This window comes from Margalitia sp. FSL K6-0131, from assembly GCF_038008735.1.
In the GTDB taxonomy this organism is placed as follows: Bacteria; Bacillota; Bacilli; order Bacillales; family Bacillaceae_C; genus Margalitia; species Margalitia shackletonii.
The window spans coordinates 1,152,497-2,075,242 of the sequence record NZ_JBBOZS010000001.1 but is presented as its reverse complement, the minus strand read 5'-3'; the positions used below and the strand labels follow the sequence as shown (position 1 = coordinate 2,075,242).

The window sequence follows — 922,746 nt, the reverse complement described above, 5'->3', positions numbered from 1 at the left end:
TAATGGTAGAGCGAGCAATGATTTTTTGACCCACTGCCGCTTGAACTGGCACCTCAAACTGCTGGCGCGGAATAATTTCTTTTAGCTTTTCCACTATTACCTTTCCACGTTCATAAGCAAAATCCTTGTGAACTATGAAGCTTAGAGCATCCACTTTTTCCGCGTTCAAAAGAATATCCATTTTCACGAGCTTCGAAGGTTTATATCCGATTAATTCATAATCAAAGGAAGCATATCCTTTTGTACTTGATTTTAATTGATCAAAGAAATCATATACTATTTCCGAAAGCGGAATTTCATAGATGACGTTAACACGTACATCATCCAAATACTTCATATCGATAAAATTACCACGCTTAGCCTGAGAAAGTTCCATTACCGCTCCCACATAATCATTTGGAACCATAATAGACGCTTTTACATAAGGCTCTTCTACTCTGTCAATTTTTTGAGGGTCCGGCATATTCGATGGGTTATCCACATTTATTTCCGTTCCATCTGTTAAATGAACTGTATAAATAACACTTGGAGCTGTTGTAATTAAATCAATTTTAAATTCCCGTTCAATACGTTCCTGAATAATTTCCATGTGCAATAGTCCAAGGAAGCCGCATCGGAACCCAAAGCCAAGTGCTTGGGATGTTTCTGGTTCAAATTGAAGGGAGGAGTCGTTTAATTCGAGTTTTTCTAAAGCCTCTCGCAAATCATTAAACTTTGCAGAGTCGATAGGATAAAGTCCGCAGTATACCATCGGATTTAATTTTCTGTAACCAGGCAGCGGCTCCGTTGCGGGATTTTTCGCACTGGTTATCGTATCCCCAACTCGTGTATCTCCAACATTTTTAATGGCAGCAGTTAAAAACCCTACATCCCCAACCGTAAGTTCATCACATAGTACCTGTTTCGGAGTATGGACTCCAACTTCTGTGACCTCAAATTCCTTGCCGGTTGCCATCATTTTAATTTTATCTCCTACTTTTACAGATCCTTCGACAACTCTAATATAAGCGATGACACCACGGTAAGCATCATATAAAGAGTCAAAAATCAGCGCTTTTAACGGTGCTTCAGGATCACCTGTAGGGGCTGGTACTTTTTCAACGATTTCTTCTAGAATTTCTTCAATACCGATTCCAGCCTTTGCTGAAGCAAGGACCGCTTCTGATGCATCCAAACCGATAACATCCTCGATTTCTTGTCTAACTCTCTCTGGATCAGCAGCCGGCAAATCAATTTTATTAATAACTGGTAATATTTCCAAATTATTATCAAGTGCTAAATAGACATTTGCTAATGTTTGAGCTTCAATACCTTGTGCGGCATCCACAACTAGGATTGCTCCTTCACATGCAGCCAAGCTTCTTGATACTTCATAAGTAAAATCGACATGCCCAGGAGTATCGATTAAATGTAGAATGTAATCTTCTCCGTCTTTTGCCTTATATTTTAATTGGACAGCGTTCAATTTTATTGTAATCCCGCGTTCGCGTTCAAGGTCCATCGAGTCTAGCAACTGAGCCTTCATTTCGCGAGACGATAACGCATTCGTTTTTTCTAATATTCGATCTGCCAAAGTCGATTTTCCGTGATCGATATGTGCAATAATAGAAAAGTTTCGAATTTTTGCTTGTCGTTGTAGTTTTTCTTCAAGGTTCATCATGTTTCACTCCTGTTAATCGACACATATACACTATTTCTGATTATATCAGCAGGCTTTTTAAGATTCAATAAGAAAAGCGCGGGCGCCTGTAGCTTCTAGCGCACGAATCTGTAAAATTGAAGTGCCAATTTCACCATCGCGTCTTGTGCGAGTTAAAGGAAACATAGCGAGGTCGTTCAAGAAGCTGATGTTTCATCCACAGCGAAAAAGACGCAGAAATCCGCTAGCCGCTGGCTGATTGCCCTAGACATAAAGAAAAGCATCCATCTCAAGATTGGATGCTTTAATAGATTATATAAAGGAAGAAGCAAAATCAATGATTTTTTCCGTGAGGGAAGAAACAATGTTTGATAGGACTTTTCCTAAAGAAGAAAATAGATTAAAGGCTTTAATATTTTGTAAATGTTCTTTTTTTTCATCCAAATTATGGGACGTTCTATTTTCCCCTGAAACGGAGCTTTCTATATTCCCAACGCTTTTTCCATGAATTTTAACGGGGGATTGTAATGTTGGATCATTATATCCTTTCATGTAAACCATTCCCTCATTAGCTTTTTTCATTCCTATTAAAACACCTACAAATAATAAGGCGATAAGAAAAGAACATTTAATAAAAAACCTTGTCATTTTAATCAATCCTTTATTAGAAATGCCTAAGTCGATAGTTATTTTCGCAAGACAGAATGAAACTTGTTAAATAAAATACCTTGTATTCTTAATTTTTTGCAGGTGGCTGTTTCCCATCTACTTTTTCTGCCTGCCAATAATAATCACTGAATACATCAGCAAGGGCAGTGACAGTTCGATACATTTCTTCAAACGTATTATCGACCCCACCAACCTCTATTAAAAAAGAATTAGACGATAGGTCTTGATTAAATTTACCATTCGTAGAGGCTCCTGCTTTTTGAATAATTCCTTTGCTTAAACCTTTATATTTTCTTTCAAGACGCGAATGTAATTCTTTAGCAAGCTGGACATTCTTTTCGTGATTAGGGTTTTCTCCGCCAATAATAAAGGAAATTTTGGCGTACGATTGACCATTGATGATTGCGGTAGTTTTTTTCTTTCGCTCGGAATCACGATGAATATCGATAAAATAATTAAGATCTCTATCTTGTGCCATTGCCGTTTGAACAAGTTCTCTTGATTCAAGATAGGATTGGCCATATTTCCAGCCCTTTTTTAACAGAAGGTTTTGAACATCCGTTTTATCAATCGTTGTTCCGATACCACGATCTTCTAATTCTTCTTTAAGCTTTTCTCCAACCATTGTGACATTAATTTTCGAATGACTTGCAGCATTTGGGTCTTTTATTCCTTTTAAATATGGCAAGTATGATTCACGTGTATGGGTAAAATATAGGAATACAACCTTCCTGTTACCTGTTGTTAACGCTGTATCTTGTTTTTTTTCCTTATTATCTCTTTTTTGTGTACCTGTAATGTTTTCTGTATTCTTTAAATCCGGATCTTTATTCGACTTAAATATTTTCTCCGGCGGAACAGATTCTATCGGAAGGTTTGTATAATCTGTACCTTCACCGGCTACGAGAATTTTGCTGTCAAACATATAAAATCCGGGAAGTTCACGTCCAATAAAGCTCCTAGGGTCCTTGAAACTAATGTTTGTCACCAGATTAAAAAGTATATTTCCGATAGGGATGGAATTCGAACTGTCCTCTAGGCTGGAACCCAAAACATGATTTTCCGATGCGATAAGATGATAAAGAACTTTTCCGGAAATATGTTGACTTGCATCCGTTACTAGGTTTGAATTCATTCTATATCCAGACTTAACCGTGGTTAAAATTCCTGTTAATGAAAAAATAAGTATTAGGGTTAGAACAATCGCTCCAGAGAATTTTAGAATACTGGACAACTGTAATGAAATAACAATGCTTTGATTTTTATATGGTTTCATTTGTTCCACCCTCTCTTTCTAATCTAGTACAATGTATGAAATTACTAGAGAAAGTAGAACAAATTAAACTAGATTTCACTTAAGTTCTTTTCTTAAACTATGTTGCTTTTATTAGCGTAAACCTTTTAAGTATCCTTATTTGAATACGAATGAAGATTTTTTAAGAAATAAAGTTTAAATTTTACAAAATAACTACGATCTATACGAAAAAGGCCATCACTTATCTAGTTTTAAAACCACTGTCTGTTTGATCAACTGATTCATGCAGAGCTGCATTTAACCCACTTGCTATTAAATTGGACATATCTTCTATAAACAAATCTACTTCCTTTGGCGTAACCATTAAATTATGTCCTAACGGTGCTAACACTTCATGGATAAGTCGGCGTTTTTCGTCTTCTTCAAGTGCTCCAATCATCCCCATAAACATCTTTCTGTGCTCCTCACCAGGTAAATCCTCTTCTGTTAACACTCGTTTTTCTCCAAATGTCATTCCCGATGGAGCCAGTGAACTGGATGGCCGTTTTTCTTCCCGCATTTCTCTTCCAAAATGTTTTAAAAGATAATCGATAGTGTCGCTGGTTATAGAAACAGCATCAACAACTGTTGGCACTCCAATAGCGATAACAGGCACACCAAGGGTTTCTTTGCTTAGTTCCTTTCTTTTGTTCCCTACTCCAGATCCCGGATGAATACCTGTATCGGATATTTGAATAGTAGCATTAACTCTTTCAATAGAGCGGGAAGCTAAAGCATCAATTGCAATAATAAAATCAGGCTTTGATTTTTCCGCAACTCCAAAAATAATATCGCTTGTTTCAATTCCGGTTAATCCCATGACACCCGGTGCTATGGCACTTACAGGTCGGTAGCCTTCCTCAACATTTTCAGGCTGAAGCTGAAATAAATGACGTGTTACAATGATATTTTCGCAAACCATTGGACCAAGAGCATCTGGCGTTACATTCCAGTTCCCCAGACCAACAATTAAGCAGCTTGCATCTTTTGGGATATTTAATTGCTTAAGAAATTCACTAAATTCGTTTGCAAAAACCTCTCCCACTTTTTGTTGTAAGACGGTATCATGTTGCCGAATACCTTGAACTTCAAGTGTTAAATAATAACCGGCTTTTTTTCCAATCACCTTTTCTCCCTCTTTTGTTATTTCCACTGAGGATATTTTAATATCATCAACTTTTCGATCTTTGACAATTACTCCTTCAATCTCTGTAACATCTTCATTTGATTTATTTTTCCGTTCCTCAACTGCCATATCGTGCGCTTCGAGGGCTAAATCGGTTCTTACTGAATAAACACTTAAGTCAAGCTGGTTTTCTCTTTTCAATCTTATTCCTCCTTATACTTTTAGAAGAATTTTATACATAATTTACATGATTTCCTTTCCAGAAAAAAATCATTCATCATAGAAAGAATTCACCATTTCAAAAAAAAGGTTGAAGAAAATCCTACGTGCAGATTAATTCTGTTTTTGTCTAATAGTATTGCATTATCACCGCTCGTTTGATAAAATATCACTTGTTCTTACTGTGATAGTCGAGTAGTGAATGTTTATTACTCGTAGGAGGTGAAATAAATGCCAAATATTAAATCTGCAATTAAACGCGTTAAAACAAGTGAAGAGCGCAACGCTAAAAACTCAGCTCAAAAATCAACAATGCGTACGGCTGTAAAGAAATTCGAAGCTGCAGTTGTAAATAACGATGATAACGCTAAAACATTATTAGCTACTGCTGTTAAGCAACTTGATAAAGCTGCATCTAACGGTCTTATTCATAAAAACGCTGCAAATCGCCAAAAAGCACGCTTAATGAAAAAATTAAATGCTGCTAATGCATAATAAAAACGATCCAATTATGGATCGTTTTTTCTTTATTCATTATTTATTAACTGCCATGAATCTTAAATAGCAACATTTCAATAATCATGGATTTTGTTAAAGCGCTTGTCTTCATTTGATAATCCGCATCAGCAAGCCACATCATAATCTTATTTAGTTCTTCTTCCGAAAACATTTTTGCTTGTCCCGCAGCAAGTTTTATTCTAAAAGGATGGATTTTAAGAAAATTAGCAATCTGTTGCTGACCGTATCCTCGTCTCATTAATTCATTTGTTTGATATAATAACCGGAATTGACCTGCCAAAATGGAAAGAATTTTTATCGGTTCTTCATTTTGCTTTAAAAGGTCATAATAGATTCGTAATGCTTCCTCCATATTTCGATTAATTACTTTATCGACAAGTGAAAAAATATTTTGTTCCAATGATTTGGAAGCTAATATCTCAACTGTATGCTTATCTATTACATCCTCGGAATATAGCGACAATTTATCTATTTCACTTGCCAGCATCATTAAATTTGTGCCGGAAAGAGTTAATAACATTTCCATAGCATCGTCGTTAATTTCGACTTGGTTTGCACCTGCCCGATGGCGAATCCAAGTTTTTATTTCCTGTTCACTTAATTTTTTTGCCTCAAAAACTTCTGCAGATCGCTTTAGCAGTTTTGTAATTTTTTTTCGTTCGTCTAATTTTTCATAAGGTGCAACAAAGACAATGGTACTGTACGGAACAGGTTCTTGCAGATAAGCCTCTAATTTTGAAATATCATGCTCTACCTTTGACTTTGATTTTTCAGAGGTTAAAAAAAATGGATTATGTAAGAATATCAATCTTTTCTCACCCATAAAAGGAAGTGTTTCTGCATCCTCGATTGCTACTTCTATAGGAACTTCTTCCAAGTCATAAGAAGCAAAATTAAAGTCTAATTCCTCTTCCGTTAACATATTTTTCAATAATTTTTGCTTTGTCTCATTGATTAAAAAGCTTTCCATTCCATATAATAGATATATCGGCGAAAATTGCTTGCGTTCTATATTTTTCCAAATGTCAATCATCAGTAGCCTTCTCTCCATTTTTTAAAATCTTATCTCTATCGTAAAAAAGGATGATGAATTTGACAAGTGGAGATTAACTCCCGAAGAAGAGTCAATCTCCATTATCTATTATAAACGCTAATGAAAAAGGCCTAGGATACTTTTTCATTAACGGAATAACTCGGGTGTACTAATATTTTCACCTACAGGTTAAAAAGTATTTGTGTTAACTCTTGTCAACGAAGGAAATTGGACGGTTACTATAGCTTTTTCAAAACGAATCGTCTATACTAAAGTGGAAATAGGAGGGGTTGAGAGTGAACCAATTTGAAAAGGATGTACAGTATAAGGGAAATGACGCAATTGATTCAGGTATTGGATTTGGAGTGTCTTTTGCTTTCTTTGCAATTATGTTCATTATCGCAACTGTCATTAAGCTCGTTGGTTAAGAACAATGAGTTTGCGAAGGAGTTTGCTGCATGCAAACTCCTTTTTTCCCAACAAATAAATCATACATTATTTTATGGAAGTACCGTATGAATCGTTCCATTATTTTCTTTAAATTTATATATCACTTCACCTTCTAAATCCGTTCTAAATATGGTTATATTATTTTCTTCTAAACGTTCCAGCACTTCCTTATTCGGGTGACCATAACGATTGTTCTTTCCTACTGATATAATCGCAACCTTAGGATGAATGCTTCCCAGAAAAGGCAGAGAAGTAGATGTTTTGCTGCCATGATGACCAACCTTTAGAACATCAGCATGAAAATGATGAGATTTGATTAGCTCCTGTTCTCCTTCTTGCTCCAAATCTCCAGTAAATAACCAGCTTTTCCCGCCAAATATTGCAAACATCACTAATGAATCGTTATTCCCTTCATAATGGAGATCAAATGGAGAAACAATCCGAAAACTACCATCCTTCATTTTCCAGCCAAATCCATCTTTCACCTCCGTAATTGGTGTGTTTTCCTTTTGAAAGGCTTTTAATATTTCATACATTAATGGTTTCTTCCAAGAATTTGGAGATATATAAATGTGATTTACTTTAATATTTCCCGCCAGTTCTTTCGCAGCACCTATATGATCCGCATCACTATGCGTTAAAATTAATTTATCAATTTTGCTTATCCCCTTTCCTTTTAAAAAAGGAACTAAAATATCTTTTCCTACTGAAAATGGATGCTTTTTCTGTGTCCAATCAGGTACATCAAACTGAATAGTCCCTCCAGTATCGATTAAATATGTTCCCCGATTGTATGGAAGCCGAATCATAATGCTGTCGCCCTGACCAATATCAATAAAATTAACTTCACCATATGGATTCAAACATTTTGCCGCCATATAAAAAGGAATAAAAATACAAAGTGGCATTGCTGCAACATAAATTTTTTTGCCTTTTTCCCACTTATAAAACAAATATAAAATTGCCATGATAATGAAAATCAATACCCATATACCCGGTCTTCCGATAATTAAAACCGCCCATTTAAAATCAAGAAATTGTGCGATCTTTTCTGCAAAATAAAGAATGACCAGCAGGCATTTATTTATTAGATTAAAAGCAAACGGCAATAAAAATAACATTAAAAAGGTAAAAATTAACATCGGTAAAATAACAAAGCTGTAGAGGGGAACATAGAAAAGATTACTAAAAATACTGATGATGGAAATTTGATAAAATTGGTAAATCATAACAGGAAGAGCAGAAATTTGAGAGATAAAGGAGATTGCCATCAATTGCAAAATACTATTTTTATACTTCACCATGATATTTGGAGTTGATAAAAGAATGGATAGACTAACAATGAAGGAAAGCTGGAACCCAACGTTAAAAATGATAAAAGGATCTTTCATTAAGAAGAGTAAAAAACTAATAGATAGTCCATCAACTGAAGTCAAGGACAATTTGGAATGAGAAGATAAGAGGATGATGATTAACATGATGGAAGCACGGATCACAGGTGGATTTGCCCCACATAAAATAGTATAAAGGGGCAAGAACAAAATAATAACCCAAGAACTAGTTTCTCTTGTCAAACCTATCCGGATAAGAAAATAATAAAATCCTACGTATATTAAAGATACATGAAGCCCAGATATAGCTAATAAATGGACTATTCCTAAGCGTTGATAACGGGAATATTCATCATCCTCAAAATCCATTCGGTCTCCAAAAAGAAGAGCTTTTGCATATGGAATAATTTCTGGAGGATATTGTTGTTCAATTTTCCTCAACGAAGCTTCACGCATCCGTTTTATTTTATACAATATTCCCTTTCCATCATCCGTGCATTTTTTGAATTCATTTACTTTTAAGACCCAATGAATATTTTGCCTAAATAAATATTGTTTATAATTAAATAAATTTTCATTTCTATTTTTTTCAGGAATGGATAAATTACCAAGTACATGGCACGAAACACCTGATTTAACATTTTGCTCTAAAGATTCTTTTTCTGTTTCACTTACTATTGTATAACCAAGTACCAGATTCTCTTTTCTATCTGTTTGGACAGTCGAACTTAATTTGTTTCCATCTATAGACGGTTTATTTGGAAAGGTAATATAAAATTCACTTTGATTTAAATGAAAATGGGTCTTTTTATGGGCCGCATTATGAATAAAACTTATTGTAAAAAAGAGAAAATAGGTTAATACGGTCATTATGATGAGATTTCTTTTTTTAGTGAGGATACTCCGAAGACAAAATAAATGAAAAATAATGATTAAACCCCAATGAACATGTAATGCAAACGATGTCGCACTTAAGGCAGCAATCGCCAAATAAAACCAATACCCTTGCATATTCTCTCCTTTGCATACCAGGTGGAGACACTTAGCCCCACCTGCAATTTATTTAAACAATTTTTCCGCTTGATTTTGCAGAGAAGCCAGTTCCCTTCCCTCCACTCCATTTTCCTCTAGCAATTTTAATATAGAATGTACAAAATCCGCTTTTTCGTTGGCAGCTAGATCTAATGAATTTTGATCAAATGGGACTTGCTCTACGTGTACTCCCGCCTTTTGGAAGAGTTCAATTGCATATGGATGATTTTTGTAATCCTCCGCATAATAAACCGCCTTAATACCAGCCTGAATGACTGCTTTACAGCATTGTAAGCATGGGAAATGAGTAACATATATTTCAGCACCATTTGTCGGGACCCCAAATTTCGCACATTGAAGAATCGCGTTCATCTCTGCATGAATTGTTCGAACACAATGATGATCAATGACGTAGCAACCTTCATCAATGCAATGCTCTCCGCCTGCAATGGAACCATTATATCCACCTGCAATAATTCTTTTATCACGAACAATCGTAGCGCCAACTGTTAACCGTGTACACGTACTGCGTGAAGACAATAAAAAGCTCTGCGCCATAAAGTACTGATTCCATGAAATTCTCTCCATTTACTTTTCTTCCTTTCCGTAATCAAAGCTTGTCTCTATTAGTGTAACATTATTGTACTGTAATAGAATCCTTTAATTTCTCAAATGTTTTATCTCCAATCCCAGTCACATTTGTAAGCTCCTCCACTTTTTTAAAACCTCCATTCTTTTCTCGATACTCTACAATTGCTGCTGCTTTTGATGGCCCAATACCCGTTAAGGTTTGTAATTGCTCTAAGCTTGCGGTATTTAAATTGACTTTGCCATTATCTTGATTTGGAGACATTGTCGTAATATTTATATCAGGGTCAGGGGATTCACCTTTCTTCGGTACATATATTACCATTTCATCATGAACCTTCTCTGCCAAATTTACTTTCCTTTGATCTGCCTTCTTCAGAAATCCTCCAGCCTTTTGAATTATATCTAAGACCCTGTCATCTTCCTCTGCATCATAAACTCCCGGATGCAATACAGCTCCTTTCACATCAATAAACATTTTTCCATTTGCAGCCTTTTCCTGTTGATTATTTTCATCCTTTTTCACTTCATCAATTGGAGAGAATGAAAAATTGGTATCCCCCTCTTCATTTGATTTTTGTTGATAAAAATAAACGCTTATTGCTATTCCAATGACAGCAATTCCTAAAATAATGATTTTCTTTTTTAATAATAGTTCTTTCATATGAACCACCTTTTCACAGAGTAGTATAATGTTGTGATGAATATTCACATTGAAAATGACATAGAGTTTTATGAAGGATTACTAACGACAAAATAAAGGTTAATATCAACTATAATTTTCTCGCAAGGTGTGTTTTCACAATATTTTCAAAATCCAAAATTAAACTTATTAAAAAGAATATCCATTCTACACCAAACGAGAAAGTTAATAAGATTTTCTTTTTGTAAAAGCAAAAAGTATAAGAAAAGAGCCTTTCGTAAAGGAGGAGAGAAAAAATGAAAATAGGTATCATTGGAACTGGAAATATGGGGACTATCTTGGTGGAATCCTTCGTAGACAGTAAGGCAATTTCTCCTTCCAATCTTTATATTATAAATAGAACGTCAGCAAAAGCTAAAAAACTGCAGAACAAATATCCCTTAATCCATATTTGCAACGATATTCCTGAGATAATTCATACATGCGACTTAATCTTCTTGTGTGTAAAACCATTAGAAATGCATCCGTTATTAACAAAATACAAAGATTTATTTTCGAAAGATAAATGTTTAGTTTCCATTACAAGTTCCGTTTCTGTTGAACAACTCTCATCCGTCACTCAGTGTTCATGTGCAAGAGCTATCCCAAGCATAACAAATAGGGCACTAGCAGGGGTTTCCTTATTAACGTTTTCACCGACTTGTGACGAATACTGGAAAAGAACCATTAAAGAATTACTAGCATATATTTCTATTCCCCTTGAAATAGATCAGAATATTACACGTGTTTCCTCAGATATCGTTAGCTGCGGCCCTGCTTTTTTTAGTTATTTAACACAGGCATTCATCGATGCAGCGGTAAAAAAGACAAATATTGATACATCTACTGCAACTATTTTAGCGGGAGAAATGCTCGTAGGGTTAGGTGACTTATTGAAAAAAGGATTCTATACTCTTCCTACATTACAGGAAAAGGTTTGTGTAAAAGGTGGTATTACGGGAGAAGGAATAAAAGTCTTGGAAAACGAGCTTGGTGATGTTTTCGAAAACATTTTTATCGCTACTCATGAGAAGTTTAACGAGGATGTTGAAGCTGTAAAAAAACAATTTGGGGTTTAGCTATTACAAATTATTCTACATTTTTTCCAAATTCCCTTCAAAACATATGAAAATTTTTAAATAAAATGAATGGGGGCTGATATCAGCCCCCACTATTTTTTACATGTAAAAAAGATTCTTTCTGAAGCATTATCCGGACTGTTATGTTGAAAATCAGCATTTATATCCAATATTTGAAAGCCTGCTGATTTTAACCACTGCGAATAATCGTTTTCCGTAAATGTACGTTGTACATGCAATTCATCAATACGGCTATATTTTTCTGTTTCCTCATCATATAGAAAAAAAGTGAGCTCGTGTTCAACAGAATACGGATATTCTCCTTCAAAACAGTTCCATATAAATGAGACATTATCATCATTATCTGCAAAGGTTTGGTTAATGAATATATTTTCTATTTTATGAATGGAATGAACATCAAACATAAATAGTCCATCTTTTTTTAAATGGGAATACACTCTGCGAAATGTTTCTTGAACTTCTTCAGGGCTGTGTAAATAGTTTAAAGAATCGCAGAAAATAGTTGCAATATCAAAACTGCCAAGACCATCAAGCTCGCACATATTTTGCTGGAACAAAGAAATATTTACCTGATTCTGCACCGCCTTTTGATTTGCAACGGTAAGCATATCTTCTGATAAATCAACACCTGTTAGCTTAAATCCTGTTTTAGCAAGCCTTACTGACAATTCCCCTGTACCACAGGCTATTTCAAGTATTTGATTCCCGGGAGCAGGATTTTGTTGAAGTTTTGTTTTTAAAAAATTCACCCATTCATCATACGGTACATCCTGCATCAGATAATCATAAACGTAAGCAAATCCCTCATATGCCACATTCATCACTCACTATAAACATTAACTGTCGGAGCATCTCCCCACAGTCTTTCTAGATTATAATAGGTTCTTTCATCTCGATGAAAAACATGGGCAATAACATCTCCTAAATCGATTAATACCCATTTCCCTTCATCAAATCCTTCCATTTTTCTAACAAGATAACCCAATTCTTCCGCTTTTTCTTTTATTTCTCTCGCAATTGCTTGTACCTGTTTATCAGAATTTCCATGGCAAATTAAAAAATAATCCGCAATAAGGGAAATTCCATTCATATCTAGGACAACAATGTCCTCCGCTCTTTTATCATCCGCTGCTTTAACCGTTAGATTTAATAACTCCTGATTTCTCATTACCCAACATCCTCGCCTTTCATTACAAGATCATTGTAAAAGTCAACCGTATCTGGATACACAGTCTGATTTCGATTTAATAAATATTGAATTGTATTCCGAACAGAATAAATTAATGCCTTGTTCAGATTTACATGAGCTAATTCCCTAGCTTCCTCTACACCCGGAAAATTACGGCCGGGCTCAATATAATCGGCAAGATATATTATTTTGTCTAATAATGTCATGCCAATTCTGCCAGAAGTATGATAATGTATTGCATTTAGTATTTCTGCATCTTTTATTCCGACTTCTTTTTCAACTAAATATGCGCCAACAGGGGCATGCCATAGCTCAGGATTAAATTGTAAAAGCCGCGCATCAAATTTTTGTTCTACAATGATCCTTTTCATTTCATCAAGCGGACGAAACTTTGCATAGTCATGAAAAATAGCGGACGTTTCCGCTTTCTTTTGATCAGCACCATATTCCTTCGCTAACTGGATGGCTGTTTCCATAACACCTATAGTATGAATATAGCGTTTTTCTGTAATCTGTTCTTTTACAATACTTAATGCCTTAGTTCGATCCATATAATTGATGCTCCTTAATATAATTCCAAACATTATCCGAAATTAAATATTTTACGGATTTATTTTCAGATATTCTTGTCCTTATCAAAGTGGAAGAAATATTTATATCCGGAATAGTAACATGCAGGATAGGGTACTCCGTTTTTTGCGAATGATTGGGGCGATTTACACCAACGAATTGAATCAGTTTGAGTAATTGATCAATTTTATACCATTTTGGCAGGTATTCAATCATATCAGCACCAATAATAAAATAAAATTCAATTTCCGGCTCTCTTTCACGCAGCAACAAAACGGTATCATATGTATAAGATCGACCTTTTCTTTCCAATTCAATTTTTTCAATCGCAAAACACGGATGGTCTGCAATCGATAATGTTAGCATATTAATACGATCATCATTCGAAATCCATTTGTCCTTTTGTTTGTGCGGCGGCTCCTGATTTGGCATAAATCGAATTTCATCAAGTTGAAGCGCCTGCAAAACTTCATTCGCAATAATTAAATGACCGAGATGCGGAGGGTCAAAGGTCCCTCCTAAAATGCCAACTCGTCTCTTCATATTTTCCACCTTCTATGGAGAATGTTTTCGTATAGGGTTGCTTTTCGTAAAAGGCTATAAATCCTAATACGGACTTAGTTTCGTGGCATCTTTGCTTATAAGGGCCATTCATTCATAACCTTATTAACGATGTTTACAAGACTTGCGTCTTTAAAAGTAACAAATTTTACGAAAAGAGCCTCTATGGAAGCTGAATTTGTTTATTTTCTTTTGATTCCTTGTATAGAACAATAGTATTTCCAATTATTTGCACAACTTCCGCTTTCGCTCCTTTAGCAAGTTGTTCTGCCACTGTATCCCTGTCCACATCACAGTTTTGCAGAACACTGACTTTAAAAAGCTCACGTGCTTCAAGTGCATCGCTTATTTGTTTTATCATATTTTCATTTACTCCTCCTTTTCCAACTTGGAAAATAGGATTTAAATGATGAGCTTGTGAACGTAAAAAACGTTTTTGTTTTCCAGTTAACATATACCTTAACCTCCTAAATGTTGCATAACGATGTTTTCCATACGAATAATATCAGGTTTAATACCTGTCCATTTTTCAAAAGCAATTGCACCTTGATGAACAAACATTCCTATTCCATTTTGAGTCGTGGCACCTTTTTGCCTTGCCTCTGTTAAAAATTTTGTTTCTAATGGGTTATAAATTATATCTACTGCATGTGTGTTTGGCAGCATATTTTCTAAACTGAAAGGAATTTCATTAATATTAGGACTCATTCCAATCGATGTCGTTTGAATCACTAAAGTATATGCGCCTAAATTTTGTCTAGCTTGGGGAAAGTCCAAAATATTTGTTTCACATTTGAAAGGACAATGATCCACTAGTCCTTGAGCTCTTGCTGTTGTGCGATTACTTATATCTATTTTCTTCACGCCAACGGAAGCAAGAGAATAATAAATTGCCTTTGCAGCTCCACCAGCACCAATAATAAGCGTTTTCTCATTTTTAAAATCCTTTTTCCATCTTTCCTGCAAGGAACAAATAAAACCTAATCCATCTGAATTATAGCCCACATAGTCGTTTCCGTCACGAACCACTGTATTAACAGCTCCAATTGCCTTTGCAAGCGGGTCTAATCGATCCACCAATGGTAGAATGGATGTTTTATGGGGAATCGTAACATTAAATCCCTCAATCCCTATCACTTTCATTCCCTTTATAGCAGTCGCCAGATCCTCAGGAGTAATTCTAAATGGTTGATAATATCCGTCTATTTTTAGATTTTTAAATGCATCATTATGCATCATCGGGGACATGGAATGTGAAATTGGATCTCCGATAACTCCAAATAGCCTTTTCATAAAAATTCCCCCTAAAATAGAAATGCGCAAGCGCCTTGCCCAGCGGCGTATGGATTTCGTAGTCTTCGACTGAGATAAAGAAAACCGAGCTGATGTTGACTTATCATAGGGAGACGGAGAAATCCACTAGCCGATAGGCGCTTTAGCTAGACAAAAACTATATGCCTTATATTAAAGATGGACGAGTTAACACACTAACCCCTTTTGGAACATACGCTGCGACAACAGCTCCAGGATCATTAATGGTTACCCAGCCAAGTCCTGAAAAGACAATATCTGTTTTTCCCTGTTTTAGAGAAAATTCATGACGAACTAAAGGTGGAAATTCTTCCAAATCATTTTTCCTTGGCGGTTGGAGAAGCTCTCCGACATGTTTTTTATATAGTGATTCAGCATTTTCCATCTTCGTTCGATGAATCTTCAGCTCATTTGAAACATGGCAAATAAGGGAGCGTCTTCCGCCACTCATATAATCAAGGCGAGCTAAGCCTCCGAAAAATAACGTTTGGCCCTCATTAAGCTGAAAAACCATTGGCTTTATTTCTTTTTTCGGTGTTATGAGTTTTAAATCCTTTTTATCAACGAAATGGGCCATTTGATGATGATTGATGATTCCAGGAGTGTCTACTAAGGCACTTCCATCATCTAAAGGAATTTCAATCATATCAAGGGTTGTCCCTGGAAAATGGGAAGTAGTGATAACATCATCTTCCCCAGCTACATTTTTGATGATCCGATTAATAAATGTAGACTTACCTACATTCGTACATCCGACAACATAAACATCCTTACCATTTCGATAATGGTCGATTGCATCAATTGCTTCGTCAATGGAGCTTCCTTTTGTAGCACTTACTAATAAGACATCGATTGGCTGTAACCCTAATTGTTTTGCCTCATGCTTCATCCACTGAATAAGCTTTGATCTTTTCACTGATTTAGGAAGTAAATCTTCTTTATTACCAATCAGTAATATAGGATTTTTCCCTACAAAGCGGTGTAATCCCGGCAGCCAGCTGCCATTAAAGTCAAAAATGTCTACTATTTTTACAATTAGTCCATCGACTTCTGATAACCCATTTAATATTTTCAAAAAGTCATCATCAGTTAATGAAACATCTTGCACTTCATTATAATGCTTAAGTCGAAAGCAACGCTGACAAATAACAGATTCCTTCCCCAACGAGGAAGGTGGAGCGTATCCTATTTGTTTTGGGTCATCGGTTTGAATCGTAACCCCGCAGCCGATGCATGTTATTTCTGATCTATTCACATTTTATCCTCCCATTGTAATAATCCTTTTCTCTTAAACCAAGCCATAATTCTTCGTTCAATCATCCGATTGAAACGGGTCGCGAATCCGTCCGATTGCGCAACAGGAACAACTAAAATGGTATAAAAGCCACTCCTATTCCCGCCAAGCACATCTGTTAGCAATTGGTCACCAATCACTACTGTTTCTTCTTTTTTAACTCCCATCATTGCTACTGCTTTGTTAAATGCCTTAACGAGCGGTTTTCTTGCTTCGTAAATAAACGGGATACCAAGTGGGTCAGCAAATGCTTTTACCCTTTTTTCTTGATTATTAGAAACGATGGTAACAAGGATATTATGTTCTTTCATATTGGCAAACCATTTTATTAAATTTGGTGTTGCATTCGGACGATCCCACTCTACTAATGTATTATCCAAATCTGTAATGATAGCTTTCACCCCTCTAGCCTTCAAGCTTTGCGGGTCTATTTGAAAAACATCCTTAACATGTTCGTTAGGCAAAAAATTATTTAATAGCAAAATCATGTACACTCCATTCTATTTTTACCGTTTAATCATATCAATTATTTTTTCATAATCAAAGAAGAAAAACTATTTGTGTGCCCATTGTACAGAAGGAAAAATAAAAAGATGAGTGGAAGTAAAAGAATTTTCTAAAGAAAATTCGACAAAATCCACCTTTTCCCTACACTTGTGGATAATTTTATACACATTTTACACATTGATTTATACACTCTTCTTCCAATTATAAACAAGTTAATAACAGGTTATCCACGGTTCTTTGTGGATAGTTGGAACGCTTGTTCTATCACTTATTGTTTGATAGAGTTAAATTACAACATGACAACCTACATTATATTCAGTAAATCTTTTTTTAGAACGTCAAAGTGGAGGTGATGGCTTATGAGAAAATTATCAAATGAATTACTAATTGAATCCTACTTTAAAGCTAAGGAATTACATTTAAGCCAGGATTTTATACGCCTCATTGAGTTAGAAATTCACCGTCGTTCATTAACACATAAAATTAAAATTTCATCTTGATATTATATCCCTGCGGTTTTAGCAGGGATATTTCTTTTCTAATGATTAATTTGCCCTAATGGTTCGCCAACTTTAATATCAAATGGCACCTGTATATATTCGTGAATCTCGAAGGAATCCTTTTCGAACAAAAGAACAACGGTGGAGCCAAATGAAAAATAAGCAACTTCTTCTCCTTTACGCCAATTATGATGTTTTGCAATGCATTCAATGGAATTAATGAACATTGCACCAACTTTGACAAATAATAAATGACTGCTCCCTGTTTTTAATTCAGTTATTACCCGATAGTTTTTAGATAAAGGGGATTTCCCGTATTTTAAACCATACCGATTTACAGGATAAGACTTTGTTCCTAAAGCATATTGTGTAATGACCTCTCCATCAATAGGGCTATGTATTCGATGATAATGGCTCGGGCTTAAATATAAGATAAGGAATTTCCCTCCAATATATTTTTTTATTCGGTCGTCATCCCCAATCATTTCTTTTATTGAATACTGTTTCCCTTTTACAGTAATCCTCTTATCAGCTTCAATAATTCCACTATCTTCTAATACACCGTCAACTGGGCTCGTAATGATATTACGATCATTTATAAACTGACGTGCACCCGGCTTTAACTTTCTTGTAAAAAATTCATGAAGATTATCATATGAATGAATATCATGTTGCATTTCAGTTTGATTAATATGATAAATTTTTGCATAAGATGGTATTAATACTTTACTCCATTTGGACTCCGCAAAATTTTTCAATAATTGGGATGTGAATTTATGATTTGTTAATTCGATCAACAATCGGTAAAACCAGGTCTTCAATGTAAAACCTCCATATTCAAAAAAATTCTTCTTAACTTTAATGTCATTTAGGCATATAATAATATAATATAGATAAATATGTGAATTTAAATCCTTCTTACAGGAGGTGATCTTATTTGTTTTGGTCTGGCGTTTTTGATCAAACTGTTAAAAAACTTAGAGCACAAACGGCTAATTTAATGACTTTAACGAATTTAAGTTTAGGAGGATTTGCCATTTTGATAGCAGTCCGTGGACAGCTAAGCTTAAGTTTATTGTTAATTTTTCTGGCCGCCCTCGCGGACCGATTTGATGGTTTAATTGCAAGAAAGCTAAATATCGAATCGGATCTTGGGAAACAGCTTGATTCTATGAGTGATATTATATCATTTGGTGTCGCTCCAGCTTTATTATTATACCAAGGAATATTAAATTTGTTTGGATTTCCGGGATTATTTTTTACCATTTTGTACATTGGATGTGGAGCTTACCGCCTTGCACGTTTTAACATTACAGAAAGTAACGGATATTTTACGGGTATGCCAATTACTGCAGCAGGTTGTTTACTCACTTTAAGTTATTTAGGCATTCCGTATCTCCCACCGCATTCATATTTATTTATTATTATCATTTTGTCCATCTTAATGATTTCTTCGTTTAAACTCAAAAAGATATAAAAAAAAATCCGGCATCTGCCGGATTTTTTACATTCTGCGACTCCGAAATCCATCCGCTAGAGCTGCGGTGCTTTCGCATATGTTTTTATTTTGTCATTTCCAAAAATTCTTCTACATCTTTTACACAAAGCTTTACTCCAGCTTCCCAGAAATCTCTTTGTGTAAGATCAACATTCAAATGTTTTAATGCTAATTCTTCCACATTCATAGAACCAGTATCTCTTAAAAGGGCCATATATTTTTCCTCATAACCCTTGCCTTCTTTCAGAGCTTGAGCATAAATACCTAGTGAAAATAAATATCCGAAGGTATATGGGAAGTTATAAAAAGGAACTCCTGTAATAAAGAAGTGCAATTTTGAAGCCCAGAATAAAGGATGGTATTCCTCAAGTCCGTTGCCATAGGCTTCTTTTTGTGCTTCCATCATGAGCTCATTTAATCGATTTTTACTAACTAATCCATTTTTGCGTTCTTCATAAAATCTTGTTTCAAATAAGAAACGTGCATGAATGTTCATTAGAAGAGCTACGGACCTTTGAACCTTATCCTCAAGTAAAGTTAATCTTTCTTTATCGTCTTTAGCATTTTTTACTGACGCGTCAGCTACAATCATTTCCGCGAAGGTAGAGGCTGTTTCTGCAACATTCATGGCATATCCCCGTTTTAAAGGGTGAACATCCCTTAATGCATAGGAATGGAAAGCATGCCCTAATTCATGTGCAAGTGTTGAAACATTGGACGGAGTACCTGAATAGGTCATAAATATTCTTGATTGACTGCTTAATGGAAATCCTGTACAAAAACCTCCAGGACGTTTTCCTGCACGGTCCTCTGCTTCAATCCAGCTATCCTCAAATGCCTTTTTGGTAAAGTTAGCAAGATTTTCTCCAAATTCTCCGAAATGGTTAATGATAAATTCAGCGCCCTCATCAAAACTAAAAAGGCTGTTTACATCCCCTACTGGTGCATCCAAATCATACCAGCTTAATTTTTCAACTCCTAACATTTCTGCCTTGCGATTTAAATACTCCACAAACGGTTGTTTGTAATCGCTAATTACCTGCCACATCATATCAAGGGTTTCTTTTTTCATTCTATTGTAGCTTAATGGTTCTTTTAAAACTTTATCCCAACCTCTTTGTTCGTAAATGGTTAAGCGGAATCCTGCTAAATGGTTTAAAGTAGCAGCAAATAAATCTGCCTTATCATCCCATGCTTCCTCCCATTTACGGAAAACATCTTTTCTAATTTCACGATCTGGGTCTGAAAATTTGTTATGGGCCTGTCCGACAGACAGTTTCTTTATCTCTCCGTTTTCTTCAAAGGGGATCTTTACCTTGCTTACTAAAGAATCATACATTTCTCCCCAGCCATGATATCCATCAACACTTAATGCATTTAAAAGCGCCTCTTGATCCTTGGAAAGCTTCTCTTTCGCTTTTTGGCGGCGCTCATTTAAAACAAATTCTAATTCGTTTATTCCATCCGCCTTTAAAAGATTGTTCCAATCCTCATCCTTAATATTGGTTAACTTATCATCAAAGTTCGTCAAAATTGTATTCAATTGTGCTCTTAAAGTAGCAACCGCACCTCTTAATTCATTTGCTTTTGCATCCTCCGTGTTTTGCGCTTGAAGACAGCTTACAAAAGCACCAGCTTGTCCAAGCTTTTGAGTACTATTTTGCAAACTTTCAAGGATAGATACAAAACTGGAAGTGTCATCTAATATGTTTTCAACACTCCAAGTACTTACTTGTTGATCGAAGCTCTTTAACGTTTCTTTCAACTCCCCTAAAAAGGTTTGAAATTCAGTTGAATTACTGCCGCCTTGAAAAAAAACATCCAAATCCCATGTTAACGAATATGTACTAGTTGTCATGATAATCCCCCTTCTTGGTTTGGTACGGACTAATTATATACTAGTTTCATTAATTTTTCTAATATTTAAAACACCAATAAATCCGAAATAAATATACAAATGCGCAAGCGCCTTGCACATCGGCGTACGGATTTCGGAGTTACAGGCTCGAGATAAAGGGAACACAGTGAGGTAGTTCACGAACTGATGTGTTATCGTAGGGAGGAGACGGAGAAATCCGCTAGCCGATAGGCGCTGGAGCTAGACGTAGACACTTGTTTAAAAAATTATCCAAATGGTAAAATTTTAATATTTCCAATACCATAAAAAAATTCGGACAGACATAGGCCCGAATTTTTATTCTTGTTGGTTTCTTTTCAGCTTTTCTTTTTCTGCACGATAAAATTCATGAAACATCTTCATTAATGCACGCTTTTCAATTCGTGACACATAGCTTCTGGAAATACCCAGCTCTTTGGCGATTTCTCTTTGCGTTTTCTCTTTTTGAAGATCTAAACCAAACCTTCCGATGATTACTTCTTTTTCACGGTCATCCAGGACCCGGATATATTCTTTTACTTTTTCTAATTCCATGCTTAGCTGTATAGTGTCAAAAACATCTTCGGCATCGGATTTTAATACATCTATTAACGATATTTCATTTCCTTCTTTATCTTGGCCAATAGGATCATGTAATGAAATATCTTTTTTTGTTTTCTTTAAAGCACGCAGATGCATCAGAATTTCGTTCTCTATACATCTCGCAGCATATGTGGCCAGCTTCGTGCCTTTTCCTTCCGAATAACTTTCAATGGCTTTAATTAATCCTATCGTCCCAATCGAGATTAGATCTTCAACATCCTCGCCGGTATTTTCGAATTTTTTTACTATATGGGCCACTAATCGTAAATTATGCTCGATTAAAATGTTCCGGGCTTCTTCATCGCCTTCCGCCATTTTTCGTAAAAATTTCCGTTCCTCACCGGCTGAAAGCGGCTGTGGAAAAGCATTATTCTTTACATAAGAAACCAAAAAAACAAGTTCTTTAAATAAATAACCTATAGCAGTTAAGATACCGGACATTTTTTCACCTCCGTTAGGCTTTTGCCTATAGTAATGCTTATGTTAAACGAAGGTTATTTGTGTCTGTCCGGAAGATAAATTTATATGGAAAATTACCCCTTTTCCTTTCACTCTTGCGCTTTCAACAAATCTGCACTTAAAACTGTCCGTGTGAAGCGGACAAAATCCCAAAATGTCCATAAGAAGTGCCTGACACCTTATATGGTGGACATTTTTTTTATTTGTTTTTCTTTTGTTAGATATGCCATGCTCATAGCTGCGATTAGAAGTATGCCTGTTACAAGAAATACGGTTTGAATTGGAAAGATTCCCCCTATAAATCCACCAATCATTGGACCAATCATGCCACCAATTTGGTTAGCAGTTTGATTTAACCCAAATGCACGTCCTCTGAAATCTTCCCGAGTTGAACGGACAACAAGCCCATTGATTGCAGGAAATACAGCACAAAAGAAAATTCCAAACATAAAACGGACAATGGAAAATCCCCAAATATGACCAAATATCATCTGAGCGAATGTACCTATTCCTCCACCAAGAAGGCCAATCATCAAAACCTTGCGGAAGCCTACTTTATCGGCAAATTTCCCCCAAAATGGACCAAAAATGACACTAGCAATACCTGGCAAGGAAAATACGATTCCCGCTATAAAGGACGCATTTTTCGTCGCTCCGCCAAGTTTCACAATATATAATGGAAGTACTGGTTCAATAGTCATTAAAGAACACGATGTTATCACTGTCAATACCATTACAATCATAAAAGTACGATTGGCTGCCGCCTCCTTTATATCCATGAAAACAGAGCCTTTTGATTTGCTTGGTGTGAAATTTTTCTCTTTAACCCAAAAAATCACTAATAATGTAGATAGAAAGACAAGAATTCCAGCACTTGCGAAAGCAAAACGATTACCTGCTAATTCCGCAATACCTCCGCCTAATAATGGACCGACAACACCTCCAGAGGCAGTAGCGGTTGAAATCATAGCAAGCGCATATCCAACCCTGTCATTTGGAGTATTGGTTCCAATCAATGCTATTGCTCCGGGAATGTATCCTGATAAAAGACCTTGCAATATTCTTAAAATAAGTAATTCGTAGGGATTCGTTACAAAGGCTGTAAGTGTATAGATTACAAATAATGCTATTCCCGCCCTTATAATCATTGGCTTTCGACCATATCGGTCAGACAACATTCCCCAATACGGTGATGCAATAGCACCTGCAAAGAAAGCAGCACTAAATAATATACCTGACCACATTTCCGTATGTTGATTTACTCCAATTTGAAGTAGAAATAATGGCAAAAAAGGAATTACCATTGAGTAGCTTGCTGAGGTAAAAAACGCGCCAATCCAAAGTATCCATAAATTACGCTTCCAATACAACATGATGACTTCTCTCCTTAAGTTCCCCCGATTAATTGTTTAGTGTATCGAAATATTTCCAAGTGCAATCATAACATACTTTTTCACTTCATACATGGACTATTTTAAATAATTTTTATTTTTCAAGAATATAAAATTCCAATTATGATAGCGGACATTTTAATGGAATAACAACCACATGAAAAAACAGAAGGGATTTCCCTTCTGTCTAATTTAATATCATATTAGTAGAATAATAAGTTGTAAGAGCACTCAATAGTTTCTTTCCATCTATACTCCCTAGGCCAGTACATGCATCCCAACCAACTCCTGCTGCGTAAGATCCATTTCCAACCGTATCATTGTTACCGTCTGTAATATCTCGAAAGCTATTATCCTCTGAAGAGAACTGATACAAAATGGGATTTATAAAGCCAATGGATCTGCCTAGCTGCTGATTTAGGATTGCAACTAAACCAGCATATAATGGTGCCACTGCACTAGTACCCCCAAATATATATTCCTGTCCGCCAACTAAGATTTGATATCCTGTTAATGGATCCGCATTACCTGCAACATCAGGAACACCTCTTCCATCCTGGATACTTCCATTAGGAAAGTCAATATTTTTTTGCCATTCGGGAGTCTTGAAAAAGGAACTAATTCCGCCGCCTGTAGCCCCATTATTTACTTCATTCCATACGATTTCACGAGTAATAGATCCATTTGTACCTTCCAATTGAGTTCCGCCGCATCCCATTACAAATGGGCTAGACGCTGGGAAATCAACATGGACAGAACCATCCTCTACCCCATCGGAGGAGCCATTATCACCAGATGCACAACAAACTGTAATTCCGAGTGATGCTGCATCTTTAAATGCTTTATTCATAGCTTTCATCGCTTGTTTCGTCCAGTTGCTTTCAGGAGCACCCCAGCTTATAGAAATAACCGATGGTTTATTTACATTATCATGGATGGCGGTAGTAATTGCTTTTAAAAAACCTGAGTCTGAATTTGGCGCAAAATATACGGCAATTTTAGCATTAGGTGCTACAGCCGCAGCAATTTCAATATCTAATGCAACCTCCCCATCAGGGCCATTTGGATCACCAGTTGGCGAATTTGTTGCACCATCTATTTCAATATCAACAATTTCAGGAGCAGGAACCCCAAGCTTTGAAAAATATTGTTCCATATCTTCAGGGCGGTATCCCCCGCCTAACTCAATAATACCAATGCATTGATTACTGCAATCTATATTCTCTGGAAAGTTATACAGCCTTGCCACTTCTATAGGTGTAAAAGAAGCCGGCTTTCTATTATTTCTCATAAACATTTTTCCACTTTGCAATAGCCGAAAGTGTGCTTTCGATTGCGGGCGGTTGTCCAATCCAAGTACTGCTTGTACAATTTCAGATAGCCTTTCAGGTATGTGAACATATCCATTTCTTCCGCGATATCGGAAATGGGGGTGTTCATATTCCGCTATTTCTACAGAAAAAGCCTTGTTTAGATTTTCAATTGTACCGGTAAGAGTAACCATGCCTGCAAATGAGATGGTCTCCTTTATAGTAAGCTCATAATCATCAGCAAAATCTTGAAGAATTTTCATATCATCGGGATGAATAAAATAATTATTGGCAAATGACTGCCGAGTATAATGTGCTTTGGAGAATTGACGTTCATTCATTTCTGCGAAAGTATCCTGCTCAACACTATGGCGACGCATAATAACCATCACTGAAATCTTTTCATTAGGATTTGCTTGGTCCACTTTTCGTGCATTAGGAAGAATCTCTCGTTCACTGCCTGAAATTTGAATATGCTTGTCCATTTGTCACATCTCCTTTCATATATTAAATTCTATTTTACTCCATTTAGCAATCAGTTATCTATGATATTTCTGACTTATATTAATATTCAGTATTTTATACCTATATAAGAAAAGTGCTATCGTACAGAATTTAAATCCTTCGACGCAAGAATTTGGAAACATGGCGAGCTACTTCAGGACTCGATGGAGATTAGTAGGGCTGGGTTAGATTACCAAACTCGAAATAAATTATGCAATGTATAACTAACATACAAAAATAATAAAAAAACAGCTGACAGAAAAATTGTCAGCTGTTTTTTGATCTTTTCTTTAACATCACCGTTAATACTAAAATGTGTAAAAACATTCATTTTCCCCCTAGCTCAAGGTAGTTAGGCGGAATCTTTCTCCACCCATAAGAAATTTAGTCTTTTGATTTGAAATACACAAAACATCTTTAACCTCTCCTTTCCATTTAATTTTTTTAATAATAATTTCTTAATAGAATTTCACTATGCTTTAATTTATTTTCTTCGAAAATCCTTGAGATATTTTCTTCGTGTAAATATTCCTCGGTTGTTTTCTTACGTTTTTTAATTGTAATCGTAACAAAAATTAAATTCAGTGTCATATGATCACCTCCCTATGTTCATCAATTAAAAAGACTGTTTACTGTTAATACAACTGTCTCATTACTACTTCCACATACTTACGTTTGGTTTGTTCAAAAATATCTGCACTTATTTGTTCTTTTTGATATTGTTCCGCAGTTTTTACTCGTTTCTTTAAATTTAATTTTGTAAAGATTAGATTGAGTACCATATTTTATCACCTCCTATTATTTGATCTTTGCCAATTAATAATAATGTCTTAACATCATCTCATTATGCTTTAATTTGTTTTGCTCCATAATTTCTGCGATATTTTGTTCACGTTTGTATTTGCTTATTGTTTTATTTCTCTTTTTCACATTCATTTTTGTTAAGATAAGACCGAGTGTCATAATTATCACCACCTAAACATAAAAAAGCCGCAGGAAGATACTGTATCTTCTTGCGGCTTAAAAAGCGCATACCTGTAAAAGGCGCAAAAAAGCCGCATGAAGACAGACATTCTTCCTACGGCTGGATTTACTTATATAAATTTAAAGCAAATTCAATCCATCCAAGGTCGAATGTGAATAATATGAAATTAAGGAAGAAACATTAGCGTATAACTTTTTCATTTTTCAAACGACCTCCTTAAGATTATTTTGCTTACAGAGGTAATTATAACCAACTACTATACAAAAGTAAACATAAATTTTAAAAATGTTTTTAAAAAATATATATGTCCTATTAAAGGTCTGATTGCCTGGGGATCTATCTCCAAAAAAAGCCGACCCTCTACTATATGCAAAAAGCCAAAGAAAGTTTCCTCTCTTTGGCTAAAAAAATTTATTTTTTTATTTCTGCAGGTCTAGATCGTTTAATAAAGAAGGATAGAATCAAGGCAACTGCCGCTATACCGGTTGCAACTACAAATGCATCATTAATTCCATCCACTGTTGATTGCTGTACAACTTTTCCATATATAGTGGATGTCGCTAAAGTTTGACCAGCCTGCGCAGGCAATCCAGCCATTTGTGCAATCCCCTGACCAAGCTGTGAAAGCTTATCAGAAATATAAGGGTTTGAACTTGTGATTACATTTGAGTAATTTGCAGTATGAAAACTGGATCTTGTTGACATTACAGTAACAAGAAAGGCAGTTCCGATACTCCCTGCGACCGTTCTTGCCGTATTGGATGCGGCTGTCCCATGACTAGTAAGACGAAGCGGCAATTGATTCATACCTTCTGTCATAACTGTCATCATGATAAAGGACATTCCGAACATACGGAAAATATAGAGAATCATTATATGTGTCAACGTTGTTTGCATTGTTAAACGCGTAAATTCCCATGTAGTAACTACCGTAATAATTAGCCCAATGATGGCCAGTGGCCTTGCACCCATCTTATCAAATAGCTTACCTGAAATCGGAGACATAATCCCCATTATAATCGCACCAGGCAACATCATTAAACCTGATTGTAATGCAGTAAAACCGCGTAAGTTTTGCAGATAAACCGGAAGTAATATCATCGCGGCAAACATCGCCATATTAACGACCATACTAACAACGGTTGTTAATGCAAAAATATCATATTTAAATACATGTAAATCGAGCATTGGAGAATCTGTTGAAAATTCACGTATTACAAATGCAATTAGCGAAATGATTCCAACGATCAAGGAAATCATTACGGTTGCACTCGTCCAACCGTCATTACCTGCTTCACTAAATCCATAGAGCAAAAATCCAAAACCAATGGTTGAAAAAATGAATCCCCATGTATCAAATTTTGGTTTTGTAATTTTTGTTACATCCTTCATCCAGATAATAGCTAAAATCAAGTCCAAGATACCAAATGGAATAACGATATCAAATAATAATCTCCAAGAAAAATGACCGATTAACCATCCGGATAGTGTTGGTCCGATGGCAGGAGCAAATATCATTGCAACCCCCATTAATCCCATTGCACCACCACGTTTTTCAGGTGGGAAGATTGTCATAAACACGGTCATTAATAACGGCATTATTACCCCTGCACCCGCCGCTTGAACAACCCTTCCGACCATCAGCATCGAAAAGTTTGCTGAAACGGAACAAATGACAGATCCAATCGTAAATGCAAAGATTGCGGAAATGAACAATTTTCTTGTCCCCAGTCTTGCAATTAAGAAAGCAGTAATCGGAATAAAGATACCATTTGTTAACATGTATCCTGTTGACAGCCATTGCACTGTACTCGTTGTAATCCCTAAATCATTCATTATATGAGGCAATGCCACATTTAACAAAGTTTGGTTTAATATCGCAACGAAGGCTCCGAGCATCATCGCAGCAATGATTTTTCCACGATGTTTTGAAATATCAGGTGAAATATTAGGACCTGTTGCTTTCTTTGTTTTTTCCTTTGGCTCCTCTGTTTTGCCTGCTTCTTCATTCACATATTCTAAGGCAGGCTCCGTAATAGCAGAGTCCTTTAGAGTTTCACGGATTAAATTATCAGCAACAGTCGCGTCATCTTCGACTGTTTCATCCTTTTCCAAATCAGGTGTAGGATGTTCTTCAATTGAATCTGTCTTTTCCTCATGATGAACGATTAAAGGCTCTTCTGCCGCTTCTTTTTTTATTTCTTGTTTTATTTCCTGATCATCTGTTTCTACTGACCTTACATGTACATCTTCTTTTCCAGTCTCCAGATTCGAAGGTACCGTATCTTTTAAATTTTTACGGTTATTTTTCCCTCTCCTTAATGCAAAATTGATTATAAGAAGAAGTATAACCGATATAAGAACATAACTAGCGATATATATTGTCATGATATCACCTACTTATGAATTCGCACAGTCACATTCATACCAGGAACTAAATCAAGACCACCATAATTTTCAATAGAAACTTTTACAGGAATGACTTGCACCTCTTTTGTATAGTTACCTGTCGCATTATTGCTTGGTAGTAAAGAAAAAGTGCCTGCTGTTGCTAAACCGATGCTTTGAACTTTACCGCTTAAAGTCGTATTTGGATATGCATCTACATAGATGTCGACATCTTGGCCAATTTTCACATCATTTATATTTGTTTCCTTAATATTTGCTGTTACCCATAAATTGGATAAGTCATAGCTTTGGGCAATTGGAACTCCTGCACCAACATAAGTATTTTTCACAGCTGTAGATTGAACAACAGTTCCGTCTGCAGGAGCAGTAATATCTACTTTTGTAACACCTTTATCACTTACAACATCAACGGAACCCATTTTATCGCCTTTATTAAAGGTGTCTCCAACTTTTCCACCCCAACTTACTAATTTACCTGCTGCAGGTGATGCAATAGATACTTGCTGACCAGCAATTTGTGCATTATCTGTCGATAAATAGGTAACAGATTTATTATAGAAGTAGTAACCTGTAAATCCTCCTCCGACAAGGATAATGAGTAAGATCACATTAATTAAAATCATACGTCTTGCATTCATAGATGAATTATTCCTCCTTAATAGTCAATGTTTCTAAAATCCGCTCATGTAATTGAAGTAATTTTTGAATCTCATCCTGCGGAAATTGTTGAATTTGATTTAACTTTTCAATCAAAATAGAATCAGATTCAAACAACTTAGTAATTTTCTCTTCACCTTCTGGGGTAAGTTGCAAAGTTACAGCTCTACGGTCATGTGAAGATGTTACCCTATCGACCAGTTTTTGATTCACCAGTCGGTCAATTACACCACTTACAGTACTATTCGTGAGCCGCATATTTTCAGCTAATTCTCTCAATCCAATGTTGGGATGATTTTGGATTTTATATAATGTCTTTAACTGAACATCTGTGACCCCTATCGATTCAGCATCTTTTTTTAAAAGTCTATAAATAGCTTTATTTATTTTTGTAAATGATTCGATGACTTCATTATTAAGAAGCTTCATTTCCCCCCTCCTCACCCAGTTCGTTCTTATCCAAATATTTCGCATGCGAATTAAGTTAACGAAATATATAATAACATACTCTTCTATTAGTATGTCAAGAAGAAACTATTATATGAAAAAAATAAAAGCGTCTTCATGTTTCAAGCATTTTAGACAAAAAAAATAACGTTTTGACAACGTTATTTTTTTTGCAGATATTCTTGTCCCTCTTCCGATTCCAACAATATATTTCGACATTTATTTGAGTATAAAAAGCATAAAGCAGAAAGAATGATCAGTACTAAGGTTCCACCTATTAACGAATAAGTTTTCACTAATGTTTTTCCAGCTATCGGCATGACCGCACCTAAATATAAAAAGGCTGTTAATGCCAATAAAGTAAAACCAAATCTTTTAAAATCATTCATCTTTTCAAATAAATTTTTTTCTTTATTCACATTTACACACCTTACTTTCCCTATGAATCTATATCTCTACTTTAACATAGAATAGTAAGGGAAATTGTATGTAAATAAAGGGATGAGTGGAAAAATGGTGTAAAAAGGCACTTTTCCAGACATCTTACAATTTCTTCTTAAAGTTTTGAAACAATATCCATTACCATGTTTGCCGAATGCAGGGCAGCTTTTTCAAGGAATTGGTCAAATGAAATATTTGATTCTTGTCCTGCAATATCAGATAATGCACGGATTATGACAAAAGGTATGTTAAATTGATAGGCAACCTGCGCAATAGCAGCGGCTTCCATTTCTACCGCTTGCAAGTCTTGAAATTTATGACGAATAGATTCTACTCTTGCGGGGTCGCTCATAAAGGAATCTCCTGTAGCAATAAGTCCTTTTACGACTTGAATATCATTTATTCTATTTGCACAATCCTCTGCAATTTTTATCAATTTTTCGTCTGCAATAAAAGCAGGGGGCATTTGCGGAACTTGTCCATACTCATATCCAAAAGCTGTAACATCTACATCATGATGACGAACTTCGCTGGAAATCACAATATCTCCTACATGAAGATTAGGATCAAATCCACCGGCAGACCCTGTATTGATCACGACATTTGGTTGATATTCCTGTAAGAGAATCGAAGTAGACATTGCGGCATTTACCTTCCCAATTCCTGATCGAAGAAGGACAACATCCTTATCTTTCATTGTACCGGAAATAAATTCATATCCCGCAATCGTTTGAAGCTTAGGGTTCTCAATATTCTCCCTTAATAATGCTACTTCTTCTTCCATTGCTCCAATTATAGCTGCTTTCATTTCATTACCTCTTTCTTATCAAAAATCAATACTTTCATTATTATAAAACAAATAGAGGGGAAAACATACTGTGAATCCTTGAATCGTTTCTTTAGGAAAGCTAAAATATCTTTGGAGGGATTAGTATGAACTTTCAATTAGATATGATAGAAGATAAAATTGAATTTTTTGAAGGAACTAATTTGGATACGATAGAAAAGCAAATAAATGAAAAAATTGATCAAAATAAAGCCATTATGCTTGAAGTTGCCTCTGTTTCTCATCAAATGCATGTGGATGGATCCGGAAGAAGATTTTATTCTGCAGTAGTTCATTTTAAGCTAAAAAAAGGATATTAATTCAGAGAATTAATATCCTTTTTTCTTATTGCCTATCATTATGTTCTAATTCTTCCACTTTAGAAGGTTTCCAGCCTTGGCCATCTACCCATTCAAGATATACACGATAAGCTTTTTTGTTTTTCTTAGAAGTAATTGTTCCGATCACCGAAGAGTCAGAACCACTACGTGACATATACCAGATTGTTATTTGATCAGTTGGTATTCCAGTTGCATAAGATAATGCTTTTTCTTTTTCCTTCCAATCAGTAGAATTGGAATCAGATGAATACTGATGTCCTCCTGTTTGACTTGTCCCAACAGGTTTCCAGTTAGGATTAACATATGTTTTTTTCACATTTCCGTCATTGCCTTCATTTGCAACAACATCGGAATTATTTAAACTGGTATCGCCATTTTCATTAGTAGAAGAATTATCCGATTGATTATCATCGGTTGCATTTCCTGACTGGTCATTGTTATCGTTGACTGTACCTGTACTGTTGTCGTTATTGCCATTATTTTGATTATCTTTTTCATTTTTCGATGTATTTTTTGTTTTGTCTTGTGTATGTGTCGTATTTGCAGGTGCAGTGTTTTTATTGTCATTTTTTCCACCGCCTAAAAAAATCGTACACGCCACAATGACGATTAACAATATTACGATGACAATTAATGAATTTAAAATGATATTTGTTTTTCGGCGTTTTGCTCTTTGTAATGAGCGAGATCGGTTTGGATGATTATAATCATTTGCCATCTTTCAACCCTCCCTTTTCCAAAGAGGCTGTTTTCGTATAAATTGTTGCTTTCGTGCTTAGATAAACTTCTCATAAGGCATAGCTTCGGGGCATCTTTTCTTAACAAGGACTACCCATTCTAAAGGAATAAAAAAATTTATGAGATTTACGATTAGAAAAACAACAAAGTTATAGAAAAGAGCCTTCAATGACATTATCATAACATGAGTTTAACATTGAGAAAAGGTTATATCACACGAAAGATGCTTGCTCCCCCATTCTACCTATGAAGGTTTACTTATGATCTTCCTCATATAATAAACTTACTATATCTGCAAAAAGAGAATTGACACCCCCCTCATTTTCTGGAACACCTAAATTAACCGTCACTAATGAATACTTCGGTTGCTGAAAAGGAAAATATCCTGCAAACCATTTATTATGAAGCTGTTGATCCCCTTTAAATATTCCGGTTTCAGCAGTACCGGATTTACCTGCAACTTCATAAGGAAGATTTCCGAACCATCTACCAGTACCATTTTCGCTTGTAACAACATGCCTTAACATTTTCTGAAGCTTTAAAGCAGTTACTCTTGATATAATTTCACCTTCCAATTTCTTTTGCGGAAAGTGAACAAGAGTAGTTCCATCCCTATATTTCAATGCAGAAACTGCCCTGACCATCTCTTTTTGGCCACCTCTTGCTATCGTTGCCATCATATTTGCAACGCCTAATGGAGTTACTCTTACTTCTTGTTGGCCAATTCCTGTTTGTGCAACTAAATTACCATCCTTTTTACTCTCTGAATCGGCAAATACCCTACCTTTATCCTCTTGCAGCTGATGAAAGTCTTCAAGATGGTATACATCGCCATGCCAGCTAATTTGGCCAGTTAAACCTAATCTTTTTGCGTATTCTTCTAAAAGACTAGGGTTTTTATCTTTAAGCCTTTTTGCTAAATCACCAAAGGTGCGATTACAACTTTGTGAAAAGCTTTCATCAAAATTTAATTCACCTAGCTTGCGTTTATCAGGTTTCCCGTACATATTTTCACTGCAATGAAATAGCTCATCATCGCGCACAGCATCATTCTCAATGGTAGCAGCAGCTGTAACCGCCTTAAAAACGGACCCTGGAATGTGAGCAGTTGTCATCATGTTTGTTGCAGCATCATTTGCAAACGGATGGCTTGGGTCCATAGCGGGTCTCGATACACTTGCTAGAACTGAATTATTCTTTATATCCAAAAGAATAACTCCGCCTTTTTTAATGTAATATTTGTCCACCAAATGTTCTATTTTCGCTTGTAAATTTTTATCAATCGTAGTTTGGACATTTACTGGGTAGTAAGGATTTCCAGATCCAGAATACTTAACATCAACCCCAAAAAGCGGCTCACCCAATGCATCAACATGATAAATAAGCTTTGACTCGCCTTCCGGCAACAAGAACTCATCGAATTGCTTTTGCAAGCCTGTTATCCCTATTTTTACGTTTTGCATTCCCTTTTTATCAGGATATCTTTTTAAAAAGGTTTCTGCCTGTTCTCCTACGATTCCAATGAGCTGTGCAGCTGAATTGTTATTATTTGGTGATCGTTTATTAACAGCAAAGACACCGGGAATTTTCAAGTTATTGATTGATTTCATTTGTTCCTCATTTAAGATATAGGGTTCTTTTCCTCCAAAAACAAAAGGTTCTTTTGCGTTTTCGATTTCTGTTTGCAAACGGTTGATAGGAATATTTAATATGTCCGCTAATTTACTTTCATTCCATTTTGAATTCTTTAAAAATGGAAATAAAATTAGAACTGGTTTTTCCAAATAAGTTAAAGGCTTTCCGGAGCGGTCAAGAAACTGCCCTCTTCCATCATCAATAACAATTTCCTGTGTTCTTTGAGCTACACTTTCTTTTAGTAAATTAATATGATGATTTGAGTAGGATTCTGTATTTAATAATTGAATTTGTACAAGTCTTGCAATTAAAGTTGAAATCATTAGGAGGATAAGTGTTGCTAAAAAATAATAACGTTTAATCCGCATTTTAACACCAACTTTATAAGCGATTTCATTACTTCCGCTATCCCTACCATTATTGGCCAGTTTTGATGTTTAAAATACATAAGAAAGCTTGCGCTAGACCGAAACTTAACTGTTAGATAATTTATATGATAAAAAACTTATACATTCTAAATTCAAAAAAACATCGATATTCACATGAAGTGAACATCGATGTTTTCATTTAAGCATTATTTTACAGAAATGATTCTTACCTTCATTTCTCCGCCTGGAGTTTGGACCGTTACTTCCTCGTCTACTTTTTTTCCTAATAAGCTTTTTGCAATTGGAGAATCATTGGAGATTTTCCCTTCAAACGGATCCGCTTCCGCACTACCAACAATGGAATAAGTTTCTTCATCACCATCAGGTAATTCAATAAAGGTTACTGTTTTCCCAAGTGTGACAGTATCTGAATTACTTCCGTCATCTTCAATAATCTTCGCGTTACGAATCATATTTTCTAACGTTGTAATTCGACCTTCAACAAAAGCCTGTTCTTCTTTTGCGGAATCGTATTCTGAGTTTTCGGAAAGGTCACCGAAACTTCTAGCGATTTTTATACGTTCAACAACTTCTTTTCGTTTAACCGTTTTCAAATATTCAAGTTCTTGTTCTAATTTTTCTTTTCCAGCTTGGGTCATTGGAAATACTTTTTCTGTAGCCATATCCCTTCACTCCTATTAATTCTATTTGTTGTTTTATGTAGAAAAAATCTAGAGATTAAATAGTACATCTCTGATAAAGGTGGAAATTTCTACACACCAGATGGTGTTTCATCAATTCACCATCAGTAATTAAATATAATACATCATAGCGCGACCTTTAGAAATGTCGCGCCTAACTGAGTATATAATTATTTTATAAATAATCGTATTACAAAAATGACTTTTGTTCAAGAATTGTTTGAATTTTAGTATTTACCAAATCAATGGCAACGACGTTTTGCCCGCCTTCAGGAATGATGACATCAGCATATCGTTTTGTCGGCTCGATAAATTGATTATGCATCGGTCTTACTACATTTATATATTGATCAATAACAGAGTCCATTGTTCTCCCGCGATCCTCAATGTCTCGGAGCAGACGCCTGATAATTCGTAAATCAGCATCTGTATCAACAAAAAGTTTTATATCCATTAAATTGCGCAATCTTTCATCTTCTAATACTAAAATTCCTTCTAAAATGATGACATCCTTTGCCTCCACATGAATCTTTTTATCAGAACGTGTATGCCTTGTATAATCATACACTGGTTTTTCAATGGATTCATAATTCAACAGTTTTTGTATATGTTCGATTAATAAGTCGTTATCAAAAGCAAGTGGATGATCATAATTTGTCTTCAATCGGTCTTCAAAAGGCAAGTGACTTTGGTCTTTATAATAATAGTCTTGTTCTAAAACTAAAATGGAATGACCTTTAAACTGATCATATATCGCGTTTGTTACGCTTGTTTTTCCCGATCCTGAGCCACCTGCTACCCCGATAACTGCTGGCTTGCGTACCATCTAAATAGAACTCCCTTCAATCTGTCTAACCACTAAAATTTCATTTACTAATTTACCTCTTTTTGCTGATTGCAAGTCCATCACCGACTGGAATAATCGATGTAATGTACTCATTATGGTTCATTAGCCATTCATTATAATTTTTTATTTTATTGACTAAATTTCTTGTTCTTTTACTTTCAATATATTCTTCTACAACAAGGCCTTTAAATAACACATTATCCGTAAATATAATTCCGTTTTCAGATAGATATGGTGTGTACATTTCAAAAAATTTAAGATACTGACCCTTTGCTGCATCAATAAATAATGCATCGAATGGACCATAATCCTTCATTTTGTCACTTATTTCTAATGCATCAGCATGGATAACTTTAATTTGTCGGTCCAAACCAGAACGGCTAATATTATGAATTGCTTCATTAAAGCGCTCTGTGTCTCTCTCAATCGTCACAATAGTTGTATTAGGCAATGCATCTGCCATCCTCATTGCAGAATAACCTATCGCAGTTCCAATTTCAAGAATTTTTGCAGGACCCTGGATTCTTAACATTTGCAGCAATGCTTCAATTCCTGAAAGTTCCATAATAGGAACATCATGTTCTAATGCATATTGCTCCATTTCTGCAAATATCGGCTCTCTCTTTTTAATTAAAGATTCAATATAGGTATGTATTCTATCTTGCATATTATGCCTCCATTACAAAGAAAGTAGAAAGCTAAGTGACTTAGCTTTCTACTAAAGCACGAATATCGCCCATTTAATAACCGTTTATTATATTAGCATATTTTCAAATGGAAAGCGAATTTTTGTCTCTTATTTTTGGCTAGTAATATATTTAGCCTTTAATTGATTATGTTCTGCTAAAGTAGCGGAGAAATACACTTTTCCTGTTTTGGAAGCAGCCAAGAAATATAAATAATTGGTTTTCGCAGGATGGATTGCAGCTTCAATCGATAATTCCCCTGCATTGGATATCGGGCTCGGCGGCAGCCCTTTAATTTTATAAGTATTGTACGGTGAATTTACTTCTAAATCCTTATAAGTAACTCTATCCTTATGCTTATTTAAAGAATAAAGGACAGTTGGGTCTGTTTGCAGCGGCATTCCAACCTTTAAGCGATTATAAAACACACTTGAAATTTTATGCCTGTCCGCCTTGCTTGTCGCCTCCTCTTCAATTAATGAAGCCATTATCAGCATTTTTTGAGGGGTTAAATTCTGCTTACTCAAATCGTCCTGATACTTTTTAATTTCGATATTTGTTTTATCCAACATTTTCATGATGATGGAATCAAGGGATGGCTTCTTTTCATAAAAATAATAAGTGGCCGGAAATAAGTATCCTTCTAATGGATGCTTCACTTCTGGAGTTAGTATATCCTTCGATAACATTTTCGGGTATTGTTTCATCAGTTTCGTTACGAATTTTTTATCATCCAAATGCTTCATTATTTCAACATTTTTATACGGAGTATTTTTGGCAATGATTGTCGCAATTTCCGTTAATTGTATTCCTTCCGGTACTGTTATTTTTACTTCTGCGTTCTTAGCTACCTTCCCTGTCTTTAAGTATTTAATGATTTGATCTAAGGTCATAGAGGGAGATAACCCGTATGTACCAGCTTGGAATCCTGTTTCATTATTAAACTTTACATAATATTTAAAAATAAAGCCATTTTTTATAATGCCTTTATCCTCTAAAAGGCTTCCAATGGATGAAACACTGGAGCCAATCGGTATCTCAACTTTTTTTAATTGATGATTTTTGGGATTGGCGGGTTTTAAAGCAGATTGAACATATAAATAACCCGCCAATACTAGGCACCCAATGATGATAATAATAGAAAGACTGATGATCCCTACAATCTTTCTAATCGTTTTTGCTTCCGATTGTCGAGCTAATAGCTTTTGCATCGAATCATTGGAAGATTTTCCATTATGCTGATTATCCGTCAAATAACTTGCACTCCTTTACATTTAAAGCATTCCATTGATGCGTATGAATAATTTATTATTTATTATTTTTCCCACATTTCATAACCATTCCTAATAGTTATTTTTCCTGTACATTATACTACATATTTCGGCAAATTCGATTTATTTTATAAAAATGACAGAAAAACAAAATCTTTTGCTGAAAAAAGTCATGAAAAAACCGACCCAGCAATAATACCAGGTCGGCTTCCCATTTATTTATTATTCTTCCTCTTCTTCATCAAGAAATGTATTCAACATTTCTTCAATCATATCCCATTCTTCATCCGTTTCAATTGGTTGAAGATCTCCTTCTGTACCATCTTCGTGTTGTACATAAGAAGAAGCATGGATTTCAATTTCTTCGTTATCGTCTTCTTCAGCACCTACTGGATAATATAGGACATATGATTTTCCAAAGTCCTCAGAATCGAATGTAAATAATACTTCAAATAATTGTTCATTTCCGTTTTCATCTACTACTGTAATATGTTGATGTTCTTCATGTTCATGTGCCATTTTTTCACCTCATTATAATTGGCTGTCAAGAAACCCTTGCAAAATCATGACTGCAGCCATTTTATCAATTACTTTTTTCCGTTTTTTCCTACTAACATCAGCTTCCAATAAAACTCGTTCAGCGGCCATCGTACTCATTCGTTCATCCCACATAATAACAGGCAGACCAAGAAGTTCTTTTAATTTTTCTGCATAAGACAAGGATGCTTCTCCTCTTGGTCCTACCGTATTATTCATGTTTTTCGGAAAACCGACAACAATTTTTTCAATTTTGTATTTGCCCGCCAGTTCTTTTACTCGTTCGAAACCAAATTTCCCTTTATCTTCATCAATGGAAATCGTTTCAATGCCTTGTGCTGTCCAACCCAGTTCATCACTTATTGCAACACCAACTGTTTTGGATCCAACGTCCAGACCCATTATTCTCAATTAATATCCCTCACGATGCTGTTTTAAATACGATTTAACTAATTCTTCGATGATTTCATCTCGTTCAAGCTTGCGAATAATGTTTCTAGCATCATAATGTCTTGGAATGTATGCAGGATCTCCGGAAAGCAAGTAACCGACAATTTGATTAATCGGATTATACCCTTTTTCTTGAAGCGCCTCATATACTTGCAACAGCACTTCCTTCACATCATGTTCAAAAGGTTCCTCCGAAAAGTTAAATCGCATGGTTTTGTCAAAAGAGCTCATTATACAGCACCTCACTTTAAGGCTTGTCTATTTCTTTGGCTATTCTCGTATAAATTTGTGTTTTTCGTAATTTGTTTTAAATCCTAATTAGACTTTGCCCCTGGGCATCTTTTCTTAAAAAGGATACCTATTCTTAAGGCGAATGAAGACGTTTATAGGATTTTCTTTTACATAAGCAACAAAGTTTAAGAAAAGAGCCATTCTAAACAAAATCCTTATTCAAACTTTATTTCCATTGTACACCACTTTTTATACGATTCAAATGGATTTTATCCATTCTTCCACATATTGAAGTGCAGAATCGAGTTTTTCAGGATCTTTTCCACCAGCTTGTGCTAAATCTGGACGACCGCCGCCACCGCCGCCACAGCGTACAGCAACCTCTTTGACTAGCTTACCTGCATGAAATCCTTTTTCTACTAAATCCTTTGTGACACCTGCAATGATATTTACTTTATCATCTTGCACAGTTCCAAGTACAACAATACCTGAACCTAGTTTTTCTTTCAACTCATCGACCATATTTCGCAGATTATTTGCATCCTGAGCTTGAACTTTACTTGCAATAAGCTTAATACCATCTATTTCGATTGCTGATTCTGAAAGATTTCCAGCCTCAATATTGGAAAGCTTAGCTGAAAGAGATTCATTTTCTCTTTGTAATTCTTTTATTTCCGTTTGGACATTTTCAATTCTAGTTAAAATATCCTTTGAATTAGTTTTGAGTATTTCAGCAGCTTGATTCAATCGTAGAATTTGCTCATTCATTAAATGGTATGCTGCTTCACCTGTCACCGCTTCGATTCGTCGTGTTCCTGCACCAATACCGCTTTCCGAAACAATTTTAAATATACCAATTGTGGATGTATTCGGAACATGGCAGCCACCGCAAAGTTCTAAGCTGTAATCACCCATCGAAACTACTCGAACAATATCACCATACTTTTCGCCAAATAATGCCATAGCCCCCATTGCTTTTGCTTCATTGATGTTTTTCAAGTCAATGTTTACCGGCAGGCTTGCCCAGATTTTTTCATTGACTATTTCCTCAATTTTTACAAGTTCATCTGGCGTAATTTGTCCGAAATGAGAAAAGTCAAAGCGAAGTCGGCTTGGTTCTACCAAAGATCCAGCCTGATTAACATGTGTACCAAGGACATCCTTTAATGCCTGATGCAATAAATGGGTTGCGGAGTGATTCTTAATAATTTTATTTCGGTTTATACGATTTACTTCTGCAAAAACCTCTTGATCCAATGTTAAGCTGCCTTGTTCTACAATAGCACGATGTAAATTCTGACCGTTTGGAGCTTTTTGAACATCCTTGACTATTACGCTTAATCCTTCGGCTGTTAAAGTTCCTCCGTCCGCTACTTGACCTCCACTTTCTGCATAGAATGGGGTTTGATCCAATATAAATTGGATTTCGTCTCCGGATTTCGCTTCAGTAACTAGTTCGCCGTCTTTTACAATTGCTACTACTTTAGCATTTGTTTCTAAGGTTTGATAACCCACGAATTCACTATCGACTTTAATTTCTCCTAAAATACCGCCTTGAACCTGCATGGAACCAACATCTTGACGAGCTTTACGAGCACGCTCTCTTTGATTTTCCATTTCCGCTTCAAAGCCTTCGTGATCCACCTTCATGCCTTCTTCTTCTGCATATTCTTCGGTAAGCTCGACTGGGAATCCATATGTGTCATATAAGCGGAAAACATCCGCACCCGAAATCGTATCTTTGCCTTCATCTTTTGCTTTTTTCATAACGGAAGACAAAATAGACAAACCTTCATGCAGTGTTTCATGGAAACGCTCTTCCTCATTTTTGATTACTTTTTGAATAAACTCCGTTTTTTCCTTTACTTGAGGGTAATAATCAACCATTATTTCTGCTACTACAGGAACTAATTTATACATAAATGGTTCCCCGATATTGATGGTTTTTGCATATCTCACTGCTCTGCGAAGCAAACGTCTTAAAACATAGCCACGGCCTTCATTTGAAGGAAGCGCACCATCACTAACAGCAAATGCAACCGTTCGAATGTGATCAGCAATAACCTTAAAAGCAGTATCTAATGTTTTATCTTTTCCATATGTTTCTCCGGAAATTTTTTCAGTTTCTTTGATAATCGGCATAAAGAGGTCTGTATCAAAATTAGTAGGAACATCCTGAACAACAGATGCCATTCTTTCTAAGCCCATACCTGTATCAATGTTTTTCTTAGGGAGAGGTGTATAAGTACCGTCTGGATTATGATTAAATTGAGAAAACACAAGATTCCAAACCTCTAAATACCTTTCATTTTCTCCACCTGGATATAATTCTGGATCATTTTCATCGTCGCCATATTCAGGACCGCGATCATAGAATATTTCTGTATTTGGTCCGCTTGGTCCTTCGCCGATATCCCAGAAGTTCTCCTCTAAACGGATAATTCTTCCCTCCGGTATACCGATTTTTTTATTCCATAATTCAAATGCTTCATCATCCTCAGGATGAATCGTTACGGATAATTTTTCTGGCTCAAAGCCAATCCATTCAGGACTGGTTAAAAACTCCCAAGCCCAGGTAATAGCCTCTTCCTTAAAATAATCCCCAATAGAGAAATTCCCCATCATTTCGAAAAATGTATGGTGGCGAGCAGTTTTTCCAACATTTTCAATGTCATTCGTACGAATCGCTTTTTGTGCATTTACGATTCTTGGATTTTCCGGAATCACACGACCATCAAAATATTTCTTTAATGTTGCGACACCACTATTTATCCAAAGCAATGAAGGATCTTCATGTGGAATAAGCGATGCACTTGGCTCAACCTTATGACCTTTTTCTTGAAAAAAGTCTAAAAACATTTGACGAATTTGAGCACCTGTTAGTTTTTTCATATTAATACCTCCTTAAAAAATAAAAAAATCCCCCATCCCTGGTATGCAGGGACGAGAGATTTACTCGCGGTACCACCCTGATTTTAGACAATCAAAAAGACAATCTAACTCTTGGGTGCCTGTAACGTGGCAAGACGGCAGTATTTTAGCTGCACTCCAGATTAGCCTTCTGTTATCCTTCATCTGGAATTTCTCTCAGCCTCGGAAATTCCTCTCTTCTTAGATGGACTATAACATACTCGATCTTTCAATGATTTTTACATATAAATAGTATATATAGTCGAATTATAAAAAGTTACAGGCCATTTGTCAATTATTCATGTGATGATTTTGTTACAAAATGATATTTTGCATGAATAATCGCTACTTTAATGATAGCTAAGACAGGAACTGCTAAAATTAAGCCAAGAATGCCGCCTATTTCCTCACCTACAATTAATGCTAAAATGATGAAAAGCGGATGCAAATGCAAGGATTTTCCAACAATGAGGGGAGACAGAACATTCCCTTCAAGAAATTGTAAAACAAACATGATGATAACCACATAAATTAAATGTTTAGTTGAAATGGTCATAGCAATAATAGCCGCGGGAATCGCCCCAATAATCGGTCCGAAATAAGGAATTATATTGGTTAATCCAATAATCAAGCCTAATAATACTGGGTAATGAATCCCCAATAACCAGAAAGCTATAGTCGATATGGATCCAATAAAAAAACAAACCAATAACTGTCCACGAATATAACCACCAATAGATTTGTCAACATCTTTCAAAAATGAAACGGCCTGTTTTCTCCATTTACTAGGAGTGATATACCATGCTGATCTTTTAACTGATTCAATATCCTTCAAAAAATAGAAAGAAATAAACGGAATAATCGCAAGTACAAATATAAAATTCACTAATTTCATTATCGTATTCATTACTTTTATCAAATATTGATTCAGCCATAACTCAAAGTGATCAATACGCTTATCTATTTGATTTTGAATTCCATCTGGCCACCTCGAAGTGGAATCATGCACTTGTTGGATCCAATTGCGGTATTGATTTGCAAACTCTGGTAAATGATCCGATAAATCCTTGATTTGTTCAATTAATAATGGTACACCTAAATAGATTCCGTAACAAATGCCTCCAAAAAAAATGATATAAATGATGGAAATAGCAAGAGCTCTATGCATTCCTTTATCATGAAGCCATTCCACTACTGGATGAAGCAGATAAGTTATAAATCCCCCTATTAAAAAAGGAATTAGAGACATGAACAAGACCTTCAGTATCGAGGACCAAAGAGGTTTTAACAATAATAATACATATAAAATGATAAAAATCAGTAAGATGATACCAAGTTTATAAAACCAATTCCCACTGGATAGTTTCACATCTATCACTCCTTTTACTAGTATTTGTAAAAGAAGTGAATTTATCCATTAGAAAAAGCTGCCTCATACTGAGACAGCTTCAACCGTTATCTAAACGCTTTTCGCAAGCGTTTTGTCATTTTTCGCATTTGTTTTCCGTTAAATCCTTGACGCTGCGAATAAGCTGCAGCTGCAATACCTGCTCCAAAGCCTAGCAAGGAAACAATCGTTTTGTTCAAAACTATGCACCCTTTCCATTAGCTTAGTTTTCTTGAATCCTCATCGAATAAATCATCTAAAGAACTTAATGATCCATCTTCTTCCACCTGATGGGTATATATCATCTCTTTGTTAACAGATAATTCAATAAAGCAATTCCAGCAATAGTATTGGTTGATACCAATTTTTCCAAGATCTTTACTTTGGCAATTGGGGCACTTCATCATAGGTAATATCTCCACCTCGTAATGGTTTTTCAGTCACGATGATGGCATCCTTCCCAAATTTCGGAGGATGAGCTGAATGAATAAATCGCTTACCTTCCAACATATCGGAAAAAAAGCCATCCGTTAGCTCGTATCCTATGATTGTGCCCACTTCCTCTTGAAAATATACGTCCTCTAATAATCCTAGCTCCTCACCATTGCCTGAAATCATAAATTTAAGTGCAATTGGTTGGAAATGGCACATGGAATACTCATTATGTGCCTCTTTGTATTTCCTCAATTGCCCATCTTTCTGAAGTACAATAACATGCGGCCCATATGCTTGAACCTGATCCATTGGTACACTGTACAGATTATGAAAAAAACCTTTCCCTTTTACAATCAAGGATTTTACTTTTCCTTCATCCGTTATACAGATATCACATACTTCCCCGACGCAGCTCCCATCACAGTCATAAACCGACATGTTCTTCAGAAGAGAATATGTTCGCAAAAAGCATCCCCTACCTTTTCGAACATTTATATTTTACGACTTAAACCATAAAATCATAAGGTGTAACGTTTTCCATGCCAATCATTGGGTCGATAGTTAGAAGCGTATCCTCCGTTAAAATAAATTGATCAGACTTTTGTGAAGGGTCTTGGGTGGAATAATCATGGAGCAAACGTAATTTTTCATACAGAGTTGTCTTTCTCTGCCCGTCATCCTCCCGTTCCACTCCAAGACGAAATGCTTCTTCTTCACCGCATAAAATCAGAAATTGCTTACTTCTTGTAATCGCTGTGTATAATAAATTCCTGCGCAGCATCCGGTAATAGCTTTTGACAACAGGTAAAATAACGATTGGAAATTCACTGCCTTGCGATTTATGAATGGAACAACAAAAAGCATGAGTAAATTGATTAAAATCCTGTCTGGTATACGTAACCTCTGTTCCATCAAAGGAAATAATAATCATGTCTTGTTTTTCTGTATTTTCCTTCGCGTAAAAAATAGAAATAATTTCTCCGATGTCTCCGTTAAACACATGTTGTTCCGGCTGATTAACAAGTTGAAGCACCTTATCTCCGATTCGGTATTTCACATCCCCAAAAGTAAGCTCTTTCCGATTTTTATTCTCATTAGGATTTAAAATTTCTTGAAGCATTTCATTTAGCCGATCAATTCCTGCAGGTCCTCGATACATCGGTGCTAAAATTTGAATATCCTTCGCTAAATATCCTTTTCTTTTTGCACTTAAAACAACTTTTTCCACTACTTCTGGGATTTGTTGTGTAGTACATCTTATGAAGGAGCGATCATTATACTGCTTCGAAAGGTTCTGCGGCATTCGTCCGTTTTTGATTTCGTGTGCTAATTCAATAATGGATGAACCGTCTGCTTGTCTATATATATCCGTCAATCTTACGGTAGGAATTACTTCAGAACGCAATAGGTCTTTAAGTACAACCCCTGGTCCGACAGACGGAAGCTGATCTTCGTCACCAACAAATATTACTTGAATATGGTCTGGCAGTGCCTTTAACAATTGATGGGCGAGCCATGTATCTACCATCGACATTTCATCTATTATAAGGAATTTACCATCTACTTTTCGATCATCGTCAACATCCATCCCCTCTTGCCCTGTCATCCCTAACAGGCGATGGATGGTCATTGCAGGAAGCCCCGTGGATTCTGACATTCGCTTGGCTGCTCTTCCAGTTGGTGCTGCTAAAAGGATAGGGAATGGATTATCCTTACTATAGTCCTTAGGATTTAAAGAACATCCGTGCAATTCTGAGTATAGCTCGACGATTCCTTTAATTACTGTCGTTTTTCCTGTGCCAGGTCCTCCTGTCAAAATCATCATTGGCGACATTAATGCTGTTTGAATAGCCTCTTTTTGTGATGGAGCATATTGCACATTAATGCGTTCTTCTAATTTTCCAAGGGCCAGCAGAAATTCAGATTCCGGAAATTGATCCTTATATTCTTCCTGCGCTAAAATTCGTTGGATGTTTGTAACAATCCCTTTTTCGGAGAAATAAAGGGAAGGAAGATAAATTCTTTTCTGATCAATTACTAATTTGCTTTCTTCCTCCATTTTAATCAATTCCGTTGAGATTTCTGTAAATTCAATTTCACAAGCTTGATGATATTCAAGCAGTTTTTTCACTTTAGGCAATAATTCTTCTGCATCAACATAAACATTTCCATTTTGCAGACATTCTATTTCTACCGTGTATTTAATACCGGCTTTAATTCGGTCAGGATGATTGCCAGTAATTCCAAGTGCTTTTCCAAGCTCATCTGCTCTCCCAAAACCAACTCCTTCAATATCCTCCACTAATCGGTATGGATTTTGCCGAATAATTTCTAAAGTCTGCTCCTTATATACCTGATAAATTTTCATGGAGATTTGCGGGCCAAAGCCGTATTGATTAAGTCCAATCATTACCTGTTCCAAGCCTTGGTGCTCCATTAATTTATCATAAAGCAGTTTTGCTTTTTCGGGGGGAAGCTTAGGCACTTTATCGAGTAATGATGGTTGTTCTAATATTTTTGTTATAGCATTTTCACCTAGTTCATCCACGATACGCTCTGCTGTTTTTTTGCCAATTCCGTTAAAAAGCTCACTGGAAAGATATCCGACAATTCCCTGTTTTGTATGTGGAATTTCTTTTTTAAAGTGCTTTGCATTATATTGAAGACCAAATTTCGGATGCTCTTGAAAAGCACCGTAGAAAATATATGTTTCTTGTTCATGCATTTTAGGGAAATATCCGGTGATAATAGCTTCTTTATCAGCACTATCCTCATTTGTTTCATCCACCTTGATGCGAATGACTGAATACAGGTTTTGCTCGTTATGAAAAATGGTCACCAGATGTCTGCCTTTTATGAACTTCTCCTCATCTTCAAATAAATTCATTGAATTTTGCCGTTCCAAGTAAAATCCCCCTTAATGCGGGTCTTTCATTTTTTCTATCATTTTCAAACCGTAACCTGCAAGCATATGATCAGGTTGAATTTCTAATGCTTTTGTGAAATAATCCAATGCTTGATTTGGCTTATCATAAATTCCTAAATAGGCAACCCCTAAATTATAATAGGCATCCGCATGGTTCGGGTCACTTGCGACAACCTTTTCAAATTGTTTCGTTGCCTCATCGTAGATTTCACACTTGGCTAAAGCAAGTCCATATTGAAAGCGAGCTTCCACATCGTCTTCATTTAATTCAACACTTCTTTGTAAATATGGAATAGCAAGGCGTACATTTTCAAGGTTAATAAAACACATGCCAAGCATATAATAAACATCATTTGTTTGAAGACCATATTTGATTGCCTTTTCAAATTGCCCCGCTGCCTCCGAGAATTGATTTAGATTAAAGTACAAATTTCCTAAACAATAATAAGCAGCTGATGCTTTTTCATCCAGCTCAATGGCTTTTTGATAAAAGTTTATAGCACGATCATTTTCTCCCACAGCCGTTAGGACATTTCCAAAATTAATATATGCCACTGGATCTTTCGGATTCTCTTCAATCGCTTCACTAAAAAATTTAATTGCATCCTCATATTTTCCCGCTTGTAAGCTTTCAATACCTTGTTTATTCTTATCCATCTTTCACACTCCGCACGTATACAGTTTATATCCAAATTATAACACGAAAGTTTAAAAAATGGCCGCCAAACTCAATAAGAGTACAGCGGCCATTTTTTACAAATGAGGATTCGGAAGTTTTCTCGCGAATCTCCACTTTTTTCTCACGAATCAGGCACAAAGACCTAACCTACATATAGCAATTGTTGTTCTTTTTTATAAATTTTATCGATTGTTCCACCGCCGAGACATTCCTCACCGTCATAAAATACGACTGCTTGTCCAGGGGTAACAGCACGAACTGGTTCATCAAAAACAACCTTTACCTCATCATTAGGCAATAGATGAACCGTTACCTTATGGTCCGGTTGACGATAACGGAATTTAGCGGTACATTCAAAGGTTTCCGGCTTTTTATGATCAGATACCCAGCTTACGTCAACCGCAGTAATCGAATCGGAATACAATGACTCATGATCAAATCCTTGTTCCACGAAAAGAACATTTTCCTTTAAATCCTTGCCGACTACAAACCAAGGATCACCTGAGCCTCCAATTCCAAGTCCATGTCTTTGTCCAATAGTATAGTACATTAATCCATCATGTGTACCCATTACTTTTCCATCTAAAGTCTTCATTTTCCCTTTTTGAGCAGGTAAATAGTTGCTTAAAAATTCTTTAAAGTTTCTTTCTCCAATAAAGCAAATTCCTGTACTGTCTTTCTTCGTTGCAGTAGCGAGCCCTGCTTCAGCAGCTATTTCACGCACTCGTTTTTTATTAATATTTCCAATAGGGAACATTACTTTTTCTAATTGATGTTGATTCAATTGGTTTAGGAAATACGTTTGATCCTTATTTTCGTCTAAACCTCTCAGCATTTTATATTCGCCATCTTGAAATGCTACTTGTGCATAGTGGCCTGTCGCTAAATAGTCCGCACCAAGATTCATGGCATGTTCAAGAAAAGCTTTAAATTTGATTTCTTTATTACACATTACATCTGGATTTGGTGTTCTTCCTGCTTTGTATTCATCTAAGAAATAAGTGAATACTTTATCCCAATATTGTTTTTCAAAATTAACAGCATAATAAGGGATTCCGATTTGATTGCATACTCTAATGACATCATTATAATCTTCTGTTGCTGTGCAGACGCCAAACTCATCGGTATCATCCCAATTTTTCATGAATATCCCGATCACATCATAACCTTGTTCTTTTAAGAGCAATGCGGCAACAGATGAATCTACTCCACCTGACATCCCAACAACCACTCTTGTATCCTTTGGTGATTTATTCATTTTTCGATCCTTCTTTCTAGTCTGCCTGGAAACGACGTACAATACCAGAAACTTTTTCTGCAGCCTCTTTTATCTCTTCCATCGTATTAGTGATGCCGAAGCTGAAACGAATTGAATTTCTGAGTTGTTCTGAATCCTTCCCATACATTGCCACTAATACATGTGACGGTTCTATGGAGCCAGCTGTACAAGCAGACCCACTTGACGCCGCTATACCGGCTATATCTAAATTCACTAACAACGATTCTACGTCCGTACCAGGAAAGCTTATATTTAAAACATGTGGGAGTGATTTTTCAATTGTACTATTTAACGAAAACTCCACCTGATTTTTTGTCAATATTTCCATAAAAGTTTCTTTATATTTTTTGTACAATGCCTGCTTTTCTTCCATTGTTTCTTGTGCAATTTTCACTGCCTCAGCAAATCCTGCAATCGAGCTGATATTTTCAGTGCCCGCCCGTCTTTTTAACTCCTGCTCGCCACCATGGGAACGAGGGACGATTTTTATCCCATTCCGAATGTATAGAAATCCAATTCCTTTTGGTCCATTAATTTTATGGGCCGAAACAGACAGCATATCAACTTTTAGATCCTCAACATTTAATTTGACAACACCATATGCCTGGACAGCATCCGTATGAAAATAAGCAATATGGTCTTTTAGAATTTCACCAATTTCCTCGATTGGTTGGATACTCCCTACTTCATTGTTTCCATACATGATAGTTACAAGTATAGTATCGTCACGAAGGGCGCTCTTCACATCTTCAAGATTTACTCTGCCGTCTTGGTCAACGTCTAAATACGTTACTTCAAATCCTTTTTTCTCTAAATACTGGCAAGCATGAAGAACGGCATGGTGCTCAATTTTAGTAGTAATAATATGTTTTCCTTGTTCTTTTCTTGCTTCCGCCGTTCCGATAATGGCAAAGTTGTCCGCTTCTGTTCCGCCGCTGGTAAAAATAATTTCATTAAAATGTGCACCAATACTACTCGCAATCAATGTTCTTGCTTCATCCAGGAGGTGTCTTGCCTCTCGACCAAATGAATGGATACTGGAAGGATTTCCGAAAGAATCGGTAAGTACCCCCATCATTTTTTCCACTACTTTCGGATGGACTGCTGAAGTAGCTGCGTGATCTAAATATATACGTTCCATTACTGTCACCTCAAATATTTTGCCTATGAATTTATATATAAAACATGTAAGAATCCGTTTCTCCCTCATCTTTGTAGTTTGCTAAATCTTCTATCGTTGTGTTATCAAGCACATCCTTAACAGCATCACGAATCCGGATCCATAAACTACGCTTGACCGGTTCTTCCTCTTCAATTCCTTCAACAGGGCTAATAGGGCCTTCTAAAACTCTAATGATATCACCTGCAGTTATTTTAGATGGTTCATCAGCTAAGATATACCCTCCATAAGCACCTCTTATACTTTTCACCAACCCTGCATTTCGCAGTGGTGAAATTAATTGTTCCAAATAATGCTCTGATAAATCATTAATCTGTGCAATTGTCTTTAAAGATATGGGACCCTCCCCGTATCTTTTTGCCAATTCAATCATAATAGTTAATCCGTATCGACCTTTTGTAGATATTTTCATACACTAGCACCTCTATCTATATCTTTATTCCATTTTTTATTTCGCAGCCTTTCTAAAATGGCATCCGTCAAAAATTGACATTTCGGCAACGCAATTCCAACGATAGTTCCTATGGTAACGCAAAAAATAATCGTTCCCCAAAAAATCGGGCCGCCTAATAACCAACCAATTAGTAAAACTAGCACTTCCATCAAACGTCTTACATGTGATATTTTCCAACCTGTTAATTTAGTAATGACAAGCATGAAGCTGTCTCTTGGACCCGCACCTAACTGGGCAGAGATATAGACTCCCATTCCAATCCCATTAATAATTACTCCTGCTACAAACATGAGGATTTTCCAAATAATGAATCCAGGTGTAATCATAAAAGGCAAGTGTAATAATATATCCATGAAAATTCCAACTAAAAGCATATTTAAGTAAGCACCTAGCTTTGGCCATTGGTGCATGAATATAGCAGATATTCCTAAAACAAAAAAGCCGATTATAATCGACCATGTGCCAATGGACAAACCAAAATGCTGAAATAGTCCCACATGCAAAACATCCCATGGTGTTGCCCCAAAATGTGCTACAATCATCAGATCCAACCCAAACGCCATAATAAGTAATCCGATCACAAAAATAAGAAATCGAACTATTAATATGCCATTATTCCCCATTTGTACTCCTCGATTCATGTGGTAAAAGTATCTTAGCTACGTTGCATTAGAATAAATATAAAAATCTTAAAACAGTTTATTTTTAAGGCGTCTTTTCATCTATAAAATATTCATCCCAATATGAATGTGCAATATAATAGGCTTTATATGAAAAATAACAAAGCCCAAGAAAAAAGCCTTTGCTTATGACATTATAGCACACACAAAGATTAATTTGCATTATGTTGACATTTTGGAAAGCATCGGCCAAGAAAGTTAGAACAACAAGAAATGCTTGTTATTTCGTTTTAAGACTTTTGAAATGATATACTTTTATTATAAAAAATCGAATCTATTACCTATGGAGAGAGAAATAATGAATGATCAACCATTAGCTTATCGCATGCGGCCAAGGACACTTGATGAGGTTGCAGGACAACAGCATCTTGTCGGGGAAGGAAAAATCATCTACCGCATGGTTTCGGCAAAGCAATTATCTTCGATGATTTTATACGGTCCCCCCGGGATTGGAAAAACATCGATTGCCAGCGCTATAGCAGGCAGTACAAAATATGCTTTTCGAAAATTAAACGCCGTCACAAATAATAAAAAAGATATGGAAATAGTCGCTGCCGAAGCAAAAATGTCCGGGAAGGTTATATTGCTGCTTGATGAGGTTCATCGGCTGGATAAAACAAAACAGGATTTTCTTCTGCCATACCTGGAAAACGGCATGATTGTTTTGATTGGTGCGACAACAAGCAACCCTTACCATGCAATCAATCCTGCCATAAGAAGCAGATGTCAAATTTTTGAATTGTTCCCGCCTACTTCAGAGGAAATGAAGAAAGTGTTAAAAAATGCCCTAAATGATGATGTCCGAGGATTAGGTGCCAGTCAAATCGAAATTGACGAAAATGCCTTTCTTCATTTTGCTACAGCAAGTAATGGAGATGTTCGGAGCGCACTTAATGCATTAGAATTAGCAGCATTATCAACAGCTCCTGATGAGAATGGTATTATTCATATTACAGTCGGGATTGCAGAAGAGTGCTTGCAAAAGAAAGCTTTTGCGCACGATAAAGATGGAGATGGCCATTATGACGTGCTAAGTGCTTTTCAAAAATCAATACGCGGAAGTGATGTGAATGCTGCCCTGCATTATTTAGGAAGACTGATAGAAGCAGGAGATCTTCCAAGTATCAGCCGCCGTTTACTTGTTATCGCCTATGAAGACATCGGACTTGCCAGCCCGCAAGCAGGTGCCAGAACACTCGCTGCCATTCAAACTGCTGAAAAAATCGGTTTTCCCGAGGCCCGGATTCCGCTTGCAAATGCTGTAATCGAGCTTTGTTTATCGCCTAAATCAAATTCTGCCATTTTAGCGATTGATGAAGCAATTGCCGATATTCGAGCCGGAAAAAGCGGGGATGTACCATTGCATTTGAAGGATGCTCATTATCAAGGCGCAAAACAGCTTGGCAGAGGTCTTGATTATAAATACCCGCATGATTATGATAATGGTTGGGTGAATCAACAATATCTGCCGAACACTCTGAAAGGAAAGACATATTACAAACCAAAGCAGACTGGTAAATTTGAACAAGCTCTCGCTGGAGTTTATGAAAAACTATTAAGAAATACGAAAAAAGGAACGGATTAAATCAACGTTCCTTTTTTTCTCTTTATTTATGCCGCTACATCCCGCTTTGTAAATACACCGAAAGCAAGTAACTGGAAAATTACAAAATAAATAATTAACATTGTAATCGAAAATCCGAGAGTCATCCCTTTTACCATTGGAGTCCCATCAACATATTGCATTAAGTCTGTATTTGCGAACAAGATATATTTTGCCCAATCAAATTTCATTGAAAGAAGCATCGTTACATTTGAACCCATAACTAATAGAAAAATAGAGATTCCAATAGCTAGAGAACTGTTACGGAATACCGCAGATATCATAAATGCCATCGTTGCAAGCATCAGTACATCAATAGATGAAAGTAAGAACTTCTTCACTAAAAACCACAGCATACTTTGTTCCACAACATGATTGTTTGCATAGGCTAAATGAATATTACTACCAGCACCGGTACCAAATAAGATTAAACCGATTAAAGCTGCTCCAACAAAAAGTACGGCAGTCATTAAAATACCAAATAATAGGACTGTGAAGTATTTAGATAATAAAATCTTGGACCGCTTTATCGGTCTAATCAGCAATAACTTAATTGTTCCCCATCCAAATTCACTTGCAACTATCCCCGCAGCAATGATAATGGTAAATAAGCCTGCAAAAGTGATCAAAGCTGAGCTTTCATTAATAAAAGAATACATCGTTTTCTTAGTTTGTGGTGGTATATTATGTTCGATTCGATATTTATTAATATCAATTTTTTTCTGGATTTCACTTCTTGCAATTTTAGGCATACCTTTCAGTGATTTTTCATCATTTTGAACTTGCGCACTTAGTTCCGTTTTCCAATTTGCATTTTGCTTGCCTTTATCTAAATATATTTTCTGGATTGCTCCCATTCCAATAAGCCCAATAATAATGAGTGCAATCATCACATAAGTTCCGGTGCGTTTGAAAATTTTCAACCATTCATTAGTTATAAGATTAAGCATGTGCAACTTCCTCCTTGCCAGTAACTTCTAAGAAACGCTCTTCAAGAGATTTCGAAACTGCCTTCACTTCGTAAATGCGAACGCCGCTTTCCACAAGTTGTTTTATGATATCCGGAATTTGATCTTTTTCTACTTCAATCTCTATACCATTTTCCTGTTGAACAAATGATAGATTCGCGAGATTTTGAACAGAATTTATATTTGTAACGTCCAACTCTATAAAATATTTATGAACATCATCATTAACAAAATCATGGACTTGCTGAACATCAATCAGCTTCCCTTTTTGAATAATGGCAATTCGGTCACACATCATTTCCATCTCCGATAAAAGGTGACTGGAAACGATAACCGCCATTCCTCTTTCTTTTGAAAGGATGCGTAAGTGGTCGCGAATTTCTCTTATTCCGGCAGGGTCTAAACCATTTGTCGGCTCGTCTAATATCATAACTTTTGGGTCATGCAGCAAACTTTGTGCCAATCCTAGACGCTGGCGCATTCCAAGGGAATAAGTTTTCACCTTATCATGTATGCGGTCTGTTAGTCCCACCAGTTGCACCACTTCATCTATTTTTTCCTTTGTGATACCTTTGATCATTCGTGCATATTGCATTAAGTTTTGATACCCTGTTAAAAATTTATACATTTCTGGGTTTTCAACGATTCCCCCGACATTTCGCAATGCTTTATCATGATTTTTTGTAATACTGTTGCCGCAAATGAGAATTTCACCTGAAGTAATCCCCATTAATCCGACAATCATTCTGATAGTGGTAGTTTTTCCGGCACCATTAGGCCCTAAAAAACCAAACACTTCTCCTTCATTAATTGTAAAACTGAGATTATCAATAATCTTTTTACCTTTAATGACCTTAGTGACATTCTTTAATTCAACTGCAGGTTTCATTACTTTTCTCCTCCGTAAACTCCATTTTCTTCCATAATCTTTTTAAACCATTGCAATACAGATACTCCTATTTCCTCCCGAAGTGTTTCTACGTTTTGTATACCTATTAGGTTCCCATTAAATATAGCTAGCACTTCGTCTAACAGTGGTTCAATTTCATCAATTTCATGGGTAGCGATGATGACCGTTTGTTCCTCAAAATCAATATAGCTTAATAGACTTTTTACAATAGACTCCCTCACCATTGGATCCAGTCCGGAAAATGGTTCATCCAAAAGCAGGATCGGGGCGCTCCTCGAAAGTGCAAGAACTAGCTTCAAGCGGCCGCGATTTCCCTTTGATAATTGTTTTATCTTTTTTGAACGATCCAGTTTTAAATCATTTACAAGCGTATTTGCTTTTTCCATCTCAAAGTCCGGAAATTGGGTAGCATAGAAATCAATCATATGTTGAACGGTAAATGGATCATAAAACATATCCAGTTCTGTTAAGTAAGCAACTTTTCTCGAAATTTTCCGATTTACCAGCTCTCCATCCACGAATATTTCTCCTTTATTCGGATAGACTAGCCCGCTTATCATTTTAAGGGTTGTTGATTTTCCGCTGCCGTTTGGACCAAGCAAGCCATAAATCTTACCTGGTTTAAATGTTATCGAAACGTCCTTTAATGAAAAATCCCTTCCATATTTTTTAGATACATTTCTTAACTCAATCATGTTCATCACACCCGTTTAAATAATCCTGTAATCCCTGGACAATTTCTTCTTTGGAAAAACCAATATCTTTCATGCTCTTGACAAACGACTGAATAATATCCGTTTGCAAGCGAATCTTTAATTCAGTTAATATGACCTTATTTTCCGTTATAAAAGTCCCCTGACCCCTTCTTGTTTCCACAATACCCATCCTCTCCATCTCGCTATATGTCCTTTGGATTGTGTTTGGATTTACTCCGGTTTGAATTGCCATTTCCCTTACTGAGGCTAACTTTTCACCGGATGCCATTTCGCCTCTGACAATTTGTTGAAAAATTCGTTCGGCAATTTGCATATATATCGGTTTGGATGTTTGAAATTCTTGTGTCATACCCTACACCTCAACTTTTTTATCCAGAAACCTGCTGGAAATAAAATAAAGAGCAATTGCGATAATGGCATATATAAAGATTGGAATGATAGACACCTGTTGCATATCAAATTGCAAATTCCATTTATGTGACGTTACTACATAATGAAATCTTGGATATATATACATTGGCAGTTTCCATTTCGTAACAATATCTCTAAGAGAATCTATTTGCATTAAGGCAGTTTCAATGGCATTTAAGATGAAAAATAGTATAAGTACGAATAACCATCTTATTTTCTTGATACTCGGATATTTTCCGAGCGAGTGAAAAAAACACCAATAAAATAAAATCCAGCACGAAAAATACAAGCCTGTTAATAATAAAAAGAGAAATAGTGTCACATATGTTAGAAAAGGAAACGATTCGATCTTCATCCCATGACTCAAGACATATTCGTAAACAATATAGCCAGAAATAGTCAGAATAAGTTGAGAAATAACCTGATAGATAAATATAACTGTTATTTTAGCTAATATTAAAGTTTTGCTGCTTTGCGGATTGTATAGCCATAGTTGTGTTTTCCCTTCCAGCTTCAAAGATGATAAGAACATCATAGGCATGAATCCGAAATGTAAAACCGCTATACCTATATTGAATCCAACCGGTACCATCGGCTCATGAATTCGATAAGCGATGATATAGGAAGCAATAATACTAATAAGCATGATTATGATCCAAGTAAGAAACCAAAGTCTTGTAATGTAAAATTCTTTTTTTAACAATCCTTTGAAAGGAATCATCCAGTATCCCAACCTTTTGTATTAGTGTTCTATTTAAATAGTACACTAATACGTGAATACAAGTCAATATTTTATGGCAAAAAAAATAAGCTGCTTAAATTAGCAGCTCATTTAACCGTATTATTTATCTTTAACCCGTTTAATTTCAATATCCTTTAGTATGGAATTCACTACATAGCTCGCCATAAACAAACCGACAGTCGAAGGAACAAATGCATTGGATGACGGTGGCATTTTCGCCTTGCGAATCTTCGCATCATCTTTTCCTACCACTTTTCGGATGTCCTCACGAATCACAATTGGACTTTCATCTGAAAAAACTACCGGAATTCCTTTGCGGATTCCTTCCTTCCGAAGTTTCGCTCGGATTACTTTAGCAATTGGATCTGTATGCGTTTTTGAAATATCCTCTATTCGTAAGCGAGTTGGATCCGTTTTATTAGCAGCACCCATGCTTGAAATAATTGGAATATTTCTCTTTAAACATTCCTTCATTAAGTGAATTTTATAAATAATGGTATCGGAAGCATCAACGACAAAATCCAAATCGTAGCTAAAAAAATCTTCATATGTTTCTTCTGTATAAAACATACTTAATGCAATAACTTCACATTCAGGATTAATATCCTTTATTCTTTCTTTCATTAAGTCTGCTTTCGGTTTCCCAATGGTGGAAAGAAGTGCCGGAAGTTGTCGGTTTATATTGGTAATATCTACATTATCTTTATCAACTAAAATTAGTTTACCTACTCCGCTTCTGGCAAGAGCCTCTGTTGCAAAGGAACCTACTCCGCCAATCCCAAGTATCGCTACAGTACTATTTTTTAATTTTTCTAGGCCTTCTACACCAATAGCAAGTTCATTACGTGAAAATTGATGAAGCAATTGTATCATCTCCAAAGCTAGTTTTCGTATAGATTGTTGTTTTCGTACATGGTAATAAGTTCTAAAGTGGACTTAGTTTTGGGGCATCTTTTCTTAAAAAAGTTAATTATTTTTACCCCAAAATAAGAGTTTATAATGTTTCTATCTTTAAAACCAACATTTATTAAGAAAAGACCTTTCCAAAAACATCTTTTTCTTACTTGAATAAGAATAAACAATTCATAGTTGAATTGCAATATAGATTTATTTTTAATCCAAATAAAAAACCCTCTATCACTAGAGAGTTAAGATTTCCATTATTGATGATGAGCCCCAATCATGCCGTCAACAAAAATCCTTTTGTCTTGAACCCGCTCTTTCGCAGGTGGGTGTTCTGCCCCAGCTTTTATACGTCCTTCCATAAAGGCATGTATGCCAGTTGGAAACTCCGAACTCCCGAAGGTAGATATGTTCGGTCAAAACGATAAGGTGTCACAACGTACACATCAGGACTCATCTGCTTGTAAATAGAATATCACGGTTTTTTTTATATTTCAATGTGACTAAAGGTGGAAATGATTGACTATATTCGACAAAATTATTCTGTTTTCTTCTTCAAGTTTAGCGATAAACTTAGTTCATCCAATTGTTGTTGGCTTACTTCACCAGGTGCTTCCGTTAACAGACAGCTTGCACTTGCTGTTTTCGGAAATGCAATGGTATCACGAAGGTTTGTTCTTCCGGCAAGAAGCATGACAATTCGGTCTAAACCAAGGGCAATTCCGCCATGTGGAGGTGTGCCATAATCAAAAGCTTCAAGCAAGAATCCAAATTGTTCTGTAGCTTGTTCTTTTGTAAATCCAAGTGTCTTAAACATTTTTTCTTGAACATCACGTTCAAAAATACGTAAAGATCCACCGCCAAGTTCATAGCCATTAAGCACCAAATCGTAAGCTTGCGCTTTAACACTTGCAGGATCACTTTCTAATTTATCGATTTCTTCTCTGACTGGCATTGTAAATGGATGGTGGGCTGCATAATAACGACCTTCTTCTTCGTCATATTCAAATAACGGCCAGTCTGTTACCCATAAGAAATTAAATTTACTTTGGTCAATCAACTGAAGATCTTTCCCCAGTTTTAATCGTAATGCTCCAAGTGCATCTGCAACAACAGATTTTTTATCTGCTACGAATAATAGTAAATCTCCTGTTTCAGTTTCAAGTAATTGACTTAGCTGACTTTGTTCTTCTTCGGAAAAGAATTTCGAGATTGGTCCTTTTAAGCCCTCTTCTTCCACTTTCAACCAAGCTAAGCCTTTAGCGCCATATACTGAAACAAACTCTGTTAAACCATCAATATCTTTTCTGGAATATTTGTCTGCGGCACCTTTTACATTTATGGCTTTTACTTGGCCACCAGAAGAAACTGCTCCTGAAAATACTTTAAAACCAGAATCCTTCACTAGCTCAGAAACATCTACCAATTCCAGACCAAAACGTGTATCCGGCTTATCAGAACCATAACGGCTCATCGCTTCATCATACGTTAATCTTGGAAGTGGAGTAACGATGTCTATTCCTTTCACTTCCTTCATCAAACGGCTCATCATTCTTTCCGTCATTGCCATTATATCTTCTTGACTGTAGAAGCTTGTTTCAATATCGATTTGGGTAAATTCAGGCTGACGGTCAGCACGTAAATCCTCATCCCTAAAACATCTTGCAATTTGATAATATTTATCGAAACCAGCAACCATTAATAATTGCTTAAAGATTTGCGGAGATTGCGGAAGTGCATAAAAATCTCCTGGATGAACCCGGCTTGGCACCAAATAATCACGTGCCCCCTCAGGAGTACTCTTCGTTAAAATCGGTGTCTCCACATCTAAAAAGCCTTCTTCATCTAAAAAGTTGCGAAAAGATTTTGTGACGTTATGACGCATTTTAAAAGTCTCAAATAAAACAGGTCTGCGAAGGTCTAAATAACGATATTTTAATCGTAGATCTTCTGAAACATCCGTATTATTTTCAATCATAAATGGAGGAGTTTTAGCTTCATTTATAATTGATACTTTTTCTACCTTTATTTCTATTTTACCTGTCTTAATGTTTTCATTAATAGTTCCTTCACTTCTGCCAACAACTTCCCCTTGGACATCCAAAACATATTCATTTCGTACCTTTTCTGCTATTGCTAATGCTTCTGTTGAATTAGCAGGATTGAAGACAATTTGTACAATACCGGTACGGTCACGTAAATCAATAAAGATTAGCCCTCCAAGATCCCTTCTTTTTTGAACCCAGCCTTTTAAAGTAACTGTTTCTCCAATATTTTTTTCCGTAATTTCTCCACAATAATAGGTTCTTCCAAACATAACATTGCCTCCCTTATCGACCTAATCTTTCAAATTCAGATATGAAGTTTGAGATAGAAAGTTCTACTTGCTCTCCATTCTCCATATTCTTCACCACTACTTTGTTCATTTTTATTTCATCTTCACCCAAAATGGCAACAAATTTCGCTTTCATTCTGTCTGCCGCCTTAAGCTGTGCTTTCATTTTTCGGTCTAGATAATCCTTATCAGCCGAATACCCTGCTTTTCTTAGCTGTTGCAATAAAACCATGGCTGGAATTTTTGCTTCGTCTCCTAAAGCAACTACATAGCAGTCCACTTTTGCTTCCGTTTGCAAGGTAATACCTTCGGCGTCCAATGCAGCAATTAAACGTTCAATACTAAGTGCAAATCCCATTCCCGGAGTTTCCGGTCCGCCCATCTCCTGAACAAGTCCATTATAACGACCGCCTCCGCATAACGTAGTAATGGCACCGAATCCTTCAGCATTACTCATAATTTCAAATGCTGTGTGATTATAGTAATCCAGCCCTCTCACTAAGGTAGGATCTACTTCGTACGCGATGCCTAGAGCATCTAAATAAGCAAGAACTTGATCAAAGTATTGCTTTGATTCTTCGTTGAAAAATTCAAATATAGGCGGTGCAGATTTCATTAACTCATGATCCCGATCTTTTTTACAATCCAAAATACGTAATGGATTTTTTTCTAAACGATTTTGGCAATCTGCACAAAACTCATGAATTCTTGGTTTAAAATGTTTAATTAAAGCTTCACGGTGTGCGATTCTGCTTTCCTTATCCCCAAGGCTGTTTATAACCAATTTCAAATGTTTCAAGCCCAGGCTTTGATAAACCTCCATCGCAAGTGAAATTACTTCTGCATCAATGGCAGGATCTTGACTGCCTAACGCTTCGACCCCGAATTGCACAAACTGACGGTATCTGCCCGCCTGTGGTCTTTCATATCGAAACATTGGGCCATTATAAAATAATTTAACAGGTTGGTTAGGATCACCGTACATTTTATTTTCCACATAGGAACGAACAACTGCCGGAGTTCCTTCGGGTCGCAGCGTTAAATCCCGATCGCCGCGGTCCTTAAACGAATACATTTCCTTTTGAACGATATCTGTCGTTTCTCCGCTCTTATGAAATAATTCCGTGTGTTCGAATATTGGAGTTCGAATTTCTTTATATTGATATTTATGGCAAATTTCTTTCGCTTTGTTTTCAATGAGTTCCCATGTTCCAACTTGGCTGGGTAAAATATCCTGTGTTCCTCTTGGAATCTGAATTGCCACTGTTTTTCCTCCTTTAATTTTTTTCCATATGTACTATTTGTGCGGGAATCGAAAAAAAATAAAAAAACCCTCGATCCCTTGTTAAAAAACAAGGGACGAGAGTTTTGTTTCCCGTGGTGCCACCCTAATTGAAGTTTACACTTCCACTTAAGAACAGTTAACGCCTGTTATACGTTCTACCCTACTAAATATCGTTATTGCGACTTTTTCAGGAAGAAACCTACAAAGTGTTCATTCGCTAAGTCATCATGCAGAGTGCTTCCAGCCTAGGCAACTCTTCTCTTTCCATGTGTGTCCTAACTACTATGCTTTATCGACGGTTTTTGTTTGAATATGAACGTTTAATATTTATATAATAATACGAGTGGAAAAACGTATTGTCAAGTGGATATGAAAAAAATTTATAATGCAATCGAAATCCCATATCTTTTTCCTTTTTTATACTTAGCATCCACTTGTTTTCTATAAAAACTCTGGTCGATATAAAGCTTTCCTTTCTTCCCTTTATATTGTAGTGGGACATGATAGAGTAATGTAAAATTTACCGTTGAATTCGGTGGTAAATCCTGTAATTCTTCGGCGTCAAAATTACCTTCATTGGTTTGCAGATAATTCCCCCCGTATGTGAGCTTCGTTTCGATAATATTAATAAGTGACACATTTTTATCCGATGTGTTTTTTACTTCCATATCAATAGAAACGGGAATGGATTTATAACCATTATTATTTTCCGCTTTGCCGTATTGGACGTTGTTAACTTGAAAGGTCGCTTTATCAAAGGGAACTATTTCCCCTGCCTTATAGGTTTTTATTTCATATTTTTTAGCAATGCCATCATTGACAAAGTAAACTCTTATTCCCCATCCAATGAACGCTAGGATTACAACTATTAGCAATATCATGGTTTTTCTTTTCATTATTTTGCCCCTTGAATATCGTAGTGATCAATAATTTTACCATTTTCCATCATGAAAATTTCATCGGAAAGATAGTTGAGCTCCTCTTTGTCATGACTAGCTATTAAAATACATTTATTTTCCTTCTTTAAATCAAGCAGCAATTTCTTCAATTCTTCTATCCCATCTGTATCAAGTGCATTAGTCGGTTCATCTAATATAATCAGTTCCGGCTCTTCCATAATTGCTTGTGCAATCCCCAAACGTTGCTTCATTCCTAATGAATATTTACGGTATTTGCGTTTATCATCAGGATCTAAGCCGACTAATCGAATTGACTCTTTAATTCGTTCATCATCAATTTGGTCTTTTAATCTAGCGAGCATTTTCAAATTTTCAAATCCAGTATATCCGTTTAGAAATCCAGGATATTCAATTAATACGCCTACGCTTGGAGGAAATGACATTTCCTTACCTAAAGTGGCTCCCCCAACTGTCACGGTGCCTTCTGTTGGTCTGATTAAACCACAAAGTGCTCTAAATAACATTGTTTTGCCGGAACCATTCTTCCCTCTAAATCCATATATAAATCCCTTTTTTAAAGATAAATTAATATCTTTTAAAATTAATTGTTTTTTTATTTCCTTTGACAAGTGTTCCGCCTTTACATAAACAGTTTCTGTCATTTTTTTAGCCCCCTAAAGCATATCTTTTTTCCTAAATACAATGAATGTTATGATTGCTAAAAATATAAATAAAACTACGGAATAAATGATAGAAAACATTAACGTAAGATGGTGCTCTCCATCAAAAATAGCTTGTTTCATAATCATGGAATGAATAGCAGGCAGCCATATAATATCGGAAATAGTTGAAATACCACTCAACAATATCACACCTAGAAATGTTACAATCGGTGGAATGAATTGAACAAAAAGAAGGTACATTACCGATAATACAATCGTTGTCAGAAAAAATCCTAGAAAAATCCGAAAAATTAATTGTCCTGGTGAAACTAATATTTCCATGCTAGAAGCAATAAAACGGTTAAAGTATTCTGATCCTCCAATGGAAAAACTTCCTGTAACAAGGCTTGAAAAAAAATAAATAATTAAGAAAATCATCACGTAAATAAAGGTTGTTTGAGTGACAATCCAACAAAATTTAGAAAAGATATATTTGCCCTTCGAATGAATACGTAATAATAAATAGGTACGATTATTACTTATATCTTGAGAGAAATAATCGCTAATTAAAAATAGTACAAAGAACTGAATAAAAAACCAGTAAATCGGAGGCTTGTAATCTGATAACTGATGAACATAACCATTATCTTTCATCAGGAAATAAAATATTCCTACATTATCACTTCCAAAAGTTTTTAATCGGACACTGATTATTATCGTAAGAACAGCTATTATGCTTAAAAAAATGATCAATTTAAATTTCCCATAAGATAAGTTATAAGATATATCTCTTAAAATGAGTTTAAACATTGATTGTTTCTTCATGAAAGAAAATCCTTCCTTTCATATAGCATACCTGCAGTCCCATATAATAAAAGAGTAATAACAAATAAATATATACAATGATAGATGGTGATCATTGGATCTAGCCAGTTTCTTATGGACAATGTAGTTGTCAATGTATAAAACGGCGTTCTAAAGACCCCAGTTTGGTCCAAGGCTGCTAAGCCAATTAATATAATCATGATAATTGCACTATTATTGGTAAGCTGTTTTAGAAACAGTACGGAAAAACAGATCATTAAAAAACCTAAAAACTTTGTAACGAGTAGAGATATAATTATATGTTCAACAGATACATTCGGTACAATTGATTGGAACGTTTCCTTATTATGTAATAGTTGTGCGATGGAACCTGAGTAATTAAGCCATGTATTGTTCATTCCCACCAGCGTTCCTCCAATAAGGAAAGAGATGAGCATTATTAGACAGGTTAAAATGAATGATAGAAGAAACGCACATATAACATGGGCATGCCATGTTCGAAAACGTGAACCAAAGGTGGTTACATATAATGGACTTTCAAACTTTTCAGTTACCTGATTGAAAAATGTCACAATAACAGGTATTGCTACGGTGTATATCATAAGGTGGTTCGTACTTCCTTTGGTGCCCCCTATATCCGCAATTAAATCGAAAATTCCTTTCTTACTAGGTCCCTCATTAGCTATAATTGTTAAAATCGTGAGTATTAATAGGCAGTAAACTGCAGCAATTAACCAAGCTTTTTTCATTGATAAAATCTCTCTTAATGAAAGACGAAATAGTTTAAATCGTTTCATGCTTATCACCTAACACATAATACCAAATAAAAGTTCCAGCCAATCCTACAATTAAAAAAGATGGAATTTCTATTGAAGCCTTTACATTCCATAAAAATATATCAGATAAAGAATTCATTCTTAATGAAGTAAGCAAAATATCAATAATTAAGACGATTAAGAAAGGAAAAATTAAGACAATATATCGATTTTTTATTATTGTGGAAAAGGCAAGTCCTAAAGAAGCTAACATCCCACCAAATAAAAAGATAATAAGCATTCGTAACATCACATATAGGAATGGATGACTATAGAATAATTGTGGCCAAAAAGAATCTTCTATCACTATAGGCATACCAAAATATTGATTATTTTCAATTAAAGGAAATGCAGTCATTTCACCTAAAAAATTTACAATAAGTGGAAAGGTAGATACAGATCCCCCAACAAGAAAATTCACTATGAAACGGACCCGTAAATATTTGTTCTTGTTCACTTTTGTCAAAATATTTTTGATAAACCCAGAATTAAAATCCTCCGCATAAGCATCCGAATATGCTAGGGTTGCAAGAAGGGGAAAAATCAAACTATAAATATGATAGGTATTCCCAGTAAAAAACATCCAACTAATATACGCACTCATCGGATAATCAACATAATAATCTTTTGTAACGCCATGCGGCCATAAATCAATGACCGGTATGACCGCTAGAATGAAACCTAGAATAATTACTAACCAGAAAATAGGATTCTTCTTAATTCGACTAACTTCTAATTTGAACATATTTATCACCCTGCCAATCAATCGAAGAATTCTTTCTTATCATAGAGCTTTATACAAATATAATAGAATATAACAATTCCTAGCATAAAATAAACTAGATTAAACAACTGATCACTTGGAGATATCCAAGTCTCTAATGTAATGCTTGCCCTCCCTAAAAACAAGGTGAATTGATTTGAAAAAAAACCATCAATCCCAAGAAAAATCCAAGAAACAAAAAAAACATATATATTCTTCTTAAGAAAGGATTTTAGAAGAATAATAAATAAGGTTATACATAGAATTGCGAGAAATCTTGAACTAATAATGTATAACCATACTTTCATACTTGTAACATGTGGAAGATAAATAGAAAAGTAATCTTTATTATCTAAAAGGAAGTAAACCATCCCATCCTTTGTCCCCCACAAATTATGAACATTTCCCGTAGCGATAAACGAAGCTATGATTCCACTTAAAACCATAAATAAGGTAAAGAAGGCACTCGCCATAATAGCAAAGATCAAATGATTGTAGAATAGCTTTCGTTTATTTTCGATTCTTAAAACATACATATCCATTTCCATTTTATCAATCAATAATGGGAATAAAATTGCTAATACCGGCAGTACACCTAATATAATCGGCATCATACCCGCACTGCCGCCCCATCTAAGATTGACTATATAATCAAATAGAGAGTTGCTGAAAACTTTGTCGACACTAAGAATACTTACAACATCTATCACTATGAAGTAAATAATTAATAATAAGAGCATTTTCTTGGGAATAAATTTAATCTCACTCATTTACTTGTATCCGTCCCGCCTGTTTTTTCTTCGTAATTCTCTATATCACTAATGTTAAATTCCATATTTGAAATTTTCTTGCTGCCAGAAATGTCTAGATGAAAAACATCATTTGAAATTCCCTGGTTGATCTTAATTTTCCGTACAGTAATAGAAAGTATTTCTTTACTTTCATGACCGTAACATTTTAAATCTAGTAGCGCACCCGTTTCTTTTGATACAACCATTGTAAAAGGTCCCTGCAAACTCTCGGATACTTTGTCGGTAATATTCCCTTTTATTTTATAAACTGGCATACCGAATTTCTTTCCTTCTTTGTAAGACCAATCTGGGTAATTATTATATATTAGAGCCCACCATTCGCTATTAGTCACGTTGTTAAATAAACCAATAAAATGATTGTCATTTTTCTCTTCTCGTTGTCTAGTAAAAATGTGTTTATTTGGTCTTTGCCGAAGAACAATACCGTCCTTTAGTAAAACTTGAATTGTTTCTACAATTTTACCATTAATAATTTTTTCAAAGTTAGCACGATTTTTGCGTTGATCAAAATCAGTATAAAATTGCATATGACTAATACCATCTTTATCGTGGTGATTTTCTTCATATTCTCCTTCGGCATTTTTTATATAGTTCATGGAGAAATACATTTTTTTCACAATTTTAAATTGATTAGGGTATTTTTTTGCATATTCTTCTTCAGCAGGAAGTCTAAAAGGAAATTTTTCTTCCTTTACTGGATGTTTTCCATTCAAATTATTGGGTTTTTGTTTATTAGTCGCTTCCTCAATTTTTTTACTCGCAATTAAGGCTTTAATATCAGGATAAACTTTAATACCTACTAAAGTTAAACCTAACAATGTAACTAATACAACGGGCAGCAATTTTTTTATCATAAATTTAGTCCACCACCAAAAATTATCTTACGTTGAAGCAATGATGGATAATTTAAACTATCCATCATTGCCTCATCAATAAAATTAAATAGAATCTGGACTCCAATCACCTGATCCGTAAAATGAATTATTACCGTCACCAACTGCTTTAATACGAACTTTTACTCCATATCCATTATCTTCATATGCATGATTGGATAAGTATACTCCTTGATTAATATTTGACTTAGAAAAAGTGTAATACCAAGTCTTTGAAAAATTAGAATAGTTCTCCTTGACCACAGAAGCGGTATAAGAAGGATTGGTGGCAAATCCAGATAAATCTTTTAACTTCATCCATGCCGAAGTACTATCATATTTAGGACGTGGGTCTGTATAGTCCACATTTGTTCCACTAGGAAAATTAAAGGTATATTGTGTATTACCACTGTTATTCGCAAAACTAGAAATAGAACCAACCGATAATAACCCAGCTATCGCAATAACACATGCATAAAATATTTTTTAGATTTTCATTCAATTCTCCTCCCCAACAATTTTTTTATTTTGTAACCGATTACAATTTTATGGTAACAAAATGGGAAAAGAACCTCAACCAATTTTCGCCAATTTTCACCCTATTTTAAAAAATGAGTAAATAGCACTATGATTATAATCCCTATTAATTCTCATTTACTTCATTAAGTTTATTTTTAACACTTATGTAGAATAATGTATAAAAAAAGTATGGTCCTCTATGATGCTGATTAGGGAACAATCATTCACATCATAAAAGATCATACTGCTATTTTTTGTAGAATCTTTTTCATGATATTATCATTCTTTATGAATAAATCTAAGAACGTTCCAATTTCTTTTTTAGTAATTTTACTTCTCCTAAAGATAAACCAAATTCCGATGCAAGCTCTATGGAATGCGCTTGATTTTCTCTTTCCATAAAGTGATGAAAGTCTGTATGAAAAATTTGACTGCTTCCTGCATTGCTTATTTGATTTTTGTCATTTATTCTCATGTAGTGTCTCCTTTTCCCTATTTATTTCGTATTGGATTCAAAAATTGTCATATTATTATTCTTTCCCACGATAATTCTTTTCTTTCATTAAACAGGAGATTTTTATTTTATAAAGAATACATACATGTGGCACTAAAATAGGGAAATCCCTTAAGCTCGCGAAAAAAGATAAGGAGGTGCATCACCCTATTGGGTAGAAAATTAACATTTATTTTGCTGATATTATTACTTACGTGCACTGGATTTAATCAGCCAGTGAAAAAGGTTCAGGCGGAAACAAGCAAAGTAACCGTTAATGCATCCGTGCTGAATATTCGAAAAGGCCCTGGATTATCGTATCCGATTTTGAAGCAGGTGCAAAAAGGAGATCAATTTACTGTTTTACAGAAAAAAAATGATTGGTATGAAATTAAAATGCCTTCCGGGGATACAGGTTGGGCAGCTAGTTGGCTTGTTTCATTAAACGAGTCCAATACAGTTGGTGGCGGAACAGGTACTGTAACGGTAGATGGAGTGCGTTTAAGAAGCGGTCCAAGTTCAGACTCTTCTATTTTGCGAGTACTTCAAAAAGATCAGGTTGTAACCATTCAATCGCAAAATGGAAATTGGGTAAGGGTCACGGTAGATGGAGGGAATGGGTGGATATCAAAAGACTTTCTTTCTTCAAAGGAAAAGGTGTCTATTCAGTCTTCCAGCAGTAAAGGAATAGTGACAGTGGATAATCTTAATATCCGAACCTCTCCAACTATTTCGAGCAGTGTAATTGGTTCTTTAAACACCGGCAATGAACTTAATATATTGGAAGAGCAAAACGGTTGGGTTCATTTTACCATGGGTGCACTGGAAGGCTGGGTCAGCAGCCAGTATGTTCAAAAGGTAAGCGGAAATGAAGGGAACCAGAATACTCAGTCGAAAAATTCCAATCAAAAGATGACAGGAACTGTAAATGTTAACTCCATTAATGTTCGCAGTAAACCTTCATTAGATGGAAAAATCATTGGATCTATAACAAGTGGCCAAAGCTTTGAAATCGAAAAGGAAGAAAACAATTGGATTGAAATTAAGCTTAATAACCAGATTGGATGGATTGCTGGCTGGTATGTCAATAAATCCACTCAATCCACCGTTACAGCTCCCCAGAAAGGAAGTCAAAAAGGCAGCGTTACGATTCTTTACAATGGGACCAATTTAAGAGGCAACGCCACGACTAACTCCAGCATTCTTTCAAGAGCAAATGCCGGAGATTCCTTTAATATTCTGGATACTGTGAACGATTGGTATAAAATTCAGCTAAAAAATGGCGGAATTGCTTATGTTGCTTCTTGGTTGGTTTCATCCAGTGAAACTAAGTCTAAATCATCTGAGATGAATACACCTCCTAGTACTACTGGTGGTCTTAAGGGAAAAATCATCGTAATTGACCCCGGCCATGGCGGTCAGGACAAAGGTACTAGCGGATATAGAGGGACATTTGAAAAGAATATTACATTGAGTACTGCTATGAAGCTATATCAAAAATTAAAAAATGCTGGTGCCAATGTTATTTTAACGAGAAGTGATGATCATTATATTTCATTGCCTGCTCGTGTGGGAATAGCACAAAACAATCATGCGGACGCCTTTATAAGCATTCATTTTGATAGTTTAAAAGAAGACCAAAGTGTTACTGGGCATACTACTTACTACTATCACGAGAATCAAAAAGAATTGGCGAATGATATTGACCAGGGCATTTCAGCTTCCGTTTCTGTAAAAGACAGAGGAGTTCGATTCGGGGATTTTCATGTTATTCGGGAAAACAGCGGTCCTGCTGTTTTGACGGAATTAGGATATTTAAGTAATCCTAATGAAGAGCTCCTCATTAATACCCAGCAATACCAAGAGCTTGTTTCTACAGGTATCTATAATGGATTAGTGGAATATTTCAAATAGTACCAGAAACAAAATGGGTTATGGTACATGTCGCTTATCCACAAAAAAAAGAGAGAATCTGATTATATGTCAGATTCTCTCTTTGCTTTCCACAATAAGTGTTACAGGACCATCGTTAATTAGCTTTACATCCATCATTGCACCAAACTCTCCAGTCTCAACATGGATGTCTGCTTTTCTTAGACATTCATTAAAATATTCATAAATGGATAACGCATGCTCTGGCCTTGCTGCATCCATAAAATTTGGTCTTCTGCCTTTTCGACAATCACCATATAATGTGAATTGAGATATAGACAGGATTTGCCCTCCTACATCCAGTAAAGAATAATTCATCTTTTCATTTTCATCTTCAAAGACTCGAAGATGGACAATCTTATCTGCCACATATTTCGCATCTTCCAACGTATCTGAATGAGTGATTCCTACAAGGAGGACAAATCCAGCGGAAATTTGCCCGACGATTTTGCCGTTTACTTCTACACTTGCTTCCTTACTTCTTTGTAATACTACACGCATGAATCAGTATACTCCTTTAAAAAAACATCTTTAGCTCATAATGCGGCGAACAGAATAAATATCAGGAATTTGTTTAATTCTTTCCACTACTTTATGAAGATGGCTAATATTTACAATAGAAATAGACATCGTGATAGTAGCCATTTTATTCCGGTCAGATCGACCGCTTACAGCTGTAATGTTTGTTTTTGTTTCATTAACCGCCTGCAATACCTCGTTTAATAACCCCCGACGATCGTAACCAGATATTTCAATGTCGACATTATATTCCTTACGATTGGTAGAATCTGATTCCCATTCAACCGCAATAAGGCGATTTTGCAACTCTTCATCGGTGACATTTGGACAATCTGCTCTGTGTACAGAAACCCCTCTGCCTTTAGTAATGAAACCTACAATTTCATCACCAGGAACCGGATTACAACAACGTGATAAACGAATTAATAGATTATCAATTCCTTTAACTACTACACCAGTCTCGTGTTTTTTCTTCTTTGGAGGAGCTTTAAGCTCTGTCATCACTTCTTGAACAGCTTCTTCTTGATCGCGTTTTTTGCGCCATTTTTCTGTTAAACGATTGGCAATCTGCAAAGCAGTAATCCCGTTATATCCAACTGCTGCGTACATATCATCTTCTTGAACAAAATTGAACTTCTCTGCAACTTTCTTAACATTATCCGTCGTTAAGATTTCCTTTAAATCAAAGTCCATATTTTTGATTTCTTTTTCGACTAATTCTTTACCTTTAATAATGTTTTCTTCTTTTTGCTGTTTTTTAAAGAATTGCCGTATTTTATTTTTTGCTTGGGATGTTTGGGCTAACTTTATCCAATCCCTGCTTGGACCATAGGAATGTTTGGAAGTTAAGATTTCAATAATGTCACCCGTTTTTAACTTATAATCCAGTGTTACCATCTTGCCATTTATCTTGGCACCAATTGTTTTATTACCAATCTCAGAATGAATTCGATAAGCAAAGTCTATTGGGACGGAACCAGACGGAAGTTCAATGACATCACCCTTTGGGGTAAAAACAAATACCATGTCAGAGAACAGGTCAATTTTTAGCGACTCCATAAACTCTTCCGCATTAGCGGATTCATTTTGAAATTCTAATATTTCCCTAAACCAGGACAGTTTTTTCTCAAATGATGTTTGGTTATTAACGGACTTGCCTTCTTTATACGCCCAGTGTGCGGCAACCCCAAATTCTGAGATTCGATGCATCTCAAATGTTCTAATCTGAACTTCCAATGGATCTCCCTTGGGACCAATTACCGTTGTATGCAAGGATTGATACATGTTTGGTTTAGGCATGGCGATATAATCTTTAAAACGGCCCGGCATCGGTTTCCAGCAAGTATGAATAATTCCGAGCACAGCGTAGCAATCCTTTATACTGTTAACAACAATTCGCACAGCTAATAAATCATAAATTTCATTAAATTGCTTATGCTGGAGAACCATTTTTCGATAGATGGAATAAATATGCTTTGGTCTCCCAGAAATATCAGCTTTTATTGATACATCATTTAATCGTTCTTTTACCTCATCAATAACATCATCCAAATACTGCTCCCTTTCAGCACGCTTCCGTTTCATTAAATTGACAATTCGATAATATTGTTGGGGATTTAAGTACCTGAGGGCCGTATCCTCGAGCTCCCATTTTATTTTGGAAATCCCGAGTCGATGTGCAAGTGGGGCGAAAATTTCCAAAGTTTCATTTGCGATTCTTCTCTGTTTTTCGATTGGCAAATGCTTTAAGGTTCTCATATTATGAAGACGGTCGGCTAGCTTTATTAAAATCACACGTATATCCTGTGCCATCGCCACAAACATTTTTCTGTGATTTTCCGCTTGTTGTTCCTCATGGGATTTATATTTAATTTTTCCTAACTTTGTGACACCGTCGACTAACATGGCTACTTCTTCATTAAATTCATCACAGATTTCTTCAAGTGTGACACTCGTATCCTCTACGACATCATGAAGAAAGCCCGCTGCCACTGTGGAAGGATCCATTTCCAAATCCGCTAATATCCCAGCTACCTGGATGGGATGGATAATGTATGGTTCTCCTGATTTGCGGAACTGTTCCTTATGAGCTTCATTTGCAAATTCATATGCTTTAAGCACTAATGCAACATGTTCTTCGTTTAAATATTCTTTTGTTCTATTTATCACATCATCGGCGGATAAAATTTGATCTTTCGCCATAGTATAAGATCACCTTTAAATGAATTTTTGAATGATTGTATTTATTATCGAAAAAAAAACGAATATTGTAAAGTAATTCATGACGTTTTTTTATGGAAATTAATATATATTTGTCGAATCTTCACACATAAAACAATATTACTATATGCTCTTTTCGTAATCTTTGTTGTTTTTGTAGATAAAAGCTAATAAATATCCTTATTTCGGTAATTAGCGAACTTTTTAAAGTGCCCCGAAATGAAGATGATATTGTTTTTTTACGATTTACAAAAAGCTACAATCTATTACGTAAATAGTTACTAAAAAAAGCACTCACTTGAGTGCCTTTTAATATTCCATTAATGTAAGTATATCGTAACCGTCTAATTTTTTGCGACCTTCTAAATAAGATAGTTCAATTAAGAAAGCGATTCCAGCCACAACTCCTCCAAGCTCCTCAACAAGTTTGATTGTTGCTTCAATTGTTCCTCCTGTAGCAAGCAAATCATCTGTAATAAGAACTCGTTGACCTGGTTTTATTGCATCTTTGTGAATGGTTAAGGCATCCTTGCCATATTCCAAGCCGTATTCAACTTGAATCGTTTCTCTAGGAAGTTTTCCAGGTTTTCTTACCGGCGCAAAGCCAACTCCAAGAGCATACGCAACTGGGCAGCCAATAATAAATCCGCGTGCTTCCGGACCAACAACAAGATCAATTTCTTTTTCCTTTGCATATTTAACTATTTCATCTGTCGCAAATTTATATGCCTCGCCATTATCCATTAATGTCGTAATATCCTTAAATACAATACCTTGCTTTGGCCAATCTGGGACAATTGTTACATACTGCTTTAAATCCATTTCGTCATTTCCTCCTCATGTTCCACTGTTCGTGAAACTCTTTCATCAAACCATGATTTCAACTCTTTATATGATGAATATAGAAGTTCATTTTCAAGAGTTATTTGTTGTTGTTTTTCTTGATATGTTTTTGATTCGACTAAATCTCTTTTTACTTTTACAGGTTTTAAGGAAATTAGCCCATCCTCTATTGTAACAAATTCCAGATCAAAAAACACCTGTGACATGAAATCAATTGTTTTACGTGACCAACCTTTAAACGCTGCAAGCTGATCTCCTTGTCTCATTACATTAAATGTCTTTTGCTTTATTAGGAAGCCATAGAACCATTTAAAATGCTCCCTTGTTGGAATGGTGCTGAAATAATGATCCTGTTCGTGAAAAAAATGACAATAAATACGACTAGGCTTCTTGTCTTTTATAAGCATTTCTAATTTTGTCATGGACGTCGGGAGATCTAATAGGACGATATTTCGATCATCAATTTGCATTTCCAAGCATTGCCTTTCATCTTTCATTTCAACAATATCGAATTGTAAAGAATCAAGCGCCAGCTTTTCTAACGTTTGATGTTGAAAGACAATAAAAAGACTCTCATTCTTTGGAATAAATGGTATCCATTTGTTCCATTGTTTAACCCCTCGAAAGTCAAAGAGCTGCCATTCTTCTATTTTCATATCCCTCAAAAAGATTTGGGGCTTACGAACATTATTCCACTCATTTATTGCTAATTCTCCCAATACCGAAACACTTGCTAAAGGCGAAACTTGATGAAAATAATCCCCCATACCAAATCCGACTCCATCCAATATAGAGCCTTCTTTTTCAAGCACTACTTTTAAATGCTTATTGTCTGCGCCAATTTGTCTCAATTGACTAATGGATAATTTTTCGATCATTATTTTCGGTTTTGGATTGCCAGTTCCATATGGCGCTAGTAAGTTTAATTCCTGAATAGATTCTAAATTTACTTCTTCAATTGGAATATTGGCATCTATTTCTGTAATCGGAATAAAATCTTCACTGGATAAGCTTGTATTTGCTAAATGATTTAACCGAGTTCGTAATTCCGATACATCATCCAATGACAATGTCATCCCTGCTGCCATTGTATGTCCACCAAAATGAGGGAGTATATCACGGCAAGTAGATAAATTTTGAAAGAGGTCAAAACCGACTATACTTCTTGCAGAACCTTTTGCTAATTTCTTTTCCGTATCAAAGCTTAAAACAATGGTCGGTCGGTAATAGCGTTCAACAAGCCTCGAAGCGACGATTCCTATGACACCGGGATTCCATCCCTCTTTTCCGATAACGATTACTTTATTTTCCTGAAGGTCGAATTCCGCTTCAATCATGGAAATAGCATCTTTTGTTATGTCATTAACTATTGACTGCCTTTCTTTATTTATGCCGTCAATCTCTTTAGCAATCTCGTTTGCTGCTTCGAAATCATCTGTTAATAGCAATTCAACAGCAGGAGCCGCATGATCCAAACGACCTGGAGCGTTTAATCGGGGTGCAAGCATGAATCCCACCGTTTCTTCATTAATATCTTCCGGTGATGAATTAGATAACGCGTATAATGCACGGATTCCAGGACGCTCCGTAATCCCCAATTTCTTTAAGCCTTTTTTTACAATAAGACGATTTTCTCCATGTAAAGGAACTAGATCGGCCACAGTACCGATCGTTACAACATCTAACAATTCCTCTGGCACTCTGCCATACAAAGCATGAGCCAATTTAAATGCTACTCCAACACCAGCTAGTTCCTTAAATGGATATTTACTCTCTGGATGTTTTGGATGGACAATAGCAAGTGCTTCCGGAAGTTCTGGACCAGGTTCATGATGATCGGTAATAATCAAGTCCATTCCTAATTCTTTTGCTAGCAATGCCTCATTAATTGCAGCTATGCCTGTATCGACTGTAATAATTAATTTATACCCATTGTCAGCCGCCCAGCGAAAAGCCTTTTCGTTGGGGCCATAGCCTTCCGTGAAACGATTAGGAATATAAAAATCAACACTCGCACCTAAATCCTTTAAAACCGTCATGAGCACTGTTGTACTGCTGACACCGTCCGCATCATAATCCCCAAATACGAGAATTTTCTCTCCGTTTGCAATGCTTTCGTTAATTCTTTGAACGGCAATATCCATATCTGGTAAAAGATAAGGATCATGAAAAGATGTATCCTCCATAAATAAAAAAGACCTCGCTTCTTCCGTTTCTACAATTCCACGATTCACTAAAAGAATAGAAACTAGCGGGGTAATGTTTAATTGTTCTACTAGTTTTCGAGCAGCTGAAGATACTGTCTCTTTGACAACCCAGCGCGTTTTTGACTTTAACATAGGTTCACCTCTTAACATTCTAATTATACAATTAATCCTTCCTACCTGTCATCCTATCAATTTAGAGGTGATAAAAAAATTGATTCTTTCAAAATTATACCAATAGATAAAAAAGGCACCTGTTATATCAGGTACCTTTTGTATTGTTATACTTGTGGTTCATCCGACCATTTACGTTTTTCTTTTACTGTTTTTAGAGGCCCTTTTTTCTTCAATTCGCGTTTCTTTAGATCAAACCAAAGCTGTGCCGCGATGAAAATGGAAGAATAACAACCCATAACCAATCCGACTAACAAGGCGATAGAGAAGTTTCTAATAGACTCGCTTCCGAATATTAACAATGCTAAAGCTGTAATAACAACGGTTAGCACAGTGTTAATAGAACGGGTCAATGTTTGGCGAATACCTGCATTTACAATGTTCGCAAGTTCCTCTGTCGTTTTAACCCTTCCTTTCGACTTCATGTTATCACGGATTCGGTCGAAGGTAACAATCGTATCATTAATGGAATAACCAACGATTGTTAAAACAGCCGCAATAAAGGTTAAATCTACTTCCAGTCTTGTAATACTGAAGAAAGCTACAATCAAAAAGGCATCATGTAAGAGCGAAACAATTGCCGCAAGCCCCATCCTCCATTCAAATCGAAGGGAAACGTAGATAATGATTCCTATTGCAGCGATAATGAGCGAAATAATCGCATTCTTCGCAAGTTCTTTCCCAACAGTAGGAGATACTTTGCTCAAACTAGTTGTGTTATGTCCATATTTTTTGTCAAAATAGGATTTTACTTGTTCCTCTTTCTGTTTTGAAAAGTCGTCCTTAAATCGGACAACACCAACTTGATTTTTATTTCCGCCTAATACTATATCTTCTGAAGTCAGATGAAGCGATTGTATATCAGATCGGATTTGTTGCTCCGTCAACGGTTGTTTTGCCATTATTTGCAAACGAGTACCTTTGGAAAAATCAATACTTAAATTCAAGCGGAAAATCGCAAGGAAAATAATCCCTAGAACGGTAAGAGCAATGGAAATTGTATAAAATATTTTGCGATGCTTTACAAAATCAAATTTATCGAAACGTGTTGATAAATCATGTGTATCAACATTTTCCGCTAGATTATGGATAGATTTTCGATTAACCCCAAACCAACCTGGTCTATTTTTCAGCAGATTACTGTTAACCCAGAATCCCAAGAAAATTCGAGCCCCGTAAACGGCTGTAAGGAAACTTAATAGGATACTGATAATTAACATGGTTGCAAACCCTTTTACAGAGCTGTTCCCATAAACAAATAATACGGCGGCAGCTAATATCGTAGTGATATTGGCATCAAAAATCGCGATAAAGGATGATTTATTTCCGGCATGAAAGGCAGCTTTTATCGTCCTTCCAACCCGAATTTCTTCCTTGATCCGCTCATAGGTAATGATATTGGCATCTACTGCCATACCGACCCCGAGAACTAAAGCCGCAATTCCCGGCAATGTTAAAACACCATGTATTAAATAGAAGATTAAAAGCGTTAAATAAATATAAATGAACAATGTAACCGTTGCAATAATTCCTGGCAAACGATAATAACCAATCATAAATAAGAAAATAACTAGAACACCTATAACACCTGCTGTAACAGTTGTATTTAGAGAGTGTTGACCGAACTTCGCACCAACAGATGTGGAGTATTCTTCTTTCATTTTAACCGGCAGTGCACCTGCTTTTAATAGAGATGCTAGATTTTGTGCCTCTTCCACGGTGAAATGTCCCGTTATTTGTACACTATCTGTATTTAATACTTGAGATACACTTGGATTAGAAAGGAATTTTGGATTTTTTTTGCTAAGTTCTTTTTTATAAGAATCTTTCCCTTCTTGAAAATCCATCCAAATAATTAATTGATTATTTGGTGACATATCAAGAATTTTTTTTGTAACATTTTTAAACTTATTGCGATCTTTTAATTTCAAAACTACATCTGGATTTCCAGATTCGTCAAAGGATTGCTTCGCAGATCCTTGTACTAAATCCGTTCCATCCATCATCTTTTTATCATTTACATCACGAAATGATATATTTGCTTCGGTAGACAGCATTTTTCGTGCTTCATCTTGATTCTTTACCCCTGCAAGCTGAACACGAATTCTGTCCTTGCCTTCAATTTGAATATTAGGTTCGTTAACACCTAACGCATTTACACGTTTATCAAGTGCCTGTACCGTACTATTCAAAACGTCTTTTGTAATTTTCTGACCCTTAATTGCCGGCTCAACTTTGTACAAAACTTCAAATCCGCCTTGCAAATCGAGACCTAAGTTAATTTTTTTAACAATACTATCCGTAGTGCCTCCCATGAGTCCGGCAAACAAAAGGACAATCAGAAAAAAGGCAATAATACGACTTCTTTTTACCATTATGTAAATCCTCCCAGCAAAAATAAAAAAGCTTTTAAATCTACTTTTTATTTATAAGTGCAATTATGTACAGTTATTAATATTATGAAGTAGAAAAAAAAAAGTGTCAATTTTTGTTTTTTATCTATTTGTTATTTGTCATTAGGTTTTAATAGCTCTTGTAATTCTTCTCCGTCCAATTCAACAAACCAATTAGGAGATTTAAAAGCCTCTATCGTTGCATAATTCATATAGTCCCCTGCTTTAACCGATAGGACATCAGAAACCAGTTCATGTACTCTTATTTCATTTTGTGTTTTTTTCCATTTTTTCTTGGTCAGGTAATCCCATAATTCCCTTACTTCCACTTTTCCATAGCCAATAAGCAAAAATTCCTCGACTTTGCTTTTTAGCGCAGGTTGAAGTACTTCAAAATATTCATCGTATGGATGTATTTTATCCAACCCCTTTTCCCCCTTGATAATGAACTTGTCATGCTTTGTCCATCATGCAGCATATACATTTAATTGTATATGAAATTACCGATTTTGAGAAGGTAGGTTAAAAAGATGTCAAAGTTTCTCAAGGGGACGATGATTTTATTAGCAGCTGGACTTTTTACAAGGGTCTTAGGTTTTATAAATCGGATTGTAATTGCACGCTTTATTGGTGAAGAAGGAGTAGGCTTATATATGATGGCTTTTCCTACTCTTATGCTCGTTATTACGATTACGCAGCTTGGTCTACCTGTTGCCATTTCAAAATGTGTCGCAGAAGCAGACGCAATAGGTGACCGTCAAAAAATCAAAAAAATATTAGTTGTTTCATTAACTATCACACTTCTCTTATCCTTAATCTTTACACCAGGTTTAATATTATTAGCTCCATATCTCACGAAAGTATTATTTACGGATCAAAGGATTTATTATCCGCTGGTAGCGATAACACCAATTATTCCGATTGTCGCCGTATCGGCTGTGTTGAGAGGTTATTTCCAGGGTAAACAAAATATGAAGCCGTTTGCTATTTCACAAATGATTGAGCAAGTAGTAAGAATCTTTTTAATAGCTGTTTTAGCAAGTGCCTTTTTACCATTTGGCATTGAATATGCGGCAGCAGGAGTGATGTTTGCATCGATTTTGGGAGAATTAATTTCATTGCTTTACATGTTTACCATGTTTAAGCTGAAAAAGAAATTCAAGGTTCGCAGAAATTTCTTTCAAGTGGTGAAAACAGGAAGGGATGCCTTAAACGAGTTAATGAGAGTGGCGCTTCCTTCTCTAGGTAGCCGTTTGATTGGAAATATTTCTTGGTTTTTGGAGCCAATCATTGTCGCTAATAGTTTGGCTATTGCCGGTATAACCGCAAGTATAGCAACAAAACAATACGGACTCTTGACCGGTTTTGCGCTGCCATTAATGATGCTTCCATCATTTGTAACCTCTTCCTTATCAACAGCACTCGTTCCTGCCATCAGTGAAGCAAATACAAAAAGGAACAGTTTGCTGGTGGAGCATCGGCTGCAGCAGGCATTGAGATTTTCTTTATTAGCCGGAGGTTTATCCGTTATTATTTTATACGTTTTTGCAGATCCTCTTATGAAGATGATGTATGGTTCCACCAGCGGATCACAATTTATAAAATTAATGGCGCCATTTTTTCTTTTGCAGTATTATCAAGGTCCATTACAAGCAACCCTTCAAGCATTAGATTTGGCCAGAGCTGCCATGATCAATAGTTTAATTGGCGCTATTGTAAAGCTCGCCGTGATTTTTGTTCTTGCTTCTCGTCCAGAGTTTGGGATAAATGGTGCTGCACTAGGAATCGTTACTAGCATGGTCTTAGTTACGTTGCTCCATTTTGCCACCATACTTAAGAACATTCCGTTCACTATTTATGTTTCTGAATATGTAAAATTTGCAGTTGTTACTACTTTAGCCGGCGCCTTTGGATTTTGGATATATGAACATTTTTTTATCAATCAAATGCCAGTGATACACTTGCTTATTAGTATTATATCTACTAGCCTTCTGTACGTATTTTTACTAATCGGTACAAAGCTTTTGAAACAATCTGATTTACGCTTAATACCAATTCTCAACAAATTAATAAAATAAGAGTGGCCGATTTCTTGGCCACTCATTATCTTTTCTCATCGATTAAATCGATATAGAATTGCCCGTCTTGAAAGCTGCATAATGAAATATCTTTAATATTGGGATATCCGCGTTTTCTTAACTCTCTTCTAAGCCACATTTCACTTTTTTCTGTTCTTTGTAAGTTTGCCTGGATAATTTGCCCATCCATTATAAGCGGCATTGTAAACGTATTTGTTTTTTTCTTCTTTTTATCTTTTTTTATTACCGATATTTCACCAGATGTTTCCAATATTGCGAACTCAACATCCGCAATATTATTAATATCCTTCGCCCTTAACTGCATGAGAAGATCGTCAAAATTATAACGAATTTTACGCATTGCATGTTCATCAATTTTTCCTTTATTTATGACAATGGTTGGAGTACCATCTACTATTTTTCTAAACCTTGAACTTTTCAGCGATATAAAAGCGAGCGCGGTCTGTATAACCAACAAAATAAGCATTGGCAAAAGAACATACCAAATAGGAGATTTGTGGTTCTCGATTGCAATCGCAGCCATCTCACCCATCATGATGAAGACAACTAGGTCTAAAACGCTTAATTCGCCAATTTCCCTTTTCCCCATTAAACGAAAAATTATAAGGATACTGGCGTACAACAGTAAGGTACGTAAAACAATCATCATATAGACTGGCATCCTATTTCCCTCCTACGACACTTTAATAGTTAGTATGTACATTTATATTGGAAAACGAGTTGGAAATAGTTGTTATAAAAAAGAGCGAAGCTGCATGCACTAGACAGTTGGAACCATATCTTTTTCATACTTTCAAAAATTTTGATTCTAAAATCCCAACTGAAGAATATGCTTGTACTAGATGAAGAAAGGCACATTACGGAGGGGGAGAACAAAAATCGAAACGAAAAAAATCGGAACAAGCGTCTTATATGGTGTATTAGTTATATTTATCTTAATCACAATATCTAGTCTCATTTTTTCTTTTATTTTGCGATTCACCAATATACAAGAGCATTCCATTAGGCTAATCGTAACGATTATTTCCTTTATCGCTTTATTTACCGGCGGATTTGTTTGCGGAAGTAAAGGAAAGGAAAAAGGATGGTTGCTTGGAAGCTTAACTGGTATCCTCTACACATTTATTATTTTCTTATCTCAATACTTAGGATATGGAAATATATTCACTATGGAGCAAACCATCTATCACATATGTTATATTCTAACAGCGATGATGGGGGGAGTATTAGGAGTAAATATGTTATCTGGTAAATCAAAATATGTTTAACCAAATTTCCTTTATAAAAAAAAGAAGCAACTCAAGATTGCTTCTTTTCATTTTCCAAAGTGGAAATTGGTTCTGGCCTTTTCGCTTGTTCAACCACTTCTCGAATAGCGGAGCGGTCATATGTAAGACGGCTTCCATCTCCACATTTGATAACGATTTTAGTATCGTCCAGGGAGTCAATAATCCCATGCAGTCCTCCAATTGTAACGATTTTATCGCCTTTTGAAAGACTGTTTTGCATATCTTGAATCTTTCTTTGTCGCTTTTGATTAGGTCTGATCAATAAGAAATAGAACAAGACAATCATCGCAACAATAGGTAAAATTTGTGCAATTGCCATTCCTATTCCTCCTTTCTGCAGAATATCTATTTAGAAGTTTTTCGCATCTGGACGATTAAATCCGTACTGCTCAAAAAATTCTTCCCGGAAATCACCAAGCCTATCTTCCTTAATAGCTTGTCTTACCTCTTTCATTAATTGTAACAGAAAATAGAGATTATGGTAAGAAGTAAGTCTAATTCCAAAAGTTTCATCACATTTTATTAAATGGCGAATATAAGCGCGTGTGTAATTTCGACACGCATAACAATCACAATTTTTATCAAGCGGACTAAAATCTCTCGCATATTTTGCATTTTTAACTACTAATCTTCCCTCACTCGTCATAACAGTGCCATTTCTTGCAATCCTTGTTGGAAGTACACAATCAAACATATCAATTCCTCTTATGGCACCATCAATTAGAGAATCTGGAGAACCAACACCCATTAAATATCTCGGCTTATTGGCCGGAAGCAATGGTGTCGTAAATTCTAACACTCTATTCATAACATCCTTTGGTTCCCCAACAGATAATCCCCCTACCGCATAACCAGGGAAATCGAGGGAGGTAAGGTCAGCAGCACTTAAGCGACGTAAATCCTCATATTCTCCGCCTTGAACAATACCGAATAATCCTTGATCACTTGGACGATTATGTGATTTCAGGCATCTTTCAGCCCATCTGGAGGTTCTTTCCACAGACTTTTTCATATATTCATGTGTAGCAGGGAAAGGAGGGCATTCATCAAATGCCATCATAATATCGGACCCTAAAGCATTTTGGATTTCCATTGACTTTTCAGGAGATAAGAATAGTTTATCCCCATTTAAATGGTTTCGAAAATGAACTTCTTCTTCAATCTTGCGAAAATCACTTAAACTGAAAACCTGGAAACCACCTGAATCCGTTAGAATTGCTTGATCCCAATTCATAAATTGATGCAGTCCACCCGCTTCGCGTACAATTTCATGACCGGGACGTAGCCATAAATGATATGTATTGCTTAAAATCACTCCGCTACCTATTTCCTTTAATTCTTCTGGTGACATCGTTTTAACAGTCGCTAATGTACCTACTGGCATAAACATTGGCGTATCATAAGAACCGTGCGGTGTATGAATTTTCCCAAGACGGGCACCTGTTTGTTTGCACGTCTTTATTAATTCGTATTTAATTGCAGTCAAAATAATGAGCTCCTTCCACATTACTCATCTAAATAATGAGCATTGCATCTCCAAAACTAAAAAATCTATATTTTTCTTGAACAGCCGTTTCATAAGCATGAAGAATATGTTCTCTGCCCGCTAATGCACTTACAAGCATAATTAACGTGGATTTAGGTAAATGGAAGTTCGTAATCATTCCATCTATTCCTTTAAATTCATACCCTGGATAAATGAATATATCCGTCCATCCGTTTTGTGCCACAATTTCACCATTATGCTCTGAAGCAATAGTTTCTAATGTTCTTGTAGAGGTTGTACCAACAGCAATAACTCTACCGCCTTGTTTTTTTACATTATTAATTAAGTCAGCTGTTTCTTTGGAAACTTGATAGTATTCCGAATGCATATCATGCTTCTCTATATTTTCAACACTTACAGGGCGGAAAGTTCCGAGTCCGACATGTAATGTTAGGAACGTAATATGTACCCCCATATTTTTAATTTCTTCTAAAAGCTCATGTGTAAAATGTAATCCAGCTGTCGGTGCTGCTGCAGAACCTTCTTCTTTTGCATATACCGTTTGATAGCGATCACGGTCATCTAATTTTTCTTTAATATATGGTGGTAAAGGCATTTCACCTAAGGCTTCTAATACTTCGTAAAAAATACCATTATATTCAAACTTGAGCACCCTTCCGCCATGTTCTTCTTCCTTGACGCAGTGTGCAACAAGCTGACCGTCTCCAAAAGTTAATTTTGTACCCACTTTTACCCTTTTTGCAGGTTTAACAAGAGTTTCCCAATTGTCTTCCTCAAGCTGTTTTAATAATAAAACCTCGATATGTGCACCAGTATCTTCTTTTACACCGAACAATCTTGCAGGCAGTACCTTTGTATCGTTTAATACAAGGCAATCGCCTTTCCGTAAATATTTGGTAATATTTTTAAAAACAGTATGTTCTATCTCACCATTTTCCTTGTTAAGCACCATTAGCCGGCTGTCTGAACGGTTTTTCAAAGGTGTTTGTGCAATTAATTCTTCTGGTAAATGAAAATCAAAAATATCTACTTTCACTGTTGTCACCTTCATGTTTGTTTTTTGTAATAATATTTTTATATCACATCGTTGGTATTTCTATATCGAAATGATCATAAACTAGCCGTGTTACCATTCTTCCCCTCGGTGTTCTTTGCAGAAATCCTATTTGGAGCAAATACGGTTCATATACATCCTCAATGGTATCGGGTTCTTCCCCTATACTTGCCGCAATGGTTTCCAAACCGACAGGGCCACCTTTAAACTTCTCGATTATCCCTTTTAATAGCTTATGATCAATATGATCTAATCCTAAACGGTCTACCTGTAACTTTTCAAGAGCAGTTTCTGCAAGCTCAATAGTGATTTTACCATTCCCCTGCACTTGTGCATAATCACGAACCCTTCTTAAAAGTCGATTCGTAATTCTTGGAGTTCCTCTCGATCTGCGGGCAATTTCGACTGCACCTTCCCTATCAATATCAGTATGGAGAATTTCTGCCGTTCTTAAAACAATATTGGTTAGTTGTTTTTCAGAATAATATTCAAGACGGCACAGAACTCCAAAACGGTCTCGAAGCGGTGCGGAAATAGCACCTTGTCTGGTAGTAGCGCCAACGAGAGTAAATGGAGGTAGATCTAATCGAACGGATCTGGCACTCGGCCCTTTTCCAATTACAATGTCCAAACAAAAATCTTCCATGGCCGGATATAGAATTTCCTCAATCGCCCTTGGTAAACGATGAATTTCATCAATGAACAAAACTTCTCCAGGCTCTAATGCTGTTAAAATTGCCGCCAAATCACCAGGACGTTCAATGGCAGGGCCGGAAGTGGTCCTTATATTTACACCCATTTCATTAGCAATTACTGCAGCTAGAGTTGTTTTACCAAGTCCAGGAGGACCATAAAGTAAGACATGATCCAACGTTTCTTTCCTTTGCTTTGCCGCTTCAATGAAAATTGCTAAATTGCCTTTTACTTTATCCTGGCCAATATATTGTGATAATACTTGAGGTCGCAAGCTTTGTTCAAATGAAAGATCATGACTATTTGCATCACCTGAAACTACCCTTTCTTCCAACTCACTCCCTCCTTCCGATCTATTCTATTTCATTAATTTTTTCAAGGCTAATTTTATATACTGGTCTGTCGATAATTTTTCTTTTTGCAATTCTTTCGAGACCTTCTTAATTTCTTTATCTGAATATCCTAGTGCTTTAAGTGCAAGAATAGCTTCATCAAACGATTGAAAGTCTTCCTGCTCTTCCATACTATGTTCATTAAAAAGATTAGGAAAATAGTCTGGAACTATATCCTGGAGCTTACCCTTTAAATCCAGGATCATTTGCCGAGCTGTTTTCTTTCCTACACCAGGGAATTTCGTTAAAAATGCTTCATTTTCATTTTCAATTGCTTGAATCACCTGAGTTGGTTCTCCATAAGCAAGAATTGCCAAAGCCCCTTTTGGACCAATTCCGGAAACACCTAGTAATTTTTTAAATAATGTCCGTTCTTCTCGTTGCTGGAAGCCGTATAATGCTATTAAATCTTCCCTAACATGATGATATGTATAGATTTTCGCTGTTTGCCCATGAAGTTTTGAAAAGGTAAATGGATTTGGGGTCGAAATTTGATAACCAATCCCGCCATTTTCAACGACAACATACTCCGGACAAACATACTCAATCGTTCCTTTTATAAATTCATACAATCTCTTTCTCTCCTCTAATCCATTAACCCGAAGTAAAGTATTTATTTATCACTAATCTTCATTGTAACATATCCTTTCGATTAATTGGTAGTATACGAATATATTAGAAAAACCGGCTTTTCGCCGGTTTTCACTGTTCCTTTTTTGGAATCGAGTATCGCTTTAACGTTTCTAATACATTCGTATAATCCTCTTTTGATTTTATCGGAATTCCTTTTAATAATTCCTCTTGCTTTTTCCCTTCCAACTTTTTCATATCTAATTGAAAAAACGACTGAATGATATCCGCTTTATTTGGCTTCCCGTTAAAAATACTTAATGTTCCATCGCTTGATATTCCAAAATACCCATTTGATTTAAGTAATGGGGATATGTCATCCACTTGCGTTTGAAAAACAAGTTGGTCTTCATCCATTTCAACCAATTGCCAGTTTTTGAATTTTTTTATATATTCTTTAGTCGATAAATACGGCACGTGAAGAATTTCTTCACTTACTTCTCCATCAACAAAAACTCTTTCTAAAATAATTGTTTTTTTCCCTTTTGATAGTACCTCTACGGAAGGCTGGCCCTTTGTTTTATTTCCTTTTAAATGTTCTTTTTCTGATGGTGTCACAGCATAAAAATTTATCCCAAAAAGAAATGCAATTAAAATAAACGTCCGAACAACAAAAGCCATCGTTGTCACCTCTACAATCCAAATATACTTTTCTATATTCGTATTCATAGTGTGACCTTTTTTTAGATTAATATCCTTTTTTATAAAAAATTTGGAACAAATGTGCAAATGATGCAGCTCTAGTGTACAGATATGTGAAATTAGCTCTGAAAAATTTCACCTTCTTAGTCGCATGCGGGACAAACGTAAACACAGTGAGGTAGTTTAGGGAGGATGCGTAGACTACAATTTGGTAAACGATAAAAAAGGAATAGAAAGAATTGCATTTTCTATTCCTAAAGAATTCTTATTTTGCAGATTTTTCATTAAATCCTTCAAACATTTTATCTGTGTCAAGATCAATCATATCTTTCGGTCCGCCGTTACGTAAATCATTATCTAGTTGTCTTACTCGATAATAGGTACCAATATCTGTGGTAACAACATATTTTCGCCCTTTTAAATATGGCAGAACAGCTTTTTCAACCGATTTTTTTGTTGCTTTGGCTTTTTTTTCATCTTTTACAGCAACCGCAACCAATACTCTTTTTCCGTCAATAATGGTTCGAGCATCTGAAACATTCGAAACGGAAGCAGCAGTATTTGAAATATCTTCCGATAACTTTCCTTCATAACCGTTATAATAGGATGAACGTGCTTTACTGTTCCGGCTATTAAATTGACCATGATAGTTAATATCTCGCAAATGTCTTTCTCGATTAACCGTAGTATTATTTGTGTCATATTGAGTCATTGGCGATTTCAGATGTGGTCCATAATCATCCGGGTATCCCGATGGAAGAAAGCGATTATTATTTTTTACATGATCGACATTTCCTGTGGAATAATCCATTAACTCGGTTAATGGTCCATCATGATCCACCATACTGTTACGGTCGTTTGTTGAATATCCTACTGGCTGGAATCTGTTCACGTTTCGATCATTTACTGCATTTTTATCCTGAGCACAGGCGGCTAATCCACTTATTAGTAATGCTGATATTGGCGCAACTAATAATTTTTTTCGCAAACCAGAACTCCCCCTAAATTTTAGGTAGAGCATATTTATGCTCAAAATTAGTTTGTGAGTGGGGAGCTATAATCATTACACAGAAATTCTGGAATTCTTACCATGTTAGAGGCGTTTTATTTCATTGATGACATCTTTTACAAACTTTTCTCTTTTGTCAAATTCTCTAAAGGTTATTTCCGTCATGAATGACGATAATCTTCCTCTTCCTTCCTCATATTTAAGGAAATAGTTCCATTCTCTTAAAAGATCTGATGGATAAATTAATGCGCTTAAAAATGACTTCTCCTTCAAATGCTTTTCTAACGGTTTGTACATGGACAATTTTTTCAAAGACCAATCTAAATGGGGTAATATTCTATTGCAAAATTGTAAGTCATCAATAATATCCGGCGCCATTTTCGCTAAATCAAAATCGATTAAATACAAGCCATCATTCCCTAATATAAAATTATGATGAGCAACATCTCCGTGAATAATACAATATGGTTTCTTTAGAAAATACTCTTTATTTTTTATCATGTAATCAAGTGACCATTCTGACCAAAATAAATAGGAAAGATAATATTTTTTGGGAAGCCATCTCTCAAGATATTTTTCATTTGCTTTAAATTCTTGAAGCCTTTTTTGCCATTTTTTAATTTGATCGAATACATTTAAGTCCTTTTCAAAATCCTTCGCGAACGTTTCGGAAACGTGGTGGAATTTTTTTAACAGCTGCAATGCTTGTTTTCGATTTTCATGAGTACTATACGAAAATCTTTTTCCATCAAGGTTACTTTCAATATATTCGATCAACCCATATATCCTATGATTAAAAGAAATTTCCTTTCTGGAATGAATAGAATGAAAATGATACGTTTGAGGAAAATGATTAGAAAGCAGTAATTCAGTAAGTTTTATTTGCATTTTTAGCTGAGATGAACTGGAAAATTCCTTTAATATCCATTTCGAAGTATCCGTCTTACATAACCAGACTCCATCTTTTATCGACCTAATGCTTATAAAGTTCTCCTCAGTGACATCTGATAAATAAAGAAGGAGACGTTCTCTTTCGTCTCCTTCTTTACCATTTTTAACAGTCTTCACAATCATCATCATCTTGTCTTGGTGAAGGATAACCGCCTTGCATACCAGGGAATCCCATGCCATAAGGGAATTGTCCGCCTTGCATTCCATAAGGAGATCCATATGGTGAATATGGCTGATGATATCCATATTGGTGACCATACGGCATTCCTCCTCCCATCTGGCTGCTTGGATACTGGCTATGTGGGTAGTGGCCATATGGATAGTGACCACCCATATATTGGCTACCAGGATGTTGCATCCCTGGATATTGTCCCGTTTGATAATGCGGCACCGCATATTGTCCGCCCATATATTGACCGGTTTGAGAATATCCGCTAGGGTTTTGTCCTTGTACAGATAATTGTCCTGGAATATTTTGTCTACCAGGAATTTCAAAACTTTGCTGAATCACATTGGTTGTATGTTGCGGTTGATATCCTTGATAAGGTACATACCCTTCTCCGTGGAATCCAGGTTGCGCATACATTGGCATGGAAGAAGAGGATTCATCATCATAATGCCCCCAATGCTCGCCATGCGGCATTACAGGCATCATCATTTCTGGACCTGCAACGGGCATATTGTAGGCAGGCATTTGTTGCATATACGGATTTTGATATGCATATGGATTTGGACCGCATCCGCAATCAGGATATGGCATCATATAATTTGGATACATTTCATAACACTCCTCTTGTACAGGCATAATTGGTGGGCATTCTGGTTCTTGTTCCATCATAACAGGCTGAGCTGGCGGGACAGACTGCTGAGTTTGTATTTGCGCCATATTCGTCATATAGTAATTATTTATATCGATTTCGGGAACAACTGGTTGAGGCATTTTTGGAGTGTATATTTCTTTATGCACGATGGTTTCTTTTTTTGGCACTTCCTTGATAATTTCCTTTTGAACCGGCAGTGTCGGAGGTTGCTGTTGCGCAAATGGATGAACTGCTTGTGGAACTTCTTTTTTCACATTTCCTGGATTCCCCGGATTTCCTACATGTTTTACTACCGATCCTCCTGCAGTTGGTACTTTTACTTTCATTCCCGGCATGATCATATCCGGATTCGAAAGCTGAGAATTCATTTTCTTTAACTCTTCAAAATCTACGCCGTATTTTTTGGCAATTTTCCAAAGAGTATCTCCTTTTTGTACTATATGGATCTTCACTCATTTCCCCTCCTCAGGCATAAGTCCATATATCGTATGTGAAAATAGGCAAAATGCTAATAATCTTCACAAAAATTTATGATGAGTTTCAAGAAAATATGCCTTCCCATAAAAGAAGGCATTAGTTTAAAGTATATGAGACATTATCTATTTAACATACGATTCAAAGCTAGATTTGCTAAGGAAGACGTTTCTTCATCCACAACGATTTGATTGATTGGTTTACCGCTCACGATACTTTCCAAGTTCCAAAGCAAATGAGGCAAATCGATTCTATTCATTGTTAAACATGGGCACATATTAGGATTTAGTGAAATAATATGTTTATCTTTGTTCGTATTAATTAATCGATTCACCAAATTCATTTCAGTGCCTATCGCCCATTCTGATTTCGAATCAGCCTGACTAATCACGTCGATAATATATTTTGTCGAGCCATTATAATCCGATAGTTGGACTACTTCACGACTGCATTCAGGATGTACAATAATATTCATATTTGGATAATGTTCACGGACATATTGGATATTTTGCACCGTAAATTTTTCATGAACGGAGCAATGCCCTTTCCATAAGATCACCTTTATATCATCGATATTCCCTTTGAATACTAATTCATCCTTCTGCGGATCCCAAACTCCCATATGCTGAAGGGGAATGCCAATATCATAAGCAGTATTTCTGCCTAAATGCTGATCTGGTAAGAATAGAATTCTTTCCTTTTGTTCAAAAGCCCATTTAATCATAGAATGAGCATTTGAACTTGTTACGGTTGCTCCGCCATTTTTTCCAACAAATGCTTTAATAGCAGCTGTAGAATTCACATATGTTAAAGGTACAATGGTGTCTCCAAAGAGTGATTGAAGTTTTTTCCATGCTCTCTCAGTTTGAAAGATATCCGCCATATCCGCCATGGAACAGCCAGCTCTCATATCAGGCAAAAATACCTTTTGATTGTCATCCGTTAAAATATCTGCCGTCTCTGCCATAAAATGTACCCCGCAAAAGACGATGTATTTTGCATCTTTATTTTTGGCGGAGACTTGAGCGAGCTGCAAGGAATCACCCATTATATCAGCAAACTGGACAACCTCGTCCTTTTGATAGTGATGAACGGGTAAAAAAAGCTCTTTTCCTAATTGCTGCTTAATTTCCCATACTCTCGTTTCCATTTCTTGCTGATCCATTTTAAGATATTGCTCAGGGATCATTATATTTTTATTTTGTTCTAGAAAATTCACGATGCTCATCGAGATATTCCCCCCTCTATTCCGTTCTCCACTATTACTTTTGCACTTATATCAAAGGCTTCTACTGAATGAGTTAAACTTCCTAATGAAATGAACTGGACTCCGGTATTTGCATATTCCTTCACATTTTGCAATGTTATATTGCCAGAAGCCTCGGTTACGATCCAATCTGGAACAACATTTAACCATTCGGTAATTTCAGAGGGATTCCTATTATCAAACATAATGATATCCGCTCCCGCTTCAATTGCTTCAAGAAGCTGATCCTTTGTTTCAATTTCTACCTCCACTTTCACCGTATGCCCTAATCCAGATCTAACTTTAGAAACGGCACTAGTAATGGACCCCGCAAAGGAAATATGATTGTCTTTTATTAATACCGCATCATATAACCCATTACGATGATTAACTCCACCGCCGACTCTAACAGCATATTTATCAAGCATTCTCAGTCCTGGAATCGTTTTTCTTGTATCACATATTTTCGAGTTAGTTCCTTCCAATATCTGCACGATATTAGCGGTTTTTGTAGCAATGCCACTCATTCTTTGAATTAAATTCAGAATGACTCGTTCTCCTTTTAATAATGCTTGAACAGATCCTTTCGCCCGTGCAATAACATTTCCCTTTTCGATACGCTCTCCATCATGAACTTGTATTTGAACGACAATATTCTGATCGAGTACTTTAAATCCTTCATTAATAACGATTTCACCGCAAAATACACCAGATTGTTTTGCAAGGAAAGTCAATTCTCCATCTTTATCAGGTGTAAAGATCATTTCACTTGTTAAATCTCGATCTCCAATATCCTCGATATAAAAATCATTAAGCATGGACCGTAATTTGAGTAAATTCATTTGGATATCCCCTTACAAAAGTTTTATTTTTCGTTTGGATAATATGTTGTCTCTTCCATGTTTCGTCTTCATTTGGAAAGTCTTTACGTATATGACCTCCTCGGCTTTCTGTTCTTAATAATGCTGATTTAACAATTTGCTTTGCAGTAAGAAGCATAAAAATAATTTCTATTTGTGTAATTGAAACGGCATCAAGGCTAATGCTATTAATTTTAAATTGCTCAAGCCAACGTAAAAATGCTGTAAGTTTTTCCTTTGTTCGGATAATACCTGCATATTCCATCATTCTTGTTTGTATTTCTTTTTTTGATGGCAATTCGAGTACTTGCTGTTCCATGTTTACCTTTACTTGATCAAAGCTAATTTCCTGGAAAGGATGGAAAGTTTCATTTAAATAGTAAGCTAGTTTTCTACCAAAAAATAAACCTTCCAATAAAGAATTGCTTGCCAATCGATTTGCCCCATGTACACCGCTACAGGCAGCTTCCCCAATTGCATAGAGACCATTTATGGTTGTCTTCCCAACGGAATCAATGACAATTCCTCCCATTAGAAAATGGCAGCCCGGAGCTACCGGAATCATCCCTTTCGCAATGGAAACACCATTTTTTTCACATAACGCTGATATCGTGGGGAATTTTTCCATAAAATGCTCAATCATCGAAATATCCAGATAAACATTTTTTCCTTTTTGTAATTGGTCATATATTTGCTCTGCTACTACATGTCTTGGAGCAAGTTCCAAGTATGGATGTTTTCCCAGCATAATTCTTTCCTTATCTTCATTGACTAATATTGCTCCTTCTCCTCTAACTGCCTCGGAAATAAGTCCATGTGTGGTACCATTTACATACAAAAGTGTTGGATGGAATTGAATGAATTCCATGTCTGTCAATTCTGCTCCTGCACGGTAGGCTAGAGCAACACCATCGCCGGTAATCGAAGATGCATTGGATGAATAAGGATATAATCCTCCAATTCCTCCAACTGCTACCACAACATGAGGAGCAAAATATTGTTGAATTTGATTTTCGGCATTTTTTGTTTTGACTCCAATACACCTATTTGATTGGTGATCGATGATGATCTCATATACAAATTCATGCTCTTTGATTTCAACATTCCCTGGCATATTGTTCAGAAAGTATTCCATTATATACTTTCCCGTAGCATCACCCCTAATATGGACAATCCTATTTCTGCAATGTGCACCTTCTTTTCCTAAAAGAATTTCGCCTTTGTTATTCAAATCGAAAGTGACACCAGATTTTTTAAGTTCTTGAATAAGATCAGGAGCGGATTTTACCAGTTCCAACACTTCTTTATTATTGTGAAAATGACAGCCTGCTTCTAATGTATCCTCGTAATGCAGCCTATAATCATCATTGTTAGATAGTGCTGCTGCAATGCCTCCTTGTGCTAAGTAAGAATTGCTATTATATTTGGATGACTTTGTGAGAACCATCACATGAAATTGCTGAGATAAATGTTGGACTAATTGCATAGCGGCAATGCCGCTTCCTACGATAATAATATCTATTTTTTCCATAAATACTACCTCCTGTTTTAACAGGTGTCTTGACACATATATTTACATATTATTAAACTGAAAGCAAGAGATTTTTTGGGGGAGGAATAAAGTTTGATTTATTTTGATTATGCTGCAACTACACCGATGGATGATGAAGCTGTCGAACTGTATGCAAACATAGCAAAACACAATTATGGAAATTCAAGCAGTCTTCACGACATCGGGTCACGTGCTGATCAAATTTTGAGCTACTGCAGAGAAGAATTAGCAGAAATACTTAATGTTCATAAGAAAGGAATTTATTTTACTTCTGGAGGAACAGAGAGTAATTTATTATCGATCATTTCGCTGGCTAAAACTAAATTCTACAATGGTAAGCATATCATTACGTCCATGGCTGAGCATGCATCTGTACATTCAGCGATGGAATATTTAAAGAAGGATGGCTTTGAAGTTACCTATCTTCCCTTTACCACAGATGGGATAGTAGATTTAGATGCTTTAAAAAGGGCAATAAGAAAAGATACTATCCTAGTTAGCATTCAGCATGTTAATTCTGAAATTGGCACCATTCAGCCTATACGTGATATTTCCGATTGTTTACGAGAAAGAGATATCCTTTTCCATAGTGATTGTGTCCAATCCTTTGGAAAAACGGAACTAAAGGAAATAACGCCTTATCTCGACGGCTTAAGCCTTTCCAGTCACAAGATTTACGGACCAAAAGGAGTTGGAGCTGTTTATATAAATCCAATACACCACATTAGCCCTGTATTTCCAGGCTTTCATCATGAAAATAGTTTTAGAGGAGGAACCGTAAATGTACCTGGAATTGCGGCATTTGTTTATGCAGCAAAAAAAATACATGAGCAAAATCGGCAAAATATCTATAGTCAATTCCGAGAAATATTTATGAATAAATTGAACCTTTTCCAGGAGCACTTTAAAATATATCAATCCACAAATAATAAGATGCAACTTCCGCAAATTATTGGAATGAGGGTGAACGGATTAGAGGGACAATGGACGATGTTGGAGAGTAACCGCAATGGTTATGCTATTTCAACTGGCAGTGCCTGTCAGGTCGGCCATCAAGAACCTTCAGCAACCATGAAAGCACTAGGTATTCGTACAGGGAAAGCAAATGAATTTATTCGAATTACTTTCGGAAAAGATACAGAAGAACATCATGTGAAGGAGTTCGCAGATTTTCTTATTCAACTTTCGTTACAAAGAGGAAACGAAAAGGATTTGATTAAATGAGCAGATCGCAAGCTGCCTTAGGCATCGGCGTACAGATGAGTGAAATGAGCATTTCAAAATTCACCTGATATCCTTACCCGCAAGGAGGAAACGGAGAAATCCGCTAGACGTTGACATTTTTTTGAAAAGTTATCCATAGGGTTAAATTTCATATTTTCCTACACGAAGATAAAATCTATTATTTTGCCCAGTATCATACATGTGATAATATTCAACTATATGAATGAATTGGAGGGGAGATCTTTGTCAGATAAAAAACTTCTTGGAGACGATCGCCGTGCATACTTGTTGAAACTACTTCAAGAAAGTAAATCTCCTATTACTGGTGGTGACCTCGCAAAAGAGACAAATGTCAGCAGACAAGTTATTGTAAACGATATTACTCTCTTAAAGGCAAAAAAGGAACCGATTATTGCAACAAGTCAAGGCTATATCTATATGGAAACACACGCTGAAAAAGCTTTGCCGGAAAAAATAATAGCTTGTGTTCATCGTCCTGAAGAAACAGAAAAAGAACTTAATCTATTAGTAGATCACGGTGTCACAGTAAAAGACGTAAAGGTGGAGCATCCTGTATATGGGGACTTAACAGCATCCATTATGGTATCCAATCGAAAAGAAGTAAAACAATTTATTGATAAAATAAAAAGTACACAGGCTTCTTATTTATCTGTTTTAACTGGCGGAATTCATTTACATACAATTGCAGCCTCAAGTGAAGACACACTGCAGGAAGCTATTCATTCCTTAAAAGAGGCAGGATTTCTTTTTGGTGAAAATGATTAAGGGCACCGCAATAAAATTGCGGCACCCTTTTTTATATTTCTTCTACTTTATACGTTTGATAACTGCCTAGATATTTAACAGTGCATTCTAGTGCTTCAATTTCCTCAATGGCATTTTTCACCAAGATATCATCAAAGCTTTGGTTAATATCAATCATGAAGAAGTAATTTCCTAAACCTGTCTTTAAAGGTCGCGACTCTATTTTGCTTAAGTTGATTTGTCTCCAAGCAAAAGCAGATAATACTTGATGCAGACCGCCGGCTCGATCCGTAGGAATGGTCACCATGATCGTTGTCTTCACAACAGAAGTACTTTTTAATTGAATGGAAAGGTTTTCCTCGTTATGCCTGCTTAACACAATAAATCTAGTGTGATTAAAGGCGTAATCATGGATGTTTTCTTTTACAATAGTAAGCTTATATTTTTCTGCTGCTATTTTATTTGCGATGGCAGCCATTTTTAATTCCGGATGCTCACTAATATATTTTGCTGCCGCTGCAGTAGAAGTCATCTGTTCAATTGTTACACCTCTAAAATGATGGTATAAAAATTTATGGCTTTGTGCAATGGCTTGCGGATGTGAAAGGATTTTTTCAACCTCTCTCCAATTTTTTTGCTGAGAAGGATGAACCATTAAATGCTGTTGGATAGGAACGATAAGTTCAGCCTTGATTGGAACGGTTTCTTCATGAAATAAATAATCAATTGTTAAATTTACGGATCCTTCAAGAGCATTTTCAAAAGGAACCACAGCTATTTCAACTTCCTCTTTTTTTACCGCCTCTATACATTCCGGTATGGTTGTATATGCAATTCCTTCAAGATCAGGGAAAGCGGACCTGACTGCTAAATCTGTAAATGTGCCTCTTGGACCTAAATAACCAACCTTCATCTCATTCCCTCTCCCTTGTATCCCCTCTTATGCGCCAGAACCGAGGATTTCTACTTTATCTACAAATTCTAGTCGTCTGAGCTTCGTTAATAACTCGTCCAAACTGGTTGATATTTCTGTAACATTCAAAGAAATTGTGACATTTGCTCTGCCCTGAAGCGGAATAGTTTGGTGAATAGTCAGGACATTGCAAGAATGTGAAGAAATGATGCCTAATAGCTCTGAGAGTGTTCCTTTTCGGTCTTCTAAATACAAGAATAATGAGATTATTTTCTCTTTTACAATTGTATGAAAAGGAAAAACAGTATCTTTGTATTTATAGAATGCACTTCTGCTTAAACCAGCTTCCTGTGCAGCTTTCCAGACAGAAGTTACCTTTCCGCGTTCGAGAAGTTCCTTTACATCTAATGTTTTTTTCATTGCCTCTGGCAGTACATCTTCTCGAACTAAAAAAAATTGATAATCCTCTTTTTTCTCCATTACAAGTTCCCCCTGAAGAAGAATTATATCAAGGGTAAAATAAGTATTTTTACCCCTTTTTTCTATGTCTAGCTCCAACGCCTATTGGCTAGTGGATGAGTAAGGCGCTTGCGCATTTGTTCTTACTCAACAAATTCAAATTCATAATCAAGGATTCGAACTATATCACCATTAACCGCTCCACGTTCTCTTAATGCGTCATCAATTCCCATAGATCGCATTTGACGCGCAAAACGTCTAACAGACTCATCATGATTAAAATTCGTCATCTTGAATAGCTTTTCTAATTTTTCACCTGAAACGACATAGCCTCCGTCAGGATCCCTAGTGATCCTAAACTCATCTTCCTGCTTTTCATGTTTGTAAACAACACGATGAACTCCTGCTTCTTCCGCCTCTTGAATTTCATGAAGCGGGAACTCCGGTGTATTTTCTAATAAATCCGCGATCGCATATAACAAATCTCTAAGTCCTTGACGAGTTATCGCTGAAATTGGAAATATCGGATAATCTTCTTGAAGCTGCTCTTTAAATTGCTTTAAATTTTCTTCTGCTTCGGGCATATCCATTTTATTTGCTACAATGATTTGCGGTCTTTCGGTTAGCCTTAAATTATATTCTTTCAGTTCTTGATTAATTGTGAGGTAATCCTGATATGGGTCCCTCCCTTCCAATCCGGACATATCGATGACATGAACAATTACCCTTGTTCTTTCTATATGCCTTAGGAATTGATGTCCGAGACCAACACCCTGGTGAGCACCTTCAATGAGACCTGGCAAATCAGCCATTACAAAGCTTCTTCCGTCTTCCGTTTCAACAACTCCCAAATTAGGTACTATAGTCGTAAAATGATACTCTGCGATTTTTGGCTTTGCCGCTGATACAATCGATAGTAATGTTGATTTTCCTACGCTGGGAAATCCGACTAATCCAACATCAGCAAGCACTTTCAATTCCAATACAATATATCTTTCCTGTCCAGGCTCACCATTTTCCGCAATTTCCGGTGCAGGGTTTGCAGGAGTTGCGAATCTAGTATTTCCGCGTCCGCCTCTGCCTCCTTTGGCAACAATCACCTGCTGTCCATGTTCTGTTAAGTCTGCGATAATTTCCTTCGTATCATCATCAATTACCACTGTGCCCGGCGGAACCTTTACTATCATGTCTTCTGCACCGCGGCCATGTTGGCCCTTTGACATACCATGTTCTCCGCGCTTCGCCTTAAAATGTCGTTGGTAACGAAAATCAATTAATGTTCTTAAACCTTCTTCTACTTGAAAAATAACATTAGCGCCTCTGCCTCCGTCACCTCCGGCAGGACCTCCCTTAGGAACATACTTTTCACGACGGAAGGCAACCATTCCGTTCCCTCCATCTCCGCCTTTCACATAAATCTTGACCTGATCGACAAACATAGATGCACCACCTTTTCTTCCTTTTTATGTACTTATTACATTTTCAATTAGTTTTGCCTTTTATGTATACGTGAACAGGTATACATGGGGCGGTTTTAACACCAAATAACATAGCGTAAGCTTAAACGATTATTTCAGCTATAAATTTCCCAGCGCTAATTTCTTTTACTAATATCTCTTTTAATAATGCCTTTTGCTCGGAAAGCCAATTGTTTATGTAATGTATATCTTTTATTGTTCCGCTAAAATCAAAATAGAATCGTACATTTTTTTCATTTAACTCAATTGATATTGACAAATGATTTTCACCAAATGGTTCCACACTATTTTCCATAGCTTCAAAAAAAGCTAGAATCCATTTTGAAATCTTTTCATCATCCATCGGCCATGAACAATATTCATCCATTATTTCATATTCAATTTGAAAGGGATGTTTCTCCCAATTAAAAGTTAATAGGATTTCCGCAAATTTTGGAAGTTTTAAATTAGAGAGGCGCGTTTCTTGACGAGCATCCAATACCATTTCTTCCATTAACCGTTCCACATGTTCAATTTTATTTAAGGCAAGATTTCCTTTTATTAATTGTAATTTGTTCATCCAATCATGACGTGCATGACGCAGCACTTCAACAACCGTCCAATTATTCATTTTCAGTGCTCCCCTTGTTACTTCATATCTTTACTTCTTGCTAGTATACCAAAAATGGAGAAGTTATGCATTGTCTTCAGATGGGAGGTGAGAGATATTAGATGTGAGATTTGGATCAATAGGCGAAAATGCCAATTTGCTCATTATTACCCTAATAAAAAACCCTAACCGACTTAACGATTAGGGTTTTAAGACGTTTATTATGCTTCTTTCGCAACTGGATAAACGCTCACTTTTTTCTTGTCACGGCCCATACGCTCGAAACGTACTACACCGTCAACTTTAGCAAAAAGTGTATCGTCTCCACCACGTCCAACGTTTTCACCTGGATAAATTTTTGTACCGCGTTGACGGTATAAAATAGAACCACCAGTAACAAATTGACCGTCAGCACGCTTTGCACCAAGGCGTTTCGCGATAGAGTCACGACCGTTCTTAGTAGAACCTACTCCCTTTTTAGAAGCGAAAAATTGAAGATCTAATCTTAGCATTCGTTCCACCTCCTACCCGAAGGTTATTTTAATATATTTCCCATAATCTTGTTGAATCGTTTGTAAAGAAACGACCATACCTTGTAATAATAACTGTACCTTTTCAGCTGTCATACTAGGTAATGTTTCTGGAATTTTACACTCCAGGTATCCACCATTCGATTGTTTAATCACAGGTTTAACACCGGTTAATTCCATAATCGCATTAATAGAGCCAAAAGATACTGCCGATGCACCAGCACAAACGATATCTTGGCCTTTATTTGCAAAATCTGCATGACCACTCATCTTAAAAGATGTAATGTATCCCTCAGAATTTCGCTTAATTTGAACATGAATCATGTTCAGTCACCCTTATGCATTGATTTTTTCAATGACAACTTTTGTGTATGGTTGACGGTGACCTTGTTTTTTATGATAGTTTTTCTTAGCTTTGTATTTGAAAACAACTAGTTTCTTTTGACGTCCTTGTTTTTCAACTTTAGCTGTAACAGTAGCGCCAGCAACAAGTGGGCTTCCTACTTTTACATTTTCTCCGCCTACGAAAAGAACTTTGTCAAATGTAACTGAATCACCTTCAGAAGCAGCCAATTTTTCTACATAAATCGCTTGGCCTTCTTCAACTTTGATTTGTTTTCCGCCAGTTTCAATAATTGCGTACATACCTGCACCTCCTCGACTTTACTCAGACTCGCCAATTGCAGGGGTTTTGCGACCATGGCAAAAACTTAACACCTGAATCGTGCGGTTGTAGCACGGGTGCTACAAACATAACATTAAAATCCTAACATAATGATAGATTCCTGTCAACAGCTTATCTCGCCTGCAAAGATTTCTTCTTTCGTGCCAAATTGGCGAATATAATAAACAGGGGTCGGGTTATCAATGATTTTAAAGTTGATTTTAATATGCAATATTTGTTCTAATCTTTCCAAATGAACATTTTTCTTTCCACAAAAAATATCTTTAACATTTTCTGTTATTTCGATTAGAACTGCTTCATGATCTTGGAATGGTCTTTCCCATAACTCCCGTTCTAAGCGGAATGCCATGGTCTCCGCACTATGAACCTTTCCTTTGCCATGACAAACCGGACATGCCATCTGAATAGTTTCAGGTAAAGACTTTTTCGTTTTTTTCCTGGTTATTTGCAATATTCCAAGTTCCGTAAACCCAACAATTCGCGAATACTTAGTATCTTTATTTAATTGTTTCTGCAGTACGTCGATTACTTTTTGTTGGTGATGTTTATTTTTCATATCAATAAAATCAACTAAAATAATCCCACCGTAGTTTCTAAGCGAAATTTGTCTGCCAATTTCCTCTGCTGCTAATAGATTCGTTTTAAATACAGTATCCTGTAAATTTTGACTCCCTGTAAATTTTCCCGTATTTACATCAATCACTACCATTGCCTCTGTTTCTTCAATAATGATATACGAACCATTATGTAACCAGACAATTTTCTTTAAAGCACTTTCTACTTCTTCATCGATATGGTAGACGGAAAAAATATTTTGCTTTTGCTGGTGTAAGACATATTCCCACCTTATACCTGGGATTTTTTTTGCTCTTTCTTGCAAATCATTTAACATTTCGTAATCATCCGCTTTCACGGTTCCTGTTTTAAGTCTTACCAGTTCATGAAGAACCTCTTCAAAGAAGAGCGGTTTTTTCCAAATAATTGATGGATGGGAAACATTTTTTGATTCCTGAACGATTTCTTGATAGCTCTCCCGAAGAAGCTGAAGCTCTCCAGACCATTCCTTTTCATTGCCCTTAACAGCTTCTGTACGTATAATAAAGCCTTCATGTTCTTTTTTATGCGTATCCGCAATGGTTTGCCATTTTTCTCTTGTAGCTTGATCAACCTTTTTAGATACTGCAATATAATTGCCATCAGGAATGTAGATCATTAGTTCACCAGAAAGTTCAATGATTGCTGTTAGCAGAGGACCTTTTATATCCGTTTCATCTTTTTTGACTTGTACCAAAATTTTATTGCCTTCTTGGATATATTTTGAGATCGGTAATTTTTCCTTGTTCGCTTCATGACTATGAATATACGCAGGGAGCTGATCTCTATGAAGATATCCATTTTTCCCCTCGCCGATGTCAATAAAAGCAGCATTCATTCCAACCTTAACATCCACAACTCTTCCTATATAAATATTTCCTACCTTTGATTGATCAGTCGGTTGTTGGATACTAATTTTTGTAACCTTATTGTTTTCAATTACTGAAAAACGCTTCTCTCTAGATAAATAATCAATTACTATTTCATTCAATTACTTGCACCTGCCAAGAAAACGTAAATTTTGCCATTCAATATAACTGTTTTCTTCAACATTATACACTATTTAAAGACCATTCAATAAATATACATGATGTCCTTAATCCTTGCGGTAACCTGCTTTTCCGCAAAATAAGCATGCAGAATCTCGTTTTCATCTAATTTGCCAAGTTCCTGTCCCTCTTTCGTAACAACTAAAGGATGTTTACTTCCGCGCTGAAATAGTTCCAGCACTTCATACAAATAGGCATTACTATCTACAATAATAGGTTTTAATCCCTTAATTCCATTCTTCTTTCCGTAGTATCTTTCCAGAAGAAATCGTATAAATACAAAACGCAACTGTTTCCATTCAAACCACAATGATACATAGAGATAAATCGCAATTACCCATATATTTAGATTAAAAGGAGAAAGTAAAAGAGAAATAAAGTGAAATATTATTAAAAATACAAAGGAACTTATGATGCTCAATCGAAAGGCATGAAGATATGGTATATATCTAGAAATAGCCAAGTGCATTAGCTTTCCCCCATCTAAAGGCCAAATAGGTAATAGATTAAATAGAAGAATCATCAAATTAAATTCCATAAACATGTGGAAATAATGATTAGATATCACTCCTTGTCTCCATAAAATGAGAAATACAATGGATAGCCAAACATGTTGCAACGGTCCAGCTGCAATGACAAAAAATTCTTCTTTCAATGGCCGATTTCCGTGTTCATCCATTTCCGCTACTCCCCCGAAAGGAAGGATAGAAATTTTTTTAATTCTCCATGAAAAAAAATATGCCACCATTCCATGACCCATTTCATGGATGAAAATAATGAATAAGAGGGTTAACAGTTCGTTGAATCTTGCTGTTAGTACCGCTACACCCATCACAATCCAAAATAGTGGATGAATATGAATTTTTTGAATGAATCCGAGCACATTATTCAAATTTTATCACCTGTATTGGATCAATAAATGTGTCACCTTTTTTTATAGCAAAATAAAACTCACCCTTCGAACCATCTTGTATACTTGAAACTGTCCCTAATTTTGTTCCGGTATCAACTTGTTCATAAGAACGAACGTTTATTGTTTTCAAATTACCATACCATGTGTATGTTTTATCGGCGTGTTGAACGATAACCGTATTTCCTAAGCCATCTTTTTTTCCGGCAAATACAATGGTTCCACTATCCATCGCTTTGACGGCTTCATTATTTTTCGTTTCGATCATAACCCCTCTGCCGTCTGAGGAGAAATTAATCAATACTCGTCCAGAAACGGCAAGGTCGTATGCCTGCTTAGAGACGTTTTTGTGTTTTTCGTTATTTTGAATAGGCAGAAATGCTAAAGGCTTCCCAAACTTTTTCTCATACCAATTCGATACAGTGGCAAATTGAAATTCCTTTTCCATTACCTGTTTTACAATATTTCTCGCATCCTGAAAAATAGGTGCATGTGATTTAAACATAATCGCAACCGCTAAAACCAATAGGGCAGATGCAAGAATTTTAAATAAAAATGTTTCTTTATTCCAGAGCGGATGAATTTTCTGCGTAGGGGGATCCGTTTCGTATATCATCATTTCCCCATGATCATCCCATTCATTTTGGTTCAAGGACAATGGACCTGTTTGTTTTTTTACTGATTTTGGCTTTTCCTTTTTGCGTCTCTCGATTTGTTTCCTAATATCATCCGCACGATTTCCCATCCGATCACCTTATTCCTTTTTTCATTTTGTACTAATGTATGAGTTGTCCAACTTTCATATGACAAAAACAAGAGAGGATGTGCCATGCTCAACGGCGTATGATTTCGTAGACGCAGTCTAGAGATAAAAGCAACACAGTGTTCATGATTTTCCCCTCAGGAGGTGACATAGAAATCTGCTGATTACGCTAGAAGTAAACATTTTTTTAACTAGACAATCGAGTAGGAGGAGGTGACTAACCCCCGACCTCTCACACCACCGTACGTACGGTTCCGTATACGGCGGTTCCATTTATGTCTGACGTAGTTGAGAATATCTCACATAAAGACTCTTCAGCCCTCGCATCTCCCAATAGGAGTTTGTGAGGGTTTTCTGTAGGATTGGGCTTCTGGCTATTCTCCAATATTTCTTTCTAGAGTTTCCCCATTCGTATGCCTTCTCTTTTGGAATCCCTAATCCAATGAGTTTTCTTACTTTGGTTTTTGGTTTCTTCCATTCTTTCCATTGGCACATTCTGAGACGCCTTCTAATCCATTCGTCTAATTCTTTGAAAATAGTGGGTGTATCTGCTAATGCATAATATCCGCACCAGCCAATCAAATATTGATTCAGCTTCTCTATTCTATAATCCATTGGAATTGGTTTTGACCTTGAAGTTAATTCTCGTATCCGTTTCTTGACACGTTGAATACTTTGGTTTGACATCCGCACCTTCGGTTTCTTATGAAATGTGAAGCTAAAACCTAAAAACTTTCTTTTCCAAGGTCTGTCTACAGCTGACTTTTCTCGATTCACCTTTAGTTTTAGAGTAAATTCAATGAAAGTAGTAATCGAGTCCATTACTCGCTCTCCGGCTCTTCTCGATTTTACGTAGATATTACAATCATCTGCGTATCGGACAAACTTGTGCCCTCTCTTTTCTAACTCTTTGTCTAGTTCATCTAGAACGATATTGGAGAGTAAAGGACTTAATGGTCCACCTTGGGGCGTACCCTCCTCGGATTTCGTTATGACTCCATTAATCATAATGCCAGACTGTAGATACTTCCGAATTAGTGATAGGAGCGTTCTGTCTTGAATCCTTTTGGATAGAGTCCGCATTAATCTATCATGATTGACTTTATCAAAGAATTTCTCCAAGTCCATGTCGACTACCCATCGGTATCCCTCTTCGATATATTTCTTCGCTTGTCTAACACCGTCATGACCTCGTTTGTTTGGTCGAAAACCATAGCTCTGTGTTGAAAAAGTCGGGTCGAAGATAGGGGTTAAAATCTGAGTAATCGCCTGTTGGATGAAACGGTCTGTCACGGTTGGGATACCTAATAACCTTACTCCACCGTTCGGTTTTGGGATTTCAACCCGACGGACAGGAGAAGGTTGATAAGTACCCTCCATTAAGGATGTTTTAAGTGTATCCCACGTTTCGAGAATATGTCTTCGTAGGTCTTTTACGGACATATTGTCTACTCCATGACTTCCTTTGTTCTTTTCTACTCGCTTTAATGCCAATAAAAGATTTTCCCGTGACAGCATTCGTTCCATTAACATTGAGATTTATCCTTTCTACGTGAACAATACATTCTCATTAAGTGGGTTCTTTACTAAGCCCTCCCGAAGTCCCCCATGGAATTCACCATTTCTTCCTTTCAGGTAGGTTCCGTAAGAATTTTCTGCTTTCATACATAAAGAACCGTTTGCCGAGTGTTTGTTCTCCTAAAATGGTTCAGTCCTTCCTTGATTCTCTCGAGCAAACCAAGTACTACGACTTCGGCTGACTTCTGATTGTTCAGCTATCCATTACTAGATAGGTTACCAAGTGTACTTGGCGTATCAACCAGACCTCCCCGGGTAAGAGTGCAATCTTTCCTTCCATCTATCTGCTTCATTTACTTTGTATCACCTTCGGCAGAAAGGACTTTGTTTTGTATTGCAAACTCATCCAATGATACCTAGCCTTGTATGAAGTTCGTGTTCCTCAGACCGGAAGTTTGCCGCTCGCTTCCTTCAGATTCCGCGTCACCACGGACACCCTTGCGTTAAGCTAACTGCTACTTCTGCCTTCACAGTTCGGGACTTTCACCCTAGAGACTACACCCATGCCGGGCGCAATCGAGTAGGAGGGGGTGACTAACCCCCGACCTCTCACACCACCGTACGTACCGTTCGGTATACGGCGGTTCACTTAAGTATGACGCAAATGGTTGTATCTATCTAACAGACTTTTAAGCTTTTGATTTCTCCAAAACTTTAGATTTAGTGTTGTGTGTAAGATAGGACTATTCGAAATGCGCCAATATTTCTTACGAGAATTTCCCCATTCATGGGCCTTCTCTCTTGGAACGCCAAGGGATATGAGCCTTTTAATTTTTGTTTTGGGTAGTTTCCATTGTTTCCAAAGGCACATTCGGAGTCTTCTTCGAATATGTTCATCCAGTTGTTTAAAGGGAGTTGGCGTGTCTGCCAGCGCAAAATATCCGCACCAACCAACAAGGTATTCATTTAGTTTCTCAATACGCAATTCCAATGGAATGGGTTTTGACCTTGATGTTAGTTCTTTTATTCTACTTTTAGCTCTCTTTATACTTTCTTTTGCGATACGGATTTTTGGATTACGGTTTGATGTGAAGCTGAATCCAAGAAACTTTCGTTTCCACGGTCTGTCCACCGCACTTTTCTCTTCATTTACTTTTAGTTTAAGCTTCTTTTCAATGAAAGTAGTGATAGAACTCTTGACGCGTAAACCTGCCTTCTTGGTTTTTACGTAAATATTACAATCATCTGCGTAGCGGACAAATTTGTGTCCTCTTTCCTCTAGTTCCTTATCTAATTCATCTAACATGATATTGGAAAGTAGTGGACTTAATGGTCCACCCTGAGGAACACCTTCTTCGCTGATAGTTTCCACACCGTTTATCATAATCCCCGACTCTAAGTATTTTCTAATTAACTTTAGAATCGTCTTATCCTTGACTCTTTTTGCTAGGAGTCCCATAAGCATATCGTGATTTACCTTGTCGAAGAACTTTTCTAAGTCCATATCTATTACCCATCTGTAGCCCTCTTCTATATATTGCCTTGCTTCCCTAACGGCATCATGTGCCCTTCTTCTGGGTCTAAACCCATAGCTATGTTCGGAAAAGGTTGGGTCATAGATTGGGGTTAATATTTGGGCAATCGCTTGTTGGACAAAACGGTCTGTCACGGTAGGAATACCTAATAAACGAACGCCGCCATTTGGTTTCGGGATTTCGACTCGTCTGACTGGCATAGGCTCATAGGTTCCGTCCTTTATTGAATTTCGGATTTCTTGCCAATTTTGTAGAATATGCGCTCGTAGGGATTTTACAGGCATTTCATCTACTCCATGGCTACCCTTATTCTTTTCGACACGTTTCAATGCCGAAAGTAGATTGTCCCGTGACAGTATTCGTTCCATCATTTCGATACATCCTTTCACGTGAATATACGTGCTATTTGTGCCATTGTTTATTCCACCCTCTTAAAGTCCCCTGTGGAATTCACCACTTCCTCCTTTAAGTAAGTCCAATTGGATTGTCTGTATCATCATAAACAATGAACGCCTAGTGTATATTCTCCTTAAATGTTCAGTCCTTCCCTAACCATCTTAAGCTAGTCAGGTACTATGACCTCTGCTGACTTCTGGCTGTTCAATTACCCTTCACAAAGTAAGTTACCGAGTGTGCTCGGCATTTCAGCCAGACCTCCCCAGGTAAGAGTACAGTCTTTCTCCCCATCTATCTGCTTCATTTACTCTGTATCATCTTTGGCAGAAAGGACTTCGTTTTGTTTGGCAAACTCATCCAATGATACCTAGCCTTATATGAAGTTCGTGTCCCTCAGACCGGAGATTTGCCGCCCGCTTCCTTCAGATTCTGCGTCACCACAGACACCCTTGCGTTTAGCTACTGCTACTTCTGCCTTCACAGTTCGGGACTTTCACCCTATAGACTGCACCCATGCTGGGCGCACCAAAAAAAAGAAACTGACAATAAGTCAATTTCTTTTTAAATTATTTAACTCCGAAAAGCTTTTTGATTTTAGAAAATACACCTGTTTTGCTATCTCCAATTGGTTGAAGCGGAACCGATTCTCCTAAGATCCTTCTGGCAATATTCCGATAGGCAATGGAGGCCTTGCTATTCGGATTTAATGCAATTGGTTCACCTTGATTAGACGAACGGATTACCTCATCGTCATCCATCACAATTCCAATTAAATCAATTGATAAATGTGTGGTTATTTCATCAATATCCAACATATCGCCATTTGACATCATATGGTTCCGAATTCGATTAATGACTAATTTAGGAGGATCTATATGCTCCTCTTTTTCTAGTAATCCAATAATTCTATCAGCATCGCGAACTGCTGAAACTTCCGGGGTTGTAACAACAATAGCTTTCTCCGCCCCAGCAACCGCGTTTTTGTATCCTTGCTCAATTCCAGCAGGACAATCGATAATGATATAATCATACTCCTGTTTCAGTTCACTAACCAGTTGCTTCATTTGTTCCGGATTTACCGCTGATTTATCACTCGTTTGTGCAGCAGGGAGAAGAAATAGTTTATCATCAAAGCGTTTATCTTTTACTAATGCTTGATGGATCTTACATCTTCCTTCTACTACGTCTACTAAATCATATATGATACGATTTTCAAGACCTAATACAACGTCCAAGTTTCTAAGTCCAATATCAGTATCTATAAGACAAACTTTCTTCCCTTGCAATGCAAGAGCTGTACCTAGATTCGCTGATGTGGTCGTTTTTCCAACTCCTCCTTTTCCAGAGGTTATGACAATCGCCTCACCCATGATTAGTATCCCCCTTTTAATCTATTAATATTTGGTCTTAGATGCTTTAATACCTGCAGTCGGTCAATGACAATATGATTTGTCTCGTCTATGTAAGCGCACTCCATTTCATGCTGGTCCTCATTATCATAATGGTCAGGGGCTCTGTTCAAGCAATCAGCAATCCTTAGCTGTGTTGGCATCATAACACTTGCTGCGATGACAGCTTCTTTCATACCGTTAACACCGGCATGGGCAATCCCTTTCAGAGCACCCATAATAAAAATATTACCGCCCGCTAATACAGTCCCACCAGGGTTTACATCGCCAACAAGCAATAAATCCCCTGGAACCTGCAGGATTTGTCCGGATCTAACGATGGATGTAATAGAAACAATATCATTGTCATCATGTATTTTTTGGGCCTCAGCTTTCGAGATTACATTACTGGTAATATCTCCAACTACTAAGTTCCGTTTATTTCTAACTAGTTCCTTTAGTTCCTCTTCTTGTTCATCCGTTAAATAGCGATTCCCTAACTGTATTCTAACAGAAATCAACGGACTTTCCTCTTCTTCAGTATGATGAATGGAAAGCTTGTCTTCTAATTCTTCCTTTAAGTCCAAATAGGAACATTGATCGTTTAAGTGCAGTGTTAAACCATCCTTTGTTCCTTTAATCATTACATTATGTGTCTTCTTCATCGCAAAATGCTCACCTCAGTGGCTTATAAATTCGACAAATAGTAACGAAATTCCTCTTTTGGCATAAATACTTGTGATTTATTTAATGAGTATTTTTTAGATATATGAATTTATAAGTTGTGTATCACATATATTACTTGACGGGTTTGGTATTGTTTAGCACAAGAAAATATCTGCGCTTCCGCCTTTTTTATTCATCTAATACTTCCTTCTTTAAACGTACAAGACATTTCCGCAGTGGATAAAAAATAATGATATAAAAAACTAAATTTAGGATTAATGTTGGTATCAATCTCACATTAATAAAATCTATCGCTGACATCGTTGTTTTTAAAATTAAAATATTGAGCCCGTATACAATAAATTCAGCAATCGCTACATCCACTAGCATAACGATAGCAGCAACGAATAGGTTTGCCTGCAAAACTTTCATTAAGGATGAAGTAATATAGACAATCAAAGGAAAGACAAATAAATAAACGCCTAAAATTCCAGTATAAAATGCATCAAACAATAACCCGAAAATAAAAGCATAAAGAATAGTGCGATTACGGACGTAATATATTCCCATTACAATAAGGACAATCAGGAGAAAATGAGGAACAAATATTTTATTTATCCCAAAAATCCCGCTTGGAAAAAATTCAACATACAAGCTTTCCAAAATAAAACAAATACTTAAAATAAGAGGAAGAACAATACGTTTCATTATTGTCCCCCCCCATTAAGATCTGTCAGTCCAGCTTTATCTACAGAGCTCTTTACAACCATAACATGTTCAATATCATAGAAATCTGCTGCCGGTTTAACATAAGCGGTTTGCGTTAGGCCATTTTCATCTGGTACAAGTTTTTCGACAGTACCGATCGGAAGCCCTTTTGGAAAAATATCTGCAAGTCCAGATGTATAAACACTTGTACCTTTTTTAATCTTAAGATCATAAGGAATACCTTTTAAAAGTAAGACTCTTTCTGTTTGATCATATCCTTCAATCGTTCCATAAACGGCTTTATCATTATCGCCCAATAATTCCGCTGAGATTCTGTTTTTTGGATTTACCGCACTAAGTAATTCAACCGTCGAATATAATGCTGATACACTCTTAACCTTGCCAATAAATCCTTCTGAAGTAATAACGGCCATGTTCTCCTTAATACCGCTCGTCTTTCCTTTATTAATAATAATATGCTCATACCATTGATCAGGATTTCGGGCAATAACAGTGGCTTGTGTTGTAGTGTAGGCACTTAAATCATCTTTTTTGCCTAATATTTTTCTTAATTTATCATTATCATCTTTTAAAATACTTACTTCGGAACTAAGCTGGGATAATTGATCTAATCGTGATTTCAACTTCTTATTCTCGGTATATGTATTTTGAATATCACTAATACTTCCAAAGAAATCTTTCACACTATTTGCAGGAACGGCAATGATTGTTTGTCCAAAACCGACGACATCTTTTAAAAATTGCTCTGGCTTCGAAAGATGACCTCGTTCACGAAGAGAATATCCTATCAATGCCACTAGTAAGATGATGCTGATGAGCAAAATAATCAGTCGTTTATTCAAAAAAAATTGTGGCATGCTGTGTACACCTCATTAGTAATGGCTCTTTTCTTAAACTTTGTTGCTTTTGTAACGAAAACTCTAGGTAACAACCTTATTTGGGTTAAAACTAAATAAACCTTATAAGAAAAAGATGCCCCGAAACCAAGCCATACATAGAATTTATAACAAATGACGAAAAGCAACAATCCATGTGAAAACAGCCTTAATAGTAATCCAGATCGTACAAAAATTACCATACGACATTTTTCACAAGTTCATTATAACATAGATTTTTTTGTTAAAGATGTGAAAGAAAAAATTGGCCGGTAGACTTTTACGTCATATCGGCCGTTTTCTAGTAAGACGCCTTCACTTTTCTACTTATCTTGAATCCTTTGCTTTGTTTTTAAATAAATGAATATGTTCTAAAGCATTTCCGGTACCGATTGCAACGCAATCAAGGGGATTCTCAGCGATTATCACAGGCATACTTGTTTCTTTACTAATCACTTTATCTAGATTTCGAAGCATGGCACCTCCGCCAGTTAATACAATCCCACGATCCATAATATCTGCGGCGAGTTCAGGCGGTGTTTGTTCCAAAGTGCTCTTCACTGCATCAACGATTGCAAATACAGTATCATGCAGGGCTTGCGCGATTTCTTCGGCAGTAATTTCAATCGTTTTCGGTAGACCTGTAAGCAAATCGCGTCCGCGAATTTCCATAGGCTCTATTCCAATTGGATCACCAGCTGATCCGATTTCCATCTTTATCGTTTCTGCAGTGCGGTCTCCAATTAGAAGATTATATGTTTTTCTTATATAACTGATAATGGAGTCGTCCATTTCATCTCCCGCAATGCGAATGGATTGACTGGTAACAATCCCCCCTAGTGAGATAATCGCCACTTCAGTAGTTCCTCCACCTATATCGACTACCATGCTTCCTGTAGGTTCCCAAACTGGCAAATTCGCCCCAATCGCCGCTGCAAATGGCTCTTCGATTGTATAGGCATCCCGAGCACCTGCTTGACGTGTAGCATCAATAACCGCACGCTCTTCTACAGCCGTAATTCCAGAAGGCACACATATCATGACATAAGGTTTGCGTGCAAATGCTCCTTTTTTTGAAGCTTGTCTAATATAATATTTCATCATTGTCGCTGTAGTTTCATAATCGGCAATAACTCCGTCTTTCATAGGTCTTAATGCAACTATATTCCCTGGAGTACGGCCTATCATATTTTTTGCATCATTACCTACAGCTCTAATTTGCTTTGTATCCGTTTCAATCGCAACAACAGATGGTTCTCGGACTACTATTCCTTTCCCTTTAATAAACACTAATGTATTAGCTGTTCCCAGATCAATTCCAAGATCTCTACTACCAAACATGGATGTATCTCCCTTTCTAAACTAAAAATACTTCATTAGGAAAAATCAAAGTCATTTCATTTATGTGTATTTAAAAGGTATAAATCTCCTCTTTTAGCTTGTGTATTTTGCCCAAAAATATTTTGCAATTAGGAGGTTTCGTCAAAAACCATAAACAATATTATAGCGTATCGACAAAAAAATTCATAGTACTCCAATGCTGTTTTTGTATAAATTTGTTGCTTATCATTCTATTAATAAACAAAATCTTTTCAGGAAGTTTTTTCTAAGTTAAAATATCTGATTTTTTGTTTATTCTATAAATTAGTTTAGTATTTAAATAAGCAACCATTACATAGAAAAAAACCTTTACAAATACCCTTTTTCTTTTAAACTCACATATTTTTTATCACCAATAATTAGATGATCTAAAATTTCAATTCCAATGATTTTTCCGCATTCTACAAGTCTTTTGGTAACCTCTATATCTTCTCTCGAAGGAGCTGGGTCACCAGATGGATGGTTATGGATACAAATAATGGATGCGGCCGATCGCCGAAATGCTTCTTTGAATACTTCGCGGGGATGTACGATGGAGGCATTTAAACTCCCGATAAAAACGGTTTGACGATGGAGGACTTGATTCTTGGTGTTTAAATATAGGCAAACGAAATGCTCCTGAGATAAAAATCTCATATCATTCATCACAAAATTCGCCCCATCTTCAGGGCTCCTTATGACATACCGATCCTCATATGACAGGTTAGCAATGCGTCTTCCTAACTCTAATGCAGCCAAAATCTGAACTGCCTTTGCCAGTCCAATGCCTCTAATGTTCATGATTTCCTCAAGAGATGCATCTTTGAGCAGATGCAAGCCTTCGAATTTCTTTAACAAACGATTTGCCATTTGGATAACGGATTCTTGCTTTGTACCAGTTCGAAGCAAAATAGCAAGTAACTCTTGATTGGATAAACTGCTGGCACCGTTCTGTATTAATCGCTCTCGTGGCCTCTCATCTTGTGGAAAATCCCGTATCATTATTTTTTCCAAACGAATATTTACCTCCTTTTAGACGAACGTTATTACAGTTAAGTTTCAAATTAATTTCTTTTCTTTTAAAAAACGATTCAATCTTGAAATAGGTAATCCAACAACATTATAATAATCTCCGTTTATCATTTTAACAAAAAGGGATCCCAGACCTTGAATTCCATATGCCCCAGCTTTGTCGTATGGTTCATCGCTATCTAAATACTGCTCGATTTCCTTAGAAGTTAACTCCCAAAACGTTACATCTGTTTTTTCATAAAAAGATTGATGTTTTCCTTGATAGATAACTGTTACACCTGTAAAAACTGAATGTTCGTTTCCGGATAAACTTTCGAGCGTTTCCTTAGCCATCGCCCTGTCTTTCGGTTTTCCTAAAATAGTTCCGTTATGCACGACAATTGTATCCGCTCCAATTACTATCGCTTCCTTATATTGCTCAGCAATGATACTGGCCTTTCTAGTTGCTAGCTCAATTACTGCATCTTCTGGAGAAAGGTTATCGGCAAGTTGTTCGTCCACATTACTAGAGATCGAATCAAAAGGGATTTGCAGTTTTTGGAGAAGTTCCTTTCTACGAGGTGAATGCGAGGCTAAAATAAGTTTCGGCATGACATTTTTCCCTTCTATTTCATTTTGGAGATACATCCATTTTTATCCTATCAAAAAAACAACATGTCCACAATGGGAGTTTCCCCATAAAAATTAGAGGATAGAATATTTCTACCCTCGCGGTGTTTAAAGTTCGTTATATTGCTTTAAATACGATAATAAAGCTTGTTCCGCACTTATAATTTCATGTTGATCCGCATTTTTTTGGAAATTCAAAAGATGTTGATAGCATTCTTTTTGTGAACTATATAATTTTTTCAAATTTGTATCTTTCCAATTTTTTAATCCTTCTACTTGCTTATATTGCTGCTCAATGTTTGATAAACTATCAGCTTCTAGTTTTCCTGTTAAATAGGCATTGGAAGATACACTGGTCAAAAGGCGAAAAAGTTCACCCGTATGTTCAGCAAACGTTTTTTCATCCTGGGTGGATACCCCGATTTTTTTTTCCTGGAAGGTTAATTGTTTAGCATACACTTCTACATCCTGTTTTTTTTGCTCTTCCGCTAACTGTTTCGCTTCAGCTAAATTATTGGAAACCCCCATCAAAATATATTGCTTATTTTCAAGTGTTATGATGACAGCAGGTAGGCCTTTTCCCTTAATGTCGTTTGCAGGTGCAGTTGCATCATCAAAAACCCCGCCTTGGATGATAGAGGTTGTTATGGCAGGAAGTACAACCGAACTATTTTGCCCGACAGATGCTCCAGCAGGAAGAGCATTTTGTTTATTTCCGATAGATTTTTGCGAAACACCCTCCGTCTGGTATGCAATCACCTTAAGCATAATAAAGCCAAATAATATTCCAATTGAAATCGCCGTTGCCGCAGAAATGAAGATCGTCAGTAAATGGGAACCGGAGTTTTTCTTGAATATTTTATTTGGTTTTTCCTTCTCTATTGAGGGTTCATAGTAAATTTTTTTGAACTCCGGAATAGGTTTATCCTCTACCTCAGGCAGTACCCAATCAAATTGATCTTCCTCAGCAGTCTTTTCAGTGGCTGCTGCCGACTCCATCTCATTTGCGTTCCATTTATGTATAGCAACCTCCTCTTTAAATGGACGTTCATCACCATTAATTTTAATTTTTATTTGATTAGCAGGTTGCTTGTCCATTTTTTTCCCTCCCGCACACGTATTTGTTCAATGCTAACATACACCGAATAAAAAAGAACAAGACTTTTGTCGTCTTGTTCAAGAAGGTTTTCGTCAAAATTTTTATTTTGTTTGAAGTGGGATTTGCAATGTCGTACCGAAATATACAGTGGTATTAGTTAAGTGGTTATATTTCTGAATAATTTCTTCCCCATCTCTTGAATGATAGTATTTCATTGCAATAGTAAATAAGGTTTCCCCAGGTTGGACAACGTGCTTAATTACCTTGAATTGTTTAGTGTTTTTAGCCCCATCCATCGTCTTATCCTCTTGAATTAATGATTCATCTACTTCGTTAGATGTTGACTTTTCCGGTTGAACCCGAGAAACCAATGGATCCTCTTTATTGCTCGGTGGAGGAACTTCCAGCTTAGGAAGTGCAGATTTTAAGATAGATTCCAATCCCGGGTCATAAAAAATGCTGACAGTAACATTACATTCGATCGAATTGGAATTATCCTGTATGGATGTACTGGTTTCTGCTGGACCTTGAAAATCAATGGTATCAACACTTGTAATTCTTGGAAGTGATTCGATTTCCCCCAAAAAATGATAGAGATGAAAATAAGTTGGCGCTTTTAGAATAATTTCAATAGGCTCTTTCTTTACTCCATCAGGCAAAGTATTATCTTCATTGCTTTTCTTTTTTTCCTCTTCAGAATTTTGATTGAAGTTGGGTAAGGATGCTGATACATCCGAATCGCCAACCTTTTGGTTTTGGTTATCCCCAAATATAATATTTTTAATCGTAATCCCTGATGCGACTTCCGCTTTTCCAAGTTCTAATATAAAACTGTCCATATTCAAAACAACCGGAAGCTGTGTTTGCAAGTTCGTTGCATCTGTTATGAGCGCAGGATCTGTTTTTTCCTTCGGGAAAGATTTAAGCTTTTCATCTCGCAGTTCTGAATTTATATATTGTATGTTTCTTTTAGTTGGGATTATTTTTTGTATGTACAAAAGAGTCGATGTAATAAAAAATAAAAGGAAGATGATGATTGTTATAAATACTTTAAGATTTTTCCCGACCACCTTTTATTCTTCCTTTCCATTCTTATTTTTCAAATAAGATTCATTAAGTATTATCGTATATTGGGCAAAGTATCTAGGCAAAATATTTTGATCGGATGCATTCATATCAGCAGTAGTTATATTTTCGATTTTCACATCCCGAACAAATTTAGCTTGATTTAAGTGTCTCATATAATATGCTGCATCATTACTAGTATCAAATTGCACCGTTAATTGGACTGTGCGGTCATCCCGTAAAGAAAAATTTGTAATAAATCCCCTTTCTGGCAATAGCGTAATGATTTCCTTTAACATGCTTACAGTTGAAATGGGGTAATCATTTGCCCACTGTATTGCCTTCTTTAAATCAAGGATAGCCTGCTGCTTTTTATCAATCGGAATATTTTGTTTTACTTTATTTAATTGTTTTTCATAGATTAATTGGCTATTCAATACTGCCTCTTGCTGTTTTATAGACGTATAATAGGAATAAAAAATAGCTAGGGAGACTGCCAAAATAATCAGAATCCCTGATAGGACAAACCAAAATAAATTGGGACGGTGTTTTTTTTCTATAAGATTAATGTCTACTAGCATGCATTTACACCTACTTTAATGTTAAACCGATGCATTCCGAAAAAACGGGTGGGATGTTAATATTCTTTTTTGTCTGGAATAATGAGTCTGTAAGGGGTTGAACCTTAATAGTACTATGCTCTTTTAATTGTTCCACGTACTGGCTAATATATGGATGCTCTCCAGCTATTAATAATTTATTTATTTCATATTGACCATTTGTTAAATTAAATTGATAGAAGTTTCGAATTCGATCGATTTCCCGTTCTATTTGTTGAATTTGTCCTGTTTTCACTTGAGAATCCTCTTTCATTGCCCAATTTTCATAAGTATATCTTGAGGATTGAAATTCTAATTCGAATTGATCAGTAAAATGAATTTGATGAACATATAATGGTTTATGTTCGTAGAATATCGATAATTGGATGTATGCTAATTGAATTTGAACAACTAAAAGATGCTCATCTCGGCTGGCAAGATCCAAATGATAATATAAACGATATAAAGACAGAATGGATAAATCCATCACAACCGGTTTTAATTTTATTTTTTTTAAAAGATTTACATATTGCTGGACAACCGATTCACGTGAAGAAATCATTAAAACCTCACGATGATCTTGACCTGCCTTCCATTCTACTGCTTCAATAAGCGGATCTTCAAATGGCAAATGCAGGCTCTCCCCGACAGACATGTAAAGATAGCCTTTAATTTCTTCTGTAGGAACCTCCTCTGGAACAAGCACCTTTCTTACAATGGTATGTCCATCCGATAGACACAAATATGTAGGCATTCTTCTAATTTTATTTTCGTAGAGAAATTGCTCCAGTAAAGTCCTTAATGTGGGAGCATCTTCAATTAGTCCACCACGGAGAACTCCTTTAGGTAAGCATTTTTGACCAAATTTAAGGATAACATTATTTTTACCGGTTACGATAAAACGAACGTAATGGTCCGTAAACATTAAATGTAAACGATGCTGTCTAGAAAATAGTTGTAGGTCCATTTACTTCACTCCCCATTACATAAACATGCTTACATACCATGAAATAATATTATCTCCGAAAAAAAATGATAGAATTGCACCTGCACCAATGAAAGGGCCGAATGGTATAGGTTTTCTCTTTTTATATTTTCGTGCAATCATCATTAAAATACCAAAGACTGCACCAAGGAAAGTAGCAATTAGGAACGTTAAAAAAGTATATTTTAGCCCTAGTATTATGCCAAGGACAAAAAATAATTTAATATCTCCACCGCCCATTGCACCTTTACTTAATATAGCTATTAGAAATAATAGGGCAAATCCAAAAACAGCCCCGACTATAGGGTCCCACCAAGGTTCGGAAGGAAACATAATCTTTAAGATAATAAATATTACGGTAAAAATTAATAGAATTTTATCTGGAATAATCATATAAATAAGATCTGATACTGTAATAATCACTATTAATGATAAAAGCAATAAAGCAAATAGCAGCTCAATTCCCCAGCCTGATTTAGCATATGCGAATGCAAATAAGCACCCTGTAATTGCCTCCATAACAGGATAGATATAAGAAATAGATGTTTTACAGGAACGGCATTTTCCTAATTGAAAAATAAAAGAAAATACGGGGATTAATTCAAACCAGCGCAATTTATGCTTACAGTGCGGACACTGTGATCCTGGATAAATAAGTGATTTTTTTTCAGGGATACGTAAGCCCACTACGTTAAAGAAAGATCCAAGAATCAAACCTACTACTGCAAAATAGATTGTCCAAAATATATTCATTGGTTGAGAGTTTGTGCTCCTTTTCAATTTATGACACTTTCATTATTTGTATATTATCATATGATAGAAATATATGTTATAAAAAAAGGAGCATTGGATGCCCCTTTTTTTGATTATAAAGATATCAGTTTATTTTGCGTTTCCTGCATTTAATTTTGATTCATCTGCATTTACAACCTCAGTTCCACCAGAAGATACTAGAACGATTGTATAGTTATATTTTCCATTACTATCTTTTGTAATGGTTACTTTACTTTTTTCATCATTATATTTATCTCCCTTTTTAGAAGGGTCCTGTGGAATATTATCTAGATAACCAGCACTCACTAATTCACTTAATTTTAAATCCCTAGTTCCTGTTGAACTTGGGAGAATTTTATCATCTTGCGCAGCCACACCTATCTTCGCAGCATTAATAATCATTAACCCGTTTGAAATGTGTGCATCTGTCCGTGATTTGTTGATAAGTCCCCCTACACTAGGCACTGCAATAGCGGTTACAATCGCAAGAATAACAATTACAGCAAGCAATTCAACAAGAGTCATCCCTTTTTGATTCTTCATTACCTTTTGGAATCTGCTTCTCATTTTCTCTTCTCCTTCTTTAAATATGTAATAAAAAAGCCAACTTCATATTTATTAATCTAGGATGTTAATAGGTTAATAAACATAAAATTGGCGGGTTGCACTACAAGCTCCGAGCCATTCAAGTGCCCATATACAAATGACTCTTCTTCGCTTCCAATTTCTATCTTAAATCTAAGCTCATTATACTATTCCAAATATCGCTATTACAACATATTTTTACTAATCTATACATAATTTTTATAGTGATAGTCGATTTATTGGATATTTTGAAACACGCTATACATTGGGATGGTGATGGCCGCAACAATCGTTCCTACAACTCCGGCGAGAAAAACAATCATCATAGGCTCTAAAAGAGATTTCAATTGCTCTGTTGCCTGATCAACCTCAGATTCATAAAATTCCGCAACTTTTTCTAACATATAGTCTATTGTTCCTGATTGTTCGCCTATGATCATCATTTGTGAAACTAGAGGGGGAATAGCCCAATGATCCTTCATGGGTTCTGCAATTGACTTTCCCTCTTCTATATAATTCTTTGATTCGCCAAGGATTTTGGCAATCACTTGATTTCCAACGACATTTTCCACAATGCTGATTGCATGCAATATCGGAACGGAAGAAGCAAATAATGTGCTAAGAGTTCTAGTCATCCTTGCTAAAGCTGCTTTTTGGATAATTTTTCCGAATACTGGAATTTTAAGTTTTATCATGTCCAAATAAAAGCTGCCATTTTTCGACCTTACCAATAAATAATATCCTAATAACAACAACAGCAGAAAAAGTATAAATAACCAAAAATAATGCACAACAAATTGACTAGAATTTAGCAGCCACAATGTTAAAGCTGGCAATTTTGCATTAAATGAAGCAAACATGCCAGCAAATTTGGGAACAATCACAGCTAGCATAAAGATAACTACCGCTATTGATATAATTGCCAATATGATTGGATAGGACATTGCCGCCTTAATTTTCTGCCGAGTTTGATGCTGCTTTTCAAAATAAACAGCCATTCTTTCCAAAATCTCCTCTATTTGACCGCTAGCCTCCCCAGCTTTCATCATATTGATAAACATGGAGGGAAAAATAGTTGGAAATTTTTCAGCCGCTTCGGTATAAGATTTTCCTGTTTGAATATCCTCATATATATTGTAAAGGGTTTGTTTTAAAACACGATTTACTGTTTGCTCCGCTAAAATTTTTGTTGAATCAACAACGCTAATTCCCGCCTTAATCAATGTACTGAATTGACGAATATAAATGACTAAATCTTTATGCTTTATATTTGGCTTTATAACATTAATTTCCCGATACAATATTCCCTTTAATTCTGTTAAAGAACGGATCGCAATACCTTTTTCTTTCATCTTTAAAACGGCTTCATTATAATTTGCCGCCTTCAGTTTGCCTTTTACCCTTTCACCTTTTCGATTCCTTCCGATATATTGAAAGACTGCCATTAAAGAACACCATCCAATAAATATGGTCTAGCGTCATTTGCTGAAATTTTTTCTTGTTCCACTAAAGCTTGAATCGCCATTTGCATCGTTTGCATTCCCGCTGCTTTACTTGTTTGCATAACGCTTTGAATTTGATGGATTTTTTCATTGCGAATTAAATTTCGGATTGCAGGATTATTAATTAAAATCTCAAAGGCACCAATTCTGCTATTTTGTTGCTTATGTTGAAATAATCTTTGCGAAATGATAGCCCGTAATACGGAAGCCAATTGAATTCTAACTTGTGCTTGTTGTTCTGATGGAAATACATCAATGATTCGATCAATAGTTGTCGGTGCGTCCGTTGTATGCAAGGTAGCTAGTACCAAGTGTCCTGTTTCTGCAGCAGTTATCGCCGTTGATATTGTTTCTAAATCCCTCATCTCACCCACGAGGATAACATCGGGATCTTGTCTTAAACATGCTCTTAAGGCATTGGAGAATGATTTTGTATCAAACCCTATTTCTCGCTGGTCAATGATACATGTCCCGTGTTTATGTAAATATTCAATAGGGTCTTCTAGTGTAATAATATGTTTTTTAACGGTACGATTCATCTTATCTAGCATCGCTGCTAAAGTAGTCGACTTTCCACTTCCGGTTGGCCCTGTCACTAATATCAGACCTTGGGGCTGTATAGCAAGGTCGCTAAGAACCGATGGCAATCCTAATTCGTCAAATGTAGGGATTCTAGTAGGAATAACCCTAATAGCTAAACTGATACATGAACGTTGGTGAAATGCATTCACTCGAAAACGTGAAACCCCTTCTATTCCATAGGAAAAATCAAGTTCCCCTGTTTCTTTAAATTGCTTCCACATGGAATCAGGAATAATCGCTTTTGCCATTTCTTCTGTATCACTAGGCTTGAGCGGCTCTTGTCCAAATTTTTTTAATTCTCCATTTAACCTCATCATTGGCGGCACTCCAACCGTTAAATGGATATCTGAAGTGCCAATTTCAAATGCAGCGGTCAATATTGCATCTAGTTTTTCTTTCATGTATATCCCCCTAGTCCGGTAAAGTTACTCTAAGTATTTCATCAACCGTTGTTAACCCAGACTTAGCTTTTAACAATCCGTCATCTATTAAGAAAAGCATTCCTTTTTTTAATGCTGCAAGCTTAATCTCTTCCATATTCTGATTATTATATAGTAAATGACGAATATCATCGTCTATTATAAAAAGCTCATGTATCGCCAATCGCCCTTTATAACCAGTTTGCCGGCAAGAGGAGCAGCCCTTGCCGCGATAGAGAGTCTGAACTTGCAAGCCTCTTTTCTCAAATAATTGTTTTTCCATCATTGTAGGCTCATATGGTTCTGTACAATCTTTACATAATTTTCGTACTAGTCTTTGAGCAACTACACCAGATAGTGCCGAAACAACTAAATAAGGCTCAACATTCATATCTAATAGTCTCGGAATAGTAGAAATAGAATCATTTGTATGCATCGTGCTAAGGACTAAATGGCCAGTCAATGCCGATCTTACTGCAATTTCCACTGTTTCACTGTCTCTTATTTCCCCAATCATGATGATATTTGGATCCTGACGCAGCAGTGCACGTAATCCCTTTGAAAAATCGAGTCCGATTTGCGGGTTTACTTGTACTTGATTTATTCCCTCTAGTTGATATTCAACAGGATCTTCTATCGTTACGATGTTTACCGCTTCAGAATTTAAATGATGCAGTCCAGCATACAGAGTGGAAGTTTTTCCGGACCCTGTTGGACCTGTAATCAGGAGAAGACCTGAGGGTTTCTCGATTAATTTAACAAAGGATTGAAGATTCATTCTATTAAATCCAATTTCTGATATATTCTTTTTTACATTTTGTAAATCTAATATACGAATAACTACTTTTTCACCATTAATCGTTGGAAGAATGGATATTCTTAAATCAACTTGCCTTTGTTGCACTGTTAATTTTACACGGCCGTCTTGTGGCAAACGGTTTTCTGTAATTCTTAAATTTCCTATTACTTTTATTCTAGCTATTAATGAAGGATAAATAGACTTAGAAAGAATTCTTTCTGTTTTTAATACACCATCAACTCTATATCGAATGATTACTTTTGTCTCTTGAGGATCAATATGTATGTCACTGGCTTTCATTTGTACACCCGTTGCAAATAGCTGATTGACAAGTTTGACAGCAGGAGCTTCTTCCGGATTCAATGGTACGATACTTGATAGTTCCTCTTCTTCAAAATGTTCATTAAAATGATAATATTTATGAATTGCCCCAATAATTTCTTCTTTTGTAGCTATGACCGGCTTGATTTGAAACCCGGTTGATAATCGTAGATCATCAATCACAAAATAATCCATCGGATCATTCATTGCTACCGTTAATTCCTGTTGATTTTTCTCAATTGGAATAACAACATTTCTGATTGCAAATTCAATAGGAACTAGTTTTATTAAACTTGTATCAATTGGATATCGATGTAAAACGACATGTGGAACACCTAGCTGAAATTCCAGCACTTCAATTAATTGCTGTTCATTTATAAAACCTCTTTCTACCAATACATCCCCAAGTTTTTGCCCGTCTTTTTTAGCATTTAATGCTTCTGATAGCTGGTCTCTTGTAATTTCACCAACATCAACAAGTAAATCTCCTAATCGTTTTCTAACCATGTAATCCCTACTCTCAAAAAATAGTAGTACATTTATACCAATACATTATAAAATAGAAATATGGAAAATTGTATCAGGTAAAGCAAAATCTTTTTGCGAGGTATTAATATAATGAAGAATCATTTAAACAATGAAAAAGGATTTACACTAGTCGAAGTTCTTGCTGCAATCACATTACTGACAATAGTCCTTATATGCACTTTCGGAATATTTGGTCAATCTTATTCGTTTACTGCCCACAATGAGATAAATTTAAAAGCAACAAACCTCGCTAGAAAAACATTGGCATATCTTGAGTCGAATAAAATTAAGGTCTCAGCCCCAGATGCCGATGTAGACTTATCAAACTATAATCTCACAAATGATCATTTATATCCTTTTGCTACTTTTACACAAAACAATGAAGAAAAACTTGTAAATTTATATAGAGTAGAAATAAAGATTTACAATTCTAAGAATAAGGATAAGCTACTTTCTCATACTTTTGGTTATTTAGAAGGGGTACAATGATGGGTTATTTTAAAAAGATTTACAAGAACCAAATGGGTTTAACAATCATTGAATTACTTGCCGCCATTACGATTGGAACCATTGTACTTATTATTGCATTTAGCACTTTGAACATGGCATTAAATTTTTATAAAAATAATATGGTAAAGTCCAATTTAGAACAAGAAGAAAATATTATCGTAACTACCATGACTACCTTATTTCAACAGAACGATAAATATACGATTAATATTACAAATGATAATAAATTAAGTCTATCAACTTCTCCGCAAAATCAGATGTATACATTCGAAAAAAATTATAAATATTCCATTAGAATAGACGGTACTGCCATTAACCCAGGTTCTTCCTATACCATTATGACAAATAAGCCCGCAGCTATTGATATTACTATAACCGATAATACCAACCCTAAAATTCAAGTACAACTGTCAACGATATTAAGACGACTATAGGGAGGAAGATCTTTGCTTAAGAAAAATCAAGGCCATGTGCTCATCATAGTATTGTTAATATTTACAATTTCCTTTATTTTGATTACTGCTCTATTCAGTCTCTCTGTTAATACTCGAAAGCAGATAAATATTTCGGATATAGAAATGCAGAAAACAAACGCTGCCGAAATGGGAATCAACTTGTTTGAAAAATACTTGCTAAAGGTAATTCAAACTAAGAACTATAAAAATGTAAATGAATTGCTGCAACAATTAAAGGATCAATTAAATCCATTAATTAAATCTAGAACGATAGATAATAATCTTTCCTACAATATTAATAAGATTGATATTTCAAGTACCCTAGATTCTCAAAAGAATACAATTATCACATTAGTTGTATCGACACAGGGAATATTTAAAGACTCTGTTAAGACATTGAATAAAACGTATAAATTGACGGTGCCAAATGGGACAGGAGAATCTGGTGGGAATTCAGAAGGAATCTTTACAAGCAAAAGTCAATTTGATTCAATTAGTGATAGTAATAGAAACTTTCCCTCGTTGTCTCCAGTACTAAGTGGAAAAATACCAAATCAGTGTACTTCAAATTTATCTAATTGTAATCTAAACACTGATGTATATTTTAATCAAAGTCTTTCTTTAACTGGAAATTATACCGTGAATGGAAATGCACAATTTAATGATGTAACAATGAATAATAACTCAAAGATTACAATTTCAAAAGATGCTATATTCACCAAAGCCGTCTTTTTTAATCCGGATTCGGAAATAAATATCGGTGGAAATGCACTTTTTAATGAGAGTTTAGGTTTTAAAGCAACTGGTCCTAAACTTACCATAAGTGGTGATTCGAAGTTCAATAAAGCAGTTCTACCTCAAGGATCTCAATTAACATTATTAGGAAATACTACTTTCGGCAATTCCTTAGAGCTTAATGAATCAAATTTGACACTTGGAAAAAATGTATATTTTTCTAAAAATGTTAGATTATCAACAAATTCAACTATTAAAATTTATGGTAGTGCAGATTTTACAGGTGATATTAACGTGGATAACGGTTCATCTATTACAATCAACGGTAACTTTTATAGTCCTAGCAAATATATTACGGTAAATGGCACAATCTGTGTTTATGGCAGCAGTGATGTTGGTGAAAATGGCGGATCAACAACCAACGCACAAATAATTCGTAATGTTGGCAGTTGTGGAAATGCACCTGCTACAATCTATATTTTAAATAAGCCAATTCAATCAAATGATAACACAGGTGACCTTAATATAAATATTGATTCTTTACCAGTCAAATACCAATAATACAATAAAAACCTTCATTCTAGACATCTAGTATGAAGGTTTTTACCATGACACGGACAATTTTGATCTTATTTACTTATCTTCTTCAGTTTTAACATTATTTTCGCTTTTTGAATTATCTTCCGTTACCTCATTACCATCCCCTGCCAATTGATTATTATCCATTTCAAGACTATTTCCACTACTTGATATACACTTATATTCAACATCATCCTTCGGCAAATAAAAATCATTTGAAACAAGCACTCGTTCTAATAATTGATGTTGATAATATACTTCCTTATACACCTCTATGGAGTATCCATTTTTTCCTTTTATAGTTCTCTCCAAATTTTTTGTCGGCACGTATTCTAATATTTTCCGTTGCGGATATACTTGCTCATCCTCTTCAGAAATAACATATTTCAATGGACTCATTGGTCCAATTATTGATATGTTCATTTTATTAAAAGCTGTTTTTTTACTTATAATTTTTATTTCATCACTATTAGGATTATAAAGTTTCAAGTCCAAATCCTCTTGTACATTTGCCTCGAATCCTAAAGGTATATTATCAGGCTTTGTCTGACTAATGTTTCTTTCCACCACCTGAATATTTGATTGTAATATTGCCTTATATAATGCAGAGGATAGTCTTCCCAAGGAGTCAGCATCGGTTAAACCTTTTACCGTATTTTGAAAAGAAAAAAGCTTATTTGGTTTCAATATAATCGTTTTATGTTCTTTCAGCCAATTATTAATAAAATTCGGCTTATATATTACTACCTCATTTGAAGAAATTACTGTTTGTTTCATTTCATCATATCCAGTTAGATATTTCTCCATATTTATATCCAGGTCTGTTAGGGTTAAATTAGCAGCATCCTGTTTCAGAAACGCTTTCAATTTTGATAAATCTATTTCATCTATTATGGATACCATTCCAAGCTGACGAAATAAGCTGACCAGTTCATTATTATTAATTTCTACCGATAAGGGATTTTCCTTTCCATTTTGGATGGATTTAAACGTATCAGAGACCATAAACATAAATACATTATCAGGTAGTTCTACTCTCTTATTTAAAAAAGATAATTGTATTTTCTTTTTCGCTTTCCAATTATTAATTTGAGCGTTCACTTTTTCTTCGGCATTAGTACTATTCAAAGAACTAATATTTACGGATCCAACTTTTGTATTCTTTAAATAATCTTTTTCATTACTAAGGACAGATGATAGAGGGACTACAGTTAATTGGGAAAGAATAATTAAAAAAATAGTAGAACATAGAATGATACTTATAAAAACAACGATGTTTTTCTTTGCCATACTTAACTCCTTTCCTTATCCTCCCTGATTCTGTCGTATAAAAGCTGCAAATCGTCATTAACAGGATTTTTGCTATTGTCTTGAAGAATATTTTCTAACACATTGGATTGATCTATAGTATCTGAATGTTGATTTACGATGATATCGAAATTATCCAGCTTTTCATTTTCCATTAATAAATTTTGGCGATTCCTAAAAATTAGCTTTAAGTCATCATCATTTGTATTTGCTTGGCTTTCTTTGTATGTAACTTTTAAATCACTATTAACATCAGTATTCGAAACGTTATGTATTTTTAAGGCGTTATCTTCATACGGTATTTCTGTTGCCACTGCAATCTCCCTCAGCAAAGATTTACTTTCATCTTCCGTCACTATTTCAGCAGGTTTCAGATATACATTATTGGAAAAATCCAAGTTTTCTGCAGCTGCAGATCTTTCTAATAAATGGTGATAAGAAAACATCGGTGTTGGCAGTATATTTTGGTTATCAGCAGTGATATCCTGATTCATTTGATCCGTTTCGATCCAGTTGATTTTTACACCGATTAATATTGTTATACAAAGGATAAATAATAGAACAACTAATACGGATAACCACCAAACAAATAAATACCAAGTAATTTCTTCAATTCCAAAGCAAGAAATGGATAGGAGAATCAATATTAATTTTTTTCGAACCTTTATTTTCATGGGTATTGCTAAAAAAACAATTGAAAAAATGACTATAGATACAACTTGCGATATCAATAAATTCATTCTTCACCTCTATGTAATGCTTTAAATTTTCTATTACAAATAATAGTTTACTAATACTATTATACTAGGTATCTACTTGTAAGATAGATAAAATTATAAATACCATCCCCTAAAAAAGAGATGGTATTATTTCACATACTCCGCCACCCGGTTTTTTCCTGCTCTTTTCGCACCAATATATAATGCACGATCAGCATGGCGAATTAGAGCTATGGCCTCGTCTGCGTCATAAGGTGCAGTTGCAACACCTATACTAACGGTAATTTGTACCTCGACTTCTCCCATATTTTCATCTAATGAATTCTCAAACAGAAATGGACGATTAGCAATCGTCAAACGAACCAATTCGGCTAAGTTTAATGCCGCAGCTTTACTTGTATCCTTAAGAAGGATGACAAATTCTTCTCCGCCATAACGGGCAACGATGCCGCGATTACCAATCAAGCCTGTTATTCGCTTTGCCAACATGACAAGGATATCATTTCCACTTTGATGTCCAAATGTGTCATTAATCATTTTAAAGGAATCAATATCCAGCATAATCAAAGACAATTCTTTTCGGATCCCCTTATTTAGCAGCAAAAATTCATTGGTTAGCAAATTATCAAAATAGCGATAATTATATAGTTGTGTTAAAGGGCAATGCTCGCTATTCATCTTCGTTTGCTCGTAATGCCTTGCATTCGAGATAGCCACGACAAAATAAGAGCAAAGAATATCTAATATTGGCAGCTGATATTTTTCGTACTGCCCCCTCTTAGTGGAAGCCAAAAAGAGAACCCCTTCCACCTTCTTATTTTTAAAAATAGGAACACATAAAATACTCTCTATATTTTCAGGCATATAACCGTCGGCAATATTTTCCCATTCCCCTTTATTATTGTAGAAAACAGGTTTTTCCGTTGCCCATACATGTCCGCTTATCCCCTCATACTTCTTAATTGGAGGAATAATATTTGGCATTTGAAGCCCATTTTCCATACCGCGCAGAAGGACCATTTCATCACCTTGTACGTCCAATATGTAGGCATAATCGACCGTTAATGTTTGTGAAACCTTCTGGATAAAAAGATCAAAAATCTCATCAACCTCCAAGGTTTCATTCAATTGATGGCCAATTTCCGCAGCTTTATGCAAATAATCATTAAATCTTTCGGAAGAATTATATAACCTCACTACATAACCAAAACCCATAAAAGGGAGACCAATTAAAAGGAAAGCAATATACGAAAACTGCTCATTTAAATAATACAAAATAATACTTAGCGGCACTACGATACAGATAATCAATAATTCCCATAATACATCTAGCTCGAAAAGGCTGATCCGTTTTCCTACAAACGGATTCGATATATATAAGAAAAAATGATTAATAAGGACATTCGCTATCGCGTATATAATAATCGGAAGAATATTGTCTTGAAGGGATGTAAATCCTATTCTTCCTCCAATAGCAAAATAAAGAATGCCGCTAAGAAGAGATATTCCAAAAAACATAATTGAATTATAAGGATATCGATATGCTTCTTCCTTTTTTACCTTCAGCGACATTAAAACTACTATTATGGAAAACTGAGTAAGAATTAATTCAAAAAACAATCCATAGGATATAAAGCCCGCCATATTAACCCATTGAAAAATGTATATTGGGCTTGAATTAATATGAATCGGAAAATAGGAAACAATACCTGCCAATACACAAAAAGCGATAATCACAGGTACATCTACAGGTTTTGGAGGGAAAAATTGAAAGGTATAAAATACGCCGATTGGCACTATTAAAAACCAAAGTAATAGGATAATCGACAATTTATTATTTAATTTCATTTTTCTCCCTCCTTTTCTCCTGGTTAATTAGTCATAATGTTCTAAAATATTTTACCAAATAGCTATAAGAATGTCACTATCAAACAGGTGATAACCTTATTCTAAATAAGTTTTTAAGTAGGGCTTTATCTCTGCTAAAAAGTATAAAGAGCCACAAATGATAAGCATTTCATCGTCACCCAAACTCTTCATTAAATCTGCAAGAATTGGTTGCCATTCTTCATATGCTTTCCCATTTTCTATTAAACTTATTTTCGCTAAATTTTGGGCAGTTTCTATTCTTGGTGAGTTAAATTGTGTAAAATAAAATTCTCCCTTTATTTTCCGAAGTTCCTTAAACATTTTGGTTAAGTCCTTATCTCGCAATGCCGCAAACAATACCTTTTTCTTTTTGTCTTGATAACGTTCCTTTACCGCCTTAACCAACACTTCAACACCTTCAGGATTATGTGCACCATCTATTAATATAAGGGGATTTTCTTGAACAATCTCTAACCTTCCCGGCCAGAATGCTTTTAATAATCCATTCCTAATATGCTGCTCCTGAATATTTAATAGAAGAGCTGCCATAGTGGCCAATGCTGCATTTTTAACCTGGTGTTCACCTAACATTTTAATTTCAAGATTTTTAAGAGTTACTTCGTCCACGGAAAAAGTGAACCTTTCTCCCGTATTTACGGAAAGCCGATTAGATTCATAAAAATCTTTGTTAAGGATTTTTACATCCGCTTTCATTTTCTCTGCCTTTTCAGTAATGACGGAAAGTGCGCTATTTTGTTCTACTCCAGTTATTAATGGGATTCCGCTTTTTATAATTCCTGCTTTTTCAAATGCTATTTTTTCGATGGTATCACCTAAAATATTCATGTGATCAAATCCAATAGTTGTAATGATGGTTAGAATTGGTTCTAAGATGTTAGTGCTATCCAATCTACCTCCAAGGCCAACTTCGAAAACGCAAAAGTCCATTGGATTTATCCTTGCGAAATAATAAATAGCCATGGTTGTAATTACCTCAAACTCTGTCAGGCTCCCGAGATCAGTTGTTTCTAATTCCTCTGTCAAAGGCTTTATAATACGAACTAACTCTACCATTTCATTATCGGAGATGGGAACACCATTAATGCTGATACGTTCATTAAATGTTTCAATGGATGGAGATGTAAAAGTACCAACTTTGTAACCGGCTTCATTTAGAATGGATCGGATAAAAGTGACAGTTGATCCTTTTCCATTTGTTCCGCCTACATGGATAACCTTTAAATCCTTTTCAGGTGAACCCAGTCTCTCCAATATCCATTTCATTCTATCTAGCCCAGGTTTAATACCAAATTGCAATCTCGATAATATCCATTCTAACGCTTCATCGTATGTAGTCATTAGTTTTTGCACCTTCTTTTTAAATAGATGGAAGACGAATCCCTTAAGTGATTCGCCTTCCATTATTACGTTATTATTCTCCTTTTAATTCGGAAATTCTGGCACTAACTGCCGCTTGTTTATCCAGATAATCTTTTTCCTTTGCACGCTCTTCCTCTACTACCTTTTGCGGTGCTTTACTTACGAACTTTTCATTACTTAGTTTCTTTTGAACACGCTCTACTTCTTGATTCCATTTTTCTAATTCTTTTTGTAGTCTTGCGAGTTCTTCTTCAATATTAATCAATCCTTCAAGCGGAAGGAAAATTTCAGCTCCTGTTACAACTGCTGTCATCGCTTTATCCGGAGCACTGATATCGATTCCGATCACTAATTCCTCAGGGTTGCAGAAACGTTCGATATAAGCTGTATTATTATTAAGTGTTTCTTGTATGGTTTCATCTTTCGCTTTGATAAAGATTTTAATCTTTTTGCTTAGCGGTGTATTAACCTCGGAACGAATATTACGTACGGAACGAATAATTTCAACTAAGAGTTTCATATCATTTGCCGCTTTTTCATCATGGAAATCGAGATTTACTTGCGGCCAGCTCGCAGTTGTAATAGATTCGCCACTATGAGGAAGGTTTTGCCAAATTTCCTCGGTAATGAATGGCATGAATGGATGAAGCAATCTCATCGTATTGTCGAGAACATATGCCAAGATTGATCTTGTTGTCTTTTTAGCAGCTTCATCTTCCCCATATAAAGGAAGCTTTGCCATTTCAATATACCAATCACAGAAATCATCCCAGATGAAGTTGTAAAGGGCACGGCCAACTTCACCAAACTCATACTTTTCAGCAAGCTTTGTAACTGTTTCAATCGTTTCATTAAGGCGGGTAAGAATCCATTTATCTGCTACAGATTTTTCGCCTGTTAAATCAATTTCATCATACTTTAAGCCTTCCATATTCATTAAGGCAAAACGAGATGCATTCCAAATCTTATTCGCGAAATTCCATACAGACTCCACTTTTTCAATGCTGAAGCGTAAATCTTGACCTGGTGAACTTCCGGTAGCAAGGAAATAGCGTAAAGCGTCTGCTCCATATTGATCTATAACATCCATTGGGTCAACACCGTTGCCTAATGATTTACTCATTTTTCTTCCTTGATCGTCTCGAACAAGACCATGAATTAATACATCCTTAAACGGTCTTTTTCCTGTAAATTCTAAGCCTTGGAAAATCATTCTTGAAACCCAGAATGTAAGAATGTCATAGCCTGTAACTAATGCATCTGTCGGATAATAACGTTTGTAATCAGTAGCTTCTTCATTCGGCCAGCCCATCGTCGAAAATGGCCACAATGCTGAACTGAACCAAGTATCAAGAACATCATTATCCTGTTCCCAATTTTCGATGTCTTGAGGAGGCTCTACATCAACATAGATTTCTCCTGTTTGTTTATGATACCAAGCAGGAATTCGGTGTCCCCACCATAATTGTCTTGATATACACCAATCGTGGATATTTTCCATCCAGCGTAAATAATTATTCTCAAAGCGTTCCGGTACAAAATGAACCTTATCCTCTTGCTGTTGCAATTCAATAGCCGTTTTGGCAAGCGGACCCATTTTTACAAACCATTGTGTTGATAGGTATGGTTCTACAACAGCATCACTACGTTCAGAGTGACCAACTGAGTGCATATGCTCTTCAATTTTAAATAATACACCTTGCTCTTGAAGGTCTTTTACAATCTGTTTACGGCACTCAAAACGATCCAATCCCTCATATTTACCGGCATTTTCATTCATTGTACCGTCTTCATTCATAACTAAAATACGAGCAAGATTGTGGCGATTGCCGATTTCAAAGTCATTCGGATCATGTGCAGGGGTAATTTTAACTGCACCAGAACCAAATTCCATGTCAACATAATCATCGCCAACAATCGGAATTTCACGTCCTGTAATCGGTAAGATAACCGTCTTTCCAATTAAATGTTTATAGCGGTCATCATCAGGGTGAACAGCAACTGCAGTGTCACCAAGCATTGTCTCTGGTCTTGTTGTGGCTATTTCGATACTACCTGAACCATCAGATAGCGGATAATTCATATGGTAAAAGGCACCTTGAATATCTTTATAAATAACTTCTATATCGGAAAGGGCTGTTTTCGTTGCTGGATCCCAGTTAATGATATATTCACCGCGATAAATTAGTCCCTTTTTATACAAAGTTACAAATACTTTTTTAACTGCTTCTGATAATCCCTCATCAAGGGTAAAGCGTTCTCGGGAATAGTCTAAGCCAAGTCCCAGTTTTGCCCATTGCTTACGAATAAATGCAGCATACTCTTCTTTCCATTTCCAGGCTTCCTCAAGAAATTTCTCACGGCCAAGATCGTAACGGCTTTTACCTTCTTCACGAAGTTTTCCTTCTACTTTTGCTTGAGTGGCAATACCTGCATGATCCATTCCAGGGAGCCACAATACATCGTAACCTTGCATTCTTTTCATTCTCGTTAAAATATCTTGCAGGGTGGTATCCCAAGCATGGCCTAAATGAAGTTTTCCTGTTACATTTGGCGGCGGAATAACAATTGTATAAGGCTTTTTCTCTGGGTTATCCTTGGCTTCAAAAAACTTTCCATTAATCCACCATTCATATCGACCGTCTTCAACAGCTTTCGGTTCATACTTCGTCGACATCTTTAATTCATTTTCTTCCATCTTCGTTCCTCACTTTCTTCATAGTACCTTCTGAAAAATAAAAAGCTCCCTACGTCAAAAGGACGAAGGGAGCGGATTCGCGGTACCACCTTTTTTCACAGACATTCATAAAAAAATAAATGTCTGGCACTTAAAACGAATAACGGCTTTTCACCGGCTTCAATTACTACAATGTTTCACTGAAGCTGCTCATGGGCGACCTTCCAATCTGTCAAACTTAGGAAATATTTCAGCAAACAATTTCCCTCTCTTGAAGTTGACTACAATCGTACTCTTCCCAATCAATGCTTTTTATTTTATTTTTTTCTATATAGTATCGAATTTCAGTGACTATAGTCAATTATTTTTCCCTATTTTTTTAAAAAATATTCTTGTTCACTACTTTAAATTGCACATCTTTTGTCTTATACGGTCAGAAAACATGGAAAAGCGATGATTACTCTTAGGCGGATTCACCAAATTATCTTTCTGTCATATTTTATATGGTATCAAGCTGTGGAAGGTGAGGAGATGAAAAAAAAGTTTAATCAATACACATTTCAATCGTGGATGAAAACAATTAAAGGAATATGTAAACAATTAATTATTCCATTTGCCATATTCCAAGGTATTCGCACCATACTCATTCCTACAACCTTTGATGTATTACTATTAGCAATCTTTATATTAATTGCCCTTGCTTTTTATTTTGAATGGTTTTAAGAAATGTGGAAGGCTTGCCCATCGCCGTACGGATTTCGTAGTCGCTCACCTCGAGATAAAGGAAACACAGTGAGGCAGTTCACGAGCTGATGTTGACTTATCGTAGGGAGGAGAGGGAGAAATCCGCTAGCCGATATCTGCTTACGCTAGACAGTCGATACAATAAAATAACCCAAACCTTCTTAATCCTTAGGTTTGGGTTCCGTTTCTGCCATTTGCACTCTATTTTCCATTTCATTCATTCTAACGACAACATATTCTGTGTTTTTAAGCAGCCAATAATGACTTTGCAATTCCTTCACAAATTTAATCTCCGCTTTTTTGGACCTTTGCAGACGATATTCTTGAACTGTTCTGGAAATTGGGCCAGGATGTGCTAAATAACTTAAAAATAATAATTTCTCATCTTCTTTAAATGGGAAATGTCCAAAATAAGTGTAAATCCAATCGATACATTCATCAAATCGTTTAGGATATGTTTGCAGAGTTCTTGATAAAAACGGTAATAGATCTTGAATTGGAGAAGCAATTTTTGAGTTTTCAAAATTAGTAAAATAACCGTAACCTCTATCATCGTATAAAAAATGCTCTGTCGATATTTTTCCATGTGTTATGACGGTTCTGCCTGTTTTTACCTCTTTAGAATTTTCATACCATTCCTCAAGCTTCTTTTTTGAAAAATCAAGTGCTCTTCTAATGTCATTGTAAAACATGCAAAATAGTAATTCAAAAGGTGACATATACCATTTCTTTTCACTAGATTCAAGAAACTCCGTTAAAAATTCTTCTTCCCGTTCCCACCCGTCCAGAGTATTTTCAAAATGTGCTTTTCTTTCTTCCGCCTCTATCGGTATGTTTTTCATTGATAGAGTATGAAGTCTGGCAAGCTCTCTGAACATTTTTTGGTGTTTTTCATTTCGATCCTCTTTTTCTTCATTGGAAAGCCAAGGCATCAAATAGAACAAATAATTTTGCTCCAAAATTGCATACCTTCCATCCATCGTTGGATAGATTGGAACTATACGATTATAGCCTCGTTGATATAAGGCTTGAACATTTCGGACGAAATCAATACCGCTTTGCGGAAGTATTTTCTTTAATGCATAAATGCCGTTGTCGGAATAAACCTTCCACGTCTTTCCGTACTGCTCGGCATATTTTACTCTTATTCCATATTGGTTAACAATTGCTGTCATTTCATCAAAGGATGAATCTTTCATTCCACCACCTGCTATCCAAGAACAGCGAATTCATTTATGCAAATACATCCTACTTTTGGAGGTGGGACTTCGATACGTAAAACTATTCCTCTTTTATCGTAGGCTAGAAGGTGAGAAAAAATTTCAGCCTATACTCACCTTCTTTATATATACAACTCGCTTATTATTTTTTACCCGCGTATGAAGGAATATATAAAACTTGACCCTCCGAAACACTTTGATTTGTTTCCATATGGTTCATTCTTAAAATTTGCTGAACACTGATATTGTATTTTTCCGCCAGAAAATCTAATGTCTCTCCTGATTGGACAATACACATCCTTAACTTTGCAGCTTTTTCTTCTTGTTTGCGCGCAAAAAAATCTGTAAGAGATATGGATTCATACTTGGTTTTTTTCTTTTTCTTCTTACTTTCATCTGTTACTTCCACTTCTTCTACAATATCTTTTTCCTCAAAAGTAAGTTCTTCGTAATGTTTATTAGGAGATTCATCATGCACCAATTCTATCTCAGTAAACGATGAAGATTCTTCATCCTTTTCGATTACCTTCTTCTTTTTACGTTCCAATGATTCATCCAATGGCGATTGTGAAAATGGATAAACATTATAGGGATTCTGATTTTGCGGATTTGTATGGTGAACATCAAATGCTACGGATGGCCCTTGTTCATCTGAATCGTATACATCTTCATTAGGGTCTTTTCTGACCTCTACGTTAAATGGTTGATATAATTCTTCCTCCTCTTCCTCTTCCACTTCCTCATCATCGTAGTCGGCATTATCGTTTCGAGAAAGATTATAGATGGGAATTAGTTCTTCGTCTTCATGATATTGTTCCTCTAAATCAACTTGATTTGACGAGTCATATTCCAATTCACCATTTTCATCATCCTGATCTGTATCAACTTGATTACGGTATGAAGAAACCTGCTGCAATTCTTCTACTGAATTATCCTCCTCTTCATTTCGTAATCCTGAGATGGTTAAGTCCGCATTAAGCTTTAAACAAAGGTTATCAAGCAGATCGTAGTCAAAAGAGTCGACTGTTACATCCAAATTAGATACATTTTCTACCTTTTCTTTTGGAATAGTTATGTCAACAGGGAATTGATGATTAAACTCATACAATCCTTCTTCTTCACGATATTCTAATGTATGAACATATTTTTTTTGCCATGATACTTCTTCTTCATCCACAACTTCTGCATTATTTCTAAACTCACCACTTAAAAATAATTTCCCCTGAATAATAATATATTGTTCCTGTTCCTGGATTGTAATATGAGGATCCAAAGATATGGATAAGAGCTCTTCAACTTCCTGTCCCCTTTTAAACCAAACAGATTCCTCTAATGAAAATCGTAAAGACGATTGATTTTCGGACAAAGCGGCTTCCTCCCTTCAATTCCTATACAAAAAGTAAGTCATAATGTCATTAACACTCTATGATAAAAGCAAACAAAATATGAATCTTAGCAAAGGCTCTTTTCTTAAACTTTGTTGCTTTTAAATAGGAAAACCGTTTTTTCTTAACATTCACGTTAAAGAAAAGTGTCTTTTTTTAAGAAAAGATGCCCCGAATCTGAGTCTAGATTAGGATTTAAAACAAATGACGAAAAAGCAATAATTTATACGGAAACAGCCTACCAATTAACTTTATAACAAACATATTCATGAATTATTAAGTTTATTACTATCAAAAAAAACCACAACATTCCGTTGTGGCAGATTGTAGACAAAAGGGGTTCGGAATGGTCACATTCCGAACCCCTTTTGATTTTGTTCTTACTTTTTTACCTTTTTGGGTGTATGCTGACCTCTCTCATCCTCATCTACTAGGCCATTTCCGGACCTTTCCATATCCAGTTGGCCATTTTCTTCAAATTCATGGCAGCGAAAGTAAGCATCGCCTGCATCGACAATTTTTTAAGTCCCCTTAACGTTGTCCAACGCATACCATGCTTTTCTTTTGCGTCTGCAAATACACGCTCAATCGTTTCTTTGCGTTTCGCATATATCGTTTTTACCTCTTTGTGATGACGAAGATGATCTGCTTCCTCAAGGTACTCTTGCCAAATATGACGAGTCACTACTTTTTGATGATCCTTACTCTCCGTACATTGCGATAAAAATGGACAATTAGCGCAAATATGCTTAGAAGATTTGTATTCACGATACCCTTCTTTTGTCGTGGTAGAGTAATTCAATATCTCCCCTGATGGGCATATGTAACAATCATAGTATTCATCATATACGTACTCGTGTTTTCGGAAGAAACCTTCTTTTGTACGTGGTCTTGTATAAGGTAAAGCAGGTGTCATTTCGTTTTCGATTAAGTATTTCGTGATGGCCGGTGTTTTATAAGCTGCATCTGCCGCAACGGCATCGGGCTTTCCTACAATATCCATTACTTGTTCTACTAATGGTTCTAGGATTACGCTATCGTGGGTATTTCCTGGTGTCACCATATTTCCTAAAACAAATCCTTTGCGGTCAGAAGCTGCATGAAAAGAATAGGCGAACTGTTTAGTCCGTTCGTCTTTCACATAGTAACCACTCTCAGGATCTGTGGTACTTTCTTTTATTTCTTTTGTATCTTCTTTTTCAAATTTATCTGGTGGAAATGGCTTTTTTCCATGATCTTCCCGGTCTTGATTGATTTCTTCTTGGAGCTGTTCTTGATAGGCACGTGTTTCTTTTCGGACCACCTTTTTTTCGAATTTACGTTTATTCGCACTCGCTTTTACATGAGTGGAGTCGATAAAAACATGTTCTGCACTTATCAAATTCTTTTCCGCTGCTGTTTTTAGAATTCGATAGAAAATCTGTTCAAACAAATCGGTATCTTTAAAACGACGCTCATAGTTTTTTCCAAAGGTAGAGAAATGAGGGACTCTATCATAGAAACCATAACCAAGAAACCAGCGATAGGCCATATTCGTTTTTAATTCTTCAATCGTTTGACGCATCGAACGAATGCCAAATGTATATTGAATAAAGGTAAGTTTAATCAAGATCACGGGATCAATACTTGGGCGTCCAACTGCGGAATATGTTTCTTCCACTAAATCATAAATGAAAGAGAAATCAATCGCTGCCTCCATTTTTCGGACTAAATGATTTTCGGGAACCAACTGGTCTAAAGCGATCATTTCTACTTGATCACGTTGAATGGAATTATGTTTTGAAAGCATCTTCATCACCCCAAGTATTATTTCTATTTATATTTTAAAACAAAAAAGACTGTAGGCAAGCTCGATCTTCATCGAGTTTGTCTACAGTCTGCCACAACATTCCGTTGTGGTTTTTTGTGTTATCCTCGTATAATATTAAAGGTTTTTTCTGCTGCAGCAATCGTTTTTTCAATATCTTCATCTGTATGTGAAGTTGAAAGAAATAAACCTTCAAATTGTGATGGCGGTAGAAACACACCATTTTGAGCCATTTCTCTATAATAGGCAGCAAATAACTCTAAATCCGATGTTTTAGCTGTATCGTAATTGATTACATTCTCGTTGGTTAAAAAGATTCCAATCATCGACCCCGCACGGTTAATCGTATGAGGTATGTCGTATTTTAATGCCGCCTGATGTAAACCTTCTTCAAGCTTATCTGCTTTTCTAATAAAATCTTTATAGGAATCAGGTGTTAATTGAATTAAGGTTTCATAGCCGGCTGTCATAGCCAGTGGATTTCCCGATAAGGTTCCAGCCTGATAGATAGGGCCGCTTGGTGCTATTTTTTCCATAATTTCAGCCTTGCCTCCAAAGGCACCTACCGGAAGTCCTCCACCAATAACCTTTCCTAGACAAGTTAAGTCAGGTGTTACTCCAAAGTATCCTTGTGCACAATGGTAATCAACTCGGAAGCCTGTCATTACTTCATCAAAAATTAATAAAGCACCATATCGATTCGTTACTTCCCGTAATCCTTCTAAGAATCCTGGCTGAGGAGGCACTACTCCCATATTTCCTGCTACTGGTTCTACAATAATACAAGCAATATCTTCTCCGAATTGCTCAAAAGCAGCACGAACTGCTTCCAAATCATTATAAGGAACTGCAATTGTATTGCTCGCAATTCCTTCTGGTACACCAGGGCTATCCGGTAATCCAAGTGTAGCTACACCTGAACCTGCTTTAATCAATAAGGAATCACCATGTCCATGATAAGATCCCTCGAATTTTATAATTTTATTTCGCCCTGTATACCCGCGGGCAAGTCTCAATGCACTCATCGTTGCCTCAGTACCAGACGAAACCATTCTGACAATTTCTATAGAAGGTACTCGTTCTTGAACTAGTTTCGCCAGCTTATTTTCTAATAAGGTAGGTGCACCAAAACTAGTACCATTTTCTGTTGCCTTTTTAAGAGCTGATACAACCTGATCATTAGCATGTCCTAAAATTAATGGGCCCCATGATAATACATAATCAATATATTCATTGCCGTCAATATCGTAAATTTTAGAGCCCTTGCCTCGTTCCATAAAAATTGGATCCATTTTTACTGATTTAAATGCACGAACAGGACTGTTTACACCGCCAGGCATTAGCGTAACTGCTTCTTTATATGCTTTTTTAGAGTTTTCAAATGAACGCATTTTCCACTCACCCTTTCATCCTTATTCTGCAAGCCAACGTGCGGCATCTTTTGCAAAATAAGTAATAATCAAATCACAGCCTGCACGTTTCATACTAGTTAGCATTTCTAGTACAATTGTTTTTTCGTCAATCCAGCCATTCAGTGCTGCCCCTTTAACCATTGAATACTCTCCACTAACATTATAGCCAACGACAGGCAAGTTAAATTCGTTTCTCACATCACGTACAATATCTAAATAAGATAATGTTGGCTTGACAATAAGAAAATCAGCGCCTTCCTCCACATCAGAGTGTGCTTCTCTTAATGCCTCTAAGCGGTTGGCAGGATCCATTTGATAGGTTTTTCTATCACCAAATTGCGGTGCACTCCCAGCCGCATCGCGGAATGGGCCATAGAATGCGGATGCATATTTTACTGCATAGGACATGATTGGCACATCTTCGAAGCCAGCTTCATCTAAGCCTTTTCTAATAGCAGCTACAAATCCATCCATCATATTAGATGGAGCAATAATATCAGCACCAGCTTGTGCTTGACTTACTGCCGTTTTTGCAAGTAAATCCAGGCTCGGATCATTTAAAATTTTTCCGCCTTCAATCACACCGCAATGACCATGGTCTGTGTACTCACATAAGCATGTGTCCGCAACAATGATTATCTCTGGATAATGTTCTTTGATAAAACGGGTAGCCTCTTGTACAATACCGTGATCATGAAAAGCTTGTGTTCCCACTTCGTCCTTTTCCACAGGCACACCAAACAATAAAACAGATTTAATGCCAAGGGATACGACCTCGTCCATTTCCGCTTTCAAATGATCCAAAGAAATTTGATCCACACCTGGCATGGAAGGTACTTCCTTCTTAATATTTTCTCCTTCCACTACAAAGATAGGATAAATAAAATCATCTACATGTAAATGTGTTTCGCGAACAAGTGCCCTCATATTTGCTGAGCTGCGAAGTCTTCTATGTCGTTTAAACTGCAAGTCTTTCATTCTAATTCCTCCCGTTTTGTCATTAATTTGCACAAACAATCAAGCATAGCATCAACCGTATATTTCTGCGGACTCGCTGTAACTTTCCAGCCGTAACCTTCTATAGCTTTCTTTGTTACTGGGCCGATACTAATGAAATCTATCATTTTAGCCTTTTTTTCAAGCATTGGCTCTTTTGCTATCTCCATAAAATGATGAACGGTTGAAGGACTCGTAAATAATGCATAATCGAGCCTGACATGTTCAAGTAAAGATGCTAATTTTTCCTTACTATCTATAGGAAAAATAGTATCATATATAATCCATTCATCAACTGTCCAGCCTTTTGATATTAAAGATTTAGCAATAATATCCCTGGCAAGATTTCCTTTAGGAATTAAGACTTTCTTTGGACGCATGCCATCATCGTCAAATTCTTTAGCAAAATCATCTGCAGAAAATAAAGTAGGAACAAAAGATACTTGGAATTGATGTTTCTGTAAAGCGTCCTTCGTCTTTTCTCCCACTGCTGCTATTTTCGTTTGAGGAGAAAGGGTAATATTATTTTTACCGAGCTGCTGAAAAAAGAATTTTACACCATTCTGACTGGTAAAAATAACCCAATCATATTGGTTTAAACTTTTTAAGTATTGAAGTCCATTCGGATCCTTGCCTTCTCTAAATTCTATGAGAGGAATGCAGTAAGGCTCTCCTCCTAATTGGACAATCCTTTTGCTTAATTCCTTCCCTTGTTTACCGCTTCGGGGTATAAAAACTGTTTTACCCTTTAGCGGTAAAGTGATCATGATTGATCAAGCTCCTGTTTTACCTGATCAATCAACAATTTCGCACCTTGGTCAATTAACATTTCTGCTACTTGTTCACCTAACTTGATAGGATCCTTTCCGGTAGCCGTTTCTTTATAGATTGTTTTGCCATCGGGTGAAGCAACTAATCCAGTTAAGGAAATTTGTTGATCGCTAAGCTTCGCAAATCCCGCAACAGGAACCTGGCAGCCTCCTTCCATTTTATGGAGAAAGGCACGTTCAGCAGTTACAGTCACAGTAGTTTCTTGCGAATTTAATTTTGCTAATTGTTCTAGCAGCTCATAATCATCTGCGCGGCATTCGATGGAAAGTGCACCTTGCCCAACTGCCGGTAAGCAAACTTCCGGCTCCAAGTATTCCGTAACCACATCGGCGCTCCATCCCATCCTTGACAAGCCCGCTGCTGCTAAAATAATTGCATCATAATCATCTGTTTTCAGCTTTTCTAAACGTGTATCAATATTCCCGCGTATCCACTTAATTTCGAGGTCTGGCCGCTCCGCTAATAATTGCGCTCCTCTTCGTAAGCTGCTTGTGCCAATTACCGCACCTTTTGGTAAATCCCTTAAAGTCATATAGCCTTTCGAAATAAGAGCATCGCGATGATCCTCCCGCTCCGGAATACAGCCTATTGTTAGACCATCAGGAAGTATTGCCGGCATATCCTTCATACTATGTACAGCCATGTCGATATCCTTATTTAACATTGCTTGCTCAATTTCTTTTACAAAAAGCCCTTTACCTCCGACCTTAGATAAAGTGACATCCAGTATTTGGTCCCCCTTCGTGACGATCTCCTTTATTTCAAATTCAAAAGGAACCCCTAGTTTTTTCAACTGATCTGCAACCCAATTTGTTTGCGTTAGTGCAAGTTTGCTTCGCCTTGAACCAATAATAATTTTTCTCACGATAGTTCCTCCTATGAATACCAAAAATGAAAAGCTGATAATCTGCTAATTAAGAAAAAATTGATTAATACTATTAGAAAAGCAGCAATATTTAAATAGGCCAAATTTTTGCCAAACATATTTTTTCTTTCGTGAAAATAGATAATCATGCCGTAAATGATTAATAGAATAAAGGACCCGATAATTTTTGAATCATACCAATGAAAATGATTTAATTTTATTAAGGCCCATTGCAGCCCCAATATTAAACTTAATAATAACATCGGAACTCCAATTAAATTTAATACATAGGACATTTTCTCTAGTTTCGCCAGATCATTTAAACGCCATAACCTGTGTCCCCACTTCTTCTCTTTCAAAAGCTTGTATTGGAGTAAATATAATGCCGAAAAGACAAATGAAAGAGAAAAAGCAACATAAGATAGAATCGCCATTGTAATATGTATAAACAATAATTCAGAAATTAGCCTTTCACTCATTGTTTCAGTTGGCATTTGAATTGGTGCAAAGGTATGAATGGCCATTATTATAAATCCAATGATGTTGAGAAAAAAAACAGTAAAATCTACTCGTAATAAACGATTAATAACAAGTGACAAGGTTAATAGAACCCATGCATAGAAATAAAGTCCTTCAAATATCGTGAGGACCGGGAAGCGTTTAGTATGAATCATATACAGAAACAAAAAAATTGTTTGAAGTACCCAAACAATTGAAAGTAACCAGAAGGCAAACCGATTTGCCTTCTGATTTTGTTGTAGAAAATCAATAAAGTACAGTAAGATACTTACGGCGTAAAGAATAATCATTCCTTCATGCAATCTGGACATCATTATATCAAACATAGCTTTCACCTTTCTATGGTTGCAAGGAAGGATGATGGTTTACCTTAAAGGATGTCTTCTCAACTAGTAAAGTATTTTCAGTTTCCTCTGCCGTTTCTTGGATATTAAATATTCTTTTGAATAAAGCGAGATGCAACTCGGCATTTGGTTCAGCAGCGATTTCCTTTGCTTGGCTAACCGGATCTTTTAACAGCTGATTAACAATACTTTTCGTATGTTTGCTCAATATTTTTTTCTCACGTTCCGTTAAATTAGGCATTTTTCTTTCAATACTTTTCATCGTTTCTGCTTGTATTGCTAATGCTTTTTCCCTTAAAGCGGTAATGACTGGCACTACCCCAAGCATATTAACCCATTCATTAAAGTGAACGATTGCCTCTTCGATCATCATCATAATCTTATCTGCTGCTTTTTTCCGTTCCGCAAGATTTGCTTCTACGATTCCTTCTAAATCATCAATATCATATAAGAAGATATTTTCCGTTTCAGAAATTTGTGGATCAAGATCGCGGGGCACAGCAATATCCACCATGAATAGCGGTCTGTTTTTGCGCATTTTATTAACAGAATCCATCATTTCTTTTGTAATGACATAGTCTTTTGACCCTGTAGAGCTTATTAAAATATCAGCATCTACTAAAGCACACTGCATTTCTTGCAATGTCTTCGCATTTCCCTGGAATCGATCTGCAAGATTCTTGGCTTTTTCAAACGTTCGATTAATTACCGTTATGTTCGTTGCACCGCTTCCATGGAGATTTTCAATTGCAAGCTCTCCCATTTTACCTGCTCCGATAATAAGTACATGCTTGTCTTTTAAATTCCCAAATATCTTCTTCGCAAGTTCGACTGCCGCATAACTAACAGAAACTGCATTAGATCCAATTTCCGTTTCTGAATGTCCTTTTTTGGCAATGGTAATTGCTTCTTTAAATAAGTGATTAAAAATTGTCCCAGTCGATCCTGCTTGTTGTCCTGTTAAAAAGCTGTTTCTCACTTGTCCAAGGATTTGTGTTTCACCTAATACCATTGAGTTTAAACCGCAAATCACTTTGAATAAATGTTCCACGGCCGCATCCTGTTCATAAATAAATAAATACGGAGAAAACTCATCCTTTTCCATTTGAAACCATTCAGCTAAGAAATCTTTAATATAATAGCGCCCTGTATGAAGCTGGTCGACAACAGCATATACTTCCGTTCGATTACATGTAGAAACAATGACATTCTCTAAAATACTTTTTTTCTCTTTTAAAGCTGTCATTGCTGATTGTAATTCTTCCTCATTAAAGGAAAGTCGTTCGCGAATTTCCACAGGGGCTGTTTTATAATTTAAACCAACCGCTATGATGTACATAATTTGAGACCCCCCGTTACATCCAGCATACAAATTATTTAAAATAAGTAATTCGATTCATATATAAATACCATTACTATTATAACATGTACCAAATTTGTTGCCTTTAAAAAATGTGAAAAGAAAATGAATACTGTGATATGATAAATTTACATTTCAAAATAAGATTCCTTATGTACCGTATCAAAAATAATAATGATAATCAAGCAAAGTGGTTGAAAGTAGGATATATATGAAAAATCAAAAAGTATTTGCTGGAATAATTTTATTAGGTTTTGGTTTCTATTTTTATCTTTCCCAAAATCACCTTGAATTATTTAAAGAATATATTACATGGCCCTCTCTTTTCATAATCGTTGGAATTGCATTTTTAGTTCAAGGCTACAGTGGGAAAAATTATGAGGCTATCTTGCCTGGTGTGATTTTCACTGGTTTTGGTTTACATTTTCATGTTGTGCATAAACTTTCTATTTGGCCAAATAATATGGGAATATTTCTCTTAATTATTTCACTTGGTTTTTTATTACAGTACCAAAAAACGCGAAATGGTCTTTTTCAAGGCATGCTATTTCTTATTATCTCTATCATTCTTCTTTTCTATGATAAAGTAATCGGGACGCTTGGACTATTGCAAAATCGCGTTAATACCATCTGGAAGTATAGCCCTGTTGCCTTAATTGTAATAGGGGTAATCTTACTGTTTAAGAAAAAGTAAAACCCAGCGTTTGCTGGGTTTTTTACATTTTCCTGCTAATGGCCTGCCATGCGGCATCTTTTCCTTCACCCGTTTCAGATGAAAAAATGATGATTTCATCATGTGGATCAAATTCAAGGGTTTCCTTCGTTATTTTCAAATGTTTTTGCCATTTTCCTTTTGGAATTTTATCTGCTTTCGTGGCGATAACAATACAAGGAATTTGATAATGCTTTAAAAAGTCATACATCATTCTATCATCAGCAGATGGAGGATGTCGCAAGTCTACGATTAGAATAACGGCTTTTAATTGCTTCCTTGTTGTAATATATGTTTCAATCATTTTCCCCCACGCAGCACGTTCCGTCTTCGATACTTTAGCATATCCATAGCCGGGAACATCAACAAAATAAAGGGAATCCTCAATGATATAAAAATTTAAAGTTTGCGTTTTACCTGGCTTTGACGATATCCTTGCCAATGCTTTTCTGTTCAGCATTTTATTGATAAAAGATGATTTTCCGACATTTGATCTTCCTGCAAGGGCAAACTCAGGTAACGAACTATCTGGATATTGTTCCGGTTTTACAGCGCTAATTACAATTTCGGCATTATTTACTTTCATTTACCATCACCTGCTAATGCGATATTAAGTACTTCGTCTGCATGAATAACAGGGAAGAATTCCAAATCATTGCGCACACTTTCCGGAATATCATCTAGATCTTTCTCGTTGTCCTTTGGAATAATAATTTTGGTCAATCCTGCCCGATGTGCACCTAATGATTTTTCTTTAAGACCACCGATTGGCAGAACACGTCCACGTAATGTTATTTCTCCAGTCATTCCAACTTCCTTTCGTACAGCTTTCCCAGTTAAGGCGGAGACTAACGCAGTGGCTATTGTAATCCCTGCAGAAGGCCCATCCTTTGGTACTGCTCCCTCTGGAACATGGATATGAATATCATAATGTTCATGAAAATCCTCCTCGAGCTCCAAATCCTTCGCCTTGGACCTTACAAAGCTAAAAGCTGTTTGGGCGGATTCTTTCATGACATCCCCTAATTTTCCTGTTAAGACAAGTTTGCCTTTGCCAGGGGATAGGGAGACTTCGATTTGCAACGTATCTCCTCCGACAGTTGTATATGCCAGACCAGTAGCAACCCCGACTTGATCTTCAAGCTCTGCTTGCCCATACCGGAACCTTTTCTTTCCTAAAAATTCTTCTAAATTTTTATCTGTAACAATGACTCGTTTTCGATCGGAAGAGACAATAATTTTTGCCGTTTTTCTGCAAATAGTTGCTAGTTCTCTTTCAAGGCTGCGAACCCCTGCTTCCCTAGTATAATAACGAACAATTGTCTGGATACTCTCATCACGAATTTGTAATTGCCCCTTCGTTAGACCATGTTCCTTCATCTGTTTCGGAAGCAGATGGTCCTTGGCAATATGGATTTTTTCTAATTCTGTGTAACCAGCAATTGAAATAATCTCCATACGATCTCGTAATGGGCCAGGGATGGAACCTAGATCATTCGCTGTCGTAATAAACATAACCTTCGATAAGTCATAAGTTTCTTCAATATAGTGATCGCTAAAGCTATGATTTTGCTCAGGATCCAATACTTCGAGCATTGCTGCAGATGGATCACCACGGAAGTCATTAGACATTTTATCAATTTCATCCAATAAAAAGACCGGATTAATCGTACCTGCTTTTTTCATTCCTTGAATGATTCTTCCAGGCATAGCTCCTACATAAGTTCTTCTATGACCCCTGATTTCCGATTCATCTCTTACACCGCCAAGTGAAACACGTACAAAATTTCTTCCTAGAGATTCCGCTATAGATCTTGCCAAACTTGTCTTTCCTACTCCAGGAGGACCTGCTAAACAAAGGATAGGACCACGTAATGACTCTGTAAGTTTCTGAACAGCGAGATATTCTAATACTCTTTCCTTTACTTTCTCTAATCCATAATGCTCACGGTCTAAAATTTGTTCTGCTTTTGTAATATTAAGATCATCTTCTGTTGCGTTTGTCCATGGCAATGCGATTAGCCATTCAACATAATTTCGAATGACAGAACTTTCTGCGGAACTGGATGGCACCTTTTCATACCTATCCAATTCTTTTAATGCCGTTTTTTTGACATGTTCAGGCATTCCCGCTTCTTCTATTCTTTCCGTTAAATCGGCAATCTCACCAGTTTTACCTTCTTTATCTCCAAGTTCCTTTTGGATTGCCTTCATTTGTTCCCTCAAATAATATTCTTTTTGTGTACGTTCCATGGACTTTTTAACTCTTTGTCCAATTCGTTTTTCAAGGTTAAGGACTTCCTTCTCATTATTAATAATTTGGATGACGATATTTAATCTTTCCTTAATATCGATTGTTTCCAAAATGGATTGTTTCTGCGAAAGCTTTAATGGCAAATGAGAAGCAATTATGTCAGCCATTCTTCCGGGTTCCTCAATATCCGACACAGTCGCAAATGTTTCAGCAGATATTTTTTTCGATAATTTTATGTATTGTTCGAAATAATCTAGGAGAGTTCTTGTTAAGGCTTCTGTTTCAGCATCTTTTTCTTCAGACTGCTGTAAGATTTGCAATGCTACTGCATAGTAACGGTCCATATCATAAAATTTGTCTATTTTGGCACGATCAAGACCCTCGACTAAAACACGAATCGTCCCATTAGGTAACTTCAACATTTGTTTCACTTTCGTTAAAGTCCCTACTTGGAAAAGATCGTCTTCAACCGGTTCATCTATCGTTTCATCTTTTTGAGTAGTCAAGAAAATTAAATGGTCATTCATCATGGCTTCTTCTAATGCCTGAACCGAATGATCACGTCCGACATCCAAATGAAGAACCATCGTTGGGTACACTAGCAATCCTCTTAATGGAAGCAGAGGAACCGTGTGTTCTTTTTTCTTTGTCAAATTGTGCACCTCCAAAAAAGTAACTATTATCAGGAGTATTAGTGTCATTTCCTGATGAATCTTTTAACAATTCTATCGTATTTGCCTGAAAGTGTCCATTTACGAGAATACTTAAAAACGAACATTTTTTCATTTTTCATTTGATCCAGATTCCAATAATGTGTTTCCCTTTACTAGTATTAAATATATTACGGAATTTATGAAAAAAATCGGCATCTAAGGCCGATTTTCCTTAACATTTCATTATATGAATCACAATGCTCTACAGTCACGTTCATTTAAAAATTATACGCTTTTTTTACCCATTTGTTCCAAAGAGGGTGGGAACTGTGCTTCTTTTTCGAATCGGTCTATTAATGCCAAGTTTAAAACTTCCTCTAACTTTGTAACCGGAATAACCGTTATCCCTTCCATATCATGAAATATCGATTGCATGTTTTCCGCAGGAATAATGACGGTACTGGCACCTGACTGTCTTGCTGCCTTAACCTTTGCCACTACCCCACCAATTGGCTTTACATTCCCATGAATGGAGATTTCACCAGTCATAGCGATGGAGTTATTGACGGGAATTTTATAGATGGCAGAGTATATGCCAGTTGCCATAGCAATTCCCGCAGACGGCCCATCAATGGGAATCCCTCCAGGAAAATTAACATGAATATCATATTGATCCGCAGGAACTCCCATTGTTTTCAAAACCGTAATAACATTTTCAATGGAACCTCTTGCCATACTTTTTCTTCTTACTTGTTTTCCTTGTCCGCCAATACTTTCTTCTTCCACTATCCCAGTTATATTAGTGCTACCTTTATCTTTTGCTGGGATTACCGTAACTTCTATTTCAAGAAGAATACCGCTATTTGGCCCGGTTACGGCTAAACCATTAACTAAACCAACTTTTGATAGATCGCTGATTCTTTTTTCTAATCTCGGTGTAAGTTGACTAGACTGAATTACCCATTCAATATCCTCATCTAAAATATGCAATCTATCTTCTTGAATTGCGATTCCAGCTGCAATTTGCACCATATTTACAGCTTCCCGGCCATTTCTTGCATAAGATGATAATATTCCAAGACCATTTTCTGAAATAGAAATATTCACCTTTTTTGCAGCTTTATTGGCTACCGTAATGATTTCATCCTGATCCAGTTCCCTAAAAAAAACCTCCATACATCGTGATCGGATTGCTGGTGGTATTTCATTAGGAGTCCTGGTAGTTGCTCCAATTAAACGAAAATCGGCAGGTAATCCATTTTGGAAAATATCATGAATATGGGAAGGAATTTGTGTATTTTCTGCACTATAATAGGCGCTGTCAAGAAATACTTTTCTATCCTCTAATACCTTTAGTAATTTATTCATTTGTATGGGATGTAATTCGCCAATTTCATCAATAAATAAAACGCCGCCATGGGCATTTGTTACTGCCCCTTGTTTTGGCTGTGGAATACCTGCTTGCCCCATTGCACCCGCCCCCTGATAAATTGGGTCATGGACAGATCCAATTAACGGATCGGCAATTCCGCGTTCATCAAATCGTGCAGTAGTTGCATCTAATTCAACAAAGACTGCGCTTTGCTTAAAAGGTGATTTTTCATTTTTCTTTGCCTCTTGTAAAACGAGACGAGCTGCAGCAGTTTTGCCAACTCCAGGCGGACCGTAAATAATAACATGTTGGGGATTTGGACCGCATAATGCTGCTTTAAGTGCTTTAATGCCATCCTCTTGTCCCACAATATCATCAAAGGTTGATGGCCGTACCCGTTCTGCCAGCGGTTCTGTTAAAGAAACAGCCCGCATTTTACGAAGCTGGTCCATTTCTTTTCTAGATTCTCTATCAATGGATATCTTTTGGGTCTTTTGACTTTTCAATAGGTTCCAGAAATAAAGTCCTATAATAATCCCAAAAAATAATTGAATTAATAATGCTATCCCAGTCCAGCTCATTGTATTCCCTCCAAGACACAAATTTCTATAAATTGCTTAAAGAAATATTATATATGCTAGTATCTCCGTGACTTTAAGGGAATAAACCATTTTTTGTTCGCTAAATTTTGTCATAAGAATAAAAAAAACTAGTCAAGATATGTATCTCGACTAGTTTTTCTGTCTAGTTCCAGCGCCTATCGGCCAGTGATGGGCAAGGCGCTTCCACTTATTTATGCAGATTTTTCATTTCCTAACATAACAGTACCATCTTCTAAGACAACCTTTGGAGGTTCATTGTTAAGAACTGCTTCCTTTGTAATAATACATTTTTTAATGTCTTCTCTTGATGGTAGATCAAACATGACATCAAGCATGATTGTTTCAATAATGGAACGAAGTCCACGTGCACCGGTCTTTCTCTCAATTGCTTTTTTGGCAATCTCAACTAATGCTTCTTCATCGAATTCAAGCTCAACATTGTCAAGTTCAAGCATTTTTTTGTATTGCTTGACTAATGCATTTTTTGGTTTTGTTAAAATATCAATTAATGCTTCTTCGTCTAACGGCTCCAAGCTTGCAATAATTGGCAAACGGCCGATAAATTCAGGAATTAAGCCAAAGCGAAGTAAATCTTCTGGTAAAACCTTTGATAATAATGCTTTTTCTTCAATATCCTGCTGTTTTGTTTCACCGCCAAAACCAATAACCTTTTGCCCAAGACGTCGCTTAATAATTTGTTCAATGCCATCAAAAGCACCACCACAAATAAATAAGATATTTGTCGTATCAATTTGAATAAACTCTTGATGAGGATGCTTTCTTCCACCTTGAGGCGGCACACTTGCAACAGTTCCTTCCAAAATTTTCAACAATGCCTGTTGAACACCCTCACCTGAAACATCTCTCGTAATAGACGGGTTTTCAGATTTACGAGCAATTTTATCAATTTCATCAATATAAATAATGCCTTTTTCCGCCTTTTCAACATCATAGTCTGCAGCTTGAATTAATTTTAAAAGAATGTTTTCTACATCTTCTCCAACATATCCAGCCTCAGTAAGAGATGTCGCATCTGCGATGGCAAATGGCACATTAAGAATTCTAGCCAATGTTTGTGCGAGCAATGTTTTTCCGCTTCCGGTAGGCCCAATTAAACAAATATTACTTTTGGCAATTTCAACATCATCAATTTTACTATTAGAATTAATGCGTTTGTAATGATTATAAACAGCTACTGCAAGAGATTTTTTTGCTTTATCCTGTCCTATAACATATTCCTTCAATATTTCTCTTATTTCCATTGGTTTCGGAATATCTTTGTATTCTACTTCTTCTTCTGTACCAAGCTCTTCTTCCACGATTTCTGTACATAGCTCAATACATTCGTCACAAATATATACTCCTGGTCCAGCAACTAATTTACGGACCTGATCTTGTGTTTTACCACAGAAAGAACATTTTAATTGTTGCTTTTCATCGTTGAATTTGAACAATGATTTTCACCCCTTAATTTATCGCAGTAAGTTATAATATGCGTATTGCTTAGTATTTCCTTGCAATGAGAAAATGATTGGACTACACATATTTCCTATTTCTTAAAATCTTAGCAAACAGCTTAACCAATATTCACGCTCAAATATGTAACGTTTTTGTTTTGCGCTTCACTTGAAGGCAAAATAGTTATGTATTGCATTGTATCATATTTTTATGTAAGACAGGAAATGATAAATCTTATTTAATTATTATTCGCCACCAAGAAGCAAAAATCCTACTTACTCCAGATTTTCCTGAAATAATACTTTATATTCGGTTATGTAAATATTTTTATCTGTATTTCTTATGTTATATACTATATTGGTTTGTATAAAACAAGGCACGAGTGATTTCGCGCCTTGTTTTTTATATTACCTATGGTACTTTATTTTTATTTTTTATGGACCAATTTTATGCAGCAGTTTTTGCATTTTCGACAAGAAACTCAACAGCTTTACGAATTCTTACATCGTTTTTCACTGTATCTAACCCGCCAATTGCATTTTTAATAGCTTCTGCAGACATATTATACATTTCTGTCATTTTGTTAATTTCTTCTTCTGCTTCTTCATCAGAAACTTCGATATTCTCTGCATCAGCGATTGCTTCAAGGGTTAAATTAATTCTAACACGTTTTTCTGCATCTTCTTTCATTTGAGCACGGAGTTGATCTTCATCTTGTCCAGAGAATTGGAAGTATAATTCAAGATTCATTCCTTGCATTTGTAGACGTTGTCCAAACTCTTGAACCATGCGATCTACTTCCGTGTTAATCATTGCTTCAGGTATATCGATTTCTGCGTTGGCAGCAGCTTTTTCAACGACAGCATCTTCTAAAGCATGTTTTGCTTGATGCTCTTTAGATTCAACTAATCTTTTCTTTGTTTTTTCTTTAAGATCAGCTAATGTTTCTACTTCATCGTCTACATCTTTTGCAAATTCATCATCTAAAGCAGGAAGTTCTTTCCCTTTAATTTCATGAACAGTCACTTTAAATGTAGCAGGCTTTCCAGCCAATTCTGCTGCATGATATTCTTCAGGGAACGTTACTTCTACGTCTTTTTCTTCTCCAGCTTTTGTACCTACTAATTGTTCTTCAAATCCTGGAATGAAGCTTCCTGAACCAAGTTCTAATGAGTAATTTTCAGCTTTTCCGCCTTCAAATGCTTCACCGTCTACGAAACCTTCGAAATCGATAACAACTGTATCACCGTTTTCTGCAGTTCCATCTTCTTTAATAACTAATTCAGCTTGACGTTCTTGAAGAGTTTTTAATTCATTTTCAACATCTTCATCTGTTACTTCTGTATCTTGTTTTTCAACTTCTAAGCCTTTGTATTCGCCAAGCTTAACTTCTGGTTTTACAGTAACAGTAGCCTTAATAATTAATTCTTTTCCTTTTTCCATTTGCTCAATATCAATCTCAGGGCGATCAACAGGGAAAATTCCTGTTTCTTCAATTGCATTCGCATATGCATCTGGAAGAATAATATCAAGAGCATCTTGGTATAGTGATTCTACACCGAAACGTTTTTCAAATAAACTGCGTGGCATTTTTCCTTTACGGAATCCTGGAATATTCACTTGTTTTACTACTTTTTTGAATGCAGCATCTAATCCTTTATTTACTGTTTCTACATCAACTTCAATAGTAAGAATTCCTTGATTCCCTTCTTGCTTTTCCCATTTTGCTGACATACCTTTCCCTCCAACAATCTATATTTGATAAAATAATTGGTTTCAATAGATAAGCTACTTTCGCAGGTTAACCCTATCCATTTTTTTAAAATAGAAAAAAGAAAGATGTTGAATAATATACAATACAACCATTACATTATAACATAGGTTTCAGTTGTTTCAATATAGACCTATAGAATAGGTAAAGAAATTTCTTCAAGTTGATGAAGAAATTCCAGACAGTTATTTAAATCTGCCTTGTTAATTTGATAATACTCACATATCTTATCAATTTTGATCGATTCTCCATATAGCTCCTGCCCTAATAAGTGATACCCAGCCATCCACAATTTGACATAAGGGGGTTCTAGTTCAAAAGGATATAACAAAAAAAAGTGCTTATCCAATATTGATTTGATTTGTTCATAGAGTGATGGATTTTTCTGTGCCATATTTTTTTGCAACTCGTCTATTATTTCCATATAAAATGGCGTTTCAAACAGTGGATCTAGCTGAGTAGGTATTACCGTTTCTTTATAATGAAACTTTTCAATCGTTACTTTTTTCTCTATTCCATGTTCTTTGAAGAGATTAAGAATCATGGTTTGAACAAATGGATGCTGCTTAGAATCATTAAGATACCTTGTTAATTCATTCCTATATGGTTGAATGTTCACATTCATTAACGCTGCAATTTCCATTATTTGTTCTTGTATATCATTTGAAGTAAGAATAGCTTTGTTTTCATTTTTGGTTACAAAATCCTCTATTTCGATTCCAGACCTTTTTTCACTAAATTGAAGAAGTTTTTCATAGTGCTCCTGTTTATCAAGCGGAACTTCCTTTTCTTCAATTAGAACATTTATCGTTTCTGCCGCTTTTTTATATTCTTTAAGTTGGATTAATACCATGAGGTAGATATCAATTATTTCAAAATAATCGCCAATTCCTCTTTTTAACATATTTTCACATAAGCTTCTTGCATCCGAATAGTTTCCCATTTCAAAGAAAGCAACGAGCAAGGCAGTTTCTATTTCAGCACTATCAGGCTCAAGCTCTTTGGCTTGGGAGAGAAAATCGGCAGCCTTCTCAAATTGTTTCGATTCCAATTGCTCTATTCCCATAGCAAGTAAACGTTGGGGTAACCCTGGAAAATATATGACATTTTCATTCTTTTTAATATTTTTATCTTTTTTCATATATGTTACCGCCTTTACCATAATCGGGAATAGTGTAGCATGATAAAACAAAATTTACAAAACAATCGTGGTGATTCCACGTAGCATCGATTACGTTTTAATTATTATATAAAACCTATAACCTTAAATTAGAATGGCCTTTTTTGATAAAAATAATTTGGCTTTTCCGTTACGTTATTATAGGGTTTATGAAAGATATGTGTTGTTGCAGGTGAAACAGGAGGAATAAGCCAAGTCCAATTACCTGTTACCTTTCTTCCTATTTTCATTTCTTTTTCTTCAAATTTTTTAAATTGATTGGCAGCAGTATGATGATCAACAATTGTCACACCACTGCTCTTATAAGAGCTTAAAACAGCAATATTTAATTCAACTAACGCCTTATCTTTCCAAAGTGATTGATTAGAATTAGTATCTAATCCCATTAACGATCCAATTTGAGGAAGCATATTATAACGTTTTTCATCTGCAAAATTACGAGCACCTATTTCTGTCCCCATATACCACCCATTAAAAGGGGCAGCAGTATAAGAAATCCCGCCAATTTCCAGCGTCATATTCGAAATTATTGGAACCGCATACCATTTAAGTTGCAAGTCAGCGAACCAACTATAATCAGGATGATAAATAGGCACTTCATATATAAGTTCTTTAGGGATATCAAAAAGCTTTGGTTTATTATTATTAATCTGGATAACTAAAGGTAATAAATCAAATCTACCGTATTTTGGCAGCCAGCCTTGATTAATACAATAATTAGTAAGCTCTGTAGAATCAGGATCTCCTATAATCCCTTCTGTAGTTTCGTACCCTGCATAGCGAAATAATTGATGGTTCCATATTCGAATAGATTTATTCAAATGCTTTTGTAAGAAAACCGTAATTAAAGGTTTAATTCGACCATTATTTGTAGCATTTTTTATATGATCGCATAATGCTTCAAATACCTCCTCTTCGGTTTCTACATGTCTTTTATCTATTACCTCTAATTGATTCCAAAATAGTCTACCGATACAACGATTACTATTTCGCCATGCCAACTTCGCTCCATATTCCAATTCTAATTTTGTGTGTTCATAATAACCGAATTCGGTAATTTGTTGCTGTATTTGATGTAGTCTCTCTTCTATTTCTTTTTCAGTCTTGTTTAATTCCTTATAACAAGAACGGATAAATTTTTCCGCTTCTATCAAAACATTTTCAGACAAATAAAACCCTCCTGATTTATACTGAAACATAAAAACATAATAACCTTCACATAATACTTACTTTATAAAATAATCAAAAGCATTACCAATTAAAATGATACATAATCGAGTAGGAGGAGGTGACTAACCCCCGACCTCTCACACCACCGTACGTACGGTTCCGTATACGGCGGTTCCATTTATGTCTGACGTAGTTGAGAATATCTCACATAAAGACTCTTCAGCCCTCGCATCTCCCAATAGGAGTTTGTGAGGGTTTTCTGTAGGATTGGGCTTCTGGCTATTCTCCAATATTTCTTTCTAGAGTTTCCCCATTCGTATGCCTTCTCTTTTGGAATCCCTAATCCAATGAGTTTTCTTACTTTGGTTTTTGGTTTCTTCCATTCTTTCCATTGGCACATTCTGAGACGCCTTCTAATCCATTCGTCTAATTCTTTGAAAATAGTGGGTGTATCTGCTAATGCATAATATCCGCACCAGCCAATCAAATATTGATTCAGCTTCTCTATTCTATAATCCATTGGAATTGGTTTTGACCTTGAAGTTAATTCTCGTATCCGTTTCTTGACACGTTGAATACTTTGGTTTGACATCCGCACCTTCGGTTTCTTATGAAATGTGAAGCTAAAACCTAAAAACTTTCTTTTCCAAGGTCTGTCTACAGCTGACTTTTCTCGATTCACCTTTAGTTTTAGAGTAAATTCAATGAAAGTAGTAATCGAGTCCATTACTCGCTCTCCGGCTCTTCTCGATTTTACGTAGATATTACAATCATCTGCGTATCGGACAAACTTGTGCCCTCTCTTTTCTAACTCTTTGTCTAGTTCATCTAGAACGATATTGGAGAGTAAAGGACTTAATGGTCCACCTTGGGGCGTACCCTCCTCGGATTTCGTTATGACTCCATTAATCATAATGCCAGACTGTAGATACTTCCGAATTAGTGATAGGAGCGTTCTGTCTTGAATCCTTTTGGATAGAGTCCGCATTAATCTATCATGATTGACTTTATCAAAGAATTTCTCCAAGTCCATGTCGACTACCCATCGGTATCCCTCTTCGATATATTTCTTCGCTTGTCTAACACCGTCATGACCTCGTTTGTTTGGTCGAAAACCATAGCTCTGTGTTGAAAAAGTCGGGTCGAAGATAGGGGTTAAAATCTGAGTAATCGCCTGTTGGATGAAACGGTCTGTCACGGTTGGGATACCTAATAACCTTACTCCACCGTTCGGTTTTGGGATTTCAACCCGACGGACAGGAGAAGGTTGATAAGTACCCTCCATTAAGGATGTTTTAAGTGTATCCCACGTTTCGAGAATATGTCTTCGTAGGTCTTTTACGGACATATTGTCTACTCCATGACTTCCTTTGTTCTTTTCTACTCGCTTTAATGCCAATAAAAGATTTTCCCGTGACAGCATTCGTTCCATTAACATTGAGATTTATCCTTTCTACGTGAACAATACATTCTCATTAAGTGGGTTCTTTACTAAGCCCTCCCGAAGTCCCCCATGGAATTCACCATTTCTTCCTTTCAGGTAGGTTCCGTAAGAATTTTCTGCTTTCATACATAAAGAACCGTTTGCCGAGTGTTTGTTCTCCTAAAATGGTTCAGTCCTTCCTTGATTCTCTCGAGCAAACCAAGTACTACGACTTCGGCTGACTTCTGATTGTTCAGCTATCCATTACTAGATAGGTTACCAAGTGTACTTGGCGTATCAACCAGACCTCCCCGGGTAAGAGTGCAATCTTTCCTTCCATCTATCTGCTTCATTTACTTTGTATCACCTTCGGCAGAAAGGACTTTGTTTTGTATTGCAAACTCATCCAATGATACCTAGCCTTGTATGAAGTTCGTGTTCCTCAGACCGGAAGTTTGCCGCTCGCTTCCTTCAGATTCCGCGTCACCACGGACACCCTTGCGTTAAGCTAACTGCTACTTCTGCCTTCACAGTTCGGGACTTTCACCCTAGAGATTATACCCATGCCGGGCGCACAATAAAAAAGAAAAACCTAACTTTGTCAGGTTTTTCTTTTAATTAGCGTCCCAGGAGGGATTCGAACCCCCGACCCACAGCTTAGAAGGCTGTTGCTCTATCCAGCTGAGCTACTGGGACATTATAAATATTAATTAATCAAGTTTGAAGTGAAATCAAAGTAATTGTCGTCCCGATTTCAGAAAGCCTATTCAAGATGCAGCTCAATCGGTACGCTGATGAAACGCTTCGAAGCGTATTCGGTCGTGCTCTATCCAGCTGAGCTACTGGGACATATTTTTAATCATTTCATCATTAAGACATTATTAATTATATTTGTATATCATACTAATGTCAATAACTTTCAAGTGAAATATAATTAAAAATTCCCTATTGCAGTAAATATTTACTGCAATAGGATTATATTATAATACAAATTGATGTCTTAATGGAAGTAGTTCTTGATGATTGCTTGTGAAAAATTTAGTGGTTATTTGATTTTGGTCTTTTTCAATAATGGCATAAGTTTTTTCTAGACGTCCCCGCGGCATAAAGATACTGCCTGGGTTTAAAAATAATGTTCCATCTATTATTTCTGCGCCTAATGCATGGGAATGACCGAAAAAAACAAAATCAGCACCTACTTCCTTCGCTTTATAAGAAAGATTCATTAATGTCATTTTAACATTATAATGGTGTCCATGTGTAACAAAAATAGTATTCCCTTTAATCATTTCTGTCATATCCAACGGATACGAACGATCGTAATCACAATTTCCTCTTACACCTATAAATCCCTGCATTTCTTCACTGTCGGCGGGTAATTCAGAATCCCCGCAGTGGATCATAGCGTCAACTTTATGTTGATATTCCTTTTTTATATCGACTAATTCACTTGTTAATCCATGACTGTCGCTCACCACTAGCAACTTCATTCCCCATCATCCTAATCAAATTATTATATCTTCAAGCAAAGAAATAAGCTTTTGAATTGCCTTGGCACGGTGACTAATTAGATTTTTTTCTTCGGAGGATATCTCGGCCATCGACTTGCCTTTATCCTTTATAAAAAATATGGGGTCATACCCAAAACCATGTGTCCCACGTTTTTCTTTTAAAATTTCCCCTTCACAAGTACCGGAAACGGTTCGCGTTTCTTCACCCGGAATCGCTAAAGCAATAGCACAATAAAATCTTGCTGTCCTATCTTCCTTCGGTACGTTTTCCAATTCAGCAAGTACCTTTCTAATATTTGCATCATCATTCTTTTCTTCACCTGCAAACCTTGCAGAATATACACCCGGTCTGCCATTCAGCGCATCGACAATTAAGCCGCTATCATCTGAAATAACCATCCTGTTAAACCGCTTTGATATCGTTTCTGCTTTTAATATAGCATTTTCTTCAAAGGTACTTCCTGTCTCTTCAATATCGGAAACATCAGGAAAGTCAAGTAAGGTTTGAACTTTAATATCATATGGGGAAAACAGCTTTTCAAATTCTTTCGCTTTTCCTTTATTTTTCGTTGCGATAATGACCTGTTTATTCTCCCTTTTACTTATTTTCATTTACATTTCCCTCTATTTTTAAAGAAATATCACCGAGCGCTTGTTTTTGAATGTCGAATAGTTCCTTTATCCCTTTTTGAGCAGCTTCTAATAATTGCTGAAGCTCTTGAACGGAAAATGTTGCTTCTTCACCAGTTCCTTGCAGCTCAACAAATTCCCCTTTTCCAGTCATAACTACATTCATATCAACCTGGGCAGAGCTATCTTCAGCATAATTCAGATCTAATACCACTCCGATTTCCTGAAGAATTCCGACACTTGTTGCGGCTAAAAAATCCGTTATAGGAAATTTTTTAATCGCTTTTGTCTCATACAGGCTGTTTAGTGCTAATGACATAGCTACAAAAGCACCTGTAATAGAGGCTGTTCTTGTTCCTCCATCTGCTTGAATGACATCGCAGTCAATCCAGACCGTTTTCTCGCCAATTTGTTCCAAATCCACAACGGCCCGTAAAGCACGGCCTATTAAGCGTTGAATCTCCATTGTTCTGCCTGTGACTTTTCCTTTTGAGGATTCACGAATATTTCTTTGTTCCGTTGCACGAGGAAGCATGGAATATTCTGCAGTAATCCAACCTTTTCCGCTGCCTCTCATAAAAGGAGGAACCCTGTCTTCAATACTTGCATTACAAATAACTTTTGTATCACCTACAGTAATAAGTACAGATCCTTCTGGGTGTTTTAAATAATTTGTTTCTATATGTATTGGCCTTAATTGAAATGTTTCCCTGCCATCTGCTCTCAATTATTTTACCTCCTTGTATACTAAAGGTACTTCCGTATAAATTATTGCTTTTACTTTTGTGAAAAGTATTAAATCAGTTTTGTTTTGAAGCATCCATTAAAAAAATCAACTGCGAATTTTGATGTTTTTGATAAAAAAGCAACAGAGATTAAGAAAAGAGCCTACATGAAAGAAGAGGCGGCAATAGCCGACCCCTTTCGTTACATTCTATAGTATATCAAATATTTGCTATTAAAAACTACCCGTGTTTACTTTTTCCGGTCTTGTTACCGGTTTTGTCAAAGATTTTCCTTGTCCATCTACCAATTTCGTACTTCCGTTGACCTCAATGGATACCTTTTGAATATCTGGTAATTCTGTAAGGGAAAGAACAAGTGGATCTATCACATCTTCAGAAATTTGTTTACTCTCAAAGCTGCTAATTATTTCTTCATTGAAATTAAGCGTCACATTTCCTTTCTCCACTTTTGGGTCGGATAATAATTGCACATCTGAATTAAACGCCGACAGTAGATTGGAACTTTGCTTTGGGCCTTGTGCCAATGCCTTTACAATTGCTTTAATATCGTTGTTTTCAGAATTGGATATACGTTTTGTTACAGGAACATAATAGACTTCATCTGCGTTGTTCTCAGCAGGATAATATACTGTTACAGGATGTGTATTCGTAATATCTACCACTCCAGATGTATCCACATTAATTCCATCTTTTCTTGTCAAACCGTTAGGATTAATAGCTGTTCCGTTAACGGGCATTTGTGAAAGCTTATGGCCATTTACTTCAATTTCTACTTTTTTAACGGTATTAAATTGGGTCAACGTCCATGTAATGGACTGAAGAATTTTTTGTTCCTCTTCTGCTTTGTACTTTTTAAAATCATTTGAAAAATCAACAAGAGCTGTCCCATTCTTAATATCAACATCTACTTCCGTATTAGCAGGTAACACCGCTTGAAAACCATTAGGAAGCAATTCTTCAACAGGTCCGCCTTTTACTAAATATTGAAGTGCTTGTTTAGCTACACTGTTGCTTTTCGGTAACGGAAGCGTTTGTGCCACGACATATCCATTTTTATCTATTAAATAGAGTTCCGTCATTATGGCGTTTTTACTAACCTTGTTATTAGTTTTTACCCCAGATTTCTGATCATAGGAAACTTTTTGAGGCGGATCAATTTGTTCTTTTTTATCACTATTGAACAATCCGCACCCAGTTAAGTACATACTTGAAGCCAGTACTGTTACAGCAATGGTATTTTTTACTTTTTTAGACACCTTGATTCCCTCCTAAGGACAGTTTGTACTATTATCTATACGAGCTATCTGAATGAATTAGACCCGATAAAATAAAAAAAGAAACCATCGATTAAAAAATGGTTTCTCCTAAATAGATGGTCTCAACATTGTCAATTTGTTGTTCTAACCAATCCGAAGCGATATCAGAAAATATTTTATTTGAACCAGTAGTAAAAAATCTATGTTTCGGAGGGGTGCAGACATCAGTAAATATATCATGAAAATAAAGAATTGTACTGACTTCTCTGGCTGTTTCTTCCCCAGAGCTAATAATCTGAATATGTTCCCCCATTGCTTTTTTTATAAGCTTTTCCAAGAGCGGATAATGTGTACAGCCCAAAATAAGGACATCCATATCGGCGTTCTGAATAGGCTCAAGTGATTCAAAGACCATTTTTTCAGCTATAGTTCCATGGAATTCTCCACTTTCTACTAAAGGAACAAATTTTGGACATGCTAAGGATGTAACCTGTACTCTCCGATTGATGGATTTTAATGCTTTTTCATAAGCACTGCTTTTGATGGTTCCAACCGTTCCAAGAACACCGATTTTAAAGCTTTTGGTAATTTTTAATGCTGCCCTGGCACCTGGATAGATAACCCCAAGCACCGGTATTTTAACGACGGATCTTATTTCATCTAACACTACCGCAGTTGCAGTATTACAAGCAATAACAAGCATTTTTATATTATGGTTTAGTAAGAAATTGGTCATTTCCCAGGTAAAAGCCTTTACCTCTTCTACTGGACGTGGACCATAAGGGCACCGTGCAGTATCGCCAACATAATAAATAGTTTCATTAGGCAGCTGCCGCATAACCTCTTTTACAACGGTCAGTCCACCGACCCCCGAATCAATAATGCCAATTGGTTGTCTCAAGCATCTCGCCTCATTCTGTCTTCATTTCATGATGTAATTTTATAAGATTGTCTTTTAATAGTAGAACTTCATCAGACGAGAAGTTTTTTAATATATCCTGTAAATATACTTGTCTTTTTTTAATCACTTCATCTATCATGCTTTTTCCTTTATCAAGCAAGTGAATTCTAACTACGCGTCGATCGTGAGCATCTTTCACTCTGACAACTAATTCATTTTTTTCCATTCGATCAATTAAATCAGTTGTTGTGCTGAATGCTAAGTACATTTTATTAGACAATTCACCTATTGTCATATCCCCTTCTTCAAATAACCATTGCAAAGCCACAAATTGAGGTGGTGTAATTGTATAATTACTTAGGAGTTCACGACCCTTTTGTTTAATAATAGCAGCAATATATCGAAGATCTTTTTCTATTCTAGCAACAATATCTAAATCATGTTGCATTAATTCACTCTCGTTAATCATTTTATAGCGTACCTCCAATCAAAACAAATAAGCAGCTACAACTATTGTCACCTTTTTTAATTGAAATTTCAAGAAAGATTTATTTACATACATTTAGAAGGGTATACTAATACCTGTATTACACTTTTCATTCCATACCACGTTATTTGGGCATTCTGGATTATTCTTCATAAACAAAACCGACTGCCATCAGCAGTCGGCTTTGTTTAAAGCTTAAGCTCTCCCATGCGAAGAAGTTCTACCACAGCTTGAGAACGCCCCTTGACCCCAAGCTTTTGCATGGCATTGGAAATATGATTTCGAACTGTTTTCTCACTTATAAACAATTCGCTTGCAATTTCTTTCGTTGTTTTGTCTTGGACTAGCAGTTCGAACACTTCTCTTTCTCTTTTTGTAAGCAGCGGTTTGTGTGTGAATTCGTTGTCCTTCAACTATTGTAACCCTCCTTGCCTTCGCCAGCTTTAAACCGCGGGGATGGGTATTTTGATTGTCAGAATATCATATGTGAAAGAAATAATGAGAGTGACATCTGAAGACAACGAAAAAACGAAAAAAAGAAAAATGTGCTATTTTCTTGGTTTACCAAATAAAATACATTTCATTATAAAACTTATTTTATGGTACCATTAATTTTATTTTTTCATCTTCTTCCCATGGTACTCCTTTTCCAGTTACAGTGGACATTTGAACCATAGAGCCTCTCCCAACTAAGCATACTTCGTCCTTTTGATTGATTGCCATATAATGAATATCGACAGAAGAGTTCCCAACCTTATTTGCCTTTACAAAAAGCTTTAGTTTATCCCCGAAAAATATTGGCTTTAAATAATCACATTGCAGATCAGCTACTACGGGGATGGCATTGTTTTTATTCGAAAGCCAGTCACCCATAAATCCCTTATCTTTCAAAAATTCAATTCTTGCTTCCTCAAAATATGTAAAAGCAACTGTATTATTTAAATGGCCAAACATATCTGTTTCGGAAAATCGAACGGAAATAGGATGAAAAAATGAAAATTCCTGCTTCCATGCTGCAAAGTCTTCAATGTATAAAATGTTTTTCATTTTGGTTATTCCTCCTCAAAAAAATGAATGAATATTCATTCTTTAATTATAACTGGGACTATCAAAATGAGAAAGAAATTTTCAAAAATATCTTTATCCTTTGTTCAATAATCGAGTAGGAGGGGGTGACTAACCCCCGACCTCTCACACCACCGTACGTACCGTTCGGTATACGGCGGTTCACTTAAGTATGACGCAAATGGTTGTATCTATCTAACAGACTTTTAAGCTTTTGATTTCTCCAAAACTTTAGATTTAGTGTTGTGTGTAAGATAGGACTATTCGAAATGCGCCAATATTTCTTACGAGAATTTCCCCATTCATGGGCCTTCTCTCTTGGAACGCCAAGGGATATGAGCCTTTTAATTTTTGTTTTGGGTAGTTTCCATTGTTTCCAAAGGCACATTCGGAGTCTTCTTCGAATATGTTCATCCAGTTGTTTAAAGGGAGTTGGCGTGTCTGCCAGCGCAAAATATCCGCACCAACCAACAAGGTATTCATTTAGTTTCTCAATACGCAATTCCAATGGAATGGGTTTTGACCTTGATGTTAGTTCTTTTATTCTACTTTTAGCTCTCTTTATACTTTCTTTTGCGATACGGATTTTTGGATTACGGTTTGATGTGAAGCTGAATCCAAGAAACTTTCGTTTCCACGGTCTGTCCACCGCACTTTTCTCTTCATTTACTTTTAGTTTAAGCTTCTTTTCAATGAAAGTAGTGATAGAACTCTTGACGCGTAAACCTGCCTTCTTGGTTTTTACGTAAATATTACAATCATCTGCGTAGCGGACAAATTTGTGTCCTCTTTCCTCTAGTTCCTTATCTAATTCATCTAACATGATATTGGAAAGTAGTGGACTTAATGGTCCACCCTGAGGAACACCTTCTTCGCTGATAGTTTCCACACCGTTTATCATAATCCCCGACTCTAAGTATTTTCTAATTAACTTTAGAATCGTCTTATCCTTGACTCTTTTTGCTAGGAGTCCCATAAGCATATCGTGATTTACCTTGTCGAAGAACTTTTCTAAGTCCATATCTATTACCCATCTGTAGCCCTCTTCTATATATTGCCTTGCTTCCCTAACGGCATCATGTGCCCTTCTTCTGGGTCTAAACCCATAGCTATGTTCGGAAAAGGTTGGGTCATAGATTGGGGTTAATATTTGGGCAATCGCTTGTTGGACAAAACGGTCTGTCACGGTAGGAATACCTAATAAACGAACGCCGCCATTTGGTTTCGGGATTTCGACTCGTCTGACTGGCATAGGCTCATAGGTTCCGTCCTTTATTGAATTTCGGATTTCTTGCCAATTTTGTAGAATATGCGCTCGTAGGGATTTTACAGGCATTTCATCTACTCCATGGCTACCCTTATTCTTTTCGACACGTTTCAATGCCGAAAGTAGATTGTCCCGTGACAGTATTCGTTCCATCATTTCGATACATCCTTTCACGTGAATATACGTGCTATTTGTGCCATTGTTTATTCCACCCTCTTAAAGTCCCCTGTGGAATTCACCACTTCCTCCTTTAAGTAAGTCCAATTGGATTGTCTGTATCATCATAAACAATGAACGCCTAGTGTATATTCTCCTTAAATGTTCAGTCCTTCCCTAACCATCTTAAGCTAGTCAGGTACTATGACCTCTGCTGACTTCTGGCTGTTCAATTACCCTTCACAAAGTAAGTTACCGAGTGTGCTCGGCATTTCAGCCAGACCTCCCCAGGTAAGAGTACAGTCTTTCTCCCCATCTATCTGCTTCATTTACTCTGTATCATCTTTGGCAGAAAGGACTTCGTTTTGTTTGGCAAACTCATCCAATGATACCTAGCCTTATATGAAGTTCGTGTCCCTCAGACCGGAGATTTGCCGCCCGCTTCCTTCAGATTCTGCGTCACCACAGACACCCTTGCGTTTAGCTACTGCTACTTCTGCCTTCACAGTTCGGGACTTTCACCCTATAGACTGCACCCATGCTGGGCGCACCAAAAAAGGTCTTCAGTCTGAGACTGAAGACCCTCTGTCTTATTAATCAACCATATTGTCGCTTCCGAAGAAGTTTTTAAACATTTGGAAAGTCGTTGCACGGTTTAGTGCGGCAATGGAAGTTGTTAAAGGAATACCTTTAGGACAAGACTGTACGCAGTTTTGTGAGTTACCGCAATTTGCAAGTCCTCCATCTCCCATAATTGCTTCTAAACGCTCGTCTTTATTCATTGCACCAGTTGGATGGGCATTGAACAGACGTACTTGTGATAATGGAGCAGGTCCAATAAAACTAGATTTGCTGTTTACATTTGGACAAGCTTCTAGACAAACACCGCAAGTCATACATTTAGATAACTCGTAAGCCCATTGGCGTTTTTTCTCTGGCATACGAGGACCTTCCCCAAGGTCATATGTGCCATCGATTGGAATCCATGCTTTAACCTTTTTCAAAGAATCAAACATACGGCTACGATCAACCTGAAGATCACGAACAACAGGGAAAGTACGCATTGGTGCAAGACGAATCGGTTGTTCTAGCTTATCAACAAGAGCTGAACAGGATTGTCTTGGTTTACCGTTAATTACCATTGAGCATGCACCGCAAACCTCTTCCAAACAGTTCATATCCCAAGTTACTGGAGTTGTTTTTTCACCTTTTGCATTGACCGGATTTCGGCGAATTTCCATCAATGATGAAATAACGTTCATATTTGGACGATACGGAAGTACAAATTCCTCCTCATAAGGCGCTGAATCCGGATTATCTTGACGTGTTATGATAAAACGTACCGTTTTTTGTTCACTCATCCTTATTTCTCCTCTTTCTTTTAAGTATTGTCGCGTTCACGAGGCTGTATAAGGGATACATTAATATCCGCAGGAACTACCTTTTATGGATATTAATGTTTTTTTGTATAGTCACGTTCGCGAGGTTTAATTAATGATACATCAACATCCTCATAGCTAAATGTAGGTGCATTGTTCGCTGCATCATATTTAGCTAATGTTGTTTTTAACCAATTTTCATCATCGCGTTTTGGGAAGTCTGGCTTATAATGCGCACCGCGGCTTTCGTTACGGTTTAATGCACCAATCGTAATAACACGTGCAAGCTGTAACATATTTTGTAATTGACGTGTAAACGCTGCAGCTTGATTACTCCATTTTGCAGTATCATTAACATTGATGTTTTTATAGCGTTCCATCAATTCAAGAATTTTGTCATCCGTCTTTTTCAATCTATCATTGTAGCGTACAACCGTAACATTGTCCGTCATCCATTCGCCAAGCTCTTTATGAAGAACATACGCATTTTCAGTACCATTCAAGGATAGAATATTATTCCATTTTTCTTCTTGTTCTTTTACTGCATTATCAAAGATTGAAGAAGACAAGCCATCTGTGCTAGTTTCTAAACCTTCTATATAATTAACTGCTTCTGGACCTGCCACCATACCACCATAAATAGCTGATAATAAAGAGTTAGCACCTAAGCGGTTGGCACCATGTTGTGAGTAGTCACACTCTCCGCAAGCAAATAAACCTTCAATATTAGTATGCTGTTTGTAATCAACCCATAATCCACCCATAGAATAATGAACTGCTGGGAATATTTTCATTGGTACTTTATGTGGATCTTCTCCAACAAATTTTTCATAAATTTCAATGATACCACCAAGTTTTACGTCTAATTCATGCGGATCTTTATGGGAAAGATCAAGATAAACCATATTTTCACCATTAATTCCAAGCTTCATATCAACACACACATTAAAAATTTCACGTGTTGCAATATCACGTGGAACAAGATTTCCGTATGCAGGATATTTTTCTTCAAGGAAGTACCAAGGCTTACCGTCTTTATATGTCCAAATACGTCCGCCTTCACCGCGTGCTGATTCACTCATAAGGCGAAGTTTATCATCACCAGGAATTGCAGTTGGATGAATTTGAATAAATTCACCATTTGCATAAGTTGCACCTTGTTGATAAACAATCGATGCAGCAGAACCAGTATTAATAATAGAGTTTGTAGATTTTCCGAAAATAATACCAGGTCCACCAGAAGCCATAATTACAGCATCTGCTTCAAATGCTCGAATTTCCATCGAAGTTAAGTTTTGCGCTACAATACCGCGGCAAACTCCTGCATCATCTCTGATAATTCCAAGGAATTCCCAGCCTTCAAACTTATTTACAAGTCCCGCAACCTCATGGCGACGTACTTGTTCGTCAAGTGCATATAATAGCTGTTGACCAGTTGTAGCACCCGCAAATGCAGTACGGTGATGCTGAGTACCCCCAAAACGTCTGAAATCCAATAAACCTTCTGGTGTACGGTTAAACATAACTCCCATACGGTCAAATAAATGGATGATTCCTGGTGCTGCATCACACATTGCTTTAACAGGAGGTTGATTTGCTAAAAAGTCTCCTCCGTACACGGTGTCATCAAAATGGATCCAAGGCGAATCTCCTTCACCTTTAGTATTAACCGCACCATTTATTCCACCTTGTGCACACACAGAGTGAGAACGTTTCACTGGTACGACAGAAAACAAATCTACTTTTTTTCCTGCTTCCGCTATTTTAATAGTTGACATCAAGCCGGCTAACCCGCCGCCGACTACGATGATTTTTCCCTTACTCATCGTGACTCACTCCTTTTTAAAACTACAAAACCAATATTGAGATCCCCGCTGGAATTCTGTACATCAGAAGATCACAGGGAGATCCGCATTCATGAAAACTTAAAAATTATTTGTTAGACACGAAAACATCCTAACAAATTTGTGGCTCCGTTCCTTTTTTCCTTAAGCAAACCATCCTGGATATGCAAAAGCGAATAATGCACGTAAACCGATGATAGTCAATACCACAAACACTACTAACATTACATATGACGAAATTTGTTGTGAACGTGGTGATTGAGTAATTCCCCAGCTTACACAGAATGACCATAATCCATTTGAGAAATGGAAAATTGTTGCAACTACTCCGATTATGTACCAAATAAACATAGCTGGATTTGACAAGATGTTTTCCATTAATTGGAAATCAAGTGTTTCTTGACCTAATGCAACTTTAATTCGAGTTTCATACACGTGCCATACAAGAAAAATAAACACGATGATACCTGAAATTCGTTGCAAAAGAAACATCCAGTTTCGGAAAAATCCTAGTCTGCTCACATTATTTTTTGCTGTAAATGCAATATAAAAACCATAAATTGCGTGAAACAGCAGTGGTAAATAAATTAGAAAAATTTCAAGGAAAATTAGGAATGGCAGACTTTCCATAAATGAAACTGCATGGTTAAATGATGCTTGACCATGTGTTGCAAAATGGTTCACTACTAAGTGGACAACCAAGAAGGCACCAATTGGAATGACACCAAGCAATGAATGTAATCTGCGGTTTAAAAATTCACGATTTCCGGCCACAATTTACCCCCCTTAGATTAGAGCGTGCATAGCAAAACATGCTAATTAAAATATAGCATTTTTATTTTTCCTTACTATGCATCAAATTTTATGCTTTTATGTGACATACCCATTTTACTCCCCCTTAGATTAAGCGTCAAGGAAACGTATACAGAAAATAGTCGAAAGATGTCCATAATGTTTGACCTTTTTGCACATATAATTTTATGAATGTTTCATTAAATCTGAATAACAAAATGCAATATTTGGTTACGATTTTGTAAAATTTTTTTATCAAACTGACCTCTATTTTTGTATATAATATCCTTATGGTAAAACGTTTTTGCATTAATTGTTGCTTTCGTCATTATTTATAAATCGTAACATGGCTTGGTGTCGGGGCGTCTTTTCTTATAGATTTTTCCATTTTTTAACTTAATTACGGTTGTAACCAAGACCTTTCGTATACAAAAGCAACAAAGTTTAAGAAAAGAGCCTTATAGAAAGAGGGGAATAACTTGAGAGCGTCATTACAAATTGAAGAAGATAGCATGGAGAATACCGAACAGCTTACAATCCCTGCCTTTGGCTATGAACTAATCAGAGAAGTGTTAATACCTGAATTACTTGGAAAGGAAACACCTGAAATCTTATATTGGGCAGGAAAGCATCTTGCAAGAAAGTTTCCTTTAGTATCAATGGATGAAGTTATTTCTTTTTTCGAAGAAGCAGGTTGGGGTTATTTACAAATCCTGAAACAAGATAAGCATGGCATGGAATTAGAAATCACAAGCCCGCTTATTACAAGACAATTGAAATTAAAAACAGACGGATGTTATAAACTTGAAGCCGGGTTTTTAGCGGAACAAATTCAAGCACAAAAAAAAGTAAGAACAGAAGCTTATGAAGAGGTCATGAAAAAAACGCAGGTCATTCGTATAATTCTTCGTTGGGATATAAAGGATACTATTATGAATGGGTAATTTCGAATTCAAAAAAAAAAGCCTGATATAGGCTTTTTTTTCTGGGCAATTTTTTTATTATACTTGTTGCTCCACCACATCTAATCCAAATGCTGTATGAAGAAGTTGAGCTGCTCTTACCATATAAGATTCTTCCAAAACAGTAGAAACTTTAATTTCAGATGTACTCACCATTCTTATTTGAATTTCATTCTTTGTTAAACAATCAAACATTTTTGCTGCAACACCTGGATTTGAAATCATCCCCGAGCCCACAATCGAAACCTTTGCAAGTCCGGATTCATATTCAAAATGATCAAAGCATAGTTCGTCTTGTTTCGACTCTAATAATTGAATAGTATCCCGTAAATCTTCGTGCTTGATTGTGAAAGACAGATATGGATTTTCTCCATCTGTTTGGTTTTGAATAATAATATCTACATTAATATTGTTGTTTGCGAGTGTCGTAAAAATACCAGATAGATTTGTTAATTTATCTTTCAAACCGAAAACTGTTATTCTTGTGATTTCATCTTCAAAAGCAACTCCGCGTACAATTAAGCTTTTTTCCACCTGAACTTCCTCCTCAATAAACGTTCCATCTTCATTAACCATGCTTGAACACACTTCCAATGGCACATTGTAATTTTTAGCAAACTCTACTGCCCTGGAATGTAGCACACCTGCTCCCAAATTGGAGAGTTCCAACATTTCATCGTACGAAATAGCACCAAGCTTTCTTGCAGTAGGAATATAACGAGGGTCAGAAGTAAAAACACCCGTCACATCGGTGTAAATCATACATTTATCAGCATGAAGTGCAGCTGCTAATGCTACCGCAGTTGTATCAGATCCACCCCTGCCAAGTGTGGTAATTTCGTTATTTTCACTAACCCCTTGAAAACCTGCTACAACAATGATGCGATTTGCAATCAGGTGGTGCCTAATATTTGTTTGATCAATGTTTAATATCCTTGCGTTACTATGTACATTTTCCGTTAGTATTCCAGCCTGCCATCCGGTCAATGAAACAGCTTCAAACCCCGCTTCCGCTAACGCTATAGATAATAATGAAATGGTTACTTGCTCTCCAGTTGATAAAAGCATATCCATTTCACGCTTGCTTGGGTAAGGAGAGAGTTCCTTAGCAAGTGAAACAAGCTGATCCGTTGTTTTTCCCATTGCTGATACAACGACAACCACATCATTTCCTTTCTTTTTTTCTGCTATAACTCTTTTTGCCGTATTTTTAATTCTTTCAATCGTTCCGACAGATGTTCCGCCAAATTTTTGTACAACTAGCCCCAATCTTTTCGCCCGCTTTCCAATTATTATCTGTGCCATTCTAATTGCTTTCTTCGCAGAACTAAAAAAGAGCAATGAGAAAGATATCTCATTGCTCTAGTGAATACGTAAAAAATAATACGACAATCACAACCGCGAGATAGCTCTCCAAGATGCTCACACATCTTGACAATCCTGCATTTATTCAATGCAGAACCAGCAGAAACTGAAATGAGCCAATTTCCACTTCGGCAAAACTTCCTTTCATAGCTTTTCATTGAAACTCATTCTTCTCCAAGCTCTTACTAATAAGTTTTGCTCCTCTATCACTTTTATTATGAAGGTGATAAATGATTTAATTTTTTAAAATTATATCACAACCATTATTTTTTGACTATACTAACTTTCTAGTCTTTCTTTCAAAATTTCCGCTACATTATGTGGAATTCCAAGTTCAATAAATTCTTCCAAAGGAGCTTCCTTCATTTTCTTAATAGACCCAAAATGGCGAAGCAGCAATTTTTTTCGTTTTTCCCCGATTCCAGGGATATCATCCAGTGATGATTGAAAAGCAGATTTCCCTCTTAGCTGACGGTGGAAGGTAAGAGCAAATCTATGGACTTCATCCTGAATTCTTTGCAGCAAGTAAAATTCTTGGCTGTTTCTTCCTAATGGCACGATTTCCAGCGGGTTTCCGTACAACAGCTGTGAGGTTCGATGCTTTTCATCCTTTGCTAAGCCAGCAACAGGTATATCAAGACCCAGTTCATTTTCTAAAATATCCTTTGCTGCATCTATTTGTCCTTTTCCTCCATCAATAATAATTAAATCAGCTAAAGGCAGGCCTTCCTTTAAAACTCTGGTATATCTTCTTCTAATTACTTCACGCATAGACTCATAATCATCAGGTCCTTTAACGGTTTTAATTTTATACTTTCGATACTCTTTCTTTTCCGGTTTGCCATCAATAAAGACAATCATTGCTGATACAGGATCTGTCCCTTGTATATTGGAATTATCAAATGCCTCGATGCGATGAGGTGTATAAATACCCATTTCTCTCCCTAATGACTCGACTGCCTTAATGGTTCTATCTTCATCTTTTTCTATCAAGGCAAATTTCTCTTTTAAGGCAATAGCCGCATTTTTTTCTGCTAATTTTACTAAATCTTTTTTCGGCCCAATTTTTGGCTGTATCGTTTTCACCTCTAGCAATTGCTCTGCAAGCTCTTTATCCACTTCTTTAGGAATTAAAATTTCCTTCGGTTTAAAATGATTCGGAAGTAGATAAAACTGTCCGATAAATGTTAAAAATTCTTCTTCTGGCTCATCATAGGTTGGAAACAGCGAAACATCCCTTTCAATTAGTTTCCCTTGCCTGATAAAAAAGACCTGAACACACATCCAGCCTTTATCTACTGAATAACCAAATACATCTCTATCTGTAAAATCGGTCATCGTTATTTTTTGTTTTTCCATGGTTGTTTCTATATGGGTAATTTGATCACGATACTCTTTCGCTCTTTCAAATTCTAGATTTTCGGCGGCCTGCTCCATTTTTTTCGTTAATTCCACTTTTATTTCCCGATATCCGCCGTTTAGAAATCTACTAATATCATCGACCATTTTTTGATAGGTTTCTTCCTTCACTTCATTTACACATGGTGCCAGACACTGCCCCAAATGGTAATATAAGCAAACACGGTCCGGAAGTGTGGTGCATTTTCGTAATGGATAAATTCTGTCCAATAATTTTTTCGTTTCATTGGCTGCCTGTACATTTGGATATGGGCCAAAATATTTTCCCTTATCCTTTTTTACTTTCCTGGTAGTAATTAAACGGGGATGTCGTTCATTGGTTAATTTAATGTATGGATAACTTTTATCATCTTTTAACATGACATTATATTTTGGATCATGTTTTTTGATAAGATTTATTTCAAGTAATAATGCTTCTATATTCGAAGAGGTAACAATATATTCAAAATCCTCAATTTCATTTACTAGTCTTTGCGTTTTTCCATCGTGCGATCCCGTAAAGTAAGATCTTACCCGATTTTTTAGGATTTTAGCTTTTCCGACATAAATAATGGTTCCTTGTCGATCTTTCATTAAATAGCAGCCTGGCTGATCAGGAAGGAGGGCAAGTTTATTTTTAATCATTTCATTCATTTCTTTCACCTTTCAAAAAATCCGAGTCACAAGACTCGGATTTCCTTTTAAATAATAAGAAAGTATATGTTTTTTAACATATAACATAATTCTTAAATTTAGTCATTGTCTAGCTACAGCGCCTATCAGCTAGCGGATACGGCAAGGCACTTTCGCTTTTCTTTCATCAAGCATGTTTATTGATAAACTCAACTAATGCTTCTTTCGGTTGATAACCGATTACTTTATCTACTTCTTGTCCGTCCTTCATAAGAATGAGAGTCGGAATGCTCATTACACCATATTTACTTGCAGTTTCTTGATTTTCATCAACATCTAATTTGGCGATTTTTACTTTATCACCAAGTTCTGCATCCACTTCTTCCAATACAGGTGCAATCATTTTACAAGGTCCGCACCAAGTTGCCCAAAAATCTACTAATACTAAACCTTCGCTGGTTTCAGCAGCAAAGTTTGCATCTGTTACATGTGAAATTGCCATAATCACTTGCCTCCTAATTTTAACGTTAATGAAAGTATATCATCCTAATGATAATCATGCTAATGAAAAGTTTCAATTAATAAATTTCCCTTGATTCACACCCTTATTCACATGCAGAACTTAAATATTTTTCAAGCGTAAGGAGTTTAATACAACAGAGACAGAGCTAAATGCCATAGCTGCGCTTGCAAACCAAGGAGGTAATATCCCCATCATGGCTAGTGGAATACAAATTAAATTGTACATAAATGCCCATGCAAAATTTTGCTTAATATTGATCATGGTTTTTTTACTGATGCTAATAGCATCCGCTACCCTATTTAAATCACCGTTCATGATTGTAATATCGCCCGCTTCAATAGCAATATCGGTGCCGGTCCCTAACCCCACCCCAACATTCGCAACGGACAATGCCGGTGCATCATTAATTCCATCTCCGACCATAATAATTCGATTTCCTGCCTTTTGATAATCTTTTATCCAATTTGCCTTACCTTGTGGAGAAACCTCTGATTTATAATGCTTAATACCGGTAATATTTGCAATACTCTTTGTCGTTATCGGATTGTCACCGGATAACATAACAATCTTTAAGCCCATCCCTTTTAAACTGGTAATTGCCTTCTTTGCTGTTTTTTTGATTTCATCTCTAACAGCTATAATCCCATGAATACGATTATCTATGGAAACCAGCATGACTGTTTTCCCTTCTCCCTCCATTTTTTTGAGGTGCTTATATACTGGATTAAGCTGCGTCTTTTGATGCTTTTCAAAATAATGGACACTGGCAACCTTTATTTTTCTATCCATTACAATTCCTTTTACACCATATCCAATCATTACTTCTGAGCTTGCAGCTGTAGGAATATCGTTGATCTTTTTTTCTATTGCATCTACTATAGAATTACCTATTGGATGATTTACTCCCTTTTCGACAGAGCCGACAAGCTGCAGAAATAAATTTTGCTCCATATCTCTAACCAGGATATCTGTTAATTGCAGCTTTCCCTCCGTAATCGTACCCGTCTTATCCAGAACGACAATATTATTTTTACCTAGGAGTTCAATCATTTTTCCTTCTTTAAAAAGAATTCCAAGCTTGGCAGCCCGTCCACTTCCGACCATAATAGACAATGGCGTTGCTAAACCCAACGCACAGGGACAGGAAATAATTAAAACTGCAATCATTTTCTCCATTGCTTCACTCATTACTCCGGGAGCTAAAATAAAATACCAAAGAAGAAATGTCACCATGCCCAGAATAAGGACAACAGGGACAAAAAAAGCTGTAAACCGGTCTGCAATATTTTGTATAGGAGGTTTGGAAAGCTGTGCTTCTTCTACAATGTCAATGATTTTTGATAACAGGGTCTCGGAATGTTTTTTTGTAGCTTTCAATGTGATTACATTTGATAAATTAATGGTTCCTGCATAAACAATTTTTCCTTTTTTCTTCTCAATCGGAATACTTTCTCCAGTTAACATGGATTCATTTACGGTTGTTAAACCACTCATAACTTGTCCATCAATAGGGATTTTTTCACCGGCCTTTACTATTACAACATCACCTGGATTAATATCCCCTATAGATTTTTTTATCTCTTTGCCGTTTAAAATAATAGTTGCTGAATTTGCTTTTAACTTATTTAATGAATGAATGGCATCCATTGTTTTTCTCTTTGTCTTTACCTCGATTAATTTACCAATCAAGACAAATGTAATAATCAAAACACTTGTTTCATAATGAAGATGGATAGGAGGAAGATCATGATCCATCTTAAATGAAAGAACTGTAAGATAATGGCTATAAAAATAGGCGGATGTTGTACTTATCACAACTAGTACATCCATTGTTGCTCCACGATTTTTAATGGCATTCCAAGCACCCTCGTAGAAAGGAAAGGCAATGATAAACTGAACAGGGGTTGCAAGCATTAGCTGAAACCATGGACTAAAAAACATTTGGGGCAATTCAATATTTATCCAGTTAGATTGAACAAACATTGTTAATACTAACGGTAAGGAAAACATAATCGATACAATTACCTTCCAAGTCAAGGAAGTAATTTCTTTATTATTCTCCTTATTAACTTGTTCGTCTTTTTGATTTATTAGGGTTGGAATATATCCTAATTTTTTTATCCTTTCTAGGATGGTTTCATTTGAAATATAAGCCGAATCATATACAACCCTCCCTTTTTCTGTTGCTAAGTTAATATTTACATCAAAAATTCCTTCCAATTTCAAAACTGACTTTTCAATTCTTCCAGAACAAGCGCTACAATACATTCCATCGATATTTAGATGGATTGTTTCTATCATTTTTATCACCAGCTTCTACCTGATCATTATTACTAATAAGTTTATTAGAAACTTTTTTCAGCTAGAACTGGTGTGTTGCGAAAAGCGCCTTGCTCATCTGCGTATGGATTTCGTAGTCGCTCACCTCGAGGTAAAGGAAACACAGTGAGATCGTTCACGAACAAGTGAACTTACATTTTCAACGAGTAAAATTTGAAATGTAATTTTACCTGATGTTGACTTATCGTAGGGAGGAGACGGAGAAATCCACTAGCCGATATCTGCTTGCGCTAGACGTAGACAACTTTTCAAAAAGTTATCCACAAGGTTCAATTTTATAAATTCCTAAGCAACAAAAAAAGTGTAGGATATATCCCTACACTCCGGTCTCCTATATTTAAATTATGATTGAGCAACTTTTAACTTTTTAAATTCTTCTGTAAGCATTGGAACGACTTCGAACAAATCGCCAACAATTCCGTAATCTGCCACTTTAAAGATATTTGCCTCAGGATCTTTATTAATAGCAACGATTACCTTTGAATTACTCATTCCAGCTAAATGCTGAATCGCACCTGAAATTCCGCAAGCAATATATAGATCTGGAGTAACTACTTTACCTGTTTGGCCTATTTGTAAGGAATAATCACAATAATCGGCATCACAAGCACCACGGGAAGCACCTACAGCACCACCAAGTACATCCGCAAGCTCTTTAAGCGGCTGAAAGCCCTCCGCACTTTTCACACCGCGTCCACCGGCGATGACTACTTTTGCTTCAGAAAGATCCACACCTTCGCTTGCTTTGCGAACTACTTCTTTAATGATGGTACGAAGATCCTTAATTTCGGCAGAAACAGAGCTTACATCCCCTGTTTTTCCTTCATCCTTTTGTAATGGACTAATATTATTTGGACGAATGGTAGCAAAAATGATTCCGTCTGTTACAATTTTCTTTTCGAAAGCCTTACCAGAGTAAATTGGGCGTGTAAATACTAGATTACCTCCTACTACCTCAACACTAGTAGCATCGGAGATTAAGCCAGTGTTAAGCTTACTCGCGATTTTTGGTGATAAATCTTTTCCAAGTGCAGTATGCCCAAATACAATGCCTTCCGGATTTTCATTATTTACGACCGTCAAAAATGCTTGTGAGTATCCGTCAGAGGAGTACTGCTTTAATTTTTCATCCTCTACCACCACTACTCTGTCCGCACCATATTGAATTAATTCATTAGCCAAGCTTGATACCGCTTCACCAACTAGTACACCGACAACCTCTCCGCCTTCAGCAACTGTCTTTCCAGCTGCAATGGCTTCAAATGAAACATTACGAAGTGATCCGTCACGAACCTCACCTAATACTAGAACTTTTCTTGCCATTAGAAAAAACCTCCCTGTATGTTCAGTACGGCTCTTTTCTTAATCGTTATGCTTTTTGTATTTAAAAATATTCAAAACTTCCTAATTCAGCATTAGAACAGGTATCCAAAGAAAAGATGCCCCAAATCTAATACATGTTAGGATTTTTAAAGAATACGAAAAACATCAACTTATTAGAAAAGAATCCTTAGTAATATATCGTCCAATTTTTCTAGTAAATGTATCTAAATCAAACTACTTTAGCTTCCTTATGAAGCAAGTTAACTAGCTCTTTCACTTGAGCATCTAAATCGCCTTCTAAGATTTTTCCAGCTTCCTTTTTAGGCGGTAAATAGACTTCAATTGTTTTTGTTTTCGCTTCCACGTCATCTTCTTCTAAATCTAAATCATCAATTTCAAGCTCTTCTAAAGGCTTTTTCTTTGCTTTCATAATTCCAGGCAAAGATGGGTAACGTGGCTCATTTAGGCCTTGTTGAGCCGTAACCAACAATGGTAATGATGTTTCTATGACTTCAGAGTCGCCTTCTACATCACGAACAACCGTTACTTTGTCACCATCGATCGTCAATTTTGTAATTGTGGTTACATATGGAATATTTAATAGGTCAGCAACCCGTGGGCCAACTTGACCTGAACTATTATCAATCGCTACATTTCCGCCAATAATCAAATCTGCTTCTTTATCCTTTAAAAACTCAGCTAAAATCTTAGCAGTCGTAAATTGGTCAGCGTAGTCTATATCATCCTCTATATTAATAAGGACAGCTTTGTCAGCACCCATTGCCAATGCAGTACGCAACTGTTTTTCCGCTTCTTCATTTCCTACAGTAACAACGGTCACTTCGCCGCCATGTGCATCGCGAACTTGAATTGCTTCCTCCACTGCATATTCATCATATGGGTTAATAATAAATTCAGCACCATCTTCATTAATTTGTCCACCCGAAAGAGTAATTTTTTCCTCTGTATCGAATGTTCTTTTTAAGAGTACAAAAATATTCATCCTAAACCCTCCTAGATTTAATAAGCTGCTTTCATATAATAAGATTTTCCTTTTCAAAATTATCCTATTTTAAGAAAAGAGCTTTCATAAACATTTTGTTAGTTTTAAAGATTGGGATAATTTCTTATATAATTTGGCATCTAAAGGGCCACTAAACGCTATTCTCCGGTAAAGTTTGGTTCCCGCTTTTCAATAAATGCGGCAATTCCTTCTTGCCCGTCCTTTGATTTAAAAACACGCCCAAATAGTTCTGATTCGCGTGCGACACCATTGTAGAAATTTTCTGTTTTCCCATAGTTTAATAGTTCAATAGCGGCACCAACAGATACCGGACTCTTCTTCGCAATTTTCAATGCTAGTTCTTTTGCCTTTGGCATTAAGTCCTCATCGGAATATGCATGATTGGCAAGTCCCCATTTCACTGCCTCTGCTCCGCTGATGGGTTCACTTGTAAATAACATCTCCATTGCTTTTGCCATGCCTACATACCGCGGCAACCTCTGTGTACCTGCAAATCCGGGAACTAGTCCTAATTGTAGTTCAGGTAATCCTAGCTTTGCCGATTCGGTTACAAGTCTGATATGGCAGGCCATCGCGAGTTCTAATCCACCGCCGAGTGCAGCACCATGAATGGCAGCAATAATTGGTTTTGGAAATCTTTCCATTCTTTCAAACAAGTCTTGCCCCTTTTTACCAAGCTTACCGAAGTCTTCTTCTGTTTTAATAGTGGTAAACTCTTTTATATCAGCCCCTGCTGAGAAAAAGCGCCCTTCACCATGCAGTAAGACGACTCGTATTTCTTTATTTGACTCAATCTCATCCAACACTTGTGAAAGCTCTTCCAAAAGTCCAGACGCAAGAGCGTTTGCTGGTGGTCTATGGATGGTTACATAAGCTAGATGATTCTCACTGGTTAATGTTAAAAATTCCAAACGCTTTCTCCTCCCTCTTTGTTGACCTTCGTGATTAGCAAGGGGAAAGAAATTCCCCTACTAAAAGTAAGCCATATTTGTTTCATTCTGTCCACCAATTCTATTAAAGGTTTTTCTATTTTCGTACAATTTAATCACAGGCTTTTGCCCTTCCTTAGATGGAAACAGCTTTAATTAATAATTGATGAACAGACGGCGCTAATGCTACCAAGTCGAATTTCTCTTCATTCATTATCCATGTCGTAACAATTTCATCAACAGTGCCAAAAATCATTTGTCTCGAAACCCTGATATCCAAGTTCGGATCGAATTCACCCGTTTCCATTCCAAAGTGGAGAATTTCATCGACTAATTGAAAATATCCTTTTAAAACATCATTAATCTTTAGACGCAATTCTTTATTTGATTGGCGTAATTCTAACTGGGTAACGACAGCCATATTATGGTCTTCGGATAATATGTTAAAATGACTTTCGACCATTACTAACAGTTTCTCAGCTGCGGTCTCTTTCCCTGTTATTCCTTTTCTTATCTTTTCAATAAAGGACCCCATCTTTTCCTGAAACAATGATATTAATATATCTTCTTTATTTTTGAAATAAAGATAAATGGTCCCATCCGCAACACCAGCTTGCTTTGCAATTTTCGATACTTGGGCTTGGTGGTACCCATTTTCCGCTATTACAATGACAGCAGCATCTATTATTTGTTTGTATTTAGGTTTATTACTTTTCAAAACGTATGGTTTCCTCCATTCTAGGTGAGGGGTTAGATGTTGGATGGAAAAACTAAGTATACCCTGTCATTTCCATTCAACTTAGGTATAATGAATATATATTCTTTTCAAAAATGAATGACTATTCATTCATAATCTTATCTTAATTTGAATTCATTATAATGTCAAGAATATTCCACACAAAAACGAAGAGCCTTTTAATGGGCTCTGAAATTTTATTCTACCCTATTTCTTCTTGATCTTGCTGCTTTTTTCTTTCCTCGTCAATTAAAGTTCTTCGTAAAATTTTCCCAACTGCAGTTTTCGGCAATTCTTTTCTGAATTCATAAATTCTCGGAATCTTATAAGCTGCTAAATGTTTTCTTGTAAAAGCATTCAGATCAGATTCTGTTACATTTGCATTTTCTTTCAAAACAATATATGCTTTAACTGTTTCACCACGATAAGGATCAGGTATCCCGGCAACTACTGCTTCTTGAATATCAGGATGCTCATATAGCACTTCTTCCACTTCACGGGGATATATATTATAACCTCCAGCAATGATCATATCCTTTTTCCGGTCCACTACATAAAAATACCCTTCTTCATCCATATAGCCTAAATCACCCGTAAATAACCAGCCGTTCTTTAATACTTGTTCCGTTTCTTCCGGTCGGTTCCAATATCCTTTCATGACCTGTGGTCCTTTTACCGCAATTTCACCAATTTCTCCAGGAGGCAATATTTCACCTGTCTCTAATGAGAATATAGCAGAATCCGTATCAGGCCATGGGACGCCGATACTACCCTTCACTCTTTTTTTATCCCAAACAAAATTAGCATGTGTGACGGGTGAAGATTCTGTCAAACCGTAACCCTCAACAAGCTTCCCCCCTGTGACTTCTTCAAACCGCTCCTGAACATCTATCGGTAAAGGGGCAGAGCCACTTATACATGAATCAATCGAGGATAAATCATATTTTTTTATATCCGGATGATTTAATAATCCTATATAAATAGTTGGTGCACCAGGGAATAGTGTTGGACGTTGTTTTTGTATCGTTTTTAAAGTGGTTTCCGCATCGAATTTCGGCAAAAGCACCATTTTATATCCTTGCATAATGGATAAAATAAGAACTGCAGTCATACCATATACATGGAAAAATGGGAGCAATCCTAAAACAACTTCTTCGCCTTTCTTCGCTTTATAAATCCATGCATCACACATGGTCGCATTAGCTACTAAATTTTTATGTGTCAGCATCACGCCTTTTGGGAACCCGGTTGTTCCACCAGTATACTGGAGTAATGCGAGATCATTTTCAAAATCAAATTCAGGGTCAGCTTGCGGATCTTCTGCGGGTGTTTCAGCTATTATTCTTTTGAGCAAATGTTGATGTCCACTATGTTCAATTTTTACAACCATTCCTGTTTGTTTCTTCTGTATGAATGGATATACGATATTTTTTGGAAATGGCAAATAATCTTTGACAGCGGTTACAATAATGTCGTTTATACTAGTCTTTCCCATTATTTTTGTAACTCTTGGAAAAAGGATATCCAACGTAATAATCGCTTTTGCTTCTGAATCCTCCATTTGATATGCAAGCTCTCTTTCAGTATATAGAGGATTAGTTTGAACAACAACACCTCCTGCATAAAGCACACCAAAGTAGCTGATGACTGATTGTGGACCATTTGGCAGCATAATTGCCACCTTATCACCTTTTTTAATTCCTAACGTTCGCAAATAGCTAGCTAATTTTACAGATGATTCATATACCTCTTTGTATGTCAGTTCCTTCCCCATAAAATGTATGGCAATTTTGTCTGAATAATTTTCTGCTGCTTTTGTTAAATAAGCATGCACTGGTTTTTCTTCTAGTTGTAATGTCTTAGGGATTTCTTCAGGATAATGAGACAACCAAGGTTTATTTTCCATTTAACCCCTCCTAAAGGCAAACTAGACGTCAAAAAATTTAAACTACTCTTATTATTATAGTCTATTGCGGTAGGAGATACAATTTGAAAATCGAAAAAGTGAATGAATATTCATTCTTATTTATTTGTGGGGTATGCCGCCTTATGTGTACAGGTTCACTCTAAATAAAACCTGTACGCATAAGGCCAAAGATGTAAAAATACTAAAAAATCATTATTTCAGCCAAAGATTGATAATGTTGCTTTTTGAACCTTTTTGCTCTTTATGGCATATTAGATGAGTTATTACTGGCAATCTTCTTTTGAATCTTTATAAAGACCAGTGGGACTTGGTCTCTTCATCTAGTTGTCTTTTAAATCGTATAAAGGATATTCCCACTTTCGGAAAAAGACTCATAAGTTCACATTTTAAATTTCATAGTAATCCAGAACAAATAAATAACGATAAAAAAAGGATTGCCATCGGCAACCCTTACTTAATAATTAAATAAATAATTCCAAAAAGGATAAAACACCCACATAAAACGAATAGAATTTTTGCTAATTTCTCCATTATAAAAACTCCTCTTACGAAATACTGGCTCCAATCACAAAGGAGAGTCCAATCGATATCACCATGGATATGAATCCGACTGCACGATTGTCATTTTCAATTTCCACGTCAATTTTGAATTTAGGCGTCAAAAATTCATAAATAAAATACCCGATTAATAATAAAACAAATCCGTATACTCCCCATCCAACCATCATAAATAATGAATCATGAACGAGAATCGAATACCTGAAAATATTTGCGATACCAAAAATTTTTCCGCCTGTAGCCATTGCCACTGCAATGTTTCCTTTTTTGATTTCTTCCCAATTTTTATATTTCGTTACGATTTCAAAGATGGTCAAAAATACAATCATACATAAAATAACAACACTATAATAACCAGCCGTTTGAACAAAATGATTTTCCCAAAAATGATTCATGTAAACTAAATGCTCCTTCATATCAAGATTTAGAGGAGGAATGAACAAGGAGAGACAAGCAAGTCTTTGACTTGCTCCTTTATTGTCCAGCAGCAGCGCCTATAGGCTAGCGGATTTCTGCATCTTCTCCCTGTGGGTAAGGACATCAACACGGTGTCTGTTGGTTTCTCCTGCGACTACGAAATCCGTATGCTAGAGCTGCGGCATTTAGGCTTTTCTTATTTAAATTCTACAACTGTAATCCCGCTGCCGCCTTCCCCTGCCTCACCTAATCTTATACGTTTTACAGAGCGATGTTGTTTCAAATATTCTTGTACGCCTGATCTGAGTGCCCCAGTACCTTTTCCATGAATGATAGAAACCCTTGGGTAGCCGGCTAAAAGTGCATCATCAATATACTTTTCTACCTTTAATAATGCATTTTCATATCTTTCACCGCGGAGATCCAGCTCAAGACCAACATGATAATCTTTTCCCTTCACTGTTGCGAGTGGCTTCGGATTCACTTTCTTTTCAGATTGAACAAATTCCATATCCGATTCTTTTACTTTCATCTTCATAATTCCCATTTGAACTTGCCATTCATCATTCCCTATTTTTTCAAGGAGCTGCCCCTTCTGGTTAAAGCTTAGAACTTTTACCTCGTCTCCTGGGACTAATGTACGCTTATTCTTTGCAGGCTTTGCAATCGCTGATTTCTCAATAGACGGAACAGCTTGTTCCAACTTCTTACGGGCTTCTATTAGTTCATGTTCTTTTATGTCAGCATGATGATTTAAACGCATTTTACGTAAATCACGAATAACATCCTCTGCTTCTTCTTTGGCTTTTTCTACAATCTTCGCTGCTTTTAATTCAGCCTTTTCAAATAATGTATCTCGATTTTCATAAAACTCAATCATTTCTTTCTGTAAATCCTTATGAAGCTTTTCCGATTGCTTTAAGAAATCCTGCGCTTCTGCAAGTTCACGTTCTGCTTCTCTTTTGCTTTTTTCCAAGGCAGCGATCATATTTTCCACTTCATTGCTATCAGCACCAATATGGGCACGAGCAGATTTAATGATATTTTCCGTTAATCCAAGGCGTTTAGAGATTTCAAATGCGTTGCTTCGTCCGGGAACACCAATTAATAATTTATACGTTGGGCTTAATGTTTCCACATCAAACTCGACACTGGCATTAATGACACCTTCACGATTGTAGCCATATGCTTTTAATTCTGGGTAATGGGTAGTAGCTACAACTTTTGCTCCCCTTTGGTACACTTCATCCAAAATGGAGATGGCTAATGCCGCCCCCTCCTGCGGGTCCGTTCCTGCACCAAGTTCATCAAATAATACAAGTGATTCATGATCGACATATTTTAAAATATCAACAATATTCACCATATGGGAGGAAAACGTACTTAAGCTTTGTTCTATCGATTGTTCGTCCCCAATATCGGCAAAAACCTCTTGAAAAACGGCAACTTCAGAACCATCGAGTGCAGGTATCTGCAATCCTGACTGTGCCATTAAAGTACAAATACCAATCGTTTTTAAAGTAATGGTTTTACCACCTGTATTTGGACCTGTAATGACCATTGTGGAGTAATCTTTCCCTAAAGTAATGTCATTAGCGACAGCCTCATCAATTGGGAGTAATGGATGTCTCGCTTTATACAAGTGGATTACACCGTTATTGTTTACTTTTGGTTTTGTCGCTTTAATTGTTTTTCCGTACCGTGCTTTTGCAAAAATAAAATCAAGATCCCCTAAAATATCCACGATGAGAGTTAAGTCATTAGCTGCTTCTGCCACTTCAGCTGATAACTCCATTAAGATTCGTTCAATTTCCTGACTCTCCTTCATATGAATTTCTCTTAGTTGATTATTTAATTCCACAACGGATTGGGGTTCAATAAATAATGTTTGTCCAGATGATGACTGATCATGAACAATCCCGCCATAATTCGCTCGGTATTCTTGTTTAACCGGTATTACATAGCGATCATTACGAATCGTAACAATGGCATCAGATAACATTTTTGCTGCATTTCTGGATCGAATTAAACTTTCAAGCTTTTCACGAATTCGGCTTTCATTTGAGCGCAGCTGCTGGCGTATATGCCTTAATGTTTCACTTGCTGAATCTAAAATATCTCCATTTTCATCAATTGCTTGTTTAATTCTATGTTCGAGGGGTGTCAAAATTTCAATTTGAGCCGCTTTTTCCCCCAAAATAGGAATGTCTACTTCATTTTCTAACAGACCCTCGATAAATCGTTTCATATTACGCGATGCATAAATAGTACTAGCGGTCTGCATTAATTCAATAGGATTCAAAACGCCGCCAATGACTGCCCTTTTTACATGCGCTCGAATGTCATATATTCCGCTTAACGGTGCATGTCCTCTTAAGCGCAATGCATTAGCGGCCTCATCTGTTTCCGCCTGTAATTGTAAAACTTCTTCATAGGAAGAGGATGGTTTTAAAGCTTGAATCCTCTCAGCCCCCAATGTAGAGGAAGCATGTTCCCCAAGTAATTCCTTAATTTTATTGAATTCTAATGTCTTTAATATTTTTTCTTGCATTCATTCAGCCTCCTGTCTTAGCTGTGATCGCGATTTAGAAATGCGATGAGTTCTTCCGGCTCTAATGTGTTTAATACTGTATTTTTTTCTATCCAGCCTTTTCGAGCAGTTCCAACACCTATATCCATATAATTTAAATTTTCTATATAATGTGCATCTGTATTAATGACTATTTTTACACCCTGTTCTTGTGCTTTTCTAACATACACGGGCATTAAGTCAAGCCTGTTAGGGTTTGCATTTAACTCCAGGACTGTATTCGTTTCCTTTGCCAGTTCAATTAATAAATCAATATCCACATCATATCCTAATCGCCTGCCAATTTTACGGCCTGTAGGATGAGCAATAATATCAACATGCGGATTCATTAAAGCAGTTTTCAAGCGTTCCATAATTTTTGTTTTGGACTGGGTGAAACTTGAATGAATCGAAGCAATGACGATATCCATCTCCGCTAAAATTTCATCATCAAAATCAAGTGTTCCATCCGGCAAAATATCCATTTCAATCCCTGATAAAATTAAAATATCATCATATTTTTCATTTAAACGCCTAATTTCTTCTTTCTGCTCACGAAGTCTTTCAACCGTAAGACCATTTGCTACTTTTAAATATTGTGAATGGTCTGTTATTGCCATATATTTATAACCTTTTTTACGGCAAGCTTCAATCATTTCCTCAATGGAAGCTGTACCATCGGACCAAGTTGTATGCATATGAAGATCGCCTTTAATATCCTGTAACGTAACCAGCTCGATATTGGAATGAAACTCCGTAACTTCTTTTCCATCTTCGCGGATTTCAGGAGGGATAAAAGGAAGTCCAAAGTGATGGAAAAATTCCTCCTCTGAATCAAACGTTAACATCTCCCCTGTTTCCTGATTCTCCACACCATATTCACTTATTTTTTCTCCACGTTCCTTTGCAAGCTGACGCATTTTCACATTATGATTTTTTGAACCTGTAAAGTGATGCAATGCAGTGGCAAACTGTTCAGGTGTCACAAGACGAAAGTCAATGTTGATATCATACGTATCCGAAATGGTAATCGATACTTTTGTATCTCCGCTTGCAATTGCTTCTGATGCTTCATTTAATCGAAGCAGCTGTTCCTTTACCAGCTTTGGATCTTTTGTAGCAATTACATAATCTAAATCTTTTAATGTTTCCTGTAACCTTCTGAGACTGCCAGCTTTCGAATATCTTTCAATCCCAATCATCTCCTGAAGGGCTGCCTCAATCATATCAATATATTTCAGCATAAAAGCAAGAGGGAAACGATCTGGCTTTGAGCCAATGGAACTTATTGCTTCCAATATTTTTTCTTCTGTTTTTTTGCCAAACCCTTTTAAAGCTTGAACTTCCCCAGATTCACATGCATCTCTTAACGATTCCACATCTGTAACACCTAATTCTTGATACAGACGAGCTATTTTTTTCCCGCCAAGCCCTTGCAATTGTAATAGTGGAATAAGCCCTTTGGGAACTTCTTCTTGAAGCTCCTTTAACACGGTGGAGGTACCAGTTGAGATAAATTCCTCTATTACAGAGGCTGTGCCTTTCCCTATTCCGTTTAGAGCAGTAAAATCTTCAATTTCCGTTAAAACCCTCGGTTCAGCTGTTAAAGAAGCCGCCGCTTTCCGAAAAGCGGATATTTTAAAGGAATTTTCTCCTTTTAATTCTAAATAAATAGCGATTTGTTCAAGCAGTCGAATGACATCCTTTTTATCTACATTCATGAATTAACACCATCCCCATTCTAAATACCGGTTACCTATCTATACTATATACTAGCAAATAGCAGTATAAAAAGAAAAAACTCCTCTTAAAGAGAAGTTTTAGCCCACATAATCGAACCACCATTGTTTAACTTGATTGGACAAAATAGGTGTGTTTTTAATGATTCCTTCGGCTAAAAATGATTTGTCAATCCAATGCTGGATCATTTCAATTGGAACTAATGCCCCGATGTATAATACAATAAAGACAAATAAGTAAACTTCAATAAAGCCTAGAATACCGCCTGCCCAGACATTTAATTGCCTAATGACCGGAAATTTAGCTACAAAGTCGAGCATGGAACCAATAATATGTAAAATAATTTTTACGGCAAAAAAGATAATGGCAAAGGCAATCACTTTATAATAAGCTTGTTCAAGATTCATTCCGTCAAAAATCATTTTAAAGGAAGCATTCTCATTCAAGGTAGGATACGGGATCCAAAGCTTTAATTTGTCTGCAAAATCAGCATAGTACATATACGCAACGATAAAGGCAAAGATAAAGCCTGTCACGTGAATTAATTGGAGGATAAAGCCTCTTCTTAATCCGTTAAAAAAACCAATCACAAAGATTAATAGGATTACAATATCAACCATGTCAGTTTCATTCCTTTAGTGTATTCAAATTCAGATAAACTTTCGTTTTAATTGATTATGGCAAAAGGATTTTGCCGTATACTAAAATACTAAATAATATCATAACATGAACCAAGTAAATTTGGGAAGAATTGTCCACCTGTGTCGATAAGGGAAGAATTATTTATATGGAGGAACAAAATGTCTAATATCATTATTCAAGCGGCACCATCATTATTAGAGAAAATGAAAGTACATTATCAGCCATCACTTATGGATAAAATTCCACAAGGCGGAATTTTCGTAGCAAAAACGAATAACTGCACTATTACCGCATACCGTTCAGGAAAGGTCATGTTTCAAGGAAAAAATAATGAGGAGGAGGCAGCTAAGTGGGGAAATGTTGAACCCGCGAAACCATCTATTGCTTCAAAGGCAAAAACATCTGGCGCTGACCTTCCAGCAAATATCGCAAACATGTCTTTTATCGGCTCCGATGAGGTTGGAACAGGGGATTACTTTGGCCCGATTACCGTTGTAAGTGCATATGTAAGAAAAGAGCAAATTCCATTACTGAAAGAGCTTGGGGTTAAGGATTCAAAGGATTTAACGGACCCGCAAATAATGAAAATTGCAAAGGATCTACTTACAGTCATTCCTTATAGTTTATTAAAGCTGCAAAATGAAAAGTATAATCGATTGCAGGCATCAGGAATGTCTCAGGGGAAAATGAAGGCGATTTTACATAACCAGGCATTGATTCATTTATTAAAAAAAATATCACCTGAAGAGCCAGAAGGCATTCTTATTGACCAGTTTGTAGAGGCAAATACCTATTTCCGCCATATTCAAGGTCAAAAGGAAATATGCAAAAAGAATGTGTATTTCAGTACAAAAGGGGAAAGCATCCATATTGCTGTTGCCGCTGCTTCTATTTTAGCCAGATATGCATTTGTGAAGGCGATGGATGATTTAAGTGCCGAAGCCGGATTTACCCTTCCAAAAGGAGCAGGTCAGCAAGTCGATCAGGCTGCTGCAAAACTAATTAAGTTAAAAGGGGAAGCTTCCTTACATCATTTTACAAAAATGCATTTTGCCAATACGGAAAAGGCGAAAAAACTTGTGTAAATGTTTGTGAGTCAGTGTTCCCTTTCAAAGTTTTGAGGACACAGATTCCCTTATCTGTGACAAAACGGTCGGACTCCTTACTTTTGCGGACACACGTTCCGTTATTACAACAAAAAGCACCTGGTTTTAATAATATTTCATGAAATAACGGAATGTGTGTCCTCTAACAAGATGAAAGAAAGCTTTTTCATGGGAATAACGGAACCTATGTCCGGTAAAACGGGTTTTCAGCCATTAAAGGACACTAGTTCCCTTATCTGTGACAAAACGGCCGGATTCCTTACTTTTGCGGACACACGTTCCGTTATTTAGCTAAAATGCGATGATTTTCATATGTTTTTCGTCATATCAGCGGAACCTGTGTCCGCTAAACGCTTAAATAATGGTCATTTTATAAAAATAAAGGATTCTCTGTCCGCAAAAAATATACAAATAATATGCTATCTAAACGTTATTATTTATTACTCCCCTTTCTTACCTTCTATTATTCTTTCAGAATGAGAATAAATATTAAATTGATGGTTCCTAATAAAGCCCACGACTGTAATACCTAGATCATTCGCCAGTTCAATGGCCAATGTAGTTGGTGCCGATTTTGAAAGAACAATACCAATTCCCATTTTTGCAACTTTTAATAAAACTTCCGATGAAACCCTACCACTAAAAGAAATGATTTTATCGTTTCGCGGCAATTTTCCCTTTAGACAAATACCGTAAAGCTTATCAAGTGCATTGTGACGACCAATATCGGTTTGAATATAAAGAAGTTGGTCAGCAGTGCATAGCGCGGCATTATGAACTCCGCCGGTTTGCTGGAAATCAACGGATTGCTCTTGCATAAGCTTCATTAGACGAAAGCATTGCTCAATTGTGATCTGTATTTTGCTTAAAACAGTTCTCGCTGTTCTTGCATCATTATGAAAATAAAATTGCCTGCTTTTCCCGCAACAAGAACCGATAAATCGCTTTGAATAAAATTCCTTATTAATGGATTGCTTGACCTTCAAGCTAACATAAACTAGCCCCTTTCCCTCGTCGATTACCATAGATTCTATATCTTCGAAAGTACGTACCATCCCTTCTGAAGCTAAGAAGCCAATTACCAGCTCCTCTAAATTGGTTGGTGAACAGACCATTGTGGCAAACTCCTCATTATCGATAAAAATAGTTAGAGGATATTCAATGGCCACTTCGTCCTCCATATCAACAAAGGCATTTCCATCGTATTTAATCATTGGCATACTGTTCCTTACTCTGTTATCCATGTTTTCCCCTACTTTATATTACGTTAATAGTTTCTATTAGAATAGCAAATTTTCAGTAAATTGCAACAAGGATAGGGATACACTCGATTAAACAATAATCTCATTGTTGCCCGTCCCAATAATTTGTAGATTTAGCTTGTATAATTTATATGGTAAAATGAATAAAATGGTTATAAAGGAGATGAGTAAAAATGTACGATGTTTATACCTCAGTAAATAAGCGGGATCTCATGGGTTCAGTATTAAAAGCATTCGCCCTTTCACTATGCTTGGCTGTCATCGGAATGCTGATCGGAACCATGGTACCACCGGCATTGTTTATGCCATTAATGGTCGTTGAGTTCATCATGATTTTATCCGCTTTTCTTTTAAGAAAGAAAAAAAGCGTTGGATATGGATTTTTATTTGCCTTTGCGTTCATTTCAGGGATTACAACTTATCCGATAGTTGCCCATTACTTAGCAACTTCAGGAGCTAAAGTTGTTTTATCTGCGTTCACCGCAACTCTTGTTATATTTGCAGTAATGAGTTTTGTTGGCACGAAAACGAAAAAAGATTTATCGTTCTTAAGCGGGATTTTATTTACAGCTCTACTCGCATTAGTGGTAATAGGCTTGATTAATATCTTTTCACCGTTTTCCTCTACTGCACTCTTTGTTGCATCTATAATCGGAACAGTTGTCTTCTCTCTTTACATTATGTTCGACTTTAATCGCATGAAGCGCATGGAATTTACAGAAGAAGCAGTTCCGTTACTTGCACTTAACTTATTCTTAGACTTTATTAATTTGTTCTTAGAGTTGCTAAGGTTAATTGGGTTTATTAGCAGGGATTAATAGACAAAACGCAGAACCAATTCAAGGTTCTGCGTTTTTATTTTATCCTCTTAACTCTGCACCTGCTTTATCTTTCACCGCTGCAAGTACTTTATTATGTGCTTTTACAACCTCTTCATCCGTTAAAGTTCTTTCTGGATCCATATAAGTTAAAGAGAAGGCGATGGATTTTTTGCCTGGTTCCATATGTTCCCCTTCGTACAAGTCGAAAATGGATACGTTCTTCAATAATTTTCCGCCTGCATTCTCGATAATTTCTTTTACTTCACCAGCATTCACCTTACGATCTACCACTAAAGCGATATCACGTGTAATCGCTGGGAAGCGAGGAATAGCATTGTATTGAAGAGCTGGAACTGGATGATCAAAAACTGGTTTCATATTGATTTCGAATACATACGTTTCTTTTAAATCCAAGTCTTTTTGAACTTGTGGATGTACTTGGCCAACATAGCCAATTCCCTTACCGTCAAGAACAATCTCAGCTGTTCTTCCAGGATGCATCCCTTCCACAGCTGCTGCTTGATAAGTAATGGAATCACTAACACCAAGCTCTTCAAACAAGCCTTCAATAACACCCTTTGCCACGTAAAAATCAACTGGCTTTTTCTCGCCTTGCCATGGATGATTTAACCAAAGGCCTGTGATGGCTCCGGCTAAATGTTCATGCTCTTCAGGCTGTTCATTATCTGTAGTTTTTAGAAAGACAGATCCAATTTCGTATAATGCAATAGACTCGTTTTTACGAGCATTATTATATGACACTACTTCCAGTAGCTGTGGAACAATGCTTAAGCGTAAATAGCTTCTTTCTTCACTCATCGGCATCGCAAGGCGGATTGGATCACGCTTTTCTAAAGCAAATTGAGAAGATTTCTCTAAGCTTGTCAATGAATACGTAACCGCTTGGTTTAGTCCTGCACCCTCTAAAAATCTTTTTGTCGTGCGGCGTTTTCTTTGAATATCGCTTAACCCACCAGGAGTTGCAGCACCGGTTGGTAACGTTATTGGTAAATTATCATATCCGTAAAGTCTTGCAACTTCTTCGATTAAATCTTCTTGGATTGTAATATCGCCACGACGTGTTGGAACTGTAATGGTAAAGGTGTCATTGTCAACCTCGACGCCAAATTGCAAGCGATCGAAAATTTCCTTCACTTCTTGTTTTGTTATGAAAGTACCTAAGAAAGAATTAATTTTTTCAAGTGTAATGGAAACAACAGCAGGTTCCACTGTTAAAGAATTAACTTCAACTGTACCATCAAGAACTTCACCACCAGCATATTTAGCCATTAATTGGGCTGCTCTCTCTGCTGCTTCATGCACACGATTTGGATCAATGCCTTTTTCATAGCGTGCACTTGCTTCACTTCGTAAGCCATGATCTTTTGATGCATTTCTGATTGTTTGTGCATCAAAGTAAGCTGATTCAAGCAAGACTGTTGTTGTATCAGAAGTTACCTCTGAATTTGCTCCACCCATTACACCTGCCATCGCTACAGGTTCTTTTCCGTTAGTAATGACAAGATGATTTGCTTTCAATGTTCTTTCCGCATCATCAAGGGTAACGATTTTTTCTCCTTCATGTGCTAAGCGAACAACGATTTCTTTAGAACCAAGCTGTTCATAGTCAAATGCATGTAATGGCTGACCATACTCTAAAAGAATATAGTTTGTAATGTCTACTACATTGTTATGCGGACGAATGCCGGCAGACATTAATCTCGTCTGCATCCATAAAGGGGATGGACCAATTTTTACATTTTTAATCACTTTTGCTGTATAAAGCGGATTTGCTTCTTTCGCTTCTACTTTAACAGAAATATAATCGGACGCTTTTTCAGAAGAACGCTCATGATTAACGCTTGGAAGTTTTACTTCTTTCCCTAAAATAGCACCTGTTTCATAAGCAACACCAAGCATGCTTAAACAATCAGAACGGTTTGGTGTTAAGCCTAGCTCTAGCACTTCATCATCCAAATTTAATAATGCAAGGGCATCTGAGCCAACTTCCACATCATTTGGGAAAACAAAAATTCCTTCCGCATATTCCTTTGGAGCAAGCTTTCCGTCGATTCCAAGTTCTTTTAAGGAACAAATCATTCCATTTGATTCTTCCCCGCGTAATTTAGAACGTTTAATTTTAAAATTTCCCGGTAAGACGGCACCCGCTTTTGCAACGGCTACTTTTTGACCTTTTCCGACATTCGGTGCACCGCAAACGATTTGAACCGGTTCGCCTTCCCCTAAATCAACCTGGCAGACATTTAATTTATCGGCATTTGGGTGCCTTTCACATTCAAGAACATGCCCTACCACAACACCGCTTACACCCTTGCTCTTTTGTTCCACACCTTCAACCTCAATACCGCTGCGTGTAATTTTTTCCGCAAGGTCGTGTGCTTCAACTCCTGTTAAATCTACATATTCTTGCAGCCATTTATAAGAAACTAACATTTATATCCCTCCAACTTTTACTCAGTTACAGCAAATTGCTTTAAGAAACGAATATCATTTGTGTAGAAATGACGAATATCATCAATTCCGTACTTTAACATCGCGATACGTTCGGGTCCCATTCCAAAAGCAAATCCTGTATATTTTTTCGAGTCAAATCCAGCCATTTCAAGAACATTGGGATGAACCATTCCTGCTCCTAAAATTTCAATCCAACCAGTACCTTTACATACATTACAACCTTCTCCACCGCAAATCTTGCAGGTGATATCCATTTCAACTGATGGCTCTGTGAATGGGAAGAAGCTAGGGCGAAGGCGAATTTCACGATCTTCTCCGAACATTTTCTTAGCAAACACTTGTAACGTACCTTTTAAATCTCCCATTGTGATGTTTTCATCCACCACTAATCCTTCGATTTGCATGAATTGATGAGAGTGTGTGGCATCATCATTATCACGGCGATATACTTTACCAGGGCAAATAATTTTCACTGGTCCTTTGCCTTCATGCTTTTCCATAGTTCTTGCTTGCACAGGTGATGTATGAGTACGAAGCAGCAGTTCTTCTGTAATATAGAAGGAATCCTGCATATCACGTGCAGGGTGGCCTTTTGGCAGATTTAATGCCTCGAAGTTGTAGTAATCCTTTTCTACCTCTGGTCCTTCCGCCACTTTATAGCCCATCCCGATAAACAGATCTTCAATTTCCTCAATTACCTTTGTTAATGGATGATGGTTTCCAACTTTCACCGGACGGCCAGGGAGGGTGATGTCAATTGTTTCGGAAGCTAATTGTTTCTCAACTGCTGCCGCTTCTAATGCTTTTTGCTTCGTTTCGATTTTTTCACTGATGGCTTCTCTCACTTCATTTGCAAGAGCACCCATTTTAGGCCGTTCTTCAGCAGATAATTGCCCCATTCCTCTTAATACTTCGGTGATTGGTCCTTTTTTTCCTAGAAACGCAACACGAATATCATTAAGTGCTTTTAATTCTTCTGCTTGCTCGATTTTTTGTAAAGCCTCTGCTTGAAGCTCCTTTAATTTTTGCTCCATATTTTTTTCCTCCTTTGAAAAAATAAAAAAACCCCGTCTCCACAAAAGGGACGAGGTTATCATCGCGGTACCACCCTAATTAACATAATCATTTTTCTTATGTTCACTTAACTTTGATAACGGTTTTTCACCGATGCATCTTTACGTTTCAATAAACGGTCCCGATGCTGACTCCAGGGGTGAACTTCACTTAATTTTTCATAAAAATGCTTTCAGTCTTTGGCATTTTCTCCCTGCATGAATGTCATAAGCTACTTTTCCCTATCATTGTCTTTCAACTTCATTCAATTGTTTCTATTATAGTATTTTGTGAAATGATTTTCAAATGGATTTTGATATATTATGTCATTTTTTAAGTTAAGTGAGCTCTAATTTTTAAAATAATACATTAAAATGCCAGCAGCAACTGCAACATTAAGGGATTCACTCTTCCCGAAGATTGGGATGTACAGATTTTTATCTGTTAGAGATAACACTTCTTTCGATACACCATTTCCTTCATTACCCAGAATAAGGGCAAAGGACGGTTCCGGCTGCACTTCTTTATAAGGAATTCCATTTTCTAGAGCAGTACCGTAGATTGGAACATTTGCTGCTTTCAGTTTCGGAATCCATTCCTGTAAATTTCCAGACAAAAACTCTACATGGAAATGGCTTCCTTGAGCGGAGCGTAGAACCTTTGGATTATATATATCTGCAGTACCTTTTCCTAAAAGAATCATATCAATTCCTGCAGCATCTGCTGTTCGAATCATCGTACCTAGATTTCCTGGATCTTGCACACCATCAAGGAGTAAATAAGATTTCCCTGTTAAGTCCTTGGTTGTTGCATTTCTTATTTGACATATCGCAAAAATCCCTTGAGTTGTTTCGGTATCAGATATGATTCTGCTTATTTCCGGTGTAACTCTCGTTATTGATATATCACTTACGTCCCAGTATGCAGGTAAATCCGCTTCTTCACTAACAATGATTTCGATTATATCATCTCTATAATGTAAAGCTTCCTCCACTAAATGAAAGCCTTCAAGAATATAGGTATTTGTTTTTTCGCGTTCTTTTTTGGTTAATAGCTTTTTCCATTGTTTTATTTGCGGATTTTGTATAGATTGAATATATTTCACAAGACAATTCTCCTTATAATAGCTTGTCTACCATTATAACGTATTTTTCGTACATAGAAAATTTACTTAGTGTAATGATAAGAGAGAAAAGAATAAAAAGGAGTGTGTCTTCATGAATTTGAACCTGCGAAATGCAATTATTCACAATGTTTCTGGTAATACACAAGATCAATTGAAGGATACGATTGTAGATGCTATACAAAGAGGCGAAGAAAAACTGCTTCCAGGTTTAGGTGTTTTGTTTGAAGTAATCTGGAATCATGCGGATCAAAAGGAACAAGACATGATGCTGGAAACGTTAGAACAAGGGTTAAAACAGTAAGCAAAACATGTTGAATGTAAGCGGACATACGTTCCGTTATTTGTGAATAATATGGTGATTTCAGTTTTTTATCGGACACGGGTTCCGCTATCAAGCGAAAAAAGAGCTATTTTGGAGTGTATTACAGTAAATAACGGAACGTGTGTCCGCAAACATCTCCAAAATAGCACTTTTTATGTGAATAACGGAATCAGTGTCCGCATAATGCAAAAACGCATGGATTCCATGCGTTTCTTTGTGTATTTACTCGAAAGTAATTTTATTTACTGCATCTCTATCTAAGCGCTTGATCACTTCGGTAATCAACTTCACGGCATTTTCATAATCATCACGATGAAGCATCGCAGCATGTGAATGTATATATCGAGTTGCAATGGTAATCGCTAAGGAAGGTACACCATTTGCTGTCAAATGAATGGAACCTGCATCCGTTCCTCCACCAGGGATGGATTCATATTGATATGGAATATTTAATTCATCCGCAACACCAACCACAAAGTCACGTAGGCCTTTATGGGATACCATTGACGCATCATAAAGGATGATTTGCGGACCTTCCCCCATTTTACTCATTGCTTCTTTTTCAGAAAGTCCCGGTGTATCACCAGCGATACCTACGTCTACACCAAAACCGATATCCGGCTTAATTACATTTGCAGCTGTCTTAGCTCCGCGAAGTCCTACTTCTTCTTGAACATTTCCTACTCCATAAACTACGTTTGGATGATTTTCATTTTTCAAGTTTTTAAGAACATCGATGGCAATGGCACAGCCGATGCGGTTATCCCATGCTTTTGCTAATAGCATTTTTTCATTGTTCATGACAGTAAATTCGAAATACGGAACGACCATGTCCCCTGGCAAAACGCCCCACTCAAGTGCTTCTTCTTTGCTGGATGCGCCAATATCAATGAACATATCTTTGATTTCATATGGCTTTTTACGGACTTCAGGTGATAATACATGTGGCGGTTTAGAGCCGATAATACCTGTAATATCGCCTTTTCTTGTGACAATCGTTACTCGTTGAGCAAGCATGACTTGTGACCACCAACCGCCAACCGTTTGAAAACGAATAAAGCCTTTGTCATCAATTTTTGTCACCATGAAGCCTACCTCATCTAAATGGCCAGCTACCATGATCTTAGGACCATTTTCGTCGCCTACTTTTTTCGCAATTAAACTGCCTAAACCATCAGATGTCACTTCATCAGCAAATGGTTCTATGTATTTTTTCATTACATCGTGAACTTCACGTTCATTTCCTGGAATCCCTTTTGCATCTGTCAGGTCCTTCAGCATCGTTAATGTTTCATCTAATTTAGCCAATATTATGACCTCCGAATTAATAATATGTACCTATTCCATTATAATAGAAAAAGCGAAAATGTACAAAAATTCTGCTATTAATACCCTTCCTTCATTCACCTAATTTTTTGCTATATAGGCTTGTTGGACTTCTACCATGTTAAATATGAGATTCATCCCTAATTACAAAAAATTGCTTCTAATTTCGTTATTTTTAGCTTACCGGCTAGGTCATATACATGTAATGTAATTTAATTCAATCCTGATTGATAAAATAAAATGCACTCCGTCTGCAAATCCTTCTAAAATAATGTACCTTTTACAGGAATTTTGCTCCGAGATTGGGATAAAAACGAAACAAATCTCATTATAAATCGTAATGTAATAGATATCATTAAAAGAATAGGGGGATAATATACATGACCTTACTTGGCTTATTTCCATTTTTATTGTATAGTTTAATACCGCTAGTTATTATCATTATTTTACTTATTTGGGTACATGAAATTAAAATTAATTCCGGAAGACAAGTGGAACAAAATGAACAAATCATTAGATTGTTACACGACATTAATCATAATTCAAAAAATCCGCATATGTAGCCAAAAATAAAAAATGCCCTTTAATGGGCTATTTTTATGTTATCATGATGTACCGTTAAAAAATTCACGCCACTTCATGACAACCACTTTTTCTCTTAAAATATAAAACAATATCGAAAGAGCAAGCAAAATCATGATAATCATACCTGGTGTAAAACGGGAAATAAATTGCCCGAATACTGTGTAGAAAAAGACTAAAGGAAGATTTGTTATAATGGAGCCTCTCATGTACTCTCGAAAATTCGTGCTTCTTTCTATTAAACAAATCGTTAAAAGCTGATAGTGGATAAATGGTATGAGTCTTAAGATAGCGATTTGGCCAACCGTTAACTTTGCACGCTGCCCGAACCATTTTTGTTTAATTCTCACAAATTTTTCATAGGTGCGCGGCATTTTTTTAATCCAAAAATAACTGATAACAGACAGCAACAGTAACCCAATTAAAGAATAGATAATTCCGAGTAAGCTTCCAAACAGTATTCCTCCTGCCATGCACACAACCGCTACTGGTATAAACAAAAATTGCCTTAGTAAGTGAAATAAGATAAAGAGGAATGGGGCTAAAATGGCACTACTTTCAACAAATGAAAATAAGATCAATAGTTGATCATTCACATTCTCACCCGCCTTTGATGTTTTGTCTATGATGAAGAATCATACTTATACATATTGAACAAACCGGATGGTTATTACTCAAATATGCAAAATGAAGTAGAAAAGGACTAGATCCAGCAGTGCTAAAATCGGAAATCCCACTTTAAAATTTGGATGCTGCGTTTTATGGTGAAATATCTTCATTCCTATGGTCGTTCCACATGCTCCCCCAATAATGGCAATTTTCCAAAGCGTTCTTTCCGGGATTCTCCATTTATGTTTTCTTGCATAATTTTTATCTACTCCCATGATAATAATCCCAACTAAATTGATGATTATAAAATAACCAATGATAAATTTACTTAACAACCTTCTACCTCCTATTATGTAAAAAGCCATTCTCAAAATTCTTCGAGAATGGCTTTATAAATTTTCTTATTTAGAAAATTGAGCTTTAGCTTGGTTTGCAAGTTCTGCAAATGCTTTTTCATCATGGATAGCAAGATCAGAAAGCATTTTGCGGTTTACTTCGATACCAGCAAGCTTAAGTCCGTGCATTAAACGGCTGTAAGAAAGACCGTTAATACGTGCAGCTGCATTGATACGAGTAATCCATAGCTTACGGAAGTCGCGTTTTTTCTGACGACGGTCACGATAAGCATACATATAGGATTTCATTACTTGTTGGTTTGCAACTTTAAATAATGTATGTTTTGAACCGAAATAACCTTTTGCTAGTTTAAGAACTTTTTTACGACGTCTGCGGGTAACTGTTCCGCCTTTTACACGTGGCATAATATTTCCCTCCTATTTCAATTACGAACGATTAAATATTAGAAAGCATGTGACGAATGCGTCTGAAATCACCTTTAGAAACTACAGTTGATTTACGTAGCTTACGTTTTTGTTTTACTGTTTTATTGGCAAACATATGGCTTCTGTAAGCATGAGAACGTTTAAGTTTGCCAGAACCTGTTCTCTTAAAACGCTTTGCTGAGCCACGGTGAGTTTTCATTTTTGGCATAGGATTTTCCTCCTCATAACATTACTTTTCAGTTTTTGGTGCAAGAACTAAAAACATACTGCGTCCGTCCATTTTTGGCTTTGATTCCACTGTACTTACCTCAGCACAAGCTTCGGCGAAACGATCAAGAACTCGCTGACCAATTTCTTTATGTGTAATCGCACGGCCTTTGAAACGAATGCTTGCTTTTACTTTATCTCCCTTTTCAAGAAACTTAAGGGCATTGCGAAGCTTTGTATTAAAATCATGTTCTTCAATGGTAGGGCTCAAACGAACCTCTTTAATACTGATGACTTTTTGATTTTTACGTGCTTCTTTTTCTTTCTTTTGCTGTTCAAAACGATATTTACCGTAGTCCATAATACGAGCTACTGGCGGTTTTGCATTTGGCGCAACTAGAACAAGGTCAAGGTTTACCCTCGAAGCAATTTCAATTGCCTCATTACGGGACTTAACACCTAGCTGTTCTCCGTTTTGACCAATTAGACGCACTTCACGTGCACGAATGCCATCATTAACCATCATATCTTTGCTAATAGTTAGCCACCTCCAAGGTTTAATCGAGCAATCAGAAATCTATGATTACAAAAGAGTAACTATAGCTCGTCTTTTGCTTCCTGGAAGCCAAGGCAAGCTTAGAATAAATGGTTTGGGTTAAGAATTTCGCCGTCATTGGAACTTTATAATGCTAGGTTTCATAACAAAATAAAAAGTGCGGGAAAGACGACCCGCACTTACATTCACGTATGAATAGTTTTTGAATGTGATGAATTTCGAAACCTGCCAACTGCAATATAAGCGTCAATCAGGCGAGAAGCGGGTGCTCCTTCTTTTCCTCAAACTAATATTCAATTTACCTTAGATAATATATCATATAATTATAATCGATGTCAAATGGCTTGTTGCTATTTTTATTATATTTAAAACAACATCATTTATATTATCAAAGTTTTAATTATGGTGCAATGAAATTTTTATTTTTTCTCTTGAACTTCTGCTTTTAAGTTTTCCATAAATTGTGCAAATGGGATTGTTTCTGATTTTTGTTCCCCATATTTACGAACATTAACAGCATTGTCTTTTACTTCATTATCCCCTACGACAAGCATGTATGGGATTTTTTGCATTTGTGCTTCACGGATTTTATAACCCATTTTCTCATCGCGCAAATCTAATTCAACCCTAAATCCAGCTGCTTTAAGTTGTTCTTTAACTTGTTTAGCGTAATCAAGATGTACATCAGGTGAAACAGGGATGACAGTTGCTTGAACTGGAGCCAACCAAGTTGGGAACGCTCCTTTATATTCCTCAATTAGATAAGCAACAAAGCGTTCCATTGTAGATACAACACCACGGTGGATAACAACAGGGCGATGAGGCTTACCATCTTCACCTATATAGTTTAAATCAAATCTTTCAGGAAGTAAGAAATCAAGCTGCACTGTTGATAATGTTTCATCTTTTCCTAATGCAGTACGAACTTGCACATCTAGCTTCGGACCATAGAAGGCAGCTTCTCCTTCTGCTTCAAAATAATCTAGGCCTAAATCGTCCATTGCATCCTTTAACATAGATTGTGCTTTGTTCCACATTTCATCATCATCAAAATATTTTTCCTTATCTTCCGGATCACGATAAGAAAGTCGGAAGGAATAATCAGTAATATTAAAGTCTTTGTATACTTCAATAATTAATTCCACTACTCGTTTAAATTCATCGCGAATTTGATCTGGACGAACAAATATATGGGCATCATTTAAAGTCATCCCGCGTACCCTTTGAAGCCCTGATAAAGCACCAGACATTTCATAGCGATGCATCGTTCCTAGCTCTGCAATTCTGATTGGCAATTCACGATAGCTGTGGATGCCATTTTTGAATACCATCATATGATGAGGACAGTTCATCGGGCGAAGAACAAGCTCTTCATTATCCATTTCCATTACGGGGAACATATCCTCGTGATAATGATCCCAATGTCCGCTAGTTTTATAAAGGTCCACGCTACCCATAATTGGTGTATAGACGTGGTCGTATCCTAGACTTACTTCCTTATCGACGATATAGCGTTCCACAACACGTCTAATGGTTGCACCTTTTGGCAGCCATAATGGCAAGCCTTGTCCAACTTTTTGAGATGTCATAAATAAACTTAATTCTTTCCCGATTTTACGGTGATCTCTTTCTTTAGCTTCTTCTAATAAACGAAGGTGTTCATCCAGTTCTTCTTTTTTGAAAAAGGCAGTTCCGTAAATACGTTGAAGCATTTTATTGTCGCTATTTCCGCGCCAATATGCCCCGGCGATACTTAGTAGTTTAAATTCTTTTATCTTTCCAGTTGAAGGAACATGTACCCCGCGGCAAAGATCAATGAATTCACCTTGTTCATACACGGTTACTTTTTCATCAGCAGGAATGGCATCAAGTAATTCTTGTTTATACTCATCACCTGCAAAAATTTCTTTCGCTTCGTCACGTGTAACTTCTTTTCGAATAATTTCTAAGTTTTCGTTTACAATTTTCTTCATTTCTTTTTCGATTTTCGGAAGATCTTCTGGTGTAATCGAAACATCGATATCCATATCATAATAGAAGCCGCCTTCGATAACTGGTCCAACTCCAAGTTTCACATTATCAAACAGACGTTTAACTGCTTGAGCCATTAAGTGTGCTGTACTGTGACGGAGGATTTCGAGTGCTTCCGGTTGATCTGGTGTAATAATCGCGATTGTTCCATCCTCATGGATAGGTGTGCGCAAATCAATCAACTTGTCATTTAGTTTTCCAGCTAATGCTTTTTTCTTTAAGCCAGGGCTAATGGATGCTGCGATGTCTTCTGTTGTTGTTCCGCCGGCAAATTCCTTAACTGCGCCATCTGGAAACGTAATTTTAATATCTGACATATATGTCCACTCCTTTATATGTATAAAAAATAAAAAAACTCGTCCCTACGGAAAGGGACGAGTATTATTTACACGTGGTTCCACCCTATTTTTCATTTCCAAAAAAACAAAAATGACTTAGGAAATTTTTAACGGAATGTACCCGTCAACTATTACTAGTTAAACATTTAACGTTCACAGCTGAAGTTTAGAGGTGGTAAGTATTCATTTCGTGATGGAAAGTTTTCACCATGCCTTTCCTCTCTGGAAACCGTAAAGGAATACCCTTGTCCTCATCATTACTTTTCATATGCTTTAATTCGTATGTACGTAATTATAGAAGTTTCTTTACGGAAAATCAAGAGTATGAAAATTATTTTTCCTTACCTATTAGCTGCCTTTCCCAAAAAGGCATTTTTTTCTTGCCAAAACTGGTCTTTTTTTGCGAGAAAGATCCTCTCTTCAAAAATGTTTTGAAGCGTCCGAATTAAACCATTATCAAATGAATCAGCATAAAGATAAATTTTTTTCGGAGCAATAGATAATAAAGGAGCAATTGTTACTGAATCAATGTAGATTGGATGATTGGTTAATAATCTGCGATCCATCAAATTCGAAATTTCACTTTTGGTCATTTCTTGATATTGTTCATTATAAAAAATACTGTATTGATCAAAATAAATTCTTACTACATCCAATTTTGCATCGCGATTTTGTAGATAATCACGGAGAGTCTGGATAAATACTTGGTATTCTTGCTCCATCTTATATTCATCAATAGCTAGTTCGACATATACAATAATTTGTTCATAGTATTCCTTCAACCTGAATTTCGTAAGAGAATCAAATGAAACGGTATCATGTTGCTCTAACAAAGCGGAGATGGCTTGACGAATCATTTCTGTTTCATTTATTCCGCCAATTATAGAAGTTAGTTCTGGTCTATCTCCATTAAACATGTCGATTACAATTTCTAAAATATTGTTTTGCTCCTCTTCTTCTTTATAGAAGAAATACTCTCTTAAGATATCTTTCACCCAATCGTTTCTTTTCTTTTGAATAATAAATTGTATAAATCCATCTTGAATATTTTCTAATGAAATCGTGGAGAGATCTATAGTTAAAAAATATTGTTTTTGATTTTGAAAGATTGTTTCATGGAACCATATTTCCTTATCGTTTTTAATAAAATATTCATGCAGCCATACTGCATCATCTAAATACTTGAAAATAAAATCCAACTTTAGCCCCCCTTGCTATGGAAAATTCCATGTTATATGTATATGGGGAGCATGGTTATTTTAGAAGTCGAGGATAAAAAAAGAAGGCCAAGCTTATTGCTATGGCCTTCTATATTCTTAAATTAGGTCCCTCCACTAAAATTGGGGTTGAAAGATACTTTATCCTTTCCATAATCCTTGCCGCCTTCATCTTTTCCTCTTCCCCTCGTTGTGAATAGGTAAGATGATGTTCAAGACCGGAATAATCGAAATTAGAAGTGAAAAAGGTTGGCAGATTTTCCTGCATTCTAAACTGTAAAATGGATCCTAGAATTTCATCACGTGTCCAGCTCGTCATAGCTTCCGCTCCAATATCATCCAGCATTAACACCGGAGCTTTCTTAACCATTTCCAACTTTTCATTTAACGTATGATCCCCTAATGATTGCTTCATTTCCCTGAAAAATTCCGGAACATAAACAAGGAGAGAGGAGACCTGTTTATTTTCCGCCAAATGGTTAGCAATAGCACCTAATAAATAGGACTTTCCAACTCCAAAGCTGCCATAAAGAAATAACCCTTTCATTTTTTTACCAGCCTCATACTCCACGACAAAACGTTCTGCAAATTCATACGCATTTAGTCGTCCTGCTGATTCCAAAGAGAATTCACCAAAAGACGCATGTAAAATATCCTTTGGAACATAAAGGCTCTGAATTAATTTTTCATTCTTCTTCCGTTCATCAAACATTCTTTTTTTCAGACAAGGACGGTATTTGATATCTATGCCGTTCCTCCCTAAAACAAGCTCTGGTTCATATCCTTGCATCATGTTCACACAACTCTCAAGGCTAGAACATTTTTGACAATCCCTCGTTTGCGAAATGAATTCATATAACTTCATTAAACTTTTTTCGACCATGGATGTTGTAATCTCACCTGTATGTTGAAGCAAAAATTCTCGAACAGCAGGATGGTTTAGGATTTCTTGCTTCATCTCACTGTAAGTTCGTTGAAAGTTGCTGTTATTAGATAATCTTCTTAATGTTTCATTAATATTCTCCATTCCATTCACCTCCTATTTTTTATATTTTTGTTGAATGGATTCAAGTCTGCGACGTTTTTCCTCTACAGATTCTGCTGTTTGATTTGATTTATTATTTTTAGGTTGTGTTTCATCTTTTTCCACAAACCATTCTGGAAGCTTTTCCGTACGAATTGGCTTTTTACGCGCATTCTTTTGCTCGCTTTTAGTATCAGCCCATTGCTGATATTGACGGTGCTCATTTTTTGCTAATTCCATCGCTTCTTTTACTGTTTTCACCTTTTTCCTTGTCCAATGAGAAGCAATCTTTTCCATATAATTTTTCGTGAGTTTCATATCTGTTTTTAATAAAACATATTGAATTAATACATTGACAACGCCTGCTGAGAGCTGTTGTTGAAACATTATGTCTTCCACAGCCTGAAGGTCCGCTTTAGAAGGTTCCGCTCCATCCGAAATATCAATCAGCAGCTGTCGGGGAGATGTCGTTTCAAGATAATGAATAAGCTTTTCCTCACGTGTATCCCCTAATTCACTGCTAGTCCGGTCCTTTAATGGCTGAATACGATCCACTAGCTTCGGTAAATCATTCGCATGCTCCAGTTGGTACCAGTCCCGAGCTGCCTTCCTAAGGTCATCAATGTCAATATTTTGCTCAGCATTCAGTGCACTTAGAAAAATATTTTGCATATCAATTGCGTTAATGTGATATAAAAACGAAAGCTTATAAATTGCATCTCTTACTTGTGCCGTCATTACTTTTTGTGGAAGGATCAAACCTTTCAAACCTGATAAAAACAAGTCGAAATCAAAATCAACTTCTTCTATCTTAATTTCATTTGGACTTGTTCTAGTTTGAAATTGCAGATTTTCATTTATCTTACTTCCCTCATGTGCCTCTATGTCATGTAAAAAATGATCTTCACTTCCTGACATAAATACTTCTTGAAAGGAACGAGTAATATTTTGATACTCCGCTTTTTTTAAAGCAGGATCAGTAAACATATTCTTTAATCTTAAAAAATGTTGCCTGCCTAATTGTTTAAATAAAAAAACATTAAGTATTCCATCTGTGAAAAATTGTTCTGGGGACAACGGTGGTTGCAGTTCATATATAAATAATCTATCCTCATTCATATTTTTCACATATGTTTTTAACAAACCGATACCCTCTAATTTTAAGCGGGCATCATAAATATCCCGTAAATTTAACGATAAAAAGTTCATTAAATGGTAATGTGTCCATTCTTCAGACCATACTCGGCTCACTTCAATTTCATTCCATAAGGTCATATATAAACTATAACAATTAACCCCAATCAGTGGCTGATAAAGTAATGAGATCACTTTGCCGTCATATTCATGAAGCATTCCATTAGAGGAAACTTGATAACGATCCACAGGCTGTATCTCATTCCATAATTGTTTCATAAAAGCCACATCCTTGTTATTAATAATAAAAGCTCAAAAAGGATGAGGAAAATAATGAAAAAGACTAGAACGAAGAAACTCTAGCCTTTTTATTGTTCCTTTTTGATTAATTCCTTTAATTCTTCTAAAAAAACGTTTAAATCTTTAAATTGTCGATAGACAGATGCAAATCGAACATATGCTACTTCATCTACAGCTGCTAATTTGTCCATAACCAGTTCGCCGATTTTTTCCGAGTTTACTTCAGAGTATCCAAGATTTCGAAGCGACTTTTCAATTTCTAATGAAATTTTTTCTAATTCCGCTAGTGAAACTGGTCTTTTCTCACACGCTTTTATAAGTCCGCGCAATATTTTTTCACGGCTGAATTCCTCACGAATGCCTTCCTTTTTTACTACAATTAAAGGGGTTTCTTCCACTTTTTCAAAGGTCGTAAACCGATACAAGCATTCCTCACATTCACGCCTTCTTCTTATTGCACGTCCTTCATCAACGGGGCGAGAATCAATCACGCGTGTCCCATTATTTTGACAAGACGGACATTTCATTATATCAGCTCCGTTTATAAGTACATGATTACTTTCATCATATAAAAAAGATGATAAATTCACAAGAAAAATAATAAAAAACGAGATGTAGCATACACCTCGTTTTAACTTTTTTATCGATTTTTAAAGAGCAGTTACTTTTGATTGTTTAACTTGGACAGGACCCATTCCACGAGGTAATTCGATTGTTTCACGTGTCTCAGCGCCAAGTGATTCGGCAATATAGTCAGCGGCAATGTTTGGATTTAAATTACCGCATGTGTACACATCAATACTTGCATATCCATGCTCTGGAAAGCTATGAATAGTTAAATGAGATTCAGAAATAATAACTACTCCGCTTACTCCTTGTGGAGCAAATTTATGAAATGCTACCTCACGAATTTCAGCACCTGATTTCAATGCTGCATCTACGAATGTTCTTTCAATAAACTCCATGTTATTGAGTTTTTCAAAATCACAGCCCCATAATTCAGAAATTACATGACGACCCATTGTTTCCATCGATCGTTTCCCCCTTTAAAGAATTATTTTTACGATCAAAGAAAAATTCAAATGAATTTTCTCCTTAGCAACTACCACGGGGGAAAGTTAGTCCAAAGAGGTCCTAACCCTTTAAGTAGCTACAAATTATTCATTTTTTTTAATATGAAAAAAACATGATTTTCAAAGAAGTTCACGATTGATAGTATACTTTGTTTACGTCAATTTTGCAATATAAAATTTAAAATTTCAGGCTGCTATTTTACTTGGGTCTACTAATCTATTAAATACCTTCATAAATAAATAAAAAGCCTGCTGATTTTAATACCAGCAGGCCAGTTACCTCATCCAACCTTTACTTCCAAAGGCTTTATTAATTCATTTGCAACATGTTTCAATAAATCGACTACCCGGCAAGAGTACCCCCACTCATTATCATACCATGCCAAAACTTTCACTTTATTGCCGCCCATTACAATCGTAGATAAACCATCCACAATAGCGGAATGACTATTTGTATTAAAGTCAACGGAAACAAGCGGCTCCTCTGTAAAATCTAAAATTCCGTTTAATTCTTTGGAAGCAGCTGAAATAAATGCAGCATTTACTTCCTCCGCTGTCACATCTTTCTTTAAATCTACTACTAAATCGACTAATGAAACATTCGGAGTTGGAACTCTAAGCGCCATCCCGTGTAATTTTCCTTTTAAATGCGGGAGCACTAGAGCAAGTGCCTTTGCCGCACCAGTTGTAGTCGGGATAATGGATTGTCCGCAAGCCCTTGCGCGACGTAAATCCTTATGTGGATTATCAATGTTTTTCTGATCATTTGTGTATGCATGTACCGTTGTCATTAAGCCATTCTCAATCCCGAACTTCTCATCTAAAACCTTTACCACTGGAGCTAAACAATTTGTAGTACAGGAAGCATTAGAAATAATATCATGCTTACGAATATCTAATGCGCTTTCATTTACCCCCATCACAATTGTCACATCTTCATTTTTTCCTGGAGCTGTTAAAATTACTTTTTTTGCTCCAGCTTGAAGATGCAAAGCTGCTTTTTCACGAGAATTAAATTTTCCTGTAGCTTCAATTACGATATCTATATTAAGCTCCTTCCACGGAAGCTCCTCAGGATTACGATTATTTAATAATTGTACACGACGTCCATTTACGACGATTGCTTGATCTTCTGCAAATACTTCTGCATCAAATTTGCCATGATTTGTGTCATACTTTATTAAATGTGCTAATGTTTCCGCTGGATAACTAGCATTAATGGCTATAATATCGATATTTTTATCTAAAATTGCTTTTCTAAATACCATACGTCCTATACGTCCAAAGCCGTTAATTGCTACTTTTGCGTTCATAAATGATGTCCCCCTGAATAAATGTTATACTCGATTTACAATTAGTATAACATATTAATTCGATTATGCGATACTTTTTTTAATAAAAATGGCAGTTTTCGAACGGATTGTTGTTTTTAAATCCTAATATAGGCTTCGTTCCGGGGTATCTATTCTTAAAAAGGCTATTCATTCTTATCCCGAATTAGGTTTTCGTATACAAAAGCAATAAAGTTTAAGAAAAGAAACAAAAAACCACCATATTTAGAAATATGATGGTTTAAGGAGTCATTTCCCAGCTATTTATTAACCTATTTAACTGTTTTTCTGTTTCTGTAATATTTCCATTATTATCAATAACAGCATCTGCTAATGGAATTTTATCTTTAAGAGGCATCTGAGCGGAAATCCTTGCTTTTGCCTCCGCTTCTGAAAAGTGATTTCGTTCCATTAATCTTTTTAACTGAATCTGTTCATCTACATAAACAAGTATGGTTTTCTCCACCATGTAGGTTAACTTGCTTTCAAACAGTAGCGGAATATCTAGAATCACTGTATTCTTCCCAGATAAAAGCGCTTCTTCCTTTTTAGCATTCATATACTTTCTAACGGCTGGATGTACAATGCTATTAAGTAGTAATCTTTTTTCTTCCTGGTTAAATACAATGGCCCCTAACTTCCCTCTATTAATGGTTAAATCCTCCTGAAGGATTTCTTCTCCAAATTCTTTTACGATTGCAAGATATGCTTCTTCTCCAATATTAACGACTTCTCTAGCTGCAATATCCGCATCAATGATTGTGAAACCTTTTTCTCTTAACATATTCGATATCGTACTTTTTCCGCTTGCAATTCCACCCGTTAATCCAATGATCCTAGCCATGATAATTGTTCCTTTCAAAATTTCAAAATTCCTATCAATATGAGTAATATCCCGGGTAAAAAGGAAACCTTTTGCATCCAATTTAAATGTGAAAACACTTTACCTAACCGAATTCCGACAGAAACTAGTATCAAACTCATCATGGCAACGATTAAGCTTAAGCTAATTGGAGAGTAACCCAACATGGCTGCACCTATTCCCGCACCAAATGCGTCCAGAGACAGGGCTACCCCAAGCATAAACGCCTCAATTCCTGTAATGGTTCCTGATTGATCAAAATCGGCACTAGTTGGTTTCTTCAAAATTTGGATGACAAATCCTAAAGAGCGAATTTCAAGTTTTAGCACTACCTTTTCTTGTGGTTCACTTACCTCTTTTTCTGATCGAAAAAATTGAAATAACACCCATCCTCCAATAGCAATTAAGATGATACCACCAAATCGATTCCCAAATTCTGGTGACATGAATTTTTGAAGAATATTCCCAAACAGCATTGCAATAAACAATGATAACCCGGAACATAGGGCAATAATGAGAATAGATTTATTGGGGATGCGCAATTTTCTTAATCCGTATGTGAATCCTGTACTGAAGTTATCTAGACTGACGGCAAATGCCAATAAAAATAGTGATAACTGAAAGCCCATTTTTATGCCCCTTCCTGTTGTCACATCACTAAAGATAGTATATGGAAGGGGCATGCCCAAGGTTCATATGTGATCCGGTAGATCAAACTTGATAATATTCGACATAAGGTTGCTTATTTCTTTTTTAATCGTTGACATTTAGGACAGATATGAGTTCCTCTTCCAGCAGTTACTTGCTTTTCGATAGGAGTCCCGCATTTTTTACATGGTTCTCCTTTTCTCCCATAGACAAAGTGCTGGAGCTGAAACATGCCAATTTGCCCTTGTGTATTGACATACGTTCTAACGGTACTGCCACCTTTTTCAACTGCTTCCTTTAATGTGGCAATAATTTCTTGATGAAGCTTGTCTATCTCCTTTGTTGTTAAGGACGGTGCTTTTCGCTCAGGATGTATCCCTGAACGAAATAAGGCTTCGTCCACATATATATTTCCTAATCCGGTCAAAACGGTTTGATCTAAAAGAACCGATTTAATATTTCGTTCTGTTTTACTTAATCTTTTCCTTAAATAACTGCTTGTAAACTCATCCGAAAATGGCTCAGGACCTAGCTGTGATAATGGAAGGGAAGAAAATTCCTCCCCTTTTTTAAATAAATGCATCGTGCCGAATTTACGGACATCCGTATAGCGTAGTTCTGTTCCGTCTGTGAATTGAAAAATAACATGTGTATGTTTATCGACTGGTTCCGCTTTTTGAAACATACCGTAGCGGCCTTCCATACGCAAATGGGAGACAAGGGCAAAATCATTCGTATAAAAGATTAAAAACTTTCCTTTGCGGTCAATACTTTTAAATGTTTGCCCTTTTAAAGCATCCATAAATTGTTCTTTTTCTTCAGGTTTTTTTATGATTTTCGGCCAATGAACAATCACATTTTCAATTGTTTTTCCGATAACTAATTCTTTTAGCGTCCTTCTGATTGTTTCAACTTCAGGTAATTCTGGCACTTAATTTCACCTCATATTTCCACGCTGTCTATTTTGCATCAAACCATGTTGCCCCATATGAATAATCAACCTTTAACGGGACATCGAGGGAAAGTGCATTTTCCATGACTTCCGGTACGATTCGTTCTAGAATCTCCAGTTCTTCTTGGGGCGCTTCAAAAATCAATTCATCGTGAACCTGTATCAATAAACGTGATTTTAAATTTTCCTTTTTTAATCTAGCAGCCATATCAATCATCGCTTTTTTGATAATATCCGCCGCACTTCCTTGAATAGGAGTGTTCATAGCAGTACGTTCTGCAAAGCTTCGAATATTAAAATTACGGCTTGTAATCTCAGGAATATATCGTCTTCTATTTAATAAAGTGGTGACAAATCCTTTTTGTTTTGCATCTTGCACGATATCTTCCATATAATTTTTTACACCTGGATAGCTCTTAAAATAACGTTCAATAAACCCGGCTGCTTCTTTTCTAGTAATTCCTAGATTTTGTGAAAGACCATAGTCACTTATGCCATATACAATTCCAAAATTAACAGCCTTTGCTTGTCTTCTCATGTTAGAGGTTACTTCATCTGCGGAAACATGAAATACATCCATTGCCGTTTTAGTATGAATATCCATGTCCTCATTAAATGCTTGGATTAGCTTTTCATCACCAGCAATATGCGCTAAGACGCGCAGCTCCACCTGTGAATAATCCGCTGAAAAGATAAACCAGCCTTCTTCTGAAGGTACAAATGCCTGTCTAATCTTTCTTCCTTCTTCAAGACGAATCGGAATATTTTGCAAGTTCGGGTCAATTGAACTCAAACGCCCTGTCTGTGCGAGTACTTGATTAAAACGAGTATGGACCTTTCCGTCTTGTCCATTGATTACTTTCAATAATCCTTCAATATAGGTCGATTGTAATTTCCCCAGTTGGCGATACTGAAGAATTTCTTTTACAATCTCATGCTCAGACTCAAGTTTTTCCAATACATCCGCAGATGTGGAATAACCCGTTTTTGTCTTTTTTAAAGCAGGTAATCCAAGCTTTTCAAATAAAATAACCCCTAATTGTTTTGGTGAATTAATATTAAATTGTTCACCTGCTAAATCATGAATATTTTTTTCTATTTCATTTAGGCGCTCCGCAATTTCCTTGCCCATTTCTTCAAGTCGATTCTTGTCAACCTTAATTCCGGTTGATTCCATCTCAGCTAAAATGAAGGACAGTGGCAGCTCCAGATTTTCATATAAGGAAAGTTGTTCATTTTTTTCAAGCTCTTTCATACATGAATCAACTAATTTGGATATTCCCAATACCTTTCGTACTACATGATCTGCAACTAACTCTTCTTCAGGTATTTTTCGTTTTGCACCCTTCCCGTATACTTCTTCATCCGTTTGTACATTTGTATATCCATGTAATTTTGCAACGGAAGTAAAATCATCGGCATTTTCTGATGGATTCAAAAGGTAGGAAACAATTAATAAATCAAATTCTATTCCCTTCAGATCTATTCCATGCTTCTTCAATGCAACAATTAATTTTTTACCGTCATATACGTTCTTTATTTTTGTTTCATCTTCTGCCCATTTCTTGAACACTGCAGACGTTAAGGCGATGGAAGCGGGCAAATAGTAAAGACCTTTATCATTGCTTAAACCGAATCCGATTATGTCCCCAGTATGATAATTTTCGTCCAGCATCTCTAGATATAATGAATTTTCTTCGGAAAAAATATCTTCTGTAATGCTATCGACTTTGGTAAACTTAATTTCCTCCATAGGTTCAGACAAATCACTGATAACACTTGCATCCATTTTTTCTAATAGAGAATTAAATCCAAGCTCTTTAAATAGGCCGACTAATTTCTCTGTTTCTCCTTGGCGGTACTCTGTATCCTGTAAGGAAACAGTAACAGGAGCTTCCCTGAAAATCGTAGCGAGTTCTTTACTCATAAGTGCTTGTTCTTTATTTGTTTCAAGCTTTTCCTTTAGTTTATTCCCACTTACTTGATCAATAGATTCAAGTAAGTTTTCTAGTGTGTTAAATTCCTTCAATAATTTGATAGCGGTTTTTTCCCCAACACCGGGAACACCCGGAATATTATCAGATGTATCTCCCATTAGACCCTTCATATCAATTATCTGTAAAGGGGATAATCCGTATTTTTCTTGAATATGATCCGGTGTGTATGCTTCGATTTCAGAAATTCCCTTTTTCGTAATACAAACCGTAGTTTTTTCAGAGCTTAATTGTGTTAAGTCCTTATCACCGGAAATTACTTTTACTTCAAAGCCTTCTTGTTCAGCTTGTTTGGATAGTGTACCGATGATATCGTCTGCTTCATAGTTTTCCAATTCATATCTTTTTATCCCATAAGCATCCAAAAGTTCTCGAATAAACGGAAATTGCTCTGACAATTCAGGAGGAGTTTTTTGACGAGTCCCTTTATATTCTTTAAAGGTATTATGTCTGAAGGTTGTTTTACCCGCATCAAATGCTACTAAGATATGTGTAGGATTTTCTTCTTCTAAAATCTTCATCAGCATCGTTGTAAACCCATATACAGCATTTGTATGTATTCCCTTTTCATTATTTAAAAGCGGCAATGCAAAAAAAGCACGGTATGCAATACTATTGCCATCAATCAGAATCACTTTCTTGGTCAAAATAATACCTCCTCAAATATAATAACACTGTATTCTCTATGCTTATTCTAACATGGTCAACTCTAAAGGGAAAATATCAACGATTTTCTTAGAAAACAAAATAAGCCAGCATAGATGCTGACTGTACTATGTATCATTAAAAATTCTCCAACGCACTACCATTAAACATTTCCAACCGATGCGGCGGACAAACATCTATTTTACCGGTAATCACCGTTTCATTCTCTTCATTTGTTGCTGTCACTTTAATAGTAATCATATGTTGCTTTTGGTTGACGATAATAATTTCGAATAAAAAATGAACCGAGGCATAATGATATACTGGCTTTTTAAATTCGATATTTTGCGAGAGTATGTGTGAACCTGGTCCCGGTAAATATTTCGAAATAGCAGAAGTAATCATTCCTGTCAGCATGATAGCTGGTACAATTGGCTTTTCAAATGGTGTCTGAGAAGCATAGTCATGCTGTATAAATAATGGGTTTGCGTCATCAGTCAAGCCTAAATATAGCAGAAGATCTTTATCCTCTATTTTTTCAGTTAGCGTTAATTTTTCTCCAACCGAAATTTCATCTATTTTTCTGCCAAGCTTTCTTTTCTTCCCTAATAACATAAATAGCGCCTCCAATTACTGTAAACGGTTTCATTTTGTTATTTATAAAAGATTGAAAAATCACTATTATCTGTATTTGTTTATAGTACCATTTAATATAAAAAGGGTCAAACCGTTTAATTGTTTGACCCTTTTAATCTACCTCTTATTAAAAATGTTCATTAAGCTAAAACATTCATTACATTGCGAACAGATTCAGCTGATTTATCTAACGCAGCTTTTTCATCTGCAGTTAATTCTAATTCGATTACTTTTTCAATTCCGTTTCCACCAAGAATGGTTGGCACACCTAAGTAGATTCCATCATATCCATACTCACCTTCGAGATATGCGATGGATGGTAATACACGGCGTTGATCCTTCACAAGAGCCTCTACCATTTCTACTAAGGATGCTGCAGGTGCGTAATATGCACTGCCATTTCCTAATAGATTAACGATTTCGCCTCCGCCTTTACGAGTGCGTTCAACAATTTTCTCTAACCGATCCTTCGGAATTAATGTTTCCAAAGGAATTCCTCCTGCATAAGAGTAGCGAACTAAAGGAACCATGTCATCACCATGACCACCTAATACGAAGCCGGTTACATCTTTAACAGATAGGTTCAATTCTTGTGCAACAAATGTACGGAAGCGAGCAGTATCAAGCACACCCGACTGACCAATTACACGATTTTTAGGGAAACCAGATTCTTTAAACACAGTATATGTCATTGCATCTACAGGATTGGTTAAGACAATGATGTAGCAGTTTGGAGAATATTTTACTATTTCCTTTGTAACACTTTTCATTACTTTTTGATTTGTTTGTACTAGGTCATCACGGCTCATGCCAGGTTTACGTGCAATACCAGCTGTAATAACTACCACGTCAGAATCTTTTGTGTCTACATAATCAGAAGTACCGATAATGTTTGCATCAAATCCTTGAACGGGAGCAGCTTCCAACATATCAAGCGCTTTCCCTTTTGTTGGATTTTCAGCTTGAGGAATGTCAACCAGTACAATATCACCAAGTTCTTTTTGCGCTAATAAGAATGCAGTAGTAGCTCCGGTAAAACCAGCACCAATTACGGAAATTTTCTTTCTTTTCATTGTCATATTAAAAATCTCCTTTATCAATGTAATGAAAAAATTGCCGGCTTTTAAGAATATATCCTACTAGCCGGCAATTTTCTTGTTGCCTGTGATCATGCCGAACCTATCTGTTTGGCTTATGAAAATCAGTCCATATTTTTGATTAATTCAGTTCCAAATTCAGAACATTTAACTTCTGTAGCACCATCCATTAGGCGTGCAAAGTCATATGTTACAACTTTAGAAGCAATTGTTTTTTCCATAGACTTTGTAATTAGGTTTGCTGCTTCATTCCATCCTAAATGTTCAAGCATAAGAACACCAGAAAGAATAACAGAAGATGGATTCACTTTATCTAACCCTGCATATTTAGGAGCTGTACCATGTGTAGCTTCAAAAATAGCATGTCCTGTTTCGTAGTTGATATTAGCTCCAGGTGCAATACCGATACCGCCAACTTGTGCAGCAAGTGCATCAGAAATATAGTCACCATTTAAGTTCATAGTTGCAACTACATCAAACTCACGAGGACGAGTTAAGATTTGTTGTAAGAAGATATCTGCAATAGAATCTTTTACAAGGATTTTGCCTGCAGCTAATGCTTCATCTTGAGCTTTGTTTGCAGCGTCTGTGCCTTGCTCTTCTTTAATTCGGTCATATTGTGCCCAAGTAAATACTTTATCACCGAATTCTTTTTCAGCTAGTTCATAGCCCCAATTTTTGAAAGCTCCTTCTGTAAACTTCATGATATTACCTTTATGTACAAGTGTTACAGATTTACGGCCTTCTTTAATCGCATAATTAATTGCAGCACGTACTAGGCGAGTTGTTCCTTCTTTAGAAACAGGCTTGATTCCGATACCTGAAGTTTCAGGGAAACGGATTTTATTAACTCCCATTTCATTTTTTAAGAATTCAATTACTTTCTTTACTTCAGGAGTGCCTTCTTTGTACTCAATACCAGCATAGATATCTTCTGTATTTTCACGGAAGATTACCATATCTGTATCTTCAGGACGTTTTACTGGAGAAGGAACACCTTCGAAATAACGTACTGGACGTAAACATACAAAAAGATCTAATTCTTGGCGCAACGCAACGTTTAAAGAACGAATACCGCCGCCTACTGGTGTTGTAAGAGGACCTTTGATTGCAATTAAATATTCGTTAATCACATCAAGTGTTTCAGATGGTAACCATTCGCCGGTTTTATTAAATGCCTTTTCCCCAGCATAAACTTCTTTCCACTCAATTTTGCGTTCACCTTTATAAGCTTTTTCCACTGCTGCATCCAATACTCTTTGGGATGCTGCCCAAATATCCGGACCTGTACCGTCTCCTTCGATAAATGGGATAATTGGATTATTAGGTGTTTTAAGTACACCATTTTCTACTGTGATTTTTTCACCTTGTGACATGTCTTTCCCTCCAATTCAGTATCAAAGGTTAGAAGTCTATGCTTCTAACCCATTATCTTCAATGTTAATTGAACCAATTTTTCATCTGTTTGTAAATATATATGGCTCTTTTCTTACACTTTGTTTTTTATTGGAAATTTTCATTCCCCACTTGCAAAAACGAAATCATTGAAAGTTTAAAACAAAGTATGAAAAAACTAGAGAACTAATCCACGTGAACGGATTAGCGATTTTCAATTGGTACGTAGGTTTGCATACCAGGTCCTGTATATTCTGCACGAGGACGGATTAAACGGTTATCAGAATATTGTTCTAAAATATGTGCTAACCATCCTGAAACACGACTCACTGCAAAGATTGGAGTAAATAAGTCATGATCAATTCCTAAGCTGTGGTATACAGAAGCAGAGTAGAAATCAACATTTGGCGGTAAGTGTTTTTCTGATGTAACAATGTCTTCAATTTTTGTAGACATTTCATAATATTGTGGTTCACCTGTAAGCTTTGTTAACTTTTCAGACATTGCTTTCAAATGTTTCGCACGTGGGTCGCCTTGACGGTATACACGATGGCCAAAGCCCATAATTTTTTCTTTATTAGCAAGTTTTTCGTGGATATAAGAATCAACATTTTCAACGGAGCCAATTTCAGTTAACATTTTCATTACTTGCTCATTCGCTCCACCATGAAGAGGTCCTTTTAACGCACCAATTGCTGCAGTTACTCCAGAATAAACATCAGATAGTGTTGCAACACAAACTCGTGCAGTAAATGTAGATGCATTCAATTCATGGTCAGCATGTAATACTAAAGCTTTATTAAATGCTTCAACAGCGATTTCTTCCGGTTCATTGCCAGTTAACATATAAAGGAAATTAGCTGCAAATCCTAAGTCTTTACGTGGTGCTACAGGCTCTAATCCTTTGCGCACACGAGCAAATGCAGCTACTAATGCAGGCATTTTTGCTTGCAGACGAATTGCTTTACGGTAATTAGCTGCCTCTTCCATTACATCCGCCTCTTCATCATATAATCCCAATGATGAAACAGCCGTGCGTAATGCTGCCATTGGATGAACCGATTGAATAGGATATGTTTTAAAGCTTGCAATTACCTCTTTAGGTAGTTCCATATTATCAGCAAGTTCTTGTTTTAATTCGGCTAATTCCGCTTTGTTAGGAAGTTTAAGATGCCATAGTAAGTAAATTACTTCTTCAAAGCTTGCGTTTTCAGCAAGATCATCAATGTTATAACCAACATATGTAAGGGTGTCATCAATGATAGAGCTGATGGAAGTTGTTGCTGCTACAACACCTTCAAGTCCACGAGTAGTTGTCATGACTTTCTCTCCTTTTATCATTTTTTAATATATTTGAGCTATAAAAATAAAATAAAATAAAGTAAATTATTGTACCCGGTTATTCCGGCCACCAAGCAATCGCTTAATATATGTAAGGCTCTTTTCTTCAACTATGCTGCTATGTATACGGAACTCTCATAAAACATCCTTGTATTAGTTAAAAATAAATAACTTTTTAAGAAAAGATGTCCCAAGTCTATGTCTACATTGGAATTTATACCAATGTACGAAGCAACAATTTATACGAAAACAGCCTTTATAAATGTGCAAGCGGTCACATACCTATTATAATATAATTTCAAATCTTGTCTATTTATAGGCTCAAATTTATTCGTTACATCCCATATTATAAACACTTATCAAACTTTTGTGAATGGTATTGGATTCAATCTGGTAAAGAATGTTTTTTTAGAAAAATGAAAAGGATTCTGTTTGTTAGGCTCTTTTCTTATACTTTATTGCTTTTATATACGAAAACACTTAGTAACAACCTTTTTCGGATTAAAAATAAACAAATTTGCTAAGAAAAGATGCCTCGAAGCCACTTTTTATTTGGATTTATAACAATGAAGTAAAGCTATAATTAATGAGAAAACAACTATTTGTTATGATTGCTCTATTCATGATATTCATTCATCTTTATTCAACGTTTTTCAGAATTTCATAGATTTTCATATATCTCTTTTTTTTACCAATATCAGCATGTAAAATAATAGTAATACCTACCTGAGGAGGGCTAAGTTTGAATCCTGAATATATATATAGAACAATACGTTTTTTTATCGTAATCGCTGTTGTTGTCGGGACAGTTACACTGTTTGTCTTGATTTCGAAGGTAACGTATCCATTCCTCATTGGAATCGTCATTGCTCTTTTTATTAACCCTCTTGTAAATTTCCTTGAAAAAAAAATCAGACTCCCAAGGGCAGTTGCGGTTATTATATCCATTATCTTCATCATAAGTGTGTTTATTGGATTAATTACTTTATTAATTACTGAAATAGTTGCTGGTGCAAATTATCTGGCGGACGTATTACCGGATCATGTGCAAACATTAGTCAACTATATTGAAGATTTTATAGCTTCCCAGGTAATTCCTCTCTATGACCAAGCTACAAGTTTGTTTAAAAGCCTAAATGCTGGACAACAAGATACAATCATGCAAAATATCCAATCTGCCGGACAAAAAATCGCTTCTAGTGCAGGTAATTTTCTTCAAAACTTTTTTCAAAAATTGCCAAGCTTAATTTCTTGGATTCCAAATGCAGCTACTGTTATGATTTTTTCATTGTTGGCTACGTTTTTCATCAGCAAAGATTGGTACCGATTGACAAAATACGGGAGAAAATTTTTGCCAGAAAAAGCACAAAAAAGCGGGCAAACAGTATTTAATGATTTAAAGAAAGCGCTTGTTGGATTCATTCGGGCACAGCTTACTTTAATATCCATTACTTTAGTGATTGTTCTAATCGGCCTTCTCATTTTAAGAGTAGACTATGCGATTACGATTGCATTGGTAAGCGGAATAGTCGATTTATTGCCATATTTAGGAACTGGTGTGGTTTTTATACCTTGGATCGTATATGAGGCGATTACGGGAAATATTACTCTTGCGGTCGGTCTTGGAGTTTTATATACAGTTGTCATTGTACAGAGACAATTTATGGAGCCAAAAATTCTTTCATCCAGTATTGGATTAAATCCTTTAGCCACACTAGTTGCATTATTTGTCGGATTTAAATTAGTTGGCTTTTTAGGCTTAATTCTTGGACCGGTCACATTAGTCATTATAACTACGCTAAATAGAGCAAATGTTTTTCGCGATGTATGGAATTTTATCATTGGCAAACCAAATACTGATATAAAAGAATAAAACCAAGGGGCAGCCCCTTGGTTTTTTTTTTATTTATTATAATACACTTGCATGGCCGTTATATATAACGCCTCTATGTGCGTCCACTGTAATCTCTTGACCATCTACTATTTTAGAAGTAGCATTTTCCACTCCTACAATAACTGGAATACCGAGATTTATTCCTACAACTGCCGCATGACTTGTCAAGCCGCCTTCTTCAACGATTAGAGCACTACATTTCTCAAGTACAGAAACCATTTCCCGATCAGTACCGATGGCGACTAATACGGATCCTTCTTTTACTTTTTCCTTCGCTTCTTTTGCATTTTTAGCTATAACCGCTTTCCCGTATCCTGACTTTCTGCCAATTCCTTGACCCTTCGCTACAATATCACCAACTACATGAACTTTCATTAGATTGGTTGTTCCTGCTTCTCCAACTGGAACTCCTGCAGTGATCACAACTAAATCGCCATGCTTCACTAAATTAGTATTTAAACTTTCTTGTACTGCTAGTTCAAGCATTTCATCAGTAGAATTTACTTTCTTGCCAACTTGAGGGTACACTCCCCATACTAATGATAATCTGCGTACGACATAATCATTGGAAGTCACTGCCACAATTGGTGCCTTAGGGCGGTATTTAGAGATCATCTTGGCAGTATATCCACTCTCTGTTGGAGTTATAATGGCTTTCAATTCTAAATTAAGCGCTGTATGGGCAACAGACTGGCAAATAGCATCTGTCATGTTATGGTCGCTGTTTTTACTCCGGTAAGATAAAATGTCACGATGGTCTAAAGCTTCTTCAGCATGTATCGCGATTTTATACATTGTTTTCACTGCTTCAACTGGATATAACCCTGCAGCCGTTTCTCCTGAAAGCATAATTGCATCTGTACCATCAAAAATCGCATTGGCAACGTCACTAGCTTCAGCCCTTGTTGGCCTTGGATTTCTCTGCATAGAATCCAGCATTTGTGTGGCTGTTATAACAGGTTTTCCAAGCTCATTGCACTTCTTAATTAATTCTTTTTGAACCAAAGGAACTGCTTCAGTTGGAATTTCTACCCCTAAATCACCGCGCGCTACCATTAAACCATCCGAAACATCTAAAATCTCATCGATGTTGTCAACACCTTCTTGATTCTCTATTTTAGGGATAATTTGAATATATTCAGCATTGTTTTCTTCTAATAATTTCCTAATCTCTAATACATCGGATGCACGACGAACAAAAGATGCTGCGATAAAGTCAATACCTTGTTCAATTCCGAACAGGATGTCCTTTGCATCTTTTTCAGTGATACCTGGTAAATTCACCGAAACCCCCGGTACATTTACCCCTTTTTTATTTTTTAATGTACCGCTGTTTAGTACATTTGTTTTTAGTTCTTTTTTGTCATGATCTATTTCCGTAACTTCTAATTCGATTAAACCATCATCCAATAAAATTTTTGATCCAACATGTACATCATCAATTAATCCTGTGTAAGAGATAGAAAACTTTTCTGGTGTTCCTAGGACTTGTGACATCGAAATAATTGTTTGTGTTCCCTCTTTTAATTCGATGGAGCCATTTTCCATATCATGTGTTCGAATTTCAGGTCCTTTTGTATCTAATAAAATTGCTACAGTTTTCTTTGTATTTGCAGATGCAGTGCGGATATTATTAATTCGTCTGCCATGCTCTTCATGATCACCATGTGAAAAATTTAATCGCGCTACATTCATCCCTGCATCAATCAATTTTTCCAGCATTTCAACGCTTTCGCTCGCTGGACCGATCGTACACACAATTTTTGTTTTCTTCATTGTCTTACCTCCGCAATTTATATAGATAATTCTTTTGAAAGTTTATACATATCGAAATTAAGCTCATGTTTTCTGCTTAAAGCTTCAATAATATCATAGTCCACAAGTTGATTTTTTTCGATGCCTACAGCTCTGCCGCCTTTTCCTTCCATTAAAAGTTCCACGGCTCTTGCTCCAAGTCTGCTTGCCAAAACTCTATCAGAAGCAGTCGGAGATCCACCACGCTGAATATGGCCAAGCACAGATACACGTGTTTCAATATTGGAAGCTTCCTTTAGTTCTTCTGCGAACTTATTCCCAGATGTAACACCTTCTGCCACAATAATAATACTATGCTTTTTACCACGCTCATTTCCTTTATTTAAACGTTCTACGATATCGTTCATATCATAGTTTTCTTCAGGAATTAAAATGGTTTCCGCACCGCCTGCAAGACCAGACCAAAGGGCAATATCTCCGGCATCTCTTCCCATTACTTCAATGATAAAAGTTCGTTCATGTGAGGAAGCAGTATCACGTATTTTATCAATTGCATCCAGTACGGTATTTAATGCAGTATCAAAACCGATTGTAAATTCTGTTCCCGGGATATCATTATCGATGGTTCCAGGTACTCCAACACATGGAAAGCCTTGCACTGTCAATGCTTTTGCACCTTGATAGGATCCATCTCCACCAATTACAACAAGACCCTCAATTCCATGCTTTTTGAGCTGTTCAATTCCTTTTTGCTGGCCTTCTTTTGTTTTAAACTCTTCACAGCGTGCCGAGTGAAGCATGGTTCCGCCACGATGTATAATATCTCCTACAGAACCTAACTCTAATTTCTCTATCTTTCCGTTTATTAGACCGCTATATCCATTGTAGATGCCCATCACTTCAAGATTATGATAAATTCCTTTTCTGACTACTGCACGTATAGCAGCATTCATCCCTGGTGCGTCTCCGCCGCTTGTTAACACTCCAATTCTTTTCATAGAAAACACCTCTTGTAAATAGGTTAATATGTAATAATCCTTTTTAGCTTGTTTAAAGCAAATACTTTCTATCCAAGTATCTTCTCTTATACAATCAATGAATATTTATAAAATACCACTATTTATCCTACTTCACAATGGATTTGATACAGAAAATAGAAAGCCAAAATAATAACAAAATTGAAAGCGATTTAATTAGAAAAGCGTAAGCGCCTTGCTCATCAGCGTACGGATTTCGGAGTCGCAGGCTCGAGATAAAGGAAACAAGGCGAGATTTTCCACGAGCCGATGTTGACTTATCGTAGGACTAAGACCTAGAAATCCGCTTGCCAATAGAAGCTGTAGCTAGACAAATATAGAAGCAATCGGATCTATAAACCGATTGCTTCACAAAAAATCTATTTCTAGTAGTAAATGATTATTTCACTATTTAGAGTTGACGAATTCCTTAACTTCCGTGAATTTACCCATTTTCCTAAACTTATCAAATCGATCTTGAATAAGCTCATCAGCACTTAATGCAAGCAATTGTTTCAACGAATTTTCTAATACCTTATCGATGGCAGCAGCTTGGGTAGTAATATCTTTATGAGCCCCACCCTTAACTTCAGGTATTAGCTCATCAATGACCCCAAGTTTCTTTAAATCAGGTGCAGTAATCTTCATGATATTTGCAGCTTTTTGAGCTTGTCCTGCATCCTTCCACAGCAATGCTGCAGCACTTTCAGGTGCAATAACGGAGAACCAAGAGTTCTCTAAAATATGAATATGATTTCCTACTCCAATTCCTAAAGCGCCACCGCTTGCACCTTCACCGATAACAATGCAAATAATCGGGACGCGAAAACCAGCCATTTCGAACAAATTGCGGGCGATGGATTCCGCTATGCCGCGTTCCTCGGCAGCTTTTCCAGGATATGCACCTTTAGTATCAATAAATGTAATAATAGGACGTTTAAACTTATCTGCCTGTTTCATTAATCTTAATGCCTTGCGATATCCTTCTGGATGCGGCATCCCGAAATTTCGCCGGATATTTTCTTTTGTATCCTTACCACGTTGCTGTCCAATGATAGTAACTGGCAGACCTTTGTATTTAGCAATTCCACCAACAATAGCTTCATCATCACCAAAAAGTCTGTCACCATGTATTTCGATAAAATCAGTGAACAGATGCGGAATATAGTCTAATGTGGTTGGTCTATTAGGATGGCGGGCAACTTGAACCCGATCCCACGGCTTCATATTTTCGTAAATATCTGTTTCAAGTTTACTTAAACGTGATTCTAGTTTCTCAATTTCAGATGATAAATCTACATCAGAGCTTTGAGTAAACTCTTTTAGTTCTTTAATTTTTTTTCGCAATTCTATTAGCGGCTTCTCAAACTCGAGTTCATTTACCACTGTAATTCACCTACTTGCCCATGAATTTCAAGAACGGTTGTTATCGTTTCTTTTAATTCTTGTCTTTCGATAACAGCATCAAGTTGACCATGTTTTAATAAGAATTCTGCGGTTTGAAACTCTGCAGGTAATTCTTCACGGATTGTTTGTTCAATAATTCTTCTGCCTGCAAAACCGATTAACGCGCCAGGCTCTGAAAAATTATAATCACCTAATGACGCAAAACTCGCAGTTACGCCGCCGGTAGTTGGGTGGGTCATAATGGTAATGAACAATCCGCCGTTATCACTAAATTTTTTCAATGCAGCGCTTGTTTTTGCCATTTGCATTAGGGAAAGAACACCTTCCTGCATCCTTGCACCGCCCGAAGCAGTAAAAATAATAAATGGAAGCCTTCGTTTATCAGCCTCTTCAATAGCACGGGTAATTTTTTCTCCAACGACAGATCCCATACTTCCCATGATAAAAGTTGAATCCATAATCGCTAATACAATTTCGCGTCCGTTAACCTTCCCAGTTCCAGTTAAGACTGCTTCATTCATCTTTGCTTTCTCGCGAACTTGTTCCAGTTTTTCTAGATAGCCAGGAAAACCAAGCGGATTTTCAGAGATCAGCTGGCCGTCCATTTCTTGGAATGTGCCTTCATCAATAAAGCTCTCCACACGTTCATATGCATTCATTTTCAGATGGTATCCACAGTGTAAGCACACTTTTAAGTTTTTCTCTAGATCCTTCGAATATAAGATTTTACGACAATTTGGGCATTTGGTCATTAACCCTTCAGGTACATCATGTTTTGCCGCTTCTGAAGGAATGGTTGCATATTTTTTCTTTTTAGGTTTCGTAAAAAAATCTTTCAGCAAAATTAATCCTCCTTTAAAAACAACTGGGAAGCAGCTTGTTCTATATCTTTTACAATTTATCGTACTTTCGTAAAAAATAATGTTGGAATTCGTCGATGTTTTTTCGACACTTTTCACATTGTATCATAAATTTCAATAGCATGTTCTGAATTCCTTTTTATGATGCTGTCTAATAAGAGAAGATATTTATCTCTATGGATGAAATTTCCCTTATTGGAAATTAATTGTGACGAATATTCATTTATTATTTGCCATATTTTTAATAGCAGCCGATTTTCCGTAATGGCAATAAGCTGATGATAAAATCTATCTTCCGTATTGATTTCTTCGCTTTCCAGCTGTTCTTTCAAGACATGTAGTTTCTGAACATATTGCTCCTTGGAAACAAGCCTAATTACATCCTTTTCAATTAGAGCCTTCGTTTCCAATACATCTTGCCTAACCTGTGAATCTTGTAAAATAAAGGTACTTAGAAGCTCTACTAATTGATGATTAGTAAAATCGCGAAGATATGTACCTTCACCCCTCCGAGTTTCAATCAACCCAAGCAGTTCTAATGCCCTAAAAGCTTCTCGAACAGAAGAGCGCCCTACATTAAGACGCTCTGAAAGTTCCCGTTCTGAAGGAAGCTTATCGCCAGGCAATAATTGGTCCTCTGTTATCATTTCTCGAATTTGATGTACAATCTCAAGATATAGCTTTGTTTTGCTTTGATTTGAACTCACTAATCAAATCACTCACTTTTTCCAATTGCAGACAGTCGCATTGTTCTAGCTCTAACTTCTTCAGGATCGACTTTTAAACGTGCTACTCCTGTTTCCATTGCAGCTTTAGCAACTGCAGCGGCAACGGCTGGAGCAACTCTTGGATCAAATGGTCTTGGGATGACATAATCTGAGTTTAGCTCACTTTCTTCTATTAAGCTTGCAATAGCCTCCACTGCGGCTTGCTTCATTTTTTCATTAATATGTGTGGCACGAACATCTAATGCACCACGGAAAATTCCTGGAAACGCCAACACATTATTAACCTGATTTGGGAAATCAGATCTACCGGTACCAATCACTGCAGCCCCTGCTGATTTCGCATCCTCCGGCATAATTTCCGGATCAGGATTAGCCATTGCAAAAATAATAGAATCCGGATTCATTGATTCGACCATTGCTTTTGAAAGTGCCCCTGCTACAGAGACCCCAATAAAGACATCTGCACCTTTAATGACATCTGAAAGTTTACCTTCTTCTTTATTTCTATTCGTATATTTTGCAACTTCTGATTTAACACTGTTCATCCCAAAAGTACGGCCTTCAAAAATAGCCCCTTTTGAATCACACATAATAATGTCACGAACACCGTAATGATATAATAATTTTATAATAGCAATTCCAGCAGCCCCTGCGCCGCTTGCGACAACTTTAATTTCAGACATTTTCTTGCCGACAATTTTTAATGCATTTACTAATCCTGCAACCGTTACAATTGCTGTTCCATGCTGGTCATCATGAAAAACAGGAATATTAACTTCTTTCTTTAATCTTTCTTCCACTTCAAAACAATGAGGTGCGGAAATATCCTCTAAATTCACACCGCCAAATGTTGGCTCCAATAGTTTCACTGTTTCTACGATTTTATCTACCTCTGTAGAATTTAAACAAATTGGAAAAGCATCTACACCTGCAAAACTTTTAAATAATACTGCTTTTCCTTCCATAACAGGAAGTGCAGCCTCAGGTCCAATATTCCCTAAGCCTAATACTGCTGTTCCATCTGTTACAACAGCAACCATATTCCCTTTCATGGTGTATTCATACACCGTTTCCGGTTTATCGTAAATCATTTTGCATGGTTCAGCCACCCCAGGTGAATAAGCAAGACTTAGATCCTTTGCATTTTTTACGACTACTTTAGACTTGGACTCTAATTTTCCTCTGTTTATGCGGTGCATATGTAATGCTTCTTCTCGTAAAGACATGATTTCACTCCTTCGTTAAGTGGTCTGACCACACATGTCTATTAAATAATATACCACATTTATCTTACAAGTGAAAAATATTATTGTAAAATCACGTTTTCTTGTCCTAATAAATCCTTACATGCCTTTAAACATTCATCAGAACCATCGACCCAGTCATTTCGTGATAGCTGTACTGTTCGCTTGCTGCTTTCATAATATAAAATGACAGGGATATCTCCAGTAAATTTTCTTAATTTTATTTTCATTTTCTCTATGCCGATAGAATCTTCAATCTGTTTTGTTACTTTAATATACAGTTTTTTATTGTCCATTTTAGAGTTCTCTGCTGCTTCATCCATTTTAGTTATTTTTTGGACAATGAATTGAAGCTTTCCATTTCTCTCTTCCACTGCTCCTTCCATGACCGCAAGCTGCCCTTGATTACAAACACTGCTAAATTGTCGGTAAACGTTTGGAAAAATCACAGCTTCCATTTCTCCTGTGGCATCACTAATTTTCAAAAAGCCCATGACTTCCCCTTTTTTAGTACGAATCGTTTTAAATTCATTTATATATATGCCTAGTTTACAGTGCTTCTGTCCTTTTTTTATATCTACTACTAAGGTTATCGAAAGTTGCTCCAGCATTTTTTTATATGAACTTACAGGATGATCAGATAAATAGAGTCCTAATACTTGTTTTTCGAATAATAGCTTATCCATATTTTGCATCTTTTCAACTTCCATATATTTGGGTTTAAGCTGGAAAACGTCATCTTCTGAAAATAAATCATATTCCTGATTTTCCGGTCTGACTAGTGCAGCATGTTCTATTGCGATATCCAGACTTGCAAGTAATGTCGCACGGTCATGATTAAAATCATCCATTGCCCCGGAAAATACAAGCGATTCTAGTACATTTCGATTTAAAGCCTTCCCGGAAACCCTTATACATAAATCAAATAAATCGCTAAACGGTTTTGTTTGTCTTGCTCCCATTATTTCCTTCAAGGTAGCCATGCCAACCCCTTTTATTGCAGCAAGACTATATCGAATTGAGCCTTTTTCCACACTAAATGGGTAAAAACTATGATTGATAGAAGGAGGAAGAATCTTTATTCCCATTAGTCTAGCTTCTCTTATATATTGTGAAATTTTATCCTCATTTCCTATCGCAGATGTTAAAAGCGCCGCCATAAAATACAGGGGATAATGTGCCTTTAAAAAGGCGAGCTGATATGCTATAAAGCTGTATGCCACTGCATGACTGCGATTAAAACCATAATTGGCAAATCGGACAATTAAATCGTAAATATCATTTGCAGTTTGGCTATCATAACCCTTTTCTGCAGCACCTTTAACAAAATGTTCTCTTTCTTCATCCAATACTTCTTTTTTCTTTTTTGCAACCGCTCTTCTTAATAAATCTGCCTCCCCAAGTGTAAAGCCCGCCATTATGGAAGCTATTTGCATTATTTGCTCCTGATAAACAATAACGCCATATGTTTTTTTCAAAATTGGCTCTAAATCAGGATGTGGATATCGGATCGGTTCCTGTCCATGTTTTCGTCTTATATAGGTTGGAATGTTCTCCATTGGGCCGGGTCTGTACAAGGCATTCACTGCAACAATATCTTCAAAATCTGATGGTTTAAGCTTTTCCAGCACATTTCTCATACCATCTGATTCAAGCTGAAATATGCCTGTGGTAATACCATCGCTTAATAATTTAAATGTTTTTTCATCAGACAGCGGCAAACTTTTTATGTTTATCTTTCTTCCCAGACCTTTTTGAATACTAGCAACAATTCTTTCTATAAGGGATAAGTTTCGCAGACCCAGAAAGTCCATTTTCAATAAACCGATTTCCTCTAAAATATCCATCGGATACTGTGTCAAATAGACACCATCATGTCCATCTTGGATAGGAATAATATTACTTAAAGGTTTATCACTTATAATGACTCCTGCAGCATGCGTAGAGGTGTGTCTCGGTAACCCCTCCAGCTTTAATGCAGTGACAAAAAGCTTCTTATGCAGTTCTGATTGCTGTACAAAGCTTCTCAGCTTTTCTGACTGTTCATATGCCTTATTCAGTGTTGTTCCCGGTCTGGATGGAATAAGTCTGGAAAGCTGCTCTAATTCTTTTGTATTAAATCCAAAAACACGTGCAACATCTCTGATCGCAGCTTTTGCTGCCAGAGTTCCAAATGTGATAATTTGGGCAACATGCAGCTTTCCATACTTTTCTGCAACATATTGAATTACTTCATCACGGCGATGGTCAGGAAAATCAATATCTATATCAGGCATCGTAATTCTTTCCGGATTCAAAAATCGTTCAAATAGTAGTTCGTACTGAATGGGATCCACATCTGTAATATTTAAAGTATAGGCAACTAGGGAACCCGCTGCAGACCCGCGTCCCGGTCCAGTTAAGATTCCATTATCACGGGCATATTTCATAAAATCCCATACTATCAGAAAATAGTCATTGAATTGCATCTTATTGATTATATTTAATTCATAATCTAATCTTTCTATGTAAATGGGAGCCACATGATCAATTCGCTCATTTAAGCCATGTAAACATAATTCCCGCAGCAAATCCTTTGTCGTCTGATTTCCTTCTATTGGGAATTTTGGCAATAGCCTTTGATTCATCTTTATTTCTAAATTGCACGAATTTGCCAATCGAATCGTGTTTTCCAACGCATCTACTTCATCAGCAAATAACTGTACAATTTCTTCCTTCGATTTTAAATAATATTCTTCCGATTTCAGTGTAAAACGTGTTTCGTCACTTAATTTTAAACCTTGGCCGATGGCTAGCAAGCATTCTTGACTAAAAGCATCCTCTTTTTCAACATATCTTACATCATTAGTCACTATAGTGTTTATCCCATTATTTTTTGCGATATCTTTTAATTTTTGATTGATTCTTTGCTCATCAGGAAGCAGATGATTTTGCAGAGATAAAAAAAAGGAATCACTCTCGAATAACTGTTGATAAAACTTCGCTGTACGGATTGCATTTTCCGTTTCATTTCGAAGTAATAGATCTTCAATTTCACCCTCTATCCCTGGTGAAAATGCAAATAAACCTTGCCTGTATCCTTTTAACCATTTTGTTGGTATACCTGCCGGGGACACGGTTTGAATAGTACTTGAAATTTTTATTAGGTTTTCAAAGCCTTTTTCATTTTTAGCCAATAAAACAAGAGGATATGATTTATTTTCCTGTGTTTCGCTTAAAACATCTACAGTAATTCCAATAATTGGTTTGATTCCATTCTTTATACATTCTTTATAAAAAGGGATAACTCCATATAAAACATTCCGGTCTGTAATAGCAAGTGTTTGATAATTTAACTTTTTCGCTTGCTCAATTAAACTTTTTATGGAAACAGTACTAGATAGCAGACTATAAGCTGTTGATATTTGAAGGTGTATAAATGACAATCCTACTCCCACCTTTTTACTTCTTTCTTTTATTATAAATCGATAAAAACAAAAAAGAAAATATGTTCTCATTTTTATACTATGTTTTTTCTTATTTGATTTACAGGGACTTTATTTATTTCTGATAAGTTTTTTTATTTCATTTCATATACCGGTGTGTTGTCCCATATAGTGTAGGGAAGGACAATCGATTTCAGGGGATGGTCTCTAGTGAATGAAGCATTTTTTCCGGCCTTTTTTAATAGTTTTTTTATCGGTTTTGGTGTCATGATTGGGGGAACTTTAATTGGTGGACTCGCATCATTTATTACTGGACAACCACTACTCACGGAAATTACAAGAATATCCAGCAATTTGCGAATATGGGCGATTATCGCTGCAATAGGCGGCACCTTTGACACTGTATATAGTTTTGAAAAAGGATTTTTAGACGGAGGGACAAAGGACATTGTAAAGCAACTTTTGCTTATCCTATCTGCTATGGGCGGCGCAAATACCGCTTCCATTATCATATCTTGGCTTACACAGGAGCATGTCCAATGAGAGTTCCAACCTTACATCGAAAACCGGTCTGGCAAAGATTTTTTGCAGGGGTTGTCATTGGCGGCTGTATTAGCTGGATGATCTTTCTTTTCATGTATGGCACCCTGCAGGAAAAACAATCCATAGTTATTAAAAGACAGAACTCCATTATTAAAGACCTTAGAGATGAAAAAAAAATATGGCAGGATGAGTGGGATAAGCTGACAAAGAAAAATGCAGAAATGTTGATTGTCCAAAATGTAAGTGTGAAAATTAATAGGTATGAAAAATACGGAATAAAGGATTCTCATAGCATTTTTGAAAAGGAAGAAGAGATAAAAGAAGACTTACGATCCTTGATTGCGAAAGACATTAGTGAAGTCTACCAAAACAAGGATTTAATCTTTAAAACCATTGAAAATAAGACGCTTAAAATAAATAATCGCCGTTATAAGCTAGTAATTAAGGACATATTATTCTATTCAACCATCAATATTTATTTGGAACTAAAGTTAGCGGACTAGTAAAGCCTCAAATAGAGGCTTTACTGTCTTTACATACTTCCACCAAGTCTTTCATGACGTTTTGTGCTTCGTCCCATGAATAAATCGAAGCACCCGCAGCAAGCGGGTGGCCGCCGCCGTTATAATTACGGGCAATCTGATTAATAATAGGCCCTTTTGAACGAAGTCTTACCCTAATTTGGTCCTCTTCTTCAATGAAGAAACACCAAGCCTTAATACCTTTTATATTTCCTAACTGACTTACAAGCTGTGATGCTTCCGATGGTACTACATTAAATTCGCGCAGCATCTCTTTTTTCAAAATGACAACCGCTGCTCCTTCATCTAAAACCTCAAAATTTTGCAAGACATAACCTTGCAGCTTTACCACCTTAGGATCCAATTCATACATTTTATTGTAGAGACTATTTCTGTCAAATGAATAACGAATTAGTTCTCCTGCATAATCAAATGTTCGTTGTGTTGTGCTTGGATATAAAAAACGCCCGGTATCGCCAACTATTCCACCGTAAATTAGTCTTGCAGCCTCATCCGACATTTTTAAACCTTTGTCTCTACCAAATAAATAAAATTCATAGATCATTTCACTGACGGAAGATGCATCTGTATCTACCCATAATAAATCCCCATATGGGTCCTCATTTGGATGATGATCAATTTTAATTAGCATGTCCCCTAATGTATATCGATCGTCGCAAATTCTCTCTTTGTTGGCTGTATCACAGACAATTACTAAAGCACCATTGTATGCCTCATCCGGAATAACATCAAGGGTCCTCAAAAATTCTAATGTTGGTTCGGGTTTACCGACAGTATAAATATTTTTTTCAGGATAGGATGCTTTTAAAATTTCAGCAAGTCCTCCTTGGGAGCCATACGCATCAGGGTCAGGGCGAACATGACGATGTATAATAATAGTTTCGTATTGCTTTATTGTTTCAAATATCTCCTGTTTCATTTAATCACCTTCGTTAATTTGTCATGGAATTCATAGATACTTTGTAGATATTTCTAGTAATTATCGTTACAATATTGTTTGTATATAGCCTAGATTATTGTCTTTTGGAGGATAAAAAATGATTATTTTAGTGTTTCTTATTGTTATTTCTCTTTCCTTTTATGTTTATTATAAAATTAAATATGTACGCAGCAGATTACAAATGGAAAGAAAATATTTATCCGGAAAATCCAGTATTGCACTTGGATTATTTGTCGCTTTTTTCGGAATCAATCAATTGTTTCTCTATCATACGATAACGACCTATATAGTAGCAGCTGTTTTTATTATCATAGGTTTTCTAAGTGCCTGGACTGGTTTTAAAGCTTTTAAATATTATAGGCCATTTGCCCTGAAAGAAATCGAGGAATTGAATAGTTAACAGATGCCGCTTCTTATGTAAAGCGGCTTTTCTCTTCTATCGGTCAATTAGCTGACAGGTTAATAATGCCTTTCCCACCAGAATCCCTTCATGGTAAACCTCGACATCTACTTTTCCAAATTTTCGTCCTACTTCTAGAACTTTCGGAATAATTTCTATCGTACTCTCAATTTGTACTGGCTTAATAAAATAGACGGTCATGTTTTCGATAATAATATCTTCTTTTTTTTGCTGACGCAATTTCCGGTTAGCTGCTTCATATAGAAGTGTGGTGAATACACCATAGGAAATGGTTCCGAGCGGATTCGTCATTTGCGGAGAAACCTCAAAAAAATAACTTTCTTCATCTTGATTTTTTATAGAGGTAGAATCTAGCCGTGTTGTTATGATATCGTCTATCGTTTCCCCAACCTGAGGCTGGCGCTGTGTCATTTGCAACGCTTTTAAAATATCCTGTCTGCTAATAATTCCTTGTAGGCGCTGATAATCATCCACAACCGGGATCATTTCAATTCCTTCCCAAATCATCATGTGGCTGGCAGAAGTTAGACTTGTTTTTGGACTAACCGTAATAGGATTTTTCGTCATTACCTTTTCAATAGGTACGAAAGCTTCCTGCTCAATGATATCTTTAGCTGTAACCATCCCCTGAACCTTCATATGGGAATCTACTACCGGAAATCGACTATGAGTAGTATGGCGCTTTTTTTCATACCAATTTTCTACTTTTTCATCGATTTTTAAATAAATTGTTTCGGCTAAAGGTGTTAGGATATCTTCTACTAGTATAATCTCTTTTTTAATCAGCTGATCGTAAATAGCACGATTTATCATGGTTGCAACTGTAAAAGTATCAAAACTGGTAGATAAAATCGGGAGTTCTAATTGATCGGCAAGTTTTTTGACACGTTCTTCGGTATCAAAGCCGCCTGTAATGAGAACTGCCGCACCAGCGCGCAATGCCAGTTCATGGGCATTGGTTCGATTACCGACAATTAGCAAGCTGCCTGCATCCGTATACTTCATCATTGCTTCTAATTTCATGGCACCAATGACAAATTTATTTAATGTTTTATGAAGTCCTGATTTCCCACCCAAAACTTGTCCATCTATGATATTTACAACTTCAGCAAAAGTAAGCTTTTCAATATTTTCCTTTTTCTTTCTTTCGATTCGAATCGTGCCAACACGTTCAATAGTGCTGACATAACCCTTATTTTCAGCATCTTTAATGGCTCTATACGCAGTTCCTTCACTTACATTCAAAGCCTTCGCAATTTGCCTAACCGAAATCTTCTCACCAATAGGCAAGGTATCTATGTATTGCAAGATTTGTTCATGTTTAGTTGCCAAGCTTTTCACCCTTTTTTCCGCCGCAATATTTAAGCTTCATTATAAAGTGAAAAGCTTGGTAATTCAATTAATAAGAAAAGCATACCTTAAAGTTAAAGCTAATTAATGTAGGAATTCCGCATTTTAAATAGATAATTCAGGCGTTTCGAAAAATAATTCAGGCACTACCGGGATTAATTCAGGCGGAACTGCAAATAATTCTGCCACAAGCAAAAAACCCCTGAAACAGGGGTGCCAATTAATTTTCTAAGTAGCAATGAAAGAGTTTTTTAATGTGATCTAATTCGTTTCCTCGCCTGAATTTCTCTCTTATTGTAGGATTTTTTCTTTGGTGAATAAAGAAGTGCTGAAAGGTTCCCTGCAATCACCAATAGAGCAAATCCAAGCCAAACAGATGCAAATAATCCGCCTGACCCAGATGCTGTAAATGGCAGCTGTGGAATGGCATAATAAATCAGGGCTGCTGCGAGCAGAAAACAAAGTAAATATCTATTTCTTTTCATCACAATACCTCCATTTTTTAAGGCTTGTATTATTTTATGCGTTTATTCATTAAAAGTGCACAAAAAAAACGACCTAAAATTAGGCCGTTATCATAGTTCAATCGTATCTCCAGCATGCATGATTTTCCCATGCTGCCCTTCTAATAGTTCAATAAATTTAGCAGGATCTTGTTTAATAGGAGGAAATGTATTGTAGTGAATAGGCACTACTGTTTTTGCTTTCAAAAGGCTTGCAGCATAAGCCGCATCATCCGGCCCCATCGTAAAATTATCTCCAATTGGCAGGAACGCTAAATCAATAGGATGTCTTTCCCCGATAAGCTTCATATCTGAAAATAGCGCAGTATCACCAGCATGATAGATTGTTTTTCCCTCTGCCATTAACAGAACACCAGCAGGTTCTCCTAAATAAATGATTTGTTTATCTTCTGTATAATAGGATGAGCCATGAAATGCCTGTGTTAATTTAACCTTTCCAAAGTCAAATTCACAAGAACCGCCAATATGGAGAGGATGTGTTTTTAATCCTTGCCATTCCATATAAGTGGCAATTTCATCATTTCCAATGATTAGAGCACCGCTTCTTTTAGCAATTTCAACGGTATCTCCAACATGGTCATTATGACCGTGCGTTAAAATAATGACATCCGGGTTTTCATTTTCTGCTTTTAAATCTGTTTGTGAGTTTCCATTAATAAAAGGATCAAATAAAATCGTTTTCCCATTTGTTTCAACTTTCACAACTGAATGTCCATGATAAGATACTTTCAATTTCTTCACTCCTCTTATTTTTATTCTTTATGTACTTCGGGAAAAATAGCTTTATTTCCTTCCGCCACTCTACCTTAAATAATAGAATAACTTCTGAAATTTTGCTATTCTTAAGAGGAACCTATTTAAGGAGATGACGGTAGTGAACCAACGATTACAAAGTTTAACGGAATGGTTAAAAACGGAAAACATTGATGCAGCATTCATCACTTCTTCCGAAAATGTATTTTACTTAAGCGGTTTTTATAGCGATCCCCATGAGCGATTACTTGGTATTGCTGTATTTCAAGATAAAGAGCCTTTTTTAATTTGTCCCGCTTTAGATGCCCATGATGCAAAGCAATCAGGTTGGGAATATGAGATTATCGGCTGTTCCGATACAGATAATGCTTGGGATATTGTTGCCCAAAATATGAAATCCCGAGTGGAGAAAGTTGCAAAAATGGCTCTAGAAAAAGAGCATATCAATCTTGAACGCTATGAAGAAATACTGAAGAGATTTGCAGGCGCTTCCTTTGTTGCTGCAGAAGAAAAGCTGCGTGAACTTCGCCTTGTGAAAGATGAAAACGAAAAACAAATCTTAAAAAAAGCAGCTGAATATGCTGATTTTGCCGTGCAAGTTGGTATTAACGAAATCGCTGAGGGAAAGACAGAACTTGATATCATTGCAGCGATTGAATACGAACTAAAGAAAAAAGGAATCTCCCAAATGTCATTTGAAACGATGGTGTTGACAGGTAATAATGCCGCTTCACCACATGGAAATCCTGGATTAACAAAAATTAAAAAAGGCGATCTTGTGTTGTTTGATTTGGGCGTCATTTATGAAGGCTACTGCTCTGATATTACTAGAACGGTTGCTTATGACCATATCAATGATGAACAGCATAAAATCTATCATACAGTACTTAAAGCTGAGGAAGAAGCTGTTAAGGCAGTAAAACCAGGGATCAAAGCAAAAGAACTAGATCAACTTGCAAGAGATATTATTACAGACGCAGGTTATGGTGAATATTTCACCCATCGATTAGGCCATGGTTTGGGAATTGGTGTCCACGAGTTTCCTTCCGTTACCAATACGAATGAACTTGTTTTAAAGGAAGGTATGGTATTTACGATTGAACCTGGAATTTACGTACCAGGTATTGCCGGGGTTCGTATTGAGGATGATGTTTTTGTTACGAAAAATGGAGTAGATGTTTTAACATCGTTTGATAAAACTTTACAAATAATAAAGTAAGCTAAAAATCCACCCATTTTGGGTGGATTTTTTTCACCATTATTGAAGCAGTGTCTTCGCATCAACATATTCAAGTTGAAGAGAGTCTGCAACCGCTTGATACGTACAACGACCATTTAGTGTATTAATACCTTTAAATAATGGTTCATTATCAAGACACGCTTGTTTGTATCCTTTGTTCGCGATTTGCAATGCGTATGGAACCGTTACATTTGTTAACGCAATCGTTGATGTACGTGGAACAGCTCCAGGCATGTTAGCAACGGCATAGTGAACAACACCATGTTTTTCATAAGTTGGGTTATCATGAGTTGTAATGCGATCGCTTGTTTCGAAAATTCCACCTTGGTCAATAGCAATATCCACTACAACAGAACCTGGCTTCATAGACGAAATCATTTCCTCTGTCACTAATTTCGGTGCTTTTGCACCAGGGATAAGAACAGCTCCGATTACTAAATCAGCATCTTTCACAGATTCAGCAATATTATATGGATTTGACATTAGAGTGGAAATATCGCTTCCGAAAATATCGTCAAGCTGACGTAAACGATCAGGGTTTAAGTCAATCACAGTTACTTCAGCACCTAGACCAACTGCCATTTTCGCAGCGTGCGTTCCAGCCATACCACCGCCAATGATGGTAACTTTTCCTCTTTGTACACCAGGAACACCTGATAACAGAATTCCTTTACCTCCATGATTTTTCTCAAGGAATTGAGCACCAATTTGCGGAGCCATTCTTCCTGCCACTTCACTCATTGGAGTTAATAGTGGTAAAGAACGATTTGGAAGCTGTACTGTTTCGTATGCAATACCGATTACTTTGCTTTCTAATAATGCTTTTGTTAATTCTGGTTCAGCTGCAAGATGTAAATATGTAAATAGAATTAAACCTTCTCTGAAATACTTATATTCACTTTGTAAAGGTTCTTTAACCTTCATGACCATTTCCATGGACCATGCTTCTTCAGCTGTTTGGACAATCTTTGCTCCAGCTTGAGCATAATCTCCATCGATGAATCCGGAACCTAATCCCGCTCCAGTTTCAATAAAAACCTCATGTCCAGCTTTTGTTAACGTTACAACACCTGCTGGAGTCATAGCTACACGATTTTCGTTATTTTTAATTTCCTTTGGTACCCCAATACGCATAAGATAAACCTCCTTTATATCATCCATGAACAAAATATATTAAAAAAGTAATTTTAGAAAGCACTTTCATTTTATCAAATATAATCGTATATTCCTATTAATTTTTCTCTTACTTATAAAAAATAATAGAATAGCCACCCTAAAGGTGGCTAGATAATAACCTATTGTTCATCATTTTGATCATAGATATGAAATTGTCCATCTGGCTGATCGACAACTCCGCTGGCATAGGCATCCATAATTTGATTTGTCGTTTCTTCAATTGCCTGTTCATCATAAGTAAGGTCTTTGCTAGGTTCCTGCTTTTTCATACATACACCCCTTCAAGTTTTAAATACTCTATTATTTTTCGGTTACGAGGAATAAATTATCCGAAAAATATGGAGGAAATAAATTGAAGAGTTAATCAGTAAAAGTCATATTAAAGCCTTATAGATCCTTTTCTATTTCATGAACGACATGATTAAGCTCAGGTACGATAAGCTTCTCCATCGCTAATCGTACTGCACCTGTAGAGCCGGGAGTTGAAAAAATAACACGGTTTCGGTAAATTCCAGCTGTCGCCCTGGACAGCATAGCAGCAGGACCGATATCTACCGTATAACTTAGCATTCGAAATAGCTCACCAAATCCAATTATTTCCTTTTCGAAAAGATTGGTAACTGTTTCTATGGTAACATCCCGCTTTGCAATACCAGTTCCTCCATTTAGAAGAATTGCTTTGATATTGCTATTTTCCAGAACTTCATGAATAGAATTTATTATTTCATCCCTGTCATCCTTAATAATTTTGTAATATTCCACTTGATGTCCGTTTCCAATTAAAAGATCTTTCATTAACTTTCCGCTCTTATCATTTTCAACATTTCTTGTATCACTAATGGTAATGACGGCACAAGTCACATAGCCCTCAGCGTTTCGTTTATGTTCTTCCACACTCATCAATATTCTTCCCTTTGTTTATCAAGTAAAAATCGATATTGATAATACTTTTCTGCAAATTGATTCACTTTTCGCGAGAATTGATAATTTGCGCCTGCCCCAATAGCCAGTGAAACAAAAGAAGATTTTGAAGAAGAATTTTTATTAAAAAGTGAAATAAAAAATACTTTTAGCAATTGTTTAAACGGCTCCTCCAACCACCTATAATCGATTATTTTTTCCATGCCTTCATAAAAATACAAGGAGTGATGCTCCTCTAATTCATCCGTTAACTCTTTCCACCCCATCCCTTTTAACCGATTTGGAAGAGATGCAGTATGAAAAACTTTCAAAGATGTCATCATTTCAAATGGCTGTCGGACATCATATCCATAGGTGATAGCTGTTAATTGTACGGACCGTAAATTAATCAAGATTAAAGCTAAAAAATCGGAGCTCAAAAAAATAGGCTGTGCTGTTGCTGTCATTCCTCCCTGCAGCAAGGAATATATTTTATGTCGTGAAACATGCTGGTCAGCTATGTATGAAAGCTGATCAATGGATAGCTTTTTCATATCCTCAATTAAAAAAATGGATTCGTCAAAAACTTTTGCTGATTTTAGGATTCTCTCTCTCGCTTCGTCCTGGATATGCAAACCTTGAAGAAGGGAATGAAGATGAAATAACCATGTATCCAGCTTTTCAAAAAACGGTTCAGTCAAACTTTCTGGAATTGATGTAAATGCCTTTTCAACCCATTTTCCATAAAGATTCTGAAAATCATTTCCTTCATATGATTGAAAGGATTGAACATATTCTTCAATATCCTCCCACACCTTTTGTTCGTTTTTCGTCCATGTCATCTTGTAGCCACCTCATTCCAAGGAATATTTTTCTACTATTAGAAGTATATCAAAAAGGAAGGAAAGAGAAATCGAGTAGGAGGGGGTGACTAACCCCCGACCTCTCACACCACCGTACGTACCGTTCGGTATACGGCGGTTCACTTAAGTATGACGCAAATGGTTGTATCTATCTAACAGACTTTTAAGCTTTTGATTTCTCCAAAACTTTAGATTTAGTGTTGTGTGTAAGATAGGACTATTCGAAATGCGCCAATATTTCTTACGAGAATTTCCCCATTCATGGGCCTTCTCTCTTGGAACGCCAAGGGATATGAGCCTTTTAATTTTTGTTTTGGGTAGTTTCCATTGTTTCCAAAGGCACATTCGGAGTCTTCTTCGAATATGTTCATCCAGTTGTTTAAAGGGAGTTGGCGTGTCTGCCAGCGCAAAATATCCGCACCAACCAACAAGGTATTCATTTAGTTTCTCAATACGCAATTCCAATGGAATGGGTTTTGACCTTGATGTTAGTTCTTTTATTCTACTTTTAGCTCTCTTTATACTTTCTTTTGCGATACGGATTTTTGGATTACGGTTTGATGTGAAGCTGAATCCAAGAAACTTTCGTTTCCACGGTCTGTCCACCGCACTTTTCTCTTCATTTACTTTTAGTTTAAGCTTCTTTTCAATGAAAGTAGTGATAGAACTCTTGACACGTAAACCTGCCTTCTTGGTTTTTACGTAAATATTACAATCATCTGCGTAGCGGACAAATTTGTGTCCTCTTTCCTCTAGTTCCTTATCTAATTCATCTAACATGATATTGGAAAGTAGTGGACTTAATGGTCCACCCTGAGGAACACCTTCTTCGCTGATAGTTTCCACACCGTTTATCATAATCCCCGACTCTAAGTATTTTCTAATTAACTTTAGAATCGTCTTATCCTTGACTCTTTTTGCTAGGAGTCCCATAAGCATATCGTGATTTACCTTGTCGAAGAACTTTTCTAAGTCCATATCTATTACCCATCTGTAGCCCTCTTCTATATATTGCCTTGCTTCCCTAACGGCATCATGTGCCCTTCTTCTGGGTCTAAACCCATAGCTATGTTCGGAAAAGGTTGGGTCATAGATTGGGGTTAATATTTGGGCAATCGCTTGTTGGACAAAACGGTCTGTCACGGTAGGAATACCTAATAAACGAACGCCGCCATTTGGTTTCGGGATTTCGACTCGTCTGACTGGCATAGGCTCATAGGTTCCGTCCTTTATTGAATTTCGGATTTCTTGCCAATTTTGTAGAATATGCGCTCGTAGGGATTTTACAGGCATTTCATCTACTCCATGGCTACCCTTATTCTTTTCGACACGTTTCAATGCCGAAAGTAGATTGTCCCGTGACAGTATTCGTTCCATCATTTCGATACATCCTTTCACGTGAATATACGTGCTATTTGTGCCATTGTTTATTCCACCCTCTTAAAGTCCCCTGTGGAATTCACCACTTCCTCCTTTAAGTAAGTCCAATTGGATTGTCTGTATCATCATAAACAATGAACGCCTAGTGTATATTCTCCTTAAATGTTCAGTCCTTCCCTAACCATCTTAAGCTAGTCAGGTACTATGACCTCTGCTGACTTCTGGCTGTTCAATTACCCTTCACAAAGTAAGTTACCGAGTGTGCTCGGCATTTCAGCCAGACCTCCCCAGGTAAGAGTACAGTCTTTCTCCCCATCTATCTGCTTCATTTACTCTGTATCATCTTTGGCAGAAAGGACTTCGTTTTGTTTGGCAAACTCATCCAATGATACCTAGCCTTATATGAAGTTCGTGTCCCTCAGACCGGAGATTTGCCGCCCGCTTCCTTCAGATTCTGCGTCACCACAGACACCCTTGCGTTTAGCTACTGCTACTTCTGCCTTCACAGTTCGGGACTTTCACCCTATAGACTGCACCCATGCTGGGCGCACCAAAAAAAGTACAACCCTCAGGTATTTAGAAGGTTGTACTTATAATTTTATAAGGCTGCAATTCGCAGTACATCTCGTGCAATCATTACCTCTTCATTCGTCGGGATTACCATTACCTTTACAGGCGAATGGGGATAACTGATGAAAGCCTCTTTCCCGCGGATTTTATTTAACTGAGGGTCCCAGTAGACTCCCATAAATTCAAGTCCGCGCAATACCTTCCCTCTAATAATATCACTGTTTTCGCCAATTCCCGCTGTGAAAATAATCGCATCTACCCCAGACATTTTAGCTGCATAAGTTCCAATGTATTTATGAATACGATTTGCAAATATTTCTAAAGCTAAATCAGCACGCTCGTTACCTTCTGATGCCTGTGATTCAATATCACGAAGGTCGCTTGATAAACCAGAGATACCAAGTAATCCTGATTCTTTATTGAGCACTTGTAATACTTCATCAACCGTTTTCCCTGTTTTCTCCATGATAAATGGAATGAGAGCAGGGTCAAGATTTCCTGATCGTGTCCCCATGGCAACACCTGCTAAAGGGGTAAATCCCATCGAAGTATCGATGGATTTTCCACTTTCAATAGCAGCTATACTTGCCCCGTTTCCAAGATGACAGGAGATTAATCTTAGTTGTTCTGATGGGCGTCCTAGCAATTCGGCCGCACGTTCTGACACATATTTATGGGAAGTGCCGTGAAATCCATATTTTCGAATCCCGTACTTTTTATAATATTCATACGGTAAGCTATATAAAAAGGAGCTTTCGGGCATCGTCTGATGAAATGCGGTATCAAATACTGCGACTGCTGGAACATTAGGCAATGCATTTTTAAAAGCTTTTATTCCTGTAATATTCGCAGGATTATGAAGAGGTGCTAATTCTGACAAATCCTCTAGTTGCTGAACCACCTCATCATTTATTAAAACAGAATCATGGAAAACTTCCCCTCCATGGACAACCCTGTGCCCAACACCGTTAATTTCGGATAGAGATTTAATAATTTCTAATGATGTAAGCTTTTCTAACAGTAATTTAACTGCTACTTCATGATTAGGAATATCAAGAATTTCCGTTTGTTTTTCATCGTTTACCGTTATATTAAAAATAGAATCGTTTAAACCGATTCGCTCAATAAGTCCTTTTGTAATTACCTTTTCCTCGGGCATTTCAAATAATTGAAACTTTAAGGAAGAACTTCCGGCATTTATTGCAATTATTTTTGACATTGATACCGTCCCTTCTATTCTTAAGTCAATTTATATCATATGTTTTGTATCCATACGATTCATTTAAACATGTTAAAAAATGTTTATCAAGCTTAAGACCTAATTGCAATCGGTTCCAATTCAAAATAAATATATTCAAATCTTTACAAAAAATTAAGCCGGTGTCATACACCGGCATCAATACTTATTTTCTGCAAACCACTTTTCAATTTTTTGAAGAATACTTCCCATTGCCTGTTGATTAGATAGTGTAGGCAGTGATGCAATAAGCACTTGTTTAGGCGCAGAAATTTCTTCTGATTTTTTTTGTAAAATAAAAATACTTTTTGCTGCACGCGGATTTTTAAACATAGATAACGGAAGCTGCAGCACACCTTGAATATGTGCATGCTCTTGTATATATGTATGGAGTTTAGGAGCCTCCTTCGATTCAAATAAATCATTTGGAATGAGGAAGAATAAGTATCCCCCTGGTTTAATATGATTTAAACTTTGTTCTATAAATAAATGATGAGCATAAGAATGACCTTCTTCTGCTTTTAATTGGTATTTTTGTGCACCTTCATCATTCGGATAATAACCGACAGGAAGATCACAAACAATTGCATCAACCGGATCAACGAATAAGGATTGCAATGCATCCTGATGAAAAAATTGAATAGGATGTCTTTGTAAATTCGCTCCAATATAAGCTAGCTTAAGCAGAAGATCATCCACATCTACGGCAACGGCATTTATTTCTTTTGGTCTTAAATGATTCAAAATTGTCGTTAATAGATTTCCGGATCCTACCGCTGGATCAAGCAATGAAAAGGACTGGGAGTTTTCAAAAAATTTATTGATTAAATAACCCATGAATAGTCCTATGGAATCTGGTGTCATTTGATGGTTAGGTTGAACACTGTCCTTCATCCCTTTTAAAATTGCCAATTGATAGGCTTTACGGATTTGTTCATTTGAAAATTGATTCCAAGATAGTTCACTATATATTTTCTCTAATCTTTTTCTTATTATTTCGCTTAATTCCTCCTGCATAATATCTTCGTGGAAAATATTTTCCCCTGTTTCTGCTAGAGCTTCTAAATAAGTGCACGAAAGTTCCGCTTGCAAAATCTCCGCCGTTTCATTCAATACATTAAAAATCTTTTCGATACTTTCCAACTTCATTAACAAAATTCCTCCTGCAATATCCTATAAGAAATCAGTGACAATAATAGACCCCGATTTAATATCGGGGTTAAATTAGCGTTATTTTGCTTCTTTTGCTGCCGCAATTGCTTTATCGTAATCAGGATGATTAGTACCTTCACTTACGTATTCTACATATGTAACCATATCATTGCTATCAACGACAAAAACAGATCTTGCTAATAATCTTAATTCTTTCATTACAACACCATATGCTTCGCCAAATGATAAATCACGATGGTCAGATAATGTTACCACATTGTCAAGACCGCTCGCTGCACACCAGCGTGCTTGCGCAAAAGGTAAATCAACTGAAATTGTAAGGACTTTAACATTATCAAGTTTTGATGCTTCTTCATTGAAGCGGCGAGTTTGTGCATCGCAAACACCAGTATCAATGGAAGGAACAACACTAATGATACGCACAGAACCTTTTGTATCGTCAAGTGTTACTTCTGATAAATCATTTGCTAATACCGTGAAATTAGGAGCTTTATCGCCAACCTTTACTTCATTGCCGACTAAAGTCATATTTGTGCCTTTAAATGTTACGGATGCCATTTATTCATTTCCTCCTTAGGTAATTTATTTCTATATCTATTCCTATCATACTGAAGAATTCGCTATTTTTCCAATTAAAAACCTCGCCGAAAACGGCGAGAGTTGTTAATTGCTGGTTTCGTATAGATTGTTAAAATCAAAGGTCCATTTAAACTTGTTGCTTCCCGTATTTTTTTTACAATTTCAAATACAGATTTCATTTCAGGTTATCTTTTCTAAATAAGTTCCTGCTTAACTTAGCTTTTCATCTACTTAGGCAACATAGTCTAAGAATAAAACTGTATTAAAAATCAAAATCTTGTTTTTGCTGCGTAGGCTGGTGTGTCTTCCATCCATTTGAATTTTGATTATTTTGGTTATTTTGGCTATTCTTCTTTATCATTGACTGAATTTTATCTACGACACTAGGTGCAACATCTAAGATTTTTTCAAGAAGATGGGTACTCTCATCGAGGTGCAGCATTTTAACTCCGGACGAATTAACGATTAAGAAAGCAATTGGTGTAATCGAAACCCCGCCACCGCTTCCTCCGCCAAATGGAAGCCCGGACCCGCCACCTTGCTGTCCTTGACTTTGCTCTGATGCATGCGATTTTCCATTAGCATTAAATTGGCTACCACCGGCAGCAAATCCAAATCCAACCTTGGAAACAGTTAAGATCACACTTCCATCCGGTGTTTCCACAGGATCACCAATAATGGTATTTACATCTATCATTTCCTTTAAATTTTCCATGGCAGCTGTCATTAAGCCCTCAATTGGATGGTCACTCATTTCGACTCCTCCTCATTAAATGGAATGATTATTTTCATCTTCTGAGACCGTAGATAAAGGCTTTGTTTTAAATGAGCCTTTACCACCTCTCCAAAACTTCAATATTTTTATTCCTGCTAAAATAGCATTCCCGATTCGAATTTTAAACATACATTTTATCTTTGTTTGGGATAAGGGAATTTGGAAGGAAGGATGAATAGAGATTTCGGGATACACCATAAGTTTCATATATTTACTCAGCAGCCCCACTATGCCTCCCTTAAACGCCCAAGCGGTCCCTGTTAAAACCCCGGTTAAAGCAGCATCCTTTACTCCGATGACAGAGTGCCATTCCAACTGTTTAACCTTTATCGTTTTAAAAAATTTCCGAAATACCATATTTAAGCCAAAAACATGTTGTAATAGTTCCTTATAATCGGAAAGGCGGTCACTAATTTCATGAGGAGTTATTTTGTTCGTATCATGATCCCCATCCGTATTTTTCGTTTTATAAATAAGATGTGGTTCATCCTTATCAATTTTTACAACGGGCACCTCTATGGTATAACGAATAATTTTCCAAACCTGAAGTTTAATTTTAAAATGATCATCATCTTGTTGATGAGAATAATCCAGTATGATGGTGACAGTCGTAAACCAAATAATGAAAAAAATTAGTATAAGAATTCCAATTATAATAGAGGCTACGATCATCAGGACACACAACCTTTCAGCCTACCATTTTCTCCAGTTCATAAAAAAATAAACCTGCTCTTAAAGAGCAGGCTGTAATAATTGTTTTTTATTTTCTTCCCGTACGACAGTTGTATCAGCAAACAAATCATGTAATCCTTGTTTTTTTGAAGTAAATGCAATGATTACATACAATATCGAGATAGTTGTAGATATATAACGTCCAATTAATTCCCGAATCAATATCATTCCCCAGGTTCGTTTAGCTTCTTTCAACGAAATCACTTTCAATCCGAATACCATCTTCCCAATCGTCTGCCCTGTGAATTTCGTCATTAACACAAAATATCCATAAAAGACAAGAGCTGTGGTAATGGCAATAGGCGAGAACATTCCTGTGTTTTCCAAAGAAATACCAAGCAGGCGGAAAATTGATTTAACAAGCAAACGATCAATGCTTCCGATCACAATTAAATCTACTAAGTATGCCCAAAACCTCATCCAAAAGCCGGCAAGATAATAATTATTTTCCTTTGATTCGCGATTATTAGTAAGCAATTTATCTGCTTCAGCCGGATCTAGAAGATATTGATCATCGTTATTTATTCCACTCATTTTCTGCCCACCTCCTTATTTCGAATAAAGATACATTAATCTTGGCGCATTTGGTTGGGCTAGTAAATGCATCAATCCCGACAATTCTGCATCTTTGCCAGCCATTTTTTGTGCTGTCATGGATAACAAGGAGCTTAATCCAAAATTTGAACTATATTGAACTACTTGTGCTCCTTGTATATGATAATCCTTTTCCATATTATTGATAACATCATCCAAATAACCAAAGTCATCTATTAAATTTAGTTTTTTCGCTTGTCTTCCATCATAAACTCGCCCATCTGCTAATTCACGTACTCGTTTTTCCGGAATATTTCGCCCTTCTGATATAACCTTTACAAACCCGGCATAAGAATCATTGACCATATTTTGGAGGATTTTTTTCTCGCTATCTGTCATAGGACGTGATGGACTCATGATATCCTTATATGGTCCGCTTTTTATGGTCATAAAGTTAATTCCGTATTTTTTTGCAAGCTCTCCATAGTTTACCCCTTCCATAATAACACCAAGTGAACCTGTAAGTGTCTCAGGGCTTGCAAATATTTTTTTCGCTGGGGTAGATATGTAATAACCGCCAGATGCTGCTGTAGCACCCATTGAAACATAAACGGGTTTTTTCGTTGTTTTTTGGATTTGAACAATTTTGTCGTGAATTTCCGCCGACTCTACTACCCCTCCGCCAGGTGAGTTCACACGAATGATAATGCCTTTTACATTATTATCATCTTTTGCATAGTTTAATTGATCCATAAAATCTTGAAAATTAAAGCTTCCGTTATTTAATAAGGAACTTGCACCTCCGGAATCTTGAATCACACCATTGACATTTAAAACAGCGATTTTTTTAGTGCTTTTTCCATCCTTCATAACATCCTCCGTGAAATTTTGTTCCGGGGTTGTAAAAGCCTTATCAAAAAGGCTGGAAAAATCAGTTGTAAAGGCAGTAATAGCAAAATTAACAATAATTGATACTACAAATAAAGCAGCAGCAATTCCTAGTGCCGCCCATCTTTTTTTATTCATTCTTCATCCTCCTTCTAGCTTTATACCATATGTATGATGAAATGATTTTTTAAATATAATTTGTTACACTAATATTACTATTAATTTAGACTTGTGAAATGAGGTAAAATTATGACGGAACGTAATCACATTTATTTTTTTCATAAAGAACGATCTGATGCAAAAATATTTGCTTTATTTGAACTAGCCGAAAGGTATGGCTTTCAAATTGTTCAAAATCCAAACGATGCAAACATCATAATAAGCATCGGAGGAGATGGAACCTTTCTTCAAGCAGTAAGAAAAACGAATTTCCGTCAGGATTGTCTTTATGCGGGAATAACTACAAAAAATGAGCTTGGATTATATTGTGATTTTCAGCTTGAACATGTTTCCGACATGATTGACGCCATTACCCAAGAAAAAATCGAAGTTCGAAGGTATCCCGTTCTCATCGCTAATATTGATGATCAAGGATCCTTTTATTGTTTAAACGAATTCAGCATCCGTTCCGGGATTATCAAAACATTTGTAATGGATGTATTCATTGATGATCTTCATTTTGAAACGTTCCGCGGCGATGGGATGCTAATTGCGACTCCTACTGGAAGCACTGCTTATAATAAGTCTGTGAATGGAGCTGTTGTTGACCCAATGCTACCGTGTCTTCAAGTAAGTGAAATAGCATCGTTAAATAATAACAGATATAGAACTTTAGGCTCCTCCTTCATTCTCGATGGCAGTCGCAAACTTACCTTAAAGATTACCGGAGACGGAAACGAATATCCCTTAATGGGAATGGACAATGAAGCTCTAAGTATTCGCCATGTCGATAAAGTAGAAATCAAGCTAAGTGACAAAAAAATAAAAACAGTAAAACTAAAAGACAATTCCTTTTGGGAGAAAGTCAGGAGAACTTTCTTGTAATTATGTATAAAAAGCAATCGGGTATATTTCCGATTGCTTTTTATACGGAATAACCGGATGGAAGGTTTCGTCTAATTCTAAAATAATTACCAGATTCATGCGCTAATGCTGTTAGGCTTCTTCCATTTACTGCTTTTATATACATTGGATGCAGATAGAATAATAATGGCTGCCCAAATACATACAAAAGCCCACATATGTGCTTTTGTAAAATGTTCATTATAAAAAAATACACCTAGGATGAGCATGATGGTTGGAGCAATATATTGTAAAAAGCCTAACAAATACATTGGTATTACTTGTGCACCTTTTGCGAAAAACAATAATGGAGTGGCAGTTACAATCCCCCCTCCCATTAGTAAAAGATCCGTTCCTAAAGATCCTGAAAATATCGACAGGTTCCCCTTTAAAGAAAGATAAATGAGAAAAATAATTGCAAAAGGAGTTACTGTCATTGTTTCTAAAGTTAAACCAATTGAAGAATCAACTTTAATAACCTTTTTCACTAACCCATATAAACCAAATGTCAATGCTAAACTAAAGGCAACCCAAGGAAAATGACCATATGACAAAGTGAGAATTATTACCCCAATCGCTGCAAGAAGAAAGGAAATAATTTGCACATAATTAAGCCTTTCTTTTAAAACAAAAACACCTAATAAAATACTAATTAATGGATTAATATAATACCCCAGACTTGCTTCTACAATATGATCAGCATTCACGGCCCAAATATAAATGAACCAATTCATTGTAATGAGAATGGAAGCGACTATAAGAGATAAACCAGTTTTTCGATTGGTCTTTAAATTTTTTATTGTTTCTACGAACTTTTTCCACTTTTTTGTCACTATTAGTAAAATGACCATAAAAGCAAAAGACCAAAAAATTCGATTCGCTAATATTTCATCTGCTGATACATGCTGCAGCCATTTCCAATATACAGGTAATACTCCCCAAAAGATATAGGAAAAAGCGGCATAAAAAACTCCCTTTTTTTCATTCTGCATCATTTCTCTTCTCCTCTTTTCTAGTTCTGAGTCGATGATGTAATATATACTCGTTTCTCAACTCTAATATTATAAATGAAAGAAAGGCAGACAGTATATAAACCGTCCACCTTTTTATCAAAAATTTATTTCACCTTTTCCATTTCCTGTTGACGTAATTCAATGCGACGAATTTTTCCTGATGTTGTTTTCGGCAATTCGTTAATAAATTCAATTTGGCGCGGATATTTATAAGGTGCAGTTAATGCTTTTACATGATCCTGTAATGTTTTGATTAAATTAGGATGCTCTGGATCCATACCATCCTGAAGGACTATAAAGGCTTTCACGATATTTCCTCTAATTTCATCGGGGCTTGCGACAACAGCACATTCCTTTACAAATGGATGTTTGACAAGAGCATCTTCCACTTCAAATGGTCCGATTGTATATCCTGAGCTGATGATAATGTCGTCAGATCTACCTTCAAACCAAAAATAACCATCCTCATCTTTCTTTGCCCTGTCACCGGTAATATAGTATTCCCCTCTAAATTGCTTTGCAGTTCGTTCAGGATCTTTATAATAATTTTTAAATAATGCAGGTGTTTCAATATGAACTGCAATATCTCCAACTTCCCCTACTTCACACGGATTTCCGTTATCATCAATTATTTCAACAGTATTCCCGGGTGTTGGTTTTCCCATTGAACCCGGTTTGACATCCATTTCCTTCGTAATCCCAACAAGCAAGGTATTTTCCGTTTGGCCGTATCCGTCTCTTACAGTTATATTAAAATATCTCATAAAAGTCTCAATCACTTCTCTGTTTAATGGTTCACCGGCAGATACTGCACTATGTAAATTTGACAATTGATATTCATTCAAATTGTCTACCTTCGCCATTAAACGATATTCTGTTGGTGTACAGCATAACACATTTACTTTATATTTTTCTAAAAGATTTAAATATGTTTTCGGTTCAAATTTCCCATTATAAACAAAGCCTGTTGCCCCTGAACCTAAGACTGATAAAAACGGGCTCCAAATCCATTTTTGCCATCCTGGCCCTGCTGTCGCCCATACTACATCATCTTCTTCGATGCACAACCAATTCGGAGCTGCCGTGCGTAAATGAGCGTATCCCCATCCATGGGTATGTACGACACCTTTTGGATTACCGGTAGTTCCGGAAGTATAGGATAAAAATGCCATATCGTCTTTCGATGTATCACCAATTTCTAAATGTTCCGAGGAAGTCTCCATTAAGTCATATAAGGAATTCCAATCATTTGTTTTATTCCCAACGACAAATTTTAATATATCCTTTAAATCTTCGATATCATTAAACTGCTCGATATATGGATAATAGGCTACAATACCTTTTACCTCTGCATGTTGAATGCGATATTGTAAATCTTTTGCTTTTAACATTTCGGAGCTTGGAATTACCACAATTCCGGTTTTCAAGGCGGCAAGGTATATCTCATATGCTTCAATTAATCTTGGAACCATTACTAAAATAACGTCGCCCTTTTGAAGTCCGGACTTCAAGAAAATGTTTCCAATCTTATTCACATTTTTCATTAAATTGGAATAGGTAATTTCTCTTGTTTCTCCTTGTTCATTTTCCCATTTGATTGCTATTCTGGAAGGATCTTTTGCAAACCTTTCAACTTCCTCTACTATATTGTACTTTTCCGGTGCTAATAAATCCTCACGCCTCATCCAAACTCCCCCTAAACATTATTCTTCTATATCATTATACATAATAATTTAAAAATTTGAAATTATTAAATCGAAGAAGAGCAAAAAGGAGCGGGCATTGCCCACTCCTTTATCCATACTTTATTTAATTATTGAATACGTCCACCTAGTTGTTGCTCAGCCATAGAAACAAGGCGTTTTGTGATTTCACCACCAACAGAACCGTTAGCACGTGAAGTTGTATCTGCTCCAAGGTTTACACCAAATTCGTTTGCAATTTCATATTTCATTTGGTCAAGTGCTTGCTCAGCACCATTTACTAATAATTGATTATTGTTTGGCATGTGTTTTCACCTCCTTGTGAGTATAGATTTTGCAAAAACACATGCCTTCATACAACGAAACGTATGGTAATTGTTCCTTGTATAATTAATTTTTACTATAATTTCTATTTACAATAAATCAGAAAACTGTTCGCTTTTAATAGGGTCTTCACTGCTAACAATAATTGTTTCTACATTATTCACAGCTTCTTCTATTAATGTGTCGAAGTCAATATCACTTTCATAATATTGAATTTTAGAAAGTTTCGGCCTTGTTTTAGGAGAAGGCGGGGTAAAGATTGTGCAACAGTCTTCATAGGGCAAACTTGAAATATCAAATGTATCGATTTTTTTTGCGATATCAATAATTTCCAGTTTATCCATTGAGATTAACGGCCTTAAAATTGGTGTTGCCGTTACATCGTTTATCGCTATCATACTTTCAAGCGTTTGGCTTGCTACCTGTCCTAAACTTTCTCCTGTAACAATCGCTAATCCATCATTTTTTCTTCTTATTTCATCTGTAATTCTAAGCATCATTCTTCTGGTCGCTGTCATCGAGTATCCTTCAGGGATATGCTTGTGAATGGTTTCTTGTATTTTTGTAAACGGAACAAAATGCATTTTTACATAGCCGCTAAATGCAGAGATTTTCTTTGCTAAATCTATCGTTTTTTGTTTTGCCCGTTCACTTGTGAAAGGAGGGCTTTGGAAATGAACTGCCTCTATTTGAACCCCTCGCTTCATTGTTAAATACCCGGCTACAGGGCTGTCGATTCCGCCGGATAACATGAGCATCGCTTTACCGGATGATCCAACTGGAAGTCCTCCTGCGCCTTGAATGACCTCGCATGATAAGTAAATAGCATCAGGTCTGACATCAACAAGAAGATTAATATCCGGATTTTTCACATCCACTTTAATATTTTCTATATTTTGTAATATATGCCCTCCAACCGCATGATTAATGTCATTCGTATCGTATTCAAACGATTTGTCGCCGCGTCTTGTTGATACTTTAAATGTTTTTCCCGATTCGAAAATTTGTTCGACTAAAGACAATCCTACTCGCTGAATATCTTGAATATTTCTTTCTGTACGAACAGCTAAGCTAAAGGATTGGATACCAAAGACTGAGGTTAGTTTCTCCATAATTGGATCACTATCCTCACCATTTAATAAGATGTACATACGATCATGTCCACCTTGAATATGAATATTTTTAAAATCCTTTAATACTTCACGGATGTTTCTTTTCAAATGGGTAATAAAATGCTTACGATTTCTACCCTTTGTGGATAATTCTCCATAACGGATTAATATACGGTCATATTTCATTTTGAATCCCTCATTACCATATTTAATTTTTCTAAAATTTGTTGTAGGGTTTGGATAAAGACCTTCGCTTCATCCATTGTATTCTCATATGACAGGCTGATTCTTACTGCACCTTCTGCTAGGCTATCTGGAACTCCTGTCGATAATAATGTTCTGCTGAGTTTTCTCTGCTTTGATGAGCAAGCGCTTGTAGTAGAAACATATACCTTTTCCTTTTCAAGTGCATGAACAATAACTTCTCCACGTAAACCAACGACAGAGAAATTAATAATATGTGGTGCGGAAACAGATGGTTTTGTATTTAATTGAACTTGCGGTATTTGGCCGAGCTGTTCCACTAAATAATCGCGGATCTGCAGAAGCTCTGCACCTTTTTCTTTCCTCTTATCTTCTATCATCCGCATGGCTTTTGCCATGGTTACAATCCCACCTGTATTCTCGGTACCGCTACGCAATTTCCCTTCTTGGCTGCCACCGGTTAAAAGGGGAGAAATTCTTATCCCCTCACGTTTAAATAAAAGACCATTTCCTTTCAGTCCATGAAATTTATGTGCTGAAATCGTACATAAATCAATATTTGCCTTATACAGGTCTAGTGGAACCTTTCCAAATCCTTGTACATGGTCTACATGGAATAATACTTTTGGATAGTTTTTCAGGATGCTTCCAATTTCCTCAATTGGTTGAATAGCCCCAATTTCATTATTTACATGCATGATGGAAACAAGTATCGTTTCTTCTGTTATCGCGGACTCCAGATCCTCAACATTTACTTGTCCATTTGAATCAACAGATAAATAAGTTATCTTATATCCCAATGATTTTAATTGCTCACAAGTTTCATAAACAGAAGCATGCTCAATTCCTGAAATAATAATATGTTTCCCACGGGAAGCATACTGCAATGCGGTTCCTTTAATTGCTAAATTATTCCCTTCCGTTCCACCTGAAGTAAAGAAAATTTCGTTTGACTTTACCTGTAATAGACTAGCTATTTGCAATCTGGCCTGTTTTAAAAGCTCTTCTACCTGACCACCTAAGTCATGTAAGGAAGACGGGTTTGCAAAAAACTGAGTTGATATTTTTACAAAAGCATTGATTACCTCGTCATATGGCTTTGTTGTAGCACTATTATCGAAATATATCATGAAATACACCTTCATTTATTTAATATGAAAAGTCCTAATAGGAAAAACGTTAACAAAAATAAATCTTATCATAAATTACGACTATTGAAAATGAAGTAGATTTATTTTCCTATTGGAATGTGCGTATGACATCCATTGCATTTTATGCATAAAAAAATAAAGACAAAAGCAGCACTCCGCTTTTGTCCTTATTATTCTTCGTTTAATAAACTTTCAATATGTTTTAATGCGCCAGGCTCCACTTCTTCTACTGCAGTTGCAGCTTCTTCAAGAGCTGCCCGGTAATCAAAGCTTCTAAAAGCTTCTTCCGCATGTTGTAAACCAATTGCAACCTTTGGATAACGGGCACGATAACGATTTCCATATTGAATTACTTTTTCCGCTAAAACAACACTTTCAATCAAATCTTCTGTTTTTCCACTTAAATGATCTACTGTATCTACTGCATTATTTAAGTGCTGCTGTACTGAGATTATATTTAAAGGTTTTTCATTTAGGCTCGCAAACACATCCTGTATGTGTTCCATTGCTTGTTCCAAAACTGATTGATAATCGTTAGGCAGCCCCGGGACATTACTTTTGGAAATATTTCTCTTCATTTCTGTTATTTTTCTCTTTAAATCTTGCACCTTTTCACGTGCTTCCAGTTCATCTTTCCTTAGAGTTTGCAGGTGCTCCGTAAATTCTTGTTGCTCTTTCTCAATTTTCTCCATTAAATCTTTGATTTCCTTTAGGTCTTCACTAAGAAGTGTATAAGCGGAATTCTCATCCCTTAATCTTGCTTCGAGCATTTCATATCTCTTCATTAGCTGAGATAATTCCTTTTCAAAATTAACCGGAATTTGCTGTTCCCCTTCCAATAACTGATAGCTTTCCTGAACAATTTCGGTCTCCGCTTTTATTTTTTGATTTGCTTCTTTTAATTTGTCGAATATGTTTATAATGCTATTTTGGTGCTGATGAATATAATGCTTTGCATGTACTTCCTTTTCGAGAAGATCATATAAGATCTCGATCTTTTCTTTTATCTCTTGTACGCCTTTTTCAACTTCTGCAATCTCTGTTTTCTCTAAAAAGCTGCTATAAGTTACTAAAGTTTTTCTTAGTTGTTCTATCTCTTTTTCAAGCTGCAGATGTTCCAAAATAAATCCTTGTTCAGACATCTCCTTATAGCCTTCTTCGATTTCATTCACTTGAGATGGCAAAACGGTTTCTATTTCTGTTAATAAATCTGGTAGTTTTTCAACTTTTTCTTCAAATTCCTCCATCCCGGAAGTTAAGCCAATTACCAGCTCGCGAGCTTCCAGATAATCTCCGTTCGTCGTTAATTCTTCAAACTTTTGAAGGCCCTCTGCTATCTCCTCAAGTTTATTTTCCAATTGTTTAATAGACTTTCCATATGTATGCCTATGAATGAGCAAGTGTTTTTTTATTGATTTATATTTTTGCTGCAGTTCCTCTATTTCAACTTTGTTTTTTTCCTCACTGCCAATTAGTTCGCTTAATTCGGAAAGTATCGTCTCTATATTTTCTTCAATATCCTGTAAAACCTTTTCAATCTTTGCTTGCTCACTTTTTGCTTTTTTGAAACGATATCGATCTGTATACTCCTCAATATCGAATAAATAATCCTCCACATCAGGAAGCCGCACGGCGACAATCTCATCCCATGACTTTCTCCAACGTTCAAACTTTTCCTCTGTTTGTCCAGTCATGTTTAATTGCTTTACTTTTCCCAGTTCATCTAATACTGGGCGATTCATAATGTCAATTTTCCAAGCCTCCAGCTTGTCAATTTCTTTATAATACTTTTTCCGTATAATAAAACCGATCACTAATAAAATAAGTACAAGTACAATTATACTGATGATGCCGTACATCATATGACCATAAGCCTCCTGTTTATCCGAAATACATCTATTTTAACGATTTTGTTATTTTATGTATGATGTATTTATGATACCATGTAACGACAATTTTTGACTATTAAATTCGCTAATTTTTGCAAAAAGAGAAGGATTTTTACACAAAATTTTCGCCCTTTACAAAAAAGAGTTCGAATATCGCATTAAATATGGTCAAAAAAACACCGCTTAAATCACGGTGTTGGTATTGGCTGGTTTGCCGTTTCCTTTTTTTCTACAGTTATTTGATCAATCCATTCCTTTAGAACAAGATAATATTTTTCAATAAAATATTTTTCCTGAGGGAATATATGCAGAACTTCCCTTAAATATTGACTGTTTAAAAATGGCATTGTAAGCATGCTCTTCAATTGAATTATTTTCATATAGATGGAAGCATTGTTTCCTTCTCCTTCCTCTAATAGACGCTTAAATAAGTAGCGTTCCTTCATTAGATAGGATGAAGTAATTTCCCTAATAACTTGTGAGTCAATCGATATTTCTCTCCAAACAAATCTTGTTAAAAAGTGATTTTTTCCTTGAAATTCTAATATCTTATAAATAGCTCTGTTTAAACATTCTTTACGGTTCTCCAACGCGATCAAATTCACTTCTTCTTCCAAAAAGTTTAAATAATGTTCAAAAAAGTACACAAGACATGCTTCAAGCAAACCTTGTTTATTATGAAAATAGTAAGAAATATTTGCAGGATTTACATTTGCCTTGTTTGATATATCTCGAATCGAAGTTCCATCGTATCCTTTTGTATTAAATAATAAAATTGCTGAATTCAAAATTGTCTCCTTTGTCGACAGAGCTGATTTCATCACGGAATCCCTCATTTCATACTTTTTCCTTGTACATTTACTTGAAATATGCTATTCCTAAAAAGAAGCAGTTCAAAAAATATTTATTATTTATACACTTCTAGCTAATATGCATTTTTCCTATAAATAAATATCGACACTTTTCATTGATATTGACGAGAAATGCTGAGTTTTAAAATATTTTGCTAAAGAATAGGGTGAATATCATGTTTCATGCAAGTGCATATCAAGGTACAAAAGAAGAGAAATACCAGCTTGTCATAAAGCAATTAGAGGCTCTGATTGAAGATGAGCCAAATCGAATTGCAAACCTAAGCAATGCCTCCGCTCTTTTAAATCAATTTTTAGAGACAATTAATTGGGTTGGCTTTTATTTAGTGGAGAATGATCAATTAGTGCTCGGGCCGTTCCAAGGACTGCCTGCCTGTGTTAGAATTCCTTTTGGTAAAGGGGTTTGCGGCACTGCTATTGCAGAAAGAAAGACAATAAGAGTAGAAGATGTTAACCAATTCCCTGGCCATATTGCATGTGATTCAGCATCCCAATCAGAGATTGTGGTTCCCATTATTAAAAATGAAGAATTGATAGGTGTTCTTGATATCGATAGTCCTATTACCAATCGCTTCGACGAGGTGGACGAAATCCAATTAGGCAGGTTTGTAGAAGTATTGGTTAAATATCTTTAAAATTAAGTAAAAGCCATCAAAATGATGGCTTTTTACATAATTTGATATTCTTCTTTTATGACTACTTGGTTTTTTCCAAGATTTTTGGCATCATATAGGCCAATATCTGCTCGATTAAACAAATTTTTTGCTTCATCTTGCCTTTTTTTGTTCCAATAAGAAACGCCGCATGAAACCGTAATTTGTGGATTTGTTTTTTCTTGTACTGCCTTTACTAATCGTTTAGCAATTTGTGCTCCAGCTTTTAAAGAGACACCAGGAAGATAGATCGCTAATTCTTCTCCTCCCCATCTTGCACCAATATCCGTTAATCGAATATTTTCTAAGATTAAATTAGCTACTTGAACAAGCACATCATCCCCTACTTGATGACCATACGTATCGTTTACTTCCTTAAAATTATCAATATCCAATAAAATAAAGGTGCCTTCATTATCACTCGTCATAGATTTTTTTATTTGATTATTCAAATAGCTTTTCACAAACAATTGCGTCAATTGATCCGTAATCACCATCTTCTCTAATTTTTCTCGCAAAATGGAATTTGAAATTGCCATAGTAGAATGGTGGATTAGGGATTGGAATAATTTAAATTTATCAAATGTAAAAAAATATGGCTGCTCATGTAAAACGATACAGAAACCTTTTAACGAATTACCTTCCAACATCGGAACTGCCATCATCGATAAGTAGGATAAAGGCTGACCCAATATTCTCCCATTCATATCACTTATGAGAATAGAATCTTTCTGTTTATTTAAGGAATCAAAGACAAATTGAATATAATCTTTGCCTTTTGAAGATGAAAAAAATTGGCTGCTTCCCTCAAGTATTAAACTTGTGTTATCCTCGTTAACAAATATAAAAGCAATTGTATTTGCATGAAAAGATTTGGAAATTTGAGCTATTAAAAATTGGGTGGTCTCATTTAAGCTGGAACTGCCATTTAAGACATGGGATGTTTCATTAATTAATCGTAAATCCTCTATTAAACTTCTGGATTGCTGATATAGTTTTGCATTTTCGATTGCACTGCCGGCAGTATTGGCAAGCAGGCGGATAAATTCAATCTCGTTTGGCTTAAACATAAATGAGGCGTATGTTATAACCTCAAGGACGCCATATACTCCCTGTTTCCCGTGCAACGGTGAATATAATCTTGTCAAATGGGTATCACATGTTGTATCAATTTGAATGGAACCATTTACAAATGCCTGCATGGCCCTATCATCCAAACTTTCATATTGCAATGGTTTAACAGGTAAATCTTGATTGTAGTCATTATCATTAGATATCATCAAACTATACTCGAATTTTGGAAATACACGTCTAAGAGTATAAATAATTTCAGAGAGAACATTCTCTACATCCATAGATGAATGGAATTTTTCTGTTACTCTAAATAATTCCTTATATAAACTTTCATTATTCATGTCCATCTACAATCACCTATATATCTAATCCTTTTATTGTTAAAGAAAAATTAACACTTTTCATAGTACTATTATACTATTAATGATTTCGATTTGCACAGAACTGAATAAAAGTTTAAGGAAATTTTCCCATAAATAAAATCGCTTCAGAATACATAATTTCTTTTAATTCGCCTTGACTTTATTGTATTAGAAACATATAATGAAATTTGTGTAAAATAATGCAGCCTGTGCGGACAACTTTATGAGCGTATTTTGTTCCCGTTCTAGGAGTTTTCTAATCGCAAACTCTAGAATGTGGTGTATCGTGTAACCCTTAGCTGCTAGGGCGATGGTACATGAAAACATCATACACATAATGGATGTTCACATCTGTTTTTATTTTACAACAAAATAAAAACAAAGAGGAGGAGTCATTCATGGCTCGCTATACTGGTCCAAGTTGGAAATTATCACGCCGTCTTGGTATTTCACTAAGCGGTACTGGTAAAGAATTAGAAAAGCGTCCTTACGCGCCAGGACAACACGGTCCTAACCAACGTAAGAAATTATCTGAATATGGTTTGCAATTGCAAGAAAAGCAAAAGCTTCGCCATATGTATGGAGTTAACGAACGTCAATTCCATAACACATTCGTAAGAGCTGGTAAAATGCCAGGTAAGCATGGTGAAAACTTCATGATTCTTCTTGAGTCTCGTTTAGACAACCTTGTTTATCGCCTTGGTTTAGCTCGTACTCGCCGTCAAGCTCGTCAGCTTGTTAACCACGGCCACATTCTTGTGAATGGCAAACGCGTTGATATTCCATCTTACCGCGTATTACCAGGACAAACAATCAGCGTTCGTGAAAAATCACGCAACTTATCTATCATTAAAGAAGCAATTGAAGTAACAAACTATGTTCCTGATTATGTTACTTTTGATGCTGATAAGCTTGAAGGTACTTTCTCTCGTTTACCAGAACGTTCTGAATTACCAGCTGAAATTAACGAATCATTCATCGTAGAGTTCTACTCTCGTTAATTAAATTGCTTATTCAATAGCAATGCTAAAAAACCTAGAAATGTTGTTATATCAACATTTCTAGGTTTTTTGTTTTTCTATTTTATTCTCTGATAATTAGTTAAAAGGATTTTGTGGGAATATCGGACACATATTTGGGTGAAATTATTAATTATTTTCCCTGTTTAAAAAGCTAAATTCATGAGTGTATAATGAAATACTTATTATTTATTCAATTGCACTTCCTTGATCATCTTTTTTGAACGGTAATAATTAAAAAAACCAATCAAAAGAAGAATTACTCCTAGTGTAATGGATATGTACGCTGTAATTTCGAACTTTATGTTCTTATCAAAAAACTCTATTAACGCTGCTGAACCTGCAAAGAATGTTAAAGATGTACGAATATAGGCTAACAGGGTCCGAATATTGGCTAGTTTTGTTCTTTCCATAGCTAATAATTCACTTGGAGATGCTGTATTTTTATTTGATACATTAGTATTTCCGCTCATACTACTGCTCCTTTTTCTGAAGGATGTGTATAGTATGCCAAAATCGATACATTTTAAGAGTAAAAAGTTGGTTGAGGAATCAATCATTTATCCTCAACTCTATACACTTACGAACAAATATCCTTATGCTATAAAATACAAATTATTTCATTCCACATAAAAACCAGCAGATTTTTTATTCTGCTGGTTTTTTCAATTAAATAAACTTGATGAGGAAATATTTTTTCTTCCCTTTACGAATAACGGTAAATTCCCCTTCAATACGGTCACTTTCCGATAATATATAGCCTACATCATTATTTCTTTCACCATTGATATAGATGGCTCCATTTTGAATGTCTTCCCGTGCTTGACGCTTAGAAGGTACAATTTTTGCTTCCACTAATATATCAACAAGATTTAAATCACTATCCTTTGGAAGATCAAAAGAAGGAACATCTTTAAAGCCTTGCTTGACTTCAGTTGCAGTTAAGTTTTTGATATCTCCGCTGAAAAGTGCATCCGTGATTTTTAATGCTTGCTGCAATGAAGCTTCACCGTGAATTAGTCGTGTCATTTCCTCCGCAAGAGCTTTTTGAGCTTTACGCAAATGCGGTTCCTCTTCCACAGATTTTGCTAATGCCTCAATTTCTTCATGAGATAAGAATGTAAAGTATTTTAAGTATTTCACCACATCAGCATCTGCTGTATTAATCCAGAATTGGTAGAATTCATATGGACTTGTTTTATCAGGATTTAGCCACACAGTTCCGCTTTCCGTCTTACCGAATTTTGTTCCATCTGCTTTTGTTACTAGCGGAATCGTTAAACCGTATGCTTTCGCTCCCTCTTCTTCCACTTTGCGGATAAGCTCTAAACCAGTTGTGATATTTCCCCACTGATCGCTTCCGCCAATTTGTAGTTTACAATCATAGTTTTGATATAAATGTAAAAAGTCAATAGCCTGCAGAATGGTATAAGTGAATTCTGTATAGGATATTCCCGTTTCTAATCTGGATGAAATAGTATCCTTCGCAAGCATGTAATTAACACCAATGTATTTTCCATAGTCACGTAGGAAGGAAACAAGATTCATGGTGCCTGCCCAATCATAGTTATTGGTCATTACAGCAGCATTTTCGCCTTCAAAGTTAAAAATTTGCTTAAGCTGTTTCTTAAGACCATTTACATTTTCTTGTACATTTTCAATAGTTAGCAGCTTTCTTTCTTCCTTCTTTCCACTCGGATCTCCTATTAACCCTGTTGCACCACCAACTAAAATAATTGGACGGTGACCAGCCTGCTGAAATCGACGTAATGTTAAATAAGGAAGCAAGTGTCCGATATGCATACTATCTGCCGTCGGATCGATTCCGCAGTATAGGGAGATTTTATTTTCATCTAACGTTTTTTGTAAGCCTTCTTCATCTGTTTGCTGATAAACAATACCCCGCCACTGTAAATCTTCTAATAAGTTCATCCTCATAATCACTCCTTTGAAAAATAAAAAGCCCCTTCGTTACATAACGAAGGGACGAAATTATCGTGGTACCACCCAACTTGAGAAAAAAATTCTCCACTCAAAAACTTTAACGGAATTCAACCGTTTGCTGCTACTAACCTTCACAGCAAAAGCTCCAGAATGTAATTCATCTTTTCTATATATACCGATTTACACCACCCACCGGCTCTCTTAGAACAGGGATAGAAAGACTACTTTATTCCTTCAATGCATTTCATATAAATTTGTAATAAAATCTTAATACATTTTAAACATACTCATGAAATAATGTCAAATCCTTTAATAAAATTCTTGCGTATTTTTATAGCCATAAGATTAAAATGCATCTGATTGACGCTCTTACAACGTTGAACAGGTAAAGGTAAAGGAATGAACCTAACCTATTTAATTTTTTTACTTAAAATACCCTTTTCAATCAAATAAATAGTATGCTTCTTTTCTTAGGGGTAATTCTATACATAACAAATAATTTACGAAAAATCTGCTAATTCCCACCCATACTTATGCTATAATGAGGGTGATTTTGGGGGGATATGATGAGAGAAAGAATACATAAGATAAAAATATTTTTCGATAAAATTTTATTGTTTTTTCAAAATGAAAAACTGCAAAAACGAACTAGAATTACTTATGGGGTTTTTTGGAATCTACTTCTTATTTTTTTTATTGTCGGTGTTATTGGTTTTGCTTTTGCTGGGGGGATCGGTGCTGGTTATTTTGCATCCTTAGTAAAGGACGAGCCTATCCGCACTTATGCTGAGATGAAGAAAGATATCAATGATGAGAATCAAACAACGAAACTATATTTTGCAAACAATGTATACCTAGGTAAAATGCGAACAGATTTAGAACGTGAAGAAGTATCCATTGACCAGGTTTCAAAATATGTAAAAAACGGACTCATTGCAACGGAAGATGAATATTTTTATGAGCATCATGGGATTGTACCGAAAGCATTATTTCGGGCCATCTTTCAAGAACTGACTAACTCTTCTAGTCAAACCGGCGGAAGCACTTTGACACAACAGGTTATTAAAAATCAAATTTTGACGAATGAGGTTTCCTTTGACCGAAAAGCAAAGGAGGTATTACTTGCCCTTCGTTTAGAAAAGTTTTTTTCAAAGGATCAAATCCTAGACGCCTATTTGAATGACACAACTTTTGGACGTAATTCATCCGGAAGGAATATCGCTGGCGTGCAAACAGCAGCCAAAGGAATATTTGGAGTAAATGCAAAGGATTTGAACCTTCCGCAATCGGCCTTTATAGCGGGATTGCCCCAAAGCCCATTTGGTTATACCCCGTTTACCAATCAAGGAACATTAAAGAAAAACTTGCAACCTGGTATTAACCGTATGAAAACTGTATTAAAAAGGATGCATGATAATGGATATATAAGTGATAAAGAATACAAGGATGCACTTCAATACGATATTAAAAAGGACTTTATTTCCTCTCAGACAAGCCCGCGGGAACAGTACCCTTGGCTTGTCGACGAAATTGAGAGAAGGGCAACAGATATCATCGCTACGATTTTAGCAAAGAAGGACGGCTATTCTGATACAGACTTACAAAAAGATAAAACCTTAAATCAAAAATATGAGACACTGGCAAATCGTAATATCCGTCAAAATGGATATAAAATTCATACTACTGTCATTAAACAGATTTACGATAAAATGCAAAAAGCGAAAAATGAATTTCGTGGGTACGGGCCTATCAATACAGTTACCTATACAGATCCTAATACGGGAAGGGTAAAGAACAGGATTGAACCGGTACAAATTGGTGCGATGCTCATTGAGAATAGTACTGGAAAAATTTTAAGTTTTGTAGGAGGACGTGATTTTAAGCTTGAACAATTAAATCACGCAACACAAGGAAAACGCCCAAATGGGTCAACAATGAAACCATTATTAGTATATGGTCCCTCCCTTGAACAAGGAAAAATTTCTCCCGGCAGTATGATCGCGGATACGAAGTTTTCTATCACATCTGGTGGGAAGGAATGGAGTCCAGAAAACTATACAATAGGAAAAGAATATGGGCTCGTTACAGCAAGACAAGCACTCGCATATTCTTATAATATTTCCGCTGCCAAAACGTATTTAAACATAATCAACGGGCGGCCCGCAAATTATTTAAAACAAATGGGCTTTACATCTTTAACCGAGGGAGACTATTATAATCCTGCTTTGTCACTTGGCGGAATTACCAATGGTGTTACAGTTGAGGAAAATGTCAATGCATATGCAACATTTGCAAACGGAGGTAAATTTGTCGATGCTTATCTAATCGATAAAATTGTCGATAAAAATGGAAAAACCATCTATCAGCATCAGGCAAAGCCAGTCCAAGTTTTTAGCAAGCAAACGTCTTATTTGGCTATTGATATGATGCGAGATGTATTAGGTTATGGAACAGCGGCATCAGCTAAAGGTATGCTTAAATTTTCAGCTGATTGGGCTGGAAAAACGGGGACCACTCAAGACTGGAAGGATGCATGGTTTGTTGCTACTAATCCTAATGTTACCTTTGGTACATGGATTGGCTATGATACACCAAGTGATTTAAGATCTTCCAATTACCCTAACTACAGTATCAGAAATCTGCAAATATGGAGTAAGCTCATGAATGCTGCATATGATGCCAAACCAAATTTAGTTGCTCCGAAAGAACATTTTAGCATGCCTAGCGGTATTGAAAGAAAATCCTATTGTGCCATATCGGGTAATCTTCCGTCCAAAGCATGCTCAGATGCAGGACTTGTTAAATCTGATTTGTTTAATGTAAAATTTGCTCCAACAAAAGTGGATAATAGCTTGATCGAAGGAAAATACGTGACCATTAAAGGCAAAAATTACGTAGCATTAGAATCTACCCCATTCGAATTTGCTAGATCTGGATTTATATTAAATCCAGACTTTATAAAAGAAATTGGTGCAGATCAAAGTAAAGATTTGCGAAAGTTGATCCCAAATAATCCGCTTTGGAGTAAAATTCTAATTCCGGATGATAAAATAACGGATGATGGAAAACCTCCATTACCTGTAAAAGTAACAACAGAAGGAAAACATATTAAATGGACGGAGTCGCCAAGTTCTGATGTTGTAGGGTACCGCGTATATAGTAAAGATGGTAAAAAACTTACATCTATCAAAAGCGGATCAACCCTATCCTATTATTCAAATAATGAGAAGGTATTTGTAGTGGCTGTGGATGTTGCAGGAAATGAGTCCATTCATTCCAATGTAATTCAGATTGGGATTGAACCTCCTAATGATAATCAAAAACCAGATGAAAACAATAATGACGATGAGAACATTGACATCATTAATGGACTAAATCATTAATCATAGAAAAAACCGGGCAAAAACCGCCCGGTCCTTTTTTGTTTGAGGACATCCGTTTCTGACTTTATGCTTTAATCCAAGTTTTTGAACAAGCTTCATCTTTGCGTTACCGTTTTTCTTGCATTACTTTGATTTCGGGCACGATTCTCTCCTTATCGTTACCGTTTTCCTTTCCTTAACCTGATTTCGAGCACGATTCTCGATTAAGTCCATATAATTGTGTAAAAAGAATAGGTCATCATCATGACCCGTGTTACAATGTTTTCGACCAAGAAACCATTTACGGAGGACATGATGATGACCCAAATAAATATTACTATAAATTTAGAAGATCTCAAAGAAAAAATTGAAAAAAGCTCACTTGAATCACCCGTAAAAGCCTCTTTGACATTAATTTTAAATTCTTTGATGGAGAAAGAAAGAGACGAATATATCAATGCTCTTTCCCATGAAAGAACAGAAGAACGTAGAGGGTATCGAAATGGTTATTATGAGCGTGAATTAATGACTGGTGCGGGCTCACTTACGTTAAAAGTTCCTCGAACTAGAGACGGTGAATTTTCTACGACTATCTTTGAAAAGTTTAAACGCTGCGATCAAGCATTAATTCTATCCATGATTGAAATGGTAGTAAATGGTGTTTCCACACGTAAAGTGACTAAAATTGTAGAAGAATTATGTGGGAAAAGTGTGTCTAAATCACTTGTTTCTAACCTAATTAAAACATTGGACCCTGCAATTAATGAATGGAGAAACCGACCACTAAACGTAAGTTATTACCCATATATTTACGTTGATGCCATGTACATTAAGGTTCGCGAAAACAAACAAGTCGTTTCAAAGAGTGTCCACATTGCTGTTGGAGTGACCGAAGGTGGCCATAGAGAAATCATTGGCCTAAAAATTAACCATACGGAGTTCACAGAAAGCTGGTCTTTCTTCTTTGAGTATTTAAAATCCAGAGGACTTCAATCTCCTAAAATGGTTATTTCAGATGCTCATAGTGGCTTAGTTTCATCTATTAAAGAGACATTTTTAGGTACTTCATGGCAACGCTGTACGGTCCATTTCATAAGAAACCTCCTGAATTCGCTACCTAAAAAAGGAACAGCTGAAGCTAGGCAAGAACTAAAATGTTTATTTAAAAACTCAGATATGGATGTTGTGAGAGATTTGAAAAATCGTTTTGTAGAAAAATATCAAGATACCAAAGGCTTTTCCAAAACCATAGACATCTTAGACAGTGGTTTTGAAGATGCAATCCAGTTTCTTGCACACCCGGTTGAGTATCATATAAGTTTACGTACAACCAACATGCTAGAACGATTAAACCAAGAGGTCCGTAGAAGAGAAAGAGTCATTCGTATTTTTACCAATGATCAGTCTGCCATAAGGATTATTGGCTCAGTATTGATGGATATTAATGAAGAATGGACGTCAAAGGATTACCCATATTTAAAAAAATCAAAAGATAATTAACTCTATCATACAGAGTGTAAAAGCCTAATTTCGAATTGACTTTGAGCCTCCAGTAGGCATGATAAAAAGCCAGGAAGCCAGGAGTTTACAACACCTGGTTTACCCTCCAGGCTATCATGCCCACCCCTCAAAGTAAATTCGAAATAATATAGTTCATTACACAAGTTGAATTAACTCGAAAATATTGTTAACACTTTTACACAATTAAATGGACTTGACTCGATTCTCTCCTTATCGTTACCGTTTTCCTTGCCTTACTTTGATTTCGGGCACGATTCTCTCCCTATTGTTACCATTTCCCTTGCCTTTCCTTCATTTCGGGCACGATTCTCTCCTTATCGTTACCGTTTTCCTTGCCTTACTTTGATTTCGGGCACGATTCTCTCCCTATTGTTACCATTTCCCTTGCCTTTCCTTCATTTCGGGCACGATTCTCTCCTTATCGTTACCGTTTTCCTTGCATAATTTATTTGATAATATATTATGTTTTCAAAAAGAAAGCCCACACCGAAATGGTGCGGGCTTTCTTTCATTTAATTAGTCTTCCATTGTTGACAAATCACCAACAGGTAAATCAAGTTCCCAAGCTTTCAATACACGGCGCATTATTTTACCGCTTCTTGTTTTCGGAAGTTTGTCACGGAACTCTATTTCTCTTGGTGCTGCATGGGCAGCAAAGCCTTTTTTAACAAATTGGCGAATATCTTCTTTTAGTTCATCTGATTCTTCATAGCCATCCATTAATGCTACGAAAGCTTTGATGATTTCACCACGCACAGGGTCAGGTTTACCGATGACTCCTGCCTCTGCAACAGCTGGATGCTCTAATAATTTACTTTCCACTTCAAATGGACCTACTCGTTCACCTGCAGTCATAATAACATCATCCACACGGCCTTGGAACCAGAAGTATCCATCCTCATCCATATAGGCGGAATCTCCTGATACATACCAGCCATTAGGGAAGAAATAGGAATCATATTTTGCTTGATTGTTCCAAATAGTATGCATCATAGATGGCCAGCCGCGTTTAATAGCTAGATTCCCCATTCGATTCGGAGGAAGAACATTTCCTTGATCATCCACAATCGCGGCTTCCACACCTGGAATCGGTTTTCCCATGGAACCTGGTTTAATTTCCATGCTTGGGTAGTTGCAAATTAAATGTGCTCCTGTTTCTGTCATCCACCATGTATCATGGATTCGATGATTAAACACCTTACGTCCCCAGCGAATTACTTCCGGATTAAGCGGTTCACCTACACTTAAAATATGACGCAGAGTGGAAAGATTATATTTCTTAATAACTTCATCTCCTGCACCCATTAACATTCGGAAGGAAGTAGGCGCACTGTACCAAACAGTTACACCAAATTCTTCAATTGTTTTATACCATGCATCAGGACTAAAACGGCCTCCGATAATTACATTGGATGTACCTGTTAACCATGGGCCAAACATTCCATATGAGGTTCCCGTTACCCAGCCTGGATCTGCTGTACACCAATAGATATCCTCTTCTTGTAAATCTAACACCCATTTAGCAGTTTGATAGTGTTGGATCATTGCATTATGGACATGAAGGACGCCTTTTGGTTTACCAGTAGAACCGGAAGTATAGTGAAGAATTAAACCATCATTTCTGTCAACCCATTCAATATCTAAACTTGACGGTGCATCTTCCAAATGTTTTAGAAAGTCTACATATTTTCCATCTTCCTCTACATCTGTTCCGACGATAAAGATGGTTTTTAAAGCCGGCAATTGGTCAACAGGAACACGGTATAATAAATCTGGTGTGGTAACTAGTACCTTTGCCTCACTATCTTCTAAACGGTCTTTAACAGCACCCTCCATAAATGCTTCAAACAACGGACCAACAATAGCGCCTAGTTTAATAGCACCTAGTGCTGCAAAATAAAATTCAGGTGATCTAGGCATAAAAATAAATACTCTATCACCTTTTTCAACATCCCCATATGATTTTAAAACGTTTCCTGCCTTATTTGTTAATTCTTTTAATTCCTTGAATGTATACTTTTCTTTTCTTGAATCATTGCGGTAATATAGTGCTATTTTATTTTTGCGAAACGATTCGGCATGACGGTCTATCGCTTCATAAGCCATATTTACCTTACCTGTCTCAGACCATGAAAAAGACTTCTCTGTTTCCTTCCAATCAAAGGTTTTGTAAGTTTCTTCATAGTCTTGAAGATTATAGTTTCCTTTAATTGCTGGTAACGTTTCCACTTTCATGATTACAACCCCTTTACCAAGATAAGAAAGTTCAATATTCAAGGCTTTATCATTAAATTATATTATGTTAACCATTTCCCTTGAACATTCTTTAAATAATTTTCACACAATTATTATAATATAAAGTTTTTAAAATCTCAATTTTTTTAGGGTTTTCGGCCACTGTTAACATGGTATAATAGAAACGGTTTACCAGAATGAAAACGCTTAACTTCAAGAAAATGTTGGTTTATTTTTTATATAATTAAGATAATTATGTATAATATTAATATCTATGTGACAGGTGGAGAACTGGATGGAGCACAGAAAAACGTATAATGCGATGGAACTGAAAACAGCACACGGAAATCTAATCATTGAAGGGCCGATTCCTTCCAAACAGCTTGCTAGCTTGGAATTCCATAAAGATTTAGTCGCTTTTCGCCCCCCTGCCCTGCAGCACAAAGCGCTAATTGAAATTGCCGATTTGCCTGAAGGCAGAATTATTATTGCTAAGGATCACGAAACCATTGTCGGCTATGTTACTTATCTTCATCCTGACCCATTAGAACGTTGGTCCGAGGGAAATATGAGTAATTTAATAGAATTAGGGGCAATTGAAGTAATTCCTAAGTATAGAGGGGCATCCGTTGGAAAAAGCTTATTAAAAGTTTCGATGATGGACGATTATATGGAAAATTATATTATTATCACAACCGAGTACTATTGGCATTGGGATTTAAAAGGAACAGGACTCAATGTTTGGGAATATCGAAAGGTAATGGAAAAAATGATGAAAACAGGCGGGTTAGAATGGTTTGCAACAGATGATCCGGAAATATGCTCACATCCTGCTAATTGTTTAATGGTGAAAATAGGTAGAAACGTTGACCAAGATTCCATTCAGCAATTTGACCGTATTAGATTTAAGAATAGATTCATGTATTAATAGTATAACTAAAAACTATCCGGGAGTTTAATGATGACTAAAGATGCTGTATTTATTTATTCAAATGAACTTCTTTCTTATCGTTTTTCTAATAACCATCCTTTCAACCAGATGCGCATCAAATTAACATTAGATTTATTAAAAGAAATGAAGGCGATTACCAGTACGGATATTGTGGCACCACGAGTCGCTACCGATGAAGAACTTTCTTTAAATCATGAGCCGTCCTACATAAATGCTGTAAAAAATGCCGGAAATAATCAATTAACGCTTGAACTGGCCGAAAGCTTTGGGTTAGGGACAGAGGATACCCCTATATTTGCCAATATGCATCACGCTAGCGCTTTATCAGTAGGGGGAACTTTAACTGCTGTTGATGAGGTAATGTCTGGCAATTATTTACACGCCCTTCATTTAGGAGGCGGACTCCATCATGGATTTCGCGGGAAGGCGTCAGGATTTTGTGTCTATAACGATTGTTCTGTTGCACTTAAATACTTACAAGAAAAATATAATGCTAGAGTCTTATATATAGATACAGATGCCCATCACGGGGACGGTGTCCAATGGTCGTTTTATGACGATGAGAATATTTGCACCATCTCCATCCATGAAACTGGCCGGTACTTATTTCCAGGTACCGGTAACGTGAACGAATGGGGAACAGGAAAGGGATATGGATATTCCTTTAATATCCCGCTCGATGCTTTTACGGAAGATGAGTCCTGGTTAGAGTGCTATATTGCTGCAGTAAAAGAAATTGCCGAGTATTTTAAGCCAGATATTATCTTAACTCAAAATGGAGCAGATGCTCATTATTTCGATCCACTAACCCATTTATCCGCAACGATGAATATATATCGTGAAATACCGAAGCTTGCGCATGAGCTTGCACATAAGTATTGCAGTGGTAAATGGATTGCAGTCGGAGGAGGCGGTTACGACATCTGGCGGGTCGTTCCAAGAGCCTGGTCTCTTTTATGGCTTGAAATGACAAATAACACGAACATCGGACGTACACTTCCAAAAGCTTGGTTAGAAAAGTGGCAGCCAAAAGCACGCGTTTCATTAGTGTCAACATGGGATGATCCTGAAAACATGTATGAACCAATTCCTAGAAAAAAAGAAATTACTGAAAAAAATAGACAAACACTTGAAAAAGCACTGCATATGCTGAAAACGAATCGAGTAGGAGGAGGTGACTAACCCCCGACCTCTCACACCACCGTACGTACGGTTCCGTATACGGCGGTTCCATTTATGTCTGACGTAGTTGAGAATATCTCACATAAAGACTCTTCAGCCCTCGCATCTCCCAATAGGAGTTTGTGAGGGTTTTCTGTAGGATTGGGCTTCTGGCTATTCTCCAATATTTCTTTCTAGAGTTTCCCCATTCGTATGCCTTCTCTTTTGGAATCCCTAATCCAATGAGTTTTCTTACTTTGGTTTTTGGTTTCTTCCATTCTTTCCATTGGCACATTCTGAGACGCCTTCTAATCCATTCGTCTAATTCTTTGAAAATAGTGGGTGTATCTGCTAATGCATAATATCCGCACCAGCCAATCAAATATTGATTCAGCTTCTCTATTCTATAATCCATTGGAATTGGTTTTGACCTTGAAGTTAATTCTCGTATCCGTTTCTTGACACGTTGAATACTTTGGTTTGACATCCGCACCTTCGGTTTCTTATGAAATGTGAAGCTAAAACCTAAAAACTTTCTTTTCCAAGGTCTGTCTACAGCTGACTTTTCTCGATTCACCTTTAGTTTTAGAGTAAATTCAATGAAAGTAGTAATCGAGTCCATTACTCGCTCTCCGGCTCTTCTCGATTTTACGTAGATATTACAATCATCTGCGTATCGGACAAACTTGTGCCCTCTCTTTTCTAACTCTTTGTCTAGTTCATCTAGAACGATATTGGAGAGTAAAGGACTTAATGGTCCACCTTGGGGCGTACCCTCCTCGGATTTCGTTATGACTCCATTAATCATAATGCCAGACTGTAGATACTTCCGAATTAGTGATAGGAGCGTTCTGTCTTGAATCCTTTTGGATAGAGTCCGCATTAATCTATCATGATTGACTTTATCAAAGAATTTCTCCAAGTCCATGTCGACTACCCATCGGTATCCCTCTTCGATATATTTCTTCGCTTGTCTAACACCGTCATGACCTCGTTTGTTTGGTCGAAAACCATAGCTCTGTGTTGAAAAAGTCGGGTCGAAGATAGGGGTTAAAATCTGAGTAATCGCCTGTTGGATGAAACGGTCTGTCACGGTTGGGATACCTAATAACCTTACTCCACCGTTCGGTTTTGGGATTTCAACCCGACGGACAGGAGAAGGTTGATAAGTACCCTCCATTAAGGATGTTTTAAGTGTATCCCACGTTTCGAGAATATGTCTTCGTAGGTCTTTTACGGACATATTGTCTACTCCATGACTTCCTTTGTTCTTTTCTACTCGCTTTAATGCCAATAAAAGATTTTCCCGTGACAACATTCGTTCCATTAACATTGAGATTTATCCTTTCTACGTGAACAATACATTCTCATTAAGTGGGTTCTTTACTAAGCCCTCCCGAAGTCCCCCATGGAATTCACCATTTCTTCCTTTCAGGTAGGTTCCGTAAGAATTTTCTGCTTTCATACATAAAGAACCGTTTGCCGAGTGTTTGTTCTCCTAAAATGGTTCAGTCCTTCCTTGATTCTCTCGAGCAAACCAAGTACTACGACTTCGGCTGACTTCTGATTGTTCAGCTATCCATTACTAGATAGGTTACCAAGTGTACTTGGCGTATCAACCAGACCTCCCCGGGTAAGAGTGCAATCTTTCCTTCCATCTATCTGCTTCATTTACTTTGTATCACCTTCGGCAGAAAGGACTTTGTTTTGTATTGCAAACTCATCCAATGATACCTAGCCTTGTATGAAGTTCGTGTTCCTCAGACCGGAAGTTTGCCGCTCGCTTCCTTCAGATTCCGCGTCACCACGGACACCCTTGCGTTAAGCTAACTGCTACTTCTGCCTTCACAGTTCGGGACTTTCACCCTAGAGACTACACCCATGCCGGGCGCAATCGAGTAGGAGGGGGTGACTAACCCCCGACCTCTCACACCACCGTACGTACCGTTCGGTATACGGCGGTTCACTTAAGTATGACGCAAATGGTTGTATCTATCTAACAGACTTTTAAGCTTTTGATTTCTCCAAAACTTTAGATTTAGTGTTGTGTGTAAGATAGGACTATTCGAAATGCGCCAATATTTCTTACGAGAATTTCCCCATTCATGGGCCTTCTCTCTTGGAACGCCAAGGGATATGAGCCTTTTAATTTTTGTTTTGGGTAGTTTCCATTGTTTCCAAAGGCACATTCGGAGTCTTCTTCGAATATGTTCATCCAGTTGTTTAAAGGGAGTTGGCGTGTCTGCCAGCGCAAAATATCCGCACCAACCAACAAGGTATTCATTTAGTTTCTCAATACGCAATTCCAATGGAATGGGTTTTGACCTTGATGTTAGTTCTTTTATTCTACTTTTAGCTCTCTTTATACTTTCTTTTGCGATACGGATTTTTGGATTACGGTTTGATGTGAAGCTGAATCCAAGAAACTTTCGTTTCCACGGTCTGTCCACCGCACTTTTCTCTTCATTTACTTTTAGTTTAAGCTTCTTTTCAATGAAAGTAGTGATAGAACTCTTGACACGTAAACCTGCCTTCTTGGTTTTTACGTAAATATTACAATCATCTGCGTAGCGGACAAATTTGTGTCCTCTTTCCTCTAGTTCCTTATCTAATTCATCTAACATGATATTGGAAAGTAGTGGACTTAATGGTCCACCCTGAGGAACACCTTCTTCGCTGATAGTTTCCACACCGTTTATCATAATCCCCGACTCTAAGTATTTTCTAATTAACTTTAGAATCGTCTTATCCTTGACTCTTTTTGCTAGGAGTCCCATAAGCATATCGTGATTTACCTTGTCGAAGAACTTTTCTAAGTCCATATCTATTACCCATCTGTAGCCCTCTTCTATATATTGCCTTGCTTCCCTAACGGCATCATGTGCCCTTCTTCTGGGTCTAAACCCATAGCTATGTTCGGAAAAGGTTGGGTCATAGATTGGGGTTAATATTTGGGCAATCGCTTGTTGGACAAAACGGTCTGTCACGGTAGGAATACCTAATAAACGAACGCCGCCATTTGGTTTCGGGATTTCGACTCGTCTGACTGGCATAGGCTCATAGGTTCCGTCCTTTATTGAATTTCGGATTTCTTGCCAATTTTGTAGAATATGCGCTCGTAGGGATTTTACAGGCATTTCATCTACTCCATGGCTACCCTTATTCTTTTCGACACGTTTCAATGCCGAAAGTAGATTGTCCCGTGACAGTATTCGTTCCATCATTTCGATACATCCTTTCACGTGAATATACGTGCTATTTGTGCCATTGTTTATTCCACCCTCTTAAAGTCCCCTGTGGAATTCACCACTTCCTCCTTTAAGTAAGTCCAATTGGATTGTCTGTATCATCATAAACAATGAACGCCTAGTGTATATTCTCCTTAAATGTTCAGTCCTTCCCTAACCATCTTAAGCTAGTCAGGTACTATGACCTCTGCTGACTTCTGGCTGTTCAATTACCCTTCACAAAGTAAGTTACCGAGTGTGCTCGGCATTTCAGCCAGACCTCCCCAGGTAAGAGTACAGTCTTTCTCCCCATCTATCTGCTTCATTTACTCTGTATCATCTTTGGCAGAAAGGACTTCGTTTTGTTTGGCAAACTCATCCAATGATACCTAGCCTTATATGAAGTTCGTGTCCCTCAGACCGGAGATTTGCCGCCCGCTTCCTTCAGATTCTGCGTCACCACAGACACCCTTGCGTTTAGCTACTGCTACTTCTGCCTTCACAGTTCGGGACTTTCACCCTATAGACTGCACCCATGCTGGGCGCACCAATAAAAAACAAGACCTTTTAGGTCTTGTTTTAACGGTTTATTTAAATACATTAATCTCGTTTAATGGCCAAAAACGAATCTTCACTTTTCCCACTACCGATTTCATAGGAACAAATCCAAATATCCGACTATCCTTACTTATTTTTCTGTTATCCCCTAGCACGAATAAATAACCTTTTGGAACTACTTTTGCGTTCGTCGGCGGGTCTTGCAAAGAAAAATCTCCCGTCAGCTTTTGCATTGGCGGTAAAGCAGATTTATATTGTTTCAAATATGGTTCATCGTATTTTTTTCCGTTGATATACAGTTCATCATTCTTCATTTCTACCTTGTCTCCAGGCAGTCCGATAACTCTTTTCACATAATCCTCATCTGCATCTGGAGCATGAAAGACAATCTCATCAAATCGCTCAATTTTACTTAATTTACTAACAATAATTCTATTACCATCTTGAAGATTCGGCATCATGGATTGTCCCACCACGACGGATGGCACAAAAATAAAATATCTGCAAACAAAAACAATGATTGCTGCAAATAATATTGATTTAATCCATGAATATACTTCCTTTTTTGTGTTTTTTTCCATTTAATTACCATCCTTTTAGAATTCATGCAAACATCAAAAAGTAATATACTTACAACTATATATACGTGAATTTACTCATATAATAACAGGTTAACAGAAATATGTATATGTATCAAATGGTAAAAAAACAATAAGTATGATTCTTTTTTTTACTTGTTGTTGTTAAACTAGTTAATGCATGTATTTTCTAGTTCCATAACAATTTTTATTTCAATAGAAAATAAAAGGGTTTTCCAGAAGCGGTAGAATGTAATTACTTCTGGGAACCCTTTCTTTAGAGATAAGAAAGTATTGATTTTTTATAACAAAAATTAATTATCAAGTACAGACGCTTTCTTATTCTTTTGTTGAACTGCGATGTTCAATTCTATGTGGCAAAATAACAATATTTTCGGTTACTTTCTCTTTGTTCATATATTTTGTTAAAAGTCTCATTGCAACTGCTCCAATATCATACAATGGCTGAACTACTGATGTAAGCTGTGGACGAACCATTAAAGCTAATCTGGTATTATCGGAAGTGATAACCTCCAACTGCTCAGGGATGACGATACCATCATCCTGCGCCCCATGTACAACTCCGAGTGCCATTTCGTCATTTCCGGCAAAAATAGCTGTTGGCTTTGATTGTTGTTCACTTAATTTTTGCCATGCTTCAATACCGGAATCATAGGTATAATCACCTTCAATAACAAGTTCTTCATTATAAGGAATGCCTGCATTTTGAAGTGCCTCTTTATACCCCTCAAGCTTTAATTCCTTGTTAATAGGATCATGTAATGGACCTATTAAAAGAGCTATGTTTTTATGCCCTCTATTAATAAATTCAGTAATGGCATCATACGCAGACTGCTTATAATCAATATTTACAGATGGAATCTTATTGAACGGTTCAATGGAACCTGCCAATACAATTGGGACAGGTGAGCGTTCAAATTCCACAACATGTTCTTCTGTTATATTTCCGCCCATAAACACGATACCGTCTACTTGTTTTCCAAGCATCGTATTGAGTAAATGCAGTTCCTTTTCTTTATTTTGATCGGAGTTGCTTAAGATAATATTATATTTATACATGGTTGCAATATCTTCTATACCCCGAGCCAGTTCTGCAAAAAAGATATTAGATATATCCGGTATAATAACTCCAACTGTTGTTGTTTTCTTACTTGCTAATCCACGGGCTACCGCGTTAGGACGGTATCCAAGTCTTTCGATTACTTCCATTACTTTTTTTCTAGTTGCCGGTTTTACGTTAGGATTTCCATTCACAACCCTTGAAACGGTTGCCATTGAAACATTTGCTTCTCTTGCAACATCGTATATCGTAATATTCATTTTTTTCTTCACTCCAATTTTACAACTTCTATATTCTATTTTTATTAGTATTTTCCATTTCTCTTATTTTTACCAAAAAAGTATGTATGAAAAAACTAAGCTTAGAATAATCATACGACACAAGTGCCTATACTGCAACGAATTACACAATTTTGACAAACTCAAGCTAGTATTTATAATTTTTTAAAAAGGAAAAACCCTCGGATATCCGGGGGTTATACTCTTACTGGTTGTGAAGCTAGCAACTCTTGATAAAATTTATCAAATTGTTGTATGTCCATTTGCTGTGCCGCATCAGAAAGGGCAACCGCTGGATCAGGATGAACCTCTGCCATTACACCATCCGCTCCAATTGCCAACGCTGCTTTTGCCGCCGGCAGAAGCAAATCTCTTCTTCCGGTAGAATGAGTCACATCAACAAAAACAGGCAGATGTGTTTCTTGTTTTAAAATCGGCACTGCTGTTATGTCTAATGTATTTCGTGTTGCTCTTTCATAAGTACGTATACCGCGTTCGCAAAGAATAATTTGCCCGTTCCCTTGCGACATAATATATTCAGCTGCATTGATAAACTCATCTATGGTTGCAGCAAGTCCTCTTTTTAATAATACTGGTTTATTGATTGCACCTGCAGCTTTAAGCAATTCGAAATTTTGCATGTTTCGAGCCCCTATTTGGATCACATCAATGTATTCCACAGCCTTTTCGATATCTGTTGGGGTTACGATTTCACTGATCACAGCCAAATCAAATTCATCTGCTATTTGCTTTAAAATTTTTAACCCTTCAAGTCCTAAACCTTGGAAATCATATGGTGAAGTACGTGGTTTATATGCCCCTCCCCTTAATAGCTTAAGACCTTTTGCCCTAACCGCTTTCGCCACTTCGGCAACTTGCTCATAAGATTCAACCGCACACGGGCCAAAAACAAAATGCGGCTTTCCGTCCCCAATCGTTTCTCCCTTTAATGTAACAATTGTATTTTCTGGCTGTTTTTTACGTGAAACCAACAATGCTTTTTGATGATTCTCTTGTTGAAGATCTAATCCGGCTTTAAAAATTTCTTTAAAAATATGTTCAACGGTCGCATTTTCAAATGGACCATCATTATATTCTTTAATAATATTCAACATATCTCGTTCACGAACCGGATCGAAGCGATTTACACCTTGAGTTTCTTTAACTCGTCCAATTTCCTGAACTAATCGTCCTCTTTCATTAATTAACTCTAATAGTCTTAAATTTACATCTTCCACCTGTTTACGTAAATCATTAAGCTCTTGATTTCCCACTTCCTACACCCTTTCTTTTCATCACACGATATTAGCAAATTCATATAGAAAATTGCCTTGTGAAGCTTTTTACAATTGTCATTTTGCTAGGAGATCTTGTAACCCCTCCCCTTTTGTTTGTATCTAAAATGTCACATCGAGACAATTTTCAATTTTGTTTAAAAAATTCGGTCTATATGTTACATTTTAGATAGAAAAAACATTAACCATAAACATATATTAGGAATCATTATAATCCATTGTTGTAAAAATGTCACTAAAAATTTCTTTAACAATTAAACGCTTTTAAGTATTAAAGTGCTTTTTGAATTCTATATAAGAAGGTGTATCATCTTGGACGAAAAAAAGAAGATATTTGCATTAGACATTGGTACACGTTCAGTGGTTGGAATTATTTTAGAAGAAGAAAACAAACAATACAATGTCTCCGATATATTTGTAAAAGAACATGTTGAAAGGGCTATGTTAGACGGACAAATTCATGATGTCGTAGCCGTTTCCAAAATCATTAAAGAAGTTAAAGAAGAAATGGAAAAAAAACACGGACCTTTAACAAAAGTTTGTGTAGCTGCTGCCGGCCGTGCTTTAAAAACAGAAAAGGCAAGTGTGTCTGTATCAATTAAAGGAAAGCGGGTAATAACAAAGGAAGATGTTTTGCATCTTGAATTAAGTGCCGTACAACATGCACAAGCAATAGCTGCAGAAAAAAATTCAATAGAAAAAAGCAAAAATTATTATTGTGTTGGCTATTCTGTTTTCCAGTACCAATTAGATGGCGAAGAGATTGGTAATCTTATAGACCAGCAAGGTGATGAAGCTTCTGTTGAAATTATCGCTACTTTCCTTCCAAGGGTTGTCGTAGAGTCTTTGATAGCTGCCCTTCATCGTGCAGAACTGGAAATGGATGCACTGACTCTGGAACCAATTGCAGCTATTAATGTACTCATTCCATCATCTATGAGGCGACTAAATGTCGCGTTGGTAGATATTGGCGCAGGTACTTCCGATATTGCTTTAACGGAATTAGGAACGGTTACCGCATACGGTATGGTGCCAATAGCTGGGGACGAAATTACAGAAGCAATTAGCGATCAATTACTTCTTGATTTTCCTCTTGCCGAAAAAGCAAAAAGGGACCTCTTAGAAAATGAATCCATTATTGTGCAAGATATATTAGGATTTGAAACAGCAATGGATAAAGCTAATGTCGTAAAACAAATAGAATACGCGATCGATCGCCTGGCAGATGCAATCTCGACCGAAATTTTGCAATTAAATAACGGAAAATCGCCAAAAGCTGTCATGCTTGTGGGAGGGGGAAGCCTTACCCCTGATTTGCCGAAAAAAATAGCCGAATGCCTGCAACTTCCTGAAAATCGTGTTGCGATTCGTGATTCTAGCGCCATTCAGGGCTTGCGCTTTTCTGAGAAAATCCCAATGGGACCGGAATTTATTACACCAATTGGAATTGCCATAGCAGCGGATCTTACTCCCGTTCATTATGTTACCGTCTACGTGAACGATCAGCCTGTCCGTTTATTCGAGGTAAAGCAGCTTACCATTGGGGACTGTTTATTAGCATCTGGCACAAAAGTGAGTTCATTACATGGAAAGCCTGGCATGGCCATTATTGTTCAAATAAATGGTCAACAAATTACATTACCTGGTGATCATGGACTTCCACCCATTATTAAAAAAAATGGTGTGGAATGCGGGTTGGATGAGCCTGTGCAAAATGGTGACGAAATAATTGCTGTAAAAGGAATGGATGGGCAATCACCACAAATCACGATCGGTCAGATGCTGGACGATATCCCATCTAAAGTTACATTTATTAACGGGAAAAAATATGAAATAACAACCTTAATTAAAATGAATGGTGAAATCGTGACTACGGATACATTACTGAAAGATCGAGATGAACTAGAGATTCATTTTCCTAATACAATTGAGGAGCTGCTGAAGACAACGAAGCAGGATAAGCTGCTTACTGATTTACAGCCATTTAGAATTCGGTTAAATGGCAAGGAAACATTCTTGCTTGCTTTTTCAAGTAAATTATTATTAAATGATAACCCTGCAAAGCTTTCACAGTCATTTCATGATAACGATCATGTTCAAGTAGTTTCCAGTAAACTTAGCACGATTAAACATCTTGCAGACATAAAAAACATACCACTCTACTATCAAATAAATGTTTTCTTTAATGGTAAAAAAATTACGATGAAGAAATCAAGAATAGAATGGTATAGAAATGAAGTAAAACTATCTGAATCAGATATACTTTCACACGGTGATGTGATTGAAATGAAAGAAATGGAGATGGAACCTTTTATATTCCAAGATTTATTCCGATATGTAGAAATCGATATACCGAAGGAGAGCTCAGGGAAATTTCATCTATTAAAAAATGGAGAAGAAACGACTTTCTACGAAACTGTCATAGACGGAGATAAATTAGAAATTGTATGGGACCCAGTATTTCGCTGAAATAAAAACCAGCAGAAGCATCCGCTCTGCTGGTTTCTTTTCTATTAAAAAGCCTCTACTTCTTCGTTACGTTTTCTGTTATAATTTTGGACTTTTCTTTCACTGTTTCTGCTAAATTACTTCCTTTTTCCATCGTTAAATCACGCAATCGAGCGGACTTTTCCTTAGTTGCGGCGATAAGTTCAGTGCTTTTTTCAGAGGCAATCGTTTTAAGCTGATTACTTTTATTTTTCAAGGTATCCACTTGTCCTGTTAAATCACTGCGAATTTCTTTTCCTGATTTTGGAGTAAGTAATAATGCGGTAGCAGCACCAACTACACCTCCAATAATTGCACCTACTATAAAAGTCTTTGTATCTAATTTTTCACGAGCGTCGCTTCGATTCATTTCTGTTTTCTCCATTACTATTCCTCCTATTCGCTTCTTACTCTTTTAACCTCTCTAAGTTCTACATCTGCTTGTTCATCAAAAGTAACCGGCTCTTTTTTGCTTTCTTTTCTTTCCATCCATTTATCTCTTAATTCTTTTATTACCGAGCCCCATTGTAAAACCTGTGCGATTTTATCCTGATTATTGACAACTTGTGTAGAAAGACTTGATGATACTTTTCTAATAGATCCGTTGAATTCCTTAATAGTGGATCCAATATCTTGAACAGCATTTACAACACTATTTAATTTTTCCGATTTTCTCTGAATGTCTTCAGCTAATTCATTCGTCTTATGTAATAATAATGTAGATTCCGTTGTTATTCCTTGCATTTGACCTTCCAAGTCTTCCATTGTCTTAGAGACCCTATCCAATGTTATTTTCATGGATTTTAAGGTTTTTGTAAGACTGATGACAAGAACTAAAAATGCCACCGCTATTAATGCAACACTTAAATAAAGAATAATAATCATCTGCAAACCTCCAGTTAACTAAACAATTCCCCAATTATGGACTACCTAAACTTTCATCTCGTTTCTTTTTTTCTTTAACATACGTCCTAATTTGAGATGTCTTTTTTCTTTTATTTTCTCATATTCGTGTTCTTTCGCCAAATATTAAATTATTTAGACTTTTTTATTAAACAGGATCTATTCATTTGGGTTACAATATAATAGTACGTAAACTTTTTACTGGAGGAATACAACATGAAAGATCCACGTATTGAAAAACTGGCTAAAAATCTAATTAATTATTCCGTTCAATTACAGCCCGGAGAAAAAGTGTTAATTGAGAATTTCGGATTACAGCGTGAATTAGTAGTAGCACTTGTAAAAGAGGCTTATGCAGCAGGTGGCTATCCTTTTGTTTCATTAAAGGATCAACAGGTTGATCGTGCCCTTTTAATGGGAGCAGTACAAGAACAATTTGAGATGAAGGCTGAATTTGAAGCAAATGTTATGCAGAACATGGATGCATATATTGGCCTTCGTTCTGGTGATAACATCAATGAACACGCAGATGTACCTGATGAGAAAATGAAAATCGAAGGAAATACGGTTGGTAAAAAAGTACATAGAGAAATTCGGGTGCCGAATACAAAATGGGTCGTTCTTCGTTATCCAAACTCTTCAATGGCACAGCTGGCAAAAATGAGTACGGAAAGCTTCGAAGACTTTTATTTCGATGTATGTAATTTGGATTACAGTAAGATGGACAAAGCAATGGATTCATTAGTGGAATTAATGAACAAAACGGATAAAGTAAGACTGGTAAGTCCGGGTACAGATTTAACTTTTTCCATTAAGGATATTCCGGCAATTAAGTGTGCCGGCCACCTTAACATACCAGATGGAGAGGTTTACACAGCTCCGGTACGAAATTCCGTTAACGGGACTCTTACCTACAATACTCCATCCCCTTACCAAGGTTTTACTTTCGAAAACGTGAAGCTAACATTTAAAGATGGAAAAATTGTTGAAGCCTCGTCCAATGATACTGAAAGAATTAACAAGATTTTCGATACGGATGAAGGTGCTAGATATGTTGGTGAGTTTGCAATCGGTGTTAATCCATATATCCTTCACCCTATGCAAGACATATTGTTCGATGAAAAAATCGCCGGCAGTATTCACTTCACTCCAGGTCAATGCTATGATGTAGCACCAAATGGAAATAACTCTAATATTCATTGGGATATGGTTCTAATCCAACGACCAGAATATGGCGGCGGGGAAATTTATTTTGATGATGTGATGATTCGAAAAGACGGACTATTTGTAATACCAGAATTGGAATGCTTGAATCCTGAAAATCTAAAATAATGATAAGAAAAAGGACTGCTATCTCAAGCAGTCCTTTTTCAAGAAATTATTTAGATTGCAATAAATTCTCATATGCTTTTTGGAACTTTTGAATATCTCCGGCACCCATAAATAGAATAACACTATTGTCGAGATGTAATAATGGTGAAGTATCTTCTTCTGAAAGGATTTCAGATCTGTCAATTTTTTCTTGTAAATCTTTAATTGATAATTTACCATGATTTTCTCTTGCAGATCCAAAAATCTCACATAAGAAAACATCATCCGCTTGGCTTAAGCTTTCCGCAAATTCATTTAAAAATGTTTGTGTTCTGGTAAAGGTATGTGGTTGAAATACAGCAACAATATTACGATCGGGATATTTTTGTCGTGCTGCATCAACAGTCGCTCTTATCTCGGTTGGATGATGAGCATAGTCATCAATAATTATCTGCGATCCAATCTGTTTTTCCGTAAAGCGACGTTTTACTCCTTGGAAAGACTTAATATGCTTTTGAATAGCTTCTGTTTCAATTCCTTCATAATGGCATATTGCAATGACGGATAAGGCGTTCAACACATTATGATCACCAAAGAAAGGAATTTCGAATGTTGCATAGTAATTATTTCTTACATGAACATCAAACTTTGTCCCAGTTGTTTCTTTTACAATATTTCTTGCTTGAAAATCATTCTCTTCTTCAAATCCGTAAAAAAGGACAGGAACTTTTGCCTGAATTTTTTGCAGCTGTTCATCATCCCCATACGCAAATATTCCTTTTTTGACTTGTAATGCTAACTCCTGAAATGCTGAAAATACATCATCAATATTAGCAAAATAATCAGGATGATCAAAATCAATATTGGTCATAATGGCATAATCAGGAAAGTAGGATAGAAAATGTCTTCTATATTCACAGGCTTCAAATACAAAGTACTCTGCATTCTTTACACCACTACCTGTACCGTCGCCGATCAGATAGGAAGTTGGCCTTACATTTTTCATGACATGTGCCAATAAGCCAGTCGTCCCCGTTTTTCCATGCGCACCAGTAACGGCTATACTCGTAAATCGCTGCATAAATTCCCCTAAAAATTTATGGTAGCGAATAACTGGAATACCCTTATTAAAGGCTTCTTCAATTTCTTCATGTGTATCAGGAAAAGCATTACCTGCTATTACCGTCATACCAGGTTGAATATTTTCACGCTGGAAGGGCAATATTTTTATACCTGAGTCTTCTAAGGCTTTCTGGGTAAAAAAATATTTTTCAACATCTGATCCTTGCACTTCATAACCCATATCGTGAAGTATTTGTGCTAAAGAACTCATTCCGGAACCCTTGATGCCTACGAAATGGTATACAGTCATAATAGAACCTCCAACAATGTCTATATGTATGCAGTATATGACAAAGACTATTTTTTGCGAAGAAAAAACTTGCAATTTTCTAACGGTTATGTAATTCAAAATGAATCGTAATGTCCTTGTTCATCAAAAAACATACTTAATAATTATAGCACTTTTTATTATGGGTGACTATGGTATCTTAGGAGGAGTTATATAAGATATCTTTCCCAATTTTATGAAGATATTATCTTATAATCCAAATTTTTCATTCATCTACATAAAAAGTATGGGAGCTTATCCTTTATAATAAGCTCCTCCTAAAACTACTTTTAATTTGTATCTTCTGTTCCAATGAGAATATTTAATTCTTCACGTGAAACTAATATATCCCTAGGTTTGCTGCCTTTTGCCTCCGATATAATTCCTTGCTGCTCCATCATTTCAATTAAACGTGCCGCACGATTATAGCCAATTCTAAAGTTCCTTTGAATAAGGGATGTAGATGCTGCTCCTTGTTCCATTACAAATTCACATACATCTTGAAAGATTTCATCTTCTTCCTCTTGGATGATGGCTTTTTTAAGAAGTTCTTCCTGTTCAAATAAATAATCCGGTTTCCTTTCTGCACGTACATGTGCCACCACCTGATCAATTTCCTCATCTGAGACATATGTTCCTTGAAGGCGTACAGGCTTGGAAGTGCCATTACCTAAAAAGAGCATATCACCCCTTCCCAACAGCTTCTCTGCACCACTTATGTCGATAATCGTTCTGGAATCGACTTGTGAGGATACAGAAAAGGCGATTCTGGTTGGAACATTGGCTTTGATTAATCCAGTTATGACATCAACAGATGGACGTTGGGTTGCAATGATCAAGTGAATGCCACATGCCCTAGCTTTCTGGGCAATACGGCAGATAGCTTCCTCCACGTCAGCAGGAGCCATCATCATTAAATCCGCTAATTCATCAATAACAATGACGATAAAAGGCAGCTTTTGATTAAATTGCCTATTTTCTTCGGCCATCTCATTATACCGCCCGATTTCCCTGACACCTGTATGCGCAAATAGTTCATATCTTCTCTCCATCTCTTCTACAGCCCATTTAAGTGCTGCGGTTGCTGCTTTGACATCTGTTATAACTGGACTCACTAAATGCGGAATATAATTATATGGCGCAAGCTCCACCATTTTCGGATCTATCATTAACAACTTTAATTCATCAGGAGTTGATTTATACAACAGACTGACAAGAATAGAATTGATACAAACACTTTTTCCTGATCCTGTTGCTCCTGCAATTAAACCGTGCGGCATTTTTCTTAAATCAGTTATAACCGGGTTTCCTGAAATATCTAATCCAAGTGCAGCAGTGAGAGGTGACTCACTTTGTTGAAATATTTCGCTGGAAATAATTTCACTAATATATACTGGTCTGCTTTTCGCATTAGGAAGTTCAATTCCAATCGTATGTTTACCTGGAATAGGCGCTTCCATTCGAATATCTCTTGCAGCAAGACTTAGTTTAATATCGTCACTTAAATTGGTTATTTTATTTACCTTAACTCCGGGTTCAGGCTGAACCTCAAACCTTGTTACGGATGGACCTTGACTTACATTTACAACTTTTGCCCGAACATTAAAACTCAATAATGTCTCATCCAGTAGTTCACTTTGACTTTTAAGCCACTCCTTATCCATATCTTGCTGGATAGGGGGATTTAACAACTGCAGGGATGGAAAAACATAATCCTCTTCTATATATTCTTCGGTTTCATATACTTCCGTGTCTACGGCAGCTGCAATTTCAGGATTTGCCATCGGAATTTCGACTGCCATTTGCTTTTTAGCTAAATTTTCGCGGTCTTTTTTCAGCATGATAACGTTAAATGGTATATGAGAGCGAACTGGCTCTTCATTTAATTCAGGATTTGTTTCTTCCACGTCTGATTCATCTGCATCAGGATATAATGCTACTTCTTCTTCCGACTCTTGCTCCTCTTGCAGTGATTGTTCTTCTACTTCTGGTTGATTTGCATCAGAATTTAATGCTACTTCTTCTTCCAATTCTTGCTCCTCTTGCAGAGGTTCTTCCACTTCCGGTTCTTTTGCATCTGAATTTAATGCTACTTCTTCCGATTCTTGCTCCTCTTGCAGTGATTGTTCTTCTACTTCTAGTTGATTTGCATCAGAATTTAATGCTACTTCTTCTTCCGATTCTTGCTCCTCTTGCAGTGATTGTTCTTCTACCTCAGATTCATTTGCATCTGAATGTAATACTACTTCTTCTTCCGACTCTTGCTCCTCTTGCAGTGATTGTTCTTCTACCTTAGATTCATTTGAATCTGAATGTAATACTATTTCTTCTTCCGACTCTTGCTCCTCTTGCAGTGATTGTTCTTCTACTTCTAGTTGATTTGCATCAGAATTTAATGCTACTACTTCTTCCGATTCTTGCTCCTCTTGTAGCGGTTCTTCCACTTCCGGTTCATTTGCATCTGAATGTAATGCTACTTCTTCTGATTCTTGCTCCTCTTGTAGCGGTTCTTCCACTTCCGGTTCATTTGCATCAGAATTTAATGCTACTTCTTCTGATTCTTGCTCCTCTTGTAGCGGTTCTTCCACTTCCGGTTCATTTGCATCTGAGTTTAATGCTACTTCTTCCGATTCTTGCTCCTGTTGAAACAATTGATCTTTCTCTGCCAATTCATTTTGATTAGAAATTGACAGTTTTTCTTCTTCCAGTTTCTGTTGCTCTGCTTGGAGTGGAGCTTCTGTTTCTAACCAATTTTGCAACTTTTGCTGTTCGTCTCTTTTTAACTGATGATCATTAACGTTATCCTGTTTCACCATATTATTTTCCGATACTTCCATAACCGCCGTTGGTCGCATCGTTTCATTTTCGAAATCCTTATAAGATTGTATATCTTTACTTTCCTCATTGTTTAAATCGTTAAACAGATTACTGTTTTTTTCTTTGTTTCTTTTTGGTGGTCGATTAAATCCATATACGGGCGAAGGAATTTCTGTTGGCCGAAATGGCTGCTTTATTTTCGGCTTGATTTTAGTCTGAATCCTTTCACGTTGGTCAGAAGATACGGAAGTTTCCACAGAGCTGTTATATTTATTCTCCGTTGTTTTCCCCGTAAATGGACGACTTTTCGAAATTGGTTTTTGATGTTGTTTTTGATCTTGATCTTGATACTGATCTTTATTATTTATTTTTGAAGTGCTTGTCCTAATAGATGCGTTCCTTTTATCTTCTACCTGTAACGGAAATCGGAAATTTCCTTTTGGATATTGATATGTAACCTTTGTTTCCATTTGTCCGTTTATATGTTCATGTCGTTTTAATTCTTGATTTTCAAATTCGTCATATTCTTCACTTTCATTTGATCCAAATATTTTCATTAGATTTTTTATCCAACTCATTTTATCACTCTTTCTATTGTTCAACCTGTTTCAAAACAAAGGCACAAACTCCCCAGCTCCAACGCACGGATTTCGTAGTGTTCGATTGAGATAAAGGAACACAGTGAGGAAGTTCACAAAATAATGTTGACTTATCGTAGGAAGGAGACGGAGAAATCCGCTAGCCGACGGCTGCTTTGGCTAGACGCAGACTATTTTTTTGAAAAGTTATCCACAGGGTTAAATTTTTTATCATTTCCTAAAACGAGTACAGAGGAAATTTAAGCAATTAAAATTCCTATATTATTCATTATACAAGGATATGTTGAAATTTCGAGGGATTTTCTTTGTTAATGGCAAAATAAGTACATAAGCCTGTCTCGGCTAACAATAATTAGCAGAATGAAATTCAATAGTGTATGGAAAATTAATAGGGATTAACGAAATAAGGAGGCGATAACGTTGAAAATCGTTAAGACAGTACTAACACTTGGTCTTGCTTCAGGATTATTATTGGGATGTGCCAATAATAATGCCGATAGGGGAAAAAGTAATGTAAGCCCGGTTCGTTATAATCCAAACACTAACAACATGGACCGAGTAAGTTATACAGATAACCTAGGTCCTGGGGCAAATGTTAACTACCGTGACCGCGATAATAATCTTGATGTTAACCGAGATAATACTTTTGGAGTTAACCGAGATAACAATCTTGGAACAGATGTTAACTATAACAGAAATTACAACAACCGTAGCAACTACAGAATTGCAAAAGAAGCGGCAGACCGTGTATCTAATTTAAAAGAAGTTCGCAGAGCCAATGTTCTTGTTACGGGAAATAATGCATATGTGGCAGTAATGCTGAACAACCGTTCCAGAGGTGAACTGCCAAAAACATTTGAAAATAAAATAGCCCGTGAGGTCAAAAAAGCGGACAACACCATTGATAATGTATATGTAACAACAAACCCAGATTTTTACAACCGAGTAACTGATTTTGGTAATGAGCTAAGAAAAGGACATCCTGTTAAAGGATTATATGACCAAATCAGCAGTGCGGTAAATAGAGTTTTCCCAAATAATCGTTAAAGGTAAGGCCAGCATTAGCTGGCCTTTTTATTTTTTCCGATTTTTTGCCATAATAAAAATTGGCTCCAATTCTCCATTTTCATAAATAAATGACAATGCTGTAATGGGAACATGTCCATTCGTAAAGAAGCTCATTGACATTTGTGCTAAAATATCATATCCAGTCTCATTGCGGAGATCACAAATGATAAGGACATCCTGATGGGGAACAGAAACTGCCATATCTCCTTCTATCTTCTCCGACATTTCCTTTAAAAATTTTTCATTTAAAATTCTGCTTGCATCATAACCATCATTTGTATTTAAGAAATAATAATCATTTCCTGCTACTGTATCTTTTTTCATTTCTGTTGATAATGATCGAAGATTAAATTGGGCCATTTCGCGAATTTTCTCTTGATCCCAGCCTTCTTTTTTTAATAATTCTTCATCCACAAGCCTATATGTATTGCCTAAATCTAATGCATAATAAATACGGGTTTCAGCTGTATGGTCATCTGTTATAAACGTATTTCCATCTGATGATTCTTGTGGAAAAGAGGTAGAACGAATAACCGGAAATATTTTCTTTTCATTACCAGAAATTTTTTGTTCCGTTCCCATTACTCCCAATGCTTCTTCTACATAATAGACAACTTCATCTATTGCCTTTTCCTTTTCCTCATGCCATTTTGATACAGCACTCGATAAGGATACCGTAATGCCCTTGCCAGTTTCTTTATTTTCAAACCGAATCGTTTCTTTTTCACGATCATAGTGAATACTACGATTATCTTTTTGTAATCTTTTTTCCAGTTCTTTTTTCATTTTTTTCGTATCCATCTTCACGATCTATCATCCTTTTGGGTAAACATTTTATTAACTCATTTTACATGAAAAAACCTCTATCTAAAAGACAGAGGCTTATTTTACATTATTTAAGACCGTTAATGAAATTTTCGATTTCTTCTTTTGTTTTACGGTCTTTACTTACAAAACGTCCTAGCTCTTTGCCATCTTGGTAAGCAAGAAAGCTTGGGATTCCAAATATGCTTAATTCCCCGCAGAGATCAATGAATTGATCACGATCAACATAAACAAAAGTATAATCAGAAAATTCTTCTTCCAACTCAGGTAACACTGGTTCTATAAAACGGCAATCCGGGCACCAATCCGCTGAAAACATAAATATATGTTTTCCTTTCTTTGTTAGTTCATGAAATTGCTCAACAGATGTTAATTTTTCCATAGTATTTCCTCCTTAACTTTTATTTTCTATATTTCACTGAAGAAACGATTTTCATCATTTTTTCTGCGTCGCTTGCTATATTTTTCATATCTGTTTCCGTGGTCATTTTTATGCCGCCAATTCCAACAGTCACCTCATAAAGATTTTTTTTAACTTTAGAAACAAATAAATATCCAAATTTCTCCTTTGAGGTGAAATTCTTATCCAGAAGAATTCCTTTATTAGGCTTAGAAATTTTGTACACTTCCTTGCCTTTTTTATCCACCTTTTGATTATAAAATAAAAGATAGTTTTGATTACCTCTTTTCATAATCACATTATTTGGAGAATCTTTTTGAATCGCCATTCCAAAAGGAAGATATAGCTTTAAATGTTTTGTTGATTTTTTGGCTGCTTTCGGTTGATTTGAAAAAGCTTCATTTACATTTTTAACTGCTTCCTTTTGTTGTTCCTTTATGGAGGTGCTGCATCCTGAAATTAGGGCAATTACGAAAACCAAAAGCATTCCCATCGTTATTTTCCGTAAAATAGTATGTTCCCCCTATACTACCCGAGTATCTATTACTATTTTAACTTTTTTAAATAAAACTTTACAAGGGAGAAGATTTTTAACTCTCCATTAAAGCTCTGTATTGATATTGACCAATCAATAATTTCATTACATGTATGAACATCTCTTCTCGCGTAACTAATCCATTCGTAAATACTCCGATGGCTCCTTCTTTTTTGCGGATGTTTTTCTTATTAGCATAATCATCCATTACTGGACCTAGCTCCTCCCCGGAGCGTAAACGGGATGTTATTTCATTGGGAAGGATGATTCTTGCCCCACCTGCAATAATAGGAGATTTACCTTTTTCCACTAAAGCTCCCCAATTGCAGACACTTAACCCGAATTCAGATTCGGCAACGCCGCCCTCAAGTCCGATAGCGATATCAATCTCCTTCTTATTTAAACAGTTTTCTGCCCTCTGTACGGCACCTTTTATGGTTTCTTCGTCTGAAAAAGGCTGTTCACTAACTCCCGAAGGAACATCCATTGGTTGAACTTCCACTTCGATATTCATTTCTTTGAAAGCAAGTTCGACCGCATGTATTTTCGCAGGATTTTTTGAGCCAATTGCAACTAACATATGATCTCTCCTTACAGTCTTTGATGATTTCCTTGAATGTTGAGTCTTTTTATGACAAGTATAAAAAAGAGAGGAGCTCTATGCCCCTCATCAGTTTATCCTATTTTGCCCGAATTGCTTCAACCGTAGACTTATCACATGCTTTTACAAGCTTCACGAGCAGCGCCTTTGCAGCTGCATAATCATCAACATGGATAATAGATGCATGTGTATGGATATAACGAGAACAAATTCCGACAACGGCACTAGGCACTCCTTCATTGGAAGTATGAACTCGTCCTGCATCTGTCCCGCCTTGCGATACAAAATATTGGTAAGGGATGTTATTGCTTTCCGCTGTATCAAGAACAAATTCACGCATTCCTTTATGGGTTACCATCGAACGGTCGAATATGCGTAATAAAGTTCCTTTCCCAAGCTGACCAAATTCATTTTTATCGCCAGACATATCATTGGCAGGGCTCGCATCTAGAGCAAAGAAGATATCAGGTTTAATCATATTTGCCGCAGCCTGTGCTCCACGAAGACCAACTTCTTCTTGAACGTTAGCTCCGGAATAAAGAATATTCGGAATAGATTCTCCTTGGAGTTCCTTTAATAATTCAATGGATAATCCGCATCCGTAACGATTATCCCATGCTTTTGCTAATATTTTCTTTTCATTTGCCATAACAGTAAACGGGCAGATTGGGACAATCTGCTGACCTGGTTTGATCCCAATTCTTTTAGCATCCTCGCGGTCATCTGCACCGATATCAATTAGCATATTTTTGATATCCATTGGTTTATTGCGTTGGCTATCATCAAGTAGATGTGGAGGGATAGAACCAATAACCCCAATAATTGGACCATTATCTGTAATAATTTGGACACGTTGGGCAAGTAATACTTGACTCCACCAGCCACCAAGGGTTTGAAAACGAATCATTCCATTATCCGTGATCGAAGTAACCATAAAGCCTACTTCATCCATATGACCAGCAACCATAACAGTAGGTCCATTTTGACTACCGCGTTTCACCCCAAAAATACCGCCAAGGCCATCTTGCACAACCTCTTCCGCATATTTGGATAATTGTTCACGCATAAATTTTCTTACCTGATGTTCATTTCCTGGTGCCCCAGGTAATTCTGTCAAGGTTCTAAAAAGTTCCAGCGTCTCATTTTCCATTGTTCATACCCCTTTACAAAAAAAACTAATATGTACCCCCTTCATTTTACAGAACTTTCTTACTGATCGCCAGTTTAGTGTCTGAACTTATTATTCTTTTGATGAAGGGTTTTTAATAATAATTCCGTCACTTTCCAAAAAACGGAGTAAATCTCCAAAGATAACATTATCGGAATACATTAATTCATTCTGCACTTTGTCTAAATATGGGGTACAAAGATTTCTTTTAACCTTATTACCTACCGATTTATCATAGCAACCATCATCCAAATAGGCAAATTTATTTGTTACGAAGCTGCCATCACGGAAAACAACAAGATTTTTCCTATCAGATGAGAACAAGCTTCTGCCAAAGTCTACTTCCTCTTTCTTTGGCACAATTCCCATAATATCAAGAATCGTTTGCCTTATATCGATTTCTCCGCCTAATGTATTTATTTGTTTCCCTTTTACTCCTGGGATATGAATAATGAATGGTACTTTTTGAAGATCTAATTGATCCGTAAGCGAAATTTTCTTTCCTAATACCTCTTCAAGTTCCTTATCGTAGCTTCTCGATATGCCATAATGATCGCCATATAAAACAATAACGGAATTATTATATATGCCTTCTTTTTTTAGTAAATCGAAAAATTGTTTTATTGCTTCATCCTCATACCGGACGGTAGCAAAATAGCGATGAACCAAATCTGCATTATTTTCATCAATATTTAAGAAACGATCATCTTCATTATGAAGCAAAAAAGGAAAATGATTTGTTAACGTTAAAAACTTTGCATAAAACGGCTGTGGCAGTTTTTTTAAATATGGGATAGACTGCTTAAAAAACGGAATATCTTTCAATCCGTAATTTACTGAGTTTTCTTCCGTAACCTGGTAATCCTTTTTGGAAAAAAAACGATCATAACCTAATGTTTGATACATATTTCCCCTATTCCAAAACGATTCATCATTACTATGAAATACGGTACTAATATAGCCTTGCTCCTTTAAAATTGCGGGGAGTGCATAGTAATCATTATGCGGCCTTCTTACAAAAACAGAGCCTCCGGATAATGGATACAGCCCATTGTCTATCATAAATTCAGCATCTGATGTTTTGCCTTGAGCTGTTTGATGGTAGAAGTTTGGAAAATAATAACTTTCTTTTATTAATTTATTTAGAAATGGTGTAATTTCTTCCCCGTTTATTTTCCGATTAAGGACGAACTGCTGAGTTGATTCTAATGATATTAAAATTAAATTTTTTCCTTGTGCCTGTCCATGGTAGCTAGATTTAGAAAGACTTGGGGCATTTTCTTTTTTTAGATAGCTTTCTACCTTATGAATATCGTTGCTTTCAGCAAATGCTGATTGTACTAGCATTTTTGAATTAAAGAGAATATCATATACATGGTAGTTGAAAGTTCCGATTGTTTTGACAAGCAATTCCCTGTCATATGTTTTCTTAAAAAGGTTTGGATCTTCAACCTCCCCGCCGACTAATACTGCCAGAATCAACATAATGCTAATAGCAAGTGAAGCACGATGTTGTTTTTTTGATACGAATTTCGATTTATCAACCAATTTTATTGCTGCAAAAATAAGAAATATTATATCAACAACCAGTAACGGGTCCGTCCATCTTAACAATTCAACAGTGCTTTGACTTAATCCACCAACATTTTGAAATTGAAAGAGAACAGGCACTGTTACATAATCTATGTAAAATCGATAATAAAGAATGTTTCCAAAAAGGATGCCTGTTAATACTGTGTATACGATTAGCATACAAACGATTCTTATTTTTTTCGAAAAGAAAAAGCTGATTCCTAAGAATAACGCAACGGAGCCGATAGGATTTAAAAACAACAACAGCATTTCCATCATAGACTTGCCGCGCAAATCAAATTCGCAAAAATAAACAAGTATTGTTTTGATGGTTAAAAATGCAACTGCAATAATATAAAAAACAAACTCATTCCACTTTTTCATACCGTATCCTCACCCCGCTTTCTCTATAGTAAAAAATTGGGCAATATATTACAAGAAAAATCATTTTATTTTTTAAATGTTACGATTTGTTAAACATGTTATACTTAAATTAAGATAGGTTGTTTTCGCAATAATTGTTGCTTTACGTCAATGGTTAAAAATCCTAAGTAGACTTTGTTTTGGGGCATCTTTCCTTACCAAGTTTATTCATTTTAACCTCAATAAGGTTGTTACTTAGAATTTCATATACATAAGCAACAAGGTTTAAGAAAAGAGCCTTCGATAAGACAGGAGGTTTAAATTCATGACCTGGAAGTCCTTTATTGCCGGAGCGCTTGTAGGAGCAATTAGTGGATACTTATTAAATGAAGCAGTAAAAAAGAACACTTCTCTATCTAGTGAAACCGTTCTAGCAAATGTGAAAAAAGCTTTTAAAGAAGAAGGACCAATTAATGGTTCCTGGATACAAATGACCAAGGAAGATTATACTAAATATGCCGTTAAGACAAAAGTATACCGAGGCGGAATCACAACAAGTCAAAATGGGGAAAGAAAGCAATATGAATTTATTGCCGATGCATCTACAGGCAGTGTCTTAGATGTATATCCTATTTCGTAAAAAATACATATTAATAATGAAGGAGTGTCTTTGTAAGTAATTTTATTCGGACACTCCTTTCCTTTTGCTTAACGTTCACATTTTACAGCATCTATAAGCTTTCCTTCTCCGTCCCACTTTAATGCGCGGTAAACAGCATCATGATAAAAAATAAACCAAGCCCCGTCCTCAATCGCTTGTGCAATCCATTTTTCTTTTGCAAAAATAGAAGTCATTGGATAATCATCATATGCTAAAACCCATAGTGGATTCTGATGTGCATGTGTCGGCATGATATCCGCCATATGAATGGCTTTTTCGCCTTTACTTTCTATTAATATAATGGAATGGCCATCGCTATGTCCTCCAGTATGGACCATTCGAAGTGCTCCTTCAATTAACAGTTCTTTCTCAAAAGTAACAACTTGTGATTCGATAGCTTCCCAGTTTTCTTTCCAATATGTACTTTTTGAACGTATATTTGGATTTCTCATTTCATCCCATTCTATTTGGGAAGAATAGATAACGGCATTTGGGAAGACGGAAACAAATCCATCATTAACTGGCTTAGTTAACCCACAAGCATGATCGAAATGCAAATGCGTCATGCATATAATATCGATATCTTCTGGAGTAATTCCTAATTCCAATAATGATTCCTCTAATTTTGATTCTTCTGTAACTCCAAAATTTCGTTTTTGTTTCTCTGATAATTTCCCAAATCCAATTCCAGATTCTATTAAAATATTTTTTCCATTTACCTGCAAAAATATTGGATCGGTCAATAAGGGTATTTGATTTTTTTCATTGACTGGATATTTTTTCGACCATAACGGCTTTGGTACGACTCCGAACATTGCCCCTCCATCTAAATGGGTTATACCGCCATTCAACCATTTTAACGTTATATCTCCGATTGTTAGCGTTTGCATTTTGTGTTTTTCCTCCCTCTCCTTATGTCCTCTTTATTTTATCATAAAAAAAATACCCTCTGCCAAAATCAATTAAGGCGGAGAGTATTTCTTCCCATTACCTTATTTAGTTTGATACTGTACCTCACAGCGATAAATGCGTTGCCCGCGTGAAGAAAACTTTTCCTCATATTCTGTCATAATATTATTTTCAAAGTCACTATTGTGTAAATCAAGGCTTACAAATTTTAATAAAAGTCCATATTCAGAAAAGCTTCTTAATGAATATTCAAATAATCCTTGATTATCTGTTTTGAAATGAATTTCTCCATTATCAACCAAAATGTCCTCATATAATTTCAAAAAGGTTTTATACGTTAACCGACGCTTTTCATGACGTTTTTTTGGCCATGGATCAGAGAAATTTAAATACACTCTTTCCACATCGTCTTTTGCAAAATATTCTTGTAAATTGGTTCCGTCAATATTAAGAAGTTTTAAGTTAGGTAACGGATCTTCTATGATTTTATCTAAGGCAGAAACAATTACGCTGTCCTGCATTTCAATGCCAATATAATTGATTTCCGGATTTGCCTTTGCCATTCCATATATAAATTGCCCTTTTCCTGTTCCAACCTCAATATGGAGCGGATGGTCATTTTGAAACTCTTCATTCCATTTGCCTTTAATAGTTTCAGGATTTTGAACTACATATTGTGGGTATTGCAAAAGCTTATCCTTTGCCCATGGTTTATGTCTTAGACGCAAAATTCACACCTCGTTCATTTCATAGTTGTAATAGTATTGCATAAAGTTAATAGAAAAAAGCAAACTAATGATACGACATTAAAGAAACTGGCCAAAACGCCAGTTTCGTTTCATTTATTTATTTACCATATTCACGAAAGGAATGTACATAAAACATGCCGCTGAGCCATCATGACCAAATAACCTTGTTAAAAGATATTTTAAGTAACCATCAAACCGACTGCTGCGGATCCGTCGCAGAATGCGAACAATTAGAAAGATTGGTTAAATCGCTTTTAGTAAATCCTAGTATAAATAATAATATTAGACCAATATTAGAACAAGTATATTCTTACAGCCAAAATGGAATTAATACGCAAAACTTAGACGATCATATTTTGTCCAACCAAAGCAATCTTTCACAATGGGTTCAGGATATGAATTCCTATTCATAGCTTTCATTTACTTCCTGTAAAAATCGAGTCCAATGGTTCATTTCCTGATAACGTTGTTTATCTTTATGCCATTGAATATCAATTAATGTTTGCCTTACCACATACCATTTCATCCTAAGCAATAGATGATCAGTTAGTATTACACCATATTGGTTAAGCCAAGTGGGCCAATTTTCGCGGGGAATATATAAATATAAAAGCATTCCGATATCCAATGCCGGGTCGGCTATAACCGGGCCGTCCCAATCTATTAAATATAATTCATTATCTTCCGAAAGCATCCAATTATTATGGTTTATATCGCTATGACAAACAACAAATTCACCGTTCTGAATATTTTTTATTTCAGCTTTAAGAAAGGTAATAGCGGACCTGACACTTGGCATTTGTAACAAATCATTATCTATACTTTTTTCTAATTCTGCCAGCATTTTTTCAGGTTTAAACGAAGCTTTTCCCAATCGCTCAAGCATTGAAACTAATGGAGCAGAATCATGTATTTTTTTCAAAAGCTTTGCAACACGTTCTTGGCCCATTTCCTCAGGCTTTAGCTCTCTGCCGTTCAGCCATTGTTGTGCTGTGATGACATCTCCGTTTTCCATCCTTTTTGTCCAAACAAGCTTTGGAACAATTCCTTCAGCTGATAGAACTGCTAAAAAGGGAGATGAGTTTCTTTTTAAAAATAATTTTTGTTCCTGATATTTGGCAAAGAATGCTTCTCCTGTTGCCCCCCCAGCCGGATGTATCTCCCAGCCTTGACCAAGTATGTGTTCCAACTTCATTCACCTTCAGTTTCACGCGCATGTTTCGTGCATACGACTCATCTAAATCTATATTATATACTAAAATGATGAAAAAACCTACATAGACTTCCTCTTAATGACCAGTCTATATAGTTTATCAAACAGCAGCAATTGATATAATCATAATATACAAAGAAAAAAAGACAGCTATTGGAAACTAGAGTAGACAACAATAGCCATCTTTTAATAAATTTTATCGCTTTTTGACATTTTTCGTCAAGGTGAATTTTATCATTTCCTGTATTTTTCATCTTTTTTTGGCTGTTTTCTTTATCAAAGTTAGTTGGCTTAGTAGAAAACCTTATGAACACCCTTATCTGTACAAAGAATGAATAACCTTTATAAAAAAAGATGCCCATAACTATAACTGCATTAGGATTACTAAAAATATAAGAAAAACACTAATCACGAAACCATGATTTTCACTTCAAACTTTCCTCTTCAAAAGGGTCGGTATTTTCTTCCTCCCATTCTATCCTTTTGAAACTTACAGTCTGACAATAATCCAAAAGAATTTTGGCTGCTTTTAATTGCATATGCTTTAATGGAGCACGAGTTTGTCTCATCTGCTCAAACCATTTAGGATACTCTCTTTTTTCTAATAAGGAAAGGTCATATGGCTTTTCCATAAAATCGATGTATCCATTTCTGGAAATAATCGCTTTTTTAATCGGAAGATCCACATTGTAATACGAAAAAATTTGACCCACAATTTTTGACATTCTATTTAATGATATCATCGGATTTAACAGTTTCTTTTCCTGTTTGTTTGTTCTCTTCAGCCAAAATCGATCGTTTGAGCCAAGAAATACAGCATCCTTTTCTTCTTCCAAAAATGTAATGCACCATACCTCCATTGGGGTAATGAAAATAATCTCCATTTCAATTGGTGCCTTCTTTAATAATAAAACAGGCTCATACAGAAGAAGACAATTATCTGGAAATCGCTGCAAAAAAGTGCGGAGTTTGTCATCATAATAGTATTTTGGATGAGCATCTGATTTTTCATAAATGGTTGAGCTTGCCCATTTTAATTGAAAGCTAAAGAGCTGGTCTAAAAATAATTGCTTTAATTCCACTTCTGTATCAGGTCGAAAGGATAGGATAGGAGCAAATTGGAGAGATGTAACAGTCCTAGTATCTGATTCATCCTTAATTTCACTTTTTTCTTCTTTTTTAAACATTTTTGTCATTTTATTTAAAATGCTAGATTTTTTATCCTCTGTATCCTTCCACTCTATCGGAGACATTTCGAGAGAATCAGTTATCCATGCTTCTTTCAATTTATCCCACTGTTGTTTTTTTAATCGTATATATTGGGTAGGATATCGGTAAACATCCTGCTCATAGCGAGACACATAATCTTGGAGCTTAATTAACTGCGCCAAATAAGCTCACTCCTTCCTGAAAGTCTAAAACTTACGACAGTGTGTATGTTTTCTTTATCACATATTTAGGATTCTTATTTAAATGGGTTTCATATAACACAACATGATTTGCCATAAATTTTTTATCTTCCAGTGCAAAACGCTTCAAAGATTCCAGAGAAAACTGATTATCTCCTAACCAATTTCTTGCCAGTGTTATATGGGGTTTAAATGGTCTTGGGTCTAGCTGAAATCCTGCCATAGTGCAGGAATCATACACTAACTCTCTAATCGTATTTAAGAATTGCGAACTCTTCGTATTAGCCCAGAAGATTCTAGGAGAATCTGGACGCCCAAATCCCCCAAACTGATCGAGAGTTAACTCAAACCCTTCTTTATGACGTAAGACATCTTTTATGTAATAATCCGCTTTTTCAAGCTGCTCTTCTGATGCATGACCTAAAAAAGCTAAAGTAATATGGTAATCTTCATGATGAACCCATCTTTTAAAAGGAAAATCCATCTTTATTTGTTCACATTTCTCTTGAAGATATGATTTAATATGCTGCGGCAATAGCAATGCAAAAAAATAATGATGTCCTTCCACTTCATATACCTCTTTCGTTTAATTTTATTTACAAATATATTGTAACAAATTTCTATCTATAAGACATATTTCCCTTTTTATTTACATATATTGATTTCAGGTTTGATAATTATTGTATTTCATTCATACGAAATCATGTAAAAGGGAGAGCAATTCCATGAAAATTGGTGATTTTGTTAGTTATAAAGGGGAAAAATGTGAAATTATTTATATGTATGACAGCGGATACTGTGAAATAAAACGACCATATAGATTATCTATTCAATTAGTTCCTCAAACGGAGCTTGATGAGATAAATTGGAACAGCGCAATTTAAAAAGAAACCCGTCTATGACGGGTTTCAGACATATTATTGCAACACTACATTTTTACATTCCTTTTGAATTTCTTCTACGAACAACTTTTGTAATTTCTTTGTGATTTCTCCTGGCTCTCCATTGCCGATAACACTTCCGTCCAGTTGAATAATCGGCATAATTTCAGATGTTGTACTTGAGATAAAAATTTCATCTGCTGTTTTAATATCATCCACAGTAAAAGATTCTTCCTTAACTGGAATTTGATTATGTTTACAAATCCTTAAAATCACTTGCCTTGTAATCCCGTTTAAAATAAGATTTACTGCTGGATGTGTTTTTAATATCCCATCCTTTACAATAAACACATTAGATGAAGAACCTTCTGTAACGGTTTCTCCACGATGTTGAATTGCCTCAAAGCAGCCTGATTCCGCCGCTTTTTGTTTTGCCATAATGTTTCCCAATAAATTTAAGCTTTTAATGTCACATCTTAACCAGCGAATATCTTCAACAAGCAATCCCTTCGCACCAGACTTCATTAAATCTTCCGGGCGATCCATTGGTTTTGTATAAGCGACAAATGTAGGTTCAATTTCAGGTGTTGGGTATCCATGCTGTCTTGGCGACACACCTCTGGAAATTTGCAAATAAATTATACCTGTCTCTAAGTGATTTTCTTGCACCAATTCCTCAAGCTTCTTACAAAGAACATCCTTTTCATAAGGAATCTTTATTCCTATTTTTTCACCACTTTCATATAAACGCTGAACATGCTCCTTTTTTGTAAAAAGTTCCCCATTATATACACGAATGACTTCATATATTCCGTCACCAAATTGATATCCACGGTCTTCAATATCTACTTTAACATTTTCTCTTTCAACTAGTTCCCCGTTAAAAATCACTTTTCCCATCATTGCCTCTTCCTCTCCGATTTATTTTTCCTTTTTGCCCGCAAGCTCATATATCGCTTGTGCATAAATGGCCGTTGCCTTTACTAAATCTTCTATAAACATATACTCGTCTTTTTGGTGCATAACATCCGGTCTTCCTGGAAACAGTGCACCAAAAGCAACACCTGATTTTAAAGAACGTGCATATGTACCACCGCCAATGGCAAGCAATTCAGCTTTTTCGCCAGTTTGTTCTTCATATACTTTCTTTAAGACTTGTACTAATTCGTCATTTTCGTCTACATGGTGAGGCTTCGAATCAGAAAAATTCTCTATGGAAAATCCTTCTTGTTTCACATGTTTTTCAATGCTGCTCTTCCCTTGCTCCATATCAAAGGTAACAGGATATCTCATATTTAGTCCGAACCTGCCTCCATCTGCCTGTTCATAATCCATTTTTCCGACATTGATAGTAAGATCGCCTGTTATGTCATCCGCATATTGAATGCCAAAACCTTCTCCGCGGGACTTTTCAAACAAATAATTTGCGGCGAACTTAATAAATTGATCCCCTTGTTTGTCGAGTGAAATATCTGCTAAGAAAGAAGCCAAAATAAGACCTGCATTCTTTCCATTTCTAGGCTCCATTCCATGAGCGGATATCCCTTCTAATTCCAACACTAGCTCTCCGGATTCAACATAATATTTTCCTTTTAAATTTACTTGCTGAAGGAAATCATTATATTTTTGTAAAATCTCCGTTTGTTCTTTTTGCATAAAAAGCTTTGCCTGTGCAAAATCAGGAACCATGTTATATCTTCTTCCTGAATGGAAGGAGACTAGTTGAATTGGCTCATTCTTATTACTATGACCGCTTTCTTCCACTTTTTGGACGATATCATAATCTGCAATTCCCTTTTCCGCGTAGATAATTGGAAAATCCGCATCTGGGGCAAATCCCATATCCGGCATTTCTTCATGTTTAAAATAATGGTCCACACAACGCCATTCACTTTCCTCGTCCGTGCCAATAATCATGCGAACACGCTTTTTCAACGGAATTCCTAGTTCTTTTACAATTTTCATCGCATAGTATGCGGCCATTGTAGGGCCTTTATCATCACTAGATCCACGGGCATAAATTTTGTCATCTTTTACAATACCACCGTATGGATCAACCGACCATCCGTCCCCTTCAGGAACAACATCCACATGACAAAGGATTCCGACTAATTCATCGCCAGTTCCCATTTCCAGATGTCCTGCAAGATTTCCAACATTTTTAGGAATGAAGCCATCCTTTTCACCCAAATCCAATAAATATTGCAAAGCTTCCTTTACACCAACTCCTAAAGGTGCATCCTCAGTTGCATTTTCCTCATCTAAAACACTTCTAATTTGCAAAATTCCCTGCAAATCTTTTATAAGATCCTCTTTTCTTTTTAGCACTTCGTCCATCCATTGAATTGTCATCGTCATAACTCCTTTAATAATGGCTCTTTTCTTCACTTTGTTGCTTTTGTATACGGAAGTCCTTGGTTATACCCTAAACCTGGCCAGATTAGGATTTATAACAAATGAAGCTAAGCAACAATTATTGCGAAAACAGCTTTTAAATTTACAATACTTTGTGATTCCAGATTATTTTACTCCTTTTTAAGCTTCAATAAAACATCCACAATACAATATAAAATTTACCTCTGTGGACCCTTTTATAAAATATCTGCGTCTAGCTTCAGCATTTATACTTTAAGTTATTTTACTATATTAATACTAAAAATGGATGAGAAACATATTATAAAGTAAAGTAATTACCTAAAATATTTGTAAATTCCCACTATAGACTGGAAATTTAAAAACAATGGGTGTAAAATGTAATTGTCTGACATCTGGGGTATAAAATTCGACATGAAAGAAGGAGTTGTCTGGCAAAGAAAGGTCTGTAAAGCTTGAAGAGATTTTCTTCAAAACCAATAAGTCGTCCGTAGTCTTAAGTCTTAGGAAAAAGGATGAGGGAGTGGTTTTTTGAAACCTTCAACAAACAGGATGTTAACCCGAATTAAATCAATCTATGTGTTTATTAAGGAAAATGGCACGGTAACCACACAGGAACTTGTCGATGAGTTCGGAATAACTCCGCGTACAATTCAAAGAGATTTGAATGTATTGGCTTATAATGACTTGATTAAAAGCCCCCACCGCGGGACTTGGACAACAACGAAGAAAAGGGTAAAAATGTCATCGTAATAGAATATAATACTAGAAATATAAAAGGAGCTGGATTTTAACAGCTCCTTTTCATGTACCTTTCATTTCGATTCCTCTATACAGGGAAATTCCTTAATTGTTCTACTTCCTCTTCCGACAGTTCACGATATTCTCCAAGCATTAAGTTTTCATCAAGTTGGATTGGCCCCATAGAAATACGCTTTAAATAGACAACCTTTTTTCCAACCGCTTCAAACATTCTTTTTACTTGGTGGAACTTTCCTTCCGTAATCGTTAATTCGATATCGGAGCGAATTCCGGATTTAAGGATTTTTAGCTCCCCGGGCTTTGTAAGGTATCCATCATCTAATAAAACACCTTTTTTAAAGGCATCGATATCTGATTCAGAAACTACTCCATCGATGACTGCAAAATAGGTTTTGGGAACATGCTTTTTCGGAGATAGCAGCTTATGCGCCAGCCCTCCATCATTTGTAATTAGGAGAAGTCCTTCCGTATCCTTATCAAGTCTTCCTACCGGAAACGGGTTCAGGACAGAATCTTCCATATCTAATAAATCTATGACCGTTTTTTCATGATAGTCCTCGGTTGCCGAGATAACTCCTGGTGGTTTATTCATCATTAAATAAATGAATTCTTTATAATAAACCTGATCCCCGTGTATCGTAATAATATCTTCAATAGGATTTACATGTAATTTTCCATCCTTCGCGACATTCTCATTAACTTTTACAACGCCGTCTTTTAAAAGCTTTTTCACCTCTTTTCGGCTACCATATCCGACATTTGCAAGCAATTTATCAAGTCTCATTTCGTGCTCCTTTTATCATTTTAAGAATGGCCTTTTTCTCAGACTTTATTATTCCTCAAAAAAATTACACCTTATTTCGATTTCACAAAAGAAAGGATAAAAACATTATATTCATTTAAATCATAAGAATATTTATTGTTTTTTGGGCAGCTACCCATACCTAAAGCGTTTACCTACATAGGCTATTAGGGAATGGCAAGAAGATTTATTAGTTGTTTTCTGCAAAGTAATTATGTAGAAATCGATAGAATCAAAAAAATAACCTGCATGTTCAATACAACTAATAATCGAATTGCTTAATTATCATGATGAGGTGAAAACGAAATGGATTATAGACAACAAATGTATCCCCAAATGCCCGGCCAGCAATATGCAAATTTCCCACCATCTATGCAGCATCAGGGAGGCGGGCATATGCCTCCAGGTACTACCACCTTTCCAGGAGGCGGGCAGAGCCAATTGGAAAGGCGAATGGAACGTCTTGAAAGACAAGTAGAACGAATGAATCGCAGGATTACTCAAATCGAACGCCAAATGCAATATTGGGGACAAATGGGTCATCACTAATAAAGCGGAAAGTGCGCAGCAAACGAACAGAATGTATAGACTCCGACTCATGACTCATAAAACATAGCGAGTCTAAGGACGAGTTGATGTTGACATATCGAAAGGAGGAGATTGGAAGACCTATAGTCGATAGGCGCTAAAACTTTACAAGGACAAGACTTTTTATATAAGAGGTCAACTTTTTCAGTTGACCTCCTTTCCTATTATCCGATATGAAGCCTTCTCTTAATGCTTTGCAGCCTTTGTCCAAATAGCTTATCAGCAAGACCAGATCTTAATCCTATATAGCCATAAATTGCAGCCCCAATTCCTCCACATATAATCACAATCAACAATGACTGCCATTTAGATGCTGGCGAAAGAAATAGAGTGGTAATTTTGTAAAAAGCGATAACAACCCCAACCATAATTGCATTCATTAACAAAATTAATATACTTCTTCGCAATACTGTTTTGAATGGATAGTTTGCAAAAATCTTAATGACAACCAAGTTGATGATGATAGAAACAGAGTAGCCCAAAGCCGTAGCATATACTGCTCCATCCGTTTCGAATAATTTTATCAACGGTATATTAAAGGCTAACTTAACCAACAAACCAGTTAACAAGCTCAGTATCGTAAACCGCTGTTCATTAATTCCTTGTAAAATGGCGGCGGTAACGGAATACAAGGCGAAAAGAATAGCAACCGGCGCATAATGTCCCAGAACATCCGCACCTAATTTACTATGCTGATAAAACACGGTAAAAATAGGGTCTGCAAGCAATGATAACCCCATTGCCGCAGGTACCGTTAAAAACAGTAAGAGTTGAAAGGTTTGATCCACTTGACGAATCATGGACTGGCGATTTCCTTTGGCGAATGATTCCGTTATAAGCGGAACAAGCGTTAAAGAAAACGATGTGGCCAGTGAAACTGGTATTATTACAAGCTTATGAGAATCGAAATTAAGTACCCCAATAGCCTCAAGTGCTTCTTTTCCCTTATTTATAGCTGCCATACCTCTTGTAAAGGTTAATTGATCCACATATTGGAAAAGGGAGTTAGCTACACCTACAAATACAAATGGCAAGGCGTAGATAAAAATTTCCTTGTACATTTCCCTCAGCGAAACATTCAAGGTGCCTTTATCGTGTTCCAGCAGCTCATCAAAATGATGCTTTCTTATTTTCCAATACCAAAATAAAACAATTAAACTCGCAATTCCTCCAACAAATGCTGCAAATGTCGCAACACTAATAGCTGTTACCATACTTCCATTAAATACATGCAGTACTAAATAAGCTCCCAACAGAAGAAATACGATTCTGACAATTTGCTCAATCACCTGCGAAACCGCAGAAGGTCCCATAGATTGATGACCTTGAAAATATCCGCGAATTAAGCTCATTATTGGAATAATAATAAGTGCAAAGCTTACAGCCCGGATAATTGTCGTTACATTATCAATGGAATATTTTTTAGACTCTACCCCTGACATACTCAATTCCGCAAATGTTGGTGCAAAAATATACATAATGAGAAAACAAACGATACCGGTCATCAACATTAATATCATCCCGGATTTAAAAAGCTTTCTGCCAACTGCATATTCTTCTAATGCATTGTACTTTGCTATATATTTTGAAACAGCAAGCGGAACTCCAGCTGTTGCAATGCTAATAAATAATGTATATGGAACATAACCAAATTGATATAGAGCTTCCGGCTCCGAGCCTCCAATAATAGCGTGAAACGGAATGACATAAAATAACCCGATAAATTTGGAAATAAATGTTCCTAACGTTAAAATAAATGTACCACGGATAAGTTTTGAAGACATATAATCCCTACTTTAATCATGATTCATAATTGAAATTCACTAATTAGTAGTGTACAACTAACCAAGTCAATTGACAATTTATTCGAAAAATCTTTTTATTCCTTTTGCTTCCTTAAGGGGGATAAAAATTGTTGCTCTCTTGATTTAATAGTCAAGTCATTCTAAAATGAAACGAATATATACAAAGGTGTGGAACGAATGAAGTTTGATGTAATTGTTGTTGGAGGCGGCCCCTCCGGTTTGATGGCTGCGATTGCAGCTGGGGAAAAAAACGCCAAAGTAATGTTAATAGACAAAGGAGACAAGCTAGGGAGAAAGCTTGCCATTTCAGGCGGGGGCCGATGTAATGTCACGAACCGTCTTCCAATTGAGGAAATTGTAAAACATATCCCGGGAAATGGCCGCTTTCTATATAGTGCCTTTTCTATTTTTAATAATGAAGATATTATTCAGTTTTTTGAAAATCTCGGAATTAAGCTCAAGGAAGAGGACCACGGAAGAATGTTTCCCGTGACAAATAAAGCACAATCAGTCGTGGATGCCCTTTTAAAAAGGCTGTCTGAATTAAATGTAACCATTAAAACAAATACTCCTGTAAAAGAGGTATTGTATGATCATCAACAAGTAACAGGTGTTATGCTTCAAAATGGCGAAGTGATTCATAGTGATTCCGTTGTGGTGGCAGTTGGGGGGAAATCTGTTCCGCAAACAGGTTCAACCGGAGACGGATTTCCATGGGCAGAAAAAGCAGGACATTCTATATCGGAGCTTTTCCCCACAGAAGTACCTGTAACATCAGATGAATTTTTTATAAAAGAAAAAACATTACAGGGGCTTTCCCTTCGTGACGTGGCTATTAGTGTTTTGAATCCAAAAGGAAAACCAATTATTACCCATAAAATGGATATGATTTTCACTCATTTTGGCATTTCGGGCCCAGCCGTCTTAAGATGCAGCCAATTTGTCGTAAAGGCAATGAAAAAGTGGAATTTACAGCATGTCACAATGAGCATAGACGCTTTACCTGATTTTAACGAAGAACAGCTTTTTCAGCATATTATGAAAATATTAAAAGACGAACCGAAAAAGGCTGTAAAAAATAGTTTGAAAGGACTTTTGCCAGAACGTTATTTATTATTTTTACTCCATATGAGCGGAATCGATGAAAACACGCAAGCCTCCAATGTTTCTGTAGAAAAAATCCGTTCTTTTACAAAGGGATGTAAACAATTTCAATTTACCGTTAATGGAACACTCCCATTGGAAAAAGCATTTGTGACAGGAGGCGGTGTTTCTGTTAAAGAAATTGAACCAAAAACGATGGCTTCCAAATTAATGCCCGGTTTATATTTTTGTGGAGAAATTTTAGATATATACGGTTATACTGGAGGCTATAATATAACATCCGCACTTGTAACAGGTAGATTAGCTGGGATGAATGCAGCTATCTATTCTACGGATTGTCATTAATACACAATAACGCATGGATTTTTTCCATGCGTTGCTCGTATTGCGGACACTGAGTCCGTTATTTTCATAGATAATGATATTTTTTTATTGTTTCCGGACACTGAGTCCGCTATTTGCCAAAAATCACGCTAAAATAACCCTTTTTTGGCTAAATAGCGGAACGTATGTCCTATAATATCTTGAAATCCCCATTTTTGTCACAAATAACGAAATGTATGTCCGTTTTACCACATAGGCGGAACTACTTTATTTTTTATATAAAATCATCGCACTAAAACAATAAATTTGGTCGTCTTCGTCTTCGGGCATAACTGCCACATGATATTTTATATCTAACAGTTTATTATCATCAATGGTTTTCAAAAATTGATTCACATCTTCTTCTAAATCCTTTTCATGTTCATAATCGAATACCTTTACTTGGATCATACGATTTCCTCTCCCGTTTTTTATTACTATTGTTTCCAGGAGATGAAATTTTTAAAACATTCAAACATAATGAATTTTGGCTTTATACATCCTCCATTAGTATCAAGTTGATATTACTGCATAACTGCTGACATTTCCTCACAAGCGGGTACGAATTATCTTTTATGCGATGAAATATCAATTTAATTCATTATTTTTACATAAAAAACCAGGCAAATTGCCCGGTTAGTTTTTATTACTTTTTAGGCTTTGTTTCCCCTGTCCAATGTGACATTCCGCCTGTCATATTAATAACATGAAACCCTTGGTCTTGAAGAAATTGACATACTTTCATGCTTCGTCCCCCTGCATGGCAAGCAATGATATATTCTTCGTTTTTATCTAATTTATCCAAGGAATCAGGGATATCCCCCATTCGTATATGTACTGCTTCAGGAATCATTCCTTCCGCAACCTCATCATCTTCGCGCACATCAATTATATATAATGTCTCATCATTTTTTAATTTCTTTTCCACTTCTTCTGGAGTAATTTGTTTTATTTCCAATCCTGTCATTCCTTTCGAGTATTTTCTTTTCGATTATATCAAATACGTTTATGTAAAAACAAAGAAAGGGGTTTAAATAACCCCTCCCTTAATTTGCAACAATATTCACTAGCTTACCTGGAACTGCAATTATTTTACGAACGGTTTTTCCTTCAATAAAACCCTTTACTGTATCATCATTTTGTGCTATCTCTTCTAATTCTTTAGCAGATGCCTCACGGGAAACAGTCATTTTGCTTCGAACTTTTCCATTTACTTGGATAACGATTTCAACCTCATTATCAACAAGCTTAGCTTCATCATAAGTTGGCCAAGCTTCATAAGAAATCGTACCTTCATGGCCAAGTTTTTCCCAAAGCTCTTCACAGATATGCGGAGCAATTGGAGCTAGCATTTTCACAAAGCCCTCCATATATTCTTTTGGAAGAACGTCTGCTTTGTAAGCTTCATTAACGAATACCATTAGCTGAGAAATAGCAGTGTTATAGCCAAGATTTTCGAAGTCTTCCGTTACTTTTTTCACGGTTTGATGATATACCTTTTCAAGGACATCTTTATTTCCATTCTGAACTTTGCTTGAAAGCTCACCATTATCATCCACAAGCAAACGCCATACACGGTCAAGGAATCGTCTTGCTCCATCAAGACCATTTGTTGTCCAGGCAATAGATGCTGTTAGTGGTCCCATGAACATTTCATATAGACGAAGCGTATCAGCACCATGGCTAGAGACGATTTGATCAGGGTTAACCACGTTTCCTTTTGATTTACTCATTTTTTCATTGTTTTCACCAAGAATCATCCCTTGGTTAAGCAATCTTTGGAAAGGCTCTTTTGTTGGAACAACCCCAATATCATACAAGAACTTATACCAGAAGCGGGCATATAGCAGATGAAGCACGGCATGCTCTGCCCCGCCAATATACGTATCAACTGGAAGCCATTCTTTTAGTTTTTCTGGATCCGCAAGCGCCTCACTATTATGAGGATCAATGTAGCGAATAAAGTACCAGCAGCTTCCTGCCCATTGCGGCATCGTATTCGTTTCACGACGGCCTTTTTTTCCTGTTACAGGATCCACAACATTTATCCATTCTTCGATATTGGCAAGAGGAGACTCCCCAGTACCGGATGGTTTAATGTCCGTTGTTTTTGGAAGAGTAAGCGGAAGCTCTTCTTCCGGAACAGCTGTCATTGTACCATCTTCCCAATGAATAATCGGGATTGGTTCACCCCAATAACGTTGGCGGCTAAATAGCCAATCACGAAGGCGGTAGGTTACTTTCTTTTCGCCTATTCCTTTATCCTCAAGCCAAGCAATCATTTGCTTAATGCCATCTTCTTTATTTAGACCATTTAGGAAATCCGAATTTACGTGCTCCCCATCACCTGTATAGGCTTCTTCCGCAACATTTCCGCCTGCTACAACTTCTTTTATAGTTAATCCGAATTTTTTAGCAAATTCATAGTCGCGCTCATCATGTGCTGGAACAGCCATAATTGCACCGGTTCCATAGCTCATTAGAACATAGTCGGCAATCCAGATTGGCATTTTTTCATCATTTACAGGGTTGATAGCATAAGCTCCCGTAAATACACCTGTTTTGTCTTTGGCAAGATCTGTACGCTCAAGATCGCTTTTCGATTTAATTTGATCAAGATATGCATCAACTGCTGCACGCTGATCGGCAGTTGTAATTTTTTCTACTAGCGGATGCTCTGGTGCCAAAACGGCATATGTTGCACCGAATAGAGTATCAGGACGAGTTGTGAAAACAGTAAATGTTTCATCTGTACCATTAATATTGAAAGTTACCTCTGCACCCTCAGATCTGCCAATCCAATTTCTTTGCATATCTTTAAGACTTTCTGGCCAATCAAGATCATCCAGATCTTCAAGCAGTTTGTCCGCATAAGCAGTGATTCTTAGAATCCATTGTCTCATCGGACGTCTTTCAACCGGATGACCACCGCGTTCACTTTTTCCATCGATAACTTCTTCATTAGCAAGTACTGTGCCAAGTGCCGGACACCAGTTAACCGGTACCTCGTCGACATATGCAAGACCTTTTTCATAAAGCTTCAAGAAAATCCATTGTGTCCATTTATAATATTCCGGATCCGTTGTATTTACTTCACGATCCCAATCAAAGGAAAAGCCAAGTGAGTTCAATTGACGTCTAAACGTCTCGATATTGTGTTTCGTAAATTCAGCCGGATCATTGCCGGTGTCAATCGCATATTGTTCTGCAGGCAGTCCAAATGCGTCCCATCCCATTGGATGAAGCACATTATAGCCCTGCATTCTTTTCCATCTTGCCAGAATATCGGTGGAAATATATCCTTTTGGATGCCCGACATGAAGTCCTACTCCAGAAGGGTATGGGAACATATCCAACGCATAATAGTTTTCTTTTGATTTATCCTCTGTTGTTTTAAAGCTATCATGGTCTTTCCAATATTTTTGCCACTTTTTTTCAATCTCAATATGATTGTAACTCATGAAATTGCCTCCTTATCTTTTTATAACAGCAAAAAACCTCTCATCCCTATCAAAATAGGGACGAGAGGTTAACTTATACTCCCGCGGTACCACCCAAATTAGTGCATGCACTCGCTTCATTCATCCTTAACGCGGAAAACGGCAAAGATTACTTGGGTGTTCCCGTTCACATTTGCAACTAATAGGCGAGTTCATGATGGATCCGATTGGCTTGCACCTACCGCCAATTCTCTTGTTCAGATGAACATCACTACTATTCCTACTCAAACGTTTCATATGGATTAAATTATTTACCATTTTAGCCAATTTTAATCGTTGTTGCAAGCCTTTTTTTCATTCATGTTACATGCTTAAAGTTTGTTCCTGATTGGAGGATGATTTTAACGGTTTATCAAAGAAAATGGATAATCCAATGGATATAACAAATAATACCATCAGCGAAATAAATAACGTGGACATTCCGTATAAATCTACGACAATTCCACCGACTAAAGGTCCGACCATACGACCGCCCGTTGCTGTACTATTGACGATACCTTGAAAAAGCCCTTCTTTTCCTTTTGGAGACAGCTGACTCGCAATAGTTGGAATAGCTGGCCATACAAGCATTTCTCCTATCGTAAGAATAACCATAGCTGCAACAAAAGCACTCAAGCTATGTGCGACACTTACAACCCCAAAAGAAATGATAAAAATGACAATTCCCATTATGATTTGTCCTTTTAAGCTTGAACAGAACTTCTTGATCAGTGGTGTCATGATCGGCTGGCCAATTACGATTAATGCACCGTTAATCGTCCATAAAAGGCCATATTGTCTTAAAGTGATCCCAATTTCTTGAGTATAGCTTGAAATGGTCGCTTGCCACTGAACATACCCTACCCAGCATAGCAAGTAGGCCGAACATAAAATAACCAAAGCCTTAAAAATTTGTTTATTTCTAATAGCTCCATGTTCTTGAATAACCGATGTTTGCTTTCCTTGCTGGGCAGACAAATTTTTATACCCGAAGAAGGCAATCAATAAAAAGACAATAAACATAAGTAAATTAGCTAAAAAGATATAGTTAAAGGAAAAAGATGCTACAAAACCACCTAAGGCAGAACCAACTGCAACCCCAACGTTCTGCGCAACATAAATAGCATTAAAAGCTCTTCTTCCTCCTTCTTTCCAAACGGAACCTGCCATTGCAAATACACAAGGAAAAATAATTCCTGAACCAAAACCAGTTATGGTCAGAAAAATGACATAGTTTGGCCAATCATGCCAAAGAGTAAGACCAAGTGCTGCCAATATAGTAAGGATGATTCCGAATAAAACGGTCCGGTACCCCCCAAGTTTATCAAAAAGAGTTCCCCCGAGTAAGTTACCTATAACGCTTGCAGCCGAATTTAACATTAAAACAATTCCTGCAATAGATAATGACTTTCCGAGGTGATCATGGATGTAAATGGTGTTTAAAGGCCATAAAAAAGAAGAGCCTGTTGTATTCACCACCATCCCGATTACTAAAAGCCACAAGGATTTAGGCATGAGAAACGCTCCCTTCCCCCAGTATATATTTTATATCAATCACCATTGTATTCTTTTTAAATTATAGCGACAAGGGGTAAAAGAGATAACTATGTTTTCAGAAAAAGAAGGAGTGCTGAAGATGCACTCCTTCTTTACTTTATCTAGTTAATCCGGGTTTTCAATATGCTGTTTCGAACGAATTGGCTGGCTTTTTTTAGCATTGTTTTTCTTTAACTGTTTTACAGGATCATATTCCTTACCGAGCTCCATGTCCTGATTATTTACACCATTGCGAGTTTTTTGCTCTGGATTATTTTGCTTAGATCGTTTTTTCATTGTTTCCTCCGACATTAAATATTTAATTATATTGGCCTGTCATGATTGAGAAGGATCATTTGGTTTTGTAATTGCTGCAGTTGCAATCTCTTGCGATGTAATATTTCTCTTTGCTGGGAATTGGAGCTATTTGCTAATTGACATACTTCATTATAAGATGCTTCTAATTGTTGCAATGCGTTCGTATAATCATAATCATGATAATGCTCCTGGCGCAGTCCTTCTGTATATTGTTCCTGTGCTTGTTGAATCGCGTTATCACATCTTTGGAGGCATTCGTCAATTGATTTTCTAGTGGCCACTTATGAATCCTCTCCTTATTCAGCTAGTGGAAGCATCGCAAAATGCTTCACTTTTAGTTTGTTCACTAATGGAATGACTATGTAGGAAATCCAAGGTAAACTGGTTATAGCTTCAAGACAAGGTTTTTGATACTATTTTCTAAGGATCTTTTCTTAAACGCTGTTACATTTCCAGTAAAAACTTTATTTGGGTTAAAAATGATAAACTAGTAAGAAAAGATGCCCCGAATCCAAGTCATATTAGGAAATATAACAAATGACGAAAAACAACCATTTATGCGGAAGCAGCCCTTACTAAAGCTGTTCAACTATTAGGAGGAAGATTTTTGACACAGGATAATCCATTTCCATATGCAACAGATCATAAAAGATACTTAACATGGAATTATCATTTAAGAGAACATTTTGGCTATAAAGTTTTTAAGGTTTCCTTAGACGGAGGATTTGATTGTCCTAATCGCGATGGTACAGTGGCACATGGAGGATGTACATTCTGCAGTGCTGCAGGGTCGGGAGATTTTGCCGGTGACCGTGCTAAAGATCTCGTAACACAATTTCACGAAGTTAAAGCAAATATGCACAAAAAATGGAAAGACGCTAAATATATGGCTTATTTTCAGGCATACACAAACACCCATGCACCAATCGAGGTATTACGGAGCAAATTCGAGCCCGTTTTAAAACAAGAAGGAGTAGTTGGAATTTCGATAGCTACCCGTCCAGATTGCTTACCGGACGAAGTTGTCGAATATTTAGCAGAGCTAAATGAGCGTACTTATTTATGGGTAGAGCTTGGACTCCAAACCGTTCACGAAAGAACCTCCTTACTCATTAATCGTGCTCACGATTATCAATGCTATGTAGATGGCGTTGCTAAGCTACGTAAACATGGAATTCGAATTTGTACCCATATTATTAATGGACTGCCGCTTGAAAATAAGGAAATGATGTTAGAAACAGCTAAAGAAGTAGCAAAATTAGATGTACAGGGAATTAAAATACATCTCCTTCATCTCCTTAAAGGTACCCCAATGGTGAAACAATTTGAGAAAGGGTTACTTCAGTTCCTTTCTTTTGATGACTATGTAAACCTAGTATGTGATCAATTAGAAATTATACCGCCCGAGATGATTATTCATCGTATTACTGGAGATGGGCCTCTTGATTTAATGATCGGACCTATGTGGAGTGCAAATAAATGGGCAGTTATGAATGCAATCGATGCAGAATTAAAAAGAAGAAATAGCTGGCAAGGAAAATATTATACAGTGGAGATGAGTTTATGAAGCTGCAACGAATCTTAAACTTTGCTCACTCCCTGCTTCAATCCGCTGTTTCCAATGGTGATATTGTTGTGGATGCAACCGTAGGAAATGGACATGATACAGAAATGTTGGCCAAATTAGTAGGAGATTCTGGACATGTTTTTGGATTTGATATTCAAGAAGAGGCAATAGCCAATACTCAAGTTCGTTTAGCTGACCATAAGCTAAACAGCCGAGTTACACTTTTTGCTAAAGGACATGAAACCTTAAAGGAATCAATTCCAGACAAATTTCACCCATTTATTACTGCAGCTATCTTTAATCTCGGGTATTTGCCAGGCGGGAGTAAAAACATTGTTACCCACGGCAATACAACAATCTCAGCAATCGAACAGTTATTAGAAATCATGCCAAAAGAGGGTATAATTATATTAGTGGTCTATCATGGTCATCCAGAAGGTGCAGTAGAACGCGATGAATTATTACAATATGTAACAAAGCTGGATCAGAAAAAAGCGCATGTATTAAAATATGAATTCATTAATCAAATAAACAATCCGCCATTCATCATTGCCATTGAAAAACGATAAGAGATTAAAAGCTCTTATCGTTTTTTTTATACCACATTCTTTTCATTTTTTTCACGATTATTCAGCAATACCTTTAATAAACTGGTCGGAATGACATTTTGCAACCCTCTGTATGCTCTGCCATTCCAATAAAAGAAATAACTGATGGAGCCAGCATATTTCATCAATTTCCTCGAGAGTTTTTGCACATCTCTTTGTTTGTTTACTTTTTCATCCGATAAATACACGCCTAATAACCCTCGGTTGATTAATTTATGGAATTTTTGATCAGGTAGTTTATTTGTATGCTTGTCCGCTTCTTTTAAAAAGTGAATCAGCCTCTCAAACAATTGCTTTTCACTTTCATAATAAAAACAAAAATTCAAATCTCCGCCTTCTCTATCCTCATCCTGATCAATAAAATAGTCCAGTAATATATGTAAGCCTTGAATATAAGGAAAATAACCCTCTCTTATAATTTGAGCATATTCTTTTTTAAAATCCTTTCGCATTGCGTACGAAACCAGACAAAAAATTCCTAGCGTAGAGCCGGAACATGCCGAAAACTCATGCCATTCCATTTCAGGCAGACCATCTTTATATTGATTGAACATGCCTTGCAATCTCTCTACCCTTTCTTCCACACATACATGCTTATGAATTTGCAAATCACAATAATATTGGCATAACTCAATTAAAAAAGGTTTTATCACTTCATAATGGTCTATTTTTGCCAATACAGATTGACATGTTTTCACCAGTTTATGTAAGTATTCATTATCATTTTGATCTTCCCGAAAACGATAATAATTTTTTGGTTCCGCTCCTACTGTCAAAGCATCCTTCATCGATTCATGCAATGCAGCAAAATCTACAGGATCTAACGAAGTACTCCGATCACAAAGATTATCTAAATAATCGCTGATCGTTTGATATGCCACAATAAACTTAATCGCTTCTTCTTTTCTATCCAAGCTTAATAATGCGAGAATAGATCCACCTTCGCAATGAAAGGTTTTATGTTCAATGCTGGCAAGGGCCTGGTTTCTTAATTCCGCATTCGGAATCATCTTCGCCGCATCTTTCCAATAAAATAGCTCACGATGAACATTGGGCATTACCTTTCGATAGACCTGGTTCATAAGTGAAAATGGATGAGAGGGTACTGTCATTTATATATTCACCTCAATCAACAATATATCCAATTAAACGCAAACGATTTTCTACGAAATTTTTCGCATAAAGAAATATGTCTTCCCGTTCGGGTTCATTAAAAATCTCGTGATAACACTTAGGCCATTCTTTATAATTTTTCTCAGATAATTTCACCTGATTAAACCAGTCGCTAACTGAAGTCTTATTCACAATTTTATCATCTCCGCCTTGAAGAACCAAAAGTGGCACATCCGGAAATTTTGAAATATTTGTGAAAGCAAGTTTCATTCCTTTTACTAACTCTCGATACCATCGAACGGAAATTTTTGTAATATACAAGGAATCATTAACAGCTGATTCCATTATTTCCTCATTTCTTGTAGACATTTGAATGGTTAAAGGGCTTTTAAACCGTACTCCGGGCGCGATCTTATTTAACCCGACAGAAAGTCCGCTTAAAATTTTTGATGGATAATCTACAAGCCCAAGGCACGGGGACGATAATATTACTCCTGCAATTTTTAGCTTTATTTCTTGAAGTGTACGAATTACAGCGAGTCCTCCCATACTATGTCCTAATAGAAAAATAGGAACATTAAATTGATAAGCTGTTTGTACCCAATCTTTTATTTCAAATATATATTCGTCAAAGGAATCAATATGACCTCTATTTGATCTTGTAGTCATCCCTTGTCCGGGTAAATCTCCCATAATAACATGGTAACCGGAGGAGCGCCACATTTCAATTAACCAGCTGTAACGTCCGTGGTGCTCCATTGCCCCATGAACCATGACAATGACCGCTTTAGGAGCTTCATCCGCTTCCCATTTCCACATAGCTTCTGCCTCCCTTTTCTCTTGTTGTTGGCCGTTTTCGTATCAATTGTTGCTTCACGTCATTTGTTACAAATTTCAAGCAAGCTTGGAGTCGGGGCATCTTTTCTTACAAAATTTATTCGTTTTTAACCCCTATTAAGGTTGTACCAAGTGTTTTCGTATGACAAAGCAACAAAATTTAAGAAAAGAGCCTTTGTAGGAATACTCTATTTTACCCTAAATATGCTAACTCCTCTCTTTATTATATATCTTTTCACAAATTGGCATTAACTTTTTCGAAAGTTTGACGATGTAATACATAGAATCTTCTTATTTAGGTGGTAGGAATGAAGCAGTTTATATCAGGTTTATTATGTTTATTTTTTCTAATTGGAACAGGGATTATTGTTTATGGAATATGTGATTCAAAGGAATCTGAATCATATACACACGATGCACTAGTAAATAGCGATCATGAACAATATGCTGTTATTAAGATAAAGGATGCGGTATCCATTAATGTTCCCTCTATAAACCAGCATCCTGAACTGGATAGAGGTTGTGAGGTAACGAGCCTTGCAATGCTTTTGCAGTCTGCTGGTGTTCAAGTAGATAAATTAACTTTGGCTAAGGAGATTAAGAAAAATCCTACACCACGAACGATTAAAAATGGAAAAATCTATTATGGAGATCCAAACGAGGGATTCGTCGGTAATATTTATACCTATCATAAACCCGGGTACGGTGTTTACAATAAGCCAATTTATGAATTAGGAAATAAATTTCTGCCAGGAAAGTTAATTAATTTAACAGGGCATTCCTTTGAAGATTTAAAAATATATCTATCTGATGATCGGCCAATATGGGTAATCATTAATACAGAATATAAAAAACTACCTTCCGCATACTTTCAATCTTGGTATACAAAAAACGGAAAAATCCACATCACTTATAAAGAACATTCTGTGCTTATTACAGGATATGATAAAAAATATATTTATTTTAATGACCCACTTACTGGACAAAAAAATAAAGCACCCGCTAATTCCTTTATGGAAGCGTGGGTGCAAATGGGCAGCCAAGCTATCACTTACGAAAAATAGCTTGGCTTAATTTTTATTTGAAACATGATGATTTTCAATTGCTTTCGAGGAGCATTTGTTCAGCCGAAATTTAAACAGTTGCCTGCTCAGCGTTTAATTTATATTGTTTTTGAAAGTCATATTTTTCTTCTAAATAAACTGCATGCCAAATCATGAAGACTAAAACAGTCCATATTTTACGACTATGATCTAATTTTCCTTGGCAATGTTCTTCCAGAAGATTTAATACATAATTTTTATTTATGATATGATCAGTCGGGCTACCCTTGATAATGTTGATTGCCCAGTCATGCATTTCATCTTTTAGCCAATGTCTAATCGGAACTGGAAAACCTAGTTTTTTTCGATTTAAAACATGATCAGGAACTACTCCCTCCGCAGCCTTGCGAAGAATATACTTCGTCGTATCATTAGCGGTCTTTAGACTGGTCGGAATTTGTGACGCAACTTTAAATACCTCTTTATCCAAAAATGGAACACGCAACTCGAGGGAGTGTGCCATTGTCATTTTATCCGCCTTTAATAATATATCCCCGCGCATCCATGTATGAATATCAATGTATTGCATGCGATCTACAGGATCATACCCAGCTGTCTCTGCGTAAAGGCCTTTCGTAATCTCTGTATAGTCCAATCCTTGTTTGTACCTGGCTAAAAGTTCTTTCTTTTCTTTTTCCGTATACATTTTTGCATTTCCGATATAACGCTCTTCCATTGGAGTAACACCGCGTTCTATAAAGCTCTTTCCTTTGACACCTTCCGGCATCATTTTAGCCAATGCCTTAAGAAGCGATTTTCCAACTGCAGGAATCTTATTAAATACCTCTAAAGATTGGGGCTCTCGATAAATATTATAGCCTCCGAACAGCTCATCTGCCCCTTCCCCTGACAATACAACTGTAACATGTTTTCTTGCTTCTCTTGCAACAAAGTATAAAGGAACGCATGCAGGGTCAGCCAATGGATCATCAAGATGCCACATGATTTTCGGAAGTTCCTTCATGTATTCCTCCGGAGTAATCACATAGCTGATATTTTCTACACCAAGCTTTTCCGCGGTTTCCTTCGCTACATCAATTTCGCTAAAACCATTGCGTTCAAAACCCACGGAAAAGGTTTGAATTTTGGGATTGTATTGTTTCGCAATGGAAGCAATAATAGAGGAATCAATTCCGCCAGATAAGAATGATCCAACCGGAACATCACTGCGCATATGAACATTTACAGAATCGAAAAGAACATCTTTGATTTCTTTTATAAATTCATCTTCGGACTTATGAATCGGTTTAAACGCAGCTTTCCAATAGCGTTTAATATCTAACGGTTGTCCTAATCTTTTCACAAAATAATGGCCAGGCTCTAATTTTTTAATTCCAGCAGTCATCGTTTCAGGCTCAGGAACAAATTGGTATGTCATATAATGCTGAACAGCATCATAGTTTAATACATCATTTTCCATTGCCAATAATATACTTTTCTTTTCAGATGCAAAAAATGTCCGATTTTCTTCTTCTAAATAGAAAAAAGGTTTAATTCCAAAAGGATCACGAGCACCAAGCAAGGATTGTTCTTGTTTATCCCAAATAACAAACGAAAACATTCCGCGCAGTTTTTCAACAGCCTTTTCCTTATAATGGCTGTACAATGCTAAAATAACCTCAGTATCTGATGAAGTCGCGAACGTTAAGCCTGCTTCTATTAATTCATTACGTAATTCCACGTAATTATAAATTTCTCCATTAAAGATAATCCAATATCGATCGTTTTCATATGTTAATGGCTGGTGTCCGCTTTCTAAGTCAATAATGCTCAGACGACGGAAACCAAATTGAATATGTTCGTCTTCATAAAAACCATCGTCATCGGGTCCACGATGGGTAATAATGTCATTCATATTTTTAAATAGTTGTTTATCTTCATCACGAAGTTCAATTGAACGGTCGTGTACACAACCTATAAATCCACACATTATGTAGTTCACCTACTCCATTTTTTTAAGCTTCTTTTGAACAATGCTATTTTTCTTATAAATTATTGCTTTTCATCATTGTTTTAAATCTTAGACTTTGTTTCGGGCAATCTTATCCGATGAAGATGGTTATAAGATTTTTCTTTTACAAAAGCAATAGTACAAGAAAAAAGTCATTAAAAAATTCATACTACCTTATACTATCATTTTTTATTTCGTTTTTGCAGTAGCCATTTTACTTATCCCGACAAATATTTTTTTCCAAAATGTTCTTACGAATAGCTCTGTTAAATAATTCGTTGGCGTTTAGTACCGACTTATGCGCACCCGTTCACGTTTAAGCATACATTTAATTCAATAATAATCACTAATTTACCTCTTCGATAAAAAACAAAGAGGAGTTACAATATCGTTCTGTAACCCCTCCATTTTCTTTCAACCACTATTTTGCAAGTTGACTTAAAACTTCCGCTTTGTCTGTTCTTTCCCAAGGTAAATCTAAATCATTGCGTCCAAAATGTCCGTAAGCAGCCGTTTGCTTATAAATAGGACGTCTTAAATCTAACATTTTAATGATACCAGCAGGACGAAGGTCGAAGTTTTCACGAACCGCTTCAATCAATTCCTCTTCTGAAACCTTTCCTGTACCAAAAGTATCAATGGAGATGGATACCGGCTTTGCTACACCAATTGCATAAGCAAGCTGTACTTCACATTTATCTGCAAGGCCAGCAGCTACAATATTTTTAGCAACATAACGTGCAGCATATGCTGCGGAACGGTCCACTTTTGTAGGATCCTTACCTGAGAATGCACCACCGCCATGGCGTGCATAACCACCATACGTATCAACGATAATTTTACGACCTGTTAATCCAGCATCCCCTTGTGGTCCACCGATAACAAATCGACCAGTTGGATTAATGAAATATTTTGTGTTTTCGTCGATTAATTCTTTAGGAACAACTGGACCAATAACATATTCTTTCACATTGCGTTGAATTTGCTCTAAGCTGATTTCTGGATGGTGCTGTGTAGAAATAACGATCGTGTCAATTCTTGCTGGTTTGCCATTTTCATCATATTCAACCGTTACCTGTGTTTTAGCATCCGGGCGTAAATATGGAAGAATCTCTTCTTTACGCACTTCTGATAATCTGCGTGCAAGCTTATGTGATAGGGAAATTGGCAAAGGCATTAACTCCTTTGTCTCATTACATGCAAAACCAAACATTAATCCTTGGTCCCCTGCACCAATTGCTTCAATTTCTTCTTCAGACATTTGTCCTTCACGTGCTTCTAATGCTTTATCAACACCCATTGCGATATCGGCAGATTGCTCATCTATAGATGTAAGAACCGCACATGTTTCAGCATCAAAGCCATATTTTGCACGAGTATATCCAATATCTTTAATGGTTTCACGAACAATTTTTGGAATATCCACATATGTGCTGGTAGTAATTTCTCCTGCAACAAGTACAAGACCTGTTGTCACAGATGTTTCACAAGCCACACGTGCGTTAGGGTCCTTTGCTAAAATCGCATCCAAAATGGCATCCGAAATTTGGTCACATATTTTATCCGGATGACCTTCCGTCACGGATTCGGATGTGAATAAACGACGTTTGTTTGTCATCTTTTTTCCTCCCTTAGAGATAAATCAAAAACTCTATATTTACGCCTCACGGTACTCATTTCCCTAATAGTATGAAATAATCAGGAGAATTTATCCTCGATTCTTTCAAGATGCTATTTGCATTCATTCGCATTTTGCATTTACTTAGGCTGGGGCGAATAACTAAATAAAACCTTTCCTATTTATATTTTGAGGAAAGGTTCACATTCGTTTTTACGCCTTTCACTCTTATCGTTCAAGGAATTACCTTGCTACAGGTTAGCACCTTTTCATTTTAGCATGCTTATAAAAATGACTCTTCAACTTATCTACTAAGCTTTCATTTTTATTATATGCACCTAAAAAGCTGGTTGCTGGGCTTCATCGGGCCTGTCCCTCCGCCATCTCGGGATAAGAGTATCCGTTCAAGGTAAAATCATACGCAATTTGTCGCACCGTGTCAACTACTTCATGCATTTTTTCAATATTATTTAAGGCTTTTCTTAAACTTAGTTGCTTTTGTATAACAACCTTATTAAGGTTAAATATGAATGATACTTTATAGAAAAGATGCCTCGAAACCAATCTACTCAGGTTTTAGGAAAAAGTGACGAAAAGGAACAGATTAAATTCGGCTTTTGGGTTTTTAACAATCTATTCGAAAACAGCCTTATATAAAGCCCATTTTTAAAAATCGGAATAATGTTCCTTCAGTCAAAAATACTAATGTTATGGCTTAAATAAGGAAAGAAATCGAAATGTTAAAACTTTGTGTTTTTTAAAAAATAAGCATATATAGTATAGACTAATTATTTAATTGTGTTATACTAATTGACATAAGCGATTAAAAATTTTTTATTCTTTCATAAAGGATGGTAACGCATTCATGAATTCAATAAGTTTATCTACTGAATTAAGTGAATTACTAAATGGAAATAATGTTTATACTCAATTATCCGTTCCACGTTTAGTGGAAAAAATATTAGCGCGTAAAGAAGGAATCTTAACCTCAACTGGAGCAGTTCAGGCTGAAACTGGAAAATATACTGGGCGTTCCCCTAAAGATAAATTTATTGTTGAAGAACCTTCTGTAAAAGACAAAATTGATTGGGGTTCTGTCAATCAACCAATTTCTGTAGAAGTCTTTGACAAACTGTATCATAAGGTAATTCAATATTTAGAAAATCAAAATGAATTATTTGTATTTAAAGGATTTGCCGGTGCAGACAAAAAAAGCCGTCTTCCTATACAGGTTGTGAATGAATATGCTTGGCATAATTTATTCGCACATCAATTGTTTATCCGCCCATCAGAAGAAGAATTAGCGGATCATAAGGCACAATTTACGATTCTATCTGCTCCAAATTTTAAAGCAGACCCACAAGTAGATGGCACTAAGTCGGAAACATTTATCATTGTGTCCTTTGAACGCCGAATTATTTTAATTGGCGGAACGGAATATGCTGGAGAGATGAAAAAATCCATTTTCTCCATAATGAATTATTTATTGCCTGAAGCAGGAATATTACCTATGCACTGTTCCGCAAATGTAGGTCCGGAAGGCGATGTAGCATTATTCTTCGGCCTGTCCGGTACAGGAAAAACTACGTTATCCGCAGATCCAAATCGCAAGCTTATTGGGGATGATGAGCATGGTTGGTCAGCAAATGGGGTATTTAATATAGAAGGCGGCTGCTACGCAAAATGTATTGGTTTAACCCGTGAAAAAGAGCCGCAAATTTATGATGCCATTACGTTTGGATCTGTTTTGGAAAATGTAATGGTAAATCCTGATACACATGAAGCAATGTATGATGACAATACATTGACAGAAAATACACGTGCCGCTTATCCGATTCAATCCATCGATAATATTGTTGAACCAAGTGTAGCAGGTCATCCACAAACAATCGTTTTCTTAACAGCCGATGCATTTGGTGTCTTGCCTCCGATCAGTAAATTAACAAAAGAGCAGGCAATGTATCACTTCTTAAGTGGATATACATCGAAGCTTGCAGGAACAGAGCGCGGGGTTACTTCTCCAGAAGCAACATTCTCGACATGCTTTGGAGCACCATTCCTTCCGCTTCCTGCCACGGTCTATGCGGAAATGCTCGGTAAAAAAATTGATGAATACGGAGTCGATGTCTTCCTTGTAAATACAGGATGGACTGGCGGAGAATACGGCGTAGGATCACGTATGAAATTAAGCTATACACGCGCCATGGTTCAAGCTGCTTTAGAAGGAGAATTGCACCATGCTGAAACAGTAAAGGATGAAATCTTTGGCTTAAATATTCCATTACATGTTCCAGGTGTTCCAGATGAAGTACTATTACCAAATAAAACTTGGGCTAGCCAAGATGAGTATATTATAAAAGCAAAGGAACTCTCTGAAAAATTCCAATTGAATTTCCAAAAGTTCAAAAATGTTGACAAGGAAATTGTGGAATTAGGAGGTCCAAAGAAATTATAATAGAAAGGGTGACCAATTTGGTCACCCTTTTAATTTGTAGAATTCAAGGAAATTAACTGATAAAAAATCGTTGTTTTCTCTTTTTCCCATTCTACCTTTTGAATAACAGCTGTTCCGCTTGAATCACTTTCCAACGTCCGCTTGACATCAATTGGTATATCGATTGGATATAGGCGATACCCCGCTTTTTCTAATATAAATAAATTATCGTCTAATCGTTTTTCATTTCCTTTTGTCACAATCATCGTATTAAGTTCTAAAGGCATTCCCATTTATTTTTCTCCTTTACCTTATCTGCATTCTTACAACTATTTTATCATGTCAGTGCCTGTTTTTTCATCCATGAACATAAATCCGAAACAATTTGCCGATTTATTATAGGCGGAAAATAATGTGTGTAATTTGGAAAATACCATGTTTCGACTGGTTTTTTTAGCAGTTTCAATCTTTCCTCCAGTCTTTTTGCATGCTCAAAGGATACATTTTGATCATGTTCCCCATGTATAATTAATACAGGTGATTCTATTTTCTCCAGAAAATACAGCGGGGTTCGCTCTTTGTATCGATCCGGATATTTTGCAGGAGTGCCTCCAATTACCCGTTTCATCATTCTCCGTAAATCCTTTCTCTCTCCATAAGTTAATTCCATATCGGAGACCCCTCCCCATGTTACAACGGATGCTGCCTCCTTTCGATGGATAGCCGTATGTAGAGCCATTACCCCTCCTCTTGAAAAACCAAACACATGGATGCGGTTTTTAGCTACCCGGGGATACTGTTTCAAAAGATCGAAAGCAGAATAGGCATCCATTCGATCCTCCCCTGCAAAATCTTCATCTCCTTCCCCTCCTCTGTTTCCTCGATAGAAAGGAGCAAAGACAACAAAGCCCTCACTGGCAAATTGTCCGATTCTAGCAGGTCTCACCATCCCTACACTTTTAATTCCACCCCTTAAGTATAAAAATCCATCATACACAAGGTCATCCTTTGGTTCTGCTAATAATCCCTTTACCTTATAGGAACCAGACATATAAGTTATTATGTACATATTTACCTGTGGATTGGGCGACGGAAATCGAAATTTTTCCATAATATTCATGTAAATACCTCCTTCCAGCTTCTTTATATCCATGTCTTCTAGGCATTCACACATTTTTTTTACAATCATACGATAGGTAACAAATCAGAAATAAACGAATGCCTATAAGGAGGTTTAAATATGAAAAGATGGCTTAGAGTTAGCTTTTCACTTTTGGTACCATTCATTCTGCTGTTTTCTTTAGGAGCATGCTCAAAAAAGGAAGGCTTGAAAACAGTTCGCGTTGCAGAGGTTACCCGTTCCGTTTTCTATACACCGCAGTATGTAGCAATCCAGAAAGGATTCTTTAAGGACGAAGGCTTAAAAATCGACTTAAAAACAACTGCTGGCGGCGACAAAACGATGACAACATTATTGTCTGATGGAGCGGATATTGCCCTTGTAGGTTCTGAAACCTCCATTTACGTCCATGCTCAAGGCAGTGATGATCCAGTTATTAATTTCGCCCAACTGACTAGAACGGACGGAACCTTCCTTGTCTCTCGAAAAAAAATTGATAACTTTTCCTGGGACCAATTAAAAGGCTCCACTTTTCTTGGTCAAAGAAAAGGCGGGATGCCGCAAATGGTTGGAGAATTTGTTCTAAAAAAACATGGCATTGACCCACATAAGGATTTAAAGCTTATTCAAAATATTGATTATGCCAATATTGCTAATGCCTTTGCCTCTGGAACAGGTGATTTTGTCCAATTATTTGAACCGACCGCATCTGTTTTTGAAAAAGAGGGAAAAGGATATATCGTCGCTTCTTTCGGGAAAGAATCCGGTAATGTCCCATATACCGATTATATGGCAAAGCAAAGCTATATTAAAGAACATAAGGATACAATAGAAAAATTTGTCCGCGCTTTATATAAAGCGGAAAAATGGGTGAAGGATCATGATTCCAAGCAAGTAGCGAAAGTAGTCCAACCATTCTTCGAAGATACGGATATTGATATTTTAGCTTCTTCCATTGAGCGCTACCGTAATCAAGGTTCATTTGGAACTGATTTAGTCCTAAATGAGGATGGTTGGAATAACCTTCAAAATATTATGAGTGAAGCAGGAGAATTACCAAAGCGAGTTGATTATAAAACGCTTGTAAATACGTCCATTACAAAAAACGTTATTAATAAATAAGGAGGTTAAATATTATATGAGCTTCCTATCTGTAGATAATGTCCACCATAGCTACTTTACACCAAAATCAGCTACAAATGCTTTAAAAGACATAAACTTTGAGATTCAAGAAGGAGAATTTATTTCTTTGCTTGGTCCTAGTGGTTGTGGAAAAACAACGATGCTATCCATTCTTTCAGGTTTGATTCAACCAACAGAAGGAAGTGTTTTAATCGATGGAGCAGTACCTAGTTCGTTAACATCCTCCATCGGCTACATGCTGCAACAAGATTATTTATTTCCATGGAAAACCATCGAGGAAAATGTTTTACTTGGACTGAAACTTAATAAACAATTAACAGCTAAATCACGGGAAACAGCATTAAATTTACTAAAAGAAATAGGTTTAGCAGGTGTTGAAAAACAATATCCGAGGCAGCTTTCCGGCGGAATGAGGCAAAGAGCTGCTTTAGTAAGAACATTGGCCATCAATCCAAAAATTTTATTTTTAGATGAACCATTTTCAGCACTTGATTATCAAACAAAACTAAAATTAGAGGATCTCGTATTTGAAACATTAAAATCATACAAAAAAACTGCCGTATTAGTCACACATGATATAGGAGAAGCCATTTCTATGAGTGATCGCATTTTATTATTTGCTGCTAAACCTGGGCGTTTATATAAAACCTTTCTTGTCCCTGAAGAATTAAGAGCTATTAGGCCTTTTGATGTAAGAAGTAAAGAAGCATATTCTGTGTTATTTCAGGAAATTTGGAAGGAGTTGGAGTCCCTTGAAAACCACGAATAAACCAAATTTCCTTTATCACCAATATTTAAATAAGCTTAAAATCGAAAAAAGATGGGTTCGATTTTATCAGTTGATTATTTTAATCGTATTTTTTTCTCTTTGGGAAACAGCTAGCAGGCTTCATTGGGTAAATCCCCTTATATTTAGTTCTCCATCAAAAATATGGGTATTATTAGTTCATAAGATCCAAGATGGCACTATTTTTAGCCATATTGGCGTAACAGTATTTGAAACCATTATGGGATTTGTCCTTGGTACTTTTCTTGGAGCACTTTTGGCAGCCATTCTTTGGGCATCTCCAAAGCTATCGAAAATATTGGACCCCTACCTAGTTATCTTTAATGCAATGCCAAAGGTTGCCCTAGGACCAATCTTAATTGTTATCTTTGGACCTGGAGTATCATCCAGTATCGCGATGGGAATTATAATATCCGTCATTATAACCACCATCGTCATCTATACAGCCTTTCGAGACGTGGATTCTAACTATTTGAAGGTGCTGCAAACATTTGGAGCAACAAGGTCCCAAATGTTCAAGGAAGCCATTTTGCCTGCATCGTTTCCAACAATTATTTCCACTTTAAAGGTAAATGTCGGTTTATCTTGGGTCGGAGTTATTGTTGGAGAGTACTTAGTCGCATCAAAAGGATTAGGATATTTAATTATATATGGATTCCAGGTTTTTAATTTTACCCTTGTTATGTTATCACTCATTATTGTAGCGATAATAGCAACCATTATGTATCAATTGGTAGATTTATTAGAAAAAAAGCTTATTAAAGACTCAAATAATTAAAGGGGGCTATTTAAGATAGCACCCCACTATTTATTCTCTACTTTGAAGTAAAATCCTTTAAAATTCCAATACTGTCAATATGTTTTTTTGCCTCTTCATCCCCTAAATCATACAACATTTGATAAGCACGCAGTAAATTTTCATCCGAAATATCATTAGGACGATCATGATGATATTCTACAACAGGAACATGAGCCCGCCAAAATCCTAATACATCCGCATCATAATTGGAATCAAAAATTTGTCTCAGACGTGTGATTTCTTCATCTGTTGCCTCTATTTTATAATTCCATACTGATGCATCTTTGCTTCTAGAAATTTCCCCGCTTCCCAGATCAACATAATATGTGTGCTTAACTTCTTCCATGTTTGTTTCACCTCTAATTATTTTCAGATACGTTTAGAAATCTTTATGTATCGTTTCCCACAAAACTACTCAAAATATTCCTATTCAATAACAAAAGCGTAAGCGCCTTGGTCATCGGCGTACGGATTTCGTAGTCTTCGACTGAGATAAAGGAAACACAGTGAGGTAGTTCACGAGCTGATGTTGACTTATCGTAGGGAGGAGACGGAGAAATCCGCTAGCCGATAGGCGCTGTTAGCTAGACGTGAACAAATTTAAAAAAGGAGTGTTCTAATTGAGATTAGTGGACGAACTCTTTCAAATATATCGCGATAGATTAACGGGTGATGAAGAGGATTTAGACATTATCGCTTTAGCGGTTGTAGAAAACAACAGTCGTCAAGAACTTTTAAACATCGTCAAAGAAATGAACGATTATGAATTGCACTATTTCATAAGCATGTATTTAACAGAAACACTAAAGGAAAAATTTGCAAGCCATTCGGGTAATATTGATTATAGCCACCATTCAAAGTATCTTCATTAAAATAGTACTTTCTTCCTTCACTGGATGTTCATTTCCTAGTCAATTTCAGTGCAAAAATTGCAGAAATACATGTTAAAATATATTTATGTATTAAATTAAGAGGGGTATTGGAATGCTGATTTTGACTGCAATAGTATCGATTATTATTATTATCGTGATTATGTCAGCTGCTGTCATTACTACATCAAAAGCATATTCACATAAGCATACAATCGATCCGATTGAAAATAACCCAAATATTAAAACAGATGGAAAAGAACCGTCCGATATTTAAGGATGGTTCTTTTGACTTTTTTTCTGTTATGGAATAACCTAAAGAAAAAATAAGGAAGTAATGATTCATGCTAAAATATCTATTTATCTTAATCATTCGTTTTTATCAACTTGTCATTTCCCCTTTAAAACCACCAACATGTCGTTTTTATCCAACTTGTTCCCATTACGGACTTGAATCCATTAAACGATTCGGCGCTCTACGTGGCGGATATCTAGCCATCAAACGGATTTTAAAATGTCATCCTTTTCATCCAGGCGGAGTAGACCCGGTTCCAACAGAATGGCCCTCAAGGAAGAAGCAAAAATAATCATTGCTTTACCGCTAGCAATCTAGTATTAAAATTTCGTTTCTTAAATCGGAATCATTCTATTTTCTAAATAATGTCTAATCTAAACTGGCAAAGGTTGTAAAATAAGAAAACAGAACAAAGGTCCTTTATTTACACAATCTTGCTGTTTTAAGGGAAAAACGAGGATTATTTTTTACTAATGCAAAAAAATATTCAGTCACTTAACTGCCTTAAACTTATCTTCCTTTGATTTCCGTTATATTTTCATGGTGCCCGCAAACAATAAAAGATGTATCATCAATTTTATAAAATGAGGTGGTATGAAGATGGCAAAGGATGTTTTATGCGAAGTAAACAACTGTCATTATTGGAAAGACGGAAATAAATGCTCTGCTGATCAAATATACGTTGTAAGCCATAAAGGGCATGAAGCTAAAAATCAAGCAGAAACAGATTGTAAAACTTTTAAGCCTGAGGGTAATTGGTAAAATAGAGATAAGACAAAAAGAAATCGGCAAATTAGCCGATTTCTTTTTTAATCATATTTTTCCTCAAATATTGTAACTTCCTTTAAACGTCTTTGATTTAATTCGTATCCGATACCATAATCGGAAGGAGCTTTTATTCCACCATTATGCACTTTAATTTCCGGCGTAATAATATCTTCTTCCCAATACCTGCTAGACGAAGAAATATCACCAGGTATAGTAAAACCGCTTTTGGTTGCCAAGGCAATATTATGTGCCTTTGAAATACCGAACTCAATCATTCCCCCGCACCATACTTTAATATTGTTTTCTACACATAAATCATGCATTTGAATAGCGTTCCATAAGCCGCCAACTCGACCGATTTTTATATTGATGACACCGCAGCTTTTTAAGTAAATGGCGCTTTTCGCATCCTGGAGAGAAACAATACTCTCATCTAAACAAATAGGCGTCTTTATCTCTTTTTGAAGAATGGAATGTTCCACAATATCATCTATACCAAGTGGCTGTTCAATCATCAGCAAATTAAATTCATCCAAAGACTTAAGGATCTCGACATCTTTTAAGGAATAGGCAGAGTTAGCGTCAGCCATTAAATCGAGTTCAGGATAATGCTTTCGTATTTCTTTTAAGAGATAATAGTCATTCTCCGGTTTAATTTTTACTTTTACTCTTTTGTAGCCCTCCTGCAGATACATAGATATGTTTTCAATAGCCTCTATAGGATCTTGTGAGCCAACTACAACACCTGCAGGCACATGTTCCCTTACTCCGCCGATAAGGTCCCATAAAGGCTTCTTTTGTTGTTTAGCATATAAGTCCCATATAGCTGTTTCTATACCTGCTTTAGCCATTTGATTACCACGAATCATATCAAAGCGTTTGGACACTTCACTTGGATCATTAATAGGCTGATGCAGAATTAAAGGAAGTAAAATATCCTTTAACATGTGGAAAACTGTCTTAACGGTTTCCTCTGTGTACCATGGCGTTGAAAAAGCAACTGCCTCCCCTAATCCAATCGTTCCTTCCTCATCTCTTACCTTGATGATTATTCCTTCTCTTTCCGTCACTTTGCTTAGAGAAGTGGAAAAAGGAGATTTTAATGGCATTTTAATAACATATATCCAAGCTTCCGTTATCTTCATATTTCCATATCCTTTGGAATTATTTCGATTAACCTTCTGCGCAAAAGCTTATTGGAAGCATTTCTTGGCAAAGATTCAACCTTATATAACTTTTTCGGTATTTTATATTTTGCTAATTTTTTCCTACAAAATGAGATTAATTCTTCCTCTGATACGGAATGATTTAATACTACAAATCCAATTGGAACTTGACCCCATACCTCATCTTTTATTCCAGTTACCCCCGCTTCTTCGACATTAGGATGAGCTAATAACACCTCTTCAATTTCGGCTGGATATATATTTTCACCGCCTGAAATAATAAGGTCTGAGCGCCTATCCATGACAAAGAGATAACCTTCTTCGTCCACATATCCGATATCTCCTGTTTTAAGCCAGCCCTCACAGAAGCTATTTTGATTAGCTTCCGGCCGATTCAGATAGCCAATTGTAACATTTGGTCCCTTTACGACAATTTCCCCTGGCTCAAATGGTTTGTTCACTTTTCCTTCTGACATAATTTTTAACTCAGATGGAAATAACGGTTTCCCTGCTGAACCAAGTTTTTTCAAACTATCTTCCGGTGCTAATGTAACAATTTGTGAAGAGGTTTCTGTCATTCCATAGGACTGAAAGACTGGAATTCCTTTCTCCGCACATGCTTCCAGCAATGGACGTGGAGCAGGTCCTCCACCAAGTAGCATGCATCGGAATTTGGAATGATATCCTTGTTCATTTAGTGAAGAAACCATTCTTTGCAGCATGGCTCCTACTACAGACATAATGGTTATGTCCCCTGTCTGCAGTAATGTATTCACTTTTGTTTCGTTAAATTGCTCCATTAAATATACAGGAATCCCATAGATTACACTTCTCATCAAAATAGATAATCCGCTAATGTGAAATATAGGAACCGTACAAAGCCATGCATCATCATCTCTAATTCCAAGATTAAGAGCGGATCCAACAGCACTCCACCAATGGTTTCCAAATGTTTGTAAAACCCCTTTTGGATTTCCTGTCGTTCCGGAGGTATACATAATGGAACAAATATCGCTTAGCATATATTCCTTCACAACCTCGATATCTTTCTTCGGCAAACTCTCTAGCTCTTTAAAGGTGAGAAGCGGAAGTGAATCATATAGCGGATGTATTTCGTTCAATATATGTTTAAAATCGTCATCACTAATTAATAGTTTTGCTTGACTGTCCTTCAGCTGGAATGTCATTTCGGATGGGGTTAAGCGGTGATTTAAAAATACAGCTTTTACACGCAATTGTTGTAATGCATGGATTATAAACACAGTAGAGGGACGATTTTTCATTAATAGGGCAACTGTATCTTCTTGTTTTATACCTAAAGAGGATATTGTTTGGGCATAATCTTTCGCCTTCTCAAAAAGCTGAGCAAAGCTCCACGTTTTATTTTCAAAAACAAGTGCATTCCGATTAGGTGTTAAAAACGCACGCTGCTTTAAAAAATTTGGAATGATTGTTTCCAAAGAGATCACCTTCATTTTTTACATAAATTTTAGGAACAAATCCGTAAGCCGATTGACGCTGAAGCTAGACGTAGACCATTTTTCAAAAAAGCTTTCTACTGGTTTAAACTCTATAATTTTCCTAAACAGCTAAGAAAAAAGCTTGATGGTATTCCACCAAGCTTTTTATTTCATCATGGAAAACGAGGGAATTGTCCGAAGTCTGGTTTGCGTTTTTCTTTAAACGCATCACGACCTTCTTTTGCTTCATCTGTTGTGTAATATAGAAGCGTCGCATCTCCACCCATTTGCTGTAAACCAGCTAGCCCATCTGTATCTGCATTGAACGATGCTTTTAAGAAGCGAAGTGCAGTAGGGCTTTTCTCAAGAATTTCATTACACCATTTGATTGTTTCTTCTTCTAATTGCTCTAATGGAACAACTGTATTGACCAGACCCATATCCAATGCCTCTTGTGCATTGTATTGACGGCATAGGTACCAAATTTCACGTGCCTTTTTGTGGCCAACTATACGTGCTAGGTAACCAGCACCATAACCTGCATCAAAAGAACCTACTTTTGGTCCAGTTTGACCAAAAATAGCATTATCAGCTGCAATGGTTAAATCACAGACAATATGTAGTACATGTCCACCACCGATTGCATAACCGGCAACCATCGCAATTACTGGTTTTGGTGTAAAGCGAATTAATCTTTGTAAATCAAGAACGTTCAAACGTGGAATATTGTCATCTCCAACATAACCACCATGTCCGCGAACTTTTTGGTCACCGCCGGAGCAAAATGCTTTATCCCCTGCACCAGCTAATACAATAACACCGATTTTGCTATCATCACGTGCATAAGAAAATGCATCAATCATTTCATTTACTGTTTTAGGAGTAAATGCATTATGTACATGAGGACGGTTTATGGTTATTTTCGCAATTCCATTATACGTTTCATATAAAATTTCATCATATTTACGTTCAGCAATCCATTCAACTGCCATTAATATTCCTCCTTTTTTGTCAAGTTAAAACGATGGGAGTCGATGTTCCTTTCCGATTTTTTTGTCGGTAAGCAAATCATTTTGCAGGATAACAAAGCGCTGCAAAATTTAACGAAAAAAAGCATTATTTATCTGTTTTCGTCAAAAACTCCATTACTATTGTACCAAACTTTTTTGGACTTTCCACATGAATTGCATGTCCGGCATTCGGAATAGTTATCCATTCTGCGTGTTGGAGTCTGTTTTTCATCTCGACTGCAATATTACAAAACTTCTGATCAAGTGCACCTGTTATTAAAAGAATGGGCATTGTTAAGTTTGTAAGAGAATCCCACCAAGACGGCTGGCTTCCTGTTCCCATTCCTAAAAGGCTATTTGCCAGCCCAGTAGGATTATTGGATAGCCTTTGCATCCTAATACTGTTTTGGATGGAGGGATCAAGAGATTTCTGTGTTTGGAACAAAGCAATATTTGTCCAATAATCTACAAAAGACTCGATCCCCTCTGCCGTTATTTTATCTGCTAATATTTTGTCTTGCTTTCTTCTTGCTATTCTATCATTTTCACTTGCTAACCCTGGAGATGCACTTTCTAATATAAGATGTTTCGTTCTCTCAGGATATTTTTGGGCAAAGGTTATTGCTAATCTGCCGCCCATCGAATAACCAATGATACTAACATCTTTGAAAGCTAATCTATCAATGATTTCTTTTATATCATCAGCAACTAGTTCAATATCATAACGAGCTGGATTTTTAGGGCTGTCAGTCAATCCATGACCTAAGATATCCACAAGAACAACCTTAAATTGTTTTTTAAGATACTCAGCCAAGAAGTTCCATGTAGAAGTATCACCAGTAAACCCGTGCAATAATATTACCGGATCGCCTTCTCCTAAAACCTCAACATGGTACTGGGCATCATGAACTTTCATTAACATAATGTATCACCAGTTAATAATTTGCTCTTTTCCTGCGAAACATGATTCCACATATTTCGGTGGGTTTGGACATTTTTTTCACGATTGGTCGGTACTTCAATAACATTTAAACCGGATGTTTCAATAGCCCGATTGATTGAAGATTGAAACTCATTCCAGTTTGTGACTTTCTTATAATTTCCGCCATACATTTTTACAGCATATTCAAACTCTACATCAATTGGTGTGCCAAATAAATTTTCAAAATTCTTGGAAGAGCTTGCTTGCGGAAGAAACGAAAAGATCCCCCCGCCATTATTGTTAATAACAATAATCGTAATATTTAAATGATGCATTTTGGCTGCTAAAAGCCCGTTTAAATCATGGAAAAAGGAGAGATCACCAATGATCAGAAATAAGTTTTCTCCATAGACGCTTGCTCCTATTGCACTGGATACAACACCATCTATACCATTAGCTCCACGATTAGCCATCACTCGAATGTTTTTTTGATTATTATGAAAGAAAGTATCCACATCTCTGATTGGCATACTATTTCCAACAAATAAAGTACTGTTATTTGGCAATAGCTTAGTTAGTTCCAAAACGACTCTACCCTCATCTAATTCTTGAACATCCTCTATCGTTTTGGTGACAATCTTTCTTGTGTTCCTATTTAATTGCTGCCAGATTTGAAGCCATTTATTATTTGGTTCATTTTTTATCCGAGAAGATATACCCTCACAAAATAATATTTCATCTGCATGAATCATTTGTGTGCCCATTTTTATAGGATCTCTCCAGCCGCTTCCACTATCTATAATATAATGGTCCACTTTTTTAAGCTTTTTAAGGAATAATGTTAATGGTTTTGATACAGGCATGGCACCAAAGCGAATAATGACTTCCGGAGAGAGCTTCTCCTCATACTTACCGTCTTTTAAAAATGAATCATAGTTATCTATAATTGCCTCACTACTATGTAATCCACTTCTTAACTGTGACAACGGATCCGCTATAATAGGATATCCAAGCCGTTCGGAAAGAGTAAGGACCGCCTGAGCAAAATCTGGTTCATCTATAACTCCACAAATGATTAACCCTTTTGGTTGTGTTTCGAGATCCATACAAATCCTTTCCAATTCACCATTAGAAAGAATTAACTTACCTTGCGAACTTTTCACAGATTGCTTTGTTTCTTCAAATGGTGATGGTTCGAGTCTTGGTATTAAAGGCTCTCTAAATGGAAAATTTAAATGAACTGGTCCTGCAGGTGCTTGTAGGGATAGATTAACCGCTCTTGCAGCAGTAGTTCTTACAAAATAGTGCAGTTCTTCATTTGGATCCGGAATGGACATTTCTACAAACCATTTTACATGTTTTCCATATAAGTTGATCTGATCAATTGATTGTGGCGCTCCAATATCTCTTAACTCATGAGGGCGATCTGCAGTTAGCACAATCAATGGTACCCTTGAAATTTTTGCTTCAACGATTGCCGGATAGTAATTGGCTGCAGCCGTTCCAGATGTACATAGTAGGGCAACTGGTTTTCTCGTCTGTTTTGCCATTCCAAGCGCAAAGAAAGCAGCAGATCGCTCATCAATATTGATATGGTAAGCAAGATCTGGATGCTCAGCAATCATCATCGCTAAAGGGGTTGATCTTGATCCAGGACTAATAACAACATCTTTAACTCCATTAAAGACCAACTCCTGAATAAAATCTGCTAAAAAACTTGTTAGTATTTCTTGTTCATTCATCTTCTTTTCCTCCCAATGCACGAAGCATAGGACGAAATTTAATTTTCGTTTCTAAATATTCATCCTCTGGGTTTGAATCTGCAACAATTCCACACCCAGCATATATAAATGCTTCATTTCCTTTTAATAAACCTGATCTGATACCAACGATAAATTCACCATTACCGCGATAATCCATCCATCCGATTGGTCCCGCATATAAGCCTCTATCCATATTTTCAACATCCCTTATGACTCTCATCGCATCTTGTTTTGGAGTACCGCCAAGTGCTGGTGTCGGATGCAAAGATTCGACCAATTGAAGAATAGATGTGTTTTCCTTAACTTTCCCTTTTACCGGTGTATATAAATGTTGAATATCCGGTGTTTTCATTAAGGTTGGTTCATCTGGAATATTAACCTCCCAACAATGCTTCCGGAATACATCTGCAATCATAGATACTACTAGCTGATGCTCATGTCTATTTTTTTTATCCTCTAATAACATTTTACCTAAAGTTTCATCATGCTTCTCATCATTGCTTCTTTTCATTGAACCTGCTAAACAAGTGGATAAAATATTCTCCCCTGTTTTCTTCACTAATCTTTCGGGCGAAGCACCAGCAAAGCAATGATTCTGGAACCCAAATGAAAATACGAAGCTTGTCTGTTGCTGGTCCAATAAGTGATTCAAAATATTTTCAGGCAATATATCTTGCTGGTATTCAACTCTCATTTTTCTTGCCAAAACTACTTTATCCAAATGACCGTCTTTTAAAAGAGAAATAACCCTTGCAACGGACTCTTTCCATTCTTCCGGATTTATTTCTTCCTTTTTCATCACTTCTGAGATGAAATTATTTGAGAACTCTTGAATGTTTAATATTTTCTTCTTTTGATTTTCCAAATACATTAATTGGGATACATCACTTTCAGGCTTTACAATGGAATTTACCGTCAGAAAACTATTCTTTTCTGTTATTGTAAGCATGATTTCCGGAACATAAAAAGTTGCATTTGAAAATGCTCCCCATTCGTATTCTTTCCTATTATAAGGGTCGAAAGTAAAGCCACCAAATAATAAAGGACCTGTTCCAGGCTGATCAGCTGAATTGTATATGGAAGCGTTTTCTAAAATATTCTCCCATTTTTCTTCTACATTGCGAAATCTCTCATCTATCAGTTCAGAAATAATCGGAAGTACATTGCCTAATCCAATTATAATGGTCTCATTCTGAGGATCTTTCCAATAAAAATGATCTTCACTATTGCGGATAACAGATGAATATAATTGGTGAGGATATGGAAGAGCAATCTGTTCTGTGTAACTGAATAATATCTCTTTATTATTTTCCTTCGCATTTTTTATGGATAATTCAAATTGTTCATCTATTGGTTTCAATTAAATCTCCCCCAGGGCCATAACATCTTAACTATTTTATCAACAATAAAAAATAAATGGTGCTTTATTTGTATTTGAATAATGAAGAATTCATCCATCCTTTAAGATACACCTCAAAAAGTTTCGAGTCAATGTTCGACAAGTTTTGCACTTTCCCTTACCTATTATAATTATTTTGAGCAGATAAATCAGCTATAACGTGTCCTATATAGCTAAAAAGGAATAATTTCTCTACAATACATATAAAAATTCATTGACACCACCTTCTCCTTTACCTACACTTTAGATTGTAATGTTTTGTCTTTATTCATTAAACCTTGAACCAATATAAGGGAGAGACTTATAATGAGCAAACAATCTTCACCACCAATAGAACGAGATCATGGTTGGCGAATATGGTGGCAATTAACTAGACCTCATACACTAACAGCTGGCTTTGTGCCCGTTTTTCTGGGAACTGCACTAGCATTGCATTACACACATCTAAATATTTCATTATTTATCGCAATGCTGATTGCTTCCCTATTAATACAGGCTGCAACAAATATGTTCAATGAGTATTATGACTATAAAAGAGGCCTGGATAATGAAAAGTCTGTAGGGATAGGCGGAGCCATTGTAAGAAATGGTGTACATCCTAAAACTGTGTTAAGACTTGCATTCACTTTTTTTGGCATTGCCATTCTGTTAGGCGTTTATATTTGTATGAATACTACATGGTGGATTGCCGTAATTGGGACTGTATGTATGCTGATTGCTTATTTTTATACAGGTGGACCTTATCCGATCGCCTATACACCATTTGGAGAATTCTTATCAGGATTCTTTATGGGAGTCATTATTGTTCTAATTTCTTTTTACATTCAAGTAAGAGAAATCACCGCAGACAGTGTATTAATTTCTATACCAATAATGATTCTTATTGGAGCTATTATGCTATCCAATAACATTCGTGACCTTGATGGTGATAAAGAGAACGGTCGAAGAACGGTAGCGATTTTAATCGGGCGTAAAAAAGCAATAAATTTATTAGCCGCCATGTTTACTGTTTCGTATGTATGGATTATTGCCTTAATTCTTTTTGGAGGCGCAACGCCTTGGCTTCTATTGATATTGATAAGTATTCCTAAACCTATTACGGCTGTTAAGGGTTTTATCGGTAAAACAGAGCCAATCCAAATGCTGCCTGCTATGAAGGCTACAGCTCAGACCAATACATTTTTTGGACTATTGCTGTCAATTGGTTTAGTAATTGCACATTTCTTTTAATCTGCAAAAAGACTTCATTCCGTTTGGAATGAAGTCTTTTTGTTTTCTTATTTGGAGGAAATAGATCTGCTATCTTGTTTCTCAGCTTTGGTAACCCATTTGTATCGTATGTAGATTTTATTCTAGTTTTGTACGGATTTCATAAATATCGTTATTCTAAAGTATTTTTTTGTAGTTTTCTATACTAATCCCAGGAAGATGACAGCTAATCTTTGTAATTTTATATTTAATCTCGTGAAAGTAGCAAATAATCTCATCATTTTTATACTTAATCTCGCGAATTAGGACTTTCTGCCTAATTTTGTTATAAAAGAAAAAAGAGGCTGGGACAAAACCCGCCTCTGAGATGAAAAAGCCGGTGAAATTTCACGATAAGTAAAATTTCACCGGCTTTGATTATTTTTTGAATAAAAATAAGGACCACTTCTGATAAAATTAAGTCACCACAACAAAATTATACAGAAAGAAGGATCCTTATGTTTAAAAATTATACCATGAATCAATTAGTTTTGCCTTTAGATTTAGAAGTAAAATTACAAAAAAATGATATTGCCTTCCATATCCATCATTTAGTTGAAAGTATCCCTCTTGAAGCGTTCGAACCATTTCTGCGAAATAATGGTTGCCCTGCCTACCATCCACGCATGATGCTTAAAATTATCTTATGTGCCTATACGCAATCTATCTTTTCAGGACGCAAAATAGAAGCCCTATTAAAAGATAGTATCCGTATGATGTGGTTAGCTCAAGGATATGAACCAAGCTACCGCACCATCAACCGATTCCGTGTTCAATCGGAAGTGAAAGATTTAATTCGCCAATGTTTCGTCCAATTTCGTTGCCAATTGATCGAAGAAAAACTTATCGATCAAGAAGCGGTTTTTATCGATGGTACAAAGATTGAAGCGAATGCGAATAAATTTACGTTTGTCTGGAAGAAATCGATGGAGAAATATCATCAAAGTTTAATTGAAAAGTCAAACCAGCTATACAATGAACTACTTGAAAACGAAATTATACCTGAAATAGAACGTGAAAGCGATGAACAGTTGTCATTGGAAGAACTCTCTCAATTGGTTCAAAAAGTGGACGATGTGGTAACTGAGTATGATAAACAAATAGAAGCATCATCAGACGTTCCAGAACGAAAAGCTTTAAGAAATGAACGCAAATACCCAAAACAAGTGCGAAAACAGTTGATTGATTTTGTCCTGCGAAAACAGAAATACCAACAAGACTTTGAAATCTTTGGCACGCGTAATAGCTATTCTAAAACAGATCCAGATGCGACATTTATGCGAATGAAAGATGATTATATGCAAAACGGCCAATTGAAAGCTGGTTACAATGTACAAATCGCAACGGAGGGCCAATACGCGCTTGCCTATAGTTTATTTTCAAACCCAACAGATACGCGTACGTTAATTCCATTTTTAGATGAGATCGAGCAGCATTATTTCGAGTTACCGAAGCACATTGTCGCAGATGCAGGTTACGGTAGTGAACAAAACTTTAATGATATCCTTTTAAACAGAAAACGAGAAGCACTTATTACGTATAATATGTATTTGAAGGAACAAAAGAAAAAGTACAAACAAAACACTTTTAATCCCGACAACTGGAAGTATGATCAAGAAACAGATACCTATACATGCCCTAATCAGAAACGTCTTGAATATCAATATTATTCAGTCCGTAATGACCGTACAGGTTTCCAACGGAAGTTCAAAATCTACGAGTGCGAAGACTGTTCGGGATGCCCATTCCGTTCATCCTGTACCAAAGCAAAAGAAGGCAACAATCGAAAACTAATGGTGAATGAAAAATGGGAACAGCAAAAAGAATATGTAAGAGCGAAGCTTTCAGAAGAGAAAACGAGTGCCATCTATCGAAAACGCAAAATCGATGTGGAACCAGTTTTTGGATTCTTGAAGGCTAATTTGCGTTTCACTCGATTTTCTGTACGAGGAAAATCGAAGGTAGAAAACGAAATGGGCCTCGCGTTAATGGCAGTGAATTTAAGAAAATTCACTACCAACAACTAAGGTAATAGAAAATTTAAACGCAAAAATAGAGAAAGGTGAATTTGAGTTCCCTCAAATTCACCTTTCTCACTATTTGAAGCTAGTTATGTCCCAGCCTCTTTTTTCACTCTATTAAACTATGACCCGTACGGGATTCGAACCCGTGTTACCGCCGTGAAAGGGCGGTGTCTTAACCGCTTGACCAACGGGCCAAGGTGAAAATATGGCGGAGAAGGAGGGATTTGAACCCTCGCGCCGCTTACGCGACCTACACCCTTAGCAGGGGCGCCTCTTCAGCCACTTGAGTACTTCCCCAAAAAAAATGGCTCCGCAGGTAGGATTCGAACCTACGACCGATCGGTTAACAGCCGATAGCTCTACCACTGAGCTACTGCGGAACAATAATTGAAAGTTATTTTGCTATTGCAAAAAATTCTGGTGGGCCTAAATGGACTTGAACCATCGACCTCACGCTTATCAGGCGTGCGCTCTAACCAGCTGAGCTATAGGCCCATTTACTATGGAGCGGGTGATGGGAATCGAACCCACGACAACAGCTTGGAAGGCTGTAGTTTTACCACTAAACTACACCCGCGTAAAATATGGGGCGACTAGTGGGAATCGAACCCACGAATGTCGGAGCCACAATCCGATGCGTTAACCACTTCGCCATAGCCGCCATTACAAATAAATATTATTAAAAGATGGATGGTGGCTCGGGACGGAATCGAACCGCCGACACAAGGATTTTCAGTCCTTTGCTCTACCGACTGAGCTACCGAGCCATAATTGTATAAAATTCCTAAAAATAATTTGCAGTCGCTTCGTCCCAATCTCAGAAAGCTTTGCAAGTAGCAGCTCGATTGGTACGCTGGTAGTAACGCTACGAAGATCATTCATCGTGCTCTACCGACTGAGCTACCGAGCCATAATTACTTATTTTTAAAATAAATGGCGGTCCGGACGGGACTCGAACCCGCGACCTCCTGCGTGACAGGCAGGCATTCTAACCAGCTGAACTACCGGACCAGGTTTTTTCAAGAATTGAAAATAAACTTTCTTATAATCTTCCTTGAAAATAACTTACCTTAATTGCGGGGGCAGGATTTGAACCTGCGACCTTCGGGTTATGAGCCCGACGAGCTACCGGACTGCTCCACCCCGCGACGATATTATAAAACCATTTTATTTAATTATGGCGGAGGAAGAGGGATTCGAACCCCCGCGCGGTTTAACCCGCCTGTCGGTTTTCAAGACCGATCCCTTCAGCCAGACTTGGGTATTCCTCCGAATGATTATGGTGGACCTTGTAGGACTCGAACCTACGACCGGACGGTTATGAGCCGTCTGCTCTAACCAGCTGAGCTAAAGGTCCATTTTATGGTAGCGGCGGAGGGGATCGAACCCACGACCTCACGGGTATGAACCGTACGCTCTAGCCAGCTGAGCTACGCCGCCATAAAATACTATATTATTGGTGGAGCCTAGCGGGATCGAACCGCTGACCTCCTGCGTGCAAAGCAGGCGCTCTCCCAGCTGAGCTAAGGCCCCATTTTTTTAAGTGGTCGGGAAGACAGGATTCGAACCTGCGACCCCATGGTCCCAAACCATGTGCTCTACCAAGCTGAGCTACTTCCCGTTTGTATTGATAATGGCGCGCCCAAGAGGAGTCGAACCCCTAACCTTTTGATCCGTAGTCAAACGCTCTATCCAATTGAGCTATGGGCGCATATTATGGTAGTTTATTTTGCTTTGCAAAAAAACTTGGTGCCGAGGACCGGAATCGAACCGGTACGGTAGTCACCTACCGCAGGATTTTAAGTCCTGTGCGTCTGCCAGTTCCGCCACCCCGGCAAAGGGTATTTGGAGCGGAAGACGGGATTCGAACCCGCGACCCCCACCTTGGCAAGGTGGTGTTCTACCACTGAACTACTTCCGCGCAGAAATTTTTATCAATGCGGGTGAAGGGAGTCGAACCCCCACGCCTTGCGGCGCCAGATCCTAAGTCTGGTGCGTCTGCCAATTCCGCCACACCCGCGTTATGAAAATTTATTTACTTTAAAATGGTGAGCCATGAAGGACTCGAACCTTCGACCCTCTGATTAAAAGTCAGATGCTCTACCGACTGAGCTAATGGCTCGTATTAAATGGTGCCGGCCAGAGGACTTGAACCCCCAACCTACTGATTACGATTCAGTTGCTCTACCAATTGAGCTAGGCCGGCATTTCAAGCATTCATTTTGCAATTAAATGACTTAAAATATCTGGTCCAACTAAATAATCAAAGCAGTTAACTTTCATTATTGTAGCCGGGCCGGCTTTATCTGAAATCTTTTATCATCAATAATATGGTGGAGGATGACGGGATCGAACCGCCGACCCCCTGCTTGTAAGGCAGGTGCTCTCCCAGCTGAGCTAATCCTCCATTATGTAAGCCTGGCAACGTCCTACTCTTGCAGGGGGAGAGCCCCCAACTACCATCGGCGCTGAGAAGCTTAACTTCCGTGTTCGGGATGGGAACGGGTGTGACCTTCTCGCCATAATTACCAGACTATATGAGGTTTGTTCCCTCAAAACTAAATACTGCAGAAGAAGAAGTAAAACTGAGTTTCGCTTTTTTCAATCCAGCTCCAGCGCCTATCGGCTAGTGAATTTCTCCGTCTCCTCCCTACGATAAGTCAACATCAGTTCGTGAACTACCTCACTGTGTTTCCTTTATCTCAGTCGAAGACTACGAAATTCATACGCCGATGAGCAAGGCGCTTCCGCTTTATATTTTGGTTAAGTCCTCGATCGATTAGTATTCGTCAGCTCCATGTGTCGCCACACTTCCACCTCGAACCTATCAACCTGATCATCTTTCAGGGATCTTACTAGCTTGCGCTATGGGAAATCTCATCTTGAGGGGGGCTTCATGCTTAGATGCTTTCAGCACTTATCCCTTCCGCACATAGCTACCCAGCGATGCCTTTGGCAAGACAACTGGTACACCAGCGGTGCGTCCATCCCGGTCCTCTCGTACTAAGGACAGCTCCTCTCAAATTTCCTACGCCCACGACGGATAGGGACCGAACTGTCTCACGACGTTCTGAACCCAGCTCGCGTACCGCTTTAATGGGCGAACAGCCCAACCCTTGGGACCGACTACAGCCCCAGGATGCGATGAGCCGACATCGAGGTGCCAAACCTCCCCGTCGATGTGGACTCTTGGGGGAGATAAGCCTGTTATCCCCGGGGTAGCTTTTATCCGTTGAGCGATGGCCCTTCCATGCGGAACCACCGGATCACTAAGCCCGACTTTCGTCCCTGCTCGACTTGTAGGTCTCGCAGTCAAGCTCCCTTGTGCCTTTACACTCTACGAATGATTTCCAACCATTCTGAGGGAACCTTTGGGCGCCTCCGTTACTCTTTAGGAGGCGACCGCCCCAGTCAAACTGCCTGCCTGACACTGTCTCCCACCCCGATCAGGGGTGCGGGTTAGAATTTCAATACAGCCAGGGTAGTATCCCACCGACGCCTCCACCGAAGCTGGCGCTCCGGCTTCAAAGGCTCCTACCTATCCTGTACAAGCTGTACCAAAATTCAATATCAGGCTGCAGTAAAGCTCCACGGGGTCTTTCCGTCCTGTCGCGGGTAACCTGCATCTTCACAGGTACTATAATTTCACCGAGTCTCTCGTTGAGACAGTGCCCAGATCGTTACGCCTTTCGTGCGGGTCAGAACTTACCTGACAAGGAATTTCGCTACCTTAGGACCGTTATAGTTACGGCCGCCGTTTACTGGGGCTTCAATTCAGAGCTTCGCTTACGCTAACCCCTCCTCTTAACCTTCCAGCACCGGGCAGGCGTCAGCCCCTATACTTCGCCTTGCGGCTTCGCAGAGACCTGTGTTTTTGCTAAACAGTCGCCTGGGCCTATTCACTGCGGCTCTCTCGGGCTTGCACCCTACCAGAGCACCCCTTCTCCCGAAGTTACGGGGTCATTTTGCCGAGTTCCTTAACGAGAGTTCTCTCGCTCACCTTAGGATTCTCTCCTCGCCTACCTGTGTCGGTTTGCGGTACGGGCACCTTTCACCTCACTAGAGGATTTTCTTGGCAGTGTGGAATCAGGAACTTCGGTACTATATTTCCCTCGCTATCACAGCTCCGCCTTCACGGTTACGGGATTTGCCTCGTAACCAGCCTAACTGCTTAGACGCACATAACCAGCAGTGCGCTTACCCTATCCTCCTGCGTCCCCCCATCGTTCAAACGGTGAAGAGGTGGTACAGGAATATCAACCTGTTGTCCATCGCCTACGCCTTTCGGCCTCGGCTTAGGTCCCGACTAACCCTGAGCGGACGAGCCTTCCTCAGGAAACCTTAGGCATTCGGTGGAAGGGATTCTCACCCTTCTTTCGCTACTCATACCGGCATTCTCACTTCTAAGCGCTCCACTAGTCCTTCCGGTCTAGCTTCACCGCCCTTAGAACGCTCTCCTACCACGGACACCTGTCAGGTGTCCATCCACAGCTTCGGTGATACGTTTAGCCCCGGTACATTTTCGGCGCAGAGTCACTCGACCAGTGAGCTATTACGCACTCTTTAAATGGTGGCTGCTTCTAAGCCAACATCCTGGTTGTCTAAGCAACTCCACATCCTTTTCCACTTAACGTATACTTTGGGACCTTAGCTGGTGGTCTGGGCTGTTTCCCTTTTGACTACGGATCTTATCACTCGCAGTCTGACTCCCAAGCATAAGTATTTGGCATTCGGAGTTTGTCTGAATTCGGTAACCCGATGAGGGCCCCTAGTCCAAACAGTGCTCTACCTCCAATACTCTTCATCTTGAGGCTAGCCCTAAAGCTATTTCGGAGAGAACCAGCTATCTCCAAGTTCGATTGGAATTTCTCCGCTACCCACACCTCATCCCCGCACTTTTCAACGTGCGTGGGTTCGGGCCTCCAGTAAGTGTTACCTTACCTTCACCCTGGACATGGGTAGATCACCTGGTTTCGGGTCTACGACCTCATACTTATTCGCCCTATTCAGACTCGCTTTCGCTGCGGCTCCGCTTCATCAGCTTAACCTTGCATGAAATCGTAACTCGCCGGTTCATTCTACAAAAGGCACGCTATCACCCATTAACGGGCTCTAACTACTTGTAGGCACACGGTTTCAGGTTCTCTTTCACTCCCCTCCCGGGGTGCTTTTCACCTTTCCCTCACGGTACTGGTTCACTATCGGTCACTAGGGAGTATTTAGCCTTGGGAGATGGTCCTCCCTGCTTCCGACGGGATTTCACGTGTCCCGCCGTACTCAGGATCCACTCTGGAGGGAACGAAGTTTCAACTACAGGGTTGTTACCTTCTTTGACGGGCCTTTCCAGACCTCTTCATCTACTCCGTTCCTTTGTAACTCCGTATAGAGTGTCCTACAACCCCAAGAGGCAAGCCTCTTGGTTTGGGCTTCTTCCGTTTCGCTCGCCGCTACTCAGGAAATCGCGTTTGCTTTCTCTTCCTCCGGGTACTTAGATGTTTCAGTTCCCCGGGTCTGCCTTCATTACCCTATGTATTCAGGTAAAGATACTGCTCCATTACGAGCAGTGGGTTCCCCCATTCGGAAATCTCCGGATCAAAGCTTGCTTACAGCTCCCCGAAGCATATCGGTGTTAGTCCCGTCCTTCATCGGCTCCTAGTGCCAAGGCATCCACCGTGCGCCCTTACTAACTTAACCTATAAGGTTATTACTACTTTAAATTGGATTAAATCCATAAAGTGGCGATTCTCGGTTTTACTTGGTTTCTTCTATCAGTATCTAGTTTTCAAGGAACAAGGCTACTGACTTCAATCACATCATGATTAAACGTCAGAGAATTTGCTACATGCTGCCTTGCTCCGAGGTGAACCTAATCATCCTCGAATATGCTTTGCCGCAGGAGCAAAAAACTTTGTTAGAATTAGAAATATTTTCTTAATAGTTTCTAATTTATAACAATATATTTGAAAGGATTGACCTTTCAAAACTGAACAGAACTTAAAAACGTCTTCTTATAACCACGTAAGTGGTTTTCCATTATCCTTAGAAAGGAGGTGATCCAGCCGCACCTTCCGATACGGCTACCTTGTTACGACTTCACCCCAATCATCTGTCCCACCTTCGGCGGCTGGCTCCAAAAGGTTACCTCACCGACTTCGGGTGTTACAAACTCTCGTGGTGTGACGGGCGGTGTGTACAAGGCCCGGGAACGTATTCACCGCGGCATGCTGATCCGCGATTACTAGCGATTCCGGCTTCATGCAGGCGAGTTGCAGCCTGCAATCCGAACTGAGAATGGTTTTATGGGATTGGCTTAACCTCGCGGTCTCGCAGCCCTTTGTACCATCCATTGTAGCACGTGTGTAGCCCAGGTCATAAGGGGCATGATGATTTGACGTCATCCCCACCTTCCTCCGGTTTGTCACCGGCAGTCACCTTAGAGTGCCCAACTGAATGCTGGCAACTAAGGTCAAGGGTTGCGCTCGTTGCGGGACTTAACCCAACATCTCACGACACGAGCTGACGACAACCATGCACCACCTGTCACTCTGTCCCCCGAAGGGGAACGCCCTATCTCTAGGGTTGTCAGAGGATGTCAAGACCTGGTAAGGTTCTTCGCGTTGCTTCGAATTAAACCACATGCTCCACCGCTTGTGCGGGCCCCCGTCAATTCCTTTGAGTTTCAGCCTTGCGGCCGTACTCCCCAGGCGGAGTGCTTAATGCGTTAGCTGCAGCACTAAAGGGCGGAAACCCTCTAACACTTAGCACTCATCGTTTACGGCGTGGACTACCAGGGTATCTAATCCTGTTCGCTCCCCACGCTTTCGCGCCTCAGCGTCAGTTACAGACCAGAGAGTCGCCTTCGCCACTGGTGTTCCTCCACATCTCTACGCATTTCACCGCTACACGTGGAATTCCACTCTCCTCTTCTGCACTCAAGTCTCCCAGTTTCCAATGACCCTCCACGGTTGAGCCGTGGGCTTTCACATCAGACTTAAGAAACCGCCTGCGCGCGCTTTACGCCCAATAATTCCGGACAACGCTTGCCACCTACGTATTACCGCGGCTGCTGGCACGTAGTTAGCCGTGGCTTTCTGGTTAGGTACCGTCAAGGTACCGCCCTATTCGAACGATACTTGTTCTTCCCTAACAACAGAGTTTTACGATCCGAAAACCTTCATCACTCACGCGGCGTTGCTCCGTCAGACTTTCGTCCATTGCGGAAGATTCCCTACTGCTGCCTCCCGTAGGAGTCTGGGCCGTGTCTCAGTCCCAGTGTGGCCGATCACCCTCTCAGGTCGGCTACGCATCGTCGCCTTGGTGAGCCGTTACCTCACCAACTAGCTAATGCGCCGCGGGTCCATCTGTAAGTGATAGCCGAAGCCATCTTTCAATCTTTCCTCATGCGAGGAAAGAAGTTATCCGGTATTAGCCCCGGTTTCCCGGAGTTATCCCAGTCTTACAGGCAGGTTACCCACGTGTTACTCACCCGTCCGCCGCTAACTTTTAAAAGCAAGCTTTTAAAAGTCCGCTCGACTTGCATGTATTAGGCACGCCGCCAGCGTTCGTCCTGAGCCAGGATCAAACTCTCCAAAAAAGCGTTTGATATAGCTCATTATTTTCAAAAACATTGACGTTTTGTTCTGTTCAGTTTTCAAAGATCAATGTCACTTTCTTTTATAAGCGACTTTTATATCATATCATTTTCTCCGATGCTTTGTCAATTCTTTTTTAATAGAATTTTTATTGAGTTTTTATGGTGAATACCTTGAACTCTATCGGACGAATAATAATATAACATGAATTACTAATCAATGCAATACCATTTTTTCATGAATTTTTAAGCAAAAAGTTTATTGAACATACTTTGTCCTTTATATAAATATATTAGCAAAAAGCAATAATAAATGAAAGGTGTAATTTCATATGGCAGGTAATTTCGCACTTGGTTTATCCATTCTCATGACATTGTATCTCTTTTGTTGTGCAATTATGGATATGAAGCGAGAAAACAAAAGCATCTTTTCACTTCATATGATTTTAGTAATTATTATGGCTTTTGTATTCTCAGGATTAGCTTATATATTCATTTAATGATTAGATCTTCTTTTAACAGTCTTAACAGGTATGCCATCAAAAACAAAAAACAGCACACTTACGATAATGATAATTCCTCCAACAACCTGGGTCATAACGATTTTTTCATTAAATATATAATAAGCTAATATAGCCGCTCCGATAGGTTCAAAAAGAATAGCCATCGAAATCGTAGCGGTACTTATCCACTTTATACACCAATTAAAAATGGTGTGTCCTAATAAAGTTGGGAAAATGGCTAGCAGCAAAAAGTAAATCCAATCTTGAATTTGTAAATGGTAGAATGGTTCTTTCTTTATTAATATATATAGAAATAAAACAATAGAGCTTATTGCATAAACAATGAAAGTATAAGTCATTAATGAAAGCCTTTTTCGGATATTTTGTCCTATAAGTAAATAACCTGTTACAAGTGCACATGCAGCAAGAGCAATTAAATCACCAATAAGCGCTTTGCCATTAATCGCAAAATCGCCCCAGCTTATTATAAAACTTCCTAATACTGCAATTACTCCACTAGTAATAGCTTTTGCCGAAAAAGATTCTTTGAAAATCAAGAAAGTGCCGACAAACGCAAAAAGAGGCTGTAAGGTAACCAGAACGGTTGAACTTGCGACTGATGTCAGATTTAACGATTCAAACCATAGTATAAAATGAAATGCTAAAAAAACTCCCGCAATAATAGACTTTACCCAGTCTCCAATCGTAATAGTGCGGAGTTCTCTTACATTCTTCATTAAAAAAAAGGGGAGCATTAATAAAACAGTAAAAAATAAACGATAAAATGCAATAACCCCGGAATCAGCAGATGACAATTTTACTAGAATAGCAGAAGTAGATACAGCAATCACTCCAACTATTAGTGCGAAATACGGATTTATTTTCGGAGTTTTCATATTTTTCTCCTTCTATAACAATGGTGTATGTGATAAAATGACATACACCATTTTAAACCCTTTTCACATCAATTGCCATCCAATAATTTTACTTTAGTTAAACAACTATTTGCTGTTGAATCAGGGCCATAAGCGGAAATATGATTTGATCGTTTTATAATCCTTACTTTAATAATAGGGCCTTTTATTTAGAAAGGGGTTTACTTCAGTGGAAATGATAGATAATGAGATACTATTAAAGCTCGGAATCTCCGCTATTTTGGGATTAATTATCGGATTAGAGAGAGAACTTAAAAGAAAGCCACTCGGGTTAAAAACCAGTCTTGTCATTTCTATTACCAGTTGCTTACTTACGATTGTCTCTATTCAATCTGCCTATTCTTTCCCAAAATCCCATCAAGTTCCGATAGGCATGGATCCGCTTCGGCTTGCAGCACAAATCGTTTCCGGAATTGGTTTTCTTGGCGCAGGGGTAATATTAAAAAAAGGAAATGATAATATTACTGGTTTAACAACTTCTGCAATGATTTGGGGTGCAGGAGGAATTGGCATTGCTGTTGGTGCAGGTTTTTATTTCGAAGCCATTGCCGGTGTTATATTATTAATGATAAGCGTCGAAATATTACCTTCCATCCTTAGAATAATCGGTATTAAACAATTAAGACAAAAGGATATTCAAATCAAGATTATTGTTCAAGAGAAGGAAAGTATTGATAGGGTTATAGTAAACCTAGAAGCAATGCAGATTGTCTTGGAGGGTATAAGAATAAGAGATTTACAAGAAAAAGGTCATTTAATAGAGTTAAAGGCTTTGGTTGGTTTTCAAAAGCCAATTTCGGAAATTTATAATGAAATATCTAACTTGAAGGAAGTAACGAGCACTGATATCGAAATTTAGTGAGTTACTGACTTTTTATAGCCTCTAAAAACTTTACTTTTCATTTAGAATAAATTTGGTGAACCAATCAAATGGAGTGAAATCATATATACCTGGAAACACGAATAAAGCAGAAGAAAACATGGATTTTGCTGACAAAGTACTTTATATTGCTAAAAATTATGGAAGAAATCGGTTCATGTCCAATAAAAAAGCGAAGCTTCGTAATAAAGAGCTTCGCTTTTTATTCTTTCTTAATTTTTTTTGACTTTAAACATTGCGACAGTAATAAGCGTAAATGCGATAAATGCAAGCAGCGGAATAGTGATGAAACCAAGCCAGTTAATGTATTGACCAGAGCATGGAACACCGCTAGTACAAACTTGAACTTCTTTCATAAATGGCACCTTTTGTATGCTGTAATGATAGATAGATATTATCATTCCAATAATAGACAATGGCATAACATATTTATATATATTCTTATCATGATTAAAAACCGCCACCCCAAGGATAACCACTAACGGGTACATAAGGATCCGTTGATACCAGCAAAGAGTACAAGGTATAAACTTCATTATCTCACTAAAGTATAGGCTTCCTAACATTGCAATAATAGCTGTTACCCATGCGAAACCTAAAGCTTTATTCATCATCTATTTCCCCTTTGCCGCATCGTTAATCATTTTTATTAGATCCTCATATGTTTTGCCATTAAATTCTTTTCCATTAATAAAGAATGTCGGGGTTGAATTGATCTTAAGTTTTTTCACATATGAAGTGTCCTTATCCAAAGCACCTTTATAACGGTTTTCCTTAACTGCACTTTCTACCTTTTTAACATCGTCTTCATTAACAATTTCCCTTAAAGTATTTTGTAAAAAAGAATCAGTATACAAGTCTATACGTTCATATTTTTCATCTTCCGGTTGTTTTTTATAAAGCAAATCATGAAACTTCCAAAACACATCATTTCCTAATTCACCATATACTGCTTCTGAAAACAACGCTGCCGTTGTGGAATCTTTATTAATAAAAGGATAATTCATAAAGTAGAATTTCACTTTTCCATTATCCACTAGTTTTTTTATTGTTGCTGGATAAACATTTTCCGTAAAGTTTTTACAGACAGGGCATTTATAATCGCCAAATTCAACAATATTTACTGGAGCGTCACTTTTACCAAGGTACGGCTGATTTTTATAGTTGAAATCAAATTCAGCATCGTTTTTTCCAGTTAATTTACTTAATAAGATCAATCCAATGATACAAATCACCACGAGGCCAATTACCCAATAAAAAAAAGTTCTCGATGAATGATTTGCATTTTTCGGTTTGCTCATTTGTTTTGCCATTATTTCACCTCATAGATATATTTCTGGATATAGGTTGTTATTCTTGTAATTTTATTAGAAGACTTCTTCTTAAATAAACCATTTCTATTAAATCATACTATAATTTCATAGCAAAAGTGTAATTCCTTTTCGTTTTTCGTAAAATCTCCACATCCGTTTAAGTAACTTTATGTTAGTTACTTTATATTAATAAGTAAACGGAGTCAAGTAGTTATCATAGTATTTATACGACCACACAATAAAAAAGGACCAAACTAAACGGTCCTTTTTTATATTATTTATCAAGTTTTACGGAGATTGCCGGAGAAGAATACACTTTCAAGCATCCTTCCAAATCTTTCTCTTTTAATAACCCTAAATGAATAGCTGATTTAATTTTTTCCTCATCAGGACGTTTCACAATTTGTATCAAATCATTAAAGTTAAGTTCTTCTAATCTTTGCACCGTTTCTATTTCATCATACTTTTCCGTTTTTCTAATCAGCCTTTGTAATTTATAGTTTCCAATTTTGATTTGTCCTTTTGAATGGAGACCGATATTTTGATCAAAATAAAGATGGAAAGCTTTTTTATATTCTTCCATTTTACTTTCTATTTCCTTTTTCTGCTGGCTCCATTCAAAGTATTGAGTCACCATTTCTTCTGTTATAAGTTGGTCGAATTGTTTACTCATTCCCTTTCCTCCATTTATACTAGATAATTCATCATATGGGAAAAGGTAAATAAATATGACGAACAAAAAAGAGAACATATCATATACGTGTATGAAAACAAATGGGATCAATATTGACTGTAGCGCTTGTAAGTCTCCTCAAAAATATTCGAACAATGTTATTGCAGCAAAAGTAGTTTCAAGCTAAACTAAAAATAATAGTCAGTCATTATAATGGCCGCTTCAATACATTTACAAAATGCTTCTGGCATTAGGTATTGTATTTAAGCGGCATTTTTATTTGACTTACTAAAATAATAATAAGGAGGGTATAGATGTCACAGTTTGAAGAAAAGTTTAAAAAATGGCACCAGGATAATATTACAAATGAAAAAAATCATAGAAGGCGTGAAATTTTAGAAAAAGGGTTGGGGCATGGGACAATGGAATTCCTTCGATTGGTTTGGTTCCCTGTTGTTGGAAATTTCGATCACTTGCACCCTGAATGGGAGGTACAGGATTTCAATAATGGATATCGTTACCTCGATCTTGCCTATATGCCTGGACAAGCGAAAGGAGGAATTGAAATTCAAGGATATGGCCCTCATGCTAGGGACCTTGATGTAAGACGCTTTAAAGATTTATGTTGGCGACATTCATTGTTAGCGCTTGATGGCTGGACATTCCTACCTATTGCTTATTTATCTATTCAAGATGAACCAAAGAGATGCCAACAACTTATATTATCTTTCATTGGGAAATTCACCTCTATAGATGTACCATCTCAATTGTCTTGGCTCGAAGCAGAAACGGTGCGATTTGCTCATCGTTTGCTGCGTCCGTTCACTCCTATTGAAGTTGCTAATCATCTTAGAATTAGTGATCGCCATACCAGAAGAATTTTGCGTAAACTTGTTGATTTACAAATTCTTGCTGTTGCAAGCGGAAAAAAGCGAGCCCGGACTTATAGCCTCGTTTTACCTACAATAAATTTACCACAATGTTGACTGCATTATATGCGGACACACGTTCCGCTATTCCCTTGAAATACTGTATTTTCATAATGTTAACGGACTCTCATTCCGTTATTGTATGCAAATCACCGTAAAAGATTCGCGTTTATACACAATAACGGATCTTGTGTCCGCTAATACCCGGATTCTACCCCTTTTGTCACAAATAACGGAACCTCTGTCCGATTGGAAAGTATTCTCCCTATTTTCCGGACACACGTTCCGCTATTCCCTTGAAATACTGTATTTTCATAATGTTAACGGACTCTCATTCCGTTATTGCATGCAAATCACCGTAAACGATTTGCTTTTTCACACAATAACGGATCTTGTGTCCGCTAAACTCCAATTTTACGCCTTTTGTCACTAATAACGGAACCTCTGTCCGATTTAGAGAGTAGTAACCCTAGATTAAAAAAACGACATCCTTCCTCGTTTTTACGAGAAATAATGTCGTAATAAAAATAAATGGAGCATAGGGGGATCGAACCCCTGACCTCTTGCATGCCATGCAAGCACTCTCCCAGCTGAGCTAATGCCCCTTATATCACTATATTTAAAATTATAGTAGTTTTTGTAAAAACTTCAAGTGTATTTTTACGAAAGAGTTATACACTCTTCCAAATGAGGAAATAATGAAAATCCAAGGAGCTGATGAAATGGTTCAGCATATTTATTTTCGTTTTCTTCGTTGGCCTTTGATTATGAAACTACTTCTTCTAATATTCGGATTAATTATTTCGTTTGGGATTGCCGTTCATTACGTGGAGCCTAAGCAATTTCCGACCATTTTTACCGGTATCTGGTGGGCGGTCATTACAACTGCAACGGTTGGATATGGGGATGTTTACCCCGTAACAGTAAAGGGGAGGATTTTAGGAATTCTTCTAGTCCTTACCGGTGCAGGAGTTGTATCAGCTTATTTTGCCTCTATTGCAGCAACGACCATTCGAATTCAAAATGCGGCAATGAAAGGAACAAAAATGTTTACAGGAAAAGATCATATTATTATTGTAGGGTGGAATGGACGCTCCAAAAATGTCATTGACCAATGGCTCAGCTTAGACAAGCGCCAGTCTATTGTTTTAATCGATGATACATTGGATGTTAATCCATATCCTACTCATCAGGTGCATTTTATAAAAGGAAAGGCTTCTGTTGATGAAACACTGCAAAGAGCCTGTTTAAAAAAGGCCAAATACATATTAATTACTTCTGATCAAAATGAAAATGAATCTCACGCCGATATGGGATCCATTTTAATTTTACTTGCTGTAAAAGGATTCCATCCTGATATATACTGTGTGGTGGAAATTTTGATGAATGAAAATGTGATTAATGCAAAACGTGCTGGTGCAGATGAGGTGATTCAAACAAATGCACAGTCAAGTTATGTAATGATGAATTCATTATTATCCCATGGTATGTCAGATACAATTTTAATGATGTTAGACCACATTAAAGGAAACCATTTAAAGTATATTCCGATTATGGAGGAGTGGAACGGGAAGCATTTTGAAGATATTAGCTCTATGTTAAAGGAAGAAAGAAAACTCCTTATTGGCCTAAAAAGAGGGGGCGAAACCATCATTAATCCCCCTATGCATTTCCATATCTTATCTACTGATCAATTACTTGTTATTTCAAATTAATTCTAATGTAAAATATTTTCTAACTCGCGGACAAGCTCTTTTCCAAAGTCAATATATTTTTTGGGAGTATCTGCATCCTCATCCTTTGGTTCAGCAAATTGATTAAAGGATGCAGATACGTTTCCTGAACCGGTATAATCATCAAGATCATTTTGATATACATGTGTTAAGATAAACGGTGTTCCCAATTCTACAATAGCACCGTCAGAATCTAACGCACCTTCGATTGGTCTAAACGGTACCCTTAAAAACTGATATCCATCATCATCTGCCATTTTAAAATCAAAATAACCCTGATCATAATCCCATCCGCCGCCAATCGAATAACCAATTGGTTTTAACTCTTGTTCCAGCTTATATAATTCGAATTGCTTCCCTTCTATTTTTGATGGAATTCTATACATAAAATAGCCACTCCTTTGTTTTTTATAGTTTTCCAAAGGGGCGGCTATATATTCCTTGTTAAAATAAATAGAACTGTTTAGTGTTACAAACCATCATTATTTACTTCAATCTTTTTTCCAATTCACTTTTCTTTTCCTCAAAACCTGGTTTACCGAGTAAAGCAAACATATTTACTTTATAAGCTTCTACTCCCGGCTGATCAAATGGATTGACACCTAATAAATATCCGCTGATAGCACAAGCCTTTTCAAAGAAATACACAAGATAGCCGAAAGTATAGGCATTCATTTCCGGAATTTCCACAACTAAGTTCGGAACCCCGCCATCTGTATGGGCTAAAAGCGTTCCTTCAAATGCTTTGTTATTTACAAAGTCGACTGTTTGCCCAGCAAGGTAGTTTAGTCCATCAAGATCATTTTGTTCCTTTTCAATCGTGAGCTCATGACGTGGCTTAGAAACCTTAATGACAGTCTCAAATAAATCACGACGGCCTTCTTGAATGTATTGTCCTAATGAATGCAAGTCTGTTGAAAAGTTTGCAGAGGATGGGAATATACCCTTTTGATCCTTTCCTTCACTCTCGCCAAATAATTGCTTCCACCATTCGGAGAAATATTGTAATCCAGGCTCATAATTAATGAGCATCTCGATTGTTTTCCCTTTATTGTATAGGATATTCCTAACTGCAGCGTATTGATAAGCAAGGTTATTTTCAAGCTCCTCTGCTCCGAAATCATTTCTTGCTTGTGCTGCACCATTCATCATCTCTTCGATGTTCGCACCACTTACTGCAATTGGAAGTAAACCGACAGCGGTTAAAACGGAGTATCTGCCACCTACATCATCAGGAATAACAAAGGATTCATACCCTTCCTCATTCGCAAGTGTTTTTAAAGCTCCTCTTGCCTTGTCCGTTGTTGCGTATATGCGTTTCTTTGCATTTTCTTCTCCATATTTTTCTTGGAGTAGTTTTTTGAATACCCTAAATGCAATGGCTGGTTCCGTTGTTGTTCCAGACTTAGAAATCACATTGATAGAGAAATTTTTATCCTCTAAAAGATCCATCACATCTTTCATATAAGTTGAGCTTATATTATTTCCTAAAAAGATGATTTGTGGTGACTGGCGTTTTTCTTTCGGAAGAGCATTATAGAAGCTGTGATTTAGCATTTCTATTGCTGCTCTTGCTCCTAAATAAGATCCGCCAATGCCAATGACAAGCAAAACATCTGAGTCATTTTGGATTTTCTCAGCAGCCTTCTGAATACGAGTAAATTCATCTTTATCATAGTTTACTGGTAAATCAATCCATCCTAAAAAGTCATTTCCTGCACCAGTTTTATCATGCAAAGAATGATGGGCTGTTTTTACTGCATCTTTTAAGTATGTAAGCTCATGTTCTCCAAAAAAAGTTAGTGCCTTTGAATAGTCAAAGCGAATGTGTGTCATATTTAATTCCTCCTTTTCAACTCTCACTGTTTCACTTTATCGAAAGAAAGCTTGTATTTCAAGAATCATATACTATATTTTCATCCTTAAACTTAAGTCTTAGTATGAATAAAATTTATGAAGTAATGCATCCTATTAGTGAATCATTATAAAAAGGAGGAAAAAGGATGAGTGCCGTTCAAAGAATCGCATTAGTATTTACCATTATTGGCGCTATTAACTGGGGTCTCATCGGTTTTTTTCAATTTGATTTAGTAGCTGCAATTTTTGGGCATGCAAGTGCCTTAACGAGGATTATATATGGTATTGTTGGAATCGCCGGACTCATCAATCTTGGTTTATTATTTAAGCCTAATCCAGAGATTGAGCGCTCGGAAGCTAGGACACCAACAAGGTAAAATTAGAAAAGCAACTCCTGCAATATAGGAGTTGCTTTTCTAATTTTTATAAAAAATATCGTATTCTTAGACCCATCCTCTAAATTTAGAGGCCTCTGCCGCATTACGAAGGCCAACCATGTAGGCTGCCAAGCGCATATTAATGCGGCGTGTTTCTGCTGTGTTATACACGTTGTTAAATGATTCAACAAGCTTTTTCCGAAGCTTCTCATTTACTTCTTCTTCTGACCAGTAATATCCTTGATTATTTTGCACCCATTCGAAATAAGAAACCGTTACACCACCTGCACTCGCAAGTACATCAGGTACTAGCAATACACCATTATCACTTAAAATTTTGGTTGCTTCCATCGTGGTAGGGCCGTTAGCTGCCTCTACAATAATAGATGCTTTTATATTATGTGCATTTTCGGCGGTGATTTGATTAGAAATGGCTGCTGGAACAAGAATGTCACAATCAAGCTCTAAAAGCTCTTTATTTGTAATGGTATTTTCAAATAGAGTTGTTACTGTACCAAAGCTATCACGACGATCAAGCAAATAATCGATATCTAAACCATCAGGATCATGCAAAGCACCATATGCATCAGAAATTCCAATTACTTTTGCTCCATAATCATGCAGGAATTTTGCCAAGAAGCTTCCCGCATTACCGAACCCTTGAATAACTACCCGGGCATCTTTTAAATTGATGCCTCTTTTTTTAGCAGCCTCCTCAATACAAATGGTTACACCTTGAGCCGTTGCCTTTTCACGTCCTTCTGATCCACCTAAAACTAATGGTTTTCCTGTAATAAACCCAGGAGAGTCATTCTCACGTAAGCGGCTGTATTCATCCATCATCCATGCCATAATTTGTGAGTTTGTATAAACATCTGGAGCAGGAATGTCTTTTGTAGGGCCAACAATTTGGCTAATTGCCCTTACATACCCGCGGCTAAGCCGTTCAATCTCACTCATAGACATCGTTCTTGGATCACACACAATTCCACCTTTACCACCGCCATAAGGAAGGCCAACAATTCCGCATTTCAAGGTCATCCACATAGAGAGAGCCTTCACTTCATCCTCATTTACTTCAGGATGAAAACGCACCCCGCCTTTTGTAGGGCCTACTGAATCATTGTGTTGAGAACGATATCCTTGAAATACTTTGACTGTACCATCGTCCATTCTTACAGGAATTCTTACCATCAAAACACGTAATGGTTCTTTTAAAAGCTCATACATTTCATCATTAAAGCCTAATTTTACTAGTGCCTCTTTTATAATTTCCTGTGTTGATGTAAATAAATTCAGATTCTCTTCCATCGATTTCGCCTCTTTATAGTAAATAATCGTGTGACGCTTGTATTGTACCATTTAGGCTCTTTTCTTATATTTTGTTGCGGTTGTATACAAAGACTCTTTGTTACAACCAATTTGGGTTAAAAAATGAATAAACTTTATAAGAAAAGATGCCCCGAAACCATCCTATTTCGGATGACGAAAAACAACTATTAATAAAAACAGTCTACCATTAAGATAATACTTTTTTAATCCGTTCAATTGCCCAATCTAAATCTTCCTTAGAAATGACTAGTGGAGGGGCAAATCGGATTACATTTTCATGCGTTTCTTTACATAACAGCCCTTCAGCCTTTAGTGCTTCACAATATTTACGAGCAGGTTCGTCTAACACTACTCCAATAAATAGCCCTTTTCCGCGAACCTCTTTAATCATTGGATTTTGAATTTCTTTCAGTTTTGCCATAAAATATTCACCAAGCTCTAAAGAACGATCAGCAAGATTTTCATCCATTAAAACGTCGAGTGCTGCAATGGACACTGCACACGCTAGTGGATTTCCACCGAAAGTAGAGCCGTGGGAACCAGGATTAAATACACCTAAAATGTCTTTATTCGCTACCACACATGAAATAGGAAATACACCGCCACCCAAAGCCTTGCCCAAGATATACACATCTGGTGTTACCTCTTCCCAATCACAAGCAAATAATTTTCCTGAACGGCATAATCCTGATTGAATTTCATCGGCAATAAATAATACGTTATTTTCCTTACATAATTCATATGCCGCTTGTAGGAATCCTGCTGGCGGAATAACAATACCAGCTTCCCCCTGGATTGGTTCAATTAGAAATGCTGCAGTGTTTGGAGTAATAGCTTTTTTCAATGCATCAATATCCCCGTAAGGAATTAATTTGATTCCGGGAAGCATTGGACCAAAGCCTCTTTTGTATTCCTCATCTGATGATAAAGAAACCGCCGTCATCGTTCGGCCATGAAAATTACCTTCGCATCCAATGATTTCAGCCTGATCCGGAGCTACACCTTTTACATCGTATGCCCAGCGGCGTGCCGCTTTAACAGCCGTTTCCACTGCTTCAGCGCCTGTATTCATCGGTAATACCATGTCTTTATTTGTTAACTGGGACACTTTTTCATACCATGGTCCAAGCTGGTCACTATGAAATGCACGAGAAGTTAAGGTTACACGGTCCGCTTGCTTTTTCAACGCATCAATAATTTTCGGATGACGGTGTCCTTGATTAACGGCGGAGTATGCACTTAACATATCCATATATCTATTTCCCTCAGGATCCTTGACCCAAACGCCTTCTGCTTCTGAAATAACAACTGGCAGCGGATGATAATTATGGGCACCAAAGTTTTCTGTTTGTTCAATTAGTTGTTGTGATTTTGTTAGAGTTTTCAAATTAGTATCCCCCATTCGTTATATAAGTGGAGCCTCTCTAATAAGAAGGTTCCTATTTTCATACACCAGGAAATTATAAAATTTAACCTTGTGGATTACTTTAAAAAAATAGTCTGCGTCTAGCTTCAGCGTCTATAGGCTATCGGATATATTGTTCTCCCCTCTTGATAAGTAAAGAGTGCGAAATCCGTAGTGCCCGCGCATGATTAAAGCATTTCAGATGTAGTTTTACCTTGCATATGAAGTACTAAATAATCTGGTCCTCCAGCTTTTGAATCCGTACCTGACATGTTGAAACCTCCGAATGGCTGGTAGCCTACAATTGCACCTGTACAACCGCGGTTAAAGTACAGATTACCAACCTGAAAGTCTTCGCGAGCTTGTTCGATATGTTCTCTATTATTAGAGATAACAGCTCCTGTTAAACCATATTCTGTGTTGTTGGCAATTTCAAGAGCATGAGAGAAGTCTTTTGCTTTAGAAAATGCAACAACAGGACCGAAGATTTCTTCTTGCATTAAACGCGCATTAGCATCGAGGTCAGCGAAAATCGTTGGCTGAATGAAGAAACCTTTTGAATCATCACCTTCTCCGCCTGCAAGCAATCTGCCTTCTTGTTTGCCAATTTCAATATAGCTTAGTATTTTATTATATGCAGCTTGGTCAATAACAGGTCCCATGAAGTTTTTATCATTTGTCGGGTTGCCTACTGTTAATTCTTTTGTTAATTCAACTGCTCGGTTTAGAACTTGATCATATACATCCTCCACTATTACAGCACGGGAGCATGCGGAACATTTTTGTCCAGAAAAGCCAAATGCAGATGCAACAATCGATTGTGCTGCAAGCTCAAGATCAGCTTCTTTATCTACAACAATCGTATCTTTTCCGCCCATCTCAGCAATTACTCGTTTCAACCAAATTTGTCCTTCGTTTACTTTTGATGCACGTTCGTAAATTCTAATACCTACATCACGAGATCCTGTAAAGCTTACGAATCTTGTTTTCGGATGATCCACTAAATAATCTCCAACTTCTGCACCGCTTCCTGGTACAAAGTTTAGTACACCTTTTGGAAGGCCTGCTTCTTCTAAAACTTCTACAAATTTAGCTGCAATAATAGGTGTTGTTGAAGCTGGTTTTAAAAGAACTGTATTCCCTGTTACAAGTGCGGCCACAGTTGTACCTGCCATGATTGCAAATGGGAAGTTCCATGGTGAAATGACAATACCAACACCAAGAGGGATATAACCGAAACGATTATATTCACCTGGACGGCTTTGAACAGGAATACCGTCTTTTAAACTTAACATTTGACGACCATAATATTCCAAGAAATCAATACCTTCAGCTGTATCTGCATCTGCTTCTTTCCATGGTTTACCTGCTTCTTTCACCATTAATGCAGAAAATTCATGCTTACGACGGCGAACGATTGCCGCAGCCTTGAATAAAATATCTGCTCGTACTTCCGGTTTTACTTTTCTCCAAGTTTGGAATGTTTCATATGCTGTTGTCATTGCTTTTTCAGCAAGATCTTTATTTGCTTTGGACACGCGTCCAATTACTTCTTCCTTATCAGCAGGGTTAACAGATACAATTTTATCATCCGTTGTGATTCTTTCTCCGCCTATAACGAGTGGATAGTCTTGACCTAAATAGCTTTCCACTATGCTTAATGCTTCTTGAAATGACTTTTTATTTTCTTCATTATTAAAATCTGTAAGTGGTTCGGTTTTGTATGGAATCATTCATCTTCCTCCTTTTATAGGCTTATTTTTTGCTTTTTCAATCTTATCCGCAAAAAATATTTGCATTAAGAAAACCCTTACAATATAATAATGCAAAAATATATTGCATTTTTCAAGTCTTTTTCAATAAAAAAATTTTAGGGGGATTCAGATGGATAATGAAACCTTATTAACAATCTATAAGAATGTTATAGATTACTTAGATGTAGGAGTTCATGCGATTGATCAAGACGGCAAAACAGTTATTTATAATAATAAAATGATGGAAATAGAAGGAATGGACATTGAGGATGTCCTGGATAAAAACATACTCGATGTTTTTCAATTTTTCCAAGGGGAAGGAAGTATTTTATTACAAATATTAAAGTCCGGAGAACCTATTTTTAATAACAAACAAACGTATTTTAACAATAAAGGAATGGAAATAAATACTGTCCATAGTACGTATCCTATAAAAAAGGACAATGTAACAATAGGGGCAGTCGAAATTGTTCGTGATGTTACTAAACTAGAAAGAATCCTTGGCAGTAAGCTTCTAAAAAATGAATTTGGCGCATATACCTTTGACCAATTGGAATTTAATAAATGGTTTCCAAAAGAAGTTATTCAAATTGCTAAACTGGCTTCTTCGATGTCTTCGCCGCTGTTTATTATCGGCGAACATGGAACATACAAAAATATTATTTCTCAAAGCATTCATTATCATAGTTCCGTGCAAGGGAAATTTTATTCCCAAAATTGTACGGAACTTACCGGTGCTTTTATAGAAAAATTATTATTTGGTGAAAAAGAACTAGCCGGGATTCTTGAAATGGCTGACGGGGGTACTCTGTTACTAGAGGAAATTCATTTATTGCCTCTAGATATCCAATCTACGTTACTTAGTTCATTAAAAAATCAAAGAGTAAGGCGGCTTGGTGAGAAAGAGGAAAGATCTTTTCATGTAAGAATTATTGGCAGTATAAGCGATGACCCCATTAAGACAATTGCAGAAGGAAAATTGTTAAAAGATCTTTATTATTTTCTAAGTCAGTCATCCATTGTTATTCCTCCATTACGAGATCGGAAAAACGACATTCCTGAACTGGTGAACTCTTTTATCAAAAAATATAACGACAGATTCCAAATGAATGTAAACACCATTTCAAAAAAAGTGCTGAATGAATTTATTGAATTTGATTGGCCAGGTAATATTAAGGAATTAGAACATGTTATAGAAAGCACTATGAAGTTAATGAAGGATGAAGAAATGATCGAAATCCACCATTTGCCGACTAATTTCACTCACAAAACAGCAGAGGAAAATGAGTTCTTATTTCAAAAAGATAGGGAGATAAAACCTCTCGAGGAATATTTACAGGAGGCCGAAACTTACTATATTCAAAAAGCATTACAATTTCATGATTACAATATCACCAAGACTGCCAGCGCTCTGCATATGAGCAGGCAAAATTTGCAATATCGCTTAAGAAAGCATGGGATTGTGAAAAAATAAATCCAGGCATGAAGCCTGGATTTTATTTTCGTTTAAATAAGCACCAGTGCCTGCTAACGGATGATGAGCAAGGCGCTTACGCTTTTGTTCTATTATTTCTTAATTAAATCTTCACGTTCAGATTGTGAAATCCACTCTTGTAATTTTTCTTTTAAAGTATTAAAACCTTCTGTAGGTTCCTCTGTTTTTACACTCGCTTGACGACGACGTGGTTTAGAAGGTGCCTGTGCAGCTTTTGGCGCTTCTTCTGTTGCACGAATAGACAAGCTTATTTTTCCGCTCTCTTCATCAACAGAAAGTACCTTTACTTTAACTTCATCTCCAACGCTTAAATGATCGTTAATATCTTTTACAAATCCGTGCTTAATTTCAGAGATATGAACTAAACCTTGAGTATTTTCATCTAGTGCAATAAATGCGCCATATGGTTGAATACCTGCTACTTTTCCAGTTAATACTGATCCAATTTCATAATTTGTTGTCATGGAATCACTCCTATTTTCTTATTTATTTCTCCTGTATATACGCAATAAAAAATTATATCATAACAGTTTATATGACGCAAAAATAAGCCCTTATTATCAAAAGTGCAAGTACCTTAATCATTGGCAACCGAATAAGTGAAATTCGAGTGCCAATGTAACTTTCGTAGTCTTCGATATAATTCTTAGGAATCAGAAGGACGAGTCGATGCCATGAAGTGCAAGGAAAATACATAAAAATGCACTTACCGATAGGCGTTGTGGTCAGTCAAAGACTACAATAGTAAAATATTCTGTTTATGAACCTTTTTTCAAATTAAACGGAACATTTGGAACAAAAAGTTCAAGATTCTAAATAAATGACAATGAAATGATTGTGGTACAATATAAAGAAAAGGTTTAGATTTGGAGGAATGTACTTTGGCTTCATTTGCAGAAAATCTAAAATTTTACCGTGAACAAAGAAATATGACACAAGAAGAATTAGCTTTAAAGGCGAGATTAGGTACGGCTGTGATAGAAAAATATGAATCTGGTGATCAAGTTCCAAATACAGAAACAATCTTCAAGCTTTCCACCATTTTAGATGTTCCAGCATCATCCCTCTCAGGAGAAGGCCAATCATAATTTAATTTTGGAATAATTTTTTTCATTACCTAGTTTAACATTAGCAGTATTTGGATATGCTTATACTACAAGGCTTTCTGTTAGTGGAGGCTCAGGTAACATTGGGCTAAAACTACACTAGTATTCCCCCTTTTTATTTTTATTTTTTGACGAGACAAATTTGCCTCGTCCTTTTTTTTGCATAAATTTCTTCTCTGAACTGTCCGTTCTCCAGACAAATGGACCAACATGCTGTCGGTCCATTAGCGTCACTTATTTCCCATATCTTTTCTAATCTTTTCTTCTATTTGCTGCGCTTTTGTTAACTGTTTTTTATTTACCTTTAAAATAATGATAAACGTAATGACTGCAAGAATAGCGAAAATGGATAAGGAAATAAAAGCCGGAATATATTCTCTCTTATCCTCCGGAAAATATAAGAATAGGTTTAATACCATTGCATGTAAAGGGTTAAACATTTCCTAACTCCCTTTCGATTAAAAATAATATCATCATAATAGCCTTTATCTATTATATCAACTTCTTATATTGAAAACCAATAGCCGGGATTTGACAACTTTATTAAAAAATATCAGTGCAATAGTTTGCTGGCACGACATGTAAATGTACGCCAACCTAATCTTTTTCCGATCAGATTCACCCTCATAAAGGCTTGTTCAAGCAGGTTGACTGGCAATATATTTTTTGTACAAAAAAAGCTGCCAAAATGACAGCCTTTTACCTTATTTTAAAACAGTAATTTTTTCAATTACAACATCTTCTTCTGGTTTATCACGCATATTTGTTTTAACCGAAGCAATCTTATCGACTACATCCATTCCTTCTACAACGTGGCCAAACACAGTGTGACGGAAATCTAGCCAAGGGGTGCCGCCATTTTCCATGTATGCATTTATAATTACTTCCGGATATCCTGCTTGTTCTAATTGTCCTTGCATCCTTGAATCCGTTTGTTTACTTTGTACGATAAAAAATTGACTTCCATTTGTATTTGGCCCGGCATTTGCCATTGACAATGCTCCGCGTAAATTAAATAGCTTCTCAGAAAACTCGTCTTCAAATGTCTCACCGTAAATACTTTGTCCGCCTGTTCCATTTCCAGACGGATCCCCGCCTTGAATCATAAAGCCATCAATAACACGGTGGAAGATAATTCCTTCATAATAGCCATTTTCACTATGAGTTAGGAAATTTTCAACTGTCTTCGGTGCCAGATCAGGAAACAATTTTATTTTAATACTTCCCATATTTGTCTTCATTTCAACGAGCTTTTCGTTTTGTAGTACTTCCTTTGTTAATTGAGGATATGTATTTTGTTCTGTCATTTTCAAACTCTCCTTTAATGTATGTCGTACTTTCTTCCCCTACTTTACTAGAATTTTGTCCTTAAGCCAAGTCTCCATACCATTTCTTTGCTTTTTTTGAAATTTCCTTTCATAATATTAATATAGTTCCACTTGAATTAAGCGGAGGAGATTTATGATGCAGACCGGTGAAATTGTAACTTTTTTTAATAAAACAGGGAAATATGTTGGTGAAATCACTGCATGTCACCCGGATCGCTACTTAGTAAAAACGTTAGCAGTCTTAAAGCATCCGATGCAAGGTGATTTACATCATCCAAAAGAAACAGACGTGCCTTTTTTCCATGAGAGAAAAGCATTAGCATTCCGAGAGCAAACGAATATTCCATTAAAAATGGTAAAGCCTTTCGATGGCGAAGTTCCGGATTATAGTAAATCCTTACAAGACGCTTTTAATAAGCTTTACGATGAATTAATGTCAGCTAATACCCCTTTTAGTCTAAAAAGTATCGAGTGTTTGGAAAACATTTTAAAAGAATACGAAACAATGTACTCCATCAAACGTTGAAACACGAAAAGCAAGCATTTGCATATGAAAAAAGACAACCTATTTTCGTCCATTCGAAAAATGGTTGTCTTTTCTTTTACTTTTTCTTTGGAACAACAGCCATAGTGCATCTTGAGATGCAAATTAAATTTTCTTCTTCGTCTTTAATTTGAATTTGCCAAACCTGTGTGCTTTTCCCTTTATGTACAACCTCCGCTGTTGCGGTTACTACTCCATCTCGTTTTGATCGGATATGATTCGCATTAATCTCCAGCCCAAAACAAATTTCATTTTCTAAATCTATTAAATTCGCAGCGCCAACGCTTGCAACCGTTTCTGCTAAGGCAACAGACGCCCCTCCATGCAAATAGCCAAAAGGCTGACGTGTATGATCATTGACTGGCATAGTTGCGACAACTTTACCTCCGACTATTTCAATAATATCAATACCAAGAGCTTCCATTAACGTATTTTTCATTTCCATCATTACTGCCTCCTTCTGAGTATATTTTTATGTATTCTTTTAATGTATTCAAGGATATCGCTAAAAAACCCTTTTCATATTTCATGATTTTCATCATATGTATAAAAGATGAATGATAACAGGGAAGGGATGAAAGGATGAATAGGTATCCGTTTCATTATTATCATGTATATCCCTTAATTCCTAAATATACGTTTCCACATCGTCAATTCCTTCCAGTAAATCCAAAAATGTTTATGGACTCCGCTAAAAAAATGGACCCGCTCTTAAAGGATGCTGAGGTGTTAATGAGGCATATATCCAGTACAGAAGCATTTGCAAAAAAATTAATGAATGCTGCTCAACAATCAAATTTAAATGAGGTTAACCAGATGATTGCTCAAACAGGGATTAAAAGCAAAGCTGACATTCGCTTTAATCCAAGCGGACTCATCCTTATTCTATCCAGAAAAAATGACCCATTAGATTGCTGTCATGTGGAATTACGTGTTAGGTGGATGTAATTAAAAAGCAAGTATCAATCAGAGTATATCCTTACTCTGATTAATACTTGCCCACCTTTTAATAATATGGTCCATAGCCTCCATACGGTGGATAAGGATAGCCTCCTCCAGGGTATGGGTATCCTCCATAAAATGGAGGACGCGGTCTAAATAATGCACTTCCGATTAAACCTCCAACAAATCCGCCAAGAAGCGGTGCACCGAAAAATAACGGGAATTGTCTTTGCTGATAAGGGTCAGGTCCATGATGATAATAATTCAATTTAGGTTACCTCCTTTTTTCTCCTATCATCTATACTATATGCATACGCACAAAATTGGACTGGGCACAAGCCCGTGCTCGATATGAACAAAACGCTCAAGCGCCGCAGCTCTAGTATACGGATGACTGAAATTAGCACTTCAAACATCACCTAGTGAAATTGGCAATTGAAATTTCACCTGATGTTTTACCCGCAAAGAGGAGACGGAGGCGATTAAAAAAGGAAGCCTGATGTTTCATTGGCTTCCTTTGAATATTAAATCATTTCAAATCGTTCCACTAACAAGGCGAGAGTACGAACCATTACACCTGTTGCACCAGCAGGTCCTAATTCATGCTCCTGATTGGTTGTGGCTGTTCCTGCGATATCAAGATGTACCCACGGAGTATCCTCTGCGAATTCACCGACAAAGCCACCACCCATAATCGCATGTCCTTCACTGCCTGGTGAATTATTTAAGTCGGCAATTTTACTGTTCCGAATCCGTTTTTTGTCATTTTCTGTATATGGAAGTAGCCAAATGAATTCCCCTGCTTCAAATGACGCTTCTAATACTTGCTCATAAAATGCTTCATTGTTTGTCATTGCACCTGTTTTATCCAGTCCAAGGGCTGTAATAACACCGCCGGTTAATGTGGCAACATCCACTATATAGCCTGCTCCATGGTGCTTTGCATATGTAACTGCATCCGCTAATGCTAAGCGTCCCTCAGCATCCGTATTTAATACTTCAATTGTTTTTCCATTCATGGAAGTAATAACATCATCAGGTTTGAAGGCGGATCCGCTAATCATATTGTCTGTTGATGGAATGACAGCGACCACATTTTGTTCTGGACGCAATTCACCAATGACTTCCATCGCACCTAAAACAGCTGCGGCACCACCCATATCCGTTTTCATCCCGACAATTCCAGCTTTTGTCTTTAAGGAATAACCACCCGTATCAAAGGTAATCCCTTTTCCAACAAGTCCGATTACATCCTTCCATTCTTCTTTTCCTTGATATTTGAGAACAATCATTTTCGGCGGTTCCACAGAACCTTTATTAACGGCTAAAAGTGCACCCATACCGAGTTTTTCCATATCCTCTTTTTCAAGAATTTCTACATCGAATTCATATTTTTTAGCAAGTTCCACTGCATAATTAGCTAAATCGGTTGCAGTCAGCATATTTCCAGGTAAATTCACTAATGTGCGCGCAGAATTAGTAGCATTACCATACGCAAAACCGACTGTTAAGGAGGATTCGATTTCCCCTTTGTCATACTCACTATAAATACTTAATTTTTCTATATTTTTTTCAGGTGCATTTGATTTTTGCTTGTATCCTTCAAACTTATAAGTTGCAAGTGCAAATGCTTCACTTAGAGCGTGGGATGCATCTTCATGGGAGATTTCTTCCGTAATAAAAGTATCGAGTGCAATAGCTGCCTGCTTTATACCTAATTTATTTACCTCTTTGAACGTTTTCCCAAATGCTTGCTTCAAATCATCAAAGCTTAATTTTTTCTCTTTTCCTAGTCCAACAAAGAATACGCGTTTTGCTGCGATTTTTCCAAGTGTATGTACTTTTGATACTTCTTTAAGCTTAGCAGAAATATCGCCTGATTTTACAAGCTCTGTTAATTGACGGTCAAATTTAAGATCTAATTCTTCCAATATTCCAGAGAATTTTTCCGGCTGGTCCTTCAGCCCAACAATAATACATTCTTGTTCATTTTCAAAAGGATTTTTGTTTTCATATTGAAACATCCTTAATCACCCCCATTTCATTATAAAGGAATGCATAGGTTATTTCGAATATTAAATTCCTTTTGTCAGAATTTAAAGAACGGGGAAATGGACATAACTTAGTACATTTTGAGGTGCTAGTATGAGGATTAATTCTATTTGTCCCAGATATACCTAATTATTAACCTATTTAGACTCCTCTATTCTTGGCTGAGTAGGTAATAATTCTGGTGTTGCCCGAATTTAAACGTGCCGTGTTTAGGACCTGATTTATCAATTAGAATGAAAAATGTTAGAAGCCCTATAAAATAAACGCAGGGACACCCTGCGCTTATTCTTTTTTCATTTTGACATATTGCTGTCTAAATACCTGCATTTTTTTATTATCATTTAATTCGGACAGTTCCTTTTCAGTTAGTTTTCCCTCTCCCTTTTGAACAACATACACATCGAGAGTTTTTTTCCCCCATTGCTGATAAACATCATCCACTGTCTCATAATATAAATCCAACCTATTCCCTTGAATAGCGCCACCCTTATCTGCCACTACCCCATATCCATAACCCGGAATAAATAGGATTGTACCAATTGGAAATACATTTAGATCAGCTGCAATAGTAGAATACAAATCCCTCTTTACTTTTACCCCCGAAAAGGTTATCCCATATTCAGGGTCATTCGCATATTTTCCCGTTGACTCTACTCCAGCCGTATAACCTGTAGCCGTTACCGTAACCTTAGGGTATTCCGACCAGTTAAAAGCATCCTCCAATTTTGGCGGATTTCCTTTTACCGGATTACTTGAAGAAATTTTGGTTGCAATGGTATCAATGTGATTTAATGATTTTAAAGAAATGTCTAACGATTTATAGCTATTATTGTGATAAGTTCTGTTGTCATCCGCTCCAGCTTGTCCATTATAGGAATTTTCTATTTCTACATCTACTGTTGCTGCTTTCACCTTAATTCCGGAAAGTGTTTGAAAGGTCGTAAAAACTGCTATACAAAAAAGCACACTCATTAATATTCGTTTTATTGTTTTATTCATTATCATGTTTTTTTCACTCCTCCCAAATCTATTACTTTCCCAATCTCATTTAAAATATTCATCAGAAGTGAAAAAAACTTAAAATTCTAACCAATTAGAATAGTGCATCAATATCAGACAAAATTAAAAGCCATTACATAGTAAAGGCTTTAAAACATTCGATATCCTTTTTTTCTCAATGTTTTCATTGTAATACCAGCAACAATGGCACCAATCAATCCACTAATTAATATAATAATGTCGGAAGGGTGAAGAGCAGTTAATTTAACACCTAATTTATGAAAAGCATTGCCAGTATCCGTAAAATAATCAATAAATCGAACATCATCAATAATTAAGATGGCGATGATCGGATACAAAATCGCCATTAACCAAGTCATTCGCAATAACATGTTTAAAATAAAGCCAATTCCAAAAAATAATACAAAAAACAATAGCATTGAAATAATCATTACTGGGATGGACATTTGCTGCATCTATAACACCTCCTACTACGATGCACACTAAAATAAAGTGTACTAAATAGATGTATTATGCGTCAATGAAGAAGATTTGAACAATTTAATAGAAAAGTGTTAGCACTTGCCCATCGGCGTACGGATGAGTGAAAATAGCATTTCCATTTCTTCGAGTAAAATTTGAAATTTTATCAAGTGAATATAGTACTTCCATTTTCACCTGATGTTTTACCCTCAGGGAGGAAACGGAATCCGCTAGTTGATATGCGCTGAAAATAGACAAGGATTTAACTTGAAAAATAATTTGTTTGCTATTTTGCAACAAAAAAGAGTGTCACCGGCATGACACTCTTACACTACCATATAAGGGCATATTTAATTATTTTTTTTGCCTGTGCCGCTGCAGCATGGGCATGTTTCGGAACCGCCTAGTAAAAGCTGAAAATAACCTTTTCCTGAACAATAGGTACAATTATTTGTATCTGGAGCTGACGTTTTCCTTTTCATTTGTCTAACCACTCCTTTTTTAAAAATTTTCTGATAATATATCATCTTTTACCTAAACAGTAAATACCTTATTTCTTTAATGTAAGCGAATACAAATACTCTTTATTCACTCATACCCTTTCAAACTCCAAATTTCGAAATATTTTAAAAAGTTAACTAAAGAAAGCCAGTGGCTACTGCCACCGGCTTTCTTTTTAAAATAATTTAAATTTACCCTTTTTCAATACAAGTGAAGTTCCGCCAACCATAAACAACGCACGGTTATCGACAACCTTCTTCATAAAGGATGCACTAGATCCTTTGATTTTCTTGCCAAATACGACACCTATTGCATCATCTTCTCCAAGGGAGCATACAGTTCCTTTATCATCAAAAACAAATGGTTCTAAATTGTCTTGATGATGGATTAGCTTAGCAAGATTTCGGGCACATACCTCACCTTGCTGCATAGCAATTTGTGCAGTCGGCGGATATGGACGATTACAATCTTCATTAATAATAAGGGAGCAATCGCCAATAACAAAAATATTGTCTTTATCAGGGATACGTAAATCAAGATTTACTTTGACACGGCCGCGCATATTTTCAATTCCTGATTTTTCTATAATGCAATTACCGCGAACACCAGCAGACCATATAACCGTTCCACATTTGATTTCTTGAGGTTCTTCTCCTTTTTTACAAATCAGAACACTATCTTCTCTCACTTCTTGAACCGTTGTACCAGAGTGGAATTCAACACCTTTGCTTTCAAGCAAAGATATGGCATAATCTACTAAATCACGATCAAATTGCGGCAATGCCATTGGAGCGGCATCGACACAAACAATCCGAACTTTCGAACGATCAACATCATATTCTTTGCAAAGTTCTGGAATACGATTTGTAATTTCTCCCAAAAATTCAATTCCTGTAAATCCAGCACCAGCAACAACAATCGTTAATCGATCATCTTTTTTTTCATCTTCATTATGATAAGTGGCAAATTGATATTCAATATGTTCACGAATTTGACGTGCTGCATTTACATTTGTAATGGCATATGCATACTTATCAAGACCCTTAATACCAAATGTTTCAGAATCCGAACCTAATGCGATGACTAGATAGTCAAATTCGACTTCCCCATTATCTAAAATAACCTTTTTCTCATCCATTCTAATCGCTTCGGCTGTAGCTTGAACAAATTGTACTTTACTCCCATTAATCACTTTTTTTATATCATAGCGAACTCTATCATGATGTAAAGTTCCTGCAGATGCAGCATGCAGCCATGTTGTTTCATAATGATACTCATTTTTATTCACAAGAATAATTTCCGCTTCATTGCTTCCAATAAGCTTTTGAAGACGCGTTACCGTCATTAATCCACCATATCCAGCACCTAAAACAACAATTTTGGGCTTTCTCACTTGTATCACTTCCACCTTTTATTTTTAATTAATGATGGCTATATTATTTCCACCACAATTGTACGCTTATTAACATTTTTAGTATGTGATTTTTTTCACTAATCCGTTCATATCCATAATAAAGGCTGTTTTCGAATATAAAAATTGCATATTTAGAAAAGAGCCATAAAAAAAGACAAAAAAAATTTGTCAAAAAAAAATGAACATAATTCCCTATTACATGATATGCCTTTTATCCCTGTTTTTCAATATATATTTAGGAATATGAAAACTTATGAAGATTCAAAAAAGTTATGTTCGGTTTTGTTCTGTATGTATTAGATTACATGGTGATAGCAGGGATGTGATATTATATATAGGAATAATTGTACTAATGGAGGGGTTCTTTTGAAAGAGGATCAAAAAGTTTATGATATAACCATTATCGGAGGAGGACCAACTGGATTATTTACAGCCTTTTACGGTGGTATGCGCCAAACTAGCGTTAAAATTATTGAGAGCCTACCACAATTAGGCGGACAACTATCCACCCTCTATCCCGAAAAATATATTTATGATGTTGCAGGTTTCCCAAAGGTGAAAGCTCAAGATTTAGTTAATAATCTAACAGAGCAGATATCTATGTTTTCTCCAACTATTTGTTTAGACCAAGCTGTTAACGAGGTGGAAAAGCTAGAAGACGGATCTTTTAAGCTTATAACAGACAAAGAAATTCATTATTCCAAGACCATTATTATTACAGCTGGAGTTGGTGCGTTCCAGCCCCGCCGCTTAGAATTGGATAACGCTTCTCAATATGAAGGAAAAAACCTTCATTATTTTGTAAATGATATGAATCAATTTGCAGGTAAGAAAGTGGCAATCCTTGGCGGTGGCGATTCTGCGGTTGACTGGGCACTAATGTTAGAGCCTATTGCTGAGAAAGTTACACTTATCCATCGCAGAGACAAATTCCGTGCTCATGAACATAGTGTTGCAACGCTTGAAGCATCAAAGGTAGAAATAAAAACTCCTTTTGTACCCGTAGAATTAATAGGTGATGAAAATGAGGCAAAACAACTAGTATTAGAAGAAGTAAAAGGAGATAAAAAAGATACAGTTGATTTTGATGCTCTAATTGTTAACTATGGATTTATTTCATCACTAGGACCTATTAAAAATTGGGGATTAGAAATAGAGAAAAACTCCATTGTTGTTAATTCGAAAATGGAGACTAATATCCCTGGTATTTATGCAGCCGGCGATATTTGCACCTTTGATGGCAAGATTAAATTAATTGCTACAGGCTTTGGGGAAGCTCCAACTGCAGTCAGCAATGCGAAGGCCTACATAGATCCAAAATCGCGTCTGCAGCCAATGCATAGTACATCCTTGTTTCCATCATAATGATTATTGAAATTTGAAGGCAGCGAGGAACGAGTCGATGATGGCTTATCATAAGGATAAGATCAAGAAATTCGCTAGCCGATATGCTCCGGAGTACCACTTAGACCTTAGACAGAAAAAAAACTTATAAATTCTAAAATTATCATAATAAAAAGCTGTTGATTTCAATAATCAACAGCTTTTTTATTAACAGGTTTCTGGAGTTCCAGCGTTAGTAGCAGTCTTAAATGAAGATCCGCAGCCGCAAGTTACAAGTGCATTAGGATTATCTATTGTAAATCCGCCGCCCATTAACGAATTTTTATAATCAATTTTCGTTCCTTTTAATAATGGGGCGCTTTCATGATCAACCAAGATGGCAATCCCAAATTGCTCATCTTCATGGTCGCCGTCTTTTTTTTCATGGTCAAATCCCATTCCGTAAGAAAGACCGCTGCAGCCTCCACCATTAATGGATACACGTAAATAGGCTCCCTCTTCCTCATTGTGTTTCATCATATCTTTTACTTGATTTGCAGCCGATTGAGATAAAGTGATAATTTCACCCAACTTGTTACACCTCCGATTTTTTTACCATTAATACTACCTATATATAATAATAAAATAGTCGTGTACTTGTTCCATTACTAACTTTTTCTTTATTATATACCCTTTAATCACATCTCTCAACCATTCGAACTTGAACAAACAATATAGTTTATTATTCCATTTTTCCGTTTTCTATTTATAATAAGTATATAGACACACTCCAAATGTCACAGAAATCTATATAAGGTGTTGATACTAATGGGACATTTATCACCTTTCTATGAAAAGAATTTTGAATGTCTACTATGCAAAAACAAGTTCACATCATTAAAAATACGATCCAGCTATGTTAAAGTTGATTTTTACGATAAGGACTTCTGTCCTAACTATAAATCAAAGGAAATAAATCCTGTATTATACAATATATATGTTTGCCCGCATTGTGGGTTTTCTTTTTCTGATGAATTTTCGAAATATATCGTTCCAGCAATAAAAGAAGAATTAAACAAAAAGGTTAGTATGCACTGGAAAACGCAAGATTTTGGGCACGAACGGTCCATTCAGCAAGCCATAAATGCATACAAGCTTGCATCCTATTGTGCAGTGATAAAACGGGAGAAAAAAGTTACTTTGGCTGGTGTATTTTTAAGAATTGCTTGGCTTTATCGTATGAACGAAGATGAGCAAGAACAACGCTTTCTTCAGATGGCTGTTCAGGAATATATTAATTCTTATGTAAATGACGATTTCAGAGGTTCGCAAATGTCTGAATTGAAAATTCTATATTTAATTGCAGAATTACTGCGAAGAACTGGCCAGTATAAAGAAGCCGTTTTTTATTTTTCGAAAGTGCTTGAAAAACAAGCCTCTGCTTCGGAAAGAACAATAGTGGAAATGGCACGTGATCAATGGAATGAAATGCGTAACGTAATGAATCAAGCATAAATAGGTATATAAAAAGGAACAGATCTCTGTTCCTTTTTAAAACATTGGATTTTCTTCCAAATATTTATATATATTTGCCACTAGCTCTTCGGCAGTATCTCCTTTCACATACTCACCGTTCACTAATGCAAACATAGCTTCCCCGCATATATCACAAAAATCCAGACAGCTGTACTCAACAATATCCAGATTTGGGTCTTCTTCCAATATTTCTAAAGCTTTATACGAACCACTTGCAAGATTACTTGCACAAAACTCAATTATTGGATTCAAGATAATCACCTCTCTACCAATGATTATCCTACTCCATTTCAGGTCTATCGTCAACGAGACAGTGTTTAGGTAATCAATCCAACAAAAATAAGAGGACACTTTTGCAAGAATCCTCATCATCGTTTTATTTATCCTTCAGAACTATATCCATATTTTTCTAGTTCTTCATATATGACCTTTAAACGTGGATTTCCTTCTCCAACAACATTTCCCTCTAAAGTGACAACCGGATAGAACATATCCTCTTCCACTACTCTTTTCGCAAACTTTGAAAGCTCTTCCTCATTAGGAGGATTAAAGATATCCACATGCAATATATCAAAAGGCTGATCCGGATACTTTCTGGAAATTGCCGCTCCAAGCCATTCAAACGTTTCCTTTGAGGAAGGTAAATTTACGCAGCTAGCACATAATTGTTCTGCACCATAAACCACAATTTTAACTTGTTTTTTCATTTTTCTCTCCCCTTCTCTCTTTATTTTACACAAGATTTTCAGAAACGGAAGAAGAATTCATCTTCATTCATTGAGAATCAATAATAGATTTTTTTATTTAAACTTATTATAATAAGATTATGGAAAGGAGTCGATTTTAAATGTCTCAAGAAACTATTATTGAACAAGTTCAAGAAGTATTAGATAAATTGCGTCCATTTTTATTGCGTGATGGCGGTGACTGTGAATTAGTTGATGTGGAGGATGGAATTGTGAAACTCCGCTTACTTGGTGCATGCGGAACATGTCCAAGCTCCACCATTACGTTAAAAGCTGGTATTGAACGTGCTTTATTTGAGGAAGTTCCCGGTGTAGTGGAAGTAGAACAAGTATTTTAATAAAAAAAGCGATTCCTTGGGAATCGCCTTTTTTTTATTTAAAAATAAGAAATCATTAGTTTTCTATCCTATACTTTATTGTCTAATCTAAGCAGCCTTCGTTAAGGATTACTCCGATGTGAGCAAAGCACTTCCCATTTTTCTACGATGATACATTGAACCAATTTATTTCAGGAATATTCCATATACCAGGATCTCTTCCCATCAAACGATAAAAAGTACCTAAAAAGCTTTCGTATTCAGTAGAATCCCGCTTATATTTATGCAACCGTTCCTCTAACTGTTTATGCTGCTTTTCTGAATTTGTTAAATAATACTGTTCTATACACTCAAAATAATGTAAAGGGAACAAAAGCCTTGCAAAAATTAATCTCCAAGAAAAATTGGATAAGGGGATGATTCCCTCATATTCTTCTAAGAAATTTTGCACATCAGGTAAAAATGATTTGCTTTTCCTAAAATATTGCTGCCGAATCCATTCCGCAATATCTCTGCTGGCGTGGTCAAATACCCAATCAAATGGATTTCTAATCCACATTCTGTTTCCCCAAATCTCGTTATTAAACCGATCATGGCAAACCGTACCAGCATCTATATCAAGGGTTTCCTCATCCAATTCAGTATCCACTAAATACTGAATCGCATTTTCACACATCCCCATATAGTATGGAAAGGTCTCAACAAACATATGATCAAAATCGTTATTCGGATTTTCTTGTACTACTTGATACCATACTTTTTCCAATTGTTCTAGTCTTTTTTCCCAATATATTTTCCATTGTCCAATGCTGCTTGTATGCTGAATTTGAGCTTCTATCGATCGCCCGCGTTGATGAAACTTTGCTAACTTTCTGCCAAGACTTCTTTTTTTAGGGATTTTTGTATAAGAGTTAAATAAGAGGACATAATCCTCTTCATGATGGGTAATTAAAAACTTTTGATCCTTCGAAGCGTAAAATGTCGATACATTTCGATCACCTTGACGGGAAAGATGATCGGACATTAAATATAATTCCACAAGTACTTCTTCCTTTATGTTGGTAACAGGAACAAGAGTATATAAATTGCCTTCTTTTAAATATCTAATATATTTTCCATCAAGAAAAGAAGTTTCAGGCTGGATTTGAAAATATTGCTGCAACAAGTCAACCGACACTCTGACACCTCCTTCAAGAAATAATAAAATCATCTATGGAAGATTACATAAAACCATATTCAATCATATATATGAAGTAACCCCATTAATTATCACGTTGTTCAAAATTACAAGGAATATGAATTTTGAATTTTTCTTTTTTGCCTTGTAAATGAACCAGATTAGGGAAAAATGAGGAATATAAAAATGAAAAAAGGTGGCCAATATGGAAAAAAAACAAGCAATGAATGAATCTGAAACAACAGCACGACTTTGGCTAAAAAAACGAGGAGTTCAAATAGAAGATATTGCGGAGCTTGTTATGTTTTTACAAAAGAAATATCATCCGGATTTAAATTTGAAGGAATGCATTGAGAATGTTGAGCGTGTTATTTCAAAGCGCGAGGTTCAAAACGCAATATTAACCGGTATTCAAATGGATATGTTAGCAGAAAAAGGATTATTAGACGAGCCATTACAATCCATAATAGCAGTGGATGAAAGTCTTTATGGAGTAGATGAAATTCTCGCATTTTCGATTGTCAATGTATATGGTTCCATTGGTTTTACAAATTACGGTTATATTGACAAATTAAAACCTGGAATACTAAAAAAATTAAATGATCATTCAAGCGGGAACTGTCATACCTTTTTAGATGATATTGTGGGTGCAATTGCTGCAGCCGCTTCCAGTAGACTAGCCCATCGTGCTGATAATGAATAGAAACAAGGCGTGTAAATTTATTACACGCCTGTTTTTGTTAAATATTCCATTCTGATAGTGATTCAATTGAATAGGTTGGTTGAATTTCTTTCTCTTTCAGTTGTTCTTTAGTTGTTACACCCGTATGCACTAACAAGGTATCCATCCCACTTCGTATCCCTGCCATAATATCGGTATCATAGAAATCCCCTACCATAATGGTTTCCTCTTTTTTAGTTCCTAAAAAAGCCAATGCTTGTTCCATTATAATTGATTCTGGTTTTCCAATAAAAACAGGCTCTGTTTGGGTTGACACTGTAATGACAGACGTTATAGATCCATTTCCGGGCAAAAATCCTCTTTCGGTAGGAAGAGCGATATCCGCATTTGTAGAAATAAACGTTGCTCCACTTCTAACCGCCAAACAAGCGAGCGATAATTTTTCATAATTAATTTCACGGTCAATGCCTACTACGACGAAATCAGGATGCTCATCTTTGAATTGAAATCCCTTCTTTTGCAAGGCATCTTTTATTCCCTCTTCCCCAATTACATAAATAGAGGCATGCGGTTTTAATTCATAAATATATTGTGCAGTTGCCATGGAAGTCGTAAATACTTGGTTTGGTGTGGCGGGAATTTCAAAATCATTTAGTTTTTTTGCAACCTGTTCCGGTGTTCTTGAGGAATTATTTGTTACAAACAAATATGGTATGCCTTTTTTATGTAACCGATAAATAAAATCTGAAGCTTCCTCTATTTTTTCCGTTCCCCGATACATTGTCCCATCCAAATCAATTAAATATCCTTGATAATTTTTCATTATGCCGGCTCCTTTTCCAAGTGTAAATGCACAAGCGCCGAAACTATAGTGCACGGATTTCGTAGTCATAGGCATGACTAAAGAAAACATCGAGGTCGTTCAAAAGCTAGTGAAATTAACACTTCAAATTTCACTTGATGCCCTTACTCACAGTAAGGAGAAATCCGCTTGCCAACGGCTACTTGCGGCTAGACATAGACATCTTCTTAAAACCGTTATCCGTCATTTTAGTAAAAGCAAGAAAAACGCTTTCATTATGAAAGCGTTAACTAGCTTTTGAATGCTGATACAGGACCTAACTCATTTGTTAAATAGTCTCTTACCCTTTTCGGAAATTCCTCTAAAGATGGCGCACATTCTAAGAAAGTTTCCAATAATTCTTTATGATTTACGTTTATATATTGCTGCACAAGTATTTTTCTATATAAAATCACCTTTAGTAAGCTTTTAGACATTTCATCTGTTATTACTTTTTCATCTGTTAGAATGTCCAAAATATCTTCATAGCTTCCAGGGTCGCGCATAATAAATCCATCAATCATGGCATTTCCCACATCTAGAATCGATTCGATAATGGTATGTGTTAATCTTTCTAATGCTAGTTGCTCGATTTCATTTTTCCAATTCCCATTTGCTTGAAGCAATTTTACTTTATCCTCGAAGTATTGTAAGGTTTCTTCTATTTTTTCACGATCTACAAAATACATCTAATAACACCCTTCCATTTTCCACTTCGATATTATTTTATCATAATAATGTTAGGATATCTTTATTTGCGGATTGAATGATTAGACTGAACAAAACATAAGCATAATAAATAATCTAACCCGCATATTCTTGGAGCAATTTTTCAAACTCTTTGTGCTACAAAATAAGCACAGCCGAAATTACAATATTCGTACAGATATTCAGACAGCACGCTTATTTTTGTATCAAAAGTTGCCTTTGGGTTATCGTCAGCAAAAAAACCCTTAAGTCGCAACTGACCATATCCCCAATCCCCTACAATATAATCATATTTAGTCAAAATATCACTATATCGAGCACGAAATGCTTCTTCATTAAAGCCATTTCGAAAATCTTTTATGACTTCATAACAATAATTATTAACACAAATCATTGTGGATCACCTCATCCTTTACTATATCCCCTGAGGAATAATTACCTATAAGCTAGAGCAAGTTCATTACATCCTTACTTTCTAATTTAAATTATAACTAATTCCCCATCAATTACTAAGAGAAAAATAAAAAAACGTGCGCACTATAACCATTAAGGGGGTGCTTATTTTGAACAAAAAAATCATTACTGCAACAATGTTAAGCATGGCGCTGCTTGCTGCTTGTAGTAATAATAATAATGGCAAAAATGTCGCGGAAAATCCCGCTGTATATAAAAAAAATGGAAACACGGTTAATAGAAATGAACGTGTAGATATGTATAATAAAGGGCTTGAAAAAACAAGTGCAGATAGACAGAATGAATTCGGCTATGTTCGTCATGTTAAAAGTCCTGTTCCCGGCCAAAATATTAAATACCAAGATATTTATACGTTAAATCGGGAAAAAGTAGCCGATGCCATTAGTAAATTAGCTGTAACAAACCCAAAAGTACATGATGCTGCAACGTTGGTAACAGATGAAGAGGTTTTAATTTGGTACAAAACCGATGCTAAATCAAAAAAGGACAGAAATAATGTAGCCGATCAAGTGAAAAAAACGGCGTTTTCCACAGTCCCTCGATGGTATCATGTTTATGTTACTGATAATCCAACATTAAAGCAATATGTTGAGAATATTTCCTATATGAAATCCAGTGATGCTAATAAAGAAAGGGTTATTAGACAAACAGTAAAGATGATGTTAGACAGTTCACCGCAAGGATATAAGATGAGCACTGGGGAGAATGAAAACGGGGAATCCAAGGATATAAATAATGGAAAGATGGAAGATACTGATAATCTTCATGAGCAGCATGATAATGGTAATTTATAAACATTAACTGCGTCTAGATAAGGCGCAGTTTTTTATCTTTCTTCATCTTATTAGCATTATTATTAATGTCCTTCCATTATTTGATACAAATGAAAAAGGACTTCCGACACAAACTATGTTTAGTATTTGAAACAAGGAGGCGGAACCGCTTGCGCATTATTACTTGTTCTCTTATATTTTTCTTGTTATTTGCTTCACCTAACATCTCTTTTGGCAAGGAAATGTCTGAGGAGGAAGCTTATCAAAAGAGAATGGAGCTTTATAAGCGTGTAGAGCTTACTACACAAATTCCCTGGTATTACATCGCTGCTGTTGATCATTATGAAAGAAGTATTAGATTTGTAAGGAAAGACATTCCAAAGCCTGGTGGAATTACTGGCATTTATATAAAACCAGTTCAGTGGGCTGGATGGTTAAATCCCAATCAAACCAATCCATCCCTTCCATCTATTGAACTTTTTAATGGATTTGGGATAGACGGTAATGGTGACGGAAAAGCGAATATGAACGATGACGAGGATATTATTTATTCCTTTGCTAACTATATATTAAAATATGGAATAGATGAAGATCATTTCCGTATTGCCTTGTGGAATTATTATAAACGGGATAGAGCAGTTGGTTTAATTATGGAGAAAGCCAAATTGTACAGACACTTTGGTAAATTAGATTTAAATGCTAAAACTTTTCCGATTCCGCACCGTTTTAATTACAGCTATCGAGATACATGGGGAGATCGACGCGGCTGGGGAGGACGCAGAATCCATGAAGGAACCGATATATTTGCAGGTTATGGGGTTCCTGTTCGCTCTACCTGTTACGGCATTGTCGAATTAAAGGGCTGGAATAAATTTGGAGGATGGAGAGTTGGAATACGTGATATAAACAATACGTATCATTATTTTGCCCATCTAAATGGGTATGCAAAGGATTTACATGTAGGACAAATTGTGGAGCCTGGTATGCTTATCGGAAGTGTTGGCAGCACAGGCTACGGACCACCAGGTACATCCGGAAAATTCCCACCTCATTTACATTATGGAATGTATAAGGATAATGGATATAGTGAATGGTCCTTTGATCCTTACCCGCATTTGCGACAATGGGAATGGTCAGACAGGAAAAAGAGAAAGAATTAAAGCTTCAGGTTTGAACCTGAAGCTTTATTATTTTTTTGGTGGTAATTGTATGGTTGGAGTTGATGAACCACCATTATAATATTGCGGCGGATCATAAGGGATAACTCCATTAAAAAGAGTAATTTTTTGTTTATATGGACTCTCTTTTGTATCAAATGGAATAATAGTTTGAACATTGACCGTTAATTGGATATATACATTTGCCGAAATGTGATTAATTCCAACCTGTGTATAATGGGAAATTAAATCTGCTTGAACATCCCCAATTACTTGGAGTTTAATGGGGATCTTGGGACCTAAGTTTCCTAATAAAGCATTATCCGTTGCACGCCCAATTGGTATCGAATATATAAGTCCATCTGAATCATGGGTAATTCCATATTTAGATAATGTCTCAGTTATCCCCGCCTCACGCCCATTCAGAACAGATTGGATAATGTCCTGAGCTTTTTGCTCGATTTTATTACTAATCGCGGGATTAGTAATAAAGTAATTGTTTTCCTTATTCGTAACGACAATTTTTTCAGGGTCAATTTCATCCTGTATTTGCCTTTTTGCATAGTTTACAGCTTCTTCTGCAATTTTTCGATTTTGACTCTCAGCATATTTAATTAATGTCGGGGCAAGGCCTTTATTCACAATCCAAATTCCTAAAACAGTGGATAATATAAAAAATACAAATGTCAGAAGTAACACATAGCGTAACGGCAAAGGACCTCCTCGCCGGGGTTTACGAGCTCGAAATTTAGCCAAAAAAATCCCCCCTTACAAGCTATGTGTATGCTTGTTTGGAGGATAAAATTATCATTGTTTTAGATCATTTTCAGAAGTGCATCTTTGCCAATCATTCCAACCTGAATACCGAGATTTTCTGCCTCCCATGTAATGGACTCGAGTGGAGCATTTAATAATTCGTCGATTGTTTTCACTCCAACCGCTCTTCCGGCAATAATTTTCCGATCTTTAAGATTGTTATTTAATAGCGAAACATCTAATGCACCACACATAATATATCCTTTATCATTTGAAACAGTTAATAGAGTCGTTTTAGGAAGTTTTACTGTGGTCGCAATAAACGTATGACCACCGATTTCAACTGGTGTAATCGTAACCAATGTTTTACCGCTCCTTTACTGAAATGAAATCTAATAAGTTTAACTTTTATTAACATCTCTATGTAAAGGACAATAAATGGTTGCTTGCCTATTTTATTTTTCGCTATACATCTTTTGTAATTTCCACATCATCACGTCCCGAATAAATTCCGGCATAAAATACTTTTTCTTAGCATCTAAAAGTTCAGGAAAAAAATGTCCAAATGTATACATATCAACTGTTCCAAGTTTATATATTTTTTGCTCCTCCATTTTAAAGCCATTTATATAAACAGTTTGATGATCTAACAGGATATTATGATAAATAAAATTTCCAAGGACTTTTCCTCTAAATCCTAAACCCTTTAATTCCAATGGAGGCCATTTTGGATTTAATGTCTGCAGAATAACCTCTTTTAGTTCAGCACCAGATAACTCAATTAAACATGGATTTATAGGGTGCGGAAGGATGGAATGAATATCAAATCTTGTTATCGGTCCTTTTTCCAAGTTTCCAAGCAGGAGTCCAGCATTAATGAGAGCACAATCTGATCTGCACCATTCATTAATAGCCTCACACAACATCTGCGGCAAAGGAGAAGGCTTAAACCATTCTGTCTGTAGTGTCTTAGGTACATCAACAAGAAAGGAATTTAAGAGTCTTTTCCCTTTTTCCTGAAATGAAGTAACAATAAGTTCCTCTTCTTCTAATGATGGTAAAAATTTGGTTTCATATAACAATGCTTTCTTTCTCAATACTTTTTTACTTTCTATATCAATATCCAGAGTAACCGTACCAACATAGTATCCATGTTTTCCTGCTGCTGCCAACAATGTGTCGGATATATATTTTCCTTCGGGAAGTACATGATGAGTATGGCCGCCTAATATAATGTCTATTTCAGGATGAAGGCTTGCAATTTTTTCATCGTCGTGAATTCCTAAATGGGATAATAGGATAATAATATCCGCCTCTTGTTTAAGGCTTTGAAGTTCCGCTTCTAACTCTGGAATAGGTGCCGTTAAATGCCAACCAAGTATTTCGTACAATTTCCCAAAATAAGCTGTTACTGCCAAAACACCGATTTTTATCCCGTTTTTTGTATAGTAAATTTTCGAAGGCATTGCCCACTTAGGTCTATTTCCCGATTTCTCAAATAAATTAGCAACTAGGACATCAAATGAGGCATCCTGATAGAGTGTATTTAATTCATCATATGCCAAAGTAATTCCCTCATTATTGCCTATTGTTACTGCAGTATAATCCAATTCATTCAATAGCTGGACGTTTCCTTTTCCAAAAGTCCCTTCCGTATAAGGATGCCAACGATCTACGTGGTCTCCAATATCGAATAGAAAAAAATTCTGATGAAGAGATTTTCCCTTTTGCAGGAAGGAACTTATTTTTGGCCAGTTTTCAAAATGACTATGGATATCATTTGTATGATATATATGAACTTGTTCAATCATTAAGATACTCCTTAAAACAAATCTAATTGACGCGGCGCCAATCCTTCGTACTCTATTCCTAATAATTCCATAAATTGCTTAGCATTATCTGCTGCATCTCCGCCAGAGTTATTGTTAAAAATAATATAGATATCCTTCGATTGCTTTTTTAAAACCTGAAGTTTCTCTATCCAATCCAACAATTCTTCTTTATTATACCGATACAAATAGCGAACCTCACGCCAGTCCCCTTGATTAGGTCTCTTCCATCCATACACATTTCTTCCATGAAAACGAATAAGCGTTTTATCCGATTGGCTTGCCGTTAAAACTATAGGTATAGAGCCATCCCCTGCTTGTGGCTCATCACAAATACTATGGATCCATCCTTCCTCTTTCATAAAGGTAAGAGTTCCTTCTTTAAATTGCGGAGTAAACCATGATTGATGGCGAAATTCTAGCGCTACTGGAATATCTCCCATCTTTTGTTTACAAAAGCGCAAATAATTTACATTTTCTTTTGTACAACGGAACCAGGGTGAAAATTGGAAAAGTACCATTGCTAACTTTTCAGACTGTTGATAGGGAATGAGCGATTGTATAAATGCTTGAAACATTTCCTCTTTTGACTGGTAAGGTATGGAACCTCTTTCGTGCCCTGTCATCCCTTGATAGGCTTTTACGATAAATTGAAAGGTGTTAGGTGTGTCTTCTATCCATTTAACGGCGTTTCTTTCGGGTTGAATCGCATAAAAAGACGCATCTACCTCAACAATAGGAAAATGCCCAGCATATTCTCTTAATTTGTTTTTTGGTGCTGTACCATTTTTATAAAGGGAATCATGATCTCCCCATCCAGCAAGGCCGATGTAAATCATAAAATCACCTACATTTCTTACGAATCATTTTACCATAATAATGAATAAAAAAAACTCGCATGAACATTTGTTCATACGAGTTTTCGATTCTTCTTATCCAATTGAACCTTCCATTTCGAACTTGATAAGACGGTTCATTTCTACCGCATATTCCATTGGTAGTTCTTTTGTAAATGGCTCGATAAAGCCCATAACAATCATTTCTGTTGCTTCTTGTTCAGATACACCGCGGCTCATTAAGTAGAAGAGTTGTTCTTCTGATACTTTTGATACCTTTGCTTCGTGCTCTAATGAAATATTGTCATTTAATATTTCATTATATGGAATCGTATCGGATGTAGATTGATTATCCATAATTAATGTATCACATTCGATATTTGCTCTGGCACCGTCTGCTTTACGTCCAAAATGAACAATCCCGCGATACGTTACTTTACCGCCATGCTTTGAAATGGATTTAGATACGATTGTAGAAGACGTATTAGGCGCTAAGTGCATCATTTTTGCACCTGCATCTTGATGCTGTCCTTTACCTGCTATCGCAATAGAAAGGGTCATACCGCGAGCGCCTTCTCCTTTTAAAATAACAGCAGGATATTTCATCGTTAATTTAGAACCGATGTTACCGTCAATCCATTCCATTGTGGCATTTTCTTCACATACAGCACGTTTTGTTACTAAGTTATAAACGTTATTGGCCCAGTTTTGAATCGTTGTATAACGGCAATAAGCATTTTTCTTAATAATAATTTCTACTACGGCACTGTGAAGGGAATTAGTTGTATAAACAGGCGCTGTACATCCCTCTACATAATGAACATGAGCACCCTCATCTACGATAATTAAAGTACGTTCAAATTGTCCCATATTTTCTGAGTTAATTCGGAAATAGGCTTGAAGTGGAGTTTCCACCTTTACACCTTTAGGAACATAGATGAAAGATCCACCTGACCAAACAGCTGAGTTTAACGCAGCAAATTTATTATCAGTAGGCGGAATTACCGAAGCCCAATGTTCACGGAAGATATCTTCATTTTCACGTAAAGCGGAATCAGTATCCTTGAAAATAATACCCATTTTTTCAAGGTCTTCCTTCATGTTATGATAAACTACTTCAGATTCATATTGTGCAGAAACCCCTGCTAGATATTTTTGCTCGGCTTCAGGAATCCCTAATTTATCAAAGGTATTTTTAATTTCTTCCGGTACTTCATCCCAAGTACGTCCTTGCGCCTCTGATGGTTTTACATAGTAAGTAATTTCATCAAAGTTTAAGCCGGATAAATCTCCACCCCATTGAGGCATTGGTTTATTATAAAAATGCTCCAATGATTTAAGACGGAAGTCTAACATCCATTGTGGTTCATTTTTCATTTTAGATATCTCTTCGACAATTTCACGTGTTAACCCACGTTTTGAACGGAATACCGAAACGTCTTTATCATGAAAGCCGTATTTATAATCGCCGATTTCAGGCATTTTTTTTGCCATTCCAATCATTCCTCCCTTGCTTTGTCTAGCTTCAGCGCGTATCGACTAGCGGATTTCTCCGTCTCCTCCCTACGATAAGTCAAAGACTACGAAATCTGTACGCCGATGTTCAAAGGGCCTCCGCTTTTCGAATTGTGCTACTCCTTTTCCTTGCCTAAGCCTTTTTCCATTGCCTTCCATGCCAACGTAGCACATTTTATGCGAGCTGGAAATTTTGAAACTCCTTGAAGTGCTTCCATATCACCTAAATCCAAGTCACCCTCATATTCTTTTCCTTGCACCATGTCGGAAAAAATATGGGAGAGGGCTTCTGCGGTTTCAACATCTTTTCCTTTAATCATTTGTGTCATCATTGAAGCAGATGCCATGGAAATAGAACAGCCTTCTCCTTCAAATTTAGCATCTGTTACAATGCCATTTTCAACATTCATGGTTAAATGAATTCGGTCACCACAGGTTGGATTGTTCATATCGATTGTAAGATTACCGTTTTCTAAGGTACCCTTATTTCTTGGATTTTTATAATGATCCATAATAACTCTTCGATATAATGCATCTAGATTATTAAAGGACATCGCTAAAATACTCCTTTGTTTTAACAAGCCCAAGGGCAAGTCTGTCAATATCTTCTTCGGTGTTATATAAATAAAAACTTGCACGGGCTGTTGCGGACACATTTAACCATTTCATTAATGGTTGCGCACAATGATGACCAGCCCGAACGGCAATACCTTCAGCATCCAGTACCGTTGCAACATCATGCGGATGAACATCCTCAATATTAAAGGTTACCAGTCCTGCACGCTTCGCCGGATCTTTCGGACCATAAATAGTAAGACCATTTATTTCTGACAATCTATTCATAGCATATTCTGCTAATTTATGTTCATGATTCGTAATATTATCGAGACCAATTTCTTCTAGAAAATCAATTGCAGCTCCTAATCCAATAGCACCTGCTATTATAGGGGTCCCACCTTCGAATTTCCACGGAAGTTCTTTCCATGTTGAATCATATAAGTCCACAAAATCAATCATTTCTCCGCCAAATTCAACTGGCTCCATCTCTTCAAGCAGTTTTTTCTTTCCATACATAACACCAATACCTGTTGGTCCGCACATTTTATGACCTGAAAATGCTAGGAAATCACAGTCTAAATCTTGAACATCCACTTTCATATGTGGAGCACCTTGTGCACCATCGACTACCATATAGGCATGATGTTCGTGGGCGATTTTAGCAATTTCTTTAATTGGGTTCATCGTACCTAGTACATTTGATACGAGTGCAATTGCCACTATTTTTGTTTGGTCTGTTACTGTTTTTCGAATATCATCCAACAGAATGGTTCCATCTTCTTGCATTGGAACATATTTTAAAGTAGCACCCTTGCGTTTCGCTAATTGCTGCCAAGGAATGAGATTACTATGATGCTCCATAAAGGAGATCACAATTTCATCTCCTTCTTTCACATTATCATTTCCAAAGCTGCTTGCAATCATGTTAAGCGATGCGGTAGTTCCGCGAGTGAATACAATTTCTTCTCTCGATGCAGCATTGATAAATTTGCGCACCTTATCTCGTGCACCTTCATATTTATCTGTTGCTCTAGTTCCTAACGTGTGAACACCACGATGAACATTTGAATTATCTTGACGATAATATTGGTTTACAGCTTCAATGACGGAAAGTGGTTTTTGCGATGTTGCCGCACTATCTAAATAGACCAACGGATGTCCGTTTACTTCCTGATCGAGGATTGGAAACAGTTTACGGATCTCGTTTGCATTCATTATTTAACTTTCCTTTCAATAACCTCTGTTAACTGCTTTTTAACACCCTCGATTGGCATTTCATTTACTACAGGGGCTAGGAATCCATGGATAATTAAACGTTCTGCCTCTTTGCGGGAAATCCCACGGCTCATTAAATAATATAATTGTACCGGATCCACACGGCCAACGGAAGCAGCATGTCCCGCCATTACATCATCTTCATCAATAAGCAGCATAGGGTTTGCATCACCGCGAGCTTTTTCACTTAACATTAAAACACGTGATTCTTGCTCAGCATTTGATTTTGTAGCACCATGTTCTATTTTGCCAATCCCGTTAAAAATAGAAGAAGCCGCGTCTTTCATAACACCATGCTTTAATATAAAGCCTTCTGTATTTTTACCGAAATGGGTAATTTGTGTTGTAAAGTTTTGAGTTTGCTTACCGCGTCCAACAACTACTGTTTTAGAATGTGCGAATGAACCATCGCCAACAAGTTTGGTTGTATTATCAGAAATGGTGTTTCCATCATTCATCATACCTAGTGCCCATTCAATGTGGGCATCACGTTTCGCAAAACCTCTGCGATTTACATATGTCGTAACGCCTTCTGCAAGTGTATCTACAGCACCATAAGAGATTTTCGCACCGGAATTTGCTACTAGCTCCGTAATAATATTCACAATTCCATTAGCTTTCTCATTTGTTGAAACGTAATTTTCAACAATTGTAACTGAACTATTATCATCTGCTACTACTAAAACATGATTAAACAACGGTGCATCATCATGATCATGCACATAAACAGTTTGTACAGGCTCACTAATTTCCACATTTTTCGGGATGTAAAGGAATACCCCGCCATTCATTAATGCAGCATGCAGTGCTGTTAATTTGTGTTCATTTATTTTAACTGCTTCTTGCATAAAATATTTTTGAACTAGTTCTGAATGTTCTTTAATGGCAGTAATAATATCAGTAAATATGACGCCCTTTGCTTTTAAATCATCTGAAATGGATAGAAAAGCAGATGTTTGATTATGTTGAATATAGAGATTCTTGCTTTCGTTTTCCAATTCAATTAAGGAACGAACTGTTTCTGGTAAAGCTTCTAATGAAGAATATACTTCACTTTCAACCGAATGCTTCGCAAATTGAGTAAAATTCCAAGTTGTAATACGTGTTTTATCAGGTCTTGGCATAGGAAGCTCATCAGCCTTTTGGAAGGCATCAACACGAAGCTTCGTAAACCATTCTGGCTCGCCCTTTTCTTGTGAGAAAGAGTGAACATAGTCCTGACTAACGGATAGTTTTGTTTCTACAGTCATGTTAATCCTCCTAACCTTATGCTTCTTGGCCGACAGTTTCGTCTTCAATACCTAATTCATGCTTAATCCAATCGTATCCTTCTGCTTCTAGACGTTGTGCTAATTCAGGACCACCGGATTTCACAACGCGGCCTTGCATCATAACATGAACAAAGTCAGGAGTAATATAGTTAAGTAAACGTTGGTAGTGAGTGATGATTAGACAACCGAACTCACTGCTTCTCATTTCGTTAATACCTTTTGAAACGACCTTTAATGCATCTATATCTAATCCAGAGTCAATCTCATCCAAGATAGCTAGTTTTGGTTGAAGCATCATTAATTGAAGAATTTCATTACGTTTTTTCTCCCCGCCTGAAAATCCTTCATTTAAATAACGTTGTGCCATATCTGGATCCATTTCTAGGAATTCCATTTTTTTATCCAACTCACGGATAAATTTCATTAATGAAATTTCATTGCCTTCCTCACGTCTCGCATTGATTGCAGAACGTAAAAAGTCAGCATTAGTTACCCCTGCAATTTCGCTTGGATACTGCATTGCTAAGAAAAGACCGGCACGAGCGCGCTCATCTACTTCCATTTCCAAAACATTCTCTCCATCTAAAGTAATGGAGCCTTGTGTTACTTCATATTTAGGATGACCCATTATCGCAGAAGATAAAGTGGATTTACCAGTACCATTTGGACCCATGATAGCATGGATTTCTCCGCCTTTAATTTCTAAATTAACACCTTTTAAAATTTCTTTCCCTTCAATTTCAACATGAAGATCCTTAATAATTAACGTTGAACCTGCCATGATTATACCTCCGTTGTATATAAAAATTTCTACATCTCATTCTCAATCTATTCTCATTCTAATCTTATAACAAATTAAATTTATAAGCAACCGAGAACGACAATAAAAAGCTATATCTAAATAGCACTCACAACATCTAATTTAACATTTATTTTTAATGTAATCAAAGGCTCTTTTCTTAATCATTATTGCTTTGTAAATCGATAATCTTACTAGGTTACCCCTTCCACTTTAGAATAGGTCTCTTATAGGAAAAAACACCTGAAACAAAACCCTATAAGGATGAAATATAGGATACAATTGGTTATATATACAAAAATAAAAAAAGGCGGCGATACAATTGCCACCTTTCTTTCATTAATTTATTCCAATATTTAATCTACGACTAATGTCGGCCACTATACGTTGGGAGTTAACATATTCCGTCTCTCTTTTTTTCTCAATTTGCATCCTGACTCTGTGCTTTCTTTTGTACACTTCATATCCTACTCCATGTGCACTGTGCAATGCTTTTTCCATGTCCGTCGTGTACTTGATTTTAAGAGAGTTAATAATGAACCAATCCCTTCAATTTTATTTACGTTGTTCATCGTAACAAGATAAACATAATAAAACAAAGATGATTTTCATTCATTATTTTGGTTATTCTCTTCTGCTACTTAAAAATGAATACTATATAGAAGGTATTCTTAATAATCTTTTTAAATGCTCTAATATGATGGATTGTATAACAAAAAGGCTCCGGAACCCCGGAGCTTAGATGATATATTATTTTACTGGTACTACTGCACCTTTCCATTCTTTTAAGATGAAGTCCTGAATTTCTTTTGAATGTAATACATCCACTAGCGTTTTGATTGCTTTTTTATTTTCATCACCTTTACGTACCGCAATAACGTTTACATATGGCGATTCCTTTCCTTCAATCGCAATAGAGTCTTTTAGAGGATTTAGACCAGCATCAATGGCGAAATTAGAGTTAATAACAACTGCGTCCCCTTCTCCATTTTTATATAATGTTGTTAACAGGGCTGGATCGTAATTATATTCGAATTTAAGGTGTTTAGGATTATCGACAATATCTTTTAATGTTGCTTTTGTTTTATCAACACCATCTTTAAGCTTAATAAGTCCATTCGCTTCAAATAAGGATAAAATTCGGCCATGGTCAGAAACAGAATTACTCATGATAATCTTCGCTCCATTTGGAAGGTCTTTCAGTGACTTATATTTTTTCGAATAAACTCCCATTGGCTCAATATGAATCTTACCAGCAACCGCGAACTTATATCCATTTTCTTTCATTTGTAAATTTAAATAAGGAATATGCTGAAAATAGTTTGCATCAAGTTCTCCAGAATCTAATGCTTTATTTGGCATTACATAATCTGAATACTTTACAATTTGTAAATCAATTCCTTTTTTCTTCAAAATCGGCTTGGCTTTTTCTAAAATGACAGCATGTGGTGTATTAGATGCACCCACAACTAATTTTGTATCGCTATTACTAGATGAATTTTTCGTTCCGCAAGCAGCCAGTGAAACAATTAATAAAGAAGCTATGAAAATACCTAACCATTTTTTCATTTCTTAACCCTCCTGATGTTTTTAACGTTTATCTATTTTTTTTGTTATAAAATCTCCAAGAAATTGGATGATAAACACGATAATTAAAACTAGAATAGTAGCAAATACAGTTACATCATTTCGGCCTCTTTCAAAACCGTCCATATATGCAACATTTCCTAAACCACCGGCGCCAATTGCTCCGGCCATCGCTGTGTAACCGACAATAGCAATAGCAGTGACCGTTATACCTGAAACAATAGCGGGCATTGATTCTGGTAATAATACTTTAAAAATAATTGTACCTGTTGAGGCACCCATTGATTTTGCTGCTTCAATGACACCTTTGTCTATTTCACGAAGACCAATTTCCACAAGCCTAGCATAGAATGGAGCAGCCCCAATAATTAAGGCCGGTAAAGCTGCTGTTTCTCCAATAATTGTTCCTACAAGTAATTTCGTAAAAGGGATTAGTAGGACGATTAAGATAATAAACGGTATGGACCGAAATATATTAACGACAGCGGAAATAATCGAATGGATAAATCGATTTTCCCATGCTTGACCTTTAGCAGTAAGAAATAGTAAAAGTCCTAAAATAATACCTAAAATGAAAGTGGCGAGAACAGACCAAAAAGACATATATAATGTTTCCCATACAGCCTCTTTCATTGATAGCCATTCAACATCCGGAAAAAATTTCTCCATCATTTTACTTCATCACCTCCACGCCAACTTGCTGTTCTTTCAAATAATGGATTGCTTGCTCCATTTCTTTTTCGTGACCAACAATTTGTAAAAATAAGGTTCCATAGGAGCCATTCTGCGTTTGTGAAATATTCCCTTGCAAGATATTAATGGATAATGGAAACTCCCTAATTAAATTTGTTATAATCGGCTGCTCTGTTGAACCACCAATAAAGGTTAATTTTATTACGAGTCCATCCGGATACTTTTGCAGTAAATGGGAAACTACTTCTTTTGTATCTTCCTGTTCGGATACTTGCTGAACAAATCGTTTTGTAATTTGCTGCTGCGGGTTTTTAAAGACCTCCAGAACTGGTCCTGTTTCTACTATCTTCCCATTTTCCATCACTGCGACCCGATGGCATATTTTGCGAATGACGTGCATTTCATGTGTAATTAAAACAATGGTTAATCCCAATTGTTTATTGATGTCTACTAATAAATCTAAAATCGAATCTGTAGTTTGTGGATCAAGCGCTGAAGTAGCCTCATCACAAAGAAGAACCTTCGGATTATTAGCTAATGCACGAGCTATCCCTACTCTTTGCTTTTGTCCTCCACTTAATTGGGATGGATATGCATTTTCTCTACCCTCAAGCCCGACAAGCTTAATAAGCTCATCAACTCTCTTCATACGTACTTTTTTTGGTACACGGGCAATTTCTAATGGGAAGGCAATATTTTCACGCACGGTTCGAGACCATAATAGATTAAAATGCTGAAAAATCATGGCAATATCTTGTCTAGCTTTTCTCAATGCTTTGCCTTTTATTTTGGAAATCTCCTGCCCTGCTACTCGAACAACACCCGAGGTAGGAAGCTCCAATCCATTTAACATACGAATAAGTGTACTCTTTCCGGCACCAGAATATCCGATTACTCCAAAGATTTCCCCTTCCTTGATTTGCAAATCAATATTATCAACCGCAGTGACCACTTTATTTTTCGTTTTAAATTGTTTTCTCACTTGTTGAATCGTAATCAAATTATTTCCACCTTCTTTTCCCGAAATGTTCCAAATAAAAATGCCTCTCTGCAATGAGCAGAAAGGCACGCAAATATGATGTCCTTTCTCTCATCTTCCAAAACAATACAAGATTGTTTTGTGTGAATTGGCACCATTTCAGTTATGAACTGATGGTTGCCGGGTTTCATAGGGCACATCCCTCCACCTCTCTTGATAAGAGCACACATTTATTCAATTGAAATTAAGTTCATATAATTACGAAAGTGATTGTAACACGCAAAGAATTAACATGTCAAAGGAAAATTATACATTTCTAAAAAGAAACCGCTTCCGCTTGTTCGTCATAATCTCGACATAACCAAAAAACGGATTCTAACAATAGAAAATGCCGGAATGAACCCTCGTAAACAACATGATTATATTTTCTTAATTGTGATAATCGAATATTCCCGCTTAATAGATCCATTGCAATTGGTTTTCCCATTATCATTTTCGTATCTATTTCATCTACTTGATTCGTTTTTTCAAAGGAAAATTCATTTTTAGAAAACCAAACGACCCAAGTTTCCTTTTCTATACATATACAAAAAGTAAGAGGTTCATTTGGCAACAAGGCCTGTATGTGATTCCGGGCAAAAAAATGATATTTTAATTTTGTTAAGCAGCTTTCCATATAATCATCCCATTCAATCGTTATTTAACTGTAAAATACTTTAAACATCTCCTTATCTCCTCCTAAAATTTATCTGCAATTTTCGCGTTTAAAAACAAAAAAGGACAACAATCATCAAATCACGACTGTTATCCTACTTATTTCCCAAGAAATATGTGATATTTTGGATATATTACTACCTATTTGTAATATTCGTTCTAAAGTGTTTTTAATTTTTCGAATATGAATGGAACAGAATGAAATGCATAAATTTTTTCCCTTAATACTCCGTTTTGAAAAAGGAGTAGGCAAGGGACACTTTCTATTTGAAATTTTTCGGCAAGTTGTGGAGAGTAATTTAAATCTGTTTTATACATTTGTAAGGAAGGTAAAAGTTCTTCTGTTATTCTGAGAATCTTACCCGCAACCTGGCATGTACCACATAAAGGAGTATATAAATAGAGGGTATAACTTTTATCTTGCATTACCATCATTTCGCTGATTTCTTCATATGTTAAATCGTTCACGTTCTATCATCCTATCTATGGAAAAACACCTTGGAAGAACCAAGGTGTTTTTGATTAATCTTCGTTAATCATTTCTTGATATTGTTCTGCAGTCAATAATTCGCTTATTTCCTCTTTATTAGATGGTTCCACTACGATCATCCACGCTTTTTCATATGGTGATTCATTTACAAATTCAGGGCTGTCATTTAAATCTTCGTTAACAGCCACAACTTTTCCGCTTATTGGTGCATAAAGCTCGGATACTGTTTTAACAGATTCCACACTCCCGAATGGTTCGTCAGCTTGCACTTCTGTTCCTACCTCAGGAAGCTCCACGAAAACGATGTCGCCTAGCTCAGACTGCGCAAAATCTGTAATTCCGATGCGAACATTACCGCCTTCATCTTTTACCCACTCATGTTCTTCTGAATAACGTAATTCACTTGGTAAACTCATTGAAAAATCCCTCCATCAATATGTTCAAAAATACAGGTGAAATTCCCATAATAATATGTACTCACCCAACTTGCGTTTAAAGTCGAAATTCGACTTATGATATTAATACATAACAAGTTAATATTTACATAAAAGTTGTATGTAAATCAAGAATTTACTACATTCTTATCCCCATTTTTGTGCAAATTCTTCTTCCTTGAATCCAACTGTTACATCTTTCCCATCTGTAACTAGTGGCCGCTTCATTAACATTCCATCAGAAGCAAGTATATCAAGTAATTCATCTTCTGATGCACTTTTTATTTTATCTTTTAATCCGAGTTCCCGATATTTTTGTCCACTCGTATTAAAGAACTTTTTTAAATCTAATCCACTTAAATGGTAGAGCTTTTTTAATTCCTCTTTAGATGGCGGCGAGTCCACAATATGAATTTCTATCAATTCATGCTTATGACTCTCTAACCATTTTTTTGCTTTTCGGCAAGTACCGCATTTAGGATACCAATAAAACGTCAATGCCATCTGCGTTTCACTTCCTTTCTCATGGATAGTACAATCATGCTGCAATAATACTATTTCGACACAAATTTTATTTTACCTTCTATGCTAATAGCAAATTTATTGATTTTTATCCTATTCCCATTTGCGTTTTAGCTGAAAAAATTCTTGTATATAACCATAGGTTGAAACAGGAGACATGATCATTTGATAGGCCAAAATAAAGAGAATAAAACCGATAAAGTTTTTTCGAATTCGAAGATTTAACGGTCTAAAAACAAATCTCTTCTGATATAAGTAAAGAATTCCAAAGCTTATAAGCGTTAGTGGTAAAACAAAAAAGGTCATTGGCCCCACTATCCAAAAATGACCAAAAAATGCTAAAACTAAACCAGGTATCCAGAATAGGGTGTAGCTTATGTCTAAAAAAGGCATAATGAAGTTGATTCCTGTTAAATATTTCGTATATATTTGTGGCTGCTGCCATGGTTTGATTTCTCGCAGCCCTTCAATCATTCCCCTTGCCCAGCGTGAACGTTGACGGACAAAATGAAGGATTGATGTTGGTGCATCCGTAAAGGCTACCGCCAATGGTTCGAAAAATACTTTATTCTTACCTTCCAATAGTCTCCAAGTTAATACGATATCTTCTCCGATAGCATCCGGCCATCCACCAACTTCTTTAATGTATTTTGTTTTATACAAGCTAAATGCCCCTTGAGCTACTAAAGTTCCCTGATAGAGGCCCTGCAAACGTTTGATGGAAGCAATGCCTAAAAAATAATCCCATTCTTGTATTCTTGTCCAAATATTTTGGCGGCTATTACGGACAAGAACCGAGCCTGCAACTGCCACAACATCAATAGGACTACTTATCATGCGAGCCATTAAATATCTTACCGCAGATTTATGAATTATTGTATCCGCATCGAGCGTTATTACGTTCTCTGTCTCGACATATTTTAGCCCCTTGTTCAAAGCATGGAACTTCCCAGGTTTTTCCTCATTTAATAAGAGTAAATTTAATTGTAGTTCATCTTTTGCCTTAAGTACCTCCGTTGCTGTTTGATCTTCTGATGCATTATTTACAACAATGACATATATTTCTCCTTCGTAGTCTTGGTTTTTAACATATTTTAAGGTATTATAAATTCCATTTTCTTCATTGTAAGCGGCAATAATGATCGTTACAGGAATATCTGGATATTCTTTTTTAAAAGGCGGCTGTTTGTCAAACAATAAACTTACAACCAGAAATGCATTCATATAACCCGGTATATAGGAAATACCGGAAATAACCACAATAGCTGCCGGAATCGAAATTAGATTTCCAAGATCCTTAATCCATGGGACGGATAAATAAATGGAGAATAGCATCCAAAACAATGCCAGGATATGACTAATCCAAAACTTTACAGAGACGGATATATAAAATTTAGATTGCATTATTCTAATGGGATTAAAGTTTGAAGATTTCATTGGAGCCCCCAAAAAGAAATGAATTCTCTTTTAGGTTTCCCTATTAAAAAAAGCATACCATATGAATTTTTAAAAATAAAACCAACAAATCAAATGATTTGTTGGCTAATATCTATTAAAGAACGTATTTTTCTGCTTCAATAAGTTTGACAGAAGCTTCACGTTTTTTCGCAATGACATTAATAGGATTGTGGCGTGTTAATTTTCGTAATGCAGATAGCATCATTCTTAATGTGTCGCCTTCTTCAATTGCTACTAACGATTCCTTTGCCAATTGTTCAATTTCATAGAAGGATTCTTGACAAAAGATTTGTGTATATAGAAGTTTTTGCTGATTCTTTTCTACACCATCTTTTGCAATTGCTTTTTCTGTACGAAGCAGAGCTGACTCCATAGAGTATGTTAAGGAAACAATATCCGCTATATTAACAAGAATTTCTTGCTCATGCTCTAAAGCAGTACCAAATTTTTGTGCTGCAAGTCCAGCGATCATTAATGCAACCTTTTTCGCATTGCGAGTTAAATATTTTTCTTGTTCTAATGGAGCGTCACCAATTTCCTCGGGCATCATCATCATTAACTCTTCCTGTAAGCTTTGAGCTTTTTGAAGCAATGTTAATTCGCCTTTCAGTGCTTTTTTCATAAATGTTCCAGGTACGATTAAACGGTTAATTTCGTTTGTTCCTTCAAAGATACGGTTAATTCGGGAATCACGGTATGCTCTAGAAATTTCGTACTCATCCATGAAACCGTATCCGCCATGAATTTGCACACCTTCATCAACTACATAATCAAGAACTTCTGATCCAAATACTTTGTTTAAGGAACACTCAATCGCATATTCTGCAATAGAATTTGCAACTTCTAATCCATTCTTCGATTGTTCCTCAGTTAATTGGCTCATTCTTTCATCGAAAAGACCTACTGTACGGTATACAGAGCTTTCAGATGCATAGATTTTCGAAGCCATTGTTGCCAGTTTTTCCTTCGTTAAGTTAAACTCGGAAATTGGTGTTTTAAATTGCTTGCGTTGGTTCGCATATTTTGCCGTAATTTCAAAAGCACTTTTCGCACCGCCAACTGTACCTACACCAAGCTTATAACGACCGATGTTTAAAATGTTAAATGCTATCTTATGGCCTTTACCAATTTCGCCTAATAGATTTTCGACCGGTACTTCGGCATCCTCTAAAATTAAAGTACGTGTAGAGGAGCTTTTAATCCCCATTTTCTTTTCTTCTGCACCTGTTGATACACCAGGGAATTCACGTTCTACGATAAATGCAGAGAATTTATCCCCATCGATTTTTGCATAAACGACAAATACATCTGCAAAACCTGCATTGGTTATCCATTGCTTCTCACCATTTAAAATATAATGTGTACCCGCATCGTTTAATTTTGCGACTGTTTTTGCACCAAGTGCATCGGATCCTGAGCTTGGCTCTGTCAGTGCATAAGCAGCAATTTTTTCACCGGTTGCAAGTACAGGTAAATATTTTTGTTTTTGTTCTTCATTACCGAATAAAACAATCGGCAGGGAACCAATCCCAACGTGAGCACCATGGGAAATAGAGAATCCGCCTGATTTTGCCATTTTTTCAGCAATTAAAGCTGAACTTACTTTATCAAGATCCAAACCGCCATATTCTTCTGGTACATCTGCACCTAATAAACCAAGTTCTCCAGCTGATTTTAATAATTTTACTGAGCGGTCAAATTCATGCTTTTCTAAATACTCAACTTGTGGCAATACTTCGTTATCAATAAAATCTTCTGTCGTTTTGGCAATCATTTTTTGCTCATCTGAAAAGTCTTCAGGTGTAAAGATTCGTTCATAAGAAATATCTTCAATTAAAAAGCTGCCGCCTTTAATCAATTTTTCCGTTTGATTTGTCATTGTCATTTCCTCCTTGAAATCATTTACATTAATTCAAATACGCCAGCTGCTCCCATGCCGCCGCCAATACACATTGTTACTACACCAAATTGTACGTTACGTCTTTTCATTTCATGAATAAGAGAAAGTGTTAATTTCGTTCCTGTACAGCCAAGCGGATGACCTAAAGCAATTGCTCCGCCGTTTACATTCACAATCTCTTCATTTAAACCAAGCTTGCGAATCACTTGAATCGATTGAGATGCAAAGGCTTCATTTAATTCAAATAATCCAATATCCGATAATTCCAGTCCAGCAATTTTTAAGGCCTTTGGAATTGCTTCTACTGGGCCAATTCCCATAATTTCAGGCGGAACCCCTGCAACTGCAAAAGAACGGAATTTGGCCATTGGCTGATAGCCCAATGATTTTGCTTTTTCACCATCCATTAATAGGACTGCCGCTGCTCCATCACTTGTTTGTGATGAGTTTCCGGCTGTAACACTACCTGTTACGGAGAACGCAGGGCGAAGCTTTCCTAAAACCTCTACAGTTGATTCTGGACGAACACCTTCATCATTTGTGAATAAAATCTTGTTTTCTACTAATTTATTCTTTGAATCTACTGAACGAAGGGTAACATCAACTGGTACAATTTCGTCCTTAAATTTCCCTTCTTCAATTGCTTTAGCTGCTTTTTGATGACTGCGAACGGCAAATGCATCCTGATCTTCACGTGATACTCCGAACTTCGTTGCGACTTGTTCAGCAGTATGCCCCATTCCCATATAATACTGTGGGGCCGTTTCAGCTAACGTGGCATTTGGACGGACTACATGCCCCATCATCGGTACAAGACTCATAGATTCCGCACCGCCGGCAAGGATGGTATCAGAGGATCCCAGCATAATTCTTTCTGCACCATATGCAATTGCTTGCAGTCCAGAAGAACAATATCTGTTAATGGTTACTGCAGGTACTGTATCTGGAAGCCCTGCTAATGCTCCGATATTACGAGCCATATTCAAGCCTTGCTCTGCTTCCGGCATGGCGCAGCCGATAATTAAATCATCGATGTTTCCTTCATAATTTCCCGCTCTTTTTAACGTTTCTTTTACCACTAATGCACCTAAATCATCTGGACGAACATTGGCAAGTGTTCCTTTATTCGCTTTTCCAACCGGTGTTCTGGCCCCGGCTACAATGACTGCTTCACGCATTTACTTCCCCTCTTTCCAGGTGATTTATCAAATAGGTAAAATCACCTTTCGAATATATGTCCATCTATTAGGCTCTTTTCTTAAACTTTGTAGCTATTTACATATGAGTAAAAATCGGCAGTAGGATTTTTACGGTGATTTTCTACAATCAAATGAAAAGCGGAATGTAGAAAAGAGCGCGAATCCTATCCATTTTAAGAATTATTTACGTATACGAAAAGCCACAATCTTTTGCGAAAACAGCCATCTATTAAGAAGAATGAGTTTTAATTTCTTAAAGGTTTTCCTTTTGTCAGCATATATTGCATTCTTTGCTGCGTCTTTCCTTCAGCAATCAAGCTCAGGAATGCTTCTCTTTCAAGATCAAGCAGATATTGTTCATCTACCTCTGTTCCATATGGCACTTTTCCGCCAGCGATGACATAAGCAATTTTCTTTGCGATTTTCATGTCATGCTCGGAAATATAACCGGATAAGTGCATTGCTTGTGCACCTAATAAAAGAGTTGCATATCCGGTTTCACCTACAACTGGAACTTTCTTGCGAGCAGGTGCCTTATAGCCTTTTGCATGAAGTGCTAAGACTGCTTGTTTAGCGTCGTAAAGTTGATGGTCCCCGTTAACACTGATTCCATCCGCATTACTTAAGAAATTATTTAAACGTGCTTCTTCGCCAGATGTCGAAACCTTTGCCATTGCAATGGTTTCAAACACTTTATTTGCTACTTTTTGTAAGTCGAAATCAACCCCGTTAGGCATATTTCTCAAATGCTTGATGTAAAGCTCTTTGTTTCCGCCGCCGCCAGGAAGGAGACCAACACCTACTTCTACAAGACCCATATAGGTTTCCATAGAGGCTTGAATATGTGCAGATGGAAGGCAAACTTCTGCCCCTCCGCCTAGTGTCATCGCAAATGGTGCTGTTACAACAGGCTTTGGACTGTATTTCACTTTCATCATCGCATTTTGGAACTGACGGACAACCATATCTAATTCAAAGAAATTATCATCTTGTGCTTCCATTAACATTAATGCTAAGTTGGCTCCAACGCAGAAGTTTTTCCCTTGATTTCCGATAACAAGCCCTTTGTAGTTTTTCTCCACCTCATCAATGGCGAAATTGATCATTTGAATGATATCTAGACCAATTGCGTTATTCGGTGAATGGAATTCTAATAGTGCAACTTCATCACCTATGTCAATAAGGCTTGCTCCTGTATTCTTTTTGATCAATTTGCCCTGTTTTTTCAATTGAGCTAAATCAATTACTTTTGGATTGCGTTTTACTTGTTTATATTCGCCTTTATGGTAGTAATACTGGACTCCTTCTTCCTCTTTATAGAAGGAAGTATTTCCTTTTTCCACCATTTCTTTTACCCATGCAGGAACGGTTAATCCCGATTCTTCCATTAATTGAACAGATTTTTCTACTCCGATAACATCCCAAGTTTCAAATGGCCCAAACTTCCAGCCGAAGCCCCACTTCATCGCGTTGTCTACGGATACAATGTCATCAGCAATGACATCTAATAATTCCGCGGAATACACAAGAACTGGTGCCATTATATTCCACAGCAAAGAACCAACTTTATCCTTCGCATATATTAGCGCTTTCATTTTTGCAGCGGTTCCTTTTTGCTGATTAGCCATTTGCAAGGATGGTGACGAGAGCTTTTTGCGTTCCTCATATTCAAGCGTTTCCGGATTAAGTTCTAAGATTTCTTTGCCCTTTTTCAAATAGAATCCTTGACCGGATTTACTTCCTAACCAGCCCTTATCAAACATTTTCTTCATAAAATCAGGTACGGCAAATACTTCTTTTTCTTTTCCTTCCACTTGTTCATACACATTGTTTGCAACATGGATAAAGGTATCTAACCCTACAACATCAAGGGTACGGAATGTTGCACTTTTCGGTCTTCCTAGAAGCGGACCTGTTACGGAATCAACCTCACCGATACTGTATCCGCCTTTTAGCATTTCTTGAACGGTTATAAGAAGTCCGTAAGTTCCTATTCTGTTTCCGATAAAGTTGGGAGTATCCTTCGCAAACACAACCCCTTTTCCCAGAACATCTTCGCCAAATGTCTTCATAAACTCCAGAACTGCTGGGTCTGTATTCTTAGTTGGTATCACCTCTAAAAGCTTTAAGTATCTTGGTGGGTTGAAAAAGTGTGTACCAAGGAAATGCTTCTGGAAATCCTCTGAGCGGCCTTCCGCCATTGCTTCAACAGAAATTCCTGATGTATTTGAACTTACAATGCTTCCTGGCTTACGATATTTATCTACCTGTTCAAAGACTTTCTTTTTAATAGTTAAGTTTTCCACTACTACTTCAATAACCCAGTCCACTTCGGAAAGCTTTGAAATATCATCTTCCATATTTCCTGTTTGGATCAGCGCCAGACTCTCTTTTGTAGTTAGCGGAGCTGGTTTTTGTTTCAATAATTTTTGTACGGCACTATTGGCAAATCGATTTCGTACCGCTTTATCCTCTAATGTTAATCCCTTTGTAATTTCATCATTCGTTCGTTCATTCGGTACGATGTCCAACAATAATGTTGGAATACCGATATTCGCCAAATGAGCAGCGATTCCTGAGCCCATTACACCGGAACCTAAAACAGCCGCTTTTTTAATACTGTAACCCAATGATATTTCCCCCTTCGACGACATTTTGAATGAATACTCATTCATTTTATAACCAAAAAAATATCTCACGAATGAGTTTTACTACTTCTAATATAAATGAATATTTAAATTCCTTCAATAATTAATTCTCGAAAAATTTATAAATTTTAATAAAGAGCGATACTAAGAGTTTTTCTGAAGCTTTCAACCTGTTTTTAGTGAGCAAAAATTTTACAATCCTGCTTTTGAATGATATTTCGGTCAGTAATGGGAAATCTAACTTTTAGAATCTATTTGGGAGGTGAAGTTACCTGTGGCAAGGCTCAAAAAAAATCCATCCAAGGCTGGTGTAAGTGCAGCAAGTGTGAAAGGAAATGCAGGCCCTACAGTGGAAGCGGATGGCGGCGGAAAAGTTAATAGTCAAAATAACCAATATAAAAAACGCTAAAAAACAAATACGCAAGCGCATTACCCATCGGCGTATGGATGAGTGAAATTTGAAGTGTAATTTCACCTTCGTAATCGCAGGCTCTAGATAAAGGAAATGTTGAATTATCGTAGTGCGTAGACAGAGAAATTCACTAGCCGATAGGCGCTGAAGCTAAACTTGCAGATAAACTTTTCAAAAGTTATACACAGGGTTAAATCGATAAAAAGGAGGTATTTTTATGCAACAGCAAAACCAGCAAACGGCTATGAATCAGCCGCCAAGCATCATCTCTACGAAAGATTTGTCTTATATTGATGATATGCTGGCTTGGAATTTACTTGCGATGAAAAAAGCACATTTTGCTGCTGAACATTGTCAAGACGAAGAAGTAAAAGCTGCATGTGAAAAATGCGGAGAAATGCACCAGCGCCACTATAGTCAAATACTTGGACATCTTCAGCATCATTTGCAAAATCAGGCTCAAGCTTTTCAACAAAATCAAGCAAATCAAACGATTCAACAAAATCAACAAATGATGTAATGAAGGAGGTGTTAAATATGCAAAACCAACAAGGTATTCAAAATCCGCAAACACAGGTTCCAAAAACACCGCGAATGAATGACCGCGATTTTGCTACTGATTTATTATCAATGGAAAAATATATGACTGCTTCCTATAATAATGCATTAAATGAAGCTAGCCATCAAGGTCTTTATCAGGATCTATTGTCCATTTTTAACGAAACACAAAATGAGCAGCGGGAAATTTTTAATCTTATGTTTCGCAAAGGCTGGTATAAGCTTGAAGAAGCAGATCAGCAAAAAATGCAGCAATCCTATCAGAATCATCAGGAGTATTCTTCACAATTTCCTTATGGGAATCAAATGCATTAATTAATTTTTGAAAGAATCTTGTCCTTCATAATTATTGTGAAGGACATATTTATTGTTGATCGAGCTAGTTTTGTCCTTCATAACCTTTGTGAAGGACACTTCCTTCTTTTTCTTGCTTCATTTTGTCCTTCATCAACCTTATGAAGGACACTCCCATCCCTCCCTTGCTTCAGTTTGTCCTTCATCAACGTTATAAAGGACAATTCCCCCCTTCCCCAACTTCATTTTGTCCTTCATAATGTTTTCTATCTTATAGATAGCCCATCAATTATCAATCGCACTTTTAGTATGACGAACTCTTCAACATTCCACTATAATATGTGTAAAGTAAACTTCAGGATGGGGTGCCTATTTTGTTACATGCCAATCTCGCTAAAAAGATTGTTCAAGAGGTCCGAAAATTATTAAATGAAGAAATTGTCGTCATGGATACGAACGGAATTATTATTGCTGCTACTAATCAAACAAGAATTGGCCAATTCCACGAGGGAGCTTTATTAACTTGTAAAAGCAAACAAAAGCTGATTATCTCACTTGAAGACGAGAAAAATATGATGGGAGTAAAGGCTGGAATTAATTTACCTATATTTACAGGGAGTGATTGGCATCACCGGTAGCCCTGAAGCAGTTTCCCAGTATGGGGAATTACTAAAGAGGATGACAGAGCTACTTATTAAAGAAAGCATATATATTGAGGAAACAGGTCGTCATATACGCGCGATGGAAACGTTTATTTTTGATTGGCTTGAACTCAGGGAATGGGATCCCACTTTTATCAATCGTGCGGAAAGACTAGGTATTGACATAAATGTTTCTAGACAATTAGTACTTATAAAAATGGAAAATAATCCACAACCAAGTCAGCAGCTTATTGAAAAGTGGCATAACACTCTAGAAAAGAATGAACTTCTAATAAGATGGGGACATGATCGCTTTTTATTATTGTTAGATGCAGATATACCTCTTGACCAAAAACAGCTAAGGCAAAAACTTTCTACTTGGAAAAAAATAATGAAGGATGACCTTATTTTTGGAGTTGGAAATATTACGCCGGCAAAGGATTTAAAAAAGTCATTTTTGCAGGCTGAACGTGCACTCCGTTCCGTCAAGGGGACTGAGTGGATTGTATTTGATGAGGACCTCACTTTAGAAATGATAATCGATGATGTGCGAATGGAAACGAAAGCATTATTTATTGAGCGAACACTAAAGCCAATATTAATGGACTTTGAACTGATTGAAACTTTAAAGGCATACTTCCAGCATGATTATTCTATTAAAGCAACAGCTAATCATTTGCATATTCATATAAATACCTTACATTATAGACTGAAAAAAACGGAAGAATTAACTGGTTTAAACCCAAAACATACTCGTGATCAAGCAATCCTCTACATTGCCCTGCAAATTTTAGATGAATATACAAATTAAAACGAAATAATGTCATATATTTTGTTTCAACATACATAGCGAGATTCCCTCGCTTTTTCTATACTTATATCAAGAAAAATGATTGGAGGCGTTTTCTTGATTACCTCAACACTAAAGGAAAAATTAGTTTCAATAGTTGGTCATGAAAATATAGATGATTCAAAAGCTGGCAGACTTGTATATTCCTATGATGCCACACCGCAATTTCAATCCATGCCGGATATGATAGTAGCACCCCGTAATACAAAGGAAGTATCAGAAATTGTAAAGCTTTGCAATGAACATAAGATTCCAATTGTTCCACGCGGTTCAGGAACAAATCTTTGTGCAGGTACTTGCCCTACTGAAGGCGGGATTGTGCTCTTATTCAAGCATATGAATAAAATTCTCGAGCTTGATGAAGAAAATCTTGCCGTTATCGTTCAGCCAGGTGTTATCACGCTCGATTTGACTAATACGGTTGAAGCTGCTGGTCTCTTCTATCCCCCGGATCCCAGCTCTATGAAAATATCAACGATTGGCGGGAACTTAAATGAGAACTCCGGCGGATTAAGAGGCCTTAAATATGGAGTTACTCGCGACTACGTTTTGGGTCTTGAAATTGTCCTTCCAAATGGGGATATTATCCGTACTGGAGGCAAGCTTGCAAAAGATGTTGCCGGATATGATTTAACAAGGCTATTTGTCGGATCGGAAGGAACACTTGGTATTATTACAGAGGCAACGCTTAAATTGATACCGATGCCTGAAACGAAGAAAACGATGCTGGCACTCTATCAAGATATGGAAGCTGCTGCAAGAACTGTTTCGAGAATTATCGCGAATAGAATCATCCCTGCCACCCTTGAGTTTTTAGACCAGCCGACTTTAATTGCTGTTGAAGACTTTGCCAAAATCGGATTGCCAACTAACGTAAAAGCAGTTCTTTTGATTGAGCAGGATGGAGCTCCTGAAATTGTGGAAAGGGATATGAAGAGAATTGCAGAAATATGTCATGAGGAATTAGCTGAGTCTGTGCAGATAGCGGGGACAAATGAAGAAGCGGAAAATTTAACTGCTGCGAGACGTGCTGCCCTTTCTGCTTTGGCAAGGCTGAAACCAACGACTATTTTAGAGGATGCAACAGTCCCTAGATCAGAAATTGCTAATATGGTTCGTGCTATCAATGAAATAGCCGATAAATATCATGTGAAAATTGCAACTTTCGGTCATGCAGGTGATGGAAACCTCCATCCTACATGCCCTACGGATGTGCGCGATCGCGATGAAATAGAGCGAGTGGAACATGCTTTTGCAGAAATATTTGCGAAAGCAATAGAACTTGGAGGCACTATTACAGGTGAACATGGTGTGGGAGCAATGAAAGCACCCTATCTTGAATGGAAGCTAGGGAAAGAAGGAATTGCCGCGATGAAAGCAATTAAAGCTAGTTTTGATCCTAATAATATTATGAACCCTGGAAAGGTCTTTGCGAAAGAGAGCCGGAAACGTTTGGTGGTGACAAGATGACTACAATAAAAGAACAAACAACTATTAGGCAGCAATTTGCTGAACGGATGGATGAAGATGAATTATTAAACTGTATGAGATGTGGGTTTTGTCTTCCCTCTTGTCCCACTTATATTGAATCTGGATTTCAGGAGATCCATTCTCCGCGTGGTAGAATTGCCTTAATGAAAGCAGTAAAAGATGGTGTGCTGGAACCGGATGAAGATGTGGAACGCTCCTTAAGCCTATGCTTGGGATGCAGAGCTTGTGAGCCTGTTTGTCCGTCCGGTGTGAAATACGGCCACCTTCTGGAAGAAGCAAGAGATATCATACATCAAAACAAAAAACACACCATGCCAGCACAAGCTGTTCGAAATGCTGTATTTGAAGGGCTTTTTCCGCATCAAAACCGCATGCAAACCGTAACTGGACTATTAGGATTTTATCAGCGCTCCGGGTTGCAAAAGCTGACCAGGAAAATCGGCTTTATGAAGCTATTTCCTGAGAATTTGGCAACCATGGAGAAAGTGTTGCCGAAAGTGCCAACTATAAAAGAAATAAAAAGCAGACCCGAGTATTTTCCGGCTAACGGTGTAGAAGCGAAAAGAGTTGCTTTCTTTGCTGGCTGTCTAATGGATACCATGTTTTTGGATACGAATAATGCAACGATCAAGCTGCTCAAACTTGCTGGATGTGAAATTGTCATTCCAAAATCACAAGCCTGTTGCGGAGCCCTGCATGGTCATAGTGGTGAAAAAACGAAAGCAATGGAAATGGCAAAGCGAAATATCGAAGCTTTTGAAAAGGTAAATGTGGATTATATTATTACAAATGCCGGCGGATGCGGAGCCTTTTTAATCGATTATGATCATTTACTGAAGGACGACCCTGAATGGAAAGAGCGTGCGATTGCTTTTAAAAATAAATTAAAAGATATAACACAAATTTTAGTAGAATTAGAGTTTCATCATAAAGTTCCGTTACGATTATCAGAGCGTGTCGTGACTTATCAGGATTCCTGTCATTTGCGGAATGTCATGAAAACCTCGGATGCGCCAAGAACCTTATTGAAGGCGATCGATGGGGTAGAATTTCGAGAGATGAACAAGGCTGACAGCTGTTGCGGTTCAGCGGGAATATATAATATTGTTGAATCGGAAATGTCGATGAAAATTCTTGATTCCAAAATGGTGAATGCGAAAGCTACCAATGCCACCACCATCGTCACAGCCAATCCTGGCTGCTTGCTGCAAATGAAGCTTGGAATTGAACGAGAAGGCTTGTCAGAAAAAGTGGAAGCTGTCCATATTGTTGATTTATTGGCCGAGGCAGCGTCCTTGGATCGGGATTCAGGTCCATTATTTCATTAATGGGATGGATCCTACTCCTTATATTGGGACGTAGGACCTGTCCCTTTTTCCCTTTTAAATGGCGACATATTGCACCCATTCGGGCATGTTGCACATCGTTTTCCATCTTTAGCATCTAACAAATTGGATAAACAGCAAGTTTTTCGTACACGAATCCACTCATTGAATTCTTCCCGGTATATTTTTTCACGATCAAATCTAGTCAGTGGATTTTGTAAATAAGGGCCAAATAATGTGCCTTCTGCTTTCTGTATAATAAAACAAAAATCATCTTCTATTCTTTGTTTTATTTCAATCTTTTTCTCTTCCTTCAAAAGGCATTCATACAACCAAAAAATATATAAAGCAATATTCTCCCACATCACCATTTTTGAAAATCTGGTTACTTCCCTAAGTGCTTCTATCAATGGGTGAAAAAAGTGTGCAAACAAATTTTCTACAATTTCTTCCCTCCACTGATTCCGATTCTTGCATGCTTCGCTAATAATAAAATTCCCTAAATAAAAATCCGGCAACCACAATGAATCATCATCTTTTTCAACTAGGCTCATTTCTTTTATATCAACACTTAACCTTTTGTTCAAAACACTCATAGTATATAAATGGATAACTGCATAGAAAGCCATTCTTTTCGTCAATAAAGAAGCGGTCACTCTATGTGTTGGTGAGCCCATTTGTTTACCGATTTTATTTAGATGGTCTTGTAATGTAGTATGATCAAATAACTCGTGAACTGCGATATTTCTTCTTTCACTGGGCTTTTGATCCGTAAAGCGGAACTTTGATAATGCATTCACTTCAGAAGACGTTAAATTAGACAGCATTGATTGCTCCATCCTTTAAGATACAACGGCCTTTTCCAAATGGTATGCATAACGGTGTTCCAAAAAGTGGATCAATTGTCACCTGACAATCCATTTCGAAAACATCCCTTATCATTTGACAGCTTATAACCGTTTCTGGTTTTCCTTGCACATAAACCTGTTTGTCTTTTATCGCTACGATGTTATGGGCATATCTGCATGCCAAATTTAAATCATGCAGTACCATGACAATCGTACGTTTTTCTTTTTCGTTTAATTCGAAAAGTAAGTCTAGGATTTCAATTTGATGTGTCATATCTAAATAGGTTGTTGGTTCATCAAGCAGTATAACATCTGTGTCTTGTGCTAATGTCATCGCAATCCACGCGCGCTGTCTTTGTCCACCAGAAAGCTCATCTACATGTCGGTCTTTATATTCCTCCATATTTGTCACTTTTAATGCATTCATGACAATTTCTTCATCTTTTTCTGACCATTGCTTTAGCCATGATTGATAAGGAAAACGACCTTGCTTTACAAGCTGGAGAACCGTTAATCCTTCAGGTGCAACGGGAGTCTGAGGCAAAATCGATAGTTTTTTTGCCACTTCTTTAGTCGGAAGCTTTGCGACATCCTTCCCTTCGAAAAGTACGGAGCCCGATTCCGGTTTTAAAAGCCGTGCAATAGATCTTAATAGAGTTGATTTCCCACAGCCGTTCCCGCCGATAAAAACCGTAATTTCACCTTTTGGAATGGCAATATCTAATTCATTTATGATAATAGAATCACCATATCCTAACGTTAAAGCCTTTGTTTCTATTGTTCCGGTCATAATTTTTTCTCCTTTCCTTTCTAAAAAATCCCACTAATCCAACCCTGCATTATGCATTTTTTGCCCGAAATAATAGATAGATAAAGTAAGGAGCACCAATTGCTGCAGTAAAAACACCTGCAGGAATTTCAAGCGGCAGAAAAATTGTCCGTCCTATTAAATCTGCGAGCATGACAAGAATTCCACCAATACATGCAGCAGTCGGAAGAAGTGCACCAAAGCTCGAACCGACTAACCTTCTCGCCATATGTGGTGCCATTAGACCGACAAATCCGATTCCTCCAGCAAAGGCAACTGCCGAACCTACTAATGCAGTACTTAGGATTAAAAGCAGAAATCGTTGTTTTTGCACGGGACTTCCAACACCAGTAGCAAGTTCATCCCCTAACTCCTGAATGTTTATTCTTCTAGCTGAAATAAACGAGATAATAACAAGTACTAACACCGTTGGAACAATAACATATACATTACTCCAATTGGATCCATTCACTGTACCTGTGATCCAAATATTCGCTTCACTTGCTCTATAAATAGGACCCTTTAGCATTAACATTGTCGTAATGGCTTGCATAACAGCAGATACACCAATACCAATTAACACTAGTCGTATAGGCGAAACACCATTTTTCCAAGCTAAGAAATACACCAAAAAAGCGACTACAGTTGCTCCTAGGAAGGCTGCAACAGGCAGCCAATCTATGCTAACTGTCAGTATATTATCTGCATTGCTAAATATCGCTAGAAACCCTACTACAGCTGCACTTGCTCCCCCAGTAATACCGATAATATCCGGAGATGCAAGTGGATTCCGAATGATTCCCTGTAAGATAGATCCAGCAACAGCTAAGGCCATGCCAACAAACAATGCAACGATAATTCTTGGAAGGCGAAATTTTGTAATCACTAATTGATCAAAAGCATTGCCTCCACCAAAAAATACTTTTAAAACCCTTAAAGGATTTATTTTCATATCACCTAAACCAGTACTTGTTACAAATACAATTAATAATAAAAGGAATAATGTACCTGTGATCCAGAGAGCACGACGGTCAAGGATGAATGATATTTTCCCTTTTAAAAGACGAATACTTTTATATTGACTCATCGTCTCGTTAACCCCTTTCTTGCCAGATAAATAAAGAATGGTGCACCGATTATGGCGGTCATAACACCAACTGGTACCTCTGAGGGCATAATCACGTATCTGGCGGCGATATCCGCAGCAAGCAGTAATATGCCTCCTAAAAGTCCCGAAAAAGGGAGTAACCAGCGATGATCTATTCCTATTATTTTTCTGGCGATATGGGGAATGACAATTCCGATGAATCCGATTGGTCCCGCAACAGCAACGGCACTTCCTGCAAGTAAAATAACAATCAGACCTGCGCCAATCTTTACGAGTCCGATTTTCAGACCGAGCCCTTTTGCTACATCATCTCCCATAGCCAGTATATTCATTTTTCCAGCTAAGAGGAGTGCTGCCCCCCAACCAATAATCATATATGGAAGCACGGAGGTTAATATTTCTAATTTTCTTCCTTGAACAGAACCTGCTAGCCAAAATAATACTTGTTCTAACGCGGATTCATTTAATGTCAGTAGACCTTGTGTAAAGGAGGAAAATAACGCACCAATAGCAGCTCCTGCTAATGTAAGCTTCATAGGAGTTAATCCTTCTCTGCCTGTATTCCCTAATAAATAAACAATGATTGCAGCTAATGCAGCTCCTGCAAAGGAAACCCAAGCAAATCCTTGTAAACTCGTAACTTTAAATATAGTTACTGCAATGACAACTGCAAAACCCGCACCAGCATTTATTCCAAGAATCCCCGGCGATGCTAATGGATTTTTCGTTAGTGTTTGCATAATAACACCGGACATGGCAAGACATGCCCCCACTGCACCGGCAATAAATGCTCTTGGTAAACGAACGGTAGTGATAATAATATGCTTATTGGATCCATTAAAATGTGTAAAGGACTGAATGGCTGTTTTTATAGACGTATCTGTATAGCCATATATAATACTCATCCCCATCAGGCATACCAAACATATGACAGCTATAATCGTTCCAACTAACTTCTGCCAATTATATTTTAAGACCATTTTATTTTTACCTTTCAATCATTCTCTACCACTAGTCTAGGAAAAGTTGGGCATGAAGTCAATGATTTTGATAATCATTTTCATTTATATATTGACAGTCCTCCCCACTCCCTTTATGATTAAGAAGGAATAAATGATAATGATTATCAATCACATTCAGGAGGTACATAGATAATGCGGAAGTTAAAATCCATATTTACGATAATTGCTATATTATCCTTACTTCTTCTCGCTGCTTGTGGAAATAAGAGCGTAAGTAATAGTGAAAAAGGTAAAGGAACAAATAATACTTCGGACAAAAGCTATACTGTTGAACACGCTATGGGCAAAACCACTATAAAAGGAACACCAAAACGTGTTGTCATTTTAACAAACGAAGGTACAGAAGCACTACTTGCATTAGGTATAAAACCTGTTGGAGCAGTTCAATCTTGGACCGGTCATCCATGGTATGACCATATTAAAGATAAAATGAAGGGTGTAAAAGTTGTCGGTACGGAAGATCAAGTGAATGTAGAGGCTATCGCAAAATTGCACCCAGATTTAATTATCGGAAATAAAATGCGCCAAGAAAAAATATATGATCAATTAAGTGCCATCGCTCCTACTGTTTTTGCTGAAACATTGCGCGGTGATTGGAAAGATAACTTCTCCCTCTATGCTAAAGCAGTTAATAAAGAGGCAAAAGGAAAAGAAGTTATTCAACAATTTGATCAAAGAATTGCTGACATAAAGAAGGAGCTTGGAGACAAAACAAAAATGAAAGTTTCCCTTGTTCGTTTTATGTCCGGAGATGTTCGAATTTATCATAAAGATACCTTTGCAGGTGTTATCTTTGACCAACTTGGATTTGCAAGACCAAAAGGTCAGGATGTAAATGATTTTGCTGAACGTAATTTGACAAAAGAACGAATTCCTGCAATGGATGGGGGCATTTTGTTCTATTTCACCTATGATACTGGTGATGGAAACGCATCATCACTGGAAAAAGAGTATATTAATGATCCTCTCTTTAAAAACCTAAAAGTTGCGAAAGCAGGAAATGTTCATAAAGTAAATGATGTTATTTGGAATACTGCTGGCGGTGTAATCGCTGCTAACTTAATGCTCGATGATATTGAAAAGATTTTCTTAAATAAACAGTGAGACATGGGGACAAATTTCTTGTCCCCTTTTTTTATCAACTCTCTTTTATCCCACCTTTGTTTCTTCCGGCGCTCAGGACTTTTTACTTCTTCACGTACCTGGATATATGTCCCCATTTCCCTCCTTGGTTAATTCCCTGTCCCGCTTTTTTTACTCTTTTCACTTCTTTTACATATTACACCTTTTATTGGTAAAGACTATGTTCGATAGGATGGCTGGATTTTCCCTCAGATTACTGGCCATCCAATTTTCAATGCGGGGGAACGGATATGGACTTTTTTAAAAAAAGAAGGAAAAATCAGGAATCGTCTAATACCAATCAACAGCAGCAGCAACAAATAGTTACACAGGATAACCAACCGAAATCCAAGGATATTAAAGAGGCAAAATATTTCAATCACCGAACAAATTTACATTTTTCTTTAAAATTTATTTCCACCTTAACAGATGAGGAAATTATTCAAAAGGATGTTCTTCCGTATTTATTGGAAGAATGGTTTGAAAAAGTAGAAGATCTTAATAAAATTCTACCCGTAGCTGATTTCCATTTAAGTACGGATTTAAGTCAAATTGAGCAAAAACTTTATAATGGGTATGTTTTACTGCGAACAGAGCACGAGAGAGATAGTAAATTTGCTTTTATTTCCGCACAAAAACAAATCACGCGGACAGTTAGTGCTCCTGAAATTGAATTTAGTGTTATTGGACCAAAGGAAGCTTTCATAGAGTCTATTGACCAAAACATAAACTTAATAAGAAAAAGATTGCCTATTGAGGATTTAATATTAGAAGAATATAAAGTTGGGGTGCTTTCCAAAACGAAAGTAGTATTACTTTATATTAATGGAACAGCTAATAATGAAAATGTGGAAACCATCAGACAAAGGCTGAAGTCCATCGATTTTGACGCGGTTAGTGATAGTTCTTTTATTGAACAAATTATATCTGATAATCATTCATCACCCTTTCCATCCTTTCTGGACACTGAAAGGCCGGATCGGGCTGCCGGTGTACTAAGCCAGGGAAAAGCGGTCATCATTGTAGATGGTTCCCCCCATGCTTTGATTGGGCCGACAACGCTTGTTGAGTTTTTCGTTTCATTCGAGGATTATTATATAAACTGGGTTATGGCCACTTTCTTCAGACTTTTACGGATATTTGCCGTACTATTCTCTATATTGGTAACTCCTTTGTATGTAGCGGCCTTAACCTATCATTATCATTTGATTCCTACCAACCTGATGGCGACGTTAATTAGTTCTCGTCAGGGAGTGCCATTCCCACCTATTCTAGAAGCACTCGTTCTGGAACTCACGATTGAGCTCTTGCGAGAGGCCGGTGCACGTCTGCCAACGAAAATCGGACAAACAATCGGTATCGTGGGCGGTATCGTTATCGGGACCGCTTCTGTTGACGCCGGCTTTACAAGTAATGTTCTACTCATTTTAATTGCCTTAGCTGCTCTGGCTTCCTTTACGACACCTGTCTATAAAATCGGTAACACCATTCGTATCCTGCGATTCCCATTTTTACTATTTGCTCAGCTTTGGGGATTGCTCGGAATTGTATTTTGTTTTTGTATTCTTTTAACCCATTTAATCCGATTAACTTCTTTAGGAAGGCCATATTTAGAACCTTTATATCCTTTACGATTTCCTGATTTGAAGGATACCATTGTACGCTTAGGTTTTAATAAGCAAATACTTCGCCCGCTTTATTTGCAAACGAAAGATACCGTTCGCTTTCCGCCAAAGGACGGAAAACGGAAAAAAGATATTGATGAGTAGCTGAAATATTAAGCGGAGGTCATATTATGCAGCCTCAATCCATCCCGGAAAACCGGAAATTTTCGCCCTATTTTGTTTTTTACTCCGTTATATCCATGCAGATAGGGGTAGGGGCTCTTGGATTCCAAAGAATTATCGCAATGATCGCAGGTTATGATTCGTGGCAATCTGTTATTATTGCAGGTGTCGCATCCCTTCTGGTGATGTCATTCATGTATAAACAACTGGAAACGGTAAACGGAGATCTAACCGACGTTCATCAATTTGTATTTGGCAAATGGCTGGGGAAAATATTAAGTATATTTTTTGTCTTATATTTTTCTATACTATCCATTACCGTTCTTCGTTCCTATATCGAGGTTATACAAGTTTGGATGTTTCCCGATCTAAGTACCTTTTGGTTTTCTTTGCTTTATCTATTGCTATGTATTTATATTATTTTCGGAGGAATCCGAACGGTAATTGGCATTTCTTTTTTTTCGTTTGTTCTTCCAATGTATATCATTTATGTACTTGGAGCTGCGATCCCATTTGGTGATTTTCGCCATTTCTTACCACTTTTTAATCATTCGTTTAATAAATTATTAGAAGCGTCCCAAAGCATGTCCCTAACATATATGGGTTTTGAAACTCTTATGATTTATTACCCTTTTATAAAAGAACCAAAGAAATCAAAAAAATGGGCACACCTTGGATTATGTTATTCTTTGTTATTTTATTTTTATATGACCATTATCTGCTTCGCATTTTACGGGGAGGAACAGTTGCAAAAAGATATTTGGGCCACATTAACTACTTTTAAAATAGTCCATTTTCTGGTTGTGGAACGTTTCGAATATATCGGAATTGCAAATTGGTGCTTGGTTATTTTGCCCAATATTTGTTTATCCCTGTGGTGTGCTACCCGTTTACTAAAGAGAACCATGAAAATAAAACAAAAATATGGCGTTTGGATTTTAAGCGGAATCATCCTTATTTGCTGTCCTTTATTTAATAATCGTTTACAAATTAACTTGTTAAATGCCATCACTGGCAACACAGGATTTATCCTTAATTTCATTTATATACCTATTCTTTTTCTTTTGGCATCCATTGTAAAGAAGGTGAAAAAAAAGGCATGAAAAGACTCTTCATCCTATGTCTGTTCACAAGTATTATTTTAAGCGGATGTGTTCAGCAGCAGATCATCGATAAACAAAATATTGAAACGGCTGCAGGCTTTGATTGGACGGATGGAAAAATTCAAGGAACCATTCTTTATCCAACCTACATGCCAGACAAAAGTGTATCCAATAATGTGCTGGTGGCAAAATCCAAGGTTACTCGAGAAATATTGGAGAATCTGCAAAAGAAATCTGACCAGCCTTTAGTAACAGGAAGTTTGCAGGTTGCTTTATTTGGGAAGAGTTTGGCGAAACGCGGTTTCTTCCATTTAATTGATTCCTTTCAAAGAGATCCTAATATTGGATCGAGGATTCATCTTGCTGTTGTAGACGGCAGTACTTCCACACTCTTAATGGGTAAATACGGAAACACAGGTAATGGTATATATATTAAAGATCTGCTTGACCATAATATGAAGTATCTCGATGTTCCAAGGCAAAATTTACATTTATTTGGCGCCTATCTGCATGAAAAAGGAAGAACCACCTATTTGCCTATCATTAAGCAGGTAAATAATAATGAGCTGCAGATTACAGGGATTGCTTTATTTAATACAAAAAAGATGGTGATGGAACTTCCCGCTAAAAAAATGTTTTTCTTTAAACTGTTAGTAGATCGGCACAGTCAGGGAAACCAGGCAGTGAAAATTAATAATGAGGAAGTAGTGGTTAGAAGTATTAACTCCAGTAATAACATTAAAGTAAATAATAAAAAGAATCCTTACGAAGTCACTATTAATATAGATATAGAAGGCATCATTCGCGAATATACCGGGAAAAAGATTTCTAATACGATTATGAATAAATTTGAAAAGGCATTTGAAAAAAAGATTGAAAGAGAAACATTATCGTTATTGAAGGATTTTCAAAAGCATAAAATAGACCCCGTAGGGATTGGAGAACGTGCCGAGAATGTTACAAGACATTTCGATTGGGATAAATGGTGGGACTCGGACTACAAAAATGTTACGTTTAAAATAGTACCAAAGGTAAAAATCATAGAAAGCGGTACGGTTGAATAAAGAAACAGATAAAAAATAGCCTGATGAGAAGTATCTTTCTTCCTATCAGGCTATTTCTTTAAATCTCCGTTGAAAACATATATTTTTTATAATGATATCGCATGGAAAACACCAAACCAATTGCAAGCATGTTCCCCATTAAAGAACTTCCACCATAGCTGATAAATGGTAACGGAATACCTGTAATCGGTAAAAGCCCAATCGTCATCCCTATATTTTGGAAAACATGAAAGGTGATCATTGCAATGATACCAGAACAAATATAGGAATAAAAATCATTCTTCGTTTCAAGACTTGCCTTTGTAATGTGATAAATCAACATAAAAAATAAACTGACCACAATACTAGCCCCAATAAAACCATATTGTTCCCCGATTACACTGAAAATGAAATCAGTTTGGCTCTCCGGCAAATAGACATCTCTTTGATTAAATCCTTTGCCTAATGTTTCTCCAGAGCCAATAGCCAAAAGTGATTTTATAAGTTGATATCCAGAATCACTTTGATAATTATAAGGGTCTAACCAGGAATAAATTCGACCGAATTGATAAGACTTCACATGTAAATACTTACTCAATACCTGTGGAGCCCAAATGACAAAATAAAGAACAATGCTTGCAATCGCTGAAAACCCTCCAAATATAGGGAGTAAAAGTTTCCATGTAATTCCGGATGTGAAAATAATACCGAGCATAATCGCTAAATAAACCAATACGGTTCCAAGATCCGGTTCTAGCATGATTAGAACCGAAGGGATCATTGTAATAATTCCTAACTTCACTAAAAGCCAGAAATCTGTTTTTAATGTTTTGACTATAAACTTTTGATGATGGTCTAATACACAACGCGATAAAGCAAGAATAAAAAATACTTTTGTAATTTCTGAAGGTTGGAAAGTCCCTAGGAAAGGCACTTTAAACCAGTTTTTTGCCCCTTTAATATCGGGAGCAATGGAAGCTGGAGCAATGACAAGAAGGAATAGCAACAAAATTCCAAACCCATATGAATACCAGGAAAGTTTTTTCAATTGGTCAGAATCGAGTCGTATGGTAAACACAATGATTACCGTTCCAACTATATACCAAATTGCTTGTTTTAATACAAAGTTATCAGAATACTGCCCCGATTTTTGAGCACTATAAACCGATACAAGGCTGGCTATACACATTAGCATTAATGTTAAAACAAGCCCGTAATCTATTTTAGATGATTTTGTTGTCTGAGAAGTCATACTGTTTCGTCTCCTACTATAGCTTAAAATCCTTGTTCCATACTTAACAAGTATAGTCATAATAACATTATACAGGTTGATGTCAACGATACAAAGTCACAAATTGTGGCATTGTCTTGACCAAAAGATTTTTTCATCACTTTGTTGCGTTTGTAATGGAAAATCTAATCATTTTTCGCAAAAGGAAAGCAAAACAAATAAATTGTATGAAAAGAAAAGAAGCTATACAATACTAATGAAGTAAAATGTAAACTATTTTTATTTAACATAAGGAGGATCTACCTTGGAGGAAATTAAGAAACTGGAAACATTCGAAGAATTAATCTCTGGTAATGAGCCTGTCATCATGAAATTTTTTGCAGGCTGGTGCCCGGATTGCACTAGAATGAATATGTTTATTGACGATGTCATTAAGGATTATAGCCAATATAAATGGTATGAAATTAACCGTGACGATTTTCCTGAGCTTGCAGAAAAATATTCCGTTATGGGAATTCCAAGCCTGCTAATTTTTAAAAATGGAGAAAAACTGGCACATTTACACAGTGCTAATGCTAAATCCCCTGAACAAGTACGGGAATTCTTAGACGCTCAATAATTAGACAAAACGGCCAGATATTTTCTGGCCGTTTGTTAATTTTTCATCTCAAACATATACTTTCCATACATTTTGTGTATGGATAAGGCAACCCCAAACAATAACATATTTGAAAACAGTGAACTTCCTCCATACGTTAAAAACGGCAAGGAAATTCCTTTAACAGGCATTACGCCCACCATCATGCCTATGTTTTGAAAAATCTGCAGAGATAATTCTGCAACAATGCCTATACAAAAATAAGTGCCAAATGGATCACTCGTTTTGTCGCCAATAATAATTAAGCGATACATGAGTAGAAAAAATAAACATATCACTAAAGAGGCAGTAACAAACCCTCCCTCTTCCGCAACAGTAGCAAAAATAAAATCGGTGTGCTTTTCAGGAATGTATACATCCCCATGTCCGATTCCTTTTCCCTGCAGTTCCCCGCTTCCTACAGCTAAAATGGCCTTTTTCGTCTGATACCCTTGATTAGGATTTTGATCCGGTTTAAGCCAACCTATCACACGCTCTTGTTGATGTGGTTTTAGCATTGGAATAAGGTCTTTAAACAAAATATCCGGGTGTTGAAAGTATATATAAACTAAACCTGACACTAATATGGATGGAACAATAATAATTGTTACAATTAATTTTTTATTTATCCCAGAAAGAAAGATGATACTTGATACGCTTGCAAGATACAAGAATACCATGCCTGTATCAGGCTGTTGGTAAACAAATAAAGATGGCGGAATCGTTACTAACATAATTTTACCAACCAACATTAAATCGGAAAGCATCGTTCTCTTCAAATAAGTTAAATTATGCTTTACGGCAATATTGGCAGTGACAATTAACAATGGAATTTTAAAAAACTCAGATGGTTGTATGGAACCAAGGAATGGAATCTGATACCATCTCTTTGCCCCTAATATTGGATGTGCAATGGAATCCGGTAATGGCAATGCTAGAATAATAATGGACAAAAATCCAATTATATATAGATGCCAGCCTAATTTTTGGATTTGGTCCGGATCCAAATATGCCATGAAAAACAGCAGAAAGAAACCTATCAGATAGTTAATCCCTTGCTTCAACGCAAAATTATCATTTCCATATTGTCCAGTTTGTTGACTGCTATGGATAAATACGATGCTTAGAATGGCAAATAAAAAGATGATAAATAAAATAGTCGGATCCAATCTTTTCAAAAATTCATTTTCAGTCTTCATGTTAAACTCCCGCTAGAAAGATATTCGCTTCTTTAATCGAACATCATCATTATTCTATTGACTAAGAAATTCTTTTAACGCCTGTTTGTTTTTGTCTATATCCATGCTTAAAACATCCCCTACATCTACACGTTCATTCGTATAAGAATCATTAACCGGTAATCTTAAAGTCTCCGTTTTTTGAGATTTCCCAATCATTAACCCTTTTCCAATTGCTAGGATCGTTCCAGTATCTACATTTGTATCAATGTAAGGGTCGGCTAAACCTAGAATCCTTGGAAGGTTGACGATACTATGCACGGAAACCGCTTGATCCTTTAATTTCCCTAAAACTTCTTGTTGGCGTTCCACTCGCCCGAAATCACTTAAACGGTCATGACGAAAACGTACATATCCTAATAGTTTTTTACCATGGAGAACTTGTTTACCTGGATGCAGTTTCATGCCAATTCCGTACGACATTTCATATGGGATATCCACTTCAACCCCTTTAGGCGCAATGATATCAACAATCTTCGAAAATCCTTGGAAATCGACAATTGTATAGTAATTTATATCAATATCAAACGTTTGCTTGATTGTTTTCCTGAGCAATTCGGGTCCGCCAAATGCAAACGCAGCATTTAACTTTTGCTTCCCATGATCAGGAATATCCACGTACATATCTCTCATCAAAGAGACAAGCTTTAAACGATGCGTGTTTTGATTATAATGTGCAATCATAATCGTATCGGATCTTGCGTGTTCTTCCCCTCTTGAATCGCTCCCTATTAATAAGATATTGATTTCGCCAAATTGAGGTTCCGCACCTTGAAATTGCTCAAAGGTTTTACCATCGTTTTTATATTTACCGTCTGACGCTTCAGACAAGCCTTTATTGTATTGATATACACAATATGCAGCTACCGCCACAATGAATAGGAGGATAAATAACATGAGGTTCCGTACCCATTTACGTACCCTTCTCTTCTTTTTTCTTCTTTGATCCATTGAAATTCCCCTATCTATTAATCTAAAAATACTATTGTGTACTCATTTTAATAGCATCAAGAGTATAAATTGTCTTTTAATCCTTCATTAATAATTTCAGTACAATTTGTACAGCCGTCGCATCATCTAAATAGCCAATCGGAAAAATATAATCAGGAATAACATCTACCGGTAAAATAAAATAAATTAGAGCACTGCCAATTATGACAAGCTCACGAGGTGTTCCTTTACTTAATCGAAATTTATCGTACATGTTCTTCAGCTGATTAATAAATGGTCCAATACTCCCGACTTTTTGAAGCTTCTCTTCAAATCCCGTCAAAATGGTTTCTTTCCCCTCTTCCGTTTGGGAGTATTGTTCGTATTTCGTTAATTGATTTTTTATATTATCAATCGTAAAATTCCTGTCATAAATATTAGAGGACTCAAGGAAACTTTGAATACTTGCAACGGACAATTGAATATCAGACTGATCGTTTTGTCCATCTTGTTCAATTGGATAACCTGCAGCAACTAATAATTTTGCCAAAGGAATTCCAAGGCATTCAGCAAATTTTTGCAAATGTGCGGGAGTAGCTTTTCTTTTACCATTAATGATCCGAGATATTGTAGCGGTATCAATATTAGTAAGTTCACTAAATTTGCGCATAGATAATGACTGATCCTTCAATATAGCTTTTAATAGCGGTCCGAGATGATTAATATCTCCATTTTCAGACATATTCATTTTCCTTTCTATTAACCTCTTATAGTAAACTAAGATACAGATATATTGACATTTTGTCAACAGCGTCTATGACTATATGAAAAATGGTTAAATGTATGTATATTTCAGGCAATGTTCCAATATGCTAATTATCAACGTAAAGCCCGATATAACCAAGTCTAGATTATATCGGGCTTAAAAATCTTTATCCTATGCTGTCTTCGTACAGTTTGTTCTTAAAAGAAAGCTGCAAAAGCGATCACTACTATTATTACTCCACTTAAAAGGGTCCCGAATTGACCAACTGTAAATTTGCCAATTCGAATATTTGCTAATTTGCTTCCTAGCTTCACACCTGCCCAAACACTGATGAAACTTCCTATTGCAGCTGTTAAGGAAATCGCAAAGGGCGATAATCCAAGCAAACCAGCACCAAGCCCATTTGTAAGTGCATTTGCCGATAAGGCTACTCCTAGAATAATAGCCTCTATCCAACCGATTTCTCCAGACTGATCCATATCAACTACTTCCGGATTTTTTAAAATTCCTTTAAGACCCTTAGAGTGCTTTTTTTGCTCCATGATGACATCAGAATTATCCTTTTTACGTGGAGCTGCCAAAAGAATAATTCTTATTCCAATAATAAAAAGTAGGAACGCTCCTATTATTACAGGAAGGACGCCGGGAAGAATCTTTGAAAGCCAAATTCCAAATGTAATCCCCGCTATACTCATAAGAAAACAAATCAATGCAATCAATATGTTTGCACCAATTCCAATTCGGATTTTTCGAATACCATAGGATATCCCAACTCCTAAATTATCAATACTTGATGAAGCGGCGAACGCCAATATAATTAACCACGACATTGTTTTATACCTCCTTTTTTTTACACATAGTATTTTCCTTTCTCTGTGTAAGTGCGTGTCTAATCAAAAACTGTTGAAAAAAAATCAACACTTTCCTGTTCATAAATGAATTTTCAGCACATCTTTTATACGAATCGAATCTTTGTTGACATTTTTTCAACGTTTTATTTCTAAATAAACAACATTTTGTTACTTCATCTTCATTTAAACAGGCACAGTTATGAGGCATTTCAATATAATATAAAAAACATTTCATGGTGTTGAAGTAAAGTTAATCAACATTACTACATATATATATAAGGAGGGTGAAACAAGATGAATAAAGATTCTAAGCGTGCAATCATGTTCGGCGCGATTCATTCATTCTTTTTTCTAGAATTAGTAGTATTTTTCTTAAGCTGATATAGTTTTGTATTCGGAAAGGAGGGAAGGTAATGTCAACTGAAATAAATGGAGACCATAATCTCGGCTTATTAATTAAAGCATTGTTAAAGGAAAGGATGCTTTCCATGCGCAAGCTTAGTGCTCTAACGGGAATAGATACTGCAACTATTTCACGAATTGCAAATAATAAACAGAAAGCCACGCCCTCTCACTTACAGCTGCTCGCCAATCATTTAGATGTCCCGCCAGCCAAATTAATTCAAGCAGCAGGTTATAATCTTGTACTATCTGAAAATAATGATCAATCGGATATGTATCAATCTATCGATGCTATTCAGGAAATTCTTGTTTCCTCCAATTTTCTTGATCATGAATTTACGGTGGAAAAAATTCATCAGGAATTGGCCAAATATGAACACTTCTCCCTGACTAAAGAGGGAGAACAGAAAATACTTGAAGAGTTTGAGACAAAGGTGGAGGAAGTAAGAGGTGCGGGACCATTTATTATTGAATTAAATAAAATGTTTAAGAGTTTTCGTGAGGAAAATCTTTCTATAGAAAAGCGTACAATCCTCGGTAGTGTCCTTTTATATTTTATTCTATCAACAGATATTATCCCCGATTATGTATTCCCGTTTGGATATTTAGATGATTGCCTAGCTGTTCAAATTGGCTTAGAGCGACTTTCAAAGTTAGAGGAAAATAATGTATAAAGCAATACCCGCTCCTCACTAAAAACATATCAGCAAGGAGCGGGTATTGTTTTAATTCTAAATATGAAGCAATAATTTTGCCATAGAGAAATAAAGGATTAGTCCTGTTCCATCGACTAGGGTTGTAATGAATGGACCGGAAACAACAGCCGGGTCGATTTTTAATTTGTGTAATATCATCGGCAGAACAGCCGCAACCATCGATGCCCATATGACAATGAACAGTGCTGATATGGCAACAACGGAGCTGATATGGATATTCACTCCAAGAAAAAAGGCGCGGATGATCGCAACAATTCCCATCGATATTCCTAGAAAAACACCAGTTGATACTTCCTTTCGAAATACTTTGAACATATCCTTGAATTGTACTTCACCGACTGCTAAAGCCCGAACTAAGGTCGTAACGGTTTGTGAACCTGTATTTCCTCCCGTTCCAATTAGCAGCGGTACGAAAAAGGATAATGCGATTTGCTTTGAAAGCGTGTCTTCGTAATGTCTTAATACAGTTCCTGTATATGCTTCCGCAATAAATAAGACTAATAACCATCCAATTCTTTTTCTATAAAGGTTCCAAATGGAATTTTTAAAATACGGCTCATCTAAAGGTTGACTTCCTCCAAGCTTTTGAAAATCCTCTGTTGCTTCTTCATGAATAACATCAATAAGGTCATCAACCGTAAGAATTCCAATCATTCGATGATCCTGTGCTACCACAGGAATGGCAACAAGATCGTATTTGGACAAAATTTCTGCCGCATCCTGCTGATCCATATCAACAGAGACAGAAATAGGGTCACCTTGAATTATTTCTTCTAGCTTTGTACCTGATTTCGCCAGAATGATTTCTTTTAACGAAACGACTCCAACCAATTCACCGCGGCTTCCTACCACATAAATATACGATACAATCTCTGCCTCTTGGCCAACTTTTCTAATATGCTGTAATGTTTGATCAACTGTCCAATTAATACGGGCGGCGATATAATCTACTGTCGCTAGCCTTCCTGCTGTATCTGGTTCATATTTCATAAGTGTATCTATTTTTTTTCGATAATCTTCTGGCAAAAACTCCATTAGTTTTTTTGCTTGATGAGGATGTATCGATAAAAGTAAATTTACGATCGTATCACTCGACATTTCATTTAATAGTAAAGATGTAAAATTGTCCTTTATTCGGTGTAAAACTTTGTATTGCAACTCCGGCTCTAAATATTCAAGAATCTCTGCCCCTAATTCAATTGGAAGTATGGATATAAGCACTAACTGTTCTTCATGGTCTAATTCCACAAGCATTTCGGCAATATCGAAAGGTTGAAAATGAGACACGAACTCCTTAATTGATTCTTGATTATTTTCCAGTAGAAGTGTTTTTATTTCATTAATTTTATTTTGGTCCATGTTCCTTCCTCCAATCCTCATTCTTAGAATGGTGCAATGAGAAAGGAATATACAGTGAGTCGATAAACGAAAGACTGTTAAAATCACCTTTCCTTATTGCACAAGTAAATTTATTTGCATGTTTCTGACCTGGGCCTTCGTCCATCAACATCACCTCCAGAATAAGGGGAAAATTTAAGCTTAACTACTAGTACTGTATGTTCAAATGAGGGAATTTCCAGTTTAAATGACCAATTTTAAACAAAAAAATAGCCTTCATTTCTTGGCGAAAAGAAATAAAGGCTTTGTTTTGCAAAACAAAAAACCGCTCAGAAGCTTATGCTTCTTGTGGTATTCCTCCGTTTCCCTCGCTTGAGCTTTAGCACTGTATAGCATAGGTAATCTGGTACCAGCTACATTAAGAAAGACCTTATTCCGATCTTTCCTGTTGACCCATTGGCGTCTCTCGACATTTTTGGGCAGCAGCTTATCTCTATACAGGAGCCTCACCTAACAGAACACGTAGAGTAATATGAAACTACATTTAATATATTGATATTTTGACAAGTTGTCAACAATGGATTTTCTTAGTATTTCATTAGCAAAGCATTTTGAACATTTTGAGCATCCTTCTCTAATAATTTTTGCAAATTAAAAGATGGGTATAGTCCATTTTTATTCATATATTCAAAAATCTTTGTATACCAGCTAATAACAATATTTAAATGGCGGTGAAAAACAGAACGTAATTCGGATGAGGTTGTTTCCGTTATGGCGCTTGCATACATTTTTATCGTAGTTTTGGCTGCTCCTAATAAGTCACCTGCAAAAAAGTTCTGCTCATTTTTACGACGGCTATATTCATTTGGAATGTTCTCCACATATGGCAATAAATCTTTTAAATTCTTTTCCACTAATTTGATGGAATAGAGGTATAAATCATGGAGTTCGTGATTAATGACTTTTCTAACGGACATTTTTAATTGAATTAAACAGTTCGCCTGGAATGTTAATAATTCATGGAGTTCCAATGATTCATGCCATGCTAACGGATGATTCATTTTCGATTTCTCCCTTCGTTATTCCCTCTATCTTATGACCAATTAGGCTTTTTTGACAGTCATCCAATCATCTTTGGGCAAATCTATTTAAGTACAACTTAATTGGAACATGATAAGGATTTAATTCTTTACAAATATATAGGTGTAATTTAAGAGACTATTGGGTAATGTAACCATAAAGAGAAAGGAGTTAGTTATATGCTTTGGACCATAATAATTATTTTAATAATTCTATGGGTTCTAGGAATAATCGGCCATATTGCAGGCGGCCTTATCCATTTACTGCTAATCATCGCAGTAATTTTATTTATTTTGAAATTAGTACGAGGAAGAAAAAACAGGTGAAAAAAAGAGCTGTCAGACAACTAACGTGGATCTGTTCCCTATCGCAAAACGTCCATTTGCACAGGAAAATGCAGGGCAATTTGTGAGGCTAAAGAGGTTAAAAAACATTAGAAATAGCAAGGGTTCATTCCCTTGCTATTTTGCTTTTAATTGCTAAATTGCGAATGAAGAAGTTCGAAACCATTTCCGCCTTCTTCGTATCGGTTTTTGTGTAGGTATGAAATAGTCGGAAAATTTCCGGCTATTGTGAATAGGGGAAGCTTAAGAAGCGAAAATAAGCGGAGAAATTCCGGTTAACCGCTCTAAATGAGACAAAATCCAAAGATTTGGATAAAATAAGCGGAAAAACTCCGCTTATTTTAAGGGAAATATGGGTATTTCCCAATTTAGCCGGAATTTTTCCGTTTATTTCTCATACCCTGTCAAATCATCACCAAGATACAGAAGTACCTAACCTTAATGCATCATAAAAGTTCAATTTCCAATACTTTCGCAATTTCTTTTCTATAGGAATCTAATTCCTTAATTGGTTTAAAATTTGCAAGCATCCCCTGAAAAATATATTTTTTCACTTCCGTTTTGTTATTTTCTTCTATTAAATAATGAATAACGTTATAAAGCTCTTCTTTTTTCTCCGGAGTGATTTCCAAGGATTCTAAGGTTTCCTTGATGCTTAATAGATTTGACAATATCTTTTGTTGATTGCTAAGCAGGCCATTAGTATATTCCTTAAAAAGACTTTTTGTTAGAAGAGGATCCAGACTGCTCCTTTTTATTCCCGCTACGACGTCATCAATTCGTTCCATCAAGAAATAGGAAATCTCAGTAGGATCCAGCTTTATTCCATCAAATACGGTGATTTTCATATAACTATTGCGGATGCCCAGACAAATTAATACCAAATCATTTATATAAGGTTGTATGGAATCACCATACGATGCAACCAGAAGTTTCTCTTCCTTTTGAAGCATGTTTAAGGTATGTTCCTTCATCAGATTTCTCAATCCCTCGTTAATGGATTGATTTTGTTCGCGGAAATACATGACGATAAAATCCCTATGCCTCATAAAATATTTGAATTGGAGATAAATTCTTTTCTGCAGTTTTTCTCTCGGAGATATATTTAATGCATCAATTTCATCCGTCTTTAGATTAAATTTATCATTATAATATTTAAATATATCAACCAGCAATTCTTCCTTCGAGGAGAAATAATTATAAAATGCCCCTTTAGATATCCCGTAACTGCTGACAATATCTTGGACAGATGTGGATTGAAATCCTTTTTCAGCAAATAATTTAATAGCTGTTTCGATAAGTTCCTTTCTTCTTTGCTTCATCATGGTCCCCTCTTTTATCGTCAAGCGCAAGCACCGCTTATTGGTACCACACCTGATGCACCTATACCTTCTCTTTCATGATCAATCTGGTGCACGTCCTCTAGCCATAACACCTATCGGCTAGAGGATGAACAAGGCGTTTACGCTTTTGTTATTATAACGGTAAAAATATAGAATCTCTTACCGCGTCTATCGCATTTACCTCATCACGAATACCCTTCATTTTTTCATCCAACATTTTCACACTATCAGCAGCTTCCTTAAGTTCATCCTTTAAATATTGCGGAATATCCCGATTATATTTATAGAAGATTTTGTGCTCTAGACTTGCCCAAAAATCCATTGCTAATGTTCTTAACTGAATTTCAGCCATTACATGTTCCACCCGATGTGTCAGCTGTACAGGAATTTGCACGATTAAATGTAAGCTTTGATAGCCATTTGGTTTCGGATTGCGAATATAATCCTTTACTTCTACTACCTTTAAATCTTTTCTCTTTAAAAATAAGTTATAAATTTCATAGATATCGGAAACAAAAGAACAGACGATTCTTACGCCAACAATATCCAGGAGATGCTGCTTTGCATTTTCCAGTGTTGGTTCGATTCTCTTTCTTTTTAACTTTTCCAACATACTTGACGGTGTTTTAATTCTTGTTTTAATATGCTCGATGGAATTATTTTCTCCCATTAGAAAGGCTTCTTCGACCATTATATTTATTTTTGTCTTTAAATCATCTAATCCGAACTTATAGGGAAGAATAAACTCTTTCCATTGATTTGTGTCGTACATAGTAACTCTCCTTTAATATGCATCCTTTTATAGGATAAAAGTTTCAATTTAGTCTGTTTTCGTACCTAAACCTTCCCATCCGTCATTTATTACGAATCTTAAGTAGGCTTGGTTTCGTGGCATCTTTTCTTTAAATGGTAACCATTTCAAAACAGATTGAGGAAGTTTATAAGATTTACTTTTACAAAAGCAACAAAAATTTAAGAAAAGAGCCTTATTTAACAGAACTTTCACTTGCTAATGTATGACCAGTCATTTATATTATATTTTGATATGACTAGTCGGTCAACCTTAAGAAGGAGCGATATACCTTGAATCGAATCATTAACTTTTGTATGAAAAATAAGTTCGCGGTATGGTTAATTACCATCATTGTTGTCGCGGCAGGATTGTACTCTGGTGTTAATATGAAGCTGGAAACAATACCGAATATTACGGCTCCAGTAGTGATGGTTTCCACTGTATATCCGGGGGCAACACCTGACGATATTGCGGAAAAAGTAACGAAACCGATCGAACAAAGAATTAAAAACCTACCTGGTGTAGAGGTAGTAAACTCCACCTCATCACAAAATGTGTCATCCATCCAAATTCAATATAAGTTTTCAAAGGATATGGATAAAGCAGAGTCTGAGGTAAAAGAAGCGGTATCATCTATCACATTACCGGAGAAGGTAAATACCCCAAAAGTATCGAGATTAAATATTAACGATTTCCCTATCCTTTCATTAAGCATTACAAATACGAAGCAATCACTTGAAGAGTTAACCAAAACAGTTGAAGAAGATATAGCTCCTTCATTAGAAGGAATTGATGGAGTTTCTCAAGTTCAAGCTTCAGGACAATTTGAAAAAGAAGTAGACATTACCTTCGATAAGAAGAAATTGGAAAAATACGGTTTATCCGAAGATACCGTTAAACAGCTTATACAAGGCTCAGATGTCTCTGTGCCACTTGGGCTGATTAATTTCGGGGATAAGGAAAAAACCGTTGTTGTCGATGGAAATATCCATTCTATCAATGATTTGAAAAACATTAAAATACCATACACGCCACAAGTAAGTGCAGGTATTTCTAAACAGGGTGCTATGCCTCAAACTGGTGCTGGACAAACCACACCACAAGCAGGAATGAAAAATACAAAACAAACTGTTCCAGGCATACCAACTGTAAAACTGACGGATATCGCAAAAGTTGAAATCGTTGGAAAGCATGAATCCATTTCCAAAACAAATGGCGCTGATTCTATTGGTGTTCAAATAACGAAATCTTCAGATGCAAACACAGTGGATGTTGCAAATAATGTAACGAAAAAAATCAATGAGTTGAAAAAAGACCATAACGGCTTAAAAGTAGTGAAAATGTTTGACCAAGCTACACCGATAAAAGATTCTGTGAACACGATGTTAAACAAAGCCATTATTGGTGCATTATTTGCCGTTATCATTATCTTGTTATTTTTAAGGGACTTCCGTTCAACAATTATTTCGGTTATATCGATTCCATTATCGTTATTAATTGCTATTTTAGCTTTAAAACAAATGGATATTTCCCTTAACATGATGACATTGGGTGCAATGACCGTTGCAATTGGTCGGGTGGTCGATGATTCGATTGTCGTTATTGAAAATATTTACCGAAGAATGTCTTTAACAGACGAAAAACTTCGGGGTAACGATTTAATTAGAGAAGCTACAAAAGAAATGTTCAGACCAATTATGTCTTCTACTATCGTGACGATTGCTGTATTCTTGCCGCTTGGACTTGTATCAGGGATGGTTGGACAGCTATTCTTACCTTTTGCTTTGACTATTGTTTTCGCTCTTTTGGCATCTTTACTTGTTGCCATAACCGTTGTACCGATGTTTGCAAGTTCGCTATTTAGTCGCGGGGTAAAGAAAAAACATCAACACGATAAAAAACATGGAAAAATATCTACTTTTTATAAAAAGATATTAAATTGGTCCCTGAACCATAAATTGATTACGTTTGGAATTGCTATCTTAATATTTATTGGAAGTTTGTTCTTAATCCCAGCGATCGGGGTAAGTTTCATTCCTTCTGATCAACAAAAAATGGTGATGGCAACCTATAAGCCAGATCCTGGACAAACAAGAAGTGATGTAGAAAAAATAACATCCAAAGCAGAAGACTATTTTGAAAAACGTGCAGGTGTTAAAAATATTCAATACTCGGTCGGCAGCGGAAATCCAATGAATCCGGGTGATAATAATTCAGCATTATTCTATGTTGAATATAATAAAGATGCGAAAAACTTTGATAAAGAACCTGAGAAAGTCATTAAAGATCTTCAGGCAATGACTAATAAGGGTGTATGGAAATCACAGGATTTCGGCACTTCAGGAAGCAGCAACAATCTTGAAATCATAGTATACGGCGATAACTTAGAGCAAATTAAACCTGTGATTTCAGATATTGAAAAAATAATGAAACAAAATCATACATTAAAAAATGTAGAATCAAGCCTTTCTAAAACATACGAACAATATACTTTAGTTGCAGATCAAAGTAAGTTAAGCAGCTATGGACTGACTGCCGGACAAATCGGTATGGAGTTAAGCCGCGTAGGAGAAAATCCTGTTTTGACAACCATCCAAAAGGATGGCAAAGATTTAAATGTATACGTAACGGTAGATCAAAAATCATATAAAAATATAAACGATCTAACGGATACAAAAGTCAAATCAGCGCTTGGCACCGATGTTGCCTTAAATGATGTTGTGAAAGTTCAAACCGGGGAATCCCCTGACTCTATTTCAAGACAAAACGGAAGAATTTATGCAAGTGTGAGCGGAGAAATCAAAGGAAAAGATGTTTCAAAGGTTTCCGCAGATGTTAAGAAGAAGGTAGATAAGATTAAGCTGCCAAACAATGTAGAGGTCTCCATGGGCGGTGTAACGAAAGATATAAATGAATCCTTCTCTCAACTTGGTCTTGCGATGCTCGCAGCGATTGCGATTGTATATTTGGTTCTCGTCATTACATTTGGCGGAGCACTAGCACCATTTGCAATCCTATTCTCCCTACCGTTTACGATTATCGGAGGATTACTCGCCCTCCTTATTACAAGGGAAACATTAAGTATTTCTTCGATGATTGGAGCACTCATGCTGATCGGTATCGTAGTTACAAATGCGATTGTGTTAATTGACCGTGTGATTCATAAGCAGCAGGAAGGTTTATCCACTCGCGAGGCGTTGTTAGAAGCTGGCGCTACGCGGATTCGTCCAATTTTGATGACTGCCCTTGCCACTATCGGAGCGTTATTGCCACTGGCTTTCGGGTTCGAAGGAAGCGGTCTGATTTCGAAGGACCTAGGAGTTACCGTTATCGGCGGACTTACAAGTTCAACGCTACTAACGCTTATCATTGTGCCAGTAGTATATGAGTTTCTAATGAAGTTTAAAAAGAAGAAAAAGGTTGTTGAAGAATAAATGAAAATGAGGTCACTTCTCTAATGAAGTGACCTCTCAGACTGTAGACAAACTCGATGAAGATCGAGCTTGCCTACAGTCTTTTTTGTTTTAAAATATAAATAGAAATAATACTTGGGGTGATGAAGATGCTTTCAAAACATAATTCCATTCAACGTGATCAAGTAGAAATGATCGCTTTAGACCAGTTGGTTCCCGAAAATCATTTAGTCCGAAAAATGGAGGCAGCGATTGATTTCTCTTTCATTTATGATTTAGTGGAAGAAACATATTCCGCAGTTGGACGCCCAAGTATTGATCCCGTGATCTTGATTAAACTTACCTTTATTCAATATACATTTGGCATTCGTTCGATGCGTCAAACGATTGAAGAATTAAAAACGAATATGGCCTATCGCTGGTTTCTTGGTTATGGTTTCTATGATAGAGTCCCTCATTTCTCTACCTTTGGAAAAAACTATGAGCGTCGTTTTAAAGATACCGATTTGTTTGAACAGATTTTCTATCGAATTCTAAAAACAGCAGCGGAAAAGAATTTGATAAGTGCAGAACATGTTTTTATCGACTCCACTCATGTAAAAGCGAGTGCGAATAAACGTAAATTCGAAAAAAAGGTGGTCCGAAAAGAAACACGTGCCTATCAAGAACAGCTCCAAGAAGAAATCAATCAAGACCGGGAAGATCATGGAAAAAAGCCATTTCCACCAGATAAATTTGAAAAAGAAGATACAAAAGAAATAAAAGAAAGTACCACAGATCCTGAGAGTGGTTACTATGTGAAAGACGAACGGACTAAACAGTTCGCCTATTCTTTTCATGCAGCTTCTGACCGCAAAGGATTTGTTTTAGGAAATATGGTGACACCAGGAAATACCCACGATAGCGTAATCCTAGAACCATTAGTAGAACAAGTAATGGATATTGTAGGAAAGCCCGATGCCGTTGCGGCAGATGCAGCTTATAAAACACCGGCCATCACGAAATACTTAATCGAAAACGAAATGACACCTGCTTTACCTTATACAAGACCACGTACAAAAGAAGGTTTCTTCCGAAAACACGAGTACGTATATGATGAATACTATGATTGTTACATATGCCCATCAGGGGAGATATTGAATTACTCTACCACGACAAAAGAAGGGTATCGTGAATACAAATCTTCTAAGCATATTTGCGCTAATTGTCCATTTTTATCGCAATGTACGGAGAGTAAGGATCATCAAAAAGTAGTGACTCGTCATATTTGGCAAGAGTACCTTGAGGAAGCAGATCATCTTCGTCATCACAAAGAGGTAAAAACGATATATGCGAAACGCAAAGAAACGATTGAGCGTGTATTTGCAGACGCAAAAGAAAAGCATGGTATGCGTTGGACAACGTTAAGGGGACTTAAAAAATTGTCGATGCAGGCGATGCTTACTTTCGCTGCCATGAATTTGAAGAAAATGGCCAACTGGATATGGAAAGGTCCGGAAATGGCCTAGTAGATGAGGATGAGAGAGGTCAGCATACACCCAAAAAGGTAAAAAAGTAAGAACAAAATCAAAAGGGGTTCGGAATGTGACCATTCCGAACCCCTTTTGTCTACAATCTGTGAGGTCACTTCTCTAATGAAGTGACCTCTTTCATATATCCATTTCATATCTTTTTTCCATGTAATCCTGAATAAAGGAAATTAGGGTACAGAGTGCCCAGTAAATTAGGGCAACTAAAATATACATTGTCATATAATCGAATTCTCTTCCACCGACAATTTTCGCCTTTTGAAACATTTCCGGCACCGTAATCATGGCTGCCAGAGAGGTTCCTTTAATTAAATCAAGAAACACATTGAATAAGGGAGCAATGGCAATCCTAATGGCTTGCGGAAGAATAATTCTTCTCATTGTTTGCCAGTAGGAAAAACCAAGCGATGCAGCTGCCTCCCACTGACCTTTTCCAACAGAGGAAATGGATGAACGGCAAATTTCCGCCATAAAAGCCGCGCTATTTAGTGTAAAACCAATAATGGCTGCCGTCACTGCGGTAAATTCGATTCCGATGATTGGAAATCCATAGTATAGTAAAAACAATATTACTAGGATTGGTACACCACGCATGAAGGAAATGTAGATCCTAGAAAACCATCTTAGTAATCGAAACTTCGAAGTTCTTGCTAATGCCAAAAAAAAGCCAAGGACAAGTCCCAACGCCATACTGACGAAGGAAAGCAGCATTGTGTAGCCAATTCCTTGTAGCACATATGGGAAGGACTCAATAGCGAGCTTTATATTAAATAAATATTGCCACTGAATATCACCCAATTGTCCTTCCCTCATTTCTTAATTAGATTTAATATCAATGTTGTTTAAAATTTTTGCCTCATACATATACGTGAACCGGTTTTATTCGGAATGAAAACTAGCGTGAATGTATTCGTATAAGGTGATTTGATAGAGCTTATTTCGAAAACTTAATATTCGGTTTTACTGACACATCATCACCTGCAAAGAATTGCTTAGATAGCTTTGTAAGAGTGCCGTCTTCCTTCATTTTTTTCAAGGTACTATCAATCTTATTTTTTAATTCCTGATTATCTTTTTTCATAATCATTCCGCCGCTGCTAGGTGAAAAGCGGATATGTGGTTCAATCATGATGTTTAATTTTGAATAATACGCAATCGCTAGCTTTTGCAGATAATAATCATTTAAAATGACATCTGTTCTTCCCGTAGAAACATCACGTAAATATTGGTCATTGGTTGCATTATCATAGATAACTTCCTTAGCACCATGATCACGTGCGATTTTCATATAAGTAGTGGTTGCTTCCCCAGCTGCTTTTTTTCCTTTTAAATCATCCAAGGAATGAATGCCGGAGCTGTCGCTTTTGCGAACAATTGCCGAACCAAAAGAATATTTATATGGAGCTGAAAAGGCAAATTTCTTTTCACGGTCCTTTGTTATCGCAATATCATTTGCAGCAAGATCTACTTTACCGCTATTTACAGAAGTAAGCATTCCGTCGAAGCCCATTTCTATAAATTTAACCTTTAATCCTAATCTTTTTGCTACTTCACGAACTACTTCCACATCATATCCCGTTAATTGATTGGATTTTGAATCGTGATAGGAGGCAGGGTAAAGTGTTCCGGAAGTGGCAACAGTTAGCTCACCCTTTTCCTTAATTTTATCCCAAGCTGTTTGTTTTTGATTTTCAGTTTTATTGCTTCCACAAGCTGCAGTTACCAACATGACTGCTACTATAAACAGAACGATTGGAAGCCGTTTCAATGTATGTACTTTAAACATGTAAATATCCCCCATTAATGTTTTATCAAAAGACTGCTTTCCAGCCTCAACAGATTAAAACATAGCATTGAACTTGGATTTGTGCAATGGAAATTTTAGTAGACAGAATTTTAGATTAATAGGGCCAATTCATTCTCTGAATTGGCCCTTCCTTCATTTAATTTCAATGACAAACGGAAATATTCTTACTTTCCCATTTTGTTTAAATTCCGCCCAGATTTTATAAATTCCAGGCATTTCAAATTCCGTTTCAAATACAGGTTCTTCTTCATTTTTGGGGTGTACATGTAAATATTTTTTGCCATTTTCATCAAGGATAACAACATGACCGACAGCGCCTAGATAAGGCTCTAAGTGGGAACGATCAAGATCGAATGTTAAAGTAGCTGGTTTGGATGCTTGGAATGTATTCATTTTTAATGAAACAGTTTTTTGCTCAACCGTTTTTGTTAATGAACTATCAGGAACAAGTGCTTCATGATCATTTGCCCCTTTTTCCTGCCCGACAACGAATGGTACGGGCACAACATGATAAGCTAAATTTTTTGGTTTAATATCAATAAATGCCTTATACGAACCATCCGGCAGCGTTTTGCGGATACTAAAGTCTCCATTTTCAAGCCGCTGTGGATGCAGATGATAATAGTGTTGAAGAGAATCATCTACTATGATTAAATGAAGCAGCTTTTCGTGATTAACCTCTAAATCCTTCACTGTTTTTCCAGATAAGTCCTTAATGGATATGGTCATTAGACCGTCCGAATAATGCAAATCTGTTTTCACTTCACTTTTCTCATGTGAATCTGCATGCATTTGGCTCATGCCTTCTTCATGATGGTCCATTTTGGCTTCACTGCTTTTTGGATAGAACTGTGCATATACCATATATCCGCCCATTACGACAGCTAAGTAAAGAACTGCAATAATTGCCCATTTTTTCACTGTAAACACCTCTTATATTTTTTATTTACTATACCTAGGTATCCTATATTTCAAATTAAAAAAATAAAATTCACTTATTTTTTTCTAAAGTTGTATTCACAATCAATTGTTGGTTCATCTCATATTTTTAATTTACTATACCCCCCTATCCTATGTCAATAAGAGAAAATAATAAAATGGAAAATAGGCTTGTCCATTTTTATTAATAAACTTATCTATATAAGGTTTGATCCCGTATTAATGGACGGTAAATCTAGGTAACTGAATCCAATATACCGTCCGTTAATACCCGAATATTCGTAACTAAATAGAAGCTTAGAAAGGCATTGCAACAGGACGTTACGATGCACCAAGGGAAAATTCACTTATTTCTTCATAAGCTTTTGAAATGTTGTTAATACCTCATCCAACACATCCATATCCCCTTGCTGAATTCGCTCTACTACACAGCTCTTCATATGCCCCTCCAATAATATTTTCGCAACGCTATTTAAAGCAGCTTGAGTAGCTGATATTTGTGTTATAACATCATCACAATAAGTATCCTTTTCAATTAGCCCTTTTATTCCTCGAATTTGTCCTTCAATACGATTTAAGCGTGTGATTAAATTTTTTTTCGTTTTTTCAGAATGGTGAGAGACCAGCTGCTCATCTGTTTTCACGAAATCATCTTGCTCCCCTATTACCATGAAAAATACCCCCATTCCGTATTCTTTGTTCTTCAAATCGTGTCCTTTTATTGTATGCAAATAAAAAGAAATGTTATGTACTATTGTAGGTAATCATGTAAAAAGACTGATCAAAAGACCAGTCTTTTTTGAGAAAGAAGAAAGTAGCAAATAAGCTAAAAATATAACTGTGTCTAGCTCAAACTACTATCAGCTAGCGGATATTTTATTAAAAATATTTCTTTTTCCAAAAAATAAAGGCTATGGTTGCAGCCAAAAATATTGAAACTAAAATTGCCGATAAAAATCCGTGTGGATAATGCTCCAAACCAAATGGCAACGGAACGTTCATTCCTAAGAAGCTGGCTACCATGGTAGGAAAAGCGAGAATAATGGTAATCGAAGTTAAAAACTTCATGACCACGTTAAGATTATTCGAAATGATCGACGAAAAAGCGTTCATCATACTTGTTAAAATCGAACTATAAGTTGCAGCCATTTCGATAGCCTGCGTATTTTCAATCATAACATCTTCTAATAAATCTTCGTCTTCCTCATACATTTTTAAATATTTTATCCGAAGAATTTTATCTAAAACCATTTTATTAGATTTTAAAGAAGTGGTAAAGTAAACCAAACTTTTTTCTAATGCTAATAATGAATATAATTCCTTATTGGTCATGGATGAATGATGGAGTTCACGTTCCACATCATCTGTTTTTTTGTTAATTTGTTTCAGATATCTTAAGTAATAAGATGAAATAACAAAAAGAATCTGAAATGCAAAACGGGTTTTTTTATACGTATAAAATTCTTTAATTTTATTGTTTTTAAAGTCCATTAAAACAGGTGCATCTTTTAATGAAATCGTAATAAAACAGTCTTTTGTCAAAATCATTCCCAATGGAAGAGTTTCATAAACGGAATAACCGGATTCATCCCTCACCATATACGGATAATCGATAATGATAAAAACATCGCCTTCTTCTTTTTCAATTCTGGATCTTTCTTCATCATCCAGTGCATCACGGATAAAATCAACAGGAACATTCGCTTCTTTGGCGACTCTTTGAATTTCCTGTTCATTTGGAGAGCTTAAATTTACCCAGCACCCTTTTGTGATTTCATCCACTACCTCAAGTTTTCTCGATTCAATATTTGTTTTGTAAATTTCAAGCATAAATAACCTCCTCTCTTGTATGGAGGAAGCCATCAGTACCTTCATCAGAGTGGATATTTAGTTAAGGCCGTTTTCATATAAATTATTGCTATTTGTTTTAAACCCTAATTTAATCTTAGTTTCGGACATCTTTTCTTAAAATGGATATCCATTTCTAAGCCGAATAAGAAAATTTATTAGGTTTTCATTTTTAAAAAGCAACAAGTTTAAGAAAAGAGCCTTGGTTAGTACCAATTCCTTTTCGACGTAAGATTTTTGACTTCCTCGTAATTACTTGGTTCAGGACCATTGGAATCCAAATATACCAACCCCTTTACAGTATGCTTCATGTTAATCTTATACCCAAATGCTTGAAAGAACAATGGGGTAAATAATCATTTTATTTTTCTGATATCGTTTTTTTATTATATTGTTGTAAAAGTGATTTGTTTATGAAACGACCATATTTATTTTTATTGTTCACCTTCACACCACTTTATACAAATATACAAAAAAAGAGAATGAAAATTTCTTTTCATTCTCCTCTGATTTCGGCTATTTGATAATAGTCATTTTGCACTGAATTTAATAATCTTGTTGGCGTTCCAATGCTTGTTATCACTAAACGATGCATCGCTCTAGTGCAAATCGTGTAAAGCAATTTTCTTTCTGAGTCTCTATATACTTCATCCGATGCGTTTAAAACAATGACACTGTCGAATTCCAAGCCTTTAGCAAGGTACGAAGGGATCACGATAACTCCTTCATTAAATTCCCTTGTTTCCATTCCTAAAAGAGTAACATCCATTCTCATCTGCAAATATCTGAAAGCTTCTTCGCATTGTTCCAAGGATTTACCGATTATGGCAACCGTGTTGCTTTCCTTGGAAAGGCATTTTGCCTTTTCAAAAACTTTTTCCAGCATTTCATTTTTATTTTTCGTTATAAGTACGGTCGGCAATTCACCATCACGTTCAAATAGTTCCACTTCCTCCCCATCCTCTAAAATGGCCTTCGTAAAACGTGTGATGGGCATGGTGGATCTGTAGCTTTTCTTTAAATAAACAATCTCACTTTTTTGATTCTGGAATATTTCCTCTGCAATTTGAATTTTTGATTCGCTTTCCGTTCCATGAATTGATTGATTAATATCTCCGAGCATCGTAAATTTACTGTAGGGAAATAAAAAACGTAAATATGCGAGCTGAATAGGTGTATAGTCTTGGATTTCATCGATAAAAACATATTTCATGGAGGTTTGCGATTTTTTCCCCTCTATTAGGTCTGATAAGTACATATAAGGAACTACATCCTCCATTTGTATTTGCTTATTTCGGAGACGACTGATGGTTTGCGATCTTATAGAATCCCACTCAGATTGGGAAATACCCAGTTTATCTAATTGCATGAGTTTTGGAACCTGTTCTAAAAAATGAATATATTGAGCTTTTCGATGAAAAAAGCGGTATTGCTTCACACTTCTTTTCAGCCTTCTAAAATACCGGCCAACAATCTCCTTAGCAAGATAAGACTTTTCTTGTTCAAAGGAGTCAAAAACTTCATCATTCTTCCCCGATTTTACACTTTTAAATGCAGCTAGGAAATCGTCCCTATCTAAAAGCTCCATTTGCTCCTCTACCCACTCTTCTTGCTCCTCCTCCCTTGCTTTTTCATCTAACATTCTCAGCAGTTGTTTAGCCACTAACGGAAAACGATTGGGCAAGGAATAGGATTTGTCATAAGAGTAAAACAGCTCAGCGATTTCCTGTTTAGAAATTAATTGCTTTCCGCGAAAAACAATATCCCTGAAAAACAATCCATTATCCAAAAGCTGTTCTGCATATTGTTGGATTGCATGGTAAAAATCGAGGCTGCCTTTCACGTTGATTGCTTTTTCCCTAATATCTGATTGCTCATCACGGTCTTTAAGGCGGTTTTCGAATTGTTCAAACAGGCTCTCTACTTCAAGATCTTTACCAATTCGATGGCGAGCATAATCATAAAAGGTAGTCTGCACCATATTATTTTCACCAAGTTCAGGCAGAACCTTTGAAATATAACTATTAAATAACGGATTTGGAGAAAATAATATAATTTGTTCGGCATTCAGTGACTCTCTGAAATGATACAAAAGAAAGGCAATTCGTTGTAAGGCAACGGATGTTTTTCCGCTTCCAGCAGCTCCTTGCACAAAAAGAAGCTGACTTTTAATATCGCGAATGATTTTATTCTGTTCCTTTTGAATGGTGGCAACAATACTTTTCATATGGGTATTTGCTTTTGCCCCTAATATCTCTTGGAGCATTTCGTCCCCAATCGTTACCCCTGTATCAAACATCGACTGAATCACGCCATCACGAATGAGAAACTGCCTTTTTAATTCCATTTCACCATACCGCGTTCCTTCAGGTGTTTTATAAGATACCGGCCCCGGAATCCCATCATAGTAAATGCTTGAAATAGGAGCCCGCCAATCATAAACAAGATATTCATCGTGTTCATCCAGAAAAGAAGCTATCCCAATATAGATTTGCTCCAGAGGTTCCTTTTCCTCACTAAAATCAACTCTTGCAAAATAGGGGGAGGAAGCGAGCTTTTGCAGGGTTTTTACGTTTTCTTCCACATGACCGTAGCTTCGTTCCCGCTCAGAAAGCAATTCCATCTGCTGTTTGATGCTTGTCATCGTTTCAATAACATCATCTGGTTCATCAAAATTTACAGTGACATCCTCCCAGAAATTTTTGCGAATTTCCTCCGCTTCCTGTTTTACATTTTCAGCACTTGCTATTAAGGTATTTATGTGACTCCTAACTTTTTTTACGGTATAATCTACTCTCTCCTGTTCCTGAGTCCATTCTCTGCTTTGATTTTCCATGAAAGCACCTCCGAGGAAAAATAGTTGACATCCAGTTTCTTTTGTGGTAATGTTATTATAGGATATTTATATTTTTATAATTTAAACTGATGTCGACCATCTTTTATCATATCATGGTTTCATCCAGTTTGCCATCTTTATTTGTAAAAGACTTTTTGATATGTCTTTTTTTTATTTTCGTTTCCTCTCTATTATGACCCCTAACCTTTTATCCCTTATCATTTTTAAGAAAAAATTAAGTAATATTTCTCATAATCATAATAAATGTATTTTTAAGGAGAGATGATTATGAGAAGAATTCATTATTGGGTTGGATTTTTAGCAGCTCTTTTATTATTTATCCAATCTGTTTTTGGTATTTATACGTATTTTCAACAAAAAAGCATGCAACAAAACGCACAGGCATTTTTTCAGCAACGGCAATCTAATTTTCAGAGTCAAGATTCCAACCCGAATTCTTCGGATAATAGCAGCTCTGCAGGACAAAATGGGACATCCTCTTTCAATGGACAAAATCGCAACTTTTATCGCGGACAAATGAATTTTAATCGGCAAGGTAATACATTTACGATGACACTAAGAAGACTGCAAAACAATATTATCAGTTTACTGATTATGTTGATTATTTCCGGATCAGGGCTTGTACTATCCATTATAGTTGGAATGAATCGTAAGAAGAATGCAGAACCCGCATAATGAGAAAAGAGGTGAAGCAATTTACTGCATCACCTCTTTTTAAATCTTTTTCCTCTTAGAGAACAAAATCTCAAATTTTGTCCCTTTCCCTAACTTACTTTCCACTCTTATTTTCCCTGCATGCTTATCGATAATCCATTGAGCAATGGATAAACCAAGCCCCAAGCTTTCTGATTTCGTTCTGGATTTATCCACTTGATAGAACCGGTCAAAAATATGAGCGAGATTTTCTTCTTTCATCCCAATTCCATTATCTTTTACTGTTAATCCAATATGGCTCTTTGTTTCAAAGCATGATAATTCGATGATTCCGTTATCTCCTGTATATTTCATAGCATTGTCCAATAGAATGACAATCAATTGATGAATTCTATCCCGATCACCAAAAAAGGTTATAGGAGGTGCAGAAGTTAACGTAATCGCCTTTCCTTGAAAGGATGCAACTTCTGAAAAATGCTCTACAATATCTCTTAGTAACTCATCTAGATAAAAATCCTTTCGTTCAATCTCCAATTCATTGGAGTCTGATCTTGCCAATGTTAATAGATTCGCAACAAGCTTCGCTAATCGCCGGCATTCTTTTAAAATTATCGATATATCTGGGAGTTTATCTTGTATGGTTGCTTCTGGTGTTTGTAATAATAAGTCCCCACGGGTTTGAATGACAGTTAGTGGTGTCCTCAATTCATGGGAAGCATCCGAAACAAATTGCTGTTGTTTATCCCAAGCATTTTTAATTGGTCGCAATGCTCTTTCTGCCAAAAATAAACCTGCTGCAATAGCAAGAATGATCCCAATTGCTCCTCCTATCAACATCATCAACAACAAACGTCGTAAAATGTTTCTTTCTATATCTACATTACGAATAAATTCCAGCTTTACCGGCTGATTATTCATTGTTGCTTGAACGGATATTGTATGAAAATAGAAACCTTCCACCGCGATTGTTTGAATTTTGTCAAAAGTGTGTGGGATAAAACGATCTTGATAATTATCCTGAATAGCATTTTTGTTCAAAAGCTCGTTTTTTTCATTCCAGATCAGAACGATTATATTGTTACGAGGATCCCGACCTTGCACTCCCAATTTTGGAATTTCTCCTGTCAGTCCGACTCTTCCTACCATATCCTGCAGCGAATGATCCGCATCTCTGTATACATAAATACGAATGTAAGAATAGATCATACTGCCTAAAATATAAATAATTAAAATAAAAACAATTGAATTTAAAATGGTAAGGTTTATACGTGTCTTTTTGAACATATGCTACTCCTTAAATTCTTTCAGTATATACCCCACTCCGCGGACATTTTGAATATCCTTATGATAGCCGTAAGCCTCAAGTTTTTTTCGCAAGTGATGAATATACACTTCGACAATGGCAACGGTGGTATCGGAATCAAATCCCCAAATTCGATCATATATTTGCTCTCTCGTTAAAATTTTTCCGTGATTTTGAATTAAGTATTCTAAAAGCTCATATTGCTTAATCGTTAGTCTAACTGGTGTTCCGTCAACTTTAATTTCTTGTTCTTTTCCAAAAAGCTCAATACCGCGATAACGAATGGTATGTTCAATCGTTAAGCTGCCGCTTCTTCTTAATAAAGCCCGAATTCTGGCAATTAGTTCTGGTGCCTGGAACGGCTTAACAAGATAATCATCACCGCCTATTTCAAGACCTTTTACACGGTCTTCGAGCGCATCCTTTGCAGTTACAAATAGAACTGGTGTCATAATCCGATCTGCTCGAAGTTTTTTTAAAATCTCAAAACCATCCATGCCCGGAAGCATTACATCAAGGATAATGGCATCATATATATTTTGAAAGGCAAGAAATAATCCTTCTTCTCCATCTGTAGCGGAGTCCACTTCAAATTCATCACTTAATATTTTTTTCATTGATTCTAATAAATCTATATTATCTTCAACAATCAATAGTTTCATCGGGATAAACGACCTCCATTTTTATTTATTCTACCAGATGCGACCATCTTCTAAAACTTTGATATATTTTTGACTGTTTGCTTTAAAATTTCAAAAGTGGAGCTGTTTGAATCAAGGATGAAATGTGCCAAAACGGAAAAAAACAGCCTGTTTTGTCACACATAACGGATCTGGTGTCCGCTTGTGGGTTTCTTAAAGAAATTAGTCATTCCATTTACAAATTAGCGGAGTTTAACAAAAACACCTACATTAAAAACGATTGCGCGAACTACGCAATCGTTTTTTGTTATTCGAACCTTAAGGCATGGATTGGATGTAGTTTGGATGCTTTGTTTGCTGGAAAAACACCAAAAATGACACCCACTAATAAAGAGAAGATAAAAGCGATTGCCGTTACCGGTAAAGAAAAGGCGATGGTCGAATTCGTAATAGAACCATAGACATTGGTTGCTATAAATCCAAGAACAATTCCTAAAATGCCTCCCATGGCACTGAGAACAATGGATTCTATTAAAAATTGTGTTAAAATGTCTTTTCGTTTCGCGCCAATTGCTTTTCGAATGCCGGTTTCCTTCGTCCGTTCTGTTACAGATACAAACATAATATTCATGATTCCGATTCCTCCAACTAATAAGGAGATACTTGCAATTCCTCCGAGCATCATGGTCATCGTTTTCGAAACAGAGCTCATTGTATCCATCAAGTCTTGTTGACTCACGACGCTGTAACTATCCTGACTATGGAAAATAGATAACAAGGAACGCTCCAGCATATTTTGTACAAAGGTTAATTGATTTTCATTTTGTGCTTGAACATATACCGTTTGAACATTTAGGGAAGCCAGCACACGTTCAGCTGTACTCAACGGTGTAATAATGACGCTGTCACCGCTTTCTCCAATAGAACTGCCTTTTGATGCTAATACCCCGACAATTTTAAAAGATGTTCCATTGATTTGAACGTATTTTCCGACTGGGTTTTCCGCTCCAAAAAGAGTCTGTGCCGTATCTGATCCTAATACCGCTACCTTCATGCGAAACTCATTATCAATATCGGCTAAGAATCGTCCATTTGAAACAGGCGTATTTCGAATAGTTTTATAGGAAGATGTTGTCCCAATCATGCTTACCTGTGTGGATGTTCGGCCATTCTTAGCGGTAATTCTGCCTTGAACAGCGGGTGCAACATCTTTTACTCCGGTGATTTTCTTTAAGCCTTCTGCATCTGCTTCTTTAAAATCACTTGAACTCGAATCTAAAACATTCACCGTTAATAGATTTGTCCCAAGATTATTAATTTGATCCGTAACGGTTTTCGTTGAGGATTGCCCTATTGAAACGAGTACAATAACCGAGGATACCCCGATGATGATGCCTAACATGGTTAAAAATGCTCGTAATTTACTACTCTTAATATTGCGTAATGCCATTTTAATAGACGGAAGAAGCTTCAAGAAGATCCCCTCCCTTTTCAAACAATTTCCCATCTTTCATTTGAACAATTCTCCTTGCCTGTTCTGCTACTTCTAAATCATGTGTAATCAAAATGACGGTATGACCGATTTTATTTAATTCCTTCATGACATCCATGATTTCCTTACTTGTTTTACTATCCAGTGCACCTGTTGGTTCATCGGCAAGTAAAATAGAAGGATTGCATACTAAGGCTCGAGCGATAGCGACACGCTGCTGCTGACCACCAGAAAGTTGTGTTGGAAGATGGGCAGCACGATCTAAAAGCCCCACTTTTTTCAAACACTCAAGTGCCATTTCTTTTCGTTCCTGAGTCGGAATGCCTTTATATAAAAGCGGAAGTTCCACATTCTCTAAAGCGGTTAATTTGGATAGAAGATTAAAGTTTTGAAAAATAAACCCGATTTTTTGATTTCTTATTGTAGCCAATTGATTATCACTCAAGCTACCAACCTTTTTATCCCCAAGGATATATTCACCAGAGTCAGGCTTATCAAGACATCCAATCATATTCATCAGCGTTGACTTTCCAGAACCAGAAGGACCAATGATCGCTAAAAACTCACCTTCATTAATCTCCAGAGATATCCGGTGGAGAGCGGTTACCGTTTCCCCACCGATTTTATAAGATTTCACCATGTTCTGTATGGAAATAAGAGGTTTAGTCATGATTAATTACCTCCTCCGCTTTTCATACCGCCACCATTATTGCCCCAATTTCCACGTTCCACTCGGTTAAATCCACCATTCATACCGCCGCCCATTCCTCCCATGCCGCCAAATCCGCGCATGTTGCTTGAGCTATTGGTAGTGCTCTTCGAAATTGCAGGAAGCTGCACTTGTTGTCCCTCTTGTAGGCCGCTTGTAATTTCTACATAACTATCATTATTAATGCCTGTTTTCACTTCTTGACTTGTAATTTGTCCGTCTGAGCTTTTCACCATAACAAATTTCTGTTTTCCATTCGTATGTACGGCTTCAACAGGTACATAGAGGACATTATCCTTGCTTGCGGTTAAAATCTTCGCTTCCGTAGTCATCCCTACTTTAAAATTTTTAGGACTTGTCAGATGGACAGTTACATTGAAAGTAGATACTCCATTCGATACATCGCCTTCTTCCGCAATATCCGTAACTTTGCCTGCAAACGTTGTATCTGGAAAAGCATTCGCCGTTACTTCAGCAGTTTGGCCTTTTTTAATTTTGGAAATATCTAACTCATCAATTTTAACCGTTGTTTGAAGATCTTTATAGTTTGTGATGTGTGCCACGACGGTACCGCTATTCAATCGGTCCCCGCTTTCTATAGACAATGAAGTAACCGTACCTTTGATAGGCGCTGTAATAGGGTCACTGCCATCCGTAAATGTCACCAGCTCTTGTCCTTTGGAGACTGTTTCATTTGCAGATACTAAGACTTCATCAACCACTCCATTAGCGCTTGCTTTTACATCTTCAGAGCTTGCAGACTCAACAGAACCTGATCCACTTATTTGAACCTGTAATTTTCCTTTTTGAACAGTTGCCACCGGATTGGACACTGCCATCACCTGGTTCTGATTTTGCTTTTTGCTGAAATAAAACCATGAACCACCGCCAATTACAAGAACAAGAACAACAATAGTAATAATCCACTTTTTCAATGTCTTTACTCCTTTCACATTGGAACACCGATTATCATTTGGAAATGTTTCTCTTTGTATGAGATAAGCCTATTATGGAGAGGATTTCTTAATTTTTGCTTAATCAGATTATGTAAAATGAAGCCTTTTCCTTACAATATTTTTCTAAGGAACATTTTCCTAGCTATTCTTTCATGGTTATCTTTAGCAAATTAAAAATATAATAAAAAGCACACAAGAATTCCTAATGAATCCCGTGTGCATTCATGTTTATTATAAATCCAATAATCCATACTTCTTCCGAAACCTTATCAGGATTTTCACCCAACTATTCGAAAAAATAGCTAAGAAAAAGACATTGGATAGGGCGTGGGCTAAATCAAAGTAAAAGCCTATTGCGTAATATGCAATAAATTGGGCAAGGGTGATGTTTTGAAATATGGTTACTACATAAGATAAATTCATCAGCCAATCAAATAAAAATCCTGCAATAAAGCCAAACAAACATCTAGAAATGGTTGTTCTCATGAACCATGTATTTCGCAAAAATCCGGCAATCATTCCAATCATTCCCCATGCGTACATTTGCCAGGGTGTCCAAGGTCCTTGACCGAGAAAAAGATTCGAAACTAAAGCTGCAAGTGCCCCAACCACAAATCCACTTTCGGCACCAAGCGCTGCTCCCGTTACAATGATGACAAATGTAGTAGGCTGCACATTAGGAATCGAAGAAAAAGGGATTCTGCTGACGGCTGCGATTGCTGCAAGAACTGCCAACATAACAAGTTCTCTGCCGGAAACTTTGCGCCGCTCAAAGCGGATGATAAAAGGGAGAAATGTACAAACCATGAACAATATACTTACTAAAATATAATGGTGCTGTGCGATTAATGTAAAGGCTACTAATAGTAACAGCAGAAGGATTACCAGAAATCCTAGGACATTCCGAGAACGTGCCATACTTTCCGTGCCTCCTCTACCGTTAAAACGTCCGGAACATGACTGCCTCTTGTAATCCGATTAATCACAGTTGTGTAAAATGCATTCCCCCGAAAAAACTTATCAGGAGATGCGGTTACCGTTATATTTCCTTGAAACATCATCCCACAGCGGGTTGCATATTGAGCAGCAAACTCGATGTCATGCGTGACCATTACAATCGTCAAGCCATTTTTTTGCAATGCCTTCAATAAGTTTCCCAGCCTCCTCTTCGTTTCCGGATCGAGTCCCTTTGTCGGTTCATCTATTAATAAAATGGAAGGGTTCGAAAGCATCACCCCCGCAAGTGCAGCCTTTTGTACTTCACCGCCACTAATATCATATGGATGGCGATTCTTTAATTCAGTTAGATTAAAGGTTTCAAGTAAATGATTGATTTTTGCTTCTCGATCCGCTAGATTTTGCTTCTTGGCAATCTCTGTTAATTCATCGAGGATTGTTTCCTGCAAAAAGAAGAGCTTTGGATTTTGCGGTAAATACCCCATCTCGATTGGTAACGGTCCTTTTACTTTTTTACCTTTATACACTATTTCCCCACGTTGTGGTTTTTGAAGGCCGTCCATTATTCTAAGCAAGGTAGATTTCCCAGTTCCGTTAGCTCCCACAATCGAAAACCATTCTCCTTCGTATATCTCCATTGATAGATTATCGAGAATTTTTTTTTGATTCCTTTCATATTGAAAATCAATTCCCTTCATTGTTACCAATGGCTTCGGAAACGAAGGGGTTTCTACATCCTGTTGTATAGTTTCTATCTTTAATTTTCCGACCCAACGCTTGCCTTCCTTAATGGTTAATGGTATCTCTTCTTCTTTAATCGCATGTGCTTGCTCCAAATATAGCAAGGCACTGCTTGGAAGATAGGAATACATATTATTAGATGGATTCATGCCTATTTCCCGAATAATTTTACGCGGCGACCCATCATGCTTTTTCTTTCCCTGTTCCAATACTAGCACCCGATCTGCAAGCGCAAACAATTCTTCCAATCGATGCTCTGCAATGATAACGGTAATCCCAAATTCTTCATTCATCCGATGGAGCATTCCGATAAAATCTTTTGCTGCAATTGGATCTAATTGTGCAGTTGGTTCATCCAGAAGCAGTACTTGCGGTTCCATTAATAAAACAGATGCCAAATTCAACAATTGCTTTTGACCGCCAGATAATTCATGTGTTCTTTTATGCAATAAATTTTCTAATCCGAAAAAATGAATCATCTCCGCTACTTTTTTACGCATCTCATCAGTAGGAGTTCCGATATTTTCCAATCCGAATACAAGCTCCTCCATTACTTGATCCATCACGATCTGATTTTCCGGATCCTGAAACACCATCCCAATACTCTGAGCCAATTGTTCACTTGAAAAATGAGAAATAGCCTGATTCTGAAAAAATAAATCTCCTGTCCATTTCCCATGTGGAGCAATCTCTCTTTTTAGAAGCCTCAGAAGAGTTGATTTCCCGCTTCCAGATGGGCCGCAAAGAACGATAAATTCACCTTGCTCTATTTGGAAGGAGATATTATCTATTGCTTTTCTTGGTTGATCTGGGTAATGAAATGTTATATTTTTCGCTTCCAATAGTGCCATTGCAATGCCTCTCTTTCTTCTATACCAAGCGGAAAACCTATAAATAGAATAAAAATAACGAGATAAAACCATTCTCTTCCTTCTAGATAAATCGGTTCTAAAACAGGGCTAATCGATAAAACACCATCACCAAGCCACCATCCGAAAATACTTACGCTTCCAATAGCCAGCATATAAATAAGCGCAAACCAATCCTTCCTTTTCATTTGAAAAGGGATGTAGCGACTTCTTTTTCGTAATCCATATCCTCTTGCCGCCATCGAATCGGCTGTTTGTAATGCCTCTTCTAGCGACCAGGTAAGTAATATTTGCACAAGTTGAATTCCGTTTTTGGATCGTTGTTTTATCGTTCCAGTCTTTATGGAATGACCTTTACTCCGCTGGACCGTTTCAATTTCCGCCAATCTTCTTCTAAGTAAAGGGACAAATCGCAGCGAAATCATCGTTAGTAATGCCCACTGCGGCAGCCATTTTGAAAATAAGTACAAAAATTTATCGGCGGTAATGACAAGATTATAGGATGTAAATAAAACCATTAAACAAAAAAGCGATAAAGCCAAAATAATCCCTTGAATGATTGCTTCAAGCGTAACAGGATTTTCTCTAAGATAGAACAATATATGTGACCCTCGATGATTAGTAAGTGGGGTTAATATAAGAAAAAAAACGGATAGAATCCATACCATCTTCCACCACTTTTTCAATGTCATACCGCGGTCGAGAGCAATATTATAAAAAATAAGAATCATAGTACCCATAAATAAAAACACCGGATGCTTATTAAGCATAACCAGTGCTGCCGCTCCTACGTAATATAGGAAACAAACGATAGGGTGAAATGAACGAAAGCCTCTATTCATTTATTTCGTGTCCTTTGTATAATCTGTCGTATAAATCCAGCGAACCTGGTCACCGCTTTTGACCGCTTTAACTCCGGCACTGCGGTCAAGTTTCACACCGTTCTTTTCGGCAATCCAGCCGCTTAAAGGCCCATGGTCAAATTCATATAAATCGCCAATCCCTTCTACATATGCCGATGCACCGCTGCCTCGTACACTAATCGGAATTCCTTTTTGTTTAAGGATTGTTCTTGTAGCAGAAAGAAATGTATCACCATTTTGAATGGTTACTTGCGTCGGAGAAAGAATGGTTTTATTCAAATCTTTACTTACAATCGAAATGGTTACGGTTAGCTTGGGCTTGGGTGCTGTTGGTGTCGTTTTTGGTTTTGATTTATTTGTATTGTTATTCTGATTTGTATTTGGTTTTGAAGTTGCCGTTGAAGTTGAGTTTGTGTTAGGTTTAGTTGCTGTCTTTGTTTTTGCACTTGTTGGCGCTTGTTTTTTTACAGAAGTTGATGTTGATTGGGTACTATTCGATCTCTCGCCTTTACCAGCCGATTTTTGCGAAGCTGTTTCAGACTTATTTTCAGAAGTTGATGTTTTCGTATTATTAGTTTCGGTTTTAGATTGTTGTTTTGAAGTATTTTCTTTTACATTTTGGTTAGCGGAAGCAGATTCGGTATATGTTCCTTCCTGCTGTTTTGGACTTACAGAGTCTTTTTGACAGCCGGAAACCATGAAAATAACAAGTAGTGCAATTAGCATTATGAAAGGTGTTTTAAATATTTTCATATTTCCTGCCTCCTAAGTTGTTTTTGGATATGCATAGATGATATAGCGTTTTGGTGCGTTACCGACATAATGAAATGGATAACATGTTGTTAATACAAGCTCTTCCCTTGGTTTTGTGGAATGAATAATGCTTCGATCATCCGCGTCAACGATTTTCATATGATCAATCACATATTGATAGGAGCCGCTTTTTAATTTTACCGTCACCGTATCACCCTTTTTTAACTCACCAAAACGTAGAAAAACAGTATCGCGATGACCTGATAAAACAATTTGATCCTTGCCCCCTGGTAATGAAGAGGTTTTATAATGGCCAACCCCTTTTGCCAAATCATCAAGCGTTGTTCCTTCAACGATTGGCAGCTCTTTTTCCAATTTAGGAATTTCCAGCAATCCAATGATATTTTTATTTGTTTTGTTTAGGACCTGTTTTTCTTGTACTTTCAATGGACTGTCTATTTCTTTTGTCATGGCTTTAGCTTGATGAAGAGCCGACACTTGGAGCTGTCGGCCCTTCATCAATTCTGTACCACTATAGATTAAACAGATGAGACCAGCTGTCATGATCACAAATGCAATTTTCTTCATGTTTAAGCCGCTTTCTGTTTACGATTATAGAAGTAAATAGCTGCACCAATGATGAAAAGGATTACACCTAATAATAATACGTTATAATAATTGGTTGCTGTATTTGGCAATGGCTGACCGTTATCAGAAGGATGCTTTTCTGTGTTTGTTGCATCATTACCTGGCTGAACAGTCACATCATTTCCTGTAAATTGATAAATGGAGCCCTCTCCATTTAGATATTGCTGATACGCAGTTAATCCTAATAAGCCTTGCGTTGTTGCAATTAAATTTGATTCATGATCTGCTGCGATGTGAGCAAATCCGCCATCCTTTTGATGGAATGACATTAAATGTTGCACAAGGTTTCCGCCTGTTTTTGTAAATGCTTTATCAGTTGGGTCAACACCGATAGACGATAAACCAATGATTACTTGAGCAGTCGTTTCACTTGCATCTCCGCCATTAATATCGCTGCTAAATCCGCCATTTTTATCCTGAACGGATGAAAGCCAGTTTACTGCATTATCGATAGCATTTTTTACATTTTCTTTGCTCTTATATGGAGCAAGTGCAGCTAATGCCATGGAAGTGATGTCAACACTCGCATTATCGCCAACAAGTGCCCATCCACCAGACTTAAGCTGATTATCCAATAAGTAGTTTACAAGTTTTTCTCTAGACCATTTTGCATTAGCAGGAACTTTATATTTCTTGCTATCTAATGCAAGCAATGCATATATAACCCCATTTGTTCCTTGATTTGTCATGCGGTCATTGGAGTAAATTTTTTCAATCAAATTATAACCATCAATATTAGCAGCATTTCCTCCAGCTGCAGTAACACCGATTGCTAATCTTTCATAATCGGTAACATTGCGGAATGTACCATCATTTTCTTTCAATGTCTTTTTAATATTATTTAAATAAACGGCAGGAATCTTTTGACCGGATCTTTGCAGTCCGATGATTTCAAACTCATCATTACCACCATTTTTCAATACATAAGAAGCAGAAGATTTCATTGCAGCTGCAACCTGTTGCTTCGTTACATTTGGTTGTTTTGTTCCATCTGGAGTTCCTGAATTATTGCCCCCGTTTCCATTATCACCATTGGAATCCGGCGGTGTTATATAATTATCAATGGTTAATTCAACACTATCTCCATTTTTTAAAATGTTTGTTGACAGGGATGATTGTAGAGGATTTCCATTCAAAGCGGTCTTCCAATAATCCCCTTCATTCAGTTTCGCATTTCCGATATTTTGAACAAATTCAAAGTAACTTGAATCTACCGAAACCTTTAGTGCAAGATTTTTCTGTGAAGCAGCTTGTATTAATGCATCGTACGCATTGGCACCTTCCACGACCTTTACATCTGTTTCTGGTATCAGTGCATTACCTTTTACATCTTTTGCAGAAACTTTTGCGGAAATAGTTTTCTCCGGGTAACTTACTACCTTAAATAGCAAATCATCCCCATTTTTCACTTTGTATCCGGATACTCCTACTTGAGCCATGCTGCCGTTAATAATAAAGCCCCAATATGTACTGTCCTTTGCATAGTCAGGCTTTGCATCCCCAATTTGTACAATATTTGCGCCATACTTAGGATCAGTAGTATAGTCAAATGCAATATTTTTCTTTGTAGTTGCTTCCTTTAATACATCGAAAGCTGTTTCTCCATCCTTTATTTCCAACACAGAATGTGGAAGGACGGTTTTACCATTTTCATCGACAACCGAAATCATTGCTGCATTTTTTAAAGCAGCAGCAGATACCGGATTTGTAAAAAATCCCGTTAGTTGAAGCATCACAAGTAGGATAGCCGTCAACACGACAGAACTTCTTTTGAAAAGCATTCCTTTCATTTCTCTTCCCCCTTGAAAAAAATAAAAAAACATCTCCTAATGTGAAGATGTTGTGCGTCGCAGGAGGTGAAAATGTTCGATTTTCCTCGAGCTCAGCACCACCTATCCACGTAGGTTTATGGTGCAAAAAATAGGCAGGTCTCCTGGCTCATGATCAACACTCTTTAACTCCTTCCCATCTTGTAAGACAGTGGATAATCTTTGTAAAGAGCTCCCATTTACAGTGGCGGGACCGCGTCGGTTTTTCACCGAACTTCCCTTTTAATGATTGAAATAATTCAATCAACCTAGTTTTCCCACTATTAAATTAATACCGATATTATCATAGTTTAATAAGTAAGAATATGTCAAGTTGTGGTTATTACCGATATTTGACCTGATAGTGAAATTTATTTTATTCCATTAATTTTATTTTAAATCTTCCCTCCTATAATCAAAATCAACCGAGTCAGATATTATTTCATATGGAGTGAGGATAATGGCGAAAAATAAAGGATTAAAATGGATTGTCGGTTTATCAAGCGTGGCGGTTTTTACCGGGTTTGTCGGATTATCACAAAAATATTCCTATTTTCCGGATGATCATTCAGGTTGAATTCTCCAAATCAAACAACTGTAAATTAAAAAAAGGGTACTATCAGTTTCATGTTGATAGTACCTTATTTATTTTAGAAAGCTTATCAAAAATCACCTTATAATAATTCGAAGGATGAGGTACAAAATCTTTTAGCTCTACATCTGTGCGAAGGCTAGTTAATTGGTTATTTTTATATTCAAAACCAGAGATGTTAATAGATTTAAGTGAACCATTATATAAACCTTCCATTTGGTGAAAAGGAATTCGATAAATTCCAGCAACTTCTACAGGGTCAGGTATTATTTTTTCCATATGCTCTTTATAATGGTAAAAGTAAGTGTAGCAGAATTCATTATCGATAAATGTATCACCAGTATAGCTTGCCGAGATAACCCCAATCGATTCCAGTTCATCCATTTGTACTTGTATTCCGAGCTCCTCTTCTACCTCTCTTATGCCCTCGTGAGGACGTTCTCCTGCAGTCAAATGTCCTGCTGCAGTTATATCGAGTAAATTAGGATGGGTATCCTTGTCATGCTGTCTTTTTTGAAAAAGAACATTCAGCACCCCATTTTCGATTTGATAGAACCAGCAATGAAATGCCTTATGCCAATATCCCTTTTGGTGAACTTCATTTCGTTCCGCAACACCCATGTGATTCATATCTGCATCAAAAATATCAAAGAATTCTTTTGTCATTTGTCATACTCCTATCTAGTTGCCTTTTGTGCAAAAACTTATTCTTTATTTCCTGTCCCTACCGCCAAAACATACCCATCCGGATCCTCAATCGCAAATTCCCTCCATGCTCCCCAATCAAACTCTGTTACTACGGGTTCTTGAACAATTTTCGCCCCTTTTTGTTTCCACTCATTATGTAATTGATCTAAGGCTGCAAAATCATACGCGTAAGCATAGGCATCCCATATAACCTCATTATTGCTGCTATTAGGGGATATTATTTGATTTTCTTTTGCTTGTAAAAGTTTAAACCCGAGTTTCAATGAATCATTCCGAAGAGCCCACCAATCGTTCACTTCACATCCTAAAACATCTTGATAGAAAGCCATTGATTTTTCTATGTCTGAAACTAGTAAAACGGTTAAGGATTGTATTCTATCCATTTTCATTCTCCTTTTAAAAAATTATATACATAAAGATTTTACCCGAAAAGACAGCTATTTGTTTAGAATTTTTGAAATATTTTTGACGTTTTACAAATATTTTTTAGGTGCGAGTATAAGATATGCACCTCGGTTAAAATAATCCTTATGGTAGAAAAAAATGAAGGAGACCTGCATTCGATGAAGCTTTTTACAGATATTGATTTAGACGGATTAGGCTGCGGAATTGTCGCCAAGCTAGCATTTGGTGAAGATGCAAATGTTTCTTATTGTTCCTATCGAAATTTAAATCAACGTGTGGAGCATTTTATCGATAACCCCGATCATAATAACACCGAAACATATATTACGGACCTGGCAGTCAATGAACATGTGGAAAAAAAGCTTGAAAAGCGGTTTTCTAATGGACATCCGATTCAAATGATTGACCACCATGTAACGGCCATGCATTTTAATGAATACAAATGGGCAATGGTCGATCCCGAATATAAGACTGGTAAGAAAACCTGTGCGACATCACTGTTTTATGATTTTCTCGTGGAGCATCAAAAAATTCAAAAGACCCCTGCATTGGACGAATTTGTTGATCTAGTTCGTCAATATGATACTTGGGAATGGGATGAAAATAATAATGTCGCTGCTAAACGTTTAAATGACTTATTTTATATGATGGATAGGGAGCATTTTGAGGAAGATCTGCTCAAAAGATTAAAGGACCATCCTAATTCCTTCACCTTAACAGATACGGAAAACCTACTATTGGACGTAGAAGACAAAAAGATCCATAGGTATATTCATTCCAAAAACAGACAACTTGTCCAAACCTTCGTGGAGGAATATTGTGTGGGAATCGTCCATGCGGAGCAGTATTTATCTGAACTCGGCAATGCATTGCATAAGCTGAATCCGCATCTGGATATGATTATTTTAATAAATGCCGGAAATAAAAAGGTGGGTTTTCGCACGATATACGATCATATTGATGTATCAGAATTCGCCTCCCGCTTCGGTGGCGGTGGCCATCCAAAAGCTTCAGGATGTGATTTGTCACAGGAAACATTTGAAAAATTTGTAGTGAATGTGTTCCCTATATCTCCACACAAACCGGATCCTGAGCGAAACGAAATCAATGTCAAATGTGCCCATTATGGTACATGTTACGAAAACCGAAAAGGAGACATCTCCTTTATTCGTCCCTTAAACGAACATGATTTTGAAGTCATACATAACGGGAAAAGAATAGATGAATCGTTTGATGCCTATGAGAGCGCTGAGTATTTTATTAAACGGAACTATAACTCCTGGCTTCGTTTTGACAACGACTATCTTCGTCATTTAACTACTGCTTTGCCAGTTACGACGGAAGAGATTAGAGCAAATTATGAAATGATAATTTCCACTTGCGGAGGTTCTTCCATCCAGCCATTCTTAATCATAATCTTTCCACCGTCTTGAGAGAAAGTAAAAATATCTTTTGCAAGAATAGCCATTTTAACCGGTATATCATTTCTTAGACTAAATGCCCCACCCAATGCATTACTGCCTAGGCTAAATGAAGTTAACAGATTGGTATTGAACATCATCAATTTATCAGAAAATGGTGCAATCTTTGAATCAGTTGCTTTTCCAGCATGGGTTGCGGGTGGCTCTAAAAACTTTCGCGTAAAAATCCACCTAAATCAATTTCGATTTTTTTGGACAATTCCATGCCCTCAACAAAGTATTTTTGCACCTCTTTATTTTGTGCAACCTGGGCAAAGCCAATAATTAATTGCAGTCCAACTAGGTTCATTTCAATGGCATGATGGATAAGCGAAACTTCAATCGTATTTAGCGACCTTTTATCACTAAACAGATTAAAACCACTTCTATAATGCAGTATTTTCTATAAAATGTACCTCTTTTGGCATGGAAACAAAAGGTGGACGTGATAAAACCCCTTTTTCTAAAAGGAATTGGGTGCATTGCTTATTTATTTCTTGTGACTGTGCTGTTAACTCTATAAATAATTCTAAAATATCTTTTCGATAAGACATACCAGCAAACAGTGAATAGAGACTCATTTCCACTTTCGTCATCATATGCAGATACATGATGTTAAACATATAATCATATAACTTGGAAACTCCTTTATGTATATCACTTTCTGTAAAACCGATTGGAATGACTGCACCTTCTTGTTGAAAAATACTTTTAATCACTTCTACTGTTTTAGCCGCACTATTATAATGCATTAGCAAAAGTTGCTTTTCTTCCTCATCGGCATGCTCTATAAAATGCTCTAACATTCTCATCATCATGGACTTCTCTTGATAAGAGTTCCATATGTTAGCTAATTCTGATGATGTAATTGGAATATGAGTAGAAGTCATAATCGTATCCTCTCTTAGTTGCATTTTTTTTAATTTAACCAAAAGAAATTATGATTATAACTATTTTGAGGGGTGTAACTATTTTAAAGTTTAAATTGAAATGCAGTGGGTTTTAAATTTCTAATGTTTCTGAAAGTATAAGTAATTTTAGATTTGAAAATTTCCCTAAACTCTGATAACTTATAATCGGAACGTATGTTTCATAGGAGGGAGACTATGGAAAATTGGGAGGCAGCCTACGTTGCGGGAATCATAGATGTAGAAGGAACCATTACCTTAACACGAATGCATGAAAATGAACATCGACGTCCTTGTATAACCATCTCTTCTACAGATAAAGAACTATTAGTTTATTTACAAACATTGACCGGAGGAACAATTAATAATAAAAAAATTACAAACCTGAAATACATAAAAATTCTTTTACTTTATCTATAAAAAAGAAAAAAGATGTTTTTGACACCTTAAAACAAACAGCACCGTATTTAAGGGTTAATCAAAAAAGAAAACGTGCTTTTTGGATACTAGAAAAATATGATCAAGTTACAAGTAGAAACGGTAAATATTCTTCCAATTTATTAAAAAAGAAAAATATGTTTGAGACCCAATTTTTTCAAATCGAATAAAAATTTTATGCTTCGCTTTTGATTATGCATCAACTATAATATTGTGATTAAACTCCTGAAGAATGTTACTACGTCAAGAAAATAGACACAGATTTTTCTACCGCGCTTTCGCTTGGTGGCCTTCATCAAAAAGTTTAAATAAAGTACGATTTAAACTTTTTGATGAAGGTAAAATCAAGCTGCAGAATTACTATACATTCGCTCAAATTCATTTGGTGTACAGTAGCCCAATGTTGAATGAATCCGCTTAGAATTGTAGAAGAACTCGATGTATTCAAATAATGATTTCTTCGCTTCTTCTCTTGTTCTATACTTGGTTTGATAAACTAACTCACGTTTAAGAATCCCGTGAAACGATTCAATGCAAGCATTGTCATAACAGTTTCCTTTACGGCTCATACTACCAATCATATGATACTTTTTTAATAGTTTCTGATACTCAGAGGAAGCATATTGAACACCTCTGTCTGAGTGATGAATGACGCCTTTTCCCGGCTTTTGACGCTTGTAAGCCATTTTTAATGCAGAGATAACCAATTCCTTTGTCATAGTTTTGCCCATAGCCCAACCTACTATTTTACGAGAATATAAGTCCATTACGGTCGCCAAATACAACCAGCCCTCATTGGTCGGTATATAAGTGATATCCGTTACCCAAAATTGGTTTGGTTTGCTTGCTTTAAACTGTCGATCTAGGACGTTTTCACTTACTGGATGTTTATGTTTTGAATTGGTCGTAGCCTTGTATTTCTTGACTGTACAAGACTTCCATTGGTTCTTCGTCATAATACGGGAAACCGTACGCTCACTTACCTTCATGCCACGTTTATTAAGGGTTTTAGTAATTTTCACGCTGCCGTAACGTTGTTTAAATTCTAAATGGGTCTTCAGAATTTTTTGTGCTAATTTCTCGTGCTTTTTCTGCCGGTTACTTTTTGGTCGGTTTAACCATTTGAAGTAACCACTCTTGGATACTCCCAGGACTTTGCACATCTTCTCCACTCGGAATTGGGAGCGATTCTTATGAATAAATTCATATTTTACCGAGGGCTTTTCGCGAAGTAGTGCATCGCCTTTTTTAAGATTTCATTTTCCTCCTTTAAATCGCGCATTTCTTTCTGAAGAGCTTTTAAAGCAGCACCTTCCGAGGAGAAAGATTGTACAGCCTTGATTTCCGGTTGTTGACCATACTTTTTCATCCAACCATGTAATGTATTTTCGTTTACACCAACTTCTCTCGCCACTTGAGCTACAGATTTATGGTTTTCGCTAATATACTTTACAGTTTCAATTTTAAAAGACTCTTCGTATCGTTTACCATTACCTTTTGCCATACGGACACACCTCATTATAATTGATATATTTATTATAACAATCTGTGTCCACTTTTTAGTCTAGCATCATCCAGCTGCCAATTTGGTGGCTTTTTCTTATTCGACTAAAGGGGCAGTTTTGTTGAACAAGTTTTTAAAGGAATTTATGCTTTGAAATTACCTTATTAAGGAAGCGTTAAATTGCATATTGGGGTGTGGAAATGAAAATTAGAAGAGCAAAATTAGATGATGCACAAGGTATTGCAAAAGTTCACGTTAATAGTTGGCGAACGACTTATAAGGACATTATCCCAAATGACTTTTTAGATAATTTATCTGTTGAACAACGAACAGAATTGTGAAAGAAAAACTTGGAAAGAGAAGATAATTACGTTGCTATTGCAGAGAATAATGAAGGTCAAATTATAGGTTTTGCAGATGCCTGGAAAAGAGAAACTAATGTAGTGGAAAATTCAGGTGATTTGACCTCGATTTACTTGCTTGAAGAGTATCAAGGAAAAGGAATCGGAAAAAAACTGCTTAAAGAACTATTTTGGCATTTTAATTAATTGGGTTATGAAAAAGTATTTGTGGAAGTCCTTGAGGATAATAAAACTCGTTATTTTTATGAATATTATGGTGCAAAATTAGTTAATAAAGTTCAAATTAAAATAGGAGGAAAAGTATTAAATGAACTAATATATGAATGGAATAATGTTGACAAAGTTATTGAAAAAATATGATTCCACCTTTCAAATCAATTAGAAGAGGTAAATTCCAATTAGCGAAGACGTTCTGTTACAAATGAGGGCTTTCCTAAAATATAGTATGATCTTTTCTTATGTAACAAAAGCAGCAGGTTAGTAAAAAAGGATTTTGTAGATACAAAGTCGAATTATATAAATAGTATATTAGCACTAAATTATAAGGAGAGGTTTAGCGTGAAATTTTTATTCAACAGTAAGGGACATCATATTGCTAATTTTGTAAATGGTCACCTTCATTCGCCTACAGGGGAGAATATAGGTCATTATCGTGAACAGGAAAATATATTTATCGATATGAGAGGACATTATCTGGGTGAAATTATTCATGAAAATCGATTAATGTATAATAATTATTCTCCTTACAAAAATGTTAATTTCGGTATTTATGGTAACTATGGAAATGTAGGGAATTATGGCAACCCAGGAAATTATGGTTCTATCGGGTTAGTTTCGGGTTTTAAAGATATTGTTTTTTAAAAAGACTTATTTGAACTAACAGATGTGTTGTTCAAAGATTAACCGCCTTTTTGAAGTTATCCTACTAAAGGAGATAATAACAATGAGATTAACGAAAGATGTCGTACAAAAACTCTTAGATAAGAATGAAGGATTTGCGAAAACAACAAGCTGGAGCAAATTTCAAGGAAACGAATCACTATTTAATTAAGGGTAGAAAATTACTCATACGTTCTGTGGGCAAGACATCATGGTCTGATAGCCACTTTGATAACACCAATATTGCGGAACTAGTTCAAACTAGGAGATTTTTGAAAAAAGTCATTGATGTGCTAAAAACTGAAGGAATTAAGTAGGCAAATTCCATTTAACGTTAGTTGATTCGTAGTTTTCTTATATTATGATATAGTATCTCATTTAACTTCAAAAACTAGTTTGTGAAACAATGCACTTAAACTCCCTCAATAAGAAAAGGAGATGCAGACACAACTCTTTGTTCCACTAAAGCCCCCTCTACTTTCCTAGCTGCCGTTGCATTTTATTGCTGATCAGTCTGTCCTTGAACCATTTCTCATTAGTAAATTTCCAATTTCTAATGGTAAATAGTCTTGCTAATACTTCATCGTTCTTTACAATTAACTATTCATAAAATACCACTGCATTTTCGTTATTCCTTAGACGAATAGATCTATCTTCAAACTTCTTTTTAGCACCTAGAAAATGCTTAACAGACTGAATCATGCCAGTTATAGCGTCTTCTTTGTTAAAAATAATTGCTTTTTCATCTATACCCAATTTGATATTCGATGCATATGATTGTAAATGAACATAAAAATAATTTGTGAATTTCTCATTTAATCGCATTAAGGGAGAGAGTATCTTTGAATACAGGACAGGAAATTCCGTTAAGTATCCCATTCCCATCAAGGTGGGGTATCCATGCTGCTATTGGTGGTAGACCAATCATTTGGGGGATACTTATCATTAACTCTATTACTAATAACAGGGTAAGTGGAACAATTAATTTTCGTGGAACCGCTATTCCAATTAGGGGGTATTGGAATGAAAATACCAATCAAATAAGATTTGATTCACCCTATGCCACATTTACTGGTCATTTATATATATTTGATGATGTCACTATTAAAATTCGTCATTTGATTTTAAGTGGGCAGCTTATCATGAATCCCCCCTCTTTACAGACTGGCGAACATGGAAGTTGGATAGCTACAACAGAAACAAACCTTATTGGATCCCCCATTAAAAGTGAATCCCTGCCACCCGCCGGAGTCTTTTTAACATCTGATTTATTATACGGCAGCCGATATTGAATTAAAGGGGAATATTGTTGGTGAATGGAGGAATATTCGTACGGACTTTCAGCTAACATATTTGTTTAAAGAAGCCCTCAGTTTTAGATTACATGAGGGCTTTTAGAATATGTTTTATAGTAGAAAACTTCTTCAAATGTTGATGGCTACAGCAACGGAAAAAGGAGACGAGCGCCTTGCTGCATTAAACGCTGGGAAGGAGAGCGCTGCAATATATCCTCTACTTTCAAAGATACAGAATCTTGTAAATCCTGCTCAAATTGTTGTGTAAGTTCTATCGCCACGTCATTACTGTAAAAAAATTCACTCACTTCGTAATTCAAGCGAAAGCTTCTCATATCATAGTTTGCTGCCCCTACTTCCGCTACTTCCCCATCGATAACCATCGTCTTCGCGTGCAACATTCCTTTGTTATATAGAAAGATTTGAACCCCTGCTTCGAGCAACTCTCCGTAATAAGTAAAGCTTGCCCGTTCCACGATTTTTTGATCGACTTCCCGGGGAACCAGTAATCTTACACGTACTCCACGTTTCACTGCTGTCTTAAGTCCCATAATAATATCTTGATCTGGCACGAAATAGGGTGTGGTGATGTCAATGGTTTTGGTGGCTTGTGTTATCCCTATAAAGTAGGCTTCCCTAATAAAAGGCGTAGGAATCCCAGGATTCCCTTCAACTGTATGTACATAGGCTTGGTTCATTTTCTCACTGCCCGGATCTTTATTCGCGTTTGTTTCTTGAATAGTTGCCAACTCGGCGCTCCATTCTGTCATCATGGTAAATGGTTTTGGTAAGCTGATTGTAGTGTTGAGTGGAGAACCATCTTTTCCTGTCCTAGTTTTCATTCTGGTTTTTGACTTTATTTGTTCTGGCGAAGCAATATTCCAATGGTCTTCGAAAATATGGTTCAAATCAGATGATGCTTTACCTGCTATTCTTACATGAGTATCACGCCAGAACCCTATATTTGGGTTTAATCCAGCATAATCATCCCCAATATTAATCCCGCCGGTAAAAGCTTCCCCACCGTCGATTAGGACAATCTTACAATGATCTCTGTTATTCAGGGTTGAAAATACCCAAGGGGGACGTAAAGGAAAAATTGTCCTGCACTCTATCCCTGCATCCATCATCCGGGAAATCTGCGTTTTGGATAATTTTCTGCTACCCCAGCCGTCCCTAATAAAGCGGATATGCACACCGTCCAATGATCGTGCGATAAGCAGATCCGTAATACGCCTCCCAATTTGGTCATCTTTATATATGTAATATTCCAGGTCAATCGTTTTTTTGGCGTTCTGTATAGATTTCATAAGTCTTTCATAAGTTTTCATCCCATTTATAAGCACTTGTACTTGACCAGACCTTAATCCCCCCACGCTCATGTGTTTCAATGTTTGTGCGATTACTTTTGCTGAGTTGCTAAAAGAATCCGGTAACGTGTCTGATTCGTTAGAAGTAGAAGTCGGCTTTTTACGGCGATTCATACGTACGGGATTAGATGTAATCAGATAGAGAACAAAACCAATCGCAGGGAATATAAAACTAATGGCTATCCAATTTAATGCCACTGCTGGTCGCCGTACCTCACGAATCATCATAATGATCATAAAACCAGTATTTAATAAATAAAGCCCGAAAATCCAACTCAAAATAAGCACCTTCTATCTTGACGATTTAAATGATCGAAAGAGTATATGATTATTTCAATAAACACAATTGCAATGATTTTTGTATTAATAAAATGTTTTATTCCCAATTTGGGTCTCCATAAAGCCAAGCAAAAACATTGGACATTATTGCTTATATTGAAGCTCTTCTTGTTGTATTTGTTAATCACGGGGCTCGATACTGTCAATTATAGCTTGAGTTTTTCGATATAGTTGCTTTGCATTCTTGTTTTCGGTTTGTAATGCAAATTGTTCAAAGCTTGCCCAGGAACTTTTTAATCCCGCTACTGTGTTTGGTATACTTGAGTTTCAACAGTCATTTTGTTATTCCTCCTAAAAATGCTGAACTTACAAGTATTGTCTGTTTATAAAGTCGGGAATATACGTGGAAAAGATTAGAGAATAGAAATGATATACTGTTTAGAAGTGTCCAGGGAGAATGTCAAAAACAGTGTAAATGAGGCCAGTATATACATAATTTCCTATTGCCTAATCAACATATATACTCATTTATAAGGACAAACTTTGATAAGAATCTAGGCTTTACACTTACCGAATGTTGCCCGTTTCAGGCTTAAAATTAAGCTATGGAAAAATGGGGCCTTCCAATTAATAAAATCGTAAATCCAAAATATCCAGCTAACAATTAGAGGGCCTAACAATTAATGAAACAAACATCCCAATTAAAAATAGAATGCTTTAAATCCTAATGTATTAAAACCTACCGTAATGATAAAACCATCCAACGCAAAATAACTAATCCAATAATTAATTTCGATTTATTTTGAGGAAAAGAGCGAATAAATTGCTCTTTTCTCCTGTCCTTTAGTTTATTTTGTTTTTCCATTTTTACTCTCGAAAAGTTACCTTTTGTTTTCATACCAAAAAGCCTAAAACACCAACATTTCATTTAGGCTTTTTGGAGCTTCAAGAGTTTTTAGTTGAAAGGCTTTGGATTCGGCAAAAATAAGGAGGTGATTATCCTGCCACAATCATTGTATTCGTTTTAAATATATGGGGTGATTGACCATTATTAAAAATACATTACAGGCACAAAAAACAAAAATGCCTCTGAAAGCAAATACAAGCGTTTCAAACGTATTTTTAAATTAAAAAAATGCTTAGGGACACGTTCTCCCCCTGGGTGTAAGGTAGGATAAATTCAAAATCAAAGACCCTTTCACTGCCAAAAAGCGCTCGATGAAAGGGTCTAAGCTTTGTAAAGGAGGATTAGTCCTACCGAAATAATCCTTTGTTTCCTTTTCCAATTATAAATGTTTTGGCTGACACCCCCTTCTTAGAAAACCATTCAAGGATCTAGAGAATGGGTATTTTTTGCCACATTTGCCTAGTAGTATATGAATCTTTGTTCTGAGATGTGTGTTGAGGCTAATGTATAAAAAAACTTAAATAAGATATCTTATAAAAAGAATTAGACTGAGATAAATTAAAAATTGATCAGTCTTTTGTACGCGATCTTTATAACAATCCAAGTGTTGAGGAGATTGTTAAAACTATTATATCAATGGGACATAGTTTAAATATGAACGTGATTGCTGAAGGTATAGAAACAAAGGAACAACTTTTATTTCTTCAGGAGCATTTGTGTGACCAGGGGCAAGGGTATTTCTTAAGTAAACCTTTGGTGGCAAGCAAATTAAAAGAAAAACTTGATGAAATTCAATTTGCAAAAGGTGCTAACTATTTTCATCTATTGATTGGATATATAATTTGTGGTTTATTTTCTAAATGGGTGGTTAATTTTTTCTTCTATTTACATATAAAACTGCAATCCTAGTTTTAACCCGCTTGATCCTGTTTTCAATGTCTAAGTTTTAATAAGTTAAAACAGTAAACAGTACCACCGATTTATGAAATAACTTGTGCCTCAGTTTACTTCTCATTAAAATGGCCAATTCTTAAAGAAGAGCACACTTTTGCTACAGAAATGCGCACGATTTATTAAAAACGATTCAACTTTCAATTATGTGATTTAATTGTTCTTTCTAATACGAAGTAAAGACTGAATATCTTCTTCGGGCATTTTATCTAATGCGAACAGCATAGCCATATAAGATACCGAATTTTCACTAGATTTATTTGAAACTTTTTACCTTAAATAGTTATTTTAATTTCACTTCTCTTCGGCCTTCCTTAGAAAATTTTCTTTCCACTAACTCCATTTTAACTAATGTCAAAAGTGGTACATTTCAATGGCTGTAACAATATTTTGATAAAACTTTATTCCAAAGCAACATATGTACTAATCTATCAACAGCTACTGAATATGAAAGCTTATGGAATCATTGTCTATAATAAGCGTAATGAAGGCCTTATGAGGGCGCAATGATTGGGTTTGATGAACAATTTGCACTAACATGTGTGAGTGAACATTCTTATCGATACGAAAGCTTTGACGATAAAATATCACTGTTTAAAACACATAAGACCAAGCTAGTTCCCTGACAATCCTTACATTCAAACAATATGGTTTTCGTCTCTTAATGCGGAATAAACAGAAAATCTTCCTCGAAATAATTTGGAATTTTTTACCATAACCCTCATCTTGCTCATAAAAATTGAGGGACCTTAAAGTTTTTTATTCCTGTAATATTTCACAAATTTAAATCTTATTTAGTTCTAAAATTATGCTATTTCTTAAAATTTTCGACTCTTATATCTTTTGTAGGATAAAAAACAAAAAGCTGTAGACATGTCTACAGCTCAGATTGTAGACAAAAGGGGTTCGGAATGGTCACATTCCGAACCCCTTTTGATTTTGTTCTTACTTTTTTACCTTTTTGGGTGTATGCTGACCTCTCTCATCCTCATCTACTAGGCCATTTCCGGACCTTTCCATATCCAGTTGGCCATTTTCTTCAAATTCATGGCAGCGAAAGTAAGCATCGCCTGCATCGACAATTTTTTAAGTCCCCTTAACGTTGTCCAACGCATACCATGCTTTTCTTTTGCGTCTGCAAATACACGCTCAATCGTTTCTTTGCGTTTCGCATATATCGTTTTTACCTCTTTGTGATGACGAAGATGATCTGCTTCCTCAAGGTACTCTTGCCAAATATGACGAGTCACTACTTTTTGATGATCCTTACTCTCCGTACATTGCGATAAAAATGGACAATTAGCGCAAATATGCTTAGAAGATTTGTATTCACGATACCCTTCTTTTGTCGTGGTAGAGTAATTCAATATCTCCCCTGATGGGCATATGTAACAATCATAGTATTCATCATATACGTACTCGTGTTTTCGGAAGAAACCTTCTTTTGTACGTGGTCTTGTATAAGGTAAAGCAGGTGTCATTTCGTTTTCGATTAAGTATTTCGTGATGGCCGGTGTTTTATAAGCTGCATCTGCCGCAACGGCATCGGGCTTTCCTACAATATCCATTACTTGTTCTACTAATGGTTCTAGGATTACGCTATCGTGGGTATTTCCTGGTGTCACCATATTTCCTAAAACAAATCCTTTGCGGTCAGAAGCTGCATGAAAAGAATAGGCGAACTGTTTAGTCCGTTCGTCTTTCACATAGTAACCACTCTCAGGATCTGTGGTACTTTCTTTTATTTCTTTTGTATCTTCTTTTTCAAATTTATCTGGTGGAAATGGCTTTTTTCCATGATCTTCCCGGTCTTGATTGATTTCTTCTTGGAGCTGTTCTTGATAGGCACGTGTTTCTTTTCGGACCACCTTTTTTTCGAATTTACGTTTATTCGCACTCGCTTTTACATGAGTGGAGTCGATAAAAACATGTTCTGCACTTATCAAATTCTTTTCCGCTGCTGTTTTTAGAATTCGATAGAAAATCTGTTCAAACAAATCGGTATCTTTAAAACGACGCTCATAGTTTTTTCCAAAGGTAGAGAAATGAGGGACTCTATCATAGAAACCATAACCAAGAAACCAGCGATAGGCCATATTCGTTTTTAATTCTTCAATCGTTTGACGCATCGAACGAATGCCAAATGTATATTGAATAAAGGTAAGTTTAATCAAGATCACGGGATCAATACTTGGGCGTCCAACTGCGGAATATGTTTCTTCCACTAAATCATAAATGAAAGAGAAATCAATCGCTGCCTCCATTTTTCGGACTAAATGATTTTCGGGAACCAACTGGTCTAAAGCGATCATTTCTACTTGATCACGTTGAATGGAATTATGTTTTGAAAGCATCTTCATCACCCCAAGTATTATTTCTATTTATATTTTAAAACAAAAAAGACTGTAGGCAAGCTCGATCTTCATCGAGTTTGTCTACAGTCTGAGCTGTAGACATGTCTACAGCTTTTCAAAAATAAACAAGAACCAGCATAAAATTCAAATGATTCTTTAAAGCATAAAATTGTCACTTAAATTTTAAAGAATAAAATTGTAAGTGTGACATTTTTATGGTTCAAGTCACAAAATGAAAAATCCACCAACTATGTATTTGGTGGAGACGGTGGGACGTGCTCTTCCATGCTTTCGTCATGGCACTGACTATATCTTGAACCTGTAATATGAACAGGTCCCCCGGCGTATTATGCGAAAGAAAAATTTATCAATGGTGATATCATTTTCGCATCCTAGTACTACCACTAGAAACGGTGGCAGCCTATAAGTCGATACACGGCTGTTGGATTACTCCACATACCGCTCGGTATTGCCTTACTACAATAGTAGCTTAGGTTTCACCGATAAAGCCGGATTTTCACTTGTATGTTACCATACAAGGCGACTAATTTACTAATCGAACCCACGTCCAGAAATATTGCCACTTAAGCTTCTACGAGCGTAGTCGATATATTTTGGTTTCGCATCAACATATGCCTACCGACAGGCGTCCGTGATGCTAGCCTGATTGTTCTCTTCCATAGTCCCCAGGCGGAGGACGTCCGGCGTATCCCACTTAAGTTGAGACCCTGACCCTACCACATGGGCGATGGAGGGAGGATCAGCTCAGTGCTTATTAGGCAGCTAAAGCTAGGTTTTGTTTAGATTTGCCAGTTATATTTAGGCTTGCGTTTTTACGAGGTCGACCCCTCGGCTCGCAACTCAAGCTCAAACTACCCCTGTCGAATCCGTAACGTCCCCATATATAATATATTGGGATTTAGGATCAATCCTTATGAGCTATGCGCTACAAAATTAATAACTTATTAACTGGCTACATGTACTATTATAACATGTTTATCGTATATTTCAATTGTAAATTTCTGTATCTCTCATCAGTATTGCTGCTGCTTTGCTTTAAATGCCTTTTCGATCTCGCGCTTTGCTTCTTTTTTCTTTAAATCTTCTCGTTTATCGTAGTTCTTCTTCCCTTTTCCTAATCCAATTAATACTTTTGCGAATCCATCTTTTAAGTACATCTTTAGCGGTACAAGCGCATATCCTTGCTCTTTCGTTTCACCAATCAATTTATTGATTTGTTTACGATGAAGCAAAAGCTTTCTTGTTCTTAAAGGATCATGATTATAGCGATTTCCCTGTTCATAAGGGCTAATATGCATATTATAAAGAAATACTTCGCCTTTATGAATACGTGCAAAAGAATCTTTTAGATTTACTCTTCCGGCCCGAATCGACTTTATCTCCGTTCCTTGCAGCACAATTCCAGCTTCATATGTTTCTTCAATAAAATAATCATGGCCAGCCTTTTTGTTTTGGGCAACAACCTTGCCTTCCCCTTTTGGCATTCTGACTCCCCCATTCTAAAAACTGTTTCGAAAGCCAGGCACTTATCGGTGCCTGGCACTATCTTTTTATTTTCTTTTCTTGTTCCGATTATTTTTTGGTTTATTAGAGAATGACTTTTTCTTCTTCTTTTTCGCTTGAGGTGGACGATTAGACCATTCTCCCTCATTTTCTTCATTACCTGGACCTTTTCGCTTCGAATCTTTTTTATGACCGCGAACCTTAACAATACGCGGTTTATCATCGCTGCGACGTGGTCTGTTATTTTTCATGCCGACAATTTCAAAGTCAATATCATGTTCATCTTTATTTACTTTGATGACACGAACGGTAATTTCATCGCCGATTCGGAAGACATTTGCTGTCCTTTCCCCTATCATAGCATATTGGCGCTCATCATAGCGATAATAATCATCTGTCATATAGCTCACATGGACAAGACCTTCAATCGTGTTCGGCAATTCCACAAACATCCCGAAATTAGTGACAGAACTGATGATTCCATCAAATTCTTCGCCAATTTTATCTTCCATGAATTCTGCCTTTTTCAATTCATCTGTTTCTCGTTCCGCATCAACCGCTCTTCTTTCCATCTTTGATGTATGATCAGCAATTTCACGTAAAACCGCATCCCATTTTGCACGAGTTGCCTCATCTAATTTTCCTTCAATTAAATAAGTGCGGATCAAGCGATGCACAATTAAATCAGGATAACGGCGAATCGGTGATGTGAAGTGAGTATAAAACTGTGTTGATAGCCCAAAATGTCCAAGACTTTCAGGATCATATTTTGCCTGCTGCATCGACCTTAACATGACAGTGGAAACAACCATTTCCTCCGGTTTTCCTTGCACCGCTTCAATAATTTCCTGCAATGCTCTTGGATGAACGGCATTTGCCGTCCCTCTGACGATAAGTCCAAAGTTCGTGATAAATTCAAAAAAGCGTTGAAGCTTTTCAGCTTTTGGATCCTCATGAATACGGTACATAAAAGGTACCTCAAGCCAGTGAAAATGTTCCGCAACCGTTTCATTAGCTGCAAGCATAAACTCTTCAATTAATCTTTCTGCAACAGAGCGCTCTCTAGTTACGACATCGGTAGGTTTGCCATCTTCATCCACAATAACCTTTGCTTCTTTAAAATCAAAGTCAATAGCACCGCGATGCATTCTTTTATTTCGAAGGATCCCGGCAAGCTCTTCCATTGTTTCAAACATTGGAACCAATTCTTTATAATGATTTCTCAGTTCCTCATCTTTTTCTACTAAAATCTTATTAACATCGGAGTACGTCATTCTTTCCGTTGTTTTAATGACACTTTCGAAAATTTCGTGACTGACCACTTCCCCCTGATCATTAATCTCCATTTCACAAGATAAGGTAAAACGGTTCACTTTCGGATTAAGCGAGCAAATACCGTTCGATAAACGATGCGGTATCATTGGAATGACACGGTCCACTAAGTAAACACTAGTTCCTCTTTCAAATGCTTCTTTATCGATTGGAGAACCTTCTGTTACATAATGGCTGACATCTGCAATATGAACACCTAGCTTATAGTTTCCATTATCTAATTTTGTTACGGTTACAGCATCATCTAAATCCTTCGCATCTGCCCCATCAATTGTCACGATCATTTCACCGCGCAGATCACGGCGGTTGCCGATTTCACTCTCCTCAATAGTGTCAGGGACGCTATTCGCCTGATCTAATACTTCTTCCGGAAAGCCTTGTGGAAGTCCGTATTTATGAATTACTGAGAGAATATCTACTCCAGGATCATTTTTATGACCAAGGACTTTAATTACTTCTCCCTCTGCATTTTTTCTTCCTTCAGGATAGGATGTTAACCGAACGACAACTTTGTGCCCTTCCACTGCGCCTGCATTTGCATTTTTCGGTATAAAAACATCACTATCAAGCTTCTTATCATCCGGAATGACAAATCCAAAGTATTTACTTTCCGTATAAGTTCCGACGATTTCTTTAATACCGCGCTCTAAGATTCGTACAACGGTACCTTCTCGTCTTGCACCCGAACTTTCTGCTGAAACACGAACAAGAACAATATCCCCATGCATCGCATTATTCGTTTCATGCGGAGGGATAAAAATGTCGTCATACCCTGGCTCTTCGGGTGTAACAAAGGCAAAGCCCTTTGCATGTCCTGTTAGTTTTCCTCGTACCAAATTCATTTTTTCAGGGAGTCCATAGCGATTGCTTCTTGTTCTAACCACCAGTCCCTTTTCTTCCATATATACAAGTGTTTTTACAAAATCTTTAAAATCCGTTGAATCCTCAATCCCAAATGCGGCTTCAAGTTCTTGAACCGTTAAAGGTTTATAAGTTTCATCTCTCATATAATGTAAAATACGGTCAACCCGTGAAAGTATATTTTCTTCCAAATTTTATCCCTCCGTCATTGGGAACATTGTTCATGTTTTTTAGACAGTCCAATTCAATGTTTCTAAAAACTCGTACACATCCTCATGCAGCTGTTCCTTTTCTTTTCCTAGTGTAATCACATGAGTAGATTCCTCGTACCATTTTATCTGTTTTTTGTCCGATTCTACTTCATTATAAATAATATTCGCGCTGTCTGTATTGATCATTTCATCATGTCTTGCTTGAACAACAAAAGTCGGGGCATAGATCATGTCAACATTTTTGCGAACATCAGCTATTAAATCTTGCAGTGCTTTCAATGTTCCCATTGGTGTTTTTTTAAATTCTTCAATTTCTGTTTCAATTTGTTCTGGACTTTTTCCTTCGAATTTTTTATATTGACGAGCGTAATCCACCACTCCGTTATACATGGTTTCTTCACTTTTTATATACATAGGTGCACACATTGGGATAATTCCCTTTATTGCTACAGTGTAACCCAATTTTAGGGAAAATACTCCACCTAGCGAAAGACCTGCAACTGCAATTTCCTCATAGCCTTTTTCTTTAAGATGCTCATAGCCTTTCATGACATCTTGCCACCAGTCATTAGGTCCCGTGTGAACCAACTCTTCTGGAGGTACACCGTGTCCTTTATAAATTGGGGCATGGCATGTGTAGCCTTTTGACTCTAAAAATCTCCCTAGCATTCGGACATCCGCCGAGCTGCCGGTGAAACCGTGGAGCAGTAATACAGCTCTTTTTCCTCCTTCGAATGTAAATGGCTTAGGTGCTACTATTTTCATGATGTACAAACTCCTTTAATTTCGATTCGTTCCATATTATTTTTAACAGAGTATATGTAAACATTCCACAAATACGCTTTGATATGAGTTTATTGCATTAATTATGTAAAGCAGATTCCTCGAGATAAGCTGCTTCCAACCCTATTAAAACAGAATATCATAACAACACAGCTTATGAATAAAAAACAAACCTGACCATCCAGCGGCCAGGTTGAGTACTCTTTTCTTATTCTCCAAAAACAGTAACTGCTAATGCAAATATGAAAAATAATACAGCAAGGACAATCGTGATTCTGTGAAGCACTAAATCCATACCACGAGCTTTTTGTTTCCCGAAAAGTTGCTCCGCTCCACCGGAAATAGCTCCTGAAAGACCAGCACTTTTACTAGATTGTAATATGACGACAGCAATTAAAGCAACCGCATCAATAATTAATAAGGTCAAAAATAACGTATGCATGAAGACCCACCTCCTGAAAAAACAATCACAGAATGCTGATTTTAGACGGTTGTCCAATCTAATTTAGCAATCCGGAACACTATAGATATATTTAATGTATCATAACAGCCAATTAGATACAATCAAATTTTAACGGACGAGATATTGAATATGGTAAGTTCGCGGAATTATTACCCAATTTGGCGGAATAATGCTTAAATTTCGCGGGATTATCCGTTATATTGGCGGGATTCTTTATTTTTCGCTAAAAAAGGTTCTGCAAAGAAAGCATCAAAAATAAGGTTGAGCAAATAAAACGTCATTTTCACATAAAAAACTGCCAGATCCACAGACCTGACAGTTTAAGTAAATTATTTAGATAAGTTATAGAATGAGTTTTTACCAAGGTATTGTGCAGTTTCGCCAAGTTGATCTTCGATGCGAAGTAATTGGTTGTATTTCGCAACACGGTCTGTACGAGATGGTGCACCTGTTTTGATTTGGCCTGCGTTTGTCGCAACTGCGATATCAGCAATAGTTGTATCTTCTGTTTCACCAGATCGGTGAGATACAACTGCTGTATAACCAGCGCGTTTTGCCATTTCAATTGCATCAAATGTTTCTGTCAAAGTACCAATTTGGTTCACTTTGATAAGGATAGAGTTACCTACACCGTTTTTAATACCTTCAGAAAGTTTTTTCGTATTTGTTACGAATAAATCGTCACCAACTAGTTGAACTTTTTTGCCAAGACGTTCTGTTAGAAGCTTATGGCCTTCCCAGTCATTTTCATCTAAACCATCTTCAATGGAGATGATTGGATATTTAGAAGCAAGTTCTTCATACCAGTCAACCATTTCTGCAGATGTTTTCACAACACCTTCACCTGATAAATGGTATTTTCCGTCTTCTTTGTTATAGAACTCTGAAGATGCCGCATCCATTGCAAGCATAACGTCTTCGCCTGGTTTGTAGCCAGCTTTTTCGATTGCTTCAATGATTGTTTGAAGAGCTTCTTCGTTAGATCCAAGGTTTGGAGCAAATCCACCTTCATCACCAACAGCTGTGTTTAAGCCTTTTGCTTTTAGAACTGATTTTAAGTTATGGAATACTTCTGCACCCATACGAAGTGCTTCTTTAAATGTAGGAGCACCAACAGGCATGATCATAAATTCTTGAATATCCACGTTGTTATCCGCATGCTCTCCACCGTTTACAATGTTCATCATTGGTGTTGGCAATTGTTTTGCATTGAAACCGCCAAGATATTGATATAATTCTACTCCTAGGAAATCTGCAGCTGCGCGAGCTACTGCCATGGAAACACCTAGAATTGCGTTAGCACCTAATTTACCTTTGTTTTCAGTGCCATCTAATTCAATAAGTACTTTATCAATAAGAACTTGTTCTGTTACGTCATATCCGATAATCGCTTCAGCAATTACTTCGTTTACGTGTTGAACTGCTTTTTGAACGCCTTTTCCAAGGTAACGGTCTTTATCTCCATCGCGAAGTTCTACTGCTTCGTATTCTCCAGTGGAAGCACCGCTTGGCACTAATGCGCGGCCAAATGCTCCTGATTGTGTATAAACTTCTACTTCTACTGTTGGATTACCGCGAGAATCTAATACTTCACGTGCGTATACTTCTGTAATATGTGGCATTGTAACTATCTCCTTTTCATAAAAAAATTAATGTTTAATTAAAGATGAACCTGTCATTTCTTTTGGTTTTTCAACATTTAATAAGTCTAGCATTGTTGGTGCCAAATCACCTAGAATTCCGCCATCACGCAATTCAATGCCTTGTTTTGTGACAATAACAGGAACTGGATTCGTGGTATGGGCAGTCATTGGCTGTCCTTCTAGCGTTACTACTTCATCGGCGTTTCCATGATCCGCAGTAATAATCGCTGTACCGCCTTTTTCAACAATTAAATCAACGATTTTACCTAAGCATTCGTCGACTGCTTCAATTGCTTTAACAGTTGGCTCTAGCATACCTGAGTGTCCAACCATATCAGGATTAGCGAAGTTTAGGATAATTGCATCTTGCTTATCATTTTGAATTTGATCGAGAAGCGCCTCTGTTACCTCATATGCGCTCATCTCTGGCTTCAAATCATACGTTGCGACTTTAGGTGAATTAATCAGAATTCTTGTCTCACCAGGGAACTCTGCTTCACGACCACCGCTCATAAAGAATGTAACATGAGGATACTTTTCTGTCTCCGCAATGCGAAGTTGTTTTAAACCGTTTTGTGATAAAACCTCACCAAGTGTATTATCAAGATTGACTGGTTTAAAAGCAACATATCCATCCACTGATTCAGAGAATAGGGTCATACATACAAAAAATAAGTTTTTAGGATGTTTTGGCCCGCGATCAAATGAACGGAAATCCTCATTCGTAAACGTGTTTGAGATTTGAATTGCACGGTCCGGACGGAAGTTATAGAAAATAACAGCATCATTATCCTGAATCGTAGCAACCGGCTCGCCATTTTCCTTTGTGATAACAGAAGGAATGACGAACTCGTCTAAAATACCATGCTCATAAGAATCCTCTACAAGCTGTAATGGATCTGTATAAGTAGGACCTTCCCCGTATACCATGGCGCGATAAGATTTTTCTACACGTTCCCAACGCTTATCACGGTCCATTGAGTAATAACGGCCTGAAATAGTAGCAAACTCTCCAACACCATATTCCTTAAACTTTTCTTGGGTTTCCTTAATATATTTAGCAGCTGTTTTCGGACCTACATCACGTCCGTCCAGAAAAGCATGGACGTAAACCTTATCAAGACCTTGATCTGCTGCTAATTTTAATAAAGCAAACATGTGATTAATGTGGCTGTGAACTCCGCCATCAGATAAAAGTCCAAATAGGTGAAGTGCTGTTCCGTTCTTTTTCGCATGCTCTACCGCTTCAACAAGAGTCGGGTTCTTCTCAAACTCTCCTTCACGGATCGCTACATTCACTCTTGTTAAACTTTGGTAGACAATACGCCCAGCACCTATATTAAGATGCCCAACTTCTGAGTTTCCCATTTGACCTTCTGGTAACCCCACAGCCTCACCGCTCGCTGTAAGTGTATTGTGAGGAAATTCATTCCAATAGCGGTCAAAATTCGGTTTCTTAGCATGTGAAACAGCATTACCTTTTGTTTCACTGCGAAGTCCAAACCCATCCAAAATGATGAGTGCGACTGGAGATTTACTCATGGCTTACCGCCTCCAAAAGTTGTAAAAATGATTGTGGCTCTAGGCTGGCACCGCCAACTAATGCCCCATCAATATCCGGTTGTGACATATATTCTTTAATATTTGCAGGTTTCACACTGCCGCCATATTGGATGCGAATCGCATCAGCAGCATCCTGAGAAAAGCTTTCTGCAACAACGCTGCGGATATGGGCACAAACTTCATTTGCATCTTCAGCTGTAGAAGATTTTCCTGTGCCGATTGCCCAGATTGGTTCATAAGCAATAACTGTTTGTCTAACTTGATCTTCTGTAAGACCTGTTAAAGCTTTTTTCACTTGTGAACCAACAAGTTCTTTTGTTTCATTATTTTCACGTTGTGCAAGAGTTTCACCGACACATACGATTGGTGTTAAATGATATTTAAAAGCAGATAAAACTTTTTTATTGACAGCTTCATCTGTTTCATTGAACATCTCGCGGCGCTCAGAATGACCTAGAATGACATAATCAACACCTAAATCTTCTAATGCTTTAGGACTGATTTCCCCTGTGAAAGCACCGCTTTCTTCAAAGTGCATGTTTTGTGCACCAATTTTTACATCTGAATCTTTTGTAGCTTCCACTAAACGCTCTAGGAACAACGCTGGTGAGCAAATAACGGAATCTACTACATTATTACTTGGAACAAGACCTTTTACTTCCTGAGCAAAAGAAGTTGCTTCCGGTAATGTTTTAAACATTTTCCAGTTTCCTGCGATAATTGGCTTACGCATCTTCCATCTTCCTTTCTCCCATGAGAATTACTTATCATTCAATGCCGCTACACCCGGTAAAACTTTACCTTCCATAAATTCAAGGGATGCACCGCCACCTGTAGAAATATGGTCCATTTTATCTGCTAAGTTGAACTTCTCAACTGCAGCAGCAGAATCTCCACCGCCAATAACGGAATATGTATCATTTGCATCAGCCAGTGCTTGGGCCACACCCTTAGTTCCATTTGCAAAGGAATCTAATTCAAATACACCCATCGGTCCATTCCAGATGACAAGCTTTGATTTTTGAATGACATCTTTATATAATTCAACCGTTTTCGGACCAATATCCAAAGCTTCCCAGTCTGCTGGAATTTCTTCAATCGATACAACCTTTTTATTCGCAGAATCAGAGAAATCATCTGCTACAATAACATCAACAGGCATATAGAAATTCACATTTTTCTGTTTTGCTTTCTCCATAAACGATTTAGCTAATTCGATTTTATCCTCTTCTAATAAGGATTTACCGATTTCATATCCTTTAGCTTTTACAAATGTGTAAGCTAAACCGCCACCGATAATTAAGTTGTCGACTTTTTCAAGAAGATTTTCGATTACACCGATCTTGTCTTTTACTTTCGCTCCGCCAATAATGGCTGTAAAAGGACGCTCAGGATTTGATAATGCTTTTCCAAGTACTTCTAATTCTTTTTCCATTAAGAATCCTGCAACTGCTGGCAAGAACTTAGCGATACCTTCAGTGGAAGCATGCGCACGATGTGCTGCACCAAATGCATCGTTTACATAAACATCAGCTAATTCGGCAAATGCCTTTGCAAGCTCAGGATCATTTTTTTCTTCGCCTGTATAGAAGCGAACATTTTCAAGAAGAAGAACATCACCATTTTCTAGTTTGTCAACATCGCTCTTGGCAATTTCTCCATAAGCTTCATTTGATTTACGAATATCTTTTTGTAGTAACTCGCTAAGGCGTTTTGCAACAGGAGTTAATCTTAACTCTTCCACTACTTTTCCTTTTGGACGTCCTAAGTGGCTGGCAAGAATTACTTTTGCGCCTTGGTCGATTAAATATTGAATCGTCGGCAATGCAGCACGAATTCGTGTATCATCCGTAACATTTCCATTTTCTAACGGAACGTTGAAATCAACACGGCAAAATACACGTTTTCCTTTTAAATCGATATCCTTGATTGATTTTTTATTCAACTTACTTTGCCTCCTTTATTAAGGAAATATTAATGATTATTGTTAGCATTAAGCCAACAATTTTCAAAGCATTTTAATAAAAAAAGGAGTGGGGAATGTTCCCCTCTCCCCTAATGCTCCCTTTTTTATTATAGATGTAGGGATTCTAAATATCCATTCATTTTTTCAAAAAGTATAACACATATATTGAATTAATGTGTCATATTAATGGATATTATAGTCCTTTTTGAGCAATATAATCAGCTAAGTCTACTACACGGTTAGAATAACCTGTTTCGTTATCATACCAAGAAAGAACTTTAACCATATTGTTATCTAATACCATTGTAGATAATCCATCAACAGTTGAAGAAGCAGGAACACCATTGTAGTCTTTAGACACTAATGGAAGGTCGTTGTATGCTAAGATACCTTTTAATTCGCCTTCAGCAGCTTCTTTCAATGCAGCATTAACTTCTTCTGCAGTAACTGTTTTATCAAGTTCAGCAACTAAATCAACTACAGAAACGTTTGAAGTTGGAACACGCATTGCCATACCGTTTAATTTTCCTTTAAGTTCAGGTAATACAAGTGCAACTGCTTTAGCAGCACCAGTTGTTGTTGGAATAATGTTTTCAGCTGCTGCACGTGCACGACGGTAATCTTTATGCGGTAAATCAAGAATTTGTTGATCATTTGTGTATGAGTGAACTGTAGTCATCATACCGCGTTTGATACCGAATTTTTCATGAAGTACCTTTGCAAATGGCGCAAGGCAGTTTGTTGTACAAGATGCATTTGAGATAACATTATGATTAGCAGCATCATATTTATCTTCATTAACACCCATTACGATTGTGATATCTTCATCAGTTGCAGGTGCAGAGATGATAACTTTTTTAGCGCCTGCTTCTAAATGTTTAGCTGCATCTGCACGTTTTGTGAAACGACCAGTTGATTCAACAACGATTTCCACTCCAAGATCGCCCCAGCCAAGTTGTGCTGGTTCACGCTCAGCAAGAACTTTCACTTTGTGGCCGCCAACTACTAGGCTGTCTCCGTCTACTGTAACTTTTTCTTCAAGTGTTCCGTGAACACTGTCATATTGTAAAAGATGTGCAAGCATATTTGCATCTGTTAAATCGTTTACTGCAACAACTTCTACATTAGGATTTTTTAATGCTGCGCGAAAAACATTACGACCGATACGACCAAAACCGTTAATACCAATTTTTACTGCCATTTATATTTCCTCCTTTGGATAATAAACAAATAATGTATTTTCAAAAGGGTAATCCCTTTTAAAAGCTATAAGTTAAGTATTTCTTTTGCCGCACCTTCATCCGTTATCAATACGGTTGATTTGGTGGTAGCATTCATAAATGCTTTAATTGCCTTTGCTTTGGATGCTCCGCCCGCAACGGCAAATACATTTTGCACATTCGGCAAATCTTTCAATTGAAGACCAATCGTCGGCACTTTATGTACGATTTCGCCGGCTTCATTAAAATAATATCCGAATGCTTCCCCAACAGCGTGACCACCGGTAATTTTCTCCATGTCCTCTTCTTTTGTTTTGCGCCTTTTCGCCATTGTATAAGCCTCACCAATACCGTGAAGAACCATATTGGCATTTTTTATAAGACTTAGAACCTCTTTTATCATTGGCTCCTTTACTATAGACTCATATACTTCCTTACTGACTTGATCCGGCACATAAAGAACACGATGCTGCGAACCAGTATTTTCAGCCATCTTGGCACATATTGTATTAGCTTGATTTTTTACATCCTCACCAATACCGCCACGTGCGGGTACGAATACAATTTCCTTCTCGGCAAAATCGGTTGTCAGCATATCAGCAACCGTCGCCATGGTTGTGCCACCTGTTACAGCTATGATATTTTTCCCATCAAGATGTTCTTTCATTCTTATGGCACAAGCTCTTCCGAGTTCACCTTTCACCCATGGGGTCTCATCACTGTCTCCAGCGACGATAACAACTTCCTGAAGGTTCAATATCTTTTTCAATTGTTCTTCCATTTCATTAATCCCCGAAATCTCTCTCATCATACTTTCCATATCCTGTAAAAGCTTTAATCCTAACTTTGTCACACTCATTCCGGAAGATTGAATGGTAATCAGCTTTTGATCTTTCAAAAATTCCACTTCACTGCGAAGAACTCGTTCAGAATGGCCAAGCTCACCTGCGAGCGTTCTTCTGCCGACCGGCTCCATGAAATAAATCGACCTAAGGATTTGATATCTTTTTTGCATAATAGAAAGTAAATCGGGTAATAATTTTTTTTGAACCTCAATTAATGAGTACATCTAGTATGGCCCCTTCTGTTATTCTCCGGGTCAAAAAGTGTCCCGTATAGACATATTGTGTCCCATCTATCCGAAAAAAAATACCCTTGCTACATTTTTTATTTTAGCAGGGGTATTTTTATAATTCAACTATGATGCATCAACTTTTTTGTTGCAAACGTTTACTTACTGTAAAAGGATCGATTTGCCCATATTGAACAATTTCTCCATCGATTTCAATTACCGGTATCATTAGTCCGTATTTTTCCGTCCATTCATCACTGCTTTCAATATCCTTCTCTACAACCTCAAATAAATAATCATCCTGAAGAAGGTTCAGAATTTGCTTAGCATCTTCACAAAGCTGGCATTTCTCTCTTGTATAGAACACAACTTGCTGCAACGAATAAGTCTCCTTCCATTAATGGATAAGAAAGAATACATTTTTAACAAATAGTTTTTTACTAGTATGGTTTGTGTTTGGCTCCAATGTCTATTGGCTAGCCACTGGAGCATTTCTTATATAAACCGTCTTCTTTTAGATGAGGGCAATATATTCAATTGATCCCGGTATTTCGCTACTGTTCTTCTCGAAACAGTGATGCCTTCTTGTTGCAGGGCTTCGACGATCGTTTGATCGGAAAGGGGCTTGATTTTGTCTTCTTGCTGAATTAATTGGACTATTTTATCCTTTACTTGAACAGCTGATGCATTCGTTTCATCTGCACTATGTAAAGCCGCAGAGAAAAAATGCTTAAGCTCAAAAGTTCCAAAGGGGGTTTGGATATATTTTTCTCGAACCGCCCTGCTGACCGTGGATTCATGCGTTCCTATGTCATCCGCTACTTCTCTCATGGTCATCGGCTTTAAATATCCCTTTCCCTTATGAAAGAAATCCATTTGTTTCTGTAAAATCGAGCGGCCGACTTTTAAGAGCGTTTCTTTTCGCTGTTCCAAGCCTTTCATTAGCCATTGAAAATCATAGTTCTTATCCTTTAAAAATTGCTGCACCTGAACATCCTTATAGGCTGACATCATTGTATAATATTCCTTTTGAAATTGCACATTTGGTAGATGCTTTTCAAATAAATAAACATCTAGTTTATTTTGATTACCCATTACAATTAAATCAGGCAAAACATACTGTGGTTTTTCCGTAATAAAATGTGATCCAGGACGCGGATCAAGAGTTTGTATAAAATCAGCTGCTTCCTGAATCTTTTGAATTTCAACATTCAGTTTCTTCGATATTATTTTCCACTTTTTTTCTGCAAATTCCATAAAGTAATTTTGAAGAATATCAAAAACAAGCTTCGGACATTTCTCTTCTTTTTTTGCCTGCAGCAATAAACACTCTTGCAAGCTTTGCGCACCGACCCCTGCAGGTTCAAGTGATTGAAGAAAAAGAATTCCTTTTGATATCGCTTCTTCATCCACACCGAGTGTCTCTATTAGTTCCTCTTTTTCAATGCTCAAATACCCGTTTGCATCAAGACTATTAATAAGGCAATATATCACTTTTTTTTCGGTCTTTGTTAGCGCTTTCAAATGTGCCTGAAATAATAAGTATTCCTGTAATGAACCTGACTTTTTGGCAATTTGCTGCACCCAATCCCTGTCATCTTTTTCGATCTTTCTAAATTTACTTTTCTTTGTATAATCAAAATGAGGATCCATTAATTTTATATTGGAATGTTCCAACTGTATAAGGGGGTTCTCCAGCGCTTTTGTTTCTAAAAAAGAAGACAATTCTTGAGCTGAATATTGTAAAATTTCAATGGCTTGTTTCAATTCCTGTGTCATGGTCAGCTTTAATGTTTGCTGCTGCCATAAACCTGCTTGTAAATCCATCCATACATCCCCTTTCTAGATTTTATTTTACACTAGAATAGTGGATTCGTATATTTCTTTTTTGTTAAGGATATACTTATTGGCTATTGTTACCGTATAATTCTTATTATATTTTAATGAAATTATAAGAGAAAGTTCCTATAATAATATATAGTACTTTTTTATTACCAATTCCAAAAAGTAGATTGGCAGTTTGGATGTTTTGTAGGTACAATATACTGGTACATTGACTTATTTTCATTCTTAATAAGGAGAATCATCATGGATGAATTAAAAAATAAGGTTAATACAAGCTCTCGTATTCAACGAAAGCGAAAAAAAGCAAGGAAACGCTTTTGGAGAGTTTTTACAATTGTTTTTGTTTCTGTCTTCATCATAGGAGGCGGTTTTTTATATGGTACAAATCAAGGTTTACAATTTAGAAAAATGCTAGTCGGGTCAGTATTATCAACGCAGCATGCCCGATATGTGAAATATATGGGATTTCTACTCCCACAATCAGAGATCGATAAGTTGAAAAAAGCATTTTATCATCCTCCAACTGTCCAGACAGCAGTTGACAGCATTAATAACATTGGAAGTAAACAATTGAATATTCACGAGGATACCATTGATACAGCAAACTATACGGCAAAAATTTTGGTCATTTCAGATCCAACAACGGTTCATTTAGTGCAATCAAGACTGCCTGATAAAGGTCAAGCACTTTCCGAATTGATATCTGAAAATCAAGGAATTGCTGGTATTAATGGAGGAGGATTTGTGGATCGCGGAGGAACTGGCTCAGGGGGAAAAGCGACTGGAATTGTTATTAGTCAGGGAAATGTCCTAGCTTCACCAAAGGGAGATCGAAATATCCCACAGCTTGTCGGAGGTTTTCTAAAAGACGGTCAATTCATAACCGGTAAATATTCTGTCAATCAATTACTGAACTTAGGCGTAAGTGATGCGGTAAGCTTTGGTCCACAATTGATTGTGAATGGAGTTAATCGAGTAACTCCTGCAATTGATGGAGCGTGGGGCTGGGCGCCGCGCACTGCCATTGGCCAAGCGAAAAACGGAGATGTTATCATGATTATCACGGATGGCCGATTTTATTGGAATAAGACACATCGCGGCGCGTCCATGTCTGACATGGCCCAGATGTTTGAGAAATATCAAGTAACTAATGCCATTGCAATGGATGGCGGAGGATCCACAACGATGATCCATAATGGACAATTGCTGTTAAAGCCCGCTACGGATACAGCTGTCGGTATGCGATATTTACCTAATGCTTGGGTAGTTATTCCGCACTAGCCTTTTCTAATCATTTTGTTAAGATATTCAAAAAGCTAATGTAAAAAATTACAAAGTATGGTAAACTAACATTTGTGGAATAATTTCCTATTTTTCCGCAAACTTTCTACATGGCGACTATATAGTCGCCTTTTTAATTTTCATCAATCATTCACTAAATTCCCCAAATAAATCGAAAAATCTTATTGCCACTACTAACTTCTGTTACACATAATCCTTTAAAGTAAAACCTGTATGAATTCTTCATTTTTGTCCTTAAGTACAAGCAATTTTGCGTAAAAAACATAAACTAAATATATCTATAACCAAGGGGGTGTTCTAAAGATGAGCGAAGAACATCATCACCACAGAGCTGGATTTGCTCTAATAGTAGTGTTATTTATACTGCTCATAATCGTTGGAACTTCCTATGTTTATTAATTTTCACTGCTATAGAAGCATCTTTTAGATGCTTCTACCTTTTTGCAATTGCTACTAAAGTTGAAGCCAATTTACAAAAGGGTATTATTCCACATAAAAAAAGAACCCTTTGATGATTAGTTCATGGGTTCGATAAAAGTATATAAAACTATTATTAGTGATGTTACTCTAAAAAGGTATCACGATAAACTTCCACGATTATTACTTCTTTGAGGTAAGCACTTATTCAAGCTATTCCTTCAATTAGGAAAGAGTTGCTTCTTGTGTTTGTTCCATACTATTCGGTATCTCTTATCACAATTAGCCATAAATATATACGAAAATTAAAATATTTTTAAAACTTTAATCTTCAGTGTGTATTATCATTGTGTAAGGTATATTATCATAATCCACATTTTTAAGACAATCATGCTCTTTATAAAGATTTTCGACGTCTCTAAGGATTGGTAGAATTGGAAAAGTTCTTTCTGCTACCTTTTCTTTTTGAAGAAGCTCTTCCAAGACTACACATGAATCATTTTCAGTGTAATCTTCTAATACAATCCCAATTACAACATATGATGGTTCTTGACCGTTTCTTCCAGCCCATCTTGCTTCAACTCCATCATATTTATCTGCTATTGAGCTTATAATATTTGCAGCGTCGTAACTCAAATCTCCGTTCTCATTAACAACGTTAATTCCATATATTATACATGATTTTAATTCTGACATTTAAATTACCCCTATTTTCTTATTCAATAATATCTTCAATACTATAATTATATTGCCAGCATTTCTTTCCTTGGTATTCAAATACCCAACCAAACTCTTAAGTATATTCAGCTTTTACAACTGTATCTTTTGGAATGATTATCTCCCTTAAAATATCTCTATTTTGGTTTGGTACGGTTTCTAAAGTTCTAAATATCAAAATTTAGATAGACAGATTGAGGAACTAGAGAAATATGGATGCAATAGAATCTTTTGCGATAAAGATTCTGTAAAGACCTGAATATCAAAAAATGAAATCTATAATAGGTCTTGGTAATATCTTAGTAATCCATTCATTGAGCCGCTTCATTTTTATAGGAGAATATCAACTATTTTTGAACGAATACGGAAAGAATCATATAAAGGAATCGTTACGAAACTAAAATACTTATAATAGAGCTCGCGTTTGAATTGCAATTGAGGAAGGAATTATAAGAATACGCAAGCACTTGAAGAAAAACATCTAAATTATTGCAGGTAAAAGAAGAATAATGATGGAATTGTATTGTAGTTTAGACGGAACTCTAAGTTATTATTACTCGTGTTAACATTAGGGATGCGCTTCGCTGAAATGTTTGTCTTACATTTCTTTTCTTAACGTTAACGTTTTCTCATCATCATTATAATAAAAAAAAACACTTATAAAAATTTACAAGTGTTTTTCACCTTTATTAGCGCCCTCGGAGGACGTTTAAAATCAGCTTTAAACGTTGATTTATCAATAGTTCCCTGACACGTTGTGTAAATAATGTGTAAAAATATCAAACAAAAAAGCACAGCGTGTATAAGTAGTGCTACCAACACTCTTATACCGTCCGCCTACTTAGACTAGGCAAACACTTGCTGTACCATTAGGTGTAGTTTATTACACTATGGGTTTCTTCGCAACGGTTTGCTTTATAAGGCCGTTGCTTTTTTGTTTCCAAAAGGGGACATAAATAATATGAAGAAACACATTACAGTAATAGCCAATGCGGATTCTTTCCACAACCTTTCAACATTTAAGGATATTGAAGATATGAATAAAACAGTTCGCAATTACAGAGAGGTCATTAAATCGACCGTATCACGTTCTGACGTACAATCAAGACTAATTGCATTATTGGAACTTTTAAAACGTCATAGCTGCAAGCAAATCGGTGTCAGCTATATGTCTAAAAACACCATTGCTGAAAAACTTGAACTTTCCTATAAAACTGTTCAACGATTAATGAAAAAATTAGAAGAGCTAGGAATGATCCGTCAGATTCCAATGAAGCGTAAAAAGGATATGCTTCAAACGGCCAATGCTATTCAGATCATTCCAGCTAAAAATGATGTGTCCGACAAGATCCCTCCTAAAAAGTCCGAGAAGTGTCCGACCATTAAAACAACTTCTGGTTATTTAAAACAAAATAATAATAATAAACGTAAGAGCGTGTCGTTTTCACATGCCAATTTTGTTGCTCATTGGGTACCAGAAAGCTTTGCCAAGTTAACAAGTTATTATTATCAAAAAGCTGAAACCATTCAAGAATTTTGGAAAGTAGTAAAGCAAAATAATGCTATCGTCAATCATGTGGATGGCAGTAGAGCATTTACCGACCTTCAGTTAATAACTATTGGAAAAAGGGCATTCAAAGAATTGGTTATGAAGATTAAAGCTGGGAAAAGAGTAAAGAACGTTTACGGGTATTTTAATGGGATAGTAAATAATTTGATGGATAAGCTTTTCTTTGATCATGATTTTATGAACTAACTACTCTTTTTATACTAGGTTGTTTTACTTTTGGTACAACTGTATTTCCTTTTAGTTCTTCCATAAACTTTGTGAAGGATTCTGCCTGAAATACTTTAAATGGATAATTATCATCAATCGCATATCGTTGCTCAGATAAGATTAATACATGCGGGAAAGGCTCCATAATCCCTAAACTGTGGAAATCCAAATATCGTTCCATCTTTTCTTGCATTTGTTTTTCAGAGTATAAAGTTTTTTGTACTTCAATGAAAAAACCAGTTTTTCGGAAATTTAAATATATATCTGGTTCAGCATTTCCCTTTTTACTGTACTTTGGTTCAACCAAGAAAGTATCTATTCTGCCAAGTTGGCGAATTTCTTTGTAAGTGTTTAATATTGCAAGAAAATGACTTATTTTTTGCGAATTCTTTTTGATTTCTACATTCGGTCCAAAGTATACATATGGCACAAATGCGTTTGATCTTTGAATTTCTCCATCTCGAAACAATCTAAGTAAGACATTATTAGCAGCTAATTTGGGATTTTTTAAATTTGAAAAGTGAAGTTCTGCTATTGAATCGCGATCCATGACACGAAATTTATTGAGGTCCTTAATGATAGCTTTATCCCTATTGGTTAACATCATTAAACACATCCTTTTCAGTAAGTTTAGACGGTTCTTCTTTAACTTCCTTTAATTCTTTTGAAACATAAAAAGGATTTAATAATTTTTTCGCTTTCTCTATATCAAGATAAGGAGCTTGCAATTCATATAGTTTGTCACTGTTCATAATAAATCGTCCACTGACTTCTATTTTTTCAGCATTTGGAGTATTTACAATGCGAGATTCAACTTTATCTCTAAGTTTAAAACCCATGCTAACAGTTAGATTTGCCCGAACAGTAGTATCCAGGACTTGTGCATTTGGTCGTTGCATGGAAAGGATAGCAAACACACCAAGCGTCCTTCCGATGGCTACAATTTCAGTAAGAATATCCATGATGGTTTCATCTTTACGTAGCATTACAAATTCATCAATACATACAACTATATATGGTCGTCTTTGCTCTGGAGGAAGATCATCCACATGGCTTACTTCAAATATCTCTGTTAAATCGCTACGTTCATCTAACTCCTTTTTGATGTGTTGCAGCATCTTGCTAATATCCCTGGGCTGACTCAATACACATTGAACATGTTCAACCTTGCGAAAAATATGAAACTCAGATTTTTTACAATCAGCCAGGTATAGTTCCATTTCTTCTGGACGTTTCGTTTTAATAAAAGTCGTTATGATGGAACGCAGCTGTGTAGACTTTCCGGAACCTGTTTCCCCGGCTATTAAAATATGAGGTTGTTTTAACAAATCAAACGCTATATACTGACCATTCCGGTTTATCCCACAGATGATTCCAAGTTTAAAAGGAGCTATAACGGGTTGTATTTCTTTAAAATTATAAGTAAATTCGCTTGGCATGGACTTTTGGAATACCGTTAGAACAAACTTCTTTAAGTCCCCTTCTAATTCAATATTCCTACCGAAATGTTGCTGAAAAACATATTCTTTTTTCTTTACCTCTTTAGGATCCATTCCATTTAAAAGTGAAAAGGTATAAATAGTCTTTTTATCTTTATAATCAAATTGAACACTGTGGATTTTAGGATAAATGGTGATTTCCTTATCACCACTTTTATATTTATTTATCAATCCAGCGTTTTTAAAGGCTTTTTTTAATAGAGATTTCTCATGTAGCTTTGCTACCATTTCCAAGACTCTCATGTTTATCCTCCTTAAATGTGAAATAAGAACCAAAAAATTAATCCGAAAGAACCTATAGGGAAAGCAAATTTTAAGAAACTTGATATGTTGCCTGCGATTCCAGTTAATCCATTGATAGCAAGGATTTTTTCTGTTAATGCAATGACAACTACCGTTCCACACGCTAAGGTGAAGAGTACAAAAGTTGGGTCATGTAATGGAAAAAAAGCTTTTAAAGTAATAGGTGGAAAAAATGAGTATATACTTGTTTGTAGAGGTAAATTTCTTTCAATTGGATGGGCTGGCCGGCTCATAAATTCATTGAATGGAATAACCTCTATTTTTTTATTCAACATAAATTTCATCTCCTTATAATATTTTGTTGGGTTTCCCCCTCGCACTCCCCCTTTCCTCTATTCGCTTCGCTCATTTTAAACAGATTCTATTTTTGTTTATATTTAAGCATTTATATTAGGATAAATGCATTAGTCATACTGTTATGAATCTGTTTAAGGAATGAAGTAGCTAAACAGTAAAATCTATGTTGATTCTCATTATCTACTGTTTAGCATTCGTGTTAATACAGTGTATGGGTGTATGAACTAAAAATGCATGTCTACATGAATTTTAAAGGAGTTTTTTTTGTCTTTTAAATTCTTAAAGGAAAAAGACAAGTTTTAAAGAATATAAATATTGGTGATGATAAAATGAAGTTAACTCCTAATATTGAAAAAAATATAAAATCCAGTGGGTTAAGGAAAGATTTTATTGCAAATAAGCTCAATGTGTCAGTTAGGCAGCTGAGAAAATATGAAACTGGTGAATCATTAATTCCCATTGACAAAGCATATGTTTTAGCTCGATTATTAAACAAGAAAGTTGATGATTTATATGATTTTGAGGGGGAAGACAAATGAAAGAATTCGATTTTAAAGGTGCAGGAAAGACTACTATTACATTAGATGGTAATTTTCTAAGAATTAAAAGAAAAGGATTCATGAACTTAGCTAATCATGGGTTAGATGGAGAAAAAACTTTGGATATAAACAACATTACTGGCGTTCAATTAAAAAAAGCTGGTTTGACTAGTGGATATATTCAATTTCTTGTTATGGGCAGCAGAGAAAGTAAAGGAGGAGTATTTGCAGCAACTAAAGATGAAAATACAGTGATGTTCGTTAAAAAAGAACAACTAATGGCTGAAGAAATCAAAGCTTATGTAGAAAATATATTAGCTAATAAAAATTCTGGAACAGTACAAGTAAATCAAAAAATTGATACTGCAGAAGAGCTAAGAAAATTTAAAGCATTATTAGATGATGGTATTATCACCGAGGAAGAATTTGCAGCTAAGAAAAAAGAATTATTAGGTATTTAAAAAGTAAACCGTCCATTTCTGGGCGGTTTTAATCGTTCATTTGAACGTTCATGATCTCACTAAACAAAATATACTCGACAGTGGTTGGGTCAAGTAAAAGCTTTATTCTTTGCTTTATTTGGTCCACAGAATACACAATACCTGTAAATGTCTCTACAAGGCCATTGTCGTACACCGTAAAAGTTACTGGTAATTTATTTTCTTTAGCAAAACGGATACGTTCCTCAAACTCCTGCACTTGATAATCATCCAGTAAAGGCTTTTGGATTTTTTTCTGATCAATCCACATTTGTTTTAGTCCTTCCACATGTTCAGGCATGAAGAAGCCATGCCACTTAATCAAACCACGATCTTTAATCTTATCCGAATCCATGTTAAGCTCCCCTTCTATATCTTCTAAGAGGTCCAATCGATAAAATGTTACTCATGCTAAATGTTCGAACCTGTTTTCGCGTGAAGCAATAGGCACGGAAATAATCTTCCCCGACTTTCTCCACTTTGATAATACGTTGAGTTATTTCACCTTTATTGGATTGATAAATCATTTCAAGCTTTTCACCGGTTTCTACAGCGTTCAATAATAAACCTTTCATCGATTAGACCCCCTCAAAATACGAACTATAGTTCTTATTGTATCTTAGATTTTCTTTTTACACAAACATTTGTTCTTGTTTTACACAATCAAAAAAGTCCATAACGGACTTTTAATGTAAAATTTTTGATATATGAAAATAGGCGTAAATTACATTGACAAAATTAATGAAAAATCATATTCTATACTCGTAAGATATTGAAGTGGCTAATGGCAATCCTTGAAGGGTTAGGCGTTAGTCACTTTTTATTTGTACTTCATAATATCCAATACCACAGAAAGCCTTCTAAAAGCAGAATTTAAAGTAAGAACTCCATTCTCTTTATAGAAATTTAATTTATTTTTCAAATAACATTCAACGTCATCCAAATTAAGTCTTTCAATATTATATGCAATCACGTCCATCTCCTTAAATTCCTTATAATCTTCTGCTAAAATATCTTCTAATGAATCAAACATTTTCTGATGAGAACTATTAATTTTCTCTATAGAGTTTTTTACTTGCCCGAATCGTAGTATTCTCTGCTTTAATTTTTCTTTTTCAACCGCATTTAAAGATGTATATTCTATATCAACATCTTTTAGATATTTAAAAAAAGGAATTCTTGCATTAGGTGGTTGTATTGATACAAATTTTAAAGCAATATCTGTATGAATATGTTTTGTATCCGCAAGGAAATCTTGCATATAAGTCATCACATCAGGTAATTTAAAAATATAAGTCGTGTCCCCGAGTGCAACTACTAAATTTTCGTCACTAATTCTTTCAGATATTTCGTCTAATTCACGTGGTGAAATTAATAAAGACTTTAATGCACCTTTCTTTCCTCGATCTATAATTAATTCTTTAATTAGATCTTGGAACTTTCGAACTTCAGAAGGATATGCACCTTGGTTAATCATAAGTAGTTCTTTATATATAAAGCTATAGTTGTCTGTTTCAATTACTGTATATGTACAATCTAAATCATCATCTGATTTTTTATATTCAATTAATTCCTCTTCATCTTCTTTCCAGTTTATGATAATTATTCGATCCTTCATGAATTCTTTTTCTTTTGAAGTGAGTGAAGATGAGAAATCCCTTATTATTTTCCTTATATTTCTATCTGACAAAGAATATCCCAAAAAAATTATGGGGGAATTTATTAATAAAGAAATAATTTTTGCACTTATTAAAACAGAATTTTTATCAAATGTAGTATAATCATCCCTTGTTATTATTATAGACGATGGTTCTTCCACACACCCATGAATTTTATATATTTCACCCCAATCAGTAGTTTTTTGAAAAAAACCTTGTTGACCGATAAACTTTTTAAGTCTGTTTTTTTCTTTAAAAACATGAAATGTATCCTCAATAAAATTATCATAATTTGTTGTCAATATTATCTGTGATTTATTTAAAACCTTTTGAAATAATAAAAATTCATCGTACATTTCTTCTTTAATTGCATAATGGGAAAATCTATTTGCTATAGCTTTTTTAAATGGGGAAATATTACTAAAAAAAGCTTCTTCTTGAGAAAAATCATTTATTTTTATTTCTGAGTTAAAAAATTTGGTGTTGTATTTATCTTCTAAAATAGAACCCATTTCAACATATGTAATAAAATCTAAATCTAATTCATTTTGTATTTTTTGTTTTAAGTTCTTTTTTAATTGATTTAAATAAGCATAAAAATTTCTTTCCGGTTCCACAATATCCCAAAATTCTTTTAATAATTCAATCCATTTCGGATAACTATGTAAATATCTTTTTGAAATTCCAGATCCAATAAATATTATGGGATATTCGTTCGATTTACCTAGGTTATTTAAACATACTGAATTCGACATTTTTATCTCCTCTCAAATTTTAATAACAGTTTATAAATCTTGATTCAACACATAGTAAAAAATCCCTGCTAAAAATAAAATTTAATGAACAATTATCTTTTTTGCTCGGTATATAAAAAAATACCCCTATCTAAAGATTAGGGGTTTATTTAATCAATTTAAAATTACGCTTTGGATAATACTTTCTTAAATCTCCAAGCCATTTAGGATGTCTGTCTATCAATTCATCAACAGTTCCTTGGTCTTTAATCATCCGTCCACCAGCACAATTTTTGTGAATCAAACCATTAGCATCATCTAAAATTGCATGTTGAGATGATTTTAATGGCTGCATACACGCCCCACAATGAGGTACAATTCTCATTTATCAAACACTCCTTTCCATTTTATTACCATATTAGACAAAAGTTTTTATTTTCCTTCCTAAATCGATAAGTTTTCCAATAAAAAATGCCCCTCTCAATTAAGAGAAGGGCTTAAGTTTTTGTTGAAAGAAGTAATCAATTTTGATATTAATTACGCTTAGCTAAAAATAAAATGAAATTGTGTAGTATTGAAGCATTTCTCAATGTTATTAAAAGCGAATTTAAAACAAGTGTAAACCAAAGAATAAAAATTAAAGCTAAAGATATAAAAAAATATATGTTGTCCTCTATGATTTTTATGTGAAAAAACTTTAAAACTACTGATGCTATGATACTTACTATCAAAATAAATAATTGTAATAGTATTGCATAGCTAAAATAACTAGTTAAACTATTTAACAATCTACGTCCTTCTTGGTTATTTCCCTGACTATCCATTGACTCAGCAATCCCCAATGGATTGCTAGAAGCAATAATCGCAACACTAGCAGTATTGAATCCAGCTAGTATTGACATAACAGATATTATTACATCATTAACGTCTTGCAGTACTTTAAGCATATTCAGATTACATATATATATACAAAAAACCACAATACATGAGATAATAAAAGGTACTAATGTATCAAAGCGAATTTCCTTTTTAGAAGACATTTTAAAGTAATTCTTTATTATTTGTATTAAATCATAATTAACTGATCGTCTATTGGGTCTCCCCACCGCCATAATAGTTCAACTCCTAAATAGCCCTTCTCTTCACCTTATCTATAATCCCATCAATGAGTTCCTGGAAACTAATAATTCCATTTTGATTAACATTTACTTTTACAGAAAAATCCTTTGGATGGTCTTCAATTTTTATTGCTTTTGTTCTCCCTGATTCTTCAGACCCTTCCACAACTATTTTTTCATACTTATCAAGCTCTTCGAGATTTCTAATGAATTGTTCAATCCTTCTCATACTGCCTCCTCTCTCTTTATTTATAATTGAATATTCAATCGTGTCAGCTCCAGCTACCCCTTCTGCACCAGCTCTTATAGCATTAACAACATCGCTATTAATATCTTGGTTATATTTTATTTGCATTGTTGCTTTTTTAATCCTTACAAGTTTACCTATTTCTTCAAAAAATGATTCTGAATATATTGTTGTTATTGTAAATAGGTTTCCAGGTGTAATCATTAATGGTTGTATTTGTCTATTTAATTGAGCCATATCATTATTAAAAATTGGGAGGAAATTCCTCAAATAAGTATCAATTGAATTTCTTGTAACTAAGCGTTGGCCGTCACTCTGTAAAAAAAGGCGACCAGTTGCTCTTTCTATGACAAAATAAATATTATTTTCATCGCCTTCATCCACTGTTTTATCACTTTGTCGTTTTGCAAATGTTCTCCTATGTACAAGGTTAGTTACAGCACCATATCTCGCAGAAGTAAAACATCCTTCATAAAAATCAGCATCATCACTTTGTTGAAAACTTTCTAATGTCATTACCTTATCACCTGTGTCGTAAATTCTATTTTGTAAGGGCAAGTCCATAATCCTTAAAATAAATGGGATAAGGTGATCCTCATCAAATCTTTCTTCCTGATAATTGTTGTTTTCTACATCTAATTTAGGTGTGTTAAATTTGTAATTATAAATCTTTACCCACTTATGATCCATGTTAATTTCCTCCCATAATGGTAGGAAAAAATCCTATGTGCACAAAAAAATATTATATTTATGGATTTTAAAATGAAAGTACAATATAATATTAATAGAATATGTTTTGTGACATGTACAGGATCTTTCCTACATGTCTTTTTTACTATTGTAGCTCTTTTTGTCGAAATATTCCATATTTATATTGTAGTTTGATAATAATCAAGCCCCTCTCGTATGAGAAGGGCTTTTAATGTGGAGTCTTGATGTAAAAATATTATATTCTTTTAGCGTATTTCTGATTCACGTAGGCGCGACGACCTTTATAAATGATTTCGTACCATCCTGGAATACTACCGGCAATTGGCCAAATACTGCCTTTCTTAGCGGTATCAAGATTTTTTGATTTGGTACTTGAAGGTTTATCGCAAATAAATGCAGCATTTGATACATTATCAATTTGAATTTGTCCCAAGACTTTAATGCCATTAACTTTTTCTACTTTAGACTTATTTGAGGATTTAGCATTATCCATAATAACACTGTCATACTGAGTCAATTTATTTGATTCAATTGTGGATATAATCTTTTCTGCATATTTAGGATCAGTAGCATATCCTGCCGATTGAACTGCCTTCGCTGCCTTTTTATAATCAGTCTCACCAATGATATTTTTATATTTATTACGGTCCCAACTCACTCCGTTTTTATACAGATTAGCAAGATCGCATAATGATTCATACCAAGATGGATATTTCCGGAATGCTGCGTTTACTGGGTAAGGAACATTTTCGCCATTTACTTTCTTATATTCTGTAGTTTGCATCGTGATTGATTGACCATTATAAGAACCTTTAATACCAAAAAGATTCTTACCATTGACTGCTAGTCCACTTTTACCCCAATTGCTTTCTAGAATAGCTTGAGCTATGACCAAAGAAGCTAAGATGCCATACTCTTTATGAATTCGTTGAGCATGTGGAGCGATTTCAGATATAAATGACATAATCAATCCTCCCCCTTCGATTTCCCTTTTAAAACATCAATAGCCTGTATCAATTGTTCTGGAACCGGCAAGCCTAACCTTCCCGCATTTTCTATTATTGATAAAAGCTCATTAGCAAGATAAAAAAAGATGGCTGCATCTCGGAACATGTGATTATCTCCGAATGCACCATCTATTAAGTGAGCGATTGCCACCATAACAAATATCATGATTTTCTTTGGAATTGACTTAAAACCAATTTTGCTTGATAATTTTCCTTCTGTGGCAGAAGCCATCATACCGCTTATATAGTCCAGAACAACGAAGATTAAAAGAATCGGTAACAACGGCGACCACCCCCACAAATAGCCTACAAGTGCTCCTAATACAGTAATAATAGTTTTAAAGATTTTATCCAAAAATAATCACTCCTTAAATAAAATAGCCACGCTCGGCACGTGGCATTTCTCTATCTGTATGTTGCGGATAATCTTCCGTATGCGGAATAATAACAAAATAAAAAGGAAGGTCTTTTATTCCTTCCCTTTATCCATATAGAGATTGTCTAAAGCATCAATATGTGCATCTCTTTTTAATGGATCTAAATCATCTATTAGTTTTCTTATCATATTTCTTTGTTCTAGAACAATTGTGACTAAATCATCTCTTTTTAACTTTTTCAGTCCAGCACGAGTAATCAAATATTCGTCTTCATAACCCATGTACTCTAATAATGATCTGTGAAGGTTATGATATTTTTTTGAATCAGATTTTAATAATTGATATTCATCCCAGGATAATTCAATTTTATGGTTTATTTCTTCCACTATTACACCCCCCATTTACTAGTCATAGTATAGCTTAACTAGATCAATGAAGGCATAAAAAATACACCTTATGCTGCAGGTGTTTCGTTGTTAATGTCATATCCAATTTCGGTTAATTTTTTCCCTACTACATCACGTAAGTTTGAAAGATTTGGCACATCTTCATACTTGTATGTTCCGGCTAAAACCGCTGTAAACCAAACCTTTACACAAATTGAATCTTGATTAAACATTTGTTTCACCTCCCTCAACAAGCCTTGACACAACTTCAACCAAGTTAAAAAGAGAAGGAACTTCTTCAACTTTCTTTTCTCCCTTCAATACTGCTTTTGCCCAAGTTTTTGCAACAACACTTTCAGATGTAAACATTAAGACACGCTCCCTTGTGCAGCAATTGCCATCGTTAATTCCATAACTGCTTGATCAAAGTTTTCTTCAAATTGTTGCAGTTTTTCATCTGTTGTTAGTGGTCTCGATTCATATCGAACTTCAATAGAAGAACCATTATAATAGTGAAATCCACGTTTCCCAAACTCTTCAACTATTACAGGAACTACTCCGTTATATTCTATAAACTCGTCACTAGGCTTTTCGGCTAAATAATTTATTGTTTCCACTTCATTGTTTTCATTAACAAGAATCCACATTGTTTACCCTCCTACATTTAAGCCGTAATAGATATTAAAATAAGTTACGCCATTCCCATCATTTACATATCCATAATTGTTTTTTGTTGCTATCTCAGATCCACTAATAGCCATTAGTCTAGTTTGCGTTCCTCTTAATGTTTCATTGCTTAAATAAGTTATATATGGACCAGTTGCCATTAAAACATTTCCGAATTTGTCAAACGCGGGCATTCCTACACCACTAACACCAGATTCAATAATTGCCCCATTAGAAGTATTCAACTTATAACCCATACTATTTGTCGTTACGAAATATAAGTTATTATTGAATATTTTAGGTTTAAAAATGTCATAACTAATCCCAGTACCCGTTTCCCATTGCAATCTAGAACTACTAATAACTATTTTTCTGGCAACGCCAGAAGCAATAGAATACACAATGTTATTGTCGTTTGGGTCAAAAATAACTTTTCTTGCATAGTCGGGCAATGGGATATCCTTTAATAAAGTACCGTCGCTTTTTAGTATGTGTAACGTTGCTAAGCTTCTATCACTTACCGCTATTAATGAACCATCTGGAGAAACGGAAATATCATCAGGAATATTTTGACTTGGAAGGCTGTAATACCATGACTGTGTACCTACGGCATTTTTAACGATAGAGTATTTATATACTCTTCCATTTTGTGTTCCGAAATAGACACTGTCCTTACTTCTTTCCACACAAGTTAACTGTGACCCCATATTGTTGGAAGCTGCCCATGTTTCTGTTTTGCAGACGGCTTGTAAAAAATATATCCCTCCGACCGAGTTGTTATAGCAAGTAAAGACAATACCATCATCCCCAATATTGGATAATTTGGAACCCTTATAGGAAAAGTCAAAAGTGCTTAACACCCTTAATGCTAAGTCACTTTTATTACTATCCATAAGTGTTCCAACCACTCCATCAATAGTTACACCTTGTTTAATATTTGAAGCAACTAAATTTGTTAAATCTAAAGCTCCTTGTTCAATCCCATTTTCCGTTCCGAATGTTTTTGTATTTCTAACGTCTTTTGCGGTTACGTTTCCGTATTCACCACCTTCACCCACAAACATAAAAGCCCCGTTACCTGAATCAGCCGAAGGGTTATATCGAAAATGATAGACACCGTTTGCCTTTAGATTAGTAACGGCATTTCCATTAGATCTTAATAATTTTTTCGCACCAAGGTTATTTACATTTAAAGTTGCTGCCGCAGTTGAGTCAGCATGAACAGTTATTAAAACACCTAGATTCTTAACGTAAGAAGTAGGCGCAGGGTTAAGGGTTAAAGTATAGGCATTGTTACTTCCTGCTGTATCTCCTTCTCCTGGGTGCTGCGTATAATCCGCCTTATGTCTAGCAACATCATTTTCTAAATTAGATATTCTCGAAGCTAAATTAGCAGCAACATCCCCATCTAATATGGATTGAATCGAGTCAAACCATGTTTGAAATTCAGATTTTCTTCCTTCTTCCCAAGTATCAAAATCTTGTTCTTGCTGAGTTTTCCAAGTATCAATTTCTGTTTGAGTACTTCCAGTAATATTCGCAAACCAAGCTTGATATTGATTAAATATGGTTGTCGTATCTACTTGATCAATGAGGCCTTTAACAATCCCACAAAGGTCTTTGTTAAGCCTTACATCAGTAATATTAGCTTGAGAGATTGATAGTACTCCCTTACCTACATAAATATCAGCTAAAGCAATTTCATAAGCGTCAGCATCTCGCTTTAATGTCGGAGCAACCGGGCTGGATGCAAAAGTACCTTTTTTAACAACCGGAACGATTTCTCGATTTAAAAAGTTAAGCTGCAGCACAATACGATCAATACGATTTAGTACCCCATCGGCATTTTCAATAGTTAAATTGTAATCAGAATCATTCACAAAAAAATACCCATTAATCCATCCTTTACCTGGTTTAATGGTTACTGTCATATTCTGATTTGCCAAAACCTGCAATCCTGTGGACGGATTAGGAAATACGCCATTGCCAATTAAAGTGCCAAAGAACATTGCGAAAAAATCAGCTTGGTACCTCCTGTCACCATTAACAGAATTAAAAAACCCGCTTCTAATAGGCATTAGTTTTTCACCACTTTTCTAATTTTGTCGAGTAGCTTTGGAACATTTGATCCAAACTCAATATTCAATTCAAATCCAGCCTTCGTATATTTTTCGGTAGCCGTAACTATGCGAGTATGCATGACAACCCCAATCTCATCATTTCGTATGGTGACTTTATCGCCACAAATATAATCGACCCCATAGACAAATTGAGAATTATAATCTACATCGGTTTCAAAAGTACGGACACGTTCATTTTCTGCTAATTTACTATTTGCCCGTTCTCTAAGCATGGCTTCATATTGATCTTGTGGGATTGTCGTTTCATCCTCATTTTCTGTTTGTAAGTCCCTGGCATCCACAAACATCTCATGACGATCTAAACCTGTGACGCTATCATTTACGATTAAATATGTTCGGGCTGTTCCTTCACCTTCACCAGCGATGATGCAGACATTTCGATAGTCTGATTTGTCATCCACATAGTTCTGACTAAGCACATTATCAAACTCTTTAGCAAAAACAACCACATCTCTTATCGTTTGCTCTGTGGTACGATCGACACCCTGCCATACGGTAAAAATAAATTTCTTATTTGCTATATCCATCAAAATATCATAAGCAAGATCAAACTTTACGCATGTTTCCCAAAGGGATTCGTCGAGATATTTATTGCTAAAAGCTTCAGTTGTTGAAGTAGTAAAACCATTTTTATTCCCTAATATTAAATTAGGGATTTTGCGATTAGGATTGCTTGGATTTATTGCGTTTTTATCTACAAAATAACGTAAAGCATCCTCGACGGTTCCCGAATATGTTTGCTGGCCGTCTATGATTCTACGATTTAATAAATAGCCTAATGACTTGCAAAAGACTTCGATTGTGGACTTTGAAGCATCAGCATATTTAGCACTGTCAATAATGTAGCCCCTACTAGTATCATTAGCCTTTGTCAAAATCACATCGTCACTATTATTAAGGAAATAGTCGATATTTTCGGAGGTAGCATCCACAATTAGGTCTAGTTCGCTGTGCTTTTTATAATTGATTGTGATTTCTAATTGTTGATAGTTGTCTATAATTCCGATTCTTTCAAAAGAAAAATTAAATACATAAAGATCCATCCTCTACACCCCTATCAATTTTGATTTAAAGTACATGGATACTTCGAGATTATCTAAACCGCTGACTGCGTTATATCGAAATAAATTATCCCCTGTATCCAACTGCAAGAATGTGGAGGATAAATCAACTTTGCCGAATACACTCGTTATGACATTGTTACGGGTCAACCTAGCATATTTTTTACCTTTATAAGTTGAGACTTCCACAATGTCCCCTGGGAGCATGTCTAAATTCAGCTTAAATTCCTCATAAGTATTTACATTGATTAACGATGGAGTTGATAGGCTCCCATTTGCTTTAAACCTAATGATCATGCCCGTGGATTCTTGACCATCATTAAACACGTTAGCAATCAATGAAGGACTTCGATATCCCATCTCGATTCCGGTATCAGCAGGAATCTCAAGAGCAAATTCAAAAGCCCCGATCCATGTAGCGATTTCCACTAGGTTTTCGTCCGCTTTATAAATATAAGGATCACTGCAACTAAACTGTAAAAGAGTTTTTTGCCATACCAGATTGCTATTTTCAAAATCTGACGGAAATTCAGGTGCTGCCATTAATTCAGCGTTAAGATAATAGGATTCTCCGCTTTTTGTGGTGAAATCGAGCTTCATAGGATTCTTTTTTGGATTAAACACCCTATAGGCTTCTTGTCGTTTTTCCTCAATCCAAACATAGCCATCTAGTTCCCGATAAATAAAAAAAGGAACATTGAAATCTCGTACATCTAGACGTGTTCGCTGATAGCTTGCTCCATCACCACTTGATTCTGAATAATTCACATCAGCCTTTAATGAGGATAAATCAATATCTTCATATAAACGAAAGTGACGACCGAATTGAATCGACTCGCCACTAGCATTAGTAATCTTCAATTCTTTAATAATCAAGTCGCCACCTCCTAAAATTTAAAGGCTAATCGGTCTAATTCCCTACGTAATGCACGCTCTGGGCTTTCAGTCGTTTGAATAACAATATTATTATTTTGAGCCTTAGAATTATCAATCGTTCTAGAATTATTCGTTACTGTGGAAGATGACTGCATGACCTTTTGAGCGCTATTGGCTAAACTTCCATACACATCCTGCATGGTGTTTTTTAAACGGGCTGCAGATTGTTGTAAGCCCTGGATAAATCCTTCATTGACATTAATACCAAATCCTTTAAATACGCGTGATGGACTGTGGATGTCCAAATCAGATTGAACCGTTCCGGCAACGATTTTTGCCAATTCTGCAGCTGCTGCCTCTAGTGCAGCTTTTCTAGAATTAATACCATCTATCAAACCTTGGACAGCATTTGCACCAATGCTTGGCATTTGACTTTGCATATTTTTTGCATTTCCAACTACCTTCTTCATTGAGCTTTTCCACTCAGCTTGATAGGCTGCCAATTGTTTAGCAGTTTCCTCCTGCAGAGCCACAATCTGATTAGCAGTATCAATCCGCATACCTTCTAATTCGCTGATGGCTTCTGTACGGGCAAGATTTGATTTCTGTTTCCATAAGTCTACGTATTGAGCTAATTGTTCATCAGACAAAGTATTTAATGCTGCAATTTCTGCAGATGATTTAGGACCCATTTCTTGAAGTTCTTTTATTAATCCTTCATCCACACCTCTTGCTGCTAAGGCGGCAATATTATTTTGCCATTGTTCGAATGTGGTCACTTGGCCCTGCAAATTAGCAAGCAACTGTTCTCCACTAATTTCTGCATTAAGTGATATCTCGTCAAACAATCCAGCAAAACTATATAGAGATTTTGCTCGGTCATCGACAGCTTTTTGATAAGCCTCTGTTAATTTTTTCTCTTCATCGATGTACTTCTGATTAAGCTCCTGTACTTTTGATAAGTAATCCTCATCGATTTTCTTTTTAGCTTCGGCAATTTCTTGCTTTTTCTCTTTCGCTAGATTCTCAAAGTAAATACGCTCATCGCTATTTTTCTTATATCCCTTAGAAAGTTTGTTTAAGATGTCTAATTCTTGCTGCATAGAAACATTAGCGTCTTTGGACTTTTGAGTGTAATATGCTTTATCGTCCTTAAATCGCTCCGCTATTTGCTTTTTCTTAATGTCAGCTATCTTAGCATCAATTTTTACGGTAGCATTTGTCACATTGTCGTACTTGGACTTCATAGCATTTAGCTTTTTAATATAAGCTTCATCAGACAAAATACCTGCATTGTATTGATAGGAAAGTTTACTCATCTCATCATTAAATGATTTAGCTAGTTTCCTTTGTTTCTCTTGGCGTTCTTTCTGCTCCTTTTCGGCTTGTTTCGTTTGAGCTTTAGCAATCTTAGATTGAATAGTAGTGGTTGCCCCAGAGATACTACCATAAGTTTTTTGTAGATTTTTCAGACTATCCACATAGCTTTTTGTGCTGATCATACCAGCATTATATTTTGTATCAAGTTCTTTCAGCTTGTTTTTATACGTTTTAACAATCGCTTGGGCTTTTTCTTTTGCGGCTTTTTCAGCATTGGTATTAGCTTTAATACCTTTAGCGAGACCTTCTGTGATCCAATAGCCTACTTCATCCCTCATTACACGGGATGGAGAATGAATATCGAAGAAATTTAAAAAGGCATTCTTGACTGATTTTCCTATACTCTTAGCTGCACTACTCACAGCTGAAATCATCGATTTTATACCTTTAATTAATCCGTTGATAATATTTTTCCCGATTTGTACTAAATTAATAGATTTAAAGATTTTAACAATGTCTTTCCATATATTTGAAGCAGTTTTCTTTATGGATTCCCATGCACCTTTCCAGTCTCCCTGTAAAAGTCTGCTCATAGTGCGGATAATACCTAAAACAAGATTTACACCTGTGCTTATAACAGCGCGTATAACTCCCCATGCAATTTTGACCACTCCAGAAAGAATCGGCCAAACCGCCTGAAAAACCCCTTTTATAATTCCCATTCCAGATTTAATAACGGATGTGCAGATATTTAGAAAAGATTTCGTTATTTTAGAAATTGAATCACCATTTTGACGCCAAAAATCCTTTATTTTCTTTAACTGAGAATCAAAAAAAGTTGTGATTTCTGACATAACTTTATGGACAATATTGCCAATGAATTCCAGAGAGACTTTGAAAGCATTTTTGATACCGCTCCAAATTTCATTTACCTTATTTCGGAAGTCCTCGTTCTTTTTATATAAACTTACAAAAATCGCAATTAAACCAGTTATCGCTGCAATTATTATTCCAATCGGACCTGTAAGTGCAGTAAAAACTGTTCCTAAAATTGGGAGTGCTACGGTTATTCCTGAAATTAACGGGCTCAATGTCAAAAATATTCCTACTAAAATTCCAATTGCAGTTGTTACAGCAACAATAGTTGCTGTAAGAACAGGGTTATTGGACACCCATTCTGCTATTTTCGAAATAACTCCAGCAATTGTAGTTAATAACGGTTGCAATGCAGTGGTTAGTTCTGTCATGGCCTGTTTCATTTGAACCGCAGGATTAGCATCAAATTTTGATATGGCTTCATTTAATAGTTTTTGATTTTGCTTTGTTTTGTCCTGGGCATCCGCAATACCTTTAAACACAGCAATCATATTAGGTCCTTGGTCTTCCCACTTTGTACCAAACACCTTTGTAGCCAATTGGTTTTTTAATGTTTTATCCTTGATACCATCAAGCCAAGTAGCCACTTCACTCATGGCCTTTGAACCCTTTTTACCACCTTCTGCTACTGCTTTTCCCCATCCTATGAATTTATCAACAGATATACCAGATTGCTTAATTAATCCATTCATGGCCTTGTCAACACCTGCGCCAAATCCAGCCATTTGCAATCGTGCTTCTTTGACTCCATCATTTAGGTTGTCTACGTTCCAAGACTTTACATCTATACCTTTTTCAAATATCGCTTGAATTTCCTTGGTAGAAAATCCAATTTGTTTCATTTGCACTCCATATTCTGCGATAGTATCCAATTGTTCAGGTGGGAATCCTGCTTTTAATAAAGCATTTGTTAATGCTAATGCATCTTGATTAGATATTTTTAATCCAGAAGCTAACTCATTCGTTTCCTGAATTAATTCAGTAAAATCAACTCCTGAATAGGATTGAGAAATTACAGCTGCTCCCTTTACAATAGAAGCGTTTGCTTCATCACTTTCTGTCTTATTTAGAGCCCATTGTCGTCGAACACCTTCGAGCGCTGCTTCTCCATCTACACCATAGGCTTCAATTGCCGTAACTGCCTGCCGAACTGATTCTATTGATGATTTCGGAACATCAAAAGTAATATCAATTTTCGTTTTTAATTCCGAATTACTTAATGATTTTTCAACCGCTCCTGCTATGCCACCACCAGCAGCTAATCCTGCAGCTAGACCTCCAATTTCAGAACCTAAACCTTTGACGGATTCTTCAGCATTATCCGCCTCCTGTGAAAGACGATTCAAATCCTGCCTTACCGATCTTAAAGAAGCACCGTCATCCACACTCGATAATGCATTTCGTAATCTACCTAAATCTACATTGGCTCCTAATGCTTCACGACCAATACGTTCTATTGCTTGGTCAAGTTGTCTGGAAGTAGCTGTGCCGTTTCGAATAGCATTTGTAAGCTGATTGCCTAAGGAGTCTGCAAATTGATCTACACTAGTTCCTGTAGCTTCAAACAACGTGTTTAATTGACGAGTGGAGCTTGCAACACGTTCCTGTTCTTTCTCCATGTTAGATAATTGATTTCGAAGGCCGTTTAGAGCTCCTTCTGTTGCGGTAATCTCGCGTTGAAACGCACGATACTGTTCTGCACCAATCTCACCACGTTCAAATTGTGCTTGAACTTGACTTTGCGCTTCCTTTAACTGATTTAATTTATTGGATGTCGCTTCAATACGCTCCGTTAAGAGTTGTTGTTTTTGAGCGAGAAGTTCGACATTTCCCGGATCATATTTTAAAAGTCTCTCTACGTCTTTTAGTTCAGTTTGAAGCTTCCTACTTTGCTTATTGACATCTTTTAAAGCATTTTGTAATCCTACCGTATCTGAGCCAATTTCTATTGTGATTCCTTTTATTCTGTCTGCCATTTTCTCACATACCTTTACCAAGACAATCGAGTAGGAGGAGGTGACTAACCCCCGACCTCTCACACCACCGTACGTACGGTTCCGTATACGGCGGTTCCATTTATGTCTGACGTAGTTGAGAATATCTCACATAAAGACTCTTCAGCCCTCGCATCTCCCAATAGGAGTTTGTGAGGGTTTTCTGTAGGATTGGGCTTCTGGCTATTCTCCAATATTTCTTTCTAGAGTTTCCCCATTCGTATGCCTTCTCTTTTGGAATCCCTAATCCAATGAGTTTTCTTACTTTGGTTTTTGGTTTCTTCCATTCTTTCCATTGGCACATTCTGAGACGCCTTCTAATCCATTCGTCTAATTCTTTGAAAATAGTGGGTGTATCTGCTAATGCATAATATCCGCACCAGCCAATCAAATATTGATTCAGCTTCTCTATTCTATAATCCATTGGAATTGGTTTTGACCTTGAAGTTAATTCTCGTATCCGTTTCTTGACACGTTGAATACTTTGGTTTGACATCCGCACCTTCGGTTTCTTATGAAATGTGAAGCTAAAACCTAAAAACTTTCTTTTCCAAGGTCTGTCTACAGCTGACTTTTCTCGATTCACCTTTAGTTTTAGAGTAAATTCAATGAAAGTAGTAATCGAGTCCATTACTCGCTCTCCGGCTCTTCTCGATTTTACGTAGATATTACAATCATCTGCGTATCGGACAAACTTGTGCCCTCTCTTTTCTAACTCTTTGTCTAGTTCATCTAGAACGATATTGGAGAGTAAAGGACTTAATGGTCCACCTTGGGGCGTACCCTCCTCGGATTTCGTTATGACTCCATTAATCATAATGCCAGACTGTAGATACTTCCGAATTAGTGATAGGAGCGTTCTGTCTTGAATCCTTTTGGATAGAGTCCGCATTAATCTATCATGATTGACTTTATCAAAGAATTTCTCCAAGTCCATGTCGACTACCCATCGGTATCCCTCTTCGATATATTTCTTCGCTTGTCTAACACCGTCATGACCTCGTTTGTTTGGTCGAAAACCATAGCTCTGTGTTGAAAAAGTCGGGTCGAAGATAGGGGTTAAAATCTGAGTAATCGCCTGTTGGATGAAACGGTCTGTCACGGTTGGGATACCTAATAACCTTACTCCACCGTTCGGTTTTGGGATTTCAACCCGACGGACAGGAGAAGGTTGATAAGTACCCTCCATTAAGGATGTTTTAAGTGTATCCCACGTTTCGAGAATATGTCTTCGTAGGTCTTTTACGGACATATTGTCTACTCCATGACTTCCTTTGTTCTTTTCTACTCGCTTTAATGCCAATAAAAGATTTTCCCGTGACAGCATTCGTTCCATTAACATTGAGATTTATCCTTTCTACGTGAACAATACATTCTCATTAAGTGGGTTCTTTACTAAGCCCTCCCGAAGTCCCCCATGGAATTCACCATTTCTTCCTTTCAGGTAGGTTCCGTAAGAATTTTCTGCTTTCATACATAAAGAACCGTTTGCCGAGTGTTTGTTCTCCTAAAATGGTTCAGTCCTTCCTTGATTCTCTCGAGCAAACCAAGTACTACGACTTCGGCTGACTTCTGATTGTTCAGCTATCCATTACTAGATAGGTTACCAAGTGTACTTGGCGTATCAACCAGACCTCCCCGGGTAAGAGTGCAATCTTTCCTTCCATCTATCTGCTTCATTTACTTTGTATCACCTTCGGCAGAAAGGACTTTGTTTTGTATTGCAAACTCATCCAATGATACCTAGCCTTGTATGAAGTTCGTGTTCCTCAGACCGGAAGTTTGCCGCTCGCTTCCTTCAGATTCCGCGTCACCACGGACACCCTTGCGTTAAGCTAACTGCTACTTCTGCCTTCACAGTTCGGGACTTTCACCCTAGAGACTACACCCATGCCGGGCGCACAATAAAAAAGAGCGTTGATTAACGCCCTTTTAATGCTTCAATATCCGCTTGTGTTGCTCTTCGTGCTTTCGGCTTTTCACTTTCCTTGTAATGTAAATCATTAAATTCGTCGATATAATCTAAGCACATGCCTATTGTCATCATAGTCATATCCTCATGTGATAATTTGGCTGATCTACACAATACTAAATATAATTCTGTTGTTAGTTCCTCGAACGATATTGTTTCTGATTTTTGCGCTTTTGTGGTTGATGATTCTTTTTTTTAGTAGTAGCTAAAGATTCCGTTAATAAATCAATCACCTGTGGAAGGACCTCATATACGTTGAATTCATTAAAAGACAAAAGCCATTCGTCTCTTTCTGGTATCGTACGATCGCCAAACCATGCTAACGTCCACACGATATTATAAAGAACATCCATATCAAACTGTTCAAAATTACTAGCGTTGATATTTTGCATACTTTCGATGTACTTTAAATCTTTAAAAATATCACGTTGAAATTCTTTTTTATACTTAACAGGAAAAAGAGCATTCGCTTCGAAACGAACGCTCTTGCCACTAATAGTTAATTTCATATGTCAGCCCTCCATTAAGCCGATGGTGTGTCAACAGGTTCCACAACAGATTTATAGAAATTATCGTAAATATCCTGTGGAGTCTCAGCGCCCGTAACCCATTTAATCCATCCATCAGCTCGTGGTGTTGCTTTAAAGCTCAGTTCTGTGGTATTTACTTCAGTAGAATCTTCTTTTGTTTTAGAAGATGTTCCAGGTCGAGAAACTGATACATTATAGTAAACAAAGCGATCAGCTTTCTTATCACCATCAATTTCAAAGAGTAAAGCAATTTTCTTTGGCTTAGCATTTGCCGATTCAGCTAGTCCACCATTGACAAGAGTTTCTCCTAAAACGTCAATTCGGAATGATTGCGGCAATTTAGCAATATTAACCGTACCCTCATAGCCTTGATTGGCTGAAGCTTCATAATAAACCATGTTATCTGCAAAAAAGCTAGATGTTTCACCTGCAGGATCCGTGGATAGTTCAACAGCTCCTGGAATTGCTACAGGCGTAGAATAAGTGATTTTCCCATCTGTTCCTTCAGTAATGACCGCATAATGGACGTTTGTTAATCCAAATAGAACTTTATTTTCTGCCATTCTAAATCAACCTCACTTCATAAATTATTTGAAATAGTTTTTCAGATTCTATAAAAGTCCCATATGAAACATAAGGAATCTCATGATCATCAAGGACTTTTTCTATTTTAGCTTCAGCAGCTAAATCCTTTTTTAATGTATAGAGCTCAATTGTTACATCTGTTATTTTGTAAAAAACCTTGTTATCTGCAATAAAGTTAGGATTTCCATCCACAAGATAACAGATGTAAGGTGGTTGAGGTACCGGATTGTCTGTAGTTGGTGTAAAATGGGAATACGTAACCGGAAAACCGATTTGATCAATAATCTTCTTAAATTCTGCTAGATTCATTGTCTAAGCACCCTTTCCACTCTATTCACATATTCCTCCACAATCATTTCTTCTACTGGACGAATATGAATCTTTGCCGCTACTCTTCCTCCTTCACGCTTCACATGACCTTTTTCTAAGAGATGTGTAAGTTGGTATTTACGATTATATATAACAATATTTTTTCCAACCTTTTTCTTCGCCCAGCTTTTCGCATAATCCCCTGTGTTTTTAGGACTCTTTTCCTTTAAAAGAGTTACGGCTTCTTTAGTAACATCTTCTTTAATTGCTTCCACTTTCTCCGCAACCTCTGAAGTATATAAGGCTAATTGTCTAGCTATCTCATTTGCTAGGTTGTTAATACTTGTAGTCATGCTATACACGCTCCTTTGCTAAGATAGTGAGCGTCTTATTAGCTTCATCATCATTTATTGGAGGTTCGATAATATCAAAGATACGACCATTAAAATCAATCCTCATTATGACTGTTATACCCTCTGTGTAGTGGATGATGAAACGAGAGATTATTGTAGCTTGTTCAGATCCGGAAGAAATATATTCAGAACCTTTTACGGTTTTGATCATCGCCCAGGCTTTTTTATATTCAACCCATTCTGTTTCTTTTTGTCCAAGTTCATCTTCGATTGTTTCCGGCTTTAGAAAAGTAATCCTATGTCTGAATGATCCCGAATTAAAATTGGGGTTATATTTAAATGGCTGCATCAGAATCAACCTCTAATACAATTTCCTCAAGGGCTTTTCCTAACCTTAGATTATTAATCTCAGTTATGAAATTTGTAGTAAAGAATTCTAAGGCATCATTATAAACGTAGCGAGAACGCTCGAATACGAGCTCTTTAAAGTCTTCATCAGTATCGATTTTGTAATCGCCACAAGCTTTATTTAAAGCCACAATAGACGCAGAAAGGATGCGTCTTAGGTTATCGTCTTCCTCATCCCCCAAGTGCATCCTTTCCTTAAATTCTTTTAAAATATCATCTGTGATGTCCATTCACATCACTCCTCAGTTTTTTTCTCTGCTTTAGCTTCTTCAAGCTTTTCTTTTAGCTTTTCAAGTCCAGTATTTGGATGAACTGATACACCCATAGTTTCTAATTCAGCTCTAATGGCAGCTCTTTCTTCTGTCTCTTTTGCTTCTCGAGTAACTTTATCATCTTCAGTTTCTACTTTTTCAATAAAGACTTTTTTATGCAATGGATGTTCAGTTGATAATTCTTGAATTCGTTCATTAGAAGCCTCATAGCCTTCCACAGGATACTGATCACCTTCTCGATAAAGAATATTGTTATTATCTTTATCTCTAAATCTATTAATTACTTTATATGGCATATTTAATCATCCTTTCATTAAACAGTTGGAGTTTGGGCAGAAAAACTAATATCCAAGTCATAAACAAGGGCAGTTTTGTTGTCCTTTGGCTTACCATTTGCAAATTGTTTAATTGTGTAAAGCATAGCATCTTCAATGGCTAAAGTCTGATCGAATTTATTTGTTTTATAGCCACCAGCAACCGCAGCAAGGTATGTTCCTTTAACAAAGAATAAGGCTTTCTTTTCTGGGATTTCCTCTGACTCAATGACTTGGATATTATATGGCAATGCTGTAACCCACTGTCCGTTTGCAGTTTGAATGGTATTACGAGCTTGAACACTAATTGCATCAATAGGGTTAACAACCATTACTACTTTGTTTAAAACTTTGCGAGCTTTATCTTTGGCGTCAGTGGATAAAGACTTAATAACATCGTGTAATTCTCCAGCTACAGTTTGACCATATTCAGAAGGAGCAAAGGTTAATGTTCCAGAAGAAGTTTTATCTGTTACTGCACCAGTATCCTTATTAACATTTTTCATTAAACCAATCGGTTCATTTTGAGCAGGACCACGTCCATTTACTAATCCGTACTCTAAACCTACAGAGTAAGATTCAACTAACAATGTACGAACATATCGCTCAACCCATTCTGGTCCAAGATCTAGCATATCCTTAGGAATAGCTGCGAACGCTGTGAGCTTTAATTGACCAATTTGTTCTTCGCGGAATGCAGCATTGATTTGTCCCTTAATTTCTCCGAACAATGCACCCCAGGCATATGATTTAGTAGGGTCAGAATAGATAAAACGTGTAACTGCCCCTAAATCTTGAAGACCAATTGCATCTAGTAGTGGATGTTCTGAAACTAAATCCTCAAAAACACGTTCCTGTGTTGTGACAGGCAGAATAGTATCTTCTTTAAATCCACCATCCTGAACAACAGCATTGAAAAATTTACGTTCTTCTGAAGTTAATACATTTTGACCACGTGCAGCTAAGATTTGTGCATCATGTACTTCATTCCGGGCTTCTGCTGATATTTTTTCCGTTAAGTCTTCTACAAGAGAACTAAACATATCATCAAAAGCAGCAGAAAGATCCTCCATTTTTGTATCTTCCGCTTTCACCAAGTTCATATAAGCTTGTTTTTTTGCTTCAAAATTTTCCATTTTACCTTTTAATTTTATCGTCATTTATGATTACCTCCAGTTTTAGGAATTAAAAAAAGCGTCGTCGTTTTTCATTAGACGGCACTTTTGTTTGTTGATTTTTAAATTGTTCTAATTCATTTTGCATAGCTTGCATTTGTGCTTTGAGCTGGGTGATCTCATCGTCACTGCCTTCCACAGTTGTTGATGTAGCAGTTGAAGTAGCAAACCCGATTTCTAACGCGTCATTCGCACTAAACCAAGTTTCATCGTCAACCTTTTGACGAATTTCTTCACGGCTAACATTTGCTTTTTGCATATAGATATCAATAATCCCATCTTCCAATTTTTCTAGTAAATCTGCTTGTTTACGGAAATCATTTTTGTTTCCCCAAACAATATTAGATGCCTCGTGAATCATCATCATAGCGCCTGCGCCCATGATAACTTCATCACCTGCCATTGCAATAACAGATGCTGCAGAACAAGCCCAACCGTCAATATAAATAGTGACTTTTCCAGGATGATTTTTCAAACGGTTATAAATCGCTATTCCGTCAAATGCATCTCCCCCAGGTGAATTAAGGTTAACTACGATATTGTTTGAACCGGCTTCCTTTAAAGCATTGTCAACATCAGATGCTGATGTTGATTCCCACCACCAAGATTCACCGATGTCCCCATAAATTGTGAGATTTGTTTCACCTTTTTCATTATCGTGAGTGACCGAAAAATTATGAGGAATACTTTCCAGTTGCTTATTATACTGCTGATTTTTGAAATTAAATCGTCGTTTCATTATCCATTCTCACCTCCTTCAACAGCACTAGCAGACTGATAATTTTTCGTAATAACAAATTTATCTAACTCCGGATTATCCGAACGTTCCGCACCAAACAATTCCCTCACCTCATTTCGTGTAAAGGCTCCGGAAGCAACGAGCTTGTCTACTGCTTCAGCATTATCAATTAAATCTTTTTCTGTAACACCATAGACTTCAACCTTAGATCCATTTAAGTAATCCTTTTTATTAATTATTTTGTTATTCAACTCATCTTTTATCTTTTTAACAAATGGACCTGTACAGAACTTTACATATGCTTTAATGCTAGTCTCATAATCTGATAAATCGCCATGAATTAAAGCGTTGGGAATACCTAAGATATTTGCCACATCATCAATGAGAGATTTCTTTAATTTTGTAAGTTCATCAACAGATTGACCATTGTTCTCTCCACTATAAACTTCTTCATAATCAAAGCCTTTTAGTTTTGGAACAAGTGCAACTGAATTATTTCTAAAAGAATTAAACAACTTATCAATAAAGTTTTGTAACTTGGTTCTGTTTTTTTCAGTAAGATCCAATGTGGAATCCATACTAACCATTCCACGGATTTGATTTTTCCGAAGACTCACTTCTATCATTCTGCTAAATAGATTTGCATAATCATCAAACATGCCATCCATGAAGGAAGTTAGTTTTTCATTGTTATAGGTTAGATAAATAACTTCGTCCATTTTGAATGTGCGTTGAAAAGTATAATCTTTAACAGTTACATCGCGAAAAACATCCGGATAAACGGCATATTCATCCCTGGTAAAACTATCTGCAATTAATAAATCGTTCGTATCAGTTAAAATTACTAAGACTTCGTTTTCATAGATCAATTCATACGTAAACTTTTGCCAAAAATCTGCTGCCGATTGATCCGTGTTAGGGCGTACATTCAAAAGATAATGCCAATCGTTTAACTGTCGCTTGCCATTTTCCATAAAGCGAAAATCTGATTGACTAATGGTACGGCCAATAAAGTTAATACATGTTTCCAAAGCCAACTTTTTTAAATACGCTCGTTGGGATGTCTCATAAAGAAGATCTAAATCAAACATCCATTCCAATTCGCTATTTCTTTTCAATACATCACTTAGCCATCCCATTTACATAATCACCCCCTCCCTAAAAGTTCAATGCATCTAACGCATCCAGTGCATCATCAAAATTCATATCATTTATTTCCTCAACCCGGTAAAGACCACACACAAATGCCTGGAAACCGTCAGTTTTACGGCGAACAGGCTCTTTCTTTTGATATTCTTTGTTTCCATCCTTTTTGATTACAACAAGGACGTTATTTGTATACCAACGCATTAGAGGATTATCGCCAAATATAAATAACTGATTAGCAAACCCTGTTTCCACACGTGGGGCTAACAAACTGTGAATTGCTCTTGGATTTCGAATAACTTCGACCTCGAATCCTGCTGCTTCAAATAACGGCTTTAATATTTCCATTCGGAAATTATCGCCTATAATCTTTTTGATATTGTAATATTTTCGTTTTTCAACAAACCAATCTACTATTTTTTGAGGTTGAATAGTTTCCCCATCCAAAACGGTGAGAAAACCCTTTTCTTCCCATTCACGTATAGGGGCAAATTTCTGCTTTCTTGCTACTTCATCATCCACTTTTTTTGAATATCCATAATACTTGTCCACGAACTCCTTACGAACGAAAGAGTGAGTTATAAAAGGATATTTTCCTTCATGCTTAAATAAAAGCCCACATGCAGCAAAATCACGGATGCTAGCAAAGTCCAGACATCCAATACATTCCTTGTATAATAAGTCCGGCATTGGTTGGTTAGTAGCCAATATTTCTTCCCATTTAGCAACGGAACGCTCAAGGTCGGTTACTGGCAAATTCATACGTTTAGTCATGAATTCTTCACGGTTGGAAGGATCGTCTTCCAAATCCTCATATTCTTCACTAATCGTGTCAAATAAGCCCTGAGCATAATTGCTTCGTGGTTTACTTAACATTGGATTTGATTTTTCCCAATTGTCTGGGTCATCAACTTCGCTTTCTTTATCCAATTTACAAATGAAAGGGAATATAGCATTTGGTCTAGCTTCACCTTGCAAGACTTTCATTGCCTTCTCTTTCGTTTTATCTAAGAACCCATCTCGAACATATCCGTCTGTACCAATATAAAATTCCCGTGGAGGTTGCTTTTTACCAAGACCGCTGATATGAACGCGAACATCTTTATTCGATTCATACTGGTGGATTTCATCAAATACAACTGCTCCATCTCGTAAGCCGTCTTTTGTTTCACCATTTGATGTTCTAAACTTCAAAATAGCATCTGTTTTCTTTGATGTTATTTGCGTCTTGGTACGTCTAAACATCGCTTTTAATGGTCCAGAACGACCAATAACATTGTAAGTTTCATCAAACGATGTTTTAGCCTGGTCTTCAGAGTTAGCAACAATAGAAATGTGATACTCTTTCACACCATGAAGTGGACTGATTAAAAAATGAGTAATGACGGAGATTAAACCATTTTTCCCACCGCCACGACCTAACATCCACAAATGTTTTCTATAAAAGACACGATTATTTTTCTTATAAAATAAAAAGACGAATGCAATTAAGAACTTTTGAAATGGAGCAAGTGGAAAATACCACTTCTCTCCAAACCGGATACAGTTCTCAATCATTTCGTCATCAAAATAGAGATCGTCACGACTCAATACATGCTCTTGTAAATATTCAATGAGCATGATTCGTTCTTTATTTAGTTTTATCTTTCCAGATTTCCAGAGATGAATATATTCTTCAACGTATTTATTAATTTTCAAATTAAGTCAGCTTCCGAATATTGATTTTCACCAGAAGATGAGGTGGTACCTTCGCTAATAAAATTAAAAGATTTTTCAATAGCCAACAGTTGTGCATTTACTTTCATTTTGTCATTAACGGCTGGATGGCTTTTCACAAATCGTTGTGAGCCATTTTCCGTAACAACCGTGGCTCCTTCTTTTTTTATGTCCTTGTCCAATTGTTTATTTAATTTAACCAAGCTGATATATCGCTCGACCTTTTCAACTTCCACAAGATCATCTGTATCAATCCGGCTCATTAGTTGTTTTTGAAGCTTTGAAATGTTAACAGGGCATTGTTCCCACCCCCCCTTACGTGAAATTTATCTCTGAAAATCTCGACAGTTGAGCCCATGCCCGTTCCCAGGCGAAAAAAATTTTTTCAAAACTTTTGACCCGGGGGGGCTATTGACTTTGCAATGCTGCTTTCTCTTCACGAAGAACTTTTAATTTTTCTTCTTGCTTATTTAACTGGTCTTTAATATGGCTGATGTTATCAACAATTTCTCTTTCTTCCATCTCCAAAAACTCTAGTCTCGCCTTAACCATTTGTTTTACATATTCATTCATACCTTTACCACCTCTCGTCATGCTCCCACCGGTTTTGTTTATATGAAAATCGTTTGTGCTTCTTGTTATGACAGCGAACACATTTGACCTCACAGTTATCAATCTCCAAAGCAAGCTCAGGATATTGTTCAATCTCTTTTAAATGGTCCACGTCTAAACGCTTATGCTTATCTGGATCATGATTATCTGTATATACTTTCCCTTGCCGTTTACATTCCTGGCATTCATAATTGTCACGTTCTAATACCTTTTGACGCAACGATTGCCATGCCGCTGACTTATAGAAAGCTTTCTTTTGTTGCTGCGTTTTGTATTCAGGCATTTAACTATCGTCCTTCATTAAATCGATAATAATATTAAAAGATAATTCCAGATAACCTTTCGCCTTTAGCTGCTCCCACTTATCTTTATTGCTTAATAAATCCGCAACTTCATGACCATTCCAATTCAGTTTCATATGACCATACGGTTTACCATCTAAATACAACACATCTCCATCAATCCATCCTGCTTGTTGGATTAGGTTAAAATGATAAGCAACGACATCATTACAATAATCGACAGATAAACCGTTTTTTAATTGAAGAAGTAATGACCTTATTAACTCTTTATCCATTTTCATTTCCTTCTAATGGCACCACCTTTACCACGCTTAAATATGTCGCGATTCATTCCCATGATATCCGGCCAATTAATCTTTTCTTCCTTACACTTTTTCTTAGGCGGTTTCTTTTTATTAGATGGAGGTTTCTTTTTCTTCCCCATTTTCTCCAACTTCTTTCTTGTATCTTTATCCAAATGAACAGCCAATTTCATATATCTCATCACCTTTCTGACAAAATAAAAAGACACCCAATTAACTGGATGCCATGACGCTTATTATTTCAATTTTACTGCCGATATTATCTGTTTCTATTAATGAGATAAGTTCTTCAACTTCTCCACTAATCTTTAATTTATATATCCCATCTGCTTGAAGTATTTGAATTCCAATATCGCAAGTTGTGCTTACTGTATTTGAATTATTAGATATATAATTAAATATTTTTAATAAATAATTCAATATTGTAAAGAAATCTTTTTCTTCAACATTTAATTCAAATTTATTTTCTAATTCTTCTACTTTATCAAGTTCATTTAGATAATCACCAGGATAAACAATATTAATGTAATTTTCTCCAATGCAATAAAGATTTTTTTCAAAATGTTTTTCAGACATTGTTCCTGTTCTAAAAAAAATATCCTCTCCATCAAAACCTATCCAGGAAGCAATCATAACACTTGATTTGATATCTTCCTCAAAATCATTGTTATTATTTTTATATTCCGAGATAACCTTCTTATAAACTGATTCAATATCATCTGTTGTAGTAATTTTTGATTTTGATAGAGTATCTTTTAACAAGTCTAGAAAATCAGCTAAGCCAGCTCCACAAACCCAACCCATATCAGGGATATTAATTAACTTTGTTCTACCATCCTCATATCCTAATTCTCCTAGACATCCATAATTTTCTCGATTATCAGTAATTATTATTGAACAGTATTCGTTTGATAAAGAAATTACTGTGGTCATAATATCTCCTCACTTTCTTCTACTAAATTCGATAAAAGTAAGGAATTCCCTTTATTAAACCATTCTTATTTCGGTGAATGGCAAACCGTCCCGATCCATACCTTATTAGCTGAGATCACTAAGCCTGTAAAGGAGGAAGCAAAGTTATAGAATAGGCTTATCATATTCCATAACCAGGTATGGAGTAATTAAAAAACGACACCCACTACTCATTAGTAATGAATGCCGCCTTATCAAATTTCCTATGATATAAATTTACCACATTTAAAACCAAATGCTCATTCTAAATTCTTTTCATTTTCCTTCTGTTTTCCTTACGAAAACTATACCTTTTTACTTGCTAGTATTTTGCCCCTCTGTTGCAATTCCTCTCTTTGTTTTTCAGTGTAGACTCTAGGTTTTTTCATAGAAACTTGTTTGTCAGTTAATATACCTTTAATTGCTATCGGTCTATCATCCTCTGTTTCTACAATTTCCATATCAGCAATGCTCATTAATTTTCGAATATGTTTAGGAACCGTTGAGTAGGCCCTCCACACATTCTGATCATAATCAAAGACTAAAACTGTTTCTTGCTCTGATTTCGCATAGGCCATTACTGATCCACCTTCTTTTTATATACTTCAATTCTTAGAGCTAAGGCTAATTTGTAAAATATTCTAGGTTTGAATTTGTTATGGTAATAAGACTCACTCATGCCTAATTGGTTGTACACTTCATAATCAAATAATTCTTCCTCTCCTAAATATCTGAGAATTAAAGCTTCACGTTCTTTTTTACTTAACCTGTTTACAGCCTTTCGGAAATTCTCGATATACTCTATACGAGCGCGTTCTTCATCAACTCTAGCAATAGCAGCATCTTCAGTGGATGAATGAAATGCATTTGTATAAGTAGGAGGAATTAGAGAAAATGATGTTGTTACTTTAGGAAGAATTTCTTCAGGAACAGTAAGCAAATACATACGATATGTCTCGATGGCGGCTTCGACATTTTCCTGAGTTTTTTTTCTATCTATCTCTGGAAGCTTAAATGTTAATTGTCTTCCCACTCGTCGACCCCTCCTGTACGGTGGAATAATTGGAGCCCCAAGACAATTCTTAGGGCAATTAATATTACTTCACTAATTCAAGTTGCCCAGGAGCTACATCCGCGGTTCCATCATTATTTACTTTGTATTCCAATCCTTCATGTGGTTTTTCATAAAATTCTTCAATTGTCATTTGAGAAGGCTTGATAAGTAAATCTACGTTAGAACCTGCAAATGGATAAAATTTATCGATTTTGCCTTTGCTATCTGCATTTACATTAAATTTAAGGACCGTCTTTTTACTATCACGTTGAATGTTAGCAAATTCAGCTGCAATAGGTTCTATTTCACTTTCAGCAATTTCTAACACTGTGATAGTACCTGGCATTTTTAAAAGCTCATCAGCATGCGGTAATTCATCACTTAATACATGAAACATTAAAACTTCCTTCTTATCATCCTTTTGCATTTTCTTGAATAAGACATTTAATTTTGTTGTTGTCATTTTTATATCTCCCTTTGTATATTTTTAATTTCAAATAACCATAGACACCCATTTACATAACTAGATATTTTTTATGCTGTTCACGTTTCTTTTCTTCAGTTAATTGAGCATAAATTTGAGTAGTTGATGGGTCCTCATGTCCAAGCAATGCTTGTACAGCTGCAATATCTGCACCATTGTTTAATGTTAGTGTTGCAAAGGTATGTCTTAGAGTATGTGGACTTATTTTCTTGTCTAAACTAGCTTGTTGAGCAATCTTACCTATTTCTCTTTGGATACCTCTTTTTGATAATCTACGGTATGGTTTACGCTCTGTTATCATAAGAGCTTCTTCATTATCAGTTCTGTTCATTAAGTACTTTCTCAAGTGATACATAGCTTTTGGACTGAAATAGACTTCACGTTCTTTATTTCCTTTACCAATGACACGACAACTAGCTGTTCGATAATTAATATCCGATTTATTTAATGCGTATACTTCTGAGAGCCGGCAGCCAGTAGCATATAAAATCTCCAGAAATGCTCGTTGTCTATTTGTCTTGCATGATTCTCTTAACAACTCTAACTCTTCAATATTTAATGCTTTTGGAAGACGTTTCTCCTTTTTCGGCGGTTTAATTTTTGTTGTTGGATCACGTTGTATAAATTCTTCTGCGGTTAACCATCCGAAAAAACTTTTTAAAACTGAAAGCTTTTTAGAAATTGAGCTTAGTTTTAAATGTTCGAAACTTCCGAGAAAAACACGAATGTCTGCTGTTGTAATATCCTCTACTCGTTTTTTAATTTTATTGGAGAAAGTTCTTAATTCAATTTGATAACTATCTAGTGAAATAGGGCTCAAACCCTCAAGCTTCTTCGCAGATAGGAAGAGTTCAACTTTTTCTGTTAAGTCAGGATGAACTTCATTCTGCTCCACCTTTTTAACCTGATATTTTGCTAGAATGGCTGACAATTTATTCTTAACTTTATCTATATGAATAGGCACTAATTCTGATATATAAGCTGTTACATCCGATATTAATTGTTCTCCAGCATTCAATATTTACTCCTCCTTCTGCGAAGCTTGATTCAAGACAAGTAACACTTAAATTTTAAATGTAATATCCGATAACTTAACTTCCTTTAGTTTTCCGTTAAACTTTACTACAGCTATTGGATATGCAATTACTCCACCTGGATGGCCGCCTATCATTGGAGAAGGCGGTATAACATTTGAATATTGAAAAACTCCTATAAACTCTGCTTCGATTAATTCGGATTTTATATTTACATAACAATCTTTATCCAAAATATCCAACTCCTTTGTGCCAAATAATCTTCGTACTATGCAACAGTACCTTCACCTAAACACTTTTCACATTCTTGCCAATCGGTTCCTCGTTCGTTAGAAAAATAGCCCTCACCCTTGCATTCATTACAAACTTTTTCCATTATCCAAAACCTCCAATTTATTATCCAAATTAGATTTTTAATGAACCAAAACTACAATATTACTATCCAAACTAAGCATTAACTTCGTACTATGCAGCAAAATATCGCTTAATTTCATTCCCTACCCATTGCCCCATATGACGGGCTACAGCATTTCCAATTTGTCTATAGGCATCATTATCAGTTCCAGCGAATTGAAACCAATCAGGAAATCCTTGTAATCTAGCATATTCTCTAACTGAATACGGCCTTATTGATACACCATCATTGATAAGCCTAGTGGACCTATCCTTTGCATAATGAGCAACGCAAGTTGGAGCAATTCCATCTAAATCAGTTATTATTGGCTTGTCCCTGTAAGCTCCGTTTAATCGCTTTTGAACGTAATCAGGAGTGTAAACTTCTGCGCCTATATCAATAATGTCCTTCATTCTTATTGGATTGCTTTCCGGATAACGCAAATTATTAAATGGTTTTTTAGTACCAATTACGATCAATCTTTTTCTTTCTTGTGGAAGCCACATATTTGCATTTACAGGACATTCAACCCGCACATAATAATTTGGTAATCTAGTGAGACATTCCATTACAACTTGAAACTTCTTCATTCCTGGAACATTTTCAACGATATATACTTCTGGCTGCGCTAAAGCGACATGACGGAAAAAATGTAAGAATAAATCATCACCTGTTCTAGTTCCGTGAATATCTGCAATCCTGCTATATTTGGTACAAGGGAAAGTTCCAATGTAAACATCTGCGTCCTGCTGATCCAAAACTGTTATCTTTGTAATATCCGTTTCATTTATTTTATGGTTAAAATTCATTCTTAAAGTTTCACAAGCGATTTTATCAATTTCAAATGATTCAAGAACATCAATTCCAGCTTCCAACATTCCTAAATCCATTCCGCCGGCTCCACTAAAGTAGCTTTTTGCAGTAATCAAATTTCGGTCCTCCTTTACTGCACTTCATGGTTCTAAAGTTCATCAATCATCCTCTATCCTAATAACAATTAAATGATTAGGCTCTTTATGTTTAGATCCGCGCCTTTTATAAGCATTGGATCGGTAAAACTTAACTGTATCTTCCCTAACACCTAAATAGTCAGCACATTCCTTCATGGTCCCTAAACAAATGAATGTATCTCCTTTATAGACTGCGTAAACACCTTTTTTCGGCATCAGCTATCATACGTCCTTGATAATTCTTGCACTTTAAAATAATATTTCTCATAATCTAGCAATTCCTGAAATCTTTCCTCCGATAATTCATAAGAACGAAATGTATGTCCATTTTCACAAATCCTGCTGCGCCTTTTACTTTCATTCTTTGGATGGCGGACATCAAAAACTTTACTTTGTTTGTTACAAATTGGACATTTCATATTTAGTACCCTTCATCCTGCCGTTTATGATTAATAGCCATTTTTTCAAAATAAGCTTGTTCAATTTGCTCCCATGTAAAGCCGAGCATTTCACCGAGACTTACAAATGACTCGAGCAACTCACTAAAAATGACAATCGTATCTTCAAAATCATAGTATTCATCATTTGTTGAAATGAATAAAGAAGTAGTATTAAGGAACAATTCATTAAATTGATTAGTGATATCACTCTTTTTGTTTTCATTTAGTTTAATCGATGGAACAATTTTTTCTTTGTATTTCTTTTCTAACTCCAACCCAATTGATAATATAAAATGCAAGCAATCAACATATTCTTCAAGGAGTGGGTTTTGATTATCATTTATTCCAGTCCCATCACAAACTATGCAAATCTCTTTAAATCCCGTATATTGATTTCCGCTAAAGAATCCCATACCTTCCCCAGAACAATGATGACATTTTGTAGTAGTTCTTGGCTCCTGATCCTTACTCCATTTCTTAAAACCGCGCCATTCGTTCGCACATTCCCCTAGCTCGACTTGTAAAGCTAGGATTTTCCAATCTAAATTATTTTGGTCCTTTAACTCCGGATGCTCTTCCATTATGTGTTCATCCAATTTCCTTTGGATTTCAAATAAATTTGATAGATTCATTTTCCCGTCCCCTCCACAGTTAATAATTCAAGTGCAACCTCTATGAAAGTCTTTGGTTCATCCGAACGTAATCCAGCTTTTAAGAGATTGATAATATATTCTTTTCTCTCCATTTCACATTGGAGATATTTAAGAGCGTCTGCTAATTCTTCTTGCAACATTTTCAACCAATCATATTTATGGGAATGATCTAGGGCCACTCCGTATTTATTGACACCGAAATCATCCTGCTTGTACATTACTTGCTTTAATATTTCCAAGGATTTATCCGAAACATTATGCTTTTGGAAATGCAATAGTGTTTGTTCCATACCATCAACCTTTCAATTTTTCTTTATGTAGTATCATGATGTTTTCTATTAAAATATCCCTGTCTTAAGATAGTGTTTAGCCTGGTAATAAAAATGATGGTATATCCAATTCCCACTGAATTTTTGGTCCAGGTAAACAATTTCGAAATTGTATTTGGCCTTAAATGTATTCAGTCGGCCAAGTAAAGCTAACGGATTATATTTGGACCGATACTCACCTTTCAGCATTTTTTCATAGCCATGTAGATCCTCGACGATTAGTGTGAAAGGAATATCCTTAGAACGAATTAATTCATTTTCAAAAGCTGTTGCAGTATCTTTTTGTAAATTCCCTGTGATTTCATCAATATGGGCTTTTCGTTCAACTCGACTATTTAAATAGATGTCACGATAAATGCCAAGTTCCTCATTTTTGGGAATCATACAACCATAATCACCGGTATCAAGTTTTTGAATTTTTATAGGTACTTCCTTTTGGTGTAAATAATTTAAGATATGACCGTTTACATTTTCCCGAGTATCAATCACTATAGTGAGTGTTTTTAGAATCTTATTTAACTCTGTATCGGTGTAACTGTAATGAATCATTCAGCTTCCTCCTCATCAAAAGCCAAACGGAACGCAGATTCCATAATATTAACGAATTTTTCTAATTCTTCATCCGTCATTTCTTCAAGAGATTTACCATGCCCTGGAACTCTTTTATAATTCCGAGCTTTTTCAAGAAGTTGTTCTCTTTTGGAAGAAGCTTCGTAAATGTTACCGATAATTTCACCAGTAATATGATCTAGAGATATTCTTGTTGCCAGTTGTTTCAATTCCCAAGCACCACCTTCATCATCTTCTACATGCCAACCATGGACATTGTTCTGTGTGTAAAAAACAACTTTACCCTTATACTCAAAGGCACTGTTATCTAAAGTTGCTTTGCCTGATACAATATCCCCTTCATAAATCTCTTTACCGTTTTTGTCGAGAAGTCCTGTGTATTGCACGAGGACAACCACTCCATGACCTTTGTCATCAACATGCGATTGTTCATCAATTACCCTTCCACGATCATCAACATATCTATAGTGCACAAGGGTGTGCTGGACATCACTAAATTTAATTCCAGTAACTTTGCCCATCTTTTTTTCATGTTTATCCCACACACGAAACTTAATTTCTCTCATCCTCATTCTCCTTTCTTCGCAAATATAACCGCACGTATATATAATTCATGAGCCATTTTATTTGATTCATCATTTTCAAATTGTCGATAATCTTCATAAATATCTTTCCAACCATTCTTAGCAAGAACTACCGACCAATCATGGAATAGCATTAATGAATCATTTTCTGCACATAACCATTTTTCTATTTGTTCATTGCGCTCCCAGCAACAAAAATGATGAACAATTTTCCTAAGTGTGAGTTTCTCACCATTTGCACTTTTCCAAGATTTAAACCATGCATCGATTTCTTGAAAATTTTGTTCAGCTGCTTCCATAACTTCTTTAGGTATTAAATTTTGATTTTTTATCGCAATCCGATCATCACTTTTATCAAGATAGATATTTGCTCCAGATCTCCAAATCCAGCTCAATATTTTTAAAACTTGCAAATCTATCACCTCATTTATTTGTTACTAAAAACCTCGATTTTGTAGCGAAAAAAGACCCTTGTTACTAAAGATTTTCAAAAAGTAACACATGAAAACCTTAGAGCCACAAGGGTTTGAATGATATTTATTATTTTTGTTACCTAATTTGGTGTTTAACGCTACTAATATATATTTATATATATTATTTTTTTATTTATATATTTTATTAGTAACAAAAATAACAAAAATAACATTCAAAATAACACAAACCCTTGATACCATTGACTTCTCATGTAAATTTGAACATGTTACTTTTTGAAGAATCGCTTGAATTATGGTCTGATTTCGGTAACTTTTCGTCGATTTCAGTAACATTTGATATCTGAAAAGTAACATTTGCTCTTTCTTTTAAGGTGATTCCATAAATCCAATATTTGTTAGAATTTCCACGTTCACGTTTAAATCCTTTGGTTTCTAACGCTCTATAAAATGCTCTGTTTTTTAATGCGAATTCTCCATTTTTGAAGCACCAATTTGAATAAATTTCATATAACTCTTTTGCTTCGATTTTTTGAGATCCGTTCATAAAACAACATTCGTATAAAAATGGTCCGATGATATCCATTTCTTCTTTATAATCACCAGTTGCTTTCATCACAATTGCCGGATCATTTAATCCCATCTGCTGCCACTTCAAACAACCTTCAATGGCCCAATTCAGAATGCCAGGCATTTCAAGTGATAACTTTTCAGGAAGCTTTTTATCACGCTTTTCTTTTGGCAGCTGAAGGTTGAACGGAATTAAACGGATCCGACGCCATATACCTTCATCCACACCTTTTATTACCGGCTTATGATTGGTTGTAAAAAACACTTTAAACTCCGGCACAAACTCGAAATACTCTTGGCGAAGGAATCGTGCTAAAACCGGTTCACCGCCTGTTATTTGCTTTACAAAAGCTTCTGATAATTGTTCCCCATCTTCACTTTCAATTGCGGAAACAAAACGCGCTCCTACTAATCTAGCAATATCATTATTGGCTCCAGTTTCTTTCTTTTTGATGAAAGTATCTGATTTTGCTTGTTTACCGTATTCACCCATGAGGTCCTTAATCGTATTGATGAAAGTTGATTTTCCATTGGATCCACCACCGATTAGAAAAACCATTATTTGTTCAGTAATTTCTCCAGTGAGAGAATAACCGATTAATCGTTGCATGTATTCGATAAGTTCTTTATCCCCTTGAAATATTTGTTCTAAGAAACTTAACCATTCGGGACATTTTGCCTTTTCATCGAATGTAATGTTTGTGATTTTTGTTATACCTAGTTCACGATCATGCGGCTGCAGCTTACCAGTTTTTAAATCTACGATTCCATTTTCAACATTGAATAAATATTTATGCCGATCAAACTCTTCGCGCTCTCCTGGAACCAATGGCATAAGGTCCTTAATGCTATTCATACGAATATTTCTTCTTTCACACATTCTGGCCCATTTTGTTTCTGCTTCATCTTCGGACTTATAAAGACTACGGAGAACCTTTGCTGTAATTCGTTCGATTTCCTTTTTGGTATCTAATTTCCATCGTTTGCCGTCCCATATTAACCAACCCATATCTGATACATATTTGATTACATGGCCGTATTCATAAGCAATTCGTTCTGCATTACCAAGCTCGGTTAATCGGAATTTCTTTTTAGGCTTTTCCTCAACAACTTCTTCGGCATCCCCAGTATGGAAATCAAAGGAGAATTCTTTAAACTCCTCTTTGTTATCCAAAATCGTTGTAGAGGTTGAAGAAATGGCAGTTGCTATAGTCCGTTCTCCATAAGTTTCATTGGTATCTCTGAAGTGGATAACATCCCATTTATCACGCATAAGACTTGATTCACGAAACATAGAGTCCATTCTAGTTGCAGATTTTCCTGTCCAAAATGCTAGATGGTTACATAGTGCTAAATCACTTGCAGAATGGTCATTATTAATTAGATTTCCGTTGAATAATGAGCGAATTTCATCTCCATTTTTACTACGGAACATTCTTTCCCAAAGAGCATCATTTGAAATTTTAATTTCATCTTTTTCAAACTCAGCAAGATTCACGCGGCCTTGGATATCACTATCATCAAAATATTTTTCAAATACTTCTCCCAGCTCATCTGTGCGATCATAAACATCATTGGAATTTTCACGATTTCCTGTGAAGCTGAAATATCGGCCGTATGAGTAAATTTCTAATCCATGTTTAGTGTTTTTCCTCCCAGTACCTAAAACAGATTGTGGAAGGTTCCCTTTTATGATGATGTGGATACCTTTTCCGGAAGGAGAAAACTCTGTATAGCTGTCTAATGTGTCGATAATTTCAGTTGCAAAGGCATTTGGTCTTCCATCCACAACACACTTATCAATATCAATTCCGATGTAATTATCCTGTCTGCTAAATACGAACCCTATGCCGTCATAATCACCTTCTAAATAGAATTTGACTGCTGTTGCAAATGTCGACCAGGTACGTCTATTATTCGCCTGAGCCATTTCTCCATTTACTTGATATGGCACCTTTGTTGGCTTGTTATTTCGCTTTTCCGATTTCCACAAAATCCATTGAGGAAGGGCTTTTAATTCGGCAGGGATTTCGTTGAAATTGTATGGATTTTCCTTCATTTTGCCCTCCAATAAAGTTGTATTTCGTTAATTTGGGTATAAAAAAGAGAAGCTAGCAAAATACCAACTTCTCTATTTAGTTATCTTAGAACGGAATTTCATCATCACTGATAGTAATGCCGCCTGGCTGCATGATTGGTTTCACATCCGAAACATCATAATATTTTGCTTTTGCAGCAACCCGTTTTTGTTTTTCACCATCAACCACTTTTTCATATTCTTCATGCTTAACTGTGATTTTTAGATTTTTATTGATAAGTTGTTTAGCCATATCTTCAGGTGAGCTGAATGGATGACCATTTGGGAAACCACATGCTTTTAATAATGAGTTGACAATCCTTACTGAAATCTCATGCTCAAATGTAAATGTGTTGTAAAGCACTTTGGCTCCTTGATGATTTTGCGGTACATCACTACGAATCTCGAAGTCTACTGATAATTTAGGTTTACCGGCTTGTGTTTTTCCTGCTTCTGCATTAACAATGACAGCTTCATATTTACCTTCTGCTACTAATTCAAACCCTGCACTTGCGTTTTCTTCATCAAATTTAAAAAATGACATTTTGTATTTCCCCCAGTTTCATTAATTTGTGGATGATACTATTAATTCTTCTTGAACGCAGCCTTTTCGTTGATCTAAATGGTTTTTTGCGAAAATGCTTTGATTTCCTTCAAGGATAAATCCTCTTGTACCGTCAGCTTTTCGGACTAATCGAGCAACGACGTGTACAATGCCCATAACATGATTTACGATTTTGTCCCTAATATCAGGGATGAACTGGTTATACTGCTGCCCATCATCATGGACAATACTGCGTGTAGTTTCCCAGGCAGTATATATGACATTGGCATCTAATCCATTGAATGTTTCAACGACCTTTAAAATGTGATTATCGTACAGAGCATAATCTTTCAGCTCTGGCATTCCACTTTTAGTGTTTTCACCTTTATGCATCAACCACAACTTCTGATAATGTGTAAGGTTGTCCACAAAGATATTGTCATAGTTTGCTATGTTAGCCTTGGCATGGGCATAGAATTTTAGAATACTATCATGTGGATCATTAACATCAATTTTTGCAACATCTACATTTGCATATCCTTCAAGAACTTGGCTTGTACCATCGATATCTAATACCAATGTTTTACCTGGAAGCTTGCCGGCTACAGTTGTTTTTCCATCACCTGGTTTAGAGTAGATGATGATTTTAGCTTTTTTACTTTTGGTAATTTGGGAACCGTTTGTAATTTCCAATTAGTTCACCCCTTTCAACTTCATGCCGTCTCTTAATCCAATTTTGTATGCTTCTTTAATTGCATCAACGACATAACATAAATCCCTTGTAAACGTTCCATCTTCTGGTTCGAAAGCATCAGATAAAATCATCACTGTATTTTCACTATCAGTAATTTTGATATAATTAGCGTACTCTTTACCCCAACCGTTATTGGGTTGGATTTCTTTTTCCTCCTCAGTTAAATCTTCAAAGGAAAGAAGATTTACTTTTAACATTTTTACACCTCCACACTATACGAGATTGATTCTGGTTTAACTGTCACACCAGGAACAATTTGTCCATTCTCATCCACTACAACCTTTTCACCACTGATTTCCACAATTTTTAATGTCTTTTTAAGGTCCACCCATTTCACGCTGCTTTTTACAAATTCATCAAGATTGTTTTCAAAGACATATTGGAGAATATCTTCTTCATTAGCCTTTTCAGGTTGAGCACTTGTTTTTCGAGTTTTTGATTTACCATATGGTGTACTGATTGTTTTAGCTTTTGGATCCACCTCAAGCTGTTTGGAATGATACTCCGTAATTAATTGTTTGAAAAAGTCCAGACTATTTTCGATTGGCTTTAATTCCGATACTGCCCACTGATCAATACGTTGTTTTTCGGCGGCTGCCAATGTTTCAATTTCCTTTGCCTTGGATTGTAAAGCAGAAACTTTTCTGAATGCCCAGTTAAGACTTTCAATATTGGTAATTTGGAATCGTTGTTTTAATTCCTCTTGTTCCTCAACTGTGGTTACCTCCACACCTAAATCTTCTAATTCAGCTACCTGTAATTGATTCATTTGAATCCTCCTCATAAAATTTATTGATTTTCTAATGTTGAATGTTCTAAGATGTATGTAAGTATGTTTTATAAAGCTGTTTTGAAAGAGAGTCCTAACACTTCCGTCAAGAAACGTTCTAGATTCTCTTTCAGAACAATTTCTTCATAAATTTATACAATTTCATCACCGAAAAATATTTCATCTCCGAAATAATCTGATCCCCAATGTTCAGGCTTTGAATTTTGATTTGTTTCTCCTGTTCTATTAATCTTGGTAATGCCAGGATGTTCAATGTCTCTCAAAGTTTCACTCCCTTTCACCATTTGAGTATGAAACAATCACATTCCGATAGCTGTTTATGATCAACTTTATAACCTAAGCATTCAAAATATAAAACCACTTGTGGAATAACTTTATCTTTGATATTCCAAGGTATTTCGTATCTAGCACCAACTGAACAATGACCTTGCTTTGCTGCAGATTGAATTTGTATTTTAGTAAGTCTTATAATCTCGTTAGTACATTCGCCAATTAATTTAGATTCATTGCTTTTAGAAACCATTCTTGCTTCTGCTGCATTCATGTATGTATCACCTCCTTCAAATATTCCAATTACTTCTCATCAAATTTCGCCATGTGGATAAAAAGCAAAGCCTGGTTAGGCTTGTAATTTGTAATTAAAACATTCTGGATTAAAATGATTTTCTTTCATCTGCTGCATTGCTTTTAAAGCATCTTCTTTTGTTTTGTGTTCCTCCGTCCAGAAGATTTTTCCGATACTTTTATCAATAACTACAATTTTCATTCCTCTCCTCCTAAAAATTGATCACAAACCATTATGCCGATTAAAAAAACTGTAGCCGTGAAGAATGCGAATGCGGTAAATGTCATTTTGGTACCACCTCAACTAGAAAATATTTGGTGAAAATGTTTATCTAAAAATGCTGCCATTTTATTAGCCTGAAACACCCAAGTTTGACCTTTAGTTTTCGGATAAAATACAAACCCACCTTGATCTACATCAAGTACCTTTCGGAATCTGCTTGGATAAAGGATGTTTTCTTTAATCCATTCATGCTTTTTACCAGTTCTCTCTTCGAGGTCTTTCATGTTCCAATAGACTCCTGTTAATGATTGACTCTTTAATTCCTCAAGCTCAATTTTAGAGATGACAATTGAATCTTCTGGTACAGGAATATTTATTGTGACTTGAAATTGTTGCACATTCCCATCTCCTCCATTTGATTAATAATCTCGGGTTTCATTTTCGAAACATTAGGATATAAAAAATAGTCATCTGCGCTTATATTAAACTTTTTACAAATAATACGTAGCTCTTTTAATGAAAAATCACCACCCGTTCCATTTAAATTTTGATTTAAAGCTGATTTAGACTTTCCCAGCAAATCAGCCACTTCCTGCTGATTAATGTTGTTTTCTACTAAGAAAGCTTTGAATTTTGAATATGGTGCATGCCTTCTTTCGATTTGTTCTTTCAAAGTTTATCACCTTCTTATTTATTGTTTCTTTTTCGAAACTTAATCTTAGTATATCACCTAAAGTTTCAAAGTCAATAACATTTCCACAAATAAACTAAAAAAATGTTGCATTTTTGAAACTCATAAGTTAAAGTTTAGATATATCTAAATTTAGTTCGGAGGAAACGGTAGCGATGGAATTTGAAATTGGAAGGAAAATTAAAGAACTTAGAATAAATAAGAGCCTTTCACTTGAAGAATTAGCCGAAAACATTAATAAACGTTTCAATACTAACTTAAATAAAGGCATGATTTCAAAATGGGAAAATGGGTTAGGAGATCCAAGACTTGAACATGCAAGGTATCTTGCATTATTCTTCGATGTTTCATTAGATTATTTACTTGGTTTAAAGGAAAAAGAAGATATAACTACTATAGCCGCTCACCATGATGGAGAAGAGTGGACTGATGAAGAATTAGATGAAATAGAAAGATTTAAGGCATTTGTAAAATCAAAAAGAAGCAACAAGGGGATGTAGCGTATATGTATGAGGCTCTTCTTTCAGAATGCAATAACCTAGACATATATGTGCAAGAAGAGTACATAAAGGGGGCCATTAAGGGGTTATATTCTGATAATGTTATTTGGATAAATAAGAAGATAAAAAATACCATTGAAAAAGCTTGTATCCTTGCTGAAGAACTTGGTCATCATTTTACATCTGGTGGAGACATCTTGGACCAGAATACAATCATAAACAGAAAACAGGAATTAAAAGCAAGATCATGGGCTTATGAAAAATTAATTCCTCTAAGAAAAATTGTACAAGCTCAAAAAGATGGGGTCAAAAATAGATTTGAACTTGCAGAGTATTTAGGCGTTACAGAGGATTTTCTTCAACACGCTTTAGATAGATATAAAGAAAAATACGGTATATACACTTTTGTGGATGGAAAAAGATTAGAACTAGATCCTTTGAATGTTTGTTAAAAAACTATTGGAAGGAGGTGAAATTTAAAGTGGCAAGTTTTCAAAAACGCGGCAAGACATGGCAGTATACGATTAGCGCAAAACCGAAGCCAATACGTAAAGGTGGCTTTAAGACAAAAAAAGAAGCGCAAGTTGCAGCAGCAGAAGTTGAAGCCAATTTACAAAAGGGTATTGTACCTCATTTAAAAAAAGAACCTTTTGATGAATATTTCAAAGAATGGATAAAAGTTTACAAAACCAACATAAGTGAAGTTACCTTAAAAAGATACCACGATACACTTCAAACAATTATTACTTATTTTGAAGGTAAACCTATTCAGGAGATTTCCAAACGAGAGTATCAAGCATTTTTAAACGAATACGGGAAAAACCATGCCAAGGAATCAACTCGGAAGTTAAATACACATATAAGAGCTTGTGTTAGAAATGCGATTGAGGAAGGAATTATTAGAATAGATTTTACTCGAGAGGCGGTCTTAACTGGAAGTATCGAGGCAAAACGTCCAGAAGAAAAATATTTAAATTATTTTGAGAGTAAAAGGTTAATGAAAGAATTGTATAATAGGCTAGATCGTTCTATTGGTTATTACTTATTATTACTTGGATTAACATCAGGTATGAGATTTGCCGAGATGGTCGGTCTTACAAGGAATGATTTTGACTTTAATACAAATGAAATTCGGATAAATAAAACTTGGGACTATAAAACAGGTAAAGGATTTGCTAAAACCAAAAACGATCCTTCAAACAGAATAATAAGTATGGATTCTAAAACAATGCAATGCTTTGAAAAATTATTTAAAACATTACCAAACAATATTCATGATCTTGTCTTTTTTAGTCCAAGTAATGAAAATAAAGTAATAACAAATGCATTTGCAAATAAGATTTTACGAAAAACACTTACGGAGCTTAATATCGATCCGATCACTGTTCATGGTTTAAGGCATACTCATGCAAGTGTTTTACTATATAGAAAGATTTCTGTTTACTATGTTTCTGAACGATTGGGTCATTCAGGTATAGATACAACTCAAAAATACTATGCACACATAATTAAGGAGCTTAGAGAAGAAGATACAAAAAATACACTCAAAACTTTTGAACAAATGATTGTGTAAAAAATGTGTAAAAAAATTTCTTTTCCTATCGTTTTCAAACGAATTCTTCGTTTCATTTACTATAAATAAAAAACACTCTTAAACGTTGATATAATCTAGTTTACCAGTGTTTTTCATCTTCATAAATATAACTCACCATTATTTCATAGCGCCCTCGGAGGGAATCGAACCCCCATTTTAAGAACCGGAATCTTACGTGCTATCCGTTGCACCACGAGGGCAAAATTGAACTGTACGGTTTTTAATTATAGTCTAGAAATCGGTTTATTGCAAGCTATTTTATGGTTTAAAATGAATACTTTTTGTTAATGATGAATAAAGAATAAATTTTTGAGAAATATAAGCGAATCGTTTGACCTTTATTGACCATTAGTGTATGATGTTAATTACATAAGGATGAATTTTCCTTAAAAACCATTCGGGTTCTTATAGTCCTGAATTATTAAAAATGTGAGGAGGAGAAAGTATGAACTTAATCCCTACAGTTATTGAACAAACTAATCGCGGTGAACGTGCCTATGATATTTATTCCCGATTGTTAAAAGATCGTATCATCATGCTCGGCAGTGCCATCGATGATCAAGTGGCAAACTCCATCGTTGCCCAATTATTGTTTTTAGATGCCGAGAATCCTGAAAAAGATATATCCCTTTATATCAACAGCCCAGGTGGAAGCATCACAGCAGGTATGGCAATTTATGATACAATGCAATATATTAAGTCAGATGTACAAACAATTTGTATTGGTATGGCTGCATCGATGGGAGCTTTCCTACTTGCTGCTGGTGAAAAAGGAAAAAGGATTGCATTACCGAATAGTGAGGTTATGATTCATCAACCACTTGGCGGTGCCCAAGGTCAAGCAACGGAAATCGAAATTGCTGCGAAACGTATTCTGTTTTTACGTGAAAAACTAAATACAATTCTTTCAGAACGCACTGGTCAGCCGTTAGACGTAATCAGCAGAGATACAGATCGCGATAACTTTATGACTGCTGAAAAGGCTTTGGAATATGGATTAGTGGATAAAATTATTACTCGTAATGAATTAGATTCTAAAAAATAAAAAGCTGAAACGAGTTTGTTTCTTAGTACAAAAACAAATAGCAAAAATAGCCTTTCTATTCGAAAGGCTTTTTTTTATGAATACCTGGGGAACCTGCGTTCCGTTGTTATGAAGGACACTGGGGCTTTACTTCGGGGACTTTTGTTCTTCATTCCCCTTATGAAGGACACTCAGATCCTTTTTCCAGTGGCTTTTGTCCTTCATCCCTTCTATGAAGGAAACTTGGGACTTTGCTTCGGAGAATTTTGTTCTTCATTCCCCTTATGAAGGACACTCAGACCCTTTTTTTTAGTGGCTTTTGTCCTTCATCCCCTTCTTTTAAGGAAACTTTTAATTCTCATCCTCAATAAATTTCTTTAATTCTTCCACCGCTTCTTTTTCATCATGTCCATTGGCACTTAAAGTAACGATGGATCCTGCACCTGCTGCGAGGCTCATTAATCCCATGATACTTTTGGCATTAACTTTTTTTCCATCCTTTTCTAGGAATACCTCGGAAGAAAACCGATTTGCCTCCTGTACGAATAATGCTGCCGGACGTGCTTGCAGTCCTGATTTCCGTTTTACTTCTACTTGTTTCTCTTCCATCACTAACTCCCCTTACTCTCCTTATTTATTTGGAAACAGAAAAATCTCCTGCACGAAGCTTTTCCGCAATTTCATCAATTTTTCTTAGTCGGTGATTAATGCCTGATTTACTAATGGTGCCCCCGGATACCATTTCTCCAAGCTCCTTCAGAGTAACATCCTGATATGCTATGCGAAGCTCAGCGATTTCACGCAATTTTTCTGGTAAAACTTGCAGCCCCACCGTTGATTCGATATACCGAATATTTTCAACTTGTCTCAAAGATGCTCCAATTGTTTTATTTAAATTAGCCGTTTCGCAATTGACTAACCTGTTTACAGAATTGCGCATATCGCGAACAATTCGGACATCCTCGAAACGCAGTAATGCATTATGAGCACCAATGACATTTAAGAATTCCGTAATTTTTTCGGCTTCTTTTAAATACGTTATAAAGCCTTTTTTTCGTTCCAGTGTTTTACTATTTAACCCAAATGAATTCATTAGCTCACAAAGGGATTCATTATGCTCTTTATATTGAGAAAAGATTTCTAAATGATAGGAAGATGTTTCAGGATTATTGACAGACCCTCCTGCAAGAAATGCCCCTCTTAAGTACGAGCGCTTACAGCATTTCTTTTTAATCAAACTTGGAGAAATATGATGATCAAAAGTAAAATTTTCACCTAAAATCTTCAAATCTTCCAGAATATCTTTTGCCCTGCTTTTTAATCGAACAATGTAAACATTATTTTTTTTCAATCGCATTTTTTTCCTTACAAGCAATTCGACTGGGGTATCATATATTTTTTTGATAAGTATATAAATGCGGCGCGCAATTGCTGCATTTTCTGTTTGTACATTAACAACTAATAGTTTATTGGAAAAAGATAATGAACCGTTCATTCTAATAAGTGCTGATAGCTCCGCCTTTGCACAGCAATCCTTCACTTGTAGATTGGTTAATTCCTTTTTCGTTTCCGATGCAAATGACAACCCCAAAACCTCCAATGAAGTGAAAGAAAAAATTCACTTAAAATCACTAACTATTTGGCAGCAGGTTATATAAAATTTTTGCTACTTTATCGGTATCATGACGGATTAATCCGTCTTCATACGTAAGAATCTGATCATAAATAACATCTAAGCCTAAATTAATTAATCTGTCTACATCGTAAACTACAGGCTTTGCTAATTCCTCTTTGTAACGATCTTGGATATTTTGCGGAATTTCTTCATTATTTACTAAGATAGTATCAATAAAATGACATCCCATATGCTGATAAATGGCATCGACATGGTCACTGGCCGTATAATCAAGCGTTTCTCCAGCCTGTGTCATCAAATTGCATATATATACTTTCTTTGCTTTAGCTTTGCAAACTTCCTTACCCAACTGAGGAACAATTAAATTAGGCAATACACTCGTATATAAGCTTCCCGGGCCAATGACGATTAAATCTGCTTGACGAATCTCTCTAATCGTTTCGGAAAGCGGAAAAATGACATCTGGTGTTAAAAACACACGTTTTATTTTCTTTCCGGAAAAAGGAATTTTTGATTCTCCTGAAACAATCGTGCCATCCGTCATTTCAGCATGAAGTACTACACTCTGGTTAGCTGCAGGCAAAACTTTGCCATGAACATTTAGTACCTTGCTCATTTCCTGAACTGCATGAACAAAGTTGCCTGTAATAGATGTTAAAGCCGCAATAATCAAATTACCTAAGGAATGGCCAGACAATTCATTGTCTGTCTTAAAGCGGTGCTGAAACATTTGTTCCACTAATGGCTCTACATCGGATAAAGCAGCCAACACATTTCTTATATCTCCTGGTGACGGCATATCCATTTCTTCTCGAATTCTGCCGGAGCTGCCGCCATCATCTGCTACCGTTACAATGGCAGTAATATCGACTGGATATTTTTTCAACCCTCTTAATAATACGGGTAATCCGGTCCCCCCGCCAAGGATAACGATTTTAGATTTTTTTGCCGTTTTCATGCAGTTGTTTCCCTTCTCTATGCTTTATATCCCTATGGGAAATGCAAGTATGATAGTCTTCTTCAAAATAATGACCTATATATTCTGTTAACGCCACGGAGCGATGCTGACCGCCTGTGCAACCTATCGCGATAACCAATTGACTTTTCCCTTCCCGTTTATAATGTGGAAGCATAAACGAAAGTAAGTCAGTAATTTTTTCAAGAAACTTATGGGTTTCATTCCATTTTAATACATATTCATAAACCTCTTGATCTAAGCCAGTTTTTGGCCGCATATGCTGAACATAATATGGATTTGGGAGGAATCGCACATCAAATACTAAGTCCGCATCAATTGGGATACCATGCTTAAACCCAAATGACATAACATTAACCGTAAAGGTTGCTTGCTTATTAAGGGAGAACTCCGTTAATATTTTTTCCCTTAATTCTCTGGGGGACATTTTTGATGTATTATATAAAATTTGGGCACGTCCCTTTAGTTCCTCCAACAATGTCCTTTCCTGAGCTATACCCTCAAGCGGCAGCCCTGTTGGAGATAAAGGGTGTAGTCGTCTTGTCTCTTTATATCTTCTGACTAAAACAGTGTCATCCGCATCAAGAAATAGAATTTGCGGTGCAACCCAAGAAATTTCAGCTAATTCATCTAACGCTTTGAATAACGAATCAAAAAATTCCCTACCACGAAGATCCATTCCAAGCGCTACTTTATTCATCTTATTATTAGCATCCTTCATGAGCTCCAAAAATTTAGGAAGTAAAGTTGGAGGTAAGTTATCCACACAAAAAAAACCTAAATCTTCAAAGCTTTGAATGGCAACTGTTTTCCCCGCACCAGACATACCTGTTATGATAACTAATTGAACATTATTTGCACCTGTGCTCATGATCATTTCCTCCCATTAATAATGCCCCTACTAAAGAAGTTAAAGACGATAGATCTACTATCAAGACGTTTTCACTCATTGGCATCGTTAATTCAGATTCTGCCTAAAAAGTCTTTATTTCTCAATAATATGGTTAACTTTTTGCGAACGTTCACATAAGTATTCATCCCGAATAAAATTGGTTCTCCTATACCCCTATGGCAATAAAACTAGCTCCGGCACTAAGATTGACTCACCTGCCTGTTTAAAGCATTTTCTATTAACTTGGGTCAATTCGATATGAAATTAATTCAAAGTCAGGTGTATATGTAAATTGTCCGTAAATGATACCTGATCCATGAACAAGATAATCCAGAATATGATAATCGCCCTTTGCCATTGGCAGGTTTTGTATTTCATCAATTGGGTGCCATGCCAAGTTCCCTTCCTCAGATTTCAATAGCTGCACACCATCATAATCTTTCGCCACAAAGGAGAACATCATCCACTCCGAAACGATTTTTTCCTTATCTATAATATCAAAGGTGAAAACACCTTTTAATGACGGTTGCTTAAGGTAGATTCCCGTTTCTTCCCTGTATTCTCGTATAACAGATTCACGTATCGATTCTCCTTGTTCCATTTTCCCGCCGGGTGCCACCCACCAATTACGTCGAGGCTTTTGCAATAGCAAAATTTCATTGTCTTTTACCAAAACACAGTTCGTTACGCGTTGCACAACTCTCACCTCTTTTAGTTAGGCTGTTTTCGCATAAAATGTTGCTTTTCTTGCATTAGGATATTCCTCATATGTTTTGTCGTTATCATTTCTATGACTAGATGAGGAAATATATAATTTTCCTGTAAAAGACAACATGTATAAGAAAAGAGCACTTTTTTTAGGAGTTATAGCCTTTTATATTCTCTTTATTATACTATTTATCTAACTTCCTAACAAACGTAAAACGGAGTGTTTGCACTAAAAAACAAATGTGCAAGCGCCTTGCTCATCGGTGTACGGATTTTTTGGTTTTCGCAGCAAGATTTATGAAACACGGCGAGGTCGTTCAGAAACTGTTGTATGACCCTCAAGAAGGAGACGGAGAGCTGAAAGGTGCTTGAAGCTAGACGATAAAAAAAAGCACCAGGCAATGCCCGGGCTCGAAAGTTTCTTATTAAAAAGGGGGTCAATTTCATTTGTCTTTATCATACATGATTAATGTTTCACAATGATTACAGGAAAATTAAAACAAAATTACTTTTATCAAATATCCCTTTAAAATGCTAAAGGATAGCTGAAAATCATTTAATATTCAGCTTTTCTTTTAATTCCTCAATATAGTGTTGAGCACTTTGTGCCGCTATACTTCCGTCGCCTGTCGCAGTTACAATTTGACGAAGAGTCTTTTCACGAACATCTCCGGCTGCAAATATACCAGGAATTTTCGTTTCCATATCATCATTTGTTTCGATATAGCCTGTTTCATTTACAATACCAAGACTTTGGAAAGGTTTTGTTAAAGGCACTAGTCCAATGTAAATAAAAACACCATCCGCTTTATATTCCATTTCACTATCATCCACAGTTGAAACAAGAGTAACAGAGCCCACTTTTCCATCTTTTTCGTTAATTTCTTTCACGGTATGATTCCAAATAAAATCAACTTTTTCGTTTGCAAATGCCCGATCCTGCAAGATTTTTTGTGCTCTTAATTGATCGCGGCGATGCACAATCGTTACCTTACTAGCAAATCTTGTAAGATATACGCCCTCTTCTACTGCAGAATCTCCTCCACCAACAACCACTAATTCCTTGTTTTTGAAGAAAGCTCCATCACAAACGGCACAGTAAGAAACACCGCGTCCGCCTAATTCTTTTTCGCCAGGAACTCCAATCTTTTTATACTCAGCTCCTGTTGCTATAATGATGGCTCTAGTTTTGTATTCCTTAGAACCCGCTTTAAGCGTTTTATATTCTTCCCCATCGACAATTTCCTTAATATCTCCATATGCATATTCAGCACCAAATTTCTTTGCATGCTCAAACATTTTATTGGAAAGTTCAGGTCCTAGAATACTTTCATATCCAGGGTAATTTTCTACATCCTCCGTATTGGCCATTTGTCCACCAGGTACACCGCGCTCAATCATTAAAGTCGATAAATTGGCACGCGAAGCATACACGGCAGCTGTCATACCAGCAGGGCCGGCACCAATAATTATAAGATCATATATTTTTTCTTCCATATCTCAACACTCCTTACAGGTGAAATTCACTGCAAATTTCACTCACACCCATTTTTCTTTATCTATTTTTAATCTTTATTTCCTTATCTTATCATTCCCGATTTTGCTTTTGATTAAGGCTCTTTTCTTAAACTTTGTTGTTTTTAAGAAAAGATTCCCCGAAACAATACTGCCTTAGTCTTTTTGTACAAAGAGTGAAAAGTAACAATTTGTATAAAAACAGTCTTGTTAAGTTCTCAAAAAACAATTTTACCGAGAATCATTACCCTTATCTTAAAAGAATGTTCTTCCAGAGTCCATATATATGCTTACTGAGAATATTGCTGTATCATTTTAATGTATTTCTGGAGTGTCGAAGGTGAAATATGATACTGTTTGGCAATCTCTGATTGGCTAATCTTCTCATGATGGATCTTATTCCATACATAATCAACTGCCGCTGCATATGCAGGTTGGTTAGCAAATGATATCCCCTCTTTTAATCCATTGATAAAAATGGAGAACCACATATGAAATAATCCGGTCGTTTGCGGATATACCGGGTGGTGATGTTCATACAATAATGTGGCAACACCATGCCCTTTTCCAATGATTCCATCTGGGTCAAATTGCTCTTTCATTCCTGCATCCAATACGTTCGCCAAGTAAATTTTCTCCGTAATCGTAAATTCATCCAGGCTTTTAAAATCGGGATGGGAGATAATTTCCTGTCTGCGATTGGAAACCGATATTAGAAAAATGCCAAATAACCTTTCTTCTAAATAATCGCTTTTTAATTTGTTTAGAATGGATGTAACATGGTTTTCGAAGCCTTCATCACCCTGTTGATTTTTGTTCCAAGGCTCTGTCCCCTCTTTTTCCGGACTTAATTCTAATAATTGCTTCCAAGCAGATTTGGACGTCTGTTCATGTCCAGTAGAATAGGCAACATGTGAAAGCCAATAGTAAAAGCTTGCATCTCCCTCAAAGCCATGTTTTTTTAGTTTATTTAACCAATAAAAAGCCTTTTGATGATTTCCCAACAAGGCAAATGTGGCGCCTAGTTTATATTGATGTTCAATCAAGAGCGGCTGGATTTTTTCAAGACCATTTATTAATTCTTGAAGTTCCTCATCACGATGTTGATGATACAAAAATACTGCTAAATTACAAAGAGCGTGTAAGTTTCCGGGATTCTTATCCAAAAGCTCTTTTAACACATTTGCCGCTTTTTCCATTTCTCCTAAATAAAAATAACCGAGAGCCAAGTTATTGTAGGCTGACCAAAAATCCGGATATTTTTCAATCAATTCTTGTAAATTTTTAATGGCCATTTGAAAATTCCCAGATTCGAGAAGCTGTCTTGCCTTCTCTTGTTTCATGATTAACTCGTCTTGCATATATAAGGAATCTTCCAGGTCTGTTTCTTCCGTATTAATAACGTATATTAAATCTTCAGCTTCCTCTGCAAATTCACCATAAGGATCCAATTCCAAATATTTATTGGCATGTTTATATGCTTCATGAAAAAGACCAAGCTCGGCATAATTATTTGCCAAAAAATAATGACATTCTGTCATACTTGGGTCTAATTCGTCCAAAATTTGGGTGAAAAGTTCATTAGATTGCTGAAATTCATCCAGCTGCATACAAACAAGGCCAAGCTGACAGGCAATCATCGGTTCATATGGTTCTAACTGCATTGCACGCTGCAAATATTTTTTCGCTTTCTTTAAATCATGTCTATGATAAGCATTTATTCCTTTATTAAAATAGTATTCTCCTGTCGGTATAAAGGACAGGACGACACCTTGCTGCTCCTGCCTTACTTTTGAGTCTTTTGCCATGAAGGTCCCTCACAATAATCTTGTTTCTTCTATATTAAAATGATCTGTATTTACATTTCATAAAAATATTTTTAATCTATTACAAAAAGATGCCAAGACATTTTATCTGATATGGAGTAATCATTCATTCGAAAACAACCATAACTACTGTAGTATATCATATATAGTTATAATGATTAACAAGCAAATTGAAAAGTAGAAACACTTTCTACAAGACAACATAAGGTACCTGTTATCCCAGGTACCTATTTCCCGCTCTCCATTCCATATATTGGATCTGAAGCCCTTTTTTCTTCTAACTGTTCCTTTGTATAAATAACTTTCATAGGATTTCCGCCTACAAATGATCCTGCGGGAACATCTTTATGAACGAGTGTGCCAGCTGATACGATGGCTCCATCTCCAATTGTCACCCCGGGCAAAATAGTCGTATTGGCACCTATCATTACTTCACTGCCAATTTTTACATTTCCAAGCCTGTATTCCTTTATTAAATACTCGTGGGCAAGAATAGTTGTATTGTAGCCGATAACCGTATTTTTCCCTACAGAAATTTTTTCCGGAAACATAACATCTAACATTACCATTAAGGCAAAGGATGTTTGGTTTCCAATTTTCATCTTTAAAAAGACACGATACATCCAATTTTTTATACCTAAAAACGGTGTATATCTCGCCAATTGTATTATGAGGAAATTTTTAACCACTTTCCAAAAAGGAACCGTTTTATAAACATGCCATAAAGAATTTGCACCTGAAACGGGAAAACGGTCCGTCTTTCTCATCCATTTACCGCTCCAACTATTTCTAGTAGATCACGCATGTTATCAAGAATAAAATCAGGTTCATATTTTTCTAAATAAGCTCGCCCTTTTGCAGACCATGCAACTCCTGCAGACAGAGTCCCAGCATTTTTTGCCCCTAATATATCGTGGTAGTTATCTCCTACCATAATCGCTTCCTGTGGTGCTGACTCGAGCAATTTCAAAGCTTTTTCAATCGGTTCAGGATCAGGCTTTACATTCTCAACATCATCTATGGCGATTATTACTTCAAAAAAGGAATCCAAATTTGTCAGCTTTAGTCCTTTTTTTATGGTTGAGGACATCTTAGTAGAAACAATCGCAAGCTTATATCCCTTTTCTTTAAGGACCTTCACTGTCTCATAAACACCATCAAATTCTTTTACCAGAAGGTCATGATTTTCTAAATTATGAGCACGATATCTTTCTATCATTTCATCCACATTATCCGGATTAATAGATGAGAAGGTATCCTTGAGAGAAGGCCCCATGAACGGAAGCACATCCTCCCTTGTGTATTTCTGCGGATAATAGTGGTTTAATGTATGCAAAAAAGAAGCGATGATTAATTCATTTGTATCAATTAAAGTTCCGTCTAAATCAAAAAGAATCGTTGTTATTTGTTTTGACATATTTTGCTACCCTTTCTGCTGTAAATATCTATTCTTAGTCTAATAATAAATGTTATGGATGTAAATGAAAAGGAAACCGGTTGGAACCAGCTTCCTTTTTATCCCTCAAGGGTTGATGGGGTACTTTTAGACAAATCTATTCGGTTCCAAATCAACCCAACAATAAATGTTAATATGATGGCTGTTATCAATCTAACCAACAAAAGGTAGATTACAGGGATACCAAGAGGAACAAAGATCAGCGTGTCTTCTACCACAGCATGACAGCCGCAAAGGAAAATAAAAGCCAATGTGGCATCCTTCTTGCTGACACCATCTTCTTTTACTGCTTGAATCATTACCCCAGCCCCATAAGCCAATCCAAAGAATAATCCTGCTGCAAGGGTTGTAGAGGTATTTTCTTTCATTCCTAATAATCTTGTAACTGGAGCCATCCAACGCGAAAATAACTTAAGTAGTTGTAAGTCTTTCAAAATTTGAATCCCAATCATCAAGGGTATTACTATTTCGGCAAGTTTTAATACACCGAGCAGTGCCTTTTCCATTCCATTCAAGATAATCGGCCATACGCCGATTATTTTCTCTTGTTCAGGCGCAAATGTGCCGAAATGAACTTGCTGTCCGCCACCATGCCAGCATAAGTTTATTATTATCGCGGAAAGAACCGCCAAGCCAACCCGAACTAGAATCATCACCCAAATTTTCACGCCCACTTTGACGGCAACACTCGATTCAATAAATAAGTTATGGGCAAAGCTTAACATGACCGCAATAATAAATACTTCCTTAAGTGTTAAATCAACAGATAATATTCCCGCAATACCAGCATACAAATTCAAAAAATTTCCTAATACAATTGGGATAGCTGCATCTCCGGATAAACCAATTAGCTTCATTAAAGGCGTGACTATTTTAATGATCCATGGCAATATTGGGGTAAATTGCAAAATCGTTATCACTAATGTAATAGGAAAAATAATTTTCCCTAATGTCCATGTTGTTTTTAGCCCCGACCATAAACCTGTTTTTAGTGTTTGCAGCATGTTCCATTTCTCCCCATTGTTCTTGTTATACTAAGATCTATTATTTAAGCTTGTGAATCAGTACTAAAGACTTAAGTGTCGGCACAGCCTCTGAATTTTTAAATTTAGATGGATGAGGGACATTTCCCCCTACCTCACGATTGTTTAATAGTTGTTTCCCGATAATGCATGGCAGAATAGCCCGCTTTTCTTCTAAAAACCCATAATATAATTGAAACCACTACCAGTGCGATAGAAATCATTTGGGCCATACGCAAATTACTTGTTAACATTAAGCTATCTGTTCTCATACCTTCAATGAAAAATCTTCCTATTGAATACCAAATTAAATAGCTTAAGAATAACTCTCCTCTACGTAAATTTACTCTTCTTAAGTATATAAGAATGATAAATCCAACAATATCCCAAATGGACTCATATAAGAAAGTAGGATGATAATAATGACCATTAATATACATTTGATTAATGATAAAGTCGGGTAAATGCAAATGTTCCAAGAATGTGCGGCTAACCTCTTGACCATGCGCCTCTTGGTTCATAAAATTACCCCAGCGTCCAATCGCCTGCCCTAAAATGAGGCTTGGAGCACAAATATCTGCAAGCTTCCAGAATGAAACATTTTTTGCTTTAGAAAAAATAATAGCTGTCAGTATTGCACCAATTAACCCGCCGTGAATAGCGATTCCACCATTCCAAATTTTAATAATTTCTGATGGATGGACAGAATAATAGCTCCACTCAAAAAGAACATAATAAATACGCGCACAAATAATCGAAATAGGGATTGCCCAAATCATTAAATCTGCAAATAAATCTTTATCAATTCCTAACTTCTCTCCTTCACGAATCGCCAGAAATAAACCGATGGCGATGCCGCATCCAATAATAATTCCATACCAATGCACTTCAAATGACCCTAGATGCAGGGCGATTGGATTCAGTGGTTTGATATTATCCATATTCATTGCTCCTTTTTAGACGAATAAATATTTAAATTCTAATTTAAGTAGGCAATCAGTAATTTTCCATTTATGTTTTTATATGAAAAACTCACCTATTCATTCATCTTTTTATAGACATCATTTTTCGTCCCCATCTTCAATGACATCAGCAAGTCGCTCGGTAAATTGTTGAGCAGCATTGACCCCCATTTTTTTCAAACGATAATTCATTGCTGCAACTTCAATAATAATGGCTAAGTTTCTTCCCGGACGTACTGGAATCGTTAATTTTGGTATTTCCGTATCAATAATTTTTATTTTCTCCTCATCCAGCCCAAGGCGGTCATACTGTTTCATTTGATCCCAAAGCTCTAAATGAACAACCATCGTGATACGTTTATGGCTGCGAACCGCTCCTGCACCAAAAAGTGTCATGACATTTATAATCCCAAGACCGCGGATCTCTAATAAATGTTCTATTAAGTCAGGGGCATTCCCCACTAGTGAATCCGTATCTTCCTGGCGAATTTCTACACAATCATCGGCAACAAGTCGATGTCCCCTCTTCACTAATTCCAACGCTGCCTCACTTTTACCCACACCGCTTTTTCCGGTAATTAATACTCCAACCCCATAAATATCAACGAGAACACCATGGACTGCCGTTGTTGGGGCTAACTTAAATTCCAAATAGTTCGTTAAATGACTTGAAAACCGTGTTGTTTTCATATTTGTACGCATAACCGGAACAGAATACTCGTTAGAAGCTTCGATTAATTCTTCCGGTATTTCCAAGCCACGTGAAATAATAATCCCTGGTGTTAAATCACTGCAGAGCTGTTCCAAGCGAAGCTTTCTTTCTTCTGGATCCAAGCGCTCGCTAAAGGTAATTTCGGTCATCCCCAGCAGCTGAATTCGGTCAGCAGGATAATAGTTAAAGAATCCGGCCATTTCCAGACCAGGCCTAGAAATATCACTTGTTGTAATCGGACGGTGGATGCCTTCTTCCCCGCTAATTAATTCTAAATTAAATTTTTTTATAATATCCTCAACACGAACCTTCGCCAAATTGTTATCCTCCTTGCATTAAATCTGTATCTGTATACAGACAAGCAACAAACAGATTTCTCCTTCTATATTGTAAAGCTTTCTTTATTGTAGCATTACACTGTAGCGGAAGACTACCCTTTAAATGAACAAATGCGGAAGCGCCTTGCTCATCGGCGGCGTATGGATTTCGTAGTCTTCGACTGAGATAAAGGAAACACAGTGAGGTAGTTCACGAGCTGATGTTGACTTATCGTAGGGAGGAGACGGAGAAATCCACTAGCCGATAGGCGCTGTAGCTAGACGGATACAAGTACAAATGTCATCCAAAGGTACCGAAATCATTCCGCTAAACATATTATAAGAATATAAGCACCTTCTGTATGTGCATTACCTTTCATGGGAGGAGAATGGGATGAAAATAATGCTGGATGCCGGACACGGACCGAATACTCCGGGTAAAAGGAGTCCTGACAATTTTAAAGAATTTGAATTCAATAGTAAGGTAGCAGATTTCGCGAAGGAGCTTTTGAATGAGTATAAGGATGTTACTGTTTATTTTGACCATTCAAAGAAAGAGGATGTTCCTTTAAAAGAACGTACGGATAAAGCAAATAAATTAAGAGTAGATTGTTATGTTTCTATCCACGCTAACGCATATGGTACAACTTGGAACGACGCTGAAGGAATCGAGACATATGTGTATGTAACAAAACCGAAGGAAGCCATGGAATTAGCGAAAAAAGTGCAAAAGAATCTTGTAATTCGAACTGGTTTAAGCGATCGCGGCGTAAAAACTGCTGATTTTCATGTGTTGCGTGAGACAACGATGACTGCCATTCTTTGTGAATGCGGTTTTTACACAAATAAAAAGGAAGTGGCCTTATTAAAGTCGAAGATATATCAAAAAACTTGTGCAGAGGCAATTGTTAAAGGAATTGCAGACCAATACCATTTAAAAAAAGAGGATGTTAAAACAACGAATCCACCAGTTAAGAAAAAACAATATCGTGTCCAAATAGGGGCCTTTGAGAAGAAAGAAAATGCGCAGGACTTAATTAAGGAGCTAAAAGAAAAGGGATACGATCCAATATTAGTAGAATGAGGGATAGTCCGTAAGCGACTATCCCTTTTATTTTTTCTTAAGCATTATTGTTGATTTGATTTATAAACTTATACGTTCACGTGAACATCTACGCATAAGACAATGTGAACCAAAATCATTTTCATTTAGCTGAATTTTTCTTTAAAATCGTATTTTGCAATATGACATTCGTAATCGACATTATCATTGCCATGAGAAAAGCCATCCCAAAACTGTGAATTTCAAAACTGTCTCCCATAAGCTTATCTGTTATTAGTAATGTGATCGCGTTAATTACTAATAAAAATATTCCTAATGTCAATATGGTTATTGGCAAAGTTAAAATAATTAAAATAGGACGGACCAACACATTTAATATAGATAGAATAAAACTTGCTACTATTGCAGCTCCAAAACTTGATACCTCGAAGCTATGGAAAAAACCTGCAATTGCTACAAAAAGTATTGCATTGATGAATATGCTGATTAACCATCTCATAAAAAACAAAACCTCTTTCTAGAAAGGCTCTTTTCTTAAGACTTCTTGGAATGGATTTTTAAGAAAAGATGCCCGAAACTTATACATATTAATACCTATTTATCATGGACGAAACCCGTTTTTTTAGAAAACTGCCTCTTTTTTCTCCGCTTTCTTGATATTCACAGAGCCAGTTTTAGTATCTGCAAAAACCCTTGTTATCTCATCTGTGTTACCTGACTTTTTAAATTTCATTTGCTTTTGGGCAATATCCTTCTTTTCGAGAATGGTTTCTACATCATCAAGCTCAATTTTTATATTTCCAAAATTAGATTTACATTCCCCTTCCACGCCACTTCCATCTGGAAGATATAGATGAACATTTCCTGTTACAGCTTTCACATGAACGGTGTCTGCTTGATTTTCCAATGTACAGTGAACATTGCCGTTAAAAGATTGTAAATCAACCATATGATAGGAACCTACAACATCGATTTGACCGTTCATCGTTTCAGCAGCGAGTCTTTTTGCTTTACTATTTTGGATCGTAATTTTACCATTCGCTGTTTCCGCCTCTAATTTATCTGTTATCATTTCCTGCAAGGAGATTTTTCCGTTTGCCGTTTTTGTTTTAAAGTCCTGAACATCCATTTTTTCGGCGCTAATTTTTCCATTAAAAGTTCGGATAATCGCCTTCTCATAGGTGCTTCTAGGAACATATACAACGGTATCCACTTTCATCCATTTAGATTGTGTAGAAAAACGAAGACGTTTGTTTTCTACCGAAAAATAACTGTTTTCGATAAAAAAGCTTCGTGCATCATCTCGTTGATCTTTTCGATATACTTTAGCAAAGCATTCGACACGGGTATCTGGCTGATCCCAAGGCTTTATTTCGACATGACCATTTGCAACATCGATATCGATATGGGTAAATTCTGCCTCAGGCTGTTGAAAAACATGCGGAAATTCAACAGATTGATTAAATGGGAAATCAAACTCTTTAATTTTTTTCACAGCTGAATTAACAAAATCTAAAATCTTATCTTTTGTTGCATTGAACTGGAATCCTTCTTCCTCTTCCTCCGCCTTATCCTGATGCTTTTTATGATTTTCATGTCCTTTTGCAGCAGAGTCGATTTCATGTTTCATATCATGAATTGGTTCATTTTTCTCTTCATTTTCTAACGCTTCTAATAAGGTTAATGCTTCCTCAGTGGATAGCTTTCCATTCTTCACTAATTCCAAAATACGCTTTCTTTCCATATGCATTTTCAGCTCCTCCTTATTTATTGTTAAAGAAATTCTATAGATGGATTCATAAATTGATTGTTTATTATTACCTATTTCTATTTTCGCATAACCCTCGGGGTTCTTCCTCCGTCTTAAGTTGGAAATATTTTAGTTATTTTGATTTAGCTTAAGGGTTATAAGTTTAACTTATGTAAAAAAGACGAATCACTGCAAGATCGGAGCGATTCGTCTTTTTTGTTAAGCTTCTGAAGGTTCGAAAACAGTGCTTCGTTTTTTCATAACCTTTTCTCGATATTCTTTTCTTTCTACATCTGACATTGCTTTAAAGCTTTTTAAAAATTTCTCGTATTTTGGTACTACCTCTTCAATTGTTCCATATGCTCTTACTTCACCATACTCAATCCAAAGCGCCTTCTCACAAAATGTCTTAATTTGTTTTAGTGAGTGGCTGATAAAAAATATCGTTTTTCCCTTTTCCTTAAATTCATTCATTTTTGCTTCACATTTATCTGCAAATATTTTATCTCCGACCGATAAAGCTTCGTCAATAATTAATATGTCTGGATCAATATTTACAGAAATAGCAAAACCTAATCGAGATTTCATACCGCTTGAGTAATTTTTTACTGGCTGATCGATAAATTTGCCAAGCTCCGCAAATTCAATAATTTCTGGTTCCAGTTCTTTAATTTGTTTTTTATTAAAGCCAAGCATTAAACATTTTAATTCAATGTTTTCTCTTCCTGTCAGCTGATTATCTAATCCAGAACTAATGGCAATTAAGGCAACCTCACCATTGATTTCAATCGTTCCGGATGTCGGTGGGATAATTCCGGATATTATATTTGACAATGTTGATTTACCGGAACCATTTACCCCAACAATACCTATAACATCTCCACTTTCTGCCTCAAAGGTGATATTCCTTAAAGCATAAAAGTCCTCACCATAACCCTTTGGCAAAAATATATCTAGCAATTTCTCAGAAGTACGATTATACATCTTATATTTTTTGGCAACATTATGGAGAACTACTGTTTTCGACACATTTCTCACATCCGTATTATAAAAAGTCAACAAATCGATTTCTAAATTTCAAATGCATAATGGATCCAATGGTAAATAGGACAAGAATAACTACCCAAAAATATATTGTATAATGCCATTCTGCAACTAAATACCACTTTTTCCCAAGCAATGAATTTCGATAACCCTCCACGATGTAGTAAATAGGATTTATCTTTAATATTCCTTGATATTTTGCCATTCCACCTGTTGGTGGCCATAATATTGGTGATAAATATATCATCATTCTCATAATTGCCTGCACTATCATTTGAACATCTCTTACAATCATGGAAAGTGTAGAAGTAATTAAAGACACCGATAAGGTTAGTGCAATAGCTGCAAACATATAGTACACCAATTCAAAATAGTGCAGGGATATGGAAAACCCATAAAATTGCAAGATCACCATAATAACTACTAATAGCATTAAATGCTGATAAAACTTCGCAATGATCACATAAGTAGGAATAATACTCATTGGAAAGCTCATTTTTGAAACCATCTTAATTCGTGAATAAATAGACTTCGATCCTTGCGTAATGGCAGGATTAATGAAAAACCATATTACAATTCCAGCCAACAGCCATGGAAAGTAATCTACACCACTTTCACCTTTTCTAGTGGTAATATGTCCAAAAACAAACCAATATACAGCAATTTGAATCATAGGATTGATAACTTCCCACAGTATTCCTAAATAATGACTTTTATTTGCACTTTTTACTTCATAGGCCGATAAACGGCTAATAAGATATATGCTATTAAATTGTTCTTTGATAATGGTTAAAACGGATTTCATGTAATATTCCTTCCCCGGAATACCTTGTCAACCACCCTTTTAGATGATTGTCCAGATTCCAAATAACAAAACTTCTCGTAAAAACTATTAAAAGCCGAGGATACTCGAAAATCATTTAATTGAATTTCTTTGATTGTTTCAATTACTTGTTCTGTTGTTTTTACTAATGGTCCTGGTGCCTGATTTTCAAAATCAAAATAGAATCCCCGCAGTGTATCCCGATACATATCGATATCGTAAACATAAAAAATCATCGGTCTTTTTAAGTTTGCATAGTCAAAAAAGACAGAGGAATAATCAGTAATCAGAAGATCAGAAATCAAATATAATTCCCGAATATCTTCATGATTGGAAAAATCATAGACAAATCCTTCATAAGGACTTAAATCAAAATTTTCCGCAACAAGATAATGCATCCTTAATATAATAACATATTCATTCCCTAGTTCTTCTTGTAATAAACGTAAATCTAAATCAAGGTCAAATTTGTATTTTCCTACCGCATAAAACTGATTATCACGCCATGTTGGAGCATATAATATTAGTTTTTTATCTAAAGGAATTTTATATCTTTCTTTTAACATATTAATGGTATCGCTCGTATTGGATTTATATAAAAAGTCATTTCTTGGATACCCTGACTCTATCATCTCTTTGTTAAATTGGAAAGCTCTCCTAAATATTTTTGTAGAATATTCATTAGGAGATACAAGAAAATCCCAATTACTTGCCTCTTTAATAAAATTTTCCTTGTAGCGTTGAGTAGAAGTACCTGGCATATGGACTTCATCCATATCTGCAGCCAGTTTTTTTAATGGAGTACCATGCCATGTTTGTAGATAGGTACAGTGCTTTGGCTTTGGAATCCATAAAGGCATACGACTGTTGGTTACCCAATATTTTGCTAACGCCATATGAAAAAGCCATTTAATTGAAAAACGATTTACATAATCGATATCTTTATCCTTAAAGTTATGAATAAACCTTTTATCAACACTCCACACAAGTTTATACTCTGGATGTGTTTCCTTCAAATATTCATAAATTGCTCTTGGGTTATCACTATATTGCTTCCCTAAAAAACTTTCAAATACAACTAGATTTTTTTTGGCTGGCAGCTTTCCAACCAAGGCAAATATCCGTTTGTAGAGTTTTTGAGTTAAAAAAGACTTTTTCCATCTATTTAATCTATTTTTGACTTTTATCAATATATCTTTGCTCCATCTATACTCATTAATACTAATATATAAATAATTATTATTTATTTTTCCAATGATAACCTTTTTCTTGTTCTGTAAATAGTTAAGTTTTTCACTTAAAATTTCATTTTTTTGATTCCAATAGAGGTTTCTTGGAGTGCTTTTACCTACCTCTTGATTATCTTTCATATAACTTATTTCAACATATGGTTCCAATAATATCAATGATTTTTCAGCATATGAAAAGAAATCTTCCACATTGAATTCAAATTGAAATTTACATATAGCATGGTTTCCCTGCTTGGAATAAGAGGACTCGTAATTAATAGAATTGACTATTTTCTCCTCAATGCCAAGGTCTTCATTTTGAATAATAAGTGTCATATTCAATTCTGAAGGTGTTTCACCCTTATCGGGAATAATTATGTAACCGCCTATTGAAGCGGCACCTTCTTTTGTTAAACTACTTTTCTCCACAATTGCCATTGATTCTATTTCTTTCACGTTAAAGGACAAATTTCCTTTGTTCGTGGTGTATGGCAAGAGCACCATTTCTTTTTTACTATCAACATATAATGGCAGTGGAGCTGAGCTATCCTTAGTTTTTAGGCGAAATTGATTGGATTGTTCTTCATGATTTATCACAATATATAAATCCCAACATTGATTCTCCGTTATAATTGCCGATAAATATTCTTTACTTATTTTTGCACTTAAAAGGAAATTGCGATGAACTTCCTTGGATTCTTCAAACGTAATGTCTAATTTATCGTTTGAATGCCGGGACACGAATCTAAGATAAGTGAATTTCAAGTCCGTTTTACTGGTACTGAGTATTTGAAGCTTGTATTCTTCATTTTGATGACTGATTGATGTGAGCATAAAATTATTATTAGTTTGTACTGTCATGAAGTTTTTTAATACTCCTCTCAGAGTTTTTTCCACTTTCAAGAAGGTAATCTACGAGATTCCTACTGGAATGGCCTGTAGAATATTTATTCCATTCCCTGGAAAATTGGCGAATCTCCTCCATATCAAATTGATCATCGATAATTAGTTTAACAATATCTTCTGTAGTAAATACAACTGGACCAGGTACTATTTTATCATACTGTCCCCAAACCCCTTTATTTGAAATATACTGTTCCAAATCATATGGATAAAAAATCATTGGTTTTTCCAAAATCGCAAATTCAAATGGGATGGAAGAATAGTCACTTATTAAATAGTCGGTTACAAGAAGTATTTCATTAACATCGTTATAAGTGGAGAAATCAAGAACAAAACCACTATATTTCTTTTCAAAGTCTATAGTCTTATGAATCGCTGGATGCAATTTAATAATTAATATAAACTGGTGACTCAATTTTTCATACATATAGTCAAGATCAAGGTTAAGTTGGAAAGAGTCCAAGCTTTCATCACGAAAAGTCGGTGCATACAAAATAACCTTTTTTCCTTCAAAGGAATTATATCGGTCCTGAAGTCTTTTTTTAACTTCCGTTTGATATTGTGTATCATAAAAAAGATCGGTTCGAGGAATACCTGTATGAAGGATATTTTCTTCAGAAAGGTTAAAAGCCTCCATAAAAATATTCGCCATAACATCGGAACCGACAACGACTTTATGAAATTTATCGTATACCTTTAAAAATCGCTTATGAGCTGATTTTTTTCTATTCGTAATAAATTTATCTTTCAAACCGAATGTTTTGATAGCACCCGCAGCATGCCATAACTGGATGCACTGAACATCCGCTTTAAAAGAAGTCGCTGCTAAAAACCCAAAATAGTTATCCACTACTACGTATTTTGAGGTTGCCAGATGGAAAATATATTTAAACTGATAAAATAAATTAAGCGTTTGAATCTTGAATACTTTTTCATTAATTGTATTATTAATGTCCTTGTAACAGGAATTATCACATAAAAAGACCACCTCAAAAGGAACATTTTGCCTTTTCATTTCTTCGTAAACAAATTTTGGGTTTTGTTTAAATGAAAGGACAAATGTTACTTTATTTTTTAGTGGCCACAATTTAGCAAAGTTGAATTGTATTTTAAAAATCAGCAAATACAATCCAATAATTAATTCTTTAACCATTTTTAACGGTAAGCAAATCTTTTTTTATTTTCGTGGTTGAGATACCAATTGTTCTTGGTAAATAAACGACTTCACAGTACTCCTTAAGAAAATCAAATTTCCCCTTCCAGTCATCCCCCATGACAAACACGTCAACATCATTATTACGAATATCCTCAATTTTTTGTTCCCAAGAATCCTCAGGTATAACTTCATCGACATACCGAATTGCTTCTAGAATCACTTTGCGTTCATCAAAACTGTAATAAGCCTTTTTATTTTTGATTTCATTAAAATGGTCCGTAGAAATAGCTACAATTAAATAATCTCCAAGTTCTTTGGCTCTTTTTAATAAATTGATATGTCCCCAATGCAACAGGTCAAAGGTACCATAAGTAATAACCTTTTTCATTTACAATCTCTCCAGTTTAAATTTTATTCCACATATAATAAACGAATGAAAAAAATTCGACATGAATAGACGAACTTAAACATTATTATAAATCGAAAAAACTGTTCTTACAACGATTAATTGATAAATAGGGCTTAACTACTTCTATTGCCAATATATTGCATGCCATCCAGACCAGCAAAAAATACAGGTATTGATGTTATATTACCCCCGTACAAAGATTATAAACTTCAAGACCAATATCAAAAGAAAAGAGTTAATCCCCAAACGGAAATAACTCTTTTTGATCTCTTCTTTTGAAAGAAGCGGAAATTTCCTAATGCTTCCTCCTAAGTAAGTCTTCCAATTGTCTTCCTATACAAGAGCTTTACCTTTTCAGGATAATATCCCCTTTTTTTGATTTGTGTAATTTCATGATACATTCTCTCACAATTCTTATGATCAATATAAGTGAATATTAAATCTTTTCCCTGACTTACTTGTTCTTTTTCTTTAAAATCGTTTTTAATGTACTCTTTTAATTCGTTATTCATGGTTTCAACATTATTTACAATACTACCTAAGAAGGTCTCTTCTGGTGCACGAAGTATGCCTCTTTTAAAGAAATCGTCAAAGTCAAAATGATAAAAGATAACTGGCTTGCTCATATACGAAAAGTCAAATGAAACACTTGAAAAGTCCGTAATCATAATACTGCTTTCAATTAATAAATCTTGAACATTTTTTTCCCCGAGCTTTATTATTTTCATTCTAGGATTATCTGGGATATTAAAATGTTCAATATAAGGCTGCATTCGGTAATGCGGGTAGAAAATAAACTCGAGATTATACGTTTCAAGTATTTTCTGTAATTCTTCACTTTGCAATAATTCGCTGTACCTCTTAAAATATACAGATTCTAAAAAGGCTTCTTCTGTATTTAACCATTCTCTCCATGTAGGAATACAAAGTATTTTTCTGTTTCCCGATAGATCCTGTTGGAGTGGAAGTGCATCAAATCTTGACAACCCTGTTATTTTCACATTCTTTTTAGGATATTGCATGCTATTAACAACAAGTTCCTGCTCTCCTTCAGAACTAACACAAAACATATCAAACGGATAATCATAATATTTACGATGATACTCTACATTTTTCCTACCTAATACACCATGTTGAATGAAAATCTTTCGTGCTTTACGATAATTAAAAAGCGAATATCCTTTAAATGGAAGAAAATATTCATTATCGTGTGAAGAAATATAGGTAGATGCCAAAAGCGTGTAAAGAAAATGCTTTCTTGTTCCAAAATATAGTACATTACCTAAATTTCTTATATTTTCAATATCATTGGATTCAGGATCAATTGCATAATATATTTCTTTGTTAGGAAATTTCTCTCTGCAGTATTTAAAAAAATGATAACCCGTATCTTGAGCAGTATCCGGTCTTTCCCCTATGATCCATATATCTTTTTTCTTATATAAAAAGATATACAATAACGGATGAATTAACATGAGCAACTTGCTGTAAAAATCAAAAGATAACACTTCAATTTTAATATTTCCTCTTGGAGTCAACGAAAAATAGTGATCTTTTATTTTCTTTATTTGCTTATCAAATAAAGAAGCTTTTCGAATACTTCTATCTTTTCGATAAACAAATTTTCTAAAACCAAGTTTTTTGGTTATTATTTCCCCTTCAAACTCAATAACAATATAAAAATCCCATATTCCATTGGAAAGGATTGATCCATTATTAATTTTCTGCAAATTAATTTTTGTTTCAAAACCACTCCATTGATAATCCATTATTTCTTTGCCAAATCGTTCGGTTATATCCGGTCTTTTGGAACTATTTAATGGAATAACGATTTTTTCTTCTGTAAACCTTTTATGCAAAATAATGTTTCTTTTCATTTCTTGTGTCGAGTTTTTTCCATCAACAAAAGCCCACCCCTTTATCTTGAGTGTCTTATTGTTTGTTTTAAATACTTCAACATCTCTTATAATTCTTAATGAATTAATGGTAAAACATAACCCTTGAGTTCTACTGGAATACAGGTAACATTGGAGTTTCTCATCATTTTGAATGAAATCCCACATATATTGATACCTATTGATTTGTTCTTCCGGAAAACTAAGCAAAATCGTTTCTTCTTTGTCATTAATGGTACTAACAAGCTGAAAATCCCATCTGCCCTTAATTTCAGAAGAATTCTCTTGTATTATCTTTTCAAAATCAATAATTGTTTCTAGATGAATGATGTCAGATTCTTCATCTATAACCATTTCGGCATGAAAATCGATTTGCTCATTTGTATTTCGTTTGATTAATCTACATACAGGAAATAAATGAATATCCATTTTAGATAAGAAACGGTTCTGTAATTGAGCAGAAAGGTGTAATTTCCAACCATCCATTTTAAAATTACTCATTGTCCCCTGAACCGATACATTATCTAAAATAATGGAAAAATTACCTTTAATAGTTTGATAAAATTTAATATCAGAATATCTATTATTATTTTGAACTAAGAGTGTTGAATGTTCTCCCTGCCAATTTTCATTTGTAAATGTTAAACGGCTGACAACTTCCAATCCCGAATAATGTTCTACTAAATAGAAATCCCAAATTCCATATAAAAATTCATTTGATGGCAACTTTTGAAAGTCAATTTCAACTGTACCTTCCTTATTCTCATTAACATCAAAAGGAAAGTCGAAAAAATGCCCCGTTTTTCGGCTGGCGATTCGGAGAAATTTCTTATCATTTATTTCTTCATTAAATAATGCGAAAATAGTAAACAATGCGGTAGTGGAATTGATTACTTCAAAATGAAGCAATTCATTTTCGATTTGGTATTTACGTGATTCCTTTTTTGCATTGATGGAGGTAACTCGTAATTGGGAATCTTCCATACTAGACAACTTCCAAAGTACATTTTGGCTCAAATATAGATTATGTTTATGTTGGTCAATTTCATTCGTTAGTTTTTGTGTATCAACTAATTTACCTTCTTTCTTTATCTGCAACCAACAATCAAATAGACCGTAATTTAAGCTTTTTCGTATCCATTGTATGGGAATTTCTCCATTGAAAGTGTATTTCAAATTATTTTTATCTATTAATTCGTAGCTCTCTATTTTATACAAGAACTTTTTCCTATCTTTTACAAAAACCAAAAAAAGCTCACTGTTATTTCTATCGATAACACTGTTTACTAAGAGATCACCACTAAAATGTATCTTTTCATTTTTCTCTACCATTATTTCACGTATAGAAGATTTTATTATAGTAGAAAAATTTTTATCGATTTTTCTTTTTATACTGAACAATTATTATCACCACTCATAACAATTTGCACTAAATGAACTATCTTTGTATTATAACAAATTGCGACAAATTCATACAGTAAAAAAGGAAAATGATATAAGACACTTTTAGCTTTATTGTTGAAAAAGGAACTAATAGAAATAACATTCTTCTCTTTTATTTAGTAATGGAAAGTTGAAAGTAACCTTAATTTCGTTATAAATATTGTTCGTAATTATCAAAAAACTTCATCTACAATCTTTGCGGCAGCTACCCCATTATCCCAATCGCAATATACTTTATAGAAGTTCTCATACCGTTCCTTATATTCATCTTCCACTTTCTCGATATTTAGAATAGCATCGATCACTTCCTCTGATGTATGAAGAAGAGGCCCCGGAACATCCGTTTCTATATTAATATAAAATCCTCTTAAGGTATCTCGGTATTTTTCAAGATCATACGTATAAAATAATATTGGCCTTTTTAAATTTGCGTAATCAAAAAAGACAGAAGAATAATCCGTTATCAAAATATCCGATATTAAATAAAGCTCGGCAATATCATTGTATTTTGAAAGATTTAGCGCAAAATCCTCCAAGCCTTTTGTTTCAATATCGTCTGCAATAAAATAGTGCATTCGCAAAAGGATAACATATTGATCACCAAGTTTTTCTTTCATATCCTGGAGATTCAGACTTAAATTGAATTTATACTTACCCGGTTCATAATATTCATCATCTCTCCATGTAGGTGCATACAAAACTACTTTCTTATTTAATGGAATGCCTAATTTTTGTTTTATATTTTTGGCAATTCTATTACGGTCTTTATGATATAAAATGTCATTTCTAGGATAACCATATTCTAAAACTTTTTTATTATATTTAAAGGCTCTTTTAAATATATCTGTTGAATACTGATTTGGTGAAATAAGATAATCCCATCTTCTGGATTGTTCATAAAAATGTTTTTTATAATTTGGATTAGCGGAATATACATCGTTCATATCAAATACCAGTTTTTTCAATGGAGTGCCATGCCATGTTTGCAGATAAATATTTTCTGATCTTTTTTTTAAATGGAGAGGCATTCTTGAATTACTGACCCAGTATTTTGCAGTCGCTAAGTAATAATAATACGCAAAACTAAAACGTTTTATTTGCTTATGTTTACCGGGAATATCTTTTACCTTCTTATTAAAAATCCATATGTACTTAAAATCCATATTTTGTTTCACCATATGTTCATAAATGTACTTTGGACTATCTGAATAGTTCTTTCCCAAAAAACTTTCAAAAATAATGGTCTTTTCTTTTATAGGTAATTTTAAAAGAATAGTGTCATAAATAAAATAATACATTTTTGTTCTGCCTTTTAACGCACGTTTTAAATTTCTAGCAAAGTGATGAAATGTTAATAATCTGGAATACTTTTCTTCTTTTCCTTTTGCTAGTAATTTAATTTCATGTTTCACCACCATATTGGTGTTTTTTAACATGCGTTTAGAAACCTTTTTAGCAGAAAATGACAACAGATTAAAATTATTAGCTATTTTAGCTTTGTCCGCGAATAGCATTACAACCTCTTTTCTATATAAATTAAGAAATTGTTTGTCTAAATAATCTGTTATGAATGAATCCCCTTTTTCCATATCCCTCAAATCATTATAAATCGTTAAAAAGTCATGTAATCTTTGTTCTCTTTCTAATTGCATTAATGCCGGATTTGAGATAGGATCATTTCTTAATCTTTTGAAATATAAACAATCAGATAAATACGGAATTTCCTCCAAACCCTTTAGTAAGGAAATAATGATGGGTAATTCTGTATAGCAATGTACATTCTCCGTAAAAGTTAAATTGTTTGCTAAGATAAATTCTTTAGAAATAAGGTGATGTATAATAGACATTCCTCCAAAATGTCTAAAACGATCCTTAAACAGTAAGCCCTTATCATTATTTTCCTTTTGGAAAATATCATTATGCTTCTTCACTATTTTTTGCCGTCCAGAAATAATCTTGTACCCTCTTATATTTTCGATAAGCTTCTGTAATGTAGCGCTTTCAATAAAATCATCGCTGTCCAAGAAATAAACATACTCTCCTGTTGATTGACGTAAACCGAAATTTCGAGCAGCACCAACACCTTTTCTTTCAGTGAAAGAACTTATTTTTATTCTTTCATCCATTTTAGAGTATTCATTAATAATCCGATTGGAGTTGTCAGTAGATGCATCATCTACTATTATGATTTCTATATTTTCATATGTTTGATTTATCACGGATTCTATGCACTCAGGCAAGAATTCCTCCGTATTAAATACTGGGATTATTACCGTGATTTTCATACTCTTCCCCCCTTTGCCACAGAATAGAGTTTAGCAGTTTATCTTAAATATCGGTAAGCTTCCTTTAACGGAAATTTCTGAACACTCTATTCATATGTGTTTTACATTACCATATTGTTATCCATCCGTCATCCAACAATGAAAATTTTATACAAATATATTAATTGAACCAATATTTTATTTTATTGTTAGCCCTTTGTCATTGACCATCTTGCAGTATTGGTTTACATAGAAAAAAAGCAATTTCGACTTAAAGTCGAAATTGCTTTCACATAGATGAGGTGACTTTTTCAAGGTTTTGAACCTTTTTTTCCATTCTTATAGCGTCTCTGTCCAGCACAGGCTTTAAATATTTTCCCGTATAGGATTCCGGAACCTCGGCAATTTTTTCCGGTGTGCCTGTTGCAACAATGGTTCCCCCATTAGATCCTCCTTCTGGACCCAAATCAATAATGTAATCTACTGTTTTGATGACATCTAAATTATGTTCAATAACAAGAACCGTATCACCGTTCTCTACTAATCGTTGCAGAACATCAAGAAGTCTAGCAATATCATCTACATGAAGTCCTGTTGTCGGTTCATCTAATATATAGAAAGACTTGCCAGTTGAGCGGCGGTAAAGTTCAGATGCTAGCTTCACCCTTTGTGCTTCTCCACCTGATAAAGTTGTCGCGGGCTGGCCAAGTTGAATATACCCCAATCCAACATCTGCAATCGTTTGTAATTTCCTTTTGATTTTTGGGATGTTTTCAAAAAATTCAAGAGCATTCTCCACGGTCATATCCAACACTTCAGCAATACTTTTTCCTTTGTACTTTACTTCTAATGTTTCACGATTATATCGTTTTCCATGGCAAACTTCGCACGGTACATAGACATCTGGGAGAAAGTGCATTTCGATTTTGATAATCCCGTCTCCTCGACATGCCTCACACCGTCCTCCCTTAACATTAAAACTGAAACGACCTTTCTTGTATCCGCGAATTTTCGCTTCATTGGTGGCGGCAAAAACATCACGTATATCATCAAATACTCCAGTATAGGTTGCTGGGTTCGAGCGTGGAGTTCTGCCGATCGGTGATTGATCAATATCAATGACCTTTTCAAGGTAGTCGATGCCTTTAATATCTTTATGCTCACCAGGCTTGCTTTTCGAACGATATAGTCTTTGAGCTAATGTCTTATACAGAATCTCATTTATTAGTGTACTTTTTCCGGAGCCTGAAACACCTGTAACAGCGATAAACGTTCCGAGTGGAAATTTTACATTTACATTCTTTAAGTTATTTTCCTTTGCTCCTTTAATTTCAATGAAGCGTCCATCCGGTTTTCTTCTTTCAATCGGAAGAGGAATAAACTTTTTCCCTGATAAATATTGACCGGTTAATGATTTCGGATCATTCATTACTTGTTCAGGAGTGCCTGCAGAAATGATCTCTCCACCATGAATCCCCGCACCAGGGCCAATATCAATTAAGTAGTCTGCCGCAAGCATTGTATCTTCATCGTGTTCTACGACAATTAATGTATTTCCTATGTCACGCATATTTTTCAAAGTACCAATTAGACGGTCATTATCACGCTGATGTAAGCCGATAGACGGCTCATCAAGAATATAAAGTACGCCTGTTAAACGGGAACCAATTTGGGTAGCGAGACGGATCCTTTGTGCTTCTCCACCAGAGAGAGTACCAGCTGCTCTGCTTAACGTCAAATATTCCAAACCGACATTAACAAGAAACCCTAGTCTTTCCCTAATTTCACGCAGAATTAGGTTGGCGATTTTCATTTCTTTTTCTGTAAGCTCCAAGCTGTTAAAGAAATGATCCGCATTTTCGATGGAAAGCTCAGATACTTCCCCGATATGTTTATGATTAATTTTGACGGCAAGCGTTTCTTGCTTAAGCCTGTAACCTTTACATTTTGGACACGCATGTTGTGCCATATATTTTTCCATCTGCTCTCGAATATAATCCGAGCTTGTTTCTTTGTAACGGCGTTCCACATTTGGGATTACACCCTCAAAACGAATATTTCCTTCCCTTATTTGACCGAAATCATTCTCATATCGGAAATAAATGGATTCATCACCTGATCCGTATAAAATTTTCTCCATTTGGTGCTTCGGTATATCCTTTACAGGTATATCCATATCGATCCCATAATGATTGCAGACTGCTTCTAAAAGCTGCGGATAGTATTGTGAACTGACTGGTTCCCATGGAGCAATAGCATTTTCCTTTAAAGAAATATCCCAATTAGGAATAACGAGTTCCACATCTACCTCAAGCTTTGTTCCTAAACCATCACACTCAGGACAGGCGCCGAATGGGCTATTAAAAGAAAACATCCGTGGTTCCATTTTATCGATGGAAAAACCGCAATGCGGACAAGCAAGATGTTCACTGAAGAGCAATTCCTCTTCCCCAATAACATCAATAATTACTTTTCCATCCGCTAGCCGCAATGCTGTTTCCAAGGAATCCGCCAAGCGGGCTTCAACACCCTCTTTTACAACAATCCGGTCAATTACCACTTCGATGGAATGTTTTTTATTTTTCTCCAGATTAATATCTTCCCCAAGATCAAGTAATTCTCCGTTTACTCTAACCCTGACAAATCCTTGCTTTTTAATATCCTCAAATACCTTAACGTGAGCACCTTTTCTTCCGGATACAATGGGTGCTAACACTTGCAGCTTCGTTCTTTCCGGATATTCCATTATACGATCAACCATTTGCTCCACTGTTTGAGAGGTAATTTCAATCCCATGATTCGGACAGATTGGTCTGCCGACACGCGCAAATAAAAGGCGTAAGTAATCATATATTTCGGTTACGGTTCCAACTGTTGAGCGAGGGTTGCGGCTTGTTGTTTTTTGATCAATAGAAATAGCTGGAGATAAGCCTTCAATCGCATCCACATCCGGCTTATCCATTTGTCCTAAAAACTGCCTTGCATAAGCAGATAAGGATTCTACATATCGTCTTTGTCCTTCTGCATAAATCGTATCGAAAGCAAGAGATGATTTTCCTGATCCGGAAAGACCTGTAACAACGACAAGTTGATCACGCGGTATTTCGACATCAATATTTTTTAGATTATGGGCCCTTGCTCCCTGTACTATTATTTTATCTTTTGCCATAAAGGCATCATCCTTCCGCTTTCAATTCTAAAAGTGTGTCACGAAGCTGGGCTGCCCGTTCGAAATCAAGCGCCTTTGCGGCCTCTTTCATTTCTTTCTCGAGATTTGCCATTAATGTTTCTCTCTCTTGTTTCGTTAACTTTCTCGATTTTTCCTTTGGAGCATATTCTTCTTGCTCCTCGGCAGCATGGGTTGCACGGATTATATCATGAATATCCTTTTGAATCGTAGTAGGTGTAATGCCATGCTTCTTATTGTATTCTTCTTGAACAGTACGCCTGCGTTTTGTTTCCTCTATCGCTTTCTCCATTGAATCTGTTATGCGATCAGCATACATAATTACTTGACCGTTTGCATTACGGGCAGCACGGCCAATAGTTTGTATGAGGGAACGTTCGGATCGTAAAAACCCTTCTTTATCCGCATCAAGGATCGCTACTAATGAAACTTCAGGAATATCAAGTCCTTCACGAAGAAGGTTGATTCCTACTAATACATCATATTTACCGAGACGGAGATCGCGAATGACCTCAATTCGTTCCAACGTCTTTACTTCTGAGTGCAAATATTGCACCTTAATGCCAACTTCCTTTAAATAATCCGTTAAATCCTCGGACATTTTCTTTGTTAACGTTGTAACGAGAACCCGTTCATTACGTTTTACACGTTCATTAATTTCTCCCAATAGGTCATCAATTTGTCCCTCAATTGGGCGGACATCAATGGTAGGATCAAGCAATCCAGTAGGCCGGATAATTTGTTCAACCATTTCCGGTGAATGCTCCAATTCATATGGTCCGGGAGTTGCAGAAACAAACACAATTTGACTGATATGCTCCTCAAATTCATCAAACGTAAGCGGGCGATTGTCTAGTGCAGATGGCAGACGAAATCCGTGGTCAACCAATACTTGTTTCCTTGCCTGGTCCCCATTATACATTCCGCGAATTTGCGGAAGGGTCACATGGGACTCATCCACGACAATCAGCATATCTTTTGGAAAATAGTCTAATAAAGTATATGGAGTCGAGCCTGGAGGGCGCAGTGTTAAATGCCTTGAATAGTTCTCAATTCCAGAGCAAAATCCCATTTCCCTCATCATTTCAAGATCGTATCTCGTACGTTGCTCCAATCTTTGCGCTTCCAGCAAACGATCGTTTTCACGCAGCTGTTTTAACCGCTCTTCCAATTCTTTTTCAATATTTTCAATGGCAACACGCATTTTCTCTTCACGTGTCACGAAGTGGGATGCTGGGAAAATGGCAACATGATCTCTATCTCCAATAATTTCTCCTGTTAATGCATCCACTTCCCGAATTCGATCAATTTCATCTCCGAAAAATTCTACGCGGATGCAATGTTCGTCACGGGATGCAGGAAAAATCTCTACAACATCTCCTCTAACCCGGAAGGTTCCGCGCTGAAAGTCAATATCATTTCTTGCATACTGAATATCTACAAGCTTTCGAAGTAATTGATTCCGTTCTATTTCCATTCCAGTTCTTAAGGAAAGCACCATTTCCCGATATTCCTCAGGCGAACCTAAACCGTAAATACACGAAACGCTGGCAATAATCACAACATCATTTCTTTCAAATAAGGAAGATGTAGCTGAATGGCGCAATTTATCAATTTCATCATTCACACTTGAATCTTTTTCAATATAAGTATCAGTTTGAGGTACATAAGCTTCTGGTTGGTAATAATCATAGTAGCTTACAAAATATTCAACCGCATTATTTGGAAAAAATTCTTTAAACTCACTATATAATTGACCGGCTAATGTTTTATTGTGTGCAATAATCAATGTTGGCCGGTTTATTTCTTTGATTACATTCGAAATGGTAAATGTTTTTCCGGTTCCAGTGGCTCCAAGCAATGTCTGATATCTTTTACCGGAATGAATCCCATCCACAATTCGCTTAATTGCCCCCGGCTGATCTCCTTGTGGCTGATATTTTGAAATAAGCTCGAATTGACCGTTCATTTCCTTAACCTCCCATCCATTCTAGAAATATATCTTTTTTGTCATACTCCATACATGATCATAATCATTATTCTACCACAAATAGTAAACTTTTAACCACTAAAAAGCGAACAAATTTTCGGTTTTTCTTATTGCTGATTTATAGCCTTATATATCCACACAATATACAAGAGGTACAAACATCAACATTACTATTTATCAAAGTTTTTTTCTGTTATTCAACCTTATATAATGCAAGTAAAATCAAAGCAGAAAAAACGCTTAATGCGGCAAATAATTATGTGCATTAAGCGTTGTGATTTTGTTGTTTTTTATGTTTTTTAGGACCCAATTTATTGGCAAAGAAATATCCGGCTGTTAACGAGGCTGCATCTATAATATACAGTAATTCTGTATGAGTATACCCCTTATAGACAGAAGCAACAATTAAACCAACCGTTAACAGGAGTCCAATTATTTTACTGTATGTAACCCTTGCGAAAAAAACCACCAGTATTCCCGGCAAGAAAATGGCGGCGATTATTTTTTCGATCATACACATCCCCCTGGTGAAATTTGAATTGCTAAATTCACTTGCACCTTTCACTGTTTATATCATAACCAAAAATTCGGTAATGGAAAAGTGAAAATTAATCGGAAAGGTTTGCTTTAATGATTTTCTTTGTAATGCTATTCAATTCACTATGCTCGATGAATTTTTCATTTAGCATGTCAGGTAAAATTTCTTTTAAAAAGTATTGAACACTCACCATTTCTTTAAATTCTAATATGGTCATCAAGGATTCTTCATAGATTTCCTGAAATAAGCTTTCCGGGTTACCCTTTTGAATTTCGCCAAATGATTCATAAAGTAAATCAACTTTATCTGCTACAGATAAAATTTTTCCTTCTAATGTATCATCCTTGCCTTCCTTAAACCGTTCTAAATAGATGGATTGAAATTCCTTGGGAAACTCTCTTAAAACAAATTTTTTTGACATCTGTTCCTCGACTTGACTAAATAAATCCCGTAATTCTTTGGAGGCATACTTAACAGGGGTTTTAATATCACCTGTAAAAAGCTCATTATAATCATGATTTAAGGCTTTTTCATATAAAGATTTCCAATCTACTTTGTTCCCGGCTTGTTCCTCCACCGTTCCAAAAAATTGAGCGATTTTTGTTACCTTGAAAGAATGACTTGCAACTGAATGCTCCTGAAATTTAAATTTACCAGGACATCGGTATAGCTTTTCCAAATCCGATAAACTTTTAAAATATTGATGAACACCCATTATCATCATCCTTCTCTTTAATTATTTCTTGTGATTGTATCATGAAATGAAGGAAAACCAAAAATATAAAGAACAAATGCGCAAGCGCCTTGCCCATCGGCGTATGGATTTCGTAGTCGTAGGCTCGAGATAAAGGAAACACAGTGAGGTAGTTCACGAACTGATGTTGACTTATCGTAGGGAGGAGACGGAGAAATCCACTAGCCGATAGGCGCTGGTGAAATTTGAACTGCCAATTTCACTTGAAGCTAGACGTAGACAACTTTTCCAAAAGTTATCCACAAGGTTCAATTTTATAAATTCCTTAGCATCAAGAAAACCTCATCAAATCCAGGATGAGGTTCAGCAGTTTTTATTTATTTAAGTCGATAAGGGAGCCTGTTTTCAAATAAACAATCCACTCACAAATATTCGTAACATAATCCCCGATTCTTTCTAAATGCTGAGCCACTAGAAGGAGATGTGAGGCTTGATGAATCCAAGCTGGATTTTCTTTCATGATATCTACTAATTCCAAGAAAATCTTTGAGTAGTATTTGTCTATCATATCATCCTTTTTGGCAACATCAACGGCTGCATCGCGGTCTAGTTCCACATATGAATTTAAAACTTCATGAACCATTTCCTTCACCATTTCAGCCATTTTAGGAATGTCAATTAAAGGTTTTATATACGTTTCATCCTTTAACCGAATGGTCGCCTTGGCAATACTTACAGCATGGTCGCCCATCCGTTCGAGGTCAGATGATACTTTGAGCATTGTGGCAATACGGCGTAAATCCGTTCCTACTGGCTGTTGTGTTGCAATCAATTCAAAGCATTTTTGTTCCACCTGTAATTCTAAATCATTAATATTTTGATCATCCAAAACAACTTCTAATGCAAGTTCATTATTCTTCTCCACTAAAGACTTAATTGCCTTATAAATTGCTTCTTCTACTAAAAGTCCCATTTTCAATAGATTTTCATGCAGCTCTGTCAGTCGATCCTCAAAAATACGTCTAGCCACCGTCATTTCTCCCTTCAATATCCTTTTGATAAATTGTCTACGTCTAGCTCCTTATCCGAATCGGCCGGTAATATAATCCTCCGTTTGTTGTTTCTGAGGATTGGTAAAAATTTTGTTCGTTTCGGCGAATTCTACTACTTCACCATTTAGAAAAAAGGCGGTTTCGTCTGACACGCGTGCAGCTTGCTGCATACTGTGGGTGACAATAACAATCGTATATTTCTCTTTTAAATCCAAAATAAGCTGCTCAATTTTAGATGTAGAAATAGGATCAAGTGCGCTTGCAGGCTCATCCATTAAAATAACTTCCGGCTGAATAGCCAAAACCCTGGCGATAACAAGCCGTTGCTGCTGTCCACCAGAAAGCCCCATAGCAGAGGTATTCAAGCGATCTTTTACCTCTTCCCAAAGTGCAGCGGCTTTTAAGCTCTTCTCTACTAGTTCATCTAACACAACTTTATTTTTAATCCCATGAATGCGCGGGCCGTATGCAACATTATCGTAAATAGACATAGGAAACGGATTAGGTCGTTGAAATACCATGCCTACTTGCTTGCGTAAATCAACGACGTCCACTTTCGTATCATAAATATTTTCATTTTTGATGAAAATATTTCCTTCCACCCGAAATCCCGAAATTAAGTCATTCATGCGGTTTAATGTGCGCAGAAAAGTAGATTTTCCACAGCCTGATGGCCCTATAAGTGCAGTAACTGCTTTTTCTTTCATGTTTAATTGAATGTTTTTAAGCGCCTTAAAATCATCGTAATATACATTTAAAGAGTCTGTTTGAATAATAGAAGCTGTAGCTGTCAGTGTCATTTATTTCACCTACTTTAATAAAATTGTTTATGGATTATCCAAAATTTCCTGAGATATAGTCCTCTGTTTGCTTTTGCTTTGGATTTGTAAACATATCCTTCGTTGCACCGAATTCAACTAGTTTTCCCATATAGAAAAAAGCAGTCTGATCGGAAATCCTTGCGGCTTGGTGCATGCTATGAGTAACGATGGCAACTGTATAATCATTTTTTAACTCTGTAATCAATTCTTCTATTTTTCCTGTTGAAATGGGGTCCAGTGCAGAAGCAGGTTCATCTAACAGCAAAACATCCGGTTCCATCGCAATGGCTCTGGCAATGCAAAGGCGCTGCTGTTGTCCCCCAGACAAATTTAATGCAGAACGATGTAAACGATCCTTTACCTCATCCCAAAGTGCAGCCTTCTTCAAGCTTTTTTCCACGATTTCTTGGAGGACCCGTTTATTCTTTTCACCGTGATGCCTTGGTCCAAATGCCACATTTTCGAATATGGATTTCGGGAATGGATTCGGTCTTTGAAAAACCATCCCAATATTTTTTCGAATTTCAAATACATTAACATTCGAATCATTTAAATTCATTCCGTTATAAAGGATTTTTCCTTCTATCCGGCAGCCTTGAATTTCGTCATTCATCCGATTGATGCTGCGCAGGAAAGTAGATTTTCCGCAGCCTGATGGACCAATTAGAGCTGTAACCTGATTTTTATAGAAAGGAATGGATACATCATAGATTGCTTGATGCTTGCCATAGAAAACATTAATATCTTCTGTTCCGATTGCAATCTCTTTTGGCTTTTCTATTGGAGTATCCTCCACCAAATAAATGGGAGGGTTTTTTTCCTTTTTTAATACAGTGGAAACCATAGCTTCGTTCTCCTTTCTGGCATTACGCCGATGTCATCCGTTTGTAAAGTAATTTTCCAATCCAGCGTGCGCCAATATTAAAGATTAAAATAACAATTACTAAAAGTGCTGAGGCACCGCTTGATACGGCTGCTACATCGGGCATAATACCTTCCCCGTTAATTTTCCAAATGTGAACGGCGAGTGTTTCAGCAGGTCTTAATGGATTAAGCGGTGAAGCAGGATTAAATGGATTCCAATTTGTAAAATCCAGAATAGGCGAACTCATACCTGCTGTATAAATTAGCGCGGCGGCCTCTCCAAAAACTCTTCCTGACGCTAATACAATCCCAGTGACAATACCTGGTATAGCGGCTGGAACCAAAACATGCTTAATGGTTTCCCAGCGAGAAACTCCAAGAGATAACCCTGCCTCCCTTTGGGTTCCAGGTATCGCTCTAATTGAATCCTCGACAACCCTAACCATTAAAGGAAGATTAAACACTGTTAAGGCAAGTGCTCCAGAAAGGATGGAAAATCCCCAGCCCATGTAAATAACGAATAACAAAAATCCAAAAAGTCCTACAACAATGGACGGCAGTGAGGAAAGAACCTCAATTGCTGTTCTTAATATAGATGTAAAAGCGTTTTTCTTCGCATACTCAGCCATATAGATCCCTGCTCCAAGTGAAAGGGGGATACTAATGACCATTGTTAAAATCAAAAGATAAAAGGAATTAAACAATTGCGGGCCAATTCCGCCTCCAGCCTGCACTGCTTGCGGCGGAGAGGTAATAAAATGCCAATTGATATGGGCAATTCCTTTTAAAACAATATATCCAAGTAAGCCTGCCAGAAGGATAATAATGAAAGCTGCGATTAGATAAAAAACGGCGGTTGCGATACGATCTGCTATTTTTGCGTTCATTAATAGGACCTCCTTCTGCCTATAATGCGGACGATTAAGATAAAGAATAAAGACATGAATAACAAGACTAGTGCAAGGGACCAAAGTGCATTATTTTCGACTTGACCCATAATGGAATTTCCCATTCCCATTGTTAATATACTGGTTAAGGTTGATGCAGGCTCAACCAATGAATGAGGAAGAATGGATGCATTCCCAATTACCATTTGAACCGCTAATGCTTCCCCAAAGGCTCTTGCCATCCCAAATACAATAGCAGTTAACAAGCCGGGACGCGCTGTTTTTAAAATAACACGAAAGATGGTTTGCCAGCGTGTTGCACCTAAAGATAGAGATGCTTCTCGCAGAGAATTAGAGACTCCTTCAATAGCATCGACTGAAAGACTTGTAATCGTTGGTAAAATCATGACTGCTAACACAATGGTTCCTGCCAGAATCCCAAACCCGCTTCCTGTAAAAGTATTTCTGAGGAAAGGAACAACTATCGATAAACCAACAAATCCGTATACTACAGATGGTATCCCCACTAAAAGTTCAATCACTGGCTGCAAAACTTTTTTGCCGAATTTCGGAGATATCTCTGTCATAAAGACAGCAGCACCTATAGATAACGGGGCACAAATAAGCGCGGCTAAAAAAGTAACGGCAAAGGAACCAACGATTAACGGAAGAGCACCGATTAATGGTTTTCCTAATTGATCTACTTTTCCAGGTGACCAGTTCTTGCCGGTGATAAAATCAACAAAACTTCCGTGATTCACAAAAAAAGTACTGAGACCCTTTGTAGCCACGAAAGAGATAATAGAAATTGCTACCAATATCATAATAAAGACAGATGAAAAAGTAAGAATGCGTCCACGACGTTCTGTCCAGATCTTTGTTGTTGAGTTCCATTTTTCTGTCATTTTAACTTCTTTTACTTCCAAAATGGTTTCCCCTTTCATGAGAGGTTATTAGAAAAGAGCAAGCGCCGCAGCTCTAGCGTGTGGATTTCGTAGTCCCATGCGAGATAATGAATAATTAACTAGGTCGTTCACAAGCTGTTGTTTTATCTGCAGGAAGGAAACCTAGAAATCTGCTAGCCGATGGCTGCTTGCGCTAGACATATAAAGAACATCAGACCCCAATCATCGAGAAACTCGGGTGAAGGGGCCAATGTTTTGCTTATTTTTGTGTTACTTTTCCTTGTGCATCACGTTCTACTTTCATTCCTGTCAATGGAATATAGCCAAGATTAGGAACAAGAGAATCTTGTACACTAGGGCTTAACATATAATCTAAGAAGGATTTTGTAAGTCCTTTTGGTTCACCATTTGTATACATATGTTCATAAGCCCAAATTTTCCAATCGTTTGTTTCTACATTTGCTTGCGTTGGCTCTACTCCATCTACTTTTAATGGCTGGATAGTATCATTGAAATAAGAGAATGCTAGATAACTAATCGCACCTGGAGTTTGGCTGACAATTTTTTGTACTGTACCTGATGAATCTTGTTCTTGCGATTTCACTGGAGTTGCACCATCTAATGCCGTTTTTTCAAATACGGCTCTTGTACCAGATCCTTCAGCACGGTTGATGATGACGATTTTTTCATCTTTACCGCCAACTTCTTTCCAGTTCGTGATTTTTCCAGTGAATATTTTAATTAAATCATCTTTTTTAATATCCTTAACGCCAGTATCCTTGTTAACAACAGGGCCCATTCCAACTACAGCTACTTTATGATCAACAAGTTTACTTGCATCTACACCTTTTTCTTCAGCAAATACGTCAGAGTTACCAATGTCAACGGCACCTTCAAAAACTTTACTAATACCTGTCCCACTACCGCCACCTTGAACGTTAATAGTAGTTCCGGCATTTTCACCCATATATTGACTAGCAGCCTGTTCTACAAGTTGTTGTATCGCTGTAGATCCAACTGCTGTAATAGAACCACTCACTGCTTCTTTTTTATTTCCATCGCTATTGTTATTAGATGAGGAAGCATTAGAATTTGTAGAATTACCGTTTCCACATCCTGCTGCTATAAAAGCAAACATTAATAACATTCCTAGCATTGCTACTAATCTTTTTCTCATTTGTTTGTGCCCCCTAGTAATTTTGGATTATCAACCTTACAAGTTTAAGATACTACTAGGGTGTTAATGTGGTATTAATGAATTGTTAAGAGTTTGTAAAGGCGTTAAAGCTTGTTTTTCGGGTTGAAATAATGGTGATGTTCATTGAACAGACCGAAAACAGTATGGAACGGCACGAAATAGAAATTGCCCTTGAATGGCCCGGATTAGAACAAAAGACCTATATGTGTATACAAAAAAAGGACCATCTATCGAATAGATTAGTCCTCATGATTGTTTCTTCGGTAATGTAATAGTAAATTGTGTTCCTTTTCCTTCTTGACTTTCCACTTCAATAACTCCGCGATGAGATTCAACAAGATGCTTTACAATTGCTAATCCGAGTCCTGTTCCACCGGAATTTCTGGAACGTGCTTTATCCACCCGGTAAAATCGCTCGAAGATTCTTGGAAGGTCCTTTTCCGCAATGCCTATGCCTGTATCTTTTACAATCAATTTTACATCGGAAGCTTTTTCTTCCACATTTATTTCAATCATCCCATGCTCTGGAGTGTAAGTAATAGCATTGGCAACTAAATTTAAAATGATTTGCCTAATGCGATCTTTTTCCGCTTCCATATATAGTTCCTTAGTATCAGGAAGCTTTATATCAATATCCTTCTTACTCACTTCTTCTTGCAGTGTTTCTACTGTTTCATTGATAACATCCACGATATTGATAATTTCCGGATGTAACGGAAGCTGGTGCTGCTCGATTTTTGATAAATGTAAGATATCTGCAATTAAACGATGTAAACGATCACTTTCATCGTAAATAATCTGCAGAAAGGACCTACATAATTTTTCATCATACATAGCTCCATCCAGTAAGGTTTCTGCAAAGCCCTTTACTGACGTTACAGGTGTTTTCAGTTCGTGGGAAACATTTGCGACGAATTCACTTCGCATTTTTTCTAGGCGCCTTATATCTGTAATATCATGCAAAACGGTAATAACCCCATTAATATCTCCGTCAACACCTAAAAGTGGCGCAAAATGTGCATCTAATATCCTTTCCTTTGGAAAATAGATAGACACCTCTTCATGAATTTTAATGCCCAGTTTTAAAGAACGTTCGATTAATTGGCTTAAACCAAAGCTTTTTCCCGCTTCGATATGCAGCTTTCCTGTTAAATCAGATGCTTTTGCTCCAATGATTTGTTCCATAGCCGGATTGACAAGCGCAATTCTGCCGTTAGGATGGATTAACATCACACCGCTGACCATATTGGTCAACACACCAGTTAAACGTTGCTGATTTTCACGAATTTCATTCATTTGTTTTTGCAAACTGATGGCTAAAACATTTATTGCGTGAGACAATTCTCTTATTTCACCCGACGTTTTTAAACGAACCCTGCTGCTATAGTCGTTTTCCGATAATTTTCTTGCAACATGGATAATATCCTCAATAGGACGGGAAATGCCCTTTGCTAATTTTATACCAATGATACTGGACAAAATAAGCGTAACTCCCATAGCAAGTCCAAGGCTAATCCAAAGCTTCACGATAGCCTGTTCGATTTTTCCTAATGTATAGGCAGCGCGTATAACACCGATAATCTTATGGTTTTGCTGAATGGGGATCGCCATGTACATCATATTAAATCCCAATGTATGACTATAACGAACGGATTCCCCCATCTTTTTATGCTGTTCCACCACATTTTTAAACTCCGGTCGGTTGGAGTGATTTTCCATTTTACTTGGATCATCCTCTGAATCAGCTAAAACCTTTCCGGAGGTATTTATGATGGTAATCCTCGGCTGATTTTTTGCATAAAAACGTTCCACCGATTTTTGTAAGGAAGGATTATCATTCGTAACATTGGATACATCGATCACTTTTGACACTAAATTGGCATCCTGCAATAATTGTTGCCGTGTCATATCCATATAAGTTTTTTTCATCATATCCGCAATAAAAAAACCCATTGCCAGTAAAACAAAAAACAAAAGGATTAAGAATGTGAGCGAAATACGGAGCCAAAGCTTTTTCATGTTTACATTCCTTCCATTTTATAACCGAATCCTCTTATCGTTTTGATATATTGCGGCTGTTTCGTGTCTTCTTCAATTTTTTCGCGAAGATGACTGATATGTACATCTACAATTCGTGTATCTCCTGCATAATCATAATCCCAAACAGCATTCAATAATTGGTCTCTACTTAGTACTTTTCCAGAATGCTGTGTTAAATATAACAATAACTCAAATTCCTTTGGAGTTAATTCAAGCTTTATTCCTTTAAAGCGTGCTTCATATTGATCAGGCAAAACTTCCAAATCTCCTATTTTCAAAACCTTTTCAACGGTGGTTTCACTTTCTTCATTTATTTTTGTCCTGCGGAGGATTGCTTTTACCCTCGCTACAACTTCTCGAGGACTGAACGGCTTAGTTAAGTAATCATCAGCTCCAAGCTCAAGCCCAAGGATTTTATCTAATTCGTCATCTTTAGCTGTCAGCATTAAGATAGGAGTGTTTATTTTCTCTTGACGCAGTGACTTACAAATTTCCATACCATCCATTTCAGGTAACATTAAATCTAACACAATAAGATCCAGTTCTTCCTGACTTGCGATGGTGTAGCCTTCCTTTCCATTTAGAGCTGTAACTACAGTAAAACCTGCTTGCTCCAAATTGAATTTCAACAATGTCACAATAGAAGATTCATCATCTACAACTAAAATTTTCGTCACTACTTAATCCCCTCCATGATAGACCTATTCGATTTCATTCTACAATGTTGTAACTAAATGGGAAAGAAATTTCTGATTTGATAAAAGCGTATAAAATTATCCACATAATCCATTTTCATCCAATAATACTAATTAGAAACAAATGGCACTTAGAAAAAAATTTCTAAAAAAACATTTTATGAACTAGAAAAATAAGTTAAGATTAATTTAATTACTTTAAAATATGATAATATATAGAAGGATAATCTTAGGGGTATGTCAAATTCAAACATATCTCTTTAAAATATTTACCTACATTAGAAATTCAGACAGAACGGATTTCGTAAATAGGTTCAAGGAAAAGGTGGTTATTTCATTATGGCTTATGTCATTACATTCCCATGTGCAGGTGAAAAAGCGGCTGAATGTGTTGAGGTTTGTCCGGTCGATTGTATTGCAGAAGGAAAAGATCAATTTTACATTGACCCTGATATTTGTATCGACTGCGGTGCTTGCCAAGCGGTTTGTCCAGTGGACGCAATCTTCCATGAGGAAGAATTGCTTGATGAGGATTTACCATTCTTAGAAAAAGCACGCCAACACTTTAGCTCATAATAATACTTATGACATTCGCTCAACTGGATAGTTGAGCGTTTTATTTTTTTACATACAAAGAAAGGGCTGTTCATATAAACAGCCCTTTCTTTGTCGTTTAGGAATTTTAAAAAATTTTACTCTGTGGGTACTCTTTTAAAATGTGGTCCACGTCTTAGATTGACTTTTTGTAATCTCCTTTTGATTTGCGGCCAAATAAGGAATTGTAAAACTTGATAATGGCATCCAAAATAGGATTTAAGAATCTTTCTAATTTGCATATGATAAAGGTAACAATTGCCGCTACAATAATACTTCCGACTACGTCGAATGGATAATGCACCCCTACCCAAACGCGTGAAAAACCAGTTATGATCGCTAAAATAATCATCGGCACCCCAATTTTGCGATTACGAGCCCATAATGCAAAGGCAATGGCAAATGAACCTGTCGCATGATCGCTTGGGAAGGATGCATCTTCCGCATGCTTAATTAATGTATGGACATCATGATGCGTAACAAATGGACGCGGCTCATAATAAATTTTAGAAATAATAAGATTTGCCGCTAAAGCAACAATTCCTGTCCCTAGCGCATATAACGCGTTTCTTTTGCTCTTGTTTCCTCCCAAAAACCAAATTCCAAGTAAACAAATGGCATAAAGGACAAGAGCATAATTCGTGAAGAAAATCATGATGTCATCTAAAATAGTAGAATGACCAGATAAATTGTGGATTGATTGAAATAGTTGGTAATTCATTCCATTAATTCCTACTTTCTAATTTATTTTATCCCGTTTATGACGGAAATGCTCTTTAAAATGTTTCATTATTCTTTTAATAATTTTTTTGTCTAACAATATAAAGACTCTATTATTAAACAAAAAGTTCATGTATATTGAAAGTGTAAAAATTACCCATTAATAATTGGGTTTATGATAAGCCCAATACACCCACACTAAATAGTGGAATACATATCATTTTACAGAATAAAAGCAAATAAAACTACATTTTTCTTGAACTTTCGCGTTCCATAATCCGTCATTTTAATAGTAAATTGTTTTTAGGCATGGAGGAGTAAAAATGAATTTACTTATTCATTTAATAGACCAGTACGGTTATATCGTATTGTTTTTTTCGCTAATGTTAGAGCTGATTATAATACCAATCCCGAATGAAATACTTATGAGTTACGTTGGGTTTCGCGTATACCAGGGAAAGCTGAATTTATTCTTAACCATCCTGTTTGGTGGACTTGGAGGTATTATTGGGGTAACGATTTCCTATTGGATTGGGTATAAGCTAGGAGCTCCATTCTTTAATAAATATGGCAGTAAAATTCATATGGGGCCGGACAAAATTGAAAAAATGTCGAAGTGGCATCGAAAATATGGAAAAAGATTATTATTATTTTCCTACTTCATCCCGGGGGTTCGCCATGTAACAAGTCTTTTTTCCGGGGTTACAAGAATTTCCTTTAAATCATATGCAATTTTTGCTTATATAGGCGTATTTCTATGGGTAGGTACATTTATTTTCCTGGGCAAAATTTTTGGACCTAAATGGGAGCAATTTCACCAGCAGGCAAAGATCTATGTCATTATCGGTTGTGTGGTTATCGGAATTATTTATTTACTGTATTTCCTAATCAAAACATACAAGACTCAAATCAAAGAAAATTTAATTCTTCTATTTGTTCATACATTTATGCGTTTTAGAAGCTTTATTAAAATAAAATTACTTATTTTTTTTATCACCGTTTTGTTTATCGCTTTATTTAGTTTAATGATCGGATTAATAGATGATTTTATCGGAAACGAGTTCCAGCAGTTTAATACAATTGCAAATACGGTTGTGTTATATGCATTCAACCAAAATTGGACCCATTTAATGAAAATCTTCAGCAGATTAACATCATGGCAATCTCTTTTAGCCGTTGGCATCCTTACTGTTATTTGGATCGGAATAAAAGGGAAAAATAAATTATTGGAATATCAGTACTATGTAATCGGAATTATTGGTGGTGTTTTATTAAGTAAAGGGCTGCCTTTCCTGTTTAATATGATAACAACAGGAAAAGTAGTCAGTAAAAATTTCCCGAGTGAGGAAACCTTGCTGACCATAGTAATATATGCTTTCTTTATGTATGTTGTTGTCAGACATAGTAAAAACAGTTTGTTGAACACCATCATTGTCAGTTTAGAAATATTAATCATGCTTGTTATTACCGCAAGCCATATCTATCTAGGATATCAGCATCCGAGCGATCTTGTTGCAGGATATACGTTTGGCGGCGTGTGGATTTGCTTAGTTATTTTGTTAATTGAACTTTCGAGATTATTGAATTTAATCAAGCAATCCTCCACTACGAAATAAGAACCCGTAAAGCTGCGGGTTCTTTTTGTTATAAAAAAAGACCGAACAAAAATGTCCAGCCTCCTAAGTGGTCTATATATGTGATTGTCTTATATGAAGCTTATTTCCTGCAATTTCATCAATTCGTGTGAATTGAACGCCTTGTTTTTTTAATGCAGTGAAAACATGCTTTAATCCTTCAATTGTATAGGAAGGGGCGTCCTCATTTGCTCCCCAAGTTTCACCGCTGTCATGCAATAAAATAATATCTCCAGGTTTTACATGATTCAATATGCCGTGAATAATTTTTTTACTTCCGCCTTTACTGCGCCAATCTCCAAACATTTTTGACCATAATATTAATTGAAATTTACCAAGTAAGAAAAAATCAAAGAAATTCATCAATCCCCATGGAGGACGGTAGTAAATTGGCCTTTCGCCGGTAATACCTTCAATGATTGCGGCTGATTTTTCTAAATCTCGTCTAACCGTCCAAGGCATCATCAGCCAATTGGAACGATGCACATAATTATGAATACCAATTAAATGGCCTTCATGATGCATTCTTAAAATTAGTTCTGGATTTTTTTCCGCTTTCGAACCAACTACAAAAAAGGTTGCTTTGATTCGATGTTTTTTTAGTAAGTCCAGAAGCTGTGCAGTATATTTCGGATCTGGGCCGTCATCAAAAGTAAAAGCGACCCCGCATTTTGCTTTGTCCTTACGAAGAACACCTATCCCAAGCCATGTGGATAGGATATAGGGAACTACAGTATATAAAAGAATAATAGCAAGGATTAGAAACAATACCCTCATCTGAAATTACATCCCTTCCTTAGTAATGTCTAGTCCCAGCGCCTATCGACTCGCAAACTTCGGGTCTCTACCCTATGATAAGTCAACATCAGGTAAAATTAGATTTCAAATTTTACTAGCTCCTATACTCCTGACTGTGTTTCCTAAATCATGCGTCGAGGCCTTATAGTTTGTACATCAATGGGCAGGCGCTTCCTCTTTTCGCATTAAATATGACTATAAAAAGCACCTTCTCGTTTCAATAAGCGATTTGTTCTCCATTTTGTCATGGGCGATAATTCCGCTTCATAAAAGGGTCTTTGATTCATCATATACTCGGTTATAATGTCAACCGCATCAAATGCAGCTTCTTTTCTATTAATATTTCTCGCATTGTCTCTCATGCTTAACACTACGGCAGGATTTTTTAAAACGGTTGAAATGGATGCAATTATTTCGGATCCACTCTTTGCTTTTACGGCAACTCCTGCTTTTGTTAAAAATAAAGCATTCTCCTGTTCTTGGCCAGGAAGAGGTTTGTACAGAATCATCGGCAGTTCCATTGCAATGGCCTCTGAGGTTGTAACTCCGCCAGGCTTCGTTACAATTAAATCTGAAATAGCCATTAGTTCCTGTACATGCTCAATATATCCGAATAAAAGTATATGATGTTTGGAAGAATGAAGCCCTTCTTCTAATTGCTTCCGTAATTTTTCATTTCGCCCACACAAAATAATAAATTGAGCTTTAAAAGGCAAGGTGTCCAATGTATCCGCATTTAAAAGTTCTTCTCCAATTAATCCATCTCCGCCACCCATAATTAAAATGGTTGGAAGTTCTGGATTTAATCCATGTTTTCGAACCCATGCTTCCTTTTTCATCGGTTGAAGAAATTTTGTTCGAATTGGTATACCTGTACAAGTGATTTGTTCTCCTGTGATACCTAATTGAATTAATTCCTGTCTAACACCATTTGAGCCAACAATATAATGATCGGTAAACGGATGAATCCAATAGCTATGTGTCGAATGATCCGTTATGACAGTTACCAATGGAACATTCGTAAGTCCATATTCCTTTAATTTAGACAGAATACCCGCAGCAAAAGGAAATGTGCTTACTACAACTGTCGGTCTGATTTGTTGTAATAACTTCAACATTTTTCCCATTCCCGCTGACATTATATTATTTAAACCCAATGAAAAAGCATTTCGATCATGTGTTTTTTTATATAAATAACCATAAAGCTGCGGTAGCTTTTGAATACTTTTCATATATACATAATGGCTAATCGGATAAACATTTGGGTGGGCCCAAGCCATAAAATCTACCACGATAGACTCAAAGTTCGGAAGACGAAGCTCGGCAGCCTCTTTAATAGCAGTTGCTACTTGTTGGTGTCCTTGACCAAATGATCCAGATAAAATCAAAATTTTTTCCTTTTTTTTCATAACCATATTAAATCTCCTCTTTTGCCTTTAAATCTTTAAAAAGATAAAAAGGAGGATATATTCTTTGGTATTATCCTTTGAAATTTAAAGGATTCTTATTAATAGACTTGTCTGCTCTGTTAAAAGTTCATTTTATAATTAAATTTATTACTAAAACATAAAAAAACCCTTAACATTAGCTAAGGATTTGATTAAAGTTTTCTTATACCAATAGGATCGTGCGCAATCATTATCGTCAATAGATTTATATTGAGAATCAACAACTATGCTTCGTTTAGAAATTTTTTTAAAAATGGTCTACGACTTTTTTCTTTTTGTAGTAAATTTATAATACAGCCATGACACGGTTAAACCTAATGAAAACCATGAAATGATTAATAAAATGATCCCACCGAATAGCGGAAAGTTTATCGCAGCCACAATGAATGAGGATCCAGCTAAAAGCACTAACCATTTTGGTTTTCCTTCAAATAGCTTCAATTGACTTCCCAGCTGTCCGCTTAAAAAAATTAGTCCGGCAATAAGAGAAATAATGACCCCAATTAAAATGATAATGACAATTGGGATTCCAATAATTAAAATGGTTAATAAGACACTAATCGCAAAAAGTGCAAGGCTGGAAATAAACCCTGTAATAATCATTCTTCCCGGCTTCATCGTAAGTCCTTCCGGAAGAGAATTAAATTTATGCTTCGTTGCAATTCCAGCAATAACCGTTATAAGAACTAGGAGAATGCTTAGTGCAAGACGAGTAATCCACGATGCCAAAAACAATAAGCCGCCAAGGATAAAACTATTTTTCGTTTGATCATTCAAGTTCAATGAAATAATCGGCTCTGTCACCTTGGCACCTATTTCTTGATTAATTTGACCGCCAATGACGAGGACCGGACCTTTTATATTAGCAGTCTTATTAATTTGTAAATTTCCATTAATCACAACGACTGCTACCCTGACTTCCCCATTGATGGTTGCATTATCACCTAGAACAATGACATTTTCTACTTTTTCATTTTTGGGAATGATCGTTTCCTTTTGATTGACAATATTTTTTTCGTCCGCTAACACTGGTGTCAGCAAAAGAGCGGAAATGATAACCATCACCATAAAACTTAAAAGAACCCTAAATCCTTTCATCCGTACATCCCCTTATTCTGCTGTTTTTGTCCGTAACAAATAGCGAACGGACCAAACGGATAATCCAACGATGATAATCGTTGTTATAGCAAAAACTTCTGATAGAAATGGAATGGACGATAGAACCGAAACAAATGCATGTGACAAACTAACTGCAATTTTAATCATTTCAGAAACAACTGTCACTCCTACAAATAAAATATCACTAAAAGCAAATAAACAGATAGCGATGGTGATTGCCAAGAATAAAGTCGGCAACCCTACGATCCATTTATAGTAAATGGAATTGACAGGATTTATCTCCTTGATTTTGGCCATTACGGCATTTTCAAATTGAAAATCAGGAATCTCGATGGATCCATATAATAAAGAAATTCCCTGTTTTATTTCTTGTAATTCATGAAGTGCAGTATCACATCTGCTGCATAAAGCTAGATGATTTTTTACTTTTATATTTTCTTTTTCGCTCAATTCATCGTCTAAATAAGCGGAGAGGAGTTCATCAACATGTTCACTCATTTTCATCACCTCTGGAAAGTTCCTTCTTTAAAATACCTCTAGCTGTATTAATTCGGGATTTTACTGTTCCAATAGGAATTTTCAAAATCCCGCTAATCTCCTCATATGAATAGCCCTGTACATCACGAAGAACGAGCGCTGATCGATGCTCGAAAGATAATTTTTTCATGGCTTCCTGGATGATGAGCTTTGTGTTTGAACTATCGATTGGAGAAGAAGAATGGCGGAGAGAATTTTGCTCCAAATTTTCCATTTGCACATATTTATTTTTTTTGTTTTTTTTAAGCCTATCATAACATAAATTGGATACAATCCTTGTTAACCAAGAAACAAAGGCAAAATCATTATCTAGTTTACTTAGAGAATAAAACGCCTTTACAAAGGCTTCCTGTGCAACATCCTCTGCCTCTCCGCGGTCATTCATCATCGCATATGCATGCCGGAATACTTGACCTTTATATCTCGAGACGAGCGCTGAAAATGCTTCTTCACTGCCACCCCTTGCTTCTTTTATTAATAGCGTTAATTCATGGTCCACAGCTTCAACTCCTTGAAAGAAAAGCGAAAGCCAATCAGCAATTGCCGATACATCCATTCGTTTCCTACAGTCCTAATAATGGATTGTTATATTAAAAGACATCTAAAATCTCGAAAAAGTTCACGTCTTTTTTTAAAAATTTCCCTATTAAAAAAGCGCAAGTGCCGCAGCTCTTTCGAACGGAATTCGTAATCTTCGACGCAAGATTTAGCAAACACATTAACTACTGCTTTATATCATAAAAAAATTTTATACTTTCTTATCCTTAATGAAAGTATAATTTTATACATCCTTACAGAAAATAGTATAGGTGGTAAACATTGTTTTATGTATATCAAATTAATTTTTAAAGCTACGAACTTTTTTCATTTCTATTCAGTCTCTTTACTTGAAAAATACTTATTAAAGAATAGACCTATACTATCATTTTTAAAGGAGTTATAAAAATGAACATACCAGTACTTACGATTGTTGTACCTTGCTACAATGAAGAAGAAGTACTTCATGAAACAACGAAACAATTGTCAGAGATAATTTCGCAAATGATAAAAGAAAATCTTATAACGGATAAAAGCAAAATATTGTATGTGGATGATGGTAGCCGGGACAAGACTTGGGCAATCATCGAAGAATTAAATGGAGTACACCCATTTGTTACAGGGTTAAAATTAGCCCATAATGTCGGTCATCAAAAGGCATTATTAGCAGGGCTTGAAGTTGCGGGAAAAAATTCAGATTGTGTGATTTCAATCGATGCAGATTTACAGGATGATATATCGGTTATAAAGGAGTTTATATTAAAATTTCATGAAGGATACGAGATAGTATATGGTGTCCGAAAAAGCAGAGAAACGGATACTTTCTTTAAAAGAGCAACTGCACAAGGTTTTTATCGTTTCATGCAAAAGATGGGGGTTAATGTCGTTTATAACCATGCTGACTATCGATTGATGAGTAAAAGAGCTCTTGAGGAACTCAGCCGCTACAAGGAGCAAAATTTGTTTCTGCGTGGAATTGTCTCGTTAATTGGACTGAAAACAACGGAGGTATATTACGACCGTAAAGAAAGATTTGCAGGGGAATCAAAATATCCATTGAAAAAAATGCTTTCCTTTGCTTTTGACGGGATTACTTCCTTTAGTGTAGCGCCTATTCGTTTCATCACCTTTATAGGCTTTTTATCCTTTTTAATCAGCAGCTGCGTAGGGATCTATGCCTTGGTAATTAAATTTATGGGACATGCTAACACCGGATGGACCTCATTAATGGTCTCAATTTGGTTTCTAGGCGGACTTTTATTAATGAGCGTCGGGTTAATCGGTGAATATATTGGGAAAATTTACGAGGAAACGAAGGGACGGCCAAGGTTTGCAATTGAAACAGACTTATATACGGATGAAATGGTGAAAAGCGAAGTTGGTGCACGATTTAATATGATTCGAGGGAAAAAGGGATGAAGCATTCCTTTTTTCGCTTTTTGTTAGTTGGAATTATTAACACCATTATCGGATTATCTTTCATGTATCTCTTTCTGCATCTTTTTCATTTTTCCTATTGGCTTTCTACATTTATCGGAAATACAATTGGTTGCTGTGTTAGCTATTTTTTAAACAAATCCTTTACCTTTAAAAGCGACAAATCATTTGCCAGCAGTATCATACGCTTTATCCTTGTCATTCTAATTTGTTACGTCTTTTCTTATTATGTTGGGGAGAAACTTGCCTTGCTTCTTTTTACACAGTTAAACTTTCTGCCTTCCATATACGGAAAAGACGCGGCAGTTCTATTCGGAACCGGTATATATACTATATGTAACTATATCGGGCAAAAATATTTTGTATTTAGAAGTGAGCCATTAGTGAAGGAATGGAATCAATAAGGCAGCCCTTGAGCTGCCTCTTCCATGAAAATATTATGCTGAAACAGGACTAGGCTTTACGCGTAATACTCGCATCGCATTTAAAACAGCGAGCAGAGTGACTCCAACATCGGAAAAGACTGCCTCCCACATCGTTGCAATGCCAAAGGCGCCCAATAGAAGAAAAACAGCCTTAATTCCGAGGGCAAAAAGAATATTCTGCCAGACGATGTTTCTTGTTCGTTTCGCTAATTGGATGGCATCTACAATTTTTGACGGTTCATCTGTCATGATAACAATATCTGCTGCTTCAATTGCTGCATCAGAGCCAAGCCCCCCCATTGCCATTCCAACGTCTGCTCTTGCCAAGACAGGAGTGTCATTCAGGCCATCTCCGACAAAAACGATTTTTTCTTTCGGAAGCTTTTGTTGATCTAATTTTTCTATCTCTTCTACTTTATTTTGCGGCAATAATTCTGCATGCACCTCATCGATTCCTAGTTTTTGTCCGATTGCTTTTCCTACTTTTTGGACATCTCCTGTAAGCATAACCGTCTTTTTAATGCCTAATTTCTTTAAAGAACGGATTGTATTTCCTGCATCCTCTTTCACTTCATCCGAAATAACGATGTAACCTGCAAACTCATTATCGACAGCAAGATAAACAATAGTTCCAATCTCTGCCGGTTCTGAAAAAGAAATATTATGTTGTTTCATCAGCTTTCTGTTTCCCGCGAGAATTTCTTTTCCATCTACTGTTACTTTTACACCAAATCCTGAAAGTTCCTCATAGTTCGTAATCAACTGCTCCATGACCGCTTCCTTGTATGCTTTCCTGATTGATTCTGCAATTGGGTGATTCGAATGAGTTTCAGCATATGCCGCATACTTTAAGATATCTTCCTCGGAAACATTATTCGCGGAATAAATTTTCGTAACTTGAAATACCCCTTTTGTAAGTGTTCCAGTTTTATCAAATACGACATATTTTACATCGTTTAGAGCTTCTAAATAGTTGCTGCCCTTAACTAAAATACCTGATTTAGAAGCTGCACCAATTCCGCCAAAGAAACCAAGAGGTATAGAAACGACCAGGGCACATGGACAAGAAATAACTAAAAAGACAAGCGCGCGGTAAATCCAGTCGGAAAAGTGAGCACCGCTAATCAGCATAGGAGGAATGAAGGCAAGCGCTAATGCTACAATTACGACAACAGGTGTATAGTACCTTGCAAATTTCGTAATAAAATTCTCTGTCGGTGCTTTTCGGCTGCTGGCATTTTCGACTAGGTCCAATATTTTCGAGACGGTTGATTCCCCAAATAGCTTCGTTACCTTGACGGTTAAAAGACCATTTTGATTCATAAAACCGCTAAGAATTTCATCGCCTGCTATCACTTGGCGAGGAACTGATTCTCCAGTAAGTGCTGATGTATCAATCATCGAGCTTCCTTCTATAACAACACCGTCCAGAGGTACCTTTTCACCAGGTTTAATGACAATGATTTCCCCGATTTGAACGTCCTCAGGCGATTTCTTTAATAAAGTTTTGCCCATCTTTACATTTGCAAACTCCGGTCGAATATTCATCAGTTTACTAATCGATTTTCTTGAACGATTTACCGCCATACCTTGAAATAACTCTCCAACCTGGTAAAAAAGCATCACTGCAACACCTTCCGGATACTGCTTCACAGCAAAAGCACCGATGGTTGCAAGTGCCATTAAAAAGTGCTCATCAAATACCTGACCGCGAATAATATTTTTAACAGCCCGTAAAACAATGTCTCCACCGACTACTAAATAAGCAATAATAAATAATCCGAATTCAATCATTCCTGTTACTGGAGCAAATATTCCTATTGCTGTTAAAATGGCGCCAATGCCTAATCGGATTACCATCGTTTGATTGAAATTGCCATGGTCATGATCATGACTGTGATGTTCATGTTCCCCTTTTTCTTTCGCATGAATATGCGGTTCTAATCTCTTTACGGTTTCCTTCGTTACGGTTATTACGTTCTCTAATTGTTGTTCTTCCACTTCCAATGAAAGGGTTTTTGTCGCAAAATTTACTGTGCTTGAGCGAACTCCGGAAATATCCTTTACACCATTTTCTATTTTCAGCGCACAATTGGCACAGTCTAATCCCTCAAGGGTAAATTCTTTTTTTATCATTTTCTTTTGAAGTGCTTCCATCGTTTTTATCTCTCCTCTGCACCTGGTGAAATTTGAAGTGCCAATTTCACTTTGACATAACAACGTTAAAAGACTTTTTATAAATAGTATGAATGATTCAATGGTGAAATATTATTATAAAAATGCATATATGAACAACTAATCATATAATGTACTTGTATTTATTATATGTAACATATTTGAAAGGTGTCAATAATAATCGATAATTAATTCAAATTTTTTCTATATTAGTGATTTTGCTGATTTTAGCACTGTCAGTACACGTAAACAGGAAATATTTAAATAGCTAAACTTTAGCATTTGTGACGAATAAGGCAGAGTGAACATCAATTTTCATAAATTCATTGTCTTATACTATAGATTTTTTTATACTTAGGAAAAAGAAAATTTCAGGGGTGAAAAACATGAACGAGGAAAATGAGCCAATTGAAAGTTATGAACTTGATGAAGAAACTTTATTTATGGTTTCCCAGACATTTAAAGCATTATCGGACCCGACACGTCTGAGAATTTTGAATCTATTATTTTCCGGTGAACATTCCGTTAACGATATAGCAGAATCCCTTTCCTTGCTTCAATCAACCGTTTCCCACCAACTGCGTTTTTTAAAAAATGTCCGACTTGTTAAATTCCGCAGAGAGGGTACGACCATATACTACTCACATGATGATGAACATGTTATGGAATTGTTAAGGAAGGCTATTGAACATTCCTATCACACTTGACCATAGAAAAAATGCCTAACTACGTTGAAATAGTTAGGCATTTTTATCAGGATGATATTGAAATTGTGATAAATTTATCGACCAATTCGTGACCTTAACACCTTCGAATTGAAGCGCCAATTTTTGTTCATCATCTTTTAAGGAAATTTCCCCCTTTGAACTTATGACACGATGCCATGGGAGCTTATGCTTTTTACTCATGGAGTGAAGAATTCTGGCAACCTGTCTTGCCCCTCTAGGACTTCCTGCAAGTGAAGCGATTTGTCCGTAAGTCATTACTTTTCCTGGTGGAATAGTGCGAATTATTCCGATAACCTTAGCTGTAAATGGCGACATCGTTAACCCCTTCCATCCTGTTTAATATCTCCACACTCTACCGCTAAACGATTAAGTTCAGCTTGGATTTTATTGTATACGATTTGTTTTTCTTCCTTAAATATTTGTCCATCCCTAAAAGATATACCCTGATTTCCAATAATGGTTCTTTTATTCTTGCTGACGTATAATGGGACAAAGCAAACATGCTGTCCGGTTGTCTTGAAATAATATTTTTCTAAAGAAAGAAAACCATCATACATATCCTTCATTTCTGATGAACTATCACTGTAATCTCTATCCGGAAAAATTGCAATGCTTTCTCCTTTGACTAATGCGGCAGTACTTTGTTTAAAGGTATTCACAATTTGCCTTGACCCTCGATATACCGGAATCCCTTTACAGGAACGGAGAAGCTTTGATACGGTAAAAGATAATAAAAATGCACATATTTTTGCCCAGCTGCGATTCCAGCCAAATCTCTCTGTAAAAGTGTAATTTACATATTGATCGTAGCACGCTTTTCGATCAAGAAAAACATGAAGAATCCACGCATGGATACATTCCCTGAACCATAACAAAAGGATAAAAGGGCCAAATAAATTTTGATGATGGGTGATATACACAACCGGGCCTGGATTGTTTGGCAATTGGACCGTGTACTTTGGATAAAAAATCCGGACAATTGACCTGCATATTCGAAAAAAGTTTCCATAGAAATTTTTCTTTAACTGTTTCACTGCTCCTTAATACATCCTTTTTCTTTTTTTAAAAACCCAATGAAGCTGTATTTGATAGCTGCATATTCCGATAAGTATGTCGAAGCATATTTTCGCTAAAACAACATTAATCCCTAAAAATTTATTCGTAAATGTAATCAGTAAATATGAAGTAATGATAATAGCAAGACACAAAATATAATAGTTTAAGACAGACTTAAAAAATGTATTACTACCTTTAAAGACAATTCTTCGATTTATGTAAAAATTATAGGATGAGGAAATTGCCCTGGCTACGAACGTAGCGTAAAACACACGCATTTCGAGGGACAATTCCTTTAAAAGAAAATTATTAAGTAATACAAAGAAGAAAATATCAATAATGCCAGATGTGACTGTCGAAAAAAAATATTGCAAAAACCCTGAAATGAGACGGATAAAAATTCGGGTGGAATCAACGATAGAATTATAATGTGAGCCCTCATTATTATTAAAATACACAGTCTCAATTGGGACCTCACTGATAGTTAAATTCATTTTTTTTGCTTGTATAAGCATGTTCATTTCGTATTCGTAACGCTCACCTTGTAATTTTATAATGGAAGGAAGGACATTTGTCGGTATTCCCCTTAAACCTGTCTGTGTATCTTTTATGTTATATCCATACAGCAGACGGAAAATAAAGCTTGTCAACTTATTTCCTATCAAGCTGCGTTTTGGAATATCCACCTCATCAAAATCCCTGACCCCTAAAATGATCCCTTCATCATTTCCTTCCAATGCATCAGCAATTCTACAAACATCTTTTACCGTGTGCTGTCCATCCGCATCCGCAGTAATAACACCAACCAAATCCTTAAAATGCTCTAAAAAGTATGCAAAGGCTGTTTTTAATGCTCTGCCTTTGCCGCGGTTAACAGCATGGGTAAGAACCGTACACCTTTCCATCGCATCCAACTTTTCGAAAATAGGTATCAGTTCTTTGTTGCTCCCATCGTTTACTACAATAATTTGCGGAACACCATTACTTAACAAAGCAGCAACATAATGAATTAAATCTTCTGCAGGATTAAGGACAGGTATAATGACTGCACATTTTTTCATCCTTTTCACCCCCTTTCACACCCTAAAGCTCCTGAATTCATTTCAATTTTATACTTTCTAATTTTCTATTTCTACGATTTATGCTTGGGATTAAAACGGAAGTACATGAAATGTACTTCCGCCTTAATATGTTGCCGTCCAACAGCAACCCCTACTGATTGTAGCTATTTTATTTCGCTTCATATAAATATATTTTCCATGCCGCATCTTTATCATCAAATGATTTCAGAAAATGTAATCCATCTTGCTCCGCATTCAGGATCGGGACAGAAGAAAATATGTATTTTCCGCCAAGCTTCTTGAAGGCATTTATATTTAAATCCAGATGGTGAATTTTCTTCTTTGAATCCTTGCGAAAATCATATTTTTTTCCAAGTTCAGCAACAAACAGATAACAACGTCCGCCCCAAGTATCAAAATAGTCCTTTAAGGAAGGGCTTTTATCCAGCTCACCTGCAATAATTTTGCGGAATTCATGCTTATAAGATAACGGATAAAAATTATTATATGTATCGATCGTATAGAATCCATTATATTGTGCGATAGCGGGATGAAGACCAATGCTTGCCACCCGATACGAGTTCTTAGGCTTTCCAATATAATCACTGATTTCTTTAAATTCATGAACGGCATAAAATTGTTTAAAAGATGGCGATCCGGCTACACGATAATATATTTCCGGATTACATGCACATAAAATAATAATCTGCATGATTAAGCATACCTTTACAAATTCTCGCCAATTCCGCCCATATTTCCAGAGAATATAGGACCCAACTGCAAACATCATGTAGATGATAAGCGGCCGCAAAAAGTGAAAGCGGGCAAAATTAAAGGTATTCAACAAACTAATTCTTTCCTTTAATGGCTCCCAGCCTATATAAAACCAAAATGCATACCATAAGGAAAGAACAAAATTAAGAATAAAAATTTGGATATATCGTTTTTCTGTTCTAAATATCTTTTCTTTCCAAAGCTTCCATATGACTATAAAGGAAAGCGGGACTATGACTAGAGTGTGCAACGTCATTACATGGGTATGCCCCAGAAAATAATTTTTGAACGTTAACCGAATGCAATGCCAGAATCCTAGTGTTGAGCTGACAAATTCATCTCTGCTTGTCGGTTCAGTTGGAAACACTAGCGAATATACAAGACGATATTCAATCCCCAGAAATAGCAATGTCATAAAAGCAATACTGCCCAAAAATTTAAAGTTCCAATCCCGCTTTACTATTAAATCACGCAGCCAAAGCAGACCCATTGCAACAAGGAAAAAGAAAAAGCCCAAAACAAAACTAGAGTAGAATGGCAATAGGGTAAGAGTAAGCCATTCTTTCCACGTCCCTTTTCGTTCTCTAATGGTTAAAAAAGCCCAAAGAGCAAGCGGCTGTCCAAGTGTACTTAGCATCCCAGATGGCCAAACAGGTGTCAATGCAAATGCTAAGGAAACCCAAACCCGTATCGGATAAGCATCATCTTCCTTAATAAAATGCCTTCTTAACAATAAATACATTCCAATAAATGCAAAAATCCGAATTAATGTTTGGCTGATTCCATATGCCACCATTGGCGGAAACATTTCATAAAGCCATTGTATTCCACTAAATTCTGTACCGAAGGCATTTCTTGGCAGACCATTGATAATCTGTGGAATGGTCGCATTAATTGGTCCAAAAAGTTCTCCGCTTTCTTTCATCACTTTATACCAGGCAATATTGGAGTCCATGTTATCATGTACCCGAATATGACTGTTTTCACCTAAAAAAAACATAGGAGCGAGAAACACAATCAGAATTATTGCTGCAATTAGTAATAGCTTTTTTTCCTTCATCCAATACTTAGCAGTTTCTACATTCATTTCTTTTCTCCACACACCAATCATTTGAAGCTTAAATAAATATGAAATAACTATACTTATCTCTTCAAGCTTATTTTTATCGTAATTCAATCAATTTTCATTAAAGAGGTTCCGCCACTGTTTCTATGATCTCACGCATTTTTTTCAATAGCGGTTCTTTAAGATCCGTTTCTTTTAAAGCGAATTCAATATTGGTTAAGATAAATCCTAACTTTTCACCTACATCATATCGCATTCCATCAAATGCATATGCCAACACTTTATGCCGATTATTCAATTCCATAATCGCATCCGTTAGTTGAATTTCCCCTTGTACACCGCTTTTTTGTTGTTCTATAATGGGAAAAATTTCAGGTGTTAATATATAGCGGCCCATAATGGCTAAATTAGAAGGTGCCTCCTGCACGGATGGTTTTTCTATAAAATAATCGACATCATACACCTTTCCGTGCTGGCTTATGGGAGCAATGATGCCATACCTGTTTGTTTCGTTTTTGGGAACCTGCTTTACACCAACAACAGTGGCGCCTGTTTGTTCGTAAATTTCCATCAATTGTTTTGTGCAAGGAACATCCGATTGGATCACATCATCCCCTAGCAAAACAGCAAACGGTTCATCTCCGATAAATTTTCTGGCGCACCAGATGGCATGCCCTAAGCCTTTTGGCTCCATTTGTCTTATATAATGGATATTAGCCAATTTCGATGGTTTTTGTACACTTTCCAAAAGATCCAGCTTTCCCCTTTTCAATAGGGTAAGTTCTAATTCTGCGGCATGATCGAAATGATCTTCGATAGCACGCTTCCCTTTTCCGGTAACGATAATGATATCTTCAATACCGGATTGGAAAGCTTCCTCCACAATATATTGAATCGTCGGCTTATCCACTATTGGAAGCATTTCCTTTGGCATTGCCTTTGTGGCCGGCAAAAAACGCGTTCCAAGACCTGCTGCAGGAATAATTGCTTTCTTTATTTGTTGTGTCACGTTACTTCTCCTCCAAAAATCGAACTTATTAAAGGCTTTTCGTAAAAGATGATGTTGTTAAAACTAACAATAAATGTATAGATAAATGGATCTTGAAAATCTAAGAACAGATGTCCCGTCAACCATATTTGTTAAGTTCTAACCACTTATCAGAAATGCATCAATCTGTTCGAAATAAGCCTTATTATATTTAATGATGGCTGCTCGTCATTTAGTCCGTTTTTTCCGCAATTCCTCCTATTTGCCATTATGACCATCTTTTTATTTTTTTTTCTCTATTTCTTATCTTTTTGGAAAAGTTTGGTGAAGCCTATTCATGTTACACGCATTACAAGTACCGGAAATGGATGAAAAATTGCCCAATCATTTTGGTAAAATCAATTTGAATTTCCGCTCGTATAGCTTGATGCTGAAGCACTTCTTCCCCAAATGGCAGGATAAAGCTTTTCCATAAAAGTGCCGCGGTCCACCACATATGATTTTCGCTCCAATAAAGACTTCATAACGTTGAGAATACTTTGTGAATCATTTAATTCCATCTCTTGAAGGTACACATCTATTTGTTCAAATAAATAAGATAAAGTCTTTCTATTAGTTAAAACATCGAGTAACTGCTTTTCGAATGATTCTTTAGAATTAAGCTCAAACACGAGACCTTTTTGTTTCAAAAACGTTAAATTAATTTCCTCTTGTCCGGGAAGAGCAGAGTTGATAAAAATTGGGAGTCGCTTTTGTAATGCCTCGCTCACGGTAACTCCCCCAGGCTTTGTAATAATCGCATCTGCTTGATCATAAAGAGCATTCATATCTAATCTTGAGGTTAAGTACGACACTGGGTGAATATGAGATGCATTCCACGAAGAAATTTCTTGAAAAAGCCGCTGATTTTTACCGCATAACACAATGTAATCAAAATGATTAGACTCTTTCACTTCCTTTAACATGGTCAAAATATTACCGAGGCCGCTGCTGCCACCGGATACGAGAATCTTTTTCCGGCGGTGATGCCATTCTAAATGGTACTCCGCCTCTTTGAAATCACCGTGCACTGGAATTCCTGTAACAAAAACGTTCGATTCCGGAATTTGATATTCCTCCATTAATCGTTCCTTAATCTGTGAATTAGGGACAAAGTGAGCATCAATTCCCTTTTTCCCCCAAACATTATTGATAAAAAAATCAGTGTATACATTTACAATAGGTGTTTGAAGCTTGCCTTTTTGTTTTAAATGACTTAGTAAAAGAGAAGGAAATCCATGTGTGCAAATAATTAAATCAGGTTGTTCTTCTTCTAATAATTGCTTCATTTTAGTCAAAAACAGTTGATGGTACCATCTGACTCTTACAGAAGAACCTGAGTAAAATAAGTGCTTATACACCCATTCATACGTTCCTGGGGCATAGCGAATCCATTTTAAATATGAATTTGAAATAATTCTTTCTAATTTATTGCTTGTATACGTTAAAAAATCCATTTTATTGATAACAACATCTTCTATATTTTCATTTAATAAATGAATAACTGCCTCTGCAACTTGATGATGTCCAGATGGCATTCTCATAAAGGGAAATACTAGTACTTTTTTCATTTTTGATTACTCCTTTTTAAAAGGGCTATAAATAAACCTACAATGAAAAGACTAGTTTTATAGAAAAAAAGTTCATACGAATTGTATTTCAAAATTCAAGAACAAAAAAAAGACTATTACTAGTCTCCCTTTTGAAAATATCTTCGTTACATAGAAAATATTAAAAACCACTATTTCCAAATACCTTTTATAGCAGAAGTGGATGCTGTCTTACCCACTGGGGCAATCCCGTACATATCTTCAATCGTGCGCAACACCGAATAATGGTCCATATAGGAAGGATATTTTCCTGGTTTCAACATTGGGCCTACAAAGATTGTTGGAATTTGATTCGGCTTTTTGAAATTATCCTCATCCCATGTCAAAATGAATAAACTATCATTTGAAAATGCCCATTGAATATACGAGTCAAGATTTTTCTTCAGCCAAGTATCAGCTTGCTTTACCGTACCATCGTGCATATCATGCATAAGATTGGGGATAACAAAGGAAACTGTTGGCAATTGGCTGTAGTTTTTCGGAAAACTGGAGAATGGCAAATTGGAGCTAGACGGTACATTTGAAAAATTCACCCACGGGCTATGCTTCCGATGATAGGAATGCGACTGGCAGCCCGCAAAACCAACGGAGGGCAAGTCTTCCGAATATCCCGCAAAGCTATTGCCTTTCTTCTGTAGTGCAACTGCCAAATTATTAGATGAAAAAGTATGAGGGCAGCTATCATCTGTTATTCCTTGTGTATCTCCTGAAAATAAGGCAAGATAGTTAGGTTGACTTGGGTGGGCAATCCCGTGAGAATTTGTAAATAATACTCCCTTTTTGGCAAGTTCATTGATATAAGGGGCATCACTTGCACCAATTATTTGATTGTAAGAATGATTCTCCCCAACCACAATGACAATATGTTTTGGTTTTGGGATGTTTTGTGCACTTTTTACCGTCTCTTTCTGTTTTCTATCGGTTTGATCATGATGTTGAACTTTTAAGATGAGTACAACAATACAAACGATAACAACAATTCCTATTAAACCAAGAACCCATGTGGTTTTCCTCATTTTTTCCTCCAACGTATAATCATTTTCTTTTTTTATTATATACGTTTGACGTTCCGATTAACTATTTTTGAAATAAAATCTTATCTATTATTAGAAAGAGGAAAGTCATTTTAATAAAAAAACAGACCAAATAAATTGATCTGTTTTGTACTTCTTAATTTTCTGTTGCTTGTTTTACAAATGTTTGATTTGGTTTCGTTTCTTGTGTTGCTTCTTGAGCAGGCTTTACACGTTTCATAAAGAAGGCAAGTATCAATGCAATAAGAGCAATACAAACAGAAACTTTAAACGAATCATTTATACCATCAACCATCGCTTGCATTCCTATATGTTGTTTCATTTCTGCAAGTTGTGCAGGATTGGGTTGACCAGTCAATTTTTTCATTGCAGAAGCAGTTAAATCTGTAATATGTGTTTTTGTACGGTTTGACATAACCGTTATTAAAAGCGCAGACCCAATCGCACCAGAAACTTGCTGTAAAGTATTATTCATTGCCGTGCCATGAGGATTGAGGTGCTGCGGTAATTGGTTTAAGCCATTTGTCATTACAGGCATCATTACCATCGACATACCAAACATACGTGCAGTATACAATAAAATTAATTCCGTGTACGTAGTGGATAATGTCAGCGTACTGAACATATAAGTGGTAGCAATTGTAATCGTAAGTCCAATAATCGCTAGTACTCTTCCGCCAAATTTATCAAACAGCTTTCCAGTTATCGGTGACATAAATCCCATTAAAAGCGCACCTGGCAGCAGCATTAAACCTGATTTAAGCGGAGAAATCCCTCTAATCGACTGTATATACATCGGCAATAACAGCATTGCTGAAAACATTGCCATCATTAGCACTACTGAAATGGCAGATGCTAAAGTGAACATTGGATACTTATAAACCCTAAATTCCAGCATTGGTGTCGGGATTACAAATTGACGCCAAATAAAGAGAATCAAAGATATTCCGCCAACTATTAAAGTGATATATACCGCTGGGGCACTCCAGCCTTTGTCCCCTGCGGAACTAAATCCGTATAAAATTCCACCAAATCCTATCGTAGACAATATAAAAGAAAGCGTGTCCAGTTTGATGTTTATCTTTTCTTTTTTATCTTTAAGCAAGAAAAAGGCAATAACTACTACGGCAATTGCAATTGGCATTACAATATGGAAAAGCATTCTCCATTCGTAGTGCTCCACAATCCAACCGGATAAAGTTGGTCCAATTGCAGGTGCGAAAACCATTACTAATCCGAATAAGCCCATTGCTGCTCCCCTTTTTTCAATAGGGAAGGAAGTCAACATCACGTTCATTAATAAAGGCATCATAATTGCGGAGCCTGAAGCCTGAACAATTCTTCCGACAAGTAATACCCAAAATTCCGGAGAAAATCCGGCTAATATGGTCCCTATGGTAAACAAACTCATTGCAACTAGAAATAAATGGCGAACGGTATATCTTTGAATAAGAAATGCCGTTGCAGGGATCATGACCCCGTTAACAAGCATATAACCAGTTGCAAGCCATTGTACGGTTGACATCGATACGTGAAAATCTTGCTTTATGGAAGGTAATGCAATATTGAGTAATGTTTCATTTAATATGGAAATAAACGCTCCGATTGTTAGGATTGTAATAATCCCGTACGGAGGTTTCTTTGTTTCTAACATGGACGATTCCATCTATTTTCCCCTCTCAGTAAACTTATAGTCTATTTTTTTATACAGCCGTTATAACGTAATGATTATAATAAACCGATTGTTCCATTTTTGCAACAAAAAAATCATGGTTACTTAAAGATTTGTATAAACAATTAAAGTGCGTTAGTATTGTCATTAGAATGACAGTCTATTTTTATTTTTAGGTGATACATATGAATGACCGGAAACAGCATGTTATGAAAGTAGCTCATCAAATATTTATGGAAAAAGGATTCCAAGCTACATCCATTCAAGACATTTTAGACTACAGCGGTATTTCAAAAGGTACCTTTTACAATTATTTTTCTTCCAAAAATGAATTACTGCTGGCTATTTTTCATTCTCTTCATGAAAAATTCGAGGTGGAACGAAATAAACTATTGATTGGTCAGGACCCTTCTAATATTGAAATTTTCATTAAGCAAATAGAGCTTCAAATGAAAATGAATAAACAAAATAAGCTATTTGCTTTATTCGAAGAAGTATTTGTGTCAAAGGATAAAGATTTCAAGGATTATTTAAAGCAAACCCAATTGAACACGCTCAGTTGGACTTTTCATCGTTTCGTTGATATTTATGGTGAAAGTAAGAAACCATATTTATTGGATTGCACGATCCTATTTACAGGAATGCTTCATCATCAGTTTCATTTTTTCTTCCAGCAAAAAGAAACGGAACTCACCGTTCATCAAGTTATTCGCTATTGTATAAACCGTCTTTCCACCATTGTAGAAGATGTATCCTGCAATCACGATCAATTATATAACCCCAATCTTATTAAAGATTGGTTTCCAACGTATGAAAATGAAGAACAAAAACTACTTAAAAAAAGATTGGTTCAGTCTATTTGTTTTTTAAAAAATATGATTCGGAAAGAGCACCAAAATGAAAAACATCAATTGAAATGGATGGAACTATTGGATTTTCTTCAAGACGAACTGCTCCAATCCAAACAGCCGCGCATATACCTTGTGGAAAGTGCACTGGATTCGTTAGCGAAGAACAATAATAAACAGATTCAAGAGGAACTGAAAACCTTAACTGAATTAATACATGATTGGAACGAAAACAAAGTCAAATAATCCTTTGATAGAATCATCATTATGATAAAAAGCAGCCCAAGTTGTAATCATACCGGCTGCTTTTCTCCATTTTTTATCTTGCGAAAACGGGTTTCCGATTATTTTTATCTTGGTACATTTTTTGATCTGCATGAGTGTAAATAGTTCCTCCATTTTGCCAATGGAGGAAGCTTCAAAAGCATAGCCAATCGACATTTTCATCATAAAATGGGGATGCTTTTCATTATATTCCATAACTTCCTTCTTTATTTGCTCGGATAAATGTTGTAACGATAATTCATTTGTTTTTATTACCAGGAAAGCAAATTCATCCCCGCCTATTCTTATAACCATACTATTTTCATTTGAAAACTGATTAAGCAGTTTGGATGTTTGAATAATCAATTTATCCCCCATCTGATGACCAAAATTATCATTCATCCATTTCAATTCATCTAAATCACATAGTACAATCCCAACAGATTCATCGAGATCCTCATTATATAATTTTTTTTGTTTTTCAAAAAAAGCTCGGTTATATATTCCTGTTAACGGATCATGTTCTACCTTATATTCTAGCTCCTTTTGTGCCATCATTTTTTCATCGATATTCCGGATGATTCCATGTAACGCAACGATTTCGCCATTTTCATATATAGGTGTGGCAAATTCTTCGAACCATTTGTAATCACCGTGCACGTCTCTCCATCGCACAATGATTGGTTTATTATAATCCATTTTCCCTGCTATTTTTTTCTCTACAAGATGATAATCATCGGGATGGACAATTTCAAAGGTGATATATGGATTTTTCAAACTATCTTTAGAAAGATTAGGGCGCAGAATTTCATCTATTGCAGGACTTAGATACCGATATTTAAACTGTGGTTTGATTTCACAATAATAAATAATGTCCTTCGAACTCTCCACAAGCTGATAAATTCTTTTTTCATTTTTCGTTCTTTCATTATATCCCTTCCATACTATTCTCTTAATAGGTTCAGAATATATTACTCCTATTATAAGTCCAAGAATTCCTAAACAGAAGCCAAGCATGGTTTCTCCCCCCAAATGTTTAAGAATAAAAACAATTTCTCTAGCCGCTATGTGCAGTAGCTAGACGTAGATAATAGTTTTAAAAAGTTATCCATATATCAACACTTATAGTTAAAAAACAGAAAAAGAGGCAGTCCGAAAACGAAACTACCCCTTAAAGTATTTTCTAATTTTTCGGTAACCCGGCTACCATAGATCATCCTTAGGTCCGTGGCTTTGCGTCCTTACTTTTCAATAAGTTTGCCTTTGTCAAAATATCGTTATGATTTTATTAATTTATTTTCATTATAAGCTTTATGGGTACAATTATCAATTTTTTTACCAATAAAATACACTTAACAGAAACTTTCGAACTATTCGTCATGTTCTTTACAAAAAATGTATTATTTTTTAAAAATTGCAGAGTATATAAATAGTCTTTTAGGAAAGGAGATGAAAGCAATGTTAAAAAAAATGAAGGCAATCCTAATTGTTCCTCTATTCGTGCTCCTTGTAGGGCTACCTGTACATGCCGAACCAACGCCTAACACGGATCAACATAAACAGGTTGTAAAGCTAACAAAACAACAAAAAGCAGAGTTAACGAAATTACATCTTGATATATTAACGAAGAAAAAACAGCTTATCATGAAATATGTTGAATATGGTGTACTTCCAAAGGAAAAAGGCGATAAAATCCTTGAAAGATTAAATGAGCATTATCAGGAAATAAAAGAACACGGATCTGATATGCATTGGGGTAAAATGCATCATCACCACCAATCTCATCATCAACACAATGAATAATTGACAGTGCCTTACATAAAAAAACCAATGAAACGCAAAAGTTTCATTGGTTTTTTGTTTTCCAGACATAAATGACGCAATGTCGAAAATTTGTCGAATGATATTTAATTTTATCCTTTATTGCCGATATAAAAAGAGAAAGGAACTGAACTTAAATATTAACTATTTTCAAATGACTAGGAAGGGACCGCGCAGATGAAATCTATTAAATCAAAAATTATTAGCACCACTTTGCTTATGTTGGCTATTCCTGCATTAATTATTGGTCTTGTGGGCTATAATCAAGCAAAGCAACATCTAACTGAATTGGGCCAAACCAATATGAAAAATGGTGTAAAAATGGCCATTCAAATGATAAATGGATTAAATGATGAAGTTTTAAAAGGCCATTTATCGATCGATGAGGCACAAGAAAAAGTAAAAACCGCTCTTATCGGTCCTAAAAATACAGATGGAACCAGAACGAATACAAACAAAATAGATCTTGGAAAAAACGGTTATTTTTTTGTTTTAGATGAAAAAGGTACGGAGCTGGCACATCCTTCGCTAGAAGGAAAAAATGTTTGGAATTTAAAAGATCAAAACGGTTATTACTATATTCATGACATAGTAAAGAAGGCAAAAGCTGGCGGAGGCTTTACTACCTATGACTGGCCGCTGCCAAATAATGAAAAGCAAATTGCTCAAAAAACCACTTATAGTGAAGTGGATCCAAATTGGGGATGGGTCATTTCCGCAGGCACTTATTCCACTGACTTCAACAAACCTGCGAATTCTATTCTTTATGTATTAATTATTACATTAGCTATCACTTTAATTGCTGGCAGTATTATTACTTATTTATTTTCAAAGCATTTGGCTTCTCCAATTAAGAAGCTTACCCTGCAAATGGGAGAGCTGGCTAGCGGAAATCTTGCAATCGATGACACGAATTCAAAAAGAAAAGATGAAATTGGTCAATTAATGAACTCTATGAACTATATGAAAGAAAAACTTCGTAACATGATTCTCAGTATTACAAAGGTCTCTGATCATGTTACAAGCCAAAGTGAAGAACTGACTCAATATGCAGATGAAGTAGGAATCGGTACAACACAAATTGCCACCACGATGCAAGAACTCTCTAATGGTGCGGAAGAACAAGCTAATTCGGCAACTACACTATTAGAAAAAATGAGTGACTTCTCCGAAACGATCATGCAAGTTGCTATACAAGGTGAAAGTGTCAAGGAAAGCTCCGGTCAAATGCTGAGAATGACCGAACAAGGCGGACAGGATATGCAGCAATCTGTTCAGCAAATGCATGTGATCGATGAGCGGATCAAGCAATCGTTAGAAATGGTAAAAGGATTAGATCATAAGACAAGTCAAATTACGGATTTAGTAAAAGTCATTAAAGATATTTCTGAACAAACGAATCTATTATCTTTAAATGCAGCAATAGAAGCGGCTCGAGCTGGCGAGCATGGAAAAGGCTTTGCAGTCGTTGCGGATGAGGTAAGAAAATTGGCTGATCAAGTTACACAATCGATCACGAATATTACCTCCATTGTTACCGATATTCAAAATGAATCCAAACAAGTAGTGGACACTCTTGAAGATGGTTATCAGTTAGTAGCAGACGGAACAAAACAAATTAACGTTACCGGAACAACCTTTAAAAACCTTAAAGACACAATTGAAAATGCCGGAAACCTAGTAGAGAATATGGCCGCCGCAATGTTCAATGTGTTGGATAACACAAAAGAAATCAATGAATCAATCGATACCATTGCCTCTGTTTCTGAGGAGACTGCAGCTGGTGTCGAGGAAGTTACAGCTACCACTGAGCAGTCAAGCAGTTCTATGGAAGAGGTCGCGAAAAGTGCAAAAATGTTGGAAGAGCAAGCGACTAATTTAAATAGTTTAATTCAGCAGTTTAAATTTTAATTATAAAAAAAAGCCTCCATGTTGAATGGGGGCTTCACGCTTTGAGTAAAATATTGAAACAGTATAGTTATGAGTAATTTTTCCTAAACTTCTTTTCCAAGCTAAACGGAATAAATTATTATGTTATTGATAAAAAAGCAATTAGTTTAAGAATTATGGTTTTCTTATAGATATCTAACATAAATGTATAACATAGAAATGGCTACACTTATTAACATGATTGGTAATCCTATAAGAGAAAATTTTATAAAGGAAATTTTATAACCTTCTTTGCCTGCCATTCCGGCAACAATTAAGTTGGCACTAGCACCAATTAATGTTCCATTTCCTCCTAGACATGCTCCTAAAGACAAACTCCACCATAATGGATTTAAATCATGGATTCCAAGCGATCCCATCTGTTCTATTAACGGAATCATGGTTGCAACAAATGGAATATTATCTACAAAGGCAGACGCAATTGCACTCAGCCATAGAATAAGAAAAGAGGTTAATGTCTCATTCCCTCCCGTTAAATCGATAGCGTATGTTGCGACCTTTGCTATGACCCCCGTTTCCACCAATCCTGAAACTAATACAAAGAGACCGACAAAAAAGAAAATAGTGGTCCATTCAACTTTTGTTAAAGCATTCTCCAGATAGCTTTCTCCTACTAAAATCAATAAAAGAAAAGCTCCCATTAATGCAATAGTTGCTGACTCTACCCCGATGATTTGATGGATAAAGAAACCGACAATCGTTAATCCCATTACTGTTAAGGACTTAATCATTAACGTTTTATCTGTAATTTCGTCTTTTTCATTAAGCTGCATGATTCGCTCTCTTATCTGATCAGAAACACGTAATGCTTTACGGTAGAAAAAGGCAAGTAAAATCATTGTAACAATCATGATCACCATGACGATAGGTGCTAAATTCGTGATAAAATCCATAAATGTGATAGATTCAACAGCACTTCCAATCATGATATTTGGCGGGTCTCCAATCATTGTGGCTGTTCCGCCAATATTAGACATCAATATCTCGGAAATAAGAAACGGCATTGGATTCATACCAAGCTGTCTCGTGATGCTAAATGTAATTGGAACCATCAGAAGTACCGTTGTTACATTATCTAGAAAGGCAGAACCCACTGCTGTAATAATCGAGAGAACGATTAAAATAGAAAGCGGTCTCCCTTTTACCTTCTTAGCAGACCATATGGCAACATATTTAAATACACCAGTCTCCGCTGTTATCGAAACAATAATCATCATTCCAATTAGTAGACCTATAGTATTGAAATCAATATGGTGGATAGCAGTTTCCTGATCTACTATCCCTAATAGAACCATAAGTCCTCCACCAATCATGGCAATGATGGTTCGATGAATTTTCTCTGAAATAATTAATGCATAAGTAAGGAAAAAAATAATAATAGCATAAAGTGCTTCGTTAGACATAAACATCCCCTTTTCTCTAGATTCTTTTATTTTTCTTTCTAATCAATAAAAACATTCTCTTGAAGGAATAAAATATCCCTAAAAAAACGCAAAAAGGAGCCCTAAATGACAGGCTCCTCCAAATTTTCACGTTCTATTTAATTTAAACCCATATTATCAAAAAGTTTTATTTTCTGCAACAACATTTCATCCATTTATGATATTGTTTAGTTTATATACTATAGCAAATAATTCCAACATTATATATACTTGCTGTTAGGGAAAATTATAAGAAAAGCTCAAGCTCTAAAGCTAGACAGATTAAACATGTTAACTATTTAATGGAGAGGATATTTATGAAAAAGCAATTTGCTGTTTTTGGACTTGGCCGCTTTGGTGGAAGCCTTGTGAAGGAGTTTCACGAATTGGCAACCGAAGTATTAGCCGTCGATAAGGATATCGATAAAGTAAATGATATGGCCCAATATGCCACTGCTGCTGTCCAAGCCAATACGATTGATGAAATGACGCTAAAAAACTTAGGAATTCGTAATTTTGATCTTGTTTTTGTCTCTTTTGGGGATGATATTGAAGCCAGTATCCTTACCTCGCTTTTACTAAAAGATATGGGTGTCAAACAAGTATGGGCAAAAGCCCAAAACAGCTATCACGAAAAGGTATTGGATAAAATTGGAGTCGATCGAATTATTAATCCGGAAAGAGATATGGCAAAGAGAATTGCCCACCATATTGTTTCCGAAAAAATATTAGATTATATTGAGCTATCTAAGGAATATGGAATTGTAGAAATTATGGCAACAGAAAAAATACATCTAAAGACATTAGTGGAGCTGGACGTCCGCGCGAAATATGGGTGTAATATTGTCGCCATTAAACGAGGAACAGATATAGTCGTCTCTCCTATGGCGGAGGATAAGATTTTTAAAGGGGATATATTGATTGTAATCGGAAAGAACGAAGATATAACGAGATTTGAGGAAGAAGGTGTCTAAAATAAAGACAAGAGCTATTCACCTAAGCCCTTCCCAACTGCTCATTTTAGTGTTTTTTACAGCCATTCTTTTAGGGACTTGTCTATTAAAATTGCCCATTGCATCTTACCATTATGTCCGCTGGATAGACGCTTTATTTACAGCAACTTCTGCCATGACGGTGACAGGTCTATCGACGATTGATTCCGCAAAGGAGTATACCTTGTTCGGTCAATTTGTCATTATTACCTTGATCCAATTGGGCGGTTTAGGCATCGTTTCCTTCGCCCTCTTAATTTTTATCATGTTAGGGAAAAAAATCGGACTAAAGGAACGGATTCTTATTCAGCAAAGCTTAAATCAAACATCCTTAGGGGGTGTCATCAAGCTTGTTCGCAACCTCTTTCTTTTTTCCTTCATGATTGAATTTATCGCAATGTTGTTTTTATCTATTAGATGGATCCCGGAATACGGGTTTTGGAAAGGTGTCTTCTATAGTTTCTTCCACTCCATTTCCGCGTTTAATAACGCAGGATTTGCATTGTGGTCAGACAATTTAATAAGATATGTTGGCGATCCCATTGTCAATATCGGAATTACCGGTCTTATTATTCTGGGTGGAATTGGTTTCACGGTCATGTCCGATATTTGGTATAAAAAAAGCTTTCGGAAACTGAGTCTTCACTCTAAAATCATGATTATCGGCACAATCGTGACAAATTTACTCGCAATGGCATTCATATTTTTTCTAGAATATCATAATCCTCATACGTTAGGTCACTTATCAACGCCGAATAAACTATGGGCTTCTTATTTTCAAGCAGTTACAACAAGAACAGCAGGATTTGAAACAATGGACCTTAACGATTTAAAGGAACCTACTGCCTTATTATTTTTATTATTAATGTTTGTAGGGGCAGGAAGTGCATCAACTGGCGGAGGAATAAAATTAACGACTTTTATTGTCATCGTCATTTCCGTTATTACTTTTATAAAAGGAAAACAAGAAATTGTGCTGGCAAAACGAACCATTGCCACTTCGATATTATTAAAATCATTAGCGATATTTAGTATCGCCTTACTTGCTATTTTCTTGGCAGTATTTGTTCTATGTATTACCGAAAAAGCGCCATTTCTTAAGGTATTATTTGAAGTTATTTCCGCTTTCGGCACCGTTGGGCTAACGATGGGATTGACAACAAAATTAACAATGATTGGCAAACTGATTATTGTGATGATGATGTTTATCGGCAAGCTAGGCCCATTAACCCTTGCTGTTTCTATTGCAAAATCGGAACAAGCAAGCATCCGTTATCCGCATGAGGATATTTTAACGGGGTGAAAAGAAAAGCGCACAGCGCTGGGGCTAGTCTTCTAAACTAGATATTTGTAAAAAAGGTGCACAAAAGTCGCTAACTAACCAACGACATTTACGTGCACCTTTTTTATTATGATAATTTAAATCTTGAAACGACAACTTGCAATTCATCTGCTAAATTTGATAATGATTCGGCAGAGCTTGTGATTTCCTCCATTGTCGCCAATTGTTCTTCAGAAGCTGCAGCATTTTCTTGACTTCCGGCAGCAACTTGCTCGGAAACCTCTCTTGCTTTCACCACTGCAGATACCATTTGGGTAGTGATAGCTTGAATCTCTTCCACAGAAGCAGATACATCTGCTGCTTTACCGGTTACATTACCAATGGATTCTGAAATTTTTGTAAAGGACTCATTTGCTTCCGCTGTATAGGTTAGTCCGGTATTCACTTTCTCATTTCCTAATTCCATCGACAATACTGCCTTTTTCGTTTCTTCTTGAATAACAGCAATCATTTTAGATATTTGATCAGAGGATTTACTCGATTCCTCTGCCAATTTTCGAACTTCATCCGCAACAACAGCAAATCCCTTTCCTTGTTCACCAGCACGTGCTGCTTCGATGGCGGCATTTAATGCTAATAAATTGGTTTGTTCCGCGATTCCTGTAATAATATCCGTAATTCTTCTTATTTCATCTGAGCGCTTTCCTAATGTATGAATCAATTTTGCAGCTTCTTCAACCGAGACATGGATCTCATTCATTTGTGAAACCACATTTGCGATGGAATCCGCTCCCTTGCTTGCAAGTGTACGGGTTTCTTCGGAAGACTGAAGCATTACTTCACTTGCTTCAGCAATCTGATCCATACCTATTGCCATTTCCTTGACGGAAGCAGACATTTCATTAAATGTCCGAAGTTGCTGCTCCGTGCCTTCCGCACTTTCTGTTATCACTCGTGTTACCTGCTCTGCAGCGCTAGTACTTTGCTGAGCGCTCGCAGTAAGCTGCTCGGAGCTTGCCGCAACCTGCATACTGGAATCAGAAACTTGACGAACTACAGATGAAAGGTCATGAACCATTTTATTAAAAGAATTCGATAATTCTCCAAGCTCATCCTTACTTTTAACCTTTATCGGTTCCACACTTAAGTCACCCATTGCAACTAATTTCATCACCTCTGAAATCTTTTTAATCGGTTTTGAAATCATTTGACCCATTACAATGGCAATCAGAATTCCTAGGATAAATGTTATCACAGACAAGATGATTAATATCATTTGGATTTTTTTATCATTATCAGTAGTTTGAGTGTTTGCCTTCAATAATTCATCATTCTGATGCTTGGCTAATGCTTCAATACTTTGTTGGAGCGTTAATGTAATGTCTTTTACAGTACTGGTAGTATATAATGTTAGCTCTTCTTGTTTATTTTCCTGTTTAAGCTGAACCTGATGTTCTACAGCTGAAAAATATTTTTGGTCGATATCCTCGATGCTTGCATACAGTCGTTTCCCCATCGGGCTTTTTACTAGTTTTCCTAATTCATCCAAGGTGTCTTGATACCTTCCATTTGCAACTTGATATTGATTATAGTAAGTAGGGCTGCCGGTTAAAAGAAAGCCTCTCACACTGGCACTTTGGGCATAATATAAACTTTCAAGCCGATTTGCCAAATCAACCTTTTTGGAGGTAACCGTAATCAACTTGCTGTACGTTTTATTTAGCATGGAAAGTTCATAATAAGCTCCCCCTGCTAAAACTAATAATAAAATTAGTACCCCGCTAAAACCAGATAAAATCTTTTTCTTGATAGACCATTTCATGTTGTGTAATTCTCCTTGTATGAATATAAAAGTTTTCACTATCCTTTATTTCGACAGATTTCGGTAAAAGTTTAGTGCTTTCCTAACGGTTAAAATGAATGGGATATTCGTGTTTATGTCATATTAATGTTAAAACATCGGATGGAGGATTTTTAATGAGTAATGACATTAAACTAAGACCGCTAGAGAGAGAGGATTTAGAATTCATTCATATGCTGAATAACAATGCAAAAATCATGTCATATTGGTTTGAAGAGCCATATGAAGCCTTTGTTGAGCTTCAGGATCTCTATGATAAACATATCCATGATCAAGGGGAACGGAGGTTTATTTTAGAAAAGGAAAAGGATAAGGAGATGGTAGGGTTAGTCGAATTAGTGGAAATTGACTATATTCACAGACGGGCAGAGTTTCAAATCATTATTGATCCGAAACATCAAAATCACGGCTATGCAAGTATTGCAACTCGGATGGCGATGGACTATGCATTTTCTGTATTAAATATGCATAAGCTGTATCTCATTGTAGATTCAACGAATGAAAAAGCCATCCATATTTATAAAAAAGCCGGATTTCAAGAAGAAGGGGAATTTCTGGATGAATTTTTCGTAGATGGGACTTATCACAATGCGATTAGAATGTGTATTTTTCAGAAGCAATATTTGGAGTTGTTATAACGTGTGAAGAAATATTCATAAAGACTTACCGGAGATGTATTTCGGTTTGGAGGTTAATTCAAATCAGAAAATAGTTTTATATTCCCTCCCCTGCACATAAAATGTACAAGTTCATATTCGGAGGGGATTATTTTGTTAAGTGGAGGGTTACTGCTTAGTTATGTCTTTTTAGGATTATCATTAGCGGCACCAATTGGGCCAGTTAATTCAGCCCAAATTGATAAAGGGATCAAAAATGGATTTTTACATGCTTGGATTGTCGGAGCCGGTGCTGTTACCGCCGATGGAATTTTTATGGCAATTGTCTATTTAGGGTTTACTCATTTTATCAATATTCCAATTATCCAGGTATTTCTGTGGCTTTTCGGTGCATTTGTACTAATTTATACAGGAATAGAAAGCATCACGAGTGGAAAAAAGCTCACAATTAATCAAACACGAAATAAAGATTCTTTACTTTCCTGCTATTTAACAGGTTTCTTTATGTCGATTACAAACCCTTTATCCATTATGTTTTGGATTGGTATTTACGGATCGGTTCTCGCAAAAGTAGCTACAAATTATGGGCATATTGAAACCATCATTTGTACAAGTATGATTTTTCTAGGGTTAACTCTTTGGGATGTTATTATGGCGATTCTATCAAGCGGATCACGGAAATTTTTACATACAAACTTTCTGAAGGTCATATCCTACTTATCCGGAATCTCTATGATTGCATTCGGAATCTACTTTGGAAGCCAAGGCGTTAAAGCATTGGTATTCTAGTTGCTTAGGAATTTATAAAATTGAACCTTTTGGATAACTTTTTGAAAAGTTGTCTACGTCTCGCTTCAGCACATTAGTTCTTTATATGATTTACATATTCAAGCCTCTTTTTGTAAAAAGTAATAGTAACTATGAGGAGGTTTTGGATTGGGGTTAAAAAACTCAAATAATACAAGTAAACAGACTAATCAAGGGGAATTAAATTGGTGGCAGCTGTCCCTTATTGGAGTCGGATGTACGATTGGTACCGGGTACTTTCTAGGATCAAGCATCGGAATCAAAACGACAGGGCCGTCGATTGTATTTTCCTTTATCTGTGCTGCAATCGCTACTTATATTGTTTACAATATGCTGGCAAAAATGACGGCGCAAGACCCACAGGAAGGTTCCTTTTGCTACTATGCAAAAAAGGCATTTGGGAAGTGGGCAGGATTTTCATGCGGATGGAATTATTGGTGTTCCAATATTCTCATCATGGGAAGTCAATTAACAGGTTTGTCCATTCTATCACGCTTTTGGTTCCATCAAATTCCTCTTTGGCTATTCGCAGCATGCTACGCTGTTCTTTCCATTATGGTGGTTTTACTAGGGACAAAGGGCTTTGATAAAATCGAAAATATATTGGCTATTCTAAAAACAGCAGCCATACTCATGTTTATAATATTAGCAGTAGCTGCCTTGTTTGGTTGGATAAATGGACATGCAAATCATCCAAGCTTGCCCCGTTCTTTTGATGCCTTTTTTCCTAAGGGTTGGAAGGGTTTTGGTGCTGCACTTATTTATGCTTTTTACGCTTTTGGCGGCATAGAAGTAATTGGACTGATGGCAATGCAGCTGAAAAAGAAAGAAGATGCACCAAAAGCCGGAACGATCATGCTAATCGTTTTGACGATTATTTATGTCCTCTCCCTTGGACTTGTCGTATGTATGGAGTCCTATCATGCCTTTAATGAAGAGGAAAGCCCTTTTGTGAAAGCGATGGAAGATTACCACCTTCCATTTTTTCCGCATGTATTTAATGGAGCGATCATCATTGCAGGATTTTCTACGATGACAGCCTCTTTATTTGGGGTTACACAACTGTTAGTAACATTAGCGGAGACGCATGATGCTCCTGCCTTTTTTGCAAAAAAGATAAAAAGATTCAAGGACTTGCCGCTTCCGTCTTTAGGATTAGCAACAGTCGGCTTGCTTGTTTCCATTATCACCGCATTACTGTTACCAGGAAAAATATATGAGTATATCACGACTGCAGCCGGCATTTTATTGTTATTTAATTGGTTTTTTATCATCATATCAGCCCTTCGACTTTTGCAATTGAAAATGTGGGAAAAAATAATGTCAGTTGTCGGAAACCTCCTTCTGTTAGCTGCTATATGCGGCACTATGTTAGAGAAGGAAATTCGACCAGGTTTGTATGTCAGTATTGGAGTGGTGGTGGTGATTGTTATTATTTCCATCCTTATAAATAGAAAAATAAAAAAGCAAGTTGCTTCTTAGCGGACAGTGAATCCTCTATTTTGATAAAAAGACCCATATTTGAGAGACAAGCGGACTTAGGGTACGCTATTCGCAAAAAAGCACATGAAAATCTCTGTTTTTTTACAAATAACGGAACCTCTGTCCGCAAACATATGAAAATACCCCGTTTTGTCACAGATAAAGGAACTAGTGTCCGTATTAAACTAAATCAAGGACCAAATCGTAAACTTGTCCGATTTGGTCCTTGATTTGATAGCTATTTACGCTCTTTCTAAATTCCCTTGTTTTTGATCCTCTATTGCTAACGATCTTACTTCAAAATGTTTCTTTTTCCCTGTGGCTGTATACGGCAATTCATCAATAAATCGGTAAAAACGCGGTCTCTTATAATCTGCGAGCATGGGATGCTCTGTACAGTACTTATTTAATTCATCTGCTGTCAGGGATGGATCTGCCTTAATGATATAAGCGACTACTGATTCTCCTCTTAGTTCATCAGGAACTCCTACCACTACTGCTTCTTGTACTTTCGGATGTTCACTTAGAATTTCTTCTACTTGTACCGGATGAATATTTTCTCCAGAAGAGACAATCATATCATTTTTGCGGCCAACAATGGTGATAAATTCATTTTCATCCCAAGTAGCCATATCTCCTATATAGAGCCATCCTTTGTAAAAGACTCTCTCACTTTCCTTTTCATTATTAACGTATGCATAAGCAGTCTTACCAGGTGCCCTGACAATCACTTCCCCGACCTCTGTTTTGTCTTTTGCCACAAGATCATCCGGTTCTGCTTTGCGATCAGGATAAATTTTCACGACCGCTACATCATCATCTGTACACGCTCGCCCAGCAGAACCAGCCATTGCAGGCAAATCATAAGGACGAAGGAACGTATTCCAGAAAGCTTCTGTTGTACCATATCCATTAAAAATATTTGGTGATAAGGTTTCCTGAAACTTAATACAATCCTCTCTGCCAAGAGGAGCCCCCATTGTAACAATCCCCTTCAATTTGGATAAATCAACAGGATGTTTCTTTTGCTGATTATAAAGCATTTTCAGCATTGGTGGCGCTCCAATTAGAAATGTTAAATTATACTCTTCCGCATATTTTAAACATGTCTTTGGATGAAAATATCTAAGAATGACAATTTCTCCGCCTACATATAAGGTAGGGTTTGGCCCGCCTGAATGTATACCACCGCGATGAAACCATGGACTCATATTCATTGTTTTATCTGTTGGATTGAGAGGAAAATGCATGGCAACATCGTGCGCAGAAAGAATATCGTTAATGTTGTTTAAAGGTACACCCTTTGGCATACCGGTAGTTCCGGATGTATAGAGACGTGTATTTTCGTCATAAATGTGCCGAATTACCTTTTCAGGTTCTGCTTCTGTATGGTCCCGTACGTAGTCTGAATACGTAATATGTCCTTCAGGAGCTTCTTTTTCCCCTGTAATATCAACCATAATTACCCTTACAGGTTTATGCTTTGCCATTTCCAAAGCTTGCATAGCCGTTTCCTTAATCTCTTCATCATAAATAAATACTGCTGGTTTACTGTCATCAAGAATATAGGCAGTTTCCCCTGGCGAAAGCCGGAAATTGATAGGGCTGTTAATCGCGCCAATTTTTTGTGGTGCTAAATAACTAAAGACAAATTCCGCAGAATTTAACAGTTGATACATCACTACTTCATTCTTGCCTACCCCATCCTCGCGAAGTGCATGGGCTAATTTATTTACCTCACGATTTAATTCTTGATACGTCCATGTCCGATTGCGAAGTGTACAAGTCATTGCTGGCTGGTTCGCGAATCGATGGACATTTCGCAAAAATCCATTAATATACGTAAATTCATGCTCAAATGTTTCTTGGAACATACGAACATCATATGTATATTGATTCACAAGATTCATCCTTCTTTCCATTTCAATTAAAAATAGGCCACATTGGTCTTCTCAATTATGGCCATAACCTTTCTTTTACTATTCAAAGAAATCATTTAATTATTAAATTCTGGCCAAATATTCATTAATTTTCCCCAAAGCTCAGGAAACCGTTTTTTTAAATTAAATGGGTTTCCATGATTATCGACGTATGTATGAGTGGTCACACCCTCACATGCAATTTGGCCATCGTCTTTTATTATTTGATAATGAAATGCCATCCGTGACCTTGTAAACTCTGTCAAGCTTGTCCGAACAATAACTTTGTCTTCTGGACGCAGCATTTTTTTATATTGACAGTCTGCCTTCAAACATACAATCGCTATTCCAAGTTGATGGAAAGTTTTCATATAAGGGACATCGCTATTCTCCCAAAAATGCATACGTCCATTTGTAAACCAATCAAATGTTCTGGCATAATAGGAAATTCCCGCAGCATCACAATCTCCCCAGGTAATATTCATTTCCATATCTGTGCTTGGATAAGTATTTGTCATATTACGCACCTCCTTTTTTTCCTAGACTGCAAAAAAGATACTAGATATAATTACTGTGTCAAGTATTATTTTAGCACCAATCTTGTATTTGTTACATTTTTTTGACTTAACCTCTCATCCGGTGCATATTATTTACTTGAAAACTCCTCCTTCCTCAAAAGGTATCCCCACTTATTTGAATGGACAATTTTTAATTGATTGGCTTGAATAAATTGGTCCGTGACTAAATCCTTCTTTGCCATAAGAATAGCTTTTTCATTATGTAAAAATGCCTGAAAATCTCCGGATTCCGTCTTAAAATCATTCACAAGTTCCGCTGTTAATAAAGTGCTTTGTGACCATTTAATTGAATCAGTGGGATGATATAAATACAAACTGTATCCTTTTATCCCTTCCATTCCCCGTGTTTTTTCCAGTAAATTTTGTTGTAAACTTTTTCGTGGCTCGTTTAAATATAATTGAATCTGACCTTCATAAAAAAAAGATATACCAAGCATAGATATCAGAAGTAAACTGCGAAGCATTAGGTTCCCATTTATCCAAACTTTTTTCGCTAAAATACCAATCATTATAGATAGCGGAGGATAAACAGGTAGAATATACCATCTTATTTTTGTTTTAGAAAATGTAAAGACAATAATCGGAATAAGTATCCATATACATAAACCTATAAAATAAGGATGCTTTTCAAGGCGAAAATTTTTAAAAGAAAAGTCCCTTTTGAAAAGAATGACTAAAAAAAGGGAGAATAAAAACAGCAGCCACAAGGAGAAAAATCTCTTTAATATTTCCGCATAATAAAAGAATCCGCCTACATGACCTTCAATTGTATCGGATGATCGTTTCAGCAGATCGTATTCAATCATGGTCCTAAAGAACACAAAACCATCATAATGGAATCTAATAACTCCCCAAACAATAATGGGGCCAAACATACATAAACCTAATATCAGCGTTTTTTTAGGAGATAATCTTTTATATTTCCCACTAACTAAAAGATACATTGCCATAATGATTACAATATTCCCTGCATGCCAGCTTTTTGTTAAAAAGGAAAGTGAAAATGCTAATCCGGAAACATATAACCATCTATCATTATGTTCGGAAAGGAATAAAGATAATATGGACAATGTAAATAAAAAGAGAAACAGCGAATCTGCATCACCAGTTCTAGCACTATGATTAATTAAAAATTGAGTACACGTTGATAATGTTAATAAAGTGACAAGTGAAGCAAACTTTCCATGTATTTTGTAAACAAATAACGTAACTAATAAAAGGGTTAAACCTGCACATATTCCAGATATTAAACGGAGTCCAAGTGCATTGAAACCTGCCATCTTATAACCAATTATAATAGCCCAAAAACTGAGTGGAGGTTTTAGATTCCAATAATCTGACTCATAACCATATGTATTTACAATGAAGTTTCTACTTTTCAACATTTCATAGGCACTTATTCCATGTCTTGCTTCATCCCAGCTATAAATTGGAAAATTAGAGAGACGATAAAAAACATTATATAAAAATAAGGACAAGAAAATAATAAATAAAACAAGATAAATAAAGACTTGTATTCGTTTTGAAAAGTACATATTGGGTCTCCTTGCAGCTACAAAATTTTGCATTTACACCATTTTGAAAGCTTCGTACATTTATTCAATATAACGTTAGTTTTTTCAAAAAATATGTAAGGAATCCATGTCATCTAGTGGTATGAGTTTAAATATTTTCCATATTGTTAAATGAGAATAGGGAGGCGTTTTTTACAAAAAAAAGCCTGAATCTCGTGAATCCAGGCTGTTACGCTATTTCTATCATGAGTGATCTCCACATGTATTTCCCAGCATTTATGTGTAGCTTCTAACTTACCCCCAAGAATACCGAATCGCAAGAAGTTGAAAAATAAAAAACTCCCTTAAACAAATTTGTAAAAGAGAGTTATGGAAGAACAAATATAACATTGTATTTGGAAATGTATTGTGTATTTTATAATGATCCATATTAAGATGCTTCACCTGTGCCCCACTTTTTCTTTCCTTCTACTGTGATGATGCCTAACTCATGGTGATCCCCTTCGTATAAGGCCCCTTGGGCAAAACGAATTTGTTCGTTTGTATCCAATACTTCAAGCTTGCAGTAAGCACGGTTTTTTTGGAGTGCACGATAAAATTCATCTGTATTTTTTACAAGTTGACCATTGCATTTATGAATAACTTCTCCTGTTTTCAGAGATAATTTATCTGCCGGTGAACCTGGGATAACAGCCAAAATAATAAGGCCATTGTCTCTTTGAGTAAAATAATATGGATTTGCACCTTCGCGGACACGATGCTGATAGGATATCCATGCTCTTGCCAAAATCGCGAATACCATCCCAACAAGCGGCAAAAAGAAGATCCATAATCCGCCTGCCGCAATAGCCGTTGTAACAACTCCTGCAGCGATGATTTGTTTGCCGAGCTTTTTCACGGCAACATCTGGCAAATTGCTTTGAATTTGCTGTTGAAACCCTATGATGAACGGTACGAGAATAAGGGAATAAGAATGTGTTCCCCAATCCAATGTCGGCCACCAGCTAAATGGTGCCGTTAACGGTCCCGTCGGCAGAAAGCAGAATATAGGAATGAACCACATCCGCTTTGCTTGAAAGGCACCTACCGTTAATCCACGGCGACTTTTCCGATATTTCGGCGAGCTTTCCTTAGCCCCATTGCTGATCATGAGGATGCCTTCTACTATTAGTAGTAATCCTGCTAATATCACCATTCCCGCTAGACTAGTATGGTTCGTTTTTTCAATAAAAGGACCAAGCCACGGGATGTGAAAGTCAAATTGATTCGACACATAAATAGAGAGAAAGGCTAATCCTATTGTAAATGCGGAGGATAACAAGCGGAAGCCGCCAATCAATGTAAAGATGGTTGTCGTAAAAAATAAGGTGGTCAAAATACCAAAGCTAACGGTGAAGCCAGCCGCTACAGAAATGACGGACAAAATAAGTCCGGCTATCCAACCGGAGGATAGAAAGTACCGCAGTTCATGCAGCAGTGGGTATACACTGATATGAAAATCCGCCCGTTCCCTTTTTATCCGCAAATAACCAATAAATACTGCTGCAATAATAGCAATATATAAACTTGGATGAATAAAAAACCTTCCAATGCTTTTTAGTAATTCGAGACCCCATTCCTGCGCCAATTTTATTCACCATCCTTTATTATGTAAAAAATTTTTTATAGAAAGCTTTAGAGCATTAAGTACGCAGACCACATCAGTTAAAACTTACGAATCTATTATTATTATTCTATCAGATGAAAGCATTAAAACCTATTCTCTTTTCTATAAAAATCTAGGAATTTATAAGTCATAACATTGTATTTAGCTTTGATTTACATAAAAAAGGAGCCAAGCAATGCTCGACTCCTAGTTTTTATTCCCAATATATGTTAAAGCCACCTGCAGCTGAAGATCATTTTTTTCTTCTTTTCTAGCTTGTGTAAGGGCTGTGTCCATTAGCTCTGCTGTTTTCGGGTCGATTTCACCGGTCGCAGGCAGCTTTTCCTGATTTTGAAATGCCTTTACAGCCCGTTCCGTCTGATAGTCAAAATAGCCATCTTCACGCCCCGGTCCATATCCCAAGCCTGAAAGAATTTGCTGAGCAAGTTTGACTTGTTCATTATTCGCATCAAGCTTTAAGGAATGATCTAACGTTAATGGATTCACATAAAAATACTCCGGCTGTTTTACTTCAATGGTTGGATTTATACCTTTTTGATGAATCCAATTTCCATCTGGAGTAAGCCATTTGTACATGGTCAATTTAATAGAGCTGCCGTCCCCTAATGGGATTGCAGTTTGGACTGTACCCTTTCCAAATGTTTTTTCTCCTATTAACGCATATCCATCCGCCTCCTGCAAGGAACTTGCTAATATCTCAGCTGCGGAAGCACTTCCTTCATCGACTAAAACGGCTATTGGATATGGCTTTTTCTGTTTTAGCTTTGAATAATAAGGAAGCTTTTCGCCATTTCGCTGTTCAATTTGAAAATAAGGCTTATTATTTGGGACAAGACCTTTCAGCATATCTTCTACGCTGGATAAATACCCTCCCGGATTTCCTCTTACATCAATGATAAGCCCGTGTATGTTCTGTGATTCTAATTTTTTTAGCTTCTCATTAAAGTCGATGGCAGTATCCTTTGAAAACTGTGTAATTTCCAAGTATCCGATTGATTTATCGCCTTGTTTTTTTATTTCTGAAAAAACCGTTTCAAGTGGAATGCTTTCCCGTTTTACCACAAATGTTAATGGATTGCTTGTACCTTCACGCTGAATTTCAAGTGTGACCGTTGTTCCTTTTTTACCGCGGATTTTCGTTGTTGCTTCAGTAAGATCCAACCCATGTGTACTAACACCATCAATTTTTACGATAACATCCTTTGGCCGAAGTCCAGCTTTTTCAGCTGGGGAATCTTTATAAGGAGCCACAATAACAATTTTTCCGTCCTTTTGGGCTACCTCCGCCCCTATACCCTCAAAAGAGGAATCCAAAGTATTATTAAATTGCGTAGCTGTTTTTGCATCCATATAAACAGAAAAGGGATCATTTAAGGTACTTACCATTCCTTGAATTGCGCCTTCGACCAATTGCTTCTCTTCTACCTTTTTTACATATGATTTCATAATAAGGTCATATGCTTGGGCAATTTTGGACAAATCGGGCTGAATTTGCTGCCCTTTTAAAGATATTGGTGATCCATTCTCTTCCACTTTTCGCTCCAAATCATGATAATACCATTTCATCCCTGTATATGTTCCGCCTACACCAGTAATTAATGACCCAGAAATAATAACTGCCAACCATTTACGTTTCATCGAAGTCCCCCTCATCACGGATAAATATAACTTTTTCAAGTGAGATTTAGCGGGAGAAGTGCTTGACTAAATATCACAAACCTATTCTTCAATATATGATTGGAAAGGACAGGTTATGATAACTTCGTTTGTGTTTAAAGAAAGATAGCTTATGTAGATGGAGTAGATGGGTGATTTGGATCAATTGAAATGCTGAAGGCTAACTGGGGGTTTCTTTTTTTCTGGCTGATAGTTTTAGCGGACAACTGTTCCGTTATATGTGTCAAAATGCATGTTTTTCGACCAATAGCGGACAGACGTTCCGCTATTCGCAAAAATCTTAAGGAAATCACCGCTTTTTTGCAAAATAACGGAACATCTGTCCGCAAACTACGGAAAATATGCGATTTTGTCACAGATAACGGAAGCTCTGTCCTATAATTTCTAGGAAACTATTTAGCCGGACAAAGGTTCCGTTATTTCAATAAAAAACCATGGTTTCATCATGTGAGAGGACACACGTTCCGCTATTAGCGATTTTCGCTAGTTGCTTTACACAATTTTCAGCAAATAACGGATCCTGTGTCCACAAATGCAGCCAAAACAAGGGTTTTTCTAAAAATAACGGACCGTCTGTCCGCCAAACGTTTTTGCGGACACAGATTTTCCCCTAAAATGACACTTGAACTGCTCTAAACGATATCTGAACACTGTGATAGTAAAAGAACGTGTACTAGTTCACACGTCCTTGATTAACACTATTTAGATACTGGGTTGCAACTCGCGTTTTTTCACAGTAAAAATATCTGCTAAATCCTCTACCATTGCACTCGCAGTTGGCAGCTTTCCTGCACCAGGTCCAGTTAAAGTAAATCTTCCTAGTAAACTGGCTTCAACAGTGATGGCATTATCAACCCCATCAACGGAAAATAAAGGGTGACTTTCTCCTACAAAAATCGGTTTAACCGAGGCTTTGATTGTTCCATTTTCCTGATATATATCTGCAACATGTTTATACCTTAGATTCAACTGTAAGGCTTGCTGTACCTGCTCTTCTGTGATAGAGGTTATTCCCTCCAATTCAACATCCGACCAAATGGGCTGTTTACCAAATGCTAATTCACTTAAAATCATCGTTTTGCAGAATGCATCCTTGCCGCTTATATCACTTGTTGGATCTTCTTCCGCGTAGCCATTACGCTGTGCCAGTTGCAATGCCTCATCAAAGGAAATCCCCCTGCTGCGCATTTCTGTTAAAATAAAATTCGATGTTCCGTTCACGATACCTTGTATTCTATTGATTTTATTCACTTGCAGTAATTGCTTCAGTGTTCGAATGATTGGTACGCCGCCAGCAGTCGTTGCTTCATAGCCAACACTAACCCCATATTTCTGCCCCTTTTGAAGGAGTACTTTTCCGTAACGGGCAAACATTACTTTATTGGCCGTAATCACCTGTATTCCTTTCTCAATCGCCCGATTTAAATAGGTGAAGCCAGGCTCTTCCCCAACAATCGCTTCAAATATCACTTGCAGACCGGGAATATTTAAAATGTCCTCAAACTCTGTTGTTATAAGGATATCTTGATCAATATCCCTTTTCTTATTTGGGTCCTTGATCAGTACCCCTGCTATTTCCACCTCTGCACCTAAGAGTTTTTTCAACTGCTGACGATGGGTTTTTAACGCTGTATACACACCTTGACCAACCGTACCGTATCCTAAGAGGGCTGCCTTAATAATCGTCATTTCATCACCTTTCCTTTTTGGAATAACTAGCACATTGGATAGGTGCACCCACTCTATCGTTTTTTTGCACTACTTACACCGATTAAGTTTTTTTCTAACTGATGCTGTATCAAGTGGCCCCATTTCTCAAATTCTACTAAAAAGCCGTCATGGCCAAAGTCAGTTGGGACCTTATAAAAATCACCTTTCACTACTGTCTGGATAAATGCCCGAATCTCTTCGCTTGGATAAATAAGATCATGTTCATAACCGATTCCTGTTACATGGGCTTTGATAGCGGATGCTGCATTTTTCCAACCGCCTCTCCCACGTCCAATATCATGGGAATTCATCGCTTTTAACAAAACCAGATAGCTATTCACGTCAAAACGTTTGGCTAATTTCTCACCTTGATAATGTAAATAGGATTCTACACTATATAAATCAGACGACTGGCTTTCCCTGCGAAATCGCTGCGAAAAAAGCTTTGGACTCCGGTATGTTACCATTCCTGCCATTCTAGCAACCTCAAAGCCTTTTACCTCATGAGAAAATTGATAATATCCGTTTTGGAAATTTGGATCTCCTTCAATTGCCGCAATTCCTATTCGGTTAAAAGCAATTCCGTAATCACTCAAATATGGGGTAGACGCAAGCACGAAAAGCTGTTCCATATCATTCGGATACAAGACTCCCCACTCCAACACCTGCATTCCGCCTAATGATCCGCCAATCACCGCTTTCAGCTTTCCAATACCTAGCTGATCCAGTGCCAGGCGTTCTGCCTTAACCATATCGCGGATGGTTATTGCCGGAAATGCTGAGCGATATGTGTCCTGAGTATCAGGATGGATAGATAAAGGTCCTGTCGATCCGTCACAGCCTCCCAAAACATTGAATGTAATGACTTGCCAATGATTCGTATCAATATACTTACCGCTGCCAATGAGCCCGCTCCACCAGCCGGGCTCTCTTTCCGTTCCGATGGAGAACTGGTTTCCTGTCAAGGCATGGCACACCAAGATGACCGGCGCATCCTCAGGTCCACGTCTTTCATACGCGAGTTCAATATTTAAAACCCCGCCATTTTCCAGTTTCATGTTGCCGATACTAACGGTTTGAATTTTTGTCATGAGACCGAAACAGCCGTTGCCTTTAAAATAGCTTGCTCAAGATCTGCAATGATATCTTCTGCTGCTTCTAAACCAACAGATAAACGAATTAATTCTTCCGTTACACCGGTTTGTTTTAAATCTTCCGCACTTAATTGCTGATGGGTAGTAGATGCAGGATGAATAATCAATGATTTTGCATCACCGACATTGGCAACATGTGACCATAGTTGAATATTGTCAATCACTTTGCGTCCTGTTTCTCTTCCGCCTTTGATACCAAAGTTCACGATGGAACCAAAGCCATCTTTGAAATACTTTTTCGCTAATTCATGGGATGGATGACTTTCTAATCCTGTATAGCTTACCCATTCAACTGCAGGGTGACTTTGTAAAAATTGCGCGACCTTTAAAGCATTTTCATTATGTTTCGGAACACGTAAATGTAATGTCTCAAGACCTTGTAAAAATAAAAACGCACTATCTGGACTTAATGCCGGCCCAAAGTCACGAAGCAATTGGACACGAAGCTTTGTAGCAAAAGCGGCTTGTGGGACATCTACTCCGTAACGCAAACCATGGTAGCTTGGGTCTGGATCTTTAAATCCAGGGAATTTATCGCTGTTCCAATCAAACTTTCCGCCATCGACAACAACACCGCCGATTGCTGTACCGTGTCCGCCAATCCATTTGGTTGCTGAGTGTACAACAACATCTGCTCCCCATTTAATCGGGTTTGTTAAGTATGGCGTACCGAAAGTATTATCTACAATCAATGGAATGCCATTTTCATGAGCAACTTTTGAAACGGCTTCAACATCTAATACGTGTAAGCTTGGATTTCCAATAATTTCTGCAAACAATGCTTTTGTTTTTGGAGTGATTGCTTTTCGAAAATTTTCCGGATCATCTGCATCGACAAATTTCACATTAATACCATACTTTGGAAGGGTGACTGCAAATAGATTGTAAGTTCCCCCATAAAGGTTACCAGCTGCTACGATCTCATCCCCTGTACCTGCCAGGTTTAAAATGGAAAAAGCAATCGCTGCTGCTCCAGATGAAAGAGCTACTGCTGCTGTGCCACCTTCTAAAAGGGCTACTCGTTTTTCAAATACATCTACAGTCGGATTTCCAATTCGAGTATAGATGAAACCTTCCTGTTCTAAAGCAAACAATCCTTGAGCATAATCCGTATCTTTGAAAACATAGGAAGTAGTTTTATAAAGGGGAACGGCGCGAGAACCAGTGACTGGATCTGCTTGTTGACCTCCATGAAGTAATAAAGTTTCTGGGCGAAGCTGTTTTTGTTCTGTCATTTTTACATTCCTCCAATTTTTGATTAGGTTTTCATCGAGAAATTTAAAGACAGGGGTGAGGTTCTAAAGAGGAATTAAAAAAGCCCTCTTCATAAGAAGAGGGCTTGTTATGCAGGTTCCTCCCCTTATCTTTCAGATCTCATGGATCTGTAGGAATTAGCACCTTATCAAACTTATGTGTTTGATGGTTGCCGGGCATCACAGGGCCTAGTCCCTCCGCCGCTCTCGATAAGAGTATTCGTTTAGTTTTCATAAAATTTAAAATTGCTTCTAATGTGCATTATAGAAGAGTGATAATTCATAAGTCAATAGTTTTTTTAAAATTTTTTAAATACTCGCTTTTTAATGTGTTGCAAATTCCGCCATTAAAGGGAAGCTTGGATGGCTTGCTCAAATTGTTTAATTATATCGCTTGCACTTTCAATTCCTATTGAGATGCGAACCACTTGTTTATTGATTCCAATTTTATCTTGGAGTTCCGGCGGTAATGCCCGATGAGATGTTCCAAGCGGATAGGAAACAGTTGTTTCAACGCCGGCTAAGGTAGGAACGATTTTTACCCAGCCAAGAGATGAAAAGAATCGGCTAATATCGCAATTTTCCCCTAATTCAATTGTTACTATGGCTCCGTTCCCTTTTTCCGATACATATTCAGGATAGTAAACTTTTTTTACAGAAGGATTTGCATGTAGCGCATGTGCTAACTCTTTAGCATTTAATGCCTGACGTTCCATTCTTAGTGCTAAAGTTTTTAAGCCACGGCATGCAAGCCACGCCTCAAATGGACTTAAATTTGCGCCGAGGTTGACTACTTTTTCACGTGCTTTTTTCACAATGTCAGTGTGTCCCACTAAAACTCCTGCGGTTACATCACTATGGCCGCCTAAATATTTGGTCGCACTATGTACAACAAGGTCGACTCCTTCCAGATATGGCTGCTTTAAATAAGGACTCGCGAAAGTATTGTCTACCATCGTGATAATAGATTTTTCTTTTGCAATTTCGACAAGTTTTCCGATATTCTCCACTCGTAAAAATGGATTGGTTACCGTTTCGGTATAGAGTAGTGTTGTGTTTTTTTGAATGGCGTTTTTCACTTGTGCGCTATTTTCAAATGGAACAAAGGTAGTTTCAATACCGAATTGTTTCAGCTCTTCTTTTAATAGATGATAGGTTCCTCCATAAAGGTCTTCCGCTGCCACAACGTGATCTCCCGCTTTTGCAACAGATAAAATTCCCGCTAGAATGGCAGACAGTCCTGACGAGGTTGCCACTCCAGCTGGTGCACCTTCCAAAGCTGCAACTGCTTGTCCCAGTTCATCCGTATTCGGATTTCCCGTCCGACTGTACAGATAAGGAGATTTTCCTTGGTAGAATCCCTCCAATTCTTCTAAAGACGAGAAAGTAAAAGCCGTTGTTTGATAGATTGGTGTTGTTTTGCTATGGATAGAATTCGTGTTTTTTAATGAATTATGAACCACTTTCGTATCGAATGAAACATCCAATTTCCACACCCCGCATATTAGTAGTTATGGCTCTTTTCATAAACTTTGTTGCTTTCGAAGCGAACACCTAAAAAACATAAAAAGCAACAATCCTTAAAAAATTGCCTATTTAATTAAACAGATTGTACGTCTGGAATGTCTTGATGTCAAAGGATTTTTTTAAAAAAAGGGGGAATGTAAAAGTGGAACATGGATGAAGAGACAGGTCCCTAATCCCAAAAGGCGGGACGAGGGACCTGTGCTCTTTTCCACTATAATATTGGTGACAGTAGGCGGGAAACGGATTCTTTAAAACGTATATACATTGGGCGTTTTCGATAATCCTCCAGGGTGAGTTCCCGAGATTTTTTCATATCCTCTTTGTAAATGTTTTCGAGTTTTTTCGCGATATATTGGCTATATAAAAAGGCATTTACTTCAAAGTTTAAGCGGAAGCTGCGGTTATCAATATTGGCTGTTCCAACGGTTGCAATTTTTCCGTCCACCACAAGCATTTTCGCGTGAATAAACCCATTTTCATAAATATAGACCTTCGCATTTGTTTTCAAAAGCTCTCCAACATTCGAATAGGTTGCCCAGTACACAAACATATGATCCGGCTTATCCGGAATCATCAAGCGCACATCAACACCTGATAAGGCTGCGATTTTTAAGGCATTGAGCAAACTATCATCCGGGATAAAATATGGTGTCTGCATGTAAATATATTTTTTAGCAGAATTGATCATTTTAATATATCCGTTTTTAATTTGCTCCCATTCCGAATCAGGTCCGCTCGAAACGATTTGGACATCAGTATCTCCTGTTGATTCTATATCAGGAAAATATCTTGTTTCATATCGGATTTCCTTTGAGGATGCCTGATTCCAATCAAGAATGAATCGTGTTTGCATTGCATAAACAGCTTTGCCAGAAATTTTCAAATGAGTATCTCTCCAGTAGCCAAACTTATCATCTAAGCCTAAATACTCATCTCCAATATTAAAACCACCGATATAGCCTATCTCTCCATCAATAATAGCAAGCTTTCGGTGATTTCGAAAATTGACCCGCAAATTAACATGAGGAATTTTTGCGGCAAAGAAAGATGCAATCTCCCCGCCGGCTTCAACGAATTTCTTAAAGAATTTCTTCGGTAATTTGCGAGATCCCATGTCATCATACAAGATTCGAACCTTTACTCCTTCTTTCGCCTTCAGGGTTAATAATTCAATTAGCTGTTTTCCTAGATTGTCATTCCGGATAATATAATAAAGAAGGTGGATATGATCTTTCGCTTTCTCAATATCCTTAAATAAGGTGTGGAATTTATCTTTCCCATCGATGAAAATTTCAACGTCATTGTCATGTGACATAACCGCTCCGTCATTGACAAGGAGCATATATACCAAGTCTTTATATTGCACCGTCCGTTCATCATGAAACGGAAAAGCATTATGGCGCAATAAATCGATTTGATGATGGGTAATTTCTTTTATCCCGATTTTCTCTTGATCCTTCCAATAAAAAATTCTTCTTCTGCTCAGATTTTGTCCCAATATTAAGTAAATAATAAAGCCTATAATAGGCAAAAATAATAAGACAAGCATCCATGCCCAGGTTGCTCCGACATTGCGTCTCTCCAAAAAGATAACAACACCGGCTAACACAAAATTTAATAAGAAAAAAAATGCAAATAAGACCGTCGTAATTGTCATTCTGTTCTCCTTTAATCCAGTCCCGCTTACAATCTAGTTCAAACAGTATCATAACATAAATGGCTCGAAAACTTCCATTTGTAAAGGCTATGCCACAATGAAGAATAATATCTTTGAATTTTCAACAAGTATTCACTTTTCACTATATGTTCAAACCTTTTCTTTTTAGAGCACTTTCTTTAAAAAGAAATAGGAAGATATATCCTAAAAGTAGTCCCTTCCTGTTTCTCACTCTCCACCTCGATCCGGCCATTATGCAGTTGGATAATCGTTTCGACAATGGAAAGCCCCAGTCCAGTTCCTTCTACCGAACGGGTTCTAGCTATATCTGCACGGTAAAAACGGTCAAAAATTCGTTTGATTTCTTCTTGCGACAATCCGATTCCGGTATCTTGGAAAGATACTGCAATCATGGAGTCTTTCCTTTCGATCGATATATCAATAGATCCATTTGGTTTATTATATTTAATAGCATTCGATAATAAGTTATCCCAAACGGTATTTAATAAAGAAGAGTCCCCCATAATTATGATGTCAGGCAGTGAATAGCTAAGCATTATTTCCTTTTCATTTATGGTCCATTGATAATTTCGGATTAGTTCTTTTATTTGTTCCGCTACATTGAATGGTTTTTTCTTAACCATATCCTCATTGCGATCCAATGAAGCAAGTAAAAGCAATTGTTTCGTTAGAGTAGAAAGCCTGTTAATTTCACCATTAATAATCGCTATATACTGCGTTTTTTCATCATGGCTTAACGTTTCTTTTTCCAATAAATTCGTGTATCCCTTAATATTCGATAGCGGTGATTGAATATCATGGGAAATGTTCGAGATAAATTCCTTCCGCATATCGTCCAGCTGCTCCAATTTTTTGGACATATGCAAAAAGCTTTTGGCAAGTGCCCCCAGTTCATCATGGCGAATAATATCCAGCTCCACATCAAACTTTCCTGCCGCAAGGGATTTCGTAGCCTTTGTTAATTGTGAAATCGGCTTTACTAAATATTTTGTACTAATAAGAACAAGCACTATACTTAGCATAATTGTTAAAGCAATCAGCCAAGCAAATAAAATATGCATTTCGTTAAAAAGAAGCTTTATATCTGGCCGAAAAAAAAGAGCATAATGTCTCCCGTTATGAGTTAGGGGAACTCCGATTGTGTTATTTAATTCATTAGCAAAAAAACCTGTCACAAACGTTTGCTGCGGGAAATGCAGAATTCCATGATAGACATGGCCATTTAAAACTTGATGGATTGCAGAAGGAGAAAGATTTTTTACCCGAAAAGGAGCCCCAAAATAGTTGCTCTTCCCATTATCTTCGACCAAATATAGCTGATATCCAATGGAAGAAAGATTCTTCATATATTCGTGTAAATTGATATTCGGATGTGTATCGGCAAAATTTGCAATACTTAATCCGATTTTCGTATTTTTTTGATCATTATACGGTTTTAATTTTTGCTGGTAATAGCTATTGGAGATGATAAAAGCCAGGATCCCGCTTAGAAGCATAATACCGATGGTGATGACCACAAACTTTACATATAATGATTTCATCCTTGAGCTGCCTCCAATAAGTATCCAATGCCGCGCACTGTTTTAATTTGGAAATCATCCGTTAATTTAGAAAAACGTTCCCTTAATCGTTTGATATGGACATCCACTGTTCGCTCGTCGCCTTCAAAATCTAATCCCCAAATATGTTCAATTAAATGATCGCGTGTAAACACCTGCTTCGGCTGCGACATTAAAAAATAAAGAAGTTCAAACTCCTTTAAAGGCAATAGAATTGTTCGATTGCCAATGTGCACCTCATAGCTTTTCTTGTTCAAAGTCGTATTTCCGATGGTAATGATGGAATCAGCTGGTTGTTTATCATAGCGTCTTAATAATGCTTTTATACGGAACAGCAACTCCTTTGGTTCGAATGGCTTCACAAGATAATCATCTGTTCCTGACTGAAAGCCTTGTTCCTTATCCTCGATTTGATTTTTTGCCGTCAACAGAATAATTGGAATATCGTATAACTCTCGAATTTCCTTCGTTAAGGAATACCCGTCCATATAAGGCATCATCACATCCACAACTGCTAAATCACATTTCTCCTTTTCCAGCACCTCCAAGGCCTCATTTCCGTTCTCTGCCTTGAATACCTTATACCCTACTTCTGTTAAATGGACACTTACTAGCTTCAAAATATTTGGATCGTCATCCACAATTAAGATCGTTGTCATATGTATCATTAACTCCTCTTTATCCTTCATCTAAACCTAGTGTACAAAAAATTGGGGAAAATGAAAAAGAATTCAAGAAATCCCGTTGTTTCGTTTTTAGGATTTTTTGAATTCTTGATATGGGAATGGGACTTGGACCTGCGTCCCGGTATTCGAATTGAATTGGGGACCGTTTCCCCTATTAAAGACCATTTGGTTTCACATTCTTCCTCCTGTTGGTCTTTTGATCCTTTATAAAGACCATTCGGAATCGGCTTCTTCCTCCTGTTGGTCTTTTGTAGCCTTATAAAGACCAGTTAGATCCACATTTTTCCTCTTGTTGGTCTTTTGATTCCTTATAAAGACCATTTAGTTTCACATTCTTCCTCCAATTGGACTTTTGATCCATCATAAAGACCTTTTGTTTTCAGATTCTTCCACCAGCCAGTCTTTAGAATCCTCAGCCCAGCTTTGTGGGAAAAGGGCCCCAGCCCTTCATCCCATTACTTAATTCCACTTGTTGAAATACCTTTGACGAATTGTTTTTGAAAGATAAGGAAGATAATAATCATTGGTAAGGTTAGCATGATTACACCGGCAAGAACGCTATTCCAGTATGCACTATACTGACCATAGAATGAGTTTAAGCCGACTGGTAGTGTATACATGTCATCACTTTGTGATAATAATACCGGCCACAAAAAGGAGTTCCAGTTACCTTGAAAAGTGAAAATGATTTGTGTTGCAATTAACGGCTTGGAAAGTGGCAAAAATATTTTGAAAAAGATTCCCCATTTTCCCAATCCGTCCATCTCGGCCGCCTCCTCCAATTCTTTTGGGATGCCAAGGAAAAATTGCCTTGCCAGGAATATCATAAACGGACTCATTAAAAACGGAATCGTCAACCCTTTATAGGAATCAATCCAACCGAGATTTGCTAATAACATATAAATAGGAACAAGGAGGACTTGCCCCGGTATCATCATAATAGCTAAAAATAGATAAAACAAAATTCCTTTGAAAGGAAACTTAAATCGTGCAAATGCATATCCGGCAAACGTATTCACAATAAGGTTACCGATTGTTACTATTACAGCAACAACTATACTATTGAATAACCATTTCCCGAATGGAAAGTTGTGCAAAATATAGGAGTAGCTTTGAAAATTCAATTTGCTTAAAGGTGTCCAAAAATGAAACACTTCGTCTGTTGGCTTCAAGGATGTATAAACCGACCACAAAAACGGAATAAGTGTTAGAAATGAGTAAAATATTGCTACCACGTAGAGGGCTGTACGGTTACGGCTACGTTTCATTTTCCTTCCCCCTTACTTATCTTCTCGACCTAAGAAGTAGTTTTGAATTAAAGTAAAAATTAGAATGATGGCAAACAATACAAATGCCATAGCCGATGCATATCCCATTTGCATCGTTTTAAACCCTTTTCTAAAAATATCTAACACGACCGTTAAGGTAGAGTTTAATGGACCACCATTTCCTCCCGAGATAACATATGCCTGATCAAATACTTGGAAGGTTCCAATCATGGACATGACAACATTCAAAAAGGTGGTTCTTTTTAAGAGAGGAAGGGTAACATGCCATAATAATCGAAAGCCGCGTGCACCATCTAATTCCGCTGCTTCATATACCTCTTCGGGAATATCTTGAAGCCCTGCTAAATAAATGATCATAAATTGACCCACACTGGACCAGATAGCCATCATCATAATAGCAGGAAGGGCAAATGTCGGACTGTTAAAGTAATTGGGGCCATGTATCCCGAAGTTTTCCAAGAATTTGTTTAAAATTCCATCTGGTTGAAATATAAACGTAAACATAACACTGACTGCTACGGTGGAAGTAACCGTCGGTAAATAATAAGCAACACGAAAAAAGGTCTTACCACGAATATTGTTTACAATTAATGCTAAAAACAGAGCAATTGCAGTTTGGATGGGAACAACTACAATCGTATAAAGGGAAGTATTCCATAGCGCTCTTAAAAATTCTTTGTCCTGAAATAAATGAATATAGTTTGAGAATCCTATAAATTTTGCGTTTTGAGGTTCTAAGAAAGAAAAGCGAAAAAAGCTAATATAAAAGGCATAAAAAATAGGACCAATTAAAAAAACTAATAGAGCAACTAGTGCAGGTAATAGAAAAAGATACCCCGTCATTGCCTGATCAAATTTATTTTTTTGAAAAAATTTATTCCTTGGTTTCTTCATCATTTGTCACTTCCTAACAGAAATGAGTGAAACAAATGCAAACCGCTGAGGTTTGCATTTGTTTCAATTTCAAATTATTGTTGTGATTGGCTTTCAACTGTTTGCTGAGCTTGTTTCAAGACTTTTTCCGGAGATAATCCTTTTAATGCACCTTGTTCGGTAGCTTTGTTAATCGCATCTACAAAGTTTTGTCCGTAAGTACCAAATTGATATGGAGTGGCACTTTTAATCCCATTTACAAATGCCTGATATTCTGGATTTTTATCCAAGAATGCACTTTGTTGGCTGACACGAGATGGAATTGCAAGTCCTGAATCGGCCGTCATTTTTTCCGCTTCTTTGCCTGTCATAAAGAATAATAATTTTGCTGCTTCTTTTGGATGCTTCGTTGACTTTGCCATTGAGTAGCTTACAGTGTACGTCATATTACCGCTTTTTCCATCAGCAGATGGGAAATCAGAAATTCCAAACTTCACATTAGGAGCTGAATCTGCCATAAACGGAAGGACCCATGCACCTTCAAGAGCCATTGCTACTTTCCCTTGAGAGAACGGCACGCCTGCCCAGTCACCACCTAAATCCTTTGGTGGAACGATGTTTTTATTATGAATATTATCTAAAAAGAACTTAAGACCAGCTACGTTTGAAGAATCGTCCAATGTTACTTTATTTGCCGAGCTATCATAATAGCTTCCACCAAATTCTGTAATAAAAGGATAATAACGTGCGACATCAATTGGCATGGAAAGCGGCGCAATCCCTTTGGATTTTAAGATTTCTGCATCCTTGATCAGCTCATCCCATGTTTTTGGTGGCTCAGAGATTCCAGCCTTTGCAAATAAATCTTTATTATATTCTAAAGCCATTGTGTTATAGTCTTTTGGCAATCCATATGTCTTGCCTTTCCATTGAAACGCTTCCAAAGCTGCCGGTGCGAAATCACTTGTATCTACTTTTTCTTTCTTTATATAATCGTCAAGTTCTGCTAATACCCCGGAATCTTCCAGTGTAGGTGCATAAGAAGCATCCACATAGAAAATATCTGGAGCCGTTTTAGACGCTAACATCGGCTGTAATGCTTGTAAATAGTCCCCTGTTATGACCTGTTCTTTTACTTTAATATTTGGGTTCGCTTTTTCAAAAGCAGCGATTTGCTTATCTACTAATTTCTTCTCTGCTGGACTAGATGCCCACATCCCCAGTTTTAATGTTACTTTTCCACCATCGGTATTACCGCTGCTGTTCGAGCTGCATCCTGCTATTAACCCTACACTCATCACAACTGCTGTAGCTGCTCCTAGTAATCTACGTTTCATACCTTTTCCCCCTTTGAATAAGTATATGATTGTTTGAAACATTTTCATAAACCGCTTACATTTTTCAATATACACCGTATACTCTTGAGTAGTCAATATATAACTTTATTTAATAGAATAATATTTCCACTCTCCCAAATTTTTAGATATTTGAGAGAGTAGTAATGAATATTCCCCTTTTATGCCTCTATTTGCATATCGAATCCAGTAGTATTTTTTAAGATACTGAATGTTGTCTGGTCCTGTTCGGTTCTCTGTAAAAGGATACTTATCGTTCCGCCTGCAATACGTATATTTTCGATTTTAAGCTCCGCTATTCCAACTGGCAAAACAGGATTGATAGAAATAATCCCTTTATTAGCATTTGGAACCAAACCTAAGATCGCTTGCAACGCCAAAATAGGTGTGCCTGCAGCCCACGCTTGCGGGGAACAGGATACCGGATATGGAATTGGCTTCTTTGTTTCACTCTCTCCAAACCCTGTAAACAGCTCAGGCAGGCGCATGAAAGGAAAATAGGATGCTGTCTTTAATAAACCTCCTGTTAAAGTACGAACTGCATCTTTACGGCCATATTTCTGCATTCCAGAAAGGATTAAAGAATTATCATGAGCCCAAATAGAACCATTGTGATAACTAAGCGGATTATAGCCAATTTCCTTAGATGACAAGGTACGGATTCCAAACCCATTAAACATGTCATCTTCCAGTAAGCGATTTATTAATTTGTCTGCATATTCTTTAGGCAGGATGCCTCCCCAAAGCACTTGCCCGGCATTAGAAGAAATACTCGCAACTTTCTTTTTCTCGCCATCTAATGCAAGTGCAACGGCATGGTCGTCTTCCATCCAAAATTCCTTCATAAAATTAGTCTGCAGGTTTTTTGCCTTTTCAGCAAAATCTCTGCTAAGTATATCGTTTTCTAGCAAAGCAAAAATATGAGACCATTGCTCATAAGCTCTATATGTGTATGCTTGGACCTCACTTAGCGCTATGGGACCTGTTGCAAGGGTACCATCTTTGTGAACGTTGGAATCACCGGAATCCTTCCATCCTTGGTTAGCAAGTCCTTTACTGGCTTCCTGATAATATTCGACAAAGCTATCTCCGTCACGATCACCATAATTTTCAATCCATTCGAAAGCTCGTTCTACTGTAGGTAACAAATCCTTAATAAATTCGATATCTCCAGTCCATAGCAAATATTCTGCGGCCAGTATTAAAAACAAAGGTGTCGCATCGATTGTTCCGTAATAAGGACCGAATGGAAGCTCTTTTGTTCTTGTAACCTCTCCTGCACGGAGTTCATGCATAATTTTACCTGGCTGTTCATCACGCCAAGAATCGACTTTCGTTCCTTGAAATGCAGCCATTGTCTTTAATGTTCCTTTTGCTACTTCCGGATGGGCAGAAAGAAGCTGAAAAGCTGTAATGAGACTGTCGCGGCCAAACGGTACAGCAAACCACGGCACTCCGGCGACTGGAAAGGAACCATACCCAATATCCGTTAATAGCATACGGATATCTGCTAAACCTCTGTTATACCAAGTTTCGAAACGATCATCACCAACTACTCTTGGTGCTCCTTCTTCCCAAATTTGATAAGACTTTTCTACATTACTTTGTTTTACTTGAAGAGTGGCAGATAAATGATCCGTAAGCTCAGCGAAATCTACTGCAATAATATAATTCAAAGTATCATGTCCGCCAATGGAGACTTGCTTTGATAGCCTGATAGAATCACCATGGTTTTCTATAGTGAAGAAGTCCTTTTCCCCATTCAACAACTCTCCGTGAAGATATACCTTGCTTTCCACCCCATCCTGAGCCACATGCGACAGCTTTAAAGAATTTCCTTCTATAATGACGGTTCGTTCATTTATCTTGCCTTTACTTGCAAATCCTCGTACTTGGAACATGTCCAGAAAATCAGCATCCGTATCATATTGTAATGTCAGCTCAATCGGATTGCCTGAGTAATTATGAATGGACACCTCCTCGAAAAAGGTCTTCCCGTCAACAAACTGTTTCCTTGTTACAAGGAGGACTTCTCTTGGAATTTTTATCGTTCCATTCTCTGCTAATTCACGATTCGTGTAGCGATAGATTCCTTGATAGTTATTGGAAACATCCGAATCTAGAGGGACTAAAACATTTGGACACACGCCAAAGCTAAATTTCGAAAGAATCCGAGTATCCTTTGTATATAGACCATACCCAAAATAATTTTGATCAGACTGCGGAATGTTACCGTTTTCATCTGATAGGTAAAATAAATCATTTTCCTTAATGACATGGAAAGCCATTCCTATTCCCCCCTGTTTCGATAAATTTAAAAGATAAGCCTATAAATTCGAGCTTCATAGGGTCTTAGATTTCTCCAATCCTCTTTACCCGAATAGTTAGATAAAATCAATTCATACTTGGCTCTCTGTAATGTTTCCGGAATCTCGAATATAGAGCTTTTATCAGAGTGATTCAACAAAATTAACCAGCATTCGGAATCTAACTTTCTTGTATAAGCATATATGCGAGGATCATTATTCGATATATCTTGATAATCTCCGTATATCATTACTAGATTCTGTTTTCTTAATTGAATAAGATTCTTATAATAATTTAAGACGGAATCCTGATTGGCCGATTCATTCTCCACATTAATTTCCTTATAATTAGGATTTACTTTTATCCAAGGTTTTCCCATTGAAAAACCTGCATTTTTCTGATCAGACCATTGCATAGGCGAACGTGAATTATCCCTAGCCAAAGGCTTTAATTCTTCAAACACCTCAGAAGGATTCCTGCCCTTTGAAACTTCCTCTTCATATTTATTATGGAATGCAATATCCTTGTAATCTTCAATATTTTGATAATCAACACCAGTCATGCCGATTTCTTCCCCTTGATAAATATATGGGGTTCCAGGCAAGGTATGGATCATTGTTGCAAGAAGCTTGGCAGATTCTACTCGAAATTCATTATCATTCCCATATCTAGTTACCTGCCTAGTATGATCATGATTATTTAAAAACTGAGAATTCCAGCCTTTTTTCCATAAACCGGCATACCACCTGTTTTGAATATCTCTATATCTCTGTAAATCCCAATCTGGCATTTCATCACAAACTTCAAAATGAAATAAGCTATGAAGTTCATTGCGGTCTTCTCCAACATATTTCACACCATCATCAGGGCCGACAAAAGCAACTTCTCCAACCGTTAAAATATCATAGCGATTTAATACTTTCTCATTCAATTCCTGTAAAAAAATATGAATTCCTGGATTATTAGTCAGGTAACGAATATCATCTGGATTTTCTGCATTTGGAAACCCATCTTGTTTTTTTAATAAGGCGATGGCATCTAATCGAAATCCATCAATCCCCTTGTCTAGCCAAAAGCGCATCATTTTATATATTTCTTCCCGTAATGTCGGGTTTTCCCAGTTTAAATCCGGTTGTTCTGTTGCAAAGGAATGAAAATAATATTCATCCGTTCTTTCATCATATTCCCAAGCAGACGGCGTAAAGTACGAACGCCAGTTGTTTGGCGGATTCCCATCTTTTCCGGGACGCCAAATATAATAATCTCGTTTCGGATTATTTTTGGAGGAACATGATTCGAGAAACCATGGATGCTGATTAGATGTATGATTCACAACTAAATCCATCATTAATTTCATTCCTTTAGCGTGTACTTTTTCTAACAATTCATTCCAAATTTCAACGGTACCGGCCTTCTTCATAATGGAATAATAGTCACGAATATCATAACCGTAATCAATATCTGGCGAATCGTAACAAGGATTTAACCAGATAACGTCGACACCTAAGTCTTTTATATAATCAAGCTTTTCTATTACCCCTTGTAAATCTCCGATACCATCTCCATTTGAGTCATAGAAACTTCTCCAGTACACTTGATATACAACTGCTTCTTTCCACCAAGTTCGTTTCAACTATATTAACTCCTCTGCAAAATACGAAGTCTGCAATACTGCAGACACCACTTTTAAATTGTTTGTATTAATCAGGAACGATAATGCGTACGGATTCCCGTTCAACAATATGATGGGATACATAATGAATACTGTTGTCTATACTTGTTGATTCATCTTCCATACATTTTAATAAGTGTGATACAGCAAATTCGCCGATTTGTTTCAAGGGCTGGGCCACTGTCGTTAAGGTCGGAGTACTCATTTGGCAAATCCTTAAATCATCAAATCCCATGACAGAAATATCATCTGGAACTCGAATTCCTTTATCATGGAGGCATCTCATTGCTCCGATTGCCATCTCATCACTTGCAGCAAAAACAGCCGTCAATTTGTTAGTACTTTGTTTCTCCAACAACCTAGCCATTGCCCGGTACCCATCTTCAAATCGAAATTCCCCATATTCAATCGCCTCATCGGAAATAGGGATAGAAGATTGCTGTAACGCTGCCTTATAACCAGTTAAACGAGTTTTTCCAGCAATAATATCTGTAGTCGGTCCTGAAATCATTCCGATTCTTTGGTGACCGCGGGAAATTAAATAGGACACAGCATCATAGGCAGCCTTGTAATCATCAACACGGAATGATTTTAATGGATATGTACCATAACTTTGTGTTAATGCTAACACTACTGGAACATCTAACCGGGAAAGGATCGCATCATAGTCACTTGTTATGGGGCGACTGGTGAAAATAATCCCATCAACCTGATGCTGTTTTAAAAATGTAAGACCCTCTTGAACTCTGTATTCACTGTGCTGGGAATCAAAAAGCAACACTTTCATATTATTTTTTCTTGCTACTTCTTCTATCCCTACATAAAGTTCATTGAAGAAAAAGTCTGAAATTCCTGGTACAATTAAACCAATCGTATTTGTTTTTTGGACACTTAAGCCACGAGCGATGGCATTCGGTGAGAAACCTAATTTGTCGATCGTCTCCTGCACCTTAACCTTTGTTTCTTCCCCCACCAGCTCAGGGGTATTTATTACTCGTGATACAGTAGCAGGTGAAACATTAGCCGCATTTGCGACATCACGTATTGTAATCTTCATTTAGCCATTTCTCCTAATTCAAAAATGAAACATTTTCATAAAACGGTTTCATGAAAATTATATTTAAAAAATTTGGTACTGTCAATTTAGTCTATTAAGAATATGTATGTCTTCTCATTGGAAAATTTTTTAGTAGAAAACTATTGGACTAGTATGAGCAACACAAAGAAAAGTCCTATGTTCTGAAACATAGGACTTGTTGAATTCAAATTTGATATATAAAAACAGCGAATCAGATTAATTGACTTAGGAACAAATTCATTATTAACTTACTTCTAACTCCATAACAACCCCAAAAACAGGTCCTGAATCATCTACTTCCCCATTAAGATAGAATCCAAACTTTTCATATAGTTTTTGAGCAGGATAATTATCCGGATGGAGACTTAAATAAATTTTTCGGCATGAAAATTGCTGTTTCATTCTTTGAATTAATAACGGTAAAAAATGCTTTGCATATCCATTTCCTTGATAGCGCTGATCAATCATAAATCGATCCAGCCATGCACTCTGCTTTATTGGAGATGACCAACATGGCATAACCGACTAATGTTTCGTCGTCATACAGTCCTACTGAAATCCATTTTTTGTCATACTGCGACTCTGCCAGCGAATAGGCATTGCTTTCAATAAATGGCGCTTGCTGTTCAGACACCGCTAATTCGGCAACTGAACGCCAATTTTCTTTCGTTACTTCACGGATGTGAAGAGACATATTTCCATCTCACTTTCTTGTTTTTAAGCAATTCCGTTCCGTATACTCCTGCCATAAATTTATACATTATTTAACAATTTCTTGAACGAGCTTTCTGTTCTTCTTATAAAACACTTCATTATGGGAAGATACCATGGCAATGGAGTCAGCCGTCGGATCAATAAATTGCTTTGCTTTATTAACAGCGTTTGCTGCATCCTGAAATGCTCCGGCAATTAAATTCAATTTTCCATCATGCTTTAAAATATCACCAGCTGCAAAAAGACCGGGTACCTAGGATTCACTCATCGATGTACCATCAATGTAAAATTGCTCTGCTAGTTCAATATTCAACTCACTATTATTCAACAAAGCTGCATCGATATCGAAACCATGATTAACTACAACTTCATCGACTTCTACCTCTGTCACTTCCCCAGTGAAACAATGTTCCAGTTGTACACGCTCAATTCGATCTCCACTTCCGGCGATTAATTTAGCAATCCGAGTTTGGGCAAGACATTCTGCAGAACTGCACTGTAATTGGCTTATTTGCGATTCATGACCCGTTAAGCAAGCTTTTCGATGTGTTACATACACTTTTTTCGCAATCGGCTCCAATTCATTTGCCCAATCAATGGCCGAGTTTCCTCCTCCAGAAATTAAAACAATTTTATCTTTAAAATACTTTAAGGATTTTACTGTATAATGCAGATTCGAAACCTCAAAGCGTTCAGCACCTTCAATATTCAGTTTTTGATGCTTGATAATCCCGCTGCCAATTGCAACAATTACCGCTTTTGATATATGCTCGTTTCCAGATTCCGCTTTTAAAATAAATAATCCGTCTTCATTCTTTGAAATAGATACAATTTTTTCATTTAGGACAACCTCCGGGTTAAATGTTAAACCTTGTTCCACAAGCTGATTTATTAATTTTGCTCCTGGAAGAGGTGTATGCCCTCCGACATCCCATATCATTTTCTCCGGATAAATATGTATTTTTCCACCTAGCTGTGATTGATATTCAACAATCTTTGTTTTCATTCCTCGCAAACCACTGTAAAAAGCAGAATAAAGTCCAGCTGGCCCTCCGCCCAAAATCGTTACATCAAAGCATTCCAGTTTGCTCATTTTTTTCACTCCAATATATTTATCTCTCTTTAAAAAAGTTTATTGACAAAAAGATTGAATCACTTTATAGTGACATTGTAACTGATAATGATTATCAATATCAACAAAATATTTTTATTGGAGGCATCTTCATGGTCCACCTTTATACAGATCATGTACATATTGGTTATGGTGAGCGTTCCATTGTAAAAGATTTATCGATTGAAATCCCTGTAAAAAAAATAACCACCATTATTGGGTCAAATGGCTGCGGGAAATCAACTCTTTTGAAAGCAATGACGCGAATTATTCCACATCAATCAGGTTCCATTATTCTGGACGGGAAGAGCATAACGAATGTGGATACAAAAAAATTGGCTAGTAAACTAGCAATCTTGCCGCAAACACCTGAAAGTGCAGCAGGACTGACTGTTGGAGAATTAGTTTCTTACGGCAGGTTCCCCTATCAGAAAGGCTTTGGCCGCTTGTCGAAGAAAGACTTGGAGGTCATAAACTGGGCATTAGAGGTTACCGGGATAACAGAGTTCAAGTTTCATCAAGTGGACTCATTATCCGGCGGCCAGCGTCAGCGTGTTTGGATTGCAATGGCATTAGCCCAGGAAACAGAAATGATCTTTCTTGATGAACCGACCACTTATTTAGATATGGCTCACCAATTAGAAGTGCTGGAGCTATTGCAAAAGCTTAATAAGGAGCAAGAAAGAACGATTGTTATGGTGCTGCACGATATTAATCAAGCTGCGCGTTTTTCCGATTACATCATTGCATTAAAGAGCGGGCAAATAGTGAAAGCAGGCACCAGTGATGAAGTAATTAATCAACAAGTACTTAGAGAAGTATTTCATATTGATGCTGATATTGGTCTGGACCCGAGAACAAATAAACCAATCTGTGTAACTTACAATTTATTAAAAGGAGAATATGCAAAATGAAAAAGAAGTTTATTCCGTTTTTACTGTTAATTGTTGTTCTCATGTTAGGAGCATGTTCCGGTACAACAGGTAAAAAATCCGCTGAGGAAAAAGAAAATAAAAAGGATACCATTACATACCAATCTGAAAACGGACCCGTTGAGGTTCCCGCTCATCCTAAGAGAGTAGTCGTTTTATCAAGCTTTGCCGGAAATGTGATGTCACTTGGCGTTCATCTCGTTGGCGTAGACTCTTGGTCTAAAATGAATCCTAATTTTAAAGACAAATTAAAAGGTGTTGCGGAAGTTTCGGATGAAAATTTAGAGAAAATTATTGAACTGAATCCGGACTTAATTATCGGTCTCGACAACGTAAAAAATCTAGATAAGCTGAAGAAAATCGCTCCTACTGTTGTCTTTACATACGGAAAAGTAGACTATTTAACACAGCAAATAGAAATTGGCAAGCTATTAAACAAGGAAAAAGAAGCGACTTCCTGGGTAAATGATTTCAAAAAGCGGGCACATGAAACTGGCGAACAAATTAAAGCGAAAATTGGGACTAATTCAACGGTTTCTGTCATTGAAAACTTCGATAAACAGCTTTACGTATTCGGAAATAACTGGGGTCGAGGAACAGAAATATTATATCAAGAAATGGGGCTGAAAATGCCTCAAAAGGTGGAAGAAACTGCTTTAAAACCTGGTTATTACGCCATTTCACCGGAAGTACTTCCCGAATATGCAGGCGATTATGTTATTTTCAGTAAAAACAAGGATGGAGATACGTCCTTCCAAAATGCAAAAACGTACAAAAATATTCCGGCTGTGAAAAACAAGCATGTCTTTGAAGTCGATGCAAAAGCATTTTATTTCAATGATCCGTTAACATTAGATTATCAACTTGATTTCTTTAGGAAGGCGTTTCTTGGCAATTAATAGATAGATTATCAGAATGAGGGTGGCACATTTTTGTCGCCCTTTTTCTCAGAAAAGTTAGGTGTCATATAATGAAAACGAAAAGTGTAAAATCTGATTTTACTAAATTTATAATGGGAATTGTTTTGCTCCTTATGACTTTTATAGCAGCGATGGTGTTCGGTGCTGCGAAGACAGGGTTAAGTGAGGTTTGGCATGCAATTGCCACGAATAAAACCTCCGAAACGATTACCATGATTCGCGAAATCCGTCTTCCAAGAGAAATAGGTGCTATATTTGTTGGTGCTGCCCTTTCTGTTGCCGGGGCTATTATGCAGGGATTAACAAGGAATCCGTTAGCAGACCCGGGGTTATTGGGGTTAACGGCGGGAGCAAATGCTGCTCTAGCTCTCACCGTTGCACTGATTCCATCCGCCAATTATTTTATGATTATGATTGCCTGCTTTATTGGGGCTGCCGGTGGTGTCTTAGCTGTGTTTGGAATTGGAGCAATAAGAAAAGGCGGATTTTCCCCCCTTCGTATTGTCTTAGCGGGTGCTGCGGTTTCTACTTTTCTGTACGGGGTAGCAGACGGCATTGGTCTCTACTTTAAAATTTCAAAGGATGTATCCATGTGGACATCAGGCGGTTTACTCGGTACAACATGGAATCAGCTTGAGCTGATTATTCCTTTTATCATCGTTGGTATCGTGATTTCTATTTTTCTGTCAAAACAGTTAACTATTTTAAGCTTAAACGAAGATGTCGCGATTGGTCTGGGACAAAATATTACACGAATTAAAGCTATTCTATATGTTATCATTGTCCTTCTTGCAGGTGCAGCTGTTTCCCTTGTTGGAAATCTAGCTTTTATCGGCTTAATGGTGCCACATATCGTTCGGCAAATCGTTGGAACGGATTATCGCTTTATTTTGCCGATGTCAGCTATTTTCGGAGCTTCCTTCATGTCTTTAGCTGATACTATCGCACGCACGATCAATGCACCGTATGAAACACCGATTGCTGCCATAGTATCGATTATCGGACTTCCCTTCTTTCTATTTATTGTTCATAAAGGAGGGAAAGTACTATCATGATGCATCCTTCTGTTGTTAGAAAGCAGCGAATTATCTTAGCTATTTTATTTTGCTTAACTATTATTACTACTGTGATTGGAATGACTACTGGTTATGCTCCAATCGCTTTTAATAGAATCCTGCCTATCTTAAGCGGGGATGGAACCTTTAAAGAAGATTTTGTTCTATTTTCCATACGCTTGCCGCGAATCTTGATTACCTTATTATCAGGGATGGCTTTAGCAGTATCTGGAGCTATTTTGCAAGGTCTTACAAGGAATGACCTAGCAGACCCGGGGATTATCGGGATTAATTCTGGAGCTGGAGTTGCTATTGCGGTTTTTTATTTATTTGTTCCTGTTGAGGCGCATTACTTTGCTTTTGTACTTCCGATAGTTGCATTTATCGGTGCCTTTTTGACAGCGATTTTTATCTATATTTTTTCCTATAATAAACGGGTAGGTTTTCAGCCTGTAAAATTAGTACTTGTCGGTGTAGGATTTTCCATGGCGCTTTCAGGTGCTATGATTGTATTCATTTCCGGGGCTGAAAGAGAGAAAGTGGATTTCATTAGTAAATGGTTATCGGGAAATATATGGGGAACAGATTGGCCTTTTATATGGGCGATTCTGCCTTGGATCCTGGTTCTTATCCCATTTACACTGTTTAAATCCAATCGTTTGAATATTTTAGCGTTATCTGAACCATCTGCAATTGGAGTGGGGCTGAATCTTAAAAAGGAAAGATTTGTTTTGCTGCTTACAGCTGTGGCACTCGCAGCATCTGCCGTCTCCGTTACCGGAGGAATTGCTTTTATCGGACTTCTTGCCCCGCATTTGGCCAAATCTCTCATTGGCCCCAGAAGTCAATTATATATGCCGATTGTGATTCTCATGGGCGGTTTGATATTACTAATATCAGATACAATCGGGCGAAATCTTGCCGATCCAGATGGCATCCCTGCAGGAATTGTTACTGCCTTAATTGGTGCACCTTATTTTTTATATTTATTGTTGAGGGAAAAACGCGTTTAATGTGGTGGAGGGAACGGGATACGCTTCTTCAGTCGAGTCTTTTTTCTAATCTCGTGAATCTTGCTCGTATTCTCGTGAATATGTTACTTAATCTCGCGAATCTTGCTTATAATCTCGTCAATTTCGCTCCTAATCTCGCGAATTAGGACTATAGACCTAAATATGAAATGGTGGACGGATCCCTCTTCTCATTCATATCACAATAAATTGGGATAAGGGATCTACACCCCCTATCCCAATTCACTACTTTTTATCAATTTTAATCTCATATATGGATGGAGCTTTTCCTTTTTGCCAATCTATTTTCAAATCCAAAACTTGCGGAAGTTTATTTGTTTGGAAGAAGTGATAACCTGCTGAAATGGTTCCGAGCTTTCTCCAGCCCTTAGTTGTTCGCACCGATATTTTACCGCTGGATAAGCTGTTTGGATCTTCCAAAATCGTAATTCCCGTTACTTTCTTTTCTGCTTCCCCAATATGATAAAGGATTTGGCCGGCATTTTTTCCTATAGGCTCGAACTTCGTTTCCAAATTCCCATCAATCAAATTATCCTTGGTGTTTCCTGCTTTATTCACCGCAGGAGTTGTAATGGTTGGATCGTTTAGTTCAGGATAGTACTGACCGTCGTTAATCACTAACTCTTGTAATCTAACCCATTTATCTGATCCTGTTTTGGTTCTTGTAACTTTCAATCTTATATACTTGATTTTTTGATTTAAATTTTTGACCTCTTTTACTCGATATGGATCTTCAAGTTTATCAAAAATCGCATCAATTTGGTCATCATCTGTTACTTCTCCCACATTTTCACCACTTTGACTTCCAAATGTCATCACCGTAGTCCATTGGTTTCCATCTAAGGAAGCCTCTAATACGGCGTGTCTAGGATAGTCATGCTCCGTCTTTGTAATAACGGCTTTTAAATTATGCAAGGTGATTTCCTGCCCCAGATTATAAGTTATATACTTTCCAGCGATCTGACTATTTTTAAACCATGCTGGAGTCGAATAATCACCATCAAAGAGAGCGAGAGGATTTTCAACACTTGTATAATTAGTTTCTTTTACGGATTTTGGTTCCACCTCGTAGGATGTTACCTTTAATGTTCCCAATGTAAACTGAACTGGCTTTGCTTGCTTGTTCAATAGCCTTACATATCTGGCATCTGCAGGCTTCTTACCTGCCTTTTTCCATTCGATGCCATTAAGTGATGTTTCTAATATTAAACCTTTTGCGGAAGGTGCTTCGATATTGGTTATATCTTTTACTCTGTTTAACTTTAAGCCTAGGTATTGGCCTTTGTTCAGCTTAATAGGTGCTGCATTATTTATGGAAGTGACCGTTTTTTCTTCTGTAAGCTGCAGGTTTTGATAAGCTGCAACATTTGTAAAAATGCTTGCCTTTGTTTCTTCTTTTTTAATATCAAGAAGTTTTGTTACTTTTGGCGTAATTTTATTCTGTAAATTATCGGTGAACGGCTGCAGCCTTTTTTTCGCAGGCTTTGTTTTCATCGTCCCATTTAAAATTGGTCGATCATAGTTTAAGCTTTGCTTACGTAAGGTGGTTGCTTTTGAAAAATGGTTCCATGTATCTGCTTTATTGCCTGATTCGATGGCAAGGTCGGTTTTGATAAATTCAATATCCGCAAGCACCATATCTCTTAATGCTTTCACAAATGGTGTCAGCTCTGTTTTTAACTTTTTATTTTTCGTTTTAGCTAAAAATCCATTTGCAGCATTTGCAATTTTTTGGAGCTGGTCTTTTGCCTCTGGTGCAACATCTTTTATCGATTCCCCATTATTCACTTTGGAAGTGATGGAATCTAATAAACCTTTGATATCTTCACTCTCGGATAAAGCAAGGCCGTTAGGATATGCATCAGACATATGCTTCGCTAAAGTATGAAGCTCTTCTGTTGCATTCGGTTCAATATATTTAAAGCTGTCATTCCAGCTTTTATCAGCGTTGAAGGTTTCTGTATTCCATGTATAATCCGCAAGAGCAAATAACGCTATTTTAGATGCTTCCGCTTCCTGCATTGGGTTTGTTACCGCACCCGCAAGATTTTTAATTCCAGGCTGCAGCATTTCCCCTTTTCCTAAAAATACACGTGACATATCCACATCATTGACCGGCCAGTTTAGCCAGAACAATGGATCTCTTCTCACCACACCACCATTGCTGCGATTTTTGAAGGTATCAATAGTAGACTGCTCAATTGGTGCACAGGTCGTGGATCCAGTCCAGAAAATTTGTATGTTTTTAGGAAATCCTTTTTCATAGGCATTCAACTCAGCTGGATTCCATGCCCAGCTGGAATTATAGCTTGCCGGACAATATAAAATATCATAGACATCTCCTTTTTCCTTAGCCCAATCAGATACTGAGTTCATCAATTTGACAACATAATCGGTTGGTAGACTGCCGACGTCATCCCCTAAAACACCAAATTGGCGAACACCAACATCGTATAACTGATCGAATTTTGCCAGCATCTTATCGGTATTTTCCTTCAGTTTCAGCATTGGGTCACCGCCTGATTGAGCAATCCTTGCAACCTCACCTAATGGTGAAATAGTCCAAACAAAGCGAGTTTTATTTTCATTCCCGACTTGTGCCATTTCTTTAATTTCTGCTAATTTTTCCGCGGGATATAACTCATCCCATTTTTCTCTGTGATATGGATCATCTTTTGGCGCAAAAATATAGGATGTCATTTTAAAATTACCGCCAAATCTCATTAATGACATGCGATCCTCGTTGCTCCATGGGATTCCATAATATCCTTCAATGAATCCTCTAATTTTGGTATTTGCATAGTCTTGAATGGTTAGATTTCGTACTTCTTTGTTTTTAGCTTGAGACAAGATTGCGTTTAGAGTCACCACACCGTAAAAGCTTGCATCTGAGTCTTTTCCTAAAATAGTAATGGTATTGTTCTGAATGTCTAAATCATAAGCATCAATCTTTGAAAAATCCATTCCTTCGCTGCTTAGATTGTTGGTTGCGTAAGTATCTACAGGGCCGCTCGAGTTCTTTGTACCAACTAAAAGATTGATTTTATCTTTAGCAGGTTTCGTTCCTGTTCTTGGGGCTTGGTAGTCATTTTGTTTCAACACGTTTTCAACTTTTTTCTTAGTTACGGAATCTATGGTGTCGTCGTATATTACTTGAATAGGTTTGTTTAATTTCATCGTCCCATCGTGGTAGGTCACTTGGTGCGGTACTGGGTATATTTCATACTCTTTTGGAGAATGTTCTTTTGCAGAGACTATTTGTGTTTTAAAAGTAATGACAGTACTTAATATCATCGTAAAAATTATACCTAAATGAATCCAAAATCTTTTCTTCAATTACCATCCCTACTTTCTTTATGATTTTTTTCTCCTTTCAAGGCTTTCCTGATCCACACACCTCCGCATGTTTCATTTTATATAATTGGCTTTTTTAACTTGGTTATGTTAATAGTCACACGATTCAATGAGCCCGTTGCGGCTAGGTTTGCCTATGTATTAGAGTCGCAACAAAATCTTTTTGAAAATAAAAAGGCACAGAAAACAACCGAGAATGCTCTCGTATTTGTTTTCCATGCCTAGTATGACCTAGTAACATGAAACCAATTATATACTGAAATTTTAAACGCTTACATAATAGGAGGTCAATAGGATATGGATAATTTGGTAATAACTTACTAGTGATAACCATGTATGGCAGGAAGAAGGTCATTAAAACAAACTGGGATAAGGGACCCACTCCCTTATCCCATAAAAAATACCACATCAATAATGATGTGGTATTTTTCTTCTAGAAGTTCACGTAGTTTCTTGGGTTTACTGCTCCATTATGTGGTGGACCTGTCCATGGACCAATATAAAATTCAAAGTGCAGATGCTGTCCAGTGGATTCTCCTGTAGTACCCATTACTCCTATTTGTTGTCCTTTACTTACGGATTGCCCAGCGCTAACAGTGAAATATTTCATATGTGCATATACGGTAGTGTATTGTTGCCCGTTTAAATAATGAGTAATCATTACAACATTTCCATAACTGCTAGAATGATAAGCAGTTGCAACGACACCGTCTCCAGCTGCTACAATTGGTACATTACTTCCGCTGTTTGCTATATCGATTCCTGCATGGAAACCACTATACGTACCAGAACGGTAACCAAATTCTGATGAAATATACCCTGCAGCTGGTCTTGTAAAGTTGCTAGATGAAACTGGTGGTAGATTGGATGAACCTCCACCTCCGCTATTATGTTGCTGATGCTGTTGCTGTTGACGTTGCAGCTGTTGTTGTCTTCTTTTTTCATCAGCGATACGCTTTTTCTCTAATTGAATTGCTTTTTGAATAGCTGACTTTTGCGCAGCTAATACTTTTTGCTCTTCTTGAAGGGAGAATTTATCTTCTTCAAGATGTTTTTTCTGTGCAGCAAGTGCTGTCATTATTTCTTTCTTCTTCGCTTGCTGTTGATTTAATTGTGATTTCATCTGTTGAAGGTCATTAACCATACCTTGAAGAGCATTTAATTTTTTTTCAACATCTGCTTGTTTTTTCTCTAAATCCGCTTTATCTTTCTTTTGCTGATCGATGATTTCTTTATCTGCATTAACGAGAGTAGTCACAGCTGAAAGGCGATCAATCAAGTCACTTATACTTTCTGATTCCAAAATAACATCCATATAATTGACAGAACCGCCATTCGTTTGCATCGCACGTGCCCGTTGCTTTAATAACTGATCACGTTCTTCAATTCTCTTTTTCAACGATTCAATATTCTTTTTCAATTCGGCTATTTGCTCTTTAGTGTTGCTCACTTGTAGTTGCTTTTCTTGAATCTTATGATCTGTACTATTAATCTCAGCTTCTATTTGTTTCATTTGGCTTTCTAAATCCATTTGTTGCCCATTAATATTCGAAATCTGCTTATCCTTCTTTTGGATACTAGAATTTACATTGGAGCGTTTGTCTTCTACTTGTTTCTGTTTGTTCTGTAAATCGGAAAGCTTAGAAGCAAATGCATTTGAATGATAGGTAAGAACTAGAGGCAAAATTAGCACAATAGAAAATAACGAACGTTTCTTCAATGAATAAACCCCTCTCACTCTTTCCAAGCTAATATGTATTATATCTAGAACGAAAAGTATCTTCTCTTTATTTCCTACTTTCCGTTCATGATGACTGTCTTACTTGAAATATGTTATATGTTTTATTTATTTGAAACTAAATCGAACTCATTTACACTTTTAAATAACGGCGAATGGACATCGTACTTCCCCATATACCAATGAAAACACCGATGACTAAAAGAAGTGCGCTCACTTCAAACACAAACGGACTGAAGTTCAAGATTTGAATAAATTGGCCAACTAATCTTGGAGCAATGATTTTATGTGCGTAATAATAACCGACTGAAACAATGAAAATCGGCAATATCGAGCCCAGTACTCCGAGCCAGATACCTTCCATTACTAACGGCCAGCGGATAAACCAGTTTGTTGCTCCTACTAATTTCATAATCTCAATTTCTTTTCTTCTTGCAAAAATTGTAATTTTAATAGTGTTAGAGATTAAGAACATTGCTGTAAATAACAAGCCGATGACTAAAACTAAACCAACATTTCGACTTACTTTTAGTACACTAAAAAGTTTTTCTACTTTCCCTTTACCGTAAATGGCCGATTCGACATGATCCATGTGTTCTATCTGCTTGGCCACTATAGGGGTATCGGTAGGTTTCTTCGTTTTTACGACAAATACGTCATATAATGGATTGTCTTGCTTAAATAATTCGAAGTCCTTCCCCATTTTCTTAATTAAATCCTGCAATTCATGCTCTTTCGAGGAAAAGGTTACGGATTTTACTTGCGGGATATTTTGTATTTGGTTTTGCAAAACGGTTTGATCCTGCTTGTTAGCAGTTAAATCAATGTGGACGCGAATTTCTACATCATTTTCAATATCTGACGCAATCTTGTTCATATTCATCATAATAACGAAGAAGACGCCTACGAGTAATAGTGTAATGGTAACAGCACTTGCTGAGGCAAACATCATCCAGCCGTTACGTCCGAGGCTTTTCAGGCTCTCACGGAGATGACGCTGAAACGTTCTAGCTTTCATATCCGTATTCCCCCCGATTCTCGTCGCGAACGATTTTTCCACCTTCAATTGCAATAACACGATGTCTGATTGCATTTACAATCTCACGGTTATGAGTTGCCATGACGACAGTCGTTCCGCGATTATTAATTTCTTCAAAGATCTTCATAATTTCCCAAGATGTTTCCGGGTCAAGGTTTCCTGTAGGCTCGTCCGCTATCATCACTCGTGGACGGTTTACAATAGAGCGTGCGATGGAAACACGTTGCTGCTCTCCACCCGAAAGCTCGGTTGGAAGCATTCGCGCTTTATGTTTTAAACCAACAAGATTTAAAACGTCCATTACGCGTTTTTTTATGGATTTTGGTTGTTCTTCAATTACTTCCAGCGCAAACGCTACATTTTCAAAGACAGTAAGCGTTGGCAGCAACTTAAAATCTTGAAATACGACGCCAATCTGTCTGCGGAAGTATGGTATTTTACTATTTTTCAGTTTGGATAGATTAATTCCATTTACCATAATGGAGCCGTCTGTCGCTTTTTCTTCCCGGTACATCATCTTAATAAAAGTTGATTTACCTGCACCACTAGGTCCAACGACATAGACAAATTCTCCTTGCTTTATATGCACATTTAATCCATTGGCTGCGATAATCCCATTGGGATACTTTTTATAAACATTTTGCATTTCTATCATCTAATCACCTATCTTTACTGTATTCTTCTTTCTAAGTTGCAGAAAAAATTCTGTATTTCAGTGATTAACTATTTTCGTCAAATTTTGTATTTCTATCAAAAAATAGCAAAAAACATCGTAAATCATCGAAATGAATCACAGAATTATTATAACATCCCAGTAGCAGTAAGCATATTACATTTTTATTTCAATCCGTGAGGTTACATTAAAGTAAAGATATTTTTACTACATATTTATTATGGGGCAATTTGTCATATTAGGCAGTTTTTTTATAAAACATACTTAAAAGTAGGTGTATAATGGCATGAAATTCATATAAAATAGGCACAAAGAACTAATAGGTTAAAAAATACAATCTTGACTATGAAAAAAGACCTGATGATAAACATCAAGTCCTTTTCTTTTAATTATTATTTTTTATTAGATAACCAAGTGGCAATTGTATCTGCATCTTTCCCACTGTATAATCCAGCAGGCATAGCTCCGTTGCCTTTACCATTTTTAATGATGTTTAAAATTTCATCTTTACTATATTTGGAACCGATTTTTTGTAGGTTTGGACCAACATTACCTGCAAGATCTTTGCCATGACATGAAGAGCATTTTGCATCAAAAAGCTTTTGAGCATCGCCCGCATTTGCAGTAGTGGTAGTTTTGTTAGTTGTTTTTTCACTTGTATCCTTTGATTTACTTGAACAAGCAACCATCGCAAATGCAAGCATAACAATCATGATAACTCCAATTATTTTTCTTTTCATCCTTTTTCCTCCTTAGGAATGGAAAATGTTTCTCGCATTTCCATTATAGCAATTCTAACTTTTTTTGAAACCTTCCCCAAGCACTTCAAAAGCATCCATAACGATGACAAACGCAGTCGGATCAAGACTTTTTACTAATTGTTTCAACTTTATGAATTCAGTTTGATCGACCACACACATGAGAACGGGTTTTTCGTTTTCTGTAAAGCCCCCATATGCTGATAGTTTTGTCACACCACGGTCAATTTTATGCAAAATTCCTTCACGAATTTCCTGCTGCTTGTCCGTAATAATTAAAGCTGTCTTAGAACGGCTAATTCCAAGCTGCACTAAATCAATCGTTTTGCTTGTGACAAAAAGTCCAATCAGTGCATAAAGCGCTTTTTCAATATCAAATACGATAGCGGCTGATAATACTACTAGACCATCGATAATAACAACACAAGTTCCAAGAGTTAAACCAGTAAACTTATGAATGATTTGAGCTGCTAAATCAGTTCCGCCGGTTGAAGCCTTTCCTCTAAAAACAATGCCAAGCCCAAGACCGACACCTACTCCGCCAAATAATGCACCTAATAACGGATCATTTGTCCAAGGCTTCATATGTTCCGTTAAAAATACGACAAAAGGCAAAAAGATGGTTCCAACTAAAGTTTTGACTCCGAATTGAAATCCTAAAAAGATAAGCCCAGCAATGAATAACGGGATATTAAATGCCCATTGGACATAGGCTGGCTTCCAACCGAATAATCCATGAAAAATGGTACTTATGCCGCTGACGCCGCCAGATGCTACTTCATTTGGGAGTAAAAAGGCATTAAAGGCTATCGCAATAATGGCAGATCCAATTAATATGTATATGTATTCTAAGATTTTTGATTGAAAGTGATTTGCTGTAGCTTCTCCTCTGCGTTTCTTCATGTACTAATTTCCCTTCTAAGTTGTATAGACTACCGACAGAGAGTATAGCATGGGGGTGATAGGAGTGTCTATAAAGAGTTTTGAATATTTTATGGTCAAGTTTGCATGGTAATAAACTGCAGTATACGAATAGCTGCTCCCGCTTTCGGCGCTATTTTTGCATTCGTACATTTTTAAATAAAAAACTCTCATGCCTAGTGTGCCATGGCATGAGAGTTTTATGTGTATTATGCTTACGAAAGTCGGGAACGAAGGTAAGCATTGATAAATGGATCGATATCGCCATCCATCACTGCCTGCACATTTCCGCTTTCCGTATTGGTACGGTGATCCTTCACCATTGAATACGGATGGAAAACGTAGGAACGGATTTGACTTCCCCAGCCGATTTCCTTTTGCTCACCGCGAATTTCTGCTAATTGCTTTTCTTTTTCTTCGATTTCACGTTGATAAAGTTTCGCTTTTAACATACTCATTGCAGTTTCGCGGTTTTTAATTTGGGAGCGTTCTGATTGACAGGAAACAACGACACCCGTTGGGATGTGTGTAATCCTTACCGCAGAGTCTGTTGTGTTAATATGCTGTCCACCCGCTCCACTTGAACGGTAGGTGTCAATTCTAAGATCTTCCGTTCGAATTTCGATTTCGATATCATCATCAAATTCCGGCATCACTTCGCAGGATACGAAGGAAGTATGGCGGCGGCCTGATGAATCAAATGGGGAAATCCGCACAAGACGGTGAACCCCTTTTTCCGCTTTTAAATAACCATATGCATTGTGACCTTTAATTAACAAGGTTACACTTTTAATTCCAGCTTCGTCTCCGGCAAGATAATCAAGTGTTTCCACTTTGAAACCTTTCTTTTCACCCCAACGAGTATACATTCTAAGAAGCATAGAACCCCAATCCTGTGATTCTGTTCCGCCGGCACCTGGATGAAGCTCCAGAATAGCATTGTTTTTATCGTATGGTTCGCTTAATAGAAGCTGAAGTTCAAATTCATTTAATCGCGTAACTAACTCCTGAAGTTCAGATTCCAATTCAGCACGTAAGTCTGGATCCTCTTCTTCTTTTACTAGATCATGTGTAAGTTCAAGGTTCTCTTGTGTATCAACGAGTTCCTTGTATTCATTCACCAAATCCTTTAAACCATTTGCTTCATTAATTACCTTTTGAGCACCTTGCTGATCATTCCAGAAATTTGGCTCCAGCATGATTTCATCTAATTCAGCAATGCGTGCCTCTTTATTTTCGAGGTCAAAGAGACCCCCTAAAATCAGCTAATTTCACAGCAGTTTTTTCAAGCTCAGTTCTAATTTCAAATAATTCCATATAGTTTCACCTCATGTTGATTTCAAATACGTAAGCACCTTGAACATCTGATGGCGCTGAAGCTAAACGTAGCCCCTGCTATAAACAGCAAGAAATCGGAATCGCCTTGGTTAGTCTGAAGAGACGATTCCGAATAAAAAGCTAGTGTTCATTTATTTTAAAGATTTTTCCCATGGCATTGCTTATATTTTTTCCCGCTTCCGCATGGGCAAAGGGCGTTTCGGCCAATATCCTGTTTCTTACGGACAGGCTTCTTCTTAACGGTTTCCCCATCTTCTTTTGGATTTACCGCCTGGCCTTTCGCTACCTCTTCACGCTGCAGATTATTGCGAATTTCAGCCTTCATGATATATTTAGCTGCATCTTCTTCAATGGCAGTGACCATGCCTTCGAACATAGCAAAGCCTTCACTTTGATATTCACGAAGCGGATCAACTTGTCCGTAAGCACGTAAATGGATACCTTGACGTAAATGATCCATTGCATCAATATGATCAATCCATTTCGTATCAACAGCACGAAGAAGGACAACCTTTTCAAACTCGCGCATTTGTTCAGAACCTAATGATTCCTCTTTTTCATCATAATCCTTTTTCACTTTTTCAAAGATCAGATCCACCATTTCCTCTGGTTCTTTGCCAAGGAAATCGTTAACGGATACAGCACCTTCGTGTAAAAGATTACCGTGAACATAGTCGACAAGTCCTTGCAGATTCCAATTTTCCTCGTCTTCGTGTTTTGGAGTATGAAGTTCAACAGCGCGTTCAATAACACTTTTGATCATATTCTCCACAATGTCACGCAGATTTTCGGAATCGATAACTTCATTACGCTGGTTGTAGATAATTTCACGTTGTTGGCGAAGTACATCATCGTATTGTAATAACTGCTTCCGTGCATCAAAGTTATTTCCTTCTACACGTTTTTGTGCAGATTCCACCGCTTTGGATACCATTTTACTTTGAATTGGCTGTGAATCATCCATTCCTAGCCGCTGCATCATGTTTTTCATATTGTCGGAACCGAAGCGGCGCATCAATTCATCTTCCATAGAAAGATAAAATTGGGTAATACCAGGATCCCCTTGACGTCCAGAACGTCCGCGGAGCTGGTTATCAATACGGCGTGATTCATGACGTTCTGTACCAATAACAGCAAGACCGCCAAGCTCAACGACACCTTCACCAAGCTTGATATCGGTACCACGGCCAGCCATATTCGTCGCAATCGTTACGGATCCTTTTTCACCGGCAAGAGCAATAATTTCTGCTTCACGCTCATGATTTTTCGCATTCAAGACATTATGGCGAATACCTTTTTTCGATAAATATTGGGAAATTAATTCCGATGTTTCGATGGCAACAGTACCTACAAGGACTGGCTGCCCTTTTTTATTGCGCTCTGCAATATCCTCTACCACCGCACGGAATTTTCCATCCATCGATGCATAGATTAAATCCGGACGGTCATCACGTGCAATTGGTTTGTTTGTCGGAATGACAATTACTCTCATATTGTAAATATTACGGAATTCCTCTTCTTCCGTTTTCGCCGTACCAGTCATCCCGGCAAGCTTTTCATACATACGGAAGTAGTTTTGGAACGTAATGGTCGCCATTGTCATACTTTCATTCTGAATTTCTACCGCTTCTTTCGCTTCGATTGCTTGATGCAATCCGTCACTGAAACGGCGTCCCTTCATCAAACGGCCAGTAAACTGGTCAACGATAACAATTTCTCCATCTTGCACAACATAATCCACATCAATATGCATCGATACATTTGCCTTTAACGCTTGATTGATATGGTGATTCAACGTTACGTGATTAATATCGAACAAGTTGTCGATACCAAAGGAACGTTCCGCTTTGCTAATACCTTCCTCTGTCAACTGAACGCTTTTAGTTTTTTCATCATAGGTATAATCTTCTTCTTTTTTCAATGTACGAACGAAAGCATTCGCTTGAATATAAAGATTTGTTGACTTTTGCGCCTGACCAGAAATAATTAGCGGTGTACGCGCCTCATCAATTAAAATCGAGTCAACCTCGTCAATAACCGCATAAAAAAGCGGTCTTTGCACACGCTGCTCTTTATATAAAACCATGTTGTCCCGCAGGTAATCGAACCCGAATTCATTATTGGTTCCATACGTAATATCTGCTGCATACGCTTCTTGTTTTTCTTCGCTAGACATACTGTTTAGGTTCAACCCTACAGATAGGCCTAAAAAGTTATAAAGCTCGCCCATCTCAGTCGCGTCACGGCTTGCCAAGTATTCATTGACTGTTACAACGTGCACTCCTTTGCCAGATAGAGCATTCAAATAAACAGGCATGGTTGCCGTTAATGTTTTACCTTCACCTGTCTTCATTTCAGAAATATTTCCTTCATGAAGGGAAATACCACCCATTAGCTGAACATGATATGGATACAATCCAAGCACCCGGCGCGCCCCTTCACGGACAACCGCAAATGCCTCTACAAGTAAATCGTCTAATGTTTCCCCTTTTTGATAGCGTTCTTTAAACTCCTCTGTCTTGTCACGAAGCTGATCATCTGAAAGCTTCTCCATATCAGAGGCTAACTCTTCAATTTGGTTTGCTAACTTATCAAGACGCTTTATTTCGCGTTTATTTGCATCAAACACTTTTTCTAAAAAAGCAACCATCTATAACGCTCCTTTATCATCAACTGTGAGAGCCTTCTATTAAGGCTCTTTTCTTAAACTATATTGCTTATGATGACGAAAACCTTGTAAATCCCTGTTTGGGCTAGGTTTGACCATCGAATATAAGAAAAGATGCCCCGAAATGAATTCTATATTAGAATTTATAGCCGTTTGACGAGAAACAACGACTATACAGAAACTGTCTCTATATACATTCTTTGCGGAGTAGAAAAAATCCTCTCACACGACTTACCTATTATACTACTTTTTAAATTTTAACATTTTAACCTATGAAGTGACAACCAAAGAGGTGAAATGGATTGTTGGGAAAAGGATGAAAATATAAAATATGGGGTTTCCTAGTGAAAATAGTGTTCCGATATGATCTCGTTGAACTATTTTATTGGTTAGAGGACACACGTTCCGTTATATGTGACAAATCGCCCTAATTTAGTGGTTAAGCGGACTGAGGTTCCGTTATTTACGAAAAAACACAAGAAATCACTGCTTTTTTTGCTGATAGCGGAACGTGTGTCCTCTAACATAGGAAATTAATGCGTTTTGTCACACATAACGGATCTGGTGTCCGCTAAGTATTTTTTTGCGGGAGTTTTGCGGAATTTTTTCTATATTTTGCTGATCTGTCCTTACTAAATGCTGAACCTTATGGAAGGTGGGGAACTTCCCGGGATGTTTTGTCAGACTCAAAAAACATTACTCCTGTCCGCTTAATTTCACTAGATTTTATCATTGCACTCCCACAAAAAGACAAGCACTAATCCTCTAGCACTTGTCCTCAAATATTTATTCACCCTAAAAAAATCGCTCCGTACACTAACGCTCCGCAGATAACATACACAGGACTAACCTTCCATTTTTCTAACAGCAATAAACTAACAATCCCGATTATCGCTGTTTGAACGATTCCAACCCCTTTATAAGAAGTGGTAAAAAAGTCGATCGTCATAACGCCTAATAGCACTGCAATTGCCGGGCGAACGAGCTTCGTCATATTTTTCACCTTGGCAGTGTCCTTAAATTTCATCAAAATACCGAGCAAGGCAATTATTAAAATTAGGGAAGGAGCAACACTTGCGAACAAAGCAATGATGGCACCAATTACGCCGCCTTGTGAGTATCCGATATATCCCGCAAGTTTTGTGGCAATTGGACCCGGTAATGCATTTCCAAGTGCAACCATCTCACTAAACTCATGGACGGAAAACCAATGATAACGGTCTACAACCTCATGCTCGAGAAGGGGTATCGTTGCTGGCCCGCCTCCATAGCCTAAAAGGTTAGCCATAAAGTTCGCTAAAAAAATCTGCCAGTATATCATGATGCCTTCACCTGCTTTTCTTCCTTCTTATTTTTAGAAAGGAGGGCAGAGACAAGTAAGCCTACGATTAAAATAGCCGGATGGATTCCTAAAACCTGCATCACTACAATACTTATTACTAGAAGAATCACAGTCATTGTCCATCCCATCGTGTTTTTGGATTTTTTGATAAAATCCCATGTCAACACTCCTAGCATTACACCTGCAATTGGTATTACTGCTCGAGACATTCCATTCACCCAAGGCTTATCCTTGTATTCATGTAATACTGTTAAAAAAATGATCAACAAAACGACGGTTGGAAGCACGGTACCTACTAATGCACTCATCATGCCCCAGAAGCCACCAACGCGCCATCCAATATAACCGGACATTTTCGTATTAATAGGTCCTGGAAGTGTGTTGGCTAACGCTAAAATATCGGAGAATTCCTCTTCTTCCATCCACTTATATATGTCCACGACTTCCCTTTTCATTAGCGGAATAGCCGAAAGTCCTCCTCCGTATCCAAGCATTCCCGACCGGAAAAAGGCAACAAATATATCCCAAGATTTCACTTTATCACATTCCTTTTTTGTGTCTTCCACTGGTTGTTTTAGTTTGAGACTGCGTTTCAAAAACGATTCACTTATATTTTTGTATTTACCTTGTTAGGAAACATTTCCTAAAATACCGCAATCGAGCCGTCTGTTCTGGATTCTGTTCCACCCATTAACACACCTGTTTCAGGGTCACGCCAAATCACTTGGCCGCGGCCGAATCCGCCACCATCCGTGGCAACTTGAATTTGATGGCCTTTGCGTGCTAAAGCTTGCGCAAGATGGTTTGGAAAATGAGGTTCCACTTGAATCTTTTTCCCTTCCGTCCACTGCCAGCGCGGTGCATCCAGTGCTGCTTGCGGATTCAAATGAAAATCAATGGTATTCATAATGACTTGGAAATGTCCTTGCGGCTGCATGTATCCGCCCATTACCCCAAACGGACCAACTGCTTGATCACCTTTCGTTAAAAATCCCGGAATAATCGTATGATACGTTTTCTTACCAGGCTTCAACGCATTAGGATGTTCGGGATCTAATGAGAAGTCTGCTCCTCGATTTTGCAAAGCAATACCGGTGCCAGGCACTACAATTCCAGATCCAAATCCCATATAATTGCTTTGGATAAAAGAAACCATATTACCTTCTCCGTCAGCAGCTGCCAAATACACGGTTCCTCCGCTTGGCGGCTTATATGGATCAGGAGTAATTGCTTCTTCCCCGATTAACGCACGACGCTCTGCTGCATATTCCTCTGATAAAAGATGGTTCACTTCCACTCGCATATGTTGAATATCGGAAATATGCGCCTTTCCATCTGTAAACGCAAGTTTCATCGCTTCAATTTGTTTATGGTAAGTATCCACTGTTTCTTTCTCTGTAAACTCAAAACCGCTGGCAATATTAAGCGCCATTAAAGCAACTAATCCTTGACCATTCGGCGGAATCTCCCAAACATCATAACCGCGATAATTCGTAGAAATTGGTTCTACCCATTCAGCACGATACTCGGCTAAATCCTCTTTGGATAAAAATCCATTGTGTTTTTGCACATAATCAGCGATTTTTTCTGCTAATGGCCCACGATAAAAGCTTTCCGCATTAGTTTCTGCTATCTCCCTTAAAGTGCTGGCATGACCAGGTGAACGCCAAATTTCTCCGATTTCTGGTGCCCTTCCTTCCGGTGCAAAGGTTTCAAACCATGCTTGGAACTCCTCACCAGTCATGTTTTGCTTGTAAATACGATAGGCAGACTTCCAATACTTGCCTAGAATTGGTGTTAAAGGATAGCCTTCTTCTGCATAACGAATTGCAGGCTCAAGAACTTCTTTTAAAGATAACCGGCCAAATTTTTTGGAAAGCTCCGCCCAACCCGATGGTGTACCTGGCACAGTGACAGGCACCACACCATGAACCGGCATTTTTTCATACCCGCGTTCGCGCAAAGCTTCTATTGAAATTGATTTTGGCGAAGGTCCGCTGGCATTTAACCCATGAAGCTTTCCTTCAGTCCAAACAAGAGCAAAACAGTCTGAACCGATTCCATTAGAGGTAGGCTCAACAACCGTTAAAGCTGCAGCAGTCGCAATCGCCGCATCAATGGCATTTCCGCCTTTGCGAAGGATTTCAAGCCCTGCCTGTGCAGCAAGCGGCTGTGAGGTGGCAACCATCCCATTTCTTGCAAAAACAGTATTTCTCGTTGAAGGATACGGTTGATATAAGTGATCAAGATTCACGTTTCTACACTCCCCTTTTTGTACATTTGTAAAGCAAAATCGATATTTTGTTTTACAAACGTAATCTTTATCTATGATTATAGTAAATATTTATCTTTATGACTACCTTTTTTCTACAAAATTCTTAATCTTTTAGAAACAGATATCTTGATTTACTTCAATTTCGGCTGGTTTTGCAAACTAATATTAGTGTTTATCAAATTAGCACCAGTAAAATGGTTAACGGCACAGATTTTCATTCGAATGGACTGAAAACGGGGAACAATGGACCGATTTAGGTATTTAGACCTAAAACATAACAATTATCCACTTCAAATTTGTAATGTCTCCTGAAACTACAGCTTCAATCCATTTCGACTCTTGAATCTCCGCAATAAAATATTACTCTCCACCCTTGTGATGCCTTCTAAGTTGTACAATTCATTGTTAATAAAGTGCTCTAGGCTAGAAAAATCATCCACTAACACATGCATATGTAAAGTACTTGGTCCGGTCATTTGATAGCAGCTTGCAACACTAGGGTTGTCCGCCAATTTTTGGGCAACCTCTACTAAATAGGCAGGTTCACAGTCCACTTCGAAAAAAGCGGATACATGTTTTCCGATTTTTTCCGAATTGATGACGACGGAAAATTTTTCAATTACACCATGATTCATCAACTGATGGACACGCTCGCGAACGGCCACTCGAGATAAATTCAATTGTTTTCCGATATCTGCATATGATAAGCGTCCATTTTCTGTTAAAAGCTGCAGTATTTTACGATCAATATCATCTATTTTCATTTGAGCACCTCATATTAGATCTTTTTTTACTATTATTATACAGTAACCTGTCCAAAATATTGCAGCCAAAACAATTCCCTAGGGTGCCTTTTGCATTTTAGGAAACACAGTAAGATAGTTCACGAGCTAGTGAAATTGGCACTTCAAATTTCACCTGATGCCCTTACCTGCAGGGAGAAGAAGGAGAAATATAATAGTCGATGGCTGCTTGCGCTATACGGTGAGTATTTTTTTAAGTTAAACGAACAAAAAATCCGCAACCACCAGGTCACGGATTTTTTTCTGCATTATTTTGTTTCGATTAATCCATATTTTCCATCTTTACGACGGTACACAATATTCGTTTGATTCGTTTCGGAATCAGTGTAGACGAAGAAACTGTGGCCGAGAAGATTCATTTGCAGAACAGCTTCCTCGCTGTCCATCGGTTTCAAATCAAATTGCTTTGTTCTCACAACTTCTAAATCATTTTCATCCTCTTCTACTTGTACACTAGTAGAGACATTGGATGCAAAGAACTCTCTTTGGTTTCCATTTTCACGGAGTTTTCGGTTTACTTTTGTTTTATGTTTACGGATTTGTCTTTCCAATTTATCAGTTATTAAATCAATTGCGGCATACATGTCCTCATTTACTTCCTCTGCTCTCAACACAAGCTGTGGAAGAGGGATGGTGACTTCTACCTTAGACCCTTTACCTTGATACACCTTCAAATTGACATGAACATTGGTATCGGGTACCTCAATAAAATAACGCTCTAACTTGCTTACTTTCTTTTCTACATAATCCCTTATTGCTGGAGTTACCTCAATGTTTTCGCCACGAATGTTGTAGTTCATCATATGGACTCCTCCTATTTTGGCTGTGTCCCAAGTAAGTATAGGCTTGTCTAGACAAGACTTGCGGAACACATTACCTATTTTTATTGCTATGATTATATATTTCTATTATACACGTCTATATTCCTGCTTAAACCTAAAAAGATATTTGTCGAATTTCTCGGGAAATATTTAAATTTGTCGAAAATGTCACTTTTTCACTAGGACAATATCCCAAAATTAATTTCCAATATTAAGGCATATACCCAAACCGCCTACACCTATTTAACATATCCTTTAATGAAAATGTTTATAAAAATATATTTTTGAGGAGGAAATGAAATGCATCCTGATTATTTACATGGATATAGTGAACCCACGCAAGATGAAAGAATTATTGGGAGACCTTTTGGATTTGGTCACTTTGGAGGCTTTGGAAGGCCTTTCGGATTCGGGAGACCTTGGGGATTTGGATTTGGTGCGCCATTTATCGGCGGGTTAGCTACTGGCGCTTTATTAGGAACCGCTCTTGGTGGCCCTTATGGTTATCCGTATCCTTACCCTTATTATGGATATCCTTACTATTGGTAAAAATAATAAAGCTCAAAGAAGAGGCTTTTCAATCGAAAGAGCCTCTTCTTTTTCTATATTAGATTAGCACTTAAATCAAGATCCACAATCGCTTCATTTTTTTCAATACGCTCTTTTATTTCATCAATCCAATGCTGGATCCTTTCATTGCGATCCTCTATCGGCACTTTTTTGCTAAAAACAGCGTATAACTCAATATCTCTTTGCTTTAGAAACAACGGAATTGTTTCTAAGCAATCTTGAGAAAGCGTATTTTCTTCACGATACCCTTCAAGAAAAGCCTTTAAAAATCCTCTTGCAAATTCATTACGTTCCTCTTTCGTTCCATAAAAATGCTTGCTATTAGTTGAATAATATAAAGGAATAGCAATATCCGATGCAAAATAATGATAACATGCATCATCAAAATCAAATATATGGATTGTTTCTCCATCATAGAAAAAGTTTCCGCTGTGGATGTCTGTGTGAAGTAGCCCGTAAGAATCTTTTGTTCTAGGCAATTTTTCAACTTCTTCTATTACTTTAAGCGCAGCTGCCAAGGCTTCTTTATCCTCTTTCGGATAATAATACTCCAATTGCAATAAATCATTCCCATTCCAATGAGAACGTGGTTGAATGTTTTCACCTGGTTGATAATTCTTTGTAACACGATGCATTTTTCCGGTTACTTTTCCCCAAATACGAAAAAGCTTTTCATTAAAATCATCAACTTTTACAGGATTGCCCGGTGCTTTTTCAAACAAGCATGCATAAAAAACGGAATCCTCTGCCTCAAAAGCTTCTACGGTTTTCCCATTCGGCGATAGAAAAACCGCCGGGATGCTGATTCCGCAGCCATGCAAATACTGAATCCAATCAAGCTCCGATTCCAGCTCCTTCTGTGAACGATGGGAACTATGTGTGACCCTCAAAATTTTCGCTTCACCGTTTTGATACACCTCAAATGCATAATTCTCAAAATCACCTAGCTTCTTAAAATTAGAGTCCAGTTGATAAGTTGCTAATATTTTATTCATCATTTCTTTTGTAAATTGTTTCTCTACTGAGTGTTCCATGAAAATTTCCCCCTATGTCTGAAGATTGCCGAAATATATATATTTGACATAGGTTGGGTTTTAACCTGCTCGGAGAAAAGATTTTGTGAAATATTATATAAGATTGGATTAACAAAATAGCACTGGTTGCGAATCGTTGGACTTATTGTAGTTACGTTTTTAAGTAAAAAAAATAAAAGGGCGGATCTATGGAGGGCACTGAAAAAGTCCCCCTAATTAATGGAGAAAGGTATAATACCTCATAATCTGAGGGAATTATACCTTTTTTTGCTGTATAATTATAAGTATCAATTTCAAGTGGGTGGGTACTATGATACAAAATCAACAATCCATGATTCTAAGTCCTTATATGGGTATTTATGATTTAGTTGTTCCAAAGGATAATATGTTACGTAGACTAAATGACTTGGTCGATTTTTCTTTTGTTTATGATGAACTTAAGGAAAAATATTGCCATAATAATGGTCGAAACGCTATCGACCCTATTCGTATGTTCAAATATTTATTATTAAAGACCATCTATGACTTATCTGATGTTGACGTTGTCGAACGTTCAAAATACGACATGTCCTTTAAATATTTTCTTCATATGGCCCCGGAAGAGCCAGTAATGGAGCCAAGTTCTTTAACGAAGTTTCGAAAACTTCGTTTAAAAGATATAAACCTATTAGACATGCTTATTAATAAATCTGTAGAAATTGCCATCGAGAAAGAAATCATCAAAAGTAAATCCATTATCGTGGATGCCACCCATACAAAAGCTCGCTACAATCAGAAATCACCTAGAGAAATCCTAATGGATCGCTCTAAAAAGCTAAGAAAAGCTATTTATTCCATCGACGAAACGATGAAAGATAAATTTCCCGTTAAAAATACAACGGACGTCTTAGAAAATGAAATCGACTATTGTCAAAAACTCATGGATGTAATTGAAAAAGAGGACACCCTAACCCAGTATCCAAAGGTGAAAGAGCAGTTAAACCTTTTAAAAGAAACCGTTACCGACGATATTGAACACTTACAGATTTCCGAAGATAAAGATGCAAAAGTAGGTCATAAAACCGCTGATTCATCCTTTTTTGGTTATAAAACACACATTGCCATGTGCGAAGAAAGAATTATAACCTCCGCAACCGTTACGACTGGAGAAAAGAATGATGGAAAGCAATTAGAAACACTGATTGAAAAAAGTATCAAAGCTGGAATGAAAGTTGAAACGGTTATTGGTGATACAGCCTATTCAGAAAAAGGTAATATCGAATACACAAAAGAAAAGGAAATAAAATTAGTAGCCAAGTTAAACCCTTCTGTAACACAAGGTTTTCGAAAAAAAGAAGATGAATTTGAATTCAATAAAGATGCAGGGATGTATGTTTGTAAAGCTGGACATATGGCTATAAGGAAAGCGCGAGGAGGAAAAAAAGGAGTCGCTACTAATCAAGTGGACACATACTTCTTTGACATTGAAAAGTGTAAACGATGCCCTTTCAAAGAAGGGTGTTATAAAGAAGGGGCGAAAAGTAAGACTTACTCTGTAAGTATCAAATCAAATGATCATACCGAACAAGCAAAATTCCAAGAAAGTGATTATTTTAAGGAAAAATCAAAAGAACGATATAAAATAGAAGCTAAAAATAGCGAATTAAAACACAGACACGGGTACGATGTTGCGGAATCCTCGGGTCTAATTGGCATGGAATTACAAGGTGCCGTGACTATATTTACTGTGAATCTAAAAAGAATACTAAAACTAATGGATGCAAAATAATGGGGCAAAGACCCCTAAAATAATCAAAAAAGACGACACAACATTCGCTTTTTGAATGTTCATGTCGTCTTTTTCTATATTACAATTTAATTCTTTTGAAAAAATGAAGGATTTTCAGTGCCCTCGATCTATGCCACCCTTTTTTAAAAGTTACTCTGGAACTCTCTTTGAAATACTTTTACCATGATATAATGTTGTAATCCCCTTGTTAATTCCAATGCTTTATTCGCATGCTCCGACGCTTTATCCAGATTCCCATACTTTTTCTCTAATTCTGCTAATAACACATGTATCATCCAGGGTTTTAACGGTTTCTGCATTAGATTTTTTGCCTCTTGCAGATTATTTTCCTCTAACGCAATAGCCACTTCGTAATAATTTTTTAAAGTAATCGTTTGAATTTCATTAACAAATCTCTTAGCTTCCTCTGTATTTCGCTTATAGAGTGCATAAAAGGTTTGAATATATGCTTGAAAAGACTTTTTTCGAGGTTTCTTTTGCAGCTTAGTAAAAGCCTCTTCTATTAGAGAATCGTTTTTATTCGCCATCCCATAAATAAACTGGTAATAAGGATGCCTTTGTCTTTTTACTAAAAACTTCTCTAGTTTTTCCATGTTTTTAGATCGATACAATGAATAGAGAACAGGAGATAATAAAACTGCAAAAACAATAATATAGGCAATGATAAAAACTAGTATTTCAGGCACATTTAATATTGTCAGTACCGTTCCAGCAAGTACTGCAATAATAAAAGCTAGAATAAATCGAATCATAGATGCTCCTTTTTCTTGGTGTCTTAATTTCCACATCGTTTATTTTTCGCGACCACATCAGCTGCCTGAATAACAGTACTAAGTATTTTCGTAGCACCTTGACGATCAGCTGTATACATTGCTCGAATATATGGTCTACTATCTTGATTGACAACATATTGAGCAGGCAATTTGTTTAAGGAAAGGGCAAGAATATCCTCCTGGCATCGTTCACACTTACATGGTAAATGCAACTGTTCGATATTTTCATGTAAAGCGTTCCGTACTATTTCTTCCATCACATTATAGAGTGCCATTAAGTTTCCTCCAGCTTGTCCCTGAGAATGTTCTTACAATTAATGTAATTATAATAGAGGCTTAGGGATTTGTATATATGAAAAAAATCACCTGAAATAACAGGTGATTAGATAATAATAGTTTTCTAATTTCTTTTGTCGTAAAAGAAGCCGTCTGTTTGCATGTTGGCATATGGATTTATATATCTTTCATTGATGTTTTAAATCATATAATTCTTGCAGGTCAAACAGTCTTTCTAGTCGTATAAAGGGTGTCTCCCTCCAGTCATTGAGTTTGTTGTGATAACTAAACTACTCATTTCGACATTTGGGGAGGTACTCCTTTTATTGTGCTTTAAAACTCTTGACACACAAGGGATTTAATTTATGAAATTCATTTAACTGTATTCATTTCTTTATTAATTTTTTTTATCAAAAAATCTTGAAGCTTGATTCACTTGAGAATAGGGATTCCTATATTTATGTTGAGTATTTTTTGATTTGTTGAGATTACTTATTTTTTCCTTTATTCCTGATAAAATTGTTTGACAGTGTTCTTTAATAACACTATCCATTTCAACTATTTCTTTTATATATTTTTTTTCTTCATCATTTAGAGATTGTATATCAATATTTGAAAGCACAGCCTCTCGCTTTTCTAAAAGATCATTAATTTCATGAATTTTCTCATCAACATTAGTATTTATCTCTGATTTAGATACTTCATATAACTTTTTAGTGAGGCTTAACAATTGATGGACAGCAGACATTAGACAGTTTCACCCAATTTGAATTGATTTTTTCGGGTAATCTTAATAACTTCTTTCCATGTATCTCTAAATTCCTCTACAAAATGTTCTACCTCATCTAATATGGCAGTATCATTTTTAATATTGGCTTCAATTAATCTTCTATTCATATAATCATACAATTGTCTCATGTTTTTAGATACTTCATAATCCATATTTAAGGTTACGATAAGTTCATTAATAATGTTTTGTGCTTTTGTAATATTGAGATGTTTCTTTTCAATATTTTCTTCCAGCATTGCATTTTTTGCAATTTTAATAAACTTAATACAACCATTATATAGCATTAGCACTAATTCCCCAGGCGCAGCTGTAGTCACTGAAACCTGCTGATAGGCTTCGTATGTCTTATTCATTAACTAAAACTCCTTCTTTATGCTAATTAACGCCCTCCACCAAGAGCAGAAGTAATATAGCTTACTTGGCTGTTTAATTTTTGGATAGCAGCATCCATTGCATTGAACTGATTGTAATACCTAGTTTCAAGATCCTGTAATTTATCTGTCCAATCATTATATTGATTAGCATAATCACTGATACTTTTCCCTAAAATACTCGTATCCAGACTGTCCGAAGTATTAGGAGCGCCTGCTTTCTCTTTCAACTTACTTACGGCATCATTTAAAATATCATACAAACGTTCTCCAATTCCCTCTTTATTCTTATCAGCAGGAACTGGTGGCTTTTTACTTGGGTCTGCATTAGGATCGGATATAGTAAATAAATTCATGACTTGATCTGGATTATTATTGATGGCATTTCTTAGTTTTGTTTCGTCAATCTGTAATTTCCCATCAAGAGACATATACTGTGTAGTGATTCCAATCTTTGAAAGGGAATTTAACTCATTGCTTGCAATACCAGTTACTGGAGCGGACATATACTGTCTTAATGTTGACATAACATCATTAAGTAATGGATCCCTTGTTAATGTACCACTTTTCGCTTTTTCATCCCAAAGCTTAGCATCGTTTTCACTCATTGCATTTCGTTGATCCTTTGTTAAAGGAGGATAATCACGATATCTATCTTCATTTAATTTAGTATTTACTTTATCAATTATGCTATTATAAGCATCTACAAAGTTCTTAATGGTATTGAATACGGCATCTGAGTCTGATTTGACTGAAATGGTTCCTGAACCAGTATTTGAAACATTAATTTTCAATCCAAATACGGAAATATTGTTGGTTGAACTTGTAACGTTTGAAGTTACTCCACCACTTGTAATATCTACTGAAGCATCTGTTCCTTGAATAGTTTTACTAAACCCTCCAGTTATTGCTCCAGCATTCGATGAATCGCCACCAGTTGAAATCAAACTAGCTACATTCCCAGTCTTATCTGTTAATTTTATACTTTGATTCGCTCCTGAATCTTTAGAAGATATTACAAAACTTGACGTTGCTTCATCAAACATAGCTCTTATTCCCAGAGAAGCTCCGCTTGCATCACTTGCTCCAGCAATTTTGCTAGCTAAACTAGCATAAGTTGTATTTTCATCAATGTCGATAGTAGCTACTCCACTTATTGTTTGAATTTCTATTTGGGAAGTAACACCAGGGTTAAGTATCTTGTCAGTGGACTTTACTTTATTCGTACCATTTGTAATTGGCTGAGCAGTGATCATATTAGCTACTGATGCGGTACTATTTACTACTACACTATAAGTTCCAGGAACTGAATTTGATGTAGAAGAAGCTGTAAAACTATTTGTATTCGAACTAATCGCGCTATAAGCATTGAAAGTACTTTGAAAACGAAGATTGTCCACACTTTTTCTAAAAGTATCTATCGCAAGATTCATTTCTCGATATGAATCACGTTGATATGTTGCCCATTGCTGTTTTTGGTAAATGGTATCTTGCGGTATTTTTTCTGATTTCATTAAATCACTAACTATTTTATCAATATCCAGCCCTGAGGCTGTTCCCACGATTCTATTAACCATTTAAAAATCCTCCCTCATCATATTTTTATATCAAACAAAATACCTAACATTTCTTTCATGGAAGCATATGTATCTAAAAGCTTTTCAGAAGGAATTTCCCGAATAACTTCATTATTATTATCGTCAATTACTTGAACATAATAAGATTGTGTTTTCTCATGATAATTATATTTAACTGAGTAATGATCTGGTAATAGGTGTTCAACCGTTTCAACAGTATCCTTCAAAAATGTTTCAGAAACCTCATATCCCTCATTGTTTTTTGAATTTCCATTCAAATTTTGTCTTGATCCCTCAAATGTTTGTTGTGCATAATTTTCAATAGATGTTTTTCTTATTTGAGGAATAAATGTAGAATTGATTTTCTCCATTTATTCTTCCTCCTAAAACTTTGGCAAATTACTTACAATCTTTATATCGTCATATTTCCTCCTGTTTTAACCTTTTAATCAGAATAAATATATCGTATAAACATACTTTTTTTATCATTCTTCAGTCTTAAATTTAGAAATATTTAAAGAAGCCATTAAAACAGTAATTCAGATCTTGGCGCACGGATTGATATGGGCTCAATGGAAATATAATGGACAAAAAATGCAGTAGAAACCAATCTACTGATACAAAGAAGTTATCTAAAGATAAAGATCAAATTAAAAAACTATTAGGTAAAAAAGACTTAGATATTAAGATTCTGTATGATCTCATAATAAAGAATATCTAAAAATTGAAGTAACCGATAAATAGATAACTAATGTCTAGGCAAAGCAAATCGTACTAAGATATAGAAGGCATTCTTCTTTCTACTTATTATTATAAAAAATGGTCGTGTAGAGGAAAAACAAATAAGTGAAGGACGTGGAGCACCAGGTTATGCCATTTAAGAGGACGAAAAGAAAATTTCAAATGAACAAATAAAAGAATGGTTACTGAAATAAATTTCAGGTGACGGGTCTACTTATGGCTATAAAAAATTAACTAAGTTATTAAATGGGAAATACAAGCTATTCATGAATTAAGAAGAAATTATTTAGTTTATGTATAGACTTTGGCATTTTACGTCCACAATTTCAAAAAAGGAACACTTCCTAGAAAACTAGAGAGAAATCGATTGATTATTTATAACGCAAAATATAATCAACAGAAAAAAACTGTGATTCGATCCGTTAAAGGATCACAATTTTTTCCTATTCTTTGAACAAGGATGCGAAGAGTTCGAAACCGAACACGAAAAAAATTCACCAAGACCCAAATATGATCGCCCATAAAATCCTAGAATACAAATGTTTAATTAGATTTCAATTCAAAACCTATAAGATTGCCTATAAGAAAGGTATCCAGGATTATTAATTACAATGAACGTATAGTCTAAATGTTATACATTTTAGACATCTTGATGTTTACATCTCAGTTCCAAGAAAACACAAAATCAATTGGATTTTTAAACAAATTGAAAAGCGTACCTGTGGCTATCAACTCAGGAAAGATGCAGATTATCTGCACCTAACCAAATTCCAAATACGATAAATCTGCTTTATCTAGTGGGATTGAATCCAGTATTAAGTTATTTTGGATTCTTGGTTTACAATGCCACCACTTAACAAAGCAGTTGTCGAACATGAGTATTTTAGATAATCACCAGAAATAATGCTATCGATCCATTTAGTATTATTTAAATACCATTTAATTGTTTCTTTTATTCCCTGGTCAAAAGTATATTTTGGTTTCCAACCTAGCTGTGTAGTTATTTTGGTATTATTAATAGCATATCTTCTATCATGGCCGGGACGATCTTCTACATAATTGATCAATTCTTCAGAACGTCCCAACGTTTTTAAAATTAATTTTACTATTTCGATATTCTCTTTTTCGTTATTACCACCAATATTATAAATTTCTCCATCTATTCCCTGATGAAGAACTTTATCTATAGCAGAACAATGATCAAATACATGAAGCCAATCTCTAATGTTCTTACCATTCCCATATACTGGAAGTTCTTTCCCGTTAATACTATTAATTATCATGAGGGGAATGAGTTTTTCTGGGAACTGGTAAGGACCATAATTATTACTACAACGTGTTATGTTAATTGGCAAACCAAAAGTCTCATGATATGCCCTAACAAACATGTCCGCACTTGCTTTTGATGCAGAATATGGGCTATTAGGCTTTAAGGGCAGTGTTTCTATAAAAAATCCTGAATCACCTAATGAGCCGTAAACCTCATCAGTAGATACTTGTAAATATTTAACACCTAACTTATAATCTCTACAATAATAATTGAAAGGGTTAATCTTCCAATACTTTTTAGCTATATCAAGCAGTACCTGAGTCCCCAATACATTAGTTTTTAAAAATATCTGTGGATCCTCTATGCTTCTGTCTACATGAGATTCAGCAGCAAAGTTAACAACAAAGTCTATTTTATATGTAGCAAAAATCTTCTCAATCTTTTCTCTATCTTTTATGTCAATTTTCATAAATATATGGTTAGAATTATCCCATATATCATCTAAGTTCATCAAATTCCCTGCGTATGTCAAAGCGTCTATATTAATAATTTTATAATCGGGATACTTATTTAACATATACTTAACAAAGTTACTCCCAATAAATCCAGCTCCACCAGTTACTAAAATAGTTTTCATATTAGAATCCCTTCTTATCTGCATTAAACAATAGGAAAATAATTGTATATCAATTTTTAAAGTTTGAAAATTATAATAAATAAAATTAATTAATCAACAAACTTAAATTACAATAAATCTATGTCCATGCTTCTCACATTATTTAAAGTACTACTTCTAGCAGGAACAATCACAGAGTCTTCTTTAGTATTAGTTGAGACATATGCTCCTGCTCCAATTAAAGTATAACTTTTTATCTCCACTCCGTTTTTTACAGTACAATTGTTTCCTAAAAAGCAATTATCTTGAATAATTACATTCCCAGCGGTCGAAGAAGAAGGGGCAAAAAAATTAAAATTACCTATAATTGAATGATGTGAAATATTTATATTGCTCCAAAAGATATTTCCATTTCCAATTGAAACAAATGGCTGTATAAGTGTATTCTCCAAGAAAATGTTTCCTTCACCTAATTCCACATTTTTTGCTATGTTTGCCGATGGGTGAACAAAAGAAGCAATTTCATATCCTTTTAATTTAATACTTTGATGTATTTTCCTTCGTATTTCATTCATTTTGTTATAACCAATAACAGGTAAAATCTTGTACTCATCCTGAGGATATATAGATTCAATTTCTTCAAAAGGAACAATATTTGTTTGATTAACATCATCTTTATCAATAAACTTTTGGTCAACGGTAAAACCAACAAAGTTTTCGTCAGTATCCGTTTCTATATAATATTTAACCATCTTAGCAAAATTTGTATTACCAAAAATAATTATTTTTTTTTGCTTCATAATTTTTACACCTATTAATTATTTTAAGATTTCAATAAGAGAATTTTTTATTTCATTGTCTATGTCAATTGCTAAAATAAAATAACCAAATCTAGTTGAGCTATCAGATACTTCGCGTAAACCAATTTGATCATCAATATTACTAACTCGCCATATATAATCTGGATATTTTTTTCGTATTAAATTTAGTTTTTCCAAATCACTCTCATCTAATATAAATTTTATGATTGCAGTTTTTGGGTTACTTGTTCTTTCAAATTCCGGTGTCTTTCCAGTTGCAACATCTATTACCATTTTGACATAATCGTAACCTGTAGATATTTGAACTAAATCAGTACCGATACAATCTCCTGCCATTCTTGCTCCAACTTCAATAATACGAATTTCTCCATTTTCTAATAATTTAAACTCTGTATGAGAAGCTCCATACTCTATGTTTAACGCATCTAATGCTTTAAATACTTCAGGAATAATCTTTTTTTGGATTTCTTTTGGAATATCTGATGGTTGTGCATGCCCAGTTTCAATATAAGAGGGATAACCAGTTGTAAACTTTTTTGTAAAAGCCAAAAATCGGTGTTTTCCTGCATATGTGATACATTCACAACTATATTCTGGGCCATCTATAAATTCTTCAATTATAGCATTTCCTTCGAGTGATTCAGAAATAGCTTTATTAATTGAAGCAAAAAGAGTGTCAAAGCCATTCACTCTTGTTACACCTTTACTACTCCACCTATCAGTAGGTTTAATAATAAGAGGATATTTAAGTTCTTGAAGGTTTTCGTTTCCAAAACTAGTACGATAATCCATATCCAATTTTTTAAACCAAGGTGTAGCAATCTTTGCTTCTTTAAAAGCTAGACGCATATGAAATTTATTTCTAGCAATTAAATCTGATTTTTCACTATTACTATTGAAGCCTAGTGAACGTGCAATATAGTTTACTGTTTGTACAGCAAAATCTGATGTTATCGATACAACACCAACAGGTTTAATTTCTTTACAAACTTCAAAAATTTTTTCTTTATTATCTATACTAATAGGATAAAAATAATCAGCAATTTTTTCTCCGATATCTCCTGTTGGCCAAGCAAACACATGGGTTTCAAAACCCATTTCTTTTGCTTTAACAATAGCTGGCTTTATTGATTCATTCGCACCTATCACTACAATTTTTTCCAATTACTCACCTCTACACTACAATTTTCTACTACAAGTAAATAATTATTTTGAAATAAACTTTAAAATTGTATTAATAATAGTTTGTACATCATCAAAAGATAATCTCATATGCATAGGTAATGAAATAACATGATCACTAATATAAGATGCATTTGGACATGTACCATTTGCATATCCATACATCCTATATTCGGTGTTATCCGTATAGTGAACACCTGGAAATATCTCTTCTTGATTGAGTGCTTCAATTAAACCATCTCTATCATCGACTATTATCTGAAATAAATGCCTAGATGATTCACAGTTTTGCGGTATTTCAATTAATTTAATCTTATCATTGTAAGAGGCAAATCCTTTAGTATACCATTCAGCTATTTGTCTTCGATATGAATTTTCTTTATCAAGATGTTTCAATTGTACTAATCCAATTGCTGCCATAATTGAGTTCCCATGATACTTTTGTCCAACATATTCAACATCATATTTCCATTTATAGTTTCCTTTTGTGTTTATTCTAGCAAAAGTATCTTTATTGATTCCAAGCCAAGTTTTTTTTCTAACTATATCATCCAGTTCTCTACTCTTAAAACAAATCATTCCACTATCTGCTGTAGGAAGATTCTTAACTGCCTGAAAGGAATATATAACAACTTCTGCTTCTTTGCCAGGGATTTCTCCATTTAACCGTGTACCCGCCATATGAGCTGCATCAAGAATAAGTTTAAGATCGTATTTTTCACAAAGTGACACAATCTCATCGTAATGTCCAGTATTACCACCTAGACCTACATATAATATTGCTTTTGTATTTGGTGTTATACGTTTTTCTACATCATTAGGGTCTAAACAAAGAGTATTATCAACATCAGCAAAAACTGCTTTAAGGCCAGCTAATAGGATCGCATGATTTGACGAAACAAAGGTTAATGGTGTAGTAATTACCTCAGTATCATCATTCCAACCATATCTTTCTTTTAAAATATCAAAAGCTATATTAAGACCTGATGTTGCAGAGTTTAAAAAATGTGCGTTAGGTAATCCTGTATACCTTTTCCACTCTTCTTCAAATTGTAAAGTTTTGAATCCTAAGCCTGTCCACCCTTTTTCAAGACATTCTTTAATTTCTGCTAAACATCCATCTACATCGAATGTCGGTACGAATAATTGAATAGCCATAAAATCAACCTCATTACTTAATAGTATTTTTTGTTTATAAAATAATATTTTATTTCTAATATTTGAAGTTGCAATCACTTTCAACCAATAATGGTGCATTTAAATCCTTTTCTGATAATATTGGTTCATTAATTCCCCAATCAATACAAATTTGTGGATCACAATAGATAATACTACGATCAGATTCTTTATTATACAAATTATCAACTTTATATAAAACTTCTACATTATCTGTTAATGTTAGAAAGCCATGGGCAAAACCTCTGGGTATAAATAATTGCCGCTTATTTTCAGCACTTAATTCTAGAGCAACCCATTTAAGATAATGTGGTGAACCAAGACGAATATCAACAGCAACGTCGAGGATTGACCCCGAAATACATCGAACTAACTTACATTGAGACCATGGATTTTTTTGAAAATGAAGTCCACGTATTGTCCCTTTTTTTGCGGTAAAACTATGGTTCTCTTGAGCAAAATGAGTATCAATTCCTATATCAGCAAATTTTTTTTCAGTCCATGTTTCCATAAACCATCCTCGATAATCTCCATAAGCATGAGGTTTAATAATAAATACTTCAGGATGCTCGGTACTAAGTTTTTTCATTGATATCCCTCACTATTTAATAGATGAACTTTCCATCAGCAACTTTTTTTAAGTGCCATCCATATGGTGATTTGCCATAAAGTTCTGCTGATTTAATAAGACTTTCTTTTGTTATCCATCTATTTCTAAATGCAATTTCTTCAGGAGCAGATATTTTAACTCCTTGACGTTTTTCTACTGTTTGAATAAAATCTGCTGCATCCATTAGGCTATCCATTGTACCAGTATCAAACCAAGCAAACCCTCTCCCCATTAACTGAGCATTTAGGCTCCCATCTTCTAAATATAAACAGTTCAAATCTGTAATTTCTAATTCTCCCCTAAGAGAAGGCTCTATTCTTTTTGCAAAATCAACTACACGTTTATCATAAAAGTAAAGACCTGTAATACAATAGTTGGATTTTGGATTATCTGGTTTTTCCTGTACACGTATCACCTTTCCATTCTCATCTAACTCCATAATACCAAAACGCTCGGGGTCGTTAACGTAATAACCAAATATTGTTGCCTTTCCTTCCTGTGCATTTGTAACAGCTTTCTCTAGTTTGTTAATCAAACCACCACCATAAAAAATATTATCACCTAAAACTAGAGCACAACAATCATCTCCAATGAAATCCTCGCCTATCAAAAACGCTTGTGCTAACCCCTCAGGCTTTTGTTGTTCCTTATAGGATAATGTAATTCCGAATTGACTCCCATCTCCTAGTAATTTCTGAAAATCAGGTAAATCATGAGGAGTTGATATTATAAGTATGTCACGTATACCAGCAAGCATTAGAGTAGATAATGGATAGAACACCATAGGTTTATCGTATATTGGAAGTAACTGTTTACTTGTTACCATTGTTAACGGATACAGTCTGGTCCCAGATCCACCTGCTAATATAATTCCCTTCATCGGGATACCTCCAAACAATTTTCTTTTTCTACTTGGTTTTTGATTTCGAATGGCTTAAAAGCCTATGCTTCATAAAATAATTCGAAAGTAATCCTAAAAATATTAGGATTATTTAAACTCTCTATTGGTAAGCAAATTACAAGCACAGTAAGTGCTTTTTTGTCTAAGAAAAAAATTGATTATTACTTATAAATAAGTTGTTCTAGCAAACATAAAAAGGGGAAGTAATAACTCCCCCTTAAATTAAGAATGCTATTACCATTTCAAGTTATTAAACAAATAAAGGGACTTCAAAGATTCTTTTCAATCTCATCATGCTGCCTCATCGAGTTTTCCATGGATGTATAAAAAGGATCATAATTTTTTTAAGTCACTATTATACTGCCAAGGAGCAAACATTTTCCCTAACCATATTTTTAGTTAAATCTACTAATCGATTTAACAGAAAATAACCGATATCCTACAACTAATCTGGTTGCAAAATTTCAACTGTCATTTTCACTAGTCAGACTTTAACAACGAATAACAACATATCTGAGCTATAAAGAATATCTTGAACGCTATTAATTTCTATATTAATGATGGAAGCCATTTTTTTTACGGCATCCACAACAGTTGGACTACTGCCTGAAGTAATACCGATTTTATTGACACTAGTAAATCCTTCATCCAAAAATATTTTCTCAATAGCCTCTAGAGAAGTGAACTTCTTAAATACCTTTTCACCTAAAGCATTTTTATTCATTGAAAGTAAACTAACAATAGTATTTGCACTATGTGGGTTACTTACCAAGAAACGGATTTCACCTTTATTGGATAATAGTGTTTTTATTTTTTTTAGAATTATTTCCCCATCTGGATATTCTTCAATAGGCTTGCAAAATAAAATGTAATCAAATGACTTCCCACTAAGTAATTCTAATACTTCCATATAAGTCTCAGCTGAAATAAAATGATCAAATAGTTTATTAGAAACATTTGTAAACTTTTTATGAGTTGAGAAATTATACAATCTCACATTTGAATTACCATTTTCTTTATATGAATTCCGTATTTGGTAAGGTACCATTCCAAACCCTGGGTCAATACATAAAACACTAATAGATTCGTTATTCTTATGCTCAATATTAGTTAATAAGTGACTGACGTTATTTTGAAAATCATGCCAAGCATCTAATTTGTTTTTTAATTTGAATATTCCTCTACTAATTTCAAGTGAATTGCTTTTTCTTTGTGCTTCACCTAAAGAAACACTTCCAAAATGATGACAAAAAGTATCTTTCGCTAGTATAAGCTTATATCCATTTAAACGGAGTTGTAACGAAAAATCGTCATCAGAAAACTCTCCATATTGAAACATACGGTCAGGACAAATTCCATTACCATATATACTCATGGGAAATACATTTATAAAAGGACAAAGCCTTTCTCTTTCAAACCATTTGTTCGGATTTGATTCATTATACCCGCGTGCAAACCTTTGCATATCTTCTAATGTTTCATATTGTACAGATATTGCTTGATTATTAGATATACTATTTGTGGTTGGAACAACCAGTCCTATTTTTTTATCTGATTCTAAACAGATTAATAGATTTTCCAGCCATTTCTCTGTCACAATAGCATCGTTATTAACTGTTGCCAAAACACGACCTTCTGCTGTCCTTGCACCTATTAGAAAAGCAAGCATTGGACCATTGTTTTTGCTATAACTAATAATCTTTTTATTTCTATAAGGCACACTTTCAAAATACTCTCTGGTACCGTCACTTGAACCATCATTAACTAGTATAAGTTCATAATCAATTTCCGTTGTATATTTTAGTATCGATTCAACACATAGCTTGGTGAATTCAAGTTTATTATAAGCAAGTACTAATATAGATACTGGGTACTTATATTCCCCAGTTATTAGTGATTTTCTAGCATAATGATTTGCATTTGCTGAAGCAAATTCATTTTTATAGTATTGATCCAACTTGTCAGGGTGTGGATAGATTAATCCAAAGAAGTAAATCTCTTCTCGCAACTCTTTAATCAAAGGATATAGAGTAAACTCAACTAACAGTGTTAATTTTTCTCCACTATTTTGGTTGTAATCTTGGAAACAATTTCCTAAGCATTCCAAAATATTTTCGAATAAATTTGACATAAAACGTGAGGATACAATTTTTTTTAGTCGTGTAATCTCTGCACTACATAAATTCATAACATTTTGTATGTCTTTAAGAATGTGCAGACATGTATTTAAGTCATCTTCATTAAGGCTTATAATGCAAGCTTCGACTTTTGAAGTCATGCTCTCCAAAATTTCAACTATATTAGTTATAAATTTCTCGTCATTCAGATTGGATAAATCTTCGTTTGCAGTAGTTATAATCAGATTTCTGAGATATTTAAGATTTTCTCTGGCACTTTGATGATGAGTATCTAACTCAACAGCCTTAGAGAAACAAGATATAGCTACAGCTATCTCGTCTACTTTAAAACAAAGTACGCCTTTTAAATTCCAAAAATCTGCATTATTTTCATATCCTCTTTCATTAGATAATATGAGAGATAAAGCATTTTCAAAGTCGTTATTTTCTATATAATTTTCAATTTCAATTAAAACATTATTGTTCATATAAATATCTCCCAATCAACTGTAGAAAGTATAGGTATTTTGCAATACTAAACAGTAATATTATCGGCTTCACTCCAGGATAGTTTAATAGGATATAAAAAATCTAACATTGTGAAAATATTGGTACTTATTAAGCATTAAGACAACTACGTGCTTTATAGTCCGTCAAAGAACCATTTAGGAAACATCCTACTAAAATTGCCACACATGATTCTATCAAAATGTGCAATTATACTCATTTGTATATCATATAGGAATAAATATAAAAAAAGTAAAAATATTATTAAAATTTGAAGCGCCAGTTAAGTTCTCAAGAAGAATTCTTAATTCAGAGATAGTATTATAGATATAAATAATCACCAAATGGTGTTATGGATATCTTTATCAAATTGAGAAAATCTCGCTCAATTTCTTTTTCAAGGAATAAGCTATAAGTATTTTCTATATCATTTAGGTAAATACAATGTTCAGTCTTTCCTAAAGCACCCATAATTCCCCGACACTATTTAATACCAATATATAAAAGGTATTCAATAGGTATTTCAATTAATTTGAAGCTAAATCAGTTATTTTATTTCAATTTCGTTTTAGATATATACTCTTAGTTTTAAATATAATAATACTATCTCTGCCTTGGTTTCTTCATTTTTTTCTATCTGACCCATAATGAAATTGGAAATAATTTCCTTATTTCATTTTTTATAATGAATAATCCATTTTGATCATTTAATTTCTCATATGTTCGATATATTTTTTCGAATGTTATATACTCTTTCTTTAATTCTACTGCACGATTATAAAATGAAAGTGCTTCGTAAAATTGATTTTGTTTGTAACATGTATCTGCTAATAATTCGACATATTTTTTATTAGTTTGATTTTCTGTATAAAAAGCAAGTAAAAGTTCTTGTGCATTTTTAGTAAAGCCATTTTTTATTAATATGTTTGATAATTTAATCACCAAAGAAACAGTACCACTAGTTATCGTATTGAATAAATAATTAAACTCATCATCTTCACCTAAATGTATTAATTGTTCTGCAATAAATATAATAATATCTTCTAACTCTTCACTAACTTTCGCAATTTCAACTTCCTTACGATGAACAAGGTTTTTAAATAATTTCCATTCTTTATTATTCAAATTAACAAATGGTTGACATTTATGTAGTAGTTCACTTTTTTGCAAAATAAATGATAACAAAAGAATATCTCGATATTCTTCACTTTCAATGTCACCGTTTTCCCAAATTTGATATGAGCTGAGATATTTCCGTGAATAAAGATTTGAAATACCCATTACTGAATTCGATACACTAAGTTTATATAAATCTATGTACGTTTGTAATAGTGGACTCCTCATAAAGCTTAAAGCAATAATTAAATGTTTTAAATCATTAAAATTCGTCACAGGAAAAACAGTTTTTAAATTGTCTTTTATATTTTCCCAAGGTACTTTAGTTCTAATTAAAGTTTCTAAATACACTCTTAATGCTGGCATATAATATTTATTTACTTTTAATGCTTCTACTGCCATTTCAAACGCTCTTAGGTTATCCCCCAATTCTAAATAAATTTCCCCTAAGCAGGTATAGGCAAGAAAGCTACCAACTCCCTCCAATGTTTGAACAGACTCGACTTCGCCTACTTCAATACATTTTAAATATGAATTTTCAGCATCCTTTAAATAAGACATTTCTGCATAAATTCTTCCTTGTATAAAATAAAAATCAGTATAGTTGGGATAACTTTCAATGGATGCACTAACAATATCAAGTGCTTCCTCATTTTTCCCTAAAATTCGAAGACAATCTAACATATTATAGAGAAGATGATTTACATGAACTCTATTTTTTGATAATGGAAAAGCTCTTTTATATTCTTCTAAAGCTTCACTATGCTGGTTATTCATCTTGTATTGATTTCCTAAATTATATAGATTGTAGCCGCTAGGATTCCGTTCCACTTCTTCTAATAAGAGTTTTAAGTTTCTCTCATGTTTTCCTTTTTCATGATAAATCTCCTCCTTGTATCCAATATGATGCAATAAAATCTTTCCAGTATCACTTGTTAAATTTAATGACTCATCTTCAATATTTAAATGTTCATGTATTTTACCAAAATATTTTAATCCAATATTATTTTTAAAAAGCCTAACAGCTGAATGAATGATTGCAGTTCCACTTGAAGTTTCATTCTTAATCCGAACCATATAATAGTCTTTTTCATTTTTTAAAACCGTATGTAAATCAACCTTTTCATCTAACCATTCATCAGCGTCCATAATTAGAATGTAATCCATTTTTGCTTGCTGAATAGAATAGTTTCTTGCCTCTGCAAAATCATTATTCCACTTTAAAAAGAATAATTTCGCACCAAACTTTTTTGCAATATCTAATGTTTGGTCAGTTGAACCTGTATCAACAAGAATTACTTCATCTACAATGTTTTTTACACTTTGTAAACATTTTCCTAAATGCTTTGCTTCATTTTTTACAATCATGCATAAGGATATGGTATGTTTCTCCATCTAATTCACCTTTTCACTTTCTAATTCTATTTTTTATATCGACAAAATAATACATATTTTTAGGTATCTGCCTTTTAATTTAGCTTTTCAATATTTATGTCTTCTAATAATAACAAAAAAAGAACCTCCCATAAGGAAGATTCTTTTTTTATTATTATTAACGAAGTAATTGAAGTACACCTTGTGGCTGTTGATTTGCTTGTGCAAGCATAGATTGTGCAGCTTGTGTAAGGATGTTATTTTTAGTAAAGTTCATCATTTCAGAAGCCATATCAACGTCACGAATACGTGATTCAGCAGCTTGTAAGTTTTCTTGTGTTGTTCCTAGGTTGTTAATAGTGTGTTCTAAACGATTTTGAACCGCACCAAGATTTGAACGAGATTCAGATACCTTGTTAATTGCATCTTGAATTTTATCTAGAGCAGAAGCTGCACTACCATTTGTTGCATCAATTGTAAGAGTACCTTTAGCAACACCTAATGTACTTGCAGTTGCATCAACTAGAGATAAAGAAATAGTTTCTCCACTATTAGCACCTACTTGGAATTTTAATGGAGCAGAAGCTGTACCATCCAATAACTTTTTAGTGTTAAACTGAGTTTGGCTTGAAATGCTATCAATTTGATCTGATAATTGATCCATCTCAGCTTGGATTTTGGCAGCATCAGAAGCAGTAATTGTTTCGTTTGCACCTTGAGTTGCTAATTCAGCCATACGTTGAAGCATAGCATGAGTTTCGTTCAATGCACCTTCAGCTGTTTGAATTAAAGAAATTCCATCTTGAGCATTACGTTGTGCTTGACCTAATCCACGGATTTGGTTACGCATTTTTTCAGAGATTGCAAGACCAGCTGCATCATCAGATGCACGGTTGATACGGTATCCTGAAGATAGTTTTTCTGAAGATTTAGCTGCAGCATCTGCATTAGTGTTTAACATACGAGATGTATTCATTGCTGAAATATTATGATTGATAATCATTGGAAATTCCTCCTTGAATTAACAGTTCACATCCGTGTGAACATATTTTGTTTTAGTCTAAGTGATGAGCTAAGGTCGGCCGCCCTCAACTTCTCGCTTACAATAGTAATATCGACAGGTTTCGCTAAGGTTTAATAGTTTTTTAAATTTTTTTTTATTCTTTGTTTGTTTTCGAGAGAATATTTAATAAACCTTCGATTCCTTGAGCAGCATTTGTGTTTTCTAATTGGATTTCCTGGTAGATTTCTTTTCGATGAATTTCAATTTGTTTTGGAGCGTTAATACCTATTTTTACTTGATCACCTTGGATAGAAACGATTTGAATTTCAATATTTTCACCAATTTGAATGGATTCGCCTTTTTTTCTGGTTAGTACAAGCACTATTCGGTCACCCCTTTACGTTTTCTGTTTGCAGAGTAATAATTGGGTGCTTTGTTTTGTATCTGGAATCATTGAGAATCAATTGTTTTGATTGACGGTTTTTGATATTCGTAACAATTGGAGCTTGTAGATTAGCTGTTGTTTTGTTAAATGGATCATGAACGGTCAATATAACCATGACACTTACGTCTTTATCATTTTTGATATCTAATTGTTCTAATGTTTGACTATCTAATTGAATTTCATACTCTGAAAAAAACTCAAATGGACTGGTTAAAACAAAAGCAACTTCCTTCGTTTGAAGAGATTGTAAGATAGAAAATAGTTGATTTTCATTTAAAGGTAATAATATAAATTCCCTCTCATCCGGGAATCCTGGTAAACCATTTGTAAATGTTAATATGTCGTCCTTTTTAATTACTATCTCTCCATGATACTTCGTTTGCAGCTTCAATATAAACACTCCTAAATCTGATTTTCAAAATTGGATCCGATACTATTAATATTAGTAAAATCAATTTTTAAGCTTTGATATTGTTTCATACTAATGTTAACACTTCCAGGATTATACTCAATAATTGGTTTATTGACTCGAACATTAATCGAAGGCTTCTTTGTATCCCATTGAATATCAAGCTTCGATGGGTCAAAATATGTTTTTACACTCAGCGGAGAGGGAACAAGCCCAAAATTAAATTCGTGAGTAGGAAGCTTGCTATTTTCTTTCGAGATAGAGGCTATAGGATTTCCGCCATTCTCAACTCTCATTAATTGATCTCCTTCTTCCGCTCTGCGGGCAATCCCATCTAGCCAATCTTGATAACCATTTTGAGCAAATTCCTTAATTCTTTTCGAAATAGGTTTTAAGTCCATATCCGCCCATGCCTGTGACTGATCAACGGTGAATTTAGCAGGTGTACGTTCAATATGTAACTCAGCAGGCGGCTGTTGGATATCTAATCCAGCAGCTGGCTGCTCTATCGATTGAGTAGCTATTTTTGAATTCATTTGAATCATAGCAGGTTGTGATTCAAGTCTTATTTGCGGTAGTTTCACTTATTTTCACCTCTAGTAAAAAAAGCTATCCAGATAGAATAGCTTTTAACGTAAAAAGTCTAATAGTGTAGGCTGGATAATTTTCGCACCTACGCCAAGTGCAGCACGTTGTATAGAATCCTGTGTCAATAAATCGGTAATGGCTTGTTCCATGTCAACATCCTCATTCTTTGACATCATCTTTGTTACCGATACTTGTTGCTGGCCAATACGATCTTCCATAAGATCAATTCTATTACTTCGAGCTCCCACGGTAGCACGTTCATTCACAATTTGTGTATTTAGATTATTCACTTCATCAATATATTGATCAATATTAGTTGGATTATTCGATTCTAAATCCTTTGACAACTTATCTAACTTGTCGAATAAGTCTGAGGAGAACACATTGCTTGCATCGCTGTTCACCTGTATATAGACACCCTTTGATAATTCTATATTTACTGGGTTTGTATTAATAGATACAGGGGGAGTCTTTGTTAAATCTACTGGTTTTGTAGATGTATCAGTGCCATTAAAAATATATTTTTCCCCAACTTTTGTATTTGCAATATCCGCTAATTGATTGCGGAGTTGCGTAACTTCTTTTGCAACAGATGATCTTTCAGTATCTGTTAAAGTTCCATTGGAAGCTTGATTTGTTATTTCACTAATTCGCTGCATTATTTTACTTGCTTGGCTTAATGCATCATCTGTATTATCCACCCAATTATGTGCCTCAGAAAAGTTTCGTTTGAATTGTGATACTTCTTGCAAATCAGTACGAAATCCGATTCCTTTCATGGCTACTACTGGATCATCCGATGGACGCGTAATTTTCTTTTGGGATGATATTTGTTCTTGGATTTTTCCCATTTTATCATAGCTATTACTTAAATTTTTCAAAAAGTTATTAGAAAGCATAGATTGAGTTACACGCATCAACTTTTACCTCTCTATCTTCCGCCGGTTCCAAGACCGTTTATAATTTTGTCTAACATTTCATCTACAATCGTAATATTTCTTGCTGAAGCATTGTATGCCTGTTGAAATTTAATCATGTTTATCATTTCTTCATCTAATGATACTGAGCTTACTGACTGACGATTTTGATCTACAGATTGTGTCAGGCTTTGACTATTTGCTGTTAAACGATTTGCTTGCTGAGCATCAACGCCTAATTTACCTATAATAGCTTGGTAGTTTGAAGTAATCGTTCCAGAACCACTTACAGTTATAGTCGTTGGGGTAGAAAATCCTTCAAGAGTAATGGTTCCTTTTGACAAATCAAAGCTTAGTACGTTACCCAGATTTATAGCATTAGACCCGTTGCCTGTTTCAGATTCGGTTGGTGATTTTAAGGCTGTTGAGGCCGCAATCATGTCTTTTGACAAGCTAGAATTTATTTTAATTGCACCAGCTGCACCATGATAATCAGAAAGGGAGGATAAATCAAAAAAGTCATTGCCGGTTTCACCATTTTTGCCATACCCTTTTTGATGTACTTGATTAAATACAGTTCCAAATGTATAGGCTAACTGGTCGAGCTGATCTAGCATTTCTGGATAAATGCCTTTGGAATTTCCACTGTTGTCCTTATAACCATAACTTTCAATTAGCCCCCGAAGTTTCCCTTGACCAATATTTACCTGACCATTATCAAAGAAGTTTACATTTTGCGAATTATTATCTGCATCTGTAATATTTAACGAGGTAACACCATCAGCAGGCGGAAAATTCCCACTGCTTCCAGTCCCTCCTGTAATTCCCATATTTCCATAGTTTGAGCCTTTGACTAGGTAATAATCATTACCATTGGAGTCCGTAATTTTTATATCATATACTCCTTCTGCAATCGGGGAGGAATTACCGCCGCTAGATTTAGGCTCAACTTGCACATTGAAATAGTTTGAAAGTTGATCTACTAAACGATCTCGTTCATCGTACAAATCATTAGGCAAGTAGCCACTAGGCTCTACTTTTGAGATTTGTTGGTTAATTTCCCCTATTTGCTTTAGAATAGAGTTTATATCTGTAATAGATACGTCCAATTCATTTCCAATATATTGTTGATTATCTTTAATAGAATTGCTCAAGTAGTTAAAAGTTTCCGCTACTGCTTGTCCACGTTGTAGCACAACTGCTCTTGCCCCATCGTTTTCCGGACCTGTACTTAAATCCTGTAATGATTGCCAAAATTGATTCATAGCGGCGGAAAGTCCACTATCACTTGGTTCATTCAAGATATCTTCCATCTTGGATAATGCATCTGAACGAGTACTCCAATATCCTAGTTTACTATTCTCCCCACGATATTGCTGGTCTAAAAACGAATCTCGAACACGTTGAATAGAGCCAGCTTTAACTCCTGTTCCCATTTGTCCAGGTATTTGTGGACGGCTCATCCCTCCATGTGGATATGGTGACGTTGCTTCAAAATTGATTCTTTGTCTTGTATATCCAAGTGTATTCGCATTCGAAATATTTTGCCCTGTCACAAATAACGCGTTTTGTTGGGTATTCATCCCACGCTTGGCTGTTTCAAGGCCGAAAAATGTTGAAGTCATGTGTAAACCTCCATTAACATGTTTTGATCTTTTTACGCCTTCGAATCAAATGCAGTAAATGAAGGCTTTTGAGGTGCTTTGGGTTGATTTGGTCTTCCGTATGTATAGCTTTCAGGTTTTGGTTGAATCATGTCTAGTGACATGTTGACGTATTGTAATGAAAGATAGATTAGCGATTGGTTTAATTCGTTTTGTTCTTTCAATTTTTCTATGATGTTTACGATTTTTGTTTGTAAGGTTGATAGTTTTTCTTTCAATTCGATAGGTGCAGCTTCTATGCAGTCAGAAATCGTTACATCCTTCTCTGTATGTAAAAATTCCTTGGCTAATCTTTGACGTTCGACTTCCAAAGTATTAATGGCCGTGATATGTGTTTGCTCATCCTTTAATATTTGCTGGAGGCTCTCCATGTCGTTTTCCTTAATAATTGTAGTTTTTTCTAAGGATAGTTTATATAAACTTTCGTGCAGCTTACCCAACTTTTCAAGGACTTCTATTAATGGTTCTGACATGAAGGTTCCTCCTTTCTATTTTCCAAAGTAAAATTTTGATATGCCCTTTGCAACAGCTTGCGGATCAACCTTATATTGTCCGTTCTCCACTTGAATTTTGAGCTGCTCTACTTTCTTTTGGCGGTCTTTTTCTACGCTGGAAACTTGTTGGAGTTCCTTGGCCGTTGCAGATATTTCTACTTTGTCGTTTTGTTTGTTTATATTTTTTTGTTGATTTAGTTTGTTCATTTGTTGTTTATAGGGATTGATTCCGGATGTTCCGTAATTATTGATTTTCATTGTCTACGCCCCTTTCGTACGAACGTATATGCTTCTTCTTATTATATCGGAAGATTTAGCGGATGTTTTATAGTTTATTTTTCCTATTTGCTTAAATAGGTTTGATGTCTTGTATTTTCGACTTTTAGTTTTTCCGTTTCATCGAAGTGACTTAAATCTTTTTTTATTTCCGAGGTACAAGATTTGCAAAGTTTTCCCTCTTTTATAAGAGTTCCACATTTACTGCATGGGTAACCTAAGTTTGGAAAATGTGTGGTATGAAGTCGACCTTTTTTCACCCATTTATAAATAAGTTCTTCTTCTACTTGTGTTGCTTCTACGATAGTTGTGATCATAGCCGCTCTATTTTCACGTTTTCTTAAAAATTTTGATACTAGCTCATATTTTTTCTCTTCTTCTTTATAGCAATTTTCGCATACATCGCGAAGATTATTTTTCACGAATAGGTTACCGCATTTAGGGCAATTTTCTAAGCCTGCCATTTTGAATTCCTCCTGAATGACATTTTCTTTCTATTTATTATATCGGATAGATTTTTCATTTGTTTATCCTCTCGCTATTGTAAAAGAGACGACAAATTTTGCACCTGCGATTTTTAGCGTTTTGGCAGCATGTCTGATGGTAGAACCGGTCGTATAAATGTCATCGATAAGAAGAATGGTTTTACCTTTGACAGGTTTCACTGCCTGAAAAACATTTTCTATATGGATTCGTTCATGGCGAGATTTTTTCGATTGTTTTTCGGTATGTATTCGTGTAAGGGCATGGTATGGTTGGAGCTCAGCTTCCACGATAAGCGCTTCTGCTTGGCTGAAGCCTCTTTCTAATAGACGTTCTTCGCTTAGCGGAATGGGGACGATGTGGTCATAATTGAAGGATTTTGTTATTTTATAAATATCTTGTGCGAAGACCTTTGCTAAGACATAGTCTCCTCTAAATTTGAACCTGGATAATAGATCCTTGAAAAAATCATTGTATTCATATATGGAAACATTTTTTTCTAAAATGCCGCTCCATTCCGGATCCTCTTCCCAGCGAACACAGTCTAAACATAAATTATTTTGTACGAATTCAGGTGAAAGCTTATCCAGAGGTCGGCAACAATTTTCACATGTTTTCCCAGATATTTTGCTAAGTTTTTTCCTGCAATCAGTACAAAGAAAGGCTTCCTCATGCTGAAAAGAAAAAAAGCTCCATGTAATTCTTGGAACTAAATAAACAGAGCACAGCAGGCAATAATCAGCCATCAATAAGCCCCCTTTTCTTCGCCTCTTGGTTCATGCGGATAATATGTTTTTGCGCTTTGAGCATTTCCCTTGATTGCCCATAGTGAAAAAAAGTGATATTCCCAGTTGGGTAATCTACGCTTCGGCCAACTCGTCCGGAAATTTGGACAAGGGCAGCCTCGGTAAAAATTCGGTCCTCTGCCCCCACAACAGCCACATCTATATTTGGAAAGGTGACTCCTCGTTCTAGAATAGTAGTAGTTAATAGTATAGGTGTTTCCTTTGTACGCATTCTCATAACCTTTTCTTTTCGATTTTGGTCTTCGGCATGGACCGATTCGATTTTTGGATGGAGCTTTTGAAAGAGAGGTGCCGCTTTTTCCATAAGCTTAATATTGGGTAAAAAAACAAGAGCTTGTTTGTTAATTTGGAGGCGGTCGGATACCCATTTTTCCACTATCCTTGGAAGTTTGCCTTTTTCGATCGGTTTTCGCCAGTTTCCGCACCATTTAAATTGTGGGACTGGAAGAGATCGCCTGTGGAAACGAGCCGGTATAGTGACATGTGCGCGATGGCCAGACATGCATTCTTTTTGCCATTTAGTGCTTGGAGTTGCCGTTAAGTGAATTTTTGCAGATGGTTGACGTGCTGCTTTTTCGACTGCCCATTGCAAAGTTCTATCAAATGTATAGGGAAAGGCATCGACTTCATCAACAATGATGACATCGAAGGCATTTTCGAAGCGGAAAAGCTGGTGGGTGGTCGAGATGACAAGTTGTGCGTATTGGTGGCGTTCTTCACTGCCACCGTAAAGGGCTGAGATAGTAGTTGCCGGGAAAACTTTACGGAAGCGCGGGGCAAGTTCAAGTACCACATCCGTTCTTGGTGTGGCGATGCAGATACGTCGTCCGTTACGGAGTGCCTCATTGATCCCTGCAAATAGAACCTCTGTTTTTCCAGCGCCACAGACGGCCCAAACCAACATGTCGGAATTAGATTGAATTGCTTTAACAACTGCAGCTGAGGCGTGTTGTTGACCTTTTGATAACTGGCCGTCCCATTGCAAAGGATTGTCTTCTGGATCTATTTCTGGATCAGGCCCGTTCCAGCCTATTAAAGGAGTACATGTGGAAACCCGCCCCATCATAATGCAATTTCGGCAGTAAGTACAATGTTGTTTGCACCGTGCACATGGATAATTGGCAAATAGATTTTGGTTGGTGTTTCCACATCTAGTACATTTCCATTGATTTTTTTCCTTTGTGATACCGTCTTGATATGAGATGAGATTATTCTCTTCTAGCAGATCGGGAGGGATTTCACTTTGAAGCAATTTGCGGCCTGCAAGGAAGGCTTGTAATTCTGAGGACAAATGGGGGTCACTCCTTTGGAATTGTTTTTTTGGAATGTACTCAAAAAAGAATCAGATGAAATTCAGGGTGTTAGATTTTTCATTTGGAGGACATCCGTTCCGTTATCTGTGACAAAATGGCATTTTTTCCGAAGTTTGCGGACAGACGTTCCGTTATTTTGCAAAAAAGCAGGGATTTCCTTATGATTTTTGCGAATAGCGGAACGCCTGTCCTCTAACTTGATGAAAGCATGGTTTTTTACTGAAATAACGGAACCTGTGTCCGGTTAAACTAGTTTCCTAACAATTAAAGGACACAGCTTCCGTTATCTGTGACAAAATGGCATTTTTTCCGAGGTTTGCGGACAGACGTTCCGTTATTTTGCAAAAAAGCAGGGATTTCCTTATGATTTTTTGCGAATAGCGGAACGTCTGTCCTCTAACATGTTGAAAGCAAGGCTGATTACTGAAATAACGGAACCTGTGTCCACATTTGGGGCTATAATTGCCCAAATAAGCAGACGCCATTTCCCTGCTTGGAATGGCGCTTTACCATTTTATTTCAACATCCAAGTCAATCCCATCGCACCTTCGCCGATATGGGTTCCAATGACAGGACCAAAATAGCTGATGGAAAAATCAACATTTGGATATAGCTTTTCAAGTTCAGACTTCCATTCCATTGCTTCTTCTTCACGATTTGCGTGAATGATAGACGCTTTTAATGGGATTCCTTTAGCAGCATCTTCACCTAGTAATTCGGCAATTCGATTCATCGCTTTTTTCCTTGTTCGGATTTTTTCAAAAGGGACGATGACTTTATCGACAAAGTGAAGAAGTGGCTTTATTTTTAATAGGCTACCAATCATCGCTTGGGCACTGGACAAACGGCCTCCGCGTTGTAGGTGGGAAAGATCATCGGCCATAAAATAAGCTCGTGTAGATGCTTTTAGCTCATTAAGTCTTAGGAGAATTTCCTCGGGAGATTTTCCTTCTAATGCAAGCTTTGCCGCATCAATTGCATAGAACCCCTGTGCCATACAGCTTATTTCGGAATCATAAGGGTAGACTTTGACGCCCTCCACCATTGTGCCTGCAGTGACAGCACCTTGATAGGTCCCGCTGATTCCGCTCGACAAATGAATGCTAATGATGGCATCGTGGTCTTTAGCTAGTTTTTCAAATAGTTCTATGAATTTCCCAGTTGAAGGCTGAGAGGAGGTTGGAAGCTTGTCTAATTGCTTTACTTCTTCATAAAATTGATCTGCAAATAAATCTACTTCCTCCTCATACGTTTCCCCTTTCATTATGACACTAAGCGGAATCATATGAATGTTTAGTTCTTCTCGAATTTCTTTTGGGATATATGCAGTACTGTCTGTGACAATGGCAGTTTTCATTTTAAACTCATCCTTAAAAGTATTTGCTACCATTTTATAAAAATTGTTCCAATAAATCTAGATAAAGTTGGATTTTTGATTGATCTAGAGGTTTTCTGCGAAGTTTATTTTATTGAAAAACAAAGAGGATATTAAAATAGGTTATCTTGAATTTTTTCGACTTTATTTACTTTTCTTTCAAGCTTTTGCTGCTTTTCATAAAAAAGGTCTAGGTCATATTTATGACTTTGACAAATTGATTGGATTGAATCAAGCTTTCTATGCACGTCCTTAAAGCCAGTTTCCATCTCCGATTTCATGCCCTTTACTTCCGTTTCAAGGGTTTCAAATCTTTTGTCCATTGCATCAAATCTTTTATCCATTTCATCAAATCTTTTGTCAATCACGTCAAATTTTTTGTTCATCTCTCCCAATAAAGACATTATCTCTTTTATTTCGTTTTCCATTTTTATTCACCTCCTTGTAATTGATTCTATCCTATTATTTCTAATGAAGTCTAGTCCATATAATTGGTTTTTCCTAGCAAATCAATAGATGAAAACGGAAAAATCACTTAAAAAAAACACAAAAACAGGCGAAAATCTCCGCCTGCTTCTATTATTTTTCTACTACGGCATGTCCGCCAAATTCATTACGTAAAGCTGCAACGACTTTACCTGTAAAAGTATCATCCTCTAGTGAACGATATCTCATCATCAAGGATAACGCGATAACTGGTGCTGCGGTTTGGAAGTCTAATGCTGCTTCAACCGTCCATTTTCCTTCACCGGAAGAATGCATAACACCTTTGATTTTATCTAGCTTCGCATCTTTCGAGAAGGCATTTTCCATAAGCTCCATTAACCAAGAACGGATAACGGAACCGTTGTTCCATACGGTAGAAACTTTCTCGTATTCGTAGTCAAATGGGCTTTTTTCCAGAATTTCGAAGCCTTCTGCGATTGCTGCCATCATACCGTATTCAATTCCGTTATGTACCATTTTCAAGAAATGTCCGCTGCCCGCTTTTCCGGTATATAGATAACCTTTTTCAACAGAAATATCTTTAAAAACATTTTCCACTTGGTCAAATGCTTCCTTATCTCCACCGATCATCGTACATGCTCCGTGACGTGCACCTTCTACACCGCCGCTTGTTCCGCAATCAAGGAAATATACGCCTTTTTCTTTACTTTCATCATAGCGGCGAAGCGAATCTTTATAATGCGCATTTCCACCGTCAATAACGATATCTTTTTCATCTAATAATGGTAAAAGTTCTTGAAAAACTTGTTCTGTAATATCCCCCGCTGGAACCATCAGCCAAATCTTGCGAGGACGGTCAAGCTTTGCAACAAGTTCTTTAAGAGTTACTGCACCTTGTGCACCTTCATTAGAAATATTTTGAACCGCCTCTTTATTTACATCAAATGCACATACTTGATATCCTTTTTCCATTAGGTTTAAGGAAAGCTGGTATCCCATTTTCCCTAATCCAACCATACCGATTTGCATTGTAACTGCCACCCTTCAAATATTTTTTCACAATAACTTCATTATAGAAGAAAAAAATTTCCTCGTAAACATTTATATACCGGATGCTGCTTATAGGATTCCCTTTATTATAAGTATGGTTTCCTAATTACTTTGTTTGCATTACCATAATAGAAGTCAGTTTCCACTGTCCGTTTTCTTTATGATAAGTGTTCACTTGTCTGCTTGTTTTTACAACCTTTTCCCCTTTTGAAGCAACAGTTGTTTTTAATGCTATATAAACATTTGCACTATTGGGCTTGTACCCGATTACGGTGATTTTAGTCGGCTCCATTTTGACATCCATTGTGTCAAAAACTTTTTTCGTATAAGCTTTTTCCTCGTCATATTTAAAGGATGTTGGATTTTTTGAAATGGTGGCCATGTACGCATCTAAATTTTTCTCATTAAAGGCTTTAATGTACTGATCTGTGACCGCAAGCAACGCTTTTTTCTCTGCTTCCGGGACGTTTTGGTCCTCTTTTAAAGATGGTTTTGTTGTATTGCCGGTAACCTCTTGGTTAGGTGATTCCGTTTGTTTATCCGATGCTTTCTTGTTCGTTGGGCTATCATTGTTACTGCATGCCCCTAATAAAAATACGCCTATGATGAAAAGGCCAATTAATTTAGTCCACTTCATTAGTATGTATACCTCCTATGGATCAATACCTTCATTTTATTGATTTTAGACGTTTAATACAAATGGAAAACACGTATAATGGGAATTTTGCTAGTTTTTTTGTTAAGGGATTGTGAAGTTTTAGGAGCAGTGTTTGTGTATTTGTCAAACCAATTTGACGAATAAAAATTAAATGGACCGAATGGACTGGGAATAGACCGATTTAGTCATTTATAACTAAAAAAAGCACCTGCCCGGCAAGGCAAATGCTTCCTACTGTCCGCGCCGCGCGAAGTCGACAAATTTAAATTTATCGAGGCGGTGGCGTGATTCCGTATATTGAAAAAGACTTGTATCCTCTAGATAAACATAGTTTTTAACAACGACAACATGCTCATAGTTTTTTAAATCTAAGTATTTCCGATCTTCCTCAGTTGGTTCATCGACTGAAATTTCTTTTTTCGCGAAGCTAATGGTAAGGCCGAGTTCTCCCTCAATGTATTCATATATGGAGCCTTCACATATTTCTTTCGTCAAGGATGGCACTGTTTTTTTCAAAATAAAATCCTTATCAAGGATAATCCGTTCATGCTCCAATTCCCTGGCACGAACAAGCTTCCATACACTGTCTTTACTCGAAATATGCAACTGCTTTTGGATGTAGTCGTCCGGTTTAATATCTTCCAACTCATAGACAATGGTCCGCCATGGCTTCCCGGTTTTCTGGGCAATTTCCTTAAAGCTTACAAGCCCGGAAACCGGAAAATCAAAACGGCCAACATCTAAAACAAAGGATCCTTTACCTTTGATCTTTTGAATATAACCATTTTGTGAAAGTAAATTTAACGCCTTGCGAATCGTTTCGCGGGAGGTATCATATTTTTCAACTAGTTCATTTTCGGATAAAAGTTTCTCATTTGGCTTTAGCTTGCCTGATTGGATTTGTTCTACAATTTCCTCGTAGATAGATAAGAACTTGTTTACTCTCATGCTGAGAATCCTTTCAAAATATCGTTTTCTCTATTCTACCGATATTTTACGGGCTCTACAATCACTCTATTTTTTTAAGTGAAAAACAATGGATTCATAGGGTCTTAAGATTATTGTTTGAACATTATTTTCGGAATCCGCGTAATTTGAAAGAAGAATCTCACTTGAATAACCGGACAGATCTTTTGGACACTCAAAACTTGTTTCGTTTCCGTAAAAATTATTCACTACCAACAGTTTTTCATTTTCTCCATTTCGGATATAAGCAAATATTTCAGGATGATCCTCTAAAAGTAATTCATAATCTCCATCTGTGATAATATCAAATTCCTTACGGAGTTGGATGAGTTTTTGATAATGGTAAAAAACAGAATTTTGATCCTGTATGGCATTCTCAACATTTAATGTCTTGTAATTTTGCGCTACTTTTATCCAAGGTGTCCCTGAGGTAAAACCAGCGTTTTCACTGGAATCCCATTGAACAGGTGTCCGCGAATTATCACGGGATTTTTGTCTTAAAATCTCCAGTACTTCCTCTTCGCTTAAACCTTGTTCCAGCATCAAACGATACATATTATGTGATTCTACATCACGATAATCTTCGATGGATTCAAAATTCGGATTCGTCATCCCAATTTCTTCCCCTTGATAAATATAAGGGGTTCCTTGCATCAAGTGAATGGCAGTCGCGAGCATTTTTGCGGATTCCGTTAAATATTCACGGTCATTTCCATAGCGGCTCACAATTCGCGGCTGGTCATGATTACACCAAAATAAAGCATTCCATCCTCCGCCTTTGTTCATTTCTACCTGCCACTTTGATAAAATTCTTTTTAAGGATAGAAAGTCAAAATCAGCGTTCGACCACTTTTCACCGTTGGCATAATCCACTTTTAAATGGTGAAAATGAAAGGTCATGCTTAATTCTTTTTCCTCTGGATTGGTGTATTTAATACAATTGTCTATTGTTGTGGAAGACATTTCTCCCACTGTCATAGCATCATATTTTGAAAAAACCTCACGATTCATTTCTTTCAAAAATTCGTGGACTCGCGGGCCGTCCGTGTAAAACTTACGCCCATCTCCTGTTTGGTCATCCGGGAAACGCTGATCCTTTGAAATTACATTAATTACATCTAACCGGAAGCCATCTACACCTTTTTGAAACCAGAAGTGCATCATATCATAGACTTTTTTCCGCAGCTCCTCGTTCTCCCAATTTAAATCAGCTTGGGATACATCGTAGAGATGCAAATAATATTGGCCAGTTTGTTCATCAAGCTTCCATGCTGATCCGCCAAATTTTGATTCCCAGTTCGTTGGCTCACTTCCATTAGGTTTCGCATCTTTCCATATATAATAATCACGATATGGATTGTCTTTAGAGGATCTGGCCTGCTTGAACCATTCATGCTCTGTCGATGTATGATTCACTACAATATCCATGATAATTTTGATATCACGCTGATGTGCCTCTTGTAAAAGCTGTTCAAAATCCTCCATCGTTCCAAATTCATCATAGATTTTATAATAGTCACTGATATCATACCCATTATCACGTTGTGGAGATTGATAGATTGGGGTCAACCAAATAACATCAATCCCAAGCTTTTTTAAATAATCTAGCTTTCTTATTACTCCTTGAATATCCCCCAAACCGTTCCCGGTTGTATCATAAAAACTTTTCGGATAGATTTGATATACTGCTGCTTTTTTCCACCATGGTTGTGTCATCTTATATCACCACTTCTTATTTGTTTATTTGAAATTCGATGAGGACTACTCGTTTTTCTGCAGTCCCCTTTACAAAAAGCAAGACACGATACCTCTTCACTCCTGGTATCGTCCCTTGTATCATTATTTATCTTTTCTCATTTTACCGATGACCAATGTTAAGACGAACGGAACAACAATTGCGATTGCCATCCCGATAAAGAATGGTCCCCAGTTTTGAGCTCTGATTGATAAAAATGCTGGTAAACCGCCGACACCTACTGAAGGTGCGAGAACATGATTAATCGTTATGAACATGCCTGCGATTGCGGACCCAATGATTGCTGAGATAAAAGCGAATCGGAATCGTAAGTTTACTCCGAACATGGCTGGCTCGGTAATTCCAAGGTATGCAGAAACTGCGGAAGTTAAGGATAGTCCTTTTATCTTTTCATCGCGTGTTGCGAACATCATCCCAAGTGCAGCTGAACCTTGCGCAATATTAGATAGTGCTACCATTGGCCATAAGAAGGTTGTACCAGTGCTTCCGATTAGTTGCAAATCAACTGCAAGGAAAGTGTGATGCATACCTGTGATAACAAGCGGCGCGTAAAGTAAACCATAGATTAAACCGCCAAGTGCAGGTGCTGCATGGAAAATAGCAACGACTGCGTGAGTAATTGCATTAGCTATAGCAAATGTAACTGGTCCGATTACGATAAAGGATAAAAATCCAGTAACTAGTAAAGCAATGGGTGCTACAAGTAAAAGCTGGAATGCATCTGGAATGCGCTTTTTCAAAAACACCTCAATTTTTGCTAATACCCAGGAAGCAACCAGAACTGGTAAAACTTGACCTTGATAACCGATTTTGTCAATATGAAGTCCAAATAAGTTCCATTGCGGAATTTTTTCTGTCGAACCATATGCCCAAGCATTTAATAGATCCGGATGGACAAGCATTAATCCAAGGACAATACCAAGTAATGAGTTTCCCCCAAATTTCTTTACGGCAGACCAACCGATTAATGCTGGTAAAAAGGTAAATGCTGTGTTCGCAATTAAGTTGATAATGCTAGCGAAATCCGCCCATTGTGGATATACGTCCACAAGTGATTTTTTATCAAAGAAAATTCCTTGTCCTGTTAAAATATTATTGATCCCCATTAACAAACCAGCTGTCACAATTGCAGGTAAAATAGGAATAAATATATCCGCTAGTGTTTTAATTGCTCGTTGTAATGGATTAAGTTTTTTAGCGGCTGCATCTTTAATTTCCTGCTTTGTTGCATGACCGATTCCAGTTAAATCCACCAATTCATTGTAAACTTTATCTACTGTACCTTGACCAATCACAACTTGAAATTGACCATTAGCAGAAAATGATCCTTTTACAAGGTCAATGTTTTCTAATTCTTCCTTATTCACTTTTCCCTCATCTACTAAGGCAAAACGTAAGCGAGTCACGCAGTGTGTAGCCGCTGTGATGTTTTCCTTGCCACCAACTGCTTGTACAATTTTCTCTGCAGCTTCTCTATTGGTCGACATATTCTCCCCATCCTTCTGATACCGTTTACATTAACGAGTATTTTTTTAGTCTCCTTTAATATATGGAGACGTTTTCATTTTTGGTAAAAAACTATGAATCTATAAAACTATTTACGAACCTGTATATACAAGATGATCCTTATGCCCTAATCATATCTTGTATATACAAGTGTGTCAATGAATTTTTTTAAATAATAAAAAAAAACACCCCATGCAATGTCGCATAGGGTACAAAGTTTCAATTCAATATCTCACTAATTAGAACAGACAATTCTTCACTTAAATCTATTTCCATACCAGTATTTTTCACACGTACTATCGGGCGGTGAAGATTGTTTTGAATTCGAGTCACAATCGCTTCTTGCCGGTTGCTTAGACGAATTCTTGTTCCGGGTATGTAGGAAGGGATGCTATCAATAAAAGCTTGTACAATTTTTTCATTAAAATCGATTCCGTTTTTCGCCATGATTATTTCTAGCGCTACATGCGGCAATGCTTCGCCACTTGAAATAAGATGTTCATACAGATTGGCAACAGCACAAATTTGTGGGAAATCCAGAATTTCAGAGCCTGAAAGTTTACGCGGATAGCCAGTACCATCAAACCTTTCATGATGCTGATAAGCAACATGTGCAGATAGTAAGCTGATTTCGCGATTTTTTCGAATGATTTCAAATCCTTTTTCGGGATGGAGCGTTGTATCATCTGTTACCATTTTTCCAATATCATGAAGCATCGTCCCCATGGCAAGGTCGCGTTGCTGTGAATTGGTGTATCCTAGTTGTTTAGAAGTTTGCAGAGCAAGTAATGTTACATTGACAGCATGGGCATATGGTTTTAACTCTTCTGTAACAGACGAGGAAGGAATCAAATAGATCGTTTTTCTTCGAATCACTTCAAAGATAATTTTGTTGATAGCTACTTGTAAAGCAAAAACGTTCAATAGTTTGTTCTGTTTTGCTAAATCATGAGCTTTTTTCACTTCGTCAATCGCATCCATCCAAGTTGGCATATCGACCAATTCATCCATTGAAATCCCGTGGGACTCAGCATCTTCCACTATTAAGGTGGAAATATTCATTTGCTTGATCCGTTCTAAATATATCGGATGAATCGTTCGTCCAGCAGCGAGTAAAATTCGTTTTTGTCGATCATAAATGGGCCTTGCAAGCTGCATCGTTGTATGATCATATTCTTCTATTTGGATAAAACGCATATCTTAAATACCCTCTTTATGGCTAATAATGAATTTAGATAATATTATAGGCTTCAAATGAAGAAACGTATATGTGGGAATGTAGTTTGATTAAAAGTGCATTGTTTTTTAAAACATTCATTTTTGGTACAACTTTTAGGTCTTCCCATATAGTATCGGCAAAATAGAGAATTTTTTTAGTTCTTTATTCAGAGAGCTCGGAGATTTTAATTAATGAGCCAAAACAAAAGAAAAACCCTCTCCAAAAGGAGAAGGTCCTTCTTAGCGTACTTCGACCCAGCCGTTTTTGATCGCTGTTACTACTGCTTGAGTTCGGTCGTTTGCGCTCATCTTTTGTAAAATATTTGATACATGGTTTTTGACTGTTTTTTCACTTATGTACAAAGCTTCCCCGATGACACGATTGCTTTTTCCATCAGCTAAAAGCTGTAAAACTTCGCATTCACGTGGTGTTAGTAAATGAAGTGGTCTTACTACCTCAGGCTGTTGATAGCCTTTTCCAGTATTTTGTCTGTTTGCTAGGCGACGGTATTCAGTCACTAAATTATGCGTGATTTTTGGATGTAGATAGGATCCACCGTCTGCTACTACCTTCACCGCTTCAATTAGCGCATCGGAATCCATTTCTTTTAATAGATATCCTGTTGCACCTGTTTTTAAAGCATGTGTAACATAGTTTTCGTCGTCGTGGATGGATAATATTATTACCTTTGTATCCGGATATGTTTCCACTAATAGTCTAGTTGCTTCAATTCCGTTTTTGTTTGGCATATTTATATCCATGAGGACTACATCCGGTTTATGCTGCTCAATAATTTTTAGAGCAGCATCTCCATCGTCCCCTTCTGCAACGATTTCGAAAGATTTTTCAAATTCTAATATACGTTTAACACCTTCGCGAAATAATTGGTGATCATCAATTATGGCAATTTTCGTTGTCATTTGCCTCGGCCTCCTTTGTCCCATTCATCAATCTTCTATCGGTACTTGAATTGTTACAATTGTGCCTAATCCTTGTTTGGAATCGATGGTAATATTTCCATTGAGCAGTTCAATTCTTTCCTTCATGCCGACAATACCGAATGAGCCTTCTTTCTTTGCTCTTACATCGAACCCTTTTCCGTTGTCTTTTATAATGACGACAATGCGTTCTTTCTGCATTTCAAGCTTTACTTGAATCACAGAACATTCCGCATGCTTTAAGGCATTTTGAACAGATTCTTGAACCAGTCTAAACAATGCTACTTCGTAATTCGAATGGAGCCTTACTTCCTCACCAAAATTAAAAAATTGAATATGAGGTGCCCCATTGTTATATTCTTCGGTTCTAGCTAAATATTTTCTGAGGGTAGGCACTAAACCTAAATCATCAAGTGCCATTGGTCGTAAATCGTAGATGATGCGACGGACTTCATATAATGAAGATCTTACCATCCGTTTTAAATCGGATACTTCATTAATCGCTTCCTGCGCACCTCTTTCCCGATAAATTTTTTCAATTAGATCAGATCTAATTAACATATTGGCAAGCATTTGTGCAGGACCGTCATGAATTTCTCTCGAAAGGCGTTTCCGCTCTTCCTCTTGTGCTTCTATTACCTTTAAGCCGAAATCCTGCCTCTCCTTTGCATCCTCTAATGCACTGCCAATCTGCTTCAGATCTCTGGTTAAATAATTCAATACTACACTTGTCTGCGAGACTAAATGGTCTGCCCGCTCAATTGTTTCCTGAAGATTTATCAGCCGTCTTTCCAGTTCATCGCGCCTTTTGCGCAGATTTTTCTCTAACTCCCGATTCATCGAGAGCTTCATTTGGAGATTGTGGGCCACTTCGTATGCATTCCGAACTTGCTCTTCTGTGTAATCACGGAAATTAAGACTTACTTCAGAAAGTCGGCGCCTTGAATAGCGTGTCTTTACTTCCAATTCATCGCCTTCCTCGATTACCTTTCCAACCATTATCTTAATCTCTTTCAGCTCACTCGTAATAGAGTCAAAGTCTTGACGGCACTGCTCACCTATTTGAAAAATCTCAGACTTACTGTTATCAACGGTCGAAATCATTTTCTCCAGAATATCATCGAGAGCCTTCGTATCAATTTTTTTTAAAGACATCTGACATTCCTCCAGGGTCATCTCCCTTTGGGATAAAATTATTTTAACTCGATTTGAATCAATATACTATTTGGAATCATTGGTAAAATAAAATTAGGAAAATGATACTAAAAGTTTTTTAAGTCTTATGACCTAGTACTATGTTCTATGTATAATATTCGAGCATCTCACTAATTTTCCCTGCAAGTTTACAAGACTCATAAAGAATTTATACTTATTATATCAAAACTAATTATCTCAAAATATATTTGTTTTATTACATTTTGTTTAGCATTATTGCAACATTTTGGAGAAAGCATCCTTTTTTTGCTACCATATATGTAGAAAGTTTCGGAGGTATCTATATGTTAAAGCAGTATTTTACAATAAAAGAATTCGGCAGTCATGAAATTATCATTCAAAAATCCAGATTTATTGCCCACGTTAACCGAGCCGTAACAGAGAAAGACGCCCAGGACTTTATCCAGGAAATCAGAAAGAAGCATTGGGATGCCAACCATAATTGCTCCGCATACATGATTGGCCAACATAATGAAATCCAAAAAGCAAATGATGACGGTGAACCGAGCGGCACAGCAGGAGTTCCAATCCTAGAGGTCCTCAAAAAACGAGACTTAAAAGATACTGTTGTCGTCGTTACACGTTATTTTGGAGGAATCAAGCTCGGAGCTGGCGGACTTATTCGTGCTTACGGAAAATCTACCTCAGAAGGAATTAATGCAGTTGGAGTTGTAGAACGCAAACTAATGAAAATTGTGCACACCAAGATTGACTATACATGGCTTGGAAAGGTAGAAAATGAGCTTCGTTCCTCTGTGTATGAGATAAAGGAAATTCATTATGTGGATAATGTCGAAATAGAAACATTTGTCGAAGAGGAACAGGTTGGGAAATTTACGGAATGGATGATTGAAATGACGAATGGGCAAGCGGAGATTTTGGAGGGTGAAGTGTTGTATTTAGAAAAGGATATGTAAAAACAAATGCGCAAGCGCCGCAGCTCTAGCGTACGGATTTCGTAGTCTTCGACTGAGATAAAGGAAACACAGCGAGGTAGTTCACGAGCTGATGTTGACTTATCGTAGGGAGGAGACGGAGAAATCCGCTAGCCGATAGGCGCTGAAGCTAGACGTAGGCAACTTTTCAAAAAAGTTATCCACAGGGTTAAATTATATAATTTCCTAGACTAAAGTAAAACGGATCTATTAAGGATCCGTTTTCTTTGTTGATTTCATTATATTCAGTAATGGTTTGTAATTTTTACCAACTAGTTCAATGCTTTCCACAAAAATTTCAATAGCAATTAATAAAACAGCCACTAATATGATGGATCCCCACATCGTTGACATAGAGAAAATAATTGCGGCTAAGCCAAACATAGCAGCTATAGCATAAATAATTAACACTGTTTGTCGATGGGAAAATCCAAGACGCAATAAGCAGTGATGCAAATGGGATTTATCCGCGCCAAATATATATTGTTTATTTGCAAATCGACGAACCAGTGCAAAGAAAGTATCAGACAAAGGTACCCCAAGAATAATAACTGGTATGACCAAGGAAATAAAAGTAATATTTTTAAATCCAAGCAGTGATAATACAGAAATCATATATCCAAGATAAAGGGCTCCTGTATCTCCCATGAAAATCTTCGCCGGATGAAAATTAAAAAGTAAAAATCCTAGTGTACTTGCCAACAGTATAGCTCCTAATGTTGCAGCAAAAAAGTTTCCCATTAAGACGGCCATTCCTGATATTGTAATTAAAGCGATGCTGGAAACTCCAGCAGCAAGACCATCTAAACCATCAATTAAATTAATCGCATTAGTAACTCCCACAATCCAAATAATAGTTAACGGAATGGTAAAGATGCCAAATTCTAATTGTCCTCCAAATGGTAAATTGATGAAATCAATTTCTATCCCACCTAAAACAACAACAATTGCTGCTACCACTTGTCCAGCTAATTTCAATTTAGGACTTAATTCGTATTTATCGTCCAAAATACCAGTTATGATAATGATTAAACTTCCTAAAATAATGGATAAAACAGATACTTTGCTGTCAGTTGGTCTCAAAATTAAAAACCCAATAATAAAACTAATAAATATGGCTAACCCACCCATAAGCGGCATTGCTTTCTGATGAACTTTTCGTTTATTAGGAAGATCTGTAACACCGTATTTAAGGGCAAGTCTTTTTACGAAAGGAGTTATTATTAAAGAACTAATAAAACATATAAACATCGTTATATATAATAACATTTACATCCTCCTTATACTCACAAGACCCCTTATTATAATAATAAATGGATAATTGTCGTATAACCCGTATATAATAAATGTTGTGTTTCTTATAGTCGAAATTTGTAATCAAATGAATTATATCACATGACTTTGATTAATTATAGAATATTTTTTGTTTCGAGAAATACTTTCTTTTACCATATGCATTTGCATTTATTTCATTACTATCCACGTTGCTTTTGAAATATGACTTTGACTAAAAAATGTGGGATGACAAGCATTCTTCGCCATCTTGATGGTTGCTTTATTAAACGATAAAGCCACTCCAGATTTAATTTTTGCCAAGTTTTTGGAGCACGTTTGACCACACCGGCAATCACGTCAAAGCTGCCTCCAACTCCCATAAATACACCTTTTTGAAAAGAGTCGAGATGTTCAGCAATCCATTGCTCTTGTTTTGGTACTCCTAATGCAACAAAGATAAGGTCAGGCTCAGTCGATTTAATTTCTTCTTCTATATTATTATCATTCCAATCAAAGAAACCATTATGTGAGCCAACTATTTCTACTTGTGGATATCGTTCATGTACATTCTTCAATAATAATTGTAAGACAGACTCTGCTGCACCTAAAAAATAAACGCGATGCCGTTTTTGATTTGCAATTTCTAACAAATCCAGCATCATGTCGGTTCCGGATACCCTTCCTGGTAATGGTTGGTTTAATATTTTAGAGGCAATGACAATGCCTATACCATCAGCGGTAATATAATCTGCCTTCTTAAGATAACCTTCATACCCTTTATCATTTAAAGCTCGCATTACAATTTCTGGGTTAGCGGTTACCACAAAAGTTTTTTTATTCTCTTTAATTTGTCCCTCCAGCAAATCAATAAACGAATGATGGTTGGAGTGTATAATTGGAATACCTAATACATTGAAAAATCTTTGTTTCATTCTTTATCGTTCACCCCTGAGATGAGTGCCATTCATGATTTTGAGTATACTAGAATTGGAACACTTCGTCTAAACATTCCTTAAGTAAATAAATACTTAGACATTACTTTAATGTGTCAATCTTAAAATACTCTTAAAAATTACAAAAAGCCAAATTTTATCTTTTGCTGTGCTTTCGACTATTTTCTACCTAATAACATACCAAAAGTAAAACCATTATACTAGCAACTTTTTCTTACAAAGATGTTTCATTCATATATAGTTAGTTACATTTGTAAAAATCCAGAGGTCATTTTTTCCTAAATTGGGGTTCGGTGGCCGAATTTAATAATTTTACATAAAATACCAATCTCCATAAATATTCTACTAAGCTCTTTATCCATTTGTTATGTTATACTATTACTACCAGTTTTTTAAGGAGAGACACGAATGATTACATATCTCAAATCTACAATGAGTCAACAAGACAAAATGTTAAAAAAATATACCAAAATAGTGGAGAAAATCAATCAATTAGAACCTGAATTTGAATCCTTAACAGATGAACAACTAAGGGAAAAAACAAAGGAATTTAAATCTTTTTTGAACAATAACGGTACAATCGATGATATAAAAGCAGAGGCTTTCGCAGCTGTTCGGGAAGCTGCAAAAAGAATATTGGGAATGCGGCATTTTGATGTCCAACTAATTGGCGGTCTGACCCTTTTAGATGGGAATATTCCTGAAATGCCTACTGGGGAAGGAAAAACATTAGTAGCATCCCTTCCAAGTTATTTACGCGCACTTGAAGGAAAAGGTGTTCATGTCATTACCGTGAATGAATATTTAGCAAAACGAGATAAGGAGAAAATTGGCCAAATTCATGAGTTTCTTGGTCTAACTGTTGGAATTAATCTTAGTGAAATGTCCCCCGCAGAGAAGCAAAAAGCCTACGCGGCCGATATTACATACGGAATTGGAACAGAGTTTGGATTTGACTATCTACGCGATAACATGGTGCTAGATGCTAGCGAGCGTGTTCAAAGACCTTACCACTATGCCATTATTGATGAGGTCGACAGCGTTCTAATTGATGAAGCAAAAACGCCTCTTATTATTGCCGGAAAAGCATCATTGAATTCCGAATTATTTTTTATCTGTTCAAAAGTCATTAAGCACTTTAAAAATGAAGTGGATTATACTTTTGATCTTGAAACGAAATCAGTAAATTTTACAGAAGAAGGGATTACCAAGATTGAAAAGACCTTCTCTATTGATAATTTATATGATATAGAACACCAAACATTATACCATTACATGATTCAAATGCTTCGGGCAGAAGTGGTATTCCGGAAAGATGTAGATTATATAATTCGTGATGGAAAAATTGAACTCATTGATATGTTTACAGGCAGGGTTTTAGAAGGAAGAAGCCTTAGTGATGGTCTCCATCAAGCTATTGAAGCAAAAGAAGGCCTTAAGTTGACCGATGAAAACAAGATGCAGGCAACCATTACGATTCAAAACTACTTCCGCATGTATCCAATCCTTTCAGGTATGACTGGTACTGCCAAGTCTGAAGAAAAGGAATTCCAACAAATATACGGAATGGATGTCATTCAAGTACCAACCAATCGTCCAAAAATACGTATGGATATGGATGATGTGGTATTTGATTCTATTGACCATAAGTATAAGGCTCTTACAAAAGAAGTAAAGCTCCGCCATCAGACAGGCCAGCCTATTCTTATTGGAACAACTTCCATTGAGCAATCTGAACTTCTTTCAGAATACTTGAAAAAGGAAAACCTTTCTTTTCAGCTTTTAAATGCTAAAAGCGTTGAAAAAGAGGTTGAACTTATTTCGATGGCTGGACAAAAGGGGCAAATAACCATTGCTACGAATATGGCTGGTAGAGGAACCGACATTTTGCTTGGCGAGGGAGTTCCGGAATTAGGCGGTCTCCATGTGATAGGAACGGAACGCCATGAAAGCCGCCGAATTGATAATCAGTTAAAAGGTCGTGCTGGAAGGCAAGGGGACCCCGGATCAAGCCAATTCTTCATTTCTTTGGAGGATGAAATAATTAAACGTTTTGGGGGAGAGCAGTTTGAAAAGCTTAAAAAATCCCTGAAAACAGATGAAAATGGTGTTGTTTTAAATAAAAATATTCTCGAATTTGTTGACAGAATTCAAAGAGTTTGTGAAGGAAGTAATTTTTCTGCAAGAGAATATACATTAAAATTAGATGATGTTGTCAATGATCAACGTAATATTTTTTATCAATTACGTACAAATATACTTATCTCGGAAGAACCTTTAGATTTTGTGAAAAAATCGTTTCAAAGTTTAGGAGAGCATTATTTTGAATTAGGAACGAACCAAAATAACTATTCAACATTATTGAATAAGCTAAAATCTGTTTCTATTTCAGAAATAGCTACACCTGAAGATATAGAAGATATAAATATGAAGGACCTTATTTCCACTAAGATAAATGAAACATTCGATACTATTGAGGAATTACACACAAGTCAACCTGAAATTCTTTTAAACTTAAAATCAATCATTTTATCAGTTATTGACCAAAATTGGGTAAATCATTTAGAAGCAATGACACGTTTAAAAGAAGGAATTGGCTTAAGAGGTTACAGTCAGGAAGATCCGATTAGAACCTATCAAAAAGAAGGATTGCAAGTATTCTCTTATACTTTTTATCAAATGCAAGAAGAAATTTGCCAGTTAGTGGTTCAGACGATACACTCCGTTTTAAATGGAAATGATTCGGCTAATGATATGATCGAGGATGAAATAGTAGAAATAGAAGGATTTGAAATAGAGGAATAAATAATGGATTGACCATAGGAGGAACCTTCCAATGTTATTTAAAGATAAAAATAGAAAAAAGGGCAAAGACAGTGTTGTCATGTCCAATGATTTATTAAATGAAAATGTTCAGCAAGATGTAACTGGGGATGAGGATATTAAAACGGAACTTTCCATTCTCCCCGACTGGCTCGATGCACCTGAAAAAGAATATGTGTATCGATTTTTAAATAATGAATGCCCGCCATTAAAGCCCAATCAGATTTCATTATCCGGTATTGAGCTAGAACAAGATTCTGATGGTGATATTATTGTAACTGCATTTATTCGAAGCAGTTTGAACAAACCTATTCGATTGGAAACAGCTACCCTCGTTCTGATTGGAGAAAATGGTGAACGGTTAGCAAGAAAGGTATTTGACTTTACAGACTTAGGTGAAATTCCACCGCGAAGCAGCCGTCCATGGTATTTTATCTTTTCTTCGGATGAAATTTATTCTGAATCCATCCCGAAAGAGGGCTGGAAGCTTGCGTTTGAATTACAAAAAGACCATTCGTTAGACCTTGATAGCAGCTGGGAACAAAGTCTTTCCACTGAGGATAAGGAAAAGCTTCAGCAACTGATAGGCTCCCTTCAGCCCCCAAATACAGGCGAGGTTAATTTTATGGGTTACCAGGCAAAACAAGCTGAAAATGGGGATTTGCACATTACCATACTAATTCGCAATGGATCAGATAATAATATTAGCATTGAATCCTTACCCCTTACTGTTGAAGATGCCGAGGGGGATGTCGTTGCAAAAGGCGGTTTTCAAATGAATGGGTTTGAAGTAAAGGCAAATACAACGAAACCTTGGACATTTATCTTTCCTTCTAGCCTTGTAACCAAAGAAAATCCTAATTTTTCTAATTGGAGAGCTTATCCTTCCAATAATTAAGGGCGGTATTTTTACCGTCCTTTTTTATATAGGTTCTTTTCGTAACCTTTGCCGTTTTTAAATATAACGTGTCTAACACGAATATTTCGATACTCCCCTACTTTTTCATATATTCAATGGTTTTTTGATGAATGTCTTGAACGGATTCCTTTATTATTGGATCAGAATAAACAGCTGCCTTTTTATGATTATTTTTCTTGATAAATATAGGAACCGCTTTTGATTGAGATGAAAGGATATTCCACCTTTCATTTTTTCTTTCAAGAATAAGATCAATAACCCCCAAATAACTTCCCCAACTTCCACCTTGGACTGCTGGCACCCCATTAATTGTTCCTTTCACATTATCGATTCCCGGTATCCCTTTAAATTTAGAGAGATCGGGAAAAGTTACATGTGTATGTCCAAACAGAATTGCATCGATTCCTTTTACACGACTTAAAGGAAGAATCGCATTTTGTTCTTCTTGATATGGATCTGCAAGTAAGGAAATACCTGTATGCGCAAGAGCGATGATAATATCGGCACCTTGTTTTTTAAGGATTGGAATATATTTTTCTGCGCTTGCAACAATATCATCGACACATATATTATCCGTTAGCGCCTGCTTCTCCCATTTCATTACATATGGAGTAATAAATCCAATCACTCCTACCTTTAATGGATGACTCATTCCATTTACATCTACTACTTCTTTATTTAATATTACGTACGGATTGAATAGATGAAATGTGTCAAAATCAGTATGTAAATACATATTAGCATTTACATATGGGAAATTTGCTCCTTGAATGGCTTTATTTAAAAAAGGTAATCCATAATGGAAATCGTGATTACCTAATGTCGCTGCATCGTAGCCAAGTGTATTCATTACTTTCATCATCGGATGGATATCCATATCCAATGTCATTTTCATTGCTGCATAGTCCATTAATTCATTTCCTTGAAGTAAATCACCATTATCAAATAGAAGTGTATTTAACGAATCCTGTCTCGCTTTCTTAATTAAGGTTGCCGTCCTGGCTAACCCAAAATGATTTACATAGGTCCCCTTCTGATAATCATAGTTTAAAATGTTTCCGTGAACATCTGTTGTCTCAAGTATGCGAAGATGGACAATCGGTCGTTGAATGGATGCTGCATTTACGTGAAAATGACGAAGGGAAAAAGTTTGAAATAAAATAAGAGCCAATGCGATGATAATTTTACTGGTGAATTTTACATTCATAGGTTTATCAATCCCTTCAAGTCACTTTCTTGTATTGGCCTGGTTTATAGGTTTTGCAATCGAATTCGTTATCATTCCAATATACTTCAAAAATTTGCACAATAATGCTTTTTTCCTAGTAGTGTGCACAATGCAGGCAGATACATTCCTTCCCTCACTGTTTTACAATTTTAAAATGCACTAGAAAGAGACCTCATCGATGAAATAATTTTTCATACTTTCTTTTCCATTCAAAAAGTCTCCAAGAAAAAAACCTACTCGAAACTCGACGAACTGTGTTTGTTATGCTCATAAATTATTTACAAAATGACATTTTTTCGACACAATTCAACAATTTTCTATGGGTATATTTAACTATTCCTATAAAACTAGAATATTAGTATTTATATAAAAAATAGGGATATGGTAAAATATTTTTGAACGTTTACATAGAAAAAATAAGGAGTGAATGAAAAAATTGGGGGAAAACAGAAAAAAAGCACGAAAAATCGGTAGTTTTTTGGTAGCCCTAATGTTGTTATTTGCCGTTTCTCCGCTTTCTAGTAAAGCAGCATCAGATTTGGCAGCACAACAAATCGATAAGATGAATACAAACGTTATTGCGGCTGATGGGAAAGATACCGTTGAGTTGTTAAAGGAAAATGCCCCAAATAGTGAAGTAATAACACAAATTCCTACACTATCTACGGTTACAATCCTGGATAAAGGATCTGAATATACGCATGTCACTTATGTTGATCCTAAAACTCAAGAAGTATGGACTGGATATATTTTAAATACGAATCTGGCAGATCCATCACAATCAACAACGAAAACAAAAGATGAAAAATCAACAGACACAACTGTACAAGGAGAAAGTAAAGATTCTTCTAATACTGATACAGCTGTACAAAAAGAGAATAAGGATTCTTCCAGTACTGATACTGTTGCACAAAAAGAGAATAAGGTTTCTTCAAATACTTTAACATCCGAGACTAATTCCAAAGAAACAACAAAAAGTACTGATCAAACAAAAACCTTAAAACCTCTTGCCGCAAAATCTGACTTGGATGTTAGGTACCAATCATTACAAGGTATTGGATTAAAAAATCCAACGAATGTTTACCAAGTTCAAGACACGAATTCTAATGTATTAAAGAGCTATGCACAAGGAACACTATTAAAATATGAAGCTCCTATTCCACAATGGTATCAATGTACCGTCATTCTTAATGGTGAACCTACAACAGGTTATATCTATGCCAGTGATGTAGAAACAACGGATGATTCTGAATATGTCCTGATTGGTACTGCACTTCAAAGCCCTACAAATGTCTATTCGGCACCATCCCTTGATTCTACTGTGTTGAAAAGCTATGCACAAGGGAAAACACTGCAATACAATCAAAATACAATTGATTGGTATGAGTGTACGGTTGTTATAAACGGTGTTGCTACACATGGATACATAAAAGCTGAGGATGTCGAAAACGTAAACGATGAACAAAAATCATTTCGGGGTATTGGCCTGAAGGCTCCTACAAATATTTATTCAAAAGCATCTGTTAATTCTAAGACGGTCAAAACCTATGCACAAGGAACTATATTAAAATATAAAACTTTCACTGCTGATTGGTATGAGTGTACCGTTTATGTTAACGGAAAAGCGGTCACAGGATATATCAGCAAAAATGATGTGGAAAATATCGTGGACTCACAGCAATCGCTTAAAGGGGTTGGCCTATCAAGTCCAACAAACATTTACTCGAGTGCATCTACAAGTGCGAAAGTTTTGAAAAGCTATGATCAAGGTACTGTTTTACAATATCTAACATTTACTTCCGATTGGTATGAATGCACTGTTATTATTAAAGGAAACAAAGTGACGGGATATATCAAAGCAAGTAACGTAGATAATGTGGTATCACCGCAGCAAAATATGCGAGGCATAGCACAAAAAGATGTTACAAAAATATATTCAAAAGCTTCAACAAGTTCTAAAGTATTAAAAAGCTATAGTAAATATACTATTTTAAGCTATAGAACCTTTACATCAAACTGGTTTGAATGTACGGTGTATGTGAATGGCGTCGCGACTACCGGATATATCAAAAATGGCGATGTAAGCATTCAAAAGGAAACAAATTATAATCTTTCCTTTAATGACGCTGTTACAATGCAAATGAATGCAAGTCCTAAAGCTGACGGTGCTGGAAAAGTTAACGCAACTATCGATCAAGTATCCTATTATTTAAATCCGAACAATTTTGCGCAAAATTCCAGTGAATATTATCAATTCCTTCTATTGTCTAGTTATGCAGGTACCTCTGCATCTGAATTAAATAATAATATCTTAAAGGGAAAAGGCATACTAGATGGTCATGGCCAAGCTTTTATCACAGCAGCCAAGACATACAATATTAACGAATTATATTTAATCAGTCACTCCTTATTAGAGACTGGAAATGGTACAAGTCAATTGGCAACAGGTGTAAAAATTAACGGAGTAACAGTTTACAACATGTATGGTATCGGTGCCACCGATGGCAATGCTACCCAAAACGGGGCGCAATATGCATATGACCACGGTTGGACCACTGTGGATAAAGCCATTATTGAAGGGGCGCAATTTGTCTCCGATAATTATATTCATAATGGACAAGATACATTATACAAAATGCGTTGGAACCCAGCAGGAATGGTACTTAAAGGGTACGCAAATCATCAATATGCAACAGATGTAGGCTGGGCTGTAAAACAAACTACTACCCTAGCAAATCTGTATAATCAATTAACCATTTACACATTATTATTTGAAGTTCCAGTGTATAACTTTTAATCTTCAACGGATATTTCTAAAATAATACGTAACAAAGAATAACCTGCCGAAACATTTCGGCAGGCTTTTTTTGTAAATCAACGTTATTTTTTATTAAATAAAATATCTGTCTAGCTCAAGCAGAATATTGGCAAGCGGATTTCTATGCCACTTCTTGCGAGGAATCAGGTGAAATACCCTCGCTGTGTATCCGTTGATCTCTTCGATAACTATGAAATCCGTACGCCGTTGAGCAAGGCGCTTTTGCTTATGTTTTTAATTTTACAAATTATTTACATGACATTTATTTTAACTTAACATAAAATAAAGATACTAAAAGTGTGGTATGTAAAAATTTAAAATGGAAAAACTAAAAAAAAGAATACCGTTCCCCTTGTGTAACCCCAATAAATCATTCGGGAGTGAGATTATGGAACTACTGAATTCCATTTTTATCCTAGATGTAGTGGCCGCTTTTATTTATATTTTTTACCATACCTTTTTTCCACATGAATATAAATAATTCTTTTACTAATATTTATTTCCCATAAATTTAGCTGTTTTGAACTTTTTTCATAATATTCCACCAATTGTTATTCACTTTGATATAAAGATGTTTTAGTTGAAAGGTTTTGAAATTAATAGTAAAATATCCTCATGGTTAAAATTGCGACTATTTAAAAAATAACCAGGAGGAAATATGGAAAGTAGAGAGAAGAAGAACGTCAGCACCAAGAAAAAGAAGCGCAGAATTATAATTTATACCCTTCTAGTTATTTTTGTTTTACTGTTAACAATTGGTGGTTTTTCATACTATCAATTACAACCTGCTAAACATTTTAAAACAGCACCTGTCATAACTCCTGGCAATACATCCTCCAATAGTACTGATGAAAATAAATTAAGCGACTCCGTCCTAAATATATTGCTTCTAGGTTCAGACCAAAGAAAAGACGAAAAGATTGGTCATACTGATTCCATGATAATCGTACATGTTGATTTAAAGAAACATGAGTACCAAACCTTGAGCATACCTCGCGATACAAGAGTCTATTTAGATGGATATGGCTATACAAAGCTTACAAGTGTTCAATATATTATTCAAGCAACAAAAGGGCAAAAAGAGGGTGTTCAAGCGACTGTAGATGCAATTGGCAAGCTCACTGGGATACCAATTAATTATTATGTTGAAACCAATTATTGGGGATTTAAATCTATGGTAGATGCAGTTGGAGACGTGGACGTAACAGTACCGTTTGATGTGACGCTGACACATCCATGGTACAAAGAAAATAAAAATAAGGTTATTAAGGCTGGAACCCATACTTTTGATGGAAAAATGGTAACGGAGCTCGTTCATGAGAGACATTCATTAAAAAACGGGGAATATGGAAGACAACAATTACAGCAAGCAACATTAGTTGGAATTGCAAAATCCGCATTAAATCCCAACAAGATTACCCATTTGCCATCCTTAATCAATTCAATCTCAGACTTTTTGATTGCCACAAATATGACTACTTCTGATATGGTTAGTTTAGGATTAGCAGTAAAAAATATAGACTTAGAATCCATTCATTATCACCAGCTTCATGGGGAAAATAAAAAAATGTATGATGATGTACTTAAAAATAATAATGATCAAGTTATATTGGATCCTGAGGAAATTAAAGATATTGCAACGACCTATTTTATGGATTAATACATCATAAAAAAGGTAATTCAAAAGTGCATGGCACATTTGAATTACCTTCTTTAATTTTGATTGGTTTTGACATAAATACACTATCTTTGGTGTCAGGCACCACCCGTCCGACAGTTATATCTTTTGTCCATATAAAAAGGACAGTGGTAATTTCGCTCTGTCCTTTCCATCATTACAACCTATAAAAATTGTCCATTTATGGTGCTTAACATCCTATACACTCTTTTTTTTATTGCGATATTGCTGGATAAGTTTTCGTGATTCGTTGAGGTCACGCATTAGTCGATATGGTTTGCTTGCTACACGAAAAGGCAATCTTGATAGAAAATGACTTAGATCTTGCCTATATTCTTGTGTAATTCGTGATGGCTTTGTAAAAACTCGTTCGTATATTTCTTTGTAGAATTCTTTCATAATATCGACTTGTATGCTAACTGTATGTTGGCATTCCTCACAACGAACACTGGTGATCTCATCGTTAATATAAATAATGGAGTGCGGTGTATCGTCATTACATTGTAAACAAAAGAGGCTTGCCTTCATTTCCGTTTCTTTCATCGTCTTCACTCCTCAAAATAACAAGTAATGATATTCTACACATTAATAGGAATATACTTATTATATCAGTAAAACAGGAAATTATTTCAACCTGTATTTCATTTGTAATAAGAAGTGACATTTGTAATTATTATATTATACACAATTTTTTGTATGATTTCCATAAGTAAAATGGCAATTCAGAAAAATTTCATAAATTTAAAACCGCAGTAGCGGTTGGCTCATCAATGATCAGGACGTCTAAGTAATTTCCGTTAAGAGCCCCTAATATACTATCTTTTTTGCCTACTCCCTCCACTACACCAATTACAAGATTAATTTTTTTGATTTCCTCTAGCGTTATTCCAATGACCTTTTCATTTATGTTATGTTCAATTGGGTTTCCATTTAGATCTATAAAACGTGAAGAGATATCTCCAACCGCTCCTGCTTCACGGAATTCTTTTATATCTTTTTCTTTTAGATATCCAACTTCCTTAAGAATCGAATTAGGCTGATATGGATTCCCGATTCCTACAAGAGCGATGTCCACAGTTCTTCCCTCTTCTAGTACGGATCTGACATCATTCATGTTCACTAATCGTTCCTTCAATTCCTCCGATTCAATCACTGCAGGAACATATAAATAAGAACAAGAGGAATGCATTTTTTTCGCTAGTTCATAAGCTAGCTGGTTGGCATGGATATCCACTTGCTTGCTTCCCATACCTCCGACAAGCGGTATTATTTTAATTTTTTCATTTCTTTCATAAGGATATTCCTGAACGAAAGCAGCTAATGTCGTTCCCCAGCTAATCCCTATTTTTTCAACATTCTTTAGCTTTTTTGACACATAATTTGCCGCTGCTTGCCCCACTGCTTTTTTGCTTATATCCGGTGATCCTCCTGCAGTCGGAACCACGATGACATCCTTTAATTGAAATTTGTCTTCCAACCATTTTTCAATTTCTACTGTATGTAAACTTTCATCTTTAATAAAAACCTCAACAATTCCATATTCCTTTGCCTTTTGTAATTGTTTTGAAATGACAGGTCGCGACACACCTACTTTTTTGGCAATTTGCTCCTGTGTCATTCCTTCTATATAATATAAATTTGCTGTTTTCACTAATTGTCTTCTTTCTTCCCAGCTTAGCATGGCTTCACCTCATGAGTTTATCTCTTACTATTATAACAATAATAAAAATCATTTCGATAAAATAATGGAGCCATGATATTAACCCTTCCAATAATGGTAAAAAGCCTGCAGACACCTATAACAAGTGACTGCAAGCCATTTAATCCTTACGCAAGAATTTGTTCTTTAATTTTTTCAAACATCTCTTCTTTTCCAATTCCCGTTAACAAAGGAACACCATCGATGACTTTGTCCTTAATATTATCCGGAACAAGAGTGGTAGAAACTACAATATCATAGTCATTAATTCGACTTAGTTCCTCACTTATTTTCGATTGATAAAGCTGTACTTGATTTTCCAGGCCATTTTCCGCTAACCATGTTTTTACCTTGCCTGTTACAACCGTTGATGTTGCAATACCTGTTCCACACATAATCAATAATTTTTTCATTATCTTCACCCTTTATCAAATAATTTGATCTTTCTTTTCTGTTTGCCCATATGATGTCTTATAAAAATAGTTACATTGTTCAATAATTTCCTTTCTTAGAGGAAGCAGGTCTGGATCATGCAATGTAGCATAATGGGCGTATTCTGCCGTTTCTTCTAATATAACCGCAGCCTTAAGTGCATCTTCTACATCTTTTCCCACTGTGAATACTCCATGGTTACGAAGCAGTACAGCAGGCGATAAATCAATACAATCAATAATTTGCTTCCCTATTTCTTCTTCTCCTATAGCGGCAAAATCCGAGCATGGGACATAATCTTTAAATATATTAGCTGCTGTTGTCGTATAGGAAGGAATATCCAAGCCGCGAATTGCAAAACTAGTTGCGAACGGGGAATGGGTATGCACAATACTATGAATATCATTTCGATTTCGATACACGTATAAATGGCTGGCTGTATCAACGGATGGTTTCAAATGACCTTCTATTACATTACCATCTAGATCTATCACAACCATGTCGACGGGTTTTAATTGATTGAAATGGACCCCACTTGGTTTTATTATGACTAAATTAGTTTTACTATCTCGAAAGCTTACATTTCCACTCGTCCATTTTACGAGATTTAATTCTTTTAAAGATTTGTTTGCCCTGCAAACCAATTGTTTTAAATCTTCTAACACATGAACTCTCTCCTTTCATCTTTGATAGGGATGATATGGGACTTCACCCCATTTTTGCACTGTTACTATTCTCTAGCTTTGCAGCGCGTCTTGGCTTGATTTTATTCATGTAAACCAATCCTCCAACAGCTACCGCGCCAATGATGGTAATACCTAACCAACTGATTACCTTTGCTAATCCGACAAAAATAAATGTCGTCCACACTGCACCATCGACTAAAGCAGAAATACTGGTATTCCCGCCCATGTCAAATTTGGCAGCTAAAGCAGAATGGGTAATTAGCGGAGCAGCCCAGGATGCGATTAATAAACCAATTGCCATATAAATCGTTCCGGCAACAACGGTTCGAATAATATTTCCTCTAAACACTGGAGTCATTAAACAAACTAGGAAAGGAATGGTGGCTAAATCACCAAATGGCAATACTTTGTTGCCAGGTAAAATAACAGCTAAAAATAAAGTAATAGGGACAATAATTAACGAAGCGGATAAGACTGCTGGGTGACCAACTGACAATGCGCTATCCATACCAATGTACAAGTCACGCCCAGGCATTCTTTTTCTTACAAACTCACTGGCTGCTTCCGAAATTGGAGAAAGCCCTTCCATTAGTAATGACACCATTCTTGGCATTAACATCATAACTGCTCCAGTCTGAACAGCCAGCTGTAAAACTTCCTTCACATTGTAACCCGCTAATATTCCGATTATGATACCAATTAAAACACCCATAACTGTAGAATCACCGAATATTCCAATTCTCTTTTGAATAGTTTCGGGATTTGCTTCCAATTTATTAAATCCTGGGATTCTATCAAATACCCAGTTTAATGGCTTTGCAACCAGATAAGATGGCGCGGATGCACCGTGTGGAAAAGTAATATTCCGGAACCCATAAAACTTACTAATATCCTTTGCAATTAAGTCGCCAAGGAAGAAGATCACGATTAAATGAACAGCAATCGTGTATAATCCTAGCGCAAAGTTTCCTGTTAATGCATAGACAAGTGAGCCAGTAAAAGCACAATGCCAATAATCCCAAATATCAACATCCAATGTTCTTGTAAGGCCTGTAATAAGAAGAACAACATTGATTCCAATGCCTAATGGAATCGCTAAACTTCCTAATGCCGTACCATAGGATATTGCAGCTGCAGCTGGCCAACCAACATCGATGGTTCCCAGTTTAAATCCAAAATGATCCACCATTGCCTTTGCTGCTGGTCCTAAACTGCTCGTCAATAACCCAATAACAAGATTTAAACCAACAAATCCAATTCCTACTGTTAATCCCGCTTTAAATGCTTTGCCAGGTTTTGTTCCTAATATAATTCCAAATATGAATAACAAGATTGGCAGCATAACACTAGCACCAAGGTCTACAAACCATTGTAAGACTGACATACTTTTTCCCTCCTAGTTTTAATAAGTATAATAATTAAATAGTGCTAAGCTTTATTTCGTATTCTCTTCCAAAAAGGTAAGCAGAATTGAACATTATTCAAGGCCCACTCTACTTAATAAGACCTCAAACTCTTCCTGTGTTTTACAGCATGTAAATTCTGAAAGTAATGCTTGATCTTGGAATATATCCATTAATTTTTGCAGCATACTAATTTGTTCCTCCGCCTTTTTTAAAGCAAGCATAAATATTAAGGAGACCTCTACATCTTCTGCCTGATTTCCCATTTGTTTAAATTTGACAGGTTTTCTTAAAGACGCAAAAGCAATTTGCGGTATAATTACTTTATCAGCATCTGTATGAGGAATGGCTATTCCGCATGGAACCGCGGAAAGTCCTGTTGGAAAAACTTCTTCCCTATTTAGAATTCCGTTATAAAAGGATGCATCCACCAGTTCTGCCTCATATAATTTGTCAGCCATTTTTTTTAAAACTTCATCTCGGTTATTCACTACTAGATCAAAAAAGGTAATTTTTTTATCAAAGAACATTTTACTTCCTCCTAGCATGCTCCATTTATCATCAACCAGACCTCGGACACATCCCGCGCTTTTAGTATTCTTGAAATTCTTTTTTCATCTTCCGCAAGCTCTGCTAGCTGAGAAAGAGCCTTTAAATGGCGGTTTTGATTAAATATTGCTAATGGTGTAATAATGGATACCTTGTGTCCGTTTTTAAAAGGAATGGGTTCCTTTAAAATAAGCATGGCGAATGCATCTGCCATTACTCCTTTTTCAGGAGCTGCATGGGGAATGGCCATTCTTTTCCCTAAAAAGCTATAGAGATGTTGATGATCATTTTCTTCAATTAAAGTTCTTACATAAGATGATTTAACAATATTTCTTTCCAGTAAAGGCTGACATGCAACGCTAATTCCTTCCTGCCAGTTATTCACTCTCTCCTTCATTTGAATAAATTCACTAGGCAAAAATTGTTTTAAATCATAATTTACATTTTTTATTAATTCCTTGTTATTTTTTCCATGTGCCATTTGAAACAGCCTTGATAGGGAGGCTAATAAAGCAACCTCATCCGTTACAATGGCGTGCTCTTTAATGGTATCCACTAATCTATTAATATGGATATTAGAATAGCTTTGTTTATCAATCTTATTAATAACCTGTTTTCTTAAAGATTCTTTTTCGTATACTGTCATTAAAGGATTTACTAAAAACATAGGCTTCTCTGTTTGAACGGGAATAGTGCTAAAAACAATATCATATTCCTGTCTGTAACTTTGAAACTGCCTTAAAGAAAGACTTTCCGCAAAGCAAAACTCTGGAAATAATTCACTAAGGGTATGCATCATGATTTTGGAAATCGTCAACCCGTTTGTACAAACTACCAATGCCCGTTTCTTTTTATTCAATTGTTCCCCTTGTTTAATAAGTTGCCCCGCAATAAACATCGTAATAAAAGCTATTTCACTTGGAGGCAGTTTCTCACCAATTAAATCCTCAAGTGGAGAAATAGAAGCTGCCACCGTTTCATTTAATTCTTGATACTCTTCTAATATTTTTTCAGGAAAGTGATTTTTTAATGTTAAATGATACTTTATCCTGTAATAAGCCGGGCGCATATGAAGCATTAGTTTCCCAACGATTTCTTCCTTGTCCGCTATGAAAATACAGGATCTCTGTTCGAAAAGCTCTAACATCCGTCTAATAACGGATTGTAAATCTTTTATTCTTTCATCGGTTAAAAGGTCGGCGGACCTCACATTTGAAGTTAACAGCTGTAACGTTAACCAGATTCTCTCTGTGAACGGCAAATCCTGTTCCTCTTTTAATAACATCTCAGATGCAACATATTCTTCAGTGTCAGCAAGTTCCTCTAAATCGATATTAAACTTGGCATGTAAGAGTTTTCCTTGTTCAATTCTCTGAAAAATAATCTCTATTATATAAGGAAGACTTTCGTAACTTTCATCTGTTAAATGAATATTCAGTGATTTCTCGATAGACTTAATCTTTTCTTTCATTTCCGTAATGTCCATCTGTAAAATTTTCTCGAAATATCTATGGCCTTTATAAAAATTCAAGACGGATTTTACCACTTCTATTAAAAGCCTTCGAATTTGTATTTCATCTCCAACAATTTCATAACCATCTTGTCGGGTATACATAATAGAAAGTGAATAGTTCTTAACCACCTCCTCTGCTATTTTAATATCACTAATCCCGGTATTTCGGCTTATATTAAGAAGATGAATAATATGAAAAAGAGAAATCGGTTCTTTCTTGCCTAATAAATATAAAATAATTAAAATTGCTCTTTCCCTTTCTGTTGGTAAATATTCTTCAATAGGACGATTTTCCGACTCCCCTTCTGAAAAATGCTCAAATACTTTTTTATCAATAATAAAAAATCCATTTTTACTTTTGGTAATAGGGCATAGTTGATTTGTCGATAACCACTGATTTATCTTTTCCAAGGAATAGGTAATTTGTCTTCTGCTTAAATGAAATTTATTTTCCAGTTCCTTATTTTTTATTTGAGGATTTCTAATCAATTCATGTAGCAAATTGACGCTTCGATCATCAAGGAACATAAATGAGACCTCCTTATATTCTGATTATAGTTGGTATTCTGACAGTTTTGTAACCGTTTTCATCCCAACTTTTTTCCCACTATACCTTTCATTTTTGTTCAAGATTGGACTGAGATAATTTTCCAGATTTAATTGTTTAAATGCTGATATAATTATCATAAAAGTCCTTGTTATCCTACCTTCTTTTCCACAAAAAAATAGTGCTAGAACAACTTCATGACTGTTCTAGCACTGTTAAAAGATAGCTTTCTATAATTGCTGCTGTATGCTCTTATTTTGCTCATTCCTTACCCTCAATGCTGCCTCGAAAAACGTTTCTGTAACGGTTGGATGTGGGTGAATCATTTTTGCTGCTTCCTCAATGGTACCTTCTAAGAACATAAAGGCAGAAGCTTCAGAAATTATTTCCGTTACATGCGGTCCAACCATGGTGACACCAATGATTTCTCCATATTTTTCTTCATAGACTAATTTGGTGAATCCTTCCGTTTCGCCAAGTGCTAAAGCTTTTCCGTTTCCAATGAGGTCAAATTTTTCCGACCTTACGGATAAACCTTTTTGAATTGCCTGCGCTTCGGTCATGCCGACACTGGCGATTTCAGGTAAAGTATAAATACATCTTGGAACAACTTTGTAATCAATTTGGTCTGCAGTTCCCGAAGCATTATTTGCAGCAACAATGCCTTCTGCACTTGCTACATGGGCAAGCTGATAGCCTCCTATTACATCACCTACGGCGTATACATTTTGTACATTCGTTTCCATTTTGTTATTTACCTTTATATATGGTCCATTCATATCTAGTGGTCTATTGGAGACAGCAGAAAGATTGGGTCTTCGTCCGACACTGATTAGCAAGGATTCGGTTTCGACCGTTCGTTCTTTTCCCGAGTTATCGGTGCAAACAATGGATGTTCCGTTTCCAGTCTTGTTTACTTTCTCAACTTTTGTGCTCACCAAAACTTGGACACCTTTTTTCTTTAAAACTTTTTCAAGGAGCTTAGATGCTTCGGGATCTTCACTTGGTATTAATCGATCGGACATTTCGACTATGGTTACTAGTGATTTTAAACTGGAGAAGATACAGGCAAATTCAACTCCGATTACGCCACCGCCGATGATCGTAATAGATTCCGGGATATGTGAAAGGTCGAAAATAGTATCGCTTGTATCAAAATGAACGTCATCTAATCCGGGAATAGGTGGAACAACTGGTGTAGATCCTGTTGCAATAATCACATTGTGTGCCTGAATCCACTCTTCCTTTTCTTCTTGTAAAATCTTTATTTGATTCCCTTCCTCCAGCATCCCAAATCCTTCATACACATCAATTTTTCCTTTTTTCATTAAAAAGGCAATCCCATTCCTTAATCTCTGGATTACATCATCTTTTCGTCTCTTCATTTTTTCCAGTGAGAAGGAGAGCTTCCCAGTTTCAATTCCCCAGCTTTTAGCTTTTTCAATGGATTCTATGATTTCAGCATGTTTTAATAATGTTTTAGAAGGAATACAGCCGCGATTCAGGCAGGTTCCTCCTAAGAAGTTTGCTTCGATAACGGCAACTTTTTTTCCATTTTCAGCACCTTGAATGGCAGAAACATATCCCCCGGGACCACCACCAATCACTACAATGTCATATGTTTTGTTCATGTTTTCACCTCTTTTTATAGCTTCGTTGCCTATCAGTTAACAAACTACTATTTATGAAATGCAAGAAGCTTACACTTTTCTCTTAAACTAGTAATTCAAATGGGTTTTCTAGGACTCGTTTAAGCTCCGTTAAAAATGCTGCTGCTGGAGCTCCATCGATGACGCGATGATCAAAGGACAAGCTTATCGTCATCATTGGACGGATCTCAATTGCTTGGTTAATGACAACCGGTTTATCTTGGATTCTGCCAACACCAAGAATCGCTGTTTCTGGTAGATTAATAATCGGTGTAAACGCATCAATTGCATACATTCCTAAGTTGCTGATAGTGAAGGTCGAACCCTTCATTTGATGAGGCTGTAATTTAGACTCCCTTGCTTGTGACCCAATTTCTTTTGCTTCCGTTGTGATAGCTGCCAGCCCTTTTAAATTCACATTTTTTAAGACAGGAACCAATAATCCATCTTCTACCGCTACAGCCAAACCAATATTGACCTCTTCGTTATAAACAATTTCATCATTAATTAGAGAAGCATTTACAGATTCATGTCTTGAAAGAACAAGTCCAACTGCCTTCACAATTACTTCCGTAAAAGATAAACGATATCCAGTTTGTTTTTCAATGATTGGCAACAGCTGAGTTCGCAGTTCTTTTACTTTGGACATATCGATCTCGCTTGTTAACGTAACATGTGGGGCAGTGTTGACACTCTGTTGCATGCGATCCCCAATTACTTTACGGATTCCGGATAACCGTTTACGTTTTCTAGCAGCTGGTTGCGACTGTTCTTTTCGGCCAGCAATTAATGGTGTAACATCGTCCTTCACAATTTTCTCGTTGATGCCTGTTCCTTTAACGGAATCGATTTCTAACTGATTCGATCCGACTATTTTCTTAGCAAGCGGTGTTATTTTTACTTTGCTTTTATCATGTAAAAGTAATTGCTGAACATCCTTTTCTTGTATTCTGCCATTCGGTCCGCTGCCTGTTACAAGAGAAAGTTCCATATAATTTTCTCTCGCTATCCGTCTTGCTGCAGGTGTTGCTCGGATCTTTTGTCTTTGTTCTTGCCCTTCGTTTTGCGGTTTATTTGGAGGCTCCGTTGATATTTCTGTCCCTGTTGAATCGCCTGTTGAAATACCAGGAGATTCATTTGGTACCTGTTCATTTTTTTCGCCAATATACCCAATGACCTGATTAACTGGAATTTCATCGTCTACTTGAAAATATTTTTTTAATAAGAACCCGTCCTCGTATGACTCTACTTCAATATTTATTTTGTCCGTCATTATTTCAAAAAGCGGATCACCCATAGCGACCGGATCTCCCTCTTCCTTAAACCATTGAAGGAGGGTTCCTACTTCCATCGTACTGCTAAGCTTTGGCATGAATATTTCTTTTGCCATGATACTCCCTCCTTATATAAATCGTACCGTTTCTTTGACTGCTGCAATGATGTCTTCCACTTGAGGTACTGCTGCTTTTTCAAGGTTAGGATTATATGGAATAGGAATAGGCAGACCGCCAAGGCGTTTAATCGGCGCATCTAGGTAATCGAATGCCTCACTTTCGGCAATGACACTTGCAATTTCTCCTCCAAACCCGCCTCTTTTTACAGCTTCATGGACAACAATTACTCGGCCGGTTTTTTTCACTGATTCAATAATGGTTTCTTCATCAAGCGGGACAAGCGTTCGTGGATCAACTACCTCCACATCAATTCCTTCACTTTCTAGAACTGCAGCTGCTTCCAGTGCTTTATGAACCATGATGGAAGTGGCAACAATTGTTACATCCTTGCCTTGACGCTTAATATCCGCTTTTCCTAATGGGATGGAATACTGTTCTTCTGGTACATCTCCCTTTGTTTTATAAAGCAGTTTATGTTCATAAAAAATGACTGGATTATCATCATCCATAGCAGCCTTTAACAGTCCTTTTGCATCATATGCGTTAGAAGGCTGCACTACTTTTAACCCCGGAATATGGGCTACCCAAGCTTCTAAGCTTTGGGAATGCTGTGCTGCCGCTCCAGTACCAGAACCTGCCGGTGTTCTAAGTACCATTGGCACCTTTCCTTTTCCGCCGTACATATAACGAAGCTTCGCAGCTTGGTTGACAAGGTTATCCATTGCAATCGTGATAAAATCGGAAAACTGCAGCTCCAAGATCGGTCTCATCCCAGTTAAAGCTGCACCCACTGCTCCCCCGGCAATTGCTGCTTCTGAAATAGGTGTATTCCGTACTCGTTCTGGACCAAACTCTTCAATCATTCCGCGAGTTACCCCAAAAGCTCCCCCATATACACCGATGTCTTCACCAAGAATAAAAACATCTTCATTTTTCCTCATCTCCTGGCTCATCGCTTCTCTGACTGCTTCTAAATAAGTGATTTCTCTCATTGCCAATGGCTCCCCCTTATGCGTAAACGTCTTCTAATAAAGAATCAATGGATGGTTCTGGGCTATTTTCTGCAAATCTGACAGCATCTTCAATATCTTGTTTTGCCTGTTCTTGAAGCTCGGCTGCTTTTTCTTCTGTCAGCAATCCTTCTTGGATTAAAAGTTCTTTATATTTCTTAATTGCATCCTTTTCTCTCCATTCTGCTTCTTCTTCTCGTGTACGGTATTTCTTCGCATCACTTTTTGAATGGCCTTTCCAGCGATATGTTTTTGCTTCAATTAGGGATGGACCGTTTCCTTGACGTGCATTTTCAACTGCTTCATAAACTGTATTCATAATTTCGATCATATCTGTTCCATCCACGACTTTTCCCGGAATTCCATAACTGCTTGCACGATCCGCAATATTTTCGATGTTCGTCATTTCCTTAACAGAGCCGCTCATCCCGTACTGATTGTTCTCGCAAAGGAAAACAACCGGCAACTTCCAAATAGATGCTAGATTAAGAGCTTCATGGAAGCTACCTTCATTGCTTGCCCCATCACCAAAATAGCAAAGAACGACATAGCCTTTATTCTTCATTTTGGATGTAAGTGCGGCCCCAACAGCAAGCGGAATTCCGCCGCCTACTATTCCATTCGCTCCAAGGTTTCCTTTATCAACATCTGCTATGTGCATTGAGCCACCTTTTCCTTTACAATAACCTGTTTCTTTTCCAAAGAGCTCTGCCATCATGCGGCCAGCGTCAGCCCCTTTGGAAATGCAATGGCCATGCCCTCGGTGTGTACTTGTGATTTTGTCGATCTCTTTAAGTGCAGCAATGGCACCAGCAGCGGAAGCTTCCTGACCTACACATAAGTGGGTGGTACCATGAATCATTCCTTTGGCAAAAAATTGGTCGACTTTTTCATCAAAATAACGGATTAGCCACATTTCCTTATATAAATCCACTAACTTATCATTTGTAATATGAGGCGGTGTTTTAACCGTGCTTAACATCATGTTACATCCTCCTTTTACATTTGTTCTATACAGTTACATTTGTAAATATCGTAATACCATTTTAGAAATTCGTCAAGGTATTGGTGCTAATTTTTCGATAATTTCATAATATTGATTGAAAAAGACTGTACTTTGCTTTTTTTGATACTTTCTGTCCAAAATTAAAAGCTTTTAAAATCATTAAATGATTTTAAAAGCTTCTCATGGTCGACATTATTTAAATGAAATAACCGTTCCTTCTTTAATAGTTGGAAAACGGAATGGACTTGCAAATATTGATCCGGGAAGAACTTCCCCTTCAGGTTCTTGAAAATAGATAGAGATATGCCCTAACTCTTTAAAATTTTTGTTAGCAAGGGACCCTACCGCTGTAATCGTAAAAGCTTCATTATCAAAATAAAACGTTCCGCCTACTCTTAGTGGTTCTTCACTAAGTTCGTTAAATTCATGAATTACGGAAATTTCCCGTAATTCTGCGGGTGCACTTGGTCCAAATAAAATCACAATTTTATCCTCCTGGAAAGTTGGAACTAATACACCAATTTCTTGTACAGTTGATTGTGTCATTGTTTTTTACCTCCAAACATGAAAACATTTTTCATAAAAAAATAGGCTGGTATATTCTTTTCTTACCAGTTTGATGATTTCGAAAAAACAGCACGAAACTGCCCGCCCACTCGAGTTTTTCACTGAATACTTTATTGGTTTACAGTCTTACAAGATGACTACTTTTCGAAATAGATGATGGAAACAGCTGATCCTGAAGTGCTCTTAATTTCCAAACAGTCGTCGATGTATCTAAATCTACATCATCAAGGGTTAAAAACTGTCCAAGTTTAATATCCTTCTTCGCAATAATATTCCCGCTAATTAATCCAATTGGAATATGTCCATTACTCTTCATGTCAGCATTAGTTTCCAAGACACCACGTACGGAATATCCGCCAATGCCATCCACTTTTTCACCCGACTTGATATCGCGTTTTGCAACAGCAACCGTTTCCGAAATTGGAGCTCCCAGGGGCTGTATAGAAGAATCGTGTTGAAGAACGGCTTTGGCAATCGTAATAGGTGTTTCCAAGCTTGCTAGATGGTATGGGCGATAGATTACATAGTGTGGCCCTTTTCCAACCTTCAAATAACGAAGCTCTTCATCTACAGGCTCTAAATCGGATTTTACAATCACAAATACACCCGGAGCTAAACCTTTCACATATTCCACTACTCCGAAGTTTTCTAGAACACCGCCGTTTTCAATAAGGTTCAATTTGTCAGCAACTGTTTCAATAGTGGCTTCTACCCCGTGCATCCCCACTTTATCTGGAACTAATCCTGTTGCATTACTTAAAAGATTCATTTCCGCCATCGTTTTAGTTCCATCTTGGAACGCGGCTAACATATGGGCACTCATATGCTTTTGTTTAGCTTCTGCAGCACAAATATCCGGATTTGAGGTTGGAATAAATGGATTATTTTTCCCCTTGCCAGCAACTAAAACTTCCATCCCCATTGTTTTAGCAAATTCATATAATTCTAGCGTAGCAGCAGGCTCATCACCGGCAGAACCTGTATAAACTAAACCAGCATTGGTGAAGAACTGATGCATAATAGATCCGATCGTTATATCGACTTCAACATTTAATAGCACAAGATGTTTCTTCGACCTTAATGCTTCAAGAGAAATATTCGCTCCGACTTCCGGTACACCTGTCGCATCCACAATAACCTCTACATTTTCGGATTGAATTACTTTTCGATAGTCGGTTGTAACAACCATGATTTCTTTTCTAGAAGCCTGCGTGTTATAGAAATTTTGCGCTCTTTCCGCAGCTTCAAGATTCATATCGCATATCCCGGTTACACACATTCCAGGGATTCTTGAAATTTGTGCAATCATTCCAAATCCCATTTGCCCTGCACCTATAACCCCGACCTTAATTGGGTTATTTTCCTTTTCACGTTGTAAAAGCTGTTGATAAATTGACATTTGCTAATCCTCCTCACCCATTTTCCCGCTACAAATCTATTTCTTAATACATTGAAGAAATTAATTTAGAAAATAACAAACGATAGATAGTGTGGCAAAAATCAATTAATATTATCATTTGTCACAACTTGTGTCATTTGTTAATATACGTTCAGTTTAATCACAAATGTAAGGGCTGTCAAGATGGAACTTTCTAAAAATTCTGCTCTGTAATCGTTTTAGTTATTAAGAACTAGTAAAAAGCTGCAAAGACTAGTTTGCAGCTTTTTTATTATTATCCAACTAAAGCTTGACCAGTTGCTTCGTCTGTTACTAACACATGAATTAAATTACCTTCTAATGCTGCTTTTATGGCATTTACTTTTTCTAAGCCTGAAGCGACTCCAATTACAAGTGGGATTTTTTTCAATGCCTCAAGCTCGATTGCAATCACACGTTCATTCCAAGAATTTGGCACAGATTTTCCAAATTTATTGATAAAGTTATAACAAATATCCCCGACAATTCCTCCGTCTTGAGTAATTTCTTGATGATTAGAGCCAAGGTAAGATTTCACCATTGTGGAATGTTCCGGACTACCACCAATTCCTACCACTGCAATACTGGATTCTTCAGCCAGTTCAAGTATTTTTCGAATCGATGGCTGTCGTATTAAGACATCCTTTGCCTCCTTTGAATCGACCATTACAGGAACGTGAAGAAGTTTATAGTTTGCTTGCAGGGAGTCGCCCATTTTCGCAACTAAATAATTCGCATGGATATCCACTCTTTCATTTCCAACTCCTCCTACTAAAGGTACGATTGTAACCGATGGGAATGGCTGTGGAGAATTTAAGGCTTTAGCCATTTCATGTAAGGTTGTTCCCGAAGAAATCCCAATGATTTGGCCATCCTTAATCATTCTTAATAAATAATGTGCTGCTGCTTCCCCAAGCTGTTTTTTGGAGGATTCCAATCCAACACTATCAATACATACTACTTCCCTTAAACCATATAATCTTTCAATTTTCCTCTCTAATCTGCGATATTGCGGGTCATGTTCATCATGAATCGTAATCTCTACAATTCCTAATTCCCTCGCCGTTGTAAGATATTTAGAAATAAGAGAACGGCTTACCCCTATTTTTTCTGCAATTTCTGATTGGGTAGCGCCTTCTTCATAATACATTTGGGCAACCTTGATCAGGATTCTTCTATTTTCTTGTAGAGCCATATTCTTATCCTTTCTTCTATTTTATAAAGATGAATAAACTATGCGTATGAGCTATTTCGTTAGCTCATACGCATAGTTCCTTGATTTTTAAAACATGCCAAAGCTTGCAAAGTAAGCGATAATTACTGACAACACTCCAGTAATTAATCGACTATATAAAATGGCTGGTACTCCATATTGCACCGTTTCAGGTTTAGCTTCTCCTAATGATAAACCAACAGGGATAAAGTCACAGCCTACTTGACCATTGATTGCAAATAATGCTGGTAAGGCAAACTGTGGAGGAATATGTCCTAACGCAATTTGACTACCAATTAACACCCCAATTACCTGTGCAATGACGGCACCAGGTCCAAGCACCGGTGATAAAAATGGCAACGTACACACAATAACGATAATTAGTAATCCCCAAAGCGATCCTGCAAGCGGAGATAATGAATGTGCAATAAGATTCCCTATACCAGTATAATTGATAATTCCGATTAATAAACTGACAAATGCCATGAACGGAATGATATTTTTAATTAACATATCAACCGAATCACGTCCGGCCTGATAAAAAGTTCCAGTAACTTTTCCAATTCCTCTCGAGAATTTTGTTAGGAAATTATCTTTATTTTTTTGATTTTCTTTTTTCAATTGATCATATTCTTTTTTAAAAGCTTCTTTATCTTTCACATTATATTTTGATTCTGCAACCTCTTGAGCTCCTGCTGATTCTGTATAACCTTCAGCAAGTGTAACTTGTTTTTCCGTAACACCAGATACAAATATATCCTCCGTAATATGCTTAGCAAGCGGACCGGAAGGGGAGGATGCGAGAATATCAATGGTAGGAATTTGCTTCATTGGATAAAGACCAATTCTCGCTGTACCACCGCAGTCGATGACCACACACATCATTTCATCTTCCGGCACGGCATTCTTGAAACCATCTATAGCTTCTCCACCTGTAAGCTCAGCAATTTTTTGTGCAACTGGATGGATACCGCCTCCGGTAATAGAAACAACTTTTGTCTTTTTACCTTGTGGTTCAATATGAAGACCGACTCCCCATCCACCTGGACCTTTCGAAACAAAAACAGCTTGATAACTCATATTTACTCCCCCTCCTTATTCTGACTTCGCTTCCATTCTTTTTGCTATATATTTTGTGATTAATTCCGTAATAATTCCGCGTAATAGAATAACGATAATACCGACAATAAAGTAACGAACTGCTAGTTCCGACATGGAATACCCTGCTTGCTTAATTCCATTTGCTATCCCAAGATATACGAACAATTCACCTGCATTCGCATATGGAAAAAAGGATGTAACCGGGTGAACAAAAGAAACGGCAGAATCATAAAAAGCCGGCTTTTGTTTTTCAGGTAAAAAACGTCCGAATGTATATGCCATTGGGTTCGTTAAAATTAACACGGAAAGAATTGGCATTAAGGTGTAACGAAGCAGCATATATTTGGATGCGAATTGAATGGCCCGGTTTACTCGCTCCTCCCCGATAAATTTCATAATCGCGTAAGTAAATGTTAAAAGTACCACTAATGTAGGAATGATTCCTGTAACAAGACCCATGAATTGCTTGCCGCCTGCATCAAACATTCCGATGAAATGCTCTCCTAACCATTTAATCCAATCCATTCAACATACCCCTTTCTATGAACCTACCGAAATATTTTGTTTTGAAATATTTACAATCGCATTTTCCCCAGCTTTTAAAAGGGCTTTCCCGAAGGCAGGGATTTTCTTCCTCTTATCTTTACCAGGAAAACTTTCATTTACATCATTTAAGATAGTTCCAACATGCTGCCCCTTGTACTGTTCCATTTCTTTAAACTTTGATAAAACGGAAATACCCTTTAACATGTGACATTCGTGAACAATATATTCTTTATCAACAACTAGAATCGCAATGGCCCCTGGTCGGAACTTATTTCGCTCCATACCCGAAAACATGTAAAAACCATCATCCCCCTTGTAACCGCCTACAATTTTATTAATGCTTCTTCGGTAATAACGAATTTGAATAAGTGAAAACGCATATTGCACAACAAGTATCGCACAAGCAATAATAGCGATTTTCATGATGCACACCTCCTTTTTTATTGATCTTTAGAAAGTCAACAAATCTTTTAAGCGCTTTCATTTTCGGTAAATATTTAAATACTTCACTAGAGGAACTGTAACATATGTTACATTTTGTGGAATTTTTCTGTTGATTTTAACATTTGTTAATAACCGTTACATATGTTATAAACATAGAATAATGGAATTCAAGTAGACTGTCAATCATCATTTTAAATTTTTTGAAAATTAATATTGCCGCTGGTATTACCAATGGTGCCTGGCACCGCTCGTGGACAAATGAGTATTTTGTCCACACACAGTGTACAATATTGAAAAAGAGGATTCACATGAGCGAATCCTCTTTTTTAGCCTTATATCATTTTTCAATGAAGTGAAGTAATCTGTTTTTGATTCATTAAGAAATTATATATTTATACAGAAGTATATTCCTTTGTACCTATATTCACATTATCGTCTCCATTCCCCTTCACCTTATCAATCTTATCAATAAACAGTTGAAAGACCTTTTTCTTTTCTTCCAGATCCTTAATGATCTCTTTCAATTGATTGAATTTCTGTTCGAAGGGGCTAAGGTATAATTCACGGATATTTCGGAGAATATCGCCGTTTACGGTGGATTGAAGTACTTGTTTCGTTATGCTGAATTTATATGAATATACCTGCAGCTCCTGTTTTACTTCTTCGTATTCTAAATCAATTTTCAGTAGAAGCTCCCCAATCTCTTCCTTCCATTCTTCTAATGATTTTTTCACATGTTCATCCATCATCTATCTCCCCTTTTCCTAAATGTTTTATGTAGAAAATAGCTAACTTTCATTTTATCAATGGAAGTTTTCAGTTTGATTTCGATAGATTTACATACTGATGTTTGTTTGGTGAAAAAAAATAACAGATTTACACTGAATGATGAGTTATCCGGATTAGATCTGCAAAAAATTATCTATCCGTAAATTACTACCAAATTGTATAATTAATTTATACTACATCATCATGATTGGAGATATCTTTTAATGACAATTCTAAACATGTGCTCCTCTGAATTAATAGAGGAACTTACAAAAGTATTTGGAGTAGAATCGGAAGAAGAGTTAAATACTCAACTAAAATCGTTGTCAAAGATTGAAGCAATGGATAAGTGGGTGAATTCATTTGCTGGAAACCTTGATAGTGAAGGAATTTGCAAAATAATAAATCTGCTTTTCGGTTTTGATTTAAAAACTAAGACAGTCTCATCTACAAGCAGTTCTGTTAGCTCGTTATCGGTAATCAATTCATACATGGAAGCGCATGAATTTAACGTTACTGGGGCAGATATCCGCAAAATGATCAATGAGATGTTTGGAATCAATTTGGACGCAATTGCTTCTTTGGAAAAAGCTCGGATATCGTTGTTTTCAAAAAATCAATGGATGGTACGTCATGAGCAAGATTTATTTGTTGTCCATACTGGAGATAATGATGTTGATGCGTGGGTGTATCCAACGGAATATTTTAAGGAGCACACAGGAAAAATAGAGCTTCCGGAAGAACTCCAACAGGATTTAATTCAATTGGGATACACTTTTAACGATAAAGTAGGAGGCTACTATTATAGCAATCCGACTGGAAAAGCAGTCCCTGATGCTTTTAAGGGGCAAACAATGGGTGCAATTATAAAAGTTATTCAGAAATCCTATCTTTCATTATAAGAAAAGCGCAAGCGCCTTGCTCATCGGCGTACGGATTTCGTAGTCGCAGGCTCGAGATAAAGGAAACACAGTGAGGTAGTTCACGAACAAGTGAAAATCGCATTCCCATTTTCAACTGATGTTGACTTATCGTAGGGAGGAGACGGAGAAATCCGCTAGCCGATATCTGCTTACGCTAGACAAGATTAAACTTGTTAAATTATTTAGATGTTGAAAAATTTTATATTTTCTTATCCCTTAAAAGTAGGGTGAGCGAGGCTTTTTCTCCCCACTCACCCGTTTTTTTAACTTACTTGGCCAATTCAGCCCGTCCCTATATGCTTCTATTTCCCAAATGAAGATAGAAATTTCACACGATCTCCCATTGGCGGAATATTATTATCCACTAATGCAATCTCTAAAACAGCCGGTCCATTTCCCTCCATTAAGGATTGAATGACATCTTCCTTTAAATCCGCCAATTCATTCACACGATAACTTGGAATATTCATGGCAGCAGCCATCGCGGCAATATTGATGCCTTCTTGTTCAAAGGATGGATGTGTGCGCTGAAATTGCAGGGCATGTCCATGGTAGACCATTCCTAAGCGCGCATTGTTCATGACAACAAATAAGATTGGTAAATTGTATTCTTTCGCAGTTAATATTTCCATTCCATGCATGAAGAAACAGCCATCACCAGTTATACACACGACTGGGCGCTCCGGTTCGGCAAGTTTAGAACCGATAGCAGAACCAATTCCGCTTCCCATTGCCCCGAAATGTACATTGATATTATAAGAATCAGAATCCAGCACTTTCATGTATTGAATAACATAGGACATAAATTCGCCGATATCAACTGTATATCGGGTAGATGCAGGCATAAACTTTTGGAGATTAAACAAGACATTTTTCGTGTTATATTCATTTTTATCCCCAGTTATTTCTTTATTCTTCTTAACAATCTCCATACTTGATTTATGAATCCCCAGTTCCCTTAATTCCTCTATTAAAAAGGCAAGACTTAAATTGATATCTCCCAACACGGGAATATCAATCTTATATTTTCGATTAAATACGGTTTCATCAAAATCCATTTGAACGGTAAAGCGATTTTTCGTAATATTACCGTTATAATTATTGGTTGCTGTTTCTCCTAAGCTTGAACCAACAATCAATAAAGCCTGTCCATCCCCTTCATTTATTAATTGGGACGCTGATTCATGACCGGCAAAACCAAAAACTCCGGCAAAAAGTGGATGATTCTCCCTGACATAACCTTTTGCTTGAGGTGTAACCATCACTGGCCATTGCAGAATTTCCGCCAGTTCCAAAAGCTGGTCTACAGAATTTCGAACCCCTTGGCCGGCTAAGATATAACCATTTTTCCTTTTTACTAATTGAGCTGCTGCTTCCTTAATAATTTCTAGTTTCGGAACAATCGGTTTTCTTTTCGGAGGAACTGGAATAGTTTGTAATTCTACTTCTTCGTGTTGAATATCAATCGGCATAGCAATATGAACAGGACCTGGTACTCCAGATACCGCAATTTCAACAGCTTTTACAATTTCCTTAAGCAAATCCTTGGATTGGTCCACTCTAGTGCTATATTTGGTGACTGGACGAAAGATTGGTTCGGCATCTAATTCTTGTGAAGCATTTAACCCAATTGTGTTCACGGGAACGGCACCGGTTAAAAATAATACAGGTAAATGTTCCCGCATCGCATTTGCTGCACCAGTTACAAGGTTTGTTCCTCCAGGACCGCTGCATCCAACACATACACTCAATTGATTTGTATATTTTGCATACGCTGCTGCCATATAGGAGGCAGCCCCTTCATGCTTCGTTACGATAGGGGTAATTTCCGGTATTTCGGTAAGCTCATCGAATATTGCATTAACAGAGCCTGCCGGAATCCCAAAAATATGTTTCACCCCTGCCCCTTTTAAAAATTCAAGTACTGCACGTGCTGCTTTCATCAAATATCCCACCTATTCTTTTTATATTTGGCTATTGTTTAATAGACGTATTCGCAACAAAAACCATAATGACCGTCACAATAATATTGATCAAAGCTTTATATGATAACTGCTATTTTTCAAGAAGGTGCTTGCAATATCTTCTGGCAGCATAGGACGGCTGAAGAAATATCCTTGCATCAAATAGCAGTTTCTGGCGGTAAGAAATTCTGCATGCTCCTTTGTTTCAACACCTTCAGCAATAACATTTAAATTCAAGTTTTGCGCCAAGGTAATAATGGTATTCGTTATCGCTGCATTGTCATTATCCCATGTCATATCTTGGATAAAGGATTTATCAATTTTTAATGTATTAATAGGCAAGTCCTTCAAATACCCTAAGGAAGAATAGCCGGTGCCAAAATCATCAATGGCAATATTAATTCCGATTTCCTTTAATTGTTTGATGGTTTCTACCGTCTTTTCGGTATTTTTCACTATATGGTTTTCCGTAAGTTCTAAATGTAAAAATTCCGGTGACAGACCGACGTCCTCTAACGTATTTTTAATCATTTCGAATAAATTATTTTGTTCAAACTGACGAACCGATAAATTAACCGACATACTAATATCCGCAGCTCCTTGCTCCTGCCATTTTTTCAATTGGCTGCATGCCTCTTTCAGAACCCATTCCCCAATAGGAATGATTAGGCCTGTATCCTCTGCAATCGGGATAAATTTATCCGGCGGTATCAATCCTTTTACAGGGTGATTCCATCTCAGTAATGCTTCTACCCCTACGATTTTTTTGGTCAGATAGTTGATTTGAGGCTGGTAGTAAACAACAAGCTCTTCTTGATCCAATGCTTTATATAGTGCACTTTCAAGTTCGACATTTTCAAATGTTCTTGAATTCATGCCAGTACTATAAAAATGATAGCTATTTCCGGAAATTTCTTTTGCCTTGTACATTGCTGTATCTGCATTTTTGATAAGTATTTCAGCTGTTTCTCCGTTTTCCGGGAACAGGCTTATTCCTATACTCGTCTTCATATAAACTTCATTATTCTTAAGCGAAAAAGGCTTCGAAAAAGAATCAATAACCGGATTTACCACTTTCATGACATCATTTTTTCCTTTTATATTAGGTAAAAAGATAGTAAATTCATCTCCACCTTGGCGTGACACCGTTGCACTTTTTGGTATACAAGCGCTTAGCCGTTTGGCAACTTCCCGCAATAAAACATCCCCGTAGCTATGCCCCATCGTATCGTTAATGTACTTAAACCGGTCTAAATCAAGATACAGAACCGCTGCTTTTTCATTATGTATTCCGGCATACGTTAACCCTTGATTAAGCCTGTCGTTTAATAGAACCCTATTTGGTAAATCTGTGACAATATCAAAGTAGGCATGATAGCGAATTTTTTCCTCCATCTGCTTTCTTTCCGTAATATCCTTGAACGTCACAACATATCCAACGGTTTCTTCCCCTTCTTTAATAGAAGCTATGATGTATTCAACCGGAAAGGTGGATTGGTCTTTTCGAATAAACGTTTCATCCGTATAGTAATGGTCTTTCTTGGAACTTGAATCAAACGGCATTCTATTAGAAGCTTTTCTATTAAAAATAATCTTGGACGGCTTTCCAATAAGCTCGCCTTTTTTATGATAGCCAAGCAAAGATTCACCTGCAGGATTACAGAAGGTAATGTTTCCCTCTAAATCTAAGCCAAATATACCTTCACCAGCTGAATGCAGGATTAACTCATTTTCGCGGCTAAGCTGCTGCAGCTCCATTACTACTCTATTTAGTTCCTTGTTTTTTTCGGTAATCTCCATCGTTCTTTCTTCTATAATAACCTCTTGTTTTTCTATATACAGGAGGTTTGATAATGTGGAGGCAGTTGCGTCCACAATGGATTGCGCCATCCTAATTGCAGCTTCTGGATAAATACGTCCCTTTTCCTCTAAATTAACAACGGCAATAGCACCTAATACCTCTCCCATGGAAACCATCGGGAGCATAAATAGCCCTTTCATTCCGAACTCTCTGCAAAGATCATGATTCGGCCTATCATCCGCAAATACATCTGGAATAAGAAGGGCCTTCTTGGTTCTGATTACTTCCTGAAATACCGGGTCATTATTTTGATCGATTTTGATCTTACTATGCGCCATCATCCAGTCTTCTTGGGTCCAGTCACTATCCTTGCTTAATTTTGCTGGTTTCATTCTTTTCTCGGCAATTGGATCTAGTATGTGAACACCAATATTATAATTATTAAGGACCCTTCCGACATAGGAGAAGCATTTATCCAGCGCTTCCTGCAAAGAGGAACACATCGATAAGTCCCGCGTTACATCAAGCAACAGCTGTTTCTCTGCAATCAAATTTTCCTTAAACGTTATATTGTTTGCATTTTGGATGGCAACAGCCGCCATATTTACATATGCCTCAACCGTTTGAATCTCTGACTCTGTTAAGTTCATTGGGATGCCATAGTCAAATAAAAAAACAAGGCCATATAATTCATTTTCATACGAAATCGGAAGTCCTAATAATGATTTGATTTGAAAGCCTTCAACTGCCAGCGGATTCGGCCTATTATCCACTGATGTATCTGGAATGTAGATTGTTTTTTTGGTTTCAATGACTTCCTTTGCGAGTAAATCCTTTTCCAAATCAATGACATGCATGTCGAGTGTCATTCCGTTTATCACTTCCGGTTTCCCAATATACCCTCTGAATGTTCCCTCCTCCTCAGGCAAATAAATACCGACAGAATCACATTGAACAATTTCTTCGGATATGGCGGTGACCACATGCTCCAGCACTTGACGCAATTCGAGCTTTGTATTGATCAGCTTTGTTAAATTCGCGAGGCGAGAATACCTGGTCTGTTCCTTTAACATTTACTCGTACTCCATTCCTATAGCAAAATCAAAAATAGTTATATTCAAAAAAAATCCACCTAATATATACTAGAAGCCAGATTTGTTAACAAAAAATATTCTTATCTAATATTTCGACAAAAACTACCATAATTTTAACACTTATTTACTATCTTTTTACATCATTTTTGTAGTATTGATGTGGTGTCAGGCACTACTCGTGGACATTCTGGGATTTTGTTCGTGTGCAGTGTACAGTGACAAAAAAAAGAAGGCCGTTGCTGCCCTCTTTCCCTTTAATAGTAATCTCTGTTTTTTGGTTAGTTTTAACTAATCCTCAACCATTTAATTTACTATAAATATTCAACAATTGATTAAGCTCTTCTATATCTAGCTTTTCAAATAGCTGCATACGTAATTGCAGCCCTTTTTCTTGAGCGGAAGATAAGATGTCGCAGCCATCGTCTGTAATTTTAAGATATAATGCTCGTCTATCCACTTCATCCCTTTCCCGAACCACAAGCCCCTTTTTAATCAGTTTTTCTGAAAGGTGGGTTAATGTCGGCGGTGTTAGACCTAAGCCTTTCGCGATGTCGGAAGGTCGGCTTCGGCCATTTTTATGTAAATGACTTAGCACCAGAATATGTGATATTCCAAGGTTTTCATGAAACATTTGATTCCATTGAATAATCATGTTATTCGTGATTTGTTCCATTTTATGAATAAGCTCAAAAATGGTTTGATTCTGATCCATGCTTTTCCTACTTTCTAATTATCTTTGTATTATAGTAACATAAAAAAGAAAATCCCCTTATCAAGAAGGGGAAATTTCACGATTATTACTGTGCAGAAAATCCGCCATCAATGACTAGCTCTGCCCCAGTGATAAAGGATGCTTCGTCGGATGCCAGGAATAATGCCGCATTTGCAACATCCTCAGGCTTTCCAATTCGTTTAAGCGGAATACCTGCTTCTAATTGCTTAAGTAATTCTTTAGATTCTTGCAGTGCCTGAGTCATAGGTGTTTCGATAATTCCTGGAAACAAAGTATTTACTCGAATTCCATAAGAACCAAAGTGCACGGCTGCTGCTTTTGAAAAAGCACGGACGGCACCTTTTGAAGCTGTGTAAGGGTTTAAGCCCTGACCTATTTGTGCTGTATAAGAGGAAATGTTCACAATAGATCCACTCCCCTGTTCCTTCATATATGGAAATACATGCTTCAAGCCAAGGAATGGTCCAAAACCATTAATAGTCATCATTTTATTCCAATCATCAAATGTCGTCTCCTCTAAAGGCTTTTCGGAAGAAATCCCTGCATTATTGACTAAGATATCCATTTTTCCGAAACGTTCTTTTACTTCTTTTAACAAATTAGACCAATCTTCTTCGGAGGATACATTCAGCTTCATTCCCGTCACTTTTGGCAGTTTGCTAACCTTTTCAAGGCCCAGTTCATTGATGTCTGCTGCAATGACTTGCGCACCTTCTTGGCTAAAAAGCTGCACCATGCGTTCTCCCATACCAGAAGCTCCACCAGTAATAATTGCTACCTTGTTTGCTAATCTCATATACATTCCTCATTTCTGGAAATTCATTTAGATATCTAATTATTTCACATCTAAATAATAGCAAGATTAAAGTAAGATAGCAATTTTTCTGATTGCCGGAAATATTATTTAGAATTGTCCACGAGTAGTGTCAGACACACTCCCAGCAAAAACTATAAAAAATAACTATATAACCAATAACCATGGAGCAGAAATACAAAAGTGTACAGGATCGTTGCAAAAACAGTTATTTTTTTTAGTATTCCCGATCTTAATAGTCTATTTTTTGTACAAAACAACATTAATAGAATGGAAAGAGTAATTTTTAAGCACAGAAATAAAACGGGATTAGTATCATAAAGGCTATTCATGAGAGGATTTGATTCTGTGATGTATGAAAAATGCAAACCAAAGAAAGTCAATAATGCATCCATTAAGTTAAGGAATGCTAAATAGAATAATAGTGTTCTCATATTAATCCCCTCTTCGATGTTCATTATTAAGAACGAACGAAATAAAAAATTTTTGTTGAATCCCTAATATAATTGCTATTTATTACTCCCTTTATACTAAAATTAATATGTGAATAACCTCAAAATTTGTCTGTAGTAAAAATATTTTTAATAAAGGGGCATAAAACTCAACATTGATAGGCAATTGTGATGCGTAAAATGGCTGCAGACATAGAAAAAAAACATGATAATAGCAAGAATTGCGTTCTCATGTTTTTTTTGGATTATTCCTTTAATCGATTAGTTTCTTAATTATATTGTTTTCTTTTCCGATAATGCCGCTTAAAGTACCATTTCAATAAGGGCGGCACAATAAAGAAGATAAAAAAGATCCGAAATAACTGGTACCCGGTCACGATGGAAAGATCCGCATGGACGGCATGTGCGATAATTCCCATTTGATCCATGCCTCCTGGCGCAACACTTAAAAAGGAAGTTATATTGGTGACATGATGAAGGGTGACTAATAGAAAAGACAGCCCGAATGAAGTCAAGATTAAAATAAATCCGCTAATCAGTGAAAACGTTATGATCTTTCCTTTATTTTTTAATTGGTCTGGTTTCATTAAAAGTCCGATATATCCCCCCATTAGAAATTGCGAAAGATTCGTAAGGGTTGCCGGCAAGCTGGGACCATGCACAACCCCTAGATTAATAATTGCAGTACCAATAATAGGACCAAGCAAGTAAGGAGTTGGCAGCTTTGCCTTTTTTCCTAGCAAAGCAAAAACAACACTTCCTACAGCGAAAATGATAATAGCGGGGAATAGATTGCTCCATTCGGCGGAAATTTTACTGCTTACAGCATACAAATCCCCAACTGCAAACAAAGGACTAGTAATCAGCAAAGGCACGATAAAAATAATCATCATTAACCGTGTCACTTGTAAAAACGTCACAACCGTTAAATCTAGGCCTTTGATTTCCTCCCCAAGTGTAATCATCTGTGACAAGCCTCCAGGGATGCTCCCTGTTAAAATAGTAGGATATTCAACTCCAGTCAGCTTTGAAATCAAAATAGCAAATAGTGCACTAATAGCTATCGTTAATACCGTCATCAACAACATAGATGGAAGCTGGTGCACGATTTGAATGAGGGCTGGTTTCGTAAAAGAAAGCCCAATGGTATAACCAACGATAATCAATCCGCTATTCCTTAATTGAACTGGCCAGTATAGCTTCATCTTCCCGATTCGAGCAGCTAGGAAAACAGCCACCATTGGGCCAAGCAGCCATGGAATCGGCATATGAATGAGAAGAAAAACTGCTCCGCCAATGAAAGAAATGACGAATGTGACAAGGAATGGAATCCACTTATTTTTTTCCATACTAAAACCTTCTTAATACAATTTTTTCACCAAATTACTCTACCAAAAAGGACGAAACTATTCTACTGGTAAAGCAAACCTTAATGGTGCATACGGAGTAATATCCAATTCAACTTCTTCCCCCATTGCTAATCGTGCTGCCAAAGATCCTAAATATGGTCCCATCGTTAAGCCGGAAGCCCCGAGTCCATTCGCAATGATTAAACCTTGAATGGATGGAACAGGCCCTAACAAAGGTAAAATATCAGGTCCAGCTGGCCTGAACCCAATTCTTACTTCATGCATAGTACTGCCAGCGAGTCCGGGTGCTACTTTCAATGCTTCATCCAATACTTCTTGTAAACCGGCTGCCGTGACCCGATAATCAAATCCGGCCCCTGTTTCCCTAGTCGCACCTACTACTACCCTCGAATCATCGAACGAAACAAGATAATGGCTGCTTTGTGGAAGAATGACCGGCCAATTGGAAGTATCTTGCTCCGGTACTTGTAGGTGAACAATTTGCCCGCGCTGTGGCTCTACCTTTAAATCTATTCCATGCGGAGCTAATAATTCCCGTGCCCATGCCCCGGCAGCAACCACTACTGCATCTTCCGCTATAAATTCTTCATTTATTCGCACACCTGTGACACTACTATTTACCATTTCCAAACTTGCTTTTCCTGTATAAAAGGTTGCCCCATGCTTTTCGGCTCCTCTTTTCAAAGCATCCCTTAACAATCTGCCGTCTACTCTCGCTGCTCCTTCCACATAAACGGCTTTTAATCCTTCTTTTAATGGCGGGAATAATTTACGGGCTTCTTCTGCTGATAAACGACGTATTTCTCCTACCTCTGGAATTTCCGCTCGGCATTTAGTTCCTCTTTGCTCGACATAATCCAGTTTTTCGTCATCCTCACTAACAGCCAGCGCACCTACCAATCGATACCCTAAATTGGTTTCACCATCTTCTTTTAGCTGTTCAACTAAGGAAGGATAATAGCATGCTCCTGCTTTCGCAAGTCGAAACCAATCCTCATCCTCCGAGCTGGTAACCCAAGGACAAACGATTCCGGCTCCTGCAGCTGTTGCCTGTCCTTCATGAAATTGGTCGACGACGATCACTTCTGCCCCTTTTTTGGATAAGTGGTATGCGGTGCTTGCCCCTGCAATTCCTGCGCCAATAACGATTACTTTCATAATGGTTCCATCCTTTCTTCTTTTAATTTATTCCTAATTGTTTAATAGGAAGAATTATGTTGCAAAAAATGCAAAGAAATGTTCTTTGCATTTTTCTGTGAACCTATTGAATATGTTTTTTTGCAGTCTCTAATTGAAAAATAGGTGATAATTGCCCAATCGTTTCTTGACGGCAATTTTTCAACTGTGGATAATGATAACCTTTCAGTTGCTCCAGCTGCTCATCCGTTAATAGATTCAATTGTTTTAATACCTCAACTGCTACAGGCTCCGTGCCTCTGCCATTTCCGTCCTCTACTTTAATCGCGATTCCGATACCAGTTTCTACATCCCCGATACAATAAACTGCTTCTGCCCCAGCCTTTCCAAATGCCCGTCCATTCGCAACTCTCATAAAATCAGTGCAAAAACGATTCGTTCCGCCAACCATTTCCGGTGCATTCATCATTGCTTGGGCGATTCTTTTAACAGCGGTTGTTCTTTCATTGCTTAGTCCTGTTGGATTTGCCATCCGGGCATAGCAATACGCTAATTTATTAAGAGGCATCCCATGAACAGGAACTCCACAGCCATCGATGCCGATTTCTATTTTTTCCTTTGGAAACTCTGCTAAACTACTAATGGCTTCTAAAATTCTTTGTTGAACAGGATGATCCAGCTTATAGTAATCGTCGACCGTTTCATTCATATGTTGAGCGGTTGTCAACATTCCGCTATGTTTTCCAGAACAGTTGTTGAATAAGGCTGTAACCGGCTTTCCATCTCTAATGAGTTCTTGGTAAACCTCTTCCCACCTTGGATTATGGGTACCGCATTGCAAATCTTTTACATCCAGTCCAATCCTACTTAGAATAGACAGTACCCGATTCGTATGCTGCTTTTCAGCATTATGTGATGCACAGCACAATGCAATATCTGCATCGTCAAAATGGTAAAAATCTGCCGCTCCCGTTTCGATCAACGGAATAGCCTGAACCGGCTTCATGGACGAACGAGCATATACCATTTGTTGCGGATTTCCTGCCTGATAAAGAAGATTGCCGTCTGAATCAACAACAGCAATATGTCCCTTATGTACGCTTTCTAGCATTTTCCCTCTGTGAACATGTACAAGTTGTGCGGCTTCCATGTCATCATCCCCATTTGTAAATTATTTAGCTATTCGAAATAACAATAAAACATGTTCATCCTAAATACAAGGTTATTTTTATATAATTTTGATTTTTCTCTTATTGATAATAAATAATTGGAAATGTTATTTTCTTATAACTATTTTTCATTGCAAAAAAAAAGAAGCAGATTTCACTCTACTTCAACTCGACAGAATAGGTAAATTTATCTCCTCTTGCAATGGAAATGGTGTATTCAATAACCGAATTACCTTCATAAGTCACTCGTCTGATTAATAGACTAGGTTCTTTCGTATCTATATTTAATTTTGCTGCCTCCTCTTTTGTTGCCATAACCGCTTTAAAGCTTTCATTTGCTTTTGTTATGACTACATTATATTTTTCACGAAATAAGTTATACATTGGGATATTTTCAAGGTCTTCCTTCCTTAGATTCGGAAACCTTGCAAAGGGAAGATAGGAAGTTTCGTACATCATCGGCTCATCATCAGCAAGGCGCAGCCTGATAATTTTATACACATGATCTTCAACAGGAATATTTAAGACCTTTGCAGCTTTAGCATCGCAAGGTACTAATTGAAAATCAACAACGACAGAGGATGGTATTTTCCCTACCATTTTCATCTCTTCTGTAAAACTATAAAATTTCACAAGACTTTGATTAATCACTTTTGGAGCTACAAAACTTCCTTTTCCATGTTCTTTATAAATGAATCCTTCCTTTTCTAATTCCTGCATTGTTTGGCGAACAGTTGTCCGACTTACTTGATAGATTTCACATAACTCCCGCTCGGAAGGAAGGCGGTCGTTTTCCTTCAGTTCACCACGCTCAATTTTTCCTTGAATTATATCCATCAGTTGGTAATATAGGGGCAGACGATTATCTTTTTCAATCATACTTTTCTCCTTTAAAAATCCTATCATTATCCATATTGTACGAAAAAATCAAAAAAATCTCACCCCAATATGCTCAACTTTAACCAACTTCTTTTGTTTCCATAGTCAGCTGCTCAACATATTCGGCAAAGTTCACCGATTTCCCAGTTAATCTCGATCGTCTCTTGCGGATTCAGTGACATAGGTTTTTTTTAAAAACCTTTATGATAGGTTGATCATTTCTCGATCAGGTGAACAGATTCATATGGTAGCACATAGCTTTTCTTTATCCAACAAGTCTTCCCGTGATTATTCGATGAAGAGCTACAAACTTTTCCCCTTTTCTATTACTTGCCTCCCGTGATGGCAATTCCTTCAATAAATCTCTTTTGTAAGAACATAAATAATATAAGCATCGGCAAAATAGCTAAAAATGAACCTGCCATTAAAATTGGATAATTGGTGACATATTGTCCTTGTAAGGATGAAAGCCCTACAGAAAGTGTCATCTTTTCCGAGGAACTGTTTACAATAAGTGGCCACATTAACTCATTCCATGACCATAAAGCTGTAAATATTCCAAGTGCAATCAGACCTGGTTTCGCAAGAGGCAGCATAATCTTCCAGTAAATTTGAAAATGATTACAACCATCAAGTCTGGCCGCTTCCTCCAATTCTTTTGGCAATCCCATAAAAAACTGACGAAGTAAAAACGTTCCAAAGGCACTAAAGAGACCCGGGACAATGACTGCCTGCAACGTATTTAACCAATTCAACTTCACCATAATCATATATTGAGGCAGTAAAAATACTTGGCTTGGGACCATCAAAACAGATAAAACAAGGATAAAAAGAACATTTCTACCCGGAAAAGAAATACGAGCAAACGCATAAGCTGCAATGGAACATAGAAATAATTGTCCAATAGTTCGAATCACAGTAACAATAAATGTATTAAGCATAAACTTAAAAAATGGCAGTAAATCAAAAACCTCTTTATAGTTGTGCCATTGAAACACTTTTGGGAAAATCTTAGGCGGAACTTGAACGGATTCTGCATATGTCTTCAATGAAGTCAAAATCATCCATATAAATGGAATGACCATTATGACTGCACCTATGATTAAAACAAGATGTATCCAAAGATGTTTACCTTTCATCGTTTTTTCCAAGGTCTTTTCCTCCTTTATTCATAGTGCACCCATTTTTTCTGTAAAATCATTTGTATTACGGTAACGATTAAAATAATGAATAACAATACTACTGCAATAGCCGCTGCATAACCTTTATCATTTAACACAAACGCATGTTGATAAAATAAGTAGACGATAGATTGTGTACTTTCGATTGCTACGCTAGTATTTGGAATCATCATAAAAATCAAATCGAATACTTGAAATGCACTAATTAACGACATAATCGTAACAAAGAAAATAATAGGTGATAAAAGCGGCAAGGTAATTTTAAAAAAGGTAGTGACTGGGCCTGCCCCATCGATTTTGGCAGCTTCATAATAGGTTTTAGAAATACCTTGCAGACCTGAAAGAAAAATGACCATATTGTATCCGATGCCGCTCCATATTGCCACAATGATTACCGAGTATAAGGCAATATGGGGATTGGTAATCCAGCTTGGTCCCTTAAGGTGAAACCATGAGAGAATGTAATTAATTAAGCCAAAGTCTGTATTGTAAAGCCATTTCCACACCATTGCAATCGCAGCCGGCATTGTAATAACAGGAAGGAAATATAATGTCCGATAAACCGATCTTCCTTTTATTTTTTGATTAAGTAAAACCGCCACAATGATGGATAGAAAAACACCAATCGGAACGGTTAAAAGGATATAAATAAGTGTGTTTTTAAAAGCTTTCCCCAGATCGGGATCCGACAACATTTCTGAATAATTTTTTGTTCCTATCCATTCATGGGTTCCAAAAGCTCCCCATTCTGTAAAGCTATAATAAATGGTTTGAATAATTGGCCAAAAATAAAAGATTAATAGACCAATCATGGTTGGAGCTATCATTAAATATGCCCATAGATAATCTGATCGCTTTTTTGTTTTATAATATTTTTTGGTCTTCATTTTGTTTTGCGTTTCCATTGCTATTGGGAGCTCACTCATGCCAGCCCTCCTCCTATTATGTGAGGAAGGGCATTACCCTTCCTCTAATATTGACTAATTTTTATCAAGTATCTTATTACCTTCTGTTGTTAATTCCTTCGTCGCATCTTCAACGCTTTCCTCGCCGCTCCAAGCTTTTTTAAGCACTTTCGTTTCTTCGTCCCATAAAGCACCTGTATTTTTCACACTTGGTAATGGATGAGAGTATTGTACACCGTCAATGAATGCTTGAAGATGAAGATTGCTAACCGATTTAATCCAAGCATCTTGTGTGCCGTTATAAGCAGGAATAACAGTGCCTGTATTCGCAAATATATCCGCTGCTTCCTTTGAACCTAAAAATTTCACAAACTTCCATGCTTCCTTCTGATGCTTCGTATTTTTAGCAATAACGTTTGCTAATCCATGTATACTAACTGCTCTTTCTTTTCCTTTTGGCATTACTGCTACATCTAAATCCTTATTCTTTTTATATTCTGGAACCATCCATGGGCCATCAAATAACATGGCGATTTTTCCAGAAAGAAACATGTCTGATGGAGCTGTTTCTGTCATTTGTGCAGCTGTAGGAGATAAGCCTTCTTTAATAAAGCTGATATTGTATTTAAGTGCTTCAATGGCTTCAGGTTGTGAAAATCCCACGGATTTACCATCATCCGAAATGATATAGCCGCCATTCTGCCAAATTAAATCATAATATCCGCCTTGATTTCCCATTAAAGCACCGAATCCCCAAATGCCTTTATCCTCATTGGTTAATTTCTTTGCTGCTTCCTTTAATGTATTCCAATCCCAAGTATCATCAGGATAAGAGACACCAGCTTCGTCAAAAAGCTTTTTGTTATACCATAACCCGGTTGTATCAAAATCTTTCGGAATTCCAAATTTCTTGTTATCCACCGTATATAAGCTTACTAACGAATCCGGATAATTTCCCATATTATAATGATCCTTTTTAATCAAATCATCTAATGGCAGAAGAACGTTCCCTTCCGCATATTGAGTAATGTGAGGACCGTTCATCCATAGAACATCCGGCAATGCTCCGCCAGTGGCTGCCGTTTCAAGTTTCTGAAAGTATTATGCATACGGAGTGAGTTCTATTTTTACTTCAATATTTGGATTTGTTTCATTAAACTTTTTGATGATTTGCTCAATAGCGGGCACTTGCTTTTTATCCCAAAGACCATAGCGAATAACGACTTTTCCATCCTTGGAAGAAGCTGTTTGTCCTGAACAACCAGCTATTACAAAAACCAACGTCAGCATAGCAATGAACAGAAAACATTTCTTCATTTTAAATCCCCCTCGAGTACAATTCTCCATACAGACTGTTATAGCGATGTCATTACCATTTACGATTGAAAGTGCTTACAATTTAATTCATTACCCTCCCTTTCAAAAAAATTATAATGATGTCATTACCAGTTGATAGTATTATAGCATTAAACTTATTTGCGTGGAAAGATAAATTTTCAATTTTTAGAATTATGTAGACCCTTGGAAACCATGTTTAACTTCAAGAATTAATGGATTATTATAAAGAAGAATACAATGTTTTTCATACAAAAAACCACCCCAAAACATATATATTTTTGAGATGGTTTTACATACATTTTTCACTAAATCCTCGTAACCTAGATGCTTTCTTGCTTTAGCGAGTCGATAATATTTTCTTTTTTTACTTTGGAGCTGGAGTAAAGCATGGCGATGCTGACGATGATGAATACGGCTAGGATAGCATAGACAATTTCCAACCATGGAAGGGAAAATCCAAAGCTGAAACTGTTCATTAGGGATCGATAGATCAAATACATGACAACAATGCTAACAGGAAGACCGTACAGCAATGACTTTATACCATAAAAGATGCTTTCATAATGAATCATCTTATTAAAGCCTTTTGGCGTCATGCCGATCGATTTCAACATTGCAAATTCGCGTTTTCTGAGCGAGATGGAAGTGGTAATCGTATTTAAAATATTTGCCACCGATATCGCAGTCATGAGTGCGATAAATCCGTACGTGAATACCGACATTAACAGCATCATCTGTTCTTCCTGCTGCCTTCCTCGAAATACATTGTAAACATACATATTGCTAGGTTTTATTTTTTCAATTGCTTCTTGTGTTTTGATAGGATCCTTACTTTTTAAGTAAAGTAAAGAACTAATACCATCTGATGTATATTTTTTAAGCAATTGATTCATGCCCTGTTTGGAAACAATGATATTTAAGTTTCCTAGCCCACTTGAAGATACTCCCATCGGCAATTGATCAGTCAATGCCGCAAAGGTTACTTCTCCAAATCTCTCCGTTTTTTCCGTATTAGGATCCATAAGGCTTAGATCAATACTTTGGCCGACTTTGGCATGAATAGCTTTCGTTTCTACATATTTTTTTGCTTGCATATCCTGATATGAAATAGTGTCAATCACAATACCAGATACACGTTTCGGATTAATCAACTGCGCATAGTCGGCACCAATTGATTTTGCATATGCCTTTAAATGTTGCTCATCTATTTCATACACCATTATATTATAAGGATATTTCCCATTCTTCATTTGATCTTGATAGTCTTTTGTCTTTAGTTCTTTCGCGATCGAATCTTTATGGATCCATGCAATACCCTCGATACTCCTCATTTCGCTAGCATCCGTTACATCCCCAAGCTGCGCAATGGACTTGAACAATTCTTCATCCGCTTTCGTCATTTTACCATTTACAGAAACTTGAATATCAAAATTTATATTTTCCTGTGAAAGAACCAATGATTTTTTTAAATTGGCATTAAAAAAGGAAACGGCTAAAAACAGTACAATACTAATAACGAGTGAAAAAACGGTCGCCTGATATCTTCGTTTATTTCTTTTTAAATTTTTCAATCCAACCTCTGCTTCAAAGCCAAAAACTTTGCGAACAAACTTAGATGTTTTTACTTTTTTACTCGTGAGTTTAATATCGGTTGTTTGCCGAATCGCATCGATCGCAGAAATCTTCGATGCTTTTCTAGCAGGGAGATATGTTGAAATGAAAATAGTTACTATTGAAACAACGCACGCTATTAAAATCGAGTATGGTGTAACCGTCAACCTCCAATTCACATCTAACCCCAGTGCATCTTGAATGACCGAATTAATAAAGAGAAAAGTAACTCCAATCCCGGCAAGTCCAAAAATAATTCCAAGCGGAATACTAATCAAGCCAATGATAAACCCTTCAAAAAATACAGAGTTTTGCTTTTGTCGTCTGGTCGCTCCAACACTGGAAATCATACCCAAATGACGAGAACGCTCGGAAACAGAGATGGCAAAGGCATTATAGATGAGGGAAACAGAGCCAATGATGATGACCCCCATAATAACCGCAGTTAATGAAAATAGGGTGCGTTTTAGGCCAGGGTCACTTGTTACTCCATAATAACGCAATAATTCATTATTAAACTTTACGGATTTAATATTTTCTTTCTTGGCAAGAGCCTTGGCATGTGAATATAAAGATCCATTCACCTTTTTTAATACAACAGCAGCATCAGCTTTATTGGATGCTCCGATCATGCTTTTATCAATATAACCAATAACCGTATATCCTGGTGCCCATGTTGGTTCCCATTTCGGAAGTTTTATAAAACCAACAACAGTATATGTTTTAGTAGTCAGCTTTTTAAAAGTTTCGGTTAATTTTTCATTCTCTATTTGTAATGGATCGTTTTGTCCAAATTTCTTGATCGGTTGACCAGGTAATTTCATTTCCCGCTCCCCGATATCCAGGGTGATAGAATCGCCAATATTAAAATTCACTTTTCCATCTGTGGATATCCGATCAGAGAGAACTACCTCGTTCGCTGCCTTTGGCAACCTTCCTTTTTCCAATTCAATCGGAAACTGTTTAAAGCCTTGGGCATTATATTGTTTTATAAATAAATAAGGCTTACTTTTGTTTTGCCCGCCTTTTAAAGGGGCATATCCCGCGTCTCGTGTTAATACAACCTTTTTCGTTGCGTCATCTTTTTCAATGGCTTCGAGTTGTTTCTTATTTACATCCTTATATAAAACATGCCATTCCCCATTGTCCTTCATTTCCTGCCTCTTCATTAAATCTGTAAAGGAAACAAATAAGGTTGCAACCGCCGTAATCATCGCAACAGAAATGATAACTCCAATAATGGTCACAAGGGTTCGCCGCTTATTTAATTTCATATGTCTTACTGTGAGTTTGTTAACAATGTTCACGGACGAATCACCTCATCCTTAGCAATCTTTCCATCTTCAATGCTAATGACGCGATTCGCCTGAAGCGCGATTCCTTCATCGTGTGTAATAACAAGTAACGTCTGATTTAATGTTTTATTAAACATTTTTAATAAGTCAATGATTTCCTTGCTGTTCTTGCTATCAAGGTTCCCAGTTGGCTCGTCTGCGAGCATAATTGCTGGATTGCTAATTAATGCTCTGCCGATTGAAACCCTTTGCTGCTGCCCGCCTGATAGTTGGTTCGGCAAATGGTTTAAGCGATTCTCCAGATTAAGTAGCTTCACAATATCATCAAATTGTTTTTTATCCACCTTATGCCCGTCAAGCAAAAGAGGCAGAGTGATATTCTCTTCGACTGTTAAGACAGGGATAAGATTGTAAAACTGATAGATTAACCCGATTTGCCTGCGTCTAAAAATGGCTAATTGTGTTTCATTCAGGTTATATATGTCCGTATTGTCAACGAAAACTTTTCCGCTGGTTGGACGGTCGACACCGCCAAGCAGATGCAGAAGCGTGGATTTGCCGGAGCCAGAAGGGCCTATTATGGCGACAAATTCGCCCTTTTTTACGGAAAAAGATACATCATCGAGCGCCTTCACTGCCGTTTCACCTTTGCCATATTGTTTAGACAGATGTTCTATTTTTAGAATTTCCATGTAAAAAACCTCCAAGTATTTTCTAAGGTCTATTCTATCTGCCTTTTATGACTTTGCAGTGACTGGAAAATGACAGTTTAGTCACTTAAGGTATTTGAAATAAAGAATCTTATAGCCTTAATAACCGTTATCTTGTTTAAGAAAAGATGCTTAACTCTAATCTAGTATTAAAAGCTTCAATTTATATGAATCAGTCAACCTTTAAATGACTTGCTTATAAAACTTTATTCTAAAGCTCGTCCCTTCCCCTTTTTTACTCTTCACCTCGATATCTCCATTTTGACTCGTAATAATGCGATGGGCCATCGCCAATCCGATTCCGACACTTTCTTTACTCGCATTTTTCCCTTTATAAAATCGTTTGAAAATATTGGGTAAGTCTTCTTTCGCGATGCCGATTCCAGTATCAGTGATACTGATTTCTGTAAACAGGACATTATCGTTGCAGGAAATGGTGATTGTTCCCCCTACAGGTGTGTGCTCCACACAGTTTTTTAAAATATTGATCAAGGCTTCGGCCGTCCAATGAAAATCCCCTAAAATAGTTATAGACTTCCCGCAACTTATGGATACGGTTTGATCCTTAATCTCTATTGGAATCAGCAAATTCTCCAGCGCTTTTTGTACTAGCTTTTCCACCAATATGGGTTCGTTTTTAAATTGGGTTGTACCTGCATCAATTTTGGAGAGTTTCAATAACGAAGAAACGAGCCATTCTAATCGTTCTAACTGATTACGAAGATTTCTTGTGAATTCCATTCTTTTTTCAGCCGGAAGATCGGGGGTACTTAATAAATCGGACATCATCATCATCGAGGTAAGCGGAGTTTTCAGTTGATGGGAGATATCGGAAATCGCATTCGTCAATTGGATTTTATCCTTTTGCAGAAGCACTCTTTGCTCCGATAACATGATAGTCACTTTATAAATCTCATTTTTTAAAATACTAAGCTCTCCCTCGACATTATCACGAACATCAAGGGTATAATCCCCACTGTGAATTTGCCGCAAATATCCGGAAAGCTTCTCGATTTCACGATATCGCTTTTTGGTAAATAACAGGCTGATACTAATCAGTAATATAGATACGATGGTAATTAGCAAGGTGGCAGCGACGGAGAAAAATGCCGCAGCTGCAATAGCCACTAGGCTAATCACACACATTGTTAAAAGGTGGGCTTGCACCTCTTTATTCCTCAGCAATTCAATCACCAACCTTATAGCCTAAACCACGCACTGTTTTAATAATTTGCGGATTTTGCGGATTATCCTCTAACTTTTCCCTCAACCTCTTTATATACACCGTTAACGTATTGTCATTCACAAAATCCCCCGCAACATCCCAAATTTGCTCTAAAAGCTGGTTTCTTGAGAGGACTTGTCCAATATGGTTGGCAAAAATCAATAAAAGACGATATTCTAATGCGGTCAATAAAATCTCCTGCCCATTTTTATAGACTTTTCCTTCAAGGGTATGGACCTGAATGTCGTTTATTTCAATGAAAGATTTGGTAGAAGTATACTTTTGATACCTTCTTAAAACCGTTTTAATCCTGGAAATCAGTTCGCGGATTCGAAATGGTTTGGTGATGTAGTCATCAGCACCCATGTCAAGCCCCATAACCACATTCACTTCATCATCAATAGCGGTCAGAAAAATAACCGGAATATCTGTCTGCTTTTTTACTAATGTGCATAACTCATAGCCGCTCCCATCCGGCAAAGAGACATCAAACAAACATAGATCAAATTCATCTAAACGTTTCGCTATTACCTTTTTTGCCGATTCAGCATCATAGCACAGTTCGGTAGAAAAATGATCATGCTGAAGCGAATATTCCAATCCGGAGGCAATCGTTTTATCATCTTCCACAAGTAATATTTTCATAGAAAATCACCTTATCTTTGTTTCAATAAATTCCCACTCTCATATTCTATATCATCCCGCATTTAGGTATAAATGTCATCCCTTATTTTGGGACGGGGGTGACAGGTCCCTTTTCCAACTTGGAAAAGATTTATTCTTTAGAAAGAAAAAAGGAGCATTGTTAGCTCCGATCATGCTAATTTTTAATATGATCATTTCTCCACTTCATGCCCATATGGCATGGAAGGGATTGCCCCTTTCCGTTGCACCACCATCGATGCCACTTTGCTCGCAAACTGGGCTGCAGCCACTTCCTCTTTTCCCTGTGCTAGCGCGAAGGTAAATGCCGCTGTAAAGGAATCACCGGCACCAGTGGAATCCACGGTTGGAACAGAATAGGCGGGAATATGTGTATGAACATTTTTACGAATGAAATATGCGCCTTTTTTGCCCATTGTTACGATAATTTGTTTTGCACCCTTATCCATTAATATTTTTGCTGACCTTATTACATCCTCTTTCGTTTGAATCTCTTGCTTTGTTAAAATGGAAAGCTCTGTTTCGTTAGGAGTGAGAGTATGAATCATAGGATACCATTCGTCCGGGAGTATTCTTGCGGGGGCTGGGTTAAGGATTACTTTTTTTCCTAAACTATTTGCCAGCTTCAATGTATGGCTCACCGCTTCACACGGAATTTCCAGCTGAAGAAGAATAAAGTCTCCATTCTCTATAATTTGTTTTTGATATTCGATTTCCTGTGGCGTGATTTCACCATTTGCTCCCGGGTATAATACAATAGAATTCTCTCCATCTTCACTCACCTGAATAAAGGCCATCCCTGTTTTTCCATTCTGGTAGACCCCTTTAGAATCCACTCCTGATTCTTCCAAAATGGAAATTAGCTGACTGCCATATTCATCACTTCCCACTTTACCAATCATTTTCACCTGTGCACCTAATCTGGCAGCACAAACCGCTTGATTGGCACCCTTCCCGCCTGGAATAGTGGCAAAAGAAGTACTCGCGACAGTTTCGCCGGGCTTCGGCAAGGAACGAACGGTCGTAACAAGATCCATATTCAAACTTCCAACTACAACAATCCTCTTCATCTCAATTCCCACCTTCTATGGTGTCAAGCACCTTTTATGGACATATATAGACTTTGTCTCCTGATGTCCGTCTTAGGTGGACAACATGCCCATTTGTCTATGAGTGGTGCCTGACACCCGAAATTCTATCAATCATTTCTTGAATGGATAGAATGTTACCTCCTATTTGCAGCCTTTTTGCCACACGGCTGATGTATGGTTGTTTTAACATACTTTTCTCCAGTATGGTTTGGTCCCAGAATATTTTTCGAACCGTATCGTCGGCAATAATTTTACGGTTTGCCATGACCACAACCCTTTCAAAATTACGGACGACAAATTCCATATCATGGGTAATCGTCAAAATCGTTTTCCCTTTCTCTCTAAGGATGCGGATGATTTCTCCCAATCGCTCCATCCCTACTAAATCCTGTCCAGCAGTAGGCTCATCGAATATTAATATTTTTGGTTCCATTGCGATTACAGAGGCAATCGTAACAAATTTTCTAATAGAATAAGGTAAATTATAGGGATTTTCTTTTTCGAACGGTTTTAATCCACATAACTCTATTGCTTTTTCTGTATTCTCCTTGACACTTTCCAGTGGTAATCCGATGTTTTTCGGACCGAACTCAACTTCACTGTATACAGTATTATGGAAAATTTGATCATCTGGATTTTGAAAAATATATCCTACTCGATGAGACAGCTTTGCAGTTGAGTATTCCTTTGTATTCAAACCATCTACTAGAACATCGCCTTCTGTAGGTTTTAATAATCCATTCATCAATTTTACCGCAGTTGTTTTTCCGGCCCCATTTTGCCCGATAATAGCCAAGGATTCTCCTGATTGTATGGACAAATTCAAATCATCTAGTGCTTGATAGCCGTTGGGATAGTGAAACGAAACATTGGATAAATGTAAAATCGTCATCGTCTCTCTCCTTCTTTTAAAAACAATTCTATTAAAGAGTTATACGCTTCCTCTTCCGTTATAGGGATTTCTTCCAATTGAAAACCACTTGCGTTCATTGCCATCCCCAGCATTGCGTATTGTGGCAAGGCCATTTGAAAGTCAAACAGCATGCTGTTGGAAAGAACTTCTTTTGCCGATCCTTGCATGATCACTTCCCCATCATGCAAAAGAATTACGAAATCGGCATACTCAGCAATTAACTCCATTTTATGCTCGACCAAAATGATTGTTTTTCCTTTCTCCTTCATAATTCCGATAATCTCAAATACTTCTTCTGTACCTTGTGGATCTAACTGTGAGGTTGGTTCATCTATTACTAAAAGATCCGGTTCCATAACTATAATGGAAGCAAGCGCCACTCTTTGTCTTTGGCCTCCTGATAATTCTTGCGGATGCTTATCACGTAAGTAATCTATTTTTAATAATTGCAAAATATCCTCGACACGTCTCTTAATCTCTTCAACTGGAACTCCTAAGTTTTCAAGCCCAAATGCTATTTCCTCAAAAACGGTATCTTTAACCCCGCTCACTTGAATAAAAGGGTTTTGAAAAACGAATCCGACTTTTACGGCCATTTCGCCCAAATCATATTCTAAAATATTTTTTCCAAAAACGGTTACCTCCCCCTCTAAGGTCCCTTTATGAAAATGGGGGATAAACCCACGAATAATATTGCAGAGAGTCGTCTTTCCACTTCCATTACTGCCGATTACTGCATACAAGTTTCCTTCTTGAATCTCCAAATCAATATTCTTCAGCACTGGCTGTTTTCCGACCGGATATTGGTAATTAACATTTTTTAAAGAAACTATTGTACTCATACTACAATCCTCCAAACGATCAAACCAATTAGCAGAATCCCCATTATGATTTGCAATACAACATCGATACGCTTCTTTTTTAGCTCATATAATCTTGTTTTCTTTCCTTTAACGGAAAAAGCTCGTGCTTCCAATGTTACCGCTCTTTCTTCTGTAGCAGCCAAGGAAGATAGAATCAATGGGCTGAGTGTCGGAATAAAAGCCTTTGCCCTCGTAATGATGTTTCCTTCTGTCTCCACACCTCTAGTTTTCTGCGCATCCATAATAACCTGTGCTTGTTTTTTCATTTCCGGAATAATTTGAAGGGTGGATAAAACCACAAACGACGCCATCGATGGCAATCCCATATTTTCTAATGCTTGCACCGTGTCCTTCATACTGGTAATCCGAAAAAACAATAGGAAAACAGAGGATATTCCAAGAATCCGGGATGTCATATTTAGTCCTGATTCTACCCCATTTTCATGAATACTCAGGAAACCAATGGTATGAAGAACGGTACCGCCTGGGGTAAAAAATGCTTGAATGAAGAACACAAGCACCAGCAATAATAGCAGGGCTTTCACGGCAAAACTCAAAAATTCCTTTAACACTCTTGCTCCTAAAGCAATCAAGACGCAAACAATGAAAATACCATATCCATACCAAAAAGTTGGAATCAGCAATACAGAAATGGTCACAAAGAAGGTAAACACTAACTTCGTATTGGGATGAAGGCATAAAATAAAGTTCTGCTTCGCCATTTTTGATTCCCCTTATTTGGGTGTCAGGCACCCTCCGTGGACAATTTGGCGACATTTCCACCACAGAAGGACACTTTGTTAAATGTCCTTCTGTGGTGAACAAAACCCCGTTTTGTCCACGAGTGGTGCCTGACACCACTTATTTTTGTTTCATGTATAAGTGGCCGTATTTAAGCTTGGAGAGATAACGTTCTGACATGCTTTTTACGATAAAATAACAGATAAAAACGGAAATGAGTTTGTCGGCAATTTCAGAGATAAGAGAGGAAGATAGGACTGCAGACCATAGCTGTTGTCCTGCTGCCAAGAATGTTGCAGTAAGCAAGGAAGCACCGCTGCCCCCAGCGCCGCCAAAAACGTATACTGTTATCGGTGCAGAGACTACCATCGCAACTATTGTGACAATGAGACCAGAAATAACAACCTTCCAAGCCTTCGTAAACATCTTATACTTAGCAAGATATCCGACTACCAAACCGATTGCGATGGATGTTAAGACATATGGAAAAAAAGTTGGATTAAAAATGGCATTAATCAAATTCGTCACAATCCCTGCACATATTGCTACCCAAGGACCAGCTATAACGGCGATAAGAATTGTTCCAATTGTGTCTAAAAATATGGGCAGTTTTAATAGATTCGTAATTTGAAAACCAACCATATTAATAGCCACACCGACAGGAATTAATAACAATGAGATCAAATTGAAATCTGCACGTATACCCCTTTTCATGACCAGTTTCCCCCTTATTATTTGTAGCTTCGTATTGCCTGATAAAACAGCTCGACAAAATCCTCCCTATTCACATCAAACAGAACCTTAGCATTTGGCTGCTTTCCACTGCGGTTTTTCACATCGACGACCGTTGTACCAGAAGTGAATTCTCCCTTCGTTTCAATCTCTACCCTGCAATCTATCCCGCTAAATAATTCAGGTTGAATCAAATAGGCAACAGAGCACAGATCATGAAGTCGAATTTGTATGTCTTGTGTATCTTGATTGGTTGACCCTGTATAATAATGGAGTAAATCATATATGACTTGTGAAGTCTTACTTTGGATATTTCGAATTTTTTCCGTATCCTTATTCGTTAAATAGGCCCGATGTGTCACATCTAAACCACTCATTACAATTGGGACACCTGCGTTGAATACAACATCTGCAGCTTCCGGATCTACATAAATATTAAACTCTGCAGTCGGTGTGACATTTCCCCCTTTGCATGCTCCCCCCATAATCGAAATCATTTCTATGTTCTCTTTTACCTCAGGATAGGTTAATAGTAAAACCGCGATATTCGTAAGCGGCCCTACCGCTACGATTGTGACTGGCTTTTCTGAAGATAAGACAATGTCCCTAATCGCTTGAATTGCCGTCCGCTCACTTCCTGCCATTTTAGAAGGCGGAAGCTGGACATTTCCAAGTCCTGTTTCTCCATGTACATCATCAGCAATAAATAACTCTCTCATCAAGGGCTTTTCTAAGCCACGGGCAATTTCTACATCATATTTTTCTAGAAAACTAACAAATTGCAGGGCATTTCTATACGTATTTTCCTGTGTGTGATTCCCGGCAACTGTGGATATAAGTTTTACTTCAAGATCCCCCGAAGAAAGCGCTAACAAAATTGCCATTACATCATCAATACCCGGGTCACAATCAATAATAATTGGTTTAGACATGCTTATTCCCCCTTATTTTATGCTTCTTGTACTTTGACGAATGACCAATTCAGGGTCTAATTTTACAACCTTTGTCTCTTTTTTTGCCTTTTTTAAATCTTGAATAATCATTTCTGCCGCTGTCTTTCCTAATGTGTAGGATGATTGCCGAATGGTTGTAAGTTTCGGTGTTAAAGCCTCAACTAGTTGAATATCGTCAAATCCCACTACCGATAAATCTTTTGGAATATTCATCCCCAGTTCGTAAGCAGCTTGATATATTCCGCAAGCCATTACATCATTGCTGGCGAAAATCGCCGAAATTTCATTTGATGGAAGCAGCTTTTTTGCAGAAGTGTAGGCATCCTTCATTCGAAAGTTACCAGTTTCCAGAAGAATAGGAAGATTCGCTTCCATCATTGCCTTTTGATAACCAAGAATTCTCCGCCTTGCTGTTCCTACTTCTTTAGGTCCAGTCATACAGGCAATTTTTTCATGTCCAAGATCAATTAGATGTTTAGTTGCCAAGTATGCCCCTTTTTCATTATCAATGAAGACACCATTATATGGACTATTGCCATCCTCTTCCCCACGGTCAATTAAAACAAAAGGAATATGTGCTTTTTGTAAAATTTCATAGTGTGCTTCAGAATAACGGCTGTTGCTTGAAAAAATGATTCCATCCACATATTTTTCTTTTAAAAGCTGGATATAATGCTTCTCTTTTTCCTCATCATCGTCGGTATTACAAAGAAAAACACTGTAACCGTGGTGATTTGCAAGGTCCTCGACTCCTCTTACCATCTCCGGGAAGAAGGGGTTAGAAATATTCGGCAAAACCAAGCCCAATGTTAACGATTGTTTTGTTACTAAACTCCTTGCAAGTGCATTCGGCTGATAATTCATCTCTTCCACGATTTTTAAGATTCTTTCTTTCGTTTCTTGACTAATCCCCCCCAGCTTGTCGTTCATCACCCTTGATACTGTTGTAATGGATACTCCCGCTTTTTTTGCAATATCCTTAATCGTAACTCGCACATTCCATCACCTTACAAAAACGTTTTACTAAAACGCTTTACCTATTTTGATACATGTATATGGAAAGAAAAGATGAATATTCCGCACTTTTAATTTATATTTTTGATTCATGTAAGAGAAATTAACCTATACTTTAAAACGAAAAAAACCATATGGTATAAAACCACATGGCTTATCAATAACTTAAAAAAAGTTAAGGGACAGGTCCCCCTATTCCAACGTATTGTGTCTCCTTTTTTGGCGTATAAATAGACCCGTTAATAATTTTCGGAAGGGTTACTCCTTGTTACCCTGTAAGACAGATATGAATAAAGCGATTTATTGACAGTTCGCTGCTGCCAGGGGATGGTGTTATATCAATCAGCGTTTCATTTTTTTCTGTTCTATATCTATCACTACTGAATTTCACTCAATACAATCCGACGATTTTCTTTATTAGATAAAGCAGCTACCTCATTTATCTTTGTTAAGTTAATAAAGTCTTCTTTTGTAAGGGTAGGAGCTTTATCTGTTTGTATTTCCGCAACCCATTGGTCCATAGGCATTGGTAATCGCTGTACTGCTTGTTGTGGACTTTCCCAGTCATGATGGCCAAGACGGCTGCTTCTGAGGCGAATCTGCTCGTCCTCGATTAGAAGAGTCCCTTCTGTTCCATACAGCTCTAATTGAAATGGACTACCATAGGATAAAAAGCCAGTTTCAATCACGCCCAGTGCACCAGATTTGTATTCTAGTATAACGACGGCATTGTCATCCACTCCATGATGATTGGTTTGCTGCAGGCGTGCATGTAACGCATTAACAGGTCCCATTAGTCGATTGGTCAAATAAATCGGGTGTGCACCAAGATCAATGAAGGAACCTCCACCGCATTGTTCCTCATCAAAAAAGCGGGCAGGCAGCCATCCTTGTGTCTTTCCTTCAGGAGGAACTGCACCATTGTGAGCCATGCGGCAGCGAATCGTTGTAATTTGGCCCAGCAGTTCTTCGTCCACTACCTTTTGTGCATACAGATATGGGCTTTCTGTTAACCTTGGTAAGGATACCATCAGTTTAACTCCGTTCTCCTCAACTGCAGCAAAAATTTCTTCACAGTCTTTTACATTAAAAGCTAACACCTTTTCCGTAAAAACATGCTTCCCGTGGTTTACAGCTGCAAGAATAACTTCCTTATGTAGATTGGTAGGTGTATTTACGACCACCGCATCAATGGAAGGATTAGATATAACGGATTGTAGATTACCATCAAAAGGAACACCTAATTCCGCAGCCCACTTTTCCCCGCGTTCTGCGTCTTCATCCCATACAAGCTGAATCGATAGCTGTTCATTTTTTTTAATCTGATTCGCATAGTCATCCGCATGGACATGCCATCTGCTTAATAATGCAACATTGATCACGTTTGCCACTCCTTATATTAACTAGTTTGTTTGAATTGAGGAGACGGGTCACTTTTAGCTAAAATAAACTGCTTTCCCCGTTTTGGCAGATTCATAGATGGCTTCTAAAATTTGCGTTACAACTAGAGCTTCCCTAGGTTTTACAACTGGCTCCGTATCATTTAGGATGCTTTCAATCCAAAGTCGCGCTTCCATATCAGAGTCATTTTCTGCCTTTCCGTCGTAAAAGGCTACACCACCTGAGCCTAATTCCACATTGGTCGTATAAAGCTTCCCAAAATTCTCTCCATTAATACGCAAGCCGTCTTTCATATCCGCTCCGCCTTCTGTTCCGCTTAACGAGCATTTCGCTTCATCGACATCCAACGTATTTAATGCCCAGCTTGATTCAAGCACGATGGTCGCTCCATTTTCCATCGTAATAAAACCGAATGCAGAATCTTCAACGGTGAATTTTTCTGGATCCCAAGGTCCCCATGCATTTGCAGCGTCTTTCTTTTTCCCTAATTTATGATATGTGGTTCCCATCACAGATTTTGGCTTATAATTATCCATCATCCATAAAGTTAAATCGAGAGCATGTGTACCAATATCGATCAATGGTCCGCCACCTTGTTTTTCTTCATCTAAAAATACTCCCCAAGTTGGGACTGCACGACGGCGAATCGCATGTGCCTTGGCATAATAAATTTCCCCAAGATCTCCGCGCTGACATACCTTATGTAAATACTGGCTGTCTTGACGGTAGCGGTTGTTGTAGCCGATTGTCAGCTTCTTGCCTGTACGCTCAGCAGCTTCAACCATGGCTTTCGCTTCTTCATATGTTTTCGCCATTGGTTTTTCACACATAACATGCTTCCCGCTTTCTAAGGCCGCAATCGAAATTTCCGCATGGGAGATATTAGGGGTACAAACATGTACAACATCAATGGACGGATCTTTTAATAATTGTTTATAGTCCCCATATACCGCCGCCTCACTTGTACCGTATTTTTCAGCAGCTTTTTTTGCCTTTTCGATTTCAATATCACAGAATGCCACGATTTCGACTTGTTCGATTTTACTTAAGCTTGGCAAATGCTTTCCGTTTGCGATTCCTCCGCAACCAATGATCGCTACTTTTAGCTTTTCTGTCATGGTTCTTCCTCCTAATCTATTATTTTATTTATATGTTTTTATGAACTTTATCGCATCACTAATATCCTGAAGCGGATTTGTTCCAACTTCTCTTTCAATCGTCAAATAACCTTCATAACCGATTTCTTGTAATGCGGCAAAATACGCTGGGAAATCTACCTTTCCTTGGCCAAGCGGGAGCTCCTTGAAGTATTCCCCTGCAGTTACCATTTGAGCGATTTTTTCATGATCTACCCCACTGCCATAACCAAGTGCACCGTAGACATCACGAGGATCGACTTCACGATATCTTACTCCGTCTTTTACATGTGTATGAACTATATAGTCTTTTAAAAGCTTTACCCCTTGGGCAGGGTCATCACCTGTCACCATCACCATATTCGCAGGGTCAAAATTCACTGATACACCATTTGTGCTGAGGGAATCGAGGAAACTTTTTAATCTTGCTGATGGCTCCGGACCTGTTTCAATCGCAAAATAAGCATTTAAGCTTTTTGCATAGATTCCCAACTCATCACATGCCTTTTGCATTTCTTCGTAAATTGGGTCAGATGGTTCATCAGGGATGATACCAATATGTGTCGTAACAATATTTGTTCCCAATTCCACAGCAAGATCCAGGATTCTTTTTGATTTTTCAATCTTCTCTGGGTTCAATTGGGCATCTTGAAATCCGTGTCCACCGAGATCTCCGCATAGGGCAGAAATTTCTAATCCTAAGGAATCAATATAATTCTTTAAATCTTTTCTAGCGGAAGAACTCAAATTTTCCGGGCTCATCTCCCCTTTTACCACATAGATTTGCACACCATCGGCACCAAGCTCCTTTGCGGTCTTTAAACCTTCCCGAATCGGCATTCGAAGACTGTCCACAATAATACCGATTTTGTTGGACAATTTTTGTTCTAGCTTCATAGGATGAACTCCTCCTTTTGAGAAAGTATTTGCTTTACATGAAATTTGTTTTTATTGTTGATGCCAGTTCTCCTGATTGGATTCCATGTTCGGGCATCAAGCCACTTCTTTGGTGACCGTGGCAGTGGCACAATCCCTTTTTCGGGCACGATTCCACTTCTTGCGTGACCAGAGTGGTAACCCGAGCTCCATTTTAGGCACGATTCTATCTAAACCCTCCTTCCACCAACTCCAGCTCAATCACCGTATCCATCTCATCCGGCAGCCTTGCTCCCTGCAAAGTGATAAACGCTCCATTTTGAACATCGGAATACTGCTCGGCCATCCATGGAACTTCGACTATTAATTCACTGCCATCAGCCAGCAGGCTTGCTTTTTTTATCTTGCCTTTTAATCCTTGAAAATAGATGGGGCCAATGCCGCGGTCATAAACATGTGCGTATAAATAGTTTCCTTTTTGCGTATACCTTCCCCATTCAGGCTTCGGCAATTTGGAAGCATGGCAGCCGTATATGCTTGCCCCATTTTGCTTCATCCATTTTCCAACTTCCTTTAAAATCTCCAAGGACTGCTGCGGAATCTCTCCTTTTGCATTCGGTCCAACATTTAATAGTAGATTGCCATTTTTACTGACGCATTCTACTAAAGTGCGGATCACCTGCTGCGGAGATTTATAGTTTACATCCTTAGAATGATAGCCCCAGTGATCAATTAACGTGATACATGCTTCCCAGGGAATCGGTTTAGCAACCGAATTTACAATCCCGCCGACCGGAATAATTTGCTCCGGTGAATAAAAATCCCCTGCATAAATTTCCGGTTCGGCTGCCAAGATATTTCCTCCAAGGCGATTATCAATCAATACATCCGGCTGAATCGAACGGATCATTTTAACAAGCTCCGTTGCCCGCCATTTTTCACCGGTCATATCATCGTATGAAAAATCAAACCACAAAATATCTATTTTTCCGTAATTCGTTAATAACTCTTTCACTTGTCCATGAAAATAGGAAATATATTTGGAAAAGTCCCCTGTGAAGTTTTTAAAATCCTCATGATCCCTCATTGGATGATGACGATCCCCATATGCGGGGTAATCAGGGTGATGCCAGTCGATAATCGAGTAATACAGTCCAACCTTCAGACCTTCCTCCCGAAAAGCTTCTATATATTCTTTGATTAAATCTCGTCCCGCAGGTGTATTCGTCGCTTTATAGTCTGTTAGCTTACTATCAAATAAGCAGAAACCATCATGATGCTTTGCCGTCAGCACTGCATATTTCTGTCCTGCTGCTTTTGCAGCCTTAGCCCATTCCCTTGGGTTATAAAAAATAGGATTGAACTCCTCAAAATATGGTTGATAATCTTCTACACTTAAGCGTTCATTGTTACGAATCCATTCCCCGCGTGCTGGAATCGAATATAGCCCCCAGTGAATAAATAGGCCGAATCGATCCTCCATGAACCATTTAACGCGTTCTTCTCTTTCACCCATGCAATGTCCCCCACTTTGTTCTAAATCTTATTAACAACTGCTATGAGAAAGTTACTTCCATTCCTTTTTCGCTTGATTCGTAAATCCCGCAAAGAATTTTCATAATTTCTACTCCATCCTGGACAGGACTGATGGTTTCTTTATTTTCAGTAATACATTCGATGAAATGGTCGATTTCTGATTGAAATGCTTGCGTAAAATTAAACGTTAAATAATCCACTTGTGGGGTAACATTCAAGATTGTATTGTGTTTTTCCGAAACAATGTGCAGCTCCGGCTCAATTTCAGCGCCGCCTTTATCCCCATATAATTTCACTTGTGTCTCATCTTTTTTGGCATGAAGGGTGAAGCTTACGTCCACAAATAAAGATGCTCCATTTTCAAAGCGAACTAAAGCGTTTGTCATATCCTCCACATCATTTTTGGATGAATCATAGTCTGCAGCTTGATAGAAGGAGAGATTTTGAATATGAGAGCGATTTCCTAATTTACGATAAGTATTTCCTGTTATCGATTTCACTTTCGGACGCCCCATTAAATACCAGCATAAATCGATGACATGCACTCCGATATCAATTAGTGGTCCACCGCCTGACCGGCTTTTATCAGAAAACCAACCACCCGGATTGCCAAGCCTGCGCAAGCATGATGCTTTCGCATAATAAATGGATCCTAAATCACCTGCATCAATAAATGATTTTAAAATCTTCGTATTGGACGCATATCTTCTCACAAACCCAACCTGCAGAAGCTTTCCGCTTTCCTTAACCGCTTTTTCAATCTCCAAAGCTTTTTCTACGCTAGTCGTTAACGGTTTTTCTACCAAAACATGCTTTCCCGCTTTTAAGGCGGCGATGGAAATTTCCGCATGGGAATGATTCCATGTACAAATACTTACGGCGTCAATCTCTTTATCTAGTAGGAGTTCACGGTAATCAGAATAGTGTTTCGTCGCTTTATATAACCCTGCCTTTTCTTTTGCTCTTTCTTCATTTACATCACAAACCGCAAAGATTTCTGCATAAGGATTTTTTTCGTATCCATTAAAATGCATTTCTGAAATAGATCCTGCACCAATAACCCCGATTTTTACCTTTTTCAACAATAATTCCTCCTTATACTGTTACAATTCATCCCAAATTCGTTTTATATTTTCTAAGCCAATTTTCACCCCAGTACGGCAATCTTCCATTCCTTCAAACTCAAGGGAGAGATAGCCATCATACCCGGATTCTTTCACTTCCTTCATGACATGAGGAATATGGATGTCACCCTGACCGACAATCGCACCGCGTAAATAATTTCCCGCAGCAGATTGAAACCAGCCGCTTCCAGGATTCCGATCATGTGGTCTTACATAAAAGTCCTTGAAATGAACCATCGATGCAATGGAAATGTTTCGTTTTACCGAAGATAGCGGGTCCTCATCAACACATAAAAAGTTTCCGATATCCAGGGTTGTTTTAAAATTTTCCTTATCCACTAGATCGACAATTTGATGGACCCGGTCTGCATGCTGAACATGAAATCCGTGATTTTCAATGCTTGTCGTGATGTTGTATTGGGATGCATAATCAGCAATTTCCTTACAGGCGGTTACGATGGCAGGTAAATCCTTTTGAAATTGAGTGATCGTTGCTTCCTTAGGATTTCTTGATGCAACATCGTGGCGCATTTTCTTCACCCCAAGTGCATGGGCAATATCCACCTGCTTTTTTACTCTTTCTATTTCTGCTTGGTATTCCTCTTTATTTTTATCGATAAAATTTGCTCCAATAGCATAATTGGAAATATCAATGCCGAGGGAGCTTGCTTTATTGCGAATCGCACCTGCAAATTCTTCATTGTCATCCAAAGTAAATCCGATAGGAACAATTTCAATATGCTCCCCGCCATGTTCCTTAATCCAATCCATCACATCGAAAATGGTCATTTCTCCCGACTGAATGGCAGATAAAAAACTATATGAACTTACTCCAAGTTTCATACAAATCCCTCCTTTTTTGGTGTCAGGCACCACCCGTGGACATTTTGCGATTTTGTACGCCAGAGGCGGACAGTGAGTAGTACTCCACTCTTGGTGCCTGCCAGTTGACGCCTGACTAGGCATTTATCCCAAATCGATCTGTTTCTTCATCGTTTCGGTCCGTTTCCTTAAACTTTCGGGCCATTCGCCTGGCAATTTAAAATAAATCTATTCCACTGCACTTAAATTAACCCTGTTACCGCTAATTTTTTAAACCAATATCCGCTTTTTTTCACCGTTCGCTTACAATCTTTATCCAAATCAACGGATACTAGGCCGTAGCGGTTTTTGTAAGCATTAAGCCAGGACCAGTTATCGATAAAGGTCCAAACATGAAAACCTTTTACATTAGATCCTTCTTTGATTGCCTGGTGGACCCATTTTAAATGCTCTTCGTAAAATTCAATGCGGTAGTCATCTTCAATCATCCCTTCTTCATTTAGAAATCGGGTTTCATTTTCAACTCCCATTCCGTTTTCCGAAATAAAGCATTCGATATTTCCATAGTTTTCTTTTACATTCATTAAGATGTCGTAAATTCCCTTTTCATAGATTTCCCAGCCTCGGTAAGGATTCATTTTCTTACCTGGCATATCGTGATAATCAAAATATCGTTCCGGCATGAACGGTGCATTTGGATTAAATAAATTTTCCTTCGCCTTTACTCTCCTAGGCTGATAATAGTTAATCCCTAATAGATCGACGGTATTTTCCTTAATCAGCGTTATATCTCCGTCCTCAATATGAGGCATAAATCCTTCCTTCTTCAAGATATCAACCAATTCACTTGGAAAGGTCCCTTTTACAGATGGATCAAGAAAAGATCGGTTAAAAAAGGCATCTGCAATCTTTGCAGCTTCTACATCTGCCGGATGCTGACTTCTTGGATAGGATGGAGTTAGGTTCAGGATAATCCCAATTTTCCCACCTAAATTTCTCTTATGATATGCACGAATCGCTATCGCACTGGCTAAAATCGAATGAAAACCAGCTTGAACACATTTCTGAAAATTACAGAGTGCTGGATAATGGTGACCGTATAAATATTGATTTTCTACGGGAACAATCGGTTCGTTATGGGTAAACCACTTTTTCACGCGGTCACCAAATAAATCGAAACAGGTTTCTGCATACTTCACATATGCTTTTACTACTTCCCTGCTTTCCCAGCCGCCTTTTTCCTGCAGTTCAAAAGGCATGTCGAAATGATATAAATTCACGAATGGTTCAATCCCTTGATTCCAAAGCTCGTCCATTACTTGGTTATAAAATTGAACAGCCTTAGGATTTACTTCTCCCTCGCCGGTTGGGATTAATCTGGACCATGAGATGGAGAAGCGGAAGCTGTTATGACCAAGCTCCTTCATTAATGCAATGTCCTCTTTATACCGTGCGTAAAATTGTGATGTCTCACTTGGGCCTATCTTTTTAAAAAAGCGATTTGGTTCTATTTCGTACCAATGATCCCAAATATTTTTTCCTTTTCCATCCTTGTTTGCTGCCCCTTCCATTTGCGTAGCGGAAGATGCGGAGCCCCACCAAAAATCCTTGGGAAATAGATAATCCTTCACAATGTAATCCCCTTTCTTTAAAGGTTATGTAAAACATAAAGATTTGCTTGCCTTATCTCGGTTGAGTTATACATCCCAAGTAAAAGCCCTGCTACTTGCATTTTCTTTATTTCAAAAATGTCCTTCATTGCCTCTATGATGGACACCCTTCCCTTTTCATTCCTCGACTTTGTCCTTCATACAGTCAATGAAGGACTACTTGCCTATCCTTTTTTACAAACCTGTCCTTCATAACCCCCATGAAGGACGGGTTTCCCTCTTCTTTCCTCGTTTTTGTCTTTCATACAGTTTATGAAGGACAACTAGCCCATTCTTTTTTTCAAACCTGTCCTTCATAACCCCCATGAAGGACGGGTTTCCCTTTTCTTTCCTCGACTTTGTCCTTCATACTGTCTATGAAGGACAACTAGCCTATTCTTTTTTTCAAACCTGTCCTTCATAACCCCCATGAAGGACGGGTTTCCCTTTTCTTTCCTCGTTTTTGTCTTTCATACAGTTTATGAAGGACAACTAGCCCATTCTTTTTTTCAAACCTGTCCTTCATAACCCCCATGAAGGACGGGTTTCCCTCTTCTTTCCTCGTTTTTGTCTTTCATACAGTTTATGAAGGACAACTAGCCCATTCTTTTTTTCAAACCTGTCCTTCATAACCCCCATGAAGGACGGGTTTCCCTTTTCTTTCCTCGTTTTTGTCTTTCATACAGTTTATGAAGGACAACTAGCCCATTCTTTTTTTCAAACCTGTCCTTCATAACCCCCATGAAGGACGGGTTTCCTTCTTCTTTCCTCGTTTTTGTCTTTCATACAGTTTATGAAGGACAACTAGCCTATTCTTTTTTTCAAACCTGTCCTTCATACTGCACACAAAAAACTGTTTACATAAGCATCAATCTACTTTTCTACTAATCAAAAACTTAAAGATTTCTCCATTCAGTCGGCGTAACACCGACGCTTTTTTTGAATTGCTTGTAGAAGTAGGTGGTATCGGAATAGCCTACTTTTTTGCCGATTTCGCCAGCGCGATAATTAGTTGCTTTTAGCAATTCCTTAGCTTTTTTTAGTCGGTAATGATTAATATAGACCGAGAATACGACTCCTACCTCTTTTTGAAATAGCTGGCCGAGGTAGATAGGGTTTACATGAAAGCGATGACCGAATGTTTTTAATGATAGCTCCTGATCATAGTTGGCATGGATATACTCCAGAACATTCTGCACGATAGGACTGCGCATTTTATTTTGATGATTAATAGACAAAAGCAGTTCCTGGCAATATTCTTCTAAAATGCTTTTCATTTGCGGAATATTCGTAGCGTAAACCATCTTTTCAATAGAGGCGGTATGGTAGCTAAATTCATCCGGCTTTAAGGAATGATGAATATATGAAATGAAATCAATCGTATATTTTTTCGCTACTGAAGGAGCCAAGAAGCCCGATTTTTTCATTAAAGAACAGTAGAATTGATCAATCATCTTCTTTAAATTCTCTTTTGACTTTACTAACTCTTTCGTAAAATTCTCTTTCCATTCCTGCTCTTTTTTTAAGATTGCTTGTCTATCCTCATAGACTTGCCTGGAAATAAGCACATGGGGTTCCATATATATTTGAAGCGGTTTGCATTCTCTCGCACTTAGATAGCTCTCCTCTATCTCGTCCATTCCATTGACGGTATTTCCTAAGGACAGATAAAATTTACCGACCATATCTTGTTCCTTTTTTAAATAATCAACCAGTAAATGATTACATTCCGTAATGTATACTGCACTTTCTCCGCCAAAAACAATAATGAATTCTTGATCCAATTGATAAAGACAGTCAGCGGAAAATGTATCCTCTACATATCGCGCTATTTCAGCTACGACCTTTTCATCGCCGGAATTCTCAAAATCTAAGATAGATACTCCATAAAAGGGATGATTGACTTCCATTTCATACAGGGACAATCTTTCCCGCCAATTGTTTTTATCAATCTCACCATTTAGCAATCGCCATAAAATATTTTCCTTCAGCGTCGTGAATTTCGTATGATCATTCGAATCCAATGTCGTAAACAGCTTCTTACTAATGGTTTGAATCGTCTTTAATAATTCCTCTTTATCAACAGGCTTCAATAAGTAATTCTCAATTCCTAAAAGCAATCCTTCTTTTACGTAAGCAAACTCCTGGTATCCGGATAATACGACACATTTTAATTCCGGCCAAAGCCCTTTAGCCTTTTGGATCAGCTCTAAACCAGTCATTTTCGGCATTAAAATATCTGTAATTAAAAGCTGAATATCGCCCGTTTTTAATATTTCAAGAGCTTCTTCCCCATTTTCAGCAAAACAGGTAACCTCAAATCCGTAATCTTCCCAATTCAATAGTGCCTTTAGTCCTCTCGTAATTAACGGTTCATCATCAACAAGCAATACACGAAACATATCCCTCACACCTCACCCGGTATTAAAACGGTTACAATCGTTTCTTGATCTGGCACACTTTGAATCGATAAACCATAAGGATCGTTAAATTTTAAATTCAAGCGTTGATGAACATTTCTTAATCCAATGGATTTCATTTCAACACCATCCTTATCATTTATTTGATCTCTGATTAATGTGAGCTGATCATAAGAAATACCTGTTCCATTATCTTTGATACTGATTTCAATATCTCCTTCCGCCTTTTGACCGATGATTTCCAGCTTATTATCATTCCGATCCTTTTTAAAACCATGTTTAATATAATTTTCCACAAGGGGCTGGAGAATCAAGCGTTGAATCGGAACATTCTCCATTTCTTTTGGAATTTGAATAGCTACTTGTAACTTATTAGGATATTGAAGCTGGATCAGTTTTAAATATTGCTCTACATTCTCTATTTCGACCTGCAAGGATACTGTTTCTTTTGTTTCTAATGAATATCTCAGCATTCTCGACAAATGGAAAATCATATCTCCGGAAGTATCCGAACCTTCCATTACCGCAACCATCCGTATTACTTCTAGTGTATTAAATAAAAAATGCGGGTTAATTTGCGCTTGAAGAGCTTTTAATTCCGCTTGTTTTTGCATGTTATTCAATAAAAAGAATCGTTCAATATAATCATTTAATTTTACTAACATCGAATTAAAACTTATGCCGATAATCGATAATTCATCAGCCTTTTTCGATTCTGGAATTCTCACAGAAAGATTTCCTTTTTCTACTTCCCGAATAGAAGCAACGATTTGCCCAATTCGTTTAGAGTAACTACTAGTAAACCTATATGTAATTAAAATAGCTGCAAGCGTCGCAAAAATAATTAATACCCACATCGTTCCTCTGGCAAAGGTTAATTTGTTTAATTCCTTTTTGGGAATGACACCTATATAGGTATATTCATTATTTTGAGCAGAGACATCCATGTAATAGGTTTGTCCCTGATATGTTTGAATCGATTCCCCGGTTTTTTTCGATACCTTCTCAATTAGTTTTTTTGGAATACCATGATTATCAGAATATAAAACCTTTCCCTCTTTATTTAATAAAAAGAAGGATTTCTCAACCTCAGAATTCTTTCTTTTCACAATTTGGTCTAATCCATCCGTCGAATAGTAGATAGATAAAATCCCCATTTTCTCCATCGTACCCGGGTTATAAAGGAGAATTTCCTTTGTAATCGTGTCTTTTAAATGTCTTTTCGGATAGCTTTGTCCTTCAAAAAAAGGCTGCATTTGTCTTGGGGGAATTTCATTTGCCGTTTGGTCTTTAATGGAATCATTCCACCGGCCATTATTGTAAATAAATAAGTACTCCACCTCAGGAAGTGCAATAGAACGCAGGCTCACTGCATTAATATTGGGATCCTGATTGAAAAAGTCCATAAAAATCGTATTGATGTTTCGGGAAATAAAAGAATGGGATTTAGTATAACGATCTAGATTAGATTTCATGTAATCTTCGTATCCCTTATTCAGTGCTAAAGAAACATCCGAAATTAAATCACTTCTGCCGTACAATTCTCTTACTAAATAATCCACATCACCTTGTTTATTGGAAAAAAATCCATCCACTCTATCCAGTGTGCGGGAATCGATGTCTCTTTCTCTTTGGATAATAATATCTGAGTAATAATTCGTAATGGTTACAATGAGAATAATCACCGTAACGACTAATGTTAGTGAAGAAGCTAAAAGTAGCTTATGAAATATATTGTATTTAAAATATTTGTTCTTGAGCATGTTCATTCCTCACTCACCATCATCCGCTGTTAATATGTATTCTAAGAAGAATTAAATTCTTCCTTCGTGTCTGTTTTCTCTTATAAAATGGTGTAAAAGGGGAAGCACCTATATGAGCAAAAGTGTTACACATGTTGTATAAAGGAGATTTCACTAAAATGTGAACAGAAAAATCCTCCTGAGTTAAAATCAAAAATATTAAAAGTATTCTATAAATCTATTTTTCTAAATATACAAGTAAAAATCAAGCCAGATTTGCATCCAGCTTGATTTCCGTTATTTACTTATTTTTCGCTTTCCATGCATCGTATTGTTTTTGAATTTCTTTCAATACTTTATCAATACCTGCTTCTTTGAATTTCTTATTTGCTTTTGGCAAATATTCCTCAGGATTAACCGTACCAGTTGCAAGTGCCGGATAGAATTCTTCACTTACATTGGTGATGGCAGCAATTTCTGATCGAACAGAACTAGGATCAAAATGGAAACCAAGGGTTGGTGCAGGTTGAGCTGATGCATTAAATTCCTTGAATTTTTCCCACTTGTCTTTAGGATCATTGTTATATAGATAAAGAATAAAATGGTTTCCTAAAGAGTAAGACGGCATATTGTATTTATCGATTCGTGCTGGAAGATCCGTGATTGTACCATCATCATTCTTTTTATAGTGAACTCCTTCAATTCCTTTATCCACTAAGTTGCGAAGGTATGGATCTGTGTTTAATAAGTTTAGGAAGTCCATTACCTTTTCCGGATTTTTCGAATTAGCAGAAATTGCTTGGATAGCACCTGTTACAGAATCATTAAAGGTTGTTGGCTGTTCTGCCGGTACAGAAACCACATCGTATTTAGCTGAACGGCTCCATAGTATATCTGCATATGGTTGGGAATCACCCATACGTACAAACCAGTTTTCCACATCCATCGGCCATGTATCTTTACTTGTCGCAGCATCCGCTTTTAGGTAGCCGGCCTTATAGTACTTATGCATTGTTTTAAATGTGCTCATTGCAATATCTGATTCATACCAATTAATAACATGACTCGTGTCGCCTGCTAACGGAAAAGCCATCGGTATTTTTTGATCCATAACATAATCGAATGGAAGATATGCTTTAAATGTTGCCATTGGCGTAATTTTTGGTTCATTTTCTTTAATCGTCTTAAGCATTGGCTCTAAATCTTCCAACGTTTTTACCTTTGAAAGATCAAAGTGATATTTATCTACCAATCTCTTATTAAATGTATAGACCGTTTGTCTTGCAACTTCCTTATTGGAAGGAATTCCGTATAATTTCCCATTTACTTTCGCACCTTCAACAAATGCCGGATCAAGTGCTTTCTTTAACTCTTGTCCGTGAGTGTCCAACAATTTATCTACTGGATAGAAGGCACCTTTTTGTGCGTTTTGGACATAAGAAGTTCCATTAGTAAAAGCTAAATCATATGGCTCTCCAGAAGAGATAATGACTTGCATTTTTTGCTCATAATCTCCCCAATCGATTTGTTTAAAATTAACAACTGCATTGATCTTTTTCTTTGTGTATTTATTAACTTCCTTAAAAACCTTGTCTGTATCCTTTTGCGGTGTACCAATGGTGTACCAGATAATTTCATACGGTTTATCTTTGCCATTACCGCTTGCTTTTTCATTACTTGAACAAGCGCCAAGAACTAAACCAATAGCCAGTACAAGTACCAGTAAAGATAAAAGTCTCTTTCTCATAATTGTTCCCCCTTGTATTTTTCATTGTATTTCGGCTCTTTTTTCATCATTGTTGCTATTTTAACCGAAGATCTTTGAATTTCCTGTTTGGGTAAAAACAAAAGCTCGAAAAGCAACAATAGATGCGAAAACAGCCTTGTTATTCTTTAACTCCCCCGATAGTTAAACCGCTGATGAAATACTTTTGGAAAAACGGGTACGTCACAGCGATTGGCAGGGTAGCAATAACAACCATAGCCATCTTTGCAGAATCCTCCGGTATAGCCGATAATAAATCAGATTGTCTCGCGGCAATTTCCGTATTTTGCCTCATAAATTCCAGATTGCTTTCAATTTTCATAAGCAAGGACTGCAGTGGTACAAGATGCGGATTATCAATAAAGAGCAAGGCATTAAACCAGTCATTCCAATAACCTAATGTACTGAACAATGCAATCGTTGCGAGTCCAGGCAAGGAGAGCGGAAATACAATTTGGAAGAATATCCGAAATTCGCTTGCCCCATCGATTCTAGCGGATTCCAAAATGGATTCCGGGACTGATTTCATAAAGAATGTTCTCATTACAATAATGTAGAAAGCATTCATGGCAAGAGGTAAAATTAATGCCCAAATAGAATTTTTCAACCCTAGAAATTGAGTAACAACGATATAGAACGGAACCATTCCGCCGCCGAATAACATGGTAAACAGCGCGATGAAGGTAAAAAACTTTCGGTATTTAAATTGCGGCCTTGAAATCGCATAAGCGTAAAAGGAAATCATTAAGACACTGATAATCGTTCCTACTACCGTAACAATTATGGTAATCCCATAGGAGGTAAGTAATTGTTCTTTCATATGCCACAAGTATTTATAGGCTTCAAGACTCCAAGTTTTAGGGATTAGCCGAAATCCATCTGTATCGATGCTTTTCTGGCTGGACAGTGAAATAATAATGACATATATAAATGGAAACACACACAAAATACTAATTATACCAATTAAAGTAGTCATCAACCCATTGGTAACGGGATGAAACCCAAATAGATTTTTCCGCTTTTTTTGTTTTACATTTACCTTTTGATCATGGACTGAAAGAGGTGTTGTTTCTGTTTCAGCAGTTTTCATCATACTCTTTGACATATCCCCTGCCCCCTTTCGAATAATATTGGTAGATGTCAGAATAGAGCACTCTCTTCATCTACCTTTCTAACAATAAAGTTAGTTAGCAAAACGAGAATAAATCCAATGAAGGACTGATATAGTCCAGCCGCAGTACTCATTCCAATATCACCTAATGTCATTAATCCTCGATAAACAAATGTATCAACGGTATTTGTAACGGGGTATAATGCTCCTGAATCCATCGGCAGCTGATAGAATAGCCCGAAATCAGAGTTGAAGATTTTTCCAACTGACATGATAGTAAGGACAATCATTAAGGATCTGAGCATCGGAAGGGTAACATGCATAATTTGCTGCCATTTGGATGCACCATCGATCATTGCAGCTTCGTAATACGTTTTATCGATTCCGACTATTGCTGCCAGATACAAGATACTGCCATATCCGATCCCTTTCCATGTATTAGAAATGATTAATATGTATGGCCAATAACGCGGTTCGTTGTACCAGGAAACGGTATCTACGCCAAAACTTTTAAGAAGATTGTTTAAAAGTCCACTATCAGTACTTAAAAAGCTAAAAGCAAAATAACTGACAACAACCCAAGAAAGAAAGTGTGGAAACAACATTCCTGTTTGATAGATTTTGGATAAACGCTTGTTGGCAAGCTGACTTAAAACAATGGCAACCCCAACACCGAGCACTAATCCCAGAATAATAAATACTAGATTATATAACACCGTATTTCTTGTGATAATATAAGCACTATCTGTATTAAACAGGAATTTAAAATTATCAAATCCTACCCACTTACTGTCCATCACGCTGGCGAAAAATCCGTCTCGTGAGATTCGGAAATCCTTGAAGGCGATGACCGTACCAAACATGGGCAAATAGGAAAACAACAAAAACCAAATAGTACCAGGAAGCACCATTAGAAGCCAAATTCGATTCTTATAAAGATCTTTCCATATCTTCTTCAATGTTCTCCCACCTCCCTCACAGTATTGTAACCCCTTTCATAGTTTTATTATAGAAAACGGTAAAACGCTTTCAAAGTTAACTAATTTCAGAAATAGTGGAAAAATTAAATAAGAGTATGCTGGAAGAATTACAGGCTTTCTGCTTCAACTGGAGAGGAAGAGCTCTTAACGGACACGGGTTCCGTTATCTGTGACAAAATGCTGGTTTTTAAAGAGATAGCGGACACGGGTTCCGTTATTAGCTACTTTCAATCGTAATTTTGCCTGATTATCGTCAAATAACGGATTCTATGTTCGGAAACACAAGGAAAACAAGGATTTTTATCCCAATAACGAATCGTCTGTCCGCTAAAATTCTCTGCATCGTAAAAACGCTTGGATTCTGATATGCTCCAAGCGTCTTTTTGTGAAAGGTATCACCATACTCTTATCGTTTTAATTTCATATGGTTTGACCTTCAACACAATCGGGGAAGTGGTTTCTACTCCGATAGGCTCCTCCATTAAATCCGTTTCTACCCAGCTGACAGGATCACGTTGAACATTTACGGTTACCGTGCCCCTTTTTCCTTCATATTCATGAAGTCTAATAATGATGCCATTCCCGTCATATGCTTGTTTTATCGCATCTACCCACACATGGTCCGAATTGATTTCAACAAAGGATTCTTCGCTGTCCCATTTCCCAGGGAAAGTAAGGGCAGGATCATTCAAATCCCATGCCTTTTCGACTGTTTTCGCCTCACGCCAATCTCCCATATGCGGATAAAGAGAATAAACAAAGGAGTGGCAACCTTGATCAGCCTCCGGATCTGGATGAGTTGCCGACTTTAACAATGTAAGTCTTAAGACATTTTCTTTAATGTCATATCCGTATTTAGCGTTATTTAATAAACTAACGCCATAATCCGCTTCTGAAATGTCTGCCCATTGATGACCAACCGTTTCAAACCTTGCCATATCCCAGCTTGTATTCCAATGGGTTGGCCGTTTTACATTCCCGTATTGAATGTCATAAGTTGCTTCTGTTGCACGGACATCAATTGGAAATGCTGCTTTCAGAAGTTTTCGCTTTTCATGCCATTCTACCTTGGTGTCAAAATCAATCCTACGATCATTCGCATAAAACACGATATGCTGAGAAATGTCGGAATGATGGTACTTATAAGTAAGTTTGATTCCAAATGACAACGAACCATTTTCCACCACTTGGAAATCTATTAAATCCTGAATCTCTTCCATTTTTTCTTGATAGAATATATCAATATCCCATGCATCATGGGCAAGCGGCTTATCCTCAAATATTTGTAAAACATTTCCTCTTTGTTCGTCACTTAGAACATTACGATCTGCTTCTTTATCATAAAGCATGGTCCACTGTCCATGTTCATTCCATTTCACGATGTAAAAAGGCGTTTCCAATTGGTAATCTGTATACTTAAACGGAGAGTCTGCCTTTTCCATCCTAGTTTTTGGTTCAAAATACAACGTTTTCGCTCCAAAGGAAGGTAGGGAAACAACTTCTACCAGCCAGCTATCATGATCCTTTTGAGCACTCAACTGGTTGCCCTCCCTATCTTTCCATACACCCCATTCATATTCTGTATATTCATGGATTCGGATATTTTTTCCGTCTTTTACATGAGTAGTATTCAACACCACTACTGTATGTTCTTCTTTCTTTAGATGGTCTTTTATGATATTAGATTCAAGCTGTTCCGCAATTTGTAAAGCATCCTCGTACTCCAGCTTTGCATCTTCATACACTTCATGTATAGAGGATCCAGGTATAATATCGTGAAACTGGTTTCTTAATATAATTTTCCAGCCCTCTTTTAATTGTTTCGCCTCATGATCTCGTTTTTCATTAGTTGATAACCATGTGGAAAGCATCTCCACCCTGCGATAGAAAAGCTCTAGTTTGCGATTCATCTTTTTCATAAAAGCCTGACTCGTATACGTTCCGCGGTGATATTCGAGATACAGTTCCCCATCCCATTTATGAATATATGCATCTGACTGCGTAACATTTTCATGAAGCTTCTCGAAAAATTCACCTGCAGTTGACGTTTTCACATTCGGCATCCCTGGCAGAGTATCAAATCTGCGTCTCATTTCCAGCATGTGACGGTTTACCCCGCCGCCTCCGTCCCCATAGCCATAGGATAACAGCAGATCTTTAGATAACTCCTTATCCTGATAGCCCTTCCATGCACCTTTTACGGTTTTTGCGGTGATATATCCATTGTACGTATAGAACCAAGAATCCGGCGCATTCCATGGTTCCGGTGTCGTAATGAAATGCGTTAATATCTCGGATCCGTCCATGCCCTTCCAATAAAACGTGTCATGCGGCATACGATTGTATTGATTCCAGCTGATTTTGGTCGTCATCATCGTCTTGATTCCCGATTTTTTTAATATTTGCGGCAATGCCCAGCTATAGCCAAAGACGTCCGGAAGCCAGAGGTATTCACAATTAACGCCAAATTCTTCTTTGAAAAAGTTTTTGCCATGTAAAATTTGGCGGACAAGCGATTCCCCGCTCGGGATATTACAATCCGCTTCGAGCCACATAGCTCCTCCCGCTTCCCATTTCCCTTCCGCAATTCGCTCTTTCATTTGCTTGTAAATTTCCGGATAATCAGTCTTTATGTAATCGTAAAGCTGCGGTTGTGTTTGTAAAAAGACATATTCAGGATATTGCTTCATCAAATGCAAAACGGTTGAGAACGAACGTGCAGCCTTTTCCCGAGTATTTCGTAATCTCCAAAGCCATGCTACATCAATATGGGTATGGCCAACCGCATGAATCGTAAGCTCTGATGAGGCATCGATTTTTTGTAATGCATTCATTAATTGAGCTTCCGCCTCGTAACAGGATTCATAGAAAGAATCGCTGCCTGGTTCTGTCCAATTGATGATTTTCAAACTATCGGAAATCAATGTTTTCAAAGTGAGAAAAGCCGTATCTGTCTCCTGAGTTTCCATTAAAACTTCGTATGCAGCAAGCAGCGTATAATAAAGATTGTCCACTTTTCTGTCCAGCCAGCCGATTTTCGCCATCGTTAATTTATACTCATTCTCAACCGGGACACCTCCGCCTTCCAGTCCTGACCACAGACGGAAATCCAATCGCAAAGGCTGTCTGGCTGCTTCTTCATCAAACAAAACTTCTTCGTGATTGGAATCAACACCTTGGTACGGATGCCCATTCACAAATAATAAAGACTCAAAACCAGAATTATTCCCTCCGCCAGTCTTTCCAAAGGAAAAAAGACCAACCACTTGACGGTCTGCGAATGTTACATGATGATCCACCGTCGTATGGAGCCAAAGATAGCGATCTCTTCCCTTCCAGTAGTCGCCAAGTTTCATTTGATGATTTTGATCATACTCACTGGGTGGATACGCACCTACTTCGCCATCATCATTTTTAGCAGCAAATGCCTTTATATCCACACAATCACGGTAACGATACCCCTCTAATTCTCTGATCCGTGCCTCAAATTTTCTCTCTGTCAGGAACATGATATACACCCCTATCGTTCTATTAAAATATTTGAGCAATGTTTCCGATTATCCAAATAGTCACCTAATTTCCTTAAGCTTCAAGGATTTGTTTTTCCAGCCTGCGGAACCTTTTCATGCAAACCGTCATCACCCAATAGCTTGGCAAGACCGCGCTCATAAACGGAATAAGACCGGGTAATTTATAGATAAAATATCCAATACATACTAACCCTACTAAAATAACAAATGTATCTTTAAAGCCAGCAAACGCATGGATAAAGGCTTGTTTTAAATAGGCTTTTGCGCTGAAAGTATATTGTACATAAAGCGGGAAAAAGTAAATTAAGGTTAATAGTAAAATAGCCAATAAGAATAGAATGAAAACATAGAGAAAAATAGAAAAGAATCCCTTCATATAAAACGAAATCCGCAGGTCAATGAATAGAAATGCTGCAATGCAAACAAAGACAAGCCCGATTTTATTGCTGTTTACCCATTCCTTTTTATAAGTGTCCTTAAACAGCTGCCATATAGAAAAATCCAATTCTTTTTTGGCCCATTTTCTTATCACAGTAAACATGGCGATTGTCGCCGGAAAAAAACCTGCAATGACAAGGCCGGATAAGGTAAACGCAATCCATAACAAGTTCGTCCATACGAGACGCAAAATCCATTCACTTACATATTGGAATAATTTCATTTCTATCCATCTCCATTTCAATGAGATTCTTACCTCCTTATGCGTAAACCCATTCAAGTGTACGCATAAGGATAAAATTAACATTAATTACTAATATAAGTTAAAATGAAAACTACTTACGCAAAGGGCTTCCCTTAACAAATTGCCCGCATAAGCTTAATAAAAACTCACTGAACATGGAATTCGCCCACGAAAACCAATCTCTTGTAAAATGATTAGGGTCATCCACATGAAATCCTTCATGCATGAGATTCGTACCAGCATCCGTATGTTTAAACAAATCCAGTATTCTCATTTTTTCTTCTTCAGAAGTTGATGTCATTCCCTGAATGGAAAGGGCGATATGCCAAATATAATGTTCCGGAGTATGCGGACTTCCAATCCCTTTTGCGGCCGTTCCTTCATAGTAATAAGGATTTTCATTGCTAAGGATGAAGTTTCTCGTATTTAAATAGATTGGGTCATCGATGCTGCAATACCCTAAATACGGCAATGATAGTAAACTCGGAACATTAGCATCATCCATTAAATTGTAATTTCCTTGTCCATCCGTTTCATATGCATAGATGGTTCCGTAAACGGGATGTTCCACCTTACCAAATTTCTGAATCCCTTCGTTGATTTCATCTGCTAATTTTAGGGCACTCTCTTTTAGCTCCTGATTCTTTAAGACATTCTCCGCAATTTCGGCAAGCTGTCTTAAGACCACAACTGCAAACATATTGGAAGGAATTAGATAGCCATATTGACAAGCATCGTCACTTGGACGAAAACCGGACCATGTCATTCCTGTGTAGGTAACAAGACTACCTTTTCCTTCTCGCGTCAGCGTATCGGATGGCGGGCAATTATCCCGTTCAAACCGGTATTCTGATTGCTCTTCATGATGCTGCTCAATCTTCCATGTTTCGATGATGGTTTGAACTGCTTTTATAAATGTTTCATTGAAATGGGATGTTCTGCCCGTCCCTTTCCAGAAAAGATACGCTAATTGAATGGGATAGCATAATGAATCAATTTCATATTTTCTTTCCCACAAAAGTGGGGTCATTTTTGTTTTGTCACGATGATAGCAATTTCCATTTGGGTTTTCATTAAAGGCATTGGCATATGGATCATGCAAGACAAAAGATAATTGACGCTTAATTACTCCTTCAATCATATCGGCCATATCATCATCTTGTTCCGCTAACATTAAATATGGACGAACCTGAGCTGCAGAATCACGAAGCCACATAGCAGGGATATCTCCCGTAATGACAAAAGTGGTTCCATCTTCTTTCCGGCGAATCGTTGTTTCATACGTATTGGAAAAACAATGCTCAAATAAGGTAATTACTTTCTCATCATTAGAAAAATGAGATTTTACGGTATCTATTTTTTCCTTAATGGATAAAGGTAAATTAGTATTCATTGGTGGTACTCCTTTCTTTCCAACCCCACGGTTATGATTTCATATGGCTGTACCGGTACTTGCCAGTTTCCGTTTTCATTTAAAGGCAGCATTTCAACATTTTCTTCGATCACATTACTACGGTAGCATTGTTCCCTGCCGCCAGAATGTATTGTTAATTGATCCTCTTGGTTTGCCGCATTGAACCAGCGAACCATGATGTCACCAGAACCTTCTGCTATTTTTACAGAAGATAGGGAAAGATGTTCTGCATTCCATTCGATAAAAGAATGAATAGTTGGCAGTGTCCCCTCATGGATTCCTGTTTGTTTCGCCACCCAAGGAATTTGGAATTGATAAGCATCTTGGTATGCATTTGTTTCGATACAGTCCCCAGTGTGCGGATAAATCCGGAAGGTAACCGTGTGCTCTCCTAAACATTGAGCTTCAGGTGTTGGGAAGTAGCCCCAGTCTCCCAGTTCGCCGACAGCACGCAATAATGTTAAAGCAATCGTATTTCTGCCATCTTGGAGAACTTCATATTCATTTAAGCCAAGATTTGCAATTGTTAAGCCTTCACTTTGATTGCAGACACTGACAAAGGCTTGTTGATGTTGACAATTGCTTGGGTTGGTCCATTCATCCGCTGGTACATGATTTCTTTTCGCTATTTCAAAAATAGAATCTGCATAATGAACCGAAGTTTCCACATTTGTCGGGAACAACGCACGTAAGCGATGATCCTTTGCCTGATTATTGAAAGTTGTAGAAACTGTGATCCCTTTGCTATTTTTCTCGATTGTAAGGACTGTTTTTATCTTGAAAGGCACGGTCTCTTCGACTCGCTGTGCTTTTCTGTTCATGAATGGAATCACTTCTTTTTGTTCTTGAGCGAGCAATTCATTTGCTCCCCTAGGCAGCTCCCACTCATGAATAATCTCTAATGCCGCTTCAAATGGAGAGTCCTTTAAGATATGAACCTTAGCTTTACTATTTTTCGTGGTAAGGGGTTCTTCGCCATCCGGTTGTTTATACATGTATTCATTTCCGATATCCCCGCTGTCTTCATAGATAAGAAGATCCGTGAATATTCGATTCATTGTTTTATCTGTTACGGTTAAGGAACCGTTTTCTTCAATTTTTACATGGAGAAATTCGTTTTCTGCTTCTCTATCATTTACGATTAATGATTCCGTTTCGGGAAGTGTGGTTTCTTTTTTCACGAAGGCATAGGTTTTGTATCCAAGAGCCGGAACTGCATGTGCTTCAAAAGATAATTGAACACGTCTCGCCATGTAAGGTTGGCGGAAACGATCATTCGGTAAATCATAGTCAAAAGCAATCCCGAGATCTTCCATCGTAAATGGGATGACATTCCCATCTTGATCGACTAATTCCCTATCGTTTAGAGGAAAACTTTTTAATGCCTCTTTATTCACACCTTCTGAAAAATATTCACTTTTCACATCTACGGTAACAGACACTACCCCGGTCCGTTCCCAGCCGGTCGTATTAAAAACCGTAAACGGTACAGCTTCTGCTCCAAATGGTGCAAAACCTGTTGTATCGATTTTGTCGGAAATCTGTGTTAGTTTTTCGTCCACAATCATTTCCGCTACATGCTTGCTTTTTTCAAAGCGGGTTTCCATTTCTCGGTGGACCTCATCCACACTGCAGCCGCAAATACTGTCATGCGGATGATTTTGCATTAAGGTTTTCCATGCATAAGTAAATAGATGATGAGGATACTCTTCCCCTGTCATATAAGCAAAAGTCGCAAGCGGTTCTGCTACTTTTTCAAGGAGAACTTGACCGCGCTGATTCATTTGTTTCAAATAAATTCGTGCGGATGCTGTATTGACAAGCGTCCCCCATCCGTCTGTCTGCTGACTTCTCAGTTCCCCATCAATATATTTCAAATCCTTTGGGAGGGTAGTCATTAATTCAGCAAGATAGTCATTAAAATTAGAGTGGACAAACTGAATATCCGGATATAACTGTTCTGCCGTTTGAATTGCTTTTGATAGATTGGTTTGAATCGGTTGATGATCACACCCATTCATCATCAAATAATGATTCGTAGAAGCGTATTTCTCTAAGGCAGCGATTTTTTGTTCCCAATAAACAGCTGCTTCTTCTTTATCAGCAGGAATTTCAATCCCATTGCAATACCAATTGGCAAATAAAACTCCTAACACAGCCGAACCATCAGGGGAACGCCAGAACATTTCCGAATATGGAGATTCATACATATCAACATCACTAACCATATTATTAAACCCAGTTGGCTTCACCCCTCTGCCAAAAACAGCAGCTTCGATTCCCGCCTGCTTTAAAATTTGCGGTGCTTGCCCCATATTTCCAAATGAATCAGGAAAATATCCTACCTTAGAAATACCGCCCCACTGCAGCGCATCCTTCATTCCATATTGAAGATTGCGAATATTTGCCTCGCTGCTGGTTAAAAACTCATCCTGCAGAATATACCAGGGGCCGATTTGGATTCTGCCATCCTTAATATATTTTTGAAGCTTTTCCCGCATTTCCGGACGGACCTGTAAATAATCGTCTAAAATAATCGTTTGACCATCTAAATGAAAGCTCCGAAAATGCTCATCGCGATCCAATGTTTCTAAAAGCTGATCTACTAATTTCACCAGCAGTACATGGTGCTTTTCATATGGCAAATACCATTCCCGATCCCAGTGAGTGTGAGAAATAATGTGAATATGTTTCTTTTTCTCCATAATTGCCCCTCCAATCGTTCTTTAAAAATATGAATCTATTTTTATATGGTAACGCTATCATTTTTTTGTACCTCAAAAAAAATAGGCTAACATAATGCATTTATTTCATCTTAAAAATGGAATAAAACCATTGTCAACCTAAACTCCGCTTATATCCTTGATTCCGCCAACATTCATTTAATTAGTCAACAAACCATTTAATTTATCCATTAAAAAAAGCCCTAAGTACATTAGACCTAAAGTCAATTTTTCATATAGTAATATTTTCCTGTATATGGATAATCATCTAAAATTAATCAAGTAAATCTATGATTCATCCAATAAAGCGCTTACATTATTTTTGGTAGTATAAAGTGGAAGATTAAAAACCTTCTGAATATATCGCGGGATTGGGGGGGAAAAATCACTCTAGATAGAGAAAGGGGGGAAAGACAAGCATTTCATCTTACTTCAGGATACTTTTTAAATATGAGGAGGATCGAGTTTGAAAAAGAAAAAAGTCTTTAAATATATTTCTTCTTTTGTCCTTTTAGCAACTCTTGTTATTTCCATGATAACGCCTAAATCATTTGCTGCCGTTAATGGAGACGGAACCGATGAAATCAATGAACAATATAAAGATAAATTGAGTTTACAGCCGCTTGCTCCAGCATTTTCAGTTAAGACACTTTTGAAATGGTCGCCGGCTAATGACCCAGACTCCGAACTAGACCGTGCATCCGTTCCTTTAAACAAAAAACGTTTTAAAGGACATCAGATTAACCCGCTTGCGAATCCGAAGGCAGGAATTACCTCTGCTGCAATTACATTAACCAACCATGACCAATCCAGCCCTGTTGGCAGCAATGACTTTAATGTTTATGCATTTGATAACTGGCAATTATTAGATTCCTATATTTATTGGGCTGGAACCGATGAAGGGATTTTTGCGATTCCATCCCCTGATATCGTGGATGCCGCCCATCGCAATGGTGTTCCTGTCTACGCAACATTAGGTTTCCCATGGGGCAGCGGATCACCTGAGGCACTTGCAGAAATCCAGGCATTTACACAGCAAGCATCTGATGGCAGCTTCCCAGTTGCTGACAAGATGATTGAAATCGCCAAGTACTATGGCTTCGATGGGTACTTTTTTAACCAAGAAACATCCGGAGTCAATAAAGAAACAGCGGTCCGCATGAATGAAATGATGCGTTATGCAAAACGGAAATCAGACATCCGTTTTAGCTGGTATGATGCACAGGATAACAACGGAAACATCAACTACCAAAATGCCGTAAACAGCAAAAATGATATGTATGTTACACCTGCGGAAGATGGAGTTTATGGAGTGGACGAATTCTTCTTGAATTATAACTGGGGTGTCAGTCAAATTAATACAACGGTTTCGACGATGAAAAGTCATAACCGTGACCCTTTTGATGCATACGCTGGTTTTGAGGTACAGCAAAATTCTTACAACACAAGTATTAATACAAATGCACTCCTCGATGAAAAAGGACAACCTAAGGTTTCCATTGCGCTTTATGCGCCGAATTCAACCATGGGATTAGCGAGAAATCCGTCTGATTTCCATGAAAAAGAAACATATTTCTGGACGGGACCACAAGGGGATCCTTCTAAAGCCGATGATTCTGCGAAGTGGAAAGGAATGGCCCGTTTCGTCACAGATTCATCTGTTATTCAAAACTTGCCGTTTACAACCAACTTTAACAGCGGACATGGCAAGCAATATTTTACAGATGGAAAAGTAGTGAGCACACAGGAATGGAATAACCGTTCCATCCAGGATATTATGCCAACATGGCGTTGGTGGATCCGCGGAGAAGGCAGCAGAATCAATGCTTCCTATGATTTCGATCATGCTTATAATGGTGGAAATTCGCTGAAACTCAGCGGTCCGCTTGCTGCTAATTCATCTAATGACGTTATGCTTTACAGTACTAAACTGTCTATCACAAAATCTACGAAAATAAAGGTCGTTTATCAAAATCAATCAGATGCAGATGTTTCCCTTGGAGTTGCTTACGGTGAGGATTATGCTGCTGATAAGATGAAATATTATGTCCTTCCAAAGTCAGATGAAAGCGGCTGGCAAACCGCTGTTATTGATTTAAAAGAGGATGCCGGTAAAACAGCCTATGCACTTAGTTTAAAAGTCAGTAACTCAAAGGAATTAAAGGATTATTCTATTCATCTAGGTCAGCTATCTGTATATGATTCTAAAGAGCCTAGTCTTGCTGCACCGCGTGATGCTGCAGTGGCGGAAAAAATGCTGCATGATGCTTTTACAGCGGAAGCACGTATAAATTGGTCGAAGCAAGAAAATGTTTTGGAATATGAGGTGTATCAGCAAAATGCCGATGGGGTTAAAACGTTTATAGGGGCAACACCAAACAACTATTTTTATACTCCGAATATCTCAAGAAGTATTGAAAATGCTTCTGCTGATAACATAACAAAACTTTATATCGTGCCAGTAAATCAAAACTATGAACGCGGAAAAGCAGCGGTGGTTGATTTTGATTGGGGAATGGGAACAGATGCAACGGAGATAGATCCAAACCCTCCTTCTGCAAATGTTGCCTTACATGCGCAGGTAACAGGTGTTTCAGCTGAAAACGATGCAGAACCAGCATCTAAAGCTTTGGATGGCACTGCTGCGAATAATAGTAAATGGTGTGCAACCAACAAACAGTCAGGGTACATGTCTATTGACATTGGTGAGCCTAAAACCATTCGCCGCTGGAGAGTGGAACATGCTCAATATGGCGGGGAAGCCCAAAACATGAATACCGTTGATTTTGAATTACAATATAAAAATAAAAATGGCGAGTGGGTAAGCGCAAAAAGAATCACAGGCAATGATAAAGCAGTTACCGATGTGATTCTTGATCAGCCGATTACCGCAAATGAATTTAAGCTGCAAATTTACAATAGCGGAACATCCCCGTGGGGAGCAATCCGTATTTATGAGTGGCAAATGTTTGAAAGTGACGGTTTGCCAAGAACAGAAAATATCATGATGCATTTCGTCACTGCGGAAAATAATAAAGGTGAACAGGATAAAGTATTCTTAGATAGAGTTAAAAAGGGGCAAATTGTTCGCTTATATAAATCCCTAAAATCAACGGAAGTTCTAGCAGAAAAGCAAGCAGATCAAGATGGCTCGGTAACATTTGATAACCTTGATTTTGGTCCTGATGCCGGCAGAATATATTACACGGTTCAAGATCCAGACACAAGAGAAAGCCTAAAATACAGCGTTGCTTACGTAAGTGAAAAAGTAATGTCTGTGATTAACCAAATTAAGGCTCTGCCGGATGTCAAAGACCTCACATTGGCTGATAAGCATATAGTCAATGATGCCAAAGTTGCTTACAATAAGCTGCATCCTACAGAAAGAAAACAAGTAACCAATTATGATCGCCTTGTACAGGCAATTGAGCGAATGAAGGAATTGCAAAAAGGTAATTATTGATAGAGGGAACGACTGGGTGTAGAGGATAGCATGCTAGCTATCCTCACTTTTATTTAAAATTGGCTTGGAGAAACGGGGCTATTTCCCCGATTCGTGCAGTTTCCGATTCGTTTCGCGCGGTTCAACATGTATTTTGTGCAGTTCGCCACTAAACTCGTGCGGTTCAGCAAGTTTTTCGTGCGGTTTTTGATTTATTTTTCAAAAGGTTACGAAAAATAGTTCTTGTATTGGACAAATTATTATTTATATAATGTTTCTGTTATTCAAAACAAGGAGGAATAAAATGAGGAAAATGAAGTTTTATAAAATAACCATCGCTTTTGCTTTCATTTTTGGCTTACTTTTCGGTGTAACCACTTTCCAATCGGAAGCAAATGCCGCAACGACAAAGGCAAACGTAAGCCAGCACCTATACAAAGGGGTAAAGTTTTTAAAATATCCACAAGTATCTGGTTTGACCAGTAAAACTGCTGAAAAGAAGATCAACGCATCCCTTTTAGGTGCGGCAAAAAAATCCTATAAAGCATACTTAGAGGTGAAAAAACAGGAGAAGGAAGCTAAAGGCGATAAGAATTGTAAAGATTTCCCTTCCTCCTGCCATTATGAATATCAATCCCTTTACAAAGTAAAATACAACACAAGCGGGAAACTTAGTATTCTATATACTGATTATCAGTACACTGGCGGTGCACACGGCATAAGTGCAGTGACTTCCTACAATTACAGCCTGTCTTCAGGCAAGCAATATAAAATCAGTGATATATTGAAAACTAAATCTAACTTTGCGAAGGTACAAAAGTATGCCTATAAATACTTTAGCAGCCATGAACCTTACTCTTATTTTGTTAACAAAGTAAGTGATGTACCAGTGAACAAAAACACACAATTTTACTTTACAAAAGGCGGCATCTATCTAATCTTTCAAGAATACGAAGTTGGACCTTACGCAGCAGGGAACCCAACAATTAAAATCCCAAGCTCCCTCTATAAATAAGGGTGTCAGGCACCCTCAGTGGACATTTTGGTATTTTGTACGCTACAGATGGACAATGAATATATGTCCTCCTGTTACGTACAGATTCCTCATTTGTCCATGAGTGGTGCCTGACACCATTTTTCTGCTTTGGTGAACCAAGGTTTTGCGGTTTTCTTTAGGACTTCATTTAAATCGGTGATGTTTTTCTTGCCTTCTGATTGCATCCAGTGGCAGCCTGCTTCCTCGCCTAGTTCTGCGAATGGTTGGACACCGTTTTTCCATGTTGCCCGACCGCAAAGAACACCATTAAATTCTGCACCAGCTGAGGCCGCGAATTCCAACGTTTCTCGGAAAAGCTCTGCGCTTACTCCGGCACTTAAATATATATAAGGCAAGTCTGTTGCATCACTTTGTTCTTTAAAGTATTGTTTCGCTTGTTCTATTGTATAAATAACCTCTCCTGCTGAAAAACCCTCCACATAGTTCATGTTAACAGGAACCTCCACCTTCAAAACATCTACTTGATATCTTGGTTTTGAGAATTCTCGCATCATGTCATTTACCTTATGCGGCTTCACTTTCGCATATTCAACACCTTTGACATCCTCATTTTTTGCATCGTAAGAAACCAGTTCAAGAAAAAATGGAATATCCTCGGCAACACATTCCGATCCTAAGCGCTCGACAAATGCATGTTTGATATTATTAATTGCTGCGTCTTCGTCCACGTCATAGTATAAAAGAAATTTTACAGCATCTGCCCCCGCTTCTTTTAATCTCTTAACAGACCATTCGTCCAGCAAATCTGGCAATCGTCCTGGTACCGTTGCGTCATAGCCCGTTTTTTCATAAGCCAGCAGCAATCCTGCGTGAACATCCCTTACTCCTGCTGCAGGCAGTCCATATTCCGGGTCTAGTAGAATAGCAGAAGCATATTTTGTCAGCTCTTTACTTACCATTTTTTTGAAGTCTATAATTCCATTGTCCCCAATATCAATGGTACTTGCGCTGCTTATCATTTTTTTCAAAGAGCCCCGCTGATCAATAGCCAGAGCACCGATAATCCCATTTTCATCCGACAGACGCTTCAAAGCTTCTCGTTTATTTTCAGTTAACTTTAACAAGGTGTTCACTCCCTACATGATTTTTTGTATCTCAATTTGGCTGTAAACAAAATCAAACTTTTCTGAATTCACAAAACCTGTCTGTGTTTCCATAGCATTCAGCACACCAGTTGTCATCGCTGTTTTAATCACATTTTCAACCGTTTTTTTTTGTAAAATGGCTACCGCCAATCCTGCAACGACCGAATCTCCTGAGCCAACTGGATTCACCACCGGCACTTTTGGGATTCTCGCAAAATAATAATCATCTAGATACTTAATGAAAGCCCCTTTTGCTCCAAGAGAAACCAGCACCCAATCTATTCCGCTAAAGCATGAATGTGAAACCGCCTCTCTAAGCCCATTAATATCATCTGCGGAAACCTGCAAGTCTAGTAATTCATTTAACTCATCTATATTTGGTTTAATAGCCAAAGGTCTAGCTTCCTGAAAGTCCAAAACCTGCTTCAAAATTTTTTCAGAGCAATCTAGTATCACTGGAATTTGCTGTTGCTTCGCTAATAAAATCATCTGAGAATATAAAGACGCCTCCAGCCCTCTTGGAAGACTACCAGAAATCGTCACAACTTCACCCTTTTCCAGCAGTTTGGAGTAATGCTGCAAAAATTGCATCTCTTCTTGTTTCGAAAAGGTTGGGCCCGCTTCTAATATTTCTGTCTGATTCCCGTCATGAAGGATGGCAATACAATTGCGGGATTCTTGATTGGTTTTTAAAAAGTCATGAGAAATTCCATCTAGCTGCAACTGACTTTCGATAAAGTCTCCAATGGTGCCGCCTAAAATACCGGTTGCCATAACAGGCGAATTCAGCAAATGAACCACCCTTGCCACATTCAGTCCTTTTCCGCCCGCCGTTTTCAGGACATTTTCCACACGATTCACACCATTTAGCCTAAATTCCTCTAATCGATACGAAATATCTACCGATGGGTTCATCGTAACACTTATAATCATTTCATTATTCTCCTTTTAAAAAGGTCAAAGACAATGTGAGTTAAAGTATACCTATGTCGCTGATTTTACTTTACGGGAAACTATAACTCACAAGAAAAACAATTATTCAAATGGATATATCGTTACTCCTTGCACAACACGGTTCACACTGCCATTCGGAACAGGGTTATCTGGTGTAATTTTCAAATTTAGGGACTTATAGACGGCAAGAATTTGCGCATAAATAATGTATGGGAAGGATAGCCATACATCATCTAGGGAAGCTGGTATGTCAAGTTCTGTTTTAATACTTAAATAGTAATCGCTGTTTTCCTCTGCGTCGTTTATATATTGATTTGATATCGCCATCACGTTCAATCCGCATCTATTTTTTTCAGCATATAACTCTTTTAAAATATCTAAATCATATTTCTGGGTATATGGATTGCTGCTGATAAAAACAACTGTAAGGTTTTTATCATTCAAAAGTGTTTTCGGACCATGACGGAAGCCTAATGGCGATTCAAAATATGTAAATACATTCCCATCTGTTAACTCAAGCATTTTTAAAGATGCTTCATGTGACAGTCCTAGAAGCGTACCAGAGCCTAAATAAATAAGACTTGTAAATGGAATGGACGATAATTCCTTTAAAGTCGGAAGCGAATGTTCGAAAACATTATTACCTGTATCCATAATCCAATTAACATTGTCTTCCAATGTATTCAATCTATCCATTTGAAAAATTAGCAATACACTTAGCATCATGCATGTAAAGCTGCTTGTCATTGCAAAGCTTTCATCATTGCTGCCTTCTGGCATTACCAGCAATAATGTTCTATTTCTGGTGTCCGGCTTTTTCGCTAAAAAACCGTCAGGATTGCAGGTAATGTGGATGGAGTAAAAATCCTTAACGATTTGCTCCCCCAATTCAACTGCAGCAACACTTTCAGGGCTATTTCCGGATCTTGCGAACGAAACCATAATCGTCGGCATATTCTCCTCTAAATAATACCTCGGATTCGAAACAATATTGGTAGTCGGAATGCTGAGAATCGTAAATGCTTTATTCTCACATACTTTTGTTAAATATGGCTCAACGGTATCGCCAACAAATGCGGATGTTCCCGCCCCTGTTAAAATAACTTTGACAGACTCATACTTTGCTGTGATGGCGTGAAAAAATGCTTGAATTCGATCCTTTTCGCGTTGGATGTACTGATATGTTTCCCCCCAGAGCGCGGGTTGATGAGAGATTTCTTTATGTGTGTGATAAACACCAAGCTCTTTTAATTGTTCTTCTGTTTTGTTTATAAACAATGTCTCCACCCCTACCCTTTTTATTTTTTTCATTTTTTCGTACATAATGAAGATTTTAAACTTCTTTTGAAATAGAATATAGTGTTGTTTCCATTTTTTTAATTTAATGGCATAGACAAGCTTCTCAAATGCACATCATTAAAAATAAGCCACCTGGCTTTTTTATCAATCACCTCACCTTTCAGAAAATTCTGTTGTAGTGTTGTCATTACCAGTTAACCACTTAAACACCATTTCGTCAAGGTGAGATGAAGAGTCCCGTTCTACCATCAATTGCAGTAGTATACCTAAGTTGTGCTATGAATAATTGTTTTTGTGATGTTCAACCATTTTTTCGTGGCATTCTTCGATCATTATGGAAACAATTTTTTTAAGAAAGATATTTTTTCAGGAACTTTTTCTATAAAAAAACCTCTGAGGTTCTCCCCCAAAGGCAATAATTCAATACTTTTCCAAGGTTTTGATTTTTATTATTTAAGCTAAACTTCTTATACGTTCTCTCTCTGCTTAATAGAAGGCATTAATAAAATAATGATAGAAGCTATAAGACCAACGAAGGCAAACATATAAAAATTAATTCCGAATCCTAAGTTTTTACTCATAATGAAACCAACTAGAATGGGACCAATAACAGCCCCAAATCTTCCTATAGCAGAGGATACCCCGATAGCTGTCGCGCGATTTTGTGAATCATAATGTTTCATCACATAGCTAGCAAGAACAAACGTCGAACCTGTTGTCCCAAATCCTGAAACTGCGATTAAAAAATAAAGCAAAGAAATATTAAATTTTATACTTAAAAGAGCAATGCTAATTGCAGCTATTAGATAAGTAAGACTAATGACTTTTTTTGGTTGAAATCTATCTGCTGCCCTTCCTGCAATTATTCCTCCGATAATAGCACCAAGGTTAAAAGTAAGTAAAAATAACATGCTTGATTTCATTGGATACCCGGCACTTTTCATCATTTGCGGAAGCCATGTATTTATGCCATAGATTAGTAAGAACGCCATTATATAAATAATGCTGAAAAGAAGTGTTGATCTAAGATATTTTCTTGAAAAAATGCTAGTAAAAAATTAGATTTTTCCTCCATACTTTCTTCATATAAAATATCCTGAGAAATCTGGTATTTTGTTATAATTTTATGTGCCTTATCTTCCTGCTGATTGGATTTCAAAAATTTAATAGATTCAGGCACAAATTTTATAATGAAAGGGATTAATATAATTGGAAAGGTGCCGATTAGAAACAAAAATCTCCAACCAAAGTTGTTTATAAATAGCATTCCTGATATCGATGCTGCTACACCCCCAAACGCGAAACCAGTATACATGAGAACATAAACAAGGGATCGGTATTTTCCGGGAGAATATTCTGTTGTCAAAGCGGAGGCAGCCGGTACAATCCCTCCAATCCCGATACCTGCAATAAACCGAAAAATCCCAAACCATTCAGGTGAATTGGAAACGGAAGTTAATGCCATCATGATGGATAGTAATAGAAGAAAAGCAATTAATATTAGCTTTCTTCCAAATTTATCGGAGAGAATACCTCCAATAACTGAACCAAAAAACATACCTAACAATGCGTAACTTCCCATTGCTCCAGCCTGAGTAGAGGAAAGCCCCCAAACATTGGGATCCATAAGAGATGGAAGTACTACCCCATAGACAACTAAATCATATCCTTCAACGAAGATCGATAACCAGCAGAATATTGTAACCATTATAAGAATTTTCCTGGCAAACATGTTCACGTTTGGTTTTATCTTTTCAACTTCAAATGCTTTATTGGATATTTCGCCCATTATTATCCCCTCTTTCATTCATAATAGAAAGTTCCTGCATTGCACTGAGTTTCATTATTTGCCTTTCCGAAAAATTTCCGCTCTTTGATTCACAAACGCTTCTTTTAAGAAAATCAATCAATTTAGGATATAAAAAGGTATTAGGGTAATGACTTAAAGTTCCACCATCAATGTAGGGCAATTGATTAAAGAAAAAATGTCCGCTATCTTCAATCCGAATACTTTCAACAACTATCCCCTCCTTTCTTAATTTTTCAATGAAACTCTTAGATTGTTCCGGCCTTACAACTTTGTCTTTTTCTCCCCAGATAATAAGAAATTCAGTATCAAAAGTCGGATTTGCTATTGCCTCTTTTATGTAATGTACTGGAGACGCCGTTTTGAAAGCCTTTTCATTTCCTTCGAAAGAAATGCCCAGGAATTTTTCATAAATATTTTCCTCCCTATCATTAATAGGATTTAAACACTCATCTACTAAATCGTAAATTCCATACACTCCTATTACAGAGCAAATATTATAACTGAATGCTTTATACTTTAAAGAAGTTAAAGCTGCCAAATATGCACCTGCGGAATCTCCAATTAGTCCAATTCTTTCCACATCTAATGACCATTGATTGGATTTTGCAACTAACCAATTCAATGCCTGACCAATATCCTCAAGGGCACCTGGATATGAGGAATAAGTTAGGGTAGAAAGCCGATAGTTTATTGCCATGACAAAATATCCTTCCTCAGCAAGATTTCTCCCCCATTCCTTGTACATTTCCTTTGATCCTGATTGAAAGGCTCCACCATGAATAAGAACAAGAATAGGTAACTCATCATCACTATTAGATGGCTTATAAATATCAGCAGTTAAGTATTCACGTTCAGTCTCCCCGTAAACTATATTTTTCTGAATGATTATCGAATCCAAAGCCAACATCCTTTCTCATCAAGTTAGAAAATAAAAAAACCACAACTGAATAAACCGTTTCATTTAGAACAGTTCATACAGCTGTGGTTTGTCTTTTGTAAAAGACCACCCGGGCGCTATCTATAAAGGTCCAAAGGGGCCGCCTTTGCACGTTTTATTTATCTATTTGATTATATATAATTTTCAGTAAATTAACAACAAAATATTAAAAAATTTTATTTTCAAGTAGCAATACACATACCGCAGAATCTTGTTCTAAATTCCAGGACTCATAGTTTTCAATAATTTTACATCCAATGAAATTCTCAAACACCTCCATTCGATGCTTTTTATCCAATTCCATAAAAATTCTTCTAGCTTCCATCACTATTTTTTTCCCCTCGGGATCATGTATTAGCTTTTTCTCTCTCTCTGTTAAAATTCCGCGAATAAAGTAAACAATAGTATCACCCATAAATTTAACCTCTGTTTGTCTGGGTCCTTTCCCGCCGTTACGTTTAATATAGTTATTGATAAAATTAAGAAATTCTAGTTCAAATGTATTTAGGTCTTTTATTTTCGTTTGCAACATTCATACCCTCTTTCATTTGTAGAAGAGAAAAAATCCCTCGCCGCAAAATAGTGGTACCTGATACTCTGCTATTTACATGTAAAAGAAACACTGCCTAACCCATCAAACTGAGCAACAAAGGAATCTCCTTCCGTAAATGCAACCGCTTCGGATAATGCACCGGTTAAAACGATATCCCCTTTCTTTAAACCTTCCTGTCGTTGGCCAAGTTTGTTTACGGCCCATGCAACTGCTTCTGCTGGATGTCCTAATACGGCTGCTCCAGATCCAACAGTAGCCACTTCACCATTCTTGGACATCACCATGCCAATCTTTGCTAAATCAAGCTGCTCTGGTTTTACCCACTTGCTTCCAACAATAAAACGGGAAGAGGAACAATTATCTGCGACTACATCTACTAAGGTAAAATGAAAATTTAAATAACGGCTATCAATAATTTCAATAGCAGGGGCGACATATTGGACTGCCTTAAGGACATCTTCTGCCGTTATATCTGTTCCTTGCAAATCTTCCGCCATTAGAAACGCTATTTCCGGCTCTGCTTTTGGATGGATCAACTGTTTGCTGTCCAACTGTTCCCATTCAAATGCAAGCATATTGCTCAATAAATAACCATATATGGCCTCATTAACCCCCATCATGTTTTGCTTTGCTTTGCTCGTTAGACCAAGCTTTACCCCCGCTCGTTTAGCGCCGTTACTCATTTTGCGCTCAATAAGCTGCTTTTGCAGTTCGTAAGCATCCTCCACTGTTAAATCAGGGTAACGATCGGTGACTTTTACTACTTCCCGTACCTCATTTTCAGCAGAATAAAGGTAATCAATTATTTCGATATCTGTTCCTTTTACAATCATCCTTGATTCCCCACCTTTCCTTTCGCTAATTCCGCTGCTACATCCAGGATCATATCCTCCTGGCCCCCAACCACTTTTCTCTTTCCAAGTTCAATGAGAATATCACGCGGATCAAGATTAAATCGTTTACCTGCTCTTTCTGCATGAAGCAAGAAACTCGAGTAGACGCCTGCATATCCCATTGTAAGGCTGCCCTTTCGGATTTCCTGTGAACCCGGCAGAATCGGCCCAACAACATCCTCCGCTAAATCCATCATTTTATATAGATCTATCCCGACATCCAGTCCCATACGATCTAATACGGAAAGTAAAACCTCTGTCTGGGTATTACCCGCGCCAGCACCAAGGCATCGCACACTTCCATCAATTCTTGTTGCCCCTTCCTCAATAGCAATAAGCGTGTTGGCAACGGCTAATGAAAGATTATTGTGGGCATGAAAACCGACTTCAATATCTAACGATTCCCGTAATGCTTTGACTCGCTCGCGAACTTCATGCGGTAAAAGGGCACCCGCAGAATCTGTAATGTAAACACCTTGCGCACCGTAGCTTTCCATTAATTTTGCCTGTTCCACCAGTTTTTCTACTGGTGCCGAATGGGCCATCATTAAAAAGCCGATCGCCTCCATTCCCAGTTCCCGAGCCATTTGTATATGCTGTGCAGATACGTCCGCTTCGGTCACATGTGTGGCAACACGCACTAATCCTGCTCCAAGCTCCCGCGCCTTTTTCAGTTCATGCACGGTACCAATACCGGGAATTAATAAGACAGCAACCATTGCGTTCTTACATTCGTCAACTGCTGCCTCGATGAGTTTCATCTCATCCACAAGCGACTTCCCATACTGCAAGGTAGATCCCCCTAATCCATCGCCATGGGATACTTCAATATAGTGCATCCCTGCTTCATCCAAGGCTTTTGAAACTTTTCGTACTTGATCTACCGTGAATTGATGGCTGACAACATGACTTCCATCTCTTAAACAAACTTCTGTAATTTTAATAGGTTTGTCACTATTTCGTTTCATAGATGCCAACCCTCTCTTCCTTACCAGTTGAATTTTTCGCTAAAAACACGCCGGCATATTCTTCGCCGACCTTTACGGCTGCAGCAGTCATGATATCTAAATTTCCTGCATAAGGAGGAAAATAATCACCAGCTCCTGTTACTTCTAAAAAAACCGTTACTTGGTTTCCCTCAAAAAGCGGTTCTTGCTTTAATTGATAACCCGGAACATATTCTTGCACACTATGAACCATTTCCAATATCGCCTGGTTAATTGCTGCTTCATCCATCTTTTTCACTTTGCAATATACTGTATCGCGCATGAGAATCGGTGGATCTGCAGGGTTTAAAATAATAATGGCTTTTCCGGAGTCTGCTCCGCCTACCTCTTCAATCCCCTTTTTTGTCGTTGTGGTAAATTCATCAATATTAGCTCTTGTACCTGGCCCGGCACTTAGGCTGGAAATGGTTGCAACGATTTCCCCATACTCTACATCCGCAATCTTGTTGATGGCATGGATAATGGGGATCGTAGCTTGCCCCCCACATGTAATCATATTGACATTTTCAGCATCCATGTTTTCACCAAGATTAACAGCTGGGGATACGAATGGGCCAACTGCTGCTGGAGTCAAATCAATCGCTATTCTTCCCAGGTCTTTTAATATTTCCGCATTTCTTACATGTGCCTTAGCTGATGTTGCGTCAAAGACGATATCCGCCAATTCCGGTTGGTCAACAAGTGCTTGTATTCCATTACTAAAGGTCTGATATCCCTCTTTTCTCGCTCTCTCTAACCCATCTGATGCAGGATCTATCCCGATAACAGCGGTTAATTCCAGCACATCACTGCGCTTCAGCTTATACATTAAATCTGTGCCTATATTTCCTGAGCCAATAATGGCAGCCCTGACTTTTCTCAATATGTTCACCTGCTTTCATTATTCAAATTGAACGGATACCGACCCAATCGCTCCAAATTCCGCAGTGATATGGTCCCCGCTTTCTACCACGACAGCCGCGGTTAAGGCTCCCGGTAAAATTAATTCTCCCGCTTTAAGGGAAATATCAAATTCCGACAGTTTATTCCCCAACCATGCTACTGCATTTGCTGGATGTCCCAGAGCTGCAGCACCCGCACCTGTTGCAATCAATTCTTGATTTTTATATAAAAGCATTCCATTTGTCCGCAAATCAATTTGATCTAACGTTGCATACGTATCTCCTCCTACTACTTTTGACGAAGATCCATTATCAGCCACTGTATCAACCAATTTAATCTTCCAATCTTCTATTCTGCTATCGATAATTTCAATTGTAGGGACGACAAACTTCGTTGCCATTAAAACATCTAAAAAAGTTAGATTAGGACCCGCTAAATCTTCTCCAAGAATAAAACCAATCTCTGCCTCAATCTTTGGAGAGATCATGCTGTCAATGTTAACGGTTGCTCCATTTTCAACCTTCATATCATCGAATAGATGTCCGTAATCGGGTTCATTGACCCCTAACATATTTTGCATTGCCTTGCTCGTTAATCCGACTTTTTTCCCGATGATGGTTTGCCCTTCTTGCAGTCTTCTTTTAACCATCTCCAATTGGATATGATACGAATCTACAACAGTTAAAGTATCAAAACGTTCTGTAATGGGAGCTACTGGTTTCCTTTTTCGCTCCGCTTCTAATAGCTCTCCTGCTAGCTGTTCTATTAAAGCTGACATCGTAAGCCTCCTCTTTAAAATAGTTAGTTCTAAATTTCTTTTTGCAAGGAAACCCCGCCAATTGGCGAGGTCAAATGAATCAATATAGAGTCATATTAGAGTTTCATCGTAACCGTCTTAGCCTCTGTGTAAAATTCAAAGCTATGCCGTCCGCCTTCACGTCCGATTCCGCTTGCTTTTGAGCCCCCAAATGGAGTGCGTAAATCGCGGATATACCAGCAATTCACCCAAAGAAGTCCTGCATTTACCTCAGACGTAATCCTCCCGGCACGTCTTAAATCATTCGTCCACACGACTCCGGCTAGCCCATAAATAGAATCGTTTGCGATCCGAATGGCATCTTCTTCTGTTTTAAATGGAATGATGACAATGACCGGTCCGAAGATTTCTTCTTGAGCAACTCGCATTTTATTATCGACATCGTAGAGAACGGTAGGTTCATAGAAATTCCCTTTTTCAAGTCCTGCGACACGCTTACCGCCATAAGCAAGCTTTGCCCCTTCTTCTATTCCAATTTGTACGTAGCGATCCACCGTTTCTAAATGCTCCTTCGATACGAGTGCCCCCATATCTGTCTGCTTATCTAATGGATCCCCAACTTTTATCTGACGTGCTGCATTTGTGAACTTTTCTAAAAATTGATCATAAATGCTCTCCTGTACTAATAAACGGGATCCTGCTAAACAAATTTCCCCTTGATTGCGGTAAATAGCTTCAATGGATCCCTTTACTGCTTCATCAAGGTCTGCATCTTCAAAAACAATGTTTGCGGATTTCCCACCTAATTCTAAAGAAACAGGAATCAAATGTTCCGAAGCATTTCTCATCACTGTTTTTCCAGTATTGCTCTCACCTACAAAGGAAATACGGCGAACATATGGGTGTTTTGACATAGTCGTACCTACTGTTCCCCCTGGTCCGGTGATAATATTTAAAACACCGGGCGGCAATCCTGCTTCATTGGCAATCTCCCCAAGCATCACGGCACTGAGCGGTGTATAGGATGCCGGTTTTACCACAATCGTATTACCTGATGCCAATGCGGCTGATGCTTTCCATGTTAATTGCATGAACGGTAAATTCCAGGGAATGATTAAGCTTGTTACGCCAGCCGGAGCATATTTTGCATAGGAAGTGAAGTTATGCTTTTCGTAATGCTCATGCACCATATACTTGGACATTTCCGCAAAAAAGCGGAAGTTTTGTGCCGCACGAGGTATATCAAAGCCTAGGCTTTCTTTAATGGGTTTTCCGACATCGATTGTTTCAACATATGATAGTTCTTCTACCTTATCCATGATTAAGTCCGACATTTTACAAAGAATATCCGAACGTTCTTCTACAGGCATTTTACTCCAAATACCACTTTCAAAGGTTCGCTGTGCCACTTCAATAGCCCTTTTGGCATCTGCCTCATTTCCATTTGCAACAGATGCTAGTTTTTCATTTGTCGCAGGATTAATCGTATCAAACGTTTCTCCTGAAAGAGCATCTACATATTCCCCATCAATAAAGAGTTTGGCATCTTGTATGTTTACATGTCCTTTTTCTATTAATACTTCCTTACTCACATGCACCCTCTCCTTCTACCTCTAGGACCATTTCAATTTCAATCGCTGTATTATTAGGCAGTTGAGCCATCCCAACTGCAGAGCGGCCATGTTTTCCTTTTTCTCCAAAGACATTAACAAGCAGGTCGGATGCTCCGTTCATCACTTTTGGCTGCTCTGTAAAATCTTCTGTGCTGTTCACAAATCCGAGAATTTTCACAACCCGCTTCACCTTGCTTAATCCCCCAAGCTCGTGATGGACAACACTTAATAAATTCAACATCGATTGCCGCGCAGCAAGGTAACCCTCCTCCACTGTCAGGTCTCTTCCTAATTTCCCGTGGTATTGGTCAACCCCTTGCCCGGAAGTGAATAATAGATTTCCTGCACGAACACAAGTGACATAGTTACCTGCAGCAGGTCGGACTGGTGAAAGGGACAATCCTAACTCTTCTAATCTACTCTCCGGTGTTTGTTGAAGCATATACTGCACCTCTTTTTTTCTTTTCAATATTCAAGAATTTCGCGGCATTTCCGCCTAGCATCGCTTCTTTTTGTTCACTGTTTAATCCATCCGTATCGTCAATGACTTTTCCAGGATCAATTTCCCGCAGCAAGAATGGATAATCAGAGCCCATAAATATTTTCTCGTGTCCGAAACGTTCCATCATAAACTTAAGATTAAGAGGATCATAGTTTAAGGAATCAAAAAAGAATTTCTTTGCATAAAAACTTGGCGGGTGATTTGTTAAGCGCAGATGCGGCCATACCTCCCAGCCTTGATCCAAGCGTGGCAATATGTACGGAAATGAACCGCCGCCATGTGCAAAACAAATCTTTAAATTTGGAAACTTTTCCATAATCCCGCTCCATATTAAGGTAGCTGCTGCTAATGCTGTTTCGCTTGGCATCCCAACGGTGTACATAAAATTATGGCGCGGCATCCGCTCACGTCCTAACGTTTCCCAAGGATGAATAAAAATAGGCACATCCCACTTTTCCGCCATCTCGAAAAATTCTATGAAGCAAGGATCATCTAAATTTTTGCCATTTACATTCGTCCCGATTTCAATGCCATGAAGATTTAATTCATTCATGCAGCGTTCCATTTCCTGAATCGCTGTTTTCCCATCCTGCATGGGGACAGTTCCTAAACCGACAAAACGTTCTGGGTATTCAGCAACTGTCTCCGCAATAAAATCATTTTGAATTTTTGCCATTTGCAGCGCTTCCTGTGGGTCGGCCCAGTATGAGAAAGTTACAGGGATTGGGGATAGAACTTGGATATCTACCCCTTCCCGATCCATGTCTTGAATCCGTCTTTTTGGATCCCATACCTGGTCGGTAACCTCACGAAAGTTTTTTCCTCCTACCAAAATCGTGGCTCCGCAAGTACATGTTTGCTCTAATACTGGCCATTTACCGCCACCATACTTTTCCTCGAAGTTAGGAAAATGGCTTGGAATAATATGAGTATGAAAATCTATTCGCATTGCCATTCTTTAACCTCTTCCGACATAATGTGTCCGCAATGCTCGCATGTGCGAAGGCCTTCATCACTATTAAACGCTTCAATAGCTTCTTTTACTTGAACTTCAATATTGGTAAGCTGAATAGTTACCTTGTGCATTTCCTTATTGCAGTTATCGCAAAACCACACGAAATCCTCCGTCTCGCCTTTTCCACGTTTTCTTTCCACTACAATTCCATACGTATCCGCGATACGATGAGGAGAATGCGGAACATCGGCAGGAAGCATAAACATTTCCCCTTCTTTCACCTCCACAACTTCACGTTCCCCAGCCTTGTTAATACACTCGACATAACAAGAACCTTTCACTTGATAAAATAATTCATCAGATGGGTCTACATGAAAATCCCGGCGGCGATTTGGACCACCAATCAGCATCACGATAAACTCTGAATCCTCCCATAAAACCTTATTATTAACTGGCGGTTTTAATAGATCCTTGTTATCCTCGATAACTTTTAACAAATTCAATGATCTGGCTTTCAATGATTGTGTTTGTGTATTCATCAATAAACATCCTCCTGATTTTTAGAATTAATCGTTTAATATCCTGCATTTGCAAGTGGTTACAATTAAATTTAGAAACTGGCGTATTCTTCCTAAATTCCATCACCACCTTCAGATACTTAAAATCGATTTCGTAAAATTGACTATAACAATTGCATGTATTAATCTTAATATATGGAAACTTCCGAATGTTGTATCCTATTTAACATTTTGCTCGTATTTTTTGTAAGCGTTTTAAATTAGGTCATTATTTAGTGGAAAAAGGAGTTGTTTTACATTGACAGTTCTTTTTGATCACAATAGCAACTGGGGGCATTTTATTTTATATGGCAAAAGGATGTTTTTTAAGGAAAAAACAACTATTTACAAGCAAGGAACATATGGAGACGGTTTTTATTACATTGAAAAAGGATTAGTGAAGGTAACAACAAAGACCACTAATGGAAATGATTTACTTATAAATATTGCTATCCCAAGCCAGTTAATCGGTGTCCAGGCAATGGATCAGCAAGTACATTTTTCAACTGCCGAAGCGATTAAGGATTCTGTTTTGTACTTCTTTTCTTACCAGACTGTCACTGAACTGATTTACAAAAATCACCATATCCGCCGCTTGCTGCTGCAAACGGTCATTCATAAAATGCACACGCTCACACCTAAAATCTACTTAGACTTACTCTCATCTGAACAGCAAATAGCCCACATATTATTAAACGTCTATTTGGAATTCAAGCAATTTGAAATCCCGTTAACACAAGCAGATATAACAAAATGTACCGGACTTACAAGAATAACCGTTTATAAGGTCTTAAAAGAATGGAAAGAAAAAGGCTATATAGAACCATTGAAAAAATTCATTTTAATCAAGAATCCATCCGCTTTGCAAAAGTATATTGGGGGCTATTCCTCCCAGGTGGAAGTGAAAAATAGATGATCAAATTGCGTTATACATGGGAGCCATACATAAAATACGGACGAAAATTAGAACTCGATAAAGGTTCCTACCTTTATAATCAACAGGAAGAAGGAAAAGGTTTTTATTACTTGGATAAAGGAGCAATAAAAATTTCGTTACTTTCGCACGAAGGATTAGAACGTACCATTAATTATGTACCGGAAGGAATGCTTTTCGGTGAGCACGGAGTAAATAACGAACCCTATTTGACAACAGCATGTACGATTACTTCCTCCGTCATTTATTATTTTTCGGATCAGGCATTTGAAGAAATCTGTAATACTTTCCCAGAGGCCATCACGATATTTACCGATTCCCTTATTTTTAAATTCAGGACATTAGCGGAAATTATTGCTTTTATGAATAGTCCTGTGGAACAACAAATGGCACATTTTCTTATAAAATTAGTTAGTGAGAATGGCAGCATCCCGCTCAATCAAACAGAGTTTGCGAAATACATTGGCGCTTCGCGAATAAGTGTTAATAAAACATTAAGCAAGTGGAGAAAAAGCGGGATTATTGACTTCATAGATAACAAAATTTTCATTACCGATATGAAACAATTAGACGGGATTCGTTTAAAATCTGTTGATTTCCCGTATCATTTAGATCATCTTTTGTTATCGTCGGAGTAATTATTCTTATGAATCCAAGTAAATCATTAGATAAAGGAAAAAGGTTGTGAAATATTTTGCACACAACCTTTTTTCTATCATTTGCCGATTTAATTCATTTATTTACTAGTCTCCAGTTCTGTTTTAAGCGCTCCTTCCAATGCATCATCCACCATGGAAAAGGTGTTATTTCGTTTGAAGTTGCTATAGAACATACCTAATTTCCGAACGGGATCACCTGAGTAATAGCGTTCATATTGTACAAGTCTTTGCCCAAACGCTTCTCCGCACAAATCCCATGCAAGCTTAAACAAGCGGACTCGTTCCGTTGCAGACACTCCTTCTCTTCCACCGTAGTACTTCTCGAAATCTTCACGTATATCCGGATGGCTGTAGTCATTAGCCGTAGGGGATAAAAGCAATCCTCCTGCACCTATCGTTTGAATAATTTCAATTGCCCGCGGATACGCTTTTGGTAAAATTCCTCGGATGGTTTCAAGCGGAATACCAGCTGGAATTGCTTCACCATGAGCATTCACTTCAAATTCCCGCTCTGCTGTCCGCAGTAAAGCTCGAATCGTTTCAACGGATTGGACGAGCTCACCTAGCTGGGTTTGTACATTTAAAAACCCATCTACTCCAATGGCATCAGCGATTCTAGCGGCCACTTGGGAAGCAAATTTCAGCTTCACCAATCCTCGTACGCCATTTTGATGCGTATTTTGGCTTAATCCTGTTTTGGAATAAAGCTGGTTTGCAGCTTCGCAGTTATTATAAAGGAATACGCGGTCCCATGGAACAACCACATCATTGAATACGAGAACGGCATCCATCTCTTCAAATCTTGAAGCAAGCGGATGGTCCACAACCGGACGCTTACCATCCTGAGCTGGTTCACGGCATAAAATACGTAATCCCGGAGTATCAATCGGAATGGCAAAAGCTAAAGCATATCGCTCATCACCAGGTCTAAATCCCGGGAATGAGTAGATAATGACCTCATCTGTTATCGGAGCAAGAGTTGCAAGCATCTTTGCTCCTCTCACCACTAAACCATCTGTTGTTTCCTCAACGGCACCTAGATGTGTAAATATATCCTTTTGCTGATGGGATGGCTTGCTTCGGTCATTTTGCGGATTGATTAACGCATGGGTTAAAAACAAATCATGATCCCGAATGTACTTGTAGTAATTTTGAATATTTTCTCCCCATTGTGGGTTATATTGGTTAAAAAAGTCTTGACTGCTTGCCATAGATGTAACCGTAACATTTAAGAAATCCGGTGTTCTTCCCATCAAACCAAATGTTGCCTCTGCCCACGCTTCATATAATGCCCTGCGTTTCATTAGATCCTCATAATTTCTAGGAACGATAAAGGCATTCGAAACTCTCTCTCCCGTTTCTTCGCAAATACTCGTAATTTTATCACGATATTCAGGATCGTGCTGCATATCGTATAATCTCGCAATTTCGCGTATCGGCTGTTTAAAGTTTTCCTCATTTACGATATCTGTAATCCGTCTTCCACCCAGCCATATTTCCGGATTACGTGACTTTAATCCATTGATATATTGCTCCCCTGTTCGTATTCCCATCATTCTTTTCCTCCAATCAAATTTTTTAGAAAACGATTACATATTTTTTAATTATGTGGCTGCTGTTTGAAGAAACTTACCTTGGTAGAAAATCAACCCGTCTCCCGTGTTGTAGGAGGAATGACTAACCTTTCCTAAGTATAAAATATGGTCGCCAGCCTCATATTCTTGCCAATGGGTACACTCAATGGTGGCCAAAGTAGCTTTTAGTTTGGGGCCAAGCGGCGTTTCCTCCCAATCAATTGTTAAGTCTTGTTGTGGCTTCCCCGCAAATTGCCATGCAAGCTTTTCTTGTTTTTTCGTGAGGATATTAATGATAAATGGCCTTCCTTTTAGTGACTTACACGCCTTAGCATTGCGGTCAATCGAAATGAGCACCAGCGGAGGCTCTAAGGATACAGACGTAAAAGAATTTACTGTAATTCCATAACGCTGTCCGTCTTCACCATTCCAGGTAACCACGGTAACTCCTGTAGCAAATCGCCCAAAACAATTTCTCAGCTCGCGTACATCCATTTTTCATGATGCCCCCTTCTATTCCTAAAAGAATGTAACTATATTTTACGAAAACTACAATTTTACAAAATTCAAAAATTTCATAATATGAAATCTCGAAAATTTTTATGAAAAATCTCCCGTTCTATCCATATAAAAAGCGGAAAGCTCAGGGCGATCAACCTCATGAACTTTCCGCTATATTTACATTTCTAAATATCCTAATTCCTTCGATATCTCTTTTGCCGTGCTTAAAATACTTTGTACGATAACCGGATGCTCCCTTCCTTGCATATAAGAAATCGGACCAACCATATTTAGAGCCGCTACCGTTTGTCCCGTATAGGATTTGATGGGAGCAGCAATCCCATAAATGCCATATTCGTTTTCATTATTGCTGATGGCATACCCTTTATTTCTAATATTGTCTACCTCCGCTTGAAGACGATCAATAGAAGTAATTGTATTTGGGCCTCTTTGCATCAATCCGCTTTTAATTGTGGTCTGTAATAAGGCTGGGTTAAAGGACAGCAACGCCTTTCCTGTGCTAAAACAATAGGTTGGCTTCCGCTCACCGATATACGTAGGTACTTCAATCGCATGACGGGAAGACATTTTTAAAACAAAGACAAAATTCCCTTTTTCATCGAGCATTCCTATATGAACAACTCCGTTAAAGCTTTTCACTAATTCCCCGATAAGTGGAGCTGCTCCATTGTATATATCCTGCTGATACATCACACTTTTGCTCCACTCAAGCAATCGCCATCCAAGCCGATATTTATTCTGACTGTCTTTTATCAGTATTCCTTCCTTATACAAGGTACTGACCAAATGATGAACAGTACTGGGATTCATATTTAGCTTTTCCGCTATTTCTGAATTTCCCAGTGCCACTTCATCATTAGTAAAACAATCTAAGATTTTGCAAATTTTATGGATTGACCCAATCATCTTTTCCCCTCCTCAAAAAATACCATGATGAGGTTCGTCTTGATGAAAAAATTTGTATTCAATCCTATTAAAGCGAACTAGAACGCTCTATGCAACAATAATTTGTAATCGTTTCCATTTTAATCTGTTTACGTCCAGTTAATTAAGCAGATTTATGATCGTTTTTACGATCTATTTTATTCCTGTTTACTGTTTTCCATATAAAATAGGCAACCGTGATAAAGATTAACCATGGAAATCCTAACGTTAAGGTTGGCCGGAAGTCTTTCGAAAACCATGTAGAAAGAACTACAAGTGCTAAAAGTACGGCACCAAAAATAGTCAGATACGGAAAACCTATCATCCGAACCGGTAATTTTCTTCCTCCCGTGTTATCCCACTTGCGGCGGAAAAATAGGTGGGTAACAAAAATCATAAACCAAGCAAACATCGCTCCAAAACTGGACACTGAAATCATTGCGGTAAAGGCCGTATCAGGGGAAACGACCGTATAGATAGTAGCAATCGCAATACCAATAGCAGAAAGCGCCAATGAACCAACAGGAACTTTTCTTTTACTCAATTTTCCTAATCGTTTAGGTGCAAAGCCACCTCGTGATAGAGAAAACATCATTCGAGTGGAAATATAAAGCTGACTGTTCATTGCAGAAAGAGCAGCAATAATTACCACAAAGTTCATAATTCCACCCGCACCAGGAATATGGAGAATCTCCATTACTTTGACAAATGGACTTTTATCAATTCCAGCTGATTTCCAAGGAACAATCATTAACATAAGCGCAAGAGTTAAGATATAGAATAGCACAAGTCGAAAAACTGCTGAACGCAGGGCAAGCGGAACAGCTTTTTCCGGTTCCTTTGCTTCTCCAGCACTAACAGCAATCATCTCAATACTTAAATAACTAAAAAGGGAAATAAATACTGCTATCCACATCCCCCCGAATCCATGCGGGAAAAATCCGCCTGCATTTGTGTAGTTATGCAGACCAATATCCGGATTACTGCTGCCTCCAAAAATCAGAAATGCAGCCAATAAAATAAACCCTACAATAGCAACGATTTTGATTAGGGAAAACCAATATTCTACTGCGCCAAATAAATTTACACTTGTTGCATTAACAAATAAAAGAATGGCAGAAAAAACGAGAATCCAAACAATGCCTGGGACTGCAGGAAACCAGTATTTCATATATACCGCAACGGCAGTAACCTCTGTTCCTACCGCACATACAATACTGAACCAGTAAGAATATCGAACGGTAAAACCTGCCCAAGGATTCATATATTTTTCCGCATAAGCACCAAACGATCCTGATGTAGGATGAGCTACCGTCATTTCCGAAAGACATCCCATTAGAAGGAGTGCAATCAGAGCACCAATGGCATAACTCACGATTACACTCGGTCCTGCCGTAGATATAGCCAAACCGCTCCCTAAAAATAATCCTGTTCCAATTGCGCCTCCAATGGCAATCATTGATAGCTGTCTTGTTGTTAAACCACGCTGCAATCCTTTTTCTCTTTCCATAATGTCCTGTAAATGATTTTCGTTTTGACCCATCTTCCCATCTCCCACCCTTTGGAATATACTATTAGGTTACACGACAAGCGTACGCTCGGTCTTATAATTCTCATATTCACGATGAACGGCAATATCCTCTAATATTTCTACAAGTTTATATACATCTTCATAGGAAACGTAGAGAGCAACTGGTGCAAGTCTAATTACATTTGGTTCCCTGAAATCCGGGATTACTTTATGACTTTTTAGCGCTTTGCAAATTCGATATGCTTCGTCATGCTCTAAGCTGACATGTCCGCCGCGTTTATGATCCTCACTCGGATTTCCGATAGTGAAGCCGTACTTTGCTAGCCTGTTATCGATGAGGTACATAAGATATGCGGTAATATCCAGTGACTTGGCTCTGATTTTTTCCATTCCTACTTCATGATAAATATTCAAAACACCTTCTAATGGAGCCATCGATAAAAGCGGCTGGGTTCCTGTTTGCCACCCATGTGCATTTAATTCATGATCAAACTGCTGACGCAGCTGGAATTGAGTTTCATTTTTATTACCGTGCCATCCTGCAAGACCTGGTTCCTTCTGAAAATGTTTTTTATTAATATAGAAACCGGCAATGGCTCCAGGACCAGCAGATAAATACTTATAATTGCACCAAACAGCAAAATCAGGATTAAAGCTTTTAAAATCATGTGGAACGGCACCAATTGAATGACATAAATCCCATCCGATTATTATGCCTCTTGCATGAGCCTCATTTGTGATCCGTTCCATATCCAACAACTGTGCACTTCGATAAAATACAGATGGAAGCAAAATTAATACAACATCCTCTGTCATCCCTTCAATAATGTCATCTTCGGAAAGATATCGTCCATCTGAGCTTGAGATGACTTTTACAGCATCAGCAGGGTCATATCCTTTTAATCTCACCTGGCTGTCTACTGCATATCGGTCTGTAGGAAAATTAAGATCATCCACTAAAATCTTGTAGCGCTCTGGTGTCGGCTGATAAAAAGTACTGATTCCCTGATGAATATTGATGGTTGTATTCGTCATTACCGTCACTTCATTGGCCTCGGCACCAATTAATTCAGCAAGCTTTTCGCCTAGAACATTTTGATACATAAAATATCGGCTATCCTCCACATCCCATATCCCAATTCCATGTTTTTCCCACATATCAACAATGTGGTACAATGCCTCTTTCGCATCTTTTGAACATAGTCCTAATGAATTGCCATCCATGTAAATTTCATTTTCCTTTACACAAAAACGCTCGCGTATATGCTTTATTGGATCTTCCAAATCTTTCTTTTTAGCAAACTCCAAACTACTTTCAAAATTTCTCATGATGTATTCCTCCTAAATAGGTATTTTAGTAATGTAAAAATGGATTTGGCGAAGGTTTCTGATAGCGCTTTCAAATATGATAGCTATCTATTCTTCTTATACCTCCTTGCTAAATTAGCATTACAAAGAATATTCAGTATATTTCTTTAAATGGAATTATAATATGAATCCGACATTATGTCTAATATTTTTTTGAATGTATTCCTTAGTATATTGAAATATATTTATTACTATAATGTTTACTTTTGTAAACATAGTGATACCATGTCGGATTTATACCGAAATTACCAAGCTTTTATAAAAAGATAGGTATCCAAAAAACAAAAAGCCAAGTGCTATTTGATAGACTTGACTTTACTTCATTATCATTATTTATAAATCGCATCTAAATACATTGTTGTTAAGGTAGATGCAACTTCCTCAAGGGGATATTCATTTTGATTAAAAACAATCTCCCATTGGTACATCTCATTGGAAAAAAACCAACTGCGCGCAACAATTTCAGCTTTTAAGTCGGTTCTGGCTAAACCTTTCACTTGTGAATAGGTGATATCCTTCGTAATACTTTGGATAAATCGTAGCCTGATTTCCTCCCATTTTTGATTTATCGCTGCAGAAAGTCCGATTCCATCGGAGAAAACCCTCATCATTTCTCTCTCCGTTTCTGCAATTTGCAAGAATTCCAGTACCTGCTTAAAAATAATGGATTCCGCCTCTTGCCTAGTAGAAGGAAAAAAGGGAGTATCGGCAATCTCGAAGAATCTTTTCATCACATCTTCCATTAATACTATGAGCAGATCATCTTTCCCTTTAAAGTGCCCATAGACAGTTCCATAGCCGATTCCGGCCTCCTCCATTATTTGCTTCACCGTCGTTTTTTGGAAACCTTCTTTTAAAAAAACAAGCTGTGCCGCTTGGATAATTTTATTTCGGGTCTTCAGAGACCGCAAATGCCGACCATCTTCCAAATTATTCTGCTCTCTCATGACTACACCTACAATAGGGGACAAGAGGTCTGTTCCCATGTCCCAAAAATCAATTTATTTAGTAAAAATATACCAAAGTACTCCCTAATAAATCAATCATTTGCAACCACTGAAATGGTGTCAGGCACCATTCGTGGACATTTACGAACTTTGTCCCCCTCACATGGACATTTTTTCGAATTTTCCCTTAAAGTGTTCTTGAATACAAGTTCGGGGTAGAAGGTCAGGTTCACTTTCCAAAGAAAAGTCCACTCCATTTTCCAAAAACTAAAAATGGGACGAGGTATTTATTCCCACGTCCCACACTCCTTGTTCTAGAGCATTATTGATAATAACGAAACAAACTAATCAACGAAACGGTTAACGAGATAACAGCGAGGTTCGTGCACATATAGGATAACCACTTTGTCACATCGCTCTTCCATTGGTTAAGCCCAGGATCATTTTTCATCAGGTAATCGGCGCGTTCAGCAGATCTCGTTTTTGGTGTGATCATATTTCCCAAAAGGTTAAACCCATCTGTTAACAAGGTTAAAAACCCTGATTTCCAAATGTTTATGGTAACTGCTGCAACCAGCGCGATGATTCCTACTAAAAAGGTGCTATTAATCCAGGTTAATAGTGTGCCACCTGCCCATATCTTGTATCCTATTAAAATACAAAACGATATACAACTTAGCAGTAAATGTTTTTTCATCCTGTCTGTCACCTCAACTTCTTATCTCGATTCGATTGATGAATGATACTAAATAACTGAATAAAGTGGGAAAAGGTACTGATCTCCCCTTCCCACTTAGGACTGAAGAACCGTCCCTTAATTACTTGTTTTCTTTGCCCACTTGAAGGAAGGGCTGCTTTCCAAGTAATAGGCAATGTTGCTGAATTTAGATGATACTAAGAATGTGTTTGTGTAGAAATAAACTGGCATAAATGGCATGTCCTGCATTAAAACATCTTCTGCTTGGTGCAATAATTCAAAGCGTTTTGTTTCGTCTTGTTCCACTTTTGATTTTGCCATTATGTCATCATATTTCTTATTTACCCAGCCTGTACGATTGTTCGGGCTGTCACCTAAGTAGTAATCAAGCATAATTACTGGGTCTACAAAGGAACCGATCCAACCCATACGTGCCATTTGGAAGTTTTGCTGATGCGTTGTATCCAAGTATGTTTTCCATTCTTGATTGTTTACCTTAATGTCCACCCCAAGGTTTTTCTTCACCATTTCTTGTACAGCTTCGGCGATTTTTTTGTTGTTTTCTGCAGTGTTATATAGCAATGTTACGTTTGGAAGAGTAGACCAGCCTTCTTCCTTCATTCCTTCTTGTAAAAGCTTCTTAGCTTCCGCAGCATCTTCTTTGAAATAGTTTCCGCCTTCTTCACGGAAGTCGCCGCCATTTGGTGTTTTAACACCAGGAGGAACCATGCCGTATGCTGGAATTTCACCAGCTTTTGTTACGTTATCCGTAAGGGTTTTACGATCAATGGACATTGCAAATGCGCGACGGATTTTTGCATTGGTGAATGGCTCTTTATTAACATTAAACATAATCATATAGGTTCCGAAATAAGGTACTTCTTTAAATTCTTTATTATTTTTTTCTGCTTCCAGTGCATCAGATGGCAATGTCATGATAAAATCTAACTCGCCTGTCTTATACATTTGGTAGTAAGTTGTCGCATCTGGCACGATTTTAAAGGTAATCTTTTTCAAGCTTACATCTTTTTGTCCATAATACTTATCGTTTTTCTCAATAACTACTTGACTATTATGCTTCCAATCTGTCATTTTGAAGGCACCGTTACTTACATAGTTTTTCGCATCTGCAGCCCAATTTTTATTTTTCTCTACTAAATCCTTTTTCACTGGATAGAAAGTATACATAGCTAGCAATTTATTGAAGTAAGCAAGCGGTGCATTTAGTTCTACCTGCAATGTATGATCATCAACTGCTTTTACTCCGACTTGATCAGCGGAGCCTTTTCCCTTGTTATATGCTTCTGCTCCTTTTATATAGTAAAGATAAAAAGCAAAGGAACTTCCTGTTTCAGGATTAAGCACTCGTTTCCATGAATATTCAAAATCCTGTGCTGTTACTGGTGTACCATCAGACCATTTTGCATCGTCGCGAATAGTAAAAGTATACGTTTTTCCATCATCCGAAACCTTTGTATCCTTCGCTAAACCAGGTACAATTTCCCCTTTTTTATCCTTCGTATATAATCCTTCAAATGTATGGTTTAATACCCAGCCTGAGGTTGTATCGGTTGCAAGTGCAGGATCGAGAGCTGGCGGCTCCGCAGTCATCCCAACCGTCATTTCTTGCTTCACATCTTTACTGTTTCCTGATGTTGCTTTATCGCCGCCACATCCAGCCAAAACACTGGACAATGCAAGCATGGCAACCAGCATAATTAACCATTTTTTCATCTTAATTCCCCTCCATTTTTCTCTTTTATAAAATTGTCCACGCCTAGCGCAAGCAGCCATCGGCTAGCGGATTTCTACACAGGGTAAAACATTAGCTTGTAAACCTCGTCTGTGACTTCGAAATCCGTACGCTAGAGCTGAGGCGCTTGCACATTTGTTCTTCATTACTTATATAAATGACAGGCTGTCCAATGGTTCGGTTGGACTTCCTTCCATTCCGGTGAAGTTAGAGAGCAGATTTCCATTGCATGCGGACATCTCGTAGAAAAACGACACCCTTGCGGTGGATTCACGGGACTTGGTGGGTCCCCTCCCAATACAATCCGTTCTCTCTTAACTGCCTTAGGATTTGCTACTGGAATGGCCGACAAAAGTGCTTGTGTATAAGGATGCAATGGATTGACAAATAGCTCATGGCTGTCAGCCAGCTCCATCATTTTCCCTAAATACATCACGCCAATACGGTCACTGATATGCTTCACCATTCCTAAATCATGTGCGATAAAAAGATAGGTTAAGCCTTCCTGCTCCTTCAAATCATCCAGCAAATTAATCACTTGTGCCTGAATCGAGACATCCAGAGCAGAAATCGGCTCATCCGCGACGATAAATTTCGGCTGGACGGCGAGTGCTCTGGCAATTCCAATCCGCTGTCTTTGCCCCCCGCTGAATTCATGCGGGTATCTTTTTGCATGAGTGGGACTCAATCCAACTTTTTCAAGCAATTCATAGATTCGGTTTTGACGTTCTGCACCTTTAGCCAATTTATAAGCATCGATTCCCTCGGCTATTATATCTCCGACTCTCATACGTGGATTAAGGGAGGCATGCGGATCTTGGAAAATTATTTGCATCTCTTTATTCACGATTTTTCGTTTCTTGGAATCTAGCTTTCCGAAATCTTGATCATTGTAAAAAATACTTCCAGAGCTGGGAGACTGTAACCCGACAATCGTTTTCCCTAATGTGGACTTTCCGCTCCCGCTCTCTCCTACAAGTCCAAACGTCTCACCCTTGCGAATGTAAAAAGAAATATCATCTACAGATTTAACAGTTTGATCCTTTTTAATATGAAAGTATTTTTTAAGATTTTTCACTTCCAATAAGGCTTCACTCATTTTGCTCCCTCCCTGCTGCCACTAAGTCATGAATTTTTGGTGCACGTTCATCATTTAACCAGCATTTTGCCGTATGACCGTTTTCTATTTCAAACTCAGGCGGCATATGATCGACGCAAACCTCCATCGCATACTTGCAGCGGGCGGCAAATGGACATCCCTTTGGCGGATTAAAAAGATCCGGCGGTGAACCTTCTATCGGAATCAGCCTTTCCTTTTCCTCAGCCTCGAAATTTGGAATCGATTCTAACAGGCCCCATGTGTAAGGATGCTTTGGAGATTCAAAAATATCCTCCACACTACCTGTTTCGACAATGACGCCTGCGTACATAACGGCAACTCTTTGCGCTGTTTCTGCCACCACTCCTAAATCATGAGTAATTAAAATGATGGCTGTATTCGTTTTTTCCTGTAAGTCCTTCATCAAATTCAGAACCTGTGCTTGGATCGTCACATCGAGCGCGGTTGTCGGTTCATCTGCGATTAGCAGTTCTGGATTACAAGCCAACGCGATTGCAATCATGGCTCTTTGCCGCATACCACCACTAAATTCATGGGGATATTGATGATACCGTTCTTCCGGATTCGGAATTCCCACTAGCTTGATCATTTCCACTGCTTTTTTCCTGGCTTGTCCTTTGGTTACTTGCTGATGGTTGAGAATGGACTCCTCAATTTGTTTCCCGACCTTCATCGTTGGATTCAACGAGGTCATCGGATCCTGGAATACCATACTAATCTTCGAACCTTTTAATTTGCGCATTTCCTTTTTTGAAAGCTTTAACAGATCTTTTCCTTGAAAAAGAATTTTTCCACCTTTAATTTTTCCCGGTGGGGTTGGAATCAGGTCCATAATCGTTTGAACTGTAACGCTTTTTCCGCTGCCGCTTTCCCCAACGATTGCCATGATTTCGCCTTTTTCAACATGAAAGGAAACATCTCGAACAGCCTGGACCTCACCTCCGTAGGTTTTAAAATTAACCTCTAAATTCGATACCTCCAATAAGTGTTCCATTTTCTCACCTCCTAATCGCTGCTTCTTGGATCAAGCGCATCCTGAACCCCATCGCCAAACGAGTTAAAGGCAAACATCGTTAACGAAATCAGAAAGCCCGGGAAGAATAATCTCCACCATTGCCCGCTTAAAATTACACCTAATGCATCATTCGCCATTGTTCCCCAGCTTGCAAACGGGGCTTGAACACCTAACCCTAGGAAGCTTAAGAATGACTCTGCAAATATAGCCTGGGGAATAGTGAAGGTTAGGTTTACGATAATAATCCCCATCGTATTTGGTATCAAATGCTTTAGGATGATTTTTGAATGGGATGTACCAAGTTTTTCCGCAGCTAACACATATTCCTGTGATTTCAGCTGTAAAATTTGACCGCGAATAATCCGTGCCATTCCAACCCAACCTGTAACGGAAAGTGCAATAATAATTGCTTTTATCCCTGGCTCCATGATGACCATTAACAAAATAACAATCAGCAAATATGGAATGCCGTATAAAATTTCGACAATCCGCATTAACGTCATATCAATGCGGTCGCCTTTTTTGCCGCGTCCGGCCATATAGCCAGAGATACCTCCAACCACAACTCCGATAAGTAAATCAATTAGTGCTGCAACTAGTCCGATGGTCAAGGAAACACGTGCACCATACCATGTACGTGCCCACATATCTCTCCCTAAATCATCCGTTCCAAACCAGTGGCTTCCTGACGGAGCTAAGTTCGCTTTTGTTAAGCTTTGCTCCGATGGGCTGTAAGGGACCATGGATGGACCAAAAATAGCAAAAAAAACGATGATGACTAAAAGGGAGAATCCTAGGATAGCAAGCTTATTTTTGATAATTTTTAAGAGCGCGTCCTTCCACGCACTTAAGCTTGGCCGCTGAATAGTATCATGCATGAGTCGCTTCGGATCAGCGGGCCGAAATAGGGATTGCTCTATATTTTTTTCTATCATGTTAATCCCCCTTACTCGAAAGCTTAATTCTCGGATCAATAATTCGGTATGAAATATCAATTAAAAACAACGTCACCACAAGAATGGCACTATAGAATACTGTGACACCCATAATGACTGGATAATCTCGATTGAAAATACTGTCGACAAAGTATCGACCTAATCCCGGTATCGCAAATATTTTTTCAATGACAAATGTACCGGTAAGCAATGCTGCAAATAACGGACCAATAAACGTAACGACTGGAAGGATTGCATTTCTGACACCGTGCTTGATGACTAGCTTTGTAGTCGACAATCCTTTTGCGTCCGCAGTCTTCATGTAATTTTGATTCATCACTTCAATCATGCTGGAGCGCATGAATCGGGCAACGACTGCGAGCGGTGTTGCGGCGAGAGCGATACATGGAAGAATCGTATGATCCCACGTTCCCCATGAGGCAACCGGCAACAGCCTCCACTTCACTGCCACAAACTTAATTAATAATGGGGCCAGGATAAAACTCGGTACCGATATTCCGATAATCGCGATCACCATCGCAGTGTAATCAAGGAACCTATTATGATTCAGTGCTGCGATAATTCCTAATAAAAGTCCAAAGAATAAAGCTAGGACAATTGCTTGAAGTCCTAAAGTGGCAGATATCGGAAAACCGGTAGCTATAATGTCATTTACCGTTCTGGTTTCTGATTGTGTAGATGGCCCTAAATCAAAAGTAACTAAGTTTTTTAAGTACAGTGCATACTGGACAGGGATAGGCTTGTCCAAATTGTACTTAGCCCGGATATTTTCCAGCACTTCTTTCGGAAGCACATTAGCATCGGACGCAAATGGATCCCCAGGAATACACTTCATAATGACAAACGTCAAGGTGGCAATCACCCAAATCGTCAAAAACATCGTAAGGAAACGTTTTAAAATGTACACCATGTACACCTCCTATCAAAGTTTTGAATTCTTTATTAAAACAATTGGGTACCGCATTAAAGTCGAATTGGTATCGAACAAGCTGGATGGAGATTCAGTTTCCTTTTCACAGTTTAATTTTTGGATAAGGAGACAATTGCCCGTTCTTTTTATCAAATTTTGATTTCGCGAAAATCCATTTTCCTCCACGTTCGTTTTATAAGTTTAAACATGGATTTAGGTACGTTCAGCTTTTTATCGTGACCGTTTTAGGCGATGGGGCACGGTTTCGGGCACTTTCACCTCTTCATCGTGACCGTTTCAGCAATAGAGCACTTCCTCGGGTACTTTCGTCTCTCCCGTAACAATGCGTGATGGCACCCAATTTCTTTCACTGATGACTGAAGGCTCAACATCATATGTACTCAAATGTATTTTTATACACACCAAGCTGTACAATGCTGTTCGTTTCTGTTATATCTTGAATTTGATTGAGCTTTAAAACAATATTAGTTATTTCCTGTTGATCAGAGACGGCAATTTGTACGAGCAGCGGATAATCTCCCGATGTTAGAGTGATGTAGCGAATCACCTTTATTTTTTTTAATTCTTCTATTACACTTGGGATAGAATCCGGTTTTACCTTTATTTGAATAATTGCGCCTGACTTTAGACCCAACGCGATCGGATTCACAACCCCTACCACTTCAAAAATTTCTTTTTCTATTAAACTTTTATAGCGAAGTCTAATAGTTTTCTCTGTTACATTCAGCCTACCGGCTATTTCTTTAAAAGACATCCGGCCGTCCACCGATAATTCTTTAATGATACCGCGATCCAAATCATCAATTTCAACGCTCATAAAATACCCCCTTTCGATACTGGAATAGTAAATTAGCACTATAAAGAGGTTGCTAACTTGATACTTCACTCTGTTTTTAGATACATTTTTAACAAAATAATATCGGAAAAAGGAATATTATTGGTATTATATATTTACATTTTTCTGAAATCAATATATTTTGCGAAGGTTTTGATTATTGATTCTATTGTAATGGGAATTTAGTCCTTTACTATAATGAAGTATAAGGTGGCACGAATTTTTCAACTAATTTCGGGACTAGCAAATAGGGAATTTGGTACAGAGGATAAGATAGAAGCTCTATTAAAATAATGAAAAAGATGTCCCAAAAGAGAGAAATCCTTTTAAGACATCTTTTTTAAAAATACATATCTAACTATTAAAAGAAATACAAACCAACTATAAATATAATACCGGAATAAATTAACGCTGTGAGACAGAATCCCATAATATCCCTTGCTTTAAGACCTGCAATGGCTAATGCAGGTAGCGCCCAAAACGGTTGAGCCATATTCATCCAAGCTTCTCCATATGCAATGGCCATGGTAGCTTTTCCTAGATTAGCTCCAATTTCCTTTGCAGCTGAAATGACATATGGACCTTGCACAACCCAGTGTCCTCCGCCAGAAGGGACAGCCAAGTTAACAATTCCAGAACTTAAGAATGTTAATAGCGGGAATGTGTGTACATTAGAGATTGCTACAAAGAAATGTGTAATGCTTTCCCCTAAGCCTGATTGTTCCATCATAATTTGAATACCCGCATAAAATGGAAACTGCACCAAAATACCTGCTGTACCTCCAATTGCCCTTTGAACCGCTCGCATATAAGACATTGGTGTTCCATGCAGTATAATACCAAGAATAAAGAAAATAAGATTTACTATATTAATATTTATATTAAATCCGTTATGAGAGAAATAGAAAATAAAATATACAATTCCAAGAAGACCAATGATATAAGCAAGAATTCTGCTTTCCTCCAGCTTTTCGGCAATACTTGCATTAGGCGGCAATTTCCTAGAAGTTGGCGGATCCTCCTTCAATAGCTTTGGATCGATTGCTACAATTTCATTTTCCGGCCGTATCATAAGCTTAGTTAAGATTGGCAATGTAAGTAAAATAGCAACTGTAATAAAAATATTATAAGGTGTTAGTAATGTTTGAGAAATAGGAATGAGTCCCGCAAGTTTTTCCACTGGGTTTCCTTCCGTCGCTGCCGCTAATGGCACTGAACCAGACAGACCTCCATGCCAAGCCAAAAATCCCATATAAGCACTGGCAATTAATAATCGGTAATCTACTTTTGGAATACGGCGAGCTACTTCACGAGCAAATAAAGCACCGACTACTAATCCGAAGCCCCAGTTAATAATACAGCAAAAAGTAGACATAAATGTAACGAGCATGACACCTTGAGCAGGGGTATGCGCGAGTGAAGCCATTTTGCCCATTCCCCTTCTTAATAGTGGCGAACTAGCCAAGGCATGTCCTGTTACAAGAACTAAAGCCATCTGCATAGAAAAAGCAAGCAGTCCCCAGAATCCATCTCCCCACATCTGAACAACGTCTATCGGAGTGCTTGGGGTAATCGTCACACTAAGGATAAAGACAATAATTGTCAAAATCATTGCGAAAATCAGTGGATCCGGTAAATACCGTTCCACTATTTTAGAAAAAAACTTTGTTATCGAACTAACCATATACATCCCCCGTATTTAAAAATATTTAATGTAATTTGTGAAGATCTCTGCCATATAAGGAGATATTCCATTCTTCTATTTCTCCATCTCCACAATGGTTGAAATACCTTGGCCGCCGCCAATACAAAGTGTAGCCAAGCCTAAGCGCGCGTCACTATGTTTCATCTCATGTAATAAGGTTACTAAGATTCGTGCACCGCTTGCACCAATCGGATGTCCAAGGGCAATTGCGCCGCCATTTACATTCAGTTTATCCCGTGGTATTTGAAGTTCGCGCCCGACCGCTAATGATTGTGCGGCAAACGCCTCATTTGCTTCAATGCGATCCATATCATCAATAGTGAGTCCTGCTTTTTCAAGTGCCTTTTTTGTTGCTGGTACAGGTCCAATTCCCATGATTTTCGGATCAACACCTGCTGTTCCATTGCCACGGATTACTGCCATCGGTTTGATGCCCAGTTCTTTCGCTTTTTCCCTGCTCATCAGTACTAATGCTGCAGCACCATCATTGATACCAGAAGCATTTCCAGCTGTAACTGTTCCATTTTGTTTAAATGCTGGTTTTAATTTCGCGAGATTTTCTGTTGTTACTCCTGAACGCGGGAATTCGTCCGTATCAAAAATAATCGGATCACCTTTTCTTTGCGGAATCACGACGGGAACAATCTCATCTTTAAATTTCCCTGCATTGATTGCATTCTCTGTTTTTTGCTGGCTCCAAGCAGCAAATTCATCTTGTTCCTCTCTGCTTAATTGATATTGCTCTGCAATGTTTTCTGCCGTAACCCCCATATGATAGGAGTTGATGGAGCAATGCAATCCGTCAACGAGCATACTGTCGAAGATTTTCCCATCTCCCATCCGGTATCCTGAACGTGCATCCATCAGCAAGTATGGCGCCATACTCATATTTTCCATGCCGCCAGCTACGACAATCTCTGCATCGCCTGTTTGAATAGCCTGAGTGGCAAGATGAACAGCTTTTAGACCGGAACCGCATAGTTTATTGATCGTCATGGAAGTCACTTCAACTGGTATACCGGCTTGAATCGCAGCTTGACGTGCAGGACCTTGACCAAGACCAGCTTGAAGCACGTTCCCCATGATTACTTCATCCACTTGCTCTCCTTTTATCCCTGCACGTTCTACAGCTTCCTTAATCACAATTGCACCCAACTCCGTGGCCGGTGTGTTACTTAACACACCCATATAACGACCAATCGCCGTACGCACCGCACTGACAATCACAACATCACGCATCATTTTCCCTCCAATATTTAAAATAATTAGACAGAGGGACAGGACCTAGTTCCATTTACTGCAAAGATATTATTCTAAGAAATAGAGCTGTCTCCTTTTTGGAAACAACAGAACCGTCCCTCCATCCTGCTTAATCTTATTGTGCTGCTAAAAGTTCCGGGGCCACCGTGAACTCCGCTTCTGTTTTCTCTTTCACATCGGAAACGGTTACATTTTCTTGCGTTTCAATAAGCACCATTCCATTTGGAGTAAAATCAAAAACGGCTAATTCTGTAATTAAACGATGCACGACTTTTTTTCCTGTGAGCGGCAATGAGCATTCTCGTTTAATTTTGGATTCTCCATATTTATTTACATGTTCCATTATGACAATCACTCGTTTTGCACCATTCACAAGGTCCATTGCCCCGCCCATGCCTTTTACCATTTTCCCGGGAATCATCCAATTTGCCAAGTCACCTTGTTCCGATACTTCCATACCTCCAAGGATAGCCAGATCAATATGGCCGCCGCGAATCATCGCAAATGACTCCGCACTATCAAAAAACGATGCACCCGGAACGGCTGTAACTGTTTCCTTTCCGGCATTGATTAAATCTGGGTCCTCCTGTCCTTCAACTGGATATGGTCCGATCCCGAGCAAACCGTTTTCCGATTGCAGCAAAACATTGAAGTCAGCTGGGATTTCATTCGCTACAAGTGTGGGTATCCCGATGCCCAGATTAACATTCATTCCATCTTTAATTTCCTTCACTGCTCTACTTACTATTTTTTGATGTGAATCTTTCATTTTCGACACTCCATTCTATGAAAATATTAAGCTTTTACAACGGTACGGCGTTCAATCCGCTTTTGATAATTCGTTCCAAGCAACAGACGCTGCACAAAAATGCCCGGTGTATGAATTTCATCTGGGTCCAGTTCCCCTGGCTCAACGATTTCCTCTACTTCTGCAATGGTTATTTTTCCAGCCATCGCTGCTAATGGATTAAAATTGCGAGCTGTTTTACGATACACAAGGTTTCCAAGAGTATCCGCTTTCCATGCCTTCACGAGCGCGAAATCGCCAACAATGCCGTGCTCCAAAAGATACGTTTTCCCATCAAACTCTTTTGTTTCCTTTCCTTCCGCAATAGGAGTTCCAACACCTGTTGCAGTATAAAAGCCCGGAATACCTGCACCACCAGCGCGAATTCGTTCTGCCAGTGTACCTTGTGGCACGAGTTCCACTTCCAGTTCACCACTTAAAAACTGAGTCTCGAAAATTTTATTTTCACCCACATAGGAGGACACCATTTTTTTAATTTGTTTGTTAGCAAGAAGTAAGCCCAGTCCCCAATCATCCACTCCGCAGTTATTGCTGACAACGGTTAAATCTTTCGTTCCCTGCTCTTTAAGTGCCTGTATAGAAAATTCAGGTATCCCTGAAAGTCCAAAACCGCCCACAATAATCGTTGCTCCATCTTTAATATCTGAAACCGCTTCCATAAAGGAATGCATAATTTTACTACTTTTCACCCGTATAGCCTCCTTTAATTGCTTTTAAAATTCTGAATGATTCAACATTCAGTTTACAGTCCTCTTTTTTATTAGTAAAATACATATATAGAATAAATAGTATGAAAATAAGGAATAAATAGGAGAATGTGATGGATGGATTTACGTGAAATAAAATTATTTATCGAAGTAGCAGACCACATGAGTTTTACAAAAGCAGCGGAACATTCTTACTTATCACAGCCCTCCCTCAGTAAAATTGTCAAAAAGCTCGAAGAAGAGCTTCAAGTTGAACTGTTTGATCGCTCCACTCGCCACTTAAGATTAACGGATGCCGGCAGAATTGTTTATCAGCAAGGTCGGAAAGCTCTTGCCCCGCTATACGAATTAAATATTCTTTTGGATGAACTAAGAGATCTGGAAACGGGAGAAATTAAGATTGGCATCCCTCCCCTTATTGGTACTCTCTTTTTCCCTGATATTGCAAGGAAATTCCATGCGAAGTACCCAAAAGTAAAGCTTCAGCTTGTGGAATTGGGAGCCAAACGGATTGCCGAGCTTGTTGAGGATGCCCAAATAGATTTAGGTATTATTGTCTTGCCGGCTGATGAAGAAAAATTTAAAGTATATCCTTATATTACGGACGAATTTGTTTTATTTATATACGAGGAACACCCACTTTCTAATAGAAAGGAAGTTTTATTAACAGAACTGAAAGATGAAAGATTTGTTCTCTTTTCGGAGGATTTTACATTGCATGACTACGTAAAAAAAGCATGTAATGAAGTAGGTTTTGAAGCGAATGTTTCTTACGAAAGCAGTCAATGGGATTTACTTGTCGAACTTGTTTCTTCCAAAATGGGAATAGCCTTATTACCGAAATCGATTTTTTACAAACAAAACCATCCTAATGTCAAAATGATCCCTATAAAAGAGCCTACTCTCCTATGGAAATTAGGCATCATAACTAAAAAGGACGCTTATCATTCATTCTCATTGAACCAGCTTTTAAGCATATTAAATTAGGAGACGGGATGGAACTTGTAAAAAAATAGGATGAGTTACCTCTCCCCCTAACCCAATCGAGTAGGAGGGGGTGACTAACCCCCGACCTCTCACACCACCGTACGTACCGTTCGGTATACGGCGGTTCACTTAAGTATGACGCAAATGGTTGTATCTATCTAACAGACTTTTAAGCTTTTGATTTCTCCAAAACTTTAGATTTAGTGTTGTGTGTAAGATAGGACTATTCGAAATGCGCCAATATTTCTTACGAGAATTTCCCCATTCATGGGCCTTCTCTCTTGGAACGCCAAGGGATATGAGCCTTTTAATTTTTGTTTTGGGTAGTTTCCATTGTTTCCAAAGGCACATTCGGAGTCTTCTTCGAATATGTTCATCCAGTTGTTTAAAGGGAGTTGGCGTGTCTGCCAGCGCAAAATATCCGCACCAACCAACAAGGTATTCATTTAGTTTCTCAATACGCAATTCCAATGGAATGGGTTTTGACCTTGATGTTAGTTCTTTTATTCTACTTTTAGCTCTCTTTATACTTTCTTTTGCGATACGGATTTTTGGATTACGGTTTGATGTGAAGCTGAATCCAAGAAACTTTCGTTTCCACGGTCTGTCCACCGCACTTTTCTCTTCATTTACTTTTAGTTTAAGCTTCTTTTCAATGAAAGTAGTGATAGAACTCTTGACGCGTAAACCTGCCTTCTTGGTTTTTACGTAAATATTACAATCATCTGCGTAGCGGACAAATTTGTGTCCTCTTTCCTCTAGTTCCTTATCTAATTCATCTAACATGATATTGGAAAGTAGTGGACTTAATGGTCCACCCTGAGGAACACCTTCTTCGCTGATAGTTTCCACACCGTTTATCATAATCCCCGACTCTAAGTATTTTCTAATTAACTTTAGAATCGTCTTATCCTTGACTCTTTTTGCTAGGAGTCCCATAAGCATATCGTGATTTACCTTGTCGAAGAACTTTTCTAAGTCCATATCTATTACCCATCTGTAGCCCTCTTCTATATATTGCCTTGCTTCCCTAACGGCATCATGTGCCCTTCTTCTGGGTCTAAACCCATAGCTATGTTCGGAAAAGGTTGGGTCATAGATTGGGGTTAATATTTGGGCAATCGCTTGTTGGACAAAACGGTCTGTCACGGTAGGAATACCTAATAAACGAACGCCGCCATTTGGTTTCGGGATTTCGACTCGTCTGACTGGCATAGGCTCATAGGTTCCGTCCTTTATTGAATTTCGGATTTCTTGCCAATTTTGTAGAATATGCGCTCGTAGGGATTTTACAGGCATTTCATCTACTCCATGGCTACCCTTATTCTTTTCGACACGTTTCAATGCCGAAAGTAGATTGTCCCGTGACAGTATTCGTTCCATCATTTCGATACATCCTTTCACGTGAATATACGTGCTATTTGTGCCATTGTTTATTCCACCCTCTTAAAGTCCCCTGTGGAATTCACCACTTCCTCCTTTAAGTAAGTCCAATTGGATTGTCTGTATCATCATAAACAATGAACGCCTAGTGTATATTCTCCTTAAATGTTCAGTCCTTCCCTAACCATCTTAAGCTAGTCAGGTACTATGACCTCTGCTGACTTCTGGCTGTTCAATTACCCTTCACAAAGTAAGTTACCGAGTGTGCTCGGCATTTCAGCCAGACCTCCCCAGGTAAGAGTACAGTCTTTCTCCCCATCTATCTGCTTCATTTACTCTGTATCATCTTTGGCAGAAAGGACTTCGTTTTGTTTGGCAAACTCATCCAATGATACCTAGCCTTATATGAAGTTCGTGTCCCTCAGACCGGAGATTTGCCGCCCGCTTCCTTCAGATTCTGCGTCACCACAGACACCCTTGCGTTTAGCTACTGCTACTTCTGCCTTCACAGTTCGGGACTTTCACCCTATAGACTGCACCCATGCTGGGCGCACCAAAAAAATGGGACGAGGGGTTTGACCCTCCGTCCCATTAACCAATATAAAATCCGATTTTCCCCAGTTGTTTGCCGGTTTCCAAACGACTAAATGCTTCCTTGTATTGTTCAAGTGGAAATACTTGATCCACTACAGGTCTGATTTGATATTTTTCCATAAATGCTATCATTTCTTTGTATTCTTCTCCGCTTCCCATTGTGGAACCCAGCAGGTTAAATTGACCGTAGAAGAATTCACGAAGATTTAGATGAATCATATCTCCTGTTGAGGATCCGAACGTAACGATGGTCCCGCCTTGACGCAATTGCTTTAGGGATTTATTAATCGTTGCTGCCCCAACACAATCGATAATCAAATCCATTTTCTCCCCATTTAACTCCTTATCCCAGTCGCCGTTGCTGTCAATCGCTTTATTTGCACCGATTTCAAGAGCTTTGTCGGCTTTTTCCTTTGAACGCGAGGTTACATATACAGTTGCTCCTGCTGCCTTTGCAAATTGCAGCATAAAAGTTGCTACCCCACTTCCAATGCCCGGAATAAGTACCTTCATGCCAGATTGCACTTTCCCTCTTGTAAATAAAGCACGGTATGCAGTTAAAGCAGCCAGTGATAAAACGCCGGCTTCCTCCCATGATAAATAGGCAGGCTTTGTCACCACGTTTTCTGCAGGAACAACAATTTTCTCTGAAAAAGTACCATCAGTGGGATGTCCAAGAATGTCGAATCCGACTGGCGGCGCATCACTTTTCTCTTTCCACCCTAAACTTGGGTTGATCATTACTTCGTCGCCAATCTTAACGCTTGTAACTCCTTCTCCAATGGCATCGACCACTCCGGCTCCATCAGATCCAACGATTAATGGCGGATCCGTATGCTTGTGCCGGTTAAGGACTACAAATAAATCTCGGTGGTTTAACCCTGCTGCTTTTAGCTTCACCCTAACCTCCCCTGCTTTTGGAGTTTTTTCTTCCACTTCGCACAAAGATAATCCGTCAAAACCATCTTTTTCTGCATGAACGATTGCTTTCATGATTTGATTCTCCTCTAATTATAATGTTTGCTCTCCTTGAACATGTCTTTGTAAGGAACAGCACAATATCTTTAAACTTTTGCCAAACTGTACCAAATCCCAAAGAAGGTGAGGATGATTTAATATGTAAACAACTCAAATCCCTTTACTCCAAAAAACTAAAAACATTCCAAACCTGCATGGCAACACCAATCTTTAAGCTATTTTCATCTATATTAAAAAATGGTGTATGTACATCATGGACAATTCCTTTTTCATCGTTTCGTACCCCAAGTCGGAAAAAGGCCCCTGGTACCGCTTTGGCGAAAAAAGCAAAGTCTTCTACTCCTAGACTGGGTCTCGAAAGCAGGTTCACATTTTCTTCCCCAATTAGTGCCTCGCCGCTTTCCTTCACAATATCTACCATTTCATCATTATTGATCAACGAAGTGTAGCCAGGTTCAACAGAAAGTACTGCTTCACCACCTAATCCCTTTGCAACATAAGTGACGGTTTCCTCTAATTTTTGTAAAACACCTCTGCGAATCTCAGGAGTTAATGTACGAACCGTTCCGACAAGCTTCACTTCATCAGCTACGATATTCCCTTGGGTTCCTCCGTGAATGGTGCCAATGGAGATGACAGCAGATTCACGGGCATCGACACTGCGACTAACAATGGTTTGCAATGCGCTGATAACCCCGGCGGCAATGACAATCGCGTCTTTTCCCATATATGCATAAGCACCATGCGCATTTTTTCCTTTTACCGTTATCGTTATCGTATCAGAAGAAGCATTCATTTGCCCGTATTTAACCCCAATTTTTCCAACTGGTATCGCAGGATCGACATGAAGGCCAAAGACCGCATCGACCTTTGGATTTTCCAATGCCCCTTCTTTTATCATTGGCTCCGCCCCACCGACTGTTTCCTCAGCCGGCTGAAACAATAACTTTACATTGCCTTTCAGTAAATGCTTGTTTTCCTGTAAAAGCTTGGCCGCTCCTAATAAAACGGTCATATGCGCATCATGTCCGCAAGCATGCATTTTTCCGTCAACAGTGGATTTATACGGGATATCATTTTTTTCTAAAATAGGCAAAGCATCCATATCTGCTCGCAATGCAACTGTTTTTCCATCTTGCTCCCCTTGAATAAGCCCAACCACACCAGTATTGGCAATTCCGGCTTGATAAGGAATGCCCATCTCGTCTAGATACTCACAAATCTTATCCTTCGTTCTAAATTCCTCCATCCCAAACTCAGGATAAGCATGAAAATCTCTGCGTACTTCCACTAACCATGGTAAAATTCCCCCTGCTTGCTGAAGCAAGATTTCTTTTTCCATCATGACAGAACCACACTTTCCTCGATAATTAGACTGCGATTGGTTGCATCGAGCTTTGCTTTTACTCCGAATGGCAAGGTTAATTTTGTCTCGCAATGACCAGCCTGAAGATTATAGATTGTTGGCTTCCCAAACGGTGCGACGATCGTTTTAAATACATCAACAATATCAAATCCATGAGAATAGTTTGGCGATTCACATTCTGTGAATGTGCCAAAAATGATTCCTGCCGCGTCTGTCAACTTTCCAGCTAAAGCTAATTGAGTTAACATTCGATCCACTTTAAACGGTTCTTCCCCGACATCCTCCAGAAATAAAATTTTTCCTTTCGTGTCTAAATCATAAGGGGTACCCATTAACGACGCGACTAAGCAGAGATTTCCTCCGACCAATTCTCCTTCCGCTACACCATCTACTAAACTTAAAATCTCCTCGCCTTCCGGATTGCTAACTGCCCCCAGTGGATTTGAGTTCATTAATAATCGCAGTAAGGAAGTACGCGTAAACTCATCACCATCTAAAAGATCCGAGGTTGCCATCGGTCCGTGAACAGTTGCCAGCCCGCATTTCTGCATAAAAACAGTATGTAAGGCAGTAATATCACTATATCCGATAAATAGTTTTGGATGCTGCGATATCTCTTCATAGTCTAAATAAGGCAGTAGCTGCGGTGTTCCGTATCCGCCGCGTAAACATAGAATCGCATCCACCTCCGGATCAGTGAACATGTCGTTTAGCTCTTTTGCGCGATTTTCCGGAGTCCCAGCCAAATAACCGCCATATTCCTCATAACAGCTTTTCCCTACTTTTACGTTAAAGCCAAGCTCTCGGATCATTTGAATTGCCATCTGCACCCTTTCCACTTTAGATGGACTTGACGGAGCCGTTAATCCAATCGTATCCCCAAATTTAAGCATTTTTCCTTTAAGCATTTCATTCATCTCCCCCAAAATTTTGCGTAAAACTAGTCGCTTTGAATTCATTTATGTATCCATATGCTAACTAAAATTCGATTAACACCAATGGAGTTCCTATAGGTATTTATACCCATTTTATGCTGTTGAAGGTCCATTTCGGGCTGATCGTCATGAAATTCGGGCTGTTCACCTCCCATTTTGGGCCATTCAACATGTAATTCGTGCGATTATTTTTTCTGAGTACTTTCTATTAAATTTTTTTCCAATCAATTTGACCAATAGTGATGAAAATAATCAAAAATGCTTTGAAAATCGTATAAAATAGAATCATAGGGAGGTTGTTTATGAAAAATAAGAAAAGCTTATTTGGAGCTATAGGCGCAGTTCTATTGATCATGTTATCAAAATTAAAATATGTCATTGTTATATTAAAAATTGCCAAGCTTCATACATTAATTTCTTTATTTATCAGTATCGGGGCTTATGCACTTATTTATGGATGGAAGTTCGGGGTAGGGATTGTCTATTTATTGTTCATACATGAGATGGGGCATATGGTTGCAGCGCGGAAAAAAGGAATTCCAACCACTCCTGCTGTTTTTATACCTTTTCTTGGAGCTGCTGTCGGAATGAAAGAAAAACCGAAATCTATCAAAGACGATGTGTATATTTCATACATGGGACCGTTTGCCGGATTATTGTCCATTCTTCCTTTCTTTGTTCTCTACTTTATGACACATGAGTTGTTTTGGATGGCTTTATTCCAGGTAGGTGCGATGCTTAATTTATTCAATCTTATTCCGATGATGCCATTAGACGGCGGCCACATTGCCAAAATGTTAAGTAAAAAATTTACCATTTTCGGACTGATTGTGCTTGCCATCGTTGCGATATTCAGCCCCAATCCAATTCTTATTCTGCTTGTGATTTTTGGAATCCTTCAAGTATTCGCGATGTTTGGCGAAGACAGAAAGGAAAAAGCCTTACACATTCAATCCTTAGAATGGGAAGAAAGAATCCGGGAATGGGAACAACTGAAAAGTACTTATTTAAATATGGAAGAAAGTTCAGAAAAGCTTTCATGGCTTAACAGAATGATATACGAATACAAAAACATATTACATTCCACTAATAATGCCTTATCTGAAAAACGTGATCTTGCTTCGGAAGCGATCTATGAAACAAGAATGCTGGCATATCGAACCATTGTCGTACAGCTGGAATCTTTATATGATGGGGATTTAGCCGAAGAACCTATTTATGCAGAAAAAGAGAAAATCGATAAACAACTCGGGAAAATACAATTTTATAAAAAAACAACAAAAAAAGAAAAGCTAGCAGTGTTTTTACTCTATATCGTACTCATACTAGTCCTGTCAGGGTGTATGATATATTCTATGCATGTTCTGGATTTGAACCAAATACGACAAATGATGTCAGGCACCAGATTAGATTAATCTCTGGTGCCTGAGACCTTTCTATGCAATCTTCCGCTTTTCCTTTACCGATGGATGAAAATACTTATCTATCATATACCCAAAAACGGATGCCAATACTTGTTGAAAGAGCATCGCAATAATAACAGGGGTGGCAACAGCTGGAGGAAAATAGGAAACAGCAATGACCGCTCCGGCACTAATATTCCTCATGCCGCCCAGAAAAGTTAAGGCAACTGTCGTTTCCAAATCTCTTTTCAATATTCTGCCGATCAGAAAAGAAAATAAGTAACCCGTAAAAGCAATGAAGAATACTACTACGCCAATTCCCACTAACTTCAATGAAACATTCTTTAAATGAGGTGCAATAACCGCTCCATTCAACATCACAACAAGCCCTAGGCATATTTTCGAGAAAGGGGCTAATTTAGGACCCAAAGTATCTTTGATTTTCCCTTTTGTCCATTGATTTAACATCATGGCAAGGATCGACGGGATGACCACCATCTCAAATAGCCCTTTCATAATCCCAAGAGTATCTAGTTCAACCTTCTGTCCCACAATTAATGAAAGTGTATATGGAACAATAAACGGTGACAGCAAGGTATCTATTAAAATAAGAGATAAAGTTAACGCCATATTTCCTCTGTAAATAGAAACCCAAATAACGCTTGTCACACCTGTTGGGATTACCATCCCGAGGACTAATCCCGTAATCGTATAAGCATCTCCATGAAAAACGGCATGCCCGATCCCCAAAGCCCAAATCGGCATCAAAACATGTAAGATTATTAGACCAATGATGATGGAAAAAGGATGTGTTACCACCTGTTTCAGTGACTGAAAATTAGAACCAAGACTCCCTGCAAAGGTCATAAAAGCAAATATCCACGGAACGAGAAAGGAATAATCCTTTAAATACACGGATAACAGCACACCAAGTACCACACTTACCGGTGTAATAAAGGGCATCATCTTTTCAAGCCGCTTATTCATTCTAACTAACAAGTAAAACATCTCCTACATTCTAGGTGTCAAACACAGATTCATTCTTTCCTTTATTAGATTAATATGAAAAAGAGTAGAGGTAAATGATTTTTTAAGGGCGAGTGCGTGAGAGTCGAATTCCTTGTATAGAGACTTTCCCCTTTCCCTATTTTTAAAAATAGTTCAAAAATAGTGTAGAAATTTCTCAGAATATATTTTATAATCAAAACTATTATTATTCAAAAGTTAATATTTTCAGTAAATTTTATTAACATTCGGTAATCATTCTGTTTTTATTATTACGAATGGGATATTTTTATTAGTAAATTTCTGAATAATCGTAATAATGAATTCCATCTTTTTTATTCCAGGAGGCTATACTATGACAATCAATGAACCAGTTTTTGCAGCAATGCTAGTGTTAGCATTAGTTGCGGTAGGGGAGATTATTTCAGTTCTAACGAGGGCTAGGGTGCCTATGCTGTTAATTGCAATTATTGGTTTTCTAGTTTTGGTTTGGACGGGAATTTTCCCTAAAAATATTGTGGATACATCAACTTTTAGTCAAATAGGCAGCTTGATGACAGGACCATTGGTGGTTCATTTGGGCACGCTTATTCCATTAACCCTGATGTTTAGACAGTATAAAGCAGTATTAATTGCACTAGGCGGGACGCTTGTAGCTATCGCGTTAGTCCTTCCAATCATTACGATGCTTTTTGGTTATGAAACAGCTGTAGCTGGAATGGGGCCAATCGTCGGGGGAATTGTCGCCTTTATTGTCACCTCTGATGAGTTAAAAGCGCTTGGTTTTACCAATCTTGTTGCGATTCCAGCACTTGTCCTAGCCATTCATAAATTATTTGGTATGCCAGTTGCCTCTATCTTTCTTCGGAAATATGCACTTATTTTACGAGACAAAATAGGACTTCCAGATTCTAAAAAGTATGTTGCTGCAACATTGGAAGCACACATACAAGAAAGCAAACCCAAAAAGAAATTTGAATTTAATACCGCGAATGTTCTCCTATTTAAATTGTTTCTTGGCGCTTCACTCGGAACGGTTATCGGTAGCTTTACCGGGGTCAGTTCTACCATTTGGTGCCTGATTATTGGTGTGCTTGGTGCAAGAGTGAAATTCTATAATGAAAATATTATGGACAAGGCGAAAGCTTCGAGTGTTGCAATTCTTGGTACGATTTTTATTGTCATTGCATCGATGAGTACTGTGAGCCTTTCGCAATTTTTACATTTTATCCCACAAATTTTAGCAATCATTATCATTGGACAAATTGGAATTTTAACAGGAGGATTTATCTTTTCAAAAGTATTTAAAGTACATCCATATAAGGGGATGTCGCTGGCTTTGACTTCTATGTTCGGCTTTCCGGCAGACTATATATTGTGTCAGGAAGTTAGTAGGAGTGTTGGAAGGACAGAAGAAGAAAAAGAAATGCTCTTAAATGAATTATCGCCACCAATGTTAATTGCCGGCTTTACAACGGTGACCGTCGCATCCGTCATCATAGCTAGCATTCTAGTTAAGACACTATAATAATGAAAAAAAGCGGAATAAAAATGGTGTCAGGCACAAGATTAGAATACTTCTAACTTGGTGCTTGACACCTCTTTTTTGGGAAACTTAACTTATTGCTGACTCTGGTGTTGCTTCAATAGGGTTCATGATGACTGTTAAGATTCTCACTCTTTCAACTATCAAAGATTATCCACAATATTTATGTATCGTTACACCTTTAACAACACGGTTAACCGTTCCGGTCGGTGATGGTGTATCTGGTTTATTGCCTACTTTAATAGAAGATAACAACGCAATTGTTTGACCGACCATAATATATGGTAATGCCAGGTATGCATCTGGTATAGACTGAGCTTCACTTCCAAACATGAATCCATCCCCGAAATAATTCGTTTCCCCTTCTACTTGAATCGCACAAATATAGTTCGCGATATCATCCTGCTTCAATTCGTTTAAAATATCGAGGTCATATTGACGGGTATAAGGATGGTTTGAAACAAATACAAATACCAATGCTCTTTCATTCACAAATGATTTAGGACCATGCCTAAAGCCCAATGGGGAATCAAAAGCGGTGACAACTTGCCCCGCAGTTAACTCTAATATCTTTAACTGTGCTTCCCTTGTCAATCCTTCTAAACTGCCGGCTCCAAGATAAATAATTCGTTCAAAGTCCGTATCAACGATTTTTTGGATATTCTCTTCCATGCTAATGACATTTTCACCCATTAAACATAACTTTTTCACCATCTTCATTTTTTCTTCAATGGATAATGGATCAAAGATCAATAAAGCAGCCAAAGTCATACATGAATAACTTCCAGTCATCGCAAAGCCTTGGTCATTCGCTTTTTCGGGCATTAAAAGGAGATAATTATTTTCGTTCCCATCCGACCGTTTTGCAAGCTCACCATCTTGTGCACAAGTGATCGTTAACTGATAAAAGTTAGTTACTATTTTTTGAGCTAATTCGACTGCTGCAACACTTTCGGGACTATTCCCACTTCTTGCAAAGGAAACGAGGAGTGTCGGGATATTTGCCTTTAAATATTGATATGGATTCGACACCAGCGTTGTGGTAGGAACACTTTGCAAATCCCATTTGCCTTCATCCAGTTTTTCCTTTAAATAAGGAAGAATTGTGTCACCAACATAGGCTGATGTACCGGCACCGGTAAAAATGACCCGAATCTGTGAATGCACATCCGTTATTTTTTGCAAAAACGTTTGGATTTCCTCGCTTTTCTGTTGATAAAAGGAATACGTTTCCGCCCATAAACCGGGCTGCTGTTTTATTTCTTCTGTTGTTAACCTTGCACCCAATGAATCTAATATTTCTTGACTGCTTTTAAACAACTTCTACACTCCTTTTTTTAAATGTTAGGCTATGTAAGTGATTATGGTTGATTTATAGCCTTATGTGCACACGGGAACCGGTAATATTTTTTGGAGGAAAACTGACGTGAACGTATACACATAAGGCGATATTAGCATCAACACTATTATTTAACAGAGCCAAATGTTAAATAAGTAAATTAATGCTTCTTAAGGAATGCTGTCATCGATTGTATACAATCCATTTTCAATAGTTATGAAACCATTAATCTACTTTATATTTAAAATCATGCCATCATATGTAGCTTGGATACCATGCGGATATAACTGATTACGGACGTTCGCGAACGTATATTACGTCCACCCAGTCTTCTTGCTTCTGTACAAGTATTACAAGTACAGTGTGGATTTGGAATACCCTCCGCTGCTGCGGTTCCCAGGAAATGTAATTTCATATCTTTCACATCCATCTGCAAGTTAATATTAACAATAACCTATTAATCAATTATACAAGTGACAGGCAACGAAATGGCTTGGTTCCCTTTCCTTCATAATTGGTTTTTCTTGTGAGCAAATCTTCATAGCAAGAGGGCATCTCGTATGGAATGGGCATCCTTTTGGCGGGTTTGCTGGGCTAGGAACTTCTCCCTGCAGTAAAATCCTTTCTCGTCCACTATTTCTTGTTGGCTCAGGTGCTGCAGAAAGCAACGCTTGTGAATAAGGATGTAATGCATTGTTGAAGAAATCCTTTTTTCCCGCTATTTCCACTAGGTTTCCAAGATACATCACTCCCACACGATCGCTTATATGACGGATAACCGAAAGATTATGTGAAATAAAGATATAAGAAAGCTGTCGCTTCTTTTTCAGCTCCACCATCAAGTTTAAAATTTGCGATTGCACGGAAACATCTAGCGCGGAAACAACCTCATCCGCAACGATTAACTTAGGATTTAAAGCAAGCGATCTTGCTATCCCAATTCTTTGCCTTTGACCTCCAGAAAATTCATGCGGATACTTTTGCCTATCTTCCGGCCGTAATCCTACAGTCTCCAATAATTCATTAACTCTGTGGATTAACTCCTTTCCTTTTGCAATACCATTTACTTCAAGCGGTTCAGCTATAATGCTTTGAATCGCCATTTTCGGATTTAAGGAAGCATATGGATCTTGAAAAACCATCTGTAGATTGGAGCGTATTTCCTTTAATTTTTTTCCTTTTAATTTTGAAATATCGATACCATCGAATTTAATGTTGCCACCCGTTGGTTCCATTACTCTAGCAATCATTCTGCCAGTTGTTGATTTACCGCAGCCGGATTCACCAACAAGTCCCAACGTTTCTCCGATACCGACTTCAAATGATATGCCATCAACCGCTTTTACTTGCCCTACTGCTCTTTTTAGAAGTCCGCCAGAAATGGGGAAATATTTTTTTAAGTCTTTAACCTCTAGTAAACTCGACATACTCATCACCCCTTTAGAAAACAAAATCGATTATATGATATCGCACCTTACATAGTGTCCTGGTTTGATTTCCCGTAATTCCGGCATTTTTTTCTTACAGCTTTCCTGTGCAATCGGGCAACGATCGGCAAATCTGCATCCTTCGGGGAAATTCGCTGCATCAGGTACGGTGCCGGGGATGGAATATAAAGTCTCTACATCTTCGGTAATAGATGGAATGGCACTCATCAATCCATTCGTATATGGATGTAGCGATTCTTGGAAGAGAGTATCCGCATCCGTAGACTCTACAACTTGCCCTGCATACATGACAACAACGTAGTCTGATATTTCTGCTACCACACCTAGATCATGGGTGACTAACATAATAGATGTTCCAAAATCGTCCCGCATTTTTTTCATTAGTTCTAATACTTGCGCTTGGATGGTCACATCAAGGGCGGTTGTGGGCTCATCTGCAATAAGCAGCTTAGGCTGGCAGATCATTGCCATCGCAATCATTACCCTTTGCCGCAATCCGCCTGAAAGTTGATGCGGATATTCATTTACAATTTCACTCGCCCTTGGTACACCGACAAATTTCAACATTTCAATTGCCTTATTCAGCGCTTCCTTTTTCGTCGTATTATTGTGACGAAGATATCCCTCTGTAATCTGATCACCAATTTTAAGTACCGGATTTAGTGCAGTCATGGGCTCTTGAAAGATCATCGAAATGTCGTTACCGCGAATCTCGGTCATTTCTTTAAATGTATACTTTAAAAGGTTCGAGCCATTGAAGGTAATGTTTCCTTCAACAATTTTTCCTTTTGGTTTCGGTACTAATCCCATGATAGACAATGATGTCATACTTTTTCCCGAACCTGATTCCCCTACAATGCATACTATCTGCTTTGGATACACCTTGATGTCAACACCATCAACGGCACGTGTAACAGAATTCTTGCTAAAAAAATAGGTTTTCAGATTCTCAATCTCAAGCAGTGGCTCCATAGCGAATAACCTCCCCATCTTTAACATGAAACATAAGGTATGTGTTGATGGAAACAAAAGTGCATACTAATAACATTATTTCCGTTGTTATTCATATGCACTAATGTATACTAGCCATCTTAATCAAGATCTTTGGCAGTTATTATTCCGAAAGCCACCAATCTTGTGGATTATATAAACTTCCGATATCAATCAAATCATCTTGCGGAATGTGTAATTTTTTGCTTTTCACAGCCACATCATAATATGTCCACAAGAATAACAATGGTACTTGCTCGTTAGTATGTAGCTGCCATTTAATAAGTGATTGTTTGCGGTCATCTGCGTTAAAGGCACTATCACTTGCATACGTGTCTTTAATCAATTTATCGTTTTCTGCATCCTTCCAACGCTCCCAGTTCAGTGCGGCATCACTTGCCCAAAGACCTCTTGGGTCATCTCCACCGCCGCCCCAAGCACCAATCCACATATCGATACTCGGATCATCATTTTGCAGCTTTGCATTCTTTGTCGTACTATCCTGAGGATTAAGCGTCACTTGAATACCAACATTTCCAAAATATTTCTTAATCGATTCTGCTATTGCTTGGCTTGTTTTTGAATCTTGAGTATAAGTGAGTTTCAAATCCGCTGGTTTGTTCGTATTCGGGTCAATCCGCTTTCCATCGGATGACTTTTTCCAACCAGCTTCATCCAATAACTGATTCGCTTTATCTTCATTGTAGTCGTATGAGTTTATACCATCTTTTTCTGATGCATGAGCTCCAATTATTTCAGGCAGCGGACCGTTTAACAACACACCATTTCCTTTATAAATGGAATCCAACATTAATTTTCTTGGCAACGCATACATCAATGCTTGACGAACTTTCTGGTCTTTGAATGGAGGTTTATACAGCTTCATCCCAATATATTCAAACAAATCACCTGGTTTCGCGATTACATCGACATTCTGAATTCGTTTCAAGTTTTGAACGTCGGCAACATTAAATCCTTTCATCATATAGTCTAATTGACCTTTTGCAAATAATCCTGGAGCCACATCGACGTTTACACCCTGGATGACAATTTCTTTAATGTGCGGCTTGCTAATATAGTAATTGTTATTTGCTTCCATAATGACCGTTGTTGGTTTTTGCACTTTTTTCACTTTATATGGTCCTGAAACTACACTTGGCGCCTGAACAAAATCGAGGTTTTGCCAGTCCTTAATAGGTTTGTCTTTTAAAATATGGTAAGGAAGTAAACGTTGTGTCAATATGTTTGTTACAGATACAGCATCCTTCTCGCTTAAATTTAATTTAAACTGCTTGTCAGAAATTTTCTCAAAGCCTTTCGTTTTTTCAAATGATGTTTCTTTTCCTTCTGAAATTTCCTTATAGCCTTTCAAAGTGTTTAAAGCGCTTCCGCCATCTCCGCCAATTTTCAATAGATCAGGTGATACTAGAGAGTTATAAGTAAATAAAACATCATCGGAAGTAACCGGTTCTCCGTCGGACCACTTGGCTTTTTCATTCAACGTAACCGTTATGGACATTTTGTCTGATGACACTTCCCATTTATCTGCCAAACGAGGCATGAGTTCCAGTTTTCCATTTTGATCGGCAAGACCATCGAATAACATCCTCACAAGATTCGCGTTGAATGCATCGTTTGCAAGACCAGGAATCAATGTATCGTTAAATTCCTTTGCACCAAATGCCATTTTCAATGTACCGCCATCTACCGGTTTGCCATCATCTTTCCCACTTGTTCCCCCGGTTTGACCAGCAGACCCCTTTGAACATCCAGATATGATTAACAACAAACTAAGTACAACGGCCATCAACATAAATGCGCTTTTTCTCATTCCATAATCCCCTTTTCCATTTGACATTATTTTTCAAAGCTTGGATCAAATGCATCACGTAAACCATCGCCAATAAAGTTGAAACAAAGGATGGTAATAAAAATCAATCCGGCTGGAGGGACCCATGCCCACGGCTTAAATTGCAAAGTAAAATAATCTAAAGCACTATTTAATGTATTCCCCCAAGACGGAGTATTAGGCGGAACACCAAAGCCGATTAGCGAAAGGGCTGCTTCCATCCCTATCAAGCCTGCCATTAAGAATGTAGCATTTACTACTAGCGGGCCAATTGCATTTGGCAGAAAGTGTTTGAAAATAATACGCCAAACACTGCATCCTGACATTTTAGCGGCTAATACAAATTCCTGTTCACGTAGGTTCAGGAAAAGCCCGCGCACAAATCTTGTTATTCCAGACCAGTCTGTAAAAGCAATAATAAGAATTAATAACCATACAGAGTTGGTCGAGAAAAAGGCACTAAGGATGACGATAAGCAGGAGACTAGGAAAATTAAGCATAATATCCACAATACGCATGATAACTGCGTCTACCCATCCACCGTAATATCCCGCTAATCCGCCGAGAATAATTCCAATGCCCATAATGATAACCATATCGACTATGGCAATCATGAAATCAACTCGTCCACCGTAAATATTTCTTGCAAAATAATCCTGGCCGGTATTATTCGTACCCAGTAAATGCTCCGAAGACGGTGGAAGATCCGATGAAGTAAGATCTTGACTGGTCGGATCCCAGTGAGTGATTAAAGGTGCAATCAAAGTCATGACGAAAATAAGCAACAGAACAATGGCACTAACCACCGCCGCTTTATTGTTCATAAACCTTCTTAAAGCCATTCGAAATGGACTTCTAACTTTTTTAAGCTTGACAGTATAATCAGTCTGAAAATCTTTTTGTTCTTGAATCGCAGCTTTCATTTTTCCACCTCTTTCTACTTGTAACGGATACGCGGATCTACCACCGCATATAAAATATCAGCAATTAAATTTCCGATAAGAATGGCTACGGCATAAATGATCGTAGTTGCCATGATAACGGGGTAATCCCTGTTGTTTACAGCATCAATGGTTAGAAGCCCCATACCTTGGTATTGAAAGAGTCCCTTCAAAATGATGGAACCGCCAACAATTGCCGCTATGTCGTATCCCCATTGTGTAATAGATGGAATCATCGCATTGCGGAAAACATGTTTTGTAAAAACCTTGCTTTCTTTTAACCCTTTTGCATAGGCTGTTCGGGTATAATCAGAACTTTTCACATCAAGCATCGCACCTCTTATGTATCTTGTATGAGCAACAAAACTTAATAAAATGAGTGCAATTGCCGGTAAAAAGGCGTGATACAAATGATCTCCCAACGATCCTGCCGAAGGACCAAATCCAACCGCTCCTTGTGCCGGGAAAAAGCCTAAATTGATGGCAAACACGTAAATCAAAATGATCCCAAAGATAAAGGAAGGGATAGAAAAAAAGATAAAATGGTAGATGTTGTATAGTCGAATTTTGAATAAGGAAACCGACTTTGCAAAATACCAATTGGAATTCCCAACCCTATAGAAATTATCTGGGCCATTAAGGATAAAATCACGGTATTAACAAGAGCGGGTGTTATCATCGACAATACTGGCTCATGTTTCACATAACTATAACCCCAATCACCGGTAAAAAAATTCTTAATCCAAGTAACATACTGCATTATCAAGGGTTGGTCATAACCGGCTGCATGGCGCAATGCTTCTTGTAGTTCATTAATGTTTTTTATCTTTGGATTCAAAATAGAGGAAAAGGCATCTCCAGGTGCAGCATGCATCATTAAAAAGGCAATAACCGTAATGATGAATATCATTGGAATAAGCCCAAAAACCCTTCTTATAACATATACACCCATCCAAACGCTCCTTTCATATCCTGTGACTAGGAATGTAGTTTAATCTAGTACTCTATTATTGCTCACTTTTCCAAACCGACACGCAGATTTATTTTTTTCAGATTTATTGATTGTTAACCATTAAAAGAGTGTAATAGCTTCCCTCCACCTCAATAATAGAAATTTCTCATACATCAGATGCCACTTTCATAACCTAAACATTCCTATGATTCAGAAAATTTGATTCAAAAAAAAATTTGCGCAAATTTAATTCATGAACTCATTATAATCATATTGGGTTGTTGGGTCAACAGGTTGTTGTGAGATGTCATTTTTCCGATTAAAGGGAAATACAACATAATTTATTATTTTACTTATTACACATATGTCGATTGAAGGCCACAAATATATAGAAAAACTCATAGTGTTTTACACTATGAGTAACTTGTGTTAATGCCGATATCTTTTTTATGTTAATTCTGTGTAAAAACGGCAGCGATCACCGCGGACAATAGAATGACAAAATTCAACTGGTAATCCCTTCGCATCATATGCAATGCGTTCCAATAGCAGTGCGGGAAGTCCTTCCCTTGTTTGCAAATATTTACTTTCCTCACCACGAATCAATACAGGTTCAAATGCCTCTTTCGCTCGAGTAACGACAATATTAAATTCCTGTTCAAGCAAATCATAAAGTGAAATAGGTCCAACCTTCTTAAGCATTTCCTTATCGGAAATAATGCTTTTCGGAATATAGGAGGATTCAAGAATATAAGGTTCATCATCCGCACAACGAAGACGTTTCACTTCAATGACATCATTATCATCTGTTAATTGAAGTCCTTCCTTCACTTTTGTAGTCGGTGTAACCTCATTAATAGCAAGAATAATATCCTTAGGGTTCATTCCCTTTTCCTTCAATACTTTACTAAAGCTGTAGAACCCCATTAATGACTGCTGTAATTTCGGTTTCGCCACAAAGGTTCCTTTACCCTGTATACGATAAAGTGACCCTTCTTGAACAAGCTCTTCAATAGCTTTTTTTGCCGTGTTCCTACTCACACTATATTGATCCATCAGCTGATTTTCTGATGGAATTTTATCACCCGGCATCCAGTAACCGCCATCAATGGATTCCTTAAGTCTTTCCTTTAATTGGTGATAAAGCGGTATCACACTGTCATATTGTAAAGGTTTCATCGTGTACTACCTTTCTTTCAATCTTAAAAATTTTCACATAATATAGTAATTATTTTTGATAATATTATATCGTTGTAACATCAACACATCAAGTAATCCATTCCTATATGACCTGTTTGATTTCACTATGGCGAAATATCCGCTTTCATCTTACTTGCTAATTATTGTTTCTTTTTCCAATACTGGTGTATCAGATAAATAGATGCTAGGTTTCATTGTTCCATGAAGTTCAAATAAGATGATTTCATTTACTCCTTTTTTGAGTAATGGTGCTGGGATGTATAATGTTTGCTGCGGACCAATCTCCCAGTATCTTCCTAAGTTAAATCCATTAATATAGGCAACCCCTTTTTTCCAGCCTTCAAAATTTAAGAAAGTATCTGCTGGCTGATCGACCGTGAAGGATCCTTTATAAAATTGCGGAGTATGCACCATTTTTGAAATATCAGTAAAGTCCAATTTTGTCAAATCTTTGAGAGGAAGCGGATAAATAGTCCAATGGAATAAAAATTGTCCATTTAAACGAACTCCCTCTGTAATCCCTTTATAATCTTTTAAAAATGGTCCATAATTGATCCTTCCCATATTCTCTACAAGAATTCCTAGGCGGGCACCATCCTCTGGAATATCCAGAATAATCTCCTGTTGATCCCATCTTGTAATCTCCCCGATATAGCGTCCATTTAAATAGACTAATGCACGGTCATGGGCATCCTGCAGGATTAATTTGTTATCTTTACGAGGACCGCTTATCTTTGTTTCGTAATAAATAAACCCATAATCCTGCCCCATTTCCTCCATCGTTTCCGGACATATTCGTTCTGCTGGTATGGATAAAACGTCCAATGAATCGAATAGTATCGCTGATTTTGTCATCGGAATTTCCCCAAAATCCTTCACAGGTATCGGTTCTGGCAAGGCTATAGGTGGCAGAGGCACATAATTCTCTATTACTTTGCGGACAGCAAAATATTTCTCGGTCGGTACACCATGCTCCGTTAATAATACGTCATAATCATAGCTTGTAATGGTTGGCTCGTATTTTTCTCCGTGATTTGCCCCATTGTAGAAACCAAAGTTCGTTCCGCCATGAAAAACATAGAAATTAACAGAGGCATTCCTTTGCAGCATTTCATCCAATGTTTTAGCTACATCTTCCGCCTCTCTTGTATGGTGTTTTTCACCCCAATGATCAAACCATCCATTCCAAAATTCCATACACATTAAAGGTTGGTTAGGCTGATATTCCTCTAATTTGTCAAATGATTGATTTACTCCTGAGCCGAAATTGACGGTTGCTAATACGCCCGTTGCCATGCCACCTTGTAACATACTGTCAGTTGGGCCATCCGATGTGAACAAAAGAACATCTATCCCTCTTTTTTCCATAGCCTCTTTTAAATATTGCAGGTATTTCTGATCATTTCCGTAGCTTCCATACTCATTTTCAATTTGCATCGCAATAATTGGTCCGTCGTTTGTACATAGATGCGGAACTAAAATAGGCATTAGTACATCATAATAAGCATCTACCTTTTCTAGAAAAAGCGGATCTATGCAACGCAAACGAATATGTTTATCTTTTAGTAACCACGAAGGCAGCCCACCAAATTCCCATTCTGCGCAAATATATGGGCTTGGACGAATGATGACGTATAACCCTACTTTCTTCGCGGTTTTAATAAATCGTTCAATATCCGCGAGTCCTTCGAAGGAAAAACTTCCTTCTACAGGCTCATGTAAATTCCAAGGAATATACGTTTCAACTGTATTAAATCCACACTCCTTTAATTTTATAAGCCGGTCCTCCCAATACTCGGGAACGACTCGAAAATAATGAATCACACCAGAAATAATTCTTGTAGGTTCGCCATTTATCATGAATTGATTACCTTTAACATAAAAATCTATACTCATTGAACACCCTCCATTTTCATTTTCTTATGTTCGGACAAAGGGACTAGTCCCCTTTTCCACCAATTTCCCTTATCCTGCTTTTCTGTTGTAATCATAGAGCAGTGCTAAAAGACCAGCTAAACCGATGAGCATGAAACCTAAATTGAGTTTTCCTACGGTTTTGTTGCCAAAAAATATTAGAGCCAGGCATAAAATAAATGCAATAACTTTTAAGAGAACAAGAAGTTTTGAATTCATAAGAGCTTTCCCTCCACTTGATTTCATCTGCCGCCAAATTCGCTTTCTCCTAATCTTTCAGTCCGCCGAGCGTCATCCCTTGGGTCAGTTTCCTTTGAACCAAAATATACAGAATCAAGGTAGGAAGCATGACAATTACCATTCCCGCATACAATTGGCCATAATTTGCGGCAGATTTTTGCGCTGCCATTAAGTTCATTAACCCAACAGGTAAGGTTTTGTTTGGACCGGGTATCAATGTCAGCGCAATAATATATTCATTCCAATAGGAAAGGAAATTGAATAGAATAATAGCAATGATGCTTGGTCTGGCCATTGGGATCATAATTTTCACCATTGTTTTAAAATATCCAGCTCCATCCACGAATGCTGCTTCTTCATAGGTGGAAGGCAATGTCTGAAAATAACTGGATAATAAATAAATCGTGAAAGGCAGTGATGTTGCAGCATACACAACGGATAAAACTAAGAGATTGTCTAATAAAAACCCATCACCAAACTGTACCCGTAAAAAAGTATCGCCATTTAATAACAGCAGGAAAATAGGAACGACAATATAGTTCACATTGATAAACAACCCTGCCTTAAACAATGATTGGATAAATTTACTTCCTTTAAATGAATATCTCGCTAATACATATGCAGCCGGCAAAGCAACGATCAATAGGATGAGAAGTGCCAATGCTGTAACCATGATGGAATTCAGCATATATGTACCCATGTTTGCCTTTTCAAAAGCATCGATAAAGTTTTGAAAATATAAGCCTTTTGGCATCACCCACGGACTGCCATAGAATTCCGAATTACGTTTGAGCGATGCCAGAAACACCCAAGCAACAGGAACAATGATAGAAATTGCTAATGTTATGAGCGCCACATACATAAACAATCGAAACAAGTTTTCTGTACTCATGCCTTTTTGTTTTTTCATAGATTGAGAACCTCCTTAATACTCCAGCACTTCTCGTTTGGTAACCCGACTAACAATCGCCGATAATGCAAATGAGAATAAGAAGATGACCACTCCTATTGCCATCCCGTAACCGTAAGAAGAATTGGTGTATGCTTGCTTATACATGTAACTCAAAAAGACCTCTGTTGCCCCATCAGGTCCGCCGCCTGTCATGGCCTGAACGAGCAGGAAACTTAGATTAATGGTACTGATGATAAAAAAGGTTAAAGTGGTCCGAATGTTATTCCAAATCAACGGCAAGGTAATACTGAAAAATTGCCGAATCCTTCCAGCCCCTTCCAGAGCGGAGGCCTCATAAAAACTTTCAGGTATACTTGCTATACTTGTCATATACATGACCATATAGTAGCCGATTGCTTGCCAAATAAGCGCTCCACCAATACTGTAAATCGCAATTTGCTGATCCCCAAGCCACATTTTTTGAAGTCCTTTAAATTTAAAAACACCTAGAAAATTATTTAATAACCCTGTTGTAGGGTCATATACCGCTGAAAAAATACCGGCAATTACTACAATGGATAAGATATTTGGAATATAAAAAATAACTCGAAAAAAACTGTTTCCTTTTATTTTTTCTCTCGTTAAAAAAGTCGCGAATAAAATCGACAATGCCATCGTAACAATCGTCACCACAACAATTAGGACAATACTATTTTGGAGAGAGTGAATGAAATTCATATCATTCCATAGCTTCTTAAAGTTTTCGAAACCTACGAATAGTTTGTTATTGGAGAACCCACCCCATTTATATAGAGACATTCTAAATACCTCAATCGTTGGTACTATCATGAATATCGCAAACAGGATAAGTGCGGGTGCAATGCACATAAAAATGAACATTCTTTTTGCTGTCTTTTTATTCAATGCTATCACCTCTATCAGGGCTTTCGTTAATAGTTGTTAATAGATATTCGAATATGCCCCCGAATCTTTACCACTTTGAAAAAACAAAAACAAGGCAAACCTAATGAAATATAACGGTGAGAACGATACTCACCGTTATACTTTTATGAAACGATTAATTTTTTACAGCAGGGCGTAATTGGTCACTGGCTTTTTCAACAGCTTTTTGCCACGCTTTCACGGTTTTGTTTCCAGAAACAATACTGTCGATTGTTCCAAATAAAGTATCACCCATGCTTACCCCTTCCACCGGATCGGTTGCCGCAAAGCCTCCCATTCCGGCTTTTGCACCATTATCATAGATGCTATAGAATATCTTATTATCTCCAGATAGTTTACTAGAAATATCTTTAATTGGTTGGATTGCTCCAGCTTCCGCGAAAATATCCGATGCTTTATCAGAATAGACGAAGGTTAAGAAGTCTTTTGCAGCATCTTTATTTTTTGCTTGAGATGGAATCCACATTTGTTCAAAGAATGTGAAAGCGTATCTGTCGCCGCCATCCTCGATAGCCGGTAAGGCAGTCATCCCCCATTCAAAGTTTTTCGCTCTAGGCGCATCCTTCATTTCCCCTACTACCCATGTACCATTAGGCATAAAGAGTGCTTTATTATCCAATACCAACTGTTGGTTCTTTTTATAGTTTTGATCATTTCCATTTGCAACCGTTGTTGGTGCTGTATATTTTGCTAGTTTTCCAATAAGATCAAAAACCTTTGTAGCTTCAGGAGATTCCCAAATACCATCTTCATATCGCATTGCACGATTATAGAAATCCGGTCCCCCTGCTTCTAATAGCATGGAATACACAAATGCATCAAAGTAACCTGTGGTAGGATAAGTGAATAGAGAAATACCTTCTTTCTTCGCTTTATCTCCTAATGCCCACATTTCGTCCCATGTCTTCGGAACTTCCCAGCCCTTCTCTTCCAATAGTGCTTTGTTATAGAATAATCCTGTTGGGCTATAGAACATTGGTGCTAAATAAGTCTTTTTATCATTGTATGGATTTGTTGCAAGTGTATCCGTAAAGCCAGGAATCAGCTTATCCTTCACTTTCACATCTTCTCCATAAACATTCTTATCGAATACATCTGTTATATCTTCTAATGCTTTATCTTTAATCATTGTTTCTGTAAGTCCTAATTTTCTTCCTGTTGCTAGCAGCACTACATCGGGATAGTTTCCAGCCTTCATTTGTGGGCTAACTACCTCTTCAACGTTTTTATCTACTGTTAGCTCTACCTTCACATTAGGATTTGCTGCCTCATATACATCCGCTATTTTTGTCCACATATCCTTCCCATATGCTGACTCCAGAGCTGCCAAATGCAATACGGTTTTTTTATCCCCATTCGCACCAGCTTTCTGATTGCCGCCATTTTGACAAGCGATTAAGCCAACAGAAAGCAAAGCTATCATTCCTACGATCAAAAGCTTCTTTTTCACCTTTTCATCCCCCTCTTTTCCCTTATATAGCTAGGCTGTTTTCTTACAAATTGTTACTTTTTGTCTTTTGTTATAAAACATAAGCGGACTTGGTTTTGGGCATCTTTTCTTATAAAGTTTCTTTCATCCCAAATAGAGTTGCTACCGACAGTTTTACGGTTTAAGAAAAGAGCCTTTGTTAGAAGTATACGGACGAAAAAACGCTTTCACAACATACATCTTGTCGTGTTTTTTAGGTATCTTGCTTTCCGTTGTGAAAATTCAGTAAAAATACTATACTATTACTAATAGTTTTGAAGGAGGGGATTATTTGTCCAATGTAATCGTTGAAATCCCACAATCCCATCGAGATCATCTTCCGGTAAAAATCCTTTATGTAACAAAGGCAAAATATGATAAGGACTGGCATAGCACCAATCATACCCATCCTTTCACCGAGATCTTATACATAACGAAGGGGAAAGGGACTTTTGTTTTTTCCAACAAAGAGGTACCAGTAACGGAGCATGATTTAATTGTGATCAACCCTAATATTGAACATACGGAAAAATCATCTCCCAAAGACCCGCTTGAGTATATTGCACTAGGCATTCAAGGGATCGCTTTCTTGGATCCAAATAATTCAGGTTCTCAGATTACCTTTTATAATTTCAAGCAGGAGCAACATGTTTACCTTTTTTATCTCCGGCAATTATTAGAGGAAGTACAAAATCAGAAGGAAGACTATGAAATCATCATTCATAATATTTTAGAAATACTGCTTCTTAAAATGATGAGGAAAAGGGAGTTCACCTTAGAAAAAACCTCTGCTCAAAAAATCAATAAAGATATTGCATTTATTAAAAATTATATTAAGTTAAATTTTCGAGAAAATATTAATTTAGATACATTAGCGGAAGCAGGACATATTAATAAATACTATTTGGCTCATTCCTTTAAGAAGCTTGTTGGAGTTTCTCCGATTGAATATTTAATCCAAACGCGGATTCGAGAAAGTAAGATATTACTAGAGACAACAAATTATCCGATTTCAAATATTGCCGCGATAACCGGTTTTTCATCACAATCTTTTTTTGCCCAGTCCTTTAAACGGGTAACTAATTTATCTCCCTCCCAATATAGAAATCTTAAAAGTGCCAAGAATAATAAAACGAAAAGGGCTAAAAGAAAATAGAAAGGGAGAAGCGGATTCGAGCACTTCTCCCTTTTTTACTTCGAAAAAAATCTTCCTTCATTTACTTAGATCCAGGTGTCACCTTTTCAATACGCAGATTATCCAATATAAAGGTACCTGCACCAGTATCACCATTTAAACTTGTGCCATTACTGAAAATACCAATATAGGTTTGACCGTTTTCTGAGCCGGTGACTGTAAACTCAACCCTTTTCGTATCGGTCGCAGCTCCAAGTTTTTCATTCACATTGATTCCTTTAGCACTCGCAATATCTTTCACATCGATTTCCTGGTCTCCAGAGATAAAGCGGTAAGCGCCAGCCGTAGTTTGATAGTCAAATGAAACCTTATACGCAACTCCAGGTTCAAAATGGTAGTTTTGCGGAATGGTGCGATAAAGCAAGCCTTTATTTCCAGTATTCACTTTGACCGACCAATTGCCTCCCAATACATCATCAACCAGCTTCTTCCCTGCCCAGCCTTTTTGCGTATATGGTGCATGCAATTCAGAAAGGTGGATCCTGTTATCTTCTACGCCTTCCGTGTTGCCAATCACAAATGGGTAAATTCCCTGCACCACTGATTCGAAATCTTGTTGAAAAACTTGTGGTGAGACGATATTTTTTAAAGTCTTTTGAACGATACGAATATCATCGAATTTCGTGTTTCCCTCACCAGCTTCACGGGCAAGCGTTAATTGAGCTGTTTTATTCGTTGCAGTAAAGCTGACTTGCATGATTTGCATTTTACTGTTGTATCCATCATTGGAAGCATGCGAATCTGCTTTCACATAGTTCTTTTGCAGACTGCGTAGCGTGTAATTGCTTACCTCATTTTTTCCGTTTGATACTTTGATTTCAGCCTTTGCATCACTATTGTTTTCCACATAAACTTCCGCCACATACTCTTTTCCCGGCTCTAAGTCGGTTAGAGTTCTCGTAACGGAAGTATATTGTGTTGGACTGTCAAAGCTTAAATAGTAATCTCCGCTGCTCACATTACGAGCACTTCCTGTTTGATCGGTTCTCTTTACACTTACAGCTTCCTTATCTCCAGAAACCTTTGTATATTTATCCTTAATCGTACCTGAATTAAATCCGGTATCGTAAACATGTGAATCCTTACTCCAATCATCGATTTGGACACCTTTATCTTTCCCATTCTTCGGTACAACGACATAAGGAGTTGCAGGATCCGCAGTTAAAGTAATTTGATTATTTACGACTTTTACCGATTTCTTTTCGGTTCTTCCTTGATCCGTCAATTTGTAAACAAAGACACTGTGCACATTCTTGTATTCATCCGGAAGTGTCCAAGTAGTGGTGCCGCCATTCAAATTCCAGTGATATAACTTTTGGGAATCCGGTGTTGGCGTTTTAAAGTCCTGTTTCACCCAAGGAATCAGATAAGCATGCCCATCCAATATGACGTTTCCGTTAAGTGTTATAACACGTTCTCTTGAGTTGTCTTTTCTTTTAACGTCTACTACATCACCATTGCTTGGGTCCGCCAACTTAATTTCCTTTTCCAGATTTGTTTTTGATTTGTCGCCTTTTTCCGTAATCCAGTTTGTGACATAATACTTTTGTAAAAATTTAGTTGGTAAATTGGTATCAAATGTTGTTTTGATAAAGTTATCAAAATTCTTATCAGATTGCCATCCTTCAAAACCGGCTAATTCATATCCCCCAAGTAATGGATGATCTGCTGTGCCGCCAAAGTCAGGTGCATTCAACACCCAGGAGTCTTTTTGGTGATTGCTTATAAAACGAAGCACATCCGAGTTGATTCCTTTACTTGTCGGTCCTCCATAGTTTTTATCAACAGCCCAGTGCTGCCATGTGGAGTAATTTGGAACAGCTGTACCAAATTCAGTAGAAACCCTCCATCCTCGGTCCATGAACTGTTCTGCTATTCTATCCGATTCCCATTGATCTTGATACCACACATCTAAATAGACATAATCAAGTCCAGGAACGGCAGCTTTAAGGTCATCTAACCTTTTCGCACGAGTTCCGGAATATAAATCTTTTAATTTATTGATGGTATAGGATTGATCTAACCAGCCCCATCCCAATGAATTTGGCCCATCAATAAAGTCATTGCTGAAGGCTTTTGCTTCTGGATACGTTTCTTGTGCATTAATATGGACGCCAAACTGAGCATCATATTTATGTCCTTCATTAATAAGTGTATTTAAGTCTTTAGCGCCGCCCATTCGTTCTCCGACATCTCCATAATCAGGGTGACCGCTGTCATGTCCTTCATTGGCATATCCCTTTAATAAAACGGATTGCCCAAGACCATCTGTAGCGAGTGCAACTTTTTTCACATTATCTAATGTTTTTAAAAATGGCTGTTGAGCTTGCGAGCCAAAATTCATGGCGATGCGCATTCCGACATTGTTATTAACATCTTCGTATCCTTTAATGGTCTGCATAATATCACGATAAGCAATAGCACCGTCCTGCCAATTAATCTCGTTATCATGATTCAAATCATCGGCAATCGCAATTTTAATGGTTGGCTTACTAGCTTGCGGTTCAGGCATAAAGCCTCTTTGATAATAAAGCAGGCTAGACCCGATTCCCATTGCTTTAGCACCGTTTTCCGTTTCATAGCGCTTTGCAACTAAGTTACGATATCCGTTCACTTCCGAACTGGACCATACCCCTGCACTTAATTCATTCGTAGATAAAAATGCCGTGTAATACGTATTGGAAGTACCAATGCCACTCATCGAAGAGTCAACTGCCACATCGACATCGCCGGATTTCGTGACATCACTGCTTAGGTTCGTTAATTTCGCGTTCGCATCTTTTTGATTGGAGTTGACCGAGATGAAGTTCATATCTGGAAACTCTACTGTTTCGATCTTTGCACTGCCATTATTTTTAATGTCATCGAATTGATAGATTACTTTATTGTTATCTACCTTCAATGAAACTTTAAAAATAGCATCGAGATTTTCTTCTTCGTCTACTACTTTTAACGTATATAAAGCTTCACTGCTGCTAATTTTTTTATAGGCTACCTCTGGATAATACAGATTTCCATTTACTTTTAACCCATAGACAGGTGTTTCTTGTCCATTCATCATCTTGTTGCCAACCTTGTATTCCACCACTCGAGGAAAAACTTGATCAATGATGACATCCATATACTTTGAACTTAATGTATCTTCTATAGGTGCAGTATTTGGAGGTGTTTGTGGAACAATTTCTTTTATCTTAATGTTGGAAATAGTAATATTTGCTGCACCTCTACTTTTTTCAAATCCTAGTAGGCCGGGCTGATCTACTCCCCCGGTCAAATCCCATGAATTTACCTTTTTATCATCAATATATAAGGTTGCTACATTATCAATAAATTTCAATTTCATATGATACGTTTGATTTGCTTTTAATGGAACATCTGTTGTCATCGATGTCCATGTATTGGCAGGGCCAAAGATTTCTCCAAAGTATTGATTATTCGCATCTCCTGTTCCCACATAAGTGTAGGCGGAAGCGTCTTGAACCCGGTAAAGGATACCAAAGCGATTCATGGCGTCCCTATCAGGAGTGATGTCAGCCTCAAAAATTCCATTCTTGATTTTATCCATTTTATTATACACAATTCGATTCTTTTGAGTGGAAGTAACCCCAAAAGTAACGGAACCATCTGGGTTATACGTAAGTTTTCCATCCCCTGATAGAATGTTAAAGTCGCCTTCTTGAAGGTTATTGTCCATAATATTAACTGGATCCTTGATTGCGGAATTTTGTTCCACTTCATTTCCCTTAAAAGCATTGGTTACATTTGCTGCTTTTTCTTCCGCCGATGCACGTAGAGCTGGAGTAAAATTCATCATAAAAGTTGCCAAAATTACTACTACAGCAAGCGTAATACTAAAAGACTTTTTGAAATATCGACTGCCCAAAAATGATCCCCTCCTAAATATAGCTGTTAAATAAAAAAGGATACTTTCTATTGGGTTATGGACGTCTTTCCTTCCCCCCCTTTTTAGATTCTGGTGCAACTAAAAGCAGTAAGGTAAAAGAGAAATCTTTTTCCTTACGTGATCCACATTCATTGTTAGAACATTGCCGCCCCCAACAGCAGGCACCTCTTTTACTTATCTTTAGGCTACTTTTATGGAGGCGCTTCCACAATCATAATATTGTTCTGTTTTTTATGAATATTGCTTTTCACAAAAAATAGGGAGAAAGAGTCAGGGCTTTTGTCCTTAGTAAATTGAGGCGTTGGAATGAATTGAGGGGACATTTAAAAAGATAGAGAACTTACGCTTTTCCATCAGAACATATTATATGGACTTCGGGATTTGATGTTGTTTTCCTTTTGTCTTTCTTTACCTTTTTGAAAGACATCTACTCTTGTTGGGGGGCTTCATCGCTTTTATGAAGGTCATCTCCTCTTGTTGCTCATCATATTTTGGCCTTCATCGCTCTTATGAAGGTCATCTGCTCTTGTTACCGAGCACATTTTGGCCTTCATCGCTTTTATGAAGGTCATCTGCTCTTGTTACCGAGCACATTTTGGCCTTCATCGCTCTTATGAAGGTCATCTCCTCTTGTTACCAAGCACATTTTGGCCTTCATCGCTCTTATGAAGGTCATCTCCTCTTGTTACCAAGCACATTTTGGCCTTCATCGCTCTTATGAAGGTCATCTCCTCTTGTTACCGAGCACATTTTGGCCTTCATCGCTTTTATGAAGGTCATCTGTTCTTGTTACCGAGCACATTTTGACCTTCATCACTTTTATGAAGGTCATCTCCTCTTGTTGCTCATCACATTTTGGTCTTCATCGCTCTTATGAAAGACATCTTCGCTTGTTGCTCATCACATTTTGGCCTTCATCGCTCTTATGAAGGACTTCTCCTCTTGCTACCGAGCTCATTTTGTCCCTCATAATTTTTTTTAACGTAAAAAACACACATGTATAAAAACATGTGTGTTGAGCTTAAAATAGCAATCAGCTTAATAAATAATAACTGGCTCGTTTTGTTCAAGATTGTCATAGACCGTTTTCATGACGCTTGGCGGTGTGTTGACGCAACCGCCTGATCCATAATGAAGGTATGCATCACTAGCCCAATTTGTCCGCCAGTACGCATCGTGGAATCCGCAGCCGCTATTGGTAAAAGGTGCCCAATAGTTGACTTTAATAGAATAATTCGGATTACCTACTTCACTTCCCCTCAGTATGGATGGAGATTTTTTATACATAATATACCATACACCTTTTGGCGTATCTTCATTGGTATCATGTCTACCAGTGACAACGTGGGTAGTGACCTTAAGTTTCCCATCTTTATAAATCCAAATACGTTGATCTTTTATCGAAACTTCAGCATAGGTGTTGCCTATCCCATTGTTTGCTGTGGTATGATAGCCTACGCCATATGTGTTCCAACCAATTCCATAAACATTATATGCAAGAATCGACTTTTTCCCTTTTTCAAGTGCAGCTTGAATGCGTTTCGATTCTTCGACAACATTGATGGACCATCCATAGGATTCCCCTTTTACCGATATCACTTTCCCTGAATGAGTTTTAAAAGTGTAATTTTTATGTAGAGTTGATTGAGTACGATTAATTTCAGCTATTTTGTTTTGAATATCACTTGGATCGATCGTAACCTTCAAATCCTTTGATATCGTTGCATTTTTAATTACATCTTGACCATTAAAGGAATATATTTTGTTCTGAACCTTATAGTCGACGTTTCGCTGCATGAGTTCCTGCAGCTTTTTCTTTTGCTCTTTTACAATCGCACTGTCCGCTTTGATAGGCTGCAAATATGCGACTTTTAAATGGATTACACTACTATATTCATGCTTACTGTAGTCCTTTAATAATGTTGCAACGTCATACTGATTACCAGCTTCGCTTTTGGAGACAATAATTTTCCCTTGCTTCAATTGGACTTGAGCGTCTTTCGGTGCTTTTAAGCTTTTATTCATCGAAACAAGCTTTTCTTCTACCGTCTTTTTCATCGTTTGGTTGCGGTATTGATCCAAATTTGCTGGTAACAGCGAATAATTTTTTACCCGTGACGAAGGAAAAAAAGTTCGCTGCATCTTTAATATTTTTTTGAGTTCCGGCAAATTTTTATCTGTAAAACCAGTCTTCGTGTTTTTTCCATTAAAAATAAGCTTATTACCAACATAGACATCATTTTTCATGACAGTTGTTTTCAATTTTTTTATTGCTTTTTCAGCTGTCAATCCACCAACTTTTGTATTATTAATCGTGATGTTTGCATTGAAGTGCGTTGACTGATAATAGTAAATGCCACCTAATGCGACAATGATCACCATCACAATAATACTAATAATAATAGGTAATTTCCGCACAGCTCTTCACCTCTCACATAATTGAAATCATTGTTTAATAGATTAAAAGCCAGTAGAGCAAAGCATTTCTGACCTGGGCGAAGGGATACTTAAACAAGTTATCATATGAATCTTATGTTTAACTTAATCTCTCCTCCACTATACCAAAATCATTGAATTTTATCCAACAATTGGTAACTACCTTTACAAGGGTAAAAAGCTGTACAAAATTTCATATAACGTATTTAAACCTTATCATCTATACATCTGTGCCATTTTGTCCAGCAACACGGCAATCAAAATTCCTGCCGAATACCGAATTAAATCCATTATTAGAAACCCTTTGCCTAAAATTAATGCTCCGAGTACGGTATTACGGATTTGATTAATCCAGTCTGCCTGGTATAGCTGGCTAAACTCGATTCCGAAACTAAAAAAAATACTGAGACAAAATGCTAGGAACAAGCTCTTCCGCACAAGTAAGAAACGGAAGCCGAAATAGACCATCATTGCCCATAGCGCGTCCCCTGCGTTACGTGCAACAAATAACGGAAGAAGATAACTGAATTTCCTAGAGGCAAGACCCAATACAATGGTGATGCCGACAGCTACTAAATACACTATTCGCATATTACGGTATTGTAAGCTTGATTTGCTTTTTAATATTTTGTTAGAGATCAAACGGATCACTCTTTTTCTTAGATTTATTCAATAACCTACATTATAAAGAAATGACTTGGATTTGAGGAGAAAGAACCTTTTTTCCTATATAAAACTGAATTTATGAATTATCTCAAAATATATGCTACTCTTAAAATATCTTAGAAAGGAGTGATTTTCATGGGTATAGAAATTCCGGAAATAACGCTTCATGACGGATTGAGAATACCGGCTATTGGTTTTGGTACATATAGTCTAAAGGGAAATGAAGGTGCCAACGCGATAAAAAGCGCCATTGATTTAGGTTATAGACTCATTGATACTGCTTATAATTATGAAAATGAAGGAGCCGTCGGAGAAGCCATTAGAAGGAGTACGGTTCCAAGAAAAGATTTACTCATTACGTCAAAATTGCCCGGTCGCTACCATACATATGACAAAGCGGTCGTGACTATTCAAGAATCATTATATCGCGCGAATCTTGATTATTATGATCTATATCTGATTCACTGGCCAAATCCCCAACAGGATCACTATGTAGAAGCTTGGCAAGCTTTAATCGACGCAAAAAAATGGGGGTTAATCCGTTCAATCGGGGTTTGCAACTTTTTACCGGAACATTTGGAACGGTTAAAAAAGGAAACTGGTGTTTTGCCAAGTAATAATCAGATAGAATTACACCCATTTTTTAACCAGGAAGAGCAAAGAAAATGGCATGAAGAGAATGATATTGCGACAGAGTCTTGGAGTCCATTAGCCCGTGCAAATGAAGTCTTAAAAAACGACACTCTGCAAAAAATTGCGGAGCAACACAACAAATCAATCTCACAAATTATTTTACGCTGGCATTACCAGCTCGGTGCCATTGCCATTCCGAAATCAGCATCTCCTGTTCGTCAGCTTGAAAATATTTCAATATTTGATTTTGCCTTAGATGCAGCAGAAATAGCGGAGATTTCAGGAATAACACGCCCTGATGGAAGAATGAGGGATCAGGATCCAGCCACTTATGAGGAATTTTAATTGGATATCAGGGACAGGTCCCTTGACCCATTAAAAAACTGTGCCCCCTTTCCCTGCATGGAAAGGGGTGGACATACTAAAATGACAAAATGTTTCTCACAACTCGTTTAGCCAGCATTTTTTGTGGAATGCAGTTCCTCAGATATATCTACAGCATCATCATCGAATACCGCTTTTGGAAGACCTGTTCGACTTCCCCAGTAATATGTAATGATAGAAATTACGACTACTATAAGCAGATCCCAAGGATGTTTTATAGCTTCCGTGCCTCCGAAAAGTCCAAAATAGGAAATAACAATGATGGATGCATAGTAAAAGACCAGCCACATGGATGATTTGACTTGTTGTTTGAAGCTAACAGTCTTAGTAGGTACCCATTTTTTAAAGAATAAATAGATAATGAACATAACAATTTGTGAACCAAGGAGCCAGGAAATCGTTTTCCAACCGGACCAGTACACGATTAAGGTTGCAATAATAAATGAAAGAGGACCGAGAATAACCATACCCTTTAAATAAAATGGACGTGGTAAATCAGGTGCATTACGACGGAAAGATGCAGCCGCAATAGGAGCGATCGCATAGCTTAAGACGAGAGCTGCTGAAACAACACTGATTAAGGCCTCCCAAGACGGAAATGGCAATGTCCAGAAGACGGACAAAATAAAGGATAACCAAACTGCTGGACGCGGAATTCCTGATTTTTCATCAACTTTAGTAAAAATTTTAAACAAAGTTCCACTGCGAGCCCATCCGTATACTACACGAGGGGTAGTAGACATATAAATGTTTCCTGTCCCGCTGGGAGAAATAATGGCATCTGATACAATAAAGTACACGAGCCATCCAAGTCCTAATACAGCTGCTATATCCTTGAATGGAAGACTAAATTCCTTCCCAACTCCTGACCAGCCGCCTGTTAGCATATTTGTAGGAATACTTCCTAAAAAGGCTACCTGCAACAGTACATAGACGATTGTCGAGAAGACGATTGTCGAGAGAACTACAGACAATATCAAAGCGATTGGAATGGTTCGCTGTGGATTTTTTGCTTCACTTGCAACCGAAACAATAGGGGTTAATCCTAAATAAGCAAAAATTACTCCTCCAGTAGAGATGGCAGATTCGATACCAAAGAAACCTGATGGTGCAAATCCATGAATGGTGAAGTTCGCTGATTTCAATTGTGTTAACAAAACAACAATGGTTAGCGCTGGAACGAAAAATTTAAAGACAGTTACAATTGTATTGGACTTTGCAAAGGTTTTTACACTCCAATAATTAAGAAGAAAGAAAATACATAATAACGCAAATTGTACAATCCAACCGGACATCGTTGGTAAGCTTGATCCCGTTTTTGTTAAACTTGGCCACCAGGCTGCAGCATATTGTCGTGCCGCCTCTACTTCAATCGCTATAAGACTTGAATAAGCAATCAAAGTAATAAACCCGATAAGATACCCCATAAGCGGACCGTGGGAATAGACAGGATAACGAACAACGCCACCAGCTCTAGGTATGGCAGCGCCAAGCTCACAATAAACTAGTCCCAATAATAGAATGGCTATTCCACCGATAACCCATGAAAGGATTCCCGAAGGTCCCGCAAGTGCTCCGACATGACTGGCGGAAAAAAGCCACCCTGAACCAAAGATCGCTCCAAACCCTATAAAAGTAAGATCTGACAGAGAAAGCTGTCGTTTAAATTTTCCTTGTGTTGACATGTTTATCGCCCCTTTAATAATGAAATGGATTGGTGATTATAAATGGCAATCAGTGGAAGATCCTTTCTATCCCCCACCATATAGTCAAACTCTAGCTTATTAAAGACAGTTATCCCGTATACTCTTCATAATATTTCAAAGTCTTGTCCATTGCAGGTGTAGCAACAAAAGCGTAAAGCCCTTGTTCATGCTATGACAAAAAATGATGCAATAAAGTGGAAGTTTAACTTTAACTTCCACTTTGGACGTCATTTGACCTAAAGCCGACAAAAATCTTCTGTCAAAAGAGAAGAAGCTTCGACACCTTCTCTATAAAATGGCTTTATTTTTGTATGACGAATAAACTTTCTAATATACCTTGTAGTTTTGCATCTTCTTCAGGTGTTAATGGCAAACGTGGTTTGCGTGAAGGTCCTCCAGCTAAGCCTTTCAAATCCATTACGCGTTTAATGATTTGCACGTACTTTCCGGACTCTTCGATAAAACGGCAAAGAGGCAGAATTTTATCGTACAACTCCCAGGCTTTCTCTAGTTCATTGTTTTCAGCTGCTTCAAAAAGATTAGTAACTAGTTTTGGTGCTGCATTTCCAGCTACTGATATCCATCCTGTCGCACCAACTAAGAAGGATTCTAATACTAAATCATCGGAGCCGCAGAATGTTTTGATGAAGCCCTTTCCTTGTCTGGAAATATCCCGGACTTTACGGATGTCACCGCTAGATTCTTTCACATGAGTGATATTATGAATGTCACGGCCAACGCGGAGAATTGTTTCTGTACTAATGTCCACACCCGATGTAAATGGGTTGTTATAAATCATAATGGGAAAATTAACTGCCCCTGCTACTGCTTTGAAATGTTCATAGATTTCTTCTTCCTTTGGGTGAGCATAATAAGAATTTATTAATAGGGCACCGCTTGCTCCTGCAGCTTCGGCTTGCTGTGTATATTCGATGGCTTCTTTCGTCGTTTCTGCAGCTGTGCCTACAAGCAGCGGAATACGACCTTTGATTTGAGCAACGGCCGTTTCAACAACTTTAAAACGTTCTGATTTTGATAAGCTCACAAATTCACCTGTGCTTCCATTAATAACAAGCCCAGCGACACCTTCACTGATGAAATGCTCAATATTCCTTTTTAAACCTTCCCAATCGATTTCCTCCTGACTATTCATTGGGGTAATAATGACAGGATAAGCTCCTTTAAATTCCTTAAACATGTTGATCTTCCTCCTTATTTTTAATGGTTATTTATTTTAAAAGAAACCCGTCGGCAAGCGGATCACTCGGGTCTACAAAAAACTGATGAAGCCCCGTAACGAAAGCCCTTCCATTAATTTCTGTAATAATAGCTTGATAGTCTTTTATCATTGTTTTTCCTACACATTTACCACTTAATTGACTTCCAACAATGCTTTCATTTACAAATAAATCATTTTCTGCTATTCTTCCATTTTCATAAAGACTGGCTAAAAGGGCAGATGTTCCTGTCCCGCACGGAGAACGATCAATTTGCTGGTCGGCAAATACAGTTACACTTCGTAAATCTGAATTTGGGCGATGAGCTTTATCTGTAAAAATCACACCGTATATGCCTGAAATACCGTCTTCTAGTGGATGCTGTACCATAAGCTTGTCTTCAATGGCCTCTTTAATCTGTTTTGCTGTCTTTTGAATCATTGGCAATTGTTCAATATTTAATGAGAGGGAAAAATCACTAGCTGTGACAATCGCATAGAATGCTCCTCCGTATGCGACGTCAATTTGACCTTCTCTATTCCCAACAGTAAGGACTAAATTTTTTTTATATACAAAAGAAGGTACATTCAAAAATGCTACTGACTGAACCTCATTATTTTCAAAATAGACCTTTGCTGTAATTAAGCCGGCAGGAGAATCTATCAAAATAGTCTCTTTTTCCGGTGATATGTGAAGTCTCCCTGTTTCAACTAAAGCCGTAACCACCGCTATAATTCCATGTCCACACATCGTACTTAAACCCTCATTATGCATAAAAAGAACACCAAACTCAGCTTTCTCACTAACGGGTGGTGTAACAATACACCCATACATTCCATGATGTCCCCGTGGTTCATACATAAGGATCTGCCTGATATGATCAAGATTTTCCGTAAAATATTGTCTCTTTTCTAACATGGTATTTCCTTTAATATCGGGAACCCCACTGATTATTATCCTTAACGGTTCTCCTGCAGTATGGGTATCGATCGTTGAAAAGTGTTGATGAAACTCCATCTTTTATCCCTCCTTCTAAACAGAGTTTTTACATTTAATGCCCCTTCATTGGCGGAATTAATAGAAATCCATCATTTAATTCATCCTTTGGCTGATAAAAAAATTGATGCATTCCCATCACCCAGGCAGAACCGGTGATTTCCGCCACAACCGCATCTAGCTCGCCAACTTTGGCAAGTTTGACAATCTTTCCTTTAAATAACGACCCGACAATACTCTCATGAACAAATTCTTGCCCTACCTCGAGCTTTTTATAGTGGAAGAGAGTTGCCATTTTAGCACATGTTCCAGTTCCGCATGGAGAACGGTCGATACCGCCAGGAGGTACAACAACAGTATTTTTTACATCTGCCTTTTTGTCAGTTGGATCGGTAAAAAACTCAACATGGGTTAAACCGTGAATAAACGGTGACTCCGGATGAATCACTTCCACAGACGCATTAATCGCATCCCGAATTTGAATCGCTGTTGATATAATCGTTGACCCATTTTCCGGAGAGAGATCAAGACCTAGTTTTCGTGCATCTGTTATCGCATAAAAATTACCGCCATATGCTATATCACATGTCACAACACCTAAACCAGTAACTTCAACCTCTACCGTTTTAAGTAAAAACGCTGGGATATTGCAAAATGTCACCTCTTTTGCCTTGCCATTTTCAACCGTTATTGCTACTTCCACAAGTCCCGCAGGTGTATCTAAAGTAAGATGGGTTTGGGGCTCCTTAATTTCTATTAATCCCGCTTCCACTAATGCCGTACAAAAACCAATTGTGTCATGCCCGCACATCGGAAGATATCCGCCGGTCTCAATATAAATCACACCAAAATCAGCTTCAGGATGACAAGGCTCCACCATTAAAGCTCCGGACATTACTTCATGTCCACGAGGTTCATACATTAAAAAGGTGCGAATCCAATCATAATGCTCTTTCATATACAGCATCTTTTCTGCCATCGTATGACCTTTTAATGGAGGTATCCCTCTTAAAACTGTACGTGTTGGATTCCCGCCAGTATGGGTATCAATTGTGTAAAATACTTTTTCTGCTTTCAATGAACACTCACCCTTTCTGTAAATCGATCATGGCGGAGCGGTTCATAAGGAATAATAGTATTTGATTGCTCACGAATTAGTTCATCTATTAATTTACCTGTAACAGCCGCTAGACTAATACCATCTCCTTCATGCCCTGCTGCAATATAATATCCCGGTACTTTTTCTACATGGGAAACAATTGGTAAATGATCCTCTGTCCACGGTCGCAATCCGGCATAGCTGCGAATTACCATCATATCAGCCATCTGCGGATAAAAACGAATCGCCCTTCTGGCAATACATCTGACCACATTCATATCGACTTTCGTATTGTAACCTGCAAACTGACGACTGCTTCCAATAAGGAAATTCTGGCTTTCCGTTGGTTCAAAAACCAACGCTACTCCATATTTTTCCGTTTCTTTATCCACTTGTCTTTTGCCGCCAAATTTCGAAATCAAATAGCCAAATTCCATCACCTTACGCAGTCCGACTGGCTGTTGCCGTGAAGCAACAATGATATGCCCTTTTCTCGGCTTTATCGGTACTTGAACTCCTACCATTTCACCAATATAAGGTGCCCACACTCCCGCTGCATTCACTACCTTTTTAGCGGTGAAAGTGCCGTTAGTCGTTTCAATCGTAAAAAACTCCCTCTTTATAATGTTTTTCACTTCTGTCTGTATAAAAATTCTTGCCCCTTGTTTTTGTGCTTTATCAAAAAGAGAGTAGGTAAGTAAATACGGATTCACCGTAGAATCTGTCGCACACTCTAGGCCACCCAATAAGTCCTCCGCAAAATAAGGAGACTCTTGCCTAATATCTGAGCGGTCCAACATCCTAAAGGGCAATCCTGCTTCTTTTTGACGGTCCACCCATTTCTTAGCAGCAATCATTTCATCCTCTGATTCGCATACTAAAATACTTCCCGGTGCACGGTATTCAAAAGGCAAATCCAACTCCCTGCTCAAGTCATCAACTAACTGCTGACTTTTTAAAGACATTTGGCTGTCGAAGCCTGGGTCTTTATCAATTGCCAATATATTTCCATCACATCTTGATGACGTGCCACTTACAAGTTCCCCTTTCTCTAGGACAATACAATCTAGGCCTGATTTCGAAACATAGTAAGCAATCGCACTTCCCATTATCCCGCCACCAATAATAATGACTTCCGCATGTTTGCTTTCCTCCATTATGTACCTCCTCCCAAGAGAGTCTGAAATTATAGATTGCAAGATTCGTGCCAATCACCACTATTATTTCCTTTAATATATTTGTCTAAATTATTTGTATCTTCAGGTCATTCGTGTAAAATATTTTATATACTGTCTTAATTCTTATACAGTTTTAAAAGGAGGGATTGGGATGAATGAATTTTCACCTTCAATAACAGAATTCATTCGAAATGATTTTCTCATTTTCGAGGAGAATCAAGATATTCAACTTCTGAATAATTACGACTGTGTTATCCAACGTAAAGAAGATCACTTTTTTTACTTAACCTCACTTCAAGAATGGAAGCCATGCCTTGTAATACAAGAGCAGGTGCTTCCAGACATCTCTAAACTTATAAAACTGTTGCATAAAGATAACATGATTATTATTGAAAATGAGAACCGAAATGTAGTAGGCTACATTTCACTTTACTCATTTTGTACAAAGCTTCTTTATAAATATCAACATTTAGCAGCCTATTTTCATACGATTTTACAAACCATCGACACCTCCGTAACAGCTATTGATGAAAACGAGATTGTAAAAGTTTGGACAAAACAAGCGGAAGAAATTTTTTCGTATTCACAAGAAGAAGTAATCGGGAACCCCATCACTAAATTTTTCAAATTAGAACATTTACAAATTATCGATACCTTAAGGACAGGACGAACGATATCAAAACATCAACATCAGGCACGTGAAGATTTAATTGTCCTAATAAACGCGGCACCAGTATATCTAGATAAAAAAATTATTGGAGCCGTTGTTTCCGAAACAGATATTACAAGACATGTTCGTCTAAATCAGGAATTGTTCTATATGTCAGAAAAAATGCATGATCTTGAGAAAAAATATCGTAAACTGGCACCTTCGAATGATCCTTTTCAAGCAATAAAAGGAAATAGCCGCGGTTTAGAAAAAACGATTGATCGGGCGAAAAAAGTGTGCACTACGAAGGCACCTGTTCTATTACTTGGTGAAAGCGGCGTTGGAAAGGAAGTGTTCGCAAAGGCCATCCACGAAGTGAGAGAAGGTAAAGATGCACCTTTTATCGCAATTAATTGCGGAGCCATCCCTGCCTCGTTATTTGAAAGTGAATTATTCGGCTATGAAAAAGGGGCATTTTCAGGTGCTGATTTACGTGGAAAAAAAGGAAAAATCGAAATGGCACGCGGTGGGACTCTATTTTTAGATGAAATCGGTGAAATGCCTTTAGATCTGCAAGTGAAATTATTAAGGGTATTACAAGAGAAACGTTTCTTCCCTATTGGAGGAACAAAGGAAGTATTAGCTGATTTTCGTATTATTGCGGCCACCAACCGAGATTTACAAGCGATGATCCATGAAAGCAAATTTCGAGAAGATTTATATTATCGCTTAAATGTCGTAAATATTAATATCCCTCCGTTACGAGAACGAAGAGAAGACGTAATCGAACTTAGTCACCACTTTTTTCATGAGTTTTCCCTTCGATATGAGCGACCTATTCATAGCATTCCTCAACAAGTTATGCAAGATTTGCTCCAGCATGATTGGCCGGGGAATGTTCGTGAGCTTCGAAATGTCGTGGAAAGATTAGTTGTCTTTTCAAGTAACGGTGAAATTAAACGGGAAGATCTTCCTTTCCATAATGATACAAGTAAACAAACAGGAATTCCTTTTCATAAAGAAAATCCCTTTTCTAACCATTACCAAGGAATACCTTTAGCAGACCAGCTTGAGCAATATGAACGGAACATTATTTTAGAAACATTAAAACAAGAAAACAATAATAAGCAAGCTACCGCGCAAACGTTAGGTGTATCACGAGCAACCTTGTATAATCGTATGAAAAAGTTGAACATTTAATCTAAAACAAAAATTCTCGAAAAATATTAACCTTTCTATATGAATCCTTTTCATTTTTGGAACAATTCTTGCATGTATATCAAAAGAATGAAAAGGAGGAATAGCGAATGGACTCATCGTTGATTATTTGCAGATGTGAAGAGGTGACTCTCGGGGAATTAACAGACACAGCTAAACAATATCATTGTTCTGCAAGGGAGCTAAAATTAAGAACAAGAGCAGGAATGGGATTTTGCGGTGGTCGTACATGTCGTTTTGCTATTGATGCCATTATGAAAGAAATAAGTGGACAAGAAAATCAAGATTCTATTCCCTTAAAATATCAGCCGCCTGTTAGACCAGTATCCTTTGGTGAATTAGGGGGCGAATGAAAAATGATGAATGAATATCGAATTATCGAGCATCCTGTACTTGGCTCTTTAACGGACCGAAAAAAAGTAACTTTCCAATTTGATGGTACAACTTATGAAGGGTATGAAGGCGAGACGATTGCTGCAGCTCTTTTGGCAAATGGGATTCGAACTCTTCGCGTCCATGAGGAAAAAGGAACCCCAAGGGGAATTTATTGCAATATTGGACATTGTTTCGAATGTCGGGTTAGTGTAAACGGTGTTCCAAGCAAGCGTGCATGTTTAACTGTAATTGAGCAAGGGATGGATATTGAAAGCGGCAAACAACTACCTTCACCTGTCAAGGAGCTTTCCAAGCATCTTGAAAAGGAAGGAGGAAAATTTCATGTTTGATGTTGTTATTATCGGAGCTGGACCTGCCGGATTATCCGCTGCTAATATTTGTCGTGAGTATCAATTGAAAGTCGTGGTTGTGGATGAATTTATCAAACCCGGTGGGCGACTTCTTGGTCAACTTCATCAAGAACCGGATGGAACCTGGTGGAATGGAATCGAGGAAGCAAAAAAGCTGTCTTCCCGTGCCGAACAACTTGGAGTTGATATTCGTTGCGGGGTTTCCGTACATGATATTAATAACCAAGATGGTATATGGTCTATTCATACAAATCAAGAAACCTTTAGAGCTGCTAATCTATTATTGGCAACTGGAGCAGCGGAAACCCCAGTACCCATCCCTGGTTGGACACTGCCGGGAGTAATGTCCATCGGTGCGGCTCAAGTCATGGCAAATGTCCATCGCGTACGAGTCGGTAAAAAAGGAGTGGTTGTAGGAATTAATGTGTTATCTGCTGCTATCACTCGCGAATTGCAGCTTGCGGGAATCGATATTGCATGTATGGCGCTCCCTGCTGTTAATCACATTACAAAAGATGCTGGGCATCCAGAAAAAGTGATGGAATCCCTTCTTCGTATCTCTCATCTTGCTCCTTCCGCTTTTATTCGTATGGGGAGTAAATTGGTAAAATCCAGTTGGATGCAGGGTCTTGCCTTGAAATTTCTTCCGAAAAAAGGGATTAAAATGTGGGATATGCCCATTCATTTGAAAAAATGCGTAACTCAAATTAATGGGAAGAATCAAGTAGAATCTGTGACCATATGTGATGTACGACCGGATGGGACCATAATAGAAGAAAGTGCCCAACAAATGGAGGTAGACTTTGTCTGTATTGCAGGAGGTCTTTACCCGCTTGCTGAACTTGCAGCTATTGCCGGCTGTCCATTTCAATTCATTCCTGAATTAGGAGGACATGTACCCGTGCATAATGAAAAAATGGAAACGATGTTAGACGGACTTTATGTTGCAGGGAACATAACAGGAATTGAGAGTGCAAAAGTGGCAATAGCACAAGGAAATGTGGCCGGTTTCTCCATCGTAAACCGTGCTTTCCCAAACAATAAAGAAACCATAGAACATTTGCGTGACGCAATTCTAAACGTACATACAACGAGAAACAACGCGAGTATTCAATTTCACCCGGGAATAACGGATGGACGCGAAAGGTTAGAAAAAGTTTATCAAGAAATTTCCTAATCAAAAACAAGGGGACGGTTCTTTTTTCCTTAAAGGAAACAAAGAACCGTTCCTCTGTTTTCGACTCTGTTAGAAAAGTGATGTTTGGTGACCGTTTTCCGTCTTCTATTGTTACCATTTTACTCGTATTCGAATTAATAGCATTGCCCATTTGGGGATATTTTTTATCTAAATAGAAAATAGAGGTAGGATTTAAAAAATGCCGTAACCCTGTACAATATAGGTTTACGGCATTTTTTTGAATAGTCATCAATGTCTTATTCTATGAACTAGTCAAATATTTAGGAGATTAGGATTTCCCGTCCTTTATTCCAGTTATTATTTCAATGTAACCCAAATACTCTTCACTTCTGTGTAATTTTGCAATGCATAAGAACCCATTTCCCTACCTACTCCAGACTGTTTAAACCCACCAAATGGTGAGGCTGGATTTTCAATATTATAATCGTTAATCCAAACAGTACCAGCCTTCAATTTATTAGCTACATAATGGGCTGTTTTAATATTTTCTGTCCAAACTCCTGCCGCTAAGCCATACAATGAATCATTTGCTCGCCGAATTACTTCCTCCACTGTATCAAATGGCAGCACGACTGCAACAGGTCCGAAAATCTCCTCACGTGCAATTACCATGTCATCTGTTACATCTGCAAAAATGGTTGGCTCTACAAAATACCCTTTGCTAAATGGCGCCTTTCCACCGGCAGTAATTCTTGCTCCTTCTGCTTTTCCTTTTTCAATATAGTTCAAAACACGTTCTTGTTGTTTTTTCGAAACAAGCGGGCCCATTTCACTCGTGGATTCGATTCCTGGTCCCAGCTTTACTTGTTTAGCCATTTTAGATAGTTCTTCTACAACATAATCATAGTGTTTTCGGTGAACGAATATCCGTGAGCCAGCACTGCAATTTTGACCATGGTTATACATAATACCATTAAACGCAGCTGGAATAGCAGCAGAGAGATCCGCGTCTTCCAAAATAATATTTGGAGATTTCCCCCCAAGTTCAAGTGTCACATGTTTAATTGTATCAGCAGCTTTTCGCATAATCGATTTTCCGACGACTGTAGAACCAGTAAATGCTACTTTATCGATATCCGGATGGTTCACAATCGCTTCCCCAGCCGGATCACCAAAGCCAGGTACAAAATTCACTACCCCATCTGGAAATCCTGCTTCTTTAAACAATTGTGCTGCATAGAGTAAGGATAATGGTGTTTGCTCTGCCGGCTTCAGGACAACTGTGCATCCTACCGCAAGAGCTGCACCAAGTTTCCACGATGCCATTTGCAATGGATAGTTCCAAGGAATGATTTGACCGGCTACCCCTACTGGTTCATGTCGGGTATAGTTTAAATAGTCTGGCGAAATAGGAATTGTTTGGCCCATCACTTTCGTTGCCCATCCCGCATAATAACGAAAATGTTCAACAGTTCCTGGGATATCATCGGATAAAGCAACATGATAAGGTTTTCCATTATCAAGTGCCTCAAGTTGTGCTAGCTCTTCCTTATGAGCATCCATTAAATCTGCTACTTTATAGATAATATGTGCCCGTTCTGCCGAACTCATTTGCGGCCATGGCCCATGTTCAAATGCTCGACGTGCCGCCTTTACCGCAAGATCAATGTCCTCTTTTTGCGCTTCGCTTACAACCGCTAAAACCTCTTCCGTTGAAGGATTTACCGTTTCAAATGTTTTTCCACTGACAGATGAGACGAATTCACCATTAATAAACAAACCAATTGGACCTTTTAAAAATTCCTCTACCCTTGGCTTTAATGCTACTTGAACAGTCAAAAAAAGCACTCTCCTTCCATTTATCTCATTTATATTTATTGCAAGAATTATGCCAAAAATAAATTATAATAATACAACACTAGTTCTTTTTTAAAGATGCAGAATATGTTTATTTTTTTGTACACTGTATAAAAATATAGACTTTTATTAAACATATATTTTCGAAGGGACCTTCGATAATACACTAAATAGATAAATTTTCTTTACTTGATTTTACAACTTGCAATTCTTTAGGAAATTGAGTCAAAACTTTGCAGCCATTTTCCGTAATTACGACATCATCCTCAATTCGAACCCCAGTAACATCATTAATATAAATACCCGGTTCAATCGTTATAACCATTCCTGGTTTTAAAATCCCTTCATTTTGGTCGGTAATGGATGGTTCTTCGTGGATATCTATGCCTAATCCATGTCCGATTCTATGCGGAAAATAATCTCCATATCCTGCATTAGCTATTATCATACGAGATGCCACATCAAGATCTCCCATGCGCTTATTAGGTTGACATGCTTGTATCCCAGCTTCATTTGCTGCTAAAACAATCCCGTATATTTTCTTTACCTCTTCTGTCACATGATCAAATACAACTGTTCGCGTAATATCGGAGCAATACCCTTTATATTTCACACCCAAATCAAATAAAGCTACATCCCCTCTTTTTAATTTTTTCTCTCCTGGGACTCCATGTGGATTACTAGCATTTTCACCAAATAAAACGGTCGGTGCAAACGACATCTCTCGAATCCCCTGTTGCTTTAGGGAATATTCAATCTTAGCCATCACTTCTATTTCTGAAACGCCTTCTTCCAATGCCTCAATTCCGAATCTAACTGCCATATCTGCGTAAATAGCTGCCTTTTGTAGATTTTCAATTTCTACTTGATTTTTTATTAAGCGCATACTGTCCAGTTGTTCATCTAGTGATGAAAGTTGCAGGGTGGGATGAATGTCTACTAGATGTTCAATATAGGAGTAAGATATTTTGTTTTTTTCCACTGCTATCGTTTTTACTTGTTCAAGGCACTTCTTTACAAGATTCCAAACATTATCTGTATCAATATAGCTTATAATCTCGTATTTCCAGCCTGCCTCTTTCACCATTTGTACTTCCATCGCCGGAGTAACAATAAGCGGATCCCCATTTTGAAAAACAAAAATACCAATAAATCGTTCATGAGGATCATAATCAAAATCGGATAAATAAAAGATATTATGTCTTGATGTAATAAGTCCGCAGTCAATTTGCTGAGATATTAAAAATTGCTTCAGGGTTTGTAGCTTAGTGTTCATTTGTTATTCCTCCTTCACAAAAGGGAATTTATTATTTGCCATAGCGTTAACTATATCTAAAAAGACATCATTCATTTCCTCCCTTTCAAATTGAACCATTTACATAAGCTGTGAAATAGTTCTTTATATTTGGTCGAACCAAAATGAAGCTATTTCACCTCCATAATTTGTTTCAAAAACCTATCGTAGTAACATGCAATTTTAATGCCAGATTTACGATAAATAAAAATATTATTTTTTTGTAATGATAATTTCTAACAATAAAAAAACCCCGATTTCCCGAGGTTTTAAAAAGTGATAGAATATATTTCGAATAATCAGTCATACAATCTTTTCGCTTTCCATTCTATTTTGATCTAAATGAACTTCTGTAAAATGATCTGGTTTTACTTTTGCTTTGATCTTCATTGCAACCCAATAAATGAATGCTGAAATGATAATGGATTGAACTGCTGGCAACCCAAATTCGTAAACATATTGCGTTAAATACCCAACAACCGTACCGGCAACCAGCGCAATAGTAGCCATCCAATTCCAGCCCTTGTGATCGACAAATTGCTGCTTTCTAATCAGGAAAAAGTCAGCCATCATAACACCGCCAATAGCTGGATATATAAGAGCTGTTAAATATAAAAAGTCTGTAAAATAATCTAGTATACCAGCTAATGCAATAAAAATGGCAATGATTGTGCCTAATAATGTAAGCAGTGCCCTTCCTTTTCCTGAATTGATATTGAACATATTGGCCAGAGCTAGTCCCATACTATAGTTATTGACCAACTGACTAGTCCAGGTTGCAAACCATAAAACTAAAAATCCCCAGAGTGGAAAGCCTAATTTCAACATAACATTGACAATGTCCGCATCTCCAACCCCAACGGACATAATGGAGCCCACATAAAATAATGGGAAACCAACTGCTACAATGCCTAATGGAATTAGAATATTATCCTTCCATTTTGGTTTTGCATACCGGGTATAGTCGGAAGCAATTACCCATTGTGAAACATTTGCCCCAATAACTAGGCTAATTGCGGCTAAAAAAGTGATTTTTGGTTCAGGATGCCAAGAAGTGATTTTGTCAAAGCCGGTATTTCTAAGTGCATAGAAAATACATCCTACAATAAGTGCTAATCCTGCTGGAACGGCAATATAATCAGTCCACTTCATTGAGGAATATCCAATAATAGAAGGTATCGCAAATATTAATCCGGCAATTACAGTGATAACTGCCCATAATCCCCATTGTTTTTCATAATCAACTCCAAACATTGCGGAGATTGCATTTCCTGCAACAGCGGTCTGTAAAGCCCACCATCCTAGGGAAACAATAAAAATCGTTAGTCCAACAATAAAACGGGCTTGCGCTGCCCCAAAGCTTGATCTGGCAATGACGGAAGAAGATCTCCCCGTTTTTGCCCCAATATAGCCTTGAATGCTATTTCCTATCCATTGGAAAAAAATTAACCCAATTGCTAATATCCAAAAGATATTACCCATTCCATAGGATCCACTTAAAGTTGCACCAATCATTAAAACTGGGATAGTAAATTCTAGACCACCAAAAATCATGGCCGGTGTCATCCAATGCTGGCGTTGTGCTAACGGAACCGCTAATAAGGCTTCATCTTTACCAACCGACTTCATTCCTTTTGCATCTTCCATTTACATTTCCCCTTTTATTTGATGTTCGTGCCCTTTGGCACGAGCAAATGAATTATTTATGCTTCACCAATACATAGACAATTTCACACGGTTCTTCCCCTTCATTTAATGCCCAATGTTTTTCGTTTGCAGGAATAAATGTTGCACTTCCTTTGGCTACCTTTTTAATTTCCTCATCTCCGCTTTGGGTCGTCATACATCCTTTTAAAATATAAGAATATTCGTCTTCATCATGACAGGATAATCCCTCTTTTGGTACTCGTTCCCCCGGCGGGACGGTAACATACCCCATTTTTACAACGGATTCGTTATCAATATGTTGAAATAGAATATGATTCGTTGCTTCATTGTTAAATTCTTTCGTAACCTTTGAAATTTTCATTTTCAAAATCCTCCTTTAGTTTTTTCTTTTGTTCGTTTCTTGATATTCAAAGGTGGATTCATTGACCAAAACACCGTAAACTTCTTCGGCCTGTGCTACCGTTATATAGCCGTTTTTCACATCTTCTGCCACTTTCTTTGCTGGGCGATTAAGTGGATTTCCATATCCACCGCCTGTTGCTGTCATAAGCTTGATTACATCCCCTTTTTGAAGAGGGTACCGCGGAAATACACCATATGGTCCATCCACCTTACCATTGGATTTTTCTACATAAAATTGATTGGTGGAACCATTATGTCCTTCGTTAAAGCCCCATGGTGGATTGATATGTCGGCCATAGGTAATAGTTGCAGCTTGTCCGTCTGTCATAGCACGGTAGGAACGGATTACTCCTTTCCCTCCATTGTATTCTCCTGCACCAGCACCATCGATACGCAAGCTATATTCATCTAACATAACACCATATCTTGTTTCTGCTACTTCAACTGGTACATTATAGGTTTCTCCATCGCCAATACAAAATTGGCCGCTGGCTCCGTCTTGCCCTTCGGCAGCTCCCCACCCACCAACAGATGGTTCAACAATAAGAAATGGTTCATTTGTATCTTGATGCAAGCCGGATAATGTAACACTGCATACAGATGTTAAATGTCCCGCTGATAAACGTTCTGGTAAATATGGAGCCAATGCTTTCCATATCAAGTCAGCTCCGACAAGCATAGATTCAAAATAGTTAGAGACAGGTGCAGGACGCTCAGCCGACAAGATGGATTTTTTATCTGTAATCACTTTTAATGGGCGGAATACACCATCGTTCACATCTTGTGACGGATTGGTAATCGCAAGGAAGATGGTTCGCACAGCAGACGTTAATCCAGTCAGTGAACAGTTAATAGATCCCGGAACTTGCGGGTGACTTCCACGGACATGATTTAAATATTGCTCAATGGATGCGAGTACAACTTCCTTTCCATGTTTATCGCAAAGTTCTCTCACACGTTTATCACCCGTTTTAAGTGCAGCTACTTGCGCCCACATATCTCCTAATGAAAGATCCGGAAAACGGACATTTGACTCAATAATATCGACAATGGCTTGGTTCACTTTCCCTTCTTCAAACAATTTCACACAAGGAAATTGCAAACCTTCTTGGAAGATTTCCGTGGAATCATTTGTGAAAGAACCAGGATCCTTTCCTCCTACCTCTGTCCAATGTGCTTTATTTGCTGAGAATGCCACAATTTCACCATCATGAAAAATCGGCATGACAAGACCGACATCAGAAAGATGAGAACCTCCGCCTTTGTATGGGTCATTAATAATAATAATGTCGCCAGGCTTTAGATCCTTTTCACCATATTTATTTAACGTTTCCTTTACCATAAAAGTAAGCATTCCGATAAATCCAGTTACACCATTTCCTTGTGTGAGTAAATTTCCCTTCGCATCTGTTAATCCGCTGGCATAATCTAAAACTTCATAAATAATTGGACTCATGGATGTTCTGGCTAAAGCAATGAACATTTCATCTCCAATAGCAAGTAAAGAATCTTTTACAATTTCCAATGTAAATGGATCAATTTTTTTAGTAGCTGTCACCATTTTTATTCCACCCCCGTATCGATGATAAGATTTCCGTATTCATCTACTTGCAGTGATTGACCATCATAAATAACCGTTACGGAAGCTTTTTCTTCTACAATAGCAGGACCTTCCATTCGTTGCATTGTAGGAATATTATCTCTATCATAAATATTGGTATCTACCCAGCCTTTACCTTCAAAATATACGGGTCTTACTTCTTTTAAGGCTTCTCTCAAATCACTTGTTATAAATTTCTTTTCTAAACTTGGTTTTTGTACTTGTCCAAATGCCGTTAAGTGCATATTCACGATTTCTGTTTGAGCATTCTCAAGCTTAAACGAATAGTTTTTTTCATGGAGTTGGTGGAATCTTTCGATAATTTCAAGTGTAGTTTCTTCCTTCCAATCACCATTCGGCACCGGTACTTTTACTGTATGTTCTTGGCCAAGGTATCTCATATCTAGGAATCTTGTAAATAATACAGATTCTTTTTGAACATCCTCTTGCTCAAATTGAGCATATGCTTTACATTCTAAGTTGATCCAGTTTTGATTAAGTACACCAACATCCACTTCACTTAGGCGCTTAATTTGCGTTTGAATATAATCATGTCTTAAATCCGTCATTAACATGCCCCAGGCAGAGAATACAGGAGATGCCACTGGTACAACGACCTTCTTTACTCCTAATTCCTGAGCAAGTGCGGCGGCATGCATGGATCCCCCTCCACCAAAGGCTACAAGAGTAAATTCACGTGGATTGTACCCTTTCCGAATGGAAATTAGTTTCAGTGCATTAAGCATATTGGAATTTGCAATTCGAATAATGCCCAGAGCACCTTCTTCGGCGGACATATTAAAATGATTGGACACTTTGGTTTGAATTGCTTCTCTTACTTTCTTCATATCTACTTCATAATCGAAATTCTTTGGAGAAAGTCTACCTGTTAATAGATTTGCATCTGTCGTAGTTGGTTCTGTACCACCTTGTCCATATGCAACGGGACCTGGTAGAGCCCCGGCAGAGTGAGGTCCTACTTTTAACGAACCAGCTTCATCAATCCAGGCAATGGAACCTCCGCCATTTCCAATTTCTACGATGTCCACAACTGGTGTTTTGATAGGGTATCCAGCATGACGACTGTCACGCTCAATATAATAATCGGTGGATACTTTGACCTCTCCTTTTTCTATAAGCGAACATTTTGCTGTTGTACCACCGATATCAAAGGCAATAATATTCTTTTCTCCAATAATTTCTCCCAATACAGCTGCACCATAAATGCCAGCTACAGGTCCTGACTCCACCATATTGATTGGAAGTTCCTTCGCCTGTTCAAATGTCGTTGTTCCGCCATTAGACTGCATGATATAATTGTTACTTTCAGTCTGTTGCCCATTTAGCTTATCCTGGAGCTTATTAACATAAGATGTCGCAATTGGTTTTACATAGGCATTTAAAACCGTGGTATTTGTTCTCTCATATTCACGCCATTCCTTGGTTACTTCATGAGAAGCTGTAACAAATACCTCTGGCCACAGTTCTTTAATATATTGCACCGTTTCTTGTTCATGTATAGGATTTACATAGGAGTGAAGGTATGAAACCGCAATTGCTTGAACACCTTCGCTTTTAAAAAAGGAAATAATATCACTGATTTGATCTTTATTTAACTCTATTAATACTTCCCCTTTATAGTTCATTCTTTCTTCTACTTCCTGGCGTAAATACCTGCTAACAAAGGGTTCAGGCTTTTGATAGCGTACATTAAACAAGTCAGGCCGGTTACCACGGGCTATCTCTAATACATCTCGGAATCCTTTTGTTGTAATAAGTCCTGTTTTGACTCCTTTTCTTTCTGTCAGTGCATTAATAATAACGGTTGTTCCATGAATGAAAGTTGTAATGGACTTTTGATCAATTCCGCTTTTTTCCATAACATCCATGACGCCTTGTTCAAAATAAGGGGGCGTTGTATGACTTTTCGCAACACCAAAGCGACCACTATTATCGACATACACTAAATCTGTAAACGTACCTCCAATATCTGTAGCAACTCTCATGAAACTGCTCCTCTCATTAAAAATCTATATATTTAAGACTCCAATACTAAAAAAGTACCGGAGTTAACACACTTAAAAGAACGGTTTCTTCATTTAAAGGGTTTTCCCATTGATGTTCCTTTTCTGATGGGAAATGAATCGACTCCCCTGGATTCAGCATGTATTCTTGATTATCCACTCGGATAATGAGCTTTCCTTTAACAACATAATGAAATTCTTCTCCGGGATGGCTATATAATTGAGTATCTTTTTGAAACGGTCGTAAAGTAACCAACATACTTTCCAGATTTCTTCCCGGAAAGCTGCCACTTAATTTAACATATTTGGTTGCATTTCCTTCTACTTCAAAACTCTTTTGATGTTCTAATGTCACAGCATAATTACTGCTTGATTCCTGTTGAAAAAAATAGGACATCTCAACCCCTAACGAATCGGCAATTTTTTTAAGCGATGTAATAGCAAGAGAAGATGTACCTCTTTCTACCTGAGAAAGAAATCCAACAGACAAATTGGTATTTTCACTTAATTCTTTTAAAGTGAGTCCCTGTTGTTGTCGTAATTCGCGAATTTTTGTATGAATTTCTACCATAATTGTCCTTTCCTTTAATAAAATTTTTAGTGAAATCATAAATAATTATAGTATTACTAAAATTATTAATGTATATGTTATCATAATAGACTAAATTTTCAATACATTTTTAAGTAATATAATATTTTTTTTAGTATAACTAAAAATTTCTATTGTGCTTCGCTTGTTTCCAAATAAAGATCCTCTTTTTTATTAACTTTTTAAAAAGCAGGTTGATATGTTGATTTTCTATTCTAAATATTGAAAAATATATGGTGAATTTGATATGATTAAGGCAATAAACATTAATCTTTCAAGGAGGGAAGGAATGAACGTCTTTAATATTGATGGCAGGTTCTACCGAATTCTTGATAAAATAACCGATTTTCTTCTATTAAATTTATTATGGATTATTTTCTGTCTGCCCATTGTTACTATTTTCCCCTCTACAGCTGCAATGTTTGGAGTCGTTCGCAGTTGGGTAAGAAAAGATGAGCCTAGTATTACAAAGCATTTCTATACTCTTTTTAAAGATAATTTTAAGCAAGGTATCTTAATAGAAATAGCCTGGTTTTTCATGGCTGCCATGGTTACTTTTAATATTTTCGTGAGCTTCCATATGGGCGATACCTTGAAATACATCATATTCCCTCCACTAATTTTTATTGGGATTCTCTTTGTTTTTACTTCGATTTTTCTTTTTCCGATTATGGTTCATTATAAAACTAGCTGGCTAGGTTTGATAAAAAATGCCTTCTTCTTTTCGATTAGTCAACCTGTTACGTCCCTGTTGGGAATATTGATTATAGGCATATCAGGTGTTTTAATATTTTTTATTCCGATTTCCTTTTTTGCAATTGCTAGCTTAATAGCATATATTCTCTATTATTTATGTAATAAAGCATTCCAAAAGGTGGAAACGATTAAAAGCAAGTAGAATCTAACCTCAAAAAAACAACCTTTTATATTAAAAGGTTGTTTTCTATTTATTACTGGTCTAAACCTAGTAATGCATATTCTTCTTTATTGACGATTCTTAATCCAAAAACTCTCCTTACTCTATGACCTGGATTTGCTTTAAACGTAACCGTAACTTTTTCTTTCCCCTCAATCCTTTGTAGAGGAAGATCATAGTTCACATTATAAAATTTATCTGTTTCTACAATGCCTTCTTTTTCATCCTGCATTTTTTCTCCATCTAGTAGAATATCAAATTTACAATTGGAAATTTCATGCGCGGAAGTATATGTTATGACAAGCATTAAATCTTGCTTGATCGATTCCTTTAACAATGTGACAACATTCATATCGACAGAAAACCAACCGTCTGTACCCGCCTGTCTGAATGCTCGATTATTTACGATACCAACACTTGTTGTTTCACCTTGAAAATGATGGTCACGCTCCGGCTGCATTTCACCAAGCTGGACAAAATCAATTGTACAGTCATTAAGAATACGCATTTTTTCACGAGCTCTTTTGTACTCCTTTTCTGCCTTTTCCCATTCTTCCTTGGTAAACAGATCCCAATAGACGGAATACATTTTGTGATGCATTCGATAAAATGGATATAATTCTACTTCTCTTGGATATCCTGTATTCACCGTGCGAAAAGTATTCGTTTTCCCCTCAACAGGCTGTACCCAATTGGATAAAGGTTGATTATTGTTAATCATGACAGGGGTATATAAATAACTTTTTGCCTCAGGATCTTGATCAGGTCCTAATTCACCCGCTAGAACAAGCGGACCGTACATAGTCGCTGCCCGGTTTGGATTATCCGGCAAACACTCAAGTCGCAATGAGAAGGGAATACTAATTTCGACGTTATCGTCATTGCTCCACAAACGTTTAATTTCAATAAAATGACCTGGCGATGTTTCAATTGTTTTCTGTTTGCCGTTAATCTTGATTTGAATCCCCTGCTCCGCCCAGTTCGGATAACGGATGCACATGGTGAATTCAGCATCTTTTTCACCATTCACCCGTATCAGGATTTTATTGGATTCAGGATAATCCGTTTCTTGAGTAATCGTTACTCCTTTATCCTTCCAATTAAGGGAAGAGGCGATATACTGACTCACGTATAACTTGTCATCATGATGATAATAAATACCGCTTCCATAGCTGGCATGGTTCTCCATACCCGTACCTACACAGCATGTGAAGTGATCAAATTTATGGTTGTAAGCTTTATAGCCTCCCATTGCTAGAGAAACGAAATAACAAACTCCACCCTCAAGGGGATCTTGAGATGCCAAAATATGATTATATAGCGCTCGTTCATAATAATCAGCTGCTTCAACAGAACCGTTCCATTCAAAAAGATGCTTGGTCAGTTTTAACATATTATAAGTATTGCATGTTTCTGTTGTATGCGCACCAAGGCGATCCGTTAACATATCGGGCTCACTAAAATACTCTCCAAAACTATTTCCGCCTGTTACATAGGAATGATGATGCACTACCCGATTCCAGAAGAACTCGGCGGTGTTTTTTCGTTTCTCATCGTCCGTTAACTCATATTGTCTCGCTAAACCAATAATCTTTGGAATTTGCGTATTGGCATGTTTCCCAGGCAAACTATCTTGCCCATGTGATAAGGGGTCTAATACAAGACGGTGCCAGAAACGTTCTGCTAGATGTAAATATTTATCATCACCTGTATCCGCGTATAAATCGGCCAATACTTCATTCATTCCCCCATATTCGCAAATCATCAATTCTTCCATTTGTTCATCACTTAAATCTTTGAAAATACCATCAAGCCAATCTGCCAACTTACAGGCAATGCCCAAAGCCCTTTTGTTTTCCGCTAAATGATAGGCATCGCGCAATCCCGCTAACAGCTTATGAATAGTGTATAATGGAGCCCATCCGCCATTCAGGTCAAATCCCTTTGACCGTATATCCCCTGAAGCTACTTCCAAAAATAATTCTTTGCCCCGTGGAATTCCAGATACATATCCGTCTCCATGTGCATTTTGACAAATTTCTACCTCATCAACGATATAATCTACCTTTTGCTTGAAGGCTTCATCGGAAAGGGATGCATAGAGCATGGAGCATGCTGATAAATAGTGCCCAAGTGTATGACCTGAAAGACTCATTGCCTCCCAACCTTCATATTGAGGCGCTTTTATTTCGAGTCCAGCATATTCTCTAAATCTGGCTAGCAATCGATCTGGTTCCAATTGCAGTAAATAATTCTTGTTTAAATCCATTGCATGTTTAAAGGGTCCTCCTATTATGGAGACATCCTTCAAAGCAAATGGATTGGCTTTTGTTTTCACATTGGTTTTCACCGTCATGTATGAAACCCCCTATCCAATTTACTCCTTTTCTGGTATCCAAACACGCATTTGTCCTGATTCGCGATTATCCCATGCATAATACGGAATAGCGGTTATCTGATATGGCCTGCTAGTTGGTTTTTCAGTGCGATATAAACTATTTTCCCATTGATGACTATCTAATACCTCTGCATCACCCAAAATTTTTACGACCCCGCCAAGTAACGATTCATCGTAAATGGCAGTCAGATTCGCATCATTTGGCAGCATTACCCTTTGCAAATGCTCCATATTATCTGCCGATTCGATACAATACACAATAGGGCCTCTTTGAATGGCTGTGTGATGGACATTTTGCCTAACATTTGGATGAGAATAGACCTTTTCAATAGGCATGGATAAATCTAGTTCGATGATATCTCCATCCTTCCATAGCCGCTCAAGATAAACATATCCTTTATCCATATTTTGAAGGATATTAACCCTTTCATGATTTACTTTAAGTTCTGCATTCTTACACCAACCCGGAATGCGCAGTTTGAGACCAAATTTGTCTTCATGTTCCAATCCAAGTAAGAAGGTTAGGTGGCCATCCCATGGATAATTGCCCTTTTGTCCTATTTTTACTTGTTGCCCATGAATATTTATTATTGCCTCCCCTTCGATGTATTGATGAACAATAATGTCATCTGGACTTTGAGAATAAATATATCCTCCCAGTGAAGCTAGTAGTCTTGCAATATTTGGCGGACAGCATGCGCACCCAAACCATTCCTTTCGATGACGATCTCCGACACTCGCTAACGGATTGGCATAAAAGAATTTTTTCCCATCTAAAGACACTCCGCTAATGACTCCATTAAATAGAGCACGTTCTATCGCATCCGCATATTTGCTTTCACATTCCAACTGCAGCATCCTATGATTCCAAAAAACTAACCCAATAGATGCACATGTTTCCGCATAGGAAGTTTCATTTGGAAGGTCATAATCAAACGTAAAGCCTTCGTTCTTTCCTGTCGATCCAATTCCGCCTGTAATAAACATATTTTTTAAATGAAGATGTTCCCATAACCGCTCACATGCTTCTAAAAGTGAAGCGTCTCCAGTCTCTCCCGCCAATTCTGCCATTGCTGTATACATATACATTGCCCGAACGGAATGCCCCACCACTTTACTCTGTTCTCTGACCGGCTTATGAGACTGGTTATACTCTTTAAGGTTATCCATATAGCGCATTATATCTTCAAAATATCCTGTTGAATCTTTCTTTTCTAGCTCAAAATAATGAGGTTTTTGTCCCCGTTCATCAATGAAGTATTGGCTTAATTTTAAATAACGTTCTTCCCCAGTGGCATGATACAATTTGATCAAAGCCAATTCGATTTCTTGATGACCGCAGTATCCCCGTAATTTACCTTCCTCCCTCCCAAATACTGAATCAATATGATCTGCATATTTGCAAACAACCTCCAGGAGAGTTCGTTTCCTTGTTGCTTCATAGTGTGCAACACCAGCTTCTATTAAATGTCCTGCACAATATAATTCATGCGCATCCCGCAAATCTGTCCATCTCATTCCAGGTTTTACAACTGAAAAATAAATATTTAGATACCCATCTTCCTGCTGGGCCGATGCAATCAACTCAATTACTTCGTCGACTAGACGGTCTAGTTCCGGATCTGGATGGGTGGCAAGGCTGTAGCTTGCAGCTTCAATCCATTTTGCTACGTCAGAATCCCAGAAAATATGAGGTTCGTTGTCCATTCCCTGCTTCCAATCCAGCTTAAATGCATCAATCCTTCCTGTTTCCTTACATTGCTTATATTGGTGCGGAATGGTTTGCTCACGGTTAACCTTAATTCGTGGGGACCAAAAAGCATCGTTAATCACCACATTTGAAAATGAGACAGGTCTTAGCCGATTTTGATTTAAAACATGCATAATCATTAACTCCTTTTTATGAAAAATAACTCCCTCGCTCCTAATGCTAGCCTTTTATTCCTGTTAAACTTATTCCTTCAATAAAATGGCGTTGCCCAATAAAGAAAATGATAATCGCAGGAATAACCATTACGGCAGATGCTGCCATCATGAGATTCCAATCGGAAGAGTAAGAGCCTTTCAACTGCAATAGCCCTAATGCAAGCGTGTATTTGGATTCATCATTTAAGAAAATCAAAGGTCCAAAGAAGTCATTCCATACACCCATAAAAGTAAAGAACCCAACAACTAAAATTGGCGGTTTCACCAATGGCAAAAGTATTTTCGTGAAAATTTGAAAATGATTGGCACCATCCATTAATGCAGATTCGTCCAGTTCACGAGGTATATTCATAAAAAATTGTCTCATTAGAAAGATGAAGAACCCGCCGCCGCCAAAAAAGGCTGGAACAATCAACGGCCAAAATGTATTAATTCCATCTAGCTTAGACCACATCAAAAAGGTAGGGATCAATGTGACAGCTCCCGGAAGCATCATGGTTGCAAGAATCATTCCGAACCACATATTCCTTCCCGGAAAACGAAGTCTCGCAAAGCCATATCCGCACATACAGCACGTGACAATTGTTCCAATGATGACTGGGACCATAATAAATAAAGTGTTTTTCAAGTAAAGCCCGAAATTAATAATGGAGAAAATATCCTTGTAATTGGACCATTGAAATTTCTCCGGTAATAGTTTAGGCGGAAATTCAAAAATCTCTGTAGAAGTCATTAAGGAACTGCGAATAAGCCAAACAAAGGGAACTAGACTTACAATAGCGCCGATTACTAAGATAATTAATGCGAATGACCTTTTCACGGTTTTTAGTTTCATGATTATTTTCCACCCCCGTAATAAACCCAGTTTTTAGATGATCGAAAGACAATTAATGTGAAAAGTAAGATGATGATAAACAGGATCCATGCCAGAGCACTTGCATAACCCATATTATTTTTCTGGAACGCCTCCCGGTAAATCAGCAGGACATAGAATAACGTACTGTTATTTGGCCCGCCCTCCGTCATAACATATGCTTGAGTGAATGCTTGGAAGGAGCCTATAAGGCCCATAATAAGATTGAAGAAGATAACTGGTGAGATAGAAGGCAAAGTCACATATCTGAACTTATGCCACCAATTACCGCCATCTATTTCAACAGCCTCCAATAATTGCTTCGGAACGTCCTGCAAGCCTGCTAGAAATATTAAGGCAGTACCTCCGCATCCCCAAATACTTAATAAAATTAGCGAAGGTATAACCGTATTCTCATCGTAAATCCACATCAACTTTGGCAATCCTAAAAATTGTAAAATACTATTTAATAAACCGAAGTCAGGATTAAATAACCACAGCCATAAAATATTGGACGCTACGGAAGGAACAATGACAGGCAAATAGTACATCGTTCGAAAGATGGATTGTCCTTTCACATTCATATTCATAAGAACCGCAACAATTAATGCAGCAAGCAGCGTAAAAAAGGTACTCCCTATGGCAAAATAAAATGTAACAAATAAAGATTTCTTGAAATCAAGGTCGTTTTTAAAAATATCAACGTAATTTTGAAATCCAACCCAATGATAACTTCCTACTACCTTATAATCTGTAAAACTAAAATAAAGACTGGCAATCATTGGACCAATTGTCCAAATAAGAAGCCCTAAAATAGCAGGCATGGCAAAAAAGTAACCCCAAAACGCTTCCTTTCTCTGCAATTTATGAAGTTTTGGCTTTTTGATATTGACAACTGTTCTTTTTAAGGTAACATTTTCAATATTCATTTTTTCACTCCTCACACGATTATTACTTGGGAATTGATTATGTGTTATGAGGACGAATCTTCATAACACATAATCTGTTAAAAAGGAAGCTTGTTACTCATATTTGTATTTGTCTCCAAATTTCTTTTTCAATTTTGGCATAATGTCATTTACCGCTTCTTGCGCACTCTTTTTATTTGTCCAAATTAGGTCTAATGCAGGAGAAATAATTTGGCTTGCTTCTGATCGATCAGCCCAAAAATAGTTTGGATTTTTCTGCACATTATTCATTGCCCAATCGATAACAGCTGTTTTATATTCTTTTGGATGAATTTTTGTATCGGTCCACTTTTTAACAAGTTCCGGATCTTTATACCATTTTTCTTCATTAGGCATCCAAAGTCCGGCTTGGATAAGCGGCAAACTATTAGTTGGATCCATAATAAATTTAAGAAACTCTTTTGTTTCGTTCCAATGCTTTTTCGTATTATCATTGTTAAATACGACAATTGGCGTACCGGCACTAGAAGTCACTGCTTTTTTCATTTTTGGCAATACACCGATACCCAACTTCAAATTCTTTTGTTTTTCAGCTTCCCCTAGCACCTGCATAGCCCATTGACCATCTACATCCATCGCTACCCTTTTGGTTAATAGAGCTGTATCTGTGTTTGGAAGCGTAGATAGGCTGGCAGGTGTTGGCATCACATGGTATACATACATTAAGTCTTGCATTCTCTGTAATGCTTCAATCGTTTCAGGTTTGTTTAATAGAATAGTCTTTCCATCCTCAGAAATAATTCCTCCATCATTGCTGAAAAGGAAGTTTTCATAGAAATAGGTAAAATTGCTAACCCCGTATGTTTTGATATTTTTCGGATCAAATCCTGGATCATCAGGGTGCTTTCCGTTCCGGTCCACTGTCAGTTTCTTGGCTACATCGACAAATTCGTCCCATGTCCATGCATCCTCTGCTTTAGCAGGAGGATATGGCATCCCCAATTCATCAAATAATTCTTTATTGTAGTAAATATTATTTACTTCATTTGCTACGCTTGAACCGGCAATCGGTCCGTCTTTTTCGTATTGAAAAATACTATATTTTAATTTGTCACCGAATTCTCCTGAATCAAATAGTGGCTTCAAATCTTTAATCGCTCCGCTTTTCACCCACGGTGAAAGGCTTCCCTCCGTAAAATAACCAACGTCAGGAAGAGTATTAGAAGAGGCCATCGTTGTCATTTTCTCTAAATAGTTTCCTTGAATTTGCTGTCCTGTCACATAAATATTTGGATGTGATTTGTTAAACGCTTTCAAAATATCTTCTATAGATTTTTTCTCAAGTGGATCTCCCCAATAAGTGAATTTTAATTGAACAACACCTTTTTTGCCGCTTCCCCCCGTTGCACTAGTTCCGCCTAGACAACCACTTAACATCCCAACAAGCAAAACAAGCACGCCTATAAGTCCTATCAATGATTTACGCTTTCTCAACATACACACCCCATTCTTATTTCCTAAATATATTAGTATATTTTTAAAAGTTGTAAGTACAACTTTGTGTTTGATCGGTGAAGTAATCCTCCACCAATCATTATTATTCAAAAATGTAATCTATTAATATACTAGCTTTAATCTTCATTATAGAAATAACATGGTGTATAAAATCGACCTTTTAAGAGTAATTTCCGAAAAAGGTATTTACTATTTTAAAATATTTATTTTTCCATAATCCAAACCAACATTTCACCAGGCTGCCGGTTGCACCACGCATAATAAGGGATTGCTTTAAGAGTAATGGATTTTGTGTCTTTTTCATAAGTCATATATAACTCATTACCCCAAGCTTGATCATCAATCCTCTCTGCTTTTGCAGTTATTACACTAATTCCACCAAGCAATTCTTCCTGGAATGTAACCTCAAGCTCAGAATCTTTTGGCAGAAGGATGTTCGGTAAATTTGCACCATTGTCTACTTCTTCCAAACAATAGACAATTGGACCTCTCTGTAAAGAAACCTTCCCTACATTTTCTCGTACTTTCGGATTCGCACGGACTCTCTCCACCGGCATAGGCAGAACAAGAACAATCTTATCCCCTTTTTTCCAAGTTCGGGTAATATATGCATACCCATTCTTTGTACAACAATCTATATCCACTAACTCATTATTCACTTTTAGTGCGGCTAATTTGCACCATCCTGGAATCCGAACGGCAACCGTAAATTCACGCTCATTTTCCGGTGAAAGTGTAATTTGAACATTCCCATCCCATGGATAATTTGTTTCTTGGATAATTTGAACCTTTTGTCCCTCAATATCTAATTCTGATTCATTGCCCATGTATAAATGAACAAACAATTGATTGGAATCAACAGAGTATACATATTGTCCTATGGAAGCAATTAATCTTGCTAGATTAGGTGGGCAGCAAGCACAGCTATACCATTTTTGCCTAACAGGCTTTACATATGTTTTATCCTGCCTTTTTTCATTCGCTTTCGGCCATACCTCCAACGGATTAACATAGAAGAATTTCTTCCCGTCCAAATCCATTCCGCTAATGGTTCCGTTATAAAGTGCCCTCTCCATGACATCCGCATATTTTCCATTCTTTTCAATCCCTAGCATTCGCTTTGCCCAGAAAACTAAGCCAATCGATGCGCATGTTTCTGTGTAGCACGTATCATTTGGCAAGTCATAATCAAATGAAAACGCTTCACCAAAATCTTGTGATCCGACACCGCCAGTAATGTACATTTGGCGATTCGTTACATTTTCCCATAATCTCTCACAAGCTTCCTTTAAAGTGTGATCCCCTGTCTCAATGGCTAAATCCGCCATCGCTGTGTACATATACATAGCCCTAACAGCATGGCCGATTGCTTCTTTCTGATCTCGAACAGGCAAATGTGCTTGGTGATAGCTATAATCTCCATATTCATCATGCCACCAAAATTCTTTATCATCATTTCTTGCTTTCTTTTCTAGGTCGAAATAATGTGGTTGCTGACCGCGCTCATCTATGAAATATTTGCTTAACTGTAAATATCGTTCATTTCCGGTTGCTTTATATAGCTTTACAAGAGCTAATTCTATTTCTTGATGACCATCATATCCTCGCAATTTATTTTCTTCTTTGCCAAACATTTCATCGATGTGATCAGCGAAACGACACATAATATCTAAAAGCTTCCGCTTGCCAGTAACCTCGAAATAAGCGACAGCAGCTTCCATCATATGGCCTGCTACATACATTTCATGTCTATCTCGAAGATTGCGCCACTTAAGTTGTGGTTCTTTTATCGTAAAATAGGTATTTAAATATCCATCATCCTGCTGTGCCCTGCCTATTAAATCAATGACCTCATCCGCTGTTTTTTCCAGTTCAGGATCAGGATCATTCTCTAAACTATAAGCTACTGCCTCAAGCCATTTACCTACATCACTGTCCTGAAATACAAAACCAAAAAATTCACCTGATTCCTCACCAGCTGCGATTTTAAAATTTTTTATTGCATGGCTGGCAGGGGCATCTGGAATTCTATCGTTTAATGCTTCCCACTGATATGGAATTACTTCATCGCGTATGATATCTATTCGTTTTCTCCAAAAATGGTCTGTTATTTTTACTCTTTTAACATTCTTGCTTAATACCTCTGTCAATTTTTGCACATCCTTCCTATTAATTCGCGATAAGAATTAGCTGCTATTCGGATTCTTATCCTACCTTTATTTTTTTACTCACCCCCTCAAACGTTTTCTCCAAAATAGAATAGTTTTTAGTAAAATAGAATTATGAAAATTAATTTTGAATAGTATGATTAATTAAAATAATATCAACAAAAAAGAATCTTGTCGGTAGTCCATTTTAAACATTAGGTGTATAAAACTGACTTTCTAAATTATTGAGATTTCGTAGAATCGCAAAGGAGGGCGAAAGTAATGGAACAATACTTGAAAACAAATGCTGACAATCCAATGGAATATATTTCTGGAGGATTATTTGTATCGAATGAACCATGGATTCATTCAAAACGTAATCTTAATAGCTACGAAATAATCATCGGAGTGAGGGAAACACTTTATATTCAGCAAGAGGAAGAAAAATTTGAAGTTTGCCCTGGCGATGTACTTCTATTACTTCCCCATCATACTCACCAGGGCTATGCCCTTTGTTCTCCTGGGGTTTCCTTCTACTGGTTTCATTTTTATTGCCCTAATGAAAGCTCGATTATCGATTATAATACGATGGAGGATGAGGTGATATCTTACCGTACAAATCCCGATTCACATCGTTCCAGTACGGACATCTTCATCCCAATTTATTCAAGCCCTAAAGAAATAGAAAGGATAAATATTTTATTTAACCAACTATTAGATATTGATAATGCAAATTACTACAATAAAAGAAGTACCGATTATTTCATGACTTCCTTGCTTATTGAAATTTCGGAGCAATCCGTAACCCATTTCATTACAGAAAGAGAACATAGTAAATCGGAGAAAAACTTAGTAAATATCGTGGAATGGATTAGAATTAATGCAATGAGCAATATTTCGGTAACAGCAATTGCTCAGGAGTTCAATTATAACCAAGATTATTTGTCCCGAATATTTAAGAAAAAAAACGGAATGAATATTCAAAAATACATTCACATTCTTAAGCTGTCAAAAGCAAAGGATATGTTAACGAGTACCAATTTAAGCATTAAAGAGATTGCCAATATCGTAGGGATTTTTGATGAAAAATACTTTATGAAGCTGTTTAAAAAATACGAAAAAGTAACACCGACTGAATTTCGCAAAGCCTATTATCGTGTCCATTTAAATAATAAATAATCTCAACATAATAATTTTAGAAACTCTTGAAAGCAGAGAATTCATATGAATAAAGAAAGGAGCGTGATATCAAAACACGCTCCTCTTTCTTTACAATATAATGAGTTCTTTAGGTGATTTCGTTATTATTTCATTACCAGATTTCGTAATAACAATATCATCTTCAATTCTTACTCCCCCGATACCAGGGAGATAGATACCAGGTTCAACCGTCAGAACCATTCCCGGTTCAATCAACTGCTCGCATTTTGGCGACATAAAGATTTCTTCATGAATATCCAGACCAATTCCATGTCCTGATCCATGTCCGTACTTATCTCCATATCCTTTTTCCGTGATATAATCCCGCGTAAAAGCATCAGCTTGTTTACCAGTAATCCCCGCTTTGATTCCTTCAAGGGCCCTTGATAATGCATCATATACAATCGTATAAATGCCTTTTAATTCCTCCTTCGGTTCACCAACAGCGATGGTTCTGGTTAAATCCGCCCTGTATCCTTTGTAATATGCACCAACATCAATAGTGACCATATCGCCTTTTTCGATTACTTTCGTGCTTGCTACACCGTGCGGCAATGCCCCGCGATAACCGGAAGCCACGATTGTATCATAGGCGGAAGATGTTGCCCCTAACTTCCGCATTTGAAATTCCAGTTCATTTGAGACATCCAGTTCCGTTATTCCGGGACGAATGAACTCTAAAATATGTGCGAGTGCGGCATCTGTCATTTCCGCTGCGGTCTTAATGATTTGTATCTCGTCTTTTGTTTTAATCATACGAAGCTTTTCCACAGCATCTGATACAGGTACCATTTCCGCTTTTACTTTTCCCTGATATTTGGAAAGTAAATAATAAGTAATATTTTTTTCTTCAAAACCAATTTTGCTAATCTTTAATTTTTCCGTTAGATTAGCCACCTCTTCAAAAATAGTAGCCTTTTCTAATACTTTGATGGTAAACCCTTTTGCCTGATTTTGCGCTTGCTCCACATATCGGAAATCAACCAAAAGGATTGCCTCTGTTTTGGTAATCACAACTGTCCCTGCTGAGCCTGTAAACCCAGTTAAATATCGACGGTTAACATCGCTTGTTACTAGTAGACCATCAATACCAATTTGGTCCAATGATTCTCTTAACATATTTAAATTTCCCATGATAATTCCTCCAAATGTTTAGAATTTCAATCTTCCATTGTGATTATCATCTATGTTCGTATAAGTAGTTAAATTCCATTTACCATATCAACTTGAAAATATTATGTTATCTTACCATTGCGGATTATCTGGTGAAGCACAATGCTTGTCAGGAAATTTCGCCTTATATTGAACAAGACAACCGCAATACTGACATGTTGTTCCATAGAGCAAATTCGGGCAATGATTACATTTTTCCAGTCTTTCTTGATAAATAGCATCGGTAACCAAATCGGAAAAGCTTTTTGTTTGCATTTCTAATAATGCTGCTATTTCTTTCTTAGCAACATGAACGGTTTGGGAACAGCCTTTACATAAAGATTTTTCCGGCATCTCTTCGCCTCCATTTTCCTACTCTTTTACAGAAAGCATGATGATCGACATTGGCGGGAGGTTCACTTCAATAAATTGGTCTATTAATGTAAATTCAGTAAAATTTTCAGGCTTGACCGCTTCTGGATTTTCAAACGAATTATGGGCATTGCGATAATCCGCTGTAAGGATTTCACCGGAAATCTCCGCAATTTTATTGACTCCTCGCAGCTGGATGTTTACATCTGTTTTTTCTGAAAGGCTCATATTACAAAGGCTAATATGAATTTGCCCGCTATCATTCTTCGATGCTGATACACTAACCTTTGGTAAATGAAAATCCTCCACTGCTATATTCTCAATGTCAGTCTCAAGGGATAATAATGCTGCATCCTGATGGACTTTAAACATGTCAAAAATATAATAGGTAGGTGTTTTCAGCATTTTTTCCCCTTCTGTTAAAACCATTGCCTGCAGCACATTTACCGTCTGCGCAATATTTGCCATATGTACGCGGTCACAATGTTGATGAAAAATATGAAAATGAAGTGCCGCAACAATAGCATCACGTATAGAATTTTGTTGATAAAGAAATCCTGGATTCGTTCCCGGTTCTACATCAAACCATGTGCCCCATTCATCTATGATTAAACTAACTCTTTTCTCGGGATCGTATTTATCCATAATCGTACTATGTTTTGTGATTAATTCATCCATGTACAATGCCTTTTGCATCGTAATGAACCATTCTTGCTCGGAAAATTGTAAGGATGATCCTTTTCCCTTCCAAAAGTCCCCAGGTATTGTATAGTAATGTAAACTCAAACCATCCATTAACGAAGAGGCGCGTTCCATCAACGTTTCTGTCCAATTATAGTCATCAATATTTGCTCCGCCGGCTATTTTGTAAAGCCTGTTGTCCCCATAATTACGGGCATATGTTTGATAACGTCTATACAAATCTGCGTAATATTCCGGACGCATATTGCCGCCGCATCCCCAATTTTCATTGCCAATTCCAAAATATTTTAATTTCCACGGCTTTTCCCTGCCGTTTTCCTTTCTCCAGTTTGCCATCGGAGATTCACCGTCAAATGTCATATATTCCACCCATTCCGACATTTCTTGGACTGTCCCGCTCCCAACATTTCCACATATGTAAGGTTCGCATTCCAGCAATTCACATAACAACATAAACTCATGTGTACCAAAATGATTATTTTCTACTACACCGCCCCAATGCGTATTAACCATTCTCTTGCGATTTTCTCTCGGACCAATTCCATCCTTCCAATGATATTCATCGGCAAAACATCCCCCCGGCCAGCGAAGCACCGGTATTTGAAGCTGTTTTAAAGCTTCTAAAACATCATTGCGGATCCCTTTTGTATTCGGAATAATGGAATCCTCCCCGACCCATATTCCTTCATAAATACATCTCCCTAAATGTTCAGCGAAATGCCCATAAATATGCTTAGAGATTGTACCTTTTTCAATATCACTATTAATGATCACTTTATTCATTCTTTCTCTCCTTCTTCCTACTAGATTCCTTAGCGACAAAACTTCTGATAAATGTTGATGATTTCATTTTGAAATAGTGCCCTTATAAGAAAAAGAGGCTTCCAAAACCCGCACCTTTGGCAACCTCTTTCTATTAAACTTAAAAAAGTGATTATGCTGCGTTCACAAATTTCGCTTCAATAGCTCCAAGCATTTTTCGCATGGAATATAAAGTAACGAAAGCAAACAATGGAAGTGCTCCAAAAATAGCAAGACTGCTTGCAAATCTAAAAAATAGGTAAACTGCTAAAACGAAAAAGATGATCGTAAGCGATGTAATCGGCCGATTAATGGTTAAGTACAGTGAAAATTTTAATATATCCCTTATCTTCATAATGAATTTTGTATGCAAAACAAGTGAATAAACATAGCTAATAATCATGACAATGATAAGGATATAAATAAGGGGAAGTGCATAGGCAGTCTGTTTGCTAAAACCAATATAATATAAATCTCCAAACAGAATAACCGTCAGCAAAAAGTATGGCAGCCATACTTTTATGGAGGAAATGAATCCTTCTTTATATATCCTAAAATAGCTTTTTATTACGTTTCCCTTCCCACCGATAATACATTGAAAGACCGTTTCAAAAATGGCACTCAAAGTAGGACCGAACAATAAAAACGCTATTAAGTAGAATGGTAGTGTCAAAAAAGACAGTTTCACATTTAATAGAAGGAAAACAAACAGGAAACTTGTAACGATGGCACATCCCCCAATTAAAAACGCTGCCCAAACGAGATTTGTTGCTTTCATAACTAAGTTTTCTTTATTGATCATAGAAAGGCACCTCTTCGCTTAACATACATCAGCCTTTTATTCCGCCGATTGTCATACCATTGATAAAGGACTTTTGATTAAATAAGAATAGGATGATAATAGGAATAATCGACATCATGGATCCTGCAAATACAATATCGTAGTTATTACCATACGGTGTCATGGCTGTTAATAGCCCGGCAGATATGACGAGATTTTCATCTGATCTCATTACCACCAACGGCCACAGGAAATTATTCCATACATTCATGGAAGTCATAATGGTCATTGCCCCAAATGCCGGTTTCATCATCGGCGCATAAATTTGCGTAAAGATACGAAATTCTCCGGCACCATCTATTCTGGCTGCTTCCGCATAATCACGTGGAAGACCTATCGCATATTGTCTAAAAAAGAAAACGGTAGCAGGCGGAATAATCCCAGGTAAAATAACTCCTGCAAATGAATCCATCAAACCTAAATTCGTCACTAATTTATACATAGGGATAAATAATATATCACCAGGTACCATTAACATAACAAGCACTAAACCAAAGATAAAATTCCGCCCTTTAAACGTGTACTGTGCAAGTGCATAACCAACCATTGAACTGAATAATAGAACAAGCAATGTTTGAATTACTGTAATCAGTACACTGTTTTTAAACCATGTCCAATATATTCCATCATTATTTGTAAATAATTGAAGGTAATTTTTAAAACTCATTTTTGAAAAATCCAGATGGACATTCAGACCTTGGCCAAAAATATCAGATGCCGGCTTAAAAGAGGAGACTAATAGAAACCAAAAGGGAATCAAAATAATAATTCCGATTATTGTTAGTAATATAAAGGTGACAATGGTTGTAATTTTTCTTCTGGTCTTCATCCTTAGTCCTCCTTAAACAAGCCTCTAACGGAAACTTGAATAAAATTAATGACCATTACGATAATAAACATCGCAACCCCTAATGCACATGCGTAGCCAAATTCACCTTGTCCAAAAGCGCTTTTATAAATATAGGTTAAGAAGGTAGCACCAATATTGTTTGGTGAACTAGCTCCCCAATAAACATAGCTTTCATTAAACAAAGAGAATCCAGCTAGAATGGATATTGTTAGTACATAAGTCGTAATAGGTTTAATCATCGGCATCGTAATATTTTTAAACTTTGCCCATGTGCTTGCACCATCAATTTCGGCACATTCATAAAGCTCTTTCGGAATACTTTGTAAACCCGACAAAAAGTAAATCATATTTACTCCCATCCATCTCCATACGCAAATAACAACTAAAGCGAACATCCCTGTATGGGCACCGTCTAACCAATCAACGGGTTTGATCCCAAGGTGGCCAATCCATGAGTTAAAAACACCTGTTTTTTCTCTGCTAAAAGCAAAACGGAATACAATCCCGGCAATAACTGTTGATGTAAGAACCGGAAGAAAGAAGATGGAACGGAAAAGCGACTTGAACTTTGTCGTATCTAAATTCATAACAACCGCTAAAATTAATGGCACCGGAATCAGTATTAAAATCGTCCAGAAAGTATACCGAATAACATTCCACAGAACGGTATAGAACACCGGATCATGAATTAATTGTTTAAAGTTCTTCAGTCCAACAAATGTTGTATCATCTAACCCTTGCAGCTCTTGAAAACTCATAATAAAGGCATTAATAAACGGATACACCGTAAATACTAGAAAAATAAGGATAAATGGTAATATAAAGAGGTACGGTGCAATCTTTTGCTTATTCCACTTTTTCCTTTGGGGAACCGGAAACTTAACATTACGCTGCAAGTTTGTTTGCCCTGTGCTTGACTCCAAATCTATCCCCTCCTGTTCGTAAAAATCCTACCCACCCACCCGTTTCATCACTTCACATTACTTATTAATTTTTTTATCTGCCGCTGCATCCGCAGCTTCAAGCGTTGATGTTACATCTGCCTGTTTATTCATGATTTTAGGTATTGCATTGGTTAATAATTGATCACTGACAAATGGGTAATCCTTATTTGTGAAACTCAACGTACCAATTTCATCTTTTAAATCGGCTAATTTTTGGAAGATATCTACCCCAAAATAATCCGTGTATTTATTTTTTGCTTTCATTTCATCTGATGTCCAAACATCGGAACGAATTGGGTCAAATCCTAGAATCGTCCATTGTTTGATAGCCCCTTCCTTGCTTGCCTTCGATTCAACGACAAATTTCTTCGCCAACTCTTTATCATGCGCTTGTTTTGTAACAACGGTAGCTGTTCCACCTAATCCTGCCGAACGATCGTCCCCCTCATTAAAGATTGGAAGTGGTTCAATTTGAATTTTTCCTGAGAGATTTTTCATATATGTCACCATACGGCTCATATACCATGCTGGCATTACAACAGAAGCATAGTTTCCTTTGTTAAATGCAGAGAAATACTCTTCATTATCCTGACTGCCGCCCTCTGCCTTTTTCGCAATTCCATCCTTGTAAATCATATCTTGGAGGAGTTTTAATGCGTTTACATTTTTTTCATCAGCTAAATTTGCTTTGCCATCTTTCAGCACATCTGAGTGTTGCTGGGAAACTAATGCATTGAATACGAAACTTGCATTCGTTTCAACGGAAGTCATGTATTTGCCTGTCTTTTCTTTTACTGTCTTGCCTGCGTTTACATAGTCAGCCCATGTTTTAATTTTCGCAGGATCAATTCCTGCTTGTTTCATAATATCCATGTTATAATAAACAACCGTTGTACCGACGTGGTAATCCAAACCGTAAATTTTATTGTTATACGTATAGTTATCCACCCGCGACTTCACTAAGTCGGAAAGATACGGTTCTACATTCTTCGTCAAGTCTTCAAACGGAACTGTTTTATTCTTGGTGAAATTGGCAAATTGTCCAATTTCAATATCTGCAATATCAGGTGCACCGCTTCCAGAATTTAAAGCAACCTGCAGCTTTTGAAACATTTGATCAAACGGTAGAACATTTATTTTTAGGTCAATTTTCTCTTTCGGATGATTTTTATTCCAAGTCTCTGCTGCATCTTTCCAATAATCTGCATGCTGTTGCACAAATGTCCACATTTCAAATTTTGTCTTTCCGTCACTTGTTTTCGTGGAGCTCTTGGAACTGCATCCAGCTAATGCAAAGGATATTGAAAGTACAAGCACTAGTAACATCGCTACCACTTTACGCGGCTTTTTAAAAATACTCATGATTATCACCTCTAAATGATATGATTTCTTCCATCTTTCATAAACAGAGCATAAATGTTTAGAACTGTTTCTTGTTAATAACCAGCCATATAAGCGCTTTCAAATTTGAAACAACTTAAAATCTAGGATTCTATTTTTTTATATAAATTGCTTTGAATGAATATACTTTGCTTCATCTATCCCCTATTTGTTTTCACCCTCTTTTCAGTTAACAGAGTAGTATTCGCAACATATAGAAATCGATTTCTTAATTATTTCCAGTTTATTATATCTATTCCGTACATGTCAATGAATATTCTGAAAGTTGTGCGAACATTTTCAGGTAAATAAAATCATATATTTACTCTGTATAAACGAAAGGTTTTTTCTCCTTATTAATCCCTTGATAATCGTATATTACAGATACTTTTGTGAACAGATTACCATGTTAAAAATATATCCTTCCATTGACTTAGGAGACCATTATATCAAATGAGGTAGTTTAACTTGTATGGTTTTCGCCCTCAACTTGTATGGTATTTTGCATGTTGTGAAACATAAATAATATTACTCTTTTACAAAAAATTGTTAGATATTTAGTCTATTAAAAAACTAGGGACATTGTAGCTGCCCCTTAAATATGTGGATCACCAAAATGAGGAGTTCCATCTTCATTCCAAGAAATCATCTGTGCATGAGTATGACGGTTTGGATCCCAAAGCGGGTCGCCTTCAATCTCCTGATAGTGGCGGGCATGAAAGATTAAAATATCCGTACTTCCATCTTCAGATACAGTAAAACTATTATGACCAGGGCCAAATAAACCATTTTTCTCGTTTGTTTGAAAAATAGGCTTTTCCGATTTACTCCATGATTTTATATTTAGTAGATCGCTAGACTCATCTGCTGTTAACAATCCCATGCAATAATTAGCATCTGTTGCACTCGCTGAGTATGTAAGAAAGATCTTTCCGTTTCGCTTTAGAACGGCTGCACCTTCATTAACCATAAATCCAATCTTTTCCCAATCATATTCTGGCTTTGTAATCATTACTTGTGGAGCTTCGATAGTCCAAGGATTGACCATTCTCGCAATGTAGAGGTTAGAGTTTCCTGCTATATTCGGATCTTTTTGGGCCCAAACGTAATACCTTTCCCCTTTATGTTCAAATGTAGTGGCATCGAGGGAGAAGGATTCCCAATCCGTTTTGACTTGGCCTTTTTCGGTCCAATGCCCCTCTAAAGGATTTGCTGATTTATTTTCCAGGACATACATTCGGTGGTCAAAAATCGCATCCTCTCTTGCAGCCGCAAAATAGATATACCAGTTTCCGTCAATATAATGAATTTCAGGTGCCCATATATTAGCACTCATTGGCCCATTGTTATATTTTCTCCATATTACAACGGGACTGGCTGTGCCAAGCTCCTGTATCGTTTTAGCTCTCCTGACCTCGAGTCTGTCATATTCCGGAACGGATCCGGTAAAATAGTAATAACCATCTGTATGTTTATAAATAAACGGGTCTGCCCGTTGTTCCATAATGGGATTTTTATAAGCTGCTGCTTTTGACATATGTTCACTTCCTTACAAAATTTCACTGGCAAATTCGCGCCTTATTTTAACGATTTCATTCAAAAATTTTAAAGCCGTAAAACGGTCTCTTAGTTTATGTGCTTCATTTAATCCCTTTATGACAAGATCATTCTCAATTCCAAGCTGTTCAGGATGGGTTTCACCGCCCAGCTGCTCTACCCACTTGCGAAGCAAAATACTATCCGGTATTTGCTCATAAACTGCCTTGATTTCTTCTTTATGTTCCTTGATTTTTATATACAAATTCTCGTCTATTCCCTCCATTCCGTTACAAATGAATGGCAGGAACTCGGATTTATAGATTTTTGCAAGAATGGAAGCAGCAATCCCTACTTTAGCCCCATGCAGGACCGCTGCGCGTTTTTGCCGCAGGAATTCCATTTCCCAGTAATGAGAAAGATGATGTTCGCCGGCTGAGGCAGGATGTGAGTGCCCAAATAAAAGCATCGCCAGACCGGATGCAATCAGGGATTCTATTAATATTTGAATTCCTTCCTCATCACCTTTTTTTATTTTTTCTACATTTTTAACACTTGCATTTAGTGCATCTCGGGTAATTTGAGCCGCAGCTTTGCAATATGGCTCACCGCCAACAAGATGACCAAATTTCCAGTCCGCTAAAGAAGTAAATTTTGCTATCATATCTCCAAAGCCGGCTGCAATCATTTTTCTTGGTGCATTCTTCAAAACCGTCAAATCTGCAAATATAGCAATTGGTGAAGACATTTGGAAAGTTTTCTTTTCCCCTCTGACGATTAAAGGAGCACCCATTGAGGTAAAGCCATCAACAGACGGTGCAGTAGGAATGGAAATAAAGGGAATTCCCATCTTTGTACTGCAAAAACGAACAATATCGTGAATCGTTCCCGCCCCAACTGCAACCATGACATCCGTTTCTTTGGATGATTCTAACAGCACTTGGACCAATGCCCTTTCATCAGCAATAATATCTTGATTCTCGTCAGGAAGGATATAACATGTGGAAAAGGGAATATCAGCCCTTTCCAATTGATTTGCTAGCTCTTTCCCTGCTGCTTGAAAAGTGTGGTTATCAACAATGATTTTTACCTTTTGATAGTTTTTTTCTCCTATATAGCGAACCGCATCTTTTAAAATTTCATTGCCGACTGTTATTTTTTCAATAGTAATCGGATGATGATTACCGCAATGACAATTTTCTGCTAGAGTGGCAATCTTCGATATGAATGATTCCAATCGAACCCCTCCTGATTAATTGATAGGAAAAATACTTTCCATCATTAAAATCGAAAGAAAAGCGAATGAATTTATTTACGCTTAGCTAAACGAATCACGTTCCAGGATAACTTCGGCAATGCAGCTGTAACCAAACCGCCATCGATTGCGGCGTTTCCATTCGAATGAGGTGCCACTGGTGTATCTTTGGCTGAATTCGTTTGTTTTAAATCGTCATTTTCGAGGACTATATGTTCTATAACCTCATAACCTTCAAAATTACGAATATCACATTCAAGATGTAAACTATCTTGTAAATGACGGTTCACTGCAAATATCGTTAATTGTTCATTTTCTTCATTATATACAGCCGTTGCTTCTAAGTATGGAACATCCGTAAAATCTTTGCTATCATATTTCGGACTTGAAATGATTGGATTTAACGAAACACCCCTGCCATAAACAGATGTGTGCATATATGGATAGAAGATCGTTTGTTTCCACGCTGGACCATTCTCTTCCGTCATAATTGGCGCAATAACATTCACTAACTGGGCGAGACAAGCAATCTTTAAACGGTCAGCGTGCTTTAACATCGTAATTAGCATACAGCCTACCAACAGGGCATCTTCAAAATTATAATGATCCTCCAGTTGTGGAGGTGCGATGCTCCACGGTTCGATTAATTTATCCGCCTCATTACTGTGATACCAAACATTCCATTCGTCAAAAGATAGATTAATGTTCTTTTTACCGCGTTTTTTTGCTTTAATATAGTCAGCAATGGAAATAACCGAACGGATAAAATCATCCATCTCAAGTGATAATGCCAAATAGTTGGCGATATCATTATCACGATTCCCGTAATATTGGTGGAGCGAAATATAATCAACATGGTCATACGTATAATCAAGAACCGTTGCTTCCCAATCTGCAAAAGTCGGCATATTACGATTAGAGCTTCCGCATGCGACAAGCTCAATAGTAGGATCCACCCACTTCATCACCTTTGCTGCTTCTTGGGCAATTCGTCCATACTCAGCAGCTGTTTTATGACCAATTTGCCAAGGTCCGTCCATTTCATTTCCTAAGCACCATGTCTTAATTTTATGCGGCTCCTTGTAACCATGGGAAATCCGTAAATCACTGTAGTAGGAACCACCGGGATGATTACAATACTCCACAAGATTCCTAGCAGCATCGATACCGCGTGTTCCGAGATTTACCGCCATATTCACTTCTGCATTTACAAGCTTTGCCCACTTCATAAATTCATTTGTTCCCATTTCATTCGTTTCTGTAGTACGCCAAGCTAAGTCTAATCTGCGAGGACGGTTTTCTACCGGTCCGACCCCATCCTCCCAGTTATACCCGGAAACAAAATTTCCTCCGGGATACCTGACTATCGGTACTTGAAGTTCTTTTACCATTTCAATAACATCTTGACGGAAGCCATTTTCATCTGCTTGCGGATGACCAGGTTCATAAATTCCGCCATAAACAGCACGCCCCAGATGTTCGATAAAGGAACCGTAAATACGATTATCAATTTCTGAAATTTTAAAGTCCTTTTCTAAAATCATTTTCGCTTTATTATTCGTCATATCCATTCTCCCCTTTTCCCAGTCGCTAAAAGCACGGTGTCACTTTATCGATATACAACATCATTCCATCGTAATTCATTTGTAAAGGCATGAGTATTTGTCTCATTATTGATTAAAACCATCTCAATTCCAGTTAACGCTGCAAAATCTCGCAATTGCTCGCTCGTTACTTTATAAGAGAAGCATGTATGATGTGCCCCGCCTGCCTGCACCCAGTTTTCAACCGCTTGACTTAACGATGGCTGTGTTTTCCACAGGACTCTTGCAACAGGCAGCTTCGGCATTTCCTTGTCCGGCTGAAGTGCATCGACCTCATTGACAACAAGACGGAAACGGTGTCCAAGGTCCACAACGGTCGCAACTATGGCTGCTCCGCTTCTGCCATCAAAAACAAAGCGTGCCGGATCCTCCTTGCCGCCGATTCCAAGCGGATGAACTTCTATTTTCGGACGAGTTGCGGCTATTGTTGGACAAATCTCGAGCATATGGGAACCAAGAACCATTTCATTTCCGGCTTCAAAATGATAGGTATAGTCTTCCATGAAAGAGGTTCCTTCATTTCCGGCAATGATTTTCATTAATCTTACCAGAGCAGCGGTTTTCCAATCCCCTTCACCGGCAAATCCATAGCCCTGTTCCATTAATCGCTGGGCAGCTAGACCTGGAAGCTGGAGCATGCCATGTAAATCTTCAAAGGTTGTGGTGAAAGCAGTGTAACCTCCCTCTGTTAAAAAGGATTTCAATCCAAGTTCAATTCTGGCCTGATATCGAATGGATTCCCTTACCTCTCCTTCCTTCAATCCTTCAGGAGCGATTTCATAAAGCTTTTCATACTCGGCAACAAGCTTATTAACCTCTTGCTCGGTCACATCGTTCATTCGTTGCATGAGGTCGCCAATCCCATAGCCATCAACGGTCCAGCCAAATTTGATTTGCGCCTCTATTTTATCCCCTTCTGTAACGGCCACTTGGCGCATATTATCTCCGAATCTAGCAACCTTTAAATTTTTGCTTTCTGATAAAGCTACCGCAGTTCTCATCCAGCTGCCGATTCGCTCCCGTACCTCTTGGTTTTCCCAGTGACCCACAATCACCTTGCGCTTTACATTCAAACGGCTTGCTATAAATCCGTGTTCACGATCACCATGAGCGGACTGATTTAAATTCATAAAATCCATATCAATAGAATCCCATGGGATATCGCGATTAAATTGCGTATTTAAATGTAAAAGCGGTTTTTGTGCAGCGGACAAACCAGCAATCCACATTTTTGATGGGGAGAATGTATGCATCCATGTCACGACACCAGCACAATTTTCCGCAGCATTCGCTTCTAAAAAAAGCTTAAGGATCGAATCGGCATCCTTTACAACCGATTTAAATACAAGCTTATAAGGAATGGATGAGTCTTTATCTAAACCGCTAACCATTTCTCTTGCATTCTGTTCAACTGTTTTTAAAACATCTTCTCCATACAGCAATTGACTTCCTGTTACAAACCAAAATTCATATGTTTTTGTTGTTAACAACCTTGTTTCCTCCTTAGTAATCTAGTTATTTTTCTAACTCATGCGTACAAGTTACATTAATGTTAAAAACGTTTTACTACTTTTTCTGCCCGTAATAAGCATTTTCTCCATGCTTGCGAAGATAATGCTTATTTAATAAAAACTGATCAATTGGGGTAACTTGCGGATTAAGCTGAACGGTATGTATCGCCATTTTTGCTACTTCCTCTAAGACGACTGCATTATGCACCGCTTCACTCGCATTCTTTCCCCAGCAGAATGGGGCATGACCGGATACAAGAACACCCGGCATGGACAATGGTTCCATCCCGCCTGTTTCAAAGGCTTCAATAATGACCTTACCGGTTTCCAGTTCATAAGCTTTTTGAATCTCTTCCTTTGTTAATCCGCGTGTACATGGAATTTCACCATAGTAATAGTCCGCATGTGTCGTTCCGAGTGCAGGAATAGGAAGTCCCGCTTGTGCCCAGCTTGTTGCCCACGGTGAATGTGTATGAACAATTCCTCCTATATTAGGAAACTCTCGATACAGAACTAAATGTGTCGGTGTATCCGAAGAAGGTCTTAAGGAACCTTCAATAATTTGACCATCCAAATCTACTACAACCAGATCTTCAAGCTGCAATTCTTCATACTTAACACCGCTTGGTTTTATTACAACAAGCCCCTGTTCCCGGTCAATTCCACTTACGTTTCCCCATGTGAAGGTTACTAAACCATGTTTAGGCAGCATGAGGTTCGCTTCCAACACCTCTTTTTTCAAGTGCTCTAACATACGGTTTCCCCCTTATTACTTTGAGAACTTCTTGATTTTATTTGTTTTAACACTTTCATCACGTTATTTTCACCGCGGCCGAAATAGTCATAAAGACGAGCATATTCCTTATAAAGCTGATCATACACTTCAACGTTTTCTTTAATAGGTTGATAGATTGCTTCCTTGACTCCGCCCATGTCTTTGGCAGCTGCAGAAATACTTTCGTAACCGCCACGTTCGATTCCGGCAGCGACTGCACCGAACATTGCTGAACCTAATGCCGGTGTTTGTGACGAAGCGGAAATCTTTACATCCATATTTAATACGTCGGAGTATATTTGCATCATAAAGGCATTTTTCTCGGCAATGCCGCCGCATGCATATACTTCATTAATTGGCACACCATATTTACGGAATGTTTCGACAATCATTTTCGTACCAAAGGCTGTCGCTTCGATCAATGCGCGATAAATTTCTTCCGGCTTTGTAAGTAATGTTGCCCCTAATAACACACCTGTTAAATCAGCATCCACTAGAGTGGACCGGTTTCCATTCCACCAATCCAACGCAAGCAGCCCGCTTTCCCCAACTTGTAATGTACTCGCCTTATCTGTTAACAATTGATGAATACTGATCCCTAATTGATTCGCTTCCTCATAATAACTGGATGGAACACAATTTTCGGTAAACCATTCAAAATGATCCCCAACACATGATTGCCCAGCTTCATACCCCATGAACCCGGGAATAACACCATCTTCCACTACCCCGCACATACCTGGAACGACTTTTTCCTCGTCTCCTAATAAAATATGACAAGTAGAGGTTCCCATAATCATAAGTAATTTCCCCGGTTCCGTAATTCCCACCGCTGGTAATGACACATGGGCATCAACGTTCGCAACTGCAACAGCTGTTCCTGGACATAATCCGGTAAGCTTTGCTGCTTTTTCCGTTATTTCCCCTGCCTTCGAACCAATCGGTACAATGGTTGACGATAATTTTTCTTCTACAACATTTTCCAATCTTGGATCAAGTGCTTTGAAGAATTCCCTTGAAGGATATCCATCCTGCTTATGCCAAATTGCCTTATAACCGGCTGTACAACTATTTCTTTTTAATTCACCAGTTAATTGGTAAATCACCCAATCTGCGGCCTCTACCATTTGATCTGCAGCTTGATAAATTTCCGGCGCCTCATTCAAAATTTGCCATAGTTTTGGGAACATCCATTCAGAAGAGATTTTTCCACCATATCGTTGAAGGAATATTTCCCCTCTCTTTTCCGCGATTTCATTCAGCCGATTGGCCTCCTCCTGTGCAGCATGATGCTTCCAAAGCTTCACATAACTATGCGGGTTACTCGAAAATTCCGCTGTCATACATAGCGGTGTTCCATTGCAATCTATCGGGAGTACAGTACACGCTGTAAAATCAATTCCCAATCCAATAACATGATTCGGAGAAACATTCGCTTTCTTTAATACTTCTGGAATGGTACACTGCAAAACTTCTAAATAGTCTGCAGGATGTTGCAATGCCCAATCAATTCCTAATTTGGTCTTTCCATCGGGTAAAAATTCATCCATTACACCGTGAGTATATTCCTTTACGGCAGTCGCAACCTCTTTACCCGTTCCAACTTCAACAAGAACAGCTCTGCCTGATTGCGTACCATAATCCACACCAATCGTATATTTAACCATGACATCACACCTTTCTGGAATAGAATCCTCTCAAACATTCAAATGATATTTGTTCTTGTGCTAGTTCACCTTTTAAAGAATAAGGAAGCATTTTTGTCTTTCGGAGGGAGCCCGGCTAGTGTTCGAACAATGCGCCCGCACTTTTCTTATAAAGCACTTGCCAAATTGCATTTATTCATCAATACTAGAATACGGAAGACCTTCAATGCATCGTCCCCTTTTGTCCATAACTCATACAATTTAAAAAATTCCTGCTCCTTATGTAACAACAAAGATGAAAGCGTTATCTAATTACACATAAATATATTACACTTGTTCGTACATGTCAACGGAATTTATCACATAATTCGCCCAATTTGTACGAATGAAATATCTTGATTCTCTATATAAACATTGATTTACTAGTCTTTTATAAATTATTTATATTAATGAAGAGTAGCATTTTATGCTGTGAATTTAGTAGTATCTTTTTAAAATGTTGTATATTATAATAATTGTACGTATAAGTAGTTACTGTTTGTTTTTTATTGGAAAGTGGTGAAAAAATGGCGCAACAAACGAAATATAATATGGTGAAAGAAAAGATAAAAAGTTGGATTCTAAATGGGGATGTAAAGCCTGGAGAAAAAATATACTCTGAAAATGAGCTCGTAAAAATGTTAGGGGTAAGCCGTCATACTGTCCGTCAAGCTATCGGCGATTTGGTTCACGAAGGATGGCTGTATAGAGAACAAGGTGCAGGAACGTTTTGTTCAAATAGATTCGAACAAAATCAACAAACAGGTACTCTGCAGCCAGCGGTAAATGGAAAAAACATAGGCATTATTACAACCTATATTTCCGATTATATTTTCCCTTCCATTATAAAGGGAATTGAATCCTACTTAACTGATATGGGATATTCTTTAACGCTGGCATGCACGGATAACGATTTGGAAAAAGAAAAACAGTGCTTGCAAAGTATGCTGAGCAGAAACATCGATGGGCTTATTGTGGAGCCGACAAAAAGCGGCAGCTTCAATCCCAACATGAATTACTATCTGGAATTGGAACAAAAAAATATCCCTTACTTAATGATTAACCAATTTTATTCGCAACTAGCTCCTCCACATATTATTGTAGATGATGAGAAGGGCGGATTTATTGCGACGGAACATTTACTTAAATTAAATCACCGGAAAATTATTGGAATTTTTAAAACAGATGATTTACAAGGTGTTTACCGGATGCAAGGATTTATCCGGGCATTTAGAGAAAATGGTATTCCGTTGTCCCCAGAAATGATTATTACCTATACAACAGAAGAACTTAATAACGGATTATTAGAAAAAATAAAAGCTTTATTAATTTCTTCCAAGAAGCCTACTGGCATTATTTGTTATAATGATCAAATTGCATTATCCGTACTGGATATTCTTAGAGAACTGAAGATGAGCGTTCCAGAAGATATCTCCATCGTCGGATATGATGATTCCTCATTGGCTGAAGCTTCGGAAGTGAAACTGACATCCATTACCCATCCAAAGATGCAAATGGGAATCGATGCTGCTAAATGGATTGTATCTGCGGTAGAACAAAATAATCCGGATGTTATGAGGCAAAAATCAATTATTTACGATCCTGAAATAGTTATTAGAAGTTCTACTTCTCTATTAAATTAGCTGTACGGTTCCTTGAATGCAAGCAGGCACAAAGTGACTATACTTTGTGCCTTTAGAATATTTCACAACTGAATTGCATGATAAAATGTATCCATAATGTGGGCTAATTATTTTTAATAGAAATCTCAAGCACCAGCAATATTCCCTTGATGCATAATCTGTTCATCATCAATAAAAACATCCGGTTTATTTACAACTCCATCAATATGAACCCCTGCAGAGATAGTGCCGCCAAAAGTATTATTGCTTCCGAAGGCTACATGGATGGTTCCGTATACTTTTTCATCTTCCAATACTACTCCTGTAATTCTAGCTTTTTCATTTGTTCCGATTCCAAATTCAGCAAGGAAGCTGGGGCCTGACCAATTGTAATCATACCAAGCCTCTCCATCACACTACCACCATTTAATGGCCGGCTTTTAAAATAAGTAGTTTTGATAATGTGTTTAAAATCATTAGCGGACATGGAATCCGTTATTTCTATGAAATAACCCTATTTTAAGGGTTTAGTGGACACTGAGTACGCTATTTAGGGAAAAACACAGGGAAACTACTCCCTTTTTACAAAATAACGGAACCTATGTCCGCAAATAGCATAAATACACCCATTTTGGCGCAAATAACGGAACGGGTGTCCGCCAAACTCAGATGACCAATCACTAGCGGACACGAAATCCTTTATTTCTATTAAATGACAATGAGTCTCTTCAGTAAAGATATCTAATTGACCCTTTTTACCATTATAGACCAATACTAAATTTACTAGCTTTCAAAAAAAGTCACACGAAGCAAACATCCCCTCAAAAAATGACATGCAAGTACTCTCCTCGTATACTTTTTAAAAAGAATATTTTAGAAGAGTCCAATTAAAAAATTTTTTCAAAACATTGATTGGACCCAATGACAATAGCGAAGAAAACGTTTACAAATTATGATGTTTATGAGGAGGATAAATCATGTTTGATCACCGCTCCATACAATTACTAGACCAAATGATCCAATATCGTCGCTCAGCAATTCCGGAATTAATGCGAAAACTGAAATTATCGCCTCGTCAATTTCACTATGATCTTGAAAAATTAAATGATGGATTGATAGACATTCAGCTTCCGCCTATCAAACTAATGGATAATTATTTTAAGGTGGATGATTCACTTATTGAAAGGTGGCAGAAAGGAAATTTACCTATCAAAAAAAATCAATTATTTTTTCAAGAAACAGAAAGAGTTTATTTAATTTATCTGTATACGTTTATACGTAGTGAACCCGTTTCTAATATGCATTATCAATCATTATTACAAGTTAGTCGAAATACTGCATTAACAGATGTAAAGAAGGTACGTGAGTTTTGCCAATCTATGAATGTAGAATTGCTATACAATCGTACAAATGGCTACCATCTTAAGGGCACAGAAGAAGACAAACGTCGGATTGCATCTCTTTGCTTAGGATCCATTTTACAATTACCGCTCGGTCGATTAGGCATCGAGCATATTATGGCAAATTGGAAAAAGGATTTAGAGATTGAGGGTATCCGGAGAAAAATGGAGACCCTTGCGAAACAGTTTTCTGTACAGTTTGTAAAGGATCGGATTGAAGAGCTTTGTTATTTGCTGGCTTTTATAAAAGAAAGACATCAAAGGCAGGCAATCGATTATCCCGAAGAAAAACGGACACTTGTTATAAAACAACCTTTATACGAAATGGGAACACAATTAGCCTATGATTTGTTTGGTGAAACAATTCAAGGTGAATCCTTGTATATAACCATTCAATTATTGTCTGCTGTCCAAGGGTCATCAAAAGAAATTCAAGATCCATTGCTCATAAAAATTGCCGATGAAATCATCGAGCATTTTGAAAGGATCACTTTAATTACGATTAATGAAAAAGCAAAGTTAAGGGATAGCCTGTATGCCCATCTTGTTCCAGCGTATTTTCGAATACAATTTGGGATTCCAATCGCGAACCCGCTTATTGACAAAATTAAAGAGGAACACAAAGAATTATTTTCCTTTGTTAAGAAAGCGTTGTTCCCATTAGAACAATCAACCCAGAAGATGATCTCCGATGAAGAGGTTGGGTACTTCACTCTTCATTTTGGTGGCCAGTTCGCTGAACGTAAAAAAGAGCCACGACAATATCGTGCCTTAATTGTGTGCCCAAATGGGATCAGCTCATCCCTAATGATGCGATCTCAATTGCAGCAAATTTTTCCGGAAATTTCATTTTCCAATCCAACATCTCTAGAACAGGCGAAGGAAATGGATCCGGATAGCTATGACATGATCTTTTCAACCGTTTATCTTGCTTCGCCGAAACCATTATATTTAATGCAACCGTTACTGAGTACGGTTGAGAAAAATTTCCTTATTCAAGCAGTAACTACTGATTTTAGCTCATTAGATTATCGAACGGTTTCAGTCGAAGAATTAATGGAAATCATTCATCGTTATGCAGATGTGAAAGAGGAAAAAAAATTATATGAAGCCATCTCTACGAAACTATGGATCAAGAAATCAACAGAAAGGAGATATGCTCCCATGCTTTCAGAGATTCTTACAAAAGATATGATCCAATTTACGGATGAACCCCTTGATTGGAAAACAGCTATTCGAATGGCTGCCGAACCATTACAAAAAACGCAAAAAATCCAAAACACTTATATCGATGCAATGATTAAAAAAGTAACCGATATTGGAGCGTATATCTATCTTGGAAAAGGAATTGCCATCCCTCACGCGCGTCCAGAGGAAGGTGTGAATCAGCTAGGCATGTCATTTCTTCGTACAAAAACACCAGTGTTGCTACTGGATGACCAAGAGCGACCGACAGATATCTTCATTTGCTTAGCAGCAATTGATAATCACACACATTTAAAAGCGCTCTCGCAGTTAACAAAATTCTTATCAAATGATGATTCTCTGCAAGCACTGAAAGAAGTTGCTACAGCGGAAGAACTCATCCATTTAATTAAAAAAGGAGAGGAAGAATAATGAAAATTTTAGCGGTTTGTGGATCAGGGTTAGGAACAAGCTTCATGGTAGAAATGAATATTAAACAAATTTTAGATGAGTTAGGTGTTACAGGTGTGGAAGTAGAACACTCTGATTTAAGTTCCGCAACACCTGGTGATGCAGATGTATTTTTCTTAGCAAAAGACATCGCGGAAGGCGGCGCTGGTTTGGGTGAAGTAGTTGTTCTTGAAAGCATTATCGATATGGATGAACTCCGCACAAAGGTAACAGAGGTTTTACGACAAAAAAATGTCATTTAATAGAAGGGTGAGGAAAAATGAATAAAGTTTTGAGTGTTTTAGTCGACATTTTAAGAGAACCTTCCATTCTAGTAGCATTAATGGCTTTAATCGGGTTATTGGCACAAAAGAAAAAGCTTCCTGATATCATCAAAGGAACCACGAAAACCTTTGTCGGATTTCTAGTTATCGCAGCTGGGGCAGGAATCTTACAAAACGCTCTAGCTCCCTTTGGTGACATGTTTCAACATGCCTTTCATGTGAAAGGGGTTGTTCCTAACAATGAAGCAATCGTAGCGATCGCTCTTACCAAATATGGTACTAATACTGCACTTATAATGTTTTTCGGTATGATCGCGAATATCTTAATTGCTCGCTTTACCCGTTTTAAATATATTTTCTTAACAGGACATCATACCCTTTATATGGCATGTATGATTGCTGTTATTATGACGGTTGCCGGATTTACTACTGCACCTCTTATTATTCTTGGAGCTATCGCATTAGGAATCATCATGTCCCTATCTCCAGCGATGCTGCAGCCTTTTATGAGAAAGCTGACGGGCAATGATAATGTAGCGCTTGGTCATTTTGGCGGCGTTGGTTATGCGCTAAGTGGCTTAGTAGGAAAAGCGGTTGGAGGTAAAAATCCAAAATCGACAGAAGATATTAATTTTCCAAAAGGGTTGGGGTTCCTTCGTGACAGTACCGTTAGTATTGCGTTAACAATGGCCGTTATTTATATAATCGTTGCCCTTTTTGCTGGTCCATCTTACATTCAGGGACACCTTAGCAATGGCCAAAACTATATTGTATTTTCTCTTATCCAAGCAGGAACATTTGCAGCCGGCGTATTCATCATCCTATCAGGTGTACGTTTAGTACTTGCAGAAATTGTTCCGGCATTTAAAGGTATTTCAACGAAAATTGTTCCAAATGCAAAACCGGCACTGGATTGCCCAATTGTTTATCCTTTTGCACCTAATGCTGTATTAATTGGCTTCTTCTCAAGCTTCGTTGGCGGTATTGTGAGTATGCTCATCATGACATTCACAGGTGGGGTCATTATTTTACCTGGTGTCGTTCCACACTTTTTCACCGGGGCAACAGCTGGAGTACTCGGGAATGCAACCGGCGGTGTGCGCGGGTCCGTAATTGGATCCTTTGTAAATGGTATTCTCATCAGCTTTTTACCTGTTTTCTTAATGCCAGTTCTTGGAGATTTAGGATTTGCAAACTCCACCTTCTCAGATGCCGACTTTGGAGTAGCTGGTATTTTCCTTGGATCATTGGCAAATCACGGTGGAAAAGGTGCAATCATCGTTGGAATCCTAGTTGTTTTAGCGATTATGTTTCTTTTCAACTTTCTCAAAAAAGCAAAGGATATGAACTCTAATATTAAAGCATAAGAAAAGTCGTCGGCACCCCACCCGTTGGGCTGCCGATTGATTTTTTAATAAATTTCAAGGAGGACTTAGCATTGGTAACTGTAACTAACTCACTATCTGCCTTCGCAGACAAAATACGTTACTACACATTAAAAGAATTAGGTCATACTGGGTTCGGACATTATGGCGGGAGTCTATCTATTGTGGAAGTGTTGGCTGTTCTATATGGAAAACATATAAATAAACAGGTTCATGACCCCTACAACCCAGACCGTGATTATTTTGTGCTTTCAAAAGGTCATGGGGGTCCAGCTTTATATGCGACACTCTTCTTAAAAGGTTTTATTTCAGAAGACGTCCTCTATTCTTTAAATCAAAACGGTACTACATTGCCGTCACACCCTGATCGCAACTTAACTCCTGGGGTTGAGATGACTACAGGTTCATTAGGTCAAGGTATTTCAGTAGCGGCCGGTATTGCTTATAGTAATAAGCTTGATGGACGTTCCAATTATACGTACTGTATTGTTGGGGATGGAGAGCTAAACGAGGGAGAATGCTGGGAAGCTTTTCAATTTGCTGGACATCATCGCTTAAACCATTTAATTGTTTTTATTGATGATAACAAAAAACAATTAGATGGCCCTACGAAGGATATTATTGATCCGCTTGATTTTGTTGAAAAAATGAAATCATTTGGTTTTGCATCCTGCCGAGTGGACGGCAGCTCTACTACTGCAATAGATGAGGCAATCGAGCAAGCAAAGCTGGTTACAGACAAACCGATTGCCATCGTCCTTGATACGATAAAAGGACAAGGTGTGCCATATCTGGAACAAAAAGCGGATAATCATCACATTCGCCCTAATGAAGAAGATAAAAAAGCCTTGCAAGAAGCCATTGAACAGTTAGAACAACGCATAAAGGATGGTGAAAGAGCATGACACAAACCCTACAATTGGATGCATTAGAAATGAGACAAGTATACGCAAAAACGTTAAAGGAACTAGCTGCTGCAGATGATCGAGTTATTGCTTTAGAAGCGGATTTAAGCAGATCCATGTCGACTGGTCGTTTAAAAGATGAGATTCCAAATCAATATTTAAATCTTGGAATTATGGAAGCGAACATGATGGGGGTTACTGCAGGACTTTCCCTTACAGGACGAAAACCATTCGTCCATTCCTTCGGGCAATTTGTGACACGCCGCGCTTTTGATCAAATATTTGTGTCCTTAGCCTATGCGAAATTAAATGCTGTACTTGTTGGTTCAGATGCTGGTGTTACAGCGGAACATAATGGCGGTACTCATATGACTTTTGAAGATATGGGGCTCATGCGTGAAGTTCCAAATGCAAAAGTATACGAAGTAAGTGACGCTGTTCAATTTGCATATATCCTTCGAAAAGCTTACCGTGAAGGCGGAGTTAACTATATCCGTACGATTCGAAAAAATGCCGTTCACCTATATGAAGAAGGCGAAACCTTTGAAAAAGTAAAGGTTCTTACAGAAGGAAAAGATATTACGATTGTTGCTTGTGGTATCCTTGTTGCCGAAGCACTTAAAGCAGCAGAGCAATTAAAGGAAAAAGGAATCTCCGCTACTGTTATCGATATGTTCTCAATAAAACCATTAGATGTTGAAACACTTATAGCTTCCGCTAAACAAACTGGTGCCGTTTTAACAGCTGAAAATCACAATGTGAATGGCGGATTAGGAAGTGCTGTAGCGGAAGTCTTGGGCGAAAACTATCCTGTTCCGCTTTACCGGATTGGCGTTCGTGAACAATTCGGCCAAGTAGGAAAACTGGATTATTTAAAAGAATTTTATGGATTAACCGCTTCGAATATCGTTGAACATGCTCAAAAACTAGTACAACGAAAAAAATAATATAAGCCGATAAAACCAACTTTTTAATAGATTACTTTTGGGGCCATATTGGCCTCTTTTCTTTGGTGGGACAAGGGGACCAATCTTGCTAACAAATCCCATGATATAATAAACCGTGAAAAATTATTACCTATAGGAAGTGACAGAGATGACAGCTATATTTTTTGATTTAGATGACACATTGTACAATCAACTACAACCCTTTCAAAGTGCATACAATGCTGTATTCTCTCACATAACGAATATTTCAATCTTGGAATTGTTTAAAAAGAGCAGAGAGTATAGTGATAGGGTTTTTCACTTAACGGAGTCTGGAGAAATGCCTGTCGAGGAGATGCATCGAAACCGAGTTGTTTATGCATTTGACCACTTTGGTTATCAAATTTCCAAAGAAGAAGCGATGGAATTTCAAAAAATATATAAAGACCATCAATATAAAATTTCTTTAGTTCCGGAAATGGAAAATATCTTAAACTATCTATCAACCAAAAACATTCCTTTATATATTCTTACAAATGGTCCATCCAATCACCAACGATTAAAAATAGAAGCATTAAATCCGTTTCAGTGGATTCCAAAGAATCATATTTTCATTTCAAGTGAAGTAGGATATGCCAAGCCTCAAATAGAATTATTTGAGCATGTTAATGCACAAACCAAAACAACTGCATCTACCTCCTTCATAATTGGAGATTCATATGAAAATGATATTATTGGTGCGAATAATGCAGACTGGAACTCCATTTGGCTCAATACAAAACAAAGAAAGATGCCTTTAAATCAAAGACATCCAAATTATGAAGTAACCTCTTATCAGAAATTAGAGGAAATAATAAAGAATATTTTCTAAAAGGAATATGGGGACATGTTCCTCGTCCCATTTTCATTGTTCGTAAACGAAATGAACGGGGATATGATCCCCGTCCAACTTGGAAAAGGACATGTCCCCTAATTGCAAATCATGGATGCGAAGTCTCTAGGGTAGTAAGTGAGCATTTCCATGCCATTTTCCGTAACGAGTACAGTATCGGAATGTCTGAATCCGCCTAATCCTCTTACGTAAATACCTGGTTCAACAGTAAATACCATTCCTGGCTGCATAATCGTTTCTTCTCCAAGATCGAAGAATGGGGCTTCATGGCCTAATAAACCAATATTGTGACCTGTATGGTGTTGGACAAGGTGCTGTACCCCCGCTTCTTTAAAATACTTTTGAACCTCTTGTTCCACATGTGAGCATGGAATTCCAGGACGGATGGATCTAAAAGCAACATCTTGCGCCTCGTACATTATATTAAAATATTTTTCTTGCTCCTTGCTTGCTTCTTGCACAAACATCGTGCGCTCAAGCTCGCTATGATATCCCCACACAGTAGCTGCTGCTCCCGTTACTAGAGTATCTCCTTTTTTCAACACAATATTTTGTGTCACCGCATGCGGGAATGCAGACATTGGGCCAACTTGACCTCGGAAAACGGCAAATGCAGTACTTCCATGAGGTTTATAATCTTTTCCGAGCGTTTCAATCATTGCCATTGTTGCTTCAGAGGATGCTCTACTGGTTATTTCAATTTCGCTTAGCCCTGGCTTGGAGTATTTTTGAAGCAGACGATGAGCGAGATTTCCCCAACGACAGGATTCTTTAATTAGCTCCACTTCATTAGGAGATTTAATAAAACGCATTTCTTCCACAATACCCTTAACGGAAACAAATTCTTTTGCACTTAAGAAATCACTCACAACTGGTCCCCTATATCCACTTGGAGAACCATAACCTATCGCATCATAGCCAACCGTTTTTCCTTCAAAGCCCGCATTATATAATGCATCTTTGAAGTATTCCATTGGATGTCGAAGTCCAGGATATTCTGGATAAGAATGAACAACATTAACATTAGCAAATTCTTCTGCATGCTCATGCTCCAGTGCAGGAACTAATAAGTGGGTTTGCTTATTCGGGTCGATAAAAAATCCAATTGGCCTTTCTGTCGGATGAAAATGAAACCCTGTTAGATAAAAAATATCTGTTACACTAAACAACACAGCACAATCAATCTGTTTATCTTGTAAAATTCCAAAAAACTTTTCCTGTCTTTCTAAAATTTCCTCTTTTGGTATAGCTAGTAACATATTCAACACTCCTTCTTTTATTTTGTATATAAATGACAAGCCACAGTGTGACCATCATCAAACGAAATAACAGGGGGTTTTTCCCTTTTGCAAATCTCCATACAGGAAGCACACCGTGGATGAAAAGTACAGCCACTTGGCGGATTCGCAGGACTTGGAACATCCCCCGATAAAACGATTCTTTCTTTCTTTTCATCTGGATGATTAATTGGAACTGCTGATATAAGTGCTTTTGTATAGGGATGTTTCGGATCTGTAAAAAGCTGCTCCGTTTCTGCTAGCTCTACTATCTTTCCTAGATACATGACAGCTACCCTATCGGTTATATGCCTTACTACACCAAGATCGTGAGAAATGAATATATAAGTGAGATGGAATTTTTTTTGCAACTGTAATAATAGATTAATAACTTGCGATTGAACGGAAACATCCAAGGCGGATACCGGTTCATCCGCTACTATTAATTCCGGGTTTAATATAACCCCTTTTGCAATTCCAATTCTTTGTCTTTGTCCACCGGAAAATTCATGTGGATAACGCTCTAAATGATAGGAGGACAAGCCAACTATTTCTAATATCTCAACTGCCTTTTCCAGTCTCTCTTTCTTTGAATATAGATTATGGACTCTTAAAGGTTCCGTTAATATTTGCTTAATCGTCTTTTTTGGATTAAGAGAGGCATACGGATCTTGGAACACCATTTGCATTTTCCGTCTTAATTTTCGCATTTTTCCATACGGCAAAAGATTGATATCGTTTCCCTCAAAAAGAATTTGCCCCTCTGTAGGTTGATCCAGCCTTAATATTGTTCTGCCTGTTGTGGATTTGCCACATCCGCTTTCTCCTACAATCCCAAATGTTTCCCCCTTATGAACGCGAAAGGAAATGTCATCAACAGCCTTTACCTTGATATTTTCCTTAAACCATCCTTGATGGATGTCATAAAACTTTTTTAAACCCTTTACTTCTAAAATCGCCTCATTTGACATGTGACATCACCTCTTGCGTTTCTGCCTCATATAACCAACAACGACAGGATTGGTTGTTAAGTTTTAAAAGCGGTGGTCTTTCGATTCTACACTTATCAAAGACATGTGGGCATCTTGTGGAAAAAGCACACCCTTTTGGGATTTCATCCGGTCTTGGGACATTCCCCTTGATAGAATATAGACTTTGTTTTCTTTCGTTCATTTTTGGTAATGAAGCCAAAAGACCCTGTGAATAAGGATGCTTCGGATCATTAAAAAGCGTACGAACATCTGTATTTTCGACAATCTGACCAGCGTACATGACAATGACTCTGTCGCAAGTTTCTGCAATGACTCCAAGATCATGAGTTATTAACAACATTGCCATCTGATTCTCACGTTTGATTTTCTTCATTAAATCTAATATTTGGGCTTGTATAGTAACATCCAAGGCAGTTGTCGGTTCATCCGCAATTAATAGCTTGGGCTTGCAAAGCATAGCCAATGAAATCATTACTCTTTGGCGCATTCCGCCGGAAAGCTGATGTGGATATTCGTCTATTATTTCCTCCGATCTAGGGATACCCACGAGTTTTAGCATTTCGATAATTCTTTGACGGATTTCCTTTTTGCCAAGCTTTGTATGCTGTCTAAGCGGCTCACTAAGCTGTTCGCCGATGGTGAAAACCGGATTCAGAGATGTCATTGGCTCTTGAAAAATCATTGCAATATCATTGCCTCTTAATTTCCTCATTTCACGATCATTTAAATGGGAGATTTTTTTCCCTTCCAGCAATATTTCGCCTTCTGCTATGTAACCTGTTGGAGAAGGAAGCAACCCCATAACGGCCAATGATGTCACACTTTTTCCACAGCCCGATTCTCCTACAATCCCCAGTGTTTCCCCTTCATTAACCTGAAAATCAACACCGCTGACTGGTTGAACAATACCCATAGAAGTTTTAAATTGAACTTGCAAATTTTTCACTTCAAGAATCTTGTTATTCACTGCTCCTCCCTTTTTTTGCATCACGAATCCCCCTTCATTTCCGGATCAAGTTCGTCTCGAAGCCAATCGCCAAATAAATTTACCCCTAATGTAGTAATGACAATGGCAAGTCCCGGGAATGTAATGAGCCACCATGAATTAAAGATATAATCCTTCCCTTCATTCAACATATTTCCCCATGCAGGCTGTGGCGGTTGAACCCCAAATCCCAGAAAACTGACCGATGCTTCAGCAATAATAAAGGAAGCTACTTGTAAGGAAGATAAGACAATAATTGGTGTGAAAAGGTTTGGCAGAATATGCTTCACAATGATTTCCCACCTTGGCACCCCCGTTGCCACACATGAAAGAATAAACTCCTTTTCTCTTAGTGCTAGCACTTCACTTCTAACAACACGGGCAAAAATCACCCAACCACCGATAACTAGCGAAATAATGATATTTTTCAATCCTGCTCCAAGAACAGCGTTGACCACTAATACTAGTAAAATAAAAGGAAAACTAAGTTGAACATCCACAATTCTCATTAAAATAACATCGATCCATCCGCGAAAATAACCGGAAATAATCCCAATTATGCTTCCTATTAAACCGGAAAGAAATACTGTAGTGACTCCAATAAGTAAGGAGATTTTTGTTCCGGCAATAATTCGTGACAGAATATCACGACCAAGCTGATCTGTTCCCAGTATATGACCCTTCGTCATAGGAGGCAGAAGTTTGTCCCCAAAACTTGCCTTTAAAGGATCAAATGGAGCAATCCAACTACCGGCAACACCAAGGACTAGTAAAAAAATAATTATAATAAATCCCGCTAATCCTGTTTTGCTTTTCCTAAGTTGCTTAAAAAAATGTCTTACTTTCGATCTCTTTTTTACGGAAGGCAATATGACAGCAGGGTTCACTTCATTTTCCAAGATCATTTTCGACATTCCACCACCTCCTATTTCACACGAATTTGCGGATTTACATAGGCATAAGCTATGTCAGCTATAAAATTAATAACAGAATAAATGACTGCAATTAAGAAAACTCTTGCTAGAACTATAGGAAAATCGCGGTTTAGCAATGATTGCATCAGTAATCTTCCTACTCCTGGCCATGAGAACACTACCTCCGTAATAACGGCTCCGCCTAGTAAAACCCCTAAGTCCAATGCTACCAACGTAATGATTGGGATTAACGAGTTTTTTAAAGCATATCTAAAAAGAACACGCATCATAGGAACACCTGATGCCTTTGCCGTTCGAATATAATCCTTCTTTAATACATCTAGCATGGTGGAACGCGTAAACCTGGCAAACCGCGCAACACTATAGGCTGCCAGTGTAATAGTTGGTAGAATCATATGATAAATAGTTCCGCCGCCACCGGATGGAAGCAAATGTAATACTGCGGCAAAAAAGAAGATTAGTAGTAAACCCAACCAAAAACTTGGGATTGCTTGGCCTAATACGGTAAGGCCTACCCCAATTCGGTCATAAAAGGTATTCCTTTTATAGGCAGATAAAATTCCAATAGGAATGGCAATTAATATGGATAAACCTAATGCTGAAAATGCTAATTGAAAGGTTGCTGGCACCCTATCTAATACAACGGATAAGGCATCTTCATGACTCCGAAGTGATTCACCAAAATCCCCTTTAACAGCTTTAAAAAGGAAATCTCCATATTGGACATAAAGAGGGCGGTCAAATCCTAACATTTCACGATATTGAGCAATTTGATCTTTTGGTGCATCTGGAGGAAGGAAAAGAGTAGCCGGGTCTCCTGACAGTCTAAGTAAGAAAAATACCGCTGTTAAGGCAAGAAATATGACAATAATCATTTGCATGGTGCGTTTTATAATAAATTCAAGCATATATGTGGAATCCTCCATTTCTGACTTGCAAAAATGATAATTTTAAGGAAGGGATGACCCTTCCTTAAATATTTTTCACTTCCAACTCATATCAAAAACCTGCATACTTTCGTCCACTTTTGGTTTGAAATTTAGATTTTTATTTACAGCATAAAGATCGGCTTGTTGCCATAATGGAACCCATGCTGCCTTATCCACCAATAATTGTTGAATTTCGCCAAATGCTTGCTTTCTTTTATCTTGATCAAAAATCGGAATGGCATTTTGAATAGCTTTTTCCACTTCCGGATCATAAAAGCCACTGTATGGAGCATCCTTCATAAAAAGATTTTGAATCGTTGACTGTGCATCAAATGCAGGTCCCCATCCTAAAATAAACATGTCCCCTGCCTTGCGTTGTTGAATTTTAGTCAAATGGTTGCCCCACTCATTCACCTGCACTTTTACATCGATACCAATTCTTTTTAGTTGTGCAGCAATAGCTTGTGCTACTTGTGAATCCATTGGATATCGCCCATTCGGTGTATCAAGTGTTAGTTTTAAATCTTTTGGACTATATCCTGCCTCCTTCAAAAGCTCCTTTGCCTTTTCAGGATTGTATCCATAGTCTTTCGTTTCCACATAATCGGCATTAATTTTCGATAATGGACCTGTCATCTTTGTCCCATTACCATTTAGAACTGTTTTTAATAGTTCATCCACGTTTACAGCATAATTAATCGCTTGACGAACCTTTTGATTTTGTAAAGGCCCTTTATGAAGGGTATTTAATGCCAAATAATTTACACGAGATGAACCGATGCTCTCCACTTTTGAGTTCTGGTTATTCTTTACATTCTCAACGGAATCGACCGGTATGTTCTTAAATAGATCGATTTCTCCACTTAAAAAAGCGGAAAGCCTGCTGCTGAATTCTGGAATATAACGGAAAGTAGCTTCCTTAATAGAAGGTTTTCCTTTCCAATAATCATCATTTGCAACCAATGTTAGGTGGTCGTCACGAACCCATTCTTTTACTTTATATGGACCTGTTCCAACTGGATGTTTGGCTGCCTCTTCCAATCCAAGCTTCTTCACATTGCCAGGATCCATAATGAGCAAGTCATCGGCAATTCTAGCAATCATCGTTGGAAAAGGTTTGGAGGTAATAATTTGTACTTTATCATCAGCGATTACTTTTACTTCTATCACGTCAGCCCATCTAGATAAGTAAGTGGAATTGTTTTTCTTATCAAGGATATAATCGATATTAAATTTCACAGCCTCTGCATTAAATGGGTCACCGTTTTGGAACTTTACCCCTTTTTTGAGGGTAATTTCCCATGTATATTCATCGATATTTTTCCATTCTGTTGCTAAAGCGGGCTCGAAGCCACCTGTTTCCGGATTTCTTTTAATCAAAGGGTCGTAAATATTTCTAATTTGTACATCGGTAATATAGTTCACATCCGTATTAGCTAATAATGTTGCCGCATCCGCTTCTATACCAATAACAACATTATCTTTCTTGCTGCTCTTCCCGCTGCTGTTGTTAGATTTTTCATTTCCGGCAGTACCTGCAGTACAAGCTGCTGTGAAGATTACTAACAACATTAAAATCGACAATAACGCTTTTTTACGCACAAAAAATCCCCCTTTATAATTAAAAGTTCTTTCTTCTGTCCTTCTGTGATGATTTATAAAATATTCACCATTAAATTAGTGAATAGACACACCATTACATATGAAAAGAGAAGCTTATAATTATGCTGAGCTCTAGGGGGTTGGCCTCTGTTATTCTATTGTCTAAATCTCATTCTCATAGTCTTTTAAAATACTTTCTATTTTTATCATGGATTGAACCAGCTCATCCAGTTTTTCAGCGGGAATTTTATTTATCATATTAAGGGTGATTTCATTAGAGGAGTTTATCAATGTATCTAATTCTTTCAATCCATAATCTGTAATATGTAAGTAAGAAATTCTTTTATCCTCTTGTGATATCTGTTTTGTTATTAGCTTACCTTCATCAAAACGTTTTAATATTCTACTAAGGTATCCTTTATCTAGTTTGAAATAATCCCTTAAATACACAGCAGTGCAATCCTCTTTGATACTGATCTCATACAAGATTTGTGCCTCTATGGATGAATACTTCGTTTGATCCGTGTACTGGTTATTAACCCCGATAATTCTTGTATAAAACCGATTAAAATGTCTAATTTTCTCTGTATAGTCACCTAATTGCAAATAATCACCCTTTTCTAAATTTACTTAACTATAAGTCCATCAGTTGCCTTTGTCAACCTTTTTTACATTATATTTTTTTATATAAAAATTAGAGGAAAATTATCGTGGAACTGAAATATATATAACAAATAGATTTATTTAAAGGAGCTGTGAGAGCATGGATACGAGTAAAAGAATAATAGAATTAAAATCGTTTATGGAGAAAAACAATGTTAAGGCAAGCATTATTATCAACTTTGAAAATCAATATTATATGAGCGGATTCAAAGCAATCACATATTCACGTCCGGTGGTACTAGTTGTTGAAATGGAGCAAACAAGTTTAATCGTTCCCGCCTTAGAAGAAAATCATGCCTTTAGTGAAGCACAGGCTGACAGACTTTATGTGTATTATGAACATCCAGAAAAAAGCGATAAGGGAACTTCTTATTTAGACCATGTAAAAACATTGTTGTCAAAATATCCTGCTGGAACAAAAATTGGAGTGGAGTTTCATTCATTATCCATAAAAGTTGCCCATCTTATAGAAGATTTGAGATTAGAGTTGTTTGATATTGGAGAAAAAATGGCGATTATGCGTTATATCAAAGATTCACAAGAAATAGAACTGATTAAAGAATCGGGAAGACTAGTAAGTCTAGCGCTGAGCGAATCCTTAAAACATACAAAACCCGGCATTACGGAAATGGAATTAGATCAATATGGCAATCAAACTTTATTCGAGGAAACTTCCAGCAAACATCCTGATGCAACCCTTGAATTCTTTGCCATGTCCCCTTCCGGTATCGAAAGAAGCGTCATGCCACATGTTTTCTCCAATACAAGAAAACTTGAGAGCCACGACATTATCATTCATAGCCGTCAAGTGGGGCTAAATGGATATCGTGCCGAATGTGAAAGAACTTTTTTCGTAGGGCAACCAACTGAGCAACAAAAAACAGCCTTTCAAGCAGCACTAGAAGCACAGCTGACCGCATTAGAAGTCATTAAAGCTGGAATATCTGCCAAAGAAGTAGATAATGCTGCTCGCAAAGTTTTCCAAGAAGCTGGATTAGAAGAATACAGCATTCACCGAACCGGGCACGGGATTGGAATTGGCTTGCATGAAGAACCATCCCTGCGATTTGATAATGATTTAATCTTACAAGAAGGAATGGTTTTCACCATTGAACCAGGCATCTACATACCCGGTGTTGGTGGTTTCCGCCATTCGGATACAGTGATTTTGACAGATAAGGGTACAGAGCTTATAACAGAATACCCTAGAGAAATGAGGGATTTGATATTTTAAGTTTTCTTCAAAAATATTGAAAAAGCACGAATAGAAAAAACCTACTTGGAAACTATATCACCGAGGTGATATAAATGAAAAAAGCAACTATACTATTCCTTTTTATCTTTTTAATCGGTAATGCTTCCCTAGTTTCAGCGGAAATTCCTCATCAAAAGGATATAAACGAAATTCAAGAAATGAATCCAAATGTTTTTATCCACATAGTTACCCCTGAAGTAACTAAGGCGGTTAAAAAGGAGCATGGGGAACAGGCAACATGGACGCCTGATGGGATTGCAAAATTATCAGTGCATAATGACCATACAACGAAACCATCCAAGCGCTGGTATGTAGTAAAAATGAAGATATTAGTTCAAGCACCTGATACTAAAGAAAAACATGCTGACTTGGTAACTTCGAAAATCATCACAGATGCCGATTTAATAAAAATGAAACAAATTCAGAAGGTTGATGCTTTTGTTACAGTGCTAGAGTATCATCATGATGTAAAAGAATGAAAAATGAGGGTGACTCAAAAGGTCTTTAAATAACGACTTTTTGAATCACCCTCTTTCAGCTTCAATTAATCATTCCATTTACAACCACTATAATGTATCATAATATTATATTACATTATAACTTTACGAGGTATATTAGATGAAATTAAATAATTCCAGCTCTCTTCCTTTATATTATCAGCTTAAACAAAATATAAAAGAAGCCATTGACAGTAATGAATATAAACCGGGCAAAAAGATTCCAAACGAGACGGAGTTATGCGAACACTATGGGGTTAGCAGAATTACCGTAAGGAGAGCCCTTCAGGATTTAGTTGACGAAGGTCTCTTGGAGCGGAAACAAGGAAAAGGAACTTTTGTCAGTGCTACAAAAATAACACGAGAACTTATCACTGTAGATGGATTTACTGATTATATTAAAAGAATCGGTAAAAATCCTTCTACGCGAATCATCCTAAGCAAGGAAGTGCCTGCTTCAAAGGAAGAGGCTGAAAAATTAAAGGTACAAGAAGGTGCTCCATTATTGAGGCTAGTCCGAGTAATGGGGATTGAGGAACAACCGCTTGTCATCGATGTTGCTCATTATTCGTTGGAAAGATTCCCGGATTTACCTAGTTACGTGTATAAATATAAATCAACTTATGATGTTCTGAAAAATATTTACGGTGTAGTCAATGGCTCCAGTGAGAAAATTTTAACGGTTAGCTTTGCAACAATGGAAGAGGCAAATTATTTGGAATGTGAGTCCGGGGAACCGTTGTTTAACATCGACAAAGTCTTATGGGATAACAATGGAGTCCCTATTCATATATCAAACTATAAAATTCCAACAGCACGAGCAGCCTTTTCGATTACTACTTAATTCCATGAAAAAAAGCGGGGATCACCCGCTTTTTTTTGTAAATCTTACTTTGAAAGTAATTTACTATCCAATTTCTTTCCGAAGCCAAATGCACCATTTACTTCACAGGTTAAAGAAGCCCTATAAGCTGCAAATTGTAATGCATCCTGAATGTTATGATTCTCCAAATATCTTGTTAAAAATCCTGCGATAAAAGAATCTCCTGCACCTAAAGTATCAATAACATTTGCTTTGACTATTCCTTGTTCGTAAATTTCGCCTTTATATGACATCATGACACCACTTGAACCCCTTGTAACCACTGCATATGGAGTTCCTAAAGAATGTATTTCCTGGAATAACTCTTTGATTTCTATTTCTGTTAGATGACTTCCTGATAAAAAAGCAAAGGTTAGATGTGGACAAACTTGTTTTAAGATTTCATGATCAAAGTGATTGGAGAAATCAAAAGATAATTGGATAGACTTTTTTAATGTTTCCAGTTCATTTTCTAAGCTACTATAAATACTCGTGTGCAAAACATCATATTGCTTAATCAGTTGATAATCTTCATCCGTTAACCGAATTTTTAATAACGATTGAATACCACCTTTGTTAGAACCAACAAAGATTCGATCGCCATCCTCATTTAAATCTACATAAGCTTTTCCACTTTCTCCGCAGGCTCTTCGAATTCGACTGATATCCACTTCATTTTTTTCCAATGAATCAATAATATGATCCCCGACATCGTCATTGCCAATAATTCCAATAAATGCAGTTTGCTTTGCACCGCTATGTTTTGCTAATACTGCCACATTTAGTGCGTTCCCCCCTGGAAACATTTCATTGCGTTCCTTATATATATCTACAACATTATCGCCAATTGCAATTAATCTCAATGTTTTCCACTCCTTTTAGCCTTTTACACTACCAGATGTAAGTCCGCGCACAAAGAACTTTTGCATGCACAGGAACAATATAATAATTGGAATCGCTGATATCATTAATCCTGCTAATAGTACACCCCAGTTCGTTTGCAATGCATCTCGAAATTGCATTAGTCCAGCTGGAATCGTTTTCAAAGATTCCGAATCAACAAAGATTAAGGCAAACAAAAACTCATTCCAGGTAAAGTATGCTGTCAGAATAGTTGCTGTAACCATAATAGGAAAATTTAAAGGAACGAATATTTTCGTAAAAATTTTCCATGTACCACATCCGTCTAATAGAGCCGATTCCTCCAAATCTCTTGGAACTTCAAGGAAAGCAGATCTTATTAATAAGACGGTAATAGGAATTCGATAAGCCACATAGGGTAAAATCATCGCAAAATATGTATCATGAATTCCTAGTGCTTGAATTAATTTATATAGAGGAATAAGGCTAACCTGTGGAGAAAGCATCATTCCACCAATGCAAAAGATTAATAGTAAATGCTTGCCCTTAAATGCAAATCGGGATAATCCATAGGCACCTAATGCACTGATAGATACTGTTAATAAACAAGTAGAAACGGTAACGATCACACTGTTTATAAAATAACTAGATATTCCAGTATTCCATGCTTCTACATAGTTGGAAAACAGCCATTTATCCGGTAAAGCCCAACTATTCCCAAAAATCTCATCCGTAGATTTAAAGGAATTAATCACCATCCAAAAAAGAGGATAGGCAATAATAATAAAATATATCATTAATATAATATAAACTGGCGAGGTTTGCAGAATGGTTTTTCGATTGTTTTTATAGCGTCGGTTTAACGATATTGTTTGATGCTTTACAACTTGTTCATTAGCCTCCATTTTAACCATCCTTTCCAGTCCTGAATAATTTCATTTGGATAATAGATATCATTAATGTCAGGATTAAAATAACCGTCGCAATCGTGGATGCATACCCCATCTTGTCCTCAAAAAAGGCGGAATGATATAGCAGCGTTCCCAAAACATCGCTTGAATTTCCAGGTCCTCCACCTGTTAAAATATAGGGCTCATTAAATACTGTGAATGCACCAGTTAAAGTTATCAAGGTAGTAACAAAGAACATTTCTTTCACTTGTGGGACGGTGATACTAAAGAACTTCCTGATTCCTCCCGCACCATCGATATCGGCCGCTTCATATAATTCTTTTGGTATCCCTTGAATAGCAACGATAAAAAGCATCATAATATAGCCAATACTTTGCCACTGCGAAACGGCAATGACAGCATAAATAGCTGTTTCCGATTCACCTAACCATGCCCGCGTCCAATCCTCTAACCCTATTAAACTTAAAAATTTGTTTACTATTCCATTTTGCGGATCGTATATAAAGGTAAAAAGCAATGCAATAACAGTAATAGAGATAACAACTGGCAGAAAAAACACGGTGCGAAAAAAGCCTGATAATAATCTTGTTATTGGTGCCTCCAGTATCGCTGCTAGTATAAGTCCGCCAAACACTTGGCATACAACTGAAATAACAGCATAAAGTACATTATTTTTTAATGCTATATAAAACACCTTATCATGAAACAGATCGATGAAATTTTGCAACCCAACAAATGTTTTACTCGGTGAAAATGCTGAAAAGTCAAAGAAGCTATAGCGTAAATTTTCCACAATAGGATAATAAACAAAAACTAATAGGAAAAGTAAGCAGGGTGCTAAATAAAGATACGGGGTTATTTTCCTCTTTAAATTAAGCATTTCCCTTCACCTCGATTTTGAAAAAAGGTGGACTCAGGCATCCACCTATTCATATTATTATTTTGCTGCCGATTGTTTTACCTCTTTAGCGGCTTTTTGAACGTCCTTCATTACCTCTTCTGGTGTTTTTTTACCGTCTAACATAAGCTGTGCTCCTTTTAAGTAAGCATCCACAATCTTTATATCCAAATCAGTATCCAACCAGAGCGCTGTTCGATCCGCATTCACAATTTGGTCAACTGCTTTCTGCTGAAGCGGTGATGAATTTTGATCAGTAAGAGTACCTTTTGTAGCGCTATATTCATTCACTTCTTTCACTTGTTGGATTCCTTTTTCTTTAGAGGTTAAAAATTTTATAAATTCCATTGCTTCTTTAGGATATTTTGTTTTAGAGGAAATCATAATTCCCTCTGGGGCACCGGTAATAACATTGGGATCTCCTTTGCCGTCTTCAATTTCCGGCAATTTAAATACTCCTAAATCATCCTTAAGCGCTGGTTCCACCATGCCGATTTCGGCATATTGCATGTAGCATATAGCTGCTTTTCCACTTTTAAAAAGCTGTCTAGCATACTCATGGTCTACCGCATTTACCCCTTTATTAAAATATGGCTCTAATTCTTTGAATTTCTTAAGTGCCTCTACATAACCAGGATTCGAGAAATCACCTTCAGGGTTCTTCGGATCATAATCAACCTTAATAATGTCTTGCGGTACAAGGCGTTGATTTAAAGTTCCAATATAATGCGAAATGGTCCAAGGTGCCTTACTTCCAAATGCAATTGGTGTAATATTAGCGTCTTTTATTTTTTGGAGGTCGTCCATAAATTCGGTCCAAGTCTTTGGTTCTTCCAAGTTTAATTGTTTAAATATCTTTTTATTATAGAAGAATGATTTTCCATCCATTGACCATGGAACTCCATAGGTTTTGCCGTCTAAGGTGAAGGGGATAAATTGAGATTGGATAATTT

The 922,746-nt window shown here is 36.9% G+C and carries 846 protein-coding genes, 24 tRNA genes, 3 rRNA genes, 2 other RNA genes, 8 pseudogenes, 8 riboswitches and 9 other annotated features (2 of these 900 only partly in view); of the genes and pseudogenes, 154 read left to right on the top strand and 729 right to left on the bottom strand.

Going from position 1 to position 922,746, the window contains the following annotated elements:
• The 4 genes from lepA to gpr form a co-directional block, all read right to left on the bottom strand.
• Window positions 1-1,657 carry the 5' portion of a translation elongation factor 4 gene (gene lepA, locus NSQ59_RS10030; protein ID WP_055739222.1) on the bottom strand. 176 nt of this gene lie to the left of the window's left edge, so the window shows 1,657 of its 1,833 coding nt (coding positions 1-1,657); its start codon is at window positions 1,655-1,657; the stop codon falls past the left edge of the window.
• Between the two features lie 294 nt (window positions 1,658-1,951).
• Window positions 1,952-2,287 carry a DUF3679 domain-containing protein gene (locus tag NSQ59_RS10025; protein ID WP_340830997.1) on the bottom strand — a complete coding sequence of 112 codons (336 nt, stop codon included), beginning with the start codon at window positions 2,285-2,287 and terminating at the stop codon, window positions 1,952-1,954.
• A gap of 88 nt (window positions 2,288-2,375) precedes the next feature.
• Complete coding sequence (gene spoIIP / locus NSQ59_RS10020; RefSeq protein ID WP_340830995.1) at window positions 2,376-3,584, bottom strand: stage II sporulation protein P; 1,209 nt, start codon at window positions 3,582-3,584, stop codon at window positions 2,376-2,378.
• A 220-nt stretch (window positions 3,585-3,804) separates the two neighbouring features.
• Window positions 3,805-4,929, bottom strand: a complete 1,125-nt coding sequence (gene gpr / locus NSQ59_RS10015) for a GPR endopeptidase (RefSeq protein WP_055739219.1) — start codon at window positions 4,927-4,929, stop codon at window positions 3,805-3,807.
• Between the two features lie 249 nt (window positions 4,930-5,178).
• On the opposite strand from gpr, the gene rpsT reads away from it, so the two are divergent.
• Entirely contained in the window at window positions 5,179-5,442 is a 264-nt protein-coding gene (gene rpsT / locus NSQ59_RS10010; protein WP_055739218.1) for a 30S ribosomal protein S20, read from the top strand.
• Between the two features lie 46 nt (window positions 5,443-5,488).
• Here the strand turns inward: rpsT and holA are convergent, their stop codons facing one another.
• Complete coding sequence (gene holA / locus NSQ59_RS10005) at window positions 5,489-6,502, bottom strand: DNA polymerase III subunit delta (protein ID WP_055741181.1); 1,014 nt, start codon at window positions 6,500-6,502, stop codon at window positions 5,489-5,491.
• Window positions 6,503-6,795: 293 nt separating this feature from the next.
• Here holA and NSQ59_RS10000 point away from each other — a divergent pair, with 293 nt between their 5' ends.
• Window positions 6,796-6,927: a YqzM family protein gene (locus NSQ59_RS10000; protein WP_083489260.1), complete on the top strand. Its 132-nt coding sequence runs from the start codon at window positions 6,796-6,798 to the stop codon at window positions 6,925-6,927.
• Window positions 6,928-6,999: 72 nt separating this feature from the next.
• Here the strand turns inward: NSQ59_RS10000 and NSQ59_RS09995 are convergent, their stop codons facing one another.
• From NSQ59_RS09995 to NSQ59_RS09985, 3 genes are read right to left on the bottom strand one after another with little or no spacing between them, the layout of a single operon-like run.
• The gene (locus NSQ59_RS09995) at window positions 7,000-9,291 is read right to left on the bottom strand and encodes a DNA internalization-related competence protein ComEC/Rec2 (RefSeq protein WP_340830990.1); all 2,292 of its coding nucleotides are present in this window, start codon (window positions 9,289-9,291) and stop codon (window positions 7,000-7,002) included.
• Between the two features lie 48 nt (window positions 9,292-9,339).
• Entirely contained in the window at window positions 9,340-9,900 is a 561-nt protein-coding gene (locus tag NSQ59_RS09990; RefSeq protein ID WP_055739216.1) for a ComE operon protein 2, read from the bottom strand.
• Between the two features lie 49 nt (window positions 9,901-9,949).
• Window positions 9,950-10,564 carry a helix-hairpin-helix domain-containing protein gene (locus NSQ59_RS09985; RefSeq protein WP_055739215.1) on the bottom strand — a complete coding sequence of 205 codons (615 nt, stop codon included), beginning with the start codon at window positions 10,562-10,564 and terminating at the stop codon, window positions 9,950-9,952.
• A gap of 275 nt (window positions 10,565-10,839) precedes the next feature.
• On the opposite strand from NSQ59_RS09985, the gene comER reads away from it, so the two are divergent.
• A complete protein-coding gene (comER, locus tag NSQ59_RS09980) occupies window positions 10,840-11,661 on the top strand; it encodes a late competence protein ComER (protein ID WP_055739214.1) in 822 nt (273 codons plus the stop codon).
• A gap of 92 nt (window positions 11,662-11,753) precedes the next feature.
• Here comER and NSQ59_RS09975 read toward each other — a convergent pair whose 3' ends face one another.
• From NSQ59_RS09975 to NSQ59_RS09940, 8 genes are all read right to left on the bottom strand, one after another.
• Window positions 11,754-12,497 (bottom strand): class I SAM-dependent DNA methyltransferase, encoded by a 744-nt coding sequence (locus tag NSQ59_RS09975; RefSeq protein WP_340830986.1) that lies wholly within the window; start codon window positions 12,495-12,497, stop codon window positions 11,754-11,756.
• Window positions 12,498-12,502: 5 nt separating this feature from the next.
• On the bottom strand, window positions 12,503-12,850 hold the full coding sequence (gene rsfS, locus NSQ59_RS09970; protein ID WP_055739213.1) for a ribosome silencing factor: 348 nt from the start codon (window positions 12,848-12,850) through the stop codon (window positions 12,503-12,505).
• A complete protein-coding gene (yqeK, locus tag NSQ59_RS09965; protein WP_055739212.1) occupies window positions 12,850-13,422 on the bottom strand; it encodes a bis(5'-nucleosyl)-tetraphosphatase (symmetrical) YqeK in 573 nt (190 codons plus the stop codon). The genes rsfS and yqeK overlap by 1 nt, the downstream gene beginning before the upstream one ends.
• Window positions 13,409-13,984, bottom strand: a complete 576-nt coding sequence (locus tag NSQ59_RS09960) for a nicotinate-nucleotide adenylyltransferase (protein WP_126647699.1) — start codon at window positions 13,982-13,984, stop codon at window positions 13,409-13,411. Before NSQ59_RS09960 ends, yqeK begins: the two co-directional genes overlap by 14 nt.
• 181 nt (window positions 13,985-14,165) lie before the next feature.
• On the bottom strand, window positions 14,166-14,456 hold the full coding sequence (gene yhbY / locus NSQ59_RS09955; RefSeq protein WP_055739210.1) for a ribosome assembly RNA-binding protein YhbY: 291 nt from the start codon (window positions 14,454-14,456) through the stop codon (window positions 14,166-14,168).
• A 5-nt stretch (window positions 14,457-14,461) separates the two neighbouring features.
• On the bottom strand, window positions 14,462-15,295 hold the full coding sequence (aroE, locus tag NSQ59_RS09950; protein ID WP_340830983.1) for a shikimate dehydrogenase: 834 nt from the start codon (window positions 15,293-15,295) through the stop codon (window positions 14,462-14,464).
• Window positions 15,296-15,461: 166 nt separating this feature from the next.
• Window positions 15,462-16,568 (bottom strand): ribosome biogenesis GTPase YqeH, encoded by a 1,107-nt coding sequence (gene yqeH, locus NSQ59_RS09945; protein WP_340830981.1) that lies wholly within the window; start codon window positions 16,566-16,568, stop codon window positions 15,462-15,464.
• Complete coding sequence (locus NSQ59_RS09940) at window positions 16,565-17,089, bottom strand: YqeG family HAD IIIA-type phosphatase (protein ID WP_183101947.1); 525 nt, start codon at window positions 17,087-17,089, stop codon at window positions 16,565-16,567. Before NSQ59_RS09940 ends, yqeH begins: the two co-directional genes overlap by 4 nt.
• A gap of 384 nt (window positions 17,090-17,473) precedes the next feature.
• Here NSQ59_RS09940 and NSQ59_RS09935 point away from each other — a divergent pair, with 384 nt between their 5' ends.
• Window positions 17,474-17,614, top strand: a complete 141-nt coding sequence (locus NSQ59_RS09935; protein WP_055739206.1) for a sporulation histidine kinase inhibitor Sda — start codon at window positions 17,474-17,476, stop codon at window positions 17,612-17,614.
• Between the two features lie 38 nt (window positions 17,615-17,652).
• Here the strand turns inward: NSQ59_RS09935 and NSQ59_RS09930 are convergent, their stop codons facing one another.
• A complete protein-coding gene (locus NSQ59_RS09930) occupies window positions 17,653-18,435 on the bottom strand; it encodes a phosphatidylserine decarboxylase (RefSeq protein ID WP_340830976.1) in 783 nt (260 codons plus the stop codon).
• Window positions 18,436-18,551: 116 nt separating this feature from the next.
• Here NSQ59_RS09930 and pssA point away from each other — a divergent pair, with 116 nt between their 5' ends.
• Window positions 18,552-19,091, top strand: coding sequence for a CDP-diacylglycerol--serine O-phosphatidyltransferase (gene pssA, locus NSQ59_RS09925; protein WP_055739204.1), 540 nt, complete (start codon window positions 18,552-18,554; stop codon window positions 19,089-19,091).
• An 85-nt stretch (window positions 19,092-19,176) separates the two neighbouring features.
• Here the strand turns inward: pssA and NSQ59_RS09920 are convergent, their stop codons facing one another.
• From NSQ59_RS09920 to mtnN, 12 genes are all read right to left on the bottom strand, one after another.
• Window positions 19,177-20,970, bottom strand: coding sequence for a M3 family oligoendopeptidase (locus NSQ59_RS09920; protein ID WP_126647696.1), 1,794 nt, complete (start codon window positions 20,968-20,970; stop codon window positions 19,177-19,179).
• 336 nt (window positions 20,971-21,306) lie between these two features.
• Window positions 21,307-22,032, bottom strand: a complete 726-nt coding sequence (gene sigK / locus NSQ59_RS09915; protein WP_055739202.1) for an RNA polymerase sporulation sigma factor SigK — start codon at window positions 22,030-22,032, stop codon at window positions 21,307-21,309.
• A gap of 197 nt (window positions 22,033-22,229) precedes the next feature.
• On the bottom strand, window positions 22,230-23,423 hold the full coding sequence (locus NSQ59_RS09910) for an MFS transporter (RefSeq protein ID WP_126647695.1): 1,194 nt from the start codon (window positions 23,421-23,423) through the stop codon (window positions 22,230-22,232).
• A gap of 205 nt (window positions 23,424-23,628) precedes the next feature.
• Entirely contained in the window at window positions 23,629-25,236 is a 1,608-nt protein-coding gene (locus NSQ59_RS09905; protein ID WP_055739200.1) for a S53 family peptidase, read from the bottom strand.
• Between the two features lie 463 nt (window positions 25,237-25,699).
• Window positions 25,700-25,846: a YrzI family small protein gene (locus NSQ59_RS09900; protein ID WP_083489259.1), complete on the bottom strand. Its 147-nt coding sequence runs from the start codon at window positions 25,844-25,846 to the stop codon at window positions 25,700-25,702.
• A gap of 44 nt (window positions 25,847-25,890) precedes the next feature.
• Window positions 25,891-26,037 (bottom strand): hypothetical protein, encoded by a 147-nt coding sequence (locus tag NSQ59_RS09895; protein ID WP_161809222.1) that lies wholly within the window; start codon window positions 26,035-26,037, stop codon window positions 25,891-25,893.
• A 34-nt stretch (window positions 26,038-26,071) separates the two neighbouring features.
• On the bottom strand, window positions 26,072-26,218 hold the full coding sequence (locus tag NSQ59_RS09890; RefSeq protein WP_126648672.1) for a YrzI family small protein: 147 nt from the start codon (window positions 26,216-26,218) through the stop codon (window positions 26,072-26,074).
• Window positions 26,219-26,651: 433 nt separating this feature from the next.
• The gene (locus NSQ59_RS09885; protein WP_055739199.1) at window positions 26,652-28,628 is read right to left on the bottom strand and encodes a DHA2 family efflux MFS transporter permease subunit; all 1,977 of its coding nucleotides are present in this window, start codon (window positions 28,626-28,628) and stop codon (window positions 26,652-26,654) included.
• An 8-nt stretch (window positions 28,629-28,636) separates the two neighbouring features.
• On the bottom strand, window positions 28,637-29,287 hold the full coding sequence (locus NSQ59_RS09880) for an efflux RND transporter periplasmic adaptor subunit (protein WP_055739198.1): 651 nt from the start codon (window positions 29,285-29,287) through the stop codon (window positions 28,637-28,639).
• A gap of 7 nt (window positions 29,288-29,294) precedes the next feature.
• Window positions 29,295-29,735, bottom strand: coding sequence for a MarR family winged helix-turn-helix transcriptional regulator (locus tag NSQ59_RS09875; protein ID WP_055739197.1), 441 nt, complete (start codon window positions 29,733-29,735; stop codon window positions 29,295-29,297).
• 179 nt (window positions 29,736-29,914) lie between these two features.
• Window positions 29,915-30,172 (bottom strand): YrhC family protein, encoded by a 258-nt coding sequence (locus tag NSQ59_RS09870; RefSeq protein ID WP_055739196.1) that lies wholly within the window; start codon window positions 30,170-30,172, stop codon window positions 29,915-29,917.
• A gap of 137 nt (window positions 30,173-30,309) precedes the next feature.
• Window positions 30,310-31,002, bottom strand: a complete 693-nt coding sequence (mtnN, locus tag NSQ59_RS09865) for a 5'-methylthioadenosine/S-adenosylhomocysteine nucleosidase (RefSeq protein ID WP_340830963.1) — start codon at window positions 31,000-31,002, stop codon at window positions 30,310-30,312.
• 125 nt (window positions 31,003-31,127) lie between these two features.
• On the opposite strand from mtnN, the gene NSQ59_RS09860 reads away from it, so the two are divergent.
• The gene (locus NSQ59_RS09860) at window positions 31,128-31,340 is read left to right on the top strand and encodes a YrzA family protein (RefSeq protein WP_055739194.1); all 213 of its coding nucleotides are present in this window, start codon (window positions 31,128-31,130) and stop codon (window positions 31,338-31,340) included.
• A 25-nt stretch (window positions 31,341-31,365) separates the two neighbouring features.
• Here NSQ59_RS09860 and NSQ59_RS09855 read toward each other — a convergent pair whose 3' ends face one another.
• The 20 genes from NSQ59_RS09855 to NSQ59_RS09760 all read right to left on the bottom strand — a co-directional run bounded on the left by NSQ59_RS09855 (window position 31,366) and on the right by NSQ59_RS09760 (window position 50,698).
• Complete coding sequence (locus NSQ59_RS09855) at window positions 31,366-32,079, bottom strand: YrrS family protein (protein WP_055739193.1); 714 nt, start codon at window positions 32,077-32,079, stop codon at window positions 31,366-31,368.
• Between the two features lie 274 nt (window positions 32,080-32,353).
• Window positions 32,354-34,102: a peptidoglycan D,D-transpeptidase FtsI family protein gene (locus NSQ59_RS09850; protein ID WP_340830959.1), complete on the bottom strand. Its 1,749-nt coding sequence runs from the start codon at window positions 34,100-34,102 to the stop codon at window positions 32,354-32,356.
• A gap of 206 nt (window positions 34,103-34,308) precedes the next feature.
• The gene (gene greA / locus NSQ59_RS09845) at window positions 34,309-34,785 is read right to left on the bottom strand and encodes a transcription elongation factor GreA (protein ID WP_055739191.1); all 477 of its coding nucleotides are present in this window, start codon (window positions 34,783-34,785) and stop codon (window positions 34,309-34,311) included.
• A gap of 208 nt (window positions 34,786-34,993) precedes the next feature.
• Entirely contained in the window at window positions 34,994-35,629 is a 636-nt protein-coding gene (gene udk / locus NSQ59_RS09840) for a uridine kinase (RefSeq protein WP_055739190.1), read from the bottom strand.
• Between the two features lie 52 nt (window positions 35,630-35,681).
• On the bottom strand, window positions 35,682-36,317 hold the full coding sequence (locus NSQ59_RS09835; RefSeq protein WP_126648665.1) for an O-methyltransferase: 636 nt from the start codon (window positions 36,315-36,317) through the stop codon (window positions 35,682-35,684).
• A 129-nt stretch (window positions 36,318-36,446) separates the two neighbouring features.
• Window positions 36,447-37,589: an endolytic transglycosylase MltG gene (mltG, locus tag NSQ59_RS09830; RefSeq protein ID WP_340830955.1), complete on the bottom strand. Its 1,143-nt coding sequence runs from the start codon at window positions 37,587-37,589 to the stop codon at window positions 36,447-36,449.
• Window positions 37,590-37,829: 240 nt separating this feature from the next.
• Window positions 37,830-38,126, bottom strand: coding sequence for a DUF1292 domain-containing protein (locus tag NSQ59_RS09825; RefSeq protein WP_055739188.1), 297 nt, complete (start codon window positions 38,124-38,126; stop codon window positions 37,830-37,832).
• Window positions 38,127-38,138: 12 nt separating this feature from the next.
• Window positions 38,139-38,555 carry a Holliday junction resolvase RuvX gene (gene ruvX / locus NSQ59_RS09820; RefSeq protein ID WP_340830952.1) on the bottom strand — a complete coding sequence of 139 codons (417 nt, stop codon included), beginning with the start codon at window positions 38,553-38,555 and terminating at the stop codon, window positions 38,139-38,141.
• Window positions 38,556-38,825: an IreB family regulatory phosphoprotein gene (locus tag NSQ59_RS09815; protein ID WP_055739186.1), complete on the bottom strand. Its 270-nt coding sequence runs from the start codon at window positions 38,823-38,825 to the stop codon at window positions 38,556-38,558.
• Between the two features lie 258 nt (window positions 38,826-39,083).
• Window positions 39,084-41,717 (bottom strand): alanine--tRNA ligase, encoded by a 2,634-nt coding sequence (gene alaS, locus NSQ59_RS09810; RefSeq protein ID WP_340830950.1) that lies wholly within the window; start codon window positions 41,715-41,717, stop codon window positions 39,084-39,086.
• A 44-nt stretch (window positions 41,718-41,761) separates the two neighbouring features.
• Window positions 41,762-41,977, bottom strand: a binding site (T-box leader).
• Between the two features lie 53 nt (window positions 41,978-42,030).
• Window positions 42,031-43,104, bottom strand: a complete 1,074-nt coding sequence (locus NSQ59_RS09805; RefSeq protein WP_340830948.1) for an AI-2E family transporter — start codon at window positions 43,102-43,104, stop codon at window positions 42,031-42,033.
• A gap of 86 nt (window positions 43,105-43,190) precedes the next feature.
• Window positions 43,191-43,322, bottom strand: coding sequence for a DUF3918 family protein (locus NSQ59_RS09800; protein ID WP_126648663.1), 132 nt, complete (start codon window positions 43,320-43,322; stop codon window positions 43,191-43,193).
• An 18-nt stretch (window positions 43,323-43,340) separates the two neighbouring features.
• Window positions 43,341-43,529 (bottom strand): hypothetical protein, encoded by a 189-nt coding sequence (locus NSQ59_RS09795; RefSeq protein ID WP_055739184.1) that lies wholly within the window; start codon window positions 43,527-43,529, stop codon window positions 43,341-43,343.
• The gene (locus NSQ59_RS09790; RefSeq protein ID WP_055739183.1) at window positions 43,501-44,022 is read right to left on the bottom strand and encodes a PRC-barrel domain-containing protein; all 522 of its coding nucleotides are present in this window, start codon (window positions 44,020-44,022) and stop codon (window positions 43,501-43,503) included. Before NSQ59_RS09790 ends, NSQ59_RS09795 begins: the two co-directional genes overlap by 29 nt.
• A 40-nt stretch (window positions 44,023-44,062) precedes the next feature.
• Window positions 44,063-46,462, bottom strand: a complete 2,400-nt coding sequence (recD2, locus tag NSQ59_RS09785) for an SF1B family DNA helicase RecD2 (RefSeq protein WP_055739182.1) — start codon at window positions 46,460-46,462, stop codon at window positions 44,063-44,065.
• Window positions 46,463-46,474: 12 nt separating this feature from the next.
• Complete coding sequence (locus NSQ59_RS09780; RefSeq protein ID WP_340830943.1) at window positions 46,475-47,140, bottom strand: tetratricopeptide repeat protein; 666 nt, start codon at window positions 47,138-47,140, stop codon at window positions 46,475-46,477.
• A gap of 164 nt (window positions 47,141-47,304) precedes the next feature.
• Window positions 47,305-48,420, bottom strand: a complete 1,116-nt coding sequence (gene mnmA, locus NSQ59_RS09775) for a tRNA 2-thiouridine(34) synthase MnmA (RefSeq protein ID WP_126648660.1) — start codon at window positions 48,418-48,420, stop codon at window positions 47,305-47,307.
• A gap of 16 nt (window positions 48,421-48,436) precedes the next feature.
• A complete protein-coding gene (locus NSQ59_RS09770; protein ID WP_055739179.1) occupies window positions 48,437-49,582 on the bottom strand; it encodes a cysteine desulfurase family protein in 1,146 nt (381 codons plus the stop codon).
• 31 nt (window positions 49,583-49,613) lie between these two features.
• Window positions 49,614-50,033, bottom strand: a complete 420-nt coding sequence (gene cymR / locus NSQ59_RS09765) for a cysteine metabolism transcriptional regulator CymR (protein WP_126648658.1) — start codon at window positions 50,031-50,033, stop codon at window positions 49,614-49,616.
• The gene (locus NSQ59_RS09760) at window positions 50,030-50,698 is read right to left on the bottom strand and encodes a YczE/YyaS/YitT family protein (protein ID WP_152982365.1); all 669 of its coding nucleotides are present in this window, start codon (window positions 50,696-50,698) and stop codon (window positions 50,030-50,032) included. Before NSQ59_RS09760 ends, cymR begins: the two co-directional genes overlap by 4 nt.
• Window positions 50,699-51,053: 355 nt before the next feature.
• Between NSQ59_RS09760 and NSQ59_RS09755 the strand changes: the two genes are divergently transcribed.
• Window positions 51,054-52,340, top strand: a complete 1,287-nt coding sequence (locus tag NSQ59_RS09755) for a replication-associated recombination protein A (protein WP_340830939.1) — start codon at window positions 51,054-51,056, stop codon at window positions 52,338-52,340.
• A gap of 26 nt (window positions 52,341-52,366) precedes the next feature.
• Here the strand turns inward: NSQ59_RS09755 and NSQ59_RS09750 are convergent, their stop codons facing one another.
• From NSQ59_RS09750 to NSQ59_RS09665, 18 genes are all read right to left on the bottom strand, one after another.
• Window positions 52,367-53,308, bottom strand: a complete 942-nt coding sequence (locus NSQ59_RS09750) for an ABC transporter permease (RefSeq protein ID WP_055739175.1) — start codon at window positions 53,306-53,308, stop codon at window positions 52,367-52,369.
• A complete protein-coding gene (locus NSQ59_RS09745) occupies window positions 53,301-54,215 on the bottom strand; it encodes an ABC transporter ATP-binding protein (RefSeq protein WP_340830937.1) in 915 nt (304 codons plus the stop codon). Before NSQ59_RS09745 ends, NSQ59_RS09750 begins: the two co-directional genes overlap by 8 nt.
• Window positions 54,215-54,931 carry an ABC transporter ATP-binding protein gene (locus tag NSQ59_RS09740; protein WP_340830932.1) on the bottom strand — a complete coding sequence of 239 codons (717 nt, stop codon included), beginning with the start codon at window positions 54,929-54,931 and terminating at the stop codon, window positions 54,215-54,217. The genes NSQ59_RS09745 and NSQ59_RS09740 overlap by 1 nt, the downstream gene beginning before the upstream one ends.
• Window positions 54,924-55,301 (bottom strand): GntR family transcriptional regulator, encoded by a 378-nt coding sequence (locus tag NSQ59_RS09735; RefSeq protein WP_055739172.1) that lies wholly within the window; start codon window positions 55,299-55,301, stop codon window positions 54,924-54,926. The genes NSQ59_RS09740 and NSQ59_RS09735 overlap by 8 nt, the downstream gene beginning before the upstream one ends.
• Before the next feature lie 3 nt (window positions 55,302-55,304).
• Window positions 55,305-56,084, bottom strand: a complete 780-nt coding sequence (locus NSQ59_RS09730; protein ID WP_055739171.1) for a hypothetical protein — start codon at window positions 56,082-56,084, stop codon at window positions 55,305-55,307.
• A gap of 120 nt (window positions 56,085-56,204) precedes the next feature.
• A complete protein-coding gene (locus NSQ59_RS09725; protein WP_055739170.1) occupies window positions 56,205-56,969 on the bottom strand; it encodes a tRNA threonylcarbamoyladenosine dehydratase in 765 nt (254 codons plus the stop codon).
• A 305-nt stretch (window positions 56,970-57,274) separates the two neighbouring features.
• Window positions 57,275-57,464: non-coding RNA, 6S RNA (ssrS, locus tag NSQ59_RS09720), on the bottom strand.
• 82 nt (window positions 57,465-57,546) lie between these two features.
• Window positions 57,547-59,325: an aspartate--tRNA ligase gene (aspS, locus tag NSQ59_RS09715; protein ID WP_055739169.1), complete on the bottom strand. Its 1,779-nt coding sequence runs from the start codon at window positions 59,323-59,325 to the stop codon at window positions 57,547-57,549.
• Between the two features lie 13 nt (window positions 59,326-59,338).
• A complete protein-coding gene (gene hisS, locus NSQ59_RS09710; protein WP_055739168.1) occupies window positions 59,339-60,607 on the bottom strand; it encodes a histidine--tRNA ligase in 1,269 nt (422 codons plus the stop codon).
• Between the two features lie 88 nt (window positions 60,608-60,695).
• Window positions 60,696-60,933, bottom strand: a binding site (T-box leader).
• Between the two features lie 75 nt (window positions 60,934-61,008).
• Entirely contained in the window at window positions 61,009-61,524 is a 516-nt protein-coding gene (locus NSQ59_RS09705) for a DUF4352 domain-containing protein (RefSeq protein WP_126648653.1), read from the bottom strand.
• Entirely contained in the window at window positions 61,524-62,189 is a 666-nt protein-coding gene (locus tag NSQ59_RS09700; protein WP_340830926.1) for an ATP-binding cassette domain-containing protein, read from the bottom strand. The genes NSQ59_RS09705 and NSQ59_RS09700 overlap by 1 nt, the downstream gene beginning before the upstream one ends.
• 12 nt (window positions 62,190-62,201) lie before the next feature.
• A complete protein-coding gene (locus NSQ59_RS09695; RefSeq protein ID WP_340830924.1) occupies window positions 62,202-63,014 on the bottom strand; it encodes a hypothetical protein in 813 nt (270 codons plus the stop codon).
• A complete protein-coding gene (locus NSQ59_RS09690; protein ID WP_126648650.1) occupies window positions 63,011-63,763 on the bottom strand; it encodes a hypothetical protein in 753 nt (250 codons plus the stop codon). Before NSQ59_RS09690 ends, NSQ59_RS09695 begins: the two co-directional genes overlap by 4 nt.
• A gap of 34 nt (window positions 63,764-63,797) precedes the next feature.
• A complete protein-coding gene (locus NSQ59_RS09685; protein WP_126648649.1) occupies window positions 63,798-64,574 on the bottom strand; it encodes a hypothetical protein in 777 nt (258 codons plus the stop codon).
• A 17-nt stretch (window positions 64,575-64,591) separates the two neighbouring features.
• Window positions 64,592-65,362: a hypothetical protein gene (locus tag NSQ59_RS09680; protein ID WP_126648648.1), complete on the bottom strand. Its 771-nt coding sequence runs from the start codon at window positions 65,360-65,362 to the stop codon at window positions 64,592-64,594.
• The gene (locus tag NSQ59_RS09675) at window positions 65,359-66,258 is read right to left on the bottom strand and encodes a hypothetical protein (RefSeq protein WP_126648647.1); all 900 of its coding nucleotides are present in this window, start codon (window positions 66,256-66,258) and stop codon (window positions 65,359-65,361) included. The genes NSQ59_RS09680 and NSQ59_RS09675 overlap by 4 nt, the downstream gene beginning before the upstream one ends.
• 84 nt (window positions 66,259-66,342) lie before the next feature.
• Entirely contained in the window at window positions 66,343-66,642 is a 300-nt protein-coding gene (locus NSQ59_RS09670) for a hypothetical protein (RefSeq protein WP_340830918.1), read from the bottom strand.
• A gap of 451 nt (window positions 66,643-67,093) precedes the next feature.
• A complete protein-coding gene (locus NSQ59_RS09665; protein WP_126648645.1) occupies window positions 67,094-67,270 on the bottom strand; it encodes an RNA polymerase subunit sigma-70 in 177 nt (58 codons plus the stop codon).
• Window positions 67,271-67,459: 189 nt separating this feature from the next.
• Between NSQ59_RS09665 and NSQ59_RS09660 the strand changes: the two genes are divergently transcribed.
• The gene (locus tag NSQ59_RS09660) at window positions 67,460-69,202 is read left to right on the top strand and encodes an SH3 domain-containing protein (RefSeq protein WP_340830916.1); all 1,743 of its coding nucleotides are present in this window, start codon (window positions 67,460-67,462) and stop codon (window positions 69,200-69,202) included.
• Window positions 69,203-69,271: 69 nt separating this feature from the next.
• On the opposite strand, the gene dtd is transcribed toward NSQ59_RS09660, so the two are convergent.
• The 6 genes from dtd to NSQ59_RS09630 all read right to left on the bottom strand — a co-directional run bounded on the left by dtd (window position 69,272) and on the right by NSQ59_RS09630 (window position 77,998).
• A complete protein-coding gene (gene dtd, locus NSQ59_RS09655; RefSeq protein WP_340830914.1) occupies window positions 69,272-69,721 on the bottom strand; it encodes a D-aminoacyl-tRNA deacylase in 450 nt (149 codons plus the stop codon).
• A 30-nt stretch (window positions 69,722-69,751) separates the two neighbouring features.
• Window positions 69,752-71,941, bottom strand: a complete 2,190-nt coding sequence (locus tag NSQ59_RS09650; protein WP_126648642.1) for a RelA/SpoT family protein — start codon at window positions 71,939-71,941, stop codon at window positions 69,752-69,754.
• 327 nt (window positions 71,942-72,268) lie between these two features.
• The gene (locus tag NSQ59_RS09645; RefSeq protein ID WP_055739163.1) at window positions 72,269-72,781 is read right to left on the bottom strand and encodes an adenine phosphoribosyltransferase; all 513 of its coding nucleotides are present in this window, start codon (window positions 72,779-72,781) and stop codon (window positions 72,269-72,271) included.
• The gene (gene recJ, locus NSQ59_RS09640) at window positions 72,772-75,141 is read right to left on the bottom strand and encodes a single-stranded-DNA-specific exonuclease RecJ (protein WP_340830910.1); all 2,370 of its coding nucleotides are present in this window, start codon (window positions 75,139-75,141) and stop codon (window positions 72,772-72,774) included. The genes NSQ59_RS09645 and recJ overlap by 10 nt, the downstream gene beginning before the upstream one ends.
• Window positions 75,142-75,287: 146 nt before the next feature.
• Window positions 75,288-77,555: a protein translocase subunit SecDF gene (gene secDF / locus NSQ59_RS09635; protein WP_055739161.1), complete on the bottom strand. Its 2,268-nt coding sequence runs from the start codon at window positions 77,553-77,555 to the stop codon at window positions 75,288-75,290.
• Between the two features lie 131 nt (window positions 77,556-77,686).
• Complete coding sequence (locus tag NSQ59_RS09630; protein ID WP_055739160.1) at window positions 77,687-77,998, bottom strand: post-transcriptional regulator; 312 nt, start codon at window positions 77,996-77,998, stop codon at window positions 77,687-77,689.
• Between the two features lie 105 nt (window positions 77,999-78,103).
• On the opposite strand from NSQ59_RS09630, the gene spoVB reads away from it, so the two are divergent.
• The gene (spoVB, locus tag NSQ59_RS09625; RefSeq protein WP_340830907.1) at window positions 78,104-79,651 is read left to right on the top strand and encodes a stage V sporulation protein B; all 1,548 of its coding nucleotides are present in this window, start codon (window positions 78,104-78,106) and stop codon (window positions 79,649-79,651) included.
• Window positions 79,652-79,676: 25 nt separating this feature from the next.
• Here spoVB and NSQ59_RS09620 read toward each other — a convergent pair whose 3' ends face one another.
• A complete protein-coding gene (locus tag NSQ59_RS09620) occupies window positions 79,677-80,333 on the bottom strand; it encodes a DUF421 domain-containing protein (RefSeq protein ID WP_126647968.1) in 657 nt (218 codons plus the stop codon).
• Window positions 80,334-80,514: 181 nt separating this feature from the next.
• On the opposite strand from NSQ59_RS09620, the gene NSQ59_RS09615 reads away from it, so the two are divergent.
• Window positions 80,515-80,940, top strand: a complete 426-nt coding sequence (locus NSQ59_RS09615; RefSeq protein ID WP_055739157.1) for a TIGR04086 family membrane protein — start codon at window positions 80,515-80,517, stop codon at window positions 80,938-80,940.
• A 31-nt stretch (window positions 80,941-80,971) separates the two neighbouring features.
• Here NSQ59_RS09615 and yajC read toward each other — a convergent pair whose 3' ends face one another.
• The 12 genes from yajC to nadB form a co-directional block, all read right to left on the bottom strand.
• Complete coding sequence (yajC, locus tag NSQ59_RS09610; protein WP_055739156.1) at window positions 80,972-81,280, bottom strand: preprotein translocase subunit YajC; 309 nt, start codon at window positions 81,278-81,280, stop codon at window positions 80,972-80,974.
• Between the two features lie 30 nt (window positions 81,281-81,310).
• The gene (tgt, locus tag NSQ59_RS09605) at window positions 81,311-82,447 is read right to left on the bottom strand and encodes a tRNA guanosine(34) transglycosylase Tgt (RefSeq protein ID WP_340830905.1); all 1,137 of its coding nucleotides are present in this window, start codon (window positions 82,445-82,447) and stop codon (window positions 81,311-81,313) included.
• Window positions 82,448-82,475: 28 nt separating this feature from the next.
• Window positions 82,476-83,504: a tRNA preQ1(34) S-adenosylmethionine ribosyltransferase-isomerase QueA gene (gene queA, locus NSQ59_RS09600; protein ID WP_340830903.1), complete on the bottom strand. Its 1,029-nt coding sequence runs from the start codon at window positions 83,502-83,504 to the stop codon at window positions 82,476-82,478.
• A gap of 43 nt (window positions 83,505-83,547) precedes the next feature.
• Window positions 83,548-84,549: a Holliday junction branch migration DNA helicase RuvB gene (gene ruvB / locus NSQ59_RS09595; RefSeq protein WP_126647965.1), complete on the bottom strand. Its 1,002-nt coding sequence runs from the start codon at window positions 84,547-84,549 to the stop codon at window positions 83,548-83,550.
• 24 nt (window positions 84,550-84,573) lie between these two features.
• Entirely contained in the window at window positions 84,574-85,179 is a 606-nt protein-coding gene (gene ruvA, locus NSQ59_RS09590; protein ID WP_055739152.1) for a Holliday junction branch migration protein RuvA, read from the bottom strand.
• A 130-nt stretch (window positions 85,180-85,309) separates the two neighbouring features.
• Complete coding sequence (locus NSQ59_RS09585; protein ID WP_055739151.1) at window positions 85,310-85,906, bottom strand: BofC C-terminal domain-containing protein; 597 nt, start codon at window positions 85,904-85,906, stop codon at window positions 85,310-85,312.
• Window positions 85,907-86,144: 238 nt separating this feature from the next.
• Window positions 86,145-86,867 (bottom strand): YhcN/YlaJ family sporulation lipoprotein, encoded by a 723-nt coding sequence (locus NSQ59_RS09580; protein ID WP_340830897.1) that lies wholly within the window; start codon window positions 86,865-86,867, stop codon window positions 86,145-86,147.
• A 105-nt stretch (window positions 86,868-86,972) separates the two neighbouring features.
• Window positions 86,973-87,956, bottom strand: coding sequence for a phosphotransferase (locus NSQ59_RS09575; protein ID WP_340830896.1), 984 nt, complete (start codon window positions 87,954-87,956; stop codon window positions 86,973-86,975).
• The gene (safA, locus tag NSQ59_RS09570) at window positions 87,943-89,112 is read right to left on the bottom strand and encodes a SafA/ExsA family spore coat assembly protein (RefSeq protein ID WP_340830894.1); all 1,170 of its coding nucleotides are present in this window, start codon (window positions 89,110-89,112) and stop codon (window positions 87,943-87,945) included. Before safA ends, NSQ59_RS09575 begins: the two co-directional genes overlap by 14 nt.
• Window positions 89,113-89,255: 143 nt before the next feature.
• Window positions 89,256-90,353 carry a quinolinate synthase NadA gene (gene nadA / locus NSQ59_RS09565; RefSeq protein ID WP_445669239.1) on the bottom strand — a complete coding sequence of 366 codons (1,098 nt, stop codon included), beginning with the start codon at window positions 90,351-90,353 and terminating at the stop codon, window positions 89,256-89,258.
• A gap of 5 nt (window positions 90,354-90,358) precedes the next feature.
• Window positions 90,359-91,222 carry a carboxylating nicotinate-nucleotide diphosphorylase gene (gene nadC, locus NSQ59_RS09560; RefSeq protein WP_340830890.1) on the bottom strand — a complete coding sequence of 288 codons (864 nt, stop codon included), beginning with the start codon at window positions 91,220-91,222 and terminating at the stop codon, window positions 90,359-90,361.
• Window positions 91,191-92,771, bottom strand: coding sequence for an L-aspartate oxidase (gene nadB, locus NSQ59_RS09555; protein WP_340830889.1), 1,581 nt, complete (start codon window positions 92,769-92,771; stop codon window positions 91,191-91,193). The genes nadC and nadB overlap by 32 nt, the downstream gene beginning before the upstream one ends.
• A 93-nt stretch (window positions 92,772-92,864) precedes the next feature.
• Between nadB and NSQ59_RS09550 the strand changes: the two genes are divergently transcribed.
• Both NSQ59_RS09550 and NSQ59_RS09545 read left to right on the top strand, forming a co-directional pair.
• Window positions 92,865-94,016 carry an IscS subfamily cysteine desulfurase gene (locus NSQ59_RS09550; protein WP_340830887.1) on the top strand — a complete coding sequence of 384 codons (1,152 nt, stop codon included), beginning with the start codon at window positions 92,865-92,867 and terminating at the stop codon, window positions 94,014-94,016.
• Window positions 94,017-94,259: 243 nt separating this feature from the next.
• The gene (locus NSQ59_RS09545; protein WP_235950615.1) at window positions 94,260-94,802 is read left to right on the top strand and encodes a transcription repressor NadR; all 543 of its coding nucleotides are present in this window, start codon (window positions 94,260-94,262) and stop codon (window positions 94,800-94,802) included.
• A gap of 31 nt (window positions 94,803-94,833) precedes the next feature.
• Here NSQ59_RS09545 and pheA read toward each other — a convergent pair whose 3' ends face one another.
• From pheA to NSQ59_RS09405, 28 genes are all read right to left on the bottom strand, one after another.
• Window positions 94,834-95,694 carry a prephenate dehydratase gene (gene pheA / locus NSQ59_RS09540; protein ID WP_055739142.1) on the bottom strand — a complete coding sequence of 287 codons (861 nt, stop codon included), beginning with the start codon at window positions 95,692-95,694 and terminating at the stop codon, window positions 94,834-94,836.
• 27 nt (window positions 95,695-95,721) lie between these two features.
• Complete coding sequence (locus NSQ59_RS09535; RefSeq protein ID WP_055739141.1) at window positions 95,722-96,174, bottom strand: ACT domain-containing protein; 453 nt, start codon at window positions 96,172-96,174, stop codon at window positions 95,722-95,724.
• A gap of 122 nt (window positions 96,175-96,296) precedes the next feature.
• Window positions 96,297-97,592, bottom strand: coding sequence for a GTPase ObgE (gene obgE, locus NSQ59_RS09530; protein WP_055739140.1), 1,296 nt, complete (start codon window positions 97,590-97,592; stop codon window positions 96,297-96,299).
• Between the two features lie 121 nt (window positions 97,593-97,713).
• Window positions 97,714-98,241, bottom strand: a complete 528-nt coding sequence (locus NSQ59_RS09525; protein ID WP_126647956.1) for a sporulation initiation phosphotransferase B — start codon at window positions 98,239-98,241, stop codon at window positions 97,714-97,716.
• A gap of 200 nt (window positions 98,242-98,441) precedes the next feature.
• Window positions 98,442-98,732 carry a 50S ribosomal protein L27 gene (gene rpmA / locus NSQ59_RS09520; protein ID WP_055739138.1) on the bottom strand — a complete coding sequence of 97 codons (291 nt, stop codon included), beginning with the start codon at window positions 98,730-98,732 and terminating at the stop codon, window positions 98,442-98,444.
• 12 nt (window positions 98,733-98,744) lie between these two features.
• The gene (locus tag NSQ59_RS09515) at window positions 98,745-99,074 is read right to left on the bottom strand and encodes a ribosomal-processing cysteine protease Prp (protein ID WP_055739137.1); all 330 of its coding nucleotides are present in this window, start codon (window positions 99,072-99,074) and stop codon (window positions 98,745-98,747) included.
• A 12-nt stretch (window positions 99,075-99,086) separates the two neighbouring features.
• Window positions 99,087-99,395, bottom strand: a complete 309-nt coding sequence (gene rplU, locus NSQ59_RS09510) for a 50S ribosomal protein L21 (RefSeq protein WP_055739136.1) — start codon at window positions 99,393-99,395, stop codon at window positions 99,087-99,089.
• A gap of 14 nt (window positions 99,396-99,409) precedes the next feature.
• Window positions 99,410-99,492, bottom strand: a sequence feature (ribosomal protein L21 leader region).
• A gap of 46 nt (window positions 99,493-99,538) precedes the next feature.
• Entirely contained in the window at window positions 99,539-101,020 is a 1,482-nt protein-coding gene (locus NSQ59_RS09505; RefSeq protein WP_055739135.1) for an Rne/Rng family ribonuclease, read from the bottom strand.
• A gap of 83 nt (window positions 101,021-101,103) precedes the next feature.
• Window positions 101,104-101,970, bottom strand: a complete 867-nt coding sequence (locus tag NSQ59_RS09500) for a M50 family metallopeptidase (RefSeq protein WP_340830877.1) — start codon at window positions 101,968-101,970, stop codon at window positions 101,104-101,106.
• Entirely contained in the window at window positions 101,963-102,733 is a 771-nt protein-coding gene (locus NSQ59_RS09495; RefSeq protein ID WP_340830876.1) for a M23 family metallopeptidase, read from the bottom strand. Before NSQ59_RS09495 ends, NSQ59_RS09500 begins: the two co-directional genes overlap by 8 nt.
• A 291-nt stretch (window positions 102,734-103,024) precedes the next feature.
• The gene (ltrA, locus tag NSQ59_RS09490; protein WP_055737770.1) at window positions 103,025-104,284 is read right to left on the bottom strand and encodes a group II intron reverse transcriptase/maturase; all 1,260 of its coding nucleotides are present in this window, start codon (window positions 104,282-104,284) and stop codon (window positions 103,025-103,027) included.
• A 634-nt stretch (window positions 104,285-104,918) separates the two neighbouring features.
• Window positions 104,919-106,175 carry a group II intron reverse transcriptase/maturase gene (ltrA, locus tag NSQ59_RS09485; protein ID WP_340828527.1) on the bottom strand — a complete coding sequence of 419 codons (1,257 nt, stop codon included), beginning with the start codon at window positions 106,173-106,175 and terminating at the stop codon, window positions 104,919-104,921.
• A 591-nt stretch (window positions 106,176-106,766) separates the two neighbouring features.
• Complete coding sequence (gene minD / locus NSQ59_RS09480; RefSeq protein ID WP_055739132.1) at window positions 106,767-107,570, bottom strand: septum site-determining protein MinD; 804 nt, start codon at window positions 107,568-107,570, stop codon at window positions 106,767-106,769.
• A 2-nt stretch (window positions 107,571-107,572) separates the two neighbouring features.
• Window positions 107,573-108,253, bottom strand: coding sequence for a septum site-determining protein MinC (gene minC, locus NSQ59_RS09475; protein WP_055739131.1), 681 nt, complete (start codon window positions 108,251-108,253; stop codon window positions 107,573-107,575).
• Window positions 108,254-108,443: 190 nt separating this feature from the next.
• Window positions 108,444-108,962: a rod shape-determining protein MreD gene (gene mreD / locus NSQ59_RS09470; protein ID WP_055739130.1), complete on the bottom strand. Its 519-nt coding sequence runs from the start codon at window positions 108,960-108,962 to the stop codon at window positions 108,444-108,446.
• Window positions 108,962-109,840: a rod shape-determining protein MreC gene (gene mreC, locus NSQ59_RS09465; protein ID WP_340830872.1), complete on the bottom strand. Its 879-nt coding sequence runs from the start codon at window positions 109,838-109,840 to the stop codon at window positions 108,962-108,964. Before mreC ends, mreD begins: the two co-directional genes overlap by 1 nt.
• A 345-nt stretch (window positions 109,841-110,185) precedes the next feature.
• Window positions 110,186-111,199: a rod shape-determining protein gene (locus tag NSQ59_RS09460; RefSeq protein WP_055739128.1), complete on the bottom strand. Its 1,014-nt coding sequence runs from the start codon at window positions 111,197-111,199 to the stop codon at window positions 110,186-110,188.
• A 348-nt stretch (window positions 111,200-111,547) separates the two neighbouring features.
• On the bottom strand, window positions 111,548-112,219 hold the full coding sequence (gene radC / locus NSQ59_RS09455) for a RadC family protein (protein ID WP_126647974.1): 672 nt from the start codon (window positions 112,217-112,219) through the stop codon (window positions 111,548-111,550).
• Window positions 112,220-112,276: 57 nt separating this feature from the next.
• Complete coding sequence (locus NSQ59_RS09450) at window positions 112,277-112,840, bottom strand: Maf family protein (protein ID WP_340830869.1); 564 nt, start codon at window positions 112,838-112,840, stop codon at window positions 112,277-112,279.
• A 126-nt stretch (window positions 112,841-112,966) separates the two neighbouring features.
• The gene (locus tag NSQ59_RS09445; protein WP_340830865.1) at window positions 112,967-113,956 is read right to left on the bottom strand and encodes a hypothetical protein; all 990 of its coding nucleotides are present in this window, start codon (window positions 113,954-113,956) and stop codon (window positions 112,967-112,969) included.
• 102 nt (window positions 113,957-114,058) lie between these two features.
• The gene (locus NSQ59_RS09440; protein WP_055739125.1) at window positions 114,059-115,027 is read right to left on the bottom strand and encodes a LysM peptidoglycan-binding domain-containing protein; all 969 of its coding nucleotides are present in this window, start codon (window positions 115,025-115,027) and stop codon (window positions 114,059-114,061) included.
• Between the two features lie 3 nt (window positions 115,028-115,030).
• Entirely contained in the window at window positions 115,031-115,603 is a 573-nt protein-coding gene (locus NSQ59_RS09435; RefSeq protein WP_126647950.1) for a PilN domain-containing protein, read from the bottom strand.
• Window positions 115,604-115,613: 10 nt separating this feature from the next.
• Window positions 115,614-116,588 carry a type IV pilus biogenesis protein PilM gene (pilM, locus tag NSQ59_RS09430; protein ID WP_340830861.1) on the bottom strand — a complete coding sequence of 325 codons (975 nt, stop codon included), beginning with the start codon at window positions 116,586-116,588 and terminating at the stop codon, window positions 115,614-115,616.
• Between the two features lie 15 nt (window positions 116,589-116,603).
• Window positions 116,604-117,359 carry a prepilin peptidase gene (locus tag NSQ59_RS09425; RefSeq protein ID WP_340830859.1) on the bottom strand — a complete coding sequence of 252 codons (756 nt, stop codon included), beginning with the start codon at window positions 117,357-117,359 and terminating at the stop codon, window positions 116,604-116,606.
• Window positions 117,360-117,488: 129 nt separating this feature from the next.
• The gene (locus NSQ59_RS09420) at window positions 117,489-117,947 is read right to left on the bottom strand and encodes a type II secretion system protein (protein ID WP_340830857.1); all 459 of its coding nucleotides are present in this window, start codon (window positions 117,945-117,947) and stop codon (window positions 117,489-117,491) included.
• 80 nt (window positions 117,948-118,027) lie between these two features.
• Window positions 118,028-118,111: riboswitch (cyclic di-GMP riboswitch) on the bottom strand.
• Between the two features lie 90 nt (window positions 118,112-118,201).
• The gene (locus NSQ59_RS09415; RefSeq protein WP_340830855.1) at window positions 118,202-119,410 is read right to left on the bottom strand and encodes a type II secretion system F family protein; all 1,209 of its coding nucleotides are present in this window, start codon (window positions 119,408-119,410) and stop codon (window positions 118,202-118,204) included.
• Window positions 119,410-120,450, bottom strand: a complete 1,041-nt coding sequence (locus NSQ59_RS09410; protein WP_055739121.1) for a type IV pilus twitching motility protein PilT — start codon at window positions 120,448-120,450, stop codon at window positions 119,410-119,412. The genes NSQ59_RS09415 and NSQ59_RS09410 overlap by 1 nt, the downstream gene beginning before the upstream one ends.
• A gap of 10 nt (window positions 120,451-120,460) precedes the next feature.
• Window positions 120,461-122,095 (bottom strand): GspE/PulE family protein, encoded by a 1,635-nt coding sequence (locus NSQ59_RS09405; RefSeq protein ID WP_055739120.1) that lies wholly within the window; start codon window positions 122,093-122,095, stop codon window positions 120,461-120,463.
• Between the two features lie 111 nt (window positions 122,096-122,206).
• Here NSQ59_RS09405 and NSQ59_RS09400 point away from each other — a divergent pair, with 111 nt between their 5' ends.
• From NSQ59_RS09400 to NSQ59_RS09390, 3 genes are read left to right on the top strand one after another with little or no spacing between them, the layout of a single operon-like run.
• Window positions 122,207-122,605 carry a type IV pilus modification PilV family protein gene (locus NSQ59_RS09400; RefSeq protein WP_340830851.1) on the top strand — a complete coding sequence of 133 codons (399 nt, stop codon included), beginning with the start codon at window positions 122,207-122,209 and terminating at the stop codon, window positions 122,603-122,605.
• The gene (locus tag NSQ59_RS09395; protein ID WP_152982363.1) at window positions 122,602-123,060 is read left to right on the top strand and encodes a prepilin-type N-terminal cleavage/methylation domain-containing protein; all 459 of its coding nucleotides are present in this window, start codon (window positions 122,602-122,604) and stop codon (window positions 123,058-123,060) included. The genes NSQ59_RS09400 and NSQ59_RS09395 overlap by 4 nt, the downstream gene beginning before the upstream one ends.
• Window positions 123,061-123,072: 12 nt before the next feature.
• Window positions 123,073-124,377 (top strand): hypothetical protein, encoded by a 1,305-nt coding sequence (locus NSQ59_RS09390; protein WP_055739117.1) that lies wholly within the window; start codon window positions 123,073-123,075, stop codon window positions 124,375-124,377.
• Between the two features lie 72 nt (window positions 124,378-124,449).
• Here the strand turns inward: NSQ59_RS09390 and NSQ59_RS09385 are convergent, their stop codons facing one another.
• The 5 genes from NSQ59_RS09385 to NSQ59_RS09365 form a co-directional block, all read right to left on the bottom strand.
• The gene (locus tag NSQ59_RS09385; RefSeq protein ID WP_055739116.1) at window positions 124,450-125,685 is read right to left on the bottom strand and encodes a VanW family protein; all 1,236 of its coding nucleotides are present in this window, start codon (window positions 125,683-125,685) and stop codon (window positions 124,450-124,452) included.
• Window positions 125,686-125,687: 2 nt separating this feature from the next.
• Window positions 125,688-126,443 carry a hypothetical protein gene (locus NSQ59_RS09380; protein ID WP_340830845.1) on the bottom strand — a complete coding sequence of 252 codons (756 nt, stop codon included), beginning with the start codon at window positions 126,441-126,443 and terminating at the stop codon, window positions 125,688-125,690.
• A 126-nt stretch (window positions 126,444-126,569) separates the two neighbouring features.
• Complete coding sequence (locus NSQ59_RS09375) at window positions 126,570-128,270, bottom strand: sensor domain-containing diguanylate cyclase (RefSeq protein WP_340830843.1); 1,701 nt, start codon at window positions 128,268-128,270, stop codon at window positions 126,570-126,572.
• Window positions 128,271-128,366: 96 nt separating this feature from the next.
• Window positions 128,367-129,650 (bottom strand): bifunctional folylpolyglutamate synthase/dihydrofolate synthase, encoded by a 1,284-nt coding sequence (locus NSQ59_RS09370; protein WP_340830841.1) that lies wholly within the window; start codon window positions 129,648-129,650, stop codon window positions 128,367-128,369.
• A gap of 73 nt (window positions 129,651-129,723) precedes the next feature.
• Complete coding sequence (locus NSQ59_RS09365; protein ID WP_340830839.1) at window positions 129,724-132,369, bottom strand: valine--tRNA ligase; 2,646 nt, start codon at window positions 132,367-132,369, stop codon at window positions 129,724-129,726.
• A 55-nt stretch (window positions 132,370-132,424) separates the two neighbouring features.
• Window positions 132,425-132,663: a binding site (T-box leader), on the bottom strand.
• Between the two features lie 216 nt (window positions 132,664-132,879).
• Between NSQ59_RS09365 and NSQ59_RS09360 the strand changes: the two genes are divergently transcribed.
• Window positions 132,880-133,071 carry a hypothetical protein gene (locus NSQ59_RS09360; protein ID WP_055739112.1) on the top strand — a complete coding sequence of 64 codons (192 nt, stop codon included), beginning with the start codon at window positions 132,880-132,882 and terminating at the stop codon, window positions 133,069-133,071.
• 182 nt (window positions 133,072-133,253) lie between these two features.
• Here the strand turns inward: NSQ59_RS09360 and ysxE are convergent, their stop codons facing one another.
• From ysxE to hemA, 9 genes are all read right to left on the bottom strand, one after another.
• Window positions 133,254-134,291 carry a spore coat protein YsxE gene (gene ysxE, locus NSQ59_RS09355; RefSeq protein ID WP_055739111.1) on the bottom strand — a complete coding sequence of 346 codons (1,038 nt, stop codon included), beginning with the start codon at window positions 134,289-134,291 and terminating at the stop codon, window positions 133,254-133,256.
• Window positions 134,292-134,454: 163 nt separating this feature from the next.
• Window positions 134,455-135,678 carry a LysM peptidoglycan-binding domain-containing protein gene (locus tag NSQ59_RS09350; RefSeq protein ID WP_340830836.1) on the bottom strand — a complete coding sequence of 408 codons (1,224 nt, stop codon included), beginning with the start codon at window positions 135,676-135,678 and terminating at the stop codon, window positions 134,455-134,457.
• A 449-nt stretch (window positions 135,679-136,127) separates the two neighbouring features.
• A complete protein-coding gene (locus tag NSQ59_RS09345) occupies window positions 136,128-137,486 on the bottom strand; it encodes an IS1182 family transposase (RefSeq protein WP_055742329.1) in 1,359 nt (452 codons plus the stop codon).
• A gap of 119 nt (window positions 137,487-137,605) precedes the next feature.
• A complete protein-coding gene (gene hemL / locus NSQ59_RS09340) occupies window positions 137,606-138,895 on the bottom strand; it encodes a glutamate-1-semialdehyde 2,1-aminomutase (RefSeq protein ID WP_055739109.1) in 1,290 nt (429 codons plus the stop codon).
• A gap of 21 nt (window positions 138,896-138,916) precedes the next feature.
• Window positions 138,917-139,894, bottom strand: coding sequence for a porphobilinogen synthase (gene hemB / locus NSQ59_RS09335; RefSeq protein WP_340830833.1), 978 nt, complete (start codon window positions 139,892-139,894; stop codon window positions 138,917-138,919).
• The gene (locus NSQ59_RS09330) at window positions 139,891-140,679 is read right to left on the bottom strand and encodes a uroporphyrinogen-III synthase (RefSeq protein ID WP_340830831.1); all 789 of its coding nucleotides are present in this window, start codon (window positions 140,677-140,679) and stop codon (window positions 139,891-139,893) included. The genes hemB and NSQ59_RS09330 overlap by 4 nt, the downstream gene beginning before the upstream one ends.
• On the bottom strand, window positions 140,676-141,608 hold the full coding sequence (gene hemC, locus NSQ59_RS09325) for a hydroxymethylbilane synthase (protein WP_340830829.1): 933 nt from the start codon (window positions 141,606-141,608) through the stop codon (window positions 140,676-140,678). Before hemC ends, NSQ59_RS09330 begins: the two co-directional genes overlap by 4 nt.
• An 11-nt stretch (window positions 141,609-141,619) precedes the next feature.
• Window positions 141,620-142,453, bottom strand: coding sequence for a cytochrome c biogenesis protein (ccsA, locus tag NSQ59_RS09320; protein WP_055739105.1), 834 nt, complete (start codon window positions 142,451-142,453; stop codon window positions 141,620-141,622).
• 13 nt (window positions 142,454-142,466) lie between these two features.
• On the bottom strand, window positions 142,467-143,810 hold the full coding sequence (gene hemA / locus NSQ59_RS09315) for a glutamyl-tRNA reductase (protein ID WP_055739104.1): 1,344 nt from the start codon (window positions 143,808-143,810) through the stop codon (window positions 142,467-142,469).
• Between the two features lie 232 nt (window positions 143,811-144,042).
• Here hemA and NSQ59_RS09310 point away from each other — a divergent pair, with 232 nt between their 5' ends.
• Window positions 144,043-144,525, top strand: coding sequence for a LiaI-LiaF-like domain-containing protein (locus tag NSQ59_RS09310; protein WP_126647935.1), 483 nt, complete (start codon window positions 144,043-144,045; stop codon window positions 144,523-144,525).
• Window positions 144,526-144,547: 22 nt separating this feature from the next.
• On the opposite strand, the gene yihA is transcribed toward NSQ59_RS09310, so the two are convergent.
• The 21 genes from yihA to NSQ59_RS09205 all read right to left on the bottom strand — a co-directional run bounded on the left by yihA (window position 144,548) and on the right by NSQ59_RS09205 (window position 168,442).
• The gene (gene yihA / locus NSQ59_RS09305) at window positions 144,548-145,129 is read right to left on the bottom strand and encodes a ribosome biogenesis GTP-binding protein YihA/YsxC (protein WP_126647934.1); all 582 of its coding nucleotides are present in this window, start codon (window positions 145,127-145,129) and stop codon (window positions 144,548-144,550) included.
• Window positions 145,126-147,450, bottom strand: coding sequence for an endopeptidase La (lon, locus tag NSQ59_RS09300; RefSeq protein ID WP_126647933.1), 2,325 nt, complete (start codon window positions 147,448-147,450; stop codon window positions 145,126-145,128). The genes yihA and lon overlap by 4 nt, the downstream gene beginning before the upstream one ends.
• Window positions 147,451-147,735: 285 nt before the next feature.
• Complete coding sequence (gene lonB, locus NSQ59_RS09295) at window positions 147,736-149,403, bottom strand: ATP-dependent protease LonB (protein ID WP_126647932.1); 1,668 nt, start codon at window positions 149,401-149,403, stop codon at window positions 147,736-147,738.
• A gap of 212 nt (window positions 149,404-149,615) precedes the next feature.
• Window positions 149,616-150,878 (bottom strand): ATP-dependent protease ATP-binding subunit ClpX, encoded by a 1,263-nt coding sequence (clpX, locus tag NSQ59_RS09290; protein ID WP_055739099.1) that lies wholly within the window; start codon window positions 150,876-150,878, stop codon window positions 149,616-149,618.
• Between the two features lie 451 nt (window positions 150,879-151,329).
• Complete coding sequence (gene tig, locus NSQ59_RS09285; protein WP_055739098.1) at window positions 151,330-152,616, bottom strand: trigger factor; 1,287 nt, start codon at window positions 152,614-152,616, stop codon at window positions 151,330-151,332.
• Between the two features lie 170 nt (window positions 152,617-152,786).
• Window positions 152,787-153,794 carry a tetratricopeptide repeat protein gene (locus NSQ59_RS09280; RefSeq protein WP_055739097.1) on the bottom strand — a complete coding sequence of 336 codons (1,008 nt, stop codon included), beginning with the start codon at window positions 153,792-153,794 and terminating at the stop codon, window positions 152,787-152,789.
• Between the two features lie 128 nt (window positions 153,795-153,922).
• Window positions 153,923-155,032: a nitric oxide synthase oxygenase gene (locus NSQ59_RS09275; protein WP_200915573.1), complete on the bottom strand. Its 1,110-nt coding sequence runs from the start codon at window positions 155,030-155,032 to the stop codon at window positions 153,923-153,925.
• A gap of 149 nt (window positions 155,033-155,181) precedes the next feature.
• Complete coding sequence (ltrA, locus tag NSQ59_RS09270) at window positions 155,182-156,441, bottom strand: group II intron reverse transcriptase/maturase (RefSeq protein WP_055737770.1); 1,260 nt, start codon at window positions 156,439-156,441, stop codon at window positions 155,182-155,184.
• A gap of 607 nt (window positions 156,442-157,048) precedes the next feature.
• Window positions 157,049-157,122 (bottom strand) — tRNA-Arg (locus NSQ59_RS09265).
• 284 nt (window positions 157,123-157,406) lie between these two features.
• On the bottom strand, window positions 157,407-157,916 hold the full coding sequence (locus tag NSQ59_RS09260) for a metallophosphoesterase (protein ID WP_055739095.1): 510 nt from the start codon (window positions 157,914-157,916) through the stop codon (window positions 157,407-157,409).
• A gap of 15 nt (window positions 157,917-157,931) precedes the next feature.
• Window positions 157,932-158,549: an XTP/dITP diphosphatase gene (locus NSQ59_RS09255; RefSeq protein ID WP_055739094.1), complete on the bottom strand. Its 618-nt coding sequence runs from the start codon at window positions 158,547-158,549 to the stop codon at window positions 157,932-157,934.
• The gene (gene rph / locus NSQ59_RS09250) at window positions 158,536-159,294 is read right to left on the bottom strand and encodes a ribonuclease PH (protein ID WP_055739093.1); all 759 of its coding nucleotides are present in this window, start codon (window positions 159,292-159,294) and stop codon (window positions 158,536-158,538) included. Before rph ends, NSQ59_RS09255 begins: the two co-directional genes overlap by 14 nt.
• Window positions 159,295-159,525: 231 nt before the next feature.
• The gene (locus tag NSQ59_RS09245; RefSeq protein WP_437177099.1) at window positions 159,526-160,569 is read right to left on the bottom strand and encodes a GerMN domain-containing protein; all 1,044 of its coding nucleotides are present in this window, start codon (window positions 160,567-160,569) and stop codon (window positions 159,526-159,528) included.
• A 91-nt stretch (window positions 160,570-160,660) separates the two neighbouring features.
• Window positions 160,661-161,470, bottom strand: a complete 810-nt coding sequence (gene racE, locus NSQ59_RS09240) for a glutamate racemase (RefSeq protein WP_340830815.1) — start codon at window positions 161,468-161,470, stop codon at window positions 160,661-160,663.
• A 10-nt stretch (window positions 161,471-161,480) separates the two neighbouring features.
• Window positions 161,481-161,939, bottom strand: a complete 459-nt coding sequence (locus tag NSQ59_RS09235; RefSeq protein ID WP_055739091.1) for a MarR family winged helix-turn-helix transcriptional regulator — start codon at window positions 161,937-161,939, stop codon at window positions 161,481-161,483.
• Between the two features lie 206 nt (window positions 161,940-162,145).
• Window positions 162,146-162,370: a helix-turn-helix domain-containing protein gene (locus tag NSQ59_RS09230; RefSeq protein ID WP_055739090.1), complete on the bottom strand. Its 225-nt coding sequence runs from the start codon at window positions 162,368-162,370 to the stop codon at window positions 162,146-162,148.
• A 184-nt stretch (window positions 162,371-162,554) separates the two neighbouring features.
• A complete protein-coding gene (locus tag NSQ59_RS09225) occupies window positions 162,555-163,004 on the bottom strand; it encodes an acyl-CoA thioesterase (protein ID WP_055739089.1) in 450 nt (149 codons plus the stop codon).
• Window positions 163,005-163,188: 184 nt separating this feature from the next.
• Window positions 163,189-164,445: a group II intron reverse transcriptase/maturase gene (ltrA, locus tag NSQ59_RS09220; RefSeq protein ID WP_340828527.1), complete on the bottom strand. Its 1,257-nt coding sequence runs from the start codon at window positions 164,443-164,445 to the stop codon at window positions 163,189-163,191.
• A 593-nt stretch (window positions 164,446-165,038) separates the two neighbouring features.
• Window positions 165,039-165,806, bottom strand: a complete 768-nt coding sequence (gene sdhB, locus NSQ59_RS09215; protein ID WP_055739088.1) for a succinate dehydrogenase iron-sulfur subunit — start codon at window positions 165,804-165,806, stop codon at window positions 165,039-165,041.
• Window positions 165,807-165,898: 92 nt separating this feature from the next.
• Complete coding sequence (gene sdhA, locus NSQ59_RS09210) at window positions 165,899-167,650, bottom strand: succinate dehydrogenase flavoprotein subunit (protein WP_055739087.1); 1,752 nt, start codon at window positions 167,648-167,650, stop codon at window positions 165,899-165,901.
• Between the two features lie 162 nt (window positions 167,651-167,812).
• Complete coding sequence (locus NSQ59_RS09205; protein WP_055739086.1) at window positions 167,813-168,442, bottom strand: succinate dehydrogenase cytochrome b558 subunit; 630 nt, start codon at window positions 168,440-168,442, stop codon at window positions 167,813-167,815.
• A gap of 497 nt (window positions 168,443-168,939) precedes the next feature.
• On the opposite strand from NSQ59_RS09205, the gene NSQ59_RS09200 reads away from it, so the two are divergent.
• Window positions 168,940-169,404 (top strand): YslB family protein, encoded by a 465-nt coding sequence (locus tag NSQ59_RS09200; RefSeq protein WP_445669204.1) that lies wholly within the window; start codon window positions 168,940-168,942, stop codon window positions 169,402-169,404.
• Between the two features lie 57 nt (window positions 169,405-169,461).
• Here NSQ59_RS09200 and NSQ59_RS09195 read toward each other — a convergent pair whose 3' ends face one another.
• The 13 genes from NSQ59_RS09195 to NSQ59_RS09135 form a co-directional block, all read right to left on the bottom strand.
• Window positions 169,462-170,691 carry an aspartate kinase gene (locus NSQ59_RS09195; protein ID WP_340833152.1) on the bottom strand — a complete coding sequence of 410 codons (1,230 nt, stop codon included), beginning with the start codon at window positions 170,689-170,691 and terminating at the stop codon, window positions 169,462-169,464.
• A gap of 129 nt (window positions 170,692-170,820) precedes the next feature.
• Window positions 170,821-171,001, bottom strand: a riboswitch (Lysine riboswitch).
• Window positions 171,002-171,066: 65 nt separating this feature from the next.
• Window positions 171,067-172,839: an excinuclease ABC subunit UvrC gene (uvrC, locus tag NSQ59_RS09190; protein WP_340830805.1), complete on the bottom strand. Its 1,773-nt coding sequence runs from the start codon at window positions 172,837-172,839 to the stop codon at window positions 171,067-171,069.
• A gap of 166 nt (window positions 172,840-173,005) precedes the next feature.
• Window positions 173,006-173,320, bottom strand: a complete 315-nt coding sequence (gene trxA, locus NSQ59_RS09185) for a thioredoxin (protein ID WP_055739084.1) — start codon at window positions 173,318-173,320, stop codon at window positions 173,006-173,008.
• Window positions 173,321-173,440: 120 nt separating this feature from the next.
• Complete coding sequence (locus tag NSQ59_RS09180) at window positions 173,441-175,642, bottom strand: heavy metal translocating P-type ATPase (RefSeq protein ID WP_340830802.1); 2,202 nt, start codon at window positions 175,640-175,642, stop codon at window positions 173,441-173,443.
• Between the two features lie 381 nt (window positions 175,643-176,023).
• Complete coding sequence (locus NSQ59_RS09175; protein ID WP_055739082.1) at window positions 176,024-177,004, bottom strand: electron transfer flavoprotein subunit alpha/FixB family protein; 981 nt, start codon at window positions 177,002-177,004, stop codon at window positions 176,024-176,026.
• Between the two features lie 229 nt (window positions 177,005-177,233).
• Complete coding sequence (locus NSQ59_RS09170; protein ID WP_055739081.1) at window positions 177,234-178,007, bottom strand: electron transfer flavoprotein subunit beta/FixA family protein; 774 nt, start codon at window positions 178,005-178,007, stop codon at window positions 177,234-177,236.
• Window positions 178,008-178,165: 158 nt separating this feature from the next.
• Window positions 178,166-178,939, bottom strand: coding sequence for an enoyl-CoA hydratase (locus NSQ59_RS09165; protein ID WP_055739080.1), 774 nt, complete (start codon window positions 178,937-178,939; stop codon window positions 178,166-178,168).
• 154 nt (window positions 178,940-179,093) lie between these two features.
• Window positions 179,094-179,675 carry a TetR/AcrR family transcriptional regulator gene (locus tag NSQ59_RS09160; RefSeq protein WP_055739079.1) on the bottom strand — a complete coding sequence of 194 codons (582 nt, stop codon included), beginning with the start codon at window positions 179,673-179,675 and terminating at the stop codon, window positions 179,094-179,096.
• Window positions 179,676-179,895: 220 nt separating this feature from the next.
• Entirely contained in the window at window positions 179,896-181,599 is a 1,704-nt protein-coding gene (locus tag NSQ59_RS09155) for a long-chain-fatty-acid--CoA ligase (protein ID WP_340830800.1), read from the bottom strand.
• Window positions 181,600-182,165: 566 nt separating this feature from the next.
• The gene (locus NSQ59_RS09150; RefSeq protein WP_340830798.1) at window positions 182,166-182,573 is read right to left on the bottom strand and encodes a DUF350 domain-containing protein; all 408 of its coding nucleotides are present in this window, start codon (window positions 182,571-182,573) and stop codon (window positions 182,166-182,168) included.
• A gap of 218 nt (window positions 182,574-182,791) precedes the next feature.
• Complete coding sequence (locus NSQ59_RS09145; RefSeq protein WP_340830797.1) at window positions 182,792-185,146, bottom strand: endonuclease MutS2; 2,355 nt, start codon at window positions 185,144-185,146, stop codon at window positions 182,792-182,794.
• Window positions 185,147-185,163: 17 nt separating this feature from the next.
• A complete protein-coding gene (gene polX, locus NSQ59_RS09140; RefSeq protein ID WP_340830795.1) occupies window positions 185,164-186,885 on the bottom strand; it encodes a DNA polymerase/3'-5' exonuclease PolX in 1,722 nt (573 codons plus the stop codon).
• A gap of 99 nt (window positions 186,886-186,984) precedes the next feature.
• The gene (locus tag NSQ59_RS09135) at window positions 186,985-187,524 is read right to left on the bottom strand and encodes a CvpA family protein (protein WP_055739074.1); all 540 of its coding nucleotides are present in this window, start codon (window positions 187,522-187,524) and stop codon (window positions 186,985-186,987) included.
• Between the two features lie 180 nt (window positions 187,525-187,704).
• Here NSQ59_RS09135 and rnhC point away from each other — a divergent pair, with 180 nt between their 5' ends.
• Window positions 187,705-188,631 carry a ribonuclease HIII gene (rnhC, locus tag NSQ59_RS09130; protein ID WP_055739073.1) on the top strand — a complete coding sequence of 309 codons (927 nt, stop codon included), beginning with the start codon at window positions 187,705-187,707 and terminating at the stop codon, window positions 188,629-188,631.
• Window positions 188,632-189,092: 461 nt separating this feature from the next.
• On the opposite strand, the gene fdhD is transcribed toward rnhC, so the two are convergent.
• Complete coding sequence (fdhD, locus tag NSQ59_RS09125; RefSeq protein ID WP_055739072.1) at window positions 189,093-189,896, bottom strand: formate dehydrogenase accessory sulfurtransferase FdhD; 804 nt, start codon at window positions 189,894-189,896, stop codon at window positions 189,093-189,095.
• A 191-nt stretch (window positions 189,897-190,087) separates the two neighbouring features.
• On the opposite strand from fdhD, the gene NSQ59_RS09120 reads away from it, so the two are divergent.
• Entirely contained in the window at window positions 190,088-190,732 is a 645-nt protein-coding gene (locus tag NSQ59_RS09120) for a Bax inhibitor-1/YccA family protein (protein ID WP_055739071.1), read from the top strand.
• Between the two features lie 42 nt (window positions 190,733-190,774).
• Here NSQ59_RS09120 and pheT read toward each other — a convergent pair whose 3' ends face one another.
• The 3 genes from pheT to NSQ59_RS09105 all read right to left on the bottom strand — a co-directional run bounded on the left by pheT (window position 190,775) and on the right by NSQ59_RS09105 (window position 195,368).
• The gene (gene pheT / locus NSQ59_RS09115; protein WP_055739070.1) at window positions 190,775-193,189 is read right to left on the bottom strand and encodes a phenylalanine--tRNA ligase subunit beta; all 2,415 of its coding nucleotides are present in this window, start codon (window positions 193,187-193,189) and stop codon (window positions 190,775-190,777) included.
• A gap of 17 nt (window positions 193,190-193,206) precedes the next feature.
• Window positions 193,207-194,244, bottom strand: a complete 1,038-nt coding sequence (gene pheS, locus NSQ59_RS09110) for a phenylalanine--tRNA ligase subunit alpha (protein WP_055739069.1) — start codon at window positions 194,242-194,244, stop codon at window positions 193,207-193,209.
• A gap of 43 nt (window positions 194,245-194,287) precedes the next feature.
• Window positions 194,288-194,521, bottom strand: a binding site (T-box leader).
• Between the two features lie 91 nt (window positions 194,522-194,612).
• A complete protein-coding gene (locus NSQ59_RS09105; RefSeq protein ID WP_055739068.1) occupies window positions 194,613-195,368 on the bottom strand; it encodes a TrmH family RNA methyltransferase in 756 nt (251 codons plus the stop codon).
• A gap of 112 nt (window positions 195,369-195,480) precedes the next feature.
• Here NSQ59_RS09105 and sspI point away from each other — a divergent pair, with 112 nt between their 5' ends.
• Window positions 195,481-195,690, top strand: a complete 210-nt coding sequence (gene sspI, locus NSQ59_RS09100; protein ID WP_055739067.1) for a small acid-soluble spore protein SspI — start codon at window positions 195,481-195,483, stop codon at window positions 195,688-195,690.
• Between the two features lie 243 nt (window positions 195,691-195,933).
• On the opposite strand, the gene NSQ59_RS09095 is transcribed toward sspI, so the two are convergent.
• Window positions 195,934-197,019 carry a M42 family metallopeptidase gene (locus tag NSQ59_RS09095; protein WP_055739066.1) on the bottom strand — a complete coding sequence of 362 codons (1,086 nt, stop codon included), beginning with the start codon at window positions 197,017-197,019 and terminating at the stop codon, window positions 195,934-195,936.
• 398 nt (window positions 197,020-197,417) lie between these two features.
• Between NSQ59_RS09095 and NSQ59_RS09090 the strand changes: the two genes are divergently transcribed.
• Window positions 197,418-197,600 (top strand): hypothetical protein, encoded by a 183-nt coding sequence (locus NSQ59_RS09090; RefSeq protein WP_055739065.1) that lies wholly within the window; start codon window positions 197,418-197,420, stop codon window positions 197,598-197,600.
• 42 nt (window positions 197,601-197,642) lie between these two features.
• On the opposite strand, the gene NSQ59_RS09085 is transcribed toward NSQ59_RS09090, so the two are convergent.
• The 20 genes from NSQ59_RS09085 to citZ all read right to left on the bottom strand — a co-directional run bounded on the left by NSQ59_RS09085 (window position 197,643) and on the right by citZ (window position 217,770).
• The gene (locus NSQ59_RS09085) at window positions 197,643-198,215 is read right to left on the bottom strand and encodes a TVP38/TMEM64 family protein (RefSeq protein WP_055739064.1); all 573 of its coding nucleotides are present in this window, start codon (window positions 198,213-198,215) and stop codon (window positions 197,643-197,645) included.
• Between the two features lie 78 nt (window positions 198,216-198,293).
• A complete protein-coding gene (locus tag NSQ59_RS09080; protein WP_235950780.1) occupies window positions 198,294-198,563 on the bottom strand; it encodes a DUF1294 domain-containing protein in 270 nt (89 codons plus the stop codon).
• A gap of 66 nt (window positions 198,564-198,629) precedes the next feature.
• Entirely contained in the window at window positions 198,630-198,989 is a 360-nt protein-coding gene (gene rplT, locus NSQ59_RS09075; protein WP_055739062.1) for a 50S ribosomal protein L20, read from the bottom strand.
• A 31-nt stretch (window positions 198,990-199,020) separates the two neighbouring features.
• Window positions 199,021-199,218 carry a 50S ribosomal protein L35 gene (gene rpmI, locus NSQ59_RS09070; RefSeq protein WP_055739061.1) on the bottom strand — a complete coding sequence of 66 codons (198 nt, stop codon included), beginning with the start codon at window positions 199,216-199,218 and terminating at the stop codon, window positions 199,021-199,023.
• A gap of 21 nt (window positions 199,219-199,239) precedes the next feature.
• A complete protein-coding gene (infC, locus tag NSQ59_RS09065; RefSeq protein ID WP_126647797.1) occupies window positions 199,240-199,743 on the bottom strand; it encodes a translation initiation factor IF-3 in 504 nt (167 codons plus the stop codon).
• Window positions 199,744-199,918: 175 nt separating this feature from the next.
• Window positions 199,919-200,056 (bottom strand) — a sequence feature (ribosomal protein L20 leader region).
• 136 nt (window positions 200,057-200,192) lie between these two features.
• On the bottom strand, window positions 200,193-202,121 hold the full coding sequence (gene thrS / locus NSQ59_RS09060; RefSeq protein WP_055739059.1) for a threonine--tRNA ligase: 1,929 nt from the start codon (window positions 202,119-202,121) through the stop codon (window positions 200,193-200,195).
• A 50-nt stretch (window positions 202,122-202,171) separates the two neighbouring features.
• Window positions 202,172-202,409 (bottom strand) — a binding site (T-box leader).
• Between the two features lie 74 nt (window positions 202,410-202,483).
• The gene (locus tag NSQ59_RS09055) at window positions 202,484-203,341 is read right to left on the bottom strand and encodes a putative sporulation protein YtxC (protein ID WP_055739058.1); all 858 of its coding nucleotides are present in this window, start codon (window positions 203,339-203,341) and stop codon (window positions 202,484-202,486) included.
• A gap of 109 nt (window positions 203,342-203,450) precedes the next feature.
• Complete coding sequence (gene dnaI / locus NSQ59_RS09050; RefSeq protein ID WP_055739057.1) at window positions 203,451-204,386, bottom strand: primosomal protein DnaI; 936 nt, start codon at window positions 204,384-204,386, stop codon at window positions 203,451-203,453.
• 12 nt (window positions 204,387-204,398) lie between these two features.
• Window positions 204,399-205,796 (bottom strand): replication initiation and membrane attachment family protein, encoded by a 1,398-nt coding sequence (locus NSQ59_RS09045; protein WP_055739056.1) that lies wholly within the window; start codon window positions 205,794-205,796, stop codon window positions 204,399-204,401.
• A gap of 89 nt (window positions 205,797-205,885) precedes the next feature.
• Complete coding sequence (gene nrdR, locus NSQ59_RS09040; protein ID WP_055739055.1) at window positions 205,886-206,344, bottom strand: transcriptional regulator NrdR; 459 nt, start codon at window positions 206,342-206,344, stop codon at window positions 205,886-205,888.
• A 123-nt stretch (window positions 206,345-206,467) separates the two neighbouring features.
• Window positions 206,468-206,848, bottom strand: a complete 381-nt coding sequence (speD, locus tag NSQ59_RS09035) for an adenosylmethionine decarboxylase (protein ID WP_055739054.1) — start codon at window positions 206,846-206,848, stop codon at window positions 206,468-206,470.
• A 323-nt stretch (window positions 206,849-207,171) separates the two neighbouring features.
• Window positions 207,172-208,203 (bottom strand): glyceraldehyde-3-phosphate dehydrogenase, encoded by a 1,032-nt coding sequence (locus tag NSQ59_RS09030; protein WP_055739053.1) that lies wholly within the window; start codon window positions 208,201-208,203, stop codon window positions 207,172-207,174.
• Window positions 208,204-208,462: 259 nt separating this feature from the next.
• Window positions 208,463-209,065 (bottom strand): dephospho-CoA kinase, encoded by a 603-nt coding sequence (coaE, locus tag NSQ59_RS09025; protein ID WP_055741171.1) that lies wholly within the window; start codon window positions 209,063-209,065, stop codon window positions 208,463-208,465.
• 14 nt (window positions 209,066-209,079) lie between these two features.
• On the bottom strand, window positions 209,080-209,712 hold the full coding sequence (gene ytaF / locus NSQ59_RS09020; RefSeq protein WP_055739052.1) for a sporulation membrane protein YtaF: 633 nt from the start codon (window positions 209,710-209,712) through the stop codon (window positions 209,080-209,082).
• Window positions 209,713-209,825: 113 nt separating this feature from the next.
• Window positions 209,826-210,662 (bottom strand): DNA-formamidopyrimidine glycosylase, encoded by an 837-nt coding sequence (gene mutM, locus NSQ59_RS09015; protein ID WP_055739051.1) that lies wholly within the window; start codon window positions 210,660-210,662, stop codon window positions 209,826-209,828.
• A gap of 28 nt (window positions 210,663-210,690) precedes the next feature.
• Window positions 210,691-213,324: a DNA polymerase I gene (gene polA / locus NSQ59_RS09010; protein WP_126647801.1), complete on the bottom strand. Its 2,634-nt coding sequence runs from the start codon at window positions 213,322-213,324 to the stop codon at window positions 210,691-210,693.
• 136 nt (window positions 213,325-213,460) lie between these two features.
• Entirely contained in the window at window positions 213,461-213,937 is a 477-nt protein-coding gene (locus tag NSQ59_RS09005; RefSeq protein ID WP_055739049.1) for a MaoC/PaaZ C-terminal domain-containing protein, read from the bottom strand.
• Window positions 213,938-214,098: 161 nt separating this feature from the next.
• Window positions 214,099-215,037 carry a malate dehydrogenase gene (gene mdh / locus NSQ59_RS09000; protein ID WP_055739048.1) on the bottom strand — a complete coding sequence of 313 codons (939 nt, stop codon included), beginning with the start codon at window positions 215,035-215,037 and terminating at the stop codon, window positions 214,099-214,101.
• Window positions 215,038-215,159: 122 nt separating this feature from the next.
• A complete protein-coding gene (icd, locus tag NSQ59_RS08995; protein ID WP_055739047.1) occupies window positions 215,160-216,431 on the bottom strand; it encodes an NADP-dependent isocitrate dehydrogenase in 1,272 nt (423 codons plus the stop codon).
• Window positions 216,432-216,654: 223 nt separating this feature from the next.
• The gene (citZ, locus tag NSQ59_RS08990) at window positions 216,655-217,770 is read right to left on the bottom strand and encodes a citrate synthase (protein WP_055739046.1); all 1,116 of its coding nucleotides are present in this window, start codon (window positions 217,768-217,770) and stop codon (window positions 216,655-216,657) included.
• Between the two features lie 763 nt (window positions 217,771-218,533).
• On the opposite strand from citZ, the gene ytvI reads away from it, so the two are divergent.
• Window positions 218,534-219,664 (top strand): sporulation integral membrane protein YtvI, encoded by a 1,131-nt coding sequence (gene ytvI / locus NSQ59_RS08985; protein WP_055739045.1) that lies wholly within the window; start codon window positions 218,534-218,536, stop codon window positions 219,662-219,664.
• A 36-nt stretch (window positions 219,665-219,700) separates the two neighbouring features.
• On the opposite strand, the gene pyk is transcribed toward ytvI, so the two are convergent.
• The 7 genes from pyk to dnaE all read right to left on the bottom strand — a co-directional run bounded on the left by pyk (window position 219,701) and on the right by dnaE (window position 230,120).
• Window positions 219,701-221,461 (bottom strand): pyruvate kinase, encoded by a 1,761-nt coding sequence (gene pyk / locus NSQ59_RS08980; RefSeq protein WP_055739044.1) that lies wholly within the window; start codon window positions 221,459-221,461, stop codon window positions 219,701-219,703.
• A 17-nt stretch (window positions 221,462-221,478) separates the two neighbouring features.
• Window positions 221,479-222,438, bottom strand: a complete 960-nt coding sequence (pfkA, locus tag NSQ59_RS08975) for a 6-phosphofructokinase (RefSeq protein ID WP_055739043.1) — start codon at window positions 222,436-222,438, stop codon at window positions 221,479-221,481.
• A 426-nt stretch (window positions 222,439-222,864) separates the two neighbouring features.
• Window positions 222,865-223,842 carry an acetyl-CoA carboxylase carboxyl transferase subunit alpha gene (accA, locus tag NSQ59_RS08970; protein WP_340830771.1) on the bottom strand — a complete coding sequence of 326 codons (978 nt, stop codon included), beginning with the start codon at window positions 223,840-223,842 and terminating at the stop codon, window positions 222,865-222,867.
• Complete coding sequence (accD, locus tag NSQ59_RS08965; protein WP_055739041.1) at window positions 223,836-224,705, bottom strand: acetyl-CoA carboxylase, carboxyltransferase subunit beta; 870 nt, start codon at window positions 224,703-224,705, stop codon at window positions 223,836-223,838. Before accD ends, accA begins: the two co-directional genes overlap by 7 nt.
• Window positions 224,706-224,818: 113 nt before the next feature.
• Window positions 224,819-225,370, bottom strand: coding sequence for a FadR/GntR family transcriptional regulator (locus NSQ59_RS08960; protein WP_055741170.1), 552 nt, complete (start codon window positions 225,368-225,370; stop codon window positions 224,819-224,821).
• Between the two features lie 68 nt (window positions 225,371-225,438).
• Window positions 225,439-226,677 carry an NAD(P)-dependent malic enzyme gene (locus tag NSQ59_RS08955; RefSeq protein ID WP_055739040.1) on the bottom strand — a complete coding sequence of 413 codons (1,239 nt, stop codon included), beginning with the start codon at window positions 226,675-226,677 and terminating at the stop codon, window positions 225,439-225,441.
• A gap of 80 nt (window positions 226,678-226,757) precedes the next feature.
• On the bottom strand, window positions 226,758-230,120 hold the full coding sequence (dnaE, locus tag NSQ59_RS08950; RefSeq protein WP_055739039.1) for a DNA polymerase III subunit alpha: 3,363 nt from the start codon (window positions 230,118-230,120) through the stop codon (window positions 226,758-226,760).
• 210 nt (window positions 230,121-230,330) lie between these two features.
• Between dnaE and NSQ59_RS08945 the strand changes: the two genes are divergently transcribed.
• Together NSQ59_RS08945 and ytrI are read left to right on the top strand one after the other, a co-directional pair.
• Window positions 230,331-230,663: a YtrH family sporulation protein gene (locus NSQ59_RS08945; protein WP_055739038.1), complete on the top strand. Its 333-nt coding sequence runs from the start codon at window positions 230,331-230,333 to the stop codon at window positions 230,661-230,663.
• Window positions 230,660-231,166, top strand: coding sequence for a sporulation membrane protein YtrI (gene ytrI / locus NSQ59_RS08940; protein ID WP_055739037.1), 507 nt, complete (start codon window positions 230,660-230,662; stop codon window positions 231,164-231,166). Before NSQ59_RS08945 ends, ytrI begins: the two co-directional genes overlap by 4 nt.
• A 7-nt stretch (window positions 231,167-231,173) precedes the next feature.
• Here ytrI and NSQ59_RS08935 read toward each other — a convergent pair whose 3' ends face one another.
• Window positions 231,174-232,124, bottom strand: coding sequence for a DHH family phosphoesterase (locus NSQ59_RS08935; RefSeq protein WP_055739036.1), 951 nt, complete (start codon window positions 232,122-232,124; stop codon window positions 231,174-231,176).
• A 118-nt stretch (window positions 232,125-232,242) separates the two neighbouring features.
• Here NSQ59_RS08935 and NSQ59_RS08930 point away from each other — a divergent pair, with 118 nt between their 5' ends.
• Window positions 232,243-232,545 carry a YtpI family protein gene (locus NSQ59_RS08930; protein WP_055739035.1) on the top strand — a complete coding sequence of 101 codons (303 nt, stop codon included), beginning with the start codon at window positions 232,243-232,245 and terminating at the stop codon, window positions 232,543-232,545.
• Between the two features lie 36 nt (window positions 232,546-232,581).
• Here the strand turns inward: NSQ59_RS08930 and NSQ59_RS08925 are convergent, their stop codons facing one another.
• The 3 genes from NSQ59_RS08925 to NSQ59_RS08915 form a co-directional block, all read right to left on the bottom strand.
• Window positions 232,582-233,898: a CBS domain-containing protein gene (locus NSQ59_RS08925; protein ID WP_055739034.1), complete on the bottom strand. Its 1,317-nt coding sequence runs from the start codon at window positions 233,896-233,898 to the stop codon at window positions 232,582-232,584.
• 269 nt (window positions 233,899-234,167) lie between these two features.
• A complete protein-coding gene (locus tag NSQ59_RS08920; protein WP_055739033.1) occupies window positions 234,168-234,401 on the bottom strand; it encodes a hypothetical protein in 234 nt (77 codons plus the stop codon).
• A 90-nt stretch (window positions 234,402-234,491) separates the two neighbouring features.
• Window positions 234,492-235,172, bottom strand: a complete 681-nt coding sequence (locus NSQ59_RS08915) for a metal-dependent hydrolase (RefSeq protein WP_055739032.1) — start codon at window positions 235,170-235,172, stop codon at window positions 234,492-234,494.
• Between the two features lie 142 nt (window positions 235,173-235,314).
• Here NSQ59_RS08915 and NSQ59_RS08910 point away from each other — a divergent pair, with 142 nt between their 5' ends.
• Window positions 235,315-236,412, top strand: coding sequence for a M24 family metallopeptidase (locus NSQ59_RS08910; RefSeq protein ID WP_055739031.1), 1,098 nt, complete (start codon window positions 235,315-235,317; stop codon window positions 236,410-236,412).
• Window positions 236,413-236,451: 39 nt separating this feature from the next.
• Here the strand turns inward: NSQ59_RS08910 and ald are convergent, their stop codons facing one another.
• The 12 genes from ald to sppA all read right to left on the bottom strand — a co-directional run bounded on the left by ald (window position 236,452) and on the right by sppA (window position 247,378).
• On the bottom strand, window positions 236,452-237,567 hold the full coding sequence (gene ald, locus NSQ59_RS08905; RefSeq protein ID WP_055739030.1) for an alanine dehydrogenase: 1,116 nt from the start codon (window positions 237,565-237,567) through the stop codon (window positions 236,452-236,454).
• Between the two features lie 161 nt (window positions 237,568-237,728).
• Entirely contained in the window at window positions 237,729-237,878 is a 150-nt protein-coding gene (locus NSQ59_RS08900) for a hypothetical protein (RefSeq protein WP_163258608.1), read from the bottom strand.
• 118 nt (window positions 237,879-237,996) lie between these two features.
• A complete protein-coding gene (locus NSQ59_RS08895) occupies window positions 237,997-238,509 on the bottom strand; it encodes a MogA/MoaB family molybdenum cofactor biosynthesis protein (protein WP_055739029.1) in 513 nt (170 codons plus the stop codon).
• Window positions 238,509-239,351: an EcsC family protein gene (locus tag NSQ59_RS08890; RefSeq protein ID WP_055739028.1), complete on the bottom strand. Its 843-nt coding sequence runs from the start codon at window positions 239,349-239,351 to the stop codon at window positions 238,509-238,511. The genes NSQ59_RS08895 and NSQ59_RS08890 overlap by 1 nt, the downstream gene beginning before the upstream one ends.
• 144 nt (window positions 239,352-239,495) lie before the next feature.
• Complete coding sequence (gene ltrA / locus NSQ59_RS08885) at window positions 239,496-240,752, bottom strand: group II intron reverse transcriptase/maturase (RefSeq protein WP_340828527.1); 1,257 nt, start codon at window positions 240,750-240,752, stop codon at window positions 239,496-239,498.
• 598 nt (window positions 240,753-241,350) lie between these two features.
• The gene (locus tag NSQ59_RS08880) at window positions 241,351-242,541 is read right to left on the bottom strand and encodes an acetate kinase (protein WP_055739027.1); all 1,191 of its coding nucleotides are present in this window, start codon (window positions 242,539-242,541) and stop codon (window positions 241,351-241,353) included.
• Between the two features lie 177 nt (window positions 242,542-242,718).
• Window positions 242,719-243,708 carry a class I SAM-dependent methyltransferase gene (locus tag NSQ59_RS08875; RefSeq protein WP_055739026.1) on the bottom strand — a complete coding sequence of 330 codons (990 nt, stop codon included), beginning with the start codon at window positions 243,706-243,708 and terminating at the stop codon, window positions 242,719-242,721.
• An 81-nt stretch (window positions 243,709-243,789) separates the two neighbouring features.
• On the bottom strand, window positions 243,790-244,290 hold the full coding sequence (gene tpx / locus NSQ59_RS08870) for a thiol peroxidase (RefSeq protein ID WP_055739025.1): 501 nt from the start codon (window positions 244,288-244,290) through the stop codon (window positions 243,790-243,792).
• Between the two features lie 283 nt (window positions 244,291-244,573).
• Window positions 244,574-245,065 (bottom strand): GerW family sporulation protein, encoded by a 492-nt coding sequence (ytfJ, locus tag NSQ59_RS08865; RefSeq protein WP_055739024.1) that lies wholly within the window; start codon window positions 245,063-245,065, stop codon window positions 244,574-244,576.
• A gap of 15 nt (window positions 245,066-245,080) precedes the next feature.
• On the bottom strand, window positions 245,081-245,758 hold the full coding sequence (locus NSQ59_RS08860) for a DUF2953 domain-containing protein (protein WP_055739023.1): 678 nt from the start codon (window positions 245,756-245,758) through the stop codon (window positions 245,081-245,083).
• A gap of 60 nt (window positions 245,759-245,818) precedes the next feature.
• Complete coding sequence (locus tag NSQ59_RS08855) at window positions 245,819-246,352, bottom strand: RDD family protein (RefSeq protein WP_055739022.1); 534 nt, start codon at window positions 246,350-246,352, stop codon at window positions 245,819-245,821.
• Window positions 246,353-246,367: 15 nt separating this feature from the next.
• A complete protein-coding gene (gene sppA, locus NSQ59_RS08850) occupies window positions 246,368-247,378 on the bottom strand; it encodes a signal peptide peptidase SppA (RefSeq protein WP_055739021.1) in 1,011 nt (336 codons plus the stop codon).
• 111 nt (window positions 247,379-247,489) lie between these two features.
• Here sppA and NSQ59_RS08845 point away from each other — a divergent pair, with 111 nt between their 5' ends.
• On the top strand, window positions 247,490-248,284 hold the full coding sequence (locus tag NSQ59_RS08845) for an NAD kinase (protein ID WP_055739020.1): 795 nt from the start codon (window positions 247,490-247,492) through the stop codon (window positions 248,282-248,284).
• 95 nt (window positions 248,285-248,379) lie between these two features.
• On the opposite strand, the gene rarD is transcribed toward NSQ59_RS08845, so the two are convergent.
• From rarD to refZ, 7 genes are all read right to left on the bottom strand, one after another.
• Entirely contained in the window at window positions 248,380-249,297 is a 918-nt protein-coding gene (rarD, locus tag NSQ59_RS08840) for an EamA family transporter RarD (RefSeq protein WP_340830746.1), read from the bottom strand.
• Window positions 249,298-249,419: 122 nt separating this feature from the next.
• Window positions 249,420-251,000 carry an acyl-CoA synthetase MbcS gene (mbcS, locus tag NSQ59_RS08835; RefSeq protein ID WP_055739018.1) on the bottom strand — a complete coding sequence of 527 codons (1,581 nt, stop codon included), beginning with the start codon at window positions 250,998-251,000 and terminating at the stop codon, window positions 249,420-249,422.
• Between the two features lie 128 nt (window positions 251,001-251,128).
• The gene (locus tag NSQ59_RS08830) at window positions 251,129-251,323 is read right to left on the bottom strand and encodes an alpha/beta-type small acid-soluble spore protein (RefSeq protein ID WP_055739017.1); all 195 of its coding nucleotides are present in this window, start codon (window positions 251,321-251,323) and stop codon (window positions 251,129-251,131) included.
• Between the two features lie 108 nt (window positions 251,324-251,431).
• Window positions 251,432-252,640 carry a tRNA uracil 4-sulfurtransferase ThiI gene (thiI, locus tag NSQ59_RS08825; RefSeq protein WP_055739016.1) on the bottom strand — a complete coding sequence of 403 codons (1,209 nt, stop codon included), beginning with the start codon at window positions 252,638-252,640 and terminating at the stop codon, window positions 251,432-251,434.
• Window positions 252,637-253,788 carry a cysteine desulfurase family protein gene (locus NSQ59_RS08820; RefSeq protein ID WP_340830741.1) on the bottom strand — a complete coding sequence of 384 codons (1,152 nt, stop codon included), beginning with the start codon at window positions 253,786-253,788 and terminating at the stop codon, window positions 252,637-252,639. Before NSQ59_RS08820 ends, thiI begins: the two co-directional genes overlap by 4 nt.
• A gap of 191 nt (window positions 253,789-253,979) precedes the next feature.
• On the bottom strand, window positions 253,980-255,671 hold the full coding sequence (ezrA, locus tag NSQ59_RS08815; RefSeq protein WP_340830739.1) for a septation ring formation regulator EzrA: 1,692 nt from the start codon (window positions 255,669-255,671) through the stop codon (window positions 253,980-253,982).
• A gap of 215 nt (window positions 255,672-255,886) precedes the next feature.
• Window positions 255,887-256,519: a forespore capture DNA-binding protein RefZ gene (gene refZ / locus NSQ59_RS08810; protein ID WP_055741168.1), complete on the bottom strand. Its 633-nt coding sequence runs from the start codon at window positions 256,517-256,519 to the stop codon at window positions 255,887-255,889.
• 206 nt (window positions 256,520-256,725) lie between these two features.
• Here refZ and NSQ59_RS08805 point away from each other — a divergent pair, with 206 nt between their 5' ends.
• Window positions 256,726-257,205, top strand: coding sequence for a GAF domain-containing protein (locus NSQ59_RS08805; RefSeq protein WP_055739014.1), 480 nt, complete (start codon window positions 256,726-256,728; stop codon window positions 257,203-257,205).
• 32 nt (window positions 257,206-257,237) lie between these two features.
• Here NSQ59_RS08805 and NSQ59_RS08800 read toward each other — a convergent pair whose 3' ends face one another.
• Window positions 257,238-258,644: a sensor domain-containing diguanylate cyclase gene (locus tag NSQ59_RS08800; protein WP_055739013.1), complete on the bottom strand. Its 1,407-nt coding sequence runs from the start codon at window positions 258,642-258,644 to the stop codon at window positions 257,238-257,240.
• A gap of 413 nt (window positions 258,645-259,057) precedes the next feature.
• Between NSQ59_RS08800 and rpsD the strand changes: the two genes are divergently transcribed.
• The gene (gene rpsD / locus NSQ59_RS08795) at window positions 259,058-259,660 is read left to right on the top strand and encodes a 30S ribosomal protein S4 (protein WP_055739012.1); all 603 of its coding nucleotides are present in this window, start codon (window positions 259,058-259,060) and stop codon (window positions 259,658-259,660) included.
• A 203-nt stretch (window positions 259,661-259,863) separates the two neighbouring features.
• On the opposite strand, the gene NSQ59_RS08790 is transcribed toward rpsD, so the two are convergent.
• Both NSQ59_RS08790 and tyrS read right to left on the bottom strand, forming a co-directional pair.
• The gene (locus NSQ59_RS08790; protein ID WP_055739011.1) at window positions 259,864-260,151 is read right to left on the bottom strand and encodes a DUF202 domain-containing protein; all 288 of its coding nucleotides are present in this window, start codon (window positions 260,149-260,151) and stop codon (window positions 259,864-259,866) included.
• Window positions 260,152-260,347: 196 nt separating this feature from the next.
• Entirely contained in the window at window positions 260,348-261,610 is a 1,263-nt protein-coding gene (gene tyrS / locus NSQ59_RS08785) for a tyrosine--tRNA ligase (RefSeq protein WP_055739010.1), read from the bottom strand.
• A 47-nt stretch (window positions 261,611-261,657) separates the two neighbouring features.
• Window positions 261,658-261,869: a binding site (T-box leader), on the bottom strand.
• Window positions 261,870-262,188: 319 nt separating this feature from the next.
• Between tyrS and NSQ59_RS08780 the strand changes: the two genes are divergently transcribed.
• Together NSQ59_RS08780 and NSQ59_RS08775 are read left to right on the top strand one after the other, a co-directional pair.
• Window positions 262,189-265,005: a transglycosylase domain-containing protein gene (locus NSQ59_RS08780; protein WP_235950770.1), complete on the top strand. Its 2,817-nt coding sequence runs from the start codon at window positions 262,189-262,191 to the stop codon at window positions 265,003-265,005.
• Window positions 265,006-265,302: 297 nt separating this feature from the next.
• Entirely contained in the window at window positions 265,303-266,484 is a 1,182-nt protein-coding gene (locus NSQ59_RS08775; protein WP_340830730.1) for an IS256 family transposase, read from the top strand.
• 537 nt (window positions 266,485-267,021) lie between these two features.
• Here NSQ59_RS08775 and acsA read toward each other — a convergent pair.
• The gene (gene acsA, locus NSQ59_RS08770) at window positions 267,022-268,740 is read right to left on the bottom strand and encodes an acetate--CoA ligase (protein WP_340830728.1); all 1,719 of its coding nucleotides are present in this window, start codon (window positions 268,738-268,740) and stop codon (window positions 267,022-267,024) included.
• Between the two features lie 295 nt (window positions 268,741-269,035).
• On the opposite strand from acsA, the gene NSQ59_RS08765 reads away from it, so the two are divergent.
• Window positions 269,036-269,668 carry a GNAT family N-acetyltransferase gene (locus NSQ59_RS08765; RefSeq protein WP_055739008.1) on the top strand — a complete coding sequence of 211 codons (633 nt, stop codon included), beginning with the start codon at window positions 269,036-269,038 and terminating at the stop codon, window positions 269,666-269,668.
• 33 nt (window positions 269,669-269,701) lie between these two features.
• Window positions 269,702-270,874 carry an acetoin utilization protein AcuC gene (locus NSQ59_RS08760; protein ID WP_055739007.1) on the top strand — a complete coding sequence of 391 codons (1,173 nt, stop codon included), beginning with the start codon at window positions 269,702-269,704 and terminating at the stop codon, window positions 270,872-270,874.
• Between the two features lie 52 nt (window positions 270,875-270,926).
• On the opposite strand, the gene ltrA (NSQ59_RS08755) is transcribed toward NSQ59_RS08760, so the two are convergent.
• From ltrA (NSQ59_RS08755) to NSQ59_RS08735, 5 genes are all read right to left on the bottom strand, one after another.
• Window positions 270,927-272,186 carry a group II intron reverse transcriptase/maturase gene (ltrA, locus tag NSQ59_RS08755; RefSeq protein ID WP_055737770.1) on the bottom strand — a complete coding sequence of 420 codons (1,260 nt, stop codon included), beginning with the start codon at window positions 272,184-272,186 and terminating at the stop codon, window positions 270,927-270,929.
• 634 nt (window positions 272,187-272,820) lie between these two features.
• A complete protein-coding gene (ltrA, locus tag NSQ59_RS08750) occupies window positions 272,821-274,077 on the bottom strand; it encodes a group II intron reverse transcriptase/maturase (protein WP_340828527.1) in 1,257 nt (418 codons plus the stop codon).
• A gap of 590 nt (window positions 274,078-274,667) precedes the next feature.
• The gene (lepB, locus tag NSQ59_RS08745; protein ID WP_055739006.1) at window positions 274,668-275,219 is read right to left on the bottom strand and encodes a signal peptidase I; all 552 of its coding nucleotides are present in this window, start codon (window positions 275,217-275,219) and stop codon (window positions 274,668-274,670) included.
• A 336-nt stretch (window positions 275,220-275,555) separates the two neighbouring features.
• Complete coding sequence (ccpA, locus tag NSQ59_RS08740; RefSeq protein ID WP_055739005.1) at window positions 275,556-276,557, bottom strand: catabolite control protein A; 1,002 nt, start codon at window positions 276,555-276,557, stop codon at window positions 275,556-275,558.
• A 215-nt stretch (window positions 276,558-276,772) separates the two neighbouring features.
• Window positions 276,773-277,849 (bottom strand): bifunctional 3-deoxy-7-phosphoheptulonate synthase/chorismate mutase, encoded by a 1,077-nt coding sequence (locus NSQ59_RS08735; RefSeq protein ID WP_055739004.1) that lies wholly within the window; start codon window positions 277,847-277,849, stop codon window positions 276,773-276,775.
• 333 nt (window positions 277,850-278,182) lie between these two features.
• On the opposite strand from NSQ59_RS08735, the gene NSQ59_RS08730 reads away from it, so the two are divergent.
• On the top strand, window positions 278,183-280,339 hold the full coding sequence (locus NSQ59_RS08730; RefSeq protein ID WP_055739003.1) for a cell division protein FtsA: 2,157 nt from the start codon (window positions 278,183-278,185) through the stop codon (window positions 280,337-280,339).
• Window positions 280,340-280,394: 55 nt separating this feature from the next.
• On the opposite strand, the gene NSQ59_RS08725 is transcribed toward NSQ59_RS08730, so the two are convergent.
• Together NSQ59_RS08725 and NSQ59_RS08720 are read right to left on the bottom strand one after the other, a co-directional pair.
• Window positions 280,395-280,742 carry a YtxH domain-containing protein gene (locus tag NSQ59_RS08725; RefSeq protein WP_083489249.1) on the bottom strand — a complete coding sequence of 116 codons (348 nt, stop codon included), beginning with the start codon at window positions 280,740-280,742 and terminating at the stop codon, window positions 280,395-280,397.
• 11 nt (window positions 280,743-280,753) lie between these two features.
• Window positions 280,754-281,242: a DUF948 domain-containing protein gene (locus tag NSQ59_RS08720; RefSeq protein ID WP_055739002.1), complete on the bottom strand. Its 489-nt coding sequence runs from the start codon at window positions 281,240-281,242 to the stop codon at window positions 280,754-280,756.
• Window positions 281,243-281,476: 234 nt separating this feature from the next.
• Between NSQ59_RS08720 and NSQ59_RS08715 the strand changes: the two genes are divergently transcribed.
• On the top strand, window positions 281,477-282,592 hold the full coding sequence (locus NSQ59_RS08715) for an aminopeptidase (protein ID WP_340830720.1): 1,116 nt from the start codon (window positions 281,477-281,479) through the stop codon (window positions 282,590-282,592).
• Between the two features lie 46 nt (window positions 282,593-282,638).
• On the opposite strand, the gene murC is transcribed toward NSQ59_RS08715, so the two are convergent.
• Window positions 282,639-283,943, bottom strand: a complete 1,305-nt coding sequence (gene murC / locus NSQ59_RS08710) for a UDP-N-acetylmuramate--L-alanine ligase (protein WP_055739000.1) — start codon at window positions 283,941-283,943, stop codon at window positions 282,639-282,641.
• Window positions 283,944-284,251: 308 nt separating this feature from the next.
• Window positions 284,252-287,356 (bottom strand): DNA translocase FtsK, encoded by a 3,105-nt coding sequence (locus NSQ59_RS08705; protein WP_340830716.1) that lies wholly within the window; start codon window positions 287,354-287,356, stop codon window positions 284,252-284,254.
• A 441-nt stretch (window positions 287,357-287,797) separates the two neighbouring features.
• On the opposite strand from NSQ59_RS08705, the gene NSQ59_RS08700 reads away from it, so the two are divergent.
• Complete coding sequence (locus tag NSQ59_RS08700) at window positions 287,798-288,424, top strand: YhcN/YlaJ family sporulation lipoprotein (RefSeq protein WP_055738998.1); 627 nt, start codon at window positions 287,798-287,800, stop codon at window positions 288,422-288,424.
• Window positions 288,425-288,451: 27 nt separating this feature from the next.
• On the opposite strand, the gene NSQ59_RS08695 is transcribed toward NSQ59_RS08700, so the two are convergent.
• The 6 genes from NSQ59_RS08695 to NSQ59_RS08670 form a co-directional block, all read right to left on the bottom strand.
• Complete coding sequence (locus NSQ59_RS08695) at window positions 288,452-289,246, bottom strand: DUF1444 domain-containing protein (RefSeq protein ID WP_055741166.1); 795 nt, start codon at window positions 289,244-289,246, stop codon at window positions 288,452-288,454.
• Window positions 289,247-289,337: 91 nt separating this feature from the next.
• The gene (locus NSQ59_RS08690) at window positions 289,338-289,652 is read right to left on the bottom strand and encodes a thioredoxin family protein (protein ID WP_055738997.1); all 315 of its coding nucleotides are present in this window, start codon (window positions 289,650-289,652) and stop codon (window positions 289,338-289,340) included.
• A 19-nt stretch (window positions 289,653-289,671) separates the two neighbouring features.
• The gene (locus NSQ59_RS08685; protein ID WP_055738996.1) at window positions 289,672-290,163 is read right to left on the bottom strand and encodes a hypothetical protein; all 492 of its coding nucleotides are present in this window, start codon (window positions 290,161-290,163) and stop codon (window positions 289,672-289,674) included.
• Between the two features lie 97 nt (window positions 290,164-290,260).
• Complete coding sequence (locus NSQ59_RS08680) at window positions 290,261-290,785, bottom strand: DUF84 family protein (protein ID WP_126648182.1); 525 nt, start codon at window positions 290,783-290,785, stop codon at window positions 290,261-290,263.
• A 100-nt stretch (window positions 290,786-290,885) separates the two neighbouring features.
• Window positions 290,886-291,956 (bottom strand): M42 family metallopeptidase, encoded by a 1,071-nt coding sequence (locus NSQ59_RS08675; protein WP_126648181.1) that lies wholly within the window; start codon window positions 291,954-291,956, stop codon window positions 290,886-290,888.
• A 90-nt stretch (window positions 291,957-292,046) separates the two neighbouring features.
• Window positions 292,047-293,930 (bottom strand): LTA synthase family protein, encoded by a 1,884-nt coding sequence (locus NSQ59_RS08670; RefSeq protein WP_340830708.1) that lies wholly within the window; start codon window positions 293,928-293,930, stop codon window positions 292,047-292,049.
• A 304-nt stretch (window positions 293,931-294,234) separates the two neighbouring features.
• On the opposite strand from NSQ59_RS08670, the gene NSQ59_RS08665 reads away from it, so the two are divergent.
• On the top strand, window positions 294,235-294,549 hold the full coding sequence (locus tag NSQ59_RS08665; protein ID WP_055738992.1) for a PepSY domain-containing protein: 315 nt from the start codon (window positions 294,235-294,237) through the stop codon (window positions 294,547-294,549).
• 68 nt (window positions 294,550-294,617) lie between these two features.
• Here the strand turns inward: NSQ59_RS08665 and NSQ59_RS08660 are convergent, their stop codons facing one another.
• Window positions 294,618-295,460, bottom strand: coding sequence for a YtnP family quorum-quenching lactonase (locus NSQ59_RS08660; protein WP_340830704.1), 843 nt, complete (start codon window positions 295,458-295,460; stop codon window positions 294,618-294,620).
• Between the two features lie 102 nt (window positions 295,461-295,562).
• Window positions 295,563-296,207, bottom strand: coding sequence for a tRNA (guanosine(46)-N7)-methyltransferase TrmB (trmB, locus tag NSQ59_RS08655; RefSeq protein WP_055738990.1), 645 nt, complete (start codon window positions 296,205-296,207; stop codon window positions 295,563-295,565).
• Between the two features lie 155 nt (window positions 296,208-296,362).
• On the opposite strand from trmB, the gene NSQ59_RS08650 reads away from it, so the two are divergent.
• The gene (locus tag NSQ59_RS08650; RefSeq protein WP_055738989.1) at window positions 296,363-296,641 is read left to right on the top strand and encodes a YtzH-like family protein; all 279 of its coding nucleotides are present in this window, start codon (window positions 296,363-296,365) and stop codon (window positions 296,639-296,641) included.
• Here the strand turns inward: NSQ59_RS08650 and NSQ59_RS08645 are convergent.
• The 3 genes from NSQ59_RS08645 to thpR all read right to left on the bottom strand — a co-directional run bounded on the left by NSQ59_RS08645 (window position 296,632) and on the right by thpR (window position 299,418).
• Complete coding sequence (locus NSQ59_RS08645; RefSeq protein ID WP_340830701.1) at window positions 296,632-297,417, bottom strand: phosphotransferase family protein; 786 nt, start codon at window positions 297,415-297,417, stop codon at window positions 296,632-296,634. The two genes, NSQ59_RS08650 and NSQ59_RS08645, sit on opposite strands and share 10 nt — an antisense overlap.
• 449 nt (window positions 297,418-297,866) lie before the next feature.
• Window positions 297,867-298,832, bottom strand: coding sequence for a hypothetical protein (locus NSQ59_RS08640; RefSeq protein WP_055738987.1), 966 nt, complete (start codon window positions 298,830-298,832; stop codon window positions 297,867-297,869).
• A gap of 31 nt (window positions 298,833-298,863) precedes the next feature.
• Window positions 298,864-299,418 carry an RNA 2',3'-cyclic phosphodiesterase gene (gene thpR / locus NSQ59_RS08635; RefSeq protein WP_055738986.1) on the bottom strand — a complete coding sequence of 185 codons (555 nt, stop codon included), beginning with the start codon at window positions 299,416-299,418 and terminating at the stop codon, window positions 298,864-298,866.
• A gap of 157 nt (window positions 299,419-299,575) precedes the next feature.
• Here thpR and NSQ59_RS08630 point away from each other — a divergent pair, with 157 nt between their 5' ends.
• Complete coding sequence (locus NSQ59_RS08630) at window positions 299,576-299,734, top strand: hypothetical protein (protein ID WP_161809220.1); 159 nt, start codon at window positions 299,576-299,578, stop codon at window positions 299,732-299,734.
• Window positions 299,735-299,767: 33 nt separating this feature from the next.
• Here the strand turns inward: NSQ59_RS08630 and dat are convergent, their stop codons facing one another.
• Entirely contained in the window at window positions 299,768-300,631 is an 864-nt protein-coding gene (dat, locus tag NSQ59_RS08625) for a D-amino-acid transaminase (protein WP_340833151.1), read from the bottom strand.
• Window positions 300,632-300,652: 21 nt separating this feature from the next.
• Window positions 300,653-302,083, bottom strand: coding sequence for a dipeptidase PepV (gene pepV / locus NSQ59_RS08620; RefSeq protein WP_340830697.1), 1,431 nt, complete (start codon window positions 302,081-302,083; stop codon window positions 300,653-300,655).
• 552 nt (window positions 302,084-302,635) lie between these two features.
• Here pepV and NSQ59_RS08615 point away from each other — a divergent pair.
• A complete protein-coding gene (locus NSQ59_RS08615) occupies window positions 302,636-302,857 on the top strand; it encodes a DeoR family transcriptional regulator (RefSeq protein ID WP_055738983.1) in 222 nt (73 codons plus the stop codon).
• Between the two features lie 76 nt (window positions 302,858-302,933).
• Here NSQ59_RS08615 and NSQ59_RS08610 read toward each other — a convergent pair whose 3' ends face one another.
• On the bottom strand, window positions 302,934-303,650 hold the full coding sequence (locus tag NSQ59_RS08610; RefSeq protein WP_340830694.1) for a pseudouridine synthase: 717 nt from the start codon (window positions 303,648-303,650) through the stop codon (window positions 302,934-302,936).
• A 324-nt stretch (window positions 303,651-303,974) separates the two neighbouring features.
• Between NSQ59_RS08610 and NSQ59_RS08605 the strand changes: the two genes are divergently transcribed.
• A complete protein-coding gene (locus NSQ59_RS08605) occupies window positions 303,975-304,217 on the top strand; it encodes a hypothetical protein (RefSeq protein ID WP_126648176.1) in 243 nt (80 codons plus the stop codon).
• A 203-nt stretch (window positions 304,218-304,420) separates the two neighbouring features.
• Here the strand turns inward: NSQ59_RS08605 and NSQ59_RS08600 are convergent, their stop codons facing one another.
• Window positions 304,421-306,040, bottom strand: a complete 1,620-nt coding sequence (locus tag NSQ59_RS08600; RefSeq protein ID WP_055738980.1) for a putative polysaccharide biosynthesis protein — start codon at window positions 306,038-306,040, stop codon at window positions 304,421-304,423.
• 198 nt (window positions 306,041-306,238) lie between these two features.
• Here NSQ59_RS08600 and NSQ59_RS08595 point away from each other — a divergent pair, with 198 nt between their 5' ends.
• Window positions 306,239-307,510 carry a BaiN/RdsA family NAD(P)/FAD-dependent oxidoreductase gene (locus NSQ59_RS08595; RefSeq protein WP_055738979.1) on the top strand — a complete coding sequence of 424 codons (1,272 nt, stop codon included), beginning with the start codon at window positions 306,239-306,241 and terminating at the stop codon, window positions 307,508-307,510.
• A 246-nt stretch (window positions 307,511-307,756) separates the two neighbouring features.
• On the opposite strand, the gene NSQ59_RS08590 is transcribed toward NSQ59_RS08595, so the two are convergent.
• The 6 genes from NSQ59_RS08590 to NSQ59_RS08565 all read right to left on the bottom strand — a co-directional run bounded on the left by NSQ59_RS08590 (window position 307,757) and on the right by NSQ59_RS08565 (window position 313,142).
• Window positions 307,757-307,939, bottom strand: coding sequence for a sporulation protein Cse60 (locus NSQ59_RS08590; protein WP_055738978.1), 183 nt, complete (start codon window positions 307,937-307,939; stop codon window positions 307,757-307,759).
• Between the two features lie 235 nt (window positions 307,940-308,174).
• Entirely contained in the window at window positions 308,175-308,486 is a 312-nt protein-coding gene (locus tag NSQ59_RS08585) for a rhodanese-like domain-containing protein (RefSeq protein WP_055738977.1), read from the bottom strand.
• An 88-nt stretch (window positions 308,487-308,574) separates the two neighbouring features.
• Complete coding sequence (leuS, locus tag NSQ59_RS08580) at window positions 308,575-310,989, bottom strand: leucine--tRNA ligase (RefSeq protein WP_055738976.1); 2,415 nt, start codon at window positions 310,987-310,989, stop codon at window positions 308,575-308,577.
• Between the two features lie 53 nt (window positions 310,990-311,042).
• Window positions 311,043-311,264: a binding site (T-box leader), on the bottom strand.
• Between the two features lie 67 nt (window positions 311,265-311,331).
• Window positions 311,332-312,522 (bottom strand): MDR family MFS transporter, encoded by a 1,191-nt coding sequence (locus NSQ59_RS08575; RefSeq protein WP_055738975.1) that lies wholly within the window; start codon window positions 312,520-312,522, stop codon window positions 311,332-311,334.
• A 147-nt stretch (window positions 312,523-312,669) separates the two neighbouring features.
• A complete protein-coding gene (locus tag NSQ59_RS08570) occupies window positions 312,670-312,840 on the bottom strand; it encodes a hypothetical protein (RefSeq protein WP_055738974.1) in 171 nt (56 codons plus the stop codon).
• Between the two features lie 26 nt (window positions 312,841-312,866).
• Window positions 312,867-313,142: a YtzC family protein gene (locus NSQ59_RS08565; RefSeq protein ID WP_055738973.1), complete on the bottom strand. Its 276-nt coding sequence runs from the start codon at window positions 313,140-313,142 to the stop codon at window positions 312,867-312,869.
• A gap of 326 nt (window positions 313,143-313,468) precedes the next feature.
• Here NSQ59_RS08565 and NSQ59_RS08560 point away from each other — a divergent pair, with 326 nt between their 5' ends.
• The gene (locus NSQ59_RS08560; RefSeq protein ID WP_340830686.1) at window positions 313,469-314,428 is read left to right on the top strand and encodes a TIGR01212 family radical SAM protein; all 960 of its coding nucleotides are present in this window, start codon (window positions 313,469-313,471) and stop codon (window positions 314,426-314,428) included.
• Window positions 314,425-314,997 (top strand): class I SAM-dependent methyltransferase, encoded by a 573-nt coding sequence (locus NSQ59_RS08555; protein WP_126648171.1) that lies wholly within the window; start codon window positions 314,425-314,427, stop codon window positions 314,995-314,997. Before NSQ59_RS08560 ends, NSQ59_RS08555 begins: the two co-directional genes overlap by 4 nt.
• Before the next feature lie 26 nt (window positions 314,998-315,023).
• On the opposite strand, the gene NSQ59_RS08550 is transcribed toward NSQ59_RS08555, so the two are convergent.
• Window positions 315,024-316,148 carry a tetraprenyl-beta-curcumene synthase family protein gene (locus tag NSQ59_RS08550; RefSeq protein ID WP_055738970.1) on the bottom strand — a complete coding sequence of 375 codons (1,125 nt, stop codon included), beginning with the start codon at window positions 316,146-316,148 and terminating at the stop codon, window positions 315,024-315,026.
• Window positions 316,149-316,161: 13 nt separating this feature from the next.
• Window positions 316,162-316,968 carry an alpha/beta hydrolase gene (locus tag NSQ59_RS08545; RefSeq protein WP_055738969.1) on the bottom strand — a complete coding sequence of 269 codons (807 nt, stop codon included), beginning with the start codon at window positions 316,966-316,968 and terminating at the stop codon, window positions 316,162-316,164.
• Window positions 316,969-317,294: 326 nt separating this feature from the next.
• On the opposite strand from NSQ59_RS08545, the gene NSQ59_RS08540 reads away from it, so the two are divergent.
• Complete coding sequence (locus NSQ59_RS08540) at window positions 317,295-318,050, top strand: C39 family peptidase (protein WP_340830682.1); 756 nt, start codon at window positions 317,295-317,297, stop codon at window positions 318,048-318,050.
• A 70-nt stretch (window positions 318,051-318,120) separates the two neighbouring features.
• Here NSQ59_RS08540 and asnB read toward each other — a convergent pair whose 3' ends face one another.
• Window positions 318,121-320,019, bottom strand: coding sequence for an asparagine synthase (glutamine-hydrolyzing) (gene asnB / locus NSQ59_RS08535; protein ID WP_126648170.1), 1,899 nt, complete (start codon window positions 320,017-320,019; stop codon window positions 318,121-318,123).
• 442 nt (window positions 320,020-320,461) lie between these two features.
• Window positions 320,462-321,658 carry a methionine adenosyltransferase gene (gene metK, locus NSQ59_RS08530; protein WP_055738966.1) on the bottom strand — a complete coding sequence of 399 codons (1,197 nt, stop codon included), beginning with the start codon at window positions 321,656-321,658 and terminating at the stop codon, window positions 320,462-320,464.
• A 225-nt stretch (window positions 321,659-321,883) separates the two neighbouring features.
• Window positions 321,884-322,055: riboswitch (SAM riboswitch) on the bottom strand.
• Window positions 322,056-322,523: 468 nt separating this feature from the next.
• Between metK and pckA the strand changes: the two genes are divergently transcribed.
• Window positions 322,524-324,113 carry a phosphoenolpyruvate carboxykinase (ATP) gene (pckA, locus tag NSQ59_RS08525; RefSeq protein WP_340830678.1) on the top strand — a complete coding sequence of 530 codons (1,590 nt, stop codon included), beginning with the start codon at window positions 322,524-322,526 and terminating at the stop codon, window positions 324,111-324,113.
• A gap of 29 nt (window positions 324,114-324,142) precedes the next feature.
• On the opposite strand, the gene NSQ59_RS08520 is transcribed toward pckA, so the two are convergent.
• Window positions 324,143-324,385 carry a DUF2584 domain-containing protein gene (locus NSQ59_RS08520; RefSeq protein ID WP_055738964.1) on the bottom strand — a complete coding sequence of 81 codons (243 nt, stop codon included), beginning with the start codon at window positions 324,383-324,385 and terminating at the stop codon, window positions 324,143-324,145.
• 44 nt (window positions 324,386-324,429) lie between these two features.
• Window positions 324,430-325,212, bottom strand: coding sequence for an alpha/beta hydrolase family protein (locus NSQ59_RS08515; protein WP_340830675.1), 783 nt, complete (start codon window positions 325,210-325,212; stop codon window positions 324,430-324,432).
• Between the two features lie 120 nt (window positions 325,213-325,332).
• On the opposite strand from NSQ59_RS08515, the gene NSQ59_RS08510 reads away from it, so the two are divergent.
• From NSQ59_RS08510 to NSQ59_RS08500, 3 genes are read left to right on the top strand one after another with little or no spacing between them, the layout of a single operon-like run.
• Window positions 325,333-326,334, top strand: coding sequence for an ABC transporter substrate-binding protein (locus tag NSQ59_RS08510; RefSeq protein ID WP_055738962.1), 1,002 nt, complete (start codon window positions 325,333-325,335; stop codon window positions 326,332-326,334).
• Between the two features lie 16 nt (window positions 326,335-326,350).
• Complete coding sequence (locus tag NSQ59_RS08505) at window positions 326,351-327,124, top strand: ABC transporter ATP-binding protein (RefSeq protein WP_126648166.1); 774 nt, start codon at window positions 326,351-326,353, stop codon at window positions 327,122-327,124.
• Window positions 327,108-327,920: an ABC transporter permease gene (locus NSQ59_RS08500; protein WP_055738960.1), complete on the top strand. Its 813-nt coding sequence runs from the start codon at window positions 327,108-327,110 to the stop codon at window positions 327,918-327,920. Before NSQ59_RS08505 ends, NSQ59_RS08500 begins: the two co-directional genes overlap by 17 nt.
• A 37-nt stretch (window positions 327,921-327,957) precedes the next feature.
• Here the strand turns inward: NSQ59_RS08500 and NSQ59_RS08495 are convergent, their stop codons facing one another.
• On the bottom strand, window positions 327,958-328,287 hold the full coding sequence (locus NSQ59_RS08495) for a hypothetical protein (RefSeq protein WP_055738959.1): 330 nt from the start codon (window positions 328,285-328,287) through the stop codon (window positions 327,958-327,960).
• A 283-nt stretch (window positions 328,288-328,570) separates the two neighbouring features.
• Here NSQ59_RS08495 and NSQ59_RS08490 point away from each other — a divergent pair, with 283 nt between their 5' ends.
• From NSQ59_RS08490 to NSQ59_RS08475, 4 genes are all read left to right on the top strand, one after another.
• Window positions 328,571-328,813 (top strand): DUF6154 family protein, encoded by a 243-nt coding sequence (locus tag NSQ59_RS08490; protein ID WP_437177112.1) that lies wholly within the window; start codon window positions 328,571-328,573, stop codon window positions 328,811-328,813.
• A 112-nt stretch (window positions 328,814-328,925) separates the two neighbouring features.
• Window positions 328,926-329,087 carry a YtzI protein gene (gene ytzI / locus NSQ59_RS08485; protein ID WP_083489247.1) on the top strand — a complete coding sequence of 54 codons (162 nt, stop codon included), beginning with the start codon at window positions 328,926-328,928 and terminating at the stop codon, window positions 329,085-329,087.
• Between the two features lie 67 nt (window positions 329,088-329,154).
• Window positions 329,155-329,397, top strand: coding sequence for a membrane protein insertion efficiency factor YidD (gene yidD / locus NSQ59_RS08480; protein ID WP_055738957.1), 243 nt, complete (start codon window positions 329,155-329,157; stop codon window positions 329,395-329,397).
• Window positions 329,398-329,705: 308 nt separating this feature from the next.
• Window positions 329,706-329,867, top strand: coding sequence for a DUF1540 domain-containing protein (locus tag NSQ59_RS08475; RefSeq protein ID WP_083489246.1), 162 nt, complete (start codon window positions 329,706-329,708; stop codon window positions 329,865-329,867).
• A 47-nt stretch (window positions 329,868-329,914) separates the two neighbouring features.
• Here the strand turns inward: NSQ59_RS08475 and menC are convergent, their stop codons facing one another.
• From menC to NSQ59_RS08445, 6 genes are all read right to left on the bottom strand, one after another.
• Complete coding sequence (menC, locus tag NSQ59_RS08470) at window positions 329,915-331,018, bottom strand: o-succinylbenzoate synthase (RefSeq protein ID WP_055738956.1); 1,104 nt, start codon at window positions 331,016-331,018, stop codon at window positions 329,915-329,917.
• Window positions 331,015-332,514 (bottom strand): o-succinylbenzoate--CoA ligase, encoded by a 1,500-nt coding sequence (locus NSQ59_RS08465; protein ID WP_055738955.1) that lies wholly within the window; start codon window positions 332,512-332,514, stop codon window positions 331,015-331,017. Before NSQ59_RS08465 ends, menC begins: the two co-directional genes overlap by 4 nt.
• Before the next feature lie 158 nt (window positions 332,515-332,672).
• Window positions 332,673-333,491, bottom strand: coding sequence for a 1,4-dihydroxy-2-naphthoyl-CoA synthase (menB, locus tag NSQ59_RS08460; RefSeq protein WP_055738954.1), 819 nt, complete (start codon window positions 333,489-333,491; stop codon window positions 332,673-332,675).
• Window positions 333,492-333,615: 124 nt separating this feature from the next.
• Entirely contained in the window at window positions 333,616-334,431 is an 816-nt protein-coding gene (gene menH / locus NSQ59_RS08455) for a 2-succinyl-6-hydroxy-2,4-cyclohexadiene-1-carboxylate synthase (protein ID WP_321198518.1), read from the bottom strand.
• Complete coding sequence (gene menD / locus NSQ59_RS08450) at window positions 334,425-336,173, bottom strand: 2-succinyl-5-enolpyruvyl-6-hydroxy-3-cyclohexene-1-carboxylic-acid synthase (RefSeq protein WP_055738953.1); 1,749 nt, start codon at window positions 336,171-336,173, stop codon at window positions 334,425-334,427. The genes menH and menD overlap by 7 nt, the downstream gene beginning before the upstream one ends.
• Window positions 336,166-337,554: an isochorismate synthase gene (locus NSQ59_RS08445; RefSeq protein WP_055738952.1), complete on the bottom strand. Its 1,389-nt coding sequence runs from the start codon at window positions 337,552-337,554 to the stop codon at window positions 336,166-336,168. Before NSQ59_RS08445 ends, menD begins: the two co-directional genes overlap by 8 nt.
• Window positions 337,555-337,899: 345 nt before the next feature.
• Here NSQ59_RS08445 and NSQ59_RS08440 point away from each other — a divergent pair, with 345 nt between their 5' ends.
• Together NSQ59_RS08440 and NSQ59_RS08435 are read left to right on the top strand one after the other, a co-directional pair.
• Complete coding sequence (locus tag NSQ59_RS08440) at window positions 337,900-338,823, top strand: 1,4-dihydroxy-2-naphthoate polyprenyltransferase (RefSeq protein ID WP_055738951.1); 924 nt, start codon at window positions 337,900-337,902, stop codon at window positions 338,821-338,823.
• A 476-nt stretch (window positions 338,824-339,299) separates the two neighbouring features.
• Complete coding sequence (locus NSQ59_RS08435; RefSeq protein ID WP_126650088.1) at window positions 339,300-340,868, top strand: IS1182 family transposase; 1,569 nt, start codon at window positions 339,300-339,302, stop codon at window positions 340,866-340,868.
• 119 nt (window positions 340,869-340,987) lie between these two features.
• Here NSQ59_RS08435 and NSQ59_RS08430 read toward each other — a convergent pair.
• The 24 genes from NSQ59_RS08430 to NSQ59_RS08315 form a co-directional block, all read right to left on the bottom strand.
• Window positions 340,988-341,059 (bottom strand) — tRNA-Glu (locus NSQ59_RS08430).
• A gap of 12 nt (window positions 341,060-341,071) precedes the next feature.
• A tRNA-Ser gene (locus tag NSQ59_RS08425) sits at window positions 341,072-341,162 on the bottom strand.
• An 8-nt stretch (window positions 341,163-341,170) separates the two neighbouring features.
• Window positions 341,171-341,245 (bottom strand) — tRNA-Asn (locus NSQ59_RS08420).
• 38 nt (window positions 341,246-341,283) lie between these two features.
• Window positions 341,284-341,360, bottom strand: a tRNA-Ile gene (locus NSQ59_RS08415).
• An 8-nt stretch (window positions 341,361-341,368) separates the two neighbouring features.
• Window positions 341,369-341,442: transfer RNA gene (locus tag NSQ59_RS08410), tRNA-Gly, on the bottom strand.
• A gap of 8 nt (window positions 341,443-341,450) precedes the next feature.
• A tRNA-His gene (locus tag NSQ59_RS08405) sits at window positions 341,451-341,526 on the bottom strand.
• 30 nt (window positions 341,527-341,556) lie between these two features.
• Window positions 341,557-341,632, bottom strand: a tRNA-Phe gene (locus tag NSQ59_RS08400).
• A 167-nt stretch (window positions 341,633-341,799) separates the two neighbouring features.
• Window positions 341,800-341,876, bottom strand: a tRNA-Asp gene (locus tag NSQ59_RS08395).
• Window positions 341,877-341,939: 63 nt separating this feature from the next.
• A tRNA-Met gene (locus tag NSQ59_RS08390) sits at window positions 341,940-342,013 on the bottom strand.
• 30 nt (window positions 342,014-342,043) lie between these two features.
• A tRNA-Ser gene (locus NSQ59_RS08385) sits at window positions 342,044-342,136 on the bottom strand.
• A gap of 9 nt (window positions 342,137-342,145) precedes the next feature.
• Window positions 342,146-342,222: transfer RNA gene (locus tag NSQ59_RS08380), tRNA-Ile, on the bottom strand.
• Window positions 342,223-342,228: 6 nt separating this feature from the next.
• Window positions 342,229-342,305: transfer RNA gene (locus tag NSQ59_RS08375), tRNA-Met, on the bottom strand.
• 17 nt (window positions 342,306-342,322) lie between these two features.
• Window positions 342,323-342,398, bottom strand: a tRNA-Ala gene (locus NSQ59_RS08370).
• Between the two features lie 11 nt (window positions 342,399-342,409).
• Window positions 342,410-342,486: transfer RNA gene (locus tag NSQ59_RS08365), tRNA-Pro, on the bottom strand.
• Between the two features lie 13 nt (window positions 342,487-342,499).
• Window positions 342,500-342,576 (bottom strand) — tRNA-Arg (locus tag NSQ59_RS08360).
• A gap of 36 nt (window positions 342,577-342,612) precedes the next feature.
• A tRNA-Leu gene (locus NSQ59_RS08355) sits at window positions 342,613-342,701 on the bottom strand.
• A 10-nt stretch (window positions 342,702-342,711) separates the two neighbouring features.
• Window positions 342,712-342,786, bottom strand: a tRNA-Gly gene (locus tag NSQ59_RS08350).
• 17 nt (window positions 342,787-342,803) lie between these two features.
• Window positions 342,804-342,885 (bottom strand) — tRNA-Leu (locus NSQ59_RS08345).
• A gap of 26 nt (window positions 342,886-342,911) precedes the next feature.
• Window positions 342,912-342,987 (bottom strand) — tRNA-Lys (locus tag NSQ59_RS08340).
• A gap of 8 nt (window positions 342,988-342,995) precedes the next feature.
• Window positions 342,996-343,071 (bottom strand) — tRNA-Thr (locus NSQ59_RS08335).
• A gap of 125 nt (window positions 343,072-343,196) precedes the next feature.
• A tRNA-Val gene (locus NSQ59_RS08330) sits at window positions 343,197-343,272 on the bottom strand.
• 9 nt (window positions 343,273-343,281) lie between these two features.
• Window positions 343,282-343,398: ribosomal RNA gene (gene rrf / locus NSQ59_RS08325) — 5S ribosomal RNA — on the bottom strand.
• 226 nt (window positions 343,399-343,624) lie between these two features.
• Window positions 343,625-346,559, bottom strand: a 23S ribosomal RNA gene (locus NSQ59_RS08320).
• Between the two features lie 349 nt (window positions 346,560-346,908).
• Window positions 346,909-348,459: ribosomal RNA gene (locus tag NSQ59_RS08315) — 16S ribosomal RNA — on the bottom strand.
• The 16S, 23S and 5S rRNA genes sit together here with 21 tRNA genes alongside, the layout of an rRNA operon.
• Window positions 348,460-348,788: 329 nt before the next feature.
• Here NSQ59_RS08315 and NSQ59_RS08310 point away from each other — a divergent pair.
• Window positions 348,789-348,956, top strand: a complete 168-nt coding sequence (locus tag NSQ59_RS08310) for a hypothetical protein (protein ID WP_161809219.1) — start codon at window positions 348,789-348,791, stop codon at window positions 348,954-348,956.
• Here NSQ59_RS08310 and NSQ59_RS08305 read toward each other — a convergent pair.
• Complete coding sequence (locus NSQ59_RS08305) at window positions 348,953-349,855, bottom strand: DMT family transporter (RefSeq protein WP_055738950.1); 903 nt, start codon at window positions 349,853-349,855, stop codon at window positions 348,953-348,955. The genes NSQ59_RS08310 and NSQ59_RS08305 overlap by 4 nt on opposite strands.
• Window positions 349,856-350,069: 214 nt before the next feature.
• Between NSQ59_RS08305 and NSQ59_RS08300 the strand changes: the two genes are divergently transcribed.
• On the top strand, window positions 350,070-350,753 hold the full coding sequence (locus tag NSQ59_RS08300) for an MgtC/SapB family protein (protein ID WP_055741164.1): 684 nt from the start codon (window positions 350,070-350,072) through the stop codon (window positions 350,751-350,753).
• 233 nt (window positions 350,754-350,986) lie between these two features.
• Here the strand turns inward: NSQ59_RS08300 and NSQ59_RS08295 are convergent, their stop codons facing one another.
• From NSQ59_RS08295 to NSQ59_RS08285, 3 genes are all read right to left on the bottom strand, one after another.
• Entirely contained in the window at window positions 350,987-351,385 is a 399-nt protein-coding gene (locus NSQ59_RS08295) for a disulfide oxidoreductase (protein WP_055741163.1), read from the bottom strand.
• 3 nt (window positions 351,386-351,388) lie between these two features.
• Complete coding sequence (locus NSQ59_RS08290; RefSeq protein WP_055738949.1) at window positions 351,389-352,087, bottom strand: DsbA family protein; 699 nt, start codon at window positions 352,085-352,087, stop codon at window positions 351,389-351,391.
• A gap of 274 nt (window positions 352,088-352,361) precedes the next feature.
• Window positions 352,362-352,760 (bottom strand): hypothetical protein, encoded by a 399-nt coding sequence (locus NSQ59_RS08285; protein WP_055738948.1) that lies wholly within the window; start codon window positions 352,758-352,760, stop codon window positions 352,362-352,364.
• 314 nt (window positions 352,761-353,074) lie between these two features.
• Here NSQ59_RS08285 and NSQ59_RS08280 point away from each other — a divergent pair, with 314 nt between their 5' ends.
• Entirely contained in the window at window positions 353,075-353,746 is a 672-nt protein-coding gene (locus NSQ59_RS08280) for a transcriptional regulator (protein ID WP_340830658.1), read from the top strand.
• A gap of 475 nt (window positions 353,747-354,221) precedes the next feature.
• Here the strand turns inward: NSQ59_RS08280 and NSQ59_RS08275 are convergent.
• Window positions 354,222-354,294 (bottom strand) — tRNA-Ala (locus tag NSQ59_RS08275).
• Window positions 354,295-354,387: 93 nt separating this feature from the next.
• Here NSQ59_RS08275 and NSQ59_RS08270 point away from each other — a divergent pair.
• Window positions 354,388-355,404: a potassium channel family protein gene (locus NSQ59_RS08270; protein ID WP_235950727.1), complete on the top strand. Its 1,017-nt coding sequence runs from the start codon at window positions 354,388-354,390 to the stop codon at window positions 355,402-355,404.
• A 2-nt stretch (window positions 355,405-355,406) separates the two neighbouring features.
• On the opposite strand, the gene NSQ59_RS08265 is transcribed toward NSQ59_RS08270, so the two are convergent.
• Both NSQ59_RS08265 and NSQ59_RS08260 read right to left on the bottom strand, forming a co-directional pair.
• Window positions 355,407-355,808, bottom strand: a complete 402-nt coding sequence (locus tag NSQ59_RS08265) for a YugN-like family protein (RefSeq protein ID WP_340830655.1) — start codon at window positions 355,806-355,808, stop codon at window positions 355,407-355,409.
• Window positions 355,809-355,908: 100 nt separating this feature from the next.
• The gene (locus tag NSQ59_RS08260) at window positions 355,909-357,258 is read right to left on the bottom strand and encodes a glucose-6-phosphate isomerase (RefSeq protein ID WP_055738945.1); all 1,350 of its coding nucleotides are present in this window, start codon (window positions 357,256-357,258) and stop codon (window positions 355,909-355,911) included.
• Window positions 357,259-357,425: 167 nt separating this feature from the next.
• On the opposite strand from NSQ59_RS08260, the gene NSQ59_RS08255 reads away from it, so the two are divergent.
• Window positions 357,426-357,656, top strand: coding sequence for a DUF378 domain-containing protein (locus NSQ59_RS08255; RefSeq protein WP_055738944.1), 231 nt, complete (start codon window positions 357,426-357,428; stop codon window positions 357,654-357,656).
• A 66-nt stretch (window positions 357,657-357,722) separates the two neighbouring features.
• On the opposite strand, the gene NSQ59_RS08250 is transcribed toward NSQ59_RS08255, so the two are convergent.
• The 3 genes from NSQ59_RS08250 to pruA form a co-directional block, all read right to left on the bottom strand.
• Window positions 357,723-358,967, bottom strand: a complete 1,245-nt coding sequence (locus NSQ59_RS08250; RefSeq protein WP_055738943.1) for a Glu/Leu/Phe/Val family dehydrogenase — start codon at window positions 358,965-358,967, stop codon at window positions 357,723-357,725.
• A 208-nt stretch (window positions 358,968-359,175) separates the two neighbouring features.
• A complete protein-coding gene (locus tag NSQ59_RS08245; protein WP_055738942.1) occupies window positions 359,176-360,390 on the bottom strand; it encodes an ornithine--oxo-acid transaminase in 1,215 nt (404 codons plus the stop codon).
• 191 nt (window positions 360,391-360,581) lie between these two features.
• Window positions 360,582-362,126: an L-glutamate gamma-semialdehyde dehydrogenase gene (pruA, locus tag NSQ59_RS08240; RefSeq protein WP_126649481.1), complete on the bottom strand. Its 1,545-nt coding sequence runs from the start codon at window positions 362,124-362,126 to the stop codon at window positions 360,582-360,584.
• Window positions 362,127-362,277: 151 nt separating this feature from the next.
• Between pruA and NSQ59_RS08235 the strand changes: the two genes are divergently transcribed.
• On the top strand, window positions 362,278-363,621 hold the full coding sequence (locus NSQ59_RS08235) for a sigma 54-interacting transcriptional regulator (protein WP_055738940.1): 1,344 nt from the start codon (window positions 362,278-362,280) through the stop codon (window positions 363,619-363,621).
• Between the two features lie 92 nt (window positions 363,622-363,713).
• Here NSQ59_RS08235 and yugI read toward each other — a convergent pair whose 3' ends face one another.
• The gene (gene yugI, locus NSQ59_RS08230; RefSeq protein ID WP_055738939.1) at window positions 363,714-364,106 is read right to left on the bottom strand and encodes a S1 domain-containing post-transcriptional regulator GSP13; all 393 of its coding nucleotides are present in this window, start codon (window positions 364,104-364,106) and stop codon (window positions 363,714-363,716) included.
• Between the two features lie 417 nt (window positions 364,107-364,523).
• Here yugI and NSQ59_RS08225 point away from each other — a divergent pair, with 417 nt between their 5' ends.
• On the top strand, window positions 364,524-364,730 hold the full coding sequence (locus tag NSQ59_RS08225) for a helix-turn-helix domain-containing protein (protein WP_055738938.1): 207 nt from the start codon (window positions 364,524-364,526) through the stop codon (window positions 364,728-364,730).
• Between the two features lie 248 nt (window positions 364,731-364,978).
• Here the strand turns inward: NSQ59_RS08225 and NSQ59_RS08220 are convergent, their stop codons facing one another.
• Both NSQ59_RS08220 and NSQ59_RS08215 read right to left on the bottom strand, forming a co-directional pair.
• Window positions 364,979-365,188 carry a hypothetical protein gene (locus NSQ59_RS08220; protein ID WP_126649482.1) on the bottom strand — a complete coding sequence of 70 codons (210 nt, stop codon included), beginning with the start codon at window positions 365,186-365,188 and terminating at the stop codon, window positions 364,979-364,981.
• A 264-nt stretch (window positions 365,189-365,452) separates the two neighbouring features.
• On the bottom strand, window positions 365,453-366,055 hold the full coding sequence (locus NSQ59_RS08215; RefSeq protein ID WP_055738937.1) for a peptidylprolyl isomerase: 603 nt from the start codon (window positions 366,053-366,055) through the stop codon (window positions 365,453-365,455).
• Window positions 366,056-366,212: 157 nt separating this feature from the next.
• On the opposite strand from NSQ59_RS08215, the gene NSQ59_RS08210 reads away from it, so the two are divergent.
• Complete coding sequence (locus NSQ59_RS08210) at window positions 366,213-366,602, top strand: kinase-associated lipoprotein B (RefSeq protein ID WP_055738936.1); 390 nt, start codon at window positions 366,213-366,215, stop codon at window positions 366,600-366,602.
• A 76-nt stretch (window positions 366,603-366,678) separates the two neighbouring features.
• Here NSQ59_RS08210 and NSQ59_RS08205 read toward each other — a convergent pair whose 3' ends face one another.
• On the bottom strand, window positions 366,679-367,059 hold the full coding sequence (locus NSQ59_RS08205; RefSeq protein WP_437177111.1) for a PaaI family thioesterase: 381 nt from the start codon (window positions 367,057-367,059) through the stop codon (window positions 366,679-366,681).
• A 143-nt stretch (window positions 367,060-367,202) separates the two neighbouring features.
• Here NSQ59_RS08205 and NSQ59_RS08200 point away from each other — a divergent pair, with 143 nt between their 5' ends.
• A complete protein-coding gene (locus NSQ59_RS08200) occupies window positions 367,203-367,568 on the top strand; it encodes a hypothetical protein (RefSeq protein ID WP_055738934.1) in 366 nt (121 codons plus the stop codon).
• Window positions 367,569-367,626: 58 nt separating this feature from the next.
• Here the strand turns inward: NSQ59_RS08200 and NSQ59_RS08195 are convergent, their stop codons facing one another.
• From NSQ59_RS08195 to NSQ59_RS08170, 6 genes are all read right to left on the bottom strand, one after another.
• Window positions 367,627-367,830 carry a hypothetical protein gene (locus tag NSQ59_RS08195; RefSeq protein WP_340830643.1) on the bottom strand — a complete coding sequence of 68 codons (204 nt, stop codon included), beginning with the start codon at window positions 367,828-367,830 and terminating at the stop codon, window positions 367,627-367,629.
• A 256-nt stretch (window positions 367,831-368,086) separates the two neighbouring features.
• Window positions 368,087-369,586, bottom strand: coding sequence for a leucyl aminopeptidase (locus NSQ59_RS08190; protein ID WP_126649483.1), 1,500 nt, complete (start codon window positions 369,584-369,586; stop codon window positions 368,087-368,089).
• 310 nt (window positions 369,587-369,896) lie between these two features.
• The gene (locus NSQ59_RS08185; RefSeq protein ID WP_083489245.1) at window positions 369,897-370,619 is read right to left on the bottom strand and encodes a 3D domain-containing protein; all 723 of its coding nucleotides are present in this window, start codon (window positions 370,617-370,619) and stop codon (window positions 369,897-369,899) included.
• Window positions 370,620-370,762: 143 nt separating this feature from the next.
• Window positions 370,763-371,089, bottom strand: coding sequence for a YuiB family protein (locus tag NSQ59_RS08180; protein WP_055738931.1), 327 nt, complete (start codon window positions 371,087-371,089; stop codon window positions 370,763-370,765).
• 357 nt (window positions 371,090-371,446) lie between these two features.
• Window positions 371,447-371,578, bottom strand: coding sequence for a YuiA family protein (locus tag NSQ59_RS08175; protein ID WP_161809218.1), 132 nt, complete (start codon window positions 371,576-371,578; stop codon window positions 371,447-371,449).
• Between the two features lie 194 nt (window positions 371,579-371,772).
• Entirely contained in the window at window positions 371,773-372,990 is a 1,218-nt protein-coding gene (locus NSQ59_RS08170; protein WP_055738929.1) for an NAD(P)/FAD-dependent oxidoreductase, read from the bottom strand.
• Window positions 372,991-373,377: 387 nt separating this feature from the next.
• On the opposite strand from NSQ59_RS08170, the gene NSQ59_RS08165 reads away from it, so the two are divergent.
• Entirely contained in the window at window positions 373,378-374,376 is a 999-nt protein-coding gene (locus NSQ59_RS08165) for an NAD(P)/FAD-dependent oxidoreductase (protein ID WP_055738928.1), read from the top strand.
• A gap of 186 nt (window positions 374,377-374,562) precedes the next feature.
• Here NSQ59_RS08165 and NSQ59_RS08160 read toward each other — a convergent pair whose 3' ends face one another.
• Entirely contained in the window at window positions 374,563-374,925 is a 363-nt protein-coding gene (locus NSQ59_RS08160; RefSeq protein ID WP_055738927.1) for a HesB/IscA family protein, read from the bottom strand.
• 237 nt (window positions 374,926-375,162) lie between these two features.
• On the opposite strand from NSQ59_RS08160, the gene NSQ59_RS08155 reads away from it, so the two are divergent.
• A complete protein-coding gene (locus tag NSQ59_RS08155; protein WP_126649485.1) occupies window positions 375,163-375,849 on the top strand; it encodes a DUF2225 domain-containing protein in 687 nt (228 codons plus the stop codon).
• Between the two features lie 36 nt (window positions 375,850-375,885).
• Here the strand turns inward: NSQ59_RS08155 and NSQ59_RS08150 are convergent, their stop codons facing one another.
• Window positions 375,886-376,125 (bottom strand): YuzB family protein, encoded by a 240-nt coding sequence (locus NSQ59_RS08150; RefSeq protein ID WP_055741159.1) that lies wholly within the window; start codon window positions 376,123-376,125, stop codon window positions 375,886-375,888.
• A 125-nt stretch (window positions 376,126-376,250) separates the two neighbouring features.
• Complete coding sequence (locus NSQ59_RS08145) at window positions 376,251-376,577, bottom strand: YuzD family protein (RefSeq protein ID WP_055738925.1); 327 nt, start codon at window positions 376,575-376,577, stop codon at window positions 376,251-376,253.
• 140 nt (window positions 376,578-376,717) lie between these two features.
• Between NSQ59_RS08145 and NSQ59_RS08140 the strand changes: the two genes are divergently transcribed.
• On the top strand, window positions 376,718-376,954 hold the full coding sequence (locus NSQ59_RS08140; protein ID WP_055738924.1) for a NifU family protein: 237 nt from the start codon (window positions 376,718-376,720) through the stop codon (window positions 376,952-376,954).
• 142 nt (window positions 376,955-377,096) lie between these two features.
• Here NSQ59_RS08140 and yutH read toward each other — a convergent pair whose 3' ends face one another.
• On the bottom strand, window positions 377,097-378,110 hold the full coding sequence (gene yutH / locus NSQ59_RS08135; protein WP_055738923.1) for a spore coat putative kinase YutH: 1,014 nt from the start codon (window positions 378,108-378,110) through the stop codon (window positions 377,097-377,099).
• Window positions 378,111-378,315: 205 nt separating this feature from the next.
• On the opposite strand from yutH, the gene NSQ59_RS08130 reads away from it, so the two are divergent.
• Window positions 378,316-378,813 (top strand): phosphatidylglycerophosphatase A family protein, encoded by a 498-nt coding sequence (locus NSQ59_RS08130; protein WP_055738922.1) that lies wholly within the window; start codon window positions 378,316-378,318, stop codon window positions 378,811-378,813.
• 37 nt (window positions 378,814-378,850) lie between these two features.
• Here NSQ59_RS08130 and NSQ59_RS08125 read toward each other — a convergent pair whose 3' ends face one another.
• The 3 genes from NSQ59_RS08125 to NSQ59_RS08115 form a co-directional block, all read right to left on the bottom strand.
• The gene (locus tag NSQ59_RS08125; protein ID WP_055738921.1) at window positions 378,851-379,615 is read right to left on the bottom strand and encodes a TIGR01457 family HAD-type hydrolase; all 765 of its coding nucleotides are present in this window, start codon (window positions 379,613-379,615) and stop codon (window positions 378,851-378,853) included.
• A gap of 269 nt (window positions 379,616-379,884) precedes the next feature.
• Complete coding sequence (locus tag NSQ59_RS08120; protein WP_055738920.1) at window positions 379,885-380,322, bottom strand: DUF86 domain-containing protein; 438 nt, start codon at window positions 380,320-380,322, stop codon at window positions 379,885-379,887.
• Between the two features lie 143 nt (window positions 380,323-380,465).
• Window positions 380,466-380,735 carry a YutD family protein gene (locus NSQ59_RS08115; RefSeq protein ID WP_055738919.1) on the bottom strand — a complete coding sequence of 90 codons (270 nt, stop codon included), beginning with the start codon at window positions 380,733-380,735 and terminating at the stop codon, window positions 380,466-380,468.
• A gap of 169 nt (window positions 380,736-380,904) precedes the next feature.
• On the opposite strand from NSQ59_RS08115, the gene NSQ59_RS08110 reads away from it, so the two are divergent.
• Window positions 380,905-381,609, top strand: a complete 705-nt coding sequence (locus NSQ59_RS08110) for a YhcN/YlaJ family sporulation lipoprotein (protein ID WP_055738918.1) — start codon at window positions 380,905-380,907, stop codon at window positions 381,607-381,609.
• A gap of 221 nt (window positions 381,610-381,830) precedes the next feature.
• Entirely contained in the window at window positions 381,831-382,748 is a 918-nt protein-coding gene (locus tag NSQ59_RS08105; protein WP_437177110.1) for a M23 family metallopeptidase, read from the top strand.
• Window positions 382,749-382,775: 27 nt separating this feature from the next.
• On the opposite strand, the gene yunB is transcribed toward NSQ59_RS08105, so the two are convergent.
• From yunB to NSQ59_RS08005, 20 genes are all read right to left on the bottom strand, one after another.
• Window positions 382,776-383,501 carry a sporulation protein YunB gene (yunB, locus tag NSQ59_RS08100; RefSeq protein ID WP_055738916.1) on the bottom strand — a complete coding sequence of 242 codons (726 nt, stop codon included), beginning with the start codon at window positions 383,499-383,501 and terminating at the stop codon, window positions 382,776-382,778.
• Between the two features lie 59 nt (window positions 383,502-383,560).
• Window positions 383,561-383,863, bottom strand: a complete 303-nt coding sequence (locus NSQ59_RS08095; RefSeq protein WP_055738915.1) for a YunC family protein — start codon at window positions 383,861-383,863, stop codon at window positions 383,561-383,563.
• Between the two features lie 93 nt (window positions 383,864-383,956).
• A complete protein-coding gene (locus tag NSQ59_RS08090) occupies window positions 383,957-385,312 on the bottom strand; it encodes a bifunctional metallophosphatase/5'-nucleotidase (RefSeq protein WP_055738914.1) in 1,356 nt (451 codons plus the stop codon).
• Window positions 385,313-385,323: 11 nt separating this feature from the next.
• Window positions 385,324-386,169, bottom strand: a complete 846-nt coding sequence (locus NSQ59_RS08085) for a DUF72 domain-containing protein (RefSeq protein WP_340830629.1) — start codon at window positions 386,167-386,169, stop codon at window positions 385,324-385,326.
• 93 nt (window positions 386,170-386,262) lie between these two features.
• Window positions 386,263-387,660, bottom strand: a complete 1,398-nt coding sequence (gene sufB / locus NSQ59_RS08080; protein WP_055738912.1) for a Fe-S cluster assembly protein SufB — start codon at window positions 387,658-387,660, stop codon at window positions 386,263-386,265.
• Between the two features lie 137 nt (window positions 387,661-387,797).
• A complete protein-coding gene (gene sufU, locus NSQ59_RS08075) occupies window positions 387,798-388,235 on the bottom strand; it encodes a Fe-S cluster assembly sulfur transfer protein SufU (protein WP_055738911.1) in 438 nt (145 codons plus the stop codon).
• Complete coding sequence (locus NSQ59_RS08070) at window positions 388,225-389,454, bottom strand: cysteine desulfurase (RefSeq protein ID WP_126648525.1); 1,230 nt, start codon at window positions 389,452-389,454, stop codon at window positions 388,225-388,227. The genes sufU and NSQ59_RS08070 overlap by 11 nt, the downstream gene beginning before the upstream one ends.
• The gene (sufD, locus tag NSQ59_RS08065; RefSeq protein WP_340830624.1) at window positions 389,454-390,764 is read right to left on the bottom strand and encodes a Fe-S cluster assembly protein SufD; all 1,311 of its coding nucleotides are present in this window, start codon (window positions 390,762-390,764) and stop codon (window positions 389,454-389,456) included. The genes NSQ59_RS08070 and sufD overlap by 1 nt, the downstream gene beginning before the upstream one ends.
• 16 nt (window positions 390,765-390,780) lie before the next feature.
• Window positions 390,781-391,566 (bottom strand): Fe-S cluster assembly ATPase SufC, encoded by a 786-nt coding sequence (gene sufC / locus NSQ59_RS08060; RefSeq protein ID WP_126648524.1) that lies wholly within the window; start codon window positions 391,564-391,566, stop codon window positions 390,781-390,783.
• 768 nt (window positions 391,567-392,334) lie between these two features.
• Window positions 392,335-393,153 carry a MetQ/NlpA family ABC transporter substrate-binding protein gene (locus tag NSQ59_RS08055; RefSeq protein ID WP_340830622.1) on the bottom strand — a complete coding sequence of 273 codons (819 nt, stop codon included), beginning with the start codon at window positions 393,151-393,153 and terminating at the stop codon, window positions 392,335-392,337.
• A gap of 21 nt (window positions 393,154-393,174) precedes the next feature.
• Window positions 393,175-393,843, bottom strand: coding sequence for a methionine ABC transporter permease (locus NSQ59_RS08050; protein ID WP_055738906.1), 669 nt, complete (start codon window positions 393,841-393,843; stop codon window positions 393,175-393,177).
• Window position 393,844: 1 nt separating this feature from the next.
• On the bottom strand, window positions 393,845-394,864 hold the full coding sequence (locus tag NSQ59_RS08045; RefSeq protein WP_340830619.1) for a methionine ABC transporter ATP-binding protein: 1,020 nt from the start codon (window positions 394,862-394,864) through the stop codon (window positions 393,845-393,847).
• A gap of 87 nt (window positions 394,865-394,951) precedes the next feature.
• A riboswitch (SAM riboswitch) is annotated at window positions 394,952-395,066 on the bottom strand.
• A gap of 93 nt (window positions 395,067-395,159) precedes the next feature.
• On the bottom strand, window positions 395,160-395,519 hold the full coding sequence (locus NSQ59_RS08040) for a hypothetical protein (protein ID WP_340830618.1): 360 nt from the start codon (window positions 395,517-395,519) through the stop codon (window positions 395,160-395,162).
• A 197-nt stretch (window positions 395,520-395,716) separates the two neighbouring features.
• Entirely contained in the window at window positions 395,717-396,025 is a 309-nt protein-coding gene (locus NSQ59_RS08035; protein ID WP_055738903.1) for a thioredoxin family protein, read from the bottom strand.
• 54 nt (window positions 396,026-396,079) lie between these two features.
• A complete protein-coding gene (gene gcvH, locus NSQ59_RS08030; RefSeq protein ID WP_055738902.1) occupies window positions 396,080-396,463 on the bottom strand; it encodes a glycine cleavage system protein GcvH in 384 nt (127 codons plus the stop codon).
• Window positions 396,464-396,628: 165 nt separating this feature from the next.
• Window positions 396,629-396,985, bottom strand: a complete 357-nt coding sequence (locus tag NSQ59_RS08025; RefSeq protein ID WP_055738901.1) for an arsenate reductase family protein — start codon at window positions 396,983-396,985, stop codon at window positions 396,629-396,631.
• Between the two features lie 111 nt (window positions 396,986-397,096).
• A complete protein-coding gene (locus tag NSQ59_RS08020; RefSeq protein WP_055738900.1) occupies window positions 397,097-398,440 on the bottom strand; it encodes a glycosyltransferase family 2 protein in 1,344 nt (447 codons plus the stop codon).
• Window positions 398,441-398,555: 115 nt separating this feature from the next.
• On the bottom strand, window positions 398,556-400,340 hold the full coding sequence (locus NSQ59_RS08015; protein WP_055738899.1) for an acyl-CoA dehydrogenase family protein: 1,785 nt from the start codon (window positions 400,338-400,340) through the stop codon (window positions 398,556-398,558).
• A gap of 23 nt (window positions 400,341-400,363) precedes the next feature.
• The gene (locus NSQ59_RS08010; protein ID WP_055738898.1) at window positions 400,364-401,539 is read right to left on the bottom strand and encodes an acetyl-CoA C-acetyltransferase; all 1,176 of its coding nucleotides are present in this window, start codon (window positions 401,537-401,539) and stop codon (window positions 400,364-400,366) included.
• Window positions 401,540-401,805: 266 nt separating this feature from the next.
• Window positions 401,806-404,214 (bottom strand): 3-hydroxyacyl-CoA dehydrogenase/enoyl-CoA hydratase family protein, encoded by a 2,409-nt coding sequence (locus NSQ59_RS08005; protein ID WP_055738897.1) that lies wholly within the window; start codon window positions 404,212-404,214, stop codon window positions 401,806-401,808.
• 268 nt (window positions 404,215-404,482) lie between these two features.
• Here NSQ59_RS08005 and NSQ59_RS08000 point away from each other — a divergent pair, with 268 nt between their 5' ends.
• From NSQ59_RS08000 to NSQ59_RS07970, 7 genes and pseudogenes are all read left to right on the top strand, one after another.
• Window positions 404,483-404,617, top strand: a complete 135-nt coding sequence (locus NSQ59_RS08000; RefSeq protein ID WP_083489243.1) for a YuzL family protein — start codon at window positions 404,483-404,485, stop codon at window positions 404,615-404,617.
• Between the two features lie 220 nt (window positions 404,618-404,837).
• Window positions 404,838-405,140 (top strand): hypothetical protein, encoded by a 303-nt coding sequence (locus NSQ59_RS07995; protein WP_055738896.1) that lies wholly within the window; start codon window positions 404,838-404,840, stop codon window positions 405,138-405,140.
• 17 nt (window positions 405,141-405,157) lie between these two features.
• Window positions 405,158-405,493, top strand: coding sequence for a spore coat protein (locus NSQ59_RS07990; protein WP_055738895.1), 336 nt, complete (start codon window positions 405,158-405,160; stop codon window positions 405,491-405,493).
• Between the two features lie 344 nt (window positions 405,494-405,837).
• A pseudogene (locus NSQ59_RS07985) lies at window positions 405,838-406,177 on the top strand (sugar diacid recognition domain-containing protein); the annotation flags it as partial.
• A complete protein-coding gene (locus NSQ59_RS07980; protein ID WP_340833150.1) occupies window positions 406,151-406,924 on the top strand; it encodes a PucR family transcriptional regulator in 774 nt (257 codons plus the stop codon). The pseudogene NSQ59_RS07985 and the gene NSQ59_RS07980, both read left to right, overlap by 27 nt.
• Before the next feature lie 96 nt (window positions 406,925-407,020).
• Complete coding sequence (glcD, locus tag NSQ59_RS07975) at window positions 407,021-408,433, top strand: glycolate oxidase subunit GlcD (protein ID WP_055738893.1); 1,413 nt, start codon at window positions 407,021-407,023, stop codon at window positions 408,431-408,433.
• Complete coding sequence (locus NSQ59_RS07970; protein ID WP_055738892.1) at window positions 408,430-409,782, top strand: (Fe-S)-binding protein; 1,353 nt, start codon at window positions 408,430-408,432, stop codon at window positions 409,780-409,782. The genes glcD and NSQ59_RS07970 overlap by 4 nt, the downstream gene beginning before the upstream one ends.
• Before the next feature lie 11 nt (window positions 409,783-409,793).
• Here the strand turns inward: NSQ59_RS07970 and NSQ59_RS07965 are convergent, their stop codons facing one another.
• From NSQ59_RS07965 to NSQ59_RS07950, 4 genes are read right to left on the bottom strand one after another with little or no spacing between them, the layout of a single operon-like run.
• Entirely contained in the window at window positions 409,794-410,606 is an 813-nt protein-coding gene (locus NSQ59_RS07965) for an IucA/IucC family C-terminal-domain containing protein (protein ID WP_055738891.1), read from the bottom strand.
• Window positions 410,596-411,417, bottom strand: a complete 822-nt coding sequence (locus NSQ59_RS07960) for an ABC transporter ATP-binding protein (RefSeq protein WP_055738890.1) — start codon at window positions 411,415-411,417, stop codon at window positions 410,596-410,598. The genes NSQ59_RS07965 and NSQ59_RS07960 overlap by 11 nt, the downstream gene beginning before the upstream one ends.
• 49 nt (window positions 411,418-411,466) lie before the next feature.
• On the bottom strand, window positions 411,467-412,522 hold the full coding sequence (locus tag NSQ59_RS07955; RefSeq protein ID WP_055738889.1) for a FecCD family ABC transporter permease: 1,056 nt from the start codon (window positions 412,520-412,522) through the stop codon (window positions 411,467-411,469).
• A complete protein-coding gene (locus tag NSQ59_RS07950; protein WP_055741158.1) occupies window positions 412,519-413,523 on the bottom strand; it encodes a FecCD family ABC transporter permease in 1,005 nt (334 codons plus the stop codon). Before NSQ59_RS07950 ends, NSQ59_RS07955 begins: the two co-directional genes overlap by 4 nt.
• Before the next feature lie 174 nt (window positions 413,524-413,697).
• Here NSQ59_RS07950 and NSQ59_RS07945 point away from each other — a divergent pair, with 174 nt between their 5' ends.
• From NSQ59_RS07945 to NSQ59_RS07930, 4 genes are all read left to right on the top strand, one after another.
• Window positions 413,698-414,669, top strand: coding sequence for an ABC transporter substrate-binding protein (locus tag NSQ59_RS07945; RefSeq protein WP_055738888.1), 972 nt, complete (start codon window positions 413,698-413,700; stop codon window positions 414,667-414,669).
• Window positions 414,670-414,938: 269 nt separating this feature from the next.
• Window positions 414,939-416,456 (top strand): spore germination protein, encoded by a 1,518-nt coding sequence (locus NSQ59_RS07940; RefSeq protein ID WP_055738887.1) that lies wholly within the window; start codon window positions 414,939-414,941, stop codon window positions 416,454-416,456.
• 26 nt (window positions 416,457-416,482) lie between these two features.
• A complete protein-coding gene (locus tag NSQ59_RS07935; RefSeq protein ID WP_055738886.1) occupies window positions 416,483-417,577 on the top strand; it encodes a GerAB/ArcD/ProY family transporter in 1,095 nt (364 codons plus the stop codon).
• Window positions 417,574-418,641 carry a Ger(x)C family spore germination protein gene (locus NSQ59_RS07930; protein WP_340830602.1) on the top strand — a complete coding sequence of 356 codons (1,068 nt, stop codon included), beginning with the start codon at window positions 417,574-417,576 and terminating at the stop codon, window positions 418,639-418,641. The genes NSQ59_RS07935 and NSQ59_RS07930 overlap by 4 nt, the downstream gene beginning before the upstream one ends.
• A gap of 58 nt (window positions 418,642-418,699) precedes the next feature.
• Here NSQ59_RS07930 and NSQ59_RS07925 read toward each other — a convergent pair whose 3' ends face one another.
• Entirely contained in the window at window positions 418,700-419,872 is a 1,173-nt protein-coding gene (locus tag NSQ59_RS07925; protein ID WP_055738884.1) for an FtsW/RodA/SpoVE family cell cycle protein, read from the bottom strand.
• Between the two features lie 283 nt (window positions 419,873-420,155).
• Here NSQ59_RS07925 and NSQ59_RS07920 point away from each other — a divergent pair, with 283 nt between their 5' ends.
• The gene (locus NSQ59_RS07920; protein WP_055738883.1) at window positions 420,156-420,470 is read left to right on the top strand and encodes a thioredoxin family protein; all 315 of its coding nucleotides are present in this window, start codon (window positions 420,156-420,158) and stop codon (window positions 420,468-420,470) included.
• Between the two features lie 35 nt (window positions 420,471-420,505).
• On the opposite strand, the gene NSQ59_RS07915 is transcribed toward NSQ59_RS07920, so the two are convergent.
• From NSQ59_RS07915 to ytaF (NSQ59_RS07900), 4 genes are all read right to left on the bottom strand, one after another.
• A complete protein-coding gene (locus NSQ59_RS07915; RefSeq protein WP_055738882.1) occupies window positions 420,506-421,687 on the bottom strand; it encodes an FtsW/RodA/SpoVE family cell cycle protein in 1,182 nt (393 codons plus the stop codon).
• Window positions 421,688-421,741: 54 nt separating this feature from the next.
• Window positions 421,742-422,677, bottom strand: coding sequence for an LCP family protein (locus NSQ59_RS07910; protein WP_055738881.1), 936 nt, complete (start codon window positions 422,675-422,677; stop codon window positions 421,742-421,744).
• 76 nt (window positions 422,678-422,753) lie between these two features.
• Complete coding sequence (locus NSQ59_RS07905) at window positions 422,754-423,398, bottom strand: DUF1232 domain-containing protein (protein WP_055738880.1); 645 nt, start codon at window positions 423,396-423,398, stop codon at window positions 422,754-422,756.
• Window positions 423,399-423,619: 221 nt separating this feature from the next.
• Complete coding sequence (gene ytaF, locus NSQ59_RS07900; protein WP_055738879.1) at window positions 423,620-424,252, bottom strand: sporulation membrane protein YtaF; 633 nt, start codon at window positions 424,250-424,252, stop codon at window positions 423,620-423,622.
• A 434-nt stretch (window positions 424,253-424,686) separates the two neighbouring features.
• On the opposite strand from ytaF (NSQ59_RS07900), the gene NSQ59_RS07895 reads away from it, so the two are divergent.
• Window positions 424,687-425,349, top strand: a complete 663-nt coding sequence (locus tag NSQ59_RS07895) for a helix-turn-helix domain-containing protein (protein ID WP_055738878.1) — start codon at window positions 424,687-424,689, stop codon at window positions 425,347-425,349.
• A 57-nt stretch (window positions 425,350-425,406) separates the two neighbouring features.
• On the opposite strand, the gene mgtE is transcribed toward NSQ59_RS07895, so the two are convergent.
• The 3 genes from mgtE to NSQ59_RS07880 form a co-directional block, all read right to left on the bottom strand.
• On the bottom strand, window positions 425,407-426,750 hold the full coding sequence (gene mgtE / locus NSQ59_RS07890) for a magnesium transporter (RefSeq protein WP_055738877.1): 1,344 nt from the start codon (window positions 426,748-426,750) through the stop codon (window positions 425,407-425,409).
• A complete protein-coding gene (locus NSQ59_RS07885) occupies window positions 426,737-426,895 on the bottom strand; it encodes a hypothetical protein (RefSeq protein WP_161809217.1) in 159 nt (52 codons plus the stop codon). The genes mgtE and NSQ59_RS07885 overlap by 14 nt, the downstream gene beginning before the upstream one ends.
• Window positions 426,896-427,085: 190 nt before the next feature.
• Window positions 427,086-427,254, bottom strand: a riboswitch (M-box (ykoK) riboswitch).
• Window positions 427,255-427,316: 62 nt separating this feature from the next.
• The gene (locus NSQ59_RS07880; RefSeq protein WP_055738875.1) at window positions 427,317-427,790 is read right to left on the bottom strand and encodes a spore coat protein; all 474 of its coding nucleotides are present in this window, start codon (window positions 427,788-427,790) and stop codon (window positions 427,317-427,319) included.
• A 198-nt stretch (window positions 427,791-427,988) separates the two neighbouring features.
• On the opposite strand from NSQ59_RS07880, the gene NSQ59_RS07875 reads away from it, so the two are divergent.
• Window positions 427,989-428,135 carry a lmo0937 family membrane protein gene (locus NSQ59_RS07875; RefSeq protein WP_152982358.1) on the top strand — a complete coding sequence of 49 codons (147 nt, stop codon included), beginning with the start codon at window positions 427,989-427,991 and terminating at the stop codon, window positions 428,133-428,135.
• Between the two features lie 464 nt (window positions 428,136-428,599).
• Here NSQ59_RS07875 and NSQ59_RS07870 read toward each other — a convergent pair whose 3' ends face one another.
• Complete coding sequence (locus NSQ59_RS07870) at window positions 428,600-429,475, bottom strand: TetR/AcrR family transcriptional regulator (protein ID WP_055738874.1); 876 nt, start codon at window positions 429,473-429,475, stop codon at window positions 428,600-428,602.
• A gap of 154 nt (window positions 429,476-429,629) precedes the next feature.
• Window positions 429,630-430,268: a GTP pyrophosphokinase gene (locus NSQ59_RS07865; protein WP_055738873.1), complete on the bottom strand. Its 639-nt coding sequence runs from the start codon at window positions 430,266-430,268 to the stop codon at window positions 429,630-429,632.
• Between the two features lie 311 nt (window positions 430,269-430,579).
• On the opposite strand from NSQ59_RS07865, the gene NSQ59_RS07860 reads away from it, so the two are divergent.
• Together NSQ59_RS07860 and NSQ59_RS07855 are read left to right on the top strand one after the other, a co-directional pair.
• A complete protein-coding gene (locus tag NSQ59_RS07860; RefSeq protein ID WP_340830591.1) occupies window positions 430,580-433,723 on the top strand; it encodes an efflux RND transporter permease subunit in 3,144 nt (1,047 codons plus the stop codon).
• Window positions 433,724-433,851: 128 nt separating this feature from the next.
• Complete coding sequence (locus NSQ59_RS07855; protein WP_055742329.1) at window positions 433,852-435,210, top strand: IS1182 family transposase; 1,359 nt, start codon at window positions 433,852-433,854, stop codon at window positions 435,208-435,210.
• A 141-nt stretch (window positions 435,211-435,351) separates the two neighbouring features.
• Here the strand turns inward: NSQ59_RS07855 and NSQ59_RS07850 are convergent, their stop codons facing one another.
• The 6 genes from NSQ59_RS07850 to helD form a co-directional block, all read right to left on the bottom strand.
• Window positions 435,352-436,044, bottom strand: coding sequence for an amino acid ABC transporter permease (locus NSQ59_RS07850; RefSeq protein ID WP_055738871.1), 693 nt, complete (start codon window positions 436,042-436,044; stop codon window positions 435,352-435,354).
• Window positions 436,045-436,165: 121 nt separating this feature from the next.
• Window positions 436,166-437,017, bottom strand: a complete 852-nt coding sequence (locus NSQ59_RS07845; RefSeq protein WP_055738870.1) for a transporter substrate-binding domain-containing protein — start codon at window positions 437,015-437,017, stop codon at window positions 436,166-436,168.
• A 153-nt stretch (window positions 437,018-437,170) separates the two neighbouring features.
• On the bottom strand, window positions 437,171-437,959 hold the full coding sequence (locus NSQ59_RS07840) for a hypothetical protein (protein WP_340830589.1): 789 nt from the start codon (window positions 437,957-437,959) through the stop codon (window positions 437,171-437,173).
• A gap of 365 nt (window positions 437,960-438,324) precedes the next feature.
• Entirely contained in the window at window positions 438,325-438,648 is a 324-nt protein-coding gene (locus NSQ59_RS07835; protein WP_340830587.1) for a metal-sensitive transcriptional regulator, read from the bottom strand.
• A gap of 208 nt (window positions 438,649-438,856) precedes the next feature.
• The gene (locus NSQ59_RS07830) at window positions 438,857-439,807 is read right to left on the bottom strand and encodes a magnesium transporter CorA family protein (RefSeq protein ID WP_055738867.1); all 951 of its coding nucleotides are present in this window, start codon (window positions 439,805-439,807) and stop codon (window positions 438,857-438,859) included.
• A gap of 514 nt (window positions 439,808-440,321) precedes the next feature.
• On the bottom strand, window positions 440,322-442,661 hold the full coding sequence (helD, locus tag NSQ59_RS07825) for an RNA polymerase recycling motor HelD (RefSeq protein WP_340830584.1): 2,340 nt from the start codon (window positions 442,659-442,661) through the stop codon (window positions 440,322-440,324).
• Between the two features lie 288 nt (window positions 442,662-442,949).
• Here helD and NSQ59_RS07820 point away from each other — a divergent pair, with 288 nt between their 5' ends.
• A complete protein-coding gene (locus NSQ59_RS07820) occupies window positions 442,950-443,357 on the top strand; it encodes a hypothetical protein (protein WP_055738865.1) in 408 nt (135 codons plus the stop codon).
• 39 nt (window positions 443,358-443,396) lie between these two features.
• On the opposite strand, the gene NSQ59_RS07815 is transcribed toward NSQ59_RS07820, so the two are convergent.
• From NSQ59_RS07815 to NSQ59_RS07755, 13 genes are all read right to left on the bottom strand, one after another.
• A complete protein-coding gene (locus NSQ59_RS07815) occupies window positions 443,397-444,620 on the bottom strand; it encodes a sensor histidine kinase (RefSeq protein WP_055738864.1) in 1,224 nt (407 codons plus the stop codon).
• 3 nt (window positions 444,621-444,623) lie between these two features.
• Window positions 444,624-445,301, bottom strand: a complete 678-nt coding sequence (locus tag NSQ59_RS07810) for a response regulator transcription factor (protein WP_055738863.1) — start codon at window positions 445,299-445,301, stop codon at window positions 444,624-444,626.
• Window positions 445,302-445,587: 286 nt separating this feature from the next.
• Entirely contained in the window at window positions 445,588-446,754 is a 1,167-nt protein-coding gene (locus tag NSQ59_RS07805) for an ABC transporter permease (RefSeq protein ID WP_083489240.1), read from the bottom strand.
• Entirely contained in the window at window positions 446,732-447,442 is a 711-nt protein-coding gene (locus tag NSQ59_RS07800) for an ABC transporter ATP-binding protein (protein WP_055738862.1), read from the bottom strand. The genes NSQ59_RS07805 and NSQ59_RS07800 overlap by 23 nt, the downstream gene beginning before the upstream one ends.
• A gap of 2 nt (window positions 447,443-447,444) precedes the next feature.
• Window positions 447,445-448,416 carry an efflux RND transporter periplasmic adaptor subunit gene (locus tag NSQ59_RS07795; protein WP_055738861.1) on the bottom strand — a complete coding sequence of 324 codons (972 nt, stop codon included), beginning with the start codon at window positions 448,414-448,416 and terminating at the stop codon, window positions 447,445-447,447.
• 252 nt (window positions 448,417-448,668) lie between these two features.
• Complete coding sequence (locus NSQ59_RS07790) at window positions 448,669-449,355, bottom strand: ECF transporter S component (protein WP_055738860.1); 687 nt, start codon at window positions 449,353-449,355, stop codon at window positions 448,669-448,671.
• On the bottom strand, window positions 449,331-450,986 hold the full coding sequence (locus tag NSQ59_RS07785; protein WP_055738859.1) for an ABC transporter ATP-binding protein: 1,656 nt from the start codon (window positions 450,984-450,986) through the stop codon (window positions 449,331-449,333). The genes NSQ59_RS07790 and NSQ59_RS07785 overlap by 25 nt, the downstream gene beginning before the upstream one ends.
• Window positions 450,959-451,846 (bottom strand): energy-coupling factor transporter transmembrane component T, encoded by an 888-nt coding sequence (locus NSQ59_RS07780; RefSeq protein WP_055738858.1) that lies wholly within the window; start codon window positions 451,844-451,846, stop codon window positions 450,959-450,961. The genes NSQ59_RS07785 and NSQ59_RS07780 overlap by 28 nt, the downstream gene beginning before the upstream one ends.
• Window positions 451,847-452,620, bottom strand: coding sequence for a DUF4430 domain-containing protein (locus tag NSQ59_RS07775; protein WP_055738857.1), 774 nt, complete (start codon window positions 452,618-452,620; stop codon window positions 451,847-451,849). It lies immediately after the preceding gene.
• 12 nt (window positions 452,621-452,632) lie between these two features.
• Window positions 452,633-453,208 carry a class D sortase gene (locus NSQ59_RS07770; protein ID WP_055738856.1) on the bottom strand — a complete coding sequence of 192 codons (576 nt, stop codon included), beginning with the start codon at window positions 453,206-453,208 and terminating at the stop codon, window positions 452,633-452,635.
• A gap of 2 nt (window positions 453,209-453,210) precedes the next feature.
• A complete protein-coding gene (locus NSQ59_RS07765; protein ID WP_055738855.1) occupies window positions 453,211-455,058 on the bottom strand; it encodes a DUF4430 domain-containing protein in 1,848 nt (615 codons plus the stop codon).
• 116 nt (window positions 455,059-455,174) lie between these two features.
• Window positions 455,175-455,364: riboswitch (cobalamin riboswitch) on the bottom strand.
• A 337-nt stretch (window positions 455,365-455,701) separates the two neighbouring features.
• Window positions 455,702-456,334: an NUDIX hydrolase gene (locus NSQ59_RS07760; protein ID WP_055738854.1), complete on the bottom strand. Its 633-nt coding sequence runs from the start codon at window positions 456,332-456,334 to the stop codon at window positions 455,702-455,704.
• A 38-nt stretch (window positions 456,335-456,372) separates the two neighbouring features.
• Window positions 456,373-456,759 carry a VOC family protein gene (locus NSQ59_RS07755; RefSeq protein WP_055738853.1) on the bottom strand — a complete coding sequence of 129 codons (387 nt, stop codon included), beginning with the start codon at window positions 456,757-456,759 and terminating at the stop codon, window positions 456,373-456,375.
• Window positions 456,760-456,939: 180 nt separating this feature from the next.
• On the opposite strand from NSQ59_RS07755, the gene NSQ59_RS07750 reads away from it, so the two are divergent.
• Window positions 456,940-458,214 carry a DHH family phosphoesterase gene (locus NSQ59_RS07750; protein ID WP_340830574.1) on the top strand — a complete coding sequence of 425 codons (1,275 nt, stop codon included), beginning with the start codon at window positions 456,940-456,942 and terminating at the stop codon, window positions 458,212-458,214.
• On the opposite strand, the gene NSQ59_RS07745 is transcribed toward NSQ59_RS07750, so the two are convergent.
• The 3 genes from NSQ59_RS07745 to NSQ59_RS07735 form a co-directional block, all read right to left on the bottom strand.
• On the bottom strand, window positions 458,139-458,342 hold the full coding sequence (locus NSQ59_RS07745) for a DUF3231 family protein (RefSeq protein ID WP_340830573.1): 204 nt from the start codon (window positions 458,340-458,342) through the stop codon (window positions 458,139-458,141). The two genes, NSQ59_RS07750 and NSQ59_RS07745, sit on opposite strands and share 76 nt — an antisense overlap.
• Before the next feature lie 65 nt (window positions 458,343-458,407).
• On the bottom strand, window positions 458,408-458,569 hold the full coding sequence (locus NSQ59_RS07740; RefSeq protein ID WP_340833149.1) for a DUF3231 family protein: 162 nt from the start codon (window positions 458,567-458,569) through the stop codon (window positions 458,408-458,410).
• A gap of 58 nt (window positions 458,570-458,627) precedes the next feature.
• Complete coding sequence (locus NSQ59_RS07735; RefSeq protein WP_340830571.1) at window positions 458,628-459,131, bottom strand: DUF3231 family protein; 504 nt, start codon at window positions 459,129-459,131, stop codon at window positions 458,628-458,630.
• A 216-nt stretch (window positions 459,132-459,347) separates the two neighbouring features.
• Here NSQ59_RS07735 and NSQ59_RS07730 point away from each other — a divergent pair, with 216 nt between their 5' ends.
• Window positions 459,348-459,569, top strand: coding sequence for an LAGLIDADG family homing endonuclease (locus NSQ59_RS07730; protein ID WP_235950480.1), 222 nt, complete (start codon window positions 459,348-459,350; stop codon window positions 459,567-459,569).
• 362 nt (window positions 459,570-459,931) lie between these two features.
• Here the strand turns inward: NSQ59_RS07730 and NSQ59_RS07725 are convergent.
• Window positions 459,932-461,091, bottom strand: a protein-coding gene (locus NSQ59_RS07725; RefSeq protein WP_268888313.1) for an IS3 family transposase whose coding sequence is annotated in 2 segments (ribosomal slippage) — window positions 459,932-460,830 and window positions 460,830-461,091 — 1,161 coding nt in all. Because the reading frame shifts where the segments join, the coding sequence is not laid out codon by codon here.
• A gap of 200 nt (window positions 461,092-461,291) precedes the next feature.
• Here NSQ59_RS07725 and NSQ59_RS07720 point away from each other — a divergent pair.
• From NSQ59_RS07720 to NSQ59_RS07710, 3 genes and pseudogenes are all read left to right on the top strand, one after another.
• Window positions 461,292-461,813 (top strand): annotated as a pseudogene (locus NSQ59_RS07720) (GNAT family N-acetyltransferase).
• A 198-nt stretch (window positions 461,814-462,011) separates the two neighbouring features.
• The gene (locus NSQ59_RS07715) at window positions 462,012-462,314 is read left to right on the top strand and encodes a hypothetical protein (protein WP_055738849.1); all 303 of its coding nucleotides are present in this window, start codon (window positions 462,012-462,014) and stop codon (window positions 462,312-462,314) included.
• An 860-nt stretch (window positions 462,315-463,174) separates the two neighbouring features.
• Window positions 463,175-463,624, top strand: a complete 450-nt coding sequence (locus tag NSQ59_RS07710; protein WP_055738847.1) for a hypothetical protein — start codon at window positions 463,175-463,177, stop codon at window positions 463,622-463,624.
• 146 nt (window positions 463,625-463,770) lie between these two features.
• Here the strand turns inward: NSQ59_RS07710 and NSQ59_RS07705 are convergent, their stop codons facing one another.
• Window positions 463,771-465,276, bottom strand: a complete 1,506-nt coding sequence (locus NSQ59_RS07705) for a phospholipase D-like domain-containing protein (protein ID WP_055738846.1) — start codon at window positions 465,274-465,276, stop codon at window positions 463,771-463,773.
• A gap of 180 nt (window positions 465,277-465,456) precedes the next feature.
• A pseudogene (locus tag NSQ59_RS07700) lies at window positions 465,457-465,614 on the bottom strand (DUF1657 domain-containing protein).
• A gap of 1,133 nt (window positions 465,615-466,747) precedes the next feature.
• Here NSQ59_RS07700 and NSQ59_RS07695 point away from each other — a divergent pair.
• The gene (locus tag NSQ59_RS07695; RefSeq protein ID WP_083489238.1) at window positions 466,748-467,092 is read left to right on the top strand and encodes an EAL domain-containing protein; all 345 of its coding nucleotides are present in this window, start codon (window positions 466,748-466,750) and stop codon (window positions 467,090-467,092) included.
• A 1,037-nt stretch (window positions 467,093-468,129) separates the two neighbouring features.
• Here NSQ59_RS07695 and NSQ59_RS07690 read toward each other — a convergent pair.
• From NSQ59_RS07690 to rpoN, 14 genes are all read right to left on the bottom strand, one after another.
• Window positions 468,130-469,488 (bottom strand): IS1182 family transposase, encoded by a 1,359-nt coding sequence (locus NSQ59_RS07690; protein ID WP_055742329.1) that lies wholly within the window; start codon window positions 469,486-469,488, stop codon window positions 468,130-468,132.
• A gap of 553 nt (window positions 469,489-470,041) precedes the next feature.
• Window positions 470,042-470,380: a transfer-messenger RNA gene (ssrA, locus tag NSQ59_RS07685) on the bottom strand.
• Window positions 470,381-470,522: 142 nt separating this feature from the next.
• Window positions 470,523-470,993, bottom strand: coding sequence for an SsrA-binding protein SmpB (gene smpB / locus NSQ59_RS07680; protein WP_055738844.1), 471 nt, complete (start codon window positions 470,991-470,993; stop codon window positions 470,523-470,525).
• A gap of 66 nt (window positions 470,994-471,059) precedes the next feature.
• A complete protein-coding gene (gene rnr, locus NSQ59_RS07675) occupies window positions 471,060-473,351 on the bottom strand; it encodes a ribonuclease R (protein WP_445669238.1) in 2,292 nt (763 codons plus the stop codon).
• An 84-nt stretch (window positions 473,352-473,435) separates the two neighbouring features.
• Window positions 473,436-474,185 (bottom strand): alpha/beta hydrolase, encoded by a 750-nt coding sequence (locus tag NSQ59_RS07670; protein ID WP_340833148.1) that lies wholly within the window; start codon window positions 474,183-474,185, stop codon window positions 473,436-473,438.
• Between the two features lie 223 nt (window positions 474,186-474,408).
• Entirely contained in the window at window positions 474,409-474,642 is a 234-nt protein-coding gene (secG, locus tag NSQ59_RS07665) for a preprotein translocase subunit SecG (RefSeq protein WP_055738841.1), read from the bottom strand.
• A gap of 350 nt (window positions 474,643-474,992) precedes the next feature.
• Window positions 474,993-476,285, bottom strand: a complete 1,293-nt coding sequence (gene eno / locus NSQ59_RS07660; RefSeq protein WP_055738840.1) for a phosphopyruvate hydratase — start codon at window positions 476,283-476,285, stop codon at window positions 474,993-474,995.
• Window positions 476,286-476,312: 27 nt separating this feature from the next.
• Window positions 476,313-477,848 (bottom strand): 2,3-bisphosphoglycerate-independent phosphoglycerate mutase, encoded by a 1,536-nt coding sequence (gpmI, locus tag NSQ59_RS07655; protein WP_055738839.1) that lies wholly within the window; start codon window positions 477,846-477,848, stop codon window positions 476,313-476,315.
• Entirely contained in the window at window positions 477,841-478,602 is a 762-nt protein-coding gene (gene tpiA, locus NSQ59_RS07650) for a triose-phosphate isomerase (protein ID WP_340830558.1), read from the bottom strand. Before tpiA ends, gpmI begins: the two co-directional genes overlap by 8 nt.
• A gap of 27 nt (window positions 478,603-478,629) precedes the next feature.
• The gene (locus NSQ59_RS07645) at window positions 478,630-479,814 is read right to left on the bottom strand and encodes a phosphoglycerate kinase (RefSeq protein WP_340830556.1); all 1,185 of its coding nucleotides are present in this window, start codon (window positions 479,812-479,814) and stop codon (window positions 478,630-478,632) included.
• Between the two features lie 214 nt (window positions 479,815-480,028).
• Window positions 480,029-481,036, bottom strand: a complete 1,008-nt coding sequence (gene gap / locus NSQ59_RS07640) for a type I glyceraldehyde-3-phosphate dehydrogenase (RefSeq protein WP_055738836.1) — start codon at window positions 481,034-481,036, stop codon at window positions 480,029-480,031.
• Window positions 481,037-481,101: 65 nt separating this feature from the next.
• A complete protein-coding gene (locus tag NSQ59_RS07635; RefSeq protein ID WP_055738835.1) occupies window positions 481,102-482,124 on the bottom strand; it encodes a sugar-binding transcriptional regulator in 1,023 nt (340 codons plus the stop codon).
• A 139-nt stretch (window positions 482,125-482,263) separates the two neighbouring features.
• Window positions 482,264-482,506 (bottom strand): glutaredoxin family protein, encoded by a 243-nt coding sequence (locus tag NSQ59_RS07630; protein ID WP_055738834.1) that lies wholly within the window; start codon window positions 482,504-482,506, stop codon window positions 482,264-482,266.
• 116 nt (window positions 482,507-482,622) lie between these two features.
• Entirely contained in the window at window positions 482,623-483,954 is a 1,332-nt protein-coding gene (rpoN, locus tag NSQ59_RS07625; protein WP_055738833.1) for an RNA polymerase factor sigma-54, read from the bottom strand.
• Between the two features lie 261 nt (window positions 483,955-484,215).
• On the opposite strand from rpoN, the gene NSQ59_RS07620 reads away from it, so the two are divergent.
• Together NSQ59_RS07620 and NSQ59_RS07615 are read left to right on the top strand one after the other, a co-directional pair.
• On the top strand, window positions 484,216-485,253 hold the full coding sequence (locus NSQ59_RS07620; RefSeq protein ID WP_055738832.1) for a phosphodiester glycosidase family protein: 1,038 nt from the start codon (window positions 484,216-484,218) through the stop codon (window positions 485,251-485,253).
• Between the two features lie 324 nt (window positions 485,254-485,577).
• Window positions 485,578-485,673 (top strand): YjcZ family sporulation protein, encoded by a 96-nt coding sequence (locus tag NSQ59_RS07615; RefSeq protein WP_126649447.1) that lies wholly within the window; start codon window positions 485,578-485,580, stop codon window positions 485,671-485,673.
• Between the two features lie 342 nt (window positions 485,674-486,015).
• Here the strand turns inward: NSQ59_RS07615 and NSQ59_RS07610 are convergent, their stop codons facing one another.
• Window positions 486,016-486,387 (bottom strand): hypothetical protein, encoded by a 372-nt coding sequence (locus tag NSQ59_RS07610; RefSeq protein WP_055738831.1) that lies wholly within the window; start codon window positions 486,385-486,387, stop codon window positions 486,016-486,018.
• A 982-nt stretch (window positions 486,388-487,369) separates the two neighbouring features.
• Between NSQ59_RS07610 and NSQ59_RS07605 the strand changes: the two genes are divergently transcribed.
• Entirely contained in the window at window positions 487,370-488,164 is a 795-nt protein-coding gene (locus NSQ59_RS07605) for a winged helix-turn-helix transcriptional regulator (RefSeq protein ID WP_340830549.1), read from the top strand.
• On the opposite strand, the gene NSQ59_RS07600 is transcribed toward NSQ59_RS07605, so the two are convergent.
• From NSQ59_RS07600 to NSQ59_RS07590, 3 genes are read right to left on the bottom strand one after another with little or no spacing between them, the layout of a single operon-like run.
• The gene (locus NSQ59_RS07600; protein WP_340830548.1) at window positions 488,154-488,792 is read right to left on the bottom strand and encodes a hypothetical protein; all 639 of its coding nucleotides are present in this window, start codon (window positions 488,790-488,792) and stop codon (window positions 488,154-488,156) included. The genes NSQ59_RS07605 and NSQ59_RS07600 overlap by 11 nt on opposite strands.
• Window positions 488,776-489,927, bottom strand: a complete 1,152-nt coding sequence (locus NSQ59_RS07595) for an FtsK/SpoIIIE domain-containing protein (RefSeq protein ID WP_340830546.1) — start codon at window positions 489,925-489,927, stop codon at window positions 488,776-488,778. Before NSQ59_RS07595 ends, NSQ59_RS07600 begins: the two co-directional genes overlap by 17 nt.
• An 11-nt stretch (window positions 489,928-489,938) precedes the next feature.
• Entirely contained in the window at window positions 489,939-490,262 is a 324-nt protein-coding gene (locus NSQ59_RS07590) for a hypothetical protein (protein WP_340830544.1), read from the bottom strand.
• Between the two features lie 351 nt (window positions 490,263-490,613).
• On the opposite strand from NSQ59_RS07590, the gene NSQ59_RS07585 reads away from it, so the two are divergent.
• Together NSQ59_RS07585 and NSQ59_RS07580 are read left to right on the top strand one after the other, a co-directional pair.
• Window positions 490,614-490,823, top strand: a complete 210-nt coding sequence (locus NSQ59_RS07585; protein ID WP_340830542.1) for a helix-turn-helix transcriptional regulator — start codon at window positions 490,614-490,616, stop codon at window positions 490,821-490,823.
• A complete protein-coding gene (locus tag NSQ59_RS07580) occupies window positions 490,820-491,284 on the top strand; it encodes a DUF4429 domain-containing protein (protein ID WP_340830540.1) in 465 nt (154 codons plus the stop codon). The genes NSQ59_RS07585 and NSQ59_RS07580 overlap by 4 nt, the downstream gene beginning before the upstream one ends.
• A 28-nt stretch (window positions 491,285-491,312) precedes the next feature.
• Here the strand turns inward: NSQ59_RS07580 and NSQ59_RS07575 are convergent, their stop codons facing one another.
• The 59 genes and pseudogenes from NSQ59_RS07575 to NSQ59_RS07285 form a co-directional block, all read right to left on the bottom strand.
• The gene (locus NSQ59_RS07575) at window positions 491,313-491,657 is read right to left on the bottom strand and encodes a YolD-like family protein (protein WP_340830538.1); all 345 of its coding nucleotides are present in this window, start codon (window positions 491,655-491,657) and stop codon (window positions 491,313-491,315) included.
• Between the two features lies 1 nt (window position 491,658).
• Entirely contained in the window at window positions 491,659-491,877 is a 219-nt protein-coding gene (locus NSQ59_RS07570; RefSeq protein WP_340830537.1) for a WYL domain-containing protein, read from the bottom strand.
• A 245-nt stretch (window positions 491,878-492,122) separates the two neighbouring features.
• Window positions 492,123-493,715 carry an SIR2 family protein gene (locus NSQ59_RS07565; protein ID WP_340830535.1) on the bottom strand — a complete coding sequence of 531 codons (1,593 nt, stop codon included), beginning with the start codon at window positions 493,713-493,715 and terminating at the stop codon, window positions 492,123-492,125.
• A 145-nt stretch (window positions 493,716-493,860) separates the two neighbouring features.
• Entirely contained in the window at window positions 493,861-494,079 is a 219-nt protein-coding gene (locus NSQ59_RS07560) for a hypothetical protein (RefSeq protein ID WP_340830534.1), read from the bottom strand.
• A 148-nt stretch (window positions 494,080-494,227) separates the two neighbouring features.
• Window positions 494,228-494,806 carry a hypothetical protein gene (locus NSQ59_RS07555; RefSeq protein WP_340830532.1) on the bottom strand — a complete coding sequence of 193 codons (579 nt, stop codon included), beginning with the start codon at window positions 494,804-494,806 and terminating at the stop codon, window positions 494,228-494,230.
• A gap of 13 nt (window positions 494,807-494,819) precedes the next feature.
• Window positions 494,820-495,749 (bottom strand): hypothetical protein, encoded by a 930-nt coding sequence (locus NSQ59_RS07550; protein ID WP_340830530.1) that lies wholly within the window; start codon window positions 495,747-495,749, stop codon window positions 494,820-494,822.
• A 517-nt stretch (window positions 495,750-496,266) separates the two neighbouring features.
• Window positions 496,267-496,734, bottom strand: a pseudogene (locus NSQ59_RS07545) (glycoside hydrolase family 73 protein); the annotation flags it as partial.
• Window positions 496,735-496,736: 2 nt separating this feature from the next.
• The gene (locus tag NSQ59_RS07540) at window positions 496,737-497,132 is read right to left on the bottom strand and encodes a phage holin family protein (RefSeq protein ID WP_340830529.1); all 396 of its coding nucleotides are present in this window, start codon (window positions 497,130-497,132) and stop codon (window positions 496,737-496,739) included.
• Window positions 497,133-497,246: 114 nt separating this feature from the next.
• Window positions 497,247-497,540, bottom strand: a complete 294-nt coding sequence (locus NSQ59_RS07535) for a hypothetical protein (RefSeq protein WP_340830526.1) — start codon at window positions 497,538-497,540, stop codon at window positions 497,247-497,249.
• 68 nt (window positions 497,541-497,608) lie between these two features.
• Entirely contained in the window at window positions 497,609-497,773 is a 165-nt protein-coding gene (locus NSQ59_RS07530) for a hypothetical protein (RefSeq protein ID WP_340830525.1), read from the bottom strand.
• A complete protein-coding gene (locus tag NSQ59_RS07525; RefSeq protein WP_340830523.1) occupies window positions 497,766-497,909 on the bottom strand; it encodes a hypothetical protein in 144 nt (47 codons plus the stop codon). The genes NSQ59_RS07530 and NSQ59_RS07525 overlap by 8 nt, the downstream gene beginning before the upstream one ends.
• Window positions 497,909-498,187: a hypothetical protein gene (locus tag NSQ59_RS07520; RefSeq protein WP_340830521.1), complete on the bottom strand. Its 279-nt coding sequence runs from the start codon at window positions 498,185-498,187 to the stop codon at window positions 497,909-497,911. Before NSQ59_RS07520 ends, NSQ59_RS07525 begins: the two co-directional genes overlap by 1 nt.
• Before the next feature lie 3 nt (window positions 498,188-498,190).
• Window positions 498,191-500,284: a hypothetical protein gene (locus NSQ59_RS07515; protein WP_340830519.1), complete on the bottom strand. Its 2,094-nt coding sequence runs from the start codon at window positions 500,282-500,284 to the stop codon at window positions 498,191-498,193.
• Window positions 500,284-501,390, bottom strand: a complete 1,107-nt coding sequence (locus NSQ59_RS07510) for a siphovirus ReqiPepy6 Gp37-like family protein (RefSeq protein WP_340830517.1) — start codon at window positions 501,388-501,390, stop codon at window positions 500,284-500,286. The genes NSQ59_RS07515 and NSQ59_RS07510 overlap by 1 nt, the downstream gene beginning before the upstream one ends.
• Before the next feature lie 3 nt (window positions 501,391-501,393).
• A complete protein-coding gene (locus NSQ59_RS07505; protein WP_340830515.1) occupies window positions 501,394-502,284 on the bottom strand; it encodes a phage tail family protein in 891 nt (296 codons plus the stop codon).
• Window positions 502,285-502,295: 11 nt separating this feature from the next.
• The gene (locus NSQ59_RS07500) at window positions 502,296-506,456 is read right to left on the bottom strand and encodes a phage tail protein (protein WP_340830513.1); all 4,161 of its coding nucleotides are present in this window, start codon (window positions 506,454-506,456) and stop codon (window positions 502,296-502,298) included.
• Between the two features lie 100 nt (window positions 506,457-506,556).
• Entirely contained in the window at window positions 506,557-507,816 is a 1,260-nt protein-coding gene (ltrA, locus tag NSQ59_RS07495) for a group II intron reverse transcriptase/maturase (protein WP_055737770.1), read from the bottom strand.
• Window positions 507,817-508,395: 579 nt separating this feature from the next.
• Window positions 508,396-508,521 carry a hypothetical protein gene (locus NSQ59_RS07490; protein WP_340830511.1) on the bottom strand — a complete coding sequence of 42 codons (126 nt, stop codon included), beginning with the start codon at window positions 508,519-508,521 and terminating at the stop codon, window positions 508,396-508,398.
• A 59-nt stretch (window positions 508,522-508,580) separates the two neighbouring features.
• Window positions 508,581-508,955, bottom strand: coding sequence for a hypothetical protein (locus NSQ59_RS07485; RefSeq protein WP_340830509.1), 375 nt, complete (start codon window positions 508,953-508,955; stop codon window positions 508,581-508,583).
• 14 nt (window positions 508,956-508,969) lie between these two features.
• Window positions 508,970-509,539: a major tail protein gene (locus tag NSQ59_RS07480; protein ID WP_340830505.1), complete on the bottom strand. Its 570-nt coding sequence runs from the start codon at window positions 509,537-509,539 to the stop codon at window positions 508,970-508,972.
• 1 nt (window position 509,540) lies between these two features.
• Window positions 509,541-509,870, bottom strand: a complete 330-nt coding sequence (locus NSQ59_RS07475; RefSeq protein ID WP_340830503.1) for a hypothetical protein — start codon at window positions 509,868-509,870, stop codon at window positions 509,541-509,543.
• The gene (locus NSQ59_RS07470) at window positions 509,867-510,223 is read right to left on the bottom strand and encodes an HK97 gp10 family phage protein (protein ID WP_340830501.1); all 357 of its coding nucleotides are present in this window, start codon (window positions 510,221-510,223) and stop codon (window positions 509,867-509,869) included. Before NSQ59_RS07470 ends, NSQ59_RS07475 begins: the two co-directional genes overlap by 4 nt.
• Before the next feature lies 1 nt (window position 510,224).
• Window positions 510,225-510,572, bottom strand: a complete 348-nt coding sequence (locus NSQ59_RS07465) for a phage head closure protein (protein WP_340830499.1) — start codon at window positions 510,570-510,572, stop codon at window positions 510,225-510,227.
• Window positions 510,559-510,861, bottom strand: coding sequence for a hypothetical protein (locus tag NSQ59_RS07460; RefSeq protein WP_340830497.1), 303 nt, complete (start codon window positions 510,859-510,861; stop codon window positions 510,559-510,561). Before NSQ59_RS07460 ends, NSQ59_RS07465 begins: the two co-directional genes overlap by 14 nt.
• A gap of 5 nt (window positions 510,862-510,866) precedes the next feature.
• Complete coding sequence (locus NSQ59_RS07455; RefSeq protein ID WP_340830495.1) at window positions 510,867-511,199, bottom strand: hypothetical protein; 333 nt, start codon at window positions 511,197-511,199, stop codon at window positions 510,867-510,869.
• A gap of 17 nt (window positions 511,200-511,216) precedes the next feature.
• Entirely contained in the window at window positions 511,217-512,377 is a 1,161-nt protein-coding gene (locus NSQ59_RS07450) for a phage major capsid protein (protein WP_340830494.1), read from the bottom strand.
• A 25-nt stretch (window positions 512,378-512,402) separates the two neighbouring features.
• Complete coding sequence (locus tag NSQ59_RS07445) at window positions 512,403-513,131, bottom strand: head maturation protease, ClpP-related (RefSeq protein ID WP_340830493.1); 729 nt, start codon at window positions 513,129-513,131, stop codon at window positions 512,403-512,405.
• Complete coding sequence (locus NSQ59_RS07440; RefSeq protein ID WP_340830491.1) at window positions 513,131-514,270, bottom strand: phage portal protein; 1,140 nt, start codon at window positions 514,268-514,270, stop codon at window positions 513,131-513,133. Before NSQ59_RS07440 ends, NSQ59_RS07445 begins: the two co-directional genes overlap by 1 nt.
• Window positions 514,271-514,289: 19 nt before the next feature.
• Complete coding sequence (locus tag NSQ59_RS07435) at window positions 514,290-515,897, bottom strand: terminase TerL endonuclease subunit (protein ID WP_445669237.1); 1,608 nt, start codon at window positions 515,895-515,897, stop codon at window positions 514,290-514,292.
• Between the two features lie 74 nt (window positions 515,898-515,971).
• Window positions 515,972-516,256, bottom strand: a complete 285-nt coding sequence (locus NSQ59_RS07430) for a P27 family phage terminase small subunit (protein WP_340830488.1) — start codon at window positions 516,254-516,256, stop codon at window positions 515,972-515,974.
• Between the two features lie 145 nt (window positions 516,257-516,401).
• Entirely contained in the window at window positions 516,402-516,566 is a 165-nt protein-coding gene (locus NSQ59_RS07425; protein WP_340830485.1) for a hypothetical protein, read from the bottom strand.
• A 4-nt stretch (window positions 516,567-516,570) separates the two neighbouring features.
• Window positions 516,571-516,888 carry an HNH endonuclease gene (locus tag NSQ59_RS07420; protein ID WP_340830483.1) on the bottom strand — a complete coding sequence of 106 codons (318 nt, stop codon included), beginning with the start codon at window positions 516,886-516,888 and terminating at the stop codon, window positions 516,571-516,573.
• A complete protein-coding gene (locus tag NSQ59_RS07415) occupies window positions 516,889-517,182 on the bottom strand; it encodes a DUF2513 domain-containing protein (RefSeq protein WP_340830481.1) in 294 nt (97 codons plus the stop codon). It lies immediately after the preceding gene.
• Between the two features lie 2 nt (window positions 517,183-517,184).
• Entirely contained in the window at window positions 517,185-517,382 is a 198-nt protein-coding gene (locus NSQ59_RS07410; RefSeq protein WP_340830479.1) for a hypothetical protein, read from the bottom strand.
• A 40-nt stretch (window positions 517,383-517,422) separates the two neighbouring features.
• On the bottom strand, window positions 517,423-518,142 hold the full coding sequence (locus NSQ59_RS07405) for a hypothetical protein (protein WP_340830478.1): 720 nt from the start codon (window positions 518,140-518,142) through the stop codon (window positions 517,423-517,425).
• 323 nt (window positions 518,143-518,465) lie between these two features.
• A complete protein-coding gene (locus tag NSQ59_RS07400) occupies window positions 518,466-518,738 on the bottom strand; it encodes a hypothetical protein (RefSeq protein ID WP_340830477.1) in 273 nt (90 codons plus the stop codon).
• Window positions 518,738-519,193, bottom strand: coding sequence for an ArpU family phage packaging/lysis transcriptional regulator (locus NSQ59_RS07395; protein WP_340830475.1), 456 nt, complete (start codon window positions 519,191-519,193; stop codon window positions 518,738-518,740). The genes NSQ59_RS07400 and NSQ59_RS07395 overlap by 1 nt, the downstream gene beginning before the upstream one ends.
• Before the next feature lie 64 nt (window positions 519,194-519,257).
• A complete protein-coding gene (locus NSQ59_RS07390; RefSeq protein ID WP_340830473.1) occupies window positions 519,258-519,677 on the bottom strand; it encodes a hypothetical protein in 420 nt (139 codons plus the stop codon).
• A gap of 52 nt (window positions 519,678-519,729) precedes the next feature.
• Window positions 519,730-520,716, bottom strand: coding sequence for a site-specific tyrosine recombinase/integron integrase (xerA, locus tag NSQ59_RS07385; RefSeq protein ID WP_340830471.1), 987 nt, complete (start codon window positions 520,714-520,716; stop codon window positions 519,730-519,732).
• A gap of 45 nt (window positions 520,717-520,761) precedes the next feature.
• On the bottom strand, window positions 520,762-520,965 hold the full coding sequence (locus NSQ59_RS07380) for a hypothetical protein (RefSeq protein ID WP_340830469.1): 204 nt from the start codon (window positions 520,963-520,965) through the stop codon (window positions 520,762-520,764).
• A gap of 232 nt (window positions 520,966-521,197) precedes the next feature.
• Window positions 521,198-522,055 (bottom strand): DNA cytosine methyltransferase, encoded by an 858-nt coding sequence (locus NSQ59_RS07375; protein WP_340830466.1) that lies wholly within the window; start codon window positions 522,053-522,055, stop codon window positions 521,198-521,200.
• Between the two features lie 42 nt (window positions 522,056-522,097).
• Window positions 522,098-522,292 carry a hypothetical protein gene (locus tag NSQ59_RS07370; RefSeq protein WP_340830465.1) on the bottom strand — a complete coding sequence of 65 codons (195 nt, stop codon included), beginning with the start codon at window positions 522,290-522,292 and terminating at the stop codon, window positions 522,098-522,100.
• A complete protein-coding gene (locus tag NSQ59_RS07365) occupies window positions 522,292-522,495 on the bottom strand; it encodes an NrdR family transcriptional regulator (protein ID WP_340830463.1) in 204 nt (67 codons plus the stop codon). Before NSQ59_RS07365 ends, NSQ59_RS07370 begins: the two co-directional genes overlap by 1 nt.
• A 2-nt stretch (window positions 522,496-522,497) precedes the next feature.
• A complete protein-coding gene (locus NSQ59_RS07360) occupies window positions 522,498-523,148 on the bottom strand; it encodes a dUTP diphosphatase (protein WP_340830461.1) in 651 nt (216 codons plus the stop codon).
• A complete protein-coding gene (locus NSQ59_RS07355; protein WP_340830460.1) occupies window positions 523,145-523,459 on the bottom strand; it encodes a hypothetical protein in 315 nt (104 codons plus the stop codon). The genes NSQ59_RS07360 and NSQ59_RS07355 overlap by 4 nt, the downstream gene beginning before the upstream one ends.
• Before the next feature lie 48 nt (window positions 523,460-523,507).
• On the bottom strand, window positions 523,508-524,047 hold the full coding sequence (locus tag NSQ59_RS07350) for an ERCC4 domain-containing protein (protein ID WP_340830459.1): 540 nt from the start codon (window positions 524,045-524,047) through the stop codon (window positions 523,508-523,510).
• Window positions 524,044-524,634: a YopX family protein gene (locus NSQ59_RS07345; RefSeq protein WP_340830457.1), complete on the bottom strand. Its 591-nt coding sequence runs from the start codon at window positions 524,632-524,634 to the stop codon at window positions 524,044-524,046. The genes NSQ59_RS07350 and NSQ59_RS07345 overlap by 4 nt, the downstream gene beginning before the upstream one ends.
• A gap of 2 nt (window positions 524,635-524,636) precedes the next feature.
• Window positions 524,637-525,065, bottom strand: coding sequence for a hypothetical protein (locus NSQ59_RS07340; RefSeq protein ID WP_340830456.1), 429 nt, complete (start codon window positions 525,063-525,065; stop codon window positions 524,637-524,639).
• 268 nt (window positions 525,066-525,333) lie between these two features.
• The gene (locus NSQ59_RS07335) at window positions 525,334-527,712 is read right to left on the bottom strand and encodes a phage/plasmid primase, P4 family (RefSeq protein ID WP_340830454.1); all 2,379 of its coding nucleotides are present in this window, start codon (window positions 527,710-527,712) and stop codon (window positions 525,334-525,336) included.
• A gap of 85 nt (window positions 527,713-527,797) precedes the next feature.
• Entirely contained in the window at window positions 527,798-528,274 is a 477-nt protein-coding gene (locus NSQ59_RS07330; protein ID WP_340830453.1) for a DUF669 domain-containing protein, read from the bottom strand.
• 21 nt (window positions 528,275-528,295) lie between these two features.
• Complete coding sequence (locus NSQ59_RS07325) at window positions 528,296-528,967, bottom strand: AAA family ATPase (RefSeq protein WP_340830452.1); 672 nt, start codon at window positions 528,965-528,967, stop codon at window positions 528,296-528,298.
• On the bottom strand, window positions 528,968-529,225 hold the full coding sequence (locus NSQ59_RS07320; protein WP_340830451.1) for a hypothetical protein: 258 nt from the start codon (window positions 529,223-529,225) through the stop codon (window positions 528,968-528,970). It lies immediately after the preceding gene.
• 2 nt (window positions 529,226-529,227) lie between these two features.
• Window positions 529,228-529,797, bottom strand: coding sequence for a host-nuclease inhibitor Gam family protein (locus NSQ59_RS07315; protein WP_340830450.1), 570 nt, complete (start codon window positions 529,795-529,797; stop codon window positions 529,228-529,230).
• 68 nt (window positions 529,798-529,865) lie between these two features.
• Window positions 529,866-529,937, bottom strand: coding sequence for a hypothetical protein (locus NSQ59_RS07310; protein WP_340833147.1), 72 nt, complete (start codon window positions 529,935-529,937; stop codon window positions 529,866-529,868).
• A 12-nt stretch (window positions 529,938-529,949) separates the two neighbouring features.
• On the bottom strand, window positions 529,950-530,081 hold the full coding sequence (locus NSQ59_RS07305) for a hypothetical protein (RefSeq protein WP_340830448.1): 132 nt from the start codon (window positions 530,079-530,081) through the stop codon (window positions 529,950-529,952).
• Window positions 530,082-530,095: 14 nt separating this feature from the next.
• On the bottom strand, window positions 530,096-530,362 hold the full coding sequence (locus NSQ59_RS07300) for a hypothetical protein (RefSeq protein WP_340830446.1): 267 nt from the start codon (window positions 530,360-530,362) through the stop codon (window positions 530,096-530,098).
• 75 nt (window positions 530,363-530,437) lie between these two features.
• Window positions 530,438-530,584 carry a hypothetical protein gene (locus tag NSQ59_RS07295; RefSeq protein WP_340830444.1) on the bottom strand — a complete coding sequence of 49 codons (147 nt, stop codon included), beginning with the start codon at window positions 530,582-530,584 and terminating at the stop codon, window positions 530,438-530,440.
• Window positions 530,585-530,682: 98 nt separating this feature from the next.
• Window positions 530,683-531,003: a DUF771 domain-containing protein gene (locus NSQ59_RS07290; protein ID WP_340830441.1), complete on the bottom strand. Its 321-nt coding sequence runs from the start codon at window positions 531,001-531,003 to the stop codon at window positions 530,683-530,685.
• Complete coding sequence (locus NSQ59_RS07285; protein WP_340830439.1) at window positions 530,979-531,278, bottom strand: helix-turn-helix domain-containing protein; 300 nt, start codon at window positions 531,276-531,278, stop codon at window positions 530,979-530,981. Before NSQ59_RS07285 ends, NSQ59_RS07290 begins: the two co-directional genes overlap by 25 nt.
• A 173-nt stretch (window positions 531,279-531,451) precedes the next feature.
• Here NSQ59_RS07285 and NSQ59_RS07280 point away from each other — a divergent pair, with 173 nt between their 5' ends.
• From NSQ59_RS07280 to NSQ59_RS07270, 3 genes are read left to right on the top strand one after another with little or no spacing between them, the layout of a single operon-like run.
• The gene (locus NSQ59_RS07280; protein ID WP_340830437.1) at window positions 531,452-531,796 is read left to right on the top strand and encodes a helix-turn-helix domain-containing protein; all 345 of its coding nucleotides are present in this window, start codon (window positions 531,452-531,454) and stop codon (window positions 531,794-531,796) included.
• Between the two features lie 5 nt (window positions 531,797-531,801).
• Window positions 531,802-532,248 carry an ImmA/IrrE family metallo-endopeptidase gene (locus tag NSQ59_RS07275; RefSeq protein WP_340830435.1) on the top strand — a complete coding sequence of 149 codons (447 nt, stop codon included), beginning with the start codon at window positions 531,802-531,804 and terminating at the stop codon, window positions 532,246-532,248.
• Between the two features lie 29 nt (window positions 532,249-532,277).
• The gene (locus tag NSQ59_RS07270; protein ID WP_340830433.1) at window positions 532,278-533,369 is read left to right on the top strand and encodes a tyrosine-type recombinase/integrase; all 1,092 of its coding nucleotides are present in this window, start codon (window positions 532,278-532,280) and stop codon (window positions 533,367-533,369) included.
• A gap of 149 nt (window positions 533,370-533,518) precedes the next feature.
• Here the strand turns inward: NSQ59_RS07270 and NSQ59_RS07265 are convergent.
• Window positions 533,519-533,590, bottom strand: a tRNA-Arg gene (locus tag NSQ59_RS07265).
• Window positions 533,591-533,835: 245 nt separating this feature from the next.
• On the opposite strand from NSQ59_RS07265, the gene clpP reads away from it, so the two are divergent.
• Window positions 533,836-534,435 (top strand): ATP-dependent Clp endopeptidase proteolytic subunit ClpP, encoded by a 600-nt coding sequence (gene clpP, locus NSQ59_RS07260; RefSeq protein ID WP_055738813.1) that lies wholly within the window; start codon window positions 533,836-533,838, stop codon window positions 534,433-534,435.
• A gap of 330 nt (window positions 534,436-534,765) precedes the next feature.
• Here the strand turns inward: clpP and NSQ59_RS07255 are convergent, their stop codons facing one another.
• The 12 genes from NSQ59_RS07255 to hprK form a co-directional block, all read right to left on the bottom strand.
• Window positions 534,766-535,023 (bottom strand): HPr family phosphocarrier protein, encoded by a 258-nt coding sequence (locus tag NSQ59_RS07255; protein WP_055738812.1) that lies wholly within the window; start codon window positions 535,021-535,023, stop codon window positions 534,766-534,768.
• A 25-nt stretch (window positions 535,024-535,048) separates the two neighbouring features.
• Window positions 535,049-535,999, bottom strand: coding sequence for a DNA-binding protein WhiA (gene whiA / locus NSQ59_RS07250; RefSeq protein WP_055738811.1), 951 nt, complete (start codon window positions 535,997-535,999; stop codon window positions 535,049-535,051).
• 46 nt (window positions 536,000-536,045) lie between these two features.
• Window positions 536,046-537,008, bottom strand: coding sequence for a gluconeogenesis factor YvcK family protein (locus tag NSQ59_RS07245; protein ID WP_055738810.1), 963 nt, complete (start codon window positions 537,006-537,008; stop codon window positions 536,046-536,048).
• Window positions 536,986-537,897, bottom strand: a complete 912-nt coding sequence (rapZ, locus tag NSQ59_RS07240) for an RNase adapter RapZ (protein ID WP_340830428.1) — start codon at window positions 537,895-537,897, stop codon at window positions 536,986-536,988. Before rapZ ends, NSQ59_RS07245 begins: the two co-directional genes overlap by 23 nt.
• A gap of 259 nt (window positions 537,898-538,156) precedes the next feature.
• Window positions 538,157-538,615 carry an NUDIX hydrolase gene (locus NSQ59_RS07235; protein ID WP_055738808.1) on the bottom strand — a complete coding sequence of 153 codons (459 nt, stop codon included), beginning with the start codon at window positions 538,613-538,615 and terminating at the stop codon, window positions 538,157-538,159.
• A 563-nt stretch (window positions 538,616-539,178) separates the two neighbouring features.
• Window positions 539,179-540,123 carry a thioredoxin-disulfide reductase gene (trxB, locus tag NSQ59_RS07230; protein WP_055738807.1) on the bottom strand — a complete coding sequence of 315 codons (945 nt, stop codon included), beginning with the start codon at window positions 540,121-540,123 and terminating at the stop codon, window positions 539,179-539,181.
• 308 nt (window positions 540,124-540,431) lie between these two features.
• Window positions 540,432-541,949, bottom strand: a complete 1,518-nt coding sequence (locus NSQ59_RS07225) for a tetratricopeptide repeat protein (protein ID WP_340830425.1) — start codon at window positions 541,947-541,949, stop codon at window positions 540,432-540,434.
• Window positions 541,950-542,194: 245 nt separating this feature from the next.
• A complete protein-coding gene (locus NSQ59_RS07220) occupies window positions 542,195-542,734 on the bottom strand; it encodes an acyltransferase (protein ID WP_055738805.1) in 540 nt (179 codons plus the stop codon).
• The gene (ppaX, locus tag NSQ59_RS07215) at window positions 542,731-543,384 is read right to left on the bottom strand and encodes a pyrophosphatase PpaX (protein ID WP_055738804.1); all 654 of its coding nucleotides are present in this window, start codon (window positions 543,382-543,384) and stop codon (window positions 542,731-542,733) included. The genes NSQ59_RS07220 and ppaX overlap by 4 nt, the downstream gene beginning before the upstream one ends.
• Before the next feature lie 98 nt (window positions 543,385-543,482).
• Window positions 543,483-544,427 (bottom strand): nucleoside recognition domain-containing protein, encoded by a 945-nt coding sequence (locus tag NSQ59_RS07210; RefSeq protein ID WP_340830422.1) that lies wholly within the window; start codon window positions 544,425-544,427, stop codon window positions 543,483-543,485.
• 134 nt (window positions 544,428-544,561) lie between these two features.
• Window positions 544,562-545,386, bottom strand: a complete 825-nt coding sequence (lgt, locus tag NSQ59_RS07205) for a prolipoprotein diacylglyceryl transferase (RefSeq protein ID WP_437177097.1) — start codon at window positions 545,384-545,386, stop codon at window positions 544,562-544,564.
• A 120-nt stretch (window positions 545,387-545,506) separates the two neighbouring features.
• The gene (gene hprK / locus NSQ59_RS07200) at window positions 545,507-546,436 is read right to left on the bottom strand and encodes an HPr(Ser) kinase/phosphatase (protein WP_055738801.1); all 930 of its coding nucleotides are present in this window, start codon (window positions 546,434-546,436) and stop codon (window positions 545,507-545,509) included.
• A gap of 394 nt (window positions 546,437-546,830) precedes the next feature.
• Between hprK and NSQ59_RS07195 the strand changes: the two genes are divergently transcribed.
• Entirely contained in the window at window positions 546,831-547,520 is a 690-nt protein-coding gene (locus NSQ59_RS07195; RefSeq protein WP_055738800.1) for an N-acetylmuramoyl-L-alanine amidase, read from the top strand.
• 121 nt (window positions 547,521-547,641) lie between these two features.
• On the opposite strand, the gene NSQ59_RS07190 is transcribed toward NSQ59_RS07195, so the two are convergent.
• The 21 genes from NSQ59_RS07190 to NSQ59_RS07090 form a co-directional block, all read right to left on the bottom strand.
• Complete coding sequence (locus tag NSQ59_RS07190) at window positions 547,642-547,998, bottom strand: phage holin family protein (protein ID WP_055738799.1); 357 nt, start codon at window positions 547,996-547,998, stop codon at window positions 547,642-547,644.
• A gap of 123 nt (window positions 547,999-548,121) precedes the next feature.
• Window positions 548,122-549,249: a DUF4097 family beta strand repeat-containing protein gene (locus NSQ59_RS07185; RefSeq protein ID WP_126648333.1), complete on the bottom strand. Its 1,128-nt coding sequence runs from the start codon at window positions 549,247-549,249 to the stop codon at window positions 548,122-548,124.
• Between the two features lie 219 nt (window positions 549,250-549,468).
• Window positions 549,469-550,278, bottom strand: coding sequence for a teichoic acids export ABC transporter ATP-binding subunit TagH (gene tagH / locus NSQ59_RS07180; protein ID WP_055741155.1), 810 nt, complete (start codon window positions 550,276-550,278; stop codon window positions 549,469-549,471).
• Between the two features lie 16 nt (window positions 550,279-550,294).
• Window positions 550,295-551,098, bottom strand: coding sequence for an ABC transporter permease (locus NSQ59_RS07175; protein ID WP_055738797.1), 804 nt, complete (start codon window positions 551,096-551,098; stop codon window positions 550,295-550,297).
• Window positions 551,095-553,206, bottom strand: coding sequence for a CDP-glycerol glycerophosphotransferase family protein (locus NSQ59_RS07170; RefSeq protein ID WP_340830416.1), 2,112 nt, complete (start codon window positions 553,204-553,206; stop codon window positions 551,095-551,097). The genes NSQ59_RS07175 and NSQ59_RS07170 overlap by 4 nt, the downstream gene beginning before the upstream one ends.
• Entirely contained in the window at window positions 553,190-554,401 is a 1,212-nt protein-coding gene (locus NSQ59_RS07165; RefSeq protein WP_055738795.1) for a CDP-glycerol glycerophosphotransferase family protein, read from the bottom strand. The genes NSQ59_RS07170 and NSQ59_RS07165 overlap by 17 nt, the downstream gene beginning before the upstream one ends.
• Window positions 554,394-554,792 carry a glycerol-3-phosphate cytidylyltransferase gene (gene tagD / locus NSQ59_RS07160; RefSeq protein WP_055738794.1) on the bottom strand — a complete coding sequence of 133 codons (399 nt, stop codon included), beginning with the start codon at window positions 554,790-554,792 and terminating at the stop codon, window positions 554,394-554,396. Before tagD ends, NSQ59_RS07165 begins: the two co-directional genes overlap by 8 nt.
• A gap of 329 nt (window positions 554,793-555,121) precedes the next feature.
• Window positions 555,122-558,109: a CDP-glycerol glycerophosphotransferase family protein gene (locus NSQ59_RS07155; RefSeq protein WP_340830413.1), complete on the bottom strand. Its 2,988-nt coding sequence runs from the start codon at window positions 558,107-558,109 to the stop codon at window positions 555,122-555,124.
• Window positions 558,110-558,324: 215 nt separating this feature from the next.
• Window positions 558,325-560,436, bottom strand: a complete 2,112-nt coding sequence (locus NSQ59_RS07150) for a bifunctional glycosyltransferase/CDP-glycerol:glycerophosphate glycerophosphotransferase (protein ID WP_340830411.1) — start codon at window positions 560,434-560,436, stop codon at window positions 558,325-558,327.
• A gap of 268 nt (window positions 560,437-560,704) precedes the next feature.
• A complete protein-coding gene (uvrA, locus tag NSQ59_RS07145) occupies window positions 560,705-563,584 on the bottom strand; it encodes an excinuclease ABC subunit UvrA (protein WP_340830410.1) in 2,880 nt (959 codons plus the stop codon).
• Window positions 563,585-563,591: 7 nt separating this feature from the next.
• Complete coding sequence (gene uvrB, locus NSQ59_RS07140; RefSeq protein WP_055738790.1) at window positions 563,592-565,571, bottom strand: excinuclease ABC subunit UvrB; 1,980 nt, start codon at window positions 565,569-565,571, stop codon at window positions 563,592-563,594.
• Between the two features lie 286 nt (window positions 565,572-565,857).
• Window positions 565,858-566,106 (bottom strand): CsbA family protein, encoded by a 249-nt coding sequence (locus NSQ59_RS07135; protein WP_055738789.1) that lies wholly within the window; start codon window positions 566,104-566,106, stop codon window positions 565,858-565,860.
• 94 nt (window positions 566,107-566,200) lie between these two features.
• Window positions 566,201-566,845, bottom strand: coding sequence for an HD domain-containing protein (locus NSQ59_RS07130; RefSeq protein ID WP_055738788.1), 645 nt, complete (start codon window positions 566,843-566,845; stop codon window positions 566,201-566,203).
• Window positions 566,846-567,197: 352 nt separating this feature from the next.
• Window positions 567,198-567,854, bottom strand: a complete 657-nt coding sequence (phoU, locus tag NSQ59_RS07125; RefSeq protein WP_055738787.1) for a phosphate signaling complex protein PhoU — start codon at window positions 567,852-567,854, stop codon at window positions 567,198-567,200.
• A 51-nt stretch (window positions 567,855-567,905) separates the two neighbouring features.
• Window positions 567,906-568,676: a phosphate ABC transporter ATP-binding protein PstB gene (gene pstB / locus NSQ59_RS07120; RefSeq protein WP_055738786.1), complete on the bottom strand. Its 771-nt coding sequence runs from the start codon at window positions 568,674-568,676 to the stop codon at window positions 567,906-567,908.
• Between the two features lie 34 nt (window positions 568,677-568,710).
• Window positions 568,711-569,541, bottom strand: coding sequence for a phosphate ABC transporter ATP-binding protein PstB (gene pstB / locus NSQ59_RS07115; RefSeq protein ID WP_055738785.1), 831 nt, complete (start codon window positions 569,539-569,541; stop codon window positions 568,711-568,713).
• A gap of 22 nt (window positions 569,542-569,563) precedes the next feature.
• Window positions 569,564-570,448: a phosphate ABC transporter permease PstA gene (pstA, locus tag NSQ59_RS07110; RefSeq protein ID WP_055738784.1), complete on the bottom strand. Its 885-nt coding sequence runs from the start codon at window positions 570,446-570,448 to the stop codon at window positions 569,564-569,566.
• The gene (pstC, locus tag NSQ59_RS07105; RefSeq protein ID WP_055741154.1) at window positions 570,448-571,353 is read right to left on the bottom strand and encodes a phosphate ABC transporter permease subunit PstC; all 906 of its coding nucleotides are present in this window, start codon (window positions 571,351-571,353) and stop codon (window positions 570,448-570,450) included. Before pstC ends, pstA begins: the two co-directional genes overlap by 1 nt.
• A 259-nt stretch (window positions 571,354-571,612) precedes the next feature.
• Window positions 571,613-572,530: a phosphate ABC transporter substrate-binding protein gene (locus tag NSQ59_RS07100; RefSeq protein ID WP_055738783.1), complete on the bottom strand. Its 918-nt coding sequence runs from the start codon at window positions 572,528-572,530 to the stop codon at window positions 571,613-571,615.
• Between the two features lie 267 nt (window positions 572,531-572,797).
• A complete protein-coding gene (gene pnpS, locus NSQ59_RS07095) occupies window positions 572,798-574,570 on the bottom strand; it encodes a two-component system histidine kinase PnpS (protein WP_055738782.1) in 1,773 nt (590 codons plus the stop codon).
• A gap of 2 nt (window positions 574,571-574,572) precedes the next feature.
• Window positions 574,573-575,268 carry a response regulator transcription factor gene (locus NSQ59_RS07090; protein WP_055738781.1) on the bottom strand — a complete coding sequence of 232 codons (696 nt, stop codon included), beginning with the start codon at window positions 575,266-575,268 and terminating at the stop codon, window positions 574,573-574,575.
• A 357-nt stretch (window positions 575,269-575,625) separates the two neighbouring features.
• Between NSQ59_RS07090 and NSQ59_RS07085 the strand changes: the two genes are divergently transcribed.
• Window positions 575,626-575,862, top strand: coding sequence for an indolepyruvate ferredoxin oxidoreductase subunit alpha (locus tag NSQ59_RS07085; RefSeq protein ID WP_055738780.1), 237 nt, complete (start codon window positions 575,626-575,628; stop codon window positions 575,860-575,862).
• Between the two features lie 154 nt (window positions 575,863-576,016).
• Here NSQ59_RS07085 and NSQ59_RS07080 read toward each other — a convergent pair whose 3' ends face one another.
• Window positions 576,017-576,601, bottom strand: a complete 585-nt coding sequence (locus tag NSQ59_RS07080; RefSeq protein ID WP_055738779.1) for an undecaprenyl-diphosphatase — start codon at window positions 576,599-576,601, stop codon at window positions 576,017-576,019.
• 322 nt (window positions 576,602-576,923) lie between these two features.
• Between NSQ59_RS07080 and NSQ59_RS07075 the strand changes: the two genes are divergently transcribed.
• Window positions 576,924-578,216, top strand: coding sequence for a VTT domain-containing protein (locus NSQ59_RS07075; protein WP_055738778.1), 1,293 nt, complete (start codon window positions 576,924-576,926; stop codon window positions 578,214-578,216).
• Between the two features lie 72 nt (window positions 578,217-578,288).
• Here NSQ59_RS07075 and NSQ59_RS07070 read toward each other — a convergent pair whose 3' ends face one another.
• From NSQ59_RS07070 to NSQ59_RS07050, 5 genes are all read right to left on the bottom strand, one after another.
• Window positions 578,289-579,011 carry a polysaccharide deacetylase family protein gene (locus NSQ59_RS07070; protein ID WP_340830399.1) on the bottom strand — a complete coding sequence of 241 codons (723 nt, stop codon included), beginning with the start codon at window positions 579,009-579,011 and terminating at the stop codon, window positions 578,289-578,291.
• 206 nt (window positions 579,012-579,217) lie between these two features.
• Window positions 579,218-580,447: an MGDG synthase family glycosyltransferase gene (locus NSQ59_RS07065; RefSeq protein WP_340830397.1), complete on the bottom strand. Its 1,230-nt coding sequence runs from the start codon at window positions 580,445-580,447 to the stop codon at window positions 579,218-579,220.
• A 291-nt stretch (window positions 580,448-580,738) separates the two neighbouring features.
• Window positions 580,739-581,578, bottom strand: a complete 840-nt coding sequence (locus tag NSQ59_RS07060) for a polymer-forming cytoskeletal protein (protein ID WP_055738775.1) — start codon at window positions 581,576-581,578, stop codon at window positions 580,739-580,741.
• 12 nt (window positions 581,579-581,590) lie between these two features.
• Entirely contained in the window at window positions 581,591-582,097 is a 507-nt protein-coding gene (locus NSQ59_RS07055; protein ID WP_055738774.1) for an anti-sigma factor family protein, read from the bottom strand.
• Complete coding sequence (locus tag NSQ59_RS07050; protein WP_126648349.1) at window positions 582,090-582,692, bottom strand: RNA polymerase sigma factor; 603 nt, start codon at window positions 582,690-582,692, stop codon at window positions 582,090-582,092. The genes NSQ59_RS07055 and NSQ59_RS07050 overlap by 8 nt, the downstream gene beginning before the upstream one ends.
• A 389-nt stretch (window positions 582,693-583,081) precedes the next feature.
• Here NSQ59_RS07050 and NSQ59_RS07045 point away from each other — a divergent pair, with 389 nt between their 5' ends.
• Together NSQ59_RS07045 and NSQ59_RS07040 are read left to right on the top strand one after the other, a co-directional pair.
• Window positions 583,082-584,092: a glycosyltransferase family 2 protein gene (locus NSQ59_RS07045; protein ID WP_055738772.1), complete on the top strand. Its 1,011-nt coding sequence runs from the start codon at window positions 583,082-583,084 to the stop codon at window positions 584,090-584,092.
• Window positions 584,089-584,514, top strand: a complete 426-nt coding sequence (locus NSQ59_RS07040; protein ID WP_055738771.1) for a GtrA family protein — start codon at window positions 584,089-584,091, stop codon at window positions 584,512-584,514. Before NSQ59_RS07045 ends, NSQ59_RS07040 begins: the two co-directional genes overlap by 4 nt.
• A gap of 33 nt (window positions 584,515-584,547) precedes the next feature.
• On the opposite strand, the gene NSQ59_RS07035 is transcribed toward NSQ59_RS07040, so the two are convergent.
• Window positions 584,548-586,692 (bottom strand): heavy metal translocating P-type ATPase, encoded by a 2,145-nt coding sequence (locus NSQ59_RS07035; RefSeq protein ID WP_445669203.1) that lies wholly within the window; start codon window positions 586,690-586,692, stop codon window positions 584,548-584,550.
• A gap of 404 nt (window positions 586,693-587,096) precedes the next feature.
• Here NSQ59_RS07035 and NSQ59_RS07030 point away from each other — a divergent pair, with 404 nt between their 5' ends.
• Window positions 587,097-587,417 (top strand): ArsR/SmtB family transcription factor, encoded by a 321-nt coding sequence (locus NSQ59_RS07030; RefSeq protein ID WP_055738769.1) that lies wholly within the window; start codon window positions 587,097-587,099, stop codon window positions 587,415-587,417.
• Window positions 587,418-587,450: 33 nt separating this feature from the next.
• On the opposite strand, the gene NSQ59_RS07025 is transcribed toward NSQ59_RS07030, so the two are convergent.
• The 8 genes from NSQ59_RS07025 to NSQ59_RS06990 all read right to left on the bottom strand — a co-directional run bounded on the left by NSQ59_RS07025 (window position 587,451) and on the right by NSQ59_RS06990 (window position 596,732).
• Window positions 587,451-587,753, bottom strand: a complete 303-nt coding sequence (locus tag NSQ59_RS07025; RefSeq protein ID WP_340830391.1) for an MGMT family protein — start codon at window positions 587,751-587,753, stop codon at window positions 587,451-587,453.
• A gap of 2 nt (window positions 587,754-587,755) precedes the next feature.
• Window positions 587,756-588,472, bottom strand: coding sequence for a hypothetical protein (locus NSQ59_RS07020; RefSeq protein WP_055738767.1), 717 nt, complete (start codon window positions 588,470-588,472; stop codon window positions 587,756-587,758).
• A gap of 6 nt (window positions 588,473-588,478) precedes the next feature.
• The gene (locus tag NSQ59_RS07015; protein ID WP_126648354.1) at window positions 588,479-589,555 is read right to left on the bottom strand and encodes a glycosyltransferase; all 1,077 of its coding nucleotides are present in this window, start codon (window positions 589,553-589,555) and stop codon (window positions 588,479-588,481) included.
• 169 nt (window positions 589,556-589,724) lie between these two features.
• A complete protein-coding gene (locus tag NSQ59_RS07010) occupies window positions 589,725-591,416 on the bottom strand; it encodes a DUF6044 family protein (RefSeq protein ID WP_340830385.1) in 1,692 nt (563 codons plus the stop codon).
• A 100-nt stretch (window positions 591,417-591,516) separates the two neighbouring features.
• Complete coding sequence (galU, locus tag NSQ59_RS07005; protein ID WP_055738764.1) at window positions 591,517-592,404, bottom strand: UTP--glucose-1-phosphate uridylyltransferase GalU; 888 nt, start codon at window positions 592,402-592,404, stop codon at window positions 591,517-591,519.
• Between the two features lie 377 nt (window positions 592,405-592,781).
• Window positions 592,782-593,993 (bottom strand): MGDG synthase family glycosyltransferase, encoded by a 1,212-nt coding sequence (locus tag NSQ59_RS07000; RefSeq protein WP_083489232.1) that lies wholly within the window; start codon window positions 593,991-593,993, stop codon window positions 592,782-592,784.
• Window positions 593,994-594,163: 170 nt separating this feature from the next.
• Window positions 594,164-595,048: an alkaline phosphatase family protein gene (locus NSQ59_RS06995; RefSeq protein WP_126648851.1), complete on the bottom strand. Its 885-nt coding sequence runs from the start codon at window positions 595,046-595,048 to the stop codon at window positions 594,164-594,166.
• 154 nt (window positions 595,049-595,202) lie between these two features.
• Window positions 595,203-596,732 (bottom strand): DHA2 family efflux MFS transporter permease subunit, encoded by a 1,530-nt coding sequence (locus NSQ59_RS06990; RefSeq protein WP_340830380.1) that lies wholly within the window; start codon window positions 596,730-596,732, stop codon window positions 595,203-595,205.
• Between the two features lie 191 nt (window positions 596,733-596,923).
• Between NSQ59_RS06990 and NSQ59_RS06985 the strand changes: the two genes are divergently transcribed.
• Window positions 596,924-597,832, top strand: coding sequence for a TetR/AcrR family transcriptional regulator (locus NSQ59_RS06985; RefSeq protein WP_340830378.1), 909 nt, complete (start codon window positions 596,924-596,926; stop codon window positions 597,830-597,832).
• Here the strand turns inward: NSQ59_RS06985 and NSQ59_RS06980 are convergent.
• Window positions 597,797-598,867, bottom strand: coding sequence for a sensor domain-containing diguanylate cyclase (locus NSQ59_RS06980; RefSeq protein WP_340830376.1), 1,071 nt, complete (start codon window positions 598,865-598,867; stop codon window positions 597,797-597,799). The genes NSQ59_RS06985 and NSQ59_RS06980 overlap by 36 nt on opposite strands.
• A gap of 173 nt (window positions 598,868-599,040) precedes the next feature.
• Window positions 599,041-599,122, bottom strand: a riboswitch (cyclic di-GMP riboswitch).
• Between the two features lie 186 nt (window positions 599,123-599,308).
• Here NSQ59_RS06980 and NSQ59_RS06975 point away from each other — a divergent pair.
• Both NSQ59_RS06975 and NSQ59_RS06970 read left to right on the top strand, forming a co-directional pair.
• Window positions 599,309-599,653, top strand: coding sequence for a DUF2680 domain-containing protein (locus tag NSQ59_RS06975; protein WP_055738759.1), 345 nt, complete (start codon window positions 599,309-599,311; stop codon window positions 599,651-599,653).
• A 195-nt stretch (window positions 599,654-599,848) separates the two neighbouring features.
• Window positions 599,849-601,582 (top strand): methyl-accepting chemotaxis protein, encoded by a 1,734-nt coding sequence (locus NSQ59_RS06970; protein ID WP_340830375.1) that lies wholly within the window; start codon window positions 599,849-599,851, stop codon window positions 601,580-601,582.
• 164 nt (window positions 601,583-601,746) lie between these two features.
• On the opposite strand, the gene NSQ59_RS06965 is transcribed toward NSQ59_RS06970, so the two are convergent.
• Entirely contained in the window at window positions 601,747-603,024 is a 1,278-nt protein-coding gene (locus NSQ59_RS06965) for an ArsB/NhaD family transporter (protein ID WP_340830373.1), read from the bottom strand.
• Window positions 603,025-603,359: 335 nt separating this feature from the next.
• On the opposite strand from NSQ59_RS06965, the gene NSQ59_RS06960 reads away from it, so the two are divergent.
• Window positions 603,360-604,016 (top strand): potassium channel family protein, encoded by a 657-nt coding sequence (locus NSQ59_RS06960; protein WP_055738756.1) that lies wholly within the window; start codon window positions 603,360-603,362, stop codon window positions 604,014-604,016.
• Between the two features lies 1 nt (window position 604,017).
• On the top strand, window positions 604,018-605,337 hold the full coding sequence (locus NSQ59_RS06955; protein ID WP_340833146.1) for a TrkH family potassium uptake protein: 1,320 nt from the start codon (window positions 604,018-604,020) through the stop codon (window positions 605,335-605,337).
• Window positions 605,338-605,443: 106 nt separating this feature from the next.
• Here the strand turns inward: NSQ59_RS06955 and NSQ59_RS06950 are convergent, their stop codons facing one another.
• A complete protein-coding gene (locus NSQ59_RS06950) occupies window positions 605,444-607,138 on the bottom strand; it encodes a methyl-accepting chemotaxis protein (RefSeq protein ID WP_055738755.1) in 1,695 nt (564 codons plus the stop codon).
• Between the two features lie 155 nt (window positions 607,139-607,293).
• Here NSQ59_RS06950 and speG point away from each other — a divergent pair, with 155 nt between their 5' ends.
• From speG to NSQ59_RS06935, 3 genes are all read left to right on the top strand, one after another.
• Window positions 607,294-607,815, top strand: coding sequence for a spermidine N1-acetyltransferase (speG, locus tag NSQ59_RS06945; protein ID WP_055738754.1), 522 nt, complete (start codon window positions 607,294-607,296; stop codon window positions 607,813-607,815).
• Window positions 607,816-607,947: 132 nt separating this feature from the next.
• Window positions 607,948-608,583, top strand: coding sequence for a LysE family transporter (locus NSQ59_RS06940; protein WP_340830370.1), 636 nt, complete (start codon window positions 607,948-607,950; stop codon window positions 608,581-608,583).
• A 147-nt stretch (window positions 608,584-608,730) separates the two neighbouring features.
• Window positions 608,731-610,083, top strand: a complete 1,353-nt coding sequence (locus NSQ59_RS06935) for an amino acid permease (protein ID WP_340830367.1) — start codon at window positions 608,731-608,733, stop codon at window positions 610,081-610,083.
• Between the two features lie 242 nt (window positions 610,084-610,325).
• Here NSQ59_RS06935 and NSQ59_RS06930 read toward each other — a convergent pair whose 3' ends face one another.
• The 20 genes and pseudogenes from NSQ59_RS06930 to NSQ59_RS06835 form a co-directional block, all read right to left on the bottom strand.
• Complete coding sequence (locus tag NSQ59_RS06930; protein WP_445669202.1) at window positions 610,326-611,993, bottom strand: class I adenylate-forming enzyme family protein; 1,668 nt, start codon at window positions 611,991-611,993, stop codon at window positions 610,326-610,328.
• 86 nt (window positions 611,994-612,079) lie between these two features.
• The gene (locus NSQ59_RS06925) at window positions 612,080-612,520 is read right to left on the bottom strand and encodes an acyl-CoA thioesterase (protein ID WP_055738750.1); all 441 of its coding nucleotides are present in this window, start codon (window positions 612,518-612,520) and stop codon (window positions 612,080-612,082) included.
• A gap of 128 nt (window positions 612,521-612,648) precedes the next feature.
• Window positions 612,649-614,115, bottom strand: coding sequence for an ArnT family glycosyltransferase (locus tag NSQ59_RS06920; protein ID WP_340830363.1), 1,467 nt, complete (start codon window positions 614,113-614,115; stop codon window positions 612,649-612,651).
• Window positions 614,116-614,524: 409 nt separating this feature from the next.
• The gene (locus NSQ59_RS06915) at window positions 614,525-615,721 is read right to left on the bottom strand and encodes a PDZ domain-containing protein (RefSeq protein WP_340830361.1); all 1,197 of its coding nucleotides are present in this window, start codon (window positions 615,719-615,721) and stop codon (window positions 614,525-614,527) included.
• Between the two features lie 225 nt (window positions 615,722-615,946).
• Window positions 615,947-617,398, bottom strand: coding sequence for a S41 family peptidase (locus NSQ59_RS06910; RefSeq protein WP_055738747.1), 1,452 nt, complete (start codon window positions 617,396-617,398; stop codon window positions 615,947-615,949).
• Between the two features lie 741 nt (window positions 617,399-618,139).
• A complete protein-coding gene (locus NSQ59_RS06905; RefSeq protein WP_340830358.1) occupies window positions 618,140-619,126 on the bottom strand; it encodes a homoserine dehydrogenase in 987 nt (328 codons plus the stop codon).
• A 53-nt stretch (window positions 619,127-619,179) separates the two neighbouring features.
• Window positions 619,180-620,238 (bottom strand): homoserine O-acetyltransferase MetX, encoded by a 1,059-nt coding sequence (metX, locus tag NSQ59_RS06900; protein ID WP_340830356.1) that lies wholly within the window; start codon window positions 620,236-620,238, stop codon window positions 619,180-619,182.
• Complete coding sequence (locus NSQ59_RS06895; RefSeq protein ID WP_055738744.1) at window positions 620,235-621,536, bottom strand: O-acetylhomoserine aminocarboxypropyltransferase/cysteine synthase family protein; 1,302 nt, start codon at window positions 621,534-621,536, stop codon at window positions 620,235-620,237. The genes metX and NSQ59_RS06895 overlap by 4 nt, the downstream gene beginning before the upstream one ends.
• 122 nt (window positions 621,537-621,658) lie before the next feature.
• Window positions 621,659-621,771: riboswitch (SAM riboswitch) on the bottom strand.
• Window positions 621,772-621,901: 130 nt separating this feature from the next.
• Entirely contained in the window at window positions 621,902-623,041 is a 1,140-nt protein-coding gene (locus NSQ59_RS06890; protein ID WP_126648835.1) for a trans-sulfuration enzyme family protein, read from the bottom strand.
• A 251-nt stretch (window positions 623,042-623,292) separates the two neighbouring features.
• Complete coding sequence (gene cls / locus NSQ59_RS06885; protein ID WP_055738742.1) at window positions 623,293-624,738, bottom strand: cardiolipin synthase; 1,446 nt, start codon at window positions 624,736-624,738, stop codon at window positions 623,293-623,295.
• A 179-nt stretch (window positions 624,739-624,917) separates the two neighbouring features.
• The gene (locus NSQ59_RS06880) at window positions 624,918-626,300 is read right to left on the bottom strand and encodes a sensor histidine kinase (RefSeq protein WP_340830353.1); all 1,383 of its coding nucleotides are present in this window, start codon (window positions 626,298-626,300) and stop codon (window positions 624,918-624,920) included.
• A complete protein-coding gene (locus NSQ59_RS06875) occupies window positions 626,297-626,977 on the bottom strand; it encodes a response regulator transcription factor (RefSeq protein ID WP_055738740.1) in 681 nt (226 codons plus the stop codon). Before NSQ59_RS06875 ends, NSQ59_RS06880 begins: the two co-directional genes overlap by 4 nt.
• Before the next feature lie 482 nt (window positions 626,978-627,459).
• A complete protein-coding gene (locus NSQ59_RS06870; protein WP_055738739.1) occupies window positions 627,460-628,272 on the bottom strand; it encodes a carbohydrate ABC transporter permease in 813 nt (270 codons plus the stop codon).
• 12 nt (window positions 628,273-628,284) lie between these two features.
• On the bottom strand, window positions 628,285-629,190 hold the full coding sequence (locus NSQ59_RS06865; RefSeq protein ID WP_200915572.1) for a carbohydrate ABC transporter permease: 906 nt from the start codon (window positions 629,188-629,190) through the stop codon (window positions 628,285-628,287).
• 71 nt (window positions 629,191-629,261) lie between these two features.
• Window positions 629,262-630,503, bottom strand: a complete 1,242-nt coding sequence (locus tag NSQ59_RS06860; RefSeq protein ID WP_055738737.1) for an ABC transporter substrate-binding protein — start codon at window positions 630,501-630,503, stop codon at window positions 629,262-629,264.
• A 179-nt stretch (window positions 630,504-630,682) separates the two neighbouring features.
• Window positions 630,683-632,809, bottom strand: a complete 2,127-nt coding sequence (locus tag NSQ59_RS06855; RefSeq protein WP_055738736.1) for an amylo-alpha-1,6-glucosidase — start codon at window positions 632,807-632,809, stop codon at window positions 630,683-630,685.
• Between the two features lie 26 nt (window positions 632,810-632,835).
• Window positions 632,836-634,461 carry a glycoside hydrolase family 13 protein gene (locus tag NSQ59_RS06850; RefSeq protein WP_055738735.1) on the bottom strand — a complete coding sequence of 542 codons (1,626 nt, stop codon included), beginning with the start codon at window positions 634,459-634,461 and terminating at the stop codon, window positions 632,836-632,838.
• Between the two features lie 67 nt (window positions 634,462-634,528).
• Window positions 634,529-635,557, bottom strand: coding sequence for a LacI family DNA-binding transcriptional regulator (locus NSQ59_RS06845; RefSeq protein WP_055738734.1), 1,029 nt, complete (start codon window positions 635,555-635,557; stop codon window positions 634,529-634,531).
• Between the two features lie 264 nt (window positions 635,558-635,821).
• A pseudogene (locus NSQ59_RS06840) lies at window positions 635,822-636,272 on the bottom strand (GNAT family N-acetyltransferase).
• 66 nt (window positions 636,273-636,338) lie between these two features.
• A pseudogene (locus NSQ59_RS06835) lies at window positions 636,339-637,385 on the bottom strand (NAD(P)/FAD-dependent oxidoreductase).
• A gap of 131 nt (window positions 637,386-637,516) precedes the next feature.
• Between NSQ59_RS06835 and NSQ59_RS06830 the strand changes: the two are divergent.
• The 4 genes from NSQ59_RS06830 (at window position 637,517) to NSQ59_RS06815 (ending at window position 641,323) form a co-directional block, all read left to right on the top strand.
• Window positions 637,517-638,317, top strand: coding sequence for an ABC transporter ATP-binding protein (locus NSQ59_RS06830; RefSeq protein WP_340830342.1), 801 nt, complete (start codon window positions 637,517-637,519; stop codon window positions 638,315-638,317).
• Window positions 638,314-639,234: an iron-hydroxamate ABC transporter substrate-binding protein gene (locus NSQ59_RS06825; RefSeq protein ID WP_340830340.1), complete on the top strand. Its 921-nt coding sequence runs from the start codon at window positions 638,314-638,316 to the stop codon at window positions 639,232-639,234. The genes NSQ59_RS06830 and NSQ59_RS06825 overlap by 4 nt, the downstream gene beginning before the upstream one ends.
• 71 nt (window positions 639,235-639,305) lie before the next feature.
• On the top strand, window positions 639,306-640,310 hold the full coding sequence (locus NSQ59_RS06820; protein WP_083489230.1) for a FecCD family ABC transporter permease: 1,005 nt from the start codon (window positions 639,306-639,308) through the stop codon (window positions 640,308-640,310).
• Window positions 640,307-641,323: a FecCD family ABC transporter permease gene (locus tag NSQ59_RS06815; RefSeq protein WP_055738729.1), complete on the top strand. Its 1,017-nt coding sequence runs from the start codon at window positions 640,307-640,309 to the stop codon at window positions 641,321-641,323. Before NSQ59_RS06820 ends, NSQ59_RS06815 begins: the two co-directional genes overlap by 4 nt.
• Before the next feature lie 243 nt (window positions 641,324-641,566).
• Here NSQ59_RS06815 and NSQ59_RS06810 read toward each other — a convergent pair whose 3' ends face one another.
• The 13 genes from NSQ59_RS06810 to hpf all read right to left on the bottom strand — a co-directional run bounded on the left by NSQ59_RS06810 (window position 641,567) and on the right by hpf (window position 659,053).
• Window positions 641,567-644,677 (bottom strand): beta-N-acetylglucosaminidase domain-containing protein, encoded by a 3,111-nt coding sequence (locus NSQ59_RS06810; protein ID WP_340830337.1) that lies wholly within the window; start codon window positions 644,675-644,677, stop codon window positions 641,567-641,569.
• 451 nt (window positions 644,678-645,128) lie between these two features.
• Complete coding sequence (locus tag NSQ59_RS06805) at window positions 645,129-646,415, bottom strand: murein hydrolase activator EnvC family protein (RefSeq protein WP_340830335.1); 1,287 nt, start codon at window positions 646,413-646,415, stop codon at window positions 645,129-645,131.
• Between the two features lie 151 nt (window positions 646,416-646,566).
• Window positions 646,567-647,451: a permease-like cell division protein FtsX gene (ftsX, locus tag NSQ59_RS06800; RefSeq protein ID WP_055738722.1), complete on the bottom strand. Its 885-nt coding sequence runs from the start codon at window positions 647,449-647,451 to the stop codon at window positions 646,567-646,569.
• The gene (ftsE, locus tag NSQ59_RS06795; protein ID WP_055738721.1) at window positions 647,441-648,127 is read right to left on the bottom strand and encodes a cell division ATP-binding protein FtsE; all 687 of its coding nucleotides are present in this window, start codon (window positions 648,125-648,127) and stop codon (window positions 647,441-647,443) included. Before ftsE ends, ftsX begins: the two co-directional genes overlap by 11 nt.
• Before the next feature lie 410 nt (window positions 648,128-648,537).
• Window positions 648,538-648,885, bottom strand: a complete 348-nt coding sequence (cccB, locus tag NSQ59_RS06790) for a cytochrome c551 (RefSeq protein ID WP_055738720.1) — start codon at window positions 648,883-648,885, stop codon at window positions 648,538-648,540.
• Window positions 648,886-648,939: 54 nt separating this feature from the next.
• Complete coding sequence (locus NSQ59_RS06785) at window positions 648,940-649,806, bottom strand: YitT family protein (protein ID WP_340830330.1); 867 nt, start codon at window positions 649,804-649,806, stop codon at window positions 648,940-648,942.
• Between the two features lie 233 nt (window positions 649,807-650,039).
• Window positions 650,040-651,141, bottom strand: a protein-coding gene (gene prfB / locus NSQ59_RS06780; RefSeq protein WP_152982355.1) for a peptide chain release factor 2 whose coding sequence is annotated in 2 segments (ribosomal slippage) — window positions 650,040-651,068 and window positions 651,070-651,141 — 1,101 coding nt in all. Because the reading frame shifts where the segments join, the coding sequence is not laid out codon by codon here.
• A 157-nt stretch (window positions 651,142-651,298) separates the two neighbouring features.
• A complete protein-coding gene (gene secA / locus NSQ59_RS06775; RefSeq protein WP_055738717.1) occupies window positions 651,299-653,812 on the bottom strand; it encodes a preprotein translocase subunit SecA in 2,514 nt (837 codons plus the stop codon).
• Window positions 653,813-654,620: 808 nt separating this feature from the next.
• Complete coding sequence (locus NSQ59_RS06770; protein WP_055738716.1) at window positions 654,621-655,151, bottom strand: chromate transporter; 531 nt, start codon at window positions 655,149-655,151, stop codon at window positions 654,621-654,623.
• Window positions 655,148-655,708, bottom strand: a complete 561-nt coding sequence (locus NSQ59_RS06765) for a chromate transporter (RefSeq protein WP_055741150.1) — start codon at window positions 655,706-655,708, stop codon at window positions 655,148-655,150. Before NSQ59_RS06765 ends, NSQ59_RS06770 begins: the two co-directional genes overlap by 4 nt.
• 107 nt (window positions 655,709-655,815) lie before the next feature.
• Window positions 655,816-657,426, bottom strand: coding sequence for a gamma-glutamyltransferase family protein (locus NSQ59_RS06760; protein WP_340830323.1), 1,611 nt, complete (start codon window positions 657,424-657,426; stop codon window positions 655,816-655,818).
• 335 nt (window positions 657,427-657,761) lie between these two features.
• Entirely contained in the window at window positions 657,762-658,211 is a 450-nt protein-coding gene (locus NSQ59_RS06755; protein ID WP_055738714.1) for an Lrp/AsnC family transcriptional regulator, read from the bottom strand.
• Window positions 658,212-658,498: 287 nt separating this feature from the next.
• A complete protein-coding gene (gene hpf / locus NSQ59_RS06750; protein ID WP_055738713.1) occupies window positions 658,499-659,053 on the bottom strand; it encodes a ribosome hibernation-promoting factor, HPF/YfiA family in 555 nt (184 codons plus the stop codon).
• 318 nt (window positions 659,054-659,371) lie between these two features.
• Here hpf and NSQ59_RS06745 point away from each other — a divergent pair, with 318 nt between their 5' ends.
• Window positions 659,372-659,620, top strand: a complete 249-nt coding sequence (locus tag NSQ59_RS06745) for a hypothetical protein (protein ID WP_340830320.1) — start codon at window positions 659,372-659,374, stop codon at window positions 659,618-659,620.
• A 53-nt stretch (window positions 659,621-659,673) separates the two neighbouring features.
• Here NSQ59_RS06745 and NSQ59_RS06740 read toward each other — a convergent pair whose 3' ends face one another.
• Window positions 659,674-660,675 (bottom strand): phosphotransferase enzyme family protein, encoded by a 1,002-nt coding sequence (locus NSQ59_RS06740; RefSeq protein ID WP_340830318.1) that lies wholly within the window; start codon window positions 660,673-660,675, stop codon window positions 659,674-659,676.
• A gap of 310 nt (window positions 660,676-660,985) precedes the next feature.
• On the opposite strand from NSQ59_RS06740, the gene NSQ59_RS06735 reads away from it, so the two are divergent.
• Window positions 660,986-662,443: an IS1182 family transposase gene (locus tag NSQ59_RS06735; RefSeq protein ID WP_340830316.1), complete on the top strand. Its 1,458-nt coding sequence runs from the start codon at window positions 660,986-660,988 to the stop codon at window positions 662,441-662,443.
• 143 nt (window positions 662,444-662,586) lie between these two features.
• Here the strand turns inward: NSQ59_RS06735 and NSQ59_RS06730 are convergent, their stop codons facing one another.
• The 35 genes from NSQ59_RS06730 to NSQ59_RS06560 all read right to left on the bottom strand — a co-directional run bounded on the left by NSQ59_RS06730 (window position 662,587) and on the right by NSQ59_RS06560 (window position 698,150).
• A complete protein-coding gene (locus NSQ59_RS06730) occupies window positions 662,587-663,216 on the bottom strand; it encodes a hypothetical protein (RefSeq protein WP_340830314.1) in 630 nt (209 codons plus the stop codon).
• A gap of 23 nt (window positions 663,217-663,239) precedes the next feature.
• Window positions 663,240-663,512, bottom strand: a complete 273-nt coding sequence (locus NSQ59_RS06725; RefSeq protein WP_340830312.1) for a late competence development ComFB family protein — start codon at window positions 663,510-663,512, stop codon at window positions 663,240-663,242.
• 398 nt (window positions 663,513-663,910) lie between these two features.
• The gene (locus NSQ59_RS06720; protein WP_340830310.1) at window positions 663,911-664,261 is read right to left on the bottom strand and encodes a hypothetical protein; all 351 of its coding nucleotides are present in this window, start codon (window positions 664,259-664,261) and stop codon (window positions 663,911-663,913) included.
• Window positions 664,261-664,656 (bottom strand): flagellar export chaperone FliS, encoded by a 396-nt coding sequence (gene fliS, locus NSQ59_RS06715; RefSeq protein WP_340830308.1) that lies wholly within the window; start codon window positions 664,654-664,656, stop codon window positions 664,261-664,263. Before fliS ends, NSQ59_RS06720 begins: the two co-directional genes overlap by 1 nt.
• A 26-nt stretch (window positions 664,657-664,682) precedes the next feature.
• Window positions 664,683-666,251, bottom strand: coding sequence for a flagellar filament capping protein FliD (gene fliD, locus NSQ59_RS06710; RefSeq protein ID WP_340830306.1), 1,569 nt, complete (start codon window positions 666,249-666,251; stop codon window positions 664,683-664,685).
• 17 nt (window positions 666,252-666,268) lie between these two features.
• Window positions 666,269-666,622 carry a flagellar protein FlaG gene (locus tag NSQ59_RS06705; RefSeq protein WP_340830304.1) on the bottom strand — a complete coding sequence of 118 codons (354 nt, stop codon included), beginning with the start codon at window positions 666,620-666,622 and terminating at the stop codon, window positions 666,269-666,271.
• 1,185 nt (window positions 666,623-667,807) lie between these two features.
• Window positions 667,808-668,899, bottom strand: a complete 1,092-nt coding sequence (gene rfbB / locus NSQ59_RS06700) for a dTDP-glucose 4,6-dehydratase (protein WP_340830302.1) — start codon at window positions 668,897-668,899, stop codon at window positions 667,808-667,810.
• 107 nt (window positions 668,900-669,006) lie between these two features.
• On the bottom strand, window positions 669,007-669,678 hold the full coding sequence (locus NSQ59_RS06695) for an acetyltransferase (protein ID WP_340830300.1): 672 nt from the start codon (window positions 669,676-669,678) through the stop codon (window positions 669,007-669,009).
• A gap of 18 nt (window positions 669,679-669,696) precedes the next feature.
• On the bottom strand, window positions 669,697-670,863 hold the full coding sequence (locus NSQ59_RS06690; RefSeq protein WP_340830298.1) for an ATP-grasp domain-containing protein: 1,167 nt from the start codon (window positions 670,861-670,863) through the stop codon (window positions 669,697-669,699).
• Window positions 670,864-670,905: 42 nt separating this feature from the next.
• Window positions 670,906-672,138: a DegT/DnrJ/EryC1/StrS family aminotransferase gene (locus NSQ59_RS06685; protein WP_340830296.1), complete on the bottom strand. Its 1,233-nt coding sequence runs from the start codon at window positions 672,136-672,138 to the stop codon at window positions 670,906-670,908.
• On the bottom strand, window positions 672,095-672,646 hold the full coding sequence (gene rfbC / locus NSQ59_RS06680) for a dTDP-4-dehydrorhamnose 3,5-epimerase (RefSeq protein ID WP_340830294.1): 552 nt from the start codon (window positions 672,644-672,646) through the stop codon (window positions 672,095-672,097). The genes NSQ59_RS06685 and rfbC overlap by 44 nt, the downstream gene beginning before the upstream one ends.
• 16 nt (window positions 672,647-672,662) lie before the next feature.
• Window positions 672,663-673,547, bottom strand: coding sequence for a glucose-1-phosphate thymidylyltransferase RfbA (gene rfbA, locus NSQ59_RS06675; protein WP_340830292.1), 885 nt, complete (start codon window positions 673,545-673,547; stop codon window positions 672,663-672,665).
• Between the two features lie 505 nt (window positions 673,548-674,052).
• A complete protein-coding gene (locus tag NSQ59_RS06670; protein ID WP_340830290.1) occupies window positions 674,053-676,173 on the bottom strand; it encodes a glycosyltransferase family 2 protein in 2,121 nt (706 codons plus the stop codon).
• Between the two features lie 652 nt (window positions 676,174-676,825).
• Window positions 676,826-678,703: a tetratricopeptide repeat-containing glycosyltransferase family 2 protein gene (locus NSQ59_RS06665; protein WP_340830287.1), complete on the bottom strand. Its 1,878-nt coding sequence runs from the start codon at window positions 678,701-678,703 to the stop codon at window positions 676,826-676,828.
• Window positions 678,704-678,860: 157 nt separating this feature from the next.
• Window positions 678,861-679,685 (bottom strand): flagellin N-terminal helical domain-containing protein, encoded by an 825-nt coding sequence (locus NSQ59_RS06660; protein WP_340830285.1) that lies wholly within the window; start codon window positions 679,683-679,685, stop codon window positions 678,861-678,863.
• 154 nt (window positions 679,686-679,839) lie between these two features.
• Window positions 679,840-680,067 carry a carbon storage regulator CsrA gene (gene csrA / locus NSQ59_RS06655; RefSeq protein WP_340830283.1) on the bottom strand — a complete coding sequence of 76 codons (228 nt, stop codon included), beginning with the start codon at window positions 680,065-680,067 and terminating at the stop codon, window positions 679,840-679,842.
• A gap of 7 nt (window positions 680,068-680,074) precedes the next feature.
• Complete coding sequence (gene fliW, locus NSQ59_RS06650; RefSeq protein ID WP_445669236.1) at window positions 680,075-680,524, bottom strand: flagellar assembly protein FliW; 450 nt, start codon at window positions 680,522-680,524, stop codon at window positions 680,075-680,077.
• 8 nt (window positions 680,525-680,532) lie between these two features.
• Entirely contained in the window at window positions 680,533-681,123 is a 591-nt protein-coding gene (locus NSQ59_RS06645; protein ID WP_340830279.1) for a DUF6470 family protein, read from the bottom strand.
• A gap of 45 nt (window positions 681,124-681,168) precedes the next feature.
• Window positions 681,169-682,044, bottom strand: a complete 876-nt coding sequence (gene flgL / locus NSQ59_RS06640; RefSeq protein ID WP_055738700.1) for a flagellar hook-associated protein FlgL — start codon at window positions 682,042-682,044, stop codon at window positions 681,169-681,171.
• Between the two features lie 14 nt (window positions 682,045-682,058).
• On the bottom strand, window positions 682,059-683,669 hold the full coding sequence (gene flgK / locus NSQ59_RS06635) for a flagellar hook-associated protein FlgK (protein WP_055738699.1): 1,611 nt from the start codon (window positions 683,667-683,669) through the stop codon (window positions 682,059-682,061).
• Between the two features lie 32 nt (window positions 683,670-683,701).
• The gene (locus tag NSQ59_RS06630; protein ID WP_340830274.1) at window positions 683,702-684,181 is read right to left on the bottom strand and encodes a flagellar protein FlgN; all 480 of its coding nucleotides are present in this window, start codon (window positions 684,179-684,181) and stop codon (window positions 683,702-683,704) included.
• 15 nt (window positions 684,182-684,196) lie between these two features.
• Entirely contained in the window at window positions 684,197-684,460 is a 264-nt protein-coding gene (gene flgM, locus NSQ59_RS06625) for a flagellar biosynthesis anti-sigma factor FlgM (protein ID WP_055738697.1), read from the bottom strand.
• Between the two features lie 83 nt (window positions 684,461-684,543).
• On the bottom strand, window positions 684,544-684,942 hold the full coding sequence (locus NSQ59_RS06620) for a TIGR03826 family flagellar region protein (RefSeq protein WP_055738696.1): 399 nt from the start codon (window positions 684,940-684,942) through the stop codon (window positions 684,544-684,546).
• Between the two features lie 63 nt (window positions 684,943-685,005).
• Window positions 685,006-685,707 carry a ComF family protein gene (locus tag NSQ59_RS06615; protein WP_340830270.1) on the bottom strand — a complete coding sequence of 234 codons (702 nt, stop codon included), beginning with the start codon at window positions 685,705-685,707 and terminating at the stop codon, window positions 685,006-685,008.
• Window positions 685,700-687,058, bottom strand: a complete 1,359-nt coding sequence (locus tag NSQ59_RS06610) for a DEAD/DEAH box helicase (protein ID WP_340830268.1) — start codon at window positions 687,056-687,058, stop codon at window positions 685,700-685,702. Before NSQ59_RS06610 ends, NSQ59_RS06615 begins: the two co-directional genes overlap by 8 nt.
• Window positions 687,059-687,594: 536 nt before the next feature.
• Window positions 687,595-688,437, bottom strand: coding sequence for a DegV family protein (locus NSQ59_RS06605; protein WP_055738693.1), 843 nt, complete (start codon window positions 688,435-688,437; stop codon window positions 687,595-687,597).
• A gap of 131 nt (window positions 688,438-688,568) precedes the next feature.
• Window positions 688,569-688,883 carry a hypothetical protein gene (locus NSQ59_RS06600; protein WP_055738692.1) on the bottom strand — a complete coding sequence of 105 codons (315 nt, stop codon included), beginning with the start codon at window positions 688,881-688,883 and terminating at the stop codon, window positions 688,569-688,571.
• Window positions 688,884-689,034: 151 nt separating this feature from the next.
• The gene (gnd, locus tag NSQ59_RS06595; RefSeq protein ID WP_055738691.1) at window positions 689,035-689,931 is read right to left on the bottom strand and encodes a phosphogluconate dehydrogenase (NAD(+)-dependent, decarboxylating); all 897 of its coding nucleotides are present in this window, start codon (window positions 689,929-689,931) and stop codon (window positions 689,035-689,037) included.
• Between the two features lie 127 nt (window positions 689,932-690,058).
• Window positions 690,059-690,589, bottom strand: coding sequence for a nuclear transport factor 2 family protein (locus tag NSQ59_RS06590; RefSeq protein ID WP_055738690.1), 531 nt, complete (start codon window positions 690,587-690,589; stop codon window positions 690,059-690,061).
• 252 nt (window positions 690,590-690,841) lie between these two features.
• Window positions 690,842-691,558 carry a trehalose operon repressor gene (treR, locus tag NSQ59_RS06585; protein WP_055738689.1) on the bottom strand — a complete coding sequence of 239 codons (717 nt, stop codon included), beginning with the start codon at window positions 691,556-691,558 and terminating at the stop codon, window positions 690,842-690,844.
• Between the two features lie 66 nt (window positions 691,559-691,624).
• The gene (gene treC / locus NSQ59_RS06580; protein WP_340830261.1) at window positions 691,625-693,292 is read right to left on the bottom strand and encodes an alpha,alpha-phosphotrehalase; all 1,668 of its coding nucleotides are present in this window, start codon (window positions 693,290-693,292) and stop codon (window positions 691,625-691,627) included.
• A gap of 123 nt (window positions 693,293-693,415) precedes the next feature.
• Window positions 693,416-694,819: a PTS system trehalose-specific EIIBC component gene (gene treP, locus NSQ59_RS06575; RefSeq protein ID WP_126648206.1), complete on the bottom strand. Its 1,404-nt coding sequence runs from the start codon at window positions 694,817-694,819 to the stop codon at window positions 693,416-693,418.
• A gap of 238 nt (window positions 694,820-695,057) precedes the next feature.
• Window positions 695,058-696,035: an HD-GYP domain-containing protein gene (locus tag NSQ59_RS06570; RefSeq protein ID WP_340830257.1), complete on the bottom strand. Its 978-nt coding sequence runs from the start codon at window positions 696,033-696,035 to the stop codon at window positions 695,058-695,060.
• Window positions 696,036-696,296: 261 nt separating this feature from the next.
• On the bottom strand, window positions 696,297-696,977 hold the full coding sequence (locus NSQ59_RS06565; RefSeq protein ID WP_055738685.1) for a response regulator: 681 nt from the start codon (window positions 696,975-696,977) through the stop codon (window positions 696,297-696,299).
• A 27-nt stretch (window positions 696,978-697,004) separates the two neighbouring features.
• Window positions 697,005-698,150, bottom strand: coding sequence for a sensor histidine kinase (locus NSQ59_RS06560; protein WP_055738684.1), 1,146 nt, complete (start codon window positions 698,148-698,150; stop codon window positions 697,005-697,007).
• A 344-nt stretch (window positions 698,151-698,494) separates the two neighbouring features.
• On the opposite strand from NSQ59_RS06560, the gene NSQ59_RS06555 reads away from it, so the two are divergent.
• Entirely contained in the window at window positions 698,495-699,127 is a 633-nt protein-coding gene (locus tag NSQ59_RS06555) for a YigZ family protein (RefSeq protein ID WP_340830250.1), read from the top strand.
• A 228-nt stretch (window positions 699,128-699,355) separates the two neighbouring features.
• On the opposite strand, the gene NSQ59_RS06550 is transcribed toward NSQ59_RS06555, so the two are convergent.
• Entirely contained in the window at window positions 699,356-700,414 is a 1,059-nt protein-coding gene (locus NSQ59_RS06550) for a glycosyltransferase family 4 protein (RefSeq protein WP_055738682.1), read from the bottom strand.
• A 206-nt stretch (window positions 700,415-700,620) separates the two neighbouring features.
• Window positions 700,621-701,352 (bottom strand): WecB/TagA/CpsF family glycosyltransferase, encoded by a 732-nt coding sequence (locus tag NSQ59_RS06545; RefSeq protein ID WP_126648208.1) that lies wholly within the window; start codon window positions 701,350-701,352, stop codon window positions 700,621-700,623.
• Window positions 701,353-701,781: 429 nt separating this feature from the next.
• Here NSQ59_RS06545 and secA2 point away from each other — a divergent pair, with 429 nt between their 5' ends.
• Window positions 701,782-704,178, top strand: coding sequence for an accessory Sec system translocase SecA2 (gene secA2, locus NSQ59_RS06540; RefSeq protein ID WP_340830247.1), 2,397 nt, complete (start codon window positions 701,782-701,784; stop codon window positions 704,176-704,178).
• A gap of 31 nt (window positions 704,179-704,209) precedes the next feature.
• Entirely contained in the window at window positions 704,210-705,094 is an 885-nt protein-coding gene (locus NSQ59_RS06535; RefSeq protein ID WP_340830245.1) for an accessory Sec system S-layer assembly protein, read from the top strand.
• Between the two features lie 97 nt (window positions 705,095-705,191).
• On the opposite strand, the gene NSQ59_RS06530 is transcribed toward NSQ59_RS06535, so the two are convergent.
• Window positions 705,192-706,322, bottom strand: a complete 1,131-nt coding sequence (locus NSQ59_RS06530; protein ID WP_340830242.1) for a metallophosphoesterase — start codon at window positions 706,320-706,322, stop codon at window positions 705,192-705,194.
• A gap of 448 nt (window positions 706,323-706,770) precedes the next feature.
• Between NSQ59_RS06530 and NSQ59_RS06525 the strand changes: the two genes are divergently transcribed.
• Window positions 706,771-709,140, top strand: coding sequence for an N-acetylglucosaminidase (locus NSQ59_RS06525; RefSeq protein ID WP_340830241.1), 2,370 nt, complete (start codon window positions 706,771-706,773; stop codon window positions 709,138-709,140).
• A gap of 679 nt (window positions 709,141-709,819) precedes the next feature.
• Complete coding sequence (locus NSQ59_RS06520; protein WP_055738676.1) at window positions 709,820-710,821, top strand: LCP family protein; 1,002 nt, start codon at window positions 709,820-709,822, stop codon at window positions 710,819-710,821.
• Between the two features lie 216 nt (window positions 710,822-711,037).
• Here the strand turns inward: NSQ59_RS06520 and NSQ59_RS06515 are convergent, their stop codons facing one another.
• The 18 genes from NSQ59_RS06515 to NSQ59_RS06430 all read right to left on the bottom strand — a co-directional run bounded on the left by NSQ59_RS06515 (window position 711,038) and on the right by NSQ59_RS06430 (window position 728,764).
• Window positions 711,038-711,382, bottom strand: a complete 345-nt coding sequence (locus NSQ59_RS06515) for a hypothetical protein (RefSeq protein ID WP_055738675.1) — start codon at window positions 711,380-711,382, stop codon at window positions 711,038-711,040.
• 190 nt (window positions 711,383-711,572) lie between these two features.
• Entirely contained in the window at window positions 711,573-712,520 is a 948-nt protein-coding gene (locus tag NSQ59_RS06510; RefSeq protein WP_055738674.1) for a sugar-binding transcriptional regulator, read from the bottom strand.
• Window positions 712,521-712,666: 146 nt separating this feature from the next.
• On the bottom strand, window positions 712,667-712,951 hold the full coding sequence (locus tag NSQ59_RS06505) for a PTS sugar transporter subunit IIB (RefSeq protein WP_055738673.1): 285 nt from the start codon (window positions 712,949-712,951) through the stop codon (window positions 712,667-712,669).
• Window positions 712,952-712,966: 15 nt separating this feature from the next.
• Window positions 712,967-713,635, bottom strand: coding sequence for an L-ribulose-5-phosphate 4-epimerase (locus NSQ59_RS06500; RefSeq protein ID WP_340830235.1), 669 nt, complete (start codon window positions 713,633-713,635; stop codon window positions 712,967-712,969).
• Window positions 713,636-713,678: 43 nt separating this feature from the next.
• Entirely contained in the window at window positions 713,679-715,040 is a 1,362-nt protein-coding gene (locus tag NSQ59_RS06495; protein WP_055738671.1) for a PTS galactitol transporter subunit IIC, read from the bottom strand.
• Between the two features lie 93 nt (window positions 715,041-715,133).
• Window positions 715,134-715,589, bottom strand: coding sequence for a PTS sugar transporter subunit IIA (locus NSQ59_RS06490; RefSeq protein WP_055738670.1), 456 nt, complete (start codon window positions 715,587-715,589; stop codon window positions 715,134-715,136).
• An 11-nt stretch (window positions 715,590-715,600) separates the two neighbouring features.
• Window positions 715,601-717,649, bottom strand: coding sequence for a BglG family transcription antiterminator (locus tag NSQ59_RS06485; RefSeq protein ID WP_340830231.1), 2,049 nt, complete (start codon window positions 717,647-717,649; stop codon window positions 715,601-715,603).
• Window positions 717,650-717,898: 249 nt separating this feature from the next.
• Window positions 717,899-719,299: a dihydrolipoyl dehydrogenase gene (gene lpdA / locus NSQ59_RS06480; protein WP_340830228.1), complete on the bottom strand. Its 1,401-nt coding sequence runs from the start codon at window positions 719,297-719,299 to the stop codon at window positions 717,899-717,901.
• Between the two features lie 82 nt (window positions 719,300-719,381).
• Window positions 719,382-720,707, bottom strand: a complete 1,326-nt coding sequence (locus tag NSQ59_RS06475; protein ID WP_340830226.1) for a dihydrolipoamide acetyltransferase family protein — start codon at window positions 720,705-720,707, stop codon at window positions 719,382-719,384.
• Between the two features lie 12 nt (window positions 720,708-720,719).
• A complete protein-coding gene (locus NSQ59_RS06470) occupies window positions 720,720-721,703 on the bottom strand; it encodes an alpha-ketoacid dehydrogenase subunit beta (RefSeq protein WP_055738666.1) in 984 nt (327 codons plus the stop codon).
• A gap of 16 nt (window positions 721,704-721,719) precedes the next feature.
• On the bottom strand, window positions 721,720-722,703 hold the full coding sequence (gene pdhA / locus NSQ59_RS06465; RefSeq protein ID WP_055741147.1) for a pyruvate dehydrogenase (acetyl-transferring) E1 component subunit alpha: 984 nt from the start codon (window positions 722,701-722,703) through the stop codon (window positions 721,720-721,722).
• Between the two features lie 216 nt (window positions 722,704-722,919).
• Window positions 722,920-723,273, bottom strand: coding sequence for a PTS glucitol/sorbitol transporter subunit IIA (locus tag NSQ59_RS06460; protein ID WP_340830224.1), 354 nt, complete (start codon window positions 723,271-723,273; stop codon window positions 722,920-722,922).
• Window positions 723,274-723,412: 139 nt separating this feature from the next.
• Complete coding sequence (locus NSQ59_RS06455) at window positions 723,413-724,693, bottom strand: NAD(P)H-dependent oxidoreductase (protein WP_055738664.1); 1,281 nt, start codon at window positions 724,691-724,693, stop codon at window positions 723,413-723,415.
• A gap of 274 nt (window positions 724,694-724,967) precedes the next feature.
• Entirely contained in the window at window positions 724,968-725,906 is a 939-nt protein-coding gene (locus NSQ59_RS06450) for a sugar-binding transcriptional regulator (RefSeq protein ID WP_055738663.1), read from the bottom strand.
• 87 nt (window positions 725,907-725,993) lie between these two features.
• The gene (gene srlE / locus NSQ59_RS06445) at window positions 725,994-727,004 is read right to left on the bottom strand and encodes a PTS glucitol/sorbitol transporter subunit IIB (RefSeq protein ID WP_055738662.1); all 1,011 of its coding nucleotides are present in this window, start codon (window positions 727,002-727,004) and stop codon (window positions 725,994-725,996) included.
• Between the two features lie 15 nt (window positions 727,005-727,019).
• Window positions 727,020-727,550: a PTS glucitol/sorbitol transporter subunit IIC gene (gene srlA / locus NSQ59_RS06440; RefSeq protein WP_055738661.1), complete on the bottom strand. Its 531-nt coding sequence runs from the start codon at window positions 727,548-727,550 to the stop codon at window positions 727,020-727,022.
• Window positions 727,551-727,565: 15 nt separating this feature from the next.
• A complete protein-coding gene (locus NSQ59_RS06435; RefSeq protein ID WP_205603387.1) occupies window positions 727,566-727,994 on the bottom strand; it encodes a transcriptional regulator GutM in 429 nt (142 codons plus the stop codon).
• A gap of 413 nt (window positions 727,995-728,407) precedes the next feature.
• A complete protein-coding gene (locus tag NSQ59_RS06430) occupies window positions 728,408-728,764 on the bottom strand; it encodes a hypothetical protein (RefSeq protein WP_321198524.1) in 357 nt (118 codons plus the stop codon).
• A gap of 243 nt (window positions 728,765-729,007) precedes the next feature.
• Here NSQ59_RS06430 and NSQ59_RS06425 point away from each other — a divergent pair, with 243 nt between their 5' ends.
• Window positions 729,008-729,685 (top strand): hypothetical protein, encoded by a 678-nt coding sequence (locus NSQ59_RS06425; RefSeq protein ID WP_340830214.1) that lies wholly within the window; start codon window positions 729,008-729,010, stop codon window positions 729,683-729,685.
• A 323-nt stretch (window positions 729,686-730,008) separates the two neighbouring features.
• Here NSQ59_RS06425 and NSQ59_RS06420 read toward each other — a convergent pair whose 3' ends face one another.
• The 39 genes and pseudogenes from NSQ59_RS06420 to NSQ59_RS06235 all read right to left on the bottom strand — a co-directional run bounded on the left by NSQ59_RS06420 (window position 730,009) and on the right by NSQ59_RS06235 (window position 781,247).
• Window positions 730,009-731,649 (bottom strand): thiamine pyrophosphate-binding protein, encoded by a 1,641-nt coding sequence (locus NSQ59_RS06420; RefSeq protein WP_340830212.1) that lies wholly within the window; start codon window positions 731,647-731,649, stop codon window positions 730,009-730,011.
• A 90-nt stretch (window positions 731,650-731,739) separates the two neighbouring features.
• Window positions 731,740-734,544 (bottom strand): sensor domain-containing phosphodiesterase, encoded by a 2,805-nt coding sequence (locus NSQ59_RS06415; RefSeq protein ID WP_340830209.1) that lies wholly within the window; start codon window positions 734,542-734,544, stop codon window positions 731,740-731,742.
• A 316-nt stretch (window positions 734,545-734,860) separates the two neighbouring features.
• Window positions 734,861-735,277 carry a MarR family winged helix-turn-helix transcriptional regulator gene (locus tag NSQ59_RS06410; RefSeq protein ID WP_126648215.1) on the bottom strand — a complete coding sequence of 139 codons (417 nt, stop codon included), beginning with the start codon at window positions 735,275-735,277 and terminating at the stop codon, window positions 734,861-734,863.
• Window positions 735,278-735,362: 85 nt separating this feature from the next.
• On the bottom strand, window positions 735,363-736,094 hold the full coding sequence (locus NSQ59_RS06405) for an SDR family NAD(P)-dependent oxidoreductase (RefSeq protein WP_055738656.1): 732 nt from the start codon (window positions 736,092-736,094) through the stop codon (window positions 735,363-735,365).
• 152 nt (window positions 736,095-736,246) lie between these two features.
• A complete protein-coding gene (locus NSQ59_RS27900; protein WP_055738655.1) occupies window positions 736,247-736,546 on the bottom strand; it encodes a DUF5658 family protein in 300 nt (99 codons plus the stop codon).
• A 287-nt stretch (window positions 736,547-736,833) separates the two neighbouring features.
• Complete coding sequence (locus NSQ59_RS06400; RefSeq protein ID WP_340830205.1) at window positions 736,834-737,913, bottom strand: AbrB family transcriptional regulator; 1,080 nt, start codon at window positions 737,911-737,913, stop codon at window positions 736,834-736,836.
• 57 nt (window positions 737,914-737,970) lie between these two features.
• Complete coding sequence (locus tag NSQ59_RS06395) at window positions 737,971-739,092, bottom strand: NAD(P)/FAD-dependent oxidoreductase (protein WP_340830203.1); 1,122 nt, start codon at window positions 739,090-739,092, stop codon at window positions 737,971-737,973.
• 103 nt (window positions 739,093-739,195) lie between these two features.
• A complete protein-coding gene (locus NSQ59_RS06390; protein ID WP_340830201.1) occupies window positions 739,196-740,221 on the bottom strand; it encodes an asparaginase in 1,026 nt (341 codons plus the stop codon).
• Window positions 740,222-740,399: 178 nt separating this feature from the next.
• Window positions 740,400-741,119 (bottom strand): GntR family transcriptional regulator, encoded by a 720-nt coding sequence (locus NSQ59_RS06385; RefSeq protein ID WP_340830199.1) that lies wholly within the window; start codon window positions 741,117-741,119, stop codon window positions 740,400-740,402.
• Between the two features lie 326 nt (window positions 741,120-741,445).
• Complete coding sequence (locus NSQ59_RS06380) at window positions 741,446-742,258, bottom strand: carbohydrate ABC transporter permease (RefSeq protein WP_055741144.1); 813 nt, start codon at window positions 742,256-742,258, stop codon at window positions 741,446-741,448.
• A 26-nt stretch (window positions 742,259-742,284) separates the two neighbouring features.
• Window positions 742,285-743,226, bottom strand: coding sequence for a carbohydrate ABC transporter permease (locus tag NSQ59_RS06375; RefSeq protein WP_083489225.1), 942 nt, complete (start codon window positions 743,224-743,226; stop codon window positions 742,285-742,287).
• Window positions 743,227-743,280: 54 nt separating this feature from the next.
• Window positions 743,281-744,522 (bottom strand): annotated as a pseudogene (locus tag NSQ59_RS06370) (ABC transporter substrate-binding protein).
• Between the two features lie 341 nt (window positions 744,523-744,863).
• The gene (locus NSQ59_RS06365; protein ID WP_340830196.1) at window positions 744,864-747,461 is read right to left on the bottom strand and encodes an ABC transporter permease; all 2,598 of its coding nucleotides are present in this window, start codon (window positions 747,459-747,461) and stop codon (window positions 744,864-744,866) included.
• Window positions 747,458-748,141, bottom strand: a complete 684-nt coding sequence (locus NSQ59_RS06360) for an ABC transporter ATP-binding protein (RefSeq protein WP_340830195.1) — start codon at window positions 748,139-748,141, stop codon at window positions 747,458-747,460. The genes NSQ59_RS06365 and NSQ59_RS06360 overlap by 4 nt, the downstream gene beginning before the upstream one ends.
• Window positions 748,142-748,342: 201 nt before the next feature.
• Entirely contained in the window at window positions 748,343-749,344 is a 1,002-nt protein-coding gene (locus NSQ59_RS06355) for a sensor histidine kinase (RefSeq protein ID WP_340830193.1), read from the bottom strand.
• Between the two features lies 1 nt (window position 749,345).
• Window positions 749,346-750,029 carry a response regulator transcription factor gene (locus NSQ59_RS06350; protein WP_055738646.1) on the bottom strand — a complete coding sequence of 228 codons (684 nt, stop codon included), beginning with the start codon at window positions 750,027-750,029 and terminating at the stop codon, window positions 749,346-749,348.
• A 191-nt stretch (window positions 750,030-750,220) separates the two neighbouring features.
• Window positions 750,221-751,117 carry a ribokinase gene (gene rbsK, locus NSQ59_RS06345; RefSeq protein WP_340830190.1) on the bottom strand — a complete coding sequence of 299 codons (897 nt, stop codon included), beginning with the start codon at window positions 751,115-751,117 and terminating at the stop codon, window positions 750,221-750,223.
• A gap of 97 nt (window positions 751,118-751,214) precedes the next feature.
• A complete protein-coding gene (locus NSQ59_RS06340) occupies window positions 751,215-752,030 on the bottom strand; it encodes an energy-coupling factor ABC transporter ATP-binding protein (protein ID WP_340830187.1) in 816 nt (271 codons plus the stop codon).
• On the bottom strand, window positions 752,027-752,893 hold the full coding sequence (locus NSQ59_RS06335; RefSeq protein ID WP_340830186.1) for an energy-coupling factor ABC transporter ATP-binding protein: 867 nt from the start codon (window positions 752,891-752,893) through the stop codon (window positions 752,027-752,029). Before NSQ59_RS06335 ends, NSQ59_RS06340 begins: the two co-directional genes overlap by 4 nt.
• Window positions 752,890-753,636 carry an energy-coupling factor transporter transmembrane component T family protein gene (locus NSQ59_RS06330; RefSeq protein ID WP_340830183.1) on the bottom strand — a complete coding sequence of 249 codons (747 nt, stop codon included), beginning with the start codon at window positions 753,634-753,636 and terminating at the stop codon, window positions 752,890-752,892. Before NSQ59_RS06330 ends, NSQ59_RS06335 begins: the two co-directional genes overlap by 4 nt.
• 139 nt (window positions 753,637-753,775) lie before the next feature.
• A complete protein-coding gene (locus NSQ59_RS06325; RefSeq protein WP_340830180.1) occupies window positions 753,776-754,369 on the bottom strand; it encodes an ECF transporter S component in 594 nt (197 codons plus the stop codon).
• 17 nt (window positions 754,370-754,386) lie between these two features.
• A complete protein-coding gene (locus NSQ59_RS06320; RefSeq protein ID WP_340830178.1) occupies window positions 754,387-755,319 on the bottom strand; it encodes a nucleoside hydrolase in 933 nt (310 codons plus the stop codon).
• A gap of 12 nt (window positions 755,320-755,331) precedes the next feature.
• Window positions 755,332-756,336, bottom strand: coding sequence for a LacI family DNA-binding transcriptional regulator (locus NSQ59_RS06315; protein WP_340830176.1), 1,005 nt, complete (start codon window positions 756,334-756,336; stop codon window positions 755,332-755,334).
• A 395-nt stretch (window positions 756,337-756,731) separates the two neighbouring features.
• Window positions 756,732-757,736: a Gfo/Idh/MocA family protein gene (locus NSQ59_RS06310; protein ID WP_340830175.1), complete on the bottom strand. Its 1,005-nt coding sequence runs from the start codon at window positions 757,734-757,736 to the stop codon at window positions 756,732-756,734.
• Window positions 757,737-757,790: 54 nt separating this feature from the next.
• Window positions 757,791-758,873: a Gfo/Idh/MocA family protein gene (locus NSQ59_RS06305; RefSeq protein ID WP_340830173.1), complete on the bottom strand. Its 1,083-nt coding sequence runs from the start codon at window positions 758,871-758,873 to the stop codon at window positions 757,791-757,793.
• Window positions 758,874-758,897: 24 nt separating this feature from the next.
• Window positions 758,898-759,788 (bottom strand): sugar phosphate isomerase/epimerase family protein, encoded by an 891-nt coding sequence (locus tag NSQ59_RS06300; protein WP_340830170.1) that lies wholly within the window; start codon window positions 759,786-759,788, stop codon window positions 758,898-758,900.
• Window positions 759,789-759,993: 205 nt separating this feature from the next.
• On the bottom strand, window positions 759,994-761,283 hold the full coding sequence (locus NSQ59_RS06295) for an alpha-L-fucosidase (protein WP_340830168.1): 1,290 nt from the start codon (window positions 761,281-761,283) through the stop codon (window positions 759,994-759,996).
• Window positions 761,284-761,323: 40 nt separating this feature from the next.
• Entirely contained in the window at window positions 761,324-762,385 is a 1,062-nt protein-coding gene (locus NSQ59_RS06290; RefSeq protein ID WP_055738641.1) for a Gfo/Idh/MocA family protein, read from the bottom strand.
• A 21-nt stretch (window positions 762,386-762,406) separates the two neighbouring features.
• Entirely contained in the window at window positions 762,407-763,270 is an 864-nt protein-coding gene (locus NSQ59_RS06285) for a sugar phosphate isomerase/epimerase family protein (RefSeq protein ID WP_055738640.1), read from the bottom strand.
• A 221-nt stretch (window positions 763,271-763,491) separates the two neighbouring features.
• Complete coding sequence (locus NSQ59_RS06280; protein WP_340830165.1) at window positions 763,492-764,880, bottom strand: glycoside hydrolase family 1 protein; 1,389 nt, start codon at window positions 764,878-764,880, stop codon at window positions 763,492-763,494.
• Window positions 764,881-765,794: 914 nt separating this feature from the next.
• Window positions 765,795-767,300, bottom strand: coding sequence for a response regulator transcription factor (locus NSQ59_RS06275; protein WP_055738638.1), 1,506 nt, complete (start codon window positions 767,298-767,300; stop codon window positions 765,795-765,797).
• Between the two features lie 5 nt (window positions 767,301-767,305).
• Window positions 767,306-769,087: a sensor histidine kinase gene (locus NSQ59_RS06270; RefSeq protein WP_340830162.1), complete on the bottom strand. Its 1,782-nt coding sequence runs from the start codon at window positions 769,085-769,087 to the stop codon at window positions 767,306-767,308.
• A 274-nt stretch (window positions 769,088-769,361) separates the two neighbouring features.
• Window positions 769,362-770,807, bottom strand: coding sequence for an ABC transporter substrate-binding protein (locus tag NSQ59_RS06265; protein ID WP_340830159.1), 1,446 nt, complete (start codon window positions 770,805-770,807; stop codon window positions 769,362-769,364).
• 139 nt (window positions 770,808-770,946) lie between these two features.
• The gene (locus NSQ59_RS06260; RefSeq protein ID WP_235950524.1) at window positions 770,947-771,801 is read right to left on the bottom strand and encodes a carbohydrate ABC transporter permease; all 855 of its coding nucleotides are present in this window, start codon (window positions 771,799-771,801) and stop codon (window positions 770,947-770,949) included.
• Between the two features lie 164 nt (window positions 771,802-771,965).
• Entirely contained in the window at window positions 771,966-772,895 is a 930-nt protein-coding gene (locus NSQ59_RS06255) for an ABC transporter permease (protein ID WP_055738634.1), read from the bottom strand.
• Window positions 772,896-773,311: 416 nt separating this feature from the next.
• A complete protein-coding gene (locus NSQ59_RS06250) occupies window positions 773,312-776,425 on the bottom strand; it encodes an alpha-mannosidase (RefSeq protein ID WP_340830157.1) in 3,114 nt (1,037 codons plus the stop codon).
• A gap of 73 nt (window positions 776,426-776,498) precedes the next feature.
• The gene (locus NSQ59_RS06245; protein WP_340830155.1) at window positions 776,499-777,107 is read right to left on the bottom strand and encodes a YesL family protein; all 609 of its coding nucleotides are present in this window, start codon (window positions 777,105-777,107) and stop codon (window positions 776,499-776,501) included.
• Between the two features lie 112 nt (window positions 777,108-777,219).
• Window positions 777,220-778,521 (bottom strand): glycoside hydrolase family 125 protein, encoded by a 1,302-nt coding sequence (locus NSQ59_RS06240; protein ID WP_340830153.1) that lies wholly within the window; start codon window positions 778,519-778,521, stop codon window positions 777,220-777,222.
• Window positions 778,518-781,247: an alpha-mannosidase gene (locus tag NSQ59_RS06235; RefSeq protein ID WP_340830151.1), complete on the bottom strand. Its 2,730-nt coding sequence runs from the start codon at window positions 781,245-781,247 to the stop codon at window positions 778,518-778,520. Before NSQ59_RS06235 ends, NSQ59_RS06240 begins: the two co-directional genes overlap by 4 nt.
• Window positions 781,248-781,731: 484 nt before the next feature.
• Here NSQ59_RS06235 and NSQ59_RS06230 point away from each other — a divergent pair, with 484 nt between their 5' ends.
• Window positions 781,732-784,728 (top strand): endo-beta-N-acetylglucosaminidase, encoded by a 2,997-nt coding sequence (locus NSQ59_RS06230; RefSeq protein WP_340830149.1) that lies wholly within the window; start codon window positions 781,732-781,734, stop codon window positions 784,726-784,728.
• A 283-nt stretch (window positions 784,729-785,011) separates the two neighbouring features.
• A complete protein-coding gene (locus NSQ59_RS06225; RefSeq protein ID WP_340830148.1) occupies window positions 785,012-785,722 on the top strand; it encodes a DUF3298 and DUF4163 domain-containing protein in 711 nt (236 codons plus the stop codon).
• An 89-nt stretch (window positions 785,723-785,811) separates the two neighbouring features.
• On the opposite strand, the gene lacD is transcribed toward NSQ59_RS06225, so the two are convergent.
• The 15 genes from lacD to NSQ59_RS06150 all read right to left on the bottom strand — a co-directional run bounded on the left by lacD (window position 785,812) and on the right by NSQ59_RS06150 (window position 799,550).
• Window positions 785,812-786,828 carry a tagatose-bisphosphate aldolase gene (lacD, locus tag NSQ59_RS06220; RefSeq protein WP_340830146.1) on the bottom strand — a complete coding sequence of 339 codons (1,017 nt, stop codon included), beginning with the start codon at window positions 786,826-786,828 and terminating at the stop codon, window positions 785,812-785,814.
• A gap of 12 nt (window positions 786,829-786,840) precedes the next feature.
• The gene (locus NSQ59_RS06215; protein WP_340830144.1) at window positions 786,841-787,782 is read right to left on the bottom strand and encodes a hexose kinase; all 942 of its coding nucleotides are present in this window, start codon (window positions 787,780-787,782) and stop codon (window positions 786,841-786,843) included.
• Between the two features lie 102 nt (window positions 787,783-787,884).
• Window positions 787,885-789,081 (bottom strand): SIS domain-containing protein, encoded by a 1,197-nt coding sequence (locus NSQ59_RS06210; RefSeq protein WP_340830142.1) that lies wholly within the window; start codon window positions 789,079-789,081, stop codon window positions 787,885-787,887.
• Window positions 789,082-789,569: 488 nt separating this feature from the next.
• A complete protein-coding gene (locus tag NSQ59_RS06205) occupies window positions 789,570-790,049 on the bottom strand; it encodes an MFS transporter (RefSeq protein ID WP_340833145.1) in 480 nt (159 codons plus the stop codon).
• A 44-nt stretch (window positions 790,050-790,093) separates the two neighbouring features.
• On the bottom strand, window positions 790,094-790,891 hold the full coding sequence (locus NSQ59_RS06200; protein WP_340830141.1) for an MFS transporter: 798 nt from the start codon (window positions 790,889-790,891) through the stop codon (window positions 790,094-790,096).
• Window positions 790,872-791,810 carry an alpha/beta hydrolase gene (locus tag NSQ59_RS06195; RefSeq protein ID WP_340830140.1) on the bottom strand — a complete coding sequence of 313 codons (939 nt, stop codon included), beginning with the start codon at window positions 791,808-791,810 and terminating at the stop codon, window positions 790,872-790,874. The genes NSQ59_RS06200 and NSQ59_RS06195 overlap by 20 nt, the downstream gene beginning before the upstream one ends.
• Window positions 791,811-792,015: 205 nt before the next feature.
• Window positions 792,016-792,381 carry a Na-translocating system protein MpsC family protein gene (locus tag NSQ59_RS06190; RefSeq protein ID WP_340830139.1) on the bottom strand — a complete coding sequence of 122 codons (366 nt, stop codon included), beginning with the start codon at window positions 792,379-792,381 and terminating at the stop codon, window positions 792,016-792,018.
• A gap of 68 nt (window positions 792,382-792,449) precedes the next feature.
• Window positions 792,450-793,235 (bottom strand): 2-keto-4-pentenoate hydratase, encoded by a 786-nt coding sequence (locus tag NSQ59_RS06185; RefSeq protein ID WP_340830136.1) that lies wholly within the window; start codon window positions 793,233-793,235, stop codon window positions 792,450-792,452.
• Window positions 793,232-794,263, bottom strand: coding sequence for a 4-hydroxy-2-oxovalerate aldolase (dmpG, locus tag NSQ59_RS06180; RefSeq protein WP_340830134.1), 1,032 nt, complete (start codon window positions 794,261-794,263; stop codon window positions 793,232-793,234). Before dmpG ends, NSQ59_RS06185 begins: the two co-directional genes overlap by 4 nt.
• Entirely contained in the window at window positions 794,250-795,164 is a 915-nt protein-coding gene (locus NSQ59_RS06175) for an acetaldehyde dehydrogenase (acetylating) (protein WP_340830133.1), read from the bottom strand. Before NSQ59_RS06175 ends, dmpG begins: the two co-directional genes overlap by 14 nt.
• 18 nt (window positions 795,165-795,182) lie before the next feature.
• Entirely contained in the window at window positions 795,183-795,962 is a 780-nt protein-coding gene (locus NSQ59_RS06170) for a 2-keto-4-pentenoate hydratase (protein ID WP_340830132.1), read from the bottom strand.
• A 95-nt stretch (window positions 795,963-796,057) separates the two neighbouring features.
• The gene (locus NSQ59_RS06165) at window positions 796,058-797,533 is read right to left on the bottom strand and encodes an aldehyde dehydrogenase (protein ID WP_340830131.1); all 1,476 of its coding nucleotides are present in this window, start codon (window positions 797,531-797,533) and stop codon (window positions 796,058-796,060) included.
• A complete protein-coding gene (locus NSQ59_RS06160; RefSeq protein ID WP_340830129.1) occupies window positions 797,526-797,996 on the bottom strand; it encodes a RidA family protein in 471 nt (156 codons plus the stop codon). Before NSQ59_RS06160 ends, NSQ59_RS06165 begins: the two co-directional genes overlap by 8 nt.
• A complete protein-coding gene (locus NSQ59_RS06155) occupies window positions 797,971-799,005 on the bottom strand; it encodes an amidohydrolase family protein (protein WP_340833144.1) in 1,035 nt (344 codons plus the stop codon). The genes NSQ59_RS06160 and NSQ59_RS06155 overlap by 26 nt, the downstream gene beginning before the upstream one ends.
• Window positions 798,996-799,550: a 3-hydroxyanthranilate 3,4-dioxygenase gene (locus NSQ59_RS06150; protein ID WP_340830127.1), complete on the bottom strand. Its 555-nt coding sequence runs from the start codon at window positions 799,548-799,550 to the stop codon at window positions 798,996-798,998. The genes NSQ59_RS06155 and NSQ59_RS06150 overlap by 10 nt, the downstream gene beginning before the upstream one ends.
• 277 nt (window positions 799,551-799,827) lie before the next feature.
• Between NSQ59_RS06150 and NSQ59_RS06145 the strand changes: the two genes are divergently transcribed.
• Together NSQ59_RS06145 and NSQ59_RS06140 are read left to right on the top strand one after the other, a co-directional pair.
• The gene (locus NSQ59_RS06145) at window positions 799,828-800,484 is read left to right on the top strand and encodes a Crp/Fnr family transcriptional regulator (protein WP_340830126.1); all 657 of its coding nucleotides are present in this window, start codon (window positions 799,828-799,830) and stop codon (window positions 800,482-800,484) included.
• Window positions 800,481-801,140: a Crp/Fnr family transcriptional regulator gene (locus tag NSQ59_RS06140; protein WP_340830124.1), complete on the top strand. Its 660-nt coding sequence runs from the start codon at window positions 800,481-800,483 to the stop codon at window positions 801,138-801,140. The genes NSQ59_RS06145 and NSQ59_RS06140 overlap by 4 nt, the downstream gene beginning before the upstream one ends.
• Before the next feature lie 98 nt (window positions 801,141-801,238).
• Here NSQ59_RS06140 and NSQ59_RS06135 read toward each other — a convergent pair whose 3' ends face one another.
• The 17 genes from NSQ59_RS06135 to NSQ59_RS06055 all read right to left on the bottom strand — a co-directional run bounded on the left by NSQ59_RS06135 (window position 801,239) and on the right by NSQ59_RS06055 (window position 819,778).
• The gene (locus NSQ59_RS06135) at window positions 801,239-802,714 is read right to left on the bottom strand and encodes a 4-hydroxyphenylacetate 3-hydroxylase family protein (protein ID WP_340833143.1); all 1,476 of its coding nucleotides are present in this window, start codon (window positions 802,712-802,714) and stop codon (window positions 801,239-801,241) included.
• Between the two features lie 51 nt (window positions 802,715-802,765).
• Complete coding sequence (locus NSQ59_RS06130; protein ID WP_340830123.1) at window positions 802,766-803,230, bottom strand: flavin reductase family protein; 465 nt, start codon at window positions 803,228-803,230, stop codon at window positions 802,766-802,768.
• 183 nt (window positions 803,231-803,413) lie between these two features.
• Complete coding sequence (locus NSQ59_RS06125; protein ID WP_340830120.1) at window positions 803,414-804,163, bottom strand: IclR family transcriptional regulator; 750 nt, start codon at window positions 804,161-804,163, stop codon at window positions 803,414-803,416.
• Window positions 804,164-804,305: 142 nt separating this feature from the next.
• Window positions 804,306-805,724 (bottom strand): amino acid permease, encoded by a 1,419-nt coding sequence (locus NSQ59_RS06120; protein WP_340830118.1) that lies wholly within the window; start codon window positions 805,722-805,724, stop codon window positions 804,306-804,308.
• Window positions 805,725-805,760: 36 nt separating this feature from the next.
• Window positions 805,761-807,041: a kynureninase gene (kynU, locus tag NSQ59_RS06115; protein ID WP_340830116.1), complete on the bottom strand. Its 1,281-nt coding sequence runs from the start codon at window positions 807,039-807,041 to the stop codon at window positions 805,761-805,763.
• 368 nt (window positions 807,042-807,409) lie between these two features.
• A complete protein-coding gene (locus NSQ59_RS06110) occupies window positions 807,410-808,027 on the bottom strand; it encodes a TetR/AcrR family transcriptional regulator (protein ID WP_340830114.1) in 618 nt (205 codons plus the stop codon).
• 322 nt (window positions 808,028-808,349) lie between these two features.
• Window positions 808,350-808,724 carry a DUF3899 domain-containing protein gene (locus tag NSQ59_RS06105; protein ID WP_340830111.1) on the bottom strand — a complete coding sequence of 125 codons (375 nt, stop codon included), beginning with the start codon at window positions 808,722-808,724 and terminating at the stop codon, window positions 808,350-808,352.
• A 117-nt stretch (window positions 808,725-808,841) separates the two neighbouring features.
• Window positions 808,842-810,458, bottom strand: coding sequence for a peptide ABC transporter substrate-binding protein (locus tag NSQ59_RS06100; protein ID WP_055738623.1), 1,617 nt, complete (start codon window positions 810,456-810,458; stop codon window positions 808,842-808,844).
• A 164-nt stretch (window positions 810,459-810,622) separates the two neighbouring features.
• Window positions 810,623-811,576, bottom strand: coding sequence for an ABC transporter ATP-binding protein (locus tag NSQ59_RS06095; RefSeq protein WP_340830109.1), 954 nt, complete (start codon window positions 811,574-811,576; stop codon window positions 810,623-810,625).
• Complete coding sequence (locus NSQ59_RS06090) at window positions 811,569-812,591, bottom strand: ABC transporter ATP-binding protein (RefSeq protein ID WP_055738621.1); 1,023 nt, start codon at window positions 812,589-812,591, stop codon at window positions 811,569-811,571. The genes NSQ59_RS06095 and NSQ59_RS06090 overlap by 8 nt, the downstream gene beginning before the upstream one ends.
• 11 nt (window positions 812,592-812,602) lie before the next feature.
• Entirely contained in the window at window positions 812,603-813,547 is a 945-nt protein-coding gene (locus NSQ59_RS06085) for an ABC transporter permease (RefSeq protein ID WP_126648458.1), read from the bottom strand.
• A 1-nt stretch (window position 813,548) separates the two neighbouring features.
• Entirely contained in the window at window positions 813,549-814,475 is a 927-nt protein-coding gene (locus tag NSQ59_RS06080) for an ABC transporter permease (RefSeq protein ID WP_126648474.1), read from the bottom strand.
• Between the two features lie 394 nt (window positions 814,476-814,869).
• Window positions 814,870-815,316: an Lrp/AsnC family transcriptional regulator gene (locus tag NSQ59_RS06075; protein ID WP_055738619.1), complete on the bottom strand. Its 447-nt coding sequence runs from the start codon at window positions 815,314-815,316 to the stop codon at window positions 814,870-814,872.
• A gap of 379 nt (window positions 815,317-815,695) precedes the next feature.
• Complete coding sequence (locus tag NSQ59_RS06070; protein WP_055738618.1) at window positions 815,696-817,018, bottom strand: TIGR00366 family protein; 1,323 nt, start codon at window positions 817,016-817,018, stop codon at window positions 815,696-815,698.
• A 75-nt stretch (window positions 817,019-817,093) separates the two neighbouring features.
• Window positions 817,094-818,281, bottom strand: coding sequence for an acetyl-CoA C-acetyltransferase (locus tag NSQ59_RS06065; RefSeq protein WP_055738617.1), 1,188 nt, complete (start codon window positions 818,279-818,281; stop codon window positions 817,094-817,096).
• 133 nt (window positions 818,282-818,414) lie between these two features.
• Window positions 818,415-819,068, bottom strand: a complete 654-nt coding sequence (locus NSQ59_RS06060; protein WP_340830099.1) for a CoA transferase subunit B — start codon at window positions 819,066-819,068, stop codon at window positions 818,415-818,417.
• 26 nt (window positions 819,069-819,094) lie between these two features.
• Complete coding sequence (locus NSQ59_RS06055) at window positions 819,095-819,778, bottom strand: CoA transferase subunit A (RefSeq protein WP_161809281.1); 684 nt, start codon at window positions 819,776-819,778, stop codon at window positions 819,095-819,097.
• 153 nt (window positions 819,779-819,931) lie between these two features.
• On the opposite strand from NSQ59_RS06055, the gene NSQ59_RS06050 reads away from it, so the two are divergent.
• Window positions 819,932-820,801, top strand: coding sequence for a LysR family transcriptional regulator (locus tag NSQ59_RS06050; protein ID WP_340830096.1), 870 nt, complete (start codon window positions 819,932-819,934; stop codon window positions 820,799-820,801).
• Between the two features lie 129 nt (window positions 820,802-820,930).
• On the opposite strand, the gene ltrA (NSQ59_RS06045) is transcribed toward NSQ59_RS06050, so the two are convergent.
• The 4 genes from ltrA (NSQ59_RS06045) to NSQ59_RS06030 all read right to left on the bottom strand — a co-directional run bounded on the left by ltrA (NSQ59_RS06045) (window position 820,931) and on the right by NSQ59_RS06030 (window position 826,030).
• Window positions 820,931-822,187 carry a group II intron reverse transcriptase/maturase gene (gene ltrA, locus NSQ59_RS06045; RefSeq protein WP_340828527.1) on the bottom strand — a complete coding sequence of 419 codons (1,257 nt, stop codon included), beginning with the start codon at window positions 822,185-822,187 and terminating at the stop codon, window positions 820,931-820,933.
• Window positions 822,188-822,775: 588 nt separating this feature from the next.
• Window positions 822,776-823,771 (bottom strand): zinc-binding dehydrogenase, encoded by a 996-nt coding sequence (locus tag NSQ59_RS06040; protein WP_340830094.1) that lies wholly within the window; start codon window positions 823,769-823,771, stop codon window positions 822,776-822,778.
• 145 nt (window positions 823,772-823,916) lie between these two features.
• Window positions 823,917-825,101 (bottom strand): M20 metallopeptidase family protein, encoded by a 1,185-nt coding sequence (locus tag NSQ59_RS06035; protein ID WP_340830091.1) that lies wholly within the window; start codon window positions 825,099-825,101, stop codon window positions 823,917-823,919.
• The gene (locus tag NSQ59_RS06030) at window positions 825,098-826,030 is read right to left on the bottom strand and encodes a S66 peptidase family protein (protein WP_340830089.1); all 933 of its coding nucleotides are present in this window, start codon (window positions 826,028-826,030) and stop codon (window positions 825,098-825,100) included. Before NSQ59_RS06030 ends, NSQ59_RS06035 begins: the two co-directional genes overlap by 4 nt.
• Window positions 826,031-826,359: 329 nt before the next feature.
• Here NSQ59_RS06030 and NSQ59_RS06025 point away from each other — a divergent pair, with 329 nt between their 5' ends.
• On the top strand, window positions 826,360-827,472 hold the full coding sequence (locus NSQ59_RS06025) for a site-2 protease family protein (RefSeq protein ID WP_340830087.1): 1,113 nt from the start codon (window positions 826,360-826,362) through the stop codon (window positions 827,470-827,472).
• Window positions 827,473-827,493: 21 nt separating this feature from the next.
• On the opposite strand, the gene NSQ59_RS06020 is transcribed toward NSQ59_RS06025, so the two are convergent.
• Window positions 827,494-828,459, bottom strand: a complete 966-nt coding sequence (locus NSQ59_RS06020; RefSeq protein WP_340830086.1) for a bile acid:sodium symporter family protein — start codon at window positions 828,457-828,459, stop codon at window positions 827,494-827,496.
• Window positions 828,460-828,820: 361 nt separating this feature from the next.
• Between NSQ59_RS06020 and NSQ59_RS06015 the strand changes: the two genes are divergently transcribed.
• On the top strand, window positions 828,821-829,993 hold the full coding sequence (locus tag NSQ59_RS06015; protein ID WP_340830085.1) for a hypothetical protein: 1,173 nt from the start codon (window positions 828,821-828,823) through the stop codon (window positions 829,991-829,993).
• 168 nt (window positions 829,994-830,161) lie between these two features.
• Here the strand turns inward: NSQ59_RS06015 and agaS are convergent, their stop codons facing one another.
• The 14 genes from agaS to NSQ59_RS05945 all read right to left on the bottom strand — a co-directional run bounded on the left by agaS (window position 830,162) and on the right by NSQ59_RS05945 (window position 844,189).
• On the bottom strand, window positions 830,162-831,331 hold the full coding sequence (gene agaS, locus NSQ59_RS06010) for a tagatose-6-phosphate ketose isomerase (RefSeq protein WP_340830084.1): 1,170 nt from the start codon (window positions 831,329-831,331) through the stop codon (window positions 830,162-830,164).
• Window positions 831,332-831,597: 266 nt separating this feature from the next.
• Complete coding sequence (locus NSQ59_RS06005; protein WP_200915571.1) at window positions 831,598-831,765, bottom strand: hypothetical protein; 168 nt, start codon at window positions 831,763-831,765, stop codon at window positions 831,598-831,600.
• Window positions 831,766-831,811: 46 nt separating this feature from the next.
• A complete protein-coding gene (locus tag NSQ59_RS06000; RefSeq protein ID WP_055738607.1) occupies window positions 831,812-832,777 on the bottom strand; it encodes an ABC transporter ATP-binding protein in 966 nt (321 codons plus the stop codon).
• A 30-nt stretch (window positions 832,778-832,807) separates the two neighbouring features.
• The gene (locus NSQ59_RS05995; protein ID WP_055738606.1) at window positions 832,808-833,770 is read right to left on the bottom strand and encodes an ABC transporter ATP-binding protein; all 963 of its coding nucleotides are present in this window, start codon (window positions 833,768-833,770) and stop codon (window positions 832,808-832,810) included.
• 142 nt (window positions 833,771-833,912) lie between these two features.
• Window positions 833,913-835,619: a peptide ABC transporter substrate-binding protein gene (locus NSQ59_RS05990; RefSeq protein WP_340830082.1), complete on the bottom strand. Its 1,707-nt coding sequence runs from the start codon at window positions 835,617-835,619 to the stop codon at window positions 833,913-833,915.
• A gap of 26 nt (window positions 835,620-835,645) precedes the next feature.
• Window positions 835,646-836,560, bottom strand: coding sequence for an oligopeptide ABC transporter permease (gene opp4C, locus NSQ59_RS05985; protein WP_055738604.1), 915 nt, complete (start codon window positions 836,558-836,560; stop codon window positions 835,646-835,648).
• A 14-nt stretch (window positions 836,561-836,574) separates the two neighbouring features.
• A complete protein-coding gene (locus NSQ59_RS05980) occupies window positions 836,575-837,078 on the bottom strand; it encodes an ABC transporter permease (protein WP_340830079.1) in 504 nt (167 codons plus the stop codon).
• Window positions 837,075-837,530 (bottom strand): ABC transporter permease, encoded by a 456-nt coding sequence (locus NSQ59_RS05975; RefSeq protein WP_340830078.1) that lies wholly within the window; start codon window positions 837,528-837,530, stop codon window positions 837,075-837,077. Before NSQ59_RS05975 ends, NSQ59_RS05980 begins: the two co-directional genes overlap by 4 nt.
• Before the next feature lie 447 nt (window positions 837,531-837,977).
• A complete protein-coding gene (locus tag NSQ59_RS05970) occupies window positions 837,978-838,709 on the bottom strand; it encodes a GntR family transcriptional regulator (RefSeq protein ID WP_055738602.1) in 732 nt (243 codons plus the stop codon).
• 150 nt (window positions 838,710-838,859) lie between these two features.
• The gene (locus NSQ59_RS05965; RefSeq protein ID WP_340830074.1) at window positions 838,860-840,626 is read right to left on the bottom strand and encodes a glycoside hydrolase family 35 protein; all 1,767 of its coding nucleotides are present in this window, start codon (window positions 840,624-840,626) and stop codon (window positions 838,860-838,862) included.
• Between the two features lie 69 nt (window positions 840,627-840,695).
• A complete protein-coding gene (locus tag NSQ59_RS05960; protein WP_340830072.1) occupies window positions 840,696-840,863 on the bottom strand; it encodes a DUF6903 family protein in 168 nt (55 codons plus the stop codon).
• A gap of 49 nt (window positions 840,864-840,912) precedes the next feature.
• Window positions 840,913-841,794, bottom strand: a complete 882-nt coding sequence (locus tag NSQ59_RS05955) for a carbohydrate ABC transporter permease (protein ID WP_340830070.1) — start codon at window positions 841,792-841,794, stop codon at window positions 840,913-840,915.
• Between the two features lie 15 nt (window positions 841,795-841,809).
• A complete protein-coding gene (locus NSQ59_RS05950) occupies window positions 841,810-842,700 on the bottom strand; it encodes a carbohydrate ABC transporter permease (RefSeq protein ID WP_340830068.1) in 891 nt (296 codons plus the stop codon).
• Between the two features lie 154 nt (window positions 842,701-842,854).
• Window positions 842,855-844,189 carry a carbohydrate ABC transporter substrate-binding protein gene (locus NSQ59_RS05945; protein ID WP_340830066.1) on the bottom strand — a complete coding sequence of 445 codons (1,335 nt, stop codon included), beginning with the start codon at window positions 844,187-844,189 and terminating at the stop codon, window positions 842,855-842,857.
• A gap of 310 nt (window positions 844,190-844,499) precedes the next feature.
• Between NSQ59_RS05945 and NSQ59_RS05940 the strand changes: the two genes are divergently transcribed.
• Complete coding sequence (locus NSQ59_RS05940; RefSeq protein WP_055738597.1) at window positions 844,500-845,363, top strand: AraC family transcriptional regulator; 864 nt, start codon at window positions 844,500-844,502, stop codon at window positions 845,361-845,363.
• A 61-nt stretch (window positions 845,364-845,424) separates the two neighbouring features.
• Here the strand turns inward: NSQ59_RS05940 and NSQ59_RS05935 are convergent, their stop codons facing one another.
• The 3 genes from NSQ59_RS05935 to NSQ59_RS05925 all read right to left on the bottom strand — a co-directional run bounded on the left by NSQ59_RS05935 (window position 845,425) and on the right by NSQ59_RS05925 (window position 852,333).
• Window positions 845,425-849,285 carry an endo-alpha-N-acetylgalactosaminidase family protein gene (locus NSQ59_RS05935; protein WP_340830063.1) on the bottom strand — a complete coding sequence of 1,287 codons (3,861 nt, stop codon included), beginning with the start codon at window positions 849,283-849,285 and terminating at the stop codon, window positions 845,425-845,427.
• A 1,059-nt stretch (window positions 849,286-850,344) separates the two neighbouring features.
• The gene (locus tag NSQ59_RS05930) at window positions 850,345-851,688 is read right to left on the bottom strand and encodes a L,D-transpeptidase family protein (protein WP_340833142.1); all 1,344 of its coding nucleotides are present in this window, start codon (window positions 851,686-851,688) and stop codon (window positions 850,345-850,347) included.
• Window positions 851,689-851,958: 270 nt separating this feature from the next.
• Window positions 851,959-852,333: a ribosomal maturation YjgA family protein gene (locus NSQ59_RS05925; RefSeq protein WP_126648472.1), complete on the bottom strand. Its 375-nt coding sequence runs from the start codon at window positions 852,331-852,333 to the stop codon at window positions 851,959-851,961.
• A gap of 210 nt (window positions 852,334-852,543) precedes the next feature.
• Here NSQ59_RS05925 and NSQ59_RS05920 point away from each other — a divergent pair, with 210 nt between their 5' ends.
• Window positions 852,544-853,386 carry an aldo/keto reductase gene (locus NSQ59_RS05920; RefSeq protein ID WP_340830061.1) on the top strand — a complete coding sequence of 281 codons (843 nt, stop codon included), beginning with the start codon at window positions 852,544-852,546 and terminating at the stop codon, window positions 853,384-853,386.
• A gap of 107 nt (window positions 853,387-853,493) precedes the next feature.
• On the opposite strand, the gene NSQ59_RS05915 is transcribed toward NSQ59_RS05920, so the two are convergent.
• The 5 genes from NSQ59_RS05915 to NSQ59_RS05895 all read right to left on the bottom strand — a co-directional run bounded on the left by NSQ59_RS05915 (window position 853,494) and on the right by NSQ59_RS05895 (window position 859,600).
• Window positions 853,494-855,110: an APC family permease gene (locus NSQ59_RS05915; protein WP_340830059.1), complete on the bottom strand. Its 1,617-nt coding sequence runs from the start codon at window positions 855,108-855,110 to the stop codon at window positions 853,494-853,496.
• 322 nt (window positions 855,111-855,432) lie between these two features.
• Window positions 855,433-856,329, bottom strand: a complete 897-nt coding sequence (gene dapA / locus NSQ59_RS05910; RefSeq protein ID WP_340830057.1) for a 4-hydroxy-tetrahydrodipicolinate synthase — start codon at window positions 856,327-856,329, stop codon at window positions 855,433-855,435.
• A 31-nt stretch (window positions 856,330-856,360) separates the two neighbouring features.
• The gene (locus tag NSQ59_RS05905) at window positions 856,361-857,365 is read right to left on the bottom strand and encodes a proline racemase family protein (RefSeq protein ID WP_340830055.1); all 1,005 of its coding nucleotides are present in this window, start codon (window positions 857,363-857,365) and stop codon (window positions 856,361-856,363) included.
• A 34-nt stretch (window positions 857,366-857,399) separates the two neighbouring features.
• A complete protein-coding gene (locus NSQ59_RS05900) occupies window positions 857,400-858,422 on the bottom strand; it encodes a proline racemase family protein (RefSeq protein WP_055738591.1) in 1,023 nt (340 codons plus the stop codon).
• On the bottom strand, window positions 858,419-859,600 hold the full coding sequence (locus NSQ59_RS05895) for an NAD(P)/FAD-dependent oxidoreductase (RefSeq protein ID WP_340830051.1): 1,182 nt from the start codon (window positions 859,598-859,600) through the stop codon (window positions 858,419-858,421). Before NSQ59_RS05895 ends, NSQ59_RS05900 begins: the two co-directional genes overlap by 4 nt.
• Before the next feature lie 172 nt (window positions 859,601-859,772).
• On the opposite strand from NSQ59_RS05895, the gene NSQ59_RS05890 reads away from it, so the two are divergent.
• From NSQ59_RS05890 to NSQ59_RS05875, 4 genes are all read left to right on the top strand, one after another.
• Window positions 859,773-861,470, top strand: a complete 1,698-nt coding sequence (locus NSQ59_RS05890; protein WP_340830049.1) for a sigma-54 interaction domain-containing protein — start codon at window positions 859,773-859,775, stop codon at window positions 861,468-861,470.
• A 107-nt stretch (window positions 861,471-861,577) separates the two neighbouring features.
• The gene (locus NSQ59_RS05885; protein ID WP_055738589.1) at window positions 861,578-861,841 is read left to right on the top strand and encodes a (2Fe-2S)-binding protein; all 264 of its coding nucleotides are present in this window, start codon (window positions 861,578-861,580) and stop codon (window positions 861,839-861,841) included.
• Window positions 861,842-861,847: 6 nt separating this feature from the next.
• Window positions 861,848-862,213 carry a (2Fe-2S)-binding protein gene (locus NSQ59_RS05880; RefSeq protein ID WP_055741139.1) on the top strand — a complete coding sequence of 122 codons (366 nt, stop codon included), beginning with the start codon at window positions 861,848-861,850 and terminating at the stop codon, window positions 862,211-862,213.
• A complete protein-coding gene (locus NSQ59_RS05875; protein ID WP_340830044.1) occupies window positions 862,206-863,411 on the top strand; it encodes an NAD(P)/FAD-dependent oxidoreductase in 1,206 nt (401 codons plus the stop codon). The genes NSQ59_RS05880 and NSQ59_RS05875 overlap by 8 nt, the downstream gene beginning before the upstream one ends.
• Window positions 863,412-863,729: 318 nt before the next feature.
• Here NSQ59_RS05875 and NSQ59_RS05870 read toward each other — a convergent pair whose 3' ends face one another.
• The 7 genes from NSQ59_RS05870 to NSQ59_RS05840 all read right to left on the bottom strand — a co-directional run bounded on the left by NSQ59_RS05870 (window position 863,730) and on the right by NSQ59_RS05840 (window position 872,788).
• Window positions 863,730-865,211 (bottom strand): aldehyde dehydrogenase family protein, encoded by a 1,482-nt coding sequence (locus NSQ59_RS05870; RefSeq protein ID WP_340830042.1) that lies wholly within the window; start codon window positions 865,209-865,211, stop codon window positions 863,730-863,732.
• 184 nt (window positions 865,212-865,395) lie between these two features.
• The gene (locus NSQ59_RS05865) at window positions 865,396-866,505 is read right to left on the bottom strand and encodes a M24 family metallopeptidase (RefSeq protein WP_340830040.1); all 1,110 of its coding nucleotides are present in this window, start codon (window positions 866,503-866,505) and stop codon (window positions 865,396-865,398) included.
• Window positions 866,506-866,826: 321 nt separating this feature from the next.
• Window positions 866,827-868,170 carry a purine-cytosine permease family protein gene (locus NSQ59_RS05860; protein WP_055738580.1) on the bottom strand — a complete coding sequence of 448 codons (1,344 nt, stop codon included), beginning with the start codon at window positions 868,168-868,170 and terminating at the stop codon, window positions 866,827-866,829.
• A 52-nt stretch (window positions 868,171-868,222) separates the two neighbouring features.
• Window positions 868,223-868,552, bottom strand: a complete 330-nt coding sequence (locus NSQ59_RS05855) for a cupin domain-containing protein (protein ID WP_340830036.1) — start codon at window positions 868,550-868,552, stop codon at window positions 868,223-868,225.
• A gap of 15 nt (window positions 868,553-868,567) precedes the next feature.
• Window positions 868,568-870,154 (bottom strand): hydantoinase B/oxoprolinase family protein, encoded by a 1,587-nt coding sequence (locus NSQ59_RS05850; protein WP_340830034.1) that lies wholly within the window; start codon window positions 870,152-870,154, stop codon window positions 868,568-868,570.
• Between the two features lie 2 nt (window positions 870,155-870,156).
• Window positions 870,157-872,199 carry a hydantoinase/oxoprolinase family protein gene (locus NSQ59_RS05845; RefSeq protein ID WP_340830032.1) on the bottom strand — a complete coding sequence of 681 codons (2,043 nt, stop codon included), beginning with the start codon at window positions 872,197-872,199 and terminating at the stop codon, window positions 870,157-870,159.
• Between the two features lie 46 nt (window positions 872,200-872,245).
• The gene (locus tag NSQ59_RS05840; RefSeq protein ID WP_340830030.1) at window positions 872,246-872,788 is read right to left on the bottom strand and encodes a helix-turn-helix domain-containing protein; all 543 of its coding nucleotides are present in this window, start codon (window positions 872,786-872,788) and stop codon (window positions 872,246-872,248) included.
• Between the two features lie 307 nt (window positions 872,789-873,095).
• Between NSQ59_RS05840 and NSQ59_RS05835 the strand changes: the two genes are divergently transcribed.
• Complete coding sequence (locus NSQ59_RS05835) at window positions 873,096-873,704, top strand: YesL family protein (RefSeq protein ID WP_340830028.1); 609 nt, start codon at window positions 873,096-873,098, stop codon at window positions 873,702-873,704.
• A 52-nt stretch (window positions 873,705-873,756) separates the two neighbouring features.
• Here NSQ59_RS05835 and NSQ59_RS05830 read toward each other — a convergent pair whose 3' ends face one another.
• The 6 genes from NSQ59_RS05830 to NSQ59_RS05805 form a co-directional block, all read right to left on the bottom strand.
• Window positions 873,757-876,078: a beta-L-arabinofuranosidase domain-containing protein gene (locus NSQ59_RS05830; protein WP_340830027.1), complete on the bottom strand. Its 2,322-nt coding sequence runs from the start codon at window positions 876,076-876,078 to the stop codon at window positions 873,757-873,759.
• Window positions 876,079-876,099: 21 nt separating this feature from the next.
• The gene (locus NSQ59_RS05825) at window positions 876,100-878,004 is read right to left on the bottom strand and encodes a glycoside hydrolase family 127 protein (RefSeq protein WP_055738574.1); all 1,905 of its coding nucleotides are present in this window, start codon (window positions 878,002-878,004) and stop codon (window positions 876,100-876,102) included.
• Window positions 878,005-878,050: 46 nt separating this feature from the next.
• Entirely contained in the window at window positions 878,051-878,881 is an 831-nt protein-coding gene (locus NSQ59_RS05820) for a carbohydrate ABC transporter permease (RefSeq protein WP_340830026.1), read from the bottom strand.
• Window positions 878,882-878,883: 2 nt separating this feature from the next.
• On the bottom strand, window positions 878,884-879,723 hold the full coding sequence (locus NSQ59_RS05815) for a carbohydrate ABC transporter permease (RefSeq protein WP_055741136.1): 840 nt from the start codon (window positions 879,721-879,723) through the stop codon (window positions 878,884-878,886).
• 198 nt (window positions 879,724-879,921) lie between these two features.
• Complete coding sequence (locus tag NSQ59_RS05810; RefSeq protein WP_340830024.1) at window positions 879,922-881,301, bottom strand: ABC transporter substrate-binding protein; 1,380 nt, start codon at window positions 881,299-881,301, stop codon at window positions 879,922-879,924.
• Between the two features lie 224 nt (window positions 881,302-881,525).
• Window positions 881,526-883,472, bottom strand: coding sequence for a glycoside hydrolase family 127 protein (locus tag NSQ59_RS05805; RefSeq protein ID WP_340830022.1), 1,947 nt, complete (start codon window positions 883,470-883,472; stop codon window positions 881,526-881,528).
• 279 nt (window positions 883,473-883,751) lie between these two features.
• Here NSQ59_RS05805 and NSQ59_RS05800 point away from each other — a divergent pair, with 279 nt between their 5' ends.
• Window positions 883,752-884,648, top strand: coding sequence for an AraC family transcriptional regulator (locus NSQ59_RS05800; protein ID WP_055738571.1), 897 nt, complete (start codon window positions 883,752-883,754; stop codon window positions 884,646-884,648).
• A 90-nt stretch (window positions 884,649-884,738) separates the two neighbouring features.
• Here the strand turns inward: NSQ59_RS05800 and NSQ59_RS05795 are convergent, their stop codons facing one another.
• The 13 genes from NSQ59_RS05795 to araB form a co-directional block, all read right to left on the bottom strand.
• The gene (locus NSQ59_RS05795; RefSeq protein WP_340830019.1) at window positions 884,739-885,803 is read right to left on the bottom strand and encodes a M24 family metallopeptidase; all 1,065 of its coding nucleotides are present in this window, start codon (window positions 885,801-885,803) and stop codon (window positions 884,739-884,741) included.
• A 111-nt stretch (window positions 885,804-885,914) separates the two neighbouring features.
• Complete coding sequence (locus tag NSQ59_RS05790; RefSeq protein ID WP_055738569.1) at window positions 885,915-886,175, bottom strand: hypothetical protein; 261 nt, start codon at window positions 886,173-886,175, stop codon at window positions 885,915-885,917.
• An 18-nt stretch (window positions 886,176-886,193) separates the two neighbouring features.
• A complete protein-coding gene (locus NSQ59_RS05785) occupies window positions 886,194-887,678 on the bottom strand; it encodes an alpha-N-arabinofuranosidase (protein WP_340830017.1) in 1,485 nt (494 codons plus the stop codon).
• 151 nt (window positions 887,679-887,829) lie between these two features.
• Entirely contained in the window at window positions 887,830-888,498 is a 669-nt protein-coding gene (locus NSQ59_RS05780) for a DUF624 domain-containing protein (protein ID WP_055738567.1), read from the bottom strand.
• 28 nt (window positions 888,499-888,526) lie between these two features.
• Window positions 888,527-889,366 carry a carbohydrate ABC transporter permease gene (locus tag NSQ59_RS05775; protein ID WP_126648044.1) on the bottom strand — a complete coding sequence of 280 codons (840 nt, stop codon included), beginning with the start codon at window positions 889,364-889,366 and terminating at the stop codon, window positions 888,527-888,529.
• Between the two features lie 2 nt (window positions 889,367-889,368).
• Window positions 889,369-890,310, bottom strand: a complete 942-nt coding sequence (locus tag NSQ59_RS05770) for a carbohydrate ABC transporter permease (protein ID WP_235950680.1) — start codon at window positions 890,308-890,310, stop codon at window positions 889,369-889,371.
• Between the two features lie 57 nt (window positions 890,311-890,367).
• A complete protein-coding gene (locus NSQ59_RS05765) occupies window positions 890,368-891,693 on the bottom strand; it encodes an ABC transporter substrate-binding protein (protein ID WP_340830013.1) in 1,326 nt (441 codons plus the stop codon).
• 613 nt (window positions 891,694-892,306) lie between these two features.
• The gene (locus tag NSQ59_RS05760; protein WP_340830011.1) at window positions 892,307-893,248 is read right to left on the bottom strand and encodes a glycoside hydrolase family 43 protein; all 942 of its coding nucleotides are present in this window, start codon (window positions 893,246-893,248) and stop codon (window positions 892,307-892,309) included.
• A 12-nt stretch (window positions 893,249-893,260) separates the two neighbouring features.
• Entirely contained in the window at window positions 893,261-894,484 is a 1,224-nt protein-coding gene (locus NSQ59_RS05755) for a sn-glycerol-1-phosphate dehydrogenase (RefSeq protein WP_340830007.1), read from the bottom strand.
• A gap of 71 nt (window positions 894,485-894,555) precedes the next feature.
• Complete coding sequence (gene arfA, locus NSQ59_RS05750; RefSeq protein ID WP_340830006.1) at window positions 894,556-896,067, bottom strand: arabinosylfuranosidase ArfA; 1,512 nt, start codon at window positions 896,065-896,067, stop codon at window positions 894,556-894,558.
• Between the two features lie 44 nt (window positions 896,068-896,111).
• Window positions 896,112-897,596: an L-arabinose isomerase gene (gene araA / locus NSQ59_RS05745; protein ID WP_340830004.1), complete on the bottom strand. Its 1,485-nt coding sequence runs from the start codon at window positions 897,594-897,596 to the stop codon at window positions 896,112-896,114.
• 76 nt (window positions 897,597-897,672) lie between these two features.
• Complete coding sequence (araD, locus tag NSQ59_RS05740) at window positions 897,673-898,371, bottom strand: L-ribulose-5-phosphate 4-epimerase (RefSeq protein ID WP_055738560.1); 699 nt, start codon at window positions 898,369-898,371, stop codon at window positions 897,673-897,675.
• The gene (araB, locus tag NSQ59_RS05735; RefSeq protein ID WP_340830002.1) at window positions 898,365-900,059 is read right to left on the bottom strand and encodes a ribulokinase; all 1,695 of its coding nucleotides are present in this window, start codon (window positions 900,057-900,059) and stop codon (window positions 898,365-898,367) included. Before araB ends, araD begins: the two co-directional genes overlap by 7 nt.
• Window positions 900,060-900,604: 545 nt before the next feature.
• On the opposite strand from araB, the gene NSQ59_RS05730 reads away from it, so the two are divergent.
• Window positions 900,605-901,720 (top strand): GntR family transcriptional regulator, encoded by a 1,116-nt coding sequence (locus tag NSQ59_RS05730; protein ID WP_340830000.1) that lies wholly within the window; start codon window positions 900,605-900,607, stop codon window positions 901,718-901,720.
• Between the two features lie 125 nt (window positions 901,721-901,845).
• Here the strand turns inward: NSQ59_RS05730 and NSQ59_RS05725 are convergent.
• Window positions 901,846-902,067, bottom strand: a pseudogene (locus tag NSQ59_RS05725) (aminopeptidase); the annotation flags it as partial.
• Window positions 902,068-902,676: 609 nt separating this feature from the next.
• Here NSQ59_RS05725 and NSQ59_RS05720 point away from each other — a divergent pair.
• The 6 genes from NSQ59_RS05720 (at window position 902,677) to NSQ59_RS05695 (ending at window position 909,105) form a co-directional block, all read left to right on the top strand.
• On the top strand, window positions 902,677-904,716 hold the full coding sequence (locus NSQ59_RS05720; RefSeq protein ID WP_340829998.1) for a BglG family transcription antiterminator: 2,040 nt from the start codon (window positions 902,677-902,679) through the stop codon (window positions 904,714-904,716).
• Window positions 904,716-904,997, top strand: coding sequence for a PTS sugar transporter subunit IIB (locus NSQ59_RS05715; protein ID WP_055738556.1), 282 nt, complete (start codon window positions 904,716-904,718; stop codon window positions 904,995-904,997). Before NSQ59_RS05720 ends, NSQ59_RS05715 begins: the two co-directional genes overlap by 1 nt.
• 17 nt (window positions 904,998-905,014) lie before the next feature.
• Entirely contained in the window at window positions 905,015-906,385 is a 1,371-nt protein-coding gene (locus NSQ59_RS05710; RefSeq protein WP_340829995.1) for a PTS ascorbate transporter subunit IIC, read from the top strand.
• On the top strand, window positions 906,382-907,308 hold the full coding sequence (locus NSQ59_RS05705; protein ID WP_321198502.1) for a transketolase: 927 nt from the start codon (window positions 906,382-906,384) through the stop codon (window positions 907,306-907,308). Before NSQ59_RS05710 ends, NSQ59_RS05705 begins: the two co-directional genes overlap by 4 nt.
• Window positions 907,305-908,255 carry a transketolase family protein gene (locus tag NSQ59_RS05700; RefSeq protein ID WP_340829994.1) on the top strand — a complete coding sequence of 317 codons (951 nt, stop codon included), beginning with the start codon at window positions 907,305-907,307 and terminating at the stop codon, window positions 908,253-908,255. Before NSQ59_RS05705 ends, NSQ59_RS05700 begins: the two co-directional genes overlap by 4 nt.
• Window positions 908,256-908,403: 148 nt before the next feature.
• Complete coding sequence (locus tag NSQ59_RS05695; RefSeq protein WP_126648035.1) at window positions 908,404-909,105, top strand: HAD family hydrolase; 702 nt, start codon at window positions 908,404-908,406, stop codon at window positions 909,103-909,105.
• 98 nt (window positions 909,106-909,203) lie between these two features.
• On the opposite strand, the gene NSQ59_RS05690 is transcribed toward NSQ59_RS05695, so the two are convergent.
• The 7 genes from NSQ59_RS05690 to NSQ59_RS05660 all read right to left on the bottom strand — a co-directional run bounded on the left by NSQ59_RS05690 (window position 909,204) and on the right by NSQ59_RS05660 (window position 916,452).
• Window positions 909,204-910,385: a M24 family metallopeptidase gene (locus tag NSQ59_RS05690; protein WP_055738551.1), complete on the bottom strand. Its 1,182-nt coding sequence runs from the start codon at window positions 910,383-910,385 to the stop codon at window positions 909,204-909,206.
• A gap of 17 nt (window positions 910,386-910,402) precedes the next feature.
• A complete protein-coding gene (locus NSQ59_RS05685) occupies window positions 910,403-911,374 on the bottom strand; it encodes an ABC transporter ATP-binding protein (RefSeq protein WP_340829988.1) in 972 nt (323 codons plus the stop codon).
• The gene (locus tag NSQ59_RS05680; protein WP_340829986.1) at window positions 911,364-912,383 is read right to left on the bottom strand and encodes an ABC transporter ATP-binding protein; all 1,020 of its coding nucleotides are present in this window, start codon (window positions 912,381-912,383) and stop codon (window positions 911,364-911,366) included. The genes NSQ59_RS05685 and NSQ59_RS05680 overlap by 11 nt, the downstream gene beginning before the upstream one ends.
• Complete coding sequence (locus NSQ59_RS05675; RefSeq protein WP_321198498.1) at window positions 912,383-913,294, bottom strand: ABC transporter permease; 912 nt, start codon at window positions 913,292-913,294, stop codon at window positions 912,383-912,385. Before NSQ59_RS05675 ends, NSQ59_RS05680 begins: the two co-directional genes overlap by 1 nt.
• Window positions 913,295-913,305: 11 nt before the next feature.
• A complete protein-coding gene (locus NSQ59_RS05670) occupies window positions 913,306-914,223 on the bottom strand; it encodes an ABC transporter permease (protein ID WP_340829983.1) in 918 nt (305 codons plus the stop codon).
• A gap of 75 nt (window positions 914,224-914,298) precedes the next feature.
• Window positions 914,299-915,846 carry an ABC transporter substrate-binding protein gene (locus NSQ59_RS05665; RefSeq protein ID WP_340829982.1) on the bottom strand — a complete coding sequence of 516 codons (1,548 nt, stop codon included), beginning with the start codon at window positions 915,844-915,846 and terminating at the stop codon, window positions 914,299-914,301.
• Between the two features lie 162 nt (window positions 915,847-916,008).
• On the bottom strand, window positions 916,009-916,452 hold the full coding sequence (locus NSQ59_RS05660) for a MarR family winged helix-turn-helix transcriptional regulator (RefSeq protein ID WP_340829980.1): 444 nt from the start codon (window positions 916,450-916,452) through the stop codon (window positions 916,009-916,011).
• Between the two features lie 157 nt (window positions 916,453-916,609).
• Between NSQ59_RS05660 and NSQ59_RS05655 the strand changes: the two genes are divergently transcribed.
• From NSQ59_RS05655 to NSQ59_RS05645, 3 genes are all read left to right on the top strand, one after another.
• Window positions 916,610-917,743 (top strand): M24 family metallopeptidase, encoded by a 1,134-nt coding sequence (locus NSQ59_RS05655; RefSeq protein WP_340829978.1) that lies wholly within the window; start codon window positions 916,610-916,612, stop codon window positions 917,741-917,743.
• 74 nt (window positions 917,744-917,817) lie between these two features.
• Window positions 917,818-918,243 carry a hypothetical protein gene (locus NSQ59_RS05650; protein ID WP_055738544.1) on the top strand — a complete coding sequence of 142 codons (426 nt, stop codon included), beginning with the start codon at window positions 917,818-917,820 and terminating at the stop codon, window positions 918,241-918,243.
• Between the two features lie 139 nt (window positions 918,244-918,382).
• The gene (locus NSQ59_RS05645; protein ID WP_055738543.1) at window positions 918,383-919,105 is read left to right on the top strand and encodes a UTRA domain-containing protein; all 723 of its coding nucleotides are present in this window, start codon (window positions 918,383-918,385) and stop codon (window positions 919,103-919,105) included.
• Between the two features lie 44 nt (window positions 919,106-919,149).
• Here the strand turns inward: NSQ59_RS05645 and NSQ59_RS05640 are convergent, their stop codons facing one another.
• The 4 genes in view from NSQ59_RS05640 to NSQ59_RS05625 are tightly spaced (at most 57 nt apart) and all read right to left on the bottom strand, a layout consistent with a single transcriptional unit that may run on beyond the window.
• Window positions 919,150-919,986, bottom strand: a complete 837-nt coding sequence (locus tag NSQ59_RS05640) for a PfkB family carbohydrate kinase (RefSeq protein WP_126648029.1) — start codon at window positions 919,984-919,986, stop codon at window positions 919,150-919,152.
• A gap of 15 nt (window positions 919,987-920,001) precedes the next feature.
• Entirely contained in the window at window positions 920,002-920,889 is an 888-nt protein-coding gene (locus NSQ59_RS05635) for a carbohydrate ABC transporter permease (RefSeq protein ID WP_340829975.1), read from the bottom strand.
• A 1-nt stretch (window position 920,890) separates the two neighbouring features.
• Complete coding sequence (locus NSQ59_RS05630) at window positions 920,891-921,775, bottom strand: carbohydrate ABC transporter permease (RefSeq protein WP_340829973.1); 885 nt, start codon at window positions 921,773-921,775, stop codon at window positions 920,891-920,893.
• Window positions 921,776-921,832: 57 nt separating this feature from the next.
• Window positions 921,833-922,746: the 3' portion of an ABC transporter substrate-binding protein gene (locus NSQ59_RS05625; RefSeq protein WP_340829971.1), read on the bottom strand. It continues 379 nt past the right edge of the window; the window shows 914 of its 1,293 coding nt (coding positions 380-1,293); the start codon falls outside the window, past its right edge; the stop codon is at window positions 921,833-921,835.

Coding starts and splice junctions, on each gene's coding strand:
- uvrC (WP_340830805.1), bottom strand. CDS start 172,839: ATGAATGAAATGATTAAAAATAAACTTGCCCTCCTTCCTGATCAGCCA.
- rnhC (WP_055739073.1), top strand. CDS start 187,705: ATGTCTAATATCATTATTCAAGCGGCACCATCATTATTAGAGAAAATG.
- NSQ59_RS08630 (WP_161809220.1), top strand. CDS start 299,576: ATGAAAATTGGTGATTTTGTTAGTTATAAAGGGGAAAAATGTGAAATT.
- NSQ59_RS07835 (WP_340830587.1), bottom strand. CDS start 438,648: ATGGTAATAGGGGAGCAAGATGATTTCGTGAAAACAGATGAGCAGCTG.
- NSQ59_RS06925 (WP_055738750.1), bottom strand. CDS start 612,520: ATGACAAATACTTATCCAAGCACAGATATGGAAATGAATATTACCTGG.
- NSQ59_RS08610 (WP_340830694.1), bottom strand. CDS start 303,650: ATGAGACTTGATAAATTGCTTGCAAATGTCGGATATGGTAGCCGAAAA.
- NSQ59_RS08955 (WP_055739040.1), bottom strand. CDS start 226,677: ATGTCTTTACGAGAAGAAGCATTACATATGCACCGCATAAACAGAGGA.
- NSQ59_RS08215 (WP_055738937.1), bottom strand. CDS start 366,055: ATGACAGAACAAAATACATATCCTCAATTAACAAAGGAAGTACTACAA.
- srlE (WP_055738662.1), bottom strand. CDS start 727,004: ATGAGTTATCAAGCTGTTTTTGTTTCGAAAGGTCCAGGTGGATGGGGA.
- NSQ59_RS07485 (WP_340830509.1), bottom strand. CDS start 508,955: ATGAAATTAACTATTAGTGGCAAGAGCGTTCGTTTCGAAGCGAATGCT.
- NSQ59_RS09685 (WP_126648649.1), bottom strand. CDS start 64,574: ATGTTCAAATTAGAAGTTAGTCGAATTAAGAAGAATCCTATTTTCTGG.
- NSQ59_RS09495 (WP_340830876.1), bottom strand. CDS start 102,733: ATGGGAAATCGTGCGGATGATATTAGGAAACAAATCGAGAGACGCAAA.
- NSQ59_RS06270 (WP_340830162.1), bottom strand. CDS start 769,087: ATGAACATGCTCAAGAACAAATATTTTAAATACAATATATTTCATAAG.
- NSQ59_RS08545 (WP_055738969.1), bottom strand. CDS start 316,968: ATGTGGAAATGGGAAGCGGATGAAGCTCCTAAAGCGGTCATTGTCATG.
- NSQ59_RS09680 (WP_126648648.1), bottom strand. CDS start 65,362: ATGAGTGAGATTAAATTTATTCCCAAGAAAATGCTCTTATTATTAATT.
- pepV (WP_340830697.1), bottom strand. CDS start 302,083: ATGACAATTCAATGGATGGACGAAGTGCTAAAAAGAAAAGAGGATCTT.
- menC (WP_055738956.1), bottom strand. CDS start 331,018: ATGAAGATAACGGAAGCTTGGATATATGTTATTAAAATGCCATTAAAA.
- ltrA (WP_340828527.1), bottom strand. CDS start 164,445: ATGATGGAACGAATACTGTCACGGGACAATCTACTTTCGGCATTGAAA.
- NSQ59_RS08175 (WP_161809218.1), bottom strand. CDS start 371,578: ATGAAAAGGAAAACGTCAGCTCCAGATACAAATAATTGTACCTATTGT.
- rpoN (WP_055738833.1), bottom strand. CDS start 483,954: ATGGATTTACAAGCAGGTTTATGGCAGCAGCAAACATTAAAGCTGACC.
- NSQ59_RS07475 (WP_340830503.1), bottom strand. CDS start 509,870: ATGAATCTAGCAGAATTTAAGAAGATTATTGATCAAATCGGTTTTCCG.
- secDF (WP_055739161.1), bottom strand. CDS start 77,555: ATGGTAAAAAGAAGTCGTATTATTGCCTTTTTTCTGATTGTCCTTTTG.
- NSQ59_RS06140 (WP_340830124.1), top strand. CDS start 800,481: ATGATCAAATTGCGTTATACATGGGAGCCATACATAAAATACGGACGA.
- NSQ59_RS09985 (WP_055739215.1), bottom strand. CDS start 10,564: ATGAAAGAACTATTATTAAAAAAGAAAATCATTATTTTAGGAATTGCT.
- NSQ59_RS08505 (WP_126648166.1), top strand. CDS start 326,351: ATGAGCTTCCTATCTGTAGATAATGTCCACCATAGCTACTTTACACCA.
- NSQ59_RS06770 (WP_055738716.1), bottom strand. CDS start 655,151: ATGATATACTGGCAGATTTTTTTAGCGAACTTTATGGCTAACCTTTTA.
- NSQ59_RS09395 (WP_152982363.1), top strand. CDS start 122,602: ATGATGGGTTATTTTAAAAAGATTTACAAGAACCAAATGGGTTTAACA.
- araB (WP_340830002.1), bottom strand. CDS start 900,059: ATGGTTAAATATACGATTGGTGTGGATTATGGTACGCAATCAGGCAGA.
- NSQ59_RS07585 (WP_340830542.1), top strand. CDS start 490,614: ATGAAGTTAACTCCTAATATTGAAAAAAATATAAAATCCAGTGGGTTA.
- NSQ59_RS08475 (WP_083489246.1), top strand. CDS start 329,706: ATGGCAAAGGATGTTTTATGCGAAGTAAACAACTGTCATTATTGGAAA.
- NSQ59_RS09735 (WP_055739172.1), bottom strand. CDS start 55,301: ATGACACAAGAATTTCAAACATCCAAACCGATATATATGCAAATTGCC.
- NSQ59_RS07560 (WP_340830534.1), bottom strand. CDS start 494,079: ATGAGAATTGTACCTCATTGTGGGGCGTGTATGCAGCCATTAAAATCA.
- NSQ59_RS07615 (WP_126649447.1), top strand. CDS start 485,578: ATGAGCGAAGAACATCATCACCACAGAGCTGGATTTGCTCTAATAGTA.
- NSQ59_RS08550 (WP_055738970.1), bottom strand. CDS start 316,148: ATGACAGTACCCTCTCATCCATTTTCACTTATGAACCAGGTCTATCGA.
- NSQ59_RS08930 (WP_055739035.1), top strand. CDS start 232,243: ATGATTATTTTAGTGTTTCTTATTGTTATTTCTCTTTCCTTTTATGTT.
- NSQ59_RS07590 (WP_340830544.1), bottom strand. CDS start 490,262: ATGTTGAATAAAAAAATAGAGGTTATTCCATTCAATGAATTTATGAGC.
- NSQ59_RS07855 (WP_055742329.1), top strand. CDS start 433,852: ATGCTTTCAAAACATAATTCCATTCAACGTGATCAAGTAGAAATGATC.
- NSQ59_RS09525 (WP_126647956.1), bottom strand. CDS start 98,241: ATGAATAATTGGACGGTTGTTGAAGTGCTGCGTCATGCACGTCATGAT.
- NSQ59_RS07390 (WP_340830473.1), bottom strand. CDS start 519,677: ATGACAACAACAAAATTAAATGTCTTATTCAAGAAAATGCAAAAGGAT.
- NSQ59_RS06100 (WP_055738623.1), bottom strand. CDS start 810,458: ATGAAAAAATGGTTAATTATGCTGGTTGCCATGCTTGCATTGTCCAGT.
- NSQ59_RS06125 (WP_340830120.1), bottom strand. CDS start 804,163: ATGATTGGGTCAATCCATAAAATTTGCAAAATCTTAGATTGTTTTACT.
- NSQ59_RS07845 (WP_055738870.1), bottom strand. CDS start 437,017: ATGTTTAAAGTACATACATTGAAACGGCTTCCAATCGTTCTGTTTATA.
- NSQ59_RS09650 (WP_126648642.1), bottom strand. CDS start 71,941: ATGGCGAAAGATCAAATTTTATCCGCCGATGATGTGATAAATAGAACA.
- rapZ (WP_340830428.1), bottom strand. CDS start 537,897: ATGAGCACAGGTGCAAATAATGTTCAATTAGTTATCATAACAGGTATG.
- NSQ59_RS09420 (WP_340830857.1), bottom strand. CDS start 117,947: ATGAGAAGCAGATTCCAAAAGGTAATGAAGAATCAAAAAGGGATGACT.
- refZ (WP_055741168.1), bottom strand. CDS start 256,519: ATGAAATCAGCTCTGTCGACAAAGGAGACAATTTTGAATTCAGCAATT.
- NSQ59_RS08680 (WP_126648182.1), bottom strand. CDS start 290,785: ATGTTAGTTGCAATTGGCTCAAAAAATCCTGCGAAAATACATGCGGTC.
- NSQ59_RS07435 (WP_445669237.1), bottom strand. CDS start 515,897: ATGCTCATTGAATATTTACAAGAGCATGTATTGAGTCGTGACGATCTC.
- yajC (WP_055739156.1), bottom strand. CDS start 81,280: ATGGCAATTGCACAAATTTTACCTATTGTTGCGATGATTGTCTTGTTC.
- NSQ59_RS05925 (WP_126648472.1), bottom strand. CDS start 852,333: ATGCGAATAGTGTATTTAGTAGCTGTCGGCATCACCATTGTATTGGGT.
- NSQ59_RS06930 (WP_445669202.1), bottom strand. CDS start 611,993: ATGAATCTTGTGAATCAATATACATATGATGTTCGTATGTTCCAAGAA.
- NSQ59_RS09815 (WP_055739186.1), bottom strand. CDS start 38,825: ATGAGCTCTTTTGACAAAACCATGCGATTTAACTTTTCGGAGGAACCT.
- NSQ59_RS07745 (WP_340830573.1), bottom strand. CDS start 458,342: ATGATGTTCAATACCAATCTGTTAACTTCATTTAGCCTAGGCAGTAAT.
- NSQ59_RS08790 (WP_055739011.1), bottom strand. CDS start 260,151: ATGAGCGGAAATACTAATGTATCAAATAAAAATACAGCATCTCCAAGT.
- NSQ59_RS07580 (WP_340830540.1), top strand. CDS start 490,820: ATGAAAGAATTCGATTTTAAAGGTGCAGGAAAGACTACTATTACATTA.
- NSQ59_RS07905 (WP_055738880.1), bottom strand. CDS start 423,398: ATGTCTGAAAATGGAGATATTAATCATCTCGGACCGCTATTAAAAGCT.
- NSQ59_RS07280 (WP_340830437.1), top strand. CDS start 531,452: ATGGAATTTGAAATTGGAAGGAAAATTAAAGAACTTAGAATAAATAAG.
- metK (WP_055738966.1), bottom strand. CDS start 321,658: ATGACAAACAAACGTCGTTTATTCACATCCGAATCCGTGACGGAAGGT.
- NSQ59_RS09405 (WP_055739120.1), bottom strand. CDS start 122,095: ATGGTTAGAAAACGATTAGGAGATTTACTTGTTGATGTTGGTGAAATT.
- NSQ59_RS05785 (WP_340830017.1), bottom strand. CDS start 887,678: ATGAATAAAGTGATCATTAATAGTGATATTGAAAAAGGTACAATCTCT.
- tpiA (WP_340830558.1), bottom strand. CDS start 478,602: ATGCGTAAGCCAATTATCGCAGGAAACTGGAAAATGTTTAAAACATTA.
- NSQ59_RS07815 (WP_055738864.1), bottom strand. CDS start 444,620: ATGTTCAAAAAGACACGTATAAACCTTACCATTTTAAATTCAATTGTT.
- pstA (WP_055738784.1), bottom strand. CDS start 570,448: ATGAACGCAAAAATAGCAGATCGTATCGCAACCGCCGTTTTTTATCTA.
- NSQ59_RS06620 (WP_055738696.1), bottom strand. CDS start 684,942: ATGGCAGGCTTAGAAAATTGCCCTAAATGCGGTAACCTATTCGTGAAA.
- rplU (WP_055739136.1), bottom strand. CDS start 99,395: ATGTACGCAATTATTGAAACTGGCGGAAAACAAATCAAAGTTGAAGAA.
- NSQ59_RS06000 (WP_055738607.1), bottom strand. CDS start 832,777: ATGTCGAGTTTACTAGAGGTTAAAGACTTAAAAAAATATTTCCCCATT.
- NSQ59_RS08290 (WP_055738949.1), bottom strand. CDS start 352,087: ATGGCAAAACAAATGAGCAAACCGAAAAATGCAAATCATTCATCGAGA.
- NSQ59_RS08760 (WP_055739007.1), top strand. CDS start 269,702: ATGACTAAAGATGCTGTATTTATTTATTCAAATGAACTTCTTTCTTAT.
- tig (WP_055739098.1), bottom strand. CDS start 152,616: ATGTCAGCAAAATGGGAAAAGCAAGAAGGGAATCAAGGAATTCTTACT.
- NSQ59_RS05835 (WP_340830028.1), top strand. CDS start 873,096: ATGAACGTCTTTAATATTGATGGCAGGTTCTACCGAATTCTTGATAAA.
- NSQ59_RS09450 (WP_340830869.1), bottom strand. CDS start 112,840: ATGCCGAAACTTATTTTAGCCTCGCATTCACCTCGTAGAAAGGAACTT.
- NSQ59_RS06130 (WP_340830123.1), bottom strand. CDS start 803,230: ATGGATGTACGCGAGCTGAGAAATTGTTTTGGGCGATTTGCTACAGGA.
- mtnN (WP_340830963.1), bottom strand. CDS start 31,002: ATGAAAGCAGCTATAATTGGAGCAATGGAAGAAGAAGTAGCATTATTA.
- NSQ59_RS06980 (WP_340830376.1), bottom strand. CDS start 598,867: ATGCTTGGCTTCTGTTTAGGAATTCTTGGACTTATAATAGGAGTAATA.
- aspS (WP_055739169.1), bottom strand. CDS start 59,325: ATGTTTGGAAGAACCTATTATTGTGGAGAAATTACGGAAAAAAATATT.
- NSQ59_RS07425 (WP_340830485.1), bottom strand. CDS start 516,566: ATGAATGAATATGTAAAACAAATGGTTAAGGCGAGACTAGAGTTTTTG.
- NSQ59_RS08245 (WP_055738942.1), bottom strand. CDS start 360,390: ATGGGGGATACTAATTTGAAAACTCTAACAAAATCACAACAACTAATT.
- NSQ59_RS06995 (WP_126648851.1), bottom strand. CDS start 595,048: ATGAGGAAAACCACATGGGTTCTTGGTTTAATAGGAATTGTTGTTATC.
- NSQ59_RS06395 (WP_340830203.1), bottom strand. CDS start 739,092: ATGAAAGTAATCGTTATTGGCGCAGGAATTGCAGGGGCAAGCACCGCA.
- ltrA (WP_340828527.1), bottom strand. CDS start 274,077: ATGATGGAACGAATACTGTCACGGGACAATCTACTTTCGGCATTGAAA.
- NSQ59_RS05875 (WP_340830044.1), top strand. CDS start 862,206: ATGTTTGATGTTGTTATTATCGGAGCTGGACCTGCCGGATTATCCGCT.
- NSQ59_RS07555 (WP_340830532.1), bottom strand. CDS start 494,806: ATGGCGGTGGGGAGACCCAATAGACGATCAGTTAATTATGATTTAATA.
- NSQ59_RS06965 (WP_340830373.1), bottom strand. CDS start 603,024: ATGTCTAACGAAGCACTTTATGCTATTATTATTTTTTTCCTTACTTAT.
- NSQ59_RS05695 (WP_126648035.1), top strand. CDS start 908,404: ATGACAGCTATATTTTTTGATTTAGATGACACATTGTACAATCAACTA.
- NSQ59_RS09260 (WP_055739095.1), bottom strand. CDS start 157,916: ATGAAGTTGCTAGTGGTGAGCGACAGTCATGGATTAACAAGTGAATTA.
- NSQ59_RS07315 (WP_340830450.1), bottom strand. CDS start 529,797: ATGAATCAATTACAGGTAGCTGAATTAGAAGATTTAGGTGTGGAGGTA.
- NSQ59_RS09910 (WP_126647695.1), bottom strand. CDS start 23,423: ATGTTGTATTGGAAGCGTAATTTATGGATACTTTGGATTGGCGCGTTT.
- NSQ59_RS07460 (WP_340830497.1), bottom strand. CDS start 510,861: ATGGACATCACAGATGATATTTTAAAAGAATTTAAGGAAAGGATGCAC.
- tyrS (WP_055739010.1), bottom strand. CDS start 261,610: ATGAACTTATTAGAAGATTTACAGTGGCGGGGTATTGTTTATCAGCAA.
- NSQ59_RS07960 (WP_055738890.1), bottom strand. CDS start 411,417: ATGACCGGAACAATAGAAACAAAGGCTTTAACGTTAGGATATGGTGAT.
- NSQ59_RS07175 (WP_055738797.1), bottom strand. CDS start 551,098: ATGAAATCCGTTTTAACCATTATCAAAGAACAATTTAATAGCATATAT.
- NSQ59_RS07550 (WP_340830530.1), bottom strand. CDS start 495,749: ATGGATCATAAGTGGGTAAAGATTTATAATTACAAATTTAACACACCT.
- ytfJ (WP_055739024.1), bottom strand. CDS start 245,065: ATGAGTGACCATCCAATTGAGGGCTTAATGACAGCTGCCATGGAAAAT.
- NSQ59_RS08025 (WP_055738901.1), bottom strand. CDS start 396,985: ATGGCATTGACGTTTTATTGGTATCCTAAATGCGGTACTTGCCGAAAA.
- NSQ59_RS08050 (WP_055738906.1), bottom strand. CDS start 393,843: ATGATGGAGAAATTTTTTCCGGATGTTGAATGGCTATCAATGAAAGAG.
- NSQ59_RS06385 (WP_340830199.1), bottom strand. CDS start 741,119: ATGATTGAAAAAGATAATCGTCTGCCCCTATATTACCAACTGATGGAT.
- kynU (WP_340830116.1), bottom strand. CDS start 807,041: ATGAGAAATTTTGAAAGTAGTTTGGAGTTTGCTAAAAAGAAAGATTTG.
- hemA (WP_055739104.1), bottom strand. CDS start 143,810: ATGTACATCATAGCGGTTGGTTTAAATTATAAAACAGCCCCTGTGGAA.
- NSQ59_RS07185 (WP_126648333.1), bottom strand. CDS start 549,249: ATGCATATGGAAAGAAAGCGTATTTTGGAATTAGTGAAGAATGGAAAG.
- NSQ59_RS08555 (WP_126648171.1), top strand. CDS start 314,425: ATGAAGCTGCAACGAATCTTAAACTTTGCTCACTCCCTGCTTCAATCC.
- NSQ59_RS06065 (WP_055738617.1), bottom strand. CDS start 818,281: ATGATGCGTGATGTTGTGATTGTCAGTGCGGTGCGTACGGCGATTGGT.
- NSQ59_RS06050 (WP_340830096.1), top strand. CDS start 819,932: ATGGATTTACGTGAAATAAAATTATTTATCGAAGTAGCAGACCACATG.
- ytaF (WP_055739052.1), bottom strand. CDS start 209,712: ATGGGCTTTCAGTTATCACTATTTTTATTGGCATTTGCCGTCAGTCTA.
- ald (WP_055739030.1), bottom strand. CDS start 237,567: ATGCGTATTGGGGTACCAAAGGAAATTAAAAATAACGAAAATCGTGTA.
- treC (WP_340830261.1), bottom strand. CDS start 693,292: ATGACACAACCATGGTGGAAAAAAGCAGCAGTATATCAAATCTATCCG.
- cymR (WP_126648658.1), bottom strand. CDS start 50,033: ATGAAAATATCTACAAAAGGTCGATACGGATTAACTATTATGATTGAA.
- NSQ59_RS06615 (WP_340830270.1), bottom strand. CDS start 685,707: ATGGCTGATTATTGCCTGCTGTGCTCTGTTTATTTAGTTCCAAGAATT.
- NSQ59_RS06545 (WP_126648208.1), bottom strand. CDS start 701,352: ATGAAACAAAGATTTTTCAATGTATTAGGTATTCCAATTATACACTCC.
- NSQ59_RS05920 (WP_340830061.1), top strand. CDS start 852,544: ATGGGTATAGAAATTCCGGAAATAACGCTTCATGACGGATTGAGAATA.
- NSQ59_RS09885 (WP_055739199.1), bottom strand. CDS start 28,628: ATGACAATATATATCGCTAGTTATGTTCTTATATCGGTTATACTTCTT.
- NSQ59_RS09045 (WP_055739056.1), bottom strand. CDS start 205,796: ATGAAACAATTATGGAATGAGATACAGCCTGTGGATCGTTATCAAGTT.
- NSQ59_RS08775 (WP_340830730.1), top strand. CDS start 265,303: ATGACCCAAATAAATATTACTATAAATTTAGAAGATCTCAAAGAAAAA.
- NSQ59_RS08115 (WP_055738919.1), bottom strand. CDS start 380,735: ATGATTTGTGTTAATAATTATTGTTATGAAGTCATAAAAGATTTTCGA.
- pheA (WP_055739142.1), bottom strand. CDS start 95,694: ATGAAGGTTGGTTATTTAGGTCCAAGAGGCACATTTACAGATTTAGCA.
- NSQ59_RS07000 (WP_083489232.1), bottom strand. CDS start 593,993: ATGAAAAAAGTACTAGTATTTCCCTTTATGAGAATGCCATCTGGACAT.
- NSQ59_RS06300 (WP_340830170.1), bottom strand. CDS start 759,788: ATGAAGCTAGAACAAAAATTGTCCAACAAAATCGGTATTATTGTGGAC.
- sufB (WP_055738912.1), bottom strand. CDS start 387,660: ATGGCAAAAAAAATGCCTGAAATCGGCGATTATAAATACGGCTTTCAT.
- NSQ59_RS07600 (WP_340830548.1), bottom strand. CDS start 488,792: ATGATGTTAACCAATAGGGATAAAGCTATCATTAAGGACCTCAATAAA.
- NSQ59_RS08960 (WP_055741170.1), bottom strand. CDS start 225,370: ATGATAACAGAGGACCAATTATTGCCTGGCGATAAGCTTCCTTCAGAA.
- NSQ59_RS06265 (WP_340830159.1), bottom strand. CDS start 770,807: ATGAGAAAGAGACTTTTATCTTTACTGGTACTTGTACTGGCTATTGGT.
- ltrA (WP_340828527.1), bottom strand. CDS start 240,752: ATGATGGAACGAATACTGTCACGGGACAATCTACTTTCGGCATTGAAA.
- NSQ59_RS06815 (WP_055738729.1), top strand. CDS start 640,307: ATGATGCATCCTTCTGTTGTTAGAAAGCAGCGAATTATCTTAGCTATT.
- NSQ59_RS06875 (WP_055738740.1), bottom strand. CDS start 626,977: ATGACAACGATCTTAATTGTGGATGACGATCCAAATATTTTGAAGCTA.
- ysxE (WP_055739111.1), bottom strand. CDS start 134,291: ATGAAAGATTCATCCTTTGATGAAATGACAGCAATTGTTAACCAATAT.
- NSQ59_RS06095 (WP_340830109.1), bottom strand. CDS start 811,576: ATGAGTGAAGCCTTATTGGAAGTGAAAAATCTTAAAAAATACTTTCAT.
- NSQ59_RS06845 (WP_055738734.1), bottom strand. CDS start 635,557: ATGAAGATTACAATACGTGATGTCGCAAATGCGGCTAATGTTTCACCT.
- NSQ59_RS09310 (WP_126647935.1), top strand. CDS start 144,043: ATGAAAAATCAAAAAGTATTTGCTGGAATAATTTTATTAGGTTTTGGT.
- NSQ59_RS07040 (WP_055738771.1), top strand. CDS start 584,089: ATGAAGCATTCCTTTTTTCGCTTTTTGTTAGTTGGAATTATTAACACC.
- recJ (WP_340830910.1), bottom strand. CDS start 75,141: ATGTTAAAGTCAAAAACGCGCTGGGTTGTCAAAGAGACAGTATCTTCA.
- NSQ59_RS07065 (WP_340830397.1), bottom strand. CDS start 580,447: ATGGTTATGAAAAAAAAGGAAAAAATTTTGATTTTATCTGGATCATTT.
- NSQ59_RS09365 (WP_340830839.1), bottom strand. CDS start 132,369: ATGGAAGAAAATGAATTAAAGATGTCGACGAAGTATGAACCGAAAGCT.
- NSQ59_RS08285 (WP_055738948.1), bottom strand. CDS start 352,760: ATGAGTAAACAATTCGACCAACTTATAACAGAAGAAATGGTGACTCAA.
- NSQ59_RS05915 (WP_340830059.1), bottom strand. CDS start 855,110: ATGTCAACACAAGGAAAATTTAAACGACAGCTTTCTCTGTCAGATCTT.
- hemB (WP_340830833.1), bottom strand. CDS start 139,894: ATGAAAGACTTGCAGTTTAAACGACATAGAAGACTTCGCAGCTCAGCA.
- ytrI (WP_055739037.1), top strand. CDS start 230,660: ATGAGAGTTCCAACCTTACATCGAAAACCGGTCTGGCAAAGATTTTTT.
- sufU (WP_055738911.1), bottom strand. CDS start 388,235: ATGTCCTTTAATAATCTAGATGCATTATATCGAAGAGTTATTATGGAT.
- NSQ59_RS09370 (WP_340830841.1), bottom strand. CDS start 129,650: ATGACTACATACGATGAAGCGTTAGAATGGATATTATCGAGATTGCAA.
- NSQ59_RS05720 (WP_340829998.1), top strand. CDS start 902,677: ATGTTTGATCACCGCTCCATACAATTACTAGACCAAATGATCCAATAT.
- tpx (WP_055739025.1), bottom strand. CDS start 244,290: ATGGCATCCGTAACATTTAAAGGCACAAATATGACTTTAGTCGGCAAT.
- murC (WP_055739000.1), bottom strand. CDS start 283,943: ATGACTGTATACCATTTCGTAGGCATCAAGGGTTCCGGAATGAGTTCT.
- NSQ59_RS08895 (WP_055739029.1), bottom strand. CDS start 238,509: ATGAGTGTGGAAGAACATAAACGAAACGCTGAGGGCTATGTGACTTGT.
- pnpS (WP_055738782.1), bottom strand. CDS start 574,570: ATGAAAAAGCTTTGGCTCCGTATTTCGCTCACATTCTTAATCCTTTTG.
- obgE (WP_055739140.1), bottom strand. CDS start 97,592: ATGTTTGTCGATCAGGTCAAGATTTATGTGAAAGGCGGAGATGGAGGG.
- NSQ59_RS06755 (WP_055738714.1), bottom strand. CDS start 658,211: ATGAAAATAGATGATATTGATCGTAAAATACTGCAGCTTTTAACAGAA.
- NSQ59_RS06005 (WP_200915571.1), bottom strand. CDS start 831,765: ATGAAATTACATTTCCTGGGAACCGCAGCAGCGGAGGGTATTCCAAAT.
- NSQ59_RS08715 (WP_340830720.1), top strand. CDS start 281,477: ATGAAAGATCCACGTATTGAAAAACTGGCTAAAAATCTAATTAATTAT.
- NSQ59_RS09360 (WP_055739112.1), top strand. CDS start 132,880: ATGAAAAAAAAGTTTAATCAATACACATTTCAATCGTGGATGAAAACA.
- ftsX (WP_055738722.1), bottom strand. CDS start 647,451: ATGAAAGCTAGAACGTTTCAGCGTCATCTCCGTGAGAGCCTGAAAAGC.
- aroE (WP_340830983.1), bottom strand. CDS start 15,295: ATGAAAAGGCTATTTGGAGTTATCGGAGATCCAATTTCACATTCCATG.
- NSQ59_RS07940 (WP_055738887.1), top strand. CDS start 414,939: ATGGACTTTTTTAAAAAAAGAAGGAAAAATCAGGAATCGTCTAATACC.
- NSQ59_RS06520 (WP_055738676.1), top strand. CDS start 709,820: ATGGAAAGTAGAGAGAAGAAGAACGTCAGCACCAAGAAAAAGAAGCGC.
- mgtE (WP_055738877.1), bottom strand. CDS start 426,750: ATGGACCAAAATAAAATTAATGAAATAAAAACACTTCTACTGGAAAAT.
- NSQ59_RS07210 (WP_340830422.1), bottom strand. CDS start 544,427: ATGCTGCAAACACTAAAAACAGGTTTATGGTCGGGGCTAAAAACAACA.
- NSQ59_RS05635 (WP_340829975.1), bottom strand. CDS start 920,889: ATGGAGGCTAATGAACAAGTTGTAAAGCATCAAACAATATCGTTAAAC.
- NSQ59_RS06975 (WP_055738759.1), top strand. CDS start 599,309: ATGTTAAAAAAAATGAAGGCAATCCTAATTGTTCCTCTATTCGTGCTC.
- rnr (WP_445669238.1), bottom strand. CDS start 473,351: ATGAGAGATGAAACTTATAAACCTTTAACGGTTCAAGAACTTGAAGCC.
- NSQ59_RS08805 (WP_055739014.1), top strand. CDS start 256,726: ATGTTTCATGCAAGTGCATATCAAGGTACAAAAGAAGAGAAATACCAG.
- NSQ59_RS06430 (WP_321198524.1), bottom strand. CDS start 728,764: ATGATGGATGAACATGTGAAAAAATCATTAGAAGAATGGAAGGAAGAG.
- NSQ59_RS06155 (WP_340833144.1), bottom strand. CDS start 799,005: ATGCGAATAGATTTTCATACTCATATTATTCCAAGCCATTTTCCTAAC.
- NSQ59_RS05850 (WP_340830034.1), bottom strand. CDS start 870,154: ATGGTGACAGCTACTAAAAAAATTGATCCATTTACATTGGAAATTGTA.
- NSQ59_RS09155 (WP_340830800.1), bottom strand. CDS start 181,599: ATGGAAAATAAACCTTGGTTGTCTCATTATCCTGAAGAAATCCCTAAG.
- metX (WP_340830356.1), bottom strand. CDS start 620,238: ATGACAAAAATTCAAACCGTTAGTATCGGCAACATGAAACTGGAAAAT.
- mreC (WP_340830872.1), bottom strand. CDS start 109,840: ATGCCACAATTTTTTTTGAATAAACGACTGATTATTTTGCTCATCAGC.
- NSQ59_RS09375 (WP_340830843.1), bottom strand. CDS start 128,270: ATGAAATTAAATAATAAATTGTCGATTATCCTATTACTTTGGTTTTTA.
- ltrA (WP_055737770.1), bottom strand. CDS start 156,441: ATGTTAATGGAACGAATGCTGTCACGGGAAAATCTTTTATTGGCATTA.
- NSQ59_RS05960 (WP_340830072.1), bottom strand. CDS start 840,863: ATGAATTCAAAACTTCTTGTTCTCTTAAAAGTTATTGCATTTATTTTA.
- pheT (WP_055739070.1), bottom strand. CDS start 193,189: ATGTTAGTTTCTTATAAATGGCTGCAAGAATATGTAGATTTAACAGGA.
- NSQ59_RS08155 (WP_126649485.1), top strand. CDS start 375,163: ATGGGACATTTATCACCTTTCTATGAAAAGAATTTTGAATGTCTACTA.
- ezrA (WP_340830739.1), bottom strand. CDS start 255,671: ATGATGTACGGCATCATCAGTATAATTGTACTTGTACTTATTTTATTA.
- NSQ59_RS05765 (WP_340830013.1), bottom strand. CDS start 891,693: ATGAGTATTTTTAAAAAGCCGCGTAAAGTGGTAGCGATGTTACTAGTG.
- gcvH (WP_055738902.1), bottom strand. CDS start 396,463: ATGAGTTTACCAAGTGAATTACGTTATTCAGAAGAACATGAGTGGGTA.
- mbcS (WP_055739018.1), bottom strand. CDS start 251,000: ATGAGGCGTGAGGATTTATTAGCACCGGAAAAGTACAATATAGTAGAG.
- lonB (WP_126647932.1), bottom strand. CDS start 149,403: ATGAGCTGGACTGGGATAGCATTATTAATTCAATTATTTTTTGGGATT.
- NSQ59_RS06870 (WP_055738739.1), bottom strand. CDS start 628,272: ATGAAACGTAGCCGTAACCGTACAGCCCTCTACGTGGTAGCAATATTT.
- pstB (WP_055738785.1), bottom strand. CDS start 569,541: ATGGTTTCCACTGTATTAAAAAAGGAAAAAAACCCTCCCATTTATTTG.
- NSQ59_RS05795 (WP_340830019.1), bottom strand. CDS start 885,803: ATGGGAAATTTAAATATGTTAAGAGAATCATTGGACCAAATTGGTATT.
- NSQ59_RS06820 (WP_083489230.1), top strand. CDS start 639,306: ATGAAAACGAAAAGTGTAAAATCTGATTTTACTAAATTTATAATGGGA.
- NSQ59_RS08070 (WP_126648525.1), bottom strand. CDS start 389,454: ATGAATGCAAACGAGATCCGTAAACTGTTTCCAATCCTCGATCAGGAA.
- NSQ59_RS06200 (WP_340830141.1), bottom strand. CDS start 790,891: ATGGGCGAAATATCCAATAAAGCATTTGAAGTTGAAAAGATAAAACCA.
- greA (WP_055739191.1), bottom strand. CDS start 34,785: ATGGCTACAGAAAAAGTATTTCCAATGACCCAAGCTGGAAAAGAAAAA.
- NSQ59_RS06205 (WP_340833145.1), bottom strand. CDS start 790,049: ATGATGAAAAGTGCCGGGTATCCAATGAAATCAAGCATGTTATTTTTA.
- NSQ59_RS09460 (WP_055739128.1), bottom strand. CDS start 111,199: ATGTTTGGTAGTAGAGATCTTGGAATTGATCTGGGAACAGCTAATACA.
- NSQ59_RS08570 (WP_055738974.1), bottom strand. CDS start 312,840: ATGAAAAAACGATCTAAGCAAAATAATCCAGAGCAAAAAACTCGCAAT.
- NSQ59_RS07190 (WP_055738799.1), bottom strand. CDS start 547,998: ATGAGATGGTTAATCAGCATATTCATCAATGCAATACTTTTTGTAGCA.
- NSQ59_RS09275 (WP_200915573.1), bottom strand. CDS start 155,032: ATGTTTCAGTATAAATCAGGAGGGTTTTATTTGTCTGAAAATGTTTTG.
- rplT (WP_055739062.1), bottom strand. CDS start 198,989: ATGCCACGTGTAAAAGGCGGAACAGTTACCCGCAGACGTCGTAAAAAA.
- NSQ59_RS07465 (WP_340830499.1), bottom strand. CDS start 510,572: ATGCAGCCATTTAAATATAACCCCAATTTTAATTCGGGATCATTCAGA.
- NSQ59_RS07800 (WP_055738862.1), bottom strand. CDS start 447,442: ATGACTAAACCTCTTATTTCCATACAGAACATGGTGAAATCTTATAAA.
- NSQ59_RS06630 (WP_340830274.1), bottom strand. CDS start 684,181: ATGTCAGAACCATTAATAGAAGTCCTTGAAAAGTTGGGTAAGCTGCAC.
- NSQ59_RS07100 (WP_055738783.1), bottom strand. CDS start 572,530: ATGAGAAAAAGATTAGTAGCAATGCTAGGAATGTTATTAATGTTTGCT.
- ytzI (WP_083489247.1), top strand. CDS start 328,926: ATGCTGATTTTGACTGCAATAGTATCGATTATTATTATTATCGTGATT.
- NSQ59_RS06275 (WP_055738638.1), bottom strand. CDS start 767,300: ATGTTTCGTGTATTGCTTGTTGATGATGAACCGTTAATTACGAGAGGA.
- NSQ59_RS06295 (WP_340830168.1), bottom strand. CDS start 761,283: ATGGGTGAAAGAGAAGAACGCGTTAAATGGTTCATGGAGGATCGATTC.
- NSQ59_RS08020 (WP_055738900.1), bottom strand. CDS start 398,440: ATGAAATCTTCAAACTTTAATCCCATTAGAATAATGCAATCTAAATTT.
- NSQ59_RS07010 (WP_340830385.1), bottom strand. CDS start 591,416: ATGAATGTAGAAACTGCTAAGTATTGGATGAAGGAAAAAAAGCTATTA.
- NSQ59_RS08695 (WP_055741166.1), bottom strand. CDS start 289,246: ATGGATACGAAAAAAATGAAAAAAGAACTGGAAAAAAGATTACAAAAA.
- NSQ59_RS06260 (WP_235950524.1), bottom strand. CDS start 771,801: ATGACTACTTTAATTGGTATAATTAGTATTTTGTGTGTGTTTCCATTT.
- uvrA (WP_340830410.1), bottom strand. CDS start 563,584: ATGGCAAAAGATAAAATAATAGTACAGGGAGCAAGGGCCCATAATCTA.
- acsA (WP_340830728.1), bottom strand. CDS start 268,740: ATGAAAGTGGAAACGTTACCAGCAATTAAAGGAAACTATAATCTTCAA.
- NSQ59_RS07970 (WP_055738892.1), top strand. CDS start 408,430: ATGACTACAATAAAAGAACAAACAACTATTAGGCAGCAATTTGCTGAA.
- NSQ59_RS06285 (WP_055738640.1), bottom strand. CDS start 763,270: ATGAAACTTGGAGTAAGTTCATATAGTTTTTTATCTGCCATTCAGTCG.
- NSQ59_RS08465 (WP_055738955.1), bottom strand. CDS start 332,514: ATGAAGGTGATCTCTTTGGAAACAATCATTCCAAATTTTTTAAAGCAG.
- NSQ59_RS07480 (WP_340830505.1), bottom strand. CDS start 509,539: ATGGCAGAAAATAAAGTTCTATTTGGATTAACAAACGTCCATTATGCG.
- NSQ59_RS07690 (WP_055742329.1), bottom strand. CDS start 469,488: ATGCTTTCAAAACATAATTCCATTCAACGTGATCAAGTAGAAATGATC.
- NSQ59_RS07880 (WP_055738875.1), bottom strand. CDS start 427,790: ATGAATCATCCGTTAGCATGGCATGAATCATTGGAACTCCATGAATTA.
- NSQ59_RS07780 (WP_055738858.1), bottom strand. CDS start 451,846: ATGAATAGAGGCTTTCGTTCATTTCACCCTATCGTTTGTTTCCTATAT.
- NSQ59_RS09795 (WP_055739184.1), bottom strand. CDS start 43,529: ATGATGAAGTGCCCCAATTGCCAAAGTAAAGATCTTGGAAAAATTGGT.
- NSQ59_RS06460 (WP_340830224.1), bottom strand. CDS start 723,273: ATGACACAATCAACTGTACAAGAAATTGGTGTATTAGTTCCAACTTTC.
- NSQ59_RS05680 (WP_340829986.1), bottom strand. CDS start 912,383: ATGCAAAAAAAGGGAGGAGCAGTGAATAACAAGATTCTTGAAGTGAAA.
- NSQ59_RS06085 (WP_126648458.1), bottom strand. CDS start 813,547: ATGATAGAAAAAAATATAGAGCAATCCCTATTTCGGCCCGCTGATCCG.
- NSQ59_RS10025 (WP_340830997.1), bottom strand. CDS start 2,287: ATGACAAGGTTTTTTATTAAATGTTCTTTTCTTATCGCCTTATTATTT.
- NSQ59_RS09515 (WP_055739137.1), bottom strand. CDS start 99,074: ATGATTCATGTTCAAATTAAGCGAAATTCTGAGGGATACATTACATCT.
- NSQ59_RS07915 (WP_055738882.1), bottom strand. CDS start 421,687: ATGAAGACTGAAAATGAATTTTTGAAAAGATTGGATCCGACTATTTTA.
- NSQ59_RS07275 (WP_340830435.1), top strand. CDS start 531,802: ATGTATGAGGCTCTTCTTTCAGAATGCAATAACCTAGACATATATGTG.
- NSQ59_RS09745 (WP_340830937.1), bottom strand. CDS start 54,215: ATGAAACCTGCAGTTGAATTAAAGAATGTCACTAAGGTCATTAAAGGT.
- NSQ59_RS08260 (WP_055738945.1), bottom strand. CDS start 357,258: ATGACACACATTCGCTTTGACTATTCAAAGGCACTAACTTTTTTTGGA.
- NSQ59_RS08600 (WP_055738980.1), bottom strand. CDS start 306,040: ATGTCTTCAAAACTTATCCGTGGTACATTTATTTTAACGTTAGGAACA.
- NSQ59_RS08880 (WP_055739027.1), bottom strand. CDS start 242,541: ATGTCAAAAATAATTGCAATAAATGCCGGAAGTTCTTCCTTAAAGTTT.
- NSQ59_RS07255 (WP_055738812.1), bottom strand. CDS start 535,023: ATGGAAGAGAAACAAGTAGAAGTAAAACGGAAATCAGGACTGCAAGCA.
- pfkA (WP_055739043.1), bottom strand. CDS start 222,438: ATGAAAAGAATTGGAGTGTTAACAAGCGGCGGAGACGCACCAGGGATG.
- NSQ59_RS09705 (WP_126648653.1), bottom strand. CDS start 61,524: ATGAAAAGAAAAACCATGATATTGCTAATAGTTGTAATCCTAGCGTTC.
- NSQ59_RS06475 (WP_340830226.1), bottom strand. CDS start 720,707: ATGGCAAAAGAAATATTCATGCCAAAGCTTAGCAGTACGATGGAAGTA.
- NSQ59_RS09380 (WP_340830845.1), bottom strand. CDS start 126,443: ATGAATTTATTGATATCGCAAGTTGTATCTATAGTCATTTTTTCAATT.
- NSQ59_RS08650 (WP_055738989.1), top strand. CDS start 296,363: ATGCCGCTGAGCCATCATGACCAAATAACCTTGTTAAAAGATATTTTA.
- NSQ59_RS05675 (WP_321198498.1), bottom strand. CDS start 913,294: ATGTCGAAAATGATCTTGGAAAATGAAGTGAACCCTGCTGTCATATTG.
- NSQ59_RS06670 (WP_340830290.1), bottom strand. CDS start 676,173: ATGAACAATAATGTTTTAATTGAAATTGAAAATTATATAGAAAATAAC.
- NSQ59_RS07810 (WP_055738863.1), bottom strand. CDS start 445,301: ATGAAACTATTGATTGTTGAAGATAATATAGATTTATTAGAATCAATG.
- NSQ59_RS08510 (WP_055738962.1), top strand. CDS start 325,333: ATGAAAAGATGGCTTAGAGTTAGCTTTTCACTTTTGGTACCATTCATT.
- NSQ59_RS07935 (WP_055738886.1), top strand. CDS start 416,483: ATGCAGCCTCAATCCATCCCGGAAAACCGGAAATTTTCGCCCTATTTT.
- NSQ59_RS07930 (WP_340830602.1), top strand. CDS start 417,574: ATGAAAAGACTCTTCATCCTATGTCTGTTCACAAGTATTATTTTAAGC.
- NSQ59_RS06185 (WP_340830136.1), bottom strand. CDS start 793,235: ATGATTGTAAAAGGAACAGATATCGAAATAATTGATTACCTTTATTCT.
- NSQ59_RS09585 (WP_055739151.1), bottom strand. CDS start 85,906: ATGAATACGAATATAGAAAAGTATATTTGGATTGTAGAGGTGACAACG.
- NSQ59_RS05840 (WP_340830030.1), bottom strand. CDS start 872,788: ATGGTAGAAATTCATACAAAAATTCGCGAATTACGACAACAACAGGGA.
- pstC (WP_055741154.1), bottom strand. CDS start 571,353: ATGACAGAAAAATGGAACTCAACAACAAAGATCTGGACAGAACGTCGT.
- NSQ59_RS08670 (WP_340830708.1), bottom strand. CDS start 293,930: ATGAAAAAGTGGAATGAGTTTGTTTTTTATATTATTGCAGTTGCATTT.
- mdh (WP_055739048.1), bottom strand. CDS start 215,037: ATGACAATGAAAAGAAAGAAAATTTCCGTAATTGGTGCTGGTTTTACC.
- NSQ59_RS07770 (WP_055738856.1), bottom strand. CDS start 453,208: ATGAAGAAAATTGCATTTGTGATCATGACAGCTGGTCTCATCTGTTTA.
- yqeK (WP_055739212.1), bottom strand. CDS start 13,422: ATGGATCGAACTAAGGCATTAAGTATTGTAAAAGAACAGATTACAGAA.
- NSQ59_RS05990 (WP_340830082.1), bottom strand. CDS start 835,619: ATGAGAAAAAGCGCATTTATGTTGATGGCCGTTGTACTTAGTTTGTTG.
- NSQ59_RS27900 (WP_055738655.1), bottom strand. CDS start 736,546: ATGAGAACACTATTATTCTATTTAGCATTCCTTAACTTAATGGATGCA.
- NSQ59_RS06565 (WP_055738685.1), bottom strand. CDS start 696,977: ATGACAACGAAAATTGCCATAATTGATGATCACCAATTATTTCGCGAA.
- NSQ59_RS06745 (WP_340830320.1), top strand. CDS start 659,372: ATGCATCCTGATTATTTACATGGATATAGTGAACCCACGCAAGATGAA.
- radC (WP_126647974.1), bottom strand. CDS start 112,219: ATGATACGGGATTTTCCACAAGATGAGAGGCCACGAGAGCGATTAATA.
- NSQ59_RS07360 (WP_340830461.1), bottom strand. CDS start 523,148: ATGAATCTATCAAATTTATTTGAAATCCAAAGGAAATTGGATGAACAC.
- dtd (WP_340830914.1), bottom strand. CDS start 69,721: ATGCGTGTAGTATTACAAAGAAGTAAGGAAGCAAGTGTAGAAGTAAAC.
- NSQ59_RS09400 (WP_340830851.1), top strand. CDS start 122,207: ATGAAGAATCATTTAAACAATGAAAAAGGATTTACACTAGTCGAAGTT.
- NSQ59_RS07165 (WP_055738795.1), bottom strand. CDS start 554,401: ATGGTTAAAGAATTAATTATTGGATTGTATTTGCTGATTTTTAAAATA.
- NSQ59_RS08310 (WP_161809219.1), top strand. CDS start 348,789: ATGGCAGGTAATTTCGCACTTGGTTTATCCATTCTCATGACATTGTAT.
- NSQ59_RS06485 (WP_340830231.1), bottom strand. CDS start 717,649: ATGTTCCTTGATGATCGAAGCGTCAATTTGCTACATGAATTGATTAGA.
- NSQ59_RS06950 (WP_055738755.1), bottom strand. CDS start 607,138: ATGAAATGGTCTATCAAGAAAAAGATTTTATCTGGTTTTAGCGGGGTA.
- NSQ59_RS08085 (WP_340830629.1), bottom strand. CDS start 386,169: ATGATTTACATCGGCCTTGCTGGATGGGGAGATCATGATTCCCTTTAT.
- NSQ59_RS05880 (WP_055741139.1), top strand. CDS start 861,848: ATGAATGAATATCGAATTATCGAGCATCCTGTACTTGGCTCTTTAACG.
- NSQ59_RS09895 (WP_161809222.1), bottom strand. CDS start 26,037: ATGGTACTCAATCTAATCTTTACAAAATTAAATTTAAAGAAACGAGTA.
- flgM (WP_055738697.1), bottom strand. CDS start 684,460: ATGAAAATCAATAATTACGGAACATCCGGAATCAATCCCTATAAACAA.
- NSQ59_RS09695 (WP_340830924.1), bottom strand. CDS start 63,014: ATGAAGAAACAATCAATGTTTAAACTCATTTTAAGAGATATATCTTAT.
- NSQ59_RS07885 (WP_161809217.1), bottom strand. CDS start 426,895: ATGGACGAAGGCCCAGGTCAGAAACATGCAAATAAATTTACTTGTGCA.
- NSQ59_RS05885 (WP_055738589.1), top strand. CDS start 861,578: ATGGACTCATCGTTGATTATTTGCAGATGTGAAGAGGTGACTCTCGGG.
- NSQ59_RS07455 (WP_340830495.1), bottom strand. CDS start 511,199: ATGCCATATAAAGTAATTAATAGATTTAGAGATAAAGATAATAACAAT.
- NSQ59_RS08660 (WP_340830704.1), bottom strand. CDS start 295,460: ATGCAAACGCTAACAATCGGAGATATAACGTTAAAATGGTTGAATGGC.
- NSQ59_RS08040 (WP_340830618.1), bottom strand. CDS start 395,519: ATGGAAAGCTGCTTAACAAAATTAAAATATCATTTTTTTGCCCGGAAT.
- NSQ59_RS08845 (WP_055739020.1), top strand. CDS start 247,490: ATGACGGAACGTAATCACATTTATTTTTTTCATAAAGAACGATCTGAT.
- NSQ59_RS08855 (WP_055739022.1), bottom strand. CDS start 246,352: ATGAGTGGAATAAATAACGATGATCAATATCTTCTAGATCCGGCTGAA.
- NSQ59_RS08140 (WP_055738924.1), top strand. CDS start 376,718: ATGTCTCAAGAAACTATTATTGAACAAGTTCAAGAAGTATTAGATAAA.
- lepB (WP_055739006.1), bottom strand. CDS start 275,219: ATGGAAAAAAACACAAAAAAGGAAGTATATTCATGGATTAAATCAATA.
- NSQ59_RS07895 (WP_055738878.1), top strand. CDS start 424,687: ATGTCAACTGAAATAAATGGAGACCATAATCTCGGCTTATTAATTAAA.
- NSQ59_RS07245 (WP_055738810.1), bottom strand. CDS start 537,008: ATGAAAACGGCAAAAAAATCTAAAATCGTTATCCTTGGCGGGGGGACC.
- NSQ59_RS07760 (WP_055738854.1), bottom strand. CDS start 456,334: ATGACAAAAGAATTCTTTGATATTTTTGATGCAGATATGAATCACATG.
- NSQ59_RS06705 (WP_340830304.1), bottom strand. CDS start 666,622: ATGGAGAAAATCAATTCTACATTTATTCCTCAAATAAGAAAAACATCT.
- NSQ59_RS09750 (WP_055739175.1), bottom strand. CDS start 53,308: ATGCTTAATCTTATAACTAATGAATGGTTGAAAATTTTCAAACGCACC.
- ccpA (WP_055739005.1), bottom strand. CDS start 276,557: ATGAATATTACGATATACGATGTTGCAAGAGAAGCAAATGTTTCAATG.
- NSQ59_RS06400 (WP_340830205.1), bottom strand. CDS start 737,913: ATGGAAAAAAATAAGTGGATTCCATTCCTTGTCACATTCGTCATTTCT.
- NSQ59_RS06035 (WP_340830091.1), bottom strand. CDS start 825,101: ATGATGGAAAAAGAAATCTTGCTTCAGCAAGCAGGGGGAATTTTACCA.
- NSQ59_RS08125 (WP_055738921.1), bottom strand. CDS start 379,615: ATGAAAAATTATCAAGGATATTTAATTGATTTGGATGGGACAATGTAT.
- helD (WP_340830584.1), bottom strand. CDS start 442,661: ATGGAAAATCAAAGCAGAGAATGGACTCAGGAACAGGAGAGAGTAGAT.
- sigK (WP_055739202.1), bottom strand. CDS start 22,032: ATGTCCGGTATCTTAACTGCTATAGGTTATTTATTTAAAGAACTTGTT.
- NSQ59_RS08890 (WP_055739028.1), bottom strand. CDS start 239,351: ATGACATGGACGAAAAACGAACAAAAGGTGTGGGAGGATATTGAAGAA.
- NSQ59_RS06730 (WP_340830314.1), bottom strand. CDS start 663,216: ATGATTCGATTTATTCTAGCTTTTATTATTGCAGTACTTGCTGGAACG.
- NSQ59_RS06535 (WP_340830245.1), top strand. CDS start 704,210: ATGTTATTTAAAGATAAAAATAGAAAAAAGGGCAAAGACAGTGTTGTC.
- spoIIP (WP_340830995.1), bottom strand. CDS start 3,584: ATGAAACCATATAAAAATCAAAGCATTGTTATTTCATTACAGTTGTCC.
- NSQ59_RS07320 (WP_340830451.1), bottom strand. CDS start 529,225: ATGTTAAAAGTAAATCTTCTTTCCTTTGAAGATTTAACTGAGGAGGAA.
- NSQ59_RS07620 (WP_055738832.1), top strand. CDS start 484,216: ATGGATGAATTAAAAAATAAGGTTAATACAAGCTCTCGTATTCAACGA.
- NSQ59_RS05645 (WP_055738543.1), top strand. CDS start 918,383: ATGAAATTAAATAATTCCAGCTCTCTTCCTTTATATTATCAGCTTAAA.
- NSQ59_RS08220 (WP_126649482.1), bottom strand. CDS start 365,188: ATGTTTAACCCTTTACATGCAATGGTATTAAACCTATTCTTATATTTT.
- NSQ59_RS06250 (WP_340830157.1), bottom strand. CDS start 776,425: ATGTTCCTGACAGAGAGAAAATTTGAGGCACGGATCAGAGAATTAGAG.
- NSQ59_RS08090 (WP_055738914.1), bottom strand. CDS start 385,312: ATGATTGAACAAGTTCATATATATCATACAAATGATATCCATAGTCAT.
- NSQ59_RS09385 (WP_055739116.1), bottom strand. CDS start 125,685: ATGGCAAAGAAAAACATCGTTGTTTTTATAAGTATCATTCTATGTTCT.
- NSQ59_RS09760 (WP_152982365.1), bottom strand. CDS start 50,698: ATGGGGAATAATGGCATATTAATAGTTCGATTTCTTATTTTTGTGATC.
- thrS (WP_055739059.1), bottom strand. CDS start 202,121: ATGTCAGATATTAAAATTACGTTTCCAGATGGCGCAGTTAAGGAATTT.
- NSQ59_RS09135 (WP_055739074.1), bottom strand. CDS start 187,524: ATGGTTGATATTGTAATCCTATTAATCTTTGTGATTGGTTTTTTTAAC.
- NSQ59_RS08830 (WP_055739017.1), bottom strand. CDS start 251,323: ATGCCAAACAATAATCAATTATTAGTAAATGGTGCTGAGCAAGCACTT.
- NSQ59_RS06405 (WP_055738656.1), bottom strand. CDS start 736,094: ATGAGATTAGCAAACAAGGTAGCAATTATTACTGGTGGAGCTTCTGGT.
- yidD (WP_055738957.1), top strand. CDS start 329,155: ATGCTAAAATATCTATTTATCTTAATCATTCGTTTTTATCAACTTGTC.
- NSQ59_RS05895 (WP_340830051.1), bottom strand. CDS start 859,600: ATGGAGGAAAGCAAACATGCGGAAGTCATTATTATTGGTGGCGGGATA.
- NSQ59_RS06785 (WP_340830330.1), bottom strand. CDS start 649,806: ATGAAGAAACGCAGAGGAGAAGCTACAGCAAATCACTTTCAATCAAAA.
- NSQ59_RS07755 (WP_055738853.1), bottom strand. CDS start 456,759: ATGGATAGAATACAATCCTTAACCGTTTTACTAGTTTCAGACATAGAA.
- NSQ59_RS07595 (WP_340830546.1), bottom strand. CDS start 489,927: ATGAGAGTCTTGGAAATGGTAGCAAAGCTACATGAGAAATCTCTATTA.
- ytaF (WP_055738879.1), bottom strand. CDS start 424,252: ATGTCGTGGTTAATTATATTGGCGTTCGCCGCTTCATCAAGTATTGAT.
- mnmA (WP_126648660.1), bottom strand. CDS start 48,420: ATGAATAAATCACCAAAGGATACAAGAGTGGTTGTTGGGATGTCAGGT.
- NSQ59_RS07865 (WP_055738873.1), bottom strand. CDS start 430,268: ATGTACGACACAAATCAATGGAAAGAGTTTATTCTTCCCTATAAGTTC.
- NSQ59_RS06560 (WP_055738684.1), bottom strand. CDS start 698,150: ATGTCTTTAAAAAAAATTGATACGAAGGCTCTCGATGATATTCTGGAG.
- NSQ59_RS08280 (WP_340830658.1), top strand. CDS start 353,075: ATGTCACAGTTTGAAGAAAAGTTTAAAAAATGGCACCAGGATAATATT.
- NSQ59_RS07820 (WP_055738865.1), top strand. CDS start 442,950: ATGAGAAGAATTCATTATTGGGTTGGATTTTTAGCAGCTCTTTTATTA.
- rbsK (WP_340830190.1), bottom strand. CDS start 751,117: ATGAAGAGGATTGTTGTAGTTGGAAGTTTGAATATGGATCTTGTTACG.
- icd (WP_055739047.1), bottom strand. CDS start 216,431: ATGTCACAAGGTGAAAAAATCACAGTAGAAAATGGTGTACTTAAAACA.
- NSQ59_RS09875 (WP_055739197.1), bottom strand. CDS start 29,735: ATGAAGCTTCTTAATAATGAAGTCATCGAATCATTTACAAAAATAAAT.
- NSQ59_RS08180 (WP_055738931.1), bottom strand. CDS start 371,089: ATGCAGCAAATGTCCATCCCAGTAATGATTATTTCAATGCTATTGTTT.
- NSQ59_RS07050 (WP_126648349.1), bottom strand. CDS start 582,692: ATGGATGTATCGGCAATTGCTGATTGGCTTTCGCTTTTCTTTCAAGGA.
- citZ (WP_055739046.1), bottom strand. CDS start 217,770: ATGACAACTACTCGTGGACTTGAAGGTGTTGTAGCAGCAACAACTTCC.
- NSQ59_RS07080 (WP_055738779.1), bottom strand. CDS start 576,601: ATGAATTACCAACTATTTCAATCAATCCACAATTTATCTGGTCATTCT.
- NSQ59_RS05715 (WP_055738556.1), top strand. CDS start 904,716: ATGAAAATTTTAGCGGTTTGTGGATCAGGGTTAGGAACAAGCTTCATG.
- NSQ59_RS08605 (WP_126648176.1), top strand. CDS start 303,975: ATGGATTATAGACAACAAATGTATCCCCAAATGCCCGGCCAGCAATAT.
- NSQ59_RS07070 (WP_340830399.1), bottom strand. CDS start 579,011: ATGAGGGTATTGTTTCTAATCCTTGCTATTATTCTTTTATATACTGTA.
- NSQ59_RS07945 (WP_055738888.1), top strand. CDS start 413,698: ATGCGGAAGTTAAAATCCATATTTACGATAATTGCTATATTATCCTTA.
- NSQ59_RS09935 (WP_055739206.1), top strand. CDS start 17,474: ATGAGAAAATTATCAAATGAATTACTAATTGAATCCTACTTTAAAGCT.
- fdhD (WP_055739072.1), bottom strand. CDS start 189,896: ATGGATAACAGAGTAAGGAACAGTATGCCAATGATTAAATACGATGGA.
- NSQ59_RS08130 (WP_055738922.1), top strand. CDS start 378,316: ATGGAAAAAAAACAAGCAATGAATGAATCTGAAACAACAGCACGACTT.
- NSQ59_RS07765 (WP_055738855.1), bottom strand. CDS start 455,058: ATGAAAGGAATGCTTTTCAAAAGAAGTTCTGTCGTGTTGACGGCTATC.
- NSQ59_RS08270 (WP_235950727.1), top strand. CDS start 354,388: ATGAAAATCCAAGGAGCTGATGAAATGGTTCAGCATATTTATTTTCGT.
- NSQ59_RS07525 (WP_340830523.1), bottom strand. CDS start 497,909: ATGTTTACATCTGAAAGTGTTGTTGCAAAAACTTGGGCAAAAGCAGTA.
- NSQ59_RS07225 (WP_340830425.1), bottom strand. CDS start 541,949: ATGGCAAAAGACTCAAAAGTAAGGCAGGAGCAGCAAGGTGTCGTCCTG.
- spoVB (WP_340830907.1), top strand. CDS start 78,104: ATGTCAAAGTTTCTCAAGGGGACGATGATTTTATTAGCAGCTGGACTT.
- NSQ59_RS08780 (WP_235950770.1), top strand. CDS start 262,189: ATGAGAGAAAGAATACATAAGATAAAAATATTTTTCGATAAAATTTTA.
- NSQ59_RS07445 (WP_340830493.1), bottom strand. CDS start 513,131: ATGAAACGACGATTTAATTTCAAAAATCAGCAGTATAATAAGCAACTG.
- NSQ59_RS09445 (WP_340830865.1), bottom strand. CDS start 113,956: ATGGACAAGCAACCTGCTAATCAAATAAAAATTAAAATTAATGGTGAT.
- NSQ59_RS07430 (WP_340830488.1), bottom strand. CDS start 516,256: ATGAGCCGGATTGATACAGATGATCTTGTGGAAGTTGAAAAGGTCGAG.
- NSQ59_RS05815 (WP_055741136.1), bottom strand. CDS start 879,723: ATGCCTGCTATTTTAGGGCTTCTTATTTGGACAATTGGTCCAATGATT.
- NSQ59_RS07170 (WP_340830416.1), bottom strand. CDS start 553,206: ATGACAGTACAAACTAATAATAATTTTATGCTCACATCAATCAGTCAT.
- NSQ59_RS05975 (WP_340830078.1), bottom strand. CDS start 837,530: ATGGGTGTATATGTTATAAGAAGGGTTTTTGGGCTTATTCCAATGATA.
- NSQ59_RS06505 (WP_055738673.1), bottom strand. CDS start 712,951: ATGAAAAAATTATTGATTATGTGTGGAACAGGTATTGCAACATCAACG.
- flgK (WP_055738699.1), bottom strand. CDS start 683,669: ATGACTTCAACATTTTTCGGCCTTGAAACAGCCAAGCGTGGGATGAAT.
- NSQ59_RS06410 (WP_126648215.1), bottom strand. CDS start 735,277: ATGGATCAGAATCAAACCATTTTTGAGCTTATTCATAAAATGGAACAA.
- NSQ59_RS08305 (WP_055738950.1), bottom strand. CDS start 349,855: ATGAAAACTCCGAAAATAAATCCGTATTTCGCACTAATAGTTGGAGTG.
- NSQ59_RS09415 (WP_340830855.1), bottom strand. CDS start 119,410: ATGGCAGTCTTTCAATATATCGGAAGGAATCGAAAAGGTGAAAGGGTA.
- treP (WP_126648206.1), bottom strand. CDS start 694,819: ATGTCGACCAATAGAGAAGCTGCAGAGAAAATTGTACAAGCAGTTGGT.
- NSQ59_RS07490 (WP_340830511.1), bottom strand. CDS start 508,521: ATGATGACAATAGGCATGTGCTTAGATTATATCGACGAATTTAATGAT.
- rpmA (WP_055739138.1), bottom strand. CDS start 98,732: ATGCTAAGATTAGATCTTCAATTTTTCGCTTCTAAAAAGGGAGTAGGT.
- NSQ59_RS09860 (WP_055739194.1), top strand. CDS start 31,128: ATGAACTTTCAATTAGATATGATAGAAGATAAAATTGAATTTTTTGAA.
- speD (WP_055739054.1), bottom strand. CDS start 206,848: ATGGAAACAATGGGTCGTCATGTAATTTCTGAATTATGGGGCTGTGAT.
- NSQ59_RS09855 (WP_055739193.1), bottom strand. CDS start 32,079: ATGGCAAATGATTATAATCATCCAAACCGATCTCGCTCATTACAAAGA.
- pckA (WP_340830678.1), top strand. CDS start 322,524: ATGAATTCAATAAGTTTATCTACTGAATTAAGTGAATTACTAAATGGA.
- NSQ59_RS09990 (WP_055739216.1), bottom strand. CDS start 9,900: ATGGAGAGAATTTCATGGAATCAGTACTTTATGGCGCAGAGCTTTTTA.
- NSQ59_RS06735 (WP_340830316.1), top strand. CDS start 660,986: ATGATACAAAATCAACAATCCATGATTCTAAGTCCTTATATGGGTATT.
- NSQ59_RS06855 (WP_055738736.1), bottom strand. CDS start 632,809: ATGGCTTTCCATGTCATTAAGGAAAATGATTTATTTTACCTATCAGAT.
- NSQ59_RS06455 (WP_055738664.1), bottom strand. CDS start 724,693: ATGTCAATTTATCAACAGCTTTTACAACGTGAAAAGGAAAATAACCCA.
- NSQ59_RS06120 (WP_340830118.1), bottom strand. CDS start 805,724: ATGGGTCAAAACGAAAATCATTTACAGGACATTATGGAAAGAGAAAAA.
- NSQ59_RS07470 (WP_340830501.1), bottom strand. CDS start 510,223: ATGACTACAAGTATTAACAACCTAGCAAATGAGATAGCTAGACAATTA.
- trxA (WP_055739084.1), bottom strand. CDS start 173,320: ATGGCAATTTCACATGTAACAGATGCAAACTTTGCTGCTGAAACCAGC.
- NSQ59_RS07350 (WP_340830459.1), bottom strand. CDS start 524,047: ATGATTCATTACAGTTACACCGATACAGAGTTAAATAAGATTCTAAAA.
- NSQ59_RS08010 (WP_055738898.1), bottom strand. CDS start 401,539: ATGCGTGAAGCAGTCATTGTAGCCGGGGCCAGAACACCGGTTGGAAAA.
- comER (WP_055739214.1), top strand. CDS start 10,840: ATGAAAATAGGTATCATTGGAACTGGAAATATGGGGACTATCTTGGTG.
- NSQ59_RS05830 (WP_340830027.1), bottom strand. CDS start 876,078: ATGACGGTGAAAACCAATGTGAAAACAAAAGCCAATCCATTTGCTTTG.
- NSQ59_RS06550 (WP_055738682.1), bottom strand. CDS start 700,414: ATGTTATTATATATAACGATGTTTATATGTTTTATTAGTTCTTTAATA.
- NSQ59_RS06825 (WP_340830340.1), top strand. CDS start 638,314: ATGAAAAAGAAGTTTATTCCGTTTTTACTGTTAATTGTTGTTCTCATG.
- NSQ59_RS07955 (WP_055738889.1), bottom strand. CDS start 412,522: ATGAGTCAATATAAAAGTATTCGTCTTTTAAAAGGGAAAATATCATTC.
- NSQ59_RS07510 (WP_340830517.1), bottom strand. CDS start 501,390: ATGGATCTTTATGTATTTAATTTTTCTTTTGAAAGAATCGGAATTATA.
- NSQ59_RS08520 (WP_055738964.1), bottom strand. CDS start 324,385: ATGGGAATGCCTTTAGAACTTAATACGATGATTGTGACAAAAGGAAAT.
- dmpG (WP_340830134.1), bottom strand. CDS start 794,263: ATGAAACGAAATAGTGACAAACCTATTAAAATTACAGAAGTTTGTTTA.
- NSQ59_RS09345 (WP_055742329.1), bottom strand. CDS start 137,486: ATGCTTTCAAAACATAATTCCATTCAACGTGATCAAGTAGAAATGATC.
- NSQ59_RS07730 (WP_235950480.1), top strand. CDS start 459,348: ATGGAAAATTGGGAGGCAGCCTACGTTGCGGGAATCATAGATGTAGAA.
- NSQ59_RS09235 (WP_055739091.1), bottom strand. CDS start 161,939: ATGATTAACGAGAGTGAATTAATGCAACATGATTTAGATATTGTTGCT.
- NSQ59_RS08765 (WP_055739008.1), top strand. CDS start 269,036: ATGGAGCACAGAAAAACGTATAATGCGATGGAACTGAAAACAGCACAC.
- pstB (WP_055738786.1), bottom strand. CDS start 568,676: ATGACACTGACAGCTACAGCTTCTATTATTCAAACAGACTCTTTAAAT.
- treR (WP_055738689.1), bottom strand. CDS start 691,558: ATGAGAGTAAACAAGTTCTTATCTATCTACGAGGAAATTGTAGAACAA.
- NSQ59_RS07995 (WP_055738896.1), top strand. CDS start 404,838: ATGCAACAGCAAAACCAGCAAACGGCTATGAATCAGCCGCCAAGCATC.
- NSQ59_RS08495 (WP_055738959.1), bottom strand. CDS start 328,287: ATGGAAGAAGTTAAGCACACATATTATGTTGATCTGGGAAGCGGGGAA.
- asnB (WP_126648170.1), bottom strand. CDS start 320,019: ATGTGTGGATTTATAGGTTGTGTACACGACCGTTCAATTGAACTTCGT.
- rpmI (WP_055739061.1), bottom strand. CDS start 199,218: ATGCCAAAAATGAAAACTCACCGTGGCTCAGCAAAGCGTTTTAAGAGA.
- pruA (WP_126649481.1), bottom strand. CDS start 362,126: ATGATTCCATACAAAACCGAACCACTTACAGATTTTAATAATGAAGAA.
- NSQ59_RS06340 (WP_340830187.1), bottom strand. CDS start 752,030: ATGACGATTTTACATTTATCCAATGTTTCGTTTCACTATCCCAACGGC.
- NSQ59_RS09730 (WP_055739171.1), bottom strand. CDS start 56,084: ATGATTCCTTTCAAAGGATTGTTAAAAAAAGAATTTTACATTACAAGA.
- hemL (WP_055739109.1), bottom strand. CDS start 138,895: ATGCGTTCATTTGAAAACTCTAAAAAAGCATATAAAGAAGCAGTTACG.
- trxB (WP_055738807.1), bottom strand. CDS start 540,123: ATGGAAGAAAAAATATATGATCTTATAATTATTGGTGCCGGCCCTGCT.
- NSQ59_RS09900 (WP_083489259.1), bottom strand. CDS start 25,846: ATGACACTGAATTTAATTTTTGTTACGATTACAATTAAAAAACGTAAG.
- NSQ59_RS05650 (WP_055738544.1), top strand. CDS start 917,818: ATGAAAAAAGCAACTATACTATTCCTTTTTATCTTTTTAATCGGTAAT.
- NSQ59_RS07055 (WP_055738774.1), bottom strand. CDS start 582,097: ATGAGTGAACATGTTGATGAACTCCTCTCCGCTTATTTAGACGATGAA.
- NSQ59_RS05855 (WP_340830036.1), bottom strand. CDS start 868,552: ATGAAAATTTCAAAGGTTACGAAAGAATTTAACAATGAAGCAACGAAT.
- ccsA (WP_055739105.1), bottom strand. CDS start 142,453: ATGTTTGATATAATGATGTCCAGATTGCATGAAGGAATGATTATTCTT.
- NSQ59_RS07025 (WP_340830391.1), bottom strand. CDS start 587,753: ATGTCGCCATTTACAGCTAAGGTTATCGGAATAATTCGCACTATTCCA.
- NSQ59_RS09850 (WP_340830959.1), bottom strand. CDS start 34,102: ATGCGGATTAAACGTTATTATTTTTTAGCAACACTTATCCTCCTAATG.
- NSQ59_RS06985 (WP_340830378.1), top strand. CDS start 596,924: ATGAATGACCGGAAACAGCATGTTATGAAAGTAGCTCATCAAATATTT.
- NSQ59_RS06015 (WP_340830085.1), top strand. CDS start 828,821: ATGACAATCAATGAACCAGTTTTTGCAGCAATGCTAGTGTTAGCATTA.
- NSQ59_RS09280 (WP_055739097.1), bottom strand. CDS start 153,794: ATGAAAAAAGATAAAAATATTAAAAAGAATGAAAATGTCATATATTTT.
- NSQ59_RS05760 (WP_340830011.1), bottom strand. CDS start 893,248: ATGTCAAAAGCAGCAGCTTATAAAAATCCCATTATGGAACAACGGGCA.
- NSQ59_RS09835 (WP_126648665.1), bottom strand. CDS start 36,317: ATGCAAGATAGAATACATACCTATATTGAATCTTTAATTAAAAAGAGA.
- pheS (WP_055739069.1), bottom strand. CDS start 194,244: ATGGAGCAAAAATTAAAGGAGCTTCAAGCAGAGGCTTTACAAAAAATC.
- NSQ59_RS07335 (WP_340830454.1), bottom strand. CDS start 527,712: ATGAAGGAAAATCCATACAATTTCAACGAAATCCCTGCCGAATTAAAA.
- NSQ59_RS06470 (WP_055738666.1), bottom strand. CDS start 721,703: ATGAGAGAAATCACTTATTTAGAAGCAGTCAGAGAAGCGATGAGCCAG.
- dat (WP_340833151.1), bottom strand. CDS start 300,631: ATGGGAAAAGTGATTTTTAACGGGGAACTAGTTGAAAGAGAAAATGTT.
- NSQ59_RS07635 (WP_055738835.1), bottom strand. CDS start 482,124: ATGTACTCATTAATTGAGGTTCAAAAAAAATTATTACCCGATTTACTT.
- NSQ59_RS09255 (WP_055739094.1), bottom strand. CDS start 158,549: ATGAAAATAAGTAAAAGGGAGAATAAACAGGTCATTATCGCAACGAAA.
- NSQ59_RS06060 (WP_340830099.1), bottom strand. CDS start 819,068: ATGAAAGATTCACATCAAAAAATAGTAAGTAGAGCAGTGAAGGAAATT.
- NSQ59_RS07405 (WP_340830478.1), bottom strand. CDS start 518,142: ATGACCACAGTAATTTCTTTATCAAACGAATACTGTTCAATAATAATT.
- NSQ59_RS06350 (WP_055738646.1), bottom strand. CDS start 750,029: ATGAAAATATTACTTGTGGAAGATGATAAAACGATTGCCTCCGGATTG.
- NSQ59_RS08725 (WP_083489249.1), bottom strand. CDS start 280,742: ATGGAGAAAACAGAAATGAATCGAAGCGACGCTCGTGAAAAATTAGAT.
- rfbB (WP_340830302.1), bottom strand. CDS start 668,899: ATGAAAACTATTTTAGTAACTGGTGGAGCTGGATTTATTGGGAGTAAC.
- NSQ59_RS06910 (WP_055738747.1), bottom strand. CDS start 617,398: ATGAAACGTAAATGGTTGGCAGTTATTATTTCTGGGTCATTAATTACT.
- NSQ59_RS08720 (WP_055739002.1), bottom strand. CDS start 281,242: ATGATTATTATTCTTTATTTAAGTGTTGCATTAATAGCGGTGGCATTT.
- NSQ59_RS06090 (WP_055738621.1), bottom strand. CDS start 812,591: ATGGAACACTTATTGGAGGTATCGAATTTAGAGGTTAATTTTAAAACC.
- NSQ59_RS06390 (WP_340830201.1), bottom strand. CDS start 740,221: ATGGAAGCCGCACAACTTGTACATGTTCACAGAGGGAAAATGCTAGAA.
- pdhA (WP_055741147.1), bottom strand. CDS start 722,703: ATGTTAAGCACGGTTAAAACACCGCCTCATATTACAAATGATAAGTTA.
- NSQ59_RS06865 (WP_200915572.1), bottom strand. CDS start 629,190: ATGATGAAGAAACCAAGGAATAAATTTTTTCAAAAAAATAAATTTGAT.
- NSQ59_RS06305 (WP_340830173.1), bottom strand. CDS start 758,873: ATGACAGAAAAGCTAAAAGTAGCGATCATTGGTTGCGGAGGAATCGCA.
- yugI (WP_055738939.1), bottom strand. CDS start 364,106: ATGACAACAAATTATGAAATTGGATCAGTATTAACTGGAAAAGTAGCA.
- NSQ59_RS09880 (WP_055739198.1), bottom strand. CDS start 29,287: ATGAATGCAAGACGTATGATTTTAATTAATGTGATCTTACTCATTATC.
- NSQ59_RS09645 (WP_055739163.1), bottom strand. CDS start 72,781: ATGGATTTAAAGCAGTATGTAACAATTGTCCCAGATTGGCCAAAGCAA.
- NSQ59_RS07980 (WP_340833150.1), top strand. CDS start 406,151: ATGACAGAGCTACTTATTAAAGAAAGCATATATATTGAGGAAACAGGT.
- NSQ59_RS08145 (WP_055738925.1), bottom strand. CDS start 376,577: ATGAAAAAACAAGTTAAAATTGTGGTTTATGGTGCAGAACAATTATGT.
- pilM (WP_340830861.1), bottom strand. CDS start 116,588: ATGGACCTACAACTATTTTCTAGACAGCATCGTTTACATTTAATGTTT.
- hpf (WP_055738713.1), bottom strand. CDS start 659,053: ATGATGAACTACAACATTCGTGGCGAAAACATTGAGGTAACTCCAGCA.
- NSQ59_RS07785 (WP_055738859.1), bottom strand. CDS start 450,986: ATGGCACTATTGGAAGCGAAAAATATAACATTTCATTACCCAGATCAA.
- pyk (WP_055739044.1), bottom strand. CDS start 221,461: ATGAAGAAAACAAAAATTGTGTGTACGATCGGTCCAGCGAGCGAAAGC.
- NSQ59_RS06240 (WP_340830153.1), bottom strand. CDS start 778,521: ATGAATACTAATTTACCTTTATCCATTAAGGAAAAAATAGATACCGTA.
- NSQ59_RS09780 (WP_340830943.1), bottom strand. CDS start 47,140: ATGGATAAGAATAAACAAGGTATTGAAAGCTTACAAGCGGGAAAATAT.
- NSQ59_RS09090 (WP_055739065.1), top strand. CDS start 197,418: ATGACCTTACTTGGCTTATTTCCATTTTTATTGTATAGTTTAATACCG.
- NSQ59_RS09995 (WP_340830990.1), bottom strand. CDS start 9,291: ATGCAAGGGTATTGGTTTTATTTGGCGATTGCTGCCTTAAGTGCGACA.
- NSQ59_RS08665 (WP_055738992.1), top strand. CDS start 294,235: ATGACCTGGAAGTCCTTTATTGCCGGAGCGCTTGTAGGAGCAATTAGT.
- NSQ59_RS06605 (WP_055738693.1), bottom strand. CDS start 688,437: ATGAAAACTGCCATTGTCACAGACAGTACTGCATATATCCCAAAAGAA.
- NSQ59_RS06725 (WP_340830312.1), bottom strand. CDS start 663,512: ATGGCACTCTATAATGTGATGGAAGAAATAGTACGGAACGCTTTACAT.
- NSQ59_RS05820 (WP_340830026.1), bottom strand. CDS start 878,881: ATGAAACTAAAAACCGTGAAAAGGTCATTCGCATTAATTATCTTAGTA.
- NSQ59_RS06235 (WP_340830151.1), bottom strand. CDS start 781,247: ATGGAGAAAAAGAAACATATTCACATTATTTCTCACACTCACTGGGAT.
- NSQ59_RS07850 (WP_055738871.1), bottom strand. CDS start 436,044: ATGAGGGAAGGACAATTGGGTGATATTCAGTGGCAATATTTATTTAAT.
- NSQ59_RS05890 (WP_340830049.1), top strand. CDS start 859,773: ATGAATGAATTTTCACCTTCAATAACAGAATTCATTCGAAATGATTTT.
- NSQ59_RS07990 (WP_055738895.1), top strand. CDS start 405,158: ATGCAAAACCAACAAGGTATTCAAAATCCGCAAACACAGGTTCCAAAA.
- NSQ59_RS08055 (WP_340830622.1), bottom strand. CDS start 393,153: ATGAAAAAATGGTTAGGTATTTTCATAGCTTCTTTATTAATTGTTTCA.
- NSQ59_RS06055 (WP_161809281.1), bottom strand. CDS start 819,778: ATGCATTCCTTTATGGAAGCGGTTTCAGATATTAAAGATGGAGCAACG.
- NSQ59_RS06920 (WP_340830363.1), bottom strand. CDS start 614,115: ATGTACTTTTCAAAACGAATACAAGTCTTTATTTATCTTGTTTTATTT.
- NSQ59_RS09225 (WP_055739089.1), bottom strand. CDS start 163,004: ATGAAAAACATTTTATACATTGAAGACTTTGCAGCATGGAAGCAGGAA.
- leuS (WP_055738976.1), bottom strand. CDS start 310,989: ATGAGTTACAATCATATTGAGATTGAAAAAAAGTGGCAAAAATATTGG.
- NSQ59_RS09620 (WP_126647968.1), bottom strand. CDS start 80,333: ATGCCAGTCTATATGATGATTGTTTTACGTACCTTACTGTTGTACGCC.
- NSQ59_RS08900 (WP_163258608.1), bottom strand. CDS start 237,878: ATGAAAAAGCAGGAACCTAGCAAAGACCTTACTTATGATGAACAGGCA.
- sdhB (WP_055739088.1), bottom strand. CDS start 165,806: ATGAGTGAACAAAAAACGGTACGTTTTATCATAACACGTCAAGATAAT.
- tagD (WP_055738794.1), bottom strand. CDS start 554,792: ATGAAAAAGGTTATTACTTATGGTACCTTTGACCTGTTGCATTGGGGA.
- NSQ59_RS08015 (WP_055738899.1), bottom strand. CDS start 400,340: ATGACAAATCAAACGGAAAAATTGATTAAAGGCGGCAGCTTTTTAATT.
- NSQ59_RS05670 (WP_340829983.1), bottom strand. CDS start 914,223: ATGCTTGAATTTATTATAAAACGCACCATGCAAATGATTATTGTCATA.
- NSQ59_RS07420 (WP_340830483.1), bottom strand. CDS start 516,888: ATGCCTGAATACAAAACGCAGCAACAAAAGAAAGCTTTCTATAAGTCA.
- nadB (WP_340830889.1), bottom strand. CDS start 92,771: ATGGAAAAAATAGATATTATTATCGTAGGAAGCGGCATTGCCGCTATG.
- NSQ59_RS06530 (WP_340830242.1), bottom strand. CDS start 706,322: ATGAATGTAAAATTCACCAGTAAAATTATCATCGCATTGGCTCTTATT.
- fliD (WP_340830306.1), bottom strand. CDS start 666,251: ATGGTTAATAGAATCGTGGGAACAGCCTCAGGGCTGGATATTGATAAA.
- NSQ59_RS05860 (WP_055738580.1), bottom strand. CDS start 868,170: ATGGAAGATGCAAAAGGAATGAAGTCGGTTGGTAAAGATGAAGCCTTA.
- NSQ59_RS06070 (WP_055738618.1), bottom strand. CDS start 817,018: ATGGTTAGTTCGATAACAAAGTTTTTTTCTAAAATAGTGGAACGGTAT.
- polX (WP_340830795.1), bottom strand. CDS start 186,885: ATGAATGTAGATAAAAAGGATGTCATTCGACTGCTTGAACAAATCGCT.
- NSQ59_RS08235 (WP_055738940.1), top strand. CDS start 362,278: ATGGATAATGAAACCTTATTAACAATCTATAAGAATGTTATAGATTAC.
- NSQ59_RS05930 (WP_340833142.1), bottom strand. CDS start 851,688: ATGGTGATCATTGTCGCATTAGGTGGCATTTACTATTATCAGTCAACG.
- NSQ59_RS08515 (WP_340830675.1), bottom strand. CDS start 325,212: ATGAATATTATGGAAAAATTTCGATTTCCGTCGCCCAATCCACAGGTA.
- NSQ59_RS07220 (WP_055738805.1), bottom strand. CDS start 542,734: ATGAGAAAGACGGACCGTTTTCCCGTTTCAGGTGCAAATTCTTTATGG.
- NSQ59_RS08200 (WP_055738934.1), top strand. CDS start 367,203: ATGAATAGGTATCCGTTTCATTATTATCATGTATATCCCTTAATTCCT.
- NSQ59_RS06895 (WP_055738744.1), bottom strand. CDS start 621,536: ATGACAGAACAAAAACAGCTTCGCCCAGAAACTTTATTACTTCATGGA.
- NSQ59_RS06600 (WP_055738692.1), bottom strand. CDS start 688,883: ATGGAAAACGAAATAAAAGAGATAATGTCTTTATTGGGAGAGATGAAC.
- NSQ59_RS05845 (WP_340830032.1), bottom strand. CDS start 872,199: ATGAGAGTTGCTACAGATATTGGAGGTACGTTTACAGATTTAGTGTAT.
- ltrA (WP_055737770.1), bottom strand. CDS start 507,816: ATGTTAATGGAACGAATGCTGTCACGGGAAAATCTTTTATTGGCATTA.
- NSQ59_RS09700 (WP_340830926.1), bottom strand. CDS start 62,189: ATGACAGAAACTGTTTATGTAAAGGCGGAACACTTGTCAAAGGAAATA.
- NSQ59_RS07135 (WP_055738789.1), bottom strand. CDS start 566,106: ATGATCGAAAAAATAATCGCCGCCATTTTCTTGCCGGGAATACTGGTG.
- NSQ59_RS09410 (WP_055739121.1), bottom strand. CDS start 120,450: ATGAAAGAAAAACTAGATGCAATATTGACCGCTGCATTTGAAATTGGC.
- NSQ59_RS06225 (WP_340830148.1), top strand. CDS start 785,012: ATGAGGAAAATGAAGTTTTATAAAATAACCATCGCTTTTGCTTTCATT.
- NSQ59_RS06420 (WP_340830212.1), bottom strand. CDS start 731,649: ATGAAAGCAGCACGTGCAGTACTTGAATTTTTAAAAGGGGCAGGGGTG.
- uvrB (WP_055738790.1), bottom strand. CDS start 565,571: ATGAACGGTCAATTCGAGCTTATTTCAAAATATCAGCCACAAGGAGAT.
- NSQ59_RS08435 (WP_126650088.1), top strand. CDS start 339,300: ATGTTTAAAAATTATACCATGAATCAATTAGTTTTGCCTTTAGATTTA.
- NSQ59_RS07075 (WP_055738778.1), top strand. CDS start 576,924: ATGAATTTACTTATTCATTTAATAGACCAGTACGGTTATATCGTATTG.
- NSQ59_RS07410 (WP_340830479.1), bottom strand. CDS start 517,382: ATGAAATTGGCTGTTCATTTGGATAAAGATACAAGAAAGAAGTTGGAG.
- NSQ59_RS06325 (WP_340830180.1), bottom strand. CDS start 754,369: ATGAAAAGGGGTATACGTGCAGATTTCAATTTGATCTCATTGTTATTA.
- nrdR (WP_055739055.1), bottom strand. CDS start 206,344: ATGAAATGTCCGTCTTGTCAAAATAATGGGACACGCGTGATTGATTCT.
- sdhA (WP_055739087.1), bottom strand. CDS start 167,650: ATGAGTAAGGGAAAAATCATCGTAGTCGGCGGCGGGTTAGCCGGCTTG.
- NSQ59_RS07520 (WP_340830521.1), bottom strand. CDS start 498,187: ATGTGGATTCTTGTTAATGAAAACAATGAAGTGGAAACAATAAATTAT.
- rfbC (WP_340830294.1), bottom strand. CDS start 672,646: ATGAAAAAACTTAGTACCGAGCATCCTGAAGTATTTATTATTAAACCT.
- NSQ59_RS06335 (WP_340830186.1), bottom strand. CDS start 752,893: ATGAGTACAATAGTTTCTTTAAAAAATGTTAATTACCAATATCCGGTC.
- secA2 (WP_340830247.1), top strand. CDS start 701,782: ATGATTACATATCTCAAATCTACAATGAGTCAACAAGACAAAATGTTA.
- NSQ59_RS07015 (WP_126648354.1), bottom strand. CDS start 589,555: ATGAAAAAATGTGCAGTCATTATACCTGTCCTTAATCCTGCAGAAGAT.
- NSQ59_RS05730 (WP_340830000.1), top strand. CDS start 900,605: ATGGCGCAACAAACGAAATATAATATGGTGAAAGAAAAGATAAAAAGT.
- ppaX (WP_055738804.1), bottom strand. CDS start 543,384: ATGTCAAAACAAATAACAACGATTCTTTTTGATTTAGACGGAACTTTA.
- NSQ59_RS06860 (WP_055738737.1), bottom strand. CDS start 630,503: ATGAAACGTAGATTACTAGGAGCAGCTACAGCAGTTGTGATGAGTGTA.
- NSQ59_RS05790 (WP_055738569.1), bottom strand. CDS start 886,175: ATGCCGGAAAAATCTTTATGTAAAGGCTGTTCCCAAACCGTTCATGTT.
- NSQ59_RS06495 (WP_055738671.1), bottom strand. CDS start 715,040: ATGTCAGTCTTACAATGGTTTGTAGACCTTGGTGCTAGTGTTATGCTG.
- NSQ59_RS06360 (WP_340830195.1), bottom strand. CDS start 748,141: ATGGAAATTCTAAAAATAGAACATCTGTCTAAACAATATGGCAAAGGT.
- NSQ59_RS08575 (WP_055738975.1), bottom strand. CDS start 312,522: ATGCCTAAATCCTTGTGGCTTTTAGTAATCGGGATGGTGGTGAATACA.
- NSQ59_RS07870 (WP_055738874.1), bottom strand. CDS start 429,475: ATGAAGCAAAGAAGAAAGGAACTTATCGAAACAGCTATTAAATTATTT.
- NSQ59_RS06695 (WP_340830300.1), bottom strand. CDS start 669,678: ATGAAGCAAAAAAAAATAATTATTTTTGGTAATACAAATTTTGCTAAG.
- ltrA (WP_055737770.1), bottom strand. CDS start 272,186: ATGTTAATGGAACGAATGTTGTCACGGGAAAATCTTTTATTGGCATTA.
- NSQ59_RS07750 (WP_340830574.1), top strand. CDS start 456,940: ATGAAGCTTTTTACAGATATTGATTTAGACGGATTAGGCTGCGGAATT.
- NSQ59_RS06435 (WP_205603387.1), bottom strand. CDS start 727,994: ATGAAAATCGCTATTATTGCTTGTGCGATACTTGTTGTGCAATATGCG.
- NSQ59_RS08675 (WP_126648181.1), bottom strand. CDS start 291,956: ATGGAAAATGAGACGCTGGAACTTTTTAGAACCTTGACAGAATTACCT.
- dapA (WP_340830057.1), bottom strand. CDS start 856,329: ATGTTTAAGGAATTTAAAGGAGCTTATCCTGTCATTATTACCCCAATG.
- NSQ59_RS06515 (WP_055738675.1), bottom strand. CDS start 711,382: ATGAAAGAAACGGAAATGAAGGCAAGCCTCTTTTGTTTACAATGTAAT.
- NSQ59_RS08185 (WP_083489245.1), bottom strand. CDS start 370,619: ATGATAATGAATAAAACAATAAAACGAATATTAATGAGTGTGCTTTTT.
- ltrA (WP_055737770.1), bottom strand. CDS start 104,284: ATGTTAATGGAACGAATGCTGTCACGGGAAAATCTTTTATTGGCATTA.
- NSQ59_RS07085 (WP_055738780.1), top strand. CDS start 575,626: ATGGCTTATGTCATTACATTCCCATGTGCAGGTGAAAAAGCGGCTGAA.
- NSQ59_RS07610 (WP_055738831.1), bottom strand. CDS start 486,387: ATGTCAGAATTAAAATCATGTATAATATATGGAATTAACGTTGTTAAT.
- NSQ59_RS05865 (WP_340830040.1), bottom strand. CDS start 866,505: ATGAACACTAAGCTACAAACCCTGAAGCAATTTTTAATATCTCAGCAA.
- NSQ59_RS06215 (WP_340830144.1), bottom strand. CDS start 787,782: ATGATTATAAGTGTTACGATGAACCCATCGGTAGATATTTCGTATCGA.
- NSQ59_RS09740 (WP_340830932.1), bottom strand. CDS start 54,931: ATGATTGAGTTAAGAAATGTATCTAAAAAATATGGAAGGGATTTTTCA.
- NSQ59_RS06970 (WP_340830375.1), top strand. CDS start 599,849: ATGAAATCTATTAAATCAAAAATTATTAGCACCACTTTGCTTATGTTG.
- NSQ59_RS09690 (WP_126648650.1), bottom strand. CDS start 63,763: ATGAAAAAAGCTTGGTTAATTGCTGCAGTTTACTGCCTATTAATACTC.
- alaS (WP_340830950.1), bottom strand. CDS start 41,717: ATGAAAAAACTAACAGGTGCTCAAATTCGTCAAATGTTTTTAGACTTT.
- gap (WP_055738836.1), bottom strand. CDS start 481,036: ATGGCAGTAAAAATTGGTATTAACGGTTTTGGTCGTATCGGTCGTAAT.
- NSQ59_RS07195 (WP_055738800.1), top strand. CDS start 546,831: ATGAAAATAATGCTGGATGCCGGACACGGACCGAATACTCCGGGTAAA.
- NSQ59_RS06510 (WP_055738674.1), bottom strand. CDS start 712,520: ATGCTAAGCTGGGAAGAAAGAAGACAATTAGTGAAAACAGCAAATTTA.
- sufD (WP_340830624.1), bottom strand. CDS start 390,764: ATGACTGTAGAAACAAAACTATCCGTTAGTCAGGACTATGTTCACTCT.
- NSQ59_RS06025 (WP_340830087.1), top strand. CDS start 826,360: ATGAAAAATAAGAAAAGCTTATTTGGAGCTATAGGCGCAGTTCTATTG.
- NSQ59_RS06830 (WP_340830342.1), top strand. CDS start 637,517: ATGGTCCACCTTTATACAGATCATGTACATATTGGTTATGGTGAGCGT.
- NSQ59_RS06135 (WP_340833143.1), bottom strand. CDS start 802,714: ATGGGAATACGAACAGGGGAGCAATATATCAATGGATTAAAGTCACGT.
- NSQ59_RS09170 (WP_055739081.1), bottom strand. CDS start 178,007: ATGAATATTTTTGTACTCTTAAAAAGAACATTCGATACAGAGGAAAAA.
- NSQ59_RS07400 (WP_340830477.1), bottom strand. CDS start 518,738: ATGGCCTATGCGAAATCAGAGCAAGAAACAGTTTTAGTCTTTGATTAT.
- ltrA (WP_340828527.1), bottom strand. CDS start 106,175: ATGATGGAACGAATACTGTCACGGGACAATCTACTTTCGGCATTGAAA.
- NSQ59_RS07440 (WP_340830491.1), bottom strand. CDS start 514,270: ATGGGATGGCTAAGTGATGTATTGAAAAGAAATAGCGAATTGGAATGG.
- NSQ59_RS06380 (WP_055741144.1), bottom strand. CDS start 742,258: ATGAAAGGTAAACATCTTTGGATACATCTTGTTTTAATCATAGGTGCA.
- NSQ59_RS06570 (WP_340830257.1), bottom strand. CDS start 696,035: ATGCGTTTTATCCAAATAGAAGAATATGATCATACAACGATGCAGCTT.
- NSQ59_RS05825 (WP_055738574.1), bottom strand. CDS start 878,004: ATGCATGTTTTAAATCAAAATCGGCTAAGACCTGTCTCATTTTCAAAT.
- NSQ59_RS07370 (WP_340830465.1), bottom strand. CDS start 522,292: ATGCCGAAAAAAGGTGTTTACGCAGTCTATAAAGGAGATACATTCATT.
- menH (WP_321198518.1), bottom strand. CDS start 334,431: ATGTTAATGAAAGTTCATGATGCCCAGTACCATGTTGAGGTTTTAGGA.
- NSQ59_RS07365 (WP_340830463.1), bottom strand. CDS start 522,495: ATGAAATGTCCAATTTGTAACAAACAAAGTAAAGTTTTTGATGTCCGC.
- NSQ59_RS07735 (WP_340830571.1), bottom strand. CDS start 459,131: ATGACTTCTACTCATATTCCAATTACATCATCAGAATTAGCTAACATA.
- NSQ59_RS07575 (WP_340830538.1), bottom strand. CDS start 491,657: ATGGATTCGGATAAGATTAAAGATCGTGGTTTGATTAAGTGGCATGGC.
- speG (WP_055738754.1), top strand. CDS start 607,294: ATGAGTAATGACATTAAACTAAGACCGCTAGAGAGAGAGGATTTAGAA.
- NSQ59_RS07295 (WP_340830444.1), bottom strand. CDS start 530,584: ATGAAAATTGTAGTTATTGATAAAAGTATCGGAAAAATCTTCTGGACG.
- lgt (WP_437177097.1), bottom strand. CDS start 545,386: ATGGATAATATCAAACCACTGAATCCAATCGCCCTGCATCTAGGGTCA.
- NSQ59_RS06555 (WP_340830250.1), top strand. CDS start 698,495: ATGTTAAAGCAGTATTTTACAATAAAAGAATTCGGCAGTCATGAAATT.
- NSQ59_RS07415 (WP_340830481.1), bottom strand. CDS start 517,182: ATGGATAAAGAGTTAATAAGGTCATTACTTCTTCAATTAAAAAACGGT.
- NSQ59_RS07345 (WP_340830457.1), bottom strand. CDS start 524,634: ATGAGAGAAATTAAGTTTCGTGTGTGGGATAAACATGAAAAAAAGATG.
- NSQ59_RS06450 (WP_055738663.1), bottom strand. CDS start 725,906: ATGGCTCTACAAGAAAATAGAAGAATCCTGATCAAGGTTGCCCAAATG.
- NSQ59_RS08300 (WP_055741164.1), top strand. CDS start 350,070: ATGATAGATAATGAGATACTATTAAAGCTCGGAATCTCCGCTATTTTG.
- rarD (WP_340830746.1), bottom strand. CDS start 249,297: ATGATGCAGAATGAAAAAAAGGGAGTTTTTTATGCCGCTTTTTCCTAT.
- NSQ59_RS07450 (WP_340830494.1), bottom strand. CDS start 512,377: ATGACGATAAAATTAAAAGGTAAAATGGAAAATTTTGAAGCAAAAAAA.
- NSQ59_RS06150 (WP_340830127.1), bottom strand. CDS start 799,550: ATGAATACACAAACACAATCATTGAAAGCCAGATCATTGAATTTGTTA.
- NSQ59_RS05800 (WP_055738571.1), top strand. CDS start 883,752: ATGGAACAATACTTGAAAACAAATGCTGACAATCCAATGGAATATATT.
- NSQ59_RS06245 (WP_340830155.1), bottom strand. CDS start 777,107: ATGAAATTATTCCAATATGTAAGTGAATGGATTTTGCGTCTCGTATGG.
- yihA (WP_126647934.1), bottom strand. CDS start 145,129: ATGAAAGTAAATAATGCCGAAATTGTAATTAGCGCTGTAAAACCGGAA.
- NSQ59_RS07060 (WP_055738775.1), bottom strand. CDS start 581,578: ATGAAAGGATTTAGGGTTCTTTTAAGTTTTATGGTGATGGTTATCATT.
- NSQ59_RS08210 (WP_055738936.1), top strand. CDS start 366,213: ATGCAGACCGGTGAAATTGTAACTTTTTTTAATAAAACAGGGAAATAT.
- NSQ59_RS09615 (WP_055739157.1), top strand. CDS start 80,515: ATGAAGAAAGGCACATTACGGAGGGGGAGAACAAAAATCGAAACGAAA.
- NSQ59_RS08705 (WP_340830716.1), bottom strand. CDS start 287,356: ATGAGTTGGATAAAAAATCTAATGAAAATATTTGGATCAAATGAAAGT.
- NSQ59_RS05700 (WP_340829994.1), top strand. CDS start 907,305: ATGACACAAACCCTACAATTGGATGCATTAGAAATGAGACAAGTATAC.
- cls (WP_055738742.1), bottom strand. CDS start 624,738: ATGACAATTACGACGGTCTTATTTGCATTTTTTTTCTTATTAAATTTT.
- NSQ59_RS08875 (WP_055739026.1), bottom strand. CDS start 243,708: ATGAAGTTGGAAAGTATCGAAAAGATTTTTAATGTATTGAATGAAACG.
- NSQ59_RS09120 (WP_055739071.1), top strand. CDS start 190,088: ATGTACGATGTTTATACCTCAGTAAATAAGCGGGATCTCATGGGTTCA.
- menB (WP_055738954.1), bottom strand. CDS start 333,491: ATGGCAGTTGAATGGATTGCTGAACGTAAATATGATGAAATTTTATAT.
- rpsD (WP_055739012.1), top strand. CDS start 259,058: ATGGCTCGCTATACTGGTCCAAGTTGGAAATTATCACGCCGTCTTGGT.
- NSQ59_RS06905 (WP_340830358.1), bottom strand. CDS start 619,126: ATGACGATTATTAAGGCAGCCCTCTTAGGATACGGTACGGTTGGTCAA.
- flgL (WP_055738700.1), bottom strand. CDS start 682,044: ATGCGTGTAACTCAATCTATGCTTTCTAATAACTTTTTGAAAAATTTA.
- lpdA (WP_340830228.1), bottom strand. CDS start 719,299: ATGAACAAAACATATGACATTGTAGTGATTGGTGGTGGTCCCGGGGGA.
- NSQ59_RS06190 (WP_340830139.1), bottom strand. CDS start 792,381: ATGTTGCAAACGAAAATAAAAGACCTAAATACATTTGAACTAGAATTT.
- NSQ59_RS08860 (WP_055739023.1), bottom strand. CDS start 245,758: ATGATCGTAGCCTCTATTATAATTGGAATTCTTATACTAATTTTTTTC.
- NSQ59_RS09755 (WP_340830939.1), top strand. CDS start 51,054: ATGAATGATCAACCATTAGCTTATCGCATGCGGCCAAGGACACTTGAT.
- minD (WP_055739132.1), bottom strand. CDS start 107,570: ATGGGTGAGGCGATTGTCATAACCTCTGGAAAAGGAGGAGTTGGAAAA.
- NSQ59_RS07830 (WP_055738867.1), bottom strand. CDS start 439,807: ATGCTTGAAATTTACAAAACAAATATTGAATCGAGAAAACTTGAGGTA.
- NSQ59_RS09535 (WP_055739141.1), bottom strand. CDS start 96,174: ATGGAGAAAAAAGAGGATTATCAATTTTTTTTAGTTCGAGAAGATGTA.
- NSQ59_RS06030 (WP_340830089.1), bottom strand. CDS start 826,030: ATGCTTAAAGGAAAAATGCTTAAATTTGGGGATACGATTGGATTAACG.
- fliS (WP_340830308.1), bottom strand. CDS start 664,656: ATGAATAAGACATACGAAGCCTATCAGCAGGTTTCAGTGACTACAGCT.
- NSQ59_RS07775 (WP_055738857.1), bottom strand. CDS start 452,620: ATGAAAATATTTAAAACACCTTTCATAATGCTAATTGCACTACTTGTT.
- secA (WP_055738717.1), bottom strand. CDS start 653,812: ATGGTTGCTTTTTTAGAAAAAGTGTTTGATGCAAATAAACGCGAAATA.
- NSQ59_RS06110 (WP_340830114.1), bottom strand. CDS start 808,027: ATGAGAGAGCAGAATAATTTGGAAGATGGTCGGCATTTGCGGTCTCTG.
- NSQ59_RS07300 (WP_340830446.1), bottom strand. CDS start 530,362: ATGAATGCAGCAGAAGCAAGAATGGTTTCTAAAAGCAATGAATCTAAA.
- NSQ59_RS07330 (WP_340830453.1), bottom strand. CDS start 528,274: ATGTCATTTTTTAAATTTGATGAAGAAAACGCAAGTGCAGGGTTTGAA.
- NSQ59_RS08265 (WP_340830655.1), bottom strand. CDS start 355,808: ATGTATAGAATTCCATCAAAAATAGAAGGGAAGCAATTCGAATTATAT.
- coaE (WP_055741171.1), bottom strand. CDS start 209,065: ATGGCTAGGATCATTGGATTAACGGGTGGAATTGCAAGCGGAAAAAGT.
- NSQ59_RS06415 (WP_340830209.1), bottom strand. CDS start 734,544: ATGTTAAAGGAACAGACCAGGTATTCTCGCCTCGCGAATTTAACAAAG.
- NSQ59_RS07355 (WP_340830460.1), bottom strand. CDS start 523,459: ATGGAACAAACACTATTGCATTTCCAAAAGCATAATGTTTCGGATAAA.
- sufC (WP_126648524.1), bottom strand. CDS start 391,566: ATGGCAGGTTCAACGTTAATTATTAAGGATCTTCATGTTGAAATTGAA.
- NSQ59_RS05780 (WP_055738567.1), bottom strand. CDS start 888,498: ATGATCAATAAAGAAAACTTAGTTATGAAAGCAACAAATCTCGTTTGG.
- NSQ59_RS07790 (WP_055738860.1), bottom strand. CDS start 449,355: ATGGCACGTTCTCGGAATGTCCTAGGATTTCTGGTAATCCTTCTGCTG.
- NSQ59_RS05905 (WP_340830055.1), bottom strand. CDS start 857,365: ATGGAGTTTCATCAACACTTTTCAACGATCGATACCCATACTGCAGGA.
- NSQ59_RS09175 (WP_055739082.1), bottom strand. CDS start 177,004: ATGGCAAGAAAAGTTCTAGTATTAGGTGAGGTTCGTGACGGATCACTT.
- arfA (WP_340830006.1), bottom strand. CDS start 896,067: ATGACGAATAATAAAGCGAAAATGATTTTAGAAAAGGACTTTAAAATT.
- NSQ59_RS06525 (WP_340830241.1), top strand. CDS start 706,771: ATGAAAAAATTGGGGGAAAACAGAAAAAAAGCACGAAAAATCGGTAGT.
- NSQ59_RS08595 (WP_055738979.1), top strand. CDS start 306,239: ATGAAGTTTGATGTAATTGTTGTTGGAGGCGGCCCCTCCGGTTTGATG.
- NSQ59_RS09960 (WP_126647699.1), bottom strand. CDS start 13,984: ATGAAGAGACGAGTTGGCATTTTAGGAGGGACCTTTGACCCTCCGCAT.
- NSQ59_RS05630 (WP_340829973.1), bottom strand. CDS start 921,775: ATGCTTAATTTAAAGAGGAAAATAACCCCGTATCTTTATTTAGCACCC.
- NSQ59_RS05965 (WP_340830074.1), bottom strand. CDS start 840,626: ATGAGTATAGATTTTTATGTTAAAGGTAATCAATTCATGATAAATGGC.
- infC (WP_126647797.1), bottom strand. CDS start 199,743: ATGATGGTTAATGATGGCATTCGTGCACGTGAAGTGCGTCTAATTGGT.
- udk (WP_055739190.1), bottom strand. CDS start 35,629: ATGGTACGCAAGCCAGCAGTTATCGGGGTAGCAGGTGGCTCAGGATCG.
- NSQ59_RS05655 (WP_340829978.1), top strand. CDS start 916,610: ATGGATACGAGTAAAAGAATAATAGAATTAAAATCGTTTATGGAGAAA.
- NSQ59_RS07570 (WP_340830537.1), bottom strand. CDS start 491,877: ATGAAAGGTTTATTATTGAACGCTGTAGAAACCGGTGAAAAGCTTGAA.
- NSQ59_RS08295 (WP_055741163.1), bottom strand. CDS start 351,385: ATGAATAAAGCTTTAGGTTTCGCATGGGTAACAGCTATTATTGCAATG.
- rpsT (WP_055739218.1), top strand. CDS start 5,179: ATGCCAAATATTAAATCTGCAATTAAACGCGTTAAAACAAGTGAAGAG.
- NSQ59_RS06375 (WP_083489225.1), bottom strand. CDS start 743,226: ATGAGTGAGCTCCCAATAGCAATGGAAACGCAAAACAAAATGAAGACC.
- NSQ59_RS09770 (WP_055739179.1), bottom strand. CDS start 49,582: ATGGAACGTATATATTTAGATCACGCAGCTACTTCAGCAGTCCATCCG.
- NSQ59_RS08685 (WP_055738996.1), bottom strand. CDS start 290,163: ATGGGAATGCTTTTGGTTTTCGTAATTGCCCTAATTTCAGGATGCAGC.
- NSQ59_RS07950 (WP_055741158.1), bottom strand. CDS start 413,523: ATGGTCTTAAAATATAATTGGCAGAAGTTAGTTGGAACGATTATAGCT.
- NSQ59_RS07035 (WP_445669203.1), bottom strand. CDS start 586,692: ATGGAAGCACTTCAAAAGAAAATGATAAAAAAAGAATTTACCCTTGAG.
- gnd (WP_055738691.1), bottom strand. CDS start 689,931: ATGCAAATCGGTATGGTTGGATTAGGGAAAATGGGATACCAGCTTTCC.
- NSQ59_RS07515 (WP_340830519.1), bottom strand. CDS start 500,284: ATGCCTATTAGAAGCGGGTTTTTTAATTCTGTTAATGGTGACAGGAGG.
- NSQ59_RS06160 (WP_340830129.1), bottom strand. CDS start 797,996: ATGCTTCAACAAACACCGGAGAGTAGATTAGAAGAGTTAGGATTGTCC.
- NSQ59_RS06040 (WP_340830094.1), bottom strand. CDS start 823,771: ATGAAAGCAATCGTTCATGCAGAAAAAGATGGTTTTGACGGATTATCT.
- NSQ59_RS08005 (WP_055738897.1), bottom strand. CDS start 404,214: ATGTCGTCGAAGGGGGAAATATCATTGGGTTACAGTATTAAAAAAGCG.
- NSQ59_RS07965 (WP_055738891.1), bottom strand. CDS start 410,606: ATGCTGTCTAATTTAACGTCTTCTGAAGTGAATGCATTATCAAAGTTC.
- NSQ59_RS09665 (WP_126648645.1), bottom strand. CDS start 67,270: ATGAGAATAAATGACAAAAATCAAATAAGCAATGCAGGAAGCAGTCAA.
- NSQ59_RS07530 (WP_340830525.1), bottom strand. CDS start 497,773: ATGTTTAATCAAGATTCAATTTGTGTAAAGGTTTGGTTTACAGCGGTT.
- NSQ59_RS06320 (WP_340830178.1), bottom strand. CDS start 755,319: ATGTCTAAACCAATTATTATTGATTGTGACCCGGGTATTGATGATGTA.
- NSQ59_RS08920 (WP_055739033.1), bottom strand. CDS start 234,401: ATGAAAAGAAATAGATATTTACTTTGTTTTCTGCTCGCAGCAGCCCTG.
- NSQ59_RS05995 (WP_055738606.1), bottom strand. CDS start 833,770: ATGGAGCCACTGCTTGAGATTGAGAATCTGAAAACCTATTTTTTTAGC.
- NSQ59_RS07565 (WP_340830535.1), bottom strand. CDS start 493,715: ATGTCGAATTCAGTATGTTTAAATAACCTAGGTAAATCGAACGAATAT.
- sppA (WP_055739021.1), bottom strand. CDS start 247,378: ATGAATAAAAAAAGATGGGCGGCACTAGGAATTGCTGCTGCTTTATTT.
- NSQ59_RS06425 (WP_340830214.1), top strand. CDS start 729,008: ATGACAATTCTAAACATGTGCTCCTCTGAATTAATAGAGGAACTTACA.
- NSQ59_RS08250 (WP_055738943.1), bottom strand. CDS start 358,967: ATGGAAGAGAATCTGAATTTATTTACATCAACACAGGAAATTATAAAA.
- NSQ59_RS08690 (WP_055738997.1), bottom strand. CDS start 289,652: ATGGAAAAATTAACATCTGTTGAGCAATTTCATGAACTAACAAAGAAA.
- NSQ59_RS07910 (WP_055738881.1), bottom strand. CDS start 422,677: ATGGATCAAAGAAGAAAAAAGAAGAGAAGGGTACGTAAATGGGTACGG.
- NSQ59_RS08935 (WP_055739036.1), bottom strand. CDS start 232,124: ATGAAACAGGAGATATTTGAAACAATAAAGCAATACGAAACTATTATT.
- NSQ59_RS06685 (WP_340830296.1), bottom strand. CDS start 672,138: ATGCACCATTATTGGTTGAAAGTGATTGCAACTTCAAATATTAGAAAT.
- NSQ59_RS06105 (WP_340830111.1), bottom strand. CDS start 808,724: ATGAAAAAACATTTACTGCTAAGTTGTATATCGTTTTGTATTTTAATA.
- NSQ59_RS09890 (WP_126648672.1), bottom strand. CDS start 26,218: ATGACACTCGGTCTTATCTTAACAAAAATGAATGTGAAAAAGAGAAAT.
- rfbA (WP_340830292.1), bottom strand. CDS start 673,547: ATGAAGGGAATTATATTAGCAGGTGGATCTGGGACCAGACTGTATCCG.
- NSQ59_RS05710 (WP_340829995.1), top strand. CDS start 905,015: ATGAATAAAGTTTTGAGTGTTTTAGTCGACATTTTAAGAGAACCTTCC.
- smpB (WP_055738844.1), bottom strand. CDS start 470,993: ATGCCAAAAGGGGAAGGCAAGGTTGTTGCCCAAAACAAAAAGGCTGGC.
- minC (WP_055739131.1), bottom strand. CDS start 108,253: ATGAAGAAGACACATAATGTAATGATTAAAGGAACAAAGGATGGTTTA.
- sspI (WP_055739067.1), top strand. CDS start 195,481: ATGAATTTGAACCTGCGAAATGCAATTATTCACAATGTTTCTGGTAAT.
- NSQ59_RS06590 (WP_055738690.1), bottom strand. CDS start 690,589: ATGAAGTGGACTAAATTAATTGGCCTTTTCATCATAGGCGTATTTTTA.
- nadC (WP_340830890.1), bottom strand. CDS start 91,222: ATGAATTTACTCAAATTACGGTCCATGCTTAATGATTTTTATATCGAG.
- clpP (WP_055738813.1), top strand. CDS start 533,836: ATGAACTTAATCCCTACAGTTATTGAACAAACTAATCGCGGTGAACGT.
- NSQ59_RS09675 (WP_126648647.1), bottom strand. CDS start 66,258: ATGATAAAAAAATTGCTGCCCGTTGTATTAGTTACATTGTTAGGTTTA.
- NSQ59_RS05955 (WP_340830070.1), bottom strand. CDS start 841,794: ATGAAAAAACAAAAAGGCATGAGTACAGAAAACTTGTTTCGATTGTTT.
- NSQ59_RS05685 (WP_340829988.1), bottom strand. CDS start 911,374: ATGTCAAATGAGGCGATTTTAGAAGTAAAGGGTTTAAAAAAGTTTTAT.
- NSQ59_RS07150 (WP_340830411.1), bottom strand. CDS start 560,436: ATGAAAATCACGGTAATAATCCCAGTATTTAATACGGAGGAATTCTTG.
- NSQ59_RS08190 (WP_126649483.1), bottom strand. CDS start 369,586: ATGTTTCAATATGAAAACAAAAATCCTTTTGAAAATGAACAAGAATGT.
- NSQ59_RS07605 (WP_340830549.1), top strand. CDS start 487,370: ATGAAGAAACACATTACAGTAATAGCCAATGCGGATTCTTTCCACAAC.
- NSQ59_RS08590 (WP_055738978.1), bottom strand. CDS start 307,939: ATGATCCAAGTAAAGGTATTCGATTATGAACATGAAAAGGATTTAGAA.
- gpmI (WP_055738839.1), bottom strand. CDS start 477,848: ATGAGTAAATCTCCAGTCGCACTCATCATTTTGGATGGGTTTGGACTT.
- NSQ59_RS09005 (WP_055739049.1), bottom strand. CDS start 213,937: ATGTTATTAGGGAAGAAAAGAAAGCTTGGCAGAAAAATAGATGAAATT.
- NSQ59_RS06330 (WP_340830183.1), bottom strand. CDS start 753,636: ATGGCGAAGCAGAACTTTATTTTATGCCTTCATCCCAATACGAAGTTA.
- NSQ59_RS09180 (WP_340830802.1), bottom strand. CDS start 175,642: ATGATAGAAACAATCCATCTAAATATCGATGGAATGTATTGTAGCGCT.
- NSQ59_RS09920 (WP_126647696.1), bottom strand. CDS start 20,970: ATGACAACTAGTACATATTCGTTAACATGGGATTTGGATGTTTTTTTT.
- NSQ59_RS08440 (WP_055738951.1), top strand. CDS start 337,900: ATGAGCAAACAATCTTCACCACCAATAGAACGAGATCATGGTTGGCGA.
- menD (WP_055738953.1), bottom strand. CDS start 336,173: ATGAATGAACAAGAAATACTAACAAGTTTTTTAGCAGATTTTATTCAG.
- NSQ59_RS05970 (WP_055738602.1), bottom strand. CDS start 838,709: ATGAAACCTTTACAATATGACAGTGTGATACCGCTTTATCACCAATTA.
- NSQ59_RS07130 (WP_055738788.1), bottom strand. CDS start 566,845: ATGGGTGTTCATCAATATTTTAAAAGTTTATCGGATTTGGAAAAGCTA.
- NSQ59_RS09905 (WP_055739200.1), bottom strand. CDS start 25,236: ATGGACAAGCATATTCAAATTTCAGGCAGTGAACGAGAGATTCTTCCT.
- yhbY (WP_055739210.1), bottom strand. CDS start 14,456: ATGTTAACTGGAAAACAAAAACGTTTTTTACGTTCACAAGCTCATCAT.
- NSQ59_RS08120 (WP_055738920.1), bottom strand. CDS start 380,322: ATGTATTTTGTAGATCGTGAAAAAATAGAAGAAACCTTACAATACTTC.
- NSQ59_RS09425 (WP_340830859.1), bottom strand. CDS start 117,359: ATGAATATATTTTGGACAATCTATTTTGCAGTAGTAGGTTTGATTCTT.
- NSQ59_RS06075 (WP_055738619.1), bottom strand. CDS start 815,316: ATGAGCGTTGAAATTGATGATTTGGATCGCGGTATCATTAAAGAATTA.
- NSQ59_RS06170 (WP_340830132.1), bottom strand. CDS start 795,962: ATGTCAGCTTTAATAGAACAGCTAGCAGGAGAGCTATTAGAAGCGGAG.
- NSQ59_RS08820 (WP_340830741.1), bottom strand. CDS start 253,788: ATGATATATTTCGATAATAGTGCTACAACAAAGCCATATGACGAGGTA.
- NSQ59_RS05775 (WP_126648044.1), bottom strand. CDS start 889,366: ATGAAGACCAGAAGAAAAATTACAACCATTGTCACCTTTATATTACTA.
- opp4C (WP_055738604.1), bottom strand. CDS start 836,560: ATGAAAGCTGCGATTCAAGAACAAAAAGATTTTCAGACTGATTATACT.
- dnaI (WP_055739057.1), bottom strand. CDS start 204,386: ATGGAGAATATTAATGAAACATTAAGAAGATTATCTAATAACAGCAAC.
- NSQ59_RS09435 (WP_126647950.1), bottom strand. CDS start 115,603: ATGCTAGTAGACATTAATCTTATAGAAAAAAAACACCGTCCCAATTTA.
- NSQ59_RS09030 (WP_055739053.1), bottom strand. CDS start 208,203: ATGAACGCAAAAGTAGCAATTAACGGCTTTGGACGTATAGGACGTATG.
- thiI (WP_055739016.1), bottom strand. CDS start 252,640: ATGAAATATGACCGTATATTAATCCGTTATGGAGAATTATCCACAAAG.
- NSQ59_RS07045 (WP_055738772.1), top strand. CDS start 583,082: ATGAACATACCAGTACTTACGATTGTTGTACCTTGCTACAATGAAGAA.
- NSQ59_RS07925 (WP_055738884.1), bottom strand. CDS start 419,872: ATGACTTCTCAGACAACAAAATCATCTAAAATAGATTACGGGCTTGTT.
- NSQ59_RS08205 (WP_437177111.1), bottom strand. CDS start 367,059: ATGAAAAATACGTTAATGGAAGCTCTTGGTATTGATATTATTGAAATA.
- NSQ59_RS08105 (WP_437177110.1), top strand. CDS start 381,831: ATGTCTGAGGAGGAAGCTTATCAAAAGAGAATGGAGCTTTATAAGCGT.
- NSQ59_RS06720 (WP_340830310.1), bottom strand. CDS start 664,261: ATGTCTGCTGTCCATCAATTGTTAAGCCTCACTAAAAAGTTATATGAA.
- NSQ59_RS08255 (WP_055738944.1), top strand. CDS start 357,426: ATGAGTGCCGTTCAAAGAATCGCATTAGTATTTACCATTATTGGCGCT.
- NSQ59_RS06960 (WP_055738756.1), top strand. CDS start 603,360: ATGAAAAAGCAATTTGCTGTTTTTGGACTTGGCCGCTTTGGTGGAAGC.
- secG (WP_055738841.1), bottom strand. CDS start 474,642: ATGCATACGTTATTTTTGACCTTATTAATTATTGATGCGGTTGCTTTA.
- srlA (WP_055738661.1), bottom strand. CDS start 727,550: ATGGATTGGATTAAATGGTTAGGAGAGCATTTCATCGGAATGTTTGAT.
- NSQ59_RS09145 (WP_340830797.1), bottom strand. CDS start 185,146: ATGCAAGAAAAAATATTAAAGACATTAGAATTCAATAAAATTAAGGAA.
- cccB (WP_055738720.1), bottom strand. CDS start 648,885: ATGAAAAGAAAAATAATTGGAGTTATCATGATTGTTATGCTTGCATTT.
- mreD (WP_055739130.1), bottom strand. CDS start 108,962: ATGAAACGTATTGTTCTTCCTCTTATTTTAAGTATTTGTTTTATTTTG.
- NSQ59_RS06490 (WP_055738670.1), bottom strand. CDS start 715,589: ATGTTCTTTGATAAAAAAATTACCTTTTTTGATCTAGTAGTGAATAAC.
- NSQ59_RS07875 (WP_152982358.1), top strand. CDS start 427,989: ATGCTTTGGACCATAATAATTATTTTAATAATTCTATGGGTTCTAGGA.
- eno (WP_055738840.1), bottom strand. CDS start 476,285: ATGCCACATATTACAGAAGTATACGCACGTGAAGTATTAGATTCTCGC.
- NSQ59_RS09825 (WP_055739188.1), bottom strand. CDS start 38,126: ATGGCACATGAACATGAAGAACATCAACATATTACAGTAGTAGATGAA.
- ltrA (WP_340828527.1), bottom strand. CDS start 822,187: ATGATGGAACGAATACTGTCACGGGACAATCTACTTTCGGCATTGAAA.
- NSQ59_RS09330 (WP_340830831.1), bottom strand. CDS start 140,679: ATGATCACTTTACCGCTAAAGGGTAAAACAGTTTTTATACCCCGAAGC.
- ftsE (WP_055738721.1), bottom strand. CDS start 648,127: ATGATAGAAATGCAAAATGTTTATAAAAAGTATCCCAATGGGATTATC.
- araD (WP_055738560.1), bottom strand. CDS start 898,371: ATGTTAGAGCACTTGAAAAAAGAGGTGTTGGAAGCGAACCTCATGCTG.
- NSQ59_RS06880 (WP_340830353.1), bottom strand. CDS start 626,300: ATGAAATCATTATATGTAAAGTTTGTGGTCATCACCATCGGTATTATG.
- NSQ59_RS06660 (WP_340830285.1), bottom strand. CDS start 679,685: ATGATTATCAATCATAATATTTCAGCAATGAATACATCTCGTATGTTA.
- NSQ59_RS08800 (WP_055739013.1), bottom strand. CDS start 258,644: ATGGACATGAATAATGAAAGTTTATATAAGGAATTATTTAGAGTAACA.
- NSQ59_RS07030 (WP_055738769.1), top strand. CDS start 587,097: ATGAACGAGGAAAATGAGCCAATTGAAAGTTATGAACTTGATGAAGAA.
- NSQ59_RS09150 (WP_340830798.1), bottom strand. CDS start 182,573: ATGAATCATTTTTGGGAAAATCATTTTGTTCAAACGGCTGGTTATTAT.
- NSQ59_RS06665 (WP_340830287.1), bottom strand. CDS start 678,703: ATGGAGAAACATACCATATCCTTATGCATGATTGTAAAAAATGAAGCA.
- NSQ59_RS07500 (WP_340830513.1), bottom strand. CDS start 506,456: ATGGCAGACAGAATAAAAGGAATCACAATAGAAATTGGCTCAGATACG.
- NSQ59_RS08540 (WP_340830682.1), top strand. CDS start 317,295: ATGAAGCAGTTTATATCAGGTTTATTATGTTTATTTTTTCTAATTGGA.
- rsfS (WP_055739213.1), bottom strand. CDS start 12,850: ATGAGAAATCAGGAGTTATTAAATCTAACGGTTAAAGCAGCGGATGAT.
- NSQ59_RS05690 (WP_055738551.1), bottom strand. CDS start 910,385: ATGTTACTAGCTATACCAAAAGAGGAAATTTTAGAAAGACAGGAAAAG.
- NSQ59_RS06990 (WP_340830380.1), bottom strand. CDS start 596,732: ATGGAATCGTCCATGTTAGAAACAAAGAAACCTCCGTACGGGATTATT.
- NSQ59_RS06740 (WP_340830318.1), bottom strand. CDS start 660,675: ATGGAACACTCAGTAGAGAAACAATTTACAAAAGAAATGATGAATAAA.